Origin of the sequence: Symbiopectobacterium sp. RP, from assembly GCF_050472005.1 — a bacterium.
Taxonomy (GTDB): Bacteria; Pseudomonadota; Gammaproteobacteria; order Enterobacterales; family Enterobacteriaceae; genus Symbiopectobacterium.
Genome location: NZ_JBGOGS010000002.1, coordinates 568,509 through 1,368,827 on the forward strand (window position 1 = coordinate 568,509; position 800,319 = coordinate 1,368,827).

Here is an 800,319-nt window from a genome sequence, read left to right on the forward strand (position 1 = left end):
ATCTGGCATATCAGCAGCTTGCCATTTATGCTGCTGGTCGAGGAGGGGAAGCATCGGCGTTGCTTGAACGCGACCTTTCTCTAGGATGGCAGTTACATTTGACGGAGCAGTTCCAGACGTCAGCGTGTTTGCGAGTCTCCTCGACGGTGGCAACGCCACAGCATTATCAGGCATGCTTGTACCGTTGGTTTTGTTTTACTGATACGAATAGGCGAACCGTGCCTGAGGGCAATTGACGGTAAGCGGGATTTGCGGGCACCGAAACGGGAATCATCATGTTCAGGGTTTATCACTCAAATCAGTTAGATATTTTGAAAACGCTGATGGTGACGCTGATAGAGCGCCAACCGTTACAGGATCCTTTTCAGCCTGAAACGATCCTAGTTCAAAGCCCAGGTATGGCGCAATGGTTACAGATCGAACTTGCTACTCACTTTGGTATTGCTGCGAATCTGCATTTTCCTTTGCCCGGCGTTTTTCTGTGGGACATGTGTCGGCGCGTGTTGCCGGATATCCCGGCGGAAAACACCTTCAGCAAGGAAGCGATGACCTGGAAGTTAATGCATATTCTGCCTCAGCAGCAAGATAACCCATCATTCTCGCCGTTGAGCCACTACTTGCAAGACGACGCCGATAAACGCAAGCGGCATCAACTGGCAGGGCGGGTTGCGGATCTGTTCGATCAATACCTGATTTATCGGCCTGAGTGGATCAAACAGTGGCAAGCCGGTGCGCTGGTGGACGGATTGGGGGATGCGCAGGTGTGGCAAGCCGAACTGTGGCGTGCGCTTTTGCAATACAGCGCGCAACTTGAACAAAAAGAGTGGCACCACGCTCGTCTTTATCAGCGCTTTATCGAGTCGTTGGAGCAGGCCACTACTTGTCCACAAGGGTTACCGCCGCGCGTGTTTATCTGCGGTATTTCAGCGCTACCGCCGGTATATTTGCACGCGCTGCGTGCATTGGCAAAGCATATTGATGTGCATCTGCTGTTTACTAACCCATGCCGGGATTACTGGAGTGATATTCAGGATCGCCATTTCTTGGCGAAGCTGAAAAGTCGTCAGCGTCGCTTGCACAGCAACAGCGCGGAGGAGCAATACCGTCCGCTGTTTCGCGATCCCGCCAATATCGATGGGTTATTCAACGATGAGGGGGAACAGCGCATTGTCAATCCGCTGCTGGCAAGCTGGGGAAAACTGGGGCGTGACCATCTCTATCAGCTGGCGCAGATCGACGAGGTCGATGATATTGAAGCCTTTGTCGAGCTTGATGGTACAACGCTATTGCAACAAGTGCAGCGCGATATTCTGGAGCTTGAAGACGGCAGCGTGATTGCCGATAGCGCACAAGCGCAGGCCAGCAGTGAGCGCAAGCGCTTGCTTACGCCGCAGGATGCTTCTCTCACCTTTCACGCCTGCCACAGTCCGCAGCGTGAGGTTGAAGTATTGCACGACCAACTGCTGGCGATGATGGCGGAGGATGAAACACTCACGCCGCGTGATGTTATTGTTATGATGGCGGACATTGATAGTTATACGCCTTTCATTCAGGCGGTGTTTGGTAATGCGCCGACAGCGCGCTATTTGCCTTTTGCTATTTCTGACCAGCGAGCCCGCCACGCTCATCCGGTTCTGCCAGCGTTTCTCAGCTTGCTGGAATTGCCACACAGTCGTTTTACCGCCGAGCAGGTGCTTTCACTGCTTGAAGTCCCGGCGCTTTCTGCCCGTTTTGGTATCGATGAAGAAGGGCTTCGCCGTTTGCGGCTGTGGGTGATGGAATCTGGCGTGCGCTGGGGGCTTGATGATGACAACGTGCGCGATCTTGATTTGCCGGTTACCGGCCAGCACACTTGGCGCTTTGGCCTGACACGCATGCTGTTGGGCTATGCGATGAACAGCTGCGCGGGGGCTTGGCAGGGCGTGTTGCCCTACGATGAATCGAGTGGGTTGATTGCCCAACTGGTGGGGAAACTGGCGGAGTTGTTGGCGCAACTCACTCAATGGCGTCAGCGTTTACGGGTAGCGCGCACGCCAGCAGAATGGTTACCGTTATGTCGGCAATTGTTGGACGATCTCTTCATTGCGGATAGCGACAGCGATGCTGCGCTGTCACTGATTGAGCAGCAATGGCAGGCGATGCTGGGAGCGGCAGTCGCCAATGCGTTTGAGGAAACGATCCCGGTGGCGCTGCTGCATGACGATTTGGCCCAGCGTTTGGATCGGGAAAAACTGAGCCAGCGCTTTCTCGCCGGTGCCATTAACTTCTGTACGCTGATGCCCATGCGTTCGATTCCCTTCAAAGTGGTCTGCCTGCTGGGGATGAACGACGGTGTTTATCCGCGCACGCTGCCTCGGTTGGGGTTTGACCTAATGGCACAGAAGGGACAGCGCGGTGACCGCAGACGTCGTGATGATGACCGCTATTTGTTTCTGGAAGCGCTGATCTCGGCGCAACAGCGGCTCTATATCAGTTACATCGGTCGTGCCATTCAGGACAATACGCAGCGTTATCCCTCCGTGTTGGTGAGCGAACTGATGGAGTATTTGGCGCAAAGCTACCATTTGCCAGGGGATGAGGCGCAAGATCTGGATACCAGCGCTGCACACGTATGTGCGCATCTGTGCCGCGAACATACCCGTATGCCGTTTGACAAGGATAACTTCCTTGAGCACGCGCAGCTGTGCAGCTTCGCCAGTGAATGGCTGGCCGCCGCTGGGCGTGCCGGATTGCCGCAGCCGCTGTTTGATACGCCACTGGAGCCTATCACTTACCCCGATATTACGCTGGATGCGTTGAAACGTTTTTATCGTCACCCCGTCAAAACCTTTTTCCAAGCGCGTTTGGGCGTGAACTTTGTCGTTCTGAACGATGAACTGCTCGATGAGGAGCCATTCGCTTTGGATAACCTCAGTCGCTATCAGTTGAATGCGCAATTACTAAATGCGCTGATTGCGCAAGAGGATGCCGATGAACTGTTACAGCACGCCCGCGCGGCGGGCGTGCTGCCCTATGGCGCTTTCGGTGAGTTGTATTGGCAAAAACAGCGCCAGGAGATGCAAGCGCTGGCTGACAGCGTTAGCGCGGAGCATGATGCGACGGGAATGACCAGCCTGGAAGTGGACATGACGCTAGACGGTGTACGTGTGAGTGGCTGGGTGATGCAGGTACAGCGTGATGGCCTGTTGCGCTGGCGACCGGCGCGCTTAGGGATGAAAGATGGCGTGGCCCTGTGGTTGGATCATCTGGCGTACTGCCTGGCGGGCGGTACGGGAGAGAGCCGCATGTATGGCCGTGAAGAGACGGTCTGGCGCTTTGCGGCGGTTTCTGTGGAGGAGGCACAACGCCAGATGGCGCATATGATTGAAGGATATCAACAAGGCATGAACACTCCACTACTATTATTACTGCATCAGAGCGGCGGGGCCTGGCTACAAGCGTGCTACGATGCATCAAGCGGCACGCTGAACGATGCACCTGATGTGGTTCAGAAGGCGTTGAACAAGCTACAGCAAAGCTGGGCGGGCAACATGATGTCGCCCGGTGAAGGCGATGATTTCTATTTGCAGCGTATCGTGCCGGAACTGGATGAAACCCGCATTGAGGCGATTGTTACAGCGGCAAAAACTTGGCTGTTGCCGATCCTGCGCGCCAATCAGGCATAAGCGAACGGATGTAATGGCAGTGAATCAAGAACGGCGAGATTGACGTGAGAGAAAGGACGGTAATGAAGAGAGAATGGCGTAAACAGTTTGCCTGTTGTATCGGCATGATGATGTTGCTGCTGAGTGGTGTGTCCGCAGCGTGGGCGCAAACCGCAGGGTGGCGTCCTTTGGAACAGGTTATTCGCAAGGGAGAAAACGATCCGCGTAATTATCAGGCGATCACGTTGGATAACGGCATGACGGTATTGCTGGTGTCCGATCCTCAGGCAACTCGTTCGTTAGCATCGCTGGCGCTGCCTATCGGTTCACTCGACGATCCCAACAGCCAATTGGGATTGGCCCACTATCTGGAACACATGGTTCTGATGGGTTCCAAACGCTATCCGCAGGCGGATGCATTAGCTGAATTCCTTAAAAAACAAGGTGGTAGCCACAATGCGAGTACTGCGCCGTACCGTACTGCCTATTACCTGGAGGTCGAAAATGCGGCATTACAGCCCGCGCTCGATCGCCTGGCGGATTCCATTGCTGAGCCGTTGCTCGATCCGATAAATGCCGATCGCGAACGCAATGCTGTCAATGCTGAATTAACCATGGCGCGCTCGCGCGATGGGCACCGCATGGTACAGGTGGGTGCAGAAACCTTAAATCCGGCGCATCCGGCATCACGTTTTTCTGGTGGGAATCTGGAAACGCTTAAGGACAAGCCTGGCAGCAAGTTACATGACGAACTGTTGGCGTTCTATCAGCGTTACTACTCGGCGAACTTGATGAAAGGCGTGATTTACAGCAATCAACCCTTGCCGGAATTGGCGAAAATGGCGGTAGAGACCTTCGGGCGCATCGCCAACCGTCAGGCTAAGGTGCCTGTTATCACTGCGCCGTCAGTGACGGACGATCAGCGCGGTATCATGATTCATTACGTGCCGGCGCAGTCGCGCAAGCAATTGCGTATCGAGTTTCGCGGCGATGTCATGGAACAGACCGATCCTACCAGTCAGGCATTCCGCAGCCAAACCAATACCTATATCAGCTATTTGATTGGCAATCGCAGCCAAAATACGTTGTCGGACTGCTTGCAAAAGCAAGGGTTGATAGAGTCTTTGGGCGCAGGTGCTGACCCTATTCTCGATCGTAACGGTGGCCTGTTCACTATCTCTGTCACTCTGACCGATAAAGGCCTTGAGCAGTATGACGTGGTGGTGGCTGCCATTTTCCATTATCTGCAATTGTTGCAGCAGGAAGGCATCCAGCAGCGCTATTTTGATGAAATTTCCCGCGTGATGGCGCTCAATTTCCGCTATCAGTCCGTTAAGCGCGACATGGGCTATATCGAATGGCTGGTGGATACCATGATGCGCGTGCCAGTGGAACATACGCTGGATGCCGCCTATCTGGCCGATCGCTTTAATCCCGATGCGATTAAGCAACGTTTGGCCAGCATGACGCCGGAGCGTGCGCGTATCTGGCTGATAAGCCCTGATGAGCCTCACAACAAGGAGGCTTATTTTGTTAATGCGCCGTATCAGGTGGACAAAATAGCCCCGGCGCAGTTTACCCGCTGGCAAACGCTGGGCGAAAAAATGGCGCTCTCGTTGCCAACGCCAACTCCGTATATCCCGACGGATTTCTCGCTGATCAAGCGTTGCGAATCGCAGAACTACCCGAAAATGGTGTTACAGCAGCCGGGTCTGCGTGTGCTCTATATGCCGAGTCGCTATTTTGCCGATGAACCGAAAGCAAACGTCACGGTGTTGTTGCGTAACCCGTTGGCACAGGATTCGGCGCGCCATCAGGTGATGTTCCAGCTTAATGACTATCTGGCGGGCTTAGCGCTGGATGAGTTGAGCTATCAAGCTTCGATAGGGGGGATCAGCTTCTCTACCCGTGGGAATAATGATGGGCTCACCATCAACGCCAATGGCTATACGCAGCATTTGCCTAAGCTCATGTTGGCGCTGGTCGAAGGGTACGCAAGCTATACGGCGACGCCTGCACAGTTGGAGCAGGCCAAATCTTGGTATATCCAGCAGCTGGACGCCGCTGAAAATGCCAAAGCGTATGAGCAGGCACTGGAGCCTATTCAGGCGATCTCTTCTCTGCCTTATACCGAGCGAGAAGAGCGGCGCGCTCTGCTTAAAGATATTTCGCTGGACGATGTCATGGCCTTCCGTGATGCGTTGTTGCGTGATGCCGCACCGGAAATACTGGCAGTCGGTAACCTCACCGAAGGTCAGGTGACGAAATTGGCGCAGGATATCAAAGCGCATCTGGCCTGTTCAGGACAAATCTGGTGGCTTTCCCCGAGTGTGGAAGTAGCGCGTACCCAGCTTGCCAGCCTGCAACGTGCGGGGAGCAGCACCGATTCTGCGTTAGCTGCGGTGTATATCCCCACCGGTTACGGTGAGGTGCAGGGCATGGCGTACAGTTCGCTGCTCAATCAGATCATTCAGCCCTGGTTCTATAACCAGCTGAGAACGGAAGAGCAGCTCGGCTATGCGGTGTTCTCCTTCCCGACCATTGTTGACCGCCAGTTCGGTATAGGATTCTTGCTGCAAAGCAACAGCCAACAGCCTGCTTACCTGTATCAGCGTTATCTGGATTTCTTCCAGAAAGCCAAGCCGCGCCTGCGTGCCATCAAATCCGATGAGTTTGAACAGTACAAGCAGGCGTTGATTACCGAACTGAGTCAGCGTCCACAAACGATGAACGAAGAGGTTGGCCGGTTGCGTAACGATCTCGATCGTGAAAACTTTGCCTTCAATACTCGTGAAAAAGTGATTGAGGCGCTTAAACCGCTGACGGTTGACCAACTTGCACGCTTCTTCGAACAGGCTCTGGCACCACAGGGGCTGGCGGTGTTGTCGCAAATCTCGGGCAGCCACCACGGTAAGGCTGATTACGCTGCGCCGAAAGGTTGGACGCTTTATCCCAATGCTTCAACGCTGCAACAGACGTTGCCAGTCAAACAACGGGTGATTGATAAACCGCGTAGCGGTGTGTTGTCTGCCGAAAAAGTCTCGGCGGTTGAGAAAAAAAACGTGGTTGAGAAGGTTGCTCCATGAGTCAGGATACGCCGCATACGCTTGATGTGCTCACGCTCCCCCTGTTTGGGGAGCGATTGATAGAAGCGTCTGCCGGTACGGGTAAAACCTATACGCTGGCGGGGCTCTATCTGCGACTGTTATTGGGGCTGGGCGGCGAGGCGGCGTATCCTAAGCCTCTGTTGGTGGAAGAGATCTTGGTGGTGACCTTTACGGAGGCGGCTACAGAGGAACTGCGCGATCGTATTCGCGCCAACATTCATGCATTGCGTCTGGCTTGCCTGTGTGGCAAAAGTGACGATGCGCTTTTTTCGGCGTTGCTGGCGCTACTGCCTGATAAGCCGTCGGCAGCACAACTGTTGCTCGATGCTGAGCGACAAATGGATGAAGCCGCCATCTACACTATCCATGGCTTTTGTCAGCGTATGCTGGGAAGCCATGCCTTTGAGTCCGGTTCGCTGTTTGATCAAGAGCTGATCGAAGATGAACAGCTTCTTATCCGGCAGGCCTGCGCCGATTTCTGGCGGCGTTACTGTTATCCCTTGCCGTTCGATGTAGTCAGCGTTATTTGTCAACTCTGGAGTGGGCCGGATGCGTTACAGCGCGAACTTACCCCCTATTTACAGGGCGAAGCACCGCAACTGCATAACCCACCCGCACCAGATGAGACGTTGTTACAGCGTCATCAGCAGATTTTGGCGCGCATTGGTGATATCAAGCAGCAGTGGCGGCAGGTGGCAGCACAGGTGGAGAAGTGCATTCTCGAATCGGATGTAGACAAGCGCAGCTACAGTAACCGTTATCTACCGGGCTGGGTAGAAAGCGTTAGCTTTTGGGCCGAAGCGCAAACCACCGACTATGCCTTGCCAAAAGCGCTGGAGCGGTTCGCACAATCTACGTTGAACGAGAAAACCAAAAAGGGTGCCCCCCCTGTGCTTCCGGTATTTTCGGCGATTGAAACGCTGCTTTCCCCGCCGTTGTCGCTACGCGATATTGTTATCGATCGGGCGTTGCATGATATTCGCGCAACGGTGCGTAGCGAAAAATTGCGCTGCGCAGCCTTGGGATTTGACGACCTGCTGAGCCGTCTGGATGAGGCGCTGCGCCAGCCGCTGGGTGAGCAGCTGGCAGCCGCGATACGTCTGCGCCATCCAGTGGCGATGATCGATGAGTTCCAGGATACCGACCCGCAGCAGTATCGTATTTTCCGCGCCATCTATAGTGAACAGCCCGACAGCGGCATGTTGCTGATCGGCGATCCGAAACAAGCTATCTACGCGTTTCGCGGTGCGGATATTTTCACTTATATGCGGGCGCGCGCCGATATTAAGGCACACTACACGTTGGAAACCAACTGGCGTTCTTCCCATGAGATGGTCAGCGGTGTGAACCGCCTGTTTCAATGCGTCGATAATCCATTTATTTTTTCGGCGATCCCTTTTCTGCCAGTTAAGCCTGCACCGAATAAACAGGGGCTGCGTTTTGAACTGGACGGCGTGTCGCAGCCCGCACTGCAATTTTCTCTGTCGGGTTCTGTGGTATTGGGGACGGGAGAGTATCAGCAGCTGATGGCACAGCAGTGCGCCATGCAAATTCGCGACTGCTTGCAAGCAGGTCAACGCCGTACTGCCTGGCTGGATAATGGTCGCGAGCGTTCTCCTGTGCAGGCATCGGATATTTGTGTTTTGGTACGCAGCCGCCATGAAGCAGCATTGGTGCGTGATGCGCTGCGCCGTCTTGCCATTCCTTCTGTCTATCTCTCCAACCGTGACAGTGTATTTACCACCCCAGAGGCACGTGAGGTGCTGTGGTTGTTACAAGCCGTGCTGGCCCCAGAACAGGAACGCACGTTGCGCAGCGCACTGGCGACTGCATTACTGGGATTCAGCGCACAGCAGATTGATGCGCTAAACCAGAGTGAGGCAGATTGGGATGCGCAGGTCGATACCTTTGCCGCGTTTCGTGATCTTTGGTTACGACGGGGCGTGCTCCCGATGCTGCGCTCGCTCATGTCGCATTATCGTTTGGCGGAAAATATACTGGCTAGCCGTGAGGGTGAACGCCGGTTAACCGATTTCTTGCACTTGGGCGAGCTGCTGCAACACGCCGGGGCCACGCTCGAAAGCGAGCATGCGCTGGTGCGCTGGTTGTCGCAGCAGATTTTGCAGCCCAATCCACAGGCTGACAACCAGCAACTGCGGTTAGAGAGCGATCGCCATCTGGTGCAAATTGTCACCATCCATAAATCCAAAGGGCTGGAATATCCGCTGGTTTGGTTGCCGTTTATTTGTCACTTTCGCCCTCAGCCTGATGGCATTTATCATGACAGGCGTACCTATCAGGCACTGCTCGACGTCAATAGTGGGGAAGAAAGCCAGCAGTTGGCTGAGGAAGAGCGACTGGCGGAAGATTTACGGCTGTTGTACGTGGCGCTGACGCGCTCGATTTACCACTGTAGCGTGGGGGTGGCACCGCTACAGCGCACCCGACGCAAAAGTGAAACGACTGACATGCACCTCAATGCGCTCGGCTATTTGCTGCAACGCGGCAAGGAGGCGGATGCGGATACCTTGGTTGCTGCACTGCATGCCTTGGAGGGCGATGGCGTGGCGATAAGCGCTGTGCGTGAATGGGATGGCATTCCTTGGCAAGATAACGTGGACAAGCCAGCAATACTGCGCGCCAGTGAATGTAAGCGCCTGCCTACTAATAATTGGCGAGTGACCAGCTATTCGGTTTTACAACAGCATGGCGCTCAACAACATCCTCTACAACTGAGTGGGACAATGGCGCAAGAGCTGTTTCCCCGACTGGACGTTGATGCTGCGTTGGACCCGCGCAACCTTGTCCCTGAAGAGAGTGAGCAAGCGCTTACCCCGCATACCTTCCCCAAAGGTGCAGGGCCGGGAACCTTTTTGCATAGTCTGTTTGAGACATTGGATTTTACCCAACCCGTCAGCGTTGAATGGCTGGAAGAGCAGTTGATAGCGCATGGCATGGCAAGTGGGTGGGCACCTACTTTGCAGGTGTGGTTTTCGGCTCTACTGCATGCGCCGCTGAATGCGGATATGACCGCTTCTGACGCCCTATTGACGCTGGCAAGCGTACCCACACAGCAGCGAATTGCCGAGCTGGCTTTTTATCTACCAATAGATGTCCCGCTACAGGCGACCGCGCTGGATGCTCTGGCAAAACGTTACGATCCGCTGTCAGCGAATTGCCCGCCACTCTCCTTTCAGCAGGTGCAGGGGATGTTAAAAGGCTTTATCGATCTGGTTTTTTGCTGGCAGGGACGCTATTACCTGCTGGATTATAAGTCGAACTGGCTGGGAGAAAGCGCCAGTGCTTACACGCAGCCAGCCATGCAAGCGGCAATGATGGCACATCGCTATGATTTGCAGTATCAGCTTTATACGCTGGCTCTGCATCGCTATCTGCGCCATCGGGTGCCGGATTATGATTACGACCGCCACATTGGTGGCGCTATCTACCTGTTTTTGCGCGGTGTCGATTCGGCTTTCTCCTCGAATGGTATTTTCACCCAGCGTCTGCCGCGAGCCTTTGTAGAGCACCTCGATCGTTTGTTCAGCGGTGAAGTGGCACTGTCAGGAGAACGTCTATGATGGAGTTGCTGGCGACGGCAATGGAGCGCCAACTGCTGCGTCCGCTGGATGTACAGTTCGCGCGTATGCTGACCGATGGACAGCCCGCACCGGTGCAACTGGCTACGGCGTTGGTAAGCGCGGCGGCGGGTGCGGGCAACGTCTGTTTACCGTTGACGGAATTGCATCCTGATTTCCTGTTTGATGGCCGCGATCCTGCACTGGCGCACGCGCTGTGGGATCTCGCAGGGCTACCGGACAGCGCGGCGTGGCAGCAAGGCCTGCTGGCTTCACCCGCCGTGGGCGATGGCCGTGAGACAACGCCGCTGGTGTTGCAGCACCAACGGCTTTATTTGCAACGCAATTGGCTGAGTGAAGTGCAGGTAGCGGCCTTTTTTGCCGGAAATCATGTCGTCGATATTCACACTGATCCCCTTGCCGTTCGTCGCGTGTTAGACCGCTTGTTTTCACCGCTTGATGCCGAGGTAGATTGGCAAAAAGTGGCTGCCGCCGTAGCGCTGACGCGTCGTGTCTCGGTGATTTCCGGCGGGCCGGGCACGGGAAAAACCACGACGGTAGCCAAACTGCTAGCCGCCATGCTGTTGCTGCATGAAGGGGACAAACCGTTGCGCATTCAACTGGCAGCCCCGACGGGAAAAGCAGCCGAGCGTTTGACGAAATCGCTGCGCAGTGCGTTAAGCAAACTGCCGCTGGAAGAGGCGCAGCAGCGTCATTTGCCGCGGGAAGCGACCACGCTGCACCGCCTGTTGGGCGCCGTGCCTGACAGTCAACGCTTGCGTTATCACCAGGGCAATCCGCTCCATCTCGATGTGCTGGTGGTGGATGAAGCCTCGATGGTGGATCTGCCGATGATGGCCAATCTGGTATTGGCACTGCCAGCTACGGCACAGGTGATTTTCCTGGGCGATCGCGATCAACTGGCCTCCGTTGAGGCCGGGGCGGTATTGGGCGATATTTGTCGCTTTGCCGCTCGAGGCTATAGCGCTCAGCGGGTTGAGGAACTCGAACTACTGACGGGCTACCGGTTGGTAGCGTCATCCGACGTGAGTACTGCGGTGGCAGACAGTTTGTGCCTGCTGCAAAAGAGCTACCGATTCGATCAGCACTCTGGCATTGGCATCGTGGCGCGAGCAGTAAACAGTGGTGAGGAACGTCAGGTTCGACAGGTGTTGCAGGATGAACATGACGATCTGCACTGCCTGCCGTTGGCGCTGGAAGAGGATTACCAGCAGATGTTGGCGCAGTGTGTGGCGGGGTATAGCGACTATTTGCAGGCGGTAGCACAGGGGCAGGATGCTTCACATGTGCTGGCGGCATTTAACCGTTTTCGTTTATTGTGCGCGCTGCGTGACGGCCCGTTTGGCGTCGCCGGTTTGAATGTACGTATTGAACAGGCGCTGCAACAAGCCGGGTTGATTCATCGCAGCCGTAATCCGACGAATCCTTGGTACTCCGGCCGACCGGTAATGATTGCACGTAATGATGCGTTGCTTGGCGTGTTTAACGGCGACATCGGGATCGCCATGTCAAATGAGACGGGCGAACTGCGCGTTTACTTCCAACTGCCCGATGGGCAGATGAAACCGGTCAGCCCGAGTCGCTTGCCGCCGCATGAAACCGCCTACGCCATGACGGTGCATAAATCTCAAGGATCGGAGTTCGATCATACTGCACTGGTGTTGCCGAACGCCTTTCTGGCAGTGTTGACGCGCGAGTTGGTGTACACCGCGGTTACGCGTGCGCGTACGCAACTGTCACTCTACGCGGAGATCAGCATCTTGTGTCGCGCGGTGAGAACGCCAACGCGTCGCTTCAGCGGGCTGGAAACACGTATCCTCGCCGGTGGCTGATCGTTATAGCTAAACGACTTAATTTTGATTACATTATTTAAATGAGCTATTCAATTGATTTTAGACGTAAAGTGATATCTACACGGGAAGAAGAAGGGTTGAGTATCCGAGAAACAGCGAAGCAATTTCGGATTGGCCCTGCCTCTGTATCGCGTTGGATTAATCAAATAGCGTCAAAAGCATCGACCACGCGTCAGCGAAAGAGCGATAAATCCGAGTTGATAAAAGATGTTGAACCATATCCAGATGCTTACCAAAAAGAACGTGCAGAGCGTTTTGGCGTTTGTCAGAAGGCCATTTGGCAAGCTCTTAAAAAGCTGGGATTGACCTATAAAAAAACGCTACGTCATCCGAAAGCCGACGAAAGCGCCCGGCAAGCATTTCAACAAAAAATACAACAGTATGAAAAAGAAGGCAAACCTATTGTTTTTATTGATGAAAGTGGTTTTCCACACGATACCCCACGGACTCACGGCTATTCCCCAAAAGGTCAACGGTGTTTTGGCCTGAAGAACGGGGAGCCAAGGGAAGAACAAATGTTATCGGCGCTTTATTAGGCACAACGCTGTTTGCTATCGGATTATTTGATATCAATATTAACAGCGATGTTTTCTATTCCTGGGTCACACAAGTCCTTATCCCAGTACTCCCTAAAAACAGGGTAATCGTGATGGACAATGCAACTTTTCACAAAAAACATAATATTCAACAAGTCATCATCGATGCAGGGTATATGGTGGAGTATTTGCCTACATATTCGCCAGATTTTAACCCCATTGAGCATAAATGGGCACAAGCAAAAAGCAAAAAAAGAGAGAGTGGTTGCGATACAGAGATTTTGTTCTCAGTCCATATGGTGTAATCAAAATTAAGTCGCTTGGCTATATTCTTCACGTACTTCGGTGCCCGGACATTTCGGCGCCACCATCACCACCGTGATGTCTTTACGGATCTGCTCACCCACTTCAACGATGTTGAAGCCGTGAGAGTAACCCAGAGATGCGCCCTGCTTCATCAGCGGTTGAACAGCCTGAACCACAGCGGAGTGCTGCTTGCTTGGCGTCAGGTTCACCACAAGATCCGCCTGCGGGATCAGCGCTTCATAGGTGCCGACGTTAAAACCGTTTTCAGTCGCTTTACGCCATGACGCACGTTTTTCCGCGATAGCTTCTGCACGCAGCGCATAGGCGATATCCAGCCCGGAATTACGCATATTCAAACCCTGGTTCAGCCCTTGCGCGCCGCAACCGACGATCACCACTTTTTTGCCTTTCAGGTATAGATAAGCGACTTAATTTTGATTACACCATATGGACTGAGAACAAAATCTCTGTATCGCAACCACTCTCTCTTTTTTTGCTTGTGCCCATTTATGCTCAATGGGGTTAAAATCTGGCGAATATGTAGGCAAATACTCTACCATATACCCTGCATCGATGATGACTTGTTGAATATTATGTTTTTTGTGAAAAGTTGCATTGTCCATCACGATTATCCTGTTTTTAGGGAGTACTGGGATAAGGACTTGTGTGACCCAGGAATAGAAAACATCGCTGTTAATATTGATATCAAATAATCCGATAGTAAACAGCGTTGTGCCTAATAACGCGCCGATAACATTTGTTCTTCCCTTGGCTCCCCGTTCTTCAGCCCAAAACACCGTTGACCTTTTGGGGAATAGCCGTGAGTCCGTGGGGTATCGTGTGGAAAACCACTTTCATCAATAAAAACAATAGGTTTGCCTTCTTTTTCATACTGTTGTATTTTTTGTTGAAATGCTTGCCGGGCGCTTTCGTCGGCTTTCGGATGACGTAGCGTTTTTTTATAGGTCAATCCCAGCTTTTTAAGAGCTTGCCAAATGGCCTTCTGACAAACGCCAAAACGCTCTGCACGTTCTTTTTGGTAAGCATCTGGATATGGTTCAACATCTTTTATCAACTCGGATTTATCGCTCTTTCGCTGACGTGTGGTCGATGCTTTTGACGCTATTTGATTAATCCAACACGATACAGAGGCAGGGCCAATCCGAAATTGCTTCGCTGTTTCTCGGATACTCAACCCTGCTTCTTTCCGTGTAGATATCACTTTACCTCTAAAATCAATTGAATAGCTCATTTAAATAATGTAATCAAAATTAAGTCGTTTAGATATAATGACGCAATCCGTAACCACCCGATCGAAGCAGTGGGTCAGAAACTGCGTGGCTACATGAAAGACATGAAACGTATTGCGGTTGCAGGCTAAGAATAAACGCATTACTTCGGCAATGAAAAAAGGCGCAACCGTGGTTGCGCCTTTTTTATGCGTGAAACACATTGTTCCTTAACGGCTTTGGAACTGGGCTTCTGCTTTTTGGAAGCGATCGGTGACGGCTTTGGAGGGCGCACGATCCATCAAGCTAACGATAAAGATCGCCAAGCTGGCAAAGAGAAAGCCGGGGATGATTTCATACAGATTAAACCAGGCATTCTGTTTCCAGATAATCACTGTGGCAGCCCCGATCAGCATACCGACCAGCGCACCGTTACGCGTCATGCGCGGCCACAGCAGGGAAATCAGGATCACCGGGCCAAACGCGGCACCAAAACCGGCCCAAGCGTAGCTAACCAGCCCCAATACGCGGTTTTCCGGGTTGGCGGCCAACACGATTGAAATGATGGCAATCAGTAACACCATAATGCGACCGACCCAGACCAGCTCGCGCTGCGTAGCGCCGGGACGGAAGAAGGGGCGGTACAAGTCTTCGGTAATGGCGCTGGAACAGACTAGCAGCTGACAGCTCAGGGTGCTCATTACCGCCGCCAGAATAGCGGAAAGTAACACACCGGCGATCCACGGGTTAAACAGCAACATGGAAAGCTCAATAAATACCCGCTCGGCATTGTTGGTGACGTTGCCCGCTTGTTCCGGATGATTGCTAAAGTAGGCGATACCGAAGAAGCCCACGCTCACTGCACCCGCGAGACACAGGATCATCCAGGTCATGCTGATGCGGCGTGCGCTGCGAATGGTGTGGTGAGAATCTGCTGCCATAAAGCGCGCCAGAATGTGCGGCTGTCCAAAATAGCCCAGACCCCAGCCCATCAGAGAGATGATGGCGACGACATCCAATCCCCTGAACATATCCAGATTAGCCGGGTTTTTCGCTGCGATAACCAACAGAGACGTATCGATGCCATCCAGCGCCAGAATCACCATCACCGGTGTCAGGATCAGGGCGAAAATCATCAGCGTGGCCTGTATCGTATCCGTCCAACTTACCGCCAGATAACCACCGATAAAGGTATAGGCGATGCTAGCGGCCGCACCGGCCCACAATGAGGTGGCGTAGCTCATGCCAAAGGTGCTTTCGAACAAGCGGGCACCGGCAACGATGCCAGAAGCGCAGAAAATGGTAAAAAACACCAGAATAATCAAGGCCGCAATGACTCTCAGGATTTTTCTGGTGTCTTCGAAACGGTGGGTGAAATAGTCTGGCAAGGTCAACGCGTTGTGGTTCACCTCGGTGTGAACGCGCAGGCGGCCTGCAACCCAGCGCCAGTTAAGGTAAGCACCGATAGTCAGCCCGATAGCAATCCAGCTTTCAGAAATGCCGGAGATAAATATCGCGCCCGGCAACCCCATCAGCAGCCAGCCACTCATGTCAGAAGCCCCTGCGGAAAGTGCTGTGACCACGCTGCCCATCCGTCGTCCGCCCAAGATATAGTCGCCAAGGGTGGTGGTTGAGCGATAGGCGACTAGGCCGATCAAGACCATTCCGAAGATATACACCAGAAAGGTCACCAACATGGGTGTACTCATTGTCATTAGAATCTCCAAGTTAAAGCGCCCTGTCTATACCCATCATGCTAGGGCATAAAGGCAAATCATTTGGTATAACCTGACGGGAACGACGTCAGGTAAAGCGCAGTCTGCACGATAGCGCATCCCTCGTGCAGCCTGTTTTTTCTTATAATGCAAAGCGTTAACGATTCGTTATATTTCCTCGTCACGCCAATATTATACACTTGTTAACTGCATTGCATCTTATGGCAACTCGCGAAAACCAAGTTGCATGATCCGATAACGACGGCCAAGCTTCGAAGGCATACCTTCAACAAATCAACGTTATCCGATCCCTCACTATCGATGATTATCTTGGCTTCACTGGAGTGAAACGATGGGATTCTCCACTATAGCGGTAAAGCTTGACGATGCGACCCGCAATCGTATCGAACGTACAGCGCAGCGCCTTGATCGCACATCGCATTGGTTGATTGAGCACGCCATTTTTTGCTATCTCGACGCCGTCGAGCGCGATAGTAAGGCTCCTGACATCACACCAGAGCAAGGTAAAACATTTCAACGTGCGCCGGAGATTATGCCGAAATCTCGTCAGGAAGGAAGCTATCAGCCGTTTTTAGCTTTCACGCAAACGCTGCTACCCCGTTCACCGCAGCGTGATGCTATCACGGCGGCGTACCGCCGTTCCGAGGGTGAAATGGTGCCGTTACTGCTCGAGCGGGTAGAACCGATGGCATCAATGGCACCGGCGGTGCAGGCGCTGGCCTATCGACTGGCGCAGACGCTGCGGCGTGAACAGCAGACCCATGGGCGAGCGGGACGGGTGCAAAGTTTATTACAGGCCTTTTCCCTGTCATCGTCAGAGGGGATTGCTTTGATGTGCCTGGCAGAAGCGTTGCTGCGCATTCCCGATGCCTCAACGCGCAATGCGCTGATTCGTGACAAGATCAGCAGCGGTGACTGGCATTCCCATTTGGGGAAAGGGCAATCGCTGTTCGTCAATGCGGCAACCTGGGGACTACTGCTGACCGGGAAGCTGGTTGCGACGCACAGTGAAACGCGTCTGGCACACACCCTGAAGCAGCTGATTAACAAGGTGGGCGAGCCGGTCATTCGATTGGGGATGGATCGCGTGATGCGCCTGATGGGGGAGCAGTTTGTTACTGGCGAAACCATCGATGAGGCGCTGTCTAACGCGGAACATCTGGAACAGCAGGGATTTCGCTATTCCTATGACATGCTGGGCGAAGCGGCCCTCACCGAGCAGGATGCGGAGGCTTACCTCAACGCTTATCAGCAGGCGATTCATGCGATTGGCAGGGCATCTCAGGGGCGTGGGGTGTATGAAGGGCCGGGTATCTCCATCAAGCTGTCGGCGCTGCATCCTCGTTATAGTCGTGCGCAGTACGATCGCGTCATGGAGATGCTCTATCCCCGTTTGTTGGCGTTGACGTTGCAGGCGATGCAGTACGATATCGGCATTAATATTGATGCGGAAGAAGCCGAACGGCTAGAGATCTCCCTCGATCTGTTGGAGCGGTTGTGTCATGAGCCTGCGTTGGAGGGATGGAAAGGGATCGGTTTTGTGGTGCAGGCCTACCAGAAACGCTGCCCGTTTGTGATTGATTTCCTTATCGATCTGGCACAGCGTACCCAGCGACGCCTGATGGTGCGATTGGTGAAAGGTGCCTATTGGGACAGCGAAATCAAACGCACGCAAGTAGAGGGTCTGGAGGACTACCCCGTCTATACCCGTAAAGTCTATACCGATGTCGCCTATCTGGCCTGCGCTCGCCAGCTGCTGGCGGAACCGGATGCCATTTACCCGCAGTTCGCTACCCACAATGCTCATACCCTGAGCGCGGTGTATACGCTGGCCGGTGACAGTTATTACCCTGGGCAATATGAATTTCAATGCCTGCATGGTATGGGGGAGGCGCTTTATTCGCAGGTCGTCGGTCCCGAAGAACAGGGCAAGCTGGCGCGCCCCTGTCGGATCTATGCCCCCGTCGGCACCCATGAAACCCTGCTTGCCTATTTGGTGCGGCGTCTATTGGAAAATGGTGCCAACACCTCGTTTGTTAACCGTATTGCGGATGCGGAGGTCCCACTGGAGCAGCTGATTGCCAGCCCGATAGCTGAAGTGCAGGCGCTGGTATACAAAGAGGGGGCTCCCGGCTGCCGGCATCCGCGAATTCCTCTACCTGCTCAGATCTACGGTGCAGAGCGTTGCAATGCGCAAGGCGTAGATCTGACCGATGAGCGCCGTCTGGAAATGCTCGCAGCGGCCTTAAGCGCTGATGCCGTGCAGGTACGGCATGCGGCACCGATTATGGTCAATGCATCATCACCGCTGGCGGCTCGGCCAGTGATCAATCCTGCCCAACAGCACGATATAGTGGGATATGTGCGTGATGCCAGCGAGGAGGATGTGCGCATTGCGTTGGGCTGTGCGGTGCAGGCAGCAGAGCGGTTCTCGACGGTGTCGCTCCCGCAGCGGGTTGCCAGCCTGCAACGCGCTGCCAGCTTGCTGGAAGCCGCGTATCCGCAGTTCATCGGGTTATTGGTGCGCGAGGCGGGGAAAACCGTGCCAAATGCCATTGCTGAAATACGCGAAGCGGTGGACTTCTTGCGCTATTATGCACAGCAGTCTGCGGCGGTGTCATCGGAACAAGTTTGCCCGCTGGGTGTGGTAGTTTGCATCAGTCCGTGGAACTTCCCGTTGGCCATTTTTACTGGGCAGATTGCTGCCGCACTGGCTGCGGGGAATGCGGTACTGGCAAAACCGGCGGAGCAAACACCACTGGTTGCCGCGTTGGCGGTGCAACTGCTGCATCAGGCTGGCATTGCGCCTGATGTGTTGCAGCTGCTGCCCGGCGCTGGGGAACGCGTCGGTGCGGCGCTGGTGCGCGATGCGCGCGTCAATGGCGTGCTGTTTACCGGATCGACCGCGGTTGCCAAGAGCTTGCAGCGCACGTTGGCAGAACGGTTGGATGCGCATGGGCAACCTGCGGTGCTGATCGCTGAAACCGGTGGGATGAATGCCATGATTGTCGATTCGTCCGCGCTGACGGAGCAGGTGGTCAGCGATGTCATTGCCTCCGCCTTTGACAGCGCAGGGCAGCGTTGTTCAGCACTGCGTCTGCTCTGTCTTCAGGAGGACATTGCAGAAGCGACACTGAACATGCTGCGTGGCGCCATGGCGCAGTTCCGCGTGGGCAATCCCGACAGTTTGGCAACGGACTGCGGCCCGGTGATCGACGATGAAGCCCGCGAACGGATCGAGCAGCATATTCACCTGATGCAAGCGGAAGGGCATTCGGTGTTTCAGGCGGCTTTCGGCGCACAGGTGTGCCGGGCCTCATGGCGACAGGGCACCTTTGTCTTGCCGACGCTGATTGAACTGGACCAGGTAGCCAGCTTGCAACAAGAGATCTTTGGTCCGGTGCTGCACGTGGTGCGCTATGCGCGCGAGGGGCTGGATACGTTGATTGAGGAGATCAACGCCTTGGGGTATGGGCTCACGTTGGGCGTCCATTCACGGATTGATGAAACCATTTCGCGTATCACGCAGCGGGCGCATGTGGGTAACCAATACGTCAATCGCAATATGGTGGGGGCTGTGGTCGGCGTTCAGCCATTCGGAGGCGAAGGGTTGTCTGGTTCAGGGCCGAAAGCGGGCGGGCCGCTCTATTTGCCACGCTTGCAGAGAACACCGCTTGGCCAACCCAGCACAGCGAGCAACGCATTGGGCATCAATGCCACATTGGCGACGACGCCGGAACGCGCTGGGTTTGCGCTACTGGTTGACTGGGCGCAACAACAGGGACGGCTGGCGGTGTTCGAGGCGGCGAAGAGCTACCGTGCCTGGGGCGCTGTCAGCGGTGTGATACGCCCGCTGCCGGGACCCACTGGCGAACGCAATACCTATATGCTGACACCGCGCGATAACGTGTTGTGCCTGGCGCAGGAAAGTGACGATATGCTGCGCCAGCTGGCGGCGCTGCTGGCCGTGGGCAGTAACGCATTATGGCCTGACAGTGCAGCGTTACGTGAACTTTCCGGCAGCTTGCCGCTGGAAGTGCAGCGCCGCATCCGTTTTACGCCGGAATGGCAACAGGAAAGTGGACATATTGGCGCGGTTATCTGTCACGGCGAGAGCGACATGTTGCGTGAGGTTAATCAGCAGATTACGCAATGGACGGGGGCGATTATTCCTCTGCTCTGCTGTGAACCCGGCAGTGACACGATCCCACTGGAGCGGTTATGGCATGAACGTGTGCTCAGCGTGAATACGGCGGCAGCGGGGGGAAATACCAGCCTGCTGATGATGACGGAGTAATCACTCCGTACGCGCCGCGCACACTGCGCGGCGCAACAGCACGCCGGTTGCCAGAACGCTTAGTTGCGGTACAGCACCTTGATGATGTGATAGCCGAACTGGGTTTTTACCGGTCCAAAGGGTTTCAGCAACTCGCAGGAAAATACCGCCTTGTCAAAAGCGGGCACCATATCGCCCTGACGGAACTCACCCAGATTGCCCCCATCCCGTTTGGACGGGCAGGTAGAATGCTTTTTAGCTAACTGCTGAAAGTCTGCCCCTTGCGCCAATTGGTCCAGTAGATCATTCGCCTGTTGTTCTGTATCGACCAGAATATGCAGTGCAGATGCCGTTTTCGCCATGGGAATACCTTTCATGTGATTAAGAAGCGTGAATTGAACAGGCCTCACGCCGACGCCGATGGCTGGCAATGTAGCACGATGCAGGCCTGATGTGGATCGGTAAAGGCGAATCCGGCCCTCAAGATCTGCGTGGCTTTCTGCTACAATCGGCTTCCGTTTTTATTACGAGTTGAACGTCATGCGCCTGAATCCCAGTCAACAACATGCTGTCGAATTTGTCACCGGCCCTTGTCTGGTGCTGGCTGGCGCGGGATCAGGCAAAACGCGCGTTATCACCAACAAGATTGCTCATCTGATCCGTCAGTGCGGCTATCAGGCGCGTCATATCGCCGCGGTGACCTTTAGCAACAAGGCTGCGCGTGAAATGAAAGCGCGCGTGGCGCAGACCTTAGGGCGCAAGGAGACGCGTGGGTTGCTGATCGCCACCTTTCACACCCTGGGGTTGGAGGTCATTAAACGGGAATATGCCGCGTTGGGCATGAAGGCAAACTTCTCGCTGTTTGACGATCAGGATCAGGTCGCACTGCTCAATGAACTGACGGAAACCTGGTTGGAAGGGGATAAAACCCAGCTACAGCAGTTGACCTCCACCATTTCCAACTGGAAAAACGATCTGATGGACCCGACGCAGGTGGCGGCATCGGCACAGTCGGAGCGTGATAAGCTGTTTGCGCACTGTTATGGTCTGTATCACGACCATTTGCGCGCCTGTAATGTAGTGGATTTTGACGATCTGATCCTGTTGCCAACGCTGCTGTTCAAGCGCAATGAAGCGGTGCGTGAGCGCTGGCAAAACCGCTTGCGCTACCTGCTGGTGGATGAGTATCAGGACACCAACACCAGCCAGTATGAGCTGATCAAACTGCTGGTTGGTGCACGTGCACGCTTTACCGTGGTCGGCGATGACGACCAATCCATCTACTCTTGGCGCGGTGCCCGTCCGCAAAACCTGGTACTGCTTTCACAGGATTTCCCTCAGCTTGAAGTGATCAAGCTGGAGCAAAATTACCGTTCTTCGGGCCGTATTCTCAAAGCGGCCAATATCCTGATCGCCAATAACCCACACGTATTTGAAAAAAAACTCTTTTCGGAATTGGGCTACGGCAGTGAACTGAAGGTGATCACCGCCAACAACGAAGACCACGAGGCGGGACGGGTGGTGGGCGAACTGATTGCCCATCACTTTATCAACAAGACGCAGTACAGTGACTATGCCATCCTCTATCGTGGCAACCATCAGTCGCGACTGTTCGAAAAGATGCTGATGCAAAACCGCATTCCCTATCGCATCTCTGGCGGTACCTCCTTCTTTTCTCGTCCGGAAATCAAAGATCTGTTGGCCTATCTGCGCGTTTTGACCAACGCGGATGACGACAGCGCCTTTCTGCGCATCGTCAACACTCCTAAGCGAGAAATCGGCCCCGCGACGCTACAGAAACTGGGTGAGTGGGCCAATGTGCGCAACAAAAGCCTGTTTACCGCCAGTTTTGATTTAGGGCTGGAAGCACACCTGTCTGGCCGTGGGTTGTCCTCACTGCAACGTTTTACCCACTGGATGCGGGAAATTGCCCAGCAGGCTGAGCGAGAACCGGTGGCGGCGGTGCGCGACCTCATCCACGGGCTGGATTATGAAAGCTGGCTGTATGAAACCTCAACCAGCCCGAAAGCGGCGGAAATGCGAATGAAAAACGTCAATCAGCTGTTTAGCTGGATGACGGAAATGCTGGCAGGCTCGGAGCTCGATGAACCGATGACGCTGACACAGGTGGTAACGAGGTTCACCCTGCGCGATATGATGGAGCGCGGCGAAAGCGAAGAAGAGGTGGATCAGGTGCAGCTGATGACCCTGCACGCCTCAAAAGGGTTGGAATTTCCCTATGTGTATCTGGCATAGGTATCTACACATCTTTTGCAATATCTGCTATTACGTTGCTGCATGATCTCAACTTATCCATCGGCGGGATTGATGCCCGCCTTAACCGGCGTTATCAGCGTCTGGTTAAGCAACACATGACTCCCGCAGCACCATTGGCGTCAGCCGTTAAAGACCTTGCCTGCGCGCAGAAAACAACATTCGCCACTACTCAGGCCGTTTGGCGTTTTTTTAATAATGAACGTATTAGCTTCAGTCAGCTCAATGAACCGATTATTTCTCTGGCTCTCCGGCAGGTTGCACTTAGCCCGCATCCATACGCTCCCGTCGTTCACGACTGGTCTCATTTACAGTTTCGTACCCACAATGGGAAAGAAGAACGTTTGAAAATGACACATGGTGGCGACGTCGGTTATGAACTACAAACCAGCCTACTGCTTGATGCTGCAAATGGTTTACCAACATAGCCAACCGACTTAAAAATGATTACAGCCAATGCCCTGATATGTGGCAAAAAAATACGGCTAATTGTTATCAAAATAATGTCGCTTGGCTATAGCGCCCCTGTCTCAAACTCTAACCGATAGGGCGGGTTGTCGTTCAACGCTAAGCGAGGGCTTGTCTGAGAGTCTGACTCATATGGATGCTTTGACGGCTGATATCGCCCGCGTTGAGTCTCTTGATACCGGGAAGAAGTTGTTAGTTCATCTCATTGACCGTGAAGGTGACTCTATCGGGCATATGCGCACATTAAGCTCCCAGGGAATATGTTGGCTTATCCGGGGAAAGGAAGGGCATCGGGCCGAGTGGGGCGGTGACACCCGTAAAATTGGTGAAATTGCAGAAGATCTGCCATTTATCGCAAACGGACAGGTTGGCTGGAAAGGGAAAAAAGCCAATATGGAGATCGGGGAAACATCCGTGATCATAACGCGAACAGCAAAAGCGAAGCGGAAAGACAAGAACACCGGACGGCGAGTGAAAGTTCAGCCAGGCGTAGCTCTGACACTCAGATTAGTTGTGGTTCGCCTTACCGATACTCACGGTAAATTTATCGGACGCTGGACGCTGCTCACAAACGTTAGCAACGAGCTCACCAGCGCGGAAGTCGCTCGCTGGTATTACTGGCGCTGGGGTATTGAATCCTTTTTTAAGCTGCTGAAAGGTGCCGGTCATGATGTAGAAAAATGGCTTGAGCGCAGTGCTGGTGCCCTGCTACGCAGGTTATTGATAGCTAGCATGGCATGTGTGCTGGTATGGCGGCTGCAACGCGCTGAAGGAGACGACAATGCGGCAGCCCGTCAGTTAATTTGCCGATTATCCGGACGACAACAAAAACGAGGGCGTAAAGAAAGCGCCCCAGCGCTGCTTGCCGGACTATCCATCCTGCTAAATACCTTGACGTTATTAGCAGACTATACCCCGGAAGAACTTGCCCACTTCGCTATGGTGGTTTTTAACCCTTTATGATGTGTAGATATAGCCAAGCGACATTATTTTGATAACAATTAGCTGTATTTTTTGCCACATATCAGGGCATTGGCTGTAATCATTTTTAAGTCGTTTGGCTATACCTATGGTGTATCTGGTGGGGATGGAGGAGGGACTACTGCCGCACCAGAGCAGTATTGACGAAGATAATGTTGATGAAGAGCGTCGCCTGGCGTATGTCGGTATCACACGGGCGCAACGTGAACTGGTTTTTACCCTGTGCAAAGAGCGTCGCCAGTACGGCGAACTGGTGCGGCCAGAACCCAGCCGTTTCTTGCTGGAACTGCCGCAGGACGATCTGCAATGGGAAACAGCGCGCAAAGTGGTCAGCGCGCAAGAGCGGATGCAAAAGGGGCAAAGCCATCTGGCGAATCTGCGCGCGCAGCTGGCGCAGGCGCGCGATAAGGAGTAATACCGCTATTACGGCGTGGCTTCCTCAATCACCAATGGCCAGTGGGCATAGCCCTGCCAACGGCTTTCCTGTTCCAGCGCTTCTGCGCACAGGGGATGGGCGGCAAGCCAGCCAGCAGGTAGCTGGATGTGCAGGGTATCGCCGTCCGCCCGCAAGATGCTGTCAGGCAAGGTGTCATCACGGCGACGGCTGGCGAAAATAATCGCCAGTCGCAACAAACGGCATAAGCGCTGCGCAGGCAGTACGGGTACGGCGTTTTGCTGATTTAATGACTGAAGATCGAGCGCACCACTCTGATTTAACACCAGAATAGCCAGCAGTTTTTTCTGTGCCGGTGTGAAACCGGGAAGATCGCTGTTGCGTATGAGATAGGCGGCGTGTTGCGGAGCATTGCGAAAATCAATGGCCAGACCGATTTCATGCAGAAAGCCGGCGCTGTGCAGCAACTCGCGACATCGGTGATCCAACGGCCAATCCTGCGCCAGTTGGTGCAGAAAATTGTCGGCTAATGTGCTGACGCGCTGGCCCTGTTCACCGTCTAACAGGTAGCGGCGTTGCAGATTGAGCAGCGTGCGCTGGCGAATATCCTGCTCCACGGGCAGGTGCAGCATCCCGTATACCAAGCCTTCGCGCAGCGCGCCACCGGCCAATGTCATACTCTGAATGCCAAGTTCCTGGAAAATCGCCAACAGAATGGACAATCCGCTGGGGAACACCAGCGCCCGCTCTAACGTCAGGCCGTCAATTTCCAGTTCTTCCAGCTTATGGCACGCGATGGCATGCTCTTTCAGGGCGCACAGCTTGTCGAGCGTGATGTGCTCGTCCATGCCCGCGGCGACCATAATCTCTTGCAACGCTTGTACGGTGCCGGATGCGCCCACGCACACTTGCCAGCCCCGCGCACGCAGTTGGGCGGCAACGGGGCGTATCATGTCGCCAGCAGCCTGTTCAGCACGGGAAAAATTTTCCGCTGTCAGGGTGCGATCGCTGAAATAACGCTCCAGCCAGGTCACACATCCCATGGGCAAACTGAGTAACTGTGTGGCCTGTGCGGCGGTTCCGGTCGCCAGTTCGGTACTGCCACCGCCGATATCCACCACCAGACGTTGTTCCGGACCGCCGGTGGTGTGGGCCACGCCCTGATAAATCAGGCGCGCTTCCTCTTCACCGCTGATGACTTGAATCGGCAAACCCAGGATCTGCTGCGCCTGCGCCAGAAATTCATCGGCATTGGTGGCAAGCCGCAGGGTCGCCGTCGCAACAACGCGGGTTTGCGTCTGAGGGATATCCTGCAAGCGCTCGGAAAACAGGCGTAAACACTGCCAGCCGCGCTGCATGGCTTCCTGTGACAAGCTGTTATCACGATCCAGTCCCGCAGCCAAACGCACTTTACGTTTAATGCGCGCTAGCGTTTGAATGCTGCCAGCGCTCTCTCGCACCACCAGCATATGGAAGCTGTTCGAGCCCAGATCGATCGCAGCATACAGCGAGGAAGCATTTAGCATGGATGCTTAACTCGGTCTTTTACGGTTGCCGCGCGGTGCGCCGCTACGACGTGGCGGGCCACTGCTGGTGCGCGTGCGGGGCAAGCGCTTCGGCGCGGGCAGATTGGTCATCAGCGCATCACTATCGTACTTGCTTACTGGGATTGAATGGCCCGTATATTGCTCAATGGCAGGCAGGTTCAGCGCATACTCTTCACAGGCTAGGCTGATGGAGAATCCGCTGGCACCGGCACGTCCGGTACGGCCGATGCGGTGCACATAGTCTTCGCAATCGTCCGGCAAGTCATAGTTGAATACGTGAGTGACAGACGGAATATGAAGACCGCGCGCCGCAACATCGGTGGCGACCAGAATATCCAGATTGCCCTGCGTGAAGTCATCCAGAATGCGCAGGCGTTTTTTCTGCGCTACGTCACCAGTCAGCAGACCAACGCGATGGCCGTCCGCAGCCAGATGGCCCCAGATGTCTTCGCAGCGGTGCTTAGTGTTAGCGAAGATGATGCAGCGGTCCGGCCACTCTTCTTCCAGCAAGGTTTGCAGCAGGCGCATCTTCTCTTCGTTTGACGGATAGAACAGCTCTTCCTTGATGCGGTGCCCGGTTTTCTGCTCCGGCTCTACTTCAACGTACTCGGCGTTGTTCATCTGTTCAAACGCCAACTCACGCACACGGTATGACAGCGTGGCGGAGAACAGCATGTTCAGGCGCTGCATTACCGGCGGCATGTGGCGGAACAGCCAGCGAATATCTTTGATAAAGCCCAGATCGTACATTCTGTCGGCTTCATCCAGCACCACAACCTGAATGGCGCCAAGGTTAATGTGATTCTGCTTGGCGTAGTCGATCAAGCGGCCAGTGGTACCGATCAGGATATCAACACCCTGCTCCAGCACTTTAAGCTGCTTATCGTAACCGTCTCCGCCGTAAGCCAGACCCAGTTTCAAGCCTGTCGATTCTGCCAGCGCCTGTGCATCCGCGTGGATTTGCACGGCCAACTCGCGAGTGGGGGCCATGATCAGCGCGCGTGGCTGGTTGGTTTGACACTCTGCTGAAGCAGGATGCGACAAGAGATAGTGGAAAGTAGACGCCAGAAATGCCAGCGTCTTGCCAGTTCCGGTTTGCGCCTGACCCGCGACGTCCCGGCCATCAAGGGCGAGAGGTAGTGCGAGTGCCTGGATGGGCGTACAGTTATAAAACCCTTTATTTTCAAGAGCTTTGATTACCTGCGGGTGCAGCGCGAAGTCGGAAAACTTCTGTTCAGTCAAGTGTGTTTTGCTCATAGTGTGGTAGAATATCAGCTAACTATTGCTTTACGAAAGCGTATACAGTGAAATAAAGTCGAGCTTTGTTGGTTAATGCTACACCAACTCGCTAAAGATAATCCTGCGGAGTAAAAAATGAGCGATAAAATTATTCACCTGACAGACGACAGCTTCGAAACGGACGTGTTGCAGGCCGAAGGGGCAACACTGGTTGATTTTTGGGCCGAATGGTGTGGTCCCTGCAAAATGATCACTCCCATTCTCGATGAAATCGCTGATGAATTCGAAGGTCGCATCACCGTTGCCAAACTTAACATTGATGAAAATCCGGCGACTGCGCCGAAATACGGCATCCGTGGTATCCCGACCCTGCTGCTGTTCAAGAACGGTGAAGTGGCGGCAACCAAAGTAGGCGCGCTGTCCAAAGGCCAGTTGAAAGAGTTTTTGAACACCAATCTGTAATACCTGATAGATTTATCAACGCTATTTCGTCGCACAAAGCGGTCAGTGTGGATTTCTCGTATTGACCGCTTGCCGCACGTCATGAAGCGTGCTAGATTCATCAGCACTGCATATCGTACTTGCCTATGTTTAAGCCTCACGGGCTTAAGCCTGAAAGTTTGAATCTATAGCATTACTCGCTGTCTATACCTTAGCGCTGCCCGTTCGTGACAACAAATCGCACAAACACGGCATAAGAATCCGTAGCGTGGTCAGGCAATCTAAAAGTATTACATTAATTGGTTTCAGGTGTCTTCGATCTATTGCCGTCGTTTTGTATCGGCTTGCGTGGTCTGCGTGTAACACGTTCACGTATCAAGCTAAACGGAATGGCGTGATTGAGGGCGGTATATGATAGTGGCACGGTGACCCTTGCCATACCATTCACGTTAATTGTTCGAGATTTACCCCGAGTTTAAGAACCCACCACTATGAATCTTACCGAATTAAAGAATACGCCAGTTTCTGAGTTAATTACTCTTGGCGAAAACATGGGGCTGGAAAACCAGGCTCGTATGCGTAAGCAGGATATTATTTTCTCCATTTTGAAGCAGCACGCAAAAAGTGGCGAAGATATTTTCGGCGATGGCGTGCTGGAAATCTTGCAGGATGGTTTCGGTTTCCTCCGCTCCGCAGACAGCTCCTACCTCGCCGGCCCTGATGATATCTACGTTTCTCCCAGCCAAATCCGCCGTTTTAATCTTCGTACTGGTGACACCATTTCAGGCAAGATTCGTCCTCCCAAAGAAGGGGAACGCTACTTTGCCTTGTTGAAAGTCAACGAAGTCAATTACGACAAACCTGAAAACGCCCGCAACAAGATCCTGTTTGAAAACCTCACTCCGCTGCATGCCAACTCACGTTTGCGTATGGAACGCGGTAATGGTTCAACTGAAGACCTGACAGCACGCGTATTGGATTTGGCGTCTCCGATTGGCCGTGGTCAACGTGGTTTGATCGTGGCACCACCGAAAGCCGGTAAAACCATGCTGCTGCAAAATATTGCACAGAGCATCGCGTATAATCACCCTGATTGCGTGCTGATGGTACTGCTTATCGATGAACGTCCGGAAGAAGTGACCGAGATGCAACGTCTGGTGAAAGGGGAAGTGGTGGCGTCTACCTTTGACGAGCCTGCCTCTCGCCACGTTCAGGTTGCTGAAATGGTGATTGAAAAGGCCAAGCGCCTGGTCGAGCACAAAAAAGACGTTATCATCCTGCTGGACTCCATCACCCGTCTGGCGCGTGCCTACAACACCGTGGTACCGGCGTCTGGCAAAGTGCTGACCGGTGGTGTGGATGCCAACGCCCTGCACCGTCCGAAACGCTTCTTTGGTGCTGCGCGTAACGTGGAAGAGGGCGGTAGCCTGACCATTATCGCCACCGCGCTGGTAGATACCGGCTCGAAGATGGACGAAGTGATTTACGAAGAGTTTAAAGGTACAGGTAACATGGAACTGCATCTGGCGCGTAAAATCGCTGAGAAGCGTGTGTTCCCGGCTATCGACTACAACCGTTCCGGTACGCGTAAAGAAGAGCTGCTTACCACCTCCGAAGAGCTGCAAAAAATGTGGATCCTGCGCAAAATCATTCACCCGATGGGCGAGATCGATGCAATGGAGTTCCTGATCAACAAGTTGGCGATGACCAAAACCAACGATGAATTTTTCGACATGATGAAGCGTTCATAAGCAGGAAGTGTTCTCGGGGAAAACGCCACGCGGGTCGTGGCGTTTTTTTAGGAACTTACCGACCCTTACACTACAGGGGGTTTTTCCAGAGTATTCTAAGATATCCCGGCGTCGTGCTTTCCGTTATGGTACGCATTGATTTGATGGCGTCATCATAACCCCGTTGCGAGTGCCTGCCCTGAGCATGCCCGCGCGATACCGTCGGCCGCATAATGATGTGGTGGTGAACACCCTGTTATGGCGAACCATGCTTCGTCGTGCCAGCCTGCGGCGGCTTGTAGCCATAAACGGTAAACTTACTCGCTATGCGTCTAGAGTTATTATTGATTTTCTTGTTTTCTCTGGCTTTTCTATTCCTAGCCCGTCGCGTGGCGGGGCCACTGGGTCTTGTCGATCGTCCCAATCCGCGTAAACGTCACCAAGGTCTGATCCCGCTGGTGGGGGGCATTTCCGTTTATGCTGGCCTGTGCTTTACCTTCCTGATTACCGACTACTATAGCTAAACGACTTAATTTTGATCACATTATTTAAATGAGCTATTCAATTGATTTTAGACGTAAAGTGATATCTACACGGGAAGAAGAAGGGTTGAGTATCCGAGAAACAGCGAAGCAATTTCGGATTGGCCCTGCCTCTGTATCGCGTTGGATTAATCAAATAGCGTCAAAAGCATCGACTACGCGTCAGCGAAAGATCGATAAATCCGAGTTGATAAAAGATGTTGAACCATATCCAGATGCTTACCAAAAAGAACGTGCAGAGCGTTTTGGCGTTTGTCAGAAGGCCATTTGGCAAGCTCTTAAAAAGCTGGGATTGACCTATAAAAAAAACTCTACGTCATCCTAAAGCCGACGGAAGCGCCCGGCAAGCATTTCAACAAAAAATACAACAGTATGAAAAAGAAGGTAAGCCTATTGTTTTTATTGATGAAAGTGGTTTTCCACACGATACCCCACGGACTCACGGCTATTCCCCAAAAGGTCAACGGTGTTTTGGGCTGAAGAACGGGGGAGCCAAGGGAAGAACAAATGTTATCGGCGCGTTATTAGGCACAACGCTGTTTGCTATCGGATTATTTGATATCAATATTAACAGCGATGTTTTCTATTCCTGGGTCACACAAGTCTTTATCCCAGTACTCCCTAAAAACAGTGTAATCGTGATGGACAATGCAACTTTTCACAAAAAACATAATATTCAACAAGTCATCATCGATGCAGGGTATATGGTGGAGTATTTGCCTACATATTCGCCAGATCTTAACCCCATTGAGCATAAATGGGCACAAGCAAAAAAGGAGAGAGTGGTTGCGATACAGAGATTTTGTTCTCAGTCCATATGGTGTAATCAAAATTAAGTCGTTTATCTATATGACTTCTCCGGCGTGCCATGTCTTATCCTCGATAACAGGGCGGGATGAAGGTAACTTGATGAGCGAAGGTTTTTATTCTGGGTGAGCTTGTAGGCGTTTTCCTCAATCAGATACTCGCGCCCATCTCGTATCGGTGCAGGGAAAATCATTCCGTTCCTGACCAATCGCCTGACGGTTTCCATACAACGCGGACGGGGTTGCCGCCGATTCCACTCGGATAAGGTGATGTATGCCATAATTGACCTCTGCTAAAATCAGGCCGCTGAGCCGTTCGTCATGACGGCGAGCGGGTGGGGAATGACCAATCGAAGAAATGCGGTGGTGAACGTTTCACACAGGGTGTGCAGTGATGAAGATGATTTCAGGCTGTAACAGCCTTGATTAAGGTGCTGGGGCAGGTCGTAGAGGTTTGCCTGCCTGCTCGAGGATATCGATAAGCTTTCGGTATCCGTTTCTCAGCCATTGAACCCATTTATCCAAGTGTGTTTCTTCCGGGTGATAGCTCCCCATGAGGGCAGCATGACCCGCGAATGCATAATTCATCGGGTGCTCCTGTGCTCATATTGCTATTTGAGTGTCGTATTTGGCGTGGCTCATGGTCTTCCAACTCAAGCCGTTATAGCCAAGCGACATTATTTTGATAACAATTAGCTGTATTTTTTGCCACATATCAGGGCATTGGCTGTAATCATTTTTAAGTCGGTTGGCTATAATGCCGTTGAGCATTTTGCAGAACTGGGTAGGGGTCATACCCTCCTTGAACAGACTTTTGAGGTCGTGGATTTCTGCTTCTTGCTCTTTGTTGACCAGTACCAATGCAGCTTCCCTCTTTTTCGACTCAAGCAGAGCTTCCAATGGGCTTTGTTGAATAAATAGAACTTTTGGGTAATCATCGGAGCAGATCAACACAGTTGTTTCAAAATCAGGTCTCCATGGCAAAACAAAATTTTAAAATCACCAACTGGCCCTCTTATAACAAGGCCCTCAAGCAGCGCGGTTCTCTAACCGTATGGCTAGATGAATCAGCCATTGCTGCATGGACGGAAAAAAACACTACTGAACGGCGTGGACGACCGCTCCACTACTCAGATATGGCCATCACCACAGTCCTGATGATGAAACGCGTGTTTGGCCTTTCATTGAGGGCTTTACAGGGCTTTGGTGACTCGATTTTTAAACTGATTAAATTGTCGCTCCATTGTCCAGACTATTCGCTGCTCAGCAAGCGAGTAAAGACAGTGAACATCAGCATAAAAACGCCAACCCGTGGTGAAATCTCACATCTGGTCATTGATGGAACCGGCCTGAAGGTCTTTGGCGAAGGCGAATGGAAAGTCCGGCAGCATGGTGCCGACAGACGCAGGGTATGGCGTAAGCTGCACCTGGCAGTAGACAGTGTGACGCATGAGATTATCTGTGCGGATTTGTCGCTCAGTGGTACGACTGATGCCCAAGCTCTACCGGCGCTGATAAACCAGACCCACCGGAAAATCAGAGAGGCATCGGCTGACGGCGCTTAGGATACAGTTTACTGCTATGATGCTCTGGTGAGGAAGAAAATAAGGCCGCTTATCCCGCCACGAAGGGGGGCGCAATATTGGCAAGATCGCTACCACGAGCGTAACCCCGCTGTTGCAAATCAGCGCATTAGCGGTAGTAACGCTATCTGGAAAAAGAAAGTGGGCTATCACCGGCGCTCAGTGGCTGAAACGGCCATGTTCCGGTTCAAAAGGCTTCTGGGTGGTCATCTAAGTCTGAGAGACTACGATGGTCAGGTGGGTGAAGCCATGGCCATGACCAAAGCGCTTAACCTGATCACGCTATTAGGAATGCCAAACAGTATTCGCATCACGTAACAATCGACCCGTATGGGGCGCAGTCGTTACAAGTTCTGATTTATTCAACAAAGCCCTTCCAATGCTGAGATGTAGTTTTCCGGCAATGCTGGTTGGCTTGCCAGTTTTTCGAGGTCATGCCAGCGTTTGATAACGCGCATACGGTGAACAGCGCTATAGCCGGTAAGCAAACATTCGGTATGGTCACAGTCAAGTAAGAATTCCCGGTATTGTTGACCGTTTTGTGGGGTGTCCAAAAATGGGCATACCCCTCCGGGTCTTCAGCGAGTTCAATGAGCATCGACTCAATGTCACGTAGTACGTGTCGGTGATGCTTTTCTGTCAATTCCGCAATTTCACAGCTGGACATGGTTAAAATATATTCAGAAACTAAATTTTGCATGAGTAAACCTCTCACAAGTCAATGTGATTAATGAAACCCCGGCACGATACCGGGGCGGATTAGTGAATGCATCTGGCGCTGAGTTTTTCTAGCGCGTCGGGAATTTCGACAAAGCTAGTGGGCCTGTAACCCAGATCCGTTGCGATCCCTGCTGCGATAGAACGAAACGAGTTGGCTTTTCCGACGAATGCAAGCTTGCCGCCAAGCAGGTCATCCCAGATGGTGACTTGTACCCGGTAGCGGCAATCAGGAGTTTTGTGGCAGGTTGGTGCTGGCTGAACAGCGGAGGATAAGCTGGCTTCCATGCGGTTAAACTCCGCGATGTAAGCTTCCTTGAACACTGCTGCCTTTTTGCCGGTGAAGCCCATAACGAAGGAAGACGAAACCGTCCTTCGTCATCTCATAGGCTTTAGAATCCCGTTCATCAAAGCCTGCTCGGACTTTTACTACGACGGCTGAAAAGTTAGCCGTCATAAATTCAGCTGAGCAATCAAGAGATTCTATTTTTTGAATTACGTTTTTATGTAGCTTGCCAAAGTAAGTAGCGACATCTTGTGAGGTAGTTACAGCTTTAGCATTGTGAATAGTAACTTTAGGTGCAGCAAGGGACGTTTGAAGTGTCATAGCGACAACCTCCAGTGGTTTCTTTGTGTTATCACCACCAAGAGGTGCAAAACTCATATTGGTGGTGAACTGAACAGGGTTTGCACTACCGGAGAAACCGCCCGGCCAATCTTTCGATTGCCCCATCCAGCCCACCATAGAGATGGGGCTTTCAGGCAACAAAAAACACGCTCGCGGCGTGTTGTTGTCGCGGTTTCATAATCGGGGTGCAAAGCCCGGCACCTGAATTTGCAGATACAGAGTGACTATAGCGCATGGGTTATCCTTGCGTCAATGGGATGGTTTATGCCGCTAAATCGTTCAGCATGACGCCTAAGAGCCGTGGAAACAGGCTGTCGTAAAAATGTGGCTGTGTCTGGCGCGGATTATTCGGGTCAGTCAGGTTCTTGCCGAACTGCAAACCATTCTCTGTTAGCGACCAGAACAGCTTCTCCTTGTCGGGATGCTTGCTGCTGGGACGTGACTTACGCTCAGCGAGTCCGAGCAATTGCAGGCGCTTGAAACCGGACTGTGCGGTGTAGGGCTTGCCGTGCAGCATTATAGCTAAACGACTTAATTTTGATCACATTATTTAAATGAGCTATTCAATTGATTTTAGACGTAAAGTGATATCTACACGGGAAGAAGAAGGGTTGAGTATCCGAGAAACAGCGAAGCAATTTCGGATTGGCCCTGCCTCTGTATCGCGTTGGATTAATCAAATAGCGTCAAAAGCATCGACCACGCGTCAGCGAAAGAGCGATAAATCCGAGTTGATAAAAGATGTTGAACCATATCCAGATACTTACCAAAAAGAACGTGCAGAGCGTTTTGGCGTTTGTCAGAAGGCTATTTGGCAAGCTCTTAAAAAGCTGGGATTGACCTATAAAAAAACTCTATGTCATCCGAAAGCCGACGAAAGCGCCCGGCAAGCATTTCAACAAAAAATACAACAGTATGAAAAAGAAGGTAAGCCTATTGTTTTTATTGATGAAAGTGATTTTCCACACGATACCCCACGGACTCACGGCTATTCCCCAAAAGGTCAACGGTGTTTTGGCCTGAAGAACGGGGGAGCCAAGGGAAGAACAAATGTTATCGGCGCGTTATTAGGCACAACGCTGTTTGCTATCGGATTATTTGATATCAATATTAACAGCGATGTTTTCTATTCCTGGGTCACACAAGTCCTTATCGCAGTACTCCCTAAAAACAGGGTAATCGTGATGGACAATGCAACTTTTCACAAAAAACATAATATTCAACAAGTCATCATCGATGCAGGGTATATGGTGGAGTATCTGCCTACATATTCGCCAGACCTTAACCCCATTGAGCATAAATGGGCACAAGCAAAAAGCAAAAAGCAAAAAAAGAGAGAGTGGTTGCGATACAGAGATTTTGTTCTCAGTCTATATGGTGTAATCAAAATTAAGTCGCTTGGCTATAACGGTCACTGATACACGAATACCCGTATCTTTACCGCCGCAGAGTGCGGTGGTAAAGATGACGAGTCGCCATACCCCGTATAAGATATATACGGGGTAGTTTTTTTAGGAGACCAGCTATGTTTGGCAACCTTGGCAACCTTGGCAAAGCGGGAAAGTATCTGGGGCAGGCTGCACGCATGCTGATTGGGATTCCGGACTATGAAACCTATGTTCAGCACATGCAAACCAACCATCCCGATCAACCACCGATGACCTACGAAGAGTTCTTCCGTGAGCGGCAACAGGCTCGCTACGGCGGCGATGGCAAAGGCGGCATGCGCTGCTGTTAACCTCGCCCAATACAGGAAGAAAACGCATTATTATCAGGAGCCGCGATGACGCAGCCGATTCATGTCACCATTCTGTCCGGGTTTCTTGGGGCAGGCAAAACCACCCTACTCCGGCATATTCTCAATGCCGACCATGGTTATAAAATTGTTGTTATTGAGAATGAGTTCGGCGAAGTGCCGATTGATGATGCACTGATTGGCGAACGTGTCAGCACCATTACCACACTCAGCAACGGTTGTATCTGCTGCACCCGCGCCAATGAGTTGGCGGATGCGCTGCTCGATCTGGTGGATGGTATCGATAAAGGCGCACTGGATTTCGATCACGTAGTGATTGAGTGTACTGGCATGGCCGATCCCGGCCCGATCACCCAAACCTTCTTCTCCAATGAGCTGATTTGCGAACGCTTTATGCTGGATGGCATCATCACTCTGGTGGATGCGGTGCATGCGCAGCAACAGCTCGATCAGTTCACCATCGCTCAATCGCAAATTGGTTACGCCGATCGCATCTTGCTGACCAAAACCGATGTGGCAGGCCAGGATGATGCACTGATTCAGCGTTTGCAGCGCATCAACGCGCGCGCGCCGATTTACACTGTGGTCAACGGCGAGATAGATCTCGGCCTGTTGTTCAACGTCGATGGCTTTATGCTTAACGACAAGCTGGCGGTAAAAGCGCCGCTGTTCCGTTTCGTGGCACCGCAGCAGAACAACGTGGAGTCTATTGTGGTGGAACTGGATCACGCGGTGGATTTTGCAGCAGTTTCCGACGTGATGGAAGGTTTCTTGCTCAAATATGCCGATAATCTGCTGCGTTACAAAGGCATACTGGCCATCAACGGTGACGATCGTCGCCTGCTGTTTCAGGGCGTGCAGCGTCTGTATAGTGCGAACTGGGACAGAGTGTGGCTGCCGGAAGAAAAGCGCGGCTGCATCATGGTCTTTATCGGGCAGGAATTGCCCCAGCAGGAAATCCGTGACGGTTTTGCCCGTCTGATGTGACTTATCATCAACACACCACCTCTTCACTGCTTGCGAGAGGTGGTGTGCTGAATGCCGCTAGGCTGCACTGGCCTCCTGCGCGGGTTCATTATGCAACCACTGACGTTGGCGCAGTGACGGGAACCATTTCATCCACAGTGCCACCACTAACAGCGTACCAATGCCGCCGAGCGCCGCTGCGGGCACCGCACCTAACCACGCTGCCAATAGACCGGATTCAAACTCACCCAGTTGATTCGACGTATTAATAAAAATGGAATTGACCGCACTCACGCGACCGCGCATGTCGTCTGGGGTATCAAGCTGCACCAGCGAGCCGCGAATCACCATGCTCACCATATAGCCAACCGACTTAAAAATGATTACAGCCAATGCCCTGATATGTAGCAAAAAAATACAGCTTTTCCCCGGATAAGCCAACATATTCTCTGGGAGCTTAATGTGCGCATATGCCCGATAGAGTCACCTTCACGGTCAATGAGATGAACTAACTTCTTCCCGGTATCAAGAGACTCAACGCGGGCGATATCAGCCGTCAAAGCATCCATATGAGTCAGACTCTCACACAAGTCCTTATCCCAGTACTCCCTAAAAACAGGGTAATCGTGATGGACAATGCAACTTTTCACAAAAAAATAATATTCAACAAGTCATCATCGATGCAGGGTATATGGTGGAGTATTTGCCTACATATTCGCCAGATCTTAACCCCATTGAGCATAAATGGGCACAAGCAAAAAGCAAAAAAAGAGAGAGTGGTTGCGATACAGAGATTTTGTTCTCAGTCTATATGGTGTAATCAAAATTAAGTCGCTTGGCTATACGACCTTCTTCACCGAGTCATCAGTCGGGAACACCTTGCGTTTCTTGATTGCATGCCGGAGCACGCTGTTCAGTGATTCTATAGCGTTCGTCGTGTAGATTACCTTGCGAAGTTCCTGCGGGTACGAGAAGAATGTCGACAGGTTGGCCCAGTTTGACTGCCAGCTCCGGCTTATCTGCGGATAGCGGTGATCCCATGTCCCACCGAACGTCTCCAGCGCCTGAAGCGCGGCCTCTTCGGTTGGAGCCTGATACACTGCTTTGAGGTCGCGTGTTACCGCCTTATAGTCCTTCCAGGCAACGAAGCGCAGACTGTTGCGCACCATGCGCACCATGTGCACGATGCACAACTGGATGCGGGCTTCCGGGTAGATCGTGTTAATGGCATCCGGGAACCCTTTCAGGCCGTCCACACAGGCAATAAGGATGTCGGTCAGGCCACGGTTTTTCAGTTCTGTCAGCACGTTCAGCCAGAACTTTGCGCCTTCATTTTCGGCCAGCCACATCCCCAGTAGCTTTTTCTGGCCTTCGATATTGATACCCAGTGCCAGGAACACAGACTTATTGATAACGCGGCTGTCTTGCCGGACTTTGGCTTTGTTGAATAATAGTGAGTCATGCTGTTTTTCCAGCCAGTTTTGGTAGAAAATGCTTGTCACCTCAGGTTTACAGTTTTCTTATGAGGCCTAACTGCATGATTTTGCGTTGCGAGGATCTGTCGTTTCACAGGGGGTGCAGCATAAAATATGTTTATTCAACAAAGCCATTTATTCAACAAAGCCTAAAGTAACCTGCTTTTGATGTTGGATTGAACATATCAAAATCAGGCAATTACACAATCTCGTGTACAGGCTCTAGGCTGCGTGTTAATTGTTTCCATTGTCGACACCAATTTAATTATACATTATTCGGCCTGACTACATGAATATGACACTATTACCTATCGCTTTGTTTTCACAAAAAAATAATAAACAGAGATAGTTAATTATGTTTCAGAGTTTTCTAAATCACCACTTATCGCACAAATTTTAGGAATAAGCGTTCAAACAACGTTCGCCGAACACGGCTTATGAAAGTCTATATGCCAACACAATTCCCGGAGTCCTTATTCTGACTTATCTCACCATTACCGATGATTATTGGGGTTATAACGAATTTCCAATTCTTCATTTTTTCATGGTTCATGGTCCTACTAAGTTGGTTATTTTCACTTATTCCTTAGGTGCTTTATACTTAACGAGGCTTTGTTGAATAAATCAGAACTTGTAACGACTGCGCCTCATACGGGTCGATTGTTACGTGATGCGAATACTGTTCGGCATTCCTAATAGCGTGATCAGGTTAAGCGCTTTGACCATGACCATGGCTTCACCCACCTGAGCATCGTAGTCTCTCAGACTTAGATGACCACCCAGAAGCCTTTTGAACCGGAACATGGCCGTTTCAGCCACTGAGCGCCGGTGATAGCCCACTTTCTTTTTCCAGATAGCGTTACTACCGCTAATGCGCTGATTTGCAACAGCGTGGTTACGCTCGTGGTAGCGATCTTGCCAATATTGCGCCCCCCTTCGTGGCGGGATAAGCGGCCTTATTTTCTTCCTCAGCAGAGCATCATAGCAGTAAACTGTATCGTAAGCGCCGTCAGCCGATGCCTCTCTGATTTTCCGGTGGGTCTGGTTTATCAGCGCCGGTAGAGCTTGGGCATCAGCTGTACCACTGAGCGACAAATCCGCACAGATAATCTCATGCGTCACACTGTCTACTGCCAGGTGCAACTTACGCCATACCCTGCGTCTGTCGGCACCATGCTGCCGGACTTTCCATTCGCCTTCGCCAAAGACCTTCAGGCCGGTTCCATCAATGACCAGATGTGAGATTTCACCACGGGTTGGCGTTTTTATGCTGATGTTCACTGTCTTTGCTCGCTTGCTGAGCAGCGAATAGTCTGGACAATGGAGCGACAATTTAATCAGTTTAAAAATCGAGTCACCAAAGCCCTGTAAAGCCCTCAATGAAAGGCCAAACACGCGTTTCATCATCAGGACTGTGGTGATGGCCATATCTGAATAGTGGAGCAGTCGTCCACACCGTTCAGTAGTGTTTTTTTCCGTCCATGCAGCAATGGCTGATTCATCTAGCCATACGGTTAGAGAACAGCGCTGCTTGAGGGCCTTGTTATAAGAGGGCCAGTTGGTGATTTTAAAATTTTGTTTTGCCATGGAGACCTGATTTTGAAACAACTGTGTTGATCTGCTCCGATGATTACCCAAAAGTTCTATTTATTCAACAAAGCCATTCAGAAGTAGAGTTATGCTCATTTCTGGTGTACGGGGTTTCGGGGAGGGTGGCGTATCCTGCTGATTGATTTCGTGGATGATTTCAACAACAGAGAGATGATACCCCATGAAAAAGTCTACCCTACAGGTCTCCGCAGAACCAGATATTGCCGGTGATCCCTTGCATGAACTCATTCGTAATGGTGCCAGGCAACTGATAGCTGCCGTCGTTGACGTTGAGCTCGAAGCCATGCTGCAACAACATGCTGAACGCCGCCTTGACGACGGGCGTCATGCTGTCGTTCGTAACGGCTATAGCCAAGCGACATTATTTTGATAACAATTAGCTGTATTTTTTTGCCACATATCAGGGCATTGGCTGTAATCATTTTTAAGTCGGTTGGCTATAATTTGCCGATTATCCGGACGACAACAAAAACGAGGGCGTAAAGAAAGCGCCCCAGCGCTGCTTGCCGGACTATCCATCCTGCTAAATACCTTGACGTTATTAGCAGACTATACCCCGGAAGAACTTGCCCACTTCGCTATGGTGGTTTTTAACCCTTTATGGGCTTTCTTGAATAATAGTGAGTCATGCTGTTTTTCCAGCTAATTTTGGTGGAAAATGCTTGTCACATCAGGTTTACAGTTTTCTTATGAGGCCTAACTGCATGATTTTGCGTTGCGAGGATCTGTCGTTTCACCGGGGGTGCAGCATAAAATATGTTTATTCAACAAAGCCCCCTTTATGATGTGTAGATACCTATGGTCATAACGACCGGTACCTGTTGATAGCCCAATGCCCTTACCCGCTGTAATGCCTGCTCATCTTCTGTCAGGTCGATAAGCTGATAGGCGATACCTTGTTTATCCAAAGCACGGCACGTCGCATTGCACTGAACACAGTGCGGTTTAGTAAAAATAGTAATGCGCATGATTCGCATTTACCTTTTTGGTTAAAGTCAGTATGGTAAAGCGGCCTTGTGACACCCTTCCGCTGCCGCCTTTCTGCGAAACGCGCCTTATCGATAATCGTGGCGTGTTTAAATACTAGATGTAGATGTTTTTAATTTCAATTATACAATATATGGTGCTTAGTGTGAGATCATTGAGGCGGAGATCGGAATGGCGGAAGAAGACAGTGCTACCAAGGGGGAAACGGGGGCGTGGTTGAGAATAAAAAAAACGGGCCGCTGTGGACCCGCCGGTACGTCCTCTACAAAACCGGAAGATTCCTACCGTAGTAGATCTCTCGCATTTCATGATAGAGCAGATCGGTGATCCTTTTGCGCTCCACCGCTTCCAGATTTTCTGGCGCGGCGTTGAACAGATAGTGCCGCAGATCGAAATCCTTGAGCAGCATTTTGGTGTGAAACATATTCTCCTGATACACATTCACGTCCATCAGGTGATACAGCGACTTCATATCTTCCGACATAACGTTCTGAATGGAATTGATTTGATGGTCGATGAAATGTTTTACCCCGTTGATATCACGCGTGAAACCGCGCACACAATAATCAATGGTGACAATATCGGATTCCAACTGGTGAATCAGGTAATTCAGTGCTTTTAGCGGGGAAATCACGCCGCAGGTTGACACTTCAATATCGGCGCGAAAGGTGCACAGGCCGCCCTCGGGATGGCTTTCCGGGTATGTGTGTACACAAATATGGCTCTTGTCCAGATGCGCAACCACGGAATGGGGCAGCAGTCCGGGAAGTTCTGAGTTATCGACATCGCGCGGATCCATCGGCTCTTCGCTGACCAGAATAGTCACGCTGGCACCCTGAGGATCGTAGTCTTGCCGCGCGATGTTCAAAATATTGGCACCAATGATCGTACAGGTTTCCGTGAGGATCTCTGTCAAACGATTGGCGTTGTACTGTTCGTCAATATAGGCGATATAGCCGTCGCGATCGTCAGCGGTTTTGGCATAGCAGATATCGTAGATACAAAAACTCAGGCTTTTGGTCAGGTTGTTAAAGCCGTGCAGTTTCAGCTTGTGCAATTTTCGTCACCCCCTTATGGCTGTAAGCGTCAGGCTAATGCATTCAGTATATATTGTGGCAGCGCAAAGCTACCCGTGTGGACAGCCGGATTGTAATAACGGCAGGTGATGCCTGAAGCGTGATAACGTGCCGTAAGCGTGTCCTGTGCTACTAGGCGCAATGTCGGATCGTTGCTGGCCCAGGCAAAGGTCATGATGCCACCGTAATATGTGGGGATTGCCGCCTGATAGAAGGTGACATCCGAAAAAGAGCGGTTGAGTAAGCGGTGGCTGTTGATGGCTTCATCCTGTTGCAGGAAACAGACGCCATTTTGTGCGACAAACAGGCCGCCAGGATTCAGGCTATGCGCACAGCCATCGTAACACGCTGAGCTGAAAAGGCTTTCTCCGGGGCCGATGGGATCGGTGCGATCAGAAATGATCACATCAAACCTATCGCGGTTTTGGCTGACAAAATCAACGCCATCGGCGATCACCAGCGTTAAACGCGGATCGTCATAAGCTCCGGCACTGTGGTTGGGAAGGTACTGGCGACAGAAACTGACCACCCCCGCATCAATCTCCACCATGGTTATGTGTTCTACTTCCGGATGGCGACACACTTCGCGCAGGATGCCGCCATCGCCGCCGCCGACAATCAGCACGCGCTTGGCAGCGCCATGTGCCAGCAGAGGGACATGGGTTAGCATTTCATGGTAGATAAACTCGTCGCGTTCGGTGGTTTGCACCACGCCATCCAGTGCCATCACGCGCCCCAGCGCCGCATTTTCGAAGATAATCAGATCCTGATGGGCGGTTTTTTCATGAAACAGCACTTGGTCAATGGAAAAATATTGGCCGAAGCCGGCATGTAACGTTTCATGCCATATCTCTTTTCGGGACATGTCAGGGCTTCCTCTGCGATAACCGCCGTGAAAATGAGCGCGCCATCATAGCTAACTCGCTGATGGCTTGCACGGCGAAATTTCAGGCAGTGCGGGAAACGTTACGCGAGCAGACCGAGCGAGTTTTGCGCCAGCGATTGACACTTTTTGGGCGTCGGTATTGGGATGTTACTCAGATCGCGGTAGCTATCCTCACCCAGGGTGGTCATATCAAAGTCACTGTAATTGTTGAGATTCCAACGGTTTTGCTGTGCAAAAGCGACCAGAACGCGTCGAATATGATCGTTGGGAATGTCTTGATAGCCACAGTTGTTTTTTAGATAGACGAAAATGGCCGTCAAGTCAGCGAGATCTTCCGCCTCAAGTTCATTCAGTGCGTTACTGGCTGACGAAAATCCCATCAGACTCATAAGCAGCAGTGCCAGCGCAGAGCGTTTCATGATTAAACCTGTATCAACAATCGTAAAATGACGTTATCACAGATGGGGTAAGTGGGTTCAAGGTTTATTTTACGCGTTCACGTTAGTAAAACTCGTTATTCCCTGATGTGCCAATCTGTACGGTTGAGACCAATGGCCGGATTAAGCCCCATTTATTCCGTGTTGATAACATGACGCCGTGCGCAGCCTCCGTTATTATAGCCAAGCGACATTATTTTGATAACAATTAGCTGTATTTTTTTGCCACATATCAGGGCATTGGCTGTAATCATTTTTAAGTCTGTTGGCTATAATAGATGATGGTCAATAGGATTTACCGTTGCTGGTGTGATGATATCGGGTCTCTGGCGTATCAGTTATTGAGTGATTAACGGAGCATTTTTGCTTCCCGTGGGGATCGTCTTCGCGCTGGCATTTTGGCTCGATGCTAGCGGCATGCTGGCACTGTGGCAGCAGGGGATGCCGCTTTATCTGCTGCATACGATGATTCTGGTCTGTGGCGCTGAGCCTGCTGATCGGGTTGCCTGCTGCCTAGCCTATTACCGTTTTCCCGGTAAACGCGGCGTTGCTTGGGCCTTGTGCTTACCGCTGGCCATGCCTGCCTTTTTGATAGCCGATTTTTATGCCGATATGCTGGGGCAACATGGCGTGCTGTGGGCCCTGTTAGATTTTCCTGCGCTCAGTGAGGAAAGTGCGCACAGCCGAACGCTGTTGGGCGCTTGTGTCGTGCTGGCGCTGGCCTTTTACCCTTATGTTTATCTGCCCGTGCGTCGTGCGCTGGAATCCCAACCTCCGCACTGGTTACAGGCCGCGCAGCTACTCAAACTGACGCCGCGCCAGGTATTCTGGCGTTTGTCTTTCCCGCTGGTGCGTCCGGTTATCGGAATGGGTGTCATGCTGGTGGCCGTCGAGGCCTTGAATGATTATGGTACCGCGCGCTTGCTGGCACTACCTACGCTGACAACGCGTTTGATCGATGCTGGCGTGTTGCAAGGTGATACTCAGGCTGTCGCCCATTGGACGCTCTCTCTGTTGCCTTTTGTTGTGCTGCTTACCTAGCTTGGCCTGCGTTTTGCCCGCCAGCAACGGCAAAATACCTTTCCGGGGAGCGCAGATGACATCGTCAAGCCGGTGCTGACGGTCGGTATGGCGCGACTGGTCACGCTGGTATGCTGGGGGCTGGCGCTGTTGGCTTTCGATTTACCGCTCGGTCGCTTGCTGTATTGGCAATTAGCGAATATAGCCAACCGACTTAAAAATGATTACAGCCAATGCCCTGATATGTGGCAAAAAAATACAGCTAATTGTTATCAAAATAATATCGCTTGGCTATATCCGCGACGGCTGGAGCGCAACGCTGCTAGACGCGTTGTTGAACAGTCTGACCATGGCATCGTTGGCTGCCGTTATTCTGTGCGCGATGATGATTCCTTTTCTGCTGTTTATTCGTTTGGCGGGGTTACGTGCCGGACGCGTTTCTTTCGCCTTGGCGCAGTGGGGCTATGTGTTTCCGGCGGTTGCACTGGCGACGGGCATTGCCATTCCGCTAATTGCACTGGATAACGGACTTCGTTCTCTGGATATGCTGGCGGAGATACCGTTTGTACCCCAGCTGTTTTCCAGCGTCTGGTTGATCATGGTGCTGGTTTACTGCGCCAAATTCAGCCGTTTTGTGTTGGAGCCACTCAGTATACGTATGGCGAACATTCCGAGCATTCTCGATCAGGCCAGCGCGATGGCTGGACTCACGCTGTGGCAACGCGGAGCGCGCGTCTATTTCCCGTTACTGAAACCACAGGTGATGATGGGCGTGGTGATTCTGTTTTTCGAAGGCATGAAAGAGTTAAATGCCGCATTTTTATTCCGCACGTTCGGGTGGGAAACGTTGCCGACGTATGTTTTTCGTCTTGCTGCAGATAACCTGTTGCAGTGAGGGGCATTGCCAGCGCTGTGTTTAGTGCTGATTGGCGCTGTGCCGATGTTGTGGTTTCAATGGCTTTGGAAGGGAAATAATCGATGACGCCCACCACGGTTTTGGCGGTGCGAAGCGTATCTTGTCATCTCAGGCAGCAGCCCGTGCTGGACGGGGTAACCTTTTCAGTGCGCGAGCAGGAACTGATTTGCGTATTGGGCCCCCACGACAGCGGCAAGACCACGTTGTTGCAAGCGATCGCTGGCTTGTTGCCGCTGACAAAAGGGGAGATAGCGCTTGTCGGTGAGCGCATGAGCACCCCAATGATATCTGTTCCCGCACATCAGCGTCCTGTTGGGTTGGTGTTTCAAGACTACGTCCTGTTCCCGCATTTAACCGGGCAGGAGAACTTGGCCTTTGCCTGCCCGGTGCCTATGACGCAAGAACATAAAGATGCGGTGCAGGAGATGCTGACGCTATTGGGATTGACCGAGTGCGCAGCGCGCTATCCTCGCGACCTCTCTGCCGAGCAGCAACTGCGCGTGGCGTTAGGGTGCGCGTTATTGTGTAAGCCGCGTCTGTTGCTGCTGGATGTGCCGTTCCCCGCCATGGATAGCATAGGTATCTACACATCTTTTGCAATATCTGCTATTACGTTGCTGCATGATCTCAACTTATCCATCGGCGGGATTGATGCCCGCCTTAACCGGCGTTATCAGCGTCTGGTTAACCAACACATGACTCCCGCAGCACCATTGGCGTCAGCCGTTAAAGACCTTGCCTGTGCGCAGAAAACAACATTCGCCACTACTCAGGCCGTTTGGCGTTTTTTTAATAATGAACATATTAGCTTCAGTCAGCTCAATGAACCGATTATTTCGCTGGCTCTCCGGCAGGTTGCACTTAGCCCGCATCCATACGCTCCCGTTGTTCACGACTGGTCTCATTTACAGTTTCGTACCCACAATGGGAAAGAAGAACGTTTGAAAATGACGCATGGTGGCGACGTCGGTTATGAACTACAAACCCGCCTACTGCTTGATGCTGCAAATGGTTTACCAATAGCGCCCCTGTCTCAAACTCTAACCGATAGGGCGGGTTGTCGTTCAACGCTAAGCGAGGGCTTGTCTGAGAGTCTGACTCATATGGATGCTTTGACGGCTGATATCGCCCGCGTTGAGTCTCTTGATACCGGAAGAAGTTAGTTCATCTCATTGACCGTGAAGGTGACTCTATCGGGCATATGCGCACATTAAGCTCCCAGGGAATATGTTGGCTTATCCGGGGATAAGGAAGGGCATCGGGCCGAGTGGAGCGGTGACACCCGTAAAATTGGTGAACTTGCAGACGATCTGTCATTTATCGCAAACAGACAGGTTGGCTGGAAAGGGAAAAAAGCCAATATGGAGATCGGGGAAACATCCGTGATCATAACGCGAACAGCAAAAGCGAAGCGGAAAGACAAGAACACCGGACGGCGAGTGAAAGTTCAGCCAGGCGTAGCTCTGACACTCAGATTAGTTGTGGTTCGCCTTACCGATACTCACGGTAAATTTATCGGACGCTGCTCACAAACGTTAGCAACGAGATCACCAGCGCGGAAGTCGCTCGCTGGTATAGAAAAGCGACATTATTTTGATAACAATTAGCTGTATTTTTTTCCACATATCAGGGCATTGGCTGTAATCATTTTTAAGTCGGTTGGCTGTATTACTGGCGCTGGGGTATTGAATCCTTTTTTAAGCTGCTGAAAGGTGCCGGTCATGATGTAGAAAAATGGCTTGAGCGCAGTGCTGGTGCCCTGCTACGCAGGTTATTGATAGCTAGCATGGCATGTGTGCTGGTATGGCGGCTGCAACACGCTGAAGGAGACGACAATGCGGCAGCCCGTCAGTTAATTTGCCGATTATCCGGACGACAACAAAAACGAGGGTGTAAAGAAAGCGCCCCAGCGCTGCTTGCCGGACTATCCATCCTGCTAAATACCTTGACGTTATTAGCAGACTATACCCCGGAAGAACTTGCCCACTTCGCTATGGTGGTTTTTAACCCTTTATGATGTGTAGATACCTATGCCTCTGCGCGGCGGATCCTGCCCGTCGAGCCGCCGTTATCGGTGGTCGTCACAATGCCGGTGAGTCGTGAACCCAACGAGGAAAGTGATGACATGACGCGACCAAGGCCGTGCCCGCCACCCAGCGCGACAACCTTGTCGAGATCGGCTAACGTGCGATTGCGCATAGAGGCCTTTTGCAAAAGAGGGGGAATTCACGTGGCTAAGGTAGCTGATTTCTCTCATAAAGGGGCTTTGTTGAATAAACATATTTTATGCTGCACCCCCGGTGAAACGACAGATCCTCGCAACGCAAAACCATGCAGTTAGGCCTCATAAGAAAACTGTAAACCTGAGGTGATAAGCATTTTCTACCAAAACTGGCTGTAAAAACAGCATGACTCACTATTATTCAACAAAGCCTCATAAAGGCGAAAAAAACCAAAAATCTTTGCCTCAGGATGAATTACGACAATTTTTTACGCCTCTTTTCGACTATGCTGGAAGCCTGTGGAAGATAAAAAACATTTATATATTAGATATATAAGTAAATATATAACGAATATTGGGGTGACGTAATGCGTGAGTAACGTTAGACTCTTCTTTGATGAAATCAGACTCCTAGCCTTTGTGCCTAAGTGATGTGGCAGTGACTGTGTCATACGGTGCTCTGGCCGTGACCCTTGAGGTCACCAGGGTGCAGGGGAGAAATGCCCGAGCCTCCCGAATTTGGAAAGGTGTTTATGCTAAGTCAATTGACGGATGCGTTTGCGCGCAAGTTTTATTATTTGCGCCTTTCGATCACAGATGTATGCAACTTTCGTTGCACCTACTGTTTGCCTGATGGCTATCAGCCTTCTGGCGCACCCACCAAGCGTTTTCTCTCTCTGGATGAGATCCGTCGGGTCAGCCGCGCTTTTGCTGCGCTCGGTACGGAAAAAGTGCGTTTAACTGGGGGAGAACCTTCGTTAAGACGTGACTTTGTCGAGATTTTAGCTGCCATCCGAGAAAATCCTTCGATCAAAACCCTGGCGGTGACCACCAATGGCTATCGGCTGGCGCACGATGTGGAAGTATGGCGTGATGCCGGGCTAACGGCGCTGAATGTCAGTGTTGATAGCTTGGATGCGCGTCAGTTCCATGCGATCACCGGGCAGGATAAGTTTCATCAGGTGATGGCCGGGATCGATGCTGCCTTTGACTGCGGTTTTGCCAAGGTTAAAGTGAATACCGTGCTGATGCGTGATGTTAACGATAATCAGCTGAATGCGTTTCTGCACTGGATCAAGGACCGACCCATCCAACTGCGTTTTATCGAACTGATGGAAACCGGAGAGGGAAGGGAGCTGTTTGCCCGTCACCATCTGCCCGGAACGGTCATTCGCGACAAATTGTTGGCTCAGGGCTGGCAACTGGCGCCGCGCGGCCGCAGTGATGGGCCAGCCCAGGTGTTTCGGCACGATGATTATCAGGGCGAAATCGCCCTTATCATGCCCTACGAAAAAGATTTTTGCCTGAGTTGCAACCGCCTGCGCGTGTCCGCCGTGGGTAACCTGCACCTGTGCCTGTTCGGCGAGCAGGGCATTCGCTTGCGCGACCTGTTGGCGGAGGATAGCCAAATGGACGATCTCGCGCTGCGTATTGCGGGTGGGTTATCGCTGAAAAAACAGACCCACTTCCTGCATGATGGCAACAGCGGCATAACGCAGAACCTTTCTTTTATCGGTGGCTGATAGCTACTCTTGCGATTTTCCGTGTTAAGAGGTGTGTGATATGAGCAAGGTCAGTGATGACTTCATTCCGCTGCAAATTGCAGTATTGACCGTTTCTGCGCGTCGTACCGCGCAAGATGATACTTCAGGTGACTATTTGCGCGAAGCGGCACAAGAGGCCGGGCACCAGATTGTGGCCAGCGCCATTGTCAAAGAGAACCGCTACCTGATTCAGGCGCAGGTTACCGCCTGGATTGCCAGCGAGACGGTGCAGGTGATTCTGATCAATGGTGGCACGGGTTTCACCGCTGGCGATGTCACGCCAGAAGCCATCTCTCCGCTGTTCGATCGCTCAATTGACGGTTTTGGTGAACTGTTTTGCATGGTCTCCTATGAGGATATCGGCACCGCCACCATTCAGTCCCGTGCTGTTGCGGGTCTGGCAAACCAAACGGTTATTTTTGCCGTGCCCGGCTCGACACGTGCGTGTCGCACTGCCTGGGAACGTATCATTCAGGAACAGTTGGATGCCCGGCAAAAACCGTGCAATTTTTTCCCCCATTTAAAGAAATCGAATTAATCATGTCATCTCAGTTCACCCATATTAACGCCGCCGGCGAAGCCACCATGGTGGATGTGTCAGCAAAAGCTGAAACGGTGCGCGAAGCGCATGCGGAAGCCTTTGTCACGCTGTCAGCGCAAACACTGTCGATGATTATCAATGGGCAGCACCACAAAGGTGACGTGTTCGCCACCGCGCGCATTGCCGGGATTCAGGCGGCTAAACGCACTTGGGAACTGATTCCACTGTGCCATCCTCTGCTGTTAAGCAAAGTTGCCGTTGAGCTGACAGCCGAGCCTGAGCATAACCGGGTGCGCATCGAATCGCTGTGCCGTTTAACCGGTAAAACGGGGGTGGAGATGGAAGCGCTGACCGCTGCCTCGGTAGCTGCGTTGACCATTTATGACATGTGCAAAGCGGTGCAGAAAGACATGGTTATCGGCCCGGTGCGTTTGCTGGCAAAAAGCGGTGGCAAATCCGGAGATTTTCAGGCGGAGGGGCAATGATTAACGTGTTGTTTTTCGCACAGGTTCGTGAACTGACGCAAACGGATTCGCTTAGTCTTCCTGCGGAATTTTCCTGCGTTGAGGATTTGCGCCAGACGTTGGTCACACGCGGTGAACGCTGGGCGCTGGCGTTGGAGTCCGGCAAATTGCTGACAGCCGTGAACCAGACGTTGGTCGAGCCTTCACACCCGCTACGCGATGGTGATGAAGTGGCGTTTTTTCCACCGGTAACCGGAGGCTGATGATGCCAGTGAGCCCACAACCAGAAACCCGGATTGAGGTCGGCACTGCGCCGTTTGACGTGGGGCTGGCCTATCAGTGGCTGGCACAATGCGACGAAGACGGTGCGGTGGTCACGTTCACCGGTAAAGTGCGCAACCATAATCTGGCTTCCGATGTGAGTGCATTGACGCTGGAGCACTATCCGGGGATGACTGAGAAAGCGTTGGCGGAGATCGTTGAGCAAGCCAGAGAACGCTGGACACTACCGCGTGTCTATGTGATCCACCGCGTTGGACCGCTCTATCCCGGCGATGAAATCGTGTTTGTGGGCGTGAGCGCCGCACACCGTCAGGCGGCCTTTGACGCTGCGCAATTTATTATGGATTACCTGAAAACCCATGCGCCATTCTGGAAACGGGAAGCGACGCCGGAGGGCGATCGATGGGTGGATGCGCGTGACAGTGACCATGCCGCTGCTGAACGTTGGTAATTGACGCTCGCTGGTTTTCACCTCTTTCATTTGATTAATGGTCGTTGAAGCTGGCGTGATTTTCGCCACATGCGACACTGCGCCATGTGATACACTTGTCAACGGTGGGCGATGCACGCCCGAGTCACAATCTCTGTCTGCGGTGCCAGACAGCAACGTAAGGGTAGTATTATGGATCGGTTCCCTCGTTCAGGCGATTCGATAGTCGAACGCCCTAATAGCGGCCTTCAGGCTTATATGGCGCAGGTTTATGGCTGGATGACATGCGGTTTATTGCTGACGGCGTTTGTTTCTTGGTATGCGGCGCAATCCCCCGCGATAATGAGTTTCGTTTTTTCCAGCCGGATTACCTTTTTCGGACTGATCATTGCTCAGTTGGGGTTGGTGTTCGTGATTTCCGGTATGGTGCAGCGCTTGAGCGGTAGCGTGGCGACAGGGCTGTTTATGCTCTATTCGGCGTTGACCGGATTGACGCTCTCCAGCATCTTTATCCTCTATTCAGGGCAATCGATCGCCAGCACCTTTGTCATTACGGCAGGGATGTTCGGTGCCATGAGCCTGTATGGTTACACCACCAAACGCGACCTGAGCGGCCTGGGCAGCATGCTATTTATGGGCCTGATCGGTATCGTGCTGGCATCGTTGGTCAATATCTGGTTGAAAAGCGATGCCTTGATGTGGGCTGTGACCTATATCGGTGTGGTAGTGTTTGTGGGTTTGACGGCCTACGACACGCAAAAACTGAAAAATATCGGTGAGCAGCTCTCTGCTGACGACCGCGACAGTTTTCGCAAATATGCCATCGTGGGGGCATTGACGCTTTACCTAGACTTTATCAATCTGTTCCTGATGCTGTTGCGCATTTTCGGCAACCGCCGCTAATACGCATCTGCAATTTGAAGTATGACGGGTATATAGCCCCGCGCGTAGAACGTGCGGTTTTTTTGGGGCGCAACCTAGCCATTACCGTATGGTTGATGTTGAAACTTGTAAAACCTACTTGGTGATTATTTTTTGATGGCATGTGTGCAGTAATAATCGCTGACCTGTCAGGTTTTTTACAAGAGTATGACGACATACCTCGATCATACGGTGTGGCAGGGGCTTTGTTGAATAATAGGTAATCATGCTGTTTTTCCATGCCAGTTTTGGTTGAAAATGCTTGTCATCTCAGGTGTACACTTTTCTCATGAGGCCTAACTGCATGATTTTACGTTACGAGGATCCGTCGTTTCGCTGGGCTGCCAGCATAAAATCTATTTATTCAACAAAGCCTGTGGCAGGATGTGTACCGCCCGACGATAAAGGGTATCAGGTGTTATATAAAAGTGACGGTACTCGATGATGTACTCATCGTCTCATTTAAGGAGAAGTATAGCCAAGCGACATTATTTTGATAACAATTAGCTGTATTTTTTTGCCACATATCAGGGCATTGGCTGTAATCATTTTTAAGTCGGTTGGCTATAGAATGAAATGTCCTCAGTGTGGCGATGCCGAAATGGAACAACGTGTAAAAGATGTTCCCTATTCATGGCGTGGCAAAAAAAAGATTTTGCAGCAAATCCGTGCGTTGCATTGCCCTAAGTGTGGTGAAGTGGTGATGGACAAAGCCGAGTCGGCCGAGTACATGGCGAAAGTGGTCGAGTTTAAGAATTCGATTATTAATGATACGGTCAAACCGGCGTATATCATGAACGTGCGAAAGAAACTCGAATTATCGCAACGAGAAGCCGGGCGAATATTTGGTGGCGGTGATATAGCCAACCGACTTAAAAATGATTACAGCCAATGCCCTGATATGTGGCAAAAAAATACAGCTAATTGTTATCAAAATAATGTCGCTTGGCTATAACGCATTTTACCGATATGAAGCGGGAAAATCGCAGCCCCATCCTTCTACGGTGAAATTGCTGAAACTTCTCGATCGCCACCCAGAGTTACTCAATGAAATTTGTGGTTGAGTTGAGCAAAAAACGATGGCGCTTTACGACATCTTTCGCCTGAACAGCCCGTAGGCCGCGCTGCCGGTAGTCGCAGTGATAGCCAGCAGTGGCCACAGGCTGTGCCATACCACGCTGAAATCGGCCCCTTTGAGGTAAATCTGCTTGGTGATGTCAGTAAAATGGCGGATGGGGTTCACCCAGGTCAGATTCTGTAACCATAGCGGCATGTTTTCCACCGGAGAGACATAGCCTGAGAGCAGGATGGCGGGCATCAGAAAAACAAACACACCGATGAACGCTTGCTGCTGCGTGGCGCACAGCGACGAAATCAGTAAACCAAATCCCACCAGAGACAAGCCGTACAGCAGCATCGCCGCATAAAACAGCAGCAGTGAACCCGCAAAGGGAATCTGGTAAGCGAAGATCCCTGCCAGCAGCACGATGGTAGCCTGACCGGTAGCAACAATCAGCGCCGGTACCGCTTTACCAATAAAAATTTGCCAGGTTGCCAGCGGCGATACCAGCAACTGGTCGAGTGTACCCTGTTCACGCTCGCGCGCTACAGAGAGCGCCGTGACAATCAATACGCCGATGGTAGTGATCATGGCGATAAGCGAAGGCACCACAAACCACTTGTAGTTCAGATTCGGGTTATACCAGTGACGCACCACCAGTTCGCTCTGGTTGTTTCGCGTTGTTCCCACCATCAGCTCCCGTTCATATTCCTGAACTATCTGCTGTATATCATTTGCCGCAATTTGCGCGCTGTTAGAACGCCGTCCATCCAGAATGACCTGAAGCGAGGTACTGTTGCCGTTGGCAAGGTCGCGGGAGAAGTCGGGTGGAAAGCGCACCAGCAATAACGCCTTCTGGTTGTCGATAGTTGGTGCGATGGCCTGCGGGCTGCGCAGCGTTAATACCTGAAAGAAGGTGCGCGCGTTGGCGATGCGCTGTGTCAGTTCAATCGATGCCGGTCCACTGTCTTCGCTATAAATCGCGATGGTGGCATTGGTGACATCCAGCGTCGCGGCGAACGGGAACAGAGAAACCTGAAGCACTACAGGGAAAACCAGCAGGCTGCGGGTTTGCGGTTCGCGCAGCAGCGATTGTAGCTCTTTGACGATTAGCGTCCATAAGCGGTAAAACATTGCGATCCCTCCCTAATCCAATCTGCGCCGCGTTTTTAACGCGGTCAGCCCGATGAAAAACAGCGTGGCAAGGCTTAAAAAGCCCAGATTGACCAGCAAGATGCTGACCACATTACCCGTGAGGAATAAGCTTTGCAGCGTACTGACGAAATAGCGTGCGGGAATGATGTAAGAGACGGCGCGTACCAGCGCTGGCATGCTGTCAATTTCAAAGATAAACCCGGAGAGCATGACCGCCGGCAAGAATGCAGCGTTCAGCGCTACCATTGCCGCATTGAACTGGTTGCGTGTCAGGGTGGAAATCAGCAGTCCCATACCGAGGGTACAGGCAAGAAACAGGCTGCTGATGCCAAACAGTATCCAGAGCGATCCACGGTAGGGAACATGCAGCACGAAGACGGCCACCACCATGCACAGCACCATGGCTATCATGCCCAAGCCATAGTAGGGGATTAACTTGGCCAGTAGCAGCTCTGCTCGCGTAACCTGCGTTGACAGCAGTGCTTCCATAGTGCCGCGCTCCCATTCTCGGGCAATCACTAATGAGGTCAGAATGGCACCAATGACGGTCATGATAATAGTGATGGCACCGGGAATGATAAAGTGTTGGCTGATTGCTGCCGGGTTGAACCAATAGCGCAGCTGTAACTCAATGGGTTGCGTAAACGTGTCCCCCTGAGCCAACGCGCGCTGTTCCTGCCAGACCTTCCAAACCCCTTGCACATAGCCGGAAACAAAATTGGCGGTATTAGGCTCACTGCCGTCAGTGATCACCTGTATCGAGGCCAGTCCTCCGGGTTGTGACAATTGCTCGGCAAAATTGCCAAGGATAGTGATCAAACCGCGAATGCGTCCCGCTTGCATCAACTGGATCAATGTTTGGCGGTCGCGGCTGATGGTCGGTTCAATATAGGGGGAGGCGGCAAAGGTTTGGGCTAAATCGCGCGCCGCTTCACTCTGCTCTTCCAGCAGGATACCGACGTGTAAGCGAGTGGAGTCGAGGTTGATGCCATAGCCAAAAATAAACAACAGCATTAATGGGATGACAAAGGCGATCAGACTGCTGCTGGGATCGCGCACAATCTGCTTGCTCTCTTTGCGACACAATGCCCGCAAGCGTCGCCAGGAAAAGGCGGTGCTGTCCGAGAGGGGGTTGCTGTTGGCATTAGTCATGGGCATTCTCCGTGTCGTAGGCCTGAATCAGGGCGATAAATGCCTGCTCCATGCTGGGATCGAGCATGTCTGGCGTAACCGCCTGCTGCTTTAAGGCATCGGGTGTGCCGCTGGCAATCAGTTTGCCACGATAAACCAAGCCGATGCGATCGCAATATTCCGCCTCATCCATAAAGTGAGTGGTCACCATGACAGTCACGCCGCGGCTGACCATCCCATTGATGTGCATCCAGAATTCCCGGCGGGTGAGGGGATCAACGCCAGAGGTGGGTTCGTCAAGAAACAGAATATCCGGCTCGTGCATTAAGGCACAGGCCAAGGCTAAGCGCTGTTTGAATCCAAGCGGCAGGGCGTCTGGCGTTTGTCGGCTTATCGGCGCAAAGTTGAATGCCTGCGTCATGGCCGCGACTTTCTCGCGTTGTTGGCGGCCACGTAGACCGTAGACGCCAGAGAAAAAGCGCAGGTTTTGTTCTACCGTCAGGTTACCGTACAGAGAAAATTTTTGTGCCATATAGCCCAGATGCTGACGCGCTTTGCCTGAGCTGATTTTAAGATCCATGCCCAGCACGCGCGCATGGCCTTCACTGGGCGTGAGCAACCCGCACATCATCTTGAAGGTGGTTGATTTTCCTGCACCATTGGGGCCGAGCAGCCCGAAAATCTCGCCGCGGCGCACGGTAAAATCGACCCGATCGGTCGCGATAAATTCACCAAATTTTCTGGTCAGATGGCGGGCTTCGATCACCTTGTCATCGCCATCATCGGGAATGAACGGCATAATGCGTGCCAGTGAGGAATCCCCTTTGGGGCCACCGCCTAACAGGTCGATAAAGGCATCCTCAAAGCGGGGGGCTGTGGTTTCGGTGTTGTCCGGCGTCAGCGGCAGTGTGTCACACAGGCTGGACGGGGTTGCGCCTGCCTTCAGCATCAGACGCACATATTTGCCTTGAATGACGCCGTCACTGACGGCGGGGTGCTGCAATGCCTGTTGCAGCAGCGTGCGGTGTGCAACGCCATCGGCATGTGCCAGCACGCAGCGACTGGCCATGGTGGCGGTAAGATCTTGCGGCGCGCCGCGATACAGCAATTCGCCGTTATTCAGCAGCAGCACATCACGACACTGTTCTGCCTCATCGAGATAAGACGTGCTCCACAGGATCAGCATACCGTCGTCAGCGAGTTCGTGCACCATGCGCCACAGCTCGCGTCGTGAGATGGGGTCAACCCCGACACCCGCCTCATCCAGCAGCAGTACGTTAGGCTGGCCCAGCAGGGTACAGGCCAGCCCCAGCTTCTGCTTCATGCCGCCAGAAAGTTTTCCAGCCAGACGCGTGGTAAAGCGCGCGAGGTCGGTAAACGTCAGCAAGCGTTCAAAGGTTTCCTGACGCTGTGTGCTGGTAATGCCGCGCAGGTCGGCGTAAAGCGTCAGGTTTTCCATCACGCTCAGGTCTTCATACAGCCCAAATTTTTGCGGCATATAACCAAGGATGGCGTGCAATTGCCGGTCATCCTGTACCGGATCGAGCCCCATCACGCGCAGAGTCCCGCTGCTCGGTGTTAACAGACCGGCCAGCATACGAATCAGTGTGGTCTTACCCGCGCCGTCAGGCCCCACTAAGCCGATAACCGCACCCGCATCAAGCGAGGCGGTCAGCGGTTTCAGCGCAGGCGTGGTGCTGTCAGGGAAGGTTTTTTCTACCCCGTCCAGCGTAATGCGTGGCATGGGATTGTTCATGGCGTTACGCTATCAGTAGTAAAGTGCAACGTCACGGGCATTCCTTGGCGCAGCAGGTCGTCCGCATCGTTCACGATGATACGCAGCCGATAAACCAGATCGGTACGCAGCGCCGGGGTTTCTACGCTTTTGGGGGTGAATTCTGCGCTGGGGGACACAAATCCGACCGTGCCGTGATAGGGGCTGTCTGGGCGGCTGTCCGTATAAATCAGCACTTGTCGTCCTGGTATCGCTTGCCCAAGTTGTGGCTCATCAATGTAGGCACGAATCCACACTGGACGGGTTAACGAGAGCGTAAATACGGTACTGCCGGCGCTGAGCATGCTGCCTGCTTCTGCGGCACGGGTGAGGATCACGCCATCAGAAGGGGCGGTAAGCGTGGTATCGCTCAGATCGAGAATGGCCTGCGCCTGTACTGCTTGCGCCTGTGCCAGTGCCGCCTCGGCGGCGGCAATCTCTTGCGGACGGTTGCCGCTTTCGAACTGGCCCAATTTCTCTTTAGCAGCTTGCAGCGTAGCAAGCGCCTGTTGACGCGCCGAACGGGCATCGTCTAATGTATTTTGTGCTACGGCACCTTTGCCCCACATGCCTTGCTGGCGTTGATAGAATTTGTCGGCGTACTCATAGGCGGCCTGCGCTTGGTCCATTTGAGAACGCACTTGAGCAACCTCTTCACGCCGATAACCTTCCTGAAGCAGTGCCAGCTGAGCCGCCGCGCTGGCAACGTTGGCGTCAGCCTGGCGCAGCGCATTGTGGTGCGGTGCAGTATCCAGCGCAGCGATTGCCTGTCCTGCCTTAACGCTGTCCCCCTCATCCACCTGCAAGGTTGCCAGACGTCCACTGACGCGAAACGCCAGATTCACCGTACAAATATCCACGTTACCGTACAGCGTGATGGGCGTGTCACGGCGTGCATAGTGTGTCCAGCCCGCGTAGAGTGCGGCTGCCAGTAGCAAAAGCACCAGAATGGTCACGCGCGATTTAACTTTATTCATGGAAGGCTTCCCTTTTTGACCGGCTAAAAGCATCCGTGCTGTTGTGCGGCTCTCAGGCCGTCAAGCACCAGTACTATGTGTTGTGTCACCACGTCGTTAATCACCAGACTCTGTTCTAAACCAATGTCGTCCCAGCCTGCTCGTAGTCGTATGGTTTCCCGGGCAAAGCGGAATGCCAGCGCTTCACCGATCAGCGCATGGGCGTGGATAACGGTTCTACGATCGTTGCTGTCTAGCCCAGTGTAGCCAGCGACCAGTTGCGTCATCAACTGATGCATGGGAGCGATAATGCACTCGTGCATCAGCGGATAGGCATCTGTCGGTGACAACTGTTCGTGCGACATAAAGCGGCTGAAGTGCAACGTTTCCGGGCTGGCCATCAGCCGGGTAAAGTTCAGCACCAGTTTTTGCAAATACGCCATGTAACGCTCTGGCGTGCCTGCGGGCTGTTGCAGGTACTCGGTAATTTCTATGCGCAAAGGGAGATAGGTGTGCGCCACTTCATCGGCAACAGCGCTTGCCACCGCGCGATATAACCCCTCTTTGGAGTGAAAATGATAGGTGATAGCGGCAATATTCTGCCCGGCACGGCGGGCAATGTCGCGCGTGGTGGCGGCTTGCAGGCCAAATTCGCCAAACACCTCAAGGGCTGCCTGTAACAGTCGTTGCTTGGTGTGGTCGCCTCGTGTAGGCGACGTTGCCGGGAAAAGCATGGCATAAGCCCCATTCAATCAATCGTATGATTAAATTTAGTGGTTTTAGGGATTTTTTATGTGATCTGATTCTCAGTTAATAAGTGCTGTTATTTCTTCTACATAGGTGCAAGCACTGCATTGGCGATTTCAGACGACAAATATTTTCTATATCCCTTTAATTTGTAATGAAAAAGACGTGATTGTTAGTGTAGCGAAAATATAGATAATTACCATTAATAATCTCATTATCTGTAGTGCATAAACCTCAACAGTCTGGCTGCTTAAGGCATAGGTATCTACACATCATAAAGGGTTAAAAACCACCATAGCGAAGTGGGCAAGTTCTTCCGGGGTATAGTCTGCTAATAACGTCAAGGTATTTAGCAGGATGGATAGTCCGGCAAGCAGCGCTGGGGCGCTTTCTTTACGCCCTCGTTTTTGTTGTCGTCCGGATAATCGGCAAATTAACTGACGGGCTGCCGCATTGTCGTCTCCTTCAGCGCGTTGCAGCCGCCATACCAGCACACATGCCATGCTAGCTATCAATAACCTGCGTAGCAGGGCACCAGCACTGCGCTCAAGCCATTTTTCTACATCATGACCGGCACCTTTCAGCAGCTTAAAAAAGGATTCAATACCCCAGCGCCAGTAATACCAGCGAGCAACTTCCGCGCTGGTGATCTCGTTGCTAACGTTTGTGAGCAGCGTCCAGCGTCCGATAAATTTACCGTGAGTATCGGTAAGGCGAACCACAACTAATCTGAGTGTCAGAGCTACGCCTGGCTGTCGCCGTCCGGTGTTCTTGTCTTTCCGCTTCGGTTTTGCTGTTCGCGTTATGATCACGGATGTTTCCCCGATCTCCATATTGGCTTTTTGCCCTTTCCAGCCAACCTGTCCGTTTGCGATAAATGGCAGATCGTCTGCAATTTCACCAATTTTACGGGTGTCACCGCCCCACTCGGCCCGATGCCCTTCCTTTCCCCGGATAAGCCAACATATTCCCTGGGAGCTTAATGTGCGCATATGCCCGATAGAGTCACCTTCACGGTCAATGAGATGAACTAACTTCTTCCCGGTATCAAAAGAGACTCAACGCGGGCGATATCAGCCGTCAAAGCATCCATATGAATCAGACTCTCAGACAAGCCCTCGGTTAGCGTTGAACGACAACCCGCCCTATCGGTTAGAGTTTGAGACAGGGGCGCTATTGGTAAACCATTTGCAGCATCAACCAGTAGGCGGGTTTGTAGTTCATAACCGACGTCGCCACCATGCGTCATTTTCAAACGTTCTTCTTTCCCATTGTGGGTACGAAACTGTAAATGAGACCAGTCGTGAACAACGGGAGCGTATGGATGCGGGCTAAGTGCAACCTGCCGGAGAGCCAGCGAAATAATCGGTTCATTGAGCTGACTGAAGCTAATACGTTCATTATTAAAAAAACGCCAAACGGCCTGAGTAGTGGCGAACGTTGTTTTCTGCGCGCAGGCAAGGTCTTTAACGGCTGACGCCAATGGTGCTGGGGGAGTCATGTGTTGCTTAACCAGACGCTGATAACGCCGGTTAAGGCGGGCATCAATCCCGCCGATGGATAAGTTGAGATCATGCAGCAACGTAATAGCAGATATTGCAAAAGATGTGTAGATACCTATGCTGCTTAAGGTTAAGGCCCGCCGTGCACTAGCCATGAATTCTGTCCGCCAACGCCACTCCTAATCGGAGTGACGTTGGGCGGATTTTTTTATGCCGGGCCATGTGGGTTCCCGGCGTGTCATTACCAAGTGAAAACGAAAACAGGAGGAGCGCGTGATTCGGATGCGCATGTTATTGGCGGCAGCGCCGTGGGTCTGGGGGGTATCGCAATGTGCTTATGCAGAAGGTATAGCTAAACGACTTAATTTTGATTACATTATTTAAATGAGCTATTCAATTGATTTTAGACGTAAAGTGATATCTACACGGGAAGAAGAAGGGTTGAGTATCCGAGAAACAGCGAAGCAATTTCGGATTGGCCCTGCCTCTGTATTGCGTTGGATTAATCAAATAGCGTCAAAAGCATCGACCACGCGTCAGCGAAAGATCGATAAATCCGAGTTGATAAAAGATGTTGAACCATATCCAGATGCTTACCAAAAAGAACGTGCAGAGCGTTTTGGCGTTTGTCAGAAGGCCATTTGGCAAGCTCTTAAAAAGCTGGGATTGACCTATAAAAAAAAACTCTATGTCATCCGAAAGTCGACGAAAGCGCCCGGCAAGCATTTCAACAAAAAATACAACAGTATGAAAAAGAAGGTAAACCTATTGTTTTTATTGATGGAAGTGGTTTTCCACACGATACCCCACGGACTCACGGCTATTCCCCAAAAGGTCAACGGTGTTTTGGCCTGAAGAACGGGGGAGCCAAGGGAAGAACAAATGTTATCGGCGCTTTATTAGGCACAATGCTGTTTGCTATCGGATTATTTGATATCAATATTAACAGCGATGTTTTCTATTCCTGGGTCACACAAGTCCTTATCCCAGTACTCCCTAAAAACAGGGTAATCGTGATGGACAATGCAACTTTTCACAAAAAACATAATATTCAACAAGTCATCATCGATGCAGGGTATATGGTGGAGTATTTGCCTACATATTCGCCAGATCTTAACCCCATTGAGCATAAATGGGCACAAGCAAAAAGCAAAAAAAGAGAGAGTGGTTGCGATACAGAGATTTTGTTCTCAGTCCATATGGTGTAATCAAAATTAAGTCGCTTGGCTATATTTCTGGTAGCGTATTGGTGAAAAAATTGAATATTGCATCGGCTTTGTTGAATAAACATATTTTATGCTGCACCCACGGTGAAACGACAGACCCTCGCAACGAAAAATCATGCAGTTAGGCCTCATAAGAAAACTGTAAACCTGAGGTGACAAGCATTTTCTACCAAAACTGGCTGGAAAAACAGCATGACTCACTATTATTCAACAAAGCCATGTTGGTTTACCGTCGTTTCGTGCAGACGCAGAGCTTGCGCAATCATCGCAGAGGTCCATCCTTCGGAGGCCAGCAGGACGGCTTTGATGCGATCACAAACACGCTTATCACGACTGGTGTCATGAAGGTGTTCGAGTTCGGCTTTTTGCTTGTCGGTAATAAATATAGCCAAGCGACATTATTTTGATAACAGCTAGCTATGCTTCTTTGCCACATATCAGGGCATTGGCTGTAATCATTTTTAAGTCGGTTGGCTATAGCAACGAGATCACCAGCGCGGAAGTCGCTCGCTGGTATTACTGGCGCTGGGGTATTGAATCCTTTTTTAAGCTGCTGAAAGGTGCCGGTCATGATGTAGAAAAATGGCTTCAGTGCAGTGCTGGTGCACTGCTACGCAGGTTATTGATAGCTAGCATGGCATGTGTGCTGGTATGGCGGCTGCAACGCGCTGAAGGAGACGACAATGCGGCAGCCCGTCAGTTAATTTGCCGATTATCCGGACGACAACAAAAACGAGGGTGTAAAGAAAGCGCCCCAGCGCTGCTTGCCGGACTATCCATCCTGCTAAATACCTTGACATTATTAGCAGACTATACCCCGGAAGAACTTGCCTACTTAGCTATGGTGGTTTTTAACCCTTTATGATATGTAGATACCTATGCCCCTTAACGAGCCGGGGCAACCGTCAGTGCCTCTGTGCGAACTGGCCGAGTTCGGATTTATGCCAGCGGGTCAGCGTATCGGTGAGCATGAAGGCGTTGCTCTGGCTTGCCTCAATGAGCAAGCTATCTATTTCACCCATCACGCTATCCACGTTCTCACGCTTGCGCACAAGCTGCCGAATGGTTCTCCTCTCAGCCTCTACCATTTTAGCAGATTGTAGGCGTTCAATCACAGCCCATATGCGTTCGCATTCTCGTGCGATATGCGGGATATGGCGGACTTCCATCGGCTGAGGTGAGGGAATGCCTGTGACTTCCCCTAAAGCGTACCATATGCCATTGCTCCATGCCTGCTTGAAGCGGAAGTTATGGCTCATGTGCCAAATCAGGCGGGCGAAGTTGGAGGTATCCTTAGCGGTGAAGAGTTCGTGGAACTCGGGCTTATAAACAGGATGTTCGTACTTGCCGGTCTTGCGGATTGAGAGAAGTACGTAATTGAACACCCAATCTTGGAATTGCTTCGCCTCGGGTTTGTTGCTACGGAAGATGACGCGGTAGAGGTTGGGTTCGTTGACGAAAGTTGCTTCTTGCTCGCGACCCATAATATCGATGACGTCCGTTTTGCGTACCCCACTCTCATATAGAACTTCAGCGGCAACACGGCGTGAGTTTGCGATTGTGAGAACCTCACATACATCTTTTTTGAGACAGAACCAGAGTTCACCATCGATTACTTTGTACTAGCTCAGACCTGAGCTGACAGTTACCGATTATTTATACAGGTGGGTGTCTGTCAGATTACATCTGGTTCAGATTCTTTTCTGCCCAGATCCGTTTTCCATCGAGTAAAGTGGCCATCGGCGTACGCCCGCAGCACATTTTTCCCTGATGAGTTCGCTCATTATTGTAATGCCACAACCAGTTGTCCAGATCTACCTGCAGACTTTCTAGGTCTCCATATAACTTCTTGCGGAACGTAACCTGATAAAAATCCTGCAAGATGGTTTTATGGAAGCGCTCGCAGACGCCGTTCGTCTGCGGAGACATCGCCTTCGTTTTCGTATGCTCGATATCGTTGATAGCCAGATAAAGCTGATAATCATGCTGCTCCACTTTACCACAGTACTCCGTACCCCTGTCGGTCAGTATTCTCAGCACCGGCAGTCCCTGAGCCTCGTAGAACGGGAGTACGCTATCATTGAGCAGGTCGGCGGCGGTGAGCGGTGTTTTATTCGTATACAGCTTGCAGTGTGCCACTTTCGAGTACGTATCCACGAACGTCTGCTGGTAGATACGGCCCACCCCCTTCAGATTGCCCACGTAGAAGGTGTCCTGCGAGCCCAGATACCCGGGATGTGCCGTCTCGATTTCACCGCAGGCCTCATCATCGTGCGCCTTCTTCTCCAGGGCTGCGATTTGAGCGTCGGTAAGGACAATGCCTTCTCTGGTGACCTTTTCCTCAAGCGCCTTCAGGCGTTTACGGAAGTTCTCCAGGTCGTGTCGTTGCCAGATGGAGCGCACGCCGCTGCCGGAGATAAACACGCCTTTTTTACGCAGCTCATTACAGGTCCAGTGCTGCCCATGGGGCGGGAACTCAATAGCATAATCAACAACCGCGCGTTCAGTGGCTTCGTCGGCGCGGTTCTTCAGGTTCGGAACCCGGCGCTTCTGGTTAACCAGCGCATCAATGGCGCCTTCAGCAGCCAGTTCCTGATAACGGTAAAATGTATCGCGTGACACGCCCATGCTCTTGCAGGCTTTTGATACGTTACCGAGTTCTTCGGCGAGATTGAGCAGGCCGGCTTTGTGTTTGATAATGGGATTGTTAGTATGAAGCATGAGAGTTACCTCGCGTTTTGTTTAAGGATTAGACACCCATATCAAAACCGGTAACTCTCAACCTTTCAAGGTCCAGTGTCAGATCTAGTCGCGACTAATATAATTACTTGGATACGTACATTGTGAGATTCTTTAAATGAAAAGCTATTTGCAATCTAGGGTTAGAATTCATTTATATAGCCAACCGACTTAAAAATGATTACAGCCAATGCCCTGATATGTGGCAAAAAAATACAGCTAATTGTTATCAAAATAATGTCGCTTGGCTATACTGACCTTGGATCTATCCTTTGCCCGAATCTGTCTTCTGATTGGATTTCATTGTCCCTAGTGCATCACTATAATCAAAGTCTGGTTGGAAATTAGGAATCTGTTCTAGTCCAGTTCACCACTCTCAGCCTGCTTCAATAGTGTCGGGATGTGTGGGCCATATTCCACCTTGCCGCGCCCAGCCCGAATACCACTCCCAACCTTGCGAGCTTCTGCGGAATAGAGTGTTTTGGCCCGAATGATCTCGTAGCTGTATCCCCGACCCAGACGATTTACCATTTTGATAAGGCCATTAAGTCCTTCTGTGTACGCGTTGGTAATCGGGAATGGCGCATCCCAGTAGGCAAAGATATCTTCGTAGTGGTTGTGGACCGTTTTAGCCAGTTTCTTGAACGGCTCCAGCCCCTGATCTGGAAGACTGTTCTCCCAGGCTTCGAAAGCGTTCTGAGCGTTTTGCTTGTCAGGTTCGTCGTAAATGCCGAAGAAGGCTTCTTTGAAGTCATAGGCTACCGCAAGTTCAGGTATCTCCTGACGAACTATTTCTAGCGCTTTTTGCTCTGGGGATGTCAGGTTGCCAGGCCGTTTCAGAGTGAGGCAGCGAATGGACTTCTTGACATAAATGCGCTGTTCCTTACCGAGCTGGGCTTGGTACTTCTTCCTTTCCTCTTCCAGCGCCTCGGACGCCATTTTGACCACATGGAACTTATCGATTACTAGTTTGGCGTTGGGAAGATACTGGGTAAAAGAGCGTTTAAAGGGCCGCCACATATCCGTACACACCCACTCCACCTTGTCTCCGTCCGGCAAGTCTTTGAAGAACGGCTTCAGGTGTTCCTGGGTGCGATATTCCAGCATATCAAAGACATTATTGGTCGCCAGATTGCTGATAACGCAACGATAGTCACCAGCCAGATTGACTTCATCAATCCCCATAATGACCGGTGTTTCATAACGAACGGTTTGGGATAGCTCGTTGATCAAATCATGGGCAATATTCTTGACGGTATTCACCGCCACACCAGTTTGCTCTGCCAGAGCACGGAAAGTCGTCCCCAGGCACTGTTGCCGGATCACATCGACCAGTCTTTTGGTGGCACGGCGTTTGTCATCAAGAAAGCTCAACTCTGGCATGGCCATTTTGCCACACGACTCACAGCGAAAACGGGGGCGCTGAACTTCAAGGCGAACCGGCTCCATGTACAACGGGGTGTCCGAAAATTTGTTCTTGCGCGTACCGTGCTTATGCATGGGGATATTGCAGCCCTCGCACAGAGGTACTTTGACCATTTCTGTTACGGCAACAATGATGAGTGCCTTGCTCTCTTTGTACATGTCCACCGGTTTGACACCCGGTAAATTCAGCAGGTCAAGCATCGTCTCAATCCATGTCCAGGTTGATATCTTTGCCTTCGCGCAGCACCTCATATACCACGTCAATCAACGAGGTCATGCCCTGACGATCAGACTTGAGTACCTGGGTGGCCAGTTTCTGGTGGCTGGACAAGGCCCGCACAACAGCTTGCTGAACGGCTCCTGGCAAGTTGCCTTTCATGGCTTGCTCACGGGTATTGCTCTCCACCTGCGCCATGACAACATCGCTTTCACCAGTAATCGACGAGATCTGATTAACGAATGCGATCTGATCTTGGATGGGAGTTGCCTCACCAAACAGACTGTTAAGCCGATCAATAATCTCTTTGACGAATTTCGGCTTGTCACCTGCCGCGCCGCCACCGCCTGCCCCTGCCGGTTGCAGTACCGGGATTTCACCTTCGTCCTCTGCATCGCCCCGGCGGGCATTAATATCAAATCCAGTGAGCACCAGACCCGTCAAGTCCACTGTTTCCGGGCCTTCGTGCAGCAGACGTTTTTGCAGTAGCTTGGCGAAGGCAGCGAAGTTCTCCAGTTCTGGATCACCAAAATCAATCAGTTGGGCGATATAGGAGTAAGTGCGGCAGAAGCGCCCCAAGTCCGACCTGAAACCCATGAGCGTCTTGATTTGTTCGGCGTATTCATCTTGATGATGGTCAGCCGACCTCATGCCTGCTTCATCTTCCCTGGAGTGAGCCTTCTCAAAGGCGGCCTCCCACTTTGCCATGGCATCGCGAAGCATTTTCATCTTGTCGTTGTACAAGGTCGTTGCCCCACTGGTGGCAGCGTGCAGCGCCTTATGCTGTGGCGATTTTGTATGGGTAATATCGCGGATGGTCTTGAATCTGGCTTCCTTGAACGCAGCCAGATCCTTCTCGTCATACAGACTATGCTCGTCCAAGCGCTCTTTGATTTCATAGACCACGTTGAGGTCCTGCACTTCGTCAATATGTGCACCCTGATCATACGTCTCAAAGGCTTTACGCACATTGTCCGGGTCGTTCACAAAATCGATGATAAAGACTTCATCCTTGCCTGGTGCCATCCGGTTCAGGCGGGCGAAGGTCTGCACGATTTCCACATGGTTGGCGATCTTCTTATCGACATACATCGCGACCAGCTTTGGCTGGTCAAAGCCAGTCTGGAATTTATCCGCTACCAGCATCACTCGGTATTCATTGCGGTCAAAGGCAAAACGCAAATCCTGCCCCTGCACGTCCGGGTTCATGCTTTGCTCGGTGAACTCCTCATTTTCATCGACGATAAATACATCGTCTTTGAACTCACCATCATCCTGGTGCATAACCTGCTTGCCAGTCATCTTGCCGGAGAAGGCCACCATTGAGTGGATAAAGCCGTATTCGCTGTGTTGTTCGATATAGCGGTCAAAAGCCTTTTTGTAGCGAATTGCAGCGGCGCGGGAGCTGGTCACCACCATCGCTTTAGCTTTGCCATCCAGCCGGTGCGCGACGTTCTTGGTGAAGTGCTCAATGATGAACTGCACCTTCTGGGTCACGTTGGTGGGATGCAATGACATCCACTGCGCCAGAGCACGTTTAGCCGCTTTACCGCTCACACGTTTACTGTCCTCAATCTGTTTTGAGAGGTTAAAGGCGGTTTTGTAGGGTACATAGCCTTTCAGCACATCCAGGATGAATTTCTCCTCGATAGCCTGGCGCATGGTGTACTTGTGGAAGGCTTGTGGTGGATTGTCGTCCGAGGCGGGCTGGCTTGGGTCTTCCGGGCGACCAAACAGCATCAGGGTGGAATGTTTCGGCGTGCCGGTAAAGGCAAAGTAGCTGATATTATCCGGGCGGGCACGGGATTTTTGTAGTTGCTCCAGAAGCTCATCCACCGTCATGGTGGACATCTTACCTTGACCACTCAATCCCAGCGCAGCTTGCAGTTTGGCAGCAGTGGAGCCGGTTTGTGAGTTATGCGCCTCATCGATGATCACCGCAAAGTTTTTCCCCTTCAGGGTGTTGTCGGTGATGATGGCTTCCATCACGTAAGGGAAAGTCTGGATCGTGACCACCACAATCGGGGTGCCAGACAGTAGGGCTTCTGAAAGCTGCTTACTTTTGGATTTGGAAGATTTCTGGCGGTCAATGGCGGCAATCATACCGAACTGATGATCGATCTGTTTCACTGCATCCTGAAGCTGACCATCCAGCACATTACGGTCGGTGACGATGATGACACTGTTGAACACCGCATCACCGTTGTCCTCACGCAGTTTCACCAGATCATGCGCAGTCCAGGAAATGGTGCTGGTTTTACCAGAGCCGGCGCTATGGTCACATAGGTAGGTCATACCGGCCCCGTTCTCACGGGCATCGGCCAGCATCTCGTTGACTGCAGTCCACTGGTGGAAGCGCGGGAAAACCAGTGTCTCTTTCTTCGACCAATTGCCCTGAATATCCACCACATCCTTTTTATCCACATAGACAAAACTGTGGAAGATACGCAGCCAAGAATCCGGTTGGCAGATAGCCTCCCAAAAGTAGGCTATCGGGTATTCCTGGGTGTCATCAGGCTTGATATCTCCGGGCGGGTTCCCCGCATGGACAGCACCGCTTTCGTCTTTACGCCCCTTGTTAAACGGCAAGAAGAGGGTGTTTTCTCCATCCAGCTTGGTCGCCATCATGATTTCAGAATCTGACATGGCGAAATGCACCACCGCGCCGCGCTTGAAAGTCAGCAATGGCTCCTTGCGCTTGGTTTTGGGGTCATAGGGCAGACGATCATTGCGGTACTGGTCCATGGCCGCTTCACAGGACTGGGTAAAGTCAGTCTTCAGTTCCACCGTGGCCACCGGCAGGCCATTGATAAACAGTACCAGGTCAATCGCAAACTCACGTGCCGGATGATACTTCAACTCAGGCACCACTCGCAGGATATTAGCATGATAGCGCTTGATCACCGCTTCATTACGTTTGTCTTCCGGAGCGGCTTCAGTCATTTCAATCAGACCGCAACCGGCAATCGAAAAGCCCTGGCGCAGTACCTGTACCGTGCCTTGCCTCTCCAGCGCCTTGGACAGACGCTCCAGCATCACATCCAGGGTCTTGGTTCCATTAAGCCGTTCCAGCTTTCCCCATTTATCTTGCTGGCCGCTGTGCTTGATCCAGTTTTTCAGATCCTCGGGATACACTGCCCGTTCAGTGTCATAAAACCTGGATTCTCCCAGTTTCCAACCCTGTTCAACCAGCCGTCCGATGATGTAGTGCTGGAAGTGCTTTTCTTGATGTGCTGATGATCCCATTTATTATTCTCCTCGCAAATCAATCTGACCGGTAACTGCGGCTGTGATAAAGGCGGCCCAGCGTTCTTTGAGCAAGGTGATACTTTGTTCCGCCTTGCCAATCAGCGCATCAATACGAGCGGTTTCGCGGTCGAGGGTGGCAGAGATGATGGCTTGTTCGTCTGGTGATGGGATGACACTTTTGAGCTTAACTAAGGCAGAAGCATTTATTGCCGGATAGCTCAGCCCCTCAGAATGAGCCTCAATAGCCTGGACAATAAGTTCGTTAAGAATCATCCATTTAAGGAAGGGTTGTTCCAACTTGCGGGCACGAAGAACGGCAAATCCTGTTGAGAACACAGAATCAGCATACTCATCAGTAACTGCGGCAACTGCCTTCAAGTATGTCCTTACGGTGGAAACGACTACATCCCCAGTAGATGCCTTGCGTCTGGCTCTGGACGGAGCATCTGCAAAAGCCATTTCCGTAGCTTGCTTGATGCCCTCCAAATATCCTACGGACGATATATCGACGTAACTAATGCGCGTTGTTCCAGTGGTTGAATCTGACAAAGCATCATCATTGACTGAGGTTACTCGGCAAATGGGCTTCACCTCCCAATGCTCCGGCACCTGCCCAATCCACTCAACGCCAGAATCCTTATACGCAGGATACGTTTTGTACTGGCTCATTCGCTCGCCACCTCTGCCAGTAGTGCGGCTATCTCGGCTTCTACCTGCTTCAGCTCGTCGTCAATATCGTGCAGCTTGCGCGGTGGCTCATACTGGTAGAAGAAGCGGTTGAAATTGATCTCGTAGCCGACGCGGCCCAACAGACCATCTCTGGCATCGGTAAAACTCTCGTCCAGATAGGCGTCCGGCACAAGTTCGCCGTTGGCATCCGTAACCGGCTCGGCTTCTGGGTCTTTATGCCCAAAGGCGGTGATCAAGGCGGTGATAAGGGTCTTGGTTGCCTTTACCTTGAGCGCCTTTGCCTTATCGGACTTTGCAGCATCTTTAGCAAAGGTTTCAGCCCAGTTGTAATCCTTGGTTTGTCCTGATAACGGCTTGATTGCATCCAACCAGAAGGATTGATGAGCGGACGACAGCTTCAGCCACGTAGAATCAGATACCAGTCGGTCAAGCCCTTCTTGGTCCAAAATCAACTTCATTCGCAATGGGCGCAGCACCTTGATACGGCGATAACCAAAAGTCCGGTAATCCAGCATTTTGGAGAGTTTGTCGGTTTCTCCAGCAGCATACATATCTAGGATCTGGCAGCGCTGATCATCGCTCACGATTCGGCGTTTGTTGCCTTCATTCTTAATGGAAGTCCAGAGACTGGTGGCGTTGATCAGCTGCACCTTCTCTTTGCGCTGCTCCAATTTTTTATTGGACAGTATCCAGAGATAAGTGGCGATATTGGTGCGGAAGAACAAGTCTGTCGGCAAAGCTATAATAGTTTCAACTAGATCATTCTCCAGCAACCAGCGGCGGATTTCCGATTCACCGGAAGCGGCACCACCATTAAATAGTGGCGAACCCGACAACACGATAGCCGCACGTCCACCGCCATTGGCAGGCAGTTCCAGCTTGCTGGCCAAGTGCATCAAAAACAACATGGAGCTGTCGCTGATCTTCGGCAGACCCGGCCCTAAGCGGCCCAGCTCGCCTTTTTCGTGTTCATCCTCAACGGCTTTTTTATCTTTCTCCCATTTCTTTCCGAAAGGCGGATTGGACAAGCAGTAGTGGAAGCGCTCACCGGCAAACTGATCGTTGGAGAGCGTGCTGCCTTGGCGAATGTTCTTGGACAGGTCGCGCCCAGGATCAAACTCTAGGCGGCGGATCAGGTGTTCATAGATATTGCTCATCACCCGGTCTGGCAGTACGTCAGGATGCAGGTCGATCTTGGCGAAGTTCTGGAAAATCTTGTACAGCAGCCCAGCCTTCTCCAGTCGGATCACAGTATTGCCGAATTCGAATTCCTCGAAAATAGCCCGAGCATTATCCGAAAACAAGGCTAGATAGTCTTCCAGATTGCGGCGAGTCTTGCTGTTACCCAGCGTAGCGAGTGAGTATTCAGAGGTGTTGTAGAAGGGGTAAATGGCCGTCGAGCGCAGTACGGTATCCAGTTCGATATCAGAATCCTTGAAGAGGCTATAAGCATCCCTAACCGCCTCGCGAGTCGGCTCCAGCGCACACTCTAAACGACGCAGCAAGGTAAACGGCAAGATGATCTTGCGAAAGTCTGTATGCTTGAAGTCACCCCACAGGTCTTCTGCATTCTTCCAAATAAAGTCAGCTTGTAAAGCTGCTGATCCCGTAAAGTCGTTCATTCTGGCCTCCAACCATCTTTTGCACGAAACGGTACTATGGTCTAAAGGTGATCGTCAACCATGTTTTGCACAAAAGAGTGTGAATTCCATTACCAGATTAAATCTGCGATCCTACCTCAGAATGCAAATAGCCAAATGAAAAAGATTGAATGCTCATTTTTAATGTCCTGTTAGATTGTTCAGTTTACCCATTGTTCATATGGGCGGCCGGGTACTTGAACACCGCTAACAGACGGCCAGCAGCTTTTCCCTAACGGGTGTTGTATCGCTACTCGCTACCCGGCCATAACAATCTATGGACGTAAAAAAACCGCATTACTTTCGGGCGCGGTATCCGCTGTTAGAGGTGTGTTCAGCACCTGAAAGCGACTATAGTGCATGGGATTTCCTTCGTCAAATGAGGTAGCAGGTGTGGTTAGGTGATTTTGCCTAGGATATGCACGTAAGCACTATTGAATGATTATGCAAGTTGTGAAACAGGGAATTCTGAAATATTCTGAAAGATGATGGGTTACGTATGTAAGCTCCTGAAAAATTTGGCTCCTCTGACTGGACTCGAACCAGTGACATACGGATTAACAGTCCGCCGTTCTACCGACTGAACTACAGAGGAATTGCGTAAGCGGGGCGAATATTATCGGTCGGCTGGCAGGCTGTCAACGGTAAATTAGCCCGTATTGTCTGATTGCTTAGGTTGTGTACAGCCAAGACCAATTCTTCATCAATATAGCACGGGGGTCCGCTGATTCGCCTGCTGCCAGGATTTTAATCGCGCCAGTGGATCCTGCTGGTAGAAGCCTAGGCTGTGTCCCTTAATTGCGTAAGCGGCGGTAAAACAAGCGGATGCAGCCCAGTTTCACCATTGCTAGATAGTTTCTTGCCATTTTTTCATAACGTGTGGCGATCCGTCGATATTCCTTTAAACGGCCAAAACACCTTTCCACAACGTTGCGACGGCGATAAGCATCACGATCAAGTTGCGAGCGTCCATCTGAAGCCAGTTTTTCATTTGATTTTCGGGGAATAACCGTTTTTATCCCTCTTTTTTTCAACTCGTTACGTAGTGCATTCCCAGAGTAGGCTTTGTCAGCCAGTACTGCATGGCCACGACGCTTCATGCTGCCGTTCTGGCGTTGCACGCCAATTCCGTCCAGGAGTCGTAACGCAAACAGGCTTTCGTGACCCTGCCCAGCACTCAGTACGATGTTTAGCGGGATGCCGCTTCTGTCAGTCGCCATGTGGATTTTGGTGCCATAACCACCTCGTGAGCGACCCAGGCTATTATCGTTGGTAATATCGAGATGTTTTTTTGAGCGCCAGCCGCACACGAGCGCACGGATATTACTGTCATCCAGCGCAGTGGCTGACCAGTCAACAAGTCCATGAGCATCAAGAAATGAAAGTAACTTATTGAAAATAATGTTAATGATTCCAGACTTTGACCATCTATTGAAACGGTTATAAACGGTTTTTCATGGGCCGTAACGTTCAGGTAAATCACGCCATGGTGCGCCTGAACACAGTATCCAGAACATGCCGTTGAAGATTTTTCGATGTTCTGCCCACGGCCGGCCGGCCTGCGGAGATCTCAAAACGGTTGGCAACAAGGGCTCAATGATTGCCCATGCTTCATAAGAAAGATCGTAGCGAGCCATAATCAAAAGTGTCGTAGAAACAGATGGATACTATATAGATAAACGACTTAATTTTGATTACATTATTTAAATGAGCTATTCAATTGATTTTAGACGTAAAGTGATATCTACACGGGAAGAAGAAGGGTTGAGTATCCGAGAAACAGCGAAGCAATTTCGGATTGGCCCTGCCTCTGTATCGCGTTGGATTAATCTGTACTAGCTCAGACCTGATCTGACAGTTACCGATTATTTATACAGGTGTCTGTCAGATTACATATGGTTCAGATCCATTTTCCATCGAATAAAGTGGCCATCGGCGTACGCCCGCAGCACATTTTTCCCTGATGAGTTCGCTCATTATTATAATGCCACAACCAGTTGTCCAGATCTACCTGCAGGCTTTCTAGGTCTCGATATAACTTCTTGCGGAACGTAACCTGATAAAAATCCTGCAAAATGGTTTTATGGAAGCGCTCGCAGATGCCGTTCGTCTGCGGAGACATCGCCTTCGTTTTCGTATGCTCGATATCGTTGATAGCCAGATATAGCTAAGCAACTTAATTTTGATTACACCATATGGACTGAGAACAAAATCTCTGTATCGCAACCACTCTCTCTTTTTTTGCTTTTTGCTTGTGCCCATTTATGCTCAATGGGGTTAAGATCTGGCGAATATGTAGGCAAATACTCCACCATATACCCTGCATCGATGATGACTTGTTGAATATTATGTTTTTTGTGAAAAGTTGCATTGTCCATCACGATTACCCTGTTTTTAGGGAGTACTGGGATAAGGACTTGTGTGACCCAGGAATAGAAAACATCGCTGTTAATATTGATATCAAATAATCCGATAGCAAACAGCGTTGTGCCTAATAAAGCGCCGATAACATTTGTTCTTCCCTTGGCTCCGCCGTTCTTCAGGCCAAAACACCGTTGACCTTTTGGGGAATAGCCGTGAGTCCGTGGGGTATCGTGTGGAAAACCACTTTCATCAATAAAAACAATAGGCTTACCTTCTTTTTCATACTGTTGTATTTTTTGTTGAAATGCTTGCCGGGCGCTTTCGTCGGCTTTCGGATGACGTAGCGTTTTTTTATAGGTCAATCCCAGCTTTTTAAGAGCTTGCCAAATGGCCTTCTGACAAACGCCAAAACGCTCTGCACGTTCTTTTTGGTAAGCATCTGGATATGGTTCAACATCTTTTATCAACTCGGATTTATCGCTCTTTCGCTGACGCGTGGTCGATGCTTTTGACGCTATTTGATTAATCCAACGCGATACAGAGGCAGGGCCAATCCGAAATTGCTTCGCTGTTTCTCGGATACTCAACCCTTCTTCTTCCCGTGTAGATATCACTTTACGTCTAAAATCAATTGAATAGCTCATTTAAATAATGTAATCAAAATTAAGTCGTTTAGCTATAACAGTTTGCTCAACGGTCCTCACCGCCGCAGGCGTGGTATCCAGTCAGGATCAGGTTGATGACTTGCTCGACAGCCTGGGTTTCTAATGCAGTCAGAGGGAGTGCAGCAGTGCAGAGCCTCCCACTGATGCACGCTTCTTTTGCACCGTGATTGATCTGTGGATCAGTCACGGTGTTTCTATTGGTATTACCCTATCCCTGAATAAGCTATAGGTTTGTTTCGTTGTTCAAGCCATAAGGATTGCGGACATTTGTCATGCTAAGCGTTACTCCTTAACCTGACTGAATGCGATCGGAACACGGCTGTGGCTGAAGATAGCGATCTGGAAAAAACAGAGGCCCCCACACCCCACCGACAAGAAAAGGCGAGGGAAGAAGGCCAGATTCCGCGTTCGCGCGAATTAACGTCGCTGTTAATGCTGATTTCAGGGCTGGCACTCTTATGGTTTGGCGGCAGCTCGATGGCGCGGAAACTTTCTGGCATGGTGGCGCAAGGGCTTCATTTTGACCCTGGGTTAGTCAGTGATGACAAGTTACTATTACGCCATTTGGGGTCATTGCTGATGCAGGGTGTTTCAGCGTTGGTTCCTTTAATGGTTGGCGCTGTACTGGTGGCGATTGCTGCCCCGATGTTACTGGGGGGAGTGCTGTTTAGTCCAAGCTCCATTAAATTCGATCTGACCAAGCTGAACCCGATCAGTGGCTTAAAGCGCATATTTTCTTCGCAAGTGTTGGCAGAGCTGTTTAAAGCCATCCTCAAGTCCATATTGGTAGGATTAATTGCTGGCTGGTTCTTGTTACATAACTGGCCAAAGATGCTCCATCTGCTCTCTGAACCGCCTATTGCCGCGTTAGGAGATGCGCTGGAGCTGGTAGCGATATGCGCATTTTTTGTCATCATGGGGCTTATTCCCATGGTGGCTTTTGACGTTTTCTGGCAGCTTTGGAGCCATTTAAAAAAATTGCGGATGAGTAAACAGGATATCCGCGATGAACATAAGCAAAGTGAAGGCGATCCGCATGTGAAAGGTCGGATACGTCAACAGCAGCGTGCGCTGGCCCAGCGACGGATGATGGCCGATGTGCCAAAGGCGGATGTGATCGTTACCAACCCGACACACTATTCTGTCGCCCTGCAATATGATGATAAAAAAATGAGTGCGCCTCGGGTTTTGGCAAAGGGGGTAGGAGAAATTGCCCTGCGTATTCGAGAGCTGGGTGCCGAACATCGCATTCCCGTGTTGGAGGCACAGCCGTTGGCGCGAGCTCTGTTTCGCCATGCAGAAATTGGCGAACACATTCCAGCAACACTGTATGCTGCCGTGGCAGAAGTATTGGCATGGGTTTACCAACTAAGACGTTGGCGGCGTGAGGGGGGACTCATCCCGCGTAAACCCAAAGATCTTCCTGTCCCGAAAGCGCTTGATTTTGTACCACCTGAAGAGATGAATACCGATGCCTGATTTGGCCTCTTTACTGCGACTACCTACAGCGTTTAAAAACACCCAGTGGCAAATTTTGGCGGGCCCAGTCCTCATCCTTCTGATCCTTTCCATGATGGTGTTGCCGCTGCCTCCCTTCATTTTGGATCTGCTCTTTACCTTCAACATTGCACTCTCCATCATGGTGTTATTGGTCGCAATGTTCACGCAACGCACGTTGGATTTCGCAGCCTTCCCAACCATTTTGTTGTTCTCTACATTGTTGCGTTTGTCGCTGAACGTTGCATCGACGCGTATTATTTTGCTGGAAGGTCACACAGGTACAGCGGCAGCGGGACGTGTAGTAGAGGCGTTCGGTCACTTTTTGGTGGGCGGCAATTTTGCTATCGGTATCGTGGTATTCATTATTTTGGTGTTAATCAACTTTATGGTGATCACCAAGGGTGCCGGACGTATTGCTGAAGTAGGGGCCCGTTTTGTCCTGGATGGGATGCCCGGTAAACAGATGGCAATTGATGCAGATTTAAACGCCGGTTTGATCGGTGAAGATGAAGCAAAAAAGCGTCGTGCGGAAGTTACCCAGGAAGCCGACTTTTACGGTTCAATGGACGGTGCCAGTAAATTTGTGCGTGGAGACTCTATCGCTGGTTTGATCATTATGGTGATCAACATTGTCGGTGGGCTGTTGGTTGGGGTTGTGCAGCACAATATGGCGATGGGCCAGGCAGCAGAAAGCTATACCTTGTTAACCATCGGTGATGGTTTGGTGGCGCAAATCCCCGCGTTAGTTATCTCGACAGCGGCAGGTGTCATCGTTACCCGCGTGAGTACAGATCAGGATGTTGGCCAGCAAATGGTCACGCAACTGTTCAATAATCCACGAGTGATGATTCTGAGCGCTGGGGTGCTGGGGCTGATCGGCTTGGTTCCGGGGATGCCTAACTTTGTCTTCTTGCTCTTCACCGCAGCGCTACTTGGATTGGCCTGGTGGATGAAAAACCGTGAGGGCGTTGTGCTTGTCGCTGGCGTTGAACAACAGTTACATGAGAAACCCAAGGTCATTGAAGCAACTTGGTCTGATGTGCAGTTGGAAGATCCGCTGGGAATGGAAGTGGGTTACCGGCTGATTCCCATGGTCGATCATCAGCAGGATGGTGAACTGCTGGGGCGAATTCGCAGTATTCGCAAAAAATTCGCGCAAGAGATGGGCTTCCTGCCGCCAGTGGTGCACATTCGTGACAATATGGAATTACCCCCTGCAAGTTACCGTATCTTGATGAAAGGGGTTGAAGTGGGACACGGCGAAGCGTATCCCGGTCGCTGGATGGCGATTAACCCTGGAAATGCATTTGGCGAATTGCCGGGTGACAAGACGCAAGATCCGGCATTCGGTTTGCCTGCTGTGTGGATTGAAGGGGTGTTGAAGGAGCAGGCGCAAACGCAAGGCTATACGGTAGTGGAAGCGAGCACCGTGGTTGTTACACATCTTAACCATCTTATTGGGCTCTATGCGAGTGAGCTGTTTGGCCGCCAGGAAGCGCAGCAACTGATGGACCGTGTCACGCAGGAAATGCCGAAGCTGACTGAGGATTTGATCCCAGGTGTTGTCACGCTGACCACCTTGCACAAGGTGTTGCAAAATCTGCTTAAAGAGAAAGTCTCTATCCGCGATATGCGCACTATTGTTGAAACACTTGCTGAGCACGCGCCTGTACAACCAGATCCTTATGAGCTGACGACAGTGGTGCGCGTTGCTTTGGGCCGGGCCATTACTCAGCAATGGTTCCCTAGTGATGGGGAGTTGCAAGTGATCGGTTTGGATAGTTCCCTTGAGCGAATCTTATTGCAAGCGCTGCAAGGTGGTGGAGGATTGGAACCGGGCCTTGCCGATAGACTTTTGGCACAAGCCAGGCAGGCGCTAAGTCGGCAGGAAATGCTGGGGGCTCCTCCGGTTCTGTTGGTAAACCATGCATTACGTGGTTTGCTTGCGCGCTTTTTACATCGTAGTTTGCCGCAGATGGCGGTGTTATCCAACCTTGAAATCAGTGACAGTCGGCAGATAAGAATGACGGCAATGATTGGAGAAGCATAATGAGTGTTAGACGGCTCTCAGTCTTGTTATTGGCACTTGTACCTCTTGCTGTCTTTGCAGGACAAGGGGGATGGAACGCCAGCACATCAGGGGTGATGTTGACGTATCGTGGTCAACTGTTCAACTCTGCACCTTTGGCTCCTACGCCATTGCAAGGCGTCAAACCGGATAATTCGATCACTGTGGTATATTGGCGCTATGCCATCGATGGGGTATATGACCCTAGCTTACGCGTTAAACTGTGTACAGTACAACGCTGCGCTGAAATTGAGGGAGGAAGTGGGCAGACACTGGCTTTTCGTGGTTTGCCAGCCACCAGCGAGTTCCGTTTTACCTATTTCCTAGAAGGCAAAGGGCGTGTTTATCGCCCAATAGACATACGGCGAGTAGAAATCGCCGTTAGTTATGAGTAACACACCTAGTGTTATAAATTGATTTTCCTGCCGCCGACCACCAATCCTGATGATTGTCCATCAGGGCCATAAAGGCTCTGACCATGGCGAGGTTTCAGTATCGCAATGGCCTCATTAGTATAGGAAATGTGCTGATTCAGCAACATGCCACTGTGCTTGTTCATATCATGCAAATGAGCCGTTAATGCTTGAATAGCCTGCCAACGTTCGAATAGCTCAGCATCTGATTCGTAAGGAGCATGAAGCTGCAAGCGATTTTCAATTTCCTGCCGATTCTTATCAAGATATTGCACAGTTGCCAAGGTGGCACTTTTAGTATCAGTAACCTTCTGTAAAGCAACGCTGTTAATATGACCAGCACCGAGCAGGGCTTGCTCTTCTGATAAGATAGTGTTCAGCTGGTCTAGGGTATCGAGTACCGCATCAAGCGTTGTTCGCAATTTTTCCATAATTATCAATTATTCGCCAAGAAGTCTTGAGTATCTTTGATCAGTGCATCTGCGATTTTACCCGCATCAATCTGTAAAGAACCATCACGAATGGCCTGCTTCAGCGTTTCCACACGATTCATATCGATATCTTGTGTGCCAGGCTGCATCAAACGAGCTTGCGCGTCGCTCAGCTTAACCTGGGTTCCTGCCACTTCACTTTGGGTGGGCGTTTGTACACGTTTTTGCTTCCTCGCTTCACTGGCGTCGCGAGACTGTACTTGAGTGACAGGTTTCAGAGGCTGGGTGCGTTCAATGCTCATAATGTTACCCTCTAAAATGAGGTGTCAAAAGGTTAAATAATAACCTGATTCCACTCAGGTTTACATAAACGCCACACGAAAGGAAGGGGCGACGCAAAATTTACTCTGTAGGTATCATCGGCAACAATGACGAATACTTTAATTTATTATTGCGCAATATAAATAATACCGTCTTCACCCGCAATACCACTGACGATTTGCCCTGATGCCATACGCACGCGCACGGATTGACCAACAGCAGCGTTACCCATTGCTTTTCCTTCACTGTTAATACTAAAGCCTACGCCTTGCGCCAGCACCTGTACCGTTTGGCCTGATTTAACTATCCATGCACGACGGAGCATGGCGCGGGTCAATGGTTGTCCCGGCGACAGATCGCGCAGTAACACGGCCCCTATAGCATCTTTAGGCAACAGCAGCGCACGTGGCGGCAACAAGTCTAATCGCCCTGTCATTTGCCTCAGGTCAGACGTAGTCAAAGCGACTCCGCGGCGTAATTGCCGAGCGCTCACCAGGTAATTCCCTGTGACTTGTACTTCGGCCTGAATGAAACGCCGCTGGTCGCCACAACGAACGGATACACTGACATTACCCCAGACGCGAGTATTGTTTGACAACGCGAGCACGGGAGCTTCGCACTGCGGCCATTGCTCCGGCGGAGATTTAATCATAACGGTGACGCTGCTGTGCTTGTCTGGAAAACGCGCATGAAAAAACTGATCGAGTTGAGCCTGTAAATCGGCTGCAACGGCAACGTGCACATTCCCTATCAGGCTGGTCAGTAGCGCAAAAATAGAGGAATAAAATGGTTTTTTCACTGACTTCACCTCTTGAAGATCACTGCCTTATCTAGGCTGTGTCCCTTAATTGCGTAACCGGCGGTAAAACAAGCGGATGCAGCCCAGTTTCACCATTGCTATAGCCAAGCGACTTAAAAATGATTACAACCAATGCCCTGATATGTGGCAAAAAAATACAGCTAATTGTTATCAAAATAATGTCGCTTGGCTATAGATAGTTTCTTGCCATTTTTTCATAACGTGTGGCGATCCGTCGATATTCCTTTAAACGGCCAAAACACCTTTCCACAACGTTGCGACGGCGATAAGCGTCACGATCAAGTTGCGAGCGTCCATCTGAAGCCAGTTTTTCATTTGATTTTCGGGGGAATAACCGTTTTTATCCCTCTTTTTTTCAACTCGTTACGTAGTGCATTCCCAGAGTAGGCTTTGTCAGCCAGTACTGCATGGCCATGACGCTTCATGCTGCCGTTCTGGTGTTGCACGCCAATTCCGTCCAGGAGTCGTAACGCAAACAGGCTTTCGTGACCCTGCCCAGCACTCAGTTCGATGTTTAGCGGGATGCCGCTTCCGTCAGCTGCCATGTGGATTTTGGTGCCATAACCACCTCGTGAGCGACCCAAGCTATTATCGTTGGTAATATCGAGATGTTTTTTTGAGCGCCAGCCGCACATTTGAGCGCACGGATATTACTGCCATCCAGCGCAGTGGCTGACCAGTCAACAACTCCATGAGTATCAAGAAATGAAAATAACTTATTGAAAATAATGTTAATAATTCCAGACTTTGACCATCTATTGAAACGGTTATAAACGGTTTTCCATGGGCCATAACGTTCAGGTAAATCACGCCATGGTGCGCCTGAACACAGTATCCAGAACATGCCGTTGAAGATTTTTCTATGTTCTGCCCACGGCCGGCCGGCCCGCGGAGATGTCAAAACGGTTGGCAACAAGGGCTCAATGATTACCCATGCTTCATCAGAAAGATCGTAGCGAGCCATAATCAAAAGTGTCGTAGAAACAGATGGATACTATAGCTCAAGCAATTAAGGGACACAGCCTATTGTAAAGATCTCTGCGGTGCGTTAAGGCAATAAATAGCGTTGCATTTCACGCTTATTCTCGCGATGGCTGTATCAGCATAGGAATTATCCTACCAACTCCAAATTCTCATTTGCGGAGGGAGCATGCTCGACAAACTTGACGCCTCATTCCGGTTTCAACAGGAAGCGTTGAATCTGCGTGCCCAACGACAAGAAATCTTGGCGGCGAATATCGCCAATGCTGACACGCCGGGTTATCAGGCGCGCGATATCGATTTTGCAAGCCAGCTCAACAAAGTGATGGAGCAAGGCCGAGTAAGCGGCACGGGGATTGCATTGAAAACCACCTCCACTCGTCATATCCCGGCACAGAACTTTCAGCCGCCAGAACTTGATTTACTGTATCGCGTTCCCGATCAACCTGCCCTGGATGGCAACACCGTTGATATGGATCGTGAACGTACCAATTTTGCCGACAACAGCCTGAAATATCAAACCAGTCTTACCGTATTGGGTGGTCAGATCAAAGGCATGATGTCAGTACTGCAATCAGGTTCATCCTGAGGGTGATGGAAGAGGAGGTTAAGGCGTTATGTCACTGCTAAGCATATTTGATATTTCCGGTTCCGCACTCTCAGCGCAATCCCAGCGTTTGAATGTCAGTGCAAGTAACTTGGCGAACGCAGACAGTGTGACTGGCCCAGATGGGCAACCCTATCGTGCCAAGCAGGTTGTTTTTGAAGTAAATGCGCCGGCAGGTCAGGCAACGGGAGGAGTGCGCGTCTCCAACGTTATCGAAGACCCTTCCCCTGCGCGTCTGGTTTATGAACCCGGTAATCCGTTAGCGGATGGGCAAGGTTATGTCCGTATGCCAAACGTGGATCCGGTCGCGGAGATGGTCAACACCATTTCTGCATCGCGCAGTTATCAGGCCAACGTCGAGGTGCTGAATACCACGAAGACGATGATGCTGAAAACATTGACTATCGGGCAATAACTGGGAGATTCGTGTAAATGTCGGTAACGATTAATGATACCACTTCCGCCAGTAAGACGAGCAGTACCAGCAGCTCGTCAAACTCCGTAACGGCAAACACCAGTGCTGATCTACAGAATCAATTTTTGACGCTGCTGGTAGCTCAGTTAAAGAATCAGGATCCAACTAACCCGATGGACAACAATCAATTGGTCAGTCAGCTGGCGCAGCTGAACACCGTAAGCGGGATTGAGAAGCTCAACACGACACTCGGTTCTATTTCTGGGCAGATCAACAATAACCAGTCTATACAGGCAACGACTCTGATTGGTCATGGTGTGATGGTTCCCGGAAACGAAATTTTGGTGGGTAATGATACCAGCACACCGTTTGGCCTTGAGCTTGAAAGTGCGGCTGAAAACGTCACTGTTACCATCACTGACAGTACAGGTAAGGTGGCGCGCACCCTTGAACTTGGTGCACTAACCGCCGGTGTGCATTCATGGGGTTTGGATGGCAAGTTGGCAGACGGTACTGCTGTTTCTGATGGGTCCTATACCTTTACTGTTGCGGCCAGCACGAATGGTGCTCAACAAACTGTACAGCCATTACGTTATGCCTTGGTTAATGGGGTTGTTCGCAATGACTCTGGTGCCCAACTGGATTTGGGGCTGCAAGGCAAAGCGACCTTGGATGATGTGCGGCAAATTTTGTAACTGAAAGACAGCATTGAGCACAGAATCTGGCCTACCTCGAAACCTAGTTCTGAAGCATGAATTAATCGACTCATCCGGAGAGCACCATGACTTTTTATCAAGCGGTTAGCGGCTTGAATGCCGCATCGAAAAAGCTGGACGTAATTGGCAATAACATTGCCAACTCGTCAACTGTGGGATTTAAAACGGGTACCATTGCATTTGCAGATATGTTTGCTGGTGGTACTGGCTTAGGAACAAAGGTTTCGTCCACATTGCAGGATTTCGGTGATGGCTCACTAAATTCCAGTTCACGAGCACTGAATGTTGCAATCAGAGGTAATGGTTTCTTCCGTGTGCAGGACAGTAGTGGTTCTGTGTATTTTAGCCGCAATGGTCAGTTCACACTGGATGGTGCTACCCGTAATATCGTTAATATGAAAGGCATGCAATTGACCGGTTATCCGGTTGTTGGCACGCCGCCTGTTATTCAGCAAGGGGCTGATCCGGTACCGTTGACTATCCCTGAAACAGCGATGGCTGCTCAACAGACGACTGTCGCGTCAATTATCGCCAACCTTAATTCATCCGATGCCGTTCAGGTCTTCGATCCTGCTAACACGGAAACGGCGAACTATAAGGGATCGATTACCGTCTACGATACATTGGGCAATCCACATAATATCGGGCTGTATTTCGAAAAAACAGGCGATAACGCTTGGACGGTAAACGTGCAGGATGGCTCAGTAACAGGTACTGGTTTCACTAAAATTGCACTGGAGTTTACGGAAAGCGGCGCGTTGAAATCGCAGACACAGACGATTACCACTGGTAATCCGCCTGTCACGGGAGTCAGCACCATCCCACTACCGGCACTGAATGGTTCTCTGGCATCGACCTTCACGCTTGATTTTGCTGGCAGCGTGCAACAGAACTTTAGTGCGAACAGCAACAAAACGCCTACGCAAAATGGTTATCCGCCCGGAGATTTGGTCGGTTATAGCGTTAGTGGTGGTGGTGTCATCACCGGTAAATACTCCAACGACAGAACACAACCGTTGGGACAGATTGCGCTGGCCAGTTTCTCTAACCCGGAAGGTCTATCAATCCATGGAGATAACGTTTGGTCCAGTACGGAAAAATCTGGTCAGCCAGTTATTGGGCAGGCTGGAGTGGGAAGCCTTGGGTCGTTGCTTGGCAATATGACGGAAAGTTCCAACGTGGATATGAGTAAAGAGTTGGTGGATATGATCGTTGCTCAGCGTTTCTACCAGTCTAATGCACAGACTATCAAAACGCAGGATTCCATTCTGCAAACATTGGTCAGCTTGCGTTAATCGTTTTAGCGGAGATATTCCATGGATCACGCTATTTATACCGCGATGAGCGGAGCTAGCCAGTCACTTGAAAAGCAAGCGATCACGACCAACAACCTAGCGAATGCGTCAACACCAGGTTTCAAGGCTCAATTGGCTGCGTTGCGCGCTGTACCTATCAATGGACCGACGTTACAAACGCGTACTCTGGTGGTGGCCTCTACGCCCGGGGCGGATATGTCGGAAGGTGTGATGGATTACACCGGGCGTTCCATGGATATTGCACTGCCAAAAGAGAGTTGGTTGGCAGTGCAAACCGCGAATGGTGAAGCCTATACTCGCAATGGGAATATGGAGATCAATGCTGATGGTCAGTTGACCATCCAGGGGCGCGTTGTCGTTGGAGACGGCGGCCCGATTGAGATTCCACCCAATGCGCAAATCAGTATTTCCGCTGATGGTACTATCTCCTCACTCAATGCAGGCGATGCTCCCAATACGATAGCTCAGCTAGGTCGGTTGAAACTGGTGAAAGCAACCGGGCAAGAAGTAACACGTTCTGACGACGGTTTATTTCGTTTGACCCAAGCGGCCCAGCAGCAGCGCGGCAACGTATTACAGAATGACCCCACTGTACGAATCATGCCCGGCGTACTTGAAGGCAGCAATGTCGATTCAGTCGGTGCCTTGGTGGATATGATTGCTAACTCACGTCGCTTTGACATGCAGATGAAAGTGATTAGCAGTGCCGACACTAATGCTCAGAGTGCCAATCAACTATTGGCAATAAGCTAACACGCCATTTGCGTGAAGGAGTTGCTTTATGATCCGTTCGTTGTGGATTGCAAAAACCGGTTTGAACGCACAGCAAACCAATATGGACGTTATCTCCAACAACTTGGCGAACGTCAGCACCAATGGGTTTAAACGTCAACGCGCTGTGTTTGAAGATCTGCTGTATCAAACCATCCGCCAGCCAGGTGCTCAGTCGTCGGAACAGACAACGCTGCCTTCTGGTTTACAATTGGGTACCGGGGTTCGCCCAGTGTCTACTGAGCGAATTCATACTCAGGGTGGGATGTCGGAAACCGGAAACTCCAAAGATGTCGCTATCAATGGGCAAGGGTTTTTTCAAGTGCAGATGCCTGATGGTACGACGGCTTATACCCGTGACGGAGCATTTCAACTGGACGGTAATGGTCAGTTGGTAACCTCAAGTGGCTATCTGGTTCAGCCAGCCATCACGATTCCTGCCAATGCCACGGAACTCACCATTGGTCGCGATGGTATTGTCAGTGTCAAGTTGCAAGGGCAGACGGCAACGAACCAGATTGGGCAAATGACGTTAGCGACCTTTATCAATGACAGCGGCTTGGAAAGCATTGGTGAAAACCTCTATCTGGAAACCAGCAGTTCAGGTGCGCCCAATGAAACCAACCCTGGTTTGAACGGGGCTGGCTTGTTGTATCAAAAATTTGTAGAAACCTCTAACGTCAACGTGGCAGAAGAATTGGTCTCAATGATCCAGACGCAGCGTGCGTATGAAATCAACAGTAAGGCTATATCTTCCTCCGAACAGATGTTGCAGAAATTGACCCAGCTGTAAAACTGGGCGATTAACGGGGCGATGGTGTGGATAAAACGGCAATACATTTGATATCCGCTTTATTCTGTCATTGCCCCGTTGAGTATGAATAAATGGGCAACCTTTTAAGGTGATATCCGTAGTGATGATGATGCAAAGGCCGGTTACCAAGTTGTTGTACCAGCCGCAATCTCTGATGTTGGTCGTGATGTTGACGCTAAGCGGTTGCGCTTATATTCCTTATGATAAAGTGGTTAACGGCCCCACGTCCGCGCAACCAGCGCCACCCACGACTGCAGCGCCAAATGGATCTATCTTCCAGGCTGTTCAGCCTATGAATTATGGCTATCAGCCGATGTTTGAAGACCGTCGCCCGAGAAATGTGGGTGATATATTGACCATTGTTCTGCAGGAAAATGTCAGTGCAAGTAAGAGCTCGTCGGCTTCTGCCAGCCGCGACGGCTCCTCGTCATTTGGTGTGACGACTGTACCGCGCTATCTGGAAGGTCCATTAGGTAATAATCGCGCTAACCTTGAAGCTTCAGGCAAAAATGATTTTACCGGCAAAGGTGGAGCCAATGCTAACAACACCTTCAGTGGCACTATTACGGTGACAGTGGGGCAGGTGTTAGCGAACGGTAACTTGCAGGTTGTGGGCGAAAAACAGATTGCCATCAATCAAGGTACCGAATTTATACGCTTCTCTGGTGTTGTGAACCCGAGAACCATCAGCGGTACTAACTCTGTGCCTTCGACTCAGGTGGCCGATGCCCGTATCGAATATGTGGGTAACGGTTATATCAATGAAGCGCAAAACATGGGTTGGTTGCAGCGTTTCTTCCTCAACGTTTCTCCGTTCTAAGCTAAGTGAAGAGGTACCGAATGCGGATCGCGTCGTTTTTTAGCCTGATGTTAGCCTTGGTGGCTTTCCTGCCTGCGAGTTCGCAGGCCGACAGGATCCGTGACCTTGTCGATATACAAGGCGTGCGGGAAAACTCCCTGATTGGTTATGGTTTGGTTGTGGGGCTTGATGGTTCTGGTGATCAGACGATGCAAACACCTTTTACCACGCAAACACTGACCAACATGTTGTCACAGTTGGGTATCACTGTGCCGGCAGGCACTAACATGCAGCTGAAAAACGTGGCAGCAGTGATGGTGACAGCCAAACTCCCGGCCTTTGGCCGTGCTGGGCAAGCCATTGATGTGGTTGTCTCTTCAATGGGCAATGCCAAAAGTTTACGCGGTGGCACGTTACTGATGACCCCGTTAAAAGGGGTGGATAACCAAGTCTATGCGTTGGCGCAAGGTAACGTACTGGTCGGCGGCGCAGGTGCGGCCGCAGGCGGTAGCAGCGTGCAAGTCAACCAATTGGCGGGCGGTCGCATTACTAACGGCGCAGTGATTGAGCGGGAACTGCCTTCGACCTTTGGTGCATCCAACCTGATCATGCTGCAATTAAAGCAGGATGATTTCTCCATGGCGCAGCGTGTGAGTGATGCCATTAATCGCTCCGGTCTGGGGGGCAGCGCCACGCCAGTTGACTCACGTACTATTCAGGTGATCGCCACGCCTAGCAATAGTTCTCAGGTGCGATTTTTGGCAGACGTACAGAATCTTGATGTGAATATCGGCGTGCAGGATGCCAAGGTTATCGTTAACTCTCGCACCGGTTCAGTGGTGATGAACCGTGAAGTGACATTGCAAAGTTGTGCGATTGCGCAGGGTAATCTCTCTGTCACTATCAACCAGCAAAATGTTGTAAACCAACCAGATACGCCGTTGGCGGGGGGGCAAACCGTAGTCACTCCTCAAACCGAAATATCACTCCAGCAAGGTGGCGGTGCATTACAGCGGGTTAATGCCAGCGCCAATCTGAATAACGTAGTGCGTGCGCTGAATTCATTGGGGGCGACACCGATGGAGTTGATGTCGATTTTACAAGCAATGCAGAGTGCAGGTTGTCTGCGTGCTAAACTGGAAATCATCTAATGGCCGATATTCCGTCCCTCAATAATGCCGCGTATGACGCGCAGTCACTCAATTCACTCAAGCGCGAAGTTTCTACCGATCCGCAAAGCAAAGAGGGAATTCGGGCAGTAGCGCGCCAGATGGAAGGCATTTTTGTTCAGCTGATGATGAAAAGCATGCGTTCGGCTTCTATAGAGGATGGGCTGCTCAATAACGACCAAACGCGGCTCTATACCTCAATGTATGATCAGCAGGTGGGGCAGCAAATTGCATCTGGTAAAGGGCTGGGGTTGGCTGATGTTATGGTTAAGCAACTTACGGCTACGCAGAACGTAGGGAGCCCTTCTTCCACCACGACCGAGGAAAGTGTTCCAGCAGTCCCATTACGTTTTGACGGTACACTGCTCAGAACAATGCCGACAGCCGAGCTAGAGCAGATGGTGCGTAAGGCCTTGCCAAAATTACCTTCCAGCGGCTCGGCGTTGCCGCTCTCTAGCAGCAATTTTGTTTCGCAACTCGCTGTGCCTGCGCAGATTGCCAGCCAGCAAAGCGGGATCCCTCATCACTTGATTATGGCTCAGGCCGCGCTGGAGTCCGGCTGGGGACAACGCGAAATTCCAACGGCGGATGGTCGTCCGAGCCACAACCTGTTTGGTATCAAAGCGGGTAGCAATTGGGATGGCCCTGTTACCGAAATCACCACCACAGAATATGAAGATGGCGTGGCGAAAAAGGTCAAGGCAAGCTTCCGTGTTTATGATTCTTATATGGATGCGTTGGGTGATTACGTCAAATTGCTGACCAACAACCCACGTTATAGCAATGTGGCAGCAGCAGGCAGTGCTGAGCAAGCTGCCCACGCCTTGCAGCGTGCAGGTTATGCTACCGATCCTCAGTATGCGCAAAAGTTGATCACCATGATTCAACAAATGAAGAATACCAGTGAAAAAGCAGTTAAGGCTTACACACATGATTTAAGCCAACTATTTTGATTTTTTTCTGAAGATTTTCCCTGTTTTGCCGATAACCTGAATCAGCGATGAAAGTGAATAACGCACTTTCGGCATATTCTCAACGTGTACGGCATTCACGCCTGTAGAAAGGAATTTTACATGTCCAATTTGGTAAATACCGCGATGAGTGGGTTGAAGGCAGCACAGGCAGCATTGAGTGCAGTCAGCAACAATATCAGTAATCAGGCGGTGACTGGATACAGCCGACAGACTGCGCTGATTGAACAGGCCACAGGAACAAGCACAGGCGGTGTTTATATTGGTAATGGCGTGAATCTGGTATCCATTAATCGTGATTATAACCAATTTATTGCCAGCCAATTGCGCTCAGCACAAGCCACCAGTAGTTCGGTAACTACCAGCTACGAACAGATATCGAAAATTGATAACTTGCTGGCAAGCAGTACAACCAATCTCTCTACATCCATGCAGGAATTTTTTACCAACCTGCAAAACGTTGCGAATAATGCAGGTGACTCATCAGCCCGTCAAACCATGATCGGCAAAGCGCAAGGGTTGGTAAACCAGTTTCAGGTTACCGATAAATACTTGCGTGACATGGAATCAAGCATTAATAGCGAAATCAAAAGCGTGGTTGGGCAGGTAAATACCTACACCAGTCAGATTGCTAATCTGAATAAAGAAATCACGCGTTTGCAGGGGGCTCAACCTAACGATTTTCTCGATCAGCGCGATTTGTTGGTGGATGAACTCAACAAATTGGTGGGTGTGGACGTCACAATTCAAGATGGCTCTATTTACAATGTGTCACTCAAGAATGGCATGAACTTGGTTCAGAGCACGCGCAGCTTTGATTTGGTGACGATTCCCTCTAGCAGCGATCCACAGCGTGTTGCTGTGGGGTATGACGATCCGACCGTTGGTGTGAGTGAGCTCCGTGACAACACCTTATCCGGGGGTAAGCTCAGTGGATTAATTTCTTTCAGAACGGATACCCTTGATACTACACGTAATCAGGTCAACCAATTGGCGCTGGCGTTCGCGGATGCGTTTAATACCCAACATAAAGCCGGGTATGACTATAACGGTGATCCTGGTGATGATTTATTCCAATTTGGCGGACCTGTTGTTTACGAAAATAGCAAAAATACCGGTAATGCGGTGTTAAATGCGACCTACACTGATACAAAATCGGTGCAGGCAACAGATTATTCGATGCATTTCAATGGCAATTCATGGGATATCACGCGTACCGCTACTAATACCACGATAACGGGGCTGACTCCGGATGCCGATGGCAAGCTTTCGTTTGATGGACTTGAAGTCACCATTACAGATGGTGCCACCCCAACAGCGGTAGGTGATACTTATCTGCTTAAACCGGTAAGTGATGTCATCATTGATATGAAAGTGGCCATCAGCGATCCGAATAAAGTGGCTGCAGCTTCAACCAAGCTGGATGAAGATGGCAACGAAGTGCCCGGCGAATCAGGTGGTCCCAGTGACAACACCAATGCCAAGGCACTCTTGGCGTTGCAGAATGAAAAAATTGTGGGTAATACCGCGACATTTACCGGTGCCTACGCCAGTATCGTGGGTGATATTGGTAACCAGACCAACACGTTGAAGATCAACAGCACCGCACAAAAGAACGTTGTTACACAGCTCACTGCTCAGCAACAGTCTGTATCGGGTGTCAATCTGGACGAAGAATATGGAGATCTGATGCGTTACCAGCAGTATTACATGGCCAATGCGCAAGTGATTCAAACCGCACAGGCACTTTTTGACGCGTTGTTATCTATCCGCAGCTAATTGGCGATCGAATAAAGAGGAACTTATACCATGCGCTTAAGCACCAGCATGATATATCAGCAGAATATGAATGGTATTCTGAATGGTCAGTCAATTTGGCAGAAAGCTGGCGAGCAATTAGCCAGCGGTACGAAAGTTTCGACACCTTCTGACGATCCGATCGCTGCCTCTCAGGCCGTCATGATCGGGCAGGCCCAGGCGGAAACTTCTCAATTTACTTTGGCCAGAACTTTTTCTCGGCAAAATATGTCACTGGAATTGACCGTGCTGGAAAGCGTTGTCACGGCGATGACCTCGGCTTCGACAACCGTGATCAGCGCCGGTGGTGTTGGAAGTAACGATGACCGTAACACTCAAGCCGAAGTTCTTGAGGGGCTGAAGGCACAATTACTGAATATTGCCAATACTACGGATGGCAATGGTAATTATATTTTCGCAGGCTATCAGACGACAACCGCTCCTTATGTGCAAGACCCTGTAACCAAAGTAGTAACCTACACGAGGGGTCATACGGCAATATCGCAACAAGTTGATTCCAGTCGCACCATGACGGTAAGTAATATTGGACCACAGATATTCAACAGTGCGACGGGGGATACAGTGAAAGAGCCCGATGGTTCTATCCAAAAAGATCTGTTTGCTACCTTAGATATCGCTATCAATGCGCTGAAAACACCGATTGCTGACGGTGATAATGCGGCGCGTGAAGCGCTTCAAAGTTCACTGGATACGGCAAATAGAGGGCTTCGGAACTCACTGAATAACGTCTCGTCTGTTCAGTCTACGCTCGGTATTCAGTTAGGAGAACTTGATCAGTTGGATGCGATTGGGGCTGACCGCACGATGGCAAACTCGCAGGCAAAAAGCGCATTAGTGGATACGGACTGGGTATCTGCTATTTCGACTTATGTTATGCAACAAGCTTCATTACAAGCTGCTTATACCACATATCAAAATATGTCGGGTATGTCACTGTTCCAGATTAGTCGGTAATTGACGACGGTGATGTGGCACAGATTTGAATACGCTTAAACCGGGCGTATTCTTTTGGCATGTCATTTTAATAATGACGTGCCGCTTTTTGTTTTACTGATCTCTTTTCCCCTTTTTTATCTCTTTTTTGCACCGAATTCTCCCGACAATAATTTTCTATCTTAGCGTCGAATTGACTGGGATAGCCTCAGGGCGTGATGGCAAGCCGCGTCAGCACATCGGCGAGGATATCGAATACCTCACCAAAAAGATGTTCGGCAAAGGGAGCCAACAGAAAGAGCAGCATACCAACCGTCATGATACCGACAGTCAACGTAAGCGGAAAGCCAATCACAAAAACGGTAAGCTGCGGCGCAACGCGATTCAGTAATCCTAAAGCAATATTGAGTGCCAGCAACAGCGTAATCAAAGGCAGCGCGAGCATCACACCGTTAATGAATATCAAACTTCCTGCACGCGCCAAGCCCAAAAATCCATCACTACTCAGCGGTGCGGGGCTAATAGGCAGCGTATGAAAGCTATCGGCGATCAGCGATATCATCCATAAATGACCATTGAAAGCCATAAACAACAACATGGCCATGATATTCAGAAAACGCGCAAGTACTTGCATGTTGGGTCCACCCGTGGGATCAAAAAAGGTGGCAAATGCCAATCCCATCTGCATACCGATGAGTTCGCCCGACAGCCTGACCGCAGCAAAGGCCAGTTGCATAGTAAACCCGAGAGCGGCACCAATAAGCAGTTGCTGGAGAATAATCCAGATACCGGCTGCAGAAAATAAGGGTGTTGTGTTGATGGGCAAATAAGGCGCAACAAGCATAGTAATGACAATTCCCAGACAGATTTTAACCCGAGCTGGAACAACGCGTTCATTGAAAACTGGGCAGGTGGTAATTAAAGCAAGGATGCGAATCAGAGGCAGTAGGAACTGATTGACCCAGATGTCCCATTGTGTATTATCGAGCGTCAGCATGGCTAGCCAATGATTGTCGGCAGCTGACCGAACAACGTGCGCATATAATCGAGCATCAGGCTTATCATCCAAGGCCCTGCGATCACCAGCGTGAAAAACACGGTTAAAATTTTGGGAATGAAGGAGAGCGTCATTTCGTTGATCTGGGTTGCAGCCTGTAACAGACTGATAATCAAGCCGCTGAACAGCGCTGATAGCAGAGGTGGGGCTGCGAGCGCCAGTGCGACCTTCATTGCTTCATAGCCTAAAGCCATTACGGATTCTGGCGTCATCGGGCGACCTTAGTAGGAATTAACTGTAAAAACTTTGCGCGAGTGAACCGAGCAACAATTGCCATCCGTCGACCAGTACAAACAGCATAAGCTTGAACGGTAACGAAATGGTGGCCGGCGGCACCATCATCATACCGAGCGCCATCAACACACTGGCAACCACCAGGTCGATAATCAAAAAAGGAATAAAAATGGTAAAGCCAATCTGGAAGGCGGTTTTTAATTCACTGGTGACAAACGCAGGTACTAGGACGCGCATCGGAACCGCCTCTGGCCCCTGGATTTCCCCCATCTGTGCCAGACGCGTAAACAATGCCAGGTCGGCTTGTCGTGTCTGGCGCAGCATGAATTCGCGTAAAGGCTGAGCACCGCGCTCAATGGCCGTTTGCATGCTGATTTGATCCTGACTGAACGGCACATAGGCCTCATCGTAAACCCGGTTCAGAACCGGAGACATGATGAAAAAAGTCAGAAACAGCGTCAAACCCAACAGAACCTGGTTGGGAGGCGCGGTCGGTGTGCCTAATGCGTTACGTAATAGGCCCAAGACAATGATGATACGCGTAAAACAGGTCATCATCAGCATGGTGGCCGGAATAAACGTCAATGACGTCAGGAACACCAGCGTTTGAACCGGTAAGGTCCAACTCTGACCGCCATTGGCGAGGGGCTGGCTGATAATTCCGGGCAACTGTGCCCAGAGAAGAGTGGGTGTAAAGAGCAGCAGAATGGCGGCAAGTGCCGGCAGTCCGCGCTTCAGCATTGAGAACGATGGAATATGAAGACACACTTTCATTCCGATTTTTCCGGACGTTTGATGACTTTGTGTAATAATTGCCGGAAATTGGCCGGTATGGCCATCTCGCCAGCAGGCGCGTCGTCCATTTCTTGAGCGGGCAGCGTGTGCAACGGCGTAATCTGTTGTGCCGTTACACCCAGTACCAGCCAGGTATCCTCAATTTCGACCACCACAACGCGTTCACGTTGCCCGACTTGGCAGCTTGAAACTACCTTGACCTGATTATTTTGTCTAACAGGGGGGGTTAACCCGAGCTTACGCACCACCCAGGCAATCGCCAGAATGAGCATCAAAACACCAACCAGCACAGTGCCTACCTGAGTAAGCAGCGTACTGGCGGGGAAGGGGGCGGCGGTAACCTGCGTCGTGGCCTGAGAGACCGGTGCCGACGGCGCAGGAGCAAGAGGTTGGGTATCGGCCATTAGCGACTCAAACGACGCATCCGCTCAGAAGGTGTAATAATATCGGTAATACGTACGCCATATTTATCCAATACCACCACGACTTCACCCTGAGCAATCAGATAGCCGTTGATAAGAATATCCAAGGGTTCACCCGCTAACCCATCTAACGCCACCACGGAACCCTGCGTTAAGCGCAGCAGTTCTTTGATGGTCATCTTGGTGCGGCCGAGTTCAACGGTCAGCTTTACCGGAATATCGAGGATAAGGTCAATATCCTGCAAACTGCCGAGTGCATCGGAAGGATCCAGACTTTTGAAGATATTGTCCGTTGCGCTTGGTTTTTCTGCGGCTTGTTGCTCGTTAAACGCATCAGCCCACAGATCGTCCACGGATTCCTTGTCGTCGGACGGTTGCTTGGTGTCACTCATTGGGCTGTTCCTCATTATTTAGAGAATTCAAAATAGGGTTAATCAAATGTTCGACGCGTAATGCATATTGCCCATTCAGTGTGCCGTATTGACTGGTCAGTACCGGAACGCCATCAACGTGTGCAATGATGCGATCGGGCTTATCAATAGGCAATACATCACCCGGCTGAAGTTTTAATACTTTGGAAAGCCGCAGCGGTATATCAACAAAATTGGCCACTAACTCCAATTCAGAATGTTGCACTTGCTTGGCTAACGTTTCGCGCCAATTCTTATCTTCCTGGCGGGAGTTTTCCAAGGGGGGATTGGTCAGCACTTCGCGCAAGGGTTCAATCATCGAGAAGGGGATGCAAATGCTGAACTCACCCAACAGCGTACCAATTTCAACATGAAAAGGCGTAGTCACCACAATATCGTTCGGTGATGTCGTGATGTTGGTGAATTTTACTTGCATCTCAGAACGCACATACTCGATGTCGAGTTTGTAGATGGCATTCCAGGCTTCGCCATAGGCGTCAAGTGCCAAACGCAACATGCGTTTTACGATACGCTGCTCGGTGTTAGTGAACTCGCGTCCTTCCACTTTGGTAGGAAAGCGTCCATCACCGCCGAACAGGTTGTCTACCGCAATGAACACCAGATTTGGCGAAAACACAAACAACGCCGTACCACGCAACGGTTTCAGGTGAATCAGGTTAAGGTTCGACGGCACCGGCAGGTTGCGCGCAAACTCATGGTAAGGCTGTATTTTAATTGCACCAACGGTGATGTCCGGGCTACGTCGTAGCAGGTTGAACAACCCCATACGGAATTGACGTGCAAAGCGCTCATTAATGATCTCCAGCGCTTGCATACGTTCACGAACGACACGTCGCTGCGTATTGGGATCATAAGGCTTCACATCGCCGTCCGATTTCGCGGCGGCGTTGGCACTGCTGGCATCATCACTGCTGCCGCCGTTGAGCAATGCGTCAATTTCTGCTTGAGAGAGAATGCTATCGCCCATAAGAATTACCGCAAAATAAAGGCAGTGAATAAGACGTCAGTAACGACCTGATTCGGCTGTCCGGGGACAAGTGGGGGGCTAAGCACCTGCTTGATTTGTTCAATCAGCTTCTGCTTACCCTGCTCATTTGCCAAGGAGATGGCATCCTGACGCGACAACAGCAATAACAAGCGGCTACGCACCTCAGGGAGGTAATTCGTCAAACGTGTTCTGGTTTCTTCGTCTGACAGACGTAATGTGAAACCGACATAAAGTACCCGATCGGGGTTATTGTCTGCATTGACCAAATTGACAGTGAACGTGTCCAGCGGCATAAGTACGGGCGCTGGAGGCGGTGGCGCCACTTGCTGCTCAGCGGAAGAGGACTTGTGGTACAAGATCCACCATACTACGCCCGCAGCTCCTGTTGCCGCCAGCGCAATGATAATAAGCAGTATCACCCAGATAGATCGCTTACGCTGTGAACCAGCTTGCATGTCAGATATAGCCAAAGAGAATTCCTTTTATTAATCAACATCTAATGCCAATATGGAGCAGCACTAAATGAATATATGACGTTAATGATTATCCGGTCTATTCGTCCATTCAATACAAGGAATAAACCAGAAAAATCGCGCTAACTTGTTCGTTTACCTAATGTTTATGCAAAAATATCGACACCGCTCACTGGTCTTGCGCGGACTGTGCTTGACATATCAATCTCGCTTCCTTCATCGCCATAGGGCGCGGAAGACGCAAATTGCTGTCGATAAGATGCGTTGTTATCACCGGTATCGTTGTTATTACTCGCCATTTGCTGTTGGGCTTGCTGCCAACCGCTATTATCACTCGCTACGCTGCTTTGGCCGAGGTTGATACCGCTTTCTGCCATGGCTGTACGCAAGTGAGGTAACGCAGCCTCAAGGGCACTACGCACCTGACTGTTTGCCGATGCTAAATGGATTTGTGCCTGATTATCATCCAGTCGCAGCGAAATATGCAATGTGCCCAGCTCTTCAGGGTGCAAGCGTAATTGTACGCTTTGCTGCCCGCTGCGGCTGAGCATGATGATTTGCTGACCAAGAGAGTCCTGCCACTGGATTGTGCCTAATTGCGCATTTAACTGCGCGCTCGCACCCGGTTGTGCAATGTTGTTCGTCATTGAAGTCTGTGCATTGGGTGCCAGACTCACCGGAGTCGTATGTGCGGTCAACGGCATTTGGCTGCCATTGCTATCCTGTTTGGCTACATCGGCGATGGTGTGGGCTACAGCTGCCGATTTATCCTGCATGGCACTGCTGTCATCAACCTGTGCCTGGACGCGCGCCGCATCGTTTGATGTTGCACGGCTGTTCTTGGCATTGGATGCGGCTGTTGACAGCGTATCACTCCCGCTAGTCAGCGCATCGCGCGCGGCGAGTGTACCAAACAAGGATGCAGACGCGCTTGCGCTATCAGCGGTATTTAGCTGTGCTGACTGATTCAAACTAGGTATTGACAGCGACTGTGCTGCCTGAAGCAAAGACGACATCTCGCCACTTTGCGGCGCAACGGCAGTTACTGCTGGCGATAACATCGCCAGCAGCGCTTGCACTGCCTGGGTGTCGGTTAATGAAGCCTCGTCGTTACCCTTCTCAAGGGGGGTGTCTTTGCCTTGAGCAAAAGACTTGCGCAATGACGTCACCAATTCTGACAACGTTTTGTCATCCAGATTGTCTTGCCCGTTAACGGCGTTGAGCAGGGTATTCAGATCCTGCTGGCTTAAATCAATATCTTGTGCTGTCAACGCATCCAACAGTTTTTGCTTGCTGTCTTTTCCGCTCAGCACCGCTGTGTTTTCAGATGGCACGGCGGTGGTGGTCGCTTTATTTGGCAGGTACAGAGATAACAGTTGAACGAAATCCTGAGGCAATTGATCCGTTGTAGGCAACCCCGAAGCCGATCCTGCGGTGTCACTGACCCCGGTGCTTGCTGTTGTGGTAACGATTGGCAGCATCATAAATCTGTTTTCCTCAGAGAGGCACGTTGGGCAAATTCATCCATCCGTTTTTGATCGAGGCGGTTCTCGTGTGCGAGCTGCCTGATATCTTCTCTTTCTTGTAGCGTCTCGAACGCATTGAGGCGCTTTTGCTTTTCCTGCCAGGTTTTCATCGCCAGATCCAAGCGTGAATTCCAGTGTTGCAGTTGTTTCTGATGCTGATCAATAGCGACGTCCAGCGTTTGAATAAATCGCTGGAAATTCTGCCAACTGGTGTTGGCCATGCCCTCAGACATCGTCACTTGTAACCTACCGCGATAATCTTCCTGATAGTTTAACAGCATATTCAGTTGTTGTTCAGCTTGTTGATAGGCTTTACGCACTTGTCCCAATTGGGTCGCTGCTTTTTCGACCTCTTTTTGGGCTAATTCACGTAGTGTAACCAGCGGTGACTGCGTTTTCATCTGTCCTCCTACTCGCTACGGGGAAAAATGACGTTTAAAGCCTGACAAGAGGCTTCATAACCACTGCGTTCAAACATGCCTTGCTGCAAAAAATCCTGAAGCTGTGGGTAGAGGCGAATAGCCTGGTCAAGCGTCGGATCGCTGCCCGGCGCGTAAGCCCCTACGTTTATTAAATCCCGGTTACGTTGGTAACTGGAGAGTAATTGCTTAAACAATCTTACCGAGGCGTAGTGCTTTTCATCAATTAGCGCGGTCATGGCGCGGCTGATTGACGCTTCAATATCAATGGCCGGATAGTGACCGGATTCGGCCAACTGGCGCGACAGAACAATATGTCCATCCAGAATAGCACGCGCGGAGTCCGCAATCGGGTCCTGCTGGTCATCACCTTCGGTCAGCACCGTATAGAACGCGGTAATCGACCCGCCGCCGTGAATACCATTGCCCGCACGTTCAACCAGCGCAGGGAGCTTGGCAAACACTGATGGTGGATAGCCTTTGGTGGCCGGTGGCTCACCGATAGCCAACGCAATTTCACGTTGCGCCATGGCATAACGCGTTAGAGAATCCATGATCAGCAATACGTGCTGACCGCGATCGCGAAAATCTTCAGCAATACGCGTTGCATAAGCGGCTCCCTGCATACGCAGCAGGGGAGAGACGTCCGCCGGCGCGGCGATGACCACTGAACGCGCTCGCCCTTCGTCACCCAGTATGTTTTCAATAAAATCTTTCACTTCGCGACCGCGTTCGCCGATCAATCCGACGACGATAACGTCTGCTTTGGTATAGCGTGCCATCATACCCAGCAGCACGCTTTTACCGACACCGGAACCGGCAAACAAGCCCATACGTTGGCCACGGCCCACAGTTAACAGTGCGTTGATGGCGCGTACGCCCACGTCCAGCACATCTTCAATCGGTGTACGCTGGAGTGGGTTAAAAGGCGCAGTCATCAGCGGTGCGCGATAGCCGGTTTCCGGGGGCAGTAGACCATCAAGCGGTTTAGCGCTGCCATCAAGCACGCGACCAAGCAACTCCGGCCCTAAAGGCAATTGCTTCCCTTGCACCACACCCTGCGTCGTGGCACGGGCATAGACTCTCGCACCCGGTGTGATGCCTTCCATTTCTTCCAGTGGCATCAGGAACAGGCTCTGACCGTTAAAGCCAACTACCTCGCACTCAACTTCATCTGTTTTAGTGCACATGTGGCGTTCAATCAGGCAGGTAGCGCCCAAGGGCATTTGTAGTCCTGTCGCTTCCAGCACCAACCCGGTCGCACGCTTTAAGCGCCCGTAACGACGCACGGACGGTGTCTCTTTGATGCGCTTTTCGAAAGCGTCCAATTCGGCAAACCAACGTGCGAGGTGATGGGTCATCATAACTCTCCCGGCGCGGCCAATCGGCATAGCTCATGCCAGCGCGTGGCGAGGCTGGCATCGAGATCGCCTTCCTCTGCGCTCACTTTACATCCGCCTGGATGCAGTTGACCGTCGGCTAACAATCGCCAGCCGTGCTGTTCCAGTGTGGGTCCAAGCGCTGCTTCTACGCACTCGAGATCGCTGGGGTTGACCCGTAATTGCGCTTTCCCACTGAACAACGGCTCTTGCTGGATCAACTGTTGAATCTGATGCTGCAACGCGGTGCCATCGCACAGCGATGCCTGACCAATAATCTGTTTTGCAACGGTCAGGGCTAATTGCGTCAAGCGCGCTGGAATAGCGCTGTCCATAGCATCCAATGTCTGCTGGAATGAACTCACCAACTGCTGCATATGCTCAATCATAGGCTGCTGTTGCAGCAAGGCATCTTGCGTACCTTGTTGCGTACCAGCAGTCAGCCCTTCCTGATACCCTGCGTCATAGCCTTGTTGGCGTCCTTCGGCAAAACCTGCTTCACGCGCCTGCCGCATGGTCTGCTCACGCATACTTTCCAGTTCCGCCTCAAACGAGCGGAATTGATACACCGACTCTGGGGCTGCTGCTTCCGGCTCGACAACGTCGATTTCCGGTTCAGGCTGGGCATCAAACGGGGATGCCAAATCTTTCAGCTTCCAGGGCTTCCAAGCCATGTTGTCAGCGGCATCAGACATAAGCATCCTTGCCGCCACCGATGATCATCTCGCCGCTGTCGGCCAGACGACGCACAATAAGCAGGATGGCTTTCTGCTCGTTTTCCACTTGAGACATGCGAACCGGGCCGCGATTCGAGAGATCGTCGCGCAGAATTTCTGCCGCACGCTGCGACATATTGCGCAGGAACTTCTCGCGCAACGGCTCGTCGGAGCCTTTCAGTGCCAACAGCAGCGATTCGGATTCCACTTTCTGCAACAGGCGTTGGATACTGCGATCGTCCACATCGATAAGGTTTTCGAACAGGAACATTTCGTCGATGATTTTTTGTGCCAGTTCGCCATCGAACTCGCGCACAGCATCGATAACCGCCTCTTCCTGCTGGCTCTTCATCAGGTTGATAATCTCGGCCGCAGTACGAACACCACCCATTTTGCTGCGTTTCACGTTCTGACCATCCAGCAAGCCATTCAACACTTCGGTCAGTTCTGCCAACGCTGAAGGTTGAACGCCGCCGAAGGTGGCAATACGTAGCATGACATCGTTACGCAACCGCTCATCAAACAGTGCCAGAATATCCGCAGCCTGCGCCCGTTTTAAACGCACTAGGATGGTTGCAATGATTTGTGGGTGCTCGTCGCGAATAATATCTGCGGCAGTTTGCGGCTCCATAAAGTTGAGGGTTTCGATACCGCCGCTCGTTTCGCGGCTTTCAAGGATATCCTCCAACAGGCTGGATGCGCGCTCTTCGCCCAGCGCTTTCACCAGCACCGAGCGCAGATAATCACCGGCATTAACGCTCAATGCGGCGTATTGTTCTGCTTCCATCTCGAACTCTTTGAGTACTTCTGCCAATTGTTGCGGCGAGACTTGGCGCAGATTCGCCATTGCCGTACTCAAATGCTGCACTTCACGCGTTGAGAGGTGGGTAAATACCTCTGCTGCGCGATCTTCGCCCACGGTCATCAACAAGATGGCGCTCTTTTCTGTGCCTGTCATACTCATAGTTCAGTACTCATCCATTGGCGAATCACCAGGGCGACGACGCGCGGATCGTTTTCTGCCAGATCGCGTACACGCTGGATTTGCAACTCGGTGTTGATGCGCTGTTGTGAGCGACGTTGCAGTTCTTCTTCGTCTTTGCTCAGCTTGACGATGACATCGTTAGAATTGTCGCGCATTTGTGCCGCTGCATTAGCCGCAGCCAGCTGTTCCTCACGTTTCTTGAATTGCGGTCTTACCAGCTTACGCCAAACGATCCAAGCGACAATAAGAACCAGAAGCCACCGTCCGACTTCAACCATCAGCTCGAAGAAGGCCTGTTTCTGCCAGAAGGGGAGTTCGCTGGCAGCATCACTGGTAGACATAAACGGTGTGTTGACAACGTTTAGTGAGTCACCACGCTCTGTTGAAAAACCCATGGCTTCGCGCACAACGGTGTCAATTTGCTTTATCTGCTCTTCCGACAAGGCGATAGGCTTACCGTCTTCCCCTAGTGGCAGATAGTTGACTATAACGGCAACAGAAAGACGCTTAATGCTTCCGGTGCTGTGTTTGATATGCAGAATGGTCTTATCAACTTCGTAGTTTGTTGTTGCACCATTACGTGAGTTTGACGTTTGTATAACCGCATTACCTTGCGCGCCCGTCGCTGCATTTTGATTCTGCTGGTTGGCCTGCTGCGGGTTCTGGTTATTGTTTTGATTTTGGTTCGCATTGTTAGCATTAGCGGCGTTATTTGCCGGTGTTGCTATAGGCGCTGTGGGTGCCGGTGCCGGCTGGTTAGATAATGCACCAGGGACGCCGCCCACGTTGGGCCCACCACGCTGCTCACTTTGACTGGTTTGTTGTGAGCGAATAGCGGCTTGATTTGGTGCAGAGTTGGGCTGGTATTGTTCATCGGTTTGTTCACGTGCGGAAAAGTCGACCTGTGCTGTCACTTGCGCATGCACGTTTCCGCCGCCGACAATCGGGGCAATAATGGCTTCAATGCGGCGCTGATACATAGACTCGATTTCTGTCACATATTTCAGCTGTGTCGCATTTATATCGCGTCCAGCAGCACCTGCGGAGGTGAACAGGCGGCCCATCTGGTCTACAACGGTGACGTTATCGGGGGGCAAGCCAGACACGCTGCTTGAAATCATGTAGACGATGGAGTTGATTTGCCCTTCATCCAAGGCACGGCCAAGTTGCAAGTTTAACGTTACGGACGCAGAAGGTGCCTTTTGTTCGCGAACAAACAGTGAGGGCTTAGGTATCGCCAGATGCACTCGTGCTGTTTGCACGGGGCCGAGCGTTTCAATGGTCCGTGACAGTTCGCCTTCTAGCGCCCGCTGATAGTTGATCTGCTCGCTAAATTGGCTGATACCAAACTTTTCCTGATCAAGCAATTCAAAACCAACCGCCCCGCCTTTGGGAAGCCCCAGTTGAGCCAAGCGTAAACGGGTTTCATACACGTTTGTTGAAGGGATCAGGATTGCACTACCACCTTCAGCAAATCGATAAGGGATATTCATTTTTGTCAGTTCGCTGACAATGGCTCCACCATCACGGTCATTGACATTATTGTAGAGCACCCGGTAATCAGGGCCTTTTGCCCATAGTACCATAGCGACAACAATTGCAATTGCAGCGGCCGCAGCAACTAACAGGGGAATTTTAGGATTGGCGCGCAAGCGGTTGAGTATCTCGCCAAACCCTTTTCCACCGGACATAAAACCGGTTGCGGCGTTCATACTCGTTCTCTGCTTGGTTGTTGAGCGATAAAATTAACGTTGGTACGTAACAAAACAGCACTCCCTGATTGCGCAATCGTTAATACGTGCACCTACTTTTGTCAGCATAGTATTATTTTCCGTAACGGCAAAAACGATGCTCTGATAAGGTGGCATTTTCCCCGTCTTTTACGCCTTTTAGGATAAGACTGATATGGTAGTTTAGTGCACTGTGTTATAGCCAACCGACATTATTTTGATAACAGCCAGCTATGATTTTTTGCCGCATATCAGGGTATCTGTTGTAATCATTTTTAAGTCGGTTGGCTATAATTGGGTGATTTTTTGTGCGATGGAAGAGTGGGGCAGTAAGCCCCTTGTCGCAAAATCATTTGCGAAAGTTGTGGGGCATTCCTGTCGGAAAAGGTGAGAGACAATGTCAGTTCAAGGTATTGAGAGCGTAGTGCAGCAATTGCAGGCTACCGCGTTACAAGCGGGGAACAATCCTGGCGTTAAACCGACTATAGAACTTGGTTTTGCGAGTGAGCTAAAGTCTGCATTGGATAACATTAGTGGCACTCAACAAGCCGCACGTGAGCAATCGCAAAAGTTCACCTTGGGTACACCGGGCGTTGAATTGAATGATGTGATGGTGGATTTACAGAAATCCTCAATCAATATGCAAATGGGTATCCAGGTACGTAACAAGCTGGTTGCTGCTTATCAGGAAATGATGAGCCTTTCCGTCTGAGCCGGTATCTGGCGAAATCGAGTTGGTGGGCTTCAGTGTAAAAAAACCATTCCGACGACGTCAGAATGGTTTTTTATTGCATGAGAGCCTGTTTAAGATTTTGTGTAAATGCCTTTCCTCAGAAGTGACCGTCAAGGCGGTCGCTGAACTCGATAATATAGCCAACCGACATTATTTTGATAACAGCCAGCTATGCTTTTTTTCCGCATATCAGGGTATCTGTTGTAATCATTTTTAAGTCGGTTGGCTATATGTAGGCAAATACTCCACCATATACCCTGCATCGATGATGACTTGTTGAATATTATGTTTTTTGTGAAAAGTTGCATTGTTCATCACGATTACCCTGTTTTTAGGGAGTACTGGGATAAGGACTTGTGTGACCCAGGAATAGAAAACATCGCTGTTAATATTGATATCAAATAATCCGATAGCAAACAGCGTTGTGCCTAATAACGCGCCGATAACATTTGTTCTTCCCTTGGCTCCCCCGTTCTTCAGCCCAAAACACCGTTGACCTTTTGGGGAATAGCCGTGAGTCCGTGGGGTATCGTGTGGAAAACCACTTTCATCAATAAAAACAATAGGTTTACCTTCTTTTTCATACTGTTGTATTTTTTGTTGAAATGCTTGCCGGGCGCTTTCGTCGGCTTTCGGATGGGGTAGAGTTTTTTTTATAGGTCAATCCCAGCTTTTTAAGAGCTTGCCAAATGGCCTTCTGACAAACGCCAAAACGCTCTGCACGTTCTTTTTGGTAAGCATCTTGATATTGTTCAACATCTTTGTGCACGATGCACAGCTGGATGCGGGCTTCCGGGTAGACCGTGTTGATGGCCTCCTGGAACCCTTTCAGGCCGTCCACACAGGCAATGAGGATGTCGGTCAGGCCACGGTTTTTCAGTTCTGTCAGCACGTTCAGCCAGAACTTTGCACCTTCATTTTCGGCCAGCCACATCCCCAGTAGCTCTTTCTGGCCTTCGATATTGATACCCAGCGCCAGGAACACAGACTTATTGATAACGCGGCTGTCCTGCCGGACTTTCAGAACGATACAGTCAAGGTAAACAATGGGATAAACCGCATCCAGGGGGCGATTTTGCCATTCAACAACCTGCTCCATAACGGCATCGGTGACCTTCGATACCAGGGCGGGTGAGACATCCGCGTCATACAGCTCTTTGAACGCAGCGGCAATTTCGCGGGTGGTCATCCCTTTGGCATACAACGATAAAATCTGGTTATCCATCCGGGTGAGCCGGGTCTGGTTCTTCTTCACCAGTTGCGGTTCAAAGGAACCATCACGATCACGTGGTGTACGCAGTTCCAGCGGATCATCGCCGGTGGTAACAGTCTTTGTGGAGTAGCCATTGCGCGTGTTAGTTCCAGATTTGGACTGGTGCTTCTCATGCCCGAGGTGATGGGTCATTTCAGCATTAAGGGCAGCTTCAACGCAGATCTTTTTCAGCAGGCGATCAAACTGGTTGAGAGCGTCAGGGGTTTTGAGATTTTTGGCCAGCTCGTTAGCCAGAGCCTGTAACTGTTTTTCGTCCATAAAGTAACCTGCTTTTGATGTTGGATTGAACATATCAAAATCAGGCAATTACACAATCTCGTGTACAGGCTCGCGCTCATCCGTCACCCTCTTCACCTTACCAACGTCAAACGCGCTGGATACGGAGCAACCCGCATCATCCGCACTATTGGGTATCGTGCGCTAGCAGCACACGGACAACACTAAACAATAACGGCCACAATGCGTGGCCGTTCAGATTGCTTACACGTCCGTTTAGACAACTACCACTCGTAGGCCACCGCATACAGCAGAGCACGACGCTGATGTTTCTGTTGCAGATAACGGGCATAGTGAATATGCCGATAAGTGCGTGACTGGGCTTCCAACCAACGGCCTCTGCGCCGCTGAACCTGGCGTAACATGCTCCACCGGATCACTTCATTTCTGCTGCGTCCCATGACAACACTCTTTATCGAAAACGGGAGGGGGTGCGGCGTGGTAGTATAGCGCGTTTTCAGGTCAATCCAAGCGTCGTGCTCTTTTTGCTGTGTCTGTACCGGCAATTTCTTCCTATTCTATTCAGACGAAAGGAATTTCCTCTTTTGGCAAACTATGCGTACACTTTATGTCAATCGTGTGCCGAAGGGATCTGTGTGCTGCTATGACGACTTTTTACACTCTGTTTAGTTGGCTACTGGTTCTGGGTTACTGGCTGCTGATCGCTGGCGTTACGCTTCGTGTCTTGATGAAGCGCCGTGCGGTTCCTTCTGCAATGGCCTGGTTGCTGGTCATCTATATTCTGCCGCTGGTCGGTATCATCGCCTACCTTTCGTTTGGCGAGCTGCATCTGGGTAAGCGACGCGCCGAACGCGCCAGCCGCATGTGGCCATCAACGGCTAAATGGCTGCTGGAGTTGGCTGAGTATCGGCAGATCTTCGCCACTGAAAACAGTAAAGTGGCGCGCTCACTGTTCCAACTGTGCGAACGTCGTCAGGGGATCGGTGGTATCAAGGGAAACCAGTTGCAGTTGCTGACCACTTTTGAAGATACCATCAAAGGGCTGGTGCGTGATATTGATCTGGCACGCAGCGACATTGAGATGGTGTTTTACATCTGGCAACCAGGCGGACTGGTTGAACAGGTTACTGCGGCCTTGAAGAAAGCGGCTCAGCGCGGTGTAACCTGTCGAATTTTGCTCGATTCTGCGGGCAGCGTCGATTTCTTTCACAGTACCTATCCCTCACAGATGCGCGAGGCAGGGATTGAGGTAGTGGAAGCCCTCAAGGTAAACCTGTTCCGTGCTTTTCTGCGTCGCATGGATTTGCGACAGCACCGCAAAGTGGTCCTGATTGATAACCGGATTGCCTATACCGGCAGCATGAACATGGTCGATCCACGCTTTTTCAAACAGGATGCAGGCGTCGGCCACTGGGTCGATTTGATGGCTCGTATTGAAGGTCCGATCACCACCACCATGGGCATTATCTATTGCTGCGACTGGGAAATGGAAACGGGTCAACGCCTGCTGCTGCTGCCGCCAGATGTCGGTTTGATGCCGTTCGAGCAGGAACGTGGGCATACTGTGCAGGTGATTGCATCAGGTCCGGGCTACCCCGAAGACATGATCCACCAAGCGTTGCTGACGGCCGTCTACTCCGCACGACACCAGTTGATCATGACCACACCCTACTTCGTCCCCAGTGACGATCTGCTGCACGCTATCTGCACGGCGGCACAGCGCGGCGTCGATGTCAGTATTATCCTGCCGCACAAAAACGACTCCGTCTTGGTCGGTTGGGCCAGCCGCGCGTTTTTCAATGAATTATTTACCGCAGGGGTAAAAATCTATCAGTTTCAAGATGGATTACTGCACACCAAAAGCGTGTTAGTCGACGAGCAACTCAGTCTGGTAGGCACCGTCAACCTGGACATGCGCAGCCTGTGGCTCAATTTTGAAATTACGCTGGTGATCGACGATGACGGTTTCGGCAGCGATCTGGCCTGCGTACAGGAAGATTACATCGCTCGATCACGCCTGATGGATGAAAGCAAATGGCAACAGCGTCCTTACTGGCAGCGTATTGTCGAGCGCCTGTTTTACTTTTTCAGCCCATTTTTGTGATGCTCAGGTTCCCGACAATCGCCGTGCGTTGCGCTGTCAATAGACGAGCCGTCATGTTCTAATAGTGCCATTACTGAATCTATGGAAATGCCTTATGGACCTGAACAACCGTCTTACGGAAGATGAAACGCTCGAGCAAGCTTACGATATCTTTCTTGAACTGGCGTCTGACAACCTCGATCCGGTGGATATCATCCTGTTCAATCTTCAATTTGAGGAGCGCGGTGGTGCAGAATTATTTGATCCCGCCGAGGACTGGCAAGAGCATGTCGATGTCGATTTGAATCCCGACTTTTTTGCAGAAGTGGTGATTGGATTGGCGGAAAAAGATGGCGACCCGATCAACGACGTGTTTGCGCGTATTTTGATTTGCCGTGAAAAAGACAACAAGATGTGCCATATCTTGTGGCGTGAGTAACCCCTCTCCCTAACGGCATAGGTATCTACACATCATAAAGGGTTAAAAACCACCATAGCGAAGTGGGCAAGTTCTTCCGGGGTATAGTCTGCTAATAACGTCAAGGTATTTAGCAGGATGGATAGTCCGGCAAGCAGCGCTGGGGCGCTTTCTTTACGCCCTCGTTTTTGTTGTCGTCCGGATAATCGGCAAATTAACTGACGGGCTGCCGCATTGTCGTCTCCTTCAGCGCGTTGCAGCCGCCATACCAGCACACATGCCATGCTAGCTATCAATAACCTGCGTAGCAGTGCACCAGCACTGCGCTGAAGCCATTTTTCTACATCATGACCGGCACCTTTCAGCAGCTTAAAAAAGGATTCAATACCCCAGCGCCAGTAATACCAGCGAGCGACTTCCGCGCTGGTGATCTCGTTGCTAACGTTTGTGAGCAGCGTCCGATAAATTTACCGTAAGTATCGGTAAGGCGAACCACAACTAATCTGAGTGTCAGAGCTACGCTTGGCTGAACTTTCACTCGCCGTCCGGTGTTCTTGTCTTTCCGCTTCGCTTTTGCTGTTCGCGTTATGATCACGGATGTTTCCCCGATCTCCATATTGGCTTTTTTCCCTTTCCAGCCAACCTGTCCGTTTGCGATAAATGGCAGATCGTCTGCAATTTCACCAATTTTACGGGTGTCACCGCCCCACTCGGCCCGATGCCCTTCCTTTCCCCGGATAAGCCAACATATTCCCTGGGAGCTTAATGTGCGCATATGCCCGATAGAGTCACCTTCACGGTCAATGAGATGAACTAACTTCTTCCCGGTATCAAGAGACTCAACGCGGGCGATATCAGCCGTCAAAGCATCCATATGAGTCAGACTCTCAGACAAGCCCTCGGTTAGCGTTGAACGACAACCCGCCCTATCGGTTAGAGTTTGAGACAGGGGCGCTATTGGTAAACCATTTGCAGCATCAAGCAGTAGGCTGGTTTGTAGTTCATAACCGACGTCGCCACCATGCGTCATTTTCAAACGTTCTTCTTTCCCATTGTGGGTACGAAACTGTAAATGAGACCAGTCGTGAACGACGGGAGCGTATGGATGCGGGCTAAGTGCAACCTGCCGGAGAGCCAGCGAAATAATCGGTTCATTGAGCTGACTGAAGCTAATACGTTCATTATTAAAAAAACGCCAAACGGCCTGAGTAGTGGCGAATGTTGTTTTCTGCGCGCAGGCAAGGTCTTTAACGGCTGACGCCAATGGTGCTGGGGGAGTCATGTGTTGCTTAACCAGACGCTGATAACGCCGGTTAAGGCGGGCATCAATTCCGCCGATGGATAAGTTGAGATCATGCAGCAACGTAATAGCAGATATTGCAAAAGATGTGTAGATACCTATGCCCAACAAGGCGAGGTTGGCGAGCCCGAGCTCCAACAACGCATAGCTGGTCAGATGCAGCGTAGCCTAGGCAAAACACCACAGGCCGAGCATGCGGCGGCAGCGGATCAACAACGGTTGTTTGCCGTAGTGCGCCAGCGGTGTCACCATCAGCGTTGCCAGCAGCAGTTTTAGCGCCATTCGTCCGGTAAAATGCTGGATATCTTTAGCAGGATCGGCGCTCAACGCCCCTTGTTGAATGGCATATAGCTAAACGACTTAATTTTGACTACATTATTTAAATGAGCTATTCAATTGATTTTAGACGTAAAGTGATATCTACACGGGAAGAAGAAGGGTTGAGTATCCGAGAAACAGCGAAGCAATTTCGGATTGGCCCTGCCTCTGTATCGCGTTGGATTAATCAAATAGCGTCAAAAGCATCGACCACGCGTCAGCGAAAGAGCGATAAATCCGAGTTGATAAAAGATGTTGAACCATATCCAGATGCTTACCAAAAAGAACGTGCAGAGCGTTTTGGCGTTTGTCAGAAGGCCATTTGGCAAGCTCTTAAAAAGCTGGGATTGACCTATAAAAAAACGCTACGTCATCCGAAAGCCGACGAAAGCGCCCGGCAAGCATTTCAACAAAAAATACAACAGTATGAAAAAGAAGGTAAACCTATTGTTTTTATTGATGAAAGTGGTTTTCCACACGATACCCCACGGACTCACGGCTATTCCCCAAAAGGTCAACGGTGTTTTGGGCTGAAGAACTGGGGAGCCAAGGGAAGAAGAAATGTTATCGGCGCTTTATTAGGCACAACGCTGTTTGCTATCGGATTATTTGATATCAATATTAACAGCGATGTTTTCTATTCCTGGATCACACAAGTCCTTATCCCAGTACTCCCTAAAAACAGGGTAATCGTGATGGACAATGCAACTTTTCACAAAAAACATAATATTCAACAAGTCATCATCGATGCAGGGTATATGGTGGAGTATTTGCCTACATATTCGCCAGATCTTAACCCCATTGAGCATAAATGGGCACAAGCAAAAAGCAAAAAAAGAGAGAGTGGTTGCGATACAGAGATTTTGTTCTCAGTCCATATGGTGTAATCAAAATTAAGTCGCTTGGCTATATTTGTAACAGGTAGTATTAACAACAGTGGTGAATACGGTACGGGGGGGTGACCTCGTGCGGCGAGTGGAGGATGCAGGGATGGGCGAATGACGAAATTTTCTTCATTGATGACGATGGTGCTGATAGTCGTCATATCCCTCCTGTTTATCATAGGGTTAGTCACCATTGTTGATGTGTATTAGTCGCGACTAGATCTGACACTGGACCTTGAAAGGTTGAGAGTTACCGGTTTTGATATGGGTGTCTAATCCTTAAACAAAACGCGAGGTAACTCTCATGCTTCATACTAACAATCCCATTATCAAACACAAAGCCGGCCTGCTCAATCTCGCCGAAGAACTCGGTAACGTATCAAAAGCCTGCAAGAGCATGGGCGTGTCACGCGATACATTTTACCGTTATCAGGAACTGGCTGCTGAAGGCGCCATTGATGCGCTGGTTAACCAGAACCGCCGGGTTCCGAACCTGAAGAACCGCGCCGACGAAGCCACTGAACGCACGGTTGTTGATTATGCTATTGAGTTCCCGCCCCATGGGCAGCACCGGACCAATAATGAGCTGTGTAAAAAAGGCGTGTTTATCTCCGGCAGCGGCGTGCGCTCCATCTGGCAACGACACGACCTGGAGAACTTCCGTAAACGCCTGAAGGCGCTTGAGGAAAAGGTCGCCAGAGAAGGCATTGTCCTTACCGACGCTCAAATCGCAGCCCTGGAGAAGAAGGCGCACGATGATGAGGCCTGCGGTGAAATCGAGACGGCACATCCCGGGTATCTGGGCTCGCAGGACACCTTCTACGTGGGCAATCTGAAGGGGGTGGGCCGTATCTACCAGCAGACGTTCGTGGATACGTACTCGAAAGTGGCGCACTGCAAGCTGTATACGAATAAAACACCGCTCACCGCCGCCGACCTGCTCAATGATCGCGTACTCCCGTTCTACGAGGCTCAGGGACTGCCGGTGCTGAGAATACTGACCGACAGGGGTACGGAGTACTGTGGTAAAGTGGAGCAGCATGATTATCAGCTTTATCTGGCTATCAACGATATCGAGCATACGAAAACGAAGGCGATGTCTCCGCAGACGAACGGCATCTGCGAACGCTTCCATAAAACCATTTTGCAGGATTTTTATCAGGTTACGTTCGGCAAGAAGTTATATGGAGACCTGGAAAGCCTGCAGGTAGATCTGGACAACTGGTTGTGGCATTACAATAATGAGCGAACTCATCAGGGAAAAATGTGCTGCGGGCGTACGCCGATGGCCACTTTACTCGATGGAAAACGGATCTGGGCAGAAAAGAATCTGAACCAGATGTAATCTGACAGACACCTGTATAAATAATCGGTAACTGTCAGATCAGGTCTGAGCTAGTACAGTTGATGATAATCTCCAGCAGGTTGATAACCAGCTTCATGCTATCGCGACCAGCATCGATCAGGCGCTGTTGGTTCAACCTCCTGAGCGGTTACGCTTTTTGCTGCCCTCAATGATGAAGGCTGCGGGGGTTGTGCTCCTAGAGATCCGAGACCTCGATCACAACCTGCAATTTTCGCTGCGATTGCCGGAACTGATGAGTGCAGAAGGCGATTATGTGCACCATGTGATGCAGCTGCCGCTGATGCAAAACGCCGATTTTCGCGTCAACCTTACCTATCTTGATCCCTTTTTCGGCTCGCCGCGCTGGATTTTCTCCACTATTGCCATGGTGGTGGCGATGGCGTGCATGCCTGCGCTACTGGTGTTTGCCGTGCGGCGTTTTCGCCGCAAGGTGGCAGGGCACGAACAGTTGGAGACGCGCGCAAACCGCATTCTGCGCGGTGAACGCGAATCGGTGGCGCACGGTTTGGTGCACGAATGGCCCGATAGCGCTAGCGGTGCGTTCGATCAGCTGCTGTCGGACCTTGCCGACGCACGCGAGGAACGCAGCCGACTGGATACGCTGATCCGCGCATTCGCCGCCCAAGATGCGGAAACTGGATTGAGTAATCGCCTGTTTTTCGATAACCAACTCACCACGCAGCTGGAAGACGCGGAAGCGGAAAATGTCGACACCCACGGCGTGGTATAGCCAACCGACTTAAAAATGATTACAGCCAATTCCCTGATATGTGGCAAAAAAATACAGCTAATTGTTATCAAAATAATGTCGCTTGGCTATAATGATGATTCACCTGCCGGATTTCGATACCTTGCAGGAAACGCATCGCTGTGCCAATGAACTGCGTGAGTACCGCAATACGCTGGTCAATATGCTCTCGACCTTATGCGTTATCCCTCCGCGCTACTGGCGCGCTATTTCAACAGTGATTTTGCCGTGCTGCTGCCACACCGTTCGCCGAAAGAAGCGGATATTATTGCGGCGCAGTTAGTCAAAGCGCTGGATATTCTGCCGATCACGCCGCTTATCGATCATGAGGATGTACTGCATATCGGCATCTGTGCCTATGCCAGCGGGCAGAGTTCTGAGCAGGTGATGGAGAGTGTGGAGGATGCTACGCGCAATGCGGTATTGCAGGGAGGAAACAGCTGGTGCGTATTTGACCGGCAGGTGCCAGACAAGGGGCGCGGCAGCGTGAAATGGCGCACATTGCTGGAACAGACGCTGGCAAAAGGTGGCCCGCATCTGTATCAAAAACCGGCGGTGACGCGCGATGGCATGGTACATCATCGGGAAATCATGCCGCGTATCACCGATGGTGATCAGGTTCTGCTAGCCGCCGAATATATAGCCAAGCGACATTATTTTGATAACAATTAGCTGTATTTTTTTGCCACATATCAGGGAATTGGCTGTAATCATTTTTAAGTCGGTTGGCTATATACCGCTGGTACAGCAATTGGGGCTGACGCCCAATTATGATCGGCTGCTGGTGACACAAATCATCGCGTTGTCTGCTTCCTGGCCGCTGGAGACGTTGGCGATGCCCGTCAATGTGGATTCGCTGTTGCAGCGTCCTTTCTGGCGTTGGTTACAAGAAGTGCTATTGCAATGCCCGAAACAGCAGCGTCAACGCATATTGTTTGAACTTGCTGAGTCAGATGTGTGTCAGTATATCGAGCGCTTGCGTCCTATTCTGAATACTCTGGTGGGATTGGGGGATTGGGGGATTGGGGGATTGGCTGGCGGTGGCGCAAGCCGGGCTGACCTTGGTCAGCACGACCTATATTAGAACGTTGCAGGTGGAAATCATCAAGTTGCATCTAGGTCTGGTGCGCCGTTTTGAACGCAGGACGGAAAATCAACTTTTTGTACAAAGCCTGATCGAAGCCTGCAAGGGAACCTCCGCCAACGTGTTTGCCGCAGGCGTCAGAACTCAGGAAGAGTGGAATACTCTATCGAGTCGCGGTGTCTATGGTGGCCAGGGCGATTTTTTCGCGGCGTCTATCCCTGTCAGCGATGAGTTGAAAAAATATTCACCTCGGCATCGTGTTTAGGGTGAATGTCACAGGTAAATTGACGTAGAATGCGTGGTTTATAAATCGGTTAGTGTGCACTTATTGCATGGACTGGCCGATAAAATGTTAGATTTTGTGTCCTGTGTTGATGTCATCCGACTGCGTGAAAAAGCGGTAACTCGCTTTACCGCACAAAGAAATATCGCCCCGACGGTTTTTCAGGGGAACGTGATGCGTATGACACAGGGGAATTTTTTCACCGATGCAGAGCTCTGTCGTGCCTTGTCGCTGCACCGTGTGGTTGGTAAAGTAGGTGGATTTCTTTTCGCCCCCAGCTTGCAGGATTATCCTTTCGTTATGTTTAAAAAATTTCGTGGCATGTTTTCCAACGACTTGTCCATCGACCTGGGCACCGCCAATACCCTGATTTATGTTAAAGGGCAGGGCATTGTACTGAATGAGCCGTCTGTGGTCGCTATCCGTCAGGATCGTGCAGGTTCGCCTAAGAGCGTCGCTGCCGTAGGCCATGAAGCCAAACAGATGCTTGGTCGTACTCCGGGTAATATCGCAGCTATCCGCCCGATGAAAGACGGTGTTATCGCCGACTTCTTCGTGACCGAGAAAATGTTGCAGCACTTTATCAAACAAGTGCACAGCAACAGCTTTATGCGTCCGAGCCCACGCGTACTGGTGTGTGTGCCAGTCGGTGCTACTCAGGTTGAACGTCGTGCCATTCGCGAATCTGCGCAAGGGGCCGGGGCGCGCGAAGTGTTCCTGATTGAAGAACCGATGGCGGCGGCTATCGGTGCTGGACTGCCGGTTTCTGAAGCAACGGGCTCCATGGTGGTGGATATCGGTGGCGGTACCACAGAAGTGGCGGTTATCTCCCTGAACGGTGTGGTCTACTCTTCTTCCGTGCGTATTGGTGGCGACCGCTTCGATGAAGCTATCATCAATTATGTGCGCCGTAACTACGGCTCACTGATCGGTGAAGCAACGGCGGAACGCATCAAGCACGAAATTGGTTCTGCGTATCCGGGCGATGAAGTACGCGAAATCGAAGTGCGTGGTCGTAACCTGGCTGAGGGCGTACCGCGCGGCTTTACCCTTAACTCGAACGAGATTCTGGAAGCGTTGCAGGAGCCGTTGACCGGCATCGTGAGCGCGGTGATGGTTGCGCTGGAACAGTGCCCGCCAGAGCTGGCTTCCGATATTTCTGAACGCGGCATGGTGTTGACCGGTGGTGGCGCACTGCTGCGTAACCTAGATCGCCTGCTGATGGAAGAGACCGGCATCCCTGTCGTGGTTGCCGAAGATCCGCTGACCTGCGTGGCTCGCGGTGGCGGTAAAGCGCTGGAAATGATCGACATGCACGGCGGTGATCTGTTCAGCGAAGAGTAAGAGTGCCGAATAAAAGGAAGGGGAACCGTATGGGGAAACAGCGTTGTTTTTCATCCCGTAGGGTAGCCCCTCTTTTTTTATTCTGTGGCGAGTCGTTTTCACGGGTATCGCCATTAGCGTAATTCCCGGCGCCCCTCTGCCCCTGCGTTTCTGCGGGCATGACGGCGGTGAATAACACGAATGTTAGCTTTCGTTTCGAGCGTGTCGGGCGTTCTTTATTCGCGTTGAGGAATACGCAACCTTTATGAAGCCGATTTTTAGCAGGGGACCTTCCCTGCAATTGCGACTTTTTCTTGCCGTCTTCACGGCGATGGCGATCATTATCGCCGATAGCCGCTTGGGGACGTTTCTCAAGATCCGTACCTATATGGATACGGCGGTCAGCCCGTTCTATTTTCTCGCCAACGGGCCGCGTGAAGTATTGGATAATGTCTCTGAATCGCTGGCGACCAAAAATCAGCTGGCTCTGGAAAACCGTGCGTTACGCCAGGAACTGCAGCTGCGTAACAGCGATCTGCTGCTGCTCGGCCAACTGAAACAGGAAAACGCGCGTCTGCGCGAACTGTTGGGGTCACCGCTGCGTCAGGACGAGCAGAAAATGGTGACCCAGGTGATTTCCGCAGGCACAGACCCCTATAGCGATCAGGTGGTGATTGATAAAGGGGCGGCGCACGGGGTCTACGAAGGGCAACCGGTTATCAGTGATAAAGGGGTGCTCGGACAGGTTGTCGCGGTCGGTCAGTTGACCAGCCGTGTGCTGCTGATCTGCGATGTTTCCCATGCGCTGCCGATTCAGGTGCTGCGCAATGATATCCGCGTGATTGCTGCAGGTAATGGCTGCACTGACGATTTGCAACTGGAGCATTTACCCAACAACACCGATATTCGCGTCGGTGATGTGCTGGTGACATCTGGACTGGGTGGTCGTTTCCCTGAAGGGTATCCGGTGGGCGCCGTCTCTGAAGTGAAGGTGGATACGCAACGCGCCTACACCGTTATCAAGGCGCATCCTACTGCCGCTCTGCAACGTTTACGCTATCTGCTGTTGCTGTGGGGCGTTGACGATGTGTCGGGCAAAGGGTTGCCGCCGCAAGAAGTGCATCGTGTCGCCAACGAACGCTTGATGCAGATGATGCCCCAGGTTCTGCCCTCTCCCGATGAAATGGGCCCGCCGGCACCGCCTGCTGTCGCAGCACCTGCCGCGCCGCAGCAGGGCAACGCACAGCCGAAAAACGCCCCTGCGCGCAGTGAGTCTCAAGCTCAACAACCTCAACGTAATACGCCACCTGTTGCTACGCCAGCACAAAGAGGACGCCAATGAACCGCTATCGCCGTCACGGCAACTGGATCATCTGGTTATCGTTCCTGATCGCCATGGTGCTGCAAATCATGCCGTGGCCGGATCAGTTCTATCATTTCCGGCCATCGTGGCTGTCGCTGTTTCTGATTTATTGGGTAATGGCGTTACCGCATCGGATTAACGTTGGTACCGGCTTTGTGCTGGGAATGGTGATGGATCTTATTTTAGGATCCACGCTCGGCGTGCGTGCGCTGGCACTCAGCATTGTCGCCTATCTGGTGGCCTTCAAGTTTCAACTGTTCCGCAATATGGCGCTCTGGCAACAAGCCCTGATCGTTATGGTGCTTTCGCTGGTGATGGATCTGATTGTTTTCTGGGCAGAGTTCTTGGTAAGCAATGTGTCATTCAGGCCGGAAAATTTGTGGAACTGTGTGGTCGATGGCGTGTTGTGGCCTTGGCTATTCCTGTTGATGCGCAAAATTCGCCGTCAGTTCACAGTACAATAATCAATAAGGGCGTAGTCCTTAACCGGATCGCCTACAGTAGAATACGTAGAGTGACTACGTAGCGAGGATATATGACTGCGCTCTATCTGGCCTCGGGTTCGCCGCGCCGCCGCGAACTGCTTACGTTGCTGGATATCCCTTTTGAACGGTTGCGTGTTGATGTTATCGAGCAGCGGGCAGCACATGAAACGGCAGAGGTCTATGTACGCCGTCTAGCGCAGGATAAAGCGCAGGCAGGGGTTGCTGCCGCACAGCAAGATTTGCCCGTGTTGGGGGCCGATACCATCGTGGTGCTGGAAGAACAGGTACTAGAAAAACCGCGCGACGAAGCCCATGCCGCGCACATCTTATCGATGCTTTCAGGGCGACAGCATCAGGTGATGACTGCGGTCACATTGGCCGATCGTCGCACCCGGTGCAGCGCGCTGGTGGTGACCGACGTGACGTTTCGCGCGCTGACGCAGCAGGACATTACCCACTACGTTGCCAGCGGTGAGCCGATGGATAAAGCGGGAGCCTACGGCATTCAAGGTAAAGGCGGCTGTTTCGTTAAAGCGATCGCTGGCAGTTACCACGCGGTTGTCGGTTTGCCGCTGGTGGAAACCCATGAATTGTACAATCAGATTATAGCGTTACGAACGGCAGGAGCAGAAAATGACAGCTGAGTTATTGGTCAACGTGACGCCGTCGGAAACGCGCGTTGCCTACATTGACGGCGGAATACTGCAAGAGATCCATATTGAGCGCGAAGCGAAACGCGGCATCGTTGGCAATATCTATAAAGGCCGTGTCAGCCGGGTATTGCCGGGCATGCAGGCCGCGTTCGTGGATATCGGGCTGGATAAAGCGGCGTTTTTGCACGCGTCAGACATCATGCCCCATACTGAATGCGTGGCCGGGGAAGAACAGAAAAACTTCCACGTGCGCGATATTGCTGAACTGGTGCGCCAAGGGCAGGACTTGATGGTGCAGGTGGTGAAAGACCCGCTCGGTACCAAAGGTGCCCGACTGACCACCGATATTACGCTGCCATCGCGCTATCTGGTTTTCATGCCCGGCGCGGCCCACGTTGGGGTTTCACAGCGTATTGAAAGTGAAGTGGAACGTGAACGCCTGAAGAAAATCGTCAGTGAATATTGCGACGAGCAGGGCGGGTTTATTATCCGCACAGCGGCAGAGGGGATTGGGGAAGATGAGCTTTCTTCAGACGCTGCGTTCCTCAAACGCCTGTGGACCAAAGTCAGCGAGCGTAAAAAGCGTAACCAGACCAAATGTAAGCTGTACGGTGAAGTGGCGCTGGCGCAGCGTATCCTGCGTGATTTTGCCGGTGCGGCGTTGGATCGCATCCGCATCGACTCCCGTCTGACTTATGACGCGCTGCTGGAGTTCACCACGGACTATATTCCGGAAACCACCAATAAGCTGGAGCATTACGCCGGACGCCAGCCGATTTTCGATCTCTATGACGTGGAGAATGAAATTCAGCGTTCGCTGGACAGAAAGGTTGAGCTGAAATCCGGTGGTTATCTGATCATCGATCAAACCGAGGCGATGACGACGATAGACATTAATACCGGGGCCTTTGTCGGTCATCGCAATCTGGATGAGACCATCTTTAACACCAATATCGAAGCGACGCAGGCCATTGCCCGCCAACTGCGGCTGCGCAACCTAGGTGGTATTATCATTATCGATTTCATCGACATGAGTAATGAGGACTACCGTCACCGGGTGCTGCACTCTCTGGAGCAGACGCTCGCCAAAGATCGGGTTAAAACCAGTATTAACGGATTCTCTCAACTAGGATTAGTGGAGATGACGCGCAAGCGCACTCGTGAGAGCATTGAACATGTGCTGTGTCATCAGTGCCCGACTTGCCATGGTCGCGGCAGGGTGAAAAGCGTCGAGACTGTTTGCTATGAAATCATGCGTGAAATTGTGCGGGTGCACCATGCCTATGACACCGATCGCTTCCTGATGTACGTATCGCCTGCGGTGGCTGAGGTATTGAAAAGCGAAGAGTCCCACGCCCTGGCAGAAGTGGAAATTTTTGTCGGTAAACAGGTTAAGGTACAGATTGAGCCGTTGTACAGCCAGGAACAGTTTGATGTGGTGATGATGTAGTCCCCATGTCGATGATAAACCGAACAGAATGACTTCCCCGCGTCGCCTGCGACGAAGATCAAGGAGAATAGTGTGAGGCGACTGCCCGGCCTATTGCTGATGACGGGTGCTACGATTGTTGTTGTCGTGGCGCTGATCGTCAGTGGTTTACGATTAGCGATGCCGCAGCTCGATCGTTTTCGGCCGCAAATCATGGCGTGGGTTACGTCGACGACGGGCGTATCGGTTGACGCGCAACGCCTTACTGGCAGCTGGGCTTCTTTTGGGCCGACGCTTTCGATCGATGGCCTGACGAGCGAGTCGCCTGCTGCGCGCTGGCGGGCAGCGCGCATCACGCTCGTGCTGGATGTGTGGCAGTCATTGCTGCATGCGCGCTGGCAGTTTCGCGATCTGACGTTCCACCGCATGCACTTGACGCTGGATGCCACATTGACCGGGCAGCGGGCCGACGGTAGCCTGATCGAAACCGATCGTCTCAGTACACTGTTCCTCCAGCAGTTCGATCATTTCGATCTGCGCGACAGCCGCCTCTCTTTCCTCACGCCTTCTGGCGATCGTGCGGAGCTCGCCATCCCACAATTGACCTGGTTGAACCGCAACAATCGACATCGTGCCGAAGGGCAAATCAGCCTGTCGAGTTTCAATGGGCAGCACGGCGTGGTGCAGGTACGCATGGATTTGCAGGCGATTCAGGGTCATCTGAATGACGGCACGGTGTACCTACAGGCTGACAATATTGATATGAAGCCTTGGATCAGCCGATGGCTAAAAAATAATACCGGGCTGGATAGCGCCAATTTCAATCTTGCAGCCTGGTTGCAGGTGCGCAGCGGAGCGCTGGTTGCCAGCGATGTCTTTTTGGCCCAGGGCTCGGCAGCTTGGAAAGAAGGAGACAACATCCATCGTCTGAGCGTAGACGAACTGGCACTGCATGCCACACGGGAAGGTGAAGGCTGGCAGGTTGCCGTGCCTGTCTTGAATCTGGCTACGGACGGTGTTGCCTGGCCGAAAGGGAGTCTGGCGGCGAGCTGGATACCCGCGTCGTCGGCAGAACAACAAGATATGCTGCGGGTGCGTGCCAGTGAACTGAGCCTGGCACGTTTGCGTGATTTGTTGCCGCTGCTGTCCACGGTGACGCTCGAGCTTAAAACGCGCTGGGAGGCGCTGCAACCGGAAGGGCTTCTGACACAACTGGCCCTTGATATTCCCTTAAAACAACCGGAAAAAAGTCGTTTTCAAGCGGCATGGCGCGATCTGCGCTGGAAAGCGTGGGAATGGTTGCCGGGCGGCGAAAAGCTGGCTGGCACGCTGAGTGGCAGCGTCGAACGCGGGCGCGTCACCTTTGCGTTGCCGCAAACTGTACTGCCCAGCGGTAATCAGTTCCGGGCACCGTTCGAGATTCAGCAGGTAAACGGTGCGGTAGATTGGATCAATGCCGCCGACGGCTGGGAAGTGTGGAGTAAAGGGCTGAATGTGCAGGCACGTGCGCTACAGGCTAAGGGCGATTTTCAATACCGTCACCCGCTGAATGGGGAGCCACGTCTGGATATTCTGGCGGGAATTCGGCTAGCCGATGCCTCTGAAGCTTGGCGTTACTTCCCAGAACCGCTGATGGGTGCGCCACTGGTGAACTACTTGACCCGTGCGTTAAAAGGGGGGCACGTCGACAACGCCACGCTGATTTTTGCCGGTAACCCGTCGCATTTCCTCTTTGAGCATAACGAAGGTCAGTTTCAGGTGTGGGTGCCGCTACGCGCGGCTACCTTTGAATTTGAAGCAGGCTGGCCCGTGCTGTCACCGTTGGATATCGATCTCAATTTTGCCAACAACGGCCTGTGGATGTCCGCGCCATCAACGCAGTTAGGGAATGTTGCCGGCAGAAATATTCTTGCCGCCATCCCTGACTACAGCAAAGAAAAGTTGCTGATTGATGGCGAACTTCAAGGGGAAGGGCCCGATGTCGGACACTATTTTGAACAAACGCCGCTCAAGGACAGCGTGGGGAGTGCGTTAAAGCAGATGCAAATTGGCGGTAACGTCAATGGTGCGCTGCACCTCGATATTCCCTTGGCACACGGCGCGGTAGAAGCCAGTGGCGATATTCAACTCAGTAACAATAGCCTGTATATCAAACCGCTGAATAGCACGCTAAAACAGCTCAAAGGACGCTTCCATTATCGCAATGGCACCCTGAACAGCGATGATATTGCGGCTAACTGGTTAGGGCAGCCCGTCACGTTCAGTTTCAATACCGAAGAGCAGGAAAAAGCTTTTCTGGTAAAGGTGGGGCTGAAGGGTGAATGGGCACCCGCGCTGTTCCCCGGTCTGCCAAAAACATTGCAAACCGTACTGTCGGGAACCGCCGCCTGGCGTAGCGATGTAACGGTGAATCTACCCTATAAAGGCGTTGAGACCTATGAGGTCAGCGTTGATGCCGACCTAAAAAATGTAAGCACTCGCTTACATGAGCCGCTCAATAAAGCACAGGGGACGCCGGTGCCGCTCAAGATTGCCGCCAAAGGGGATCTCAAAGGGTTCACGCTTGCAGGTAGTCTGGGAAAAACAGCACAGTTTAACAGCCAGTGGTTATTGCGTGGCGATGTGCTGACGTTAGCGCGCGCAATCTGGCAGCAGGGGGCACAAACGTCTCCCACGTTGCCGGAACAGTCTGAACTGGTGTTGGCTCTGCCCGCGCTGGATACGGAGCGTTGGTTAGGATTACTGCCCGCCCTGCGTGGTGATACCGTCTTGCGCAAAGGGGTGCAAAGCAATCTCCATGTGCCGGAAAGCGTGACGCTGCGTACGCCAGCGCTGCAACTGCTTGGTCAGCAGTGGCATGACGTGGTACTCAATAGCCGCAATACGCCGCAGGGTAATGAAATTCACACTACCGGGCGTGAGATTGATGCTAATTTGAAGGTCCCGCAGAGCGGCATGTGGCGCGCGGATATTCGCTATCTCTACTACAACCCGCAGTGGAAAGGGGATGAAGCAACCAACCCCGTAGCGCTGGCGGAGAAGAAATCACCGCTCAATGACCACAGCATCCGCTTTGAAGACTGGCCCGCGTTGCAGCTTGCCTGCGGGGAATGTTGGATTGCCGGGCAGAACCTGGGCCAAATAACGGCGACGCTGCAACCAGAAAAAGATAAGCTGACGCTCAGTGAGGGTGTGATCGATACTGGCAAAGCCAAGCTGACTGCCAGCGGCAGTTGGCAGGAGAATGCAGAAGGGGTTCGCACCGCACTCAAAGGGCGTTTGACGGGCGGTACGCTGGAGCAAAATGCCGACTGGTTTGGTATTGATACGCCGCTGCGCGCAGCAACCTTTGATGTTGACTATGATCTCTATTGGCGTGGTTCGCCGTGGGCACCACATCTGGCGAGCCTGAGCGGTATTTTGCACACGCGTATTGGCAAGGGCGATATTGTCAATGCGGGTACTGGTCAAGCGGGACGCTTGCTGCGTCTGGTGAGCTTTGATGCGTTACTGCGCAAATTGCAGTTTGATTTTAGCGATACCTTTGGTAAGGGCTTCTATTTTGATTCCATCCGTAGCACGGCTTGGATTAAAGACGGCGTGTTGCATACCGACGATCTGCTGGTAGACGGATTGGAAGCCGATATCGCCATGAAGGGCAGTGTCGATCTGGCTAACCGCCAAATTGCCATGGAAGCGGTGATTGCACCGGAAATTTCAGCCACGGTGGGTGTGGCTACCGCCTTTGTGGTCAACCCGGTGATTGGTGCTGCCGTGTTTGCGGCCAGCAAGGTGCTGGCACCGCTCTGGAACAAAATCTCGCTGATTCGCTACCAGATTCATGGCAGCCTAGATCAGCCTACGATTAAGGAAGTCCTGCGTGAGCCGCAAAAAAATGCGGTGCAGGAGCGGCGTTAATACGCCAGCATAGTGATGGCCCCCGTGCCGTTTATTCATTGGTTTCATGTGAACTAAAGTGGAAAAAATATGAGTCTTTCGTTTGTCAGTGAACAGTTACTCACTGCTAACAACTTGAGCCAGCAAGACCTGTTCTCGGTGTTAGAGGTATTGAATGAACGTCGCCTAGATTATGCCGATCTCTATTTTCAATCCAGTTACCATGAATCTTGGGTGTTGGAAGACCGCATCATTAAAGATGGCTCTTACAATATCGATCAAGGGGTCGGTATTCGCTCGGTAAGCGGGGAAAAAACCGGGTTTGCCTATGCAGACCAAATCACGCTCAATGCGCTGCACCAAAGCGCCCAGGCAGCGCGTAGCATCGTGCGCGAGCAGGGCACTGGCCGCGTTCGCACGCTGGGGGAAAACGCTCATCGTGCGCTGTATCTGCAGCTCAATCCGCTGGACAGCCTGAGCCGTGAAGAGAAACTGGCACTGCTGCAACGCGCAGACAGTGTGGCGCGCACGGCCGATGCCCGCGTGCAGGAAGTGAGCGTCAGCCTGACCGGTGTCTATGAATACGTGTTGGTGGCGGCAACCGACGGCACGCTGGCCGCTGATGTGCGTCCGTTGGTGCGCCTGTCGATCAGCGTGCTGGTTGAGCAGGATGGTAAACGTGAACGCGGTGCCAGCGGCGGTGGCGCGCGCGTGGGTTACGACTACTTCTGGCAAGTGGTGGACGGAGAAGCGCGGGTGGAGGCCTGGGCGAAAGAAGCGGTGCGTATGGCGCTGGTCAACCTTTCCGCTGTTGCTGCGCCTGCGGGTACGATGCCGGTGGTACTGGGCGCGGGCTGGCCGGGTGTGCTGCTGCATGAAGCTGTCGGACACGGACTGGAAGGGGATTTTAACCGCCGTGGCACGTCGGTGTTCAGCGGGCAGATGGGTAAGCTGGTTGCCTCTGAACTGTGTACCGTGGTGGATGATGGTACGCTGGAAGGACGCCGCGGTTCGCTGGCGATGGATGACGAAGGCGTGGCCGGGCAATACAACGTGCTGATTGAGAACGGTGTGCTGAAAGGTTACATGCAAGACAAGCTCAACGCGTGTTTGATGGGGGTGGCGCCGACCGGTAATGGTCGCCGCGAGTCTTATGCCCATTTGCCGATGCCACGCATGACCAATACTTACATGTTGGCGGGTAAATCGACGCCGGAAGAGATTATTTCCAGCGTGGAATACGGTTTATATGCGCCTAACTTTGGCGGTGGCCAAGTGGATATCACCTCCGGCAAGTTCGTGTTCTCCACCTCCGAAGCCTATCTGATTGAAAATGGTAAAGTCACGACGCCGGTTAAAGGGGCAACCCTGATTGGCTCGGGTATCGAAGCCATGCAACAGATATCCATGGTGGGTAACGATTTGGCATTGGATAAAGGCGTTGGCGTGTGTGGCAAAGAGGGCCAAACCCTACCCGTTGGCGTTGGGCTACCGACGCTGAAACTGGACAGCATGACGGTGGGCGGTACGGCGTAATTCTGCGCAATTGTCACCGCCATGTTATTGCAAAAACGCGTGGCGGTGGTTACTCAATTCCAGGGTGTGATAGGGTTGCTTCGACGATATCACAATTGCCGTTGCTGGCGATATTGACTCGTGCTTTCGCGTGTAAACAGGGATATTTTGAATCGGGGAAATGTTCTTGATAAACAGAGTGATGATAAGCATCAAGGTTTTGAAATAAATGCATTTCTACAGAGATATTCCCCTTCTCATCTAAAGAAAAAGATGTCTTTTTACTCGGACTTCCGACAATTGGCATCTCCTTTGATCGTGCATTTATTTGCTGTATTATATCAATTGCTCCTATTTGAGATAATGCCACATTTAGCGATTTTTTCTGTTTTTCTGATATTGTATTTTCGAAGATCGATAAATCTTCTATTTTGAATTGGGTCTTCTCGTCGTTGGCGTTATAAAAATAAATTTTACTTCTTGGTATGTCTTTTTTTAATTGGGTAAAATAATTAGTGTCATCGTCTTGGCTAAAACATCTTTCCGTGAACGTCTTGATGTGGTCACTCAGGTTGATTGTTTCGCCCGCCGTAGAGATATCACCCGTAGAAAACAGAGCGCCAATAGACAGATTGACGGTAAACGCAGTATCATTTATCGCTGTCGTCGTGTAGGTGAATGCCTTTTTAAACGCGGGTGACGCCATGGCCTTTAACTGATTAAAGGCGTCTATTTTTATATTGGCATCATCATTATTGAGTAGTTCAAACAACGTTTTTTTAGCATTTTCTTTATCAGTTCCACAAAACCAGTCTGCAATTCTGTCCCACAATCTTTTTATTTCACTTGGTTTTTTTGCATTTTTTATTTCTTTTATTTCATTCAATGAAATCGTTCTTGAAAACAAACTCCCTGAGATATTAAATACTGTTGTCATAAATGCCCCCTTGGTTAAAGAAAGCACAGTGTAACAGCATGAACGTGAAGATAATCTATACTGAACTTAATTTTCAGGTTAACACCGTAGTGTAAAAATAATTATTTTCCCAACGTCTCTTCCCTATGACTTTGATAAATTTGAGCAACCTTCTTGAAATACTCCGTCATATAGTTGATGCACAGTTGTACTTTGAGCGGCAAATTATCCTTGCGTGTATACAACGCGTAAACCGGGCGCGGATCGGAGTGATAGCGGCTGAACAGAATTTCCACTTCGCCGCGCGCAATCTCGTCGATGATCCACATCAATGGGATATAGGCGATGCCTGCGCCAGTTTTGAGCCAGCGTACCAGCGTCTGCGGATCGTTAGTGGCAAAGCGACCCTGCGGTGCGATTTTGGTGGAAATGCCTTCTGGGGCGATCAGTTCGAATTCACTGTCTGCACGCACGGTGTACTCCAACCAGGAGAAACTTTCCACGTCTGACGGTTTTTCCGGAGTGCCGTGCTGGGTCAAATAACGTTTGGCGGCGCACACCACCATTGGCATAGAACCGAGACGTTTGGCAAACAGGCTGGAGTCCTGCAGGGCACCCACGCGGATAACGATATCCAACCCGTCTGCAATCAGGTCGGGGGCGGGAATGCCGGTGACCTGATTGACCGAGAGCCTTGGGTATTTTAGCAGCATCTCTGCTGTCATGGCCGCCAGCACATTTTGCGCCATGATGGAGGAACTGCCAATGCGCAGTGTGCCGATCGGCGTGTTATTAAAGGCGTAGAGCTGATCGTGCGCTTCATGCGCCTCATGCAGCATACGCCGACAGCCGTGGTAGTAGATCTTGCCGCCTTCTGTAAGCCCAATGCTGCGCGTGCTGCGATTGAGCAGCTTGATCTGTAGCTCTTCTTCCAGTCGGGTCACCGTTTGGCTGACGGCAGAAACGCTCATGTTCAATTGTCGGGCTGCGGCGGTAAACGAGCCACACTGCACTACGCGCGCAAAGACCGACATGCTCTTTAGTCTTTCCATTATTCACTCTGGCTTAAAAGTGATTTAGATCACACATCGTAGATGAAACGCAAATAAACATCCATAATACACCGTATTCGAATGAATCGGGCGGGAAGAATACCGGTATGCTTTGTGCTACTTGTTTCCATCAGGTAACAGGCTGCGTTCGCTTCTACTAAACAACCTGCAACCTCTCTTGATCAGTGTAATGCCCTTCATGCCTTTTAGCATTGATGGCGAAAGGCCTGTGTCGTCGTTGGTAATGAACCCTCATGCCTGTGTCTACGCTGACACGGTCGGTATTGTTTATTCGTCAATTGAAATAAAAAGGAAAAGAGGATGAGTTCACTTCCGGTGATGGTGCTGTTTGGCCTGTCCTTCCCGCCCGTATTCTTTGTGTTGCTGGTATCGCTGGTACTGTTTTTTGTGTTGAACCGTGTCTTACAGCCCACCGGCGTTTATGACGTGGTATGGCATCCAGCTCTGTTTAACACCGCTCTGTTTTGCTGTCTGTTTTATCTGATCTTTCGCTTCTCCCTTTGAGGTCACTGTGAAAACCCTTGCTATAAAACTTCCTGTTGTCTCGCTGATAATCAAAAAGCTGCTGCGTGTGGGTATCACGCTGTGCGTGCTGTTGCTGGCTGCCGTTGCGCTGCTGCGCGTTTGGGCGTTCTATACCGAATCGCCGTGGACGCGAGATGCGAAGTTCAGCGCAGACGTTGTGGCGATCGCACCGGATGTCAGCGGGCTGCTGACAGAGGTATTGGTGCATGATAATCAGCAGGTGAAAAAGGGTAATGTGCTTTTTGTGGTCGATCCACCCCGTTTTCAGCAAGCACAGGCGCAAGCACAGGCGGATGTGGACTACTACCTAGCGCTGGTCAATGAAAAGCGGCGTGAGTCTGGACGTCGCACACGCCTCGGCGTACAGGCTATGTCGCAGGAAGCGATCGATCAGTCTGGCAGCGCGTTGGAAACCGCGCAGCATCAGTTAGCCAAAGCGCAAGCGACGTTGGCGCTGGCGAAGTTGGATCTGGAACGTACCGTGATTCGCGCGCCAGCGGACGGTTGGGTGACCAACCTCAACGTGCAGCGTGGTGAATACATTACGCGCGGCGCGACCGCCGTGGCGTTGGTGAAAAAGGGCTCGTTCTATCTGGTGGCCTATATGGAAGAGACCAAGCTGGCAAGCGTTCATGCTGGCGACAGGGTTGAGATCACGCCGCTGGGTAGTGATCGGCTGTTTTACGGTACGGTTGACAGCGTGGCGGCGGCGATCACCAACAGCAGCGCCAACATAGACAGTAAAGGGCTGGCGACGGTGGACGCCAATCTGGAATGGGTGCGGCTGGCACAGCGTGTGCCGGTAAGAATCCATCTGGATCAACAGCGCGATATTCCTTATCCTGCTGGCACCACGGCCACCGTGGTGATCGCGCAGGCAGACGCCCCGCAAAACAAGCAGCCTTCACCGTTGATTCGTTTGCTCTATCGGCTGCGTGAGTTTGGTTAAGACGAGCTCATGATGAAAATGCCTGCTTTTCCCCATTGGCGTTTTGCCTGTAAACTCAGCGTTGCCGTTGTGCTGTCACTGTTTCTCGGTTTCCACTTTCAGTTGGAAACGCCACGTTGGTCAGTGCTCACTGCGGCCATCGTCGCTGCTGGACCTGCTTTTGCCGCCGGTGGAGCTCCCTTTTCCGGGGCGATTCGGCATCGCGGGATATTACGTATTGTGGGCACCTTTATCGGCTGTGCCGGTGCGCTGGTGATTATCATCGCGACCATTCGTACACCCGTGGTGATGTTGCTGCTGTGCTGCATATGGGCAGGATTTTGCACTTGGGTGTCATCGCTGGTTAAGGTAGAAAACGCCTACGTATGGGGATTGGCGGGATATACCGCATTAATTATCATAGTATCCACCCAGAGTGCGCCGCTGCTGACGCCGCAGTTCGCCGTTGAACGCTGTAGCGAAATTGTTTTGGGTATTGTTTGTGCCATTGTGGCCGATCTGCTGTTTACCCCACGTTCCATCAAACACCATATCGACAGCAGCCTAGAAGGGCTGCTGCTGGATCACTATCGCCTGTTGCAACTGTGTATTCGGGGTGCATCGCGTGAAGAGCTTGACGTTGCCTGGCATGGGTTGGTGCGTAAAAGCACCGCATTGGCTGGTATGGGCAATCCGCTGTTGCTGGAATCAGCGCGCTGGCAAAATAGCCATCGGCGCATTAAGGCGCTGCTGGCGCAATCATTTACTCTGATTACTCAGGCGTGTGAGACCTATTTGGTGCTACAGGATAAACCTGAGCCACTCAGAACCAGTCTGGCATTGCTGATCGATGCGCCGGTAGCGTCGATGGACGATGTGCGTAAACGGGTGAAGCAGCTGCGCCACGCGATTGCAGCCGGTGAGCGCAAGGCTGTGCCGCCGATGCTGATTGGCTGGGTGGGGGCCGCAACGCGCTATCTGTTACTGGCTAAAGGAATTCAGACCAACGCCCGTCTGACGCAGGTTGAGGGCGAACTGCTGCGTGATGAAGTGATGGTGAAAGCGGCGTCCGCTGAGCGCCATCATGCGATGATCAACGGCTGGCGCACTGGCGTGGCGACGGCTGTAGGGTGTTTATTTTGGCTTATCACCGGTTGGACCTCAGGCAGTGCCTGCACGGTGATGATTGCTGTGGTGACGGCGCTGGCGATGCGTCTGCCTAACCCAAAACGCATGGCGGTCGATTTCTTGGTCGGCACGGTCTATGCCTTGCCGTTGGGATCGCTGCTGTTCATGTTTGTATTGCCATCCACGCAGCAAAGCATGCTGCTGCTGTGCCTCAGTCTGGGCATTATGGCCTTCATCATCGGTATTGAGGTGCAAAAGCGGCGTATGGGATCGCTGGGGGCGCTGGCCAGCACCATCAATATTCTGGTGTTGGATAACCCGATGACGTTTAATCTCAGCCACTTTCTGGACAGCGCGATTGGGCAGGTTATCGGCTGCTTGCTGGCGTGGCTGGTTATCTTGTTGATTCGAGATAATTCACGTGCTCGCACTGGGCAGGCGCTACTTAACCGCTTTGTTTACAGTGCGGTATCGGCACTGACCACCAACCCAACCAAACGGCGTGAAAACCACTTACCTGTGCTCTATCAGCAGCTCTACCTGCTGTTGACCCTGTTTCCCAACGACATTGCCAAATACCGTCTGGCGCTGTCGCTGATTATTCTGCACCAACGTATGCGGAATCTGCCGTTGCCGGTGGACAGTGAACTGTCGGCATTTCATCGTCGTCTTCGTCAGGCGGCAGAGCAGGTCAGTGACGCGCGACGAGAGATTTCCCGGCGTCACGCTTTTACCCAGTTGTTGAGCCTGTTGGATGGGTATCAGATTGCGCTATGCCAGCGTCAGATAGCACCGGAGATCGGTGCATCGGTTGGCCGTATCACGGAGATACTGCACCGCTATCAGCATGCGTTGGTGGAGTAACGCCAAGGGCGACTCCACCACAGGGTGATTTACCTCTGGGGACTAGGCTGTGTCCCTTAATTGCGTAACTGGCGGTAAAACAAGCGGATGCAGCCCAGTTTCACCATTGCTAGATAGTTTCTTGCCATTTTTTCATATAGCCAACCGACTTAAAAATGATTACAGCCAATGCCCTGATATGTGGCAAAAAAATACAGCTAATTGTTATCAAAATAATGTCGCTTGGCTATAACGTGTGGCGATCCGTCGATATTCCTTTAAACGGCCAAAACACCTTTCCACAACGTTGCGACGACGATAAGCATCACGATCAAGTTGAGAGCGTCCATCTGAAGCCCGTTTTTCATTTGATTTTCGGGGAATAACCGTTTTTATCCCTCTTTTTTCAAGTCGTTACGTAGTGCATTCCCAGAGTAGGCTTTGTCAGCCAGTACTGCATGGCCATGACGCTTCATGCTGCCGTTGCACGCCAATTCCGTCCAGGAGTCGTAACGCAAACAGGCTTTCGTGACCCTGCCCAGCACTCAGTACGATGTTTAGCGGGATGCCGCTTCCGTCAGTCGCCATGTGGATTTTGGTGCCATAACCACCTCGTGAGCGACCCAGACTATTATAGCAAAGCGACATTATTTTGATAACAATTAGCTGTATTTTTTTGCCACATATCAGGGCATTGGCTGTAATCATTTTTAAGTCGGTTGGCTATATCCTGCAGCGATGAAGAAGCTGGAGAAAGATCGAGAAGAACTGCTGGCATTCTACGACTTCCCGTCAGAGCACTGGGCGTCAATAAGAACGACAAATCCGATTGAATCGGCTTTTGCGACTGTGAGGCTACGAAGCAGACACGCGAAGAACTGTGGTTCGAGAGAAACAACCCTGTCAATGGTATTTAAGCTGCTCCAGTCTGCTCAGAAAAGCTGGAATTGACTAAGAGGATTTGACCTGCTGACCCTGGTTGTAAGCAACGTCCAATTTAAGGATGGAGAACAGATTCACGAAGCATCAGAGCGGAACGTAGCCTGATCGCCATACACCAGATTTGCTAATATGTATTAGTCGCGACTAGATAGATCTGACACTGGACCTTGAAAGGTTGAGAGTTACCGGTTTTGATATGGGTGTCTAATCCTTAAACAAAACGCGAGGTAACTCTCATGCTTCATACTAACAATCCCATTATCTGTACTAGCTCAGACCTGATCTGACAGTTACCGATTATTTATACAGGTGTCTGTCAGATTACATCTGGTTCAGATTCTTTTCTGCCCAGCTCCGTTTTCCATCGAGTAAAGTGGACATCGGCGTACGCCCGCAGCACATTTTTCCCTGATGAGTTCGCTCATTATTGTAATGCCACAACCAGTTGTCCAGATCTACCTGCAGGCTTTCCTGGTTTCCATATAACTTCTTGCCGAACGTAACCTGATAAAAATCCTGCAAAATGGTTTTATGGAAGCGCTCGCAGATGCCGTTCGTCTGCGGAGACATCGCCTTCGTTTTCGTATGCTCGATATCGTTGATAGCCAGATAAAGCTGATAATCATGCTGCTCCACTTTACCACAGTATTCCGTACCCCTGTCGGTCAGTATTCTCAGCACCGGCAGTCCCTGAGCCTCGTAGAACGGGAGTACGCGATCATTGAGCAGGTCGGCGGCGGTGAGCGGTGTTTTATTCGTATACAGCTTGCAGTGTGCCACTTTCGAGTACGTATCCACGAACGTCTGCTGGTAGATACGGCCCACCCCCTTCAGATTGCCCACGTAGAAGGTGTCCTGCGAGCCCAGATACCCGGGATGTGCCGTCTCGATTTCACCGCAGGCCTCATCATCGTGCGCCTTCTTCTCCAGGGCTGCGATTTGAGCGTCGGTAAGGACAATGCCTTCTCTGGCGACCTTTTCCTCAAGCGCCTTCAGGCGTTTACGGAAGTTCTCCAGGTCGTGTCGTTGCCAGATGGAGCGCACGCCGCTGCCGGAGATAAACACGCCTTTTTTACACAGCTCATTATTGGTCCGGTGCTGCCCATGGGGCGGGAACTCAATAGCATAATCAACAACCGCGCGTTCAGTGGCTTCGTCGGCGCGGTTCTTCAGGCTCGGAACCCGGCGGTTCTGGTTAACCAGCGCATCAATGGCGCCTTCAGCAGCCAGTTCCTGATAACGGTAAAATGTATCGCGTGACACGCCCATGCTCTTGCAGGCTTTTGATACGTTACCGAGTTCTTCGGCGAGATTGAGCAGGCCGGCTTTGTGTTTGATAATGGGATTGTTAGTATGAAGCATGAGAGTTACCTCGCGTTTTGTTTAAGGATTAGACACCCATATCAAAACCGGTAACTCTCAACCTTTCAAGGTCCAGTGTCAGATCTAGTCGCGACTAATACAAATAACTTTATCGGAAATGGCATTACACAGACATACATACAGGATAACTCATTTTCTCAGTCGCGGAACCACACCCTCTTTCGTTGCTACCTTCCGCACGGCAGTCGCAAAAGTGACTACAAAACAGTAAATGAGAGTGTAAATAAGAATTGCTTCTATTTCAATTACGGTTTTGTCAGAGCCTGTTTAAGATTTTGTGTAAATGCCTTTCCTCAGAAGTGACCGTCAAGGCGGTCACCGAACTCGATAATATACCAAAACGACTTAAAAATGATTACAGCCAATGCCCTGATATGTGGAAAAAAATACAGTTAATTGTTATCAAAATAATGTCGCTTTGCTATAACTTCTGCATCAACAAAATCGTTCTTGTTACTCTTAACAAAAGGGCGAACGAACTGTGGGGAAATTAACTTTGCCTCATGGCCTAAATCAGCGACTCGGCGAGCCATGAAGTGTGCACCGCCACAGGACTCCATCACCACGGTCGCCGCCTTGCAGGATGCAAGAAAATGAATCAGCTGAGTGCGGGAAAACTTTTTACGCAGCAGCGCATGACCTTTTTCGTTCTGACAGTGAACGTGGAAGGAATGTTTACCGAGATCGATACCAATAAGCGTAACGTTTTGCATGATGATCCCCTTCAGAAAGAAAAACACCCTGTTAGCGTAACGCTCACAGGGTGGGGGTGACCATCTCATTAAGGACACTGAAGTGTTCCTTTTTCTTACGCTATCGCTAGCGCACGGGTGTTACTCGCGTATTGGCAATTAAGCCATAACTTTAGCAACAACGCCCGCACCAACAGTACGGCCGCCTTCACGGATTGCGAAACGCAAACCGTCGTCCATCGCGATCGGGTGGATCAGGGTAACAACCATTTTGATGTTGTCGCCCGGCATTACCATTTCAACGCCTTCCGGCAGTTCGATGCTGCCCGTTACGTCAGTAGTACGGAAGTAGAACTGAGGACGGTAGCCTTTGAAGAACGGCGTATGACGGCCACCTTCATCTTTGCTCAGGATATACACTTCAGATTCGAACTTGGTGTGCGGCTTGATGGAGCCCGGCTTGGCCAGTACCTGACCACGTTCGATTTCTTCACGTTTGATACCACGCAGCAGAACACCAACGTTCTCACCCGCACGGCCTTCGTCCAGCAGTTTGCGGAACATTTCAACGCCAGTACACGTCGATTTCGCAGTATCTTTGATACCAACAATTTCAACTTCTTCACCCACTTTAACGATACCGCGCTCTACACGACCGGTAACTACAGTACCACGGCCGGAGATGGAGAATACGTCTTCGATAGGCAGCAGAAACGGACGGTCAATCGCACGCTCTGGTTCTGGGATGTAGGAGTCCAGGTAGCCAGCCAGTTCGATGATTTTTGCTTCCCACTCAGCGTCGCCTTCCAGTGCTTTCAGCGCTGAACCACGAACGATCGGGGTATCATCACCCGGGAAGTCGTACTGAGACAGCAGCTCACGGACTTCCATTTCAACCAGTTCCAGTAGCTCTTCGTCATCAACCATGTCACATTTGTTCAGGAACACGATGATGTACGGAACGCCTACCTGACGACCCAGCAGGATGTGCTCACGCGTCTGCGGCATCGGGCCGTCAGTCGCAGCAACTACCAAGATCGCGCCGTCCATCTGGGCAGCACCGGTGATCATGTTTTTCACGTAGTCGGCGTGTCCCGGGCAGTCAACGTGTGCGTAGTGACGGGTCGGGGTGTCGTATTCAACGTGAGAGGTGTTGATGGTGATACCACGTGCTTTTTCTTCCGGCGCGTTATCGATCTGATCGAATGCGCGCGCGCTACCGCCGTAGGTTTTAGCCAGTACGGTGGTGATCGCTGCGGTCAGCGTGGTTTTACCATGGTCAACGTGGCCGATAGTACCGACGTTAACGTGGGGTTTTATACGTTCAAATTTTTCTTTAGACACGGCTATATTCCTTACTCAAATACCCTCCCCTGAGGAGAGGGCATGGGATCAATGTATTAGGCTTAGTAATTATTTACCACGAGCTTCAATAACTGCCTGAGCAACGTTGTTCGGCGCATCATCGTACTTCAGGAACTCCATGGAGTAAGAAGCACGGCCTTTGGTCAGAGAACGCAGTTGAGTTGCGTATCCGAACATTTCAGACAGCGGAACTTCGGCATGAATCACAACGCCAGTGACGTTAGATTCCTGACCACGCAGCATACCACGACGACGGCTAAGGTCACCGATTACGTCACCGGTGTTCTCTTCCGGCGTTTCTACTTCAACCTTCATGATCGGCTCAAGCAGAACAGGTTTTGCTTTTTTGAAGCCATCTTTAAAGGCGATAGATGCAGCCAGTTTAAACGCCAGTTCAGAGGAGTCAACGTCATGGTAAGAACCGAAGTGCAGACGCACGCCGAGATCAACCACCGGGTAACCCGCCAGCGGGCCCGCTTTCAGCTGTTCCTGAATACCTTTATCAACAGCAGGGATGTATTCACCAGGAATTACACCACCTTTGATGTCGTTGACGAACTCGTAGCCTTTCGGATTTGAGCCCGGCTCCAGCGGATACAGGTCAATAACCACGTGACCATACTGACCACGACCACCAGACTGCTTGGCGTGTTTACCTTCGATATCGGTAACTTTCGCGCGAATCGCTTCACGGTAAGCAACCTGAGGTTTACCGACGTTCGCTTCAACGTTGAACTCACGTTTCATACGGTCAACGATGATGTCGAGGTGCAGCTCACCCATACCGGCGATGATGGTCTGGTTGGATTCTTCGTCAGTCCATACGCGGAAGGACGGGTCTTCTTTCGCCAGACGGCCCAGAGCCAGACCCATTTTTTCCTGGTCAGCTTTGGTTTTCGGCTCAACGGCGATAGAGATAACCGGCTCCGGGAACTCCATACGTTCCAAGATGATCGGAGAATCCGGATCGCACAAGGTATCCCCGGTGGTCACGTCTTTCAGACCGATGGCTGCCGCGATGTCACCAGCGCGAACTTCTTTGATCTCTTCACGTTTGTTAGCGTGCATCTGAACGATACGACCGAAACGCTCACGCGTCGCTTTCACGGAGTTCAGCACGGTATCACCGGAGTTAACCACACCGGAGTAGACGCGGAAGAACGTCAGGTTACCGACAAACGGGTCGGTAGCAATTTTGAATGCCAGCGCAGAGAACGGCTCATCATCACTTGCGTGACGTTCAGCAGGCGTGTCTTTACCGTCATCCAGCATACCGTTGATCGCCGGTACGTCGACCGGAGATGGCAGGTAATCAACTACCGCATCCAGCATCGCCTGTACGCCTTTGTTCTTAAAGGCAGAACCACAGGTAACTAGGATGATTTCGTTGTTCAGAACGCGCTGACGCAGAGCTTTTTTGATCTCTTCTTCAGTCAGTTCTTCACCGCCTAGGTATTTCTCCATCAGCCCTTCGGAAGCTTCCGCAGCGGATTCGATCAGGTTCTGGTGCCATTCGTCAGCCAGTTCCAGCATATCAGCAGGGATGTCTTCGTATTCGAAGGTGACGCCTTGGTCGGCTTCGTTCCAGTTGATCGCTTTCATTTTCACCAGGTCAACAACACCGGTGAAACCTTCTTCAGCACCAATCGCCAATTGCAGCGGAACCGGGTTCGCGCCCAAACGGGATTTGACCTGACCAACGACCTTCAGGAAGTTCGCGCCCATACGGTCCATTTTGTTAACGAACGCGATGCGCGGAACTTTGTATTTGTTAGCCTGACGCCATACGGTTTCAGACTGCGGCTGAACACCACCAACAGCACAGTAAACCATGACTGCACCATCAAGAACACGCATGGAACGTTCTACTTCGATAGTGAAGTCAACGTGTCCCGGGGTGTCGATGATGTTTACGCGGTGCGGCTCAAACTGCTTCGCCATACCAGACCAGAACGCAGTAGTCGCAGCGGAGGTAATGGTGATCCCACGCTCTTGCTCCTGCTCCATCCAGTCCATCGTGGCGGCGCCGTCGTGAACTTCACCGATTTTGTGGTTTACACCTGTGTAGAACAGAATACGTTCAGTCGTGGTGGTTTTACCGGCGTCGATGTGTGCACTGATACCGATATTACGGTAGCGTGCAATGGGTGTTGTACGAGCCATTTGTTTCCTCTATATCTTCGGACGTTCAATTCATCAGTTAACACAAACGGGCGGGCTGCAAAGCACGCCCGCCTGGTTAGCCCGCGGGAATTACCAGCGGTAGTGAGCGAACGCCTTGTTGGCTTCGGCCATGCGGTGAACGTCTTCACGTTTCTTAACAGCAGTACCTTTATTGTCTGCTGCATCAGAAAGTTCGTTCGCTAGGCGCAAAGCCATCGATTTATCACCGCGTTTACGAGCAGCTTCAACGATCCAACGCATTGCCAAGGCATTACGACGGACCGGACGGACTTCAACCGGAACCTGGTAAGTTGAACCACCTACACGGCGGGACTTAACTTCGACAGTCGGACGAACGTTGTCCAGAGCGACTTCGAAAGCTTCCAGTTCGTTTTTACCAGAACGCTGTGCCAGGGTTTCCAGCGCGGTATAGACGATTGCTTCTGCGGTAGATTTTTTACCGTCTACCATCAGAATGTTGACAAATTTGGCCAGTAATTCAGATCCGAACTTAGGATCCGGCAGAATTTTACGTTGACCAATGACGCGACGACGTGGCATGGAAATACTCCGTTGTTAATTCAGGATTGTCCAAAACTCTACGAGTTTAGTTTGACATTTAAGTTAAAACGTTTGGCCTTACTTAACGGAGAACCATTAAGCCTTGGGACGCTTAACGCCGTACTTGGAACGGCTCTGCTTACGATCTTTAACACCAGAGCAGTCCAGTGCACCACGTACGGTGTGGTAACGCACACCCGGGAGGTCTTTAACACGACCGCCACGGATCAGGATCACGGAGTGTTCCTGCAAGTTGTGACCTTCACCACCGATGTAGGAGGTCACTTCAAAACCGTTAGTCAAACGCACACGGCATACTTTACGCAGTGCGGAGTTTGGTTTTTTCGGAGTGGTGGTATATACGCGAGTACATACACCACGTTTTTGCGGGCACGCTTCCAGCGCAGGAACATTGCTTTTTGCAACCTTCAGAGCGCGCGGTTTGCGAACCAGCTGGTTAATTGTTGCCATTAAAAACTCCTGGTTTTTTTTCGCTTCGTAAACACGTGATAAATCGCCCCATATATTACAGAGTAAAATATGGGGACCCAGAATTTTAGGGCTGACGGTGAAAGGAGTCAAGAAATAGTCAAAATTTCAGCATCACCACGCCAGTTGCACAGCGTGTTGGGCGGTCAGCCGGACAAATTCAGTATAGTCGACCAGTAGAATACTGGTTGATATTTGTTCTGCCAACCCACGGGCATGCACATCTTCCTGCAACGCGTAGACAGGAATGCCCAATGCCAGCAGGCGAGCCACCACGTTCCCCTGCCCCAACGCGGCAATAACGCCGTCTTGCAGCAGCAGCAGCGCATCCTGTGGCAACACGCAACGCAACATAGCGCCTATATCGGTGTGATAGGGCGAACGGGAAAGCGTGTGCAAGCGCGTTTTCAGAGGTTGGGTCACAGGCTGCATAAGCGTAGCACTCTCAAATAAAACACTCTCAAATTAGAACGTAAGGACAGTGTCATAGTCGGCAAGCGTTGCACGCAGGGCGTCCGGCGCGAGCCGTTCAACATCAATCACCCATGCCGTATCCGCGTTCAGGCCACGCTGATCGGCAGACACCGCGCACAGATAGCAGCGCTCGATATCGTACAGCGGTAGCACGCCAAACGTGGCAATGTAGTTACGCATCAGAATGGTGTCAGGTTGCTGGCCGGGCAACAGTTGCAGCACACCGTCACCGATAAAAAACACACCAATATCATCGCTTAGCGCCGAGGTGGCCAATAGGGCATCCAGCCCTTCTCGCCCCGACGCGTCGCCGTGCGGTGCATGGGGAAACAAAAAAGCGATGCGTTTCATTATCCCTCCTTAAAACTGTACGACGCGATCGCACGTCAACACGGACTGAGCCAGTTCACCTAACCCGCTCAGTGAAAAACCCGATTGCAGATTAGAGGCAGGCAGTTCGAGCAGCCTTGCCTGTTCACAGTCCGTGATACCGCGACGCAGTGCGGCAGCCACGCAAACATTGAGCGCCACTTGGTGCATTGCCCCCAACTGCTGCCACGCACGCGTTAAATCGAACTCGTCATTCGCGGGAGACGTCAGTTGACTGGCGTTCAGCACCCCTTCCCGATAAAAAAACACGCTTTCCAGGCTGTGCCCTTGTGCAATCAAAGCCCGGGCAAACAGCAGCGCGCTACTCGCCTGCTGCGTACCGTATGCCGGGCCTGTCACCAAGAGGCAATAACGCAACATTAGCGGTCGTGCCCGCTGAAATCACCGTTTTTAAACTGGCGAATGTAGAGGTAAACGGTGTGCTTGGAAATATTCAAGCGATCCGCCACCTGATTGATCGCGTCTTTTATATCGAAAATACCCTTTTCATAGAGGTTCAGCACAATTTGCCGGTTCTTGGCATTGTTAGAAACGTTGCGATCCGCGTTCACTTCCTCAATAGAGAACTCGAGCGTCTGCGCAACGAGATCGTCCACGGAGGAGGCAAAGTTCACCGAGGAGGCCACTTCATGGGTTTCCGGAGGAATAAATGTCTGCACAATCTGGGAAAAAGGCACATCAAGGTTCATGTTGATGCACAGCAGGCCGATCACACGTTGCTCGCGGTTACGAATGGCGATAGTGACTGATTTCATCAGCACACCGCTTTTGGCTCGAGTGAAGTACGCTTTGGATACGCTACTGTCTTCTCCCGCCATATCGTGCAGCATACGCAGCGCCAGATCGGTAATCGGTGAGCCGATTTTACGCCCGGTGTGTTCGCCGTTGGCAATGCGCACCGCAGAGCATTTAAGATCTTCTAACGCGTGCAACACGATTTCACAGTGTTCACCGATCAGCATCGCCAGACCGTCTACCACCGCCTCGTAAGATTTCAGGATCTCATGGTCCGTCGGGTTAAACGGCCGTTCCTCCAGCAAATCAAGTGCATTTGATTCGCCAGACACAAGCGAATTTGACATGGCTGACACCATCCTCGACATCATCTATTTAATTGCCTTAAATGTTTAGGCACTCACCATCGACAGGACATTAAGTCTATCAAATGTCCCTTCTCCCGTCCCCGCATTTCACGGTTCTCCCTCCTTTTACACGACATCTGAACGTCATCTTAAGGTTGGCTTAATTTTAATATCTTAACGTCACGCACTATCACTCATTTTGTCTTTATTCATTGAGATAGCCATGAAAATTCGTTTTACCCTTTCTCGCCCCGAGTGGACAAGCATCGGCTACGTGCTGTTTTTCTCCGCTTTTATCACGCTGGTGCAAAACGTTGCTTACTATCGTCAAACGATGCACCTGCTAGATTTCAGCCAGCGCGCCACGCTGCTTTTTTTCCTGAGCATGCCGTTGGTGATTTTCGCCGTACTGAATATCGTCTTTACCCTGTTCGCCATTCCCTATCTGCGTCAATGGGCAATTGCCGCGCTGCTGATCGCGGGCGCTTCAGTGCAATATTTCATGCTGAACTACAGCATTATTATCGATAGCACCATGATACAGAATGTGATGGAAACCAACGTGTCGGAATCTGTCGATCTGTTAACCCCCCGCAACTGGCACTCTGGGTATTGCTGTTCGGGGTCTTGCCTGCCGGCTTCGCCTTGTGGGTAAAAATAAAACCGACAGCATTTACCATGATCAGTATGGGTCAGCGCTTTTTGATTATCGCACTGTCAGTGTTGACAATATAGCCAACCGACATTATTTTGATAACAGCCAGCTATGCTTTTTTGCCGCATATCAGGGTATGTGTTGTAATCATTTTTAAGTCGGTTGGCTATAACGCTGAAAATGACGCGTTTTTGCTATAGCATGTACCTTTTATGTCACACTGGGCATATCGCCCTTGAGCATCAAAGGTAGAGCAATGACAAAACGCGCGGTTGTCGTTTTCAGCGGCGGGCAGGATTCCACCACCTGTCTGATTCAGGCTCTCAGCCTGTATGATGAAGTGCACTGTGTCACACTCGATTACGGTCAACGCCATCGGGCGGAAATCGATATTGCGCGCGCGCTTGCAAACCAATTGGGTGCCAAAGCACACAAAGTGCTGGATGTCTGTTTACTCAATGAATTGGCTGTCAGTAGCCTGACGCGCGACAATATTGCCGTACCCGATTACGACGCCTCTGCGTCGGGTATTCCGAGCACGTTCGTGCCCGGACGCAATATTCTGTTTCTTACGCTGGCAGCCATTTATGCCTATCAAGTCGGCGCTGAAGCGGTGATCACTGGCGTCTGTGAGACCGACTTTTCGGGCTACCCTGACTGCCGCGATGAGTTTGTCAAAGCCCTGAATCACGCTATCGTGCTCGGCATCGCCCGTGATATTCAGTTTATTACACCGCTCATGTGGCTCAACAAGGCGGAAACTTGGGCGTTAGCTGACCATTACCACCATATTGATACGGTACGCAGCCAAACGCTGACCTGCTACAACGGGATTCAGGGCGACGGTTGTGGCCACTGCTCTGCATGTCATTTGCGTGCAAATGGCTTAACGCAGTATCAGCAGGATCGGGTCGGAGTGATGGCATCAATGAAACGTAAAACCGGTTTGCAATAAGGTCAACCGAATAGCGGGGTGAGCAGGCTCGCCTCTCCCCCCGCATTCATTAGGCTGTGTCCCTTAATTGCGTAACCGGCGGTAAAACAAGCGGATGCAGCCCAGTTTCACCATTGCTAGATAGTTTCTTGCCATTTTTTCATAACGTGTGGCGATCCGTCGATATTCCTTTAAACGGCCAAAACACCTTTCCACAACGTTGCGACGGCGATAAGCATCACGATCAAGTTGCGAGCGTCCATCTGAAGCCAGTTTTTCATTTGATTTTCGGGGAATAACCATTTTTATCCCTCTTTTTTCAACTCGTTACGTAGTGCATTCCCAGAGTAGGCTTTGTCAGCCAGTACTGCATGGCCGCGACGCTTCATGCTGCCGTTCTGGCGTTGAACGCCAATTCCGTCCAGGAGTCGTAACGCAAACAGGCTTTCGTGACCCTGCCCAGCACTCAGTACGATGTTTAGCGGGATGCCGCTTCCGTCAGTCGCCATGTGGATTTTGGTGCCATAACCACCTCGTGAGCGACCCAGGCTATTATCGTTGGTATAGCCAAGAGACTTAATTTTGATTACACCATATGGACTGAAAAGAGGCTGTAGACGAGATTGTGTAATTGCCTGATTTTGATATGTTCAATCCAACATCAAAAGCAGGTTACTTTATGGACGAAAAACAGTTACAGGCTCTGGCTAACGAGCTGGCCAAAAATCTCAAAACCCCTGACGCTCTCAACCAGTTTGATCGCCTGCTGAAAAAGATCAGCGTTGAAGCTGCCCTTAATGCTGAAATGACCCATCACCTCGGGCATGAGAAGCCCCAGTCCAAATCTGGAACTAACACGCGCAATGGCTACTCCACAAAGACTGTTATAGCCAAACGACTTAAAAATGATTACAACAGATACCCTGATATGCGGCAAAAAAGCATAGCTAGCTGTTATCAAAATAATGTCGGTTGGCTATACCACCGGCGATGGTCCGCTGGAACTGCGTACACTACGTGATCGTGATGGTTCCTTTGAACCGCAACTGCTGAAGAAGAACCAGACCCTGCTCACCGGGATGGATAACCAGATTTTATCGTTGTATGCCAAAGGGATGACCACCCGCGAAATTGCCGCTGCGTTCAAAGAACTGTATGACGCGGATGTCTCACTCGCCCTGGTATCGAAGGTCACCGATGCCGTTATGGAGCAGGTTGTTGAATGGCAAAATCGCCCCCTAGATGCAGTTTATCCCATTGTTTACCTTGAATGTATAGCAAGGCGACTTAATTTTGATTACACCATATGGACTGAGAACAAAATCTCTGTATCGCAACCACTCTCTCTTTTTTTGCTTTTTGCTTGTGCCCATTTATGCTCAATGGGGTTGAGATCTGGCGAATATGTAGGCAAATACTCCACCATATACCCTGCATCGATGATGACTTGTTGAATATTATTTTTTTGTGAAAAGTTGCATTGTCCATCACGATTACCCTGTTTTTAGGGAGTACTGGGATAAGGACTTGTGTGACCCAGGAATAGAAAACATCACTGTTAATATTGATATCAAATAATCCGATAGCAAACAGCGTTGTGCCTAATAACGCGCCGATAACATTTGTTCTTCCCTTGGCTCCCCAGTTCTTCAGGCCAAAACACCGTTGACCTTTTGGGGAATAGCCATGAGTCCGTGGGGTATCGTGTGGAAAACCACTTTCATCAATAAAAACAATAGGCTTACCTTCTTTTTCATACTGTTGTATTTTTTGTTGAAATGCTTGCCAGGCGCTTTCGTCGGCTTTCGGGTGACGTAGCGTTTTTTTATAGGTCAATCCCAGCTTTTTAAGAGCTTGCCAAATGGCCTTCTGACAAACGCCAAAACGCTCTGCACGTTCTTTTTGGTAAGCATCTGGATATGGTTCAACATCTTTTATCAACTCGGATTTATCGATCTTTCGCTGACGCGTGGTCGATGCTTTTGACGCTATTTGATTAATCCAACGCAATACAGAGGCAGGGCCAATCCGAAATTGCTTCGCTGTTTCTCGGATACTCAACCCTTCTTCTTCCCGTGTAGATATCACTTTACCTCTAAAATCAATTGAATAACTCATTTAAATAATGCAATCAAAATTAAGTCGTTTAGCTATAATCAGAAGGTGACTATCGTGAATACCGAATTAACCCAACACGCCACCGCTGAAGCGGAGCAGGCACCACGTAAAAACTTCGTCGAGCTCAAAGGCGTAACAAAACGCTTTGGCACTAACACCGTGCTGGAAAATCTCGACCTGGCGATCCCTCAACATTGCTCGGCCCGTCCGGTTGTGGCAAGACCACCGTGCTGCGGTTGCTGGCCGGGTTGGAAAAACCCAGTGAAGGCCGCATCTATATCGACGGCGAGGACGTAACCGATCGCTCCATCCAGCAGCGTGATATCTGTATGGTGTTTCAGTCCTATGCGTTGTTCCCCCATATAGCCAAGCGACATTATTTTGATAACAATTAGCTGTATTTTTTGCCACATATCAGGGCATTGGCTGTAATCATTTTTAAGTCTGTTGGCTATAGAGTCACCTTCACGGTCAATGAGATGAACTAACTTCTTCCCGGTATCAAGAGACTCAACGCGGGCGATATCAGCCGTCAAAGCATCCATATGAGTCAGACTCTCAGACAAGCCCTCGGTTAGCGTTGAACGACAACCCGCCCTATCGGTTAGAGTTTGAGACAGGGGCGCTATTGGTAAACCATTTGCAGCATCAATCAGTAGGCTGGTTTGTAGTTCATAACCGACGTCGCCACCATGCGTCATTTTCAAACGTTCTTCTTTCCCATTGTGGGTACGAAACTGTAAATGAGAGCAGTCGTGAACGACGGGAGCGTATGGATGCGGGCTAAGTGCAACCTGCCGGAGAGCCAGCGAAATAATCGGTTCATTGAGCTGACTGAAGCTAATACATTCATTATTAAAAAAACGCCAAACGGCCTGAGTAGTGGCGAATGTTGTTTTCTGCGCGCAGGCAAGGTCTTTAACGGCTGACGCCAATGGTGCTGGGGGAGTCATGTGTTGGTTAACCAGACGCTGATAACGCCGGTTAAGGCGGGCATCAATCCCGCCGATGGATAAGTTGAGATCATGCAGCAACGTAATAGCAGATATTGCAAAAGATGTGTAGATACTTATGCCGACTCTGCTGGGGATAAGCAAACGAGGTGATAAAAATTTACGCAAACTTCTGGTTCAATGTGCCCGCTCATTCATGATGCGACTTGAACATCAGCAGGGTAGGCTTGCTGAATGGGTTCGGGGGCAACTCGATAACAAACATTTAAATATTGTCGCCTGTGCTCTGGCAAACAAACTGGCGCGAATAGCCTAGTCAATCACAACTAATCACAATGAATATCAGGCCTGATGTTATATAGAACTACATCAACACACTGATTATTAAGTAATTAAACAGCAGTTACCAATCTTGTTTTGCGAAGACTGATTATTGATGACATGAACGGCATATCGGCCTGCTGAAAAACCTGACGACAAAAATGGCTCACTGAAGCCGAGGGCCTTTTCAGGTTCACCAAGCGCGGGCATCTCGCCCGCAGAGACGCCGGATAGATTGAAGCAAGCCCACCATTAGTCAAAAATCAGTGTTGCAAAAATGGGGGTGACCATAGATTTTTTGTTTGCATATCGTCACGGATAAAGCGTATTACTGTGCAACAAAGTGCTGGATAACACGGCTGCCGAAGTAGGCCAGCGTCAGTAACAGTGTGCCCACCATGCTGAACCATACTATTCGGCGTCCGCGCCACCCTTCATGGTAATGCCCCCACAGCAGCAGAATATAGTTGAACCAGGCAAACAAGGAGAACAGCTCCTTGTGCAGATTCTCTTTGTTCTCAATGATGTTATCCATGTAAAACAAACCGCTGCACAACGTCATCGTTAGCAGGATGACGCCAATTTGCGTGACATGAAACATCTTGCGCTCAATGCTTAACAGCGGCAGCATTTCAGAAACGATGCTCAGCTTTTTGTTTTTGAGCAGATAATCGATCAGTGCTAATTGCAGCGCATAGAGCGCGGCAATAATCAGGGTGGCATAAGAGAACAACGCCAGCCCGATATGGAACAGCAACCCCGGCGTTTTTTCCAGATGCGTTATAAACTCACCGGGCAAAAAGCTGGCAAAGGCCAGATTAATAAACGCAAACGTGTAAACGATAGGCAACAGAAACCAGCAACGATTGCGCGACGCAACAACAGTCATCACGGTGCATATCACTAGGCTGATGGTAGAGCCGATATTCAACAGGCTAAGATTCTGCCCGGTTTGCACATCAAAAATGCGGTGATAGAGCGTAATGGCGTGGCAGATCAGGGCCACTGCCGCAGAGATCATCGCCAACCGACGGTAGGCACTCTGTTTGCGCAATAGGCCAGGAATAATCAGTCCCAGGCTGATTGAGTAGGCGACTAACGCTGTAATGGCAAAGAGTGGCATAGTGATCAACACATTGAGCGGCTGTTGAAGTGATAGGGAGTGCCAGTATAGCGGTTGTCTCGTCACGCACCAACCGGTTATCGTCGCGCTTCACAGCAATCGTTTCGTCTTTCATGGTATAATCAGCCATATTTGTCCAGAGTGTCGCGTATGCGGCCCGCCTTTCGTTGAGCACAAGATAATGTTTGATAACTTAACTGACAGACTCTCGCGCACATTGCGCAACATCAGTGGCCGCGGACGGTTGACTGAAGACAACATCAAAGACACCCTGCGCGAAGTGCGTATGGCCTTACTTGAAGCCGATGTGGCGCTCCCTGTGGTGCGTGATTTTATCAACCGGGTCAAGGAAAGTGCCGTCGGGCATGAAGTAAACAAAAGTCTGTCGCCGGGCCAGGAATTCATCAAGATCGTCAAAAACGAACTTGTTGCCGCGATGGGAGAAACCAACGAAGCCTTGAATCTGGCAGCTCAACCGCCGGCCGTGCTGTTGATGGCGGGTTTGCAAGGGGCGGGTAAAACCACCAGCGTGGGTAAGCTGGGCAAGTTCCTGCGTGAGAAGCACAAGAAGAAAGTGCTGGTGGTTTCCGCGGACGTATACCGCCCTGCGGCGATCAAACAGCTGGAAACCCTGGCTCAAACGGTCGAGGTGGATTTCTTCCCCTCCGACGCGCACGAAAAACCGCTTGATATCGTTAACCGCGCGTTACAACACGCCAAGCTGAAGTTTTACGATGTGCTGCTGGTGGATACGGCCGGCCGTCTGCACGTTGACGAAGCGATGATGGACGAAATCAAGCAGGTGCATGCGGCCATCAAGCCTGTTGAAACACTGTTTGTGGTTGACACCATGACCGGTCAGGATGCGGCCAATACCGCAAAAGCCTTTAATGAGGCACTACCGCTTACCGGTGTGATTTTGACTAAAATTGATGGTGATTCGCGCGGCGGTGCGGCGCTGTCAATTCGTCATATTACCGGCAAACCGATTAAATTCCTCGGCGTTGGCGAAAAGACAGAAGCCTTGGAGCCGTTCCATCCCGAACGTATTGCGTCGCGTATTCTCGGTATGGGGGATGTGCTTTCCCTGATCGAAGATATTGAAAGCAAGGTTGACCGCTCTCAGGCGGAAAAACTGGCGAAAAAGCTGAAGAAAGGGGATGGCTTTGATTTAACCGATTTCCTCGATCAGCTTAAGCAGATGCGTAACATGGGCGGCATGGCCAGCATGATGAGCAAGCTGCCGGGCGTGGGACAGTTGCCGGACAACGTGAAATCTCAAATGGATGACAAAGTGCTGGTGCGTATGGAAGCCATCATCAACTCGATGACGCAACAGGAACGTGCCAAGCCGGAAATCATCAAAGGGTCACGCAAGCGTCGTATCGCCACTGGGTCAGGTATGCAGGTGCAAGACGTCAACCGTTTGTTAAAACAGTTTGACGACATGCAGCGTATGATGAAAAAGATGAAAAATGGCGGTATGGCAAAAATGATGCGTAGCATGAAAGGCATGATGCCGCCGGGTTTCCCAGGGCGTTAATCGCGATTTTTTTGCTCTTGACAGCGCAAGTTGACGCTTTAGATTGCTTTTTGCACCAAAATGAGTAAAATTCTCGGGCTTTTTATATGACACCCGGGCCCCGTTCCTCGATGGGGCCCGGCTGTTTTATTAACTAAAGAGGATGTTATGGTAACAATTCGTTTGGCACGTGGCGGCGCGAAAAAACGCCCGTTCTATCAAGTCGTCGTAACTGACAGCCGCAATGCACGCGACGGTCGTTTCATCGAGCGCGTCGGTTTCTTCAACCCGATCGCAGCCGGTAAAGCCGAAGCTCTGCGTCTGGATCTGGACCGTATTGCACATTGGGTTGGCCAAGGTGCAACTATCTCTGATCGTGTTTCTGCGCTGATCAAAGATGCTAAAAAAGCTGCGTAATCTGCTGCGGTGGTGACAATGAGCAAGCAACTTAACCCGTCATCCCCTGTTAATCCCATCGTGATGGGAAAAGTGGGGTCAACGTATGGTATTCGGGGTTGGCTCAGAGTGTTTTCCTCCACCGAAGAAACCGAAAGCATTTTTGATTACCAGCCTTGGTATATCCAGTCTCAGGGATCTTGGCAGATTGTCGAGCTCGAAAGCTGGAAACACCACAATCAGGATCTGATCATCAAAGTAAAAGGTGTTGATGATCGCGATGCGGCAAATTTATTAACGAACGCTGAGATCGTTGTAGATTCTGCACAGCTTCCTGATTTGGAGGAAGGTGATTATTACTGGAAGGATCTTTTTGGCTGCGAAGTCATTACATCTGCGGGATATCAGCTGGGAAAAGTCATTGATATGATGGAAACCGGTTCTAACGATGTGCTGGTGGTCAAAGCTAACCTGAAAGATGCCTTCGGCGCGAAGGAACAGTTGATTCCGTTTCTGACCGGACAGGTTATCAAGCACGTAGACCTTTCTATGAAAACGATTGAAGTAGATTGGGACCCGAGTTTTTGAGCTCTGAATCAAACGAACGAACTGAGTGGAACGCAAAAATGTGGATTGGGGTGATTAGCCTGTTTCCAGAGATGTTTCGCGCAGTGGTTGATTATGGAGTCACTGGTCGGGCAGTAAAAAATGGCCTGCTGAACGTAGCGTGTTGGAATCCTCGTGATTTCGCCTACGATCGGCATCGTACCGTGGACGATCGCCCTTATGGTGGCGGCCCCGGTATGCTGATGATGGTGCAACCCTTGCGGGATGCCATTCATGAAGCAAAGGCCGCGGCAGGCGACGGTGCTAGGGTGATTTATTTATCACCTCAGGGCCGTAAGCTGGATCAACAGGGCGTACGGCAGCTCGCAACGCATCAGAAACTGATTTTGGTGTGCGGCCGGTATGAAGGGATTGACGAGCGCGTAATCAGAACCGAAATTGATGAAGAATGGTCAATCGGGGATTACGTTCTCAGTGGCGGTGAGTTGCCAGCAATGGTGCTTATTGACTCGGTATCCCGTTTTATTCCCGGCGTGCTGGGGCATGAATCTTCTGCGGAAGAGGACTCCTTTGCAGGTGGGCTGTTGGATTGCCCACACTTCACTCGTCCTGAAGTGCTGGAAGGCGTGGAGGTTCCCCCGGTGTTACTGTCGGGAAACCATGCTGAAATACGTCGCTGGCGATTAAAGCAGTCGCTTGGCCGAACTTGGCTTAGAAGACCTGAACTTCTGAAAAGCCTAGCTCTGACTGACGAGCAAACGGCGTTGCTGACTGAGTTCCAGCGTGAGCATCAGCCTGAGCAACGAGAGGATTAGGGCGTTGCACTTCGGTGCGCGTACCCATGTATCAGTTTACCTAGGGTAAGAGACATATTATGAGCAACATTATTAAGCAGCTTGAACAAGAGCAGATGAAACAGGACGTACCTGCATTTCGTCCGGGTGATTCCGTGGAAGTGAAGGTATGGGTTGTTGAAGGTAGCAAAAAACGTCTGCAGGCATTCGAGGGCGTGGTTATCGCTATTCGTAACCGCGGTCTGCACTCTGCATTCACTGTTCGCAAAATTTCTAACGGCGAAGGCGTAGAGCGTGTATTCCAGACTCACTCTCCGGTTGTTGACAGCATCACTGTGAAACGTCGTGGTGCAGTACGCCAGGCTAAACTGTATTACCTGCGTGAGCGCACTGGTAAGTCTGCTCGTATCAAAGAGCGTCTTAACTAAGAGTTCGCTAACGCGACATCAAAAAGCTTTTAGTTATTAAGGGGTTAGCAAATGGCTAGGCCCTTTTTTTATTCGTTGATATACGTTATTTATCTGTGCCCTTCAGTGACAGATTTTTTACACCTCATTTTACTTCTGAGAGTTATTAGCTGTACTAGCTCAGACCAGATCTGACAGTTACCGATTATTTATACAGGTGTCTGTCAGATTACATCTGGTTCAGATTCTTTTCTGCCCAGATCCGTTTTCCATCGAGTAAAGTGGCCATCGGCGTACGCCCGCAGCACATTTTTCCCTGATGAGTTCGCTCATTATTGTAATGCCACAACCAGTTGTCCAGATCTACCTGCAGACTTTCCAGGTCTCCATATAACTTCTTGCGGAACGTAACCTGATAAAAATCGTGCAAAATGGTTTTATGGAAGCGCTCGCAGATGCCGTTCGTCTGCGGAGACATCGCCTTCGTTTTCGTATGTTCGATATCGTTGATAGCCAGATAAAGCTGATAATCATGCTGCTCCACTTTACCACAGTACTCCGTACCCCTGTCGGTCAGTATTCTCAGCACCGGCAGTCCCTGAGCCTCGTAGAACGGGAGTACGCGATCATTGAGCAGGTCGGCGGCGGTGAGCGGTGTTTTATTCGTATACAGCTTGCAGTGCGCCACTTTCGAGTACGTATCCACGAACGTCTGCTGGTAGATACGGCCCACCCCCTTCAGATTGCCCACGTAGAAGGTGTCCTGCGAGCCCAGATACCCGGGATGTGCCGTCTCGATTTCACCGCAGGCCTCATCATCGTGCGCCTTCTTCTCCAAGGCTGCGATTTGAGCGTCGGTAACGTATTAGCTTCAGTCAGCTCAATGAACCGATTATTTCGCTGGCTCTCCGGCAGGTTGCACTTAGCCCGCATCCATACGCTCTCGTCGTTCACGACTGGTCTCATTTACAGTTTCGTACCCACAATGGGAAAGAAGAACGTTTGAAAATGACGCATGGTGGCGACGTCGGTTATGAGCTACAAACCAGCCTACTGGTTGATGCTGCAAATGGTTTACCAATAGCGCCCCTGTCTCAAACTCTAACCGATAGGGCGGGTTGTCGTTCAACGCTAACCGAGGGCTTGTCTGAGAGTCTGACTCATATGGATGCTTTGACGGCTGATATCGCCCGCGTTGAGTCTCTTGATACCGGGAAGAAGTTAGTTCATCTCATTGACCGTGAAGGTGACTCTATCGGGCATATGCGCACATTAAGCTCCCAGGGAATATGTTGGCTTATCCGGGGAAAGGAAGGGCATCGGGCCGAGTGGGGCGGTGACACCCGTAAAATTGGTGAAATTGCAGACGATCTGCCATTTATCGCAAACGGACAGGTTGGCTGGAAAGGGAAAAAAGCCAATATGGAGATCGGGGAAACATCCGTGATCATAACGCGAACAGCAAAACCAAAGCGGAAAGACAAGAACACCGGACGGCGAGTGAAAGTTCAGCCAGGCGTAGCTCTGACACTCAGATTAATTGTGGTTCGCCTTACCGATACTCACGGTAAATTTATCGGACGCTGGACGCTGCTCACAAACGTTAGCAACGAGCTCACCAGCGCGGAAGTCGCTCGCTGGTATTACTGGCGCTGGGGTATTGAATCCTTTTTTAAGCTGCTGAAAGGTGCCGGTCATGATGTAGAAAAATGGCTTCAGCGCAGTGCTGGTGCCCTGCTATGCAGGTTATTGATAGCTAGCATCTAGCATGGCATGTGTGCTGGTATGGCGGCTGCAACGCGCTGAAGGAGACGACAATGCGGCAGCCCGTCAGTTAATTTGCCGATTATCCGGACGACAACAAAAACGAGGGCGTAAAGAAAGCGCCCCAGCGCTGCTTGCCGGACTATCCATCCTGCTAAATATAGCCAAACGACTTAAAAATGATTACAGCCAATGCCCTGATATGTGGCAAAAAAATACAGCTAATTGTTATCAAAATAATGTCGCTTGGCTATAACGGTACGCTACGACATCAATCCGCCGTGGTGTATTCAGGAAACAGGAAGGGGTTGATGCTGCTGCGAGAGAATCCCTCTTCTTCCATTTTTATATCCAGCACCAGTGAGGCGAGATCGTCCGCTAGCGCTTCGACACGGTGATCTTTCTCCTGATAAAGCAGCTTGATATAGGTGCCGCAATCACCGCAGCCCTCTGCCTTGATGGCTGACTCTTCACTGTCTAACGAGCAATAATTGAGGTTGCCGGTTGTCTCGCAGTTACTGCATTTCACGCGCACCATGTGCCATTCACTTTCGCACAGGTTGCAGTGCAGGTAACGCAGGCCGCTGGTGGTTCCAAGTTGCACTACACCAGAAACAGGAATACCGCCACACACCGGGCAGAACTGACGGTGCTCCCCCACTTCGGCTTTCGCTTTACCCGGCAGTTGCGTCGCCATCTGCGCCCAATAAAGAGAGAGGGCGGCCCAGATGAACGGGGCTTTATCGTTATCTTCACCGTTAAACTGATGTGCCAGCAGGCTGTCGGCCAATGTTTCCCACTCCTGCACCGGCATTTTCTTCAGATTTTCCAGCGTAGCCAGCACCTGACCGTTGGCGGCAGGCATTAACTCTTCGATCAACGCATACAGTAGCGTATGCCAGTGTGCATCACGCGGAAACACGCTGGCATCCAGCGGCGGGCGATTGTTCTGCTGCGCCTGTGCCAACACATCGGTCAAATCGACACGCAACGGATGATCGTGTAGCACCTTCTGCTGTGCCTCAACCATGACTGCAGCAAAATTCAGGTAATCGCTGAGCGCATGGTCAGCTGCCAATTGGCGCAGACGCTCTGCACGGCTGCTGTACAGGCTCTTTAAATTAGCGAACAACAACGGCGGGATCACGCCCACCGTTGATGATTTTTCATTATTTTCCAGCTGATCCTGAGGGACAATGCGAATACTCATGCGGGTGATTTATCCTGTTGTTTACGGTTGTTTTTCTTGTTGTTTTCGTTGAATCTCTCGATACCAACGTGGATGATGCTTTTTCGCCCACGCCGCAGGTACCCAGCCTTCTACCATAGCAGTAATTGTTCCTTTCACCCATAGTGCCGCATACATATGCACCATTGATGACCAGGATCAGAGCAACGGTCGCCAGCGAGTGTACCAGCAGGGCCAAACGAATCACCGGGATAGGAAACGCCGGGGCAAAGTAGGGACGCCACATCACTATATCCAACCGACTTAAAAATGATTACAGCCAATGCCCTGATATGTGGAAAAAAATACAGCTAATTGTTATCAAAATAATGTCTCTTGGCTATATCCCACTCGCAAGCAACAGCACTAGGCAAATGATGGACAACCAGAACACGCACTTTTGCCCGAAATTATACCGACCTGTGTCACCGACTTCCTGATTTCTGGAAATTTTATGGATGTTTTTGGGCCATTCAATGTCATCGCGCTGTATCAGGTTGTGTTTCCAGTACTGCAGGAACATCAGCAAAAAGGCCACAAACATCACCACGCCAACAAACGGATGCAGTATACGCGCCAGTTGTGGCGTACCGAGAATATGTAGCAACCAGTTCAGCGAATGGAACAAAAACCCTAACCCGCTTATCGCGGCAAACACGAAGCAGAATGCCACAATCCAGTGGTTTATACGCTCAGGCGCGCTGTAGCGCTGAATGCGATTACTCTTTTTCATGCTGTTTACCCTCATGCTGTACGGTGGTCGCCTCATCCTTTATAGCCAACCGACTTAAAAATGATTACAGCCAATGCCCTGATATGTGGTAAAAAAATACAGCTAATTGTTATCAAAATAATGTCGCTTGGCTATACCTTGACGTTATTAGCAGACTATACCCCGGAAGAACTTGCCCACTTAGCTATGGTGGTTTTTAACCCTTTATGATGTGTAGATATAGCTAAACGACTTAATTTTGATTACATTATTTAAATGAGCTATTCAATTGATTTTAGACGTAAAGTGATATCTACACGGGAAGAAGAAGGGTTGAGTATCCGAGAAACAGCGAAGCAATTTCGGATTGGCCCTGCCTCTGTATTGCGTTGGATTAATCAAATAGCGTCAAAAGCATCGACCACGCGTCAGCGAAAGATCGATAAATCCGAGTTGATAAAAGATGTTGAACCATATCCAGATGCTTACCAAAAAGAACGTGCAGAGCGTTTTGGCGTTTGTCAGAAGGCCATTTGGCAAGCTCTTAAAAAGCTGGGATTGACCTATAAAAAAAAACTCTATGTCATCCGAAAGTCGACGAAAGCGCCCGGCAAGCATTTCAACAAAAAATACAACAGTATGAAAAAGAAGGTAAACCTATTGTTTTTATTGATGGAAGTGGTTTTCCACACGATACCCCACGGACTCACGGCTATTCCCCAAAAGGTCAACGGTGTTTTGGCCTGAAGAACGGGGGAGCCAAGGGAAGAACAAATGTTATCGGCGCTTTATTAGGCACAATGCTGTTTGCTATCGGATTATTTGATATCAATATTAACAGCGATGTTTTCTATTCCTGGGTCACACAAGTCCTTATCCCAGTACTCCCTAAAAACAGGGTAATCGTGATGGACAATGCAACTTTTCACAAAAAACATAATATTCAACAAGTCATCATCGATGCAGGGTATATGGTGGAGTATTTGCCTACATATTCGCCAGATCTTAACCCCATTGAGCATAAATGGGCACAAGCAAAAAGCAAAAAAAGAGAGAGTGGTTGCGATACAGAGATTTTGTTCTCAGTCCATATGGTGTAATCAAAATTAAGTCGCTTGGCTATACCTATGCCCTTGAACACGGCCTGTATGAACGTCAGCACGCTATTCGTCTGTGCCTGCTCGCCGCGCTCAGCGGCGAAAGCGTGTTTTTGCTGGGGCCGCCGGGCATCTCCAAGAGCATGATCGCGCGTCGCCTGAAGTTCGCGTTTCGTGACGCCCGCGCTTTCGAATACCTGATGACACGCTTCTCTACCACGGAGGAGGTGTTTGGCCCGCTATCGATTCAGGCGCTAAAAGATGAAGGGCGTTATCAGCGTCTTACCGGCGGCTATTTACCGGAGGCGGAAATCGTCTTTCTGGATGAAATCTGGAAAGCCGGCCCGGCCATTCTCAATACTCTGCTGACAGCCATCAATGAACGGCGCTTTCGCAACGGCAGCCATGAAGAAACTATCCCCATGCGGCTGCTGGTAACCGCCTCCAACGAACTGCCCGAATCAGACAGCAGCTTAGAAGCACTCTATAGCCAAGCGACATTATTTTGATAACAATTAGCTGTATTTTTTTGCCACATATCAGGGCATTTGCTGTAATCATTTTTAAGTCGGTTGGCTATATGACCGCATGCTTATTCGCCTGTGTCTGGATAAAGTGCAGGAAAAACAAAACTTCCGCGCATTGTTAACGCACGCCGGTAGCGATCGCGACAACCCGGTGCCGCTGTCACTGAGCGTCAGCGACGAAGAGTACCAAGCATGGCAAAGCGCCATCGATCGCATCGCCGGATGCCTGCTTTGAACTGATTTACGCACTGCGCCAACAGCTGAATACCACCGACAATGCGCCGTATGTTTCCGATCGACGTTGGAAGAAAGCGCTGCGACTGCTGCAAGCCTGTGCGTTTTTCTCTGGTCGTGAAAGCATTGTTCCGCTTGATATCATCTTGCTGAAAGATTGCCTGTGGCATGACAGGGATTCCAAACGCTGGTGGAACAGCACACCGAACAGCTCATCACCGCGCACGCCTATCAGCAACAGGCACTGCTGTTCCGCTTGCAGCAATTAAACGTGAAACGGCAGCAATATCAGCAGCAACAGAGCGAGTTGCAAGCGATCACGGTCGAAAAACAGGGGGCATTTCTCAGCCGTAAAGCCCACTACCTGCTACCGGAAGCGCTGAATAATATTGATGTGACACATATCGTGTTAGAAAAAAACGCCTTGCAGTTATGGCTGCATAAAGGTGGAGAAGGCGAAATCAGGGGAAAACTCAACGGCATCGGGTTTACCCAGTACCTCGACATGTACGTAGATGACCACCTTCATCTTGCGGTGCGCAATATCAGCCTACAGACCACCATTCTTTCTTTACCTGAAAAACGAGACTGTACCTTACCGACAGAACTTACTGATGAATATGAGAAATTGCGTCAACAACTGCACGAGCAGCGACGTCTGTTTCACCACCATCAGCCGTGTTTGTTCATCCCTGCCGACTGGCTGGCAAAAATAGAAGACAGCCTGCAACAGGTCGACGAACAGATACAGCTCTCGTTACAGGATTGATCGAATGTTGACGTTGGAATCGCTGGAAATGCTGTTGTCCATTGACGAAAACGAGCTCTTGGACGACCTAGTTATCGCGCTGTTGGCTACGCCACAACTTGCGGCCTTTCTTGAACAGCACCCGAGAATGAAAGCGGCGCTGTTGCACGATCTGCCTGAATGGAAAGCGTCACTCAAGCAGCGCCTGCGTACAACCGTGGCACCTGCCGATTTGGAGCGGGAGTTTACCTGCTATCAAAATACCCAGACCATCGACAATCTGACCTTTCAGTCACGCATTCCCCGTATCGTTGATACGCTGCAAACGGTGGACTCGCCTTTTTTTTCTCAGGCTATAGCAAAACGACTTAAAAATGATTACAACCAATGCCCTGGTATGTGGCAAAAAAATACAGCTAATTGTTATCAAAATAATGTCGCTTGGCTATAACAAGCTGATCGCCTAGGCAGAACCGACGCTTGGGTAGCGGCTTAGCAACGCCTTCCACACGTTGTTCTTGCAGCGCTGGAAAATGAGCCTCTCTTTGCAAACGGTCTCCTTGCACCATCAATTGATGGAGGCAGAAAAAGAGATCCTGCTTGATGAGTTACAGCAGCGGTTGACCTTGACCGGCAAACTGGAAGCCGTACTGGCGGAGAACGAGACAGCTGCCGGACGATTATGGAATCTCAGCGCGGGAAAATTGATTAAAACCGAGCTGCAAACCCTGATTAACTTCTGCGACTTTCTACAAAAGCAGCTTTCATTGCAGCGCCTAGCCGAGCGTTTAGGTCGCAGCCGGGAAACCAAATCCATTCTCTCCACCGAAGCACCGCGCGAAGCGTTTCGCGTGATGGTTCGTGAACCGGATATGGTGCCAGAGCAAGTGGATGGCATCCATCAAAGCGATGATATAGCCAAGCGACTTAATTTTGATTACACCATATGGACTGAGAACAAAATCTCTGTATCGCAACCACTCTCTCTTTTTTTGCTTTTTGCTTGTGCCCATTTATGCTCAATGGGGTTAAGATCTGGCGAATATGTAGGCAAATACTCCACCATATACCCTGCATCGATGATGACTTGTTGAATATTATGTTTTTTGTGAAAAGTTGCATTGTCCATCACGATTACCCTGTTTTTAGGGAGTACTGGGATAAGGACTTGTGTGACCCAGGAATAGAAAACATCGCTGTTAATATTGATATCAAATAATCCGATAGCAAACAGCGTCGTGCCTAATAAAGCGCCGATAACATTTGTTCTTCCCTTGGCTCCCCCGTTCTTCAGGCCAAAACACCGTTGACCTTTTGGGGAATAGCCGTGAGTCCGTGGGGTATCGTGTGGAAAACCACTTTCATCAATAAAAACAATAGGTTTACCTTTTTTTCATACTGTTGTATTTTTTGTTGAAATGCTTGCCGGGCGCTTTCGTCGGCTTTCGGATGACGTAGCGTTTTTTTATAGGTCAATCCCAGCTTTTTAAGAGCTTGCCAAATGGCCTTCTGACAAACGCCAAAACGCTCTGCACGTTCTTTTTGGTAAGCATCTGGATATGGTTCAACATCTTTTATCAACTCGGATTTATCGCTCTTTCGCTGACGCGTGGTCGATGCTTTTGACGCTATTTGATTAATTCAACGCGATACAGAGGCAGGGCCAATCCGAAATTGCTTCGCTGTTTCTCGGATACCCAACCCTTCTTCTTCCCGTGTAGATATCACTTTACGTCTAAAATCAATTGAATAGCTCATTTAAATAATGCAATCAAAATTAAGTCGTTTAGCTATAACTGTAGCGCCCGGCATGCAGAATTTGCAGCGCAATTTTCCCTCCCGCTTCATGCACCGCAGCGGTTATTGGGAGATGGTGAGGTAGCTGTTCTTCATGTTCAAGCGTCGCTCCGCCAGCGACTACGGCACCTTTGGCGTTGGGCGCAATACCGCCAGTAACAATCAGTGCTACACCGCCCTGCACGCGTCTCGGTAAAATGCCGCTAACCGTTCAGTGCCCTGTGGATGCTCTTCCAAACCGGTGTGCATCGAACCCATGATGACGCGGTTTTTTAACGTGGTGAAGCCCAAATTGAGGGGCGAAAAAAGCTTGGGGTAAGCGTGCATGGTGCTCTCCACAGAAACCGCGTAATAAACTGGTCTGATGAATTTACTGTAGCGAGTGTTGGATGATATGTGAAATAACTGTTTATTTAATGTGATTTGTGTCATTCCCTATGGCGACACTCGATAATCGGGACGGTATGCCAGAAGGTTTGTTGTCCGTGCCAACAATCATTATAATTCGCGGGATCAGAGTGCTAAGGAATCGCTATGTGGGTGGATGAGTGGGAACCGGCGCTGGAAAGTGCGCTTACCGATTTGGAACGTTGTGTCAGGTTGCAGCAGCAAGGCTGGCGTCAGGATCGTGAACGCTGGCAGCAGCAGCTCACGCAGGCCCAACAGCGGGAAGCGGAGCTGTGCGCGCAGATCGAAAAGTTAGTGATTCAGTTAAACTCTATGGATGCGTCGCCGGAACGAAATCCCCTAGTGCAGCGCATTAAAATGATTGGCGCCTATATTGACGCCTTGGCGAAGGATGCCTCCGCCTTTAGTCGTTCACTTCCCTGATCGATTTGGTTTGTCCTGTTTTTTCCACTAGTGTTGGTGCTCGCAGAGCAAACGGCAGAAGACTGCCGTTTGCATGACGCTGTGTGGCTTACAGCGGCATAAAAATACCGGGATTATTATTCAATAAGTTATAGCGTATCGATCGAAATTACTCGAAATTCGATCGAAATAATTACACCTCTGTCCACTCTGAGCCACGTACATCCCGGTACTTGTCGGTCATGGTTGCTGATTTATGCCCTAATAGTTTTTGTGCGTAGTCTTTCCCTTTCTCTTCAGTATATAAGCGAGCTGACAAACTTCTGATTTCATGAAAAGAGGGAGCAGTGCCTTCCCATTTCAAACCTGATCCACGACGCGCTTTCATAAATGCTTCAGATAATGTTCTCTTAGCGAGAACACTGTGTTTTTCATCCGCCACAATGTGAGATTTACCATTATTTAATATTCTTAATTGCTGAAGCACATCTAAAAGGGAAAGATTCAGACATTCAAGGCGGGTTGTTTCCGCGATGGCCAACATCATGCCTGTTTTTTCTTGTCTGACGTAAAGACGTCCATCCCGGTAATCACTCCAGCACATGCCCTGAACATCGCTTAGGCGTTGTCCTGTGAGTAGAGCCAGGTCAAGGCAGGGGCCAACCCATGCGGGTAATTTATCTGCTGCTTTACGGATAGCCTTCCAATCGTCCAACGTTATGCGCTCGCGTTGAATGTCTACACGCTGGTTGCGCGTAGCTTCGGCCGGATTGCTTTTGGTGACCCCTTCAGCAATGGCCTCACGAAACAAGTCAAGCAGCAATGTTCTGATGCGGTTTGCCATTGTCGGTTTTCCTGCGTTTACCCACTGATTAAGGAACGAGGCAATGTCTTTGGTTTCTACTTTCTGAAGAGCAAATTCCCCTAAATGGGCATTAACGGCCTTCAGGTATTTATGGTACTCGCTCATCGTTTTCGGCTTGAGTTTCCGTCCTTCGAGTATCGTCAGATAGCGTTCAGTCCATTCGCTAACTGTGGTCACCTGTGTGTCGTTGATGCGGTCAACGAGCGGTGATGGTTTTGATGAGCCATAAATCGCCATATTAGCGGCGATGGCTTGTGTAATGGCCTCCTGTCGATGGCGGCCCAGGCCATATTCTTTTCCGGTGCGTGGGTCGCGGTAGCAAAAATAGCCGCCATTGCGCGGTTGCAGGTTTGGCGGCAAATCGCGGTTCTTATGGTTTCTCCGGCGTGCCATGTCTTATCCTCGATAACAGGGTGGGGTGAAGGGCGCTGGATGGGCCAATGTTTTTGTTCTGGGTGAGCTTGCAGGCGTTTTCCTCAACCAGATACTCGCGCCCATCTCGTATCGGTGCGGGAAAAATCATTCCGCTCCTGACCAATCGCCTGACGGTTTCCATACAACGCGGGCGGGGTTGCCGCCGATTCCACTCGGATAAGGTGATGTATGCCATAATTGACCTCTGCTAAAATTAAGCCACTGCGCCGTTCGTCATGACGGCGGGCAGGCGGGGGAATGACCAATCGAAGAAATGCGGGGGTGAAGGGGATTTCAGGCTGTAACAGCCTTGATTAAGGTGCTGGGGCAGGTCGTAGAGGCTTGCCTTGCTGTTCGAGGATAGCGATAAGCTTTCGGTATCCGTTTCGCAGCCATTTAACCCATTTATCCAGGTGGGTTTCTTGCGGGTGATAGCTCCCCATGAGGGCAGCATGACCCGCGAATGCATAATTCATGGGGTGCTCCTGTTTTTATATTGCTATTTGGGTGTCGTATGTCGCGTGACTCATGGTTTTCCAACTCAGGCCGTTATCTTTGGATAACATGCGCCAGTAGTGAGAAAGCCGCATTGATAAATAACCGGTTCGTCGTATGCGTCTTGCATGAATAAGTCCTTCACGGTATAAGCGTTTAAATAGCTTCTCCCGCTCCTTTATCCTGTTAGGTATTTTAGGTTTCATTCGTTGCTCCTCTCACGATGCAAGGCTGACGTGCTTCTGGTGGGTAAAATCGCCGTTCCAGTTGAGTTTCATGGGCACTTTGCCACGGCGGTAAAGGACGTAGAGGCGCTCAGCGCCTTTGCGAAGGAGTACCGGCTGGTGCTTAATGAAGTCATCGGCACCCTGAACGCTAATCAGATGCTGGTGCTCAGTCAGGTATCTGTCGCGAGCGTAGGATGTTGCCCGCCAACGGGTACCGGATTGGCTTTCGTTGTAGAGCCAGTTACGGTCTGCTAACCAGTGGTTCACTTTCTGGGTGTTAACACTATTGAGCATTTTACAGAACTGGGTCGGGGTCATGCCCTCCTTGAACAGGCTCTTGAGGTCGTGGAGTTCTGCTTCCTGCTCTTTGTTGACCAATGCCAGTGCAGCTTCACTCCTTTTCGATTCCAGCAGGGCTTCCAGCGCAGAGATGTAGTTTTCCGGTAATGCGGGGACTGTGGTGATTGCCTGCGATTTTGAGGCAGCCAGTTGCTCCAGCTTATCAATCAGCGAACGACGAACTGCCTTCGACTCACGCGCGGCGACACGGAGAGCTTGTTTGAGCGTCATGTGGATAATCTCAGACTCAGTATTGTTCGTTTTTTGAACTACGGAAATTTCGTAGTGCTCTCCTTCAAGCTCATCTTTAATTTTTTCAACGAAGTCGTTATTGCGGATAGGTTTCTCTCCGTATTGCTTGCGCGTTTCGTTGACCATAATCAGCAACCGCTGAGAGTCGATTCCGTTGTCGCTACTTGTGGTTAAATTTTGCACGTTCATTAAATTTTGCACACAGATATACCTCGCTGGTTAAAACGATAATGGAACCCCGGCACGTTACCGGGGCGGGATTAGTGGTTAATGGGGCTTTGTTGAATAAATAGATATTATGCTGCGTAGCCATAAAGGCTGCGGATTCCCTTGACGTAAAATCAGTATGTTAAATCCAGAGCGTGGTGATGCATCCCGGAGCGATCAGCATTTTAATCCCAAACAGGCGTGTCATAACAGCATGATCACCTATTATTCAACAATAGCTTTATTCATTCCAAACAAATTAATAACATTTTCAGAAATCCTGAAATCATCATCTGCTGGGCTTTTTTTCAATTTAATTCTTGATTCAAAATTAAGAACGGAACCTTCGGATAAATAACCCCGAGGTAAAGAACACAGGTCTTCAGCGTCAGTTTTTGAAAGACCAAGAATTTCAAGCAAACTCGCCTTTGTAAGCGTTGATGACTCAAAGAGCAGTTTTACACAACGAGGGAAAAGTCTCACAACTTCGGGTAATTTTAAATCATCCAATGGTTCCCCTTTTCTCCATCCACGTGCAGATATACTTTTATACAGACGCTGATACTCTAATGGAGAAATGACTTCCAAATCTCTTGCCCTTAATATCATTGCTTGAGCAGACATGCCCCATCGAGCCTTTAAGGAAACGAAGTTCTCAAGCGTCGGGAAAGGGGGTAATTCTGTTGAAAATGCTTCTTCTGGTAACATAAAATATGCAGCAAACTTATTTGCCTGTTCTTCGATAACTTTAAAATTAACAACATCCAACCGATTGATATAACGGTGCAATACAATATGACCTAGTTCATGCGCGGCATCAAATCGACTACGGTAATAATTATTTTTATCTGTCGCTAATATTATGTACGGTCTATTTTCTTTATTACTCCATTGAGAATAACCGTCCATCATGACACTGCCTTGCTCAAATCTAGAGCATATGACACCCGCATTTTCTATTACTAAAAGCAAGTCTGATACAGGAGCAATACCTAGCCCCCAAGCCTTGCGGCATTTTGATGCCATAATTTCAATAACTGAATCATCTATAGCCCGATAATCTGTCACATCCAAATGGGGGAGATTTACACTTGGAAAATCAAGATATTGTTGTAATTGCAATGAAATTTCCTGTAGCCATCCCATGTAAACTTCTGATGCACTGCATAAATCCTTGGCAGTATTGGCCAATGTTCTAAAAAAAACAGGAGTCTCTTCTTTTAGAATGGTCGGCTTAACAAACCAACTGATAGGGCAATTTAGTGCAGCCGCTAAAATAGACAAAGCTTCAGCATCAGGAGCATGGTTACCATTCTCCCACTTTGTTATTGTTGAAGGGGAACGCTCAACCAGGCGACCAAGGTTGATTTTTGATAACCCACGAGCTTCCCTGATTTGGGTAAGTCTCTCGGGTTGAAAGCCCGTAATTCCCACTCTCATATGACCACCCGTTAAGACCCTTCTTGCTCCTTCAACTGTTTTTTCAGCACAGGAATAACCAAGTCGGGTATAATTTGTTCATTAGCACTGTTATACATTCCCAAGAGATCAATTACTGACCAGTTAAAGGGGTTTCCTTTCAGATTTGTAAAGGCTTTGTTGAATAATAGGTAATCATGCGGTTTTTCCATGCCAGTTTTGGTTGAATATGCTTCATGGTGTTTACCTGTGTCGCTTTTCTCGGGTGACTATTGTACCGAAATATGTCAGTAAAAACCGTTGTAGAACCCCGGCGCGATCCCGGGGCGGGATTAGTGATTAGTGGCGTTGCAGGAACTGGTTAACGTTCGCCTGTTGCCATTTTTCGAGCGCATGGGTTCTCCTTGCGTCAATGAGGTGTATGACTCTATGAACGCTTTTGCCGCCTCCGCGTTGATAGCGTTTCCGTAGGCGCGCAGTCGTCCCACGCAGTTGGTAACCCCATAAGCCAGCGGGAATGCGCCGGGTTCAACTGGCCGCCACTTTTCATCCCGGCACAGGAGCCAGTCAGCCTCTCGCCAGAAGCCGTTAACCGCACTGGGGTTGTCAGCCACACTACGCGCCCCAGCAATGCATTGAGCTGCACATTCGGGCATTCCCTGCCATCCTTCCCGTCCCGCGTGGTCGGCGTAGGCCACCCAGTACGCCCGGTCGCGGATATGCGGGGCACCGACGCCCGCAGACGGAAACGGCACACACCCGAAGGCGTAGTCCACGGCTTCCAGGTCAGCCTGTACAAGGTCGAACCAGAGGTTTGCATGGCTGCTTGCAACCTGTTCACCAAAAACGTACTCAGGGCGGCACTGGCTGATGAGCCAGTGAAAAGCGGGCCAGAGATGCCGCTCGTCATAAAACCCGCCGCCCTTGCCTGCCGCGCTGAAAGGCTGGCAGGGGCAACTGCCCGTCCACACGGGTTTATCATCGGGCCATCCTGCTTTTCGCAGGGCATACGACCATACGCCGATCCCGGCAAAGAAATGGCATTGCGTGTAGTTTTGTAAGTCATCGGGAGTGACATCCTCAATCGAACGTTCATCAACATCGCCTGGCGCAATATGACCGGCGGCAATCAGGTTTCTCAGCCACTGTGCTGCATAAGGGTCAATTTCGTTGTAGTAAACTGCTGCCATCATCCAGTCACCATGTATCGAATCCGGCAGGGACAGCACGGGGTAATGATGTAGTTATCTGCTCTGGTTATTTTTGTCATAACAATTTCTCCATAATTAAACGGATGTGGTTATCAGAGGGCTAACGGGTAAAACTTTGCAGATTGGCGGTCAGATCGCTTACACTTGGCTTAATACAGGAGGATCCGCTATGGGCCAGGTTGCATTTGATACATTGCAGGCGTCAGAAGAGCTTCAAACCGCCGGGCTTACCAGTGAGCAGGCCAAGGCGATTTCGCTCGTCGTACGCAAGTCTCATGAGGTGGCGGATGTGGCTACCAAGCGTGACCTTGACGACGTTCGTAAGGAAATTGACGCCCGCTTCGATAAGGTTGACGCACGCTTCGAGAAAACTGAGGCGCAGATAGCAGATGTCCGCAAGGACCTGTCCGCAGAGATAGCCGATGTCCGTAAGGACCTGTCCGCAGAGATAGCAGATGTCCGTAAGGACCTGTCCGCAGAGATAGCAGATGTCCGTAAGGATATGACTGCCGGTTTTGATAAACTTGGCATGCAGATGACCATCCGACTTGGGCTAATGGTCGCCGCCGCTGTCAGCATCATTGCTGCCATTCTCAAAATGTGACGGTGTACTATACCCCTTGGGTCAGGCTGAACCTGATTGTGTACCCGCCCGACGACGTGCATGCACTCATGCTGCCACCCTGGATAATTTCCTGATAGCCTCAAGTTCGTTTTCAAGCTCAGCCAGAAACTGCCTTAACGCCTCCTCTATTTCAGCAACCCGTTTATCGTCCTGATGAATTCTCAACTGGTAATAGGCAAGGTCTGGCGGTAGCCTGTCGTCATAGCTGACAAAATCACACCATTTCCTGCCCGTACACATCATTTGGGCGTGCATCTGTAGGAGGTATTGGTTTTTCGGCTTACCGGTCTTGATGGTCTCTAAATGCGTCCATGTGTTGGGGCATTTTATTTCTATCAGGCCATCATTTCCGACCAGGCCATCAGGCGACGCCCCAAATCCTACGATCTCTGGATGGGGAATAAATCCCACTTCTGTAACTTCTGCGTCAAACTGGTTAAGCAGGTACATCTCCCGCGCCACCGGTTCAAGTTCAGTGCCGTGCTGCATGGCCGAGTTTGCGTAACTTTCTTCCACCTTTCCTGTTAGGCGCTGGCAGATAAGCTCTGCCATGTAGTTCTGGCGGCTGGCGGAATAGCCCGATTTGGTTTTTGCCATTACGTCAGACAGGCGACTGGCGGTCACGTTGCCACAACGGGCGGAAAACCATTCATCACTGCGCTGTTGCATGATCCACCTCGCTATATTCTGCATCGACGGGAATGCTTTTTTTGATGCGCTCCTTCTCTGCATTGCCGATAATCTGGCGCTCTTCGTGGGTCAGGTTTTTCCATGTTTCTGCGAAGACTTCCATGCTTAGCTGAGCCGCCTCTTCGCACCGGGCAATCAATGCCGGTCGGCGCTCGTCTGTTTGTTGTCCAACAACAACGCTTGCCGGGCTGCTTTCGATGATCCGCTCTGCTTCGTCGCTGTCGTAAATGCCAGCAAACCCAAATGCCATGCGGGCACACTGAATAAGTGACTTGTGGCGCAGCATACGGGTGGGGTGTGATTGCCACGGCTGGGTATTGCGCTTACACTCGCCCATGTATTCGGTGACTACAGTGGGGTGTTTGCGATCTTTGCGGTAAATCTTGCAGGTGCAAGCCCCCTCTTCCTTGTCGTAGCCGAATTCCATGCCGTCGAACTGCGGATGTTCGTTAATGATCCGCGCCCAACCATCTACACCAACAACCGGGACAATGCCGCCCTTATCAGGGAATGCGTAAATCTCTTTCGTCCACGGGTTAAGCCCGTACTGGTTGGCAACGATAAGTAGGGCGGTAAATTGCTCGTCCGTGACGTTACCCCCCTTGAACGCCGTATTCTTAAGGGTATTCATCAAGTCCGTACCGGGCTCCATCCCGAGACGCTCAGCCAGCTTCCCTGCCATTGTTGTTAATGCCGTGCTCATGCTGCATCCTCCGTGCTGTTCTGCCTGTTATAAATCCAAAAAGCCCGCTCAACCTTCACACGGTGGAAAATGGCGTCGAATACTCGCTGACTCTCGGCTTCCTGATAATCAACATCGCTATCTTCCATGTACTCACAGGCTAGCGATGTGTAAGCATCAGGGCAGTGTTTTCTAAGCGGTTCACGAAACCTTTCGATAGACTTCTCCGCCAATTGCTCAGCCTCTGCGTAACAGTCCTCTGTTATTTCAGGCGGCATTTCTTCCATGATTTTCCGAATAGCCTGTATCGTTGATGGATTAAGCATTGGGGTTCCCCTTCTGATTAACCGTTGCAATAAGCTGCCCGAATAACCGTTGCAGCCCGCTTTTGTTTTTGAAGCTCTGGCCCGTGACGATATTTGAGCGGTGATGTTCGATTGACCGAATCGGGTCAAATTTAATTTCAGGACGCACGATGGGGGCGCCCGCGATAGTAAGTTCCATCGTGGCTTTCCTTAATTTGGATTGATGTATTAATTGATGCCGAAAAATATCGCCGAGGGTTAAATATTCATCTCTTTATGACAGGTTAAACCGTAATTTCAGCAACGAAATGACATGACGATAAATTTCACCGTGCTTATTGTCGCAATGGCGCTTATTAACTGCCGATTCGAATTCTTCAATAGTTCCAGAGAAGCACCCGCGCCTAACAATGACACTGCCGTCTTTCTTCCTGAATGCGGTTAGTACTCCGTTTTCTGAGCCAATGGGGGATAGGGTGATCCAGTCCGCATCGCCGGACACCCGCGCATCGCCGTACACCCGCGCATTGCCGTACACCCGCGCATCGCTGTACACCCGCGCATCGCCGGACACCCGCGCATCGCCGTACACCCGCGCATTGCCGTACACCCGCGCATTGCCGTACACCAGCGCATTGCCGGACACCCGCGCATCGCCGTACACCCACGCATTGCCGTTCTGAGCCAGGTTCGATTCTTTTTTTACCCAGCCGCCTAATTCGCCAGCACGAACATTACCGAAGGCGATAAGCGCTTTAATGCGAAACAATTTGATGCCGAAAAACGCTTTCACTTCGGCAGTGAGTTCGAATTTTTTCATTTAAAATTCCCTGGATTCAGGCGTAAAAAAACCACCGTCCGATGGCGTTATTGAGTATGGGGGGGAGATTGCGGCGATAAGCGGATGATGGGAATGCTGAAAGTGTTTCAGTCATGGATACCCGTTAATTTTTTCACCTGCTTTTTAAGCCACTTATTTTCCTCCACCAGAAAGGCGATGGTTGATTTGTATACCAATGTTTCGTGGTCGTCATATGGGTGAGTATTGATGCTCATCAAATAACGTGAATCATTAATATTATTGCTGCCGTTGGTGACAGCGACCATGTCACCGAAATTAGGGTGATTGAAGGTCGTGATATAAGGTTTATTAAGTTGCATCATTCAATCCTCCGTTGGTTATCAAAATATTTTCACTTCTCCCAATCTTCTCGACATTCTTTGCAGCAGAAATTACCCTCGGTTGGCCCCTCGCAATTATAGCAGCGCCCGTTAACCGGTAATTCCTTCTCTCGATGATTGGTGCTCAGGTGTTGGCGAAAGGCTTCTTCGTTCTGGCCGGCTATATCTACATCATCTGCCATTTTTTATTAAATTCCCTGTACTCCTTTAAATCTTTCACATCAATGCATGGTATTAAGCCATTGGCGAAAACTATTTCACCATTAATAGTCTCGATAAAGCACCAGTTCTTAAATATACAGGGTGAAACATTATTGTTTATGTCATTCTCTATGGCTGTTGGAAAATCTACGACGTTTTTATCTAGCCATTCCAAGGCATCACACCACTCATCATAATCAGAAGGGGCAATTGGTTTTAAGCATGCTTTAATCGTGGTCCGATTTTCATTTTCCATAAATACATACCTCAATCGTTTAATAACTTCCGGGTATTGTCCGTGAGTTGTGCTTGATATTTCTCAAGCATCCTCGCGGCATAAGCGAGTGCGTCCTCACGGTCGGAGAGGTCACCGATGGCCTGTAGCAAGCCGTCGCTGCCTCGGATATAGACGCTGAAAAAGTCAGGGGTATCATTCTGTTGCATTAAATAGCCGCAGTCGTCTACAACGCCCGACAGGATGATATCAGTAACAATCGTCCCCGGCGCTATCAGGTGGTCGAATTCGTCAATGAGCTTTTGCATGCTGGTCTCCGTGTTAAGTGTCTGCTGTGGTGACCCTCTCAGGCGGCGAGGGTTTCCTCGCTTTCCACAGTCAAAATAAGGAATTAGATATGAGCAGCTACATAGCTAGGGTTGAAATTTCTGGCGGTGATGCGAATGAATACGAGCTTTTGCACGAAATGATGCGTGGCATAGGGTTCAGTAAAGAAATAATCGGAGAAAGTGGCAGGGTGAGTTCTTTACCCACGGGAACCTATGTAGCCAATCTCACACAACCTATTGAAGCGGTTAGAGATAGCATTCAGCGTGTGGCGTTGCAGGTTTCAGACGACAGCCCGCAAATTATCGTGTGCTCATTTGACCGCTGGTCGGGGTATTTAACAATCGCCCCCTGAGTTAGTTTCTGGAGCGCTCTGCATTGGTTCTGGGAATGGACTGACTGCCTGCAATCCCTGCCCTCCAACTGCCTCTGGCTTACCCTGTGGCGGCGTTGTTTGTCCGCCAATTTTGGTGTTTCCAACTTTAGTCGGTCGGTTAAAATAACCAATCTCATTGAAATTAATAAATGCATCAATGAGGGTTGTGGTGTTTTCCAATGCTGAAACATTCCCTAACTCAACATTTCCAAGGAACGGATAAAAGAATTCCCCCAACTTTCTGCGATACTCTTTCATGTCATCGTTTTGCATACTTACCTCGCTGTTACGTTAACTGACTTGCTGTGACCTGCTGGGGATATGACGACTTGCTGCAGGCAATAAGACCTCTCCTCAAACTTTACGAACACCCCACGATGTATGCGTCTGCCTTGCTCTGGCGGTAATGCCATACTCGGTTTTCGGCTTGCTGTACCAGATGCGATGGTTAAGACGCTTAACCCTGTCGTACTTTTCGGCGAAACGGTTAATTTGCTCTCTGAATCTAGCCAGTAAATTGAAATTAATTCGTGGCGCCCGTTTGCGCTTGAAGGCTAATTCGATTCGGTTAAGCGCTTTGCGTTTCTCTGGCTTCTGCCCCAATACCCTATCGATACGGGATGTCACCAGTTCACGCCGGATGGCTTCTGCCTTGCGTCTGGCATGACGGCGAATAGCGGCGTTGGTTTTGCTAACACAATTAACGGGATTAACGGATTTACGGTAAATGATAGTAGCCATGCTCCCCTCCAATAGATGGTTTTGGTGGTGTGGTGAACGGGTATAGTCCTGGTGTTGGCTATAATTTTTATTCAGCCCACCACACCCCAAAAACATCTGGGCAAAGGTTCGGCACGTTGTCGGTGCCTTCCGTAGAGCGCGAGGCTCGTTGTAAAAAGAGCGGTGAAAACAGAGCAGACTCATTAATCTGCTTTGGTTTAATGCCTGGTTTACTTCTCCACCTCAGGCGGCAGTGGTCCCTGCTATTTCCCAACAGACAGGAATGCGTTAATCTGGATATCCCCAACAGTCAGAAGAGAATTCAAAGTGATCGCTGAATTATCTGTGGCCATGGCTGCAATTCGTGAAACTGCGCAACTTGCCAAACTGATCAATGACGCCAAAACCGAGGCCGAAGTAAACGCGGCGGTTAGTGAGTTAAATTCAAAACTTGCGTCTATTCAGCGTGAATGCATATCTCTCGTTGAGCTCGTGGGCACTTACCAGGAAATGAATACATCTCTCAAAGCAAAAATTGCAGAGTTCGAAAACTTTAAAGTTCAGGCGGTAGATTATTCTCTGAATAAAGTTGATTCGGGTACGCTTGTTTATTCGAAGAATATTGTTTTGAGTGATGGTGAGACCGCGGTGAATGCCTGCCCACATTGTTTTCATCAAAATAAAATATCGATACTTCAGCTTGGCGTAACGACTACGGCGATGAGTGGATTTCATGTTCATTACTGCCCCGAATGTAAAAGTGACTTCAAGATGAATAAACTCCCTCCCAAGAAACCGACACAGGTTGCCGGATACGGATCCCGATTTAGCGGAGGTGGTCGATAAATTTGAGCAACCAGCTTGCTCTTACTACCAGTCTGGCATTGTGTTGGGGATACAGATTGTTAAAGAGCGAAGCGTCCAGTAGGGCGCTTTTTTGTTGTCTACTAAATCTGCCACAACCGCCGTCATGTTCCTGTGCCTCGGGCTGGCTACTTACGCTCAGGCAATCGGCGGGTAACTCGAGGTCTTGCCTGCCGGGGTATTGCCGTTGCGGGTTGCTGGTCCACCGTCTGCCTGTAGGCTGTCTGGTGGGGTGATGAGATAAATATAACCTTTTGTTATTTTCTTGGTCAACACTATTTGTTATTTATTTTATAACATTTAATTATATTTTTGATTTGCCAAAGAATTTAGGGGCATTTGGGGTCATGATGGAATGATGCGGGAAGGAAAAAGCAGGTGTGCAGGAGACAATGAACTTTCGAGTTTAGCCATGTTGCATTGTGTAATTAATTGATTTTAAGATTCTTTCTTGCTTCTATGATTTCTTCAAACAGTTGATCAACTTCATCCTTCCTTTCACTAATTTGACTTAAAAACATCTCTTTATCCCTTTTGGGTAGGCTAGAAAACATATCAAGAAGCCTTTCTTCTTCTCTACTCAAATTTCGAGTTTGAGCTGGTTTTATAGATTCAGACACCTCCGCAATTTTTTCTGCAAGCGTTGGGCTAAAGTCATTAACACATACACCTAACAATTTAGCAAATTTTGCCGCATTGCTCATATTCAAAGGATTTACTCCGTTTAAAAGTTGAGCTACACCGCTTTGCCTCATACCTAGCTCATGGGCTATAGACTCTTGTGAAAAGCCTAGCTCTTTTTTCTTTAACTCAAAAATGCTCTTGAGCCTCATCGCATCTTCAAGCTGTTCAGGACTTAATGTTTTCTTTTTCATATAAAAATGATATCACCAATTGGAATATCAAACAAAAACAGACGGTGTTGACTTATTAATAACAAAAAGTTATATTTCCATCGGAACAGCAAAGGAGTTATTTAATGAACCGCTTAACACTCAACCAATACGCGTCTTTACATGGGCAAAAGAAGGCAGCACAAGCATTAGGTATCCGCCAAGCCGCAATTTGCAAAGCATTAAAAACAGGAAGGCAGATAACAGTCACTGTGTACCCTAATGGCGAAGTTGAGGCTGAAGAAATCAAGCCGTTCCCGAACCAACGCCATCAGGCGAATTTCGCAGCCTAACCAGCAGTACCGCTCTACAACGGACACTCGTCCTACGGAAGCCACCGACAACGTGGCGAACGCAACATCCCACAGTAACAAACTCACTGTGACTGCCTCACGGCTTCGTCACGTCTGTTGATCACCAAAACACAGGTGCCGTGTCTCTACACGTGCATCCGATAACCTGTTTTTTTCAATAAGGAAAGTATCACAAATGGACATCACAAGTACACGCAAGAAAGCACGCCAGATTGAATCGCAGCTTCTAAGCAAGCTGGCGGTATTCGGTCAACGAAAGTTCGCTGATTTTCTGAACGTAGACGAATCCCAAGTAAGCCGGATGAAAGTCGCCAAAGGGAAGGAGAAGCACTCGTTTTTCGGGCTGATGAGTCTGGCTCTAGCGATTCTGGAGTGGGGAGTTAACAACGACGAGCTAGCGCATCTGGCCAAGCAAGTCGCACAGATTCTGACGCAAAAGAAAAAGCCAGCGGTGGCTGCCGATGGCTCTCAGCAATTCAATATGGACTTCTAACCGGAGTGATTATGTCACTACAGGAAGATTATGTAAATCAGGCAGGAGAAGCGCAGGTACTGGATATGTGCTGCGGCTCTCGCATGTTCTGGTTCGACAAGCAAGATAAACGAGCTGTGTTCACCGATATTCGCAGCGAGAACCACACGCTGTGCGATGGTAGAAAGTTGATTATCAGCCCTGACATCATCGCTGATTTCCGCAACCTGCCATTCCCCGACAACCATTTCCCGATTGTCGTTTTCGATCCGCCACATCTTGAGAGAATCGGTGAAAACGCATGGATGCGCAAGAAATACGGCGCACTGAATCGTGAGACATGGCGTGATGACATCCGCGCCGGTTTCGTTGAGGCGTTCCGTGTACTGCGCCCGCTGAGTGTGCTGATTTTCAAATGGAACGAAACTCAGATCCCAGTAAGCCAAGTTACGGCATTGACCGACGCGAAACCTATGATTGGCCAGCGCACAGGGAAGTCTGATAAGACTCACTGGATCATCTATCTCAAGGAGGGCGCATGAACACCTTTGCTGAGGTAATCAAATTCCCCGGACCTGAGCAGGGGCAACAGGAGCATCACGTGGCTGACACTGATGATGGCTTCATCATGCTGGCGATGGAGCTTTACGAAGAACTGATCGGCGCTAATCTGACACGCAATCAAGCCAAGGTGGCACACGCTGTATGCCGAAAGACATACGGCTTCAAGAAGAAAATGGATCGCATTGCTGACAGTCAATTAGCCGAGCTTTGCAGAATCAGCAGGCCAAAGGCCAACATTGCCAAAAATGAGCTTATCGCCATGAAAGTTCTGGTGAAAGACGGAAGCAAAATTGGCCCAAACAAAAACATATCAGAATGGGAGATCCCGGAGTGTTCCCAAATAGATAACATTGTTACCAAATCGGGAACAAAAAATGTTACCAAATTGGATACACCGAGTGTTACCAAAACGGAACACACAAAAGATATCTTTAAAGATAAAATAAATAATACCCCCTTACCCCCTACGGGTGAAAGTGTGAAGGGGGGTAAACCCTCTAAACGAAAATCAAACCCAATCAAATACGACGACTACCTGAACGCCTACAACGAAGCCGTGGGTGACAGACTGCCTCACGCTGTTGAAGCCAATGACGAGCGAAAACGGAAACTTGCTGCTCTGGTTAAATCTCTGGCTACGCCAAACCTGGACGGCTTCAAGTCTTACGTCAGGGCGTTTATGGCTGCTGCCAGGCCGTTCCACTTTGGCGACAACGATCGCGGCTGGGTGGCTAATTTTGATTACCTGCTTCAACGCAAGACCCTGACGAAAATCAGGGAGGGTACGCTATGAGACAGGATATCGAGGCCAGCGTGATTGGTGGTTTGCTGATCGGCGGTTTAACGCCAACGGCAACTGACGTTCTGGCAACGCTGGAGGCGGAAACCTTCGAGATCCCGATTTACAAACGAGCCTATGAGGTGATCCGTAAACAGGCTCGCACCAGAAACATGATTGATTCCCTGATGGTTGCCGAGGAATGTGGCGATGAGCATTTTGCCGACATCATGGAAACGGCGCGTAGCTGCCCCAGCGCCGCAAACTTGCGGGGCTATGCCGACACGGTGACTGAAATGTACCAGCGCCGGATGTTCGTTTCGGCTGTTGACGAGATGCGCGGGACAATCGGAAATTCATCGATTGAAGTGGCTACCGTGGCGATGGACGAACTTATCGGCAGACTGTCAGGCATTCGAAAGCCGAAGCAGGAAGTGAAGCCGGTTCGCCTTGGAGACATCATCTCCGAATACACCAACACGTTAGCGCGCCGCCTGAAAAACGGGGAAGAGTCCGACACGCTGAAAACAGGCATTGACGACTTGGACGCGATCACCGGGGGGATGAACGCTGAGGATTTAGTGATCGTCGCCGCTCGCCCCGGAATGGGGAAAACTGAACTGGCGCTTAAGGTTGCCGAAGGCGTGGCAAACCGGAAGTTACCCGGGGAGAACCAGCGGAGGGGCGTTCTGATTTTCAGCATGGAAATGAGTTCCCTACAGGTAGCTGAGCGTTCGATAGCCGGGGCAGGGCGGATGTCGGTAAGTCTGCTGCGTAACCCTTCAAACCTTGACGATGAGGGATGGGTGAGGATTGTTGACGGGATTAACCGACTGGCAGATCTTGACGTATGGGTCGTCGATGCTTGCCGCCTGACGGTGGAGGAAATCGTAGCCATTGCCAGGCGGCACAAACAGGAGCACCCAGCGCTATCGCTGATCATGGCAGACTATCTCGGGCTGATCGCCAAACCGAAAGCGGAGCGTAACGACCTTGCCATAGCCCATATCTCATGGAGCCTAAAGGCAATGGCCAAGACGCTGCGAACGCCAGTGATCGCGCTTGGTCAGCTATCACGAGACGTTGAGAAGCGACCTAACAAGCGCCCGACCAACGCCGATTTGCGTGACTCTGGCAGCCTTGAACAGGATGCCGACTCAATCATCATGCTCTACCGCGACGCGGTGTATAACGAGAATTCACCCGCCGCTCCATTCGCAGAAATCATCGTCACAAAAAACCGCTTTGGCTCACTCGGCACCGTCTATCAGCGATTCGTTAACGGTCATTTCATTGAGTGCGACCAGGACGAAGCGCGGGAGAAGTGCACGACAAGGCAGCAGACAGAAACCAGCGTACGCAGGTACGCAAAAGGCGCTGACGTCTAGGCAAACAAACAGGAGGAGTGATGAAAAGGTGCAGGAGCAACTAAAATATGCAGGAGTAACGAAAATATTCAGGTGGTGCCCATATCGGGAGGCATGCAGATCCTGCACACTATAATCAGTGAGTTACGATGAAATTGGTGGTACCTAAATCGATTGGGCAACTACCCAGGAATTTGAGGTAGTTCGAAATGCTGGGAATAGGGCACAAAAAACCCGGCGCGGGGCCGGGTGGGGATTATCTTTAGCAGGTCGGATAAGAGCGGAAATGCTGACGAACATTTTCGAGTTCACCGAAGCGAATGCGGCAGTAGCTGCGTACATACACTGGCTTGTCATGTTCGTAGATGAAATCGTCGCGATTTACATCATGAATCATCATGCTTTTCTCCTTTATCAGTTTTACACCCCTGTAAACCTGTCAGGGTTGTAATGGGTTGGGAGAACCGCTACCCTAAACATGTGTTAGATGAAATCGTCGCGATTTACATCATGTTCTGGTGTAGCGGTTGGGTTTACCCTCCATACACAGGGAATACTGCAAATATTCCCGCCAATATGAAGCCCTGCTGCAAACGGGGCTTTATTCTTTTATAGGGTCTTCTATCATAGCGAAAGACTCTATGATATTACTGATTCGCTTTGCTTCTTCCTTCGTTAGATTTCGCGGAAGATTGCCGATGGTAACAATAAGGTCACCGCGCAAAGGGATGGGGAGTTCGAATGTTTTAATGCCAACAATCTCTTCATCGCCTTGTTTCTTTTTCGGTGCCATTCTCTTCCGCCCCTTCTTTTGTGTAGTGATATCAGCTTGATGTGTAATACTGCCATCCTGATAGGCAATGAACTTATCAATAGCGCTCTGCATTCGGCTTTTGTAAGCCTGTAAAGAGGACTCAGATGGTTTAGCTTCTGCTGATTCAGCGTATGATGCAGCCATACTTGCTACGCTATACTCGCGGATGTCCCCGCCAGTAACGTTATCGCCAAGCGCTGAAAGAAGGCGAAGGGAAGAGTCGCGAAGATTCCTGGCTGTAGCATCATTAACGATATTCATGCTTGGTAGTTCTTCGAGGAAGTCTCTGAATGATTCGATGGTGTAGCTTTTGGTTTTCATAACAAAGCCTCGTACAGTCGATGAGGAAATAATAAACTGATCGAGATTGCAAATCAAGACCCGAGAAACCGATCGTCGAATTCTATCTTTTATCCCTTGAATTCACATCAAGTCTATCATCAGCCAATCACGCATTTCTGAGACCTACATCCCCTCACTTACACCGTAAACCACAGCAAGAAAACGGACAGCGCAGGTACGCCAAGGGCGCTAACGTCTAGGCAAACAAACAGGAGGAGTGATGAAAAGGGATACACGGAAAGCCGCTGAAAGAAGTTATGGGTTTTTAAAGCGAGGGCAATAGGAATGACAGCCTATCTAACAGAATGCATCGTGGGGCTGCTGGCAATGGCAGCCCTTTTGGTTTGGGGGGGTAAATTCCGGGGTGAATAATCATTGCTGTTCCCGAGCGTGTTTCTTCGCCTCAACCATCGCTGGGAGGGTAAACGCATAAAGCAGGAAGACTTCAGTGAATCCGATCATTTCTTCAGCTTCTTCCTGGGTAAATTCTTCATCGGAGTGGACAGCGCCGTTTGAATCAATTCGGACGATATGAGCCCAGTCTTTCATCTGTTCTGTGATTAACCCCTTGCCATGAAGCATGGATATTCTTTGTGAGAGTTTCTCTTTATTTGAATCTTCTCCGAGAATATTTCTGGTGGCAATGTCAATAACCTTTCTGCAAAGCATCACTGCTGTTTCAAAATTACCTCTTTGCAAATTGGTCTTTGATTCAACATAAAATCTTGCGGCTCTGTCTGGGGTATTGTCTGGAGCCCTATTAATTTCAATTTTAGGGTAAATTTCATAAAGTGAGTACGTGCTAGAAGGATCGGGTACCAAAATATTCTTTCTATTATTCCTCACTAAAAATAAAGGGCCATGACCCGTAGTGCTTTTGACGGCGGCTATTCCTGATTTATTGCAACTATTGCATACAAAGTGCACATCATAAATATCAGTAGTCCCCCTTTTTTGTTCATTTAAACCAATAAGAACTGCCTTTTCTCTTAAACAGTGAGGACAGGTTGTATTAAAGGAAAGCATACCCATGAATAAGTTAACTCCCTATTTGAATGATATATCCACGATATTGAGTAACGCGGACAGGCCAGAGGTGGCGTTGTTACAACGCTATGAGATAACTCATGGCGAGCAAAAAATCAACTTCATTCTATCACTTATTGGAAAGTTGATAGAGCAGGACAGAATGCTTCGCGCCAGAAGCGGAGGGTGACATGGATAAAACACGCTTCCTGCTGCGTGATGAACGAATACGAAAAAACCTGAAAGCCTTTATTGATTCCCTGCCCACCGACCCACACCGCCCTCTCGAAATTACCGTCAACGATGCTAAACGGACATTACCGCAGAACGACCTGTTCCATGCGTTATGCACCGATGTTTCGCGTCAGGTGGTGTGGGCCGATAAACCCCACTCGCTGCTGGACTGGAAGGCGCTGTTTGTCTCGGGACATGCCATCGCTACCGGCAGGCCGGGGGAGGTGGTGACGGGGCTGGAGGGGGAGTTTTGCAGCATCCGCGAGAGCACGGCTCAGATGGGCGTAAAGCGCATGAACAGTTTGATTGAGTATGCCCAGGCCTGGTCGGTCGGCAACGGCGTCAGGCGGCGGGAGGTGCGTTATTCCGGGGATTATTTTGGGAGAGTCGGATGAAGAAAACCAGTTTCAGGTACGACGGGTTAACCGGTGAAGAGGCGGAGCTACTCGTCAGGCACTACAAAGACAACGGCTATCGCGCTGCCAGGTCACTGAGCCGCGACCCCAAATATTGGGATGTCGTTGTCACCCTTCCCGAACAGCAGTACCTCAAACCAACACCACGCTCAATGCTCAACAAGATGTGGGGGTAGCTATGGCACTAAAACGCGATAAGCACGACGCGGTATTTTCTGAGCTTGTGCGCGAGAGAACTAACTGGCAGTGCGACTATTGCGGTAACTATTTTCACCACGACCACGGTAATCTCCATTGCTCCCACTTCAAGTCCCGCCGACACAAAGCGACCCGCTACCATCCCTTCAACGCCTTCGCACACTGCGCGGGCTGCCACCGTAAATTGGGTGAAGACCCGTATGAGTTCACGATGCACGCCAACATCACTTATGGGGAGATGGTCATTGACCGCGTGGCGCATCTGGCGGCAGTGCCGGTGCGGTTAAAGCCGTGGCAGATGGATGAGATTTATCAGCACATGAAAACTGAGCTCAAGCGACTGCGGGAATTACGCGCCGGCGGAAATATCTGGCGAATCGAGTTCACGCTACCACCCTGGTATCAGGAGGGCATTACTTATCGGATGGGGGAAGCGGCATGAGACAGCGTGTGCAACTGACGGCGGAAGATATTCCGCTTATCCGGACACTGTTGGCCTCCGGTATGCCAGTGGCGGAGGTGGCGAGGAAATTTGAGACCAGCAAGCAGCATATCTACAGCATCCGGAACGGCAAAAACTGGGGGGCGGTAAAATGAGAGATATTCGATACCTGTTGACGGCATGGGGAAATTGGAGCGGCTCACGCATTGGCACCGAGTACAAGGCAGCATGGCCCCTCGTCCCGGCCAGCAGCGATATCCGCCCCATGCTGTCTGATGAGGATGGGGAGGCAGTCGACCGGGCGGTAGGGCGGCTCAAGCACTTCGACCCGCTGGGCTACGATATCGTGGTGGCGTACTACAAAGGGAAGGCGTCGTGCAGGGCGATAGGCGAGGGCATGCAACCACACCGCCACCACTCTTATGTGAGCAAGGTACTCGAAAGGGCCGAAGCCTACGTTGCAGGCCGCGTGGCTGAACTTTTGGAGGCTGCTTGATGTTACACTGAGGCTACAAAGAAAGCCTTGATGATTAAAGAGGCTACTCCAGCAACAAGTGCGCTAAGCATCCAGCGGATGAGTTTTTGCTCGGAGCGAATGCCTGCCATTTCAAGTTGCAAATCTTTGCGCACTAAAGCGATTTGAGAATCTATCTTGGCGTCAGTTTTCTCGAAGCGAGCGTCCATATCTTTACGGACGTCAGCTATATCGCGCTTTACCTCTGCAATATCAGCCTTGGTAGCCACATCCGCCACCTCATGAGATTTGCGTACGACGAGCGAAATCGCCTTGGCCTGCTGACTGGTAAGCCCGGCGGTTTGAAGCTCTTCTGATGCTTGCAATGTATCAAATGCAACTTGGCCCATGGCGGATCCTCCTGTTTTAGGCTAAGTGTAACCCAGTAATCCTGTTGACGGAAGAATAACCCATGCGCTATAGTCAATCTGCACCTGCAAATTCAGGTGTCGGGATTAGCGTTCCGGATGACTAACAAGGCGCATAACACGCCTACAGCGTGTTTTTTTTATGCGTCAGTCCGCCATATCAGAATAATGGTGGGCTGGATGGGGGAGCCGCAAGGCTCGCCGGGTCCTTGTTAGCCGGTTACGCTAACTCCATCCAGCTCATCACCCTCTAGATTAGCGTCTCAAGGTGGTGATGTTCCTTAACTAACAAGGAAATCATTACTATGACAACCTTAATGTTCCGCAATACCGTTCTTGAAACCATCGCTCACAACGGGCAGATCTGGTTCACCTCTGCCGAGCTTGCTAAAGCGCTCAAGTATGCAGATCCAAAAGCAGTTTCCGGGCTTTATAACAGCAACGAAGACGAATTCGCAACAGGCATGTCATTGGTGGTCGAATCAACCACCGATGGAATAAACAATAGTTTACGTAAAATTAAGACCCGCATATTTTCCCTGCGCGGTGCACATCTCGTCGCCATGTTTGCCCGTACCCCTGTAGCCAAAGAGTTCCGCAAATGGGTGTTGGATATCCTCGACAGCAAAGTGGGCCAGCCTGTTCATCAGCCTGAGGCGCTAGAGTTGTTCACTGACGACGATACATCCCATCTTGCACGGCTTATCTGGGGCATGGCGAACGGCTTTCGATTCGAGCGCTCATGGAGCAATGCCATTTGGCACGCACTGCGCTATGCGGCGGGCGTCTCTTCCCCACAGCACTTTGGAGTGAGTCATATTCCTATCTTCGCGGAAGAGTGCCAACGCATTTACAGTTTCACTAATGCGCTGAAAGAAGTCATGTACGACGCTGAAAGGCAAGCTGTCCGGCGAGTTCTCAAGAATCGTGAGGATGCGGATGCCGTGGTATCAGAAATGAAGCAGTTACTTAATGAAACCAATCAATCGCACAATCTGTTGCTGACGAATACCTTAGCACGATGGCAACAAGCGGATATCCAGCAATTTCTACAACGCCATTGACGGAATGATGCTAAATGACTGATCAAACGATCAGTTAAATGCTTGACTGGCGCGCCGGCGCGCCACATAATACCCCCATGCTGCGGCAAAAGCGCGCAGGACATTAAGCCTCAACTCACTTTGGTGGTTGGGGCTTTTTGCATCTGGAACTCTGGCGTAGATGGTTCGCGCGGATGCCTGAAGAGCATCAGGAGATAGTTCGATTCTATCGGGTTCCACCACATTTAAGGCTGCGCTTATGCGTGGCTTTTTTATTTCCCCTTTCTATAACACACAGCGCCATCCCTGCCGGGAGGTGAGGGTATGACACGAATGAGCACTCTCTACAGCAGGCTTTCATACGGAAGCGGGACGGGCTTAATGGGCCTTGGCGCGTCTGCCAGAGCCTACGCCGCATCAACTACAGAGAGCGTATGGTTGCTTGCAGACAAAATGGCCGGGTTAACGCTCGGTGACTGGGCTATTATTGTCGGTATGGTCTGCACAATCGGCACTTTTGCTATCAACTGGTACTACCGCAGGAAGGAGTATCAGCTGAGGGAAAAAGGCGGTGCGTAATGTCAAAAGCAAGCAAACTCAGTGCGGCAATGCTGGCGCTCATCGCTGCTGGCGCGACTGCTCCCGTGATGATGGCGCAATTCCAGACTGAAAAAGAGGGGATGCGTATAAACGCTTATCCTGACGGCGGCGGCATCTGGACGATTTGCGGTGGCGTGACACGGGTAGATGGCAAGCCGGTAGTGAAGGGCATGAAGCTGACCGCCGGGCAGTGCGCAAAGATTGATGCCGCAGAACAGCAAAAGGCGCTCGATTGGGTGGATCGCAACGTTAAAGTGCCGCTCACTGAGACTCAGAAAGTCGGCATTGCCTCATTTTGTCCGTGGAATATCGGTCCCGGTAACTGCTTCACCTCAACGTTCTACCGCAAATTGAATGCCGGCGATCTCATTGGTGCCTGCAAAGAGATTAAGCGCTGGATTTGGGACGGAGGCAAAGATTGCCGTATCCGCGCCAATAACTGTTACGGGCAGATAGCGCGGCGTGACCAGGAGGCGGAATTATCGTGCTGGGGGCTGGGCGTATGAGGCTATATTTCTACGCCGCTCTCGTTGCTCTGCTGGCTACACTGTCATTTGGCGTCTACTACTACCACGACGCATACAGTGATAAAGCGAAAGACCTCGAAGCAGCAGAGCGGCAACAAAAGCAGGCCGAAACCATCGCTGGAAATGTGATCCAGTCGATGCGCATCTTCACCGCCATCACACAGGCCAATCACGATGAAAAACAGCAGATACAGCAGCGGTCGGAAAATACCGGGGTTTACATCCGTGAAAAATTATCGACTGATGAGTGTGCTAGTCGGCCTGTTCCTGATGATGTCGTTAACAAGCTGCGAGAGCACGCGGACAGAATACGTAACGGCACCCGTCGTGCCGATCCCCGCTGAACTTCTACAGGACTGCCCAGCGCCTGAAATCGCTCATCAAATGACATACGGCCAGAGCGTAGCGCTGAATGAAGAATTGCTGACCGTTATTGAGAAGTGTAACGCCGACAAGCGAAGCATTCGGGAAATCGAAGGATCCCGGAAGAATTTACCTGACAAGTAGCTGCGAAAGCAAACAATGGGGCTCGGTTAATCCGGGCTTTTTTTGTGTCTTGCAATATCCCCGCGCACCGAAAGCGCATCTAAAAACACCGAACCTGAACCTATGGAATGAGCCTTTGAGGGCGTCAGTTTGTGCTGGCGAGCCTTCGGTGGGCTGACGTTCTATTTCGGCAAAGGTTCATTTCATAGAAAAGGTAAACGCTATGACTACATCATTAGTTGTTTTATCCAGCCATGAAGCCCCGACCATGAGCAGTCTGGAAATGGTCGATTACATTAATGCAGAGCGGAAGCAAAAAGCCGAGCAGGAAGGCTTGACTTTTCCTTGCAAGAAGTATCGCAACCTTCAGCACAAGAGCTTCCTGGCTAAAGTGCCGAAAGTGTTAGGTGCAACGTCGGCAAAATTTTTTGCCGATGATATTTTCACCAGCGGAAACGGTGCCCAGTCCATTCGAAAAATTTACAACTTCCCCAAGCGCGAAGCCTGTCTGATGGCAATGAGCTACAGCTACGAGCTACAGGCTCAAGTGTTCGATCACATGACTGAACTTGAAGGAAGCAAGGATATCAACCTGCTCGACTTCTCCGGGCTAACCGAAATGACCATTCAGCAGATGACAAACCGCGTGGCTGCAGCTGAGAAATTCTCTTTCGAAGAGCACGGACAGACGGGTAGCACCCTGATGACCCGGCGGAAAAAAGAGAAGAAAGCCATAAAGAAAGCCGAGCAGTTGGTTAAAGACCTTATCCAGTTCAGGCTGTGTGATTTAGGTGATTTCCCCGATGGAGAGCCAGCATGACCCCCGTCAATTTCATCCACGCTAACGTGAAGTCAAAACTCATCAGTGATGGGTTTGATATTTCCGTGGCTCAGACATGCGCAAACAAAGCGGTAGATCACTACCGCTGTTCAAGCTCAGCATCAGGGAAGGGGAAGATGTTTGACGATTGCTTTCGCATGGCAAAGGCATGGGCGATGAAATACCAGCCGAAAACCAAAAATCGATAAGCCTCGTATCTCGCGGGGCTTTTTTTCGCCTGTAGTAAATCAAACCGTGCATTCGCGTGCACTTCACTAGAGAGCTTTCCGTAGTGTGAGTCTGAGGCAGGGCGGTGGATCACCTCGTTCCGCTCTCGGCTGCCCATGTCTACGCGAACAGGCTCGCACCACAGAAGGTAAATACGATGCAATATCCAACGGTAATAGTAAATGGCGTGTCTGTTCGTGTTGATGGCGAAGGGCGCTACAACCTGAACGATCTTCATGCCGCCGCCGTTCTTAACGGTGAGGCTAATGAGTCTCAGCGCCCGAGCCTTTTCATTCGTAGTGCTCAGGTAAAAAGGTTCATAAAGGCGCTTAAGGCCAAAGCGCAAAAAAGAGCTTTGGAACAAAATCAACCTCTTGGCATCGTGCGCGGCGGGAATAGCCCAGGCATCTGGGGTGTCGAGTTGCTGGCTATACGCTATGCGGCATGGATTAAGCCGGAGTTCGAGATCAATGTTTACGCAACTTTCAGAGAGGCCATGCTGAGCGGCATTAGCAACATGACCATGCTCAACCGCCTTGATGTACTTATAGCAACTGAGAAGCGGGAAGTAAGCGCTTGTGCTCGAACCATGAATAAGTGGGGCGTCGGCGGGCGCAAGGGCATGCTTTCGGACGCAAGGCAGAATCTGATTGACCAGATGGAGCCCGACATGGTGGCAATAATGCAGGGTGTCGCCTGAAGAAAGATACCAAATGACGAAATCCAGAGCATTCTCCCGACAGTGCTCGATATTTCAGTATGAACGCAGTATGGCTCATGGGATAGATAACCATTTTCAGAGGATTATTCTAAATGACCGCAATCACCGAATTAACAGACGTTCAGCAAATGAATCTTGAACTGCTGCGATTGGTTCAATCTGACACAGCAGCGGCAGAAAAGGCCATTGAATTTGTTGCTGGCGTTAAGCTGAATTACGAGCTGTTCAAAGACCAGTACACACTCGCAGCCGCCGAACAAACCCCGCTTGCTCGCACTGAAAAAGCTATCCGCGAGGCAAAAGAAGCGCTGACACTATTTGGATGAGGAAATGATTATGGCAGCGCCAAAGGGTAACCGATTCTGGGAGGCTCGTAGCAGTCATGGGCGCAACCCCAAGTTCGATTCGCCCGAGGCGCTATGGTCAGCCTGCTGTGAATACTTCGAGTGGGTAGAAGAGCACCCATTGTGGGAAATGAAGGCCTTCCCGTATCAAGGGGAAGTGACGCAGGAACCCATTGCAAAGATGCGAGCAATGACATTAACGGGTCTATGCCTGTTCCTGGATATTGCCGAAAGCACGTGGCAACTATATCGCGCTCGTGAAGATTTTATGGTGCTCACTACGCGAGCGGAGAAAGTCATCTACGACCAGAAATTCTCTGGCGCTGCTGCTGACCTGCTCAACGCAAACATCATTGCCCGAGACCTGGGCCTCAAAGAACAGTCGCAGGTTGAAGACGTGACACCTGATAAGGGAGATCGCGGCAAGCGGCTTTCCCGAATTCAGGAGCTTTTACGTGGCAAACGCAGCGACGATTGATATCGATGAGCTAACAGAAGACGAGCAGATAGAATTGCTCGAATTACTGGAAGAAGAAGAGAACTACCGCAAAACCCACCTGCTTTACGGGTTCACTCCATACAGCAGGCAAAGAGAATTTATCGACGCAGGGCATGATTACCCCGAGCGATGCTTTATGGCTGGCAACCAGTTGGGTAAATCTTATACCGGTGGTGCTGAGGTGGCCTTTCATCTCACCGGGCGCTATCCCGGCACTAAAGGATATCCAGATGACGGTAAATACGGCGAGGACTGGAAAGGTAAGCGCTTCTATGAGCCGGTTATGTTCTGGGTCGGTGGTGAGACTAACGAGACAGTAACGAAGACCACACAGCGCATTCTGTGTGGTCGTATCGAAGAGAATGATGAACCCGGCTACGGATCAATCCCGAAAGAGGACATCATTGGTTGGAAGAAGTCACCCTTCTTCCCGAACCTTGTCGATCACCTGCTTGTCAGGCACCACACTGCCGATGGTGTTGAAGATGGCATGTCTATCTGCTACTTCAAGCCGTACTCACAAGGTCGCACCCGTTGGCAAGGTGACACCATCCATGGGGTGTGGTTCGACGAAGAGCCGCCGTATGGCATTTATGGCGAAGGTCTCACGCGAACTAACAAGCACGGGCAATTCTCAATCCTGACATTCACCCCCTTGATGGGTATGTCTGACGTTGTAATCAAGTTCCTCAAAAATCCCAGCAAGGCGCAGAAGGTGGTCAACATGACCATTTATGACGCTGAACATTATTCTGATGAGCTGCGAGAGCAAATCATTGCTGGCTATCCAGAGCATGAGCGTGAAGCTCGTGCGCGTGGCATCCCGACGATGGGTAGCGGTCGCATCTTCCAGATACCGGAAGAGACGATTAAGTGCCAGCCGTTTGGATGCCCTGATCATTTCTATGTTATCGACGCGATGGATTTCGGATGGGATCACCCGCAAGCACAGATTCAACTCTGGTGGGACAAGGACGCGGACACAATATATGTCGCTCGCGTGTGGAAAGACAAAGAGAAAACAGCGGTTCAGGCATGGGGCGCTGTCAAATCATGGGCAAGTAAAATTCCCACGGCGTGGCCTCACGATGGCAATCAGCATGAGAAGGGCGGCGGTGAGCAACTTAAAGCTCAATATGCTGATGCCGGTTTCATGATGCTGCCTGAGCATGCAACGTGGCCCGATGGTGGTAACGCCGTTGAGCCAGGAATCACTGAACTGCGTGACATGATGCTCGATGGTAGGTTCAAAGTGTTCAATACCTGCGAGCCATTCTTTGAAGAGTTCCGCCTCTATCACCGCGATGAAAATGGAAAGATAGTCAAGATTAACGATGACGTTCTGTCTGCCGTTCGCTACGGCTACATGATGCGTCGCTTTGCCAGGCTGATGCGCGACATCAAGCAGCCGAAAGAGAAGAAAATCCCCGCACCAATCAAACCAATCCCACGGAGTAGGTAATGGCCGATAACAATACCCGGCTGAATGACATTCTCTGTCAATTTGACAGGGACTGGTGTTACAGCAAAGAGGCCAGAAACGAGGCGACAAACGATCTGTTCTTTAGTCGAGTGTCGCAGTGGGATGACTGGCTAAGTCAATACACGACATTGCAATATCGCGGGCAATTTGATGTTGTTCGCCCCGTTGTGCGTAAACTCGTTGCAGAAATGCGACAGAACCCAATTGATGTGCTGTTCAAGCCGAAAGACAATGCTAGCTCTGACGCCGCCGACATTCTGATGGGGATGTATCGCACCGATATGCGGCATAACACCGCGAAAATCAGCGTCAACATTGCCGTGCGTGAGCAAATTGAGGCGGGCGTAGGGGCGTGGCGTATCGTCACAGAGCACGAAGACCAGGACCCGACGAGCAATAATCAGATTATCCGCCGCGTTCCCATTCATGAGGCGTGCTCTCATGTGGTTTGGGACTGCAACAGCAAACAAATGGACAAATCTGACGCCAAACATTGCACGGTAATTTGTGCGATGAGTCAGGATGGGTGGAAAGCGTTTGCAGAAGAGCACGGGCTGGATGCTGAGAACATGCCGACATTCCAGTCGCCGGATAGCCATTACCTGTTTCCATGGATAACTAAATCGGTCTTCTATGTCGGTGAACACTACGAGGTAGAGGAAAAGAAGGAAACAGTATTCATCTATCAAGACCCACTGACAGGCGAACCAGTAAGCTATTTCAAGCGCGATATCAAGGATGTTATCGACGAACTGTCCGAGCGCGGCATGGTTAAAATCGGTGAGCGTAACGTCAAGCGTCGCCGTGTGTACAAAACCCTTCTGACGCTTACGGAAATACTGAAAGACCGGGAACTAAAAGCGGGTGAACATATCCCGATTGTTCCGGTATTCGGTGAGTGGGGATTCGTCGGCGATAAAGAAGTTTACGAGGGAGTTGTCAGACTGACAAAGGATGGTCAGCGCCTGCGCAACATGATTATGTCGTTTAACGCCGATATCGTAGCCCGGACACCGAAAAAGAAACCGATATTCTGGCCGGAGCAAATCGCAGGCTACGAATACATGTACGGCGGTAATGATGACTACCCGTACTATCTGATGAACCGCACTGACGAGAGTAACGGTGAGTTACCCGTACAGCCCATCGCATACATGGAAAACCCAGAGGTTCCGCAGGCCAACGCCTACATGCTGGAAGCTGCGACTAATTCAGTGAAAGAGGTCGCTAGCCTCGGTGTGGATGAGCAAGCGGCTAATGGACAAGTGGCATTCGATACGGTCAATCAGCTAAACCAGCGCGCCGATCTTGAAACGTATGTTTTTCTCGACAATTTGGCTACAGCGATGCGGCGAGACGGGGAGATATATTCATCCATCGTCAACGATATCTATGACGTACCGCGATCAGTATCAATGACGCTGGAGGATGGCAGCGAGAAAGACGTTCAACTGATGTCTCAGGTTGTTGACTATCAATCTGGTCAGGTCATCACACTCAATGATGTTCGCGGACGTTACGAGACGTACACGGATGTTGGCCCCTCCTTCCAGTCAATGAAGGAGCAGAACCGGAAGGAGATTCAGGCGTTACTTTCTTCTGTGCCGCAAGGCACACCAGAGTTCCAGATGTTGCTGCTGCAATATTTCACGCTACTTGACGGGAAAGGCGTCGAGATAATGCGCGAGTATGCAAACAAACAGTTGGTAATGATGGGCCTGAAACAGCCAGAGACACCAGAAGAGCAACAGATGGTCAAGGAAGCGCAACAACAACCGCAAGAGCCATCAGCTGAACAAATGCAGGCTCAGGGCGTATACCTGCAAGGTCAGGCTGAATTGCTCAAAGCGCAGAACCAACAGATGCAAATCCAGGTTGATGCAGCGAAGGTCGAAGGCCAGAACCAGCTTAACGCCGCCAGGGTTGCTGAAATCTTCAACAACATGGACCTGGATAAGCAAGCCGCATTCCGTGAGTTCCTGTCTCTCATGGGTAAATTCCAACAACAGAACAGCGATGACGCTCGCGCCAACGCTGAATTGCTTCTTAAAGGCACAGACCAGCAGCACAAGCAGAGGCTGGACGTGGCCAATCACCTGCAATCGCAGAGACAAAATACACCTTCCGGCAGCGTAGCCGAGAAATCACCTCAATAAGAGAGAGTTAATCATGACCGATACCACCGAAATTCAGGAAACTGAAGGCCAACCCCTGCACGTCGATAATGCGGCGGCAACCGCAGTCGATACAGCGCCAAATGCCAACGACGCACAGTCGCAGGATGCAGGCTTTGAGATTGTCCTGAAAGACGATGAGACAAAACCGAAACAAGACCCGGAAACCAATGCCAGGTTTGCAGCTAAACGCCTTGAGCGTAAGCGGCAGCGTGAGATTGAACAGCAGATGCAGGCGGTTCAACGTGGCGAGGTGCCGGAGAATTTGCGGGTTAATCCTGAGTTACCGCCTCAGCCAGACATTAATGATTATCTGTCTGATGCTGCAATGGAGAAGTACGGCTTTGATCAGGGTCGAGCGCTGGCGGCATTCCAGGCCGCTCAGTCTGACTGGCAAATCAAGGCGATGGACGCTCGTAGCAACGCAGTAGCGGAGCAAGGGCGAAAAACTCAAGCATTCACCCAGCAATCAGCGCAATACGTTGAAGCGGCGCGTAAGCACTACGATTCGGCAGAGAAACTCAATCTTCCCGACTATCAGGAGAAAGAAGATGCGTTCCGGCAGTTAGTCCCGGCAGGCGTGGACACTACCATTATGGATCTCTTTCCTGAAAAGTCGGCGGCCATCATGTATCACCTGGGCGCAAACCCAGAGAAATTACGCCGAATCCTGGCGCTTGACGGTCAACGCGCACTCATCGAACTCACTCGACTATCTGAGCAATTAACTCTCAAGCCTCGCGGGACTCAGGTTTCCTCCGCGCCCCCGGCTGACCAATCCATTGCAGGTGATGTGATGGCGGCTAACACCGACGCCATTCGCAGACAGATGGAAGCGGCAGCAAGCAAAGGTGACACGGAAGCCTATCGCGCACTCAAGGCAAAACTTAATAAAGGATCACGATAATGGCTTTGAACGAAGGTCAGGTAATTACCTACATGGTCGATGAAATCATCGAAACCGTGGAAAATATCACACCGATGGCTCAGCGCGTCGGTAAATACACTCCACCCGCTGGCGATATGCAACGTTCGCAAAACACCGTATGGATGCCTCTGGAACAGGAAGCGCCGACTCAACAGGGGTGGGATTTGACTGGTCAGGCTACAGGTATGTTGGAGTTGTTAGTCAAGTGCAACATGGGCGTGCCGGATAACGACTTTTTTACTCTGCGTGCTGATGATTTGCGTGATGAACGGTCAATACGCCGCCGTGCTGCTGCATCTGGTCAGAAACTGGCTAATAACGTTGAGAACGCTATCGCAAAACAGGCGGTTGAAATGGGCTCTCTGTTAGTTGCTAGCACGTCTCCGATTGGTTCCGCTAAAACAGGATGGGATTTCATTTCCGAGGCAGAGGCGCTTGTCTTCTCTCGCGAATTGAATCGCAGTGCTGGCCTGTCATTCTTCTTCAACCCTACCGATTATCGCGGTGCGGGTCAGGAATTGGTGGGTAAAGACTTCTACGGCCGCATTCCAGAGGAGGCATATAAATCTGGCACGATTCAGAAACAGGTCGCCGGGTTTAATGAGGTGCTTCGTTCACCCAAAATGCCAACGCTGTTAGCCTCTACGGCAACGGGTATCACGGTATCCGGCGCACAGAAATTCAAGCCGCAAGCATGGGTTGCTGACGCTGACGGTAACCGTGAAAACGTGGACAACCGCACGGCAACAGTGGCGTTAAGTTCTGGAACGGGACTGAAACGCGGCGACAAAATTTCGTTTGCTGGCGTCAAGTACCTTTCTCAGATGGCTAAAAACCTGCTGACACAGGATGCAACCTTTTCTGTTGTAGCTGTTAACGGCGCTCAAGTCACCATCACACCAAAGCCTATTGCTCTGGATGACACAGCATTGCTGCCGGAAGAACGCGCATACGCCAACGTAAACACCTCATTGGCCGACACTATGGCGGTGAACATTCTGAACACCACCACTGCGCAATCCAACGTGTTCTGGGCTGATGACTCTATCCGCCTTGTATCACAGCCGATCCCCATCAATCACGAATTGTTCTCTGGCATGAAAACCCAGAGCTTCTCAATCCCGAATGTGGGGCTGAACGGCGTTGTAGCCTATCAGGGTGATATCAGCACCCTGTCCGGTAAATGCCGCATCGCGTTGTGGTACTCGGCATGTGCGGTTCGCCCCGAGGCAATCGGTGTTGGGTTGGCTAATCAGGCATAACAAACAGGGGCTTCGTCCCCTTTATTTTGAGGTGCGCATGTCACAGATGATTTATAAGCCGGGCGGAAAAACGAAAGTCTGGAACACTACGGCTCACGTTATCGTCATTGATGAGGCTGACCTGGAAGAATATCTGGCTGATGGCTGGCTAGACCATCCGGGTAAGCTGTTTGATTCTCCTGAGCCTGTTCAACGCAAGAAGCCGGGGACAAAGCCCAAGGCGGTGAGTGATGCTGATAGCAACTAAAGGTGATTTGGTTAGGGCTGCGTTGCGTAGGCTGGCTATTGCCTCCAATGCCACCCTGATCGATGTCGAACCGCAGTCAATGCAGGATGCGGTAGACGACCTCGAAACAATGATGGCTGAGTGGTATCAGGACGGTAAGGGAATTATCACCGGCTATGAGTTTGCCGACATGAATAACCTGCCAGCGGAAGGTGACGACCACGGATTACGCTCTGGCGCTGTCAGTGCCGTATACCACAACCTGGCTTGCCGAATTGCTCCTGACTACTCACTCGAAGCTACCGCGAAAATCATCGCCACCGCGAAATACGGCAAAGAATTGCTCTATAAGCAGACCGCGATTGAGCGCTCCAGGCGAGCGCCTTACCCCAGCCGGATGCCGATTGGCAGCGGCAACAGTCCTGCCACGCTGAACGGCTGGCATTACTTCCCCGGAGAGAAGCCAGATGCCGATACAACAACTTCCCCTGATTAAGGGCGTTGGAAAAAACTTCCGGGACGCTGACTATGTTGATCTGCTTCCGGTCAATATGTTGGCGACACCCAGGCAAGTGCTGAACAGCAGCGGATATTTGCGCTCATTCCCCGGCATAGACAAGCGATCGGATGTTGCAGGTATATCGCGTGGCGCAATGTTCAACACTGCTCAGAATGCCGTATATCGCGTTTGTGGAGGTAGTCTGTATCGTGGCGCGTCGGTGGTTGGTTCGTTGTCTGGCTCTGGTCGTGTGCCGATGGCGCATAGCCGCAACTCTCAGGCGGTGATCGTCGGCGGTCAGGTTGTGCAATATGGCTACGATGGCACGGTGAAAACTGTTGCTAACTGGCCTGTATCGAGTGGCACCACGCAGTATCAGCTGGGCTCATCGCGTGATATCTGCTGGTCACGCGGTAACTACGTGTGGTCGAAAGATGGGACTGATTCGTTTTTCATCTCTGATTTGGATGATGAGGCTTTTCCCGATAAATACCGTGCTGAATACCGTGCGGAGTCACAACCAGACGGCATTATTGGTGTTGGTTCATGGCGTGATATGGTTGTGTGCTTCGGCACAACCACGACTGAGTATTTTTCTCTGACGGGTAACTCTGGTGCGGGTCAGGCGGTATACATCGCTAACCCGGCGTACATGGTCACAAAAGGGATAGCTGGGACGTTTTGCAAGTGCCCGTTTATGGACGCATTCGCCATTATCAGCAACCCGGCAACAGGCGCACCGTCTGTCTACCTGATTGACTCTGGTCAGGCCAAACCCATCGCATCAGCAACGACTGAGAAAACGCTACGCGAATACACTAACGCTGAGCTATCAACTGGCGTCATGGAGTCATTGCGTTTCGACTCTCACGAACTGCTGATTATCCACCTGCCACGTCATGTGCTGGTGTTTGATTCGTCGGTGAGCGAGAGCGGTCCACAGTAGGCCATCCTGAAAACGGGCCTGTTTGATGACGTGTACCGTGGGATTGATTTCTTCTACGAAGGCGGCGCTATCACATGCGGTGACAAGCTGGAATCTGTGACCGGACAGCTTAATTTTGCATCGTCTGCCCAATATGACAAACAACAGGAGCACTTGCTCTATTCCCCGCTCATCAAGGCGGACAACGCGAGACTGTTCGACCTCGAGCTTGAAGTATCGACGGGCGTTGCTCAATTCGCTGAACGGCTGTTTATCTCTACCACCACTGATGGCATCAACTACGGCAGGGAACAAATGGTGCCGTGGAATGCACCGTTCCGCTATGACCAGAGGGCGCTATGGCGTCGGATTGGGCGTGTGCGCAAAAACATCGGCTTCAAGTTCAGAATTATTACTAAAAGCCCGGTAACCCTATCAGGGCTACAAGTGAGGGTTGAGTGATGGCTGATGACTCACTAAACACGCCTGTGAAAGTTCGTGCTGTCAGTATCAAGGCTGTATCTCTTCCGGTCGGGTTCTCCCCGGCATATCAGCAATACGTGCTTAGCCAGGCGATGGACTTCACTCAGGTTGCAGGTAAGGCAAATCAGGCCGCCGATGGCGCATATAACGCTCAGGTTGTGAATGATGCTCAGAACGTGACACTTGCCGACCACGAGGGCCGGATTGCGCAATTGCGCATTGATGTTGATGGACATGAGATTCGAATAACAGCCAACACCAATTCGATCGCCGCTCTGGATGTCAGAGTAACTAGCGCCGAGGGGGCTATATAGCCAAGCGACATTATTTTGATAACAATTAGCTGTATTTTTTGCCACATATCAGGGCATTGGCTGTAATCATTTTTAAGTCGGTTGGCTATATTTGATAGATTTTTTTATCCATCAAAAAAAGAGGGATCATTGTTTTATGCTTTTATGCTTTTATGCTTTTATGCTTTTATGCTTTTATGCTTTTATGCTTTTATGCTTTTATGCTTTTATGCTTTTATGCTTTTATGCTTTTATGCTTTTATGCTTTTATGCTTTTATGCTTTTATGCTTTTATGCGGTAGGCGCTTTCCTTCTTGCATTTCATTGGTGCTTCGAGAGAGTAAATGAATATATATCGAGATCAAAAAGCTAAAGCCTTCCATGGCTGTTGGTTACTGTTTTTCTTCACCCTGTCGCTGATAATTCAACCAGCCGACCACACCTAGCCTTGCGATAGTCTTTTTGTCTATCTCAGGCAGAGAGTCGAAAAATGCTCTCCATTGCGGTGATCGTCTAACGCGGCTATCCATTACATGACCCGGCGCAGTGGACGGCAGCGAGTTAACCGCACGCTGAAATTCAGGTGATGCTATTAGCTTATCAGCCGCCTCCATCGATCCGGCTCCACCTGCAAGCCTAGCTTTCTGCGCCAAGCGCTGCCCTATCTCAGCCCCAGCAATGGCACCCAATGGGCCACCGTATGCGCCGAGCATAGTCCCGATCCTTTGGGCGTGGCTCGCTGCCATCTCATAAGGCGCAGTAACCCTGTTAAACCGTGACGTAAACTCATTTAGCCGCCCGGTTGTAATTTCATATGACTTTGCATTCTTTATCGCTCTGGCTACCGTGTAAGCCTCTCGTAATCCTGCCATCGTCTCTTTAGGCAGATGTTGAGATAGCAGCCTAATTTGACCGCTTGCCTGCATGTTTTGCCACCAGTCAGCAAACCCTGCTGGGTTAAAGTCAGCACCTCGCTTTCCAGAAGAAAGCATGTCACGCAGCGCAGTGCCTACCAATCCGTTCTTAATTGTCGGGATGGGGTGTTATCTACCAAGTCACGGAATGTCTTGCCATTACCTTTCGCCATTGACTGTAGCGCTGTTGTTGCGGTAGCGGTCACATCCCCGTTAAGCGTCCTGCCACGCAGGTTAACCATCTGCTCTTCCATGGTTTTTCGCATCTGGACAAGTCGCTGCGCCACTTCGAAATCACGAAGTTGGGGAGTACCGGATAAAGCCGCCTTCTGATCTTCTGCTAGTGAGCCATAGAGTCGAGAAAGAGCCGCCGAGTCAGCATCCTTGTATGGACCCCTGTTTTTGTGCAAAGCATCTCCGACTAGCCTCCGCTGCTTGTTAAGGTTTGCATAGGTTAGTACTCCCTCTCTACTTGGGTTAACCGCTTTAAAAATTTTCTGTTCTATGGGGTCTAAATTTTCCCACCCACCTAAGCTGTCGGCCTCTCTTTCCAGCATTGATCCGGTGTTCGGGGCTTCAATTCCAGTTCCGGGTGCCATCGCCTTATCAACGCGAGCATACAAAGAATCGCTACGCCGTTCTAACGCCGACATCCTGCCATTAACCTGACCGATGAAGCGATCGCTCATCGCCAGCGCATCAGGAGCGCCAGCCACGTCATCAATTATCTTTCCTGCACCAGAAGCAAGCTCAGTTATTGCTTGATCCTCCTGCACGCGCAACGCTGAACCTGCGCGAGACTTTATCGTCTGCTCTACTGCCTGATACTGTGCATTTCCAGATAAATGAGATGGAAGAATAGAGTTAACACCAAGACGTCCCGCTGCCTCTGCAACATCCTGCTGAGGACGAACATCAAGACCCTGAAGCGATGATGCCAAATCAGGATTATCTCTTGCAGCGACTCGACGCAGCGTTTCCTCGGCTTGATTATCAGCACCAGGTGCTATTTGTTGCATAGCTTGCTGCGCCACTCTCTCTGATGCTGGCTCACCGCCCCTGATTAGTTGACGAGCGCCACGATATAATGCAGGAGCGCCCATCAATGCAGTGTTTATTGCCATTTCCTTTGTGGCGTTCTCGGCAAAGTCTCCAGGCTGATTACCAGCGTTAGCTACAGAACCAATCATCGCACCTTTCACAGCACCAGCTCCGGGTACAAGATACGTCCCGATAGCTTCACCTGCTTGCGCCCACTGGTTTGTCGGACGGTTTACCGGACGATAAACCGGACCAAGAACATCACCAATACCGACCGCGCTAGTCCCGGCATTAATCAGGTTGGCGCCACCCTGCAGAATGTCGAATGGTATATTCACTAATCCCCGTGCGGCTTGCTCAACGTTATCCGCCAGCGTTGGCGATCTTGGTGCCTGAGCTTGGCCAGGAGATGAATCCAACACGAATCCTTGAGGCAGCCCTGCATTACCAGGTGGAGAATCTAGCTCGAACCCTTCAGGTAATCCTACATTGGTTGCCATTGCCCACCCCTGAATATAATCTTCTGCCCAGTGCCAGGATTGGTTGCTGTAGCCCCCTCCCCTATTGATCCGGTCGATGGATTTCCAGTAGTACCGCCACCAGCCGCCCCTTGCCCCCCTGGAACATTCTCAAATAGTTTTGCTTTACGGTTGCTAAGGCTGTTTTTCAGACCTTAAGGAATTGTGTCCCCGTATGTGCCTAAATACTCATCAACCTGCTGATTGAATTGCTCACCCATCGAGTTAGCGTTTATTTTTGCAGCTTGAACAATGTTGTTTCGTGCGTCTTGGGACAGGCCATTACCCGCATTAAGCTGATCGACATAGCCTTTCATCTGTCCCCAAACACCATCGGAGCGCATGACCTGCACTTGCTCCCCTTCCCTAACCACGGATTGCGGATCAAGCGATTTCATGTAGTTGAAGATAATTCCAAGCTGCGCGGCACCCGTATTCACCTTGCTCAACGCTTGCAGAGAATTCGCCGCCGATTTAACAGCATTGTAGTTTTTACCAAAGCCTGTTATATCGGAGTTCAGACCCTTGATAAGGTCAGCAGTCGGCTTACCTTTCTGCCCAAGCTCCATCAATTTCAAACCCATATCATCCGAATGGCATTGCACTCGTTGAGCACGATCAAAAGCTGAATTATTTATTGCAGCCCATCCTCTGGCGTTATCTAGTTCCTGACCACGAGCGGTTATATCCTGCCCGCGCATCGTTACCTGCTGCTGAGACTGTTCAAGCGCCCTGCCTTGCTGTTTATCCAAGATATCGAAATATTTATCACCGCTCCCGGCCATACCAAGAATGTCAAACAGTTGCGCGGCACCCTGTGGGTCTTGTATCCCCATTTGCGCCAGAATGCCCGGGTTAGCGCCAACACGAGACAACTCACCTGAGTTTTTTTGCAGATACTGAGCATATGCATCCGGACCCTGAGACAGTGCTAGCCGCAACTTTGCAGCCTGATTGGTCATATCGGAACGCTGACCAGCATCAAGGCCGGAAACAGCCTGCTGAGCCTGACCTATGAATGCCGGGTTCTGCACAGCGAAATCGCGCAATGCTGACGTGTCACCAGATTTCCATGCGTTGGCATAGGCCTGATTGAATGCAGCTTGCGTTTTCTGTAGCTGGTCTTGCTTGTAAGCATCAGACAGCCCTTGCAGCCCCTGTAATGCCTGCAAGCCGATATTGTTACCGCCAGCGCGGGCAAAGTCGTTGTTCTGTCGAATCAGTCCTGGCGTTGCGTTAACATCACTGGCTTGTGGTGCATTGGTGTTTACCTGACCAACGCCACCAGGAAAGCCGCCAGAGTTAATATTCTGCTGCCAAGTAGCCATGTTCACACCTTAAAATAGCGAGCCTAGAATTCCGATGCCTGCACCGATACCAGCCCCCCACGGCGTAGACATGCCCAGAGCACTAACAATGCCGCCGCCAGCAAGAGCACCACCAAATCCGCCAGAAATTCCCTGCTGTAGCGCCGATGGCCTATTAGCGTTAGCCGCTGCGAGCGCCGCGTTCTGCTGCAATAACTGCCCAGTGTTGTTGGTGTAGGTTTGACCTGCGTTGGCTTGCCCTTGCAATGCTCCCAATCCGATGTTTGCCAAATTGTTCGCATTATTCATCTGGCCGGATAGCCAGTTCTGTCCTAGCGTGGGAGCGATGGACGACAACTGGTTTCCCGTTGCAGTAGAGCCTAGTCCGCCTGTAGCTTGTGCCGAGCGTAAAATCTGGTTACGCGCCTGGTCTGCCAAGCCCTGATATTGTGCGGAGTTGTAATACTCATTCAGCGCTTTGTTCTGACCGTCAAGGGATGAGTAATCCTGCAACTGAGTGACGTACTGCTGTGCTAATGGCGTAAAAGGCGAAAGATTATTCATCACCGTCTGCCATTGCTCTCTTTGTAATTCTGTGGCTCTGTTCGTGGCGTCAGCTTGTGCCGCCGCACCATTATTTTTACTTCCGCCTTTACCGCCGCCCATAGCCTAGCTCCTCGCGTGTTGCTGAATAGATCGTTACGTCAGTTGTGCCGTCAAGGAATTTGGGGATTACTCCCCGGCGCTTTAACCCGATTGACGCACAGTAAAACTTGCCTTTTCTGAACTTGTCAGAGGCCATAGACAGGACGCACTCGGCATCGTAGTAGGTGAAAAAGTATTGCCAGAAGGCCAGTCCGATATCTTTACTGAACCCGCGCATATGCTCTAAAAACATGGCGTGACACTCGTACGATTCAGGCTGAACCTCGATAGCCCGAACGATCCCGGCGAAGTTGTGATACACGCCGACTTCGAAATAAAGCTCGTTAGGGTTGTATGAAAAATGGTTTCCGTTGGCTGTTCCGGCCTGAATATCAGGCTCATTAGCCACCGTCTCGATAACATCAATGTTACGGGTGGGAGTGAAGCTAATCATGGGGAAACCTCAGTTAATCAGGCCGTGCGCGCGTAAAGCATCTTCAAGCGCCTTTGTGCGCTGACGAGCTTCAACGAGGCCAGCAGCCAGCGCCTGAATATCTGCCTGCGAACAGGTTGCACCTGCTGCATATGACTGGTCAGCGTTGAATGCGCCGAGAAATGCTGTGCCGGCTGCTGCCGTCCATCCGGTTTGCTACGGGCCTAATACTTTGGTGTCGTTGACAGAGTAGGATGCAGACACGTTTAGCGGGCTGGCTAGAGATTGGGGCGCGGTGGCAGACCTGGATGCATAATCAGTCTGGATAGCTGCTACGCTGGTTTGCAGAGTTGTGATGTTGCCCTCTGCTGCCGTCATTCTCGTCTGAAGGGTTGTTATAGCCAAGCGACTTAATTTTGATTACACCATATGGACTGAGAACAAAATCTCTGTATCGCAACCACTCTCTCTTTTTTTTGCTTTTTGCTTGTGCCCATTTATGCTCAATGGGGTTAAGATCTGGCGAATATGTAGGCAAATACTCCACCATATACCCTGCATCGATGATGACTTGTTGAATATTATGTTTTTTGTGAAAAGTTGCATTGTCCATCACGATTACCCTGTTTTTAGGGAGTACTGGGATAAGGACTTGTGTGACCCAGGAATAGAAAACATCGCTGTTAATATTGATATCAAATAATCCGATAGCAAACAGCGTGGTGCCTAATAAAGCGCCGATAACATTTGTTCTTCCCTTGGCTCCCCCGTTCTTCAGGCCAAAACACCGTTGACCTTTTGGGGAATAGCCGTGAGTCCGTGGGGTATCGTGTGGAAAACCACTTTCATCAATAAAAACAATAGGTTTACCTTCTTTTTTATACTGTTGTTTTTTTGTTGAAATGCTTGCCGGGCGCTTTCGTCGGCTTTCGGATGGGGTAGAGTTTTTTTTATAGGTCAATCCCAGCTTTTTAAGAGCTTGCCAAATGGCCTTCTGACAAACGCCAAAACGCTCTGCACGTTCTTTTTGGTAAGCATCTGGATATGGTTCAACATCTTTTATCCACTCGGATTTATCGCTCTTTCGCTGACGCGTGGTCGATGCTTTTGACGCTATTTGATTAATCCAACGCGATACAGAGGCAGGGCCAATCCGAAATTGCTTCGCTGTTTCTCGGATACTCAACCCTTCTTCTTCCCGTGTAGATATCACTTTACGTCTAAAATCAATTGAATAGCTCATTTAAATAATGTAATCAAAATTAAGTCGCTTGGCTATATGTTCAGCATCCTGTTTTGGTGCCGCGAAGACATGGAAGCGACGTGAGAACCCCAGCGTGTTAACCGCGAAGTTAACCCTGCATCGTTGCCCGGCAAGCTCAGCCTCAACTTCCCCCCAGTCATGCTGAAGCTGCTAACCGGGCTGAGTTTCGAAGCGAACCGTTTTCTTCGATAGCCGCATCTTACGTTTGGGCTGGATGTAGTAACGCAACATGGAGCGTCCACCGGTATAACCCATCGCTTTAATTTCCGCGAGGATGACCTCGCCGTTCCAGACGTTCTCTGCCAGACGCATGTCGATATAGTCCATGAACGGCCTGAGTTTGGCCATTTTGTGGCGTGTTTTTCTGGCCGGAGGTTCCGGGTATTTCAGGTAGCGTCTGACAGTCCGCTCAGAGCAACCAACCTGAGTGGCAATATCGACAATATACGCACCCTGCTGGCGCATTTGCTTTATCATGTAAAAGTCCTCTCTGCTCAGCATGCTGATGTCCTTTCTGGTGTGAGAACCTCAAGGAAACAACATGTTGGGTGGCGCGGACAATCCAAATGGTGAATTACTGTCTTATATCACTGGCGCTGACACCAGCGGTGATAATCAGTGAAACTGAAAGGAAAGTGCCGCCTGAGGCGGCAGGCTTAGCGTTGTTACAAGAAGAACGGGCTGGGTTGGAACAGGCGTTCCACTTCAGGGACAAACTTTTTGTCCGTCAGGAACATGATCACATGATCCCCTTGCTCTATCTTCATATTGTCGTGGGCGATAATGACATCATCACCGCGCACAATCGCACCGATCAAAGTGCCTGGCGGCAATTTGATATCTTCAATCATTCGGCCAACCACTTTTGACGTGCCTTCATCCCCGTGAGCAATGGCCTCAATGGCTTCTGCCACGCCGCGTCGTAATGATGAGACGCTGACAATATCCGCTTTACGCACATGGCCGAGCAGTGCGGAAATCGTTGCTTGCTGTGGCGAAATGGCAACATCGATAACGCTGCCTTGGACCAGATCGACATAGGCGCGTCGTTGGATCAGTACCATGGCTTTTTTTGCCCCCATGCGTTTGGCCAGCATGGCGGACATGATGTTCGCTTCATCGTCGTTGGTAATGGCAATAAACACATCGATTTGTTCGACATGCTCCTGTGCCAGCAACTCCTGATCGGAAGCGTCGCAGTGAAACACAATAGTGTCTTGCAGCAGTTCAGCCAGAGCGATCGCACGCTCTTCGTTCTTTTCGATCAGTTTAACGCTGTAGTCTTTTTCCAGCTTATGCGCCAACCCCGCGCCGACGTTACCACCGCCGACAATCATGATGCGCTTGTAGGGCTTTTCCAAGCGCTGGAGTTCGCTCATTACGGCGCGAATGTGCTGGGAAGCGGCAACAAAGAACACTTCATCGCCCGCTTCGATAATGGTTGAACCCTGCGGACGGATCGGCCTGTCGTGGCGAAAGATCGCGGCTACGCGGGTTTCGATGTGCGGCATATGCTCACGCAGCGCGGAGAGCGCATTACCGATCAGCGGACCACCATAGTAAGCGTTCACTGCGGCGATACTCACTTTCCCTTCGGCGAAGTTCACTACCTGTAGCGCGCCGGGATACTCGATCAGCTTGTAGATATTGTCGATGACCAGCTGTTCTGGTGAGATCAAATGGTCGATAGGCACCGCTTCTGCCTGAAACAGTTGCTCACCGGCGCGCACGTATTCTGCGGAGCGAATACGTGCGATGCGATTTGGCGTATTAAACAGCGAGTAGGCGACTTGGCAGGCCACCATATTGGTTTCATCCGAGTTCGTGACGGCAACCAGCATGTCTGCATCTTCTGCGCCAGCTTCACGCAGTACGCGCGGGTGGGAGGCGTAGCCAGCAACGACGCGCAAATCGAATTTATCCTGCAACTGCCGCAGTCGCGCGGTGTCAGTATCAACGACAGTGATGTCGTTGTTTTCTCCGGAGAGCGTTTCTGCCAGCGTACCACCCACCTGACCTGCACCAAGAATGATGATTTTCATGATCTGTGCCCGTTGCCGTTGCTATCAGCCAATACTCTTAACCAACTTAGCATAAAAGAACCCATCGCCATCCTCTGCCGCCGGTAACTTTTGCAAACCGGGGTGTTGCGCATCGCCCGTTTCCACCAGTTCGACATCCGCATGGCGTGTCAGAAATCTATAGTCACCCCCATTTTTGCAACACTGATTTTTGACTAATGGTGGGCTTGCTTCAATCTATCCTGCGTCTCTGTGGGCGAGATGCCCGCGCCTCGATGAGTTCCGCGCCTAGTGAACCTGAAAAGGCCCTCGGCTTCAGTGAGCCATTTTTGTCGTCAGGTTGGCTTTGTTGAATAAATCAGAACTTGTAACGACTGCGCCCCATACGGGTCGATTGTTACGTGATGCGAATACTGTTCGGCATTCCTAATAGTGTGATCAGGTTAAGCGCTTTGACCATGGCCATGGCTTCACCCACCTGAGCATCGTAGTCTCTCAGACTTAGATGACCACCCAGAAGCCTTTTGAACCGGAACATGGTCGTTTCAGCCACTGAGCGCCGGTGATAGCCCACTTTCTTTTTCCAGATAGCGTTACTACCGCTAATGCGCTGATTTGCAACAGCGGGGTTACGCTCGTGGTAGCGATCTTGCCAATATTGCGCCCCCCTTCGTGGCGGGATAAGCGGCCTTATTTTCTTCCTCAGCAGAGCATCATAGCAGTAAACTGTATCGTAAGCGCCGTCAGCCGATGCCTCTCTGATTTTCCGGTGGGTCTGCTTTATCAGCGCCGGTAGAGCTTGGGCATCAGTCGTACCACTGAGCGACAAATCCGCATAGATAATCTCATGCGTCACACTGTCTACTGCCAGGTGCAGCTTACGCCATACCCTGCGTCTGTCGGCACCATGCTGCCGGACTTTCCATTCACCTTCGCCAAAGACCTTCAGGCCGGTTCCATCAATGACCAGATGTGAGATTTCACCACGGGTTGGCGTTTTTATGCTGATGTTCACTGTCTTTGCTCGCTTGCTGAGCAGCGAATAGTCTGGACAATGGAGCGACAATTTAATCAGTTTAAAAATCGAGTCACCAAAGCCCTGTAAAGCCCTCAATGAAAGGCCAAACACGCGTTTCATCATCAGGACTGTGGTGATGGCCATATCTGAGTAGTGGAGCGGTCGTCCACGCCGTTCAGTAGTGTTTTTTTCCGTCCATGCAGCAATGGCTGATTCATCTAGCCATACGGTTAGAGAACCGCACTGCTTGAGGGCCTTGTTATAAGAGGGCCAGCTGGTGATTTTAAAATTTTGTTTTGCCATGGAGACCTGATTTTGAAACAACTGTGTTGATCTGCTCCGATGATTACCCAAAAGTTCTATTTATTCAACAAAGCCCATCAGGTTTTTCAGCAGGCCGATATGCCGTTCATGTCATCAATAATCAGTCTTCGCAAAACCAGATTGGTAACTGCTGTTTAATTACTTAATAATCAGTGTGTTGATGTAGTTCTATATATAGTCAACCGACTTAAAAATGATTACAGCCAATGCCCTGATATGTGGCAAAAAAATACAGCTAATTGTTATCAAAATAATGTCGCTTGGCTATAACATCAGGCCTGATATTCATTGTGATTAGTTGTAATTGACCAAGCTATTCACGCCAGTTTGTTTGCCAGAGCACAGGCGACAATATTTGAATGTTTGTTATCGAGTTGCCCCCGAACCCATTCAGCAAGCCTGCCCTGCTGATGTTCAAGTCGCATCATGAATGAGCGGGCACATTGAACCAGAAGTTTGCGTAAATTTTTATCACCTCGTTTGCTTATCCCCAGCAGAGTCGGTTTGCCTCCTGTGCTGTATTGTCGCGGTACAAGCCCTGTGGAAGCCGCAAAATCCCTGCTACATGAAAATTGTTTTCCATCGCCGAGCTGTGATGAAAGTAAGCTGGCAGTAATCGACCCGACCTCTGAAATTGTCATAATTCACTGTGCAGTATCATCAGCTTTGATTGACTGATTTAATTCTGATTCTAGCGCTGCTATAGCCAAGCGACATTATTTTGATAACAATTAGCTGTATTTTTTTGCCATATATCAGGGCATTGGCTGTAATCATTTTTAAGTCGTTTGGCTATGTTGGTAAACCATTTGCAGCATCAAGCAGTAGGCTGGTTTGTAGTTCATAACCGACGTCGCCACCATGCGTCATTTTCAAACGTTCTTCTTTCCCATTGTGGGTACGAAACTGTAAATGAGACCAGTCGTGAACGACGAGAGCGTATGGATGCGGGCTAAGTGCAAGATGCCGGAGAGCCAGCGAAATAATCGGTTCATTGAGCTGAGTGAAGCTAATACGTTCATTATTAAAAAAACGCCAAACGGCCTGAGTAGTGGCGAATGTTGTTTTCTGCGCGCAGGCAAGGTCTTTAACGGCTGACGCCAATGGTGCTGGGGGAGTCATGTGTTGGTTAACCAGACGCTGATAACGCCGGTTAAGGCGGGCATCAATCCCGCCGATGGATAAGTTGAGATCATGCAGCAACGTAATAGCAGATATTGCAAAAGATGTGTAGATACCTATGCTCATTAGGCCGGGGAAACCCGGCCTTTGAGGTTACTGCCAAACTGACCTACGCTCACCGTCATTCCCACGCAGGCAGGAATCTCCTACAGATTACATGCGTTTCTTCTGGCAGAGATCCCCGGCTTTCGCCGAGGATGACGAAGGGGAAAGGCGACCCCCCCGGAGAAAACCCGGCCTTCTGCGTTAATTACAACAGACCTTCAATCATTTTTTCCAGTTTGCCCTGATCGATAGCAAACTTGCGGATACCGTCTGCCAGTTTATCAACGGCCATCGGGTCCTGATTGTGCTGCCAGTAAAACTCGGCTTCAGTCATTTTCGCCGGACGCGCTTTGATCTCACCGCTATAAGCCAGTTTGCGCGGCACATCGCCGGTGGATTCCGACAATTCTTTCAGCAATGCTGGCGCAATGGTCAGGCGATCGCAGCCCGCTAGCTCTAGAATTTCGCCGCTGTTACGGAAGCTGGCGCCCATCACCACGGTCTCGTAACCGTGCGCTTTGTAGTACTCATAGATTTCAGTAACGGAGATAACGCCCGGATCTTCCTGCGGCGCATACTCTTTCTTATACGTGTTGGCCTTGTACCAATCCAGAATACGGCCCACAAACGGAGAGATCAGGAAGACACCGGCTTCCGCACAGGCACGCGCTTGTGCAAAAGAGAACAGCAGTGTCAGGTTACAGCTGATGCCTTCTTTTTCCAGCTGCTCGGCGGCACGGATGCCCTGCCAGGTTGAAGCCAGCTTAATCAGGATGCGATCGTTACTGATGCCTGCATCGTTATAGAGCTTAATTAAATGCTTAGCTTTGGCAACGCTCGCTTCAGTGTCATAAGAGAGGCGTGCATCCACTTCCGTGGAGATACGTCCAGGGAGCAGTTTCAGGATTTCCAGACCAATATTGACGGCCAGTTTGTCCGTGGCATCGACAAGCTGCTGTTCCCGTTTGCTGCTCTGCTCACGCGCCCATTTCACCGCGTCTTCAATCAAAGAGCGGTATTCAGGAATTTGCGCCGCGTTCAGAATTAGGGAAGGGTTGGTGGTAGCATCCTGCGGTTTGTAGAGCTTCATCGCGGCGATATCACCGGTATCAGCCACGACCGTGGTCAATTGGCGTAAGGAAGTCAGTTTATCCGTCATGTTGGCATATCTCGTTGTGGGTATATGAACGTCGTCTTGTGTTTCGCACTTATAAATTACTTATGTTTCAATAATAACACGCACCGCCCCCCGCGCAAGACAGCCTTTTCCTGTTGCAGCCATCGCCCCTTTTTTCCGTGTTTTTTGCTACAGTATAGCCAACCGACTTAAAAATGATTACAACAGATACCCTGATATGCGGCAAAAAAGCATAGCTGGCTGTTATCAAAATAATGTCGGTTGGCTATACTTGCAACAAAAACAGGGGAGCCATGCCATGTTGATCACCATTTCGCCAGCGAAAACGCTGGATTACACCAGCCCGTTAGCCACCGAGCGTTACACGCAACCCGCGTTGCTGAACCACGCCAGCGAACTGATCGCCCAGTGTAAACGGCTCACACCGGCACAGATCGCCTCGTTGATGGGCATCAGTGACAAACTGGCGGATCTCAACGCGGGACGTTTTAGCGAATGGCAGCCCCATTTTACCCCCGACAATGCACGCCAAGCCCTGTTGGCCTTCAAAGGCGACGTGTATACCGGGCTTGCCGCAGAAGATTTCAGCGAGGCGGATTTCGATTTTGCCCAGCAGCATCTGCGCATGTTATCCGGGCTGTATGGCGTACTACGTCCGCTGGATCTGATGCAACCCTATCGTCTGGAAATGGGCACGCGGCTGGAGAACAAGGCTGGCAAAGATCTTTATCACTTCTGGGGTGATACCATCACGCAGCACCTCAATCAGGCGCTACAGGTGCAGGGGGATGATATTCTCGTCAACCTAGCGTCTGATGAATACTTCAAATCCGTCAATGTCAAAAAGCTCAACGCTACGCTGATAAAACCGGTGTTTCTGGATGAGAAAAACGGCAAGTTCAAGGTGATCAGCTTCTACGCCAAAAAGGCGCGCGGTTTGATGAGCCGTTTTATTATCAAAAACCGGCTGACGCAGGTTGAGCAGCTGCGAGATTTCAATCTGGAAGGTTACTTCTTTGCGGAATATGGCGCGACCCAGAACGAGCTTGTCTTTAAGCGCCACGTGCAGTGAAGGTTACCGTTCCCCGCACGGCGCGGGGAACGATGAACATCGACGGTTATAACAACAACGCTTATAACAACAGGGGTTATTCCAGCAACGCCATCAGGAACTGACGCAGCTGCGCGAAATCGGGTGCAAAGTTGTGCGAGAGCAATTCCAGATCTGCACGCTGCGCCAGCGCTTCCGGCAGATCCAGGGGTTTCCCCAGAATGGCTTCTACGCTCTCTTTGAATTTCGCAGGATGCGCCGTCCCCAGGAACAAACCGAACTCGCCCGGCTGAAGTTGGTCGCGCAGCAGACGATAAGCGATGGTCGCATGGGGTTCAGAGGTATAGCCCAACGCTTCCAGTTCATGCATGGTCGCTTTGGTCACGTCATCACTCACCGCACCAAATCCCAGCGTTGGCAGCGCCCAGTTTTTACGACGGAACAGTTCCTCGACGCGCGGCCAGTTGTTCGGCTGGCTGACATCCATGGCGTTAGACAGTGTTGCTACTGTCGAGTTAGGCGCCCATTCGCCGTTGCTGAGATAACGTGGCACGGTGTCATTGGCATTGGTGGCAGCGATAAAGCGCTTGATCGGTAAGCCGAGGGATTTTGCCAACAGACCGGCGGTCAAATCACCGAAGTTGCCACTCGGCACCGACACCACCAGTTGCTGACGTGCGGCAGCAGGCAACTGCGCCACGGCTTCAAAGTAATAGCAGATTTGTGCCAGCAAGCGGCTGATATTGATGGAGTTGGCTGAGTTCAAGCCAATAGCCTGTTTCAATGCTTCATCGTCAAACGCCTGCTTCACTAGCGCCTGGCACGCATCGAAATCGCTGTCGATCGCGATGGTATGGATGTTGCCCCCCAGCGTACAGAACAGCTTCTCCTGCAACGGGCTGATTTTCCCGCGTGGATACAGAATCACCACACGCACGTTATCCAGACCGTAAAACGCGTGCGCGACCGCTGCACCGGTATCACCGGAGGTTGCCGTCAAAATGGTGACTTTTTCTCCGTTGGAGACCTGTGCCAGCATTTGCGCCATAAAGCGCCCGCCAAAATCCTTAAACGCCAGCGTCGGGCCGTGGAACAGCTCCAGAGAGGCAATGTCTTCAGAGACCGTGGCAACCGGAGCCGGGAAGGTAAATGCCGCTTTAACACGTTGATAAACGGTTTCCGGCGCAATCTCATCACCCAGATAGGCAGAAAGAATGCGGCTGCTGCGCGTAACCAGATCCAGTTCCAGCAGATCATCGATTTCCGTCGAACTGAACTCAGGCAATTCCAGCGGGAAGAACAGCCCTTGCTGGCGTCCAAGTCCCTGTTTGATCGCCTGCACGAAGCTGACCTGCTCGTTGTGATCTTTTAAGTTGTAAAGTTTCATGCCTTATCCCAATTGACGTGCGCCTGTCGTGTCCAGACGGCAAATATGAACAAACCCTTCATCGTTCTGCAAATAGTTATCTTGCAGCCAACTGGCCAGACGCTGCGCCTTTTCCATATCGTCACACACGGAAAACAGCGTCGGCCCAGAACCAGAGATACCGCACGCCAGCGCACCGATATCTTTTGCCGCCTGACGCGCCTCGGCAAACCAAGGCAGCAGGCGCGTACGGTACGGCTCGGCGATCACATCCTGCATCAACGCCGCCGCCAGCGCAGGCTGGCGGGTGTGGCAAGCGTGAATAAAGCCCGCCAGATAACGGCCATGGCTGATGCAATCCTGGCGGCGATACTGCGCGGGCAGAATGGCACGCGCTTCCGCCGTTGACACTTTGATCCCCGGATAGGCCATGACCCACAGCCAATCGTCAAACGCAGGCACTGGCTGACTGATGATGCCGTTTTGCTCGATCATCAGCTGAATACCGCCCAGGAAGCACGGCGCAACATTATCGTAGTGTACGCTGCCTGAAATACGCCCTTCCAGTTCACCCATCAGCGCCAGCAAACGCGTATCATCCAGCGGTTTGCCACAAAATTCGTTCATCGCCATCAGACCGGCAACCACGGAACAAGCACTGGACCCCAGACCCGAGCCGATCGGCATGTTCTTTTCCAACGTCATAGCGACAGGAATGGTTTTCCCCACTTCCTGACAAAACCGCTTCCAACACTGGTAGACAATATTCTCTTTCGGTTCACTCGGCAGTTTACCAACAAAACGGCCTTCATTACGTAAGCTGAAGCTCTCAGCAGCCGTTACGGTCACGCAATCGCCCAACAGTGAGCCATCAACAGGAGTAACCGCCGCGCCCAGTACATCAAACCCAACGCTGACGTTGCCGATCGACGCGGGCGCATAAATTTTAACCATCATTATACTCCTGACTTCCATGACAGCGTGCGCAACAGATCGGCAAACACACCGGCCGCTGTCACATCATTACCCGCGCCATAACCGCGCAGCACCAGCGGCAATGGCTGGTAATACTGGCTACAGAACGCTAGCGCATTCTCACCGTCTTTTACTTTGAACAGCGGATCGTTACCGCCCAGTGCGCTAATTTGCACTTTGCAGCGCCCTTCTTCAATCACGCCGACATAACGCAACACTTTACCTGCTTCCCGCGCTTGCGCCACTTTTTCACTGAATTGCGCATCCAACTCGGGTAAACGCGCCATAAAGGTATCGACATCGCCTGAAGCATCAAAGGACGGCGGCAGCACCGACTCTATGTCGATATCAGCCAGCTCCAGCTTATAGCCCGCTTCACGCGCCAGAATCAACAGCTTGCGCGCCACATCCATGCCGGACAGATCGTCACGCGGATCGGGTTCGGTGTAACCATTGGCTTTCGCCTGCAACGTCGCCTGCGACAAGCTCATCCCTTCATCCAGCTTACCGAAGATAAAGGAGAGCGACCCCGAGAGGATCCCGGTGAAACGCAGCAGTTCATCCCCTGCATTCAACAGGTTTTGAAAGTTTTCAATCACCGGAAGTCCGGCGCCAACGTTGGTGTCATACAGGAACTTACGGCGTGATTTACCGGCAGCGCTGCGCAGTTGCTGGTAATAGCTCATGGAACCGGTGTTAGCCTTTTTGTTTGGCGTGACGACATGGAAGCCATCGGCCAGGAAGTCAGCATACTGATCGGCCACTGCCTGATTAGAGGTACAGTCCACGATAACCGGGTTAAGCAGATGATACTCTTTCACCAGACGAATCAGACGACCCAGATTAAAGGGTTCGCGTGCCTCATTCAGCGCTTCACGCCATGAATCCAGCGCAATGCCGTTAATATTGGTCAGCAAGGCTTTGGAGTTGGCAATACCACAGACGCGCAGATCGATATGTTTCTGCTTCAGCCACGGCTGCTGGCGGTGAATTTGCTCCAGCAAGGCACCACCTACGCCGCCGACACCGATAACGAACACATCGATCATTTGATCGGTATTAAACAGCATCTGGTGCGCCACACGCACGCCAGTCACCGCCACGTCGTTATCCACCACCACAGAGATGGAGCGCTCAGAGGAACCCTGCGCAATCGCGATGATATTGATATTGGCACTGGCCAATGCGGAGAACAGGCGTGCAGAAAGGCCGCGCAGCGTGCGCATACCGTCGCCCACCACGGAAATGATCGCCAGACGCTCGGTGATATCTAGCGGCTCCAGCACACCGTCTTTCAGTTCCAGATAGAATTCATCTTCCAGCGTTTTCTTGGAACGCACCAGTTCGCTTTGCGACACGCAGAAGCTGATGCTGTACTCGGAAGAGGACTGCGTGATCAGCACCACCGAGATGCCCGCACGGGACATCGCCGCAAACACGCGCGTGGCCATCCCCACCATCCCTTTCATGCCGGGGCCGGAGACGTTAAACATCGCCATATTGTTCAGGTTGGTGATGCCTTTTACCGGATATTGGATATCGGTGCTGTCTAAACCAATCAGAGTGCCGGGCGCTTGGGGATTTTCGGTATTTTTAATCAGGCAGGGAATTTGGAACTGGGCAATGGGAGCGATGGTACGGGGGTGAAGTACTTTGGCACCGAAGTAGGAGAGCTCCATCGCTTCCTGATACGACATCGACTTCAGCAGTCTCGCATCAGGCACCTGACGCGGGTCGCAGGTGTAGACACCGTCCACGTCAGTCCAGATTTCACAACAGTCAGCGCGTAAACAGGCGGCCAACACGGCGGCAGAATAATCAGAGCCGTTGCGGCCCAGTACCACCAGTTCCCCTTTATCATTACCCGCCGTGAATCCAGCCATCAGAATCACGTGATCGGAAGGAATGCCTTGCTCGGCGATACGGCGCGTGGATTCCGCGATATCCACGGTAGATTCCAGATAATGCCCCTGTGCCAGCAGGCGTTTTACCGGGTCGATAACCAAGACCTTATAACCACGGGCCTGAAATACCGCTTCCATGATAGCAATAGAGAGTTTCTCGCCACGGCAGATAATGCTGGCGTTGACGCTGTCCGGGCATTGCCCCAACAGTGAAATGCCGTGCAGAACCTGTTTCAACTGGCCCAGTTCTTGTTGTACCAGCGTGGACAAGCGCTCATACGGGAAACCCTGCTGGGATTCTGCCAGCCCTTTTAGCAGAGAAGAAAAGATAGTTTCGGCATCATTGATATGCGGCAGAATATCTTGGCTCGCAACGGTTTTATCAATCATCGCCACCAGGTGGTTGGTGATTTTCGCCGGGGCAGACAGCACGGTGGCAACCTGTCCCTGACGCGCATTGCTCTCGATGATATCGGCAACGCGCGCAAAACGCGCCGCATTCGCCACAGAAGTCCCGCCAAATTTCAACACTCGCATTTTTATCTCTTCTCCTGAGTTTCAGTCACCAAAACACGCCGTGCGCTTTTGGCTGCCGCCGCTGGCGGCCCGGGTCGGCGGAGCCTGCTCTTCGCCGTAAAAAAAGCCCGCACTGTTTAGGTGCGGGCTTTTTCAGATTCTTTTCTACGCGCCAGCCCGCACCGTTACTGGTAATAATGGTGGTGGTCAGGCTGATTTGACGCATGCGTAAAGGACTCTCGATCAACAAATCGGTTTCTATCCTCTATTAGTTAAGGCAATCGCGACATGAAGTCAATGGATTTCTTTTTTTCATCTCACTTCAGCGCCTTCTCAATATCGTGCAGCAGCGTATGCAGCATGGCGGTATCCCGCTGCTGTAACAGCCCGATGCGTTGCAGTAGCCAATCACACAGTTTCTCGTCATCATCTACCTGCAACGTCACCAACAGCTTTTCCAGCCGATGACGCAGCGCCACCAACTGCCCGGCTTGAGCAGCTTCGGCAGTCTCTGCCTGCACCTGCATCAGCTGCGCCAACTGGTAACAATAGACCATGACGGCCTGCCCTAAATTCAGTGACGGGTAGTCTGCCTGCATCGGCACACCCGTCAATATATCCGCCAACGCCAATTCGTCGTTGGTGAGGCCAGAATCTTCACGGCCAAACACCAGCGCTGCCGAACTGACCCAGTGCTGTTTCTCCTGCATCACCCCAAGCAACTCTGTCGGCGTGCAGTAATAGTGAAACCTGGCTCGCGAGCGTGCTGTCGTCGCGACGGTAAAATCCACATCGGCCAACGCGTCAGCAAGCGTAGGGTAGCAGGTCACATTATCCAGAATATCACCGGCCCCGTGCGCCACGCGGTGTGCACCTAGCTCAAGGTGCGCCTGACTGTCAACAATACGCAGTGAATGAAATCCCATGGTTTTCATGGCTCTGGCTGCTGCCCCCACGTTCTCTGGGCGAGCTGGCTCGACCAGCACAATAAAAAACTGCACAAAACCTCCAAAGAAGAGAAAATGGCTGACGAACGTGCGATACCCGGTATGCGCTGTCCCCCACTCCGTCGTTTGATTTAACATAAATGAAACATTCGAGCGTCACCTTACGGTAAAAAATGCGGGTCAGGCTTGAAAAGGGATAAAAACCAAAAAATTCATTACATATGCTTTAATATCAATGCATTATATAATGACCATCGCGAGATGGCGTTCCGTGTTCGTTGCGGTCGCTTGCGCTGCTGAATCGTATCCAAATCAGGCAGATTGTGACTTAAGCTGGCAATCTTATAAGTATTTTTCACAAAATAGTTAACGTGCTACAATGAAATTTGATATATGCCAACGGAGCCGTAGATTTGTGAGTGATCAAAATCGGCACTTACTGTTATGTTGCTGTTAATAAGGTTAAACTATGCACCACTTTAGGCGTAGTTGAGTTAGCCTGATTATCATCTGATATCGCCGGTTATCACGTAGAAAGCACTGGCGCTGCCCGTGCAGCTGATTCACGCGGAATTTTGTCAGTGTCAGGCATGCACTAGGAACGTATTTGCGTACTTTAGTCTACATTGCGAGAGTGAGCGTATTCTTTGCGCCTCAAGCTCCGGTAAGAGCCCTATAATCTCGCACTAGGCATGCGGGCACGAAAAGACCGATGGCGACTTCTGTACTTCCGAATTCTATAATTAGTTGGCAATTTTAGGTAGCAAACATGCAGACCCCGCACATTCTTATTGTCGAAGACGAGTTGGTAACTCGCAACACCCTAAAGAGCATCTTTGAGGCTGAAGGATATGTCGTTCACGAAGCCACTGACGGCGCTGAGATGCACCATATCCTGTCTGAACATGATATCAATCTGGTGATCATGGACATCAATCTGCCCGGCAAAAATGGCCTGCTGTTGGCACGCGAACTGCGTGAACAGGCTAGCGTCGCGCTGATGTTCCTGACCGGGCGCGATAACGAAGTGGATAAGATCCTCGGCCTGGAAATCGGTGCTGATGATTACATCACCAAACCGTTTAACCCACGTGAGTTGACTATCCGTGCACGTAATTTGCTGTCCCGTACCATGAATTTGGGCGGTGTGAGCGAAGAGCGTCGTCTGGTAGAAAGCTACCGTTTCAATGGTTGGGAACTGGACATCAACAGCCGTTCGCTGATTAGCCCAGCGGGTGAGCAGTACAAACTGCCGCGCAGCGAGTTCCGTGCGATGCTGCACTTCTGCGAAAACCCTTGCAAGATTCAGACCCGTGCTGAACTGTTGAAGAAAATGACCGGCCGCGAGCTGAAACCGCACGACCGCACCGTGGACGTAACGATTCGCCGCATTCGTAAGCATTTCGAATCTACAGCCGATACGCCGGAAATCATCGCCACCATTCATGGCGAAGGCTACCGTTTCTGCGGCGATCTGGAAGACTAACGTCGCGCCGTCAGTGACTAAAAAAGGCCGAAACCCTCTGGTTTAGGCCTTAATGAGATGGTCACCCCCACCCTGTGAGCATAGGTATCTACACATCATAAAGGGTTAAAAACCACCATAGCGAAGTGGGCAAGTTCTTCCGGGGTATAGTCTGCTAATAACGTCAAGGTATTTAGCAGGATGGATAGTCCGGCAAGCAGCGCTGGGGCGCTTTCTTTACACCCTCGTTTTTGTTGTCGTCCGGATAATCGGCAAATTAACTGACGGGCTGCCGCATTGTCGTCTCCTTCAGCGCGTTGCAGCCGCCATACCAGCACACATGCCATGCTAGCTATCAATAACCTGCGTAGCAGGGCACCAGCACTGCGCTGAAGGCATTTTTCTACATCATGACCGGCACCTTTCAGCAGCTTAAAAAAGGATTCAATACCCCAGCGCCAGTAATACCAGCGAGCGACTTCCGCGCTGGTGATCTCGTTGCTAACGTTTGTGAGCAGCGTCCAGCGTCCGATAAATTGTACTAGCTCAGACCTGATCTGACAGTTACCGATTATTTATACAGGTGTCTGTCAGATTACATCTGGTTCAGATTCTTTTCTGCCCAGATCCGTTTTCCATCGAGTAAAGTGGCCATCGGCGTACGCCCGCAGCACATTTTTCCCTGATGAGTTCGCTCATTATTGTAATGCCACAACCAGTTGTCCAGATCTACCTGCAGACTTTCCAGGTCTCCATATAACTTCTTGCGGAACGTAACCTGATAAAAATCCTGCAAAATGGTTTTATGGAAGCGCTCGCAGATGCCGTTCGTCTGCGGAGACATCGCCTTCGTTTTCGTATGCTCGATATCGTTGATAGCCAGATAAAGCTGATAATCATGCTGCTCCACTTTACCACAGTACTCCGTACCCCTGTCGGTCAGTATTCTCAGCACCGGCAGTCCCTGAGCCTCGTAGAACGGGAGTACGCGATCATTGAGCAGGTCGGCGGCGGTGAGCGGTGTTTTATTCGTATACAGCTTGCAGTGTGCCACTTTCGAGTACGTATCCACGAACGTCTGCTGGTAGATACGGCCCACCCCCTTCAGATTGCCCACGTAGAAGGTGTCCTGTGAGCCCAGATACCCGGGATGTGCCGTCTCGATTTCACCGCAGGCCTCATCATCGTGCGCCTTCTTCTCCAGGGCTGCGATTTGAGCGTCGGTAAGGACAATGCCTTCTCTGGCGACCTTTTCCTCAAGCGCCTTCAGGCGTTTACGGAAGTTCTCCAGGTCGTGTCGTTGCCAGATGGAGCGCACGCCACTGCCGGAGATAAACACGCCTTTTTTACACAGCTCATTACTGGTCCGGTGCTGCCCATGGGGCGGGAACTCAATAGCATAATCAACAACCGTGCGTTCAGTGGCTTCGTCGGCGCGGTTCTTCAGGTTCGGAACCCGGCGGTTCTGGTTAACCAGCGCATCAATGGCGCCTTCAGCAGCCAGTTCCTGATAACGGTAAAATGTATCGCGTGACACGCCCATGCTCTTACAGGCTTTTGATACGTTACCGAGTTCTTCGGCGAGATTGAGCAGGCCGGCTTTGTGTTTGATAATGGGATTGTTAGTATGAAGCATGAGAGTTACCTCGCGTTTTGTTTAAGGATTAGACACCCATATCAAAACCGGTAACTCTCAACCTTTCAAGGTCCAGTGTCAGATCTAGTCGCGACTAATACAGATAAATTTACCGTGAGTATCGGTAAGGCGAACCACAACTAATCTGAGTGTCAGAGCTACGCCTGGCTGAACTTTCACTCGCCGTCCGGTGTTCTTGTCTTTCCGCTTCGCTTTTGCTGTTCGCGTTATGATCACGGATGTTTCCCCGATCTCCATATTGGCTTTTTTCCCTTTCCAGCCAACCTGTCCGTTTGCGATAAATGGCAGATCGTCTGCAATTTCACCAATTTTACGGGTGTCACCGCCCCACTCGGCCCGATTCCCTTCCTTTCCCCGGATAAGCCAACATATTCCCTAGGAGCTTAATGTGCGCATATGCCCGATAGAGTCACCTTCACGGTCAATGAGATGAACTAACTTCTTCCCGGTATCAAGAGACTCAACGCGGGCGATATCAGCCGTCAAAGCATCCATATGAGTCAGACTTTCAGACAAGCCCTCGGTTAGCGTTGAATGACAACCCGCCCTATCGGTTAGAGTTTGAGATAGGGGCGCTATAGCCAAGCGACTTAATTTTGATTACACCATATGGACTGAGAACAAAATCTCTGTATCGCAACCACTCTCTCTTTTTTTGCTTTTTGCTTGTGCCCATTTATGCTCAATTGGGTTAAGATCTGGCCAATATGTAGGCAAATACTCCACCATAGATGATGACTTGTTGAATATTATGTTTTTTGTGAAAAGTTGCATTGTCCATCACGATTACACTGTTTTTAGGGAGTACTGGGATAAGGACTTGTGTGACCCAGGAATAGAAAACATCGCTGTTAATATTGATATCAAATAATCCGATAGCAAACAGCGTTGTGCCTAATAAAGCGCCGATAACATTTGTTCTTCCCTTGGCTCCCCCGTTCTTCAGCCCAAAACACCGTTGACCTTGAGCCTGTTTAAGATTTTGTGTAAATGCCTTTCCTCAGAAGTGACTGTCAAGGCGGTCACCGAACTCGATAATAAAGCGACTCATTGCCATACGCCAGTCCTGTAAGGGTATCGTCCATTTCTGTGATGCCGCCTGGATTGCCAGCCATACGACCTTCTTCACCGAGTCATCAGTCGGGAACACCTTGCGTTTCTTGATTGCATGCCGGAGCACGCTGTTCAGTGATTCTATAGCGTTCGTCGTGTAGATTACCTTGCGAAGTTCCTGGGGGTACGAGAAGAATGTCGACAGGTTGGCCCAGTTTGACTGCCAGCTCCGGCTTATCTGCGGATAGCGGTGATCCCATGTCCCACCGAACGTCTCCAGCGCCTGAAGCGCGGCCTCTTCGGTTGGAGCCTGATACACTGCTTTGAGGTCGCGTGTTACCGCCTTATACTCCTTCCAGGCAACGAAGCGCAGACTGTTGCGCACCATGTGCACGATGCACAACTGGATGCGGGCTTCCGGGTAGACCGTGTTGATGGCATCCGGGAACCCTTTCAAGCCGTCCACACAGGCAATGAGGATGTCGGTCAGGCCACGGTTTTTCAGTTCTGTCAGCACGTTCAGCCAGAACTTTGCACCTTCATTTTCGGCCAGCCACATCCCCAGTAGCTCTTTCTGGCCTTCGATATTGATACCCAGCGCCAGGAACACAGACTTATTGATAACGCAGCTGTCCTGCCGGACTTTCAGAACGATACAGTCAAGATAAACAATGGGATAAACCGTATCCAGGGGGCGATTTTGCCATTCAACAACCGGCTCCATAACGGCATCGCTGACCTTCGATACCAGGGCGGGTGAGACATCCGCGTCATACAGCTCTTTGAACGCAGCGGCAATTTTGCGGGTGGTCATCCCTTTGGCATACAAAGATAAAATCTGGTTATCCATCCCGGTGAGCCGGGTCTGGTTCTTCTTCACCAGTTGCGGTTCAAAGGAAGCATCACGATCACGTGGTGTACGCAGTTCCAGCGGACCATCGCCGGTGGTATAGCCAACCGACTTAAAAATGATTACAACAGATACCCTGATATGCGGCAAAAAAGCATAGCTGGCTGTTATCAAAATAATGTCGGTTGGCTATAGTTCCAGATTTGGACTGGTGCTTCTCATGCCCGAGGTGATGGGTCATTTCAGCATTAAGGGCAGCTTCAACGCTGATCTTTTTTAGCAGGCGATCAAACTGATTGAGATCGTCAGGGGTTTTGAGATTTTTGGCCAGCTCGTTAGCCAGAGCCTGTAACTGTTTTTTGTCCATAAAGTAACCTGCTTTTGATGTTGGATTGAACATATCAAAATCAGGCAATTACACAATCTCGTGTACAGGCTCTTGACCTTTTGGGGAATACCCGTGAATCCGTGGGGTATCGTGTGGAAAACCACTTTTATCAACTCGGATTTATCGCTCTTTCGCTGACGCGTGGTCGATGCTTTTGACGCTATTTGATTAATCCAACGCGATACAGAGGCAGGGCCAATCCGAAATTGCTTCGCTGTTTCTCGGATACTCAACCCTTCTTCTTCCCGTGTAGATATCACTTTACGTCTAAAATCAATTGAATAGCTCATTTAAATAATCTAATCAAAATTAAGTCGTTTAGCTATACAGTATGGGTGGGAAGACGACACTGATGGGCATCAGCAAGCGGGGTGACAAGAATCTGCGACGGCTGCTGGTGCAATGCGCGCGGGTGTTTATGCAGCGGCTGGAACACAACCTAGGGCGTCTGGCAGAGTGGGTACAAAGCAGCTTGTCAGCCATCACTCGAATGTGGTGGCGTGTGCGCTGGCGAACAAACTTGCGCGGATAGCCTAGGCGGTGACAGTCTATAGCCAAGCGACATTATTTTGATAACAATTGGCTGTATTTTTTTGCCACATATCAGGGCATTGGCTGTAATCATTTTTAAGTCGGTTTACTATATCAGGCGGCGTTCAGCAAATAAAAGAGCCACCGAAAAAATCGCTGGCTCAGTGAGTTAACAGATTACTTTCTGGTTTTGCGACGACAGATAATTGATGACATGGACGGCATATCGGCCTGCTGATGAACCTGACATAAAAAATGGCTCTATGAAGCCGAGGCCTTTTTAAGGTTCGGCAGGTGCGGAACTCATCGTGGCGTGGGCATTAATGCCCACCAGACGCCGAATAGATTTACTCAAGTCCATCATAAATCAAAATCTGTGTTGCAAAAACGGGGGTGACCATAGATTTCTATATCAGTACAGATTATTCCCTAAGACACTACTCGCTCTTGCCCCAGGGAATGATTGGTACCGCGCTCAAGGCGTTTTTTGACGAGCCGTCGACCAAACGATCGGAATACGTCAGGTAGACTAGGGCGTTGCGTTTCTCATCATAGAAACGAACCACCTGAAGTTTTTTGAACACCAGTGACGTGCGCTTTTGGAACACCACCGTGCCACTATCATCACTTTTCTTTATCTTATCCGACAGCGTAATCGGCCCAACCTGCTGGCAGGAAATGGCAGCATCGGAGGTATCTTCTGCCAAACCTAAGCCCCCTTTGATACCGCCGGTTTTAGCACGGCTCAAATAGCAGGTAACGTTCACAACATCAGGATCATCAAAGGCTTCCACCACAATTTTATGGTCTGGTCCCAGCAGTTTGAAAACCGTATCTACAGAACCAATCTGTTCCGCCCTAGCGACACTACCTACGCCCAACAACGCGAAACAGGCTCCCATGATTAATGCGTTTTTCATCAATATTTCTCTCTGTCTGGAAACAAGTTACAGGGGCTTTTCCCCCTCTGACGAGACTGTTATAGCCAACAGACATTATTTTGATAACAATTAGCTGTATTTTTTTGCCACATATCAGGGCATTGGCTGTAATCATTTTTAAGTCGGTTGGCTATACTAGATATAGGGCTAAGGTATGCAAATTTCACCTGATTGTTTGTATAAATTATTCAAAAACCTTAAGCGGTGACAACAGCAAAAAGTTGCTATGATGCCTGATCTCTATGCGCTTCGTGCTTTGTGTGTTCTATCGAGGATGTTCTATGGATCAAGCCAGTATCATACGTGACCTGCTCAATTGGCTGGAAAACCATCTTGACCAGCCACTGTCGCTGGATAACGTGGCAGCAAAAGCCGGCTACTCCAAATGGCACCTGCAACGTATGTTCAAAGATGTCACTGGGCACGCTATCGGCGCGTACATTCGTGCACGCCGGTTGACCAAAGCCGCGATGGCACTGTGTATGACCGGCAGACCGATCCTTGATATCGCGCTGCAATACCGCTTCGATTCACAGCAAACGTTCACCCGCGCTTTTAAAAAGCAGTTTGCACAGACGCCAGCCTCTTACCGCCGTGCCGAAGAGTGGAATACCTACGGTATTCGCCCTCCGTTGCGCTTGGATGAATTTACGCTGCCGCAGCCCGAATTTGTCACACTGCCAGATACGCAACTTGTGGGTGTCACGCAAAACTGCAACTGTTCTTTGGAGCAGATCTGTAATTTCCGCACGGAAATGCGCGTGCACTTCTGGCGGCAGTATCTGGGCGAGGCCAAGTGCATTCCCCTCTTGCTGTATGGCTTGCACCACGCCCGTCCGAGCAAGGATAAAGAAGACGCGCATGATGTGCTCTATACCACTGCGGTGGAGCCGGAGCACGTTCCTGAAGGGGTTCACCCCGGAGAGCCAATTACGCTCCCCGGCGGCGAGTATGCTTTGTTCGTCTATGAAGGCCCCACGGATGCGCTACAGGATTTTATTATCAGCCTGTACGATACCTGTCTGCCAACCTTCGGGCTGACGCGTCGCGCTGGCTGTGACGCAGAGCGTTTTACCCCGAATGGGACGAAAGAAGACGGACCACCGAAAGTGATCCGCTGCGAATACCTGATCCCTATCCGTCGCTAAGCGCGCACACCGTTAACGCTGGAGTTCATCCAATGCCGGGGTATCAAGATGAGAAACATCCCCGGCGGTTTCCACGACCCAACCGGACGCCAACCACGGGCTCTGCTGATAATCGACGCGGGAGAGCGAGCAGTTACGCAACCGCAAACGGCGCTCCGCGCTGGCGGGCAGCCCAAGTATGGTGCTTAACAAGCAGCCGAGGGCCATACCATGACTGACCAGCAGCGGACGACTGCCAGGCGGCAGCGCCAGACAGCGATCGAGCACCTGATGCATACGCATTGCCATCTCCGCCATGGATTCTCCTTTGGGAATGCGGCCATCTGGCGTACCGTCCACCAGCTGCTTGCGCCAAGTTTCCTCCTGCGGACTGAGCGTGTCTATGTCACGCATTTCCAGCACGCCCATATTCAGCTCACGCAAATTAGGGTCTTCAACCACTTCACAGTGGTGGCAAGACTGCGTAATAATCTCGGTAGTGCGGCGCGTCCTCCCTAAATCGCTGGTAAAGATATGCGTGATGCCTAGCGTTTTAACACGCTTCGCAACCTGATAGGCCTGCTGTTCGCCTTGTGCGGTCAACGGGCTGTCGGATTGTCCCTGAATACGCCGAGCCACGTTCCATTCCGTTTCACCGTGGCGAACAAGATATACCTGTAACATCGCTTTTTTCCATTATACTGCGTCAAATTAACTAAAAGAGTATGAACCGTTATGTACCATGTTGTCGCTGCCACTAACAACCCGGCAAAAATTAAGGCTATTACACTCGCATTCACGGATGTCTTTGGCGAAGAAAACTGTCGCATCGAAGGTGTTGATGTCGACAGCGGCGTTTCTCATCAGCCCTTGGGTTCCACCGAAACGCGTACCGGAGCCCGCAACCGCGTTATGCGCGCCCGCCAAGTTCGGCCCGAGGCCAATTTCTGGGTCGGCGTCGAAGCTGGCATTGAAGAGAGCATGACGCTCGCCTGGATGGTGATTGAAAACCCACATCTGCGTGGTGAATCACGCTCCGCCAGCCTAGTGTTGCCGGAAAGTATATTACAAGGAATCAAGGAAGGAAGAGGGCTGGGAGACGAAATGGCACGTTTGACCGGCATTCAGGACATTAAACATCAGGGCGGTGCGATTGGCGTGTTCACCGACGGTAAACTGACACGCACCAGCGTCTACTATCAGGCACTGTTGTTAGCGTTGGTGCCCTTCCACAACCCCATTTACAGCCAGCCGAGCTAGCCCGTTTAAGGGGCGCGATGCCCCTTAACCTCTACGACATCCCACAGACCTATTTGCTCTCAGGCAGCAGTTGTGCGTCCAGCCACTTTTTCAGCGCGGGCGGCGCCGCTTTTAAAGTGTTAGATCCTCGCGTGATGGTAGCAATACCGGCACCCAATTCGTTTTTCAATTCACGCTGGCTCATCTCTCCTCTCATCAGCTCCTGAATAATGCGCACACGTGTAGCAAGCGCCATGCGTTCGTCCGGCGTCAACAACAGTTGCAATAGAGGGTGATGCAGATCCTCCGCCACGGAGAGCTTCAATAGCTCAACAAACTTAAGCCAATCTTCATTGCCGTGTTCGGAAAACGCGGGATCGGTATGTGATAAAGGGGTCATAGCGGGCTGCCATACTCGTTAACGAGTACAGCAGCATAGCATAATCATTAGGAAATCACCGATATCGTGCGTGAAAAATCGCATCGGTAACGCAACACCTAGTAACGCTGTCCCCACTCTGCTGACGTCAATACGCTGTCATTCTGATGCAGGAAGTAGCGATAGAAGGCATCGTAGGCCAGCACGTTTTTCACATAGCCACGTGTTTCGGTAAATGGAATGCTTTCAATAAAGGCAACCGGATCGAGACGCCCTGCGCTGTTTTTCAACCAGGTATTCACGCGCGAAGGACCGGCGTTATAGGCTGCACTGGCAAGGATACGGTTGTTATTGAAGGTCTGATAGACATCATCCAGATAAGTGGTGCCCAACAGAATATTGGTTTCGGGATCGAACAGTTGGCTGCTGTTGATATAGCCAAGCGACATTATTTTGATAACAATTAGCTGTATTTTTTGCCACATATCAGGGCATTGGCTGTAATCATTTTTAAGTCGGTTGGCTATATAGCCGCTCAGGTTGCCCTTTTTCGCGGTATGCTGCGCGGTGGCCGGCATCAGTTGCATCAGGCCAGAGGCACCGACCGGAGAGCGCGCTTGCGGGTTCCAGGCGCTTTCCTGGCGGGCAATCGCCATCGCATAGCTCTGTTGAATGGCACGCCCTTGGGTCATTCGCTGGAAGGTGTCGTGCCATGCCAGCGGGAAACGTTCTTCCAGATTGTCCCACAGCTTAGCCACAATGGTCGCCTGCACGCTGAGGTCAGCCCAGCCTTGATCAAACGCGTAACGCGCTAACGCTCCCTGACGCGGCTTATCGCTGTTCGCCACCAGTTCCCCCCATTCGCTACGCGCCAGATTGTCCATGTTCCAGTACATCAATTCGCGCACGCGCGCAATTTCCGGTTGTTGTGCCAATGTCTTATCCGGGATGGACGAGGCAATGGTCAACGAATAAGGGATACCGAGCTTCTGCGCGGCAACCATCGGGTAGAAACCCCGTCCCTGCATCAGCGATCGCAGTATGACTTCCCCATCCTGACGCTGCCCGTTATCTAACAGCAACATCGCTTGCCAGTAGCGCCACTCATCTTTTTGTAACGCCTCAGTCGGAAGTTTCGCGAGCCAGAAGCGCAGCCCAGCTTTATCCCCCTCTCCGAGCGTCATACGTACCCTGCGTTCAATCAGGCTGGTGGATTGGCTGCGCTGCGTAACAGCATCACGCCAGGCGGCCTGTTCTGGCGTCGCACCGGTTCCCATCCAACGCCAAGCCACCGCTTCTTCCATCTCGCGGCGATCGGCTTCGCTCATTTTTTGCAGCCGCACCAATACGCTGATAAGCGCACGGGCCCCCTCTTCATCCTGTCGAACCAGTTGGCGGAAGGCAACCAGAGTGGCATTGCGCGTAAAATCGGTTGGCCCCACGCTGCGTGCAAAGCGCTCTACGGTTTTGGGGTCATTCTGTAACTTCATCAACGCATTGCTGATGGTACGGTAATCAGGCGGAAGCTGTTTCACCAGATAGTTAACCAGCCCGGTGCTGCCTTCGTTCATTGCCAGCCGAATGCGCTCCAGTACGGCGATCGGCGTTTTTTCACCAGCGGCTTCCCAAACGGCAAACAGCTTATCGCAAGTGGTAGGCAGCGAACGGCCGGTCAGCCAGATGGCCTTTGCTTCATCCCACACACCCTGACGCTGCCCCGTAGCGAAACGGGCATAGAGGTGATTACAGTGCGCCGCAACCGGTTTGGGTGAGGTGGGCGCAAAGGCCAGCAAGCTCGCCCAATCCTCGCGGCGCGCCAGTTCATTCACAAACAGGGATTTCAGGTTACGGGCAGGCGGTAATGTTGGATAACGCGCCGAGAATGCTCTGACGTCGCTGCTGCTCACCTGCCCTAGCGATTGTGTTAACGCGCGGTATTCCAGATAAGGATAAAGCGGATAATAGCGCAAGGTTGGCATCAACGCCTGCACGGTATCCATCTGATTACTGTCCCACGCCTGCTTAACCTGCTGATAACGCTGGCGTTGAGCATCCAGCGTATCCGCCATGGCTGAGCTTGTAACCCCCGCCAGACACAGGATGGCAATGCGCGCCCAGCGCCCCATGTTACCCTTCATCCAAACCACCTCATCCCAAACGGTTATCGACATGCAATGTGTACATCACTGATACATTTCGCCCCAGAATGCCGCCGTCAGTGCAAACAGGGTGTTCGCATCAGCAAAATTTGCATCATCCAGACGACATTTGCTGCCCTCCAGTGTGGCACAGGATGCGCGGCGGCGATATGTCGCAAAAGGGAATAAAATGTCAAGCAACATAAGGATAACCGTTTATAAATTCCGGGTAGGGCGCTGTGCGCCAAAACGCAGCCCTTAGCGCCATCTCACAGAGTGACAGACAGTAAGGGATGATGGCTGGGATCGCACAGCGAAACCAGCTACACTCCGCATCAGCATAACGATAAATCGAAGAGGGCGACGCCCCACCTTCATCGTTATAGCCAAGCGATATTATTTTGATAACAATTAGCTGTATTTTTTGCCACATATCAGGGCATTGGCTGTAATCATTTTTAAGTCTGTTGGCTATAACCTCGATGCAGCGCGGGCAACGCACTGCATCCTTTAACCCATAGAGAGGCGAAGTCGCAACGTGGCTCAATACGTCTATACCATGCACCGCGTCGGCAAAGTGATTCTGCCAAGGCGCCATATTTTAAAGAATATCTCCCTCAGCTTCTTTCCGGGCGCAAAAATTGGCGTGCTGGGTCTGAACGGCGCAGGAAAATCCACCCTGCTGCGTATCATGGCTGGGATCGATAAAGACATCGAAGGGGAAGCGCGCCCGAAACCCGGCATTAAAATCGGCTATTTACCACAGGAGCCGCAGCTCAACCCGGAACACACAGTACGTGAATCCGTCGAAGAAGCGCTATCGGAAGTGGTCGGTGCGCTCAAACGTCTGGATGAAGTGTATGCTCTGTACGCCGATCAGGATGCCGACTTCGACAAGCTGGCGGCGGAACAGGGTAAGCTGGAAGAGATCATTCAGGCGCACGATGGCCATAATCTGGATAACCAGTTAGAACGCGCTGCCGATGCGCTGCGCCTGCCGGAATGGGATGCCAAAATCGCCAAACTGTCCGGGGGCGAGCGCCGTCGCGTGGCGTTGTGTCGTCTGCTGTTGGAAAAACCAGACATGCTGCTGCTCGACGAACCGACCAACCACCTGGATGCGGAGTCCGTAGCTTGGCTGGAACGCTTCCTGCACGACTTCGAAGGCACCGTGGTAGCCATCACCCACGACCGTTACTTCCTTGATAACGTGGCTGGCTGGATTCTGGAACTGGACCGCGGCGAAGGCATTCCGTGGGAAGGCAACTACTCTTCCTGGCTGGAGCAAAAAGATCAACGTCTGGCGCAAGAAGCCTCTCAGGAAACGGCTCGCCGTAAATCCATTGAGAAAGAGCTGGAGTGGGTGCGCCAAGGTGCCAAAGGTCGTCAGGCCAAGGGCAAAGCCCGTTTGGCTCGCTTTGAAGAGCTCAACAGCACCGAATACCAGAAGCGTAACGAAACCAACGAACTGTTCATTCCACCAGGTCCCCGTTTGGGCGACAAAGTGGTGGAAGTCACCAACCTGAGTAAGGCCTACGGTGAGCGCCAACTGGTTGATGGCCTGTCGTTCGCGGTGCCCAAAGGGGCGATTGTTGGGATTATCGGTCCGAACGGTGCTGGTAAATCAACACTGTTCCGTATGATGTCCGGTCAAGAGCAGCCCGATTCCGGTACTATCGAACTGGGCGAAACGGTAAAACTAGCGTCGGTCGATCAGTTCCGTGACAGCATGGACAGCAGCAAAACCGTGTGGGAAGAAGTCTCTGGCGGGCTGGACATCATGCGCATTGGCTCCACCGAGATGCCAAGTCGCGCCTATGTTGGCCGCTTTAACTTTAAAGGTACCGATCAGGGCAAACGCGTCGGTGAACTGTCCGGCGGTGAGCGCGGTCGTCTGCATCTGGCGAAGCTGCTGCAAGTCGGTGGCAACGTGCTGCTGCTTGATGAACCCACCAACGACCTGGATATTGAAACCTTGCGCGCGCTGGAAAACGCCCTGCTGGAGTTCCCTGGCTGCGCCATGGTCATTTCCCACGACCGTTGGTTCCTTGACCGTATTGCTACCTACATTCTGGATTACCAGGATGAAGGCAAGGTGGAGTTCTTCGAAGGTAACTTCACCGAGTACGAAGAGTACAAGAAACGCACGTTTGGCGCAGACGCACTGGAACCTCACCGCATCAAGTACAAGCGTATCGCAAAGTAATGAGCTGTTAGCGCCAGGTAGTAAAATATCTCATCATATCAAACGCCCCGGCTATTGCCGGGGCGTTTTTTTATGGTGATTGCCGCTCAATAGCGCTCAAAAGGTTTCCCAATTCTGATTGTCATCCGGCTTGACCCGTTTTGTATAGCCAAAAAACTTAAAAATGATTACAGCCAATGCCCTGATATGTGGCAAAAAAATACAGCTAATTGTTATCAAAATAATGTCGCTTGGCTATATCTACACGGGAAGAAGAAGGGTTGAGTATCCGAGAAACAGCGAAGCAATTTCGGATTGGCCCTGCCTCTGTATCGCGTTGGATTAATCAAATAGCGTCAAAAGCATCGACCACGCGTCAGCGAAAGAGCGATAAATCCGAGTTGATAAAAGATGTTGAACCATATCCAGATGCTTACCAAAAAGAACGTGCAGAGCGTTTTGGCGTTTGTCAGAAGGCCATTTGGCAAGCTCTTAAAAAGCTGGGATTGACCTATAAAAAAACGCTACGTCATCCGAAAGCCGACGAAAGCGCCCGGCAAGCATTTCAACAAAAAATACAACAGTATGAAAAAGAAGGTAAATCTATTGTTTTTATTGATGAAAGTGGTTTTCCACACGATACCCCACGGACTCACGGCTATTCCCCAAAAGGTCAACGGTGTTTTGGGCTGAAGAACGGGGGAGCCAAGGGAAGAACAAATGTTATCGGCGCTTTATTAGGCACCACGCTGTTTGCTATCGGATTATTTGATATCAATATTAACAGCGATGTTTTCTATTCCTGGGTCACACAAGTCCTTATCCCAGTACTCCCTAAAAACAGGGTAATCGTGATGGACAATGCAACTTTTCACAAAAAACATAATATTCAACAAGTCATCATCGATGCAGGGTATATGGTGGAGTATTTGCCTACATATTCGCCAGATCTTAACCCCATTGAGCATAAATGGGCACAAGCAAAAAGCAAAAAAAAGAGAGAGTGGTTGCGATACAGAGATTTTGTTCTCAGTCCATATGGTGTAATCAAAATTAAGTCGCTTGGCTGTATCGCGATCGCCGGAATTCAGCGTAGCGAAGATCCCTTCCCACGGCGTGTTGACCAGTTTGATGGAGAAATTTTCCGCCTTGGCGATCGCTTTAATGATGTCGATATCAAATCCTTCCAACTCCTTCTGCGAGTTTTCAAATTCAAAAGGACGATAGGTACCTCCTGCCCCCACCACATAGGTTTGTTCTGCCACAGCGATAGACGTGGAAAATGCCGCCGCGAACAGCGTGCCAGCGAACAAAAAGGGTTTGAACATGTTATCTCCTGGATCAAAGTGTGGCAGATGAATCATCTGTTTTATGCATTTTATTTTCATAAAAATACACAGGTCGACCTAAAGGTTCAACTTATTCGCAGGTAAAAATCCCGCAGACTCTCTGCCATTATTGGCGCCTTACGCCGTATTTCCACTAAAATGCAAATGAATAGATATCCTGATTATTGGGATCTTTACGGCGTTGAAAGTGCCTCTGTGTGCTAATCCACCCTGATGATATGGAGTCGAAGGCAAAGTTATGGGATGATTAGGGGGTTTTTCAGGGGGCGGGATGGGAAAGCTAACGCTGTTATTATTGATTTTGCTCGGTTGGCTGCAATATTCGTTGTGGCTGGGTAAAAATGGCATTCATGACTATGTTCGGGTTAAAGATGACGTGGCTGTCCAGCAGGGCGACAACGGCAAGCTCAAAGCCCGAAACGAGCAGCTGTTCGCGGAAATCGACGATCTCAACGCTGGACAAGAAGCCATTGAAGAGCGTGCACGCAATGAGCTGGGCATGATCAAACCGGGTGAGAGCTTCTATCGTCTGGTGCCGGATCAATCCGGTCGTCGTGCGGCGACGGCGCCTTCCTCTGCGAATTCTGGCGCATCCAACTCCCTGTCGTCTTCTAACCCTATGACATCACGTTAACTCATGTCTGAACCGCTGGTCTCCTTACCTGAGGTTGTCGCCGTTCTGCCCGCCGCCGGAAACGGCAGCAGAATGGCGTGCGACTGTCCAAAACAATATCTCACCCTCCATGGAAAAACGCTGCTGGAACATACGCTGGCTGCGTTGTTTCAGCATCCGCACATTCAGCGTGCCGTGGTGGTCATCAGCCCCGACGACTGGCGCTTTGCCGCCTTGCCGTTGGCACAAGACCCGCGCATCAGCGTGGTGTTCGGCGGCAAACAGCGGGCTGATTCGGTGCTGGCCGGCTTGCGCGCGGTCAATGATGCGCCCTGGGTGTTGGTGCATGACGCCGCACGTCCGTGTTTGCACCTTCAGGATCTGGATCGCTTGTTACAGCTTGTTCGGCACTGCGACGTGGGCGGCATTCTTGCTGAACCGGTGCGCGATACCATGAAGCGTAGCCAGGGTGAGGCGATTGAGCACACGGTTGATCGCCGCAATTTATGGCACGCCTTGACGCCGCAACTGTTTCCACGGTTATTATTACAAGATTGCCTAGAGCGTGCGTTACAACAAGGGGCTGTCGTGACCGATGAAGCGTCGGCGCTGGAGTATTGCGGCTATCATCCACAAATTGTTGCAGGGCGTGCTGATAATATTAAAGTGACACGTCCTGAGGATTTGGCGTTGGCCGAGTTCTACTTGGCTCGATTGGCACCGCCAAGCGTGTGATGTACCCTTCACCGGTTTTATGTTTCATAACCATTCGCTAATCAAGGAGAATAACCCCATGCGTATTGGTCACGGTTTTGATGTCCACAAACTGGGCGGCGAAGGCCCATTGGTGATCGGCGGGGTTCGTATTCCTTACCCTCAGGGATTGTTGGCGCATTCTGATGGGGATGTGTTGCTGCATGCGGTAACCGATGCGCTGCTCGGCGCGGCGGCGCTAGGTGATATCGGTAAACTGTTTCCCAACACCGATCCCGCCTACAAAGGCGCGGACAGCCGCGAACTGCTGCGCCAGGCGTGGCAGCGGATACAAGAAAAAGGGTATCGACTGGACAATCTGGATGTCACTATCATTGCGCAAGCGCCGAAAATGGCCCCGCACATTCCGCAAATGCGGGTGAATCTGGCAGAAGATCTTCACTGCCATATGGATGATGTCAACGTAAAAGCCACCACCACTGAACAGCTCGGGTTTACCGGACGTGGAGAAGGGATCGCCTGCGAGGCGGTTGCGCTGTTGGTGAAAGATGAACGGAGTGAAGTGGTCGCATGGTAATGCAGTAAGAACCCGCTACGCTCAACATGGAAAGTCTGTTCTGGCTGCATGGTGAACCGCAGGCGACAGGAACGCTCAAAGCAAGCGCCGATGATTTCCGTGTGGTGGAAGATCTGGGTTTTGCACCGGACGGCGATGGTGAACATCTGCTGGTTCAGGTACGTAAACGTGGTTGCAACACGTCGTTTGTGGCTGCAGCGTTGGCGAAATTTGCCCGTATTCCCACGTGTGCCGTGAGCTATGCTGACTTGAAAGACCGGCATGCGGTTACGGAGCAGTGGTTTTGCCTGCATGTTCCGGGCGAAGTGTTACCCGATTTCTCCGCTTTTGCGCTTGAAGGGTGTGAAATCCTTAACAGTGTCCGTCATCGGCGCAAACTGCGTATCGGTGCGTTGCGCGGCAATCAGTTCACGCTGACGCTGCGCAATATCAGCGACTGTGCTGCCGTCGAAGCTCGGCTAGCGGCGATTGCCGAACAGGGCGTGCCGAACTACTTTGACAGTCAGCGTTTTGGTCGCGGTGGCAACAACCTGATTCAGGCGGCACGTTGGGCCAGAGACGAGATTCGCGTTAGCGAGCGCAGTAAACGCAGCTTTTATCTGTCGGCCAGCCGTAGCGCGCTGTTCAATCTCATCGTAAGCCAACGTTTGAGTCAGAGGTTGGTAACGCAAGTGCTGGTGGGTGATGCGCTGCAACTGGCCGGGCGCGGCAGTTGGTTTGTCGCAAATGAGGACGAGTTAGCGGCACTGCAAACGCGCGTTGATAGCCGTGAGCTGTGCGTGACAGCACCGCTGCCCGGCGACGGCGATTCTGGCACTCAGGGTGACGCGTTGGCGTTTGAACAACGCTGCCTGGTGGGGCACGAGACGCTGCTTGGATTGCTGCGTCGTGAACGGGTGGAGGTTGCGCGCCGTGCCGCGATGCTCTATCCGCAGCAGATGTGCTGGTCCTGGCTGGATGATGCGTCGGTCACGCTGGATTTCTGGCTACCGGCAGGCAGTTTTGCCACCAGCGTTGTGCGTGAACTCATCACGCCGCTTGAACAGATGGATATCGCTGATTGAGATGCAGTGTCTGGTCTAGTAACGATATAGTACCTACGCAATAAGGGTGCGAACTCACGGCAAGGAATTGCCATTATTGAGTAAAGGCATGAAGACGTTAATCACGACTGAGGCTGACGGGATAGGGTGAACAAGTGCATGCAAACGATGCTGACACTGTTGCGTCAGCAGGGCATTCATGACGAGCGATTGCTTAAGGCTATCGAGGCTGTGCCGCGTGAGCGTTTTGTCGACGAAGCCTTTGAGCATAAAGCCTATGAAAATACCGCATTGCCGATAGGCTCCGGTCAAACCATCTCTCAGCCTTATATGGTTGCCCGCATGACCGACCTGTTGCAATTGACGCCCGCGTCTCGCGTACTCGAAATTGGCACCGGTTCCGGCTACCAAACGGCGGTTTTGGCGCATTTGGTAAAGCAGGTTTTTTCCGTTGAGCGTATCAAAGGGTTGCAATGGCAGGCTAAACGGCGTTTGAAGCAGCTGGACCTGCACAATGTTTCCACCCGACACGGCGATGGTTGGCAAGGCTGGCCGTCACGCGGCCCGTTTGATGCCATTATTGTGACGGCGGCGGCACCTGAAATTCCGAATGCGCTGATAGCGCAATTGGATGAAGGGGGCATTATGGTGCTCCCGGTGGGAGAACAGTCGCAAACGTTGCAGCGCATACAACGCCACGGTGGAGAGTTTGTGGTTAATACCATTGAAACGGTTAAATTTGTTCCACTGGTCAAAGGCGAACTAGCCTGATACCTTTGCAAGCACGTTTATGGGTATCAGTCATTTACGATTTATTTCAATAGAACTTATTTCAATACAACCCTGTCATAGTGAGAACATGTTGATATTGTTAGCATTGAGCGGGTGCCAATGCGGTGATGAAAGGGCGGGTCCCGAGTGGTCTCATTAAGGTATTGATTGAGTATTACGGTTATAGGGGAGCAAGGCGCATGGGAAGCCAAACGAGAACACTGCGTCAGATGGCGGCGTGCACGGCAATTATTCTGGGGTTAGCAGGATGTGCCAATAACGACAGCAAACCCGCCCCAATCAGCAGCGTAGGCGGTCAGGGCAATAGCAGCAGCCGCGGTGGAGTGCTCGCGACTGCGCCTTCTAATATATCGTCTTCCGGTGATGCGCCGATTACCACGCGCTATGGCCGCATTGTATACAACCGTAGCTATAACGCCATTCCTAAAGGTAGCTATGGCGGCAGCACCTATATGGTAAAACGGGGCGATACGTTGTTCTACATCGCCTGGATTACTGGCAGTGATTATCGCGAGTTGGCTCAGCGTAACAATGTCCCTGAGCCTTATAGCCTGAACGTCGGGCAGGTGCTTCAGGTGAGTGACGGTTCTTCCGCGCCGGTAAGCAGCGGATTGGCCGGCGGCGGACGCATGCTGGCAGGCGGTACGGGCGACGGTATGCTGGCACCTTCCGATGCCACGCGTGGCGATGTGCCTCAGCCGCCATCAATGACGCAAATTCAAACAACTCAGGTTGATTCTCGGTCAACTAATGCGTACTCTGGAAATTCTGGTAAACAGAATGTAGGTAAGATGTTGCCTTCCACTGGAGCTGCCGTGACTGCCTCCGCGGTTGTTGAAAGCAGTGCTCCTGCTGTCGGCAGCTGGCGTTGGCCTACTGAGGGGAAAGTCATAGATAGTTTCTCTGCGTCGGAGGGGGGAAACAAAGGGATTGATATCGCTGGCACTCGTGGGCAACCGATCATGGCGACCGCTTCAGGGCGTGTTGTTTATGCGGGCAACGCTTTACGCGGGTACGGTAATCTGATCATCATCAAACACGACGATGATTACCTGAGCGCCTATGCCCATAATGACACTATGCTGGTCCGGGAACAACAAGAGGTCAAGGCGGGTCAACAGATCGCTACCATGGGTAGCACCGGAACCAGTTCAGTACGCTTGCATTTTGAAATTCGTTACAAGGGGAAATCCGTAAACCCGCTGCGTTACCTTCCGCAGCGATAAATCGGGCAGAGTATTTCGGTATTCTGCCAAGGGATCACGGGTAGGAGCCACTTATGAGCCAAAGCACGCTAAAAGTTAACGAGTTACATGATGATGCCGAGTTCGAGGAAAATGGACTTGATGTTTTTGACGAAAAGGCGCTAGCGGAGGAAGAAGCGGGGGATAATGAGGCATCCGACGATGGGTTGTTATCCCAAAGTGCAGCCCAGCGTGTGCTGGATGCTACCCAACTCTACTTAGGGGAGATCGGTTACTCTCCGCTTCTGACCGCTGAAGAAGAAGTCTTTTTTGCCCGTAGAGCGCTGCGTGGTGATGTTTCATCGCGACGCCGTATGATTGAAAGCAACCTGCGGCTGGTGGTGAAAATTGCTCGTCGCTACAACAATAGCGGTCTGGCGCTGTTGGATCTCATCGAAGAAGGTAATCTTGGTTTGATCCGTGCGGTTGAGAAGTTCGATCCCGAAAGAGGTTTCCGCTTTTCAACCTATGCCACATGGTGGATTCGCCAAACGATTGAACGGGCTATCACGAACCAAACTCGTACGATTCGTTTGCCCATCCATATCGTTAAAGAATTGAACGTTTATCTGCGTACCGCGCGTGAGCTTTCACATAAGCTGGATCACGAGCCCAGTGCGGAAGAGATCGCCGAGCAGCTCGACAAACCTGTTGATGACGTAAATCGCATGTTGCGCTTGAATGAGCGTATCACATCGGTCGATACGCCATTGGGCGGGGACTCTGATAAAGCGCTGCTGGATATTCTGGCGGATGAAAAAAACAACGGACCAGAAGACACCACGCAAGACAACGATATGAAACAGAATATCGTTAAATGGTTGTTCGAACTGAACGCTAAACAGCGTGAAGTGCTGGCTCGTCGTTTTGGGCTGCTGGGGTATGAAGCGGCAACGCTTGAAGACGTTGGTCGTGAAATTGGCTTGACCCGTGAACGCGTGCGCCAAATTCAGGTGGAAGGGCTGCGCCGTTTGCGTGAAATTTTGCAAGTACAAGGGCTGGATATTGAAGAGCTGTTCCGTGAATAACGAAGCAGAAGTGAATGCCGTATTTGCACGTTGAGTCGACTATCAGTCAAATAAAAGAGGTGGGGAAAACCCCACCTCTTTTTTATGCTTTATTTGTATTAGTCGCGACTAGATCTGACACTGGACCTTGAAAGGTTGAGAGTTACCGGTTTTGATATGGGTGTCTAATCCTTAAACAAAACGCGAGGTATAGCCAACCGACTTAAAAATGATTACAACAGATGCCCTGATATGCGGCAAAAAAGCATATCTGGCTGTTATCAAAATAATGTCGGTTGGCTATAACTCTCATGCTTCATACTAACAATCCCATTATCAAACACAAAGCCGGCCTGCTCAATCTCGCCGAAGAACTCGGTAACGTATCAAAAGCCTGCAAGAGCATGGGCGTGTCACGCGATACATTTTACCGTTATCAGGAACTGGCTGCTGAAGGCGGCATTGATGCGCTGCTTAACCAGAACCGCCGGGTTCCGAACCTGAAGAACCGCGCCGACGAAGCCACTAAACGCGCGGTTGTTGATTATGCTATTGAGTTCCCGCCCCATGGGCAGCACCGGACCAGTAATGAGCTGCGTAAAAAAGGCTTGTTTATCTCCGGCAGCGGCGTGCGCTCCATCTGGCAACGACACGACCTGGAGAACTTCCGTAAACGCCTGAAGGCGCTTGAGGAAAAGGTCGCCAGAGAAGGCATTGTCCTTACCGACGCTCAAATCGCAGCCCTGGAGAAGAAGGCGCACTATGATGAGGCCTGCGGTGAAATCGAGACGGCACATCCCGGGTATCTGGGCTCGCAGGACACCTTCTACGTGGGCAATCTGAAGGGGGTGGGCCGTATCTACCAGCAGACGTTCGTGGATACGTACTCGAAAGTGGCACACTGCAAGCTGTATACGAATAAAACACCGCTCACCGCCGCCGACCTGCTCAATGATAGCGTACTCCCGTTCTACGAGGCTCAGGGACTGCCGGTGCTGAGAATACTGACCGACAGGGGTACGGAGTACTGTGGTAAAGTGGAGCAGCATGATTATCAGCTTTATCTGGCTATCAACGATATCGAGCATACGAAAACGAAGGCGATGTCTCCGCAGACGAGCGGCGTCTGCGAGCGCTTCCATAAAACCATTTTGCAGGATTTTTATCAGGTTACGTTCCGCAAGAAGTTATATGGAGACCTGGAAAGTCTGCAGGTAGATCTGGACAACTGGTTGTGGCATTACAATAATGAGCGAACTCATCAGGGAAAAATGTGCTGCGGGCGTACGCCGATGGCCAGTTTACTCGATGGAAAACGGATCTGGGCAGAAAAGAATCTGAACCAGATGTAATCTGACAGACACCTGTATAAATAATCGGTAACTGTCAGATCAGGTCTGAGCTAGTACACTTTATTGCTGCGTATTAACGAACGGTATTGGCGGACAAAAAATCAACGATCTCGCCGACCTTGATCATCTTTTTCTCTCCGTCACGACGATATTTATATTCGATCTCGTCGTTATCCAGATTGCGATCGCCAATGACGATAGTGTGCGGCACGCCGATTAATTCCATATCCGCAAACATCACACCCGGGCGCTCTTTACGATCGTCGAGCAGCACATCAATGCCTTTGGCGCGCAGCTGCTGATAAATGTCTTCAGCCAGCTCTTTCACGCGGAACGATTTGTGCATGTTCATCGGCAAAATCGCCACCTGGAAGGGGGCGATGGCGTCATGCCAGATAATGCCACTATCGTCGTGGTTCTGTTCGATGGCGGCAGCCACTACGCGCGTCACCCCGATACCGTAACAGCCCATGGTCAGGATCTGGTTACGACCATCTTCACCTTGCACGCTGGCTTGCAGCGCCTGAGAGTATTTAGTGCCCAGTTGGAAGATGTGACCCACTTCGATGCCGCGTTTGATTAACAGAGTGCCTTTTCCGTCCGGGCTGGCATCGCCTTCAACCACGTTGCGGATATCTGCCACTTGCGGCAGTGCAACGTCACGCTCCCAGTTAATGCCAAAGAAGTGTTTGCCGTCCTGGTTTGCGCCAGCGCCGAAATCGCTCATTGCCGCGACGGTGCGATCGATAATCACCGGTATTGGCATATTGACCGGGCCTAGTGAGCCTAGGCCTGCACCAACGATGTCGCGAATCTCAGCCTTGGTTGCGAAGGTCAGCGGGCTGGCGACCTGCTCCAGTTTTTCCGCTTTCACTTCATTCAGCTCATGATCGCCGCGCACCAGTAGGGCAATCAGCTTGTGGCCGCTCTCTGGTGTTGCTTTCACCAGCAGCGTTTTGACCGTTTTTTCGATCGGCAGATTAAACTGCTCAACCAACTCGGCGATGGTTTTGGCGTTGGGGGTATCAACCAGACGCATCTCTTCTTTTGCTTTTGCACGTCCCAGTATGGGGGCAACGGCTTCAGCAAATTCGATATTGGCGGCGTACTCAGAGTCGGTAGAGAAAACGATGTCGTCTTCGCCGCTCTGCGCCAGTACCTGGAATTCGTGTGATGCGCTACCACCGATAGAGCCGGTATCCGCCTGAACCGCGCGGAAGTTCAACCCCATGCGGCTAAATGCACGGCTATAGGCGTCGTACATCGCGTCATAGGTGACCTGCAATGATTCCTGCGAGGTATGGAACGAGTAGGCATCTTTCATGATGAATTCGCGAGAACGCATTACACCGAAACGCGGGCGCACTTCATCGCGGAATTTGGTCTGGATCTGGAACAGATTCAGCGGCAACTGCTTATAAGAGCTGAGCTCGTTGCGCACCAGATCGGTAATCACTTCTTCATGCGTTGGACCGAGAACAAACGGGCGGTCACCGCGATCGACAAAGCGCAGCAATTCCGGGCCGTACTGTTCCCAGCGGCCAGTCTCCTGCCACAGATCGGCGGGTTGTACCACGGGCATAGAAATCTCGATAGCACCGGCGTTGTTCATCTCTTCACGCACGATGTTTTCGACTTTCTTCAGAACTCGGTAGCCGGTCGGCAACCAGGTGTATAACCCGGAGGCCAGCTTGCGGATCATCCCAGCGCGCAGCATCAACTGATGGCTGATGACTTCCGCGTCGGCAGGTGTCTCCTTCAGGGTGGAGAGCAGATATTGGCTAGTACGCATGGTGTTTTAGTTCCGTCAGAACGCAAAGTAATGGGCACCGATGTGCCCAAAAACGAGATGCAAAGAGCCATGTAGGCCCTTAAACACAATAAAGTGGCTTAGTGTAACAGTGACTTTCCTTCGTCAAAAGTGTGCGGTGTGAATTTTATGGCGTGCAGGTCATGGATAACGATTCAATTTTCGCTTAGCGCGGTGCTGGTTCAAGGCTGAGCACTTCCGTCCGCATGTCTGTTACGCGCCAGCGCACGTTGAATTCCAGCAACAGGGCGGCGTAATCACGCGAGACTTCCCCCTTGCGGTACGCTGGGCGCGGATCCTGATTCAACACCTGGGTGATATAGCAAAGCGACTTAATTTTGATTACACCATATGGACTGAGAACAAAATCTCTGTATCGCAACCACTCTCTCTTTTTTTGCTTGTGCCCATTTATGCTCAATGGGGTTAAGATCTGGCGAATATGTAGGCAAATACTCCACCATATACCGGCTTTGTTGAATAAATCAGAACTTGTAACGACTGCGCCCCATACGGGTCGATTGTTACGTGATGCGAATACTGTTCGGCATTCCTAATAGCGTGATCAGGTTAAGCGCTTTGACCATGACCATGGCTTCACCCACCTGACCATCGTAGTCTCTCAGACTTAGATGACCACCCAGAAGCCTTTTGAACCGGAACATGGCCGTTTCAGCCACTGAGCGCCGGTGATAGCCCACTTTCTTTTTCCAGATAGCGTTACTACCGCTAATGCGCTGATTTGCAACAGCGGGGTTACGCTCGTGGTAGCGATCTTGCCAATATTGCGCCCCCCTTCGTGGCGGGATAAGCGGCCTTATTTTCTTCCTCAGCAGAGCATCATAGCAGTAAACTGTATCGTAAGCGCCGTCGGCCGATGCCTCTCTGATTTTCCGGTGGGTCTGGTTTATCAGCGCCGGTAGAGCTTGGGCATCAGTCGTACCACTGAGCGACAAATCCGCACAGATAATCTCATGCGTCACACTGTCTACTGCCAGGTGCAGCTTACGCCATACCCTGCGTCTGTCGGCACCATGCTGCCGGACTTTCCATTCACCTTCGCCAAAGACCTTCAGGCCGGTTCCATCAATGACCAGATGTGAGATTTCACCACGGGTTGGCGTTTTTATGCTGATGTTCACTGTCTTTGCTCGCTTGCTGAGCAGCGAATAGTCTGGGCAATGCAGCGACAATTTAATCAGTTTAAAAATCGAGTCACCAAAGCCCTGTAAAGCCCTCAATGAAAGGCCAAACACGCGTTTCATCATCAGGACTGTGGTGATGGCCATATCTGAGTAGTGGAGCGGTCGTCCACGCCGTTCAGTAGTGTTTTTTTCCGTCCATGCAGCAATGGCTGATTCATCTAGCCATACGGTTAGAGAAGCGCGCTGCTTGAGGGCCTTGTTATAAGAGGGCCAGTTGGTGATTTTAAAATTTTGTTTTGCCATGGAGACCTGATTTTGAAACAACTGTGTTGATCTGCTCCGATGATTACCCAAAAGTTCTATTTATTCAACAAAGCCCCAATGCCCTGATATGTGGCAAAAAAATACAGCTAATTGTTATCAAAATAATGTCGCTTGGCTATAACTGAACCGCCGTATACGGATCCGTATGTACGGTGGTGTGGGAGGAAGCTGATCGTGAGATCGGCTCCTATCCCTATGCCTGCTTATTTTTATTGAAAATAACTTCCCTGATTTTTTAATGTTTTTCTTCATTTAAATCATAAAGATAAATTATTTTTTCATAAAAATGGAAATCATTTTTTATTTTTAAAGTAATTGAATTACGCTTAATTCTGTTGGTTGAAAATTTCGCCCCTTGATAACCCCTCTCTGTTAACAGGGAGTGTGGCACTGAGAAAAGGAACCCGAGAGATGACACAGCAGACAATAAGCAGAGAGTTGGTATTCAGTGAACGTTTTGGCATGACAGAATATAGCATTCTGACAGAAGAGGCCACCGATTTTCTGGCAGAGTTGGTCAACCGCTTCTTGTTACCGAGAAATGGATTATTGCTGGAAAGACAGCTACAGCAGCAGAAGATCGATGCAGGTGAATTGCCTGATTTTATTTCGGAAACGGCTTCCATTCGCAATGCTGACTGGACCATTCGCAGTATCCCTGCGGATTTACAAGATCGCCGCGTGGAGATCACCGGGCCTGTTGAACGGAAGATGATCATCAACGCCCTGAATGCTAACGTGAAAGTGTTTATGGCGGATTTTGAAGATTCGCTGTCTCCTTCATGGGAAAAGGTGATCGATGGCCAGCTCAATTTGCGCGATGCGGTGCGGGGCACCATCTCGTACGTCAATGATGAAGGCAAGATCTACCAGCTTAAACCGAATCCTGCCGTATTGATTTGTCGGGTGCGTGGTCTGCACCTGCCGGAAAAACATGTCACTTGGCAAGGAGAAGCCATTTCGGGCGGGTTGTTCGATTTCGCGCTCTACTTTTACCATAACTATCAAGCCTTGCTGGCAAAGGGCAGTGGTCCCTATTTTTATCTGCCAAAACTGCAATCCTGGCGTGAAGCGGCTTGGTGGAGCGAAGTGTTCAGCTATACCGAGGATCGCTTTACTGTGCCGCGTGGCACCATCAAGGCCACGGTGCTGATTGAAACGTTGCCAACGGTGTTCCAGATGGATGAGATTCTGCATGCGCTGCGTGACCACATTGTCGGGCTGAATTGCGGCCGCTGGGATTACATCTTTAGCTATATCAAAACATTGAAAAATCACGCCGACCGCGTATTGCCTGACCGGCAATCCGTCACCATGGAGAAGCCGTTCCTAAATGCCTATTCACGTTTGCTCATCAAAACCTGTCACCGTCGCGGCGCTTTTGCGATGGGAGGGATGGCGGCGTTTATTCCCAGCAAAGAGCCGGCGCGTCATCAGTGGGTGTTGGAAAAAGTTCGTCAGGACAAGGCGTTAGAAGCGAAAAGTGGCCATGACGGCACCTGGATCGCTCACCCTGGTCTGGCGGATACTGTAATGGCGGTTTTTGATGATGCGTTGGGTGAACGCGTCAATCAGCTTGAGGTTAGCCGAGAGGGGGATGCGCCGATTGGCGCAGCAGAATTACTGGCACCTTGTCCCGGTGAGCGCACCGAAGCGGGGATGCGCGCCAATATTCGTGTTGCGGTGCAGTACATCGAAGCTTGGATCTCCGGAAATGGCTGCGTACCGATTTACGGGCTGATGGAAGATGCAGCGACGGCAGAGATTTCCCGTACATCCATTTGGCAGTGGATCCACCACGGCAAAACGCTGAGCGATGGGCAAGTGGTCAGCAAAGCCCTGTTCCAACGCATGCTGGCAGAAGAGATGCTGGTGATTCAGGAGGAATTAGGCGAGGTTCGTTTTAGCGGTGGACGCTTTGACAAAGCGGCGCGTCTGATGGATCAGATAACCACGCAAGACAAACTGATCGATTTCTTTACGTTGCTAGGCTACACCCTGCTCGACTAACCGTGCTTGATAAATAGGACACCTCATAATGACAACTCGTACTCAACAAATTGAACAACTGCAACAAGAATGGAAAAGCGAACGTTGGGCTGGTATTCAACGCCCCTACAGCGCGGAAGATGTGATCACATTGCGCGGTTCGTTGAATCCGGAATCGACGCTGGCCCAGCACGGTGCTGCCAAACTGTGGGCGCTGTTGCACGGCAGCGCGCGTAAAGGCTATGTGAATTGTCTCGGCGCGCTGACCGGCGGGCAGGCGTTACAGCAGGCGAAAGCGGGCATTGAAGCGATTTATCTTTCCGGCTGGCAGGTGGCGGCGGATGCGAATTTAGCGTCCAGCATGTATCCGGATCAGTCGCTCTATCCGGCGAACTCGGTGCCAGCGGTGGTGGCACGCATCAACAATACCTTTCGCCGGGCCGATCAGATTCAGTGGGCCAACCGTATTGAGCCCAATGACGATCGCCATGTGGATTATTTCCTGCCGATCGTAGCGGATGCAGAAGCCGGTTTCGGCGGCGTGCTGAATGCCTTTGAACTGATGAAATCGATGATTGAAGCCGGGGCGGCGGCGGTCCATTTTGAGGACCAACTGGCCTCAGTGAAGAAGTGCGGGCATATGGGTGGCAAAGTGCTGGTGCCGACGCAAGAGGCGATTCAGAAACTGGTGGCTGCCCGTCTCGCGGCGGACGTGATGGGCGTGCCGACGTTGCTGGTGGCACGCACGGATGCCGATGCTGCCGATCTGCTGACATCAGATTGTGACCCTTACGATCGTGAGTTCGTGACCGGTGAGCGCACCGTCGAGGGATTCTACCGCACCCATGCTGGTATTGAGCAGGCTATCAGTCGCGGTTTGGCCTATGCGCCTTACGCCGATCTGGTGTGGTGTGAAACCTCAACGGCGGATTTAGCGCTGGCACAGCGTTTTGCCGATGCCATTCATCGCCAATATCCCGGCAAGTTGCTGGCTTACAACTGTTCTCCCTCCTTCAACTGGAAGAAGAGTCTGGATGATGCCACTATTGCGCGCTTTCAGGATGCGCTGTCGGAAATGGGCTACAAATACCAGTTTATTACGCTGGCGGGCATTCACAGCATGTGGTTCAACATGTTCGATCTGGCCCATGCGTATGCACAAGGCGAGGGGATGAAACACTACGTGGAAAAACTGCAGCAGCCGGAATTTGCCGCTATCAACAAGGGTTACACCTTCTCCTCCCATCAGCAGGAGGTGGGCACTGGCTATTTCGATAAAGTGACCACCATCATTCAGGGGGGAGCTTCGTCAGTGACCGCACTGACGGGGTCGACGGAAGAGCAGCAATTCTGATCCTCATCGGCCAGTCAGCAAGCTGGCCGATGTTGCGGAGCACATCATGAGGCGTAATCTGGAGCAACTGGTGGCGCAGACCATTCTGCAAGGATTTGATGCGCAGTATGGCCGCTTTTTAGAGGTGACCGCAGGCGCGCAGAGGCGTTTCGAACAGGCTGACTGGCAGGCGATGAAGCAGCGTATCCACCTTTACGACCACCACGTTGGGGTGATGGTAGAGCAGTTGCGCTGTATCACCGAGCCACGCTGTTACGATGCGACGTTTCTCGCCAGTGTGAAAACCGTGTACACCACCTTGTTACCGGACTATCCCCGTTTCGAGATTGCTGAAAGTTTCTTTAATTCCGTCTAGTGCCGATTGTTCAATCATCGTGAACTCACAACGGATAAACTGTTTGTGTTCAGTTCGCAGCCTGAGCGAAGGATGGGCGAGATATCACGCCCGCTGTGCCGCGATATTGTTCTGCGTGAAGGCTGGCATGATACGCTGGACAAACTGCTGTCGGAATTGCCACTGCGCCTGCCGTGGGACGATTTGGCGCGGGACATTGGCAATATTGTCACCAGCCTGACGCAGACGTTTAGCGTACAGCAGTTAGCCGGGGCGCGCTTACAGGTGGCTAACGAGTTGTTTTACCGTATAGCCAACCGACTTAAAAATGATTACAGCCAATGCCCTGATATGTGGCAAAAAAATACAGCTAATTGTTATCAAAATAATGTCGCTTGGCTATAAACACCGGATCAGTGCGGAACTGCTGGAAGAGCTCTACCGCGAAGTACCTGAGAAACTGGAGGATGTAGGCGATCAGCTCCTGATCAACCATCTCTACATGGAGCGCCGCATGACGCCGCTTAACCTGTATCTCGATAGTGCATCGGTGCAGCAGCAGCGTGATGTGATTGAGGAGTATGGTAATGCCATTAAACAGTTAGCGGCGGCCAATATTTTTCCTAGCGACATGCTGTTCAAAAATTTCGGCGTAACGCGCCACGGGCGGGTGGTGTTTTATGATTACGATGAGACTTGTTACATGACCGAGGTAAATTTCCGAGATATTCCCGCGCCGCGCTACCCGGAAGATGAGCTGGCGAGCGAGCCCTAGTACAGGGTCGCACCTAACGTTGCCTTTCCTGAGGAGTTTTTCGCCAATTCCTGTTTGCCGACAAGGCGCAGTTGGCGATGTTTGAGGAGATGCACAGCGAGCTGTTTTCCGCAGATTACTGGCGTCATCTACAGGTGCGTATTCGCGACGGCTATGTGGAGGATGTCTACGCTTACCGCAGGCGGCAACGCTTTTGCGTGCGCTACGGTAAGCGTCAACAGGCCAGCTGACGCCGGACGCTGCTCTAGCTATAGCACTTAGCTATAAAAATAGCGCACCACGTGGAAGAACACTGGGGCGGCGAAGCACAGCGAATCGATACGATCCATCATGCCACCGATGACCTTCCAGCATGGTGCCGAAATCTTTCACCCCGCGATCGCGTTTGATGGCCGATATGCATAAGCCGCCTGCAAAGCCCAACAGGGTGATCAACAGCGAGATAAAGAAGGCTGCAACCGGGCTAAAAGGCGTAACCCAGAACAGCGCGGCACCGATCAGGCTGGCGCTGAGAATGCCACCGACAAACCCTTCCACCGTTTTATTCGGGCTCAGCGTGGGCACGATAGCGCGCTTGCCCCATATAGCCAAGCGACTTAATTTTGATTACACCATATGGACTGAGAACAAAATCTCTGTATCGCAACCACTCTCTCTTTTTTTTGCTTGTGCCCATTTATGCTCAATTGGGTTAAAATCTGGCGAATATGTAGGCAAATACTCCACCATATACCCTGAATCGATGATGACTTGTTGAATATTATGTTTTTTGTGAAAAGTTGCGTTGTCCATCACGATTACACTGTGATAAGGACTTGTGTGACCTAAGAATAGAAAACATCGCTGTTAATATTGATATCAAATAATCCGATTGTTCTTCCCTTGGCTCCCCAGTTCCTCAGGCCAAAACACTGTTGACCTTTTGGGGAATAGCCGTGAGTCCGTGGGGTATCGTGTGGAAAACCATTTTCATCAATAAAAACAATAGGCTTACCTTCTTTTTCATACTGTTGTATTTTTTGTTGAAATGCTTGCCGGGCGCTTTCGTCGGCTTTCGGATGACATAGAGTTTTTTTTATAGGTCAATCCCAGCTTTTTAAGAGCTTGCCAAATGGCCTTCTGACAAACGCCAAAACGCTCTGCACGTTCTTTTTGGTAAGCATCTGGATATTGTTCAACATCTTTTATCAACTCAGATTTATCGATCTTTCGCTGACGCGTGGTCGATGCTTTTGAATCTATTTGATTAATCCAACGCGATACAGAGGCAGGGCCAACCCGAAATTGCTTCGCTGTTTCTCGGATACTCAACCCTTCTTCTTCACGTGTAGATATCACTTTACGTCTAAAATCAATTGAATAGCTCATTTAAATAATGTAATCAAAATTAAGTGGTTTAGCTATATTCATTGCCAGATTGGCTGAATAGAGTGCGAAACAGAGTTGTCAGCCAAGCTGATAGGCTTGCGCTAGCAATGATGCTGGTACTGTCTGCGTTTTCTTATTCATGAAATACAATCTATATAGATAAAGATTAAATAGCAAGCGATTTAAGTGTGAAAAACTTTGTTTTTTTATAATGAATTGATTTTATTAATTTTATATTTTCATTGTTACCTAGACTAAGAGGGCCTTAACGTTTTTCTTACGGGGTTTACATAGTTTCTCCGCATTCTCCACATTTGACGCAATTGTGGAGACGGAACTTGCAGAGATTTACCCTTACGCTAATTAACTCGAAGTTGCACTGTCTATACTCAACACCGTCAAGACGACAATCGTCGTTAACGAGTAAACTGGAAAGAGAGAGATAGCACTATGCGTAAACTGACAGCGATTCTGGTGGCATCTACATTGGCGTTTGGCGCGGCGGGTATTGCGCATGCCAATGATGCTCAAAAAGGCCATGCTCATGAAACTCGTATGATGAAAGGTGAACGCGGTGGCCCTCGCGCCGGCATGCATGATGAGTGGATGCTTAAAGATCTCAACCTGACCGAGGCGCAGAAAAAGCAGGTTGGGAATATCATTCGCGATGCGCGCGATATAGCCAAGCGACATTATTTTGATAACAATTAACTGTATTTTTTTGCCACATATCAGGGCATTGGCTGTAATCATTTTTAAGTCGGTTGGCTATAGAGTTTTTTTATAGGTCAATCCCAGCTTTTTAAGAGCTTGCCAAATGGCCTTCTGACAAACGCCAAAACGCTCTGCACGTTCTTTTTGGCAAGCATCTGGATATGGTTCAACATCTTTTATCAACTCAGATTTATCGCTCTTTCGCTGACGCGTAGTCGATGCTTTTGACGCTATTTGATTAATCCAACGCGATACAGAGGCAGGGCCAATCCGAAATTGCTTTGCTGTTTCTCGGATACTCAACCCTTCTTCTTCCCGTGTAGATATCACTTTACGTCTAAAATCAATTGAATAGCTCATTTAAATAATGTAATCAAAATTAAGTTGTTTAGCTATGTCAGGCTCCAACCGAAGAGGCCGCGCTTCAGGCGCTGGAGACGTTCTGTGGGACATGGGATCACCGCTATCTGCAGATAAGCCGGAGCTGGCAGTCAAACTGGGCCAACCTGTCGACATTCTTCTCGTACCCCCAGGAACTTCGCAAGGTAATCTATAGCCAAGCGACTTAATTTTGATTACACCATATGGACTGAGAACAAAATCTCTGTATCGCAACCACTCTCTCTTTTTTTGCTTTTTGCTTGTGCCCATTTATGCTCAATGGGGTTAAGATCTGGCGAATATGTAGGCAAATACTCCACCATATACCCTGCATCGATGATGACTTGTTGAATATTATGTTTTTTGTGAAAAGTTGCATTGTCCATCACGATTACACTGTTTTTAGGGAGTACTGGGATAAGGACTTGTGTGACCCAGGAATAGAAAACATCGCTGTTAATATTGATATCAAATAATCCGATAGCAAACAGCGTTGTGCCTAATAAAGCGCCGATATAGCCAACCGACTTAAAAATGATTACAGCCAATGCCCTGATATGTGGCAAAAAATACAGCTAATTGTTATCAAAATAATGTCGTTTGGCTATAACATTTGTTCTTCCCTTGGCTCCCCAGTTCTTCAGGCCAAAACACCGTTGACCTTTTGGGGAATAGCCGTGAGTCCGTGGGGTATCGTGTGGAAAACCACTTTCATCAATAAAAACAATAGGTTTGCCTTCTTTTTCATACTGTTGTATTTTTTGTTGAAATGCTTGCTGGGCGCTTTCGTCGGCTTTCGGATGACATAGAGTTTTTTTTATAGGTCAATCCCAGCTTTTTAAGAGCTTGCCAAATGGCCTTCTGACAAACGCCAAAACGCTCTGCACGTTCTTTTTGGTAAGCATCTGGATATGGTTCAACATCTTTTATCAACTCGGATTTATCGCTCTTTCGCTGACGCGTGGTCGATGCTTTTGACGCTATTTGATTAATCCAACGCGATACAGAGGCAGGGCCAATCCGAAATTGCTTCGCTGTTTCTCGGATACTCAACCCTTCTTCTTCCCGTGTAGATATCACTTTACGTCTAAAATCAATTGAATAGCTCATTTAAATAATCTAATCAAAATTAAGTCGTTTAGCTATACACGACGAACGCTATAGAATCACTGAACAGCGTGCTCCGGCATGCAATCAAGAAACGCAAGGTGTTCCCGAGTGATGACTCGGTGAAGAAGGTCGTATGGCTGGCAATCCAGGCGGCATCACAGAAATGGACGATGCCCTTACAGGACTGGCGTATGGCAATGAGTCGCTTTATTATAGAGTTCGGTGACCGCCTTGGCGGTCACTTCTGAGGAAAGGCATTTACACAAAATCTTAAACAGGCTCTGGAAAACATCAACGCCAGTGTGAATAACCCCTAGGTCGGTCAGAGATGGCCGACCTGACTGGGCTTAGCGCATAATTCCTCAACCTGAAATTTTTTCTCACAGCGGTGATATTCACGCTGTATGAGCCTAAAGATGTTTTTATAATCCAATAAAAATCAATCGATAAGCATTACGCTGCGCTTCCTGCCCCGCTTTTATTCCATTACGGAACTTATCATTCCAATTCGGCATTTCATAACCCTTCCTACAGCACCGTATAGTTTACTTATCCAATTTTTAACTTTGTTAAGGCGATTGTGAACTATCTCCCTTTGTTCGCTGACGTAAAGCAGCGTGTAGTGTTGGTGGTCGGCGGTGGTGAGGTAGCAACGCGCAAGATTGATTTACTGTTGCGTGCGGGTGCCGACGTGCATGTGGTGGCCAAATCCCTGGCAGAACCGCTATTGGCAAAGCACCACGCCGGTCAGCTGCACTGGCTGGCGCAGGAATTCTCCCCAGAACAGGTGGATAAAGTCTTTCTGGTGATCGCCGCTACCGATGATGTAGCGTTGAACGCGGCGGTGTCTAAAGCGGCGCAGCAGCGCTATCGCTTGGTTAACGTGGTGGACGACCAGCCCAAATGCTCGTTTATTTTTCCGTCTATTGTCGATCGCTCGCCGTTAGTGGTGGCGATTTCGTCGGGCGGACAAGCGCCGGTGTTGGCGCGCTTATTGCGCGAGAAACTAGAGGCATTGCTGCCTGCCAGTTTGGGTGATATGGCCCGAGTTGCGGGGGAATGGCGCGATCGGGTCAAAGAGCGGTTTCATTCGATGCGTGCGCGTCGTCAGTTTTGGGAGCGGCTGTTTAATAGCCCTTTTGCTGACCAGATCGCCGCCGGGCAACAGAAGGTGGCAGAAGAAACCCTGCGCCAGCAGTTGGATCAACCTCAGCAGGTGCAGGGGGATGTAGCGCTGGTGGGGGCCGGGCCGGGAGACGCCGGTTTGTTGACCCTGCGTGGTTTACAACTGATCCAATTGGCGGATGTGGTGCTCTATGACCATCTGGTGAGCCCGGAAGTGCTGGAGCTGGTGCGCCGCGATGCGGAAAAAATCTGCGCCGGCAAGCGCGCTTCCGCGCACTCATTGCCGCAGGGGGAGATCAACCGTCTGCTGTTTACGCTGGCATCAAGCGGTAAACGTGTGGTGCGCCTGAAAGGCGGCGATCCGTTCATCTTTGGGCGCGGCGGTGAGGAAGTGCAATACCTAGCAAAGGCCGGGGTTCCTTTCCAAATCGTACCGGGGATCACGGCGGCTGCGGGCGTTACCGCCTATGCCGGTATCCCGCTTACCCACCGTGATTACGCGCAAAGCGTGCTGTTCATTACCGGGCACTGTCGTCCCGACGGCGAAGCGCTCGATTGGTCCACGCTGGCGCGCGGGCGCCAGACGCTCGCTATCTATATGGGCACGGTGAAAGCGGCGGAAATCAGCCAGCAGCTGATCGCCCATGGGCGTGTATCGGATACGCCAGTGGCGGTGATTAGCCGTGGTACGCGAGCGGATCAGTTCGTGAACATCGGCACGCTGGCGCAGTTGGAGACCTTGGCACATCAGGCTCCGACGCCGGCATTATTGGTGATTGGCGAGGTGGTTGCACTGCACCATCAACTCGCCTGGTTTGGTCTACAGACGCAGGAGACCGGGCAAACCGGACGTTCTGCGCTCGTGAATTTGGCTTGAGGAAGGGTTATGGACGAGAAACGACTGACGCACCTGCGACAGCTTGAAGCGGAAAGCATACATATCATTCGCGAAGTGGCGGCGGAATTCAGCAATCCGGTGATGATGTACTCCATCGGCAAAGATTCTTCCGTGATGCTGCATCTGGCGCGCAAGGCGTTCTATCCCAGCACGTTGCCGTTTCCGCTGCTGCATGTGGATACCGGATGGAAGTTTCGCGAGATGTACACCTTCCGCGATCGCACGGCCAAAGCCTACGGCTGCGAACTGCTGGTGCACCGTAACCCGCAGGGCGAAGCGTTGGGCATTAACCCGTTTGTACACGGTAGCGCCAAGCATACCGATATCATGAAAACTGAAGGGTTGAAGCAAGCGCTGGATAAATACGTCTTTGATGCTGCGTTCGGTGGTGCTAGGCGCGATGAGGAGAAATCCCGCGCCAAAGAGCGTATCTACTCCTTCCGCGACCGTTTTCATCGCTGGGACCCGAAAAATCAGCGCCCAGAGCTGCGGCATAACTACAACGGCCAGATTAACAAAGGGGAAAGTATTCGCGTGTTCCCGCTCTCCAACTGGACGGAGCTGGATATCTGGCAATACATCTACCTGGAAAATATCGACATTGTGCCGCTCTATCTGGCCGCTCCGCGTCCGGTGCTGGAACGTGACGGCATGTTGCTGATGGTGGATGACGATCGTATCGATCTGCAACCGGGAGAGGTTATCGAACAGCGCATGGTGCGCTTCCGTACCCTCGGCTGTTGGCCGTTGACCGGCGCAGTGGAATCGCACGCGCAGACGCTGTCGGAAATCATTGAAGAGATGCTGATCTCGAGCACCAGCGAACGGCAAGGGCGCGTCATTGACCGGGATCAGGCCGGCTCGATGGAACTGAAAAAGCGTCAAGGGTATTTCTAAGGAATCGTCAAATGAACCAAAGCATTGCACAACAGATTGCCGATCAGGGTGGCGTCGAAGCCTATTTGCACGCGCAGCAGCACAAAAGTTTACTGCGCTTTCTGACCTGCGGCAGCGTCGATGACGGCAAAAGTACCTTGATTGGCCGATTGCTGCATGACACGCGTCAGATCTATGAAGATCAGCTTTCCACGTTACACAACGACAGCAAGCGGTTAGGCACGCAGGGTGAGAAACTGGATCTGGCGTTGCTGGTGGACGGTTTGCAGGCCGAGCGTGAGCAGGGTATTACCATTGATGTCGCCTACCGCTATTTCTCCACGGAAAGACGCAAATTCATTATCGCCGATACCCCCGGTCATGAGCAGTACACCCGTAACATGGCGACCGGGGCCTCGACCTGCGATCTGGCGATCCTGTTGATCGATGCGCGCAAAGGCGTACTGGATCAAACCCGTCGTCATAGCTTTATTGCCACGTTGCTGGGTATTCGCCATCTAGTCGTGGCGGTGAATAAAATGGATCTGGTGGACTACCAGCAAACGGTATTTGAGCAGTTCAAGCAGGATTACCTCGATTTTGCCCAGCAACTCCCGTCATCGTTGCAGGTGACCTTCGTGCCTATCTCCGCGCTGGATGGGGATAATGTGGCGACGCCAAGCACTACCATGCCATGGTACAGCGGCCCTACGCTGCTGGACGTGCTGGAAACGGTCGACGTTACGCGTGATAGCGATACGCAGCCGATGCGTTTCCCGGTGCAGTACGTGAATCGGCCCAACTTGGATTTTCGTGGTTATGCCGGAACACTAGCCTCCGGCGTGGTGCAGGTCGGACAGCGCGTGAGGGTGTTGCCATTTGGCGTAACCTCTTCCGTGACACGCATCGTGACCTTTGATGGCGATCTGCAACAGGCCCATGCGGGGGAAGCGATCACGCTGGTGCTGGCCGATGAAGTGGATATCAGCCGTGGCGATCTGTTGGTGCCGGAGGCAGATGAGCTGCGTGCGGTGCAGCATGCGCAGGTCGATGTGGTGTGGATGGCGGAGCAACCGTTGGTGCCGGGGCATAGCTATGACATCAAGGTTGCGGGCAAGAAAACCCGCGCGCGGGTAGACAATATTCAGTATCAGGTTGAGATCAATTCACTGACGCAGCGTGTTACTGAAAGTTTGCCGTTGAACGGTATAGGTCTGGTGGATTTGACCTTTGATGAGCCACTGCTGCTGGAGCCCTATCAGCAAAACGCCACCACGGGCGGTATGATTTTTATCGACAGACTGAGCAACGTAACCGTCGGTGTCGGCTTGGTACGCGAGGCGATTGCTCAGGTGACGCAAGAACCGTCTGCCTATAGTGCGTTTGAGCTGGAGTTGAATGCGCTGGTGCGCCGCCACTTCCCGCATTGGGGTGCGCGCGATCTGCTGGGAGGGAAGTAGCATGGCGTTGCCTCCACAAGAGAAGCATCACGCCGTTGATGGCCATCGTGATGACAATATTATTCGTGATGAAAACATTGTCTGGCACGATCACCCGGTGGCATGCCGCGATCGGGAGCGATTGCACCGCCATCAAGGGGCGGTTATCTGGTTCACAGGCCTGTCAGGGTCGGGAAAGTCCACGCTGGCAGGGCAACTGGAACAGCGTTTACATCAACTCGGTGTTAGCACCTATTTGCTTGATGGCGACAATGTGCGCCACGGGCTGTGCCGCGATTTGGGCTTTTCTGATGCCGATCGGCGCGAAAACATTCGGCGTGTGGGCGAAGTGGCCAGCCTGATGGGGGATGCCGGGCTGGTGGTGCTGACGGCGTTTATTTCCCCCCATCGCGCAGAGCGCCAGATGGTGCGCGAATCGCTGCCGGAAGGAAAGTTTATCGAAGTGTTTGTCGATACACCGTTGGCCGTATGCGAAGCGCGTGATCCTAAAGGATTGTATAAGAAAGCACGAGCGGGCGCGCTGACCAATTTTACCGGTATCGATGCCGTCTATGAGCCGCCACACGCGCCTGAGCTGCGCTTGGAAGGCGAACAATTGGTAACAAATTTGACCGATCAGTTATTAGATCTACTGCACAGTCGAGCTATTATTAAAGTCTGATCGGCTCTGTCAGGTGTCACCGCCTTTCGCGGTGGAGCGGAGTGTTACAGGGTAGACTATGCAGAACGTAACGCAGTTATCGCTAAGTAAGTGGCCAAGGGGGCGTGAAGATGAACGCACCTACCCGTTTATGGGAGCCATCGCCGGTTTTTCTTTCTGCTGGCTTGCCTTTGTGGTGCCAATTTTGCTTTATGGCACCAATACCACGTTATTCTTTATAGCCAAGCGACTTAATTTTGATTACACTATATGGACTGAGAACAAAATCTCTGTATCGCAACCACTCTCTCTTTTTTTGCTTGTGCCCATTTATGCTCAATGGGGTTAAGATCTGGCGAATATGTAGGCAAATACTCCACCATATACCCTGCATCGATGATGACTTGTTGAATATTATGTTTTTTGTGAAAAGTTGCATTGTCCATCACGATTACCCTGTTTTTAGGGAGTACTGGGATAAAGACTTGTGTGACCCAGGAATAGAAAACATCGCTGTTAATATTGATATCAAATAATTCGATAGCAAACAGCGTTGTGCCTAATAACGCGCCGATAACATTTGTTCTTCCCTTGGCTCCCCCGTTCTTCAGCCCAAAACACCGTTGACCTTTTGGGGAATAGCCGTGAGTCCGTGGGGTATCGTGTGGAAAACCACTTTCATCAATAAAAACAATAGGCTTACCTTCTTTTTCATACTGTTGTATTTTTTGTTGAAATGCTTGCCGGGCGCTTCCGTCGGCTTTCGGATGACGTAGAGTTTTTTTTATAGGTCAATCCCAGCTTTTTAAGAGCTTGCCAAATGGCCTTCTGACAAACGCCAAAATGCTCTGCACGTTCTTTTTGGTAAGCATCTGGATATGGTTCAACATCTTTTATCAACTCAGATTTATCGCTCTTTCGCTGACGCGTGGTCGATGCTTTTGACGCTATTTGATTAATCCAACGCGATACAGAGGCAGGGCCAATCCGAAATTGCTTCGCTGTTTCTCGGATACTCAACCCTTCTTCTTCCCGTGTAGATATCACTTTACGTCTAAAATCAATTGAATAGCTCATTTAAATAATGTAATCAAAATTAAGTCGTTTATCTATATGTTAATCGTCGCCCACCTTATATACATAGGTATCTACACATCTTTTGCAATATCTGCTATTACGTTGCTGCATGATCTCAACTTATCCATCGGCGGGATTGATGCCCGCCTTAACCGGCGTTATCAGCGTCTGGTTAAGCAACACATGACTCCCGCAGCACCATTGGTGTCAGCCGTTAAAGACCTTGCCTGCGCGCAGAAAACAACATTCGCCACTACTCAGGCCGGTTGGCGTTTTTTTAATAATGAACGTATTAGCTTCAGTCAGCTCAATGAACCGATTATTTCGCTGGCTCTCCGGCAGGTTGCACTTAGCCCGCATCCATACGCTCCAGTCGTTCATGACTGCTCTCATTTACAGTTTCGTACCCACAATGGGAAAGAAGAACGTTTGAAAATGACGCATGGTGGCGACGTCGGTTATGAACTACAAACCAGCCTACTGGTTGATGCTGCAAATGGTTTACCAATAGCGCCCCTGTCTCAAACTCTAACCGATAGGGCGGGTTGTCGTTCAATGCTAACCGAGGGCTTGTCTGAGAGTCTGACTCATATGGATGCTTTGACGGCTGATATCGCCCGCGTTGAGTCTCTTGCTACCGGGAAGAAGTTAGTTCATCTCATTGACCGTGAAGGTGACTCTATCGGGCATATGCGCACATTAAGCTCCCAGGGAATATGTTGGCTTATCCGGGGATAAGGAAGGGCATCGGGTCGAGTGGGGCGGTGACACCCGTAAAATTGGTGAAATTGCAGACGATCTGCCATTTATCGCAAACGGACAGGTTGGCTGGAAAGGGAAAAAAGCCAATATGGAGATCGGGGAAACATCCGTGATCATAACGCGAACAGCAAAAGCGAAGCGGAAAGACAAGAACACCGGACGGCGAGTGAAAGTTCAGCCAGGCGTAGCTCTGACACTCAGATTAGTTGTGGTTCGCCTTACCGATACTCACGGTAAATTTATCGGATGCTGGACGCTGCTCACAAACGTTAGCAACGAGCTCACCAGCGCGGAAGTCGCTTGCTGGTATTACTGGCGCTGGGGTATTGAATCCTTTTTTAAGCTGCTGAAAGGTGCCGGTCATGATGTATAGCCAACCGACTTAAAAATGATTACAGCCAATGCCCTGATATGTGACAAAAAAATACAGCTAATTGTTATCAAAATAATGTCGCTTGTCTATAGAAAAATGGCTTCAGCGCAGTGCTGGTGCCCTGCTACGCAGGTTATTGATAGCTAGCATGGCATGTGTGCTGGTATGGCGGCTGCAACGCGCTGAAGGAGACGACAATGCGGCAGCCCGTCAGTTAATTTGCCGATTATCCGGACGACAATAAAAACGAGGGCGTAAAGAAAGCGCCCCAGCGCTGCTTGCCGGACTATCCATCCAGCTAAATACCTTGACGTTATTAGCAGACTATACCCCGGAAGAACTTGCCCACTTCGCTATGGTGGTTTTTAACCCTTTATGATGTGTAGATACCTATGCCTTATATATCCGGCAGGCCCATTTCTCTGAACAGTCTATTTGGTAGGGCTATGCACAGCGCTGGTGACAGACTGATCCGCCATTGCTTGTGACAGCTGCCGACTGTCTGGGCTGCAAGGTCCTTACCGACCCCTCTCACCCTGAGCTCGCTATAACGAGTCCGCCCTTTCTTCCACTGTTTCCACAGCAGACTGCGCAACCTCCTTCTTACCCACCCCAGCAGGTTGCGCGTCAGTGACGGTAACTCGTTCAGACTGTAGTAGTTCCGCCATCCCGTCAGATATATAGCCAAGCGACATTATTTTGATAATAATTAGCTGTATTTTTTTGACACATATCAGGACATTGGCTGTAATCATTTTTAAGTCGGTTGGCTATACCCTGAGTTTGCCGATAACCTGTTCCAGACTGCGGCCTTTGCTGCGCCCGGTTATCTCTCTCAGGCGGGATTTAGCCCGTCTTATCGACTCCGGGGCAATGAGGATCCACGCTCTCCCTTTGCCGGAGCTGATGCTGTAACTCAGGAACTTACGTTCGCACGGTGGCGACACCGCGCTTTTCCGCTCATTAACCTTCAGTTTCAGTCTCTTCTCCAGCCAGTGGGTGATGCTTTCCTTCACACGTTTACCGGCTCTTTCGCTTCTGACGTAGATATTGCTGTCGTCTGCGTAGCGGACGTGCTTCAGGCCGCGCTTTTCAAGCTCGCGATCCAGTTCATCCAGCAACACATTCGACAACAGGGGCGACAACGGACCACCCTGCGGTGTGCCTTCCATCTGTGGACTGACCAGCCCTGCCTGCCTGCATGATTCCAGCATTCAGGAAGGCCCGGATAAGCTTTAACACCCGCTTATCCGTTATCCACTTTGCCACCCGGCTCATCAGTACATCGTGGTTTACCCGGTCAAAGAATTTTTCGAGGTCGATGTCCACCACCCAGTGGTGGCCTTCTTCCAAGTATAGCCAACCGAGATTATTTTGATAACAGCCAGCTATACTTTTTTGCCGCATATCAGGGCATTGGCTGTAATCATTTTTAAGTCGTTTTGCTATATCTCTTTGCTCGCTTCACCGCATGATGTGCTGACCTGCCAACGCGGAACCCATAGCTGCTTTCACTGAAGGTCGGATCCCACTGGCTTTCCCGCTCCGGTTGTGTCTGGACGGTTTCAGCCCCTGATGGGGCAGGAGTCGGGGCTTCACCCCTTCTGCTCTCATCGGGGTCGCATTGCGTTTTCTGCTGCATGACCGTTCAGAACCTCCGGCGATATAGCAAACCGACTTAAAAATGATTACAGCCAATGCACTGATATGTGGCAAAAAAATACAGCTAATTGTTATCAAAATAATGTCGCTTTGCTATACCGCAATGAAATTAAAAATCTGATTGATTCTGATGAGAATTTTAAGTACGTCAATACCGATAAAGCTACTATTAATGGTATCGAGTGGACGGGAACTGTCAGCACGGGTATTTTCAGCCACAGCGTTGTTTTGGAATATCTTGATGCCCACAACGAAGTGCTGGCAAGACGCGCGAAACAAAAAGCCAAGTATCAGTTGGATTGAACCATGTATGATTTCGATGTCAATATCACTTATCAATACAACGGTAAGCGTTTTGACAACGCAACCAGTTCTTTCAATTCAGAGCAGCGCCGTCTGCCAAGCTACAGCACGGCAGATCTCACTGTATCATATCCTCTCATCTCACAGTTCGTGGTAGAATCGCCAACCTGTTTGATAAAGAGTACGAGACAGCATATGGCTATCAAACGGCAGGAAGAGAGTACTATCTCAACGAAAGCTACACCTTCTAACCTGCCCGCCCGCCCCACGGTTTTGGTGTTTGACTCCGGCGTGGGGGGGTTATCTGTGTATAACGAAATTCGGCAGTTGCTGCCGGATCTTCATTATATCTACGCCTTCGATAACGAAGCGTTCCCCTACGGCGAGAAACCGCAAGACTTTATCGTTGAGCGTGTGGTTCACATCGTTTCTGCGGTACAACAGCGCAATCAACTGGCTGCTGTGGTTATTGCCTGTAACACCGCAAGCACCATTTCATTGCCCGCGCTGCGCGAGCGTTTTACCTTCCCAGTGGTCGGCGTTGTGCCAGCGGTGAAGCCTGCCGCAAAGTTGACACGCAATGGCATCGTCGGCGTTCTGGCGACGCGCGCCACGGTGCAATGCTCCTACACGCATGAACTGATTGCCCGTTTTGCCACGGATTGCCAGATATTGCTGCTGGGGGCGGCGGAGTTAGTGGAACTGGCGGAAGCTAAGTTGCAAGGGGATAACGTATCGTTATTGGCGTTGCAGCAAATTTTGCACCCTTGGCTGAAATTGCCTGAGCCTCCAGATACCGTAGTGCTTGGCTGTACGCACTTCCCGCTCTTAGCGGAAGAGTTACAGCTGGTGTTGCCAAACGGCACGCGACTGGTGGATTCCGGGGCGGCAATCGCCAGAAGAACAGCATGGCATCTCGCTAACCTAGAACAACCACCGGCGCTGAGCACGGAAAAGAATCTGGCTTATTGCATGACGATTACGCCTAAAGTGGCGACCCTGTGGCCCGTTTTGCAGCGTTTCGGCTTTGAATCGTTGGAAAAACTACCGCTTTAGTGACTTTTTGGCGGAAATAGTAGGCACTCGGAAATAAAATTGAAATTAGCCCTTGTCAGGGCGCGAGAAGTGTCTATACTGCGCCTCTACTGACACGGCAACAGCGACACGCGGTTGTGGTAACGGTAAGAAGTAAAACAGAAAAGCCGAACGCGAAATTGAAAAAAAAATTAACGTTGACTTTTCAGCGGTGCAGCGTAGTATGCCCCTCCCGCGCCACGGTAGATGTGGCAACGCTCTTTAACAATTAATCAGACAATCTGTGTGGGCACTCACAGGACTTTATCGTAAAGCCTTCGGGCTTAAAAAAATAAAAGTCTTGAAGAGTGAACAACAGTTAATTCATTACGAACTGACAGTAATAATTCTTTGAGCATCGCTTCTCGAGTAGAAGCAAATCAAACTTTAAATTGAAGAGTTTGATCATGGCTCAGATTGAACGCTGGCGGCAGGCCTAACACATGCAAGTCGAGCGGTAGCACAAGAGAGCTTGCTCTCTGGGTGACGAGCGGCGGACGGGTGAGTAATGTCTGGGAAACTGCCTGATGGAGGGGGATAACTACTGGAAACGGTAGCTAATACCGCATAACGTCGCAAGACCAAAGTGGGGGACTTTCGGGCCTCACGCCATCAGATGTGCCCAGATGGGATTAGCTAGTAGGTGAGGTAATGGCTCACCTAGGCGACGATCCCTAGCTGGTCTGAGAGGATGACCAGCCACACTGGAACTGAGACACGGTCCAGACTCCTACGGGAGGCAGCAGTGGGGAATATTGCACAATGGGCGCAAGCCTGATGCAGCCATGCCGCGTGTGTGAAGAAGGCCTTCGGGTTGTAAAGCACTTTCAGCGAGGAGGAAGGCAGCAAGGTTAATAACCTTGCTGATTGACGTGACTCGCAGAAGAAGCACCGGCTAACTCCGTGCCAGCAGCCGCGGTAATACGGAGGGTGCAAGCGTTAATCGGAATGACTGGGCGTAAAGCGCACGCAGGCGGTTTGTTAAGTTGGATGTGAAATCCCCGGGCTTAACCTGGGAACTGCATTCAAAACTGGCAAGCTAGAGTCTCGTAGAGGGGGGTAGAATTCCAGGTGTAGCGGTGAAATGCGTAGAGATCTGGAGGAATACCGGTGGCGAAGGCGGCCCCCTGGACGAAGACTGACGCTCAGGTGCGAAAGCGTGGGGAGCAAACAGGATTAGATACCCTGGTAGTCCACGCTGTAAACGATGTCGATTTGGAGGTTGTGCCCTTGAGGCGTGGCTTCCGGAGCTAACGCGTTAAATCGACCGCCTGGGGAGTACGGCCGCAAGGTTAAAACTCAAATGAATTGACGGGGGCCCGCACAAGCGGTGGAGCATGTGGTTTAATTCGATGCAACGCGAAGAACCTTACCTACTCTTGACATCCAGAGAACTTTGTAGAGATACGAAGGTGCCTTCGGGAACTCTGAGACAGGTGCTGCATGGCTGTCGTCAGCTCGTGTTGTGAAATGTTGGGTTAAGTCCCGCAACGAGCGCAACCCTTATCCTTTGTTGCCAGCGATTCGGTCGGGAACTCAAAGGAGACTGCCAGTGATAAACTGGAGGAAGGTGGGGATGACGTCAAGTCATCATGGCCCTTACGAGTAGGGCTACACACGTGCTACAATGGCGTATACAAAGAGAAGCGACCTCGCGAGAGTAAGCGGACCTCATAAAGTACGTCGTAGTCCGGATTGGAGTCTGCAACTCGACTCCATGAAGTCGGAATCGCTAGTAATCGTAGATCAGAATGCTACGGTGAATACGTTCCCGGGCCTTGTACACACCGCCCGTCACACCATGGGAGTGGGTTGCAAAAGAAGTAGGTAGCTTAACCTTCGGGAGGGCGCTTACCACTTTGTGATTCATGACTGGGGTGAAGTCGTAACAAGGTAACCGTAGGGGAACCTGCGGTTGGATCACCTCCTTACCTGATGGTACTGATTCTGTGAAGTGTCCACACAGATTGTCTGATGAAAATGCTGAGCAAAAAGCACCTGTTGATGAATGAGTCTCTGATTCATGCTGATACGAACCGATTAGAGCAGTTGAGTTAATCGGGTTTTCGTGTCCCCATCGTCTAGAGGCCTAGGACACTGCCCTTTCACGGCTGTAACAGGGGTTCGAATCCCCTTGGGGACGCCAACCGATAATGAGTGAAAGACATTATCACCGGTTCTGCGCAACCGACAATAACGTAAAGATGACTTACGAGTCGTGTTTACGATATTTGCTCTTTAACAATCTGGAACAAGCTGAAAATTGAAACGAGCAATATTGGCTCACTACCAATATTGTGATTCTCTCAAGCTTTCACACCCGAGACATTTTCGGGTTGTGAGGTTAAGTGAATAAGCGTACACGGTGGATGCCTAGGCAGTCAGAGGCGATGAAGGGCGTGCTAATCTGCGAAAAGCGTCGGCAAGCTGATATGAAGCGTTATAACCGACGATACCCGAATGGGGAAACCCAGTGCAATTCGTTGCACTATCATGTCATGAATACATAGTGGCATGAGGCGAACCGGGGGAACTGAAACATCTCAGTACCCCGAGGAAAAGAAATCAACCGAGATTCCCCCAGTAGCGGCGAGCGAACGGGGAAGAGCCCAGAGTCTGAATCAGCTTGTGTGTCAGTGGAAGCGTCTGGAAAGTCGCACAGTAAAGGGTGATAGTCCCGTACACGAAGACGCACAGGTTGTGAGCTCGATGAGTAGGGCGGGACACGTGTTATCCTGTCTGAATATGGGGGGACCATCCTCCAAGGCTAAATACTCCTGACTGACCGATAGTGAACCAGTACCGTGAGGGAAAGGCGAAAAGAACCCCGGCGAGGGGAGTGAAACAGAACCTGAAACTGTGTACGTACAAGCAGTGGGAGCATCCTTCGGGGTGTGACTGCGTACCTTTTGTATAATGGGTCAGCGACTTATATTCTGTAGCAAGGTTAACCGCATAGGGGAGCCGCAGGGAAACCGAGTCTTAACTGGGCGTTAAGTTGCAGGGTATAGACCCGAAACCCGGTGATCTAGCCATGGGCAGGTTGAAGGTTGGGTAACACTAACTGGAGGACCGAACCGACTAATGTTGAAAAATTAGCGGATGACTTGTGGCTGGGGGTGAAAGGCCAATCAAACCGGGAGATAGCTGGTTCTCCCCGAAAGCTATTTAGGTAGCGCCTCGTGAATTCATCTTCGGGGGTAGAGCACTGTTTCGGCTAGGGGGTCATCCCGACTTACCAACCCGATGCAAACTACGAATACCGAAGAATGTTATCACGGGAGACACACGGCGGGTGCTAACGTTCGTCGTGAAGAGGGAAACAACCCAGACCGCCAGCTAAGGTCCCAAAGTCATGGTTAAGTGGGAAACGATGTGGGAAGGCATAGACAGCCAGGATGTTGGCTTAGAAGCAGCCATCATTTAAAGAAAGCGTAATAGCTCACTGGTCGAGTCGGCCTGCGCGGAAGATGTAACGGGGCTAAACCATGCACCGAAGCTGCGGCAGCGACACTTAGTGTTGTTGGGTAGGGGAGCGTTCTGTAAGCCGTTGAAGGTGAACTGTGAGGTTTGCTGAAGGTATCAGAAGTGCGAATGCTGACATAAGTAACGATAAAGCGGGTGAAAAGCCCGCTCGCCGGAAGACCAAGGGTTCCTGTCCAACGTTAATCGGGGCAGGGTGAGTCGACCCCTAAGGCGAGGCCGAAAGGCGTAGTCGATGGGAAACAGGTTAATATTCCTGTACTTGGTGTTACTGCGAAGGGGGGACGGAGAAGGCTATGTCATCCGGGCGACGGTTGTCCCGGTTTAAGCGTGTAGGTGGGTGACTTTGGTAAATCCGGGTTGCTATTAAACACTGAGGCGTGATGACGAGGTACTACGGTACTGAAGTGACAGATGCCCAGCTTCCAGGAAAAGCCTCTAAGCATCAGGTAACATTGGATCGTACCCCAAACCGACACAGGTGGTCAGGTAGAGAATACCAAGGCGCTTGAGAGAACTCGGGTGAAGGAACTAGGCAAAATGGTGCCGTAACTTCGGGAGAAGGCACGCTGTGCGAGGTGTAGGGACTTGCTCCTGAAGCTTTGCGCAGTCGCAGATACCAGCTGGCTGCAACTGTTTAATAAAAACACAGCACTGTGCAAACACGAAAGTGGACGTATACGGTGTGACGCCTGCCCGGTGCTGGAAGGTTAATTGATGGGGTTATCCGCAAGGAGAAGCTCTTGATCGAAGCCCCAGTAAACGGCGGCCGTAACTATAACGGTCCTAAGGTAGCGAAATTCCTTGTCGGGTAAGTTCCGACCTGCACGAATGGCGTAATGATGGCCAGGCTGTCTCCACCCGAGACTCAGTGAAATTGAACTCGCTGTGAAGATGCAGTGTACCCGCGGCAAGACGGAAAGACCCCGTGAACCTTTACTATAGCTTGACACTGAACCTTGAGCCTTGATGTGTAGGATAGGTGGGAGGCTTTGAAGTGTGGACGCCAGTCTGCATGGAGCCAACCTTGAAATACCACCCTTTAATGTTTGATGTTCTAACCTGGGTCCGTAATCCGGACTGGGGACAGTGTCTGGTGGGTAGTTTGACTGGGGCGGTCTCCTCCCAAAGAGTAACGGAGGAGCACGAAGGTTAGCTAATCCTGGTCGGACATCAGGAGGTTAGTGCAAAGGCATAAGCTAGCTTGACTGCGAGAGTGACGGCTCGAGCAGGTACGAAAGTAGGTCTTAGTGATCCGGTGGTTCTGAATGGAAGGGCCATCGCTCAACGGATAAAAGGTACTCCGGGGATAACAGGCTGATACCGCCCAAGAGTTCATATCGACGGCGGTGTTTGGCACCTCGATGTCGGCTCATCACATCCTGGGGCTGAAGTAGGTCCCAAGGGTATGGCTGTTCGCCATTTAAAGTGGTACGCGAGCTGGGTTTAGAACGTCGTGAGACAGTTCGGTCCCTATCTGCCGTGGGCGTTGGAGAATTGGGGGGGGTTGCTCCTAGTACGAGAGGACCGGAGTGAACGCACCACTGGTGTTCGGGTTGTCATGCCAATGGCATTGCCCGGTAGCTACGTGCGGAAGAGATAAGTGCTGAAAGCATCTAAGCACGAAACTTGCCCCGAGATGAGTTCTCCCTTGTCCCTAGAGGACGCTGAAAGGCCGTTGAAGACGACGACGTAGATAGGCTGGGTGTGTAAGTGCAGCGATGCATTGAGCTAACCAGTACTAATGACCTGTGAGGCTTAACCTTACAACGCCGAAGGTGTTTTGGTGTTGGTGTAGAGAATCAGAACTCGTGAAGTTCAGCTTGTAGACAGATTGGTCTTGCTGGTCCGTGAGGACGGGTAAGATAAAACAGAATATGCCTGGCGGCGATAGCGCGGTGGTCCCACCTGACCCCATGCCGAACTCAGAAGTGAAACGCCGTAGCGCCGATGGTAGTGTGGGGCTTCCCCATGTGAGAGTAGGGAACTGCCAGGCTTTAAATATAGCGAAGGGGCTGTCCGAGAGGACAGCCCTTTTTGCTGTGCGTGGTTTTTGGTGGTATAGGGTTTTTATAGAAAAGCGACATTATTTTGATAACAATTAGCTGTATTTTTTTGCCACATATCAGGGCATTGGCTGTAATCATTTTTAAGTCGGTTGGCTATATCATCAGGAATGGCTCGTCTTTCATTGCTCTCTCAGGGATCGAAGATGCCCGCGGACCGTAGAGATTTGGAGTGCGGGATCGGGTAAACTACGACGTATTCAATCTGGAGAGTACGTTCTGATGACGAGCAGTGTCACATCCCTTAAGCCATACCACACCTTCTCTTTGCCCGTTTATGCCGATGAGATCGTCTGCGCCGATACACCGGATTCGTTGGCTGCTTCCTGGCGTCATGCGAGTGAACAGAATAAACCAGTGTTGATTATGGGGGAGGGTAGCAATGTCCTGTTTTTGGAAGATTTTGCAGGGACTGTCATTGTTAACCGCATAAAAGGGATTGAAATTGCTGAAGATGATCGCGGATGGCATCTGCACGTCGGTGCCGGTGAGAACTGGCATCATCTGGTCGAGTATACGCTGCAACAGGGCGTGTCGGGCCTAGAAAACCTAGCGCTGATTCCTGGCTGCGTCGGCTCGGCTCCCATCCAGAATATTGGCGCTTATGGCGCTGAGTTTAAGCAGTTTTGCGCATATGTCGATGTCTTGGATCTTACCCTCAATCAGCTGACCCGCCTCAGTGCTGAGCAGTGCAAGTTTGACTATCGTGAAAGTATCTTTAAGCATGAATACCGCCAGGGATTTGCCATTATTGCAGTAGGTCTGCATCTGACTAAGTCCTGGGTGCCTCTGTTGGGCTATGGTGATTTGGCGCAGCTCGATCCTGCCACCGCGACGCCTGATGCTATCTTTACTACGGTATGTGCGATGCGGCGTAAGAAATTACCCGATCCGGCGCTGATGGGAAATGCGGGCAGTTTTTTCAAAAACCCTGTCGTTAGCGCCGAGCAAGCACAGGTTATCTTGATACGTTACCCCACTGCACCACACTATCCGCAGCACAATGGTACGGTTAAATTTGCTGCTGGCTGGCTTATCGACCAGTGCCAGTTAAAAGGGCACCGCATTGGTGGCGCAGCGGTTCATCAGCAGCAGGCTCTGGTGCTGGTCAACCTTGATGGGGCGAGGAGTGACGATATCGTCGCGCTGTCGCGTTATGTGCGTAATAGCGTTGCAGAGACATTTGCACTCTGGCTTGAGCCGGAAGTGCGCTTTATTGCTTCAACGGGTGAAGTAAGCGCGACAGAGGTGCTGTCATGAAAGATATCCGCGTCCCTTTAACGCTTATCAGGATCCTTTCCGATGGTGAGTTTTATTCAGGTGAATACCTCGCTGAACTGTTGGGAATGAGCCGGGCAGGGATTAACAAACATATCCAAACCATCAGAGAGTGGGGACTGGATGTGTTTCCCGTTACAGGGAAAGGGTACAGCTTGCCTGAACCGATGCAATTGCTCGATGAGAATGTTATTCGTGCCGCACTCCCAGCAAATAACGTTGCGGTACTGCCTGTCATTGATTCGACCAACCAGTATCTGCTCGACCGGCTGGAGAGCTTGCACTCTGGCGATGCGTGCGTGGCAGAGTACCAGCAGGCTGGTCGTGGTCGTCGTGGGCGTCAGTGGCAATCACCCTTTGGCGCTAACCTTTACCTCTCCATGTTTTGGCGCTTGGAGCAGGGGCCTGCCGCTGCGGTGGGGGTAAGCCTAGCTATTGGTATCGTGGTTGCAGAAGTGCTGCATCGCCTCGGTGCACATGATGTCAAAGTCAAATGGCCCAACGATCTCTATATGCACGATCGCAAACTGGCCGGGATTCTGGTTGAGCTGATGGGAAAAACGGGAGATGCGGCGCAGTTAGTGATCGGGATTGGCATTAACTTGCGGATGCGGGTCTCTTCGGGGCAAGGCGTGACGCAGGAATGGATCAACCTGCAAGAAGCCAGGATCGATATCGATCGTAATATTTTGGCCGCTACGCTTGTCACTGAATTGAGTAACGCGCTGGAAGTGTTTGAACAAGGCGGACTACGCTCGTTCATCCCTCGCTGGCAAGCCATCGATAATTACTATAATCGCCCAGTGAAATTGATTATGGGCGAACGAGAGATCCATGGGATTGAACGCGGAATTGATGAGCAGGGCGCGCTGTTACTTGAAGAGAACGGTGAGATTAAGGCCTACATTGGTGGCGAAATCTCACTGCGTGGCAAATAGCCAGTAGGGGGATTCCCCCCACTGTCTTGTAATACTGCTATTTTCTCAAACGCACATAGTCAACGGCATGATTAGCGCTTTTGGTCATAATCAAACTGGCGCGCTCACGGGTAGGCAAAATATTTTGGTGCAAGTTAGGTTCATTGATATCACGCCAAATTTTGGTCGCAATTGTCACCGCTTGCTCTTCCGTTAATTTTGCATACTCGTGAAAATAAGAATTAGGATCGGAGAATGCACCTAGGCGAAATTTCAAAAACCGGTTTATATACCAGGATTTTAATAATTCTTCCGATGCGTCAACATAAATAGAAAAATCAATAAAATCAGAAACAAAAGTGCGTGGTTGTGCGTGCGGATAATCCATTTCACTTTGCAAAACGTTTAATCCTTCAAGGATAAGAATATCCGGTTGCTCCACCACTTTATTGCTATTTGGCACGATATCGTAAGTCAGGTGTGAATATATTGGTGCGGTGACTTTTTTAGCCCCCGATTTTATATCCGACACAAATTTCATCAAACTATGAATATCGTAAGATTCAGGAAACCCTTTTTTCTGCATTAGGTTCCTGTCTTTAAGCACCTGTTTGGAATGTAAAAAACCGTCTGTGGTGATCAATTCAACTCGACGATGCTCAGGCCACCGGCTTAGCAACGCCTGCAATACGCGTGCGGTAGTACTTTTGCCAACCGCGACGCTGCCTGCGATGCCAATAATATAGGGAATACGCTGCCCGTTAGTGCCGAGAAATTGCTCCAATACTGCCTGGCGTCTCAGGTTTGAGCTGATATAAAAATTAAGCAGACGTGATAAAGGCAGATAGATTTCGGCAACTTCATCGAGTGATAACTCGTCATTGATCCCTTTTAACCGGATGATTTCTTCTTCTGTCAGCGTTAATGGCACTGAATTGCGCAATGCAGCCCATTGACGGCGATCGAAGTGTAGGTAGGGTGTTGCCAAAGGTTGCTCGCTGTCTCTCATCTATCCAATTTATCCTATAGACCATCCTGCATGGAGGCGAAACTGCCCATGTATTGTATGAGCAGGAAGTATAAGCCGCGGGTGGTCATACACGGTAATGTTGTGATTCGATTAGTAGATGTCAGGCAGGTTACATGTTGGACACGCAGAAAAGAAGACAACAATATGATATTTCCTGACGCAATAGCATCAGGAAACGATTAACTTGCCAAGGCCGGTGTCATCCAATTGGCGACAAACAGGCGCTTGTAGTAGATGGCAGTAGGATGATATAGCCAAGCGACATTATTTTGATAACAATTAGCTGTATTTTTTTGCCACATATCAGGGCATTGGCTGTAATCATTTTTAAGTCGGTTGGCTATAGCTGCCGTCGGGCGCGCTGGCATAATCAGGAATTTCCCCCAGATAGCGATATCCCTGCATGCGGTAAAAGGCTTCTGCCGGAGAACCCGCCTGAGTATCCAGATACAGCAGGCCACGATTGAGTTCAAAGGCGGTTGTTTCAAGCACCGACAGTAGTTTGCGGCCAATACCCTAGCGACGCGCACGGCTGTGTACCAGCAGTTTTTGCACCTCTGCTCGGTTCAACCCATTGCTTTTCTGGCACAGTTCAAGCTGCACGCTTCCGATATAGCCAAGCGACTTAATTTTGATTACACCATATGGACTGAGAACAAAATCTCTGTATCGCAACCACTCTCTCTTTTTTTGCTTGTGCCCATTTATGCTCAATGGGGTTAAGATCTGGCGAATATGTAGGCAAATACTTCACCATATACCCTGCATCGATGATGACTTGTTGAATATTATGTTTTTTGTGAAAAGTTGCATTGTCCATCACGATTACCCTGTTTTTAGGGAGTACTGGGATAAGGACTTGTGTGACCCAGGAATAGAAAACATCGCTGTTAATATTGATATCAAATAATCCGATAGCAAACAGCGTGGTGCCTAATAAAGCGCCGATAACATTTGTTCTTCCCTTGGCTCCCCCGTTCTTCAGGCCAAAACACCGTTGACCTTTTGGGGAATAGCCGTGAGTCCGTGGGGTATCGTGTGGAAAACCACTTTCATCAATAAAAACAATAGGTTTGCCTTCTTTTTCATACTGTTGTATTTTTTGTTGAAATGCTTGCCGGGCGCTTTCGTCGGCTTTCGGATGACGTAGCGTTTTTTTATAGGTCAATCCCAGCTTTTTAAGAGCGTGCCAAATGGCCTTCTGACAAACGCCAAAACGCTCTGCACGTTCTTTTTGGTAAGCATCTGGATATGGTTCAACATCTTTTATCAACTCGGATTTATCGCTCTTTCGCTGACGCGTGGTCGATGCTTTTGACGCTATTTGATTAATCCAACGCGATACAGAGGCAGGGCCAATCCGAAATTGCTTCGCTGTTTCTCGGATACTCAACCCTTCTTCTTCCCGTGTAGATATCACTTTACGTCTAAAATCAATTGAATAGCTTATTTAAATAATGTAATCAAAATTAAGTCGTTTAGCTATACATGCCAAGCCAGATTTACGTCGTTAACGTGGTTAAACACATATTTATGGCGAAGAAGGTGCGTTACTTTGGAGCAAAAGGTCATTGTTGGTGCAGAATCGTGCTGACGTCATGGTAAAAAAAGAATGCACGACAGGGGAGAATGTGCGGGATTGGTCGTGAATTTGGATGTTCTTTAGGCATTTTATCGCATGATACGTGAATTCATGCTCGAATTTGGATAAAATCTAAGCAATAGCGCATTTTAAGCAATTTTTTTGTTGCATAGGTGGCTCGCTCTACCTAGAATGCGCAGCACTTGATGCCGGCTTAGCTCAGTTGGTAGAGCAACTGACTTGTAATCAGTAGGTCGCCAGTTCGATTCCGGCAGCCGGCACCATCAAGTACACAATTAGGTGGGGTTCCCGAGCGGCCAAAGGGAGCAGACTGTAAATCTGCCGTCACAGGCTTCGAAGGTTCGAATCCTTCCCCCACCACCAAATTCAAGCCATACAGGTTATGGCTGAACCAACGCGACGAGGCAATCATCGTGTTGGCGAAGGCGGAAGCTTTCAACAGAAAAATCAGGTAGCCGAGTTCAGGATGCGGGCATCGTATAATGGCTATTACCTCAGCCTTCCAAGCTGATGATGTGGGTTCGATTCCCACTGCCCGCTCCAATAAGTGCTGATATAGCTCAGCTGGTAGAGCGCACCCTTGGTAAGGGTGAGGTCGGCAGTTCGAATCTGCCTATCAGCACCACTTCTTTTCCATCTCCTGATTTCCTTTCTGTAAAATATTCGTCAAGCGTTAGCTTGGTTAATGTGGTGCTATCACCGATTTATCCGTGTCTTAGAGGGACAGTCGATGTCTAAAGAAAAGTTTGAACGTACTAAACCGCACGTTAACGTCGGTACTATCGGCCACGTTGACCATGGTAAAACCACGCTGACCGCAGCGATCACCACCGTACTGGCTAAAACCTACGGCGGTAGCGCGCGCGCATTCGATCAGATCGATAACGCGCCGGAAGAAAAAGCACGTGGTATCACCATCAACACCTCTCACGTTGAATATGACACCCCGACCCGTCACTACGCGCACGTTGACTGCCCGGGACACGCCGACTACGTGAAAAACATGATCACCGGTGCTGCCCAGATGGACGGCGCGATCCTAGTAGTTGCTGCGACTGACGGCCCGATGCCGCAGACGCGTGAGCACATCCTGCTGGGTCGTCAGGTAGGCGTTCCGTACATCATCGTGTTCCTGAACAAATGTGACATGGTTGATGACGAAGAGCTACTGGAACTGGTTGAAATGGAAGTCCGTGAGCTGCTGTCTCAGTACGACTTCCCGGGTGATGATACCCCGATCGTTCGTGGTTCAGCGCTGAAAGCACTGGAAGGCGACGCTGAGTGGGAAGCAAAAATCATCGAACTGGCTGGCTACCTGGACTCCTACATCCCAGAACCAGAGCGTGCGATTGACCGTCCGTTCCTGCTGCCTATCGAAGACGTATTCTCCATCTCCGGCCGTGGTACTGTAGTTACCGGTCGTGTAGAGCGTGGTATCGTTAAAGTGGGTGAAGAAGTTGAAATCGTTGGTATCAAAGATATTGCGAAATCGACGTGTACTGGCGTTGAAATGTTCCGCAAACTGCTGGACGAAGGCCGTGCGGGTGAGAACGTTGGTGTTCTGCTGCGTGGTATCAAACGTGAAGAAATCGAACGTGGTCAGGTACTGGCCAAGCCGGGCTCCATCAAGCCGCACACCAAGTTCGAATCTGAAGTGTATATCCTGAGCAAAGATGAAGGTGGCCGTCATACGCCGTTCTTCAAAGGCTACCGTCCTCAGTTCTACTTCCGTACTACTGACGTAACGGGCAGCATCGAACTGCCGGAAGGCGTTGAAATGGTAATGCCGGGCGACAACATCAAAATGGTTGTTACCCTGATCCACCCGATCGCGATGGACGACGGTTTGCGTTTCGCAATCCGTGAAGGCGGCCGTACCGTTGGTGCAGGTGTTGTTGCCAAAGTTATGGCGTAATCGCCGATAAATTTGACTCAACATGCAATAAAAGGGCATCATTTGATGCCCTTTTACTGCGCTGCCCTCAGTAGAACCTATCTCATCACGGATTGTGGCGTATAATCCTGCTAATCTGTGGTGAGATAGGCTCTGTAGATTACAGCGTAAATGCCGAGTTTCGCTGCGAGCGAAACATCATGTCGGTTTGGTTTGCCCTGCGTTGCGGGGCAAAGTTGTTTGTCTGATTCATGAGTGACAGGTTGGTTTATGAGTGCAAATACCGAGACCCAGGGTAGTGGGCGTGGCTTGGAAGTGATCAAGTGGCTGGTTGTGGCGGCTTTACTCGTTGTTGCCATAGTGGGTAATTATTACTACCGCGGGTACAGTCTGCCGCTTCGCGCATTGGCCGTTGTTATCCTGATTGCTGCCGCAGGCGGTGTTGCACTGTTAACCGCCAAAGGTAAAGCAACGGTGACCTTTGCCCGCGAAGCGCGCACTGAAGTTCGTAAAGTGATTTGGCCAACCCGCCAGGAAACGCTGCATACCACGTTGATCGTTGCCGCGGTAACTGCCGTGATGTCACTGATTCTGTGGGGGCTGGATGGTATTCTGGTCCGTTTGATATCATTTATCACAGGCCTGAGGTTCTAAGATGTCTGAAGCTCCAAAAAAACGTTGGTACGTCGTTCAGGCGTTTTCCGGCTTTGAAGGCCGCGTTGCACAATCGCTGCGCGAGCACATCAAATTGCACAACATGGAAGAGTTGTTTGGCGACGTCATGGTGCCGACCGAGGAAGTGGTTGAGATTCGTGGCGGTCAACGTCGTAAAAGCGAACGCAAATTCTTCCCTGGCTACGTGTTGGTACAGATGGTAATGGAAGACGCCAGCTGGCATTTGGTGCGTAGCGTTCCGCGTGTGATGGGCTTTATCGGCGGTACGTCCGATCGTCCTGCGCCAATCAGCGACAAAGAAGTTGACGCTATCATGAACCGCCTGCAACAGGTGGGTGATAAGCCGCGTCCGAAAACGCTGTTCGAACCGGGCGAAATGGTGCGCGTCAACGACGGCCCGTTTGCCGATTTCAACGGTGTGGCGGAAGAAGTGGATTACGAGAAAAGCCGCTTGAAAGTGTCGGTCTCCATCTTCGGACGTGCTACGCCTGTTGAGCTGGATTTCGGTCAGGTGGAAAAGGGCTGATACAGCCTGTCGTTCGTAAAGAAATTCTTGTATCTGGCGCGAAATTAATCTATTATTTCGCGCCTTTTGTTTTTAGGTGCTATGACATCTGAAAAAATCAAAAATCACGGGGAGCCTTTTTAAGGCGTTATTACCCATTAGAGGAAAGTTAAATGGCCAAGAAAGTACAAGCCTACGTCAAGCTGCAAGTTGCAGCTGGTATGGCTAACCCGAGCCCGCCAGTTGGTCCTGCTCTGGGTCAGCAAGGTGTGAACATCATGGAATTCTGTAAGGCATTCAATGCTAAAACAGAAAGCCTGGAAAAAGGTCTGCCGATTCCGGTTGTGATCACCGTTTACTCCGACCGTTCCTTCACCTTCGTTACCAAAACGCCTCCGGCAGCGGTTCTGCTGAAGAAAGCGGCTGGTATCAAGTCTGGTTCTGGCAAGCCGAACAAAGACAAAGTAGGTAAAGTGACCCACGCTCAGGTTATGGAAATTGCCCAGACCAAAGCGGCGGACATGACGGGTGCCGACGTGGAAGCTATGGCGCGTTCTATCGCGGGTACTGCTCGTTCCATGGGCTTGGTAGTGGAGGACTAAGAGATGGCTAAGCTGACCAAGCGCATGCGCGTGATCCGTGAGAAAGTTGATGTTACCAAACAATATGACATCAACGAAGCTGTAGCCCTGCTCAAAGAGCTGGCCACTGCTAAGTTTGTAGAAAGCGTTGACGTTGCCATAAACCTTGGCATCGACGCACGTAAATCTGACCAGAACGTTCGTGGCGCAGCTGTACTGCCGCACGGTACTGGCCGTTCCGTTCGCGTTGCCGTATTTACCCAAGGCGCAAACGCTGAAGCTGCTAAAGCAGCTGGCGCAGAGCTGCTAGGTATGGAAGATCTGGCTGACCAGATCAAGAAAGGCGAAATGAACTTTGACGTGGTTATTGCTTCTCCGGATGCAATGCGCGTTGTTGGCCAGTTGGGTCAGGTTCTGGGTCCGCGTGGCCTGATGCCAAACCCGAAAGTAGGTACTGTAACGCCGAACGTTGCTGAAGCGGTTAAAAACGCGAAAGCTGGTCAGGTTCGTTACCGTAACGACAAAAACGGCATCATCCACACCACCATCGGTAAGGTTGATTTCGACGCTGACAAACTGAAAGAAAACTTGGAAGCTTTGCTGATTGCGCTGAAAAAAGCCAAACCAGCTCAAGCGAAAGGCGTGTACATCAAGAAAGTTAGCATCTCCACCACCATGGGTGCTGGCGTTGCCGTTGATCAGAGTGGCCTGAACGCGGTCGCTAACTGATAGCTTTACTTGGGCGAAAGATGTACGTATAACCTTACGCCCATTGTCCTTAAATGGACGAAACAGATTTTTTCGGTTGGAGCCTGGCCTGATCTAGGCCTCCGTCCAAGATCGCAGGTGCTTCAACGTTTTCGGGTTTTCCTGAAGAACGCGAAGCTTAATTTTCCTGCGTAGACGGTGACAGAGCCTAAAGAAAATTTTCTTTTACTGGATTCTGCTCACCGTGTTTTGACGCCTGTTTTCCATGTGGTTGCAGGTGAAGTGAGTTCCGGAAATGTATTCCGGCTATATCCAGGAGCACAAGCTAATGGCATTAAATCTTCAAGACAAACAAGCGATTGTTGCTGAAGTCAGCGAAGTGGCCAAAGGCGCGCTGTCTGCGGTTGTTGCGGATTCTCGTGGCGTAACCGTAGATAAAATGACTGAACTGCGTAAAGCAGGTCGTGAAGCTGGCGTATACATGCGTGTTGTTCGCAACACCCTACTGCGTCGCGTCGTTGAAGGCACTCAGTTCGAATGCCTGAAAGACACGTTTGTTGGTCCGACCTTGATTGCATATTCTATGGAACACCCGGGCGCTGCTGCTCGTCTGTTCAAAGAGTTCGCGAAAGCGAATGCAAAATTCGAGGTTAAAGCTGCAGCCTTTGAAGGTGAGTTGATTCCGGCGGCTCAAATTGACCGTCTGGCAACGCTGCCGACTTACGAAGAAGCAATTGCACGCCTGATGGCGACCATGAAAGAAGCCTCTGCAGGCAAACTGGTCCGCACTCTGGCAGCTGTTCGCGATCAGAAAGAAGCGGCGTAATCGCCCTTTTCCTGTTTTCGCATTTGCTTACGTATAAACTATTTCTGATTGTTAGGAACAATTGTCATGTCTATCACTAAAGATCAAATTATCGAAGCAGTTGCCGCTATGTCCGTAATGGACGTTGCTGAGCTGATCTCTGCTATGGAAGAAAAATTCGGCGTTTCTGCTGCCGCTGCTGTAGCGGTTGCTGCTGGCCCGTTTGAAGCTGCTGAAGAGAAAACTGAATTCGACGTTATCCTGAAAGCTATCGGCGCTAACAAAGTTGCCGTAATCAAAGCTGTTCGTGGCGCAACTGGCTTGGGTCTGAAAGAAGCGAAAGACTTGGTTGAGTCTGCACCTGCTGCGCTGAAAGAAGGCGTGAGCAAAGATGACGCTGAAGTTCTGAAGAAATTTCTGGAAGAAGCTGGCGCTGAAGTTGAAGTTAAATAAGCCAACCCTTCCGGTTGCAGCCTGAGTTTTCAGGCTGATGGCTGGTGACCAAAAAGTCACCAGCCTTTTTGCGCTGTAGGGCATCTGTGGTGTTTCGCACCGTTTGGCCACGGATTATCCCAATATTTTTTTCTATCGACGCCTTAATATACTGCTTTCCACCCTAGGTTCCCTGCCTGTGCAAAAGCAATGAAATGATTTAAGAGTGATAGAAAGACGTATTAACGAAGGGCGGATTGCCTTTCGATCAACAAAATCGTGTAGCAATGAACCGTCCTGTCAGGACGAGCAAGTGGTTCTTACTTTTCAGCGAGCTGAGGAACCCCATGGTTTACTCCTATACCGAGAAAAAACGCATTCGTAAGGATTTTGGTAAACGTCCGCAAGTGTTGGACATACCTTATCTCCTCTCTATCCAGCTTGACTCGTTTCAGAAGTTCATCGAGCAAGATCCGGAAGGCCAGTACGGTCTGGAAGCCGCATTCCGTTCCGTATTCCCAATTTCAAGCTACAGCGGTAGCTCTGAGCTGCAATACGTAAGCTACCGTTTGGGTGAGCCCGTATTTGACGTCAAAGAGTGTCAGATTCGCGGGGTGACCTTCTCAGCACCGCTGCGCGTCAAGCTGCGTCTGGTGATCTACGAGCGCGAAGCGCCGGAAGGCACCGTAAAAGACATCAAAGAACAAGAAGTGTACATGGGTGAAATTCCGCTCATGACCGAAAATGGGACCTTTGTTATCAACGGTACTGAGCGCGTTATCGTTTCTCAGTTGCACCGTAGTCCGGGCGTGTTATTTGACAGCGACAAGGGTAAAACCCACTCTTCCGCTAAAGTGCTGTATAACGCACGTATCATCCCTTACCGTGGTTCCTGGCTGGATTTCGAGTTCGATCCGAAAGATAACCTGTTTGTGCGTATCGACCGTCGCCGTAAACTGCCAGCGACCATCATTTTGCGCGCGCTGGGCTTCTCGGCTGAAGAAATCTTGGACCTGTTCTTCGACAAAATTGTCTACGAGATCAACGGCAACAAGCTGCAAATGGATCTGGTGCCTGAGCGCCTGCGCGGTGAAACCGCCTCGTTCGACATCGAAGCCAATGGCAAAGTGTACGTTGAAAAAGGCCGTCGCATCACCGCGCGCCACATTCGCCAGTTAGAAAAAGACAGCGTAGAGCGCATTGAAGTACCGGTCGAATACATCGCCGGGAAAGTGCTGGCGAAAGACTATGTAGACGCAGGCACCGGCGAACTGATCGGTGTGGCGAACATGGAGCTGTCGCTGGATCTGCTGGCTAAACTGAGCCAGGCAGGCCATAAGCGCATTGAGACCCTTTTCACCAACGATCTGGATCACGGCCCGTACATCTCCGAAACGCTGCGTGTAGACCCGACCAACGATCGCCTGAGTGCGCTGGTTGAAATCTATCGCATGATGCGTCCGGGCGAGCCGCCGACACGTGAAGCGGCAGAAACGCTGTTTGAGAACCTGTTCTTCTCTGAAGATCGTTACGATCTGTCCGCTGTGGGCCGCATGAAGTTTAACCGCTCCCTGCTGCGCGATGAGATCGAAGGTTCCGGTATCCTGAGCAAAGACGACATCATTCAGGTGATGAAGAAGCTCATCGATATCCGTAACGGTTCCGGTGAAGTCGATGATATCGACCACTTGGGCAACCGTCGTATCCGTTCCGTGGGCGAAATGGCGGAAAACCAATTCCGCGTTGGCTTGGTGCGCGTAGAGCGTGCGGTGAAAGAGCGTCTGTCCTTGGGCGATCTGGATACCTTGATGCCGCAGGACATGATCAACGCTAAGCCGATTTCGGCGGCGGTGAAAGAGTTCTTCGGTTCCAGCCAGCTGTCCCAGTTTATGGACCAGAACAACCCGCTGTCCGAAATTACGCACAAACGCCGTATCTCCGCGTTGGGCCCAGGTGGTCTGACCCGTGAACGCGCTGGCTTTGAAGTGCGTGACGTACACCCGACCCACTACGGTCGCGTATGTCCTATCGAAACGCCGGAAGGTCCGAACATCGGTCTTATCAACTCGCTGTCCGTGTACGCGCAGACCAACGAATACGGTTTCCTTGAAACCCCGTATCGTCTGGTGCGTGACGGTGTGGTAACGGATGAAATCCATTACCTGTCCGCGATTGAAGAAGGTAACTACGTTATTGCACAGGCGAACACCAACCTCGACGAAGAAGGGCATTTCGTTGACGATCTGGTGACCTGCCGTAGCAAAGGCGAATCCAGCTTGTTCAGCCGCGATCAGGTTGACTACATGGACGTTTCCACCCAGCAGGTGGTTTCCGTCGGTGCATCTCTGATCCCGTTCCTAGAACACGATGACGCCAACCGCGCCCTGATGGGGGCGAACATGCAACGTCAGGCTGTACCGACCCTGCGCGCTGACAAGCCGCTGGTAGGTACTGGTATGGAACGCGCTGTGGCCGTTGACTCCGGTGTAACTGCCGTTGCCAAACGCGGCGGTACCGTACAGTACGTCGACGCATCCCGTATCGTTATCAAAGTTAACGAAGACGAGATGTATCCGGGCGAAGCGGGCATCGACATCTACAACCTGACCAAATACACCCGTTCTAACCAGAACACCTGTATCAACCAGATGCCGTGTGTGTCTCTGGGTGAGCCAGTTGAACGTGGCGATGTGCTGGCTGACGGCCCGTCTACCGATCTGGGTGAGCTGGCGCTGGGTCAGAACATGCGCGTTGCGTTCATGCCTTGGAACGGCTACAACTTCGAAGACTCCATCCTCGTGTCCGAGCGTGTGGTGCAGGAAGACCGTTTCACCTCTATCCACATTCAGGAACTGGCGTGTGTGTCTCGTGACACCAAGCTGGGGCCAGAAGAGATCACTGCCGACATCCCGAACGTGGGTGAAGCTGCGCTCTCCAAACTGGATGAGTCCGGTATCGTGTATATCGGTGCTGAAGTCACGGGCGGCGACATTCTGGTCGGTAAAGTGACACCGAAAGGCGAAACTCAGCTGACGCCGGAAGAGAAACTGCTGCGCGCGATCTTCGGTGAGAAAGCGTCTGACGTTAAAGACTCTTCCCTGCGTGTGCCGAACGGCGTATCCGGTACGGTTATCGACGTTCAGGTCTTTACCCGCGATGGCGTGGAAAAAGACAAACGTGCGCTGGAAATCGAAGAGATGCAACTGAAGCAGGCCAAAAAAGACCTGACGGAAGAATTGCAGATCCTCGAAGCCGGTCTGTTTGCCCGTATTCACGCCGTGCTGGTCTCCGGCGGCGTGGAAGCAGACAAGCTGGACAAGCTGCCGCGTGAGCGTTGGTTGGAACTGGGTCTGACTGATGAAGAGAAACAAAATCAGCTGGAACAGCTGGCCGAGCAGTACGATGAGCTGAAACACGAATTCGAGAAAAAACTCGAAGCGAAGCGCCGCAAGATCACGCAAGGCGACGATCTGGCACCGGGCGTCCTGAAGATCGTCAAGGTGTATCTGGCTGTTAAACGTCAGATTCAACCGGGTGACAAGATGGCAGGCCGTCACGGTAACAAGGGTGTTATCTCCAAGATCAACCCGATCGAGGACATGCCTTACGATGAGAACGGTACGCCGGTCGATATCGTATTGAACCCGCTGGGCGTTCCATCGCGTATGAACATCGGTCAGATTCTGGAAACCCACTTGGGTATGGCGGCTAAAGGTATCGGCGAGAAGATCAACACCATGCTGAAACGTCAGGAAGAAGTGGCTAAACTGCGCGAATTCATCCAGAAAGCCTACGATCTGGGCAACGACGTGTGTCAAAAAGTCGACCTGAACACCTTCACCGATGATGAAGTGTTGCGTCTGGCGGATAACCTGAAGAAAGGGATGCCGCTGGCAACACCAGTGTTCGACGGTGCCAAAGAGTCCGAGATCAAAGAACTGCTGACGCTGGGTGGTCTGCCGACCTCCGGTCAGATCACGCTGTTCGATGGCCGTACCGGTGAACAGTTTGAGCGTTCAGTAACCGTCGGTTACATGTACATGCTGAAACTGAACCACTTGGTTGACGACAAGATGCACGCGCGTTCTACCGGTTCTTACAGCCTGGTAACCCAGCAGCCGTTGGGTGGTAAAGCCCAGTTCGGTGGTCAACGCTTCGGTGAGATGGAAGTGTGGGCGCTGGAAGCGTATGGCGCAGCTTATACCCTTCAGGAAATGCTGACGGTGAAATCCGATGACGTCAACGGCCGTACCAAGATGTATAAAAACATCGTGGATGGTGACCATCGTATGGAACCGGGCATGCCCGAGTCCTTCAACGTACTGTTGAAAGAAATCCGCTCGCTGGGTATCAACATCGAGCTGGAAGAAGGTTAATCCTGCTCGCTGGTACGCTTTGCTCGTGTAAAGGAGTGCCTGAGCGTCGGCTCAGGCATCCAACAGGTCTAACTCCGACGGGAGCCAATCCGTGAAAGACTTATTAAAGTTTCTGAAAGCGCAAACCAAGACCGAAGAGTTTGATGCGATCAAAATTGCGCTGGCATCGCCAGACATGATTCGTTCCTGGTCTTTCGGTGAAGTTAAAAAGCCGGAAACCATTAACTACCGTACGTTCAAACCTGAACGTGACGGTCTGTTCTGCGCCCGTATCTTCGGGCCAGTGAAAGACTATGAGTGCCTGTGCGGTAAGTACAAGCGCTTGAAACACCGTGGCGTTATCTGTGAGAAATGCGGCGTTGAAGTGACCCAAACCAAAGTGCGCCGTGAGCGCATGGGCCACATCGAGCTGGCGTCTCCGACTGCGCACATCTGGTTCCTGAAATCACTGCCGTCCCGTATCGGCTTGCTGCTGGATATGCCGCTGCGCGATATCGAACGCGTGCTGTACTTCGAATCCTATGTGGTGATTGAAGGCGGCATGACCAACTTGGAAAAACGTCAGATCCTGACTGAAGAGCAGTATCTGGACGCGTTGGAAGAGTTCGGTGACGAATTCGACGCCAAGATGGGTGCCGAAGCGATCCAGGCCCTGTTGAAAAACATGGCTCTGGAACAGGAATGCGAACAGTTGCGCGAAGAGTTGAACGAAACCAACTCTGAAACCAAGCGTAAGAAGCTGACCAAGCGCATCAAGCTGCTGGAAGCGTTCGTACAGTCTGGCAACAAGCCGGAGTGGATGATCCTGACCGTGCTGCCTGTGTTGCCGCCGGATCTGCGTCCGCTGGTTCCGCTGGACGGTGGTCGTTTCGCAACCTCAGATCTGAACGATCTGTATCGTCGCGTGATCAACCGTAACAACCGTTTGAAACGTCTGCTGGATCTGGCTGCGCCGGATATCATCGTACGTAACGAAAAACGTATGCTGCAAGAAGCGGTAGATGCCCTGCTGGATAACGGTCGTCGCGGTCGTGCGATCACCGGTTCCAACAAGCGTCCGCTGAAATCTTTGGCCGACATGATCAAAGGTAAGCAGGGTCGTTTCCGTCAGAACCTGCTCGGTAAGCGCGTGGACTACTCCGGTCGTTCCGTTATTACCGTAGGTCCGTACCTGCGTCTGCACCAGTGCGGTCTGCCGAAGAAAATGGCACTCGAACTGTTCAAACCGTTCATCTACGGGAAGCTGGAACTGCGTGGTCTTGCTACCACCATCAAAGCCGCCAAGAAAATGGTTGAGCGTGAAGAAGCCGTGGTTTGGGATATCCTAGATGAAGTTATCCGCGAACACCCGGTACTGCTGAACCGTGCGCCGACCCTGCACCGTTTGGGTATCCAGGCGTTTGAACCGGTTCTGATCGAAGGTAAAGCCATTCAGTTGCACCCGCTGGTGTGTGCGGCGTATAACGCCGACTTCGACGGTGACCAGATGGCTGTTCACGTACCGCTGACGCTGGAAGCACAGTTGGAAGCGCGTGCGCTGATGATGTCCACCAACAACATTCTGTCTCCGGCGAACGGCGAACCTATCATCGTTCCGTCTCAGGACGTGGTATTGGGTCTGTACTACATGACCCGTGACTGTGTTAACGCCAAAGGCGAAGGCATGGTGCTGACCGGTCCGAAAGAAGCAGAACGTATCTACCGTGCGGGTCTGGCCTCGCTGCATGCGCGCGTTAAAGTGCGTATCACCGAACATGAGAAGAATGCGCAGGGTGAGTGGGTGGCTAAAACCAGCCTGATCGACACCACTGTTGGCCGTTCCATCCTGTGGATGATCGTGCCGAAAGGTCTGCCGTACTCAATCGTTAACCAAGCGCTGGGTAAAAAAGCCATCTCCAAGATGCTCAATACCTGTTACCGCGTGCTGGGATTGAAGCCGACCGTTATCTTCGCTGACCAGACCATGTACACCGGTTTCGCCTATGCAGCGCGTTCCGGTTCTTCTGTTGGTATCGACGATATGGTCATCCCGGCGAAGAAAGTGGAAATCATCAACGAAGCGGAAGCCGAAGTTGCTGAAATCCAAGAACAGTTCCAGTCTGGTCTGGTAACCGCCGGCGAACGCTACAACAAAGTCATCGACATTTGGGCCGCAGCTAACGAGCGCGTGGCCAAAGCGATGATGGAAAACCTCTCGACCGAAACCGTTATCAACCGTGATGGCGAAGAAGAGCGTCAGGTTTCCTTTAACAGCATCTTTATGATGGCTGACTCCGGTGCGCGTGGTTCTGCGGCACAGATTCGTCAGCTGGCAGGTATGCGTGGTCTGATGGCGAAGCCGGATGGCTCCATCATCGAAACGCCGATCACCGCGAACTTCCGTGAAGGTCTGAACGTACTCCAGTACTTCATCTCCACGCACGGTGCGCGTAAAGGTTTGGCGGATACTGCGTTGAAGACCGCGAACTCCGGTTACCTGACCCGTCGTCTGGTTGACGTGGCACAGGATCTGGTCGTGACCGAGGACGATTGCGGCACGCACGAAGGCATCATGATGACTCCGGTTATCGAAGGTGGCGACGTTAAAGAGCCGCTGCGTGAGCGCGTACTGGGTCGTGTAACGGCTGAAGACGTTCTGAAGCCGGGCACCGCTGACATTCTGGTAGCGCGTAACACACTGCTGGACGAACAATGGTGTGACCTGCTGGAAGAAAATTCCGTCGACGCCGTTAAAGTTCGCTCTGTGGTAAGTTGTGAAACCGACTTCGGCGTGTGCGCCAAGTGTTACGGTCGCGACTTGGCACGTGGTCACATCATCAACAAAGGTGAGGCCATCGGGGTTATCGCAGCACAGTCCATCGGTGAACCGGGTACTCAGCTGACCATGCGTACGTTCCACATCGGTGGTGCGGCATCGCGTGCGGCGGCTGAATCCAGCATTCAGGTGAAAAACAAAGGTAGCCTGAAACTGTCCAACGCCAAGTTCGTTAAGAACGCAGCGGGCAAGCTGGTTATCACCTCGCGTAACGCCGAACTGAAACTGATCGACGAATTCGGTCGTACCAAAGAAAGCTACAAAGTGCCATACGGTGCGGTAATGGGCAAAGGCAACGGTGACGAAGTGACCGGCGGTGAAACCGTCGCAAACTGGGATCCGCATACCATGCCAGTTATCACCGAAGTGGGCGGTAGCATTCGCTTCACCGACATGATCGACGGTCAGACGATTACTCGTCAGACTGACGAACTGACCGGTCTGTCCTCCATCGTGGTTCTGGACAGTGCAGAACGTACCGGTGGTGGTAAAGATCTGCGTCCGGCACTGAAAATACTGGATGCCAAAGGTAACGATGTATTGATCCCAGGCACCGATATGCCGGCACAGTACTTCCTGCCGGGCAAAGCGATCGTTCAGTTGGAAGATGGCTCTCAGATCGGTGCCGGTGACACCCTAGCTCGTATTCCGCAGGAATCTGGCGGTACCAAGGACATCACCGGTGGTCTGCCGCGCGTTGCCGACCTGTTCGAAGCGCGTCGTCCGAAAGAACCAGCTATCCTGGCTGAAATCACCGGTATCATTTCCTTCGGTAAAGAGACCAAAGGCAAACGTCGTCTGGTGATCTCTCCGTTGGATGGCAGCGATGCTTACGAAGAGATGATTCCGAAATGGCGTCAGCTCAACGTGTTTGAAGGTGAACGCGTAGAACGTGGCGATGTGGTTTCTGACGGTCCGGAATCGGCGCACGATATTCTGCGTTTGCGTGGTGTGCACGCGGTAACCCGTTACATCACCAACGAAGTGCAGGAAGTTTACCGTCTGCAAGGCGTTAAGATTAACGATAAACACATCGAAGTTATCGTTCGTCAGATGCTGCGTAAAGGGACCATTGCCAGCGCGGGTAGCTCCGAGTTCTTGGAAGGCGAGCAGGCAGAAGTGTCGCGCATCAAGATCGCCAACCGTCAGCTGGAAGCGGATGGCAAGATCCCGGCTACGTACCACCGTGACCTGCTGGGTATCACCAAGGCATCTCTGGCAACCGAATCCTTCATCTCTGCGGCATCGTTCCAGGAAACGACGCGCGTGTTGACGGAAGCGGCCGTTGCGGGTAAACGCGACGAACTGCGCGGTCTGAAAGAGAACGTCATCGTGGGTCGTCTGATCCCGGCAGGTACCGGTTATGCGTACCACCAGGATCGCATGCGTCGCCGTCATGCGGGCGAAGTGCCAGCAGTCGCCCCGGTGAGTGCTGATGAAGCTTCTGCAAACCTGGCTGAGCTGCTGAACGCAGGCTTTGGTAGTAGCGACGACGAATAAGCTATCTACCGATAACGCTTAAACGTCTATACCCCGGCCCGTTGGCCGGGGTTTTTTTTATCTCTCTCAGCCTGCGAGCACACAGAAAAAAAGCAGACTTGCTCCCCTTCGTCACGCATACTTCTTAATCATACTTTTGTAACCATGATATGAATTTCTTTTGAGTAATAAATAGTGTACAGTTTTGTAAATTTAAAATAACGAGACGAACATGAACAGCACAAGCACACCAATGTCGCCGCAGAGCGATAGCGCAGCAAACCACAACAGCTCACAATCTCTGCCTGAAAGCCATACATATAACCGGGCTCGTCGTGCTGCATGGGGAAGTTTTGTCGGCGCTGTCGGCGCTGTTGTCGACTGGTATGACTTTCTACTGTACGGAATAGTTTCCGCTTTGGTGTTTAACAGCGAATTTTTCCCACAGATAAGCCCGACCATGGGCACGTTGGCGATATTCGGGACTTTTGGCGTTGGCTTCTTGTTCCGCCCGCTGGGCGGCATGGTGTTTGGTCACTTCGGCGATCGTCTGGGTCGTAAACGCATGGTGATGATCACCGTGTGGATGATGGGAATCGCCACCGCGCTCATCGGCCTGTTGCCTTCACTTGCGTCTATCGGCTGGTGGGCCCCGGTGTTGCTGGTCACTCTGCGCGCCATTCAAGGGTTTGCTGTCGGCGGCGAGTGGGGCGGTACAGCGTTGCTTGCGGTAGAAAGTGCGCCGAAGAAGAAGAAAGCCTTTTACAGTAGCGGCGTGCAGGTCGGTTATGGTGTTGGCTTGTTGCTGGCGACAGGGTCTATTTCTGTCGTCAGTCATTGGACGACCAACGAGGAGTTTGTGACCTGGGGCTGGCGGCTGCCGTTCCTGTTCAGCCTGACACTGGTTGCCATTGCCTGGTGGGTGCGTAACGGCATGGATGAATCCCAAGAGTTTGAAGCCAATAAAACGCTGCAAGAACGCGCTAACAAACTGCGCTCTTTCCCTATTTTTGAAGCATTGCGCAAACATCCAAAAGCGTTTCTACTAATCATTGCCTTGCGCCTTGGCGAACTGTTGACGATGTATATCGTTACGGCCTTTGCGTTGAACTACTCAACCGCACATCTCGGTCTGTCGCGCGATATGTTCCTGAATATCGGTCTGCTGGTGGGGGCAATCAGCTGTTTCTCTATTCCCGCTTTCGCCTGGCTGGCTGACAGCTTCGGTCGTCGTCGTATCTATGTTACCGGAGCGCTGATCGGTGCGGCCAGTGCAGTTCCGTTCTTTATCGCGCTGCAGCATCACAACACGGTGCTGATCCTGCTGTTCGCTATTCTGCTGGCGAATGTCGCGCATGATATGATCGTCAGTGTACAGCAGCCGATGTTTACCGAACTGTTTGGTACCGCCTACCGCTATAGCGGTGCAGGCGTGGGTTATCAGGTCGCGAGCGTGGTGGGCGGTGGCTTTACGCCGTTTATCGCCGTGTTGCTGGTGACCGGGTTCTCCGGTGCTTGGTACGGCGTTGCGGGTTATCTGGCGATAGGGTGCCTGATCTCTGCCGTGGTCGGTATGAGTATGAAGCCGCAATCAACGGATTAAGAGCGAATAAAGACCGTAACGCGATAGTGTTGTACGTTACGGTCTCTTCCATTATTTTGCGCTAAGTTGGGCTTTAATCGCATCCAGCGCACACTGTTGGTCGATACTGCCCGAGGGAGCGCCAGCAATGCCAATCGCCCCAATGGTTTGATCCTCCACTTTTACCGGCACGCCACCCGCCAGTAATAAAAAGCCTGGAATATCACGCAGATTTTGCGCTTCAGCATTCGCTTGGGCGTTTTTCATCACGTTTTCCGTGGGCACTTTCGTGGTGAGTGCGGTAAACGCCTTCATCCTGCTGGCTTCGAGGGTATGCGGGCCGGCGTTGTCCATGCGTTTGGCCAGCTTCACTACGCCAGCACGATCGACGATGGTTACCGCCACGTTCACATTCTTGGCGCCGCAGGATTGGATGGCATGCTGTGCCAACTGTTCGGCCAGCGCCAAAGAAAGATTTTTCTCACTTAATACGCCATTGGCAAAGCTGGGAAAGGCGGTAATACCGCTGAAAAGTAGGGTGGTGATAAGAAGACGTTTCATCATGTCTGGCTCCTGTGGTCCTTGGAAGGTATAGCTAAACAACTTAATTTTGATTGCATTATTTAAATGAGCTATTCAATTGATTTTAGACGTAAAGTGATATCTACATGGGAAGAAGGGTTGAGTATCCGAGAAACAGCGAAGCAATTTCGGATTGGCCCTGCCTCTGTATCGCGTTGGATTAATCAAATAGCGTCAAAAGCATCGACCACGCGTCAGCGAAAGAGCGATAAATCCGAGTTGATAAAAGATGTTGAACCATATCCAGATGCTTACCAAAAAGAACGTGCAGAGCGTTTTGGCGTTTGTCAGAAGGCCATTTTTTCATTTGGCAAGCTCTTAAAAAGCTGGGATTGACCTATAAAAAAACTCTACGTCATCCGAAAGCCGACGAAAGCGCCCAGCAAGCATTTCAACAAAAAATACAACAGTATGAAAAAAGAAGGTAGACCTATTGTTTTTATTGATGAAAGTGGTTTTCCACACGATACCCCACGGACTCACGGCTATTCCCCAAAAGGTCAAGCCTGTTTAAGATTTTGTGTAAATGCCTTTCCTCAGAAGTGACCGTCAAGGCGGTCACCGAACTCGATAATAAAGCGACTCATTGCCATACGCCAGTCCTGTAAGGGCATCGTCCATTTCTGTGATGCCGCCTAGATTGCCAGCCATACGACCTTCTTCAGCGAGTCATCAGTCGGGAACACCTTGCGTTTCTTGATTGCATGCCGGAGCACGCTGTTCAGTGATTCTATAGCCAAGCGACATTATTTTGATAACAATTAGCTGTATTTTTTTGCCACATATCATGGCATTGGCTGTAATTATTTTTAAGTCGTTTGGCTATATAGCGTTCGTCGTGTAGATTACCTTGCGAAGTTCCTGCGGGTACGAGAAGAATGTCGACAGGTTGGCCCAGTTTGACTGCCAGCTCCGGCTTATCTGCGGATAGCGGTGATCCCATGTCCCACCGAACCTCTCCAGCGCCTGAAGCGCGGCCTCTTCGGTTGGAGCCTGATACACTACTGCTTTGAGGTCGCGTGTTACCGCCTTATAGTCCTTCCAGGCAACGAAGCGCAGACTGTTGCGCACCATGTGCACGATGCACAACTGGATGCGGGCTTCCGGGTAGACCGTGTTGATGGCATCCGGGAACCCTTTCAGGCCGTCCACACAGGCAATGAGGATGTCGGTCAGGCCACAGTTTTTCAGTTCTGTCAGCACGTTCAGCCAGAACTTTGCGCCTTCATTTTCGGCCAGCCACATCCCCAGTAGCTCTTTCTGGCCTTCGATATTGATACCCAGCGCTAGGAACACAGACTTATTGATAACGCGGCTGTCCTGCCGGACTTTCAGAACGATACAGTCAAGGTAAACAATGGGATAAACCGCATCCAGGTGGCGATTTTGCCATTCAACAACCTGCTCTATAACGGCATCGGTGACCTTCGATACCAGGGCGGGTGAGACATCCGCGTCATACAGTTCTTTGAACGCAGCGGCAATTTCGCGGGTGGTCATCTCTTTGGCATACAACGATAAAATCTGGTTATCCATCCCGGTGAGCCGGGTCTGCTTCTTCTTCACCAGTTGCGGTTCAAAGGAACCATCACGATCACGTGGTGTATGCAGTTCCAGCGGACCATCGCCGGTGGTAACAGTCTTTGTGGAGTAGCCATTGCGCGTGTTAGTTCCAGATTTGGAGTGGTGCTTCTCATGCCCGAGGTGATGGGTCATTTCAGCATTATAGCAAACCGACTTAAAAATGATTACAGCCAATGCCCTGATATGTGGCAAAAAAATACAGCTAATTGTTATCAAAATCATGTCGCTTGGCTATAAGGGCAGCTTCAACGCAGATCTTTTTCAGCAGGCGATCAAACTGGTTGAGAGCGTCAGGGGTTTTGAGATTTTTGGCCAGCTCGTTAGCCAGAGCCTGTAACTGTTTTTCGTCCATAAAGTAACCTGCTTTTGATGTTGGATTGAACATATCAAAATCAGGCAATTACACAATCTCGTGTACAGGCTCAAAAGGTCAACGGTGTTTTGGCCTGAAGAACTGGGGAGTCAAGGGAAGAACAAATGTTATCGGCGCTTTATTAGGCACAACGCTGTTTGCTATCGGATTATTTGATATCAATATTAACAGCAATGTTTTCTATTCCTGGATCACACAAGTCCTTATCCCAGTACTCCCTAAAAACAGGGTAATCGTGATGGACAATGCAACTTTTCACAAAAAACATAATATTCAACAAGTCATCATCGATGCAGGGTATATGGTGGAGTATTTGCCTACATATTCGCCAGATCTTAACCCAATTGAGCATAAATGGGGGCTTTGTTGAATAAACATATTTTATGCTGCACCCCCGGTGAAACGACAGATCCTCGCAACGCAAAATCATGCAGTTAGGCCTCATAAGAAAACTGTAAACCTGATGTGACAAGCATTTTCTACCAAAACTGGCTGGAAAAACAGCATGACTCACTATTATTCAACAAAGCCATAAATGGGCACAAGCAAAAAGCAAAAAGCAAAAAAAGAGAGAGTGGTTGCGATACAGAGATTTTGTTCTCAGTCCATATGGTGTAATCAAAATTAAGTCGCTTGGCTATATTCGACAAGGAGAGCGTAACCAGAGTCGGTAGGAGGAACCATTCGCTTGATTACTCAAACCACTGCGTAATTTTACGGAGCTTTATCGATAAGTGATTGCCCACCATACAGTTTTATCAATTTTGCCAGCGAGTTTATTTCCAGTTTAGCAAACAGGTTGGCGCGGTGTGCTTCCACGGTGCGGGCGGAGAGCTCCAGATCTTTGGCGATCTCTTTGTTCGATTTCCCTTCCATCATCAACCCCATCACTTCATGCTCGCGCGCGGAAAGCGTATTGAGCTTATCCCGTAACTGTGTGGCTTGTTGGCGCTGGTTGGCCTGCGTTTGAAACTGTGTCATCGCGCCAGAAACCGTTTCGAGCAGCAGATCCGCATCGATGGGCTTGGTTATAGCCAAGCGACATGATTTTGATAACAATTAGCTGTATTTTTTTGCCACATATCAGTCAGGGCATTGGCTGTAATCATTTTTAAGTCGGTTGGCTATATCATCGGTGTCGTCCAGTTCCAGACGGGATAAACGGCAGTTATCCAGTTTAAATGCGCTCAGCATAGGCCATGTGCTCCTAGTGCGATAACAGAGAAAGACGGAGGCGTTGAAGCACAGAAACGGTGATGACAGGGCACCAACAGGTTTCGAACCGACGGTGCTGACTCAATTTGATGACGGAGGGATACAACATCACCGATAACCACCAAGGCTACCGATATAACAGCAGGAAGCCTTAGAAATGGTTAGTAATCAATTGATTAATGAGCCAGTATCGACTGGGTGTGTCCAAGGCGGGGCCCTCCGGGAATAATGATGGGTGCATGTTACGTCGAGATGAAAAAGCCTGTCAACTTTTAAACTGTGACAGTTAAAAGATGCCCGAATTGTTCAATTCAGCCTCAAACGATAAGCACGTGCAGCGGAGGTGACTTTCCCGCGCCGCCTCCATACCGTTTAGCACTCATCGTCAGGCAGATAGGCAATCGCCCGAACCGGAAAGCCCGGCACACCGGCAAAATTGGGAAAGCTGATCTGAAGATACGCCCCGACAGCAGGCACCTGATCTAGGTTGTTCATCACCTCGACCTGCCAGGCATCGCGATCGAGCATATAGAATTCGCCAATCAGCCCATTGTTGCGACGAAAATCCACGGCGGCATCAGTGTCCAGTGTTTCATGGCCGACGGCAGCAATCTGGCGCTGTTCAAACAAAAAGCGCAATGCCTCTATGGACCAACCCGGCGTATGGCTATTGCCTTCGGCATCGTTGTTAGCAAAGGCCTGCGCATCCGGTCAGCGCTTGCTCCAACCGCTGGCGAACGCCACAAAGCAACACGATGGGATCTGACCGTATTGTTGCTCGAAATCCACAATGTCCTGCACGCCGGGACGGTAGTCGGCATCCTGTGCCACCGCCTCCTGCTTGTGGATCACGCGCAACGGCAGCAACAATGCATTGTTGGCAAGACCATCCAGACAGCGTTTGCCCAGAGAAAAATGCGTAGGGGCATCAATGTGCGTACCCGTCTGGGTTACAAAGGTGAGCTGTTGGGCAAAAAAGCCATCCTGCTCAACCGCATACAGCGTGTTGCGCTGCACGCCGGGAAACGCGCTAAAGATCGGGATTGATTCTGTTACGCTGTGCGTCAGGTCGACCCATTTCTTGCCACGCAGGGCAGTGATTATCTCGTCTAACGTCATCCCGATTGATCTCCTTTTCTGTCAAACGCGACAGTGTTGATGCCTGTGTTATACCGTCTCCAACCGCGCATAGGCGGCGACCAGCCACTTGATACCTTGTCCCTGAAAAGCGACCTGTAAACGGCAATGCTCACCGCTGCCTTCCAGATTGATGATGGTCCCTTCGCCAAATTTGTCGTGGCGCACCCGCTGGCCCAAGGCATAGCCGCTGTCACTTTGGCTCACTGGCGTACCCAAGCGCTGCTGATTGACTGGACGCGACACGCTGGCACGCAGACGCACTTCCTCCACGCATTCGACAGGCAGTTCACCAACAAAACGTGATGGGCGATGATAGGTTTCCTTGCCGTACAACCGCCGGCTTTCGGCATAAGTCAGGGTGAGCTTCTGCATGGCGCGCGTCACGCCGACATAGGCCAGACGGCGCTCTTCTTCGAGACGCCCGCCCTCATCCAGCGACATCTGGCTCGGGAACATGCCCTCTTCCATGCCAACGATAAACACCTGAGGAAACTCCAGCCCTTTGGCGGAGTGCAGCGTCATCAGTTGCACCGCATCCTGATAAGCATCGGCCTGCCCCTCCCCCGCTTCCAATGCCGCGTGAGAGAGAAACGCCTGCAACGGCATCAGATCCATGTCTTCTTCCTGATAGCTGAACTGGCGCGTTGCCGTCACCAGTTCTTCTAGGTTTTCTACCCGCGCTTGCCCTTTCTCGCCGTTTTCCTGCTCATACATCTGCCACAGGCCGGAATCTTTGATAGCGCGGTCGGTTTGCACGTGCAGCGGCAAATCGGCGGTTTCATAGGCCAGTGCTTCCACCAACTCGAGGAAGCGCTGCAACGCCGAAGCAGCTCGCCCTGCCAGCGCTTTTTCCTGCAACAGCACGCTGCTGGATTGCCACAGCGTCACCTGTCGATCGCGCGCGGTTTGACGCACCACATCCAAGGTGCGATCGCCAATACCGCGCGTTGGGGTATTCACCACGCGCTCAAAGGCAGCATCATCATTGCGGTTGGCAATCAGGCGCAAATAGGCGAGCGCATCTTTAATTTCCTGACGTTCGAAGAAGCGCATGCCGCCATAAATCCGGTACGGCATGTTCTGTTGTAGCAAGGCCTCTTCCAGCACGCGTGATTGGGCGTTGCTGCGATACAGGATTGCGTTTTCCTTGAGTGCACCGCCATTTTCCTGCCACACCTTGATGCGATTAACCACAAAACGGGCTTCATCCAGCTCATTAAACGCGCAGTACAAGGAGATTGGGTCACCCTGCGCATCTTCCGTCCACAGGTTTTTACCCAACCGCCCGCCGTTGTGTGCAATCAGCGCATTAGCCGCAATAAGAATATTGCCGGTGGAGCGATAGTTCTGCTCCAGACGAATGGTTTCGGCTTTGGGGAAGTCATTTAAAAACAGCTGGATGTTTTCCACCTGCGCCCCGCGCCAGCCATAAATTGACTGATCGTCATCACCGACGATCATCACGCTGGCGGTGTCTCCCGCCAGCATGCGAATCCAGGCGTACTGAATACGGTTGGTATCCTGAAATTCGTCCACCAGAATATTGGTAAAGCGCTCGCGGTAGTGACTGAGAATATGGGGTTTATTCAGCCACAGTTCGTGAGCGCGCAGCAGGAGTTCGGCAAAATCGACCAGTCCGGCGCGATCGCACGCTTCCTGATAGGCCTGATAGACCTTGAGCCAAGTTTGCTCAACGGTATTGCCATAGCTTTCGATATGCTGTGGGCGCAGACCTTCGTCTTTCTTGCCATTGATGTACCACATCACTTGGCGCGCCGGCCACTGTTTGTCATCCAGATTCAGCGCCCGAATCAGGCGCTTGAGCAGACGCAGCTGATCTTCACTGTCCAGAATTTGAAAATCCTGCGGCAAACCGGCATCAAGATGGTGAGTGCGCAGCAGGCGGTGCGCCAGACCGTGGAAAGTGCCGATCCACATGCCGCCCTGACTGGTGCCGATCAAATGCTCGATACGGTGGCGCATCTCCGCCGCCGCCTTGTTGGTAAACGTCACCGCCATGATGGAATAGGGCGAGCACTGCTCAACGGACGTCAACCAAGCGATACGATGCACCAGCACCCGCGTTTTGCCGCTTCCGGCACCCGCCAGTACAAGAAGATTCCCACGCGGCGCGGCAACCACATCGCGCTGTTTATTGTTCAGGTCATCAATAAGTTCAGAAACGTCCATCGGTACAGTTATCCGTTAACAGACAAGCAGTAACCCTAGGGGCACTTACTTCACTGGTGATTTATACAGCTAAATTAGCAGAATTATAGCAGCGTTGTAAGCAATGCCAACCGTGAAATTTCCACATGCGGCAATAGCCGCGCATCGTCAATCTTCATCAGGTTGCCTTTATGCAGGTTAATCCAGCACGCTTGCAAGCCATTACGCACCGCACCGGCCACGTCGGTGGTCAAGTCGTCACCCACGTGCAGAATCTGCCCCAGAGCCACGCCCAGCGCCTGCGCTGTCCGATGGTACATATCACCAAAGGGTTTGGCGCGACCGTCCGGCCCCGCGCGCAAGATAAACCGAAAGTAGCGATCCAGCCCGAAGCGGCTGGGATCGGCATTGCCATTGGTGATAGCCACCAGCGGCCAACGCTGGGACAAGGCGTGCAACGTATCATGGGTTTCCTGCGTCGGAGTAATCTGGCTGCGCCAGTGAGCAAAGTGCGCCATCGCCTGCGCTGCACCTTGGCTCGCCGTCACCGCATCCAGCCCCGCCTCCAACAACAATTGCGCGACTGCCCGCCGACGCCACTCGGTGACATCATGGTATATCTCCGGCTCCTGTTCACGCAGCGCTTCGCGAATACGCTGTAAATCGCTAGACTGCACCGCGCTCAGGGCAGGGTGAAAGGCTTGCAGAAAGCGCACCGATTCCAGTTGGGTGCGCTGAATTACTTCACGGTTATCGTACAGCGTATCGTCTAAATCAAACGTCATGGCGGCTATCGGTGCCAGTGGACGGTAAAAATGCATCATGTCTTCCCTCGTTTGGCACGCGGATGTGCGGCATCGTACACCGTCGCCAAATGCTGAAAATCCAAATGGGTATAAATTTGCGTGGTAGAAAGATTGGCATGCCCCAGCAGTTCCTGCACCGTGCGCAGGTCACCGCTTGATTCCAACATATGGGTGGCAAAAGAGTGGCGTAGCTTATGCGGATGGACGTGGCTGTTCAGCCCCTGCTTGATCCCCCACTCGGCAAAGCGCTTTTGCACGTTGCGCATCGAAATGCGCTTGCCCTGTCGGGTAATGAAGATGGCATCATCTTCCGGACCAAACAGCTCACGGCGTTCCAGCCACTCACGCAGCCAGTGCACGGCGGTACGCCCCAGCGGCAGCTTGCGCTCTTTGCTGCCCTTTCCCACGACCCACACTTGGCCGCCGTCCAAATCGACATGTCGGCACTCCATACCAACCAGTTCCGCCAAACGTAAGCCCGCGCCGTACATCACTTCCAGCATGCAGCGATCGCGTACCGCAAGCGGATCGTTGAGATCGATCTCCAGCAGGCGATTTATTTCATCCACATCCATGTTTTTCGGCAGATGTCGGCCCGCTTTGGGCGCAGAAATACCGCGCGCCGGGTTGGCGGTTAACCCCCCTTGCGCCACCTGCCAATCAAGAAAACTGCGCAGTGCCGAAAGGCGCAGCGCCAGACTTGCCGCTTGCAATCCACCGCGTTTGCTGCGCGCAGCCACTGATCTCACCCCCACCGCATCCAGCGCGTGCCAGTCGGTGATGCCCATTTCATCCAGCATGGCGGCAATGGCACCCAGTTGACGGCAGTAATTTTCCTGCGTCAGCGGACTGAGTTGGCGTTCCGCTTTCAAATAACGTAAAAACGCTGTGACCGAGGTCAACAATGGTGAAGGCAGCGCGGCGTCGCTCATGCCCGTTCGACCCAACGCACCAGCATATCCGGCAGCAGGTTGGCTAGGTGTTGCAACAGCACGGTACCCATGCCGTCTTGATAGTGATGACTGTCACGGCTACTGAAAATCACTAGGCCCAGCGAGTCGTTTTTTCCCAACAGCGACAGCGCTACGGAGCCCACCTGCCGCGCCTGCGGTAGCAGTAATAGCAGTTCCGGCCCGTTAAGGCTGCCAAGATAGTGGTTACTGTCACGCAAACGCTGTATGCGCAGCGGTTCAAACAACGAACGCGACAGCGCCAAATGGGTAAAGCGCGAAGGCGCGCTGATACGCCATTTATCACTGAACAGGCGAATATCCGCGCCAACCAACCCTTGTTGGCGTGCCCAGCGCTGTAGGCGTTCAAGCAAGTCATGCACCCCGTTAGCCGCTGACAAATCGGTTTGTAACGCCAGTAGACGACGGAACAACACTTCGTTGCCGCGCGCCTGCTCCATCAGCAAGGTGATCTCTTCTTCCAACTGCGCAATGTGGTGCCGCTGGCGCGCTAACTGCCATTCAACCAGCGAGACCGTCCCCCGCACCGGGTGCGGAATATGCATCTGCTCGACCTGCCGCGCATTGCGAATAAAGAAATCAGGGTTCTGTTGCAGGAACTGCAAAATCAGTTCGTCACTCAGTGCGCTCTGGTGTTCTGCCTGTTCCTCGACCTGCTTCATAAATGAATAAATCCATCATAGACATGGGTGGCAGGACCGGTCATATAAAGCGGATGCCCGACCCCTTTCCAATGGATATCAAGATCGCCCCCCGGTAACGAGACGCGAACTTCATCCGCCAATAGCCCTTGCTGAATGCCTACTGCCACGGCGGCACAGGCACCGCTGCCACAGGCCTGCGTTTCGCTCGCGCCACGCTCGTAAACCCGTAGGCGTATGTGGCTACGGTCAACAATCTGCATAAACCCGACGTTGACGCGCTCAGGAAAACGCTCGTGGCTTTCCAGCACCGGGCCAAGGGTTTCCACATTGGCCGTATCAACATCGTCAACCTGAATCACACAGTGGGGGTTACCCATTGAAACCACACCGCACAACACCGTATTATCGTTGGTGCGCAGGATATAGGTTTTTTCCGCCTTGGCGGCCCGAAACTGCACGCGCTGCGGTTCAAAATCCGGCTCGCCCATGTTCACCCGCACCAGCTCATCATCTGTGACGCTGAGCACCATGCGCCCGGTATGAGTACTCACCGAAATATCGCGTTTGTTGGTCAGCCCTTTGATACGCACGAAACGGGCGAAACAGCGCGCGCCGTTACCGCACTGGGCCACTTCACTGCCGTCCGCATTGAAAATGCGGTAGTGAAAATCTAGCTCAGGATCGTAAGGCGGCTCGACCACTAGCAATTGATCAAATCCTACCCCGCGGTGGCGATCCGACAAACGGCGAATCAGCTCCGGCGAAAAATAGACATTTTGTGTAACGGCATCGACAACCATAAAATCATTGCCTAAACCGTGCATTTTAGCGAACTGCATTATACTGACTCCGCTCATGTAACCGGGCGCGGTAATTGCTATCGTGACCTGTTATCCGTGATTAAAAGGCAACCGTGCCGGTTACGGGCGTATCGACGGCTTTTGATGCGTATTCTTCTGTGAGTCTGGGATGTTGGTCGGCTCACCGCTCGGCATATAAAGCGGTCCTTTCAACCCGCAACCCACCAATCCCAGCAGCATCAGCGCCAGAGAAAATGAACGAAATACCTGCTTCATGTCATTAAGACCTGTCAATCATCTATGCATGCTCTCTATAATCGCAGGTGGATCATGAAAAGCAATAGGAATCGAAAATGAACGACAGTGAATTTTATCAATTAGCGGATGCGTTAATGTTGACGATCGAAGAAGCGTTGGACGACTTCAACGGTGATGCCGATATCGATTACGAAACCAACGGCGGCGTGATGACACTGAGTTTCGAAAACGGCAGCAAGATTGTCATCAACCGCCAGGAGCCACTGCATCAGGTATGGTTGGCGACCAAAGCCGGTGGCTACCACTTTACGTATCAGCCAGACAAGGGTCAGGAGGAACAGTGGATCTGCGATCGCAGCGGCCAATCCTTTTTTGCGCTGCTGGGGCAGGCATGCAGTGCGCAGGCCGGTGAGGACGTCTCTTTCGATTAACGCGGGAAAACGCTCTGTTACCACCAAGGACAACCAGAGTGTTACAGCATGTGCAGCCGCTGTTTGATCGCGGGCGACGCGCTTTCATTGCCCGGCGATATGTTCAAATGAGATAGCGTCGTACTGCGAAAAGGAATCACCTGTGCCCGTCCATCCAACTGCACAATCTGGTAGAATTGCGGCAGGTTGAAATTGATAAAGCTGGAGCCATAGGTAAAGCGGTCATGGGACGAGGAGTAAAAACGGCTCACGTCACGTACCAGCTCTTCCTTGCTGCCTTCACAGTGGTGATAAACCTCAACGCGGTTCGACTCATCCAGAATAAAGATATTAAATCCTTGCTCTTCCGGCAGATTTTCAAAGAAGAACTGGATGATCCCTTCGCTCGCCACGCCGTCGATGACCGCTGGCAGATGAATATGGTTGGTCTCCACCTGCGTGGGCAACCCTTGCAGTTTGTTGTTGGAAATCGCGCCGTAGAACTCCACCGCATTTTCCAGCTTCTGCACCGATACGCTCAGGCGTTCGAAGAACAGACCCCAAGTCTGCCCTGCCACTTTTACCGCTTTGAAACGGCCCGGCTCTTGTCGGGTGCTGGACAGGCGTAGTTCAATGCACTCAGATACCAACTGCTGCACGCGCGTGCGAATCAAACCGCGCAGGTGTTGGCTGTAGCAGAACACTTCCAGCGATTCCGGCATCGCCGCATCCTGATGCATTTTACCCAAAATGGTTTTCAGTGCTTCCAGCACTGACTGTTCGCCATTGAAATGCAGGGTTCGCACTTCATTCCACGAATTGCGGTACAGCAGGTCAATGCTGCCCACCAGACACTGCTGCTGCTCGCCGAAACTGAACACGTCCAGATGGCGGAAATCAAAGTGCACCACCTGATTGCGGAATGCCGCCGTTGGATCGTGCTCCAGATTGACGATAATCGCCAGATGCCGAATTTCGCACGGGCTGTACAGCGCCTTGGGCGTAGGTGCCGGTAAACGCAGTGGGAAGTGGCAGGAGACGTCATCCACCAACTCGCACAGGCGGGCAATATCGATCTGTTCGCAGCCCTTGATGTGCAAGCGCGTGTTCGGCGTCAGCAGCCCGTTAAAATAGGCCCACGCCACCAGTTTGTTCAGATAGCGGTTATATTCCAGCGGCTGATGGCTGATGATGGCATCCATACACGGTGCCTGATTGTACAGATACCAGCCAGAGCGGTTGGCGCGCCCCCCCGGAACGTAGATAAAGGTCAGATCCGCTTCGGACAAGTCAGGCGAAATTTGTGGATTAAGCAGCGTCACCTTACCCGGCAGCGCTTCAAAGGCGGCATACAATTTACGCGTCAGTACACCGATATCCTGCGGACTGGCACTCACGCTCAGGTTGTTGCGCCGCGCAAAGCGGATCAGGTTGCGATAGGTTTGCATCATCGCATCGAGCAATTCATTGTGCGCTTCACGCACGCGCTCAATTTTCCAGTTGGCGCGATTATCCAGCATGGCAAGGTGTTCGCTGCTCCAGCCCCACTCTTGCACCAGTTGGCTTAGGATCTGCCGCCGCCAGCCGACGCAGGCTTTTTCGCGCGACAGTTTTTCGCAGACTTTGAGATAAAAACAACGCCGCGCCAGATCGAGGCGCGTGGGGTCTTCAATTTGCGTGAGGTATTCGGTTACCCGATCCAGCATCATACAATAAGGATCGAGTCCAAACGCCACGATCTCCCCTTTGTGCAGCCGGGCTTTGATATCCATCGACAGCAAGCGCGTGTCAGGGTATTGCCAGGAATAGGCTTCAAGCAGCAGGGTCTTCAGTACCGCTTTGTACGGGGAATCGATACTCTTATACAGCTGCCACAGACTGGCGCCGAAATACTCTTCCGCCGAGAGCGAACTCAATCCGCCAAGATCCAGCCACTCGTTGGGCGCAAGCGCACCCTGTGCGTAAAGCGACAGGACGTATTCGTCGTAATGCTCTTCTTCTTCAACCGGCACCATATGCCACAACAGGCGTTTACCGGCCATGCGCACGGCGGTGCGATAAAATTCGTCCAGCAACAGGATATGCTGCGTCGAGCCGCAGTCTTCGCCGCCCAGGCTACCACTTTCATTGTGGCGAAAACGGTTCTCGTCAATCAGGAAGAAGCTGACGTCCACCCCTTGCGCCGCCGCCCATTGCTCCAGCAGGGTACATTTTTGCTGTAAACGCTGCTGCTCTTCGTGATCTAGCCAGGATTGGTGGCACACCCAGATATCCAGATCGGAAGAGCAACTCTGGCCGATGGACGAAGTGCTGCCCATGGAGTAAACGCCGGTAATCGGCAATTCACCTTGGGAATTGATGGCAGGGATCTCTCCCCAGCGCAGTTCAATGCTGTCGATGTAGCGCTGTTGGTTTTCATCAGGCGTGAAGGCGCACACACCGTGCGGAACCTTACCTTCAAGGTAGCCCGGCATGAGCGGATGATGGTGATGCAATAATACGGGCAGAAGGCGATAAACCTGCTGAAAAGCGGGTTTCATTGCTTCCAGAGCGCGGTCAACTCGCAGTTGGTTGATCGCGTCCAGTCTCTGCTTCAAAGTCTCGATGTAGAAGTACAAGACGGTCCGCCTGATTATCCCAGTGCCTAGAAAAAACCCCGTGTTCCAAACTCATCAGCAATAGAATTAGAGGAGTGACTGATAAGTATAGTGCTGGAAACGTGATCAATTTAACACCTTGCTCATTGAGCGTAAAGAAACTAAAGAAAGTTAGCCACGATTAGCTTACTTTCTCTTATTGCCCCTCGCTCTCTGGCATGATTACGCCGCGATCCCCCCCACCTCATGGTGAAAACACGCACCTTACCGTCGCTATCCAGCACCTTCAGCGCCGGAACGCTGACACCTGAGCGTCTCAGTGATACGATGGCGCTAAATGATAAAAACGGTATTAAGCATGGTAGACAACACCCTTAGAATTGCCACCCGACAAAGCCCACTTGCACTGTGGCAAGCTCATTATGTGCAACAACAGTTGCAGCAATATTACCCCACGTTGCAGGTTGAACTGGTTCCCATGGTGACGCGCGGCGACATCATCCTGGACACGCCGCTGGCAAAAGTGGGCGGCAAGGGGCTGTTTGTTAAAGAGCTGGAGCGAGCCTTGCTGGAAGGCCGCGCGGATATCGCCGTGCACTCGATGAAGGATGTGCCGGTATCGTTCCCCGACGGGCTTGGCCTGTATACCATTTGTGAGCGTGACGATCCGCGCGATGCCTTTGTTTCGAATCAGTATGCCAGCGTGGCCGATCTCCCGCTCGAAAGCTGTGTCGGCACCTCCAGCCTGCGCCGCCAGTGCCAGTTGCGCGCTCGCCGACCCGATCTGATCATCCGCGATTTGCGCGGGAACGTTGGAACTCGCCTGAGCAAGCTGGATAACGGCGACTATGACGCCATTATTTTGGCCGTTGCTGGGCTGTCACGTCTGAATCTGTCAGAACGCATCCGCACGCCACTCACCCCGGAAGAGTCGCTGCCCGCCGTCGGTCAGGGTGCGATTGGTATCGAATGCCGGGAAAACGACGCCCGCGTGCGCGAACTGCTGGCACCGCTCAACCATGAACAGACCGCCTGCCGCGTTCTTGCTGAACGCGCCATGAATCTTCGCCTCGACGGTGGCTGCCAAGTCCCGATCGGCAGCTATGCTGAACTCAATGCCGGGCAACTCTGGCTAAGAGCCTTGGTTGGCGCACCGGATGGCAGCAAGATGATTCGCGATGAGCGCATCGGCCCCGCCAGCGAAGCGGAACGCATGGGCATCGATCTGGCTGAAGAGCTGTTAGCCAACGGCGCAGACGCTATTCTGCACGCCGTTTATCAGGGTGCAGGCTCATCATGACCATTCTGGTGACCCGCCCGTCACCAGCGGGGGAGGCACTGGTGGAACGACTGCGCAAGCTCGGCCACGCGGCTTGTCATAGCCCGCTTATCGATTTTTCCCCCGCCAGTGAATTGCCTTCCCTGTCAGCACGGCTGGCGGCGCTACGCGAGGGCGATATGCTGTTCGCGCTATCGCAGCACGCCGTGCGCTACGCCGCCGCCGCACTCACGCAAGTGGGTTTATCTTGGCCCGCCATCCCGGTTTATTACGCCATCGGACGTACCACCGCACTGGCGCTGCATCAGGCCACTTCTCGCGCCGTTGCCTATCCGCCCGATCGGGAAACCAGCGAAATGCTGCTGCAACTGCCAGAATTACAAAATATTAGTGGCAAAAACGCGCTATTATTACGAGGGAATGGCGGCAGAGAGCTGCTGGCAACAACGCTCGCTGAACGCGGCGCACAGGTCAGTTATTGTGAATGTTATCAGCGCAGTCCGGTCTATTATGATGGGCCGGAACAGAGCCGACATTGGCAGCAACTCGGTATCGATCGTCTGGTGATCACCACCGGTGATATGCTGCATCAGCTGTATGCGCTGGTGCCACATTATTATCGCGAATCCTGGCTGCTCCACTGCCAGGTTATCGTTGTTAGCGAACGGTTGGCGCTAGAGGCACGCCAGCTTGGCTGGCGTGATGTGCTTATCGCGGACAATGCCGATAACGACGCGCTTGTGCGTCTGCTATCGTGACTGCACGGCCAACCGTACAACAAACCAGACCATGGGATGACCCATTATGACGGAACACCATACCCCTTCAACCCCATCGGAAACGGTGACAGAACGCCCTGATGCCACGTTTTCGTCCTCCGACGCCGCGTCAGCGGATGAACCGCGCAGGGACCGTACGGGACATGGCCGCGTGCTGGGTGGCGTTGCCATTGCTATCGCCCTGCTGTTAAGCTGGGGCGTGTACTATCTCAGACAGCAGCAGGAGAAACAAAACGCCGCGTCCATGGCTCAAATGAAGGGCGAGTTGGCAGCGCTACAGCAACAGTATCAGCAGGATAAAACGGCGTGGCAGGCCGCGCTGGCACAACAAAAACAGTGGCAGGACAGCACCACGAACCAGCTGAACGGGGTCACGCGGGAATCCAGCGAACTTAGCCAGAAACTGGCCGCCCTTTCCAACCACGACATCAGCACTTGGCTGCTGGCGCAGGCGGATTTTCTGATCAAACTGGCCGGGCGCAAGCTGTGGAGTGATAAGGATGTACTGACCGCGGGCGCACTGCTGAAGAGCGCCGATGGTAGTCTGGCTGACATGAACGATCCTAGCCTGCTTGAGCTGCGCCGCGCCATTGCCAACGATATCAGCGCGCTGGCGTCAGTCGGTCAGGTGGATTTCGACGGTATTATTTTGCGGGTGAATCAGTTAACCGATCAGGTCGACAATCTGCGTCTGGCCGATAACACCCAGGACGATGATGCGCCAATGGATGAAACCGACGGCGAGCTTTCAGCCACACTCAGCGAATGGCGACAGAACCTGAGCAAAAGCTGGCACAACTTCATGTCCGATTTTATTACCATTCGCCGACGTGACAGCAATGCCGAACCCCTGCTGGCGCCGAATCAGGATTTCTACCTGCGTGAAAATATCCGAGCGCGCCTGCTGACCGCCGCACAGGCCGTGCCGCGTCATCAGAACGAGACCTTCAAACAGTCGCTGGAAGCGGTATCCACCTGGGTGCGGGCCTATTTTGATATCAGCGATCCGGGCACCAAAGCCTTTCTGGAACAGGTTGACAGCTTAAGCCAGCAGCCCGTCTCTCTGGATGTTCCTACTACGCTGCAAAGCCAGCCGCTGCTGGAAAAACTGATGCAAACGCGAGTGCGTAATCTGCTGGCGCAATCGCCGGCGCTGCAACAGGAGGGCTGATCATGCTGAAAGTGCTGTTCTTGTTCCTGATCCTTATTGCTGGCGTAGTGCTTGGCCCGATGCTCGCAGGACATCAGGGCTATGTACTGGTGCAAACCGACACCTACAACATCGAAACCAGCGTTACCGGATTGGTTATCATGCTGGTGCTGCTGTTGGTCGTCCTGTTTGCGCTGGAGTGGCTGTTGCGCCGCGTATTTCGCACCGGCGCACGCACCCGCGGCTGGTTCTTGGGCCGTAAACGCACACGCGCCAGAAAACAGACCAAAGCAGCCCTGCTTAAACTGGCTGAGGGCGATTATCTTCAGGTTGAAAAACTGCTGACGCGTAACGCGGATGACGCAGAGCAACCGGTGGTGAACTATCTGTTGGCTGCCGAAGCCGCGCAGCAGCGCGGTGATGAATTTCGCACCCGACAATATCTGGAGCGAGCGGCTGAAATGGCCGACACCGATCAGCTGCCGGTAGACATCACCCGCGTACGCATCCAACTGGCTCGTAATGAGGATCATGCCGCACGCCATGGCGTCGATCGTTTGCTGGCATACGCACCGCGCCATCCTGAAGTATTACGGTTAGCGGAACTGGCGTTCCAACGTACCCACGATTACGGTGCGCTGTTAGATATTCTGCCTGCCATGCGCAAAACCCAGATTCGTACTGAGGAGGAGTTGGAGGCATTGCGCCAATCCGCCCTGCTCGGTCTGATGGAACAAGCGATGGCGGAACACCTTAATTGCCTGTGACGATCACCATACCGCCCAGCAGATTGTGATCGATGGATTGAAACGTCACTACGATGAACGTCTGGTACTGCTAATGCCACGTCTGGCCGCAGGCGAACCGGCCTCATTGGAAAAACTCCTGCGCCAGTTGCTAAAACAGCACGATAACAGCGCGTTGCTGCACAGTACCTTGGGACAGTTAATGCTGAAACAGGGGGAATGGCAGCAGGCCAGTGATGCGTTTGCGGCAGCGTTGGCGCTGCGCCCGGATGCCTTTGATCATCTGCGCCAAGCGGAAGAAGCGGCACAGATGCGTCGCGAAGGGCTGTTACTTACACTACAAACCCCGTCTTAATCGCGCTCCCCGCTGCCCAACATTTTGGGGCAGCGCTATCCCATCAGCGAAAGAGACTCTCTTTTATACCGTTACGCAATATATAGCAAAGCGACTTAATTTTGATTACACCATATGGACTGAGAACAAAATCTCTGTATCGCAACCACTCTCTCTTTTTTTGCTTTTTGCTTGTGCCCATTTATGCTCAATGGGGTTAAGATCTGGCCAATATGTAGGCAAATACTCCACCATATACCCTGCATCGATGATGACTTGTTGAATATTATGTTTTTTGTGAAAAGTTGCATTGTCCATCACGATTACACTGTTTTTAGGGAGTACTGGGATAAGGACTTGTGTGACCCAGGAATAGAAAACATCGCTGTTAATATTGATATCAAATAATTCGATAGCAAACAGCGTTGTGCCTAATAACGCGCCGATAACATTTGTTCTTCCCTTGGCTCCCCCGTTCTTCAGCCCAAAACACCGTTGACCTTTTGGGGAATAGCCGTGAGTCCGTGGGGTATCGTGTGGAAAACCACTTTCATCAATAAAAACAATAGGCTTACCTTCTTTTTCATACTGTTGTATTTTTTGTTGAAATGCTTGCCGGGCGCTTCCGTCGGCTTTCGGATGACGTAGCGTTTTTTTTATAGGTCAATCCCAGCTTTTTAAGAGCTTGCCAAATGGCCTTCTGACAAACGCCAAAATGCTCTGCACGTTCTTTTTGGTAAGCATCTGGATATGGTTCAACATCTTTTATCAACTCAGATTTATCGCTCTTTCGCTGACGCGTGGTCGATGCTTTTGACGCTATTTGATTAATCCAACGCGATACAGAGGCAGGGCCAATCCGAAATTGCTTCGCTGTTTCTCGGATACTCAACCCTTCTTCTTCCCGTGTAGATATCACTTTACGTCTAAAATCAATTGAATAGCTCATTTAAATAATGTAATCAAAATTAAGTCGTTTAGCTATATTCGGCCCATCCCTAGGCCCACCGCTTACGAGGTTGCCGCACGCGGCGTTCAAATCTGCTCCCGGCAGATTTGTCACCCGAATCACTTATAGCCAATCGACATTATTTTGATAACAATTAGCTGTATTTTTTTGCCACATATCAGGGCATTGGCTGTAATCATTTTTAAGTCGTTTAGCTATGCCTGAGTAAGCTCATCGGGATGAATGAACCTCATTCCTGAGGTTCACCCTACGGACCAGCGCAAGCGCTGTCCAAATTTGTTCCAGACAAATTTGTCACTCACTTGCCGCCTTCCTGCAACTCGAATTATTTAGGGTATAGCTAAACAACTTAATTTTGATTACATTATTTAAATGAGCTATTCAATTGATTTTAGACGTAAAGTGATATCTACACGGGAAGAAGAAGGGTTGAGTATCCGAGAAACAGCGAAGCAATTTCGGATTGGCCCTGCCTCTGTATCGCGTTGGATTAATCAAATAGCGTCAAAAGCATCGACCACGCGTCAGCGAAAGAGCGATAAATCTGAGTTGATAAAAGATGTTGAACCATATCCAGATGCTTACCAAAAAGAACGTGCAGAGCGTTTTGGCGTTTGTCAGAAGGCCATTTGGCAAGCTCTTAAAAAGCTGGGATTGACCTATAAAAAAAACGCTACGTCATCCGAAAGCCGACGGAAGCGCCCGGCAAGCATTTCAACAAAAAATACAACAGTATGAAAAAGAAGGTAAACCTATTGTTTTTATTGATGAAAGTGGCTTTCCATACGATACGAGCCTGTTTAAAATTTTGTGTAAATGCCTTTCCTCAGAAGTGACTGTCAAGGCGGTCACCGAACTCGATAATAAAGCGACTCATTGCCATACGCCAGTCCTGTAAGGGCATCGTCCATTTCTGTGATGCCACCTGGATTGCCAGCCATACGACCTTCTTCACCGAGTCATCAGTCGGGAACACCTTGCGTTTCTTGATTGCATGCCGGAGCACGCTGTTCAGTGATTCTATAGCGTTCGTCGTGTAGATTACCTTGCGAAGTTCCTGCGGGTACGAGAAGAATGTCGACAGGTTGGCCCAGTTTGACTGCCAGCTCCGGCTTATCTGCGGATAGCGGTGATCCCATGTCCCACCGAACGTCTCCAGCGCCTGAAGCGAGGCCTCTTCGCTTGAAGCCTGATACACTGCTTTGAGGTCGCGTCTTACCGCCTTATAGTCCTTTCAGGCAACGAAGCGCAGACTGTTGCGCATCATGTGCACGATGCACAACTGGATGCGGGCTTCCGGGTAGATCGTGTTAATGGCATCCGGGAACCCTTTCAGGCCGTCCACACAGGCAATGAGGATGTCGGTCAGGCCACGGTTTTTCAGTTCTGTCAGCACGTTCAGCCAGAACTTTGCGCCTTCATTTTCGGCCAGCCACATCCCCAGTAGCTCTTTCTGGCCTTCGATATTGATACCCAGCGCCAGGAACACAGACTTATTGATAACGCAGCTGTCCTGCCGGACTTTCAGAACGATACAGTCAAGGTAAACAATGGGATAAACCGTATCCAGGGGGCGATTTTGCCATTCAACAACCGGCTCCATAACGGCATCGCTGACCTTCGATACCAGGGCGGGTGAGACATCCGCGTCATACAGCTCTTTGAACGCAGCGGCAATTTTGCGGGTGGTCATCCCTTTGGCATACAAAGATAAAATCTGGTTATCCATCCCGGTGAGCCGGGTCCTGGTTCTTCTTGAGCAGTTGCGGTTCAAAGGAAGCATCACGATCACGTGGTGTACGCAGTTCCAGCGGACCATCGCCGGTGGTATAGCCAACCGACTTAAAAATGATTACAACAGATACCCTGATATGCGGCAAAAAAGCATAGCTGGCTGTTATCAAAATAATGTCGGTTGGCTATAGTTCCAGATTTGGACTGGTGCTTCTCATGCCCGAGGTGATGGGTCATTTCAGCATTAAGGGCAGCTTCAACGCAGATCTTTTTCAGCAGGCGATCAAACTGGTTGAGAGCGTCAGGGGTTTTGAGATTTTTGGCCAGCTCGTTAGCCAGAGCCTGTAACTGTTTTTCGTCCATAAAGTAACCTGCTTTTGATGTTGGATTGAACATATCAAAATCAGGCAATTACACAATCTCGTGTACAGGCTCTTGAGCATCAGCCAGCGCATTATGTACCACGCCGTCAAATGGCATATCACGTTTCGGATCATACCCCAAAATAGAGAGCCCAAGTTCGACTACCGTGCGAACGTCTCACTCATGCCAGAATTTCTACGGCACCGAAGGGCTGTTGACTCAAAAGCATCGCGCAGTATCACACAGTCGAATCCCGAGCCGTTACCCCAAACCTGCGGAGTGTCCTGTTCGTGCTGCTGATGTTCTTCCAGCCATTCAGAAAAATCGACCAGTGCACGGGAGAGTGATACAACCTGCTCATCGGAGGAGAAAACCTGTCGTGTTGCTTCGGACTGTAAAATCCACCATTTCACTGTCCCGGCATCCAGCACGCCGAATTTTGCGGCATCTTCCAAATCACCGATACAGTAGAAATTACTGGAAATTATCCCGGTATCAGGCTCAAACAGCACAGCACCGATAGCAACAATTGCGGCATGACTGCTCGTCGCCATTGTCTCCAGATCAAGCATAACATGCATACTTAATCTGTACTAGCTCAGACCTGATCTGACAGTTACCGATTATTTATACAAGTGTCTGTCAGATTACATCTGGTTCAGATTCTTTTCTGCCCAGATCCGTTTTCCATCGAGTAAAGTGACCATCGGCGTACGCCCGCAGCACATTTTTCCCTGATGAGTTCGCTCAGTATTGTAATGCCACAACCAGTTGTCCAGATCTACCTGCAGGCTTTCCAGGTCTCCATATAACTTCTTGCGGAACGTAACCTGATAAAAATCCTGCAAAATGGTTTTATGGAAGCGCTCGCAGATGCCGTTCGTCTGCGGAGACATCGCCTTCGTTTTCGTATGCTCGATATCGTTGATAGCCAGATAAAGCTGATAATCATGCTGCTCCACTTTACCACAGTACTCCGTACCCCTGTCGGTCAGTATTCTCAGCACCGGCAGTCCCTGAGCCTTGTAGAACGGGAGTACGCGATCATTGAGCAGGTCGGCGGCGGTGAGCGGTGTTTTATTCGTATACAGCTTGCAGTGTGCCACTTTCGAGTACGTATCCACGAACGTCTGCTGGTAGATACGGCCCACCCCCTTCAGATTGCCCACGTAGAAGGTGTCCTGCGAGCCCAGATACCCGGGATGTGCCGTCTCGATTTCACCGCAGGCCTCATCATCGTGCGCCTTCTTCTCCAGGGCTGCGATTTGAGCGTCGGTAAGGACAATGCCTTCTCTGGCGACCTTTTCCTCAAGCGCCTTCAGGCGTTTACGGAAGTTCTCCAGGTCGTGTCGTTGCCAGATGGAGCGCACGCCGCTGCCGGAGATAAACACGCCTTTTTTACACAGCTCATTACAGGTCCGGTGCTGCCCATGGGGCGGGAACTCAATAGCATAATCAACAACCGTGCGTTCAGTGGCTTCGTCGGCGCGGTTCTTCAGGTTCGGAACCCGGCGGTTCTGGTTAACCAGCGCATCAATGGCGCCTTCAGCAGCCAGTTCCTGATAACGGTAAAATGTATCGCGTGACACGCCCATGCTCTTGCAGGCTTTTGATACGTTACCGAGTTCTTCGGCGAGATTGAGCAGGCCGGCTTTGTGTTTGATAATGGGATTGTTAGTATGAAGCATGAGAGTTACCTCGCGTTTTGTTTAAGGATTAGACACCCATATCAAAACCGGTAACTCTCAACCTTTCAAGGTCCAGTGTCAGATCTAGTCGCGACTAATACAAATCAAGAAACGCAAGGTGTTCCCGACTGATGACTCGGTGAAGAAGGTCGTATGGCTGGCAATCCAAGCGGCATCACAGAAATGGACGATGCTCTTACAGGACTGGCGTAGGCAATGAGTCGCTTTATTATCGAGTTCGGTGACCGCCTTGACGGTCACTTCTGAGGAAAGGCATTTACACAAAATCTTAAACAGGCTCCCAAGTACTGCTTATTGCTGTGTGTTGTCTTTATGCCATTTCATGTTAATGGACTGTCTTTCTGGTTGTATTCTTCACTATTGCACGACATTTTCAGTACGTATTTTTCCGGGTGTTGCTAAGAGTCCTTTCGTATGCCATTGAGACAGCCGCTGGCATACCTGCTCAGTTCACATTTTCTGCTCTGAGCGCTGTTCTCATCACACGATCTACTTAAATAACAAGGACATTATTGTGATCTGTGTCGTGAGGCGCTGTTTTGTGGTCAACTAAATGATCCCCTGGTGTTGGCACGTCTGTATTTAATGTATACAATTCACAGTACAAAAGCAAGTCCAATTAAATGCCATTTAGATACCAATACCAGTCCTGAGTCTTGTTTCGTGCTAATGTGCTCTTGCCATGTTGACACCTGTCGGGGGGATGCTTCCCGTGGCGTAAAAAAACACTATAAGGCCGTACTATGCAGGAGCTATTTCGTTGGGTCAGGCAAACACTTGAAAAACCCTCTACAGCGCCGCGCTATATGCAATTGGCGATGGTTTTGGAGCAGGGTATTAACCAGAACAAAGCGCTGGCGGGGCAGTTTTTTCCTGCTGAACGTGCGATCGCGCAGCAGCTGGACATTTCTCGCGTTACGGTCTCTCGCGCATTGTTGCTGTTGGAAGAAAAAGGATTGATTGTGCGCCAGCAGGGCGTCGGGACGCGTATCAGCCAGCATCTTGACTATTCACTGGATGATGAAGAAGGCGGGTTCACCAAGCTGGTGTTGCAAGCCGGAGGTATTGCCGGTAATCGCTGGCTGGAGCGCACCACCACGCGGTTACCGGATGACGTCGCCAGCAGCGTTCCTGCCTTGAAAGGTGAGCGCGTGACCAAACTGCGGCGTGTACGATTGATCAACGGTGAACCCGTCTCGCTGGAAACGACATGGATCCCGTTGGCGCTGTTGCCTGCGCCGGAAATTCTGGAGCACTCGCTCTATCAATACTGGGCGGAACGTGGGATTCTCCCGGAGAAAAAGAAGGTGCGCATCAAGGCGATTGCCTGTCAGGCTGAAACCGCGCGTTTGTTAAATATTCAGCCAGGCATGCCGCTGCTGTTTTATCGCCAGCATACCTATAACGCGCAAAATGGCTTGCTCGAATATTGTGAAATTTATTGCCGCAGTGATATCTACGAAATACAGATATCCGACTGAAACCGTGTCTTAGCCAGCCTCGTTGCCATTGAGGCTGGCTGTCTCGTCAGATTACTGACAACCGCCGTGGTCATGGCAGTATACCCACTCCGCTGAACCCACATCCGGACCTGTTGCCGGGTCGTCGAAATACATCCGATCGTAGCCTATGTGTGCGTTATAGCCAAGCGACATTATTTTGATAACAATTAGCTGTATTTTTTTGCCACATATCAGGGCATTGGCTGTAATCATTTTTAAGTCGGTTTGCTATAGCAACTCTTCGACGCTTTTTGCACGTTTCAGATAAGGCGGCAACAACGCGCTGTTGAAGCATATTTCGTTGCCGCTGCGCTCCCTGACCTTAGGCACTTTAATTTCAACATCCCCAATACCCGTCTGTATGGTTCGCTGTGGCAAATAGCCGTTACGAACGACAGCATGATGCCCGTCGTCAAGGCGGCGTTCAGCATGTTGTTGCAGCATGGCTTCGAGCTCAACGTCAACGGCGGCAGCTATCAGTTGCCTGGCACCATTACGAATGGCAAGGGATCACCGGCAATATCTGGTTCTGCGGAGAGCTGTAGGGTAGACTTTTTCATGGGGTATCATCTCTCTGTTGTTGAAATCATCCACGAAATCAATCAGCAGGATACGCCACCCTCCCCGAAACCCCGTACACCAGAAATGAGCATAACTCGTCACTGAATGGATAAGATGTAATCTCGAGATGTATTTACAATATGCTCATGTTGATATAGTTACCCTACTAGAAAATCTAATCAGATTTTATGCGAAAACGAAAAAAATCCGGCCTGAGTAGAGTAGGGGCCGGTAATTACGGAACACTGTTTTTATTTGTAATCGAGGTTAGCCATGGCTTGGTTATCGACAGACTAAATACTCACCATTTCAATATGTTATGTAACATAATGAACATTATCCTGCTTCAGGGGATTCATATTGTGCTACTTCATTGTGGCTAGGTAGTGACGTCAATGAAGGTGGAGTGTAGAGTGTAGCTGCAACCAAAGAAGAAACTCCTACGCAAATAAGTCCAGGATTTACAGTGATTACTCCAACAAGCATTGATGCAAATCCAATACCCGTTACAATGTTTCTAGGATGTTTTTTGATAAATGCAATTGTCGTGTTGCTTATCTTTTTGATTTTATTTGCTAGTCCTAACAGTTTACCATTGCCTGCAAGTTGCTTTACAGTGCATTCTTTTATTCTGCTATAATTATTATTTATTACATTGAATCCGACGCTTGACATGGATGCAATCTTCATAGCGTTTGCTCCTAATAGAAATTAGATAGCTGTCTCCTATTACATTTAACCATTTTATTGAAGTCGGTAAAATGATCTGCGGCACATTTCGCAGAATCTCCCCTGAGCCTGCACAATTATATTTCTGGATGCTTGTGCATTGCCGAGGTTCCTGCTGGCAAATTTGTGCGCCTTGGCTGTGCAGGTTACACTTCCCCAAAACAGGAGAATCCCCACATGGGCCAAGTCGCATTTGATACACAAGAGTTTGTTGAGACGCTAGAGAACGCCGGTTTGCCAAAAGACCAGGCGCGGGCGATCTCCATCGCCGTTCGCAAGTCTCACGAGGTGGCTGATGTTGCGACCCGGCGTGACCTTGAGGATGCGAAGAAGGATATTGAGGCTGGATTTCAAAAGGGGATTGCTCGCTTTGAAAAGCATGAAGCTCAGATGCAATCTCGGTTTGAAAAAGTCGATATCCATATAGCGGAGATACGCAAGGACACCGCAGCCCAGTTCGAGAAAACCGACGCCAAAATCGCAGAAGTCCGCAAGGATTTGGCCTTTGACATCGCCGATGCCCGCAAAGAGGCCGCGGCAAGGGCGGACAGAACGGATGCGCAGATTGCATTGATTCGCAAAGAGCAAGCAGCGGACGTAGCGCTACTCCGCAAGGACGTCGAAAGCCTCACCAACAGGCTCCTCATCAAAATGGCGAGTATCATGGTGGGTGTAATTGGTGTTGCCACTGCGATTATCAAACTCTTCTGACACCAAAAAAACCTGCTACGCACCAAACAAAGAGCCACCGATGACCGAACAAAATCGCCAAAAACTGAGCATCAGGCGCAAGCCAAAAGTTTACGTCAACCCAAAGCTCGTTGATAAGCCTGCACCACAACCCCCAAAACCCGCTAAGCAACCAAAGGTCAAAGAGCCGAAGCCCAAACAGGTACCACCCAAGCCATTGAGCCGGGAAGAGCGTATCGCTAAAAAACGGGCGAAAAAACTTCAACAGGCTCAGGAGGCCATCGCCAGTCTGATTGCCCACTGGCCGCAACTCTTCAGTCTCGACCATCCAAAACCGCTGAAGATTGGCATTGCAGATGACATCCTTGAAGATATCAGGACTCGTGAACTGGACTTATCCCGCGCCAAGGTGAGCGCCGCGCTCATGTTTTACACCCAAACCCTGGCTTATCAAAAAGCGGTGTTTTCTGGCGGTTCACGTTTCGACCTGAACGGTCAGCCCAGCGGCGAGATCACGCCAGAGCAGCAGACACACGCTTCAGGGCAGGAAAAGCCTTGAAAGAGGCCGTGAAGTAGAAAAACAGCGCGTTGCCGATGAGGGCGGGTAAATTTCTGGGGCCGGAACGGTTGAATGTGAAGCTTGGTCTTACCACTGAATTTTAAAGTACCATGTAATCATGTAGGGGATTAAGTGTATTAGTCGCGACTAGATCTGACACTGGACCTTGAAAGGTTGAGAGTTACCGGTTTTGATATGGGTGTCTAATCCTTAAACAAAACGCGAGGTAACTCTCATGCTTCATACTAACAATCCCATTATCAAACACAAAGCCGGCCTGCTCAATCTCGCCGAAGAACTCGGTAACGTATCAAAAGCCTGCAAGAGCATGGGCGTGTCACGCGATACATTTTACCGTTATCAGGAACTGGCTGCTGAAGGCGCCATTGATGCGCTGGTTAACCAGAACCGCCGGGTTCCGAACCTGAAGAACCGCGCCGACGAAGCCACTGAACGCACGGTTGTTGATTATGCTATTGAGTTCCCGCCCCATGGGCAGCACCGGACCAGTAATGAGCTGTGTAAAAAAGGCGTGTCTATCTCCGGCAGCGGCGTGCGCTCCATCTGGCAACGACACGACCTGGAGAACTTCCGTAAACGCCTGAAGGCGCTTGAGGAAAAGGTCGCCAGAGAAGGCATTGTCCTTACCGACGCTCAAATCGCAGCCCTGGAGAAGAAGGCGCACGATGATGAGGCCTGCGGTGAAATCGAGACGGCACATCCCGGGTATCTGGGCTCGCAGGACACCTTCTACGTGGGCAATCTGAAGGGGGTGGGCCGTATCTACCAGCAGACGTTCGTGGATACGTACTCGAAAGTGGCACACTGCAAGCTGTATACGAATAAAACACCGCTCACCGCCGCCGACCTGCTCAATGATAGCGTACTCCCGTTCTACGAGGCTCAGGGACTGCCGGTGCTGAGAATACTGACCGACAGGGGTACGGAGTACTGTGGTAAAGTGGAGCAGCATGATTATCAGCTTTATCTGGCTATCAACGATATCGAGCATACGAAAACGAAGGCGATGTCTCCGCAGACGAACGGCATCTGCGAGCGCTTCCATAAAACCATTTTGCAGGATTTTTATCAGGTTACGTTCGGCAAGAAGTTATATGGAGACCTGGAAAGCCTGCAGGTAGATCTGGACAACTGGTTGTGGCATTACAATAATGAGCGAACTCATCAGGGAAAAATGTGCTGCAGGCGTACGCCGATGGCCACTTTACTCGATGGAAAACGGAGCTGGGCAGAAAAGAATCTGAACCAGATGTAATCTGACAGACACCTGTATAAATAATCGGTAACTGTCAGCTCAGGTCTGAGCTAGTACACTTGATTGCATGCTGGAGCACGCTGTTCAGTGATTCTATAGCGTTCGTCGTGTAGATTACCTTGCGAAGTTCTTGGGGGTACGAGAAGAATGTCGACAGGTTGGCCCAGTTTGACTGCCAGCTCCGGCTTATCTGCGGATAGCGGTGATCCCATGTCCCACCGAACGTCTCCAGCGCCTGAAGCCATAGGTATCTACACATCATATAGAACTTTTGGGTAATCATCGGAGCAGATCAACACAGTTGCTTCAAAATCAGGTCTCCATGGCAAAACAAAATTTTAAAATCACCAACTGGCCCTCTTATAACAAGGCCCTCAAGCAGCGCGGTTCTCTAACCGTATGGCTAGATGAATCAGCCATTGCTGCATGGACGGAAAAAACACTACTGAACGGCGTAGACGACCGCTCCACTACTCAGATATGGCCATCACCACAGTCCTGATGATGAAACGCGTGTTTGGCCTTTCATTGAGGGCTTTACAGGGCTTTGGTGACTCGATTTTTAAACTGATTAAATTGTCGCTGCATTGTCCAGACTATTCGCTGCTCAGCAAGCGAGCAAAGACAGTGAACATCAGCATAAAAACGCCAACCCGTGGTGAAATCTCACATCTGGTCATTGATGGAACCGGCCTGAAGGTCTTTGGCGAAGGCGAATGGAAAGTCCGGCAGTATGGTGCCGACAGACGCAGGGTATGGCGTAAGCTGCACCTGGCAGTAGACAGTGTGACGCATGAGATTATCTGTGTGGATTTGTCGCTCAGTGGTACGACTGATGCCCAAGCTCTACCGGCGCTGATAAACCAGACCCACCGGAAAATCAGAGAGGCATCGGCTGACGGCGCTTAGGATACAGTTTACTGCTATGATGCTCTGGTGAGGAAGAAAATAAGGCCGCTTATCCCGCCACGAAGGGGGGCGCAATATTGGCAAGATCGCTACCACGAGCGTAACCACGCTGTTGCAAATTAGCGCATTAGCGGTATCTGGAAAAAGAAAGTGGGCTATCACCGGCGCTCAGTGGCTGAAACGGCCATGTTCCGGTTCAAAAGGCTTCTGGGTGGTCATCTAAGTCTGAGAGACTACGATGGTCAGGTGGGTGAAGCCATGGCCATGGTCAAAGCGCTTAACCTGATCACGCTATTAGGAATGCCGAACAGTATTCGCATCACGTAACAATCGACCCGTATGGGGCGCAGTCGTTACAAGTTCTGATTTATTCAACAAAGCCCATAAAGAGTTAAAAACCACCATAGCTAAGTGGGCAAGTTCTTCCGGGGTATAGTCTGCTAATAACGTCAAGGTATAGCCAATCGACATTATTTTGATAACAATTAGCTGTATTTTTTTGCCACATATCAGGGAATTGGCGGTAATCATTTTTAAGTCGGTTGGCTATATCACTTTACGTCTAAAATTAATTGAATAGCTCATTTAAATAATGTAATCAAAATTAAGTCGTTTGTCTATGTGCGGCAAAAAAAAGCATAGCTGGCTGTTATCAAAATAATGTCGGTTGGCTATACCTTTGTGGCACAAGGGAATATTTACGGATATCAGTTTGAAATGCTGGCAGGTAACGCGAAATAAAAAGCAAACAATAAAGGCCGCTTTCGCGGCCTTTATATCTTTATTAATATACTGAAATAAAATGATTTATTTTTTATAATGGCCACTTATTGACCACGCATCAAATCAGGACCGCATTGTTCCGCTCCTTTCATTCATCGCCACGTAAAGCACCATTCTGCACATTACACCAGTTGATTTTATCTTGCGCCTTGAGGTTAATTGCGTGCTTTGCTTTTCGCACAATAGCCCGGATAAACTAAGCCTCATGTTTGAACTTGCTACACAAGCGAGGAAATTAGCAGGAGCCATTATGGGATTATTGAACCGGAACGATATTGAAATCGAAATCAGTCTTTGTACTCGCGATGAGGCACCTAACACCGCGAAGGTAAAACTACGTGATGTCGAGGACGCCGAGGTGTGCGAACGTCTGCTGGATAAACTCGCCGCAGTGGTGATAAACCCCAGACAGGACACGCCGTAAATGACGCTTATACCTGGGATTCATCGCTATCATCGACCAGCACCAAATAAAGCTGATCCCGCCCGTAGTGAGAGGCCGGAAACGCGTCGCGGGGAATAAAGTCATCCGACAGGGGGCCCTCCCCACTGTTCTGCTTTGAGGTGAACTTTTCAAAAGCTTCCATCGTGGTAAAGCACACACCGCACGCCAGATTGTTACACTGGTAGTACTTGCGTCGTACCGTATTGGTGTCGTTCATTTTTGTACTGGTGCGAGTACGGCCTGACGCGCCGCAAAGTGGGCATCTGAACATGTGATGGCTCTCCTGCTGGACGTGAACTCACGATTATTCTATTCACTTTCTGCAATCCAGTCAGATATTTTCGCTTCCAGCTCCAGACGTGTGGTAAATCCACTGCCGTCAATCACATGCTCCGCGCGTGAAATAATCCATTGCTGATTATCTATCTCCGCTTTAAAGCCGGTGACGGTGCCGTGCATTTCCGGGTACAACTCAGCGCGGCCATGCGCCAGGGTGATAGAGAACTCGCCAGCACCCCGTTGAAGCTGTTGCCATTTTGCTGCCGCGGCACGTTTGGCGGCGGTTTCATTCTGGTAGGTTTTACGCAGCACATACACGTTGCCGTCGGCACCCTCCCTGTATTCACCCTCACGGCGGCGGCTTTTCTCCTTTTTCGGTTTGGCCCTGGTTGTGCGCCGTTTTACGCTGACTTTCTTTTTTTTACCAAAATTGAGATCCAGCCAGTAGGCGCGCGCACCGGTGTAAGCATCACGATCCGCAATGCGGAAGCGGTGCCCATCACCGCTGCTGCGGGTAATACTGAATGATGGCAGTGCCTTGCCGGATGCTGTTACCCCGCCGCCAGGCAGAATAAATAACAACGCCCCGTTTTTAACCGTGGCGATCGCGCCCAGCATTTCTGCCATTCGGGTTAAAAACGACATATCGCTTTCCTGTGTCTGGTCGGCGTGGTCAATGTCAATGTTCATCAGCCTGTCGCTGATTTGCGCTTTCAGCCCGTAACGGTGCGCGATGGCAGACACCACACGCTCAACAGTCACATCGTGCCAGGACACCTCACGCTTGACGTTAAATTCATCACGAAAATCGGCGCTACGGGCCGTGATGTTAAGCACATCCGGCGGGCCTTCATGGGCGACTTCATCAACGGTATACCGTCCCTTGTAAATCAACGGGTCACCCAGCCAGCCAATGGACAGGGCAATCTCCGCCCCGCGTGAGGGCAGACCGATCAGACCATCGGTGTCATCCAGTGAGATCGTCAACTGGTCAGCATCAAACCCGCGATTATCGGTCAGCGAGAGTGACATCAAACGGTCGCTTAATGCGTTAAGCGATTTACCGCCCAGCGTGATGTCAAACGCCGGGACTTTTACCGCGCCAGCAAGGGGGGTGTTGTCACCTGTGATCTTGCTGATCAACGTGTCTGCCAATCCTGAAAGTGCCATATCGCCCCCGTCTTTTGTCGCATGATTTCACACGCGCGGGCGGGGAAAAATGGCTTTTTGTTGTCGCCCGCCTCTCAGGCCTCAAAGGGCATGATTTGGGGGTAAAAATGCGGGATTATCACCGCGAACCGAACTCAATAACGTAATGGTGGTTAACATGTCAGAGGCACGTTTCCACGGTGTACGCGTTCGCGAGAATACCGACCTCGTTACCGCAATCAATGACATTGATTCCAGTGTGATTGGCGTGGTGTGCGTGGCGGATGACGCAGACCCGAACACCTTTCCCCTGAATACCCCCGTGCTACTGACACGGGTGAACAGTGTACTTGGCAAGGCGGGTAAAACCGGCTCCCTGTACAAAACGCTAAAAGCCATTTCTGACCAGACCAGCCCCAAGGTCATTGTGGTGCGTGTCGCGGCAGCAACGGAAGACGGCGAAAAGACGCAATCTCAATTGATTATCGGCGGCACGCTGGCTGATGGCAGCTATACCGGCATGTATGCCTTGCTGACAGCAGAAGCCAGGGTTAACTATCGCCCGCGCGTGTTGGCCGTTCCCGACCATGACACTGAGGAAGTGACCGCCGCCCTGTGCGGCATTGCGCAGAACCTGCGGGCATTCGTTTATGCTGGGTGCCATGCCTGCACGACCATGGCGGAGGCCATCGCCTATCGTGGAAAATTTGCCTGTCGCGAGTTAATGCTGATTTGGCCGGACGTTATCGCCTATAACCCGTTGACCGGTGAAAATGAAACCTTCCCGGCCCCGGCGTATGCCTGCGGTTTACGTGCGGCCATTGATAACGATCAGGGCTGGCACAAGTCACTGTCCAACGTGCCGTTGAATAACGTGCTGGGCATTTCCCGGGATGTGTTCTGGTCATTGCAGGCAGAAAACAGCGACGCCAACGCGCTGAACAGCAAAGAGGTCACTACGCTTATCAAGCGCAACGGTTTTCGTTTTTGGGGCAACCGTACCACAGAGACCCATAAATACATTTTTGAGGTGTATACCCGCACGGCGCAAATTCTCGCCGACAGTATTGCCGAGGCGCAATTTGAAAGCGTGGATGAACCCCTTACCCCGACCAACGTAAAAGACGTGGTCAGCGGTATTTCAGGCAAACTCAGTTCATTGGTGACGAAAGGGCAACTGATCGGTGCGGAATGCTGGTTTGACATTGAAGACAACCCCACTACCGGGCTACGTCAGGGACAGGTGCGTGTGCGCTACAAGTACACCCCTGTGCCGCCGCTGGAAGATCTGGCGCTGTACCAGACCTTCACGGATGAATACTTTTCGCCTGCGTTTGCATCGCTGGGAGGAAAATAATGGCAATCCCGCATAAATTGCGCCTGTTCACCGCCTTTGTGAATGGCGATAAACAACTCGGTAAAGTGACTTCTGTCACGCTGCCCAAACTGACCCGCAAGACCGAAGATTTTCAGGGCGGCGGCATGATGGGATCGGTGGCTGTCGATCTCGGTCTGGATGCTGGCGCCCTGGATGCGTCAATGGTGGTCGGTGGCATGGTCAAGAAACTGTTGCAGGAATACGGCGGCGGGATTGATGAAACCCGCTTGCGCTTTGCCGGTGAATATTACACCGACGGCGAAAGCCTGCTTGTTGAAGTGGAAATGCGCGGGCGTGTGACTGAAATTGACAATGGCGAAACCAGACAGGGCGATGACACCTCTGTCACCTATGCGCTGAAGAACACCTACTACAAGTTGTCGATTGACAATCAACCGATTATCGAAATGGATTTGCTGAACTTTATCTACAGGAAAGACGGCAAAAACATCTACCCGGATCGCATTATCTCTGCGCTGGGCCTCGGTAGTTGATTAACCGCACTGATGGCGGTCACTCTGGCCGCCTGGAGAACAGAACGATGAGTAAGAAAAACGATAACGCCGTAACGCTGCTCACCCCGATTGTACGGGATGCCGATAAAATCACCCGCGTCGCTATTACCGACGAGATCAAACAGGCCGGTTCACTGCGTGGTTTGCGTCTGGTTAACGTGATGAATATGGATACCGATTCCGTTACCACGCTGCTAACCCGCGTGACGTCTCCCAGGCTGAAGCTGGCGGAAATCAACGCCATGGATACCCGTGATTTTGTCCGACTGGCGGAGGCGTTGACGCCTTTTTTGGCACCTGTGGAGCCTGGCGAAGCGAACGAAGCGGAGACGGAGACAGCATAACGCTGTTGCTGTTTGACCAGATCGACGATCTGGTCGCCGATATTGCCGTTGTTTTTAACTGGCCGCCCTCTGAGCTCTTCAGCATGGATCTGGGCGAGGTGATAGCCTGGCGTGAACGGGCGGCTGTCCGCAGTGGAGCCCGTGACGATGAAAAGCCTTGATATCCGCGTTGCGTTCAGCGCGATAGACCGCCTGACCCGCCCGGTCAATGCCGCCCGCCAAAGCGCGGGCGGTCTGACTGAATCCCTCAAAAAAACCCAGGCCGCGATTAACGATCTGGACAGGCAGTCAAAAACCTTTAACCGCCTGCGCGATAGCGTGCAAAAAACCTCGCGTCAGATTGACGAGGCGGGCCGTTCTCTGGACGGGCTCAACAAGGCCCAGCGCAATGGCACTGTGCTGACGGACAAACAGCGCGAACACATGGCCGCCCTGGCGGCCAAAATGAAACGCCTTAACGCGACGCGCGATGCGGAAATTGGCAAACTGCGCGCCAGCGCACAGGCGTTGCGCGGTCACGGTGTATCGCTGACAGGAAGCACGGCCACCATTCAAAGCGCCATCCGGCGCACTGGACAATACAACCAGACATTAGAGCGGGAGCGGCGACAACTGGCCGCGGTTACGCAGGCGCGTGCGCGTTATGACCGTATGCAGCAGACCGCCCAAAAGAGGCGTAATGGCGGCATCATGGCGGTAGCGGGGGCAACGGCGGGCGGTTATATGGGCGGGCGGTTCCTGGCGCCTGCGGTGGGCTTTGATGAGGAAATGTCACGCGTTCAGGCGCTCACACGGCTGGATAAGAACGATCAGCACATGTCAGCCTTGCGGGCGCAGGCGAAAAAACTCGGTGCGGAAACCGCCTTTACCACCCGCGACGCGGCCAGCGGGCAGGCGTTCCTCGCCATGGCTGGTTTTACCCCGCAGGCGATCCAGGCGGCCCTGCCTGGCGTGCTCAATATGGCGCGGGCCGGCGGCATGGATCTAGGCGAATCCGCTAATATCGGATCTAACATCCTTTCCCAATTTAATCTTGACGCGCGCGACATGGATCGCGTCAGTGACACGTTAACGGCCGCCTTTACCCGTACCAATACCGATTTGCGCAACCTCGGCGACACCATGAAATATGCTGGCCCCGTTGCCTCCAAATTGGGGATTAGTCTTGAGGATGCGGCAGCGATGGCCGGTATGTTGGCGAATAACGGCATTCGCGGCAGTGATGCCGGTACGGCGATGCGTGCCAGCCTGTCACGGTTAGCCTCACCCCCTAAAGCGGCGGCGGATGCATTAAGGCAACTTGGGGTAGCTGTATCTGATGCAAAAGGCAAAATGCGTCCAATGCAGGATGTATTGCTTGATTTGTATAAAGCCACCAAAAAATATGGCAATACCGCTCAGGTTTCCTTTTTTAAAGATATTGCCGGTGAAGAAGCCTTTGTTGGTCTGCAAACGTTAGTTCAGGCTGCGGGCAGTGGCGCACTCGGTAAATTGGCCGGGGCGTTAAAAAACGCCCGCGGTGAAGCACAAAAAACCGCCAGGGTGATGGCCGATAACCTGGGCGGCGATCTGAAAGCGTTAGATAGCGCCTGGGAAGGGTTTCGCATCCAGATAGCAGAAACCGCAGATGGGCCACTGCGACAACTCACCCAGGGTCTGAGCAATGTTATTAACCGCATGATGCTATGGGGTAAAGATAACCCCCAACTCACCCAAACCTTACTGCTTATGGGCGGCAGTGCCTTAACCCTGACGGCGGCGATGGGGGCCACTTCGCTGGCGGCGGGTTTATTGCTGGGCCCGCTGGCAAAACTGCAATCAGGTTTTACGTTATTGACCGGCGGGCGCGGCGTTGGCGGCGCGATCACGATGTTTCAAACGCTGGGTGGCGTGGCGGGGGGCTTTTCCCGGTTTTCTGCGCTGCTGACACCCGTGCGCGGCATGCTGTTTTCTGCATTCACCTCGCCGCTTTCGGCGTTGGTGTCGCTGGGTAAAGGCATTGGCGGCCTGGTGTTGCGGCTCACCGGTTTGCCTGCCATATGGGGCATTATCACCGGTGCGGTGTCCCTGTTGGGGGGGGCATTGTCGGCGCTGTCAAGCCCGATAGGGCTTATCGGTGCCGCGTTTGTCGGTGTCGGTGCGCTTATCTGGCGTAACTGGGAGCCGCTCAAAGCCTTTTTCAGCGGTATGTTCAGCGGCATCCTGCAGCAGCTTGCGCCGTTCCGGGATGCGTTTTTTACCCTGACACGGGTTTTCGGCGCAATCGGTGATGCGGTTGGCCGGGTGTGGGACGGGTTTGTGAAACTGTTCACGCCCGTAGATAGCAGCCGTCAGGCATTGGAAAAATGCACGTCAGCCGGTGAAACCTTTGGCCGGGTGTTAGGTGCCGCGCTCACTGTGTTGCTGTGGCCGTTGCAAAAACTGATGGAGGGGATCGGCTGGGTACTGGAAAAACTCGACCTTATCCCGTCCGGTCTGGAAGCGGCGCGCATCAAGGCGGAAAACCTGAAGAAAGATCCCGTTATGTGGGAATGGGATCCACAGCAGAAAAAAATGGTGCAAAAGGGCTGGCGCGGGTCGCCCAAACCTGACGAGAGCAGGGACGGGAATACCAGGCCGCCCACAATCACCTCGCCGCCGCTGTTAACCGGCGAGACAGGCACCCAGCGCCGCTTACAAAAAATGGCGGACAACACTGCCGGCCTGCTGGACGAAACCAAAAAGCGGATTGGCCCCGGCGATATCGTCTTTAAAAACCTGCCGCGCGCACGGGCAGTGCGGGGGGAGTGGCAGGGATCCCGGCTTGCCAGCCTGCCAACGGTAAAAACCGGTGCCAGGCCCAGCACGCTGGAAAGGCAACCTGACGCCGATATCGCGGCAATCACCGCGCGCCCCGTGTTCGTTGCTGCGTCACACCCCGTGTTTCAGGCGGAACTTCCGCCCGTTTCACCCACCAACCGAGCGCCGTCGCGGCCTTCCGCAGCAGGCTCGCTTCCGCCTGAAATCCATATCCATCTGCACGGCGCAGAGCGGGAGGACGCGCGCGAAATCGGGCGCATTGTCAGTGAAAAACTTAACGCTGAGTTGGCGCGCCTTGACCGGATGAAGCGCGGCAGTTTCAGAGACGCAGAGTAACAGGAGAAAGTCACCATGATGATGGTTTACGGGCTGTTTGTGTTTGAACTGAAAACCTTGCCACACCAGCAGCTACGCCAGTCGAAGCGATGGCGGCACGTTAAGAATGAGCGTATCAACCGCTCGGCAAAATGGCAGTACATCGGCGCGGGAGAAGATCACATCACGCTGGACGGCGTTCTGTACCCGGAAATCACCGGCGGTGAGCTGTCATTAACCGCCCTGAATACTCAGGCGTACAGCGGCCGTCCCTGGCCGCTGATCGAGGGCACCGGGCAGATTTACGGCATGTATGTGCTCACTGGCATGCAGACAACGCGAACCGAACCTGATCGCTATGGCAAGGCGAAAAAGATAGCGTTTTCGCTGAGCTTTCAGCGCTGTGATGAAGATTTGCGCGAGCGGCTGCAATCTTCGTCATTCAGCGACCTGATGGAGAATGCCCGCAGCAGCGCTAATGATGCGGTAAAGGCAGTGAAAGGATTATTCTGATGGTCAACACAGTCTTCATGCCCTGTGCTGCAACGTAGATAAAAATAACTGTGATCGACAGACAAAGCCCGCCGAATGTGGCGGGCTGAAAGAAATAACGCCCATTATTGTGGCTGTTCCGGCCACTCGATATCCGTGGCATTCACATCAACACGACTCAACAGTACCGCGTATTTTTGCCATTCAGTCAGCGCGGCTTTTTCTTCCTCCGTGGCGATATCGAGATTGACGGCGTACGTCAGTTCATTCATGCGTGACGCCGCGCCCGCTTTGCGGGATGCAAGTTCCTGCTTCGCCACTTTGCGCGCGGCAGCCGCTTGCGCTTCCTTATCAAGCACCCACTTTTTACCGTCCCACGCATCGAACTCGCTTTCTGGCTTCCGCGGCGTGACATTATCCGGCAGTTCGCCGAATTGCGTCACCGTCTGCTCCTGTCGCGTTTCCGTGCGGTAAACCGTCTGTCCGCGATAATCTGGTGAAAACTCCCACGACTTTCCATCCGCCGAGCGATGCAGCGCTTGCCCAACAGGCGGTAACTCTGGCTTATCGGGGTAACTGTGGGCGGGAAGGCCTACACCGGGCATGAGGTATTCCATGCTGGCGCTCTGGTATTCACCCGTGTCCTGATTGACATGATAGACCGTTATCCACCCAGCCTTTTTGCTGAGTCCGTTTTCGCCTAATTCGGCAGTTTCAATATTCGTTGAATAGTGGCTCATTATGCGGCTCTCACAATGTAGTTAAAGGCAATGTTGCGCGGACGGTTTTCCGCTGCGGTGGGGACAACGTTTGAAGCATCGAATGTATACTGACACCCAACGGATCCAAAATCATTATTAGAGGGGATACGGCCCCCTAATCGGGTAAATGCGCCTCCCCCCACCGACGATGAAGTGCCCTCTGCCCACGCCAACCCATTATTTGCAAACTTCCCGGTGATGTTTCTAATCGCATCCCCCTGCGCACTGAGTAAGGCACGCCCACCATCAACCCCACGTCCGGCATCAACACCACGAATAAACTCACCCCGCAGGTCTGGTAAATATCCGGTTGGATAACGGGAGGCCAAAACCGGGTATTGCGCTCTATCAAAAGTCTGGCCGTTGCATTTCAGCCACCCTGAAGGGGGAACTTCGCCCGGGAACGGCAGCGGAATGCCGACAATCTCTGATGCTGACAGGGGGTTTTGAAGGTTTTTATCCGTCCAGACGTTATAACTTACATATCCGTCGGCATCACCCGCCTGAATTTTCAAACCAGGAGTAGAAGCTGATGAACTTGCCGTAAGGATAGAGTAAGTGCCGTTAACCTTTGTAAACGCCCCTGAACCAAAGCGAATCGTTGAAGCATCGGTGTTTATGCCATCGTTCCGAAATGAACGGGATGTATTTGCCAGTGCCCACGCATGGATGGCCGCCGCCGATGTGAGAGATAACGTCGTCTGGTCGTCTCGCGTCGGTACGAGATTGATGTTATCAAAGGCAACGCGCCACGGCGTTGTATTATCAGCAGCCGTATTTGACGTCGTAACCCTATAACGCAATGCCCCATCGTTGAAGGATTGGAATATTTGCCCGCGACGATTGGTATCATATGCAGACTGATAACCAACACCGTTCATATTCAGACCGATATCAGGCAACGCGGAGGATTCAGGAGAATACGCAAAAAAGCCACCACGCTGCGAAACGGGGTTGTTTGCTGCGCCGCCAACCCCAAATGCCCCCGTGGAATTTGCGGGAAGCACTAACACCCGACCTGCGTTTGCATCTGTGCCACCTGTCTGCTTGACCAGGTCAATATTCTGGCGAAACAGCGCCTTATCCGGGATATCCGCGCCGTTCTGGTCTTTCGCCAACGCGCCAACATCCACGGGGCCCAGCGTGATATCTGCCGTTAGTGGCTTGCTGTTGACCTTGCGCCCTGCGGGTACACGGCCCTCGGCGTTATTGTTGGCATTGGCGGCGGCCGTTGTGGCGACGGTCACTCTGGTATCCGTCTCGGCCCGGGTGTACGCACCAACATCACCGGCACTCAATGTAATATCTGCCTTCAGCGCCTTACCGTTCACCTTGCGCCCGGATGGGACGCGCCCATTGGCATTATCGTTTGCCGCTTTCACTGCTTTGGGCGTGGCGGCCAGCGTTTCGCTGGCGCTGTTGGTCGCACTGCTCAGTTGCACAAAACCTTTTACCTCAAGCGTTGCATCGGGATACTTACGGCCTTTTTCATGGGTGGCGATGGCCTCATCCACATAACCACGCGTTGCCAGCACTACCGCCGGATCAATCTTGAGAGATACCGTTTCTGCGCTGGAGACAATCAAAATCATGCGCACGGTCTGAATGCGTCCGCTGCCTTCCTGCAATTGTGGCTTGTAGGTTTCAGCGCAGTTGGCAACCGCAATCAAATTACCTTCAGCATCAAACAGACCGAGTTCACGGATCCAGAATCCCCCTTCGTTCTCAGGGATCACCTGCTCGGCAATAATCTGATTGGTGTTATTGGGATCGACGCGCACGCTATTGATGGCCGCGCGACGTGTCTCGTTAATCAGTCTGGTCTGTGCCGGGTTTGGCGTCGGTAACACACCGCCGCCGTCACCGACGGCCATATGCGTAATATCCAGACGTGAACCGAGCGCTGTCGCGCTTGCCAGCCTGGCCGCGCCAATGTGGGTTAGCAGGGCAAAATATTTAGTACTCATACGGTTACGCTCATCGTATCAATCACATGGATGCCTGCACCGGTACAGTCCGGTGAACACACGGTGATGGTTTCAGGGAAATAGGGGTATACGGTGAGCTCATCACCGCTGTAGCTGGTTGCCGCAACCCAGGCCGCACCTTGCGTATCCAGCGTAATATTGAGCCCCAGCAAGTGACGGCCAAGCGGCTTGGCGTCAGCAATCAGCCGCTCAATCTCGAAAAAGGTGTCTTCAGTAATACCGCTGTCCTGCACACCGATATCAAGGTGAAAGGTTCCCGGCACGCCGCCGGTTTGCCACCATTCGATCACGCGCAGCAAGTAACCAAACGGCGCAACCACCCGGCGTAGCGCGGCAATGGTGCCTTTCTGGCGGTGTATCAACCAGGCGGATTTAATCACCTGGCGCCTGGTTTGCTCTGACCAGCGTTTATCCCAGCGGTCAACGGACAGCGCCCAGGCCAGAAAGGGCAGCAGGTCTACCGGGCATTTCTCCGCATCCCACAGGGTATTCAGATCCACCGCCATCGCTGTCAGGATTTGGCTGGCCGCGGCGGCATGGCGCATAAAGGCACTGGCAGAGGGGGGTAACAGATCGTTATTCATCCGTGCTCCCTTCCAGCAGGGTGAAACCGGTGCAATACGCTGCCTGAGTGTCACCGATCACCATGTCCTGAGCGGGTTCAATGAGTTCAACGCGCTGAACACCCTGCACATGCAGGGCGGCCATTATCGCGGAGCGGGCCACATCACGCCCAATCTTGCCCTGGCTGCCAATCCAGCCTTGCAATGACGCCTGTGCGGCCCTGGTGATGAGTTCCGATCCCGGGCCGGGGTAAAGGTAGAGATGCGCGTTTATCGCGTACCTGATGATCTCTGCGCCCTGCACCGTCAGCCGGTCAGCCACCGGGCGTTTATCTTCCGCAGAGAGCGCCGCGTTGACCTGCGTCAGCAACGTTTGTGAAGCGGTGCCATCCCCTTCAGTCGAGAGAACGGATACCACTACCGTGGCCGGTGACGGGCTGATCGCTTTGGCGTCGGCCACCTGGCCGCTGGCACTCCTGGCAAAATATTCATAGGCACCCGTCGGGCCCGCCACACTTAGCCCTTCAAAGGCAGACTGCGCGCGCAGACGGAATGCGCTGTCGCTTTCCATCACCGCATCAGCGGTATCGGTGGCTTCGGTGATGGTCAGGCGCCGGGTGTCAAGATTCACCGCCAGATTATCCAGATCGGAGGACACCGCATGGCTGAGCATGCACGCGGCGACGCCGTCGTTAATCCGCTGGCGCAACATCATTACGCGATAGGCAATGACCTGTGCGATCACGTTTAACGGCTCGGATTCCAGTTCAAGCGCGGCCGCCACCGGGGCGCGCTGTTCCACCGGAAATGCCGCAATCATGAGCGCTTTCACTTCCTGAAGGATCACTTCAAAATCCAGCGTTTCAATGATCTGTGGTTGGGGGAGTTGCGACAGGTCAACGGTTGCCATTGGCTTCCCCCCGGAGTGTCATGGTGGTGCGCACGGTTTGCAGGCTTTCGGTGATCAGGCCGGACAGGGCCACGTCTGTTGCCCCTGTGGGTGAAAACCGGATATCAACCGCATTTAGCGCAATCCGCGACTCCCAGCGCGCCAGGGCAATCACGCACGCGCTCATCAATTGCAGGCGTGTTGCGGCGTTTTGCGGCGCATCCAGCAAGTCAGGCACCAGACTGCCGTATTCACGACGCATGACGCGAGACGCCAGCGGTGTGGTCAGAATGTCGCGCACGGAATGCCATAACTGATCGGTATCCGTCAGTACGCCGACGCCGTCGGGGTTCATGCCGGTATAACGCGCGCTCATCGGGTGCCCTCCGTCCAACTGCCACCGTGCTGCACTGCGCCATGGCCGTGATGGTCAATCTGCACGCCGTTGGAGGTGAACGCGCCGCCGCTGTGTGCAATGTTGCCGTGCATTTTTCCCCCTTTTTGTACTTCCAGCGAGCCCGTCGTCAGCCTGTTGGTGCAAATCACTTCCGGCGTATCCAGTGTGATACGGGTTTTGGCGCTCACCCGTGCGGTTTTCATGCCGACGGCTTCCAGCGCACCAGGGGCCGCGTCATAGCGAAAACGGGCACCGTCCGGCGCGGTAATGACAATCTCTTGCAGACTGCTACCCGGCGCGGGGTGCTCGTCGCTGTACAGGCTGCCAATAATGACAGCGGTTTCCGGGTTGCCACCGAGGCAACCTAACCAGACCTGTTCCCCCACCGCAGGCGGGTTCCAGACCCTGAACGCACCGGCGCGTTGGGTATTCCAGCGCAACCAGTCGGTAACCAGTTCGCCGCTTTTGACACGTACGCGCCAGGTGTCCGGGTTCACTTCCGCCACCACGCCAACGCGTAAAATATTCGCCAGCAGGCGCATCAATTCGGCACTCATGGGGCAGCACTCCTCAGGCTGTTGATCGCGGCGTGTTCAATCGCCTGTAAGTCGGCGGGTGACAGGCCCAGCAATTCACGCACCGGGTATCTGGCAAAGGTGCCGGGGCCAATCTGATCGCGCTGGCCGAACTGGTGCACGCGCGCAATGCGGGCGGCAACGCCCTCAAAGCCGACGCGCACCCCCTTGCTATCCGTACGCCTCTTCAGAAAGCGATAGCCGCGCAGGCGTTGAAACATGGGGGCTTTTTGGGTGGTTGCGCGCCGCACGGCCTGGGTATTGATGTCGATATAGCGCTCAATGTCGCGACGGTAGAAGGTGCGAATAGCATTGCGCTCAGTATCAAACCCGGTCAGGGTACGGCCATCTTTGCCGCGCGCACCGTGCCAGTTTTTCAGGTGGCGCACCTGACCTTGCCAGACAAACCTGATCCCTTGCTGGGCGCGCAATACCTTGCGGCGGCGAGCCGGGTAGGCGGAGCCGTCGGGGTTTTGCTGTGCCTTGATACGTTGTTGCTGGCTACGGCGCAGCACCTGGCCTATCTGGCGCGCCGTTTTTTGACGGCCAGCGGCAGACACCCCGGAGAGAATGTCATCAAAGACGGCATCCAGTGCGTGAAAGCGGTTATCAGTCATACCGGATCGCTCCCGGTCACAGGCTGAAGTACCGCATCCCATTCACTCCCTGCCCGTCTCGGACGGGGTTCCGGTAAATGCTCAGCCTTTACGCTGCCATCCTCGGCGCGCCCCACGTTTACCCGCTCACGCACCGGGATTTCAAAGAGAACATCGGCGCTGTCATCGTTGTTGATAAGCGTGGTGAATTTCACATCGCGGTTTTTTTCCGGGTTAAGCAGCAAATCAGGCTGGTTTTGCCATAGCCAGGCCATCAGCGGCAAAACGATATCGTCAATGTCGCCAGTGAAGTTCATCACGAACAGCACCAGTGAATAGCGATAGACAAATGACGGTGTTTCGCCTGTGGTTTCAATGCCGCCCTCTTCCACGAAAACCGTAAAGGCTTCCGGGTGAGCACGGCACCAGGTGTTAGCCGTGGTCAGCGCATCGCGCAGGGAATCAACTTTCAGCATGGTGTTCTCCTAGTGGACGTTTTGCGCAGCAGCATTGATCCGTTGCAACCGGCGCCAATACAGATCGCCGATGACGGCTTTATCGTCGTTGCAGGTGTCCAGCGCCTCACGCAGATGATCACTCCACAGCGCGATCCCGCCCCAGGTCACTGGCGTGCGCAGTGCGGGTGTCGGCGTCGGGGTGGTCAGGCTTTCCGGTATCGGCTCCGCCACGATGCTTCCCGCGGGGGAGTGCGGCACGTTGTTGCAGGCTGTCACTGACAGCAACAGGCACCACAGTGTTAGCGCACGTATCGGCTTGCATATCAGAGCGTATCTGTTCACGGCGTTGTTCCCCCTGTGCATGGCGTTGCTGGTCACGACTGCGTATTTCGGCCAGCATCTTTTGCGTGTCGGTATTCAGTGCCCGTACTTCTGCCAATACGGCCTGTTGCTGGTTAGCGCTGGTCGTGAACGCCTCACGGGTGGCGCTATCAATCCCGCGCTGGTAGGTCTGCCACAGCAAACCGGCCACGGCCAATACCAGCAACAAACCAGGCGCCGCAGTGAGCCTCATGGCGTCGTACTCACATCGCGCAGGCACCAGGCTTTAAAGTCAGTACGGCGATCCACCAGCCCGGCGGAGCGTTTGCCAGCGCTGTTAACGAAATCCGTTAACCGGTCACACATAGCGACCCACTCATGCGCCTGCGCATGTTTCCAAATCGTGGTGCGCTGCTTGCTGCCCTGCGCGTTGGTAAACCACATCAGGCCGGTACACCCGACGTTGAACGCCGCATCGGTCATCGCATCAAAGGGGGATTGCGGCATGGACTGCCCCTCAAAGCTGCTGTTGATGCAGTTTTCTGCCCGCTGCATATCGTTCACCCAGCGCCGTGCAATCTCTTCGTTGCTGTACGCGTGTTTTTGCACATTGCCGGTAGAGCCAATCCCGACCGTCAACACACCTGCCGGGCAGTAATAGGCCGACTGGCGGCAATCTTCCCAACGGGCGGTTTTTTGCTGCGCTTCCGACGATGTGCGCAGTGCACCCGGTGTGAGAGAGGCACCAAGCAGAACGATCAGGGCGATAGAACAACGTTTAACAACGGGTTTCATCGTCAACGTCTCCCTGATGCAAAATGGCCACGGTGCGGCGTTCAGATTCGGTCATGGCACGGTGTTCAGTCTGCCGTAATATCTGCTCGATCAAGTCATTGCGGCGGCGTTGTGCCTGCTCGATACGACGCCGGAACAACCAGGCGCGCCAGGCGGTGATCACGCCAACGATCAGACCGGCCAGCGCCACTTTTTCACTGACGGTCATCACGCCGATGCCGGTAACCATGGCTGACATGGCGAAGGTCACCCAGTCATTAAGACGCTGCAAATCACTTAGTCCCATAACTGCACCGTTTCCTGTTCTGCTTTACGGGTCATGTCCGGTAACTCCACCGCCTGACCGGCGTTAAGAAAAATCTGGCGGCTCAGGCCCGGATTGGCAGCAATCACCTGCTCGGTAATCCCCTGCGAGGTGCCGTAATGGCGGTAACAGAGCAAATCCACCGTATCGCCTTGCAGCGCGTTAACCCTCATCAGCAAAGCTCCGCAAAAAGCCGCTCAGCGCCGCGAATATCGGCAATGCTCCAGCGCGCATCACGCCACAGATCGTCAACCTGCTTCTCAACGGTGTCCGTTTCCCTGTCGCCTTTGGGCGTGGTATCCACATCACGATGACGCTCCAGCAATGCCGCACGACTCAGGGCATAAACCGCATTCCTGTAGCGGTATACCTTCACGTTTTCGTTATTGACTTGACGCGCAGGCACGTTCTGCAATGTGCGATAACCCGCGGACTCCTGCGCGTGCTGCCAGCCCGCCAGCTGATCGGTGACGTGGATCACCGCTTCTGTAGCAACATGCATCAGGCGCGTGGTGGTAATACCGCCGGTAATACGTACCGCAAGACGCAATTCACGCAACAGGATAGGCGGCCAGAAATCACCGCCGCTCACGCTTGCCTCGCCCTCGTCAATGTCTGCTACGTCACTGGCCGCAGGGGTAATGCGTTTGGTTGCTACCAGGCTCATCATCACATCTCCCAAAAGTCAGGCGGTGGGCGCGCGGTCAAAAGACCGTAACGGGCAGAAAACCGCGTGCGCCGCCTGTCGGACGGGGCCGAAGTCGTCAAATCTGTCTGGTGGTTTTACGTAGCCGGGGTGTTTTCCCCGTTGCCGTTTTGCGTGTGCCTTTACGCGCCGTGGTGCGTTTGGCCGCCAGAGTGGGCGCGCTGGCCGCCGCCGTGTTTTCACTGGCTGCCGTCTGGTCACTGGCGGGCATCAACGTCTTTAGCTCACGCGCCAGTCCGGCAATCTCTTTTTTCACCCCGGCGTTGGGATTGAGGCTGATAGCCTCACGGAACAGCTTCAGCGCTTCGCTTTTGGTTTCGGCATCGCGGGTTGCACGACGGCAGAACGCACGGGCTTTGCACAACTTGGCGCGCACTTCATCGGGCATATCTTTTCCGGTGACCATCGCCGCGATTTCATCCAGCGTCGCGGTATAAGCGGACAAGTCGGCCTCTGCGTTGGTGGTTGCCAGCGTCAGCACCGGGTTACTCATTTCCTCAACCAATACGGTGACTGCATCGCGGCGGAACCGGTCGGCAGGTAAAGACAGACCATGCTTCACCACATAGCGCCCCAACTTCAGCGCCAGCGCGCTGTCCTGACAGTCAATGGCCCAGACCATCAAGGTGGCGATCACTTCATCCTGACGCCCGCTATCCCCCTCGATCGTGCCGTCAATCCAGCCCGCATAGGCAGGTAAGAGGCCTTTTTTCATTTCGGCTTTGGTGACGTCCGACTGCACCCGGCTCAGTGACGCCATATCAAGGCGCAGGCGGTGCAAGATCTCTTCATGGGCCGTGCGCGCGATATCAGATTGTTCATCAACCTGCCCGCGCCGTTCGGCCATGACCTGCTGAAAATGTCGCTGTGCTGGTGTCAGCATCACGTGCTCTCCCGTCAGGGCGGGGTTTTCCCCGCCGTGCATTATTCACCCGCGCCTTCTGCCTTCGCCCTGGCAAACTGGATACCGTCGATAAAGGCCGTCTTGCCGTAATCCTCGACCACAAAGTCATCGTTAGAAGACTGGTAGGTCGCAATGCGGTTGTAGTGCGGCTCTTCAATCATGCTGCGGCGCAGGCCACCCAACTGGTAGTAAAGCGACAGGTTTTTGAAGGCGGTAATTAGCACCCCATTCGACGGGAAATAAGGGGCGAGGAAGGTCGGTAATCCGCCGACACGCTCCTGACTGACAATCAACTGACCGGCCAGTAATTCGGTGTTGGGGTTGCTCTGGCTCAGCGCGTTGAGTTTGGGGAAGTTGCTTGCGGTCAGCAGATCAGACGCCATGATGACGACCAGATCAGGGGCCTTGCGATGCCAGGGATCAAGCAGGGTGTTTTTCGCATCAAAAACGGCGGTATCGATGTTGCCGTAGGTGCCTTTGGCGATCACCCTGTTATCCTCATCACGCGAGGTGAGCGTGACATTTTTGATAATACGGTGGTTCGCCTCATTGCGGATTTTTTGCAGCCAGCCGATGCCACAATCCTGCAATAACGAATGGGACGCACGATCAGATTTTTCGGCGTAGGTGGTGCCGTTAAAACCGATCATGATGCGGTCAAGGCCGATTTGCCGTGCATTGGCCTGACTGATCAGCGCCTGAAAGTTTGGCTGCTGTGACCAGGCATCAAGCTGGGCATAGTTGACGGCTGAGTCATAGTTGACCTTACGGCAATGGTAGCTGTTCGGCTCTTTGGCATGATTATCAACCGGGTTACGGCGTGAAGTGCCGTCACTGCTGTTGTGGGTGTTGGCCATCGGCCCCTTGCTGCCGATCAGGATTTTTTGACCTTCCTGTTGCTTCACCCCAAACACGTTAATTTGCTTGAGAAAGTCGTCGCCTTCCATCGCGGCTTGTTCAAAACGCTGCTGCACCGACGGCTCAACGCTAAACGTTTTCGCGATGTCACCGGGCTGCACACCGTTAAGCTGCGCCTGACGGGCAAGGTACTCGTTGTAAAGTTTACGGGTGGTATTTTCCATGTTCGCTTTTCTCGCTTGACGGGGCTTAAAAATCGGCCAACTGTGCGCCGCTGGTTGCGCCGGGGGCCGCTGGGCGTTGGGTGAAGCTGTTATCCTGTGTCGCCAGCATTTGCCTGAGCGCGGCCAGTTCGGTATTCAGCTTTTGAATGGCCTGACTCTCCTGCTGGCGCTGCGCCGTCTGGTCGTAGAATTTATCCAGCAGGTCAGCATGGGATTGCGCGACGTTCTCCACCGCTTCGCGTACCTGGGTGAACTGTTCGCTGTCAGATTTACGGCCCTTGCCAATGATCCCCATCACACGGGAATACCACTGTTTCCCCTCATCGCTGTGTTGGCTCGCAAGTTCGAGGATTTCCACCTCCAGGGCATCAGAAAACAGCGGCGTTTCACCCTGCTGCTGGTTGAATGCCTGAACGTGTGCGCGCTGCTGGGCGGCAAACCTGAGGCGCTCAGTGCCAAGGCTGGCCGGGGTGTCGGTCATGGCAAGCCCCACCACATACGCCTTGCCGTTGAGCGCAAACTGCGGGTGCAACTCAATACTGGAATACACCTTCTTGCCTTCATCGGTCAGTTGCTTCATGCGCGCCGAGGGTTCGATCTCCGCATAGAGTGCGGTGCGCCCGGCAAGCGGCCCTTCGCGAATATCTTCCGTGCTTAACGCGGTCACATCCCCCATCGCGCCAAAGTCGCTATTGGGCAGCATTGAAAGGTAGTGCTCTACGTTGACGCGTGCGCCATACACATCCGTGCGGTAATTGGCGGCGGCGTCACGCAAGTGTTCGGGGCTGATTTCGCGCCCGTCAACGGTGGAGCCGGAGACAGCGACCCGGAATGTTTTACGGGGGGGTCTGGTTGTTGCACTCATGCCTTTTTGTCCTGTCATGTGGTGTCAGTGGCCTCATGATGGCAGAGCGTCACGGGCGGCCTCAACGCGGTTTTGTTGTCAGCGCGCGCGCAGAACAAAAAGGGGGCGAAGGACGGTTCGCGCGCGCGGTAATCTTCCCGGCAAAGGGGGAAGGCGCATGATCCAGGACACTTTTGTAAGGCTAAAAGCAAAACAACTTTACTGGCAGGGGTACCCACCGGCGGAAATCTCGCGCCGGATGGGTATCAATCAGAACACGCTGTATGCCTGGAGGAAGCGCGACCAATGGGATGAAACCCCCCCCGTTCAGCGCGTGCGGCAGTCCGTTGACGCACGCCTTATCCAGCTTACAGACAAGCAGGCAAAAACCGGTGGGGATTTTAAGGAAATTGACCTGCTCACAAGGCAGTTGAAAAAGCTCAGCGCTGTACAGCCCGCGGAAGCCGCAGGCGGCAAGAAACCGCGCCAGCGCAAGGCCAGGAACCATTTTTCAGAAGCGCAGATCGCCGCATTACGTGAAAAGATATTGGGCTCTCTGGCCTGGCATCAAACGGGATGGTACGCAGAGCGGGCACGCCGTAACCGGATGATCCTGAAATCGCGCCAGATTGGCGCCACCTGGTATTTCGCCCGTGAAGCCCTGTTGCAAGCACTGCGTGATGATGTGAAACAGGGCTATCAGCGCCATCAAATCTTTTTGTCGGCGTCGCGCCGCCAGGCGCACCAGTTCCGGGGCTTTATTCAGCAGGTGGCGCAAGAGGTCGATGTTGAATTAAAAGGCGGCGATAAAATTGTGTTGAGCAATGGCGCTCAGTTGCATTTTCTCGGCACCTCTGCCGCTACCGCGCAGTCCTATACCGGCAACCTGTTCTTTGATGAATTCTTCTGGACAAGCCACTTTGCCAACCTGCGCAAGGTCGCCGGGGCCATGGCCACCCTGAAAGGGCTGACCCGTACCTATTTCTCGACGCCCTCCAGTGAAACCCATGAAGCCTACCCGTTCTGGACCGGCGCGCGCTGGAATGAAAAGCGCAGCAAGGCGCAGAAGATGGATTTTGATGTGTCATGGAAAACGCTTAACAGCGGCTTGCTGTGCCCGGATAAAACCTGGCGTCAGATAGTCACCTTGCAAGACGCTATCGATCACGGCTGGGAATACACCGACCCTGACGAAATCAAGGATGAGAACAGCCCGGACGAATACCAGAATCTGTATTGCTGTGAGTTCGTACGGGACGGGGAAAGCGCCTTTAACCTTAACCTGCTGTTCAGTTGCGGCGCCGACGGCTACGACGAGTGGCCGGACTGGAAGCCATTTGCGTCTCGCCCCATGGCTGATCGCGGGGTGTGGATTGGTTACGATGCCAACGGCGGCAGCGGCAACGGTGACAGCGGCGGCATTACCGTGACCGTGCCACCCCTGGTGGCCGGGGGAAAATTCCGTACCATCGAAACCCAGCAGATACGCGGGCTTGAGTTTGAAGAACAGGCCAGAGTGATAGAAGCATTGACCTTCAGATACAACGTACAGCACATCGCGATTGACGGCACTGGCATAGGGGAAGCCGTTTATCAGTTGGTGAAAAAACGCTTTCCGGCGGCGGTGTGTTACCTGATGTCGGTGTCGTCCAAACGCGCGTTGGTGTTGAAGATGTTGCAGGTGATCCGCGCGGGACGGTGGGAGTATGATCGTAGCGAACAGGCGCTTGTCAAAGCCTTTAACACCGTGCGCCGCATAACCACCCCCGGCGGCATCATTACCTATGACTCTGACCGCACGCGCGGTTCAAATCACGGCGATCTGGCCTGGTCAACCATGCTATCAATCATCAATGAACCGCTCGGCCAGGAATTCGGCGGCGGCGGTTTTGCCATGGAGTTCTGATGGGCAAGAAACAGCGCTACACACGGGTGGCCAGCACCGTCACTTCCCACACAGCCACGCAACCGGATGTGGCTACCGCACTGAAAACCGAACCCGGTTTAAGCGCGTTCACGTTCGATGGCCCTTATCCGGTGCGTGACAGTTATGATCTGCTGGATAACATGTATTGCGCCGATAACGGGCGCTACTACGAGACACCGATTGACTGGTATGGGCTGGCGCGTTCCTTCGGTAGCGCGTCATGGCACCAGTCAGCACTCTATTTCAAACGCAATGCGCTGACCGGGTGTTTTATTCCGCACCCGTTGTTATCACGGCAGGCGTTCTCTGCCTTTGTGCTCGACTGGTTCGTGTTTGGTAATGGCTACCTGGAGCGCAGAATAAACCGGCTCGGCGGTGTGCTGTCATTGCGCCATGTTCCGGCCAAGTACACGCGGCGTGGTAGCGACCTGGAAACCTATTGGTTTATCCGCCAGTGGAAAGACGAACATCCGTTTGATACCGGCAGCGTGTGCCATGTGATCAACCCGGATATTCATCAGGAAATCTACGGCATGCCGGAGTACATCGGGGCCATGCTGTCGGCCAGCCTGTCACACTCCGCCGACATGTTCCGCAAACTCTACTACGACAACGGATCGCACGCCGGGTGCATCATCTACATCGGTGCATCACAGGTTGATGACAAGAGCATGGAGAACGTGAAAAAGACGCTGACCAACGCGCGCGGCAAAGGGGCTTTTAAAAACCTGTTATTGCACGCGCCAGGCGGGGGCGAGAAGGGGGTACAAATCATCCCGTTCAGTCAGATATCGGCCAAGGATGAATTCCTGAATATCAAGTCTGTTACCCGTGACGATATCCTTGCCGCGCACCGTGTGCCGCCGCAACTGATGGGGGCCATGCCGGAGGGCAACGGCTCATTCGGTGACGTTGAGAAAGCGGCACGGGTGTTTGCCATCAACGAACTGATGCCGGTCATGGAAGCGCTGAAGCATGTGAATGACTGGCTGGGTATGGACGTGATCCGCTTCAACCCTTACGCCTTGCTGAAAGCCGAAGCGTAACCCACTTCACCGCCGCGCTTTGCGGCGGTTTTTCCTTCAAACGTATTCACACCACCACGCACCCCCTCCCGCTGAAGTCCCCGTATTTCACCGACAGAATACCCCTACCCCAACGCGCTTTAGCGCCACGCAGTGAGGCGATGGCGTGCGTCTGCGCACGGCCTTGCCAAATGCATGACGCCCACACCGAACGGCGGAAATCAGGCGGCATGTTGATGCATCAAGCCGACACCCTGCCTACCCCCCTTCGCGGGGGCTGCTCCCCCGTCACCTGCGCGCGACATCCGCTTCGTTTTTTGTGCAGAGGCCGATCCCAGTCCAGCCCGCGCCCGCACTGGGCGGAAAGGGTAAAAATCACATCAAAAAAATTGTGCAAAATTGTGCACTATTGTGCAGTGAAAAAATGCCCGTGAATGTGGGAGGCGCGCCTCTTTAAGGCAGGTTATCATCATCGTTTTAAGGGCGTCCGTTTTCACATATCAGTAAGTGATAAAAGTCATCAGGGAATACATCAAATCGGACACCACTTATCAGGAATTCGAATGGCTGGTCAGGCGCTGGAAAGCCAGACCGCTAAAGAAAAATAAATAACCTGAAAGTCATCATTTTTGTGCAGGTACGAAACCGGCATCAGCCCAGACCGCGCCCGAACTGGGCGGAAAGGGAAAAATTGCAGTAAAAAAAATCGTGCCGCCAAAACAATCGGGCGCGACGCTTGAAGTATCGCTATTGCCGGGCGCAGGCCAAACAGTATAAAGTGAGCCGCAGGTTTTTTTATTTTTACGAGGTATTGATGCCAACCAATACGCTTCAGGGAGACGGCGAAGGCGGGCACCCCTCCACGCGCTCAAGGCTGGAAAAAATTTCGCCTGACCTGTTTTCCTGTTTTTTATCAGAAAGAGGCATTTCTGAGTTACGTTGCCCAATCTGTCATTGTTCAGAGATGAGTATACCTCAGATCGGACGAATCGCTGCTGGGGTTGAAGGCGCATCAACAGATAGCCATCCACCTGTCTATGTGGATTACATCACCCTGAATGCCAACGGCACCCCTCATGATTCGGTGCTTAACTATCAATATCGCCTTATCTGCAAAAACTGTGGTTTCACCAGCCATTTTGCTATTCACCCTGTGCTGGACTGGCTTGATAAACTGAACAAAAATGAAAATAGTGCATAGGATCTAATGATGGATGCGAATGTTTCACAACTGGCTAGTTTTTCGGTGGCGCACAAACTATACCAGGAACGCCTGAAAAGTAGCGATGGTGGCGGAGGGGATGATATGTTAGAGACTCGTGTAGCTAAACTTGAAAGTGATGTTGAATACATCAAACGCGATGTTTCTGATCTAAAAACAGATGTCCGCGGTCTGTCTAATGATGTTTCTGCTATCAAGGTGGACGTGGCGAAATCACTCCAGACAATTGCAGATATTAATGGGCGAATGGCATTGAAAAGTGACATTACCACATCAGCAAACAAGTTATTAATGTGGTTCGCTGGATAGATGATTGCGATAGGGGGCCTTATAGTAGGCGTTGCAAAATTGCTATTTTAAGGCTCGCGCACCAAAGCAGACATAAGACCTGTTTTTATTGATATCGTTATACTCAATTTCCTTTTCTGACTTTGTTGTCACTTTCAGCAAAAATCATGCCAAAGTGCTTTTTATGTATGATTTCTTGTCTTTCTGGGCAACAAAATACACAAAGAGAAGGAAAACAACATGTGCGAACACCAACGGAGACAGCAAATTAGCCACCTTGGAAAAACGCTGAATACCACGACTCTCCCAGAGAAAAAAGCGATCTCTTTTGAAGAGGCGATGAAGCGTACACAGGAAAAACACGCGGAACTTATTAAAAGGCTTAAGAATAACTAACCTTAGATACCTTATCGGACTTGTCCCCGCGCTGCCGCCCGGCATACTGGTGCTTCTCCCAATCATACCGGCATTCCGGACAGCAAAAATTACCGGGCGTTTTCTCTTCACAACTGTAGCAGCGGCCAGTGATCGGCATCGGACGGTAACGCCGTCTTGCTTCAGCAATCGCGCGTTCACGGAACAACGCCTCGCTTCGCTGGCAATATCGATATAGTCAAGCGACATTATTTTGATAACAATTAGCTGTATTTTTTTGCCACATATCAGGGCATTGGCTGTAATCATTTTTAAGTCGGTTGGCTATATCTCGCGTCAATTACTTTGCTCCCCTAGGGATAGACCAGAAGTCGGTAAAGAGGCGGGTTTGCGCCAATCGGATGTCGGCGGCCCCAGATCCCCCGTACAGTTAGTGACAGAACTCCGAGGCAACGCGTCCGCGTTGCTCACATCAACGGCCAACTTCGGTACAATCTTCCACTGCTTCAACCGGGTCAGGATCGGTGAATCCTCGCCCACCACTGTGTCAAACAGCCCACGGATATTCAGCACCTCCTCACCGTACTGATTCAGTATCTCTGTCGGCTGATACCAGGTGCGCACCGCCAACGCATCACGTTTGACCACTGGCCCGCCCTGGGCATTGACATACCCCGCCCAGTCCGGCGCATTGGCCGCCTCGTGACAGGCGGCAAACTCCACACTCAGGCCGCGGGCGGTTTCACTGTCATTCAGCCGTCGCAACTCCCGCCACACCGTTACCGGAACACTGCCGATAAACTGAAACTGGCGAATGCCCCAGAGCGAAGACCAGGCGGTAGCGTGTTGCGCGTGATCCTTTAACGGCTTGCCGCTTTCGTCATCGGTTTCACCGTCCAGGGCATAGCCATCAATATTTTTCGAAATGTATTTCGCGACATAACCGGTGGCGCTGCCTTTTTCTGGATCGATAGCTTTTGCGTCAAACCGGGCGTTTGCCGCGACGGCACTGCGTAATTCGTCGCTGTCTGCCGCCATGGCATACTCGCGCAGGATCTCACGGATGCAGCCCATCTCTTCCGGGCGGGCAAATATCAGTAAATGGGCATGCGGCGTACCGTCATGGTGTGGCTCGGCAGAGCGCATACCGAAAAAGCGTAAACCCTGACGATGGCATTTGGCGCGGGCGCAGGCCCAGACACCATTGAGGTAACGTTGAGTGTCTGCCGGGCTGGCCCCGTTCCATTTACGGTTAACCCGTCCATTTTCCCGCGTGGCGTGATGGCTTGAGGGCGCGGTAATGGTGACAAATTCGCCAACATAACCCTGAGCATTGGCGATATCCTCATACCCCCGAATGCGTACCATCAGTTCAGTACGCCGGATGGCGGGATTGGCCTGACTGGCAGCATAGCCGTCCATCAGGTTGATGCGGTTGCCCTCCTCATCTTCCAGATCCATGCTTTTGCGCCACTCGTTGGCGCGCCGCCGCTGCTCGTGCCAGTCACGCAAGGCGGTTGTGCTGACGTTCGGGGAGGCATGCTTATGGACATACCCCATGGCGATGGCCAGATGTTCACACCAGCGTTTGGCGGTACGACGCAGGCTGTTCAGCCACCACCGCGCATCACTCATTCGCCGGATGGCGGGTTGGGCATCAAAGGGAACGAAACATTTTTCCAGCTTGTCCCAGAGCGGCGGCGGTGCACCCAGCAAGCGGGTGATACGGGCCAGATGGTGGTAATGGTCATGGACGATACGCCACTCGCTGTTATCTCCCTGCGTGTGGGTCAGGCGTGCCAGTTCGGTGGCGGCAACATGGGCCACGTCGTCAGCCAGGGATTTGAGCGCCTGGCTGTCCAGGTCGGGCAGGCGGTTACGCCGGGTACGCAGGCGCAAAAACGCCACCACGCCATTATGTTGGGGAGATTGGGTTGCGCGTTTGCCAAACAGCGCACAGAAATCGTCATCGGCTATCTCCGCCAGGCGGTAGCTGGCGTTCACACGCGCAATGCGCGGCAACATCACCTTAACCACGGACTCGGTTAACCAGCGGCGGGCACTGTCAATGCCCTTTTGTTTTTCGCGCTGGTCAAAGCGCCAGTAAAGGCTGGCGCTGACGCTTTCCAACTGGCTATCGACCTGCTTTTTCGCCTGAAGATAGTCTTCCTGACGGCGTGCGGCGCGGCGCATCTCCTCATAGGTCGGGATACCGCGTTCAATCGGCAGTAAGGGCTTGTCGTTCCACGGGTAGGCCCCCGCGCGTGGCGCGGGGGTAGACGTGATAGCAGCAGGATCACTGATGGTCATCGCCATCCTCCTGCGGTGACTGGAAGGCCGCAAACAGGCCACGCGCGCTCAGCTCTTGATGAATGGCGCCAAGGTCATCGGCCAGCCAGGAAAAAACAAACGGCAGGTAATATTGAGTCAGTTCATTAGGGGGGCGGGTATGCAGATCGAGAGAGAGCCAGCGGGCGGTTTCACGCGCGCGGTGCAGCTTGCGGTAACAGTCAAGGGACAGGGTTTCAGGTAAAATGGGGGTAGGGGTAGTAGCCATAGTAGCGGCCTCCTGGAGAAGGTTTTGCAACCTCACACCCCCGCTGCTAAACAGGGCGGTGAGACGTAACAGGGTTAGCAGACCGGTCTCCAAGAACCCGGCGAGCGCATGCGCTCCCCCGTTACGCCCCACCATAATCTGGGCGCAACTGTGGTATTGACGGACGCAAAAAAACCGCAAAGAGAAAGAGCGGCTGTCCGCCTGGAGATCCGGGCTGCTAAACCCGACATCGAATTCTGTCGATGCCGGGCTAGCATAGCGCCGGCGGGCGGACAAAAACAAGGGCTTTTTCACGTTCATCAATCTCTCTCCTATCAAAAGACCGTCAGGCAGCCGTAGCCGCTTTTGTTTTTCGCGCTGGTCAAAGCGCCAGTAAAGGCTGGCGCTGACGCTTTCCAACTGGCTATCGACCTGCTTTTTCGCCTGGAGATAGTCTTCCTGACGGCGTGCGGCGCGGCGCATCTCCTCATAGGTCGGGATACCGCGATCAATCGGCAGTAAGGGCTTGTCGTTCCACGGGTAGGCCCCCGCGCGTGGCGCGGGGGTAGACGTGATAGCAGCAGGATCACTGATGGTCATCGCCATCCTCCTGCGGTGACTGGAAGGCCGCAAACAGGCCACGCGCGCTCAGCTCTTGATGAATGGCGCCAAGGTCATCGGCCAGCCAGGAAAAAACAAACGGCAGGTAATATTGAGTCAGTTCATTAGGGGGGCGGGTATGCAGATCGAGAGAGAGCCAGCGGGCGGTTTCACGCGCGCGGTGCAGCTTGCGGTAACAGTCAAGGGACAGGGTTTCAGGTAAAGCGGGGGGAGGGGTAGCAACCATAGCGGCGGCCTCTTTGGTAAGGTTTTTCAACCTCACCACCCCGCTGCTAAACAGGGCGGTGAGACGTAACAGGGTTAGCAGACCGGTACCAAAGAACCCGGCGAGCGCACGCGCTCCCCCGTTACGCCCCACCATAATCTGGGCGCAACTGTGGTATTGACGGACGCAAAAAAACCGCAAAGAGAAAGAGCGGCTGTCCGCTTTGGTATCCGGGCTGCTAAACCCGACATCGAATTCTGTCGATGCCGGGCTAGCATAGCGCCGGCGGGCGGACAAAAACAAGGGCTTTTTCACGTTCATCAACCTCACATCTGCTTTCTCATAGCGACCCACAGACCGTGATCGCCCTCAACATCCTGCTCACTGACATTTCTGGCTCGAAACTGTCGGCCATTTTTTAATGTAATGAAGCACTCTCCCTCACTGACTATCGAGGGAAAGGCATGAGCGATAGCATCACTGTCCACCATGATTTTCCTGCCGTTAGCCTCAAACGTGACCATCATCAGCTATCATCCCCACAAACGAATACACAACACGGATTAGCCAGACGTTGCGAACCCTCTACTCACACAGCACTATTCCTGAGCGTTTTACGCCAAAGGCACGGATAAACAGGGTGGCCGCCTGCGCGTTGAGGGCATTGCCATAGGCGCGCAGGCGTCCCACTCTGGCGGCAGCCCCATCAACCAGCGGGAATGTGCCGGGTTCAACTGGCCGCCACTTTTCATCCCGGCACCGCAGCCAGTCAGCCTCTCGCCAGAAGCCGTGAGTCGGACAGGCTGCGTCATTTGTGTCCAGCCCGTCAGCCACACCACGCGCCCCAGCAATGCATTGAGCGGCACATTCGGGCATTCCTTGCCATCCTTCCCGTCCCGTGTGGTCGGCGTAGGCCACCCAGTACGCCCGGTCGCGAATATGCGGGGCACCGACGCCCGCAGACGGAAACGGCACACACCCGAAGGCGTAGTCCAGGGCTTCCAGGTCAGCCTGTACAAGGTCGAACCAGAGGTTTGCATGGCTGCTTGCAACCTGCTCACCAAAAACGTACTCAGGGCGGCACTGGCTGATGAGCCAGTGAAAAGCGGGCCAGAGGTGCCGCTTGTCATCAAACCCGCCGCCCTTGCCTGCCGCACTGAAAGGCTGGCAGGGGCAACTGCCCGTCCACACGGGTTTGTCATCGGGCCATCCTGCTTTTCGCAGGGCATACGACCAGACGCCGATACCGGCGAAAAAATGGCACTGGGTGTAGTCTCGCAAGTCATCGGGGTTCACCTCCTCAATTGAGCGTTCATCAACATCGCCGGGCGCAATATGCCCGGCGGCAATCAGGTTTCTCAGCCACTGTGCGGCGAAGGGGGCAATCTCGTTGTACCAGGCACCCCGGCTCATACCGCCTCCTGTCTGTAGGCACTGGCAGCGGACAGCGTGGCAATCACTTCATTTGCGTTACCTCGACTGGCTGCCCTGGCTGCAATGCTGTAATGGGCGTGCGTGTAGTGAAACGTAAAGCCCCGATAGGCGGCATGGGTCCTGGGGGTATCGCTGCCGGAGAGCACAACGGGCACACCGTGCCGCCGGTTGGCTTCCATCAGGGCATCGGCCAGTGCCTGATGCGCGTCGTCCCGAAACGGCGTGATGTAATATCCTGTGAAGCCGGTTCTGTCCTCATGCGGGAAATAAGGCGGATCGGCATAAACAACGCAGTGTTCATCTACATGAAACGCCAATGTTTCCTCAAAGGGCAGGCAGACAAACCGGGTATGGGTATCGCGCGCCTTTTCGGCGAACAGGTGGATTTCCGTTTCAGGGAAATACGGTTTTTTGTAACGACCATACGGGACATTAAATTTGCCACGCAGGTTGTAGCGGCACAGGGCGTTGTAGCCATGGCGATTCAGGTACAGGAACACGGCAGCACGCTCAATCCCCACGAACACTCGCCACTGGTTGAAGTCGGCACGCAGGCGGTAATAGTCTTCGTGGTTATTGTTGTGTCTGAACAGGGGGAGCGCGGCCCGTATAACGCTTTCAGGTGCATCCATCACCGCCTGGTAGAAGTTAATCAGGTCGGGATTGATATCGGCCAGCACATAGCGGCGGTGATCGGTATTGAGAAAGACCGATGCGCCACCCACAAACGGCTCAACCAGACAATCCGCCGTTGGCAGCAAAGGCCTTAAGCGTGGCATCAGACGAGACTTTCCGCCTGCCCATTTCAGGATCGGTTTCATGCTTTCCTCCTGCTGTCGTGTCTGTGTTTACGCTCAATGGTTTCCTGGCAGGTCACGCAGTACTGCACACCCTGAACCGCACGGCGGCGGGCTGGCGGGATGCGTGTATCACACCGGACACAGCGCACCCGCGAAACCGCACTGGGTCTGGATAACGCGCGGCAAATATGGCGCTGACGCGCTTCTTCCTCGTGCCACTGGATAACATCCATTGCATCGGGCATCAGCAGCTCTCCTGCGCGTCGTTCTGGATGCGCTGTGCGACATCTCGCAGCAGTTCGGCAGCATCAATACTGCCCAGTCTGTTACCGGTGATATGCAGAGCCAGCCTTTCCAGGCGAGCGGCGAACACGTCGGCACACCCCCGGCGTTCATCCATCCGGGCCTCGTTCAACAGCAGGTTAACGCCGGTGGCGTCCAGGAAGGCTCTGGGGGTACGGGTTTCAGTCTTTCGCATTGTCATCTCTCCTGATTTCGGGCAATAAACCGCCCGGCGGGTTTACGCCATTGATTTCTGTCGTGAATTAAACCGGCAAGGTCAGTCGTTCAGGAAATAAGCTCACCATCACCCGAAAATGGTTCATGGCAATAATCAGCGCCCTTTTTTCCTGGTCGGTCATTTCCACTACGTCAACACCATGCCGGGCCGTTTTTATTCCCGCGAGATAAAACAGCGCGGAAAGTGCCCGATTATTCTGTTCGTATTTTTTGTCATGTTTATTTCGCATGTCAGCAAGAAAGCGGGCCAGTTCCTTATCCATAATCGCGTGTGGCACAGGGCGATTTTTTTTATCCTGCTGTTGTACTCTTTTGTTTATTTCCCGCATTCCGGCGCGAATTTCAGCGATTTTATTCAGACCGCACAGGCGCTGACCGGCGTTAAAGTTGACCGTCATATCGAAATTATCGATAGCCATCGTGCGTGACCTTTCTGTTATTTCACGTGGTGTTTTCGTGCATGCCTTGCCTGATATTTTTTCGCGTAGCGCGCACGAAGCGGGTTATTTTTGTTCTGTCTTTTTTCCCTGATATCAATCATTTTCCCGCAGAGGTATAGCGGGAGTGCAATAAGCAGCGGCAGTACTGGTAGCAGGTAATCTATCCAGCATGGGTCTTGCAGTTTCATCATCAATAACCTCCGTCCTTTACTGTAGGGATGCCAGGATGTTTCACCAGGCCCGGCACGTGGTTTTGTGGTACTTTCGTCATGCCCACCAGTTCCCTGGCCGAACCCGGGCATGATCCTCACCCACAAAAAAAAGAGATAACCCACATGAACATCGAAGATAAATTCAGTTTTGCTGAGTCATTTGTTGTCTTTGAGGCGGATGCCAAATACATCGGTCAGTCTTATGCGCTGCGCTTTTCTTATAAAGCCAGTGAAAACCCGTTACCGCCTGCCGATGAAATATTGACAGCCCTGACTATTCCTCAGATAAAAAAGCTCATCGCTGATCTTCAAGCCGCTGTTTATGTCGCCGAGCATGAGCATGAATTTCCTGACAAAGCAGGTCGTCATTAAGGCATCCCAGACTTTTAATAATCCCGGCGGCATGATGACCCGCATCAAAAGTGCTGCTGACATTGTCCCCATCCCAGCACTCGCAACTAACAATGCCGCCGCCTCGCGTGAACTTTGTGCGGGTAACAACATGGCCCGGCCATGAGTTCGCCTCGAAAGGGTCTTGCACAGTATTGGTGTTTTTATGCTGCACTGGCTGCCTCCTGATCGGTGTAAAATTGCCGGATAACGCTATCAATCTGTCTGGCACTGACGATATCTCCAGCGGCATAGGCATCGTCCAATGCGTCCTCCAGATCAATACTCAGCCGGTAGGCGTAGTCGTTGGTTAACCACTGGCGCAGTTCGGGCGCAATAGCCGTCGCGTAGCGGAGGTTGGCCAGCTTGGTGCGGTACTCCTGCACGAGTTCGTTTATCAATGTGGCGTAGGCCGGCTGCATGGTCTTTTCCCCTTACAAACGTTGGTGTGTCTGGCGTTCAACGGCTGCCTTGCGGGCCAGATAGGCTTTGCGCATGTCGTCGGCGCGTTTTTGCTGGATAAGCTTCATCAGCCTGCTGAAGAGCACATGGAGTATGTAGAGCACGACGCAGGGAAAGCTCAAGATGCCACAAATGAAAATGATGTCTTTCATGCGGCTGCGTCCTTTTCGCCCAGGCGATACGGCACACCCAAATCTTCGCGGAGCTTTTTGACGCGCTTGTACCAGGTACGCTTCCAATCGTAGCGCTCTGGAGGAAGTTGCTCTGTCATTTCGTAAACCATCTCAAGCCATTCATTCCAAAGAATAAATAACCTGTATGAGCTACCACCCTCTCCCATGATTTCACGTTCTGTCGCAAGAGGTAGCAAGCGGCGCTCAATCAACTTGCGCACACTTGGTTCTGACTTCCCCGTGCGACGGACAAATTCATCCGTCGTGATAGGGTCAGGTAGCTTAAACAAAGTCCTCAATTCATCGTCTGTCATATGCTAATCTCCCAAGTTGAGGGATTTACGAAAAATCTCCCCCACAACCAACTCACATCTTAACTTTAAGATATTTTTCTGGAGATGTAAATATGGCCCTTAATTTTACGACATCTGAGCGCATAAAACTCATGAGGGAGAGCGAAAGAATGAGCCGCTCGGAAGCATCCAAAGAATGGGGTCTCAAAAGTGATGCACTATGGCGCTATGAAAATGGCAAAGCCGTGCCAAACATTGATGTTGTTACATCAATGCTTAATCATCCACGTTTTGAAAAATATGCATTATGGTTTACCATCGGCAAAATTGCTCCTGACACCGGACAAATCGCTCCTGCTCTCGCACACTTTGGGCAAGACAGTGTGGAATCAGCCCTCTCAAGAAGGAATGTTGGTTAAGCATTCCGGCCCTGAGTTCGCCTCGAAAGAGTCTTGCACAGTATTGGCGTTTTTTATGCTGCACTGGCTGCCTCCTGATCGGTGTAAAATCGCCGGATAACGCTATCAATCTGTCTGGCACTGGCGATATCTCCAGCGGCATAGGCATCGTCCAATGCGTCCTCCAGATCAATACTCAGCCGGTAGGCGTAGTCGTTGGTTAACCACTGGCGCAGTTCGGGCGCAATAGCCGTCGCGTAGCGGAGGTTGGCCAGCTTGGTGCGGTACTCCTGCACGAGTTCATTTATCAATGTGGCGTAGGTCGGCTGCATGGTCTTTTCCCCCTACAAACGTTGGTGTGTCTGGCGTTCAACGGCTGCCTTGCGGGCCAGATAGGCTTTGCGCATGTCGTCGGCGCGTTTTTGCTGGATAAGCTTCATCAGCCTGCTGAAGAGCACATGGAGTATGTAGAGCACGACGCAGGGAAAGCTCAAGATGCCACAAATGAAAATGATGTCTTTCATGCGGCTGCGTCCTTTTCGCCCAGGCGATACGGCACACCCAAATCTTCGCGGAGCTTTTTGACGCGCTTGTACCAGGTACGCTTCCAATCGTAGCGCTCTGGAGGAAGTTGCTCTGTCATTTCGTAAACCATCTCAAGCCATTCATTCCAAAGAATAAATAACCTGTATGAGCTACCACCCTCTCCCATGATTTCACGTTCTGTCGCAAGAGGTAGCAAGCGGCGCTCAATCAACTTGCGCACACTTGGCTCTGACTTTCCCGTGCGACGGACAAATTCATCCGTCGTGATAGGGTCAGGTAGCTTAAACAAAGTCCTCAATTCATCGTCTGTCATATGGTAATCTCCCAAGTTGGGGTGTTTCATACAGATGTCACCCAAAGCCCACCGCTGTATACACAATAAATCATAGGTAGGAGAATTGCAACATGAGTATGAGTATTGGAGAGAAATTAAAGATTATGAGAGAGAGTGAACGACAGAAAAGCCTACCGGAAGTGGCTAAAATGCTAGGCATAAACAGAGATGCTCTATGGCGATACGAGGAAGGAAAAACCATACCTAACACTTTGGTTATAACAAAAATATTGAGCCATCCATTATTTGAGAAATATACACTCTGGTTTATCACCGGAAAGATAGCGCCCGATTCCGGACAAATCGCTCCGGTTCTCGCACACTATGGGCAAGACAGTGTGGAGTCAGCCCTCTCAAGAAGGAATGTTGGTTAAGCATTTATGAAACTTATGTTTGTCAGACAGGCAAACACTTAGAAGTAATGACCGGAGGGCGTAATCATGACGATTAAAACGCTCGATGGTGGACGATACAAAGTAGACGTAAGACCCCGTGGTCGGGATGGCCGCCGGATCCAGAAGATATTCAAGAAAAAAGCAGATGCAGTTGCCTATGAGCGTTATGTGCTTGGCAACATGCATGATAAAGAGTGGCTTGAAAAACCAGTCGATCAGCGGAAATTATCAGCCCTAATGGAAATATGGTGGCAACTTGAAGGCCGAAACCTGAAATACGGAGAAAAACGAAAAGTTGCACTATGCAGAATCATAAAAACTATAGGCGATCTAAATACTGGACGCTTAAACCCGAGATTCATGCAAGAATGGCGCTCCAAGCGGCTGCATGACGGCGTAAAAGCATCAACCGTTAATCGGGACGAGGCCTTACTTAGTAGCATGTTTCGAGTGCTAACTACCTCTGGGGAATACCACGGAGATAATCCCATCAGAGCGTTATCATCCCTAAAGGGAAAAACACCTGAGATGACTTATCTTACATGTGAGGAAATTGCCCAATTGTTAAATGCAACAGATGGTGATGCTCATAGAATTACCATTCTATGCCTAAGTACTGGGGCAAGATGGGGAGAAGCTGTGTGTCTTAAGGCCGAGCATGTACTGCATAATCGAGTTACTTTCACTGAAACCAAAAATGGCAAGATTCGCACCGTCCCCATTTCTGAACAGGCAGTAAAAGCAATAAAGACAAAAAGCTCAGGAAAACTCTTTTATGTAGATTATGGAAAATACCGAAAAATTTTACGCAGTGTAAAGCCCGATCTACCTAAAGGACAGTCAGTGCATGTGCTGCGTCATACCTTTGCTGCACATTTCATTATGAACGGAGGAAATATTCTGACGCTGCAAAAAATTATGGGCCACGCTTCAATCCAGCAAACTATGACCTACGCACATCTTGCTCCTGATTATTTACAGGATGCGATAACCTTTAATCCACTGAAGGGGGACATCCACATTCCATCCACATCTATGAGTTCTTACGGTTAATCAGGAGACGACAACGGGGATTAAGTCATTGAAAAAAGGCTTAATCCCTTGTAACACAAGGCATGAAAAAGTCACATAATGTGGCCTTGATGGCAATTCCAGAAATTCTCGACCACGCTTACGGCAGTATTTTGGCCGATTTAATCACAATCGGTTTGCTTGGCACATTCTGATAGGGCCCAACGTTAGTGGTTTGCACCTGAGAGATTTTGTCGGCGACATCCATCCCTTTTACCACTTTGCCAAATACCGCATAGCCAAAATCACGCTGACCGTGATCGAGGAAAGCGTTATCCGCGACATTAATAAAGAACTGACTGGTGGCGCTGTCTTTTTCAGCGGTGCGCGCCATTGCGATGGTACCACGCACGTTGCGTAAACCGTTGTCCGCTTCATTTTTGATCGGTGGGTTAGTGGCTTTTTGCTTCATTTCATCCACAAAACCGCCACCCTGCACCATAAAACCAGGGATCACGCGGTGAAAGGTGGTGCCATTGTAGAAGCCACTATTAACGTACTCGACGAAGTTTCTCACTGACACAGGCGCTTTCTGGTTATCCAGCGCTAACTCGATGTTGCCTTCAGACGTGGTTAGCAAGACGCTCGTGGCGGCGGCAGGGACTGCGATCGCCGACGACACCATGACCGAAGATGAAAACATTGTCAGTGAAACCAAGGCTGCCGCAGCAACAAGAGTACGTTTGAACATGAGAATTCCTTTTTGATCGGGGGCTACAAGAAAGCGTAACGATTGTAAATACCCACACTCCTTAACGCTACCCTTTTACTTTTTTTACTTAAGGGTAGGCCACAACGTTACGGCCATTAGGTATAGCATACCAGTGCGGTATCGGCGACGATCGTAAAAAAAGACGGGTAAATAACCCGTCTTGTTAGCACATAACGCGGCTTTTACCCGAACTATTACCCCATTCGCTCCGAACGCACGGCCAAATCGCGGCTGTATTGTCGGCTGGCATCCACCAGCATTGTGGTGTAGGCCGTTTTCTCCGTCGAACGCGTCAGTTCCGCAGTCTCCAGCGTTTCCAGAATACGGCAGTACTGCATCACCGCCACGCGGTGGCATATAGCTAAACAACTTAATTTTGATTACATTATTTAAATGAGCTATTCAATTGATTTTAGACGTAAAGTGATATCTACACGGGAAGAAGAAGGGTTGAGTATCCGAGAAACAGCGAAGCAATTTCGGATTGGCCCTGCCTCTGTGTCGCGTTGGATTAATCAAATAGCGTCAAAAGCATCGACCACGCGTCAGCGAAAGAGCGATAAATCCGAGTTGATAAAAGATGTTGAACCATATCCAGATGCTTACCAAAAAGAACGTGCAGAGCGTTTTGGCGTTTGTCAGAAGGCCATTTGGCAAGCTCTTAAAAAGCTGGGATTGACCTATAAAAAAACTCTACGTCATCCGAAAGCGCCCAGCAAGCATTTCAACAAAAAATACAACAGTATGAAAAAGAAAGAAAACCTATTGTTTCTATTGATGAAAGTGGTTTTCCACACGATACCCCAAGGACTCAGAGCCTGTTTAAGATTTTGTGTAAATGCCTTTCCTCAGAAGTGACCGTCAAGGCGGTCACCGAACTCGATAATAAAGCGACTCATTGCCATACGCCAGTCCTGTAAGGGCATCGTCCATTTCTGTGATGCCGCCTGGATTGCCAGCCATACGACCTTCTTCACCGAGTCATCAGTCGGGAACACCTTGCGTTTCTTGATTGCATGCCGGAGCACGCTGTTCAGTGATTCTATAGCGTTCGTCGTGTAGATTACCTTGCGAAGTTCCTGCGGGTACGAGAAGAATGTCGACAGGTTGGCCCAGTTTAACTGCCAGCTCCGGCTTATCTGCGGATAGCGGTGATCCCATGTCCCACCGAACGTCTCCAGCGCCTGAAGCGCGGCCTCTTCGGTTGGAGCCTGATACCACTGCTTTGAGGTCGCGTGTTACCGCCTTATAGTCCTTCCAGGCAACGAAGCGCAGACTGTTGCGCACCATGTGCACGATGCACAACTGGATGCGGGCTTCCGGGTAGACCGTGTTGATGGCATCCGGGAACCCTTTCAGGCCGTCCACACAGGCAATGAGGATGTCGGTCAGGCCACGGTTTTTCAGTTCTGTCAGCACGTTCAGCCAGAACTTTGCGCCTTCATTTTCGGCCAGCCACATCCCCAGTAGCTCTTTCTGGCCTTCGATATTGATACCCAGCGCCAGGAACACAGACTTATTGATAACGCGGCTGTCCTGCCGGACTTTCAGAACGATACAGTCAAGGTAAACAATGGGATAAACCGCATCCAGGGGGCGATTTTGCCATTCAACAACCTGCTCCATAACGGCATCGGTGACCTTCGATACTAGGGCGGGTGAGACATCCGCGTCATACAGTTCTTTGAACGCAGCGGCAATTTCGCGGGTGGTCATCCCTTTGGCATACAACGATAAAATCTGGTTATCCATCCCGGTGAGCTAGGTCTGGTTCTTCTTCACCAGCTGCGGTTCAAAGGAACCATCACGATCACGTGGTGTACGCAGTTCCAGCGGACCATCGCCGGTGGTAACAGTCTTTGTGGAGTAGCCATTGCGCGTGTTATAGCCAAGCGACATTATTTTGATAACAATTAGCTGTATTTTTTTGCCACATATCAGGGTATTGGATGTAATCATTTTTAAGTCGGTTAGCTATATTCCCAGCATCGCAGCACCGGGCTTATGCAGCAGTGGAGAATGCTACGATGAGGCGCTGTTCACTGGCATGGAAGAGCATATCAATCAGCTGAACAGCGATGCCATTATTGTGCTGCACACGATTGGCAGCCACGGGCCGGCCTATTACAAACGCTATCCCGAGGCGTTCAAACACTTTACACCGACCTGCGACACTAACCAGATTCAGAACTGTTCCCGAGAGGCGTTAACCAACACCTATGACAACACGCTGCTTTACCTGGATATAGCCAACGACTTAAAAATAATTACATCCAATACCCTGATATGTGGCAAAAAAATACAGCTAATTGTTATCAAAATAATATCGCTTGGCTATAACAGGTTAAACCACGTTATCGAACTGCTGAAAAACCGTCAGGATAAGTTCAATACCGCATTGGTTTATCTCTCCGACCATGGAGAATCATTGGGGGAAGACGGTGTTTATTTACACAGCATGCCCTATGCCGTAGCCCCGTCACAACAAACGCATATTCCGATGTTGATGTGGTTATCGCACGACTACCAGCAACAATTTGCCGTGCAGGAGACATGTTTGCGACAACGCGCGCAAACGCAAAGTTATTCGCAAGACAATCTGTTTCACACCATACTGAGAATGCTTAATGTGACTACCAACGAATATCAGCCTGAATGGGATATCCTCAAGGGATGTCGGGATAAAACTGCGTGAGATTGTTGATTGTAGAAGATGATGCCTTACTGCAAGAGGGACTGTTACTGGCGCTCAGCCAGGAAGGGTACGCCTGCGACTGCGCGGGCGGAACCAAGCAGGCGGATGCGCTGTTAAACAGCGCACCATACAGTCTGGTAGTTCTGGCTCTCGGGCTACCGGATGGCGATGGCTTGCAACTGCTGGCTCGTTGGCGCAAACAGCACCAGCATATGCCCGTATTAATCCTGACCGCCGGCGATACCGTCGACGATCGCGTCAGCGGGCTGGATTCCGGAGCCGATGACTATCTGGTTAAGCCGTTTGCGCTGACGGAGCTGCTGGCACGCGTCAGAGCCCTGATCCGCCGTCACCAAGGCGCAAGCGACAATTTGGTTGTGGTAGGCGATCTCTGTCTTGACCTCACGACTCAACAGGTGAGCCTGAAGCACGAATCGGTTATTCTGACGCCCAAAGAGTTTGCGATTCTCGCAAGGCTGGTATTAAAAGCCGGGCAGCCCGTTCACCGTGAACTGCTGCATCAGGATATTTACAGTTGGAATGACGATCTCGCCTCAAACTCACTAGAAGTTCACGTTCATCATTTACGACAAAAAATCGGCAAAGCGCGCATTCGTACCTTGCGTGGCTTCGGTTACCTGTTCACCACCGAGGATGAATCATGAAATGCATTTTCAGCTCGATGTCTCCCCCTGTGGCCAGCATGCGCTGGCGGCTTATAATCGCGCTGGGATGTATTTTGCTGACGTGTCAGCTCATCAGTGTCGCCTAGCTATGGCATGAAAGTAAGGAGCAGATCGAGTTTCTGGTGGATAAAACGCTGAGCGAACACGTGCGCAACGAGCATATCGCCAAGGAAATACGCGAATCGATCGCCTCACTCAGCATACCCAGTCTGGTAATGGTACTGGCTTCCCTGTTTCTTTCTATTCAGGCCGTGAACTGGATTACGCGGCCACTGTCGCACCTCGCTGTGGAATTAGGCAACCGCAGTGCGGAAAACCTAGAACCGCTCGCCGATTATCAGCAGGTGGAAGAGATTGCCGCCGTGACACGCTCCATGAACCAACTCTTTGTGCACCTGAATGAAACACTGGAACGAGAGCGCCAATTTACCGCTGACGTCGCGCATGAATTACGTACCCCGCTGGCGGGAATACGGCTGCACCTGGAACTCCAGCAGCAGCGTCACGGGATCGATTGCCAACCGCTGATTGCACGCGTCGATACCATGACACGAACCGTTGAACAACTGCTTCAGTTGGCGCGCGCCGCTGTGGCGTTTTCCTCCGGCCACTACCAACAGGTTTCGCTGGCTCAGGATGTGATTGTCCCCATACAGGATGCATAGGTATCTACACATCTTTTGCAATATCTGCTATTACGTTGCTGCATGATCTCAACTTATCCATCGGCGGGATTGATGCCCGCCTTAACCGGCGTTATCAGCGTCTGGTTAAGCAACACATGACTCCCCCGGCACCATTGGCGTCAGCCGTTAAAGACCTTGCCTGCGCGCAGAAAACGACATTCGCCACTACTCAGGCCGGTTGGCGTTTTTTTAATAATGAACGTATTAGCTTCAGTCAGCTCAATGAACCGATTATTTCGCTGGCTCTCCGGCAGGTTGCACTTAGCCCGCATCCATACGCTCTCGTCGTTCACGACTGGTCTCATTTATAGCCAACCGACTTAAAAATGATTACAGCCAATGCCCTGATATGTGGCAAAAAATACAGCTAATTGTTATCAAAATAATGTCGCTTGGCTATAACACGCGACCTCAAAGCAGTGTATCAGGTTCCAGCCGAAGAGGCCGCGCTTCAGGCGCTGGAGACGTTCGGTGGGACATGGGATCACCGCTATCCGCAGATAAGCCGGAGCTGGCAGTCAAACTGGGCCAACCTGTCGACATTCTTCTCGTACCCGCAGGAACTTCGCAAGGTAATCTACACGACGAACGCTATAGAATCACTGAACAGCGTGCTCCGGCATGCAATCAAGAAACGCAAGGTGTTCCCGACTGATGACTCGGTGAAGAAGATCGTATGGCTGGCAATCCAGGCGGCATCACAGAAATGGACGATGCCCTTACAGGACTGGCGTATGGCAATGAGTTGTATTAGTCGCGACTAGATCTGGCACTGGACCTTGAAAGGTTGAGAGTTACCGGTTTTGATATGGGTGTCTAATCCTTAAACAAAACGCGAGGTAACTCTCATGCTTCATACTAACAATCCCATTATCAAACACAAAGCCGGCCTGCTCAATCTCGCCGAAGAACTCGGTAACGTATCAAAAGCCTGCAAGAGCATGGGCGTGTCACGCGATACATTTTACCGTTATCAGGAACTGGCTGCTGAAGGCGCCATTGATGCGCTGGTTAACCAGAACCGCCGGGTTCCGAACCTGAAGAACCGCGCCGACGAAGCCACTGAACGCGCGGTTGTTGATTATGCTATTGAGTTCCCGCCCCATGGGCAGCACCGGACCAGTAATGAGCTGCGTAAAAAAGGCGTGTTTATCTCCGGCAGCGGCGTGCGCTCCATCTGGCAACGACACGACCTGGAGAACTTCCGTAAACGCCTGAAGGCGCTTGAGGAAAAGGTCGCCAGAGAAGGCATTGTCCTTACCGACGCTCAAATCGCAGCCCTGGAGAAGAAGGCGCACGATGATGAGGCCTGCGGTGAAATCGAGACGGCACATCCCGGGTATCTGGGCTCACAGGACACCTTCTACGTGGGCAATCTGAAGGGGGTGGGCCGTATCTACCAGCAGACGTTCGTGGATACGTACTCGAAAGTGGCACACTGCAAGCTGTATACGAATAAAACACCGCTCACCGCCGCCGACCTGCTCAATGATAGCGTACTCCCGTTCTACGAGGCTCAGGGACTGCCGGTGCTGAGAATACTGACCGACAGGGGTACGGAGTACTGTGGTAAAGTGGAGCAGCATGATTATCAGCTTTATCTGGCTATCAACGATATCGAGCATACGAAAACGAAGGCGATGTCTCCGCAGACGAACGGCACCTGTGAGCGCTTCCATAAAACCATTTTGCAGGATTTTTATCAGGTTACGTTCGGCAAGAAGTTATATGGAGACCTGGAAAGCCTGCAGGTAGATCTGGACAACTGGTTGTGGCATTACAATAATGAGCGAACTCATCAGGGAAAAATGTGCTGCGGGCGTACGCCGATGGCCACTTTACTCGATGGAAAACGGAGCTGGGCAGAAAAGAATCTGAACCAGATGTAATCTGACAGACACCTGTATAAATAATCGGTAACTGTCAGATCAGGTTTGAGCTAGTACAAATGAGTCGCTTTATTATCGAGTTCGGTGACCGCCTTGACGGTCACTTCTGAGGAAAGGCATTTACACAAAATCTTAAACAGGCTCGCGAACTATGTTGCTACCGATCAGGTCCCTGCCATTATTCTTCCCCAACACCCTTCTGGTGTGATGACGCTGTCTGCCGCACAACCCTTGTATTGCTGCCCACTGAAAGAGAGCCTCTGCTTCGCTTGTCTAAATCGGCGCTGATTACGGTTTATGCATTGCAGAGCGCTCAGCAGCTGATGGTCATTAATATCCATGCCATTAATTTCAGTATCGGCGTTGAAGTGTATGGCAAACAACTGGATGCGATTGGTGAGCAGGTCAAACGTCATGCCGGGCCAGTAATCATGGCTGGAGATTTTAATGCCTAGAGCCGGCAGCGTATCAACGCACTTTATCAATTTGCCAGTGAGATTGCCTTGCGTGAGGTTCGCTTTGTAGACGACCAGCGGCGTCGAACGTTTGGCCGCCCGTTAGATTTTGTTTTTTATCGCGGGTTACACGTCATGCAATCTTCTGTATTGGTTACCCAAGCTTCTGACCACAACCCGCTATTGGTTGAATTTCAGTTGCCAGCATGACGTTAAAACAATAAAAAAAGCCACGAAGGTCAACCATCGTGGCTTTTTTATAGGCTTATGTAGCACTTAAGAGTCTGGTGATGCTGCCGTATTCACGAAGAGTGTTAACCGATCTCCAGGCTTAATATTTGCCTTTTTATTGATGACCGAATTCCAGCGCATAACATCTGCGATATCTACCCCGTGACGTTTGGCGATACTCGCGAGAGAGTCTCCTTTACGCACCTGATAGGTAATGGAATTACTGTTACCCTTTTTACTGCCCGCAGAGGCCGATACAACCTGAAGCGATTGACCAACCTTCAACGCGTTAGCGCTGGCTAGGTTGTTCCACTTGCGCAGATCCTGCGCGCTGACCTTCAGTTTCGCCGCAATACCTGACAAGGTGTCACCTGAACGAACCTTGTATTCCGTGTTTGCGGATAACTGCGCCAGTTTAGCGGGTTGTACAGCGGCGATATCGCCATCTGCCAACGAATCCTTCAACTGCTCAACATGTGCTTTAGGCACCATAATGTAATGTGGCCCGTTCGGAGCGGTCACACCACGTTTGTAGCCTGTGTTGTAGCTCTTCAGTTTTGCTAGCGACAAGCCAGCCATTTCAGCCGCTTGCGTCAACTCCATCTGTTGACCCAAGTCTACCTGTGCCAGTGCCCTACTTTCGTTGGGCTTAGGTAACTCAATGCCGTATTTTTTGCTATTCTTAAGAATATCGCTTAAGGCTAAAATTTTCGGGACATAAAGTGACGTTTCACGTGGTAACGCCAATGCCCAGTAACTCGTTGACCTGCCTTTTTCCTTATTTGCTTTTACTGCTTGCAAAACACGCCCTTCACCGCTGTTATACGCGGCGATGGTAAGTAGCCAGTCACCATCAAACATTGTGTTGAGGCGCTGCATCATGTCTAAGGCAGCCGTCGTTGATGCAACAACATCGCGACGACCATCATACCACTGGTTCTGTTTCAAACCGTAGTTACGCCCAGTGCCTGGCACAATCTGCCAGAGCCCTGCTGCATTGGCGGATGATGTGGCCTTGGCATCAAAAGCGCTCTCCACTATGGGTAGCAGTACCAGTTCCATCGGCATTTTGCGCTGCTTAATCTGCTCGACTATCCAGTACATGTACGGTTCTGCCCGTAATGTTACATCGTGGAGATAGCTCTTATTTTTTAAGTATCGTGTTTTTTGCTCGCGGATCCGGACGTTATCTGGAACCTCCATCTTCAGCTCGTCGCTAATGAAGTTCCACAGGTCACGCTGCGCTAGGCCATTATTATCCAGCCAGCGCGCGGATGTCTCTCGACTTCCTGTGTACTTTCCTGCTTCATCTTGACCTGCTGAAGACAGACTCTGCCCATGTTGTTTCGGTTGCGAGGTGTCTTGGTAGACCCCTTGGCAACCTGCCAACAAGACTGAGGCGATAATAATCGCGTAAGCCTTCATATATGTGTCAATAGTTTGCTTAAAAGACGAGCAATAATACTTTGATTAGCCGATCAGCACAACAAAAACCTTCAAAAGCAATCTTTCTTGCTACGTAATTGGGCGAAAACTTGCCAATCCTCTATGTTACCGTGTTTTATTTTTAATTTTCCTTTTAAATCAGTGTTGTGGCACATAAGAAAAAGGTTGATTTTTCGTTCAAGACCAAGGGTTGTTGGTAACGTTGATTGAGATTTATCTCGTAATAGCCTGATTTCAGAAAGATAAGCGGTAATATTGCACTCTTCAGGCCAGATAGTGTGAGCAAACTCAAGATTTGATAGGGTGTACTCGTGTGCACAGCAAATGCGTGTTTCATCAGGTAATTTTGATATTTTCTCAATTGATTCATACATTTGTTTGTTGGTTCCTTCAAAAATTCGCCCACATCCGGCCGAAAACAACGTATCTCCGCAGAACAAATAGGGGGCAGAGTAGTACAAAATATGACCTAAAGTGTGACCCGGCACAGAAAATACGGAGAAATCCGAATTGAGTAACTGAATGTGATCGGCATCGCGCAAAATACGTGTTGCACCATGCTGCGCTGTCTCTTCAGGGCCATAAATCGGCAAGTCAGGGTAAGTCTTCTGGATATCAGGTACCCCCGCCACATGGTCACTGTGATGGTGGGTGAGTAACACCGCTACCGGTGTGAGTTGGTGTTTACGTAGCGCTTGTAATACTGGTTCGGCTTCACCGGGATCGACAATGACACAACGGTGCTGTACGTCATGTAATAGCCAAATATAGTTGTCCGAAAGTGCGGCAATACTGATAAGATTCATGTGATACCCCATTTATACACGTCATATTTCAAGCTGCATGTGCGTTGGCTGCGTTCACTCACCCGAATCACTTACCTAAGTAAGCATATTGGGATAGATGAACCTCATTTGTCCTTCTCTTTCCGCCTTCCTGCAACTCCAATTATTTAGGGTATATTACGTGGTCTGAGATAGCTATTGGGTCTGAGGGAGAATACTATGCTGTGTCCCTTAATTGCTTGAGCTATAGTATCCATCTGTTTCTACGACACTTTTGATTATGGCTCGCTACGATCTTTCTGAGGCTTTGTTGAATAAATAGAACTTTTGGGTAATCATCGGAGCAGATCAACACAGTTGTTTCAAAATCAGGTCTCCATGACAAAACAAAATTTTAAAATCACCAACTTGCCCTCTTATAACAAGGGCCTCAAGCAGCGCTGTTCTCTAACCGTATGGCTAGATGAATCAGCCATTGCTGCATGGACGGAAAAAAACACTACTGAACGGCGTGGACGACCGCTCCACTACTCAGATATGACCATCACCACAGTCCTGATGATGAAACGCGTGTTTGGCCTTTCATTGAGGGCTTTACAGGGCTTTGGTGACTCGATTTTTAAACTGATTAAATTGCCGCTCCATTGTCCAGACTATTCGCTGCTCAGCAAGCGAGCAAAGACAGTGAACATCAGCATAAAAACGCCAACCCGTGGTGAAATCTCACATCTGGTCATTGATGGAACCGGCCTGAAGGTCTTTGGCGAAGGCGAATGGAAAGTCCGGCAGCATGGTGCCGACAGACGCAGGGTATGGCGTAAGCTGCACCTGGCAGTAGACAGTGTGACGCATGAGATTATCTGTGCGGATTTGTCGCTCAGTGGTACGACTGATGCCCAAGCTCTACCGGCGCTGATAAACCAGACCCACCGGAAAATCAGAGAGGCATCGGCTGACGGCGCTTACGGGCTTTGTTGAATAAACATATTTTATGCTGCACCCCCGGTGAAACGACAGATCCTCGCAACGTAAAATCATGCAGTTAGGCCTCATGAGAAAAGTGTACACCTGAGATGAAAAGCATTTTCTACCAAAACTGGCATGGAAAAACAGCATGACTCACTATTATTCAACAAAGCCGCGCTTACGATACAGTTTACTGCTATGATGCTCTGGTGAGGAAGAAAATAAGGCCGCTTATCCCGCCACGAAGGGGGGCTCAATATTGGCAAGATCGCTACCACGAGCGTAACCACGCTGTTGCAAATCAGCGCATTAGCGGTAGTAACGATATCTGGAAAAAGAAAGTGGGCTATCACCGGCGCTCAGTGGCTGAAACGGCCATGTTCCGGTTCAAAAGGCTTCTGGGTGGTCATTTAAGTCTGAGAGACTACGATGCTCAGGTGGGTGAAGCCATGACCATGGTCAAAGCGCTTAACCTGATCACGCTATTAGGAATGCCGAACAGTATTCGCATCACGTAACAATCGACCCGTATGGAGCGCAGTCGTTACAGGTTCTGATTTATTCAACAAAGCCGTAATCATGCTGTTTTTCCATGCCAGTTTTGGTAGAAAATGCTTTTCATCTCAGGTGTACACTTTTCTCATGAGGCCTAACTGCATGATTTTACGTTGCGAGGATCCGTCGTTTCGCTGGGCTGCCAGCATAAAATCTTATTCAACAAAGCCTCTTTCTGATGAAGCATGGGCAATCATTGAGCCCTTGTTGCCAACCGTTTTGACATCTCCGCGGGCCGGCCGGCCGTGGGCAGAACATAGAAAAATCTTCAACGGCATGTTCTGGATACTGTGTTCAGGCGCACCATGGCGTGATTTACCTGAACGTTACGGCCCATGAAAAACCGTTTATAACCGTTTCAATAGATGGTCAAAGTCTAGAATCATTAACATTATTTTCAATAAGTTACTTTCATTTTTTGATGCTCATGGACTTGTTGACTGGTCAGCCGCTGCGCTGGATGGCAGTAATATCCGTGCGCTCAAATGTGCGGCTGGCGCTCAAAAAAACATCTCGATATTACCAACGATACAGCCAACCGACTTAGAAATGATTACAGCCAATGTCCTGATATGTGGCAAAAAAATACAGCTAATTGTTATCAAAATAATGTCGCTTGGCTATAATAGCCTAGGTCGCTCACGAGGTGGTTATGGCACCAAAATCCACATGGCGACTGACGGAAGCGGCATCCCGCTAAACATCGTACTGAGTGCTGGGCAGGGTCACGAAAGCCTGTTTGCGTTACGACTCCTGGACGGAATTGGCGTGCAACGCCAGAACGGCAGCATGAAGCGTCGTGGCCATGCAGTACTGGCTGACAAAGCCTACTCTGGGAATGCACTACGTAACGACTTGAAAAAAGAGGGATAAAAACGGTTATTCCCCGAAAATCAAATGAAAAACGGGCTTCAGATGGACGCTCGCAACTTGATCGTGATGCTTATCGCCGTCGCAACGTTGTGGAAAGGTGTTTTGGCCGTTTAAAGGAATATCGACGGATCGCCACACGTTATGAAAAAATGGCAAGAAACTATCTAGCAATGGTGAAACTGGGCTGCATCCGCTTGTTTTACCGCCGGTTACGCAATTAAGGGACACAGCCTAATAGATGAAGCCAGCGCATACGCCTCAGGCATATTCTTCACCAATTTGTTGGGAGGATATCCCTTGGGGCGCACATTACCAGAAGGCGCTTGAACATGCATTGGCAGCATGGTGGCCGCGTGTGTTCGGCTTTCATTTACTGAAAGTCGGCGCTCTCAGCAACGCTATCGCGACGGACACGTGTGCCATTTCCCATCAGGTTAATATCAACCCGAGTGTTGCTGATGATATGCATGTTTTGGCCGATCCTTACCAGCTGCCCTTTTCTGAGAAATCTATCGATGCCTGCTTGCTGGCGCATACGCTCTCTTATTCATCGGATCCACACCGTATTCTACGCGAAGTGGATAGGGTACTGATCAATGATGGATGGTTATTGCTGAGTGGGTTTAATCCAATAAGCCTGCTCGGGGCTGGAAAGCTGACGCCCGGCCTTCGTCAATGCCAGCCCTATTGTGCGCACATGTTCACGCAGATGCGTATGATCGATTGGCTCAGCTTGCTCAATTATGAAGTGCTGTATCAGGGAACCTTCCACGTGGTGCCGTGGAAGATGCCGCAGATGATAACAACATCAGCACCTCACTCAACTCCCTTAGGTTGCCTGATGCTCCTTGTTGCACGTAAACGTACCATCCCGCTTACCATGTCCCCCTTGCGCCAGAGGGTCAACAAGCTACCGGTGCGCAGAGCCGTTGGGGCAACCAAGAGTTACCGTAAAGGGTACCTGCCGTTCTGAGCGGATTATTCCGGTTGATAGCCTGTATCTTCCTGCGTCGGGTGCGAGGCTGCCTGGCGTGCCAGTTCATCACATTTCTCGTTCTCGGGATGACCTGCATGGCCCTTAACCCACTCCCAACGCATCGTATGCCACTGAATGGCGGCATCCAGTCGCTGCCACAGATCGATATTCTTAACTGGTTTTTTGTCAGCGGTTTTCCAGCCTTTAAGTTTCCAATTGTTGATCCAGCGCGTGATACCCTGCAGCACATATTGGCTATCGGTACTCAGTACCACCGTACACGGAGTCGTCAATGCTTCCAGAGCGGCAATCGCTGCCATCAACTCCATGCGATTATTGGTTGTCAGGTGATAACCGGCACTCAAGATTTTTTCGTGCTGCTTGTAGCGCAGTACAACGCCATAGCCACCCGGGCCAGGATTTCCCAGACAAGAACCATCGGTGAAAATTTCTACCTGCTTTGTCATCTCTGGTAGACTCTGCCATAATCATAAAAACCGCAAGTCTGACATAAAACGAAAGCGATGAGCACTGCAATTACACGACAGATCGTTCTGGATACCGAAACCACGGGGATGAACAGACTCGGCGTTCATTATGAAGGCCATAAAATCATTGAGATTGGTGCGGTAGAGGTCATTAATCGCCGCCTGACGGGGCGCCATTATCATGTGTATATCAAGCCTGATAGGCTGGTTGATCCGGAAGCGTTCATGGTCCACGGCATCAGCGATGAATTTTTACAAGATAAACCTGCCTACGCTGAGATAGCCGAGGAGTTTATTGAGTTCATTAACGGTGCGGAACTGGTTATTCATAATGCCGTGTTTGATATTGGCTTTATGGACTACGAATTTCGGATGCTGAATCGGGATATCCCGAAGACAGAGACTTTTTGCAAGATAACCGATAGCCTCATGGTCGCGCGTAAGCTGTTTCCTGGTAAAAGAAACAGCCTAGATGCATTGTGCGACCGTTATCAGATAGATAACAGCAAACGAACGCTGCACGGGGCGTTACTCGACGCCGAAATTCTGGCTGATGTCTATCTGGCCATGACGGGGGGACAAACTTCTTTGGCGTTTGCCATGGAGAGTGACACACAGCAAGTGAGTACAGAAAGTGAGAGCGTGCAGCGAATTACGCGCCAAGCGTCTGCTTTGCCCATCATTTATGCCAGTCCGGAAGAACTGGCAGCTCATGAAACGCGCCTCGATCTGATTGCCAAAAAGGGGGGCCGTTGCTTGTGGCGCCAGTAATCATCATCAATGGAATGATGATGATTACTGGCGCTGGAATTATAAACAAAAAGTATGAATTGATTATAAAAAGCATTGACGCCATACCAAGATCACCTTAATATTCACCTCGCTCGTAAGGGCATGTTAATGGGGAGCGGTAGTTCAGTCGGTTAGAATACCTGCCTGTCACGCAGGGGGTCGCGGGTTCGAGTCCCGTCCGTTCCGCCAATAACTAAAAAATGCTGATATAAGTTCACTTATATCAGCATTTTTTTTGCTTTTTCGATGAGTGTTGAATTTTTAACCAGTAAAGCAAACGAAATGGTGTAGCATTTCCTGCGTTGAAAATGCTAAGTGTTAGCTATGATACTGGCTTTTAGCGTTGGCTAGATGACATCTATTTACTATATTGTGTGAATGAGCGCGTTCCCCGCCGTGTTAGATATTATTGATTATAAGAGTTTTGAACAAATAATTTATGTTTTATTTTCTCAGTCTATTCCATACCTCCTTTACTGAAGATCATGTGCGTTACCTTCTGTCTGTGCTTGTTATTACGGTTAAATGCTAATAAATTTACAATAAAACAATATATTATCCATGATGGAAAGAACTGGTGTCAGATAAATAACGTGTATGTGAAGGGGGCCCCTCTCATTCTTCTACTTGTCCGCTTATTTTTACTTGTTGTTTTATTATAAATATCGATATTTTATTCTTTTTTCTTCGAATGCTTAGTGTGAACTGCTAAATGTTGATTTCTCATTTATTTTATAATGAGCTGATGTAGATAGGTCGTTTTTTTAATGCTTTTATTAATGAATATCTGTCTTATTTGTTTTTGTTGGTTATTCTTATCGTGTGTTTGAAGAAAGGTAATATTAATTGTTGTTTGTTTTATGTGTGTACTTTTTATAAGTAAGAAAAGTCTTATTATTTTTTGATTTTTGCTAGTGCTTTGTTAATTGATAGGTTTTGACAATTGTTTTTTTTGTTTTCTTTGTAAATGTTGCCATTGTTAATAACGAAAAAGAGATGTTATAAAATCCCCGCAAAATAATGAGTGTTGAACATTACCAAGTCGAAAAAAGACGTGGTGAAATAATAGTATTAATAAATGGAGAGGATTGGATATGTATTCTTTAGCAAGTTATATTCAGGGAAAGTCAATCGTGAGTTATGTGTATTTTACTGAAGCAATGCATGATTTTAAAAATGATCAGCGCGGGGTAACCGCTGTTGAATATGCTGTTGTGGCAGCGGGTGTTGCTGCGGTTGTTACGGTTATTTTTGGTAAAAGCGGGCCTGTTACAGATATGTTGACAAGCATCTTCACCAAGATCAAAACTACGGTGGTGAGTTCTGTTAAATAGAGGTTATTAACTATCCTCTGAAAAATTGAAGCGATACTTTAACCTGAAAACAGGTACTTTATATCTGCATGTGTGTATAAAGTGCCTGTTTCTAACGCCTTTGTTGAGCTCATGCGGTAGCTATATGTCAAAAAAAGAGGGGGGTTCTTATAATGGGTATTATACCTGATTATAATTTTATAACAACAGCGAAAGCGGATTAGCGTTGAAATGAAAAAGAGCGCATTGATTATTTACATGTTAATGATTCTGACTGGTAGCATTGGTATCTTATTCTATATGAAATCCGCACGTACGCCGACACTAGGAACGAGTGAAATGCGGGGAAATTCTTCAACAGAAACCATTGTTGTGGCCGTCGCCCAGCGAGACCTGTCTGCCAACAATGTTCTGAAGAAAGACGATTTTCAATTGAAAAATATATCTGTATCACCAGAAAGCACTGATATGCAGTTCAATATAAAAGAAAATGACCTTATTCATTGGGCACTTAAAAGTGCGGTAGCCAAAGGCACCTACCTTCAACCAACTGCGTTGGTTGAGCCCGGCAGTGATGATTATATCGCTATGTTTATCATGCCAGGAAATGTGCTTTATCCCTTTGAGTTAGATGCTTCTGATAATTATCTGTTAACCAATTTAAAGCCAGGTGCCAGTGTGGATATCTATCTTTCCTATGGACTCCGTCAAGACGATAACGGAAGTCAGGACATCATCTCGCCCGCGAAGTCGATTCGCGATACACGGCTTAAACCGCTGATGATCAATAGGCGTGTATTGGCAATTCGTCCGGTAAACCAGGATGAAAAAGAGAAGTCTCAAAGCAGAAGCCAACTCTTGGTTGAACTGAGAGATGCAGAAATCAAGCTGCTAAAAGGATTAGAAGGCAACGCCAGAATACTGCTGTTTCCCACGACCAGAAACCCCATTGACTTGCGTTCGAGAGGTAGTGAAACGCTATCCGGCAAAGAGGCAACATGGCCCGTCAGTAGTGCCCCCCTGTTTGATGAACCTCGCTCGCGACCCACACATGAGTGGCGTGGTTAACAGGTCTTGCCTGTTGGGGCTGATAGGGAAATTTTAACAGAGGAAAAAGTTTGATGATGAAGCGCTTCTCATTTCACACTCGCCTAATGCTAGCACTGATTTTATTGTGTCCATTAACCGCAATGGCCGATCAACTCTTTTTAAAGCCTGGGCAGTCAAAAACATTACGAACCAAAGGGCGTGTTAATACGGTATTTATCTCAGATCCCTCGGTAGCGGACTATAAAGTATTGAATGAAAACACCATCGTATTGTATGCGAAAGTACCCGGTATTTCAGAGGTCACTGCCTATGATGCTGACACAAAAATTTTGGCTGATTTACAAATAAATGTTGATTCATTCTTGGGGGATATCAATCAGCGCATTGCGGTTGAGTTTCCCGGTAGTCAGGTGGTAGTTAAGAGTTTTATCAGCAGTGAAGGTAAATCTTATATCCTGACGGGAACTGTGCCCGATGAGGAAACCCGTGGGGCGATATATCAGTTAGTGGGCAGTGTCGTAGGGAAGGAAAGCAGAGATCTGAAGGTAAAGTATAATACTGATGATCGGGAAAGCTCAGAAGTTTTCTTTATGACAAACAAAATCTATAGCAATGTTATAAACAGATTACAATTACCCTCATCAAATCAAGTTAACGTAAAGCTCAGCGTTGTTGAGGTAAGTAAAAAATTCACAGATACTTTAGGGATCGAATGGAGTAATTTAACCCTTAGTGGACTGATTAAAGGAAATGGGGTTGTTAATGACCCTGGTGTTTTCAGTTTGATTGGTCTTAAACGTGGATTCGATGCAGAAAATATCAGTACCACAATCAGTGCTGTTAATAATGACAGTTTGGCTCGGGTACTCGCTCAACCTAATCTCACCGTGTTGTCCGGTGAAGTGGCTAGCTTTTTAGTCGGCGGTGAAATCCCGCTGTTAGTACAAAGTAAAGAGGGTACAACCATACAATATAAAGAATATGGTATTCGATTAAATGTTGCTGCTAAAGTTGAAAAGAAACAGAAAATAAAACTGTTAGTTTCTAACGAAATCAGCAGTGTTTCAGGGAGTTATGCATACAATAATTACAGCATACCTCAGATAAAAACGCGGCGTTCCAGCTCTACGATCGAAGTGGCCGATGGTGATAGCTTTGTGATTGGTGGCTTACTTAATGAAGAGGATGTGGAATCACTGACCAAGATCCCTTTCATTAGTGATATTCCTATTCTTGGTGCGCTGGCGCGTAAATCTCACACGGAAAGAAATAAAACAGAATTGGTGGTCTTTGCGACTGTCGATCTGGTTAAACCCGTGTCTTCGGCATCACGACATAAAATTCAGTTACCTGAGTATCACCGTAGCTCATCCGTTCAATTATTTTTTAATAGTGGTGTAGATAAAAATACCCGTGAAGGGCGGCTTGCCAGTGATGCCCGTAGTTTTATGGAACGCGGTGGTTTTGCCAAATAGTCATGATAAACCAGGGTGCTATACATTGGAGTTTCACATGAAATTATTTTTTGATACCAAATCGAATAATAAAAATACAACAGTGAAGTCGCAGAAGAAAAAATTTGCACAGCCAATTTTAATTATTTCACCACGACCTAATGTGATGTCTGATATCGTCAGTCAGTTGTTAATGCATCATTTAGCTGATGTCATACCGCATGAAGCGGATTTTTTTACTATGAATGATAATCCAGCTGCCAGCGATGCCATCGCTGTTATTGTCGATATTGGTGATGTGGATAATGTTGAACTTATTATGCAGATGGTTGCGCTACTCATCCCGGTTTCGGCAAAACCGATTCTGGTGGGGAATAATGACTCAATCCGCTTTGCACATGCGCTGATGATGGCAGGAATCAACTATCGGCATATTGGATCACAGTTAGCGCAATTGCCCGATCTGATTAGTGATCCTATTCCGGCTACGCATAACCGAGTGACGATGAAAATCAGCGTTCTGGGATGCAAGGGTGGAGCAGGAGCATCCACGGTGGCGCATCAGCTTTTTAAGGCCGCGGGAATGCTGACCTCAATACCCATGCTGTTGGTGCAGGGTTGCAGCGGCAGTCGAGATTTGGATTTATTGTTAGCTAAAGCGTTACCTAACGACGGCAGCATTGCCGATCTTACCGCTCATCAGTCGGTAAAGATGGAAACGTGCGACGCAGCATGGCTGTATGAGGATACCGCCTTTAATCGATATAATCTGGCTTTCTTTGATCATGGAATTCATATACACCTCGAACAGCAACTGGAACAGGTATTTATGCAGTCCCATGTCATTGTGTTGGTAATTTCACGGGCGTTAGCCTCATTGCGTGTGGCGAAAAATATACTTGAAGAGCATAAACGTTTCTTGCTGGCAAACCCAATGAAAGAAACGCGTATTTTTCTGTGTTTAAACGAGAGTCATCCCAAAAATACGGATGAGCTTGTTAATGCTGATATTGAAGAATATCTCGGGCTCGCTATTTTTAGCGTAAATACCTACAACGTTCATCATAATCAACTCTCCTCAGAGAGTTCACTTTATCGACTTGCTGCTCACCTGTTAGGCAAGTCGTTGGGCCCTAAGCCCTCCCGTAAGATTCTGTTTTCCCTGCCGACTTTTTGTCGTACCGCGCGTCAAAATGCGGTCGTGTGATTTTTGGTCTTTTTGATATCTGAGCAGCGGGCAACGGAACAAGTGAAAAAGGGAAAAAGTGATGAATATTGAAACTGAAATGACCAGCACATTGCTCTATTTCCGCGAGCAGGTGCTTAAAAATATCGATTTAGAGCGCATTGATGAGTTGAAAAATCAGCGTGATGCGCTGTTGCGAGAAGTTAACGACGCCATTCAACGCGTGATGAATAACACAGGACAATACCTTTCAAGCCGGGTTTGCAACTGCTTAAGCGAGCTTATTGGCGATGAGATTACGGGGTATGGACCGCTGCGTGAGTTGATGGAAGATGAAAGTGTCAGTGACATTTTGGTTAATGGGCCTGAACGTATTTTTGTTGAGCGAGCGGGGAAATTGGAATTAGTCGATAAGCGTTTTATCAGCAACGAGCAGTTGATTGATATTGCCCGTCGACTGGTAGCGCGGGTGGGGCGCCGCGTTGATGACTCGCAACCGTTGGTCGATGCGCGCATGCCTGACGGTAGTCGCCTGAACGTGGTCATCGCGCCTGTTGCACTGGATGGTGCCTCGATCTCAATTCGTAAGTTTGGCTCCGGGCAGAGAACGCTGGCCAATCTGCTTGAGTACGGCAGTATGAATGAGATGATGGCTAATTTTCTGGTTATCGCGAGTCGCTGCCGCGTAAATATTATTGTCTCTGGCGGGACCGGGTCTGGGAAGACAACCCTGTTAAATGCCATGTCCCACTATATCGATGAAGGCGAGCGGGTACTGACGCTGGAAGATGCAGCTGAGTTGCGTTTACAGCAACCGCATGTTGTCAGGCTGGAAACTCGTATGGCCGGTGCCGAGAACCAAGGCCAGATTACTATGCGCCATCTCGTCGTCAATGCACTGCGTATGAGGCCCGATCGCATTATTATCGGGGAGTGCCGGGGAGAAGAAGCGTTCGAAATGTTGCAGGCAATGAACACCGGCCATGATGGATCCATGTCAACCTTGCATGCCAACTCACCGCGTGATGCCTTGGCACGTCTTGAAAGTATGGTCATGATGTCAAGCACGGCACTTTCCCTTGCAGCAATCCGCCGCAATATCGTATCAGCAATCCATATCATTGTTCAGGTATCGCGCTTGCCTGATGGCTCACGAAAAGTCATTAACATTACAGAAGTAATGGGTATGGAAGGCGATAACATTATCTTGCAAGATATCTTCAGCTATTCCGCGCAGGCCGAACGCTCTGAAACGGGGGCAATTCAGGGGAGTTTTACCTCTTACGGTCTATTGCAGCGCTCAACCGTATACCAACAGGCAATAGTCCATGATATGCAAGAGCCTTTGAAGCAACTGTTCGGAAATAAATTACCATGATCTTTATCTTCATCAGCATGCTTCTACTTGGCTTGTTCCAACTCGTGCTAGAGCATCGGAAGAAAAAAAATATTCAACGCTTACGTCACGTTGCTACTGTACCGAGAACTAATAAGTTAACCTACCGACTTAAGCAGCATGCATTATGGCAATGTTTGGTGGCACTTTTCAGTGATATTTCTCGGTATTTGCTAGGTAAAGAGTATGACCTAGCGTTAAAAAATGGTTTGGTTGTCTTCGCAGTTCAAGCGGTAAGTATTTATAGTAGCTTGGAGTATTTACATATTGATTTACTTATTGTATCGCCGCTTATGTTGTTGTTGACATTGTATATACTTTTTCAACGGAGTAAAAAAGCGGCGCGAGTAGCATTCGAAACCAAATTTTCGGAGGCGTTGAATATTATTAACAGCGTTATTAGTGCTGGGAATTCAGTGATGCTCGGCATTGAACAGTGTGGTGAGAAAATTGCAGGTGTTGTTGGCAAAGAGTTTAGAGAAATATCTCAGCGCCTTGAAATTGGTGAGGATATTGAAAGTGTTTTGATGGAATCGTATCGACGTTTACCTTATAGGGAGTATTATTTTTTTATTGTCACTGTTTTGGTGAATATGAAAGGGGGAGGGCAAATCAAAGACGTCATGACACGGTTAGCAACCATGATCTCTAATGGGAGGATTATTGATAGAAAAAAATTGGCCATGACATCTGAAGTAAGAATGTCTGTAAAAATATTAACGGGCATTCCGATTTTTTTCTTCTTTTTCATAAAATACAGTTCTCCAGACAGTTTTGCCATATTGCTTTATGATCCAATGGGTAAATTCATGCTTTATTATGCGGTAGGTAGCATTTTCTCGGGGATTTTTATTCTTTGGTTAATGATGAATAAGTTATAGGTGAGTTATGTTTTATCTGTTTTCACTGCTCATGATGGTTCTGGGCCTAGGTGGAATTTTTATCCATTTTTTAAAAGACAAGAATAAAAACAAAGCATTAATGTTGTTGAATGCATATAAACATTCACGGAATGATACTGAAAACCAAGATCATGCATCGCATGTTGAGAAGATTTTGATAAAATCAAGCCGTTTGATTTCGATTGCATCATTGTTAGATAAAAATGTGATACTAAAAATGCTAACCGTCGTTACGCTTGGTGGAGTATTATTTTTACTGAACATAAGTGGTATCCTCCAAGTGTCACTGAATGTTTTACTCATTTGTTTTTTAATCCTGAGTGTATCAGTCATTATTTTACCTGACGTGGTCAAAAAGCGTATTATCGTAAAACGGTTAAAAAGCATATCAAACGATTTACCCTTTATTATTGATATGATGGCGGTTTGTATTCAGTCTGGAATGACGGTTGAAAAATCCATGCGATATATTAGTGATAACACTAAGCATGTTAATAAGGATATTGCCAAAATTCTGGAACGTGTCATGCTAAAAACAGAGGTTAGTGGAATCAATGCCGCGTTGGAACAACTTTATCAAGAGATAGCCAGTAATGAAGTGAGAATGTTCTGTACTACATTACAACAGAGCATAAATTTTGGCTCATCCATTTACAAAATGTTAATCGCTTTAGGTAAGGAAATGAGAGATATACAGTTACTCGATATGGAAGAAAAAGTGGCAAGCTTATCTGCCAAAATGACCATGCCGATGATTGGCTTTATTATGTTTCCATTGTTGGCAATAATTGTCGGACCAGGTTTGATAGGGATGATGGCATTATGGGGAAGTTAGTTAATATTTTATTATTACTTTCAGTTTTTTTTCTTGCAGGATGTGTAACCAAAAGCGGAAATCACAATGCTATTGACGAGGAGCAGAAGGAGTTTATTCTTACCAAGATGAATGATTTTCAAGGGTTAATTAAGTTATATCGTGAAAAACTAAATCGAAAAGAGGATACAAAAACACGGTATATTTTGGCAAGTCATTACCACTCTGCGATGGATTATGAATCATCAAGGCATTATTTAGCGCCTTTGCTGGTCGATAATCCCGATGAAGATATTCTGTTACTTGAAGGCAAGAATTTGCTGGAACAAGGACACATTGCTGAAGCACTTGACAGAGTTAGGGCGGCTTTGAATAAAAACCCTGAAAATGGGGAAGCGTTAAACACGCAAGGTGTGTTGCTGGCGCAGCAGGGCAATTATCTTGCCGCCAAGGTATCGTTCGATAAAGCCCGAACGCATTTTGTTGATGAAGATAAAGTCATTAATAACCTCGCGATGCTGGCGATTATGCAAGAGGATTATCCTACCGCAAGGGGCTATCTGGCCCCCTTGTATGCGCGAGGGTATACGGGTGAAAATCTATTACATAATTTAGTGTTTGTACTGGTGAAAATGCGGGATTTTGAGGGAGCAGAAGCGGTATTGCATCGAGCAAAGAACGTTGATATCCGTGATGGCTTGCTTGAATCGTTATCAAAAATCAAGCCCCGCTCTCAACGCCAGTTACAACACCGCGAATTGCTGGCTAAGCAAGATGTATCGATAAATAAAGGCAAGGATGACGAAGACGCTACGCCCACATTACCGTTATCGAAAGAGCATAATAACGAGATTATTGCGGTCCGGGCGGGACAACATCAAAAATATTTCCGCATAGCAATGGAGTCACGGGAAAGAATAGCAGTTAAAGAACTTGGTGATAGAGCGTCGAACCAGATAGTCTATGAATTACAAGGCGTGATGGCGAGTGATGACATATTGCATATAGGAAACAACTTGATGGTAGACGGCAATGTAAAGTCAATTTCAATTGCACATAAAGATAAAAATACCATTTTAGTGAAGTTCTTATTAAAGAAAAAAATGGATAAGTTGAAGGTATTTCACCTTGACGCTGAGAAATCAGCACCTGAGAGATTAGTGTTTGATTTCTATCACGGCTAATTTTTATTGGGGATATGGCTTTGTTGAATAAATAGATTTTATGCTGGCAGCCCAGCGAAACGATGGATCCTCGCAACGTAAAATCATGCAGTTAGGCCTCATGAGAAAAGTGTACACCTGAGATGACAAGCATTTTCAACCAAAACTAGCATGGAAAAACAGCATGATTACCTATTATTCAACAAAGCCTAGGGATATTCTCTGAGTTGTATCATTAAACGGATTTTTATTGTATTAGGTTGATTACCGGATCGTCTTCTGATTCGTTACACCATACCATTCAGTGGGTTAAAACGCTTCTGGCATTTTTAAGGGATGATGTAAAGTGAAAGTAGAAGGGATGCTGACAATTGTTATTAGTATAATATTGATGTTCGTCTGTTATACGGATATTCGTTGTCGGAAAATTACCAATGCGACGACATTGCTCATTTTTTCTCTCTCACTTTTATTAGCCTTTCATCATCCTGAGGATCTCTCTTTAATAGTGCTGTTGCTATTGTTTTGTCTTGGTTTTGTTTTATCTATAGTCGGCGTAATCGGTGCAGGCGATGTTAAACTGGTCTGTGCATTATCAACGGGGCTTTCAACGACAGAGATAGGTAATTTTTTATTTTTGATGGGAATGGCGGGGATCCCACTCACGTTGCTTACGTGTTTATATTATAGACTGTTCTCAAGAAATAACGTCATCACTATACCCTATGGTATTGCTATTTGCTCTGGCTATTGGCTGTTGTGGGCTGTGTAAGTAAAAGGAATAAAGAATTGAACAACAAAACAAATCATTCGATTTCATGGTATCGTTCTAGTAGCGGAAGTGCTGCGCTTGAGTTTTCTTTACTCTTTATCCCCTTTGTTATGGCATTTCTTTTTCTCGCAGAGCTGTGTCGGGTGGTTTATATTTCATCTGCCTTGGATTTGATTCTAGCTGAATCCAGCTATCGTACATCTCTTCGTCAGCCTGACAGTGATTATCACGCTTATTTTACGAAAGCCTTGAAAAAGCGTTTAGGTGTATGGCCATTATTTACCAGAAATATAGAGGTTCACGTCTCTTCGCGTTATTGTGATGATCTCACTGCGTTAATTGAGAATGGCAAATATTGCTCATCGATTCATGCAACTGGAAAACCGTTGGCACTGTATCACGTGAATATTAATTACCAGCCTATCTTCTTTCTATTTCCGACAGTGATGGTTGAACAGCAATGGAAGAGAAAGGTTGCTTTTGTTCAGGAATTTCAGCGAGGAGAATTGTAATATGTCTTCGCTTTGCAGAAACGGAAAATTGCTGTCTGAGATAAAAAGTGATAAAGGAAGCGTAGCGATTGAGTTTTTTTTCTACTTTTTTTCTATTGTACTGCTCTGTTTTTTATTGCTTGATTACAGTCGATATTTTTTAAACAAAGGCTATATGGAGCGTGTCAATCATTCTCTTGCCACCGTGTTGCGTGAACGCACTGCACTTTATCATGGGAAAGAGATCTTGACACAGGATGATGTCAATCAGTTAGATTTGCTGGCAAATATGCTCTTGGCTGAATCTCGTATCGGGGAAAAGTATAATCTCTATGTGGATGCTATCTATTTTGATGAAGATGTAAAGTCAGAAAAAAAGATAAAAGGTAAGCCCATGTCGTTTACTGTAGTTCATGTAAAAGAGGGTAATTGTCCAAAGTCAGAGTTTGCAAAGGATTTCACTAAACATATTCTGCTTTCCCCTTTTTCTCATGCTGATACTGGGTCGACGCGAACTGAGCATTGGCTACCTGTTTATCAAGTCACTCTCTGTACTCAAAGTCAGTATAGTTTGTTAATGAAAATATTACGTGCTATTGGACCATCTGTAGGAAATATCTCAGTGAGTAATGCGGTAATCCCTCGGTGAGTTTTTGGAGTTTGGGGCTTTGTTGAACAAACATATTTTATGCTGCACTCCCGGTGAAACGACAGATCCTCGCAACGCAAAATCATGCAGTTAGGCCTCATAAGAAAACTGCAAACCTGAGATGACAAGCATTTTCTACCAAAACTGGCTGGCAAAACAGCATGACTAACTATTATTCAACAAAGCCGGAGTTCGATAATTATTTCAGGGAGCGTCATGAAGATAAAATATGCTGTTGATTTCTTTCTGTTGGTATTCCACAGAGAGTCTGGGGCAATGGCATTGCCGTTTGCTATTATGTTTCCAATATTATTGATGTTTTTTTCTTTTGCACTTGATGGGGCGCATTTCCAGTCAAACCGTGCCCGATTGGCAGATGCGATGAATCAGGGGGTATTAGCTATTGCGATAAACGATCGCTGTGATTACGTCGCGGATAAAGAATGTGCTGTTAGGCATGGAAACAAAGAAGCCAATGAAAAGGTTTTGAGAGCCTATCTGAATTATTATCTGCCCTATGTGACGTTTACTGATAATGGTCTTGACGTTATTGTCAGTCTGAACCGCGATAATTCAGAAAAATTAACCTCAATTGATTATAATGCATCTGGGATTGCGACATTACATCCTATCTTCAAAAAATATAATGAGATTGGATTTAACGATGATATTCATATACGTGCAGATAGTTCTGCTGGCACGGTAAGAAAATCTATGGGACAGAAAAATATCCCTACGGATTTCGTTTTTATTGTAGACGTTTCTGGCTCAATGGGTGAGGATATTAATGGGTTCAAGCCTGATGTTAAAGGCGGTATCAAATATGATATTTTGAAAGATGCGGTAGTGAATTTTTCTCAAACTATTCTTAATGGTAATGAGAAAAATACCATTGGCATTGTTCCTTTTAATATTGCTGTTCCAGTTAAATTGAGTAAAAATGACCTTTTTGGTGGAAAAGAAATTGGCTGTTCTTTTGTCGGTAAACTTAAAAAAGAGTATGCGAAAGTTAGCAATAAAAAGATTGATTTTAACTTTTGGTATAACAAAAACTTCAATGAGAATAATAAGAGTTTCGATCAGCAGGATAAGGTAATTACCTCTTATTATAAATCAGTCGTCTCACCTGTTTTGGGACTCACCATGGAGCAAATGGTTAATGATAAAAAGTGGTGCGCTGAAATTTCGAAGATAAATGGTTCTTACAGCTGTGATGCTGATCCTCGTGCTAATTTGCGGGCGCATCCTGAAGAATTTACTCTTCATTATAATAATGCTAAGAAATTATATACGTCAGCAAAAAAATATTTAAATGTTGTAAATGTTGATACTATTGATTTCGATGAAACTTTGAAGGATGACTACTTGTTTTCTGATAAGTCAGTTACTACTTATCCCTATTTTAATTATTATAGAAACGATGGCATGTTTAATGAAATGTGTAATGGTTCTGTGCGAGGGGGAGTAAAGTCAATATCCGAATCTGAAGTAAAAAAAACAACTAATTTTTCTGGATATTCGCGAGATATTGATGCACCGTATTCTTATTTAATTGAATTAACCTCTAATGCTGACATTATCTCTCAATTTAAGAAAATGGATCTTCTTGGAGCGAACACTGACAGTAGTAGTGGTTTGCTGCGATCGCTACCTGTGATCGCAAAGGGTAATAACCCTAAAAAAGTCATTATCATGGTTACTGATGGGGAAGATAGCTCTGGGCCAAAAGCGTTGACCACAGCTCTTCATAAGGAATACCATATTTGCAAACGAATAAAAGAGGGTTTGTTAAATCACAACAAAATTCATAAGACAGTGGCGGTGGATATATTTTTTATTTCCTTAGCTAAGAACGGGATTGATGATGACAATGTTAAGTTTTGGCGGGAATTCTGTGTTGGAGAAGATAATGCTTTTGTTGTGAGTGATTATCTAAGTCTGGTGAATATACTGGCAAAAATATCTAAAAAAGAAAAAATAAACTTTATCGATAAAAGTGGTTTTTAATTGATAGGCTTAGTCCGTATTTGGGAGGGATATGAGAACAATAGTAATTGCAGATACACTCTATTATCGTTATATAGGATTGAGCGATCTTTTTTATAAAAAGTTCGACGGCAATCCTGATGTGGATGTGTTCGATCACTACAACGAGAAAAAGCTAACGCGTAGGGGAGAATACCGTAATGCGCTGGTCATTGGTAATCAAACCTTTCATGAAATGGAGAGAACTAATCGATTATTACACGCCAATAACAGCGATATAATTGTTTATCGTATTTTTTTTTCCGATATGATCAAACTACGACGCTTGAAGCGACATTTGGTACTGAGTCCTTATTGTATCGTGGTGTCTTCAGATATCGCTAATCGTGATTTATTTATGCTAAGCCATTCATGGCTGGGGTGTTTAGACAAAGAGAAATTCGCCTATGTCAGGTTTAATTCACACGAGCGACAACTGTTACAGTATTGGGAGGAGATAACACATGGTCATATTCCTGCTGGGCTTAAGAATATAGCCTACTCCGTTATTAGTCGTTTAAAACGAAAGATGGATATTCGCAGTGAATACTCTCTTTATTTGCTGTGGCGGATAACGCATCTGGAGATTTTTTCTTTGAACAATTTTTCAATGGGCAGTAACCGCAACCGGGTCAGAGCGCCAGTGCCGCATAAACTGTCGGCTACGCCCTCAATTCCCCACGGCTATTTTTTTCTGCGCTGAGTCTGTTGCATCGTCTGAAGGCCCGGGGAGCGACGCTCCCCGGACCGCGTTCTGTCGCTTAGAAATCCCAGTAATCATCTTCGGTATTAACCGCCTTACCGATGAGGTATGAAGAGCCTGAATCGGAGAAGAAATCGTGATTTTCGTCAGCGTTGGGTGACAATGCGGAAAGGATTGCCTGATTGACATCGGTCATGTTGGCAGGGAACAACGCTTCATAACCAAGGTTCATCAATGCTTTATTGGCGTTGTAATGCAGAAACTTTTTCACATCCTCCGTCCAGCCCACACCGTCGTACAGCGCTTCGGTGTAGAGAATTTCATTGTCATAGCGATCCTGCATTAAATCGAAGGCGTAGTCCTTTATCTGCTGTTGCCGCACAGCGTCAACGTTGGCGAGACCCTGCTGGAATTTATAGCCAATATAATACCTGTGCACGGGAGTTATTAGCTGTACTAGCTCAGATCTGATCTGACAGTTACCGATTATTTATACAGGTGTCTGTCAGATTACATCTGCTTCAGATTCTTTTCTGCCCAGATCCGTTTTCCATCGAGTAAAGTGGCCATCGGCGTACGCCCGCAGCACATTTTTCCCTGATGAGTTCGCTCATTATTGTAATGCCACAACCAGTTGTCCAGATCTACCTGCAGGCTTTCCAGGTCTCCATATAACTTCTTGCCGAACGTAACCTGATAAAAATCCTGCAAAATGGTTTTATGGAAGCGCTCGCAGATGCCGTTCGTCTGCGGAGACATCGCCTTCGTTTTCGTATGCTCGATATCGTTGATAGCCAGATAAAGCTGATAATCATGCTGCTCCACTTTACCACAGTACTCCGTACCCCTGTCGGTCAGTATTCTCAGCACCGGCAGTCCCTGAGCCTCGTAGAACGGGAGTACGCGATCATTGAGCAGGTCGGCGGCGGTGAGCGGTGTTTTATTCGTATACAGCTTGCAGTGTGCCACTTTCGAGTACGTATCCACGAACGTCTGCTGGTAGATACGGCCCACCCCCTTCAGATTGCCCACGTAGAAGGTGTCCTGCGAGCCCAGATACCCGGGATGTGCCGTCTCGATTTCACCGCAGGCCTCATCATCGTGCGCCTTCTTCTCCAGGGCTGCGATTTGAGCGTCGGTAAGGACAATGCCTTCTCTGGCGACCTTTTCCTCAAGCGCCTTCAGGCGTTTACGGAAGTTCTCCAGGTCGTGTCGTTGCCAGATGGAGCGCACGCCGCTGCCGGAGATAAACACGCCTTTTTTACACAGCTCATTACTGGTCCGGTGCTGCCCATGGGGCGGGAACTCAATAGCATAATCAACAACCGTGCGTTCAGTGGCTTCGTCGGCGCGGTTCTTCAGGTTCGGAACCCGGCGGTTCTGGTTAACCAGCGCATCAATGCCGTCTTCAGCAGCCAGTTTCTGATATAGCCAAGCGACTTAATTTTGATTACACCATATGGACTGAGAACAAAATCTCTGTATCGCAACCACTCTCTCTTTTTTTGCTTTTTGCTTGTGCCCATTTATGCTCAATGGGGTTAAGATCTGGCGAATATGTAGGCAAATACTCCACCATATACCCTGCATCGATGATGACTTGTTGAATATTATGTTTTTTGTGAAAAGTTGCATTGTCCATCACGATTACACTGTTTTTAGGGAGTACTGGGATAAGGACTTGTGTGACCCAGGAATAGAAAACATCGCTGTTAATATTGATATCAAATAATCCGATAGCAAACAGCGTTGTGCCTAATAAAGCGCCGATAACATTTGTTCTTCCCTTGGCTCCCCCGTTCTTCAGGCCAAAACACCGTTGACCTTTTGGGGAATAGCCGTGAGTCCGTGGGGTATCGTGTGGAAAACCACTTTCATCAATAAAAACAATAGGTTTGCCTTCTTTTTCATACTGTTGTATTTTTTGTTGAAATGCTTGCCGGGCGCTTTCGTCGGCTTTCGGATGACATAGAGTTTTTTTTATAGGTCAATCCCAGCTTTTTAAGAGCTTGCCAAATGGCCTTCTGACAAACGCCAAAACGCTTTGCACGTTCTTTTTGGTAAGCATCTGGATATGGTTCAACATCTTTTATCAACTCGGATTTATCGATCTTTCGCTGACGCGTAGTCGATGCTTTTGACGCTATTTGATTAATCCAACGCGATACAGAGGCAGGGCCAATCCGAAATTGCTTCGCTGTTTCTCGGATACTCAACCCTTCTTCTTCCCGTGTAGATATCACTTTACGTCTAAAATCAATTGAATAGCTCATTTAAATAATATAATCAAAATTAAGTCGTTTAGCTATATCTACTATCGGTTCGCTTAGCGCGTACTGCGTTTGATGTTTAAGACTGTGGCGTGTCCATGGTTTGTTTCTCTTCCAGCAGTTTTTCAACGACGCTAGGATCGGCAAGCGTAGAGATATCACCCAGATTGCTGGTATCTCCCGCCGCGATTTTGCGCAGAATACGCCGCATAATCTTGCCGGAGCGGGTTTTTGGCAGCGAGTCCGTCCAGTGCAGGATATCGGGTGTAGCAATCGGGCCAATCTCTTCACGTACCCAATTGCGTACTTCCGTGTACAGCGCACTGGAAGGCTCTTCGCCATGGTTGAGCGTAATATAGGCGTAGATAGCCTGGCCTTTCAGGCTGTGTGGGATGCCCACCACGGCGGCTTCGGCAATCTTTGGGTGTGCCACCAGAGCCGACTCTATTTCCGCCGTACCCAGACGATGGCCCGCCACGTTCAACACGTCATCCACGCGGCCGGTTATCCAGTAGTAGCCATCTTCATCGCGACGGGCACCGTCGCCGCTGAAATACATGCCTTTAAAGGTCGAAAAATAGGTTTGTTCGAAACGATCATGATCGCCAAACAGCGTACACGCCTGACCTGGCCAGGAGTCGGTTATCACCAGATTACCTTCCGTGGCCCCGTCTTGCGGCGTGCCCAGATTATCGACTAATGCAGGCTGCACGCCAAAGAAGGGAAGCGTTGCCGAACCTGGCTTGGTTTCGATCGCTCCTGGCAGCGGGGTGATCATTAATCCGCCCGTTTCCGTTTGCCACCAGGTATCGACGATCGGACATTGGCCGTTACCGATCTTGTTGAAATACCATTCCCAGGCTTCCGGGTTGATGGGTTCGCCCACTGAACCCATTACCTTCAGCGAACGCCGGTTGCTGCCTTCGATAGCTTTGTCACCGTCAGCCATCAGCGCGCGGATAGCGGTGGGGGCGGTATACAGGATATTGACGTGGTGCTTATCGACCACTTGTCCCATACGGCGTGCATCCGGCCAGTTGGGTACGCCTTCAAACATCAGCGTGGTGGCACCGCAGGCCAACGGGCCGTAGAGCAGGTAGCTGTGCCCGGTGATCCAGCCGACATCGGCGGTACACCAATAGATATCGCCGGGATGGTAGTCAAACACATATTTGAAGGTCATGGCCGCATAGACCAGATATCCGCCGGTAGTGTGCAGTACGCCTTTGGGCTTACCGGTCGAGCCGGAAGTATAGAGAATAAATAACGGATCCCCGGCATTCATCGCTTCTGGTGGGCAGTGATCGTCTGCACCGGCGATCAGATCGTGCCACCAATGGTCTCGTCCTTCGTGCCAATCGATAGCGCCACCCGTGCGTTGGTAAACAATGGTGTGTGCCACCGTTTTAACACCAGGGTTGCGCAACGCGTCGTCAATATTCTTTTTCAGCGGAATGGTGCGTCCTGCTCGGATGCCTTCATCAGAGGTAATCAGCAACTTGGCACTGGAATCGATAATGCGCCCGGCGATGGATTCGGGGGAAAAACCGCCAAAAATAACGGAATGAATGGCACCAATGCGCGTGCATGCCAGCATGGCAACCGCCGCTTCGGGCACCATGGGCATATAGATAGCGACCACATCGCCCTTTTTAATACCCAGATATTTCAACACATTAGCAAAACGACAGACGCTTTGGTGAAGTTCGCGGTAAGTCACAGTTTTGCTTTGGGTGGCGTCATCTCCTTCCCACACAATGGCGGTTTGATCACCAAGGGTGGTTAAGTGTCGATCAAGACAGTTGGCTGCAACATTTAACGTACCATCTTCGAACCAGCGAATACGGATATGACCTGGATCGAAAGAGGTGTTTTTAACTTCAGTGTACGGTTTGATCCAATCAACGATCTTACCATGCTCCCGCCAAAAGGTTTCGGGATCATTGATCGATGCCTGATACCACTCGCGATACTGCTCAGCCTTAATCAGAGCGTTCTCCGCCACTGAGGCGGGTATGGTGTGTTTATTATATTGGCTCATAGAGCTCTGTATGAACGCCTCCCCGTTTGCAAGGCTTCCGTTGTTCTGACATTGACGAGTAGTTGCAGCTCTGTATCCGGCCTTGTTGCAGTCACAGTGCTGCGGGCCACTATGAGATTCGCTGACCTGAGCCTTATTCTCCTGACGGACTTTATGTCCAAGGAAATATTCAGGTTTATCAGGTCACGGTCTTATCGTCTTTGTCATCACTCTGGCCGCCATAGCAACCTTTCAGCATTCACCCTTTTTAAGAGTAAATAGTTATCGGTATCAGCGAGTAATAGGGCCTGATACTGACATGATTTTTGTCGTACTTACGCTCATGGGCGGCTAGCGCCCACACAGTTCGCGCCAGCTTGTTTGCCATCGCCACGATAGCCACACTGGTCGGACGCCGTTTTTTCAGTTCTGTTATCCATGGTCCCGGCTCTTTCGCCACTAATGAAGCAGCCCTTGCTCCGTGGATAAACAGCATTCGCAAATAAGTGTCACCGCGTTTGCTTATCCCCAGCAGGCAAACTTTCCCTCCTGAACCCGTTTGTTTCGGTACAAGACCGACATAAGCAGCGAACTCTCGCCCTGATTTAAACGCGGATGCTTCTCCCATGGTGGCAACCGCCAACCGCCGCTGTAGCGATTAACGGTCCCACACCGAGAATTTCCATCAGCCGCTTACAGGTTTCATTCTGTCGCGCCACATTGTTAAGCTGTTTTCAAGACCATCTATCAGCATGTCCAGCTCACTCAGTCTGTTGTACAGGTCTTCCAGCACGGTGATGAGATACGGCTGCAGCTTCGTTTTCAGCCGCTCCAGTGCAGCCGATAGCTCCCTGTCCATCGCTGCCCGACCTTTATGGATGGTTTCGCCAAACTCCAGTAATGTTCCCTGCAGAGCGTTAATCTGTGCAGTTCTGAACTTCACCAGTTGTCTGCGTGAACGGTGCAGAACCAGTACCGATTGCTGTTCTTCCGTTTTTACGGCTATCGCCTTGCCTGGCTGCTGTACCGCCATCCAGATAGCGCGGGCATCCATGACATCATTCTTGTTGCCCATGACGAACGCCTTGACGAACCGTCCCTGCATCAGCCGGACTTTATGCCCCAGCTTTTCCAGTTCCCGGGCCCAGTGCTGAGAGCCTCCACAGGCCTCCATGCCAATCAGGCAAGGCTCCAGATTACTGAAGAACGTCAGAAAATCCTTTCTGCGCAGCTGCTTGTCCACCACTTCACCTGTGTGCTCATTGACGAATGTGAACCTGAATCAGATGCTTTGCGATATCAACGCCAACCGGTGTATATTTCATGCTGTGGAGTCTCCAGTCTGAGGGAGCTTTATGCATCCCGTATTGGGCACTATGATGCCGAAAATCTGCGAGGCTCCACACCTGCCGACTTCACGCTTTCAACCATCATGCAACTCCGAAATTAATGAGTGGGGGCGTTCATCTCATTCTCCTTAAACCTTGTTAAAGGTATGTCAAAAAATCGTTAAGTGTAGTGGTGCGCCAAAATTTGTTTCTTTTTTGAGCGATGGATCACGCAATAAGAAGTAACACAGTGAAAGGAAAAGCATGGAGAATGGCGAGCCCTGAGCGTTTTACTGCTATTTATAAAAAAGCAAACCGGAAGATGATTTGTGATTTGTGTCACATTATCGTGACTAACTTGCTCGTTCACATGATCGTAAAGCATATAACGATCAATTTATTATTTTCAATAGGTTGAAACTATTGTTTTTTATTATTTAATCGTTATTTGCGATCAAACACCATAAAGATACTGCTTATTCAGCCGATAGTGTGCATACCAACACGGGTATATTTTGATCCAGAAGATGCTTTTTGATCGTTTGATCGACAGGTACGTTAAAATTTTAGTACATATGTAAAAAAATGAGAGTGGTATAGCCAAGCGACTTAATTTTGATCACACCATATGGACTGAGAACAAAATCTCTGTATCGCAACCACTCTCTCTTTTTTTGCTTTTTGCTTGTGCCCATTTATGCTCAATGGGGTTAAGATCTGGCGAATATGTAGGCAAATACTCCACCATATACCCTGCATCGATGATGACTTGTTGAATATTATGTTTTTTGTGAAAAGTTGCATTGTCCATCACGATTACCCTGTTTTTAGGGAGTACTGGGATAAGGACTTGTGTGACCCAGGAATAGAAAACATCGCTGTTAATATTGATATCAAATAATCCGATAGCAAACAGCGTTGTGCCTAATAAAGCGCCGATAACATTTGTTCTTCCCTTGGCTCCCCGTTCTTCAGCCCAAAACACCGTTGACCTTTTGGGGAATAGCCGTGAGTCCGTGGGGTATCGTGTGGAAAACCACTTTCATCAATAAAAACAATAGGTTTGCCTTCTTTTTCATACTGTTGTATTTTTTGTTGAAATGCTTGCCGGGCGCTTTCGTCGGCTTTCGGATGACGTAGAGTTTTTTTATAGGTCAATCCCAGCTTTTTAAGAGCTTGCCAAATGGCCTTCTGACAAACGCCAAAACGCTCTGCACGTTCTTTTTGGTAAGCATCTGGATATGGTTCAACATCTTTCATCAACTCAGATTTATCGCTCTTTCGCTGACGCGTGGTCGATGCTTTTGACGCTATTTGATTAATCCAACGCGATACAGAGGCAGGGCCAATCCGAAATTGCTTCGCTGTTTCTCGGATACTCAACCCTTCTTCTTCCCGTGTAGATATCACTTTACGTCTAAAATCAATTGAATAGCTCATTTAAATAATGCAATCAAAATTAAGTCGCTTGGCTATACGATGCCGCTGAATGGTATGCCATTCTCTACGCGGATGATTGCACAGCAAACGAGCGCCATGCCTGGCAGCAATGGCTGAATAGCCACCCGTTGCACCAGCAGGCGTGGCTGCGTGTCGAGCAGATACATACCCGTTTTCATTCCGTCGCGAGCCCAGTGGCGTCCAGCGTATTAAGCCGTCAGGGAACCGAACGACGTCACCTGTTAAAACTGTTGGCATTGATGACGCTGCTGGGTGGTGGTGCTTATAGCGTCCCTTGGGAAACCTATGCTGCGGACTATCGCACCGCCAAGGGAGAAAACCGCCGCTGGGTGCTGGCAGAGGGGCTGACGCTAAACCTGAATACCGATTCAGCGCTCACACGCTACGACCAAGACGGAAAGATTGCCGCATTGCGCCTGCTGCCTGCTGGAAAGTGCAGTGCCTTACCCGTTAACGTTTTCCACCCCACAGGGGGTATTGACGTTGAATTCCCCTTGTCGGTTTGATGTGCGCTGCGATACAGGTGACAGTACGCTGGCGGTATTTCAGGGGGAGGTGTTGCTCCGCCCAATGAAGCAATCGCAGACGCCTGTGCGCGTTAGCGCTGGACAACAAGTTACCTTTACGGATGCGGTGAGTCAGCCTCCGCAACCGGTGGAAGGCTTCCGCCAAAGCTGGCTGGATGGCGTGGTGCTGGCGGAGAATATGCGGCTGGATACCTTGATGCGTGAATATGCGCGCTACCGCAACGGCTACTTTTCCCTCGATGACAAGGCGGCGGCGCTGCGTATTTCCAGCGTCTTTCCCTTACAGGATGATGCGCGTTTTTTCAGCGCTCTGACTCGCACCCTCCCAATTATTGCAGAACGACGTTTTTCCTAGTGGATAACCCTGCGCGCCCGCTAATCCCTTCTGGTTTTTCATGCTAAAAACGCTAAGAATAGGACGGAGAAAAAGCAGATTCATTAGCGGGCTTGTTTCGTACGACTTTTATCATGTGTCTTTATCTTATGCGCAGAGAATAGTGCGATAAACCGAATACTATTCTTGGTGTCATAAGTACGTTTGCAGGTCCGATCATTACGCATACAGGATGTCGTCATGCAGTTATTGAATTTAAAGCAGGCCAGATGGCTGAGCTTGGGTTTTATGTTTGGGGGATTGCTGCTGCTGTTGTCACTACGGCTGTTAACGTGTTTTGTGGCCGGTTTTTTGGTGTATGAAATCGTCAATCTGCTGACACCCCATTTCCAAAAAATCATCAGTGGGAAACGTGCCCGCTGGGTAGTTGTGGCGATCATCAGTACGCTGGTGGTGAGTGTGCTCAGCCTGTTGTTTGGCAGCCTGACCGGGATCGTGATGCAGGAAATGCGCGACACCTCGCCTTTCAATGCGCGTATCGGCTTGATTCTTAATGACGTCCAACGGCACATCATGGTCTATTTGCCGGGTTACTTGCCAGTGAGTGTTGAAGAGCTGCAACACGAATTTATGCGCTGGGTGCAGGAACATATCGTGATGCTGCAAACCATGGGTAAAGATTTTCTGCACGGTTTTGTCACCATGTTGATTGGTATGGTGTTGGGGGCGATCGTGTCGCTGTACAACGTGCAAGAGGACACGGATAAACCGCTGCTGAAATCGGAACTGATGCGGCGCGTTTCGCTGTTGTCGATGTCCTTTCGCAATATCGTGTTCGCCCAGGTGAAAATCTCCTCGGTTAACACCATCTTCTCTGCGGTCTTTATTCTCGGGATACTGCCCTGTTTTGGCGTGCACCTGCCATTTTCCAAAACGCTGGTGGTGCTGACTTTCATCTTTGGCCTGATACCGGTAATTGGTAACCTGATATCCAACTCCATCGTGTTTATTTCTGGTTTGTCGATCTCCCTGCCGGTGGCACTGGCGGCGCTGGTTTATCTGATGCTGATTCACAAACTGGAATATTTCCTCAATGCGCAGATTGTCGGCACCCGAATCAAGGCGCACGCGTGGGAGATCTTGCTGGCGATGTTGGTGTTTGAAGCGGCGTTTGGTATTCTAGGCGTGATTGCTGCACCGATTTACTATGCCTATCTGAAAAGTGAATTGAAGGAAGCGGCGCTGATTTAAGGCATAGGTATCTACACATCTTTTGCAATATCCGCTATTACGTTGCTGCATGATCTCAACTTATCCATCGGCGGGATTGATGCCCGCCTTAACCGGCGTTATCGGCGTCTGCTTAAGCAACACATGACTCCCGCAGCACCATTGGCGTCAGCCGTTAAAGACCTTGCCTGCGCGCAGAAAACAACATTCGCCACTACTCAGGCCGTTTGGCGTTTTTTTAATAATGAACGTATTAGCTTCACTCAGCTCAATGAACCGATTATTTCGCTGGCTCTCCGGCAGGTTGCACTTAGCCCGCATCCATACGCTCCCGTCGTTCACGACTGGTCTCATTTACAGTTTCGTACCCACAATGGGAAAGAAGAACGTTTGAAAATGACGCATGGTGGCGACGTCGGTTATGAACCACAAACCCGCCTACTGGTTGATGCTGCAAATGGTTTACCAATAGCGCCCCTGTCTCAAACTCTAACCGGTAGGGCGGGTTGTCGTTCAACGCTAACCGAGGGCTTGTCTGAGAGTCTGACTCATATGGATGCTTTGACGGCTGATATCGCCCGCGTTGAGTTTCTTGATACCGGGAAGAAGTTAGTTCATCTCATTGACCGTGAAGGTAACTCTATCGGGCATATGCGCACATTAAGCTCCCAGGGAATATGTTGGCTTATCCGGGGAAAGGAAGGGCATCGGGCCGAGTGGGGCGGTGACACCCGTAAAATTGGTGAAATTGCAGACGATCTGCCATTTATCGCAAACGGACAGGTTGGCTGGAAAGGGAAAAAAGCCAATATGGAGATCGGGGAAACATCCGTGATCATAACGCGAACAGCAAAACCGAAGCGGAAAGACAAGAACACCGGACGGCGAGTGAAAGTTCAGCCAGGCGTAGCTCTGACACTCAGATTAGTTGTGGTTCGCCTTACCGATACTCACGGTAAATTTATCGGACGCTGGACGCTGCTCACAAACGTTAGCAACGAGATCACCAGCGCGGAAGTCGCTCGCTGGTATTACTGGCGCTGGGGTATTGAATCCTTTTTTAAGCTGCTGAAAGGTGCCGGTCATGATGTAGAAAAATGCCTTCAGCGCAGTGCTGGTGCCCTGCTACGCAGGTTATTGATAGCTAGCATCTAGCATCTAGCATGGCATGTGTGCTGGTATGGCGGCTGCAACGCGCTGAAGGAGACGACAATGCGGCAGCCCGTCAGTTAATTTGCCGATTATCCGGATGACAACAAAAACGAGGGCGTAAAGAAAGCGCCCCAGCGCTGCTTGCCGGACTATCCATCCTGCTAAATACCTTGACGTTATTAGCAGACTATACCCCGGAAGAACTTGCCCACTTCGCTATGGTGGTTTTTAACCCTTTATGATGTGTAGATATAGCTAAACGACTTAATTTTGATTACATTATTTAAATGAGCTATTCAATTGATTTTAGACGTAAAGTGATATCTACACGGGAAGAAGAAGGGTTGAGTATCCGAGAAACAGCGAAGCAATTTCGGATTGGCCCTGCCTCTGTATCGCGTTGGATTAATCAAATAGCGTCAAAAGCATCGACCACGCGTCAGCGAAAGAGCGATAAATCCGAGTTGATAAAAGATGTTGAACCATATCCAGATGCTTACCAAAAAGAACGTGCAGAGCGTTTTGGCGTTTGTCAGAAGGCCATTTGGCACGCTCTTAAAAAGCTGGGATTGACCTATAAAAAAAACTCTATGTCATCCGAAAGCCGACGAAAGCGCCCGGCAAGCATTTCAACAAAAAATACAACAGTATGAAAAAAGGCAAACCTATTGTTTTTATTGATGAAAGTGGTTTTCCACACGATACCCCACGGACTCTCGGCTATTCCCCAAAAGGTCAACGGTGTTTTGGCCTGAAGAACGGGGGAGCCAAGGGAAGAACAAATGTTATCGGCGCGTTATTAGGCACAACGCTGTTTGCTATCGGATTATTTGATATCAATATTAACAGCGATGTTTTCTATTCCTGGGTCACACAAGTCCTTATCCCAGTACTCCCTAAAAACAGGGTAATCGTGATGGACAATGCAACTTTTCACAAAAAACATAATATTCAACAAGTCATCATCGATGCAGGGTATATGGTGGAGTATTTGCCTACATATTCGCCAGATCTTAACCCCATTGAGCATAAATGGGCACAAGCAAAAAGCAAAAAAAGAGAGAGTGGTTGCGATACAGAGATTTTGTTCTCAGTCCATATGGTGTAATTAAAATTAAGTCGCTTGGCTATACCTATGGCTTCAGGCGCTGGAGACGTTCGGTGGGACATGGGATCACCGCTATCCGCAGATAAGCCGGAGCTGGCAGTTAAACTGGGCCAACCTGTCGACATTCTTCTCGTACCCGCAGGAACTTCGCAAGGTAATCTACACGACGAACGCCATAGAATCACTGAACAGCGTGCTCCGGCATGCAATCAAGAAACGCAAGCTGTTCCCGACTGATGACTCGGTGAAGAAGGTCGTATGGCTGGCAATCCAGGCGGCATCACAGAAACGGACGATGCCCTTACAGGACTGGCGTATGGCAATGAGTCGCTTTATTATCGAGTTCGGTGACCGCCTTGACGCTCACTTCTGAGGAAAGGCATTTACACAAAATCTTAAACAGGCTCAATCCCTATGCAATTGAACATACCAACATTGCTAACTCTGTTTCGCGTTGTCCTTATTCCATTCTTTGTGCTGGCATTTTATCTCCCTTTTAATTGTGCACCGCTGCTGTGCGCCTTTATTTTTGTGGCCGCGGCGGTTACCGACTGGTTTGATGGTTTTCTGGCGCGCCGTTTGAAGCAAACCACGCGCTTTGGTGCCTTTCTCGATCCGGTGGCTGACAAGGTGATGGTTGCGGTAGCATTAGTACTGGTGGCAGAGCATTACCATGCGTGGTGGATAACTTTGCCAGCCGCCACGATGATTGCGCGCGAAATCATTATTTCCGCTCTGCGCGAATGGATGGCTGAGATTGGCAAACGCAGTCACGTTGCGGTGTCTTGGGTCGGAAAGGTGAAAACAACGGCGCAAATGCTGGCGCTAGTTGGTCTACTCTGGCGCCCTGAGCGTATGGTCGAAGGCGCGGGCATTATCGCACTCTACATTGCCGCCGTGTTAACCTTTTGGTCCATGTTCCAGTATTTGAGTGCCGCGTGGCGTGATTTGCTGGATTCCTGACCTCTACGTCGTAAAAAACAGCAATTGATGAGCGGTAAGGGATAATTTTATTGACTGGTCAGAGTGGGTCAGTAAAATGCTCGCCATGGACAGGTTGGTGACCAACGCTAACCAGGTAGCAGTATATATTGATCTTATATAGTGTTACGATGGCTAGTGTTTATAGCATGATGCGGGAATAGCTCAGTTGGTAGAGCACGACCTTGCCAAGGTCGGGGTCGCGAGTTCGAGTCTCGTTTCCCGCTCCAAGAGCCTGTTTAAGATTTTGTGTAAATGCCTTTCCTCAGAAGTGAGCGTCAAGGCGGTCACCGAACTCGATAATAAAGCGACTCATTGCCATACGCCAGTCCTGTAAGGGCATCGTCCATTTCTGTGATGCCGCCTGGATTGCCAGCCATACGACCTTCTTCACCGAGTCATCAGTCGGGAACAGCTTGCGTTTCTTGATTGCATGCCGGAGCACGCTGTTCAGTGATTCTATGGCGTTCGTCGTGTAGATTACCTTGCGAAGTTCCTGCGGGTACGAGAAGAATGTCGACAGGTTGGCCCAGTTTAACTGCCAGCTCCGGCTTATCTGCGGATAGCGGTGATCCCATGTCCCACCGAACGTCTCCAGCGCCTGAAGCCATAGGTATAGCCAAGCGACTTAATTTTAATTACACCATATGGACTGAGAACAAAATCTCTGTATCGCAACCACTCTCTCTTTTTTTGCTTTTTGCTTGTGCCCATTTATGCTCAATGGGGTTAAGATCTGGCGAATATGTAGGCAAATACTCCACCATATACCCTGCATCGATGATGACTTGTTGAATATTATGTTTTTTGTGAAAAGTTGCATTGTCCATCACGATTACCCTGTTTTTAGGGAGGACTGGGATAAGGACTTGTGTGACCCAGGAATAGAAAACATCGCTGTTAATATTGGTATCAAATAATCCGATAGCAAACAGCGTTGTGCCTAATAAAGCGCCGATAACATTTGTTCTTCCCTTGGCTCCCCCGTTCTTCAGCCCAAAACACCGTTGACCTTTTGGGGAATAGCCGTGAGTCCGTGGGGTATCGTGTGGAAAATCACTTTCATCAATAAAAACAATAGGTTTACCTTCTTTTTCATACTGTTGTATTTTTTATTGAAATGCTTGCCGGGCGCTTTCGTCGGCTTTCGGATGACGTAGAGTTTTTTTATAGGTCAATCCCAGCTTTTTAAGAGCGTGCCAAATGGCCTTCTGACAAACGCCAAAACGCTCTGCACGTTCTTTTTGGTAAGCATCTGGATATGGTTCAACATCTTTTATCAACTCGGATTTATCGCTCTTTCGCTGACGCGTGGTCGATGCTTTTGACGCTATTTGATTAATCCAACGCGATACAGAGGCAGGGCCAATCCGAAATTGCTTCGCTGTTTCTCGGATACTCAACCCTTCTTCTTCCCGTGTAGATATCACTTTACGTCTAAAATCAATTGAATAGCTCATTTAAATAATGTAATCAAAATTAAGTCTTTTAGCTATATAGCCAACCGACTTAAAAATGATTACAGCCAATGCCCTGATATGTGGCAAAAAAATACAGCTAATTGTTATCAAAATAATGTCGCTTGGCTATACAACACGCCAACGTCCAAAGAAGGCTACCTGTACCGTGAAATCTTCGAAGAGCTGTTCCCGGTACCAAGTGCCGCAGAATGCGTGCCTAGAGGCCCTTCTGTTGCCTGTTCTTCGGCAAAAGCGATCGAATGGGATGAATCCTTCAGGTCGTGCAGCTGGCGTTCACTAATCAGCGTACTGAGCGTAGCCGTTATAGAACATTGCCTTATGGTGATTGACTCGAAAAAAAACGGGCCCTTTATGGGCCCGTTTTTTTTCATTTTGTTGCAGGAAAACCTGTTTTATTGTCGCTTTTCTCATCATACTGTTCACAACCCAAACAAACGAACCGTCACAGGCGTTTTTAGGGAAAAAATGTGTTGACGCAATTCGGCCAACTACGCATAATGCGCCCCGCAACGCCGATGAAGGTGACGCGGAAAAGATGGCTACGTAGCTCAGCTGGTTAGAGCACAGCACTCATAATGCTGGGATCACAGGTTCGATTCCCGTCGTATGCCGCCATCTTTTCTTGCGGGAGTGGCGAAATTGGTAGACGCACCAGATTTAGGTTCTGGCGCCGCAAGGTGTGCGAGTTCAAGTCTCGCCTCCCGCACCATTCCTTCACGGTTATAAGCAACAAGGCATGTTAGGGTATTGGGGTATCGCCAAGCGGTAAGGCACCGGTTTTTGATACCGGCATTCCCTGGTTCGAATCCAGGTACCCCAGCCACCTTAATGCCGCATCGGATTGCACGTTGTTGGGGTATCGCCAAGCGGTAAGGCACCGGTTTTTAATACCGGCATTCCTTGGTTCGAATCTAGGTACCCCAGCCATGTGATTGAAGTTAAAAGTTTTTATTGAAAAGCAAAAAATCAAGATGTACTATTTGGCTACGTAGCTCAGCTGGTTAGAGCACAGCACTCATAATGCTGGGGTCACAGGTTCGATTCCCGTCGTAGCCACCACATTTTTGGGGTATCGCCAAGCGGTAAGGCAGTGGATTCTGATTCCACCATTCCGAGGTTCGAATCCTCGTACCCCAGCCAAAAAATGCTGGTAACACAGCGAGAAGCAGGGCGACAGTCGAAAGACGTCGCCCTGCTTGCTTTCATCCGTTATTCAATAAACGATTAAAGGCCACCAGGCGGTAACCCGGTGGCCTTAGTTACGTTTCCAGCATGATGTCAGGAAAATGCGGATCAGCGCCAAAAATGCTAATAGCGCCTTTAGCGCGATGATAGCCGATTCTATAGCCAAGCGACATTATTTTGATAACAATTAGCTGTATTTTTTTGCCACATATCAGGGCATTGGCTGTAATCATTTTTAAGTCTGTTGGCTATATCGAGATGTTTTTTTGAGCGCCAGCCGCACATTTGAGCACACGAATATTACTGCCATCCAGCGCAGTGGCTGACCAGTCAACAAGTCCATGAGCATCAAGAAATGAAAGTAACTTATTGAAAATAATGTTAATGATTCCAGACTTTGACCATCTATTGAAACGGTTATAAACGGTTTTCCATGGGCCGTAACGTTCAGGTAAATCACGCCATGGTGAGCCTGAACACAGTATCCAGAACATACCGTTGAAGATTTTTCTATGTTCTGCCCACGGCCGGCCGGCCCGCGGAGATGTCAAAACGGTTGGCAACAAGGGCTCAATGATTACCCATGCTTCATCAGAAAGATCGTAGCGAGCCATAATCAAAAGTGTCGTAGAAACAGATGGATACTATAGCTCAAGCAATTAAGGGACACAGCCTACTATATTGCGGGGTTGATCCCGCTGTTTCCGACCTTTGCCTTAATTGCCCACTACATAGTGGGAACAGAGCGCGGTACAGAAGCGCTGCGAGCCACCATTCTTGTTTGGCATCTGGCCGATCATTCCCTATCTGATTTACCTGATATCGCTCTACTATTTTACTGCATCCATGAAGCTGCCGTTGGCACTGCTATCCGCAGTGGTCTGTTGGAGCGCTTCTGCGTTTGTATTGATCAAAGTCTGGGCGCACTTCTATAACCAATAGGGCATATCCCGCAGCGATCGGATTCCTTAATAATGAGCGCGGATATCACAGAAAGATGGCTTCATTGTTATTACTGCGTCTTCTGCGTGATTTCTTTCTGTTACAGCAAAACGTCGCGTCCTCAGAAGGTGAGGATGAGGCAGTCAGAGCTAGGCTGCGATAATCGTTATTCAGGATCATGGTGCAAATCTTTTCCCACGACACGATATCGTGCTCCTCGGTAGCGCATGCCTCTTCATCTGGTATGCACGTCAGAAAGCCGCGTGAACGATGCCAACTGAGGTACTGAGCGATGTTGACGCGGAATTGATCTGCCATTTTCTGCGGCATTGAGTTCAAGAGAAATGTGGCATGGTTTTGCCATGTCTCTTCGCTGGGTTTGCGGGCGTTATCACACGGGCTAGCGCGGCTAAACGTGGCCTGTTGCGGATGGTCTGCCTTACGCGGAAAAATTTCTGTGGTTTGCTGTTCGAAAGGCTCCTGGATTTTCATGTTGCTGCGTGGTGCACCAGAGCGATACATGAGGTCATACAAGGGGTTGTAAGGCGCTTTTGACAGGCTATTAAATAACCAGACATCTTGCGACTGCCAATCAAACAGAGGATAGAGCGTATGAATCTGGCCGCTGGTCTCTGATGTAGACAGGAGTTCGTTGCTATCTTCGCCATAGCTTTTTTGTGTCGGTTGGCTATCGTTATTGGCGTCCTCGTTGGACAGTGTTCCCATGACGAAGGCGAGGGTTTTTCCAGAGGAGAGCCAATTCAGAAACCCAGAAGTAAAATTGCTCTCTGCCATCGCATAATGGTAAAACGGAAAGAGATGTTGATCTGTAATAGTGTCTGCTGGGGGAATTCTCCACCATTCAACGTTATCTTCCCACGATATCCAGGTGCGGGAGTGATAGGGCTGGTTATTTTCAGTTGTGAGCGGCAGCGCAATCCAATAAAAATGTTCAATTACCTCGCGATATAGCTGTTTCAAGCGTTGTATATGCGAAATAGTTTGCGTATGTTGAGCCTCCTGGTCAATAAACAATACTGTGATTTTCTTACCGTGAGCTTTAGCAACCGTAGCGGCGAGGTGTAATAATACCGTTGAACTTTTCCCTCCAGATAAGGAGATACACACTTTTTCATAATCACTGAAAACGATATCAAGGCGTAATAGCGCTGCATCAAAAACGTTGGATATGGAATGTAGCTCTTTCATCTCATTGGCCCTGGCGGTAAAGTTTTTTCTGGGTTGCCGACTGATAGCGAACTGTGACGTTTTTATATTTTGTATAGCTAATGTAAGAAATGAATCTCTTTATCATGTTTGTTAAAAATAACATGTTGACAAAAAGACCTTTCTTCTCTGGCCTGCTCTAACTGTTTGATATTTTGTTATTTATTTAGGGTTGATGAATGTGATAACCCTCTGCGTGTGTATTTTCATGGTCGTTAATATAAACTTTTTTTCGTCATTTTTTGTCATTTTTCGCTCAATTAATGGCTTTGTTGAATAAATAGATTTTATGCTGGCAGCCCAGCGAAACGACGGATCCTCGCAACGTAAAATCATGCAGTTAGGCCTCATGAGAAAAGTGTACACCTGAGATGACAAGCATTTTCTACCAAAACTGGCATGGAAAAACAGCATGATTACCTATTATTCAACAAAGCCTCAATTAATTGCAAATTTTTATAGGGAAATAGTCATGGCCTTAGCAGTTATTACTGGTTTATACCCGTGATCATTGAAGACGCTTCATTTTACGCGGTAAGAAGATCATGCTCACCCACTATGAAGATATTTATTACCGACAAGCAAAAAGCCGAACTCGAACACCTTCATGACACCAGTCGTGATAAGCGTGTTTGTGATCGCATCAAAGCCGTCCTGCTGGCCTCCGAAGGCTGGACCTCTGCGATGATTGCGCAAGCTCTGCGTCTGCACGAAACGATGGTAAACCAACATATCAACGATTACTGTCAACGCCAAGATTATTGGCCATTTTTCGCCATTTTTAATGTCCGCTATTGCTCATTAATGTTGCCCGCTTTCCGCCATTTCATCATCACTGACTGGCGTGGCGTTTTTTTGCCAGCACTCCGGCTTTGCGTTTTTCCTTTAACCGGTAGCTTTCTCCTTTGATGTTCAGTGTAGTTGAGTGGTGTAGCAGCCGATCCAGGATTGCTGTTGCCAGCACGTTATCGCCGAACATCTCTCCCCAGTCGGCGAACCCTTTATTTGACGTCAGCATGATGCTCGCTTTTTCATACCGACGGTTCAGCAACCGGAAGAACAGACTGGCTTCCTCACGGCTCATCGGCAGATAGCCTATCTCATCCAGTATCAGTACCCGGGCGTAACCAAGCTGCTGTAGCTGTTTCTCCAGCCGGTTTTCCTGCTTTGCCTTCATAAGTGTGGCGATCAGCTTATCCAGTGGCATGAACAGCACCCGGTGACCGGCATCAGCCGCTTTGACCCCCAGTGCTACTGCTTGGTGCGTTTTGCCCACACCTAGCGGCCCCAGCAGGATCACGTTTTCGCTGCGCCCCACGAACGCCAGCTAGGTCAGTTCCCGGACGACCTTACGATCGATACCTGGCTGGAAGCCGAAGTCGAACTGCTCCAGCGTTTTGACCCACGGGAAGCGGGCCTGTTTCAGCAGGGACTCCATACCGCGCTGATGTCTCCCGTTCCATTCCTGTTGCAGCGCCAAGCACAGGAACTCGCGGTAGTTCAGCTATTTTTTGGCCGCCTGCTCCAGCAGGCTTTCGACGTGGTAGCCCAGATGTTCCATTTTCAGATGACCCAGCAGTATCTCCAGTTCATGCATCACAACAGCTACTCATACGCACTCAGCGGCCGATGTTCCACCTGACTGACCTGCTGCCAGAGCGGGGCGTGATGCTCCGGCACGGTCTGCCAGGCGGATGCAGCCGAACAGAGCCGGTGCGATGCCACCTGCTGCTCATTACAGTAGATCCTCAGTTCATCATCCAGCGAGATCCGTATTGAGACCGGGTGGCCACACAGGCTTTCCGGCACGATGTAACGGTTCCTATCAACCTCTATGTAGCCATCCCAGGAGACATGCCGGATATCGAAGTAACGGGTATCAAAGTCAGTATCCGGTAACGGCTGCAGATGCACTTGTTCCTGAGTGAAGCGCTGTTCCGGTGTCTGCCTGAACTGGCGAAGTTCCCTCCTGTCGGCAACGTCAGCCATCCACTGCTCCAGTAACTGATTAACATGGGCGAAGCTGTCGAACCGGCGGTACCGGACGAAGAAGTTCTCCTTGAGGTATTTCACCATCCGCTCTACCTTACCTTTGGTTCTGGCCCTTCGCGGGCGGCAAGCCCGTGGCAGGAAGCCATAGTGATCAGCCAGCAGCAGGAACCCGGAGTTGAACACCACCTTCCCGTTGTTATTTTTCAGCACTGCGGCTTTCTGGTTATCGACCAGCACGGTTTTCACGCTGCCGCCGAAGTAACGGAAGGCGAGAACCAGTGACTCATAGGTATGTTCAGCATTCTGTTTTGGTGCCGCGAAGACATGGAAGCAACATGAGAACCCCAGCGTGTTAACCGCGAAGTTAACCCTGCATCGTTGCCCGGCAACCTCAGCCTCAACTTCCCCCCAGTCATGCTGAAGCTGCTAACCGGGCTGAGTTTCGAAGCGAACCGTTTTCTTCGATGGCCGCATCTTACGTTTGTGCTGGATGTAGTAACGCAACATGGAGCGTCCACCGGTATAACCCATCGCTTTAATTTCCGCGAGGATGACCTCGCCGTTCCAGACGTTCTCTGCCAGACGCATGTCGATATAGTCCATGAACGGCCTGAGTTTGGCCATTTTGTGGCGTGTTTTTCTGGCCGGAGGTTCCGGGTATTTCAGGTAGCGTCTGACAGTCCGCTCAGAGCAACCAACCTGAGTGGCAATATCGACAATATACGCACCCTGCTGGCGCATTTGCTTTATCATGTAAAAGTCCTCTCTGCTCAGCATGCTGATGTCTTTTCTGGTGTGAGAACCTCAAGGAAACAACATGTTGGGTGGAGCGGACAATCCAAATGGTGAATTACCGTCTTATATCACTGGCGCTGACATTACGTCAACACTCGCAAACTTAAACCTGAAAACGGTGGGTCTGCAAGTCGGCTTTGTGCTGAAAAGGCTGCGCTCTTAATCAGCTAGTTATCTCAACATCTCTTCCATCATACCCACGACATCGTGGCGCCTTTGTTGAATAAATAGATTTTATGCTGGCAGCCCAGTGAAACGACGGATCCTCGCAACGTAAAATCATGCACTTAGGCATCATGAGAAAAGTGTACACCTGAGATGACAAGCATTTTCAACCAAAACTGGCATGGAAAAACAGCATGATTACCTATTATTCGACAAAGCCCATCGTGGCTTATGTCGAACATCGCTGGGCTATCCGATTCAGTATTCCCGGCATGAACGAGTGGTTGCACCGTCATGGTTTCTCCGGCTTTGTTGAATAAATAGATTTTATGCTGGCAGCCCAGCGAAACGACGGATCCTCGCAACGTAAAATCATGCAGTTAGGCCTCATGAGAAAAGTGTACACCTGAGATGACAAGCATTTTCAACCAAAACTGGCATGGAAAAACAGCATGATTACCTATTATTCAACAAAGCCAAATCGTTTTTGTACCTGGGCGTATTGTTTGGAACTTGTTATACTATTATAGTTAACGAATTGAAAAACATACTTTCAGTTTATCATGGCACCCTTATGCAATTAATTCCCTATTGGGTATCCGTCACAATAAAAAGTATATTGTTTTTTATCCTTTGGTCGTTGCTGGTTTTATTGGCGGAATTCATTGTTGAGTACTTTCTCTATATCAGAGAGATGAAGATGGATAAGCATGAGGTAAAACAAGAGCGAAAAGAGTTGGATGGTAATCCTGAAATTAAGTGTATTAGTCGCGACTAGATCTGACACTGGACCTTGAAAGGTTGGGAGTTACCGGTTTTGATATGGGTGTTTAATCCTTAAACAAAACGCGAGGTAACTCTCATGCTTCATACTAACAATCCCATTATCAAACACAAAGCCGGCCTACTCAATCTCGCCGAAGAACTCGGTAACGTATCAAAAGCCTGCAAGAGCATGGGCGTGTCACGCGATACATTTTACCGTTATAGCCAACCGACTTAAAAATGATTACAGCCAATGCCCTGATATGTAGCAAAAAATACAGCTAATTGTTATCAAAATAATGTCGCTTGGCTATATCAGGAACTGGCTGCTGAAGGCGGCATTGATGCGCTGGTTCACCAGAACCGCCGGGTTCCGAACCTGAAGAACCGCGCCGACGAAGCCACTGAACGCACGGTTGTTGATTATGCTATTGAGTTCCCGCCCCATGGGCAGCACCGGACCAGTAATGAGCTGCGTAAAAAAGGCGTGTTTATCTCCGGCAGCAGCGTGCGCTCCATCTGGCAACGACACGACCTGGAGAACTTCCGTAAGCGCCTGAAGGCGCTTGAGGAAAAGGTCGCCAGAGAAGGCATTGTCCTTACCGACGCTCAAATCTCAGCCCTGGAGAAGAAGGCGCACGATGATGAGGCCTGCGGTGAAATCGAGACGGCACATCCCGGGTATCTGGGCTCGCAGGACACCTTCTACGTGGGCAATCTGAAGGGGGTGGGCCATATCTACCAACAGACGTTCGTGGATACGTACTCGAAAGTGGCGCACTGCAAGCTGTATACGAATAAAACACCGCTCACCGCCCCCGACCTGCTCAATGATCGCGTACTCCCGTTCTACGAGGCTCAGGGACTGCCGGTGCTGAGAATACTGACCGACAGGGGTACGGAGTACTGTGGTAAAGTGGAGCAGCATGATTATCAGCTTTATAGCCAAGCGACTTAATTTTGATTACACCATATGGACTGAGAACAAAATCTCTGTATCGCAACCACTCTCTCTTTTTTGGCTTTTTGCTTGTGCCCATTTATGCTCAATGGGGTTAAGATCTGGCGAATATGTAGGCAAATACTCCACCATATACCCTGCATCGATGATGACTTGTTGAATATTATGTTTTTTGTGAAAAGTTGCATTGTCCATCACGATTACCCTGTTTTTAGGGAGTACTGGGATAAGGACTTGTGTGACCCAGGAATAGAAAACATCGCTGTTAATATTGATATCAAATAATCCGATAGCAAACAGCGTTGTGCCTAATAACGCGCCGATAACATTTGTTCTTCCCTTGGCTCCCCCGTTCTTCAGTCCAAAACACCGTTGACCTTTTGGGGAATAGCCGTGAGTTCGTGGGGTATCGTGTGGAAAACCACTTTCATCAATAAAAACAATAGGTTTACCTTTTTTTCATACTGTTGTATTTTTTGTTGAAATGCTTGCCGGGCGCTTTCGTCGGCTTTCGGATGGCGTAGAGTTTTTTTATAGGTCAATCCCAGCTTTTTAAGAGCTTGCCAAATGGCCTTCTGACAAACGCCAAAACGCTCTGCACGTTCTTTTTGGTAAGCATCTGGATATGGTTCAACATCTTTTATCAACTCGGATTTATCGATCTTTCGCTGAGGCGTGGTCGATGCTTTTGACGCTATTTGATGAATCCAACGCGATACAGAGGCAGGGCCAATCCGAAATTGCTTCGCTGTTTCTCGGATACTCAACCCTTCTTCTTCCCGTGTAGATATCACTTTACGTCTAAAATCAATTGAATAGCTCATTTAAATAATGTAATCAAAATTAAGTCGTTTAGCTATATCTGGCTATCAACGATATCGAGCATACGAAAACGAAGGCGATCTCTCCGCAGACGAACGGCATCTGCGAGCGCTTCCATAAAACCATTTTGCAGGATTTTTATCAGGTTACGTTCCGCAAGAAGTTATATGGAGACTTGGAAAGTCTGCAGGTAGATCTGGACAACTGGTTGTGGCATTACAATAATGAGCGAACTCATCAGGGAAAAATGTGCTGCGGGCGTACGCCGATGGCCACTTTACTCGATGGAAAACGGAGCTGGGCAGAAAAGAATCTGAACCAGATGTAATCTGACAGACACCTGTATAAATAATCGGTAACTGTCAGATCTGGTCTGAGCTAGTACAAATTAAGCGAGCTCGACGTCGCGCACACCATGAAATTCTCTCAGCTGAAGAGCAAACTGCAATCCGAAACTGACTTTGTTGAATAATAGGTAATCATGCTGTTTTGCCAAGCCAGTTTTGGTTGAAAATGCTTGTACATCTCAGGTGTACACTTTTCTCATGATGCCTAACTGCATGATTTTACGTTGCGAGGATCCGTCGTTTCACTGGGCTGCCAGCATAAAATCTATTTATTCAACAAAGCCTCCGAAACTCTGAAGTTGTCATGGCGAATCCAACGCATATTGCAGTCGCCATTTATTTTAATATGGATGTGGCTTATTTACCGTTTATCTCTTTGAGATGCTCAAACATGAAGGCGCAGGCAGCAATTGCCTATGCGGAAAAAGAAGGGATACCGGTTGTTCGTGATGTGAAGTTGGCAAGAAAACTTTATAGTAGCTACACTGCATATAGCTTTATTTCAATAAACGACGATGCGCTTATGGCTGTTATGGATATATTGATATTGCTGCGCCGTGTTGAGCTTGAAGAATTGGATGCATTTGAGGGGAATAATGATAATGATGAGTTTTATGGTAAGGTTTCTCAAGAATTGCCATTGGAAGATTCTGGAGGGGAATTATGTGATAAGAAACAATAGTACGTTTTTTTTGTACCCGTGCTTCATCAGGGAACAGTATGATAGTACTTGTATTCATTACTATCTGCATTCTCGGTGAATTGTCGTTGTATTAACATTTTTCCATTTTATAAATAATATTGAAGGTCCAAAATGAGCTTTAAAAAGGTAATGGATGCTAAAAATGAATTACGTGATGAGGTTGAGGAAACCTTGCTCAAAGATTATTCAGAGCAACTCATGGATGCCATTCATAATGGTGCAACGTTAAAAGATGTTCATGGCGTATCTAATGAAACAATGAGTGATGTTTATAAGCTTGCTTATGACTTTTACCATATGGGAAAGTTAGATGACGCTGAATCCCTTTTTCGCTTTTTATGTATCTACGATTTTTATAACCCAGAATATGCAATGGGGTTGGCTGCGGTTTATCAACTCAAAAAGAACTATTCGAAAGCCATTGATTTTTATGCATTATCATATTCGCTGTCAGAAAATGACTATCGGCCTATGCTCTACGCTGGGCAGTGCAACCTGATGCTTTGTCGCTCAGTTCAGGCGAGTAAGTGTTTTGATATTGTCACCGAAAAATGCAGCGACGTAAGTTTGACAGAGAAAGCACAGGCTTATTTGGCCGCCTTAAAAGACATGGATGCTAACGAAGAAAATGGATCTCAAAAAGAGGATGCTAACAGGGAGGAATAATGAACATAGCTATTGATGATTTTTCTGCGGCATTTGCATTCTCTGGCGGTGGTGACCTTGAAACTCATCGCACTGAATTAATAAAACAGAGCACAGCTATCAAGCGTTTTGGTGAGGCAGGGCTGAGTGAGCATCCGCAACGAGATTCTGTTCCAGTGGGCTTTGTTGAATAAACATATTTTATGCTGCACCCCCGGTGAAACGACAGATCCTCGCAACGCAAAATCATGCAGTTAGGCCTCATAAGAAAACTGTAAACCTGAGGTGACAAGCATTTTCTACCAAAACTGGCTTGGCAAAACAGCATGACTCACTATTATTCAACAAAGCCGTTCCAGTGGCGATGAAACTGTTACAGCCAGATCAGCTGGATGCCATTTTGCAAAATACCGCTAACGCATTGCAGGGAAACGCTGCTCAGATCCGGACACTACAAGATGCCAACAAACCGCAATTGGCATCCGAGCCTTTTGCTTTATCTCCATTGTCCCAAATCGCATCGGGCGTAGACAATCCTAAGGCTTCGCTGACTGCATCTGCCCGTATGACGAGCTTGTTAGGCAAAATAAATCAGCTGACAGGTGATGGAGTTATGCTCATTTCTGGTGTACGGGGTTTCGGGGAGGGGGGCGTATCCTGCTGATTGATTTCGTGGATGATTTCAACAATAGAGAGATGATACCTCATGAAAAAGTCTACCCTACAGGTCTCCGCAGAAGCAGATATAGCTAAACGACTTAATTTTGATTACATTATTTAAATGAGCTATTCAATTGATTTTAGACGTAAAGTGATATCTACATGGGAAGAAGAAGGGTTGAGTATCCGAGAAACAGCGAAGCAATTTCGGATTGGCCCTGCCTCTGTATCGCGTTGGATTCATCAAATAGCGTCAAAAGCATCGACCACGCGTCAGCGAAAGAGCGATAAATCCGAGTTGATAAAAGATGTTGAACCATATCCAGATGCTTACCAAAAAGAACGTGCAGAGCGTTTTGGCGTTTGTCAGAAGGCCATTTGGCAAGCTCTTAAAAAGCTGGGATTGACCTATAAAAAAACTCTACGTCATCCGAAAGCCGACGAAAGCGCCCGGCAAGCATTTCAACAAAAAAAACAACAGTATGAAAAAGAAGATAAACCTATTGTTTTTATTGATGAAAGTGGTTTTCCACACGATACCCCACGGACTCACGGCTATTCCCCAAAAGGTCAACGGTGTTTTGGCCTGAAGAACGGGGGAGCCAAGGGAAGAACAAATGTTATCGGCGCGTTATTAGGCACAACGCTGTTTGCTATCGGATTATTTGATATCAATATTAACAGCGATGTTTTCTATTCCTGGGTCACACAAGTCCTTATCCCAGTACTCCCTAAAAACAGGGTAATCGTGATGGACAATGCAACTTTTCACAAAAAACATAATATTCAACAAGTCATCATCGATGCAGGGTATATGGTGGAGTATTTGCCTACATATTCGCCAGATCTTAACCCCATTGAGCATAAATGGGCACAAGCAAAAAACAAAAAAAGAGAGAGTGGTTGCGATACAGAGATTTTGTTCTCAGTCCATATGATGTAATCAAAATTAAGTCGCTTGGCTATATCAGGGGCTTGTGGATCTAATAACAACAAATGTTGTTCCATATCCGCCAGTAATTCATCTGCTTCATCAAAAAAGTTTGATAAAAAGCACTCATGTCCATTCTCACGTGATCACCTCTGCTGCGAATCGTGGCTTATTGATGAAGGTGTTGCCTGGCTGTCCAGAGCGGCTGGCAACGCGGTGGTTGGTTGCTGGCGCCATGAAGCAGGTACTCCATTCCCTGTCTGCGGCGATGCTGCACCACCGCTATTATTTGTATTGGTATTACTGATACTGCTTACGTTGCTGTTATTGGTGGTGCTGTTGTTATTGATTGTGGTACTGCTCGAACTGTTGCTGCTGCTACCGGAAGGCGCACTGTTCGTTGGCCCCACGCCAGTGGCGCCCCCCGAGACCGGCACATTGCTTGCACCGTTATAGCCAACCGACTTAAAAATGATTACAGCCAATGCCCTGATATGTGGCAAAAAAATACAGCTAATTGTTATCAAAATAATGTCGCTTGGCTATATTGCTATTGTCGGCAACAGGCTCGTCGGGTTTAGTGTTCTCGGCAGGCAAATTTTGCAAAGTTTCCGCTTTGTCGATATCAATCGCGCGGCTTTCGCTGTTTTCTTGCTCAATGGCTCGCTGCGCATCATGGTTAAGCACCATCAAGCTGATCCGGCGGTTGATGGCGTCATTTTTGTTCGCGGCCTGTTTTAGACTCATGGTATCTGCCATGCCTACCACGCGCAGAACCTTGCCATCAGACAGACCGCCCGAAATCAGCTCACGCCGGGAGGCATTTGCGCGATCCGCAGACAGCTCCCAGTTACTGTAGCCACGCTGCCCTTGGGCGTACTGTACGTCATCAGTATGACCTGAAAGGCTGATCTTATTGGGGATATCATTAAGAATGGGGGCTATCGCACGCAGGATATGGCTCATATAGGGCTCAACCTGCGCACTGCCGGTTTTGAACATGGGCCGGTTTTGGCTATCAATGATCTGGATACGTAACCCTTCATCGACCATTTCAATCAGCAAATGCGGACGTAACTCTCTGAGGCGCGGGTCAGATTCGATCAGCTGTTCCAGTTGCTCGCGCAATTTGTTCAAGCGGATGTCATCGAGTCTGTCACGCTGATTGGCTTCAGGAGGCATCTCAGGTTCACGCTTGACGACACCTTCCTGCTGAGTGTAATCATTGCCACCGCCGGGAATCGGGCTACTGTCTTCACTGACGCGAGAGCCCGACGTTAACGCGACTTTGAGCGGAGTCCGAAAATATTCGGCAATCTGCGTCAATTGTGATGGGCTGGCGATGGCGATAAGCCACATTACCAAAAATAGCGCCATCATAGCGGTCACAAAGTCAGCATAAGCGATTTTCCATGAGCCGCCATGGTGCGCCGCGTGGCTAGACTTCCTTTTCTTGCGTATTATCGGATTCTGATGTTTCATTAGCCACTTTTTTCCGCAGCCTGCTGAGCCGGTGCTTTCACACGACGAATATGTTCTTCCATCTCAGTGAAGGTCGGACGGACTGTGGAGTACAGCGTTTTACGCCCAAACTCAACGGCAATCTGCGGCGCATAACCGTTCAAGCTGGAGAGTAGCGTCACCTTGATGCATTGCAGAACTTTTACCTTTTCTGAATTCTTTTGACGCAGCAGTGATGCCAGTGGCGAAACAAAGCCGTATGCCAGCAAGATCCCCAAGAACGTCCCCACCATGGCATGCGCAATCATCATCCCCAGTTCAGCAGCAGGACGATCGATGTAGGACAAGGAGTGCACTACCCCCATAACCGCCGCAACGATACCAAACGCAGGAAGTCCATCCCCCATCAGGTTCAGACTCATTGCCGGCACTTCGAGCTCGTGCTCTAGCGTTTCGATTTCTTCGTCCATTAGCGTTTCGATTTCGAACGCATTCATGTTGCCGCTGATCATCAGGCGCATATAGTCGGTGATGAATTCAATGACGTGACTGTCGGTGATCACACGAGGGTAGCTGGAGAAAATCTCGCTCTCACGCGGACTGTCGATATCACCTTCCAGAGAAAGCATCCCCTGCTGACGCGATTTCGCCATCAGACGAAACAACAGCGCCATCAGATCCATATAGAGATCCCCGCTATATTTGGATCCTTTGAACAATTGAGGGAAGGCGCGAACCGTACCTTTAATGGCTTTGGCGTTGTTACCGATGATAAACGCGCCCAGCGCCGAACCACCGATAATCAGTAGTTCCGAGGGCTGATACAGCGCGCCCAGCGACCCGCCAACCATGAGGTAACCACCCAGTATCGAACCTATTATTACGAGATAACCCAATATAACAAGCACAAGAATTCCTTATAACAAATCGCGGGGGGAAGCTGAGGTAAGACATTCGTCGAGCAAGAATTTCTTGAGGAGGGATGTACTCAGCCCGAAACAACACGGGCTGAGACAGACTCACAACCGCCACCAGGCTCAGACAGCATGCTTTACCGGTTCATCCAGTAGTTGCGGTAGTATATCGGCAAGATTCGGTGAAAGTTTACGTCTTTTTACCGCTCTGGAGGGGGGCTGACACAAGCTGCAAACAAAACTGTTTTTCGGCAGATGAGCATGCGTAATAAACATCCCGTTGCAACAATTGCACGACGACAACTGTAACATACCGCTATCCACGAAACGCACCAATGTCCAGGCGCGGGTCAAGGCAAGTAACGGCGTATCATTGTTGGGTGCGCACTGTTCAAGATAAAGACGGTAGGCTTTGATAACGGCTTCAACGCCATTACAACGACTGGTCTTTAACAAAAAAGCGTACGCATTATAAAACATGGAAGAATGAATATTCTGTTCCCAAGTCATGAACCAGTCCGTGGAAAAGGGTAACATTCCTTTTGGAGGTGGGCTCCCCCGAAGCTCTTTATAAAGTTTAATTAAACGCCCACGACTTAATTGTGTTTCACTTTCCAACATCTGCAATCGAGCACCCAGAGAGATCAATTCCATCGCTAACTGGATGTCTTTTGCTTCCTGAACAATACTCTTTTCCGTCATTATTATGCCCTTTTCTTAGGCAAATTATCTTCTTTCGAAGATAACTGGTTTAATAAGTGACTCGACAGCAAAATTCCAGTATGGATTTGTTGTAAATCATCCACGCGGGATTCTTGTGTTAATAACTTGATCGTGTTGTGATCGTCAAAGCGAAAATGACAAATCAGTTGATTGGTTTCCGCCAGTTTCACCATCTGAGGCAGTGTAAGCTGCATCAGAGTATCTGCCATGGTTTCATCAATACTTAAACGGAACATTGCAGAAGCTTTTTCGTCGTTGATTAAACGTTGTGCCAGTAACAGATAAGACAGATTTATGTCATAAATGTGCTTGAGTAATTCAGAGGTACCCATATTTCCCATCTCGACAGGCTATGTTCAAAGCATAAGTTGGGGGATAGAGGCTATCGCCCGGTTAAAAATCACTCGCCATTGATGGCATGAAAGCATTCGGTGCCAGAGACTATCTTTTGTTACTTTACTTTCTTATTACGACAATCACATGCTACAGCCAACTTCTTTTGCTGCCCAACTCGCTTATCCATTTACCCCGTATGACAACCTAAATCACTGTATCAGGAAGAATAGGATTATTCCTAAATCCTCGCAACTGTACCGCCTAATCCCTCAAACACACAACGCGACCAGAGAATTATTTTAGTAAATACGTGATCAGTATCACACAATTTAAAGATATTATCACGAAAAGCCGGGTGGTAAGAACTCTTACCAGATCGTTTATTGCCCATCTTTTTCACAAGTAGCATTTCACTTCACTAGGCTGTGTCCCTTAATTGCGTAACCGGCGGTAAAACAAGCGGATGCAGCCCAGTTTCACCATTGCTAGATAGTTTCTTGCCATTTTTTCATAACGTGTGGCGATCCGTCGATATTCCTTTAAACGGCCAAAACACCTTTTCACAACGTTGCGACGGCGATAAGCATCACGATCAAGTTGCGAGCCTCCATCTGAAGCCAGTTTTTCATTTGATTTTCAGGGAATAACCGTTTTTATCCCTCTTTTTTCAAGTCGTTACGTAGTGTATTCCCAGAGTAGGCTTTGTCAGCCAGTACTGCATGGCCACGATGCTTCATGCTGCCGTTCTGGCGTTGCACGCCAATTCCCTCCAGGAGTCGTAACGCAAACAGGCTTTTGTGACCCTGCCCAGCACTCAGTACGATGTTTAGCAGGATGCCGCTTCCGTCAGTCGCCATGTGGATTTTGGTGCCATAACCACCTCGTGAGCGACCCAGGATATTATCGTTGGTAATATCGAGATGTTTTTTTGAGCGCCAGCTGCACATTTGAGCGCACGGATATTACTGCCATCCAGCGCAGTGGCTGACCAGTCAACAAGTCCATGAGCATCAAGAAATGAAAGTAACTTATTGAAAATAAAGTTAATGATTCCAAGCTTTGAGCATCTATTGAAACGGTTATAAACGGTTTTCCATGGGCCGTAACGTTCAGGTAAATCACGCCATGGTGCGCCTGAACACAGTATCCAGAACATGCCGTTGAAGATTTTTCGATGTTCTGCCCACGGCCGGCACGCGGAGATGTCAAAACGGTTGGCAACAGGGGCTCAATGATTGCCCATGCTTCATCAGAAAGATCGTAGCGAGCCATAATCAAAAGTGTCGTAGAAACAGATGGATACTATAGCTCAAGCAATTAAGGGACACAGCCTAATATCCGTGTCCATGGCTTTCAGGAGATCTCCCGTCGTTGCGTAATCTTTTTGCAATGAGTCGAGATAGTAGTTGGCTGTCATACCAACAGCACAACCGGCAGCACCACCAATAGCTGCGCCGATCAAAGCATCTTTACTATTGCCTTTTAGGGAGCCAGCGGCTTTGTTGAATAAATAGATTTTATGCTGGCAGCCCAGCGAAACGACGGATCCTCGCAACGTAAAATCATGCAGTTAGGCCTCATGAGAAAAGTGTACACCTGAGATGACAAGCATTTTCTACCAAAACTGGCATGGAAAAACAGCATGATTACCTATTATTCAACAAAGCCGGAGCCAGCCAGAGCGCCAAGACCAGCCCCAGCCAGAGCATCGAGAGCACAGCCTTGTGCGCCCGAAGCGCTAAAGAATTTGGATTGCTCAGCACTTGTTAATCGCGCATCTGGTTTGGTGCCTGCTAACAGAGAACTTCCCGTGTTGGCACAACCGCTAAGAACCAGCGTTGTGGATACAAGAAGGCAAGCTGCACTACGACTAATAATATTCATCTGTGTTTCCTCCTTAAATAATCAAATAGAGCAAGCGAAGAAAGGAGCGTACCGTCATAAATTTCATTTGCGCGAAGATTTATCTAATGAGGAACGGCTTTATTTGGACGCTTTTATAAAGGCCAATTTTTCGTCGTCACAGAATAAATCACTCCAAATTGAGATCTTTTAATAATTTCATTTGTTTTTCACAGATCTCAATATTTTAGTTCTGGTCGTTTTTTTTCACACTTAAGATTCATGTATAAATGTGTTAGGAATTTATACATTGTTTCATGAACGATTGTCACCAGATTTGATCGCTATCATTTATAGCCAAGCAACATTGTTTTGATAACAATTAGCTGTATTTTTTGCCACATATCAGGGCATTAGCTGTAATCATTTTTAAGTCGGTTGGCTATACCATCAGCAGACTGAAACAGCAATGAATTGAAGAGCACAGGGGCTTTGTTGAATAAATAGAACTTTTGGGTAATCATCGGAGCAGATCAACACAGTTGTTTCAAAATCAGCTCTCCATGGCAAAACAAAATTTTAAAATCACCAACTGGCCCTCTTATAACAAGGCCCTCAAGCAGCGCGCTTCTCTAACCGTATGGCTAGATGAATCAGCCATTGCTGCATGGACGGAAAAAAACACTACTGAACGGCGTGGACGACCGCTCCACTACTCAGATATGACCATCACCACAGTCCTGATGATGAAACGCGTGTTTGGCCTTTCATTGAGGGCTTTACAGGGCTTTGGTGACTCGATTTTTAAACTGATTAAATTGCCGCTCCATTGTCCAGACTATTCGCTGCTCAGCAAGCGAGCAAAGACAGTGAACATCAGCATAAAAACGCCAACCCGTGGTGAAATCTCACATCTGGTCATTGATGGAACCAGCCTGAAGATCTTTGGCGAAGGCGAATGGAAAGTCCGGCAGCATGGTGCCGACAGACGCAGGGTATGGCGTAAGCTGCACCTGGCAGTAGACAGTGTGACGCATGAGATTATCTGTGCGGATTTGTCGCTCAGTGGTACGACTGATGCCCAAGCTCTACCAGCGCTGATAAACCAGACCCACCGGAAAATCAGAGAGGCATCGGCTGACGGCGCTTAGGATACAGTTTACTGCTATGATGCTCTGCTGAGGAAGAAAATAAGGCCGCTTATCCCACCACGAAGGGGGGCGCAATATTGGCAAGATCGCTACCACGAGCGTAACCCCGCTGTTGCAAATCAGCGCATTAGCGGTAGTAACGATATCTGGAAAAAGAAAGTGGGCTATCACCGGCGCTCAGTGGCTGAAACGGCCATGTTCCGGTTCAAAAGGCTTCTGGGTGGTCATCTAAGTCTGAGAGACTACGATGCTCAGGTGGGTGAAGCCATGACCATGGTCAAAGCGCTTAACCTGATCACGCTATTAGGAATGCCGAACAGTATTCGCATCACGTAGCAATCGACCCGTATGGGGCGCAGTCGTTACAAGTTCTGATTTATTCAACAAAGCCTCTATTTGATTAATCCAACGCGATACAGAGGCAGGGCCAATCCGAAATTGCTTCGCTGTTTCTCGGATACTCAACTCTTCTTCTTCCCGTGTAGATATCACTTTACGTCTAAAATCAATTGAATAGTTCATTTAAATAATGCAATCAAAATTAAGTCGTTTATCTATAAAGGAGCCACCGAAAAAAATCGCTGGCTCAGTGAGTTAACAGATTACTTTCTGGTTTTTCGACGACAGATATAGCCAAGCGACATTATTTTGATAACAATTAGCTGTATTTTTTGGGCACATATCAGGGCATTGGCTGTAATCATTTTTAAGTCGGTTGACTATAATTGATGACATGAACGGCATATCGGCCTGCTGATTAACCTGACATAAAAAATGGCTCTATGAAGCCGAGGCCTTTTTAAGGTTCGGCAGGTGCGGAACTCATCGTGGCGCGGGCATTAATGCCCACCAGACGCCGAATAGATTTACGCAAGCCCATCATAAATCAAAATCTATGTTGCAAAAACGGGGGTGACCATAGATTTTATGGCGCAGGTTCACGGGTATGATTCCGGTGCGATGACAGATCAAATGCCTGTGCGGCGTGTCGCTACCGGCAAGGTTATTGCAAAATGTAAAGTTATGTCGTTTTAGCGATAGGAAGATTAAGAATGCTTGAAAACGGCGTGATAACCCCTACCATCGTGTTGTGAGTGATGTTAATCCCTTTAGAGAGGAAATCAGACTGTTATGATGCGTATTGCGCTTTTCCTGATCACCAACCTGGCGGTGATGTTGGTATTTGGGCTGGTTCTCAGCCTGACGGGAATTCGGTCCAGCAGTGTCCAGGGGCTTATGATCATGGCTGGCCTGTTTGGCTTTGGTGGTGCGTTCGTTTCACTGCTGATGTCCAAATGGATGGCGCTACGCTCGGTGGGCGGTGAAGTGATTGAACAACCGCGTAATGAAACCGAGCGTTGGTTGCTTGAAACCGTGCGGGTACAATCGCAGCAGGCTGGCATTGCGATGCCGCAGGTCGCTATTTATCACGCCCCCGATATCAACGCCTTCGCGACGGGGGCACGACGTGATGCGTCGCTGGTGGCGGTGAGCACCGGTTTGCTGCAAAACATGAGCAGTGATGAAGCCGAGGCGGTTATTGCCCACGAAATTAGCCACGTGGCTAACGGCGATATGGTTACCATGACGCTGATTCAAGGCATAGTGAACACCTTTATTATCCTTATCTCGCGCCTGATCGCGCAGGTGGCATCCGCTTTCCTTTCTGGCAATCGCGACGATGCTGAAAGCAGTAACGGTAACCCGCTGGTCTATTTTGCGGTGGCAACGCTGCTGGAGTTGGTGTTTGGCATTCTGGCGAGCATCATTACCATGTGGTTCTCGCGCTACCGCGAGTTCCATGCGGATGCGGGATCGGCGAAACTGGTGGGCCGTGAAAAGATGATTGCCGCGTTGCAGCGTTTGAAAACCAGCTATGAACCGCAGGAAGAAGGCAGCATGATGGCGTTTTGTATCAACGGTAAATCAAAATCTTTCAGCGAGTTATTTATGTCGCACCCGCCGTTGGATAAGCGCATTGAAGCGCTGCGCAGCGGTGCTTATCTGAAATAAAACTTCCACAAAAACAAAGCATTCCACAACAGGGAGTCCATTACGGGCTCCCTGTCTGCAATAACCTGTTATCTTCTATACCTCTGGAGTTATTAGCGAATCTGGTGTATGGCGATCAGGCTACGTTCCGCTCTGATGCTTCGTGGATCTGTTCTCCATCCTTAAATTGGACGTTGCTTACAACCAGGGTCAGCAGGTCAAATCCTCTTAGTTGATTCCAGCTTTTCTGAGCAGACTGGAGCAGCTTAAATACCATTGACAGGGTTGTTTCTCTCGAACCACCGTTCTTCGCGCCTCTGCTTCGTAGCCTCACAGTCGCAAAAGCCGATTCAATCGGATTTGTCGTTCTTATTGACGCCCAGTGCTCTGACGGGAAGTCGTAGAATGCCAGCAGTTCTTCTCGAGCTTTCTCCAGCTTCTTCATCGCTGCAGGATACTTCGCTGAAAACCTTGCCAACAAAACATCAAAGGCTTCATTAGCGGCATCGCGGCTCTCTGCTAGCCAAACCTCCCGCAGCTCAGCCTTAACTTTCGGTTGCATGGCTTTGGGGAGTGAAGCCAACACATTAGCGGTTTTGTGCACCCAACAGCGTTGGTGCTGCGTGTCCGGGAATATCTTTGCCATTGCATTCCAAAAACCAAGGGCACCGTCTCCCGTAGCCAGCTTGGGAGATACAGTTAGGCCACGTGCTCGCAGGCCATTAAGAAGTTCGGCCCAGTTTGCTTCTGACTCTCGATAACCATCTTCGACCGCAACCAGCTCCTTACGTCCATGTTCAGTGACGCCGATAATGACCAGCAGGCAAAGGCAATCATCTTGCCTGACATGGCTGTATATGCCATCGACCCAAAAATAAACGTAGCGCGTATCGCTTAAATCACGCAGGCACCATTGCCTGTGCTCTTCAAGCCACTGCTGTTTCAGTCTGCTGATGGTACTGGCAGAGAGGCCATTAGCTTTTTCACCGAGAAGCGCCCTCAGGGCTTCATGAAAATCACCGGTGGATATGCCTCGCAGGTACAGCCATGGTAGCAACTCTTCGACGCTTTTTGCACGTTTCAGATAAGGCGGCAACAACGCGCTGTTGAAGCATATTCCGTTGCCGCTGCGCTCCCTGACCTTAGGCACTTTAATTTCAACATCCCCAATACCCGTCTGTATGGTTCGCGGGGGCAAATAGCCGTTACGAACGACAGTATGACGCCCGTCGTCAAGGCGGCGTTCAGCATGTTGTTGCAGAATGGCTTCGAGCTCAACGTCAACGGCGGCAGCTATCAGCTGCCTGGCAGCATTACGAATGAGTTCATGCAAGGGATCACCGGCAATATCTGGTTCTGCGGAGACCTGTAGTATAGCCAAGCGACTTAATTTTGATTGCACCATATGGACTGAGAACAAAATCTCTGTATCGCAACCATTCTCTCTTTTTTTTGCTTTTTGCTTGTGCCCATTTATGTAGGCAAATACTCCACCATATACCCTGCATCGATGATGACTTGTTGAATATTATGTTTTTTGTGAAAAGTTGCATTGTCCATCACGATTACCCTGTTTTTAGGGAGTACTGGGATAAGGACTTGTGTGACCCAGGAATAGAAAACATCGCTGTTAATATTGATATCAAATAATCCGATAGCAAACAGCGTTGTGCCTAATAAAGCGCCGATAACATTTGTTCTTCCCTTGGCTCCCCCGTTCTTCAGGCCAAAACACCGTTGACCTTTTGGGGAATAGCCGTGAGTCCGTGGGGTATCGTGTGGAAAACCACTTTCATCAATAAAAACAATAGGTTTGCCTTCTTTTTCATGCTGTTGTATTTTTTGTTGAAATGCTTGCCGGGCGCTTTCGTCGGCTTTCGGATGACGTAGAGTTTTTTTATAGGTCAATCCCAGCTTTTTAAGAGCTTGCCAAATGGCCTTCTGACAAACGCCAAAACGCTCTGCACGTTCTTTTTGGTAAGCATCTGGATATGGTTCAACATCTTTTATCAACTCGGATTTATCGCTCTTTCTCTGACGCGTGGTCGATGCTTTTGACGCTATTTGATTAATCCAACGCGATACAGAGGCAGGGCCAATCCGAAATTGCTTCGCTGTTTCTCGGATACTCAACCCTTCTTCTTCCCGTGTAGATATCACTTTACGTCTAAAATCAATTGAATAGCTCATTTAAATAATGTAATCAAAATTAAGTCGTCTAGCTATATGACCGTTACGAATAGGATTAGCGGCGATCGCCCAACAGCACAGATTCCAGCGCAATGGTGACCATGTCGTTAAACGCGGTTTGGCGTTCGTGCGACGTGGTCTGTTCACCGGTGCGAATATGGTCAGAGACGGTGCAAATAGCCAACGCTTTGGCACCAAACTCAGCAGCGACTCCATAAATCCCCGCCGCTTCCATTTCTACGCCAAGAATGCCGTATTTTTCCATCACGCCGAACATCTGCGGGTCTGACGTGTAGAACAGATCAGCAGAGAACAGGTTACCCACCCGAACGGTGATGCCTTTATCCTGAGCTGCGTCAACCGCATTACGCACCAGATCGAAATCGGCAATAGCGGCAAAGTCATGATCTTTAAAGCGCAGACGATTTACTTTTGAATCCGTACACGCGCCCATGCCAATCACCACATCATACAACTTCACATCCTCGCGCACCGCACCGCAGGAGCCAACACGAATGATGGTTTTCACATCGTATTCCGTGATCAGTTCTTTGGTATAGATAGAGCAGGACGGAATACCCATACCGTGCCCCATCACCGAAATCGCGCGCCCTTTGTAGTTGCCGGTATAACCCAGCATGCCGCGCACATTGTTGACTTCACGGGCATTTTCCAAAAAGGTTTCGGCAATGTACTTCGCGCGCAGCGGATCGCCCGGCATCAGTACAACATCGGCAAAATCCCCTTTTTCCGCATTGATATGTGGCGTTGCCATTCTTTGATTCCTTATAGAGTACGTCGAGTGAATTCAGTAAATACCAGCGATCACAGCATCGAGGTGCCGTAGTCCATATCTGACACGCCAAAATAGTGCGCCACCGTTTGACCGACATCAGCAAACGTGGTGCGGTGCCCGCGTGAACCCGGCGTTACCGTCGGCCCGTAGATCAATACCGGCACATGTTCACGAGTATGATCGGTGCCCGGCCAGGTAGGATCGCAACCGTGATCGGCTGTCAGAATCAGAATATCGCCCTGTTTAACCCGCGCCAGCATTTCCGGCAAGCGGCGATCGAACAGTTCCAATGCCGCTGCATAGCCAGCAACATCACGTCGGTGAGCATAGGAAGAGTCAAAATCAACGAAATTGGTAAACACAATGGTATCGTCGCCTGCGGCATCCATCTCTTTCAACGTGGCATCAAACAACGCATCAATACCGGTCGCTTTGACCTTCTTGGTGATCCCCACTTGGGCATAGATATCGGCAATCTTGCCAACGGAAACCACTTGCCCGCCTTTTTCATCCACCAGTTTTTTCAGTACGGTAGGCGCAGGGGGTTCAACGGCCAAATCGTGACGGTTACCGGTGCGCTGGAAGTTTTCTGGCTTGTCGCCAATAAAAGGGCGAGCGATAACACGCCCAATGTTGTAGCCCCCTTCGGTGAGCGCCTCGCGCGCGATTTCGCACAGTTCATACAACCGGTCCAGCCCGAAGGTCTCTTCGTGACAGGCGATTTGGAACACCGAGTCAGCAGAGGTATAGAAAATCGGTTTCCCGGTTTTCATGTGCTCTTCACCCAGTTGCTCGAGGATAACGGTGCCGGATGAGTGACAATTACCCAGATATCCAGGCAAATTGGCGCGTTCCACCAACAAATCCAGCAATGCCTGTGGGAAGCTGTTTTCCTGATCGCTGAAATAGCCCCAATCGAACAGCACCGGCACTCCTGCCAGTTCCCAATGGCCCGACGGCGTGTCTTTACCGGAGGAGATTTCACTGGCATGCGCATACGCACCGATGATGTCTGCCTTAGCATCCAATCCCGCAGGGAAATGCGCAGTAGAGGCTTCCGCAGCCTTGCCCAACCCCAAACGGGTTAAGTTCGGCAGATGGAGTGGCCCGGTACGACCTTGATTGGCTTTGCCCTCGGCGCAGGCTTGCGCAATGTGACCAAGGGTATCGGAACCGGCATCGCCAAAACGCGCCGCATCTGCGCTGCTACCGATGCCGAATGAATCCAGAACCATAATAAATGCACGTTTCATTGTTTTCTCTCATCTTTCGTAAGCGACGTTTGCGTTGCTCAATGTTGCCCAAATGACTCGCGGTTAATTAGCCTGATCGGCACCGATACAGCGATAAACCATCGGCATGGCTATTGGCGGTTCATCACCAATGCTGATGGCGGCTCGAACCGCCTGCGCCGCCGCTTGCCACGCGGTTTCACTGTTGGCATGAATCAGCACTAGGGGACGCGAGGCGTCCACGCTATCGCCCAGGCTCACCACGGCGTCTAACCCGACGCTGTGGTCGATAGCGTCCCCCGCCTGACGACGCCCGCCGCCTAGCGCGACCACCGCCATGCCGAGTGCCCGAATGTCCATCGCAGTAATAACACCGCTATGGGCGGCAAATACCGGTTTACTGAGCACGGCTGCCGGTAAATAAGCGCCCATCTGTTCGACAAAATCCGTTGGCCCCCCCTGGGCTGCCACCATACGGCCAAATACTTCAGCGGCGCGTCCATTATCCAGCACCGCTTGCAGACGCTGGCGCGCCTCATCCGAGTTTTCAGCCAGACGGCCTGCCAGCAACATCTCAATGCAAAGCGACATGGTAACATCATACAGCCGGGAATCACGGCACTCACCCGTTAAAAACCGTACATATTCAAGGAGTTACAATGCATTACCCGCACTCGACGCCAGTACCTGATTCATGTCGGTTAACAGCGCCGTGGTGCGGCAACCCGCTCGGTTTGCTACGCTAACGATGGATTGTGCCAACTGTTCCGACAGCGCGTAAGTGGGCATAAAGGCACCCGACCCCACTTTGACATCCATCACCAACGCATCCAGCCCTTCCGCCAGCTTTTTACACAGTATTGAGGCGGTGATCAATGGGATAGAGTCGACCGTTGCGGTGATATCTCGCGTGGCGTAAAAACGCTTATCGGCAGGTGCCAAAGAACAGGTTTGTCCGATGATCGCCACGCCTACTTGGCGGATGATGTCGCGAAACTGATCGTCTTCAGGGAAAATGTTAAGGCCGGGTATCGACTCCAGTTTGTCCAAAGTCCCGCCTGTGTGGCCCAAACCACGCCCGGATATCATCGGCACATAGCCGCCGCACGCCGCCACCATCGGCCCCAGCATCAGGGAGGTGACATCGCCTACGCCGCCAGTCGAATGCTTATCCACCAGCGGACCATTCAAGTTGAGATCGTCCCAGTGTAATCGGCTGCCCGAATCGCGCATCGCCAGCGCGGCGATCTGCCCTTCCGAGACGCTGTTATCACATATCCCATTGATGAAAAATCGAATTTCATCTTCGCTCAGCGTCTTGCCATCACGCTTGTTGCGAATGATTTCCTGAGTCAGAAACACAGCCATGCCTCCCGATCAAACTGCCGTAATGCTCCACGCAATCAGTAGCCCGACGACGAGGAAGCACCATTCTGCCCCAACGTGGTAAGGAGATCGCCCAACAGGCCGGATGCGCCAAAGCGAAAGTGACGGGCATCGGCCCAACCTTCACCCATGATGTCATCAGCCAGTTTCAGGTAAATCGCCGCATCCTGTGCGGTGCGCACACCGCCAGCGGCTTTGAAGCCCACGCGGTCGCCGACGTTTTTATCACGGAGGGTTTGCAGCATGATTTCAGCGCTGTGCGGCGTCGCGTTAACCGCCACTTTCCCCGTGGAGGTTTTAATAAAATCGGCACCGGCGTCGATGGCTATTTCACTCGCCTGACGAATCAAGTCATCGGTTTTCAATTCACCGCTTTCAATAATCACTTTCAGCATCACGCCAGCTTTCTGACACAGTGTATGGCAGGTAGCCAGCAGAGTATGGCCAGTTTCCGTGTCCCCAGCCATTAATGCACGATAGGGAAACACCACGTCCACTTCATCAGCACCATAGGCTATCGCCGCCAGGGTTTCCGCGCAGGCGATATCAATATCATCGCCGCCCTCAGGGAAGTTGGTCACGGTTGCAATGCGGATCTCTGGCGTGCCCTGCTCATGCAGCGTTTTACGCGCCAGGGGGATAAAACGGGGATAAATACAGATGGCTGCCGTGTTTCCTGCCACGCTGCGCGCCTGCTGACAGAGTGCGATCACCCGCGCTGGTGTGTCATCATCGTTCAGGGTGGTCAAATCCATTAGCCCCAGCGCACGTTGCGCTACAGCAGTTAAGTCAGTCATAGCAATATCCTGTATGTTATGGTTTTTCACGCTTTATACCCAATAAACCTCAAGATGCAGGTTTGAGCACCTGAAAACGATCGTGAATTCTGGACGTCAGCGAGTCCGCTATTTCTGGTAGCGTATTGGTGAAAAAATTGAATATTGCATCCCGAAAATCGCGGGTGTTTTCAAAATAGCGATTATTCCGTGTATGCTCATTCATCACTTTCCACAGGCGTTCTATCGCGTTCAGATTCGGACTGTAAGGCGGTAAATAGTGAAGCTCTATGTTCACGACAAAGGCCCAATCCTTAATCAATTGGGTTCGGTGATAACCCGCACCGTCCAGTATTACATGGATTCTCTGTCGGTAATCAGGGTAACGTTTGCGTATCTCAATGAAAAAACGAGCAATGTTGTAGTCATTAATTGTTTTGTAATCGTGAATAACCGTACCGCCGATATCGCTCAGATTCAGCGCACCCAGTATATTCAGACGGGTTCGACTTCCCGTTGTTTTAACTGACTTTTTATGCCCTTTTCGTATCCATCCATAACTGAGCTTTGTGGCTTGTGTCGGATGAACCGCATCGATAAACAGAATCGGCTCATTGCTGGCTGTTTTCTTTAAATTCTCATAATATTCAATGAAATGCTTCTGATTTTCTTCACTGAACTTATGGGGTACGCCCGCCGGTTTTTTGTAGGAGAAACCGGCTTTGTTGAATAAACATATTTTATGCTGCACCCCAAGTGAAACGACAGATCCTCGCAACGCAAAATCATGCAGTTAGGCCTCATAAGAAAACTGTAAACCTGAGGTGACGAGCATTTTCTACCAAAACTGGCTGTAAAAACAGCATGACTCACTATTATTCAACAAAGCAGGAGAAACCATGACGGTGCAACCACTTGTTCATGCCGGGAATACTGAATCGGATAGCCCAGCGATGTTCGACATAAGCCACGATGTCGTGGGTATGATGGAAAAGATGTTGAGATAACTAGCTGATTAAAAGCGCAGTCTTTTCAGCACAAAGCCGACTTGCAGACCCACCGTTTTCAGGTTTAAGTTTGCGAGTGTTGACGTAATCGTTGATATGTTGGTTTACCGTCGTTTCGTGCAGACGCAGAGCTTGCGCAATCATCGCAGAGCTCCAGCCTTCGGAGGCCAGCAGGACGGCTTTGATGCGATCACAAACACGCTTATCACGGCTGGTGTCATGAAGGTGTTCGAGTTCGGCTTTTTGCTTGTCGGTAATAAATATCTTCATAGTGGGTGAGCATGATCTTCTTACCGCGTAAAATCAAGCATCTTCAATGATCACGGGTATATTGTGAGAATAATAACAAAAAACAAGTTTAATGTAATTTAAACAACATTAATGCGGTGAGAGTCACTCTTCCACCACGGCGCTATAAGTATAGCCAAGCGACTTAATTTTGATTACACCATATGGACTGAGAACAAAATCTCTGTATCGCAACCACTCTCTCTTTTTTTGCTTTTGCTTGTGCCCATTTATGCTCAATTGGGTTAAGATCCGGCGAATATGTAGGCAAATACTCCACCATATATAGCCAACCGACTTAAAAATGATTACAACAGATGCCCTGATATGCGGCAAAAAAGCATAGCTGGCTGTTATCAAAATAATGTCGGTTGGCTATACCCTGCATCGATGATGACTTGTTGAATATTATGTTTTTTGTGAAAAGTTGCATTGTCCATCACGATTACACTGTTTTTAGGGAGTACTGGGATAAGGACTTGTGTGACCCAAGAATAGAAAACATTGCTGTTAATATTGATATCAAATAATCCGATAGGCTTTGTTGAATAATAGTGAGTCATGCTGTTTTGTCAGCCAGTTTTGGTAGAAAATGCTCGTCACCTCAGGTTTACAGTTTTCTTATGAGGCCTAACTGCATGATTTTGCGTTGCGAGGATCTGTCGTTTCACTTGGGGTGCAGCATAAAATATGTTTATTCAACAAAGCCCCAATTAAGCATAAATGGGCACAAGCAAAAGCAAAAAAAGAGAGAGTGGTTGCGATACAGAGATTTTGTTCTCAGTCCATATGGTGTAATCAAAACTAAGTCTCTTGGCTATATCGACTGAAGCTTGCGCGCAAAATGGGCGTTACGCGAGCGGTGAATGTGGCGCAAGAGACGCTGGCGGATGTCATGTTGTCGTTGGGGATGCGTGAAGGGTTTGATGTGGGTCTGGAAATGTCCGGCGCGCCAGCTGCGATGCACGCGTTGTTGCATGCCATGAACCACGGTGGGTGGGGCGCTGCTTGGCATTCCGCCGGAACCGATGATGGTTGATTGGAACGAAGTGATTTTCAAAGGACTGACGATCAAAGGAATCTACGGGCGGGAGATGTTCGAAACCTGGTACAAAATGGCGTCATTAATCCAATCAGGCCTCGATTTAACGCCGATTATCACTCATCACTTCCCAATAGATGACTTTCAGCAGGGCTTTGATGTGATGCGCTCTGGGCAATCCGGCAAAGTGATTTTGCACTGGGATTAACGGCATCGTAGCGCGCCCCGAGGCCAGGACGCGCTACGCATTTATTTATCCCCGGATGTGACCCAAGTACGCCAGCGCTGCTCAATAAAATGAACGGGTGCACTGTCACGTAAGCTTTCCCCGATCAGTTTAAAGAAGACGTCGTTACCCACCGGCGGTAGTGGCTGTTTAATAGTACACAACTGCGGTTTGCGGAACGGTTTACGTGCTGGTTGCGCAGGGCGAGGTTCATAGGGCAGCGTCTGGTAGTGAACCGGCTCATTCAACAACTGGCTGGGGCGCACCAGAACGATATCGGTATCCAGCGTGGGCAACATCTGTTGCAGCACTTTGATAGTCGCGGGGTGCGGGTGACCGATGGCAATGGCCGAACCGGTACGGCGTGCCAGTTGCACCGCACGATTAAACTTGGTGCGGATATCCGCCTCATTCTGAGTATCGTCTAAAAAGACCTTACGCTTGATCACCTTGACGTGCGTGCCCGCCGCAGCCGGAATGGATTGGCTGCTGCCGATAGTCATGCTGTCGAGAAAGTAGAGCTGATAAGCATTGAGGGCCTGCATCACCTTTTGCATACCTAGCAAGCTGGAGGTCATGGAGCTGCCCATATGGTTATTTAACCCGACCGCGTAAGGGACGTTATTTACCGCCTGACGGATAATGCGTTCGATCTCTTCACTGCTCATCTCCGGGCGTAGTGTATCTTTCTCGAGAGGCTGTTTTCCCATCGGAGCCATCGGTAGGTGGATCAATATCTCGCGCCCTTGCTGGTGGGCCTTTACTGCCATGTCACGGGCATAGGGTGCGTTGGGCAACACCGCAATGGAGATGGCGGTTGGCATCGCCAGTATCTGATTTTCGTTGTGGGGCCGATAGCCGAAATCATCAATCACAATTGACAGCTTTCCCGCCATCGCCCATGAACAAAATGCCAATAACAAGGTGAAGAGAAGCGGACGGCGTACTTTTCGTAACATCGGTATCAGCAAAATGTTTTCCCTGTTATTTCCCTAACCAAGGTTGTGGGTTGACCGCCTGACCTTGACGGCGAATTTCAAAGTAGAGCGCAGGCTGGCTTTGGCCACCGCTGGTGCCCACTAATGCGATCGGTTGTCCGGCTTTCACCTGTGCACCGACCGACACCAGTGCGCTCTGGTTATAGCCATACAGGCTCATGTCTCCCTTGCCGTGCTGCAACACCACAACAAGTCCATATCCTTGCAGCCAATCCGCCATCAGCACGGTGCCATCGGCAATGGCCTTGACATCGGTACCCTCTGGTGCCACGATCAGCAATCCCTTGCAGCGCAATTCGCCCTGCAAGGGTTCACCAAAACGGCGTTCAACACGCCCCCTCACTGGCCAGATAGCCTGACCGGCGGGTTGGCCCAACCCGCCGGTGCGCGCCATAAGTGAACGCTCACTTTCCGACGGTTGGTAACGGCTGCCGCTGCGTTTGGCTTGTTCTTCACGTTCACGCACCTTGGCTGCCTCGCGCGCTTCGCGTTCAGCGCGGGCAATCTGGTCGCGCAGGCGTGCTTCATTCTGTCGTAATTCTGTCAGTTGCTGCTGATCTTTTTCCAGCGAACTTTCCAGCGTGGATAGGGTTTGTTTACGTTCACCCCGCGCTTGCTCCAACGCCTTTTGCTGTGTTTGCTGCTCGGCGAGCAACGTTTTTTGCGTTGCTTGCTTCTGCTCTACCTGCCGTTTCTGTGCGGCGAGCTCGGTGCGGGTGTGTTGCAACTCAGCGATGTTTTGCTGGCGCGCTTCATTCAGGTAACCAAAGTAGGCCAAAATACGCTCGCTGCGCTGGCTCTCTTCGCCGCTGAGGATAAGTTGCAAGCCGTTGTGTTGCCCCTGACGAAAGGCGGCGTCTAATTGGCGTGCCAGCAGCGCTTCCTGCTGCTTTCTTTGGCTTTCGAGTTTGGTGATGGAGGTTGCCAACGCTTTAAGCTCTTCGCTAAGTGTGGCAAGCGTTCCCGTGGTGTCACGCAGTTGGCGACTGGCCCGGGCGATGGATTGTTCTTGCTGCTGTAACTGGCTGAGCAGCGCGCTGCGTTGCTGTTTCTGCTCTTGAACGCGTTTTTCCTTCTCCGCGATATCCTGTTGCAGCGTCTTGAGCTGTTGCTGATTATCGGCACCGAGCCCGAGCGTCGGCCACGAAAAAGCCCCAACGCAAACCGCGCTGATACATATCGCGAGCAGCGCATGCAGCGGCGATTTGCCTGTGCTTGAACCCTGAGCAGGCACACTGCATAGTACTCGGGGCGAGACCACTGACGCTTTCTTATTCATAAGATGGGATTATTTCACGATGGGCAGCCCCTGACCAGTCATCCTACCGCGCTTTTCTCTCTCCGGTATAGCCAAGCGACTTAATTTTGATTACGACATATGGACTGAGAACAAAATCTCTGTATAGCAAAACGACATTATTTTGATAAAAATTAACTGTATTTTTTGCCACATATCAGGGCATTGGCTGTAATCATTTTTAAGTCGGTTAGCTATATCGCAACCACTCTCTCTTTTTTTGCTTTTTGCTTGTGCCCATTTATGCTCAATGGGGTTAAGATCTGGCGAATATGTAGGCAAATACTCCACCATATACCCTGCATCGATGATGACTTGTTGAATATTATGTTTTTTGTGAAAAGTTGCATTGTCCATCACGATTACCCTGTTTTTAGGGAGTACTGGGATAAGGACTTGTGTGACCCAGGAATAGAAAACATCGCTGTTAATATTGATATCAAATAATCCGATAGCAAACAGCGTTGTGCCTAATAACGCGCCGATAACATTTGTTCTTCCCTTGGCTCCCCCGTTCTTCAGGCCAAAACACCGTTGACCTTTTGGGGAATAGCCGTGAGTCCGTGGGGTATCGTGTGGAAAACCACTTTCATCAATAAAAACAATAGGTTTGCCTTCTTTTTCATACTGTTGTATTTTTTGTTGAAATGCTTGCCGGGCGCTTTCGTCGGCTTTCGGATGACGTAGCGTTTTTTTATAGGTCAATCCCAGCTTTTTAAGAGCTTGCCAAATGGCCTTCTGACAAACGCCAAAACGCTCTGCACGTTCTTTTTGGTAAGCATCTGGATATGGTTCAACATCTTTTATCAACTCGGATTTATCGCTCTTTCGCTGACGCGTGGTCGATGCTTTTGACGCTATTTGATTAATCCAACGCGATACAGAGGCAGGGCCAATCCGAAATTGCTTCGCTGTTTCTCGGATACTCAACCCTTCTTTTTCCCGTGTAGATATCACTTTACGTCTAAAATCAATTGAATAGCTCATTTAAATAATGTAATCAAAATTAAGTCGTTTAGCTATAATGAAAGAACATGTTGCAGAGGTGCGCATCTTGGGTAAGGTTTACACAGGATGAACTGCATCAGGCATAGATAAAAAGGGTGCAATACGCATAAAATGGCACAACCGTTAGTGGCGGTCGCTACAATTTTTCTGATTCATGCCACAGATAGAGTTACAGTTTAGCGGCTTACTGGTTGTTACAGGCTGTAATTGCTGTACCGCATAGGTATACTCAGAAACCTTGATTTTTGTTGATTAACTGATTCGGGAGCTGTTACCCCCCATGCAAGAGATTATCTCGTTCGTAAGCAGGCATCCGATTATGAGTATCGCTTGGGTTGCACTGTTGGTTGCCGTTATTGTCATAACCGTGAAAAGTAAGCTTTCCAAGGTGAAAGAAATCTCGCGTGGCGAAGCCATTCAACTTATCAATAAAGAAGAAGCGGTTATCGTTGATTTGCGCAACCGTGATGATTTCCGTCGTGGCCACATTGCCAACGCCATCAACCTGCTGCCTAACGACATTAAGAATGGCAGTCTGGGCGAGTTGGAGAAACACAAAGCGCACCCTGTGATTGTCGTTTGCGTGAACGGTATCAGCTCGCGTGAATCCGCTGACAACTTGCTGAAAGCCGGTTTTGAACGCGTGTCTGTTCTGAAAGACGGCTTGTCCGGCTGGAGCGGTGAGAATCTTCCGCTGGTGCAGGGTAAATAAGCGCGATAGCGCAAGCCGAATGTCTTTAAAGCATGCCGTAAAGGATGGTAGGTTGTAACTAGGCTCAGGTTCCCTGCGCGCATTGTTCGATTTTAAATGCACACATTGGCGTCCGCTGCCACACGGTGAATGCGGCGCATTAAAAACATTAACATTAAAGGTATTAGCCAACATGTCCGAACAAAACTCCGCCAAAATGACTTTTCAGATTCAACGTATTTACACCAAGGATGTCTCTTTTGAAGCGCCGAATGCTCCTCAGGTGTTTCAGCAGGATTGGCAACCGGAAGTTAAACTGGATCTGGATACGGCGTCCAGCCAACTGGCGGAAGACGTGTATGAAGTTGTGCTGCGCGTAACGGTAACCTCGACGCTGGGCGAAAATACTGCGTTCCTGTGTGAAGTTCAGCAAGCGGGTATTTTCACCGTTGGCGGTCTGGAAGGTACACAACTGGCACATTGCCTAGGCGCTTACTGCCCAAACATTCTGTTCCCGTATGCGCGTGAATGTGTGACCAGCATGGTGACACGCGGCACATTCCCGCAGTTGAATCTGGCGCCGGTGAACTTCGATGCGCTGTTCATGAACTATCTGCAACAGCAAACGGAAGGGCAGTCCGCAGAAGGTGAAAACGGCGCACCGCGCCTGGATGCCTGATGAGCACAGCTAATGCTTCCATGACAGTGGTCGGTGCCGGTTCATACGGCACCGCCTTGGCGATTACGCTGGCCCGCAATGGTCACTCCGTGGTGCTTTGGGGACACGATCCTGCGCACATACAGACATTGCAGGCCGCCCGGTGTAACCAGGCGTTCCTGCCGGATGTGCCTTTCCCCGATACGCTGCACCTCGAGTCTGATTTAGCGCAGGCGCTGGCGGCGAGTCGCGATATTTTGGTGGTGGTGCCGAGCCATGTGTTTGGTGACGTGCTGCGTCAGCTAAAACCGCTGCTGCGTGCTGATGCACGCTTGGTGTGGGCGACAAAAGGGTTGGAGGCAGAAACCGGGCGCTTGTTGCAAGATGTGGCGCGGGAAGCATTAGGTGAAGAGATTCCTTGGGCGGTGATTTCTGGTCCGACCTTCGCGAAAGAACTCGCGGCGGGATTACCCACCGCTATCGCGCTGGCCGCGACAGACAAAACGTTTTCTGACGATCTGCAAACGCTGCTGCATTGTGGCAAGAGTTTTCGCGTCTACAGTAACCCCGATCTTATCGGCGTTCAGCTTGGCGGCGCGGTAAAAAATGTGATTGCTATTGGTGCCGGCATGTCCGATGGCATTGGCTTTGGTGCCAATGCGCGCACGGCGCTCATCACGCGTGGGCTGGCGGAAATGACGCGGCTTGGCGTGGCGCTCGGGGCTGACCCCGCCACGTTTATGGGGATGGCCGGGCTGGGCGATCTGGTGTTGACCTGTACCGATAACCAATCCCGTAACCGCCGCTTTGGCATGATGCTGGGTCAGGGGCTGGATGTACAAAGCGCTCAGGACCAGATTGGTCAGGTGGTGGAAGGTTATCGCAACACCAAAGAGGTGCTGGCGTTGGCGCAGCGTCATGGGGTAGAAATGCCCATCAGTGAACAACTGTGGCAGGTTTTATACTGTGGCAAGGCCGCACGCGAAGCGGCGCTTACCCTGCTTGGTAGAACGCGCAAAAACGAAAGCGAGCGCGAATAATATAACGTTATCCTTGAGACCAACGGCGACGCTGGTCTTTTGGCGTTTTTTGGCTTTTATATCGTATGCTGGCGGCTACGCGAGTCTTTGGCGAGCGTGACGGGCGATAACAATAAATGCAACGTGTTAGCGTATCGCAATGAACGGTGCGGCAGGGGAGTGAAGGCAATGTCGACTGATGAATTGGAATTGGTGTGGGCAAATATCAAAGCAGAAGGCCGGTCGCTGGCTGATTGCGAGCCGATGTTGGCCAGCTTTTTTCATGCCACATTGCTGAAACATGAAAACCTAGGCAGCGCATTGAGTTATATGCTGGCGAACAAGTTGGCAAATTCCATCATGCCGGCGATCGCCATTCGCGAAGTAGTGGAAAAGGCCTACCGTGCCGATCCGCAAATGATTCTGTCAGCCGCGTGCGACATTCGCGCGGTGTGTCAGCGTGACCCGGCGGTGGATAAATACTCCACGCCGTTGCTTTACCTGAAAGGATTTCATGCGCTTCAGGCCTACCGTATTGGTCATTGGCTCTGGTATCAGGGGCGTAAAGCGCTGGCTATTTATTTTCAGAACCAGATTTCGGTGTCGTTTGGCGTCGATATTCACCCGGCTGCGACCATTGGTTGTGGGATCATGCTCGATCATGCCACCGGGATTGTGATTGGTGAGACGGCGGTGGTGGAAAATGATGTGTCTATCCTGCAATCTGTCACCTTGGGCGGGACCGGGAAAACCAGCGGCGATCGCCATCCCAAGATCCGCGAAGGGGTTATGATTGGCGCGGGTGCCAAAATTCTCGGTAATATTGAAGTTGGGCGCGGCGCAAAAATTGGCGCAGGTTCCGTGGTGTTGCAGCCAGTTCCGGCGCATACCACGGCGGCGGGCGTCCCGGCGCGCATTGTGGGGCGCCCGGAAAGCGACAAACCCGCAATGGACATGGATCAATACTTCAATGGGATCAATCAGGGATTTGAATACGGTGATGGGATTTGAGTTCTTCTTACCGTAAGCTGTTTTTCAAATGATTTCCACTACTTATATCACATACTATCCGAATATTCAGCTGAGCTAAGATATTTTCTTATAAGAAATATCTCAAATATTGCCGCTTTACCGACAATTCCACGCAATATAACGTGTGAATCCGTCAGATACCGGTTTGGACAGGCTTTTACCCGTGGCCTGTTTCCCTAAGCCAGGCTTTCCCTGTCATCTGACGGTTCAGGTCTCGCAACAACATTGATGGTTTACGAGAAGCAAAGATGTATAGCTAAACGACTTAATTTTGATTACATTATTTAAATGAGCTATTCAATTGATTTTAGAGGTAAAGTGATATCTACACGGGAAGAAGAAGGGTTGAGTATCCGAGAAACAGCGAAGCAATTTCGGATTGGCCCTGCCTCTGTATCGCGTTGGATTAATCAAATAGCGTCAAAAGCATCGACCACGCGTCAGCGAAAGAGCGATAAATCCGAGTTGATAAAAGATGTTGAACCATATCCAGATGCTTACCAAAAAGAACGTGCAGAGCGTTTTGGTGTTTGTCAGAAGGCCATTTGGCAAGCTCTTAAAAAGCTGGGATTGACCTATAAAAAAACGCTACGTCATCCGAAAGCCGACGAAAGCGCCCGGCAAGCATTTCAAAAAAAACAACAGTATGAAAAAGAAGGTAAACCTATTGTTTTTATTGATGAAAGTAGTTTTCCACACGATACCCCATGGACTCACGGCTATTCCCAAAAAGATCAACGGTGTTTTGGCCTGAAGAACGGGGGAGCCAAAGGAAGAACAAATGTTATCGGCGCTTTATTAGGCACAACGCTGTTTGCTATCGGATTATTTGATATCAATATTAACAGCGATGTTTTCTATTTCTAGGTCACACAAGTCCTTATCCCAGTACTCCCTAAAAACAGGGTAATCGTGATGGACAATGCAACTTTTCACAAAAAACATAATATTCAACAAGTCATCATCGATGCAGGGTATATGGTGGAGTATTTGCCTACATATTCGCCAGATCTTAACCCCATTGAGCATAAATGGGCACAAGCAAAAAGCAAAAAGCAAAAAGCAAAAAAAGAGAGAGTGGTTGCGATACAGAGATTTTGTTCTCAGTCCATATGGTGTAATCAAAATTAAGTCGCTTGGACTCGGCTATAATCAACGCGCCACCACCTGTACCGTTCTGATGAAAGACGGTACAGGCCTATTCCCACCCTTCACATCGTGCTTCTTGTTATAGTAAAGCGACATTATTTTGATAACAATTAGCTGTATTTTTTTGTCACATATCAGGGCATTGGCTGTAATCATTTTTAAGTCGCTTGGCTATAACGCTGGTATAAATACAGCATTTCGTTCGCCAACTCCCGCACCAATAATGACGTCATCAAGTGATCTTGCGCATGCGCCATGATAGATGTCATCGGTACAACGGTTTCTCGTGCAACCAACTGCGTTTGAACCTGATGCGCCACTCTTGCAAACCGATCTGCGCGGGTCATTAACGCATTGGCTTGTTCAACCTGACCGTGACGTGCCGCCTGCAACGCCTCAAGACACAGGCTGCGTGATTCATCCGCATTGACAAGAATTTCCATTGCCGCTTCTTCTGCTTTAACCATAGTCACACCCCCCTTATTAGGCATTGAATCAAAACTGTGCTGTGGTCGCACTTACAGCACGCATCCATCGCGCTACCGTACTGCCAGACTCTGTGCGAGTTATTAGCAAATCTGGTGTATGGCGATCAGGCTACGTTCCGCTCTGATGCTTCGTGAATCTGTTCTCCATCCTTAAATTGGACGTTGCTTACAACCAGGGTCAGCAGGTCAAATCCTCTTAGTCGGTTCCAGCTTTTCTGAGCTGACTGGAGCAGCTTAAATACCATTGACAGGGTTGTTTCTCTCGAACCACCGTTCTTCGCGCCTCTGCTTCGTAGCCTCACAGTCGCAAAAGCCGATTCAATCGGATTTGTCGTTCTTATTGACGCCCAGTGCTCTGACGGGAAGTCGTAGAATGCCAGCAGTTCTTCTCGAGCTTTCTCCAGCTTCTTCATCGCTGCAGGATACTTCGCTGAAAACCTTGCCAACAAAACATCAAAGGCTTCATTAGCGGCATCGCGGCTCTCTGCTAGCCAAACCTCCCGCAGCTCAGCCTTAACTTTCGGTTGCATGGCTTTGGGGAGTGAAGCCAACACATTAGCGGTTTTGTGCACCCAACAGCGTTGGTGCTGCGTGTCCGGGAATATCTTTGCCATTATTCCAAAAACCAAGGGCACCGTCTCCCGTAGCCAGCTTGGGAGATACGGTTAGGCCACGTGCTCGCAGGCCATTAAGAAGTTCGGCCCAGTTTGCTTCTGACTCTCGATAACGATCTTCGACCGCAACCAGCTCCTTACGTCCATGCTCAGTGACGCCGATAATGACCAGCAGGCAAAGGCGATCATCTTGCCTGACATGGCTGTATATGCCATCGGCCCAGAAATAAACGTAGCGCGTATCGCTTAAATCACGCAGGCACCATTGCCTGTGCTCTTCAAGCCATTACTGTTTCAGTCTGCTGATGGTACTGGCAGAGAGGCCATTAGCTTTTTCACCGAGAAGCGCCCTCAGGGCTTCGTGAAAATCACCGGTGGATATGCCTCGCAGGGGCTTTGTTGAATAAACATATTTTATGCTGCACCCCCGGTGAAACGACAGATCCTAGCAACGTAAAATCATGCAGTTAGGCCTCATGAGAAAAGTATACACCTGAGATGACAAGCATTTTCTACCAAAACTTGCTGGAAAAACAGCATGACTCACTATTATTCAACAAAGCCCCTCGCAGGTACAGCCATGGTAGCAACTCTTCGACGCTTTTTGCACGTTTCAGATAAGGCGGCAACAACGCGCTGTTGAAGCATATTCCGTTGCCGCTGCGCTCCCTGACCTTAGGCACTTTAATTTCAACATCCCCAATACCCGTCTGTATGGTTCGCTGTGGCAAATAGCCGTTACGAACGACAGCATGACGCCCGTCGTCAAGGCGGCGTTCAGCATGTTGTTGCAGCATGGCTTCGAGCTCAACGTCAACGGCGGCAGCTATCAGTTGCCTAGCACCATTACGAATGAGTTCATGCAAGGGATCACCGGCAATATCTGGTTCTGCGGAGACCTGTAGGGTAGACTTTTTCATGGGGTATCATCTCTCTGTTGTTGAAATCATCCACGAAATCAATCAGCAGGATACGCCACCCTCCCCGAAACCCCGTACACTAGAAATGAGCATAACTCTCTGTGCACAAGGCTGTGTGGCTTTTTACCCTTTCTTTTTAGCAATATTGTACCTGTGCACAGGCATCGATAAATGTCCCAAATGGCACAAGACAGATTATCGCCGTATTTACGGCGATAATCTGCCGAGCTTAAGGGGATTAAAATTGATACCATAGCGAGAGGAGATTTGAGCGTCTTTAATAAAACGCGACTGCGTTTCAATCTAAACGGCCATTTCTGCCTGAAGATATAGCCAAGCGACTTAATTTTGATTACACCATATTGGACTGAGAACAAAATCTCTGTATCGCAACCACTCTCTCTTTTTTTGCTTGTGCCCATTTATGCTCAATGGGGTTAAGATCTGGCGAATATGTAGGCAAATACTCCACCATATGCCCTGCATCGATGATGACTTGTTGAATATTATGTTTTTTGTGAAAAGTTGCATTGTCCATCACGATTACACTGTTTTTAGGGAGTACTGGGATAAGGACTTGTGTGACCCAGGAATAGAAAACATCGCTGTTAATATTGATATCAAATAATCCGATAGCAAACAGCGTTGTGCCTAATAAAGCGCCGATAACATTTGTTCTTCCCTTGGCTCCCCAGTTCTTCAGGCCAAAACACCGTTGACCTTTTGGGGAATAGCCGTGAGTCCGTGGGGTATCGTGTGGAAAACCACTTTCATCAATAAAAACAATAGGCTTACCTTCTTTTTCATACTGTTGCATTTTTTGTTGAAATACTTGCCGGGCGCTTCCGTCGGCTTTCGGATGACGTAGCGTTTTTTTATAGGTCAATCCCAGCTTTTTAAGAGCTTGCCAAATGGCCTTCTGACAAACGCCAAAACGCTCTGCACGTTCTTTTTGGTAAGCATCTGGATATGGTTCAACATCTTTTATCAACTCGGATTTATCGCTCTTTCGCTGACGCGTGGTCGATGCTTTTGACGCTATTTGATTAATCCAACGCGATACAGAGGCAGAGCCAATCCGAAATTGCTTCGCTGTTTCTCGGATACTCAACCCGGCTTTGTTGAATAAATCAGAACTTGTAACGACTGCACCCCATACGGGTCGATTGTTACGTGATGCGAATACTGTTCGGCATTCCTAATAGCGTGATCAGGTTAAGTGCTTTGACCATGCCCATGGCTTCACCCACCTGAGCATCGTAGTCTCTCAGACCTAGATGATCACCCAGAAGCCTTTTGAACCGGAACATGGCCGTTTCAGCCACTGAGCGCCGGTGATAGCCCACTTTCTTTTTCCAGATAGCGTTACTACCGCTAATGCACTGATTTGCAACAGCGTGGTTACGCTCGTGGTAGCGATCTTGCCAATATTGCGCCCCCCTTCGTGGCGGGATAAGCGGCCTTATTTTCTTCCTCAGCAGAGCATCATAGCAGTAAACTGTATCCTAAGCGCCGTCAGCCGATGCCTCTCTGATTTTCCGGTGGGTCTGGTTTATCAGCGCCGGTAGAGCTTGGGCATCAGTCGTACCACTGAGCGACAAATCCGCACAGATAATCTCATGCGTCACACTGTCTACTGCCAGGTGCAGCTTACGCCATACCCTGCGTCTGTCGGCACCATGCTGCCGGACTTTCCATTCGCCTTCGCCAAAGACCTTCAGGCCGGTTCCATCAATGACCAGATGTGAGATTTCACCACGGGTTGGCGTTTTTATGCTGATGTTCACTGTCTTTGCTCGCTTGCTGAGCAGTGAATAGTCTGGACAATGGAGCGACAATTTAATCAGTTTAAAAATCGAGTCAACAAAGCCCTGTAAAGCCCTCAATGAAAGGCCAAACACGTGTTTCATCATCAGGACTGTGGTGATGATGGCCACATCTGAGTAGTGGAGCGGTCGTCCACGCCGTTCAGTAGTGTTTTTTTCCGTCCATGCAGCAATGGCTGATTCGTCTAGCCATACGGTTAGAGAACAGCGCTGCTTGAGGGCCTTGTTATAAGAGGGCCAGTTGGTGATTTTAAAATTTTGTTTTGCCATGGAGACCTGATTTTGAAACAACTGTGTTGATCTGCTCCGATGATTACCCAAAAGTTCTATTTATTCAACAAAGCCTAGGGGAGCTTGAAGCGGAGTTGTTTTGATTCAAAGCCCTTATTCCACTAAGATTCAATATTGTTTTTATTACAAACAAAGACTTTACCTAATACACTATAAAAGCATTGGTTTTCTTTTTCTCCAATCACAAGAATAGTGTTTCCATCATCGCCTTGTATATGCATACAATTATCTTTACTGCTATAAAGGTGTGAGTTACAAAATCTATCCTTATATGTAGGAGATGCTAATTCTTTTAATTTAAAGAATATACTTTCAACTTCATCTAGATTAAGTGTTTTCTCTGGATTGCAAAGCTTTCTTATATTATCCATAGCCTCATGCCTTCCTGTAGAGAAAAATAAATCTTTTATTTTTTCCCATAATTCAGTAAATAGACCTTCTCCTTGAGAATTAGAATTCATAATCTTATTTATTTGATGAGCACTTATTTCTGCTTTAAGTATTCCTGACCCGAAAGAAATAGACATCTATCACCCCCAAATTTTAACGAAATTAGAGAAACTAGACAACTAACTATAAATTATTGATTAATTGACTACCAATGAAATAGGGTAAACGCCCCATATCTACACTCTCTATAGCAAACCGACTTAAAAATGATTACAACAGATACCCTGATATGCGGCAAAAAAACATAGCTGGCTGTTATCAAAATAATGTCGGTTGGCTATATTGGAAATAAACAGGCTTTGTTGAATAATAGGTAATCATGCTGTTTTTCCATGCCAGTTTTGGTTGAAAATGCTTGTCATCTCAGGTGTACACTTTTCTCATGATGCCTAACTGCATGATTTTACGTTGCGAGGATCCGTCGTTTCGCTGGGCTGCCAGCATAAAATCTATTTATTCAACAAAGCCAAATAAACAATGAAAACCATCACACTTACTATGGCTGGATTGATGCTGATCGGGGCTTTGTTGAATAAATCAGAACTTGTAACGACTGCGCCCCATACGGGTCGATTGTTACGTGATGCGAATACTGTTCGGCATTCCTAATAGCGTGATCAGGTTAAGCGCTTTGACCATGGCCATGGCTTCACCCACCTGACCATCGTAGTCTCTCAGACTTAGATGACCACCCAGAAGCCTTTTGAACCGGAACATGGTCGTTTCAGCCACTGAGCACCGGTGATAGCCCACTTTCTTTTTCCAGATAGCGTTACTACCGCTAATGCGCTGATTTGCAACAGCGGGGTTACGCTCGTGGTAGCGATCTTGCCAATATTGCGCCCCCCTTCGTGGCGGGATAAGCGGCCTTATTTTCTTCCTCAGCAGAGCATCATAGCAGTAAACTGTATCCTAAGCGCCGTTAGCCGATGCCTCTCTGATTTTCCGGTGGGTCTGGTTTATCAGCGCCGGTAGAGCTTGGGCATCAGTCATACCACTGAGCGACAAATCCGCACAGATAATCTCATGCGTCACACTGTCTACTGCCAGGTGCAGCTTACGCCATACCCTGCGTCTGTCGGCACCATGCTGCCGGACTTTCCATTCGCCTTCGCCAAAGACCTTCAGGCCGGTTCCATCAATGAGCAGATGTGAGATTTCACCACGGGTTGGCGTTTTTATGCTGATGTTCACTGTCTTTGCTCGCTTGCTGAGCAGCGAATAGTCTGGACAATGGAGCGACAATTTAATCAGTTTAAAAATCGAGTCAACAAAGCCCTGTAAAGCCCTCAATGAAAGGCCAAACACGCGTTTCATCATCAGGACTGTGGTGATGGCCATATCTGAGTAGTGGAGCGGTTGTCCACACCGTTCAGTAGTGTTTTTTTCCGTCCATGCAGCAATGGCTGATTCATCTAGCCATACGGTTAGAGAAGCGCGCTGCTTGAGGGCCTTGTTATAAGAGGGCCAGTTGGTGATTTTAAAATTTTGTTTTGCCATGGAGACCTGATTTTGAAACAACTGTGTTGATCTGCTCCGATGATTACCCAAAAGTTCTATTTATTCAACAAAGCCATGTTCAATCCAACATCAAAAGCAGGTTACTTTATGGACGAAAAACAGTTACAGGCTCTGGCTAACGAGCTGGGCAAAAATCTCAAAACCCCTGACGATCTCAACCAGTTTGATCGCCTGCTAAAAAAGATCAGCGTTGAAGCTGCCCTTAATGCTGAAATGACCCATCACCTCGGGCATGAGAAGCACCAGTCCAAATCTGGAACTAACACGCACAATGGCTACTCCACAAAGACTGTTATAGCTAAACGACTTAATTTTGATTACATTATTTAAATGAGCTATTCAATTGATTTTAGACGTAAAGTGATATCTACACGGGAAGAAGAAGGGTTGAGTATCCGAGAAACAGCGAAGCAATTTCGGATTGGCCCTGCCTCTGTATTGCGTTGGATTAATCAAATAGCGTCAAAAGCATCGACCACGCGTCAGCGAAAGAGCGATAAATCCGAGTTGATAAAAGATGTTGAACCATATCCAGATGCTTACCAAAAAGAACGTGCAGAGCGTTTTGGCGTTTGTCAGAAGGCCATTTGGCACGCTCTTAAAAAGCTGGGATTGACCTATAAAAAAAACTCTACCCCATCCGAAAGCCGACGAAAGCGCCCGGCAAGCATTTCAACAAAAAATACAACAGTATGAAAAAGAAGGAAAACCTATTGTTTTTATTGATGAAAGTGCTTTTCCAGACGATACCCCACGGACTCACGGCTATTCCCCAAAAGGTCAACGGTGTTTTGGCCTGAAGAACTGGGGAGCCAAGGGAAGAACAAATGTTATCGGCGCTTTATTAGGCACAACGCTGTTTGCTATCGGATTATTTGATATCAATATTAACAGCGATGTTTTCTATTCCTGGGTCACACAAGTCCTTATCCCAGTACTCCCTAAAAACAGGGTAATCGTGATGGACAATGCAACTTTTCACAAAAAACATAATATAGCTAAGCGACATTATTTTGATAACAATTAGCTGTATTTTTTTGCCACATATCAGGGCATTGGCTGTAATCATTTTTAAGTCGGTTGGCTATACCTTGACTGTATCGTTCTGAAAGTCCGGCAGGACAGCCGCGTTATCAATAAGTCTGTGTTCCTGGCGCTGGGTATCAATATCGAAGGCCAGAAAGAGTTACTGGGGATGTGGCTGGCCGAAAATGAAGGCGCAAAGTTCTGGCTGAACGTGCTGACAGAACTGAAAAACCGTGGCCTGACCGACATCCTCATTGGCTGTGTGGACGGCCTGAAAGGGTTCCCGGATGCCATCAACACGGTCTACCCGGAAGCCCGCATCCAGTTGTGCATCGTGCACATGGTGCGCAACAGTCTGCGCTTCGTTGCCTGGAAGGACTATAAGGCGGTAACACGCGACCTCAAAGCAGTGTATCAGGCTCCAACCGAAGAGGCCGCGCTTCAGGCGCTGGAGACGTTCGGTGGGACATGGGATCACCGCTATCCGCAGATAAGCCGGAGCTGGCAGTCAAACTGGGCCAACCTGTCGACATTCTTCTCGTACCCGCAGGAACTTCGCAAGGTAATCTACACGACGAACGCCATAGAATCACTGAACAGCGTGCTCCGGCATGCAATCAAGAAACGCAAGCTGTTCCCGACTGATGACTCGGTGAAAAAGGTCGTATGGCTGGCAATCCAGGCGGCATCACAGAAATGGACGATGCCCTTACAGGACTGGCGTATGGCAATGAGTCGCTTTATTATCGAGTTCGGTGACCGCCTTGACGGTCACTTCTGAGGAAAGGCATTTGCACAAAATCTTAAACAGGCTCTGTAATCGTGATGGACAATGCAACTTTTCACAAAAAACATAATATTCAACAAGTCATCATCGATGCAGGGTATATGGGGCTTTGTTGAATAAATAGATTTTATGCTGGCAGCCCAGCGAAACGACGGATCCTCGCAACGTAAAATCATGCAGTTAGGCCTCATGAGAAAAGTGTACACCTGAGATGACAAGCATTTTCAACCAAAACTGGCATGGAAAAACAGCATGATTACCTATTATTCAACAAAGCCGGTATATGGTGGAGTATTTGCCTACATATTCGCCAGATCTTAACCCCATTGAGCATAAATGGGCACAAGCAAAAAAAGAGAGAGTGGTTGCGATACAGAGATTTTGTTCTCAGTCCATATGGTGTAATCAAAATTAAATCGCTTGGCTATATTACGGGTAAAAAAATCCTCGCTCAGGGAATGATGAGCGCATGGCGGGTTGAAACTGCATTGTGCTGTTGTTTCGAATACGTGGCCTACACTAGGAGATGTCATGAATAAAAACAGAGGGAGGATTCGCAAAATGGAAATAGAACTTGCAGGGGGAAGGAAATTAGATCATTGCAATATGACGAATTTAGTACAGTATGACGATAAAAGAAAAGCAACGGCGTTGAATTTATGGCAACGATTTCTCGATCTTTTCAGAACTTCGCCGAAAAAAGACGTTATTGAATCTCTTTATGAAAACATTAATGAGCATCCTGCCGCCAAGCTCGGTGGTACAGTCTATTATCGTTTTTATAATTTTGAGAAACTAAAAGCGCTGGCTTTACCAGCATATAGAAATCTTTTTAAAGTCAGTGCGCAATCGCTTGGAATGAAGGGGACGCGATACACTTTTTCAATCGATAAGGTCAATATTTACAGTTTCGACACACCCAATAATTGGGACTCACTGTTTAAGTTGTCAGTTAATCAGTTGCCTTTGGTTGAAAACTACAGCGCTATTGTTAAAAAATTCGCCGCCGATAATGATATTGAGTTTTCCAAGCAGTTCCCGGATACCAAGATAAAAGATAACTACGGTGGGGATGAAGTTGTGGATTATAGCTGCTTTTTTTTAGAAAGAAACCCGGACATTAAACTCACCTTGCTTGAGTATGGTCTTTTCGATCTGGATATCACCAACGCTTTTGTAAATGACATGGAAGCTCAACTTAAAGGCGATGATGATAGAATAGGAAAGATCAATTACCGACTGATCACCTTGCAAGTGTCACTCAAATATCTTGAGAGCAGAGATTGCATAGCGTGATATATTCACCGGGAGCCTGTTTAAGATTTTGTGTAAATGCCTTTCCTCAGAAGTGACCATCAAGGCGGTCACCGAACTCGATAATAAAGCGACTCATTGCCATACGCCAGTCCTATAAGGGCATCGTCCATTTCTGTGATGCCGCCTGGATTGCCAGCCATACGACCTTCTTCACCGAGTCATCAGTCGGGAACACCTTGCGTTTCTTGATTGCATGCCGGAGCACGCTGTTCAGTGATTCTATGGCGTTCGTCGTGTAGATTACCTTGCGAAGTTCCTGCGGGTACGAGAAGAATGTCGACAGGTTGGCCCAGTTTGACTGCCAGCTCCGGCTTATCTGCGGATAGCGGTGATCCCATGTCCCACCGAACGTCTCCAGCGCCTGAAGCCATAGGTATCTATAGCCAAGCGACTTAATTTTGATTACACCATATGGACTGAGAACAAAATCTCTGTATCGCAACCACCTCTCTTTTTTTGCTTGTGCCCATTTATGCTCAATGGGGTTAAGATCTGGCGAATATGTAGGCAAATACTCCACCATATACCCTGCATCGATGATGACTTGTTGAATATTATGTTTTTTGTGAAAAGTTGCATTGTCCATCACGATTACCCTGTTTTTAGGGAGTACTGGGATAAGGACTTGTGTGACCTAGGAATAGAAAACATCGCTGTTAATATTGATATCAAATAATCCGATAGCAAACAGCGTTGTGCCTAATAACGCGCCGATAACATTTGTTCTTCCCTTGGCTCCCCCGTTCTTCAGGCCAAAACACCGTTGACCTTTTGGGGAATAGCCGTGAGTCCGTGGGGTATCGTGTGGAAAACCACTTTCATCAATAAAAACAATAGATTTACCTTCTTTTTCATACTGTTGTTTTTTTTGAAATGCTTGCCGGGCGCTTTCGTCGGCTTTCGGATGGCGTAGAGTTTTTTTATAGGTCAATCCCAGCTTTTTAAGAGCTTGCCAAATGGCCTTCTGACAAACGCCAAAACGCTCTGCACGTTCTTTTTGGTAAGCATCTGGATATGGTTCAACATCTTTTATCAACTCGGATTTATCGCTCTTTCGCTGACGCGTGGTCGATGCTTTTGACGCTATTTGATTAATCCAACGCAATACAGAGACAGGGCCAATCCGAAATTGCTTCGCTGTTTCTCGGATACTCAACCCTTCTTCTTCCCGTGTAGATATCACTTTACGTCTAAAATCAATTGAATAGCTCATTTAAATAATGTAATCAAAATTAAGTCGTTTAGCTATACACATCATAAAGGGTTAAAAACCACCATAGCGAAGTGGGCAAGTTCTTCCGGGGTATAGTCTGCTAATAACGTCAAGGTATTTAGCAGGATGGATAGTCCGGCAAGCAGCGCTGGGGCGCTTTCTTTACGCCCTCGTTTTTGTTGTTGTCCGGATAATCGGCAAATTAACTGACGGGCTGCCGCATTGTCGTCTCCTTCAGCGCGTTGCAGCCGCCATACCAGCACACATGCCATGCTAGCTATCAATAACCTGCGTAGCAGGGCACCAGCACTGCGCTGAAGCCATTTTTCTACATCATGACCGGCACCTTTCAGCAGCTTAAAAAAGGATTCAATACCCCAGCGCCAGTAATACCAGCGAGCGACTTCCGCGCTGGTGAGCTCGTTGCTAACGTTTGTGAGCAGCGTCCAGCGTCCGATAAATTTACCGTGAGTATCGGTAAGGCGAACCACAACTAATCTGAGTGTCAGAGCTACGCCTGGCTGAACTTTCACTCGCCGTCCGGTGTTCTTGTCTTTCCGTTTCGGTTTTGCTGTTCGCGTTATGATCACGGATGTTTCCCCGATCTCCATATTGGCTTTTTTCCCTTTCCAGCCAACCTGTCCGTTTGCGATAAATGGCAGATCGTCTGCAATTTCACCAATTTTACGGGTGTCACCGCCCCACTCGGCCCGATGCCCTTCCTTTCCCCGGATAAGCCAACATATTCCCTGGGAGCTTAATGTGCGCATATGCCCGATAGAGTTACCTTCACGGTCAATGAGATGAACTAACTTCTTCCCGGTATCAAGAAACTCAACGCGGGCGATATCAGCCGTCAAAGCATCCATATGAGTCAGACTCTCAGACAAGCCCTCGGTTAGCGTTGAACGACAACCCGCCCTACCGGTTAGAGTTTGAGACAGGGGCGCTATTGGTAAACCATTTGCAGCATCAACCAGTAGGCGGGTTTGTGGTTCATAACCGACGTCGCCACCATGCGTCATTTTCAAACGTTCTTCTTTCCCATTGTGGGTACGAAACTGTAAATGAGACCAGTCGTGAACGACGGGAGCGTATGGATGCGGGCTAAGTGCAACCTGCTGGAGAGCCAGCGAAATAATCGGTTCATTGAGCTGACTGAAGCTAATACGTTCATTATTAAAAAAACGCCAACCGGCCTGAGTAGTGGCGAATGTTGTTTTCTGCGCGCAGGCAAGGTCTTTAATGGCTGACGCCAATGGTGCTGGGGGAGTCATGTGTTGGTTAACCAGACGCTGATAACGCCGGTTAAGGCGGGCATCAATCCCGCCGATGGATAAGTTGAGATCATGCAGCAACGTAATAGCAGATATTGCAAAAGATGTGTAGATACCTATGGCCTGAAGCGCGGCCTCTTCGGTTGGAGCCTGATACACTGCTTTGAGATCGCGTGTTACCGCCTTATATAGCCAAGAGACATTATTTTGATAACAATTAGCTGTATTTTTTTGCCACATATCTTGGCATTTGCTGTAATCATTTTTAAGTCGGTTGGCTATATCAAAATCAGGCAATTACACAATCTCGTGTACAGGCTCTTCTCAGTCCATATGGTGTAATCAAAATTAAGTCGCTTGGCTATAGAAGTCGGTATAGGCTTTAGCGTTCTCTTCACGGTTAAGCACCTTACCGAGCAGATCGATGCTGTCTGCGGTGTTCTTGGCCGGATTGATTTCATAATCGACAAACAGCAATGGAATGTGCAGTTCGTTCAGCTTGTTAACGACGCCATTGCCTTCCAGTGACGCTTTGGCACGCAGTTGTGCCACCATCAAATCCGGTTTTTTCACCAGCACACTTTCCAGCTCGACATAGCCAACCGACTTAAAAATGATTACAGCAAATGCCAAGATATGTGGCAAAAAAATACAGCTAATTGTTATCAAAATAATGTCGCTTGGCTATATCGCCTTTGTCACCAAAGCCCATATCAAGGATGTTTTCTGCGTCCGGCCATTTCCCCTTCAACAGGTTCCAGGTAGCGCTATCCTGTTTTTTCGGCAGGTTGTTCCACGCCACTAAACGCTGGAACGAATCGTCGCGATCCAGCAGAGCCAGCGCCATAATATCGCGCCCGTCTTGCAGCACCAGATGCTTCGGCTCTTGTTGCAGCGTAACGGTATTGCCCGCCATATCGGTGACAGTTAAAGGATATTGTGTGGCGTGGCTGAAAAACGGTGTGGCAAGAAGTGCGGTGAAAAATAGCGAGTTGATGGATTTCTTAAACATGGTGTCGTCCCGTTACCACCTGTCCTGATGAATTAGGGCTCTCCTAATACAAATCAGACGGATGTAATGCATTTGATAATCATTATCGTATTACCATACGCCAAAACTTAACAGGAACGCAATGTAAGGAAAAATATCAGATGTTGCCCCGCCCACCAACGGCGAACGGGACAAAGGACTGCCTTAGCGTTTCAGGGCTTCGCTAAGTTGTTCACGAATGGCTGCCAGAATGGACTTCACCACGCGCGGGTTGCCCGCCACCAGATTGCCAGAAGCGAGATAGTTGTGGCCGCCGACGAAGTCAGTCACGATACCGCCTGCTTCACGCACCAGCAACTCGCCCCCAGCGAAATCCCAGGGTTTCAGGCCAATCTCGAAGAAACCGTCTACGCGGCCCACAGCCACATAGGCCAGATCCAGCGCGGCAGAACCGGTGCGACGGAAGTCAGCGCAGGTGGTAAACAGGGCTGACACCATATTGATATAAGGGGTCGCGTGCTGTTTCTGCTTGAAAGGAAAACCGGTCGCCAGAATGGTGCCTTCCAGATCGCGCGCGTTGCCGCTGCGCAGACGATAGCCGTTCAGCTGTGCACCCTGACCGCGCGTGGCGGTAAACAGCTCATTGCGCATCGGATCGTAAACCACAGCGACTTCAGTGCGGCCTTTAATGCGCACTGCAATGGAAACAGCAAAATGGGGGAGACGTTTAACGAAGTTGGTGGTGCCATCCAGCGGATCGATAATCCATTGCACTGTGTCGTCTTCACCGACTACTTCGCCGCACTCTTCACCAATAATGGTGTGCTGGGGGTAGGATTTGCGAATCACCTCAATAATCAGGCGTTCGGCGTCGCGGTCAACGTTGGTAACGAAGTCGTTGGTGCCTTTTTGGCTCGCTTCAACGGCGTCAGGGGTTTCATAATTCTTGGCAATTAAATTACCGCCCTTGCGCACAGCGCGCACAGCGATGTTAAGCATCGGATGCATGGTATCGTCCACTAGGATGTTAAAGAACAGAAAGCGAGGCGCAGTATAGCAGGGGAAAGAGAAAATAGCGAAGTCTGTGATACACTAATCTTGTTTTTCACTCTTTTTCTTCTTTTTTCTTACTGCCGAGTCAACATGTTAGATAATATTCGTATCGTTCTGGTGGAAACTTCGCACACGGGCAACATGGGGTCCACCGCCAGAGCGATGAAAACCATGGGGTTAAAGAACCTCTATCTGGTGAACTCACTGATCAAACCGGATTCACAGGCGATCGCACTGGCCGCCGGTGCCAGCGATATTATTGGTAACGCTACGCTGGTCAATACCCTGGATGAAGCGCTGGTTGGCTGCAACCTGGTGGTTGGCACCAGCGCGCGTTCCCGTTCGCTGCCTTGGCCAATGCTCGAACCGCGCGAATGTGGCGTGCACAGTGCGCACGAAGCGCAGCACGCACCGGTGGCGCTGGTGTTTGGCCGCGAACGCGTGGGGTTAACCAACGATGAACTGCAAAAGTGCCACTATCACGTCTGCATTCCCGCCAATCCCGAGTACAGTTCGTTAAATCTGGCGATGGCAGTACAGCTGATCGCTTATGAAGTGCGCGTTGCACATTTGGACTTGCAGGCGCAGGGAGCACCGCAGATTGCGGAAGAACCTTACCCGCTGGTTGACGATCTGGAACGCTTCTATACCCATCTGGAAGAAACGCTGCACTACACCGGTTTTATTCGTAAGGCTCATCAGGGGCAGGTGATGCACAAGCTGCGCCGTTTATTTACCCGTGCCCGCCCGGAAGAGCAGGAGTTAGCCATTCTGCGCGGCATTTTAAGCTCGGTACAAAAAAACCGGAATGACGGTCAGGAATAGAAAAGTAGCGAAGAAATACTTGAGTGAATTACTCGGTTAAATAGTTGACTAAAACACTCGGGAATGTCAGACTCAAAGGGTGCTATGTAAGTACATGCATTCACAGTGCATGTTTATAATAACCGTATTCAATAATAAGCTGTTTTATCTACAGGTACCACTATTGTGAGACTGACATCAAAAGGCCGTTATGCCGTTACCGCCATGCTTGATGTGGCGCTGCACTCAAAAGAAGGGCCGGTTCCTTTGGCGGATATTTCCGAGCGGCAGGGAATATCGCTGTCGTATCTGGAACAACTGTTCTCTCGCTTGCGCAAAAACGGGCTGGTTTCCAGCGTCCGTGGGCCGGGCGGTGGTTACCTGCTGGGCAAAAACGCCAATGAAATCGCCGTTGGTGCCGTGATCTCTGCCGTAGACGAATCCGTCGATGCGACCCGTTGCCAGGGGCGTGAAGGCTGCCAAGGTGGCGATCGCTGCCTGACGCACACGCTGTGGCGCGATCTCAGCGACCGTATCACCGATTTCTTGAACAATATCACGCTGGACGAACTGGTGAATAACCAGGAAGTGCTGGACGTGGCGGATCGTCAGGATGCTGACATTCGTCGTACCGCCAACGGACGTATTCAAGAAACCATTAATGTTAATCTGCGCGCCTGACAGTTCATCCTCGCAGGAATAATAAAAACAAAACGCATTGTACGTTTTGAAGTGATGTACGGAGTTTATGAGCAATGAAGTTACCCATTTATCTAGACTATTCAGCCACGACGCCGGTTGACCCGCGCGTGGCTGAAAAAATGATGCAGTTTTTGACCTTGGACGGTACGTTTGGTAACCCGGCTTCCCGTTCTCACCGCTTTGGTTGGCAGGCGGAAGAGGCAGTGGATATCGCGCGTAACCAAATCGCCGATCTGGTGGGTGCCGATCCGCGTGAAATTGTGTTCACGTCCGGCGCGACCGAAGCCGACAACCTAGCTATCAAAGGTGCAGCCAACTTCTATCAGAAGAAAGGCAAGCACATCATTACCAGCAAGACCGAACATAAGGCCGTGCTGGATACCTGCCGTCAGCTAGAGCGTGAAGGCTTTGAGGTCACTTACCTCGCGCCGCAGCGTAATGGCATTATTGACCTGCACGAACTCGAAGCGGCAATGTGTGAAGACACCATTGTGGTTTCCATCATGCACGTGAACAACGAAATTGGTGTGGTACAAGACATTGCCGCTATCGGCGAGATGTGCTGCAGTCGTGGTATCGTGTTCCACGTTGATGCCACGCAGAGCGTGGGCAAACTGCCTATCGATCTCAGCAAGATCAAAGTCGATTTAATGTCTTTCTCTGGTCATAAAATCTATGGCCCGAAAGGCATCGGCGCGCTGTATGTGCGTCGTAAACCCCGTATCCGTATTGAAGCGCAAATGCACGGCGGCGGTCACGAGCGCGGTATGCGTTCCGGCACCTTGCCCGTGCACCAGATCGTCGGCATGGGCGAAGCATACCGTATCGCCAAAGAAGAAATGGTGGCAGAAGTTGCTCGCCTGAGCGCACTGCGTCATCGCTTGTGGAACGGTATCAAGGATATTGAAGAAGTGTATCTTAACGGTGACCTGGAGCAGGGCGCACCGAATATCCTGAACGTCAGCTTTAACTATGTTGAGGGTGAATCCCTGATCATGGCGCTGAAAGACCTAGCTGTCTCCTCTGGTTCTGCCTGTACCTCTGCGAGCTTGGAGCCATCCTATGTGCTGCGTGCGCTGGGCATGAATGATGAATTGGCGCACAGCTCGATCCGCTTTTCTCTCGGCCGTTTTACTACCGAGGAAGAGATCGACTACACCATCGATTTGGTCCAGAAATCCATCGGACGTCTGCGTGACCTTTCCCCGCTGTGGGAGATGTTCAAGCAGGGCGTGGATCTGACCACCATCGAATGGGCTCATCATTAATTCGCAGCACGGAGAACGTTAATCATGGCATACAGCGAAAAAGTTATCGATCATTACGAAAATCCGCGCAACGTCGGCTCCTTTGACAACGCCGATCCTTCGATTGGCAGCGGCATGGTGGGTGCACCGGCGTGTGGCGACGTAATGAAATTACAGATCAAAGTCAGCGACAACGGCATTATCGAAGACGCACGTTTCAAAACCTACGGTTGTGGCTCCGCCATTGCTTCCAGTTCGCTGATTACTGAATGGGTGAAAGGCAAGTCTCTGGACGAAGCCGAGGCTATCAAGAACACCCAGATCGCCGAGGAACTGGAATTGCCTCCAGTGAAAATTCACTGTTCTATTCTGGCGGAAGATGCGATCAAAGCAGCGATCGCGGATTACAAAAGCAAACGCACAGCGAAATAATCTGTCGGTGAACCGTGCTGCCCGGCGTGACCCCGTTGGGCAGAAGGCGTGCTAACGATATTGAGGTTGTTGTATGTCTATTTCTCTTAGCGATAGCGCAGCACAACGTGTCAGCGCTTTTATGGCAAATCGAGGCAAAGGCGTCGGTCTGCGCTTGGGTGTGCGGACGTCAGGTTGTTCTGGCATGGCTTATGTGCTTGAGTTTGTTGACGACCTTAACGACGACGATGTGGTATTTGAGGATAAAGGGGTAAAGGTCATCATTGATGGCAAAAGCCTGGTTTATCTCGATGGCACGCAGTTGGATTTCGTCAAAGAAGGTCTGAACGAAGGATTCAAGTTCAATAATCCCAACGTTAACGGCGAATGCGGCTGCGGCGAAAGCTTTACGGTCTGATTCGTTTTGCCCGTGTTAACGGGAGCATGCTCGTGACGCATTGGCGCAGGGCGGCTACCCGTTAGCGCAAGAATGTCCGAGCGCACTATGGATTACTTTACGTTATTCGGGCTGCCGGTTCACTACGATGTGGATGGCAGCCTGCTCCTTTCTCGTTATCAGGAACTGCAACGCCAGTTCCATCCCGATCGTTTTGCCACGCAGCCCGAACGGGAGCGTCTGCTGGCTGTACAGCAGGCGGCAACGGTTAATGATGCATACCAGTCGCTGAAACATCCGCTGAAACGCGCAGAATATATGTTATCGTTGCACGGTTTTGATCTGAGTAACGAGCAGCATACGATGCGCGATACTGCCTTTTTGATGGAGCAACTGGAGCTGCGCGAGCAGTTGGATGCGATTTCACATCAGGCAGAGGCTGAAGCCGTACTGGCCGATTTTGCCAACCAGTTAACCGCCATGACACGGCAGCGCACGGCGCAGATGCAGTCCGAATTGGCGCAGGCATCGTGGTCGGCGGCGGCCGATACGGTGCGTAAACTCCGCTTTTTGGATAAGCTGCAACAGCAGGTGGAACAACTCGAAGAACAACTGCTGGATCGCTAATCTGCGCAGTGATGCACATAATCGAATAATGTCTTTTTATTTCGTCGGCGCAACGGTGGTGCTGACAGCCAATTGATGGAAGCTCAATATGGCCCTATTACAAATTAGTGAACCCAGCCTCAGCGCAGCACCACATCAGCGCCGTCTTGCCGTGGGTATTGATCTCGGCACCACCAATTCGCTGGTGGCAACGGTGCGCAGCGGCGAAGCACAGCCGCTGGCGGATGCCGAAGGCCGTGAACTGCTGCCATCGGTGGTGCGCTATGATGCCGAAAGTATCGATGTCGGCTGGGCGGCACAGGCGCAGGCGGTAAACGATCCCGCCAACACCGTCAGTTCCGTTAAGCGATTGATGGGCCGTTCGCTGGCTGATATTCAGCAACGTTATCCCCATTTGCCGTACCATTTTCAGGCCAGTGACAACGGCTTGCCTGTGTTGCAAACGGCGGCGGGTAACAAAAACCCGATTCAGGTTTCTGCCGATATTCTCTCTGCGCTTGCCGTGCGTGCTGAAGCCGCGCTGGGCGGTGTGCCGGATGGTGTAGTGATCACCGTTCCTGCCTATTTCGATGACGCTCAGCGTCAAGGCACCAAAGACGCGGCGCGCCTGGCCGGGCTGCATGTGCTGCGTTTGCTCAATGAGCCGACGGCGGCAGCCATCGCTTACGGGCTGGATTCGGGTAAAGAAGGGGTGATTGCCGTCTACGATCTGGGCGGTGGCACCTTTGATATCTCCATCCTGCGTTTAAGCCGTGGGGTGTTTGAAGTGCTTGCAACCGGTGGTGATTCTACGCTCGGCGGTGACGACTTCGATCACCTGTTGGTGGAGTGGCTGCGCGAGCAGGCCGGCGTCGACGATCGTTCCGATGCGCGCGTGCAGCGTGAATTGATTGAAACGGCCTTGCATGCCAAAGTTGCGCTCAGCGCCGCGCCGTCAGTGACGGTACAGGTTGGCACCTGGCAGGACGAACTGAGCCGCGAACAGTTCGATGCGCTTATCGAGCCGCTGGTGAAACGCACGCTGCTTTCCTGCCGTCGGGCACTGAAAGACGCGGGCGTTCAGGCCGATGAGGTACAGGAAGTGGTGATGGTGGGCGGCTCGACCCGCGTGCCATTGGTGCGCACCCGCGTCGGTGATTTCTTTGGCCACACGCCGTTGACCGCCATCGATCCGGATAAAGTGGTGGCGCTGGGCGCTGCCATTCAGGCGGATATTTTGGTGGGTAACAAGCCAGACAGCGAGATGCTGCTGCTGGATGTGATCCCGCTGTCGCTCGGTCTGGAAACCATGGGCGGCCTAGTCGAGAAGGTGATTCCACGTAACACCACCATTCCGGTGGCGCGCGCGCAGGAGTTCACCACGTTTAAAGACGGTCAGACCGCCATGATGATCCATGTGCTGCAAGGTGAACGCGAACTGGTGCAGGATTGTCGTTCGCTGGCGCGATTCTCACTGCGCGGTATCCCGCCGCTACCCGCCGGTGGTGCGCATATTCGTGTTACCTTTCAGGTGGATGCGGATGGCCTGCTGAGCGTCACGGCAATGGAGAAATCCACGGGTGTAGAAGCGGCGATTCAGGTCAAACCGTCGTATGGGCTGAGCGATGATGAAATTGCCGCGATGATCACCGATTCGATGCAGAATGCGCAGAGTGACGTCGCTGCGCGCATGCTGGCAGAGCAGAAAGTCGAAGCTGCGCGGGTGCTGGAAAGCGTGCAAAGCGCGCTGGCCGCCGATGCGGATTTGCTGAGCGCCGAAGAACAGGCGGCTATCGTTCAGGCAGTATTGGCGCTGCAACAGGTGAGTGCCGGTGATGACGTTGCGCTGATTGAAGCCGCAATAAAAACAGTAGATCAACAAACCCAGAGGTTCGCTGCGCGTCGTATGGATGCTTCCATTCGTCGGGCGCTGGCAGGACACTCTGTGGATGAGGTGTGAGCATGCCTAAGATAGTTTTTTTACCGCATCAGGATCTGTGTCCTGAAGGTGCGGTATTGGAAGCCAAAGTGGGTGAGACGATTCTGGACGTCGCCCTGCGTAATGGTATTGAAGTCGAACACGCCTGCGAGAAATCCTGCGCGTGTACTACCTGCCATTGCATTGTGCGTGAAGGGTTTGATTCTCTCGCGGAAAGCACAGAAGATGAAGATGACATGCTGGACAAAGCTTGGGGACTGGAGCCCGAAAGCCGTCTGGGTTGTCAGGCACGTGTCGCGGGTGACGATCTGCTGGTTGAGATCCCGCGTTACACCATTAACCATGCCCGTGAGCATTAACAGGAGCTGAACATGGGATTGACATGGACAGACAGCCGTGCCATTGGTGAAGCGCTGTATGACGCATTTCCTGATACGGACCCGAAAACGGTGCGTTTTACCGATCTGCATCGCTGGATTTGCGAGCTGGATGAGTTTGATGACGTGCCGGACGCGTCCAACGAAAAAATCTTGGAAGCGATACTGCTGGTGTGGTTAGACGAAGCAGAATGACAATTAGGGGCTGCCTGACGGGCGGCCCTTTTTTTCAGCACCATCACCCTGAATAATTCGAATTGAAACATGATGGGTATAGGCTGCTGTTGAAAATAATATCCACGGAGCTGATATGACAAGCGAAGCTATGCAGATTTCACTCTCCACCCAGCCTGCTGATGCACGCTGGGGAGAAAAAGCGTCGTTGAGCGCGAACGAACAGGGATTCACCATTCATCTGCCCGAAACGGCGGCGCTGGGCATTATTCAACGCGCAGCGCGCAAAATCGACGGGCAAGGTATCAAGCACGTCAAACTGGTGGGCAAAGGCTGGGATCTGGAAACCAGCTGGGCGTTCTGGCAAGGCTATCGCGCACCGAAAGGTAAACATACCGTCGAATGGGCACCGTTGGAAGAGGCACAGCGCAAGGCGCTGGATCTGCGCCTGAAAGTTGTTGATTGGGTCCGCGACACCATTAACCTACCCGCTGAAGATTTGGGGCCAGAACAACTGGCAACGCGTGCGGTGGATTTGCTGCACGATGTGAGCGGCAACGCTATTAGCTACCGCATCACCAAGGGTGAAGATCTGCGCGATCAAAACTATATCGGGCTGTATACGGTAGGGCGTGGTTCTGAACGTCAGCCAGTGTTGTTGGCGTTGGATTTTAACCCGACAGGTAACCCGGATGCGCCGGTGTTTGCTTGTCTGGTGGGCAAGGGCATCACCTTTGACAGCGGCGGCTACAGCTTGAAGCCGAGTGGTTTTATGGATTCGATGAAATCCGATATGGGCGGTGCGGCGCTGGTTACCGGTGCGCTGGCGCTGGCAATTACACAAGGGTTAACCCGTCGCGTAAAACTCTACCTGTGCTGTGCCGACAATATGGTGAGCGGTAATGCCTTCCGTCTCGGTGACATTTTGCGCTATCGCAACGGTAAAACCGTCGAAGTGATGAACACCGATGCAGAAGGGCGTCTGGTGCTAGCGGATGGCCTGATTGATGCCAGCGCGCAAGCGCCACAGTGGATTATCGACTGCGCCACGCTCACTGGTGCGGCCAAAACCGCGTTGGGTAACGACTATCACGCGCTGTTCAGCTTTGATGATGCCTTTGCTGAACGCCTGCTCACCAGCGCAAAACAGGAAAACGAACCGTTCTGGCGTTTGCCACTGGAAGCGTTTCACCGTTCACAACTGCCGTCCAGCTTTGCCGAACTGAATAACGTTGCTAGCACGGCGCACAGCGCGGGTGCCAGCACGGCGGCGGCGTTCTTGTCGCATTTTGTTTCATCCTACCAGAAAGGGTGGCTGCATATCGACTGTTCTGCCACCTACCGTAAAGGGGCTGTGGAGCAGTGGGCGACCGGAGCGACTGGTCTGGGCGTGCGTACGCTGGCCAATCTGCTGCTGAGCGAAAGTGAATAAGGCGTGAGTGATAACAACCGTATGACATTTACCCCGCAAAACAAGTTGGAAGAGGTGCTGATGAAGGCGGCGACCGAGCCCGCCCATCGGCCTGAGTTTTTCACCGAACTGATGGACGCTACTGTCTATATCATTGGCGGCAGCGATGATGTGAGCGAACAGGGGGCCAGCACCCTGTCAGTGGGCAGTCAGGTTGAGATTCAGCATTGGGAAAAACCCGACGGCAGTACCGCTATTCCGTTTTTCTCGTCGCTGGAAGCCTTGCAGATGGCTATTTCAACGGAAGCCGCCTTTCTGGCGCTGCCAGCACGCTCGCTGTTTGAATTAACGCAGGGGCAGACGTTGTTCCTTAACCCTAACCTCCCCTACGGCAAAGAGTTCCTGCCGCAAGAGGTGGAACACATGCTGGCGGGTGAAGGCAATGGCTTTGTGCAAAGCCGTGTGGTTGACGAGCCAGTAGAAGTGCATCTCAGCCAGTCGGAACCGTCGCCGGACCAAATGATTGATTCGCTGACGCAACTGCTTGCCAAGCATCGCCCGGTGCGCCGTGCGTGGGTAGTGCAGATCCAGGAAGGTGAAGCCGAACCCAATCTGCTGATCGGTCTGGAATTGGTCGATTTGGATGAAGTGGAGACGGTTATCCAGGCGGTGGGCACGGTTGCCAGCGATACCGTCGTCGGCGATCAGCCGGTGGATATTTGTATCGTCGATAAGGATGAAAAGGGCGGCGTAAGCCACTATTTTCTGCACCACGCCACGCCGTTTTATGAACGTAAGTGGGGGAGCTTCCTGCGTGAGTTCAAACAAACGGGCAAAGCGTAATTTACCTTGTGCATCCCCTGTTCAGGGGCATAGGTATCTACACATCTTTTGCAATATCTGCTATTACGTTGCTGCATGATCTCAACTTATCCATCGGCGGGATTGATGCCCGCCTTAACCGGCGTTATAGCCAAGCGACATTATTTTGATAACAATTAGCTATATTTTTTTGCCACATATCAGGGCATTGGCTGTAATCATTTTTAAGTCGCTTGGCTATATCAAAATCAGGCAATTACACAATCTCGTGTACAGGCTCTTCTCAGTCCATATGGTGTAATCAAAATTAAGTCGCTTGGCTATATCAGCGTCTGGTTAAGCAACACATGACTCCTGCAGCACCATTGGCGTCAGCCGTTAAAGACCTTGCCTGCGCGCAGAAAACAACATTCGCCACTACTCAGGCCGTTTGGCGTTTTTTTAATAATGAACGTATTAGCTTCAGTCAGCTCAATGAACCGATTATTTCGCTGGCTCTCCGGCAGGTTGCACTTAGCCCGCATCCATACGCTCTCGTCGTTCACGACTGGTCTCATTTACAGTTTCGTACCCACAATGGGAAAGAAGAACGTTTGAAAATGACGCATGGTGGCGACGTCGGTTATGAACTACAAACCAGCCTACTGCTTGATGCTGCAAATGGTTTAGCAATAGCGCCCCTGTCTCAAACTCTAACCGATAGGGCGGGTTGTCGTTCAACGCTAACCGAGGGCTTGTCTGAGAGTCTGACTCATATGGATGCTTTGACGGCTGATATCGCCAAGCGACTTAATTTTGATTACACCATATAGACTGAGAACAAAATCTCTGTATCACAACCACTCTCTCTTTTTTTGCTTTTTACTTGTGCCCATTTATGCTCAATGGGGTTAAGATCTGGCGAATATGTAGGCAAATACTCCACCATATACCCTGCATCGATGATGACTTGTTGAATATTATGTTTTTTGTGAAAAGTTGCATTGTCCATCACGATTACACTGTTTTTAGGGAGTACTGGGATAAGGACTTGTGTGACCCAGGAATAGAAAACATCGCTGTTAATATTGATATCAAATAATCCGATAGCAAACAGCGTTGTGCCTAATAAAGCGCCGATAACATTTGTTCTTCCCTTGGCTCCCCCGTTCTTCAGCCCAAAACACCGTTGACCTTTTGGGGAATAGCCGTGAGTCCGTGGGGTATCGTGTGGAAAACCACTTTCATCAATAAAAACAATAGGTTTACCTTCTTTTTCATACTGTTGTATTTTTTGTTGAAATGCTTGCCGGGCGCTTTCGTCGGCTTTCGGATGACGTAGAGTTTTTTTATAGGTCAATCCCAGCTTTTTAAGAGCTTGCCAAATGGCCTTCTGACAAACGCCAAAACGCTCTGCACGTTCTTTTTGGTAAGCATCTGGATATGGTTCAACATCTTTTATCAACTCGGATTTATCGCTCTTTCGCTGACGCGTGGTCGATGCTTTTGACGCTATTTGATTAATCCAACGCAATACAGAGACAGGGCCAATCCGAAATTGCTTCGCTGTTTCTCGGATACTCAACCCTTCTTCTTCCCGTGTAGATATCACTTTACTTCTAAAATCAATTGAATAGCTCATTTAAATAATGTAATCAAAATTAAGTCGTTTAGCTATATCGCCCGCGTTGAGTCTCTTGATACCGGGAAGAAGTTAGTTCATCTCATTGACCGTGAAGGTGACTCTATCGGGCATATGCGCACATTAAGCTCCTAGGGAATATGTTGGCTTATCCGGGGAAAGGAAGGGCATCGGGCCGAGTGGGGCGGTGACACCCGTAAAATTGGTGAAATTGCAGACGATCTGCCATTTATCGCAAACGGACTGGTTGGCTGGAAAGGGAAAAAAGCCAATATGGAGATCGGGGAAACATCCGTGATCATAACGCGAACAGCAAAAGCGAAGCGGAAAGACAAGAACACCGGACGGCGAGTGAAAGTTCAGCCAGGCGTAGCTCTGACACTCAGATTAGTTGTTGTTCGCCTTACCGATACTTACGGTAAATTTATCGGACGCTGGACGCTGCTCACAAACGTTAGCAACGAGATCACCAGCGCGGAAGTCGCTCGCTGGTATTACTGGCTCTGGGGTATTGAATCCTTTTTTAAGCTGCTGAAAGGTGCCGGTCATGATGTAGAAAAATGCCTTCAGCGCAGTGCTGGTGCCCTGCTACGCAGGTTATTGATAGCTAGCATGGCATGTGTGCTGGTATGGCGGCTGCAACGCGCTGAAGGAGACGACAATGCGGCAGCCCGTCAGTTAATTTGCCGATTATCCGGACGACAACAAAAACGAGGGCGTAAAGAAAGCGCCCCAGCGCTGCTTGCCGGACTATCCATCCTGCTAAATACCTTGACGTTATTAGCAGACTATACCCGTGATCATTGAAGATGCTTGATTTTACGCGGTAAGAAGATCATGCTCACCCACTATGAAGATATTTATTACCGACAAGCAAAAAGCCGAACTCGAACACCTTCATGACACCAGTCGTGATAAGCGTGTTTGTGATCGCATCAAAGCCGTCCTGCTGCCCTCCGAAGGCTGGAGCTCTGCGTCTACACGAAACGACGGTAAACCAACATATCAACGATTACGTCAACACTCGCAAACTTAAACCTGAAAACGGTGGGTCTGCAAGTCGGCTTTGTGCTGAAAAGACTGCGCTCTTAATCAGCTAGTTATCTCAACATCTCTTCCATCATACCCACGACATCGTGGCTTATGTCGAACATCGCTGGGCTATCCGATTCAGTATTCCCGGCATGAACAAGTGGTTGCACCGTCATGGTTTCTCCTACAAAAAACCGGCGGGCGTACCCCATAAATTCAGTGAAGAAAATCAGAAGCATTTCATTGAATATTATGAGAATTTAAAGAAAACAGCCGGCAATGAGGCGATTCTGTTTATCGATGCGGTTCATCCGACACAAGCCACAAAGCTCAGTTATGGATGGATACGAAAAGGGCATAAAAAGTCAGTTAAAACAACGGGAAGTCGAATCCGTCTGAATATACTGGGTGCGCTGAATCTGAGCGATATCGGCGGTACGGTTATTCACGATTACAAAACAATTAATGACTACAACATTGCTCGTTTTTTCATTGAGATACGCAAACGTTACCCTGATTACCGACAAAGAATCCATGTAATACTGGACGGTGCGGGTTATCACCGAACCCAATTGATTAAGGATTGGGCCTTTGTCGTGAACATAGAGCTTCACTATTTACCGCCTTACAGTCCGAATCTGAACGCGATAGAACGCCTGTGGAAAGTGATGAATGAGCATACACGGAATAATCGCTATTTTGAAAACACCCGCGATTTTCGGGATGCAATATTCAATTTTTTCACCAATACGCTACCAGAAATAGCGGACTCGCTGACGTCCAGAATTCACGATTGTTTTCAGGTGCTCAAACCTGCATCTTGAGGTTTATTGGGTATATACCCCGGAAGAACTTGCCCACTTCGTTATGGTGGTTTTTAACCCTTTATGATGTGTAGATACCTATGCTCATCAAGGCGAGAAAGGATAGCCATTAACTCCATTGGCTTTATGTCAGTGATCGGGCGATGGCCGATGTAAGGGAACACATCTTTCTCGAATGTTTTTATCATCTCTTCTGCGTATGAGGAAGACCATCTATCAAAACGCTTTTCGTACCACTCTCTGGCGATCCCCTCAAAAGTATTTCCAGCTATCTCTTGTTGGGCGTGTTTTTCCTGTTTTCTCGCATCACTGGGATTGATACTCGAGGCCACCAGCTTTTTAGCTTCATCACGCCTCTGCCTGGCATCGTTTAAGGAAATGGTGGGATAAGTTCCAAAGGAAATCATTTTTGGCTTGCCATCAAAGCGATAACGGAAACGACAACCTTTCGAGCCGTTAGGTTCAACGAGAACAGAAAGCCCATTACCATCATTCAGTGTATAGTGATTGTCTTTCGGCTTAGAACGCCGTAGCTCAAGGTCTGTGAGCGGCATTGTGTATAGCTCCGAAGAAAAATTGATGGCCTATACACATCACTATACACATTATCGTATAGATTTGGGTAGAACGTAGTAGACGTTGAGATAATCAGAATGTGAGGAAATGCTTGTGGTATCTGGGTTTAGTTGACTTTATTGGACGTTGTGAGAAGTGTGTTTGGAGCGAGTGAAGGGAATCGAACCCTCGTATAGAGCTTGGGAAGCTCTCGTTCTACCATTGAACTACACTCGCATCAGGTGTGCGTTGGGCATTATAGCGCTATCCGCTTGCCGGGCAAGCAAAAACCTGGCGAAAGTGGTGGCGTATTGAGCAATCAGTCAGCCAGAGTCAGCGGGATCAGCAGCGTTTGGTAGCCGTGATAGATAACTTGCACAGAAAAATAGGCAAACAGCAGTGCCGAGATGACATAGCAGTAAAAGGTCAGCCGCCCTTGTAGCGCCTGTCGGCCAAACTTAATCATACCTGCTAGGAACAACGTCCACAGTAATCCACCGATAAAGAAACCGCTGAGAAATACGCTCACCATCAGGGTTGAGCCGTCAGTTGACTGCGCGATAATCGAGCCGCCAATCGCTGCAAACCACAGCAGCGCGGTCGGTGATGCCAGCGCCATCCCCATACCGCTCAGAAAATCGTAGCCGCGAAACCGTTTTGTTACTGCTGGAAGATCAATCACATCCGCGTCCACAGGCGCTAATCGTTGCGTCTGATAATCACGCCAGGCCATGCGCGCCATGTTCCAGGTCATCCATAGCAGAATGGCACCGCTGCCAATCCACAGCGCCCAGCGTACCGGCAGCGCAGTAAAGATAACCGCTAAACCAAACGCAGAAAGTGCCGCGTAAACCAGATCACCAAAACAGGAACCAAAGCCAATCATAAACGCGGCGCGCGGCCCATCACGCATCCCTCGGTTAATGATCGCCGTATTCACCATCCCCAAATCCAGGCACAGCGAGAGGGAAAGCAAAATACCATTAAGCACCACTAACAACATAACCGCCACAGCTCCGCAGACATCAATAATGAACGCAAGTTTACGGGGTCGATGACAGGACGTATTGTCAGAAATTGATACGCTGAAAACGCCCCGGCGTCATGGCGTTAAAGCGGTTGAAGGTTTTGGTGAAGTGTGCCTGATCGGCAAAACCCAGACTAAGGGCAACCTCACTGATACTCATGCCCTGACGCAGCAGCTCACGCGCTTTGCCAATACGGCGCTGCATCAGCCAGGCCAGCGGCGGCATACCGGCTTCCTGATGAAAGCTACGCACCAGATGCGCCACGGTGATGTGTTCATCGCGCGCCAACGTATCCAGATTGGGCGGTTCTGCCAAGCAATCGAGCAAATGCGCCTTGATGCGTTTTACCCTGCGGCCCTCGCTGACCATCTTCAACGGCGCAGGGCTACCCATATCGTTGTCCATCAATGCTGCCAATAGCAGCACCAGCCTCTCCTGATACATCGCGCCATCGCTCAGCTCATCGCTGGGGTTTGCCAATAGTTTCAACTGCTGCGCCAGAACGGGAGCATGTTGCACGCCTTGTGCAAACAGAAAGGCACGACCAAAGAAATGCTCAAAAGCGCCGGGTTGTACGTAGAGCGAAGCACATTGCCAGCGACCATCGCTGTTATCACCGCTTTGTAGCTGATGCGGATTGTAGGTGGTCACCATCTGGGGATCGACATCAAAAGTGTTGCCATCCAGCCAGACATGCTCCACGCCGTTAAGATTGGCGCTAATCACATATTCATCATGGGTATGGCGGGGAAATCCGCCGGTATTTTCTAACAACGCCAGTTCAAACCAGCCATCACGATAGGTGATCATGGAGCCACTTCCCCCCTAAACAGAAGCGTGACGGTAGCATTTTTCTCTGTAGATTTACCAGCATGGCCCGCGGGATGACAACGGATAAAAAAACCCCATGCACGCATGGGGTTCATTATGCGTCAGTCGTTCGAAGACGTTTACTTCTGTGGACGCATCGCCGGGAACAGGATCACGTCACGAATGGTGTGGCTGTTGGTAAACAGCATCACCATACGGTCGATGCCAATGCCTAGGCCCGCCGTTGGCGGCAGACCGTGTTCCAACGCGGTGACGTAGTCTTCGTCGTAGAACATGGCTTCGTCGTCGCCCGCATCCTTTGCGCGTACCTGATCTGCAAAGCGCTCTGCCTGATCTTCTGCGTCGTTCAACTCGGAGAAGCCGTTACCAATTTCACGTCCACCGATGAAGAACTCAAAACGATCGGTGATTTCCGGGTTTTCATCATTACGACGCGCCAACGGTGAAACTTCCGCAGGATATTCGGTGATAAAGGTCGGTTGGATCAGATTCGCTTCTGCGGTTTCTTCGAAGATCTCGGTCACGATACGGCCCAGACCCCAGCCTTTTTCGATCTTGATCCCCAGAGACGTTGCAATGGCAGACGCTTTATCGAAATCGTCCAGATCCGCCACGTTGGTTTCCGGACGATATTTGCAGATAGCCTTGCGCATGGTCAGCTTCTCAAACGGTTTACCAAAATCAAACGTTTGATCGCCATAAGGCACTGTGCTGCTGCCCAGCACGTCTTGCGTCAGGGTACGGAACAAGCTCTCGGTCAACTCGATGAGATCTTTATAATCGGCATAGGCCATATAAAGTTCCATCATGGTAAATTCCGGGTTATGACGCGGCGAAACCCCTTCGTTACGGAAATTACGGTTGATTTCGAACACGCGTTCAAAACCACCAACCACCAGACGCTTCAGGTACAGTTCCGGCGCAATACGCAGATACATGTCAATATCCAGCGCATTATGATGAGTCACAAAAGGACGCGCGGAAGCACCACCGGGGATCACCTGCATCATCGGGGTTTCAACTTCCATAAACCCGCGCTCCACCATGAAACGGCGGATACCAGACATGATCTGCGAACGCACGCGGAACGTATTGCGCGATTCGTCGTTGGCGATCAGATCCAGATAGCGTTGGCGATAACGGGTTTCCTGATCCGCCAGACCGTGGAATTTGTCCGGTAGCGGGCGCAGCGCCTTGGTCAGCAAACGCAGTTCAGTACAATGGATGGAAAGCTCACCGGTCTTGGTTTTGAACACCTTGCCGCGCGCGCCCAGAATATCGCCCAGATCCCATTTTTTGAACTGTTCGTTGTAGATGCCTTCCGCCAGATCGTCACGCGCCACGTACAGCTGAATGCGGCCACCCACATCCTGTAACGTCACGAACGAGGCTTTACCCATGATGCGGCGCGTCATCATACGACCCGCCACGACCACTTCGATGCCCAGCGCTTCCAGCTCTTCGTTTTCTTTATCGTCGTAAGCCGCGTGCAGCGCATCAGAAGTAGAATCACGGCGGAAATCATTAGGAAAAGCGATACCGTGTTCACGCAGCGCCGAGAGCTTTTCGCGGCGCGCTTTCAATTCGTTGTTCAGATCCAGCGCCTGATCGGCACCCTGTGATTGTGACTCAGCCATGTGACTTGTTATAACCCCGCTTTTAAACTTGCTTCAACAAATCGGTCCAGATCGCCATCCAGCACAGCCTGGGTATTACGCGTTTCCACCCCGGTGCGCAGGTCTTTGATTCGGGAATCATCCAGTACGTAGGAACGAATCTGGCTGCCCCAACCGATATCGGACTTGTTATCTTCCAGCACCTGCTTCTCAGCGTTTTTCTTTTGCATCTCAAACTCGTACAACTTCGCTTTCAGCTGTTTCATCGCCTGATCTTTGTTCTTGTGCTGGGAACGGTCGTTCTGACACTGGGTAACAATATTGGTGGGTATATGGGTAATACGCACCGCAGATTCGGTACGGTTAACGTGCTGTCCACCGGCACCGGAGGCGCGATATACGTCAATACGCAGATCTGCCGGGTTGATTTCGATATCAATATCGTCATCCACTTCCGGATACACAAACGCGGAACTGAATGAAGTATGGCGGCGACCACCGGAGTCAAACGGGCTCTTACGCACCAAACGGTGCACGCCCGTCTCGGTGCGCAACCAGCCAAACGCGTAGTCACCGATAATCTTGATGGTAGCCGATTTGAGACCCGCGACTTCCCCTTCAGACTCTTCAATCACTTCGGTCTTGAAGCCTTTGCTCTCTGCCCAACGCAGGTACATGCGCAGCAGCATGCTGGCCCAGTCTTGCGCTTCCGTGCCGCCGGAGCCGGATTGAATATCGAGGTAGCAGTCGGCGCTGTCGTATTCGCAGGAGAACATGCGGTGGAACTCGAGCTGTGCCAGCTTGGCTTCCAGCGCGTCCACTTCAATGATGGTGTCGTTGAACGTCTCTTCGTCGTCCTCTTCCACCGCCAGTTCGAGTAGGCCGGAAACGTCTTCCAGTCCCTGTGTCATCTGATCGATGGTATCGACGATCGCTTCCAGCGAGGAGCGCTCTTTGCCCAGCGCTTGTGCACGCTCAGGTTCATTCCAGACGTCGGGCTGTTCCAGCTCGGCGTTTACTTCTTCCAAGCGTTCTTTCTTGGCATCATAGTCAAAGATACCCCCTCAGAACAGCTGTCCGGTCAGACAGGTCCTGAATGCGGTTTTTTACCGGATTAATTTCAAACATGATTAGCGTCTTACATTAGCCGTCAAACGACGGAGAAAAAATGGATATAAACGAACGATTCTAGCGGAATATACGCCAGTTTTACAGCCGTCTGGCGCAATTTTACCCCTACGAGCGATGACTCGCTACACCGGCCACAAATGCTGTATCAACAATTGCACGCTGCGTTTACCGCGAAATTCGTTAACCTCAAGGCGGTAGGCCAGTTCCGCCTCACGAATGCTGCTGTCGGGCCAGCAGCGGGTATCCACATTAAACGCGATACCGTCCAGCAGTGGCCCGCCATTAACCGGCTCCACCATCAGCTTCAAATGGCGCTCTTTCAACAGTTTCTGCTGCAAGATACGAAAACGCCCATCAAACGTGGGTTCAGGAAACGCTTGTCCCCACGGTCCGGCATCGCGCAGCATCTCTGCCGTCACCAGATTCAGTTCGGTTTGTATCAATTCACCGTCCGACCAGATAACCCCTTCCAGATGCGATTCATCCAGCCACTCTCCGACCAGTTCAGCAAAGCGCTCACGGAAGGTATCAAACTGATGTTCTTCCAACGATAGTCCAGCCGCCATCGCGTGACCGCCAAATTTAACCATCATCCCCGGATAGCGAGTATCCAGGCGTTCCAGAGCATCGCGCAAATGCAGACCGGGTATTGAACGGCCAGACCCCTTGAGCCCCCCTTCGCCCGCTGGTGCGAACGCAATCACTGGTCGATGAAAACGCTCTTTAAGCCGTGATGCCAAAATACCGACCACGCCCTGATGCCATTCGGGATGGTACATCACCAATCCCAGCGGCAGTTGTTCAAGGCCGTGTTCCAGCTTTTCGCACAGTTGCATGGCTTCCGCCTGCATCTCTTGCTCGATTTCACGCCGCGCCAGATTGAGAGCATCCAGATCGCTGGCCTGCATCCGCGCGTCGACGATGTCATCACACAGCAGCAGCGCCACGCCAATCGACATATCATCCAAACGCCCTGCCGCATTCAGGCGTGGTCCAATCGCAAAGCCCAGATCGCTGGCTACCAGTTGGCTGGCATCGCGGTTGGCGATTTCCAACAAGGCGCGAATGCCAGGGCGACATTTACCGGCACGAATGCGATTCAGCCCTTGCGATACCAGTATACGGTTGTTGGCATCGAGTGGCACCACGTCGGCCACTGTGCCTAGCGCCACCAAATCGAGCAGTTCCGCCAGTTTTGGTTCCGCCAATCCTTTTTGGCTAAACCAGCCGCTGTCGCGCAGACGCACAAACAGCGCCATCATCAGGTAAAACGCCACGCCGACGCCGGCCAGCGATTTAGAAGGAAAGGCACAGTCGCACAAATTGGGGTTAATTATCGCATCAGCGGCGGGCAACGTTTCCCCCGGCAGGTGATGGTCAGTCACCAACACCTGAATACCACGATGGTGCGCATCATCCACGCCGGCATGGGATGAAATACCGTTATCCACCGTCAGGATCAGCTCTGCGCCCAGCTTCTCGGCCTGCACCACCACTTCCGGGCTCAGGCCATAGCCATCTTCAAAACGGTTCGGCACCAGATAGGTCACCTGGCTACCGCCCATGCTGCGCAGTGCCAGCACGGTAAGCGCGGTGCTGGTCGCGCCATCGGCGTCAAAATCACCGACGACGACGATGCGCCGTTGTTCTGCCAGCGCCTGTTGCAACAACACTACCGCGTCGTCAATGCCATCGAGCAGGCGATAATCGAGCAGGCCGCGTAGGCTGCGATCCAATTCCTGCCCCCCGGTGACACCTCGCTGCGCGTACAGACGGCGTAGTAACGGAGGAAGCGTTGCGGGAAGTCCACTGCCTTCCGCCAGCGGACGCCGGCGGAGTATGGTTTTTAATTCCACTTTATTTTCAATTCCACTGCGTGACGGCGTGCATTACACGTTATCGCTTTTAATGGGGCAACCTGACAACAATTTATTCGCCCGGCTTAGCCGCAGCACGATGCGCGTTCAGCATGGCTAACATCTCTTTCGGTGCCTGATAACCCGGAACCACGGTGCCGTCCTCCAGCACAATCGCTGGCGTACCTTGCACACCGAACTGAATACCGAGTTCATAATGCGCACCGATATTGGTCTTGCAGGTTGCCGGGGAGATAGCCTCACCGCGCGACGCGGCGTCATACACTTTGTTACGGTTAGCGGTGCACCAGATAGACTGCATGTCCTTTTCCGTCGGCGAATTCAGCCCCTGACGCGGGAAAGCCAGATAACGAACGGTAATACCCAGATCGTTATAGTCTTTCATCTGCTCATGCAGTTTGTGGCAGTAACCGCAGGTGATATCGGTGAAAACAGTAATCACATGTTTTTCCTGCGTCGCTTTGTAGACGATCATTTGATCCTGCAAGGCATCCAGTTTTCCTTTCAGAATCTGGTTGGTCACGTTCACCGGCGTGCCGCCATCCACGTCGTAGAGCTGCCCTTGCAGCAAATGTTTACCATCTTCCGTTACGTAAAGTACGCCGCTTTCCGTCAGCACCGTTTTAAGGCCAGCGACGGGCGCAGGCTGGATATCCATCTTTTCAATGCCCAGTTTGATCAGTGTCTGTTTAATCGCCACGTCGTCAGCGTGTACTGCGCTACTCGTCGCCGCGAGCAGTAAAGAAAGCGCCATTAGCCCTTTTTTCATCGTATTCAGTCCCGTTCATGATGTATTCCGCCTGTAAAGGGCGCGTTTAGCCGTCTGGCCCTTATGTCGCCTGCAATGTCAGGCGCGCGGATGATGCTGTTGATGCAACTGCTTCAGCCGTTCAGTGGCAACGTGCGTATAAATTTGCGTTGTTGAAAGATCGCTATGCCCCAACAACATCTGTACGACACGCAAATCAGCCCCGTGGTTCAGCAAGTGCGTAGCGAATGCATGGCGTAAAACATGCGGCGAAAGCCTTTCACTGTCAATGGATGCCAGCACGGCATAGTGTTTGATACGGTGCCAAAAGGTTTGGCGTGTCATCTGCTGCACCCTGGAGCTCGGAAACAGCACATCAAGCGGTTGTCCGTTCAGCAGCCAGGGCCTGCCGTGCTCGAGGTAGCGCTCCAGCCAGTAAATAGCCTCTTCCCCCAGCGGCACCAGCCGTTCTTTATTGCCTTTACCAATCACCCGTACGACGCCCTGGCGTAAACTGACATCAGCAATGGTCAGCCCCACCAGTTCCGAGACGCGTAGCCCCGTGGCATAAAGCACCTCAAGCATAGCTTTATCGCGCAGCTCAAGCGGTTCATCCACACAGGGCGCTTGCAACAACGCACTCACCTGCGCTTCGCTGAGATCTTTGGGCAAGCGCTGGGGCAATTTGGGAGAAGACAATACTGCGCTGGGGTCGTCACTACGACGTTTTTCCCGGTATAAATACTGAAAAAAGCGACGCATGGCACTCAGCAAACGCGCCGAACTGGTCGCTTTGTATCCCCCTTCCACTCGTTCGGCAAGATAAGCTTGCAGATCAAGCGCCTGCACCTGCAATAAATCACTGTCGGCACGCTCCAGCCAATCGGCCAGTGCGGTTAAATCTCGCCGGTAAGAAATCAGCGTGTTGTCAGCCAGGTTTCGTTCTAGCCACATAGCTTCAAGAAACTGTTCGATGTGTGCCCGATCCTGTGCTTGCATACGCTTCTCCTCGCTGTGCGGCGTGTAGGGTAAAACCCTAGTGTTATTATGCCCGAAGTGACAGTAAAAGGTGCAGGATCATCACCTGAATTCGCGTTGCCGATTTTTTATGCAAATTTATTTTATGCTGTATTATTCACCACTCCGCACTACAAAATAGGGTAAAGCATAACTTATATCACAGGAAGTATTTACAATCGCGCAACTCGCCAAAGCAGGCTCTGTAGTCGCTTTTGCGCTTTTTGTGCTAGGCTGTGTCCCTTAATTGCTTGAGCTATAGTATCCATCTGTTTCTACGACACTTTTGATTATGGCTCGCTACGATATTTCTGATGAAGCATGGGCAATCATTGAGCCCTTGTTGCCAACCGTTTTGACACCTCCGCGGGCCGGCCGGCCGTGGGCAGAACATCGAAAAATCTTCAACGGCATGTTCTGGATACTGTGTTCAGGCGCACCATGGCGTGATTTACCTGAACGTTACGGCCCATGGAAAACCGTTTATAACCGTTTCAATAGATGGTCAAAGTCTGGAATCATTAACTTTATTTTCAATAAGTTACCTTCATTTCTTGATGCTCATGGACTTGTTGACTGGTCAGCCACTGCGCTGGATGGCAGTAATATCCGTGCGCTCAAATGTGCAGCTGGCGCTCAAAAAAACATCTCGATATTACCAACGATAATAGCCTGGGTCGCTCACGAGGTGGTTATGGCACCAAAATCCACATGGCGACTGACGGAAGCGGCATCCCACTAAACATCGTACTGAGTGCTGGGCAGGGTCACGAAAGCCTGTTTGCGTTACGACTCCTGGACGGAATTGGCGTGCAACGCCAGAACGGCAGCATGAAGCGTCGTGGCCATGCAGTACTGGCTGACAAAGCCTACTCTGTGAATGCACTACGTATAGCAAAGCGACTTAATTTTGATTACACCATATGAACTGAAAACAAAATCTCTGTATCGCAACCACTCTCTCTTTTTTTGCTTTTTACTTGTGCCCATTTATGCTCAATTGGGTTAAGATCTGGCGAATACGTAGGCAAATACTCCACCATATACCCTGCATCGATGATGACTTGTTGAATATTATGTTTTTTGTGAAAAGTTGCATTCTCCATCACGATTACCCTGTTTTTAGGGAGTACTGGAATAAGGACTTGTGTGACCCAGGAATAGAAAACATCGCTGTTAATATTGATATCAAATAATCCGATAGCAAACAGCGTTGTGCCTAATAACGCGCCGATAACATTTGTTCTTCCCTTGGCTCCCCCGTTCTTCAGACCAAAACACCGTTGACCTTTTGGGGAATAGCCGTGAGTCCGTGGGGTATCGTGTGGAAAACCACTTTCATCAATAAAAACAATAGGCTTACCTTCTTTTTCATACTGTTGTATTTTTTGTTGAAATGCTTGCCGGGCGCTTTCGTCGGCTTTCGGATGACGTAGAGTTTTTTTATAGGTCAATCCCAGCTTTTTAAGAGCTTGCCAAATGGCCTTCTGACAAACGCCAAAAACGCTCTGCACGTTCTTTTTGGTAAGCATCTGGATATAGCCAACCGACTTAAAAATGATTACAGCCAATGCCCTGATATGTGGCAAAAAATACAGCTAATTGTTATCAAAATAATGTCGCTTGGCTATATCGATTTCATCAATTTCCCCGTTGAGGTAAATATACTGGCTGTGAAGTCTGCTCAGAACCCTTGCCAGATAAGGTGGGAAGTAATTTTCTTCCAGCACCGCGGCCAGACGCCGTATCACGGCAATACCGCGAGGCAGACTGACACCAAACTCCAGTAAAAAAGCATGCATCTGGTTGGTGGTTTTAACGCGTTGCCGTATCAGCGAGCCACGGACCCGATGTAGGACAGCCATTGCCTGCTGGTCTTCCGTGCGGGGGTTTACAAAGCGCATGGAGGGCCGGGAAGCTGCTTCGCAGATAGCTTCTGCATCAACAAAATCGTTCTTGTTACTCTTAACAAAAGGGCGAACGAACTGTGGGGAAATCAACTTTGCCTCACTGCCTAAATCAGCGACTCGGCAAGCCATGAAGTGTGCACCGCCGCAGGACTCCATCACCACGGTCGCCGCCTTGCAGAATGCAAGAAAATGAATCAGCTGAGTGCGGGAAAACTTTTTACGCAGCAGCGCATGACCTTTTTCGTTCTGACAGTGAACGTGGAAGGAATGTTTACCGAGATCGATACCAATAAGCGTAACGTTTTGCATGATGTGTACTAGCTCAGACCTGATCTGACAGTTACCGATTATTTATACAGGTGGGTGTCTGTCAGATTACATCTGGTTCAGATTCTTTTCTACCCAGCTCCGTTTTCCATCGAGTAAAGTGGCCATCGGCGTACGCCCGCAGCACATTTTTCCCTGATGAGTTCGCTCATTATTGTAATGCCACAACCAGTTGTCCAGATCTACCTGCAGACTTTCCAGGTCTCCATATAACTTCTTGCGGAACGTAACCTGATAAAAATCCTGCAAAATGGTTTTATGGAAGCGCTCGCAGATGCCGTTCGTCTGCGGAGACATCGCCTTCGTTTTCGTATGCTCGATATCGTTGATAGCCAGATAAAGCTGATAATCATGCTGCTCCACTTTACCACAGTACTCCGTACCCCTGTCGGTCAGTATTCTCAGCACCGGCAGTCCCTGAGCCTCGTAGAACGGGAGTACGCTATCATTGAGCAGGTCGGCGGCGGTGAGCGGTGTTTTATTCGTATACAGCTTGCAGTGTGCCACTTTCGAGTACGTATCCACGAACGTCTGCTGGTAGATACGGCCCACCCCCTTCAGATTGCCCACGTAGAAGGTGTCCTGTGAGCCCAGATACCCGGGATGTGCCGTCTCGATTTCACCGCAGGCCTCATCATCGTGCGCCTTCTTCTCCAGGGCTGCGATTTGAGCGTCGGTAAGGACAATGCCTTCTCTGGCGACCTTTTCCTCAAGCGCCTTCAGGCGTTTACGGAAGTTCTCCAGGTCGTGTCGTTGCCAGATGGAGCGCACGCCGCTGCCGGAGATAAACACGCCTTTTTTACACAGCTCATTACTGGTCCGGTGCTGCCCATGGGGCGGGAACTCAATAGCATAATCAACAACCGTGCGTTCAGTGGCTTCGTCGGCGCGGTTCTTCAGGTTCGGAACCCGGCGGTTCTGGTTAACCAGCGCATCAATGGCGCCTTCAGCAGCCAGTTCCTGATAACGGTAAAATGTATCGCGTGACACGCCCATGCTCTTGCAGGCTTTTGATACGTTACCGAGTTCTTCGGCGAGATTGAGCAGGCCGGCTTTGTGTTTGATAATGGGATTGTTAGTATGAAGCATGAGAGTTACCTCGCGTTTTGTTTAAGGATTAGACACCCATATCAAAACCGGTAACTCTCAACCTTTCAAGGTCCAGTGTCAGATCTAGTCGCGACTAATACACATGATGATCCCCTTCAGAAAGAAAAACACCCTGTTAGCGTACCGCTCACAGGGTGGGGGTGACCATCTCTCATTAAGGCCGCTGACGCGGCCTTTTTGTGAATTGCATGTAAGAACTACTCCTTGGGAGAGGCGTTCTCAACTCTGCTTTTGAGCTTTTGCCCTGGACGGAAGGTGACCACCCTGCGCGCCGTAATCGGAATATATTCACCCGTTTTAGGGTTACGTCCCGGCCGTTGGTTCTTGTCGCGCAGATCGAAATTACCAAACCCCGATAACTTTACCTGCTCACCATTTTCCAGAGCACGGCGAACTTCTTCAAAAAAGAGTTCGACGAGTTCTTTGGCATCCCGTTTACTCAGCCCGAGCTTTTCAAACAGGTATTCTGACATTTCAGCTTTAGTAAGCGCCATAGGTTCAATCCCTCAAGGATGCTTGGAATCGCTGTTTTAGTGCCTCTACGCATTGTGATACGGTAGCAGCAATATCCTCTTCTGCCAGTGTACGAGAGGTATCTTGCAATACCAGACTGATCGCCAGGCTCTTATACCCTTCTTCCACGCCCTTGCCTCGGTACACGTCAAACAAGTTTACGCCAACCAACTGATTTGCGCCAACTTTCTTACATTCTGACAAAACTTCGCCTGCCGAAACGTTTTCTGCTACCACAACCGCGATATCACGACGGTTCGACGGGTAGCGAGAAATTTCGCTCGCATCAGGAAGCACGCGGTTTGCGACCTTGTTCCAGCTCAATTCGAACACTACAGTACGGCCATTCAGATCCAGCTTACGTTCCAGCTCTGGATGGATTACGCCAATGAAACCAACCGGTTCCCCTGCCAGATAAATCGCTGCGCTCTGGCCCGGATGCAACGCCGGATGTGATTCGGCTTTGAACTCAATTTCCGAAAATTTACCTGTTAGTGACAGTAGCGCTTCCAAATCGCCTTTAAGATCATAGAAGTCAACCGTCTGACGCGCCAGATCCCAATGTTCATCATAGCGATTCCCGGTAATCACGCCAGCTAACATAAGATCCTGACGAATACCGAGTTTATCCTGACTATCAGGAACGAATCTTAAACCGCTTTCAAAGAGGCGCAGACGGCTCTGCTGGCGGTTTTGGTTATACACCACCGCCCCAAGCAAACCGCTCCACAGCGACAGACGCATTGCTGACATTTCGGTGGAAATCGGGCTTGGCAGAATCAGCGCTTCTTCACCAGGATGAATCAGCGATTGCACTTTAGGATCGACAAAGCTATAGGTAATCGCTTCCTGATAACCGCGGTCAACCAACAGCGTTTTCACGCGCTTGAGCGAAAGCGCCGCTTCACGGTGCGATGTCATGGTGAGCGGCGCATGGGTCGGGATATTGGGAATATTGTTGTAGCCGTAAACACGGGCAACCTCTTCCACCAGATCCTCTTCAATCTCCATGTCAAAACGCCAGCTCGGTGCTACGGCAGTCCAGCCTGCATCAGTGCGTACCACGCTGCAACCGAGGCGAGTCAGGATATCACTTACCTGTTCGTCTGGGACGACATGCCCAATCAAACGGTCCAGTTTTTCTCTGCGCAGCGTAATGGTTGCACGGGCAGGTAAATGAGCGTCATTGGTTACATCAATTACCGGCCCGGCATTACCACCGCAAATACTCAGCAGCAGTTGGGTCGCACGTTCCATCGCGTTGTATTGCAACGCAGGATCGACACCACGTTCGTAACGGTGCGAGGCATCGGTATGCAAGCTGTGACGGCGCGCACGCCCGGTGATTGCCAGCGGATTGAAATAGGCACACTCGAGCAGCACGTTACGGGTTTCACCGTTAACCCCAGAGTGTTCACCGCCGAAAATACCGCCCATTGCCAGCGCTTTGTTGTGATCGGCAATGACTAGGGTGTCAGCATTCAACGTCGCTTCATTACCATCCAGCAGCGTCAGGGTTTCACCTTCTTGTGCCAGACGCACCACAATACCGCCGTCTAAGCGATCCAGATCGAAAGCGTGCATCGGTTGCCCTAACTCCAGCAGCACGTAGTTGGTCACATCCACCACGGCATCGATTGAGCGGATACCGCAACGACGCAACTTCTCGCGCATCCACAGCGGCGTTGCCGCCTTCACATCAATACCTTTCACCACGCGTCCCAGATAGCGCGGGCAAGCGTCAGACGCCTCTACGCGGATCGGGAAAGTATCGGAAACCGTTGCGGCGACCGGCGTAATGTCCGGTGCCGTCAGCGGCAGTTGGTTCAGCACCGCAACATCACGGGCTACGCCAATGATACTCAAGCAGTCGGCACGGTTAGGCGTCACGCTGATTTCGATGGCGTTATCATCCAGCCCGAGATAGGCACGGATGTCAGTGCCGATCGGCGCATCGAGCGGCAATTCGATAATGCCGCTGTGGTCTTCAGAAATGCCCAGTTCGGAGAACGAGCACAACATCCCTTCAGAAGGTTCACCGCGCAGCTTGGCGGCCTTGATTTTGAAATCGCCCGGCAGCACAGCACCAATCGTTGCAACAGCAACGCGTAGCCCCTGACGGCAGTTGGGTGCGCCACACACAATATCCAGCAGACGTTCACCGCCTACGTTAACTTTGGTAACGTGCAGCTTATCGGCATTGGGATGCTGGCCGAATTCAACGACTTCGCCGACGACCACACCATGAAACGCCCCCGCAACTGCCTCAACGCCATCCACTTCCAGGCCGGCCATGGTAATTTGTTCTGACAGTTCGTCACTGCTGATCGCCGGGTTAACCCACTCGCGCAGCCAATGTTCACTGAATTTCATAATGCTGTACCCGCCTTACTTAAACTGTTTGAGGAAGCGAAGAGCGTTTTCGAAGAATGCGCGCAAATCGATTACGCCATAGCGCAACATGGTCAGACGCTCCATCCCCATACCAAACGCGAAACCGGAGTACACTTCCGGATCGATGCCAACGTTATGTAATACGTTAGGGTGCACCATGCCGCAGCCCAGCACTTCAAGCCATTTGCCGTTTTTACCCATCACATCCACTTCTGCGGACGGTTCAGTAAATGGGAAATAGGACGGGCGGAAGCGCACCTGCAAATCTTCTTCAAAGAAGTTACGCAGGAAATCGTGCAGCGTGCCTTTCAGGTTGGTAAAGCTGATGTTTTTATCCACGATCAGACCTTCCATTTGATGGAACATCGGCGTATGGGTTTGGTCGTAATCGTTACGATAGACGCGGCCTGGCGCGATGATGCGGATCGGCGGCTGTTGTTTTTCCATGGTGCGAATTTGCACCCCCGACGTTTGGGTACGCAGCAAACGCGTAGCATCAAACCAAAAGGTGTCATGATCGGCACGCGCAGGGTGGTGCCCCGGAATATTCAACGCATCGAAGTTGTAATAAGCATCTTCGATTTCCGGCCCAGTGGCTACCGAGAAACCCAACTCACCGAAGAAGGTTTCGATACGATCGATGGTACGAGTGACCGGATGCAAACCGCCGTTTTCCATGGTGCGTCCCGGCAGGGAAACATCGATGGTTTCTGCTGCCAGACGGGCGTTCAGCACCGCCGACTCAAACGTTTGTTTGCGGACGTTCAGCGCTTCTTGCACATCCTGCTTCGCCTGGTTGATGACTGCACCCGCCGCAGGGCGTTCGTCTGCGGGCAAATCGCGTAGCGATGTCATTTGCAGGGTTAAATGCCCTTTTTTGCCTAGGTATTCGACACGCACATTATCCAGCGTCGCAATATCCTGAGCCGCGTCTATGGCTGTTCTGGCATTCGCTACCAGCTCTGCGAGATGTGGCATTGCATTCCTCTTCTTCTGCCTGTATGGCCAGTTATCATGATTAGAACCAAACGCAAATAGGGATAGGAGCCGCTCTCACGATCAGCTTCCTCCCACACCACCGTACATACGGATCCGTATACGGCGGTTCAGTTATAGCCAACCGACATTATTTTGATAACAGCCAGCTATGCTTTTTTGCCGCATATCAGGGCATCTGTTGTAATCATTTTTAAGTCGGTTGGCTATATGTTAATCGTCGCCCACCTTATATATCCGGCAGGCCCATTTCTCTGAACAGTCTATTTGGTAGGGCTATGCACAGCGCTGGTAACTGACTGATCCGCCATTGCTTGTGACAACTGCCCACTATCTGGGCTGCAAGGTCCTTACCGACCCCTCTCACCCTGAGCTCGCTATAACGAGTCCGCCCTTTCTTCCACTGTTTCCACAGCAGACTGCGCAACCTCCTTCTTACCCACCCCAGCAGGTTGCGCGTCAGTGACGGTAACTCGTTCAGACTGCGGCCTTTGCTGCGCCCGGTTATCTCTCTCAGGCGGGATTTAGCCCGTCTTATCGACTCCGGGGCAATGAGGATCCACGCTCTCCCTTTGCCGGAGCTGATGCTGTAACCCAGGAACTTACGTTCGCACGGTGGCGACACCGCACTTTTCCGCTCATTAACCTTCAGTTTCAGTCTCTTCTCCAGCCAGTGGGTGATGCTTTCCTTCACACGTTTACCGGCTCTTTCGCTTCTGACGTAGATATTGCTGTCGTCTGCGTAGCGGACGTGCTTCAGGCCACGCTTTTCAAGCTCGCGATCCAGTTCATCCAGCAACACATTCGACAACAGGGGCGACAACGGACCACCCTGCGGTGTGCCTTCCATCTGTGGGCTGACCAGCCCTGCCTGCATGATTACAGCATTCAGGAAGGCCCGGATAAGCTTTAACACCCGCTTATCCGTTATCCGCTTTGCCACCCGGCTCATCAGTACATCGTGGTTTACCCGGTCAAAGAATTTTTCGAGGTCGATGTCCACCACCCAGTGGTTGCCTTCTTCCACGTATCTCTTTGCTCGCTTCACCGCATGATGCGCTGACCTGCCAACGCGGAACCCATAGCTGCTTTCACTGAAGGTCGGATCCCACTGGCTTTGCAGCACCTGCATCACTGCCTGCTGGATGAACCTGTCCATTACCGTCGGGATTCCCAGTTGTCGGGTTCCTCCCCCGGGTTTCGGTATGTCCACCCTGCGGACGGGCTGAGGTTTGTATCTGCCAGCCAGCAGGTTACTCCGCAGTTCCGGCCACTGGTGTTTCAGATGGTCGGGGAGTTCGCTCACGCTTATTCCGTCCACACCCGGCGCGCCTTTGTTGGCTTTTACTCTTTTCAGCGCCTGCTTCAGATTTTCTTGGTTGAGGATAACCTCCATGAGACTATCCCCGGACGACGGGCTTTCCCGCTCCGGTTGTGTCTGGACGGTTTCAGCCCCTGATGGGGCAGGAGTCGGGGCTTCACCCCTTCTGCTCTCATCGGGGTCGCATTGCGTTTTTTGCTGCATGACCGTTCAGAACCTCCGGCGATACTCGCCACTCATCACTGTTCGGGCCTTCAGGTTTCCCCTACTATGCCCTCTGCTGACTTCTGCATAGCGATCAGCGCACCTCACGATGAGCTCAGTCCTGAATGCAGGACGCTATGCAGACCTCCCGGGGTAAGCCCGACCGCCTTCACCACACACCTGCCTGATTTACTCACTCGACCCTTGATGGTTATGGCCTTCGCGATCATATGCTCGCTCTGCCGATCGGATGAGCCTTGTATCAGGTTTCTGTTCGTCAGGTCATGGCTTTGCTCCACGCTTCCTTCAGACCCCACCTCGCGATGACGCCCTTGCACTTCGCTAGTCCTTCGCCACCATCAGGCTGTACAGGGGACTTTCACCCCCAAGCTGTCGGGCATGCCCGGCACACATAAAAAAGCCTCCCGGCGGGAGGCTTCAAGCGCTATTTTTCGTTTCTTTTCTTACGCGCAAAGCCTGAGATCAGGTGCTAAAGTAAAAAAAGAAACGGAAAATAGCAGTAGTCATACTTGCGTTACCTTAATGTCAATACGCTTGCGCGTCATCAGTGTCGATGTTTATCGCCAACAGCCTATCGGCGGGCACGTTTACGGTAAAAATGTTACTACAAACAGCACTGTCTTATTGGAAATCGACCCGGATAAAAAGTCAATCACAACCGTTATGGATATCGCTCAATGTGACAGAAAGGACACACTGATTGCTCCTTAAACGAAAAGAGGGAGCAACGCTCCCTCTTTCCACTGACTTACGCCAGGGCTGCTTTCGCTTTTTCAACCAGTGCAGAGAATGCCACTTTGTCGAATACGGCGATATCAGCAAGAATCTTACGGTCGATTTCAACAGAGGCTTTTTTCAGGCCGTTGATGAATTTGCTGTAAGACAAGCCATTTTGGCGAGCTGCTGCATTGATACGTGCAATCCACAGCTGGCGGAATTGACGTTTACGTTGACGACGGTCACGGTAAGCGTACTGACCAGCTTTGATTACTGCTTGGAAGGCAACACGATAAACGCGCGAACGGGCACCGTAGTAACCTTTCGCTTGTTTCAGAATTTTCTTGTGACGTGCACGAGCAACCACACCACGTTTTACGCGAGCCATATGCTCTCTCCTAACGTCTTATTCTTGATTCAAAAAGGTTACTTATGTGTACGGCAAACATGCGACAACCAAGCCCAGATCCCCTTTGGAGACCATACCCTTCGGACGCAGATGACGTTTACGTTTAGTCGCTTTTTTGGTCAGAATATGACGCAGGTTAGCATGCTTACGCTTAAAACCACCTTTGGCGGTCTTTTTAAAGCGTTTAGCGGCACCACGTACTGTTTTGATCTTTGGCATGTTAATTTCCACTTCGCATTGTTGATATAATGAATCAGCTAAGGCGAACAAAACCCGCGCGATGCGGACACAGCACGGGTTCTATTACTTGAATGCCTTACTGTTTCTTCTTCGGTGCAAGCACCATGATCATCTGGCGGCCTTCGATCTTCGTAGGGAAGGATTCGACCACTGCCAGTTCACTCAGATCGTCACGAACACGGTTAAGCACTTCGATACCAATCTGTTGGTGCGCCATTTCACGTCCGCGAAAACGCAGGGTGATTTTGGCCTTGTCACCGTCTTCCAGAAAGCGAACCAGGTTGCGTAGTTTAACCTGATAGTCGCCATCATCGGTACCAGGACGGAATTTGATTTCCTTAACCTGGATAACTTTTTGTTTCTTCTTCTGTTCCTTGGTGGCCTTACTCTTCTCGTAGAGGAACTTGCCGTAATCCATGATTCGGCAAACCGGCGGCTCGGCGTTAGGACTGATTTCAACTAAATCAACACCTGCTTCCTCGGCTTTCTCTAACGCTTCATTCAGACTGACAATGCCAATCTGCTCGCCATCGACGCCTGTTAGACGTACTTCTTGCGCGCGAATTTCTCTATTGATGCGATTAGGACGCGCCGGCTGAACTCGTTTTCCGCCTTTTATACCTTATTCCTCCAACTGATGAAGACTACGGCTGCGAATTTCTTGTTGCAGCTGCTTGATCACTTCGTTAACGTCGATGCTTCCCAAATCTTTGCCGCGACGGGTGCGAACTGCCACTTTGCCCGCTTCAACCTCTTTATCACCGCAAACAAGCATATAGGGAACACGTCGCAAAGTGTGCTCGCGGATTTTAAAGCCTATTTTCTCATTTCTCAAGTCCGCTTTTACACGAATACCTGCATCTTGCAGTTTTCGCGTCAATTCACTGACATATTCGGACTGTCCATCGGTGATATTCATCACCATAGCTTGCACCGGCGCCAACCAAGTTGGGAAGAATCCGGCGAACTCCTCGGTAAGAATACCGATGAAGCGCTCCATGGAGCCCAATATGGCGCGGTGAATCATCACCGGCACTTGGCGCTCGTTACTTTCGCCCACGTAAGAGGCGTTTAAACGGCCCGGCAGTGAAAAGTCGAGCTGCACCGTACCACATTGCCAGGCGCGATCCAAACAATCATGCAAAGTAAATTCAATTTTCGGACCATAGAATGCTCCCTCACCCTGCTGATCATCAAACGGAATCCCGTTCTCTTTCAGCGCAGCCGCCAAATCGTGCTCAGCGCGATCCCACATCTCATCGCTACCGATGCGCTTTTCAGGGCGGGTGGAAAGCTTAACGACGATTTTTTCAAAGCCGAAGGTGCTGTACATGTCGTACACCATCTTGATACAGCTATTCACTTCTGCACGAACCTGTTCTTCGGTACAGAAGATATGGGCGTCATCCTGCGTAAATCCGCGCACACGCATCAACCCATGCAGCGAGCCTGACGGTTCGTTGCGGTGGCAACTGCCGAATTCGGCCATGCGCAGCGGCAAATCGCGGTAAGATTTTAACCCCTGATTGAAAATCTGCACATGCCCCGGGCAGTTCATCGGCTTGATGCAATATTCCCGGTTCTCTGACGAAGTGGTGAACATGGCTTCTTTGTAGTTTTCCCAGTGCCCGGTTTTTTCCCACAGCACGCGGTCCATCATAAAGGGCCCTTTCACTTCCTGATACTGGTACTCTTTGAGCTTCATGCGCACAAAAGCTTCCAGTTCACGGAATACCGTCCAGCCATCGTTGTGCCAGAACACCATGCCTGGTGCTTCTTCCTGCATATGATACAGGTCGAGCTGTTTGCCAATTTTACGGTGATCGCGCTTGGTGGCTTCTTCCAGACGCTGCAAATAGGCACCCAACTGTTTCTTGTCTGCCCAAGCCGTACCGTAGATACGCTGTAACATCTTGTTTTTGCTATCGCCACGCCAATAAGCACCCGAGGTTTTCTGCAATTTGAAATGATGGCAGAAACGCATATTGGGCACATGCGGACCACGACACATGTCGATGTATTCTTCGTGGTGATACAAGCCGGGACGATCGTCGTGGCTGATGTTTTCATCCAGAATGGCGACCTTATAGGTCTCGCCACGCGCAGCGAAGACATCACGCGCTTCCTGCCAACTGACCTTTTTCTTGATAACGTCGTAATCTTTGTCGGTCAGTTCATACATGCGTTTTTCAAGCAGATCGATATCTTCCTGCGTCAGCGTGCGATCTAAATCAACGTCATAGTAAAAACCATTATCGATGACCGGGCCGATCGCCATTTTGGTATCCGGCCACAGTTGCTTAATGGCGTGTCCCAACAGATGCGCACAAGAGTGGCGCAGGATCTCCAGCCCCTCTTGATCCTTGGCGGTAATAATCGCCAATTGTGCATCAGAGTCGATCAGATCGCTGGCATCCACCAGTTCACCGTTAACGCGGCCCGCGATACAGGCTTTCGCCAGACCCGGACCAATATCCAGTGCCACATCAAAAGGAGAAACGGCACGATCATATTGACGCTGACTTCCATCAGGAAGCGTAATAACAGGCATTCTAGTTCCCTTATTCGCAGTGGTGACCCACACGAAAGATCACATACGAAAATGAATTCATTTAGTTTTCAAAATATTGTGTAACCATCTAACCAACCGTCGTTAAATTGGTACACTTGGCACAAAATCAAAACCCCACGAAACGTGGGATTAGTGACAAACTTCATGCTACCACCATTGGCAGGGATGAACCAGTCACTTACCACGTCCGTTAGTGCGTCAAATAACCGCTATTTTCCCACTTGTCATAACGTGTTTGTCTTACCGGTCACAAATTGCCCTACCATTATCATGGTCATGACCTCGTTTTGTTAAGCAGAACACTTTACTTAACTAAAGTCATCGGTACTCTTCAACCACTATTGGTGCCTGAAATTGGCCCCAACAGACAGATTATTTTATACATTTACACACAAATACACTGATAAGAATACTGAGGATGAAACCATGAAAATGAAGTTCATACCCATTGTTGTGGCAAGCCTTTTCGCTGTGGCTGTTCACGCTGTCGATGGTGCCATCAAAGATGGTACATACCGCGCTGAAACCGTTAATTTCGATGATAAAGGGTGGAAACCGTTTGTAGAAGTGACTTACAAAGACGGAAAAATTGCCGCCGTAAAATTTGACTACAACAGCCAAAAAGACGGTCATCTGAAAACCACTGATGTGGAATATAATAAGAAGATGAAGGCTGCAACAGGTGCGAACCCAGAGGAGTATACAGTCAAACTGGCTCAAGGATTGGTTGAAAAACAAAATCCAGAAAACGTTGATGGTGTATAGCTAAACGACTTAATTTTGATTACATCATTTAAATGAGCTATTCAATTGATTTTAAAGGTAAAGTGATATCTACACGGGAAGAAGAAGGGTTGAGTATCCGAGAAACAGCGAAGCAATTTCGGATTGGCCCTGCCTCTGTATCGCGTTGGATTAATCAAATAGCGTCAAAAGCATCGACCACGCGTCAGCGAAAGATCGATAAATCCGAGTTGATAAAAGATGGGCTTTGTTGAATAAATCAGAACTTGTAACGACTGCGCCCCATACGGGTCGATTGTTACGTGATGCGAATACTGTTCGGCATTCCTAATAGCGTGATCAGGTTAAGCGCTTTGACCATGGCCATGGCTTCACCCACCTGACCATCGTAGTCTCTCAGACTTAGATGACCACCCAGAAGCCTTTTGAACCGGAACATGGCCGTTTCAGCCACTGAGCGCCGGTGATAGCCCACTTTCTTTTTCCAGATATCGTTACTACCGCTAATGCGCTGATTTGCAACAGCGGGGTTACGCTCGTGGTAGCGATCTTGCCAATATTGCGCCCCCCTTCGTGGCGGGATAAGCGGCCTTATTTTCTTCCTCACCAGAGCATCATAGCAGTAAACTGTATCCTAAGCGCCGTCAGCCGATGCCTCTCTGATTTTCCGGTGGGTCTGGTTTATCAGCGCCGGTAGAGCTTGGGCATCAGTCGTACCACTGAGTGACAAATCCGCACAGATAATCTCATGCGTCACACTGTCTACTGCCAGGTGCAGCTTACGCCATACCCTGCGTCTGTCGGCACCATGCTGCCGGACTTTCCATTCGCCTTCGCCAAAGACCTTCAGGCCGGTTCCATCAATGACCAGATGTGAGATTTCACCACGGGTTGGCGTTTTTATGCTGATGTTCACTGTCTTTGCTCGCTTGCTGAGCAGCGAATAGTCTGGACAATGGAGCGACAATTCCTGGGTCACACAAGTCCTTATCCCAGTACTCCCTAAAAACAGGGTAATCGTGATGGAGAATGCAACTTTTCACAAAAAACATAACATTCAACAAGTCATCATCGATGCAGGGTATATGGTGGAGTATTTGCCTACATATTCGCCAGATCTTAACCCCATTGAGCACAAATGGGCACAAGCAAAAAGCAAAAAAAGAGAGAGCGGTTGCGATACAGAGATTTTGTTCTCAGTCCATATGGTGTAATCAAAATTAAGTCGCTTGGTCGCTTGGCTATAACTGGTGCCACCCACTCCAGCGAAGATTTTGTCGTGCTGGCGAATGCGGCAATTGCCAATGCAAAAGCAGGCAAGACCGACGTAGCGAAAGTCGAATAATACCTCACTGCACTTCATCGCCGGCGTTGACATGATGACACCGGCGATGAGAAGAAAACCCGCTTAATCCTGCTATTCTTTCACGCCATGCGCCAGCATTTCAGCCACTTTACGACGCTGAGACAGGTAAAAACCCAGCCAGATAAGGCCCACCCAAACCGGGATTAACAACACAGAAATCCGGATACCTGGAGTCATTAGCATGATGACCAGAATGGCAGCTAGGAAAAGTAAACACAGGTAGTTGCCATATGGATAAAAAATCGCCTTGAAATTGGCCAGTACGCCGCGCTGGTCCATCGCGCGGCGAAAACGCAGATGCGCCACACAAATCATGATCCAGTTAATCACCAGCGTTGATACCACCAACGCCATCAGGAGCTCAAAGGCCTTGCCGGGCATAACATAGTTAATCAGCACACCAATCGAGGTCGCCAGCGCAGAAAGCGCAATGGACCGGACTGGTACACCGCGCCCATTGACGCGGGACAACCAACGTGGCGCATTCCCCTGAGTGGCAAGGCCAAATAACATGCGGCTGTTGCAATAGACCCCACTGTTGTATACCGACAACGCCGCAGTCAACACCACTAGGTTCAGCACATTGGCGATAGCGTTGCTGTCCAAGGCATGGAAAATCATCACAAACGGGCTGCCGCCGCTGACCACGTTCTGCCATGGATAAAGCGACAGCAGGATACCGAGCGAACCAATATAAAAGATCAGAATGCGGTAGACGACCTGATTAGTCGCTTGCGGGATAGAACGCTTAGGATCGGCGGCTTCAGCGGCAGTGATCCCGACCAGTTCCAATCCACCGAAAGAGAACATGATCACCGCCATCGCCATCACCAGACTACTGATGCCGTGCGGAAAAAAGCCGCCATGCTGCCACAGGTTGCGTACCGTAGCCTGCTCTCCCCCCTGCCCGCTTAGCAGTAACCAGGAACCAAATCCAATCATGCCAAGGATAGCTAGGACTTTGATGATGGCAAACCAGAACTCGGTTTCACCATACACCTTCACATTCACTAGGTTGATGGCATTGATCAGTATAAAAAATACCGCCGCTGATACCCACGTGGGCACATCAGGCCACCAATATTGAATGTAGATCCCGACGGCAGTGAGTTCAGCCATGCCCACCAGGATAAACATTGCCCAGTAGTTCCAACCTGCGAGGAAACCAGCAAAGCTGCCCCAATATTTATAGGCAAAGTGGCTGAACGACCCTGCAACCGGCTCTTCAACCACCATTTCGCCCAACTGGCGCATGATCAGAAAAGCAATAATGCCCGCGACACCGTATCCCAACAGCACGGAAGGTCCCGCCATCTGAATGGTCTGCGAGATCCCTAAAAACAGCCCTGTCCCTATCGCACCGCCTAAAGCGATTAGTTGAATATGGCGATTCTTTAATCCCCGTTTTAATACCAGCTCACTCTCTACCGCCATGTTGTATTCACTTTTCCATTTGCTGTTTTTGATTATTGTACGCACATCGTCATGTTGGTTACCTGCGCTATGTAGAAGCAATACAGACGAGCGCCCAAGCTATTGCAGTCAGTCTTAGCGCTCGGGAATAACGTTGAACGCATCAAATTCTGGTGCGGATGCGGCCGATGGATGCAACACAGTTTCAGGCTCAGATGGCGTAACATCCGCAGTGGCAGGCGCTAACGACTGAAGCAACGCGGTTTGAATACGTTGCTGTTCCAAAATTTCTTGCAGCAAGCGGATCTTTGTCATTGGCACGGACACTGGCGCGATTAACAAAAAACAATACCAGCGTGGTAAACAGCACCATCAACATGATAAAAACAATCTGTAAAATATTCACAACAACCCCAACTCATACTCTCAACCCAAGCATATCCGGGTCATACTATCACTTCGTAGCCGCCCACGCCTATTACATCCTGCTCATGAACCTTCTTTCAGCAGAGACAGCCTGACGAAAAATACCTTCAAAAGTATAGCCAAGCGACATTATTTTGATAACAATTAGCTTTATTTTTTGCCACATATCAGGGCATTGGCTGTAATCATTTTTAAGTCGGTTGGCTATAAAACCCAAACGCAGAGCGGTGCGACGGTGCATTCAGGCTATCGCACTTCCACTCGTAGCGGCGATAGTGCAGTTGTTCGAAGACATAGCCCATCAGCAGAAAATGCGCTTCTGTCGCAAGTGGAGTACGCTTTAATGCAGAGGAAAAAGCGACAGAACCGACTTCGATAACACCGTTGTTCACATCAACGCGCATCAACGAGAATGTGCCCACCGCGTTATCGGTGCGTGTGTCGATAACCACATAACATTGGGTATCCTGCTGCTGTTCTACCGTGGTCAGATAAGCACGGTACTCATCCTTGTCACGAAACGGGCCGACAAACATATAGCCAAGCGATATTATTTTGATAACAATTAGCTGTATTTTTTTGGCAAATATCAGGGCATTTGCTGTAATCATTTTTAAGTCGGTTGGCTATATAGGTACAATCGCGGCCATCCGGTACGGCGGCGTAGGCGATAATATAAAGCGCATCGGCATGCCGTGCTACACTTAATGGTTCAAGCCGACAAAATCATGGTCACCCCCCATTTTTGCAACACTGATTTTTGACTAATGGTGGGCTTGCTTCAATCTATCCGGCGTCTCTGTGGGCGAGATGCCCGCGCCTCGATGAGTTCCGCGTCCGGTGAACGTGATACCCCTTGGGAACGCCCGCGCTGACCATAAAGGAAGCGCTTCGCCGACAGGTTGCCCATAGCCGTTCACATGCTCAGCCATTATTCTCATCCTCCAGATGTTAAAAAACCCACCGTCAGACAGGCTTTTTGAGAAGCAATCGTTTGTTCAGCGAAAGACGATTCAGAACGGATAATCGTGATAGCCCATCTGCTCGGAGATGTTTTTTGCTGCGTGATGCAACATGGCAACATATTCGTGCATGCTCTCTTCTGCAAAGCGAATGGTCGGGAATGAAATACTCAATCCAGCAATCACTACGCCGAAACGGTCAAAAACGGGCACAGCAATACAGCGCAAGCCTTCTTCCTGTTCTTCCTTATCTTCCCCATACCCCTGCTGGCGTACGGTATCGAGCAGAGGCAACAACTCCTCAGCGCTACCCACCGTATGCGGTGTGCTACAGGTAAACTCCACTTTGCTCAGAATTTCAACCACTTCGTCACGATCGCGCCATGCCAGCAACACTTTACCAATGGCGGTACTGTGCAGCGGGTTGCGACGACCAATGCGGGAATACATGCGCAGGTTGTACATGGAATCGATCTTGTGAATATATACGATACCATCTTCATCCAACGCACCAAGGTGCATAGTTTCTTTCGTCAGCGCGGACAATTCACGCATCTGAATATCCGCACTACGAATCAAATCTACGTTTTGCAACGCCTTGGCGCCCAGTTCGAACAACTTAAGCGTTAACGAATACTTCTCGGACTCGCCTTCCTGCGCGACATATCCCAAGGACTTCATCGTCTGTAAAAATCGGTACACTGTACTTTTAGACATCATGACGCGCTGAGAGAGTTCCGTAATACCGATCTCTCTTTCCTCACCTAATGCCTGCAAAATACCAAAAACTTTCAAAACGGACGACACGGAATCGGGCTGTTTATCTAAATTTGCAATAGCCATTTTTTTGGGTACCCTACTCAGTTTTTTTGTTTTAAAAAAATAGAACGATGGTTTTAGTATAAAGGGAACACGCTGATTATGGCAATGGAACAATAACGATAATCAAGGGACTTGCTTATTATTAAAGTTATTATACCCGTCACACTTCACATTATGGTGGCGTTAGCACCGCTCGCTTACCCGAATCACTTATCCCTATAAGCTTTTCGGACCTCACTCGTTTGCTGACGACCTTACTGCAACGCGAAATATTCAGGGCTTATTCTATTCGTCACCGGGAACATAGTGACGAATAGAAGAAACCCCATTCCGTTACCGGGATGGGGTTTTGGGGTTACTTCCAAACAGAATCAGGTACGGCAGCAAGATAAAGGGCTGGTTTGCCATCCACATCCGAGGTAAACAGGATGCGTTTATTGTCCGGCGTAAAGGATGGATGCGGGTGCGTTACCTGACGATCGCCTTCCAATATAGCCAAGCGACATTATTTTGATAACAATTAGCTGTATTTTTTTGCCACATATCAGGGCATTGGCTGTAATCATTTTTAAGTCGGTTGGCTATACAGGCTCTGGCTAACGAGCTGGCCAAAAATCTCAAAACCCCTGAGGATCTCAACCGAGCCTGTACACGAGATTGGGCTTTGTTGAATAAACATATTTTATGCTGCACCCCCGGTGAAACGACAGATCCTCGCAACGCAAAATCATGCAGTTAGGCCTCATAAGAAAACTGTAAACCTGAGGTGACAAGCATTTTCTACCAAAACTGGCTTGGCAAAACAGCATGACTCACTATTATTCAACAAAGCCATCGGCGTACGCCCGCAGCACATTTTTCCCTGATGAGTTCGCTCATTATTGTAATGCCACAACCAGTTGTCCAGATCTACCTGCAGGCTTTCCAGGTCTCCATATAACTTCTTGCCGAACGTAACCTGATAAAAATCCTGCAAAATGGTTTTATGGAAGCGCTCACAGGTGCCGTTCGTCTGCGGAGACATCGCCTTCGTTTTCGTATGCTCGATATCGTTGATAGCCAGATAAAGCTGATAATCATGCTGCTCCACTTTACCACAGTACTCCGTACCCCTGTCGGTCAGTATTCTCAGCACCGGCAGTCCCTGTGCCTCGTAGAACGGGAGTACGCGATCATTGAGCAGGTCGGCGGCGGTGAGCGGTGTTTTATTCGTATACAGCTTGCAGTGTGCCACTTTCGAGTACGTATCCACGAACGTCTGCTGGTAGATACGGCCCACCCCCTTCAGATTGCCCACGTAGAAGGTGTCCTGCGAGCCCAGATACCCGGGATGTGCCGTCTCGATTTCACCGCAGGCCTCATCATCGTGCGCCTTCTTCTCCAGGGCTGCGATTTGAGCGTCGGTAAGGGCAATGCCTTCTCTGGCGACCTTTTCCTCAAGCGCCTTCAGGCGTTTACGGAAGTTCTCCAGGTCGTGTCGTTGCCAGATGGAGCGCACGCCGCTGCCGGAGATAAACACGCCTTTTTTACGCAGCTCATTACTGGTCCGGTGCTGCCCATGGGGCGGGAACTCAATAGCATAATCAACAACCGTGCGTTCAGTGGTTTCGTCGGCGCGGTTCTTCAGGTTCGGAACCCGGCGGTTCTGGTTAACCAGCGCATCAATGCCGCCTTCAGCAGCCAGTTCCTGATAACGGTAAAATGTATCGCGTGACACGCCCATGCTCTTGCAGGCTTTTGATACGTTACCGAGTTCTTCGGCGAGATTGAGCAGGCCGGCTTTGTGTTTGATAATGGGATTGTTAGTATGAAGCATGAGAGTTACCTCGCGTTTTGTTTAAGGATTAAACACCCATATCAAAACCGGTAACTCTCAACCTTTCAAGGTCCAGTGTCAGATCTAGTCGCGACTAATACACGTTATAGCCAAGCGACAAGTCAGCGACTATTGTGTTAAACTCTTTTTGGGCTTTGTTGAATAATAGTGAGTCATGCTGTTTTGCCAAGCCAGTTTTGGTAGAAAATGCTTGTCACCTCAGGTTTACAGTTTTCTTATGAGGCCTAACTGCATGATTTTGCGTTGCGAGGATCTGTCGTTTCACCGGGGGTGCAGCATAAAATATGTTTATTCAACAAAGCCCTCTTTTTGTTGTTATCTCCTTACCTTCTTCTGAATATCTTATTTTCAATTCAAAAGCGGCTCTTTGTTCTATGATGGCTTTCCATTCTCCTCTAGCAAAAAATTTAGGATTAACTGAATATTCATTCCCTCCCTCACTAAAAACAAACTCTTTTTTTACAAGAAGAGCCAACCTATTTCTTAAGGTTCCGTCTTTAATATCTAATTGTTCTCTCATTAATTTTCTGTATCTTGTTGAAAGAGTGATATATCCATCGTAATCAAGTTTGCGAAGCATCAAAAATAACACATTTTTCAATGATTCAGGGATGCTTATAAGTGAACAGGCTTTGTTAAATAAATAGATTTTATGCTGGCAGCCCAGCGAAACGACGGATCCTCACAACGTAAAATCATGCAGTTAGGCCTCATGAGAAAAGTGTACACCTGAGATGCACAAGCATTTTCAACCAAAACTGGCATGGAAAAACAGCATGATTACCTATTATTCAACAAAGCCAAGTGAGCATATATCATTTATATACATTTTCACATATTGTGGTTCCACTGAATAACAAGATAGTGTCGTTTTTGATTCAGATATGACTTCTACGGTACTTAAATCCAAAGTTTCTCGTTTATGTTCGTAGTATGCTGTTTTTATCTTTTTTTGTTTTTGCATAAACTATGTCCAATATATGTCACGTTTTATATAGTGACATTCTACACATCTAAGTGCACCCTGTCAATGAAGTACATTTGAACTCAAAATTAAATTACAAATATCACTTTTAAAAATAATAAATGTACCTTCATGAAGGTACGTTTATACCGCCATAGCGTGATAAGACCAGGAGAATTCCCTTATGTTATCTAGCTTCGGTTATCTTTAAAGGTAAAGTGTGTCAGGGTCGCTTTGACAGAACACTGGATATTCCGCTTCCTCGCTTTGGCTGTTCGTTCCTCGTCGCTCCGCTCCTGCGGTACGCCTCAGCCAAAGACTGCGGCGAGCGGTGAAAGTTAAATAAAATCATTTAATTTATCTTGTCTTAAAACGCCACAATTTATCAATGCCGACTTTTATTCCAATTCTTGGCGTCGCCATATGTTCTGGTATGTCCGTGGTATCATAAACGCAAAAATCATGCGATTGTGTTAAATCAATCTGGTTATTATATTTTGTGATATTTAATTGCTTGCAGAGTTTACCCGGTCCATCCAAAGAAAGACGCATCGGCTTCTCTAATTCAATACCTCGAATTAAAACTGCCGCTGGAAATCCTTCACGTTCGGTCACAATATTCAGGCAATGGTACATGCCGTAAATAAGATAAACATAAGAAAACCCGGCAGCACCAAACATGACCGCTGTTCGTGGCGTGTAGCCTCGCGCGGCATGGCAGGCTGGATCATCCTGCCCTACATAGGCTTCCACTTCGTTGATAACCCCATGATACTCTGCAAACTTTAAAACTTTTCCCAGCAAATCCTTTGCTACACGAAGCGTATCGCGCTCATAAAATGAGCGAGGTAAAATAGTGTTACTCGACATCTATTAATCCATCAGTGCATTAATCTCAGCATCAGACAGCCCCGTAGACATTTTGACAATCGCTCGGTCAACGCCGTTGGCTAGGAACTGCCTTGCCATGTCAATTTTTGCTTCATGGCGGCCTTTTTCTATGCCTCTCTGTTCACCAAGATGAATACCTTCCTCACAGCCTTTCAAAATGCCTTGTTGCTCGCCCTCTTGCCGTAGCTGTTCTGCAATGGTCATCACCACCTCCCGATAATCAGCTGCTCTTTCCGCAATCTGGTGCAAAAATTGCCTTGCATCAGAAGTATTTCCTCGTTCTACAATATAACAGATTAATCCTCGAAATAGCTCAGGCTACAATACCCACTGATTGAGCAAGGACGCTATCTCCTGACTTAACTCTAGCATATCGCGGGTACGGATATGCTTCATCACCAGCTCCATCAGGGCAACGTGCCGATGCGTGACTATCTCTTCGTCCGAGATAGCAGTCACATCAACCAGCGGGAACGCCTACGTATAGACAGACTTTGCCAGTTCTGGATCAGCAAAACAATCCAGCCAATGGGTACTGTAAGGATACGGCGAGGTTTTACCTTGATAAAACAGCAGTGGTATCACCACGGGCAAGGTATCGTTGCCCTGCTCAAGATGCCGCTGCATGGCGGCGACGGCATACCTTAACAGCCTGAACGCCATCAGCTTTTCGGGGCGGCTTTGGTGTTCTATTAGAGTATAGATATACCCCATTCCCGTTCTCGTCTGCACCGAATAAAGCATATCCGAACACTGGCTACGCAGGTCTCGCTCAATAAAGCTGCCGGATTCCATCGCCAGCGTACTAAGATCACACAATTGCTGAAGTTTTTCCGGTAAATGAATTTGTAGAAAATCCCTTGCAATCGTGATATCATCAAGTAATTATTCTAAATAAACCGTCATGGTTGGAAAGCATAGCCAACCGACTTAAAAATGATTACAGCCAATGTCCTGATATGTGGCAAAAAAATACAGCTAATTGTTATCAAAATAATGTTGCTTGGCTATATCTTTTTCATCAATGCAGTATACGAGCCTGTTTAAGATTTTGTGTAAATGCCTTTCCTCAGAAGTGACTGTCAAGGCGCTCACCGAACTCGATAATAAAGCGACTCATTGCCATACGCCAGTCCTATAAGGGCATCGTCCATTTCTGTGATGCCGCCTGGATTGCCAGCCATACGACCTTCTTCACCGAGTCATCAGTCGGGAACACCTTGCGTTTCTTGATTGCATGCCGGAGCACGCTGTTCAGTGATTCTATAGCGTTCGTCGTGTAGATTACCTTGCGAAGTTCCTGAGGGTACGAGAAGAATGTCGACAGGTTGGCCCAGTTTGACTGCCAGCTCCGGCTTATCTGCGGATAGCGGTGATCCCATGTCCCACCGAACGTCTCCAGCGCCTGAAGCGCGGCCTCTTCGGTTGGAGCCTGATACACTGCTTTGAGGTCGCGTGTTTACCGCCTTATAGTCCTTCCAGGCAACGAAGCGCAGACTGTTGCGCACCATGTGCACGATGCACAACTGGATGCGGGCTTCCGGGTAGACCGTGTTGATGGCATCCGGGAACCCTTTCAGGCCGTCCACACAGGCAATGAGGATGTCAGTCAGGCCACGGTTTTTCAGTTCTGTCAGCACGTTCAGCCAGAACTTTGCGCCTTCATTTTCGGCCACCCACATCCCCAGTAGCTCTTTCTGGCCTTCGATATTGATACCCAGCGCCAGGAACACAGACTTATTGATAACGCGGCTGCCCTGCCGGACTTTCAGAACGATACAGTCAAGGTAAACAATGGGATAAACCGCATCCAGGGGGCGATTTTGCCATTCAACAACCTGCTCCATAACGGCATCGGTGACCTTCGATACCAGGGCGGGTGAGACATCCACGTCATACAGTTCTTTGAACGCAGCGGCAATTTCGCGGGTGGTCATCCCTTTGGCATACAACGATAAAATCTGGTTATCCATCCCGGTGAACCGGGTCTGGTTCTTCTTCACCAGTTGCGGTTCAAAGGAAGCATCACGATCACGTGGTGTACGCAGTTCCAGCGGACCATCGCCGGTGGTAACAGTCTTTGTGGAGTAGCCATTGCGCGTGTTAGTTCCAGATTTGGACTGGTGCTTCTCATGCTCGAGGTGATGGTTCATTTCAGCATTAAGGTGTACTAGCTCAGACCTGATCTGACAGTTACCGATTATTTATACAGGTGTCTGTCAGATTACATCTGGTTCAGATTCTTTTCTGCCCAGATCCGTTTTCCATCGAGTAAAGTGGCCATCGGCATACGCCCGCAGCACATTTTTCCCTGATGAGTTCGCTCAGTATTGTAATGCCACAACCAGTTGTCCAGATCTACCTGCAGGCTTTCCAGGTCTCCATATAACTTCTTGCCGAACGTAACCTGATAAAAATCCTGCAAAATGGTTTTATGGAAGCGCTCGCAGATGCCGTTCGTCTGCGGAGACGTCGCCTTCGTTTTTGTATGCTCGATATCGTTGATAGCCAGATAAAGCTGATAATCATGCTGCTCCACTTTACCACAGTACTCCGTACCCCTGTCGGTCAGTATTCTCAGCACCGGCAGTCCCTGAGCCTCGTAGAACGGGAGTACGCTATCATTGAGCAGGTCGGCGGCGGTGAGCGGTGTTTTATTCGTATACAGCTTGCAGTGCGCCACTTTCGAGTACGTATCCACGAACGTCTGCTGGTAGATACGGCCCACCCCCTTCAGATTGCCCACGTAGAAGGTGTCCTGCGAGCCCAGATACCCGGGATGTGCCGTCTCGATTTTACCGCAGGTCTCATCATCGTGCGCCTTACTTCTCCAAGGCTGCGATTTGAGCGTCGGTAAGGACAATGCCTTCTCTGGCGACCTTTTCCTCAAGCGCCTTCAGGCGTTTACGGAAGTTCTCCAGGTCGTGTCGTTGCCAGATGGAGCGCACGCCGCTGCCGGAGATAAACACGCCTTTTTTACGCAGCTCATTACAGGTCCGGTGCTGCCCATGGGGCGGTAACTCAATAGCATAATCAACAACCGCGCGTTCAGTGGCTTCGTCGGCGCGGTTCTTCAGGTTCGGAACCCGGCGGTTCTGGTTAACCAGCGCATCAATGGCGCTTTCAGCAGCCAGTTCCTGATAACGGTAAAATGTATCGCGTGACACGCCCATGCTCTTGCAGGCTTTTGATACGTTACCGAGTTCTTCGGCGAGAGGCTTTGTTGAATAAATAGAACTTTTGGGTAATCATCGGAGCAGATCAACACAGTTGTTTCAAAATCAGGTCTCCATGGCAAAACAAAATTTTAAAATCACCAACTGGCCCTCTTATAACAAGGCCCTCAAGCAGCGCGCTTCTCTAACCGTATGGCTAGATAAATCAGCCATTGCTGCATGGACGGAAAAAAATACTACTGAACGGTGTGGACAACCGCTCCACTACTCAGATATGGCCATCACCACAGTCCTGATGATGAAACGCGTGTTTGGCCTTTCATTGAGGGCTTTACAGGGCTTTGTTGACTCGATTTTTAAACTGATTAAATTGTCGCTCCATTGTCCAGACTATTCGCTGCTCAGCAAGCGAGCAAAGACAGTGAACATCAGCATAAAAACGCCAACCCGTGGTGAAATCTCACATCTGGTCATTGATGGAACCAGCCTGAAGGTCTTTGGCGAAGGCGAATGGAAAGTCCGGCAGCATGGTGCCGAAAGACGCAAGGTATGGCGTAAGCTGCACCTGGCAGTAGACAGTGTGACGCATGAGATTATCTGTGCGGATTTGTCGCTCAGTGGTACGACTGATGCCCAAGCTCTACCGGCGCTGATAAACCAGACCCACCGGAAAATCAGAGAGGCATCGGCTGACGGCGCTTACGATACAGTTTACTGCTATGATGCTCTGCTGAGGAGGAAAATAAGGCCGCTTATCCCGCCACGAAGGGGGGCGCAATATTGGCAAGATCGCTACCACGAGCGTAACCACGCTGTTGCAAATCAGCGCATTAGCGGTAGTAACGCTATCTGGAAAAAGAAAGTGGGCTATCACCGGCGCTCAGTGGCTGAAACGGCCATGTTCCGGTTCAAAATGCTTCTGGGTGGTCATCTAAGTCTGAGAGACTACGATGCTCAGGTGGGCGAAGCCATGGCCATGGTCAAAGCGCTTAACCTGATCACGCTATTAGGAATGCCGAACAGTATTCGCATCACGTAACAATCGACCCGTATGGGGCGCAGTCGTTACAAGTTCTGATTTATTCAACAAAGCCTCGGCGAGATTGAGCAGGCCGGCTTTGTGTTTGATAATGGGATTGTTAGTATGAAGCATGAGAGTTACCTCGCGTTTTGTTTAAGGATTAGACACCCATATCAAAACCGGTAACTCTCAACCTTTCAAGGTCCAGTGTCAGATCTAGTCGCGACTAATACAATTAAGGGCAGCTTCAACGCTGATCTTTTTCAGCAGGCGATCAAACTGGTTGAGAGCGTCAGGGGTTTTGATATTTTTGGCCAGCTCGTTAGCCAGAGCCTGTAACTGTTTTTCGTCCATAAAGTAACCCGCTTTTGATGTTGGATTGAACATATCAAAATCAGGCAATTACACAATATCGTGTACAGGCTCTCCACGCACAGCAAAAAGGGCTGTCCTCTCGGACAGCCCCTTCGCTATATTTAAAGCCTGGCAGTTCCCTACTCTCACATGGGGAAGCCCCACACTACCATCGGCGCTACGGCGTTTCACTTCTGAGTTCGGCATGGGGTCAGGTGGGACCACCGCGCTATCGCTGCCAGGCATATTCTGTTTTATCTTACCCGTCCTCACGGACCAGCAAGACCAATCTGTCTACAAGCTGAACTTCACGAGTTCTGATTCTCTACACCAACACCAAAACACCTTCGGCGTTGTAAGGTTAAGCCTCACAGGTCATTAGTACTGGTTAGCTCAATGCATCGCTGCACTTACACACCCAGCCTATCTACGTCGTCGTCTTCAACGGCCTTTCAGCGTCCTCTAGGGACAAGGGAGAACTCATCTCGGGGCAAGTTTCGTGCTTAGATGCTTTCAGCACTTATCTCTTCCGCACGTAGCTACCGGGCAATGCCATTGGCATGACAACCCGAACACCAGTGGTGCGTTCACTCCGGTCCTCTCGTACTAGGAGCAACCCCCCCCAATTCTCCAACGCCCACGGCAGATAGGGACCGAACTGTCTCACGACGTTCTAAACCCAGCTCGCGTACCACTTTAAATGGCGAACAGCCATACCCTTGGGACCTACTTCAGCCCCAGGATGTGATGAGCCGACATCGAGGTGCCAAACACCGCCGTCGATATGAACTCTTGGGCGGTATCAGCCTGTTATCCCCGGAGTACCTTTTATCCGTTGAGCGATGGCCCTTCCATTCAGAACCACCGGATCACTAAGACCTACTTTCGTACCTGCTCGAGCCGTCACTCTCGCAGTCAAGCTAGCTTATGCCTTTGCACTAACCTCCTGATGTCCGACCAGGATTAGCTAACCTTCGTGCTCCTCCGTTACTCTTTGGGAGGAGACCGCCCCAGTCAAACTACCCACCAGACACTGTCCCCAGTCCGGATTACGGACCCAGGTTAGAACATCAAACATTAAAGGGTGGTATTTCAAGGTTGGCTCCATGCAGACTGGCGTCCACACTTCAAAGCCTCCCACCTATCCTACACATCAAGGCTCAAGGTTCAGTGTCAAGCTATAGTAAAGGTTCACGGGGTCTTTCCGTCTTGCCGCGGGTACACTGCATCTTCACAGCGAGTTCAATTTCACTGAGTCTCGGGTGGAGACAGCCTGGCCATCATTACGCCATTCGTGCAGGTCGGAACTTACCCGACAAGGAATTTCGCTACCTTAGGACCGTTATAGTTACGGCCGCCGTTTACTGGGGCTTCGATCAAGAGCTTCTCCTTGCGGATAACCCCATCAATTAACCTTCCAGCACCGGGCAGGCGTCACACCGTATACGTCCACTTTCGTGTTTGCACAGTGCTGTGTTTTTATTAAACAGTTGCAGCCAGCTGGTATCTGCGACTGCGCAAAGCTTCAGGAGCAAGTCCCTACACCTCGCACAGCGTGCCTTCTCCCGAAGTTACGGCACCATTTTGCCTAGTTCCTTCACCCGAGTTCTCTCAAGCGCCTTGGTATTCTCTACCTGACCACCTGTGTCGGTTTGGGGTACGATCCAATGTTACCTGATGCTTAGAGGCTTTTCCTGGAAGCTGGGCATCTGTTACTTCAGTACCGTAGTACCTCGTCATCACGCCTCAGTGTTTAATAGCAACCCGGATTTACCAAAGTCACCCACCTACACGCTTAAACCGGGACAACCGTCGCCCGGATGACATAGCCTTCTCCGTCCCCCCTTCGCAGTAACACCAAGTACAGGAATATTAACCTGTTTCCCATCGACTACGCCTTTCGGCCTCGCCTTAGGGGTCGACTCACCCTGCCCCGATTAACGTTGGACAGGAACCCTTGGTCTTCCGGCGAGCGGGCTTTTCACCCGCTTTATCGTTACTTATGTCAGCATTCGCACTTCTGATACCTTCAGCAAACCTCACAGTTCACCTTCAACGGCTTACAGAACGCTCCCCTACCCAACAACACTAAGTGTCGCTGCCGCAGCTTCGGTGCATGGTTTAGCCCCGTTACATCTTCCGCGCAGGCCGACTCGACCAGTGAGCTATTACGCTTTCTTTAAATGATGGCTGCTTCTAAGCCAACATCCTGGCTGTCTATGCCTTCCCACATCGTTTCCCACTTAACCATGACTTTGGGACCTTAGCTGGCGGTCTGGGTTGTTTCCCTCTTCACGACGAACGTTAGCACCCGCCGTGTGTCTCCCGTGATAACATTCTTCGGTATTCGTAGTTTGCATCGGGTTGGTAAGTCGGGATGACCCCCTAGCCGAAACAGTGCTCTACCCCCGAAGATGAATTCACGAGGCGCTACCTAAATAGCTTTCGGGGAGAACCAGCTATCTCCCGGTTTGATTGGCCTTTCACCCCCAGCCACAAGTCATCCGCTAATTTTTCAACATTAGTCGGTTCGGTCCTCCAGTTAGTGTTACCCAACCTTCAACCTGCCCATGGCTAGATCACCGGGTTTCGGGTCTATACCCTGCAACTTAACGCCCAGTTAAGACTCGGTTTCCCTGCGGCTCCCCTATGCGGTTAACCTTGCTACAGAATATAAGTCGCTGACCCATTATACAAAAGGTACGCAGTCACACCCCGAAGGATGCTCCCACTGCTTGTACGTACACAGTTTCAGGTTCTGTTTCACTCCCCTCGCCGGGGTTCTTTTCGCCTTTCCCTCACGGTACTGGTTCACTATCGGTCAGTCAGGAGTATTTAGCCTTGGAGGATGGTCCCCCCATATTCAGACAGGATAACACGTGTCCCGCCCTACTCATCGAGCTCACAACCTGTGCGTCTTCGTGTACGGGACTATCACCCTTTACTGTGCGACTTTCCAGACGCTTCCACTGACACACAAGCTGATTCAGACTCTGGGCTCTTCCCCGTTCGCTCGCCGCTACTGGGGGAATCTCGGTTGATTTCTTTTCCTCGGGGTACTGAGATGTTTCAGTTCCCCCGGTTCGCCTCATGCCACTATGTATTCATGACATGATAGTGCAACGAATTGCACTGGGTTTCCCCATTCGGGTATCGTCGGTTATAACGCTTCATATCAGCTTGCCGACGCTTTTCGCAGATTAGCACGCCCTTCATCGCCTCTGACTGCCTAGGCATCCACCGTGTACGCTTATTCACTTAACCTCACAACCCGAAAATGTCTCGGGTGTGAAAGCTTGAGAGAATCACAATATTGGTAGTGAGCCAATATTGCTCGTTTCAATTTTCAGCTTGTTCCAGATTGTTAAAGAGCAAATATCGTAAACACGACTCGTAAGTCATCTTTACGTTATTGTCGGTTGCGCAGAACCGGTGATAATGTCTTTCACTCATTATCGGTTGGCGTCCCCAAGGGGATTCGAACCCCTGTTACAGCCGTGAAAGGGCAGTGTCCTAGGCCTCTAGACGATGGGGACACGAAAACCCGATTAACTCAACTGCTCTAATCGGTTCGTATCAGCATGAGTCAGAGACTCATTCATCAACAGGTGCTTTTTGCTCAGCATTTTCATCAGACAATCTGTGTGGACACTTCACAGAATCAGTACCATCAGGTAAGGAGGTGATCCAACCGCAGGTTCCCCTACGGTTACCTTGTTACGACTTCACCCCAGTCATGAATCACAAAGTGGTAAGCGCCCTCCCGAAGGTTAAGCTACCTACTTCTTTTGCAACCCACTCCCATGGTGTGACGGGCGGTGTGTACAAGGCCCGGGAACGTATTCACCGTAGCATTCTGATCTACGATTACTAGCGATTCCGACTTCATGGAGTCGAGTTGCAGACTCCAATCCGGACTACGACGTACTTTATGAGGTCCGCTTACTCTCGCGAGGTCGCTTCTCTTTGTATACGCCATTGTAGCACGTGTGTAGCCCTACTCGTAAGGGCCATGATGACTTGACGTCATCCCCACCTTCCTCCAGTTTATCACTGGCAGTCTCCTTTGAGTTCCCGACCGAATCGCTGGCAACAAAGGATAAGGGTTGCGCTCGTTGCGGGACTTAACCCAACATTTCACAACACGAGCTGACGACAGCCATGCAGCACCTGTCTCAGAGTTCCCGAAGGCACCTTCGTATCTCTACAAAGTTCTCTGGATGTCAAGAGTAGGTAAGGTTCTTCGCGTTGCATCGAATTAAACCACATGCTCCACCGCTTGTGCGGGCCCCCGTCAATTCATTTGAGTTTTAACCTTGCGGCCGTACTCCCCAGGCGGTCGATTTAACGCGTTAGCTCCGGAAGCCACGCCTCAAGGGCACAACCTCCAAATCGACATCGTTTACAGCGTGGACTACCAGGGTATCTAATCCTGTTTGCTCCCCACGCTTTCGCACCTGAGCGTCAGTCTTCGTCCAGGGGGCCGCCTTCGCCACCGGTATTCCTCCAGATCTCTACGCATTTCACCGCTACACCTGGAATTCTACCCCCCTCTACGAGACTCTAGCTTGCCAGTTTTGAATGCAGTTCCCAGGTTAAGCCCGGGGATTTCACATCCAACTTAACAAACCGCCTGCGTGCGCTTTACGCCCAGTCATTCCGATTAACGCTTGCACCCTCCGTATTACCGCGGCTGCTGGCACGGAGTTAGCCGGTGCTTCTTCTGCGAGTCACGTCAATCAGCAAGGTTATTAACCTTGCTGCCTTCCTCCTCGCTGAAAGTGCTTTACAACCCGAAGGCCTTCTTCACACACGCGGCATGGCTGCATCAGGCTTGCGCCCATTGTGCAATATTCCCCACTGCTGCCTCCCGTAGGAGTCTGGACCGTGTCTCAGTTCCAGTGTGGCTGGTCATCCTCTCAGACCAGCTAGGGATCGTCGCCTAGGTGAGCCATTACCTCACCTACTAGCTAATCCCATCTGGGCACATCTGATGGCGTGAGGCCCGAAAGTCCCCCACTTTGGTCTTGCGACGTTATGCGGTATTAGCTACCGTTTCCAGTAGTTATCCCCCTCCATCAGGCAGTTTCCCAGACATTACTCACCCGTCCGCCGCTCGTCACCCAGAGAGCAAGCTCTCTTGTGCTACCGCTCGACTTGCATGTGTTAGGCCTGCCGCCAGCGTTCAATCTGAGCCATGATCAAACTCTTCAATTTAAAGTTTGATTTGCTTCTACTCGAGAAGCGATGCTCAAAGAATTATTACTGTCAGTTCGTAATGAATTAACTGTTGTTCACTCTTCAAGACTTTTATTTTTTTAAGCCCGAAGGCTTTACGATAAAGTCCTGTGAGTGCCCACACAGATTGTCTGATTAATTGTTAAAGAGCGTTGCCACATCTACCGTGGCGCGGGAGGGGCATACTACGCTGCACCGCTGAAAAGTCAACGTTAATTTTTTCAATTTCTCGTTTAACTTTCCGACTGTTACCGCAACTGCGTGTCGCTGTTGCCGTGTCAGTGGAGGCGCATTATAGGGAGTTCTTTCGCGCTGACAAGCGCTAAATGCAAAAAAAATTCCAAGCGCTTATTTTTAACACAACCACTCTGTATAAAAAAAGCGGCACGTCTGTGTCGCTTAATACTTTCACCATATAAAACATGATGTTAATCACTGCCTAGCAACAATATGCTTTTCACTGCCCTCAACATCCAAGGTGACCGGTTTCCCCGGAATCAATTTGCCCGAAAGGATTTCCTGGGCCAGCGGATTTTCAATCTGCTGCTGGATAGCACGTTTGAGCGGTCGAGCACCGTAAACCGGGTCAAAACCACTTAGCCCCAATTGTTCCAATGCGGCCTCGGTCATCGTGACCTGATAGCCACGTTCTTCCAGCCGCTTGTACAACCGCTGCAACTGAATACGCGCGATGGACATGATGTGTGCCTGACCCAATGGGTGGAATACCACGACTTCATCAATACGGTTGATAAACTCCGGACGGAAACGATGGCTGACCACATCCATAACCATGTCACGCATCCCGACATAATCCACTTCACCGAAATGTTCCTGAATGAGATCGGAACCCAAGTTCGAGGTCATCACGATAACTGTATTACGGAAATCCACCGTTCTGCCTTGCCCATCCGTCAAGCGGCCATCGTCAAGCACCTGCAACAGAATGTTGAATACATCTGGATGGGCTTTTTCAACTTCATCAAGCAGGATCACGGAATAGGGACGGCGCCGAACCGCTTCGGTGAGATCCCCTCCTTCCTCATACCCCACGTATCCCGGAGGTGCGCCGACCAAACGAGACACTGAGTGCTTTTCCATAAATTCAGACATGTCGATGCGAACCATAGCATCATCGCTGTCGAACAAGAAGGCCGCCAGCGTTTTACACAGTTCAGTTTTTCCCACCCCGGTTGGCCCTAGGAACAAGAACGATCCAATGGGTCGATTAGGATCGGAAAGGCCTGCACGACTGCGACAAATCGAGTTCGCCACGGCGCTGACCGCCTCATCTTGCCCGATAACGCGCTGATGAAGTTCTTGCTCCATACGCAGCAGCTTGTCTCGTTCGCTTTCCAACATGCGCACAACGGGAATTCCCGTCCATCTAGCTAGCACTTCGGCAATTTCAGCATCGGTCACTTTGTTGCGTAACAGGTGCATGGTTTTCCCTTCCGCCAGCGTCGTCGCCGCTAGCTGTTTTTCAAGCTCGGGCAAGCGCCCATACTGCAACTCCGACATGCGAGCGAGATCGCCCTGACGACGTGCCTGCTCCAGTTCGATCTTCGCTTGTTCCAATGCGGCCTTGATATTTTGCGTACCACTGAGAGAGGCTTTCTCCGCTTTCCACTCTTCTTCAAGTTTGGAGTAGTCGCGCTCTTTCTGCTCAAGCTCTTCGTTTAACAAAGACAGTCGCTTTTGACTGGCCTCATCGGACTCTTTTTTCAGCGCCTGCTGTTCCAGCTTTAACTGGATGATACGCCTGTCCAGACGATCCAGAGATTCCGGTTTCGAATCCATCTGCATACGAATGCTTGATGCCGCTTCATCAATCAGGTCAATGGCCTTATCCGGCAGTTGCCTGTCGGCAATGTAGCGGTGCGACAACATGGCCGCCGCCACAATCGCCGGGTCAGTGATCTGCACATGATGGTGCAATTCATAACGTTCTTTAAGCCCACGCAGAATCGCGATCGTGTCTTCAACATTGGGTTCCGCCACAAACACCTTTTGGAATCGGCGTTCCAGCGCAGCGTCTTTCTCAATGTATTGCCGGTATTCGTTCAGCGTTGTCGCGCCAACGCAATGCAACTCCCCGCGCGCCAATGCAGGCTTGAGCATGTTACCCGCATCCATTGCACCGTCAGCTTTGCCCGCGCCAACCATGGTATGCAACTCATCGATAAACAAGATGATGCTGCCTTCCTGTTTTGCCAGATCGTTAAGTACCCCTTTCAGACGTTCTTCGAATTCACCACGGTATTTAGCACCGGCAATCAATGCTCCCATGTCTAACGACAGTACGCGCTTGTGTTTAAGCCCTTCAGGCACTTCACCGTTAACGATACGCTGAGCTAATCCTTCTACAATTGCCGTTTTCCCGACGCCAGGTTCACCGATCAGCACCGGGTTATTTTTAGTACGGCGTTGCAGCACCTGAATAGTTCTGCGGATTTCTTCATCACGGCCAATGACCGGGTCCAATTTGCCCTGTTCAGCGCGTTCGGTTAAATCGATGGTGAATTTCTTTAGCGCTTGTCGCTGATCTTCCGCATTTTGATCGTTCACCTGTTCACCACCACGTATCTGATCAATGGCTTTAGAGACGGCTTCTTTAGTTGCCCCTGTACGCGCCAAGAGATCGCTCAACGTGCCGCGAGTACCCAACGCCGCCAGTAAAAACAGTTCGGAAGAGATAAACGCGTCGCCGCGCTTCTGTGCAATCTTGTCACACAGATTGAGCGTACGGACGAATTCATTGGAGGGTTGCACATCGCCATCAACGCCCTGCACTTGCGGTAAACGCGCGACGGCCTGTTCTATGTCCGCTTTCAGACGAACAGCGTTTACACCTACCGTGGTCAACAGCGGGCTGACCGTACCGCCCTCCTGCTGCAACAGCGCACTCATGACGTGTAACGGGTCGATAAACTGATGATCCTTGCCGAGCGCTAGAGATTGCGCATCCGCAAGGGCAAGCTGGAATTTATTGGTAAGACGATCCAGACGCATAACTCCTCCCATACATACTGGTCAAAATTGCTACTGGAGATTAAATGAGGTCATCCCTCAAAATTTCAAGATTATTTTGCCAGTAATAATAGAAGGAATGCAGTTACTTGCCATGGATCGTCTTAATTCAGTAGGTTATATCAGCCAGATTAAACTTGCCATACGACCTGTAATTCCATCGCGGCGATATGAGAAAAATTTGTCGGCCTGAGTCACAGTACAGGCATCGCCACCAAAAATTTTCGTCACGCCCTGAGCTTGCAAGCGCAAACGAGCTAACTGGTAGATATCGGCAATGAACTTGTTATCCTTAGCGATAAATGCGTCTGCGACGACAGGGTGCAGTTCAATAAAAGCATCACGCACCTCAGGGCCAACCTCAAACGCCTGCGGCCCGATCGCCGGCCCAAGCCATGCCATCACGGACGACGCAGGGGCGCGGAAATGACGCAATGTCGCTTCCAGCACGCCAGAACACAGGCCGCGCCAGCCCGCATGCGCAGCAGCCACTTCATTACCGCGATCCGAGCAAAACAGCACCGGCAAACAGTCTGCGGTCATCACCGCACACACCAGACCAGGTTGGTTGGTGTAGGCCGCATCACCGGTCGGCACGCCTGATGCCGAAGACGCTAATGAAACCACCTTTCCATGCACTTGATTTAGCCACTGCGGCATCGCAGGCAAATCGGCCAGCGTGACCAGTCGCTGACGATTATCTAACACCGCCTCTGGTCGATCGCCTACGTGCGCACCAAGATTCAACGAATCATAGGGCGTTTGGCTCACGCCTCCCCTTCGCGTGGTACTACAGGCACGCACACGTTGCGGTGCAGGCCAGTCAGGCAGTATCAGTTCGCTCGTCATCAGCCTCTCGTCAGCAGTCATATTGATCTTTGAACGCCTCGGCATCCGCTTTTAATACCTCAATTAAATCAACCATATCTTGTGGTATGGTGACATGCCACTCCATTTCAATCCCGCTGATGGGATGATAAAGGCGTAGCATGGTCGCGTGTAGCGCCTGACGATCGAACGTGCGCAGTGCAGTCACCAGTTCCTCTGATGCCCCCTTAGGCAAGCGAGGACGACCGCCATACAGTTGATCGCCCACCAGCGGATGATTGATGTGCGCCATGTGAACACGAATCTGGTGTGTACGACCCGTTTCAAGACGCAGACGTAGGCGCGTATGGCTGCGAAAATGCTCCATAATGCGGTAATGGGTAACGGCCGGTTTTCCCATAGGATGCACCGACATATGGGTGCGTTTGGTAGGATGACGGCTCATCGGTTCATTGACTGTGCCTCCGGCGGTCATGCGACCAATCGCAACGGCTTCGTACTCACGTGTGATTTCACGCGCCTGAAGCGATTCCACCAGTCGCGTTTGCGCTGGCACGGTTTTCGCTACCACCATCAATCCCGTGGTGTCTTTATCCAGGCGGTGCACAATGCCTGCGCGCGGAACGTCGCCAATAGCCGGAAAATGGTGCAGCAACGCATTGAGCACGGTGCCGTCCGGGTTGCCCGCGCCAGGGTGAACCAGCAAATCGCGTGGTTTATTGATCACCAAAATGTCTTGATCTTCATAAACGATATCCAGTGCGATATCTTGTGCTTCCCAGCGAACCTCTTCATTGATCAAGGCATCAATCGTAATGGCTTCACCGCCTAACACTTTCTCTTTTGGCTTATTTATCATATTGCCGTTAATCTGTACCCGATCGTCCAGAATCCATTCTTTTATGCGAGAACGGGAATAATCAGGGAACAATTCGGCCAAAGCCTGATCTAACCGTTGACCGAGTTGAGACTCAGCCACCGTTGCGGTGAGTTGTACTTGTTGTGCCATAGTTGCAGCTTCTTCGTTAACCTTGGGTTTTCGCGGCGATGCCGTTTAAAATAATGTACTATTGTAGCTAGTCTTACCCGGGAGCGTAACGGCCAGTCTCCCGGCATAACACTCTGAGGATAATCAAAACGTTATGATGCGTATGAAATATCTGGTGGCTGCAGCCACGTTGAGCTTGGCGCTAGCGGGTTGCTCCAACAGCTCCAAGGATACGGTTCCCGACAGTCCGCCTTCTGAAATTTATGCTACCGCTCAACAAAAATTGCAGGACGGTAACTTTAAAGCAGCAATCACGCAGTTGGAAGCATTGGATAACCGATATCCTTTCGGGCCCTATTCTCAGCAAGTGCAGCTTGACCTGATTTATGCTTATTACAAGTCCGCAGAACTGGCGATGGCGCAAGCCTCCATTGACCGTTTCCTGCGCCTCAACCCGACACACCCAAGTGTGGACTATGTGCTGTACATGCGTGGTTTAACCAACATTGCTCAGGATGATAACGCATTTCAGGGGTTTTTCGGCGTTGACCGCTCTGGCCGCGATCCACAATATGCACGCGCGGCTTTTCGTGACTTCCGCAAGTTGCTGCAAGCGTATCCTCGCAGCCAGTTTGCCACGGATGCGGGCAAACGTCTGGTATTCCTGAAAAAGCGTTTAGCTAAATACGAACTTTCAGTGGCGGAATATTACACCAAACGCGGTGCCTACGTCGCCGTTGTTAATCGTGTAGAACAGATGATGCGTGATTTCCCGGACACTCAAGCGACAAAAAGAGCGCTTCCGTTAATGGAAAATGCTTATAGAGAACTCCGGCTGCTGGGTCAGGCGGATAAAGTCGCGAAAATCGTCGAGGCCAATCCCGCTTAACCAGAGAGCGGCACGGCCCCTACTCACACGCGTAAACATAAAAAAACGGCAACCTTGGTTTGCCGTTTTTTTATTCCAACACAGGAACAGTATCCGAGCATCATCCCGCCACTGACCTTGTCTGGAAGCCATCGATCTCATTGATAATGCCACCAGTTGCATCAGGTCTCAAGCCTTGCATTGCGCTTCCTCTATGCGCTTCACAAATTGCAATGAGGTGATCCGACCAGCCAAATAAAAGTTATGCAGATCACGATTTTTATCCCATTTACGGCTATGCTGAAGTCATCTAAGTGAGACGGCAAAAGCAGAGAGGTATGTTATATGACGATCAACATTACCAGTAAGCAAATGGAAATCACCCCCGCAATACGTCAGCATGTCGAAGACCGTCTAACCAAGCTGGATAAATGGCAAACTCACCTGATTAACCCACATATTATTTTATCCAAAGAACCGGTGGGTTTTGTTGCCGATGCGACTATTAGTACGCCCAATGGTCCCTTGGTCGCCAGCGCCAAGCATGAAGATATGTACGCTGCCATTAATGAGCTGCTTGCGAAACTGGAGCGCCAGCTGAACAAGATGCAGCATAAGGGAGAAGCACGTCGAGCAACGACGGCTGGGGTCAAAGACGCGGATATTGAGTTGTCATAACCAAAACCTTCAGATAACAGTAGCCAACAACGCGCCGTCAGGGCGCGTTTTTGTTTCTGAGGATAAGGCCCCTTCGCTTTTTAGTTGACAGAACGAAAAGCCAACAGCTATAGCCAACCGACTTAAAAATGATTACAGCCAATGCCCTGATATGTGGAAAAAAAATACAGCTAATTGTTATCAAAATAATGTCGCTTGGCTATAGAGCATATCCGAACACTGGGTGCGCAGGTCGTCTTCGATAAAGCTACCTGACTCCATCGCAAGGGTGCTGAAATCGCAGCGCTCCCGCAGATGAGGTGGCAGATGGATTTCCAGAAAGTCTCGGGCGACCGTAATATCGCCGAGGAACTTTTTGAACAGGGAGTCATGTTGGGAGAGTGAGGATGTTGTCATTGGCGCAGTATACCTTGCTCAGGTTAGGGTATGCCATCGGGATTTCCAGCTCGGGGTGAATGTGATTTTTCACGTCTAAGGAAGGGAGTCCGCAAGTCGAAATGGACGGTAACGTATTGATAAAAATGTCGTGTATTGTTGTGTTTTGTTGCCTGTTTTTTGAGCATGAGATGGCGATAAGTCTATGATAATTAGTAGATTAGTGCTTTAGGTCTTCGCTGTTAGGAGTACAGCGGCATTAAAATATCGTCATTATGATTCAATGAGTTGTACTAGCTCAGACCTGATCTGACAGTTACCGATTATTTATACAGGTGTCTGTCAGATTACATCTGGTTCAGATTCTTTTCTGCCCTGATCCGTTTTCCATCGAGTAAAGTGGACATCGGCGTACGCCCGCAGCACATTTTTCCCTGATGAGTTCGCTCATTATTGTAATGCCACAACCAGTTGTCCAGATCTACCTGCAGGCTTTCCAGGTCTCCATATAACTTCTTGCCGAACGTAACCTGATAAAAATCCTGCAAAATGGTTTTATGGAAGCGCTCGCAGATGCCGTTCGTCTGCGGAGACATCGCCTTCGTTTTCGTATGCTCGATATCGTTGATAGCCAGATAAAGCTGATAATCATGCTGCTCCACTTTACCACAGTACTCCGTACCCCTGTCGGTCAGTATTCTCAGCACCGGCAGTCCCTGAGCCTCGTAGAACGGGAGTACGCTATCATTGAGCAGGTCGGCGGCGGTGAGCGGTGTTTTATTCGTATACAGCTTGCAGTGTGCCACTTTCGAGTACGTATCCACGAACGTCTGCTGGTAGATACGGCCCACCCCCTTCAGATTGCCCACGTAGAAGGTGTCCTGCGAGCCCAGATACCCGGGATGTGCCGTCTCGATTTCACCGCAGGCCTCATCATCGTGCGCCTTCTTCTCCAAGGCTGCGATTTGAGCGTCGGTAAGGACAATGCCTTCTCTGGCGACCTTTTCCTCAAGCGCCTTCAGGCGTTTACGGAAGTTCTCCAGGTCGTGTCGTTGCCAGATGGAGCGCACGCCGCTGCCGGAGATAAACACGCCTTTTTTACGCAGCTCATTACTGGTCCGGTGCTGCCCATGGGGCGGGAACTCAATAGCATAATCAACAACCGCGCGTTCAGTGGCTTCGTCGGCGCGGTTCTTCAGGTTCGGAACCCGGCGGTTCTGGTTAACCAGCGCATCAATGGCGCCTTCAGCAGCCAGTTCCTGATAACGGTAAAATGTATCGCGTGACACGCCCATGCTCTTGCAGGCTTTTGATACGTTACCGAGTTCTTCGGCGAGATTGAGCAGGCCGGCTTTGTGTTTGATAATGGGATTGTTAGTATGAAGCATGAGAGTTACCTCGCGTTTTGTTTAAGGATTAGACACCCATATCAAAACCGGTAACTCTCAACCTTTCAAGGTCCAGTGTCAGATCTAGTCGCGACTAATACACCTAAACGTTGACCGGTGACTAAAGCAAGATCAAGGCAGGGGCCGACCCATGCAGGTAATGTATCCGCGGCCTTGCGTATGAGCTTCCACGCATCCAGGGTTATGCGTTCCCGTTGAATGTCTATACGTTGGTTTCGGGTGGCTTCGGCTGGATTGCTTTTGAGTACCCCCTCAGCAATCGCTTCACGAAACAGGTCACGTAACAACGCTCTTATGCAGTTCGCCATTGTCACTTTCCCTGCGTTTACCCACTGATTAAGGAACGAGGCAATGTCTTTGGTTTCTACTTTCTGAAGAGCAAATTCCCCTAAATGGGCGTTAACGGCTTTCAGGTATTTATGGTACTCGCTCATCGTTTTCGGCTTGAGTTTCCGTCCTTCGAGTATCGTCAGATAGCGTTCAGTCCATTCGCTAACTGTGGTCGCCTGTGTGTCGTTGATGCGGTCAACGAGCGGTGATGGTTTTGATGAGCCATAAATCGCCATATTAGCCGCGATGGCTTGTGTAATGGCCTCCTGTCGATGGCGGCCCAAGCCATATTCTTTTCCGGTGCGCGGGTCACGGTAGCAAAAATAGCCGCCGTTGCGCGGTTGCAGGTTTGGCGGCAAATCGCGGTTCTTATGGCTTCTCCGGCGTGCCATGTTTTATCCTCGATAACAGGGCGGGATGAAGGTAACCTGATGAGCGAAGGTTTTTATTCTGGGTGAGCTTGTAGGCATTTTCCTCAACCAGATACTCGCGCCCATCTCGTATCGGTGCGGGAAAAATCATTCCGCTCCTGACCAATCGCCTGACGGTTTCCATACAGCGCGGACGGGGTTGCCGCCGATTCCACTCGGATAAGGTGATGTATGCCATAATTGACCTCTGCTAAAATTAAGCCGCTACGCCATTTGTCATGGTGGCAGGGTGATTTGTGAATCTCAGAAACGGTATAGTGAAGGTTGCACACAGGGTATGCAGTGATGAAGGTGATTTCAGGCTGTAACAGCCTTAGTTAACGTACTGATGCAGGTCGTAGAGGGTCGCCTTGCTGCCCGAGGATAGCGATAACCTTTCGGTATCCGTTTCTCAGCCATTGAACCCATTTATCCAGTTGGGTTTCTTCCGGGTGATAGCTCCCCATGAGTGCAGCATGACCCGCGAATGCATAATTCATGGGGTGCTCCTGTGATTATATTGCTATTTGGGTGTCGTATTTGGCGTGGCTCATGGTTTTCCAACTCTGACCGTTATCTTTGGATAACATGCGCCAGTGTGAGAAAGCCTCATTGATAAATAACCGGTTCGTCGTATGCGTCTTGCATGAATAAGTCCTTCACGGTATAAGCGTTTAAATAACTTCTCACGCTCCTTTATCCTGTTAGGGGCTTTGTTGAATAAATCAGAACTTGTAACGACTGCGCCCCATATGGGTCGATTGTTACGTGATGCGAATACTGTTCGGCATTCCTAATAGCGTGATCAGGTTAAGCGCTTTGACCATGGCCATGGCTTCACCCACCTGACCATCGTAGTCTCTCAGACTTAGATGACCACCCAGAAGCCTTTTGAACCGGAACATGGCCGTTTCAGCCACTGAGCGCCGGTGATAGCCCACTTTCTTTTTCCAGATATCGTTACTACCGCTAATGCGCTGATTTGCAACAGCGGGGTTACGCTCGTGGTAGCGATCTTGCCAATATTGCGCCCCCCTTCGTGGCGGGATAAGCGGCCTTATTTTCTTCCTCACCAGAGCATCATAGCAGTAAACTGTATCCTAAGCGCCGTCAGCCGATGCCTCTCTGATTTTCCGGTGGGTCTGGTTTATCAGCGCCGGTAGAGCTTGGGCATCAGTCGTACCACTGAGCGACAAATCCGCACAGACAATCTCATGCGTCACACTGTCTACTGCCAGGTGCAGCTTACGCCATACCCTGCGTCTGTCGGCACCATGCTGCGGCTTTTAACGCCACAAACCATGGCTCACCGCCAATAATTACAGTGCGAACTTGATGATACTCAAAAGAGAACGGCATGACAGATAGGTTGGTCATAATGACCTCCAACGGTATTTTAAATATTGCTACCACTGGAGTTGCAAATCTCATGGTGGTAGCCCAAACAGGGTTTGCAATGCCGGATACCGTGAACCGGTGAACCTCTCGGTTCCCCTGCTTGAGCCACCATAGAAGGTTGCTAAGGCCCATAAAAAAACACGCAAAAGCGTGTCAATTTACGACACGGTTCTCGGCGGGTTGCAAATCCCGGCACCTGAATTTTCAGATGCAGAGTGACTATAGCGCATGGGTTCTCCTTGCGTCAATGGGATGATTTATTGTGCTATTTACCACGTATCCCTGTTTTTCACCCTGACGCAGGCTTTGTTGAATAAATAGAACTTTTGGGTAATCATCGGAGCAGATCAACACAGTTGTTTCAAAATCAGCTCTCCATGGCAAAACAAAATCTTAAAATCACCAACTGGCCCTCTTATAACAAGGCCCTCAAGCAGCGCGCTTCTCTAACCGTATGGCTAGATGAATCAGCCATTGCTGCATGGACGGAAAAAAACACTACTGAACGGCGTGGACGACCGCTCCACTACTCAGATATGGCCATCACCACAGTCCTGATGATGAAACGCGTGTTTGGCCTTTCATTGAGGGCTTTACAGGGCTTTGTTGACTCGATTTTTAAACTGATTAAATTGTCGCTCCATTGTCCAGACTATTCGCTGCTCAGCAAGCGAGCAAAGACAGTGAACATCAGCATAAAAACGCCAACCCGTGGTGAAATCTCACATCTGGTCATTGATGGAACCGGCCTGAAGGTCTTTGGCGAAGGCGAATGGAAAGTCCGGCAGCATGGTGCCGACAGACGCAGGGTATGGCGTAAGCTGCACCTGGCAGTAGACAGTGTGACGCATGAGATTGTCTGTGCGGATTTGTCGCTCAGTGGTACGACTGATGCCCAAGCTCTACCGGCGCTGATAAACCAGACCCACCGGAAAATCAGAGAGGCATCGGCTAACGGCGCTTAGGATACAGTTTACTGCTATGATGCTCTGCTGAGGAAGAAAATAAGGCCGCTTATCCCGCCACGAAGGGGGGCGCAATATTGGCAAGATCGCTACCACGAGCGTAACCACGCTGTTGCAAATCAGCGCATTAGCGGTAGTAACGATATCTGGAAAAAGAAAGTGGGCTATCACCGGCGCTCAGTGGCTGAAACGGCCATGTTCCGGTTCAAAAGGCTTCTGGGTGGTTATCTAAGTCTGAGAGACTACGATGGTCAGGTGGGTGAAGCCATGGCCATGGTCAAAGCGCTTAACCTGATCACGCTATTAGGAATGCCGAACAGTATTCGCATCACGTAACAATCGACCCGTATGGGGCGCAGTCGTTACAAGTTCTGATTTATTCAACAAAGCCCCTGACGCAGCGGAAATCCTCCAGTTTAACCTTAATTCCCGAACGACTTACCTGCCTCCTTAGGCTTAAAGAGCAGTTTTTCGCATTCTGACATGGTGAGTTTCACCTTAGAGAACCGTAGCCACTGAACATCCAGTCCGCCGGGCTTTTTGATAGTTGCCGTTATTTTGTACATTAAGTCTCTCCGAGGTTGTTTATAGCCAAGCGACATTATTTTGATAACAGCCAGCTATGCTTTTTTGCCGCATATCAGGGCATCTGTTGTAATCATTTTTAAGTCGGTTGGCTATATGTGTCTGAGGACAATTAACACGGTGAAAAAAGTGACATAAAAACCGGGCTCAGGGGGCTAACTTGTAAAATTTTGCAGGTTGGCGATCAGATCGCTTACACTTGCCTTAACACAGGAGGATCCGCTATGGGCCAGGTTGCATTTGATACATTGCAGGCGTCAGAAGAGCTTGAAACTGCTGGCATCTCTAGAGAGCAGGCTAGGGCGATTTCACTCGTCGTACGCAAGTCTCATGAGGTGGCGGATGTCGCTACCAAGGCTGATATCGCCGAGGTGAATCGGAATGTCGCCGATGTCTGCAAGGATCTGTCCGCAGAGATAGCCGATGTGTGTAAGGATATGGCTCATCGCTTCGAAAAGAGCGAGGCGCAGATATCTGACGTTCGTAAGGATATGCAATTAGTCCGCAAGGATTTACAGCTTGAGATGGCGGGTATTCGCTCCGAGCAGAAGTTAATTCGCTGGATGCTGAGTGCTGGAATTTTGGGTATTCTCTCTCTGGTTGTGAAAGCTTTTCTCGTCGCGGCCCTTTGAGCAATTCTGCCCATTGGGTCGGTAGCTCAGTGTGGAAGAGCGTACGTTTTCCCCAACCGTAAGATGCAGGTTCGATTCCTGCCCGACCCACCATGCTACCCCTTGCGTCAGGCTGAACCTGATTGCACGGCCGCCCGACGACGTACATGCATTCATGCTGCCACCTGATTTAATATGTTTTGCTTAACCTCCATGACCAGTGTTAAAAATTGCTCTCGCCTTTTCCTTAGTGCGTTAATTTCATCCATGCAATCATCACGGTTTATGCGGCATACAATTAACTGGTTTCCTTCAGGGAAGTCGGCGCAATAGCTGACAAAATCGACCCAGTCACGCCCGGTGCAATCCAGATGGCCGATTAACTGCCAGCGGTATGACGGGTCGAAACTACCTCGCTGCAATGTGGCGTAATGTGTGGATGCGATAACAGATTTAATCTCTATTACTCCATCACTGCCGACTAATCCGTCAGGGCTATCACCGTATGTGTTGTGGTCAAAGAAACCGCCGTTATCTACGCTGATGAAGTTCATGTCCTCATACAGCATACGCGCTATCGCCTCCTGCTCGTGACCACGCTCCATGTGCTCATTTGAAAAGCTGAATTCCGACTTGCAGCCTTTGATTTGCTCCAGTGCAATTTGGAGCGCATAGCGCTTTGCAGGATCGCCAAACGCTTTCCCTGCTTAGCCATGATTAACCCGAAATTCGATGCGGTGGTCTTTCCTACGCGCAGCGCTTCCCATTCCTCGGTGTTCTGCTGGATATCATGCCAAATCATGCCGCTGCCTCCCTGCATTCGCTAATAAGCTGCTGACGGTGTTCCTCTGACATCTCCATACGTTCAAGCACCTTGCGGCTTTGTTGAATAATAGGTAATCATGCTGTTTTTCCATGCCAGTTTTGGTTGAAAATGCTTGTCATCTCAGGTGTACACTTTTCTCATGAGGCCTAACTGCATGATTTTACGTTGTGAGGATCCGTCGTTTCGCTGGGCTGCCAGCATAAAATCTATTTATTCAACAAAGCCGCACCTTGCGCAAGTCACCATCGCGCTTATAGGCTGCTTTAGCGTTATTCCATTCCTGAATAGATGCCGGTGTCAAAACTGGCTTGGTGACGCGGGTAGGGCTTATGCGTAGCCCTTCCACTGAGCTATGGCCTGAAGCGCGGCCTCTTCGGTTGGAGCCTGATACACTGCTTTGAGGTCGCGTGTTACCGCCTTATAGTCCTTCCAGGCAACGAAGCGCAGACTGTTGCGCACCATGTGCACGATGCACAACTGGATGCGGGCTTCCGGGTAGACCGTGTTGATGGCATCCGGGAACCCTTTCAGGCCGTCCACACAGGCAATGAGGATGTCAGTCAGGCCACGGTTTTTCAGTTCTGTCAGCACGTTCAGCCAGAACTTTGCGCCTTCATTTTCGGCCAGCCACATCCCCAGTAGCTCTTTCTGGCCTTCGATATTGATACCCAGCGCCAGGAACACAGACTTATTGATAACGCGGTTGTCCTGCAGGATTTTCAGAACGATACAGTCAAGGTAAACAATGGGATAAACCGCATCCAGGGGGCGATTTTGCCATTCAACAACCTGCTCCATAACGGCATCGGTGACCTTCGATACCAGGGCGGGTGAGACATCCGCGTCATACAGCTCTTTGAACGCAGCGGCAATTTCGCGGGTGGTCATCCCTTTGGCATACAACGATAAAATCTGGTTATCCATCCCGGTGATACGGGTCTGGTTCTTCTTCACCAGTTGCGGTTCAAAGGAACCATCACGATCACGTGGTGTACGCAGTTCCAGCGGACCATCGCCGGTGGTAACAGTCTTTGTGGAGTAGCCATTGCGCGTGTTAGTTCCAGATTTGGACTGGTGCTTCTCATGCCCGAGGTGATGGGTCATTTCAGCATTAAGGGTAGCTTCAACGCAGATCTTTTTCAGCAGGCGATCAAACTGGTTGAGAGCGTCAGGGGTTTTGAGATTTTTGGCCAGCTCGTTAGCCAGAGCCTGTAACTGTTTTTCGTCCATAAAGTAACCTGCTTTTGATGTTGGATTGAACATATCAAAACCAGGTAATTACACAATCTCGTGTACAGGCTCTAATAAAGCGCCGATAACATTTGTTCTTCCCTTGGCTCCCCCGTTCTTCAGGCCAAAACACCGTTGACCTTTTGGGGAATAGCCGTGAGTCCGTGGGGTATCATGTGGAAAACCACTTTCATCAATAAAAACAATAGGTTTACCTTCTTTTTCATACTGTTGTATTTTTTGTTGAAATGCTTGCCGGGCGCTTTCGTCGGCTTTCGGATGGCGTAGAGTTTTTTTTATAGGTCAATCCCAGCTTTTTAAGAGCTTGCCAAATGGCCTTCTGACAAACACCAAAACGCTCTGCACGTTCTTTTTGGTAAGCATCTGGATATGGTTCAACATCTTTTATCAACTCGGATTTATCGATCTTTCGCTGACGCGTGGTCGATGCTTTTGACGCTATTTGATTAATCCAACGCGATACAGAGGCAGGGCCAATCCGAAATTGCTTCGCTGTTTCTCGGATACTCAACCCTTCTTCTTCCCGTGTAGATATCACTTTACCTCTAAAATCAATTGAATAGCTCATTTAAATAATGCAATCAAAATTAAGTCGTTTAGCTATAAGCTGCTCCAGTCTGCTCAGAAAAGCTGGAACCGACTAAGAGGATTTGACCTGCTGACCCTAGTTGTAAGCAACGTCCAATTTAAGGATGGAGAACAGATTCACGAAGCATCAGAGCGGAACGTAGCCTGATCGCCATACACCAGATTTGCTAATAACTCGTAACACGCGACCTCAAAGCAGTGTATCAGGCTCCAACCGAAGAGGCCGCGCTTCAGGCGCTGGAGACGTTCGGTGGGACATGGGATCACCACTATCCGCAGATAAGCCGGAACTGGCAGTCAAACTGGGCCAACCTGTCGACATTCTTCTCGTACCCGCAGGAACTTCGCAAGGTAATCTACACGACGAACGCTATAGAATCACTGAACAGCGTGCTCCGGCATGCAATCAAGAAACGCAAGGTGTTCCCGACTGATGACTCGGTGAAGAAGGTCGTATGGCTGGCAATCTAGGCGAAATGGACGATGCCCTTACAGGACTGGCGTATGGCAATGAGTCGCTTTATTATCGAGTTCGGTGACCGCCTTGACGGTCACTTATGAGGAAAGGCATTTACACAAAATCTTAAACAGGCTCGTATGAGGTGCTGTACTCAGAAAAGCGCTACTTTTTGATACGGATAACCGGTGTTTCACCGATAACAACAGTACCGCTCAACTTGGTCAGCTCTTTGATTTCATCAATGTTGGAGATAACCACCGGCGTCAACGTTGATTTGGCCTTTTCTTCCAACAGCGCCAGATCGAATTCAATGACCAGATCGCCTTTCTTCACGTGTTGGCCTTCTTCCGCGGTGCGTTTGAAGCCTTCACCTTTCAGCTCAACGGTATCGATGCCGAAGTGAACGAACAGTTCAATACCGCTGTCGGATTCGATAGAGAAAGCATGGTTAGTTTCAAAAATCTTGCCGATGGTGCCATCAACCGGCGCCACCATCTTGTTGCCAGTCGGTTTAATGGCAATACCGTCCCCGACAATTTTTTCAGCAAAAACAACGTCAGGAACGTCTTCAATATTGACGATTTCACCAGACAGCGGTGCAATGATTTCAATGCTGCCAGTATCTTTTTTATTATCAGATACCAGAGATTTCAGTTTATCGAACAAACCCATGATCTTCTCCTAATCATTAATATTGGGTCAGCATAGCGTTTTTTCTTTGATGAATCGGCTCACTACATCGCTCAGTTCTTGCGCTGTGGGTTGGGAGAGCGCTTGTTCTGCCAACGCTTTGGCATCGTCGTAATTTGCATTACGAATGATCTTCTTGATGCCAGGAATTGAGATTGCACTCATGCTGAATTCATCCAGACCCATACCCAATAATAGCAGTGTAGCACGTTCGTCACCAGCGAGCTCGCCGCACATCCCCGTCCATTTGCCTTCGGCATGAGATGCGTCAACGACCTGCTTGATCAAACGCAATACTGCTGGAGACATCGGGTTATAGAGATGAGAGATAAGCTCATTACCGCGATCAACTGCCAGAGTATACTGGGTTAAGTCATTTGTCCCAATACTAAAAAAGTCCACTTCTTTCGCCAGATGGTTGGCAATGGCGGCCGCAGCAGGTGTTTCAACCATTACGCCTACCTCGATGCTCTCATCGAAGGCTTTTCCTTCTGCTCTCAACTGCGATTTCAGCAGTTCCAGCTCGGCTTTCAGCGCACGCACTTCCTCTACGGAAATGATCATCGGGAACATGATGCGTAGCTTGCCAAACACCGACGCGCGCAAAATGGCACGAAGCTGTGTATGAAGAATTTCTTTACGATCGAGACAGATACGAATTGCTCGCCAGCCTAGGAACGGGTTCTCTTCCTTCTGCAGGTTCATGTAAGGCAGATCTTTATCACCGCCGATATCCATGGTGCGCACGGTAACCGCCTGCGCCCCTACGGCTTCTGCTACGGCTTTGTAGGCTTGGAACTGCTCTTCTTCTGTCGGGAACGCATCGCGATCCATAAACAGGAATTCGGTGCGATAGAGTCCAACACCTTCTGCGCCATTGCGCTCTGCACCGGCAACATCACGTACGGTACCAATGTTGGCGCACACTTCTACCTGATGCCCGTCGAGCGTGATGGCGGGCAAATCCTTCAGTTTTGCCAACGCATCTTTTTCAGCGTAGTACTGTACTTCCAGCGCTTTCAGTTGTTCGATAACGTCCGGCGTCGGGTTCTGATAAATTTTGTTGTTCACGCCATCCAGAATCAGATAATTGCCGTTTTTCACCTGCTGGGTGGCATCCGTGGTGCCGACAATCGCGGGCAGCTCCAGAGAACGCGCCATAATGGAGGTGTGGGAGGTCCGGCCGCCGAGATCGGTAATAAAGCCTAGCACCTTGTCTAGGTTCAGCTGCGCGGTTTCTGATGGCGTCAAATCGGTTGCGATCAGGATCGATTCTTCCTGAATATCGCCAAGATCGATAATCGGCATACCGAGAATGTTTCTCAGCAGGCGTTTACCGATATCGCGCATGTCCGCTGCGCGCTCTTTCAGGTACTCATCGTCCAGTTCTTCCAACGCTTTCGCCTGATTCTCGATAACTGAGTAGGCTGCTGCATCGGCAGAGTGATGGTCCTTTTTGATCAGGGCTATGATTTCCTGCTCGAACTCTTCATCTTCAAGCAGCATGATATGCCCTTCGAAGATGGCCTCTTTCTCAGCGCCCAGGGTTGCACCTGCTTTGGTCTTGATGGCTTCCAGCTGTGCAGAAGCCTTGGCCCGGCCACTCAGAAAACGTTCGATTTCTTGTTCAACGTCTTCAGCAGTAATTTTCTTCCGGCTGATGACGATTTCGTCCTCCTTCAATAACAGCGCGTTACCGAAAGCAAAACCGGGTGATACTAATATGCCTGAAATCATAACTCTACCTTCACTCGAAACTGATGTTCACACGAAAAGCCTGCCGATTACTCAAGTTCAGCCATCAGCTTAACAAGGTGTTCAACGGCTTTTTGCTCGTCTTCACCCTCTGAGGAAAGGGTAACGACAGTGCCTTGCGTCAGGCCAAGGGTCTGAAGCTTGAACAAACTTTTCGCGCTGGCACTTTTTCCGTTGGAGGTGACGGTAATTTCGCTGGTAAATCCTTTGGCTTCTTTAACAAACTGAGCCGCAGGACGGGTGTGCAGGCCATTCGGAGCGGTGATAGTAACTTCTTGCTGGAACATTCCGTTTTCCCCAACTATGGTTTGGATTCGTGTTGTGGAACTAAAGTTTAGTGTATTTACCGAACTTTAGTCTGTTAGGTCAGCCCCATTTATGTTACGGGGTCGCCTTTGATGCGGCAAGGTAAGGACGAAACGCCTCCCTTGAATATATACGCCAAATAGCACCGTATTCCAGCCCAGTGTCAGATGGCCTTGCTGCCTCTGTGGTAAAAAACGGGGACATTGCCATCAGTAGGAACAGGGTACGATGTTACGGCTATTAATTTTGCGCATCAAAATAATTGTTCGGTTAAGTACTAAACTTGGACAAAAAAAGCAATCATTGATGGGTATAAACTTTGAAATTGACCACAAAAAAAGCACCTATGAAGGTGCTTTTATGCTGTCAATGTAACGAAGGATTACTGCTGCAATTCTTGTTCTGTGAACAGATCGGCAAACAGCGCAGTACTGAGATAACGCTCACCGGAAGAGGGCAGAATCACCACGATAGTTTTGCCTTCAAACGCGGGCTCTTTCAGCAAATTTAGCGCTGCAGCCACAGCAGCACCGGAAGAGATACCAGCCAGAATACCTTCTTCTTCCATCAGGCGACGCGCGGTTGAAATCGCATCCTCGTTAGAAATACGCTCAACGCGATCCACCAGAGCAAGATCGAGGTTACCCGGAATGAATCCTGCGCCGATCCCTTGGATCTTATGCGGGCCAGGCTTGATCTCTTCGCAAGCCAGCGCTTGGGTGATCACCGGTGAATCAACGGGTTCAACCGCGACGGTTGTGATAGCTTTGCCTTTGGTTTTCTTGATAAAACGGCTGACGCCAGTCAACGTACCGCCGGTGCCGACACCGGAGATAAACACGTCGACTTCACCATCGGTGTCTTCCCAGATTTCCGGGCCGGTGGTTTTTTCGTGAATTTCCGGGTTAGCCGGGTTGCTGAACTGTTGCAGTAACAGGAAGCGGCTCGGATCGCTGGCAACAATCTCTTCTGCCTTGGCGATGGCCCCTTTCATGCCTTTCGCACCTTCGGTCAGTACCAGTTTGGCGCCCAGCGCTTTCAACAGCTTGCGCCGCTCAATGCTCATAGTTTCTGGCATGGTCAGGGTTAATTTGTACCCGCGGGCAGCAGCGACATAGGCCAGAGCAATCCCAGTGTTACCGCTCGTCGGTTCCACCAGTTCAACGCCGGGTTTTAATACGCCGCGTTTTTCTGCATCCCAAATCAGGTTCGCACCGATACGGCATTTGACGCTGAAGCTAGGATTGCGCGATTCTACTTTTGCCAGAATACGTCCATTACCGACCCGGTTCAGGCGAACCAGCGGCGAGTGGCCGATGGTGTAGGAGTTATCTTCATAGATTTTGCTCATGGCCAGTCCTTATAACTGTATGAAATTTTTACCAACAAGATAGAGCATACTCACTCCGTCCTTTCAGGGAAGGAAAGAATTGCTATATCATTATGTTCTTAAGAAATATCTTTTCATTACAGTCGGAAAAACTATCGCGTTCCCGCTGAGACCGAGAGATGACGATATCGATCCACCCACAATGCGGTTGCGCCACAGACGGCGACCGGCATCACCACCAAATTCAGGAACGGCACCAGCGTAAACACACTGACCAACGCGCCGAACTGCAAGTTGTTGAGTTTATGACGCCGCAACGCTTCGCGCATGCTGGGAAAGCTGATTTTGTGATTGTCGAAGGGATAATCGCAATATTGAATGGCTAGCATCCAGGCGCTAAACCCGAACCACAGCAGCGGTGCCACGGTTTGTCCGATACCGGGAATAAGATACAATAACAGCAGTACGATGGCGCGCGGCAGGTAATAGACGAGTTTCTGCACTTCGCGCTTCATGATCCGCGGGATATCTTTGACCATGCCAATAACGCCGCTGTCCGGCAGGGCCTTTCCGGTCAGCCGCGCTTCAAGCTGTTCGGCCAGCAGGCCGTTAAACGGTGCCGCGATAAAATTGGCAATGGTGCTGAAAAAATAGCCGAATACCAACAGGATAGAGATGACAGCGAGCGGCCATAGCAGGTAGCTTAACCATTGTAACCACTCTGGCACATGGCCCATCAGTTGGGCAATCCAGTCACCCATGCGGGAAAACAGCCACCAAAAGGCACCGCCCATCAACAGCACATTGAGCAGCAGGGGAACGATGACAAAACGCCGTATGCCCGGAAGCGACATCAGCTGCCAACCTTGTGCGAAATAGTAAATGCCTGAACGCGGTGGCGTAGCGGGGGACGGGGTTACCATGACATCCTGTTCCTCATTGTGGGGTGATCCGGATCGTTTGTGTGATCTGCATCATATCGGGATGATTTTCTGCTGACCAGTGACCCTTTGGACGAAAAAAAAGCAAAAAAGTGCGCCCGGTATATCTTTATTCCTATAAAATACTGTGCAGGCTTGCACTTGTGTACGCAGGCAAATAGAGTTAGGGGTATGAAAAAGTTGCCGCGGTGGCAATAAATTGAATTAACTGGGATAGCAATGATGCAGGACTTGCGTCTGATATTAATCGTTGTGGGCGCGATCGCTATAATTGCGCTACTGCTTCACGGCTTGTGGACGAGCCGTAAAGAGCGCTCGTCCCTTTTTCGTGACCGTCCGGTGAAGCGCCTTAAGCAAAAGCAGAAGCGAGAAGAGACTGCGCCGCCGCCTGCATCCTCATCGCCTTTCGCTTCTGCTGCCGAACACGTTCGTACCGATTACGATCCGCTGTTAGGCGCGACCACCGCGCCGCAATCTGCGCCTGAGGTGCATGTCGATCGCGTTGCGCAGGAGACTCGCCCCGCACATGCTGCAAACGTTGCGCCTGTACATCCAACGCCTGTTGAACGTGCACCGCACCTTGAAGAGCAGGCCGCGGAGCAACACCTGCCTGAGCAGGATGCTGACCAGCCACAAGTGCAAAGCACAAGCAGCGCAGCGCAAGAAACCGTGCTGGTCCTGCACGTTGCTGCTCATCAGGGCAGTATCATTGGCGGTGAAGTGCTGTTGCAGAGCGTATTGCAGGCCGGCTTCCAGTTCGGTGAAATGAATATTTTCCATCGTCATGTTAATCCTGCGGGTGCAGGACCGGTGCTGTTTAGCCTAGCCAACATGGTGAAACCCGGTTCTTTCAGTATCGACGACATGGCCGATTTCTCCACGCCGGGCGTCTCCATTTTCATGATGGTGCCCTCCTACGGTGACGCAAGCCAGAATTTCAAACTGATGCTGCAATCTGCACAGCGCATTGCTGACGACGTAGGCGGAGTAGTACTGGATGATGAACGTCGTTTAATGACGCCGCAGAAAGTCGAGGCTTACAAAGGCCGTATTCGCGATGTACTGTGGGCTAATGGGTAGACGTGATTTTGTAACCGCAAAGCCTCCTACATGGAGGCTTTGTTTTTTTAGGGGATAGGGTGGACTGACGTGGCGAGTAGCAATGGGTTAAGGCAGGTTCAGGGAGTGGGGCTGCTTTCCACTTCGCTACTGGGAACTGGCGTGTTTGCGGTGCCAGCTATTGTGGCGCAGCTGTCGGGTAATGACAGCCTGTGGGCTTGGCCGCTGCTGATTGTGTTGGTGTTTCCGATTGCCATTGGCTTTGCCGCGTTGGGACAGCATTTTCCCAATGCCGGTGGAGCAGCCCACTTTGTCAATCTGGCGTTTGGCCCGCGCCTAGCACGCGTGACCCGCTGGCTGTTTCTTTCCGTGATCCCCTTGGGCTTGCCTGCTGCGTTGCAAATTGCTGCTGAGTTTTGGGCACCGTTTATTGGCCATAGCAGGGTAGGCATATTGGTCGTGCAAATGTTGACGCTGATCGCCATTTGGCTGCTCGGGTCACGCAGTGCGGGTTCCAGTGCGTCCATTCAAACGGGCATTGCCGTACTGGTGCTGGTCGTTGCCATTTGGTGCATAGGTATCTACACATCATAAAGGGTTAAAAACCACCATAGCTAAGTGGGCAAGTTCTTCCGGGGTATAGTCTGCTAATAACGTCAAGGTATTTAGCTGGATGGATAGTCCGGCAAGCAGCGCTGGGGCGCTTTCTTTACGCCCTCGTTTTTGTTGTCGTCCGGATAATCGGCAAATTAACTGACGGGCTGCCGCATTGTCGTCTCCTTCAGCGCGTTGCAGCCGCCATACCAGCACACATGCCATGCTAGCTATCAATAACCTGCGTAGCAGGGCACCAGCGCTGAAGCCATTTTTCTACATCATGGCAGGCACCTTTCAGCAGCTTAAAAAAGGATTCAATACCCCAGCGCCAGTAATACCAGCGAGCGACTTCCGCGCTGGTGAGCTCGTTGCTAACGTTTGTGAGCAGCGTCCAGCGTCCGATAAATTTACCGTGAGTATCGGTAAGGCGAACCACAACTAATCTGAGTGTCAGAGCTACGCCTGGCTGAACTTTCACTCGCCGTCCGCTGTTCTTGTCTTTCCGCTTCGCTTTTGCTGTTCGCGTTATGATCACAGATGTTTCCCCGATCTCCATATTGGCTTTTTTCCCTTTCCAGCCAACCTGTCCGTTTGCGATAAATGGCAGATCGTCTGCAATTTCACCAATTTTACGGGTGTCACCGCCCCACTCGGCCCGATGCCCTTCCTTTCCCCGGATAAGCCAACATATTCCCTGGGAGCTTAATGTGCGCATATGCCCGATAGAGTCACCTTCACGGTCAATGAGATGAACTAACTTCTTCCCGGTATCAAGAGACTCAACGCGGGCGATATCAGCCGTCAAAGCATCCATATGAGTCAGACTCTCAGACAAGCCCTCGGTTAGCGTTGAACGACAACCCGCCCTATCGGTTAGAGTTTGAGACAGGGGCGCTATTGGTAAACCATTTGCAGCATCAAGCAGTAGGCTGGCTTGTATAGCCAAGCGACATTATTTTGATAACAATTAGCTGTATTTTTTCCCACATATCAGGGCATTGGCTGTAATCATTTTTAAGTCTGTTGGCTATAGTTCATAACCGACGTCGCCACCATGCGTCATTTTCAAATGTTCTTCTTTCCCATTGTGGGTACGAAACTGTAAATGAGACCAGTCGTGAACGACGAGAGCGTATGGATGCGGGCTAAGTGCAACCTGCCGGAGAGCCAGCGAAATATAGCCAAGCGACATTATTTTGATAACAATTAGCTGTATTTTTTTGCCACATATCAGGGAATTGGCTGTAATCATTTTTAAGTCGGTTGGCTATAATAGGTTCATTGAGCTGACTGAAGCTAATACGTTCATTATTAAAAAAACGCCAAATGGCCTGAGTAGTGGCGAATGTTGTTTTCTGCGCGCAGGCAAGGTCTTTAACGGCTGACGCCAATGGTGCTGGGGGAGTCATGTGTTGCTTAACCAGACGCTGATAACGCCGGTTAAGGCGGGCATCAATCCCGCCGATGGATAAGTTGAGATTATGCAGCAACGTAATAGCAGATATTGCAAAAGATGTGTAGATACCACCTATGGCTTTGAGGGAGGGGTTATTATTCAAACACATTATAGATTTGAACAATTCTATTATCTTTACCCATAAAAAAACCAGCGCATTCGCGCTGGCTTTTTCTTGGTTAGCGTAGGTTAACCTTTAATTTGCGCATGCATTTCCTGCACCGAGGTCACCTTCTCGGTCGGATCCGCATTGAGCGCCATCGCCGTGGCGAAGCCGCCGTTCATGGTCGTATCGTAGTGCACCTTGTATTGCAACGCGCTGCGGCGAATCAGTTTGGAATCTTCAATCGCCTGACGCCCTGCGGTCGTGTTGACGATATACGTGTACTCGCCGTTCTTGATACGGTCCTGAATGTGCGGACGCCCTTCATGCACCTTGTTCACCAGACGCGGATTAATACCCGCTTCACCTAGCTCAATGGCGGTGCCGTGAGTCGCGTCCAACTCAAAGCCGTGTTTCAATAGATTGGCCGCCAAATCCACAACGCGTACTTTATCGCCTTCACGAACCGAGAGCAAGGCACGTCCTGATTTCTTCATCGGTGAGTTGCTGCCCAGCATCGCCTTGGCGAACGCTTCGGCAAAGGTGCGACCCACACCCATTACTTCGCCGGTAGAGCGCATTTCTGGCCCTAAAATCGGGTCAACGCCGGAGAACTTGTTGAACGGCAGCACCACTTCCTTCACGGAGTAATACGGTGGGATAACTTCTTTGGTGACACCCTGCTCCGTCAGCGTCTTGCCTGCCATCACGCGCGCGGCCACTTTCGCCAACGGTACACCGGTCGCCTTGGAGACAAATGGAACGGTGCGCGCTGCACGTGGGTTCACTTCAATCAGGTAGACTTCGTTGTTCTTCACAGCGAACTGCACGTTTATCAACCCACGCACGCTCAGTTCGAACGCCAGTTTCTCTACCTGCTGGCGCATCACATCCTGAATTTCTTTGCTCAGCGTATAAGCCGGCAATGAACAGGCAGAGTCACCGGAGTGCACGCCCGCTTGTTCGATGTGTTCCATGATGCCGCCAATCAGCACGCGCTCGCCGTCACAGATAGCGTCCACGTCCACTTCAATGGCATCATCGAGGAAACAGTCCAGCAGCACCGGCGCATCGTTGGACACGCTGACCGCGTTCTGGAAGTAACGGCGCAAATCTACTTCGTTGTAAACGATTTCCATCGCACGGCCGCCCAGCACGTAGGAGGGACGAACCACCAGCGGATAACCGATGCCGCGCGCTTTTTCCACCGCTTGCTCGATGGAGGTGACGGTGGCATTTTCCGGCTGTTTCAGGCCCAGACGATTCACCGCCTGTTGGAAACGCTCACGATCTTCTGCACGGTCAATAGCATCCGGGCTGGTGCCAATAACTGGCACACCCGCAGCTTCCAGTGCACGCGACAGTTTCAGCGGCGTTTGGCCACCATACTGCACGATAACGCCTTTCGGTTTCTCGATACGGACAATTTCCAGCACGTCTTCCAACGTGACGGGCTCGAAGTAGAGACGATCAGAGGTGTCGTAATCGGTTGAAACCGTTTCCGGGTTACAGTTGACCATGATGGTTTCATAACCGTCTTCACGCAGCGCCAGCGCCGCATGCACACAGCAGTAGTCAAACTCGATGCCCTGTCCGATACGGTTCGGCCCGCCACCCAACACCACGATCTTGTCGCGATCCTGATTCGGATTAGCTTCGAACTCTTCATCGTAAGTGGAGTACATATATGCGGTATCGGTAGCGAACTCTGCCGCACAGGTATCGACACGTTTGTAGACCGGGTGCAGATCATATTTGTCGCGCAGTTTGCGAATTTCGTTTTCAGATACACCGACCAGCTTCGCCAGACGCGCATCGGCAAAGCCTTTACGTTTCAGGGTGCGCAGGAAATCGGCCGTCAGTGCCGTTGCGCCCTTCTCAGCAACCTGCTCTTCGAGACGCACCAGCTCTTCAATCTGCACCAAGAACCAGCGATCGATGTTGGTCAGGTTAAACACGCCATCCACAGACATGCCAGCACGGAAAGCATCTGCCAGATACCAGATACGCTCAGCGCCCGCGTCTTTCAGTTCGCGGCGAATTTTGGTCAGCGCTTCCGGATCGTCCAGATCCACTTTCGGATCGAAGCCCGTTGCGCCGACTTCCAGACCACGCAGCGCTTTTTGCAGCGACTCTTGCTGGGTACGGCCAATCGCCATCACTTCACCGACCGATTTCATTTGGGTGGTCAGGCGATCGTTGGCACCAGCAAATTTTTCGAAGTTAAAGCGCGGGATCTTTGTAACAACATAGTCAATGGAGGGCTCGAACGATGCAGGGGTACGACCACCGGTGATATCATTCATCAGCTCATCCAGCGTATAGCCCACGGCCAGCTTGGCGGCAATCTTGGCAATCGGGAAACCCGTCGCTTTGGAAGCCAGCGCGGAGGAGCGCGATACACGCGGGTTCATTTCGATAATGATCAGGCGACCGGTTTTCGGGTTAACCGCAAACTGCACGTTGGAACCGCCGGTTTCAACCCCGATTTCACACAGTACCGCCATGGAGGCGTTACGCATGATTTGGTATTCCTTGTCCGTCAGGGTTTGCGCTGGCGCAACGGTAATGGAGTCACCGGTGTGGATACCCATGGCATCCAGGTTTTCAATGGAACAGACAATGATGCAGTTGTCTTTCTTATCGCGCACCACTTCCATTTCATACTCTTTCCAACCGATGAGGGATTCATCAATCAGCAGCTCTTTGGTCGGTGACAGATCCAGACCGCGCGCGCAAATTTCTTCAAACTCTTCACGGTTATAAGCGATACCGCCACCGCTGCCGCCCATGGTAAAGGAGGGACGGATAATGCAGGGATAGCCCACATCGGCGGCCACGGCCAATGCTTCTTCCATGGTATGCGCGATGCCGGAACGCGCGGTTTCCAAGCCAATTTTCTTCATGGCGATATCGAAGCGGCGGCGATCTTCCGCTTTATCGATAGCATCGGCGGTCGCACCGATCATGGTGACGCCAAACTCCGCCAGCACACCCTGCCGCTCAAGCTCGAGCGCACAGTTCAGCGCTGTCTGCCCGCCCATAGTCGGCAGCACCGCATCAGGACGCTCTTTTTCGATGATTTTACGCACCACTTCCCAGTGGATCGGCTCGATATACGTCGCATCGGCCATTTCCGGGTCGGTCATGATGGTCGCCGGGTTGGAGTTCACCAGAATGACGCGATAACCCTCTTCACGTAACGCTTTACACGCCTGCGCACCAGAGTAATCGAATTCACAGGCCTGACCGATAACGATCGGGCCGGCACCAAGGATCAGGATGCTTTTAATATCAGTACGTTTTACCATTTTTCTGCTCCCGATTATTTACCATTGGCACGATAAGAGTGAATCAGTTCGATAAAGTGATCGAACAAGGGGGCCGCGTCGTGCGGACCAGGGCTTGCTTCCGGGTGTCCCTGGAAACTGAATGCCGCTTTATCCGTGCGATGAATCCCTTGCAGGGAGCCGTCAAACAGCGATTTATGCGTCGGGCGCAGCGTCGCTGGCAGTGAGTTTTCATCCACCACGAAACCGTGGTTCTGCGCGGTGATCATCACACAGTCGGCATCCAGATCTTTCACCGGGTGGTTACCACCGTGGTGACCAAATTTCATTTTGACCGTTTTAGCACCGCTTGCCAGCGCCAGCAGTTGGTGACCTAGGCAGATGCCAAATACCGGAATATCGGCCTCCAGGAAGGCTTTGGTCGCCTTGATGGCGTAGTCACACGGCTCCGGGTCGCCAGGGCCGTTGGAGAGGAAAATCCCGTCCGGATTCAGTTTGAGCACTTCTTCAGCAGAGGTCTGGGCAGGCACAACCGTCAAACGGCAGCCACGATCGACCAGCATACGCAGAATGTTGCGCTTCACTCCGTAGTCGTAAGCCACTACGTGGTACGGCAACTCACTTTCCGCTTTAGCAGCAGGCAGGTCGCCGGTCAACGTCCAGCTACCTTGCGTCCAGCCATAACGTTCCTGTGTCGTCACTTCTTTTGCCAAATCCATGCCTTTCAGGCCAGGGAACGCTTTGGCTTTTTCCAATGCCAGTGCCGCATCCGGCGCATCCCCGGCAATAATACAGCCATTCTGCGCCCCTTTCTCACGCAGCAAGCGAGTCAGCTTACGCGTATCGATATCGGCGATGGCAACGATGTTATTGCGTTTCAGATAATCTGAGAGGCTCTCTTCATTACGGTAGTTGCTGGCAATCAGGGGCAGATCGCGAATAACTAGGCCTTGAGCATGAACAGAGGGGGATTCTTCGTCGCTGGCGTTAGTGCCGACATTACCAATATGGGGATAAGTGAGAGTGACAATCTGGCGGGAATAGGAAGGATCAGTGAGGATTTCTTGATAACCGGTCATCGATGTATTGAAGACCACTTCCCCCACTGCCGTTCCCTCTGCCCCGATGGCACAACCGTGGAATTGGGTTCCGTCTTCCAGAACCAATAGCGCTGACTTAATCAAAACACCCCCAAGGAATAAATAATCATATTATCTGCATATTAATTCAGATTAGCCACTCCAAATCAATGCAAAAATTACCTTTTCGGTAAACTTTTGGCAAATTGCGCGCATTTTAATGATGGTCGTTCAAATTGTCCACTCTAACCGCTATTTTTCTTCATTTTTTATGGCTTACGGCGTCACCGACTTACCACAGCCACAAAAGCAGCCATCAAAAAGGTAAAGTAAACGGTTGCCTAGTGACATTATTAGCCAGAAGGAAATATTTGACTAGTAGATGCCTGACAGGGCAATAGGTGGTTAAAAAAACGCCAACACAATCTTTATAAAGGAGAGAAAAAAAACTTACATCGACCACGACATAATAAAATCACAAAATACATATAATTAAAAAGAATGTAAAATAATACACAAAATTCAATAAGTTAAATAACAGATAAAATCAAAGTTCATTGAGAGAAAGCACGTCTCTCATATCAAAAAGACCTGATTTATTACCCTTCAACCAAATTGCTGCACGAATAGCACCATTAGCGAAGGTCATACGGCTGGAAGCCTTATGGCTAATCTCAATGCGCTCACCAACATCCGCAAACATTGCAGTGTGCTCACCGACGATATCTCCGGCACGCAAGCTGGCAAAACCGATACTGTTTGGCACACGTTCACCGGTGTGGCCCTCACGCGCATAGACCGCGCAGGTTTTCAGATCGCGCCCTAACGCTCCTGCAATGGCTTCTCCCATGGCTAACGCCGTCCCCGACGGTGCGTCCACTTTATGGCGGTGGTGCGCTTCCAGGATCTCGATATCCGTGTAATCGCCCATCACGGTGGCCACTTTCTCCAGCAATTTCAGCATTACGTTGACACCCACACTAAAGTTGGCGGCAAACACAATGCCAATCTCTTGTGCAGCCGCACTGATAGCCGCTTTGCCTGCATCATCAAAACCCGTGGTACCGATAATCATGCTCTTGCCATGCTGGCGGCAGAATGTCAGATGCGCCAATGTGCCTTCCGGGCGCGTGAAATCGATGAAGACATCAAAATCATCACGTACCGCATCCAGCGAATCCTGCACAATAACGCCCAGCGTGCCCAGTCCTGCCAATTCTCCGGCATCAACGCCAACCAACGATGAGCCCTCACGCTCTAGCGCAGCACCGAGTACAGCACCCTCCATCTGCGAAACAGCATGGATCAGTTGACGCCCCATTCGACCACCGGCACCGGCAATCGCTACACGTATTGCATCCTTCATCGTCATCTCTCTTTTTTCACTTGCGCTGTAAAAACGTTCTCAGGTTAGCGGGCCAAGGCGATGGCTGCCAGCGGATTTCACGCAGGATTAGAAATTTCTGACAAAAAGGGGGAATAATCAGTAAAAGCTATCCGTCAGAAGGCATTCACTACACGCTGACAGATAAATCTCCCCAAATAGGTAACGCATAATCATGCAGTTTTTATGCATTCGAAAAAGGGGGATAATTCAGATAAAAAAATAGCAGGGATAACACCCTGCTATTTTTTACTCTGCCTCATGCCAGTATCAATCGATCTGCTTTACTTCCACGCGCAGCTCTTTTGGTACTTCAAAGACAATGTTCTCTTCACGGCCTTCCAGCTCGAGCGCGACTTTACCCCCGAAGGATTTAAGGCGTTCAATCACCTGCTGAACCAGAATGTCCGGTGCAGACGCACCCGCCGTTACACCGATACACGCCACATCCGTGAGCCAGCGCTCCTGAATATCGTTCGCAGAATCGACAAGGTAAGCGGGAATGCCGGAACGCTGAGCCAGTTCTGCCAAGCGATTGGAGTTGGAAGAATTTTTCGACCCCACCACCAGCACCACGTTTGCGCGCTCCGCCAGATAACGCACCGCTTCCTGACGGTTCGTGGTGGCGTAGCAGATATCGTCTTTACGTGGGCCGATAATTTGTGGGAAACGCTCACGCAGTGCATCGATTACCGCGGAGGTGTCATCCACCGACAGCGTGGTTTGCGTCATAAAGCAGAGGTTACCCTCATCTTTAACCTGCAAATTCCACACATCTTCCGGTGACTCCACCAGATACATGCCGCCATCGTCGTTGCTGTACTGCCCCATGGTGCCTTCTACTTCAGGGTGCCCAGCATGGCCGATCAGGATAGCTTCTACCCCTTTACGGCTGGCGCGCGCCACCTCCATATGGACCTTGGTCACCAACGGGCAAGTGGCATCAAAGACGGTCAGATCGCGATTCTTTGCTTCCGCCCGTACAGCCTGAGACACGCCGTGTGCAGAAAAAATCAGGATTGCGCCATCAGGCACTTCGCCAATCTCTTCAATAAAGATCGCACCTCGATCGCGCAAGCCATCCACCACGTAGCGGTTATGCACGACTTCATGGCGCACATAAATCGGCGTGCCATAAATTTCCAGCGCACGCTCGACAATGCTGATTGCGCGATCGACGCCCGCGCAGAAACCACGCGGATTAGCCAGTAAGATTTGCACGCTCAACCTCCTGCGCGACAGGATCGATATCCATCACCTCAACATCAAAGCTTACGTGATGACCCGCCAGCGGATGATTGAAATCGACTGTAACCGATTCTTCCGCCACTTCACGAATCACGCCGGGCATGTCATTTCCCGCCACGCCGCTGAACAGCATGATGGTGCCCACGTCCGGTACGCCGGTCTCGGCAAAATCGCTGCGCAGAAAGAACTGAATCAAATCCGGATTGGACGGCCCGAAGGCCGATTCCGGCGACAACGTGAAACGGTGTTTATCTCCCCGACGCAAGCCGAGGAGTTGCTGTTCCAGTGCCGGAGACAGGCTCTCATCCCCCAAGCGAAACAGCGCGGGTTTACCCCGTTCGCGGGTCGATTCCGCAACGCTGCCATCTTCCAGCGTCAGCACAAAATGCAGCAGTACGGCGCTGGTATTCTGCACGCTTTGCGTCATGCCTGCCCCTTCGGCTTCGCCGAGGCGTCGTGAGGTGCCAGAAAGCCTTCCAGCACTACCAGACCAGCCCCGATACAGACAGCCGTATCCGCCAGATTGAACGTTGCGAAGTGCCAGTCACCGACGTAGAAGTCAATGTAATCGACCACAAAGCCGTGCCAGGTTCTGTCGAACAGGTTCCCCAGCGCACCGCCGATAATCAGCGCATAGGCGATATTGTTCAGCTTCTGGTCGGCGCGGTTACGGTACATCATCACCAACAGCGCCACCACGATCATGATGGCGACACCGGCAAAGAACCAGCGCTGCCAGCCGCCTTTATCTGCCAGGAAGCTAAACGCCGCACCGTAGTTACGGGCATAGTGCAGGTTTAACGAGGGGAACAGCGCCCAAGTTTCACCCAGTTCGAAATTCGCCAGTACCCAGTATTTGACGCCAAGATCCACCGCCAACACTACCAGCACCAGCCACAGCCAGCGCAACCCGCTTGAACAGATCGATTTATTCATCAGACAAATTTACGCTCTTCGCCATTACCGCCCACATTCGTGGCACAGCGTCCGCATACCTCTGGGTGTGCAGCATCCACACCGATATCGGACTCATAGTGCCAGCAACGCGGGCACTTGTGCCCATCCGCTTTGCTTAAAGCAATTTTCAGGCCAGAGAGTTCACTCGCCTGCGCATCCGCCGGAGCATCTTCATAGCGTTCAACCCGCGCCTTGGAGGTCAGCAGTGCAAAATGCAACTCCTGTTGCAGACGCCCCAGCTTCTCGGACAGCTCAGCATCAGCATACAGCGTTACCGCCGCTTCCAACGAACCACCAATACGCTTGTCGTTACGCGCTTGCTCAATCACCTTGTTCACTTCGGCCCGCACTTTCAGCATGTCGGCCCAGAACGCATCATTCAGGGTTTCCTCTTCCGCCAGCCCGAACAGGCCATCATACCACTCTTCGGTAAACACGTACTGTGCGCGTTTACCCGGCAGGTAGCCCCAGACTTCATCGGCGGTGAAGGACATGATCGGTGCCATCCAGCGAACCAGCGCTTCCACAATATGGAACAGCGCGGTCTGGCAACTGCGGCGCGCCACGCTGTCATGCTTGGCGGTGTATTGGCGATCCTTGATGATGTCCAGATAGAACGAGCCCATTTCGATGGAGCAGAACTGCATCAGGCGTTGCACCACACGGTGGAAATCGTAGCTTTCGTACGCTTCAACGATCTCTTGCTGTGCGGCTTGCGCGCAGCCTACCGCCCAACGATCCAGCACCACCATCTCTTCCGGCTTCACACTGTGCAAGGCCAGATCGAACCCGTTCAGGTTTGCCAGCAGGAAACGTGCGGTGTTACGGATGCGGCGATAAGCATCGGCAGAACGTTTGAGGATTTCATCGGACACAGCGATCTCGCCGGAATAGTCTGTGGAGCCGATCCACAGACGCAGAATATCCGCGCCCAGCTTGTCCATCACGTCCTGCGGCGCAATGGTATTGCCGATGGATTTGGACATTTTGCGGCCCTGACCATCGACGGTGAAGCCGTGAGTCAGCACCTGACGATACGGGGCTTTACCCTTGATCGCCGTAGAGATCATCAGCGAGGACATGAACCAGCCGCGATGCTGGTCAGAGCCTTCCAGATACATATCGGCTGCATGCCCTGCAAATTCCGGGCGCACATCCACCACTGAGGCGTGGGTCGATCCGGAATCGAACCACACATCCAGCGTGTCTGGCACTTTGACATAATTTGCAGCATCAGCCCCCAACAAATCGGCAGGATCGAGATCCCACCATGCCTGAATGCCGTCCTGCTCAACTCGTTTAGCCACCGCTTCGATCAGCTCCGGCGTGCGAGGGTGCAACGCTTCGGTCTCTTTATGAACAAACAGAGACATCGGTACGCCCCAGGTACGCTGGCGCGAGATACACCAGTCTGGGCGGTTGGCAACCATGGACTCGATGCGCACCTGACCCCAATCCGGGATCCACTGCACGCCTTTGATTTCAGACAGCGACTGCTGACGCAGCCTTTTTTGATCCATGCTGACAAACCACTGAGGCGTGGCACGGAAGATGATTGGCGACTTGTGACGCCAGCAGCACGGATAGCTGTGTTGCAGTTTTTCCACATGCAGCAACGCGCCGCTTTCACGCAGCATGTCAACGATGAGGTCATTGGCTTTGAAGACAAACTTGCCGTCCAGATTCGGGTGCGTACCCGGCAGGTAACAGCCGTTCGGCCCCACCGGATTGGCGATTTCGAGCTGGTATTTCTGGCTGATGACATAGTCATCCGGGCCGTGGCCGCCCGCGGTATGCACCGCACCGGTACCGGCATCCAGCGTGACGTGGTCGCCCAGAATCGCAGGCACATCGAAATTCAGGAACGGGTGATTGAAACGCAACAGTTCAAGATCGGAACCCTTGCAGTCGCCCAGCACGGTCCAGCTTGTTACGCCCAGGCGCGCCATCACGCTTTCCACCAGATCGGCGGCCAGAATTAGCGCGTTGCCTTCGATTTGCACCAGTTGATAAGCAAACTCGGCATTCACGGCGATCGCGCGGTTCGCGGGCAGCGTCCACGGGGTAGTGGTCCAGATAACCAGTGCAATCGTGCCTGCAACAGCAGTGACACCAAATTTCGCCGCAACAGCTGCCGCATCAACAGCAGTAAAAGCTACATCAATAGACGGAGAGGTTTTATTGCAATACTCCACCTCAGCTTCTGCCAATGCAGAACCGCAATCGGCACACCAGTGCACCGGTTTAGCCCCTTTGTGCTGGTGCCCGTTGTCGATGATCTTGCCGAGAACGCGGATGATATTCGCCTCGGTATTGAAATCCATGGTCAGATACGGGCGATCCCAATCGCCCAGCACGCCGAGGCGGATAAAGTCTTTCTTCTGCCCTTCAACCTGCTCCGCCGCATACTTGCGGCATGCCTGACGAAATTCTGCCGCGCTCACCTTCTCACCCGGCTTGCCAATCAGCTGCTCGACTTTCAGTTCAATAGGCAGACCGTGGCAGTCCCATCCCGGTACGTACGGCGAGTCATAACCGGCCAGTCCTTTGGATTTGACAATAATATCTTTCAGAATCTTGTTAACTGAGTGACCTATGTGAATGTTGCCATTCGCATACGGAGGGCCGTCATGCAGAATGAAGGTTTTCTTGCCCTTTTTCGCCTGACGAATAATTCCGTACAAATCCTGTTCATACCAACGTTTCAGCATCTCAGGTTCACGCTTGGCCAGATCGCCACGCATCGGGAACCCTGTTTCCGGCAAATTCAGGGTAGTTTTGTAGTCACTCATTAGATTCTCGATTTAGTTTCGGCCATACCTTGGGGTATGAATATTACACCGGTGCTGCTAACCCGAAAAACGTCCGGGCCGTCACCACATCCTCGGCGATTTGCTGCGTCAATGCCTCTAGCGACGCAAACCGCTGCTCATTTCGTATTTTCTTACACAGCGCCACGTCTATATGACGCCCGTACAGATCCATGGCGACATCCAGCAGGTGCACTTCCAACTGCTGGCGTTTATCGCCGTCTACCGTTGGCCGGGTGCCGATATTGGCGACGCCGGGAAACGGCGTAGGGCCAAGGCCGTAGACTTCAACGGCATACACTCCACTAACCGGGGATACCTGGCGTTTCATCGGCAGATTCGCGGTCGGAAAACCCAACGTTCTGCCCAGCGCTTTACCATGCACCACGCGCCCGGAAATCGTGTAAGGGTGACCCAACAATTCTTGCGCCAGCGGCAGATCGTCATGCAGCAAGGCATCACGTACTGCGGTACTGCTTACGCGCCTACCGCCATTGCAGAACGTCGCCGTGCTGATAACGTCGAAACCATGGTTCTGCCCCGCCTCCTGTAATAACAGGAAATCACCGCTACGACCAGCCCCGAAGCAGAAGTCATCCCCTACAACGAGAAATTTCACACCCAGTTTTTCCACCAGAAGGTGGCGCACAAAGTCTTGCGCATCGTGTGCGGCGAACGCTGCATCAAACTTAACGCACAATAGTGCGTCAACGCCTGCGCGCGCTAGATAGTTCATCTTGTCCCGCAGCCGGGTAAGCCGCGCAGGTGCCTGATCGGCAGAAAACAATTCGAGCGGCTGTGGCTCGAAAGTCATCACCATCACCGGCAAACCACGCGCCAGCCCCTCCTGCTTTAGTCGCTCAAGCAGCATTTGATGCCCACGGTGTACACCGTCAAAATTGCCGATGGTGAGCACACAACCATAATGGCGTGCCCGGAGATTGTGTATACCGCGGATTAGCTGCATGGCGACTCAGGAACAGTTTGGTTAACGATATGGAAATCGGCGGATTATACCTTGTACAGCGGTTAAGGTTAAGGCGCGATTCACGCCTTTTGTCACGCAATTGCTCGGTAGTGCCTACCGTTCTTGCCATGCATTGCCCCTACGGCGTTGCTTCGTATGAGCAAAAATTCCTCTTTCTTATCAAAAGTTCGTCAGGTAAACGCGAATTTCTGTCGGGAAACGCTGTATTCCCGAGCGCGAAGCTGTTAAAATCCTGCGCCATCACAACGTAACGAGCGTCGGCGTACAAACGGCGCTTGTTTGCACAAATCCATTGACAAACGAAGGCTAAACGGGCATATTCCTCGGCCTTTGAATTGTCCTCGATAGAATATATTTGGGAGTTGGACCTTGGCTAATATCAAATCAGCTAAGAAACGCGCCGTACAGTCTGAGAAGCGTCGCAAGCACAACGCTAGCCGTCGTTCCATGATGCGTACTTTCATCAAGAAAGTATACGCAGCGATCGCTACTGGCGATAAAGAAGCTGCACAAAAAGCGTTTAACGACATGCAACCGATTGTGGATCGTCAGGCTAGCAAAGGTCTGATCCACAAGAACAAAGCATCTCGTCATAAATCCAACTTGGCTGCTCAGATCAACGCACTGTAATCATTGCTTGCGTAGACGTCTGTCTTCCTCGTTGTAAGAAAAAACCGGCTCTGGCCGGTTTTTTTGTTTCTGCACGTTCAAAGCACATCCCGCATGTTTCCCCTAGCGTTACCTCGCCCTTACCCTCTCCTTATGACGATTACAATCTGTAAGGCGCTTTTTTTATAGTCGAAATTAACCGCTACTTTATGCTGGCACGCATACAGCATACAGCATACAGCATACAGCATACAGCATACAGCATACAGCATACAGCATACAGCATATCAGAATTCATGAGGTTCTCTATGTTATAGCTAAACGACTTAGTTTTGATTACATTATTTAAATGAGCTATTCAATTGATTTTAGACGTAAAGTGATATAGCCAACCGACTTAAAAATGATTACAGCCAATGCCCTGATATGTGGCAAAAAAATACAGCTAATTGTTATCAAAATAATGTCGCTTGGCTATATCTACACGGGAAGAAGAAGGGTTGAGTATCCGAGAAACAGCGAAGCAATTTCGGATTGGCCCTGCCTCTGTATCGCGTTGGATTAATCAAATAGCGTCAAAAGCATCGACCACGCGTCAGCGAAAGAGCGATAAATCCGAGTTGATAAAAGATGTTGAACCATATCCAGATGCTTACCAAAAAGAACGTGCAGAGCGTTTTGGCGTTTGTCAGAAGGCCATTTGGCAAGCTCTTAAAAAGCTGGGATTGACCTATAAAAAAACTCTACGTCATCCGAAAGCCGACGAAAGCGCCCTGCAAGCATTTCAACAAAAAATACAACAGCATGAAAAAGAATGTAAACCTATTGTTTTTATTGATGAAAGTGGTTTTCCACACGATACCCCACGGACTCACGGCTATTCCCCAAAAGGTCAACGGTGTTTTGGCCTGAAGAACGGGGGAGCCAAGGGAAGAACAAATGTTATCGGCGCTTTATTAGGCACAACGCTGTTTGCTATCGGATTATTTGATATCAATATTAACAGCGATGTTTTCTATTCCTGGGTCACACAAGTCCTTATCCCAGTACTCCCTAAAAACAGGGTAATCGTGATGAACAATGCAACTTTTCACAAAAAACATAATATTCAACAAGTCATCATCGATGCAGGGTATATGGTGGAGTATTTGCCTACATATTCGCCAGATCTTAACCCCATTGAGCATAAATGGGCACAAGCAAAAAGCAAAAAAAGAGAGAGTGGTTGCGATACAGAGATTTGAGTTATGCTCATTTCTGGTGTACGGGGTTTCGGGGAGGGTAGCGTATCCTGCTGATTGATTTTGTGGATGATTTCAACAACAGAGAGATGATACCCCATGAAAAAGTCTACCCTACAGGTCTCCGCAGAACCAGATATTGCCGGTGATCCCTTGCATGAACTCATTCGTAATGGTGCCAGGCAGCTGATAGCTGCCGCCGTTGAGGTTGAGCTCGAAGCCATGCTGCAACAACATGCTGAACGCCGCCTTGACGACGGGCGTCATGCTGTCGTTCGTAACGGCTATTTGCCACAGCGAACCATACAGACGGGCGGGTATTGGGGATGTTGAAATTAAAGTGCCTAAGGTCAGGGATCGCAGCGGCAACGGAATATGCTTCAACAGCGCGTTGTTGCCGCCTTATCTGAAACGTGCAAAAAGCGTCGAAGAGTTGCTACCATGGCTGTACCTGCGAGGCATATCCACCGGTGATTTTCACGAAGCCCTGAGGGCGCTTCTCGGTGAAAAAGCTAATGGCCTCTCTGCCAGTACCATCAGCAGACTGAAACAGCAATGGCTTGAAGAGCACAGGCAATGGTGCCTGCGTGATTTAAGCGATACGCGCTACGTTTATTTCTGGGCCGATGGCATATACAGCCATGTCAGGCAAGATGATCACCTTTGCCTGCTGGTCATTATCGGCGTCACTGAGCATGGACGTAAGGAGCTGGTTGCGGTCGAAGATGCTTATCGAGAGTCAGAAGCAAACTGGGCCGAACTTCTTAATGGCCTGCGAGCACGTGGCCTAACCGTATCTCCCAAGCTGGCTACGGGAGACGGTGCCCTTGGTTTTTGGAATGCAATGGCAAAGATATTCCCGGACACGCAGCACCAACGCTGTTGGGTGCACAAAACCGCTAATGTGTTGGCTTCACTCCCCAAAGCCATGCAACCGAAAGTTAAGGCTGAGCTGCGGGAGGTTTGGCTAGCAGAGAGCCGTGATGCCGCTAATGAAGCCTTTGATGTTTTGTTGGCAAGGTTTTCAGCGAAGTATCCTTCAGCGATGAAGAAGCTGGAGAAAGTTCGAGAAGAACTGTTGGCATTCTACAACTTCCCGTCAGAGCACTGGGCGTCAATAAGAACGACAAATCCGATTGAATCGGCTTTTGCGACTGTGAGGCTACGAAGCAGAGGCGCGAAGAACGGTGGTTCGAGAGAAACAACCCTGTCAATGGTATTTAAGCTGCTCCAGTCAGCTCAGAAAAGCTGGAACCGACTAAGAGGATTTGACCTGCTGACCCTGGTTGTAAGCAACGTCCAATTTAAGGATGGAGAGCAGATTCACGAAGCATCAGAGCGGAACGTAGCCTGATCGCCATACACCAGATTCGCTAATAACTCCAGAGATTTTGTTCTCAGTCCATATGATGTAATCAAAATTAAGTCGCTTGGCTATATTGTGCCAACGGGAACACAAAATGCAGGATGCAGATGAAGAAAACTCCCTTGCCAGTACATGAAGTCATTAGGCCGCTAAGCCTTGTGCTGCTTGAAGCTAATCGTTTGCGTAAAAACCTCTGTCAAGCCCTATCATGCAAGGGGATAAACGGTTTACACTATAGGCCAATACCCGTTGCGGGCATTTTTACTGTACATATAGTTAGCTGAGTCAGGAGATGCGGATGTTAAAGCGTGAAATGAACATTGCCGATTACGACGCCGAACTGTGGCACGCGATGCAGCAAGAAGTGGTGCGTCAGGAAGGGCATATTGAACTGATAGCGTCAGAAAACTACACCAGCCCACGTGTTATGCAGGCTCAAGGGTCTCAGTTAACCAACAAATATGCGGAAGGATATCCCGGCAAACGTTACTACGGCGGCTGCGAATATGTTGACATCGTAGAGCAACTGGCGATTGACCGTGCTAAAGCCCTGTTTGGTGCTGACTACGCTAACGTGCAACCACACTCCGGTTCTCAGGCCAACTTTGCCGTGTATACCGCGCTGCTGCAACCGGGTGATACCATTCTGGGGATGAACCTGGCTCACGGCGGTCACCTGACCCACGGCTCTCCGGTTAACCTGTCTGGCAAACTGTACAAAGTGATTCCTTACGGTATCGATGAAAGCGGTAAAATCGATTACGAAGAAATGGCTGAACTGGCACAAACCCACAAACCGAAAATGATCGTAGGTGGTTTTTCTGCTTACTCAGGCGTGGTTGACTGGGAGAAAATGCGTGAAATCGCTGACAGCATTGGTGCTTATCTGTTTGTGGATATGGCACACGTTGCGGGTCTGGTCGCGGCTGACGTTTATCCTAACCCGGTTCCTCATGCGCATATCGTCACGACCACTACCCATAAAACGCTGGCTGGTCCGCGCGGCGGCCTGATTCTGGCCAAGGGCGGTGATGAAGAACTGTACAAAAAACTGAACTCTGCCGTCTTCCCTGGCGGCCAGGGCGGCCCATTGATACACGTTATCGCCGGTAAAGCGGTCGCGTTGAAAGAAGCGATGGAACCTGAGTTCAAAGTTTACCAGCAACAAGTGGCGAAGAATGCCAAGGCCATGGTTGAGGTGTTCCTGACGCGCGGTTTCAACGTGGTTTCTGGTGGCACCAGCAACCACCTGTTCCTGCTCGATCTGGTAAGCAAAAACCTGACCGGTAAAGAAGCCGATGCCGCTCTGGGTCGCGCTAATATTACCGTTAACAAAAACAGCGTGCCGAACGATCCGAAGAGCCCGTTTGTGACCTCCGGTATCCGTATCGGTACGCCAGCGGCAACCCGTCGTGGCTTCAAGGAAGTGGAAGTGCATGAGCTGGCAGGCTGGATCTGTGACGTTCTGGATAACATCAATGACGAAGCGACCATTGAACGCGTGAAACAAAAAGTCCTCGCTATTTGTGAGCGTTTCCCGGTTTATGCCTGATAGCCAGTAGCCGATAAGTTAACGCCAGCCTTCGGGCTGGCGTTTTTTTTACCGCTCTTTCTCACCATCTTCGCGTAACCCTCTGATATAGCCAAGCGACATTATTTTGATAACAATTAGCTGTATTTTTTTGCCACATATCAGGGCATTGGCTGTAATCATTTTTAAGTCGGTTGGCTATATCAACTCGGATTTATCGATCTTTCGCTGACGCGTGGTCGATGCTTTTGACGCTATTTGATTAATCCAACGCGATACAGAGGCAGGGCCAATCCGAAATTACTTCGCTGTTTCTCGGATACTCAACCCTTCTTCTTCCCGTGTAGATATCACTTTACGTCTAAAATCAATTGAATAGCTCATTTAAATAATGTAATCAAAATTAAGTCGTTTAGCTATAGACAACAGCAAACGCACAAACCGTTTCGGCGAAAGCATCAGGGTGGGAAATAAACGGTGCATGCGCCGCTTGCGCCATCACCACGGAATCACTATCAGGCCAGCGTTCATCAAGCAGGCTCGCCACTTTACGCGGTACCAACCCATCCAGCGCCCCGTAAATACGCAGCATCGGTAGCGTCAACGACGCCATCGCCTCGCGCATGTCGGTCTGGCGTAAAATATCCAAGCCCCCTTCAAGCACCTCAATGCTAGGCATCGGCTGCTCCAGCACCACACTTTTTAGCAGGCGCGCATCCTGACGCGCACTGCCTGTGCCCAGCGTTTGCAATGCCAGAAACCGTTCCGTGGTGCGCTGAAAATCTTCGCTAAGCTGCTGCTGAAAACCCTGTAACACCGTAGGTTTAATGCCGGGCCACTCCTCGTTGGCGCTGAAACAGGGGGAGGAGGCGACCGTGACCAAAGCACTGACACGCGCAGGCGCACTGAGTGCCGCCTGACTGGCAACCAGTCCGCCCAGCGACCATCCCAACCAGACAGCCTGCTCGGGTGCCTGTGCCAGCACGATATCAGCCATGTCAGCAAGTGGTAACGCTCCATATCCCACACTACGGCCATAACCGGGGATATCCACACAGTGCAGTCGAAAATGCGGAGCCAATCGCGTCGCAATACCCTGCCATACCTGCGTGTTCAGCCCCCATCCGTGCAGCAACACAAGATCGCATTTCCCTTCCCCTTCGGTGTGCCAGTAGAGCGTTGTCATCAATTATCTTCCTGCTAGTCGTTCGATATTTTGTTGCGAGGCTACTATGTTAACCATCGGCGCTAACTGCTGGCTATGCCAACAACCGCTTTACCATTACCACCACGGTATTTGCCGCTATAGCCAAGCGACTTAATTTTGATTACACTATATGGACTGAGAACAAAATCTCTGTATCGCAACCACTCTCTCTTTTTTTGCTTTTTGCTTGTGCCCATTTATGCTCAATTGGGTTAAGATTTGGCGAATATGTAGGCAAATACTCCACCATATACCGGCTTTGTTGAATAAATCAGAACTTGTAACGACTGCGCCCCATACGGGTCGATTGTTACGTGATGCGAATACTGTTCGGCATTCCTAATAGCGTGATCAGGTTAAGCGCTTTGACCATGGCCATGGCTTCACCCACCTGACCATCGTAGTCTCTCAGACTTAGATAACCACCCAGAAGCCTTTTGAACCGGAACATGGCCGTTTCAGCCACTGAGCGCCGGTGATAGCCCACTTTCTTTTTCCAGATATCGTTACTACCGCTAATGCGCTGATTTGCAACAGCGTGGTTACGCTCGTGGTAGCGATCTTGCCAATATTGCGCCCCCCTTCGTGGCGGGATAAGCGGCCTTATTTTCTTCCTCAGCAGAGCATCATAGCAGTAAACTGTATCCTAAGCGCCGTTAGCCGATGCCTCTCTGATTTTCCGGTGGGTCTGGTTTATCAGCGCCGGTAGAGCTTGGGCATCAGTCATACCACTGAGCGACAAATCCGCACAGACAATCTCATGCGTCACACTGTCTACTGCCAGGTGCAGCTTACGCCATACCCTGCGTCTGTCGGCACCATGCTGCCGGACTTTCCATTCGCCTTCGCCAAAGACCTTCAGGCCGGTTCCATCAATGACCAGATGTGAGATTTCACCACGGGTTGGCGTTTTTATGCTGATGTTCACTGTCTTTGCTCGCTTGCTGAGCAGCGAATAGTCTGGACAATGGAGCGACAATTTAATCAGTTTAAAAATCGAGTCACCAAAGCCCTGTAAAGCCCTCAATGAAAGGCCAAACACGCGTTTCATCATCAGGACTGTGGTGATGGTCATATCTGAGTAGTGGAGCGGTCGTCCACGCCGTTCAGTAGTGTTTTTTTCCGTCCATGCAGCAATGGCTGATTCATCTAGCCATACGAGCCTGTTTAAAATTTTGTGTAAATGCCTTTCCTCAGAAGTGACCGTCAAGGCGGTCACCGAACTCGATAATAAAGCAACTCATTGCCATACGCCAGTCCTGTAAGGGCATCGTCCATTTCTGTGATGCCGCCTGGATTTCCAGCCATACGACCTTCTTCACCGAGTCATCAGTCGGGAACACCTTGCGTTTCTTGATTGCATGCCGGAGCACGCTGTTCAGTGATTCTATAGCGTTCGTCGTGTAGATTATAGCCAAGCGACTTAATTTTGATTACACCATAGCCTTTGTTGAATAATAGTGAGTCATGCTGTTTTGCCAGCCAGTTTTAGTAGAAAATGCTTATAACCTCAGGTTTACAGTTTTCTTATAAGGCCTAACTGCATGATTTTGCGTTTCGAGGATCTGTCGTTTCACCGGGGGTGCAGCATAAAATATGTTTATTCAACAAAGGCTATGGTGTAATCAAAATTAAGTCGCTTGGCTATAGTTTCACTGACAAAAAAGATTCATAAAAAAAACCACATGTGCAAACCCGTACGCATTTACCGTATGCCGCGCTCGATCACTACGCCCACCTGGCGTGCCTGCGCGACTGCACCCGGTTTGCTCACTTTGATACACAGCCAAGGAATGGCAAAGCGCTGCATCAGCAATTGTGCCACTTCTTCTGCCACGCGCTCGACCAGCGCAAACGGCTGACTGGATACATGGGCAATCACCGCGTCACTGACATCGGCATAGCTGAGGCAGTCATTTACATCGTCGCTTGCGACGGCCTTGCGGTTATCCCAGCCCATTTCGATATCGAGCACCAGCTTTTGCGAAATGGTTTGTTCCCAGTCGTAAACGCCGATAGTGGCAATTACGGTAAGTTCTTCTATAAATACAATATCCATCACGTCATTCTCTGTTTTTGGCGCTGTTTGGTATCACTTCCGCCGGAATATGCGTATTATCCACGGATGGCAACTGTAAAACGACCTTTATTCAACGGAACCGCGTTATGAGTGCTACCGCGCTTGGCATGATAATTTTCGCGTATCTGTGCGGCTCCATCTCCAGTGCGATTCTGGTGTGCCGCATCGCGGGTCTGCCCGATCCACGCCAGCATGCTTCAGGAAATCCCGGCGCGACGAATGTGTTACGTATCGGAGGCAAAGCCGCCGCCGCTACCGTATTGGTGTTTGACGTGCTGAAAGGCATGTTACCGGTCTGGGGCGCTTATGCGCTTGGCGTCACACCGTTTTATCTTGGTATTACCGCGATTGCCGCCTGTTTGGGCCATATCTATCCGGTATTTTTCCGTTTTCGCGGCGGGAAAGGCGTGGCAACTGCGTTTGGTGCCATCGCGCCTGTCGGCTGGGATCTGACCGGTGTGATGACCGTTACCTGGCTGCTTACCGTACTGCTTAGCGGCTATTCCTCCCTCGGCGCCATCGTGAGTGCGCTGATCGCGCCCTTTTATGTGTGGTGGTTTAAACCACAGTTCACCTTTCCGGTAGCCATGCTCTCTTGCCTGATCCTGATGCGGCATCACGACAATATTCAACGTCTGTGGCGCGGGCAGGAAAGCAAGATTTGGAAGCGCCGTAGCAAAGAAGAAACCCCGCCAAACGATGACACTGACTAAACGCCACTGAGATTGAAAAACCGCAGCACTTTACCAATGGGTTGGCTATAATGGCCGCCACTCCATTTCTGACGTTAGAAAAAAGGAAACAGACATGAGTTTGATCAACGTCCCGGCGGGCAAATCACTGCCGGATGATATCTATGTAGTCATTGAGATCCCGGCCAACGCTGACCCCATCAAATACGAAGTCGATAAAGAAACCGGTGCCCTGTTTGTAGACCGTTTCATGGCAACGGTCATGTTCTACCCGTGCAATTACGGCTACATCAACAACACCCTGTCTCTGGACGGTGACCCGGTTGACGTACTGGTACCGACCCCTTATCCGCTGCAACCCGGTTCAGTGATCCGCTGCCGTCCGGTTGGCGTACTGAAAATGACCGACGAATCCGGTGAAGATGCTAAAGTGGTTGCCGTGCCGCATACCAAGCTGAGCAAAGAATACGATCAAATCAAGGATGTGAACAACCTGCCGGAACTGCTGCGTGGCCAAATCGCCCACTTCTTCGAGCAATACAAAGCGCTGGAAAAAGGCAAATGGGTGAAAGTAGAAGGTTGGGAAAACGTGGATGCGGCCAAAGCCGAGATCGTTGCCGCCTTCGAACGCGCGAAAAAATAAGCGTGTAGCGCACTGCGCAACGTATCTAACGGCATAGGTATCTACACATCATAAAGGGTTAAAAACCACCATAGCTAAGTGGGCAAGTTCTTCCGGGGTATAGTCTGCTAATAACGTCAAGGTATTTAGCTGGATGGATAGTCCGGCAAGCAGCGCTGGGGCGCTTTCTTTACGCCCTCGTTTTTGTTGTCGTCCGGATAATCGGCAAATTAACTGACGGGCTGCCGCATTGTCGTCTCCTTCAGCGCGTTGCAGCCGCCATACCAGCACACATGCCATGCTAGCTATCAATAACCTGCGTAGCAGGGCACCAGCGCTGAAGCCATTTTTCTACATCATGGCAGGCACCTTTCAGCAGCTTAAAAAAGGATTCAATACCCCAGCGCCAGTAATACCAGCGAGCGACTTCCGCGCTGGTGAGCTCGTTGCTAACGTTTGTGAGCAGCGTCCAGCGTCCGATAAATTTACCGTGAGTATCGGTAAGGCGAACCACAACTAATCTGAGTGTCAGAGCTACGCCTGGCTGAACTTTCACTCGCCGTCCGGTGTTCTTGTCTTTCCGCTTCGCTTTTGCTGTTCGCGTTATGATCACGGATGTTTCCCCGATCTCCATATTGGCTTTTTTCCCTTTCCAGCCAACCTGTCCGTTTGCGATAAATGGCAGATCGTCTGCAATTTCACCAATTTTACGGGTGTCACCGCCCCACTCGGCCCGATGCCCTTCCTTTCCCCGGATAAGCCAACATATTCCCTGGGAGCTTAATGTGCGCATATGCCCGATAGAGTCACCTTCACGGTCAATGAGATGAACTAACTTCTTCCCGGTATCAAGAGACTCAACGCGGGCGATATCAGCCGTCAAAGCATCCATATGAGTCAGACTCTCAGACAAGCCCTCGGTTAGCGTTGAACGACGACCCGCCCTATCGGTTAGAGTTTGAGACAGGGGCGCTATTGGTAAACCATTTGCAGCATCAAGCAGTAGGCGGGTTTGTAGTTCATAACCGACGTCGCCACCATGCGTCATTTTCAAACGTTCTTCTTTCCCATTGTGGGTACGAAACTGTAAATGAGACCAGTCGTGAACGACGAGAGCGTATGGATGCGGGCTAAGTGCAAGATGCCGGAGAGCCAGCGAAATAATCGGTTCATTGAGCTGAGTGAAGCTAATACGTTCATTATTAAAAAAACGCCAAACGGCCTGAGTAGTGGCGAATGTTGTTTTCTGCGCGCAGGCAAGGTCTTTAACGGCTGACGCCAATGGTGCTGGGGGAGTCATGTGTTGGTTAACCAGACGCTGATAACGCCGGTTAAGGCGGGCATCAATCCCGCCGATGGATAAGTTGAGATCATGCAGCAACGTAATAGCAGATATTGCAAAAGATGTGTAGATACCTATGTATCTAACGGCGGGGATCTCCTCGCCGTTTTCTTTTCAGCGCGCAGTCAAAGATCCCGCTGCAGTTCGCGGCTCCAGTAAGCCATAAACGTGATGATATAGCCAAGCGACATTATTTTGATAACAATTAGCTGTATTTTTTGCCACATATCAGGGCATTGGCTGTAATCATTTTTAAGTCGGTTGGCTATATCACGTGGCACCTGACGTTCACCGGACAAGTAGCGCCGCAGGTTTTTCACCACCGAGGATTCCGCCGCCACCCAGCCAAAAAATTGGCCGTGCGTCTGACTGGCCGACTCCCATAGCAATTCACCTTCTGCCAACTCGTGCAATTCGGTAGTCTCTGCTTCCGGGCGAATATCCGGCAAACGTACATGTGCTCGCACGCTGTGCAACAGTCGTTCACCGTAAGAAGCTCCCTGCGGCTTACACGGCAGCCAGTGCACCTCGGCAAAGGCAAACGCGCTCATATCCACACAGTCGGCCTCCAGCGGCACTTCGATAAACGCCTGCACCTGCACGGGATTCGACTGCTGCGCCAGTTGTTCCAGAATGCCCTTGATAGCAGGCAATGCAGTTTCATCGCCAATTATAGCCAACCGACTTAAAAATGATTACAACAGATACCCTGATATGCGGCAAAAAAGCATAGCTGGCTGTTATCAAAATAATGTCGGTTTGCTATAACAAGACATGGGTCATTTCCGCTGGAGGAAGCCACTCATAGCCGCCGCTATCACCTTCATCATCTCCCACGCACGGCACAACAATGCGCAATGCATCCCCCGGTTGCGCCTGTATTGCCTAGGCAGACGCTGGCCCTTCGGTGCCATGAACAACAAACTCTACCGCCATTTCACCGTTAGCCGTATCCATATCGCGTAGGGTATAGGTGCGCATCACCGGCCGCTGCGCCTTGGGCAGCGCCAGCCACTGACGGTACCACTCATCACTGTCAGGCAATTCGGGGAAAACGCCATCGGCGGGAAGCAGCAGCAGCTTGATGCGTTGATCCGGGGCATCCATTTTCATCTGACGCACTGACTCACCGGAGAACACACAGCGCATCAGGGAAGGAGTCAGGTAAGCCTTATGCGCCAGCACGACGTTAAAAATGCGGTATTTCTGTTTTTCTGCCATGACCTTTCTCATCTTATCCCGCAGGGGCGACCATAATGACCCCACATCGGGCCAAAAGGGGCGTTTACCTTAGCACTCGAGATTGATAATGAGAAGCATTATTGTTAATAAAAGGATAACAGAATGGCGTGAGAAAGGATGGTGCAAGGAAAGTGAATCGTAACCGACAGCGCGCCGGTTACGCTTTTATTTACAAACTACCCAATACCATTACTGCTCGCGCGTCAGCCAATCGCCATTGTCAATACGCGGCAACCCTGTTACCGAGTGTTGATACAGATATATCCACGCACTCCCGAGCGGGGTGTTGATTAACTCGCGCTTGTATTCGTGACCATCACGCTTTAGCGCATCGAGTTCTGTCAGGATAGATGAGCTTATGCGATAAACTTCGCAAAAAATTTCCCCCTCCCCGACTACCACCGCAGGATAATGGCCAAGGTCATACATCTCGTAACCACCGAGTTGACAATCCCCTAGCCACTGTGCGTTCGTCATCCAGTGACTGTTTCCCTGTTTGCGTCGTAAACTGCCATAAACAATAATTCGCATCGCTAAAACTCGAACTGATAGAGCACATTCAGTGCCTGATCGAGACCAGACACCGCTTCCAAATAGAGTCTTGGCATTAACCGATAACGCAACGTCAACGTTGCTAAAGAATCAAATATGCCAATGCCGTATCTGACCTGAAGGCCTGGGAGGACGTAACCGCTGACCACAACTTGAGATTCGTCGCCAGCGCCCTGTGTATCCAGAGCTAAATCACTTACGCCAAAGACCTCGCCGATTTTACCCACAACTTGACCACTTTGCACAACCCCTAACCCTACTAAGGCCGAGGTCATCATATTACTGTCTGAACCGGTGCTGTCCAGCCCTTGACCCCGCAACAGGTAAGATAATGCTTCTTGCTGCGATAATGTCGGTGTGGAAAACACCTCGATGTGCGGCGCGCTCGCCGCACCGGTGATGCGCACACCCGCCGTCACACCATCCGCCGTATTATCAGGGTTGCGCACCGCTTCGATGTTCAAATTCGGTTCGGTTGGTGGCCCGGAGAACACCAGAATCCCTTTTTGCACGATTAAATCCTGTCCGTAGGCCTTGAAACGCCCGGTAGGGATGTTGATCTGGCCGTTCAACCCCAAACCGCGCTCATCCTGCACCATTTTCAGGTCGCCTTGCAAACTGGCTCGCAGGCCAAAGGCATCAAGGCGCACATCGTCACCTACGCGAATGGTCAGGTTACTGTTGATAGGGATCGCAGCGTTGTTACGCGCTAGCGGCTGACGTTGTTCGTCCAACAGCACTTCATCCGAGGAGACATCCACCGCATTTTCCGGCATCTCTTGTACGGTAATACGCGCCCATGGCACCCTGACCGAACCATTGAGCGTGAAAAGTTGCGGCGTGGCTTCAAACTCAATATCCGGGGAAACATCAAGCCGCACCGTCGGCGGCAACGTCACCCGCACCCTATCGCCCTTCGCCGCAATACGTGCCCGCCACGCTTCCGGCTGATGCCAATCCGCATCACCGTTAAGATTAAGCTGCCCTTGCGTGGTTTTCAGGAAGCCCTGTAGCGTAGAACTCATACCATTGAAGTTTACCGCCAAACGGCCATCGGTCAGATCGACCGGCATCCAGTGACCGTCGATATCCAGCCCTTCCAGCGCCAGCTGTCCGTTCAGCTGCGGCTGACGCACATTACCACCCACACGTAACGCGCCGTTCAGCATGCCCGCCGCTTTTTCCTCCCGACTTAACACCGGATTCAGCAGCGCAAGGGAGATTTTTTCGATGGCGATATCACCGCCCAGTTGGCGTCGCCCCTGTGGGTCCGTCACCTGAATATCACCCCGGAATTGGCCATTATTGTGAATAGCGATGAGCCATCCCAGCGTCGCGCGGCCGCGATCGAAGCCCGCGTTCAACGTGAAAGTGTCAAAATCGACTGGCAGCGTCTTGCCGTTCATCTGCTGACGCAGTGCAATCTTGTTCCCGGTGAGCGCGATTTTTGCCTGTGGCAACCCACCGTTCGGTTGCCAGGCCACATCAGCACGGCCGGTAAATACGCCGCTCAGCGCAGTGTCTGCGCCCAAAAAAGGTTCCAGCATCTTCAAATCAAAACGGTTTAACACCACGCTGGCTTGTCCGCTCGGGCCAATGTCGACGGCACGCGGCACGCACAGCTCCGCATTCGGGTTTTGCCAACAGTGTGCACCGAGCGTAATGCGCGCCAGCGCTTGCTGATAATCCAGCGACATTGAGGGCGACAAACGCCATTCCCCCACCGGCGTAGTGAACTGAGTTTGATCCAGCGTACCGCGCCAACGCTGCTGTGCTCTGTCAAAGTGCCCGGTCACGGTCAGATGTCCGGTGACAGGTTCCCCTTCCACGTTCAAGCGCAGCTGATGCTGCTGCTCATTGCCTTGCGCATTCAGTGTCAGCAGAGAAACCTTCACGCCTTCCTGTTGTAATTGCTCAACACGCAACGCCATTCGCCCATTGACCTGTGTATCCGAGCGCACATCGCTTTCCAGCGTCAGGCGATTGATCGATAACCCCTGCCAGCGCAGCCCTGTGGCGTTGAGATCCGCCAATAGCTGCGGTGCGGTCTGATTACCACGCAGCCGTACCGTGCCAGCGACGCGACCCGCAAGCCCCGGCAAGGCGCCGTTTAACGCAGGGGCTTCAATGACGCCGTCCAGTTTCCATTGCTGACCTAAATCGCCTTTAACATCAAGCTGGTTACGTCCCAATGCCAGGTTAATGCCGGGAATGTGCCACTGGCCTGCGGCATTGCCGTTCAACGAGCCTTGCGCCGTCAATTTATTTTGCTTGATATTGCCGTTCAGGCGCAGTTCAGTCACCGCCACCTGCCAGTTACCACCGTACAGGCTGCCGCGCGTACTGATCTTGCCGTCAATGCGCGCAGGCCATTCCGGCCATTGCTTCGCCGTATTAATGCCATCGAGAACCAGTTCGCTGCGCCAGCTGATGGCCTTGCTCCAGTCCACCAGTGCGCGCAATTCAGTGGTGCCTTGCAACGCAGAGAGTCGTAGTGGGCTTATATCAAACTGCTGCAAATTGCCTTTGCCTTCCAACGCCAGCGTGGCGGGAGGCACAGCGCTACCGCGAATATCACCGTTGATCTTCAAGGCATAATCCGTAGCCTTACCGGTCAGACTTAACGCCAGATTATTAACCTGATACTCCGCCTCTCCCGTTAACGGCCAAGCGAGACGCTCAGACTGCACGGTCAGCGCCAACGGCAGTTCAGGCTGGGCCAACTGCGCTTTCAGGGTAAGCAACGCACGCTGCGGCCCGGATAGGTTAAGCGTGGTGTTCAGCCAGTCATGCAGGCTGCCCTCCACCGTCAGTTTGATCTTCTCGCCTTTCAACGGCGTGGTATTCACCACCCCGTTCAGAACGAAAGACAGCGGCCAGTTATCGCTCAGCGTAACCTCGCCCGCCGCATGCAAGGCACCTTGAGGTGACTGGATTGCCAGTTTTTCCAGCTGAATATGTTGTTGTTGGGTAGCGGCTTTGAGTTGCTGCGTGGTGAGGGTGATATCTTGATCGCCAGTCAGTCGCAGATGTTCACCACGCAAATCGCTGATATCTATATCAAGCGGTAGCGTGAACACGGGCAACGCCGGCAACAGCGGCTTGGCAAACAGCGCCTGTAGCTGCTCGCCCAATGCGGGCGGCATCGCCACTTTTTCCGGTGCGGGTGGCGTTGCTTCAGGTTGCGGTGCGGCAGCAGCCTGCGCCGTAGCGGTATCACCCACTTCAGAAGCGGTGACTTTGCCATCTTCGGTGGCTACCAACGTACTTTCTGCAACGGTAGATGCTGGTTTGGTTTTCGGCAGTGCCACCAGCAGCGCATTGATTTGCGTCGGCAGCAAGGTCAACGCGCGCCCTTCCCAGTGCATGCCGGTGTGCAGTTCACCCAGAGAAACCGCCGTATCGTCCAGCGTAACGCGGATATTGTTGAGTGTTAGTTGGCTAAGACGTATCGGGAACGGTGCCGTCAGTTCGCCCAACGGCGCACTGGGGGCAGGTGTCTCTTCAGGCGGCAGCATGACGCTGCTGTCGATGACGACATCAAGATCGCGTAGCCCAATATCATTGATACAAATTTGACTGCGCGTCAGGCAGCCCAGTTCCAACGCGAGGTGCAGCTCACCAGCGTTGAGCGTGATACCCGGTGTTTGATAACTGACACCGCGCAGTGTCAGATCGCGCCAACCGCCTTGCACCTCGGCGATCGCCAACCCCGGTACCCAACGCGCCGCGCCATTAAGCAGCAAATGCAACCCCGGCGTGCTAAACAGTAACCCCGCAAGCGTGATGAGCAACAACAACAAAAATGCGATGGCCCCAATGGCTATTTTCTTTATCAGGCTCATAGCTCAGGCCCCAAACCAATATAGAACTGGAGATCGTTACGTTTCTCTGAATCATTTACCGGAACGGCAAAATCGAATTTGACCGGCCCCACCGGCGAGGCCCAACGAATCCCGACCCCGGCACCGGTTTTCAGGTCGTTGATCTTGAGATCGTTTACCGCATCACCGGTATCAACAAACACCGCCCCCCACCAGCGCCCGGTAAAGTTGTACTGGTATTCCAGAGAACAGGTTAGCAATTTTGACGCACCGGTCAGCTTGCCTTCGTCATCACGCGGTGAGATAGAGCGGAACTTATAGCCGCGAATGCTGCGATCGCCCCCGGCAAAGAAGCGTAGCGACGGCGGCACGCGGGAGAAGCTATTGGTTTCAATCCAACCGACGTTGCCACGCGCGACAAAACGGTGCTTATCCTCCAACGTACGGATCCAGACGTTCTGCGCCTGTATCACCGCAAAATCGATATCCGAGCCCCAGGTGGTATCTGAGATATCCAGCGAATAGCGCTGTGAATCACCCCAAGTGGGCATAGTCCCGCCGCGCTGTCGCGTGCGATTCAGCGTCAGGCCGGGATAGAGCAGCATGGTGGTATCGGTGACACTGCCCTGAGTAAAGTGATCGAGACTCCAGCGCAGGTTGATGGAGCGCTGCCAACCGCGATTAAGCGTCCAAAAGCGAGCCACGTTGAGCATGGTGCCATCTGATTTGGTGTCATTCAGGTCTTCGCGTTTAAAACCGGCTTGCAGCAAGTAGAACTGCTCCAGCGTGCTTCTCAGCAAGGGGATTTTGTAACTGAAATCCAGCGACTGTTCCGGTGCAGAGACGCTCAGGCTGCTTTCCAGACTGTGTCCACGCTCGTTGATCCACGGCCTGCGCCACGTGGTCTGAAAGCGCGGCCCCACGTCAGTGGAGTACCCCAGCCCGGTTTCCAGTAAATTGCGAGCACGCGGTGTAACGACCGCATCCAGCGGCAGCATTTTATCGGTTTTTCTCGCCGCGAAATTGGGGGAGACTACTGCCGAGGTGAACCATCCAGTAGCAGACAAACGCCGGTTAAATTCGCCCAGATATTCGCTGGTATACTCATCGCCTCGCTTAAACGGGATCAGATTGCGCAGATAGGCTTCATCGATCTGACTCCCCTGAAAGTGCACGTCACCGAAACGGTAACGGGTGCCGCCGTCATAATCGATATCCCAGAACGCTTCCCGCGTTTCGCGGATCACGCCCAGCTGGCTTTTGTCATAGTGCGCATCGAAATACCCTTTACGCAGTGCCAAGTTATTTAATGAACGCTTAAAATCATCATAGTCGCCGTGGTTCAGCACGCTGCCTATCGCAGGCAGGCTACGGCAGCGCAGTTGGAGGAAATCGCTGTCGCTGCTCGCATCGCCGCGCAGCAGAACATCGGTGCCCGCGATTTTGACCGGCTCACCCTGCGTCACCGTCACCAACAGCAGCGGTCGTCCACCGTTTTCTGCCGGGCGGTACTCAAAATTGATTAGCGGATCGTAATACCCCAACGCCCGTAACCCGCGCCGGATCGCATCATCAACCCGAGCACGAAAGCGCCCGTCGGCGCTGACCTCATCAGGGCCGATGGTAGAGAGCCGCGCACGCACATTGCGCTGTAATTCCCCTTCTAATCCGACCACTTGCAAACGCACGCTCGCTGCATAGGACGATGAAGTTGCCAGTAGGCACACAAAAAACAAAGTGCGGTATCGTGACACACCAACTCCCCACGTTCGTTTATATTGTTCTACACAAGCGTGTGTTGAAAATCATGTCAAAAACAATCCCACTCAACATCCTCATTTACACCCACTCTAAAGTGTAATGAGTAATTTCAAAAATGCAGGTTGCGCAACACCTTAACCTTAAACGGGCTTGAACCATAAAGACAGCGTGAACTTTCTTAGTTATTCTGTTACCTATGAATAACATGGATTATCGTGGGAGTAATAACGTGGTACAACACAGTGATAAAAACCAACGTATCCGTCAATCAGAAGCGCTGCCGGGGCGAGGCACGCCGATGCCACTGGCACGCCTGAACGTTGTCAGCCAACATCCATGACTCACGTTCCTGACAACATGGACGTTGCGCTGTTCGCCATGGGCTGTTTTTGGGGCGTGGAACGCCTGTTCTGGCAGCAGGAGGGCGTATACAGTACCGCAGCAGGCTACACTGGAGGCTTTACGCCCAATCCCACCTACCGTGAAGTCTGTAGCGGGCTGACCGATCACGCTGAAGCGGTGCGCATCGTCTACGATCCGGCGCAGGGCATGCGTCAGGGTAACGATCTCGCCACGCAGTATCGCTCAGCCATCTACACGCTCACCGCAGAACAGATGACGTTGGCGAAGGCCAGTCTGGCGCGTTTCCAGCAAGCCATGCGCACCAGCGGTGATGCGCGCACCATCAGCACAGAAATCGTCCAGGCGGGCCCCTTTTATTACGCGTAAGATGAACACCAGCAATACCTGCACAAGAATCCCGGCGGCTATTGCGGATTAGCGGGCATCGGCCTGTGTTTACCGCCCAACGCCTGATAACTTGCTCATATTTTACGCCATGCTTGCCAAATGGCCCATCAACACCGTTATAATGCTTGCGCCGCCTGACATCCGTTACGGCGGCGTTATTCATTCTGTCATCTAATGCGATTATTACTATTCATGCATTCATGACCTTCCTGAGGATCTGGCCACGGCGGCCGGAAAACATATGTTAAACAGTTTATTACTGATAGTTCTTCTGATCGCGCTCAGTGCGTTTTTCTCGTTGTCCGAGATATCACTGGCCGCTTCACGCAAAATAAAACTTAAACAGATGGTCGATGAGGGTAATCTCAACGCCGCCATGGTATTAAAGCTCCAGGAAACGCCCGGTATCTTTTTTACAGTTATTCAAATCGGTATTAACGCCGTGGCCATTCTGGCCGGTATCATCGGCGATCAAGCGTTCTCTCCCTATTTCACCGTGTTTTTCCAACGCCTTATGACGCCAGAAATGGCCGATTCCGTCAGTTTTGCCTGTTCCTTTGTGCTGGTAACCAGCCTGTTTATTCTGTTAGGCGACTTAACGCCGAAACGCATTGGCATGACGACACCGGAAGCCGTTGCTATCCGGATTATCAATCCCATGCGCTTCTGCCTGTTCTTTTTCCGTCCGTTGGTGTGGTTTTTTAACGGACTGTCGAATGTGATCTTTCGTTTGCTCAAACTGCCTATGGTACGCAACGACGACATCACCTCCGATGACATTTACGCAGTGGTGGAAGCTGGGGCGCTGGCGGGCGTGCTGCGTAAGCAAGAGCATGAATTGATTGAAAACGTCTTTGAGCTGGAATCTCGCACGGTGCCCTCGTCGATGACACCGCGGGAAAGCGTGGTCTTTTTCGATCTGCACGAAGACGAAGCGCAAATAAAAGAGAAGATTGCCCAACAACCACACTCCAAATTTCTGGTGTGCAACGGCAATATCGACCAGGTCGTCGGTTATGTTGACTCCAAGGATCTGCTCAACCGTGTGTTGGGCAACCAGAGCTTGGCGCTCAACGGCGGTATTCAAATCCGCACCGCGCTGATCGTGCCCGATACGCTGACACTGTCGGAAGCGCTGGAAAGCTTTAAAGCGGCGGGCGAAGATTTCGCGGTGATCCTGAACGAATATGCACTGGTGGTCGGCATTATCACCCTGAACGATGTGATGACTAGGCTGATGGGCGATCTGGTTGGTCAGGGCATGGAAGAACAGATTGTAGCGCGTGATGAAAACTCGTGGCTCATTGATGGCGGCACACCGATTGAAGACGTGATGCGTGCGCTGGATATCGACGATTTTCCCCATTCGGACAATTACGAAACCATCGGCGGCTTTATGATGTATACGCTGCGCAAGATTCCGAAACGTACCGATTCTGTCCGTTTTGCAGGCTACAAATTTGAAGTGGTGGATATCGACAGCTACAAGATTGACCAGTTGCTGGTCACTCGTCTTGAAGAGAAGAACGCAGCGTCTGCGGCAATTGCCGATGCAGAACCTAAAAGCTAGTCTTCAACCTGCGCCAGCCTGAACCGCTGGCCCGTTGCTGCTGCCCATCACTGGCGGCAGCAGCATTCCTCTCAAACCGTTAGCCCATGTCGGCTTGCAGCCGCATCACCTGACGGTTCACCTCAGACATCACCAGCAAATGCTGTTTGTCTTGGGTTTTCGGCAGTAATATTTTGCCGTAATCAAACTCGAAAGCACCGATGCCTCTGATATACAACCGGCCACGAAACAGCGTTTTCACGTACTTCGCAACTTTTAACGGGTTGTAACGTTCGAAGATCCGCATTGTATCTCTCCTCCCGTTTTCATTTTTCTCTTCGGCCCAAAGCTGGGGTATAAAATCATGCGTTAAAAGAACGTCTAACTATTAGTGTCGCCAGATGGCATTTAGTTCCACACAAAAAAACAGCATAATTCACTTTTTTTTCATACTGTTATAAAATAGTTCGGTTATCGATCAGCATGGCTCAACAGTACCTTGTCCCCCACTGACATTGCCGATAAAGGGGAACTGATGTATCAAAACCAACAGCTTAGCTACCAGAACTAGAACAGCGCACAGCTCGTGGGAAAGGTGCGCGTCATCCAGCACATTGCAGGTAGGACATCGTCCAAAGAGATGAACGATCCGCTGATAAGTGCCATCAAGGCCGCTAATCTAGCGCGTGAATATTATAGCCAACCGACTTAAAAATGATCACAGCCAATGCCCTGATATGTGGCAAAAAAATACAGCTAATTGTTATCAAAATAATGTCGCTTAGCTATACCAAACGACGACAATCGTCAATACCGACGACGCCATCATCGGCACTGGCCCGTTTGTTCGTAGCAGTCTTGAAGAGAGTAAAAAAACCTTTCCCTAGTCGCAGTTTATCGTCGACAGTAATGGCAACGTCCGCAAAGCCTGGCAGTTATAGCCAAGCGACATTATTTTGATAACAATTAGCTGTATTTTTTTGCCACATATCAGGGCATTGGCTGTGATCATTTTTAAGTCGGTTGGCTATAGAGCAAAAAAGTTCAGCGATCGTGGTGCTGGATAAGCGCGGCTAGGTGCGCTATGTCAAAGACGGGGCGCTCAGTGCGCAAGACGTGCAGCAAGTAATGAACCTGCTGCCACAGTTGTTGAAAGAATATAGCTAAACGACTTAATTTTGATTGCATTATTTAAATGAGCTATTCAATTGATTTTAGACGTAAAGTGATATCTACACGGGAAGAAGAAGGGTTGAGTATCCGGGAAACAGCGAAGCAATTTCGGATTAGCCCTGCCTCTGTATCGCTTTGGATTAATCAAATATACCCAATAAACCTCAAGATGCAGGTTTGAGCACCTGAAAACGATCGTGAATTCTGGACGTCAGCGAGTCCGCTATTTCTGGTAGCGTATTGGTGAAAAAATTGAATATTGCATCCCGAAAATCGCGGGTGTTTTCAAAATAGCGATTATTCCGTGTATGCTCATTCATCACTTTCCACAGGCGTTCTATCGCGTTCAGATTCGGACTGTAAGGCGGTAAATAGTGAAGCTCTATGTTCACGACAAAGGCCCAATCCTTAATCAATTGGGCTCGGTGATAACCCGCACCGTCCAGTATTACATGGATTCTCTGTCGGTAATCAGGGTAACGTTTGCGTATCTCAATGAAAAAACGAGCAATGTTGTAGTCATTAATTGTTTTGTAATCGTGAATAACCGTACCGCCGATATCGCTCAGATTCAGCGCACCCAGTATATTCAGACGGGTTCGACTTCCCGTTGTTTTAACTGACTTTTTATGCCCTTTTCGTATCCATCCATAACTGAGCTTTGTGGCTTGTGTCGGATGAACCGCATCGATAAACAGAATCGCCTCATTGCTGGCTGTTTTCTTTAAATTCTCATAATATTCAATGAAATGCTTCTGATTTTCTTCACTGAATTTATGGGGTACGCCCGCCGGTTTTTTGTAGGAGAAACCATGACGGTGCAACCACTTGTTCATGCCGGGAATACTGAATCGGATAGCCCAGCGATGTTCGACATAAGCCACGATGTCGTGGGTATGATGGAAGAGATGTTGAGATAACTAGCTGATTAAGAGCGCAGTCTTTTCAGCACAAAGCCGACTTGCAGACCCACCGTTTTCAGGTTTAAGTTTGCGAGTGTTGACGTAATCGTTGATATGTTGGTTTACCGTCGTTTCGTGCAGACGCAGAGCTTGCGCAATCATCGCAGAGCTCCAGCCTTCGGAGGCCAGCAGGACGGCTTTGATGCGATCACAAACACGCTTATCACGACTGGTGTCATGAAGGTGTTCGAGTTCGGCTTTTTGCTTGTCGGTAATAAATATCTTCATAGCGGGTGAGCATGATCTTCTTACCGCGTAAAATCAAGCATCTTCAATGATCACGGGTATAGAGTCAAAAGCATCAACCACGCGTCAGCGAAAGAGCGATAAATCCGAGTTGATAAAAGATGTTGAACCATATCCAGATACTTACCAAAAAGAACGTGCAGAGCGTTTTGGCGTTTGTCAGAAGGCCATTTGGCAAGCTCTTAAAAAGCTGGGATTGACCTATAAAAAAAACTCTACGTCATCCGAAAGCCGACGAAAGCGCCCGGCAAGCATTTCAACAAAAAATACAACAGTATGAAAAAGAAGGTAAACCTATTGTTTTTATTGATGAAAGTGGTTTTCCACACGATACCCCACGGACTCACGGCTATTCCCCAAAAGGTCAACGGTGTTTTGGGCTGAAGAACGGGGGAGCCAAGGGAAGAACAAATGTTATCGGCGCTTTATTAGGCACAACGCTGTTTGCTATCGGATTATTTGATATCAATATTAACAGCGATGTTTTCTATTCCTGGGTCACACAAGTCCTTATCCCAGTACTCCCTAAAAACAGGGTAATCGTGATGGACAATGCAACTTTTCACAAAAAACATAATATTCAACAAGTCATCATCGATGCAGGGTATTATGGTGGAGTATTTGCCTACATATTCGCCAGATCTTAACCCCATTGAGCATAAATGGGCACAAGCAAAAAGCAAAAAAAGAGAGAGTGGTTGCGATACAGAGATTTTGTTCTCAGTCCATATGGTGTAATCAAAATTAAGTCGCTTAGCTATAATGCTCGGCAGAGAGAACAGACGTGAACGATCGTCTCACCACGCCTGCCTCGCTCATACCACTGCGCACATCAAAACAACGACACGCGAAACCCTGGATTGAGAAAGGATTCACGCGGCACATAATTAAGGGTTTTGCCCTGCCAGTCATGTACCTGCGCACCGGCAGCCGCAGCGACAGCGTGCCCGGCGGCGGTGTCCCACACGTTAGTCGGGCCGAAACGCGGATACAGTTGTGCTTTGCCTTCCGCCACCAGACAAAATTTGAGCGAAGATCCAATCGCAACCGTCTGGTGTTCACCAAGCTGAAGCAAATAGTCTTTTAACTCTGCGTCCAGATGAGAACGGCTCACTACCACCAGCGGTGGGTGCGCATGGTTAACACGGATCAAACGGCGCACGCCTTCCACCTCTTTCCACGCTTTTCCCCCCGATGCCGCATACATAACTCCGGTAACCGGCACATACACTACGCCTAGCACCGGCGCGCCATTTTCAATCAGCGCGATATTCACGGTGAACTCGCCGTTACGGTTAAGAAACTCTTTGGTGCCATCCAGCGGGTCTACCAGCCAGTAGCGCTGCCAATGCTGGCGGACCTCCCAGGCTGGCGGATCTTCTTCCGACAACAGGGGAATATCGGCAAACATCTGCGCCAATCCCTGCTTGATGATGTGATGCGCCGCCAAATCCGCTGCGGTCACAGGAGACGCATCTTTTTTATGCGCGATATCGACAGGGCGTTCGCCATCATACACCTGCATGATGGCGGCAGCGGCGTCACGCGCCAACTGGCAAATTTGTTCCAACATAATGAACCTCGTCTTTCTGGTGCCCACTGTGTACACAATACAACGCAGTAACGGACCTATTCTTTGTCAAAAGAGTGAGATGCGCCACTGACCTGTCATGATTCTATTGCCAATTTACTTCCTTTGGTAGGATACTTTATGAGTATCAAATCCAAGTGCAACGCCAACATGAAGGAGTCAGGCTATATGAAGCACGCGCTCGCGCCAGGTTTAGTGGCCCTGTTTGTTACCACCACACTGCACGCTGCCACCGTCGATCTGGGCATTTTGGAAACCACCGATCTGCACAGCAATATGATGGATTTTGATTATTATAGCCAAGCGACTTAATTTTGATTACACCATATGGACTGAGAACAAAATCTCTGTATCGCAACCACTCTCTCCTTTTTTGCTTTTTGCTTGTGCCCATTTATGCTCAATGGGGTTAAGATCTGGCGAATATGTAGGCAAATACTCCACCATAATACCCTGCATCGATGATGACTTGTTGAATATTATGTTTTTTGTGAAAAGTTGCATTGTCCATCACGATTACCCTGTTTTTAGGGAGTACTGGGATAAGGACTTGTGTGACCCAGGAATAGGAAACATCGCTGTTAATATTGATATCAAATAATCCGATAGCAAACAGCGTTGTGCCTAATAAAGCGCCGATAACATTTCTTCTTCCCTTGGCTCCCCCGTTCTTCAGGCCAAAACACCGTTGACCTTTTGGGGAATAGCCGTGAGTCCGTGGGGTATCGTGTGGAAAACCACTTTCATCAATAAAAACAATAGATTTACTTTTTTTTCATACTGTTGTATTTTTTGTTGAAATGCTTGCAGGGCGCTTTCCTCGGCTTTCGGATGAGGTAGAGTTTTTTTTATAGGTCAATCCCAACTTTTTAAGAGCGTGCCAAATGGCCTTCTGACAAACGCCAAAACGCTCTGCACGTTCTTTTTGGTAAGCATCTGGATATGGTTCAACATCTTTTATCAACTCGGATTTATCGATCTTTCACTGACGCGTGGTCGATGCTTTTGACGCTATTTGATTAATCCAACGCAATACAGAGGCAGGGCCAATCCGAAATTGCTTCGCTGTTTCCCGGATACTCAACCCTTCTTCTTCCCGTGTAGATATCACTTTACGTCTAAAATCAATTGAATAGCTCATTTAAATAATGTAATCAAAATTAAGTCGTTTAGCTATAAATAGCAGAACATGCTTTCCTTTAGCGCTAAAATATTCAGCCACCCGTGTCGCTATCTGCGCAGCATTATAACGTTCAATACAGGATCGGTCTGATGTGGCGTAAACTAACACCACTTGGGATCTGCGCGGAGATTGCTTCAGCATTTCGATAAACTCGGTAACTTCACGCCCACGTTCTCCAATCAGACCAATAACATAAATATCTGCCTTGGAATGCTCAATCAACATGCTCATCAGCGATGTTTTTCCACACCCAGCAGAGGCGAAAATACCCATGCGCTGACCCAAACCACAAGTGAGCAACCCGTCAATAGCACGAACGCCCGTTACCAGTGGCGTATCAATAGGCTTTGTTGAATAAACATATTTTATGCTGCACCCCCGGTGAAACGACATATCCTCACAACGCAAAATCATGCAGTTAGGCCTCATAAGAAAACTGTAAACCTGAGGTGACAAGCATTTTCTACCAAAACTGGTTGACAAAACAGCATGACTCACTATTATTCAACAAAGCCAAGGTTTACCCGTAGGATAGAGCACATTGCGACGAGAAAAACCCTAGTTATCATTTAGCAGGCTTAATAGCGTATATTCGTGATTAAAACCAATAACTTGTGCGAGTCCTACTCGTGTTGAATCCTGAAGGGAGCACTGCACCTCGCACACCTCGCCAATATAGGTGCCGGGTAAATAGACCTCTATGACATTTCCCTGTATTCTTACAGGGTGAGCAAGATGGACAAAGTTTTGCGCGACCATGAGTGCACCCCCGTCATTAATTTAATGCTGTGCGATACTGCTGCAACACCGTTAAAAAGGTATCCAGCATCTCCATAAATGCGGACGCTGACTCACAATGTTTTTCTTTTACCTGAGCGCGAAGATCTAAACTATTATCAATCTGATATAAACAGGGTTGCCCCGCATGAAAAACTTCTTCATTGTGAGCCAATAACAATGGAAATAGATTGGCACTGCAATAACTCAAGGTAGAAAGATTGACTTCACCTAACTGTGCCCAAACCCAAATTTCCTCATCATTACTCTTGATATGGATAGTGGGAATATCATCTTTCATATGCAAGGATATTGTAGAGTGATTATTCAGATCTTTATCAAGAACCTCTGACATCCCAACTTCCGCTAAAATCTCGGTTAGCAACGCAACAACATCATATTGCATAATTCACCCGTTAATTTTGTAGTAAACCAATAACGTCAATGTCCACGCTTTGTGAAATCTCACCGAAGGAGAGCACATCCATTTCAGGATAATGTTCTTCAACAAACTTTTTCACAAAACGCCGAATATCAAGAGACACCATTAAAATAATATCCTTGGCATTGACTCCGTTGCCATGAATACTTTTTTCTAAGCAATTCATAATTCGCTCAGTTTCTGGTGGTGGCAAATTGATAAAGGTTCCCCCAGACGTTTGCCTGATACCATTACGCACCACCGCTTCCAACTCATGCGACATAACAAATGCACGTATTTTTCCTTCCGTAGAAAAACGGTTTGATATATAGCGAGATAACACACCACGCACATGCTCCACTAACATAATGGGATCCTTTTCTTTCGTGGCCCACTGTACCAACGCCTCAAGAATTAACCTCATGTTCATGATAGAAATACTCTCTTGTAACAAACGTTGAAAAACTTCAGTAATACGCTGAACGGTATTATTTCTGTAACACTCTTTGAGTAGTTCTGGATACTTTTTATCAAGGTCGTCAAGCAGTATTTTCGCCTCTTGGATACCGAAAAACTCGGTAATATTTATCACCAGCAGGGTCGATGCACAGACGTAAAATTCATCCTGTGCACTGCGCGTATAAAATCCAAGACTGTGAGCTTTCTTGCATTGATCTTCCGGGAGCCAATAGGTCTTTACTTGATTAATTTCATTGACCTGAACATTGCTGTCCAAAACCTGGTACTCATCGCCACGTAGCAAGATCTTATGCATACCGGGAAAAAGTGGAAAACTGGCAGCTTCAATCTCATTAATTAAAATGACTATAGTATTTTGTGGTGTGTCTTTTTTATAGTTCATCACCACATCAGGTAAACGAACACCGTATTCAATAAAAAAGTGAGGTTTTAAATATGATGAAAATGCATATTGGTCTACTATTTTTTCATGTCCAGAAAATACGGTAACGATTAAAGGAATGGTTTCTGGGATAAACTCACCGTCGATCACAACAGGTTTCCCTTTCTCTTCAACGTCGTTCTCTTTCTGATCTGAACGTGATGCAACCGCTCCTTGTTGTTTCTCTTCCCGTTGGTGTTTGATATAGAGCCCAAACAGCAGTGCGGCCAACAACAGAAATACTGCTAATGGGAAACCGAGCAACAAACCAAGTGCAATGGCAAGAACGCCGGTAACCACCAGTATGAATTTATTGTAAAACATGTCCTGGATGATTTTAGATCCCAGATTATTATCTTCGCTATTATTTACACGCGTAACAATCAAACCACCACTAATAGAAATGAGGAGTGCGGGTATCTGTGCTACCAATGCATCACCTATCGTCAACAGCGTATAGACTGAAAGTGCTGCCGACATGCTCATTCCATGTTGCATCATCCCAACTGAAATGCCGCCCAGCAGGTTAACAAAGATGATGACGATCCCTGCGATTGCATCACCTTTGATAAATTTCATCGCACCATCCAGTGCGCTGTAAAGTTGACTTTCAGCCTCCAATACCGCGCGCCGCTGCCTTACTTCATTTTCGTCAATCACTCCGGCTTTGAGATCGGCATCGATGCTCATTTGTTTTCTAGGCATGGCATCAAGAGAAAAAAGTGCCGCCACCTCAGCGATACGTTCAGAGCCTTTAGTAATAACAATAAGTTGGACGATAGTGACGATAAAGAAAATCACAAAACCGACGATGAGGTTGTCGGCAATCACAAATTCCCCGAAACTGGCAATAATGTCCCCAGTATCGGCATCCATCAACACTAAACGACTCGTACTGATGGATATCGCCAATCGAAAAATGGTACTGATTAATAAAATGGCAGGAAACGATGAGAAATCGAGAATCCTATTAATGTAAAACGATCCTAAAAATATCATCAATGCCATTGTTAAATTAAAACCAATAAGAAAATCTACTACATACGTAGGCAAAGGGATAATTAGCATCACGACGACAAGAATCATTATCACTAAGATAATGAGTTCAGGGCGGTTTCTAATTTGTAGAATAAAATTCTGTAGCATCATATTTCAATGTCATGTCTATATCAAAGTAGTTATGCTTGACATCAGGTGTAGTAATCAGACCACGGACCTTTTCTACGTTCTTTATCATGAAAAGGGCTTTGTTGAATAATAGGTAATCATGCTGTTTTTCCATGCCAGTTTTGGTTGAAAATGCTTGTCATCTCAGGTGTACACTTTTCTCATGAGGCCTAACTGCATGATTTTACGTTGCGAGGATCCGTCGTTTCGCTGGGCTGCCAGCATAAAATCTATTTATTCAACAAAGCCCATGAAAAGAGGTAAGCAGCGAAGAAATAAAACTCAATAGGTATTGCCGACACTCCGGGTCAATGTACATTCTTTCTGGCGTTCTGTTATATACCCCTTTTAATAGCTGAATCACTGTTGCACGGGCTTTGTTGAATAATAGTGAGTCATGCTGTTTTGCCAGCCAGTTTTGGTAGAAAATGCTTGTCACCTCAGGTTTACAGTTTTCTTATGAGGCCTAACTGCATGATTTTGCGTTGCGATGATCTGTCGTTTCACCGGGGGTGCAGCATAAAATATGTTTATTCAACAAAGCCTGTTGCACGTTGTGTTAACAGTAAACGCCGCATAAAATCATGATTAAAATTATAAAGTAAATTTTCAAATTGATGACTTGCGACAATGCCATTAAGGTAAAATATGACTATATCACTTTCATCCATTTTTTTTATTTCATTTTTTAAACTCTCACGAAACGGCAGCGTAGAAAATCGTTCATTCAACAGTAAATCCAAAGTATGAATAGTTCTGGCATCAGATAACCGATCGCTTAACGGACCAAACTCATCAAAATGGATACCTGGCTCACTTGATTTCATATCGGCAATAAGCGCATTCATGGTAAAAGCTAATAAACGCTGCCGGTTATGACACCCATATCGTTCTATCCAGTCCTGATAGATATAGCCAACCGACTTAAAAATGATTACAGCCAATGCCCTGATATGTGAAAAAAAATACAGCTAATTGTTATCAAAATAATGTCGCTTGGCTATAAAGCTGCCTGGTAGGTCTAATTCTAAAAAACACAAGTAACAGTCACGTAAGTCCCCAGCAGATAAGCTCTCTTGACCTTCCATGCTGCTAAAACGCTTTGCAAGGCGGCCAATATTTATGCCGGAACGCATTTTCGGGCAATCCGAGAACTTTTCGAGCTCGGCCATCGCCTCTTTTATTCTCTTCTTTTGTAACGCAGAAAGTTGACGATTAAGCATCAGCTCACGTAATGCCAGCATTAGGTCACTGTCATTAGGGAAGAGACTTCTGCCATATTTTAACAGTCCATCTCTGTTCAAGGACAATCTGGACACTTGCTTAATCAAGGCATCGTGCTTTTCGTCAGCCTTCTCTTCCAACATGGAAGAAAGAAAGTCATTCTCAATATTGTCGTTCCTGCGGCCCATTCGGCTAAAACGACCAAATGTACTCAGCACATCAGCAAATTCTTCGGCTGCATTACTGATCTGCTCTTGCAGATTCTTTACTGGCTGGTGGCTTTGTTGAATAAATAGATTTTATGCTGGCAGCCCAGCGAAACGACGGATCCTCGCAACGTAAAATTATGCAGTTAGGCATCATGAGAAAAGTGTACACCTGAGATGACAAGCATTTTCAACCAAAACTGGCATGGAAAAACAGCATGATTACCTATTATTCAACAAAGCCCTGGCTGGTGCTCACTCTCCTTACTGGTGACAGACACCGTTGACTTGTTGTCTTCCTCTCGAAAATCCATTCGCAGGAGTCTTGCTCGTCCAAGCGGAGGTATCGCCATCTATAGCTAAACGACTTAATTTTGATTACATTATTTAAATGAGCTATTCAATTGATTTTAGACGTAAAGTGATATCTACACGGGAAGAAGAAGGGTTGAGTATCCGAGAAACAGCGAAGCAATTTCGGATTGGCCCTGCCTCTGTATTGCGTTGGATTAATCAAATAGCGTCAAAAGCATCGACCACGCGTCAGCGAAAGAGCGATAAATCCGAGTTGATAAAAGATGTTGAACCATATCCAGATGCTTACCAAAAAGAACGTGCAGAGCGTTTTGGCGTTTGTCAGAAGGCCATTTGGCAAGCTCTTAAAAAGCTGGGATTGACCTATAAAAAACTCTACGTCATCCGAAAGCCGACAAAAGCGCCCGGCAAGCATTTCAACAAAAAATACAACAGTATGAAAAAGAAGGTAAACCTATTGTTTTTATTGATGAAAGTGGTTTTCCACACGATACCCCACGGACTCACGGCTATTCCCCAAAAGGTCAACGGTGTTTTGGCCTGAAGAACGGGGGAGCCAAGGGAAGAACAAATGTTATCGGCGCGTTATTAGGCACAACGCTGTTTGCTATCGGATTATTTGATATCAATATTAACAGCGATGTTTTCTATTCCTGGGTCACACAAGTCCTTATCCCAGTACTCCCTAAAAACAGGGTAATCGTGATGGACAATGCAACTTTTCACAAAAAACATAATATTCAACAAGTCATCATCGATGCAGGGTATATGGTGGAGTATTTGCCTACATATTCGCCAGATCTTAACCCCATTGAGCATAAATGGGCACAAGCAAAAAGCAAAAAAAGAGAGAGTGGTTGCGATACAGAGATTTTTTTCTCAGTCCATATGGTGTAATCAAAATTAAGTCGCTTGGCTATACATGCATTGCCGTTTGTTCATAAATTGCCGCAACATGGTGACCGTTGACTGCAATGTTGCTGTATCCTCACCGGAAAGATTTCGACCCAGTACCGGGTTATTCTCCCAGCGCCCTTGCTAGGTTTCGCCATAAGCTAACAAGCGTGGCTGAATAAGAAACAGCCGTACCATGTTTCTATGGCTGGTATAGGTGTAATCAAACAGCTTTCCCACTAGTGGGATATCTTTAAGCAATGGAATACCAGCACCTCGCAACTCATCCTGCTCGCGACTATAACCACCAATTGGCTTTGTTGAATAAACATATTTTATGCTGCACCCACGGTGAAACGACAGATCCTCGCAACGCAAAATCATGCAGTTAGGCCTCATAAGAAAACTGTAAACCTGAGGTGACAAGCATTTTCTACCAAAACTGGCTGTCAAAACAGCATGACTCACTATTATTCAACAAAGCCCCACCAATTAACAGACTGTAGCGAGTTATTAGCAAATCTGGTGTATGGCGATCAGGCTACGTTCCGCTCTGATGCTTAGTGAATCTGTTCTCCATCCTTAAATTGGACGTTGCTTACAACCAGGGTCAGCAGGTCAAATCCTCTTAGTCGGTTCCAGCTTTTCTGAGCAGACTGGAGCAGCTTAAATACCATTGACAGGGGACTTTGTTGAATAAATCAGAACTTGTAACGACTGCGCCCCATACGGGTCGATTGTTACATGATGCGAATACTGTTCGGCACTCCTAATAGCGTGATCAGGTTAAGCGCTTTGACCATGGCCATGGCTTCACCCACCTGACCATCGTAGTCTCTCAGACTTAGATGACCACCCAGAAGCCTTTTGAACCGGAACATGGCCGTTTCAACCACTGAGCGCCGCTGATAGCCCACTTTCTTTTTCCAGATATCGTTATAGCCAAGCGACATTATTTTGATAACAATTAGCTGTATTTTTTTGCCACATATCAGGGCATTGGGTGTAATCATTTTTAAGTCGGTTGGCTATATCAGCCGTCAAAGCATCCATATGAGTCAGACTCTCAGACAAGCCCTCGGTTAGCGTTGAACGACAACCCGCCCTATCGGTTAGAGTTTGAGACAGGGGCGCTATTGGTAAACCATTTGTAGCATCAAGCAGTAGGCGGGTTTGTAGTTCATAACCGACATCGCCACCATGCGTCGTTTTCAAACGTTCTTCTTTCCCATTGTGGGTACGAAACTGTAAATGAGACCAGTCGTGAACGATGAGAGCGTATGGATGCGGGCTAAGTGCAACCTGCCGGAGAGCCAGCGAAATAATCGGTTCATTGAGCTGAGTGAAGCTAATACGTTCATTATTAAAAAAACGCCAAACGGCCTGAGTAGTGGCGAATGTTGTTTTCTGCGCGCAGGCAAGGTCTTTAACGGCTGACGCCAATGGTGCTGGGGGAGTCATGTGTTGCTTAACCAGACGCTGATAACGCCGGTTAAGGCGGGCATCAATCCCGCCGATGGATAAGTTGAGATCATGCAGCAACGTAATAGCAGATATTGCAAAAGATGTGTAGATACCTATGGCTTGAGGGCCTTGTTATAAGAGGGCCAGTTGGTGATTTTAAAATTTTGTTTTGCCATGGAGACCTGATTTTGAAACAACTGTGTTGATCTGCTCCGATGATTACCCAAAAGTTCTATTTATTCAACAAAGCCGTCCGAAGGCCGTATAATGTGCGCCAATCAATAGAGCATAACTCGGAGAATCTCATGCGTCCGTCAGGCCGAAGTGCACAACAGGTGCGTCCCATCACGCTAACGCGTGGCTATACCAAGCATGCGGAAGGTTCCGTGTTAGTGGCGTTCGGCGACACGAAAGTGCTGTGTAACGCGACGGTAGAAGAAGGCGTGCCGCGCTTCCTGAAAGGGCAGGGGAAAGGCTGGGTGACCGCTGAATACGGCATGCTGCCGCGTGCGACCCATAGCCGCAATGCGCGTGAAGCCGCTAAGGGAAAACAGGGCGGAAGAACGCTGGAAATCCAGCGCCTTATCGCGCGTTCTCTGCGCGCTGCCGTTGATCTGGAAAAGCTCGGTGAATACACCATCACGCTGGATTGCGATGTGTTGCAGGCTGATGGTGGCACGCGCACTGCTTCTATTACCGGCGCTTGTGTGGCACTGGCGGATGCGTTCAACCGCATGGTGGCAAAAGGCCAGCTCAAAGCCAGCCCGCTCAAGGGCATGCTAGCGGCGGTTTCCGTGGGGATCGTTGCCGGTGAGGCCGTGTGCGATCTTGAGTACGTGGAAGACTCTGCGGCGGAAACGGACATGAACGTGGTCATGACCGAAGATGGCCGCATGATTGAGGTGCAAGGTACCGCCGAAGGCGAGCCGTTCAGTCACGAAGAGCTGTTGGCGCTGCTCGCTCTGGCGCGTGCTGGCATTGATACTATTGTCGAGGCGCAGAAAGCAGCGTTGACGCAAGCTCCAGTCGCGGACTTCAAGTAAGCATGACTGGCATAAACCGCCTGTCATTTCATCAGCCGTTGCCTGGCAGCGGCGTTAGCGACCTCGGCGTCGCTTTTTTTATGGCTGGTGTTCCAACCATAACCATACTCACCGTGATACGAGGAGATGCAGTAATGAAAGCCTATCAGCGCCAATTTATTGAATTCGCGCTTAGCAAGCAGGTATTAAAATTCGGCGAATTCACATTGAAATCCGGGCGTGTCAGCCCCTATTTCTTCAATGCCGGGTTGTTCAATACCGGGCGCGACCTGGCACTTTTGGGCCGTTTTTATGCTGAAGCGTTGGTGGATGCCAGTATTACCTTTGATGTGCTGTTCGGGCCCGCTTACAAAGGGATTCCGATCGCCACGACCACCGCGGTGGCGCTGGCTGAACACCACGAAACCGATGTGCCTTACTGCTTTAACCGTAAAGAAGCCAAAGATCATGGTGAAGGAGGCAATCTGGTCGGCAGCGCGCTGCAAGGCCGTATCATGCTGGTTGATGATGTGATTACCGCAGGTACTGCCATTCGTGAATCCATGGGCATTATCGCAGCAAATGGCGCGACGCTCGCCGGGGTGTTGATTGCACTGGATCGCCAAGAGCGAGGTACAGGAGCCATTTCTGCCATTCAGGAAGTGGAACGCAATTATCAGTGTCAAGTGATTTCCATCATTGCGCTGCAAGATCTGATCAGCTTTTTGGCAGAAAAACCAGAGATGGCCGTGCATCTGGATGCGGTGAAGGCCTATCGCGATCGGTATGGTATTACTGCGTAGTCACCTGTGCATAAGCGCTGATGTTGCCTGAGAGATTTCTGGCCAGCCTGTTGCTGTGTGAACAGGCCTTGGTGCAGAGGCTCTTAGGAAAAAGCGGGGCGATGTTAATAGAGTTGGGCGGCAAGCAGTGGCCAACGTGTCTCAAAATCCTGTGTAGGCCGAAAGCGAAATTCTGAGCGAACATAGCGTGACAGCATCCCTTCGCAGAAGGCGAGCAGTTGGCTGGCAAGCAGTGACTCGTCATGGGTAAGGGCTTTCCCCTCTCGCAGTTTGTGTTCGCGCAACACCTGCTTAAGCTGCGATTCAATGCGTTCAAACAGCTGATTGATGCGTCCTTGCAGACGATCCTGTTCGAACATCAGCGCATGGCCGGTCAGGATGCGCGTCAGGCCGGGGTTGCGTTCAGCAAAACTCAACATGAGCAACAAAATCAACCGCACACGTTGGAACGTATCTTTCTCATCTTGCAGAATCAGATTGATACGTGTTGTCAGCGAATCCTCAATAAACTCGATAAGGCTGTCAAACATCCGTGTTTTGCTGGGAAAGTGCCGATAGAGTGCGGCTTCGGAAACCCCGACCATTGCGGCAAGCTTTGCGGTAGTGATGCGTTGGCTGCCATCGCTGGATTCCAGCATTTGTGCCAACGCTTGCAAGATTTCCTCGCGACGATTCCTTTTCGTATTCTCTTTCTCTGCCATGTCAGAAAAGACCCTTGATCAAAAAGAAGCTGACAACCATTTAGAATTATTTAGGGTAATGACCTGAATAAACACAACAAAGACACGCGATTGACCGCGTGTCCAAGGCGTAATGCAGGGTATACCTATTTTCGGATCAACGACGACCAGAATGGCCGAAACCGCCTTCTCCCCGCTCTGTTCCTACAAAATCATCGACAATGTTGAATTCAGCCTGAACAACGGGAACAAACACCATCTGTGCAAGGCGTTCACCGGGCTCGATAGTGAAGGCTTGCTGGCTACGGTTCCAAACGGAAACCATCAGTTGTCCCTGATAATCAGAGTCGATAAGCCCAACCAAATTACCTAATACCACACCGTGCTTATGCCCCAACCCTGAGCGGGGGAGAATAACAGCAGCCAGGCTGGGATCGGCGATATGGATAGCGATACCCGTTGGCACCAGTATCGTCTCCCCTGCGGCTAGCGCGATCCCTTCATCAGTACAAGCTCGAAGGTCAAGGCCGGCCGAGCCTGTGGTGGCATAGGTCGGTAACGGAAACTGTTGACCAATGCGTGCATCAAGAATTTTTACGTCGATTTTTTTCATCATAGCGGTGGACAATCTCATCGATTAAATGTTGGCCAAGGAGGCGCTTTTCGCACAGAGGTAAACGGGTGTCACCCTCCGGCCAAAACAGCTGCAACGCGTTGGTGTCACTGTTGAATCCCTGCCCTGAAAGGGAAACATCATTTGCGCAAATCAGATCCAGATTTTTACGCGTCAATTTTTGACGCGCGTATTCTTCCACATTCTGGGTTTCGGCAGCAAATCCAACGACGAATGGGCGAGACGCTGACATGGCTGCAACCCCTGCAATAATATCTGGGTTTTTAACCAGTGTGATACTGATTTCATCGCCCTGTTTTTTTATCTTGTCGCTGGCTATCTGTTTAGCCCGGTAATCAGCCACGGCGGCACAGCCGATGACAATCTGCTGTGCCGCATGAGACATCACCGCCTGCTGCATGTCCAACGCGCTGGTCACGTCAATGCGCCGAACGCCTGCGGGTGTTGGTAATGACACGGGCCCGGCGACCAGCGTCACGTGAGCGCCACGCTCCGCCGCCGCTTGCGCGATGGCAAATCCCATCTTGCCCGAACTGTGATTGGTGATGAAACGTACAGGATCAAGCGCCTCACGCGTGGGTCCCGCGGTGATCATAATATTGAGATGTTGCAGATCGTTGACGCGCGTAAAATAGCCTTCGGCAAGCTCAACGATCGCCGACGGATCAATCATTCTACCAGGACCCACATCACCGCAGGCCTGACTGCCGCTATCGGGGCCCCAAACCAGGCCAGCGCGCCGTGCCAACGTGGCAAGATTATCCTGTGTTGGCGTCGCGCGATACATCTGCTGATTCATGGCAGGTGCAATAGCGACGGGGGCAGCCGTTGCCAGACAAAGCGTGGTAAGCAGATCGTTGGCCATGCCAGCGGCTAAACGTGCGATCACATCCGCCGTTGCGGGCGCAAGAATAACTAGGTCAGCCCATTTTCCCAGCTCAATGTGCCCCATTGACGCTTCGGCAGCAGGATCGAGCAGATCGTCTGATACTGGGTATCCTGAAACTGCCTGAAGCGTGAGCGGTGTAATAAATGCCTTCGCGGCAGGAGTCATTACCACGCGAACTTCTGCGCCGCGATCGCGTAGACGCCTGACAATTTCTGGGCACTTGTAAGCGGCAATACCGCCGCTGATGCCGAGCACGATTTTTTTACCGGAGAGCCCGGGCTGATTGGAAAATCCCGTCATCATCTTTGTCCGATTAACGCCTAAGAGGAAACATTTTATCATAACCTTGCCGGATGAGCGGAATCTTGCTCGCGTTTGTCTATGCTCATCAGGCTTTGTTGCAGGTGCCTTGTGTGCAGTTATGCAGGGGCTCGCTTGCGTTCTCGCCTCGCTACCGTGAGCCTGCCATGATAGAGCAACGATGGAAAGGAGGCATAACGGTGTGGATTGACGATCAGGCTCCGCGTGAAAAGCTTATTACCTCGGAGGCCGAAGCGCTTACGGATGTGGAGCTGTTGGCTATCTTTCTGCGCACTGGGTTGCCGGGGGTTCACGTGATGGCATTGTCGGAGCAGCTGCTGCATCATTTTGGTTCCCTTTATAGCCAACCGACATTATTTTGATAACAGCCAGCTATGCTTTTTTTTGATAACAGCCAGCTATGCTTTTTTGCCGCATATCAGGGTATCTGTTGTAATCATTTTTAAGTCGGTTGGCTATACCATGTCATGATGGCCGAGCAACAAACATTTTGCGCCGTGAAAGGGATGGGGGTGGTTAAATTTGTGCAATTTCAGGCGGTAGCGGAGCTAGCGCGGTGGCTGTACGCCACGCGCTTGGTGAAGGAAAAAGCGATGCTGAATCCCGATCTGACCCTACAGTACCTGCAATCGGCGTTGGCACATCAGGCGCGAGAAATTTTTACCGTGCTGTTTCTTGATAATCAGCACCGCGTGATTCGACATCAAGAGATGTTTGCAGGTACGATTGCCAGCGTCGAGGTACACCCGAGAGAAATTGTGCGTGAAGCGTTATAGCCAAGCGACTTAATTTTGATTACACCATATGGACTGAGAACAAAATCTCTGTATCGCAACCACTCTCTCTTTTTTTGCTTGTGCCCATTTATGCTCAATGGGGTTAAGATCTGGCGAATATGTAGGCAAATACTCCAGCATACACCCTGCATCGATGATGACTTGTTGAATATTATGTTTTTTGTGAAAAGTTGCATTGTCCATCACGATTACCCTGTTTTTAGGGAGTACTGGGATAAGGACTTGTGTGACCCAGGAATAGAAAACATCGCTGTTAATATTGATATCAAATAATCCGATAGCAAACAGCGTTGTGCCTAATAAAGCGCCGATAACATTTGTTCTTCCCTTGGCTCCCCCGTTCTTCAGGCCAAAACACCGTTGACCTTTTGGGGAATAGCCGTGAGTCCGTGGGGTATCGTGTGGAAAACCACTTTCATCAATAAAAACAATAGATTTACCTTCTTTTTCATACTGTTGTATTTTTTGTTGAAATGCTTGGCGGGCGCTTTCGTCGGCTTTCGGATGACGTAGCGTTTTTTTATAGGTCAATCCCAGCTTTTTAAGAGCTTGCCAAATGGCCTTCTGACAAACGCCAAAACGCTCTGCACGTTCTTTTTGGTAAGCATCTGGATATGGTTCAACATCTTTTATCAACTCGGATTTATCGCTCTTTCGCTGACGCGTGGTCGATGCTTTTGACGCTATTTGATTAATCCAACGCGATACAGAGGCAGGGCCAATCCGAAATTGCTTCGCTGTTTCTCGGATACTCAACCCTTCTTCTTCCCGTGTAGATATCACTTTATGTCTAAAATCAATTGAATAGCTCATTTAAATAATGTAATCAAAATTAAGTCGTTTAGCTATAAAAACCAATGCGGCTGCGCTCATTCTGGCGCATAATCACCCTTCTGGCGCATAATCACCCTTCCGGGGATGCAGAGCAGAGTAGCGCCGATCGCATGATAACGACGCATATTATTCAGGCATGTGCATTGATGGACATTCGTGTCCTCGATCACCTGGTAATTGGGCGTGGTGAGTACGTATCATTTGCCGAGCGAGGCTGGATTTAGCATATTTTCCGCGATCCTTAGAGATCTTTCGCTGCTCTGGACTTGAGCACATCCGCGCTAGAGCGTATACTACGCCACCTTTGAGAATCTTGGGTGTGGCGTTAAGAGCCTATCTCAGCAGGTTTACCCTGATGACAGTATCTTTACTTGTAAAGCTGCTGAGATGGGCTCTAAAGCCTGACGAGGCGGCCAACATCCTCTACGAAGCTCGAGCTGATTTGATTTTTGGAGAATAGACATGTCCCGAGTCTGCCAAGTTACTGGCAAGCGTCCGGTGACCGGTAATAACCGTTCCCACGCACTGAATGCGACCAAACGCCGTTTTCTGCCGAACCTGCATTCCCATCGTTTCTGGGTTGAAGGCGAAAAACGCTTTGTAACGCTGCGTGTATCTGCTAAAGGTATGCGTGTTATCGATAAGAAGGGTATCGAAGCGGTCTTGGCCGATCTGCGTACCCGTGGTGAAAAGTACTAAGGAACTAAATCATGGCTAAAGGTGTTCGCGAGAAGATCAAGCTGGTTTCTTCTGCCGGTACTGGTCATTACTACACGACGACGAAGAACAAGCGCACTAAGCCGGAAAAACTGGAACTGAAGAAATTCGATCCGGTTGTCCGTCAGCATGTGATCTATAAAGAAGCTAAAATCAAGTAATTTTAGTGGACTTATTAAAAACCCGGCCAAGGCCGGGTTTTTTTATGCTACGTTAGCCGCGGGATATCACCCTATCTTGTCGGACACACCATACTGCACGTTGACGTGCGTAATCCCCGCTTGCGTTGGCCGGTGTCCAGCGAGATCCTTGCGTTGAGTGAACAGCCTATTTTGAGCATAGCGCGTCGGGCAAAATATAGCCAACCGACTTAAAAATGATTACAACAGATGCCCTGATATGCGGCAAAAAAGCATAGCTGGCTGTTATCAAAATAATGTCGGTTGGCTCTATACCTGCTGTTTGCGCTACCCGGCGGCTGGATTATTGTGCATTTGGGCATGTCTGGCAGCTTGCGCATTCTGCCGGAATATAGCCAAGCGACTTAATTTTGATTACACCATATGGACTGAGAACAAAATCTCTGTATCGCAACCACTCTCTCTTTTTTTGCTTTTTGCTTGTGCCCATTTATGCTCAATGGGGTTAAGATCTGGCGAATATGTAGGCAAATACTCCACCATATACCCTGCATCGATGATGACTTGTTGAATATTATGTTTTTTGTGAAAAGTTGCATTGTCCATCACGATTACACTGTTTTTAGGGAGTACTGGGATAAGGACTTGTGTGACCTAGGAATAGAAAACATCGCTGTTAATATTGATATCAAATAATCCTATAGCAAACAGCGTTGTACCTAATAAAGCGCCGATAACATTTGTTCTTCCCTTGGCTACCCAGTTCTTCAGGCCAAAACACCGTTGACCTTTTGGGGAATAGCCGTGAGTCCGTGGGGTATCGTGTGGAAAACCACTTTCATCAATAAAAACAATAGGTTTGCCTTCTTTTTCATACTGTTGTATTTTTTGTTGAAATGGGCTTTGTTGAATAAATAGAATTTTTGGGTAATCATCGGAGCAGATCAACACAGTTGTTTCAAAATCAGCTCTCCATGGCAAAACAAAATTTTAAAATCACCAACTGGCCCTCTTATAACAAGGCCCTCAAGCAGTGCGGTTCTCTAACCGTATGGCTAGATGAATCAGCCATTGCTGCATGGACGGAAAAAAACACTACTGAACGGCGTGGACGACCGCTCCACTACTCAGATATGACCATCACCACAGTCCTGATGATGAAACGCGTGTTTGGCCTTTCATTGAGGGCTTTACAGGGCTTTGGTGACTCGATTTTTAAACTGATTAAATTGTCGCTGCATTGTCCAGACTATTCGCTGCTCAGCAAGCGAGCAAAGACAGTGAACATCAGCATAAAAACGCCAACCCCTGGTGAAATCTCACATCTGGTCATTGATGGAACCGGCCTGAAGGTCTTTGGCGAAGGCGAATGGAAAGTCCGGCAGCATGGTGCCGACAGACGCAGGGTATGGCGTAAGTTGCACCTGGCAGTAGACAGTGTGACGCATGAGATTATCTGTGCGGATTTGTCGCTCAGTGGTACGACTGATGCCCAAGCTCTACCGGCGCTGATAAACCAGACCCACCGGAAAATCAGAGAGGCATCGGCTGACGGCGCTTACGATACAGTTTACTGCTATGATGCTCTGCTGAGGAAGAAAATAAGGCCGCTTATCCTGCCACAAAGGGGGGCGCAATATTGGCAAGATCGCTACCACGAGCGTAACCACGCTGTTGCAAATCAGCGCATTAGCGGTAGTAACGCTATCTGGAAAAAGAAAGTGGGCTATCACCGGCGCTCAGTGGCTGAAACGGCCATGTTCCGGTTCAAAAGGCTTCTGGGTGGTCATCTAAGTCTGAGAGACTACGATGCTCAGGTGGGTGAAGCCATGGCCATGGTCAAAGCGCTTAACCTGATCACGCTATTAGGAATGCCGAACAGCATTCGCATCACATAACAATCGACCCGTATGGGGCGCAGTCGTTACAAGTTCTGATTTATTCAACAAAGCCTGATCACGGGTATAAATAACATTGTGCGCAATGTTTATTAGCATTCGTTTATTATTTACTGTTACTTGCCCGGTTTATTTTCTTGAGATGAGGCTGCTTTGATTTGCGCCTGTGAGAGCTGATTAGCGCGAAGCGGGGAAAAATGATTAACCATATTTTTTATATGGGTAATGGGCGTTGTATCCCGCGAAATGTTAACCTTTCTTTTGTGTAAAAAACGAACAGGTTACCTTTCGGTAACCTGTCGTTGGAGGTGCGGTCTGGCAGGAAAATTATTGTGCGGCAACCTTGGATTGGCGATAGGCACTTAGCCAGTCAGCGACGCGCTGTTTCTGCTCATCATTCAGCCACATGCCCAGCTTGGTACGACGCCAGATGGCATCCTCCACGCTGACAACCCACTCTTTGTCGGCCAGGTAGCGCAATTCCGCTTCATAGAGATCGTGTCCGAAGTTTTCGCCGAGGTCATGAATGCCCGTGGCGTTCGTCAGGATCAGCTCGCTGTGGGAGCCGTAGGTGCGGGCATAGCGACGCGCCAGCGATTCCGGCAGATTGAAGCGATGGCGCAGCGCAGCAGCGTATTCGTCGCGCGTACCGGCCAAATCGCCGCCGGGCAGTACCGCATTTTGCGTCCAGGCCTGACCGCTGTGAGGATAGTATTTTGCCAGCTTCTCCATCGCGTGTTCTGCCAGCTTGCGGTAGGTGGTCAGCTTGCCGCCAAATACCGACAGCAAAGGCGCTTTGCCGTGTTCATCCGCCACTGACAGCGTGTAATCACGGGTAATGGCCTGCGGAGAATCTGACTCGTCATCGCACAGCGGGCGCACGCCGGAATAGGTCCATACGATATCGTCTCGTGTCAGCGTCTTTTTGAAGTGATCGTTGTAGACATCCAGCAAGTAGGCCGTTTCTTTGTCGTCGATCTTCACCTCATGAGGATCGCCGTGGTATTCCACGTCGGTGGTGCCGATGATCGAGAACTCATCCTGCCACGGAATCACAAACACAATGCGGTTATCTTTGTTTTGCAGAATGTAGGACTGCGGTTCGTCGTGTACGCGAGGCACAACGATGTGGCTACCTTTGATCAGACGAATGCCATAAGGGGATTTCAGCTCCAGCCCGTGATCGAAGAACTCTTTCACCCAAGGACCCGTGGCGTTGACCAGTCCTTTCGCCTGCCAAGTATGTGTTTCTCCGGTCACGCTGTCGACGACATCGATGATCCACAGATCGCCTTCGCGACACGCCCGCGTCACTTTGGTGCGGGTACGCACTTCGCCACCGCGTTTCACTACTTCCTGCGCGTTCAACACCACCAGACGCGCATCGTCGACCCAGCAGTCGGAATATTCGAAACCGCGCGTTAATTCGGGTTTCAGCACCGAGTCTTTGCCGAATTTCAGGCCGTGGCTGGCGGGCAGGCTGACGCGTTTGCCCAGGTTGTCATACATAAACAGCCCGATACGAATCATCCAAGCTGGTCTCAGGTGCGACTGATGGGGCAAACGGAAGCGCATTGGGAAGATGATGTGCGGTGCCATCTTCAGCAATTTTTCACGCTCGGAGAGCGCTTCGCTCACCAAACGAAACTCGTAATGTTCCAAGTAGCGCAGGCCGCCGTGGATCAATTTTGAACTGGCAGAGGAGGTGGCGCTAGCAAGATCCTGTGCTTCCAACAGCAGCACAGACAAGCCACGCCCAGCGGCATCGGCTGCAATGCCTGCGCCGTTGATGCCCCCACCGATCACGATAAGGTCTTTGGTTTCCACGCGTTCTCCTCCGTGTCCAAAAAAAGGTCAAAATGTTCGTTTTCGAACATTATCATAATCGAAAACAAACACCACAGCCAAGGATTAACCAAATAAAAACATTTAGGCGTGATGCAGATAACATATTGTTGAAGGTTGTCACATAAAGTATAGCCAAGCGACATTATTTTGATAACAATTAGCTGTATTTTTTGCCACATATCAGGGCATTGGCTGTAATCATTTTTAAGTCGGTTGGCTATATAGGGGATTTGTGCGAGGAAGGGCGCGTAATTGGCAGAGAATACGGCCATTTCTCGCGTTGGCAAGGAATGGCCGTCAAGGCGTTATTTTTGCCCGTAGTAGGCGTTCGGACCGTGTTTACGATTAAAATGCTTGTGCTGCAACGCACTATAGCAAAGCGACTTAATTTTGATTACACCATATGGACTGAGAACAAAATCTCTGTATCGCAACCACTCTCTTTTTTTGCTTTTTGCTTGTGCCCATTTATGCTCAATGGGGTTAAGATCTGGCGAATATGTAGGCAAATACTCCACCATATACCCTGCATCGATGATGACTTGTTGAATATTATGTTTTTTGTGAAAAGTTGCATTGTCCATCACGATTACACTGTTTTTAGGGAGTACTGGGATAAGGACTTGTGTGACCCAGGAATAGAAAACATCGCTGTTAATATTGGTATCAAATAATCCGATAGCAAACAGCGTTGTGCCTAATAAAGCGCCGATAACATTTGTTCTTCCCTTGGCTCCCCCGTTCTTCAGGCCAAAACACCGTTGACCTTTTGGGGAATAGCCGTGAGTCCGTGGGGTATCGTGTGGAAAAGCACTTTCATCAATAAAAACAATAGGTTTGCCTTATTTTTCATACTGTTGTATTTTTTGTTGAAATGCTTGCCGGGCGCTTTCGTCGGCTTTCGGATGACGTAGCGTTTTTTATAGGTCAATCCCAGCTTTTTAAGAGCTTGCCAAATGGCCTTCTGACAAACGCCAAAACGCTCTGCACGTTCTTTTTGGTAAGCATCTGGATATGGTTCAACATCTTTTATCAACTCGGATTTATCGATCTTTCACTGACGCGTGGTCGATGCTTTTGACGCTATTTGATTAATCCAATGCGATACAGAGGCAGGGCCAATCCGAAATTGCTTCGCTGTTTCTCGGATACTCAACCCTGCTTCTTCCCGTGTAGATATCACTTTACGTCTAAAATCAATTGAATAGCTCATTTAAATAATGTAATCAAAATTAAATCGTTTAGCTATAGATCTCAAGCCAGGGGGGAACAAGAAACACGCGTGAGTGATAACGATAGCGTGACGCGAGCGCGGTAAGCAGCGGTTCACCGGTAACTGCCTGAAGTGCTGCCGCCGCATCGATTAACCCGCGATCAAAAAATACCCATGACTGACTTTGATCGTTCGCCAGAGCATAGTCATTCGCTGCAAGCGTTATCGCCCGACGTAAAAATGCTTCCATGTTCTTCCACGGCACAGCATCACCGCTCGAAGACATTGCTTCGCGCACGATGCGTTGGCCGGGCTCTTCAACAACGGTATAGCCACGCCGGTGCAACTCTACCAGCAGCGTGGTTTTGCCACCGCCAGAACACCCGGAAAGGATAACGAAACGATCCACAGTGCGCCTCATAGGCAATATGAAACATGAAAAAATAATGAGGGAAAACAGAATATAATGAGACAAACAGAAGAGAAATTGGAGCGGGAAACGAGACTCGAACTCGTGACCCCGACCTTGGCAAGGTCGTGCTCTACCAACTGAGCTATTCCCGCTTAGGAAGGCCACACTAACAAGCGCTAATGTGAAAACCGATCGTGAAGCTGGTTACTTAAACTTTCACGCCGGAAAGTTTTGAGCGGGAAACGAGACTCGAACTCGCGACCCAGACCTTGGCAAGGTCGTGCTCTACCAGCTGAGCTATTCCCGCAGGAATAACCATCTTCACTCGCACCACAACTCGCACCACAAATTCTATTGCTGTACGGGGTGCGAATTATACGAGAAACCGTTGCCGCCGCAAGCCCCTTACCACGAAAAAATGACTGACTGCCGATAAAAACAGCAATTTCGCCATCGGTCGAGCAAAAAACCGCCCATAACGGCTACAGACGGATAAAATGCTCGCGGTAGTAAACCAGCTCTGCCACAGAGTCACGAATATCGTCCATCGCCTGATGCGTACCCTGTTTTTTCAGCCCGCCCATAATCTCGGGTTTCCAACGGCGCGCCAGCTCTTTCAGCGTGCTGACATCCAGATAACGGTAGTGAAAATAGGCTTCAAGCGCAGGCATATAACGAAACAGGAAACGGCGATCCTGACCAATGCTGTTACCGCAAATCGGAGATTTCCCAGCAGGCACCCACTGCTGCAAAAAAGCAATGGTTTCTGCTTCAGCCGCGCGTTCATCATAGGCACTGGCTTTAACTCGTTCTGTCAGGCCGCTGGCACCGTGGGTACGCACGTTCCAGTCATCCATCAGCGCTAATTGGGCATCGGATTGGTGTACTGCGATCGTCGGTCCCTCGGCCAACACATTAAGATTGGCATCGGTTACCAGCGTTGCGATTTCAATAATGCGATCCTGCTCCGGGTCCAGCCCCGTCATTTCCAAGTCTATCCAAATAAGATTGTTTTCACTTACCTGACTATTTTCAACGGACATACATTTACTTCCTTTTCCAACCATCCCCAGAGAAGCGGGAATAACAGGCATCAGTTAATTAAAATCAAATAGCGTGTATTATAGTCTCTTCAGCCATTGTGGGTGATAACCACAGTTCAAGCGAGGCTCAGTGAGCAAAAATAAACTGTCCAAAGGACAGCAACGTCGAGTTACAGTGAACCACCAACGTCGTCTTAAGCACAGAGAAAGCAAAATCGAGTGGAATGACAACCAGTTGGAAGAGCCGCAAGAAGGTATCATTATCAGCCGTTTTGGTATGCATGCGGATGTGGAAGCGCAGGATGGTATTATCCACCGGTGTAATATTCGTCGTACCATCAAATCTCTGGTCACTGGCGATCGCGTGGTGTGGCGTGCCGGTAAAGAGACGCAGGCCGGGATCAGCGGTATCGTTGAGGCGGTGCACCCGCGCGAGTCGGTGCTGACACGCCCGGACTTTTATGACGGCGTTAAACCTATCGCCGCCAATATCGATCAGGTGGTGATCGCTTCCGCGATTTTGCCTGAGCTGTCACTGAACATCATTGACCGCTATCTGGTGGCCTGCGAAACCCTGGAGGTCGCCCCCCTGATTGTGCTGAACAAAATCGACCTGCTGGATGATGAAGGCCGCGCGTTTGTCGATGGGCTGATGGACATTTATCGTGCGCTGCACTATCCGGTCATCATGGTATCAAGCCACACGCAGCAAGGGATGGAGACGCTGGAGCATGCCTTAACGGACAGGATCAGCATTTTTGCCGGCCAATCTGGGGTGGGAAAATCCAGCTTGCTGAACGCATTACTCTACCCTGACGCCGCCAAGATTCTGGTCAACGACGTGTCCGATGTGTCTGGTCTGGGCCAACACACCACCACAGCGGCCCGGTTGTATCACTTCCCACACGGTGGCCATGTGATTGATTCCCCCGGCGTGCGTGAATTTGGCTTGTGGCATCTGGAGCCGGAGCAAGTTACACAGGGCTTTATCGATTTCCGGCCCTACCTCGGTACCTGTAAATTCCGCGATTGCCGCCACGATAACGATCCCGGTTGTGCGCTACGCGCTGCCGTGGAGCGCGGCGACATAGCCGAAGAGCGTTTCGATAACTATCACCGTATTCTGGAGAGCATGGCGCAGGTAAAAACGCGTAAAACCTTCTCTGATTCTGATACGGACCGCTGACTTTTACCGCATCCATCGCTACAATGTGCCCCTTTTTAGATGGGCGCATAAAAACCTAAGGGGCTCACTGTGCTGGATAAACTGAAAATCGCCTTACAACACTGGCTACCGAAAATCGCACTGACGCGGTTAGCAGGCTGGAGTGCAGACAAGCAGGCCGACAGGCTTACCAAAGGGGTTATCGATCTTTTCGTTCGCTACTACAAAGTGAACATGCAGGAAGCGCAGTACCCGGATACCGCTGCCTACCGGACGTTCAATGACTTTTTCGTGCGCCCGCTGCGTCCAGACGTGCGTCCGATTGATCCGCACGCACACCGCGTGGTGCAGCCGGCTGATGGCGTATTATCGCAAATGGGCCCCATTGTCGGCGGTAAGTTGATTCAGGCCAAAGGCCACGACTACTCGCTGGAAGCGCTGCTGGCAGGCAATTACGTGATGGCCGATCGCTTTCGCGATGGCCTGTTCGCCACTACCTACCTCTCGCCGCGCGATTACCACAGAGTGCATATGCCTTGCGACGGCGTGCTGCGTGAAATGATCTACGTACCGGGCGACCTGTTTTCCGTCAATCTGTTTACCGCTGACAACGTACCCAATCTTTTTGCCCGCAACGAGCGCGTTATCTGCCTGTTTGATACCGACTTTGGCCCGATGGTACAAATTCTGGTGGGTGCGACTATTGTCGGCAGCATTGAGACCGTCTGGTCTGGCACCGTGACGCCGCCACGCGAAGGCATCATCAAGCGTTGGACCTATCCTGCGGCGGGTGAGCAAGCTGCCATCGCCCTGCAAAAAGGCGAGGAAATGGGCCGTTTCAAATTGGGCTCTACGGTAATCAATCTGTTTGCGCCCAATACGCTTCAGTTTGCCGCGCACCTTAATCCGCTGAGTGTTACCCGTGTGGGCGAACCCTTTGCAGAAGCAAAAATGGTGGATTCCACAGAAGAAGCCCCCGTTGCCGCAGAATCTGTGCCGGATGCGACGGACCATGGCGATGACGCAATGCACCACACGCCTTAAGTAACCTGTATGGCAGCGAACCTGCGTGAGAGAGGGAGAACCATCGTGCGTCAACTCGTGATTTTCTTTGCTGCTGTTTTGCTCTCTGTCACCGCGCTGGCAGCCCCGGTGCCTAACGAGGCGCTGGTGCGCCAACAGTTGGAACAGGCTGAAGCCAATAAAAACACCCCCGATCAGGCTGATATCGTCGAACAGTTTCGTCTTGCGTTAAACATCTTGCAGGAACGCAAAGAGTCACTGGCACGCACAGTGCAATATCAACACGTTATTGACGATTTTCCCAAACTGACGCAGGAATTGCGCCGCCTGCTGGCGGCTGAAGAAAATAAAACCACCGCCATTAGCGACAAACTCTCGGTTGTCGATTTGGAGCAAAAAGTGGTGCAAACCAGCAGCCAACTGCTGGATCAATCACGCCAACTGCAACAGGAACGAGAGCGACTGCGTGAAGTGATCGATTCTCTGGCCCAACTGCCGCAGCAGCAAACCGAAGCCAGCCGAGTATTAAACGAAATTGATCGTCAAATCCAATCGTTAGGCAATCCGGTCACACCGCTGGTCCAGGCTCAGTTAGTGTTATTGCAAGCCCAGCAGGCGTTGCGCCAAAGCCGAGTTGATGAACTGGAACTTGCCCAACTTTCCGCCAGTAATCGCCAGGAGCTCTCCCGCTTACGCGTGGAACTCTACCAGTTGCGCCATGACAGGCTGGATCAACAACTACAAGCATTACGTTCCAGCATCAACAAATTACGCCAGCGTGAAGCGGAGAAAGTGCTCGAACGCACCGAGCAGCTGGTGGAACGCGGTGATGATTTGCCCGCGGTCATCAGCGAACAACTACAGCTTAACCGCGAACTGTCTCAGGAACTCAATCAGCAGGCACAGCATCTTGATTTGATCGCCTCACAGCAGCGTCAGGCAACCACCCAAACGCAGCAAGTGCGGCAAGCACTCAGCACGTTGCGTGAGCAAGCGCAGTGGATTGGGGCATCTACCGTACTGGGGGAAGCACTGCGCGCGCAGGTGGCACGCCTGCCGGACATGCCGCAACTGCAACGGCTGGACACCGACATGGCCCAGTTGCGCGTACAACGGTTACGCTATGAAAACCTGCTCAGTGCTGCCCGCACCTCAGAACGCCCGAGACAAGAGAACTGCACGCCCAACAGTAACAGTCAGCAATGCGTGCTTGGCGATCAGATTCGTACCCAGCGTGACTTACTCACATCGCTGATTTCCGGCACCGATGCGCAGATCCTTGAACTGACCAAGCTCAAAGTGACGACCAGCCAACTGGAAGAAGCGCTGCTGGAAATCCGCGAGGCGGTTCACCGCTATCTGTTCTGGGTTGCCGATGTGAATCCGATTTCCTTTGCCTTCCCGGTACAGGTGGTGCAGGCGCTTTACCATCTGCTCTCGCTGGATACCTTTACTCAGCTCAGCAGCGCCGTCATCATGGTGGTGACCAGTCGGGAAACCGAGTTCCCGCTGATGGGCGCGCTGATTTTAGTCGGCTTCGGCATCAGTTCGCGCCGTCACTACAACGCCTTTTTAGAGCGCGCCAGCAGCCGTATCGGCAAAGTTACCCTCGATCATTTTTCGCTGACGCTGCGTACTCTATTCTATTCGCTACTGATTGCGCTCCCGCTGCCCGTACTGTGGGCCGCATTGGGGTACGGCTTGCAAAACGCCTGGCCCTACCCCATCGCCGTCGCGATCGGTGACAGCGTGACCGCCACCGTCCCGCTGATGTGGCTGGTGATGGTCAGCGCCTCCTTCGCCCATTCGAATGGGTTGTTTATTGCCCACTTACGCTGGTCACCCGAGCGCGTCGCACGCGCCATGCGCTACTACCGATTGTCGATCGCCTTTATTGTTCCGCTGATCATGGCGATCATCACGTTTGAAAACCTCAACGAACGCGAGTTTTCCAGCACGCTGGGGCGACTGTGCTTTATTTTGCTGTGTCTGGCGTTGAGTCTGGTGACCACCAGCCTGAAACGAGCCGGTATTCCGCTCTACCTGAACAAGGAAGGCTCAGGAGAAAACACCATCAACCGTGCGCTGTGGAACCTGATGATCAGTGCGCCCCTGATTGCGGCGCTGGCATCGGGTGTTGGCTATCTGGCCACGTCGAAAGCCTTGCTGGCGCGGTTGGAAACCTCGGTCGCCATCTGGTTCTTCCTGCTGGTGGTTTACCACGTCATACGGCGCTGGATGCTGATCCAACGCCGACGCATCGCGTTTGATAGGGCCAAACAGCGGCGCGCCGAAATATTGGCGCAGCGTGCCCGCGGTGAAGAAGAGTCGGGTATCTTAGTGGAAACCACCTCAGACACCATCGAAGAGCCAGTGGTCGATCTGGATACCATCAGCGCCAAATCGCTGCAGCTGGTGCGATCCATTCTGACGCTGATCGCACTGGTGTCAGTGATTGTCCTGTGGTCAGAAATCCACTCCGCATTCAGCTTTTTAGAAAACATTAATCTGTGGGAAGTTACCAGTACGGTGAAAGGGGTCGATAAGGTACAGCCGATTACCCTTGGAGCGGTGCTAATTTCGATTCTGATTTTCAGCATCACGACGCAGGTGGTGCGCAACCTGCCCGCGCTGCTTGAGCTGGCATTGCTTCAGCACCTCGATCTCTCCCCCGGTTCTGGCTATGCCATTATCACCGTCAGCAAATACATGCTGATGCTGATTGGCTGCCTGGTGGGGTTCTCGTTTATTGGGATTGAATGGTCACAACTCCAGTGGCTGGTTGCGGCCCTGACCGTAGGCCTTGGCTTTGGTTTGCAGGAGATCTTCGCCAACTTTATCTCCGGCCTGATAATTCTGTTTGAAAAACCGATCCGCATTGGCGACACCGTGACCATTCGCGATCTCACCGGCAGCATTATGCGCATCAATACCCGAGCCACCACAATTACCGATTGGGACAGAAAAGAGATCATCGTGCCCAACAAGGCCTTTATCACCGAACAGTTTATCAACTGGTCGCTGTCGGATTCGGTGACGCGCGTGGTGCTGACCATTCCAGCGCCAGTCGATGCCGATAGCCAAAAAGTGACCGAACTGTTGCTCAATGCGGTGAAACGCTGCCCGTTGGTATTGGAAAACCCACCGCCAGAAGCCTTTCTGGTGGATTTACGTCAGGGTATCCAGATTTTCGAATTGCGTATCTTTGCCGCAGAAATGGGGCATCGCATGCCGCTGCGTCATGAGATTCACCAGTTGATTCTGGAAGCCTACCGCGAGAACAACATGGAGATGCCGTTCCCACCGTTCCAAGTGCAGATGAGTTCCGTGCGTATTGATGGACGCAGCCCAAGTTCAGCCAACCGGCCGGAAGGTGGGTTGTAACAGGCAGATAGCCTCAGAGAGAACCAAACACGCGGTGCCGTTCCTCCGCTGACGCGGAGGAACGGTGATTTGATGATTACGAACGCCCGACGGTGAAGGCCATCACCTCACCAATGGTTTCCGCTTTTAACGCCAGCATAATCAGACGATCCACCCCTAACGCGACGCCAGAACAGGCAGGCATTCCCTGTTTCAACGCCGCCAGCAGATATTCATCAATCGGTTGCTGAGAAAGCCCGTTAGCGGCACGTTTGCGGTTATCCTGCTCAAAACGTTGGCGCTGCTCATCGCTGTCCGTCAATTCGCGAAAACCGTTTGCCAGCTCAATACCTTTGAAATAGGCCTCGAAGCGCTCCGCCACCCGGTGATCTTCAGAGCTGATTTCAGCCAGCGAAGCCTGTGATGCCGGGAAGTGATACACAAAGGCTGGTTTGTCGTGCCCAATGTGCGGTTCCACGCCGAAGGTAAATAGCATTTGCAACAGCGTGTCACGATCCTCTTCACGGCTGGCGAGATCGCCCATGCCGAGCTTATCCGCCGCTTCTCGCAATTGCGCCTTATCCGCAGAAAGCGGGTCCACGTCAAGATGACGCTGAAAAGCCTGCTGATATGAGAGACGCTCTGCGCTTTCACACTCCAGTACTTGCTGTAATAAATCGTCCACTTCGTCCATCAAGCGATACATATCGTAGTGGGGGCGATACCACTCAAGCATAGTGAACTCGGGATTATGGTATCGTCCAGACTCTTCATTACGGAAACTACGGCACAGTTGAAAGACAGGCCCGCTGCCTGCGGCAAGCAAGCGCTTCATATGGTATTCAGGGCTGGTCATCAGGTAGAGCGTCATCCCTTCAGATACGCCTGGTCCGACAAAACGCGTCTGGAACGGGACCATATGTACATCCGTCACCGTTGCCTGACTCATGGCCGGTGTTTCCACTTCCAATACGCCGCGATCGGAGAAAAATCGTCGAATTTCTGAGACGATGGCTGCACGTTTCAATAAGTTTTCAATGGTGGCGGTGGGCTGCCAGAGTGTGCCTTCGCACATGTTTCTTTACTCCTAACGCAAACAGGGGATGCAGTCTACCCGTATATTCGCCTGCAAACAATTCAACGCCGCTACAATCACGCCCTGTCTCTCCCGCTGTTTCTCGTGCTCAGGTTTCCCTACTGCATAGGCCTTTTGATACCGATATCCAGAACATTATGTTCAATTACCGTGAGCCAGCTCCTTATTAAAGAAATAAAAGTGTTATTTATCCGACAATAGCGTTAACCATCATGCTGTTATTGCCAGAATCAAAACACAATAAAAAAAACAAAATGCTGGATCACATCAAATTTCACCTACTCATAATTCGGTATAATCATTTTCACCCAAAAAATATAGGGTTAGCTATTCTTAATATGTATCCGCGAATTGCTTTAAATATCGATGAATTACAGAAAGCGTTCGGTGGGAAATATAGAGATTAACGAATCTAATATATTATTTTTAATTTAACTTAATTAACTTTAGTAACTGGAGGAGTGCAGTGCAAACCTTTAATGCCGATTTGGCCATTATCGGGGCCGGGGGCGCTGGTTTACGTGCGGCAATCGCTGCCGCTGAAGCTAATCCCCAACTGAAAATTGCGCTGATATCAAAAGTCTACCCAATGCGTAGCCACACCGTGGCCGCCGAGGGTGGTTCAGCCGCAGTCACTCAGGATCACGATAGTTTTGATTTTCACTTCCACGACACCGTTGCTGGTGGCGACTGGCTCTGCGAGCAAGATGTCGTTGAACATTTTGTTCATCAATGTCCACAGGAGATGATCCAGCTCGAACAATGGGGTTGCCCCTGGAGCCGTAAACCCGACGGTTCCGTCAACGTCCGTCGTTTTGGCGGTATGAAAATTGAGCGCACCTGGTTTGCCGCGGATAAAACCGGCTTCCACATGCTTCATACCCTGTTCCAGACCTCACTGAAATACCCGCAAATCCAACGCCTTGATGAGCACTTTGTGTTGGATATTCTGGTCGATGACGGTCAGGCGCGTGGTCTTGTCGCCATCAACATGATGGAAGGCTCGCTGGTGCAAATCCGCGCTAATGCGGTCGTGCTGGCGACCGGTGGTGCTGGCCGTGTTTACCGTTACAACACCAACGGCGGCATCGTCACTGGTGAGGGCATGGGCATGGCGTTCCACCACGGCGTGGCGCTGCGCGATATGGAATTCGTGCAATATCACCCGACCGGCCTGCCGGGTTCCGGTATCCTGATGACCGAAGGCTGCCGTGGTGAAGGCGGTATCATGGTCAACAAAGATGGCTACCGCTATCTGCAAGATTACGGCATGGGACCAGAAACGCCGCTCGGCGAGCCGAAAAACAAATATATGGAACTGGGCCCGCGCGACAAAGTATCGCAAGCCTTCTGGCACGAATGGCGTGCTGGCCGCACGGTCTCTACCCCGTTGGGCGACGTGGTTTACCTCGACCTACGTCATCTGGGCGATAAAAAGCTGAAAGAGCGTCTGCCGTTTATCTGCGAACTGGCAAAAGCCTACGTTGGCGTCGATCCGGTGAAAGAGCCGATTCCAATTCGTCCGACGGCGCACTACACCATGGGCGGCATTGAAACCAATCAGGATTGCGAAACCACCCTCAAAGGGCTGTTTGCGGCAGGCGAATGTTCTTCGGTGGGCCTGCACGGTGCTAACCGCCTTGGCTCCAACTCACTGGCAGAACTGGTGGTGTTTGGTCGTATGGCTGGGGAAAATGCGGTGCGCCGTGCGCAAGAAGCGGCTCCCGCCAACGGCGGCGCACTGGATGCGCAAATGCGCGATATTGAGCAGCGTCTGCATGACCTGATGAATCAGGAAGGCACGGAAAGCTGGGCAAAAATCCGCGACGAAATGGGCATGTCGATGGAAGAAGGTTGCGGTATTTATCGTACCACCGACCTGATGCAGAAAACCGTGGATAAACTCGCTGAGCTGAAAGAGCGCTTCAAGCGCGTGAAGATTCACGACCATTCCAGCGTGTTCAATACCGACCTGCTTTACAACATCGAACTGGGGCACAGCTTGGATGTCGCTGAATGTATGGCACACTCTGCTATCAACCGTAAAGAATCACGCGGCGCACACCAACGTCTGGACGAAGGTTGCACTGAGCGAGATGACGTTAATTTCCTGAAGCATACGCTGGCGTATTACAACCCGAACGGCGCACCGCGTCTGGCCTATGGCGACGTGAAGATCACCACGCTGCCACCGGCAAAACGTGTGTACGGTGCCGAAGCGGAAGCCCAGGAAAAGAGCAAGAAGGAGCAAGCGAATGGCTGAGTTAGCTACCCTGAAAATGGAAGTCATGCGCTATAACCCGGAAACCGATAAGGTACCGCACGCCGAGACCTTCGACGTGCCTTACAGCCGGGAAACGTCCCTGCTGGATGCGCTTGGTTACATCAAAGATAACCTTGCATCGGACCTCTCTTACCGTTGGTCCTGCCGTATGGCTATCTGTGGCTCCTGCGGCATGATGGTGAATAACGTACCGAAGCTGGCGTGCAAAACCTTTTTGCGCGACTACGCGACCAGCGGTATGAAGGTGGAAGCGCTGGGCAACTTCCCGATCGAGCGCGATCTGGTGGTCGATATGACCCACTTTATCGAGAGTCTGGAAGCCATCAAGCCTTACATCATCGGCAACAACAAAACGCCGGCTGACGGCGCCAACAAGCAGACACCGGCGCAAATGGCGAAATACCATCAGTTCTCCGGCTGCATCAACTGTGGCCTGTGCTACGCCGCGTGCCCGCAGTTTGGTCTTAATCCTGAGTTTATCGGCCCGGCTGCCATCACGCTGGCACACCGTTACAACCTAGATAACCGCGACCACGGCAAGAAAGAGCGCATGCCGCAACTGAACGGTAAAAACGGTGTCTGGAGTTGTACCTTTGTCGGTTACTGCTCAGAAGTGTGTCCGAAGCATATCGATCCTGCCGCTGCCATTCAGCAAGGTAAGGTCGAAAGCGCCAAGGACTTCATGATCGCTATGCTGAAACCGCAATGAGGGAGGCAACAATGACAACCAAGCGTAAAGCATACGTTCGCAGCATGCCTGCAAGCTGGTGGCAACGGCTCGGGTTCTATCGCTTTTACATGCTGCGCGAAATGACCGCCGCTCCTGCGGTATGGTTCAGCATTGTGCTGATCTATGGCGTGTTTTCGTTGAAACACGGTGCAGAAGGCTGGGCCGGATTTGTCGGTTTCCTGCAAAACCCGCTGGTGCTGCTGATTAACATCATCGCACTGGTGGCGGCAGCTATTCACACCAAATCTTGGTTTGAACTGGCGCCCAAAGCCAGCATCATCATCGTAAAAGATGAAAAAATGGGGCCAGAGCCGGTTATCAAAGGGCTGTGGGCTGTAACCGTCATCGTCACGCTGGCTATTCTCGCCATCGCGTTACTATTCTGATTGGAGGGGAACAACGTGATTAATCCAACTCCAAAACGTTCCGATGAGCCTCCCTTCTGGGGACTGTTCGGTGCCGGTGGGATGTGGACCGCCATTTTCTCACCCGTGATTATCCTGCTGGTCGGGGTGCTGCTGCCGCTGGGGATGTTCCCCGACGCACTGAGCTATGAGCGCATCGCCGCTTTCTCCCATAGCCTTATAGGGCGACTGTTTCTGCTGCTGATGATCATTCTGCCTATCTGGTGTGGTTCGCACCGTCTGCATCACCTGATGCATGACCTGAAAATTTACGTTCCTGCAGGAAAATGGGTGTTCTACGGTTTGGCAGCCATCCTGAGTGTGGTCACCGTGATCGGTGTCGTTACTCTGTAACACACCATCCGCTGTCATCTGCTACGGCCCGCATTGCGGGCCGTTTTTTATTCTGGCATAGCAACCCGCCGCGTGATCCACCATAACAACAAGGCCAGCAGGCTGACAGCCGCCCCCAGCATACACACACCCTGCCACCCAGCATGCGCATACGTCAGGGTATAGCCAAGCGACTTAATTTTGATTACACCATATGGACTGAGAACAAAATCTCTGTATCGCAACCACTCTCTCTTTTTTTGCTTTTTGCTTGTGCCCATTTATAGCCAACCGACTTAAAAATGATTACAGCCAATGCCCTGATATGTGGCAAAAAAATACAGCTAATTGTTATCAAAATAATGTCGCTTGGCTATAAATGGGCACAAGCAAAAAGCAAAAAAAGAGAGAGTGGTTGCGATACAGAGATTTTGTTCTCAGTCCATATGGTGTAATCAAAATTAAGTCGCTTGGCTATATCTGGAAACCACCAGCACCTTGACACAGGCGATTGTGCTGTATCGTAAGCTGGGGTTTGAACACATTCCGCACGCGATGGGCAACACTAGCCACGGAGACTGTGAAGTCACTATGCTCAAGCAACTCTAAAACAGCATGCCGAAGGTCACTTCGGCATGCCCGTGATGCCCAGAGGCATTAATGACGTTTGCCGTCTTCACCATCCGGATCTTCGAAGTAGGTGCCCCACCCGTCGTAATTGACGTTGTGGCGTGCAGCCAGTTCGATTAACTGCTCGACCTGCTCATCGATCAGTTCAGCATTGAGTGCTACTTCGCTGATGGCATCGCAACACATCAACAGTTTGCCCTCTTCCACTTCCAGCTCTTCCTCATCCGTCACTTCGTAGCCCATTTTAAAGGCATCAACAGCGACCTTTTCCAACGCGTCGAAGTTTTCCGCCGAAAAGTGGTGTTCGATAGTATACAGTGCGTCCGGATCGCTACCATCGTCCAGCAGTTCTTCGATGATCAGGCGCGTTTCTTCCCGTTGTTCGTCCAGTAAATCGCGGTTTGCCATGAGTCTGTCCCCCGTTAATCTCTACGTTATTGCCGTATTCTCCCACACCCCCGACGCCCTCTCCACCATAAAGTTTGACACCGCCCCTTGAAATTGAATGATTACACACATAAAGTGAATTTTAATTCAATCAACAACGTTGAGCCATATGGAGATAGCTACAATGAACTCGTTTCACCAGCGTCACTTCTTAAGATTAATGGATTTTTCCCCGGCTGAGATCGGCGCACTGTTAAGCTTATCTGCCCAGCTGAAAGCCTACAAAAAGAACGGCACAGAAAAACGCTACCTGCAAAATAAAAACATCGCACTCATCTTCGAAAAAGATTCGACCCGCACTCGTTGCTCTTTCGAAGTTGCTGCATACGATCAGGGAGCACGCGTCACGTATCTCGGCCCGAGCGGCAGCCAGATCGGCCATAAAGAGTCGATGAAGGATACCGCCCGCGTACTAGGCAGAATTTATGATGGTATCCAATACCGTGGTTACGGTCAGGCACTGGTGGAAATGCTGGCGGAGTACGCCGGTGTACCGGTATGGAATGGGCTGACCAACGAATTCCACCCCACACAACTGCTGGCGGATTTACTGACCATGCAAGAGCGTCTGCCTGAGCGCGCTTTCAGCGACATGACGCTGGTCTACGCAGGCGATGCGCGCAACAACATGGGTAACACCATGCTGGAAGCCGCTGCGTTGACCGGTTTGGATCTGCGTCTGGTCGCCCCCAAAGCCTGCTGGCCCGATGCCAACCTTGTGGCCGAATGCCGAGCAGCAGCCGAGTTGACTGGCGGAAAAATCACGCTGACGGAAGACATCGCCGCAGGCGTGGCCGGTGCGGATTTCATCTGCACCGATGTTTGGGTGTCCATGGGAGAGGCCAAAGAGGTGTGGCAGGAGCGGATTGCGCTGCTAAAACCCTATCAGGTCAATATGGCGATGCTTGCCGCCACCGATAACCCGTAGGTGAAATTCCTGCACTGCCTGCCAGCCTTCCATGACGATCAAACCACCATTGGCAAGCAGATGCCCCAGCAGTACGGTTTGCACGGCGGCATGGAAGTGACCGACGAGGTGTTTGAATCAGCGCACAGCATTGTGTTCGATCAGGCAGAAAACCGCATGCACACCATCAAAGTGGTGATGGTCGCCACGCTCGGCCAGGAATAAGGGCCGCGCTGCACGCTATGCTCAGCGCCTGGCGACGGACTCTCGGATAACCAAACGTCCTTGATGATGGCAAGGCGGTGTCAGTATGGCATCGCCTTGTGACGCCGCCACCAAGCGACCAATCAGCATGTCATCGAACCCCGCCAACGATATATCCTGCGGCACCCGCTTTCCGGCATCAAGAAACACCTTCGCCGCGCCAATGGCCATATCGTCATTGGCCGCCAGCACACAGGTGACGTCCACATTGCGCCCTAGCAGCGTTTGGGCGGCTAGATAGCTGCTCTCCGGCGTCCAGTCCCCTTCCAGACGTAGCGCCTCATCATGTGCGATACCCGCCGCTTTCAGCGTATCAAGGAATCCCGCAAGCCGCTGTTCACCAGACGGGGAACCGGGCAGCCCGGCAATATAGCTAAACGACTTAATTTTAATCACATTATTTAAATGAGCTATTCAATTGATTTTAGACGTAAAGTGATATCTACACGGGAAGAAGAAGGGTTGAGTATCCGAGAAACAGCGAAGCAATTTCGGATTGGCCCTGCCTCTGTGTCGCGTTGGATTAATCAAATAGCGTCAAAAGCATCGACCACGCGTCAGCGAAAGAGCGATAAATCCGAGTTGATAAAAGATGTTGAACCATATCCAGATGCTTACCAAAAAGAACGTGCAGAGCGTTTTGGCGTTTGTCAGAAGGCCATTTGGCAAGCTCTTAAAAAGCTGGGATTGACCTATAAAAAAAACTCTACGTCATCCGAAAGCCGACGGAAGCGCCCGGCAAGCATTTCAACAAAAAATACAACAGCATAAAAAAGAAGGCAAACCTATTGTTTTTATTGATGAAAGTGGTTTTCCACACGATACCCCACGGACTCACGGCTATTCTCCAAAAGGTCAACGGTGTTTTGGCCTGAAGAACGGGGGAGCCAAGGGAAGAACAAATGTTATCGGCGCTTTATCAGGCACAACGCTGTTTGCTATCGGATTATTTGATATCAATATTAACAGCGATGTTTTCTATTCCTGGGTCACACAAGTCCTTATCCCAGTACTCCCTAAAAACAGTGTAATCGGAGCCTGTTTAAGATTTTGTGTAAATGCCTTTCCTCAGAAGTGACCGTCAAGACGGTCACCGAACTCGATAATAAAGCGACTCATTGCCATACGCCAGTCCTGTAAGGGCATCGTTCATTTCTGTGATGCCGCCTGGATTGCCAGCCATACGACCTTCTTCACCGAGTCATCAGTCGGGAACACCTTGCGTTTCTTGATTGCATGCCGGAGCACGCTGTTCAGTGATTCTATAGCGTTAGCGTTCGTCGTGTAGATTACCTTGCGAAGTTCCTGCGGGTACGAGAAGAATGTCGACAGGTTGGCCCAGTTTGACTGCCAGCTCCGGCTTATCTGCGGATAGCGGTGATCCCATGTCCCACCGAACGTCTCCAGCGCCTGAAGCGCGGCCTCTTCGGTTGGAGCCTGATACACTGCTTTTAGGTCGCGTGTTACCACCTTATAGTCCTTCCAGGCAACGAAGCGCAGACTGTTGCGCACCATGTGCACGATGCACAACTGGATGCGGGCTTCCGGGTAGACCGTGTTGATGATGGCATCCGGGAACCCTTTCAGGCCGTCCACACAGCCAATGAGGATGTCGGTCAGGCCACGGTTTTTCAGTTCTGTCAGCACGTTCAGCCAGAACTTTGCACCTTCATTTTCGGCCAGCCACATCCCCAGTAGCTCTTTCTGGCCTTCGATATTGATACCCAGCGCCAAGAACACAGAGTTACTGATAACGCAGCTGTCCTGCCGGACTTTCAGAACGATACAGTCAAGGTAAACAATGGGATAAACCGCATCCAGGGGGCGATTTTGCCATTCAACAACCTGCTCCATAACAGCATCGGTGACCTTCGATACCAGGGCAGGTGAGACATCCGCGTCATACAGTTCTTTGAACGCAGAGGCAATTTCGCGGGTGGTCATCCCTTTGGCATACAACGATAAAATCTGGTTATCCATCCCGGAGATCCGGGTCTGGTTCTTCTTCACAAGTTGCGGTTCAAAGGAAGCATCACGATCACGTGGTGTACGCAGTTCCAGCGGACCATCGCCGGTGGTAACAGTCTTTGTGGAGTAGCCATTGCGCGTGTTAGTTCCAGATTTGGACTGGTGCTTCTCATGCCCGAAGTGATGGGTCATTTCAGCATTAAGGGCAGCTTCAACGCTGATCTTTTTCAGCAGGCGATCAAACTGGTTGAGAGCATCAGGGGTTTTGAGATTTTTGGCCAGCTCGTTAGCCAGAGCCTGTAACTGTTTTTCGTCCATAAAGTAACCTGCTTTTGATGTTGGATTGAACATATCAAAATCAGGCAATTACACAATCTCGTGTACAGGCTCCCGGAAAAATACCCGCAGTTGACCATCCGTGTTTCTGGTTATGCAGTGCGTTTCAACTCACTGACCCCAGAACAGCAACGTGACGTGATTACGCGTACTTTCACTGAAAGCCTGTAATCGTACGTACGGTGGTTGCCGTAATAGGGATAGGAGCCGATCTCACGATCACCTTCCTCCCACACCACCGTATAGCCAAGCGACTTAATTTTGATTACACCATATAGACTGAGAACAAAATCTCTGTATCGCAGCCACTCTCTCTTTTTTTGCTTTTTGCTTTTTGCTTGTGCCCATTTATGCTCAATGGGGTTAAGGTCTGGCGAATATGTAGGCAAATACTCCACCATATACCCTGCATCGATGATGACTTGTTGAATATTATGTTTTTTGTGAAAAGTTGCATTGTCCATCACGATTACCCTGTTTTTAGGGAGTACTGGGATAAGGACTTGTGTGACCCAGGAATAGAAAACATCGCTGTTAATATTGATATCAAATAATCCGATAGCAAACAGCGTTGTGCCTAATAAAGCGCCGATAACATTTGTTCTTCCCTTGGCTCCCCCGTTCTTCAGGCCAAAACACCGTTGACCTTTTGGGGAATAGCCGTGAGTCCGTGGGGTATCGTGTGGAAAACCACTTTCATCAATAAAAACAATAGGCTTACCTTCTTTTTCATACTGTTGTTTTTTTGTTGAAATGCTTGCCGGGCGCTTTCGTCAGCTTTCGGATGACGTAGAGTTTTTTTTATAGGTCAATCCCAGCTTTTTAAGAGCTTGCCAAATGGCCTTCTGACAAACGCCAAAACGCTCTGCACGTTCTTTTTGGTAAGCATCTGGATATGGTTCAACATCTTTTATCAACTCGGATTTATCGCTCTTTCGCTGACGCGTGGTCGATGCTTTTGACGCTATTTGATTAATCCAACGCGATACAGAGGCAGGGCCAATCCGAAATTGCTTCGCTGTTTATCGGATACTCAACCCTTCTTCTTCCCGTGTAGATATCACTTTACCTCTAAAATCAATTGAATAGTTCATTTAAATAATGCAATCAAAATTAAGTCGTTTAGCTATACATACGGATCCGTATACACCGGTTCAGTTATGTTAATCGTCGCCCACCTTATATATCCGGCAGGCCCATTTCTCTGAACAGTCTATTTGGTAGGGCTATGCACAGCGCTGGTGACAGACTGATCCGCCATTGCTTGTGACAACTGCCCACTGTCTGGGCTGTAAGGTCCTTACCGACCCCTCTCACCCTGAGCTCGCTATAACGAGTCCGCCCTTTCTTCCACTGTTTCCACAGCAGACTGCGCAACCTCCTTCTTACCCACCCCAGCAGGTTGCGCGTCAGTGACGGTAACTCGTTCAGACTGTAGTATAACCAACCGACTTAAAAATGATTACAACAGATACCCTGATATGCGGCAAAAAAAGCATAGCTGGCTGTTATCAAAATAATGTCGGTTGGCTATAGTTCCGCCATCCCGTCAGATATACCCTGAGTTTGCCGATAACCTGTTCCAGAGTGCGGCCTTTACTGCGCCCGGTTATCTCTCTCAGGCGGGATTTATAGCCAACCGACTTAAAAATGATTACAGCCAATGCCCTGATATGTGGCAAAAAATACAGCTAATTGTTATCAAAATAATGTCGCTTTGCTATATTGGTGTATCGCATCAGATTCTGTAAAAAGGCCGATCCCGACGTCAACCGTTTCGGGATTGGCTTTTTAATAAACCAATCACAAACAAGTCTGGAGTTGGGTTGTTTCCTGAAAGATGATTGCATAACGGTTTAGTCAACGGCTGATAGAGATAGGGGTCTGTTTCCGAATCAACACTATTATCTCTTATGGCACTTGCAACTTTTGATGAAATATCATCCCCGATGAGCCGCTGGCAGTTACTGAGCCATCTGCTTCACGGGGATATTCACCCTGATGAGAAGAGCGTTTGGCTAAAGCCCGCCTACCGTCTTAAATTTCTGGCGCGCTCGCTCCTTCACCCTGTTTTGACGCTGAACTGGCTCCACTACATTGCCAGTCATCCGCAGCGGGCGCAGATGCTGTATGCCCAAATGGCGCTGCCCGATAAACTTCAACGACCATACCTCTCTAGCCGTTTTTCTGCCCGCAACGCTTTGGCCGCGCTTTGTTATCACTATGATGCCGTGGCCTGCGCCAATCCAAGGTTACGTCGCCTGATGCTGACACCTGGCGGTGTACCGATCGTCAATTTTCAGGGTAAAAGCGGTGCTGCTTACGCGTTGCTATTGGGTTCCCACTCCTCACTGGATAAAGAGGGAGAGATAACGCTTCAGTTGTGTACTGAAGGGATGCCGCTGGCACGCATGACCATGACCGTGGTGCAGTTCGAAGGACAGAGAGCGTTATTTATCGGCGGATTACAAGGGCCGACGCGTCACTTGCAACAACAGAAGGCGCGCATTTCGCAGGTAACGCGTGATTGCCATGGATTGTTCCCTAAACGGCTGGTGCTGGAAGCGGCCTGCGTACTGGGCGAGTTGTTAGGGATTGAGTGCATGATAGCGGTGGGAAATCATACTCATGTTTATCAGAATTGGCGCTACTGGCGTAAAAAGAAAACCAGTTTTCATGCCGATTATGAGAGCTTTTGGCTCTCCGTGGGGGGGCAATTGCGACCCGATGGCGTGTGTCAGTTGCCGCTGCGTATTGCGCGCAAAAGTCTCGACGACGTTGCCAGTAAAAAACGGGCAGAGTATCAGCGCGCCAACGGCGTGTTGGCGAAGATCCATCATCAGCTGCATGCCTTGAAATGAGATCTTGATGCCTGTCTGACATGAGAATAATGCGGATGAGCACGGCGATCGTTGCGGCCGGTAACCTGTTTGCATTGCTTGACTTTTAATACACAAATGGATGCTCATATATTAAATCATCTAAAGGCAGGAGAGGTACAATGTCCCATTCTCACCACGATCATGCTCACGACCATGCGCCGACAGTAGCGCGCTCAAATGAACGTAAGGTACTGATCGCTTTTGTGATTACTTTTACCTTTATGTTGGTAGAAGTCGTGGGCGGTGTGCTTTCCGGTTCGTTGGCGTTGCTGGCGGATGCGGGACATATGCTGACGGATGCGGGACATATGCTGACGGATGCGGGACATATGCTGACGGATGCCGCGGCACTGACATTGTCCTATGCTGCCTTTCGTTTTGGTCGTCGTAATGCAGACACCAAGCGCACCTTTGGCTATTTGCGTTTCGAAGTCATTGCCGGGTTTATCAATGCGCTGACGCTGTTTGCTATCGTCATCTGGATAGCCTGCGAAGCGTGGCTGCGTTTTCGCCAGCCGCATGAGGTGCTGGCAGGGCCGATGCTGCTCGTAGCGGCGATCGGGCTGCTGGTGAATATTGTGGTGTTTTTGATATTGACGCGCGGCGACAGCGAACATATCAATATCAAAGGTGCCGCACTGCATGTGATGGGCGATCTACTGGGTTCCATTGGTGCTATCGCGGCGGCCATTGTGGTTTATTTTACCGGCTGGACCCCTATCGACCCTATCCTGTCGTTGGTAGTGTCCGTGCTGATCTTGCGCAGCGCATGGGCGTTATTGAAAAAATCGCTGCACATACTCTTGGAAGGGGCACCCGCCAATGCCATGCCGCAAGAGATTGAACGCTACCTTAAAGAGAGCGTAACGGGAGTGGCAGTATCCACCATGTGCACGTGTGGATGATCACGTCGGGGTGCACCCTGGCCACATTGCATGTACGCGCCAAAGAGGGGGCGGACGTGCGTCAGGTGGTTCGGCAGGTAGAGCGAGAGCTTTATGACCGTTTTCACGTAGAACACGCAACGGTTGCCATTAACTGGGGTGATGAAGATGAGGCGACCTGTAGGTGCAGCCTGTCACCCCTTAATGAAATACATCAACATCATGACGATCATTCTCATCATCATGATACGGACATATCTGTTACGCGAGGGCACGCACATTGAGTCGTCATGCCATGCTTTCTCTGCATGAAACTACCATCCTGTCAGAAACGTTTCGTCTGATGGGCGATCCTACCCGTTTGCGCATTTTGCATTTCAGCCTGACGGGGCCACATGCTGTCGGTGACATTGCGCAAAACCTTGCGCTTTCACCGTCACTGGTGAGTCACCATTTACGCCTGCTACGCGGCGCACGTTTGGTGAAGCGGGAACGCCGGTCACGCCAGATTTTTTATACCGTGGCGGATCATCATGTCACCACTATGTTGCTGGACATGGTGAACCACATTGGCGAATCACAAGAAGAAGAGTGACGTCTGTCAGAAAACGGGCCTGCATGCTGAAAGGGTTGCCACAGGCTTCTCGCTACGAGTAGGGTAGTTGTGGTTTTGTTACGGCTACCGTTGATAACGCGAGGGGAAGAAATGGGGGCTATTCTTTTATTGGAATCTCGGGCGGAGGAACTGCGTGCGCTGTTAAACACGAAAGCATCGGGGTTGGACTATTTGTATTAGTCGCGACTAGATCTGACACTGGACCTTGAAAGGTTGAGAGTTACCGGTTTTGATATGGGTGTCTAATCCTTAAACAAAACGCGAGGTAACTCTCATGCTTCATACTAACAATCCCATTATCAAACACAAAGCCGGCCTGCTCAATCTCGCCGAAGAACTCGGTAACGTATCAAAAGCCTGCAAGAGCATGGGCGTGTCACGCGATACATTTTACCGTTATCAGGAACTGGCTGCTGAAGGCGCCATTGATGCGCTGGTTAACCAGAACCGCCGGGTTCCGAACCTGAAGAACCGCGCCGACGAAGCCACTGAACGCACGGTTGTTGATTATGCTATTGAGTTCCCGCCCCATGGGCAGCACCGGACCTGTAATGAGCTGTGTAAAAAAGGCGTGTTTATCTCCGGCAGCGGCGTGCGCTCCATCTGGCAACGACACGACCTGGAGAACTTCCGTAAACGCCTGAAGGCGCTTGAGGAAAAGGTCGCCAGAGAAGGCATTGTCCTTACCGACGCTCAAATCGCAGCCCTGGAGAAGAAGGCGCACGATGATGAGGCCTGCGGTGAAATCGAGACGGCACATCCCGGGTATCTGGGCTCGCAGGACACCTTCTACGTGGGCAATCTGAAGGGGGTGGGCCGTATCTACCAGCAGACGTTCGTGGATACGTACTCGAAAGTGGCACACTGCAAGCTGTATACGAATAAAACACCGCTCACCGCCGCCGACCTGCTCAATGATCGCGTACTCCCGTTCTACAAGGCTCAGGGACTGCCGGTGCTGAGAATACTGACCGACAGGGGTACGGAGTACTGTGGTAAAGTGGAGCAGCATGATTATCAGCTTTATCTGGCTATCAACGATATCGAGCATACGAAAACGAAGGCGATGTCTCCGCAGACGAACGGCATCTGCGAGCGCTTCCATAAAACCATTTTGCAGGATTTTTATCAGGTTACGTTCGGCAAGAAGTTATATGGAGACCTGGAAAGCCTGCAGGTAGATCTGGACAACTGGTTGTGGCATTACAATAATGAGCGAACTCATCAGGGAAAAATGTGCTGCGGGCGTACGCCGATGTCCACTTTACTCGATGGAAAACGGATCAGGGCAGAAAAGAATCTGAACCAGATGTAATCTGACAGACACCTGTATAAATAATCGGTAACTGTCAGATCAGGTCTGAGCTAGTACAGCCGGACCGGGCGGTATCACTGCTGACCGCTGGGCATCACCCTGCATGGCTGCAATCTACCTAGGCTGGCTTCAAGCCGTTGCTTGCAGCAGGTCTCCCGCAAGATTACCGTTTGAGTCGCGCCGTAGGGGTGTTTGGCCAGCCGATTGCACAATACATCCTAGCGCATTTGTTGGCGCACGAGCAGCGTTTGTCGCATTGCAAGAACAGCAGCTACGTCAGGACTGGGATCGCCACCTGTCCGGGCTGTTGACGGGCAAAACCTTATTGATCGTTGGTGCGGGTGATATTGGCGCTGAGGTGGCCGCCATGTTGCGGTCATTTGGTGTAACGCTACACGGGATTGTTAATACACCACGGGCGTTGCCCGGTTTTGCGTGCGTGTCGGGGATTGATGCGCTGGCGCACGATGTGGCGCAGGCCGACTATGTGGTGAACTTGTTGCCGGATACGCCAAAAACGCAGAATCTGTACAACGCAAATTTGTTTGCATGCATGAAACCCTCCAAGGTATAGCCAACCGACTTAAAAATGATTACAGCCAATACCCTGATATGCGGCAAAAAAATACAGCTAATTGTTATCAAAATAATGTCGCTTGGCTATATTTATCAACGTGGGGTGCGGCACGTCCGTGGTGGATGACGATCTGGTGGCGGCGCTGCGAGGTTGATTTTTCACGCGAGTATTGAGTTTGCAGGTATTGAGCACCAGCGCGCAGGGAATGACCACTTGCGCACATTTTCACTGAAAAGGGCTTGCCAGCCTGAAATGATTGGTGCATAATGCTCAGCGCTAACACAAAGTGTTGAATAAATTTAGTATATTCAATATGTTACCGTTAGGCGAATTACACTTCCTAAGCGGGAATAGCTCAGTTGGTAGAGCACGACCTTGCCAAGGTCGGGGTCGCGAGTTCGAGTCTCGTTTCCCGCTCCAAAATGTGATGTATTGAATGCTCAATGATTCTGCAACGCATTAAAAAATAGACCGAAAGGTCTTTTTTTTTGTCCGCGATCCTGACATCAGCCATCCACTGCCATGATGTCATTATCCACGCTATTCCCTCTCCACTTCTTCGCACCCTAAACGTTTACGCATTTGTGCTTTGAGCGGTTCAGCCACTTCCAAGCGCAAGTGTGCGTGTATCTTTTCCACGTTTTCACAGCCTTTAGGCTGAGGTGTGGGCTGCGGTTCCGTTCTCGTTAGCACACCCCACAGGACATAGAGAAGAAAGCCGACGAGTACGGGAAGCACACCAGAAACCAATGAGGGCGATGCGCACTTCGAACGGTACGGTGCTGTCGGCGGGGCGGATATAGCCAACCGACTTAAAAATGATTACAGCCAATGCCCTGATATGTGGCAAAGAATACAGCTAATTGTTATCAAAATAATGTCGCTTGGCTATATCTCACTGTCCAGCGCTGAGCACTGGCTTGCATACAGGACGAAGTATTTTGATACTGATTCAGTACCGAACTGCTGTTCGACGTATTGCCATGTGCTGGCGGGCATCAGTAAAAAAGACAGTGTGTCGCTCATCAGGCTTTCGGTGTGCACGCGCAAGGCATATCCTCCAGCCAGTAGCAGGCGTTCAATGCGCGCCTGCTCCGCATCATACTCCTCTGATCCCAGCGAATAATGATGAAAAACATGCTGAACGCCAGCAACGTTGACCGTAGCGGTTTCAACGTCGCTGTCGTAGTCAAATTCAGTAGAAAAAACCGCATCTCCCAAGCAGTGCGAGATTCCCTCCAACAGGCTGAAAATTCCCTCCCGCCAGTCGATATGGATGCCGTAGACGCTCAGAAAGGTGGCCTGATAGTCATCTCGTGAGGACACCGTTTGCTCGGCCCCTTCATGGTATTTGAAAAATGCATGACGTCTGGCGCAGGCCTGTTCATCACCCTCAGCAGCAAAAAAATCAGAAAACGCATCCCTGTCAGGCAATTACACTGTGGTTCCTTCCTCTGTTTAGGGCGTTTTTTTACGCTGTCCTATGCATTCTTTTTTTGCTGTATGCGGTCACTTTCATACAACAGCAAAATGCGTTCTGCGAAGTCGTCATCGACGGTATAAAAATAGCTTTCCGGTACGCCGAGTACGCGGGCAAAGGCGCACATCATCTCGAATGTGGGGCGATAGGTGTCGCTTTCATACTGTGAGACACGCGAACGCGCGGTCGCTTCTTCAATACCCGCGAGCACTCCCAGTTTTTCCTAAGTCAACTTGGCATGCAGGCGGGCGGATTTAAGGCGAGCAGGTAGCATCATGGCACCATCGATAATCGATATTGACTTATCGCCAACCGACTTAAAAATGATTACAACAGATACCCTGATATGCGGCAAAAAAGCATAGCTGACTGTTATCAAAATAATGTCGGTTGGCTATAGTGTTTAGCATTACTTAACATCGCCGTTGTTTAGATATGCTGAACATTCGCACATAATAACATCGGGGGATAGTAATGGACGGTAAGGACTGGCACCCGGCAGATATAGCTAAACGACTTAATTTTGATTACATTATTTAAATGAGCTATTCAATTGATTTTAGACGTAAAGTGATATCTACACGGGAAGAAGAAGGGTTGAGTATCCGAGAAACAGCGAAGCAATTTCGGATTGGCCCTGCCTCTGTATCGCGTTGGATTAATCAAATAGCGTCAAAAGTATCGACCACGCGTCAGCGAAAGAGCGATAAATCCGAGTTGATAAAAGATGTTGAACCATATCCAGATGCTTACCAAAAAAAACGTGAAGAGCGTTTTGGCGTTTGTCAGAAGGCCATTTGGCAAGCTCTTAAAAAGCTGGGATTGACCTATAAAAAAAACTCTACGTCATCCGAAAGCCGACGAAAGCGCCCGGCAAGCATTTCAACAAAAAATACAACAGTATGAAAAAGAAGGCAAACCTATTGTTTTTATTGATGAAAGTTGTTTTCCACACGATACCCCACGGACTCACGGCTATTCCCCAAAAGGTCAACGGTGTTTTGGCCTGAAGAACGGGGGAGCCAAGGGAAGAACAAATGTTATCGGCGCGTTATTAGGCACAACGCTGTTTGCTATCGGATTATTTGATACCAATATTAACAGCGATGTTTTCTATTCCTGGGTCACACAAGTCCTTATCCCAGTACTCCCTAAAAACAGGGTAATCGTGATGGACAATGCAACTTTTCACAAAAAACATAATATTCAACAAGTCATCATCGATGCAGGGTAATGGTGGAGTATTTGCCTACATATTCGCCAGATCTTAACCCCATTGAGCATAAATGGGCACAAGCAAAAAGCAAAAAAAGAGAGAGTGGTTGCGATACAGAGATTTTGTTCTCAGTCCATATGGTGTAATCAAAGTTAAGTCGCTTGGCTATAAATCACGCCATGGTGCGCCTGAACACAGTATCCAGAACATGCCGTTGAAGATTCTTCGATGTTCTGCCCACGGCCGGCCGGCCCGCGGAGATGTCAAAACGGTTGGCAACAAGGGCTCAATGATTGCCCATGCTTCATCAGAAAGATCGTAGCGAGCCATAATCAAAAGTGTCGTAGAAACAGATGGATACTATAGCTCAAGCAATTAAGGGACACAGCCTAGTCGCAGCCAACTATGGGGTGAGCATTCTGACCGGTCTGACGCTGTTTCAGTTCCAGCACAAGGATATCGCGATTGTGCCGTTTCGCGATCTGTCGCTACAGCGCGGCATCTATCTGGTGACTGACAAAGAACGACAGCTATCGCAATGTGCCAAGGAGTTCTATGAATTTCTGCTGGAAAAAGCGGAGAGTTTCACCCCTCGCTCAGCACCCTGACTCATTGTTCAAAACTGGTCCACAGGCAACTGGCTGGAAGAGAAACGCATCAGGGTTTTTTCTCCGGCCAGTTATCTTCTTTATCCCACTCGGCGTTGTTGTCTCTATGCGGAGGCTGCGCCGGTTTATTCTTGAGAAAGCGTTTATGGTCTAGGCGGCTCAGTTCTTTCATGCCGTTAATCACCATACCAACCAGAATAATCAGAATCACCCACCAGTAATCAGCCAGCCAAGACATGTTCAATCCTCATCGATATTCATGATAAAGCGGGAAAAAATATCAGGCAGATGTAGGCGTAGCCAAGTATCTCCCGCGATATCTTCATGTTGCCAGGCTTCCAAAATAACCTCGGGTGTCAGCTGTTGCGCCGCCGGTCTGGACAAGGGCTGGTAGCTGATGTGCCAAGGTTCCACAACAACGCCGCCGCGATCGTGGGCGAAAGGTAGGTAAAAATCGAACTGCGCCATATGCGCAGTAAGCCAGTCGTTCAGTTCAGCGAAATAGCCGCCCGCCTCATATTCCCACGGCTCCAGTTGCAGACGAGCTCCTTGAGGCAGGCGTGACGGATCGTAGATATCAAGCTCGGTGCCCCAGTGATGGCGGCTGGCGCCCGGCAGGGCAGACCAGCGCAATATCGCGGCACAGAGTTCCGCCACGGAAAGCGTTGCTGCCACCAGCGGCTGGCTGTTTTTATCCAGCAACGGGCGCTCGCCGTTGAATTTTTGATTCCAGATGTGGCGCTGGCGGGCAAAGTCACGAAAGGTGCTGGCGGGCTGTAACTGAAAAGCATCACGTACAGCCGCCTGCTGTAAGCCCGTGAAGGCAGTGAGGGCGGCCGGTTGCAGGCTGTGCGCCTCACCGAGCGGGACAAGGTGCTCACGGGTTTTCCCCGTGAGCATGGCGTGCGTCATCATGCGATGAGCTGCTCCATAATGCGTTGATAAATACGGCTTAGTAATTGCAGGTCCGCGGCGCTGACGCATTCATCCACTTTATGAATGGTGGCGTTTACCGGGCCAAGTTCTACCACCTGTGCGCCCATCTGCGCGATAAATCGCCCATCCGACGTACCGCCATTGGTTAGCAACTCCGGAGTGATTTCGCTGTAATGCTCAACGGCGGTCACTACGGCATCGACCAGATCGCCTAGAGGTGTTAAGAATGGTTGGCCGGAGAGATTCCAGTTTAGCGTGTAGTTAAGCTGATGGCGATCCAGCAGAGCGGAGACGCGCGCTTTAATCACCTCGTCCGTCAACTCGGTGCTGAAGCGGAAATTAAACTGCACAAAAAGCTCGCCGGGGATCACGTTATTGCTGCCAGTGCCCGCATTGATATTGGCAATTTGCATGCTGGTGGGAGGAAAAAAGGCATTACCCTGATCCCATTCGGTGCCCACCAATTCATTCAGGGCTTCCATGGCGCGATGTACCGGGTTGTCGGCCAGATGCGGATAGGCCACGTGGCCTTGTACCCCGTGTACCGTCAGATTGGCGGTAATAGAGCCACGACGCCCGTTTTTCACCACGTCGCCCAGTTTGGTGGTGCTGGAGGGTTCGCCCACTAGGCAGTAATCCATGCGTTCATTACGTGCCATTAACGCCTCAACCACTTTCATCGTGCCGTTCACCGCACTGGCTTCTTCATCTGAGGTGATCAAAAACGCCAGGCGGCCCTGATGATGGGGATTAGCCTGTACAAACCGCTCAGCGGCCACCACCATGGCTGCAATTGACCCTTTCATGTCTGCTGCGCCGCGCCCATACAAAAAGCCATCGTGCAGGGTAGGTTCAAACGGTGGATGCTGCCAGCGGCTGGCATCACCGCTCGGAACCACATCGGTATGTCCGGCAAACGCCAGCGTTTTGCCTTCACCGCGCCATGCCCAGACATTCTCGGTATCGCCGAAATCCATTTTTTCAATGGTAAAGCCCACCGCTTTCAGACGTTCAATCAGCAATGCTTGACACCCTTCATCGCGCGGGCTGAGCGACGGGCGTTTAATCAGCTGTTGTGTAAGTTCTAAAACGGGACAGGACATCTCACTCTTTCTCCGCAGTAAAGGGGTGGTAACTTTCGGCATTAAAGCCTAACAGGGCGCGCTCCCCGCTCACCAGCAGCGGGCGTTTGATCAATGCTGGATGGGCCAACAGCAGCGCAATGGCGCTTTCGGCATCGATGACGGCGGCGCGCTCTGCGTCACTTAATTGTCGCCAGGTGGTCCCGCGCGTATTGAGCAACGGCTGCCAATCACCGACAAGGCGGATAAAGGCGGTTAGCTGCGTATGATCCAACCCATCGACACGGTAATCATGAAACTGATAGGCAATCTGATGCGCTTCCAGCCAGCGTCGTGCTTTTTTGATGGTATCGCAGTTTTTGATACCGTACATCATCAGCGTCATGGTGATAACAGTCCTTTCTCATCGTGAGGCCATTAAGGCGGCAGGTGAATGTGTCAGCATGCCGAAAAATGGCGGGGAGATCCACCGATGCAATCTGCTCAGAATGGGATCTTGTTCGCTTTTTATTCGACAGGAAAACGTTTCGCTGGTTAAAAAGTGGGCGTATACTAGCCGCAGTTAATTATAGCTAAGCGACATTATTTTGATAACAATTAGCTGTATTTTTTTGCCACATATCAGGGCATTGGCTGTAATCATTTTTAAGTCGGTTGGCTATACTAGGGGGACATGATGATAGAAGTAGAAGTGCGTCACTGGAAAGACTTCATTGAAGAAATGCTACGTAAAAAATAATTATCGGTTACCTAGTTTTTCCCATTGATAGATTTGAGTACAGAACCAGGAACAACATTCCATCCAATGCAAAGGCAGTCAGAACGCTCTGAATGCCTTTGCATTGGATAACATGAGGAAATCTTGAGTGTTTTACTCAGGAAATTGTGATTTAAAACAATCACTACATAATTTATGAATATATATTAATTAGTTGTTTTCTAATGCGTAATCTGCTGCAGCAATGGCGTGCAGATAGCTGGTATCAAAAAGAGGAATTTTTGTATCGGATTGATGGATTAAAAGGGGAATTTCGGTGCAGCCAAGAATCACGCCTTCAGCACCTTGCAGGGCAAGCCTATCGATAATGATGCTAAATGCTTCTCGCGAACGGTCGAGCAATACGCCGCGGCATAACTCGTCGTAAATGACACGATTGATCTCGTCTCGCTGATCGGGTTGCGGAATGATGACATCAATGCTGTGGCGCTCTCGTAAGCGACCGCGGTAGAAATCCTGCTCCATGGTATAGCGAGTACCCAATAAGCCGACGCGCGTCATACCAACCTGTTTCAGACTGTCGGCAGTGGCATCGGCGATATGCAATACCGGTAATTGACTGGCGCTTTCTACCTGGTCGGCCACCTTGTGCATGGTGTTGGTGCAGATGACGATCGCTTCTGCGCCTGCCTGATGTAGCCCGAGGGCGATTTCAGAAAGCCGCTGTGCCACCTGCTCCCATGCGCCTTGTGCCTGGAGTTGCTCGATATCATGAAAATCTACGCTGTGCAGTATCAGTTTTGCTGAGTACAAGCCTCCCAGACGCTGTTGAACGCGTTCGTTAATGAGGCGGTAGTAGGGCACGGTGGATTCCCAACTCATTCCACCGATCAATCCAAGGGTTTTCATTGTTCGTTTATCCTGCGGGTCATTTACGGTTGCCCGACACAGTGTGCATAGGTATCTACACATCATAAAGGGTTAAAAACCACCATAGCTAAGTGGGCAAGTTCTTCCGGGGTATATTCTGCTAATAACGTCAAGGTATAGCAAACCGACTTAAAAATGATTACATCCGATGCCCTGATATGTGGCAAAGAAGCATAGCTAGCTGTTATCAAAATAATGTCGCTTGGCTATATTTAGCAGGATGGATAGTCCGGCAAGCAGCGCTGGGGCGCTTTCTTTACGCCCTCGTTTTTGTTGTCGTCCGGATAATCGGCAAATTAACTGACGGGCTGCCGCATTGTCGTCTCCTTCAGCGCGTTGCAGCCGCCATACCAGCACACATGCCATGCTAGCTATCAATAACCTGCGTAGCAGGGCACCAGCACTGCGCTGAAGCCATTTTTCTACATCATGACCGGCACCTTTCAGCAGCTTAAAAAAGGATTCAATACCCCAGCGCCAGTAATACCAGCGAGCGACTTCCGCGCTGGTGATCTCGTTGCTAACGTTTGTGAGCAGCGTCCGATAAATTTACCGTAAGTATCGGTAAGGCGAACCACAACTAATCTGAGTGTCAGAGCTACGCCTGGCTGAACTTTCACTCGCCGTCCGGTGTTCTTGTCTTTCCGCTTCGCTTTTGCTGTTCGCGTTATGATCACGGATGTTTCCCCGATCTCCATATTGGCTTTTTTCCCTTTCCAGCCAACCAGTCCGTTTGCGATAAATGGCAGATCGTCTGCAATTTCACCAATTTTACGGGTGTCACCGCCCCACTCGGCCCGATGCCCTTCCTTTCCCCGGATAAGCCAACATATTCCCTGGGAGCTTAATGTGCGCATATGCCCGATAGAGTCACCTTCACGGTCAATGAGATGAACTAACTTCTTCTCGGTATCAAGAGACTCAACGCGGGCGATATAGCTAAACGACTTAATTTTGATTACATTATTTAAATGAGCTATTCAATTGATTTTAGACGTAAAGTGATATCTACACGCGAAGAAGAAGGGTTGAGTATCCGAGAAACAGCGAAGCAATTTCGGATTGGCCCTGCCTCTGTATCGCGTTGGATTAATCAAATAGCGTCAAAAGCATCGACCACGCGTCAGCGAAAGAGCGATAAATCCGAGTTGATAAAAGATGTTGAACCATATCCAGATGCTTACCAAAAAGAACGTGCAGAGCGTTTTGGCGTTTGTCAGAAGGCCATTTGGCAAGCTCTTAAAAAGCTGGGATTGACCTATAAAAAAACTCTACTTTTCACAAAAAACATAATATTCAACAAGTCATCATCGATGCAGGGTATATGGTGGAGTATTTGCCTACATATTCGCCAGATCTTAACCCAATTGAGGGCTTTGTTGAATAAATCAGAACTTGTAACGACTGCGCCCCATACGGGTCGATTGTTACGTGATGCGAATACTGTTCGGCATTCCTAATAGCGTGATCAGGTTAAGCGCTTTGACCATGACCATGGCTTCACCCACCTGAGCATCGTAGTCTCTCAGACTTAGATGACCACCCAGAAGCCTTTTGAACCGGAACATGGCCGTTTCAGCCACTGAGCGCCGGTGATAGCCCACTTTCTTTTTCCAGATAGCGTTACTACCGCTAATGCGCTGATTTGCAACAGCGTGGTTACGCTCGTGGTAGCGATCTTGCCAATATTGCGCCCCCCTTCGTGGCAGGATAAGCGGCCTTATTTTCTTCCTCACCAGAGCATCATAGCAGTAAACTGTATCCTAAGCGCCGTCAGCCGATGCCTCTCTGATTTTCCGGTGGGTCTGGTTTATAAGCGCCGGTAGAGCTTGGGCATCAGTCGTACCACTGAGCGACAAATCCGCACAGATAATCTCATGCGTCACACTGTCTACTGCCAGGTGCAACTTACGCCATACCCTGCGTCTGTCGGCACCATGCTGCCGGACTTTCCATTCGCCTTCGCCAAAGACCTTCAGGCCGGTTCCATCAATGACCAGATGTGAGATTTCACTAGGGGTTGGCGTTTTTATGCTGATGTTCACTGTCTTTGCTCGCTTGCTGAGCAGCGAATAGTCTGGACAATGCAGCGACAATTTAATCAGTTTAAAAATCGAGTCACCAAAGCCCTGTAAAGCCCTCAATGAAAGGCCAAACACGCGTTTCATCATCAGGACTGTGGTGATGGCCATATCTGAGTAGTGGAGCGGTCGTCCACGCCGTTCAGTAGTGTTTTTTTCCGTCCATGCAGCAATGGCTGATTCATCTAGCCATACGGTTAGAGAACCGCACTGCTTGAGGGCCTTGTTATAAGAGGGCCAGCTGGTGATTTTAAAATTTTGTTTTGCCATGGAGACCTGATTTTGAAACAACTGTGTTGATCTGCTCCGATGATTACCCAAAAGTTCTATTTATTCAACAAAGCCCCGTGATCATTGAAGATGCTTGATTTTACGCGGTAAGAAGATCATGCTCACCCACTATGAAGATATTTATTACCGACAAGCAAAAAGCCGAACTCGAACACCTTCATGACACCAGTCGTGATAAGCGTGTTTGTGATCGCATCAAAGCCGTCCTGCTGGCCTCCGAAGGCTGGAGCTCTGCGATGATTGCGCAAGCTCTGCGTCTGCACGAAACGACGGTAAACCAACATATCAACGATTACGTCAACACTCGCAAACTTAAACCTGAAAACGGTGGGTCTGCAAGTCGGCTTTGTGCTGAAAAGACTGCGCTCTTAATCAGCTATTTATCTCAACATCTCTTCCATCATGCCCACGACATCGTGGCTTATGTTGAACATCGCTGGGCTATCCGATTCAGTATTCCCGGCATGAACAAGTGGTTGCACCGTCATGGTTTCTCCGGCTTTGTTGAATAATAGTGAGTTATGCTGTTTTTCCAGCCAGTTTTGGTAGAAAATGCTTGTCATTTCAGTTTTACAGTTTTCTTATGAGGCCTAACTGCATGATTTTGCGTTGCGAGGATCTGCCGTTTCACCGGGGGTGCAGCATAAAATATGTTTATTCAACAAAGCCGGTTTCTCCTACAAAAAACCGGCGGGCGTACCCCATAAATTCAGTGAAGAAAATCAGAAGCATTTCATTGAATATTATAAGAATTTAAAGAAAACAGCCGGCAATGAGCCGATTCTGTTTATCGATGCGGTTCATCCGACACAAGCCACAAAGCTCAGTTATGGATGGATACGAAAAGGGCATAAAAAGTCAGTTAAAACAACGGGAAGTCGAACCCGTCTGAATATACTGGGTGCGCTGAATCTGAGCGATATCGGCGGTACGGTTATTCACGATTACAAAACAATTAATGACTACAACATTGCTCGTTTTTTCATTGAGATACGCAAACGTTACCCTGATTACCGACAGAGAATCCATGTAATACTGGACGGTGCGGCTTATCACCGAACCCAATTGATTAAGGATTGGGCCTTTGTCGTGAACATAGAGCTTCACTATTTACCGCCTTACAGTCCGAATCTGAACGCGATAGAACGCCTGTGGAAAGTGATGAATGAGCATGCACGGAATAATCGCTATTTTGAAAATACCCGCGATTTTCGGGATGCAATATTCAATTTTTTCACGGCTTTGTTGAATAAACATATTTTATGCTGCACCCCCGGTGAAACGGCAGATCCTCGCAACGCAAAATCATGCAGTTAGGCCTCATAAGAAAACTGTAAACCTGAAATGACAAGCATTTTCTACCAAAACTGGCTTGGCAAAACAGCATGACTCACTATTATTCAACAAAGCCCCAAAACTGGCATGGAAAAACAGCATGATTACCTATTATTCAACAAAGCCCCCAATTGGGTTAAGATCTGGCGAATATGTAGGCAAATACTCCACCATATACCCTGCATCGATGATGACTTGTTGAATATTATGTTTTTTGTGAAAAATTGCATTGTCCATCACGATTACCCTGTTTTTAGGGAGTACTGGGATAAGGACTTGTGTGACCCAAGAATAGAAAACATCACTGTTAATATTGATATCAAATAATCCGATAGCAAACAGCGTTGTGCCTAATAAAGCGCCGAGGTTTTGTTGAATAATAGGTAATCATGCTGTTTTGCCAAGCCAGTTTTGGTAGAAAATGCTTGTCATTTCAGGTTTACAGTTTTCTTATGAGGCCTAACTGCATGATTTTGCGTTGTGAGGATCCGTCGTTTCGCGATACCTTCGGAAACAGCTGGTGCCGGACGGACCGTCCCCGACGCGTTCCAGACGCGGCGGGGACTTTCGCAGCATCCATGCTGCTCATCCTAGCCCCATCTTTTTTCTCAGCGCCATTGGACGCGGGAAGTCAAAACAAAACCCCAGTCTGCCAGTTCGTTCTCTAACGCATCACTCTTCAGTGATGCTGTGCTGCCGCCACCATTCCGACAGCAAAATCCCCGTCGCAACGGAGATATTCAGGCTTTCCACTTTACCCGTACCACCGATAGACAGCGGCAAATCACCCTGCTGCCAAGTGCTGTCCGTCAGGCCATCACTTTCATCCCCCACCACCAATACCACTTTCTTCGGCAATGCGGTTTGTGCCAGCGGCTGCCCTTTGTGGCTGGAGGTGGTCGCGATGGTATAACCCGCGGCGCGGAACGCATCCAGCGCCGCGGGGAAACTATCGGTTTGAATGGCATTCACATGCTCTGCGCCGCCTTCTGCCGTGCGCACTGCCGCGCCAGATTCCAGCAACGACGGATCGTGAATCAGCACCCCTTCGACACCAAAGTGCGCGCAGGAGCGCACGATACCGCCCAGATTATGCGGATTACCCACATCTTCCAGCGCCAGCACGCAATCTGTTTCCTTCGCCTGTGCCTGTGCCAAATAATCATTCACATCAGAGCCTTGGCGTTTCTTGATCAGGAAGCACACGCCGCCGTGGTGATCGGTGCCAGACGCCTTGGTGAGTTCTTCATCATCCACCACATGGTAGGCTTTACGGTTCGCCGCCATCCAGCGTAACGCTTCACGGAAACGCGGCGTCACTTCTTGCAGGAACCAGGCGCGCACAATGGCGTCCGGACGGTTGGTAAACAGCGCCTGACAGGCGTTTTCACCATAAACCCGCGTCTCTTCCTGACGCTGACGGCGAATCTGCTCGGAATCGAGACGACTCTTGCCCACAATCCCGCAGTGGTCTGGTGTCTCTACGGCATCCAGTGCGCGTGACACGGTTTTCCACGGTGAATCACTACCGCGACCGTAATCTGCCCGATCATCGCGCCCAGCATTGTCATTATTGCGGTGCGGATTTTCACGCACATAGCGCGGGTTCATGTCACGCGGATCGCGTGGTTTAGTACGCCCATCTTTATCGCGGTTGTCGCGATTATCACGCGGCTTGCCGCGCCCGTCTTTGTCTCGGTTATCACGCAGCACGGTTTTTTCGTTATCATTGCGGCGATCGCGCGCGCCGTCTCCGGTACGCGAATTTTTCTTTTCGTCCTCATTACGGACGTACATTACGCGGACCTTTCCGCTCTTACTACCCGCTGAATCGCTCATTATTTTCTCCACCAACGCGCTGGCGCGAAGATTACCTGATGTACACCCGCGACGTTACCGACTTCGGGTATAAAAGCGGAGTTTCCGTGAGACCTCGGCAAACCATGACACCGAAACCTGAACCACAACGGTGATGTCTATTGTAATCATTGAGGAAACCACATTGTTTCTTCAGACGGCCATCACCATAATACGTTTACGTTTTTGCAACATGCTGTTGTTTTTCAAGCTGCCATCTGGTTATGGCATAACGTTGACCACAGCACATCTATTTTAGCCGTTTTATGATTTGAGGTCGCCTATGAACACGGTATGCGAATCCTGCCACACCACGAACCGTTTACCTGAAGAACGCCTTCACGACTGCCCAACCTGTGGCCGCTGCGGTAGCGAGCTGTTTTCCGGTGAAGTGATCAATGCCACCAGTGCCACATTCGACAAGCTGTTGCAAGACGATTTTCCTGTGCTCGTCGACTTTTGGGCTCCCTAGTGTGGTCCCTGCGTTGCCTTTGCCCCGATCTTTACGGCGGTGGCGCAAGAGCGCGCGGGTAACGTTCGCTTTATCAAAGTGAATACCGAAGCTGAGCAGGAATTGAGCGACCGTTTTCGTATTCGTAGCATTCCAACGCTGATGGTGTTTAAACAGGGTAAACCGGTAGATATCATGAGCGGTACGTTGCCGAAAACGCCGTTCGAAAACTGGTTAGATGAAACGGTTTGAGCCGTTAAGCCATGTAATAAAAGCAGCACTGGGGCTTTCTGTCCTCCAGTGCGTCAAGCAGAATAGCGCTTTTTAGCGACTCCCTATGCGCGATATAGCTAAACGACTTAATTTTGATTACATTATTTAAATGAGCTATTCAATTGATTTTAGACGTAAAGTGATATCTACACGCGAAGAAGAAGGGTTGAGTATCCGAGAAACAGCGAAGCAATTTCGGATTGGCCCTGCCTCTGTATCGCGTTGGATTAATCAAATAGCGTCAAAAGCATCGACCACGCGTCAGCGAAAGAGCGATAAATCCGAGTTGATAAAAGATGTTGAACCATATCCAGATGCTTACCAAAAAGAACGTGCAGAGCGTTTTGGCGTTTGTCAGAAGGCCATTTGGCAAGCTCTTAAAAAGCTGGGATTGACCTATAAAAAAACGCTACGTCATCCGAAAGCCGACGAAAGCGCCCTGCAAGCATTTCAACAAAAAATACAACAGTATGAAAAAGAAGGCAAACCTATTGTTTTTATTAATGAAAGTGCTTTTCCACACGATACCCCACGGACTCACGGCTATTCCCCAAAAGGTCAACGGTGTTTTGGCCTGAAGAACGGGGGAGCCAAGGGAAGAACAAATGTTATCGGCGCTTTATTAGGCACAACGCTGTTTGCTATCGGATTATTTGATATCAATATTAACAGCGATGTTTTCTATTCCTGGGTCACACAAGTCCTTATCCCAGTACTCCCTAAAAACAGGGTAATCGTGATGGACAATGCAACTTTTCACAAAAAACATAATATTCAACAAGTCATCATCGATGCAGGGTATATGGTGGAGTATTTGCCTACATATTCGCCAGATCTTAACCCCATTGAGCATAAATGGGCACAAGCAAAAAGCAAAAAAAGAGAGAGTGGTTGCGATACAGAGATTTTGTTCTCAGTCCATATGGTGTAATCAAAATTAAGTCGCTTGGCTATAACGCTGTTCTTCGTTTGCGCCAGCACCGGCTGGAACGCTCCACCCGCCCTTTTCGGGCCCGAGGTTGCCGTGTGGTACGTTGTCAACACTGCCTGCTGACGGTGACCAACTGTCTGTGCGACACCATCATCTCACATTCGGCACGCAGCCTTTTCTGTTTGATCATGTTCGATACCGAGCCGTTAAAGCCCAGCAATACCGGCCGCCTGATTGCCGATATTCTGCCCGACACCTAGGCCTTTCTCTGGTCACGTACGGAGCCTGATCCGGCGTTGCTGGCGGCACTGCAAACCTCGGACTATCAACCCTATCTGGTTTTTCTTGCGGATGAAGCTGAGCCGTCGCGTCAGGTATAGCAAAACGACTTAAAAATGATTACAACAGATACCCTGATATGTGGCAAAAAATACAGCTAATTGTTATCAAAATAATGTCGCTTTGCTATATTGCACCGTTTACCGGATAACGCCAAGCCGCCGCTGTTTGTGCTGCTGGACGGTACTTGGCCGGAAGCGCGCAAGATGTTTCGCAAAAGCCCTTATCTAGATGCACTGCCCATTTTGTCGCTTGCGGTTGAATCACTTTCACGCTACCAACTGCGCGAAACCAGTAGCGCAGGACAACACTGCACGGCGGAAATTGCTGCCGCACTGTTGCAACAGGCGGGTGATAAGGATGCCAGCCAAGGCCTGCTCAATCACTTCGACAGCTTTCGTCAGCGTTATAGCCAACCGACTTAAAAATGATTACAACAGATACCCTGATATGCGGCAAAAAAGCATAGCTGGCTGTTATCAAAATAATGTCGGTTGGCTATATCTGGCCGGTAAAGCACATCGCCCTGTGCAGGAAATTTCATCGACTGTCACAGCATAAAGGCATAAAAACCGCTATGATTCAGCTCTCTGTCATGTCGGGAGCGAGCCATGAGTCAGCGCGGGTTAGAAGCGTTATTAAGACCAAAATCGATCGCCGTGCTGGGTGCATCGGAGAAACCGTGGCGCGCCGGTTTTCTCATGATGCAAAACCTGCTGGGCGGTCACTTCACCGGTCCGATCCTGCCCGTCACGCCCAAATACCGTGCCGTCTGTGGCGTACTGGCTTATCCCGATGTGGCAAGTTTGCCCATTACTCCCGACCTAGCGGTTCTCTGTACCCATGCCAGTCGCAATTTACTGCTGCTGAAAGCGTTGGGCCAGCGCGGTTGTAAAACCGCGATTATTCTCTCTTCGCCCCCCGCGCAGGCGGAAGCGCTCAAAGCCTGCGCCAGCCGCTATGCCATGCGTCTGTTGGGTCCGAACAGTCTGGGGATACTGGCCCCGTGGCAAGGTTTCAACGCCAGCTTCTCTCCCGTCCCGATCGTCAAAGGCAAGCTGGCGTTTATTTCTCAGTCCGCTGCGGTTTCCAATACTATTCTCGATTGGGCGCAGCAGCGCGGCATCGGTTTTTCCTACTTCATCGCACTGGGTGACAGCTTGGATATCGATGTGGATGATGTCCTCGATTTTCTGGCGCGTGATGGTAAAACCAGTGCCATTCTATTGCATCTGGAACAGCTTAAAGATGCGCGGCGTTTTCTCTCCGCCGCGCGTAGCGCCGCCAGAAACAAGCCCATCCTGGTCATCAAGAGCGGCCGAACGCAGCTTGCTCAGCAGTTACTGCACGGGCACCAACTCGGGTTGGATGCCGCCTACGATGCGGCGATCCAGCGTGCCGGTCTGCTACGGGTACGAGACACCCACGAGTTGTTCTCCGCAGTGGAAACGCTGAGCCACCTGCGCCCGCCGCGCGGCGAGCGCTTGCTTATTGTCAGTAACGGCGCATCACCCGCCGCACAAGCGCTCGATCAACTGCTTAGCCGACAAGGCAAACTGGCGACCTTGACGGAACAGACTCAGCAGAAGCTGCGCGACATATTGCCCGAGGAAGTCCACATCGGAAACCCGCTCGATCTGCGCGACGACGCTACCGCTGCGCGCTACCTCAGCACGCTTTCGGTGCTGCTGGACAGCGATGACTACGATGCTCTGCTGATCATCCACGCACCGAGTGCCGCCGCGCCCGGCACCGAAAGCGCACAGCAATTGATTGCCTGCTGTCAGGCACATCCGCACGGCAAACGTATCACCTTACTTACCAACTGGTGTGGCGAATATTCCTCTCAGGAGGCACGTCGTCTGTTCAATGAGGCTGGCATTCCCACCTACCGCACGCCCGAAGGAGCGGTCACTGCCTTTATGCATATCGTGGAATACCGGCGTAACCAGAAGCAGCTGATGGAAACGCCGGCCCTGCCGCACGATCTCGGTATCAATGCCGCTCAGGCGCACCAACTGATTCATCAGGCGTTGACGGATGGGGTAACACAGTTGGATACCCGCGAAGTTCAGCCAATTTTACACGCCTACGGGCTGCACACCTTGCCGACTTGGATTGCCAGTAACAGTGCAGAAGCGGTGCATATTGCCGAACAGATTGGTTACCCGGTCGCCATCAAGCTACGTTCGCCGGATATCCCGCACAAATCCGAAGTGCAAGGGGTGATGCTCTATCTGCGCACCGCCCATGAAGTCCAGCAAGCCGCCGATGCGATTATCGATCGTATCAAACGCGCCTATCCGCAGGCGGGTATTCGCGGGCTGTTAGTACAAGGCATGGCGAATCGCGCTGGTGCACAAGAATTGCGTATCGCGGTAGAACAGGACCCGATCTTCGGTCCGCTGATTTTATTGGGCGATGGCAGCGTGGAATGGAACAAGGATTCGCAGGCGGCGGTGGCCTTGCCACCGCTCAATATGACACTGGCGCGCTACCTGATAATGCAAGCGCTGAAAAGCGGAAAAATACGCGGGCGCAGCGCCCTGCATCCATTGGATATCGCCGGGCTCAGCCGGCTGCTGGTGCAGGTTTCCAACCTGATCCTAGACTGCCCGGAAGTGCATCGCCTCAATATTCATCCGCTGCTTGCATCAGGCAGTGAATTCACCCTGCTGGATGTCACACTCCATCTCGCACCTTTCTCTGGTGACCCCCAATCCCGATTAGCCATCCGCCCTTATCCCCAAGAGCTGGAAGAACAGGTGCAGCTCAATAATCAGGAGTATTGCCTGTTTCGCCCCATTCTGCCTGAGGACGAACCGCTGCTGGAACGCTTTATCGGCAACGTTACCAAAGAAGAACTCTACTACCGTTATTTCGGTGAAATCAACGAATTAAATCATGAAGATTTGGCGTACATGACGCAGATCGACTACGATCGGGAAATGGCTTTTGTGGCGGTGCGCCCGACGGCGTTCGGTGATGAAATCATTGGCGTAACACGCGCCATTTCCGATCCCGATAATATTGCCGCGGAATTCGCGGTGCTGGTGCGTTCAGACTGTAAAGGGATGGGGCTTGGTAAGCGTCTGCTCAGTAAGTTGATTGATTACACCCGTTGCCACGGATTAAAACAATTGAACGGCATTACCATGCCACATAACCAGGGCATGGTCGCCTTGGCGAAGAAACTCGGTTTCACGGTAAACGTGCAATTGGACGAAGGGATTGTCACGCTGGTGCTGCCGTTGAACACACAAAATGTTGCGTGACAGAGCGTTTATTTTGGCGGTCAATCTGGTAATGAACGGTAAAACTTACTCACTACGCCCGAAAAGTAGTGGTATCATCGCCCGATTCGGCATTCCCCTGACATCATTAATGACGGCCTTGCGCCAACTAATAAGAGAAGAAACGCACTGTGATGTTGTCTACATTTAAACGCAATAAATACCAACAACACCTTGCACAACTGCCCAAAATCCCTCAAGCAGCGGACGGCATTCAGACGTTACACTCCCCTGAACAGTTTCGCGCCGCGCTGATTAACCTGATCCAACAGGCCAAGACGCGAGTCTATCTGGTCGCACTCTATCTGGAGCAGGATGACGCCGGACAGGGCATACTCTCTGCGCTCTACAACGCCAAGCGCAGCAACCCCGATCTCGACGTGCGTGTGTTGGTCGATTGGCACCGTGCGCAGCGCGGGCGCATTGGTGACAAATCAGCGAGTACCAATGCGGATTGGTACTGCGACATGGCAGAAAAAAACGCTGACGTGAAGTTTCCCATTTATGGTATTCCCGTCAATACACGCGAAGCACTCGGCGTCTTGCACCTGAAGGGCTTCATCGCTGATGACTGTGTGCTGTATAGCGGTGCCAGCCTGAACGATGTCTATCTGCATCAACATGATAAGTATCGCTACGATCGCTATCAGCTTATCCATAATGCGGCGCTGGCCAACACCATGTCGGGCTACATCACCACGCTGCTAAACGATCCGGCGGTGCAACGTCTGGACAGCCGTTCGCGGCCCAAAAATCTGGAAATTAAAGAGGATATTCGTCAATTCCGCCAAACGCTGCGCACCCTAGCTTACAACACGCCCGGCAGTGAGGGCGTCAATGGAGAACTGACGGTCACGCCGTTAGTCGGGTTGGGTAAACAAAGCCCACTAAATAACACCATCCATCACCTGATGTTTTGTACCGAACATCGGCTGGTAATGTGCACCCCTTATTTCAACCTGCCCGCACTGCTGATCAAAAACGTGGTGCGCCTGCTCAAAGAGGGCAAGCAGGTGGAGATCATCATTGGCGACAAGACGGCTAACGATTTCTTTATTCCCGAAGATCAGCCGTTCAAGATCATCGGCGCATTGCCCTACCTGTATGAAATCAACCTGCGCCGCTTCGTCAGCCGCTTGCAGCGTTATATCGACAATCAGCAGTTAACCGTGCGGTTGTGGAAGGATGGGGATAACAGCTTCCACCTCAAAGGGCTGTGGTCCGACGATACCTGGCAGTTACTGACAGGCAATAACCTCAATCCTCGCGCGTGGCGTTTGGATTTGGAAAACGCCATCCTGATCCACGATCCTGAAAAAGTGCTGCTGGAACAGCGGTTGCAAGAGTTGGAGCAGATTCGCGCATACACCACGCCGCTCCAGAGCTATACCGATTTGCAAGGTATCGCGCAATATCCTGTGAAAGTACGTAAATTGATACGCCGCTTGCGCCGTATCAGGATCGACAGGCTGATCAGTCGGATTCTGTAATTCAACACCGTAAGACCCCGTTCAGCGGGGTTTTTGATTATCTGTGCAGACACCATCTCTGCTCATAACGCCCTTCTCCGAGCCATATTGCCATAAAACTGACTTTTCCGTTCTCCTAATGAAACCACGTTCCATTTATATTGAAATAATCAATACTACTGAGCTCGTTTTGTGATCTGCATCTAGGTAAATAAAATACCCTTCCGTTATTATTGTTCTATATAAAAAACCACAGTTTCACATATAAAACCACTATGAATATCTTCCAACAACTTGAGCAAAGCACCAGCGGCAGTCCGTCTCGTGATGATCGTTGACTATATTGCCAATCGTGATGAAGCCAGCTTTACCGAGATCTGTACCGATCTGTCTATACCGAAAAGTAGCGTACATCATCTGCTTGAAGTATTGACGGTATCACAACTATTATAGCCAAGCGACTTAATTTTGATTACACCATATGGACTGAGAACAAAATCTCTGTATCGCAACCACTCTCTCTTTTTTTGCTTTTTGCTTGTGCCCATTTATGCTCAATGGGGTTAAGATCTGGCGAATATGTAGGCAAATACTCCACCATATACCCTGCATCGATGATGACTTGTTGAATATTATGTTTTTTGTGAAAAGTTGCATTGTCCATCACGATTACCCTGTTTTTAGGGAGTACTGGGATAAGGACTTGTGTGACCCAGGAATAGAAAACATCGCTGTTAATATTGATATCAAATAATCCGATAGCATTGTGCCTAATAAAGGAGCCTGTTTAAGATTTTGTGTAAATGCCTTTCCTCAGAAGTGACCGTCAAGGCGGTCACCGAACTCGATAATAAAGCGACTCATTGCCATACGCCAGTCCTGTAAGGGCATCGTCCATTTCTGTGATGCCACCTGGATTGCCAGCCATACGACTTTCTTCACCGAGTTATCAGTCGGGAACACCTTGCGTTTCTTGATTGCATGCCGGAGCACGCTGTTCAGTGATTCTATAGCATTCGTCGTGTAGATTACCTTGCGAAGTTCCTGCGGGTACGAGAAGAATGTCGACAGGTTGGCCCAGTTTGACTGCCAGCTCCGGCTTATCTGCGGATAGCGGTGATCCCATGTCCCACCGAACGTCTCCAGCGCCTGAAGCGCAGCCTCTTCGGTTGGAGCCTGATACACTGCTTTGAGGTCGCGTGTTACCGCCTTATAGTCCTTCCAGGCAACGAAGCGCAGACTGTTGCGCACCATGTGCACGATGCACAACTGGATGCGGGCTTCCGGGTAGACCGTGTTGATGGCATCCGGGAACCCTTTCAGGCCGTCCACACAGCCAATGAGGATGTCGGTCAGGCCACGGTTTTTCAGTTCTGTCAGCACGTTCAGCCAGAACTTTGCACCTTCATTTTCGGCCAGCCACATCCCCAGTAGCTCTTTCTGGCCTTCGATATTGATACCCAGCGCCAGGAACACAGACTTATTGATAACGCGGCTGTCCTGCCGGACTTTCAGAACGATACAGTCAAGGTAAACAATGGGATAAACCGCATCCAGGGGGCGATTTTGCCATTCAACAACCTGCTCCATAACGGCATCGGTGACCTTCGATACCAAGGCGGGTGAGACATCCGCATCATACAGCTCTTTGAACGCAGCGGCAATTTCGCGGGTGGTCATCCCTTTGTCATACAACGATAAAATCTGGTTATCCATCCCGGAGAGCCGGGTCTGGTTCTTCTTCAGCAGTTGCGGTTCAAAGGAACCATCACGATCACGTAGTGTATTCAGTTCCAGCGGACCATCGCCGGAGGTAACAGTCTTTGTGGAGTAGCCATTGCGCGCTGTGCCGGATTACCGGGTTCCAGCAACGCAAGGGTATAGAGCAAACGGCTTTCACCGAGAAAAAGACGTGAAGGATTATCGGGAATCGTTACCTGCCGTCCCAGCAGGTCGGTAACGGTCTTTCCCCTAGCGGTGGCGCCAACAGCAGCATGACCAGTAACGCTTTGGTCAGGAATAATGCGCGCATATTCGCCCTCTGCATAAAATCGAGCAGGTGGTAATAAGTATGAGAGTGATTATCAATAACGCCAAGGCGGGGAAAATGCGACAAAACGATAATGTTGTTTTATATCATTAGAATGGTAATACTTTCGTAAGTAAATAAAGTGTCGTTCAGCGGGAACTTTCAGGGAGGCAGAGTGCTACCGCCTGAAAGTCAGCGGGAATTAGCGTTATTCGGCAGCATAACCCTGTTTGGGAATACGCACGCCGTCGAGCCAAGCTTCGCCCTCGAGCATTTTAAGACGCCCTTCGGCAAACCAGTTCACCACCAATGGATAGATGGTGTGTTCCTGAGTTTGTACCCGAGTGGCGAGCGCTTCTTCCGTATCATCACCAAACACCGGGACCTTGGCTTGCAGAATCAGAGGACCGCCATCCAGTTCGTCAGTCACGAAGTGGACCGAAGTGCCATGTTCCTTATCGCCATTTTCCAACGCCTTGCGATGGGTATGCAGGCCCGGGTACTTGGGCAGCAGGGACGGGTGGATGTTCAGCATTTTGCCTGCAAACAGCGCAACAAACTCCGGGCTGAGGATGCGCATATAACCCGCCAGTACCACCAGGTCCGGTTGGTATTGCGCCACCTCTTCTGCCATTGCAGCGTCAAAGGCAGCCCGGTCAGCGAACCCTTGTGGGTCGATGACATGGGCCGGAATCTCGGCTTCTTGCGCCAGTACCAGACCATAGGCTTCTGGATTATTGCTGAATACGGCCGCGATATTCGCTTTGACACGCTTGCGCGCGCAGGCGTCAATCAATGCCTGCAAGTTGCTTCCTTGACCTGAGAGCAAGACAACGATGTTTTTCATTAATTAATGACCACTGCGTCTCCGGCGTTAGCGGGTTGAATAACGCCGATTTTCCATGCTGTTTCACCCTGGCTATTGAGGAATGCCACGGCTTCCTCTGCCTGTTCAGCAGGCAGTGCGATAATCATACCCACACCGCAGTTAAAAGTACGGTACATTTCGTGACTGCTGACGTTGCCCGTCTGTTGCAGCCAGTTGAACACGGCGGGCCACTGCCAGCTGGATTCATCAATGTTAGCTTGCATGCCTTCTGGCAACACGCGCGGGATATTTTCCCAGAAACCGCCACCTGTCAGGTGAGCAATCGCGTGGACATCCACTTTTTCAATCAGCGCCAGAATGGATTTGACGTAGATCCTGGTCGGGGCCAGCAGGTGATCGGCCAGTGATTTTCCCTCAAGCGTCGTCTGTTCTGGATCGGTTTTGCTCACCTCGAGAATCTTACGTACCAGCGAATAGCCGTTAGAGTGTGGGGCACTGGCTGCCAGTGCTACCAGAGTATCACCTGCCTGCACTTTACTTCCGTCGATAATCTCTGATTTTTCAACAACACCGACGCAAAAACCGGCTACGTCGTAATCTTCACCGTGGTACATGCCGGGCATTTCAGCGGTTTCGCCGCCGACCAGCGCACAGCCTGACTGTTTGCACCCTTCGGCGATACCGGTGATCACGCTGGCGGCAGTATCGACATCCAGTTTCCCCGTGGCGTAGTAATCCAGGAAGAACAGCGGCTCTGCCCCTTGAACTACCAGGTCATTGACACACATAGCCACCAGATCGATACCGATGGTGTCGTGGCGTTTCAGATCCATGGCAAGACGCAGCTTGGTGCCGACCCCGTCAGTACCGGAAACCAGAACCGGTTCACGGTATTTTTGGGGCAAGGCGCACAGGGCACCAAAACCGCCCAGACCGCCCATCACTTCAGGACGGCGGGTTTGTTTCACTACGCCTTTAATACGGTCTACCAATGCGTTACCAGCATCAATATCCACGCCTGCGTCTTTGTAGCTAAGAGAGGTTTTGTCGGTCACTGCGGAGTCCCCACGGAGAATACAATTGGTGGTGAGATAGCGAGCATATCCAGCCTGGTGGATCTACCCCTATCGAAGCGCGCTAATTCTAACAGCGAGAGCAATCGTTTGCGAGTGGTGTGTTGGCTGCTTTGCATTTTTCCTGTTCAATGAGAATTTCCCTGCCCGGTTGATCTGGATCAGGCTATAACCTGTAGCGCTTAAGCAAAAAAGCGGTATAATTCCGCGATTTTTTTATGATGGGCTGCCATGTCCGCCCTCTGCGCACCGATTCTGTGTCGTGAGGATATCCGTCCACTTTCTATGGGGGGAATAGAATGAAGGTCGTCGAGGTTAAACACCCGCTCGTCAAACATAAGCTTGGCCTGATGCGTGAAAACGATATAAGTACAAAACGCTTTCGTGAACTGGCATCCGAAGTCGGCAGCTTATTGACCTATGAAGCCACGGCCGATCTGGTTACTGAAAAAGTGACTATCGAAGGCTGGTGCGGTTCGGTGGAAGTCGATCAGATCAAAGGCAAAAAAATTACTGTGGTGCCGATCCTGCGTGCCGGTCTGGGCATGATGGAAGGTGTGCTGGAAAATGTACCGAGCGCACGCATCAGCGTGGTGGGTATGTACCGCAACGAAGAGACGCTGGAGCCGGTGCCTTACTTCCAGAAACTGGTCTCGAACATTGATGAGCGTATGGCGCTGGTGGTGGATCCGATGCTGGCGACCGGTGGTTCGATGATTGCCACTATCGATCTGCTGAAAAAAGCGGGTTGCCAGAGCATCAAGGTATTGGTACTGGTGGCTGCACCGGAAGGGATTGCTGCGCTGGAAAAAGCGCACCCTGACGTTGAGCTGTATACCGCCTCGGTCGACAAAGGGCTCAACGAGCATGGCTATATTATGCCGGGTCTTGGTGACGCGGGCGATAAGCTCTTTGGTACTAAATAAGCCGTATCAGCCGACTGAGTAAGTCGGCTTTTTTTTGCGTCGGTTTCGTTGCGCAACGCCACGACAGTTTTTCACCCATATTTCGCACGATTTCTATAATCAGCCTCGCTTCCCTACGCGGTGACGCGTGGGGGCGGCTGGGCTGTGATAACGATGCTGGGCAAACCGGCTAACCACACAACATCAAGTGACTTTTACAGAGGATATAAACGATGACTCGTCGCGCCATCGGGGTGAGTGAACGACCCCCCTTGTTACAAACCATCCCGCTGAGCTCCCAGCACCTGTTTGCCATGTTCGGCGCGACGGTGTTGGTACCGATTCTGTTCAAAATCAACCCTGCGACTGTACTGCTGTTCAACGGCATTGGCACGCTGCTCTATCTGTTTATCTGTAAGGGCAAGATCCCGGCGTATCTGGGCTCCAGCTTTGCCTTTATTTCTCCGGTGCTGTTGCTGCTGCCGCTGGGATATGAAGTGGCACTAGGCGGTTTTATCATGTGTGGTGTTCTGTTCTGCCTGGTATCGCTGATTGTGCAACGCGCTGGTACCGGCTGGTTGGATGTGATTTTCCCACCGGCGGCGATGGGGGCGATTGTTGCGGTCATCGGTCTGGAACTGGCTGGGGTTGCAGCGGGCATGGCCGGTCTGCTGCCTGCGGATGGCGCGTCAGTTGATAGCAAAACCGTGATTATTTCGCTGGTGACCTTAGGGGTTACCGTACTGGGCTCTGTGTTGTTCCGCGGTTTTCTGGCTATTATCCCGATTCTGATCGGTGTGCTGGTGGGCTATGGCTTATCGTTTGTCATGGGCGTCGTGGATTTCGCGCCTATCGCTCAGGCGCACTGGTTTGCACTGCCGACCTTCTATACGCCGCGTTTTGAATGGTTTGCCATTCTGACTATCCTGCCTGCTGCGCTGGTGGTGATTGCTGAACACGTGGGCCATCTTGTGGTTACCGCCAATATCGTGAAAAAAGATCTGATGCGCGATCCTGGCTTGCACCGCTCGATGTTTGCCAACGGCCTTTCTACCATGATTTCTGGTTTCTTCGGTTCAACCCCGAATACCACTTACGGTGAAAATATTGGAGTACTGGCCATCACCAAGGTCTACAGCACCTGGGTGATCGGCGGTGCGGCAATACTTGCCATTCTGCTTTCCTGCGTGGGCAAACTGGCGGCCGCGATTCAGGCCGTGCCGGTGCCGGTCATGGGCGGTGTTTCTCTGCTGCTGTACGGTGTCATCGGCGCTTCCGGTATTCGTGTGCTTATCGAATCCAAAGTGGATTACAACAAGGCACAAAACCTGATTCTGACCTCGGTTATCCTGATCATCGGGGTGAGCGGTGCGAAAGTACATTTGGGTGCTGCTGAATTGAAAGGCATGGCATTAGCCACCGTAGTGGGTATTGAGCTGAGTCTGCTGTTCGCGCTGATCAACCGTTTCAGAAGCGAAGAAGTGGTGCTGGATGCCGAAGATGATGCCGAGGAGACCTAGCGCGCGTCATAAATTGAGCATTGCTCTGGTTTCCGGGGATGGTATTATCCCCGGAAACAGAAAAAATATGACAAGGGATTGTTAATCATGAAGAAAACAACATTGGCGTTGTTACTTGGTCTTTCGTGTTCTGCTTTTGCCCAAGATGCTGATGACGCCGACAGGCTCTACGATCGTCTCGAACAGCAAGATAATACCGCGCTGACCGCTCTCAGCGATTTGGCTAAACGTCAGGACCCGCATGCCCTCTCCCTATTAGGGTTTGTCTACGAGTTTGGCGGAGTTATTAGCAAATCTGGTGTATGGCGATCAGGCTACGTTCCGCTCTGATGCTTCGTGAATCTGTTCTCCATCCTTAAATTGGACGTTGCTTACAACCAGGGTCAGCAGGTCAAATCCTCTTAGTCGATTCCAGCTTTTCTGAGCAGACCGGAGCAGCTTAAATACCATTGACAGGGTTGTTTCTCTCGAACCACCGTTCTTCGCGCCTCTGCTTCGTAGCCTCACAGTCGCAAAAGCCGATTCAATCGGATTTGTCGTTCTTATTGACGCCCAGTGCTCTGACGGGAAGTCGTAGAATGCCAGCAGTTCTTCTCGAGCTTTCTCCAGGTTCTTCATCGCTGCAGGATACTTCGCTGAAAACCTTGCCAACAAACATCAAAGGCTTCATTAGCGGCATCGCGGCTCTCTGCTAGCCAAACCTCCCGCAGCTCAGCCTTAACTTTCGGTTGCATGGCTTTGGGGAGTGAAGCCAACACATTAGCGGTTTTGTGCACCCAACAGCGTTGGTGCTGCGTGTCCGGGAATATCTTTGCCATTATTCCAAAAACCAAGGGCACCGTCTCCCGTAGCCAGCTTGGGAGATATAGCCAACCGACTTAAAAATGATTACAGCCAATGCCCTGATATGTGGCAAAAAAATACAGCTAATTGTTATCAAAATAATGTCGCTTGGCTATACCATGAATGAAAGCCTGTACGGCAGGGAATACAGCTCCTTTCGTTCCGCCACGCTGGTTCCGCAAAAAACCAAAGATTTTTGCTAGCCTGGAGACGTGACATTCCATATCGATTCCGCCACGGCGCGAATCAACGGACAGGAAAAAGATCTGTTGGCGACGGGGATTCTCAAGCCGTATGTCAAAAATGCCGGGTAACCGCATTGCCTTAGGACAATTTGCCTGAACAATGATAGGGTATTGAGAAAAGCAGCCCGGTTGATGCGCTATCAACAGGGCTCGCTTTCTGTGGTAAACTCAGTCCGTTTTCCCGCCGAATTGAACATGAGGTGCTTCTGAACACGCCGGCACAGCTTTCACTGCCACTTTCTTTGCCTGATGACGAAACCTTTGCCAGTTTCTACCCGGGAGAAAATGCGTCACTTCTGGCCGCCCTTCAGAACGTGTTGCAACAAGAGCACGGTAGCTATATTTACTTCTGGTCACGGGAAGGGGGAGGGCGCAGCCATCTACTGCATGCCGCCTGCGCGGCGTTATCACGTCAGGGCGATGCGGCGGGCTATGTGCCGTTAGACAAACGCGCCTATTTTGTGCCTGAAGTCCTAGACGGCATGGAGCAACTCGCGCTGGTCTGTATCGACAATATCGAATCCATTGCAGGCGATGATGCTTGGGAAATGGCGATGTTCAACCTCTACAATCGTATTCAGGAAGGGGGGCACACCCGGTTGTTGATCACCGGCGATCGCCCACCGCGTCAGCTTAATTTGCATCTGCCTGATTTGGCATCTCGTCTGGATTGGGGGCAAATTTATAAATTGCAACCGCTCTCTGATGAAGAGAAAGGTGAGGCGTTACAGCTGCGCGCCCGCCTGAGAGGCTTTGAACTGCCAGAAGATGTGAGCCGCTTTTTGTTGAAGCGGCTCGATCGCGAAATGCGCACGCTGTTTATGACGCTCGAGCAGCTCGATCACGCCTCGATTACAGCTCAGCGTAAACTGACTATCCCTTTCGTCAAAGAGATCCTGGGGTTATAACAGCGCGAGCACTTGCTCTGGTGGGCGGCCGATACATGCTCGTTCACCGTTGACCACAATCGGGCGCTCAATCAGCTTGGGATGTTCAACCAGTGCAGCAATCAGCTGTGTTTCACTTAACGTCGTGTCCGACAGATTTAATTCGCGGTACAGATCTTCTTTCTGGCGCATTAATTCACGTGCACTGCTAAAGCCTAACTGTGATAACAGTTGGCGAATCTGCGCGGCATCAGGTGGCGTATCCAGATGGAGCACCACGCGCGACGTGACGCCGTGTTGCTGCAACAGCGCCAGCGTTTCACGACTCTTGGAGCAGCGCGGGTTGTGATAAATAACGATATCGTGCGACATGGCCTGTTCCTTGCTGTTTATCAAGATTTTTCAAACTGACGGAAACGTTGCTGCAACTGGCGTAACTGGTCAATGCGGGCATCATAGCGCGCCTGCTCCAGACTGCAGAGTTTACTCAGCGAGCTGGCATTGCTGAACAGCCCGATGGCCTGATCCAGTTTTCCGGATAACGCCAGCTCCTCTCCGCGCGCGGCAAGCTCTTCGGCACGCATGCCTTGTGCGGCGGAGGCCTGCGCCAGCAGCGACCAGCCGTTTGGATCGCCCGGATTAGCGTAGGTATAGCCAACCGACTTAAAAATGATTACAGACAATGCCCTGATATGTGGCAAAAAAATACAGCTAATTGTTATCAAAATAATGTCGCTTGGCTATAATGTGCGCATATGCCCGATAGAGTCACCTTCACGGTCAATGAGATGAACTAACTTCTTCCCGGTATCAAGAGACTCAACGCGGGCGATATCAGCCGTCAAAGCATCCATATGAGTCAGACTCTCAGACAAGCCCTCGGTTAGCGTTGAACGACAACCCGCCCTATCGGTTAGAGTTTGAGACAGGGGCGCTATTGGTAAACCATTTGCAGCATCAAGCAGTAGGCTGGTTTGTAGTTCATAACCGACGTCGCCACCATGCGTCATTTTCAAACGTTCTTCTTTCCCATTGTGGGTACGAAACTGTAAATGAGACCAGTCGTGAACGACGGGAGCGTATGGATGCGGGCTAAGTGCAACCTGCCGGAGAGCCAGCGAAATAATCGGTTCATTGAGCTGACTGAAGCTAATACGTTCATTATTAAAAAAACGCCAAACGGCCTGAGTAGTGGCGAATGTTATTTTCTGCGCGCAGGTAAGGTCCTTAACGGCTGACGCCAATGGTGCTGCAGGAGTCATGTGTTGCTTAACCAGACACTGATAACGCCGGTTAAGGCGGGCACCAATCCCGCCGATGGATAAGTTGAGATCATGCAGCAACGTAATAGCAGATATTGCAAAAGATGTGTAGATACCTATGCGTTTGTGCCGGGGGACGGTATCGAAACAGAATTACTCTGTGCCTGAAGGCGTATCGTCCGTTTTCTGCGAAGGCTGGCGGCGCTTCCCTATATTCTTGCTGTCGCGGTGGCGCACTTTCACCTTGGTTTTTTCTTTCTCTTTCTTCTTTTTCTTCTCTTCAGCACGCTTAGCCAGTACTTTTTTCGACGGCTTACCGTTGGTTTTTTCGCTTGGCGCTTTGGTTTTTGGACGCAACGCATCAATGACGCGCGCTTTCAACGGCTCATTTAAGTAACGGCTGATCTTGCCAAGCAGCAAGTGATCGTGGGCTTCCACCAGTGAGATGGCACACCCTTTTTTGCCAGCGCGTCCGGTACGCCCGATACGGTGCAAGTAGATATCGGCCGTCAGTGGCAAGTCAAAGTTGAAGACATGACTAACATCATTGATGTCCAACCCGCGTGCGGCAACGTCTGTGGCGATCAATACATTGACCAGTCCCTCGCTCAGGCGCGTGATGGCCTGATTGCGTTTGGCTTGCACCATCTCGCCTTCCAGATGGCAACTGTTGATACCCGCTTCACGTAACCAAGCTGCAAGTTCATGCACGAGCTCGCGCTTACGCACAAACACGATGGCTCGGGTGGTTTCCGGCTGTTTCAGCAAATGTGCCAGCAGCGCGGTTTTATGCTCAGTATCATCAGCGCGGTAAAACCATTGCAGAATCTTTTTACGCTCACGCCGTGAAGGGTCGGCTTCAATCTCAAGCGGTTCTTTCAACAGTCGCTCTGCGAAATCTTTGACGGCATTGCCTTCCAGCGTGGCGGAAAACAGTAAAGTTTGTGTGCGCCAACGGGTTTCACCGGCAATATGTTCGATATCCTGAGCAAATCCCATGTCGAGCATACGATCTGCTTCGTCCAGAATCAGCGTTTCCACTGCGCGACAGTCAAAGTTTTCTTCTTTGATGTATTGCAGCAGGCGCCCCGTGGTCGCCACTACAATATCCTGATTCTCGCTGAAGACTTCAGCGTGGTTCATGTAGGCCACACCGCCAGTGATGGTTGCTACGTCCAGATGGGTGTGCGCCGCCAACGCTTTAGCCTGCTCGGCCACCTGCATCGCCAGTTCACGCGTGGGTGTTACGATCAGAATACGCGGCGGACCTGATTTTTTACGGGGAAAGTCAATCAGATGCTGCAACACCGGCAGCAGATAGGCTGCTGTTTTTCCTGTTCCTGTTGGTGCTGATCCAAGGACATCTCTCCCGTCCATGGCGGGCGGGATCGCCGCGAGTTGAATGGCGGTGGGGCGCACGTAGCCCATATCGCGCAAGGCATCTAGCAGGCTTTCATCAAGATCAAGATCGGAAAATTGGGTTGCAGCCATGGTCTACCTCTATTTGGGGCGCTGATTATAAACGCATTACGCGTGCACTTCATCATCTGTTTACACCGCCTTGGTGTCCTGTCGGCGGGATGCTTTCCCTGTTGCAGGGATTCCCTTATGCTACGGCGGTTTTCCGGAGGAGCAGCACATCATGCATCAGCACGCATCGCGATCACAAACATTGCGGCGCAACGGGTTCACGTTTAAACAATTTTTTGTCGCGCACGATCGTTGTGAGATGAAAGTGGGTACGGATGCCATCCTGCTCGGTGCCTGGGCTCCGGTGCCGCAAACCGGCTGTGTGCTGGATATTGGCTGTGGTTCCGGCATTATCAGCCTGATGCTGGCACAGCGTAGCCCAGATTCGGTGACGATCGATGCGGTTGAGGTAGAGCGCGAAGCCAGCACACAGGCACAAGAGAATCGGCAGGCCTCACCGTGGGCATCACGTATTACAGTGGTAAACCGTGATATTGAGACGTTTACGACACAAACCGCATCACGCTATGCGTTGATTCTCAGTAATCCTCCTTATTTTGCACCGGGCAGTGCGTGTCGGACCGAGGCGTGCAGCACGGCCCGTTATACAGAGAGTTTCTCCCATGAAACCTTACTCCATTGTGCTGCCAAGCTGCTGGAGCTGGGGAAGGGCGCTTTTGTGTGGTGCTACCGAGTCAGGTTGCCAGTGATTTTTGTAGCACGGCATGCCAACAAGGGTGGTCGGTACGTCAGCGACTGGCCGTACGTGATAGGGCATAGGGGCAACCGCATCGGGAACTGTTGACTTTGACGAAGCAAGCGGACCCCTGCGAGAGGCGAACGTTGATTGTCCGCGCAGAAGAAGATGGCAGCTACTCTTATGATTTTCGCGCATTGACCAAGGATTTCTATTTATTTATGTAGGATATTCCTTGTCGTTAACGATGGCTCGGGCACTCTCAGAGGCTAACGGTGCTATTGAACGTTTTTTCGCGTATGATCCCTTGACTGTCCCAGCTAAAGAACAGAAAGATGCGCGACGTGTACGGATGTAAACGCCGACGCGCGAAGATACATGGGGCATGCTGAGCACATAAAAAGGAACAAACGTTATCGGGAACTTTTGTTAACCGGTGGTGTCCGACCTACAGCTTGCTCAGATTATTTAATAACTTATTTAATAACGATATGGCTGGCAGTACTATTTTACGTGTGGGGAACGGTTTGAGGAGACATTACCTCGGATGAGCGAGCAGCTAGCAGATCGTATTCTGGTTGAACGTGTCCAGAAAGGCGACCAGAAATCTTTTAATTTACTGGTGGTGCGCTACCAGCACAAAGTAGCGAACCTAGTGTCACGGTACGTTCCTCTTGGGGATGTGCCTGATGTGGTGCAGGAGTCGTTTATCAAAGCCTATCGTGCGTTGGAATCTTTTCGCGGCGATAGTGCGTTCTACACTTGGCTGTATCGCATTGCGGTTAATACGGCCAAAAATTATCTGGTTGCTCAGGGGCGGCGACCACCGTCTAGCGACGTTGATGCCAATGACGCTGAAAATTATGAAACTGCCAGCGCATTAAAAGAAATATCGAACCCTGAAAACTTAATGTTGTCAGAGGAATTGAGAAGTATCGTTTTTCGAACCATTGAAGCGTTGCCAGAAGATTTACGGATGGCGATTACGCTACGCGAACTTGATGGCCTGAGTTATGAAGAGATAGCCGCCATTATGGATTGCCCGGTCGGCACTGTTCGTTCTCGCATATTCCGTGCGCGAGAAGCGATAGATAACAAAGTACAACCGCTAATTCAACGTTAACCCGGTTTTCGCGTTAACCATGATGGATTTGACAAGGTAAGGGTATGGGTATGCAGAAAGAGAAACTTTCCGCTTTAATGGACGGCGAGGCAGCGGATACCGAACTGCTTAACACATTGGGGCGGGATGCTGAACTGCAAAAAAGTTGGCAAAGCTACCATTTGATTCGCGATACGCTGCGTGCTGACGTGGCGCAGAGTGTCATTGAAATCGACATTGCCGCACGCGTTGCGAAGGCGATTGCCGAAGAGCCGGTGCGCATTGCGCCTCAGGCTATTCCCGAAGCACAGCCTCATCCCGATACTTGGTCACGTTTGTCGTTCTGGGACAAAGTGCGTCCTTGGGCAAGCCAACTGACTCAGGTTGGTGTGGCCGCCTGTGTCTCATTGGCGGTGATCGTCGGCGTGCAAATGCAACGTTCCCCGGATCAAGCTCCGGAAGCGCAAAACGACATGCCAGCGTTTAGTACGCTTCCCGCCATGGGCACCGCCTCTCCGGTAAGCTTGGGCGTACCGTCTGAAAACGTGGTGTCGCACGGTGGCCAACGTCAGGTTGAAGCACAACGCAACCGCATCAATGTCATGTTGCAGGACTATGAGTTGCAGCGTCGCCTCCATTCGGAGCCGTTGCAAGGTCAGCAAGATGAAGAACAGCAGGCCGCTATTCAGGTGCCTGGCACTCAATCTTTAGGAACGCAGTCTCGTTAATGAAGCGTGTTGGGTTTGCTTTTTGCATTCTGCTCGGTTGCTTACCCTATTCAACAACCGTCCTAGCGCGACCTGCGTCAGGTACGGTGTTGCAGCCTCAGCCCTCATACTCGCTGCAACAGATGGGCAATGCTATTCGGGCATTGAATTATGAAATACATTTCATCAATATTTCCCGTCAGGGCATCGAATCTCTGCGCTATCGCCATGCCCGCATAGATAACCGTCCATTGGCACAGCTGCTGTTTATGGATGGGCCTCGCCGAGAAATCGTGCAGCGAGACCGGGATATCAGTTACTTTGATACCGATCTAGAACCTTTCTCGCTTTCCGGCGATCACATCATCGATTCATTCCCCAGCTTGGTTTATGCCGATCATCAATCGCTGTCCGCGTTCTATGATTTCATTCCGGAGGTAGGAAGAGTACGGATCGCCGATCGCCTGTGTGAAGGCATGCGTATTATTTCCCGGGATGGGACACGTTATAGCTACAGCGTATGGTTTGATGTCGCGACCAAACTGCCGTTGCGTATTGACTTGCAGGATCGCAATGGGGAGCGGATGGAGCAATTTCTGGTGACATCGCTGGTGGTCAGTGATGATATCCGTGAGACGTTACGCTCATTATTAAGCGAAGGGTTACCGCCATTACTGACGACACCGTCGGTTGAAACGGTCGACCTGACTTGGATTCCTGAATGGCTGCCACAGGGCATGAAAGAGATCTCGCGTACCCGCAGAACGTTGCCTGGGATCAGCATCCCGGTGGAATCGCGCCTGTTCAGTGATGGTTTATTCAGCTTTTCTGTTAATATCACGCCATCGTCAGAATCCCGTGCCGAGCAATATGTCACGACGGGACGGCGAAGCGTACACACAGAAATCCGCAATGGGTATGAAATAACTGTAGTGGGCGAATTGCCCCCAACCACGGCTAAACGCATTGCTGATAATGTCATTTTTCAATCGCAGTAAATTCGCAAGATGTAGGGCGCAGGTATGATTAAAGAGTGGGCGACTGTGGTTTCCTGGCACAATGGCATGGCCGTGCTGCACTGTGAGCAGCGTTCTGGGTGCAGCGGTTGTCAGTCGCGTAAAACCTGTGGTACCGGGCTTTTGAGTGAATTGGGACAGTCCGCTGAACAGGCGCTGCACGTTCCGTGCGAGCAACCCTTGCTGCCTGGTCAACGCGTTGAATTGGGTATTTCCGAAAGTAGTCTGCTGCGTTCCGCCATGCTGGTCTATCTGGTGCCGCTGCTGGGATTGTTCATAGGGGCGGGATTGTTGCAGTCGCTGTTCGCCAACGATCTGGCGGCGGTGTTGGGCTCGTTGCTGGGTGCCGCGTTGGCGTTTATCCTGGTACGCGGCTGGTCGCTTAAATTAGGCGAGAAACGTCACTATCGCCCGGTTATTTTGCAGATAGTCCTGCCGGGACAGCCGCTGAAAATCGAATCCTGAACCTCATTTAACTGGGTGAGCCACTGCGCCACCCGGTTGTTTCTCACCGAGATATAGCTAAGCGACTTAATTTTGATTACACCATATGGACTGAGAACAAAATCTCTGTATCGCAACCACTCTCTCTTTTTTTGCTTTTTGCTTGTGCCCATTTATGCTCAATTGGGTTAAGATCTGGCGAATATGTAGGCAAATGCTCCACCATATACCATGCATCGATGATGACTTAGAGTTATGCTCATTTCTGGTGTACGGGGGGGTCGGGGAGGGTAGCGTATCCTGCTGATTGATTTTGTGGATGATTTCAACAACAGAGAGATGATACCCCATGAAAAAGTCTACCCTACAGGTCTCCGCAGAACCAGATATTGCCGCTGATCCCTTGCATGAACTCATTCGTAATGGTGCCAGGCAGCTGATAGCTGCCGCCGTTGAGGTTGAGCTCGAAGCCATGCTGCAACAACATGCTGAACGCCGCCTTGACGACGGGCGTCATGCTGTCGTTCGTAACGGCTATTTGCCACAGCGAACCATACAGACGGGTATTGGGGATGTTGAAATTAAAGTGCCTAAGGTCAGGGAGCTCAGCGGCAACGGAATATGCTTCAACAGCGCGTTGTTGCCGCCTTATCTGAAACGTGCAAAAAGCGTCGAAGAGTTGCTACCATGGCTGTACCTGCGAGGCATATCCACCGGTGATTTTCACGAAGCCCTGAGGGCGCTTCTCGGTGAAAAAGCTAATGGCCTCTCTGCCAGTACCATCAGCAGACTGAAACAGCAGTGGCTTGAAGAGCACAGGCAATGGTGCCTGCGTGATTTAAGCGATACGCGCTACGTTTATTTCTGGGCCGATGGCATATACAGCCATGTCAGGCAAGATGATTGCCTTTGCCTGCTGGTCATTATCGGCGTCACTGAACATGGACGTAAGGAGCTGGTTGCGGTCGAAGATGGTTATCGAGAGTCAGAAGCAAACTGGGCCGAACTTCTTAATGGCCTGCGAGCACGTGGCCTAACCGTATCTCCCAAGCTGGCTACGGGAGACGGTGCCCTTGGTTTTTGGAATAATGGCAAAGATATTCCCGGACACGCAGCACCAACGCTGTTGGGTGCACAAAACCGCTAATGTGTTGGCTTCACTCCCCAAAGCCATGCAACCGAAAGTTAAGGCTGAGCTGCGGGAGGTTTGGCTAGCAGAGAGCCGCGATGCCGCTAATGAAGCCTTTGATGTTTTGTTGGCAAGGTTTTCAGCGAAGTATCCTGCAGCGATGAAGAAGCTGGAGAAAGCTCGAGAAGAACTGCTGGCATTCTACGACTTCCCGTCAGAGCACTGGGCGTCAATAAGAACGACAAATCCGATTGAATCGGCTTTTGCGACTGTGAGGCTACGAAGCAGAGGCGCGAAGAACGGTGGTTCGAGAGAAACAACCCTGTCAATGGTATTTAAGCTGCTCCATTCAGCTCAGAAAAGCTGGAACCGACTAAGAGGATTTGACCTGCTGACCCTGGTTGTAAGCAACGTCCAATTTAAGGATGGAGAGCAGATTCACGAAGCATCAGAGCGGAACGTAGCCTGATCGCCATACACCAGATTTGCTAATAACTCACCCTGCATCGATGATGACTTGTTGAATATTATGTTTTTTGTGAAAAGTTGCATTGTCCATCACGATTACGCTATTTTTAGGGAGTACTGGGATAAGGACTTGTGTGACCCAGGAATAGAAAACATCGCTGTTAATATTGATATCAAATAATCCGATAGCAAACAGCGTTGTGCCTAATAAAGCGCCGATAACATTTGTTCTTCCCTCGGCTCCCCAGTTCTTCAGGCCAAAACACCGTTGACCTTTTGGGGAATAGCCGTGAGTCCGTGGGGTATCGTGGAGCCTGTACACGAGATTGTGTAATTGCCTGATTTTGATATGTTCAATCCAACATCAAAAGCAGGTTACTTTATGGACGAAAAACAGTTACAGGCTCTGGCTAACGAGCTGCCCAAAAATCTCAAAACCCCTGACGCTCTCAACCAGTTTGATCGCCTGCTGAAAAAGATCTGCGCTGAAGCTGCCCTTAATGCTGAAATGACCCATCACCTCGGGCATGAGAAGCACCAGTCCAAATCTGGAACTAACACGCGCAATGGCTACTCCACAAAAACTGTTACCACCGGCGATGGTCCGCTGGAACTGCGTACACCACGTGATCGTGATGCTTCCTTTGAATCGCAACTGGTGAAGAAGAACCAGACCCGGATCTCCGGGATGGATAACCAGATTTTATAGCCAAGCGACATTATTTTGATAACAATTAGCTGTATTTTTTGCCACATATCAGGGCATTGGATGTAATCATTTTTAAGTCGGTTGACTATATGACGTGGATGTCTCACCCGCCCTGGTATCGAAGGTCACCGATGCCGTTATGGAGCAGGTTGTTGAATGGCAAAATCGCCCCTTGGATGCGGTTTATCCCATTGTTTACCTTGACTGTATCGTTCTGAAAGTCCGGCAGGACAGCCGCGTTATCAATAAGTCTGTTTTCCTGGCGCTGGGTATCAATATCGAAGTCCTGAAAGAGCTACTGGGGATGTGGCTGGCCGAAAATGAAGGCGCAAAGTTCTAGCTGAACGTGCTGACAGAACTGAAAAACCGTGGCCTGACCGACATCCTCATTGGCTGTGTGGACGGCCTGAAAGGGTTCCAGGAGGCCATCAACACGGTCTACCCGGAAGCCCGCATCCAGTTGTGCATCGTGCACATGGTGCGCAACAGTCTGCGCTTCGTTGCCTGGAAGGACTATAAGGCGGTAACACGCGACCTCAAAGCAGTGTATCAGGCTCCAACCGAAGAGGCCGCGCTTCAGGCGCTGGAGACGTTCGGTGGGACATGGGATCACCGCTATCCGGCATGCAATCAAGAAACGCAAGGTGTTCCCGACTGATGATTCGGTGAAGAAGGTTGTATGGCTGGCAATCCAGGCGACATCACAGAAATGGACGATGCCCTTACAGGACTGGCGTATGGCAATGAGTCGCTTTATTATCGAGTTCGGTGACCGCCTTGACGGTCACTTCTGAGGAAAGGCATTCACACAAAATCTTAAACAGCCTCCAATTGAGCATAAATGGGCACAAGCAAAAAGCAAAAAAAGAGAGAGTGGTTGCGATACAGAGATTTTGTTCTCAGTCCATATGGTGTAATCAAAATTAAGTCGCTTTGCTATAACAGGGCCTGCGCAGCCGCCGAGGAAGCCTCAGATAAAATAGCGTAAAGCTACATAATTTTAATGCTTTGAATTGGTTGATGTTATAGCGCGTAAAAAATAACGCTGAGGGGAACGAGGCCACAGGGTGAGCGGCAGGACGCCGCGAAAGTCAGCGCCGCGTCGGACAAAAATGCCGGGAGCATTTTTGAACGCTGCTACCAGCGGCCCCGTAGGGGTTAGTCTCATGGATGAGACGCATTTTCCGCATCGTTGGCGGCCCGTCTGTGGGCTCGGTCCCCGAAGGCACCGCGTAGCGGCGTTATTTCCCGCGAAAAGCCAGGGGCACGGGCGAGGGCGATTGAGCGCCCCGTGTCGGGCGCGTGTGATGTACGGTGCAAATAACCGCGTAGGTCAACGCGCACGAAATGTTCACTGCACCAACAAAATCTATGGTCACCCCCATTTTTGCAACACTGATTTTTGACTAATGGTGGGCTTGCTTCAATCTATCCGGCGTCTCTGTGGGCGAGATGCCCGCGCCTCGATGAGTTCCGCGCCTGGTGAACCTGAAAAGGCCCTCGGCTTCAGTGAGCCTAATGAGATGGTCACCCCCCTTAACACTTAGGCATAGGTATCTACACATCATAAAGTGTTAAAAACCACCATAGCGAAGTGGGCAAGTTCTTCCGGGGTATAGTCGGCTTTGTTGAATAAATCAGAACTTGTAACGACTGCGCCCCATACGGGTCTATTGTTACGTGATGCGAATACTGTTCGGCATTCCTAATAGCGTGATCAAGTTAAGCGCTTTGACCATGACCATGGCTTCACCCACCTGACCATCGTAGTCTCTCAGACTTAGATGACCACCCAGAAGCCTTTTGAACCGGAACATGGCCGTTTCAGCCACTGAGCGCCGGTGATAGCCCAAAAGTTCTATTTATTCAACAAAGCCGGTATAGTCTGCTAATAACGTCAAGGTATTTAGCAGGATGGATAGTCCAGCAAGCAGCGCTGGGGCGCTTTCTTTACGCCCTCGTTTTTGTTGTCGTCCGGATAATCGGAAAATTAACTGACGGGCTGCCGCATTGTCGTCTCCTTCAGCGCGTTGCAGCCGCCATATAGCCAAGCGACATTATTTTGATAACAATTAGCTGTATTTTTTGCCACATATCAGGGCATTGGCTGTAATCATTTTTAAGTCGGTTGGCTATACCAGCACACATGCCATGCTAGTATCAATAACCTGCGTAGCAGTGCACCAGCACTGCGCTGAAGCCATTTTTCTACATCATGACCGGCACCTTTCAGCAGCTTAAAAAAGGATTCAATACCCCAGCGCCAGTAATAGCAGCGAGCGACTTCCGCGCTGGTGAGCTCGTTGCTAACGTTTGTGAGCAGCGTCCAGCGTCCGATAAATTTACCGTAAGTTGTACTAGCTCAGACCTGATCTGACAGTTACCGATTATTTATACAGGTGTCTGTCAGATTACATCTGGTTCAGATTCTTTTCTGCCCAGATCCGTTTTCCATCGAGTAAACTGGCCATCGGCGTACGCCCGCAGCACATTTTTCCCTGATGAGTTCGCTCATTATTGTAATGCCACAACCAGTTGTCCAGATCTACCTGCAGGCTTTCCAGGTCTCCATATAACTTCTTGCCGAACGTAACCTGATAAAAATCCTGCAAAATGGTTTTATGGAAGCGCTCGCAGATGCCGTTCGTCTGCGGAGACATCGCCTTCGTTTTCGTATGCTCGATATCGTTGATAGCCAGATAAAGCTGATAATCATGCTGCTCCACTTTACCACAGTATTCCGTACCCCTGTCGGTCAGTATTCTCAGCACCGGCAGTCCCTGAGCCTCGTAGAACGGGAGTACGCTATCATTGAGCAGGTCGGCGGCGGTGAGCGGTGTTTTATTCGTATACAGCTTGCAGTGTGCCACTTTCGAGTACGTATCCACGAACGTCTGCTGGTAGATACGGCCCACCCCCTTCAGATTGCCCACGTAGAAGGTGTCCTGCGAGCCCAGATACCCGGGATGTGCCGTCTCGATTTCACCGCAGGCCTCATCATCGTGCGCCTTCTTCTCCAGGGCTGCGATTTGAGCGTCGGTAAGGACAATGCTTTCTCTGGCGACCTTTTCTTCAAGCGCCTTCAGGCGTTTACGGAAGTTCTCCAGGTCGTGTCGTTGCCAGATGGAGCGCACACCGCTGCCGGAGATATAGCCAAGCGACTTAATTTTGATTACACCATATGGACTGAGAACAAAATCTCTGTATCGCAACCACTCTCTCTTTTTTTTGCTTTTTGCTTGTGCCCATTTATGCTCAATTGGGTTAAAATCTGGCGAATATGTAGGCAAATACTCCACCATATACCCTGAATCGATGATGACTTGTTGAATATTATGTTTTTTGTGAAAAGTTGCGTTGTCCATCACGATTACACTGTGATAAGGACTTGTGTGACCTAAGAATAGAAAACATCGCTGTTAATATTGATATCAAATAATCCGATTGTTCTTCCCTTGGCTCCCCAGTTCCTCAGGCCAAAACACTGTTGACCTTTTGGGGAATAGCCGTGAGTCCGTGAGGTATCGTGTGGAAAACCATTTTCATCAATAAAAACAATAGGCTTACCTTCTTTTTCATACTGTTGTATTTTTTGTTGAAATGCTTGCCGGGCGCTTTCGTCGGCTTTCGGATGACATAGAGTTTTTTTTATAGGTCAATCCCAGCTTTTTAAGAGCTTGCCAAATGGCCTTCTGACAAACGCCAAAACGCTCTGCACGTTCTTTTTGGTAAGCATCTGGATATTGTTCAACATCTTTTATCAACTCAGATTTATCGATCTTTCGCTGACGCGTGGTCGATGCTTTTGACTCTATTTGATTAATCCAACGCGATACAGAGGCAGGGCCAACCCGAAATTGCTTCGCTGTTTCTCGGATACTCAACCCTTCTTCTTCACGTGTAGATATCACTTTACGTCTAAAATCAATTGAATAGCTCATTTAAATAATGTAATCAAAATTAAGTCGTTTAGCTATAACGGCTGACGCCAATGGTGCTGCAGGAGTCATGTGTTGCTTAACCAGACGCTGATAACGCCGGTTAAGGCGGGCATCAATCCCGCCGATGGATAAGTTGAGATCATGCAGCAACGTAATAGCAGATATTGCAAAAGATGTGTAGATACCTATGAACGCTTAGGCGGGTTCACCTACCGCGTTACCACCCAACGCGCGGTTTATCTCCTGAACTTCGCTGCCCTGTTTGTTATGCAGGTAGACTTCAAGCTGATTAAACGCGATATCAATATTATTTTCCCGGCACAGCCTGTCGATACTGCGGTTTAACTCATCTACTGTATAGCTGCGATCGCGCAGCTCCCGTACGTAAAGCCGCAGTTCGTGATCCAGCGAACTGGCACCAAACACCAAGAAAAACACCTGCGGCTCAGGATCGGTCATCACGCTGCTGTTCTCATGTGCCGCCTGCAACAGCACCGCTTTTACCTTGTCCAGATCGGAGCCGTAGGCCACGCCAATTTTAATCAGCACACGCGTAATGGTGTCCGACAATGACCAGCTGATCAGCCGCTCGGTCACAAAGGCCTTATTGGGAATAATCACTTCTTTGCGATCGAAATCCGTAATGGTGGTGGCGCGAATACGAATTTTGCTTACCGAACCGGAGAAGGTGCCAATGGTGATGGTATCGCCAATGCGTACCGGACGTTCGAACAGAATGATCAGGCCGGAAATAAAGTTAGCGAAAATTTCCTGCAAACCAAATCCTAACCCCACCAACAACGCGGTAACCAGCCACTGCAACTTGTCCCATGACACCCCGATAGAACTGAGCGAGGTGGTGGTGCCCACCACCATGATCAGGTAGCTCAACATGGCGGTAATGGCGTAAGAGGTGCCCTGACGCAACTGCAAACGCGACAATACCAGCACTTCCAGCAAGCCTGGCAAGTTGCGCATTAACACATAGGCCACCACCGCGACGATGATCGACAGCATCAGATTGCCCAGCGTCACCGCCTGCAATACGGCATTGCCCGCCACGGTCGCGTTGTAATGCCACAGCGTAATGCTGTCTAGGTAGGACATCACCGTGACAAAATCGGACCAAATCCAGTAGAGCACGCCGGAGAAAATCAGCAGCAACACCATCGTGGTCAAACGCAACGATTGCTGACCAATCTGATCCAGCGCCAACGGCGGTTCCGGTGCCGGTTCGCTGCCCTCACCCCCTTCTTTATTCAGGTTCTGACGACGCGCCACTGCACGACGGTATGCCAATCGACGCGCCGCAACGCTCAAACCACGGATAGTGGTCAGATAAACCAGGTTCCACACCTGTAACAAATACAGGCTTTCCACCCAACGCCCCAGCAGTCGCAGCGTGGTATAGAAGTAGCCGCACACCATCAATCCCAGTAAGACCAACGGAAGGATCGCCATCACGGTAATCACGATCAACCTGATGGTGTGTGTCTCTTTTTCCCGCCAGCTGTCACGACAGAGCGGGAACACCAGAATGCCCAACAGGATCAGGTTGCAGAAAATCACAATCTGCCCGATCACGTCATCCACCAGATAGAGCGGTGCTTTCTCGCCGATAACCGACCAGAAGATCAACGGCAGCAGCGCGCCACCCAATCGCAGCGCCTGACGGCGGTAGTGGGCTGCCAGTGAAACGCTAAAATTGAAGTGCCGCTCACCGATACCGCCGGGTTTCATCGCCCGATAGAGCAAACCGAACACCAGCCACAGCAGCGCAAACTGCTGACTCATGCCCCACACGGCATCCCCGACGGCGTTTTCGGCATAGTGAAAGCACAGAGCAAACGCGATGATCAGCATAATCCCCGGCAGCACCATCACGGTTTCCAATAACAAGGCTTGCGGCGTGTGGCGCTGCGAATCCCGTTTTAGCTGCCCGACATCATTCGACAAGCGCTCGATATAACCGGCGATAAGACGCCGCCGCCAATAGATCAGCCCGCTCACCAGCAGCATCGGTACAATAAAAATTAGCGCCCGTAACCCTCCCTGACGCCAGTCATCCCACTGGAAAGCCAGATTGGAATGACGCACTTGTTGTTTTAATCCCCCGGGCAACTCTTTCAGCCAGGCCCAATCCATCGGTTTATTACTGCTGACCCAGAAAATTTGCTGCGTCAGCGTATGCTGCAATGACGCCGTGACGCTGACCAACTGCTGACGGTTGATTTGCAGGTTAATAGCCAGCATCAGTTGGTTGCCCAGTTGCTTATTAAGCTGGTCGAGCAGTTCACGCCGCGTATCAAGGATCTGGTCCAGCGCATCGTGCACTTCGTCATCCAGTGCAACGCCTTTGTTGGCCGCCATCAATTTGCTGATGTATTCGTCACCACGAAACAGCACATCACGCTGCTGATTGATCTCAAACTGCTCCAGACGAAGATCGGCAATTTGCGTGCTCATGTCGTTCATGGACGAGGCAGAAGGCAGGTTAAGTTGCTGCTGATACAAGATGCGCGACAGCAACAAACTGCCCTTTAGCACGGTGACCTGCTCTTTAAGGTTACGTTCGGATTGCAGGGTGCGATCGAGCCAGTTCTTCACCTGAATGCTTTCCTGTATCAGAGTATTGCTCGACTGCGTCGCCGCAACCAGACGCTGGCTGAGTTGGTGGTTGGTTTCCATCTCCGCCTTCACCAGCGGGTTGTCCTGGATGCGCTGCGTGTCTTCCGAGGTTTGCGCCTCTTTGGCGGTTTTCTCCGACAGCGTTAGCCGTTTGCCGTTGAGTACCCCTTGCAACGCCTGCACCATTTTCTCTAACTGATTAATCTGGGTAGAGGCATAGTCGCGCTGCTTCTGTAGCAAATCTTGCAGCATGGTGTTCACTTCTAGGCTTTTACGCTGTTGCTCCATTTGCACCCCCACCAAGGCCTGCTCAGTTTGCAGCAGCGCTTGCTGGCTGGCGCGCAGCGTATTCTGACTGGCTTCCACACCGTTGAGCTGGTTGCGAATCTGCTGACTGCGCTGCGACAACGCGGTTAATGCGCTTTGTACACGTTCCGGCTGGGTTTGCAGAGAGATCAGCTGACTGTTGTAAGTCGAGAGGTTTTCCTGCGCCGACTGTAAGTTATCCAGCGATTCATTGAGACGGGTTTCCAATTGGCACAACGAGAGCGCCTCAAGCGACGCAGTGGCAACATCATTATTGCTTAACGTAGCCAGATCGTCTGCCGCCTGACGCAGTTTGACGGGCGCTTGCGTCGCCTGTTGCTTTAGCTGTGTGGTCTCCTGGCGTACCCGATCAATGGCATCCAGAGACTCAAGCGTGTGCGTGAGATCCTGCTGCGTCACCTTATCGGCTTCCGTCAGGCTTTTCTGCTTGCCGAGCGCGTCCAGCCGTCCCTGAATCTCACTGCGCGTGGGAATGTCATTACTGGTCGCAGCCTGTGCAACAGTAGAAAATCCAATGGAAAATAGCACTAAAAGGGCAACGCAGCGGGAAACAATCGATAGAATACGCGGGAAATCAAGGCCGCGAGAGAGGGACTTGCAGTACATGATACGTCGTCAGGCATAAAAAGAGTGGCGAAGAATATCACGGTTCTGCACGCTAACGCACGGAGCAAACCTGACGAAAAAGTAACGATTCATTATAACGGACAGTGTGTTATAACAGATTGAATCTTACTCGGCGTTTTCTTGTACAGGCGTGACGAGCGGCAGTCTGAGTGCCGGGCTGGAACGCAGCATATCAATAAAGCTGTCTACTAGGGTTGGCGCCTCCTGATGGATATCAAAGCTTTCAGGCAGAAACAGCCAGTTCTCCAGGATACCGGAGAAATAGGCGCGCAACGTCACGGCGGCACGACGCAAATGCAGATCGGACGGCAGAAAACCCAGTTGAATACTGTGATTGAGGCTATCCTCAATCTGTTCATAGCAGGAGAAATAGAGCGCCTTGCGTGAGTTATACGACGGTAACATTTCACCGACAAACTCACACTTATGGAAATTGATCTCCATTATCGAGCGCCACTGGGTGTCGGTCGTCGTCAAACACAGCATATAGATCAGTAGCTCACGCATCACATGCAGTGGATTATCAGGGAATTTTGCCTGATACTCAGATTCGAAATCGTTGATTTTCGTCTCTGACAACGTCCAGATTGCATCAAACAACTCAGCCTTGTTTTTGAAGTGCCAATAAATCGCGCCGCGCGTGACGCCTGCGGCGGCAGCGATACCCGCCAGCGACGTGGAGGAGACGCCGAACTCGGAGAAGAGGCGTAAGGCCGTATCAATAATGTGTTGTCGTGTTTCTTGGGCCTGCTGTTTGGTTTTTCGTGCCATGGCGCTGTTTTTTAAAGCAATGGGTTTTAGGGCTTGTGATCCATTGGTCAAATTCAAATCGGACACTTGAGGTTTATTTATGAACAAAAACAGAAGGTTTATGCCTCTGGTGGCAGTCCTGATGCTTTCTGGCGGCTTAACGCTCACCGGGTGTGATAATAAAAATGAAGGTCAGCAGCAAGGCGGCCAGCAAGCGCCTGAAGTCGGCATTGTGACCCTCAAAACACAACCGCTGAACGTGATTACCGAACTTCCAGGGCGCACTAACGCATTCCGCATTGCCGAGGTTCGGCCTCAGGTGAGCGGCATTATTCAGAAGCGTCACTTCGTCGAAGGGAGCGACGTGAAAGCGGGCACCTCTCTGTACCAGATTGACCCGGCAACCTATCAGGCGGCTTACAACAGCGCGAAAGGCTCGCTGGCGCAAGCACAGGCTCAGGCAGAAATCGCTCGCTTGACGGTGAACCGTTACAAACCGCTGGTTGGTACCAATTATGTCAGCAAGCAGGATTACGATCAGGCATTGGCAACACAGCGCCAGACAGAAGCCAGCGTACAAGCGGCACAAGCCTCTGTGGATTCTGCGCTGATCAACCTGAACTACACCAAAGTGCTCTCCCCGATTTCAGGCCGTGTCGGTAAATCGACGGTCACCGAAGGGGCATTGGTGGCTTCCGGTCAGGCGACAGCGTTGACCAGCGTTCAGCAACTCGACCCGATCTATGTGGATGTGACGCAATCCAGTAATGACTATTTGCGACTGAAGCGTGAGCTGGAACAAGGCACGTTGAAACAAGCCGGTGGCAAAGCTACCGTGCGTTTGTTGCTGGATAACGGCACTGAGTATGCACAAAACGGTACGCTGGAATTTTCTGATGTCAGGGTAGACGAAACCACGGGGTCTATCACCCTGCGCGCTATCTTCCCGAACCCACAACATGATTTGCTGCCCGGCATGTTTGTACGTGCACGCCTTGATTCAGGTGTGAACAATGACGCGCTGCTGGTGCCGCAACAAGGCGTGACGCGCAATCCGCGCGGTGAAGCCACCGCCATGGTTGTTGGTGAAGGTGACAAGGTTGAAACACGCACGCTCACGACAGCCCAAGCTATCGGCAGCAACTGGCTGGTGACCTCCGGCCTTAAAGCAGGCGATCGTCTTATCGTAACTGGGTTGCAGAAAATCAGACCGGGCGTGCCCGTCAGAGCAAAAGAGACGGCACCTGGGAATGGTGAAGAAAAACCTGCTCAGTCTGAACCCGCGAAGTCTTAACAGGAGCCTGTAATTCATGGCTAAGTTTTTTATTGATCGTCCCATCTTTGCATGGGTACTCGCCATTATGGTGATGCTGGCGGGGGCGTTGGCAATTATCAAGTTGCCTATCGCCCAATATCCGACCATTGCCCCACCAGCCATTGAAATAACGGCGAACTACCCGGGCGCGAATGCTTCTACACTGCAAGACTCCGTGACGCAGGTTATCGAACAGAACATGAACGGTATCGATAACCTGCTCTACATGGCTTCCAGCAGTGATTCATCGGGTACAGTTCAGATTACGCTGACGTTTGACTCGAAAGCGGATCCGGACATTGCTCAGGTTCAGGTACAGAACAAACTGCAACTGGCGATGCCATTGTTGCCGCAGGAAGTGCAGCAACAGGGCGTAAGCGTACAGAAATCGAGCAGCAGCTTCCTGATGGTAGCCGGCTTTATTTCTGAAGACGGTTCACTGACGCAGCAGGATATCGCTGACTATGTGGCGGCTAATATCAAAGATCCGCTCAGCCGTACCAACGGTGTCGGTGACGTGCAGTTGTTTGGTGCCCAATACGCGATGCGTATCTGGTTGGATCCGAACAAGCTCAACAGCTTCCAGATGACCACGGGTGATGTGGTAGCTGCCATCAAAGTGCAGAACAACCAGATTGCCTCCGGACAATTGGGTGGTACACCGCCGCTGCCGGGGCAGAAGCTTAATGCTTCTATCATTGCCCAGACACGACTGAAATCTGCCGATGAGTTCTCCAACATTCTGCTGCGCGTCAACGCTGACGGTTCGCAGGTGCGCCTGCGTGATGTCGCTCGCGTAGAGTTGGGTGGTGAAGATTACAGCGTTATCGCGCGTTACAACGGCCAGGCAGCCGCAGGGGTCGGTATCAAACTGGCAACCGGTGCCAATGCGCTGGATACGGCCTCCGCCGTTAAAGCCGAGTTGGGTAAGTTACAGCAGTTCTTCCCGGCTGGATTGAAAGTGGTTTATCCCTACGACACCACGCCGTTCGTTAAGATCTCGATTAACGAAGTGGTAAAAACGCTGGCGGAAGCCATCGTGTTGGTGTTCCTGGTGATGTACCTGTTCCTGCAAAACTTCCGTGCCACGCTGATCCCGACGATCGCGGTGCCGGTGGTGTTGTTAGGCACCTTTGCCATACTTTCTGCCTTCGGTTACTCGATTAACACCTTAACCATGTTCGCCATGGTGCTGGCCATCGGCCTGTTGGTGGATGACGCCATCGTAGTGGTGGAGAACGTCGAGCGCGTAATGATGGAAGAAGGGCTACCGCCCAAGGAAGCCACCAAGAAATTGATGTCGCAGATTCAGAGCACGCTGGTCGGTATTGCGCTGGTACTGTCTGCGGTATTTATTCCGATGGCGTTCACGGGCGGTTCTACCGGTGCCATTTACCGTCAGTTCTCCATCACCATTGTGTCCGCGATGGTGCTGTCTGTACTGGTAGCGTTGATTCTGACACCGGCGCTTTGTGCCACGCTTCTCAAACCCATCGCGAAGGGCGACCATCACGAGAAAACGGGTTTCTTCGGTTGGTTCAACAAGCTGTTTGAAAAGAGCACCACCCATTACACCGATAGCGTTGCCAATATTTTGCGCAGTACCGGCCGTTATCTGGTGGTCTACCTGCTGATTGTGGTTGTCCTCGCAGTGCTTTTCATGCGTCTGCCAAGCTCCTTCCTGCCGGAAGAAGACCAGGGCGTACTCTTGACTATGGTGCAACTGCCCGCTGGTGCAACCCAAGAGAGCACCGAGCGCGTGCTTGAGCGTGTGACCAAGCACTACCTGGAGAATGAGAAAGACAACGTTAATTCAGTGTTTACCGTTAACGGTTTCGGTTTCTCCGGTCGTGGGCAGAGCGCCGGCCTAGTCTTCGCCAGTCTGAAAGACTGGGGCGAACGTCCCGGAGCTGCAAACAAGGTTGGTGCCATTGCCGGTCGGGCTAATGCTGCCTTCTCGCAAATCAAGGAAGCGATCGTTATCGCCTTTAACGTCCCCGCCATCGTTGAGCAGGGTACCGCAACCGGTTTTGACTTCCAGTTGCTGGATCAGGCTAACCTGGGGCACGAGAAGCTGACCGCGGCGCGTAACCAACTGCTGGGGATGGTCGCACAGCGTCCTGATACCGTGGTCGGCGTACGTCCAAACGGCATGGAAGATACCCCGCAGTTCCGTATCGATATCGACCAGGAAAAGGCTCAGGCGCTGGGTGTATCCCTGTCGGATATTAACGCCACGCTGGCAACCGCGCTGGGCGGCAGCTACGTCAATGACTTTATTGACCGTGGGCGTGTGAAGAAAGTGTATGTGCAGACTGATGCGCCGTTCCGTATGCTACCAAGCGATATTGAGCGCTGGTATGTTCGTGCCAGCAACAACCAGATGGTGCCGCTCTCTTCCTTCTCACAAAGCCACTGGACGCACGGTTCACCACGTCTGGAACGCTATAACGGGCAACCGTCCATGCAGATTCAGGGGGAAGCAACCCCGGGTAAGAGTACCGGTGAAGCGATGGCCCTGATGGAAGAGTTCGCCAAACAGTTGCCGGAAGGTATTGGTTACGACTGGACCGGGATGTCTTATCAGGAACGTCTGTCAGGTAACCAAGCACCAGCCCTGTATGCCATTTCGCTGATTGTTGTGTTCCTGTGTCTGGCTGCACTGTACGAGAGTTGGTCTATCCCCTTCTCCGTCATGCTGGTGGTGCCGCTCGGGATCATTGGTGCGCTGCTGGCCGCCACCATGCGTGGATTGGAGAACGACGTCTACTTCAAGGTAGGACTATTGACCACCATTGGTCTATCGGCGAAGAACGCTATTCTTATCGTTGAATTCTCCAAAGACCTCATGGAGAAAGAAGGCAAAGGCCTAGTGGAGGCGACGCTTGATGCAGTACGTATGCGTCTGCGCCCCATCCTGATGACCTCGTTAGCCTTTATCCTCGGAGTAGTGCCGTTGGTAATCAGTTCCGGTGCAGGTTCCGGCGCACAGAACGCTGTAGGTACTGGCGTAATGGGCGGGATGATTACCGCAACGGTGCTGGCGATCTTCTTTGTTCCTGTCTTCTTTGTGGTGGTACTCCGCCGCTTTAGCAAGAAAAATGAAGATTATTGAACACAGCCATATCGTTGAAAAACCGTAACTGAGTTATTCCCCAAAGGCCGCGAAAGCGGCCTTTATATCTTAATGGAATCAATTATTTATTTTTTAATTCATGAGGTTAGCTGCAATACAAATCCTGTAACCCCCCGGTAAATCCCGATATTTTGGTCAAAATGTGGATCACGCACTAGGTAATTTTCTCGTTACGAAACGACGAGTCAACAGGAAGTGAAGGTGTCTCAGAAGAGTAATTATCCAGCGTTTATACAAAGAGAAGCTACACCAAGAATTGTGGGTGCAATTTATTTAGAGACTCTCCAATGGATTTAGTTTTACTGCATCGTTCAGATAGTCCGGCGCAAAGTGTGCGTAGACCATCGTTTGTAAAATGGTGGAATGCCCAAGGATTTTTTGCAGTGAAATGATATTGCCCCCGTTGATCATAAAATGGCTGGCGAACGTGTGCCGCATGACGTGGGTAGCCTGACCGTTTGGCAGGTCAGGGACGAGCGCTTTAAGTGTTTTGCGAACGTTATCGTAATCAGCATCCGGGAACAGCTCGCGTCCGTCGCTACCACCTGTAATTTCTTTATACAGTGCTTCAGAAATAGGTACTGTCCTGTCCTTCCCATTTTTAGTATTCACGAACGTACACTTGAAAGGGATAACGGCATCCCGCATGAGCGTTGCTGCTTCACTCCAGCGCGCCCCGGTGGCGAGGCAAAGACGGGCGACCTTGAGATCGTCAGCCTGTAGAGCTGATAAAAATGCAATGATTTGCGGTTGCGTCAGGTACGCCATTTCGCGTGCGCTGCGTTTTATTCGTGTCAGCCCGGTTAGGGGGTGCTCGTTGTGGTAAAGCGCGGCTTCAATGAGCACGGTGAACACGCCGCTTAACATTGTCTGGTCTTTGTTAATGGTTTCGGGCTTAACCCCTGCGTCGAGTCTTAATGCGCGATACTTTGCAACGCTGCTACGGTTGACCTGATCGGCGCGTGGTTGCCCCATTCTTTCGGCAATATTCATCAACTTTTTGTAAATTGCGACCCCGTCTTTCAGTGTTCTGCCGTGGTGCGCGTACCACAGCTCGATAAGATCGGTTAAGGGACGTCGGTCGGCAGGTCTCTCTATCCAGTCCTTGTTGTGCTGAGTCGCAACTATCCAGCGTTCATATTGCTGCGCCTCAGATTTAGTCGGGAAGGTTTTTCGGATGCGTTTACCGTCCCGTCCCTGCGGACGAACGTCAACCCGATACCGTCCTGTATCCAGCTTAGTTACCGTCATTCCATAAATTCCGCTCGTAGCAAATCCCGCCCGTACTCCACTTTTCCATAATGTTTAATGCGGTCAGCCAACCTTCTGGCCTTTTTGGTGACTCAATGTGATGTCTTGCCCATCAGGGGAGAGAGTTGGGGAGATTTGTCCCGCTGCTTCTGATGTTTTGCCCGTCACTAACCATAGCGCGTATTTTTCGAATCTTGGATGTTGTGTGATCTTTATCAAAACCTCACTACCAACCCCGTCTCGTCTACCTGTCTCATAAAATTTTTGTGTAACTACAGGAACTCCGGTTAATTCAAAGAATTGCTGGCGAGTTAACCCTTCCGCATCTCTGATCTCACGTAGTTTTTTACCTATATCTGTTGACAGGGTTGCATTCATAACCATAGAATCCTTACCAGGGATGCATATGCACCCCTTGTAATACGACAAAATCCGGTTAAATCCGGCGTGATCTCAGAGGATAAGCCATGACAACGAAAAAACCAAAGCCTGCGCTGGTGAAAATGCCAGATTGCCCTGTCGTTTTTTGTTTGCCGTACCCAAAACTGACGCTTTCCGCCTATGCAGGGATCACCGGCCAGACTGTGCGCACAATCCAGCAGCAGGCGAATGAAGGAAAGTTGGTACTGACAAAGAACAAGCCAGGGCGGGAACGTCAGATAAACATGGTTTACGAGTTCCTAGAGGCATACGCGGAAGCGCAGGAAGCGCTAATGATGAGGACCTGAATAAAATGGTTCACATCACGCCCTGTTGCGAAACAGAGTTTCGAAAAGCCGCCCATCGTCGCAGCAATTTTGAAGTCATGATGCGGGAGGCCGCCGCCAATGAGTGATTTTATCCTCGTGCTACTCAGCCTGATCCCTATTGGCTTCATGCTCTATGTGTTCTTCGATAGAGAGATAGACAGGATCCGGCAGAAACGTGCCGAAGCCATGCGCAGAGTCTATCTGGCCCGCAAGGCAGCCGTTGAACGCCAGACACACCAACGTTTGTAAGGGGAAAAGACCATGCAGCCGGCCTACGCCACATTGATAAACGAACTCGTGCAGGAGTACCGCACCAAGCTGGCAAACCTCCGCTACGCGACGGCTATTGCGCCCGAACTGCGCCAGTGGTTAACCAACGACTACGCCTACCGGCTGAGTATTGATCTGGAGGACGCATTGGACGATGCCTATGCCGCTGGAGATATCGTCAGTGCCAGACAGATTGATAGCGTTATCCGGCAATTTTACACCGATCAGGAGGCAGCCAGTGCAGCATAAAAACACCAATACTGTGCAAGACCCTTTCGAGGCGAACTCATGGCCGGGCCATGTTGTTACCCGCACAAAGTTCACGCGAGGCGGCGGCATTGTTAGTTGCGAGTGCTGGGATGGGGACAATGTCAGCAGCACTTTTGATGCGGGTCATCATGCCGCCGGGATTATTAAAAGTCTGGGATGCCTTAATGACGACCTGCTTTGTCAGGAAATTCATGCTCATGCTCGGCGACATAAACAGCGGCTTGAAGATCAGCGATGAGCTTTTTTATCTGAGGAATAGTCAGGGCTGTCAATATTTCATCGGCAGGCGGTAACGGTTTTTCACTGGCTTTATAAGAAAAGCGCAGCGCATAAGACTGACCGATGTATTTGGCATCCGCCTCAAAGACAACAAATGACTCAGCAAAACTGAATTTATCTTCGATGTTCATGTGGGTTATCTCTTTTTTGTGGGTGAGGATCATGCCCGGGTTCGGCCAGGGAACTGGTGGGCATGACGAAAGTACCACAAAACCACGTGACGGGAGTGGTGAAACATCCTGGCATCCCTACAGTAAAGGACGGAGGTTATTGATGATGAAACTGCAAGATCCATGCTGGATAGATTACCTGCTACCAGTACTCCCGCTGCTTATTGCACTCCCGCTATACCTCTGCGGGAGAATGATTGATATCAGGGAAAAAAGACAGAATAAAAATAACCCGCTTCGTGCGCGCTACGCGAAAAAATATCAGGCAAGGCATGCACGAAAACACCACGTGAAATAACAGAAAGGTCACGCACGATGGCTATCGATAATTTCGATATGACGGTCAACTTTAACGCCGGTCAGCGCCTGTGCGGTCTGAATAAAATCGCTGAAATTCGCGCCGAAATGCGGGAAATAAACAAAAGAGTACAACAGCGGGATAAAAAAAATCGCCCTGTGCCACACACGATTATGGATAAGGAACTGGCCCGCTTTCTTGCTGACATGCGGGATAAGCATGACAAAAAATACGAACAGAATAATCGGGCACTTTCCGCGCTGTTTTATCTCGCGGGAATAAAAACGGCCCGGCATGGTGTTGACGTAGTGGAAATGACCGACCAGGAAAAAAGGGCGCTGATTATTGCCATGAACCATTTTCGGGTGATGGTGAGCTTATTTCCTGAACGACTGACCTTGCCGGTTTAATTCACGACAGAAATCAATGGCGTAAACCCGCCGGGCGGTTTATTGCCCGAAATCAGGAGAGATGACAATGCGAAAGACTGAAACCCGTACCCCCAGAGCCTTCCTGGACGCCACCGGCGTTAACCTGCTGTTGAACGAGGCCCGGATGGATGAACGCCGGGGGTGTGCCGACGTGTTCGCCGCTCGCCTGGAAAGGCTGGCTCTGCATATCACCGGTAACAGACTGGGCAGTATTGATGCTGCCGAACTGCTGCGAGATGTCGCACAGCGCATCCAGAACGACGCGCAGGAGAGCTGCTGATGCCCGATGCAATGGATGTTATCCAGTGGCACGAGGAAGAAGCGCGTCAGCGCCATATTTGCCGCGCGTTATCCAGACCCAGTGCGGTTTCGCGGGTGCGCTGTGTCCGGTGTGATACACGCATCCCGCCAGCCCGCCGCCGTGCGGTTCAGGGTGTGCAGTACTGCGTGACCTGCCAGGAAACCATTGAGCGTAAACACAGACACGACAGCAGGAGGAAAGCATGAAACCGATCCTGAAATGGGCAGGCGGAAAGTCTCGTCTGATGCCACGCTTAAGGCCTTTGCTGCCAACGGCGGATTGTCTGGTTGAGCCGTTTGTGGGTGGCGCATCGGTCTTTCTCAATACCGATCACCGCCGCTATGTGCTGGCCGATATCAATCCCGACCTGATTAACTTCTACCAGGCGGTGATGGATGCACCTGAAAGCGTTATACGGGCCGCGCTCCCCCTGTTCAGACACAACAATAACCACGAAGACTATTACCGCCTGCGTGCCGACTTCAACCAGTGGCGAGTGTTCGTGGGGATTGAGCGTGCTGCCGTGTTCCTGTACCTGAATCGCCATGGCTACAACGCCCTGTGCCGCTACAACCTGCGTGGCAAATTTAATGTCCCGTATGGTCGTTACAAAAAACCGTATTTCCCTGAAACGGAAATCCACCTGTTCGCCGAAAAGGCGCGCGATACCCATACCCGGTTTGTCTGCCTGCCCTTTGAGGAAACATTGGCGTTTCATGTAGATGAACACTGCGTTGTTTATGCCGATCCGCCTTATTTCCCGCATGAGGACAGAACCGGCTTCACAGGATATTACATCACGCCGTTTCGGGACGACGCGCATCAGGCACTGGCCGATGCCCTGATGGAAGCCAACCGGCGGCACGGTGTGCCCGTTGTGCTCTCCGGCAGCGATACCCCCAGGACCCATGCCGCCTATCGGGGCTTTACGTTTCACTACACGCACGCCCATTACAGCATTGCAGCCAGGGCAGCCAGTCGAGGTAACGCAAATGAAGTGATTGCCACGCTGTCCGCTGCCAGTGCCTACAGACAGGAGGCGGTATGAGCCGGGGTGCCTGGTACAACGAGATTGCCCCCTTCGCCGCACAGTGGCTGAGAAACCTGATTGCCGCCGGGCATATTGCGCCCGGCGATGTTGATGAACGCTCAATTGAGGAGGTGAACCCCGATGACTTGCGAGACTACACCCAGTGCCATTTTTTCGCCGGTATCGGCGTCTGGTCGTATGCCCTGCGAAAAGCAGGATGGCCCGATGACAAACCCGTGTGGACGGGCAGTTGCCCCTGCCAGCCTTTCAGTGCGGCAGGCAAGGGCGGCGGGTTTGATGACAAGCGGCACCTCTGGCCCGCTTTTCACTGGCTCATCAGCCAGTGCCGCCCTGAGTACGTTTTTGGTGAGCAGGTTGCAAGCAGCCATGCAAACCTCTGGTTCGACCTTGTACAGGCTGACCTGGAAGCCCTGGACTACGCCTTCGGGTGTGTGCCGTTTCCGTCTGCGGGCGTCGGTGCCCCGCATATTCGCGACCGGGCGTACTGGGTGGCCTACGCCGACCACACGGGACGGGAAGGATGGCAAGGAATGCCCGAATGTGCCGCTCAATGCATTGCTGGGGCGCGTGGTGTGGCTGACGGGCTGGACACAAATGACGCAGCCTGTCCGACTCACGGCTTCTGGCGAGAGGCTGACTGGCTGCGGTGCCGGGATGAAAAGTGGCGGCCAGTTGAACCCGGCACATTCCCGCTGGTTGATGGGGCTGCCGCCAGAGTGGGACGCCTGCGCGCCTATGGCAATGCCCTCAACGCGCAGGCGGCCACCCTGTTTATCCGTGCCTTTGGCGTAAAACGCTCAGGAATAGTGCTGTGTGAGTAGAGGGTTCGCAACGTCTGGCTAATCCGTGTTGTGTATTCGTTTGTGGGGATGATAGCTGATGATGGTCACGTTTGAGGCTAACGGCAGGAAAATCATGGTGGACAGTGATGCTATCGCTCATGCCTTTCCCTCGATAGTCAGTGAGGGAGAGTGCTTCATTACATTAAAAAATGGCCGACAGTTTCGAGCCAGAAATGTCAGTGAGCAGGATGTTGAGGGCGATCACGGTCTGTGGGTCGCTATGAGAAAGCAGATGTGAGGTTGATGAACGTGAAAAAGCCCTTGTTTTTGTCCGCCCGCCGGCGCTATGCTAGCCCGGCATCGACAGAATTCGATGTCGGGTTTAGCAGCCCGGATACCAAAGCGGACAGCCGCTCTTTCTCTTTGCGGTTTTTTTGCGTCCGTCAATACCACAGTTGCGCCCAGATTATGGTGGGGCGTAACGGGGGAGCGCGTGCGCTCGCCGGGTTCTTTGGTACCGGTCTGCTAACCCTGTTACGTCTCACCGCCCTGTTTAGCAGCGGGGTGGTGAGGTTGAAAAACCTTACCAAAGAGGCCGCCGCTATGGTTGCTACCCCTCCCCCCGCTTTACCTGAAACCCTGTCCCTTGACTGTTACCGCAAGCTGCACCGCGCGCGTGAAACCGCCCGCTGGCTCTCTCTCGATCTGCATACCCGCCCCCCTAATGAACTGACTCAATATTACCTGCCGTTTGTTTTTTCCTGGCTGGCCGATGACCTTGGCGCCATTCATCAAGAGCTGAGCGCGCGTGGCCTGTTTGCGGCCTTCCAGTCACCGCAGGAGGATGGCGATGACCATCAGTGATCCTGCTGCTATCACGTCTACCCCCGCGCCACGCGCGGGGGCCTACCCGTGGAACGACAAGCCCTTACTGCCGATTGATCGCGGTATCCCGACCTATGAGGAGATGCGCCGCGCCGCACGCCGTCAGGAAGACTATCTCCAGGCGAAAAAGCAGGTCGATAGCCAGTTGGAAAGCGTCAGCGCCAGCCTTTACTGGCGCTTTGACCAGCGCGAAAAACAAAAGCGGCTACGGCTGCCTGACGGTCTTTTGATAGGAGAGAGATTGATGAACGTGAAAAAGCCCTTGTTTTTGTCCGCCCGCCGGCGCTATGCTAGCCCGGCATCGACAGAATTCGATGTCGGGTTTAGCAGCCCGGATCTCCAGGCGGACAGCCGCTCTTTCTCTTTGCGGTTTTTTTGCGTCCGTCAATACCACAGTTGCGCCCAGATTATGGTGGGGCGTAACGGGGGAGCGCATGCGCTCGCCGGGTTCTTGGAGACCGGTCTGCTAACCCTGTTACGTCTCACCGCCCTGTTTAGCAGCGGGGGTGTGAGGTTGCAAAACCTTCTCCAGGAGGCCGCTACTATGGCTACTACCCCTACCCCCATTTTACCTGAAACCCTGTCCCTTGACTGTTACCGCAAGCTGCACCGCGCGCGTGAAACCGCCCGCTGGCTCTCTCTCGATCTGCATACCCGCCCCCCTAATGAACTGACTCAATATTACCTGCCGTTTGTTTTTTCCTGGCTGGCCGATGACCTTGGCGCCATTCATCAAGAGCTGAGCGCGCGTGGCCTGTTTGCGGCCTTCCAGTCACCGCAGGAGGATGGCGATGACCATCAGTGATCCTGCTGCTATCACGTCTACCCCCGCGCCACGCGCGGGGGCCTACCCGTGGAACGACAAGCCCTTACTGCCGATTGAACGCGGTATCCCGACCTATGAGGAGATGCGCCGCGCCGCACGCCGTCAGGAAGACTATCTTCAGGCGAAAAAGCAGGTCGATAGCCAGTTGGAAAGCGTCAGCGCCAGCCTTTACTGGCGCTTTGACCAGCGCGAAAAACAAAAGGGCATTGACAGTGCCCGCCGCTGGTTAACCGAGTCCGTGGTTAAGGTGATGTTGCCGCGCATTGCGCGTGTGAACGCCAGCTACCGCCTGGCGGAGATAGCCGATGACGATTTCTGTGCGCTGTTTGGCAAACGCGCAACCCAATCTCCCCAACATAATGGCGTGGTGGCGTTTTTGCGCCTGCGTACCCGGCGTAACCGCCTGCCCGACCTGGACAGCCAGGCGCTCAAATCCCTGGCTGACGACGTGGCCCATGTTGCCGCCACCGAACTGGCACGCCTGACCCACACGCAGGGAGATAACAGCGAGTGGCGTATCGTCCATGACCATTACCACCATCTGGCCCGTATCACCCGCTTGCTGGGTGCACCGCCGCCGCTCTGGGACAAGCTGGAAAAATGTTTCGTTCCCTTTGATGCCCAACCCGCCATCCGGCGAATGAGTGATGCGCGGTGGTGGCTGAACAGCCTGCGTCGTACCGCCAAACGCTGGTGTGAACATCTGGCCATCGCCATGGGGTATGTCCATAAGCATGCCTCCCCGAACGTCAGCACAACCGCCTTGCGTGACTGGCACGAGCAGCGGCGGCGCGCCAACGAGTGGCGCAAAAGCATGGATCTGGAAGATGAGGAGGGCAACCGCATCAACCTGATGGACGGCTATGCTGCCAGTCAGGCCAATCCCGCCATCCGGCGTACTGAACTGATGGTACGCATTCGGGGGTATGAGGATATCGCCAATGCTCAGGGTTATGTTGGCGAATTTGTCACCATTACCGCGCCCTCAAGCCATCACGCCACGCGGGAAAATGGACGGGTTAACCGTAAATGGAACGGGGCCAGCCCGGCAGACACTCAACGTTACCTCAATGGTGTCTGGGCCTGCGCCCGCGCCAAATGCCATCGTCAGGGTTTACGCTTTTTCGGTATGCGCTCTGCCGAGCCACACCATGACGGTACGCCGCATGCCCATTTACTGATATTTGCCCGCCCGGAAGAGATGGGCTGCATCCGTGAGATCCTGCGCGAGTATGCCATGGCGGCAGACAGCGACGAATTACGCAGTGCCGTCGCGGCAAACGCCCGGTTTGACGCAAAAGCTATCGATCCAGAAAAAGGCAGCGCCACCGGTTATGTCGCGAAATACATTTCGAAAAATATTGATGGCTATGCCCTGGACGGTGAAACCGATGACGAAAGCGGCAAGCCGTTAAAGGATCACGCGCAACACGCTACCGCCTGGTCTTCGCTCTGGGGCATTCGCCAGTTTCAGTTTATCGGCAGTGTTCCGGTAACGGTGTGGCGGGAGTTGCGACGGCTGAATGACAGTGAAACCGCCCGCGGCCTGAGTGTGGAGTTTGCCGCCTGTCACGAGGCGGCCAATGCGCCGGACTGGGCGGGGTATGTCAATGCCCAGGGCGGGCCAGTGGTCAAACGTGATGCGTTGGCGGTGCGCACCTGGTATCAGCCGACAGAGATACTGAATCAGTACGGTGAGGAGGTGCTGAATATCCGTGGGCTGTTTGACACAGTGGTGGGCGAGGATTCACCGATCCTGACCCGGTTGAAGCAGTGGAAGATTGTACCGAAGTTGGCCGTTGATGTGAGCAACGCGGACGCGTTGCCTCGGAGTTCTGTCACTAACTGTACGGGGGATCTGGGGCCGCCGACATCCGATTGGCGCAAACCCGCCTCTTTACCGACTTCTGGTCTATCCCTAGGGGAGCAAAGTAATTGACGCGAGATATAGCCAACCGACTTAAAAATGATTACAGCCAATGCCCTGATATGTGGCAAAAAAATACAGCTAATTGTTATCAAAATAATGTCGCTTGACTATATCGATATTGCCAGCGAAGCGAGGCGTTGTTCCGTGAACGCGCGATTGCTGAAGCAAGACGGCGTTACCGTCCGATGCCGATCACTGGCCGCTGCTACAGTTGTGAAGAGAAAACGCCCGGTAATTTTTGCTGTCCGGAATGCCGGTATGATTGGGAGAAGCACCAGTATGCCGGGCGGCAGCGCGGGGACAAGTCCGATAAGGTATCTAAGGTTAGTTATTCTTAAGCCTTTTAATAAGTTCCGCGTGTTTTTCCTGTGTACGCTTCATCGCCTCTTCAAAAGAGATCGCTTTTTTCTCTGGGAGAGTCGTGGTATTCAGCGTTTTTCCAAGGTGGCTAATTTGCTGTCTCCGTTGGTGTTCGCACATGTTGTTTTCCTTCTCTTTGTGTATTTTGTTGCCCAGAAAGACAAGAAATCATACATAAAAAGCACTTTGGCATGATTTTTGCTGAAAGTGACAACAAAGTCAGAAAAGGAAATTGAGTATAACGATATCAATAAAAACAGGTCTTATGTCTGCTTTGGTGCGCGAGCCTTAAAATAGCAATTTTGCAACGCCTACTATAAGGCCCCCTATCGCAATCATCTATCCAGCGAACCACATTAATAACTTGTTTGCTGATGTGGTAATGTCACTTTTCAATGCCATTCGCCCATTAATATCTGCAATTGTCTGGAGTGATTTCGCCACGTCCACCTTGATAGCAGAAACATCATTAGACAGACCGCGGACATCTGTTTTTAGATCAGAAACATCGCGTTTGATGTATTCAACATCACTTTCAAGTTTAGCTACACGAGTCTCTAACATATCATCCCCTCCGCCACCATCGCTACTTTTCAGGCGTTCCTGGTATAGTTTGTGCGCCACCGAAAAACTAGCCAGTTGTGAAACATTCGCATCCATCATTAGATCCTATGCACTATTTTCATTTTTGTTCAGTTTATCAAGCCAGTCCAGCACAGGGTGAATAGCAAAATGGCTGGTGAAACCACAGTTTTTGCAGATAAGGCGATATTGATAGTTAAGCACCGAATCATGAGGGGTGCCGTTGGCATTCAGGGTGATGTAATCCACATAGACAGGTGGATGGCTATCTGTTGATGCGCCTTCAACCCCAGCAGCGATTCGTCCGATCTGAGGTATACTCATCTCTGAACAATGACAGATTGGGCAACGTAACTCAGAAATGCCTCTTTCTGATAAAAAACAGGAAAACAGGTCAGGCGAAATTTTTTCCAGCCTTGAGCGCGTGGAGGGGTGCCCGCCTTCGCCGTCTCCCTGAAGCGTATTGGTTGGCATCAATACCTCGTAAAAATAAAAAAACCTGCGGCTCACTTTATACTGTTTGGCCTGCGCCCGGCAATAGCGATACTTCAAGCGTCGCGCCCGATTGTTTTGGCGGCACGATTTTTTTTACTGCAATTTTTCCCTTTCCGCCCAGTTCGGGCGCGGTCTGGGCTGATGCCGGTTTCGTACCTGCACAAAAATGATGACTTTCAGGTTATTTATTTTTCTTTAGCGGTCTGGCTTTCCAGCGCCTGACCAGCCATTCGAATTCCTGATAAGTGGTGTCCGATTTGATGTATTCCCTGATGACTTTTATCACTTACTGATATGTGAAAACGGACGCCCTTAAAACGATGATGATAACCTGCCTTAAAGAGGCGCGCCTCCCACATTCACGGGCATTTTTTCACTGCACAATAGTGCACAATTTTGCACAATTTTTTTGATGTGATTTTTACCCTTTCCGCCCAGTGCGGGCGCGGGCTGGACTGGGATCGGCCTCTGCACAAAAAACGAAGCGGATGTCGCGCGCAGGTGACGGGGGAGCAGCCCCCGCGAAGGGGGGTAGGCAGGGTGTCGGCTTGATGCATCAACATGCCGCCTGATTTCCGCCGTTCGGTGTGGGCGTCATGCATTTGGCAAGGCCGTGCGCAGACGCACGCCATCGCCTCACTGCGTGGCGCTAAAGCGCGTTGGGGTAGGGGTATTCTGTCGGTGAAATACGGGGACTTCAGCGGGAGGGGGTGCGTGGTGGTGTGAATACGTTTGAAGGAAAAACCGCCGCAAAGCGCGGCGGTGAAGTGGGTTACGCTTCGGCTTTCAGCAAGGCGTAAGGGTTGAAGCGGATCACGTCCATACCCAGCCAGTCATTCACATGCTTCAGCGCTTCCATGACCGGCATCAGTTCGTTGATGGCAAACACCCGTGCCGCTTTCTCAACGTCACCGAATGAGCCGTTGCCCTCCGGCATGGCCCCCATCAGTTGCGGCGGCACACGGTGCGCGGCAAGGATATCGTCACGGGTAACAGACTTGATATTCAGGAATTCATCCTTGGCCGATATCTGACTGAACGGGATGATTTGTACCCCCTTCTCGCCCCCGCCTGGCGCGTGCAATAACAGGTTTTTAAAAGCCCCTTTGCCGCGCGCGTTGGTCAGCGTCTTTTTCACGTTCTCCATGCTCTTGTCATCAACCTGTGATGCACCGATGTAGATGATGCACCCGGCGTGCGATCCGTTGTCGTAGTAGAGTTTGCGGAACATGTCGGCGGAGTGTGACAGGCTGGCCGACAGCATGGCCCCGATGTACTCCGGCATGCCGTAGATTTCCTGATGAATATCCGGGTTGATCACATGGCACACGCTGCCGGTATCAAACGGATGTTCGTCTTTCCACTGGCGGATAAACCAATAGGTTTCCAGGTCGCTACCACGCCGCGTGTACTTGGCCGGAACATGGCGCAATGACAGCACACCGCCGAGCCGGTTTATTCTGCGCTCCAGGTAGCCATTACCAAACACGAACCAGTCGAGCACAAAGGCAGAGAACGCCTGCCGTGATAACAACGGGTGCGGAATAAAACACCCGGTCAGCGCATTGCGTTTGAAATAGAGTGCTGACTGGTGCCATGACGCGCTACCGAAGGAACGCGCCAGCCCATACCAGTCAATCGGTGTCTCGTAGTAGCGCCCGTTATCGGCGCAATACATGTTATCCAGCAGATCATAACTGTCACGCACCGGATAAGGGCCATCGAACGTGAACGCGCTTAAACCGGGTTCGGTTTTCAGTGCGGTAGCCACATCCGGTTGCGTGGCTGTGTGGGAAGTGACGGTGCTGGCCACCCGTGTGTAGCGCTGTTTCTTGCCCATCAGAACTCCATGGCAAAACCGCCGCCGCCGAATTCCTGGCCGAGCGGTTCATTGATGATTGATAGCATGGTTGACCAGGCCAGATCGCCGTGATTTGAACCGCGCGTGCGGTCAGAGTCATAGGTAATGATGCCGCCGGGGGTGGTTATGCGGCGCACGGTGTTAAAGGCTTTGACAAGCGCCTGTTCGCTACGATCATACTCCCACCGTCCCGCGCGGATCACCTGCAACATCTTCAACACCAACGCGCGTTTGGACGACACCGACATCAGGTAACACACCGCCGCCGGAAAGCGTTTTTTCACCAACTGATAAACGGCTTCCCCTATGCCAGTGCCGTCAATCGCGATGTGCTGTACGTTGTATCTGAAGGTCAATGCTTCTATCACTCTGGCCTGTTCTTCAAACTCAAGCCCGCGTATCTGCTGGGTTTCGATGGTACGGAATTTTCCCCCGGCCACCAGGGGTGGCACGGTCACGGTAATGCCGCCGCTGTCACCGTTGCCGCTGCCGCCGTTGGCATCGTAACCAATCCACACCCCGCGATCAGCCATGGGGCGAGACGCAAATGGCTTCCAGTCCGGCCACTCGTCGTAGCCGTCGGCGCCGCAACTGAACAGCAGGTTAAGGTTAAAGGCGCTTTCCCCGTCCCGTACGAACTCACAGCAATACAGATTCTGGTATTCGTCCGGGCTGTTCTCATCCTTGATTTCGTCAGGGTCGGTGTATTCCCAGCCGTGATCGATAGCGTCTTGCAAGGTGACTATCTGACGCCAGGTTTTATCCGGGCACAGCAAGCCGCTGTTAAGCGTTTTCCATGACACATCAAAATCCATCTTCTGCGCCTTGCTGCGCTTTTCATTCCAGCGCGCGCCGGTCCAGAACGGGTAGGCTTCATGGGTTTCACTGGAGGGCGTCGAGAAATAGGTACGGGTCAGCCCTTTCAGGGTGGCCATGGCCCCGGCGACCTTGCGCAGGTTGGCAAAGTGGCTTGTCCAGAAGAATTCATCAAAGAACAGGTTGCCGGTATAGGACTGCGCGGTAGCGGCAGAGGTGCCGAGAAAATGCAACTGAGCGCCATTGCTCAACACAATTTTATCGCCGCCTTTTAATTCAACATCGACCTCTTGCGCCACCTGCTGAATAAAGCCCCGGAACTGGTGCGCCTGGCGGCGCGACGCCGACAAAAAGATTTGATGGCGCTGATAGCCCTGTTTCACATCATCACGCAGTGCTTGCAACAGGGCTTCACGGGCGAAATACCAGGTGGCGCCAATCTGGCGCGATTTCAGGATCATCCGGTTACGGCGTGCCCGCTCTGCGTACCATCCCGTTTGATGCCAGGCCAGAGAGCCCAATATCTTTTCACGTAATGCGGCGATCTGCGCTTCTGAAAAATGGTTCCTGGCCTTGCGCTGGCGCGGTTTCTTGCCGCCTGCGGCTTCCGCGGGCTGTACAGCGCTGAGCTTTTTCAACTGCCTTGTGAGCAGGTCAATTTCCTTAAAATCCCCACCGGTTTTTGCCTGCTTGTCTGTAAGCTGGATAAGGCGTGCGTCAACGGACTGCCGCACGCGCTGAACGGGGGGGGTTTCATCCCATTGGTCGCGCTTCCTCCAGGCATACAGCGTGTTCTGATTGATACCCATCCGGCGCGAGATTTCCGCCGGTGGGTACCCCTGCCAGTAAAGTTGTTTTGCTTTTAGCCTTACAAAAGTGTCCTGGATCATGCGCCTTCCCCCTTTGCCGGGAAGATTACCGCGCGCGCGAACCGTCCTTCGCCCCCTTTTTGTTCTGCGCGCGCGCTGACAACAAAACCGCGTTGAGGCCGCCCGTGACGCTCTGCCATCATGAGGCCACTGACACCACATGACAGGACAAAAAGGCATGAGTGCAACAACCAGACCCCCCCGTAAAACATTCCGGGTCGCTGTCTCCGGCTCCACCGTTGACGGGCGCGAAATCAGCCCCGAACACTTGCGTGACGCCGCCGCCAATTACCGCACGGATGTGTATGGCGCACGCGTCAACGTAGAGCACTACCTTTCAATGCTGCCCAATAGCGACTTTGGCGCGATGGGGGATGTGACCGCGTTAAGCACGGAAGATATTCGCGAAGGGCCGCTTGCCGGGCGCACCGCACTCTATGCGGAGATCGAACCCTCGGCGCGCATGAAGCAACTGACCGATGAAGGCAAGAAGGTGTATTCCAGTATTGAGTTGCACCCGCAGTTTGCGCTCAACGGCAAGGCGTATGTGGTGGGGCTTGCCATGACCGACACCCCGGCCAGCCTTGGCACTGAGCGCCTCAGGTTTGCCGCCCAGCAGCGCGCACACGTTCAGGCATTCAACCAGCAGCAGGGTGAAACGCCGCTGTTTTCTGATGCCCTGGAGGTGGAAATCCTCGAACTTGCGAGCCAACACAGCGATGAGGGGAAACAGTGGTATTCCCGTGTGATGGGGATCATTGGCAAGGGCCGTAAATCTGACAGCGAACAGTTCACCCAGGTACGCGAAGCGGTGGAGAACGTCGCGCAATCCCATGCTGACCTGCTGGATAAATTCTACGACCAGACGGCGCAGCGCCAGCAGGAGAGTCAGGCCATTCAAAAGCTGAATACCGAACTGGCCGCGCTCAGGCAAATGCTGGCGACACAGGATAACAGCTTCACCCAACGCCCAGCGGCCCCCGGCGCAACCAGCGGCGCACAGTTGGCCGATTTTTAAGCCCCGTCAAGCGAGAAAAGCGAACATGGAAAATACCACCCGTAAACTTTACAACGAGTACCTTGCCCGTCAGGCGCAGCTTAACGGTGTGCAGCCCGGTGACATCGCGAAAACGTTTAGCGTTGAGCCGTCGGTGCAGCAGCGTTTTGAACAAGCCGCGATGGAAGGCGACGACTTTCTCAAGCAAATTAACGTGTTTGGGGTGAAGCAACAGGAAGGTCAAAAAATCCTGATCGGCAGCAAGGGGCCGATGGCCAACACCCACAACAGCAGTGACGGCACTTCACGCCGTAACCCGGTTGATAATCATGCCAAAGAGCCGAACAGCTACCATTGCCGTAAGGTCAACTATGACTCAGCCGTCAACTATGCCCAGCTTGATGCCTGGTCACAGCAGCCAAACTTTCAGGCGCTGATCAGTCAGGCCAATGCACGGCAAATCGGCCTTGACCGCATCATGATCGGTTTTAACGGCACCACCTACGCCGAAAAATCTGATCGTGCGTCCCATTCGTTATTGCAGGATTGTGGCATCGGCTGGCTGCAAAAAATCCGCAATGAGGCGAACCACCGTATTATCAAAAATGTCACGCTCACCTCGCGTGATGAGGATAACAGGGTGATCGCCAAAGGCACCTACGGCAACATCGATACCGCCGTTTTTGATGCGAAAAACACCCTGCTTGATCCCTGGCATCGCAAGGCCCCTGATCTGGTCGTCATCATGGCGTCTGATCTGCTGACCGCAAGCAACTTCCCCAAACTCAACGCGCTGAGCCAGAGCAACCCCAACACCGAATTACTGGCCGGTCAGTTGATTGTCAGTCAGGAGCGTGTCGGCGGATTACCGACCTTCCTCGCCCCTTATTTCCCGTCGAATGGGGTGCTAATTACCGCCTTCAAAAACCTGTCGCTTTACTACCAGTTGGGTGGCCTGCGCCGCAGCATGATTGAAGAGCCGCACTACAACCGCATTGCGACCTACCAGTCTTCTAACGATGACTTTGTGGTCGAGGATTACGGCAAGACGGCCTTTATCGACGGTATCCAGTTTGCCAGGGCGAAGGCAGAAGGCGCGGGTGAATAATGCACGGCGGGGAAAACCCCGCCCTGACGGGAGAGCACGTGATGCTGACACCAGCACAGCGACATTTTCAGCAGGTCATGGCCGAACGGCGCGGGCAGGTTGATGAACAATCTGATATCGCGCGCACGGCCCATGAAGAGATCTTGCACCGCCTGCGCCTTGATATGGCGTCACTGAGCCGGGTGCAGTCGGACGTCACCAAAGCCGAAATGAAAAAAGGCCTCTTACCTGCCTATGCGGGCTGGATTGACGGCACGATCGAGGGGGATAGCGGGCGTCAGGATGAAGTGATCGCCACCTTGATGGTCTGGGCCATTGACTGTCAGGACAGCGCGCTGGCGCTGAAGTTGGGGCGCTATGTGGTGAAGCATGGTCTGTCTTTACCTGCCGACCGGTTCCGCCGCGATGCAGTCACCGTATTGGTTGAGGAAATGAGTAACCCGGTGCTGACGCTGGCAACCACCAACGCAGAGGCCGACTTGTCCGCTTATACCGCGACGCTGGATGAAATCGCGGCGATGGTCACCGGAAAAGATATGCCCGATGAAGTGCGCGCCAAGTTGTGCAAAGCCCGTGCGTTCTGCCGTCGTGCAACCCGCGATGCCGAAACCAAAAGCGAAGCGCTGAAGCTGTTCCGTGAGGCTATCAGCCTCAATCCCAACGCCGGGGTGAAAAAAGAGATTGCCGGACTGGCGCGTGAGCTAAAGACGTTGATGCCCGCCAGTGACCAGACGGCAGCCAGTGAAAACACGGCGGCGGCCAGCGCGCCCACTCTGGCGGCCAAACGCACCACGGCGCGTAAAGGCACACGCAAAACGGCAACGGGGAAAACACCCCGGCTACGTAAAACCACCAGACAGATTTGACGACTTCGGCCCCGTCCGACAGGCGGCGCACGCGGTTTTCTGCCCGTTACGGTCTTTTGACCGCGCGCCCACCGCCTGACTTTTGGGAGATGTGATGATGAGCCTGGTAGCAACCAAACGCATTACCCCTGCGGCCAGTGACGTAGCAGACATTGACGAGGGCGAGGCAAGCGTGAGCGGCGGTGATTTCTGGCCGCCTATCCTGTTGCGTGAATTGCGTCTTGCGGTACGTATTACCGGCGGTATTACCACCACGCGCCTGATGCATGTTGCTACAGAAGCGGTGATCCACGTCACCGATCAGCTGGCGGGCTGGCAGCACGCGCAGGAGTCCGCGGGTTATCGCACATTGCAGAACGTGCCTGCGCGTCAAGTCAATAACGAAAACGTGAAGGTATACCGCTACAGGAATGCGGTTTATGCCCTGAGTCGTGCGGCATTGCTGGAGCGTCATCGTGATGTGGATACCACGCCCAAAGGCGACAGGGAAACGGACACCGTTGAGAAGCAGGTTGACGATCTGTGGCGTGATGCGCGCTGGAGCATTGCCGATATTCGCGGCGCTGAGCGGCTTTTTGCGGAGCTTTGCTGATGAGGGTTAACGCGCTGCAAGGCGATACGGTGGATTTGCTCTGTTACCGCCATTACGGCACCTCGCAGGGGATTACCGAGCAGGTGATTGCTGCCAATCCGGGCCTGAGCCGCCAGATTTTTCTTAACGCCGGTCAGGCGGTGGAGTTACCGGACATGACCCGTAAAGCAGAACAGGAAACGGTGCAGTTATGGGACTAAGTGATTTGCAGCGTCTTAATGACTGGGTGACCTTCGCCATGTCAGCCATGGTTACCGGCATCGGCGTGATGACCGTCAGTGAAAAAGTGGCGCTGGCCGGTCTGATCGTTGGCGTGATCACCGCCTGGCGCGCCTGGTTGTTCCGGCGTCGTATCGAGCAGGCACAACGCCGCCGCAATGACTTGATCGAGCAGATATTACGGCAGACTGAACACCGTGCCATGACCGAATCTGAACGCCGCACCGTGGCCATTTTGCATCAGGGAGACGTTGACGATGAAACCCGTTGTTAAACGTTGTTCTATCGCCCTGATCGTTCTGCTTGGTGCCTCTCTCACACCGGGTGCACTGCGCACATCGTCGGAAGCGCAGCAAAAAACCGCCCGTTGGGAAGATTGCCGCCAGTCGGCCTATTACTGCCCGGCAGGTGTGTTGACGGTCGGGATTGGCTCTACCGGCAATGTGCAAAAACACGCGTACAGCAACGAAGAGATTGCACGGCGCTGGGTGAACGATATGCAGCGGGCAGAAAACTGCATCAACAGCAGCTTTGAGGGGCAGTCCATGCCGCAATCCCCCTTTGATGCGATGACCGATGCGGCGTTCAACGTCGGGTGTACCGGCCTGATGTGGTTTACCAACGCGCAGGGCAGCAAGCAGCGCACCACGATTTGGAAACATGCGCAGGCGCATGAGTGGGTCGCTATGTGTGACCGGTTAACGGATTTCGTTAACAGCGCTGGCAAACGCTCCGCCGGGCTGGTGGATCGCCGTACTGACTTTAAAGCCTGGTGCCTGCGCGATGTGAGTACGACGCCATGAGGCTCACTGCGGCGCCTGGTTTGTTGCTGGTATTGGCCGTGGCCGGTTTGCTGTGGCAGACCTACCAGCGCGGGATTGATAGCGCCACCCGTGAGGCGTTCACGACCAGCGCTAACCAGCAACAGGCCGTATTGGCAGAAGTACGGGCACTGAATACCGACACGCAAAAGATGCTGGCCGAAATACGCAGTCGTGACCAGCAACGCCATGCACAGGGGGAACAACGCCGTGAACAGATACGCTCTGATATGCAAGCCGATACGTGCGCTAACACTGTGGTGCCTGTTGCTGTCAGTGACAGCCTGCAACAACGTGCCGCACTCCCCCGCGGGAAGCATCGTGGCGGAGCCGATACCGGAAAGCCTGACCACCCCGACGCCGACACCCGCACTGCGCACGCCAGTGACCTGGGGCGGGATCGCGCTGTGGAGTGATCATCTGCGTGAGGCGCTGGACACCTGCAACGACGATAAAGCCGTCATCGGCGATCTGTATTGGCGCCGGTTGCAACGGATCAATGCTGCTGCGCAAAACGTCCACTAGGAGAACACCATGCTGAAAGTTGATTCCCTGCGCGATGCGCTGACCACGGCTAACACCTGGTGCCGTGCTCACCCGGAAGCCTTTACGGTTTTCGTGGAAGAGGGCGGCATTGAAACCACAGGCGAAACACCGTCATTTGTCTATCGCTATTCACTGGTGCTGTTCGTGATGAACTTCACTGGCGACATTGACGATATCGTTTTGCCGCTGATGGCCTGGCTATGGCAAAACCAGCCTGATTTGCTGCTTAACCCGGAAAAAAACCGCGATGTGAAATTCACCACGCTTATCAACAACGATGACAGCGCCGATGTTCTCTTTGAAATCCCGGTGCGTGAGCGGGTAAACGTGGGGCGCGCCGAGGATGGCAGCGTAAAGGCTGAGCATTTACCGGAACCCCGTCCGAGACGGGCAGGGAGTGAATGGGATGCGGTACTTCAGCCTGTGACCGGGAGCGATCCGGTATGACTGATAACCGCTTTCACGCACTGGATGCCGTCTTTGATGACATTCTCTCCGGGGTGTCTGCCGCTGGCCGTCAAAAAACGGCGCGCCAGATAGGCCAGGTGCTGCGCCGTAGCCAGCAACAACGTATCAAGGCACAGCAAAACCCCGACGGCTCCGCCTACCCGGCTCGCCGCCGCAAGGTATTGCGCGCCCAGCAAGGGATCAGGTTTGTCTGGCAAGGTCAGGTGCGCCACCTGAAAAACTGGCACGGTGCGCGCGGCAAAGATGGCCGTACCCTGACCGGGTTTGATACTGAGCGCAATGCTATTCGCACCTTCTACCGTCGCGACATTGAGCGCTATATCGACATCAATACCCAGGCCGTGCGGCGCGCAACCACCCAAAAAGCCCCCATGTTTCAACGCCTGCGCGGCTATCGCTTTCTGAAGAGGCGTACGGATAGCAAGGGGGTGCGCGTCGGCTTTGAGGGCGTTGCCGCCCGCATTGCGCGCGTGCACCAGTTCGGCCAGCGCGATCAGATTGGCCCCGGCACCTTTGCCAGATACCCGGTGCGTGAATTGCTGGGCCTGTCACCCGCCGACTTACAGGCGATTGAACACGCCGCGATCAACAGCCTGAGGAGTGCTGCCCCATGAGTGCCGAATTGATGCGCCTGCTGGCGAATATTTTACGCGTTGGCGTGGTGGCGGAAGTGAACCCGGACACCTGGCGCGTACGTGTCAAAAGCGGCGAACTGGTTACCGACTGGTTGCGCTGGAATACCCAACGCGCCGGTGCGTTCAGGGTCTGGAACCCGCCTGCGGTGGGGGAACAGGTCTGGTTAGGTTGCCTCGGTGGCAACCCGGAAACCGCTGTCATTATTGGCAGCCTGTACAGCGACGAGCACCCCGCGCCGGGTAGCAGTCTGCAAGAGATTGTCATTACCGCGCCGGACGGTGCCCGTTTTCGCTATGACGCGGCCCCTGGTGCGCTGGAAGCCGTCGGCATGAAAACCGCACGGGTGAGCGCCAAAACCCGTATCACACTGGATACGCCGGAAGTGATTTGCACCAACAGGCTGACGACGGGCTCGCTGGAAGTACAAAAAGGGGGAAAAATGCACGGCAACATTGCACACAGCGGCGGCGCGTTCACCTCCAACGGCGTGCAGATTGACCATCACGGCCATGGCGCAGTGCAGCACGGTGGCAGTTGGACGGAGGGCACCCGATGAGCGCGCGTTATACCGGCATGAACCCCGACGGCGTCGGCGTACTGACGGATACCGATCAGTTATGGCATTCCGTGCGCGACATTCTGACCACACCGCTGGCGTCTCGCGTCATGCGTCGTGAATACGGCAGTCTGGTGCCTGACTTGCTGGATGCGCCGCAAAACGCCGCAACACGCCTGCAATTGATGAGCGCGTGCGTGATTGCCCTGGCGCGCTGGGAGTCGCGGATTGCGCTAAATGCGGTTGATATCCGGTTTTCACCCACAGGGGCAACAGACGTGGCCCTGTCCGGCCTGATCACCGAAAGCCTGCAAACCGTGCGCACCACCATGACACTCCGGGGGGAAGCCAATGGCAACCGTTGACCTGTCGCAACTCCCCCAACCACAGATCATTGAAACGCTGGATTTTGAAGTGATCCTTCAGGAAGTGAAAGCGCTCATGATTGCGGCATTTCCGGTGGAACAGCGCGCCCCGGTGGCGGCCGCGCTTGAACTGGAATCCGAGCCGTTAAACGTGATCGCACAGGTCATTGCCTATCGCGTAATGATGTTGCGCCAGCGGATTAACGACGGCGTCGCCGCGTGCATGCTCAGCCATGCGGTGTCCTCCGATCTGGATAATCTGGCGGTGAATCTTGACACCCGGCGCCTGACCATCACCGAAGCCACCGATACCGCTGATGCGGTGATGGAAAGCGACAGCGCATTCCGTCTGCGCGCGCAGTCTGCCTTTGAAGGGCTAAGTGTGGCGGGCCCGACGGGTGCCTATGAATATTTTGCCAGGAGTGCCAGCGGCCAGGTGGCCGACGCCAAAGCGATCAGCCCGTCACCGGCCACGGTAGTGGTATCCGTTCTCTCGACTGAAGGGGATGGCACCGCTTCACAAACGTTGCTGACGCAGGTCAACGCGGCGCTCTCTGCGGAAGATAAACGCCCGGTGGCTGACCGGCTGACGGTGCAGGGCGCAGAGATCATCAGGTACGCGATAAACGCGCATCTCTACCTTTACCCCGGCCCGGGATCGGAACTCATCACCAGGGCCGCACAGGCGTCATTGCAAGGCTGGATTGGCAGCCAGGGCAAGATTGGGCGTGATGTGGCCCGCTCCGCGATAATGGCCGCCCTGCATGTGCAGGGTGTTCAGCGCGTTGAACTCATTGAACCCGCTCAGGACATGGTGATCGGTGACACTCAGGCAGCGTATTGCACCGGTTTCACCCTGCTGGAAGGGAGCACGGATGAATAACGATCTGTTACCCCCCTCTGCCAGTGCCTTTATGCGCCATGCCGCCGCGGCCAGCCAAATCCTGACAGCGATGGCGGTGGATCTGAATACCCTGTGGGATGCGGAGAAATGCCCGGTAGACCTGCTGCCCTTTCTGGCCTGGGCGCTGTCCGTTGACCGCTGGGATAAACGCTGGTCAGAGCAAACCAGGCGCCAGGTGATTAAATCCGCCTGGTTGATACACCGCCAGAAAGGCACCATTGCCGCGCTACGCCGGGTGGTTGCGCCGTTTGGTTACTTGCTGCGCGTGATCGAATGGTGGCAAACCGGCGGCGTGCCGGGAACCTTTCACCTTGATATCGGTGTGCAGGACAGCGGTATTACTGAAGACACCTTTTTCGAGATTGAGCGGCTGATTGCTGACGCCAAGCCGCTTGGCCGTCACTTGCTGGGGCTCAATATTACGCTGGATACGCAAGGTGCGGCCTGGGTTGCGGCAACCAGCTACAGCGGTGATGAGCTCACCGTATACCCCTATTTCCCTGAAACCATCACCGTGTGTTCACCGGACTGTACCGGTGCAGGCATCCATGTGATTGATACGATGAGCGTAACCGTATGAGTACTAAATATTTTGCCCTGCTAACCCACATTGGCGCGGCCAGGCTGGCAAGCGCGACAGCGCTCGGTTCACGTCTGGATATTACGCATATGGCCGTCGGTGACGGCGGCGGTGTGTTACCGACGCCAAACCCGGCACAGACCAGACTGATTAACGAGACACGTCGCGCGGCCATCAATAGCGTGCGCGTCGATCCCAATAACACCAATCAGATTATTGCCGAGCAGGTGATCCCTGAGAACGAAGGGGGATTCTGGATCCGTGAACTCGGTCTGTTTGATGCTGAAGGTAATTTGATTGCGGTTGCCAACTGCGCTGAAACCTACAAGCCACAATTGCAGGAAGGCAGCGGACGCATTCAGACCGTGCGCATGATTTTGATTGTCTCCAGCGCAGAAACGGTATCTCTCAAGATTGATCCGGCGGTAGTGCTGGCAACGCGTGGTTATGTGGATGAGGCCATCGCCACCCATGAAAAAGGCCGTAAGTATCCCGATGCAACGCTTGAGGTAAAAGGTTTTGTGCAACTGAGCAGTGCGACCAACAGCGCCAGCGAAACGCTGGCCGCCACGCCCAAAGCAGTGAAAGCGGCAAACGATAATGCCAATGGGCGCGTCCCATCCGGGCGCAAGGTGAACGGTAAGGCGCTGAAGGCAGATATTACATTGAGTGCCGGTGATGTTGGTGCGTACACCCGGGCCGAGACGGATACCAGAGTGACCGTCGCCACAACGGCCGCCGCCAATGCCAACAATAACGCCGAGGGCCGTGTACCCGCAGGGCGCAAGGTCAACAGCAAGCCACTAACGGCAGATATCACGCTGGGCCCCGTGGATGTTGGCGCGTTGGCGAAAGACCAGAACGGCGCGGATATCCCGGATAAGGCGCTGTTTCGCCAGAATATTGACCTGGTCAAGCAGACAGGTGGCACAGATGCAAACGCAGGTCGGGTGTTAGTGCTTCCCGCAAATTCCACGGGGGCATTTGGGGTTGGCGGCGCAGCAAACAACCCCGTTTCGCAGCGTGGTGGCTTTTTTGCGTATTCTCCTGAATCCTCCGCGTTGCCTGATATCGGTCTGAATATGAACGGTGTTGGTTATCAGTCTGCATATGATACCAATCGTCGCGGGCAAATATTCCAATCCTTCAACGATGGGGCATTGCGTTATAGGGTTACGACGTCAAATACGGCTGCTGATAATACAACGCCGTGGCGCGTTGCCTTTGATAACATCAATCTCGTACCGACGCGAGACGACCAGACGACGTTATCTCTCACATCGGCGGCGGCCATCCATGCGTGGGCACTGGCAAATACATCCCGTTCATTTCGGAACGATGGCATAAACACCGATGCTTCAACGATTCGCTTTGGTTCAGGGGCGTTTACAAAGGTTAACGGCACTTACTCTATCCTTACGGCAAGTTCATCAGCTTCTACTCCTGGTTTGAAAATTCAGGCGGGTGATGCCGACGGATATGTAAGTTATAACGTCTGGACGGATAAAAACCTTCAAAACCCCCTGTCAGCATCAGAGATTGTCGGCATTCCGCTGCCGTTCCCGGGCGAAGTTCCCCCTTCAGGGTGGCTGAAATGCAACGGCCAGACTTTTGATAGAGCGCAATACCCGGTTTTGGCCTCCCGTTATCCAACCGGATATTTACCAGACCTGCGGGGTGAGTTTATTCGTGGTGTTGATGCCGGACGTGGGGTTGATGGTGGGCGTGCCTTACTCAGTGCGCAGGGGGATGCGATTAGAAACATCACCGGGAAGTTTGCAAATAATGGGTTGGCGTGGGCAGAGGGCACTTCATCGTCGGTGGGGGGAGGCGCATTTACCCGATTAGGGGGCCGTATCCCCTCTAATAATGATTTTGGATCCGTTGGGTGTCAGTATACATTCGATGCTTCAAACGTTGTCCCCACCGCAGCGGAAAACCGTCCGCGCAACATTGCCTTTAACTACATTGTGAGAGCCGCATAATGAGCCACTATTCAACGAATATTGAAACTGCCGAATTAGGCGAAAACGGACTCAGCAAAAAGGCTGGGTGGATAACGGTCTATCATGTCAATCAGGACACGGGTGAATACCAGAGCGCCAGCATGGAATACCTCATGCCCGGTGTAGGCCTTCCCGCCCACAGTTACCCCGATAAGCCAGAGTTACCGCCTGTTGGGCAAGCGCTGCATCGCTCGGCGGATGGAAAGTCGTGGGAGTTTTCACCAGATTATCGCGGACAGACGGTTTACCGCACGGAAACGCGACAGGAGCAGACGGTGACGCAATTCGGCGAACTGCCGGATAATGTCACGCCGCGGAAGCCAGAAAGCGAGTTCGATGCGTGGGACGGTAAAAAGTGGGTGCTTGATAAGGAAGCGCAAGCGGCTGCCGCGCGCAAAGTGGCGAAGCAGGAACTTGCATCCCGCAAAGCGGGCGCGGCGTCACGCATGAATGAACTGACGTACGCCGTCAATCTCGATATCGCCACGGAGGAAGAAAAAGCCGCGCTGACTGAATGGCAAAAATACGCGGTACTGTTGAGTCGTGTTGATGTGAATGCCACGGATATCGAGTGGCCGGAACAGCCACAATAATGGGCGTTATTTCTTTCAGCCCGCCACATTCGGCGGGCTTTGTCTGTCGATCACAGTTATTTTTATCTACGTTGCAGCACAGGGCATGAAGACTGTGTTGACCATCAGAATAATCCTTTCACTGCCTTTACCGCATCATTAGCGCTGCTGCGGGCATTCTCCATCAGGTCGCTGAATGACGAAGATTGCAGCCGCTCGCGCAAATCTTCATCACAGCGCTGAAAGCTCAGCGAAAACGCTATCTTTTTCGCCTTGCCATAGCGATCAGGTTCGGTTCGCGTTGTCTGCATGCCAGTGAGCACATACATGCCGTAAATCTGCCCGGTGCCCTCGATCAGCGGCCAGGGACGGCCGCTGTACGCCTGAGTATTCAGGGCGGTTAATGACAGCTCACCGCCGGTGATTTCCGGGTACAGAACGCCGTCCAGCGTGATGTGATCTTCTCCCGCGCCGATGTACTGCCATTTTGCCGAGCGGTTGATACGCTCATTCTTAACGTGCCGCCATCGCTTCGACTGGCGTAGCTGCTGGTGTGGCAAGGTTTTCAGTTCAAACACAAACAGCCCGTAAACCATCATCATGGTGACTTTCTCCTGTTACTCTGCGTCTCTGAAACTGCCGCGCTTCATCCGGTCAAGGCGCGCCAACTCAGCGTTAAGTTTTTCACTGACAATGCGCCCGATTTCGCGCGCGTCCTCCCGCTCTGCGCCGTGCAGATGGATATGGATTTCAGGCGGAAGCGAGCCTGCTGCGGAAGGCCGCGACGGCGCTCGGTTGGTGGGTGAAACGGGCGGAAGTTCCGCCTGAAACACGGGGTGTGACGCAGCAACGAACACGGGGCGCGCGGTGATTGCCGCGATATCGGCGTCAGGTTGCCTTTCCAGCGTGCTGGGCCTGGCACCGGTTTTTACCGTTGGCAGGCTGGCAAGCCGGGATCCCTGCCACTCCCCCCGCACTGCCCGTGCGCGCGGCAGGTTTTTAAAGACGATATCGCCGGGGCCAATCCGCTTTTTGGTTTCGTCCAGCAGGCCGGCAGTGTTGTCCGCCATTTTTTGTAAGCGGCGCTGGGTGCCTGTCTCGCCGGTTAACAGCGGCGGCGAGGTGATTGTGGGCGGCCTGGTATTCCCGTCCCTGCTCTCGTCAGGTTTGGGCGACCCGCGCCAGCCCTTTTGCACCATTTTTTTCTGCTGTGGATCCCATTCCCACATAACGGGATCTTTCTTCAGGTTTTCCGCCTTGATGCGCGCCGCTTCCAGACCGGACGGGATAAGGTCGAGTTTTTCCAGTACCCAGCCGATCCCCTCCATCAGTTTTTGCAACGGCCACAGCAACACAGTGAGCGCGGCACCTAACACCCGGCCAAAGGTTTCACCGGCTGACGTGCATTTTTCCAATGCCTGACGGCTGCTATCTACGGGCGTGAACAGTTTCACAAACCCGTCCCACACCCGGCCAACCGCATCACCGATTGCGCCGAAAACCCGTGTCAGGGTAAAAAACGCATCCCGGAACGGCGCAAGCTGCTGCAGGATGCCGCTGAACATACCGCTGAAAAAGGCTTTGAGCGGCTCCCAGTTACGCCAGATAAGCGCACCGACACCGACAAACGCGGCACCGATAAGCCCTATCGGGCTTGACAGCGCCGACAATGCCCCCCCCAACAGGGACACCGCACCGGTGATAATGCCCCATATGGCAGGCAAACCGGTGAGCCGCAACACCAGGCCGCCAATGCCTTTACCCAGCGACACCAACGCCGAAAGCGGCGAGGTGAATGCAGAAAACAGCATGCCGCGCACGGGTGTCAGCAGCGCAGAAAACCGGGAAAAGCCCCCCGCCACGCCACCCAGCGTTTGAAACATCGTGATCGCGCCGCCAACGCCGCGCCCGCCGGTCAATAACGTAAAACCTGATTGCAGTTTTGCCAGCGGGCCCAGCAATAAACCCGCCGCCAGCGAAGTGGCCCCCATCGCCGCCGTCAGGGTTAAGGCACTGCCGCCCATAAGCAGTAAGGTTTGGGTGAGTTGGGGGTTATCTTTACCCCATAGCATCATGCGGTTAATAACATTGCTCAGACCCTGGGTGAGTTGTCGCAGTGGCCCATCTGCGGTTTCTGCTATCTGGATGCGAAACCCTTCCCAGGCGCTATCTAACGCTTTCAGATCGCCGCCCAGGTTATCGGCCATCACCCTGGCGGTTTTTTGTGCTTCACCGCGGGCGTTTTTTAACGCCCCGGCCAATTTACCGAGTGCGCCACTGCCCGCAGCCTGAACTAACGTTTGCAGACCAACAAAGGCTTCTTCACCGGCAATATCTTTAAAAAAGGAAACCTGAGCGGTATTGCCATATTTTTTGGTGGCTTTATACAAATCAAGCAATACATCCTGCATTGGACGCATTTTGCCTTTTGCATCAGATACAGCTACCCCAAGTTGCCTTAATGCATCCGCCGCCGCTTTAGGGGGTGAGGCTAACCGTGACAGGCTGGCACGCATCGCCGTACCGGCATCACTGCCGCGAATGCCGTTATTCGCCAACATACCGGCCATCGCTGCCGCATCCTCAAGACTAATCCCCAATTTGGAGGCAACGGGGCCAGCATATTTCATGGTGTCGCCGAGGTTGCGCAAATCGGTATTGGTACGGGTAAAGGCGGCCGTTAACGTGTCACTGACGCGATCCATGTCGCGCGCGTCAAGATTAAATTGGGAAAGGATGTTAGATCCGATATTAGCGGATTCGCCTAGATCCATGCCGCCGGCCCGCGCCATATTGAGCACGCCAGGCAGGGCCGCCTGGATCGCCTGCGGGGTAAAACCAGCCATGGCGAGGAACGCCTGCCCGCTGGCCGCGTCGCGGGTGGTAAAGGCGGTTTCCGCACCGAGTTTTTTCGCCTGCGCCCGCAAGGCTGACATGTGCTGATCGTTCTTATCCAGCCGTGTGAGCGCCTGAACGCGTGACATTTCCTCATCAAAGCCCACCGCAGGCGCCAGGAACCGCCCGCCCATATAACCGCCCGCCGTTGCCCCCGCTACCGCCATGATGCCGCCATTACGCCTCTTTTGGGCGGTCTGCTGCATACGGTCATAACGCGCACGCGCCTGCGTAACCGCGGCCAGTTGTCGCCGCTCCCGCTCTAATGTCTGGTTGTATTGTCCAGTGCGCCGGATGGCGCTTTGAATGGTGGCCGTGCTTCCTGTCAGCGATACACCGTGACCGCGCAACGCCTGTGCGCTGGCGCGCAGTTTGCCAATTTCCGCATCGCGCGTCGCGTTAAGGCGTTTCATTTTGGCCGCCAGGGCGGCCATGTGTTCGCGCTGTTTGTCCGTCAGCACAGTGCCATTGCGCTGGGCCTTGTTGAGCCCGTCCAGAGAACGGCCCGCCTCGTCAATCTGACGCGAGGTTTTTTGCACGCTATCGCGCAGGCGGTTAAAGGTTTTTGACTGCCTGTCCAGATCGTTAATCGCGGCCTGGGTTTTTTTGAGGGATTCAGTCAGACCGCCCGCGCTTTGGCGGGCGGCATTGACCGGGCGGGTCAGGCGGTCTATCGCGCTGAACGCAACGCGGATATCAAGGCTTTTCATCGTCACGGGCTCCACTGCGGACAGCCGCCCGTTCACGCCAGGCTATCACCTCGCCCAGATCCATGCTGAAGAGCTCAGAGGGCGGCCAGTTAAAAACAACGGCAATATCGGCGACCAGATCGTCGATCTGGTCAAACAGCAACAGCGTTATGCTGTCTCCGTCTCCGCTTCGTTCGCTTCGCCAGGCTCCACAGGTGCCAAAAAAGGCGTCAACGCCTCCGCCAGTCGGACAAAATCACGGGTATCCATGGCGTTGATTTCCGCCAGCTTCAGCCTGGGAGACGTCACGCGGGTTAGCAGCGTGGTAACGGAATCGGTATCCATATTCATCACGTTAACCAGACGCAAACCACGCAGTGAACCGGCCTGTTTGATCTCGTCGGTAATAGCGACGCGGGTGATTTTATCGGCATCCCGTACAATCGGGGTGAGCAGCGTTACGGCGTTATCGTTTTTCTTACTCATCGTTCTGTTCTCCAGGCGGCCAGAGTGACCGCCATCAGTGCGGTTAATCAACTACCGAGGCCCAGCGCAGAGATAATGCGATCCGGGTAGATGTTTTTGCCGTCTTTCCTGTAGATAAAGTTCAGCAAATCCATTTCGATAATCGGTTGATTGTCAATCGACAACTTGTAGTAGGTGTTCTTCAGCGCATAGGTGACAGAGGTGTCATCGCCCTGTCTGGTTTCGCCATTGTCAATTTCAGTCACACGCCCGCGCATTTCCACTTCAACAAGCAGGCTTTCGCCGTCGGTGTAATATTCACCGGCAAAGCGCAAGCGGGTTTCATCAATCCCGCCGCCGTATTCCTGCAACAGTTTCTTGACCATGCCACCGACCACCATTGACGCATCCAGGGCGCCAGCATCCAGACCGAGATCGACAGCCACCGATCCCATCATGCCGCCGCCCTGAAAATCTTCGGTCTTGCGGGTCAGTTTGGGCAGCGTGACAGAAGTCACTTTACCGAGTTGTTTATCGCCATTCACAAAGGCGGTGAACAGGCGCAATTTATGCGGGATTGCCATTATTTTCCTCCCAGCGATGCAAACGCAGGCGAAAAGTATTCATCCGTGAAGGTCTGGTACAGCGCCAGATCTTCCAGCGGCGGCACAGGGGTGTACTTGTAGCGCACACGCACCTGTCCCTGACGTAGCCCGGTAGTGGGGTTGTCTTCAATGTCAAACCAGCATTCCGCACCGATCAGTTGCCCTTTCGTCACCAATGAACTGAGTTTGCCTGAAATACCGCTGACCACGTCTTTTACGTTGGTCGGGGTAAGGGGTTCATCCACGCTTTCAAATTGCGCCTCGGCAATACTGTCGGCGAGAATTTGCGCCGTGCGGGTATACACCTCAAAAATGTATTTATGGGTCTCTGTGGTACGGTTGCCCCAAAAACGAAAACCGTTGCGCTTGATAAGCGTAGTGACCTCTTTGCTGTTCAGCGCGTTGGCGTCGCTGTTTTCTGCCTGCAATGACCAGAACACATCCCGGGAAATGCCCAGCACGTTATTCAACGGCACGTTGGACAGTGACTTGTGCCAGCCCTGATCGTTATCAATGGCCGCACGTAAACCGCAGGCATACGCCGGGGCCGGGAAGGTTTCATTTTCACCGGTCAACGGGTTATAGGCGATAACGTCCGGCCAAATCAGCATTAACTCGCGACAGGCAAATTTTCCACGATAGGCGATGGCCTCCGCCATGGTCGTGCAGGCATGGCACCCAGCATAAACGAATGCCCGCAGGTTCTGCGCAATGCCGCACAGGGCGGCGGTCACTTCCTCAGTGTCATGGTCGGGAACGGCCAACACGCGCGGGCGATAGTTAACCCTGGCTTCTGCTGTCAGCAAGGCATACATGCCGGTATAGCTGCCATCAGCCAGCGTGCCGCCGATAATCAATTGAGATTGCGTCTTTTCGCCGTCTTCCGTTGCTGCCGCGACACGCACCACAATGACCTTGGGGCTGGTCTGGTCAGAAATGGCTTTTAGCGTTTTGTACAGGGAGCCGGTTTTACCCGCCTTGCCAAGTACACTGTTCACCCGTGTCAGTAGCACGGGGGTATTCAGGGGAAAGGTGTTCGGGTCTGCGTCATCCGCCACGCACACCACGCCAATCACACTGGAATCAATGTCATTGATTGCGGTAACGAGGTCGGTATTCTCGCGAACGCGTACACCGTGGAAACGTGCCTCTGACATGTTAACCACCATTACGTTATTGAGTTCGGTTCGCGGTGATAATCCCGCATTTTTACCCCCAAATCATGCCCTTTGAGGCCTGAGAGGCGGGCGACAACAAAAAGCCATTTTTCCCCGCCCGCGCGTGTGAAATCATGCGACAAAAGACGGGGGCGATATGGCACTTTCAGGATTGGCAGACACGTTGATCAGCAAGATCACAGGTGACAACACCCCCCTTGCTGGCGCGGTAAAAGTCCCGGCGTTTGACATCACGCTGGGCGGTAAATCGCTTAACGCATTAAGCGACCGTTTGATGTCACTCTCGCTGACCGATAATCGCGGGTTTGATGCTGACCAGTTGACGATCTCACTGGATGACACCGATGGTCTGATCGGTCTGCCCTCACGCGGGGCGGAGATTGCCCTGTCCATTGGCTGGCTGGGTGACCCGTTGATTTACAAGGGACGGTATACCGTTGATGAAGTCGCCCATGAAGGCCCGCCGGATGTGCTTAACATCACGGCCCGTAGCGCCGATTTTCGTGATGAATTTAACGTCAAGCGTGAGGTGTCCTGGCACGATGTGACTGTTGAGCGTGTGGTGTCTGCCATCGCGCACCGTTACGGGCTGAAAGCGCAAATCAGCGACAGGCTGATGAACATTGACATTGACCACGCCGACCAGACACAGGAAAGCGATATGTCGTTTTTAACCCGAATGGCAGAAATGCTGGGCGCGATCGCCACGGTTAAAAACGGGGCGTTGTTATTTATTCTGCCTGGCGGCGGGGTAACAGCATCCGGCAAGGCACTGCCATCATTCAGTATTACCCGCAGCAGCGGTGATGGGCACCGCTTCCGCATTGCGGATCGTGATGCTTACACCGGTGCGCGCGCCTACTGGCTGGATCTCAATTTTGGTAAAAAAAAGAAAGTCAGCGTAAAACGGCGCACAACCAGGGCCAAACCGAAAAAGGAGAAAAGCCGCCGCCGTGAGGGTGAATACAGGGAGGGTGCCGACGGCAACGTGTATGTGCTGCGTAAAACCTACCAGAATGAAACCGCCGCCAAACGTGCCGCGGCAGCAAAATGGCAACAGCTTCAACGGGGTGCTGGCGAGTTCTCTATCACCCTGGCGCATGGCCGCGCTGAGTTGTACCCGGAAATGCACGGCACCGTCACCGGCTTTAAAGCGGAGATAGATAATCAGCAATGGATTATTTCACGCGCGGAGCATGTGATTGACGGCAGTGGATTTACCACACGTCTGGAGCTGGAAGCGAAAATATCTGACTGGATTGCAGAAAGTGAATAGAATAATCGTGAGTTCACGTCCAGCAGGAGAGCCATCACATGTTCAGATGCCCACTTTGCGGCGCGTCAGGCCGTACTCGCACCAGTACAAAAATGAACGACACCAATACGGTACGACGCAAGTACTACCAGTGTAACAATCTGGCGTGCGGTGTGTGCTTTACCACGATGGAAGCTTTTGAAAAGTTCACCTCAAAGCAGAACAGTGGGGAGGGCCCCCTGTCGGATGACTTTATTCCCCGCGACGCGTTTCCGGCCTCTCACTACGGGCGGGATCAGCTTTATTTGGTGCTGGTCGATGATAGCGATGAATCCCAGGTATAAGCGTCATTTACGGCGTGTCCTGTCTGGGGTTTATCACCACTGCGGCGAGTTTATCCAGCAGACGTTCGCACACCTCGGCGTCCTCGACATCACGTAGTTTTACCTTCGCGGTGTTAGGTGCCTCATCGCGAGTACAAAGACTGATTTCGATTTCAATATCGCTCCGGTTCAATAATCCCATCATTACACCTACTTATTGGTCAACTTGAAAATCAATGACTCATGATAGCAAGAAAAAAACAGAAGGCAGGAGATCATGAAAAGTCCCCGAAAACCGGGGCCTTTTGGTCAAAGATGGACGTTATCTGGAGGCTGATAAATTAAATCCTTTTATTTTCAATGTATTGCTGTTTAATTTAACGCACCATGTGGCGGGGTTTGTCCCCACCCATTGGTTGTTTGAGCAGAGATCCGCGAGCACCCACTTTTGCGGTCAGCCTCAGGGCTGGTTTTTTTACGCCCAAAGAAAATGCCTCGAAAATCGAGGCATTGGTATTCGATGTGGACGATTTGTGGATGACTACAGAAATAAATCCTTTTATTTCTACATGTTATATTAATTTAAAGGCCACATAATGTGGCCTTGATGGTTTCTACGGGGAGTAACTTTAGTTACACGCAGCCGTCGTCAGTACTGCCAGACCTTTTCCCTGACCGGCGAACTGTGCCAGCTTCGCTTTTACGCACTGGGCGCTGACTGGTGAATAGCTGTATGGCAGCGATGGGAAGGTGCCAGTAGACCTCCAATCTTGAGCGTTGACATAAGCTTTGGAAGCCCTGGTGACGTTGTTATCACGCAGAACCCATGTACCAAAGTTGGAGCCCTCATAGCGTGATGTCACGGGGTTGACGGCATTTTCGAACCAGTTACGTTCGATCAGCGCGAGCCCTTTCTGACACACGTTTATCCCTGAGCTGGTAATGCCGGAATAAATGCCGGAATAAAGGTTGTTATAGGCGTGCACTTGCCCCCCACGCTGCAACGGCAAGCGGGCGTTCACATCGCTGTAACGTTATGGTGGTAAGTCAGGTTACGGCCCGTATCGCTGCTGCTAGAGCCGCTTAATCCTACTTTTTTAATACCGTGGATGTATAGCTAAAAGACTTAATTTTGATTACATTATTTAAATGAGCTATTCAATTGATTTTAGACGTAAAGTGATATCTACACGGGAAGAAGAAGGGTTGAGTATCCGAGAAACAGCGAAGCAATTTCGGATTGGCCCTGCCTCTGTATCGCGTTGGATTAATCAAATAGCGTCAAAAGCATCGACCACGCGTCAGCGAAAGAGCGATAAATCCGAGTTGATAAAAGATGTTGAACCATATCCAGATGCTTACCAAAAAGAACGTGCAGAGCGTTTTGGCGTTTGTCAGAAGGCCATTTGGCAAGCTCTTAAAAAGCTGGGATTGACCTATAAAAAAACTCTACGTCATCCGAAAGCCGACGAAAGCGCCCGGCAAGCATTTCAACAAAAAATACAACAGTATGAAAAAGAAGGCAAACCTATTGTTTTTATTGATGAAAGTGGTTTTCCACACGATACCCCACGGACTCACGGCTATTCCCCAAAAGGTCAACGGTGTTTTGGCCTGAAGAACTGGGGAGCCAAGGGAAGAACAAATGTTATCGGCGCGTTATTAGGCACAACGCTGTTTACTATCGGATTATTTGATATCAATATTAACAGCGATGTTTTCTATTCTTGGGTCACACAAGTCCTTATCCCAGTACTCCCTAAAAACAGGGTAATCGTGATGGACAATGCAACTTTTCACAAAAAACATAATATTCAACAAGTCATCATCGATGCAGGGTATATGGTGGAGTATTTGCCTACATATTCGCCAGATCTTAACCCCATTGAGCATAAATGGGCACAAGCAAAAAGCCAAAAAAGAGAGAGTGGTTGCGATACAGAGATTTTGTTCTCAGTCCATATGGTGTAATCAAAATTAAGTCGCTTGGCTATAACGTGCCAATTCAATACCATCGTTATCTATCTGATCGAGTTGGTTCAGGTGGTTAGGTTTTTGAAGCGAGTGGGGTACAAATTCCTCTTTACTGACGTGGAACATGCGGGAAAGACTGTCTAGCTTCATTAACTTCACATCCATAGATGTTCAGGTGGAAACATGCCCCCGAAATAAGGGCATTATTATGCTGATAAATAAAGGTATGTCTGTCAAAAACCGGTCTGTTTGAGACCGTATGGCAAACAGGCTACGGATGCGCAGTGCTGGATTGCACGGCACTTGCGGGGATGATGGTGAGTGGTTCATCGTGGTGGATACGTGCGCGTAACGAATCGTCCTGCTTTTCTTGGCCCGAACGAGAATAGTCATAAGGCAGCAGCAAGGTATCCATAACTGCAGAAAACGGCATATCGAGGATCACCAGTGGCGTCATGGCCCAACTGGTATCTTCACTGTGCAGGGCGTCCATATTGGCACGCGTGCCGGAATAGTAACCCTGATGGGGACCGGTGTGCGTCATCACGCTGGAACAACCGCCAGTAAGCGTCAGCCCGCTTCCTGCTATCAACAAAGAGAGTGCGGTACGTCTCAGTACTTTCATATCGCTGTCCATTGAGAAATGGTCGGCTTACGCCAAGCCTTGCCACGGTATAACGGGCTCTAAGTAAGATGTCATGTTCTGTGCTGTGGTGGTAGTACTTCATTTTCCGATAAATTTTTCGGAAAATGAAAAATTGCTTCGATCGCGGCCTTGAAAGTTTGAGCCCGGTCCCCATCTTTATTGTAGCCCAAGATTATGACGCTACGCCGACAGGGTAGTCGATGGGGTGTAGGGCCTGTCTATCAAAGAAGGCTCATATCAATCCTCGCTGAATGTTTAGGAGGCTGTAATGCGCAATTTCGATTTTTCTCCCCTGTATCGTTCCGCCATCGGTTTCGATCGTTTGTTTAATCTGCTGGAAGCCGGACAAAGTCAGGGTAACGGTGGGTATCCTCCCTACAATGTTGAACTGGTGGATGACAACCATTACCGCATTGCCATCGCTGTCGCGGGTTTTGCCGAGCATGAGCTGGAGATTACCGCTCATGACAATCTGCTGATTGTGAAAGGCGCACACGGCGGTGAGCCGGTAACACGTAACTATCTCTATCAGGGCATTGCCGAGCGCAATTTTGAGCGTAAGTTCCAGCTGGCTGAGCACATTCACATTACTGGTGCCAATCTGGAACATGGCTTGTTGTACATCGACCTGGCGCGCGTGGTGCCGGAAACGATGAAGCCGCGCCGTATTGATATCAAGTAAAACGACGTTAACGTTTAACACCCAGTTTTAACGCCTGCCCGCCGTTAGGGGGCGAATTCGATGGAGCCTTTCTGCTCCTCTGAAGGTACACTCTCGCTTCAAATAAGGAGTCACATTATGCGTAACTATGATTTATCACCGCTGCTGCGTCAGTGGATCGGTTTTGACAAATTGGCCAGCTCAATGCAGGGCACTCAGGAGGCCGTTGAGTTTCCTCCCTACAACATTGAGAAAAAAGACGACAACCACTATCGTATCACGCTGGCCCTAGCCGGGTTTCAGCAAAGCGAACTCGCGATCGAAGTGGAAGGGCCACGTCTGACAGTAAGCGGTACGCCGACGCTGCCGGAGAAGAAAGTGGAATATCTGCATCAGGGGCTGGCGTTTAAACCGTTCACCCTGAGCTTTACGCTGGCGGAGCACCTGTCTGTCTCCGAGGCGAAATTTGAACTCGGTTTGCTGCATATTGATCTGGTGCGTGAAGTACCGGCAGAACTGCAACCGCAGCGTATCGTCATTGGCGGCAACCGCCCTGAGTTGACGCATGCGCCTGAATCTGCCAGCGATGCTTAATCCGCAAAATATAGCTAAACGACTTAATTTTGATTGCATTATTTAAATGAGCTATTCAATTGATTTTAGACGTAAAGTGATATAGCCAAGCGACATTATTTTGATAACAATTAGCTTTATTTTTTGCCACATATCAGGGCATTGGCTGTAATCATTTTTAAGTCGGTTGGCTATATCGCGTTGGATTAATCAAATAGCGTCAAGAGCATCGACCACGCGTCAGCGAAAGATCGATAAATCCGAGTTGATAAAAGATGTTGAACCATATCCAGATGCTTACCAAAAAGAACGTGCAGAGCGTTTTGGCGTTTGTCAGAAGGCCATTTGGCAAGCTCTTAAAAAGCTGGGATTGACCTATAAAAAAACTCTACGTCATCCGAAAGCCGACGAAAGCGCCCGGCAAGCATTTCAACAAAAAATACAACAGTATGAAAAAGAAGGTAAATCTATTGTTTTTATTGATGAAAGTGGTTTTCCACACGATACCCCACGGACTCACGGCTATTCCCCAAAAGGTCAACGGTGTTTTGGCCTGAAGAACTGGGGAGCCAAGGGAAGAACAAATGTTACCGGCGCTTTATCAGGCACAACGCTGTTTGCTATCGGATTATTTGATATCAATATTAACAGCGATGTTTTCTATTCCTGGGTCACACAAGTCCTTATCCCAGTACTCCCTAAAAACAGTGTAATCGTGATGGACAATGCAACTTTTCACAAAAAACGTAATATTCAACAAGTTATCATCGATGCAGGGTATATGGTGGAGTATTTGCCTACATATTCGCCAGATCTTAACCCAATTGAGCATAAATAGGCACAAGCAAAAAGCAAAAAAAGAGAGAGTGGTTGCGATACAGAGATTTTGTTCTCAGTCCATATGGTGTAATCAAAATTAAGTCGCTTGGCTATATTGCTGTGATTTCCGCCCACCTTCGTCACTCTCGCAGGTTATACGCCTTTCTTCTGGAGGAGATCCCCGGCTTTCACCGAGGATGACGAAAATATACGCGTCTTTACCATCAGTCTGAAGTGCTATGACGTTTTCCTACGTGCGCGCTTTTTAGCCTCTGGCGTAACCTGCGTAACCTGGCTTTCTACCCAGCCGTCCTGTAATCGGGTTTTTAGCGTATCACCCGGTGCTGCCTGAGTCGTGGCGCGTAAAACCTGCCCAGAGGGGGTGGTGGTCACGTTATAGCCACGCGCCAGCGTTTTTAGTGGGCTGACACCTTCCAGATGGGAACAAACCTCACCCAACCTCTGTTTATTCTCACTCAGTTGCCGGGTGATAAGCCGCTGTAATTGATACTGCATCTGTTGCAGGTGTTGCTGCGCACGATAAATACGTGAAAGCGGTTGCTGCTGCGTCAGCCGCTGCTGCAAACGCTCATTGCGCAGGGTCGCGCGCCGCAGTTGCTGCTGCATGCTCTCATCAAGCCTGCGCCGCAGGGTGATCAATTGGTTAAGCTGACGCGCCAAGCGTAACTGCGGATGCTGTTGCTGCAAACGGTGATGGAGTCGGGCGAAATCGCGCTGGTGCTGGGCCAGAGAATAATCCATCGCCATTTCCAGCCGCTGACGTTGTGCATGTAGCTGGCGCAGCAGTTCGTTGCGATCGCGACTGACCAACTCTGCCGCCGCCGACGGGGTCGGAGCGCGTAAATCCGCCACGAAGTCGGCAATGGTGACGTCGGTTTCATGGCCGACAGCACTCACAATAGGAATACGACTGGCGAAAATGGCGCGAGCCACCCGTTCATCGTTAAAGCTCCAGAGGTCTTCCAGCGAACCGCCGCCGCGCCCAACGATCAGTACATCGCACTCTTGTCGTTGATTGGCACGTTGAATGGCACGAACAATTTGCGCTGGAGCTTCTTCGCCTTGCACCTGACTCGGATAAATCACCACCGGCAGGGCGGGATCGCGCCGCTGTAGCACATGCAGGATATCATGCAGCGCCGCGCCGCTAGGTGAAGTAATGACGCCGACGCTGCTGGCAGGACGGGGGGGCGCCTGTTTGAATGACTGATCGAACAACCCTTCTGACGCTAACCGTTGCTTAAGCTGTTCGAACTGCTGTTGCAACAGGCCATCACCTGCGGGTTGCATGCTTTCTGCCAGCAGTTGGTAATCACCGCGCGGTTCGTACAGGGTGATGGTAGCGCGCAGCAACACTTGCTGCCCGCTTTGTGGACGAAACGTCACACGGCGATTGCTGGTGCGAAACATGGCGCAGCGCACCTGAGCGCGCTCGTCTTTCAGGGTAAAGTACCAGTGACCGGAGGCGGGTTGGGAGAAGTTGGATATCTCGCCGCACAGCCAGATTTGCCCCATTTCCATTTCCAACAGTTGCCGGACGGTTTGATTGAGGCGGCTGACGGTAAAAATAGCGGATGAAGGCGCTTGGGACATGGCGTTGGCTAACCCGATTTAGTGAGCGAGATCAAATTTTAAAACAGAGGGTTAATTAACCGATGCTACCTTACCTGAAAGGTTAATCAAGTTTTTTATAAAAAAGCTAGAGTCAACCGATTACGCTCTGTATAATGCCACGGCAATATTTTATCGCATCCCCACATGAGATATTGCCCATGCTACGTATTGCCAAAGAAGCATTGACGTTTGATGACGTCCTCCTGATCCCAGCTCACTCGACCGTTCTGCCGGACACTGCCGATCTCACCACCCAGCTCACAAAAACGATTCGTTTGAATATTCCTATGCTTTCTGCTGCCATGGATACCGTGACGGAATCCGGTTTGGCCATCGCTCTGGCGCAAGAAGGCGGCATCGGTTTCATCCATAAAAACATGTCGATTGAGCGCCAGGCGGAAGAAGTCAGCCAGGTAAAACGCCATGAAAGCGGCGTGGTTGTCGATCCGCAAACCGTGACGCCAACCACCACGCTGCGTGAAGTCAAAGCGCTAACCGAACGTAACGGCTTTGCCGGTTACCCGGTAGTAACTGACGATAACGAACTGGTCGGCATTATCACTGGCCGTGACGTACGTTTTGTGACTGATTTGGAACGCCTGGTGAGTGCCGTGATGACGCCGAAAGACCGTCTGGTAACGGTGCGTGAAGGCGAAGCGCGCGAAGTGGTGCTGCAAAAAATGCACGAAAAACGCGTTGAGAAAGCGCTGGTGGTGGATGGCGGCTTCCATCTGCTTGGCATGATCACCGTGAAAGACTTCCAGAAAGCCGAGCGTAAACCTAACGCTTGTAAAGACGAACACGGTCGTCTGCGCGTAGGATCGGCCGTTGGCGCAGGTGCGGGCAACGAAGAGCGCGTCGATGCGCTGGTTGCGGCCGGTGTTGACGTACTGCTGATCGACTCCTCGCACGGCCACTCTGAGGGCGTGTTGCAGCGTATTCGTGAAACCCGCGCTAAATACCCCGATCTGCAAATCATCGGCGGCAACGTTGCCACCGGTGCCGGTGCCAAAGCGCTGGCTGAAGCAGGCGTGAGCGCTGTGAAAGTCGGTATTGGCCCTGGCTCTATTTGTACCACCCGTATCGTTACCGGCGTGGGTGTACCGCAGATCACCGCGATTTCCGACGCGGTAGCAGCGCTTGAAGGTACTGGCATTCCGGTCATTGCTGATGGTGGCATCCGTTTCTCCGGTGACATCGCCAAAGCCATCGCTGCGGGTGCAGCCTGTGTGATGGTAGGTTCTATGCTGGCGGGCACGGAAGAATCTCCGGGTGAGATCGAGCTATATCAAGGCCGTTCCTTTAAATCTTACCGTGGGATGGGCTCGTTGGGTGCCATGTCTAAAGGCTCTTCTGACCGTTATTTCCAGAGCGATAATGCGGCAGATAAACTGGTGCCGGAAGGGATCGAAGGGCGAGTGGCTTATAAAGGCCGCCTGAAAGAGATCGTGCATCAGCAGATGGGCGGCCTGCGTTCGTGCATGGGCTTGACCGGTTGCGGCACCATTGATGCACTGCGCACTCAGGCCGAATTTGTTCGCATCAGCGGTGCAGGCATTCAGGAAAGCCATGTGCACGATGTGACCATCACCAAAGAATCTCCGAACTATCGGATGGGTTGATTGAGCCCACAGGCCAATCTGCCGATGTGATGGCTGATTTGACAGAAACCCGGTAAACTTCGCCGGGTTCTCTTATTTTTTGCTCCTTACGTATTTTGGAATACGCCTCTCATGACAGAAAATATTCATCAACACCGCATACTCATTCTGGATTTTGGTTCGCAGTACACGCAACTGGTTGCGCGCCGCGTGCGTGAACTGGGCGTTTATTGCGAGCTCTGGGCATGGGACGTTACCGAAGCACAGATTCGCGAATTTAACCCGAACGGCATCATCCTTTCCGGTGGCCCGGAAAGCACCACCGAGCACAACAGCCCGCGCGCGCCGGAATATGTGTTCCAGGCCGGTGTGCCGGTGTTGGGTGTGTGCTACGGCATGCAGACCATGGCAATGCAGCTGGGTGGACATGTAGAAAGCTCCAGCGAGCGTGAGTTTGGTTATGCTCAGGTCGAAATCAAAGCGGAAAGCGCACTGCTGCGCGATATTCAGGATGCGCTGAGCGAAAGCGGTGCGCCGCTGCTTGACGTATGGATGAGCCACGGCGATAAAGTGACGGCCATTCCATCCGATTTCGTCACCGTTGCCAGCACCGATACCTGCCCGTTTGCCATTATTGCTAACGAAGAGAAACGCTTTTATGGCTTACAGTTCCATCCGGAAGTGACGCATACCCGTCAGGGACAGCGCATGCTTGAACGCTTTGTACGTGATATCTGCCAATGTGATGCGCTGTGGACACCGGCAAAAATCATTGATGACGCGGTAGTGCGCCTGCGGGAACAGATTGGCAACGATCGTGTGATCTTGGGGCTGTCCGGTGGTGTTGACTCCTCTGTGACGGCGATGCTGCTGCACCGTGCCATTGGCGATCGTTTGACCTGCGTGTTCGTGGATAATGGCCTGCTGCGTTTGAACGAAGCGGATCAGGTGCTGGAAATGTTCGGCGATCACTTTGGCCTGAATATCGTGCACGTGGCTGCGGAAGATCGTTTCCTGTCTGAATTGGCCGGTGAAAACGATCCGGAAGCCAAACGCAAAATCATTGGTCGCGTGTTTGTCGAAGTGTTCGATGAAGAAGCAAGCAAGCAAACCGAGGTGAAATGGCTGGCGCAGGGCACCATCTATCCTGACGTGATTGAATCAGCGGCGTCCAAGACCGGTAAAGCACACGTTATCAAATCTCACCACAACGTGGGTGGCCTGCCGAAAGAGATGAAGCTGGGTCTGGTTGAGCCACTGAAAGAGCTGTTCAAAGATGAAGTGCGTAAAATTGGTCTTGAACTGGGCTTGCCGTACAACATGCTGTACCGCCATCCGTTCCCCGGTCCAGGCCTTGGAGTGCGTGTGTTGGGCGAAGTGAAGAAAGAGTACTGCGATCTGCTGCGCCATGCCGATGCCATCTTCATCGAAGAACTGCACAACGCTGACCTGTACCACAAGGTAAGCCAGGCCTTTACTGTGTTCCTGCCAGTGCGTTCCGTAGGCGTGATGGGCGACGGTCGTAAATATGACTGGGTGGTCTCTCTGCGTGCGGTCGAAACTATCGACTTTATGACCGCGCACTGGGCACACCTGCCTTATGACTTTCTGGGCCGCGTTTCCAACCGCATTATCAACGAAGTCGATGGCATTTCTCGCGTGGTTTACGACGTGTCAGGCAAGCCGCCTGCGACGATTGAGTGGGAATAATTGCGGTTTAACGTAGAGGATTGCCCTGCAACGGTATTACATCTGGCAGCATCATCTACATCGACCTCAGCGGAGAATGTCCTGTGACATTCTCCGCTAGGCTGTGTCCCTTAATTGCGTAACTGGCGGTAAAACAAGCGGATGCAGCCTAGTTTCACCATTGCTAGATAGTTTCTTGCCATTTTTTCATAACGTGTGGCGATCCGTCGATATTCCTTTATAGATAAACAACTTAATTTTGATTGCATTATTTAAATGAACTATTCAATTGATTTTAGAGGTAAAGTGATATCTACACGGGAAGAAGAAGGGTTGAGTATCCGAGAAACAGCGAAGCAATTTCGGATTGGCCCTGCCTCTGTATCGCGTTGGATTAATCAAATAGCGTCAAAAGCATCGACCACGCGTCAGCGAAAGAGCGATAAATCCGAGTTGATAAAAGATGTTGAACCATATCCAGATGCTTACCAAAAAGAACGTGCAGAGCGTTTTGGCGTTTGTCAGAAGGCCATTTGGCAAGCTCTTAAAAAGCTGGGATTGACCTATAAAAAAACTCTACGTCATCCGAAAGCGCCCAGCAAGCATTTCAACAAAAAATACAACAGTATGAAAAAGAAGGTAAACCTATTATTTTTATTGATGAAAGTGGTTTTCCACACGATACCCCACGGACTCTCGGCTATTCCCCAAAAGGTCAACGGTGTTTTGGCCTGAAGAACTGGGGAGCCAAGGGAAGAACAAATGTTATCGGCGCTTTATTAGGCACAACGCTGTTTGCTATCGGATTATTTGATATCAATATTGGCTTTGTTGAATAATAGGTAATCATGCTGTTTTTCCATGCCAGTTTTGGTTGAAAATGCTTGTCATCTCAGGTGTACACTTTTCTCATGATGCCTAACTGCATGATTTTACGTTGCGAGGATCCGTCGTTTCACTGGGCTGCCAGCATAAAATCTATTTATTCAACAAAGCCATCAATATTAACAGCGATGTTTTCTATTCCTGGGTCACACAAGTCCTTATGCCAGTACTCCCTAAAAACAGTGTAATCGGAGCCTGTACACGAGATTGTGTAATTGCCTGGTTTTGATATGTTCAATCCAACATCAAAAGCAGGTTACTTTATGGACGAAAAACAGTTACAGGCTCTGGCTAACGAGCTGGCCAAAAATCTCAAAACCCCTGACGCTCTCAACCCGTTTGATCGCCTGTTGAAAAAGATCTGCGTTGAAGCTGCCCTTAATGCTGAAATGACCCATCACCTCGGGCATGAGAAGCACCAGTCCAAATCTGGAACTAACACGCGCAATGGCTACTCCACAAAGACTGTTACCACCGGCGATGGTCCGCTGGAACTGCGTACACCACGTGATCGTGATGGTTCCTTTGAACCGCAACTGGTGAAGAAGAAGAACCAGACCCGGATCTCCGGGATGGATAACCAGATTTTATCGTTATATGCCAAAGGGATGACCACCCGCGAAATTGCCGCTGCGTTCAAAGAACTGTATGACGCGGATGTCTCACCCGCCTTGGTATCGAAGGTCACCGATGCCGTTATGGAGCAGGTTGTTGAATGGCAAAATCGCCCCCTGGATGCGGTTTATCCCATTGTTTACCTTGACTGTATCGTTCTGAAAGTCCGGCAGGACAGCCGCGTTATCAATAAGTCTGTGTTCCTGGCGCTGGGTATCAATATCGAAGGCCAGAAAGAGCTACTGGGGATGTGGCTGGCCGAAAATGAAGGCGCAAAGTTCTGGCTGAACGTGCTGACAGAACTGAAAAACCGTGGCCTGACTGACATCCTCATTGCCTGTGTGGACGGCCTGAAAGGGTTCCCGGATGCCATCAACACGGTCTACCCGGAAGCCCGCATCCAGTTGTGCATCGTGCACATGGTGCGCAACAGTCTGCGCTTCGTTGCCTGGAAGGACTATAAGGCGGTAACACACGACCTCAAAGCAGTGTATCAGGCTCCAACCGAAGAGGCCGCGCTTCAGGCGCTGGAGACGTTCGGTGGGACATGGGATCACCGCTATCCGCAGATAAGCCGGAGCTGGCAGTTAAACTGGGCCAACCTGTCGACATTCTTCTCGTACCCGCAGGAACTTCGCAAGGTAATCTACACGACGAACGCCATAGAATCACTGAACAGCGTGCTCCGGCATGCAATCAAGAAACGCAAGCTGTTCCCGACTGATGACTCGGTGAAGAAGGTCGTATGGCTGGCAATCCAGGCGGCATCACAGAAATGGACGATGTCCTTACAGGACTGGCGTATGGCAATGAGTCGCTTTATTATCGAGTTCGGTGACCGTCTTGACGGTCACTTCTGAGGCATAGGTATCTACACATCTTTTGCAATATCTGCTATTACGTTGCTGCATGATCTCAACTTATCCATCGGCGGGATTGATGCCCGCCTTAACCGGCGTTATCAGCGTCTGGTTAAGCAACACATAACTCCCGCAGCACCATTGGCGTCAGCCGTTAAAGACCTTGCCTGCGCGCAGAAAACGACATTCGCCACTACTCAGGCCGTTTAGCGTTTTTTTAATAATAAACGTATTAGCTTCAGTCAGTTCAATGAACCGATTATTTCGCTGGCTCTCCGGCAGGTTGCACTTAGCCCGCATCCATACGCTCTCGTCGTTCACGGCTGGTCTCATTTACAGTTTCGTACCCACAATGGGAAAGAAGAACGTTTGAAAATGACGCATGGTGGCGACGTCGGTTATGAACTACAAACCAGCCTACTGATTGATGCTGCAAATGGTTTACCAATAGCGCCCCTGTCTCAAACTCTAACCGATAGGGCGGGTTGTCGTTCAACGCTAACCGAGGGCTTGTCTGAGAGTCTGACTCATATAGCCAACCGACTTAAAAATGATTACAGCCAATGCCCTGATATGTGGCAAAAAAATACAGCTAATTGTTATCAAAATAATGTCGCTTGTCTATATTAGCAGACTATACCCTAGAAGAACTTGCCCACTTAGCTATGGTGGTTTTTAACCCTTTATGATGTGTAGATACCTATGCTTCTGAGGAAAGGCATTTACACAAAATCTTAAACAGGCTCTGTAATCGTGATGGACAATGCAACTTTTCACAAAAAACATAATATTCAACAAGTCATCATCGATGCAGGGTATATGGTGGAGTATTTGCCTACATATTCGCCAGATCTTAACCCCATTGAGCATAAATGGGCACAAGCAAAAAGCAAAAAAAGAGAGAGTGGTTGCGATACAGAGATTTTGTTCTCAGTCCATATGGTGTAATCAAAATTAAGTCGCTTGTCTATAAATTATTGAAAATAAAGTTAATTGCCCCAGACTTTGACCATCTATTGAAACGGTTATAAACGGTTTTCCATGGGCCGTAACGTTTAGGTAAATCACGCCATGGTGCTCCTGAACACAGTATCCAGAACATGCAGTTGAAGATTTTTCGATGTTCTGCCCACGGCCAGCCGGCCCGCGGAGATGTCAAAACGGTTGGCAACAAGGGCGCAATGATTACCCATGCTTCATCAGAAAGATCGTAGCGAGCCATAATCAAAAGTGTCGTAGAAACAGATGGATACTATAGCTCAAGCAATTAAGGGACACAGCCTAGGCTGGGATGCCAGTGGTACCGTACTTGCCATTGGCGATCGCGTCAGCGGTTTTCAAGTGGGCGATGAGGTGTTGGCTCTCTGGCTATTTCACTGGCGGCACTGCGCAGTGAGGTAAAGGTTATCGCTACGGCATCCCATCCTGATTCGGCAGAATGGTGCCGTCAGCGCGGTGCCGATCTCGTGGTTGATTATCGCGATTTAATCGGGGAACTGAAAAAAGCAGGCATCATCTAGGTGGATTATATTTTCTGCCTGAACGACACCGACGCCCACTGGAGCGCGATAGGCACCTTGATCGCCCCGCAGGGCAAGATTTGCACTATTGTGGAAAACGAACGTCCTCTGGATCAGAACGAACTGAAGCGCAAAAGTGCCTCGCTGCATTAGGAATTCATGTTTACCCGCAGCATGTACCAAACGCCGGATATGGAAAAGCAAGGGAAAATTCTGCAAGAAGTAGCACACCTAGTGGACGCGGGCAAACTGCAAGGCACAGCCAGTGAAGTATTGTTTAAACGTTGAAACGCTGCAACAGGCTCACTCCAAGGTGCAGGAAGGGCATATGCGCGGTAAGGTGACTATCGCGTTATAAACCCTCGCGTTGTCAGCCTCTTTAAGCAAACAGCCCCAAAGGGGCTGTTTGACTGATGACAAAGCCACTTTACCTCTCCTCATCCTCGGCGAAAGGCGGGAATGACGATGTTAAGTAGGTGCGTCACGACATTAAACGCTCGACGCGCACTTAGAACAACAGGCGGGCACGAATGGTGCCGGGAATCGCCTTCATCAGCTGCAGCGCGGTATTCGCTGCATCTGTTTCCACATCGATTACCACATAGCCGATATCCGCGCTGGTTTGCAGATATTGGGCAGCAATGTTTATACCTTGCTCGGCGAAAATGGTGTTGATTGCCGTCAGTACGCCCGGGCGATTTTCGTGAATGTGCAGCAAACGTGCGCGATCGCTCTGCACTGGCAGGGAAACTTCCGGGAAGTTAACCACAGACAGCGTCGAACCGTTGTCAGAGTACTTCGCCAGTTTACCGGCCACTTCCGTACCGATGTTCTCCTGCGCTTCCTGCGTGGAACCACCAATGTGCGGCGTCAGCAATACGTTGTCGAACTCCAGCAGCGGAGACACAAACGGGTCAGTATTGGTGGCGGGTTCTTGTGGGAATACGTCAATCGCAGCACCGGCAATGTGTTGGCTACGCAGCACTTCACACAGAGCTGGGATATCGACGACCGTACCGCGTGAGGCGTTGATCAGAATAGAACCCGGCTTCATCAGCGCCAGCTCATCCGCGCCCATCATGTTCTGGGTGCTCGCCGTTTCCGGTACGTGCAGGCTGACCACGTCGCTCATGTTCAGCAATTCGGACAGATGACGCACCTGCTGAGCATTACCTAACGGCAGTTTGCTCTCGATGTCGTAAAAGTAAACATGCATCCCCAGGCTTTCGGCTAGGATACCCAACTGGGTGCCAATGTGGCCGTAGCCAATGATACCCAGTTTTTTGCCGCGCGCTTCAAATGAGCCCACAGCCTGTTTGTGCCACACGCCACGGTGCGCTTTGGCATTGGCAGTAGGAACGCCGCGCAGCAACAGCAGCATTTCGCCAATCACCAGTTCTGCTACGCTGCGAGTATTGGAGAAGGGAGCATTGAACACCGGGATGCCGCGCTTGGTGGCAGAAGGTAATTCAACCTGATTGGTACCGATGCAAAAACAGCCCACGGCAACCAGCTTTTCTGCGGCAGCAAACACTTCTTCCGTCAGATGAGTACGGGAACGCAAACCGACGAAATGCGCGTCACGGATGGAGGCTTTCAACGCTTTCGTATCCAACACACCTTTATGGTATTCAATGTTGGTGTAACCCGCTGCGCACAGGTTTTCCAACGCGCTCTGGTGAACCCCTTCCACTAGGAGGAATTTAATCTTGTCTTTTTCCAGTGATACCTTTGCCATTTCCCGACCTTATTTTCAGACTTCAGATGCCAGTGAACCCATTTGCCAAACGGCCTCTGCCAACATAACAAAAATTACGCCAGCAGCAAGACAATCGATTGCTTCCCCGATGCTGCCAACGGCGTCACAAACTCCCTTCTACAGTAAAAAATAGGGATAACGCGTCGCCTTGCCAGATGCCAAGGGAACAAAATAAGAAAAAGTGATATTAAGTACCAAAAGTGAGACTTTAACAATGGTGGGGTTTTTAAGCAAAAAAATCGGACGTTAGCACCTTCAATGCCAACGTCCGATGCGCAGGGGAGAAATTACTTCAGGGTTTTTACACCGCCCGCGGTACCGACCAACGCAACGTCAGCGCCACGGTTGGCAAACAGACCGACGGTCACCACGCCCGCAATCCCATTGATACGGTTTTCTACGGCAATGGCATCTGAGATATCGAGGTTGTGCACATTCAGAATGACATTGCCGTTGTCGGTGACTACGCCCTGACGATAGACCGGCTGGCCGCCCAGTTTCACCAGTTCACGCGCCACGTACGCACGGGCCATGGGGATCACTTCCACCGGCAGCGGGAATGTGCCCAGAATATCCACCTGCTTGGAGGCATCGACAATACAGATAAACTGATGCGCGATGGCAGCAATGATCTTCTCACGCGTCAGCGCAGCACCCCCGCCTTTAATCATTTGCATGTGCGGGTTGATCTCATCAGCACCGTCCACATAGATATCCAGTTCATCAACCTCGTTGCTGTCGAACACCGTAATGCCTAAGCTTTTGAGCTTTTCGGTAGACGCCACGGAGCTGGATACTGCGCCTTTAATCTGGTGTTTGATGGAACCCAGCGCTTCAATGAAGTGCGCTGCCGTTGAGCCCGTTCCCACCCCAACAATAGTATCCGGGCGGACATAATCCAACGCGGCCCAGCCGACTGCCTTTTTCAGTTCATCTTGTATCATGGTCTGTATCGTGCCTGCAAATTACAGTGAGAAGAGAGAGGAGTATTATAGAGCAAGCGCCACCGGAAACGACGCCAATCGCCGAGCGTCTTTCGATTATTTTCGGCCATCAGTGTGAAATGGGACAGATTTTTAGCGTGTTCCGTCGGAAAAATGTGGCATAGTGCAAAGACTAGGTTTTATCCATAGGAAATGGCACCTTCATGAAACGACCGGACTATCGCACACTTCAGGCTCTCGATGCCGTCATCCGTGAGCACGGATTTGAACGCGCCGCGCAAAAATTGTGCATCACGCAATCCGCCGTTTCACAACGCATCAAGCAGTTGGAGAACCTGTTCGGACAGCCGCTGTTGGTCAGAAGCATACCACCACGTCCCACCGAACAAGGACAAAAATTGCTGGCGCTGTTGCACCAAGTGGAGTTGCTGGAAGAAGAGTGGCTGGGCAATGATGCCAGCAGCGATATCCCGCTGTTGCTGTCGCTGGCGGTCAACGCCGACAGTCTCGCAACTTGGCTGTTACCTGCGTTGCAATCGGTACTGGTCGATTCCCCTATTCGCCTTAATCTGCAAGTGGAAGATGAAACCCGCACGCAAGAACGCTTGCGCCGTGGTGAAGTGGTCGGTGCCGTCAGTATCCAGCCGCAACCGTTGCCGAGCTGTCTGGTGGATAAACTCGGTGCGTTAGACTATCTGTTTGTTGCCTCACCGGATTTTGCCGTACGCTACTTCCCGAACGGCGTGACCCGTTCCGCGTTGCTGCGCGCCCCTGCGGTTGCCTTTGATCATCTGGATGATATGCATCAGGCATTTTTGCAGCAGAATTTCGATCTCTCGCCCGGCAGCGTTCCCTGCCATATCGTTAACTCGTCAGAAGCGTTCGTACAACTGGCACGACAGGGCACCACCTGCTGTATGATCCCACACCTGCAAATCGAGAGAGAATTGGCAAACAGCGAGTTGGTCGATCTGACGCCGGGCCTGTTTCAGCGCCGTATGCTTTATTGGCACCGCTTCGCGCCAGAAAGTCGGATGATGAGAAAGGTGACGGATGCCCTGCTCTCGCACGGGCATCGCGTATTGCGCCAGTCCTGACGCGCGTTAGTCAGGCGTTACTGATTAGGTTGCAGTTCGAACACCACGTCAACCTGATCGTCAAACTGGATGCTTTGCTGCTCGTAAGTCTGCGCCACATCGGCCTCTGCCGCGACGCCCGCCGCTTTAAACATCCGAGTCATGGGAACGGGCTGATAGTTGGCAACCTGATAGCGGATGCTGTAAATCGGTCCCAGTTTGGCGTTGAATCCGGTTGCCAATACTTTCGCCTGGCTGGTCGCCGTTTCGATTGCCCGCTGACGTGCCTGATCGCGATAGGCTTCCGGGTTGGCTACCCCCAACTCCACGCCGCGGATTTCCGTCAACCCCGCGCGCAGTGCACCATCCAGCAAGGCATTTAGCTGATCCAGTTGGCGTACCGTTACCGCCACCTGACGCACCGCACGATACCCTTTCAGTTCAGAACGACCATCTTTCAGAAAATTGTATTCAGGATGGGTACGCAGGTTAGCGGCGCTGATATCTTTTCTCTCAATACCGTGTTTTTCCAGATAGGCAAAATATTGCGCCACGCGGTCGTCCACCTGCTTTTTAGCATCAGCCACGTCTTTCGATGAAACGTTGACCTCAATCGCCAGATTTGCAATATCCGGCGTGGCATCCACGCTCGCTTTGCATGATGTCACGATGTTCGGTCCGTTCGGCAATTCAGCGGCCTGACCGGACAGTGGAAGCGTGCTTAATCCTAACAGGGCGGCTATCGCCAGTGCTTTTAGCTTCACAGTATCGTTTCCGTTTCTCCTGATTCCATTTAATAGTGCGCCGTTGCACGCCACGATGACGGCGGTGCGCCTGTGCAATGAATACGCCTACAGCTATAGATAAACATGGTGTTATTGATAAATATAGTGGCTTTGTTGAATAAATCAGAACTTGTAACGACTGCGCCCCATACGGGTCGATTGTTACGTGATGCGAATACTGTTCGGCATTCCTAATAGCGTGATCAGGTTAAGCGCTTTGAGCATGACCATGGCTTCACCCACCTGACCATCGTAGTCTCTCAGACTTAGATGACCACCCAGAAGCCTTTTGAACCGGAACATGGCCGTTTCAGCCACTGAGCGCCGGTGATAGCCCACTTTCTTTTTCCAGATATCGTTACTACCGCTAATGCGCTGATTTGCAACAGCGTGGTTACGCTCGTGGTAGCGATCTTGCCAATATTGAGCCCCCCTTCGTGGCGGGATAAGCGGCCTTATTTTCTTTCTCAGCAGAGCATCATAGCAGTAAACTGTATCGTAAGTGCCGTCAGCCGATGCCTCTCTGATTTTCCGGTGGGTCTGGTTTATCAGCGCCGGTAGAGCTTGGGCATCAGTCGTACCACTGAGCGACAAATCCGCACAGATAATCTCATGCGTCACACTGTCTACTGCCAGGTGCAGCTTACGCCATACCCTGCGTCTGTCGGCACCATGCTGCCGGACTTTCCATTCGCCTTCGCCAAAGACCTTCAGGCCGGTTCCATCAATGAGCAGATGTGAGATTTCACCACGGGTTGGCGTTTTTATGCTGATGTTCACTGTCTTTGCTCGCTTGCTGAGCAGCGAATAGTCTGGACAATGGAGCGACAATTTAATCAGTTTAAAAATCGAGTCACCAAAGCCCTGTAAAGCCCTCAATGAAAGGCCAAACACGCGTTTCATCATCAGGACTGTGGTGATGGTCATATCTGAGTAGTGGAGCGGTCGTCCACGCCGTTCAGTAGTGTTTTTTTCCGTCCATGCAGCAATGGCTGATTCATCTAGCCATACGGTTAGAGAAGCGCGCTGCTTGAGGGCCTTGTTATAAGAGGGCCAGTTGGTGATTTTAAAATTTTGTTTTGCCATGGAGACCTAATTTTGAAACAACTGTGTTGATCTGCTCCGATGATTACCCAAAAGTTCTATTTATTCAACAAAGCCCATTGCATTCCAAAAACCAAGGGCACCGTCTCCCGTAGCCAGCTTGGGAGATACGGTTAGGCCACGTGCTCGCAGGCCATTAAGAAGTTCGGCCCAGTTTGCTTCTGACTCTCGATAAACATCTTCGACCGCAACCAGCTCCTTACGTCCATGCTCAGTGACGCCGATAATGACCAGCAGGCAAAGGAGATCATCTTGCCTGACATGGCTGTATAGCCAAGCGACATTATTTTGATAACAGCCAGCTATGCTTTTTTGCCGCATATCAGGGTATCTGTTGTAATCATTTTTAAGTTGTTTTGCTATATCTAGTTCTGCGGAGAGCTGTAGGGTAGACTTTTTCATGGGGTATCATCTCTCTGTTGTTGAAATCATCCGCGAAATCAATCAGCAGGATACTCCACCCTCCCCGAAACCCCGTACACCAGAAATGAGCATAACTCCGCTCAGATGTGCGCAAACAAAGCGGTAGATCACTACCGCTGTTCAAGCCCAGCATCAGGGACATAGGTATCTACACATCATAAAGGGTTAAAAACCACCATAGCTAAGTGGGCAAGTTCTTCCGGGGTATAGTCTGCTAATAACGTCAAGGTATAGCCAACCGACTTAAAAATGATTACAACAGATACCCTGATATGCGGCAAAAAAGCATAGCTGGCTGTTATCAAAATAATGTCTGTTTGCTATATTTAGCAGGATGGATAGTCTGGCAAGCAGCGCTGGGGCGCTTTCTTTACGCCCTCGTTTTTGTTGTCGTCCGGATAATCGGCAAATTATAGCTAAACGATTTAATTTTGATTATATTATTTAAATGAGATACTCAATTGATTTTAGACGTAAAGTGATATCTACACGGGAAGAAGAAGGGTTGAGTATCCGAGAAACAGCGAAGCAATTTCGGATTGGCCCTGCCTCTGTATCGCGTTGGGGCTTTGTTGAATAAATAGATTTTATGCTGGCAGCCCAGCGAAACGACGGATCCTCGCAACGTAAAATCATGCAGTTAGGCCTCATGAGAAAAGTGTACACCTGAGATGACAAGCATTTTCAACCAAAACTGGCGTGGAAAAACAGCATGATTACCTATTATTCAACAAAGCCTCGCGTTGGATTAATCAAATAGCGTCAAAAGCATCGACCACGCGTCAGCGAAAGAGCGATAAATCCGAGTTGATAAAAGATGTTGAACAATATCCAGATACTTACCAAAAAGAACGTGCAGAGCGTTTTGGCGTTTGTCAGAAGGCCATTTGGCAAGCTCTTAAAAAGCTGGGATTGACCTATAAAAAAACTCTACGTCATCCGAAAGCCGACGAAAGCGCCCGGCAAGCATTTCAACAAAAAATACAACAGTATGAAAAAGAAGGTAAACCTATTGTTTTTATTGATGAAAGTGGTTTTCCACACGATACCCCACGGACTCACGGCTATTCCCCAAAAGGTCAACGGTGTTTTGGCCTGAAGAACTGGGGAGCAAAGGGAAGAACAAATGTTATCGGCGCTTTATTAGGCACAACGCTGTTTGCTATCGGATTATTTGATATCAATATTAACAGTGATGTTTTCTATTCCTGGGTCACACAAGTCCTTATCCCAGTACTCCCTAAAAACAGTGTAATCGTGATGGACAATACAACTTTTCACAAAAAACATAATATTCAACAAGTCATCATCGATGCAGGGTAATATGGTGGAGTATTTGCCTACATATTCGCCAGATCTTAACCCCATTGAGCATAAATAGGCACAAGCAAAAAGCAAAAAAAGAGAGAGTGGTTGCGATACAGAGATTTTGTTCTCAGTCCATATGGTGTAATCAAAATTAAGTCGCCTAGCTATAATTCCCTCGCCGTGCGTCCCGCGCAATGCCGATAGCCCCTTCCTGTGTTTCTCTCGGCACTGGCAAATAACACATATTGTTACATTTACTGTAAAAAACCTGATCCTATCGTTCTGTATTCCGACAAAATCCCTGTTAAGCAGGAGGGAATAAACGTCGATACTCTATATAAGCACAACCAGTGCCGTAATGACAAGGAGAAAAAATGACCAGCATCAGCGCAGTGACGTCTGCCTCTGGCAGCAGTGCGAGCTCAGGGACCAGCAATGAGCAGCAAATTGCTCGTCTTAATCAGCAGATTAAAACGCTAACGCAGCAGGCCAAATCGCTGGCTTCCTCCCTTGAGAAAGCCAGTGCGGATGAAGAAAAGGCCAGTATTCAGGAGCAGCAGCAGTTGGTTCAGGCGCAGATTCAAGCGCTTCAGGCCCAAATCGCCCGGTTGCAGAATGAGTCATCGGAGAGTAAACAGCAGCAGGCGGCATCCACGTCTACGGCTCAAGAGGAAGGCGTTAACAAGCCGACCGAAGAGAATAAAATCAACATCTACGTGTGGCTGCTTGAGCGGCGTCACCAACCCTTGCAGCCCTGCAATCTTGATGGTCAGCGTCAGTTGCATCAAGTCGCCCAATCGCCCTGTGGGAAACGCATCCTTGCAGGCAAACCACAGCAAATACTCCTCAGGCAAATCGATCAGTATAGCAAAGCGACATTATTTTGATAACAATTAGCTGTATTTTTTGCCACATATCAGGGTATTGGCTGTAATCATTTTTAAGTCGGTTGGCTATACACGGCCCTGATACTTGCCAAATGGCATCTGCTGAGTGGCGATGGCGATCAAATCCTCTTTTTCCATCGGTTAGGCTCCGAGCAGACGGATCATCTCAGCTTCATCAATCACCGGGATATTCAACTCTTGTGCTTTGGCCAGCTTGGAGCCCGCTGCTTCCCCGGCAATCACAATATCGGTTTTCTTGGACACGCTGCCGCTCACTTTCGCGCCCAGCGCCGTCAGGCGATCCTTGGCTTCATCACGGGATAGCTGGCTCAACGCCCCCGTCAGCACAATGGTCTTGCCGGCAAACGGGTTATCAAGCGTCGCAACATCCACCCTTTCGATGTCAGGCCAATGGATATTGATGCCCTCAGGATTGATAAGATCGCGAATCACTTGCTGGTTGTGTGCTTCTTGCAGGAAATGGCGCACATGCTTCGCCACGATAGGCCCCACATCCGCCACTTCCAGCAGCGCTTCTTCATCCACCGCTAGCAGGTTATCCAGGGTGGCAAAATGCTGTGCCAGGTTGCTTGCGGTCGCTTCCCCTACGTCACGGATACCCAACGCAAACAGGAAACGGGCAAAGGTGGTGGATTTGGCTTTTTCAAGCGCATTGACCAGATTCTGTGCCGATTTCGGCCCCATACGATCCAGTCCAGTCAGGATGCCAGCGGTAAGTTTGAACAGGTCGGCGGGGGTTTTGACGTACTCTTTTTCCACCAGCTGATCTATAACTTTGTCACCCATACCCTCCACATCCAGCGCACGACGGGAGACAAAGTGCTTTAACGCTTCTTTACGCTGTGCACCGCAGATCAACCCGCCAGTGCAGCGCGTCACCGCCTCACCGTCAACGCGCTCCACCTCGGAGCCACACACCGGACATTGCTCAGGAAAGTCGATAGCACGCGCATCCGCAGGGCGTTCTGCTTCCACTATCCCAACGATCTGCGGAATAACATCGCCTGCACGACGCACGATAACGCGATCGCTGATCTGTATGCCGAGACGTTCAATCTCATCGCGGTTATGCAAGGTGGCATTACTCACCATAACCCCGGCAACAGCAACCGGCTCAAGGCGTGCCACCGGCGTAATGGCACCAGTGCGCCCTACTTGGAAATCAACGCCGTGCAGCCAAGTCAGTTGCTCCTGCGCCGGGAATTTAAAGGCCACCGCCCAGCGCGGCGCGCGCGCGACAAACCCGAGCCGCCCTTGCAATGCCAGGTCGTCAACTTTGACCACCACGCCGTCAATATCGAAGCCGAGCGTGGCGCGCTCTTGCTCCACCTGACGGTAAAATGCCAGCACGTCTGCGCTACCAGTGCACAAACGAATACGATCGCTAACCGGCAGTCCCCAGGCTTTAAATTGATTCAGGCGTGCCAGATGGCTGGCTGGCAAGGTTCCGCCTTCCAACAGGCCAACGCCATAGCAGAAGAACGTCAGGGGACGTTTAGCAGTAATGCGCGGATCGAGCTGACGCAACGACCCCGCCGCTGCATTACGCGGATTGGCAAAAATCTTGGCACCGGTACGCCGCGCTTCATCATTCATCTTTTCAAAGCAACGGTGTTTCATAAACACTTCGCCACGCACTTCCACACGCGCAGGGATGTTATCACCGTGCAACCGCAGTGGAACGGCTCCGATGGTACGGATATTGGCGGTAATGTTTTCCCCTGTCGTGCCATCGCCGCGCGTGGCGGCCTGCATCAGCAGGCCGTTTTCATACAACAGGCTTACCGCCAAACCATCGAGCTTCAGCTCACAACAGAAGGTTATTTCCTCGCCGCTTTTCAAGCGATCCTGCACGCGTTTGTAAAACGCCAGATAGCTGTCATCATCGAATACGTTATCCAACGACAGCATCGGCACCTCATGACGCACGGACTCGAACGCCGACAGGGGGGCCGCGCCAACGCGCTGCGTGGGCGAATCTGGCGTAATCAGTTCAGGATGTTCCGCTTCGATCGCCTTGAGCTCATTCATCAGGCGGTCATATTCCACGTCAGGAATTTCCGGCGCATCTTCAACGTGATATTTATATTCGTGGTGGCGCAATTGCGCGTGCAGCTCGGCCACACGCGATGTCAGATGTTCAGCTGTCACTGGAGGTTACCCGTACTCTTTTGGTTTATCGCGGCGTATTGGCTTTGATGGCATTAATAATGTTAGTGGTAGAACAGCCATCTTCAAAGTTCAGCACATGGACGTCGCCGCCGTTGGCCCACACCTCTTTACTGCCTGCGATATCTTCCGGCTTGTAGTCACCACCTTTGACCAGAATATCCGGCAAAATGCCAGCAATCAGGCGCTGCGGGGTATCTTCTTCAAACGGCACTACCCAGTCCACCGCGCCGAGGGCACTTAACACTGCCATACGTTGCGCTAGGGCATTGACCGGACGCGTGGGGCCTTTCAAGCGGCTGGTGGAGTCATCGTTGTTCACCGCCACAATCAAGCGATCGCCCAGCTTGCGTGCGTTCGCCAGATAAGAGACGTGACCAGCATGCAGAATATCGAATACGCCGTTGGTCATGACAATTTTTTCACCGCGCAGGCGCGCCCGCGCGACAGCCGCTTTCAGTTGCTCTTCATCCATCGCACCAAAACCGCTGTCAGCGCGACCACGAATGGCATTTTCCAGCTCGATAGGCGTGACGGTAGAGGTTCCCAGCTTACCCACTACCACACCCGCTGCGGCGTTCGCAAGGAAACAGGCATCTTCCAGTGAATTTCCCGCCGCCAGCGCCGCTGCCAATACGCCAATCACGGTATCGCCCGCACCGGTCACATCGTAGACTTCCTGCGCCTGTGTCGGCAGATTCAGCGGCGCTTTGCCCGGCTGAAGCAGCGTCATGCCCTGTTCAGAACGGGTGATCAGCAGTGCGGAAAGGTCAAAATCGGCAATCATTTTCTCGCCGCGCGCTACCAGTTCTTCTTCGGTTTTGCTGCGTCCGGCAACCGCTTCGAACTCGGACAGGTTCGGGGTCAGCAAGGTGGCACCGCGATAGCGAGCGAAATCGGTCCCTTTCGGGTCAATCAGGACTTGCACGCCCGCCGCATTGGCGGTTTGGATCATCGCCTGCACATGAGCCAGAGCGCCCTTCGCGTAGTCTGACAGTACCAGCGCGCCGATTTTTGGCAGCGCCTGCGCAATGCGTTCCAACATCGGCTGCGGATCAACGCCGTCAAAGCCTTCTTCGAAATCCAGGCGAATCAACTGCTGGTTGTGCGACAGCACGCGCAGTTTGGTAATAGTAGGGTGCGTCGGGACGGAAACAAAATCGCACTTGACGTTCACATCGCTCAGTTTGGCGCTCAGCGCACGTGCGGCATCATCGATGCCCGTCAGCCCGACCAGACGGGAGCTGGCACCCAGCGCCGCAATGTTCATGGCCACGTTGGCCGCACCGCCGGGACGTTCATCAATGGTATCGACTTTGACTACCGGTACAGGCGCTTCTGGCGAAATACGGCTGGTAGGACCGTACCAGTAGCGATCCAGCATCACATCCCCTACCACCAGCACGCCAGCCTGACGAAAATTAGGTAATGAAACTTTCATGCACCTACTCCAAGATGTTTTTTGTCATACAGTTGGTCGCGATAATAGCACAGCCCCCGCAGCCCTTCGAAACAACATTCGTTGCCTACTGCGCCCCGGCACCCACCCATTTCTCCCAGCTGGTTTTCACCTTTTGACGCTCGCTCAAAAAACTTTCAGCGCTTACACGCGCCGACTGTTCCTGCAACGCCAGATGATGCAACGCATCGCGCAGGGTAATGTATGCCAACGTCAAAGCCCGCGCTTCTTCCTCGTCCATCACGCCGCACTGGGCCATCAGTTCCAGAATGCGCACATTATCAGACCAGTGCGTCAGACGTGGCTCCTGTGCCGCATAACGCAGTACCAGATACTGCACGATAAATTCAATATCGGTGATACCACCCTCATCGGTTTTCAGATCAAACAGCGCGGGGTCTTTATTGGCCAAATGCTGACGCATCTTCTCACGCATTTCGCGCACTTCCGCACGCAGCGTCTCCGCCTCGCGTTCCTGACATAAAATCTGACGCCGTATCGCCTCAAACTGCGCCTGTACGCCACGCTCACCATAGACCATACGCGCGCGCACCAGCGCCTGATGCTCCCAGGTCCAAGCTTCATGCTGTTGATAATCGCCGAAAGCCCCGACGGTGCTGACCAGCATTCCCGCCACCCCAGATGGGCGCAGGCGGGCATCTACCTCGTACAGAATACCCGAGGAGGTACGCGTGCTGAACAGGTGCATCACACGCTGCGCCAGACGGAGATAGAAGTGGCGGCCATCAATACTGCGCTCACCGTCGGTTACCACCTCATCCGGGCAGTCCAGCAGGAACACCAGATCGAGATCGGAGCTGTAGCCCAATTCCCAACCGCCCAACTTGCCATAACCAATCACCGCAAAACCGCGCCCTTCGCGCTGGTGCAAGTGCGTCGGTTGCCCATAACGCGCCACCATCTGCGTCCAGGCTTGCTGCACCACGGCAGCAATGATGGCTTCTGCCAGATAAGTTAAGTGATCACTCACTTTCATCACTGGCAGCACGCCCGCGATGTCGCCAGTGGCAATGCGCAGCTGTTGAGCCTGTTTGAACTGCCGTACGGCTTCCAGTTGCTGCTCTTCGTCTTCCTCAGGCACGCGCATCAGGTATTGGCGCAATTCATCGTGATATGCTTCCGGCCCCAGCGGGTGGTAGAGCGTCGCCGGATCGAGCAGTTCATCCAGCAGCAGCGGATAACGCGCCAGCTGGCTTGCCACCATCGGTGAGGCAGCACACAGACGGAGCAATTGAATCAACGCAGGGCGCGACTCCAGCAGCAGTTCCAGATAGGTGGTGCGCGTCACGATACCGAGCAACAACGGCGTCAGGCGCGGCAAAATAAGCTCAGCCTGCTTGTGAGCACACACTTCGGCCAGCAGTAGCGGCATAAGATGATCGAGCACGTCACGCCCGCGTGGGCCAATGGTACGTTTAACCAAATCATGACGAAAATCCGTAATGGCGCGCAGTAGCTCGTTACGTGCCCCTTCGCTGAGGTGAGGCATTAACGCCCCCATATCCACCTCATCGGGCGCGTCCAGCCATACGCTGTTGTAACCGCTGCACTCCGGCGCATCCTGCCCGTCCTGTGCATCATCGCCAATAAGGTCATTAAACACCCGGCGCACCGCCAGCATATGGTTTTGTAAGGCATCATTTAACGTTTCCCAGCCATCAAACCCCATGCCCCACGCCAGACGCTGCTGATTCAGCGCTTCTTGCGGCAAAGTTTGCGTCTGCTCATCAGCAATCGCTTGCAACAGGTTTTCCAGCCGCCGTAAAAACAGATAGGCATTGCTCAGTTCGTCCACCTGCTGCGGCGAGAGCAGGCCCAGACTACCGGTGTGCTGCAACGTCGGCAGCAGTTCCCGGCCTTGCAACCCCGGCTCACGTCCACCGCGAATCAGTTGGAAAACCTGGGTGATAAACTCAATTTCGCGAATACCACCCGCGCCCAGCTTGATGTTGTTACGCAGATCGCGCCGCCGTACTTCGCAGGCAATCATGCTCTTCATGTTACGCAGCGATTGGATCACACTGAAATCGATATAGCGGCGGAACACAAACGGACGCAGCAGCGCGCGCAGTTCCTGACTGTAGGCATCTTCCATACCGCCAATCAAACGCGCTTTCACCATCGCGTAGCGTTCCCAATCGCGCCCCTGCTCCTGATAATACTCCTCCATCGCAGCAAAGCTGAGCACCAACGGACCGCTGTCGCCAAACGGGCGTAAACGCATATCGACACGGTAGACAAAACCGTCCACTGTCATCTGATCCAGCGCTTTGATCAGGCGCTGCCCCAGCCGGGTAAAGAATTGCGCATTATCCAATTCGCGCCGTCCCCCGCGCGTTCGACCGTTTTCCGGATAGACAAATATCAGGTCTATATCAGAGGAGAAGTTCAGTTCACCGCCCCCCAGCTTGCCCATGCCCAATATCAGCAGCGGCTGCGGCTCCCCTTGCGCATTACAGGGCGTGCCCCACTCGCAGCAGCAGGCGTCATAGAGCCAGCCGCGCGCCGCCACAATCAATGTTTCAGCCAATTCGCTCAGCTGGCGCAGCGTTTGCGGCGTGGTACTGGTGGCGAGTGATTGCGACCAGGCAATACGTACCAGCATCCTGCGACGAAACTCACGCAGCACGCGCATCAGCGTCGCCTCATCGCTCACCGCCTCCAGCGCTTGTGCCAACCATTGCCCGTAATGCTGCCACTCCTCCGGCTGCGTCGGTTGCTGGTGTAATGCCTCCCACCAATCGGGATAGCGTGCCAGCGCCTCGCTGACAAAGTCACTGGAGGCCAGCACCGCCAGATCCTCTGGCGCGATGGACGCAGGGAGCGTCATGCTCTCTTGCAGGCGGGATAACACACGCTGCGCCTGCTCCGTCAGCAGCGGCGGTAAAATTTTCATCTTTAAATTCAACATGTCATTGTTAATCGATCGAAATAATCATATTTCTGTCCATTCCGCACCTCTTACATCCCGGTACTTATCGGTCATATCTGATGACTTGTGAGCTAACAGTTTTTGAGCATAATCTTTACCTTTTTCCTCGGTATAGCCAAGCGACATTATTTTGATAACAATTAGCTGTATTTTTTGCCACATATCAGGGCATTGGCTATAATCATTTTTAAGTCGGTTGGTTATATACAAGCGTGCCGCCAAGCTTCTGATTTCGTGAAAGGAAGGAGCTGTGCCATTCTAGGTTAATCCAGAAACACGGCGTGCCTTCATGAACGCTTCGGAAATTGTTTTCTTGGAAAACATACTATGTTTTTCGTCAGCTACAATATGGGAAGCACCATGATTTAATGTTTTAAACTGCCTCAGCACATCAGAAAGAGAAATATATCTAAACGACTTAATTTTGATTACATTATTTAAATGAGCTATTCAATTGATTTTAGACGTAAAGTGATATCTACACGGGAAGAAGAAGGGTTGAGTATCCGAGAAACAGCGAAGCAATTTCGGATTGGCCCTGCCTCTGTATTGCGTTGGATTAATCAAATAGAGGCTTTGTTGAATAATAGGTAATCATGCTGTTTTTCCACGCCAGTTTTGGTTGAAAATGCTTGTCATCTCAGGTGTACACTTTTCTCATGAGGCCTAACTGCATGATTTTACGTTGCGAGGATCCGTCGTTTCGCTGGGCTGCCAGCATAAAATCTATTTATTCAACAAGGCCTCAAATAGAGTCAAAAGCATCGACCATGCGTCAGCGAAAGATCGATAAATCCGAGTTGATAAAAGGTGTTGAACAATATCCAGATGCTTACCAAAAAGAACGTGCAGAGCGTTTTGGCGTTTGTCAGAAGGCCATTTGGCAAGCTCTTAAAAAGCTGGGATTGACCTATAAAAAAAACTCTACGTCATCCGAAAGCCGACGAAAGCGCCCGGCAAGCATTCCAACAAAAAATACAACAGTATGAAAAAGAAGGTAAACCTATTGTTTTTATTGATGAAAGTGGTTTTCCAGACGATACCCCACGGACTCACGGCTATTCCCCAAAAGGTCAACGGTGTTTTGGCCTGAAGAACGGGGGAGCCAAGGGAAGAACAAATGTTATCGGCGCGTTATTAGGCACAACGCTGTTTGCTATCGGATTATTTGATATCAATATTAACAGCGATGTTTTCTATTCCTGGGTCACACAAGTCCTTATCCCAGTACTCCCTAAAAACAGGGTAATCGTGATGGACAATGCAACTTTTCACAAAAAACATAATATTCAACAAGTCATCATCGATGCAGGGTATATGGTGGAGCATTTGCCTACATATTCGCCAGATCTTAACCCAATTGAGCATAAATGGGCACAAGCAAAAAGCAAAAAAAGAGAGAGTGGTTGCGATACAGAGATTTTGTTCTCAGTCCATATGGTGTAATCAAAATTAAGTCGCTTGGCTATATTACCTCATTCATTAATGGGTCACTGACAAGTGATAGATGGCTCGCGGCAATTTTTCAAATCGGTATTCGTCCACATTTTATTGCCTCGCTGCGCCAATAAAAGTAAATATACGCGCGCACTGCTTGTCCTTTTTCTTCACGACGATTAGCTTTACACTCTACCCATCAAGCTAATTATTTCGCAGTATCAACAGGTTCAGGAAGTGGCCACCATGTCATTGCAGCAAGAGATCATCCAGGCACTGGGTGTTAAGCCTACTGTCGATCCCGATGCCGAGATTCGCATCAGCGTTGATTTTTTAAAGAATTATCTTAAGGCCAATCCCTTCATCCGTTCGTTAGTACTGGGGATCAGCGGCGGGCAAGATTCTACACTGACCGGCAAACTGTGCCAGACTGCCATCAATGAGCTGCGTAGCGAAACTGGCGATACGAGTTATCAGTTTATCGCTGTACGCTTGCCGTATGGCATTCAGGCGGATGAGGCCGATTGCCAAGATGCCATCACCTTCATCCAACCGGACAGCGTGTTAACAGTAAATATCAAGCCCGCCGTCGAAGTGAGTGAAGCCACCCTAGCAGCCATCGGCGTAACGCTGTCCGATTTTGTCAAAGGCAACGAAAAGGCACGTGAGCGCATGAAGGCGCAATACAGCATTGCGGGCATGAACGCGGGTCTGGTGGTCGGCACCGACCACGCCGCAGAAGCCGTCACGGGTTTCTTTACCAAATACGGTGACGGTGGCACGGATATCAATCCTATTTTTCGTTTAAATAAACGGCAAGGGAAAGCGCTGTTGAAGGTACTCGGCTGTCCGCAGCACCTGTACACCAAAGCCCCTACGGCAGATCTGGAAGAGAACCGCCCTTCGTTACCTGATGAAACCGCCCTAGGCGTCACCTATAACGAAATTGATGACTATCTGGAAGGAAAAGCGCTCGACGCCGACCGCGCCGCCATTATCGAAAACTGGTATAAAAAGACCGAACACAAACGCCGTCCTCCGGTTACTGTATTTGACGATTTCTGGCACTGATAGGCAGGCAGTAGACGCTGCGCGGATGTCGGAAACGGCATCCGTTTGCTACAATAAACATGGATATGACCCCACAACGCGCCACGCTGGCAGGCCTGTTAGCGATTCTGCTTTGGAGTACTTCTGTCGGCCTGTTACGCAGTTTAACCGAAGCCCTCGGCCCTGTTGGCATAGGTATCTACACATCTTTTGCAATATCTGCTATTACGTTGCTGCATGATCTCAACTTATCCATCGGCGGGATTGATGCCCGCCTTAACCGGCGTTATCAGCGTCTGGTTAAGCAACACATGACTCCCCCAGCACCATTGGCGTCAGCCGTTAAAGACCTTGCCTGCGCGCAGAAAACAACGTTCGCCACTACTCAGGCCGTTTGGCGTTTTTTTAATAATGAACGTATTAGCTTCAGTCAGCTCAATGAACCGATTATTTCGCTGGCTCTCTGGCAGGTTGCACTTAGCCCGCATCCATACGCTCCCGTCGTTCACGACTGGTCTCATTTACAGTTTCGTACCCACAATGGGAAAGAAGAACGTTTGAAAATGACGCATGGTGGCGACGTCGGTTATGAACTACAAACCAGCCTACTGCTTGATGCTGCAAATGGTTTACCAATAGCGCCCCTGTCTCAAACTCTAACCGATAGGGCGGGTTGTCGTTCAACGCTAACCGAGGGCTTGTCTGAGAGTCTGACTCATATAGATGCTTTGACGGCTGATATCGCCCGCGTTGAGTCTCTTGATACCGGGAAGAAGTTAGTTCATCTCATTGACCGTGAAGGTGACTCTATCGGGCATATGCACACATTAAGCTCCCAGGGAATATGTTGGCTTATCCGGGGAAAGGAAGGGCATCGGGCCGAGTGGGGCGGTGACACCCGTAAAATTGGTGAAATTGCAGACGATTTGCCATTTATCGCAAACGGACAGGTTGGCTGGAAAGGGAAAAAAGTCAATATGGAGATCGGGGAAACATCCGTGATCATAACGCGAACAGCAAAAGCGAAGCGGAAAGACAAGAACACCGGACGGCGAGTGAAAGTTCAGCCAGGCGTAGCTCTGACACTCAGATTAGTTGTGGTTCGCCTTACCGATACTCACGGTAAATTTATCGGACGCTGGACACTGCTCACAAATGTTAGCAACGAGATCACCAGCGCGGAAGTCGCTCGCTGGTATTACTGGTGCTGGGGTATTGAATCCTTTTTTAAGCTGCTGAAAGGTGCCGGTCATGATGTAGAAAAATGGCTTCAGCGCAGTGCTGGTGCACTGCTACGCAGGTTATTGATAGCTAGCATGGCATGTGTGCTGGTATGGTGGCTGCAACGCGCTGAAGGAGACGACAATGCGGCAGCCCGTCAGTTTGATGTGTAGATACCTATGCCCTGTCGGCGGGGCGGCAATGTATACAGCACCTGTACGCTCTGTCTGGTGCTGTTCTCCGGATTCCCGTCTCTGCGCGGTTTTTCCAAAGGCTATTTGTTCGGAGGTGGATTACTTTTCGTCTGTTACGAAATCTTCTTATCGCTCTCCATCAGCTTTGCCGCGAATCGCGTGCAAGCGATGGAGATGGGTATGATCAATTACCTTTGGCCAAGTCTCACGCTCTTGTTCGCAGTTTTTATCAACCAACAAAAAAGTAGCCTTGGGCTATGGATTGGGGTCGCGCTCGCACTGGTAGGCATCGTCTGGATGATGAAGGGCGAAAGCCACTGGTCGCAATTAGTGATGTGGCAAAACATTCTGACCAACCCGCTGGCCTACGCCGCCGCCATTTCTTGGGCGCTGTACTGCAATATAGCCAAGCGACATTATTTTGATAACAATTAGCTGTATTTTTTTGCCACATATCAGGGCATTGGCTGTAATCATTTTTAAGTCGGTTGTCTATATCACCAAGCGCCTCGCGCGGGGTAAAAGCGGCAATACCTTGTTCTTCTTCGCCGTCAGTGTTGTGCTGTGAGTGCAATACGCGGCCTCAGCCAGGCCGCCGATGGCGTTTTCACTCACTACCGGACTAGGCTGTGACGGCAAGCCCGATAGTACGGAGGCGTTCCCGTTGATTTTTCAGAATGCCGGGTGTGTCACATAAAACGTCGTCAACAAGAAGATCATATTTTAATGATATTTCTTTTGCTTTAATGTCATTGCTTGAGTTTTCCGTAAAGCTAATGGCTCGGGAAAGGCTATTTTTTTGTGCGGTTTTCCCTGCCGTTCGATCGGTAATACTTGCGTTGATTGTTGGTGAGCAATAGATTTTTATTATCATTGATAATGCCCTTCAGCTCCGTACAGGGGCGGCTTTGTTGAATAAACATATTTTATGCTGCACCCCCGGTGAAACGACAGATCCTCGCAACGCAAAATCATGCAGTTAGGCCTCATAAGAAAACTGTAAACCTGAGGTGACAAGCATTTTCTACCAAAACTGGCTGGCAAAACAGCATGACTTACTATTATTCAACAAAGCCTGCAGGGGCATGAAATTATCACCTTGTAGATTTGCCAACAATCAAAAAACAGGCGTTATCCATTTTTAGATAGCAAGTGACGGTCAGCACTGTCTAACCGTTCACCTGTTTTTTTCTTTCCCTAGCTGCGATTATTCCGCCAGAAATCCTTCCAGCAAAGAATTCAGAAACAGCTTGCCGTGTTCGGTAACCTGCCAGTAGGTAGTGGTTTCCGTCAGATAACCTTGCGCCAACACCCAGTCTATTTGTGGGCGCACAGCGCTTTCTGCCAAGCCGGTGTAGGCACTGAATTCGCTACGCGGCGCGGGTTCCAGCAACCGAAAACGGTTCATGAAGAATTCGAACGGCAAATCTTCCGCTTGTACTTCATTGCGCTGGTCCAAGTAAGTGCCGCGTATATAACCGCACGGATGGCGGGTTTTTACCGTTCTCAGGATACTCCCGTCAGCGCGCGTGATCTTGCCATGTGCACCACACCCAATCCCCAGATAATCGCCAAAACGCCAATAGTTGAGGTTGTGCTGGCACTGATAGCCCGGTTTGGCGTAGGCAGACGTTTCATACTGTTGATAGCCTGCGGCAGTGAGCAGCGCATGGCCCTGCGCGAAGATATCCCATAGCGCATCGTCATCGGGCAGCACCGGCGGATGCGAACCGAACAGGGTATTCGGCTCAATCGTCAATTGATACCACGACAGATGCGGTGGATTGAGCGTAATCGCTTGACGCAAATCGTCCAACGCTTCTTCCAGCGTCTGATCCGGCAAGCCGTGCATCAGGTCCAGATTGAAACTGCGCAGCCCAAGTCCAGCCGCCAGACGCGCGGCACGCTTAGCTTCTTCCGGGCCGTGAATACGTCCGAGACGCGTCAATTTTTCCGAGCTGAAACTTTGCACGCCAATGGAGATTCGATTAACTCCCGCACGCTGGTAGCCGCTAAAGCGATCGGTTTCTACCGTGCCGGGGTTTGCTTCCATGGTGATTTCGGCATCCGCCCTAAGGGGCAAGCGGGCACGCACGCCATCGAGCAGTGCCTGCATGCCTTCTGCGCTCAGCAGGCTGGGCGTGCCGCCGCCGATAAAGATCGAACTGAGAGCTCGGTCGCCGCTCAGCGGAAGATCCGCATCGAGATCCGCCAATAAGTGCTCCACATATTCCTGATGCGGCACATCACCTTTGAGGGCGTGAGAGTTAAAATCGCAATACGGGCATTTTTGCACACACCAGGGAATGTGAATGTACAGGCTGAGCGGCGGCAGTTTATGCATGACGCAGCGCATCCAGCAGTAAACGCAGCGCCTGACCACGGTGCAACAGCGCGTTTTTCTCATCGCGCGTCATTTCTGCGGCCGTTTTGCCTGCGCTCGGCACGTAAAAGATAGGGTCATAGCCGAAGCCGCCTTCGCCCACAGCTTTACGCGTCAGCACACCCTGCCAGCGGCCGTGGCAGACCAGCGGCGTCGGGTCATCGGCGTGGCGCAGATAGACCAGCACGCAATGGAAGCTGGCTCCGCGTTGTTCGTCAGGGACATCCTTGATGGCATCGAGCAGTTTGTCCAGATTGGCTTGATCGCTGGCATCTACTCTGGCGTAGCGCGCGGAGTAGATACCCGGCGCACCGCCCAAGGCATCAACCGCCAGACCCGAGTCATCGGCCACCGCAGGCAATCCGGTGATGTGCGCCGCGTGGCGTGCTTTGAGCAGTGCATTCTCGATAAAGGTCAACCCGGTCTCTTCGGCAGAATCAACGCCCAGCTCGGTTTGTGCGACGATATTCATGCCAAAATCCGCCAGCAGATCGGCGAGTTCGCGAACTTTTTCGGGGTTGCCGGTGGCTAAAACGACGTTTTGCCTCGTGGTATCCATGCGTGTGTCCTGCATTCTGTTAATGCCATCGTCGGGAATGGCGGGGAGTTATCTGTTGCGATGCGCAGTTCCCTGTGGAGGGTTACTGCGAGATCAATGCGGCGATTTCCGTAGGAATGTGCTGCGGATTAACAATTCTAATCTGTTTATGACGGCCCAGCTCACCTTTTTCAATGCTCACTGCGCCTTTTGCCACCCGGAACTGCTTGGCAAGGTATTTGACCAAATGCGCGTTGGCCTGACCATCAACCGGCGGCGCGGTGATGGCGACTTTGAGCTCATCACCGTGCAGGCCGACTATCTGATCACGGCTGGCCTTCGGCTGAATATAGAGCCGAATTACCAACCCATCGGGCATCAGTGCTATTGCACTCACAGCAGGAACCAAAATTCAGGAAACAGATCCATGCCGAGGTAGTTCAGAAGATACAGGATCAAAATCACCGCCATGGCGGAGAAATCGATGCCGCCCATGGCTGGAATAATACGGCGAATCGGGGCCATAAACGGTTCGGTAAGTTGGAACAGCAGGTAGTCCACCGGGCTGCGTCCCTGACTCACCCAACTCATCAGCGCACGAATAATCACTACCCAGAACACCAGATAGCCCGAGGATTTTAACAGTGCCAACAAACCCACCAGCAAGTTGACCGGGCTTATCGCGAAGGCTCCAACCTGAATCAACATCAGCAGGGGGTATTTCAACGTGGTCAGCAGAAACGCCAACAGCAGCGATGCGCTATCGATGGGGCCAAGTGCAGGCAGAATACGGCGCAGCGGCCTGACGATAGGCTGCGTGATTTTCACCACAAATTGTGAGAACGGGTTATAAAAATCACTGCGTGACCATTGCATCCAAATGCGTAACAGCAGCACCATTACATACAGGTCGATCAGTGTCTTGACCAGAAACGTCAGGGTTAGCATAGAAACATCGATTCCTTATCAGCTATATAGAGAATAACGGTGCGTTAAAACAGTTTTTCCATTTCCTGCGCGCGATACACGGCAGCCTGCATGGCATCGGTGACGGTTTGTGTCAGTTGGCGTTCGTTAAACACCCGCAGCGCCTCTGCGGTGGTGCCGCCTTTGGACGTCACATTCTCACGCAGCGTCGCAAGCGGCGTATCCGGACTGGCTTCTACCAGTGCAGCTGCACCCAGTGCGGCTTGCTGCACCAGCTGACGTGCACTTTCCGGTGTGAATCCTTGGCGTATGGCCTCTTGCTGCATCGCTTCCATAAACAGGAAAAAATAGGCCGGTGCGCTGCCTGCGGCGGCAATAACGCCGTTGATGCCGCTCTCTTGCTCAACCCAGCATACTTTACCCACGCTTTGCATCAGTTCGGCGCTAAAGGCACGATCTTCCGCCGATACGTTAGCGGGCGCGTAAAGGCCGCTCATGCCTTTGCCCACCAATGACGGTGTGTTTGGCATAATGCGCACCAGCGTTAGCGGCTCCCCTAACAGCGCTTGAAAGCGCGCCACACTCACTCCAGCCGCGATAGACAGCACCAACTTACCCAGCGCGTTCAGCACGCCGCGCAGCGGCTCGCATACGCTTGCCATCAACTGCGGTTTCACCGCCAGCACCACGACGTCAGCATCCTGCGCGCACGCGAGGTTGTCGTCACTGCTGATAACGCCATAGCGCTGTGCCAGCGCATCCCGTCGTGCGGCGCTCGGTGCGCAGACGCGGATACGATCGGCAGGATAACCGCCGTTAACCTGCCCTGCAATGATCGCCTGAGCCATGTTTCCGGCACCAATAAAGGTAAGCTTGCGGTGTTGCATATTTATGTTCTCTCGTGTTCGTCAACCGGCCAGTGGCAGCGTTCAGTCCCGAAGGGGATTATCCATGGTGAGAATTATTCATGTTGAGGCCTATACATGCTGAGGATAGTCCCGTGCGCCGAAAATGGCGGTGCCGATGCGTACCAGCGTACTGCCTGCCGCAATCGCGGCGCTCATATCATCCGTCATCCCCATGGAGAGGGTATCCACCTGAGGATAATGCAATTTTAACTGCGCAAACAGGTCATTCATCGATTGAAACACGGCTAATTGCCGTGCGTAGTCACTTTCCGGTGCCGGAATTGCCATCAGGCCCCGCAGCGTCAGGTGCGGCAGGGCAGCGACGGTAGCGGCCAAGGCGGGAAGCTCTGCTGGTTCGATCCCCGATTTGCTGGCTTCACCGCTAATGTTCACTTGCAGCAACACGTTCAATGGCGATAATGCCGCTGAGCGTTGTTCGCTCAGACGTTGGGCGATTTTATGGCGATCGACGGTGTGACACCAGTCAAAATGTTCGGCAACCAGACGGCTCTTGTTGGATTGCAGCGGTCCGATAAAGTGCCATTGTAATGCCACCTGAGGCATGGCCTCACGGAAATAAAGCACCTTGTCCACGCCTTCCTGTACATAATTTTCCCCAAAACCTCGCTGCCCGCTGGCAATCGCTTCTTCTATCGCTGCCACAGGTTTGGTTTTACTGACGGCAAGCAAGGTCACCGCGTGCGGGTCGCGTCCACATGCGGCGGCGGCGATCTTCTCTCTGACATTCTGTAGATTCTGCTCAATCGGGTTCATGGTCATGCTAAGGATGGGGTCTATGGATATCAATGAGTGTATAACCTGTAGTGTAAAACAGAATGCCTCCGATCTGCACCTGTGTAGCGGATATCCACCAATGTGGCGTATTGATGGCGAGTTACAAACGATACAGACCAGCGCCTGTTGCAACGCTGCGCAGTTGGAGCGTTGGGGAGACAGTTGGATGACGGCCCATCAGCGCCAGCAATTACACACTGAGGGGCAGGCCGATGGCGCGTTGACCACACTCGACGGCATTCGGCTGCGCGAACATCTGTTTCGTCAGCATGCCGGGCTTTCCGTTGCGTTGCGTATAGACAAGCGACTTAATTTTGATTACACCATATGGACTGAGAACAAAATCTCTGTATCGCAACCACTCTCTCTTTTTTTGCTTTTTGCTTGTGCCCATTTATGCTCAATTGGGTTAAGATCTGGCGAATATGTAGGCAAATACTCCACCATATACCCTGCAGAGTTATTAGCAAATCTGGTGTATGGCGATCAGGCTACGTTCCGCTCTGATGCTTCGTAAATCTGTTCTCCATCCTTAAATTGGACGTTGCTTACAACTAGGGTCAGCAGGTCAAATCCTCTTAGTCGGTTCCAGCTTTTCTGAGCTGACTGGAGCAGCTTAAATACCATTGACAGGGTTGTTTCTCTCGAACCATCGTTCTTCGCGCCTCTGCTTCGTAGCCTCACAGTCGCAAAAGCCGATTCAATCGGATTTGTCGTTCTTATTGACGCCCAGTGCTCTGACGGGAAGTCGTAGAATGCCAGCAGTTCTTCTCGAGCTTTCTCCAGCTTCTTCATCACTGCAGGATACTTCGCTGAAAACCTTGCCAACAAAACATCAAAGGCTTCATTAGCGGCATCGCGGCTCTCTGCCAGCCAAACCTCCCGCAGCTCAGCCTTAACTTTCGGTTGCATGGCTTTGGGGAGTGAAGCCAACACATTAGCGGTTTTGTGCACCCAACAGCGTTGGTGCTGCGTGTCCGGGAATATCTTTGCCATTGCATTCCAAAAACCAAGGGCACCGTCTCCCGTAGCCAGCTTGGGAGATACGGTTAGGCCACGTGCTCGCAGGCCATTAAGAAGTTCGGCCCAGTTTGCTTCTGACTCTCGATAACCATCTTCAACCGCAACCAGCTCCTTACGTCCATGCTCAGTGACGCCGATAATGACCAGCAGGCAAAGGCGATCATCTTGCCTGACATGGCTGTATATGCCATCGGCCCAGAAATAAACGTAGCACGTATCGCTTAAATCACGCAGGCACCATTGCCTGTGCTCTTCAAGCCATTGCTGTTTCAGTCTGCTGATGGTACTGGCAGAGAGGGCATTCGCTTTTTCACTGAGAAGCGCCCTCAGGGCTTCGTGAAAATCACCGGTGGATATGCCTCGCAGGTACAGCCATGGTAGCAACTCTTCGACGCTTTTTGCACGTTTCAGATAAGGCGGCAACAACGCGCTGTTGAAGCATATTCCGTTGCCACTGAGCTCTCTGACCTTAGGCACTTTAATTTCAACATCCCCAATACCCGTCTGTATGGTTCGCGGTGGCAAATAGCCGTTACGAACGACAGCATGATGCCCGTCGTCAAGGCATAGGTATCTACACATCTTTTGCAATATCTGCTATTACGTTGCTGCATGATCTCAACTTATCCATCGGCGGGATTGATGCCCGCCTTAACCGGCGTTATCAGCGTCTGGTTAAGCAACACATGACTCCCCCAGCACCATTGGCGTCAGCCGTTAAAGACCTTGCCTGCGCGCAGAAAACAACATTCGCCACTATTCAGGCCGTTTGGCGTTTTTTTAATAATGAACGTATTAGCTTCAGTCAGCTCAATGAACCGATTATTTCGCTGGCTCTCCGGCAGGTTGCACTTAGCCCGCATCCATACGCTCCCGTCGTTCACGACTGGTCTCATTTACAGTTTCGTACCCACAATGGGAAAGAAGAACGTTTGAAAATGACGCATGGTGGCGACGTCGGTTATGAACTACAAACCCGCCTACTGGTTGATGCTGCAAATGGTTTACCAATAGCGCCCCTGTCTCAAACTCTAACCGATAGGGCAGGTTGTCGTTCAACGCTAACCGAGGGCTTGTCTGAGAGTCTGACTCATATGGATGCTTTGACGGCTGATATACCTATGGTTCAGGGGATGCCATCTAGACCGTGTTGCCCGTGGTTGCTCGCAGCAGCAGTAAATCAATCAGCAACACCAAATTAGACTCGAACGAGCTAACCTCTCCCGCTTCGGGCGCAAAATGAATAGCTTCATCATGCAAGCGAAAATGCAAATCTGCCACGTTGGCTAACGGATTAAACGATGCACGAGTGAAGGCGACCACGGTCATGCCGATGTTTCTGGCGATCTGCGCTTTTTCAACCACCTGCTCGGTTTCTCCACTGCGCGAGATAGCGATAAAGATGCGGTATTTGGGGGGATTGCTAAGAAAAATCCCTTTGCTGTCCCCCAGATCGGAGACAAACGCATCCTTACCCAGTATTTGCAGCTTTTTCGCGAAGTACTCGGTAAACAGGTGGGAGAACCCGGCACCGTAAAGAAAAAAATGGCTCTCGTGACGCAGGATATGGCAGAAGGCGTCCATCAGCGCGGGCGTCACGTAGGTGAAGGTTTTTTCGTAATTGGCGACAAAATGGCGATAGGCTTCGGGGATGCCATCGTTGGCAACCGATGTGGGGGTTGCCGGAAACGAACGTGGTGTATCGGGGAGCAACTGCTTGCTGTGATAGATAAATTCGCTGTAGCCGCTAAACCCCATTTTTTGGCACAGGCGCATAATGGTTGCCGTCGAGACATAGGTTTGCTGCGCCAGTTCACACACGGTGATCTTGCCGACCAGCGACGCATGCTCGGCGATAAACACCAGCACGCGGTGTTCCGCGCGCGTCAAATCTCTGCCGTGGTGAACCAGTGATGTCAGCCGGCTATCCATGGTGCTGCTCCTGCGCGGCAATCAGCCTAGTGCAATAGGGGTATCATCACGGGCGCCCCATTCGCTCCAGGCACCGTCATACAGCGTGACATTGGACACGCCCAACTGCGCAAGCGCTAGGATCACCATCACGGCGGTGACGCCAGAGCCGCAACTGGCAACAATCGGGCGGCTGAAATCCAAGCCCGCTTTGTGCAGAATCGTCGCCAGCTCAGGGCTGGGTTTCAGGGTGCCCTGTGTCACCAGATCTCCCCACGGCACGTTCAGGCTGCCGGGAATATGGCCGCGACGCAGGCCGGGGCGCGGTTCATCCACTTCACCGCGAAAACGCGGGGCAGGGCGCGCATCGACGATTTGCGCCGAGCCGTCACGGCTGATCGCCAATATCTGTTCCCGAGAGCGGATCGCGCCTTCGATTAACACGGCATTAAAATGTGCTGGCGTGGGGTGTACGTCTCCCTGCTCAATCGGATAACCCTGGGCTTTCCACTTCGCCAGCCCGCCAGAAAGAATCGCCACCTGACGAGCGCCGAAGTGGGTTAGCATCCACCAAGCACGCGGAGCGGAAAACAGGTTACCTTCATCGTAAATTACCAGCGGTTGCTGGTCGCTGATGCCCAATTCACCCATCGCTTTTGCGAACGCTTCTGCGCTGGGCATCATATGGGGCAATGCGGTGTTGGGATCGGACAGGGTTTCAATATCAAAAAAAACCGCGCCGGGCAGATGCCCCGCACGGTATTCAGCATGGATATCCCGGCTGGTTTCACCCGGGGGTAACATGCGCGCATCGATCAGTGTGATGTCATCGGAAGCCAGATGCTCCGCGAGCCAGTCGGCACAAACAAACAAACGGGAAGAAGAAGCTGACATATAAACCCCACGCATGGGCAGTGCGTGCTGCCCTGAGTGAAACAGTGGTAAATATTGTCAGCCATTTTTCCTTTTCCGACAAGTAGCTATTCGGGTTTGCCTGCGTTCAGCGCCACGCCGTCACGGTAGGCCTGTTTCAGCTGCGGCCAATATTCCTGGTTTGCCGCGATCATCTCATCAAGGATCGCTTTGGCATGCTGCATGGTGGGCACGGTGCGATTGAGCGTAAATTGTATTAGTCGCGACTAATACACATCAGGTACAGATTTCATAGCAAGGGATGTAGGCGCTGCCCGGCAGCTTCATCCTTTGCTGCACAACGAACCCTTGCAGCAGTTTATCCATGCCTTGCATCAGCTGTGCATCGCCGTGGATCTTGTACGGACCGTGCTCTTCAATCGCCTGAATGCCAACCTCTTTGACGTTGCCCGCCACAATGCCAGAAAACGCTTTGCGCAGCGCAGAGGCCAGTGCTTCTGGGGCTTGATTGGGGTGCAGATTGAGGTTTGCCATATTCTCGTGAGTGGGCTCAAACGGCAATTGCAGATCGGGTGCGATGCGCAATGACCAGTTAAAGCTGTAGGCGTCACCGGTATGACGGCGATGTTCCTTCACCTGCGGCATCGCTTTCTTCATCTGCCGTGCCACTTCCGCTGCATCATCAATGATGATGGAGTAGTAACGGCGCGCCTGACGGCCTAGGGTGGTGATGATAAATTCATCCAGAACATGGAAATAATCGGCGCTTTCCTCCGGCCCGGTCAGGATGATAGGCAGCACCTGTTTGCTGTTTTCCGGATTCATCATGATGCTCAGCAGGTAGAGGAACTCTTCCGCCGTGCCGACCCCGCCGGGGAAAATAATGATACCGTGCCCGATGCGTACGAAGGCTTCGAGGCGTTTTTCGATATCGGGCATGATGATAAGTTCATTCACCAGCGGGTTAGGCGGCTCGGCGGCGATGATGGATGGTTCCGTCATGCCAATAAAGCGACCTTCTTTATAGCGCTGATGTGCGTGGCCGACGGCGGCACCTTTCATCGGTGCTTCCATGGCGCCGGGGCCGCAGCCGGTACAGATGTTCAGTTCACGCAGCCCTAATTGGCTACCGACTTTTCGTCCGTAGAGATATTCAGTTTCATTGATGGAGTGGCCGCCCCAGCACACCACCATGTTGGGCTCTTCCCCGACGTGCAGCGCACGCGCATTGCGCAAAATAGAAAATACCAGATTAGTAATGTGGGCACTGTTTTCCAGATTCAGGTTCTGATAGCGCTCTGCCGAGGTGATTTGCCCGTTCACAAACAGAATGTCGCGCAGTACGGCGAACAGGTTGGCCTGCAACGAACGGATAATGTCGCCATCGACGAAAGCGTCTTCCGGAGGATTGACCAGCTCCAGCTTCACGCCGCGTTCACGGCGCAATACATTGATATCGAAATCTTCGTAGCGGGACAGCAGCTCTTTGCTGTTATCGGTTTGGCTGCCGGAATTCAGCACGGCAAGCGAACAGTTGCGGAATAAACGGTAAAGATCGCTGCTGGCCGTGCTTTTCAACATGTCCACTTCCAACTGCGATAACAAATCCATAGACCCTAACGGGCTGATATGTGTAATCAATTTTACTCCTTGAGAACGCAGTGTATAACAACAAAATTTCTAGGCTATCCCTTGTCGCCACTGGGGTGGCAAGACGCATAACACTGATTTTATGTATTGCTCCACCTTAACCTGATGGTATCAGTTATTTCCAATAATGCCGTTTCTGAATGACGATATTGTATCGTATCCCGCACTATTGCCGGGGTAAGCGACCGGTGTTTGCAATAAAGTCGGTGTTGCTACGCCAGGGATTGATGTCCAGCCCGCCTCGGCGTGTATAGCGCGCGTAAACGGTCAATGCTTCTGGCTGGCAAAAACGCATCAGGTCGTTGAAGATACGTTCCACGCACTGCTCATGGAACTCATTGTGGTGCCGAAAGGAGACGATGTAGCGCAGCAGGGCTTCTCTGTCGATACGTTTGCCCCGGTAGCGAATTTGCACCGAGCCCCAATCCGGCTGGTGAGTGATCAGGCAGTTGGATTTGAGCACATGGCTCACCAAGGTTTCTTCAACAACGGGGCGCTGTGCGTGGCAGGCGTTGGCGAGATGGTCGGCATTGAATGCATAATCCGTGATCTGAATATCCAATCCGTCAATACATTCCCCTTGGAATTGGCCCAGCGTCTCTCCCTGAAAAGCATCCAGCGAAAACAGCGCCACGCTAACCTCACCCTGCGCACAGGCGGCCAGATCGCGCGTTAGTGTCTCTTGTACCCGTTGCCAATTTTCAAAAACCGTCTGATTGAAGCTGTTCAGGTAGAGTTTGAAGCTTTTGGATTCGATCAGGTTTGGGCTATCGGCCTGCAAATGCATTTCGCCTACGGCAACCTGTGGCACTCCATTGGGCGCAAGCCAAGAGAGTTCGTATAATGTCCAGATATCTTCACCGTGAAACGGCAAATGCGCGGCATCAATGCCTAAAGGGGAGCGGTTTAAACTGCGTGGAACCGCTTGTAACAAGCCTGCATCGTAGCTGTCGTGGTAAGATGTCGGTTTTCCCAACGGTAACGCACTGAGCGCATCTTGTTTGTCAAAAGTGGACATAACATGCCTTTGCAAAGTAAAAACGATATGCAGTAGTGTAACCGACTCGCCCAGTGAAGAGAAAAAAGTATGGATTACAATGTGCAGCACGCACTCCAGGGGTTTACCCAGCGCTATATGGCGGCTTGGCAGCAAGCCTATGAGCATTTGCCCGCCAGTACGGCGTTGCTTCACCCTGCATAGTGGAAAATGACGGCGAGCGGGTATTTTGGATACCTCAGCCTGTGGCCGAGGGTGCGGCACTTGACGGCGTGTCGCGTGCGTTGACAATTGCGCTGCATCCTGATGCTGAAGCCTTTTTTACCACGCAGTATGCCGGGGATATGGAAGCGCGCTTTGCCGATATTGATTGCCTGCTACTGCAATCGTGGAGCGAGGATGATTTTGTGCGTATGCAAGAAAATCTGATCAGGCATTTGCTGACGCAAAAGCGACTCAAGTTGCCGCCGACGCTGTTTTTAGCCACGACGTAATCAGAAATGGCGCTGATCTCGTTATCCAATGTTAGCGGTGAAGTATGGCTTGAAACCTTTGGTACACGTGAACATCGGGTGTTGCCTCCCTCTTTGTCTGTGTTCCTGCAACAGTTGCAACCGAGAGTATGATGATGGCTGCCTGCGTTATCTAGCGGATATGCGTGTAAGATATATCTTACAGTTATTGTGAGATATCTCTGTGTTTTCCTCGTTTTATGCACTTTTTTTCGTTTTTTTTCTTTTTAATTAATGGATTATATCTTTCTTTGAATTAGGGGGTTCAGCGTAAATATAAGAAAAAATCTGATCAGGGTCTTGCTGTTCGTCGCCTTTTAATACATCTTAGTAACCTGTTACAGGATGTATCACTTTATCGCTAAATGTGGTGAAGAAGGATAATGGCTTCAGGATGAAACCAAGGACACCTCTAGGAAGGAGATTGAGAGCCGTTACGGAGTGTCGGTGGGGCAGGAGCCTAAAGGGAATATCTTCACGGAAGGTGCAGTAAGAACGGTCAGGACGAAAGTTGGACGCTTGCACGGAGAGCTGGTTAGGATAACCGCAAAGGAAAAGTTTTCACGGATGAGCAGGGACGCAGTGGTGTAGCGGGAAAGCTATAAAACGAACCGGGGGCACTGAATATCAGTGCCCCCAACTTTTTTGTCGCAGAGTATCCGTTAACGCTTTGCAGACGCGGCCCTCTATTGCCTTGCCACCGCTGCCCTGCGCCTGTTGGGCTCCTCCAGCTTCAATGATATGCTTTGCCGTCCACGCAGCCGGTGAGAGAAAAGCATGACGCACCAAGACCACATTCGACACGCCTTATGGAAAATTGAACGCACGCTACGCGACAGCGTGTTTTGGCAATCCGCCCCGCCGCAGGCCAGTGCGTTTACCAGCACAGAACCTTTCTGCATTGACACCATGAGCGCTGAACAGTGGTTGCAATGGGTACTGTTGCCGCGACTGCATGCGATGCTGGATGGCGGCGTTCCCTTACCCCAGGCGTTCGCGATCACCCCCTATTTTGAAGAGGCCCTGACCGGGGATATCAACGACATCGCGCCGCTGTTGGAACAGCTGTGCGCGTTGGATGCACTGTTTGTGCCTGCCGATGCGCAGGGAGATCTGGATGCTTGAAATTCTGTATCAGGATGAGCATCTGATCGCCATTAATAAACCGGCTGGGTGGTTGGTTCACCGCAGTTGGCTGGATCGTAAAGAAAAAGTGGTGATCATGCAGACACTACGGGATCAGATTGGTCAACATGTTTTCACGGTACATCGTCTGGACAGGCCAACGTCAGGCGTGCTGCTGCTGGGGCTTTCCAGCGACATTGCGCGCCTGCTTTCGCAGCAGTTCGAGCAGCACCAGATTCAGAAAACCTATCATGCGGTCGTGCGTGGTTACCTTTCCTGCAGCGATACCATCGACTATGCGCTGATTGAAAAGCTGGACAAAGTGGCTGACAAGCTTGCCCAGCGCGATAAACAACCTCAGACGGCTATCACTCACTACCGTTCTCTGGCACAGGTGGAGCAACCGATAGCAGTAGGGCGCTATCCTACCGCCCGATGCAGCCTGGTTGAGCTGGTGCCGCAGACGGGACGCAAACATCAGTTGCGCCGTCATATGGTGCATTTGCGGCATCCCATTTTGGGTGATTCAAAGCACGGTGATTTGCGTCAGAATCGCGCGATGGCCGCGCATTTTGGTTGTGGACGCTTGATGTTGCATGCCAGCCAGCTGACGCTGTGCCATCCTGTAACAGGGGAGCCCTTGGTATTACGTGCTGGGTTGGATATGGCCTGGATGCGCGTAATGACGCAATTTGGCTGGCTGGGCAGTCTCCCTGATGTTGAAAGGGTTGAGTTTCCGCCTGACTCAGGGCAGGATAACGGCCTTTCCAGTATTGCCGAATAGCGCAGATACGGCGTTATAGCCAAGCGACATTATTTTGATAACAATTAGCTGTATTTTTTTGCCACATATCAGGGCATTGGCTGTAATCATTTTTAAGTCGGTTGGCTATATCGGGCACGCAGCGATACATTACACGTGGAGTCATCATCATGGCGCAAATTGGTATTTTTGTTGGCACGGTTTATGGAAACGCATTGCTGGTTGCAGAAGAGGCGGAGAATCTGCTGAGTGAGCACGGCCATCAGGTCAAAGTGTTTGAAGATGCCGAGCTGTCATCCTGGCTGGCGTATCGCGAGCAATATGTGCTGGTGGTAACGTCCACCACCGGACAAGGGGATCTGCCGGATTCCATCGCCCCCTTGTTTGCTGCGCTGCGTGAAAAAGGTGGTCATCAGCCAGCGCTGCGCTATGGCGTCATTGCACTGGGCGACAGCAGTTACCCCCATTTTTGCGACGCGGGCCAGCAGTTTGATGCGTTGTTGCAAGAGATGGGGGCTCAGCGTGTGGGAGATGTGCTTCAGATTGACGCGACAGAATGCCTAGAGCCAGAAGTGCTTTCCTGCCCGTGGGTAGAGCAGTGGGCGGGGTTGGTTGAAGCGGGTTAAGCACGTTGAATCAACGTGTATAAAAAAACGGAGCGATGAAGCTCCATTTTATCATGACGTTAGCTGCTCAGCGTATTAACGCCCTTTGGTCAGCTTTTCCAGATCGGATTTGATCTCATTAATCTTGTTTGCCACCACGCTTTCCAGATGACGCAAATCATCAAGGATTTTGCGTTTCAGGTCGACTTCCTCTTGATCGCGTTGGCAAATCTGGTCTAGCTCATCAATGACATAGCGCAGATTGGGGCTGATCTCATTGATCTCTTTAAAGCCTTGCCCGCTGTTATCCGCAACGATGGTTTTACGCTGGCGCGGATATTTAAATTTTACGCTTTTGGCGAAAAACTCCCCTTTATCCTTACAAAAATAGATTTTCAGGATGTCGTTGCTGGCCTCCTGGCGCAGGCTATAGCGATCAATTTCATCGGGATGGGAGATACCTAGGCTTTTTAGATTGTCATACATGGCGCCACCTTTTGGGGAGTGATAAAGAAAAGGCGGGTAAACCCGCCTTGTTCAGTTTAGTTGGTGGTACGGAGCAACTCATTGATACCCACTTTACCGCGGGTTTTCGCATCCACTTTTTTCACGATCACGGCGCAGTAGAGGCTGTAGCTGCCATCTTTCGACGGCAGGTTGCCGGAAACGACGACCGAGCCTGCCGGTACGCGACCGTAATGCACTTCACCGGTTTCGCGATCATAGATTTTAGTGCTTTGGCCGATAAACACGCCCATGGAGATGACGGAGCCTTCTTCCACGATCACACCTTCTACCACTTCAGAGCGGGCACCGATAAAGCAGTTGTCTTCAATGATGGTCGGGTTGGCCTGCAACGGCTCCAGTACGCCACCTATGCCGACACCGCCGGACAGGTGAACGTTTTTTCCGATCTGTGCGCAAGAGCCGACGGTCGCCCAGGTATCAACCATGGTGCCTTCGTCAACGTAAGCACCGATGTTGACATAAGACGGCATCAGTACCGTGTTGCGGGCGATAAATGCGCCCTGACGCACGCTGGCAGGGGGTACTACGCGGAAACCTTCGCGTTGGAAGCGCGCTTCATCGTAACCGGCGAATTTCATCGGCACTTTGTCGTAGTAGCTGGTTTCCGTCCCTTCCATCAGTTGGTTGTCATTGATACGGAAAGAGAGCAGCGCCGCTTTTTTCAACCATTGGTGCGTCACCCACTCGCCATTGATTTTTTCCGCCACGCGCAGTGCGCCGCTGTCCAATAAGCCAATTACCTGATTAACGGCTTCACGGGTTACGCTGTCCACGGAGGTCGGCGTAATGTCGGCACGGCGTTCAAAGGTGGTTTCGATAACGTTTTGTAATTGATGCATCCTGTTTCTCTTTCTGTGCTGTCAGTCAATGGTTAATTCAGGGTTAATTTATCGTTTGGGTCGAGGGCTTCTGTCAACCGTTGTTGCAAGATAAGGCGCAATTCCGGAGATAATGCGCGTCTGTCTTTGTCTGCAAGGATAAAAAGGTCTTCTACTCGCTCGCCAATCGTGGAAATGCGCGCACCGTGTAACGACACGTTGAGATCGGCGAACACTTTACCTAGGCGCGCCAGTAGCCCCGGTTGATCGAGTGCGCTCAACTCCATGTAGCTGCGTCTGTCCGTATGTGTCGGTAGGAAGCTGATTTCCGTGGGCACACTGAAATGGCGTAATTTGGAGGACGCGCGGCGTGGGCGCGGGTGCTGGTAATCGCGCTGCGTGAGCGCCTGAACCAGCGCCTGACGAATAAACTCGTGACGATCCGGTGCGACCGGACTGCCGTCGGGTTCCAGTACGATGAAGGTGTCCATTGCCATACCATCGCGGCTGGTGAAAATTTGCGCATCATGCACGCTCAGGTTGCGACGGTCGAGTTCGCCTGCCACAGCGGCGAACAGATAAGGGCGATCTGGGCTCCAGATGAAAATTTCAGTGCCGCCGCGGCTAGCTTGGTGGCTGATAAGCACCAATGGCTGATGTAAATCATGCTCAACCAGATGGCGTGCGTGCCAGGCAAGCTGATTCGGCGAATGGCGCAGAAAATAATCTGCGCGGCAGCGGCTCCAGATAGGGTGCAGCGCTTCTTCATCGATATTGTCCATGCACAGCAGCGCCAAGGCCTGAAGGCGATGATGGCGTACGCGATCGCGCACATCCGGCGTATTTTGCATCCCGCGGCGCAGCTGTTTCTCGGTGGCGAAATAAAGTTCGCGCAGCAGGCTCTGTTTCCAACTGTTCCACAAGGTTTCGTTGGTCGCGCAGATATCGGCAACCGTGAGGCTGACCAGGTAGCGCAGGCGGGTTTCGCTTTTCACTTCAGCGGCGAACTGCTGGATAACCGCCGGATCCTGAATGTCGCGACGCTGTGCGGTAACCGACATCAGCAGGTGGCAGCGCACCAACCAGGCAACCAGCTGCGTTTCGCGTGAATTAAGCTGGTGCAGAGCGGCAAACTCAACGACATCTTGCGCCCCTAGTTCCGAGTGATCGCCGCCACGTCCTTTAGCAATGTCATGAAACAGCGCCGCAAGTAGCAGTAATTCCGGCTGCGGCAGGCGCGGATACAGCTCCACGCACAGTGGATGCTGGGCGTGCGTCTCTTCGTCGGCAAAGCTTTCCAGTTTGAGCAGCACACGCAGCGTGTGCCCATCCATGGTATAGGCATGAAACAGATCGAACTGCATCTGCCCGACAATATTGCTCCATAACGGTGTATACGCTTCCAATACGCTATGACGATGCATCTGCAGTAGGGCACGATTTACCGCGTGTGGATGGCGCAAAATAGCCATAAAAAGGTGCCGCGCTTCAGGAATTGCGCATAGCGGTTGGGCCAGATGGCGACGTGCATGACGCAATTGGCGCAGCGTGGTGGAATAGATGCCAGTAATCTCATCGTTGCGCACCATGGTGCTAAACATGCGCATAATGGCTTCCGGCTTGTGCATGAACAGCGTCTCATCACGCAGGTCGATCAGATTGCCACGCAGCTGGAATTCATCATCTATCGCGCGGGGTTTTTCACTGGCATCCAACGCCAGGATGGCCTCATCGAACAGTTGCAGCAGCATATGATTAAGCTCGCTGACGCGGCGCGTCGCACGATAGAAATCTTTCATCATGTGCTCAACCGGCGCATTACCCTCACCACGGTAATTCAGCAACTGTGCCACGTTGAGCTGGCGGTCAAACAGCAAACGGTTGTCGTAACGCGACAGAATCAGATGCAAGGCAAAGCGAATGCGCCATAGGAAGCTCTGACATTCATTGAGCTCGTTGCACTCGGCTTCGGTGAGAAAACCAAATCCGACCATTTCGTTGAGCGACGTGGCACCAAAATGGCGCCGGGCAACCCAGAGCAAGGTGTGAATATCGCGCAGCCCACCGGGGCTACTTTTTATATCCGGTTCAAGATTATAGCTGGTGCTGTGGTAACGCTGGTGCCGTTCTTGCTGTTCGGTGATTTTGGCCGGGAAAAAGGCGGAGGAGGGCCAAAAATCTTCGCTAAAAATCTGTTTTTGTAAGGAGAGAAACAGTGCCACATCGCCGCAGATCAGGCGCGATTCGATAAGGTTTGTCGCCACGGAAATATCCGCTCTGCCTTCTTGCAGGCATTCATCCAGCGTGCGCACGCTATGACCGACTTCAAGCTTGAGGTCCCACAGCAGCGTGATAAACGCGCCCACCTGTTGAGATTGATGGGCGCTGAGCGACTGCCCGCTGAGCACCAGCACATCAATATCCGACAGTGGGTGCAACTCACCGCGCCCGTATCCACCAACGGCCACCAGCGCCGTTTGTGCGGCAGATTCGAAACCGTAAAACGCCCACAGACGTTGCAGCAGATGGTCGATAAAAAAGGTTATGGCGGTAATCAACGTTTCGGCGGCTACCCCTGCGCGAAATTCAGCGCCTAACCACGTCTGAAAACGCTCCATGGACAGTTTGAGCGCTGAGCAATCCAATTCGCTGTCGCTGTAGGTTAATGGGGAGGCGGGGGGCTGTATGTCAGCGGTGAACACGTCGGCGGAGTGAGAAGCGTTGTTGTCATTCATAAATTCACAGCCCTTAAGCGTTGCCTAGCAAACGCCATAAAAGAGACGCCAGCCCTGTTAACGGTATCCCTGGCCGCCGCCGAAAGATAACCGTCGGGCTGGCGCACCATTATGCCGGGTGCGAAATGATGTTGGGGATGGTGTCGTCTTTCCTCAGCGTCATAATTTCGCAACCGTTTTCGGTTACCACAATAGTATGCTCGTATTGCGCCGACAAGCTGCGATCTTTGGTTTTTACCGTCCAGCCGTCTTTCATGGTGCGGATACGGAAATCGCCGGCGTTAAGCATCGGTTCAATGGTGAATGCCATGCCCGCTTGCAGCACTACGCCGCCGTCATCAGCATCGTAATGCAGCACCTGAGGTTCTTCATGGAAACCGCGACCAATACCGTGGCCGCAATATTCGCGTACCACGGAGAAATCATTGCTTTCCGCAAATACCTGGATGGCTTTACCCAGGGCACGCAGCCGGATGCCTGGCTTGACCATTTTCAGCGCCAGATAGAGACTTTCCTGTGTGATACGGCACAGACGTTCGCCCAGAATGGTGGGTTTACCGGCGATGAACATCTTGGAGGTGTCACCGTGGAAGCCGTCTTTGATGACCGTGACGTCGATATTGACGATGTCACCGTCTTTCAGCAGACGCTCATCGCTGGGAATGCCGTGGCATACCACTTCGTTGATAGAGATACACACCGATTTCGGAAAACCGTGATAACCGAGGCTGGCAGAAATGGCCTGCTGCTTGTTGGTAATATGGTCGTGGCAGATGCGATCGAGTTCGCCAGTGCTGACACCGGGAACCACATACGGTTCGATGATTTCCAGCACTTCCGCCGCGAGGCGGCCAGCGACGCGCATTTTCTCGATGTCTTCAGGGGTTTTTATTGATATAGCCATGCAAAATTGTCCGCAGGTGTCGAAGCAGTCGACGAATTTAAGGTTACTCACTAACCACTTATGTTATCAGCCCTGACGGATGGTGCCAAATCCCCATTTGGATTCAATGGCGATACGTCAGGAGAAAATCGGGTAAAGGGTGCAACAAAAGTTGGTGTCGGTGGGGACTTTATGGTACAAAGCGCGCCGGTGATCTGACTGGGTCTGGCTAACAGGTTCAGCGGAATTCACTAAACTCATATGTGTAAATAACACACACATGTCGACACGTTCACCGGGGTGCTCGAAGGTCAATGTCTTATGACGTGGCTGAAGGGTCGGTGTAATGGGACATGTGGAGGCTTAACCCCATACTCAATTTATAGAGGTAATCATGGCAACTGTTTCCATGTGCGATATGCTCAAGGCTGGCGTACACTTCGGTCACCAGACCCGTTACTGGAACCCGAAAATGAAACCTTTCATTTTTGGTGCGCGTAACAAAGTTCACATCATCAACCTTGAAAAAACCCTTCCGATGTTCAACGATGCATTGGCTGAGCTGAGCAAAATCTCTTCTCGCAAAGGCAAAATCCTGTTCGTTGGTACGAAACGCGCTGCAAGCGAAGCGGTAAAAGACGCTGCAAACAACTGCGACCAGTTCTTCGTGAACCATCGCTGGTTGGGCGGTATGCTGACTAACTGGAAAACCGTTCGTCAGTCCATCAAGCGTTTGAAAGATCTGGAAAATCAATCTCAAGACGGTACCTTCGACAAGCTGACCAAAAAAGAAGCTCTGATGCGTACTCGTGAACTGGACAAGCTGGAAAACAGCCTGGGCGGTATCAAAGATATGGGCGGCCTGCCAGATGCTCTGTTTGTGGTTGACGCTGACCATGAACACATCGCCATCAAAGAAGCAAACAACCTGGGTATCCCAGTATTTGCTGTGGTTGATACCAACTCCGATCCGGATGGCGTTGACTTCATCATCCCTGGCAACGACGACGCCATCCGTGCAGTAACCCTGTACCTGAGCGCTGTTGCTATCGCTGTTCGTGAAGGCCGTTCTCAAGATCTGGCTGTTCAAGCGGAAGAAGGCTTGGTAGAAGCTGAATAATAAGACTGGCTCCGTCGAGCCCTTATTAACCAAGTATTGAATATGTTGGTTAGGGGGCCTTAGGCCCCCTTTTATTTATCTCCAACGAGATAACCGAGGAAAAGATAATGGCTGAAATTACCGCTGCCCTAGTAAAAGAACTGCGCGAGCGTACTGGCGCTGGCATGATGGAATGCAAGAAAGCGCTGGTCGAAGCTAACGGTGATATCGAACTTGCTATCGATAACATGCGTAAGTCTGGCCAGGCTAAAGCTGCGAAAAAAGCAGGCCGTGTTGCTGCTGAAGGTGTGATTTTGACCAAGATTGCGGCTGACGGCAAATATGGCGTTATCGTTGAGCTGAACTGCGAAACTGACTTCGTTGCTAAAGATGCTGGCTTCAAAGCTTTTGGCGAAGAAGTTGCAACGGCTGCACTGGACGAACGCATCACCGACGTTGACGTTCTGAAAGCGAAATTCGAAGAGCAGCGTACTACCCTAGTCGCGAAAATTGGTGAAAACATCAATATTCGTCGTATCGCTATTCAGGAAGGTGACGTGCTGGGTGCTTACCTGCACGGCGCACGCATTGGCGTACTGGTTGCCGCTACCGGCGCTGACGAAGAACTGGTTAAGCACGTTGCTATGCACATTGCTGCCAGCAAACCTGAGTACGTGAAAGCAGAAGACGTTCCGGCTGATGTGGTTGCGCGTGAGCACCAGATCCAGTTGGACATTGCCATGCAATCTGGCAAACCGCGTGAAATCGCAGAAAAAATGGTCGAAGGCCGTATGCGTAAATTCACCGGCGAAATCTCTCTGACCGGTCAACACTTCGTGATGGATCCCAACAAAACCGTTGGCGATCTGCTGAAAGAGCACAAAGCTGACATCATCAGCTTCATCCGTTTCGAAGTGGGTGAAGGCATTGAGAAAGAGGAAGTTGACTTCGCTGCTGAAGTCGCCGCGATGAGCAAGCAGTCTTAAGATGCAAAAAAGGAGTCGCCAGCTGGCGGTTCCTTTTTATACCCGTCATACTTCACGTACAGCGGCGTTGGCGAGGTTCACTTGGCGCATTTCTGAGTAAACCGACTCACAACACTTATGGGTCATACCCTCGGGGCATACCCACGGGCCATTCGCATGAAGCCGGGTATATCCAGCCAAAATTTTCAACACGTTTTACTGCCACTGCGCATTTATGCGTCGGTTCAATGACGCTCGCGGTAGGAGGGAATAAAGCGTGACAGTAATCACATTCCCATTATGATTATAGCCCGTTAGGACAACAACACCATGGCAACCAACGCAAAACCCGTATATCAACGCATCCTGCTTAAGCTCAGTGGCGAAGCATTACAAGGGGACGAAGGTTTTGGTATCGATGCGAGCATTCTGGATCGCATGGCTCAGGAAATCAAAGAACTGGTTGAGCTGGGCATTCAGGTCGGCGTCGTTATCGGTGGTGGCAACCTGTTCCGCGGTGCCGGCCTGGCACAGGCTGGTATGAATCGCGTGGTGGGCGATCACATGGGGATGTTGGCCACCGTAATGAACGGCCTAGCAATGCGCGATGCGCTGCACCGTGCTTATGTCAACGCGCGCTTGATGTCAGCCATTCCGCTCAACGGCGTGTGCGACAATTACAGCTGGGCTGAGGCTATCAGCCTGCTGCGTAACAATCGCGTGGTGATTTTCTCCGCTGGTACCGGCAATCCCTTCTTCACTACCGATTCTGCCGCTTGTCTGCGCGGTATCGAGATTGAAGCTGACGTGGTGCTGAAAGCCACCAAAGTGGATGGCGTTTTTTCTGCGGATCCGGTTAAAGATCCCACTGCGACGCTTCATGAAACGCTAACCTATCAGGATGTTCTCGAACGGGAACTGAAAGTGATGGATTTGGCGGCCTTTACGCTGGCTCGCGATCATAATTTACCGATCCGCGTTTTCAACATGAACAAACCCGGAGCATTGCGCCGCGTAGTCATGGGTGAAAAAGAAGGCACTTTGATCACGAAGTAATAACGGGTGTACTGAAAAATAAGGTACTATCCTGATCTTGGTGGTACTGCTTTATTTTCGTAATACCAATAGATAACGCGCTGCGTCGGCATCCCGGCGCAAGCATCAATGATTTACCGGGTTTGCTGTATGCATCCCTGTCTGCTTGTATCATGCGCGTTGGTTTCATGATAAAGCACAGGGAAATAACCTGTCCGGCAACCAGTATTCAAGGGTCCGCAACGTGATTAATGACATCAGAAAAGATGCTGATACACGCATGGAAAAGTGTGTAGAAGCGTTTAAGCACCAAATTAGCAGAGTTCGTACTGGCCGCGCTTCACCGAGCCTGCTGGATGGCATCCAGGTAGAATATTATGGTTCCGCCACGCCGCTGCGCCAGCTGGCAAACATTGTGGTTGAAGACACGCGCACGCTGGCGATCACGGTGTTTGACCGCACCTGGGGCCCTGCCGTTGAAAAAGCGATCATGGCCTCCGATCTGGGGTTAAACCCGTCCTCTGCGGGCGCGGTGATCCGTGTCCCATTGCCTCCGTTGACGGAAGAGCGCCGCAAAGATTTGACCAAAATAGTGCGCGGTGAAGCGGAACAAGGGCGTGTTTCCGTGCGTAACGTGCGCCGTGATGCGAACGACAAGCTGAAAGCGTTGTTGAAAGATAAAGCGATCAGTGAAGATGAAGAACGCCGCGCGCAGGATGAGGTGCAAAAACTGACTGACGCCTATATCAAGAAAGTTGATGTCACGCTGGCAGAAAAAGAAAATGAGCTGATGGAGTTTTAATCGGCTTCCAAAATAAAAGCGCCAGCCAGTACACCCACTGGCGGCGCTTTATTTTTTTAGAGCAATTTCATGAAGCAACTGACGATCCTCGGTTCAACCGGTTCGATTGGCGTTAGTACGCTGGCTGTAGTGAAAGCCAATCCGGATAAATTCGCCATTACTGCCCTAGCCGCTGGGCGAAACGTTGATGTGATGCTGGCGCAATGCCTGCAATTCCAACCTGCCTATGCCTCCATGTCCGATCCCCAGGCTGCGACATTGTTACGTGAACGACTGATGGACGCAGGCTGCCGTACCGAAGTGCTGGCGGGTGAGCACGCAGCGTGTGAGTTGGCTGCACTCGATGGCGTCGATCAAGTGATGGCGGCAATCGTGGGGGCCGCAGGATTATTGCCAACGCTCGCAGCCATCAAAGCGGGCAAACAAGTGCTATTGGCGAATAAAGAATCTTTGGTCACCTGTGGCCGATTGTTTATGAACGCTGTTGCACGATACGGTGCGCAACTGCTACCGATAGACAGTGAACACAACGCCATTTTTCAGAGTTTACCTGAGCACATTCAACGCCAATTGGGTTACGCTTCATTAACGGAATATGGGGTGGAACGTATTGTTCTGACCGGTTCGGGTGGCCCATTTCGAGAAACACCGCTGGCCGCATTGGCGGCGATGACGCCCGATCAGGCATGTGCTCACCCCAACTGGTCCATGGGCCGCAAGATTTCTGTGGACTCCGCCACCATGATGAACAAGGGGCTGGAGTACATTGAGGCGCGTTGGTTGTTTAATGCGTCAGCGGCGCAGATGGAAGTGATTATCCATCCGCAGTCCGTTATTCACTCCATGGTGAGCTATCGTGATGGCAGCGTTTTGGCACAACTTGGCACACCGGATATGCGTACGCCGATCGCGCACGCAATGGCCTATCCGCAGCGCATGGTATCGAACGTGGCACCGCTGGATTTTATGCGTCTTGGACCACTCACGTTCAGCGAACCGGACATGACGCGTTATCCCTGCTTGCAGTTAGCGATTGCTGCGTGCAATCAGGGCCAGGCGGCAACGACTGCACTGAATGGGGCTAACGAAGTTGCCGTCGACGCCTTTTTGCACGGTGAGATTCGCTTTACCGATATTGCGTTGTTGAATCAGCGCGTGATGGAGCAGCTTTCTTGCACTGAGCCAGAGTCCGTTGAGGATGTCTTGGCTATTGACTGTTGGGCTCGCGAGAAAGGCCGGGAGGCGTTACGCGGTTTCCACTGAGAACGTGCGCTTGCGGACGCGATCGTCGCGGCACAATTTGTTCATGCGGGATCAAGGTGATATAGTCTGCGCCATTCGCGTCGATGTCAGTGCGAAAACGCTGGCGAAGGACGTACAGCCGTGCTCGTTCACGGCTTTTTTGTGCTAACGGGTCTGATGTTCGGGATGGATTGTTTTCTTACTTGAGGAAATTAAGTTCGCGTTATGCCGTCTGATAATCAACAAACACCCATTACGCCACCCGAAAGCGGGCCAAGGCATGTCGCAATCATCATGGATGGTAATGGCCGTTGGGCGAAAAACCGTGGCAAGCTTCGCGTTTTTGGCCATCAGGCTGGTGTGAAGGCGGTGCGGCGGGCGGTGAGCTTTGCGGTAAGCCATCGGCTCGATGCCTTGACCTTATATGCCTTCAGTAGCGAAAACTGGAACCGTCCGGCGCAAGAAGTGAAAGCGCTGATGGAACTGTTTGTTCGGGCGTTGGACAGTGAGGTCAAAAGCCTGCATAAACACGGCGTTCAGTTGCGTATTATCGGTGATATCAGCCGTTTCAGCCCGCGTCTACAAGAGCGCATTCGCCGCTCTGAAGTACTGACAAAAAATAATCTAGGGTTAATACTGAATATTGCCGCGAATTATGGAGGACGTTGGGATATTATTCAGGGCGTCAGACAATTGGCTGAGCAGGTGCAGGAAGGCACGCTCCGCCCGGACACGATAGACGAAGATACCTTATTCCACGCCCTGTGTTTGAGCGATCAAACGCCGGTCGATTTGGTCATCAGGACGGGGGGAGAACACCGCATCAGTAATTTTTTGCTGTGGCAGATTGCTTATGCTGAGCTTTACTTTACCGATGTCCTTTGGCCTGATTTCGATGAACACGATTTTGAAGGTGCGATGAATGCATTTGCGCAACGCGAACGGCGTTTCGGTGGAACTGCACCTTCCGATGCTGACGCATCATAGGGGGAAGGTGTGCTGAAGTATCGATTGATAACTGCCTTGATTTTAATCCCATTGGTCATTGCAGCATTGTTTCTGCTGCCACCGAAGGGATTTGCACTAGTAACGCTCGGCGTTTGCATGCTGGCCGCTTGGGAGTGGGGGCAATTCGCCGGATTAGGCTCTTCTGCCCAGCGTTTGTCTCTTGCCTTTATGTGTGGCGCACTGCTGGCGTTGATGACACTATCATTGCCCAGCTATCACTATTCGGTTCATCTGCGGCCTATTCGCGCTTCGCTATGGGTATCACTGGTGTGGTGGTGTGGCGCACTGCTGTTGGTGCTGTCGTACCCCAGTTCTGCCGGATTTTGGCGCGGTTCAAAAGCGTTGTGCCTGCTGTTTGGCGTGTTGACCATCGTGCCCTTCTTCTGGGGTATGGTGGCGTTGCGCCAGCACCATTATGATAGCGATCCCTTCTTCGGTGCCTGGTGGTTGCTCTACGTGATGTTGCTGGTCTGGGGTGCAGACAGCAGCGCGTACATGTTTGGTAAACTGTTTGGCAAGCATAAACTGGCCCCCAAAGTATCTCCGGGTAAAACTTGGGAGGGGTTTGTCGGTGGGTTAGCCACGTCCGCGGTTATCTCCCTGCTGTTTAGTTTTTATGCGCCGCTGGGCGTTGCGCCGTTTACGCTGCTCATCTGTTCGGTGATCGCGGCGCTGGCATCCATACTGGGCGATTTGACCGAAAGCATGTTTAAACGGGAAGCAGGTATTAAAGACAGCAGCCACCTGATTCCCGGTCATGGCGGCGTGCTTGACCGCATCGATAGCCTGACGGCGGCGATCCCAGTATTTGCTTGCCTGATGTTTTTAGTGTTTAAAATGGTTTAGGATGACCTGACAGATGATGAATGTCCTTTGGAGTTTGGCTGCATTTGTTGTTGCACTGGGCGTATTGATTACGGTGCATGAATTTGGCCACTTCTGGGTTGCTCGTCGCTGTGGAGTTAAGGTTGAGCGTTTTTCTGTCGGATTTGGCAAGGCGCTATGGCGTTGGCGCGATCGGCGGGGGACTGAGTTTGTCATTGCCTTAATCCCACTGGGTGGCTATGTCAAAATGCTCGATGAGCGTGTGGATACCGTCTCGCCGGAACAGCATCATCTCTCTTTTAACCGTAAAACCGTGTGGCAACGTGCTGCCATCGTGAGTGCGGGTCCGATTGCCAATTTCCTGTTTGCGATTGCCGCCTACTGGCTGGTGTTTATTATCGGCGTGCCGGGTGTACGGCCCGTGGTTGGTGAAATAGTGCCCAACTCGATTGCTGCTATGGCGCAAATGTCGCCAGGGATGGAACTAAAAGCGGTAGATGCTATCGAAACGCCTGACTGGGACACAGCGCGTTTAACGCTGATTGGCAAGATAGGCGATAGCGAGGTAACGATTGATGTCGCTCCGCTCGGTTCTTCGTCCGTGGTGCGTAAAACGCTGGATTTGCGTGACTGGCAGTTCAATCCTGAAAGGCAGGATCCTGCGTCCTCATTGGGCATGGTGCCGCGTATGCCGCAAATCGATGCGCTGCTGACGCAGGTACAGGATGGGTCGGCAGCGCAAAAAGCCGGTTTGCAAGTCGGAGACAGGATCGTTAAAGTCGATGGGCAACCGCTGACGCGCTGGTCGCTGTTTGCCAGTACGGTGCGTGACAAGCCGGATGCAGATATTGCGCTGGACATTGAACGAAACGGTGAGAGCCGCTCTCTAATCTTGACGCCGGGCAGCAAAACGACCGGTGGCAGGGTAGAAGGGTTTGCCGGGGTGGTGCCAAAAGTCATCCCACTGCCCGAGGAGTACCGGACGGTGCGGCAATACGGGCCGTTCAGTGCGATTTATCAAGCTGCTGATAAAACCTGGCAGCTGATGCGGTTAACCGTCAGTATGCTGGGAAAACTGATTAAGCTCAACAACCTGAGCGGACCAATCTCTATCGCTCAGGGGGCCGGGATGTCGGCCGACTATGGGCTGATTTACTACCTGATGTTTTTGGCATTGATCAGTGTAAATCTGGGCATTATCAATTTGTTCCCGCTACCGGTTTTGGATGGTGGACACCTGCTCTTTCTGCTAGTTGAAAAACTGAAAGGCAGGCCGGTTTCTGAGCGTGTGCAGGACTTTTGTTATCGTATCGGCACGGTGGTGTTGATGCTGTTAATGGGGCTCGCACTTTTTAATGATTTCTCTCGCCTTTAGGCGGGGGAGTAGGTTAGGAAAAACGCATAACAACGATGGCGATGAAAAAGTTGCTCATAGCGTCGCTGCTGTTCAGCAGCGCCACCGTATACGGTGCAGACGGATTCGTAGTGAAGGATATTCATTTCGAGGGCTTGCAGCGTGTTGCTGTCGGTGCGGCACTGCTCAGCATGCCTGTCCGTGTGGGTGATACCGTCAGTGATGACGATATCGGGAATGCCATCCGTGCTCTGTTCGCGACCGGAAACTTCGAGGATGTACGGGTACTGCGTGACGGTGAAACCTTGACTGTGCAGGTCAAAGAACGGCCCACCATCGCCAGCATCACCTTCTCCGGCAATAAAGCGGTCAAGGATGAGATGCTGAAAGAAAACATGGAAGCGTCCAGTGTGCGCGTCGGCGAAGCGTTAGACCGCACGACCCTCTCTTCTATCGAGAAGGGACTGGAGAATTTCTACTACAGCGTCGGTAAATACAGTGCCTCCCTGAAAGCGGTAGTGACGCCGTTGCCGCGCAACCGCGTTGACCTCAAGCTGGTGTTTACCGAAGGAGTTTCCGCGCAAATCCAGCAGATCAACATCGTTGGCTGCAAAGCCTTCACCTCTGATGAATTGATTGCCCAATTCCAGCTGCGCGATGACGTGCCGTGGTGGAACGTCATTGGCGATCGTAAATATCAGAAACAGAAACTCTCCGGCGACCAGGAAACGCTGCGCAGCTTCTATCTCGATCGCGGCTACGCGCGTTTCACGATTGACTCCACTCAGGTGAGCCTGACGCCCGACAAAAAGGGCATCTATATCACCATCAACATCACGGAAGGCGATCAGTACAAGCTGTCTGGGGTGACGGTGCGCGGTAATCTGGCGGGTCACTCTGCTGAGATTGAAGGGCTGACGAAAGTGAATCCCGGCGAGTTGTATAACGGCGCCAAAGTGACACGCATAGAAGAGGATATCAAAAAGCTGCTGGGCCGTTACGGCTATGCTTATCCGCGCGTGGTGACACAACCTGAAATCAGCGACGGGGACAAAACCGTCAAGCTCAACATCAACGTTGATGCCGGTAACCGCTTCTCGGTGCGCCGTATACGCTTCGAGGGCAATGATACCTCCAAAGATTCCGTTCTGCGTCGCGAAATGCGCCAGATGGAAGGGGCGTGGTTGGGTAACGATCTGCTGGAGCAGGGTAAAGAGCGCCTCAACCGCCTTGGCTACTTTGAAAGCGTTGACGTAGAAACTCAGCGCGTGCCGGGCACCGCCGATCAGGTAGACGTCACCTACAAAGTGAAAGAGCGTAACACCGGTACGTTGAACTTCGGCGTCGGCTTCGGTACAGAGAGTGGTGTCAGCTTCCAGGCTGGGGTTCAGCAAGACAACTGGCTGGGCACTGGTAATTCAGTGGGCATTAGTGGGACTAAAAACAGCTACCAGACCTATGTCGAGCTGTCGATGACCAACCCCTACTTTACGGTAGACGGTGTCAGCCTCGGCGGTCGTATTTTCTATAACGACTTTAAAGCCCACGATGCTGAACTTTCTGACTATACCAACCGTAGCTATGGCATAGGCACAACGTTAGGTTTCCCGATCAACGAGAACAACTCATTGCGTCTGGGTCTGGACTATGTACATAACGATGTGTCAGATATGTCACCACAGGTGGCGATGTGGCGTTATCTTAATTCGGTAGGTGTTAATCCGCCGGTTGTAGAATCGGGCAATCACTCCAGCGCCGATTTTAACGCCAACGATTTCTTCCTCAACGCCGGATGGGTCTACAATAGTCTGGACCGTGGCTTCTTCCCGACGGAAGGGAGCCGTGCCAGCTTCAACGCCAAGGTCACTGTGCCGGGTTCCTACAACGAATACTACAAGCTGACCTTTGATTCAGCGACTTACTATCCGTTGAGTGAAAACCACCACTGGGTGTTGATGGGCCGTGCGCGCGCGGGCTACACGGACGCTATTGGCAGCAAAGATGTGCCGTTCTACGACAACTTCTATGCCGGTGGTTCCAGTACGGTACGTGGCTTCCAGTCGAATACCATTGGTCCTAAAGCGGCTTACTATAGGTGTGAAAAGCCGTTACCAAACAGTTACTCGGTTTGCCGTGTCGACAATTCGGATGATGCTGTGGGCGGTAACGCCATGGCGGTGGCCAGTGCGGAATTGATTCTGCCGACGCCATTTGTCAGCGATAAATATGCCAGTTCGCTGCGCACCTCGTTGTTTGTAGATGCCGGTACGGTATGGGATACCAACTGGAAAAATACGAAGAACACCTTGGATGCTGGTGTGCCAGACTACAGCGAACTTGGCAATATTCGTGTGTCCACCGGCCTTGCCGTGCAGTGGATGTCACCGCTTGGGCCATTGGTGTTCTCCTATGCCCAGCCGGTCAAGAAAATTGACGGAGACAAGTCGGAACAGTTCCAGTTTAACATTGGTAAGACATGGTAATGTAACGACAAGCTCGTCGTTTCTACATGAAGTATAGGGCTCTGGTAACGCGCCACGCGCGCTGACCCAGAGCTTTGTGCACGTTAATGTGTGATAAAAAAGATCAGGTTGAGGAGTAATAACGTGAAAAAGTGGTTGTGTGCCGCAGGTCTCGGTTTAGCTCTGGCAGCGTCTGCCAGCGTTCAAGCGGCCAACAAAATTGCCGTTGTCAACGTTGCCAGCATTTTCCAGCAGTTGCCGCAGCGTGAAACCGTTGCCAAACAGTTGGAAAACGAGTTTAAAGGTCGTGCATCTGAATTGCAGAAAATGGAAAGCGATCTGCAAACCAAAATGCAAAAATTGCAGCGTGATGGTTCTACCATGAAAGCCAGCGACCGCAGCAAATCTGAAAACGATCTGATGGCGCAGCGTGAGCAGTTCTCCAACAAGGCACAGGCGTTTGAACAAGATAATCGCCGTCGCCAGATGGAAGAACGTAACAAGATCCTGAGCCGTATTCAGGATGCCATCAAAAGCGTTGCCAGCAAAGATGGCTACGATATCGTGATTGATGCCAACGCGGTTGCCTATGTCAGTAACGCGAAAGACATCACGACTGATGTGCTGAAACAGGTTAAATAACTCATGGTTTCAATTCGACTGGATGCCTTGGCAGCACAGTTGGATGCGCAATTACACGGTGATGGCGATATCGTCATCACCGGTGTTGCTTCTATGCATTCGGCACGCTCTGGACAAATCACCTTTCTTTCAGACAGCCGCTATCGTGAGCAACTGACCACGACACAGGCATCCTCCGTGGTAGTGACAGAAGTTGACCTGCCTTACTGCAAGGCAGCGGCGTTGGTGGTGAAAAACCCGTATCTGACTTATGCGCGTATGGCGCAATTGATGGATACCACGCCGCAACCTGCGCAGGATATCGCACCCAGTGCGGTGATTGCCGATGATGCTGTGCTGGGGCGCAATGCCGCCATCGGTGCGAATGCGATTATCGAGTCAGGCGCAGAGTTAGGCGATGGTGTGGTGATTGGTGCCGGTTGTTTTGTCGGGAAACACGCCAGGATTGGCGCGGGCTCTCGTCTGTGGGCCAATGTGACGGTCTATCATCGGGTTGAATTGGGGGCACAATGCCTGATTCAATCTGGTGCTGTGATTGGTTCCGATGGTTTTGGCTATGCCAACGAGCGTGGCAATTGGGTCAAGATCCCGCAGTTAGGAACGGTACGCATCGGCGATCGCGTTGAGATTGGTGCTAACACCACCATTGACCGCGGTGCGCTGGACGACACCATTATTGGTGACGGCGTTATCATTGATAACCAATGCCAGATTGCACACAACGTCGTGATTGGCGACAATACAGCAGTCGCTGGTGGCGTTATCATGGCTGGCAGCCTGAAAATTGGCCGTTACTGCATGATTGGCGGTGCCAGTGTGATCAATGGCCATATGGAAATTTGCGATAAGGTTACGGTTACCGGCATGGGGATGGTCATGAGACCTATCACCGAACCCGGCGTATACTCATCGGGAATTCCGTTACAGCCAAACAAAACGTGGCGTAAAACCGCAGCGCTGGTGATGAGTATTGATGATATGAGCAAACGGCTGAAAGCCGTTGAGCGTAAAGTCAACCAAGGTTGATCTCTGTGCCAGCCTCGCCAAAACAGCGGCGGCAGCTTGATGGAGATGGGTTTATACGCGTTGGTTGTTGTGGATTGCCTGCTTAGGCTGGCGTAAAAATCCTTATTTGCGGCCTGCCAGATGATCCTACTTTTGGGATCTCGCAGGCCGTGTTGTTGATGGCATCAGTTTTACGGACAGGAAGAGTATTTTGACTACTAACACTCATACTCTGCATATTGAAGAGATTTTAGAACTACTACCGCACCGCTTTCCCTTTTTGCTGGTGGACCGTGTATTGGATTTCGAAGAAGGGAAATTCCTGCGTGCGGTGAAAAACGTCTCTTTCAACGAACCCTTCTTTCAGGGACACTTCCCCGGTAAGCCCATTTTCCCCGGCGTGCTGATTCTGGAAGCCATGGCCCAGGCTACGGGCATTCTGGCATTTAAAAGCGTGGGTAAGCTGGAACCGGGTGAACTTTACTACTTCGCGGCTGTGGACGAGGCGCGTTTCAAACGTCCGGTGCAGCCAGGGGATCAGATGATTCTTGAAGTTGAATTCATTAAAGAGCGCCGTGGTGTTGCACGTTTCAAAGGCGTCTCCAAAGTGGATGGCGAAGTGGCTTGTGAAGCGTCCATGATGTGTGCTCGTCGTCGGGAGGCCTAATAACGTGATTGATCAAACCGCCTTTATTCATCCCAGCGCTATTGTTGAAGACGGTGCTATTATTGGCGCACGTGTACACATTGGCCCGTTCTGCTATGTCGGTTCTCACGTTGAGATCGGCGAAGGCACGGTATTAAAATCCCATGTTGTGGTAAATGGGATCACTGAAATCGGCCGTGATAATGAGATCTACCAATTTTCCTCCATTGGTGAGGTAAATCAGGATCTGAAATACGCGGGTGAACCGACTCGCGTAGAGATCGGCGATCGTAACCGTATTCGTGAAAGTGTCACGATTCATCGTGGTACGGAACAAGGTGGTGGATTGACTAAAGTCGGCAGCGATAATCTGCTGATGATCAACACGCATATCGCCCATGACTGTGTCATTGGTAACCGCTGCATTCTGGCGAACAATGCCACGCTGGGTGGACACGTAGAAGTCGATGATTTTGCTATCATCGGCGGCATGACAGCGGTGCACCAGTTCTGTGTCATCGGTGCACACGTTATGGTCGGAGGCTGTTCCGGCGTGGCGCAAGATGTGCCGCCGTACGTCATTGCTCAAGGTAACCATGCGACGCCGTTTGGCCTCAACATTGAGGGGCTGAAACGCCGCGGGTTCGAAAAAGAGACCCAGCAGGCGATTCGTAACGCCTACAAGCTGTTGTATCGCAGTGGGAGAACGTTGGAAGAGGTGAAACCAGAAATCGAAGCGCTGGCGAAAGATCATCCTGCGGTTCAAGCAGTTATCGATTTCTTTGCCCGTTCTACCCGCGGCATTATCCGGTAATTCATGTCAACGCGTCCCCTTGTTATTGGTATCGTCGCCGGAGAAACCTCCGGCGACATTCTTGGTGCAGGCCTGATCCGAGCGCTGAAAAGCCAGATGCCTGACGCTCGCTTTGTCGGCGTAGCCGGGCCTCGCATGCAGGAAGCAGGGTGTGAAACCTGGTATGAGATGGAAGAGCTCGCAGTGATGGGGATCGTCGAGGTGTTAGGGCGTTTGCCGAGCCTGCTGTCGATCCGCCGTGATCTTACGCAGCGTTTCACCGAGCTTGCGCCCAAAGTTTTTGTTGGCATTGATGCGCCCGATTTTAATATCACGCTCGAAGGTCGCCTAAAAGCGCGCGGTATCCGCACCATTCATTACATCAGCCCCTCCGTGTGGGCTTGGCGCCAGAAACGCGTTTTCAAAATTGGGCGTGCCACCGATCTGGTGTTGGCGTTTCTTCCCTTTGAAAAAGCGTTTTACGACAAATTCAACGTACCTTGCCGCTTTATCGGCCACACCATGGCCGATGCCATGCCGTTACAGCCGGACAAACTGGCGGCGCGCGCACATTTAGGCATCGCGCCTGAGCGCCATTGCCTGGCGCTGCTGCCGGGTAGTCGCGGGGCTGAGGTGGAGATGCTGAGCGCCGATTTTTTACGCAGCGCACAGCTATTACGCCAACGCTATCCTGATTTAGCCGTGTTGGTGCCGTTGGTTAATTCCACGCGGCGTGAGCAATTTGAACGCATTAAGCAAGAAATGGCCCCCGAGCTGGATGTGCATATGTTGGATGGTGAGGCGCGTGAAGCGATGATCGCCAGCGATGCGGCGCTGCTGGCGTCCGGCACCGCAGCGTTGGAGTGCATGCTGGCAAAATGCCCGATGGTCGTGGGCTATCGCATGAAGCCCTTTACGTTCTGGCTGGCAAAGCGGTTGGTAAAAACCCCTTGGGTGTCGTTACCGAATTTGCTAGCAGGGCGCGAATTGGTAAAAGAGTTGCTGCAAGAAGAGTGCACGCCAGACAAGCTGGCGGCGGCGTTGCTTCCTTGGCTGGAAGGCGGGGAAGACGTGAAACAGTTGCACGAGACCTTTTTGGCGCTGCACCAACAGATTCGTTGTGATGCGGATACGCAGGCGGCACAGGCTGTAATGGAATTGGCCCGAGGTGAATGAATGTATGATGTTTTTGTCTATCCAGATGCGACGCGCATAGCTGGTGTAGATGAAGTGGGGCGCGGCCCGTTGGTGGGGGCGGTGGTCACCGCCGCGGTGATTCTCGAGCCGCAGCGTCCAATCGTTGGATTGGCTGATTCAAAACAGCTCAGTGAAAAACGCCGCCTGGCGCTTTATGATGAGATCAAAGACAAAGCGCTGTCATGGAGTTTGGGGCGCGCAGAGCCCGAAGAGATTGACCAATTGAATATCCTGCATGCCACGATGCTGGCAATGCAGCGTGCCGTTGCAGGGCTGCACCTGGCACCCGATTATGTGCTGATAGATGGCAATCGCTGCCCGCTGTTGCCCATGCCTGCATTGGCGGTGGTGAAGGGCGACAGCCGGGTTTCCGAGATCAGTGCCGCATCGATTCTCTCTAAAGTGACGCGAGACCGGGAAATGGTCGAGTTGGATGCCCGTTTCCCTGAATATGGCTTTGCGCAGCACAAGGGTTACCCGACGGCTTATCACCTTGAAAAACTCGCTCTGTTAGGTGCTACTGAGTACCACCGGCGCAGTTTCGCCCCCGTAAAACGCGTATTGGGGTTGGCATAGCCCGTCAACCGTGCGCAATCAGGTAATATCGGTGCCCTGCTCGTCACGCGGGGCTGTTTTCGACAACGTCTAGGATCTGGATATGGCCGAACCACGTTTTGTCCATCTGCGTGTGCACAGTGACTATTCCATGATCGATGGGTTGGCAAAAGTTGGGCCGCTGGTAAAAAAGGCGGCCGCGCTGGGCATGCCAGCACTGGCGATCACGGATTTCACCAACCTGTGCGGGTTAGTGAAATTTTACGGCGGCGCACACGGTGCGGGCGTTAAACCCATTGTCGGCGCGGATGTTCTGGTAAGCAGCGATGTGCTGGGCGATGAACTTGCACAGCTCACCCTGCTCGCCATGGACAACGAGGGCTATCAAAACCTCACGCTGCTGATTTCCCATGCTTATCAGCGCGGCTACGGTGCCGAAGGCCCCACCATCGAACGCGACTGGTTGATCGAGTACGGTAAAGGCTTACTGCTGATTTCAGGTGCCCGGCAGGGTGACGTCGGCAAATTTATCCTGCGTGGCAATCAGGCGTTGGTCGAGCAAAGCCTAGCCTTTTATCAAAAGCACTTTCCAGGCCGTTATTATCTGGAACTGATTCGCACCGGTCGCCCGGATGAAGAGAGCTATCTTCACGCGGCAATTGAATTAGCCATGAAGCACCATCTACCGGTGGTAGCGACCAACGATGTTCGATTCATCAACGCCGATGAGTTCGATGCCCATGAGATTCGCGTTGCTATCCACGATGGCTATACGCTTGATGACGCAAAGCGCCCGCGTAACTACAGCGCGCAGCAATATATGCGCAGCGAAGACGAGATGTGTGAGCTGTTTGCCGACACCCCGGAAGCACTGGTGAACAGCGTCGAGATAGCCAAACGTTGTAATGTCACCATCCGTCTGGGGGAGTATTTCCTGCCCCAATTTCCGACCGGTGATATGTCCACCGAAGATTTTCTGGTTAAACAGGCCCGTGAAGGGCTGGAAGAGCGTCTCGCGTTCCTGTTTCCTGACGAAGAGGTGCGTATGCAGCGTCGCCCGGAATACGACGAGCGTTTGGAAATCGAACTCAATGTTATCAACCAGATGGGGTTCCCTGGCTACTTCCTGATCGTGATGGAGTTTATCCAGTGGTCAAAAGACAACGATGTCCCGGTAGGTCCGGGGCGCGGTTCGGGTGCAGGCTCGCTGGTGGCCTACTCACTGAAAATCACCGATCTCGATCCGCTTGAATTTGACCTGCTGTTCGAGCGTTTCCTCAACCCGGAACGTGTGTCGATGCCTGACTTCGACGTCGACTTCTGTATGGAAAAGCGTGACCGGGTTATTGATCACGTTGCTGAGATGTACGGGCGCGATGCGGTATCGCAGATCATTACCTTTGGTACCATGGCAGCCAAAGCGGTTATTCGCGACGTAGGTCGCGTGCTCGGACACCCTTACGGTTTTGTCGACCGCATCTCCAAGCTGGTGCCGCCGGATCCGGGCATGACGCTGGAAAAAGCCTTTGCTACTGAACCGCAGCTACAGGAAATTTACGACTCCGACGAAGAAGTCAAAGCGCTTATCGATATGGCGCGCAAACTGGAAGGGGTGACGCGCAACGCGGGTAAACACGCCGGTGGGGTGGTAATATCACCGACCAAAATCACCGATTTCGCACCGCTCTATTGCGATTCGGAAGGGAATCATCCGGTTACCCAGTTTGACAAGAACGACGTGGAATATGCCGGGTTGGTGAAGTTTGACTTCCTAGGGCTGCGCACGCTGACTATTATCGACTGGGCGCTGAAGATGATTAATGCCCGCCGTGCTAGGCAGGGGCAGGAGCCGATTGATATCGCGGCAATCCCGTTCGACGATAAAAAAAGTTTCGACATGCTGCAACGTTCGGAAACCACGGCGGTGTTCCAGCTTGAATCGCGCGGTATGAAAGACCTGATCAAACGTCTGAAGCCGGACCGCTTTGAAGACATGATCGCTCTGGTGGCGTTGTTCCGTCCAGGGCCTTTGCAGTCAGGGATGGTGGATAACTTTATCGACCGTAAACACGGACGTGAGGAAATATCCTATCCTGATATACAGTGGCAGCATGAATCGCTGAAGTCAGTGCTGGAGCCGACCTATGGTATCATCCTGTATCAGGAACAGGTGATGCAGATAGCCCAGGTGCTTTCCGGCTATACGCTGGGCGGTGCAGACATGCTGCGCCGCGCCATGGGTAAGAAAAAACCCGAAGAAATGGCCAAGCAGCGCTCCGTGTTTGAGGACGGCGCGAAGGAGATGGGCGTCGACGGCGAATTGTCGATGAAGATCTTTGACTTGGTAGAAAAATTTGCCGGGTATGGGTTTAACAAATCGCACTCAGCCGCCTACGCACTGGTGTCGTATCAAACGCTGTGGCTCAAGGCGCATTATCCTGCCGAATTCATGGCCGCTGTGATGACGGCGGACATGGATAACACTGATAAAGTGGTGGGGCTGGTGGATGAGTGCCGGCGTATGGGGCTAAAAATCCTGCCGCCGGATATCAACAGCGGGCTGTACCATTTTCACGTCAATAATGATGGGAAAATTGTTTATGGTATCGGCGCGATCAAGGGCGTCGGTGAAGGGCCGATAGAAGCTATCATCGACGCGCGAAATCAGGGCGGGTATTTCCGCGAGTTGTTCGATCTCTGTGCTCGTACTGATATCAAGAAACTGAATCGTCGCGTGCTGAAAAAGCTGATCATGTCCGGTGCGTTTGATCGGCTGGGACCGCATCGCGCGGCGTTGATGAATTCGCTCAACGATGCGTTGAAGGCCGCCGATCAGCATGCCAAGGCCGAAGCTATCGGTCAGGCAGATATGTTTGGTGTTCTGGCGGAAGCGCCGGAGCAGGTAGAGCAGTCCTACAGCACGGTAGCTCCCTGGCCGGAGCAGGTGGTGTTGGACGGTGAGCGGGAAACGTTAGGGCTTTATCTGACGGGCCATCCGATCACGCAGTATCTCAAGGAAATTGAACGCTATGCTGCCGGCTTGCGTTTGAAAGACATGCACCCGACGGATCGGGGCAAAGTAACAACGGCGGTCGGTCTGGTGCTGGCTGCCCGCGTAATGGTCACTAAGCGAGGTAATCGCATTGGCGTGTGTACACTGGACGATCGTTCCGGCCGTTTGGAAGTGATGCTGTTTACTGAAGTGTTGGAAAAGTATCAGCATCTGCTTGAAAAAGAACGAATTCTGATCGTCAGTGGACAGGTCAGCTTTGATGACTTTAGCGGGGGCCTTAAAATGATGGCCCGAGAGGTCATGGATATCAGTGAAGCGCGTGAAAAATATGCGCACGGGCTTGCTATCTCGCTGACTGACAGGCAAATTGATGACCAGCTATTAAACCGTCTCCGTCAATCGTTGGAACCTCATCGATCGGGGACGATCCCGGTACACCTTTACTACCAGCGAGAGGATGCCTGCGCCCGGTTACGTTTTGGCGCGGCATGGCGTGTGACGCCAACCGATGTGCTGCTTAATGACCTGCGCACACTGCTGGGGAACACCCAGGTGGAACTGGAATTTGACTAAAATAGGAATACTATGAGTCTGAATTTTCTTGATTTTGAGCAGCCGATTGCAGAGTTGGAAGCGAAAATTGACTCGCTGACCTCAGTCAGCCGTCAAGATGAAAAATTGGATATTAATCTGGACGAAGAGATCCAGCGACTGCGGGAAAAAAGCGTTGAACTGACGCGCAAGATTTTTGCCGATCTGGGTGCTTGGCAGATTGCACAATTGGCTCGCCACCCGCAGCGTCCCTACACGCTGGACTATGTCAGCCATATTTTCACTGACTTTGATGAGTTGGCGGGCGATCGCGCCTATGCTGATGACAAAGCGATTGTGGGCGGCATCGCGCGTTTGGATGGGCGTCCGGTGATGATCATTGGTCACCAGAAAGGGCGCGAAACCAAAGAGAAAATTCGCCGCAATTTCGGTATGCCTGCGCCTGAAGGCTACCGTAAGGCGCTGCGCCTGATGGAAATGGCGGAGCGTTTTAACCTGCCGATCATCACCTTTATCGACACGCCGGGCGCGTACCCGGGCGTTGGTGCCGAAGAGCGCGGCCAGTCGGAAGCCATTGCGCGCAACCTGCGTGAGATGTCCGGTCTGAGCGTACCGATTATCTGTACGGTGATTGGAGAGGGGGGGTCCGGTGGTGCATTGGCGATTGGTGTGGGTGACAAGGTTAACATGCTGCAATACAGCACCTATTCTGTGATTTCACCAGAAGGCTGTGCCTCTATCCTGTGGAAAAGCGCCGATAAAGCGCCGCTGGCGGCGGAAGCGATGGGGATCATCGCCCCGCGTCTCAAAGAGCTGAATCTGATTGATGCCATCATTCCTGAACCGCTCGGTTCTGCGCACCGTGATGTGGAAACCATGGCGGCGTCGCTGAAAGCACAACTGCTGTCAGACTTGCGTGGGCTGGATGAATTGGATAAAGACGCGCTGCTTGATCGCCGTTACCACCGTTTGATGAACTACGGTTACTGCTGATCCCAGATCTATCGCGCTGAATAAAGTCCGCTTTCCGCAAGGAGGCGGACTTTTTGCTATTATGCGGCTATTTCCATTATCACCTTGCCACAACAAGGAGTACGCATGCTGGCGTTAACGGAGATTCACCATATTGCTATTATTGCCTCTGACTACCGGCGCAGTAAGGCATTTTATTGCGATGTCCTTGGGTTTGAGCTGTTGGCGGAAACCTGTCGGGCAGAGCGCGACTCATGGAAAGGCGATCTGGCGTTAAAGGGGTGGTACGTTATCGAACTGTTCTCGTTTCCCTCGCTACCGCCACGACCTACTCAGGCTGAATCCTGTGGCCTGCGCCATCTCGCTTTTGCGGTAGCTGACATTGACGAGGCGTGCGACGCACTGCAACGTGCAGGTGTTGCCTGTGAACCGGTGCGGGTGGATGAATCTACCCAGCGTAGCTTCACTTTCTTACGCGATCCAGATGGATTACCGTTGGAGCTTTATGAGCAGTGAGCGAATCAACGTGGCTACGCTACTGGAAAACGTAGCGGTGCAACTCTCTGGCTGTCAGCGTGTGCTGGTGGCTTATAGTGGCGGCCTGGATTCCAGCGTGCTACTGCATATGCTGTATCAATTGATGCAGCAGCGCTCGGATATTGTTGTGCGTGCCGCCTATGTGCACCATGGGTTAAGTACTCACGCTGAGCATTGGGCGCAGCACTGCATGCATACCTGCCAGCAATGGGATATTCCCTGTTCGGTGCTGCCTGTCACGGTGGATGCGCGTGAGCGTGGTGTTGAAGCGGCAGCACGCGAAGCGCGTTACCAGGCATTACGCCAACATCTGTTACCTGAAGAAGTGCTGCTTACCGCACAGCATCTCGACGATCAGAGCGAAACGTTCCTGTTAGCGCTCAAGCGTGGCAGCGGGCCAGCCGGGCTTTCAGCGATGGGGGCTACGGGACAGTTGGGTGCTAATCGCTTGCTACGTCCATTGCTGGGCGTAGCGCGAGCGCAACTTGAAGATTATGCCTGTCATTATCGACTCACGTGGGTGGAAGACGAGAGCAATTGCGACGCGCGTTACGATCGCAACTTTCTGCGTTTGCAGGTATTACCGCAACTAAAACAGCGCTGGCCGTCATTTTCAGAAGTAGTGGCGCGCAGCGCGCGACTGTGTGCCGAGCAGGAACAACTGTTGGATGAATTGCTGGCGCTATTGCTTCAGTCGGCCTGTGACGAGAAGGGGGCGTTGGCGATTGATGCTTTGCTCCCACTGAGCGAACCGCACCGTTTTGCGCTGTTGCGGCGTTGGCTGAGAGTGCACGAGGTGGCGATGCCTTCACGCGAACAATTGCTGCATCTGTGGCAGGATGTGGCTCTGAGCCGCCAGGATGCAGAACCGTTGTTACAATTGGGAACCGTACAAATTCGACGCTTTCGTCAGCATTTATACTGTGTTGCCGAGTGTGTAAACGTCGTCGATCTGGTGTTACCCTGGCAACCTGAGCAGGGCAAACTAATGCTTCCGCACCGGTTAGGTTATCTGTCCTTGGACGAACAAGGTATGCGTATCCGACGCCCGCGTCCTGATGAGCAAGTGAGCGTGGGTTTTGGCCTGAAAGGGAAACTGCATATTGTTGGGCGCAGTGGCGGACGATCTGCGAAAAAACTGTGGCAGGAATATGCGATTCCTCCCTGGATGCGTGAACAAATTCCTATTCTGTATTACAACGAATACCCTATCGCAGCCGTTGGCGTTTTTGTGATGCGGGAAGGAGAATCATCAGCAAAGGATACCGCATGGCAGATAGTATGGCGGATGACGTAGCGCTGATACAGTACCTATCAGCGCTACTCAGGCTGCTGACTAGCCAATTCAAGGGCAAAGCGATAAATGGTAAGCCTGTTTAGAGGGGGCGGTGACTATTTGGGGTTGCATGTTAAGCTGCTGCCTTAATTTCTCTATTTCTGATCGTAACGGCTGCACTATCGCTTCTAGCTGTCGCGTGATTTCCTGCTGGATACTTTCTTGTTGTTCTGGTTTATCAGGGAGTAACGCGTTGCACCCGCTCAGTGATTCTGCTTTTCTTGCAGCCAAACTTGTTATACCGATAAATTTAATCTCATTCAGATAATCGTATAATTTTGCAAAAGCGTCAGTGAATTCAATGGATTCTGTTTTCTTCGACTTTTGATAGCACTTATTTATTGCATCACGAATATTCAGTGACCCATCGGTGCAGGAAACCAATAATCCCAATCCACGCAGGGCATTCAATAATAGAGGGGCTGAAATAACCAGTGCCGGAATGGCTATAGGCAGAAAAAATGCGGTGGCTGCCAACGCCATACCGACAATTGAAAGGGCTATTCCAACCACCACCCGCTTGGAAAAAAAGCATTTTTGAGATGCATCACCATGGATGATTCTGTCGCTCTTCCTGATGTCTGACAAGGTATTGAAGAACAAATCCGCAATGTCTTCAATTTCCTTTATTTTTTCTTTCAATTCAGGGGTGATGCGATTTGAAGCCGATTCGTCATGGTGCAGCGCTAAGATTTCTTCCACAACCTCGAAATCAATTTCGCGTAACTTTATCTGGCACTGTAAGATCTTTTCATAGGTGGCAGAGTCACTGGCAAAATGTCGGGAATAATTCGTTTCCATCAGCGCAGCCTGTAATGCCGGGAACTTCTCCCATTTCTTTTTGGTGAATGTATTACTGATATTACTGACATGCAGTAATTTTTGTGGCCACGCGGCTTTATCGGGGTTTATCTGCGAAGATTTCCCCATGACGATAGCATCTTGACTCTGGTTTAATGGCTGGTAGTTGTTCATTGAATGAAATGGGTTAGCCTGACTTAATCCAGTGACACACATAGAATCCCCTCGAATAAATTGCCTGACTTATTTCATCTATAGGTTTATCTGAGAGCGGTTTTTTGTCACTCGGGTATTTACTGGGGGGCGTATTTTTTCATGTGAGCTACAGCAAAAATTGGTTATTTTATCTTGGCAGCAAAACGGACAACCTAGGTTGTCCGTTGACTAAACGTTGTATCGCGTGTTGGTTGTGTGACCAATCAGGATTCACTCACCACCACTTTGCCGATACCTGGATTGCTGAAGCTCACGATATGATCCAGACGCAACTCTCGCAGTGCGCCATTTTCTTCCACCACAAGATATTCCACTTGCTTGCGCGAGACAATATCCTTGGCCTTGCCTGTAAGGGTTTCACCGCTGCGCAACTCGAGCGTCAGCGTCAGATGTTGCTGGCACGTAGCCTCAAGGCTATCGTAATCATCACAATTGATGGGTTGATATTCGTTACTCATTGACATAATCGCTCACCAATAAGTTAGCTGCGGCGAAGGCCGCCTGTTCCCTGACGGTGGACGGCAAGTCGCCATTGGCTGCGATCCCATCCAGAGTTTGCAAAACACAACCTAATGCATCGGGTATGTAGCCCAGATTGCCGCTGGCGATCTCCGCGTATAAACGACGAACCAATTCAGAATGTTGCCGCACAATATCCTCCCTTGGAAGTCCACCGCCGTAGGCTTTTGTGCCTGTTGTCGCCGCGATGGCCTCGTTTTTTGCTGATGATAAGGGGAGATAATCCCACGAAAATAAGTATTCGTTATCAAAAGGACTATAGCATAGGCATCAGCAGGATATCAGCATTCCGGTGTTAAGCAATGCTTCAGTTAGCGCACAATTTTAACCTTTTTACACAATATATAGCCAAGCGACTTAAAAATGATTACATCCAATGCCCTGATATGTGGCAAAAAATACAGCTAATTGTTATCAAAATAATGTCGCTTGGCTATACCCTGCATCGATGATAACTTGTTGAATATTATGTTTTTTGTGAAAAGTTGCATTGTCCATCACGATTACACTGTTTTTAGGGAGTACTGGGATAAGGACTTGTGTGACCCAGGAATAGAAAACATCGCTGTTGATATTGATATCAAATAATCCGATAGCAAAGAGCCTGTTTAAGATTTTGTGTAAATGCCTTTCCTCAGAAGTGACCGTCAAGACGGTCACCGAACTCGATAATAAAGCGACTCATTGCCATACGCCAGTCCTGTAAGGGCATCGTCCATTTCTGTGATGCCGCCTGGATTGCCAGCCATACGACCTTCTTCACCGAGTCATCAGTCGGGAACACCTTGCGTTTCTTGATTGCATGCCGGAGCACGCTGTTCAGTGATTCTATAGCGTTCGTCGTGTAGATTACCTTGCGAAGTTCCTGCGGGTACGAGAAGAATGTCGACAGGTTGGCCCAGTTTGACTGCCAGCTCCGGCTTATCTGCGGATAGCGGTGATCCCATGTTCCACCGAACGTCTCCAGCGCCTGAAGCGCAGCCTCTTCGGTTGGAGCCTGATACACTGCTTTGAGGTCGCGTGTTACCGCCTTATAGTCCTTCCAGGCAACGAAGCGCAGACTGTTGCGCACCATGTGCACGATGCACAACTGGATGCGGGCTTCCGGGTAGACCGTGTTGATGGCATCCGGGAACCCTTTCAGGCCGTCCACACAGGCAATGAGGATGTCTGTCAGGCCACAGTTTTTCAGTTCTGTCAGCACGTTCAGCCAGAACTTTGCACCTTCATTTTCGGCCAGCCACATCCCCAGTAGCTCTTTCTGGCCTTCGATATTGATACCCAGCGCCAGGAACACAGACTTATTGATAACGCGGCTGTCCTGCCAGACTTTCAGAACGATACAGTCAAGGTAAACAATGGGATAAACCGCATCCAGGGGGCGATTTTGCCATTCAACAACCTGCTCCATAACGGCATCGGTGACCTTCAATACCAGGGCGGGTGAGACATCCGCGTCATACAGTTCTTTGAACGCAGCGGCAATTTCACGGGTGGTCATCCCTTTGGCATACAACGATAAAATCTGGTTATCCATCCCGGTGAGCCAGGTCTGGTTCTTCTTCACCAGTTGCGGTTCAAAGGAACCATCACGATCACGTGGTGTACGCAGTTCCAGCGGACCATCGCCGGTGGTAACAGTCTTTGTGGAGTAGCCATTGCGCGTGTTAGTTCCAGATTTGGACTGGTGCTTCTCATGCCCGAGGTGATGGGTCATTTCAGCATTAAGGGCAGCTTCAACGCAGATCTTTTTCAGCAGGCGATCAAACGGGTTGAGAGCGTCAGGGGTTTTGAGATTTTTGGCCAGCTCGTTAGCCAGAGCCTGTAACTGTTTTTCGTCCATAAAGTAACCTGTTTTTGATGTTGGATTGAACATATCAAAACCAGGCAATTACACAATCTCGTGTACAGGCTCATAGCAAACAGCGTTGTGCCTAATAAAGCGCCGATAACATTTGTTCTTCCCTTGGCTCCCCAGTTTTTCAGTCCAAAACACCGTTGACCTTTTGGGGAATAGCCGTGAGTCCGTGGGGTATCGTGTGGAAAACCACTTTTATCAATAAAAACAATAGGTTTTCCTTCTTTTTCATACTGTTGTATTTTTTGTTGAAATGCTTGCCGGGCGCTTTCGTCGGCTTTCGGATGACGTAGAGTTTTTTTATAGGTCAATCCCAGCTTTTTAAGAGCTTGCCAAATGGCCTTCTGACAAACGCCAAAACGCTCTGCACGTTCTTTTTGGTAAGCATCTGGATATGGTTCAACATCTTTTATCAACTCGGATTTATCGCTCTTTCGCTGACGCGTGGTCGATGCTTTTGACGCTATTTGATTAATCCAACGCGATACAGAGGTAGGGCCAATCCGAAATTGCTTCGCTGTTTCTCGGATACTCAACCCTTCTTCTTCCCGTGTAGATATCACTTTACGTCTAAAATCAATTGAATAGCTCATTTAAATAATGCGATCAAAATTAAGTCGTTTAGCTATACTTGGCGCTGTGACCGGTCTGTTTTCTGAATTGTTATCGGTATGCTGTGCGTCTCACCGGTTCACAAGGTACACTGGTTGCAGACGGAGAAGAGGTATCGAATGGCATTAAAAGCAACGATTTATAAAGCAGCAGTGAACATTGCGGATTTGGACCGCTCTTTTTTTTACGATGCCAATTTGACCTTGGTGCAGCACCCCTCAGAAACTGAACAGCGTATGATGCTACGGCTGCTGGCGTGGATCTGTCATGCGGATGAAAATTTACGCTTCACCAAGGGGTTATGTGCCGATGATGAACCGAAAATCTGGTTGCGTGATGATACACTGGCGCTGAAGCTGTGGATTGAATTGGGGTTGCCAGATGAGCGTCGGCTCAAAAAAGCCTGCAACCAGTCTCCGAACGTTGTGCTCTATGTCTATGGTGAGCGAGCGGCCCATGTTTGGTGGCAATCGATGGAGCAAAAGTTGCGGCAGTATCGCAATCTTGCCGTCCGTTTTTTAGACGATCGCCAATTGCAGGCGTTGGCTGCAATGGCACAGCGCACGATGACGTTACAGGCAACCCTTCAGGATCGATCGTTCGGTGTGGTTGTCTGATGATGAGAATAATCTGGAAATTATAGCCAAGCGACATTATTTTGATAACAATTGGCTGTATTTTTTTGCCACATATCAGGGCATTGGCTGTAATCATTTTTTAGTCGGTTGGCTATATCTTTACCGAGTGGCAACCGGCCCAATAATCGTCATGATCCTAGGTGACAGGAGAAGGTGGGGAGGATAATAGCGTGAAAAAAATGGCGCTTGGCTTACTACTGCTTTTTGTGGCAGCAGGGTTGATGGGATGTCATACGCCCAAACCAGTGCGTGAGGAAGCATTGCAGCCCATGGCGCAGAGTTATCGTGGTGTATTGCCTTGTGCAGATTGTGCCGGTATTGATACGTCATTATTCCTGGCTGAAAATGGCACGTTTATACTGCAGCATCATTATCAAACCGATCGCCCCGGCAATCGCGTGTTTGTCACCTATGGCAGATGGGCGCGAACGGCGGATAAGCTCGTGCTCACCGATGTGCAAGGCGAAAAAAGTTACTTCAGACCGCTGGATAATGGTCTGGAAATGCTCGATCGTGACGGTGCGCCGATTGTATCGTCCAACACCTATCGTCTGACGGCGACCAAAGCGCCGTTGCCTACTACCCCGATGGCAATGCGTGGTTTGTACCGCTATATAGCCGATGCGGCGGTGTTTGCTGATTGTTTTACCGGTGTCACCTACCCGGTGGTAAATAATATCGTGATGGAAAAACGCTATTTACAGGTGCGTAAATCATCGGGAGACGCAGTGTTGCTTACCTTCAGCGCGCATTTTGCCGTTGTGCCTTCGATGGAAGAGGGGAGGGAGGTAAAAAGCCTGGTCCCGAGCAGTGCCCCATTTCAGATGAAAGCGCAAGACCACTGTAACGAGTAACAATACCAAAGCGATCAGATAAAAAGCTGCCTTCCTGAGAAAGGCAGCTTGCCATGAAAAGTTACACCATCTCTTTCAGTTTATACAGCCATTCCAGCGCCTGACGCGGCGTTAACGTATCGGGATCCAGCGCTTCCAGTGCTTCGACCGCCGGAGCGGTCTCTTCGCTGGTTAACAACGCCAGCTGCGCACCATCCACATGGCTGGCAGAGGCGTGATTGGAAAGTGATTCCAGCTCTTTAAGCTTTTGCCGCGCACGTTTAATCACCTCTTTGGGCACACCCGCCAGCGCTGCAACGGCGAGGCCGTAGCTCTTGCTGGCGGCGCCCTCCTGAACGCTGTGCATAAACGCAATGGTGTCACCGTGCTCCAGAGCATCCAGATGCACATTCGCAACGCCTTCCATTTTTTCTGGCAAATGGGTTAATTCAAAGTAATGGGTTGCAAACAATGTCATGGCCTTGATGCGCTGCGCCAGATTTTCCGCACAGGCCCAGGCTAGGGATAAACCATCATAGGTCGATGTGCCTCGCCCAATTTCATCCATCAATATCAGGCTGTTGGCGGTGGCATTGTGCAGAATGTTGGCCGTCTCCGTCATCTCCACCATGAACGTAGAACGCCCAGAGGCGAGATCGTCTGCGGCACCAATACGTGTGAATATGCGATCAACCGGCCCAATAGTGGCCTTATCAGCAGGTACAAAGCTGCCAATATGGGCCATCAGCACGATCAGCGCGGCCTGACGCATATAGGTACTCTTACCGCCCATGTTCGGGCCGGTAACGATCAGCATACGACGCTGCGGTGTGAGCGACAGCGGGTTGGCAATAAACGGCTCGCTCAACACCTGCTCCACCACCGGATGGCGTCCTCCTTCAATTTTTAACTCTGGCAGTTCACTCAGCGTCGGACATACATAATTCAGCGTATCTGCTCGTTCTGCCAGGTTGGTGAGAACATCAAGTTCTGCCAACGCGGCGGCACTTTGTTGCAATGCTTCAAGGTGCGGCAACAGTTGGTCAAACAAGTCGTCGTATAGGGCTTTTTCCAGCGCCAGCGCCTTGCCTTTGGACGTGAGCACTTTATCTTCGTACTCTTTCAATTCAGGAATAATGTAGCGTTCGGCATTCTTCAGCGTTTGGCGGCGTACATAGTGAATCGGCACCAAATGGCTCTGTCCGCGGCTCACCTGGATGTAATAACCGTGCACGCCGTTAAACCCGACTTTGAGGGTATCAAGTCCCAGTTTTTCGCGTTCACGTATCTCCAAACGATCGAGGTAATCGCTGGCACCGTCAGCCAGCGCACGCCATTCATCCAGTTCGGCGTTATAGCCGCTGGCGATCACACCACCATCGCGCACCAACACCGGCGGTGCTTCCAGCACGGCGCGTTCCAACAGTGCGCACAGCTCGTCAAACTGATGAACATGCTGAGAGAGCTGTTGGACATAGTCTTCTGTGCTTTCTGCCAGCAGCGCATGGATGGCCGGATACTGGTGAAATGCATGGCGCATCCGCGCCAGATCGCGCGGTCTGGCGGTACGCAGCGCCAGACGAGCCAAAATACGCTCCAAGTCGCCAATCTGTCGCAATGGCGGCTGGAGTGCTTCCGCCAGTGGCTGCAACGTGCGAATGGTGCTCTGGCGTTGCGTTAGCGCTTGTCTGTCACGCGTGGGCATATGCAACCAGCGCTTAAGCATACGGCTGCCCATCGGCGTGACGGTGCAGTCCAGAATGGCTGCAAGCGTATTTTCGACGCCGCCTGCCAGATTCTGTGCCAGCTCCAGATTACGACGCGTGGCGGCATCCATAATGATGCCGTCTTGCTGACGTTCCATGGTGATGCTGCGGATATGTGGCAGTGAGGTTCGCTGGGTATCTTTGGCATACTGTAGCAGGCAGCCGGCGGCACGCAGCGCCAGTTTCGCCTGTTCAACCCCGAACCCTATCAGGTCGCGTGTGCCAAACTGCATATTGAGCTGCTGCCGCGCGGTTTCCAACTCAAATTCCCACAGCGGACGGCGGCGCAACCCATGGCGATGTTCGATCAAATGAGCGGCACCAAACGATTCCGGATAAAGCAACTCAGCGGGATTGGTGCGTTGCAGCTCTGCTGCCATGGTCTCTTCATCGGCCGGCTCCATAACGCGAAAACGCCCAGAGCTGATATCCAATGTAGCATAGCCAAAGCCACGCCCGTCCTGCCAAATGGCCGCTAAAAGATTGTCCTGTTTTTCCTGCAACAGTGCTTCGTCGCTGATCGTCCCTGGGGTGACGATACGTACCACTTTGCGTTCTACGGGGCCTTTGCTGGTCGCTGGATCGCCAATTTGTTCGCAGATGGCGACGGATTCGCCTTGCTGCACCAGTTTTGCCAGGTAGTTTTCAACCGCGTGGTGTGGAACGCCTGCCATGGGGATGGGTTCACCGGCCGAAGTACCGCGTTTGGTAAGTGAAATATCCAATAGCTGTGACGCACGTTTGGCATCATCGTAAAACAACTCATAAAAGTCGCCCATGCGGTAAAACAGCAGGATGTCGGGATGCTGCGCCTTTAGCCTGAAATACTGCTGCATCATGGGCGTATGGTCGGTGAAATCCTTCTCGATAGGTTCATTCATCTCTGTCTTACTCATTTTTAGCTATTGGGGATTCAATGGACAAGTCACTAATGCTGCAAGCATTTGCTTAAACCAAAAGAGCCTGCCAGCAACATTTCTACACCAAGGTACGGTATATCTTACCACTTCCCCCCGCAGGGATTCATCCACAGAGGTTCGCTATCCGGAACGTTATCAAAGCCGTAGTGGAAAATGTATCTGATTCTGATATAGCTAAACGATTTAATTTTGATTACATCATTTAAATGAGCTATTCAATTGATTTTAGACGTAAATTGATATCTACACGGGAAGAAGAAGGGTTGAGTATCCGAGAAACAGCGAAGCAATTTCGGATTGGCTCTGCCTCTGTATCGCGTTGGATTAATCAAATAGCGTCAAAAGCATCGACCACGCGTCAGCGAAAGAGCGATAAATCCGAGTTGATAAAAGATGTTGAACCATATCCAGATGCTTACCAAAAAGAACGTGCAGAGCGTTTTGGCGTTTGTCAGAAGGCCATTTGGCAAGCTCTTAAAAAGCTGGGATTGACCTATAAAAAAAACTCTACCCCATCCGAAAGCCAACGAAAGCGCCCGGCAAGCATTTCAACAAAAAATACAACAGTATGAAAAAGAAGGAAAACCTATTGTTTTTATTGATGAAAGTGCTTTTCCACACGATACCCCACGGACTCACGGCTATTCCCCAAAAGGTCAACGGTGTTTTGGCCTGAAGAACGGGGGAGCCAAAGGAAGAACAAATGTTATCGGCGCTTTATTAGGCACAACGCTGTTTGCTATCGGATTATTTGATATCAATATTAACAGCGATGTTTTCTATTCCTGGGTCACACAAGTCCTTATCCCAGTACTCCCTAAAAACAGTGTAATCGTGATGGACAATGCAACTTTTCACAAAAAACATAATATTCAACAAGTCATCATTGATGCAGGGCATATGGTGGAGTATTTGCCTACATATTCGCCAGATCTTAACCCCATTGAGCATAAATGGGCACAAGCAAAAAGCAAAAAAAAGAGAGAGTGGTTGCGATACAGAGATTTTGTTCTCAGTCCATATGGTGTAATCAAAATTAAGTCGCTTGACTATAAGGCTGAGCTGCGGGAGGTTTGGCTAGCAGAGAGCCGCGATGCCGCTAATGAAGCCTTTGATGTTTTGTTGGCAAGGTTTTCAGCGAAGTATCCTGCAGCGATATAGCCAAGCGACATTATTTTGATAACAATTGGCTGTATTTTTTTCCACATATCAGGGCATTGGCTGTAATCATTTTTAAGTCGGTTGACTATATTTAAGCTGCTCCAGTCAGCTCAGAAAAGCTGGAACCGACTAAGAGGATTTGACCTGCTGACCCTGGTTGTAAGCAACGTCCAATTTAAGGATGGAGAACAGATTCACTAAGCATCAGAGCGTAACGTAGCCTATCGCCATACACCAAATTTGCTAATAACTCTCACGATTACACTGTTTTTAGGGAGTACTGGGATAAGGACTTGTGTGACCCAGGAATAGAAAACATCGCTGTTAATATTGATATCAAATAATCCGATAGCAAACAGCGTTGTGCCTAATAAAGCGCCGATAACATTTGTTCTTCCTTTGGCTCCCCCGTTCTTCAGGCCAAAACACCGTTGACCTTTTGGGGAATAGCCGTGAGTCCGTGGGGTATCGTGTGGAAAAGCACTTTCATCAATAAAAACAATAAGTTTTCCTTCTTTTTCATACTGTTGTATTTTTTGTTGAAATGCTTGCCGGGCGCTTTCGTTGGCTTTTGGATGGGGTAGAGTTTTTTTTATAGGTCAATCCCAGCTTTTTAAGAGCTTGCCAAATGGCCTTCTGACAAACGCCAAAACGCTCTGCACGTTCTTTTTGGTAAGCATCTGGATATGGTTCAACATCTTTTATCAACTCGGATTTATCGCTCTTTCGCTGACGCGTGGTCGATGCTTTTGACGCTATAGCCAACCGACTTAAAAATGATTACAGCCAATGCCCTGATATACCCGTGATCATTGAAGATGCTTGATTTTACGCGGTAAGAAGATCATGCTCACCCACTATGAAGATATTTATTACCGACAAGCAAAAAGCCGAACTCGAACACCTTCATGACACCAGTCGTGATAAGCGTGTTTGTGATCGCATCAAAGCCGTCCTGCTGGCCTCCGAAGGCTGGAGCTCTGCGATGATTGCGCAAGCTCTGCGTCTGCACGAAACGACGGTAAACCAACATATCAACGATTACGTCAACACTCGCAAACTTAAACCTGAAAACGGTGGGTCTGCAAGTCGGCTTTGTGCTGAAAAGACTGCGCTCTTAATCAGCTAGTTATCTCAACATCTCTTCCATCATACCCACGACATCGTGGCTTATGTCGAACATCGCTGGGCTATCCGATTCAGTATTCCCGGCATGAACAAGTGGTTGCACCGTCATGGTTTCTCCTACAAAAAACCGGCGGGCGTCCCCCATAAATTCAGTGAAGAAAATCAGAAGCATTTCATTGAATATTATGAGAATTTAAAGAAAACAGCCGGCAATGAGCCGATTCTGTTTATCGATGCGGTTCATCCGACACAAGCCACAAAGCTCAGTTATGGATGGATACGAAAAGGGTATAAAAAGTCAGTTAAAACAAGGAGAAGTCGAACCCGTCTGAATATACTGGGTGCGCTGAATCTGAGCGATATCGGCGGTACGGTTATTCACGATTACAAAACAATTAATGACTACAACATTGCTCGTTTTTTCATTGAGATACGCAAACGTTACCCTGATTACCGACAGAGAATCCATGTAATACTGGACGGTGCGGGTTATCACCGAACCCAATTGATTAAGGATTGGGCCTTTGTCGTGAACATAGAGCTTCACTATTTACCGCCTTACAGTCCGAATCTGAACGCGATAGAACGCCTGCGGAAAGTGATGAATGAGCATACACGGAATAATCGCTATTTTGAAAACACCCGCGATTTTCGGGATGCAATATTCAATTTTTTCACCAATAAGAAATAGCGGACTCGCTGACGTCCAGAATTCACGATTGTTTTCAGGTGCTCAAACCTGCATCTTGAGGTTTATTGGGTATATGTGGCAAAAAAATACAGCGAATTGTTATCAAAATAATGTCGCTTGGCTATAACCCTTAATAAAACGCATAGCGGTAACAAACAACGTTACGTCATGGCAATAAGATCAGAGTTATTAGCAAATCTGGTGTATAGCGATCAGGCTACGTTCCGCTCTGATGCTTCGTGAATATGTTCTCCATCCTTAAATTGGACGTTGCTTACAACCAGGGTCAGCAGGTCAAATCCTCTTAGTCGGTTCCAGCTTTTCTGAGCTGACTGGAGCAGCTTAAATACCATTGACAGGGTTGTTTCTCTCGAACCATCGTTCTTCGCGCCTCTGCTTCGTAGCCTCACAGTCGCAAAAGCCGATTCAATCGGATTTGTCGTTCTTATTGACGTCCAGTGCTCTGACGGGAAGTCGTAGAATGCCAGCAGTTCTTCTCGAGCTTTCTCAAGCTTCTTCATCGCTGCAGGATACTTCGCTGAAAACCTTGCCAACAAAACATCAAAGGCTTCATTAGCGGCATCGCGGCTCTCTGCCAGCCAAACCTCCCGCAGCTCAGCCTTAACTTTCGGTTGCATGGCTTTGGGGAGTGAAGCCAACACATTAGCGGTTTTGTGCACCCAACAGCGTTGGTGCTGCGTGTCCGGGAATATCTTTGCCATTGCATTCCAAAAACCAAGGGCACCGTCTCCCGTAGCCAGCTTGGGAGATACGGTTAGGCCACGTGCTCGCAGGCCATTAAGAAGTTCGGCCCAGTTTGCTTCTGACTCTCGATAAGCATCTTCGACCGCAACCAGCTCCTTACGTCCATGCTCAGTGACGCCGATAATGACCAGCAGGCAAAGGCGATCATCTTGCCTGACATGGCTGTATATGCCATCGGCCCAGAAATAAACGTAGCGCGTATCGCTTAAATCACGCAGGCACCATTGCCTGTGCTCTTCAAGCCATTGTTGTTTCAGTCTGCTGATGGTACTGGCAGAGAGGGCACTAGCTTTTTCACCGAGCAGCGCCCTCAGGGCTTCATGAAAATCACCGGTGGATATGCCTCGCAGGTACAGCCATGCTAGCAACTCTTCGACGCTTTTTGCACGTTTCAGATAAGGCGGCAACAACGCGCTGTTGAAGCATATTCCGTTGCCGCTGCGCTCCCTGACCTTAGGTACTTTAATTTCAACATCCCCAATACCCGTCTGTATGGTTCGCGGTGGCAAATAGCCGTTACGAACGACAGCATGACGCCCGTCGTCAAGGCGGCGTTCAGCATGTTGTTGCAGCATGGCTTCGAGCTCAGCCTCAACGGCGGCAGCTATCAGTTGCCTGGCACCATTACGAATGAGTTCATGCAAGGGATCAGCGGCAATATCTGGTTCTGCGGAGACCTGTAGGGTAGATTTTTTCATGGGGTATCATCTCTCTGTTGTTGAAATCATCCACGAAATCAATCAGCAGGATACGCCACCCCCCCCGAAACCCCAGTACACCAGAAATGAGCATAACTCACGACTTCCTCATCGGTGTAAACATTTTCGCCGTTATAGCCAACTGACTTAAAAATGATTACAGCCAATGCCCTGATATGTGGCAAAAAATACAGCTAATTGTTATCAAAATAATGTCACTTGGCTATATTCGCCAGATCTTAACCCAATTGAGCATAAATGGGCACAAGCAAAAAAAGAGAGAGTGGTTGCGATACAGAGATTTTGTTCTCAGTCCATATAGTGTAATCAAAATTAAGTCGCTTGGCTATACACAAAATCTTAAACAGGCTCGACTGGCCAGAACAGCCACAGTGATCGCGGAGCAAACTAGGGCGCTCGGCTATGAGGTCGAGCGCTTTCACCCATCAATTAAACCAATCGTCCACCGATTCCAACCACTAAGATCTGCGTGCCGTGCACGTGTCGTACGGTGACGTAATGTGCCGTTTTATGGCGTAAAAATGCGGTGTGAATGCCAAGGATGGCTATCCTATCCAATCAGCCCACCATTGCATCATCTCTTTGCGCTTGTCGAGGCGCTACGCTCAAAGACCTAGGCAAGTAGTTTCTTCCGCGTAACGCGTATTCAGTGTAAGATAGCGACGCTATTCTATGCGGTGGCCTTGAATTTGTGTCCACAGGTGTGTCCATTAAAAGAGCTTCTAAGTACCTATCTGGATAAAAAACTATAAAAATGAAGCATATACGAAATTTCTCCATTATTGCCCATATCGACCACGGTAAGTCGACGCTTTCTGACCGCATTATTCAACTTTGCGGCGGTTTATCTGACCGTGAAATGGCGGCGCAGGTGCTGGACTCCATGGATCTGGAACGTGAACGCGGCATCACCATCAAAGCGCAAAGTGTAACGCTGGATTACCATGCCAAAGATGGCGAAACCTACCAACTGAATTTTATCGACACTCCGGGGCACGTTGACTTCTCCTATGAAGTTTCACGTTCTCTGGCGGCGTGCGAAGGTGCGTTGCTGGTGGTGGATGCTGGGCAAGGCGTAGAGGCACAAACGCTCGCCAACTGCTACACCGCGATGGAAATGGACTTGGAAGTGGTCCCGGTGCTTAACAAGATTGACCTGCCGGCCGCCGATCCCGAGCGTGTGGCAGAAGAGATTGAAGATATCGTCGGCATCGATGCCACCGATGCTGTGCGCTGCTCGGCGAAAACCGGCGTTGGCGTTCCTGATGTGCTTGAACGTCTGGTGAAAGAAATTCCACCGCCAGAGGGCGATCCAAATGCGCCGCTTCAGGCGTTGATCATCGACTCTTGGTTCGATAACTACCTCGGTGTGGTCTCTCTGATCCGCATCAAAAATGGTTCGTTGCGCAAGGGCGACAAAGTGAAGGTCATCAGTACCGGTCAGGTGTATAACGCAGATCGTCTGGGGATTTTCACGCCGAAGCAGATCGATCGTGATGTGCTTAATTGCGGTGAAGTGGGTTGGCTGGTGTGCGCCATCAAAGACATTCTTGGTGCTCCGGTGGGGGATACCCTGACATTGACTCGCCAACCGGCTGACAAAGCGCTACCGGGCTTCAAAAAGGTTAAACCACAGGTTTATGCTGGCTTATTCCCGGTCAGTTCTGATGATTATGAGAACTTCCGCGACGCGTTGGGTAAACTGAGCCTCAATGATGCTTCGCTGTTCTACGAACCGGAAACCTCAACCGCGTTGGGCTTTGGTTTTCGCTGCGGCTTCCTGGGCCTCCTGCACATGGAGATCATTCAGGAACGTCTGGAGCGTGAATACGATCTGGATCTGATCACCACGGCACCGACCGTAATTTATGAAGTGAAGACCACGCGTCAGGAAATTGTTTACGTTGACAGCCCTTCAAAGTTGCCACCGCTCAACAACATTGAAGAACTGCGTGAACCTATCGCGGAATGCCATATGCTGTTGCCGCAGGAGTACCTAGGCAATGTGATCACCTTGTGTATTGAGAAGCGTGGTGTGCAGATCAACATGGTTTACCACGGTAACCAGGTGTCATTGACCTATGAAATTCCCATGGCGGAAGTGGTGCTCGATTTCTTCGATCGACTGAAATCGACTTCGCGCGGTTATGCGTCGCTGGATTACAGTTTCAAACGTTTCCAGGTCTCTGACATGGTGCGGGTTGACGTGATGATTAACGCCGAACGTGCTGATGCGTTGGCGCTGATTACCCACCGTGATAACTCACAGTATCGTGGCCGTGAGCTGGTGGAAAAAATGAAAGAGCTGATCCCGCGTCAACAATTTGATATTGCCATTCAGGCGGCCATCGGCAACCACATTATCGCGCGTTCGACCGTGAAACAGCTGCGTAAAAACGTATTGGCGAAATGTTATGGCGGCGACGTGAGCCGTAAGAAAAAGCTGTTGCAGAAACAGAAAGACGGTAAGAAGCGCATGAAACAGGTCGGCAACGTTGAATTGCCGCAAGAAGCCTTCTTGGCCATTCTGCACGTCGGCAAAGAGAGCAAATAAACCCTAAGGAGTTGGCATGGCCAATATGTTTGCCTTGGTTTTAGCGCTGGCGACGCTCATCACCGGCATCGTCTGGTGTTTTGAACGCTTTAAATGGGCACCGGCACGCAAGGCGAGAGCGGAGGCGGCTCTGAGTGCGCAGCAGGATGGCGGCGCGGGCGTTGTGACGATAAAACAACCCGGTTGGATTGAAACCTGCGCTTCGGTGTTTCCGGTATTGGCGCTGGTATTTTTTGTGCGCTCCTTTGTCTACGAACCGTTCCAGATACCGTCGGGTTCCATGATGCCGACGCTGCTGATTGGTGATTTTATTCTGGTGGAGAAATTTGCCTACGGCATTAAGGATCCCATCACGCAGACAACGCTGATCCCGACCGGGCATCCGCAACGCGGGGATGTAGCGGTATTCAAATATCCTGAAAATCCGCGTCTGGATTATATCAAACGTGTGATTGGTCTGCCGGGCGACAGGGTTTCTTACGATCCGCTCAGCAAGCAGGTGACGATGCGTCCTGCATGTGAAGGCTCGGCGTGTGACAGCTCCGTCACGGTAACCTACAGTAACCTTGAAGCCAGTGATTTCGTGCAAACGTTCGGTCGTCCTAGTTCGGAATCGGGCAGCGGTTTCTACGCGCTGCCACTCGGTGAGGAAAAACCGGGTGGCGTGCGGATGGGCGTTCGTCAGGAGACGCTGGGTGATGTCTCGCACCGCATTCTGGTGGTGCCGGGTAGCCAGGATCAACTGGGGATGTACTACCAGCAGTCGCGCCAGCCGCTGACCACTTGGGTAGTGCCAAACGGGCACTATTTCATGATGGGTGATAACCGTGATAATAGCGCCGATAGCCGTTTCTGGGGTTTTGTGCCGGAGAAGAATCTGGTCGGCCGCGCAACGGCAATCTGGATGAGCTTTGAGAAACAAGAAGGTGAATGGCCAACGGGCGTGCGTCTGAGCAGAATTGGTCGAATTCATTAATCACCGTGATAAACCCGCAGCATTATTTTCGGGTACGTTGTAGAATTGTTGTATCTCGCACCGCATTCTCGTTGCAGGTAGCCCTTGCAACGAAGAATGTGATGAGAATAAACGAAAAACGCAGGCTCCGTTTGGAGCCAATGCAAACGAAACAGCTTTGTTCCTATCGCCCGCAGGAGCGATCCAGAAAGCGCTGTTCCGTATGCTGCGGTAAATAGGTATTGTTGATCTATTGGTAACACATGAACCCCATCCTAATAAATCGGTTACAAAGAAAGCTGGGCTATACTTTCCAGCAGTACGACCTGTTATTGCATGCGTTAACGCACCGCAGTGCCAACAGCAAACACAATGAGCGTCTGGAGTTTCTTGGTGACTCCATCCTGAGTTTTGTGATTGCCAATGCACTTTATCATCGCTTTCCTCGTGTCGATGAAGGGGATATGAGCCGTATGCGCGCCACGCTGGTGCGCGGCAATACGCTGGCGGAAATTGCGCGTGAATTCGAATTAGGTGAATGCCTGCGCCTTGGTCCCGGTGAATTGAAAAGCGGTGGCTTCCGCCGTGAGTCTATTTTGGCTGACACGGTCGAAGCGCTGATTGGCGGTATTTTTCTGGACAGTGATATCCAGAATATTGAAAGACTGATTCTGAATTGGTATCAGACCCGATTGGATGAAATCAGTCCAGGGGTTAAGCAGAAAGATCCTAAAACCCGGTTGCAAGAGTTTCTGCAAGGACGTCATCTGCCATTGCCTACCTATCTGGTGGTGCAGGTGCGCGGTGAGGCACACGATCAGGAATTCAGCATCCATTGTATGATCAGCGGTTTTAACGAACCGGTGATTGGTACGGGCTCCAGTCGGCGTAAGGCGGAGCAGGCGGCAGCGGAACAAGCGTTGAAAATACTGGAGATTGAGTGAGCGAAGAACAAACCTGCTGTGGTTTCGTCGCAATTGTTGGGCGACCCAACGTGGGCAAATCCACGTTGCTGAACGAACTGTTGGGGCAAAAAGTCTCCATTACTTCGCGTAAGCCGCAAACCACGCGTCACCGCATTATGGGTATCCATACCGAAGGTCCTTATCAGGCTATTTATGTGGATACGCCAGGGCTGCACATTGAAGAAAAACGGGCAATCAACCGTCTGATGAACCGTGCTGCCAGTAGCTCCATCGGCGATGTCGAGTTGATCATCTTTGTGGTTGAAGGGACTCACTGGACCGACGACGATGAAATGGTCGTGGGTAAGTTGCGCGATCAAAAACGTCCGGTATTGCTGGCAATCAACAAGATTGACAATGTGACGGACAAAACCAGACTGCTGCCGCATATCCAGTTTTTAAGTGAAAAAATGAACTTCCTCGACGTGGTTCCTCTTTCTGCGGAAAAGGGCACTAACGTTGACACTATTGCCAGCATTGTGCGCAAACACCTGCCTGTGGCTGAGCATCACTTCCCGGAAGATTACATCACCGATCGTTCGCAGCGCTTTATGGCGGCAGAGATTATCCGTGAAAAGCTGATGCGCTTTCTCGGTGAAGAGTTGCCCTATTCGGTGACCGTTGAGATCGAGCGTTTCGTGACCAACGACCGTGGCGGTTATGACATCAATGGGTTGATTCTGGTTGAGCGCGATAGTCAGAAGAAAATGGTGATCGGTAACAAAGGCGACAAAATCAAGACGATCGGCATTGAAGCGCGTCAGGATATGGAAGCCATGTTCGAAGCCAAGGTACACCTGGAATTGTGGGTGAAGGTGAAATCCGGTTGGGCGGATGACGAACGCGCATTGCGCAGCCTAGGCTACATCGACGACTTATAAGGTTAGCGCCGATGGAAGGCTGGCAGCGCACGTTTGTCTTGCATGGGCGACCTTACAGTGAAACCAGCTTGTTGCTGGATCTTTTCACGGAAGACGAAGGGCGTGTGCGCGTGTTAGCCAAAGGCGCGCGAGCGCGCCGCTCTCCGCTAAAAGGATGTTTGCAACCGTTCACGCCATTGCTGGTGCGCTGGGGTGGACGCGGTGAAGTAAAAACTTTGCGTAACGCTGAACCGGTGTCACTGGCACTACCGCTCACTGGCGTCATGTTGTACAGCGGCCTCTACGTCAATGAATTGCTTGCTCGCGTGCTGGAGCACGAAACCAATTTTTCCGCACTCTTCTTCGATTACCTGCATTGCTTGCAGCAACTGGCAGCGTTGAGCTCCTCACCGGAACCGGCACTGCGTCGTTTTGAGCTGGCGCTGTTGGGTTATCTCGGTTACGGCGTTGATTTTCTGCACTGTGCAGGCAGTGGGGAGCCCGTTGCAGACACCATGACCTACCGCTACCGTGAAGAAAAAGGGTTTATCGCCAGTGTAATTGTGGATCAGCGTAGCTTTACCGGCTATGAGTTGCGTGCGCTGGCTGCGCGGGAATTTCCTGATGTGCAAACCCTGCGGGCTGCGAAACGCTTTACCCGTATGGCGCTCAAACCTTATCTGGGCGGCAAGCCATTGAAGAGCAATGAGCTGTTTCAAAAATCTGCCGTTTTACGTCCCCACACGCCACCTGTTGCAAAAGAATAATGACCTGAGCAGTGAACCTGTCAACCTCTCGCTATCTAAAGATTGCCGCAGTGGTAACGAACCGAAAGGCCAGTGTACACTGGTCGCCTAACGGTGATTTTTTTGAGGACTGATTTCATGGCAGAGCTTTTGCTGGGTGTAAATATCGATCATGTGGCGACCCTGCGCAATGCGCGTGGCACAGCGTACCCCGATCCGGTGCAAGCTGCGTTTGTTGCCGAGCAAGCTGGGGCGGATGGTATTACGGTTCATCTGCGTGAAGATCGTCGTCATATTATTGATCGCGATGTGCGTTTGTTACGCCAAACGTTGCAGACGCGCATGAACCTTGAAATGGCGGTGACGGAAGAGATGCTGGCGATTGCCTGCGAGCTTCGTCCTCACTTTTGTTGTCTGGTACCTGAGAAACGCCAGGAAGTGACAACGGAAGGTGGGTTGGACGTTGCGGGTCAACTACCGCGCATGACATCAGCCGTGGCCCGTTTGCACGATGCGGGAATTCTGGTATCTCTGTTTATCGACCCCGAACGGGTGCAAATTGATGCCGCTGTAGCCGTTGGCGCTCCTTATATCGAAATCCATACCGGTGCTTATGCCTATGCTCAGGACGATACTCTGCGCCAGCAAGAGTGGGCGCGTATTCGCGATGCAGTGGTTTATGCCGCCAGCAAAGGACTCAAGGTAAATGCCGGACATGGCCTGACCTACCACAACGTGCAAGCTATTGCGGCCCTGCCTGAAATCCATGAGCTTAATATCGGGCATGCGATTATCGGTCGCGCCGTCATGAGTGGCTTGGCAGAGGCCGTCGCGGAAATGAAGTCATTGCTACGGGAAGCCCGTCGTTAATGGCTATTCTGGGACTTGGCTCGGACATTGTGGAGATCGCCCGTATCGAGGCGATTATCGCGCGATCCGGCGATCGTCTGGCGCGCAGAGTATTATCCGCACAAGAGTGGGTGCACTATGAAAAGCACCCGCAGTCTTCCCGCTATCTTGCTAAGCGTTTTGCTGTTAAAGAAGCGGCGGCGAAGGCCTTAGGCACCGGCATTAGCCAAGGGCTGGCTTTCGATCAATTCGACGTCTTCAACGATGAGCTGGGTAAACCTTGCCTGCGACTTTGGGGACGCGCGCAATCGATGGCGGAAAACTTAGGAGTGGAAGAGATACACGTGACCATTGCCGATGAGCGGCACTATGCCTGCGCCACAGTGATCCTTGAAGGGGAGCGAAAACGCCCGCTCACAGACGATCGGCGTGATGCATAACAACAAACTTTTCCCATAATTGCTCCTGCGTTTCCACTTGTTGCGGGTCACGAATGATTGTATTGTCAATCGGGCATACCTTTTGGCAGGTAGGCACATCGTAGTGGCCCACACATTCTGTGCAACGCAGCGGATCTATTTCATAGGTATCCAGCCCCATAGAAATTGCCTGATTGGGACATTCAGGCTCGCACATGTCGCAGTTAATACAGCGTTTGGTAATAAGTAAAGCCACTTTAATCACTTACCTTTTTTATCTTCTATAATCAATTGGTTATTTGCTATTTGTATTCCTTACGATGGTTAACTATCTGTAGGTTTGTACAGTATAAAAAACACTGGTACACTCACTTGCGTAACACAAAACCGCAACACAGACCGAAAATCACCACCTTAAAAATCCTCATGTGCGAGCCTCTCTCGCGATGGGCCACAGGATAAGGAATTTCAATGGCGCGCACTGTAACACAGAACCCCGAAAAGCCCAATAATGACGATTTTTTGAGCGCTTTAGAGCGCTGGGAGGGATGTAAGCCTCCATACACAAGCTCACACATGCGAATCTGTGTTACGGCAGCGAAAACCATACTCAAGTATCAGGGACAATCCCGGCGATCTAAGTACGAAAAAGAGAGCTATTTACGAATCGATTTCAGTAAGGCCGGTAAGGTTACATTCTATGCGGAGTTCCCCAAGAAAATGGGGCTGAAAGGGCGTAAATTGGGTGAATGGCCGGAACTGGCGATTCAACTTGCGCGTGAGAACGCGGTGGAAATGGCGGGGGATGATCTGAGGGCTGAGTCGGTACATTTGGCTCTGGAAAGTTATCGTGCTGACCTTGAAGCGAAAGTACAACGCCAGAAATTAAGTGACCACAGCTACCGGACTTACTGCGCAAGGATAAAACAGATCGATTTAGCGTTTGGTGATCGTGAAGTGTTCGGTGATGTAACTTATGGAAGAATCATTGAAGTGCTGGATACTTGGATAGCAACAAAGTCTAATAACCATGCGCTTGAATTATTCGCCGAACTTCGCCGGTTTTGGAATTATTCTGCCCCGCAGTTGTGCAATGGGCGAAATGTTGCTGCTAGCATACCTGATGATTATGTATCTTCCCGTGTGCAACGGCCTGCGCCTACGCGCCTTTTTACTGATATCGAATCTATAGCGAAATTGTGGCTTAACGTCGCGGGGTGTACCTCCATCCATCAGAAAAATGCCATGCGTTTTATGATCCTGACGGGGGTACGCCCTATCAATGTCAGCAATCTTCAATGGGACTATGTCCAGGAAGATATAAAAGAAATTGTCTATCCAGCTGGGATAATTGGTATGCGTGGTGCGATGAAAACGCAGAAGGAGTTCAGGATCCCAATCACCGTTGGTATTGAGCGTATTTTGCAGGAGCAGAAAGAATGGAGGGATTCGGTACCGGGATGTAATCAGCAGTTTGTTTTTCTTCAACCGCGCAATCCTGAACTACCGTTTGCAAAGCGATCCCTCGATAAGTTGATAAAAACTTACAGCCCGGAAAATGCAGTAAAGGGAATTAAACATGACGGAACGGTGAAGGGTAGGGAAGGGGCATTTAATACGATGTGCCGTAAGTTCTTTAAGAGCAATGTTATTGCTCAGATGCGTGCAAAGGGCTTCTCCCGCTCTGATACGCGGGAGATTAGCCTTTTGTGTTTGCACCATTCGGATAAAAGCGCGGATCCTATGGCTGAACATTACGACTTTTCAGATGAGATATTACAGGAGGAAATGGCGTTGAAGAAAACAGCCTTTGAGGCGCATGAAGCAAGCATCTTGACACAGGTTATTTTACTGAGGAAAAAAGGTTAATACTCGCTGCGACATTTCTGGATAAATGCCTGAACGTTCTGTCGCTCATACCGCACTACTTTTGAGGTAAAACGAATCGGTGCCAATATTTTTTTATGGCGGTGATTGATATTCCAGTCACAGAGAGTTTTTTGGGTAATTCCGCCGAGCATTTTGCAAACCTCTGCCGGAGTAAGCAGATCGTCGGATTGTTCGCTCATTTCAAACCCCTTTGTTTCATTGCATCCAGCAGGATATCCTGCACGTTTCGTTTTGAATCGCGCCGTTCCATCACCAGTTCATCTACGGTGTCGGCGGCGATAATATGGTGAATAAATACCGGGCGGTTATGCCCCGCCTGTATCTGGCGTGTTGGCCCGATACGTTCGATAATTTGTTGGTACTGTTCCAGATCCCACCAGTGCGAGAAAAACACCAGGATGTTTCCGCCATCCTGTAAGTTAAGGCCGTGGCCTGCGCTAGCTGGATGAGCGAATAGCACCGGGATTTTACCGGCATTCCAGTCGCGCAGCGTCTGTGGATCGGAATCAAGCTGTTTACCCTTTGGAAAGGCTTTCAATAAACGGGCTAAATCGCTTTTAAAGTGGTAGGCAACCAGCACCGGCATACCGCCAGATTCGGCAATCACGCTTTCCAGCGCTTGCAACTTGGCGTCGTGGATTTCTGACCAGGTACCTTTGTCGTCGGTATAGATAGCGCCGCTGGCGATTTGCAAACACTTCACGGTTTTTGCGGCGGTGTTTGGCGCTTCAATGCCGTCACCATCCAGTTCCAGAAACATCTCCTTTTCCATTTCCTGATACTGCTGGCGTGCCTTGGGCGGCATTTCCACGCGGATCACGTTATGGATCGGTTCCTCAATAACAAACCAGTCGGCGGCATCCAGTGAGATCGTCACATCGCGTAGCGCGGCCTGTATCTCATCCTGCGAATGGGGAAAGGGTTCCAGCTTTGTCCAGCTTTGGCCGGGAAACTGGATTGCGTTGAACCAGCGCGAGGTAAATGCGCCGTATGTGCGCCCCAGGCGCTGGCCCTGATCGACAAACCACGCTTGCCCCCACAGGTCTACCAGACCGTTTGGTGCTGGCGTGCCGGTGAGATTGCCCCAGCGGTGGACATGCTTATGTGCGACCTTGCCAAGTGCTGCCGCACGTTTGCCGCCGCCGCGCAATCGAAAGGATTTAAGCCGGGTGCTCTCGTCGCCAATTACGCTGGCGAACGGCCAGCGCTCACCCAGCGTTTCAACCAGCCATACCAGGTTGTCATAGTTGGTGGTAAAAACGCTGGCGTTGCTGTTCGTCAGCGCTGCCAGCCGTTCTTTTACGCTACCCATAATGGGCTGGATCTCGATATTGCGCAGATGACTCCATTTGTTGGCTTCATCCGGCCACGTTGACCGTGCCACGCGCAGCGGCGCAAGAACCAACACCGGTTGGGTTTCGGCTCCGCACATAAAGAGATCTTCCAGCGTAGTCAGTGTGGCAACTGTTTTACCCATACCCATGCCAGCCCACACGTTGCAGCGCGGATTATTAATGAGGAAATTGGTGATTAATTCCTGATATGGCCGTGGGGTGTATGGTTTTGTCATTTTCAGCCTCAGAATAGTTTCGCTATATCCACGTCGTAGACTTCCAGCCATGCTTCACGGGGGTAGCATAAAATTCGTGCATCCGTGGACTCATCCCAGTAGTAGGATTCCATCGCGTCATGTTCGTCCTGCCATGTGGTGAGTTGGCGGTAGCTGTACCAGTTACCTGTGGCGCGCCACGCTGACCGGACGGAAGCATAGTCTTTGCTGGCACCCAGCAAAGCCGCCATTTCTTCGCGTTCTTTTATCGCCTTATTGGCGATGCGCTGGTAAACAGCATTACGCTGGCAGGCGGTGGCTTCCCGTTTTTCGCTGATCTGCGCTTTGGTGCGTAAAGCTTCATCGCGTTCATCGGTGAGTAATTCATTTTTCTTTGCAAGTTCGGCGGCGAGCATTAATGCTTCGGAGAATGATTGGGGTACTGGGTGTTGAGGCAACTGATAGCCGCCTGTCTGACGGATTGACGGCAAAACGTCTTCGCATACCCAGTCCTGCACTTTTTCAGCAGAAGGTAATTTGCTTCGCATAATGAGACGGTATAAATCCGGCTCTGTCAGGAGGATGATCCCTTTAGAACGTTCCCCTAAACCTAATTCCTTACACTGTAGGAAATTAATTTTAATCAATTACTTACAGTTATATTCTAGTGCTTGGTGTGGTTTCTCGTAACCTAAAGCCTTTGCGACCTCGACAGCGAAAAATACCGGTTTTCCTTTGTACAGCATTCCGCTTATTTCGATATTCAGAGTTTCATTGTGAAAAATTACAGGTTTGATTAAATTTTGCATGCTAAAGCTCCTCACAAGTTAATGTGCTTAATGAAGCCCCGACGCGATCTCGGGGCGGAATGACTGGATTAGTGGCGCGTCAGGAAGTGTTTAACGTCGTCTTCGTGCCAGTGGTCAAGGCGATCGGCAATGCCCCGTCGCTGTTGGCGGTGGCAGCGCTCGAAAAGCTGCTTCATTTCAGAAAGTACGGTGTTCGAATCTTCACGTTTGCGCAGAATGCGTTTGAGGGTTTGCTTTTCCGCTTCGTGGATGGTTTCACGCAGGGTTTCGGTGACGTAGTAAATACGGCGGCACTCTTTGGCCAGCAGAGGGATGTGCTGCACTTCAAAGGGCATCGGCGACGGGGTGCCGGTCACATCGCGCAGGGCATAATAAACGGCATTGGTCCATGCCTGTTCAAAACGGAAGCCGCGGGTGATGCACCAGACTAAGCGCGCAAGGTTCCGGGTATCGGTGTTCATAAAACGCTCGGGGGCTTCGGGCTGGTAGACGGGGTGACCCACTTCGCGGTCGAGAATATCCAGCACCCATTTGCGAAACTCTTTGGCTACTGGGGTACGGGCAAACATGGCGACGAGATGTGCGCCACGCAGGGAGAAAATGCGGACTGTTTTTTTGTAATTTCCTGAGACCTTCAACTTGAGGGTCTCAGTCATATCAGCCGAAAACTCATCTGAATTTCTTTCGTAAATTTGGGTAACAGCGTCAGAATTTTTATATTCGAGAGCTTGTGCTATATCTACTGCGGTTAAGTAAATATAGGAGTTACGCTTAATAGTGTTGAAACAGACATCACGAAATGCGAGTTGAGTATTCATTGTCACGTCCTACTTGATTGTTGAATGCCCTTGTTGAGAGGGCGGTCAGGTACTTCAACACCGCAAGTAGACGGCCAGCAGTTTTTCCCTTAAACAAGGGTGTTGTATGTTCTGCTCGCTACCCGACCATATCTATGGACGTAAAAAAACCGCAAGACTGTCGGGCGCGGTATCCGCTACTTGGGGTGTGTTGAGCACCTAAGAGCAAATATAACGACCAGCGACAGCAGATGTCAAACTAACTTGCAAAATTTTGCAGATTGGCGGTTAGATCGCTTACACTTGGCTTAACGCAGGAGGATTTCCCATGGGCCAAGTTGCATTTGATACATTGCAGGCATCGGAAGAGCTTGAGACTGCTGGCATTTCCAGAGAGCAGGCGCGGGCGATCTCGCTCGTCGTACGCAAGTCTCATGAGGTGGCGGATGTGGCTACAAAGGCTGATATTGCCGAGGTAAAGCGCGATATCGCTGATGTCCGTAAGGACATGGAAGCTCGCTTCGAGAAGAACGAAGCTCAGATGCAGGCTCGCTTCGAGAAGAACGAAGCTCAGATGCAGGCTCGCTTCGAGAAGAACGAAGCTCAGATGCAGGCTCGCTTCGAGAAAACTGAAGCTCAGATAGCCTTACTCCGTAAAGATGTTGAACATACTGCAAATGGATTATTGATAAAACTGAGTGCTGTGATTCTCGCTATCGCCGGTCTGGCATCAACCATTGTCACGGTGGTAATTAAACTGCTTTGATTTTACACCCCCCTTCCTGCGTCAGGCGGCTAACCTGTTTGCGCAGCCGCCTGTTGTCTTCCGCCATATACCCAATCACCGCCCTGAGCGTCTGCGTTTCCCAGTCCTCGTTAGGCTGTCTGCCCAGACTGACCAGATAGCGGGCATCGTCTATACTCTCGCCGCCGTTGGTGATGGCGACGACCTCGCCCATATTGGGGTGTCTGAAGGTCAGCACCCGTGCGTTATCCAGTTTCATTGAATACCCTCCATATTTTTGCTGTCCAGCACAACCACGGTAAAACCCAGCGCGCGCATCCGGTCGTGTTCCCGAAGTTGATCTGCCCGTGGCTTCTCGCCAGGAGCTTTGCATTCAACGAAAACGAGACGGCCACCAGGTAGCAGTACCAGCCGATCAGGAACAGAGCGGCGTCCGGGGGACACAAACTTGTAGGCAATACCGCCCGCTTTTTTCACTTCCGCTACAAGGTGCTTTTCGATGGTGGATTCACGGATGTAAGCCATCGGTAACCGCCTCTTTCAGTTTGTCCCGCCCGATCTGCATCAGGCAAAAGTCAGAGCGGTTTTCGCTCCACATTTGGTTTAGCGGGTTACGCGCTGACCGGTTTGCTTTCGCCCATATTTTGGCGGCGCGGCGGTAATCGCCCTCGCGTTCAATTTGTGCAGCTTCACGCGCAGCACGGAAATAAAGCGGATTGTCATTTTTTTTAAAAGACATAAGGGTTACTCCTTACGGTAGCGGTAGGCCTCGAACCCGCCAGCAGACAGTGGTAGGTCTAAAGCCCATGCGGGGTTAGTTGCGAGCAGGATGCTCAGGTGTTCGTGGGAGTAATCAGAATGGTCTGGCGCTTCCGTTAAAATCTCGTCATGCACCGTCAGTATGATGTCGTAACCGTTGTCCTCCACACCGGGCATATTCGCGGCCATCACATCACGGGCGGTAGCCTGGGTTACGTTCTCTGCCAGCTTGCCGCCGTAGGTTTGCAGGCGTTGCCATTTCCGGCTGTAGGTGTTGATGCCCATGTAGCTGATCTTGCCGCTGTCGTCGATACGTGCGCCGGGATAACAGACCGCCCGGCCAGAGGGAAGCTGAATACGTAGCCAGCTTCCGTCGCGGCGAAGCTTTAATTTGCGGCAGGAAATGGTTATGCCGGGTGTGGCAATGGCGCAGCGGGTGGCCTGGTCGATCTCCTTCCAGAAGCTGAATGTTGCCGTGTGGGCTTCGCGCCAGAGGCGTTTAAAAGAGTCGCAAACAACATAAGCGCGTTTTGACAGTCCGTAGGTTCGCTTCTGTTTTACCGACCATTCATATGCACGGATAGCTTCATCCAGAATGTTGCGCGGAATATTGGCGATAGCGGCGGAGGCCATTTCTTCGAGGTCGATGTTGTACGCCAGCGAGAACGTCAGAAATGCGCCAACGCCCCCTTCATAGCCCAGCGCCAGCTCCTGCACCTTGCCGACCTGACGCTGATCTTTGTCCACTTCATCCGGGTGGACGCCGAAAGATTTTGCATAGGCCAGTTTGTACAGGTCATGGCCAGCGCGGATCGCCTCGCCTTTTTCATCGGTACCGATGATGGTGTCATAATCCCGGAACGCCTGTAGCTTCCACTTCTCCCCGGCTAACCACGCCAGTACGCGCCCCTCGATGTTGCTAAGGTCAGATACCACCAGTTTTTTATCGGCAGGGGCCATGATGCAGCCGCGCAACGCTGAACTGGTCAACTGCATCACATCGTCGTAAAGCAGGTCGGCGCACCCGGCTTTCAGTGCTTCAATACCACAGTCAATGTCGGCTTGTTTCAGCATTGGTCTGGGTAAATTTTGCGGCTGAAATAAGCGCCCGGCCCAGCGGCCTGTGCGCGATGCCCCACAAAACTGCAATGTGCCGCGCAGACGTCCGTCACGGCTGACGCCTTTCATCAGGGTTTTGTATTTACTGGTGCTGGTGGAGCTGGCCTGTAGGCGGATAGCGAGTAATTCACGAAGTTCAAACGGTAAATCAGGATCGTTAACCCGGCGCTGCAAGGTGCTGGCCTGCATATCGGGCAGTTCGATACCAAAGGCTTCTGCTATGTGTTTCAGCATGGCGTCACGCTGTGTTGCCGCTTGCACCGCGTTGTCCGTGAGCTCCCGCGTTCGTTTGGCCAGAACCTTCTGTTCACTGTCAACCGCCGTCACCGCTGCTTCTGCGAGGGGGACATCCATGAATACGCCGCGATCATTGATACGCTGATCCCGGTGCCAGAGCGCCAGTTCCTGACCTGAGTAATTCCAGGCAGGTAGCTTTTTGTCGATCTCACGCATGGCATCAATATCCAGTCCGGCGTACTCAACGAATCGCTGCCACTCGACAGGGTGTGTTTTCGCGCTAGCGCGGCGGATAGCGCTGTTTTTGGGTCGAGGCTTGCAGAATAGCTGGATCAGTTGCTTACCAGCCTTATCCTTGGCTTTATCCTGCGAAACACTGAGAATGTCACACAGATCGCCCAGCGATCCCGGCAGGCCGTGCGCCAGCGCCCTGACCATTGTATCCCGCCAGCGCTCAACGCCACCGGCAGCTATACCCGGCATGGCGTGATTTAATACCGTGCGGTCGAAATATGAATTATGGGCGTAAATCAGCCCATCAGGATTGGCTAATGCGGTTCGAAGCGCCGTGGGCATGGGCTTTCCGCGGGTCACGTCCCATACCTGCACGGGGTCAGTATCAATAGCCCAGGCAAAAAGCATGATCTCAGCCTCCTCTGTATACGCATGGGTACCGTTTTTGATAGGCACCTCGCTGAAGGTTTCAAGATCGAGATAAAGACGTTCAGGCATGACCATGCCTCCGTATTAAAATCGGTTACAAAAAGCCCCTGGCAGAGCAGGGGCTGGGATAAATTAGCGGGGTAGTTTTGGCGGTATGTATTTGCCGATACGTGATTCTATTGTTGGTAAAACACACATGCTGTCGTTGAACCGGTCGTGCAGAAGGTATACCAGTTTTGAGTCCATGACCTCGAGGGCAGGACGCAGACGGGATCGCCAGATTTCATCAATACGCCTGAAATTATGCAAAACGGCGTGCAGATTGCCAATAAACATTTCTTTCTCGGCATCGCTGATCTCTGGCTGGACTTTCAGAATTCGCTTCACATTGCCATTCTTGTAGAAGAGTTGCTGCGCTGCGACTGCGTCGTCCACTGTCGGGTAAACTCCGATATAAACGTTCTTTTCACCGTTCCATACATAAGCCCTGTAAGGGTTGTATTTGCTCTGGTGATGGTAAACCATCTTAGGCAGGCATTCCCTGTGTGGAGCAATGACCGTTGAGGATTGTTGGTGCAACTTCTTCTCACATTCGATGAAGTAGCGTCGCACCTGACGGCCTTGCTCGTTGCGCTCAACCATCGCCAGCTCTTTTGCTGTGTTCAGGGTGAGATGGTAGTCCTTGCTTCTTCTATCTCCACCTCGTGTATTTTTGATTCCCCCACTTTGATGAACCAAAATGTAGTCCGCGTTTTCGATGAATCCGTACTCGGTAACGCGGTTCTTAATCCATGTTGAAAAATCACGGCGAACATCGAGGAATTCATGCAGCTTACGCGCATCACACAGTAGAGTTGCTTCGTTGGAAATAGTGCCGTTGAAAACGGGGATAAGCTGATTGGTCATTTCTACGATCCTTTTTCAGAGGAACCAGAAAGGCTCTGGTGGCCGAGTGCTGAAAACTTGTCGTAGAGCAAGCGGGCTTATTCCCTTTTCAGGTCTTTTATTCGCCCACACTCGGCCATATCTGAAATATGGACGTAAAAAATCCGCATGTCTGTCGGGTGCGGTTTCCGCTACGAAAAGGTGTTTTCAGCACCTGTAGCGGACTATAGCTCCCGACTTCCATTAATGTCAATCCTCGCCGGGTGGTGAGTGGGTTTAAATCAACGCTTCTGCGTCAGCGCCTTCGCTCATATTCTCGAAGTCATCCGGCGTCGCTACACCGCCGCCAGCGAAGGCGTCACCATCGCGCAGGAACTGGACGCCGCCCAGTGACGCGTTAATGCGTTTGCCGAAATTGTTATCCATTGCCCATATATCGATGGTGGCGTTAACGTAGCAACCGGCATACGGCTTGCCATCGGCGGCGGTCAACGCGGAACGAGCACGGTCGATAACCAGTGGTCGGGCTTTATTACTGGCGGAGACAAACTTATTACCGGAATAGCCCTCGTATTCTGCTTTTTCATCGCCATCGTGCAGGCAGACTTTCAGGCCGGTGCGTAAGGATTTAAGAACGCTGTCGGTTTTCGGCCCCCATTTTTCTTTCGCTACCTGAGCGATAGCCGCTTCAATTTCTTTCACGCAGGGATGGTCGGGTGGGAAAATAAATGCAGCGCTAAATCGTGGTTCACCTTCGCCATTAACAGTCTTAGGTTCAAACAGCGCAGGGAAGGCCAATCTTACATTTGATAATTTAACTTTCATCGTGATGCTCCTTAAATGAGGGATTCAGCGGCTTCAACATCGTCAAAGTCGTTTACGGGATTGATAATTAATGCCGGTTTGGGATCGGCTTCTGGCACCATGGCGGGTTTTCCATCAGGGCGGGTAATAATGGCTTCTACCTGTGCCCAGCGGCGCGGATTGTCTTTTTTCAGCAGGTTTTCGGCCTGTTTGGGGCCGATCAGTTTATGCGTGTAAATCGGATTGCCCTTCAGCCTGAACGATTTGAGAAGCGCTTCCGCTTCGCGCTCATCACCCCAGATGCGATTCCCCTGTTTACCCTGAACCAGTTTATAGCCGGAAACGGAGTGCCCATTTTGCAGCAGGTTAAATGCCGCAGAGCGGACGCTTTTACACCAGCTTTCGATATGGTCAATCAGCGGTAGCGTTTCGCCCAGCCATTTCCCATCCGATTCAGCCAGCTTCTGACGGGCAGTGGTCAGTGCGTCTTCCAGAGGCGGCGGGTCGGCTATTTCGCTGAAATCATTTATTAGCGCAGCCGCGACATACTCCGCTTGCACCTGGCATTTACCTCGCCGCTTACACCAGCGGCAGGTTTTCTCTCCGGGGTGATAGGCCGAAGCCGGAATAACATCGGGGCCGTTTTTCCCGGCGTCGTCTGCCAGTTGCAGCACATCGGCAGCGATGGCTTTCACGTTCTGCCCGAACTCCTCCAGATTTTGTACGCTGCATTCGTATTCGCTGAGGTGGTTGATGCGGGGCTGGTGGATAAACATGCGTACACGATGGATGTCGGCGATCAGGCTGACCTGCTCCAGCGCCCCGAGGGCGTAAAGCATGAGCTGGGGGTTTTCGAACGCATCCACTTTCTCATAACCGTATTTGAGGTCGTGGATCTGGAGTTCATCACCGAGGATGATGACCGCGTCCGAAGTACCAAACTGATTGGGTATACCAACGATGTGAGAGAAGTCGCATTTCTGCTCTACCAAGAGTATCGCGCCGGGTTGCTGCGCCAGCGTCCAGACCGCTTCAACGTACTCTCCCACCTTATCAACCATTTCCTGGCTGACCTGCGGGACAGGACTGGCTTTTAACTGAGGTTTCAGCCGGTTACGGAGGATCGTTTCGGCCAGATGATGCGCTGTGGTGCCTTCTTCGGCATAACTCGTCGTTTCATCAGCTTCAAACTGCTCCGCTGCCAGTGCCGCGTTGCAATGTAGCCAGCGGTGAGCGGATGAGGGGGACAGTTTCGCGTGAATATCTGGCATGCCTTATCCCTCCGCCAGCGCCTGTTCTGCGAGCATCACAACGTCTGCCAGATTTTCCTGTGGCACCTGCCCCAGCTTCTGGGCACCGAATTTATTCAGGATGTCTACGGCCTGGTGACGATAACCGCCTGTCGTCAGTTCCATAATCAGGTTTCTCGCCTGCTTGAAAATGTCTTCCGGGGTATCGCCAACGGTGGCTTCTGTTTCCTTTTTGGTCACTGTCGGCTTAACACCTGCGCGTTCATCGCGTGGCATATCCAGCAATAATTCGGCGTATTCGCGACGCTCGGTGATCCCCGGCAACGCATCCCAATGCTCAAGTATCTGGACAGCCAGATTGAATACGTCCTCACCATGCAGTTGGGTTGCACGCGGCACGCCTTTCAGGGCCATCGTCAGCGCGTCAATCTGCGCATTGCGATCTTTGCCGTTGAGTGTTTCCGTCACGTCAACCGCGGCGGTGATTTTATCGCTGTCCAGATAACGGCCCTCGTTACCGTAGAGCGCCGCCAGCGCAACGGCTACCGGCAGGGGTTGGTCTTCAAGACGGGGTTTTTCCTGTTCCGCTTTTTTGGGGCGGGTGCTGTCTGTTTTCGGTTGTGGTGGAGCAGGGGGAGTAAAGACGTTACCGCTCTGCATTGCTGCGATTAGCTGGCGCATTACCTCAGTATTTTCTTTAATGACTACTTCAAGGCTCATGAGGTACCTCAGGTATAAAGGGTGATCGGAAAACGGGCATTGGGGTTTTGTTCCAGTTCATCGCGCTTACGTAACCAGCGCAGGCGGCGAACGGTGTTATTGACTGGCGCAGTGGCCATCGGGGCGGTTTTAACTTTTTCCTGTTGTTGCATCGTGGTCCTCCTCAGCGAACTTAATAAAGCGCCCGCGACCAGGGCCGACGCTTGATAAATTCACATTTGCTTGAGGGACATGCAGCAAAAAGCATGTCCCTCATCACGTTCCTGTCTCGCATTCCGGTTTCAACGGGTTAGCCAAGACATTCAGCGGGCCACTGAATTGCGGGGGGTGACTGCCCTGTCCAGATTGTTAAAGAGCGGTAATACATTTTGTTTTAAAAAAGAGTACAAATATCAGTTTATCTTGTCAATACGAAATGTAATTTATCTTGAAGGGAGCAAAAAAAAGCCCACACATGTGGGCTGGTATACCGATGCTATTTTATTCAATGTGTCTAGTCAGGTATCGTTTCTACGTATCTAGATGATTTTACGATAGCGGCTACAAAGTAAATGATATCAATGTCTTTTTCATCAATAGTTAGTGGTGGGTGCTGTTGGTTTACACTGAGCAATTGGTAGGAACCCTCTCTGTGATAACCTAGTCTTTTGATCATATTTCTACCTGCGGTTGTACGAACAAATACATCATCTCCAGCGCATACAGCAGAGGCGGGCTCGACGACAACGAACTCCCCTGATGTTATTCGAGGAAACATACTATCGCCCTTTACCCTAACGGAAAAAGCTCTTGGGTCCGGACTAAATATTTGCAGATAGCCAGCGAGATTTTCTTGCATGTCAAACTCACCGTCAACTCCCATAACGGCCTCACCGAGCACCGGGACTGACCCTTCCTTTAGCATACCTACGAATTCTATTTCATCCCGCTTAGTCTCCTGTACGGTTGCATCTGAATGCAAAGTAAGTTCGCGTATGCTAAGTATCTCCATGATTTTAGCTATATCTTCGATACAGGGCTCTCTTCTTCCATTAAGCCAGTGAGCGATTGCTCCCTGAGTTTTTCCCAGCATCTCTCCCAATCTTTCCTGAGAAAGACCCTTTTCTTTCATTTTGGCTTTAGCCAAGACATTCCACGTTCGCTTCATGTTATTAGTATTACACTCAGTAATTTTAAATGAAGGGACAATATGTAATATCCGTTTGCGATTTAAAATTACGTAATGTATTTTTGTGGTGTTCTGATCTCTCGAATCACAGGATGTTTACGATGAACAACATAAAAAGCCTTAGAAAACAATCAGGAATGTCCCAATTAGAGCTTGCCAAGGCTTTAGGACTGTCTCAAGGCGCTATTGCGCACTATGAAAAAGGTATACGCAGACTTAATGTAGATAATGCAAAAAGAATTTTAGCTGAGTTTAATAGTAGGGGCACGTACTGCACTTTTGAGGATGTATTTGCTTCTGGTGCACGTAATCCCCTTCACCAATCCCCCTCAGCCTTCTCCACCCCCAAGGCCAAATAACCCATGCCTATACGGTATTCAACAGGGCTGCACGCCAGAGACGCCAAACCAAAGCCTGCGGTATGTGAAAACTTCTCGCGTTTTAGTGACACCCTGGAAGATCTTCGCAAGGCCATCGGCATCTCGCAGGAAGACACCCGGGCGCAGATGTACGCCAAAAAAGCACACCTGCCCTATATCTGGCATTCGATGAAGGATGTTGCTGTTGGTCGTTATGCGCTCAATGCTGGTGATCGCGATGTGCTGTTCCTTGATATGGACGGCTGCGATGAAGAAGCATGGCGGGCGTTGCGCGACGCACTGGCCTGCTTCTCATGCTTCACGTACTCAACACCCAGCCATCTGCACCCGACGGTTAATGGCGAACAGCGCTGGCGCATTTGCATGGAGCTTGACCGTCCTGTCACACCAGAGGAGTACAAAATCCTTGGCCCGGCGGTAGAAAACTGGCTGATGGACTGTATCAATCTGCTGGATGACTACCCTGTCCGCTGGGACCGTTCCGTCTATAACCCTGACCATATGCTCTACGGACCCGACGAGAACGCAATATTCGAACGTTTCAGCGGCGCGCCTGTTACCGTCGATATCCTGCTGGCAAGGGCGGGTGATTTACCGATCCGCCCCGTATCCGACCACTCTGGCGATGACTTATCGCGTCTCGTCGATCTGAATAACGTTACCCAACAGACCGTTGACGACCTGCGTTCGGCAATGTGGCATCCCTCTGTGCTGGCCGATGCACAACCCAAATGTGGCAGACATAACGCCTGGGCGTCAATGGGCTGTCGTCTCGCGTGGTTTATCGGGACCGAATTTGAAAACCAGGCCAGAGAGCTGTGGCTGGAATGGTCTGTTGCGGGTGGCGGCAGTGCTGCTGATATTACGGAGGCTGAACGCCGCTGGGATGAGGGGAAGCTTGTTGCGGATCGCACGGGCTATCAGGCCATCTTTACCCGTGCACAGAAAGAAGGCTGGATAAATCCCGGTGCAGAGCGTATGCGCTTATCCTCTGCCGCCAGCGTGGATGATTTTGAAGACCTGACCAGTACCGAAGTTGCAGAACCTGCGCCGTTGCCTCCTTTCAGAAGAGACAATAAAGGAGCCATAGAAGCCATTATCGACAACGTAGCGTTAGCGCTTTTGCGTCCTACTTTTACGGGGGTAGAAATTCGTTACGATATTTTCCGCGATGCAATTATGTTGGCCCCAAAAGGAACCAACGGCTGGCGTGCATTCGGCGATGAAGATTATAGCGAACTCCGCGTTATCCTTTCCCGGCGTAGCTTCAAAGAGGTCAATAAAGATCTAATGCGCGATGCTGTTTTTATGGTTGCTAAAAGACAGCCTTTCGATTCTGCTACCACATGGCTCAACGGGCTGGAGTGGGACGGTGTGCCACGTATTGAATATTTCTACCATACGCACTTCGGTACCGCCGACACGCCATACACACGCGCGGTGTCCATGTACATGTGGACGGCGCTGGCGGGCAGGGTGCTGGAGCCGGGCATCAAAGCCGATATGGTGCCTATCCTGGTTGGCGCTCAGGGGCTGCGTAAATCAGCTGGGATTGCAGCTCTCTCACCAGATCCTGAATTTTTTGCTGACATATCTTTTGCTGATAAGGACGACGATCTTGCACGCAAGATGCGCGGATGCCTAGTAGCAGAAATAAGCGAATTGCGCGGACTCAACACCAAAGATCTCGAGTCAATCAAAGCCTGGGTGACACGTACCCACGATAAATGGGTTCCAAAATTTCGCGAATTTACAACTACCTTTGCGCGCCGAGGGATCCACCTTGGGTCATCTAATGAGGACGAGTTCCTTGCTGACAAGACCGGGAACCGTCGCTGGTTGCCTGTGGACGTCGTCGAAATGGTTGATACCGATGCCATAGCGCGAAACAGAGAACTACTGTGGGCGGAGGCACGAGAGACGTTTAAGCACCTTGGTGGCATCCAGTTCCGCGAAGCTGAACGCCTCGGCGCGAGTGTCCATGAGCAGTACACTATTAAGGATGCCTGGTTGGAGACGGTAGAGAAATGGCTCGACACGCCCGACCTGATGACTAATAACATTCCGCGAAATTGCGAATTTTTACGCGCTAGCGATGTTCTACGGGATGCGATTGGGTTAAATCCCAGCCATATCGGAAAGCGCGAAGAAATGCGAATTAGTAATGTTTTGCAAAATTGCGGTTATAAGCGCGTTCAGCGTCGTATCGACGGGAAAATGACGCGGGTATTTGAGGCGTTGTACCAACCCGTACCAACCTCAAAATAGAGGTTGGTACATCTTAATTCATTGATTTTAGAGGCCTGTACCAACTGTACCAACTGTACCAACCTATTACTTCTTATGTGTGTGTGATCATATAACTCCGTTTTACCAGTTTATATAAAACAGGTGGGTACGGTGGGTACGGTGGGTACAGGCTGGTACAGGGCGAATTAGTAATTTTTTGCATGTTGGTACGTACCGCAAACTTAACGGCAACAAACACGAAGGGGGGCGAAAATGCAGTTTGTGAATTGCGTGCACGGGAACCAGTGCGTTTTGCCCCCCTGTACTCTCGCGCATGCGCGCGTTTTGTCCTGAGGAGTTCGCACGATGCAAATCGACTGGTTTAACGTCATCATCGATATCGAACGCGCGGGGATGACGCAGCAACAGATAGCGCAAACCCTCCACGTATCCAAGTCAGCGCTGTATGGCTGGAAAGCGGGAGCGGTACCGCGCTACGACGATGGGGAGGCGCTCATTCGCTTATGGGTACTGGTCACAAACAGAGCGCCGCAAGAAATCCCTTACACCCGTTTTTTTCAAAGCCGGTACCGCAAGCGCTAACGTGTCAAAAATACCCGGTTCGTTGCATGATCATGGCGAACGGCGATACCCGCCATTTGTTACAAAAATGTTATTTTCAAAAAGCACCCATTCCGGCGCAGTAAACACGATCTTTTGCGCCCTTCACCCTGTTTTATGCTTGAGCGCCATTTCGTCGGTGCGCTTAACAGCCATTATGTTAAATAGCCCCCCGAATCGATTATTTTAGTCGGAAAACCGAACAGGCCTTTACGCATGCTGCAAGCTCCAAATGCCAACGGAGTAAGCAACATGGGTCGACCTAAAAAGCAAATCGAAGTTCCGGGCGAAATCATTACGTCATCGGAGGTGGAGGGTACGGCTAACCCCCCTGAACAACTGAACGCCGCCACCGCTGGCGCAACGGTTATTACTGATGCGGACGCAGATGGTGGAAGCGGTATTGCTACAGACGCTGTCACAGCCCGCAACGCGGCGCTTTCTGGGCTGAACGCCGCCGCCTTTCAAATCATCACTAAATTCGACGCGTATGGCTTTACCGACCTCACGGATCAGCCGTTAACGAACAACCTCGATTTTATCGACCTGGTTAAACAGGCCACCACGCAAACCACCAGTACCGCAGTCACCAACGAGGACGGGCAGCGCAAGCCGCATAAAGCCCCCGTACTGACTGACAAGGGCTGGCACGTTCCCAGCTAAGGAGAATCCGTCATGTGTGGAGGAGGTTCACCCACCGTTGTGCGGTACGACCCAGAAGCGGAAGCCGCCAAAGCAGCAGACGCCGCCGCCAAGGCAGCAAACGCGGATTCAGCCGCACGCCGTAAACGTAAAAAGGGATCATCCCTGCTTGCCACGGGTTCAGAAGGGGCAGCGGATTCCGGCACGTCACTGCTTGCGTCTGGTGCAAGCGGTAAAACCAACTTGGGGGCGTAACGTGGTCAACGAAACAGCCAGCAAAATAATCCGTCGGGCGGATTCACTGAAAGCATTACGCCAGTCCAATGAATCGGCCTGGCGCGAGTGCTTTGATTTCACCTACCCGTTGCGCGGGGCGGGCTTTTCTTCCGATGTACTGGACGCCAGCAGCGCTAAATCCAGGGTGGCGCAGTTGCTGGACGGTACCGCAACGGACAGCACGCGCATTCTTGCCTCGGCGCTTATGTCCGGTATGACGCCCGCTAATGCGCAGTGGATGGATTTAAACAGCGAAAGCCTCACCGACGAGCAAAAAACGTGGCTATCCACCTGCGCAACGCTGGTATGGGAAAACATTCACGCGGCCAATTTTGACGCGGAAGCCTACGAAGCCTGTTTGGATGTGGTTATTGCTGGCTGGTTCGCACTTTACATCGATGAGGACAAGGAGCAGGGCGGCTTTACCTTCCAGCAGTGGCCGCTATCGCAGTGCTATGTCTCATCGTCTCGTCGTGATGGCATTGTTGACACCCTGTATCGCTGCTACCCGTTAACCGCAGAGCAGGCGGTAAAAGAATTTGGCGACAAAAACGTGAGCGACAAAATCCGCGACGAGGCCAAGAAAAAACCTGACGCGAAATTCGATTTTATTCATGCCATTTTTCCGCGTGATACCTATGTGGCCAATGCCCGTCTCGCAAAAAACATGCGCTTTGCGTCGTATCACATCGACGTCCAGGGCAAGTGCACCGCGCGCGAGTCTGGCTATCATGAATTTCCCGTTGCCGTTCCTCGCTGGATGAAGATCCCCGCCAGCGCCTACGGTGTCGGCCCCGTTTATGACGCGTTGCCCGACTGCAAAGAGCTAAACGAAATTAAGCGCATGGAGAAAGCCGCCGCTGACCTGGCGATTTCCGGCATGTGGATCGTGGAAGACGACGGTGTAATAAACCCGCGCACCGTCAAGGTGGGGCCACGCCGCATTATCGTCGCCAACAGCGTGAACAGTATGAAGCCGCTGTTAACCGGTGCCGATTTCAACGTTGCGTTTACGTCCGAAGAAAAACTACGGGCGCAAATCCGCAAGATTCTGATGGCCGACCAGCTACAGCCGCAAGACGGCCCCGCCATGACCGCCACCGAGGTGCATGTGCGCGTGGCTCTGATCCGTCAATTGCTCGGACCCGTGTACGGACGCTTTCAGGCTGAATACCTGCAAATACTGGTTCAGCGTTGTTTCGGCATTGCGTACCGCGCTGGCATCTTCCCCGCCGCGCCTGAGGGGATGGACTCCGCCAATTTTAACGTGCATTACATTTCCCCGCTGGCGCGCGCGCAGAAGCTGGAGGACGTGACCGCCATTGAGCGTGCCGGGGCCAACATTGCGCAACTGGCACAGATTGATCCCGACGTTACCGACCTGCTGGATACCGACTCAGCGGCTCGCGTGGTGTCCGAAGCGCTGGGCGTTCCCGCCAAGGTGATTCGCAGCGCCGACGATGTGGCCCGTTTACGTGAACAGCGCAGACCGGCACAGCAGCAGGCAGCACAACAGCAAATGCTGATGCAGGCAGGGCAGGAAGCGGCAACCTCGGCAGGTAAAGAAGCCGGTTCCGCATTGGTTCAGCAGATGGTAGGGGGAGCACGATGATCTTAAAGGATGCTCGAGCAGAGGATTACAAGCGCGTTTTTGAAGAAACGCCGGGCGGACAGCAAGTGCTGGATGAGTTAACGCGGCGTTTTGGTGGTGCCGTGTACGTCAAGGGGGGCCCTGAAGGTGAACGCCAGACATGTTTTAACGCCGGGCGACGTGATGTGCTCGATTTTATTTTACGCAGGCTTAACGAAGCAGACGAAGAGATGGAGTAAGCAACAATGTGGAAGCTTAAATTCCCGTTCATGAATCAGGCTGGCGAGGGCGAAGGCTCAGGGGGGAGTGATGGTGGTAACGACGGCGGTGGTAATGCGGGTGGCGAAGGTGGCGGCGCTTTGCTCAATACTGGCGCAGCACAGCAACCGGGCGCGACAGATTGGCTACCGGAAAAATACCGCGTTGTGGGCGAAGACGGTACCCTCAATATTGAAAGCTCTGCCCGCAAACTGGCGGATGCGCATACGCATTTGGAAAAGCGCCTTGGCAGCGGGGACGCGCCGCCAAAAACGGCGGATGAGTATGCACCTAAGGTAGATGCCGAGGGCTTCAATTGGGATGAGTTTAAAGCCGATCCCCAAATGCAGGGCTTCTTAACATCCGCCCACGCCAAGGGGCTAACCAATGACCAGTTAAGCTTTGTGCTCGGTGAGTACATGCAGCGTGTGCCGGAACTGGTGGGCGGTGCCGCACAACGGGATCAGGAAGCCGCCCGCACAGCATTGCGCGAGGTGTGGAAAACCGACGCGGAATTTAACAAAAATATCGGGCTGGCATACCGGGCGTTTAATTCTCTGGCTGATGAGGCCGACAAAGGCCGCATTGACGAGATCGGCAATAACCCGATGGTCATTCGCATGCTGGCAAGAATCGGCGGAGAAATGCAGGAAGATTCCCCCGCTGGCAGTGATATCAATCTGGAAGAGCAACAGACCATTCGTGATTTGATGAAGTCGGATGCCTATATGGATCCGAAACACGCCGATCATGAAAAAGTCTCTGCGCGTGTCCAGGCGTACTACGCGAAAACCTACGGCAACACACCCGTAGCGTAATACTGTGACATGTCACAACAAGCCAGCCTGAGCGCTGGCTTTTTTTATTTGGTCGGGAAACCGAACGCGCACCTTGCGCACAATCACTCTACCAGCCCGGCGTGGTAGCCGGATACCTGATTTCCCGCCGTCTGTAAGCGCCAAGCAGTCGGTGTATTGGGCCGGGAAACCGACACCCCACAGGCGAAACAGAATTGGAGTGCGCATTATGGCTTTTGATGCCAATAAAAGTATGGTCACCGCCGCCTTTGTAACGCAGTTTCATGATTCTTTTGAGATTGCCTCACAACAAAAAGATTCCCGTCTGCAGGCAGCGGTACAGGATCGCGGGCAGATCACCGGTGCGTCGTTCACCATCAACGACATGGGTACCATCGAAATGAACGCCATTACTACGCGTTTCGGTAACACCGTGTGGGATGTGCCGGAAGCCGGCACCCGTAACGCACTGATGGCGGATTACGGTGTGTTCGTTCCTGTCGAAAAGCGCGACCTGCGCAAGCTGATTGCTGACCCTCAGGGGCCCTATCTGCAATTGACGCTGGCCGCCGCCAACCGCCGCAAGGATACGGTGATTTACCGTGCATTGCTGGATGCGGTACCGCGCAAGACGGAAAACAACGGCGCTTACACCAACGTTGCGCTTCCTGCGTCCCAGAAAATTGTAGCGGGTGGCACGGGCTTGACCAAAGCCAAACTGATAGCCGCCAAAGCGATGTTCCGCCGCAACGAGTGCGACGAGCAGAACGGCGAACAGCTTTACATCGCCTACAACGCCGACATGCTGACGCAAATCCTGAGTGACACCACATTGACCAGCGCCGACTTTATGGCGGTCAAGATGTTGCAGGAAGGGTCTGTGTCTAACCACTGGCTGGGCTTCCAGTGGATCGCTTATGAAGCGCTGGATGCTACCAGGGCCGCAAGCGTGACCACTAAAACCACGGTGGCCTGGGCGAAGTCTGCCGTGCATTTCGGTACCGGTGCGGAATATAACGTCGATATCGGTCCGCGTCGTGACAAGAACAACACCATCCAGATTTCCGTGGATGCGTCTTACGGCGCAGGCCGCGCCAACGAGAAGAAAGTGGTTGCGATTGATTTTGTCGCGTAACGCCGCGTGGGTATTGCCGGGGGTAAAACCCCGGCCGTTTTTGTTAAAGGTACCGCTATGGCTTCCAGTGTTTCCAGTGTTTCTATCTGTTCTAACGCGCTGCTTATCCTCGGTCAGAATCCCATTAATGATTTTAAAGAGGACTCTGACAGCGCACGCCTGTGCGCCAACGTTTATCCCACCGTACGTGAAGATTTATTGCGTAAACACCCCTGGAATTGTGCTGTTAAACGCGTGGTGCTCTCCCCCTCCAGTACCGCCCCTGCTTTTGGCGTTGCGTATCAGTTCCCGCTGCCGGGTGACTTGCTGCGCGTGCTATCCGTGGGTGATGAGTCAGACGATATCCAGTACCGACAGGAAGGGCGGAAAATCCTCGCCAACATCAACACACTGAAACTGCGTTACCTCTTCCGCAACGACGATGAATCAACGTGGGATCCGGCACTGGTGGCGCTGGCAGAAGCGTTTATGGCAGCAAAGATAGCCTATGCGGTAACAGCATCCGCCAGCCTGCGCGATGCGCTTACGCAGGAAGCCGCCTATCTGCTGCGTCAGGCCAAGGCCATTGACGGACAGGAAGACCCACCAGAAGCGCTTGGCGGTTATCCGTTGCTCACGTCGAGGTTTTAACCATGCGCGCCAACCTGATAAAAACCAATTTTACCGCCGGTGAAATTTCCCCGCGCTTGATGGGGCGCGTGGATATTGTGCGTTATGCCAATGGCGCAAAACAGGTAGAGAATGCCGTGTGCGTGGTTCACGGTGGCGTTAAGCGTCGCCCCGGTACGCGTTTTATTGCGGCCACGAAATACGCCGATAAAAAATCCCGCCTGATCCCTTTCGTGTTTAACCGCGCTCAGGCGTACGAACTGGAATTTGGCGACGGCTACGTGCGCTTTTTCCAGAACGGTGCGCAGGTGGTTAATGATGATTTAACCCCTTACGAAATCAAAAGCCCGTTCACCGAAAGCATGCTGTCCGAAGTGAAATTCGTGCAGAGCGCCGACACCATGTTTTTGGTTCACCAGGACATCCCGCCGCAACGGTTACAGCGACAGGCGCAAACCGATTGGACGCTGGCTGCTGCTGAATTTGTGGTGATGCCATTTGATGAAATCCGCGACACACCGGAAAAATGGTGCAAGCCCTCGGTAAAAGAGTTTGTCGGCACGTCGATAACGCTCACGCTATACGATACCGAAAGCGCCACGTCCTTTACCGGCAGTGGCTGGGTGGCGGCTGATGTCGGGTCGTATGTGCGTATCAATCGCGGGCTGGTGCTAATCCAATCGGTAAACAGTGCGCAGGTGGCCGCCGGTGTTATCCGTGCTGACCTGTCGGCAACACAGTCCGCCTCACCGGGAGCATGGACGCGTGAAGATAGTGTGTGGTCAGAAGCGTTGGGCTATCCGGGTGCCGTGACGTTCTACCAGCAACGGCTGGTGCTGGCGGGATCTCCTGAGTACCCACAAACGGTGTGGTTCAGTGAAACCGGCGCTTACCTGTCTTTCGAGCTGGGCGATGACGACGACGATGCCATGTCGTTTACGGTTTCCTCTGACCAGCTAAACCCTATCGTGCATTTAGCGCAGATGAACACGCTTATTGCGCTGACCTACGGTGGCGAGTTTACGTTAACCGGCGGCTCGGATGCCGCCATCACACCGACCAATATATCCGTAAAAAATCCCAGCCCCTACGGTTGCAATACTATTCGCCCGGTGCGCGTTGGTACCGAAATCCTTTTTATCCAGCGCGCAGGGCGCAAACTGTTTGCGGTCGCTTATGACCCCGACAGCTACGTCGCCTATTCCGTTAATGATCTCTCTGTATTGTCTGAGCACATCACCGGATCGGGCATTGTGGATATGGCCTACCAGCAGCAGCCGGATTCTATCGTCTGGCTGATACGCGCAGACGGAACCCTGTGCTCTATGGTGCTCGATCGTTCGCAGGATGTGATCGCCTGGTCGCGGCATGTCACCGAGGGTGCCTTTGAGTCGGTATCTTCTATCCCCACCGATTCAGGCGATGCGGTATATACCATCGTCAAACGTGAAATTAACGGCGAGACGGTGCGCTACGTTGAATTGCTGGGAGATGAATTGCGCAGCGATGCGACGGTTACCGGCACCCGTGAGGCAGGGGCAAAAGCGTGGGGAGGCTTACATCACCTCGAAGGAAAAACCGTTGATATCGTGGCAGACGGCAACGTCATGCCCGCACAGGTAGTCACCGATGGCGCTGTCACGTTGACCCGTACCGCGAAAAGCGTCGCCATTGGACTGCATTTCAACACCACCATTGAAACACTGACGCAGGAAATTTCTACCAGCGAAGGCACCGTACAGAACGCCAAGAAACGCACCAGCGAAGTCACCATGCGTTTTCTCGACACCACCGGCGCCACCTGCAACGGGCAAACCCTCCCTTTTCGTCGCTTTGGCCCGAAAATTCTCAACCAGCCGGCACCGCTTTTCACGGGCGATCACTCGTGGGGAAAACTCGGTTGGGAGAAAGGCGAAGACACATTACGCATTCAGCAATTGCAGCCGCTGCCGTTCCATCTGCTGGCTGTGATGACCACTTTCACCAGTAATGGGGGTTAACCATGATCCGACCCGCAACAAAAGAGGATATTCCGGCGCTGGTGCTGCTGGGTATGCGCATGCACCAGGAATCACGCTACCGGAATTTTTCGTTCAGTGCGGAAAAATGCCGCGCGCTGGCGGAGCAACTTATCGATGCCTGTTTTGGGGTTGTGCTGGTCGCAGAGCACGACGGGCAGATTATCGGCTGGATGGGGGGCGGCATCGCTGAACAGTGGTTCTCCAGCGATCGCATGGCGTTTGAATACGGCGTGTTTATCGATGCAGAACGGCGAGGCGCCCCCGCCGGATACCGACTGGTAAAAGCGTTTATTGCCTGGGCGAAAGAAAACGGCGTGCGCGAAATCCGCATGGGTATCACCACGGGCATTCATGAAGCGCGTACCGGTGAACTGTATCAACGGTTGGGGCTGGTACGCGCTGGCCTGTTGTATTCGATGGAGGTTTAACAATGTGTGATCCGGTTACATTAGCCATTGCCGCTATAGGCTCGTCCGTTCTTGCCGCAGGTGGTGCGCTAGCGAGTGGTATGCAGCAAAAAAGCATGGCTGATTATCAGGCGGCACAAGCAGAGGCCGACGCGGAGGCCGCAAAATCAGCGGCGCGGGTTGAGGCCGAACGCATCCGAAAAGCGGGCGCGGCACAGGCATCACAGGCAAACGCTGGGTATGCGGCCTCAGGCGTTGAAACGGGATCGGGAACCGCATTGCGCATTACGTCGGGGATTGTGGGTGATGCGGAAGAAGACGCCACGATGACCATCCTCAACGGGCAAAATGCCGCTTCACGCTATCGGGCACAAGGACAGGCTGACAGGATTAGCGGCCGCAATGCTGCCACGTCTGGTTATATCAGTGCGGGAAGTTCATTACTGTCATCTGGCGCGAAAGCGTATTCTGGCTGGAAGACCGCGCAAGATAAGCCAGCCACCAAAACCGGCGCATCAACAAACAACCTGTTCGGCAACATGGGGATTCATTAATGCGTATCCCAACGGGTAATTTTGGTAACGCGGCTCCCCCCCCCCAGCCAACGCGCGTCAATGTGAGCGGTACGGGGGCTATCGGGCAAGCGGTGGCGGGGTTGGCGGATGATGTAAAGCAAGAGATTAACGCGGTCGTGCGCGCGCGGGCTGGCGAGTCGATGCTCGATTATCAAATCGGTATAAAGGACTCTCTCGAATCAATCCGACGGCGAGTGGAAGAGGGCACACTGCGTGCTGATGAAGTAGAGAATGCATATCACGACGCGGTAGGAAAGCTGGAAAAGCCGCAATTCTCAGGGCTGGGTATTGCAGAAACACAGGTTGCCGAGGGTGGGCTAAAGCACTACGAATCTGATGGACTCACCACGGCGCAGGGCTACGCGCGTGCCGCACTGAAAATCGAAGCGCGTGATCAGGTTGATAGCGGGCTGGATAAGCTGGGTAAACTGACCAACTACCCCGGTGCAGATATCGAAAAAATCAACGCCATGTCTGCTGCGTATGAGGAACAGGGGCGGCTTGCTTATGGTGCGCAGTGGGCCAAAGTACGCCAAAGCTGGGTTGATCAGAATTGGTTTAATCAGGCGCGACAAAAATTGATGGAGGCCAGAAACAACGGCACCGCGCTATCAGATTTGAGTAATCAGCTTACCTCTGAAAAAGGTTTTTATATTGATAAGCTTGATCCAGACAAGCGCACTGCGTTGCTGAATCAGGCTATGGGCTATCAGTCGCGGTTAGAAGCAAAGGCAACAGCGGCAGAGGCAAAGCGGGAAGCATTAGCGTTACGCGCAGTAAATTCAGTTGCCCCATTGATCTACGCGGGAAAGACAGTCAGTGCTGACTTGCAAGATAAAGTCATGACCGCAACGATAGGCACCAGTGCGGAGGGAGAGGCCAGGGAATTATTAAGTCTTGGCCCACAAATTCAGGAGGTGATCAGCAAAGGCCCGTTGGAATCGACTAACTATGTTAGCCAGCTATCCGCCGAACTGAATAAAAAAGGCGGCACGATTGCTGACTATCGCAGGCTTGAAATGTTGGATAGAGCAGTGCAAGCCAACAATAAGCAGTTAATGGAAACCCCATTGCTGTTCAACCAAAACCGCACGGGGGATGCTATTACGCCCCTTGATATGACTGCCCTAAATCCGACAACTGCCGCAGCGATGAGTGCTATGGAGGGCGCTGATATTACTCAACGGGTTGGCGCGACCATTACCGATCGGTCTGCGACCATTGATGCTGTGCGGAACAATACAGGCGTTAATGTTCCACGCCGATTACTTCTTCCGCAGGAGGCGTCTTATCTGTCAGGGGAGTTGAAGAAGCAATCCGTTGAAGGCCAGGCATCGTTGTTATCCCGCCTCAGGAACGCCGTTAATAGCGATACCGATTATCAGTCAATCATGCAGCAAATCGCCCCTGATAGTCCGGTAACAGCTTATGCTGGCAGCCTTGCTGTTACTGATACCCCGCTTACAGTGGAAAGCGATTACTTTGCCGATGACGTAACCGTTACAGGCCAGCAGGTTGCACAACGTCTGCTGATTGGTAATCAAATTCTTAACCCATCAAAAGAGCAACGAAACGAAGACGGAACGCCTAAAAACTTCCCCATCCCGTCTCAAAAGGAATTCACCACTGCAATTGCCAATACGCTTGATAAGGTATTTGCAAATATGCCCCAAGCGTATCAGCAGGGCGAACAAGCCATTCGTTCTTATTATGTTGCTCGTGCGGCTGAGAAGGGGGTGATAACCGGCGTAATTGACCCAGATATTATTAAGGAGTCGATCAAGGCTGTTATAGGGATCGTGGTTGACATTAACGGGCAAAAAACCATAACCCCGTGGGGAATGTCAGAACTGTCATTCAAAACCGCATCAAAGAAAGCGTTTTCGGATGCTGTAACCAATCAGGGTCTTCCTCCTACCGCGCTTGATAAATTCGAAAGCATGGGCATGCAGTACGTTGGTAAAGATCAGTACCTGATGATTTACGGGAAATCCCCGCTGCTAGACCCATCGGGTAAAAAAGTGATCATTACTCTTAGCGGGGCGGGCCAATGAATATTTTAGATTTTGACGCTCGAGGCATTGAAACAATAAAAAACCAACCTGGAGGGATCCAGATTAAGGATATTGGCCCCGCCTTTGCTGATTGGAACGCTCCGCTTGATTTAATTAACGGTGCCTTTCGTGGGTTAAATAACGTCGATTACACGGTAGAAAAAAACCTCGCTGATGCGTTTAGGCCATTAACAGCAGCGGCAGGTTTGGATAAATCGTGGGATGAACGAATTAAAAACATAGCCAGAATTGGTGAAACCAGTAAACCAGATCCGTTAACGACCAGCACGGTAGGGCAATTATTAGATGGCTTTGGCGAAGTTATAGCGCCCGCAGCGGTGGGATCCGCATTGGGGGGGCCGATTGGGGCTGCTGGCTTAACGGGCGTAGCAACCACGCAAGTTAGATATGATGAGGCGTTAAAGAAGGGGGTCGATGATAACACCGCATTTGGAAAGGCCATATTAGAAGGTGGCGTAAATGCTGTTGGCGTAGTAATCCCCTCCGCCCCTTTTGCAAAAAGCCTCAGTACCCGATTGTTGGCTGGAGCTGCAAGTAATGCCGGTTTGGGTGTCGCTCATCGCGCCGCAACACATGAATTACTGGAGCGGAACGGATATAAAGAAATGGCCCAGCAATATAGAGCCTTTGATAAAACCGCGCTGGCGACCGATGTGATCCTTGGGGCTGCGTTCGGCGGGCTGGCCCACCTTTACGCTCGCCCATCGCCTGAGATTGTAGATGCTGCAATGACCGCTCGTGGCGCTGAGCATTTCAGTGAGTCTACCGCCCCCGGTTTACCTGTTGATATTGCGTCCAGCGTGGTGCATCAAAACGCACTGGATCTCGCCATGCGGCAACTGGACGCAGGAGATAGGGTGGATGTGTCGTCACTTGATGGCGTAAACGACGCAGCATTCCTTCTTCACAACGAATCTACGGTTTCAGCAGAAACAATCCGTTTGCGCGGCCTGGCCGATCAATTACTTCCGCGAGGTGAACGTAAGTCGTTAACGGAAGAGTCTCGCAACCTTGAGTATCAATTGCAGAAAGCAAAGTCTGACCTTAATCAACTAGCTGATACACCACTCACTGGTTCAAGAAGGAACTTAGCAAAAGCCCGCGCTGAACGTGCAGCTACGATCGAAACTCTCAACGCTAAAATTTCTGATTTGGCATCTCGATTGAGAGAAACAAAGGAGCAACTAGCACCACATCAGGATGGTGGGCTTTATTATGAAGCACGCTCCAACCTTTCCAGGCTGGAGCAAGGGATCGTTCCCGCCTATTTGCGTTTGATGCTGCGTGATGAGGCCGGAATAACCGATCGCACACGGGGATCATCCCCAGCAGCAGATATTTCATCGCCACAAGACAGCCGCGCCCCACGCGCTCAAGAGAATACCTCTGGCGCTGGTAGTGGTAAGTATCCCCCATCCGTTGAACGACTAAGAGCACTGGTGCTGGCTAACCCTGAGGCTAACGTTATTTCCGCATTTGATAATGAGGGAACGCCGATTCAGCAAAATGTCACGGAGGTTATGGCTGATATCGACGCCAACCTGCAAACTGCACGCCGTGAATCCACCATGTTTGGTACCGCTGTCTCTTGTTTTTTACGTAGGGGATAACCATGCATCCGAATTGTATTCAGGAAGTAGAGAGCGCCATCGGAAGAAAGCTGACGAAAGCGGAAACCGACGGGATAGATACAACGATAAGCTATCACCTGCGTGAACTTGCAAGAGAAGATCGCCAGCGTTTCAGTTCACTATCCCAGCAAGACAGACTGATGGAGGCGGCACAGCGTGCAATGGTTGCCCATATTCAGCGTGCTGAAAAAATCGCAGAGCGCCGGGCGCTTAATATGGTGGCTCAGGTTAAAAATGTTGAGGCACTAACTGAACGTGCTGCCGTGCTGGGCGGTAAAGCGCCATTTCATAAAGCGCTGTTTGAACGGCTGCGGCAATTGGATGTCCGCGTTCGAGGTGAGCGCGCGGCGGCATTCAGTGAAATAGTTGACACGATCAATGCTGTCGAGCCCAGATTTCTTGGTCTGTTCGATAACCCCGTAGCGACGAAAGCGTTTATCTATGAGGTTTACGGTATCAATACCGGGAATCCGGTAGCAGCAAAAGCCTCAAAAGCATGGAACCAGCAGATTGAAGGGTTGCGCCAGCGGGCTAATTCTGCGGGCATGGATATGGGTAAACTTGATTATGGCTACGTCCCGCAGCCGCATGATCTAGCACGCATGGTTAAGGCGGGCAAAGAAAAGTGGACTGACTTTATTCTGCCTGTTCTTGATCGCTCCCGATATCTGAATGAAGACGGTACCGCGATGGATACCGGGCAGATGCGGGACTTTCTCGGCAAAGCCTATGACACAATCACGACTCAGGGAAATAATAAGCTTGAACCTGGTCAGGTTGCTATGGGCAGCCGGGCATCCAAGGGTGATGAGTCACACCGCCAGATTCATTTTAATGGCGCTGACGGCTATCTAAAATACATGGATACCTATGGGCAGGGTACTGTTTTCGAGGGAATGCAAAGCCATATTTTCGGCATAACAAAAGATATTGCGCTAATTGAGGAAATGGGGCCCAACCCCAGCAGGACGTTTGATCTACTCAGGGATACCGCCACAAATAAGGATGCAATCAATCTACGAAAACACCCTGCGTCATCCCGTGAATTTGGTGCAACGCCAGAAATGGTGTGGGATACGCTAAACGGTTCGTTGAATATGCCTGTCGAGGCTAGATTGGCTGACAGACATCAGGGGGTGAGAAACCTACTGACATCTACCAAGCTGGTGAGGACTTTTTTATCGTCAATTACTGATGTTCCTACGCTAATGCTGGCCTCCGCGTACCATAATCTTCCGATGGGGAAAACACTGGTGAATACGCTAAGGAGTTTCAGCTCTGACTACCGTCAAGATGCTGCGCGTCTTGGTTTGGCGACGGACTCCATTATTAGTGATATGAGCCGCTTTCATGGTGAAAAACTCACGCAGGGGTGGACGGGGAAGTTAGCCTCGGCGACGATGCGCGCTACGTTGCTTGAGGGGTGGACTAACGCAATCCGGCGCGGTTTTTCAGTCACCATGATGTCGAAAATCGCATCAATGAGCCGGAATAACTGGAGTGTGCTGGATCAGGCTGATCGGACATTAATGATGCGTCGTGGTATTACTGAAAGCGATTGGGCTGTATGGCAGCAAGCAACACCTGAAACCTTTAAAGGTCAGCCCATGCTAACACCACGCAGCATTCGCGCCATTAGCGGCGCTGATGATATCGCCAAGAACTCTGCGATTGGTAAGTTGCTAGGGTTTATTAACGATGAATCAGAGTATGCCTCTCTTGGCTCCGATATTATGGCTCGTGCTGCAATGATGCAGGGAACGCAGCGCGGCACTT

Annotated in this window: 831 protein-coding genes, 20 tRNA genes, 6 rRNA genes, 182 pseudogenes, 1 riboswitch and 2 other annotated features (1 of these 1042 cut by a window edge); of the genes and pseudogenes, 510 read left to right on the plus strand and 529 right to left on the minus strand. The window is 50.9% G+C overall.

The annotated features are described in order from the left end of the window. From ACD630_RS21245 to ACD630_RS21275, 7 genes are all read left to right on the plus strand, one after another. On the plus strand, positions 1-236 hold the 3' portion of the coding sequence (locus tag ACD630_RS21245) for a prepilin-type N-terminal cleavage/methylation domain-containing protein (RefSeq protein ID WP_430360550.1). 115 nt of this gene lie to the left of the window's left edge; 236 of the gene's 351 nt are visible here — the last part of the coding sequence; the start codon falls outside the window, past its left edge; it ends in the stop codon at positions 234-236. 39 nt (positions 237-275) lie between these two features. Further along, positions 276-3,665 carry an exodeoxyribonuclease V subunit gamma gene (recC, locus tag ACD630_RS21250; protein ID WP_430360551.1) on the plus strand — a complete coding sequence of 1,130 codons (3,390 nt, stop codon included), beginning with the start codon at positions 276-278 and terminating at the stop codon, positions 3,663-3,665. A gap of 104 nt (positions 3,666-3,769) precedes the next feature. Further along, positions 3,770-6,730, plus strand: a complete 2,961-nt coding sequence (gene ptrA / locus ACD630_RS21255; RefSeq protein WP_430360552.1) for a pitrilysin — start codon at positions 3,770-3,772, stop codon at positions 6,728-6,730. Beyond that, positions 6,727-10,332: an exodeoxyribonuclease V subunit beta gene (gene recB, locus ACD630_RS21260; protein WP_430360553.1), complete on the plus strand. Its 3,606-nt coding sequence runs from the start codon at positions 6,727-6,729 to the stop codon at positions 10,330-10,332. Before ptrA ends, recB begins: the two co-directional genes overlap by 4 nt. Then, on the plus strand, positions 10,329-12,182 hold the full coding sequence (gene recD / locus ACD630_RS21265) for an exodeoxyribonuclease V subunit alpha (RefSeq protein WP_430360554.1): 1,854 nt from the start codon (positions 10,329-10,331) through the stop codon (positions 12,180-12,182). Before recB ends, recD begins: the two co-directional genes overlap by 4 nt. A gap of 41 nt (positions 12,183-12,223) precedes the next feature. Next, positions 12,224-12,739 carry an IS630 transposase-related protein gene (locus ACD630_RS21270; RefSeq protein ID WP_430360555.1) on the plus strand — a complete coding sequence of 172 codons (516 nt, stop codon included), beginning with the start codon at positions 12,224-12,226 and terminating at the stop codon, positions 12,737-12,739. Continuing rightward, complete coding sequence (locus tag ACD630_RS21275) at positions 12,679-13,044, plus strand: transposase (RefSeq protein WP_430360556.1); 366 nt, start codon at positions 12,679-12,681, stop codon at positions 13,042-13,044. The genes ACD630_RS21270 and ACD630_RS21275 overlap by 61 nt, the downstream gene beginning before the upstream one ends. A 15-nt stretch (positions 13,045-13,059) precedes the next feature. Here the strand turns inward: ACD630_RS21275 and ACD630_RS21280 are convergent. From ACD630_RS21280 to ACD630_RS21290, 3 genes and pseudogenes are all read right to left on the minus strand, one after another. Continuing rightward, positions 13,060-13,461: pseudogene (locus tag ACD630_RS21280) on the minus strand (ketol-acid reductoisomerase); the annotation flags it as partial. A 12-nt stretch (positions 13,462-13,473) separates the two neighbouring features. Beyond that, on the minus strand, positions 13,474-13,842 hold the full coding sequence (locus ACD630_RS21285; protein ID WP_430360557.1) for a transposase: 369 nt from the start codon (positions 13,840-13,842) through the stop codon (positions 13,474-13,476). Beyond that, a complete protein-coding gene (locus ACD630_RS21290) occupies positions 13,782-14,297 on the minus strand; it encodes an IS630 transposase-related protein (RefSeq protein ID WP_430358988.1) in 516 nt (171 codons plus the stop codon). Before ACD630_RS21290 ends, ACD630_RS21285 begins: the two co-directional genes overlap by 61 nt. A 36-nt stretch (positions 14,298-14,333) precedes the next feature. Here ACD630_RS21290 and ACD630_RS21295 point away from each other — a divergent pair. After that, positions 14,334-14,426: pseudogene (locus tag ACD630_RS21295) on the plus strand (hypothetical protein); the annotation flags it as partial. Between the two features lie 78 nt (positions 14,427-14,504). On the opposite strand, the gene putP reads toward ACD630_RS21295, so the two are convergent. Next, entirely contained in the window at positions 14,505-15,989 is a 1,485-nt protein-coding gene (gene putP / locus ACD630_RS21300) for a sodium/proline symporter PutP (protein WP_430358989.1), read from the minus strand. A 352-nt stretch (positions 15,990-16,341) separates the two neighbouring features. Here putP and putA point away from each other — a divergent pair, with 352 nt between their 5' ends. Then, the gene (gene putA / locus ACD630_RS21305) at positions 16,342-20,307 is read left to right on the plus strand and encodes a trifunctional transcriptional regulator/proline dehydrogenase/L-glutamate gamma-semialdehyde dehydrogenase (RefSeq protein ID WP_430360558.1); all 3,966 of its coding nucleotides are present in this window, start codon (positions 16,342-16,344) and stop codon (positions 20,305-20,307) included. 59 nt (positions 20,308-20,366) lie between these two features. On the opposite strand, the gene ppiC is transcribed toward putA, so the two are convergent. After that, complete coding sequence (gene ppiC, locus ACD630_RS21310; protein ID WP_252320717.1) at positions 20,367-20,648, minus strand: peptidylprolyl isomerase PpiC; 282 nt, start codon at positions 20,646-20,648, stop codon at positions 20,367-20,369. A gap of 178 nt (positions 20,649-20,826) precedes the next feature. Here ppiC and rep point away from each other — a divergent pair. The 4 genes and pseudogenes from rep to ACD630_RS21330 all read left to right on the plus strand — a co-directional run. Then, a pseudogene (rep, locus tag ACD630_RS21315) lies at positions 20,827-22,536 on the plus strand (DNA helicase Rep); the annotation flags it as partial. A gap of 41 nt (positions 22,537-22,577) precedes the next feature. After that, complete coding sequence (locus tag ACD630_RS21320; protein WP_430360559.1) at positions 22,578-22,988, plus strand: hypothetical protein; 411 nt, start codon at positions 22,578-22,580, stop codon at positions 22,986-22,988. Positions 22,989-23,070: 82 nt separating this feature from the next. Beyond that, positions 23,071-23,991 (plus strand): transposase, encoded by a 921-nt coding sequence (locus ACD630_RS21325; RefSeq protein WP_430360560.1) that lies wholly within the window; start codon positions 23,071-23,073, stop codon positions 23,989-23,991. Between the two features lie 94 nt (positions 23,992-24,085). After that, positions 24,086-24,424 (plus strand): annotated as a pseudogene (locus ACD630_RS21330) (3'-5' exonuclease); the annotation flags it as partial. Between the two features lie 8 nt (positions 24,425-24,432). Here the strand turns inward: ACD630_RS21330 and gppA are convergent. Beyond that, complete coding sequence (gene gppA, locus ACD630_RS21335) at positions 24,433-25,929, minus strand: guanosine-5'-triphosphate,3'-diphosphate diphosphatase (RefSeq protein ID WP_430360561.1); 1,497 nt, start codon at positions 25,927-25,929, stop codon at positions 24,433-24,435. Between the two features lie 6 nt (positions 25,930-25,935). Further along, positions 25,936-27,207, minus strand: a complete 1,272-nt coding sequence (gene rhlB / locus ACD630_RS21340) for an ATP-dependent RNA helicase RhlB (RefSeq protein WP_430360562.1) — start codon at positions 27,205-27,207, stop codon at positions 25,936-25,938. Positions 27,208-27,324: 117 nt separating this feature from the next. Between rhlB and trxA the strand changes: the two genes are divergently transcribed. The 5 genes and pseudogenes from trxA (at position 27,325) to ACD630_RS21365 (ending at position 30,738) form a co-directional block, all read left to right on the plus strand. Beyond that, positions 27,325-27,651: a thioredoxin TrxA gene (trxA, locus tag ACD630_RS21345; protein ID WP_430360563.1), complete on the plus strand. Its 327-nt coding sequence runs from the start codon at positions 27,325-27,327 to the stop codon at positions 27,649-27,651. Positions 27,652-28,121: 470 nt separating this feature from the next. Further along, a complete protein-coding gene (gene rho / locus ACD630_RS21350) occupies positions 28,122-29,381 on the plus strand; it encodes a transcription termination factor Rho (protein WP_048262948.1) in 1,260 nt (419 codons plus the stop codon). A 305-nt stretch (positions 29,382-29,686) separates the two neighbouring features. Continuing rightward, a pseudogene (locus ACD630_RS21355) lies at positions 29,687-29,878 on the plus strand (UDP-N-acetylglucosamine--undecaprenyl-phosphate N-acetylglucosaminephosphotransferase); the annotation flags it as partial. 34 nt (positions 29,879-29,912) lie between these two features. After that, entirely contained in the window at positions 29,913-30,227 is a 315-nt protein-coding gene (locus ACD630_RS21360) for an IS630 transposase-related protein (protein WP_430360564.1), read from the plus strand. Next, complete coding sequence (locus ACD630_RS21365) at positions 30,202-30,738, plus strand: IS630 family transposase (RefSeq protein WP_430361230.1); 537 nt, start codon at positions 30,202-30,204, stop codon at positions 30,736-30,738. Before ACD630_RS21360 ends, ACD630_RS21365 begins: the two co-directional genes overlap by 26 nt. 5 nt (positions 30,739-30,743) lie before the next feature. On the opposite strand, the gene ACD630_RS21370 is transcribed toward ACD630_RS21365, so the two are convergent. The 3 genes from ACD630_RS21370 to ACD630_RS21380 form a co-directional block, all read right to left on the minus strand. Beyond that, on the minus strand, positions 30,744-30,989 hold the full coding sequence (locus tag ACD630_RS21370; protein ID WP_430360565.1) for an excisionase: 246 nt from the start codon (positions 30,987-30,989) through the stop codon (positions 30,744-30,746). A gap of 145 nt (positions 30,990-31,134) precedes the next feature. Then, a complete protein-coding gene (locus ACD630_RS21375) occupies positions 31,135-31,296 on the minus strand; it encodes a protease FtsH-inhibitory lysogeny factor CIII (RefSeq protein WP_430360566.1) in 162 nt (53 codons plus the stop codon). Positions 31,297-31,311: 15 nt separating this feature from the next. Beyond that, positions 31,312-31,662: a hypothetical protein gene (locus tag ACD630_RS21380; protein WP_430360567.1), complete on the minus strand. Its 351-nt coding sequence runs from the start codon at positions 31,660-31,662 to the stop codon at positions 31,312-31,314. Positions 31,663-31,685: 23 nt separating this feature from the next. Here ACD630_RS21380 and ACD630_RS21385 point away from each other — a divergent pair. Beyond that, positions 31,686-32,609 (plus strand): annotated as a pseudogene (locus ACD630_RS21385) (IS5 family transposase). A gap of 40 nt (positions 32,610-32,649) precedes the next feature. Here the strand turns inward: ACD630_RS21385 and ACD630_RS21390 are convergent. The 4 genes from ACD630_RS21390 to ACD630_RS21405 form a co-directional block, all read right to left on the minus strand. Then, entirely contained in the window at positions 32,650-32,991 is a 342-nt protein-coding gene (locus ACD630_RS21390; protein WP_430360568.1) for a Rha family transcriptional regulator, read from the minus strand. A 59-nt stretch (positions 32,992-33,050) separates the two neighbouring features. Beyond that, positions 33,051-33,332 carry a hypothetical protein gene (locus tag ACD630_RS21395; RefSeq protein WP_430360569.1) on the minus strand — a complete coding sequence of 94 codons (282 nt, stop codon included), beginning with the start codon at positions 33,330-33,332 and terminating at the stop codon, positions 33,051-33,053. Then, entirely contained in the window at positions 33,301-33,753 is a 453-nt protein-coding gene (locus ACD630_RS21400; protein WP_430360570.1) for a Rha family transcriptional regulator, read from the minus strand. Before ACD630_RS21400 ends, ACD630_RS21395 begins: the two co-directional genes overlap by 32 nt. A 145-nt stretch (positions 33,754-33,898) precedes the next feature. After that, positions 33,899-34,153: a hypothetical protein gene (locus ACD630_RS21405; protein WP_430360571.1), complete on the minus strand. Its 255-nt coding sequence runs from the start codon at positions 34,151-34,153 to the stop codon at positions 33,899-33,901. 37 nt (positions 34,154-34,190) lie between these two features. Between ACD630_RS21405 and ACD630_RS21410 the strand changes: the two genes are divergently transcribed. The 3 genes from ACD630_RS21410 to yjiA all read left to right on the plus strand — a co-directional run bounded on the left by ACD630_RS21410 (position 34,191) and on the right by yjiA (position 36,379). Then, positions 34,191-35,054: an IS630 family transposase gene (locus ACD630_RS21410; RefSeq protein WP_430360572.1), complete on the plus strand. Its 864-nt coding sequence runs from the start codon at positions 34,191-34,193 to the stop codon at positions 35,052-35,054. A 107-nt stretch (positions 35,055-35,161) separates the two neighbouring features. Beyond that, a complete protein-coding gene (locus ACD630_RS21415) occupies positions 35,162-35,374 on the plus strand; it encodes a YbdD/YjiX family protein (protein WP_430360573.1) in 213 nt (70 codons plus the stop codon). A 45-nt stretch (positions 35,375-35,419) separates the two neighbouring features. Then, positions 35,420-36,379, plus strand: coding sequence for a GTPase (yjiA, locus tag ACD630_RS21420; protein WP_430360574.1), 960 nt, complete (start codon positions 35,420-35,422; stop codon positions 36,377-36,379). A gap of 57 nt (positions 36,380-36,436) precedes the next feature. Here the strand turns inward: yjiA and ACD630_RS21425 are convergent. Then, positions 36,437-36,718, minus strand: a pseudogene (locus tag ACD630_RS21425) (MFS transporter); the annotation flags it as partial. A 23-nt stretch (positions 36,719-36,741) separates the two neighbouring features. Beyond that, positions 36,742-36,948, minus strand: coding sequence for a hypothetical protein (locus ACD630_RS21430; RefSeq protein WP_430360575.1), 207 nt, complete (start codon positions 36,946-36,948; stop codon positions 36,742-36,744). 62 nt (positions 36,949-37,010) lie between these two features. On the opposite strand from ACD630_RS21430, the pseudogene ACD630_RS21435 reads away from it, so the two are divergent. Continuing rightward, positions 37,011-37,178: pseudogene (locus ACD630_RS21435) on the plus strand (transposase); the annotation flags it as partial. A 22-nt stretch (positions 37,179-37,200) separates the two neighbouring features. Here the strand turns inward: ACD630_RS21435 and ACD630_RS21440 are convergent. Both ACD630_RS21440 and ACD630_RS21445 read right to left on the minus strand, forming a co-directional pair. Continuing rightward, positions 37,201-37,851: pseudogene (locus ACD630_RS21440) on the minus strand (IS256 family transposase); the annotation flags it as partial. A gap of 645 nt (positions 37,852-38,496) precedes the next feature. After that, a complete protein-coding gene (locus tag ACD630_RS21445; RefSeq protein ID WP_430360576.1) occupies positions 38,497-39,420 on the minus strand; it encodes an IS5 family transposase in 924 nt (307 codons plus the stop codon). A gap of 184 nt (positions 39,421-39,604) precedes the next feature. Between ACD630_RS21445 and ACD630_RS21450 the strand changes: the two are divergent. Together ACD630_RS21450 and ACD630_RS21455 are read left to right on the plus strand one after the other, a co-directional pair. Beyond that, positions 39,605-39,793, plus strand: a pseudogene (locus ACD630_RS21450) (IS256 family transposase); the annotation flags it as partial. Positions 39,794-39,877: 84 nt separating this feature from the next. Continuing rightward, the gene (locus ACD630_RS21455) at positions 39,878-40,090 is read left to right on the plus strand and encodes a hypothetical protein (protein ID WP_430360577.1); all 213 of its coding nucleotides are present in this window, start codon (positions 39,878-39,880) and stop codon (positions 40,088-40,090) included. A 133-nt stretch (positions 40,091-40,223) separates the two neighbouring features. On the opposite strand, the gene ACD630_RS21460 is transcribed toward ACD630_RS21455, so the two are convergent. From ACD630_RS21460 to ACD630_RS21475, 4 genes are all read right to left on the minus strand, one after another. Continuing rightward, a complete protein-coding gene (locus ACD630_RS21460) occupies positions 40,224-40,412 on the minus strand; it encodes a glutaredoxin domain-containing protein (protein ID WP_430360578.1) in 189 nt (62 codons plus the stop codon). Positions 40,413-40,693: 281 nt separating this feature from the next. Further along, positions 40,694-41,488 carry an adenosylmethionine decarboxylase gene (gene speD / locus ACD630_RS21465; protein WP_430360579.1) on the minus strand — a complete coding sequence of 265 codons (795 nt, stop codon included), beginning with the start codon at positions 41,486-41,488 and terminating at the stop codon, positions 40,694-40,696. 29 nt (positions 41,489-41,517) lie between these two features. Further along, on the minus strand, positions 41,518-42,372 hold the full coding sequence (gene speE, locus ACD630_RS21470; RefSeq protein WP_430360580.1) for a polyamine aminopropyltransferase: 855 nt from the start codon (positions 42,370-42,372) through the stop codon (positions 41,518-41,520). Between the two features lie 101 nt (positions 42,373-42,473). Next, positions 42,474-42,812: a YacC family pilotin-like protein gene (locus ACD630_RS21475; RefSeq protein WP_430360581.1), complete on the minus strand. Its 339-nt coding sequence runs from the start codon at positions 42,810-42,812 to the stop codon at positions 42,474-42,476. A gap of 390 nt (positions 42,813-43,202) precedes the next feature. On the opposite strand from ACD630_RS21475, the gene ACD630_RS21480 reads away from it, so the two are divergent. The 5 genes from ACD630_RS21480 (at position 43,203) to ACD630_RS21500 (ending at position 46,783) form a co-directional block, all read left to right on the plus strand. After that, complete coding sequence (locus tag ACD630_RS21480; RefSeq protein WP_430361231.1) at positions 43,203-43,871, plus strand: ABC transporter permease; 669 nt, start codon at positions 43,203-43,205, stop codon at positions 43,869-43,871. Positions 43,872-44,070: 199 nt separating this feature from the next. Beyond that, a complete protein-coding gene (locus ACD630_RS21485; RefSeq protein WP_430360582.1) occupies positions 44,071-44,745 on the plus strand; it encodes a hypothetical protein in 675 nt (224 codons plus the stop codon). A 143-nt stretch (positions 44,746-44,888) separates the two neighbouring features. Beyond that, positions 44,889-45,929, plus strand: a complete 1,041-nt coding sequence (locus ACD630_RS21490) for an ATP-binding cassette domain-containing protein (RefSeq protein ID WP_430360583.1) — start codon at positions 44,889-44,891, stop codon at positions 45,927-45,929. Between the two features lie 198 nt (positions 45,930-46,127). Next, positions 46,128-46,373, plus strand: coding sequence for a hypothetical protein (locus ACD630_RS21495; protein WP_430360584.1), 246 nt, complete (start codon positions 46,128-46,130; stop codon positions 46,371-46,373). Positions 46,374-46,552: 179 nt separating this feature from the next. Continuing rightward, on the plus strand, positions 46,553-46,783 hold the full coding sequence (locus ACD630_RS21500; RefSeq protein ID WP_430360585.1) for a hypothetical protein: 231 nt from the start codon (positions 46,553-46,555) through the stop codon (positions 46,781-46,783). Between the two features lie 17 nt (positions 46,784-46,800). On the opposite strand, the pseudogene ACD630_RS21505 reads toward ACD630_RS21500, so the two are convergent. Then, a pseudogene (locus tag ACD630_RS21505) lies at positions 46,801-46,965 on the minus strand (2-phospho-L-lactate transferase CofD family protein); the annotation flags it as partial. Positions 46,966-47,383: 418 nt separating this feature from the next. Then, positions 47,384-47,533: riboswitch (molybdenum cofactor riboswitch) on the plus strand. On the opposite strand from ACD630_RS21505, the gene moaA reads away from it, so the two are divergent. From moaA to ACD630_RS21550, 9 genes and pseudogenes are all read left to right on the plus strand, one after another. Further along, positions 47,521-48,510: a GTP 3',8-cyclase MoaA gene (moaA, locus tag ACD630_RS21510; protein WP_430360586.1), complete on the plus strand. Its 990-nt coding sequence runs from the start codon at positions 47,521-47,523 to the stop codon at positions 48,508-48,510. (Overlaps the previous riboswitch by 13 nt.) A gap of 40 nt (positions 48,511-48,550) precedes the next feature. Next, the gene (moaB, locus tag ACD630_RS21515) at positions 48,551-49,069 is read left to right on the plus strand and encodes a molybdenum cofactor biosynthesis protein B (RefSeq protein ID WP_430360587.1); all 519 of its coding nucleotides are present in this window, start codon (positions 48,551-48,553) and stop codon (positions 49,067-49,069) included. A gap of 2 nt (positions 49,070-49,071) precedes the next feature. Next, a complete protein-coding gene (gene moaC, locus ACD630_RS21520) occupies positions 49,072-49,557 on the plus strand; it encodes a cyclic pyranopterin monophosphate synthase MoaC (protein ID WP_430361232.1) in 486 nt (161 codons plus the stop codon). Further along, positions 49,554-49,799, plus strand: a complete 246-nt coding sequence (gene moaD / locus ACD630_RS21525) for a molybdopterin synthase sulfur carrier subunit (protein ID WP_430360588.1) — start codon at positions 49,554-49,556, stop codon at positions 49,797-49,799. The genes moaC and moaD overlap by 4 nt, the downstream gene beginning before the upstream one ends. An 8-nt stretch (positions 49,800-49,807) precedes the next feature. Next, positions 49,808-50,269 carry a molybdopterin synthase catalytic subunit MoaE gene (moaE, locus tag ACD630_RS21530; RefSeq protein ID WP_430360589.1) on the plus strand — a complete coding sequence of 154 codons (462 nt, stop codon included), beginning with the start codon at positions 49,808-49,810 and terminating at the stop codon, positions 50,267-50,269. Positions 50,270-50,440: 171 nt separating this feature from the next. Beyond that, on the plus strand, positions 50,441-51,151 hold the full coding sequence (locus tag ACD630_RS21535; protein WP_430360590.1) for a Bax inhibitor-1/YccA family protein: 711 nt from the start codon (positions 50,441-50,443) through the stop codon (positions 51,149-51,151). Positions 51,152-51,310: 159 nt separating this feature from the next. Beyond that, the gene (locus tag ACD630_RS21540) at positions 51,311-51,382 is read left to right on the plus strand and encodes a hypothetical protein (protein ID WP_430361233.1); all 72 of its coding nucleotides are present in this window, start codon (positions 51,311-51,313) and stop codon (positions 51,380-51,382) included. A gap of 158 nt (positions 51,383-51,540) precedes the next feature. Then, positions 51,541-51,666, plus strand: a pseudogene (locus ACD630_RS21545) (type II toxin-antitoxin system MqsR family toxin); the annotation flags it as partial. Positions 51,667-51,740: 74 nt separating this feature from the next. Further along, positions 51,741-52,233, plus strand: a pseudogene (locus ACD630_RS21550) (type II TA system antitoxin MqsA family protein). Between the two features lie 23 nt (positions 52,234-52,256). Here the strand turns inward: ACD630_RS21550 and ACD630_RS21555 are convergent. From ACD630_RS21555 to ACD630_RS21585, 7 genes are all read right to left on the minus strand, one after another. Then, positions 52,257-53,363: an ABC transporter permease gene (locus ACD630_RS21555; protein WP_430360591.1), complete on the minus strand. Its 1,107-nt coding sequence runs from the start codon at positions 53,361-53,363 to the stop codon at positions 52,257-52,259. A 12-nt stretch (positions 53,364-53,375) separates the two neighbouring features. After that, positions 53,376-54,536, minus strand: coding sequence for an ABC transporter permease (locus ACD630_RS21560; RefSeq protein WP_430360592.1), 1,161 nt, complete (start codon positions 54,534-54,536; stop codon positions 53,376-53,378). After that, positions 54,529-56,271: an ATP-binding cassette domain-containing protein gene (locus ACD630_RS21565; RefSeq protein WP_430360593.1), complete on the minus strand. Its 1,743-nt coding sequence runs from the start codon at positions 56,269-56,271 to the stop codon at positions 54,529-54,531. Before ACD630_RS21565 ends, ACD630_RS21560 begins: the two co-directional genes overlap by 8 nt. Continuing rightward, on the minus strand, positions 56,268-57,266 hold the full coding sequence (gene hlyD, locus ACD630_RS21570; RefSeq protein WP_430360594.1) for a secretion protein HlyD: 999 nt from the start codon (positions 57,264-57,266) through the stop codon (positions 56,268-56,270). Before hlyD ends, ACD630_RS21565 begins: the two co-directional genes overlap by 4 nt. Before the next feature lie 23 nt (positions 57,267-57,289). Continuing rightward, entirely contained in the window at positions 57,290-57,979 is a 690-nt protein-coding gene (gene cecR, locus ACD630_RS21575; protein WP_430360595.1) for a transcriptional regulator CecR, read from the minus strand. Positions 57,980-58,264: 285 nt separating this feature from the next. After that, on the minus strand, positions 58,265-58,984 hold the full coding sequence (locus tag ACD630_RS21580; protein ID WP_430360596.1) for a hypothetical protein: 720 nt from the start codon (positions 58,982-58,984) through the stop codon (positions 58,265-58,267). Positions 58,985-59,022: 38 nt separating this feature from the next. After that, positions 59,023-59,574, minus strand: a complete 552-nt coding sequence (locus ACD630_RS21585) for a hypothetical protein (protein WP_430360597.1) — start codon at positions 59,572-59,574, stop codon at positions 59,023-59,025. A 304-nt stretch (positions 59,575-59,878) separates the two neighbouring features. On the opposite strand from ACD630_RS21585, the gene ACD630_RS21590 reads away from it, so the two are divergent. Genes ACD630_RS21590 through ACD630_RS21600 form a run of 3 tightly spaced genes read left to right on the plus strand, consistent with a single transcriptional unit; the run spans position 59,879 to position 60,845 of the window. Then, positions 59,879-60,349, plus strand: coding sequence for an IS630 transposase-related protein (locus tag ACD630_RS21590; RefSeq protein WP_430360598.1), 471 nt, complete (start codon positions 59,879-59,881; stop codon positions 60,347-60,349). Next, positions 60,232-60,702 carry an IS630 family transposase gene (locus ACD630_RS21595; RefSeq protein WP_430361234.1) on the plus strand — a complete coding sequence of 157 codons (471 nt, stop codon included), beginning with the start codon at positions 60,232-60,234 and terminating at the stop codon, positions 60,700-60,702. The genes ACD630_RS21590 and ACD630_RS21595 overlap by 118 nt, the downstream gene beginning before the upstream one ends. Next, positions 60,627-60,845 carry a hypothetical protein gene (locus tag ACD630_RS21600; protein WP_430360599.1) on the plus strand — a complete coding sequence of 73 codons (219 nt, stop codon included), beginning with the start codon at positions 60,627-60,629 and terminating at the stop codon, positions 60,843-60,845. The genes ACD630_RS21595 and ACD630_RS21600 overlap by 76 nt, the downstream gene beginning before the upstream one ends. A 93-nt stretch (positions 60,846-60,938) precedes the next feature. Here ACD630_RS21600 and ACD630_RS21605 read toward each other — a convergent pair. Beyond that, positions 60,939-61,112: pseudogene (locus ACD630_RS21605) on the minus strand (helix-turn-helix domain-containing protein); the annotation flags it as partial. Positions 61,113-61,123: 11 nt separating this feature from the next. Here ACD630_RS21605 and ACD630_RS21610 point away from each other — a divergent pair. Continuing rightward, positions 61,124-61,585, plus strand: a complete 462-nt coding sequence (locus tag ACD630_RS21610; protein WP_430360600.1) for a hypothetical protein — start codon at positions 61,124-61,126, stop codon at positions 61,583-61,585. A 40-nt stretch (positions 61,586-61,625) separates the two neighbouring features. Here the strand turns inward: ACD630_RS21610 and ACD630_RS21615 are convergent, their stop codons facing one another. Both ACD630_RS21615 and ACD630_RS21620 read right to left on the minus strand, forming a co-directional pair. Further along, a complete protein-coding gene (locus tag ACD630_RS21615) occupies positions 61,626-62,333 on the minus strand; it encodes a BRO-N domain-containing protein (RefSeq protein ID WP_430361235.1) in 708 nt (235 codons plus the stop codon). Between the two features lie 67 nt (positions 62,334-62,400). Beyond that, positions 62,401-63,441, minus strand: coding sequence for an IS481 family transposase (locus ACD630_RS21620; protein ID WP_430360601.1), 1,041 nt, complete (start codon positions 63,439-63,441; stop codon positions 62,401-62,403). A 195-nt stretch (positions 63,442-63,636) separates the two neighbouring features. Between ACD630_RS21620 and ACD630_RS21625 the strand changes: the two genes are divergently transcribed. Next, positions 63,637-63,807: a hypothetical protein gene (locus ACD630_RS21625; protein WP_430360602.1), complete on the plus strand. Its 171-nt coding sequence runs from the start codon at positions 63,637-63,639 to the stop codon at positions 63,805-63,807. Positions 63,808-63,816: 9 nt separating this feature from the next. Here ACD630_RS21625 and ACD630_RS21630 read toward each other — a convergent pair whose 3' ends face one another. The 6 genes and pseudogenes from ACD630_RS21630 to ACD630_RS21655 form a co-directional block, all read right to left on the minus strand. Then, entirely contained in the window at positions 63,817-65,085 is a 1,269-nt protein-coding gene (locus ACD630_RS21630) for an ISL3 family transposase (protein ID WP_430360603.1), read from the minus strand. 4 nt (positions 65,086-65,089) lie between these two features. After that, on the minus strand, positions 65,090-68,347 hold the full coding sequence (locus ACD630_RS21635; protein ID WP_430360604.1) for a type I restriction endonuclease subunit R: 3,258 nt from the start codon (positions 68,345-68,347) through the stop codon (positions 65,090-65,092). A gap of 3 nt (positions 68,348-68,350) precedes the next feature. Next, complete coding sequence (locus ACD630_RS21640) at positions 68,351-69,019, minus strand: hypothetical protein (protein WP_430360144.1); 669 nt, start codon at positions 69,017-69,019, stop codon at positions 68,351-68,353. Then, positions 69,016-70,662, minus strand: a complete 1,647-nt coding sequence (locus ACD630_RS21645; protein WP_430360605.1) for a type I restriction-modification system subunit M — start codon at positions 70,660-70,662, stop codon at positions 69,016-69,018. The genes ACD630_RS21640 and ACD630_RS21645 overlap by 4 nt, the downstream gene beginning before the upstream one ends. Positions 70,663-71,199: 537 nt before the next feature. Continuing rightward, positions 71,200-71,275: transfer RNA gene (locus ACD630_RS21650), tRNA-Asn, on the minus strand. Positions 71,276-71,474: 199 nt separating this feature from the next. Then, positions 71,475-72,317 (minus strand): annotated as a pseudogene (locus ACD630_RS21655) (IS5 family transposase). Between the two features lie 70 nt (positions 72,318-72,387). On the opposite strand from ACD630_RS21655, the gene ACD630_RS21660 reads away from it, so the two are divergent. Then, positions 72,388-72,519 carry an IS630 transposase-related protein gene (locus ACD630_RS21660; RefSeq protein WP_430360606.1) on the plus strand — a complete coding sequence of 44 codons (132 nt, stop codon included), beginning with the start codon at positions 72,388-72,390 and terminating at the stop codon, positions 72,517-72,519. A gap of 61 nt (positions 72,520-72,580) precedes the next feature. On the opposite strand, the pseudogene ACD630_RS21665 reads toward ACD630_RS21660, so the two are convergent. Next, positions 72,581-72,847 (minus strand): annotated as a pseudogene (locus ACD630_RS21665) (integrase core domain-containing protein); the annotation flags it as partial. Between the two features lie 19 nt (positions 72,848-72,866). Beyond that, positions 72,867-73,688, minus strand: coding sequence for an IS630 family transposase (locus tag ACD630_RS21670; protein WP_430360607.1), 822 nt, complete (start codon positions 73,686-73,688; stop codon positions 72,867-72,869). 342 nt (positions 73,689-74,030) lie between these two features. Here ACD630_RS21670 and flhB point away from each other — a divergent pair, with 342 nt between their 5' ends. The 3 genes from flhB to ACD630_RS21685 are packed head-to-tail and all read left to right on the plus strand — an operon-like array spanning position 74,031 to position 77,672. Further along, a complete protein-coding gene (gene flhB / locus ACD630_RS21675; protein ID WP_430360608.1) occupies positions 74,031-75,188 on the plus strand; it encodes a flagellar biosynthesis protein FlhB in 1,158 nt (385 codons plus the stop codon). Beyond that, a complete protein-coding gene (flhA, locus tag ACD630_RS21680) occupies positions 75,181-77,259 on the plus strand; it encodes a flagellar biosynthesis protein FlhA (protein WP_430360609.1) in 2,079 nt (692 codons plus the stop codon). Before flhB ends, flhA begins: the two co-directional genes overlap by 8 nt. A 29-nt stretch (positions 77,260-77,288) precedes the next feature. Beyond that, positions 77,289-77,672: a flagellar protein FlhE gene (locus tag ACD630_RS21685; RefSeq protein WP_430360610.1), complete on the plus strand. Its 384-nt coding sequence runs from the start codon at positions 77,289-77,291 to the stop codon at positions 77,670-77,672. Positions 77,673-77,683: 11 nt separating this feature from the next. On the opposite strand, the gene ACD630_RS21690 is transcribed toward ACD630_RS21685, so the two are convergent. From ACD630_RS21690 to ACD630_RS21705, 4 genes and pseudogenes are all read right to left on the minus strand, one after another. Next, positions 77,684-78,121 (minus strand): flagella synthesis protein FlgN, encoded by a 438-nt coding sequence (locus ACD630_RS21690; protein ID WP_430360611.1) that lies wholly within the window; start codon positions 78,119-78,121, stop codon positions 77,684-77,686. Between the two features lie 5 nt (positions 78,122-78,126). Next, the gene (gene flgM / locus ACD630_RS21695; protein WP_430360612.1) at positions 78,127-78,423 is read right to left on the minus strand and encodes a flagellar biosynthesis anti-sigma factor FlgM; all 297 of its coding nucleotides are present in this window, start codon (positions 78,421-78,423) and stop codon (positions 78,127-78,129) included. Between the two features lie 146 nt (positions 78,424-78,569). Then, complete coding sequence (flgA, locus tag ACD630_RS21700; RefSeq protein ID WP_430361236.1) at positions 78,570-79,217, minus strand: flagellar basal body P-ring formation chaperone FlgA; 648 nt, start codon at positions 79,215-79,217, stop codon at positions 78,570-78,572. Between the two features lie 214 nt (positions 79,218-79,431). Beyond that, positions 79,432-80,226 (minus strand): annotated as a pseudogene (locus ACD630_RS21705) (IS5 family transposase). 186 nt (positions 80,227-80,412) lie between these two features. Here ACD630_RS21705 and flgB point away from each other — a divergent pair. The 11 genes from flgB (at position 80,413) to flgL (ending at position 90,593) form a co-directional block, all read left to right on the plus strand. Continuing rightward, a complete protein-coding gene (gene flgB / locus ACD630_RS21710) occupies positions 80,413-80,832 on the plus strand; it encodes a flagellar basal body rod protein FlgB (RefSeq protein WP_430360613.1) in 420 nt (139 codons plus the stop codon). Between the two features lie 28 nt (positions 80,833-80,860). After that, positions 80,861-81,265, plus strand: coding sequence for a flagellar basal body rod protein FlgC (gene flgC, locus ACD630_RS21715; RefSeq protein ID WP_195312463.1), 405 nt, complete (start codon positions 80,861-80,863; stop codon positions 81,263-81,265). Positions 81,266-81,282: 17 nt separating this feature from the next. Then, entirely contained in the window at positions 81,283-81,960 is a 678-nt protein-coding gene (gene flgD, locus ACD630_RS21720; protein WP_430360614.1) for a flagellar hook assembly protein FlgD, read from the plus strand. 86 nt (positions 81,961-82,046) lie between these two features. Beyond that, positions 82,047-83,276 carry a flagellar hook protein FlgE gene (gene flgE / locus ACD630_RS21725; RefSeq protein WP_430360615.1) on the plus strand — a complete coding sequence of 410 codons (1,230 nt, stop codon included), beginning with the start codon at positions 82,047-82,049 and terminating at the stop codon, positions 83,274-83,276. A gap of 21 nt (positions 83,277-83,297) precedes the next feature. After that, entirely contained in the window at positions 83,298-84,050 is a 753-nt protein-coding gene (locus ACD630_RS21730; protein ID WP_430360616.1) for a flagellar basal body rod protein FlgF, read from the plus strand. 28 nt (positions 84,051-84,078) lie between these two features. Then, complete coding sequence (flgG, locus tag ACD630_RS21735; RefSeq protein WP_430360617.1) at positions 84,079-84,861, plus strand: flagellar basal-body rod protein FlgG; 783 nt, start codon at positions 84,079-84,081, stop codon at positions 84,859-84,861. A gap of 127 nt (positions 84,862-84,988) precedes the next feature. After that, positions 84,989-85,702, plus strand: a complete 714-nt coding sequence (gene flgH / locus ACD630_RS21740; protein WP_430361237.1) for a flagellar basal body L-ring protein FlgH — start codon at positions 84,989-84,991, stop codon at positions 85,700-85,702. A 20-nt stretch (positions 85,703-85,722) separates the two neighbouring features. Then, on the plus strand, positions 85,723-86,832 hold the full coding sequence (locus ACD630_RS21745; protein WP_430360618.1) for a flagellar basal body P-ring protein FlgI: 1,110 nt from the start codon (positions 85,723-85,725) through the stop codon (positions 86,830-86,832). Further along, entirely contained in the window at positions 86,832-87,803 is a 972-nt protein-coding gene (gene flgJ / locus ACD630_RS21750; RefSeq protein ID WP_430360619.1) for a flagellar assembly peptidoglycan hydrolase FlgJ, read from the plus strand. Before ACD630_RS21745 ends, flgJ begins: the two co-directional genes overlap by 1 nt. A gap of 120 nt (positions 87,804-87,923) precedes the next feature. Continuing rightward, positions 87,924-89,600, plus strand: coding sequence for a flagellar hook-associated protein FlgK (flgK, locus tag ACD630_RS21755; protein WP_430360620.1), 1,677 nt, complete (start codon positions 87,924-87,926; stop codon positions 89,598-89,600). 30 nt (positions 89,601-89,630) lie between these two features. Continuing rightward, the gene (gene flgL / locus ACD630_RS21760; RefSeq protein ID WP_430360621.1) at positions 89,631-90,593 is read left to right on the plus strand and encodes a flagellar hook-associated protein FlgL; all 963 of its coding nucleotides are present in this window, start codon (positions 89,631-89,633) and stop codon (positions 90,591-90,593) included. A 187-nt stretch (positions 90,594-90,780) separates the two neighbouring features. On the opposite strand, the gene fliR is transcribed toward flgL, so the two are convergent. From fliR to fliF, 13 genes are all read right to left on the minus strand, one after another. Then, positions 90,781-91,569: a flagellar biosynthetic protein FliR gene (fliR, locus tag ACD630_RS21765; protein WP_430360622.1), complete on the minus strand. Its 789-nt coding sequence runs from the start codon at positions 91,567-91,569 to the stop codon at positions 90,781-90,783. A 2-nt stretch (positions 91,570-91,571) separates the two neighbouring features. Next, positions 91,572-91,841: a flagellar biosynthesis protein FliQ gene (gene fliQ, locus ACD630_RS21770; RefSeq protein WP_430360623.1), complete on the minus strand. Its 270-nt coding sequence runs from the start codon at positions 91,839-91,841 to the stop codon at positions 91,572-91,574. Positions 91,842-91,860: 19 nt separating this feature from the next. Continuing rightward, complete coding sequence (fliP, locus tag ACD630_RS21775) at positions 91,861-92,604, minus strand: flagellar type III secretion system pore protein FliP (protein ID WP_430360624.1); 744 nt, start codon at positions 92,602-92,604, stop codon at positions 91,861-91,863. 29 nt (positions 92,605-92,633) lie between these two features. After that, positions 92,634-93,062, minus strand: coding sequence for a flagellar biosynthetic protein FliO (gene fliO, locus ACD630_RS21780; protein ID WP_430360625.1), 429 nt, complete (start codon positions 93,060-93,062; stop codon positions 92,634-92,636). Then, a complete protein-coding gene (gene fliN, locus ACD630_RS21785; RefSeq protein ID WP_430360626.1) occupies positions 93,062-93,472 on the minus strand; it encodes a flagellar motor switch protein FliN in 411 nt (136 codons plus the stop codon). The genes fliO and fliN overlap by 1 nt, the downstream gene beginning before the upstream one ends. After that, on the minus strand, positions 93,465-94,478 hold the full coding sequence (fliM, locus tag ACD630_RS21790; protein WP_430360627.1) for a flagellar motor switch protein FliM: 1,014 nt from the start codon (positions 94,476-94,478) through the stop codon (positions 93,465-93,467). Before fliM ends, fliN begins: the two co-directional genes overlap by 8 nt. 5 nt (positions 94,479-94,483) lie before the next feature. Further along, positions 94,484-94,954 carry a flagellar basal body-associated protein FliL gene (fliL, locus tag ACD630_RS21795; RefSeq protein WP_430361238.1) on the minus strand — a complete coding sequence of 157 codons (471 nt, stop codon included), beginning with the start codon at positions 94,952-94,954 and terminating at the stop codon, positions 94,484-94,486. A gap of 164 nt (positions 94,955-95,118) precedes the next feature. Continuing rightward, complete coding sequence (locus tag ACD630_RS21800; RefSeq protein WP_430360628.1) at positions 95,119-96,456, minus strand: flagellar hook-length control protein FliK; 1,338 nt, start codon at positions 96,454-96,456, stop codon at positions 95,119-95,121. Beyond that, entirely contained in the window at positions 96,453-96,899 is a 447-nt protein-coding gene (fliJ, locus tag ACD630_RS21805; RefSeq protein ID WP_430360629.1) for a flagellar export protein FliJ, read from the minus strand. The genes ACD630_RS21800 and fliJ overlap by 4 nt, the downstream gene beginning before the upstream one ends. Positions 96,900-96,907: 8 nt before the next feature. Next, the gene (fliI, locus tag ACD630_RS21810) at positions 96,908-98,278 is read right to left on the minus strand and encodes a flagellar protein export ATPase FliI (protein ID WP_430360630.1); all 1,371 of its coding nucleotides are present in this window, start codon (positions 98,276-98,278) and stop codon (positions 96,908-96,910) included. After that, entirely contained in the window at positions 98,278-98,991 is a 714-nt protein-coding gene (gene fliH / locus ACD630_RS21815) for a flagellar assembly protein FliH (RefSeq protein ID WP_430360631.1), read from the minus strand. The genes fliI and fliH overlap by 1 nt, the downstream gene beginning before the upstream one ends. Further along, complete coding sequence (gene fliG / locus ACD630_RS21820; RefSeq protein ID WP_430360632.1) at positions 98,984-99,976, minus strand: flagellar motor switch protein FliG; 993 nt, start codon at positions 99,974-99,976, stop codon at positions 98,984-98,986. Before fliG ends, fliH begins: the two co-directional genes overlap by 8 nt. Beyond that, positions 99,973-101,709, minus strand: a complete 1,737-nt coding sequence (fliF, locus tag ACD630_RS21825; protein ID WP_430360633.1) for a flagellar basal-body MS-ring/collar protein FliF — start codon at positions 101,707-101,709, stop codon at positions 99,973-99,975. Before fliF ends, fliG begins: the two co-directional genes overlap by 4 nt. 235 nt (positions 101,710-101,944) lie before the next feature. Here fliF and ACD630_RS21830 point away from each other — a divergent pair, with 235 nt between their 5' ends. Together ACD630_RS21830 and fliE are read left to right on the plus strand one after the other, a co-directional pair. Next, complete coding sequence (locus ACD630_RS21830) at positions 101,945-102,118, plus strand: hypothetical protein (RefSeq protein ID WP_430360634.1); 174 nt, start codon at positions 101,945-101,947, stop codon at positions 102,116-102,118. A gap of 6 nt (positions 102,119-102,124) precedes the next feature. After that, on the plus strand, positions 102,125-102,439 hold the full coding sequence (gene fliE, locus ACD630_RS21835) for a flagellar hook-basal body complex protein FliE (protein WP_430360635.1): 315 nt from the start codon (positions 102,125-102,127) through the stop codon (positions 102,437-102,439). A gap of 234 nt (positions 102,440-102,673) precedes the next feature. Here the strand turns inward: fliE and ACD630_RS21840 are convergent, their stop codons facing one another. From ACD630_RS21840 to ACD630_RS21855, 4 genes and pseudogenes are all read right to left on the minus strand, one after another. Next, positions 102,674-103,054 carry an IS630 family transposase gene (locus tag ACD630_RS21840; protein WP_430361239.1) on the minus strand — a complete coding sequence of 127 codons (381 nt, stop codon included), beginning with the start codon at positions 103,052-103,054 and terminating at the stop codon, positions 102,674-102,676. Next, a pseudogene (locus ACD630_RS21845) lies at positions 103,041-103,175 on the minus strand (hypothetical protein); the annotation flags it as partial. The pseudogene ACD630_RS21845 and the gene ACD630_RS21840, both read right to left, overlap by 14 nt. 21 nt (positions 103,176-103,196) lie before the next feature. Then, a pseudogene (locus ACD630_RS21850) lies at positions 103,197-103,991 on the minus strand (IS256 family transposase); the annotation flags it as partial. Between the two features lie 242 nt (positions 103,992-104,233). Beyond that, entirely contained in the window at positions 104,234-104,410 is a 177-nt protein-coding gene (locus ACD630_RS21855) for a YciY family protein (protein ID WP_430360636.1), read from the minus strand. 203 nt (positions 104,411-104,613) lie between these two features. Here ACD630_RS21855 and cls point away from each other — a divergent pair, with 203 nt between their 5' ends. Together cls and ACD630_RS21865 are read left to right on the plus strand one after the other, a co-directional pair. Beyond that, a complete protein-coding gene (cls, locus tag ACD630_RS21860; RefSeq protein ID WP_430360637.1) occupies positions 104,614-106,074 on the plus strand; it encodes a cardiolipin synthase in 1,461 nt (486 codons plus the stop codon). A 94-nt stretch (positions 106,075-106,168) separates the two neighbouring features. Further along, positions 106,169-106,492: an HI1450 family dsDNA-mimic protein gene (locus ACD630_RS21865; protein ID WP_430360638.1), complete on the plus strand. Its 324-nt coding sequence runs from the start codon at positions 106,169-106,171 to the stop codon at positions 106,490-106,492. Positions 106,493-106,524: 32 nt separating this feature from the next. Here the strand turns inward: ACD630_RS21865 and ACD630_RS21870 are convergent, their stop codons facing one another. From ACD630_RS21870 to ACD630_RS21880, 3 genes and pseudogenes are all read right to left on the minus strand, one after another. Further along, on the minus strand, positions 106,525-106,755 hold the full coding sequence (locus ACD630_RS21870) for a hypothetical protein (protein WP_430358522.1): 231 nt from the start codon (positions 106,753-106,755) through the stop codon (positions 106,525-106,527). A 77-nt stretch (positions 106,756-106,832) separates the two neighbouring features. Then, positions 106,833-107,834: a hypothetical protein gene (locus tag ACD630_RS21875; RefSeq protein WP_430361320.1), complete on the minus strand. Its 1,002-nt coding sequence runs from the start codon at positions 107,832-107,834 to the stop codon at positions 106,833-106,835. Between the two features lie 30 nt (positions 107,835-107,864). Then, positions 107,865-108,119 (minus strand): annotated as a pseudogene (locus ACD630_RS21880) (sulfoxide reductase heme-binding subunit YedZ); the annotation flags it as partial. A gap of 35 nt (positions 108,120-108,154) precedes the next feature. Between ACD630_RS21880 and ACD630_RS21885 the strand changes: the two are divergent. The 10 genes and pseudogenes from ACD630_RS21885 (at position 108,155) to tldD (ending at position 123,140) form a co-directional block, all read left to right on the plus strand. Next, positions 108,155-108,976, plus strand: coding sequence for an IS630 family transposase (locus ACD630_RS21885; RefSeq protein ID WP_430360639.1), 822 nt, complete (start codon positions 108,155-108,157; stop codon positions 108,974-108,976). A 301-nt stretch (positions 108,977-109,277) separates the two neighbouring features. Beyond that, positions 109,278-110,318 (plus strand): IS481 family transposase, encoded by a 1,041-nt coding sequence (locus ACD630_RS21890; RefSeq protein WP_430357813.1) that lies wholly within the window; start codon positions 109,278-109,280, stop codon positions 110,316-110,318. 100 nt (positions 110,319-110,418) lie between these two features. Then, a pseudogene (locus ACD630_RS21895) lies at positions 110,419-112,436 on the plus strand (EAL domain-containing protein). A gap of 318 nt (positions 112,437-112,754) precedes the next feature. Next, the gene (gene mreB, locus ACD630_RS21900; RefSeq protein ID WP_004385136.1) at positions 112,755-113,798 is read left to right on the plus strand and encodes a rod shape-determining protein MreB; all 1,044 of its coding nucleotides are present in this window, start codon (positions 112,755-112,757) and stop codon (positions 113,796-113,798) included. Between the two features lie 244 nt (positions 113,799-114,042). Then, positions 114,043-115,119, plus strand: coding sequence for a rod shape-determining protein MreC (gene mreC, locus ACD630_RS21905; RefSeq protein WP_430360640.1), 1,077 nt, complete (start codon positions 114,043-114,045; stop codon positions 115,117-115,119). Then, complete coding sequence (gene mreD / locus ACD630_RS21910) at positions 115,116-115,604, plus strand: rod shape-determining protein MreD (protein WP_430360641.1); 489 nt, start codon at positions 115,116-115,118, stop codon at positions 115,602-115,604. The genes mreC and mreD overlap by 4 nt, the downstream gene beginning before the upstream one ends. A gap of 71 nt (positions 115,605-115,675) precedes the next feature. Then, a complete protein-coding gene (locus ACD630_RS21915) occupies positions 115,676-116,269 on the plus strand; it encodes a Maf family protein (protein ID WP_430360642.1) in 594 nt (197 codons plus the stop codon). Next, positions 116,259-117,728: a ribonuclease G gene (gene rng / locus ACD630_RS21920; protein ID WP_430360643.1), complete on the plus strand. Its 1,470-nt coding sequence runs from the start codon at positions 116,259-116,261 to the stop codon at positions 117,726-117,728. Before ACD630_RS21915 ends, rng begins: the two co-directional genes overlap by 11 nt. Positions 117,729-117,800: 72 nt before the next feature. Then, positions 117,801-121,625: an AsmA2 domain-containing protein YhdP gene (yhdP, locus tag ACD630_RS21925; RefSeq protein ID WP_430360644.1), complete on the plus strand. Its 3,825-nt coding sequence runs from the start codon at positions 117,801-117,803 to the stop codon at positions 121,623-121,625. Positions 121,626-121,694: 69 nt separating this feature from the next. Continuing rightward, positions 121,695-123,140 (plus strand): metalloprotease TldD, encoded by a 1,446-nt coding sequence (gene tldD / locus ACD630_RS21930; protein WP_430360645.1) that lies wholly within the window; start codon positions 121,695-121,697, stop codon positions 123,138-123,140. Between the two features lie 49 nt (positions 123,141-123,189). Here tldD and ACD630_RS21935 read toward each other — a convergent pair whose 3' ends face one another. Together ACD630_RS21935 and aaeR are read right to left on the minus strand one after the other, a co-directional pair. Further along, positions 123,190-124,056 carry a hypothetical protein gene (locus ACD630_RS21935; protein WP_430360646.1) on the minus strand — a complete coding sequence of 289 codons (867 nt, stop codon included), beginning with the start codon at positions 124,054-124,056 and terminating at the stop codon, positions 123,190-123,192. A 101-nt stretch (positions 124,057-124,157) separates the two neighbouring features. Further along, a complete protein-coding gene (gene aaeR / locus ACD630_RS21940) occupies positions 124,158-125,087 on the minus strand; it encodes an HTH-type transcriptional activator AaeR (protein WP_430360647.1) in 930 nt (309 codons plus the stop codon). Positions 125,088-125,408: 321 nt separating this feature from the next. On the opposite strand from aaeR, the gene aaeX reads away from it, so the two are divergent. The 4 genes from aaeX (at position 125,409) to ACD630_RS21960 (ending at position 128,785) form a co-directional block, all read left to right on the plus strand. Continuing rightward, complete coding sequence (gene aaeX, locus ACD630_RS21945; RefSeq protein WP_430360648.1) at positions 125,409-125,612, plus strand: p-hydroxybenzoic acid efflux pump operon protein AaeX; 204 nt, start codon at positions 125,409-125,411, stop codon at positions 125,610-125,612. A gap of 22 nt (positions 125,613-125,634) precedes the next feature. Further along, positions 125,635-126,582, plus strand: coding sequence for a p-hydroxybenzoic acid efflux pump subunit AaeA (gene aaeA / locus ACD630_RS21950; protein WP_430361240.1), 948 nt, complete (start codon positions 125,635-125,637; stop codon positions 126,580-126,582). Positions 126,583-126,594: 12 nt separating this feature from the next. Next, the gene (gene aaeB, locus ACD630_RS21955) at positions 126,595-128,553 is read left to right on the plus strand and encodes a p-hydroxybenzoic acid efflux pump subunit AaeB (protein WP_430361241.1); all 1,959 of its coding nucleotides are present in this window, start codon (positions 126,595-126,597) and stop codon (positions 128,551-128,553) included. 106 nt (positions 128,554-128,659) lie between these two features. Then, the gene (locus ACD630_RS21960) at positions 128,660-128,785 is read left to right on the plus strand and encodes a hypothetical protein (protein WP_430360649.1); all 126 of its coding nucleotides are present in this window, start codon (positions 128,660-128,662) and stop codon (positions 128,783-128,785) included. Here ACD630_RS21960 and ACD630_RS21965 read toward each other — a convergent pair. Further along, a pseudogene (locus ACD630_RS21965) lies at positions 128,782-129,165 on the minus strand (IS5 family transposase); the annotation flags it as partial. The gene ACD630_RS21960 and the pseudogene ACD630_RS21965 sit on opposite strands and share 4 nt — an antisense overlap. Positions 129,166-129,258: 93 nt before the next feature. Between ACD630_RS21965 and ACD630_RS21970 the strand changes: the two are divergent. Continuing rightward, positions 129,259-129,579: pseudogene (locus ACD630_RS21970) on the plus strand (transposase); the annotation flags it as partial. Positions 129,580-129,795: 216 nt separating this feature from the next. Here the strand turns inward: ACD630_RS21970 and ACD630_RS21975 are convergent. Beyond that, entirely contained in the window at positions 129,796-130,836 is a 1,041-nt protein-coding gene (locus ACD630_RS21975) for an IS481 family transposase (RefSeq protein WP_430360650.1), read from the minus strand. A gap of 320 nt (positions 130,837-131,156) precedes the next feature. On the opposite strand from ACD630_RS21975, the gene ACD630_RS21980 reads away from it, so the two are divergent. Further along, the gene (locus tag ACD630_RS21980; protein WP_430361321.1) at positions 131,157-131,351 is read left to right on the plus strand and encodes a hypothetical protein; all 195 of its coding nucleotides are present in this window, start codon (positions 131,157-131,159) and stop codon (positions 131,349-131,351) included. Here ACD630_RS21980 and ACD630_RS21985 read toward each other — a convergent pair. The 9 genes and pseudogenes from ACD630_RS21985 to ACD630_RS22025 all read right to left on the minus strand — a co-directional run. After that, positions 131,274-131,570 (minus strand): annotated as a pseudogene (locus ACD630_RS21985) (IS110 family transposase); the annotation flags it as partial. The gene ACD630_RS21980 and the pseudogene ACD630_RS21985 overlap by 78 nt on opposite strands. 138 nt (positions 131,571-131,708) lie before the next feature. Beyond that, positions 131,709-132,893, minus strand: a complete 1,185-nt coding sequence (gene tuf / locus ACD630_RS21990) for an elongation factor Tu (protein ID WP_430360651.1) — start codon at positions 132,891-132,893, stop codon at positions 131,709-131,711. 69 nt (positions 132,894-132,962) lie between these two features. Next, a complete protein-coding gene (fusA, locus tag ACD630_RS21995; protein WP_430360652.1) occupies positions 132,963-135,077 on the minus strand; it encodes an elongation factor G in 2,115 nt (704 codons plus the stop codon). Positions 135,078-135,167: 90 nt separating this feature from the next. Further along, positions 135,168-135,638 carry a 30S ribosomal protein S7 gene (gene rpsG / locus ACD630_RS22000; RefSeq protein ID WP_195315729.1) on the minus strand — a complete coding sequence of 157 codons (471 nt, stop codon included), beginning with the start codon at positions 135,636-135,638 and terminating at the stop codon, positions 135,168-135,170. A 96-nt stretch (positions 135,639-135,734) separates the two neighbouring features. Further along, the gene (gene rpsL / locus ACD630_RS22005; RefSeq protein ID WP_430360653.1) at positions 135,735-136,109 is read right to left on the minus strand and encodes a 30S ribosomal protein S12; all 375 of its coding nucleotides are present in this window, start codon (positions 136,107-136,109) and stop codon (positions 135,735-135,737) included. Between the two features lie 132 nt (positions 136,110-136,241). Then, complete coding sequence (gene tusB / locus ACD630_RS22010; protein ID WP_430360654.1) at positions 136,242-136,559, minus strand: sulfurtransferase complex subunit TusB; 318 nt, start codon at positions 136,557-136,559, stop codon at positions 136,242-136,244. 33 nt (positions 136,560-136,592) lie between these two features. Then, positions 136,593-136,952, minus strand: a complete 360-nt coding sequence (gene tusC / locus ACD630_RS22015) for a sulfurtransferase complex subunit TusC (RefSeq protein WP_430360655.1) — start codon at positions 136,950-136,952, stop codon at positions 136,593-136,595. A gap of 9 nt (positions 136,953-136,961) precedes the next feature. Then, positions 136,962-137,351, minus strand: a complete 390-nt coding sequence (gene tusD, locus ACD630_RS22020; RefSeq protein WP_430360656.1) for a sulfurtransferase complex subunit TusD — start codon at positions 137,349-137,351, stop codon at positions 136,962-136,964. Next, positions 137,351-138,073, minus strand: coding sequence for a helix-turn-helix transcriptional regulator (locus ACD630_RS22025; protein ID WP_430361242.1), 723 nt, complete (start codon positions 138,071-138,073; stop codon positions 137,351-137,353). Before ACD630_RS22025 ends, tusD begins: the two co-directional genes overlap by 1 nt. A 199-nt stretch (positions 138,074-138,272) precedes the next feature. Between ACD630_RS22025 and ACD630_RS22030 the strand changes: the two genes are divergently transcribed. The 3 genes from ACD630_RS22030 (at position 138,273) to queC (ending at position 139,683) form a co-directional block, all read left to right on the plus strand. Beyond that, on the plus strand, positions 138,273-138,728 hold the full coding sequence (locus tag ACD630_RS22030; RefSeq protein WP_430360657.1) for a phosphoethanolamine transferase domain-containing protein: 456 nt from the start codon (positions 138,273-138,275) through the stop codon (positions 138,726-138,728). Continuing rightward, positions 138,719-138,808 (plus strand): hypothetical protein, encoded by a 90-nt coding sequence (locus ACD630_RS22035; RefSeq protein ID WP_430360658.1) that lies wholly within the window; start codon positions 138,719-138,721, stop codon positions 138,806-138,808. The genes ACD630_RS22030 and ACD630_RS22035 overlap by 10 nt, the downstream gene beginning before the upstream one ends. A gap of 176 nt (positions 138,809-138,984) precedes the next feature. Beyond that, positions 138,985-139,683 (plus strand): 7-cyano-7-deazaguanine synthase QueC, encoded by a 699-nt coding sequence (queC, locus tag ACD630_RS22040; protein ID WP_430360659.1) that lies wholly within the window; start codon positions 138,985-138,987, stop codon positions 139,681-139,683. 63 nt (positions 139,684-139,746) lie between these two features. Here queC and ACD630_RS22045 read toward each other — a convergent pair. Continuing rightward, positions 139,747-140,219: pseudogene (locus ACD630_RS22045) on the minus strand (IS5 family transposase); the annotation flags it as partial. Between the two features lie 122 nt (positions 140,220-140,341). Here ACD630_RS22045 and ACD630_RS22050 point away from each other — a divergent pair. Further along, a pseudogene (locus ACD630_RS22050) lies at positions 140,342-140,960 on the plus strand (transposase); the annotation flags it as partial. Here ACD630_RS22050 and ACD630_RS22055 read toward each other — a convergent pair. Beyond that, a pseudogene (locus ACD630_RS22055) lies at positions 140,960-141,780 on the minus strand (IS630 family transposase). The pseudogenes ACD630_RS22050 and ACD630_RS22055 overlap by 1 nt on opposite strands. 54 nt (positions 141,781-141,834) lie before the next feature. Between ACD630_RS22055 and ACD630_RS22060 the strand changes: the two are divergent. Both ACD630_RS22060 and ACD630_RS22065 read left to right on the plus strand, forming a co-directional pair. After that, positions 141,835-142,148: pseudogene (locus tag ACD630_RS22060) on the plus strand (ATP-binding cassette domain-containing protein); the annotation flags it as partial. A 712-nt stretch (positions 142,149-142,860) separates the two neighbouring features. Then, positions 142,861-143,049: pseudogene (locus tag ACD630_RS22065) on the plus strand (transposase); the annotation flags it as partial. A gap of 333 nt (positions 143,050-143,382) precedes the next feature. On the opposite strand, the gene ACD630_RS22070 reads toward ACD630_RS22065, so the two are convergent. Then, positions 143,383-144,177 (minus strand): cytochrome C assembly family protein, encoded by a 795-nt coding sequence (locus tag ACD630_RS22070; protein ID WP_430360660.1) that lies wholly within the window; start codon positions 144,175-144,177, stop codon positions 143,383-143,385. Between the two features lie 181 nt (positions 144,178-144,358). Between ACD630_RS22070 and ffh the strand changes: the two genes are divergently transcribed. The 5 genes from ffh to rplS all read left to right on the plus strand — a co-directional run bounded on the left by ffh (position 144,359) and on the right by rplS (position 147,884). Continuing rightward, the gene (gene ffh, locus ACD630_RS22075) at positions 144,359-145,720 is read left to right on the plus strand and encodes a signal recognition particle protein (protein WP_430360661.1); all 1,362 of its coding nucleotides are present in this window, start codon (positions 144,359-144,361) and stop codon (positions 145,718-145,720) included. Positions 145,721-145,867: 147 nt separating this feature from the next. Next, entirely contained in the window at positions 145,868-146,116 is a 249-nt protein-coding gene (gene rpsP / locus ACD630_RS22080; RefSeq protein ID WP_196907624.1) for a 30S ribosomal protein S16, read from the plus strand. 18 nt (positions 146,117-146,134) lie between these two features. Further along, positions 146,135-146,683: a ribosome maturation factor RimM gene (rimM, locus tag ACD630_RS22085; RefSeq protein ID WP_430360662.1), complete on the plus strand. Its 549-nt coding sequence runs from the start codon at positions 146,135-146,137 to the stop codon at positions 146,681-146,683. Between the two features lie 38 nt (positions 146,684-146,721). Then, positions 146,722-147,477 carry a tRNA (guanosine(37)-N1)-methyltransferase TrmD gene (gene trmD / locus ACD630_RS22090; protein ID WP_430361243.1) on the plus strand — a complete coding sequence of 252 codons (756 nt, stop codon included), beginning with the start codon at positions 146,722-146,724 and terminating at the stop codon, positions 147,475-147,477. 59 nt (positions 147,478-147,536) lie between these two features. After that, entirely contained in the window at positions 147,537-147,884 is a 348-nt protein-coding gene (gene rplS / locus ACD630_RS22095) for a 50S ribosomal protein L19 (RefSeq protein ID WP_222157879.1), read from the plus strand. A 208-nt stretch (positions 147,885-148,092) separates the two neighbouring features. On the opposite strand, the pseudogene ACD630_RS22100 reads toward rplS, so the two are convergent. Then, positions 148,093-148,725: pseudogene (locus ACD630_RS22100) on the minus strand (integrase core domain-containing protein); the annotation flags it as partial. A 38-nt stretch (positions 148,726-148,763) separates the two neighbouring features. Here ACD630_RS22100 and ACD630_RS22105 point away from each other — a divergent pair. Then, entirely contained in the window at positions 148,764-149,630 is an 867-nt protein-coding gene (locus ACD630_RS22105; protein ID WP_430361244.1) for a transposase, read from the plus strand. A gap of 1 nt (position 149,631) precedes the next feature. Beyond that, positions 149,632-149,883 (plus strand): hypothetical protein, encoded by a 252-nt coding sequence (locus ACD630_RS22110; protein ID WP_430360663.1) that lies wholly within the window; start codon positions 149,632-149,634, stop codon positions 149,881-149,883. Positions 149,884-149,898: 15 nt separating this feature from the next. On the opposite strand, the gene fdhE is transcribed toward ACD630_RS22110, so the two are convergent. The 3 genes and pseudogenes from fdhE to ACD630_RS22125 all read right to left on the minus strand — a co-directional run. Continuing rightward, positions 149,899-150,837, minus strand: a complete 939-nt coding sequence (gene fdhE / locus ACD630_RS22115) for a formate dehydrogenase accessory protein FdhE (RefSeq protein WP_430360664.1) — start codon at positions 150,835-150,837, stop codon at positions 149,899-149,901. 21 nt (positions 150,838-150,858) lie between these two features. Then, positions 150,859-151,105, minus strand: a pseudogene (locus ACD630_RS22120) (formate dehydrogenase cytochrome b556 subunit); the annotation flags it as partial. Positions 151,106-151,201: 96 nt separating this feature from the next. Further along, a pseudogene (locus ACD630_RS22125) lies at positions 151,202-151,588 on the minus strand (formate dehydrogenase subunit gamma); the annotation flags it as partial. Positions 151,589-151,648: 60 nt separating this feature from the next. Between ACD630_RS22125 and ACD630_RS22130 the strand changes: the two are divergent. The 5 genes and pseudogenes from ACD630_RS22130 to ACD630_RS22150 all read left to right on the plus strand — a co-directional run. Then, positions 151,649-151,798, plus strand: a complete 150-nt coding sequence (locus ACD630_RS22130; RefSeq protein ID WP_430360665.1) for a hypothetical protein — start codon at positions 151,649-151,651, stop codon at positions 151,796-151,798. A 45-nt stretch (positions 151,799-151,843) separates the two neighbouring features. Beyond that, entirely contained in the window at positions 151,844-152,314 is a 471-nt protein-coding gene (locus tag ACD630_RS22135; protein ID WP_430360598.1) for an IS630 transposase-related protein, read from the plus strand. Continuing rightward, positions 152,197-152,667 carry an IS630 family transposase gene (locus ACD630_RS22140; protein WP_430361234.1) on the plus strand — a complete coding sequence of 157 codons (471 nt, stop codon included), beginning with the start codon at positions 152,197-152,199 and terminating at the stop codon, positions 152,665-152,667. Before ACD630_RS22135 ends, ACD630_RS22140 begins: the two co-directional genes overlap by 118 nt. Further along, positions 152,592-154,194 (plus strand): annotated as a pseudogene (locus ACD630_RS22145) (ATPase RavA domain-containing protein). The gene ACD630_RS22140 and the pseudogene ACD630_RS22145 overlap by 76 nt, the downstream one beginning before the upstream one ends. A 4-nt stretch (positions 154,195-154,198) precedes the next feature. Beyond that, positions 154,199-155,096: pseudogene (locus ACD630_RS22150) on the plus strand (ATPase RavA stimulator ViaA); the annotation flags it as partial. Between the two features lie 14 nt (positions 155,097-155,110). Here ACD630_RS22150 and ACD630_RS22155 read toward each other — a convergent pair. From ACD630_RS22155 to fadH, 3 genes and pseudogenes are all read right to left on the minus strand, one after another. After that, the gene (locus ACD630_RS22155; protein ID WP_430361245.1) at positions 155,111-155,551 is read right to left on the minus strand and encodes an IS630 family transposase; all 441 of its coding nucleotides are present in this window, start codon (positions 155,549-155,551) and stop codon (positions 155,111-155,113) included. Next, complete coding sequence (locus ACD630_RS22160; protein WP_430361246.1) at positions 155,464-155,814, minus strand: IS630 transposase-related protein; 351 nt, start codon at positions 155,812-155,814, stop codon at positions 155,464-155,466. The genes ACD630_RS22155 and ACD630_RS22160 overlap by 88 nt, the downstream gene beginning before the upstream one ends. A 151-nt stretch (positions 155,815-155,965) precedes the next feature. Then, a pseudogene (gene fadH, locus ACD630_RS22165) lies at positions 155,966-156,297 on the minus strand (NADPH-dependent 2,4-dienoyl-CoA reductase); the annotation flags it as partial. Between the two features lie 207 nt (positions 156,298-156,504). On the opposite strand from fadH, the gene ACD630_RS22170 reads away from it, so the two are divergent. Continuing rightward, on the plus strand, positions 156,505-156,801 hold the full coding sequence (locus tag ACD630_RS22170) for a hypothetical protein (RefSeq protein WP_264626736.1): 297 nt from the start codon (positions 156,505-156,507) through the stop codon (positions 156,799-156,801). A 172-nt stretch (positions 156,802-156,973) separates the two neighbouring features. Here ACD630_RS22170 and ACD630_RS22175 read toward each other — a convergent pair whose 3' ends face one another. The 8 genes from ACD630_RS22175 to ACD630_RS22210 all read right to left on the minus strand — a co-directional run bounded on the left by ACD630_RS22175 (position 156,974) and on the right by ACD630_RS22210 (position 162,191). Beyond that, complete coding sequence (locus tag ACD630_RS22175) at positions 156,974-158,038, minus strand: phage integrase Arm DNA-binding domain-containing protein (RefSeq protein ID WP_430360666.1); 1,065 nt, start codon at positions 158,036-158,038, stop codon at positions 156,974-156,976. Continuing rightward, positions 158,016-158,255 carry an excisionase gene (locus tag ACD630_RS22180; protein WP_222160941.1) on the minus strand — a complete coding sequence of 80 codons (240 nt, stop codon included), beginning with the start codon at positions 158,253-158,255 and terminating at the stop codon, positions 158,016-158,018. Before ACD630_RS22180 ends, ACD630_RS22175 begins: the two co-directional genes overlap by 23 nt. Before the next feature lie 118 nt (positions 158,256-158,373). Then, a complete protein-coding gene (locus tag ACD630_RS22185; RefSeq protein ID WP_430357732.1) occupies positions 158,374-158,535 on the minus strand; it encodes a protease FtsH-inhibitory lysogeny factor CIII in 162 nt (53 codons plus the stop codon). 15 nt (positions 158,536-158,550) lie between these two features. Beyond that, positions 158,551-158,760, minus strand: a complete 210-nt coding sequence (locus ACD630_RS22190) for a hypothetical protein (RefSeq protein WP_430359127.1) — start codon at positions 158,758-158,760, stop codon at positions 158,551-158,553. Positions 158,761-158,772: 12 nt separating this feature from the next. Continuing rightward, positions 158,773-159,573 carry a phage antirepressor KilAC domain-containing protein gene (locus tag ACD630_RS22195; protein WP_430360667.1) on the minus strand — a complete coding sequence of 267 codons (801 nt, stop codon included), beginning with the start codon at positions 159,571-159,573 and terminating at the stop codon, positions 158,773-158,775. 231 nt (positions 159,574-159,804) lie between these two features. Next, positions 159,805-161,019: a helix-turn-helix domain-containing protein gene (locus ACD630_RS22200; protein ID WP_430360668.1), complete on the minus strand. Its 1,215-nt coding sequence runs from the start codon at positions 161,017-161,019 to the stop codon at positions 159,805-159,807. A gap of 11 nt (positions 161,020-161,030) precedes the next feature. Beyond that, a complete protein-coding gene (locus ACD630_RS22205) occupies positions 161,031-161,210 on the minus strand; it encodes a hypothetical protein (RefSeq protein WP_291970025.1) in 180 nt (59 codons plus the stop codon). 120 nt (positions 161,211-161,330) lie between these two features. Then, positions 161,331-162,191: a DNA cytosine methyltransferase gene (locus ACD630_RS22210; RefSeq protein WP_430361247.1), complete on the minus strand. Its 861-nt coding sequence runs from the start codon at positions 162,189-162,191 to the stop codon at positions 161,331-161,333. A 187-nt stretch (positions 162,192-162,378) separates the two neighbouring features. Between ACD630_RS22210 and ACD630_RS22215 the strand changes: the two genes are divergently transcribed. Continuing rightward, positions 162,379-162,813, plus strand: coding sequence for a DUF1640 domain-containing protein (locus ACD630_RS22215; RefSeq protein ID WP_430360669.1), 435 nt, complete (start codon positions 162,379-162,381; stop codon positions 162,811-162,813). A gap of 66 nt (positions 162,814-162,879) precedes the next feature. Here ACD630_RS22215 and ACD630_RS22220 read toward each other — a convergent pair whose 3' ends face one another. The 9 genes from ACD630_RS22220 to ACD630_RS22260 all read right to left on the minus strand — a co-directional run bounded on the left by ACD630_RS22220 (position 162,880) and on the right by ACD630_RS22260 (position 166,437). Beyond that, the gene (locus ACD630_RS22220) at positions 162,880-163,503 is read right to left on the minus strand and encodes a lambda exonuclease family protein (protein ID WP_430357727.1); all 624 of its coding nucleotides are present in this window, start codon (positions 163,501-163,503) and stop codon (positions 162,880-162,882) included. Continuing rightward, positions 163,487-164,227: a recombinase RecT gene (locus ACD630_RS22225; protein ID WP_430357726.1), complete on the minus strand. Its 741-nt coding sequence runs from the start codon at positions 164,225-164,227 to the stop codon at positions 163,487-163,489. Before ACD630_RS22225 ends, ACD630_RS22220 begins: the two co-directional genes overlap by 17 nt. Further along, the gene (locus tag ACD630_RS22230; protein WP_430357725.1) at positions 164,224-164,532 is read right to left on the minus strand and encodes a hypothetical protein; all 309 of its coding nucleotides are present in this window, start codon (positions 164,530-164,532) and stop codon (positions 164,224-164,226) included. Before ACD630_RS22230 ends, ACD630_RS22225 begins: the two co-directional genes overlap by 4 nt. Continuing rightward, positions 164,525-164,710 carry a hypothetical protein gene (locus ACD630_RS22235; protein ID WP_430357724.1) on the minus strand — a complete coding sequence of 62 codons (186 nt, stop codon included), beginning with the start codon at positions 164,708-164,710 and terminating at the stop codon, positions 164,525-164,527. The genes ACD630_RS22230 and ACD630_RS22235 overlap by 8 nt, the downstream gene beginning before the upstream one ends. Positions 164,711-164,785: 75 nt before the next feature. Next, positions 164,786-165,331, minus strand: coding sequence for a hypothetical protein (locus tag ACD630_RS22240; protein WP_430360670.1), 546 nt, complete (start codon positions 165,329-165,331; stop codon positions 164,786-164,788). Between the two features lie 107 nt (positions 165,332-165,438). Then, positions 165,439-165,675: a hypothetical protein gene (locus tag ACD630_RS22245; RefSeq protein ID WP_430357722.1), complete on the minus strand. Its 237-nt coding sequence runs from the start codon at positions 165,673-165,675 to the stop codon at positions 165,439-165,441. A 29-nt stretch (positions 165,676-165,704) separates the two neighbouring features. Further along, a complete protein-coding gene (locus tag ACD630_RS22250) occupies positions 165,705-165,875 on the minus strand; it encodes a hypothetical protein (protein WP_430357721.1) in 171 nt (56 codons plus the stop codon). Beyond that, positions 165,860-166,150, minus strand: a complete 291-nt coding sequence (locus tag ACD630_RS22255) for a hypothetical protein (RefSeq protein WP_430357720.1) — start codon at positions 166,148-166,150, stop codon at positions 165,860-165,862. The genes ACD630_RS22250 and ACD630_RS22255 overlap by 16 nt, the downstream gene beginning before the upstream one ends. A gap of 11 nt (positions 166,151-166,161) precedes the next feature. Further along, a complete protein-coding gene (locus ACD630_RS22260; RefSeq protein WP_430357719.1) occupies positions 166,162-166,437 on the minus strand; it encodes a hypothetical protein in 276 nt (91 codons plus the stop codon). 89 nt (positions 166,438-166,526) lie between these two features. Between ACD630_RS22260 and ghoS the strand changes: the two genes are divergently transcribed. Then, on the plus strand, positions 166,527-166,811 hold the full coding sequence (gene ghoS, locus ACD630_RS22265; RefSeq protein ID WP_430360671.1) for a type V toxin-antitoxin system endoribonuclease antitoxin GhoS: 285 nt from the start codon (positions 166,527-166,529) through the stop codon (positions 166,809-166,811). Here the strand turns inward: ghoS and ACD630_RS22270 are convergent. Beyond that, on the minus strand, positions 166,794-167,105 hold the full coding sequence (locus ACD630_RS22270) for a hypothetical protein (RefSeq protein ID WP_430360672.1): 312 nt from the start codon (positions 167,103-167,105) through the stop codon (positions 166,794-166,796). The two genes, ghoS and ACD630_RS22270, sit on opposite strands and share 18 nt — an antisense overlap. Positions 167,106-167,186: 81 nt before the next feature. Continuing rightward, positions 167,187-167,573 carry an antitermination protein gene (locus tag ACD630_RS22275; RefSeq protein ID WP_430360673.1) on the minus strand — a complete coding sequence of 129 codons (387 nt, stop codon included), beginning with the start codon at positions 167,571-167,573 and terminating at the stop codon, positions 167,187-167,189. 306 nt (positions 167,574-167,879) lie between these two features. Between ACD630_RS22275 and ACD630_RS22280 the strand changes: the two genes are divergently transcribed. Beyond that, positions 167,880-168,398, plus strand: a complete 519-nt coding sequence (locus tag ACD630_RS22280; RefSeq protein ID WP_430360674.1) for a hypothetical protein — start codon at positions 167,880-167,882, stop codon at positions 168,396-168,398. A 156-nt stretch (positions 168,399-168,554) separates the two neighbouring features. Here the strand turns inward: ACD630_RS22280 and ACD630_RS22285 are convergent, their stop codons facing one another. Beyond that, positions 168,555-168,689, minus strand: a complete 135-nt coding sequence (locus tag ACD630_RS22285; RefSeq protein WP_430360675.1) for a hypothetical protein — start codon at positions 168,687-168,689, stop codon at positions 168,555-168,557. A 332-nt stretch (positions 168,690-169,021) separates the two neighbouring features. Then, positions 169,022-169,291, minus strand: a pseudogene (locus ACD630_RS22290) (helix-turn-helix domain-containing protein); the annotation flags it as partial. 104 nt (positions 169,292-169,395) lie between these two features. On the opposite strand from ACD630_RS22290, the gene ACD630_RS22295 reads away from it, so the two are divergent. The 5 genes from ACD630_RS22295 to ACD630_RS22315 all read left to right on the plus strand — a co-directional run bounded on the left by ACD630_RS22295 (position 169,396) and on the right by ACD630_RS22315 (position 172,825). Then, positions 169,396-169,602, plus strand: coding sequence for a Cro/CI family transcriptional regulator (locus ACD630_RS22295; protein ID WP_430360676.1), 207 nt, complete (start codon positions 169,396-169,398; stop codon positions 169,600-169,602). A gap of 196 nt (positions 169,603-169,798) precedes the next feature. Then, the gene (locus ACD630_RS22300) at positions 169,799-170,116 is read left to right on the plus strand and encodes a CII family transcriptional regulator (RefSeq protein WP_430360677.1); all 318 of its coding nucleotides are present in this window, start codon (positions 169,799-169,801) and stop codon (positions 170,114-170,116) included. A gap of 11 nt (positions 170,117-170,127) precedes the next feature. Next, a complete protein-coding gene (locus ACD630_RS22305) occupies positions 170,128-170,637 on the plus strand; it encodes a class I SAM-dependent methyltransferase (protein WP_430360678.1) in 510 nt (169 codons plus the stop codon). Next, on the plus strand, positions 170,634-171,452 hold the full coding sequence (locus ACD630_RS22310; protein WP_430360679.1) for a replication protein: 819 nt from the start codon (positions 170,634-170,636) through the stop codon (positions 171,450-171,452). The genes ACD630_RS22305 and ACD630_RS22310 overlap by 4 nt, the downstream gene beginning before the upstream one ends. Beyond that, positions 171,449-172,825, plus strand: coding sequence for a replicative DNA helicase (locus ACD630_RS22315; RefSeq protein ID WP_430360680.1), 1,377 nt, complete (start codon positions 171,449-171,451; stop codon positions 172,823-172,825). Before ACD630_RS22310 ends, ACD630_RS22315 begins: the two co-directional genes overlap by 4 nt. Before the next feature lie 241 nt (positions 172,826-173,066). Here the strand turns inward: ACD630_RS22315 and ACD630_RS22320 are convergent, their stop codons facing one another. From ACD630_RS22320 to ACD630_RS22330, 3 genes are all read right to left on the minus strand, one after another. Then, positions 173,067-173,201 (minus strand): hypothetical protein, encoded by a 135-nt coding sequence (locus ACD630_RS22320; RefSeq protein WP_430360681.1) that lies wholly within the window; start codon positions 173,199-173,201, stop codon positions 173,067-173,069. A 204-nt stretch (positions 173,202-173,405) separates the two neighbouring features. Then, entirely contained in the window at positions 173,406-173,939 is a 534-nt protein-coding gene (locus ACD630_RS22325) for a hypothetical protein (protein ID WP_430360682.1), read from the minus strand. Between the two features lie 393 nt (positions 173,940-174,332). Further along, positions 174,333-174,992, minus strand: a complete 660-nt coding sequence (locus ACD630_RS22330) for a DUF4145 domain-containing protein (protein ID WP_430360683.1) — start codon at positions 174,990-174,992, stop codon at positions 174,333-174,335. A 185-nt stretch (positions 174,993-175,177) separates the two neighbouring features. Between ACD630_RS22330 and ACD630_RS22335 the strand changes: the two genes are divergently transcribed. Genes ACD630_RS22335 through ACD630_RS22355 form a run of 5 tightly spaced genes read left to right on the plus strand, consistent with a single transcriptional unit; the run spans position 175,178 to position 176,772 of the window. Continuing rightward, on the plus strand, positions 175,178-175,615 hold the full coding sequence (locus tag ACD630_RS22335) for a recombination protein NinB (RefSeq protein WP_430359960.1): 438 nt from the start codon (positions 175,178-175,180) through the stop codon (positions 175,613-175,615). Beyond that, a complete protein-coding gene (locus ACD630_RS22340; RefSeq protein WP_430360684.1) occupies positions 175,612-175,812 on the plus strand; it encodes a hypothetical protein in 201 nt (66 codons plus the stop codon). The genes ACD630_RS22335 and ACD630_RS22340 overlap by 4 nt, the downstream gene beginning before the upstream one ends. 2 nt (positions 175,813-175,814) lie before the next feature. Beyond that, positions 175,815-176,276, plus strand: coding sequence for a hypothetical protein (locus tag ACD630_RS22345; RefSeq protein WP_430358832.1), 462 nt, complete (start codon positions 175,815-175,817; stop codon positions 176,274-176,276). Then, positions 176,273-176,431, plus strand: a complete 159-nt coding sequence (locus ACD630_RS22350) for a helix-turn-helix domain-containing protein (RefSeq protein ID WP_430360685.1) — start codon at positions 176,273-176,275, stop codon at positions 176,429-176,431. The genes ACD630_RS22345 and ACD630_RS22350 overlap by 4 nt, the downstream gene beginning before the upstream one ends. Further along, entirely contained in the window at positions 176,428-176,772 is a 345-nt protein-coding gene (locus ACD630_RS22355; RefSeq protein ID WP_430360686.1) for an antiterminator Q family protein, read from the plus strand. The genes ACD630_RS22350 and ACD630_RS22355 overlap by 4 nt, the downstream gene beginning before the upstream one ends. Before the next feature lie 2 nt (positions 176,773-176,774). Here the strand turns inward: ACD630_RS22355 and ACD630_RS22360 are convergent, their stop codons facing one another. Continuing rightward, entirely contained in the window at positions 176,775-177,140 is a 366-nt protein-coding gene (locus tag ACD630_RS22360) for a hypothetical protein (RefSeq protein WP_430360687.1), read from the minus strand. 335 nt (positions 177,141-177,475) lie between these two features. On the opposite strand from ACD630_RS22360, the gene ACD630_RS22365 reads away from it, so the two are divergent. The 19 genes and pseudogenes from ACD630_RS22365 to ACD630_RS22455 all read left to right on the plus strand — a co-directional run. Further along, entirely contained in the window at positions 177,476-178,222 is a 747-nt protein-coding gene (locus ACD630_RS22365) for a BRO-N domain-containing protein (protein ID WP_430360688.1), read from the plus strand. A gap of 145 nt (positions 178,223-178,367) precedes the next feature. Next, positions 178,368-178,443: transfer RNA gene (locus ACD630_RS22370), tRNA-Phe, on the plus strand. Between the two features lie 82 nt (positions 178,444-178,525). After that, entirely contained in the window at positions 178,526-178,780 is a 255-nt protein-coding gene (locus ACD630_RS22375; RefSeq protein ID WP_430357700.1) for a phage holin, read from the plus strand. Beyond that, positions 178,780-179,307 carry a lysozyme gene (locus tag ACD630_RS22380; protein ID WP_430360689.1) on the plus strand — a complete coding sequence of 176 codons (528 nt, stop codon included), beginning with the start codon at positions 178,780-178,782 and terminating at the stop codon, positions 179,305-179,307. The genes ACD630_RS22375 and ACD630_RS22380 overlap by 1 nt, the downstream gene beginning before the upstream one ends. Then, complete coding sequence (locus ACD630_RS22385) at positions 179,304-179,672, plus strand: hypothetical protein (RefSeq protein ID WP_430361322.1); 369 nt, start codon at positions 179,304-179,306, stop codon at positions 179,670-179,672. The genes ACD630_RS22380 and ACD630_RS22385 overlap by 4 nt, the downstream gene beginning before the upstream one ends. After that, positions 179,602-179,835 carry an Rz1-like lysis system protein LysC gene (gene lysC / locus ACD630_RS22390; protein ID WP_430361248.1) on the plus strand — a complete coding sequence of 78 codons (234 nt, stop codon included), beginning with the start codon at positions 179,602-179,604 and terminating at the stop codon, positions 179,833-179,835. Before ACD630_RS22385 ends, lysC (ACD630_RS22390) begins: the two co-directional genes overlap by 71 nt. Positions 179,836-180,037: 202 nt before the next feature. After that, entirely contained in the window at positions 180,038-180,634 is a 597-nt protein-coding gene (locus ACD630_RS22395) for a Rha family transcriptional regulator (RefSeq protein WP_430360690.1), read from the plus strand. After that, entirely contained in the window at positions 180,631-180,843 is a 213-nt protein-coding gene (locus tag ACD630_RS22400) for a hypothetical protein (protein WP_430360691.1), read from the plus strand. The genes ACD630_RS22395 and ACD630_RS22400 overlap by 4 nt, the downstream gene beginning before the upstream one ends. Before the next feature lie 176 nt (positions 180,844-181,019). Beyond that, positions 181,020-181,562, plus strand: coding sequence for a KilA-N domain-containing protein (locus tag ACD630_RS22405; protein WP_430360692.1), 543 nt, complete (start codon positions 181,020-181,022; stop codon positions 181,560-181,562). A 113-nt stretch (positions 181,563-181,675) separates the two neighbouring features. Then, positions 181,676-181,909: a DUF2560 family protein gene (locus ACD630_RS22410; RefSeq protein ID WP_291972560.1), complete on the plus strand. Its 234-nt coding sequence runs from the start codon at positions 181,676-181,678 to the stop codon at positions 181,907-181,909. Positions 181,910-181,919: 10 nt separating this feature from the next. Beyond that, positions 181,920-182,405 carry a DNA-packaging protein gene (locus tag ACD630_RS22415; protein WP_430358780.1) on the plus strand — a complete coding sequence of 162 codons (486 nt, stop codon included), beginning with the start codon at positions 181,920-181,922 and terminating at the stop codon, positions 182,403-182,405. Beyond that, complete coding sequence (locus ACD630_RS22420; RefSeq protein ID WP_430358779.1) at positions 182,383-183,888, plus strand: terminase large subunit domain-containing protein; 1,506 nt, start codon at positions 182,383-182,385, stop codon at positions 183,886-183,888. Before ACD630_RS22415 ends, ACD630_RS22420 begins: the two co-directional genes overlap by 23 nt. Next, positions 183,888-186,065, plus strand: a complete 2,178-nt coding sequence (locus ACD630_RS22425) for a portal protein (protein ID WP_430358778.1) — start codon at positions 183,888-183,890, stop codon at positions 186,063-186,065. The genes ACD630_RS22420 and ACD630_RS22425 overlap by 1 nt, the downstream gene beginning before the upstream one ends. Before the next feature lie 13 nt (positions 186,066-186,078). Then, the gene (locus ACD630_RS22430) at positions 186,079-186,990 is read left to right on the plus strand and encodes a scaffolding protein (protein WP_430358777.1); all 912 of its coding nucleotides are present in this window, start codon (positions 186,079-186,081) and stop codon (positions 186,988-186,990) included. Further along, positions 186,990-188,273, plus strand: coding sequence for a P22 phage major capsid protein family protein (locus tag ACD630_RS22435; RefSeq protein ID WP_430358776.1), 1,284 nt, complete (start codon positions 186,990-186,992; stop codon positions 188,271-188,273). The genes ACD630_RS22430 and ACD630_RS22435 overlap by 1 nt, the downstream gene beginning before the upstream one ends. 46 nt (positions 188,274-188,319) lie before the next feature. Beyond that, positions 188,320-188,520 (plus strand): hypothetical protein, encoded by a 201-nt coding sequence (locus ACD630_RS22440; RefSeq protein ID WP_430358775.1) that lies wholly within the window; start codon positions 188,320-188,322, stop codon positions 188,518-188,520. Then, complete coding sequence (locus ACD630_RS22445; protein ID WP_430358774.1) at positions 188,504-188,995, plus strand: packaged DNA stabilization gp4 family protein; 492 nt, start codon at positions 188,504-188,506, stop codon at positions 188,993-188,995. Before ACD630_RS22440 ends, ACD630_RS22445 begins: the two co-directional genes overlap by 17 nt. Continuing rightward, a pseudogene (locus ACD630_RS22450) lies at positions 188,967-190,385 on the plus strand (packaged DNA stabilization protein). Before ACD630_RS22445 ends, ACD630_RS22450 begins: the two are co-directional and overlap by 29 nt. Further along, positions 190,385-190,717, plus strand: a pseudogene (locus ACD630_RS22455) (phage tail protein); the annotation flags it as partial. The pseudogenes ACD630_RS22450 and ACD630_RS22455, both read left to right, overlap by 1 nt. Positions 190,718-191,091: 374 nt before the next feature. Here the strand turns inward: ACD630_RS22455 and ACD630_RS22460 are convergent. The 12 genes and pseudogenes from ACD630_RS22460 to ACD630_RS22515 form a co-directional block, all read right to left on the minus strand. After that, a pseudogene (locus ACD630_RS22460) lies at positions 191,092-192,803 on the minus strand (hypothetical protein). Between the two features lie 524 nt (positions 192,804-193,327). Next, positions 193,328-194,500 carry a phage DNA ejection protein gene (locus ACD630_RS22465; RefSeq protein WP_430360693.1) on the minus strand — a complete coding sequence of 391 codons (1,173 nt, stop codon included), beginning with the start codon at positions 194,498-194,500 and terminating at the stop codon, positions 193,328-193,330. 9 nt (positions 194,501-194,509) lie between these two features. After that, positions 194,510-195,145, minus strand: coding sequence for a DNA transfer protein (locus tag ACD630_RS22470; RefSeq protein WP_430360694.1), 636 nt, complete (start codon positions 195,143-195,145; stop codon positions 194,510-194,512). Next, a complete protein-coding gene (locus ACD630_RS22475) occupies positions 195,132-195,578 on the minus strand; it encodes a DUF2824 family protein (RefSeq protein WP_430358771.1) in 447 nt (148 codons plus the stop codon). Before ACD630_RS22475 ends, ACD630_RS22470 begins: the two co-directional genes overlap by 14 nt. Before the next feature lie 295 nt (positions 195,579-195,873). After that, a complete protein-coding gene (locus ACD630_RS22480) occupies positions 195,874-196,800 on the minus strand; it encodes an IS630 family transposase (RefSeq protein ID WP_430360695.1) in 927 nt (308 codons plus the stop codon). A gap of 21 nt (positions 196,801-196,821) precedes the next feature. Then, positions 196,822-197,322 (minus strand): annotated as a pseudogene (locus ACD630_RS22485) (IS21 family transposase); the annotation flags it as partial. 164 nt (positions 197,323-197,486) lie between these two features. Next, positions 197,487-198,863, minus strand: coding sequence for a Trk system potassium transporter TrkA (gene trkA / locus ACD630_RS22490; RefSeq protein ID WP_430360696.1), 1,377 nt, complete (start codon positions 198,861-198,863; stop codon positions 197,487-197,489). A gap of 376 nt (positions 198,864-199,239) precedes the next feature. After that, on the minus strand, positions 199,240-200,163 hold the full coding sequence (locus ACD630_RS22495; protein ID WP_430360697.1) for an IS5 family transposase: 924 nt from the start codon (positions 200,161-200,163) through the stop codon (positions 199,240-199,242). A 338-nt stretch (positions 200,164-200,501) separates the two neighbouring features. Continuing rightward, positions 200,502-200,888: pseudogene (locus tag ACD630_RS22500) on the minus strand (transposase); the annotation flags it as partial. Positions 200,889-200,976: 88 nt separating this feature from the next. After that, on the minus strand, positions 200,977-201,387 hold the full coding sequence (locus ACD630_RS22505; protein ID WP_430360698.1) for a hypothetical protein: 411 nt from the start codon (positions 201,385-201,387) through the stop codon (positions 200,977-200,979). Between the two features lie 229 nt (positions 201,388-201,616). Beyond that, positions 201,617-202,570, minus strand: a complete 954-nt coding sequence (gene tal / locus ACD630_RS22510) for a transaldolase (RefSeq protein ID WP_430360699.1) — start codon at positions 202,568-202,570, stop codon at positions 201,617-201,619. A gap of 67 nt (positions 202,571-202,637) precedes the next feature. Further along, complete coding sequence (locus ACD630_RS22515; protein ID WP_430360700.1) at positions 202,638-202,799, minus strand: hypothetical protein; 162 nt, start codon at positions 202,797-202,799, stop codon at positions 202,638-202,640. Positions 202,800-202,847: 48 nt separating this feature from the next. Here ACD630_RS22515 and yaaA point away from each other — a divergent pair, with 48 nt between their 5' ends. Next, a complete protein-coding gene (yaaA, locus tag ACD630_RS22520) occupies positions 202,848-203,621 on the plus strand; it encodes a peroxide stress protein YaaA (RefSeq protein WP_430360701.1) in 774 nt (257 codons plus the stop codon). Positions 203,622-203,697: 76 nt separating this feature from the next. Here yaaA and thrC read toward each other — a convergent pair whose 3' ends face one another. The 5 genes from thrC to ACD630_RS22545 all read right to left on the minus strand — a co-directional run bounded on the left by thrC (position 203,698) and on the right by ACD630_RS22545 (position 209,362). After that, positions 203,698-204,987, minus strand: coding sequence for a threonine synthase (thrC, locus tag ACD630_RS22525; RefSeq protein WP_430360702.1), 1,290 nt, complete (start codon positions 204,985-204,987; stop codon positions 203,698-203,700). A 3-nt stretch (positions 204,988-204,990) separates the two neighbouring features. Then, entirely contained in the window at positions 204,991-205,920 is a 930-nt protein-coding gene (gene thrB / locus ACD630_RS22530; protein WP_430361249.1) for a homoserine kinase, read from the minus strand. Between the two features lie 2 nt (positions 205,921-205,922). Further along, positions 205,923-208,382 carry a bifunctional aspartate kinase/homoserine dehydrogenase I gene (thrA, locus tag ACD630_RS22535; protein ID WP_430360703.1) on the minus strand — a complete coding sequence of 820 codons (2,460 nt, stop codon included), beginning with the start codon at positions 208,380-208,382 and terminating at the stop codon, positions 205,923-205,925. 25 nt (positions 208,383-208,407) lie between these two features. Next, positions 208,408-208,587, minus strand: a complete 180-nt coding sequence (locus tag ACD630_RS22540; RefSeq protein ID WP_430360704.1) for a hypothetical protein — start codon at positions 208,585-208,587, stop codon at positions 208,408-208,410. Beyond that, positions 208,479-208,580, minus strand: a sequence feature (Thr leader region). Its footprint overlaps the gene before it by 102 nt. Positions 208,588-208,678: 91 nt before the next feature. Beyond that, positions 208,679-209,362: a tRNA/rRNA methyltransferase gene (locus ACD630_RS22545; protein WP_430360705.1), complete on the minus strand. Its 684-nt coding sequence runs from the start codon at positions 209,360-209,362 to the stop codon at positions 208,679-208,681. A 715-nt stretch (positions 209,363-210,077) separates the two neighbouring features. On the opposite strand from ACD630_RS22545, the gene arcA reads away from it, so the two are divergent. After that, complete coding sequence (gene arcA, locus ACD630_RS22550; RefSeq protein WP_430360706.1) at positions 210,078-210,794, plus strand: two-component system response regulator ArcA; 717 nt, start codon at positions 210,078-210,080, stop codon at positions 210,792-210,794. Between the two features lie 95 nt (positions 210,795-210,889). Here the strand turns inward: arcA and ACD630_RS22555 are convergent, their stop codons facing one another. From ACD630_RS22555 to ACD630_RS22590, 8 genes and pseudogenes are all read right to left on the minus strand, one after another. Further along, positions 210,890-211,120 carry a hypothetical protein gene (locus tag ACD630_RS22555; RefSeq protein ID WP_430360707.1) on the minus strand — a complete coding sequence of 77 codons (231 nt, stop codon included), beginning with the start codon at positions 211,118-211,120 and terminating at the stop codon, positions 210,890-210,892. Positions 211,121-211,368: 248 nt separating this feature from the next. After that, on the minus strand, positions 211,369-212,409 hold the full coding sequence (locus ACD630_RS22560) for an IS481 family transposase (RefSeq protein WP_430360708.1): 1,041 nt from the start codon (positions 212,407-212,409) through the stop codon (positions 211,369-211,371). Between the two features lie 84 nt (positions 212,410-212,493). Beyond that, positions 212,494-212,667, minus strand: coding sequence for a hypothetical protein (locus ACD630_RS22565; RefSeq protein WP_430359790.1), 174 nt, complete (start codon positions 212,665-212,667; stop codon positions 212,494-212,496). Positions 212,668-212,805: 138 nt separating this feature from the next. Next, positions 212,806-213,015: a hypothetical protein gene (locus ACD630_RS22570; protein ID WP_430360709.1), complete on the minus strand. Its 210-nt coding sequence runs from the start codon at positions 213,013-213,015 to the stop codon at positions 212,806-212,808. Beyond that, positions 212,978-213,106: a hypothetical protein gene (locus ACD630_RS22575; protein WP_430360710.1), complete on the minus strand. Its 129-nt coding sequence runs from the start codon at positions 213,104-213,106 to the stop codon at positions 212,978-212,980. Before ACD630_RS22575 ends, ACD630_RS22570 begins: the two co-directional genes overlap by 38 nt. 117 nt (positions 213,107-213,223) lie before the next feature. Next, positions 213,224-213,376: pseudogene (locus ACD630_RS22580) on the minus strand (hypothetical protein); the annotation flags it as partial. A gap of 54 nt (positions 213,377-213,430) precedes the next feature. After that, positions 213,431-214,649, minus strand: a pseudogene (locus ACD630_RS22585) (IS256 family transposase); the annotation flags it as partial. After that, positions 214,610-215,011: an IS630 transposase-related protein gene (locus tag ACD630_RS22590; RefSeq protein ID WP_430360711.1), complete on the minus strand. Its 402-nt coding sequence runs from the start codon at positions 215,009-215,011 to the stop codon at positions 214,610-214,612. The gene ACD630_RS22590 and the pseudogene ACD630_RS22585, both read right to left, overlap by 40 nt. Before the next feature lie 35 nt (positions 215,012-215,046). On the opposite strand from ACD630_RS22590, the pseudogene ACD630_RS22595 reads away from it, so the two are divergent. Then, positions 215,047-215,258 (plus strand): annotated as a pseudogene (locus ACD630_RS22595) (transposase); the annotation flags it as partial. A 431-nt stretch (positions 215,259-215,689) separates the two neighbouring features. Here ACD630_RS22595 and creA read toward each other — a convergent pair. Both creA and ACD630_RS22605 read right to left on the minus strand, forming a co-directional pair. After that, positions 215,690-216,172, minus strand: coding sequence for a protein CreA (creA, locus tag ACD630_RS22600; RefSeq protein ID WP_430360712.1), 483 nt, complete (start codon positions 216,170-216,172; stop codon positions 215,690-215,692). After that, positions 216,120-216,308, minus strand: a complete 189-nt coding sequence (locus ACD630_RS22605; protein WP_430360713.1) for a hypothetical protein — start codon at positions 216,306-216,308, stop codon at positions 216,120-216,122. The genes creA and ACD630_RS22605 overlap by 53 nt, the downstream gene beginning before the upstream one ends. Before the next feature lie 166 nt (positions 216,309-216,474). Here ACD630_RS22605 and robA point away from each other — a divergent pair, with 166 nt between their 5' ends. Next, positions 216,475-217,341 carry an MDR efflux pump AcrAB transcriptional activator RobA gene (gene robA / locus ACD630_RS22610; RefSeq protein WP_430360714.1) on the plus strand — a complete coding sequence of 289 codons (867 nt, stop codon included), beginning with the start codon at positions 216,475-216,477 and terminating at the stop codon, positions 217,339-217,341. Positions 217,342-217,353: 12 nt separating this feature from the next. Here robA and gpmB read toward each other — a convergent pair whose 3' ends face one another. Next, the gene (gpmB, locus tag ACD630_RS22615) at positions 217,354-218,004 is read right to left on the minus strand and encodes a 2,3-diphosphoglycerate-dependent phosphoglycerate mutase GpmB (protein ID WP_430360715.1); all 651 of its coding nucleotides are present in this window, start codon (positions 218,002-218,004) and stop codon (positions 217,354-217,356) included. 51 nt (positions 218,005-218,055) lie between these two features. Between gpmB and yjjX the strand changes: the two genes are divergently transcribed. Further along, positions 218,056-218,580, plus strand: a complete 525-nt coding sequence (gene yjjX, locus ACD630_RS22620; RefSeq protein WP_430360716.1) for an inosine/xanthosine triphosphatase — start codon at positions 218,056-218,058, stop codon at positions 218,578-218,580. A gap of 49 nt (positions 218,581-218,629) precedes the next feature. On the opposite strand, the gene trpR is transcribed toward yjjX, so the two are convergent. From trpR to ACD630_RS22635, 3 genes are all read right to left on the minus strand, one after another. Beyond that, a complete protein-coding gene (gene trpR / locus ACD630_RS22625; RefSeq protein WP_430360717.1) occupies positions 218,630-218,959 on the minus strand; it encodes a trp operon repressor in 330 nt (109 codons plus the stop codon). A gap of 98 nt (positions 218,960-219,057) precedes the next feature. Further along, on the minus strand, positions 219,058-221,064 hold the full coding sequence (sltY, locus tag ACD630_RS22630; protein ID WP_430361250.1) for a murein transglycosylase: 2,007 nt from the start codon (positions 221,062-221,064) through the stop codon (positions 219,058-219,060). Between the two features lie 205 nt (positions 221,065-221,269). Continuing rightward, complete coding sequence (locus tag ACD630_RS22635; RefSeq protein ID WP_430360718.1) at positions 221,270-221,578, minus strand: hypothetical protein; 309 nt, start codon at positions 221,576-221,578, stop codon at positions 221,270-221,272. 36 nt (positions 221,579-221,614) lie between these two features. Here ACD630_RS22635 and ettA point away from each other — a divergent pair, with 36 nt between their 5' ends. The 3 genes and pseudogenes from ettA to ACD630_RS22650 form a co-directional block, all read left to right on the plus strand. Further along, positions 221,615-223,282 carry an energy-dependent translational throttle protein EttA gene (gene ettA, locus ACD630_RS22640; protein ID WP_430360719.1) on the plus strand — a complete coding sequence of 556 codons (1,668 nt, stop codon included), beginning with the start codon at positions 221,615-221,617 and terminating at the stop codon, positions 223,280-223,282. 163 nt (positions 223,283-223,445) lie between these two features. Continuing rightward, complete coding sequence (locus ACD630_RS22645; protein WP_430359616.1) at positions 223,446-223,607, plus strand: hypothetical protein; 162 nt, start codon at positions 223,446-223,448, stop codon at positions 223,605-223,607. Further along, a pseudogene (locus ACD630_RS22650) lies at positions 223,543-224,250 on the plus strand (IS630 family transposase); the annotation flags it as partial. The gene ACD630_RS22645 and the pseudogene ACD630_RS22650, both read left to right, overlap by 65 nt. Before the next feature lie 81 nt (positions 224,251-224,331). Here ACD630_RS22650 and ACD630_RS22655 read toward each other — a convergent pair. Continuing rightward, a pseudogene (locus ACD630_RS22655) lies at positions 224,332-224,589 on the minus strand (transporter substrate-binding domain-containing protein); the annotation flags it as partial. A 292-nt stretch (positions 224,590-224,881) separates the two neighbouring features. Here ACD630_RS22655 and ftsB point away from each other — a divergent pair. The 8 genes from ftsB (at position 224,882) to ACD630_RS22695 (ending at position 231,952) form a co-directional block, all read left to right on the plus strand. Next, positions 224,882-225,244: a cell division protein FtsB gene (ftsB, locus tag ACD630_RS22660; protein WP_430360720.1), complete on the plus strand. Its 363-nt coding sequence runs from the start codon at positions 224,882-224,884 to the stop codon at positions 225,242-225,244. Between the two features lie 3 nt (positions 225,245-225,247). After that, positions 225,248-225,958, plus strand: a complete 711-nt coding sequence (gene ispD / locus ACD630_RS22665; protein WP_430360721.1) for a 2-C-methyl-D-erythritol 4-phosphate cytidylyltransferase — start codon at positions 225,248-225,250, stop codon at positions 225,956-225,958. Between the two features lie 58 nt (positions 225,959-226,016). Then, positions 226,017-226,514, plus strand: coding sequence for a 2-C-methyl-D-erythritol 2,4-cyclodiphosphate synthase (ispF, locus tag ACD630_RS22670; RefSeq protein WP_430361251.1), 498 nt, complete (start codon positions 226,017-226,019; stop codon positions 226,512-226,514). 26 nt (positions 226,515-226,540) lie between these two features. Then, entirely contained in the window at positions 226,541-227,578 is a 1,038-nt protein-coding gene (gene truD, locus ACD630_RS22675; RefSeq protein WP_430360722.1) for a tRNA pseudouridine(13) synthase TruD, read from the plus strand. Between the two features lie 138 nt (positions 227,579-227,716). Beyond that, positions 227,717-228,328 carry a protein-L-isoaspartate(D-aspartate) O-methyltransferase gene (locus ACD630_RS22680; protein ID WP_264626104.1) on the plus strand — a complete coding sequence of 204 codons (612 nt, stop codon included), beginning with the start codon at positions 227,717-227,719 and terminating at the stop codon, positions 228,326-228,328. A gap of 200 nt (positions 228,329-228,528) precedes the next feature. Continuing rightward, positions 228,529-229,575 (plus strand): murein hydrolase activator NlpD, encoded by a 1,047-nt coding sequence (gene nlpD / locus ACD630_RS22685; RefSeq protein ID WP_430361252.1) that lies wholly within the window; start codon positions 228,529-228,531, stop codon positions 229,573-229,575. A 53-nt stretch (positions 229,576-229,628) separates the two neighbouring features. Then, positions 229,629-230,621 (plus strand): RNA polymerase sigma factor RpoS, encoded by a 993-nt coding sequence (gene rpoS, locus ACD630_RS22690; protein ID WP_430360723.1) that lies wholly within the window; start codon positions 229,629-229,631, stop codon positions 230,619-230,621. A gap of 290 nt (positions 230,622-230,911) precedes the next feature. Beyond that, on the plus strand, positions 230,912-231,952 hold the full coding sequence (locus ACD630_RS22695) for an IS481 family transposase (RefSeq protein WP_430360724.1): 1,041 nt from the start codon (positions 230,912-230,914) through the stop codon (positions 231,950-231,952). Between the two features lie 73 nt (positions 231,953-232,025). Here the strand turns inward: ACD630_RS22695 and proS are convergent, their stop codons facing one another. The 4 genes and pseudogenes from proS to ACD630_RS22715 form a co-directional block, all read right to left on the minus strand. Beyond that, on the minus strand, positions 232,026-233,744 hold the full coding sequence (gene proS, locus ACD630_RS22700) for a proline--tRNA ligase (RefSeq protein WP_430360725.1): 1,719 nt from the start codon (positions 233,742-233,744) through the stop codon (positions 232,026-232,028). Between the two features lie 184 nt (positions 233,745-233,928). Beyond that, positions 233,929-234,084 (minus strand): annotated as a pseudogene (locus ACD630_RS22705) (tRNA (N6-threonylcarbamoyladenosine(37)-N6)-methyltransferase TrmO); the annotation flags it as partial. A gap of 10 nt (positions 234,085-234,094) precedes the next feature. After that, positions 234,095-234,226 carry a transposase gene (locus ACD630_RS22710; RefSeq protein WP_430357939.1) on the minus strand — a complete coding sequence of 44 codons (132 nt, stop codon included), beginning with the start codon at positions 234,224-234,226 and terminating at the stop codon, positions 234,095-234,097. Between the two features lie 60 nt (positions 234,227-234,286). Next, on the minus strand, positions 234,287-235,210 hold the full coding sequence (locus ACD630_RS22715; RefSeq protein ID WP_430360726.1) for an IS5 family transposase: 924 nt from the start codon (positions 235,208-235,210) through the stop codon (positions 234,287-234,289). A gap of 23 nt (positions 235,211-235,233) precedes the next feature. On the opposite strand from ACD630_RS22715, the gene ACD630_RS22720 reads away from it, so the two are divergent. From ACD630_RS22720 to ACD630_RS22735, 4 genes and pseudogenes are all read left to right on the plus strand, one after another. Next, a complete protein-coding gene (locus ACD630_RS22720; RefSeq protein WP_430360727.1) occupies positions 235,234-235,356 on the plus strand; it encodes a hypothetical protein in 123 nt (40 codons plus the stop codon). A 286-nt stretch (positions 235,357-235,642) separates the two neighbouring features. Beyond that, a complete protein-coding gene (gene aceB / locus ACD630_RS22725; protein WP_430361253.1) occupies positions 235,643-237,241 on the plus strand; it encodes a malate synthase A in 1,599 nt (532 codons plus the stop codon). Positions 237,242-237,269: 28 nt separating this feature from the next. Continuing rightward, positions 237,270-238,574, plus strand: coding sequence for an isocitrate lyase (gene aceA / locus ACD630_RS22730; protein WP_430360728.1), 1,305 nt, complete (start codon positions 237,270-237,272; stop codon positions 238,572-238,574). A 46-nt stretch (positions 238,575-238,620) separates the two neighbouring features. Next, positions 238,621-239,913 (plus strand): annotated as a pseudogene (locus tag ACD630_RS22735) (isocitrate dehydrogenase kinase/phosphatase AceK regulatory subunit). Positions 239,914-239,940: 27 nt separating this feature from the next. Here the strand turns inward: ACD630_RS22735 and ACD630_RS22740 are convergent. The 5 genes and pseudogenes from ACD630_RS22740 to ACD630_RS22760 form a co-directional block, all read right to left on the minus strand. Continuing rightward, positions 239,941-240,268: pseudogene (locus ACD630_RS22740) on the minus strand (phosphatidate cytidylyltransferase); the annotation flags it as partial. A gap of 21 nt (positions 240,269-240,289) precedes the next feature. After that, positions 240,290-240,475 carry a transposase gene (locus ACD630_RS22745; RefSeq protein ID WP_430360729.1) on the minus strand — a complete coding sequence of 62 codons (186 nt, stop codon included), beginning with the start codon at positions 240,473-240,475 and terminating at the stop codon, positions 240,290-240,292. Between the two features lie 210 nt (positions 240,476-240,685). Beyond that, positions 240,686-241,051: an IS630 transposase-related protein gene (locus ACD630_RS22750; RefSeq protein ID WP_430360730.1), complete on the minus strand. Its 366-nt coding sequence runs from the start codon at positions 241,049-241,051 to the stop codon at positions 240,686-240,688. Positions 241,052-241,414: 363 nt separating this feature from the next. Then, positions 241,415-241,804 (minus strand): hypothetical protein, encoded by a 390-nt coding sequence (locus ACD630_RS22755; protein WP_430360731.1) that lies wholly within the window; start codon positions 241,802-241,804, stop codon positions 241,415-241,417. 15 nt (positions 241,805-241,819) lie between these two features. Beyond that, positions 241,820-242,125, minus strand: coding sequence for an IS630 transposase-related protein (locus tag ACD630_RS22760; protein WP_430360732.1), 306 nt, complete (start codon positions 242,123-242,125; stop codon positions 241,820-241,822). Between the two features lie 38 nt (positions 242,126-242,163). Here ACD630_RS22760 and ACD630_RS22765 point away from each other — a divergent pair. After that, positions 242,164-242,322 (plus strand): annotated as a pseudogene (locus tag ACD630_RS22765) (transposase); the annotation flags it as partial. An 18-nt stretch (positions 242,323-242,340) separates the two neighbouring features. Here the strand turns inward: ACD630_RS22765 and ACD630_RS22770 are convergent. Then, positions 242,341-242,967 (minus strand): annotated as a pseudogene (locus tag ACD630_RS22770) (transposase). Continuing rightward, positions 242,891-243,256: an IS630 transposase-related protein gene (locus tag ACD630_RS22775; RefSeq protein WP_430357993.1), complete on the minus strand. Its 366-nt coding sequence runs from the start codon at positions 243,254-243,256 to the stop codon at positions 242,891-242,893. Before ACD630_RS22775 ends, ACD630_RS22770 begins: the two are co-directional and overlap by 77 nt. 32 nt (positions 243,257-243,288) lie before the next feature. On the opposite strand from ACD630_RS22775, the pseudogene ACD630_RS22780 reads away from it, so the two are divergent. From ACD630_RS22780 to ACD630_RS22805, 6 genes and pseudogenes are all read left to right on the plus strand, one after another. Further along, positions 243,289-243,504, plus strand: a pseudogene (locus ACD630_RS22780) (transposase); the annotation flags it as partial. 332 nt (positions 243,505-243,836) lie between these two features. Next, positions 243,837-245,258 (plus strand): siroheme synthase CysG, encoded by a 1,422-nt coding sequence (cysG, locus tag ACD630_RS22785; RefSeq protein WP_430360733.1) that lies wholly within the window; start codon positions 243,837-243,839, stop codon positions 245,256-245,258. A 9-nt stretch (positions 245,259-245,267) separates the two neighbouring features. Then, a complete protein-coding gene (cysD, locus tag ACD630_RS22790; protein ID WP_430360734.1) occupies positions 245,268-246,176 on the plus strand; it encodes a sulfate adenylyltransferase subunit CysD in 909 nt (302 codons plus the stop codon). Positions 246,177-246,187: 11 nt separating this feature from the next. Next, complete coding sequence (cysN, locus tag ACD630_RS22795; RefSeq protein WP_430360735.1) at positions 246,188-247,615, plus strand: sulfate adenylyltransferase subunit CysN; 1,428 nt, start codon at positions 246,188-246,190, stop codon at positions 247,613-247,615. Beyond that, positions 247,554-248,276, plus strand: a complete 723-nt coding sequence (gene cysC, locus ACD630_RS22800) for an adenylyl-sulfate kinase (protein ID WP_430360736.1) — start codon at positions 247,554-247,556, stop codon at positions 248,274-248,276. Before cysN ends, cysC begins: the two co-directional genes overlap by 62 nt. Positions 248,277-248,334: 58 nt before the next feature. After that, positions 248,335-248,436, plus strand: a pseudogene (locus ACD630_RS22805) (DUF3561 family protein); the annotation flags it as partial. A 187-nt stretch (positions 248,437-248,623) separates the two neighbouring features. On the opposite strand, the pseudogene ACD630_RS22810 reads toward ACD630_RS22805, so the two are convergent. Together ACD630_RS22810 and ACD630_RS22815 are read right to left on the minus strand one after the other, a co-directional pair. Beyond that, positions 248,624-249,043: pseudogene (locus tag ACD630_RS22810) on the minus strand (transposase); the annotation flags it as partial. Further along, positions 248,967-249,332, minus strand: a complete 366-nt coding sequence (locus ACD630_RS22815; RefSeq protein WP_430360737.1) for an IS630 transposase-related protein — start codon at positions 249,330-249,332, stop codon at positions 248,967-248,969. The gene ACD630_RS22815 and the pseudogene ACD630_RS22810, both read right to left, overlap by 77 nt. A gap of 102 nt (positions 249,333-249,434) precedes the next feature. On the opposite strand from ACD630_RS22815, the gene ACD630_RS22820 reads away from it, so the two are divergent. From ACD630_RS22820 to ACD630_RS22835, 4 genes are all read left to right on the plus strand, one after another. Beyond that, positions 249,435-250,070 carry a hypothetical protein gene (locus tag ACD630_RS22820; RefSeq protein ID WP_430360738.1) on the plus strand — a complete coding sequence of 212 codons (636 nt, stop codon included), beginning with the start codon at positions 249,435-249,437 and terminating at the stop codon, positions 250,068-250,070. 112 nt (positions 250,071-250,182) lie between these two features. Then, positions 250,183-250,467 carry a hypothetical protein gene (locus ACD630_RS22825; RefSeq protein WP_430360739.1) on the plus strand — a complete coding sequence of 95 codons (285 nt, stop codon included), beginning with the start codon at positions 250,183-250,185 and terminating at the stop codon, positions 250,465-250,467. 15 nt (positions 250,468-250,482) lie between these two features. Next, positions 250,483-250,614 carry a hypothetical protein gene (locus ACD630_RS22830; protein WP_430360740.1) on the plus strand — a complete coding sequence of 44 codons (132 nt, stop codon included), beginning with the start codon at positions 250,483-250,485 and terminating at the stop codon, positions 250,612-250,614. Beyond that, positions 250,550-250,711: a hypothetical protein gene (locus ACD630_RS22835; protein WP_430360741.1), complete on the plus strand. Its 162-nt coding sequence runs from the start codon at positions 250,550-250,552 to the stop codon at positions 250,709-250,711. The genes ACD630_RS22830 and ACD630_RS22835 overlap by 65 nt, the downstream gene beginning before the upstream one ends. Before the next feature lie 153 nt (positions 250,712-250,864). Here ACD630_RS22835 and ACD630_RS22840 read toward each other — a convergent pair whose 3' ends face one another. From ACD630_RS22840 to ACD630_RS22860, 5 genes are read right to left on the minus strand one after another with little or no spacing between them, the layout of a single operon-like run. Then, on the minus strand, positions 250,865-251,098 hold the full coding sequence (locus tag ACD630_RS22840; RefSeq protein ID WP_430361254.1) for a hypothetical protein: 234 nt from the start codon (positions 251,096-251,098) through the stop codon (positions 250,865-250,867). Then, positions 251,013-251,222: a hypothetical protein gene (locus tag ACD630_RS22845; RefSeq protein WP_430360742.1), complete on the minus strand. Its 210-nt coding sequence runs from the start codon at positions 251,220-251,222 to the stop codon at positions 251,013-251,015. Before ACD630_RS22845 ends, ACD630_RS22840 begins: the two co-directional genes overlap by 86 nt. A gap of 15 nt (positions 251,223-251,237) precedes the next feature. Next, the gene (locus tag ACD630_RS22850) at positions 251,238-251,681 is read right to left on the minus strand and encodes a reverse transcriptase domain-containing protein (protein WP_430360743.1); all 444 of its coding nucleotides are present in this window, start codon (positions 251,679-251,681) and stop codon (positions 251,238-251,240) included. Then, on the minus strand, positions 251,578-251,874 hold the full coding sequence (locus tag ACD630_RS22855) for a reverse transcriptase domain-containing protein (protein ID WP_430360744.1): 297 nt from the start codon (positions 251,872-251,874) through the stop codon (positions 251,578-251,580). The genes ACD630_RS22850 and ACD630_RS22855 overlap by 104 nt, the downstream gene beginning before the upstream one ends. Before the next feature lie 25 nt (positions 251,875-251,899). After that, positions 251,900-252,109, minus strand: coding sequence for a hypothetical protein (locus ACD630_RS22860; protein ID WP_430360745.1), 210 nt, complete (start codon positions 252,107-252,109; stop codon positions 251,900-251,902). 116 nt (positions 252,110-252,225) lie between these two features. On the opposite strand from ACD630_RS22860, the pseudogene ACD630_RS22865 reads away from it, so the two are divergent. The 6 genes and pseudogenes from ACD630_RS22865 to rrf (ACD630_RS22890) all read left to right on the plus strand — a co-directional run. Further along, positions 252,226-252,683, plus strand: a pseudogene (locus tag ACD630_RS22865) (TonB-dependent receptor domain-containing protein); the annotation flags it as partial. Next, complete coding sequence (gene murI, locus ACD630_RS22870; RefSeq protein ID WP_430360746.1) at positions 252,628-253,488, plus strand: glutamate racemase; 861 nt, start codon at positions 252,628-252,630, stop codon at positions 253,486-253,488. The pseudogene ACD630_RS22865 and the gene murI, both read left to right, overlap by 56 nt. 407 nt (positions 253,489-253,895) lie before the next feature. Then, a 16S ribosomal RNA gene (locus ACD630_RS22875) occupies positions 253,896-255,437 on the plus strand. Positions 255,438-255,576: 139 nt separating this feature from the next. Then, a tRNA-Glu gene (locus tag ACD630_RS22880) sits at positions 255,577-255,652 on the plus strand. A 196-nt stretch (positions 255,653-255,848) separates the two neighbouring features. Continuing rightward, positions 255,849-258,755 (plus strand): 23S ribosomal RNA (locus ACD630_RS22885). Between the two features lie 114 nt (positions 258,756-258,869). Continuing rightward, positions 258,870-258,985 (plus strand): 5S ribosomal RNA (rrf, locus tag ACD630_RS22890). Position 258,986: 1 nt separating this feature from the next. Here rrf (ACD630_RS22890) and ACD630_RS22895 read toward each other — a convergent pair. Next, entirely contained in the window at positions 258,987-259,136 is a 150-nt protein-coding gene (locus ACD630_RS22895) for a hypothetical protein (protein WP_430360747.1), read from the minus strand. A gap of 141 nt (positions 259,137-259,277) precedes the next feature. On the opposite strand from ACD630_RS22895, the gene murB reads away from it, so the two are divergent. Together murB and birA are read left to right on the plus strand one after the other, a co-directional pair. Continuing rightward, the gene (gene murB / locus ACD630_RS22900; protein WP_430360748.1) at positions 259,278-260,315 is read left to right on the plus strand and encodes a UDP-N-acetylmuramate dehydrogenase; all 1,038 of its coding nucleotides are present in this window, start codon (positions 259,278-259,280) and stop codon (positions 260,313-260,315) included. After that, positions 260,312-261,271 (plus strand): bifunctional biotin--[acetyl-CoA-carboxylase] ligase/biotin operon repressor BirA, encoded by a 960-nt coding sequence (gene birA, locus ACD630_RS22905; RefSeq protein WP_430360749.1) that lies wholly within the window; start codon positions 260,312-260,314, stop codon positions 261,269-261,271. The genes murB and birA overlap by 4 nt, the downstream gene beginning before the upstream one ends. Before the next feature lie 37 nt (positions 261,272-261,308). On the opposite strand, the gene coaA is transcribed toward birA, so the two are convergent. The 3 genes and pseudogenes from coaA to ACD630_RS22920 form a co-directional block, all read right to left on the minus strand. Next, positions 261,309-262,259, minus strand: a complete 951-nt coding sequence (gene coaA / locus ACD630_RS22910) for a type I pantothenate kinase (protein WP_430360750.1) — start codon at positions 262,257-262,259, stop codon at positions 261,309-261,311. Positions 262,260-262,459: 200 nt separating this feature from the next. Then, positions 262,460-262,898 (minus strand): annotated as a pseudogene (locus tag ACD630_RS22915) (GNAT family N-acetyltransferase); the annotation flags it as partial. A 7-nt stretch (positions 262,899-262,905) separates the two neighbouring features. After that, positions 262,906-263,730, minus strand: a complete 825-nt coding sequence (locus tag ACD630_RS22920; protein WP_430361255.1) for an IS630 family transposase — start codon at positions 263,728-263,730, stop codon at positions 262,906-262,908. Between the two features lie 340 nt (positions 263,731-264,070). On the opposite strand from ACD630_RS22920, the gene ACD630_RS22925 reads away from it, so the two are divergent. The 14 genes from ACD630_RS22925 to shiA all read left to right on the plus strand — a co-directional run bounded on the left by ACD630_RS22925 (position 264,071) and on the right by shiA (position 279,756). Beyond that, positions 264,071-264,146: transfer RNA gene (locus tag ACD630_RS22925), tRNA-Thr, on the plus strand. A 15-nt stretch (positions 264,147-264,161) separates the two neighbouring features. Continuing rightward, positions 264,162-264,246, plus strand: a tRNA-Tyr gene (locus ACD630_RS22930). Positions 264,247-264,351: 105 nt separating this feature from the next. After that, positions 264,352-264,426: transfer RNA gene (locus tag ACD630_RS22935), tRNA-Gly, on the plus strand. 6 nt (positions 264,427-264,432) lie between these two features. Continuing rightward, positions 264,433-264,508: transfer RNA gene (locus ACD630_RS22940), tRNA-Thr, on the plus strand. Positions 264,509-264,613: 105 nt separating this feature from the next. Then, entirely contained in the window at positions 264,614-265,798 is a 1,185-nt protein-coding gene (tuf, locus tag ACD630_RS22945) for an elongation factor Tu (RefSeq protein WP_430360751.1), read from the plus strand. A 249-nt stretch (positions 265,799-266,047) separates the two neighbouring features. After that, a complete protein-coding gene (secE, locus tag ACD630_RS22950; RefSeq protein WP_222158936.1) occupies positions 266,048-266,431 on the plus strand; it encodes a preprotein translocase subunit SecE in 384 nt (127 codons plus the stop codon). A 1-nt stretch (position 266,432) separates the two neighbouring features. Further along, complete coding sequence (nusG, locus tag ACD630_RS22955) at positions 266,433-266,978, plus strand: transcription termination/antitermination protein NusG (protein WP_430360752.1); 546 nt, start codon at positions 266,433-266,435, stop codon at positions 266,976-266,978. 152 nt (positions 266,979-267,130) lie between these two features. Further along, positions 267,131-267,559 (plus strand): 50S ribosomal protein L11, encoded by a 429-nt coding sequence (gene rplK, locus ACD630_RS22960; RefSeq protein ID WP_430360753.1) that lies wholly within the window; start codon positions 267,131-267,133, stop codon positions 267,557-267,559. Between the two features lie 3 nt (positions 267,560-267,562). After that, positions 267,563-268,267 (plus strand): 50S ribosomal protein L1, encoded by a 705-nt coding sequence (gene rplA / locus ACD630_RS22965; protein WP_430360754.1) that lies wholly within the window; start codon positions 267,563-267,565, stop codon positions 268,265-268,267. A 307-nt stretch (positions 268,268-268,574) separates the two neighbouring features. Continuing rightward, entirely contained in the window at positions 268,575-269,072 is a 498-nt protein-coding gene (gene rplJ / locus ACD630_RS22970; protein WP_012882962.1) for a 50S ribosomal protein L10, read from the plus strand. Between the two features lie 66 nt (positions 269,073-269,138). Beyond that, positions 269,139-269,504 carry a 50S ribosomal protein L7/L12 gene (rplL, locus tag ACD630_RS22975; RefSeq protein ID WP_430360755.1) on the plus strand — a complete coding sequence of 122 codons (366 nt, stop codon included), beginning with the start codon at positions 269,139-269,141 and terminating at the stop codon, positions 269,502-269,504. A 326-nt stretch (positions 269,505-269,830) separates the two neighbouring features. After that, a complete protein-coding gene (rpoB, locus tag ACD630_RS22980; protein WP_430361256.1) occupies positions 269,831-273,859 on the plus strand; it encodes a DNA-directed RNA polymerase subunit beta in 4,029 nt (1,342 codons plus the stop codon). Positions 273,860-273,950: 91 nt separating this feature from the next. After that, positions 273,951-278,174, plus strand: a complete 4,224-nt coding sequence (rpoC, locus tag ACD630_RS22985; RefSeq protein WP_430360756.1) for a DNA-directed RNA polymerase subunit beta' — start codon at positions 273,951-273,953, stop codon at positions 278,172-278,174. A 232-nt stretch (positions 278,175-278,406) separates the two neighbouring features. After that, positions 278,407-279,756, plus strand: a complete 1,350-nt coding sequence (gene shiA / locus ACD630_RS22990) for a shikimate transporter (protein ID WP_430360757.1) — start codon at positions 278,407-278,409, stop codon at positions 279,754-279,756. A 51-nt stretch (positions 279,757-279,807) separates the two neighbouring features. Here the strand turns inward: shiA and ACD630_RS22995 are convergent, their stop codons facing one another. Further along, positions 279,808-280,296 (minus strand): GlcG/HbpS family heme-binding protein, encoded by a 489-nt coding sequence (locus tag ACD630_RS22995; protein ID WP_430361257.1) that lies wholly within the window; start codon positions 280,294-280,296, stop codon positions 279,808-279,810. A gap of 66 nt (positions 280,297-280,362) precedes the next feature. On the opposite strand from ACD630_RS22995, the gene ACD630_RS23000 reads away from it, so the two are divergent. The 3 genes from ACD630_RS23000 to ACD630_RS23010 are packed head-to-tail and all read left to right on the plus strand — an operon-like array spanning position 280,363 to position 280,863. Further along, complete coding sequence (locus tag ACD630_RS23000) at positions 280,363-280,653, plus strand: IS630 transposase-related protein (RefSeq protein WP_430360758.1); 291 nt, start codon at positions 280,363-280,365, stop codon at positions 280,651-280,653. Further along, positions 280,602-280,745: a winged helix-turn-helix domain-containing protein gene (locus ACD630_RS23005; protein ID WP_430360759.1), complete on the plus strand. Its 144-nt coding sequence runs from the start codon at positions 280,602-280,604 to the stop codon at positions 280,743-280,745. The genes ACD630_RS23000 and ACD630_RS23005 overlap by 52 nt, the downstream gene beginning before the upstream one ends. Further along, positions 280,729-280,863 carry a hypothetical protein gene (locus tag ACD630_RS23010; protein WP_430360760.1) on the plus strand — a complete coding sequence of 45 codons (135 nt, stop codon included), beginning with the start codon at positions 280,729-280,731 and terminating at the stop codon, positions 280,861-280,863. Before ACD630_RS23005 ends, ACD630_RS23010 begins: the two co-directional genes overlap by 17 nt. Here the strand turns inward: ACD630_RS23010 and ACD630_RS23015 are convergent. Beyond that, positions 280,854-282,253, minus strand: a pseudogene (locus tag ACD630_RS23015) (IS256 family transposase). The gene ACD630_RS23010 and the pseudogene ACD630_RS23015 overlap by 10 nt on opposite strands. A 25-nt stretch (positions 282,254-282,278) precedes the next feature. Between ACD630_RS23015 and ACD630_RS23020 the strand changes: the two are divergent. Together ACD630_RS23020 and ACD630_RS23025 are read left to right on the plus strand one after the other, a co-directional pair. Beyond that, positions 282,279-282,644, plus strand: coding sequence for a transposase (locus tag ACD630_RS23020; protein WP_430360761.1), 366 nt, complete (start codon positions 282,279-282,281; stop codon positions 282,642-282,644). Between the two features lie 95 nt (positions 282,645-282,739). Then, positions 282,740-282,892: a hypothetical protein gene (locus ACD630_RS23025; protein ID WP_430360762.1), complete on the plus strand. Its 153-nt coding sequence runs from the start codon at positions 282,740-282,742 to the stop codon at positions 282,890-282,892. Positions 282,893-282,988: 96 nt separating this feature from the next. Here the strand turns inward: ACD630_RS23025 and ACD630_RS23030 are convergent, their stop codons facing one another. The 8 genes and pseudogenes from ACD630_RS23030 to lptM all read right to left on the minus strand — a co-directional run bounded on the left by ACD630_RS23030 (position 282,989) and on the right by lptM (position 290,295). After that, complete coding sequence (locus ACD630_RS23030) at positions 282,989-283,312, minus strand: response regulator transcription factor (protein WP_430360763.1); 324 nt, start codon at positions 283,310-283,312, stop codon at positions 282,989-282,991. A 549-nt stretch (positions 283,313-283,861) separates the two neighbouring features. Continuing rightward, positions 283,862-284,608: pseudogene (locus ACD630_RS23035) on the minus strand (cyclase family protein). A 48-nt stretch (positions 284,609-284,656) separates the two neighbouring features. Continuing rightward, the gene (uvrD, locus tag ACD630_RS23040) at positions 284,657-286,819 is read right to left on the minus strand and encodes a DNA helicase II (RefSeq protein ID WP_430360764.1); all 2,163 of its coding nucleotides are present in this window, start codon (positions 286,817-286,819) and stop codon (positions 284,657-284,659) included. A gap of 83 nt (positions 286,820-286,902) precedes the next feature. Further along, positions 286,903-287,619 (minus strand): 5-amino-6-(5-phospho-D-ribitylamino)uracil phosphatase YigB, encoded by a 717-nt coding sequence (gene yigB, locus ACD630_RS23045; RefSeq protein ID WP_430361258.1) that lies wholly within the window; start codon positions 287,617-287,619, stop codon positions 286,903-286,905. Further along, positions 287,619-288,536, minus strand: coding sequence for a tyrosine recombinase XerC (gene xerC, locus ACD630_RS23050; protein WP_430361259.1), 918 nt, complete (start codon positions 288,534-288,536; stop codon positions 287,619-287,621). Before xerC ends, yigB begins: the two co-directional genes overlap by 1 nt. Next, on the minus strand, positions 288,533-289,237 hold the full coding sequence (locus ACD630_RS23055; RefSeq protein WP_430360765.1) for a DUF484 domain-containing protein: 705 nt from the start codon (positions 289,235-289,237) through the stop codon (positions 288,533-288,535). The genes xerC and ACD630_RS23055 overlap by 4 nt, the downstream gene beginning before the upstream one ends. Further along, positions 289,234-290,058 (minus strand): diaminopimelate epimerase, encoded by an 825-nt coding sequence (gene dapF / locus ACD630_RS23060; RefSeq protein WP_430360766.1) that lies wholly within the window; start codon positions 290,056-290,058, stop codon positions 289,234-289,236. Before dapF ends, ACD630_RS23055 begins: the two co-directional genes overlap by 4 nt. 81 nt (positions 290,059-290,139) lie before the next feature. Continuing rightward, positions 290,140-290,295, minus strand: coding sequence for an LPS translocon maturation chaperone LptM (gene lptM, locus ACD630_RS23065; protein WP_430360767.1), 156 nt, complete (start codon positions 290,293-290,295; stop codon positions 290,140-290,142). Between the two features lie 77 nt (positions 290,296-290,372). Between lptM and cyaY the strand changes: the two genes are divergently transcribed. Continuing rightward, entirely contained in the window at positions 290,373-290,708 is a 336-nt protein-coding gene (gene cyaY, locus ACD630_RS23070; protein ID WP_430360768.1) for an iron donor protein CyaY, read from the plus strand. A gap of 41 nt (positions 290,709-290,749) precedes the next feature. Here cyaY and ACD630_RS23075 read toward each other — a convergent pair whose 3' ends face one another. Further along, positions 290,750-293,305, minus strand: a complete 2,556-nt coding sequence (locus ACD630_RS23075) for a class I adenylate cyclase (protein WP_430360769.1) — start codon at positions 293,303-293,305, stop codon at positions 290,750-290,752. A 337-nt stretch (positions 293,306-293,642) separates the two neighbouring features. On the opposite strand from ACD630_RS23075, the gene hemC reads away from it, so the two are divergent. From hemC to ACD630_RS23095, 4 genes and pseudogenes are all read left to right on the plus strand, one after another. Further along, entirely contained in the window at positions 293,643-294,584 is a 942-nt protein-coding gene (gene hemC / locus ACD630_RS23080; RefSeq protein ID WP_430361260.1) for a hydroxymethylbilane synthase, read from the plus strand. Further along, complete coding sequence (gene hemD, locus ACD630_RS23085; RefSeq protein ID WP_430360770.1) at positions 294,581-295,321, plus strand: uroporphyrinogen-III synthase; 741 nt, start codon at positions 294,581-294,583, stop codon at positions 295,319-295,321. Before hemC ends, hemD begins: the two co-directional genes overlap by 4 nt. A gap of 46 nt (positions 295,322-295,367) precedes the next feature. Then, positions 295,368-296,513 carry a uroporphyrinogen-III C-methyltransferase gene (gene hemX / locus ACD630_RS23090; RefSeq protein ID WP_430360771.1) on the plus strand — a complete coding sequence of 382 codons (1,146 nt, stop codon included), beginning with the start codon at positions 295,368-295,370 and terminating at the stop codon, positions 296,511-296,513. A 2-nt stretch (positions 296,514-296,515) separates the two neighbouring features. Further along, positions 296,516-297,593: pseudogene (locus ACD630_RS23095) on the plus strand (heme biosynthesis HemY N-terminal domain-containing protein). A gap of 43 nt (positions 297,594-297,636) precedes the next feature. On the opposite strand, the gene ACD630_RS23100 reads toward ACD630_RS23095, so the two are convergent. The 3 genes and pseudogenes from ACD630_RS23100 to ACD630_RS23110 all read right to left on the minus strand — a co-directional run bounded on the left by ACD630_RS23100 (position 297,637) and on the right by ACD630_RS23110 (position 298,521). Continuing rightward, positions 297,637-297,774, minus strand: coding sequence for a hypothetical protein (locus tag ACD630_RS23100; RefSeq protein WP_430360772.1), 138 nt, complete (start codon positions 297,772-297,774; stop codon positions 297,637-297,639). A 32-nt stretch (positions 297,775-297,806) separates the two neighbouring features. Continuing rightward, positions 297,807-298,232 (minus strand): annotated as a pseudogene (locus ACD630_RS23105) (transposase); the annotation flags it as partial. Then, on the minus strand, positions 298,156-298,521 hold the full coding sequence (locus ACD630_RS23110) for an IS630 transposase-related protein (protein WP_430360773.1): 366 nt from the start codon (positions 298,519-298,521) through the stop codon (positions 298,156-298,158). The pseudogene ACD630_RS23105 and the gene ACD630_RS23110, both read right to left, overlap by 77 nt. A gap of 393 nt (positions 298,522-298,914) precedes the next feature. Here ACD630_RS23110 and ACD630_RS23115 point away from each other — a divergent pair, with 393 nt between their 5' ends. Beyond that, positions 298,915-299,280, plus strand: coding sequence for an IS630 transposase-related protein (locus tag ACD630_RS23115; RefSeq protein WP_430359085.1), 366 nt, complete (start codon positions 298,915-298,917; stop codon positions 299,278-299,280). Positions 299,281-299,368: 88 nt separating this feature from the next. Here ACD630_RS23115 and ACD630_RS23120 read toward each other — a convergent pair. The 4 genes and pseudogenes from ACD630_RS23120 to ACD630_RS23135 all read right to left on the minus strand — a co-directional run. Beyond that, a pseudogene (locus ACD630_RS23120) lies at positions 299,369-300,588 on the minus strand (IS256 family transposase); the annotation flags it as partial. A gap of 99 nt (positions 300,589-300,687) precedes the next feature. Beyond that, a complete protein-coding gene (locus tag ACD630_RS23125) occupies positions 300,688-300,780 on the minus strand; it encodes a hypothetical protein (RefSeq protein WP_430360774.1) in 93 nt (30 codons plus the stop codon). 20 nt (positions 300,781-300,800) lie between these two features. Further along, complete coding sequence (locus ACD630_RS23130) at positions 300,801-301,220, minus strand: 3'-5' exonuclease (protein ID WP_430360775.1); 420 nt, start codon at positions 301,218-301,220, stop codon at positions 300,801-300,803. A 66-nt stretch (positions 301,221-301,286) separates the two neighbouring features. Continuing rightward, positions 301,287-302,327 carry an IS481 family transposase gene (locus ACD630_RS23135; RefSeq protein ID WP_430360776.1) on the minus strand — a complete coding sequence of 347 codons (1,041 nt, stop codon included), beginning with the start codon at positions 302,325-302,327 and terminating at the stop codon, positions 301,287-301,289. Between the two features lie 103 nt (positions 302,328-302,430). On the opposite strand from ACD630_RS23135, the pseudogene ACD630_RS23140 reads away from it, so the two are divergent. Together ACD630_RS23140 and ACD630_RS23145 are read left to right on the plus strand one after the other, a co-directional pair. After that, a pseudogene (locus ACD630_RS23140) lies at positions 302,431-302,594 on the plus strand (IS256 family transposase); the annotation flags it as partial. 497 nt (positions 302,595-303,091) lie between these two features. Further along, entirely contained in the window at positions 303,092-303,829 is a 738-nt protein-coding gene (locus ACD630_RS23145) for a GntR family transcriptional regulator (protein ID WP_430360777.1), read from the plus strand. 51 nt (positions 303,830-303,880) lie between these two features. Here ACD630_RS23145 and ACD630_RS23150 read toward each other — a convergent pair whose 3' ends face one another. From ACD630_RS23150 to ACD630_RS23160, 3 genes and pseudogenes are all read right to left on the minus strand, one after another. Continuing rightward, positions 303,881-304,063 (minus strand): hypothetical protein, encoded by a 183-nt coding sequence (locus tag ACD630_RS23150; RefSeq protein WP_430360778.1) that lies wholly within the window; start codon positions 304,061-304,063, stop codon positions 303,881-303,883. Between the two features lie 18 nt (positions 304,064-304,081). Next, positions 304,082-304,410: pseudogene (locus tag ACD630_RS23155) on the minus strand (transposase); the annotation flags it as partial. Between the two features lie 337 nt (positions 304,411-304,747). Then, the gene (locus ACD630_RS23160) at positions 304,748-305,101 is read right to left on the minus strand and encodes a hypothetical protein (protein ID WP_430360779.1); all 354 of its coding nucleotides are present in this window, start codon (positions 305,099-305,101) and stop codon (positions 304,748-304,750) included. A gap of 216 nt (positions 305,102-305,317) precedes the next feature. Here ACD630_RS23160 and ACD630_RS23165 point away from each other — a divergent pair, with 216 nt between their 5' ends. The 3 genes from ACD630_RS23165 to ACD630_RS23175 all read left to right on the plus strand — a co-directional run bounded on the left by ACD630_RS23165 (position 305,318) and on the right by ACD630_RS23175 (position 307,665). Further along, the gene (locus ACD630_RS23165) at positions 305,318-305,851 is read left to right on the plus strand and encodes a DUF1640 domain-containing protein (RefSeq protein ID WP_430360780.1); all 534 of its coding nucleotides are present in this window, start codon (positions 305,318-305,320) and stop codon (positions 305,849-305,851) included. A gap of 40 nt (positions 305,852-305,891) precedes the next feature. Next, on the plus strand, positions 305,892-306,389 hold the full coding sequence (locus ACD630_RS23170; protein WP_430360781.1) for a ProQ/FINO family protein: 498 nt from the start codon (positions 305,892-305,894) through the stop codon (positions 306,387-306,389). A gap of 235 nt (positions 306,390-306,624) precedes the next feature. Continuing rightward, positions 306,625-307,665, plus strand: a complete 1,041-nt coding sequence (locus ACD630_RS23175; RefSeq protein ID WP_430360782.1) for an IS481 family transposase — start codon at positions 306,625-306,627, stop codon at positions 307,663-307,665. A 58-nt stretch (positions 307,666-307,723) separates the two neighbouring features. On the opposite strand, the pseudogene ACD630_RS23180 reads toward ACD630_RS23175, so the two are convergent. After that, positions 307,724-307,903: pseudogene (locus ACD630_RS23180) on the minus strand (transposase); the annotation flags it as partial. 84 nt (positions 307,904-307,987) lie between these two features. Between ACD630_RS23180 and ACD630_RS23185 the strand changes: the two are divergent. Next, positions 307,988-308,901 (plus strand): annotated as a pseudogene (locus ACD630_RS23185) (IS5 family transposase). Here ACD630_RS23185 and ACD630_RS23190 read toward each other — a convergent pair. Further along, positions 308,869-309,105, minus strand: a complete 237-nt coding sequence (locus ACD630_RS23190; RefSeq protein ID WP_430360783.1) for a hypothetical protein — start codon at positions 309,103-309,105, stop codon at positions 308,869-308,871. The pseudogene ACD630_RS23185 and the gene ACD630_RS23190 sit on opposite strands and share 33 nt — an antisense overlap. A gap of 502 nt (positions 309,106-309,607) precedes the next feature. Between ACD630_RS23190 and ACD630_RS23195 the strand changes: the two genes are divergently transcribed. After that, positions 309,608-309,781 carry a hypothetical protein gene (locus ACD630_RS23195; protein WP_430360784.1) on the plus strand — a complete coding sequence of 58 codons (174 nt, stop codon included), beginning with the start codon at positions 309,608-309,610 and terminating at the stop codon, positions 309,779-309,781. Positions 309,782-309,788: 7 nt separating this feature from the next. Here the strand turns inward: ACD630_RS23195 and ACD630_RS23200 are convergent, their stop codons facing one another. After that, positions 309,789-310,073, minus strand: coding sequence for an ogr/Delta-like zinc finger family protein (locus ACD630_RS23200; protein WP_430360785.1), 285 nt, complete (start codon positions 310,071-310,073; stop codon positions 309,789-309,791). Positions 310,074-310,111: 38 nt separating this feature from the next. Further along, positions 310,112-311,251 carry a phage late control D family protein gene (locus ACD630_RS23205; protein WP_430360786.1) on the minus strand — a complete coding sequence of 380 codons (1,140 nt, stop codon included), beginning with the start codon at positions 311,249-311,251 and terminating at the stop codon, positions 310,112-310,114. A 157-nt stretch (positions 311,252-311,408) separates the two neighbouring features. Between ACD630_RS23205 and ACD630_RS23210 the strand changes: the two genes are divergently transcribed. From ACD630_RS23210 to ACD630_RS23235, 6 genes are read left to right on the plus strand one after another with little or no spacing between them, the layout of a single operon-like run. Continuing rightward, positions 311,409-312,587 (plus strand): phage tail sheath subtilisin-like domain-containing protein, encoded by a 1,179-nt coding sequence (locus ACD630_RS23210; protein ID WP_430361261.1) that lies wholly within the window; start codon positions 311,409-311,411, stop codon positions 312,585-312,587. Further along, positions 312,587-313,102, plus strand: a complete 516-nt coding sequence (locus ACD630_RS23215) for a phage major tail tube protein (protein WP_430360787.1) — start codon at positions 312,587-312,589, stop codon at positions 313,100-313,102. The genes ACD630_RS23210 and ACD630_RS23215 overlap by 1 nt, the downstream gene beginning before the upstream one ends. A 47-nt stretch (positions 313,103-313,149) precedes the next feature. Continuing rightward, positions 313,150-313,467, plus strand: a complete 318-nt coding sequence (locus ACD630_RS23220; protein WP_430360788.1) for a phage tail assembly protein — start codon at positions 313,150-313,152, stop codon at positions 313,465-313,467. 5 nt (positions 313,468-313,472) lie between these two features. Then, the gene (locus ACD630_RS23225) at positions 313,473-313,628 is read left to right on the plus strand and encodes a GpE family phage tail protein (protein ID WP_430360789.1); all 156 of its coding nucleotides are present in this window, start codon (positions 313,473-313,475) and stop codon (positions 313,626-313,628) included. After that, positions 313,615-316,602, plus strand: a complete 2,988-nt coding sequence (locus ACD630_RS23230) for a phage tail tape measure protein (protein WP_430360790.1) — start codon at positions 313,615-313,617, stop codon at positions 316,600-316,602. Before ACD630_RS23225 ends, ACD630_RS23230 begins: the two co-directional genes overlap by 14 nt. Positions 316,603-316,617: 15 nt before the next feature. Then, positions 316,618-317,094, plus strand: coding sequence for a phage tail protein (locus ACD630_RS23235; protein WP_430360791.1), 477 nt, complete (start codon positions 316,618-316,620; stop codon positions 317,092-317,094). Between the two features lie 104 nt (positions 317,095-317,198). Here the strand turns inward: ACD630_RS23235 and ACD630_RS23240 are convergent, their stop codons facing one another. From ACD630_RS23240 to ACD630_RS23320, 17 genes are all read right to left on the minus strand, one after another. Next, on the minus strand, positions 317,199-317,813 hold the full coding sequence (locus tag ACD630_RS23240) for a tail fiber assembly protein (protein WP_430360792.1): 615 nt from the start codon (positions 317,811-317,813) through the stop codon (positions 317,199-317,201). Beyond that, on the minus strand, positions 317,813-319,801 hold the full coding sequence (locus ACD630_RS23245) for a phage tail protein (protein ID WP_430360793.1): 1,989 nt from the start codon (positions 319,799-319,801) through the stop codon (positions 317,813-317,815). The genes ACD630_RS23240 and ACD630_RS23245 overlap by 1 nt, the downstream gene beginning before the upstream one ends. Then, a complete protein-coding gene (locus ACD630_RS23250; protein WP_430360794.1) occupies positions 319,798-320,406 on the minus strand; it encodes a phage tail protein I in 609 nt (202 codons plus the stop codon). Before ACD630_RS23250 ends, ACD630_RS23245 begins: the two co-directional genes overlap by 4 nt. After that, positions 320,399-321,295: a baseplate assembly protein gene (locus ACD630_RS23255; RefSeq protein WP_430360795.1), complete on the minus strand. Its 897-nt coding sequence runs from the start codon at positions 321,293-321,295 to the stop codon at positions 320,399-320,401. The genes ACD630_RS23250 and ACD630_RS23255 overlap by 8 nt, the downstream gene beginning before the upstream one ends. Continuing rightward, complete coding sequence (locus tag ACD630_RS23260) at positions 321,282-321,650, minus strand: GPW/gp25 family protein (RefSeq protein ID WP_430360796.1); 369 nt, start codon at positions 321,648-321,650, stop codon at positions 321,282-321,284. Before ACD630_RS23260 ends, ACD630_RS23255 begins: the two co-directional genes overlap by 14 nt. Then, positions 321,647-322,228, minus strand: a complete 582-nt coding sequence (locus ACD630_RS23265) for a phage baseplate assembly protein V (RefSeq protein WP_430360797.1) — start codon at positions 322,226-322,228, stop codon at positions 321,647-321,649. Before ACD630_RS23265 ends, ACD630_RS23260 begins: the two co-directional genes overlap by 4 nt. Continuing rightward, positions 322,225-322,863: a phage virion morphogenesis protein gene (locus ACD630_RS23270; protein WP_430360798.1), complete on the minus strand. Its 639-nt coding sequence runs from the start codon at positions 322,861-322,863 to the stop codon at positions 322,225-322,227. The genes ACD630_RS23265 and ACD630_RS23270 overlap by 4 nt, the downstream gene beginning before the upstream one ends. Further along, a complete protein-coding gene (locus ACD630_RS23275; protein WP_430360799.1) occupies positions 322,860-323,318 on the minus strand; it encodes a phage tail protein in 459 nt (152 codons plus the stop codon). The genes ACD630_RS23270 and ACD630_RS23275 overlap by 4 nt, the downstream gene beginning before the upstream one ends. A 9-nt stretch (positions 323,319-323,327) precedes the next feature. Then, positions 323,328-323,531, minus strand: coding sequence for an Rz1-like lysis system protein LysC (lysC, locus tag ACD630_RS23280; protein ID WP_430360800.1), 204 nt, complete (start codon positions 323,529-323,531; stop codon positions 323,328-323,330). After that, the gene (locus ACD630_RS23285) at positions 323,437-323,850 is read right to left on the minus strand and encodes a DUF2570 domain-containing protein (RefSeq protein ID WP_430361057.1); all 414 of its coding nucleotides are present in this window, start codon (positions 323,848-323,850) and stop codon (positions 323,437-323,439) included. Before ACD630_RS23285 ends, lysC (ACD630_RS23280) begins: the two co-directional genes overlap by 95 nt. A gap of 20 nt (positions 323,851-323,870) precedes the next feature. Then, on the minus strand, positions 323,871-324,416 hold the full coding sequence (locus ACD630_RS23290) for a lysozyme (protein WP_430361262.1): 546 nt from the start codon (positions 324,414-324,416) through the stop codon (positions 323,871-323,873). Further along, the gene (locus ACD630_RS23295) at positions 324,400-324,702 is read right to left on the minus strand and encodes a phage tail protein (RefSeq protein WP_430360801.1); all 303 of its coding nucleotides are present in this window, start codon (positions 324,700-324,702) and stop codon (positions 324,400-324,402) included. The genes ACD630_RS23290 and ACD630_RS23295 overlap by 17 nt, the downstream gene beginning before the upstream one ends. Further along, a complete protein-coding gene (locus tag ACD630_RS23300; protein ID WP_430360802.1) occupies positions 324,693-324,893 on the minus strand; it encodes a tail protein X in 201 nt (66 codons plus the stop codon). The genes ACD630_RS23295 and ACD630_RS23300 overlap by 10 nt, the downstream gene beginning before the upstream one ends. Next, complete coding sequence (locus ACD630_RS23305) at positions 324,893-325,387, minus strand: head completion/stabilization protein (RefSeq protein WP_430360803.1); 495 nt, start codon at positions 325,385-325,387, stop codon at positions 324,893-324,895. Before ACD630_RS23305 ends, ACD630_RS23300 begins: the two co-directional genes overlap by 1 nt. Positions 325,388-325,484: 97 nt before the next feature. Next, complete coding sequence (gpM, locus tag ACD630_RS23310) at positions 325,485-326,309, minus strand: phage terminase small subunit (protein WP_430360804.1); 825 nt, start codon at positions 326,307-326,309, stop codon at positions 325,485-325,487. A 41-nt stretch (positions 326,310-326,350) separates the two neighbouring features. Then, entirely contained in the window at positions 326,351-327,412 is a 1,062-nt protein-coding gene (locus ACD630_RS23315; protein ID WP_430360805.1) for a phage major capsid protein, P2 family, read from the minus strand. A 25-nt stretch (positions 327,413-327,437) separates the two neighbouring features. Continuing rightward, positions 327,438-328,277, minus strand: coding sequence for a GPO family capsid scaffolding protein (locus tag ACD630_RS23320; protein WP_430360806.1), 840 nt, complete (start codon positions 328,275-328,277; stop codon positions 327,438-327,440). A gap of 157 nt (positions 328,278-328,434) precedes the next feature. On the opposite strand from ACD630_RS23320, the gene ACD630_RS23325 reads away from it, so the two are divergent. Then, positions 328,435-330,162, plus strand: a complete 1,728-nt coding sequence (locus ACD630_RS23325) for a terminase large subunit domain-containing protein (protein WP_430360807.1) — start codon at positions 328,435-328,437, stop codon at positions 330,160-330,162. Then, positions 330,162-331,229, plus strand: a complete 1,068-nt coding sequence (locus ACD630_RS23330) for a phage portal protein (protein ID WP_430360808.1) — start codon at positions 330,162-330,164, stop codon at positions 331,227-331,229. Before ACD630_RS23325 ends, ACD630_RS23330 begins: the two co-directional genes overlap by 1 nt. A 46-nt stretch (positions 331,230-331,275) precedes the next feature. On the opposite strand, the gene ACD630_RS23335 is transcribed toward ACD630_RS23330, so the two are convergent. Beyond that, on the minus strand, positions 331,276-331,440 hold the full coding sequence (locus ACD630_RS23335) for a hypothetical protein (RefSeq protein WP_430360809.1): 165 nt from the start codon (positions 331,438-331,440) through the stop codon (positions 331,276-331,278). A gap of 275 nt (positions 331,441-331,715) precedes the next feature. Between ACD630_RS23335 and ACD630_RS23340 the strand changes: the two are divergent. From ACD630_RS23340 to ACD630_RS23350, 3 genes and pseudogenes are all read left to right on the plus strand, one after another. Beyond that, a pseudogene (locus ACD630_RS23340) lies at positions 331,716-331,820 on the plus strand (DUF4760 domain-containing protein); the annotation flags it as partial. Between the two features lie 124 nt (positions 331,821-331,944). Next, positions 331,945-332,409, plus strand: coding sequence for a hypothetical protein (locus ACD630_RS23345; protein ID WP_430360810.1), 465 nt, complete (start codon positions 331,945-331,947; stop codon positions 332,407-332,409). A gap of 6 nt (positions 332,410-332,415) precedes the next feature. Further along, positions 332,416-332,739: a hypothetical protein gene (locus ACD630_RS23350; protein ID WP_430360811.1), complete on the plus strand. Its 324-nt coding sequence runs from the start codon at positions 332,416-332,418 to the stop codon at positions 332,737-332,739. A gap of 144 nt (positions 332,740-332,883) precedes the next feature. Here the strand turns inward: ACD630_RS23350 and ACD630_RS23355 are convergent, their stop codons facing one another. The 10 genes from ACD630_RS23355 to ACD630_RS23400 all read right to left on the minus strand — a co-directional run bounded on the left by ACD630_RS23355 (position 332,884) and on the right by ACD630_RS23400 (position 339,839). Then, entirely contained in the window at positions 332,884-333,402 is a 519-nt protein-coding gene (locus ACD630_RS23355) for a hypothetical protein (protein WP_430360812.1), read from the minus strand. A gap of 27 nt (positions 333,403-333,429) precedes the next feature. Then, positions 333,430-335,409, minus strand: a complete 1,980-nt coding sequence (locus tag ACD630_RS23360; protein WP_430360813.1) for a replication endonuclease — start codon at positions 335,407-335,409, stop codon at positions 333,430-333,432. Next, positions 335,390-336,235 (minus strand): hypothetical protein, encoded by an 846-nt coding sequence (locus ACD630_RS23365; protein WP_430360814.1) that lies wholly within the window; start codon positions 336,233-336,235, stop codon positions 335,390-335,392. Before ACD630_RS23365 ends, ACD630_RS23360 begins: the two co-directional genes overlap by 20 nt. Beyond that, a complete protein-coding gene (locus tag ACD630_RS23370) occupies positions 336,216-336,776 on the minus strand; it encodes a hypothetical protein (RefSeq protein WP_430360815.1) in 561 nt (186 codons plus the stop codon). The genes ACD630_RS23365 and ACD630_RS23370 overlap by 20 nt, the downstream gene beginning before the upstream one ends. 264 nt (positions 336,777-337,040) lie before the next feature. Next, positions 337,041-337,868, minus strand: coding sequence for a DNA cytosine methyltransferase (locus ACD630_RS23375; protein ID WP_430360816.1), 828 nt, complete (start codon positions 337,866-337,868; stop codon positions 337,041-337,043). Beyond that, on the minus strand, positions 337,865-338,710 hold the full coding sequence (locus ACD630_RS23380) for a DNA adenine methylase (protein ID WP_430360817.1): 846 nt from the start codon (positions 338,708-338,710) through the stop codon (positions 337,865-337,867). Before ACD630_RS23380 ends, ACD630_RS23375 begins: the two co-directional genes overlap by 4 nt. Beyond that, complete coding sequence (locus ACD630_RS23385) at positions 338,707-338,934, minus strand: TraR/DksA C4-type zinc finger protein (RefSeq protein ID WP_430360818.1); 228 nt, start codon at positions 338,932-338,934, stop codon at positions 338,707-338,709. Before ACD630_RS23385 ends, ACD630_RS23380 begins: the two co-directional genes overlap by 4 nt. Continuing rightward, a complete protein-coding gene (locus tag ACD630_RS23390) occupies positions 338,934-339,167 on the minus strand; it encodes a DUF2732 family protein (protein ID WP_430360819.1) in 234 nt (77 codons plus the stop codon). The genes ACD630_RS23385 and ACD630_RS23390 overlap by 1 nt, the downstream gene beginning before the upstream one ends. Positions 339,168-339,234: 67 nt before the next feature. After that, entirely contained in the window at positions 339,235-339,627 is a 393-nt protein-coding gene (locus ACD630_RS23395; RefSeq protein ID WP_430360820.1) for a DUF5347 family protein, read from the minus strand. Between the two features lie 17 nt (positions 339,628-339,644). Then, the gene (locus ACD630_RS23400) at positions 339,645-339,839 is read right to left on the minus strand and encodes a hypothetical protein (RefSeq protein WP_430360821.1); all 195 of its coding nucleotides are present in this window, start codon (positions 339,837-339,839) and stop codon (positions 339,645-339,647) included. A gap of 144 nt (positions 339,840-339,983) precedes the next feature. Here ACD630_RS23400 and ACD630_RS23405 point away from each other — a divergent pair, with 144 nt between their 5' ends. Continuing rightward, positions 339,984-340,232 (plus strand): hypothetical protein, encoded by a 249-nt coding sequence (locus ACD630_RS23405; RefSeq protein WP_430360822.1) that lies wholly within the window; start codon positions 339,984-339,986, stop codon positions 340,230-340,232. A gap of 182 nt (positions 340,233-340,414) precedes the next feature. Here ACD630_RS23405 and ACD630_RS23410 read toward each other — a convergent pair whose 3' ends face one another. The 3 genes from ACD630_RS23410 to ACD630_RS23420 are packed head-to-tail and all read right to left on the minus strand — an operon-like array spanning position 340,415 to position 341,199. Beyond that, positions 340,415-340,672, minus strand: coding sequence for a hypothetical protein (locus tag ACD630_RS23410; RefSeq protein ID WP_430360823.1), 258 nt, complete (start codon positions 340,670-340,672; stop codon positions 340,415-340,417). Positions 340,673-340,684: 12 nt separating this feature from the next. Continuing rightward, positions 340,685-340,864, minus strand: coding sequence for a hypothetical protein (locus tag ACD630_RS23415; RefSeq protein ID WP_430360824.1), 180 nt, complete (start codon positions 340,862-340,864; stop codon positions 340,685-340,687). Continuing rightward, a complete protein-coding gene (locus ACD630_RS23420; RefSeq protein WP_430360825.1) occupies positions 340,861-341,199 on the minus strand; it encodes a hypothetical protein in 339 nt (112 codons plus the stop codon). The genes ACD630_RS23415 and ACD630_RS23420 overlap by 4 nt, the downstream gene beginning before the upstream one ends. A gap of 131 nt (positions 341,200-341,330) precedes the next feature. Between ACD630_RS23420 and ACD630_RS23425 the strand changes: the two genes are divergently transcribed. Then, on the plus strand, positions 341,331-341,597 hold the full coding sequence (locus tag ACD630_RS23425; RefSeq protein ID WP_430360826.1) for a helix-turn-helix domain-containing protein: 267 nt from the start codon (positions 341,331-341,333) through the stop codon (positions 341,595-341,597). Positions 341,598-341,650: 53 nt separating this feature from the next. On the opposite strand, the gene ACD630_RS23430 is transcribed toward ACD630_RS23425, so the two are convergent. Genes ACD630_RS23430 through ACD630_RS23440 form a run of 3 tightly spaced genes read right to left on the minus strand, consistent with a single transcriptional unit; the run spans position 341,651 to position 342,435 of the window. Further along, positions 341,651-341,887: a hypothetical protein gene (locus ACD630_RS23430; protein WP_430360827.1), complete on the minus strand. Its 237-nt coding sequence runs from the start codon at positions 341,885-341,887 to the stop codon at positions 341,651-341,653. A gap of 33 nt (positions 341,888-341,920) precedes the next feature. Then, the gene (locus ACD630_RS23435; protein WP_430360824.1) at positions 341,921-342,100 is read right to left on the minus strand and encodes a hypothetical protein; all 180 of its coding nucleotides are present in this window, start codon (positions 342,098-342,100) and stop codon (positions 341,921-341,923) included. Next, positions 342,097-342,435 carry a hypothetical protein gene (locus ACD630_RS23440; RefSeq protein ID WP_430360825.1) on the minus strand — a complete coding sequence of 113 codons (339 nt, stop codon included), beginning with the start codon at positions 342,433-342,435 and terminating at the stop codon, positions 342,097-342,099. Before ACD630_RS23440 ends, ACD630_RS23435 begins: the two co-directional genes overlap by 4 nt. A 92-nt stretch (positions 342,436-342,527) precedes the next feature. Between ACD630_RS23440 and ACD630_RS23445 the strand changes: the two genes are divergently transcribed. Together ACD630_RS23445 and ACD630_RS23450 are read left to right on the plus strand one after the other, a co-directional pair. Then, positions 342,528-342,830, plus strand: a complete 303-nt coding sequence (locus ACD630_RS23445; RefSeq protein WP_430360828.1) for a helix-turn-helix transcriptional regulator — start codon at positions 342,528-342,530, stop codon at positions 342,828-342,830. 66 nt (positions 342,831-342,896) lie between these two features. After that, positions 342,897-343,904: a phage integrase gene (locus tag ACD630_RS23450; protein ID WP_430360829.1), complete on the plus strand. Its 1,008-nt coding sequence runs from the start codon at positions 342,897-342,899 to the stop codon at positions 343,902-343,904. 118 nt (positions 343,905-344,022) lie between these two features. On the opposite strand, the gene ppiA is transcribed toward ACD630_RS23450, so the two are convergent. Continuing rightward, positions 344,023-344,613, minus strand: coding sequence for a peptidylprolyl isomerase A (gene ppiA, locus ACD630_RS23455; RefSeq protein ID WP_430360830.1), 591 nt, complete (start codon positions 344,611-344,613; stop codon positions 344,023-344,025). A 215-nt stretch (positions 344,614-344,828) separates the two neighbouring features. Continuing rightward, a pseudogene (locus tag ACD630_RS23460) lies at positions 344,829-344,993 on the minus strand (ABC transporter ATP-binding protein); the annotation flags it as partial. Positions 344,994-345,027: 34 nt separating this feature from the next. Here ACD630_RS23460 and ACD630_RS23465 point away from each other — a divergent pair. Next, positions 345,028-345,492 carry an IS630 transposase-related protein gene (locus tag ACD630_RS23465; RefSeq protein WP_430360831.1) on the plus strand — a complete coding sequence of 155 codons (465 nt, stop codon included), beginning with the start codon at positions 345,028-345,030 and terminating at the stop codon, positions 345,490-345,492. On the opposite strand, the pseudogene ACD630_RS23470 reads toward ACD630_RS23465, so the two are convergent. Beyond that, a pseudogene (locus ACD630_RS23470) lies at positions 345,483-346,524 on the minus strand (IS256 family transposase); the annotation flags it as partial. The gene ACD630_RS23465 and the pseudogene ACD630_RS23470 overlap by 10 nt on opposite strands. Positions 346,525-346,630: 106 nt before the next feature. Between ACD630_RS23470 and ACD630_RS23475 the strand changes: the two are divergent. The 7 genes and pseudogenes from ACD630_RS23475 to ACD630_RS23505 form a co-directional block, all read left to right on the plus strand. Further along, positions 346,631-347,329, plus strand: a pseudogene (locus ACD630_RS23475) (sulfatase-like hydrolase/transferase); the annotation flags it as partial. Then, complete coding sequence (gene pmrA / locus ACD630_RS23480; protein WP_430360832.1) at positions 347,326-347,994, plus strand: two-component system response regulator PmrA; 669 nt, start codon at positions 347,326-347,328, stop codon at positions 347,992-347,994. The pseudogene ACD630_RS23475 and the gene pmrA, both read left to right, overlap by 4 nt. 17 nt (positions 347,995-348,011) lie before the next feature. Continuing rightward, positions 348,012-348,674, plus strand: a pseudogene (pmrB, locus tag ACD630_RS23485) (two-component system sensor histidine kinase PmrB); the annotation flags it as partial. Between the two features lie 41 nt (positions 348,675-348,715). Continuing rightward, positions 348,716-349,012, plus strand: coding sequence for a hypothetical protein (locus tag ACD630_RS23490; protein WP_430360833.1), 297 nt, complete (start codon positions 348,716-348,718; stop codon positions 349,010-349,012). A gap of 84 nt (positions 349,013-349,096) precedes the next feature. Continuing rightward, a pseudogene (locus ACD630_RS23495) lies at positions 349,097-349,465 on the plus strand (transposase); the annotation flags it as partial. Between the two features lie 84 nt (positions 349,466-349,549). Further along, complete coding sequence (locus tag ACD630_RS23500) at positions 349,550-350,590, plus strand: IS481 family transposase (protein ID WP_430360834.1); 1,041 nt, start codon at positions 349,550-349,552, stop codon at positions 350,588-350,590. A 144-nt stretch (positions 350,591-350,734) separates the two neighbouring features. Continuing rightward, positions 350,735-351,255: pseudogene (locus ACD630_RS23505) on the plus strand (endonuclease/exonuclease/phosphatase family protein); the annotation flags it as partial. Positions 351,256-351,321: 66 nt separating this feature from the next. Here the strand turns inward: ACD630_RS23505 and mltD are convergent. Next, a complete protein-coding gene (mltD, locus tag ACD630_RS23510; RefSeq protein WP_430360835.1) occupies positions 351,322-352,701 on the minus strand; it encodes a murein transglycosylase D in 1,380 nt (459 codons plus the stop codon). Positions 352,702-352,772: 71 nt separating this feature from the next. Then, on the minus strand, positions 352,773-353,528 hold the full coding sequence (gene gloB, locus ACD630_RS23515) for a hydroxyacylglutathione hydrolase (RefSeq protein ID WP_430360836.1): 756 nt from the start codon (positions 353,526-353,528) through the stop codon (positions 352,773-352,775). 357 nt (positions 353,529-353,885) lie between these two features. On the opposite strand from gloB, the pseudogene ACD630_RS23520 reads away from it, so the two are divergent. The 4 genes and pseudogenes from ACD630_RS23520 to ACD630_RS23535 form a co-directional block, all read left to right on the plus strand. After that, positions 353,886-354,467, plus strand: a pseudogene (locus ACD630_RS23520) (IS5 family transposase); the annotation flags it as partial. 182 nt (positions 354,468-354,649) lie between these two features. Beyond that, positions 354,650-354,991: pseudogene (locus ACD630_RS23525) on the plus strand (transposase); the annotation flags it as partial. A 184-nt stretch (positions 354,992-355,175) separates the two neighbouring features. Beyond that, positions 355,176-356,122: pseudogene (locus ACD630_RS23530) on the plus strand (IS5 family transposase). A gap of 17 nt (positions 356,123-356,139) precedes the next feature. After that, positions 356,140-356,874 (plus strand): class I SAM-dependent methyltransferase, encoded by a 735-nt coding sequence (locus ACD630_RS23535; RefSeq protein ID WP_430360837.1) that lies wholly within the window; start codon positions 356,140-356,142, stop codon positions 356,872-356,874. Positions 356,875-356,879: 5 nt separating this feature from the next. Here the strand turns inward: ACD630_RS23535 and rnhA are convergent, their stop codons facing one another. After that, positions 356,880-357,344 (minus strand): ribonuclease HI, encoded by a 465-nt coding sequence (gene rnhA / locus ACD630_RS23540; protein WP_430360838.1) that lies wholly within the window; start codon positions 357,342-357,344, stop codon positions 356,880-356,882. 57 nt (positions 357,345-357,401) lie between these two features. Here rnhA and dnaQ point away from each other — a divergent pair, with 57 nt between their 5' ends. The 15 genes from dnaQ to ACD630_RS23615 all read left to right on the plus strand — a co-directional run bounded on the left by dnaQ (position 357,402) and on the right by ACD630_RS23615 (position 372,075). Next, entirely contained in the window at positions 357,402-358,136 is a 735-nt protein-coding gene (dnaQ, locus tag ACD630_RS23545; RefSeq protein ID WP_430360839.1) for a DNA polymerase III subunit epsilon, read from the plus strand. A 133-nt stretch (positions 358,137-358,269) separates the two neighbouring features. Continuing rightward, positions 358,270-358,346, plus strand: a tRNA-Asp gene (locus ACD630_RS23550). Positions 358,347-359,251: 905 nt separating this feature from the next. Next, positions 359,252-359,491: a Flp family type IVb pilin gene (locus ACD630_RS23555; RefSeq protein ID WP_430360840.1), complete on the plus strand. Its 240-nt coding sequence runs from the start codon at positions 359,252-359,254 to the stop codon at positions 359,489-359,491. A gap of 210 nt (positions 359,492-359,701) precedes the next feature. After that, on the plus strand, positions 359,702-360,538 hold the full coding sequence (locus tag ACD630_RS23560; RefSeq protein WP_430360841.1) for a hypothetical protein: 837 nt from the start codon (positions 359,702-359,704) through the stop codon (positions 360,536-360,538). Between the two features lie 53 nt (positions 360,539-360,591). Beyond that, positions 360,592-361,995: a type II and III secretion system protein family protein gene (locus tag ACD630_RS23565; protein WP_430361263.1), complete on the plus strand. Its 1,404-nt coding sequence runs from the start codon at positions 360,592-360,594 to the stop codon at positions 361,993-361,995. Between the two features lie 37 nt (positions 361,996-362,032). After that, positions 362,033-363,181, plus strand: a complete 1,149-nt coding sequence (locus ACD630_RS23570; RefSeq protein WP_430360842.1) for a hypothetical protein — start codon at positions 362,033-362,035, stop codon at positions 363,179-363,181. A gap of 61 nt (positions 363,182-363,242) precedes the next feature. Further along, positions 363,243-364,538 carry a CpaF family protein gene (locus ACD630_RS23575; protein ID WP_430360843.1) on the plus strand — a complete coding sequence of 432 codons (1,296 nt, stop codon included), beginning with the start codon at positions 363,243-363,245 and terminating at the stop codon, positions 364,536-364,538. Positions 364,539-364,555: 17 nt separating this feature from the next. Continuing rightward, on the plus strand, positions 364,556-365,437 hold the full coding sequence (locus tag ACD630_RS23580) for a type II secretion system F family protein (protein ID WP_430360844.1): 882 nt from the start codon (positions 364,556-364,558) through the stop codon (positions 365,435-365,437). A gap of 7 nt (positions 365,438-365,444) precedes the next feature. Beyond that, positions 365,445-366,293, plus strand: coding sequence for a type II secretion system F family protein (locus ACD630_RS23585; protein WP_430360845.1), 849 nt, complete (start codon positions 365,445-365,447; stop codon positions 366,291-366,293). Continuing rightward, the gene (locus tag ACD630_RS23590) at positions 366,281-367,456 is read left to right on the plus strand and encodes a tetratricopeptide repeat protein (protein ID WP_430360846.1); all 1,176 of its coding nucleotides are present in this window, start codon (positions 366,281-366,283) and stop codon (positions 367,454-367,456) included. The genes ACD630_RS23585 and ACD630_RS23590 overlap by 13 nt, the downstream gene beginning before the upstream one ends. Before the next feature lie 325 nt (positions 367,457-367,781). Continuing rightward, positions 367,782-368,207, plus strand: coding sequence for a prepilin peptidase (locus ACD630_RS23595; RefSeq protein WP_430360847.1), 426 nt, complete (start codon positions 367,782-367,784; stop codon positions 368,205-368,207). Positions 368,208-368,224: 17 nt separating this feature from the next. Next, positions 368,225-368,719, plus strand: a complete 495-nt coding sequence (locus tag ACD630_RS23600) for a TadE/TadG family type IV pilus assembly protein (protein WP_430360848.1) — start codon at positions 368,225-368,227, stop codon at positions 368,717-368,719. A 28-nt stretch (positions 368,720-368,747) separates the two neighbouring features. Then, entirely contained in the window at positions 368,748-369,347 is a 600-nt protein-coding gene (gene tadF, locus ACD630_RS23605) for a tight adherence pilus pseudopilin TadF (RefSeq protein WP_430360849.1), read from the plus strand. 216 nt (positions 369,348-369,563) lie between these two features. Next, the gene (locus ACD630_RS23610; RefSeq protein WP_430360850.1) at positions 369,564-371,354 is read left to right on the plus strand and encodes a TadE/TadG family type IV pilus assembly protein; all 1,791 of its coding nucleotides are present in this window, start codon (positions 369,564-369,566) and stop codon (positions 371,352-371,354) included. A 31-nt stretch (positions 371,355-371,385) separates the two neighbouring features. Next, positions 371,386-372,075, plus strand: coding sequence for a hypothetical protein (locus ACD630_RS23615; protein ID WP_430360851.1), 690 nt, complete (start codon positions 371,386-371,388; stop codon positions 372,073-372,075). Between the two features lie 58 nt (positions 372,076-372,133). On the opposite strand, the pseudogene ACD630_RS23620 reads toward ACD630_RS23615, so the two are convergent. The 9 genes and pseudogenes from ACD630_RS23620 to ACD630_RS23660 all read right to left on the minus strand — a co-directional run. After that, positions 372,134-372,514, minus strand: a pseudogene (locus ACD630_RS23620) (ribonucleotide-diphosphate reductase subunit beta); the annotation flags it as partial. A gap of 71 nt (positions 372,515-372,585) precedes the next feature. After that, positions 372,586-373,485: pseudogene (locus tag ACD630_RS23625) on the minus strand (IS481 family transposase); the annotation flags it as partial. Then, positions 373,434-373,601 (minus strand): hypothetical protein, encoded by a 168-nt coding sequence (locus tag ACD630_RS23630; protein ID WP_430360852.1) that lies wholly within the window; start codon positions 373,599-373,601, stop codon positions 373,434-373,436. The pseudogene ACD630_RS23625 and the gene ACD630_RS23630, both read right to left, overlap by 52 nt. Then, entirely contained in the window at positions 373,526-374,059 is a 534-nt protein-coding gene (locus tag ACD630_RS23635; RefSeq protein ID WP_430361264.1) for an IS630 family transposase, read from the minus strand. Before ACD630_RS23635 ends, ACD630_RS23630 begins: the two co-directional genes overlap by 76 nt. Continuing rightward, a complete protein-coding gene (locus ACD630_RS23640) occupies positions 373,983-374,348 on the minus strand; it encodes an IS630 transposase-related protein (protein WP_430360853.1) in 366 nt (121 codons plus the stop codon). The genes ACD630_RS23635 and ACD630_RS23640 overlap by 77 nt, the downstream gene beginning before the upstream one ends. 76 nt (positions 374,349-374,424) lie before the next feature. Continuing rightward, positions 374,425-376,386, minus strand: a complete 1,962-nt coding sequence (gene acs / locus ACD630_RS23645; RefSeq protein WP_430360854.1) for an acetate--CoA ligase — start codon at positions 376,384-376,386, stop codon at positions 374,425-374,427. A gap of 247 nt (positions 376,387-376,633) precedes the next feature. Continuing rightward, positions 376,634-377,690: pseudogene (locus ACD630_RS23650) on the minus strand (IS110 family transposase). 622 nt (positions 377,691-378,312) lie between these two features. After that, the gene (locus ACD630_RS23655) at positions 378,313-378,678 is read right to left on the minus strand and encodes a transposase (RefSeq protein ID WP_430360855.1); all 366 of its coding nucleotides are present in this window, start codon (positions 378,676-378,678) and stop codon (positions 378,313-378,315) included. Continuing rightward, positions 378,618-379,133 carry an IS630 transposase-related protein gene (locus ACD630_RS23660; RefSeq protein ID WP_430360856.1) on the minus strand — a complete coding sequence of 172 codons (516 nt, stop codon included), beginning with the start codon at positions 379,131-379,133 and terminating at the stop codon, positions 378,618-378,620. The genes ACD630_RS23655 and ACD630_RS23660 overlap by 61 nt, the downstream gene beginning before the upstream one ends. A gap of 59 nt (positions 379,134-379,192) precedes the next feature. Between ACD630_RS23660 and ACD630_RS23665 the strand changes: the two are divergent. From ACD630_RS23665 to ACD630_RS23715, 11 genes and pseudogenes are all read left to right on the plus strand, one after another. Next, positions 379,193-379,237 (plus strand): annotated as a pseudogene (locus ACD630_RS23665) (hypothetical protein); the annotation flags it as partial. 90 nt (positions 379,238-379,327) lie between these two features. Continuing rightward, a complete protein-coding gene (locus ACD630_RS23670; RefSeq protein WP_430360857.1) occupies positions 379,328-379,660 on the plus strand; it encodes a hypothetical protein in 333 nt (110 codons plus the stop codon). A gap of 64 nt (positions 379,661-379,724) precedes the next feature. Beyond that, positions 379,725-380,036, plus strand: a complete 312-nt coding sequence (locus tag ACD630_RS23675; RefSeq protein WP_430360858.1) for a hypothetical protein — start codon at positions 379,725-379,727, stop codon at positions 380,034-380,036. Positions 380,037-380,255: 219 nt separating this feature from the next. Then, complete coding sequence (locus tag ACD630_RS23680; RefSeq protein WP_430360859.1) at positions 380,256-381,266, plus strand: AI-2E family transporter; 1,011 nt, start codon at positions 380,256-380,258, stop codon at positions 381,264-381,266. 42 nt (positions 381,267-381,308) lie between these two features. Continuing rightward, complete coding sequence (locus tag ACD630_RS23685; protein WP_430360860.1) at positions 381,309-382,400, plus strand: hypothetical protein; 1,092 nt, start codon at positions 381,309-381,311, stop codon at positions 382,398-382,400. A gap of 284 nt (positions 382,401-382,684) precedes the next feature. Continuing rightward, positions 382,685-383,050: an IS630 transposase-related protein gene (locus ACD630_RS23690; protein ID WP_430360861.1), complete on the plus strand. Its 366-nt coding sequence runs from the start codon at positions 382,685-382,687 to the stop codon at positions 383,048-383,050. Continuing rightward, positions 383,047-383,505 carry an IS630 family transposase gene (locus ACD630_RS23695; protein ID WP_430360862.1) on the plus strand — a complete coding sequence of 153 codons (459 nt, stop codon included), beginning with the start codon at positions 383,047-383,049 and terminating at the stop codon, positions 383,503-383,505. The genes ACD630_RS23690 and ACD630_RS23695 overlap by 4 nt, the downstream gene beginning before the upstream one ends. Continuing rightward, on the plus strand, positions 383,430-383,591 hold the full coding sequence (locus ACD630_RS23700) for a hypothetical protein (protein ID WP_430360863.1): 162 nt from the start codon (positions 383,430-383,432) through the stop codon (positions 383,589-383,591). The genes ACD630_RS23695 and ACD630_RS23700 overlap by 76 nt, the downstream gene beginning before the upstream one ends. Continuing rightward, positions 383,540-383,878, plus strand: a pseudogene (locus ACD630_RS23705) (transposase); the annotation flags it as partial. The gene ACD630_RS23700 and the pseudogene ACD630_RS23705, both read left to right, overlap by 52 nt. A gap of 41 nt (positions 383,879-383,919) precedes the next feature. Next, positions 383,920-384,468: a CDP-diacylglycerol--glycerol-3-phosphate 3-phosphatidyltransferase gene (pgsA, locus tag ACD630_RS23710; protein WP_430360864.1), complete on the plus strand. Its 549-nt coding sequence runs from the start codon at positions 383,920-383,922 to the stop codon at positions 384,466-384,468. 172 nt (positions 384,469-384,640) lie between these two features. Next, positions 384,641-384,716, plus strand: a tRNA-Gly gene (locus ACD630_RS23715). Positions 384,717-384,751: 35 nt separating this feature from the next. Here ACD630_RS23715 and ACD630_RS23720 read toward each other — a convergent pair. The 4 genes and pseudogenes from ACD630_RS23720 to ACD630_RS23735 all read right to left on the minus strand — a co-directional run. Continuing rightward, positions 384,752-385,090: pseudogene (locus ACD630_RS23720) on the minus strand (transposase); the annotation flags it as partial. After that, positions 385,039-385,200: a hypothetical protein gene (locus ACD630_RS23725; RefSeq protein ID WP_430360863.1), complete on the minus strand. Its 162-nt coding sequence runs from the start codon at positions 385,198-385,200 to the stop codon at positions 385,039-385,041. The gene ACD630_RS23725 and the pseudogene ACD630_RS23720, both read right to left, overlap by 52 nt. Then, positions 385,125-385,595: an IS630 family transposase gene (locus tag ACD630_RS23730; RefSeq protein WP_430361265.1), complete on the minus strand. Its 471-nt coding sequence runs from the start codon at positions 385,593-385,595 to the stop codon at positions 385,125-385,127. The genes ACD630_RS23725 and ACD630_RS23730 overlap by 76 nt, the downstream gene beginning before the upstream one ends. A gap of 3 nt (positions 385,596-385,598) precedes the next feature. Then, complete coding sequence (locus ACD630_RS23735) at positions 385,599-385,946, minus strand: IS630 transposase-related protein (RefSeq protein ID WP_430360865.1); 348 nt, start codon at positions 385,944-385,946, stop codon at positions 385,599-385,601. Between the two features lie 129 nt (positions 385,947-386,075). On the opposite strand from ACD630_RS23735, the pseudogene ACD630_RS23740 reads away from it, so the two are divergent. From ACD630_RS23740 to ACD630_RS23765, 6 genes and pseudogenes are all read left to right on the plus strand, one after another. Beyond that, a pseudogene (locus ACD630_RS23740) lies at positions 386,076-386,225 on the plus strand (hypothetical protein); the annotation flags it as partial. Between the two features lie 279 nt (positions 386,226-386,504). After that, positions 386,505-386,582, plus strand: a tRNA-Met gene (locus tag ACD630_RS23745). Between the two features lie 9 nt (positions 386,583-386,591). Beyond that, positions 386,592-386,676: transfer RNA gene (locus ACD630_RS23750), tRNA-Leu, on the plus strand. Positions 386,677-386,715: 39 nt separating this feature from the next. After that, a tRNA-Gln gene (locus tag ACD630_RS23755) sits at positions 386,716-386,790 on the plus strand. Between the two features lie 159 nt (positions 386,791-386,949). Then, a tRNA-Met gene (locus tag ACD630_RS23760) sits at positions 386,950-387,026 on the plus strand. Positions 387,027-387,032: 6 nt separating this feature from the next. Beyond that, positions 387,033-387,107 (plus strand) — tRNA-Gln (locus ACD630_RS23765). Between the two features lie 119 nt (positions 387,108-387,226). On the opposite strand, the gene ACD630_RS23770 is transcribed toward ACD630_RS23765, so the two are convergent. Together ACD630_RS23770 and ACD630_RS23775 are read right to left on the minus strand one after the other, a co-directional pair. Beyond that, entirely contained in the window at positions 387,227-387,385 is a 159-nt protein-coding gene (locus ACD630_RS23770; protein ID WP_430360866.1) for a hypothetical protein, read from the minus strand. Between the two features lie 30 nt (positions 387,386-387,415). Then, positions 387,416-387,766, minus strand: a pseudogene (locus tag ACD630_RS23775) (IS5 family transposase); the annotation flags it as partial. Positions 387,767-387,826: 60 nt separating this feature from the next. Between ACD630_RS23775 and ACD630_RS23780 the strand changes: the two are divergent. Then, positions 387,827-388,094, plus strand: a pseudogene (locus ACD630_RS23780) (GlpM family protein); the annotation flags it as partial. Between the two features lie 45 nt (positions 388,095-388,139). Here the strand turns inward: ACD630_RS23780 and ACD630_RS23785 are convergent. After that, positions 388,140-389,303: a phosphoadenosine phosphosulfate reductase family protein gene (locus tag ACD630_RS23785; RefSeq protein WP_430360867.1), complete on the minus strand. Its 1,164-nt coding sequence runs from the start codon at positions 389,301-389,303 to the stop codon at positions 388,140-388,142. A gap of 576 nt (positions 389,304-389,879) precedes the next feature. Here ACD630_RS23785 and ACD630_RS23790 point away from each other — a divergent pair. Continuing rightward, positions 389,880-390,065, plus strand: a pseudogene (locus ACD630_RS23790) (helix-turn-helix domain-containing protein); the annotation flags it as partial. A 57-nt stretch (positions 390,066-390,122) separates the two neighbouring features. On the opposite strand, the pseudogene istB reads toward ACD630_RS23790, so the two are convergent. Together istB and istA are read right to left on the minus strand one after the other, a co-directional pair. Next, positions 390,123-390,918, minus strand: a pseudogene (gene istB / locus ACD630_RS23795) (IS21-like element helper ATPase IstB). An 8-nt stretch (positions 390,919-390,926) separates the two neighbouring features. Then, positions 390,927-392,090: pseudogene (gene istA, locus ACD630_RS23800) on the minus strand (IS21 family transposase). A gap of 395 nt (positions 392,091-392,485) precedes the next feature. Here istA and ACD630_RS23805 point away from each other — a divergent pair. From ACD630_RS23805 to ACD630_RS23815, 3 genes and pseudogenes are all read left to right on the plus strand, one after another. Further along, positions 392,486-392,578, plus strand: a pseudogene (locus ACD630_RS23805) (winged helix-turn-helix domain-containing protein); the annotation flags it as partial. A gap of 134 nt (positions 392,579-392,712) precedes the next feature. After that, a complete protein-coding gene (locus ACD630_RS23810) occupies positions 392,713-393,051 on the plus strand; it encodes an EscU/YscU/HrcU family type III secretion system export apparatus switch protein (protein WP_430360868.1) in 339 nt (112 codons plus the stop codon). An 84-nt stretch (positions 393,052-393,135) separates the two neighbouring features. Beyond that, positions 393,136-393,981 (plus strand): annotated as a pseudogene (locus ACD630_RS23815) (helix-turn-helix domain-containing protein); the annotation flags it as partial. Positions 393,982-394,002: 21 nt separating this feature from the next. Here the strand turns inward: ACD630_RS23815 and ACD630_RS23820 are convergent. Together ACD630_RS23820 and ACD630_RS23825 are read right to left on the minus strand one after the other, a co-directional pair. Beyond that, positions 394,003-394,443, minus strand: a complete 441-nt coding sequence (locus tag ACD630_RS23820) for an IS630 family transposase (RefSeq protein WP_430361266.1) — start codon at positions 394,441-394,443, stop codon at positions 394,003-394,005. Then, entirely contained in the window at positions 394,356-394,823 is a 468-nt protein-coding gene (locus ACD630_RS23825; RefSeq protein ID WP_430360869.1) for an IS630 transposase-related protein, read from the minus strand. Before ACD630_RS23825 ends, ACD630_RS23820 begins: the two co-directional genes overlap by 88 nt. A 32-nt stretch (positions 394,824-394,855) precedes the next feature. Between ACD630_RS23825 and ACD630_RS23830 the strand changes: the two are divergent. The 6 genes and pseudogenes from ACD630_RS23830 to ACD630_RS23855 all read left to right on the plus strand — a co-directional run. After that, positions 394,856-395,149: pseudogene (locus ACD630_RS23830) on the plus strand (integrase core domain-containing protein); the annotation flags it as partial. Between the two features lie 299 nt (positions 395,150-395,448). Further along, positions 395,449-395,850 (plus strand): annotated as a pseudogene (locus ACD630_RS23835) (EscU/YscU/HrcU family type III secretion system export apparatus switch protein); the annotation flags it as partial. Between the two features lie 132 nt (positions 395,851-395,982). Further along, entirely contained in the window at positions 395,983-396,537 is a 555-nt protein-coding gene (sicA, locus tag ACD630_RS23840) for a type III secretion system translocator chaperone SicA (protein ID WP_430360870.1), read from the plus strand. Continuing rightward, on the plus strand, positions 396,537-396,710 hold the full coding sequence (locus tag ACD630_RS23845) for a hypothetical protein (RefSeq protein ID WP_430360871.1): 174 nt from the start codon (positions 396,537-396,539) through the stop codon (positions 396,708-396,710). Before sicA ends, ACD630_RS23845 begins: the two co-directional genes overlap by 1 nt. Positions 396,711-396,829: 119 nt before the next feature. Continuing rightward, entirely contained in the window at positions 396,830-397,180 is a 351-nt protein-coding gene (locus ACD630_RS23850) for a hypothetical protein (RefSeq protein WP_430360872.1), read from the plus strand. 117 nt (positions 397,181-397,297) lie between these two features. Beyond that, positions 397,298-398,119 (plus strand): IS630 family transposase, encoded by an 822-nt coding sequence (locus tag ACD630_RS23855; RefSeq protein WP_430360873.1) that lies wholly within the window; start codon positions 397,298-397,300, stop codon positions 398,117-398,119. Positions 398,120-398,253: 134 nt separating this feature from the next. Here the strand turns inward: ACD630_RS23855 and ACD630_RS23860 are convergent, their stop codons facing one another. From ACD630_RS23860 to ACD630_RS23890, 7 genes and pseudogenes are all read right to left on the minus strand, one after another. Beyond that, positions 398,254-398,634, minus strand: a complete 381-nt coding sequence (locus tag ACD630_RS23860; protein WP_430360874.1) for a hypothetical protein — start codon at positions 398,632-398,634, stop codon at positions 398,254-398,256. Beyond that, entirely contained in the window at positions 398,621-399,589 is a 969-nt protein-coding gene (gene motB / locus ACD630_RS23865; RefSeq protein ID WP_430360875.1) for a flagellar motor protein MotB, read from the minus strand. Before motB ends, ACD630_RS23860 begins: the two co-directional genes overlap by 14 nt. Then, positions 399,589-400,476, minus strand: coding sequence for a flagellar motor stator protein MotA (motA, locus tag ACD630_RS23870; RefSeq protein WP_430360876.1), 888 nt, complete (start codon positions 400,474-400,476; stop codon positions 399,589-399,591). The genes motB and motA overlap by 1 nt, the downstream gene beginning before the upstream one ends. A 129-nt stretch (positions 400,477-400,605) precedes the next feature. Then, on the minus strand, positions 400,606-401,184 hold the full coding sequence (gene flhC, locus ACD630_RS23875) for a flagellar transcriptional regulator FlhC (RefSeq protein ID WP_430360877.1): 579 nt from the start codon (positions 401,182-401,184) through the stop codon (positions 400,606-400,608). Positions 401,185-401,186: 2 nt separating this feature from the next. Beyond that, positions 401,187-401,537, minus strand: coding sequence for a flagellar transcriptional regulator FlhD (gene flhD / locus ACD630_RS23880; protein ID WP_430360878.1), 351 nt, complete (start codon positions 401,535-401,537; stop codon positions 401,187-401,189). A 436-nt stretch (positions 401,538-401,973) separates the two neighbouring features. Beyond that, positions 401,974-402,813 (minus strand): annotated as a pseudogene (locus ACD630_RS23885) (IS5 family transposase). Positions 402,814-402,850: 37 nt separating this feature from the next. Then, a complete protein-coding gene (locus ACD630_RS23890) occupies positions 402,851-403,096 on the minus strand; it encodes a hypothetical protein (RefSeq protein ID WP_430360879.1) in 246 nt (81 codons plus the stop codon). 87 nt (positions 403,097-403,183) lie between these two features. Between ACD630_RS23890 and ACD630_RS23895 the strand changes: the two genes are divergently transcribed. Both ACD630_RS23895 and ACD630_RS23900 read left to right on the plus strand, forming a co-directional pair. Beyond that, positions 403,184-403,597, plus strand: coding sequence for a hypothetical protein (locus tag ACD630_RS23895; protein WP_430360880.1), 414 nt, complete (start codon positions 403,184-403,186; stop codon positions 403,595-403,597). Between the two features lie 349 nt (positions 403,598-403,946). Continuing rightward, positions 403,947-404,870 (plus strand): annotated as a pseudogene (locus ACD630_RS23900) (IS5 family transposase). On the opposite strand, the gene ACD630_RS23905 reads toward ACD630_RS23900, so the two are convergent. Continuing rightward, positions 404,838-405,056, minus strand: a complete 219-nt coding sequence (locus tag ACD630_RS23905; RefSeq protein ID WP_430360881.1) for an IS630 transposase-related protein — start codon at positions 405,054-405,056, stop codon at positions 404,838-404,840. The pseudogene ACD630_RS23900 and the gene ACD630_RS23905 sit on opposite strands and share 33 nt — an antisense overlap. 609 nt (positions 405,057-405,665) lie before the next feature. Between ACD630_RS23905 and htpX the strand changes: the two genes are divergently transcribed. Next, the gene (gene htpX, locus ACD630_RS23910) at positions 405,666-406,547 is read left to right on the plus strand and encodes a protease HtpX (protein ID WP_430360882.1); all 882 of its coding nucleotides are present in this window, start codon (positions 405,666-405,668) and stop codon (positions 406,545-406,547) included. Between the two features lie 115 nt (positions 406,548-406,662). Here the strand turns inward: htpX and ACD630_RS23915 are convergent, their stop codons facing one another. The 11 genes and pseudogenes from ACD630_RS23915 to ACD630_RS23965 all read right to left on the minus strand — a co-directional run bounded on the left by ACD630_RS23915 (position 406,663) and on the right by ACD630_RS23965 (position 414,764). Next, the gene (locus tag ACD630_RS23915) at positions 406,663-407,907 is read right to left on the minus strand and encodes an IS256 family transposase (RefSeq protein WP_430360883.1); all 1,245 of its coding nucleotides are present in this window, start codon (positions 407,905-407,907) and stop codon (positions 406,663-406,665) included. Then, entirely contained in the window at positions 407,864-408,034 is a 171-nt protein-coding gene (locus tag ACD630_RS23920; protein ID WP_430360884.1) for a hypothetical protein, read from the minus strand. Before ACD630_RS23920 ends, ACD630_RS23915 begins: the two co-directional genes overlap by 44 nt. Further along, positions 408,000-408,716, minus strand: coding sequence for an IS630 family transposase (locus ACD630_RS23925; RefSeq protein ID WP_430360885.1), 717 nt, complete (start codon positions 408,714-408,716; stop codon positions 408,000-408,002). The genes ACD630_RS23920 and ACD630_RS23925 overlap by 35 nt, the downstream gene beginning before the upstream one ends. Positions 408,717-408,771: 55 nt before the next feature. Next, positions 408,772-409,491, minus strand: coding sequence for a purine-nucleoside phosphorylase (deoD, locus tag ACD630_RS23930; RefSeq protein ID WP_430360886.1), 720 nt, complete (start codon positions 409,489-409,491; stop codon positions 408,772-408,774). A 50-nt stretch (positions 409,492-409,541) separates the two neighbouring features. Then, positions 409,542-410,765: a phosphopentomutase gene (deoB, locus tag ACD630_RS23935; protein WP_430360887.1), complete on the minus strand. Its 1,224-nt coding sequence runs from the start codon at positions 410,763-410,765 to the stop codon at positions 409,542-409,544. 63 nt (positions 410,766-410,828) lie between these two features. Then, positions 410,829-412,106 (minus strand): annotated as a pseudogene (deoA, locus tag ACD630_RS23940) (thymidine phosphorylase). Positions 412,107-412,147: 41 nt separating this feature from the next. Then, complete coding sequence (gene deoC, locus ACD630_RS23945) at positions 412,148-412,927, minus strand: deoxyribose-phosphate aldolase (RefSeq protein WP_430360888.1); 780 nt, start codon at positions 412,925-412,927, stop codon at positions 412,148-412,150. Positions 412,928-412,976: 49 nt separating this feature from the next. Beyond that, positions 412,977-413,633, minus strand: a pseudogene (locus ACD630_RS23950) (IS630 family transposase); the annotation flags it as partial. A gap of 151 nt (positions 413,634-413,784) precedes the next feature. Beyond that, positions 413,785-414,183, minus strand: a pseudogene (locus ACD630_RS23955) (helix-turn-helix domain-containing protein); the annotation flags it as partial. Between the two features lie 123 nt (positions 414,184-414,306). Continuing rightward, entirely contained in the window at positions 414,307-414,561 is a 255-nt protein-coding gene (locus ACD630_RS23960) for a hypothetical protein (protein WP_430360889.1), read from the minus strand. Continuing rightward, the gene (locus ACD630_RS23965; protein ID WP_430360890.1) at positions 414,558-414,764 is read right to left on the minus strand and encodes a transposase; all 207 of its coding nucleotides are present in this window, start codon (positions 414,762-414,764) and stop codon (positions 414,558-414,560) included. Before ACD630_RS23965 ends, ACD630_RS23960 begins: the two co-directional genes overlap by 4 nt. A 75-nt stretch (positions 414,765-414,839) precedes the next feature. On the opposite strand from ACD630_RS23965, the gene ACD630_RS23970 reads away from it, so the two are divergent. Then, positions 414,840-415,031, plus strand: coding sequence for a hypothetical protein (locus tag ACD630_RS23970; protein ID WP_430360891.1), 192 nt, complete (start codon positions 414,840-414,842; stop codon positions 415,029-415,031). Continuing rightward, a pseudogene (locus ACD630_RS23975) lies at positions 415,022-415,451 on the plus strand (zinc-binding dehydrogenase); the annotation flags it as partial. The gene ACD630_RS23970 and the pseudogene ACD630_RS23975, both read left to right, overlap by 10 nt. A gap of 41 nt (positions 415,452-415,492) precedes the next feature. Here the strand turns inward: ACD630_RS23975 and ACD630_RS23980 are convergent. From ACD630_RS23980 to ACD630_RS23990, 3 genes are all read right to left on the minus strand, one after another. Further along, positions 415,493-416,428 (minus strand): divergent polysaccharide deacetylase family protein, encoded by a 936-nt coding sequence (locus ACD630_RS23980; protein WP_430361267.1) that lies wholly within the window; start codon positions 416,426-416,428, stop codon positions 415,493-415,495. 25 nt (positions 416,429-416,453) lie between these two features. Then, complete coding sequence (envC, locus tag ACD630_RS23985) at positions 416,454-417,746, minus strand: murein hydrolase activator EnvC (RefSeq protein WP_430360892.1); 1,293 nt, start codon at positions 417,744-417,746, stop codon at positions 416,454-416,456. 90 nt (positions 417,747-417,836) lie between these two features. Continuing rightward, a complete protein-coding gene (locus ACD630_RS23990) occupies positions 417,837-418,751 on the minus strand; it encodes an IS630 family transposase (protein ID WP_430360893.1) in 915 nt (304 codons plus the stop codon). Between the two features lie 301 nt (positions 418,752-419,052). Here ACD630_RS23990 and ACD630_RS23995 point away from each other — a divergent pair, with 301 nt between their 5' ends. The 6 genes from ACD630_RS23995 to ACD630_RS24020 all read left to right on the plus strand — a co-directional run bounded on the left by ACD630_RS23995 (position 419,053) and on the right by ACD630_RS24020 (position 423,303). Next, complete coding sequence (locus tag ACD630_RS23995) at positions 419,053-419,484, plus strand: rhodanese-like domain-containing protein (RefSeq protein WP_430360894.1); 432 nt, start codon at positions 419,053-419,055, stop codon at positions 419,482-419,484. Between the two features lie 172 nt (positions 419,485-419,656). Continuing rightward, a complete protein-coding gene (gene secB / locus ACD630_RS24000; protein ID WP_430360895.1) occupies positions 419,657-420,142 on the plus strand; it encodes a protein-export chaperone SecB in 486 nt (161 codons plus the stop codon). Continuing rightward, positions 420,142-421,161, plus strand: coding sequence for an NAD(P)H-dependent glycerol-3-phosphate dehydrogenase (gene gpsA / locus ACD630_RS24005; protein WP_430360896.1), 1,020 nt, complete (start codon positions 420,142-420,144; stop codon positions 421,159-421,161). The genes secB and gpsA overlap by 1 nt, the downstream gene beginning before the upstream one ends. Positions 421,162-421,329: 168 nt before the next feature. Then, complete coding sequence (gene cysE / locus ACD630_RS24010; protein ID WP_430360897.1) at positions 421,330-422,151, plus strand: serine O-acetyltransferase; 822 nt, start codon at positions 421,330-421,332, stop codon at positions 422,149-422,151. Positions 422,152-422,460: 309 nt separating this feature from the next. Further along, complete coding sequence (locus tag ACD630_RS24015; protein WP_430360898.1) at positions 422,461-423,039, plus strand: IS630 transposase-related protein; 579 nt, start codon at positions 422,461-422,463, stop codon at positions 423,037-423,039. A 15-nt stretch (positions 423,040-423,054) separates the two neighbouring features. After that, positions 423,055-423,303 carry a transposase gene (locus ACD630_RS24020; RefSeq protein WP_430361268.1) on the plus strand — a complete coding sequence of 83 codons (249 nt, stop codon included), beginning with the start codon at positions 423,055-423,057 and terminating at the stop codon, positions 423,301-423,303. A gap of 21 nt (positions 423,304-423,324) precedes the next feature. Here ACD630_RS24020 and ACD630_RS24025 read toward each other — a convergent pair whose 3' ends face one another. From ACD630_RS24025 to ACD630_RS24060, 8 genes and pseudogenes are all read right to left on the minus strand, one after another. Further along, entirely contained in the window at positions 423,325-423,477 is a 153-nt protein-coding gene (locus ACD630_RS24025; RefSeq protein ID WP_430360899.1) for a hypothetical protein, read from the minus strand. 2 nt (positions 423,478-423,479) lie between these two features. Next, entirely contained in the window at positions 423,480-423,788 is a 309-nt protein-coding gene (locus tag ACD630_RS24030) for a PTS lactose/cellobiose transporter subunit IIA (RefSeq protein WP_430360900.1), read from the minus strand. A 125-nt stretch (positions 423,789-423,913) separates the two neighbouring features. Beyond that, positions 423,914-424,853, minus strand: a pseudogene (locus ACD630_RS24035) (IS256 family transposase); the annotation flags it as partial. Between the two features lie 91 nt (positions 424,854-424,944). Continuing rightward, positions 424,945-425,343: pseudogene (locus tag ACD630_RS24040) on the minus strand (transposase); the annotation flags it as partial. A gap of 352 nt (positions 425,344-425,695) precedes the next feature. Then, a pseudogene (locus tag ACD630_RS24045) lies at positions 425,696-426,457 on the minus strand (IS630 family transposase); the annotation flags it as partial. Positions 426,458-426,512: 55 nt separating this feature from the next. Then, a pseudogene (locus ACD630_RS24050) lies at positions 426,513-427,439 on the minus strand (IS5 family transposase). 122 nt (positions 427,440-427,561) lie between these two features. Then, the gene (locus ACD630_RS24055; RefSeq protein ID WP_430360901.1) at positions 427,562-427,987 is read right to left on the minus strand and encodes a hypothetical protein; all 426 of its coding nucleotides are present in this window, start codon (positions 427,985-427,987) and stop codon (positions 427,562-427,564) included. 499 nt (positions 427,988-428,486) lie between these two features. Further along, a pseudogene (locus ACD630_RS24060) lies at positions 428,487-429,410 on the minus strand (IS5 family transposase). 108 nt (positions 429,411-429,518) lie between these two features. Here ACD630_RS24060 and ACD630_RS24065 point away from each other — a divergent pair. The 6 genes and pseudogenes from ACD630_RS24065 to ACD630_RS24090 all read left to right on the plus strand — a co-directional run. Further along, a pseudogene (locus tag ACD630_RS24065) lies at positions 429,519-429,728 on the plus strand (IS256 family transposase); the annotation flags it as partial. A gap of 33 nt (positions 429,729-429,761) precedes the next feature. Next, complete coding sequence (locus tag ACD630_RS24070; RefSeq protein WP_430360902.1) at positions 429,762-430,127, plus strand: IS630 transposase-related protein; 366 nt, start codon at positions 429,762-429,764, stop codon at positions 430,125-430,127. A 25-nt stretch (positions 430,128-430,152) separates the two neighbouring features. Next, complete coding sequence (locus ACD630_RS24075) at positions 430,153-430,458, plus strand: transposase (RefSeq protein ID WP_430361269.1); 306 nt, start codon at positions 430,153-430,155, stop codon at positions 430,456-430,458. A gap of 57 nt (positions 430,459-430,515) precedes the next feature. Further along, positions 430,516-431,238 (plus strand): annotated as a pseudogene (locus tag ACD630_RS24080) (IS256 family transposase); the annotation flags it as partial. Positions 431,239-431,527: 289 nt separating this feature from the next. After that, positions 431,528-431,659, plus strand: a complete 132-nt coding sequence (locus tag ACD630_RS24085; RefSeq protein WP_430357939.1) for a transposase — start codon at positions 431,528-431,530, stop codon at positions 431,657-431,659. Between the two features lie 146 nt (positions 431,660-431,805). After that, positions 431,806-432,540, plus strand: coding sequence for a hypothetical protein (locus tag ACD630_RS24090; protein WP_430360903.1), 735 nt, complete (start codon positions 431,806-431,808; stop codon positions 432,538-432,540). A gap of 46 nt (positions 432,541-432,586) precedes the next feature. Here the strand turns inward: ACD630_RS24090 and ACD630_RS24095 are convergent. The 5 genes and pseudogenes from ACD630_RS24095 to suhB form a co-directional block, all read right to left on the minus strand. Continuing rightward, positions 432,587-432,928: pseudogene (locus ACD630_RS24095) on the minus strand (transposase); the annotation flags it as partial. Between the two features lie 93 nt (positions 432,929-433,021). Beyond that, positions 433,022-433,774 (minus strand): annotated as a pseudogene (locus tag ACD630_RS24100) (IS630 family transposase); the annotation flags it as partial. 41 nt (positions 433,775-433,815) lie between these two features. Beyond that, entirely contained in the window at positions 433,816-435,348 is a 1,533-nt protein-coding gene (locus tag ACD630_RS24105; protein ID WP_430361323.1) for a hypothetical protein, read from the minus strand. A 60-nt stretch (positions 435,349-435,408) separates the two neighbouring features. Beyond that, positions 435,409-436,063, minus strand: a pseudogene (locus ACD630_RS24110) (hypothetical protein); the annotation flags it as partial. 183 nt (positions 436,064-436,246) lie between these two features. Next, positions 436,247-437,050 (minus strand): inositol-1-monophosphatase, encoded by an 804-nt coding sequence (gene suhB, locus ACD630_RS24115; RefSeq protein ID WP_430361270.1) that lies wholly within the window; start codon positions 437,048-437,050, stop codon positions 436,247-436,249. Positions 437,051-437,185: 135 nt separating this feature from the next. On the opposite strand from suhB, the gene trmJ reads away from it, so the two are divergent. The 12 genes from trmJ (at position 437,186) to ACD630_RS24175 (ending at position 446,797) form a co-directional block, all read left to right on the plus strand. After that, positions 437,186-437,920 (plus strand): tRNA (cytosine(32)/uridine(32)-2'-O)-methyltransferase TrmJ, encoded by a 735-nt coding sequence (gene trmJ / locus ACD630_RS24120; RefSeq protein ID WP_430360904.1) that lies wholly within the window; start codon positions 437,186-437,188, stop codon positions 437,918-437,920. A gap of 165 nt (positions 437,921-438,085) precedes the next feature. Then, positions 438,086-438,580, plus strand: coding sequence for a Fe-S cluster assembly transcriptional regulator IscR (gene iscR, locus ACD630_RS24125; RefSeq protein ID WP_264623420.1), 495 nt, complete (start codon positions 438,086-438,088; stop codon positions 438,578-438,580). A 74-nt stretch (positions 438,581-438,654) separates the two neighbouring features. Further along, positions 438,655-439,869, plus strand: a complete 1,215-nt coding sequence (locus ACD630_RS24130; RefSeq protein ID WP_430360905.1) for an IscS subfamily cysteine desulfurase — start codon at positions 438,655-438,657, stop codon at positions 439,867-439,869. 24 nt (positions 439,870-439,893) lie between these two features. Next, a complete protein-coding gene (iscU, locus tag ACD630_RS24135; RefSeq protein WP_195315164.1) occupies positions 439,894-440,280 on the plus strand; it encodes a Fe-S cluster assembly scaffold IscU in 387 nt (128 codons plus the stop codon). 73 nt (positions 440,281-440,353) lie between these two features. Further along, on the plus strand, positions 440,354-440,677 hold the full coding sequence (gene iscA / locus ACD630_RS24140; protein ID WP_196905571.1) for an iron-sulfur cluster assembly protein IscA: 324 nt from the start codon (positions 440,354-440,356) through the stop codon (positions 440,675-440,677). Between the two features lie 87 nt (positions 440,678-440,764). Next, positions 440,765-441,283, plus strand: coding sequence for a co-chaperone HscB (gene hscB / locus ACD630_RS24145; RefSeq protein ID WP_430361271.1), 519 nt, complete (start codon positions 440,765-440,767; stop codon positions 441,281-441,283). A gap of 88 nt (positions 441,284-441,371) precedes the next feature. Further along, positions 441,372-443,222 (plus strand): Fe-S protein assembly chaperone HscA, encoded by a 1,851-nt coding sequence (hscA, locus tag ACD630_RS24150; RefSeq protein WP_430360906.1) that lies wholly within the window; start codon positions 441,372-441,374, stop codon positions 443,220-443,222. Positions 443,223-443,224: 2 nt separating this feature from the next. Next, a complete protein-coding gene (fdx, locus tag ACD630_RS24155; protein ID WP_430360907.1) occupies positions 443,225-443,560 on the plus strand; it encodes an ISC system 2Fe-2S type ferredoxin in 336 nt (111 codons plus the stop codon). 12 nt (positions 443,561-443,572) lie between these two features. Next, the gene (gene iscX, locus ACD630_RS24160; RefSeq protein WP_430360908.1) at positions 443,573-443,773 is read left to right on the plus strand and encodes a Fe-S cluster assembly protein IscX; all 201 of its coding nucleotides are present in this window, start codon (positions 443,573-443,575) and stop codon (positions 443,771-443,773) included. Positions 443,774-443,888: 115 nt separating this feature from the next. Next, positions 443,889-445,184: an aminopeptidase PepB gene (gene pepB, locus ACD630_RS24165; protein ID WP_430360909.1), complete on the plus strand. Its 1,296-nt coding sequence runs from the start codon at positions 443,889-443,891 to the stop codon at positions 445,182-445,184. A 21-nt stretch (positions 445,185-445,205) separates the two neighbouring features. Next, a complete protein-coding gene (gene sseB / locus ACD630_RS24170) occupies positions 445,206-446,006 on the plus strand; it encodes an enhanced serine sensitivity protein SseB (RefSeq protein WP_430361272.1) in 801 nt (266 codons plus the stop codon). Between the two features lie 326 nt (positions 446,007-446,332). Beyond that, positions 446,333-446,797 (plus strand): hypothetical protein, encoded by a 465-nt coding sequence (locus ACD630_RS24175; protein WP_430360910.1) that lies wholly within the window; start codon positions 446,333-446,335, stop codon positions 446,795-446,797. Here ACD630_RS24175 and ACD630_RS24180 read toward each other — a convergent pair. Continuing rightward, positions 446,785-447,606 carry an IS630 family transposase gene (locus ACD630_RS24180; protein WP_430360911.1) on the minus strand — a complete coding sequence of 274 codons (822 nt, stop codon included), beginning with the start codon at positions 447,604-447,606 and terminating at the stop codon, positions 446,785-446,787. The two genes, ACD630_RS24175 and ACD630_RS24180, sit on opposite strands and share 13 nt — an antisense overlap. A gap of 273 nt (positions 447,607-447,879) precedes the next feature. Here ACD630_RS24180 and ACD630_RS24185 point away from each other — a divergent pair, with 273 nt between their 5' ends. Both ACD630_RS24185 and ACD630_RS24190 read left to right on the plus strand, forming a co-directional pair. After that, a complete protein-coding gene (locus ACD630_RS24185; protein ID WP_430360912.1) occupies positions 447,880-448,413 on the plus strand; it encodes a hypothetical protein in 534 nt (177 codons plus the stop codon). A gap of 43 nt (positions 448,414-448,456) precedes the next feature. Next, positions 448,457-449,462: pseudogene (locus ACD630_RS24190) on the plus strand (IS630 family transposase). 83 nt (positions 449,463-449,545) lie between these two features. Here the strand turns inward: ACD630_RS24190 and ACD630_RS24195 are convergent. From ACD630_RS24195 to xerD, 9 genes and pseudogenes are all read right to left on the minus strand, one after another. Beyond that, positions 449,546-450,016: pseudogene (locus ACD630_RS24195) on the minus strand (tyrosine-type recombinase/integrase); the annotation flags it as partial. Positions 450,017-450,180: 164 nt separating this feature from the next. Then, positions 450,181-450,254 (minus strand) — tRNA-Gly (locus ACD630_RS24200). Between the two features lie 82 nt (positions 450,255-450,336). Then, on the minus strand, positions 450,337-451,020 hold the full coding sequence (locus tag ACD630_RS24205) for a LysE family translocator (RefSeq protein WP_430360913.1): 684 nt from the start codon (positions 451,018-451,020) through the stop codon (positions 450,337-450,339). Between the two features lie 67 nt (positions 451,021-451,087). Next, on the minus strand, positions 451,088-451,855 hold the full coding sequence (locus ACD630_RS24210; RefSeq protein WP_430360914.1) for an AraC family transcriptional regulator: 768 nt from the start codon (positions 451,853-451,855) through the stop codon (positions 451,088-451,090). A 140-nt stretch (positions 451,856-451,995) separates the two neighbouring features. Continuing rightward, the gene (lysS, locus tag ACD630_RS24215) at positions 451,996-453,513 is read right to left on the minus strand and encodes a lysine--tRNA ligase (protein ID WP_430360915.1); all 1,518 of its coding nucleotides are present in this window, start codon (positions 453,511-453,513) and stop codon (positions 451,996-451,998) included. An 8-nt stretch (positions 453,514-453,521) separates the two neighbouring features. After that, positions 453,522-454,620 (minus strand): peptide chain release factor 2 gene (prfB, locus tag ACD630_RS24220; protein ID WP_430360916.1). Its coding sequence is split into 2 segments (ribosomal slippage): positions 453,522-454,544 and positions 454,546-454,620, totalling 1,098 coding nucleotides; the frame shifts between segments, so codons are not numbered across the junction. A gap of 125 nt (positions 454,621-454,745) precedes the next feature. Next, a complete protein-coding gene (gene recJ, locus ACD630_RS24225; RefSeq protein ID WP_430360917.1) occupies positions 454,746-456,479 on the minus strand; it encodes a single-stranded-DNA-specific exonuclease RecJ in 1,734 nt (577 codons plus the stop codon). Between the two features lie 73 nt (positions 456,480-456,552). Then, positions 456,553-457,269 carry a bifunctional protein-disulfide isomerase/oxidoreductase DsbC gene (gene dsbC / locus ACD630_RS24230; RefSeq protein WP_430360918.1) on the minus strand — a complete coding sequence of 239 codons (717 nt, stop codon included), beginning with the start codon at positions 457,267-457,269 and terminating at the stop codon, positions 456,553-456,555. Positions 457,270-457,347: 78 nt separating this feature from the next. After that, positions 457,348-458,247, minus strand: coding sequence for a site-specific tyrosine recombinase XerD (xerD, locus tag ACD630_RS24235; RefSeq protein ID WP_430360919.1), 900 nt, complete (start codon positions 458,245-458,247; stop codon positions 457,348-457,350). A gap of 310 nt (positions 458,248-458,557) precedes the next feature. On the opposite strand from xerD, the pseudogene ACD630_RS24240 reads away from it, so the two are divergent. Next, positions 458,558-459,156, plus strand: a pseudogene (locus ACD630_RS24240) (IS5 family transposase); the annotation flags it as partial. Between the two features lie 23 nt (positions 459,157-459,179). Here ACD630_RS24240 and ACD630_RS24245 read toward each other — a convergent pair. The 6 genes and pseudogenes from ACD630_RS24245 to pheS form a co-directional block, all read right to left on the minus strand. Further along, positions 459,180-459,836: an IS630 family transposase gene (locus ACD630_RS24245; protein ID WP_430360920.1), complete on the minus strand. Its 657-nt coding sequence runs from the start codon at positions 459,834-459,836 to the stop codon at positions 459,180-459,182. A gap of 60 nt (positions 459,837-459,896) precedes the next feature. Beyond that, positions 459,897-460,484 (minus strand): annotated as a pseudogene (locus tag ACD630_RS24250) (IS110 family transposase); the annotation flags it as partial. A 66-nt stretch (positions 460,485-460,550) separates the two neighbouring features. Next, positions 460,551-461,591, minus strand: a complete 1,041-nt coding sequence (locus ACD630_RS24255; RefSeq protein WP_430360921.1) for an IS481 family transposase — start codon at positions 461,589-461,591, stop codon at positions 460,551-460,553. 218 nt (positions 461,592-461,809) lie between these two features. Beyond that, entirely contained in the window at positions 461,810-462,106 is a 297-nt protein-coding gene (ihfA, locus tag ACD630_RS24260) for an integration host factor subunit alpha (RefSeq protein ID WP_291973137.1), read from the minus strand. A 4-nt stretch (positions 462,107-462,110) separates the two neighbouring features. Then, entirely contained in the window at positions 462,111-464,498 is a 2,388-nt protein-coding gene (gene pheT, locus ACD630_RS24265) for a phenylalanine--tRNA ligase subunit beta (protein WP_430360922.1), read from the minus strand. 15 nt (positions 464,499-464,513) lie between these two features. Then, complete coding sequence (gene pheS, locus ACD630_RS24270) at positions 464,514-465,497, minus strand: phenylalanine--tRNA ligase subunit alpha (RefSeq protein WP_430360923.1); 984 nt, start codon at positions 465,495-465,497, stop codon at positions 464,514-464,516. A 153-nt stretch (positions 465,498-465,650) separates the two neighbouring features. Between pheS and ACD630_RS24275 the strand changes: the two genes are divergently transcribed. Then, a complete protein-coding gene (locus tag ACD630_RS24275) occupies positions 465,651-465,773 on the plus strand; it encodes a hypothetical protein (protein WP_430360924.1) in 123 nt (40 codons plus the stop codon). Here ACD630_RS24275 and ltrA read toward each other — a convergent pair. The 6 genes from ltrA to thrS form a co-directional block, all read right to left on the minus strand. Continuing rightward, positions 465,745-466,911 (minus strand): group II intron reverse transcriptase/maturase, encoded by a 1,167-nt coding sequence (ltrA, locus tag ACD630_RS24280; protein ID WP_430360925.1) that lies wholly within the window; start codon positions 466,909-466,911, stop codon positions 465,745-465,747. The genes ACD630_RS24275 and ltrA overlap by 29 nt on opposite strands. 540 nt (positions 466,912-467,451) lie before the next feature. Then, positions 467,452-467,573, minus strand: a sequence feature (Phe leader region). Next, positions 467,524-467,568, minus strand: a complete 45-nt coding sequence (gene pheM / locus ACD630_RS24285) for a pheST operon leader peptide PheM (RefSeq protein WP_195313495.1) — start codon at positions 467,566-467,568, stop codon at positions 467,524-467,526. It overlaps the preceding feature by 45 nt. A gap of 236 nt (positions 467,574-467,809) precedes the next feature. Continuing rightward, positions 467,810-468,166, minus strand: a complete 357-nt coding sequence (gene rplT / locus ACD630_RS24290) for a 50S ribosomal protein L20 (RefSeq protein WP_009112987.1) — start codon at positions 468,164-468,166, stop codon at positions 467,810-467,812. Between the two features lie 42 nt (positions 468,167-468,208). Beyond that, positions 468,209-468,406 carry a 50S ribosomal protein L35 gene (rpmI, locus tag ACD630_RS24295; RefSeq protein WP_430360926.1) on the minus strand — a complete coding sequence of 66 codons (198 nt, stop codon included), beginning with the start codon at positions 468,404-468,406 and terminating at the stop codon, positions 468,209-468,211. A 97-nt stretch (positions 468,407-468,503) separates the two neighbouring features. Continuing rightward, positions 468,504-469,046, minus strand: a complete 543-nt coding sequence (gene infC, locus ACD630_RS24300; protein ID WP_195313494.1) for a translation initiation factor IF-3 — start codon at positions 469,044-469,046, stop codon at positions 468,504-468,506. Between the two features lie 3 nt (positions 469,047-469,049). Then, on the minus strand, positions 469,050-470,978 hold the full coding sequence (gene thrS / locus ACD630_RS24305) for a threonine--tRNA ligase (protein ID WP_430360927.1): 1,929 nt from the start codon (positions 470,976-470,978) through the stop codon (positions 469,050-469,052). 447 nt (positions 470,979-471,425) lie between these two features. Here thrS and ACD630_RS24310 point away from each other — a divergent pair, with 447 nt between their 5' ends. Both ACD630_RS24310 and ACD630_RS24315 read left to right on the plus strand, forming a co-directional pair. Next, a complete protein-coding gene (locus tag ACD630_RS24310; protein ID WP_430360928.1) occupies positions 471,426-471,764 on the plus strand; it encodes an FMN-binding protein in 339 nt (112 codons plus the stop codon). A 32-nt stretch (positions 471,765-471,796) separates the two neighbouring features. Continuing rightward, the gene (locus tag ACD630_RS24315; RefSeq protein WP_430360929.1) at positions 471,797-471,997 is read left to right on the plus strand and encodes an IS630 transposase-related protein; all 201 of its coding nucleotides are present in this window, start codon (positions 471,797-471,799) and stop codon (positions 471,995-471,997) included. Positions 471,998-472,041: 44 nt separating this feature from the next. On the opposite strand, the pseudogene ACD630_RS24320 reads toward ACD630_RS24315, so the two are convergent. Continuing rightward, positions 472,042-472,710, minus strand: a pseudogene (locus tag ACD630_RS24320) (IS5 family transposase); the annotation flags it as partial. Between the two features lie 55 nt (positions 472,711-472,765). Between ACD630_RS24320 and ACD630_RS24325 the strand changes: the two are divergent. Both ACD630_RS24325 and ACD630_RS24330 read left to right on the plus strand, forming a co-directional pair. Beyond that, complete coding sequence (locus ACD630_RS24325; protein WP_430360930.1) at positions 472,766-472,957, plus strand: transposase; 192 nt, start codon at positions 472,766-472,768, stop codon at positions 472,955-472,957. Continuing rightward, positions 472,882-473,088 carry a hypothetical protein gene (locus ACD630_RS24330; RefSeq protein WP_430360931.1) on the plus strand — a complete coding sequence of 69 codons (207 nt, stop codon included), beginning with the start codon at positions 472,882-472,884 and terminating at the stop codon, positions 473,086-473,088. The genes ACD630_RS24325 and ACD630_RS24330 overlap by 76 nt, the downstream gene beginning before the upstream one ends. A gap of 72 nt (positions 473,089-473,160) precedes the next feature. Here ACD630_RS24330 and ACD630_RS24335 read toward each other — a convergent pair whose 3' ends face one another. From ACD630_RS24335 to ACD630_RS24395, 13 genes and pseudogenes are all read right to left on the minus strand, one after another. Next, complete coding sequence (locus ACD630_RS24335) at positions 473,161-474,543, minus strand: amino acid permease (protein WP_430361274.1); 1,383 nt, start codon at positions 474,541-474,543, stop codon at positions 473,161-473,163. A 114-nt stretch (positions 474,544-474,657) separates the two neighbouring features. Next, positions 474,658-474,901, minus strand: a pseudogene (locus tag ACD630_RS24340) (YebO family protein). A 99-nt stretch (positions 474,902-475,000) separates the two neighbouring features. Next, entirely contained in the window at positions 475,001-475,165 is a 165-nt protein-coding gene (locus tag ACD630_RS24345) for a hypothetical protein (RefSeq protein WP_430360932.1), read from the minus strand. Continuing rightward, positions 475,140-475,559, minus strand: coding sequence for a GNAT family N-acetyltransferase (locus ACD630_RS24350; protein WP_430360933.1), 420 nt, complete (start codon positions 475,557-475,559; stop codon positions 475,140-475,142). Before ACD630_RS24350 ends, ACD630_RS24345 begins: the two co-directional genes overlap by 26 nt. Before the next feature lie 402 nt (positions 475,560-475,961). Then, on the minus strand, positions 475,962-476,753 hold the full coding sequence (gene kdgR / locus ACD630_RS24355) for a DNA-binding transcriptional regulator KdgR (RefSeq protein ID WP_430360934.1): 792 nt from the start codon (positions 476,751-476,753) through the stop codon (positions 475,962-475,964). A 334-nt stretch (positions 476,754-477,087) separates the two neighbouring features. Continuing rightward, a pseudogene (locus ACD630_RS24360) lies at positions 477,088-477,230 on the minus strand (oligogalacturonate lyase family protein); the annotation flags it as partial. A gap of 244 nt (positions 477,231-477,474) precedes the next feature. Further along, a complete protein-coding gene (locus tag ACD630_RS24365) occupies positions 477,475-478,548 on the minus strand; it encodes an IS481 family transposase (RefSeq protein WP_430360935.1) in 1,074 nt (357 codons plus the stop codon). A 313-nt stretch (positions 478,549-478,861) separates the two neighbouring features. Further along, on the minus strand, positions 478,862-479,170 hold the full coding sequence (locus ACD630_RS24370) for a hypothetical protein (protein ID WP_430360936.1): 309 nt from the start codon (positions 479,168-479,170) through the stop codon (positions 478,862-478,864). A 720-nt stretch (positions 479,171-479,890) separates the two neighbouring features. Then, on the minus strand, positions 479,891-480,403 hold the full coding sequence (locus ACD630_RS24375) for a DNA-3-methyladenine glycosylase (protein WP_430360937.1): 513 nt from the start codon (positions 480,401-480,403) through the stop codon (positions 479,891-479,893). A gap of 3 nt (positions 480,404-480,406) precedes the next feature. After that, entirely contained in the window at positions 480,407-480,628 is a 222-nt protein-coding gene (locus ACD630_RS24380) for a hypothetical protein (protein WP_430360938.1), read from the minus strand. A 114-nt stretch (positions 480,629-480,742) separates the two neighbouring features. Then, positions 480,743-481,297: pseudogene (locus tag ACD630_RS24385) on the minus strand (Rpn family recombination-promoting nuclease/putative transposase). 196 nt (positions 481,298-481,493) lie between these two features. Then, positions 481,494-482,589 (minus strand): annotated as a pseudogene (locus tag ACD630_RS24390) (IS256 family transposase); the annotation flags it as partial. Between the two features lie 59 nt (positions 482,590-482,648). Next, positions 482,649-483,657 (minus strand): annotated as a pseudogene (locus ACD630_RS24395) (IS481 family transposase). A 58-nt stretch (positions 483,658-483,715) separates the two neighbouring features. Here ACD630_RS24395 and ACD630_RS24400 point away from each other — a divergent pair. After that, the gene (locus ACD630_RS24400) at positions 483,716-484,639 is read left to right on the plus strand and encodes an IS5 family transposase (RefSeq protein ID WP_430360939.1); all 924 of its coding nucleotides are present in this window, start codon (positions 483,716-483,718) and stop codon (positions 484,637-484,639) included. Here ACD630_RS24400 and ACD630_RS24405 read toward each other — a convergent pair. The 9 genes and pseudogenes from ACD630_RS24405 to rluD all read right to left on the minus strand — a co-directional run bounded on the left by ACD630_RS24405 (position 484,607) and on the right by rluD (position 495,080). Beyond that, complete coding sequence (locus ACD630_RS24405) at positions 484,607-484,753, minus strand: hypothetical protein (RefSeq protein ID WP_430361324.1); 147 nt, start codon at positions 484,751-484,753, stop codon at positions 484,607-484,609. The two genes, ACD630_RS24400 and ACD630_RS24405, sit on opposite strands and share 33 nt — an antisense overlap. Before the next feature lie 102 nt (positions 484,754-484,855). Continuing rightward, positions 484,856-484,975, minus strand: a pseudogene (locus tag ACD630_RS24410) (IS256 family transposase); the annotation flags it as partial. Positions 484,976-485,102: 127 nt separating this feature from the next. Beyond that, positions 485,103-485,218: ribosomal RNA gene (gene rrf, locus ACD630_RS24415) — 5S ribosomal RNA — on the minus strand. A 114-nt stretch (positions 485,219-485,332) separates the two neighbouring features. Next, positions 485,333-488,239, minus strand: a 23S ribosomal RNA gene (locus ACD630_RS24420). Positions 488,240-488,435: 196 nt separating this feature from the next. After that, a tRNA-Glu gene (locus ACD630_RS24425) sits at positions 488,436-488,511 on the minus strand. Between the two features lie 139 nt (positions 488,512-488,650). Further along, positions 488,651-490,192: ribosomal RNA gene (locus ACD630_RS24430) — 16S ribosomal RNA — on the minus strand. Between the two features lie 453 nt (positions 490,193-490,645). Further along, entirely contained in the window at positions 490,646-493,225 is a 2,580-nt protein-coding gene (gene clpB / locus ACD630_RS24435; RefSeq protein ID WP_430360940.1) for an ATP-dependent chaperone ClpB, read from the minus strand. 135 nt (positions 493,226-493,360) lie between these two features. Further along, positions 493,361-494,092, minus strand: coding sequence for a purine nucleoside phosphorylase YfiH (gene yfiH, locus ACD630_RS24440; RefSeq protein ID WP_430360941.1), 732 nt, complete (start codon positions 494,090-494,092; stop codon positions 493,361-493,363). Positions 494,093-494,102: 10 nt separating this feature from the next. Next, positions 494,103-495,080 carry a 23S rRNA pseudouridine(1911/1915/1917) synthase RluD gene (rluD, locus tag ACD630_RS24445; protein ID WP_430360942.1) on the minus strand — a complete coding sequence of 326 codons (978 nt, stop codon included), beginning with the start codon at positions 495,078-495,080 and terminating at the stop codon, positions 494,103-494,105. 133 nt (positions 495,081-495,213) lie between these two features. Here rluD and bamD point away from each other — a divergent pair, with 133 nt between their 5' ends. Together bamD and raiA are read left to right on the plus strand one after the other, a co-directional pair. Next, on the plus strand, positions 495,214-495,948 hold the full coding sequence (gene bamD / locus ACD630_RS24450; RefSeq protein ID WP_430360943.1) for an outer membrane protein assembly factor BamD: 735 nt from the start codon (positions 495,214-495,216) through the stop codon (positions 495,946-495,948). Positions 495,949-496,272: 324 nt separating this feature from the next. Continuing rightward, entirely contained in the window at positions 496,273-496,605 is a 333-nt protein-coding gene (raiA, locus tag ACD630_RS24455; protein WP_264626123.1) for a ribosome-associated translation inhibitor RaiA, read from the plus strand. 189 nt (positions 496,606-496,794) lie between these two features. Here the strand turns inward: raiA and ACD630_RS24460 are convergent. From ACD630_RS24460 to ACD630_RS24495, 8 genes and pseudogenes are all read right to left on the minus strand, one after another. Continuing rightward, positions 496,795-497,001, minus strand: a pseudogene (locus ACD630_RS24460) (Rpn family recombination-promoting nuclease/putative transposase); the annotation flags it as partial. 326 nt (positions 497,002-497,327) lie between these two features. After that, positions 497,328-498,368 carry an IS481 family transposase gene (locus tag ACD630_RS24465; RefSeq protein ID WP_430360944.1) on the minus strand — a complete coding sequence of 347 codons (1,041 nt, stop codon included), beginning with the start codon at positions 498,366-498,368 and terminating at the stop codon, positions 497,328-497,330. A gap of 65 nt (positions 498,369-498,433) precedes the next feature. After that, positions 498,434-499,111: a phage integrase Arm DNA-binding domain-containing protein gene (locus ACD630_RS24470; protein ID WP_430360945.1), complete on the minus strand. Its 678-nt coding sequence runs from the start codon at positions 499,109-499,111 to the stop codon at positions 498,434-498,436. Next, the gene (locus ACD630_RS24475; RefSeq protein WP_430360946.1) at positions 499,089-499,328 is read right to left on the minus strand and encodes an excisionase; all 240 of its coding nucleotides are present in this window, start codon (positions 499,326-499,328) and stop codon (positions 499,089-499,091) included. The genes ACD630_RS24470 and ACD630_RS24475 overlap by 23 nt, the downstream gene beginning before the upstream one ends. Before the next feature lie 139 nt (positions 499,329-499,467). Beyond that, positions 499,468-499,629 carry a protease FtsH-inhibitory lysogeny factor CIII gene (locus ACD630_RS24480; protein ID WP_430360947.1) on the minus strand — a complete coding sequence of 54 codons (162 nt, stop codon included), beginning with the start codon at positions 499,627-499,629 and terminating at the stop codon, positions 499,468-499,470. 15 nt (positions 499,630-499,644) lie between these two features. Further along, entirely contained in the window at positions 499,645-499,746 is a 102-nt protein-coding gene (locus ACD630_RS24485; protein ID WP_430361275.1) for a hypothetical protein, read from the minus strand. Positions 499,747-499,893: 147 nt separating this feature from the next. Further along, positions 499,894-500,409 (minus strand): annotated as a pseudogene (locus tag ACD630_RS24490) (IS5 family transposase); the annotation flags it as partial. Further along, positions 500,375-500,560, minus strand: a complete 186-nt coding sequence (locus ACD630_RS24495; RefSeq protein ID WP_430360948.1) for a hypothetical protein — start codon at positions 500,558-500,560, stop codon at positions 500,375-500,377. The gene ACD630_RS24495 and the pseudogene ACD630_RS24490, both read right to left, overlap by 35 nt. 344 nt (positions 500,561-500,904) lie before the next feature. On the opposite strand from ACD630_RS24495, the pseudogene ACD630_RS24500 reads away from it, so the two are divergent. Next, positions 500,905-501,828, plus strand: a pseudogene (locus ACD630_RS24500) (IS5 family transposase). A gap of 86 nt (positions 501,829-501,914) precedes the next feature. Here the strand turns inward: ACD630_RS24500 and ACD630_RS24505 are convergent. Continuing rightward, positions 501,915-502,094, minus strand: a complete 180-nt coding sequence (locus ACD630_RS24505) for a DUF1187 family protein (protein WP_430360949.1) — start codon at positions 502,092-502,094, stop codon at positions 501,915-501,917. A gap of 207 nt (positions 502,095-502,301) precedes the next feature. Between ACD630_RS24505 and ACD630_RS24510 the strand changes: the two genes are divergently transcribed. Both ACD630_RS24510 and ACD630_RS24515 read left to right on the plus strand, forming a co-directional pair. Then, positions 502,302-502,709, plus strand: a complete 408-nt coding sequence (locus ACD630_RS24510; RefSeq protein WP_430360950.1) for a hypothetical protein — start codon at positions 502,302-502,304, stop codon at positions 502,707-502,709. A gap of 15 nt (positions 502,710-502,724) precedes the next feature. After that, a tRNA-OTHER gene (locus tag ACD630_RS24515) sits at positions 502,725-502,802 on the plus strand. 59 nt (positions 502,803-502,861) lie between these two features. Here the strand turns inward: ACD630_RS24515 and ACD630_RS24520 are convergent. The 5 genes and pseudogenes from ACD630_RS24520 to ACD630_RS24540 all read right to left on the minus strand — a co-directional run bounded on the left by ACD630_RS24520 (position 502,862) and on the right by ACD630_RS24540 (position 505,333). Next, on the minus strand, positions 502,862-503,350 hold the full coding sequence (locus tag ACD630_RS24520; RefSeq protein WP_430361276.1) for a YqaJ viral recombinase family protein: 489 nt from the start codon (positions 503,348-503,350) through the stop codon (positions 502,862-502,864). Continuing rightward, complete coding sequence (locus tag ACD630_RS24525) at positions 503,263-503,490, minus strand: hypothetical protein (RefSeq protein ID WP_430360951.1); 228 nt, start codon at positions 503,488-503,490, stop codon at positions 503,263-503,265. Before ACD630_RS24525 ends, ACD630_RS24520 begins: the two co-directional genes overlap by 88 nt. Before the next feature lie 375 nt (positions 503,491-503,865). Then, a pseudogene (locus tag ACD630_RS24530) lies at positions 503,866-504,744 on the minus strand (IS256 family transposase); the annotation flags it as partial. 48 nt (positions 504,745-504,792) lie between these two features. Then, positions 504,793-505,044, minus strand: coding sequence for a transposase (locus ACD630_RS24535; RefSeq protein WP_430361277.1), 252 nt, complete (start codon positions 505,042-505,044; stop codon positions 504,793-504,795). Then, entirely contained in the window at positions 504,968-505,333 is a 366-nt protein-coding gene (locus ACD630_RS24540; protein ID WP_430360952.1) for an IS630 transposase-related protein, read from the minus strand. Before ACD630_RS24540 ends, ACD630_RS24535 begins: the two co-directional genes overlap by 77 nt. A gap of 33 nt (positions 505,334-505,366) precedes the next feature. On the opposite strand from ACD630_RS24540, the pseudogene ACD630_RS24545 reads away from it, so the two are divergent. Both ACD630_RS24545 and ACD630_RS24550 read left to right on the plus strand, forming a co-directional pair. Continuing rightward, positions 505,367-505,501: pseudogene (locus ACD630_RS24545) on the plus strand (IS256 family transposase); the annotation flags it as partial. A gap of 29 nt (positions 505,502-505,530) precedes the next feature. Continuing rightward, positions 505,531-505,914, plus strand: a pseudogene (locus ACD630_RS24550) (transposase); the annotation flags it as partial. A 61-nt stretch (positions 505,915-505,975) separates the two neighbouring features. On the opposite strand, the gene crr reads toward ACD630_RS24550, so the two are convergent. The 5 genes from crr to cysZ all read right to left on the minus strand — a co-directional run bounded on the left by crr (position 505,976) and on the right by cysZ (position 510,817). Beyond that, complete coding sequence (gene crr / locus ACD630_RS24555) at positions 505,976-506,485, minus strand: PTS glucose transporter subunit IIA (RefSeq protein WP_430360953.1); 510 nt, start codon at positions 506,483-506,485, stop codon at positions 505,976-505,978. A 27-nt stretch (positions 506,486-506,512) separates the two neighbouring features. Then, the gene (ptsI, locus tag ACD630_RS24560) at positions 506,513-508,240 is read right to left on the minus strand and encodes a phosphoenolpyruvate-protein phosphotransferase PtsI (protein WP_430360954.1); all 1,728 of its coding nucleotides are present in this window, start codon (positions 508,238-508,240) and stop codon (positions 506,513-506,515) included. A 47-nt stretch (positions 508,241-508,287) separates the two neighbouring features. Further along, positions 508,288-508,545, minus strand: a complete 258-nt coding sequence (ptsH, locus tag ACD630_RS24565; protein ID WP_430360955.1) for a phosphocarrier protein Hpr — start codon at positions 508,543-508,545, stop codon at positions 508,288-508,290. 401 nt (positions 508,546-508,946) lie between these two features. Next, positions 508,947-509,915 carry a cysteine synthase A gene (gene cysK, locus ACD630_RS24570; RefSeq protein WP_430360956.1) on the minus strand — a complete coding sequence of 323 codons (969 nt, stop codon included), beginning with the start codon at positions 509,913-509,915 and terminating at the stop codon, positions 508,947-508,949. Between the two features lie 131 nt (positions 509,916-510,046). After that, positions 510,047-510,817: a sulfate transporter CysZ gene (gene cysZ / locus ACD630_RS24575; RefSeq protein ID WP_430360957.1), complete on the minus strand. Its 771-nt coding sequence runs from the start codon at positions 510,815-510,817 to the stop codon at positions 510,047-510,049. A gap of 237 nt (positions 510,818-511,054) precedes the next feature. On the opposite strand from cysZ, the gene zipA reads away from it, so the two are divergent. Together zipA and ACD630_RS24585 are read left to right on the plus strand one after the other, a co-directional pair. Next, positions 511,055-511,915 carry a cell division protein ZipA gene (zipA, locus tag ACD630_RS24580; RefSeq protein WP_430360958.1) on the plus strand — a complete coding sequence of 287 codons (861 nt, stop codon included), beginning with the start codon at positions 511,055-511,057 and terminating at the stop codon, positions 511,913-511,915. A 69-nt stretch (positions 511,916-511,984) separates the two neighbouring features. After that, positions 511,985-512,482: pseudogene (locus ACD630_RS24585) on the plus strand (amino acid permease); the annotation flags it as partial. On the opposite strand, the gene ACD630_RS24590 reads toward ACD630_RS24585, so the two are convergent. The 12 genes from ACD630_RS24590 to ribF form a co-directional block, all read right to left on the minus strand. After that, the gene (locus ACD630_RS24590) at positions 512,483-512,713 is read right to left on the minus strand and encodes a hypothetical protein (protein WP_430359241.1); all 231 of its coding nucleotides are present in this window, start codon (positions 512,711-512,713) and stop codon (positions 512,483-512,485) included. It lies immediately after the preceding pseudogene. 1 nt (position 512,714) lies between these two features. Beyond that, entirely contained in the window at positions 512,715-513,437 is a 723-nt protein-coding gene (locus tag ACD630_RS24595) for a transposase (RefSeq protein WP_430360959.1), read from the minus strand. Positions 513,438-513,518: 81 nt separating this feature from the next. Then, positions 513,519-513,743, minus strand: coding sequence for a hypothetical protein (locus ACD630_RS24600; protein WP_430360960.1), 225 nt, complete (start codon positions 513,741-513,743; stop codon positions 513,519-513,521). Then, on the minus strand, positions 513,637-513,981 hold the full coding sequence (locus tag ACD630_RS24605; RefSeq protein ID WP_430360961.1) for a hypothetical protein: 345 nt from the start codon (positions 513,979-513,981) through the stop codon (positions 513,637-513,639). The genes ACD630_RS24600 and ACD630_RS24605 overlap by 107 nt, the downstream gene beginning before the upstream one ends. 155 nt (positions 513,982-514,136) lie before the next feature. Beyond that, on the minus strand, positions 514,137-517,361 hold the full coding sequence (gene carB, locus ACD630_RS24610; protein ID WP_430360962.1) for a carbamoyl-phosphate synthase large subunit: 3,225 nt from the start codon (positions 517,359-517,361) through the stop codon (positions 514,137-514,139). Between the two features lie 14 nt (positions 517,362-517,375). After that, a complete protein-coding gene (carA, locus tag ACD630_RS24615) occupies positions 517,376-518,524 on the minus strand; it encodes a glutamine-hydrolyzing carbamoyl-phosphate synthase small subunit (protein WP_430360963.1) in 1,149 nt (382 codons plus the stop codon). A 442-nt stretch (positions 518,525-518,966) separates the two neighbouring features. Continuing rightward, on the minus strand, positions 518,967-519,785 hold the full coding sequence (gene dapB / locus ACD630_RS24620; protein WP_430360964.1) for a 4-hydroxy-tetrahydrodipicolinate reductase: 819 nt from the start codon (positions 519,783-519,785) through the stop codon (positions 518,967-518,969). Between the two features lie 288 nt (positions 519,786-520,073). Then, complete coding sequence (gene ispH, locus ACD630_RS24625; RefSeq protein WP_430361278.1) at positions 520,074-521,024, minus strand: 4-hydroxy-3-methylbut-2-enyl diphosphate reductase; 951 nt, start codon at positions 521,022-521,024, stop codon at positions 520,074-520,076. Further along, positions 521,005-521,478 carry an FKBP-type peptidyl-prolyl cis-trans isomerase gene (gene fkpB, locus ACD630_RS24630; protein WP_430360965.1) on the minus strand — a complete coding sequence of 158 codons (474 nt, stop codon included), beginning with the start codon at positions 521,476-521,478 and terminating at the stop codon, positions 521,005-521,007. Before fkpB ends, ispH begins: the two co-directional genes overlap by 20 nt. After that, positions 521,475-521,987, minus strand: a complete 513-nt coding sequence (lspA, locus tag ACD630_RS24635; RefSeq protein ID WP_430360966.1) for a signal peptidase II — start codon at positions 521,985-521,987, stop codon at positions 521,475-521,477. The genes fkpB and lspA overlap by 4 nt, the downstream gene beginning before the upstream one ends. Then, positions 521,987-524,800 (minus strand): isoleucine--tRNA ligase, encoded by a 2,814-nt coding sequence (gene ileS / locus ACD630_RS24640; protein ID WP_430360967.1) that lies wholly within the window; start codon positions 524,798-524,800, stop codon positions 521,987-521,989. The genes lspA and ileS overlap by 1 nt, the downstream gene beginning before the upstream one ends. A gap of 43 nt (positions 524,801-524,843) precedes the next feature. After that, the gene (gene ribF, locus ACD630_RS24645) at positions 524,844-525,785 is read right to left on the minus strand and encodes a bifunctional riboflavin kinase/FAD synthetase (protein WP_430360968.1); all 942 of its coding nucleotides are present in this window, start codon (positions 525,783-525,785) and stop codon (positions 524,844-524,846) included. A gap of 390 nt (positions 525,786-526,175) precedes the next feature. On the opposite strand from ribF, the gene rpsT reads away from it, so the two are divergent. From rpsT to glyA, 5 genes and pseudogenes are all read left to right on the plus strand, one after another. After that, entirely contained in the window at positions 526,176-526,436 is a 261-nt protein-coding gene (gene rpsT / locus ACD630_RS24650) for a 30S ribosomal protein S20 (RefSeq protein ID WP_222158249.1), read from the plus strand. 382 nt (positions 526,437-526,818) lie between these two features. Then, on the plus strand, positions 526,819-526,980 hold the full coding sequence (locus tag ACD630_RS24655) for a hypothetical protein (protein WP_430359616.1): 162 nt from the start codon (positions 526,819-526,821) through the stop codon (positions 526,978-526,980). Then, a pseudogene (locus tag ACD630_RS24660) lies at positions 526,916-527,572 on the plus strand (transposase); the annotation flags it as partial. The gene ACD630_RS24655 and the pseudogene ACD630_RS24660, both read left to right, overlap by 65 nt. 183 nt (positions 527,573-527,755) lie before the next feature. Next, a pseudogene (locus ACD630_RS24665) lies at positions 527,756-529,010 on the plus strand (IS256 family transposase). Between the two features lie 310 nt (positions 529,011-529,320). After that, positions 529,321-530,574 (plus strand): serine hydroxymethyltransferase, encoded by a 1,254-nt coding sequence (gene glyA, locus ACD630_RS24670; RefSeq protein WP_430360969.1) that lies wholly within the window; start codon positions 529,321-529,323, stop codon positions 530,572-530,574. A gap of 391 nt (positions 530,575-530,965) precedes the next feature. On the opposite strand, the gene bioH is transcribed toward glyA, so the two are convergent. The 5 genes and pseudogenes from bioH to folB all read right to left on the minus strand — a co-directional run bounded on the left by bioH (position 530,966) and on the right by folB (position 533,819). Then, the gene (gene bioH, locus ACD630_RS24675) at positions 530,966-531,739 is read right to left on the minus strand and encodes a pimeloyl-ACP methyl ester esterase BioH (RefSeq protein ID WP_430361279.1); all 774 of its coding nucleotides are present in this window, start codon (positions 531,737-531,739) and stop codon (positions 530,966-530,968) included. Between the two features lie 142 nt (positions 531,740-531,881). Further along, the gene (locus tag ACD630_RS24680) at positions 531,882-532,010 is read right to left on the minus strand and encodes a transposase (protein WP_430360970.1); all 129 of its coding nucleotides are present in this window, start codon (positions 532,008-532,010) and stop codon (positions 531,882-531,884) included. A 60-nt stretch (positions 532,011-532,070) separates the two neighbouring features. After that, a pseudogene (locus tag ACD630_RS24685) lies at positions 532,071-532,970 on the minus strand (IS5 family transposase). Further along, positions 532,954-533,172: pseudogene (locus tag ACD630_RS24690) on the minus strand (transposase); the annotation flags it as partial. The pseudogenes ACD630_RS24690 and ACD630_RS24685, both read right to left, overlap by 17 nt. 293 nt (positions 533,173-533,465) lie before the next feature. Further along, entirely contained in the window at positions 533,466-533,819 is a 354-nt protein-coding gene (folB, locus tag ACD630_RS24695; RefSeq protein ID WP_430360971.1) for a bifunctional dihydroneopterin aldolase/7,8-dihydroneopterin epimerase, read from the minus strand. Positions 533,820-533,926: 107 nt separating this feature from the next. On the opposite strand from folB, the gene plsY reads away from it, so the two are divergent. Both plsY and ppa read left to right on the plus strand, forming a co-directional pair. Then, entirely contained in the window at positions 533,927-534,553 is a 627-nt protein-coding gene (plsY, locus tag ACD630_RS24700) for a glycerol-3-phosphate 1-O-acyltransferase PlsY (RefSeq protein WP_430360972.1), read from the plus strand. 94 nt (positions 534,554-534,647) lie between these two features. After that, a complete protein-coding gene (ppa, locus tag ACD630_RS24705) occupies positions 534,648-535,175 on the plus strand; it encodes an inorganic diphosphatase (protein ID WP_430360973.1) in 528 nt (175 codons plus the stop codon). 48 nt (positions 535,176-535,223) lie between these two features. Here ppa and ACD630_RS24710 read toward each other — a convergent pair whose 3' ends face one another. The 6 genes and pseudogenes from ACD630_RS24710 to tamA form a co-directional block, all read right to left on the minus strand. Then, positions 535,224-535,454 (minus strand): hypothetical protein, encoded by a 231-nt coding sequence (locus ACD630_RS24710; RefSeq protein ID WP_430359241.1) that lies wholly within the window; start codon positions 535,452-535,454, stop codon positions 535,224-535,226. 1 nt (position 535,455) lies between these two features. Further along, positions 535,456-536,535 carry a transposase gene (locus ACD630_RS24715; RefSeq protein ID WP_430360974.1) on the minus strand — a complete coding sequence of 360 codons (1,080 nt, stop codon included), beginning with the start codon at positions 536,533-536,535 and terminating at the stop codon, positions 535,456-535,458. An 86-nt stretch (positions 536,536-536,621) separates the two neighbouring features. Then, positions 536,622-537,717, minus strand: a pseudogene (locus ACD630_RS24720) (siderophore-interacting protein). Between the two features lie 210 nt (positions 537,718-537,927). Next, positions 537,928-538,269 (minus strand): gamma-glutamylcyclotransferase family protein, encoded by a 342-nt coding sequence (locus ACD630_RS24725; protein WP_252320468.1) that lies wholly within the window; start codon positions 538,267-538,269, stop codon positions 537,928-537,930. A 2-nt stretch (positions 538,270-538,271) separates the two neighbouring features. Further along, positions 538,272-542,135, minus strand: coding sequence for an autotransporter assembly complex protein TamB (gene tamB / locus ACD630_RS24730; protein WP_430360975.1), 3,864 nt, complete (start codon positions 542,133-542,135; stop codon positions 538,272-538,274). Then, complete coding sequence (tamA, locus tag ACD630_RS24735; RefSeq protein WP_430360976.1) at positions 542,132-543,868, minus strand: autotransporter assembly complex protein TamA; 1,737 nt, start codon at positions 543,866-543,868, stop codon at positions 542,132-542,134. Before tamA ends, tamB begins: the two co-directional genes overlap by 4 nt. Positions 543,869-544,080: 212 nt before the next feature. On the opposite strand from tamA, the pseudogene ACD630_RS24740 reads away from it, so the two are divergent. Both ACD630_RS24740 and ACD630_RS24745 read left to right on the plus strand, forming a co-directional pair. Beyond that, positions 544,081-544,691 (plus strand): annotated as a pseudogene (locus ACD630_RS24740) (peptide-methionine (S)-S-oxide reductase). Between the two features lie 175 nt (positions 544,692-544,866). Then, entirely contained in the window at positions 544,867-546,195 is a 1,329-nt protein-coding gene (locus ACD630_RS24745) for a hemolysin family protein (protein WP_430360977.1), read from the plus strand. Positions 546,196-546,274: 79 nt separating this feature from the next. On the opposite strand, the gene ACD630_RS24750 is transcribed toward ACD630_RS24745, so the two are convergent. Continuing rightward, positions 546,275-546,481, minus strand: coding sequence for a DUF1107 domain-containing protein (locus ACD630_RS24750; RefSeq protein ID WP_415674214.1), 207 nt, complete (start codon positions 546,479-546,481; stop codon positions 546,275-546,277). 228 nt (positions 546,482-546,709) lie between these two features. Between ACD630_RS24750 and ACD630_RS24755 the strand changes: the two are divergent. Continuing rightward, positions 546,710-547,341: pseudogene (locus ACD630_RS24755) on the plus strand (YtfJ family protein). 28 nt (positions 547,342-547,369) lie between these two features. Beyond that, positions 547,370-547,528: an IS630 transposase-related protein gene (locus ACD630_RS24760; RefSeq protein ID WP_430360978.1), complete on the plus strand. Its 159-nt coding sequence runs from the start codon at positions 547,370-547,372 to the stop codon at positions 547,526-547,528. Here ACD630_RS24760 and ACD630_RS24765 read toward each other — a convergent pair. Further along, positions 547,512-548,537: pseudogene (locus tag ACD630_RS24765) on the minus strand (IS630 family transposase). The gene ACD630_RS24760 and the pseudogene ACD630_RS24765 sit on opposite strands and share 17 nt — an antisense overlap. 46 nt (positions 548,538-548,583) lie before the next feature. On the opposite strand from ACD630_RS24765, the gene ACD630_RS24770 reads away from it, so the two are divergent. The 3 genes and pseudogenes from ACD630_RS24770 to ACD630_RS24780 all read left to right on the plus strand — a co-directional run bounded on the left by ACD630_RS24770 (position 548,584) and on the right by ACD630_RS24780 (position 549,293). Continuing rightward, on the plus strand, positions 548,584-548,835 hold the full coding sequence (locus ACD630_RS24770; protein WP_430360979.1) for an IS630 transposase-related protein: 252 nt from the start codon (positions 548,584-548,586) through the stop codon (positions 548,833-548,835). A gap of 25 nt (positions 548,836-548,860) precedes the next feature. Then, positions 548,861-549,088 (plus strand): annotated as a pseudogene (locus ACD630_RS24775) (transposase); the annotation flags it as partial. Positions 549,089-549,164: 76 nt separating this feature from the next. Continuing rightward, the gene (locus ACD630_RS24780; protein WP_430359511.1) at positions 549,165-549,293 is read left to right on the plus strand and encodes a transposase; all 129 of its coding nucleotides are present in this window, start codon (positions 549,165-549,167) and stop codon (positions 549,291-549,293) included. Between the two features lie 94 nt (positions 549,294-549,387). Here the strand turns inward: ACD630_RS24780 and cysQ are convergent, their stop codons facing one another. From cysQ to ACD630_RS24835, 11 genes and pseudogenes are all read right to left on the minus strand, one after another. Further along, entirely contained in the window at positions 549,388-550,128 is a 741-nt protein-coding gene (gene cysQ / locus ACD630_RS24785; protein WP_430360980.1) for a 3'(2'),5'-bisphosphate nucleotidase CysQ, read from the minus strand. A gap of 336 nt (positions 550,129-550,464) precedes the next feature. After that, a complete protein-coding gene (locus ACD630_RS24790) occupies positions 550,465-550,593 on the minus strand; it encodes a transposase (RefSeq protein WP_430360981.1) in 129 nt (42 codons plus the stop codon). After that, the gene (locus tag ACD630_RS24795) at positions 550,556-550,906 is read right to left on the minus strand and encodes a transposase (protein WP_430361280.1); all 351 of its coding nucleotides are present in this window, start codon (positions 550,904-550,906) and stop codon (positions 550,556-550,558) included. Before ACD630_RS24795 ends, ACD630_RS24790 begins: the two co-directional genes overlap by 38 nt. Positions 550,907-550,921: 15 nt before the next feature. Continuing rightward, positions 550,922-551,287, minus strand: a pseudogene (locus ACD630_RS24800) (IS630 transposase-related protein). A gap of 33 nt (positions 551,288-551,320) precedes the next feature. Next, positions 551,321-551,674, minus strand: a pseudogene (locus tag ACD630_RS24805) (EscN/YscN/HrcN family type III secretion system ATPase); the annotation flags it as partial. A 216-nt stretch (positions 551,675-551,890) separates the two neighbouring features. Beyond that, positions 551,891-552,088, minus strand: a pseudogene (locus ACD630_RS24810) (EscN/YscN/HrcN family type III secretion system ATPase); the annotation flags it as partial. A 16-nt stretch (positions 552,089-552,104) separates the two neighbouring features. Then, positions 552,105-552,512, minus strand: a complete 408-nt coding sequence (locus ACD630_RS24815) for a hypothetical protein (RefSeq protein ID WP_430360982.1) — start codon at positions 552,510-552,512, stop codon at positions 552,105-552,107. Between the two features lie 10 nt (positions 552,513-552,522). Further along, positions 552,523-554,574 carry an EscV/YscV/HrcV family type III secretion system export apparatus protein gene (locus tag ACD630_RS24820; protein ID WP_430361281.1) on the minus strand — a complete coding sequence of 684 codons (2,052 nt, stop codon included), beginning with the start codon at positions 554,572-554,574 and terminating at the stop codon, positions 552,523-552,525. Next, the gene (locus ACD630_RS24825) at positions 554,546-554,710 is read right to left on the minus strand and encodes a hypothetical protein (RefSeq protein WP_430361325.1); all 165 of its coding nucleotides are present in this window, start codon (positions 554,708-554,710) and stop codon (positions 554,546-554,548) included. The genes ACD630_RS24820 and ACD630_RS24825 overlap by 29 nt, the downstream gene beginning before the upstream one ends. Positions 554,711-555,125: 415 nt before the next feature. Then, a complete protein-coding gene (locus ACD630_RS24830) occupies positions 555,126-555,539 on the minus strand; it encodes a hypothetical protein (RefSeq protein WP_430360983.1) in 414 nt (137 codons plus the stop codon). A gap of 27 nt (positions 555,540-555,566) precedes the next feature. Continuing rightward, positions 555,567-556,037, minus strand: a complete 471-nt coding sequence (locus ACD630_RS24835) for an HrpJ domain-containing protein (protein WP_430360984.1) — start codon at positions 556,035-556,037, stop codon at positions 555,567-555,569. Positions 556,038-556,416: 379 nt separating this feature from the next. Between ACD630_RS24835 and ACD630_RS24840 the strand changes: the two genes are divergently transcribed. From ACD630_RS24840 to ACD630_RS24850, 3 genes and pseudogenes are all read left to right on the plus strand, one after another. Next, positions 556,417-556,884, plus strand: coding sequence for an IS630 transposase-related protein (locus ACD630_RS24840; RefSeq protein ID WP_430360985.1), 468 nt, complete (start codon positions 556,417-556,419; stop codon positions 556,882-556,884). Continuing rightward, a pseudogene (locus ACD630_RS24845) lies at positions 556,767-557,129 on the plus strand (IS630 family transposase); the annotation flags it as partial. The gene ACD630_RS24840 and the pseudogene ACD630_RS24845, both read left to right, overlap by 118 nt. 32 nt (positions 557,130-557,161) lie before the next feature. Next, positions 557,162-557,284, plus strand: coding sequence for a hypothetical protein (locus ACD630_RS24850; protein WP_430361326.1), 123 nt, complete (start codon positions 557,162-557,164; stop codon positions 557,282-557,284). Here ACD630_RS24850 and ACD630_RS24855 read toward each other — a convergent pair. The 3 genes and pseudogenes from ACD630_RS24855 to ACD630_RS24865 all read right to left on the minus strand — a co-directional run. Then, a pseudogene (locus ACD630_RS24855) lies at positions 557,244-557,546 on the minus strand (type III secretion system outer membrane ring subunit SctC); the annotation flags it as partial. The gene ACD630_RS24850 and the pseudogene ACD630_RS24855 overlap by 41 nt on opposite strands. Before the next feature lie 428 nt (positions 557,547-557,974). Next, positions 557,975-558,178: pseudogene (locus ACD630_RS24860) on the minus strand (IS5/IS1182 family transposase); the annotation flags it as partial. Continuing rightward, the gene (locus ACD630_RS24865) at positions 558,171-558,776 is read right to left on the minus strand and encodes a hypothetical protein (protein ID WP_430360986.1); all 606 of its coding nucleotides are present in this window, start codon (positions 558,774-558,776) and stop codon (positions 558,171-558,173) included. The pseudogene ACD630_RS24860 and the gene ACD630_RS24865, both read right to left, overlap by 8 nt. A 227-nt stretch (positions 558,777-559,003) precedes the next feature. Here ACD630_RS24865 and rph point away from each other — a divergent pair, with 227 nt between their 5' ends. Together rph and pyrE are read left to right on the plus strand one after the other, a co-directional pair. After that, complete coding sequence (gene rph, locus ACD630_RS24870; RefSeq protein WP_430360987.1) at positions 559,004-559,741, plus strand: ribonuclease PH; 738 nt, start codon at positions 559,004-559,006, stop codon at positions 559,739-559,741. Between the two features lie 134 nt (positions 559,742-559,875). After that, the gene (gene pyrE / locus ACD630_RS24875; RefSeq protein ID WP_430361282.1) at positions 559,876-560,523 is read left to right on the plus strand and encodes an orotate phosphoribosyltransferase; all 648 of its coding nucleotides are present in this window, start codon (positions 559,876-559,878) and stop codon (positions 560,521-560,523) included. 104 nt (positions 560,524-560,627) lie between these two features. On the opposite strand, the gene slmA is transcribed toward pyrE, so the two are convergent. From slmA to coaBC, 3 genes are all read right to left on the minus strand, one after another. Continuing rightward, positions 560,628-561,224: a nucleoid occlusion factor SlmA gene (gene slmA, locus ACD630_RS24880; protein WP_430360988.1), complete on the minus strand. Its 597-nt coding sequence runs from the start codon at positions 561,222-561,224 to the stop codon at positions 560,628-560,630. Positions 561,225-561,360: 136 nt separating this feature from the next. Further along, entirely contained in the window at positions 561,361-561,819 is a 459-nt protein-coding gene (dut, locus tag ACD630_RS24885; RefSeq protein ID WP_430360989.1) for a dUTP diphosphatase, read from the minus strand. Next, positions 561,788-563,029 carry a bifunctional phosphopantothenoylcysteine decarboxylase/phosphopantothenate--cysteine ligase CoaBC gene (coaBC, locus tag ACD630_RS24890; protein ID WP_430361283.1) on the minus strand — a complete coding sequence of 414 codons (1,242 nt, stop codon included), beginning with the start codon at positions 563,027-563,029 and terminating at the stop codon, positions 561,788-561,790. The genes dut and coaBC overlap by 32 nt, the downstream gene beginning before the upstream one ends. Before the next feature lie 164 nt (positions 563,030-563,193). Here coaBC and ACD630_RS24895 point away from each other — a divergent pair. Beyond that, positions 563,194-563,391, plus strand: a pseudogene (locus ACD630_RS24895) (UPF0758 domain-containing protein); the annotation flags it as partial. Positions 563,392-563,496: 105 nt separating this feature from the next. Beyond that, a pseudogene (locus ACD630_RS24900) lies at positions 563,497-563,820 on the plus strand (JAB domain-containing protein); the annotation flags it as partial. A 12-nt stretch (positions 563,821-563,832) separates the two neighbouring features. On the opposite strand, the gene ACD630_RS24905 reads toward ACD630_RS24900, so the two are convergent. After that, positions 563,833-564,657, minus strand: a complete 825-nt coding sequence (locus tag ACD630_RS24905; protein WP_430360990.1) for an IS630 family transposase — start codon at positions 564,655-564,657, stop codon at positions 563,833-563,835. Positions 564,658-564,691: 34 nt separating this feature from the next. Here ACD630_RS24905 and ACD630_RS24910 point away from each other — a divergent pair, with 34 nt between their 5' ends. The 5 genes and pseudogenes from ACD630_RS24910 to ACD630_RS24930 all read left to right on the plus strand — a co-directional run. Then, on the plus strand, positions 564,692-564,748 hold the full coding sequence (locus ACD630_RS24910) for a JAB domain-containing protein (protein WP_430361284.1): 57 nt from the start codon (positions 564,692-564,694) through the stop codon (positions 564,746-564,748). Next, positions 564,735-564,902, plus strand: a pseudogene (locus ACD630_RS24915) (JAB domain-containing protein); the annotation flags it as partial. The gene ACD630_RS24910 and the pseudogene ACD630_RS24915, both read left to right, overlap by 14 nt. A 238-nt stretch (positions 564,903-565,140) precedes the next feature. Further along, the gene (gene rpmB, locus ACD630_RS24920) at positions 565,141-565,377 is read left to right on the plus strand and encodes a 50S ribosomal protein L28 (protein ID WP_195314938.1); all 237 of its coding nucleotides are present in this window, start codon (positions 565,141-565,143) and stop codon (positions 565,375-565,377) included. An 11-nt stretch (positions 565,378-565,388) separates the two neighbouring features. Beyond that, the gene (gene rpmG / locus ACD630_RS24925) at positions 565,389-565,556 is read left to right on the plus strand and encodes a 50S ribosomal protein L33 (RefSeq protein ID WP_026738454.1); all 168 of its coding nucleotides are present in this window, start codon (positions 565,389-565,391) and stop codon (positions 565,554-565,556) included. Positions 565,557-565,619: 63 nt separating this feature from the next. Beyond that, positions 565,620-565,934, plus strand: a pseudogene (locus ACD630_RS24930) (DNA-formamidopyrimidine glycosylase family protein); the annotation flags it as partial. 15 nt (positions 565,935-565,949) lie between these two features. On the opposite strand, the pseudogene ACD630_RS24935 reads toward ACD630_RS24930, so the two are convergent. Further along, a pseudogene (locus tag ACD630_RS24935) lies at positions 565,950-566,486 on the minus strand (IS630 family transposase). Between the two features lie 23 nt (positions 566,487-566,509). Here ACD630_RS24935 and ACD630_RS24940 point away from each other — a divergent pair. Continuing rightward, on the plus strand, positions 566,510-567,433 hold the full coding sequence (locus tag ACD630_RS24940) for an IS5 family transposase (protein WP_430360991.1): 924 nt from the start codon (positions 566,510-566,512) through the stop codon (positions 567,431-567,433). A gap of 327 nt (positions 567,434-567,760) precedes the next feature. Here ACD630_RS24940 and glpD read toward each other — a convergent pair whose 3' ends face one another. The 8 genes and pseudogenes from glpD to orn form a co-directional block, all read right to left on the minus strand. Next, positions 567,761-569,260, minus strand: coding sequence for a glycerol-3-phosphate dehydrogenase (glpD, locus tag ACD630_RS24945; RefSeq protein WP_430360992.1), 1,500 nt, complete (start codon positions 569,258-569,260; stop codon positions 567,761-567,763). Further along, entirely contained in the window at positions 569,236-569,553 is a 318-nt protein-coding gene (locus ACD630_RS24950; protein ID WP_430360993.1) for a hypothetical protein, read from the minus strand. The genes glpD and ACD630_RS24950 overlap by 25 nt, the downstream gene beginning before the upstream one ends. Positions 569,554-569,586: 33 nt before the next feature. Further along, positions 569,587-570,114: an IS630 family transposase gene (locus tag ACD630_RS24955; protein WP_430361285.1), complete on the minus strand. Its 528-nt coding sequence runs from the start codon at positions 570,112-570,114 to the stop codon at positions 569,587-569,589. Then, positions 570,027-570,494 (minus strand): annotated as a pseudogene (locus ACD630_RS24960) (IS630 transposase-related protein). The gene ACD630_RS24955 and the pseudogene ACD630_RS24960 overlap by 88 nt, the downstream one beginning before the upstream one ends. A 28-nt stretch (positions 570,495-570,522) precedes the next feature. Then, positions 570,523-570,903: an AAA family ATPase gene (locus ACD630_RS24965; RefSeq protein WP_430360994.1), complete on the minus strand. Its 381-nt coding sequence runs from the start codon at positions 570,901-570,903 to the stop codon at positions 570,523-570,525. Positions 570,904-570,982: 79 nt separating this feature from the next. Then, positions 570,983-571,058: transfer RNA gene (locus ACD630_RS24970), tRNA-Gly, on the minus strand. Positions 571,059-571,140: 82 nt separating this feature from the next. Further along, positions 571,141-571,213: transfer RNA gene (locus ACD630_RS24975), tRNA-Gly, on the minus strand. A 175-nt stretch (positions 571,214-571,388) separates the two neighbouring features. Beyond that, entirely contained in the window at positions 571,389-571,949 is a 561-nt protein-coding gene (gene orn / locus ACD630_RS24980; RefSeq protein ID WP_430360995.1) for an oligoribonuclease, read from the minus strand. 130 nt (positions 571,950-572,079) lie between these two features. Between orn and rsgA the strand changes: the two genes are divergently transcribed. The 3 genes from rsgA (at position 572,080) to mscM (ending at position 577,521) form a co-directional block, all read left to right on the plus strand. Further along, the gene (rsgA, locus tag ACD630_RS24985; protein WP_430360996.1) at positions 572,080-573,135 is read left to right on the plus strand and encodes a small ribosomal subunit biogenesis GTPase RsgA; all 1,056 of its coding nucleotides are present in this window, start codon (positions 572,080-572,082) and stop codon (positions 573,133-573,135) included. A 69-nt stretch (positions 573,136-573,204) separates the two neighbouring features. After that, the gene (gene asd / locus ACD630_RS24990; RefSeq protein ID WP_430360997.1) at positions 573,205-574,158 is read left to right on the plus strand and encodes an archaetidylserine decarboxylase; all 954 of its coding nucleotides are present in this window, start codon (positions 573,205-573,207) and stop codon (positions 574,156-574,158) included. Positions 574,159-574,203: 45 nt separating this feature from the next. After that, a complete protein-coding gene (gene mscM / locus ACD630_RS24995; RefSeq protein ID WP_430361286.1) occupies positions 574,204-577,521 on the plus strand; it encodes a miniconductance mechanosensitive channel MscM in 3,318 nt (1,105 codons plus the stop codon). Between the two features lie 76 nt (positions 577,522-577,597). On the opposite strand, the gene epmA is transcribed toward mscM, so the two are convergent. After that, the gene (gene epmA / locus ACD630_RS25000) at positions 577,598-578,575 is read right to left on the minus strand and encodes an elongation factor P--(R)-beta-lysine ligase (RefSeq protein WP_430360998.1); all 978 of its coding nucleotides are present in this window, start codon (positions 578,573-578,575) and stop codon (positions 577,598-577,600) included. A 487-nt stretch (positions 578,576-579,062) separates the two neighbouring features. On the opposite strand from epmA, the gene frdA reads away from it, so the two are divergent. From frdA to frdD, 4 genes are read left to right on the plus strand one after another with little or no spacing between them, the layout of a single operon-like run. Next, the gene (gene frdA / locus ACD630_RS25005) at positions 579,063-580,859 is read left to right on the plus strand and encodes a fumarate reductase (quinol) flavoprotein subunit (protein WP_430360999.1); all 1,797 of its coding nucleotides are present in this window, start codon (positions 579,063-579,065) and stop codon (positions 580,857-580,859) included. Next, positions 580,852-581,589: a succinate dehydrogenase/fumarate reductase iron-sulfur subunit gene (locus ACD630_RS25010; RefSeq protein ID WP_430361000.1), complete on the plus strand. Its 738-nt coding sequence runs from the start codon at positions 580,852-580,854 to the stop codon at positions 581,587-581,589. Before frdA ends, ACD630_RS25010 begins: the two co-directional genes overlap by 8 nt. 11 nt (positions 581,590-581,600) lie before the next feature. Further along, entirely contained in the window at positions 581,601-581,996 is a 396-nt protein-coding gene (frdC, locus tag ACD630_RS25015) for a fumarate reductase subunit FrdC (RefSeq protein WP_264644411.1), read from the plus strand. Between the two features lie 15 nt (positions 581,997-582,011). Then, entirely contained in the window at positions 582,012-582,368 is a 357-nt protein-coding gene (frdD, locus tag ACD630_RS25020; protein WP_430361001.1) for a fumarate reductase subunit FrdD, read from the plus strand. A 47-nt stretch (positions 582,369-582,415) separates the two neighbouring features. Here frdD and ACD630_RS25025 read toward each other — a convergent pair whose 3' ends face one another. Further along, complete coding sequence (locus ACD630_RS25025) at positions 582,416-582,628, minus strand: hypothetical protein (protein ID WP_430361327.1); 213 nt, start codon at positions 582,626-582,628, stop codon at positions 582,416-582,418. Between the two features lie 21 nt (positions 582,629-582,649). Here ACD630_RS25025 and ACD630_RS25030 point away from each other — a divergent pair, with 21 nt between their 5' ends. After that, complete coding sequence (locus tag ACD630_RS25030; RefSeq protein WP_430361002.1) at positions 582,650-582,802, plus strand: hypothetical protein; 153 nt, start codon at positions 582,650-582,652, stop codon at positions 582,800-582,802. Between the two features lie 22 nt (positions 582,803-582,824). Further along, positions 582,825-582,956: pseudogene (locus ACD630_RS25035) on the plus strand (GNAT family N-acetyltransferase); the annotation flags it as partial. Between the two features lie 48 nt (positions 582,957-583,004). Here the strand turns inward: ACD630_RS25035 and rraB are convergent. Continuing rightward, on the minus strand, positions 583,005-583,385 hold the full coding sequence (gene rraB / locus ACD630_RS25040) for a ribonuclease E inhibitor RraB (RefSeq protein WP_430361003.1): 381 nt from the start codon (positions 583,383-583,385) through the stop codon (positions 583,005-583,007). A 163-nt stretch (positions 583,386-583,548) separates the two neighbouring features. Between rraB and argF the strand changes: the two are divergent. After that, positions 583,549-584,556 (plus strand): annotated as a pseudogene (gene argF / locus ACD630_RS25045) (ornithine carbamoyltransferase). 21 nt (positions 584,557-584,577) lie between these two features. Here argF and ACD630_RS25050 read toward each other — a convergent pair. Next, positions 584,578-584,991 (minus strand): substrate-binding domain-containing protein, encoded by a 414-nt coding sequence (locus ACD630_RS25050; protein ID WP_430361004.1) that lies wholly within the window; start codon positions 584,989-584,991, stop codon positions 584,578-584,580. Positions 584,992-585,000: 9 nt separating this feature from the next. Here ACD630_RS25050 and ACD630_RS25055 point away from each other — a divergent pair, with 9 nt between their 5' ends. After that, a complete protein-coding gene (locus tag ACD630_RS25055; protein ID WP_430361005.1) occupies positions 585,001-585,366 on the plus strand; it encodes an IS630 transposase-related protein in 366 nt (121 codons plus the stop codon). 25 nt (positions 585,367-585,391) lie between these two features. Then, a complete protein-coding gene (locus tag ACD630_RS25060) occupies positions 585,392-585,673 on the plus strand; it encodes a transposase (RefSeq protein ID WP_430361287.1) in 282 nt (93 codons plus the stop codon). Here the strand turns inward: ACD630_RS25060 and ACD630_RS25065 are convergent. Next, positions 585,664-586,881, minus strand: a pseudogene (locus ACD630_RS25065) (IS256 family transposase). The gene ACD630_RS25060 and the pseudogene ACD630_RS25065 overlap by 10 nt on opposite strands. A gap of 72 nt (positions 586,882-586,953) precedes the next feature. Here ACD630_RS25065 and ACD630_RS25070 point away from each other — a divergent pair. Continuing rightward, positions 586,954-587,070: pseudogene (locus ACD630_RS25070) on the plus strand (glycine radical domain-containing protein); the annotation flags it as partial. Between the two features lie 185 nt (positions 587,071-587,255). Here the strand turns inward: ACD630_RS25070 and ACD630_RS25075 are convergent. The 4 genes and pseudogenes from ACD630_RS25075 to ACD630_RS25090 all read right to left on the minus strand — a co-directional run. Further along, positions 587,256-587,654 (minus strand): annotated as a pseudogene (locus ACD630_RS25075) (IS630 family transposase); the annotation flags it as partial. 18 nt (positions 587,655-587,672) lie between these two features. Continuing rightward, a pseudogene (locus ACD630_RS25080) lies at positions 587,673-587,906 on the minus strand (IS630 transposase-related protein); the annotation flags it as partial. A 172-nt stretch (positions 587,907-588,078) separates the two neighbouring features. Further along, complete coding sequence (locus tag ACD630_RS25085) at positions 588,079-588,330, minus strand: hypothetical protein (protein ID WP_430361288.1); 252 nt, start codon at positions 588,328-588,330, stop codon at positions 588,079-588,081. An 80-nt stretch (positions 588,331-588,410) separates the two neighbouring features. Next, complete coding sequence (locus ACD630_RS25090; RefSeq protein WP_430361006.1) at positions 588,411-588,581, minus strand: group II intron maturase-specific domain-containing protein; 171 nt, start codon at positions 588,579-588,581, stop codon at positions 588,411-588,413. Positions 588,582-588,812: 231 nt separating this feature from the next. On the opposite strand from ACD630_RS25090, the gene ACD630_RS25095 reads away from it, so the two are divergent. From ACD630_RS25095 to ACD630_RS25120, 6 genes are all read left to right on the plus strand, one after another. Beyond that, complete coding sequence (locus tag ACD630_RS25095) at positions 588,813-589,760, plus strand: VirK/YbjX family protein (RefSeq protein WP_430361007.1); 948 nt, start codon at positions 588,813-588,815, stop codon at positions 589,758-589,760. A gap of 140 nt (positions 589,761-589,900) precedes the next feature. Then, entirely contained in the window at positions 589,901-590,686 is a 786-nt protein-coding gene (locus tag ACD630_RS25100) for a cation diffusion facilitator family transporter (RefSeq protein WP_430361008.1), read from the plus strand. Between the two features lie 259 nt (positions 590,687-590,945). Next, positions 590,946-591,260, plus strand: coding sequence for a metalloregulator ArsR/SmtB family transcription factor (locus ACD630_RS25105; protein ID WP_308167206.1), 315 nt, complete (start codon positions 590,946-590,948; stop codon positions 591,258-591,260). Between the two features lie 295 nt (positions 591,261-591,555). Next, positions 591,556-592,596, plus strand: coding sequence for an IS481 family transposase (locus ACD630_RS25110; RefSeq protein ID WP_430361009.1), 1,041 nt, complete (start codon positions 591,556-591,558; stop codon positions 592,594-592,596). 256 nt (positions 592,597-592,852) lie between these two features. Then, entirely contained in the window at positions 592,853-593,170 is a 318-nt protein-coding gene (locus ACD630_RS25115; RefSeq protein WP_430361010.1) for an NAD(P)-dependent oxidoreductase, read from the plus strand. Positions 593,171-593,517: 347 nt separating this feature from the next. After that, positions 593,518-593,593: transfer RNA gene (locus ACD630_RS25120), tRNA-Gly, on the plus strand. Positions 593,594-593,825: 232 nt separating this feature from the next. Here ACD630_RS25120 and ACD630_RS25125 read toward each other — a convergent pair. Genes ACD630_RS25125 through ACD630_RS25140 form a run of 4 tightly spaced genes read right to left on the minus strand, consistent with a single transcriptional unit; the run spans position 593,826 to position 595,032 of the window. Further along, on the minus strand, positions 593,826-594,005 hold the full coding sequence (locus ACD630_RS25125; RefSeq protein ID WP_430361011.1) for a hypothetical protein: 180 nt from the start codon (positions 594,003-594,005) through the stop codon (positions 593,826-593,828). A 56-nt stretch (positions 594,006-594,061) separates the two neighbouring features. Continuing rightward, positions 594,062-594,607 carry a hypothetical protein gene (locus ACD630_RS25130; protein ID WP_430361012.1) on the minus strand — a complete coding sequence of 182 codons (546 nt, stop codon included), beginning with the start codon at positions 594,605-594,607 and terminating at the stop codon, positions 594,062-594,064. A gap of 47 nt (positions 594,608-594,654) precedes the next feature. Then, on the minus strand, positions 594,655-594,870 hold the full coding sequence (locus tag ACD630_RS25135) for a helix-turn-helix domain-containing protein (protein WP_430361289.1): 216 nt from the start codon (positions 594,868-594,870) through the stop codon (positions 594,655-594,657). A gap of 6 nt (positions 594,871-594,876) precedes the next feature. Further along, complete coding sequence (locus tag ACD630_RS25140) at positions 594,877-595,032, minus strand: hypothetical protein (RefSeq protein ID WP_430361013.1); 156 nt, start codon at positions 595,030-595,032, stop codon at positions 594,877-594,879. Between the two features lie 161 nt (positions 595,033-595,193). Here ACD630_RS25140 and ACD630_RS25145 point away from each other — a divergent pair, with 161 nt between their 5' ends. Genes ACD630_RS25145 through ACD630_RS25155 form a run of 3 tightly spaced genes read left to right on the plus strand, consistent with a single transcriptional unit; the run spans position 595,194 to position 596,015 of the window. Further along, positions 595,194-595,559, plus strand: coding sequence for an IS630 transposase-related protein (locus tag ACD630_RS25145; RefSeq protein WP_430361014.1), 366 nt, complete (start codon positions 595,194-595,196; stop codon positions 595,557-595,559). A gap of 25 nt (positions 595,560-595,584) precedes the next feature. Continuing rightward, entirely contained in the window at positions 595,585-595,887 is a 303-nt protein-coding gene (locus ACD630_RS25150) for a transposase (protein WP_430361290.1), read from the plus strand. After that, positions 595,887-596,015 (plus strand): transposase, encoded by a 129-nt coding sequence (locus ACD630_RS25155; RefSeq protein WP_430359511.1) that lies wholly within the window; start codon positions 595,887-595,889, stop codon positions 596,013-596,015. Before ACD630_RS25150 ends, ACD630_RS25155 begins: the two co-directional genes overlap by 1 nt. 22 nt (positions 596,016-596,037) lie before the next feature. On the opposite strand, the pseudogene ACD630_RS25160 reads toward ACD630_RS25155, so the two are convergent. After that, positions 596,038-596,199, minus strand: a pseudogene (locus ACD630_RS25160) (transposase); the annotation flags it as partial. A 23-nt stretch (positions 596,200-596,222) separates the two neighbouring features. On the opposite strand from ACD630_RS25160, the gene ACD630_RS25165 reads away from it, so the two are divergent. Beyond that, complete coding sequence (locus ACD630_RS25165; RefSeq protein ID WP_430361015.1) at positions 596,223-596,477, plus strand: LysR family transcriptional regulator substrate-binding protein; 255 nt, start codon at positions 596,223-596,225, stop codon at positions 596,475-596,477. A 49-nt stretch (positions 596,478-596,526) separates the two neighbouring features. On the opposite strand, the gene ACD630_RS25170 is transcribed toward ACD630_RS25165, so the two are convergent. Genes ACD630_RS25170 through ACD630_RS25185 form a run of 4 tightly spaced genes read right to left on the minus strand, consistent with a single transcriptional unit; the run spans position 596,527 to position 598,880 of the window. Continuing rightward, positions 596,527-596,715 carry a YpfN family protein gene (locus tag ACD630_RS25170; RefSeq protein ID WP_430361016.1) on the minus strand — a complete coding sequence of 63 codons (189 nt, stop codon included), beginning with the start codon at positions 596,713-596,715 and terminating at the stop codon, positions 596,527-596,529. A gap of 2 nt (positions 596,716-596,717) precedes the next feature. Further along, positions 596,718-597,392, minus strand: a complete 675-nt coding sequence (locus ACD630_RS25175; RefSeq protein WP_430361017.1) for a M15 family metallopeptidase — start codon at positions 597,390-597,392, stop codon at positions 596,718-596,720. Next, on the minus strand, positions 597,389-598,516 hold the full coding sequence (gene dapE, locus ACD630_RS25180; protein ID WP_430361291.1) for a succinyl-diaminopimelate desuccinylase: 1,128 nt from the start codon (positions 598,514-598,516) through the stop codon (positions 597,389-597,391). The genes ACD630_RS25175 and dapE overlap by 4 nt, the downstream gene beginning before the upstream one ends. 1 nt (position 598,517) lies before the next feature. Then, positions 598,518-598,880 carry an ArsC family reductase gene (locus ACD630_RS25185; RefSeq protein ID WP_430361018.1) on the minus strand — a complete coding sequence of 121 codons (363 nt, stop codon included), beginning with the start codon at positions 598,878-598,880 and terminating at the stop codon, positions 598,518-598,520. Between the two features lie 291 nt (positions 598,881-599,171). Here ACD630_RS25185 and ypfM point away from each other — a divergent pair, with 291 nt between their 5' ends. Then, positions 599,172-599,234 (plus strand): protein YpfM, encoded by a 63-nt coding sequence (gene ypfM / locus ACD630_RS25190; protein WP_430361292.1) that lies wholly within the window; start codon positions 599,172-599,174, stop codon positions 599,232-599,234. A 189-nt stretch (positions 599,235-599,423) separates the two neighbouring features. Here ypfM and ACD630_RS25195 read toward each other — a convergent pair whose 3' ends face one another. The 4 genes from ACD630_RS25195 to ACD630_RS25210 all read right to left on the minus strand — a co-directional run bounded on the left by ACD630_RS25195 (position 599,424) and on the right by ACD630_RS25210 (position 601,000). Continuing rightward, the gene (locus ACD630_RS25195) at positions 599,424-600,122 is read right to left on the minus strand and encodes an aspartate/glutamate racemase family protein (protein WP_430361019.1); all 699 of its coding nucleotides are present in this window, start codon (positions 600,120-600,122) and stop codon (positions 599,424-599,426) included. A 62-nt stretch (positions 600,123-600,184) separates the two neighbouring features. Beyond that, entirely contained in the window at positions 600,185-600,334 is a 150-nt protein-coding gene (locus ACD630_RS25200) for a hypothetical protein (protein ID WP_430361020.1), read from the minus strand. Then, positions 600,321-600,509: a hypothetical protein gene (locus ACD630_RS25205; RefSeq protein WP_430361021.1), complete on the minus strand. Its 189-nt coding sequence runs from the start codon at positions 600,507-600,509 to the stop codon at positions 600,321-600,323. Before ACD630_RS25205 ends, ACD630_RS25200 begins: the two co-directional genes overlap by 14 nt. Positions 600,510-600,586: 77 nt before the next feature. Then, positions 600,587-601,000 carry a hypothetical protein gene (locus ACD630_RS25210; protein WP_430361022.1) on the minus strand — a complete coding sequence of 138 codons (414 nt, stop codon included), beginning with the start codon at positions 600,998-601,000 and terminating at the stop codon, positions 600,587-600,589. Between the two features lie 114 nt (positions 601,001-601,114). Here ACD630_RS25210 and ACD630_RS25215 point away from each other — a divergent pair, with 114 nt between their 5' ends. Next, positions 601,115-601,603: an IS630 transposase-related protein gene (locus tag ACD630_RS25215; protein ID WP_430361023.1), complete on the plus strand. Its 489-nt coding sequence runs from the start codon at positions 601,115-601,117 to the stop codon at positions 601,601-601,603. Here ACD630_RS25215 and ACD630_RS25220 read toward each other — a convergent pair. Then, positions 601,571-602,494, minus strand: a pseudogene (locus ACD630_RS25220) (IS5 family transposase). The gene ACD630_RS25215 and the pseudogene ACD630_RS25220 overlap by 33 nt on opposite strands. Before the next feature lie 131 nt (positions 602,495-602,625). Here ACD630_RS25220 and ACD630_RS25225 point away from each other — a divergent pair. Both ACD630_RS25225 and ACD630_RS25230 read left to right on the plus strand, forming a co-directional pair. Then, a pseudogene (locus ACD630_RS25225) lies at positions 602,626-603,024 on the plus strand (helix-turn-helix domain-containing protein); the annotation flags it as partial. A 160-nt stretch (positions 603,025-603,184) separates the two neighbouring features. Next, positions 603,185-603,832: pseudogene (locus ACD630_RS25230) on the plus strand (IS630 family transposase); the annotation flags it as partial. Between the two features lie 129 nt (positions 603,833-603,961). Here the strand turns inward: ACD630_RS25230 and ACD630_RS25235 are convergent. After that, complete coding sequence (locus tag ACD630_RS25235; RefSeq protein ID WP_430361293.1) at positions 603,962-604,231, minus strand: transposase; 270 nt, start codon at positions 604,229-604,231, stop codon at positions 603,962-603,964. Between the two features lie 291 nt (positions 604,232-604,522). After that, positions 604,523-605,689, minus strand: coding sequence for a tRNA/rRNA methyltransferase (locus ACD630_RS25240; RefSeq protein WP_430361024.1), 1,167 nt, complete (start codon positions 605,687-605,689; stop codon positions 604,523-604,525). A gap of 301 nt (positions 605,690-605,990) precedes the next feature. Between ACD630_RS25240 and trxC the strand changes: the two are divergent. The 6 genes and pseudogenes from trxC to ACD630_RS25270 all read left to right on the plus strand — a co-directional run bounded on the left by trxC (position 605,991) and on the right by ACD630_RS25270 (position 612,916). Then, a pseudogene (trxC, locus tag ACD630_RS25245) lies at positions 605,991-606,410 on the plus strand (thioredoxin TrxC). Positions 606,411-606,540: 130 nt separating this feature from the next. Continuing rightward, the gene (locus ACD630_RS25250) at positions 606,541-607,362 is read left to right on the plus strand and encodes an IS630 family transposase (protein WP_430361025.1); all 822 of its coding nucleotides are present in this window, start codon (positions 606,541-606,543) and stop codon (positions 607,360-607,362) included. Next, a pseudogene (locus ACD630_RS25255) lies at positions 607,362-608,126 on the plus strand (tRNA-uridine aminocarboxypropyltransferase). Before ACD630_RS25250 ends, ACD630_RS25255 begins: the two are co-directional and overlap by 1 nt. Positions 608,127-608,312: 186 nt before the next feature. Next, positions 608,313-610,976 (plus strand): GNAT family N-acetyltransferase, encoded by a 2,664-nt coding sequence (locus ACD630_RS25260; protein WP_430361026.1) that lies wholly within the window; start codon positions 608,313-608,315, stop codon positions 610,974-610,976. Between the two features lie 152 nt (positions 610,977-611,128). Continuing rightward, the gene (pssA, locus tag ACD630_RS25265) at positions 611,129-612,484 is read left to right on the plus strand and encodes a CDP-diacylglycerol--serine O-phosphatidyltransferase (RefSeq protein ID WP_430361027.1); all 1,356 of its coding nucleotides are present in this window, start codon (positions 611,129-611,131) and stop codon (positions 612,482-612,484) included. Positions 612,485-612,790: 306 nt separating this feature from the next. Next, positions 612,791-612,916, plus strand: coding sequence for a helix-turn-helix domain-containing protein (locus tag ACD630_RS25270; protein ID WP_430361294.1), 126 nt, complete (start codon positions 612,791-612,793; stop codon positions 612,914-612,916). Here ACD630_RS25270 and ACD630_RS25275 read toward each other — a convergent pair. The 6 genes and pseudogenes from ACD630_RS25275 to purM all read right to left on the minus strand — a co-directional run bounded on the left by ACD630_RS25275 (position 612,877) and on the right by purM (position 616,376). Continuing rightward, positions 612,877-613,011 carry a hypothetical protein gene (locus ACD630_RS25275; protein ID WP_430361028.1) on the minus strand — a complete coding sequence of 45 codons (135 nt, stop codon included), beginning with the start codon at positions 613,009-613,011 and terminating at the stop codon, positions 612,877-612,879. The two genes, ACD630_RS25270 and ACD630_RS25275, sit on opposite strands and share 40 nt — an antisense overlap. Before the next feature lie 32 nt (positions 613,012-613,043). Beyond that, positions 613,044-613,238: pseudogene (locus ACD630_RS25280) on the minus strand (transposase); the annotation flags it as partial. A 38-nt stretch (positions 613,239-613,276) separates the two neighbouring features. Further along, a pseudogene (locus tag ACD630_RS25285) lies at positions 613,277-614,308 on the minus strand (IS256 family transposase); the annotation flags it as partial. Next, positions 614,281-614,484, minus strand: a pseudogene (locus ACD630_RS25290) (hypothetical protein); the annotation flags it as partial. The pseudogenes ACD630_RS25285 and ACD630_RS25290, both read right to left, overlap by 28 nt. A gap of 216 nt (positions 614,485-614,700) precedes the next feature. Further along, complete coding sequence (gene purN / locus ACD630_RS25295; protein ID WP_430361029.1) at positions 614,701-615,339, minus strand: phosphoribosylglycinamide formyltransferase; 639 nt, start codon at positions 615,337-615,339, stop codon at positions 614,701-614,703. Beyond that, positions 615,339-616,376: a phosphoribosylformylglycinamidine cyclo-ligase gene (purM, locus tag ACD630_RS25300; protein ID WP_430361030.1), complete on the minus strand. Its 1,038-nt coding sequence runs from the start codon at positions 616,374-616,376 to the stop codon at positions 615,339-615,341. Before purM ends, purN begins: the two co-directional genes overlap by 1 nt. 317 nt (positions 616,377-616,693) lie before the next feature. On the opposite strand from purM, the gene upp reads away from it, so the two are divergent. From upp to ACD630_RS25315, 3 genes are all read left to right on the plus strand, one after another. Next, positions 616,694-617,320, plus strand: coding sequence for a uracil phosphoribosyltransferase (gene upp, locus ACD630_RS25305; RefSeq protein WP_430361031.1), 627 nt, complete (start codon positions 616,694-616,696; stop codon positions 617,318-617,320). Between the two features lie 212 nt (positions 617,321-617,532). Continuing rightward, positions 617,533-618,819 (plus strand): uracil permease, encoded by a 1,287-nt coding sequence (uraA, locus tag ACD630_RS25310; RefSeq protein ID WP_430361032.1) that lies wholly within the window; start codon positions 617,533-617,535, stop codon positions 618,817-618,819. A gap of 87 nt (positions 618,820-618,906) precedes the next feature. Next, on the plus strand, positions 618,907-619,149 hold the full coding sequence (locus ACD630_RS25315) for a hypothetical protein (protein ID WP_430361033.1): 243 nt from the start codon (positions 618,907-618,909) through the stop codon (positions 619,147-619,149). Here the strand turns inward: ACD630_RS25315 and ACD630_RS25320 are convergent. Next, positions 619,129-619,692, minus strand: a pseudogene (locus tag ACD630_RS25320) (transposase); the annotation flags it as partial. The gene ACD630_RS25315 and the pseudogene ACD630_RS25320 sit on opposite strands and share 21 nt — an antisense overlap. 11 nt (positions 619,693-619,703) lie before the next feature. Between ACD630_RS25320 and ACD630_RS25325 the strand changes: the two are divergent. Both ACD630_RS25325 and hda read left to right on the plus strand, forming a co-directional pair. Next, positions 619,704-619,865: a hypothetical protein gene (locus ACD630_RS25325; protein ID WP_430361034.1), complete on the plus strand. Its 162-nt coding sequence runs from the start codon at positions 619,704-619,706 to the stop codon at positions 619,863-619,865. A gap of 242 nt (positions 619,866-620,107) precedes the next feature. After that, positions 620,108-620,815 carry a DnaA inactivator Hda gene (hda, locus tag ACD630_RS25330; protein WP_430361035.1) on the plus strand — a complete coding sequence of 236 codons (708 nt, stop codon included), beginning with the start codon at positions 620,108-620,110 and terminating at the stop codon, positions 620,813-620,815. Here hda and arsC read toward each other — a convergent pair. Together arsC and ACD630_RS25340 are read right to left on the minus strand one after the other, a co-directional pair. Next, positions 620,810-621,166, minus strand: coding sequence for an arsenate reductase (glutaredoxin) (gene arsC, locus ACD630_RS25335; RefSeq protein WP_430361295.1), 357 nt, complete (start codon positions 621,164-621,166; stop codon positions 620,810-620,812). The genes hda and arsC overlap by 6 nt on opposite strands. A gap of 20 nt (positions 621,167-621,186) precedes the next feature. Then, a pseudogene (locus ACD630_RS25340) lies at positions 621,187-621,447 on the minus strand (hypothetical protein); the annotation flags it as partial. Positions 621,448-621,463: 16 nt separating this feature from the next. Here ACD630_RS25340 and ACD630_RS25345 point away from each other — a divergent pair. Then, the gene (locus ACD630_RS25345; RefSeq protein ID WP_430361036.1) at positions 621,464-621,586 is read left to right on the plus strand and encodes a hypothetical protein; all 123 of its coding nucleotides are present in this window, start codon (positions 621,464-621,466) and stop codon (positions 621,584-621,586) included. Here ACD630_RS25345 and ACD630_RS25350 read toward each other — a convergent pair. After that, positions 621,535-622,137 (minus strand): hypothetical protein, encoded by a 603-nt coding sequence (locus ACD630_RS25350; RefSeq protein WP_430361037.1) that lies wholly within the window; start codon positions 622,135-622,137, stop codon positions 621,535-621,537. The genes ACD630_RS25345 and ACD630_RS25350 overlap by 52 nt on opposite strands. Before the next feature lie 72 nt (positions 622,138-622,209). Continuing rightward, positions 622,210-623,547 carry an ATP-dependent RNA helicase SrmB gene (gene srmB, locus ACD630_RS25355; protein WP_430361038.1) on the minus strand — a complete coding sequence of 446 codons (1,338 nt, stop codon included), beginning with the start codon at positions 623,545-623,547 and terminating at the stop codon, positions 622,210-622,212. Between the two features lie 151 nt (positions 623,548-623,698). Here srmB and trmN point away from each other — a divergent pair. The 5 genes and pseudogenes from trmN to rseC all read left to right on the plus strand — a co-directional run bounded on the left by trmN (position 623,699) and on the right by rseC (position 627,513). Beyond that, positions 623,699-624,450: pseudogene (gene trmN / locus ACD630_RS25360) on the plus strand (tRNA(1)(Val) (adenine(37)-N(6))-methyltransferase TrmN). Between the two features lie 320 nt (positions 624,451-624,770). Next, positions 624,771-625,346, plus strand: a complete 576-nt coding sequence (gene rpoE, locus ACD630_RS25365) for an RNA polymerase sigma factor RpoE (protein WP_430361039.1) — start codon at positions 624,771-624,773, stop codon at positions 625,344-625,346. A 50-nt stretch (positions 625,347-625,396) separates the two neighbouring features. After that, positions 625,397-626,053 carry an anti-sigma-E factor RseA gene (gene rseA / locus ACD630_RS25370; RefSeq protein ID WP_430361040.1) on the plus strand — a complete coding sequence of 219 codons (657 nt, stop codon included), beginning with the start codon at positions 625,397-625,399 and terminating at the stop codon, positions 626,051-626,053. Then, positions 626,053-627,030: a sigma-E factor regulatory protein RseB gene (gene rseB / locus ACD630_RS25375; RefSeq protein WP_430361041.1), complete on the plus strand. Its 978-nt coding sequence runs from the start codon at positions 626,053-626,055 to the stop codon at positions 627,028-627,030. Before rseA ends, rseB begins: the two co-directional genes overlap by 1 nt. 24 nt (positions 627,031-627,054) lie before the next feature. After that, the gene (gene rseC / locus ACD630_RS25380) at positions 627,055-627,513 is read left to right on the plus strand and encodes a SoxR-reducing system protein RseC (RefSeq protein WP_430361042.1); all 459 of its coding nucleotides are present in this window, start codon (positions 627,055-627,057) and stop codon (positions 627,511-627,513) included. A gap of 76 nt (positions 627,514-627,589) precedes the next feature. Here the strand turns inward: rseC and ACD630_RS25385 are convergent, their stop codons facing one another. Next, on the minus strand, positions 627,590-627,718 hold the full coding sequence (locus tag ACD630_RS25385; protein ID WP_430358722.1) for a transposase: 129 nt from the start codon (positions 627,716-627,718) through the stop codon (positions 627,590-627,592). Positions 627,719-627,841: 123 nt separating this feature from the next. Here ACD630_RS25385 and ACD630_RS25390 point away from each other — a divergent pair. Then, a pseudogene (locus tag ACD630_RS25390) lies at positions 627,842-629,090 on the plus strand (IS256 family transposase). A 27-nt stretch (positions 629,091-629,117) separates the two neighbouring features. Here the strand turns inward: ACD630_RS25390 and ACD630_RS25395 are convergent. Further along, positions 629,118-629,411, minus strand: a complete 294-nt coding sequence (locus tag ACD630_RS25395) for a transposase (RefSeq protein ID WP_430361043.1) — start codon at positions 629,409-629,411, stop codon at positions 629,118-629,120. A gap of 60 nt (positions 629,412-629,471) precedes the next feature. On the opposite strand from ACD630_RS25395, the pseudogene ACD630_RS25400 reads away from it, so the two are divergent. After that, a pseudogene (locus ACD630_RS25400) lies at positions 629,472-630,592 on the plus strand (IS256 family transposase). 47 nt (positions 630,593-630,639) lie between these two features. Beyond that, positions 630,640-630,786, plus strand: coding sequence for a hypothetical protein (locus ACD630_RS25405; RefSeq protein ID WP_430361044.1), 147 nt, complete (start codon positions 630,640-630,642; stop codon positions 630,784-630,786). Positions 630,787-631,474: 688 nt separating this feature from the next. Here ACD630_RS25405 and ACD630_RS25410 read toward each other — a convergent pair. From ACD630_RS25410 to acrR, 9 genes and pseudogenes are all read right to left on the minus strand, one after another. Then, a pseudogene (locus tag ACD630_RS25410) lies at positions 631,475-631,651 on the minus strand (IS5/IS1182 family transposase); the annotation flags it as partial. A 9-nt stretch (positions 631,652-631,660) separates the two neighbouring features. Then, positions 631,661-631,849: a hypothetical protein gene (locus ACD630_RS25415; protein ID WP_430361045.1), complete on the minus strand. Its 189-nt coding sequence runs from the start codon at positions 631,847-631,849 to the stop codon at positions 631,661-631,663. Next, positions 631,821-631,946, minus strand: coding sequence for a hypothetical protein (locus ACD630_RS25420; protein ID WP_430358664.1), 126 nt, complete (start codon positions 631,944-631,946; stop codon positions 631,821-631,823). Before ACD630_RS25420 ends, ACD630_RS25415 begins: the two co-directional genes overlap by 29 nt. A gap of 263 nt (positions 631,947-632,209) precedes the next feature. Then, positions 632,210-632,950 (minus strand): annotated as a pseudogene (locus tag ACD630_RS25425) (integrase core domain-containing protein); the annotation flags it as partial. A gap of 78 nt (positions 632,951-633,028) precedes the next feature. Further along, a pseudogene (locus ACD630_RS25430) lies at positions 633,029-633,166 on the minus strand (transposase); the annotation flags it as partial. Between the two features lie 207 nt (positions 633,167-633,373). Then, positions 633,374-633,739 (minus strand): IS630 transposase-related protein, encoded by a 366-nt coding sequence (locus tag ACD630_RS25435; RefSeq protein WP_430361046.1) that lies wholly within the window; start codon positions 633,737-633,739, stop codon positions 633,374-633,376. Then, positions 633,740-633,889 (minus strand): hypothetical protein, encoded by a 150-nt coding sequence (locus ACD630_RS25440; RefSeq protein ID WP_430361047.1) that lies wholly within the window; start codon positions 633,887-633,889, stop codon positions 633,740-633,742. 45 nt (positions 633,890-633,934) lie between these two features. After that, on the minus strand, positions 633,935-637,300 hold the full coding sequence (gene mscK / locus ACD630_RS25445; RefSeq protein ID WP_430361048.1) for a mechanosensitive channel MscK: 3,366 nt from the start codon (positions 637,298-637,300) through the stop codon (positions 633,935-633,937). A gap of 126 nt (positions 637,301-637,426) precedes the next feature. Then, entirely contained in the window at positions 637,427-638,092 is a 666-nt protein-coding gene (acrR, locus tag ACD630_RS25450) for a multidrug efflux transporter transcriptional repressor AcrR (RefSeq protein ID WP_430361296.1), read from the minus strand. Between the two features lie 79 nt (positions 638,093-638,171). Between acrR and ACD630_RS25455 the strand changes: the two genes are divergently transcribed. Further along, a complete protein-coding gene (locus ACD630_RS25455) occupies positions 638,172-639,365 on the plus strand; it encodes an efflux RND transporter periplasmic adaptor subunit (RefSeq protein ID WP_430361049.1) in 1,194 nt (397 codons plus the stop codon). Positions 639,366-639,381: 16 nt separating this feature from the next. After that, positions 639,382-642,529, plus strand: a pseudogene (locus tag ACD630_RS25460) (efflux RND transporter permease subunit). A 266-nt stretch (positions 642,530-642,795) separates the two neighbouring features. Here ACD630_RS25460 and ACD630_RS25465 read toward each other — a convergent pair. Then, the gene (locus ACD630_RS25465) at positions 642,796-643,773 is read right to left on the minus strand and encodes a phage integrase (protein WP_430361050.1); all 978 of its coding nucleotides are present in this window, start codon (positions 643,771-643,773) and stop codon (positions 642,796-642,798) included. A 63-nt stretch (positions 643,774-643,836) separates the two neighbouring features. After that, positions 643,837-644,157: a helix-turn-helix domain-containing protein gene (locus tag ACD630_RS25470; protein ID WP_430361051.1), complete on the minus strand. Its 321-nt coding sequence runs from the start codon at positions 644,155-644,157 to the stop codon at positions 643,837-643,839. Positions 644,158-644,240: 83 nt separating this feature from the next. On the opposite strand from ACD630_RS25470, the gene ACD630_RS25475 reads away from it, so the two are divergent. From ACD630_RS25475 to ACD630_RS25485, 3 genes are all read left to right on the plus strand, one after another. After that, complete coding sequence (locus ACD630_RS25475; protein ID WP_430361052.1) at positions 644,241-644,501, plus strand: hypothetical protein; 261 nt, start codon at positions 644,241-644,243, stop codon at positions 644,499-644,501. Between the two features lie 99 nt (positions 644,502-644,600). Continuing rightward, complete coding sequence (locus ACD630_RS25480) at positions 644,601-644,771, plus strand: hypothetical protein (RefSeq protein WP_430361053.1); 171 nt, start codon at positions 644,601-644,603, stop codon at positions 644,769-644,771. A gap of 12 nt (positions 644,772-644,783) precedes the next feature. Continuing rightward, positions 644,784-645,041: a hypothetical protein gene (locus ACD630_RS25485; RefSeq protein WP_430360823.1), complete on the plus strand. Its 258-nt coding sequence runs from the start codon at positions 644,784-644,786 to the stop codon at positions 645,039-645,041. A 37-nt stretch (positions 645,042-645,078) separates the two neighbouring features. Here the strand turns inward: ACD630_RS25485 and ACD630_RS25490 are convergent, their stop codons facing one another. Together ACD630_RS25490 and ACD630_RS25495 are read right to left on the minus strand one after the other, a co-directional pair. Further along, complete coding sequence (locus ACD630_RS25490) at positions 645,079-645,261, minus strand: hypothetical protein (protein ID WP_430361054.1); 183 nt, start codon at positions 645,259-645,261, stop codon at positions 645,079-645,081. Beyond that, positions 645,224-645,472 carry a hypothetical protein gene (locus ACD630_RS25495; protein ID WP_430361055.1) on the minus strand — a complete coding sequence of 83 codons (249 nt, stop codon included), beginning with the start codon at positions 645,470-645,472 and terminating at the stop codon, positions 645,224-645,226. The genes ACD630_RS25490 and ACD630_RS25495 overlap by 38 nt, the downstream gene beginning before the upstream one ends. Before the next feature lie 354 nt (positions 645,473-645,826). On the opposite strand from ACD630_RS25495, the gene ACD630_RS25500 reads away from it, so the two are divergent. From ACD630_RS25500 to ACD630_RS25540, 9 genes are all read left to right on the plus strand, one after another. Next, complete coding sequence (locus ACD630_RS25500; RefSeq protein ID WP_430361056.1) at positions 645,827-646,219, plus strand: DUF5347 family protein; 393 nt, start codon at positions 645,827-645,829, stop codon at positions 646,217-646,219. Positions 646,220-646,286: 67 nt separating this feature from the next. After that, on the plus strand, positions 646,287-646,520 hold the full coding sequence (locus tag ACD630_RS25505; protein WP_430360819.1) for a DUF2732 family protein: 234 nt from the start codon (positions 646,287-646,289) through the stop codon (positions 646,518-646,520). Next, on the plus strand, positions 646,520-646,747 hold the full coding sequence (locus ACD630_RS25510) for a TraR/DksA C4-type zinc finger protein (RefSeq protein WP_430360818.1): 228 nt from the start codon (positions 646,520-646,522) through the stop codon (positions 646,745-646,747). Before ACD630_RS25505 ends, ACD630_RS25510 begins: the two co-directional genes overlap by 1 nt. Further along, positions 646,744-647,589: a DNA adenine methylase gene (locus ACD630_RS25515; protein ID WP_430360817.1), complete on the plus strand. Its 846-nt coding sequence runs from the start codon at positions 646,744-646,746 to the stop codon at positions 647,587-647,589. Before ACD630_RS25510 ends, ACD630_RS25515 begins: the two co-directional genes overlap by 4 nt. After that, on the plus strand, positions 647,586-648,413 hold the full coding sequence (locus ACD630_RS25520) for a DNA cytosine methyltransferase (protein WP_430360816.1): 828 nt from the start codon (positions 647,586-647,588) through the stop codon (positions 648,411-648,413). The genes ACD630_RS25515 and ACD630_RS25520 overlap by 4 nt, the downstream gene beginning before the upstream one ends. Before the next feature lie 264 nt (positions 648,414-648,677). Beyond that, complete coding sequence (locus ACD630_RS25525) at positions 648,678-649,238, plus strand: hypothetical protein (RefSeq protein WP_430360815.1); 561 nt, start codon at positions 648,678-648,680, stop codon at positions 649,236-649,238. Next, positions 649,219-650,064, plus strand: a complete 846-nt coding sequence (locus tag ACD630_RS25530; RefSeq protein ID WP_430360814.1) for a hypothetical protein — start codon at positions 649,219-649,221, stop codon at positions 650,062-650,064. The genes ACD630_RS25525 and ACD630_RS25530 overlap by 20 nt, the downstream gene beginning before the upstream one ends. After that, positions 650,045-652,024: a replication endonuclease gene (locus ACD630_RS25535; RefSeq protein WP_430360813.1), complete on the plus strand. Its 1,980-nt coding sequence runs from the start codon at positions 650,045-650,047 to the stop codon at positions 652,022-652,024. Before ACD630_RS25530 ends, ACD630_RS25535 begins: the two co-directional genes overlap by 20 nt. Before the next feature lie 27 nt (positions 652,025-652,051). Beyond that, positions 652,052-652,570 (plus strand): hypothetical protein, encoded by a 519-nt coding sequence (locus tag ACD630_RS25540; protein ID WP_430360812.1) that lies wholly within the window; start codon positions 652,052-652,054, stop codon positions 652,568-652,570. A 144-nt stretch (positions 652,571-652,714) separates the two neighbouring features. On the opposite strand, the gene ACD630_RS25545 is transcribed toward ACD630_RS25540, so the two are convergent. The 3 genes and pseudogenes from ACD630_RS25545 to ACD630_RS25555 form a co-directional block, all read right to left on the minus strand. Continuing rightward, positions 652,715-653,038, minus strand: coding sequence for a hypothetical protein (locus ACD630_RS25545; RefSeq protein WP_430360811.1), 324 nt, complete (start codon positions 653,036-653,038; stop codon positions 652,715-652,717). Between the two features lie 6 nt (positions 653,039-653,044). Next, a complete protein-coding gene (locus ACD630_RS25550) occupies positions 653,045-653,509 on the minus strand; it encodes a hypothetical protein (protein WP_430360810.1) in 465 nt (154 codons plus the stop codon). 124 nt (positions 653,510-653,633) lie between these two features. After that, positions 653,634-653,738, minus strand: a pseudogene (locus ACD630_RS25555) (DUF4760 domain-containing protein); the annotation flags it as partial. Positions 653,739-654,013: 275 nt separating this feature from the next. On the opposite strand from ACD630_RS25555, the gene ACD630_RS25560 reads away from it, so the two are divergent. Beyond that, on the plus strand, positions 654,014-654,178 hold the full coding sequence (locus ACD630_RS25560; protein ID WP_430360809.1) for a hypothetical protein: 165 nt from the start codon (positions 654,014-654,016) through the stop codon (positions 654,176-654,178). 46 nt (positions 654,179-654,224) lie between these two features. On the opposite strand, the gene ACD630_RS25565 is transcribed toward ACD630_RS25560, so the two are convergent. Both ACD630_RS25565 and ACD630_RS25570 read right to left on the minus strand, forming a co-directional pair. Further along, entirely contained in the window at positions 654,225-655,292 is a 1,068-nt protein-coding gene (locus ACD630_RS25565) for a phage portal protein (RefSeq protein WP_430360808.1), read from the minus strand. Then, positions 655,292-657,019: a terminase large subunit domain-containing protein gene (locus tag ACD630_RS25570; RefSeq protein WP_430360807.1), complete on the minus strand. Its 1,728-nt coding sequence runs from the start codon at positions 657,017-657,019 to the stop codon at positions 655,292-655,294. The genes ACD630_RS25565 and ACD630_RS25570 overlap by 1 nt, the downstream gene beginning before the upstream one ends. A 157-nt stretch (positions 657,020-657,176) precedes the next feature. Here ACD630_RS25570 and ACD630_RS25575 point away from each other — a divergent pair, with 157 nt between their 5' ends. The 17 genes from ACD630_RS25575 (at position 657,177) to ACD630_RS25655 (ending at position 668,255) form a co-directional block, all read left to right on the plus strand. Beyond that, a complete protein-coding gene (locus tag ACD630_RS25575) occupies positions 657,177-658,016 on the plus strand; it encodes a GPO family capsid scaffolding protein (RefSeq protein ID WP_430360806.1) in 840 nt (279 codons plus the stop codon). A 25-nt stretch (positions 658,017-658,041) separates the two neighbouring features. Continuing rightward, on the plus strand, positions 658,042-659,103 hold the full coding sequence (locus ACD630_RS25580; protein ID WP_430360805.1) for a phage major capsid protein, P2 family: 1,062 nt from the start codon (positions 658,042-658,044) through the stop codon (positions 659,101-659,103). 41 nt (positions 659,104-659,144) lie between these two features. Further along, positions 659,145-659,969, plus strand: coding sequence for a phage terminase small subunit (gene gpM / locus ACD630_RS25585; RefSeq protein WP_430360804.1), 825 nt, complete (start codon positions 659,145-659,147; stop codon positions 659,967-659,969). A 97-nt stretch (positions 659,970-660,066) separates the two neighbouring features. Next, positions 660,067-660,561: a head completion/stabilization protein gene (locus tag ACD630_RS25590; protein WP_430360803.1), complete on the plus strand. Its 495-nt coding sequence runs from the start codon at positions 660,067-660,069 to the stop codon at positions 660,559-660,561. Further along, positions 660,561-660,761, plus strand: coding sequence for a tail protein X (locus ACD630_RS25595; protein ID WP_430360802.1), 201 nt, complete (start codon positions 660,561-660,563; stop codon positions 660,759-660,761). The genes ACD630_RS25590 and ACD630_RS25595 overlap by 1 nt, the downstream gene beginning before the upstream one ends. Continuing rightward, positions 660,752-661,054: a phage tail protein gene (locus ACD630_RS25600; protein ID WP_430360801.1), complete on the plus strand. Its 303-nt coding sequence runs from the start codon at positions 660,752-660,754 to the stop codon at positions 661,052-661,054. Before ACD630_RS25595 ends, ACD630_RS25600 begins: the two co-directional genes overlap by 10 nt. Continuing rightward, on the plus strand, positions 661,038-661,583 hold the full coding sequence (locus ACD630_RS25605) for a lysozyme (RefSeq protein ID WP_430361262.1): 546 nt from the start codon (positions 661,038-661,040) through the stop codon (positions 661,581-661,583). The genes ACD630_RS25600 and ACD630_RS25605 overlap by 17 nt, the downstream gene beginning before the upstream one ends. 20 nt (positions 661,584-661,603) lie before the next feature. Further along, complete coding sequence (locus ACD630_RS25610; RefSeq protein WP_430361057.1) at positions 661,604-662,017, plus strand: DUF2570 domain-containing protein; 414 nt, start codon at positions 661,604-661,606, stop codon at positions 662,015-662,017. Continuing rightward, positions 661,923-662,126 carry an Rz1-like lysis system protein LysC gene (gene lysC, locus ACD630_RS25615; protein ID WP_430360800.1) on the plus strand — a complete coding sequence of 68 codons (204 nt, stop codon included), beginning with the start codon at positions 661,923-661,925 and terminating at the stop codon, positions 662,124-662,126. Before ACD630_RS25610 ends, lysC (ACD630_RS25615) begins: the two co-directional genes overlap by 95 nt. Before the next feature lie 9 nt (positions 662,127-662,135). Continuing rightward, positions 662,136-662,594, plus strand: a complete 459-nt coding sequence (locus ACD630_RS25620) for a phage tail protein (RefSeq protein ID WP_430360799.1) — start codon at positions 662,136-662,138, stop codon at positions 662,592-662,594. Next, complete coding sequence (locus ACD630_RS25625) at positions 662,591-663,229, plus strand: phage virion morphogenesis protein (RefSeq protein WP_430360798.1); 639 nt, start codon at positions 662,591-662,593, stop codon at positions 663,227-663,229. The genes ACD630_RS25620 and ACD630_RS25625 overlap by 4 nt, the downstream gene beginning before the upstream one ends. Then, positions 663,226-663,807, plus strand: coding sequence for a phage baseplate assembly protein V (locus ACD630_RS25630; RefSeq protein WP_430360797.1), 582 nt, complete (start codon positions 663,226-663,228; stop codon positions 663,805-663,807). The genes ACD630_RS25625 and ACD630_RS25630 overlap by 4 nt, the downstream gene beginning before the upstream one ends. After that, positions 663,804-664,172, plus strand: coding sequence for a GPW/gp25 family protein (locus ACD630_RS25635; protein WP_430360796.1), 369 nt, complete (start codon positions 663,804-663,806; stop codon positions 664,170-664,172). The genes ACD630_RS25630 and ACD630_RS25635 overlap by 4 nt, the downstream gene beginning before the upstream one ends. Next, complete coding sequence (locus ACD630_RS25640) at positions 664,159-665,055, plus strand: baseplate assembly protein (protein ID WP_430360795.1); 897 nt, start codon at positions 664,159-664,161, stop codon at positions 665,053-665,055. The genes ACD630_RS25635 and ACD630_RS25640 overlap by 14 nt, the downstream gene beginning before the upstream one ends. Further along, entirely contained in the window at positions 665,048-665,656 is a 609-nt protein-coding gene (locus ACD630_RS25645; RefSeq protein ID WP_430360794.1) for a phage tail protein I, read from the plus strand. Before ACD630_RS25640 ends, ACD630_RS25645 begins: the two co-directional genes overlap by 8 nt. Continuing rightward, entirely contained in the window at positions 665,653-667,641 is a 1,989-nt protein-coding gene (locus ACD630_RS25650; protein ID WP_430360793.1) for a phage tail protein, read from the plus strand. The genes ACD630_RS25645 and ACD630_RS25650 overlap by 4 nt, the downstream gene beginning before the upstream one ends. Continuing rightward, positions 667,641-668,255: a tail fiber assembly protein gene (locus tag ACD630_RS25655; RefSeq protein WP_430360792.1), complete on the plus strand. Its 615-nt coding sequence runs from the start codon at positions 667,641-667,643 to the stop codon at positions 668,253-668,255. Before ACD630_RS25650 ends, ACD630_RS25655 begins: the two co-directional genes overlap by 1 nt. Before the next feature lie 104 nt (positions 668,256-668,359). Here ACD630_RS25655 and ACD630_RS25660 read toward each other — a convergent pair whose 3' ends face one another. Genes ACD630_RS25660 through ACD630_RS25685 form a run of 6 tightly spaced genes read right to left on the minus strand, consistent with a single transcriptional unit; the run spans position 668,360 to position 674,045 of the window. Next, positions 668,360-668,836 carry a phage tail protein gene (locus ACD630_RS25660; protein WP_430360791.1) on the minus strand — a complete coding sequence of 159 codons (477 nt, stop codon included), beginning with the start codon at positions 668,834-668,836 and terminating at the stop codon, positions 668,360-668,362. A gap of 15 nt (positions 668,837-668,851) precedes the next feature. After that, positions 668,852-671,839: a phage tail tape measure protein gene (locus ACD630_RS25665; protein ID WP_430360790.1), complete on the minus strand. Its 2,988-nt coding sequence runs from the start codon at positions 671,837-671,839 to the stop codon at positions 668,852-668,854. After that, the gene (locus ACD630_RS25670) at positions 671,826-671,981 is read right to left on the minus strand and encodes a GpE family phage tail protein (protein WP_430360789.1); all 156 of its coding nucleotides are present in this window, start codon (positions 671,979-671,981) and stop codon (positions 671,826-671,828) included. Before ACD630_RS25670 ends, ACD630_RS25665 begins: the two co-directional genes overlap by 14 nt. Positions 671,982-671,986: 5 nt before the next feature. Beyond that, entirely contained in the window at positions 671,987-672,304 is a 318-nt protein-coding gene (locus ACD630_RS25675) for a phage tail assembly protein (protein ID WP_430360788.1), read from the minus strand. 47 nt (positions 672,305-672,351) lie between these two features. Beyond that, positions 672,352-672,867, minus strand: coding sequence for a phage major tail tube protein (locus tag ACD630_RS25680; RefSeq protein WP_430360787.1), 516 nt, complete (start codon positions 672,865-672,867; stop codon positions 672,352-672,354). Then, positions 672,867-674,045 carry a phage tail sheath subtilisin-like domain-containing protein gene (locus ACD630_RS25685; protein ID WP_430361261.1) on the minus strand — a complete coding sequence of 393 codons (1,179 nt, stop codon included), beginning with the start codon at positions 674,043-674,045 and terminating at the stop codon, positions 672,867-672,869. Before ACD630_RS25685 ends, ACD630_RS25680 begins: the two co-directional genes overlap by 1 nt. A gap of 157 nt (positions 674,046-674,202) precedes the next feature. Between ACD630_RS25685 and ACD630_RS25690 the strand changes: the two genes are divergently transcribed. Next, positions 674,203-675,342, plus strand: coding sequence for a phage late control D family protein (locus ACD630_RS25690; protein ID WP_430360786.1), 1,140 nt, complete (start codon positions 674,203-674,205; stop codon positions 675,340-675,342). Between the two features lie 38 nt (positions 675,343-675,380). Then, a complete protein-coding gene (locus ACD630_RS25695; protein ID WP_430360785.1) occupies positions 675,381-675,665 on the plus strand; it encodes an ogr/Delta-like zinc finger family protein in 285 nt (94 codons plus the stop codon). Positions 675,666-675,672: 7 nt separating this feature from the next. On the opposite strand, the gene ACD630_RS25700 is transcribed toward ACD630_RS25695, so the two are convergent. Both ACD630_RS25700 and ACD630_RS25705 read right to left on the minus strand, forming a co-directional pair. Continuing rightward, positions 675,673-675,849 (minus strand): hypothetical protein, encoded by a 177-nt coding sequence (locus ACD630_RS25700; protein WP_430361058.1) that lies wholly within the window; start codon positions 675,847-675,849, stop codon positions 675,673-675,675. 424 nt (positions 675,850-676,273) lie between these two features. Then, a pseudogene (locus tag ACD630_RS25705) lies at positions 676,274-676,758 on the minus strand (pectate lyase); the annotation flags it as partial. A gap of 35 nt (positions 676,759-676,793) precedes the next feature. On the opposite strand from ACD630_RS25705, the gene ACD630_RS25710 reads away from it, so the two are divergent. Together ACD630_RS25710 and ACD630_RS25715 are read left to right on the plus strand one after the other, a co-directional pair. Further along, positions 676,794-677,615 carry an IS630 family transposase gene (locus ACD630_RS25710; protein ID WP_430361059.1) on the plus strand — a complete coding sequence of 274 codons (822 nt, stop codon included), beginning with the start codon at positions 676,794-676,796 and terminating at the stop codon, positions 677,613-677,615. Beyond that, entirely contained in the window at positions 677,540-677,695 is a 156-nt protein-coding gene (locus ACD630_RS25715; protein WP_430361060.1) for a hypothetical protein, read from the plus strand. The genes ACD630_RS25710 and ACD630_RS25715 overlap by 76 nt, the downstream gene beginning before the upstream one ends. Positions 677,696-677,889: 194 nt before the next feature. Here the strand turns inward: ACD630_RS25715 and ACD630_RS25720 are convergent, their stop codons facing one another. Next, complete coding sequence (locus ACD630_RS25720) at positions 677,890-678,243, minus strand: YceK/YidQ family lipoprotein (protein ID WP_430361061.1); 354 nt, start codon at positions 678,241-678,243, stop codon at positions 677,890-677,892. Positions 678,244-678,532: 289 nt separating this feature from the next. Between ACD630_RS25720 and ibpA the strand changes: the two genes are divergently transcribed. The 4 genes from ibpA (at position 678,533) to ACD630_RS25740 (ending at position 680,518) form a co-directional block, all read left to right on the plus strand. Then, positions 678,533-678,946 (plus strand): small heat shock chaperone IbpA, encoded by a 414-nt coding sequence (ibpA, locus tag ACD630_RS25725; RefSeq protein WP_430361062.1) that lies wholly within the window; start codon positions 678,533-678,535, stop codon positions 678,944-678,946. A gap of 117 nt (positions 678,947-679,063) precedes the next feature. Next, positions 679,064-679,519 (plus strand): small heat shock chaperone IbpB, encoded by a 456-nt coding sequence (gene ibpB / locus ACD630_RS25730; protein ID WP_430361063.1) that lies wholly within the window; start codon positions 679,064-679,066, stop codon positions 679,517-679,519. Between the two features lie 166 nt (positions 679,520-679,685). Then, positions 679,686-680,336 (plus strand): IS630 family transposase, encoded by a 651-nt coding sequence (locus ACD630_RS25735; protein WP_430361064.1) that lies wholly within the window; start codon positions 679,686-679,688, stop codon positions 680,334-680,336. 32 nt (positions 680,337-680,368) lie between these two features. Continuing rightward, positions 680,369-680,518 carry a hypothetical protein gene (locus tag ACD630_RS25740; protein WP_430361065.1) on the plus strand — a complete coding sequence of 50 codons (150 nt, stop codon included), beginning with the start codon at positions 680,369-680,371 and terminating at the stop codon, positions 680,516-680,518. A 36-nt stretch (positions 680,519-680,554) separates the two neighbouring features. Here the strand turns inward: ACD630_RS25740 and xseA are convergent, their stop codons facing one another. Then, positions 680,555-681,931 carry an exodeoxyribonuclease VII large subunit gene (xseA, locus tag ACD630_RS25745; RefSeq protein WP_430361066.1) on the minus strand — a complete coding sequence of 459 codons (1,377 nt, stop codon included), beginning with the start codon at positions 681,929-681,931 and terminating at the stop codon, positions 680,555-680,557. 179 nt (positions 681,932-682,110) lie between these two features. Between xseA and guaB the strand changes: the two genes are divergently transcribed. Both guaB and guaA read left to right on the plus strand, forming a co-directional pair. Next, positions 682,111-683,574, plus strand: coding sequence for an IMP dehydrogenase (gene guaB / locus ACD630_RS25750; RefSeq protein WP_430361067.1), 1,464 nt, complete (start codon positions 682,111-682,113; stop codon positions 683,572-683,574). A gap of 111 nt (positions 683,575-683,685) precedes the next feature. Next, a complete protein-coding gene (gene guaA, locus ACD630_RS25755; RefSeq protein ID WP_430361068.1) occupies positions 683,686-685,263 on the plus strand; it encodes a glutamine-hydrolyzing GMP synthase in 1,578 nt (525 codons plus the stop codon). Positions 685,264-685,373: 110 nt separating this feature from the next. Here guaA and ACD630_RS25760 read toward each other — a convergent pair. Continuing rightward, positions 685,374-685,484: pseudogene (locus tag ACD630_RS25760) on the minus strand (IS5 family transposase); the annotation flags it as partial. Positions 685,485-685,518: 34 nt separating this feature from the next. Here ACD630_RS25760 and ACD630_RS25765 point away from each other — a divergent pair. From ACD630_RS25765 to ACD630_RS25800, 8 genes are all read left to right on the plus strand, one after another. Beyond that, positions 685,519-685,977: an IS630 transposase-related protein gene (locus ACD630_RS25765; RefSeq protein WP_430361069.1), complete on the plus strand. Its 459-nt coding sequence runs from the start codon at positions 685,519-685,521 to the stop codon at positions 685,975-685,977. After that, complete coding sequence (locus tag ACD630_RS25770; RefSeq protein ID WP_430361297.1) at positions 685,899-686,081, plus strand: hypothetical protein; 183 nt, start codon at positions 685,899-685,901, stop codon at positions 686,079-686,081. The genes ACD630_RS25765 and ACD630_RS25770 overlap by 79 nt, the downstream gene beginning before the upstream one ends. Before the next feature lie 98 nt (positions 686,082-686,179). Further along, the gene (locus tag ACD630_RS25775) at positions 686,180-686,356 is read left to right on the plus strand and encodes a hypothetical protein (RefSeq protein WP_430361070.1); all 177 of its coding nucleotides are present in this window, start codon (positions 686,180-686,182) and stop codon (positions 686,354-686,356) included. Positions 686,357-686,390: 34 nt separating this feature from the next. Then, on the plus strand, positions 686,391-687,602 hold the full coding sequence (locus ACD630_RS25780; RefSeq protein ID WP_430361298.1) for an IS256 family transposase: 1,212 nt from the start codon (positions 686,391-686,393) through the stop codon (positions 687,600-687,602). Between the two features lie 42 nt (positions 687,603-687,644). Then, positions 687,645-687,812 (plus strand): hypothetical protein, encoded by a 168-nt coding sequence (locus ACD630_RS25785; RefSeq protein WP_430361071.1) that lies wholly within the window; start codon positions 687,645-687,647, stop codon positions 687,810-687,812. A 165-nt stretch (positions 687,813-687,977) separates the two neighbouring features. After that, complete coding sequence (locus ACD630_RS25790; protein WP_430361072.1) at positions 687,978-688,232, plus strand: hypothetical protein; 255 nt, start codon at positions 687,978-687,980, stop codon at positions 688,230-688,232. A gap of 126 nt (positions 688,233-688,358) precedes the next feature. After that, a complete protein-coding gene (locus tag ACD630_RS25795) occupies positions 688,359-688,550 on the plus strand; it encodes a transposase (RefSeq protein WP_430359251.1) in 192 nt (63 codons plus the stop codon). Further along, on the plus strand, positions 688,475-688,633 hold the full coding sequence (locus ACD630_RS25800) for a hypothetical protein (protein WP_430361328.1): 159 nt from the start codon (positions 688,475-688,477) through the stop codon (positions 688,631-688,633). Before ACD630_RS25795 ends, ACD630_RS25800 begins: the two co-directional genes overlap by 76 nt. On the opposite strand, the pseudogene ACD630_RS25805 reads toward ACD630_RS25800, so the two are convergent. Further along, positions 688,573-688,824 (minus strand): annotated as a pseudogene (locus tag ACD630_RS25805) (transposase); the annotation flags it as partial. The gene ACD630_RS25800 and the pseudogene ACD630_RS25805 overlap by 61 nt on opposite strands. Before the next feature lie 23 nt (positions 688,825-688,847). On the opposite strand from ACD630_RS25805, the gene ACD630_RS25810 reads away from it, so the two are divergent. Further along, positions 688,848-689,003, plus strand: a complete 156-nt coding sequence (locus ACD630_RS25810; protein ID WP_430361073.1) for an alcohol dehydrogenase catalytic domain-containing protein — start codon at positions 688,848-688,850, stop codon at positions 689,001-689,003. Further along, positions 688,955-689,480: pseudogene (locus ACD630_RS25815) on the plus strand (zinc-binding dehydrogenase); the annotation flags it as partial. The gene ACD630_RS25810 and the pseudogene ACD630_RS25815, both read left to right, overlap by 49 nt. Positions 689,481-689,630: 150 nt before the next feature. Here the strand turns inward: ACD630_RS25815 and serA are convergent. Next, entirely contained in the window at positions 689,631-690,860 is a 1,230-nt protein-coding gene (gene serA, locus ACD630_RS25820) for a phosphoglycerate dehydrogenase (RefSeq protein WP_430361074.1), read from the minus strand. A 308-nt stretch (positions 690,861-691,168) separates the two neighbouring features. After that, on the minus strand, positions 691,169-691,825 hold the full coding sequence (rpiA, locus tag ACD630_RS25825; RefSeq protein WP_430361075.1) for a ribose-5-phosphate isomerase RpiA: 657 nt from the start codon (positions 691,823-691,825) through the stop codon (positions 691,169-691,171). A 203-nt stretch (positions 691,826-692,028) separates the two neighbouring features. On the opposite strand from rpiA, the gene ACD630_RS25830 reads away from it, so the two are divergent. Continuing rightward, on the plus strand, positions 692,029-692,922 hold the full coding sequence (locus ACD630_RS25830) for a LysR family transcriptional regulator ArgP (RefSeq protein ID WP_430361076.1): 894 nt from the start codon (positions 692,029-692,031) through the stop codon (positions 692,920-692,922). Positions 692,923-692,939: 17 nt separating this feature from the next. Here the strand turns inward: ACD630_RS25830 and ACD630_RS25835 are convergent, their stop codons facing one another. The 4 genes and pseudogenes from ACD630_RS25835 to ACD630_RS25850 all read right to left on the minus strand — a co-directional run bounded on the left by ACD630_RS25835 (position 692,940) and on the right by ACD630_RS25850 (position 695,518). After that, entirely contained in the window at positions 692,940-693,665 is a 726-nt protein-coding gene (locus ACD630_RS25835; RefSeq protein ID WP_430361077.1) for an oxidative stress defense protein, read from the minus strand. Between the two features lie 183 nt (positions 693,666-693,848). Next, positions 693,849-694,772: an IS5 family transposase gene (locus ACD630_RS25840; protein WP_430361078.1), complete on the minus strand. Its 924-nt coding sequence runs from the start codon at positions 694,770-694,772 to the stop codon at positions 693,849-693,851. 75 nt (positions 694,773-694,847) lie between these two features. Then, a pseudogene (locus ACD630_RS25845) lies at positions 694,848-695,063 on the minus strand (transposase); the annotation flags it as partial. A gap of 305 nt (positions 695,064-695,368) precedes the next feature. Further along, the gene (locus ACD630_RS25850) at positions 695,369-695,518 is read right to left on the minus strand and encodes a hypothetical protein (RefSeq protein ID WP_430361079.1); all 150 of its coding nucleotides are present in this window, start codon (positions 695,516-695,518) and stop codon (positions 695,369-695,371) included. 143 nt (positions 695,519-695,661) lie between these two features. On the opposite strand from ACD630_RS25850, the gene ACD630_RS25855 reads away from it, so the two are divergent. The 3 genes and pseudogenes from ACD630_RS25855 to ACD630_RS25865 all read left to right on the plus strand — a co-directional run. Then, positions 695,662-695,793 (plus strand): IS630 transposase-related protein, encoded by a 132-nt coding sequence (locus ACD630_RS25855; RefSeq protein WP_430361080.1) that lies wholly within the window; start codon positions 695,662-695,664, stop codon positions 695,791-695,793. 119 nt (positions 695,794-695,912) lie between these two features. Then, a complete protein-coding gene (locus ACD630_RS25860) occupies positions 695,913-696,536 on the plus strand; it encodes a transposase (RefSeq protein WP_430361081.1) in 624 nt (207 codons plus the stop codon). A gap of 359 nt (positions 696,537-696,895) precedes the next feature. Next, positions 696,896-697,204: pseudogene (locus ACD630_RS25865) on the plus strand (FlxA-like family protein); the annotation flags it as partial. Positions 697,205-697,240: 36 nt separating this feature from the next. On the opposite strand, the pseudogene ACD630_RS25870 reads toward ACD630_RS25865, so the two are convergent. From ACD630_RS25870 to ACD630_RS25890, 5 genes and pseudogenes are all read right to left on the minus strand, one after another. After that, positions 697,241-697,546 (minus strand): annotated as a pseudogene (locus ACD630_RS25870) (DUF3820 family protein); the annotation flags it as partial. Between the two features lie 3 nt (positions 697,547-697,549). Next, the gene (gene ligA / locus ACD630_RS25875; RefSeq protein ID WP_430361082.1) at positions 697,550-699,553 is read right to left on the minus strand and encodes an NAD-dependent DNA ligase LigA; all 2,004 of its coding nucleotides are present in this window, start codon (positions 699,551-699,553) and stop codon (positions 697,550-697,552) included. 52 nt (positions 699,554-699,605) lie between these two features. Then, positions 699,606-701,039 carry a bifunctional D-glycero-beta-D-manno-heptose-7-phosphate kinase/D-glycero-beta-D-manno-heptose 1-phosphate adenylyltransferase HldE gene (gene hldE / locus ACD630_RS25880; protein ID WP_430361083.1) on the minus strand — a complete coding sequence of 478 codons (1,434 nt, stop codon included), beginning with the start codon at positions 701,037-701,039 and terminating at the stop codon, positions 699,606-699,608. Positions 701,040-701,124: 85 nt separating this feature from the next. Then, complete coding sequence (gene glnE, locus ACD630_RS25885; RefSeq protein ID WP_430361084.1) at positions 701,125-703,989, minus strand: bifunctional [glutamate--ammonia ligase]-adenylyl-L-tyrosine phosphorylase/[glutamate--ammonia-ligase] adenylyltransferase; 2,865 nt, start codon at positions 703,987-703,989, stop codon at positions 701,125-701,127. A gap of 24 nt (positions 703,990-704,013) precedes the next feature. Further along, positions 704,014-704,220, minus strand: a complete 207-nt coding sequence (locus ACD630_RS25890; protein ID WP_430361085.1) for a hypothetical protein — start codon at positions 704,218-704,220, stop codon at positions 704,014-704,016. Positions 704,221-704,451: 231 nt separating this feature from the next. On the opposite strand from ACD630_RS25890, the gene ACD630_RS25895 reads away from it, so the two are divergent. From ACD630_RS25895 to ACD630_RS25925, 7 genes and pseudogenes are all read left to right on the plus strand, one after another. Beyond that, positions 704,452-704,604 carry an IS630 transposase-related protein gene (locus tag ACD630_RS25895; RefSeq protein ID WP_430361086.1) on the plus strand — a complete coding sequence of 51 codons (153 nt, stop codon included), beginning with the start codon at positions 704,452-704,454 and terminating at the stop codon, positions 704,602-704,604. 80 nt (positions 704,605-704,684) lie between these two features. Further along, entirely contained in the window at positions 704,685-704,999 is a 315-nt protein-coding gene (locus tag ACD630_RS25900) for an IS630 transposase-related protein (protein WP_430361087.1), read from the plus strand. Further along, complete coding sequence (locus tag ACD630_RS25905) at positions 704,923-705,456, plus strand: IS630 family transposase (protein WP_430361299.1); 534 nt, start codon at positions 704,923-704,925, stop codon at positions 705,454-705,456. Before ACD630_RS25900 ends, ACD630_RS25905 begins: the two co-directional genes overlap by 77 nt. Next, a complete protein-coding gene (locus ACD630_RS25910; RefSeq protein WP_430361088.1) occupies positions 705,381-705,581 on the plus strand; it encodes a hypothetical protein in 201 nt (66 codons plus the stop codon). Before ACD630_RS25905 ends, ACD630_RS25910 begins: the two co-directional genes overlap by 76 nt. A gap of 112 nt (positions 705,582-705,693) precedes the next feature. Further along, complete coding sequence (nadE, locus tag ACD630_RS25915; protein ID WP_430361300.1) at positions 705,694-706,518, plus strand: ammonia-dependent NAD(+) synthetase; 825 nt, start codon at positions 705,694-705,696, stop codon at positions 706,516-706,518. Positions 706,519-706,577: 59 nt separating this feature from the next. Further along, positions 706,578-706,695: pseudogene (locus ACD630_RS25920) on the plus strand (EamA family transporter); the annotation flags it as partial. A 32-nt stretch (positions 706,696-706,727) separates the two neighbouring features. Beyond that, entirely contained in the window at positions 706,728-707,891 is a 1,164-nt protein-coding gene (locus ACD630_RS25925) for a hypothetical protein (protein ID WP_430361329.1), read from the plus strand. A gap of 348 nt (positions 707,892-708,239) precedes the next feature. On the opposite strand, the gene ACD630_RS25930 is transcribed toward ACD630_RS25925, so the two are convergent. The 10 genes and pseudogenes from ACD630_RS25930 to ACD630_RS25975 form a co-directional block, all read right to left on the minus strand. Further along, complete coding sequence (locus ACD630_RS25930; RefSeq protein WP_430361089.1) at positions 708,240-708,389, minus strand: hypothetical protein; 150 nt, start codon at positions 708,387-708,389, stop codon at positions 708,240-708,242. A gap of 145 nt (positions 708,390-708,534) precedes the next feature. After that, entirely contained in the window at positions 708,535-708,786 is a 252-nt protein-coding gene (locus ACD630_RS25935; RefSeq protein WP_430361090.1) for a hypothetical protein, read from the minus strand. Positions 708,787-709,119: 333 nt separating this feature from the next. After that, the gene (hemW, locus tag ACD630_RS25940; RefSeq protein ID WP_430361091.1) at positions 709,120-710,256 is read right to left on the minus strand and encodes a radical SAM family heme chaperone HemW; all 1,137 of its coding nucleotides are present in this window, start codon (positions 710,254-710,256) and stop codon (positions 709,120-709,122) included. Beyond that, the gene (gene rdgB / locus ACD630_RS25945; protein WP_430361092.1) at positions 710,249-710,854 is read right to left on the minus strand and encodes an RdgB/HAM1 family non-canonical purine NTP pyrophosphatase; all 606 of its coding nucleotides are present in this window, start codon (positions 710,852-710,854) and stop codon (positions 710,249-710,251) included. Before rdgB ends, hemW begins: the two co-directional genes overlap by 8 nt. Before the next feature lie 82 nt (positions 710,855-710,936). Continuing rightward, on the minus strand, positions 710,937-711,212 hold the full coding sequence (gene yggU / locus ACD630_RS25950; RefSeq protein WP_430361093.1) for a DUF167 family protein YggU: 276 nt from the start codon (positions 711,210-711,212) through the stop codon (positions 710,937-710,939). A gap of 14 nt (positions 711,213-711,226) precedes the next feature. Beyond that, positions 711,227-711,781: a YggT family protein gene (locus ACD630_RS25955; protein ID WP_430361094.1), complete on the minus strand. Its 555-nt coding sequence runs from the start codon at positions 711,779-711,781 to the stop codon at positions 711,227-711,229. A gap of 44 nt (positions 711,782-711,825) precedes the next feature. Beyond that, positions 711,826-712,647 carry a pyrroline-5-carboxylate reductase gene (gene proC / locus ACD630_RS25960; RefSeq protein WP_430361095.1) on the minus strand — a complete coding sequence of 274 codons (822 nt, stop codon included), beginning with the start codon at positions 712,645-712,647 and terminating at the stop codon, positions 711,826-711,828. Positions 712,648-712,737: 90 nt separating this feature from the next. Then, complete coding sequence (locus ACD630_RS25965) at positions 712,738-713,442, minus strand: YggS family pyridoxal phosphate-dependent enzyme (protein WP_430361301.1); 705 nt, start codon at positions 713,440-713,442, stop codon at positions 712,738-712,740. Positions 713,443-713,781: 339 nt separating this feature from the next. Continuing rightward, on the minus strand, positions 713,782-713,910 hold the full coding sequence (locus tag ACD630_RS25970) for a transposase (RefSeq protein WP_430359511.1): 129 nt from the start codon (positions 713,908-713,910) through the stop codon (positions 713,782-713,784). A gap of 39 nt (positions 713,911-713,949) precedes the next feature. Continuing rightward, a pseudogene (locus tag ACD630_RS25975) lies at positions 713,950-715,050 on the minus strand (IS256 family transposase); the annotation flags it as partial. A 41-nt stretch (positions 715,051-715,091) separates the two neighbouring features. Here ACD630_RS25975 and ACD630_RS25980 point away from each other — a divergent pair. After that, positions 715,092-715,688 carry a hypothetical protein gene (locus ACD630_RS25980; protein WP_430361096.1) on the plus strand — a complete coding sequence of 199 codons (597 nt, stop codon included), beginning with the start codon at positions 715,092-715,094 and terminating at the stop codon, positions 715,686-715,688. On the opposite strand, the gene ACD630_RS25985 is transcribed toward ACD630_RS25980, so the two are convergent. From ACD630_RS25985 to queF, 4 genes are all read right to left on the minus strand, one after another. Then, on the minus strand, positions 715,627-716,418 hold the full coding sequence (locus ACD630_RS25985) for a MurR/RpiR family transcriptional regulator (protein WP_430361097.1): 792 nt from the start codon (positions 716,416-716,418) through the stop codon (positions 715,627-715,629). The two genes, ACD630_RS25980 and ACD630_RS25985, sit on opposite strands and share 62 nt — an antisense overlap. 21 nt (positions 716,419-716,439) lie before the next feature. Next, a complete protein-coding gene (gene sseA / locus ACD630_RS25990; RefSeq protein ID WP_430361098.1) occupies positions 716,440-717,291 on the minus strand; it encodes a 3-mercaptopyruvate sulfurtransferase in 852 nt (283 codons plus the stop codon). Positions 717,292-717,546: 255 nt separating this feature from the next. Then, positions 717,547-718,911, minus strand: a complete 1,365-nt coding sequence (gene ppnN / locus ACD630_RS25995) for a nucleotide 5'-monophosphate nucleosidase PpnN (protein WP_430361099.1) — start codon at positions 718,909-718,911, stop codon at positions 717,547-717,549. A 175-nt stretch (positions 718,912-719,086) separates the two neighbouring features. Next, entirely contained in the window at positions 719,087-719,938 is an 852-nt protein-coding gene (queF, locus tag ACD630_RS26000) for an NADPH-dependent 7-cyano-7-deazaguanine reductase QueF (RefSeq protein WP_430361302.1), read from the minus strand. Between the two features lie 69 nt (positions 719,939-720,007). Between queF and syd the strand changes: the two are divergent. From syd to truC, 3 genes and pseudogenes are all read left to right on the plus strand, one after another. Further along, positions 720,008-720,543: pseudogene (gene syd / locus ACD630_RS26005) on the plus strand (SecY-interacting protein). 663 nt (positions 720,544-721,206) lie between these two features. Then, positions 721,207-721,554, plus strand: a complete 348-nt coding sequence (locus ACD630_RS26010; RefSeq protein ID WP_430361100.1) for a YqcC family protein — start codon at positions 721,207-721,209, stop codon at positions 721,552-721,554. After that, positions 721,547-722,338 carry a tRNA pseudouridine(65) synthase TruC gene (truC, locus tag ACD630_RS26015; protein ID WP_430361303.1) on the plus strand — a complete coding sequence of 264 codons (792 nt, stop codon included), beginning with the start codon at positions 721,547-721,549 and terminating at the stop codon, positions 722,336-722,338. Before ACD630_RS26010 ends, truC begins: the two co-directional genes overlap by 8 nt. On the opposite strand, the gene ACD630_RS26020 is transcribed toward truC, so the two are convergent. Then, a complete protein-coding gene (locus ACD630_RS26020) occupies positions 722,300-722,428 on the minus strand; it encodes a hypothetical protein (protein ID WP_430361101.1) in 129 nt (42 codons plus the stop codon). The genes truC and ACD630_RS26020 overlap by 39 nt on opposite strands. Positions 722,429-722,487: 59 nt before the next feature. On the opposite strand from ACD630_RS26020, the gene ACD630_RS26025 reads away from it, so the two are divergent. After that, a complete protein-coding gene (locus tag ACD630_RS26025; protein WP_430361102.1) occupies positions 722,488-722,943 on the plus strand; it encodes a flavodoxin in 456 nt (151 codons plus the stop codon). Between the two features lie 75 nt (positions 722,944-723,018). Here ACD630_RS26025 and ACD630_RS26030 read toward each other — a convergent pair whose 3' ends face one another. From ACD630_RS26030 to map, 4 genes are all read right to left on the minus strand, one after another. Beyond that, complete coding sequence (locus ACD630_RS26030; RefSeq protein ID WP_430361103.1) at positions 723,019-723,408, minus strand: DUF3461 family protein; 390 nt, start codon at positions 723,406-723,408, stop codon at positions 723,019-723,021. A gap of 56 nt (positions 723,409-723,464) precedes the next feature. Next, complete coding sequence (gene dapD, locus ACD630_RS26035) at positions 723,465-724,289, minus strand: 2,3,4,5-tetrahydropyridine-2,6-dicarboxylate N-succinyltransferase (protein WP_430361104.1); 825 nt, start codon at positions 724,287-724,289, stop codon at positions 723,465-723,467. Between the two features lie 32 nt (positions 724,290-724,321). After that, the gene (gene glnD / locus ACD630_RS26040) at positions 724,322-727,003 is read right to left on the minus strand and encodes a bifunctional uridylyltransferase/uridylyl-removing protein GlnD (RefSeq protein ID WP_430361105.1); all 2,682 of its coding nucleotides are present in this window, start codon (positions 727,001-727,003) and stop codon (positions 724,322-724,324) included. A 109-nt stretch (positions 727,004-727,112) separates the two neighbouring features. Next, positions 727,113-727,907, minus strand: coding sequence for a type I methionyl aminopeptidase (gene map / locus ACD630_RS26045; protein ID WP_430361106.1), 795 nt, complete (start codon positions 727,905-727,907; stop codon positions 727,113-727,115). A 373-nt stretch (positions 727,908-728,280) separates the two neighbouring features. On the opposite strand from map, the gene rpsB reads away from it, so the two are divergent. From rpsB to tilS, 19 genes are all read left to right on the plus strand, one after another. Then, complete coding sequence (gene rpsB, locus ACD630_RS26050; RefSeq protein ID WP_430361108.1) at positions 728,281-729,006, plus strand: 30S ribosomal protein S2; 726 nt, start codon at positions 728,281-728,283, stop codon at positions 729,004-729,006. A 107-nt stretch (positions 729,007-729,113) separates the two neighbouring features. Beyond that, positions 729,114-729,971 carry a translation elongation factor Ts gene (gene tsf / locus ACD630_RS26055; RefSeq protein ID WP_430361109.1) on the plus strand — a complete coding sequence of 286 codons (858 nt, stop codon included), beginning with the start codon at positions 729,114-729,116 and terminating at the stop codon, positions 729,969-729,971. A 309-nt stretch (positions 729,972-730,280) separates the two neighbouring features. Then, positions 730,281-731,006 carry a UMP kinase gene (pyrH, locus tag ACD630_RS26060; RefSeq protein WP_252317279.1) on the plus strand — a complete coding sequence of 242 codons (726 nt, stop codon included), beginning with the start codon at positions 730,281-730,283 and terminating at the stop codon, positions 731,004-731,006. Positions 731,007-731,229: 223 nt separating this feature from the next. Further along, positions 731,230-731,787 (plus strand): ribosome recycling factor, encoded by a 558-nt coding sequence (gene frr, locus ACD630_RS26065; protein WP_430361304.1) that lies wholly within the window; start codon positions 731,230-731,232, stop codon positions 731,785-731,787. 69 nt (positions 731,788-731,856) lie between these two features. Then, positions 731,857-733,050: a 1-deoxy-D-xylulose-5-phosphate reductoisomerase gene (ispC, locus tag ACD630_RS26070; protein ID WP_430361110.1), complete on the plus strand. Its 1,194-nt coding sequence runs from the start codon at positions 731,857-731,859 to the stop codon at positions 733,048-733,050. A gap of 204 nt (positions 733,051-733,254) precedes the next feature. After that, on the plus strand, positions 733,255-734,016 hold the full coding sequence (gene ispU, locus ACD630_RS26075) for a (2E,6E)-farnesyl-diphosphate-specific ditrans,polycis-undecaprenyl-diphosphate synthase (RefSeq protein WP_430361111.1): 762 nt from the start codon (positions 733,255-733,257) through the stop codon (positions 734,014-734,016). Between the two features lie 9 nt (positions 734,017-734,025). Then, the gene (cdsA, locus tag ACD630_RS26080; RefSeq protein WP_430361112.1) at positions 734,026-734,883 is read left to right on the plus strand and encodes a phosphatidate cytidylyltransferase; all 858 of its coding nucleotides are present in this window, start codon (positions 734,026-734,028) and stop codon (positions 734,881-734,883) included. 13 nt (positions 734,884-734,896) lie between these two features. Continuing rightward, a complete protein-coding gene (gene rseP, locus ACD630_RS26085) occupies positions 734,897-736,237 on the plus strand; it encodes a sigma E protease regulator RseP (protein WP_430361113.1) in 1,341 nt (446 codons plus the stop codon). Positions 736,238-736,272: 35 nt separating this feature from the next. Then, positions 736,273-738,699, plus strand: a complete 2,427-nt coding sequence (gene bamA / locus ACD630_RS26090) for an outer membrane protein assembly factor BamA (protein WP_430361114.1) — start codon at positions 736,273-736,275, stop codon at positions 738,697-738,699. A gap of 123 nt (positions 738,700-738,822) precedes the next feature. After that, the gene (gene skp / locus ACD630_RS26095) at positions 738,823-739,320 is read left to right on the plus strand and encodes a molecular chaperone Skp (RefSeq protein WP_430361115.1); all 498 of its coding nucleotides are present in this window, start codon (positions 738,823-738,825) and stop codon (positions 739,318-739,320) included. 3 nt (positions 739,321-739,323) lie between these two features. Beyond that, positions 739,324-740,346, plus strand: a complete 1,023-nt coding sequence (lpxD, locus tag ACD630_RS26100) for a UDP-3-O-(3-hydroxymyristoyl)glucosamine N-acyltransferase (RefSeq protein ID WP_430361116.1) — start codon at positions 739,324-739,326, stop codon at positions 740,344-740,346. Positions 740,347-740,536: 190 nt separating this feature from the next. Then, complete coding sequence (gene fabZ, locus ACD630_RS26105; RefSeq protein ID WP_430361117.1) at positions 740,537-740,992, plus strand: 3-hydroxyacyl-ACP dehydratase FabZ; 456 nt, start codon at positions 740,537-740,539, stop codon at positions 740,990-740,992. Between the two features lie 4 nt (positions 740,993-740,996). After that, complete coding sequence (lpxA, locus tag ACD630_RS26110; RefSeq protein ID WP_430361118.1) at positions 740,997-741,785, plus strand: acyl-ACP--UDP-N-acetylglucosamine O-acyltransferase; 789 nt, start codon at positions 740,997-740,999, stop codon at positions 741,783-741,785. Positions 741,786-741,788: 3 nt separating this feature from the next. Next, positions 741,789-742,940, plus strand: coding sequence for a lipid-A-disaccharide synthase (gene lpxB, locus ACD630_RS26115; protein ID WP_430361119.1), 1,152 nt, complete (start codon positions 741,789-741,791; stop codon positions 742,938-742,940). Next, positions 742,941-743,537 (plus strand): ribonuclease HII, encoded by a 597-nt coding sequence (gene rnhB / locus ACD630_RS26120; protein WP_430361120.1) that lies wholly within the window; start codon positions 742,941-742,943, stop codon positions 743,535-743,537. An 82-nt stretch (positions 743,538-743,619) separates the two neighbouring features. Then, positions 743,620-747,102, plus strand: coding sequence for a DNA polymerase III subunit alpha (gene dnaE / locus ACD630_RS26125; protein ID WP_430361121.1), 3,483 nt, complete (start codon positions 743,620-743,622; stop codon positions 747,100-747,102). 12 nt (positions 747,103-747,114) lie between these two features. After that, positions 747,115-748,074 carry an acetyl-CoA carboxylase carboxyl transferase subunit alpha gene (accA, locus tag ACD630_RS26130; RefSeq protein ID WP_430361122.1) on the plus strand — a complete coding sequence of 320 codons (960 nt, stop codon included), beginning with the start codon at positions 747,115-747,117 and terminating at the stop codon, positions 748,072-748,074. A gap of 105 nt (positions 748,075-748,179) precedes the next feature. Beyond that, positions 748,180-748,569 carry a VOC family protein gene (locus tag ACD630_RS26135; protein WP_430361123.1) on the plus strand — a complete coding sequence of 130 codons (390 nt, stop codon included), beginning with the start codon at positions 748,180-748,182 and terminating at the stop codon, positions 748,567-748,569. Further along, the gene (gene tilS / locus ACD630_RS26140; RefSeq protein WP_430361124.1) at positions 748,538-749,887 is read left to right on the plus strand and encodes a tRNA lysidine(34) synthetase TilS; all 1,350 of its coding nucleotides are present in this window, start codon (positions 748,538-748,540) and stop codon (positions 749,885-749,887) included. Before ACD630_RS26135 ends, tilS begins: the two co-directional genes overlap by 32 nt. A 48-nt stretch (positions 749,888-749,935) precedes the next feature. Here tilS and ACD630_RS26145 read toward each other — a convergent pair whose 3' ends face one another. The 3 genes from ACD630_RS26145 to ACD630_RS26155 form a co-directional block, all read right to left on the minus strand. Continuing rightward, a complete protein-coding gene (locus ACD630_RS26145) occupies positions 749,936-750,943 on the minus strand; it encodes a hypothetical protein (RefSeq protein ID WP_430361125.1) in 1,008 nt (335 codons plus the stop codon). Between the two features lie 203 nt (positions 750,944-751,146). Further along, positions 751,147-751,407: a Rho-binding antiterminator gene (gene rof / locus ACD630_RS26150; protein ID WP_222158377.1), complete on the minus strand. Its 261-nt coding sequence runs from the start codon at positions 751,405-751,407 to the stop codon at positions 751,147-751,149. Continuing rightward, a complete protein-coding gene (locus ACD630_RS26155; protein ID WP_430361126.1) occupies positions 751,394-751,594 on the minus strand; it encodes a YaeP family protein in 201 nt (66 codons plus the stop codon). Before ACD630_RS26155 ends, rof begins: the two co-directional genes overlap by 14 nt. A 170-nt stretch (positions 751,595-751,764) precedes the next feature. On the opposite strand from ACD630_RS26155, the gene ACD630_RS26160 reads away from it, so the two are divergent. Further along, entirely contained in the window at positions 751,765-751,914 is a 150-nt protein-coding gene (locus tag ACD630_RS26160; protein ID WP_430361127.1) for a hypothetical protein, read from the plus strand. Here the strand turns inward: ACD630_RS26160 and ACD630_RS26165 are convergent. Genes ACD630_RS26165 through ACD630_RS26175 form a run of 3 tightly spaced genes read right to left on the minus strand, consistent with a single transcriptional unit; the run spans position 751,877 to position 753,913 of the window. Further along, positions 751,877-752,113, minus strand: coding sequence for a transposase (locus tag ACD630_RS26165; RefSeq protein ID WP_430361128.1), 237 nt, complete (start codon positions 752,111-752,113; stop codon positions 751,877-751,879). The genes ACD630_RS26160 and ACD630_RS26165 overlap by 38 nt on opposite strands. Then, the gene (locus ACD630_RS26170; RefSeq protein ID WP_430361305.1) at positions 752,097-753,305 is read right to left on the minus strand and encodes an IS256 family transposase; all 1,209 of its coding nucleotides are present in this window, start codon (positions 753,303-753,305) and stop codon (positions 752,097-752,099) included. Before ACD630_RS26170 ends, ACD630_RS26165 begins: the two co-directional genes overlap by 17 nt. Further along, the gene (locus tag ACD630_RS26175; protein WP_430361129.1) at positions 753,215-753,913 is read right to left on the minus strand and encodes an IS630 transposase-related protein; all 699 of its coding nucleotides are present in this window, start codon (positions 753,911-753,913) and stop codon (positions 753,215-753,217) included. The genes ACD630_RS26170 and ACD630_RS26175 overlap by 91 nt, the downstream gene beginning before the upstream one ends. A gap of 138 nt (positions 753,914-754,051) precedes the next feature. On the opposite strand from ACD630_RS26175, the gene ACD630_RS26180 reads away from it, so the two are divergent. Next, positions 754,052-754,549 (plus strand): YaeQ family protein, encoded by a 498-nt coding sequence (locus ACD630_RS26180; RefSeq protein WP_430361130.1) that lies wholly within the window; start codon positions 754,052-754,054, stop codon positions 754,547-754,549. A 20-nt stretch (positions 754,550-754,569) separates the two neighbouring features. On the opposite strand, the gene ACD630_RS26185 is transcribed toward ACD630_RS26180, so the two are convergent. Beyond that, the gene (locus ACD630_RS26185) at positions 754,570-754,692 is read right to left on the minus strand and encodes a hypothetical protein (RefSeq protein WP_430361131.1); all 123 of its coding nucleotides are present in this window, start codon (positions 754,690-754,692) and stop codon (positions 754,570-754,572) included. A 48-nt stretch (positions 754,693-754,740) separates the two neighbouring features. On the opposite strand from ACD630_RS26185, the gene nlpE reads away from it, so the two are divergent. Next, on the plus strand, positions 754,741-755,424 hold the full coding sequence (gene nlpE / locus ACD630_RS26190) for an envelope stress response activation lipoprotein NlpE (RefSeq protein WP_430361132.1): 684 nt from the start codon (positions 754,741-754,743) through the stop codon (positions 755,422-755,424). A 61-nt stretch (positions 755,425-755,485) separates the two neighbouring features. On the opposite strand, the gene mutS is transcribed toward nlpE, so the two are convergent. After that, a complete protein-coding gene (gene mutS / locus ACD630_RS26195) occupies positions 755,486-758,050 on the minus strand; it encodes a DNA mismatch repair protein MutS (protein WP_430361133.1) in 2,565 nt (854 codons plus the stop codon). A gap of 245 nt (positions 758,051-758,295) precedes the next feature. Here mutS and ACD630_RS26200 point away from each other — a divergent pair, with 245 nt between their 5' ends. After that, positions 758,296-758,661, plus strand: a complete 366-nt coding sequence (locus tag ACD630_RS26200; RefSeq protein WP_430361134.1) for an IS630 transposase-related protein — start codon at positions 758,296-758,298, stop codon at positions 758,659-758,661. After that, on the plus strand, positions 758,585-759,250 hold the full coding sequence (locus ACD630_RS26205; protein ID WP_430361306.1) for an IS630 family transposase: 666 nt from the start codon (positions 758,585-758,587) through the stop codon (positions 759,248-759,250). Before ACD630_RS26200 ends, ACD630_RS26205 begins: the two co-directional genes overlap by 77 nt. A 221-nt stretch (positions 759,251-759,471) precedes the next feature. On the opposite strand, the gene ACD630_RS26210 is transcribed toward ACD630_RS26205, so the two are convergent. Both ACD630_RS26210 and ACD630_RS26215 read right to left on the minus strand, forming a co-directional pair. Further along, positions 759,472-759,846 (minus strand): transposase, encoded by a 375-nt coding sequence (locus ACD630_RS26210; protein ID WP_430361307.1) that lies wholly within the window; start codon positions 759,844-759,846, stop codon positions 759,472-759,474. Next, positions 759,770-760,015, minus strand: coding sequence for an IS630 transposase-related protein (locus tag ACD630_RS26215; RefSeq protein WP_430361135.1), 246 nt, complete (start codon positions 760,013-760,015; stop codon positions 759,770-759,772). Before ACD630_RS26215 ends, ACD630_RS26210 begins: the two co-directional genes overlap by 77 nt. A gap of 94 nt (positions 760,016-760,109) precedes the next feature. On the opposite strand from ACD630_RS26215, the pseudogene ACD630_RS26220 reads away from it, so the two are divergent. Next, a pseudogene (locus ACD630_RS26220) lies at positions 760,110-761,128 on the plus strand (IS630 family transposase). 153 nt (positions 761,129-761,281) lie between these two features. Here the strand turns inward: ACD630_RS26220 and ACD630_RS26225 are convergent. Further along, positions 761,282-762,532, minus strand: a complete 1,251-nt coding sequence (locus ACD630_RS26225) for an IS256 family transposase (RefSeq protein ID WP_430361136.1) — start codon at positions 762,530-762,532, stop codon at positions 761,282-761,284. Positions 762,533-762,570: 38 nt separating this feature from the next. After that, the gene (locus ACD630_RS26230; protein ID WP_430361137.1) at positions 762,571-762,699 is read right to left on the minus strand and encodes a hypothetical protein; all 129 of its coding nucleotides are present in this window, start codon (positions 762,697-762,699) and stop codon (positions 762,571-762,573) included. A gap of 81 nt (positions 762,700-762,780) precedes the next feature. On the opposite strand from ACD630_RS26230, the gene ACD630_RS26235 reads away from it, so the two are divergent. The 8 genes from ACD630_RS26235 (at position 762,781) to acpS (ending at position 769,922) form a co-directional block, all read left to right on the plus strand. Beyond that, positions 762,781-763,047, plus strand: a complete 267-nt coding sequence (locus ACD630_RS26235) for a hypothetical protein (RefSeq protein ID WP_430361138.1) — start codon at positions 762,781-762,783, stop codon at positions 763,045-763,047. Positions 763,048-763,307: 260 nt separating this feature from the next. Beyond that, complete coding sequence (gene lepA, locus ACD630_RS26240; RefSeq protein WP_430361139.1) at positions 763,308-765,107, plus strand: translation elongation factor 4; 1,800 nt, start codon at positions 763,308-763,310, stop codon at positions 765,105-765,107. A gap of 16 nt (positions 765,108-765,123) precedes the next feature. Beyond that, entirely contained in the window at positions 765,124-766,083 is a 960-nt protein-coding gene (lepB, locus tag ACD630_RS26245; RefSeq protein ID WP_430361140.1) for a signal peptidase I, read from the plus strand. Positions 766,084-766,325: 242 nt separating this feature from the next. Further along, complete coding sequence (gene rnc, locus ACD630_RS26250; protein ID WP_430361141.1) at positions 766,326-767,006, plus strand: ribonuclease III; 681 nt, start codon at positions 766,326-766,328, stop codon at positions 767,004-767,006. Next, complete coding sequence (gene era / locus ACD630_RS26255) at positions 767,003-767,908, plus strand: GTPase Era (protein WP_430361142.1); 906 nt, start codon at positions 767,003-767,005, stop codon at positions 767,906-767,908. Before rnc ends, era begins: the two co-directional genes overlap by 4 nt. 11 nt (positions 767,909-767,919) lie before the next feature. After that, complete coding sequence (gene recO / locus ACD630_RS26260; protein WP_430361143.1) at positions 767,920-768,654, plus strand: DNA repair protein RecO; 735 nt, start codon at positions 767,920-767,922, stop codon at positions 768,652-768,654. Positions 768,655-768,771: 117 nt separating this feature from the next. After that, positions 768,772-769,503: a pyridoxine 5'-phosphate synthase gene (pdxJ, locus tag ACD630_RS26265; protein ID WP_430361144.1), complete on the plus strand. Its 732-nt coding sequence runs from the start codon at positions 768,772-768,774 to the stop codon at positions 769,501-769,503. Further along, complete coding sequence (acpS, locus tag ACD630_RS26270; RefSeq protein WP_430361145.1) at positions 769,503-769,922, plus strand: holo-ACP synthase; 420 nt, start codon at positions 769,503-769,505, stop codon at positions 769,920-769,922. Before pdxJ ends, acpS begins: the two co-directional genes overlap by 1 nt. On the opposite strand, the gene ACD630_RS26275 is transcribed toward acpS, so the two are convergent. After that, positions 769,897-770,157, minus strand: coding sequence for a YfhL family 4Fe-4S dicluster ferredoxin (locus ACD630_RS26275; RefSeq protein WP_430361308.1), 261 nt, complete (start codon positions 770,155-770,157; stop codon positions 769,897-769,899). The genes acpS and ACD630_RS26275 overlap by 26 nt on opposite strands. A 215-nt stretch (positions 770,158-770,372) precedes the next feature. Here ACD630_RS26275 and ACD630_RS26280 point away from each other — a divergent pair, with 215 nt between their 5' ends. Beyond that, a complete protein-coding gene (locus ACD630_RS26280) occupies positions 770,373-771,770 on the plus strand; it encodes a recombinase (RefSeq protein WP_430361146.1) in 1,398 nt (465 codons plus the stop codon). Here ACD630_RS26280 and ACD630_RS26285 read toward each other — a convergent pair. The 5 genes from ACD630_RS26285 to ACD630_RS26305 all read right to left on the minus strand — a co-directional run bounded on the left by ACD630_RS26285 (position 771,767) and on the right by ACD630_RS26305 (position 774,967). Beyond that, on the minus strand, positions 771,767-771,970 hold the full coding sequence (locus ACD630_RS26285; RefSeq protein WP_048913555.1) for a helix-turn-helix transcriptional regulator: 204 nt from the start codon (positions 771,968-771,970) through the stop codon (positions 771,767-771,769). The genes ACD630_RS26280 and ACD630_RS26285 overlap by 4 nt on opposite strands. After that, on the minus strand, positions 771,967-773,361 hold the full coding sequence (locus ACD630_RS26290) for an SNF2-related protein (RefSeq protein ID WP_430361147.1): 1,395 nt from the start codon (positions 773,359-773,361) through the stop codon (positions 771,967-771,969). Before ACD630_RS26290 ends, ACD630_RS26285 begins: the two co-directional genes overlap by 4 nt. 8 nt (positions 773,362-773,369) lie before the next feature. Then, a complete protein-coding gene (locus tag ACD630_RS26295; RefSeq protein WP_430361148.1) occupies positions 773,370-773,987 on the minus strand; it encodes a BRO family protein in 618 nt (205 codons plus the stop codon). After that, entirely contained in the window at positions 773,988-774,149 is a 162-nt protein-coding gene (locus tag ACD630_RS26300) for a hypothetical protein (RefSeq protein WP_430361149.1), read from the minus strand. A 68-nt stretch (positions 774,150-774,217) separates the two neighbouring features. Next, on the minus strand, positions 774,218-774,967 hold the full coding sequence (locus ACD630_RS26305; protein ID WP_430361150.1) for a BRO-N domain-containing protein: 750 nt from the start codon (positions 774,965-774,967) through the stop codon (positions 774,218-774,220). Positions 774,968-775,274: 307 nt separating this feature from the next. Here ACD630_RS26305 and ACD630_RS26310 point away from each other — a divergent pair, with 307 nt between their 5' ends. After that, positions 775,275-775,712 (plus strand): hypothetical protein, encoded by a 438-nt coding sequence (locus ACD630_RS26310; protein ID WP_430361151.1) that lies wholly within the window; start codon positions 775,275-775,277, stop codon positions 775,710-775,712. Here the strand turns inward: ACD630_RS26310 and ACD630_RS26315 are convergent. The 10 genes from ACD630_RS26315 to ACD630_RS26360 all read right to left on the minus strand — a co-directional run bounded on the left by ACD630_RS26315 (position 775,699) and on the right by ACD630_RS26360 (position 783,254). Further along, entirely contained in the window at positions 775,699-775,950 is a 252-nt protein-coding gene (locus ACD630_RS26315; protein ID WP_430358488.1) for a hypothetical protein, read from the minus strand. The two genes, ACD630_RS26310 and ACD630_RS26315, sit on opposite strands and share 14 nt — an antisense overlap. Further along, positions 775,947-776,216: a VRR-NUC domain-containing protein gene (locus ACD630_RS26320; protein ID WP_291972955.1), complete on the minus strand. Its 270-nt coding sequence runs from the start codon at positions 776,214-776,216 to the stop codon at positions 775,947-775,949. Before ACD630_RS26320 ends, ACD630_RS26315 begins: the two co-directional genes overlap by 4 nt. Further along, positions 776,200-776,430 (minus strand): ANR family transcriptional regulator, encoded by a 231-nt coding sequence (locus ACD630_RS26325; RefSeq protein WP_430358487.1) that lies wholly within the window; start codon positions 776,428-776,430, stop codon positions 776,200-776,202. The genes ACD630_RS26320 and ACD630_RS26325 overlap by 17 nt, the downstream gene beginning before the upstream one ends. Positions 776,431-776,435: 5 nt before the next feature. Then, positions 776,436-778,538, minus strand: a complete 2,103-nt coding sequence (locus tag ACD630_RS26330; protein WP_430361152.1) for a DNA polymerase I — start codon at positions 778,536-778,538, stop codon at positions 776,436-776,438. Between the two features lie 63 nt (positions 778,539-778,601). Next, positions 778,602-779,375: an antA/AntB antirepressor family protein gene (locus ACD630_RS26335; protein ID WP_430361153.1), complete on the minus strand. Its 774-nt coding sequence runs from the start codon at positions 779,373-779,375 to the stop codon at positions 778,602-778,604. A gap of 255 nt (positions 779,376-779,630) precedes the next feature. After that, positions 779,631-780,179, minus strand: coding sequence for a DUF2815 family protein (locus ACD630_RS26340; protein ID WP_430358484.1), 549 nt, complete (start codon positions 780,177-780,179; stop codon positions 779,631-779,633). Between the two features lie 11 nt (positions 780,180-780,190). After that, on the minus strand, positions 780,191-781,429 hold the full coding sequence (locus ACD630_RS26345) for a DUF2800 domain-containing protein (protein WP_430361154.1): 1,239 nt from the start codon (positions 781,427-781,429) through the stop codon (positions 780,191-780,193). Between the two features lie 3 nt (positions 781,430-781,432). Beyond that, complete coding sequence (locus ACD630_RS26350; protein WP_430358482.1) at positions 781,433-782,128, minus strand: hypothetical protein; 696 nt, start codon at positions 782,126-782,128, stop codon at positions 781,433-781,435. Positions 782,129-782,136: 8 nt separating this feature from the next. Then, positions 782,137-782,280 carry a hypothetical protein gene (locus ACD630_RS26355; RefSeq protein WP_291973386.1) on the minus strand — a complete coding sequence of 48 codons (144 nt, stop codon included), beginning with the start codon at positions 782,278-782,280 and terminating at the stop codon, positions 782,137-782,139. Between the two features lie 341 nt (positions 782,281-782,621). Next, entirely contained in the window at positions 782,622-783,254 is a 633-nt protein-coding gene (locus tag ACD630_RS26360; RefSeq protein WP_430361155.1) for a S24 family peptidase, read from the minus strand. Between the two features lie 143 nt (positions 783,255-783,397). On the opposite strand from ACD630_RS26360, the gene ACD630_RS26365 reads away from it, so the two are divergent. From ACD630_RS26365 to ACD630_RS26435, 15 genes are all read left to right on the plus strand, one after another. Continuing rightward, complete coding sequence (locus ACD630_RS26365; protein WP_430361156.1) at positions 783,398-783,655, plus strand: helix-turn-helix transcriptional regulator; 258 nt, start codon at positions 783,398-783,400, stop codon at positions 783,653-783,655. A 3-nt stretch (positions 783,656-783,658) separates the two neighbouring features. After that, positions 783,659-785,944, plus strand: coding sequence for a VapE domain-containing protein (locus ACD630_RS26370; RefSeq protein ID WP_430358479.1), 2,286 nt, complete (start codon positions 783,659-783,661; stop codon positions 785,942-785,944). Between the two features lie 327 nt (positions 785,945-786,271). Further along, positions 786,272-786,508 carry a hypothetical protein gene (locus ACD630_RS26375; RefSeq protein ID WP_430358478.1) on the plus strand — a complete coding sequence of 79 codons (237 nt, stop codon included), beginning with the start codon at positions 786,272-786,274 and terminating at the stop codon, positions 786,506-786,508. Between the two features lie 234 nt (positions 786,509-786,742). Next, entirely contained in the window at positions 786,743-787,189 is a 447-nt protein-coding gene (locus tag ACD630_RS26380; RefSeq protein WP_430358477.1) for a hypothetical protein, read from the plus strand. Between the two features lie 235 nt (positions 787,190-787,424). Then, on the plus strand, positions 787,425-789,056 hold the full coding sequence (locus tag ACD630_RS26385; RefSeq protein WP_430359926.1) for a portal protein: 1,632 nt from the start codon (positions 787,425-787,427) through the stop codon (positions 789,054-789,056). After that, on the plus strand, positions 789,053-789,274 hold the full coding sequence (locus ACD630_RS26390) for a hypothetical protein (RefSeq protein ID WP_430358476.1): 222 nt from the start codon (positions 789,053-789,055) through the stop codon (positions 789,272-789,274). The genes ACD630_RS26385 and ACD630_RS26390 overlap by 4 nt, the downstream gene beginning before the upstream one ends. Positions 789,275-789,280: 6 nt before the next feature. Continuing rightward, entirely contained in the window at positions 789,281-790,111 is an 831-nt protein-coding gene (locus ACD630_RS26395) for a hypothetical protein (RefSeq protein WP_430358475.1), read from the plus strand. Positions 790,112-790,319: 208 nt separating this feature from the next. After that, positions 790,320-791,225 carry a phage capsid protein gene (locus tag ACD630_RS26400; protein WP_430358474.1) on the plus strand — a complete coding sequence of 302 codons (906 nt, stop codon included), beginning with the start codon at positions 790,320-790,322 and terminating at the stop codon, positions 791,223-791,225. A 57-nt stretch (positions 791,226-791,282) separates the two neighbouring features. Then, positions 791,283-791,855: a hypothetical protein gene (locus ACD630_RS26405; RefSeq protein ID WP_430358473.1), complete on the plus strand. Its 573-nt coding sequence runs from the start codon at positions 791,283-791,285 to the stop codon at positions 791,853-791,855. Between the two features lie 2 nt (positions 791,856-791,857). After that, positions 791,858-793,834 carry a hypothetical protein gene (locus tag ACD630_RS26410; RefSeq protein ID WP_430358472.1) on the plus strand — a complete coding sequence of 659 codons (1,977 nt, stop codon included), beginning with the start codon at positions 791,858-791,860 and terminating at the stop codon, positions 793,832-793,834. A 2-nt stretch (positions 793,835-793,836) separates the two neighbouring features. Then, entirely contained in the window at positions 793,837-794,283 is a 447-nt protein-coding gene (locus ACD630_RS26415) for an N-acetyltransferase family protein (RefSeq protein ID WP_430358471.1), read from the plus strand. 2 nt (positions 794,284-794,285) lie between these two features. After that, positions 794,286-794,816, plus strand: coding sequence for a hypothetical protein (locus ACD630_RS26420; RefSeq protein ID WP_430358470.1), 531 nt, complete (start codon positions 794,286-794,288; stop codon positions 794,814-794,816). 101 nt (positions 794,817-794,917) lie between these two features. Continuing rightward, on the plus strand, positions 794,918-796,891 hold the full coding sequence (locus ACD630_RS26425; RefSeq protein WP_430358469.1) for a hypothetical protein: 1,974 nt from the start codon (positions 794,918-794,920) through the stop codon (positions 796,889-796,891). Beyond that, positions 796,888-798,522, plus strand: a complete 1,635-nt coding sequence (locus ACD630_RS26430) for a hypothetical protein (protein ID WP_430358468.1) — start codon at positions 796,888-796,890, stop codon at positions 798,520-798,522. Before ACD630_RS26425 ends, ACD630_RS26430 begins: the two co-directional genes overlap by 4 nt. A gap of 2 nt (positions 798,523-798,524) precedes the next feature. After that, positions 798,525-800,319 (plus strand): hypothetical protein (locus ACD630_RS26435; protein WP_430361157.1); only part of this gene is annotated, 1,795 nt, incomplete at its 3' end.

Excerpts from the sequence above, each read along its gene's own strand:
- recC (WP_430360551.1), top strand. The coding sequence starts at position 276 with ATGTTCAGGGTTTATCACTCAAATCAGTTAGATATTTTGAAAACGCTG.
- ptrA (WP_430360552.1), top strand. The coding sequence starts at position 3,770 with ATGATGATGTTGCTGCTGAGTGGTGTGTCCGCAGCGTGGGCGCAAACC.
- recB (WP_430360553.1), top strand. The coding sequence starts at position 6,727 with ATGAGTCAGGATACGCCGCATACGCTTGATGTGCTCACGCTCCCCCTG.
- recD (WP_430360554.1), top strand. The coding sequence starts at position 10,329 with ATGATGGAGTTGCTGGCGACGGCAATGGAGCGCCAACTGCTGCGTCCG.
- ACD630_RS21270 (WP_430360555.1), top strand. The coding sequence starts at position 12,224 with ATGAGCTATTCAATTGATTTTAGACGTAAAGTGATATCTACACGGGAA.
- ACD630_RS21290 (WP_430358988.1), bottom strand. The coding sequence starts at position 14,297 with ATGAGCTATTCAATTGATTTTAGAGGTAAAGTGATATCTACACGGAAA.
- putP (WP_430358989.1), bottom strand. The coding sequence starts at position 15,989 with ATGACAATGAGTACACCCATGTTGGTGACCTTTCTGGTGTATATCTTC.
- putA (WP_430360558.1), top strand. The coding sequence starts at position 16,342 with ATGGGATTCTCCACTATAGCGGTAAAGCTTGACGATGCGACCCGCAAT.
- ppiC (WP_252320717.1), bottom strand. The coding sequence starts at position 20,648 with ATGGCGAAAACGGCATCTGCACTGCATATTCTGGTCGATACAGAACAA.
- gppA (WP_430360561.1), bottom strand. The coding sequence starts at position 25,929 with ATGCTAAATGCTTCCTCGCTGTATGCTGCGATCGATCTGGGCTCGAAC.
- rhlB (WP_430360562.1), bottom strand. The coding sequence starts at position 27,207 with ATGAGCAAAACACACTTGACTGAACAGAAGTTTTCCGACTTCGCGCTG.
- trxA (WP_430360563.1), top strand. The coding sequence starts at position 27,325 with ATGAGCGATAAAATTATTCACCTGACAGACGACAGCTTCGAAACGGAC.
- rho (WP_048262948.1), top strand. The coding sequence starts at position 28,122 with ATGAATCTTACCGAATTAAAGAATACGCCAGTTTCTGAGTTAATTACT.
- ACD630_RS21360 (WP_430360564.1), top strand. The coding sequence starts at position 29,913 with ATGAGCTATTCAATTGATTTTAGACGTAAAGTGATATCTACACGGGAA.
- ACD630_RS21370 (WP_430360565.1), bottom strand. The coding sequence starts at position 30,989 with ATGGCATACATCACCTTATCCGAGTGGAATCGGCGGCAACCCCGTCCG.
- ACD630_RS21375 (WP_430360566.1), bottom strand. The coding sequence starts at position 31,296 with ATGAATTATGCATTCGCGGGTCATGCTGCCCTCATGGGGAGCTATCAC.
- ACD630_RS21390 (WP_430360568.1), bottom strand. The coding sequence starts at position 32,991 with ATGCAAAATTTAGTTTCTGAATATATTTTAACCATGTCCAGCTGTGAA.
- ACD630_RS21400 (WP_430360570.1), bottom strand. The coding sequence starts at position 33,753 with ATGGTGGGCTGGATGGGGCAATCGAAAGATTGGCCGGGCGGTTTCTCC.
- ACD630_RS21405 (WP_430360571.1), bottom strand. The coding sequence starts at position 34,153 with ATGCTGCACGGCAAGCCCTACACCGCACAGTCCGGTTTCAAGCGCCTG.
- ACD630_RS21410 (WP_430360572.1), top strand. The coding sequence starts at position 34,191 with ATGAGCTATTCAATTGATTTTAGACGTAAAGTGATATCTACACGGGAA.
- ACD630_RS21415 (WP_430360573.1), top strand. The coding sequence starts at position 35,162 with ATGTTTGGCAACCTTGGCAACCTTGGCAAAGCGGGAAAGTATCTGGGG.
- yjiA (WP_430360574.1), top strand. The coding sequence starts at position 35,420 with ATGACGCAGCCGATTCATGTCACCATTCTGTCCGGGTTTCTTGGGGCA.
- ACD630_RS21445 (WP_430360576.1), bottom strand. The coding sequence starts at position 39,420 with ATGGCAAAACAAAATTTTAAAATCACCAACTGGCCCTCTTATAACAAG.
- ACD630_RS21460 (WP_430360578.1), bottom strand. The coding sequence starts at position 40,412 with ATGCGCATTACTATTTTTACTAAACCGCACTGTGTTCAGTGCAATGCG.
- speE (WP_430360580.1), bottom strand. The coding sequence starts at position 42,372 with ATGTCCCGAAAAGAGATATGGCATGAAACGTTACATGCCGGCTTCGGC.
- ACD630_RS21475 (WP_430360581.1), bottom strand. The coding sequence starts at position 42,812 with ATGAAACGCTCTGCGCTGGCACTGCTGCTTATGAGTCTGATGGGATTT.
- ACD630_RS21485 (WP_430360582.1), top strand. The coding sequence starts at position 44,071 with ATGATTACAGCCAATGCCCTGATATGTGGCAAAAAAATACAGCTAATT.
- ACD630_RS21495 (WP_430360584.1), top strand. The coding sequence starts at position 46,128 with ATGGAGATCGGGGAAACATCCGTGATCATAACGCGAACAGCAAAAGCG.
- ACD630_RS21500 (WP_430360585.1), top strand. The coding sequence starts at position 46,553 with ATGGCATGTGTGCTGGTATGGCGGCTGCAACACGCTGAAGGAGACGAC.
- moaA (WP_430360586.1), top strand. The coding sequence starts at position 47,521 with ATGCTAAGTCAATTGACGGATGCGTTTGCGCGCAAGTTTTATTATTTG.
- moaB (WP_430360587.1), top strand. The coding sequence starts at position 48,551 with ATGAGCAAGGTCAGTGATGACTTCATTCCGCTGCAAATTGCAGTATTG.
- moaC (WP_430361232.1), top strand. The coding sequence starts at position 49,072 with ATGTCATCTCAGTTCACCCATATTAACGCCGCCGGCGAAGCCACCATG.
- moaD (WP_430360588.1), top strand. The coding sequence starts at position 49,554 with ATGATTAACGTGTTGTTTTTCGCACAGGTTCGTGAACTGACGCAAACG.
- ACD630_RS21535 (WP_430360590.1), top strand. The coding sequence starts at position 50,441 with ATGGATCGGTTCCCTCGTTCAGGCGATTCGATAGTCGAACGCCCTAAT.
- ACD630_RS21555 (WP_430360591.1), bottom strand. The coding sequence starts at position 53,363 with ATGTTTTACCGCTTATGGACGCTAATCGTCAAAGAGCTACAATCGCTG.
- ACD630_RS21560 (WP_430360592.1), bottom strand. The coding sequence starts at position 54,536 with ATGACTAATGCCAACAGCAACCCCCTCTCGGACAGCACCGCCTTTTCC.
- ACD630_RS21565 (WP_430360593.1), bottom strand. The coding sequence starts at position 56,271 with ATGAACAATCCCATGCCACGCATTACGCTGGACGGGGTAGAAAAAACC.
- hlyD (WP_430360594.1), bottom strand. The coding sequence starts at position 57,266 with ATGAATAAAGTTAAATCGCGCGTGACCATTCTGGTGCTTTTGCTACTG.
- cecR (WP_430360595.1), bottom strand. The coding sequence starts at position 57,979 with ATGCTTTTCCCGGCAACGTCGCCTACACGAGGCGACCACACCAAGCAA.
- ACD630_RS21580 (WP_430360596.1), bottom strand. The coding sequence starts at position 58,984 with ATGCGCACATTAAGCTCCCAGGGAATATGTTGGCTTATCCGGGGAAAG.
- ACD630_RS21590 (WP_430360598.1), top strand. The coding sequence starts at position 59,879 with ATGAGCTATTCAATTGATTTTAGACGTAAAGTGATATCTACACGGGAA.
- ACD630_RS21600 (WP_430360599.1), top strand. The coding sequence starts at position 60,627 with ATGGGCACAAGCAAAAAGCAAAAAAAGAGAGAGTGGTTGCGATACAGA.
- ACD630_RS21620 (WP_430360601.1), bottom strand. The coding sequence starts at position 63,441 with ATGCTTCATACTAACAATCCCATTATCAAACACAAAGCCGGCCTGCTC.
- ACD630_RS21625 (WP_430360602.1), top strand. The coding sequence starts at position 63,637 with ATGATTACAGCCAATGCCCTGATATGTGGCAAAAAAATACAGCTAATT.
- ACD630_RS21630 (WP_430360603.1), bottom strand. The coding sequence starts at position 65,085 with ATGCTTGACCTGCTGAATTTACCGGGTGTCAAACCGGTGGACATGTAC.
- ACD630_RS21635 (WP_430360604.1), bottom strand. The coding sequence starts at position 68,347 with ATGGGATCATCAGCACATCAAGAAAAGCACTTCCAGCACTACATCATC.
- ACD630_RS21640 (WP_430360144.1), bottom strand. The coding sequence starts at position 69,019 with ATGAGCCAGTACAAAACGTATCCTGCGTATAAGGATTCTGGCGTTGAG.
- ACD630_RS21645 (WP_430360605.1), bottom strand. The coding sequence starts at position 70,662 with ATGAACGACTTTACGGGATCAGCAGCTTTACAAGCTGACTTTATTTGG.
- ACD630_RS21660 (WP_430360606.1), top strand. The coding sequence starts at position 72,388 with ATGAGCTATTCAATTGATTTTAGACGTAAAGTGATATCTACACGGGAA.
- ACD630_RS21670 (WP_430360607.1), bottom strand. The coding sequence starts at position 73,688 with ATGAGCTATTCAATTGATTTTAGACGTAAAGTGATATCTACACGGGAA.
- flhA (WP_430360609.1), top strand. The coding sequence starts at position 75,181 with ATGCCTGATTTGGCCTCTTTACTGCGACTACCTACAGCGTTTAAAAAC.
- ACD630_RS21690 (WP_430360611.1), bottom strand. The coding sequence starts at position 78,121 with ATGGAAAAATTGCGAACAACGCTTGATGCGGTACTCGATACCCTAGAC.
- flgM (WP_430360612.1), bottom strand. The coding sequence starts at position 78,423 with ATGAGCATTGAACGCACCCAGCCTCTGAAACCTGTCACTCAAGTACAG.
- flgB (WP_430360613.1), top strand. The coding sequence starts at position 80,413 with ATGCTCGACAAACTTGACGCCTCATTCCGGTTTCAACAGGAAGCGTTG.
- flgC (WP_195312463.1), top strand. The coding sequence starts at position 80,861 with ATGTCACTGCTAAGCATATTTGATATTTCCGGTTCCGCACTCTCAGCG.
- flgD (WP_430360614.1), top strand. The coding sequence starts at position 81,283 with ATGTCGGTAACGATTAATGATACCACTTCCGCCAGTAAGACGAGCAGT.
- flgE (WP_430360615.1), top strand. The coding sequence starts at position 82,047 with ATGACTTTTTATCAAGCGGTTAGCGGCTTGAATGCCGCATCGAAAAAG.
- ACD630_RS21730 (WP_430360616.1), top strand. The coding sequence starts at position 83,298 with ATGGATCACGCTATTTATACCGCGATGAGCGGAGCTAGCCAGTCACTT.
- flgG (WP_430360617.1), top strand. The coding sequence starts at position 84,079 with ATGATCCGTTCGTTGTGGATTGCAAAAACCGGTTTGAACGCACAGCAA.
- flgH (WP_430361237.1), top strand. The coding sequence starts at position 84,989 with ATGATGCAAAGGCCGGTTACCAAGTTGTTGTACCAGCCGCAATCTCTG.
- ACD630_RS21745 (WP_430360618.1), top strand. The coding sequence starts at position 85,723 with ATGCGGATCGCGTCGTTTTTTAGCCTGATGTTAGCCTTGGTGGCTTTC.
- flgJ (WP_430360619.1), top strand. The coding sequence starts at position 86,832 with ATGGCCGATATTCCGTCCCTCAATAATGCCGCGTATGACGCGCAGTCA.
- flgK (WP_430360620.1), top strand. The coding sequence starts at position 87,924 with ATGTCCAATTTGGTAAATACCGCGATGAGTGGGTTGAAGGCAGCACAG.
- flgL (WP_430360621.1), top strand. The coding sequence starts at position 89,631 with ATGCGCTTAAGCACCAGCATGATATATCAGCAGAATATGAATGGTATT.
- fliR (WP_430360622.1), bottom strand. The coding sequence starts at position 91,569 with ATGCTGACGCTCGATAATACACAATGGGACATCTGGGTCAATCAGTTC.
- fliQ (WP_430360623.1), bottom strand. The coding sequence starts at position 91,841 with ATGACGCCAGAATCCGTAATGGCTTTAGGCTATGAAGCAATGAAGGTC.
- fliP (WP_430360624.1), bottom strand. The coding sequence starts at position 92,604 with ATGCTGAAGCGCGGACTGCCGGCACTTGCCGCCATTCTGCTGCTCTTT.
- fliO (WP_430360625.1), bottom strand. The coding sequence starts at position 93,062 with ATGGCCGATACCCAACCTCTTGCTCCTGCGCCGTCGGCACCGGTCTCT.
- fliN (WP_430360626.1), bottom strand. The coding sequence starts at position 93,472 with ATGAGTGACACCAAGCAACCGTCCGACGACAAGGAATCCGTGGACGAT.
- fliM (WP_430360627.1), bottom strand. The coding sequence starts at position 94,478 with ATGGGCGATAGCATTCTCTCTCAAGCAGAAATTGACGCATTGCTCAAC.
- fliL (WP_430361238.1), bottom strand. The coding sequence starts at position 94,954 with ATGCAAGCTGGTTCACAGCGTAAGCGATCTATCTGGGTGATACTGCTT.
- ACD630_RS21800 (WP_430360628.1), bottom strand. The coding sequence starts at position 96,456 with ATGATGCTGCCAATCGTTACCACAACAGCAAGCACCGGGGTCAGTGAC.
- fliJ (WP_430360629.1), bottom strand. The coding sequence starts at position 96,899 with ATGAAAACGCAGTCACCGCTGGTTACACTACGTGAATTAGCCCAAAAA.
- fliI (WP_430360630.1), bottom strand. The coding sequence starts at position 98,278 with ATGACCCATCACCTCGCACGTTGGTTTGCCGAATTGGACGCTTTCGAA.
- fliH (WP_430360631.1), bottom strand. The coding sequence starts at position 98,991 with ATGTCTGATGCCGCTGACAACATGGCTTGGAAGCCCTGGAAGCTGAAA.
- fliG (WP_430360632.1), bottom strand. The coding sequence starts at position 99,976 with ATGAGTATGACAGGCACAGAAAAGAGCGCCATCTTGTTGATGACCGTG.
- fliF (WP_430360633.1), bottom strand. The coding sequence starts at position 101,709 with ATGAACGCCGCAACCGGTTTTATGTCCGGTGGAAAAGGGTTTGGCGAG.
- fliE (WP_430360635.1), top strand. The coding sequence starts at position 102,125 with ATGTCAGTTCAAGGTATTGAGAGCGTAGTGCAGCAATTGCAGGCTACC.
- ACD630_RS21855 (WP_430360636.1), bottom strand. The coding sequence starts at position 104,410 with ATGGGACGCAGCAGAAATGAAGTGATCCGGTGGAGCATGTTACGCCAG.
- cls (WP_430360637.1), top strand. The coding sequence starts at position 104,614 with ATGACGACTTTTTACACTCTGTTTAGTTGGCTACTGGTTCTGGGTTAC.
- ACD630_RS21865 (WP_430360638.1), top strand. The coding sequence starts at position 106,169 with ATGGACCTGAACAACCGTCTTACGGAAGATGAAACGCTCGAGCAAGCT.
- ACD630_RS21870 (WP_430358522.1), bottom strand. The coding sequence starts at position 106,755 with ATGGCATGTGTGCTGGTATGGCGGCTGCAACGCGCTGAAGGAGACGAC.
- ACD630_RS21885 (WP_430360639.1), top strand. The coding sequence starts at position 108,155 with ATGAGCTATTCAATTGATTTTAGACGTAAAGTGATATCTACACGGGAA.
- ACD630_RS21890 (WP_430357813.1), top strand. The coding sequence starts at position 109,278 with ATGCTTCATACTAACAATCCCATTATCAAACACAAAGCCGGCCTGCTC.
- mreB (WP_004385136.1), top strand. The coding sequence starts at position 112,755 with ATGTTTAAAAAATTTCGTGGCATGTTTTCCAACGACTTGTCCATCGAC.
- mreC (WP_430360640.1), top strand. The coding sequence starts at position 114,043 with ATGAAGCCGATTTTTAGCAGGGGACCTTCCCTGCAATTGCGACTTTTT.
- mreD (WP_430360641.1), top strand. The coding sequence starts at position 115,116 with ATGAACCGCTATCGCCGTCACGGCAACTGGATCATCTGGTTATCGTTC.
- ACD630_RS21915 (WP_430360642.1), top strand. The coding sequence starts at position 115,676 with ATGACTGCGCTCTATCTGGCCTCGGGTTCGCCGCGCCGCCGCGAACTG.
- rng (WP_430360643.1), top strand. The coding sequence starts at position 116,259 with ATGACAGCTGAGTTATTGGTCAACGTGACGCCGTCGGAAACGCGCGTT.
- tldD (WP_430360645.1), top strand. The coding sequence starts at position 121,695 with ATGAGTCTTTCGTTTGTCAGTGAACAGTTACTCACTGCTAACAACTTG.
- ACD630_RS21935 (WP_430360646.1), bottom strand. The coding sequence starts at position 124,056 with ATGACAACAGTATTTAATATCTCAGGGAGTTTGTTTTCAAGAACGATT.
- aaeR (WP_430360647.1), bottom strand. The coding sequence starts at position 125,087 with ATGGAAAGACTAAAGAGCATGTCGGTCTTTGCGCGCGTAGTGCAGTGT.
- aaeX (WP_430360648.1), top strand. The coding sequence starts at position 125,409 with ATGAGTTCACTTCCGGTGATGGTGCTGTTTGGCCTGTCCTTCCCGCCC.
- aaeB (WP_430361241.1), top strand. The coding sequence starts at position 126,595 with ATGAAAATGCCTGCTTTTCCCCATTGGCGTTTTGCCTGTAAACTCAGC.
- ACD630_RS21975 (WP_430360650.1), bottom strand. The coding sequence starts at position 130,836 with ATGCTTCATACTAACAATCCCATTATCAAACACAAAGCCGGCCTGCTC.
- fusA (WP_430360652.1), bottom strand. The coding sequence starts at position 135,077 with ATGGCTCGTACAACACCCATTGCACGCTACCGTAATATCGGTATCAGT.
- rpsG (WP_195315729.1), bottom strand. The coding sequence starts at position 135,638 with ATGCCACGTCGTCGCGTCATTGGTCAACGTAAAATTCTGCCGGATCCT.
- rpsL (WP_430360653.1), bottom strand. The coding sequence starts at position 136,109 with ATGGCAACAATTAACCAGCTGGTTCGCAAACCGCGCGCTCTGAAGGTT.
- tusB (WP_430360654.1), bottom strand. The coding sequence starts at position 136,559 with ATGCAGCCTGTGACCCAACCTCTGAAAACGCGCTTGCACACGCTTTCC.
- tusC (WP_430360655.1), bottom strand. The coding sequence starts at position 136,952 with ATGAAACGCATCGCTTTTTTGTTTCCCCATGCACCGCACGGCGACGCG.
- tusD (WP_430360656.1), bottom strand. The coding sequence starts at position 137,351 with ATGTTGCGTTATTGCCTCTTGGTGACAGGCCCGGCATACGGTACGCAG.
- ACD630_RS22025 (WP_430361242.1), bottom strand. The coding sequence starts at position 138,073 with ATGTCAAATTCGCTTGTGTCTGGCGAATCAAATGCACTTGATTTGCTG.
- queC (WP_430360659.1), top strand. The coding sequence starts at position 138,985 with ATGACAAAACGCGCGGTTGTCGTTTTCAGCGGCGGGCAGGATTCCACC.
- ACD630_RS22070 (WP_430360660.1), bottom strand. The coding sequence starts at position 144,177 with ATGCCACTCTTTGCCATTACAGCGTTAGTCGCCTACTCAATCAGCCTG.
- ffh (WP_430360661.1), top strand. The coding sequence starts at position 144,359 with ATGTTTGATAACTTAACTGACAGACTCTCGCGCACATTGCGCAACATC.
- rpsP (WP_196907624.1), top strand. The coding sequence starts at position 145,868 with ATGGTAACAATTCGTTTGGCACGTGGCGGCGCGAAAAAACGCCCGTTC.
- rimM (WP_430360662.1), top strand. The coding sequence starts at position 146,135 with ATGAGCAAGCAACTTAACCCGTCATCCCCTGTTAATCCCATCGTGATG.
- trmD (WP_430361243.1), top strand. The coding sequence starts at position 146,722 with ATGTGGATTGGGGTGATTAGCCTGTTTCCAGAGATGTTTCGCGCAGTG.
- rplS (WP_222157879.1), top strand. The coding sequence starts at position 147,537 with ATGAGCAACATTATTAAGCAGCTTGAACAAGAGCAGATGAAACAGGAC.
- ACD630_RS22110 (WP_430360663.1), top strand. The coding sequence starts at position 149,632 with ATGGCATGTGTGCTGGTATGGCGGCTGCAACGCGCTGAAGGAGACGAC.
- fdhE (WP_430360664.1), bottom strand. The coding sequence starts at position 150,837 with ATGAGTATTCGCATTGTCCCTCAGGATCAGCTGGAAAATAATGAAAAA.
- ACD630_RS22130 (WP_430360665.1), top strand. The coding sequence starts at position 151,649 with ATGATTACAGCCAATGCCCTGATATGTGGTAAAAAAATACAGCTAATT.
- ACD630_RS22135 (WP_430360598.1), top strand. The coding sequence starts at position 151,844 with ATGAGCTATTCAATTGATTTTAGACGTAAAGTGATATCTACACGGGAA.
- ACD630_RS22170 (WP_264626736.1), top strand. The coding sequence starts at position 156,505 with ATGTGGGTGGATGAGTGGGAACCGGCGCTGGAAAGTGCGCTTACCGAT.
- ACD630_RS22175 (WP_430360666.1), bottom strand. The coding sequence starts at position 158,038 with ATGGCACGCCGGAGAAACCATAAGAACCGCGATTTGCCGCCAAACCTG.
- ACD630_RS22180 (WP_222160941.1), bottom strand. The coding sequence starts at position 158,255 with ATGGCATACATCACCTTATCCGAGTGGAATCGGCGGCAACCCCGCCCG.
- ACD630_RS22185 (WP_430357732.1), bottom strand. The coding sequence starts at position 158,535 with ATGAATTATGCATTCGCGGGTCATGCTGCCCTCATGGGGAGCTATCAC.
- ACD630_RS22190 (WP_430359127.1), bottom strand. The coding sequence starts at position 158,760 with ATGAAACCTAAAATACCTAACAGGATAAAGGAGCGGGAGAAGCTATTT.
- ACD630_RS22200 (WP_430360668.1), bottom strand. The coding sequence starts at position 161,019 with ATGAGAGTGGGAATTACGGGCTTTCAACCCGAGAGACTTACCCAAATC.
- ACD630_RS22205 (WP_291970025.1), bottom strand. The coding sequence starts at position 161,210 with ATGGAAAAACCGCATGATTACCTATTATTCAACAAAGCCTTTACAAAT.
- ACD630_RS22210 (WP_430361247.1), bottom strand. The coding sequence starts at position 162,191 with ATGATGGCAGCAGTTTACTACAACGAAATTGACCCTTATGCAGCACAG.
- ACD630_RS22215 (WP_430360669.1), top strand. The coding sequence starts at position 162,379 with ATGGGCCAGGTTGCATTTGATACATTGCAGGCGTCAGAAGAGCTTCAA.
- ACD630_RS22220 (WP_430357727.1), bottom strand. The coding sequence starts at position 163,503 with ATGCAACAGCGCAGTGATGAATGGTTTTCCGCCCGTTGTGGCAACGTG.
- ACD630_RS22225 (WP_430357726.1), bottom strand. The coding sequence starts at position 164,227 with ATGAGCACGGCATTAACAACAATGGCAGGGAAGCTGGCTGAGCGTCTC.
- ACD630_RS22230 (WP_430357725.1), bottom strand. The coding sequence starts at position 164,532 with ATGCTTAATCCATCAACGATACAGGCTATTCGGAAAATCATGGAAGAA.
- ACD630_RS22235 (WP_430357724.1), bottom strand. The coding sequence starts at position 164,710 with ATGGAACTTACTATCGCGGGCGCCCCCATCGTGCGTCCTGAAATTAAA.
- ACD630_RS22240 (WP_430360670.1), bottom strand. The coding sequence starts at position 165,331 with ATGAAAAAATTCGAACTCACTGCCGAAGTGAAAGCGTTTTTCGGCATC.
- ACD630_RS22245 (WP_430357722.1), bottom strand. The coding sequence starts at position 165,675 with ATGATGCAACTTAATAAACCTTATATCACGACCTTCAATCACCCTAAT.
- ACD630_RS22250 (WP_430357721.1), bottom strand. The coding sequence starts at position 165,875 with ATGGCAGATGATGTAGATATAGCCGGCCAGAACGAAGAAGCCTTTCGC.
- ACD630_RS22255 (WP_430357720.1), bottom strand. The coding sequence starts at position 166,150 with ATGGAAAATGAAAATCGGACCACGATTAAAGCATGCTTAAAACCAATT.
- ACD630_RS22260 (WP_430357719.1), bottom strand. The coding sequence starts at position 166,437 with ATGCAAAAGCTCATTGACGAATTCGACCACCTGATAGCGCCGGGGACG.
- ghoS (WP_430360671.1), top strand. The coding sequence starts at position 166,527 with ATGAGCAGCTACATAGCTAGGGTTGAAATTTCTGGCGGTGATGCGAAT.
- ACD630_RS22270 (WP_430360672.1), bottom strand. The coding sequence starts at position 167,105 with ATGCAAAACGATGACATGAAAGAGTATCGCAGAAAGTTGGGGGAATTC.
- ACD630_RS22275 (WP_430360673.1), bottom strand. The coding sequence starts at position 167,573 with ATGGCTACTATCATTTACCGTAAATCCGTTAATCCCGTTAATTGTGTT.
- ACD630_RS22295 (WP_430360676.1), top strand. The coding sequence starts at position 169,396 with ATGAACCGCTTAACACTCAACCAATACGCGTCTTTACATGGGCAAAAG.
- ACD630_RS22300 (WP_430360677.1), top strand. The coding sequence starts at position 169,799 with ATGGACATCACAAGTACACGCAAGAAAGCACGCCAGATTGAATCGCAG.
- ACD630_RS22305 (WP_430360678.1), top strand. The coding sequence starts at position 170,128 with ATGTCACTACAGGAAGATTATGTAAATCAGGCAGGAGAAGCGCAGGTA.
- ACD630_RS22310 (WP_430360679.1), top strand. The coding sequence starts at position 170,634 with ATGAACACCTTTGCTGAGGTAATCAAATTCCCCGGACCTGAGCAGGGG.
- ACD630_RS22315 (WP_430360680.1), top strand. The coding sequence starts at position 171,449 with ATGAGACAGGATATCGAGGCCAGCGTGATTGGTGGTTTGCTGATCGGC.
- ACD630_RS22320 (WP_430360681.1), bottom strand. The coding sequence starts at position 173,201 with ATGATTCATGATGTAAATCGCGACGATTTCATCTACGAACATGACAAG.
- ACD630_RS22325 (WP_430360682.1), bottom strand. The coding sequence starts at position 173,939 with ATGAAAACCAAAAGCTACACCATCGAATCATTCAGAGACTTCCTCGAA.
- ACD630_RS22330 (WP_430360683.1), bottom strand. The coding sequence starts at position 174,992 with ATGGGTATGCTTTCCTTTAATACAACCTGTCCTCACTGTTTAAGAGAA.
- ACD630_RS22335 (WP_430359960.1), top strand. The coding sequence starts at position 175,178 with ATGGATAAAACACGCTTCCTGCTGCGTGATGAACGAATACGAAAAAAC.
- ACD630_RS22340 (WP_430360684.1), top strand. The coding sequence starts at position 175,612 with ATGAAGAAAACCAGTTTCAGGTACGACGGGTTAACCGGTGAAGAGGCG.
- ACD630_RS22345 (WP_430358832.1), top strand. The coding sequence starts at position 175,815 with ATGGCACTAAAACGCGATAAGCACGACGCGGTATTTTCTGAGCTTGTG.
- ACD630_RS22350 (WP_430360685.1), top strand. The coding sequence starts at position 176,273 with ATGAGACAGCGTGTGCAACTGACGGCGGAAGATATTCCGCTTATCCGG.
- ACD630_RS22355 (WP_430360686.1), top strand. The coding sequence starts at position 176,428 with ATGAGAGATATTCGATACCTGTTGACGGCATGGGGAAATTGGAGCGGC.
- ACD630_RS22360 (WP_430360687.1), bottom strand. The coding sequence starts at position 177,140 with ATGGGCCAAGTTGCATTTGATACATTGCAAGCATCAGAAGAGCTTCAA.
- ACD630_RS22365 (WP_430360688.1), top strand. The coding sequence starts at position 177,476 with ATGTTCCGCAATACCGTTCTTGAAACCATCGCTCACAACGGGCAGATC.
- ACD630_RS22375 (WP_430357700.1), top strand. The coding sequence starts at position 178,526 with ATGACACGAATGAGCACTCTCTACAGCAGGCTTTCATACGGAAGCGGG.
- ACD630_RS22380 (WP_430360689.1), top strand. The coding sequence starts at position 178,780 with ATGTCAAAAGCAAGCAAACTCAGTGCGGCAATGCTGGCGCTCATCGCT.
- ACD630_RS22385 (WP_430361322.1), top strand. The coding sequence starts at position 179,304 with ATGAGGCTATATTTCTACGCCGCTCTCGTTGCTCTGCTGGCTACACTG.
- lysC (WP_430361248.1), top strand. The coding sequence starts at position 179,602 with ATGTCGTTAACAAGCTGCGAGAGCACGCGGACAGAATACGTAACGGCA.
- ACD630_RS22395 (WP_430360690.1), top strand. The coding sequence starts at position 180,038 with ATGACTACATCATTAGTTGTTTTATCCAGCCATGAAGCCCCGACCATG.
- ACD630_RS22400 (WP_430360691.1), top strand. The coding sequence starts at position 180,631 with ATGACCCCCGTCAATTTCATCCACGCTAACGTGAAGTCAAAACTCATC.
- ACD630_RS22405 (WP_430360692.1), top strand. The coding sequence starts at position 181,020 with ATGCAATATCCAACGGTAATAGTAAATGGCGTGTCTGTTCGTGTTGAT.
- ACD630_RS22410 (WP_291972560.1), top strand. The coding sequence starts at position 181,676 with ATGACCGCAATCACCGAATTAACAGACGTTCAGCAAATGAATCTTGAA.
- ACD630_RS22415 (WP_430358780.1), top strand. The coding sequence starts at position 181,920 with ATGGCAGCGCCAAAGGGTAACCGATTCTGGGAGGCTCGTAGCAGTCAT.
- ACD630_RS22425 (WP_430358778.1), top strand. The coding sequence starts at position 183,888 with ATGGCCGATAACAATACCCGGCTGAATGACATTCTCTGTCAATTTGAC.
- ACD630_RS22430 (WP_430358777.1), top strand. The coding sequence starts at position 186,079 with ATGACCGATACCACCGAAATTCAGGAAACTGAAGGCCAACCCCTGCAC.
- ACD630_RS22435 (WP_430358776.1), top strand. The coding sequence starts at position 186,990 with ATGGCTTTGAACGAAGGTCAGGTAATTACCTACATGGTCGATGAAATC.
- ACD630_RS22440 (WP_430358775.1), top strand. The coding sequence starts at position 188,320 with ATGATTTATAAGCCGGGCGGAAAAACGAAAGTCTGGAACACTACGGCT.
- ACD630_RS22445 (WP_430358774.1), top strand. The coding sequence starts at position 188,504 with ATGCTGATAGCAACTAAAGGTGATTTGGTTAGGGCTGCGTTGCGTAGG.
- ACD630_RS22465 (WP_430360693.1), bottom strand. The coding sequence starts at position 194,500 with ATGGCTACTTGGCAGCAGAATATTAACTCTGGCGGCTTTCCTGGTGGC.
- ACD630_RS22470 (WP_430360694.1), bottom strand. The coding sequence starts at position 195,145 with ATGGGCGGCGGTAAAGGCGGAAGTAAAAATAATGGTGCGGCGGCACAA.
- ACD630_RS22475 (WP_430358771.1), bottom strand. The coding sequence starts at position 195,578 with ATGATTAGCTTCACTCCCACCCGTAACATTGATGTTATCGAGACGGTG.
- ACD630_RS22480 (WP_430360695.1), bottom strand. The coding sequence starts at position 196,800 with ATGAGCTATTCAATTGATTTTAGACGTAAAGTGATATCTACACGGGAA.
- trkA (WP_430360696.1), bottom strand. The coding sequence starts at position 198,863 with ATGAAAATCATCATTCTTGGTGCAGGTCAGGTGGGTGGTACGCTGGCA.
- ACD630_RS22495 (WP_430360697.1), bottom strand. The coding sequence starts at position 200,163 with ATGGCAAAACAAAATTTTAAAATCACCAGCTGGCCCTCTTATAACAAG.
- tal (WP_430360699.1), bottom strand. The coding sequence starts at position 202,570 with ATGACGGATAAACTGACTTCCTTACGCCAATTGACCACGGTCGTGGCT.
- yaaA (WP_430360701.1), top strand. The coding sequence starts at position 202,848 with ATGTTGATCACCATTTCGCCAGCGAAAACGCTGGATTACACCAGCCCG.
- thrC (WP_430360702.1), bottom strand. The coding sequence starts at position 204,987 with ATGAAACTTTACAACTTAAAAGATCACAACGAGCAGGTCAGCTTCGTG.
- thrB (WP_430361249.1), bottom strand. The coding sequence starts at position 205,920 with ATGGTTAAAATTTATGCGCCCGCGTCGATCGGCAACGTCAGCGTTGGG.
- thrA (WP_430360703.1), bottom strand. The coding sequence starts at position 208,382 with ATGCGAGTGTTGAAATTTGGCGGGACTTCTGTGGCGAATGCGGCGCGT.
- ACD630_RS22540 (WP_430360704.1), bottom strand. The coding sequence starts at position 208,587 with ATGCGTCAAATCAGCCTGACCACCACCATTATTACCAGTAACGGTGCG.
- arcA (WP_430360706.1), top strand. The coding sequence starts at position 210,078 with ATGCAGACCCCGCACATTCTTATTGTCGAAGACGAGTTGGTAACTCGC.
- ACD630_RS22555 (WP_430360707.1), bottom strand. The coding sequence starts at position 211,120 with ATGGCATGTGTGCTGGTATGGCGGCTGCAACGCGCTGAAGGAGACGAC.
- ACD630_RS22560 (WP_430360708.1), bottom strand. The coding sequence starts at position 212,409 with ATGCTTCATACTAACAATCCCATTATCAAACACAAAGCCGGCCTGCTC.
- ACD630_RS22565 (WP_430359790.1), bottom strand. The coding sequence starts at position 212,667 with ATGGAGATCGGGGAAACATCCGTGATCATAACGCGAACAGCAAAAGCG.
- ACD630_RS22575 (WP_430360710.1), bottom strand. The coding sequence starts at position 213,106 with ATGGGCACAAGCAAAAAGCAAAAAAAGAGAGAGTGGTTGCGATACAGA.
- ACD630_RS22590 (WP_430360711.1), bottom strand. The coding sequence starts at position 215,011 with ATGAGCTATTCAATTGATTTTAGACGTAAAGTGATATCTACACGGGAA.
- creA (WP_430360712.1), bottom strand. The coding sequence starts at position 216,172 with ATGAAAAACGCATTAATCATGGGAGCCTGTTTCGCGTTGTTGGGCGTA.
- ACD630_RS22605 (WP_430360713.1), bottom strand. The coding sequence starts at position 216,308 with ATGATTACAGCCAATGCCCTGATATGTGGCAAAAAAATACAGCTAATT.
- robA (WP_430360714.1), top strand. The coding sequence starts at position 216,475 with ATGGATCAAGCCAGTATCATACGTGACCTGCTCAATTGGCTGGAAAAC.
- gpmB (WP_430360715.1), bottom strand. The coding sequence starts at position 218,004 with ATGTTACAGGTATATCTTGTTCGCCACGGTGAAACGGAATGGAACGTG.
- yjjX (WP_430360716.1), top strand. The coding sequence starts at position 218,056 with ATGTACCATGTTGTCGCTGCCACTAACAACCCGGCAAAAATTAAGGCT.
- trpR (WP_430360717.1), bottom strand. The coding sequence starts at position 218,959 with ATGACCCCTTTATCACATACCGATCCCGCGTTTTCCGAACACGGCAAT.
- sltY (WP_430361250.1), bottom strand. The coding sequence starts at position 221,064 with ATGGGGCGCTGGGCGCGCATTGCCATCCTGTGTCTGGCGGGGGTTACA.
- ACD630_RS22645 (WP_430359616.1), top strand. The coding sequence starts at position 223,446 with ATGATTACAGCCAATGCCCTGATATGTGGCAAAAAAATACAGCTAATT.
- ftsB (WP_430360720.1), top strand. The coding sequence starts at position 224,882 with ATGGGAAAGCTAACGCTGTTATTATTGATTTTGCTCGGTTGGCTGCAA.
- ispD (WP_430360721.1), top strand. The coding sequence starts at position 225,248 with ATGTCTGAACCGCTGGTCTCCTTACCTGAGGTTGTCGCCGTTCTGCCC.
- ispF (WP_430361251.1), top strand. The coding sequence starts at position 226,017 with ATGCGTATTGGTCACGGTTTTGATGTCCACAAACTGGGCGGCGAAGGC.
- truD (WP_430360722.1), top strand. The coding sequence starts at position 226,541 with ATGGAAAGTCTGTTCTGGCTGCATGGTGAACCGCAGGCGACAGGAACG.
- ACD630_RS22680 (WP_264626104.1), top strand. The coding sequence starts at position 227,717 with ATGCAAACGATGCTGACACTGTTGCGTCAGCAGGGCATTCATGACGAG.
- nlpD (WP_430361252.1), top strand. The coding sequence starts at position 228,529 with ATGGGAAGCCAAACGAGAACACTGCGTCAGATGGCGGCGTGCACGGCA.
- rpoS (WP_430360723.1), top strand. The coding sequence starts at position 229,629 with ATGAGCCAAAGCACGCTAAAAGTTAACGAGTTACATGATGATGCCGAG.
- ACD630_RS22695 (WP_430360724.1), top strand. The coding sequence starts at position 230,912 with ATGCTTCATACTAACAATCCCATTATCAAACACAAAGCCGGCCTGCTC.
- proS (WP_430360725.1), bottom strand. The coding sequence starts at position 233,744 with ATGCGTACTAGCCAATATCTGCTCTCCACCCTGAAGGAGACACCTGCC.
- ACD630_RS22710 (WP_430357939.1), bottom strand. The coding sequence starts at position 234,226 with ATGGTGGAGTATTTGCCTACATATTCGCCAGATCTTAACCCCATTGAG.
- ACD630_RS22715 (WP_430360726.1), bottom strand. The coding sequence starts at position 235,210 with ATGGCAAAACAAAATTTTAAAATCACCAACTGGCCCTCTTATAACAAG.
- aceB (WP_430361253.1), top strand. The coding sequence starts at position 235,643 with ATGACACAGCAGACAATAAGCAGAGAGTTGGTATTCAGTGAACGTTTT.
- aceA (WP_430360728.1), top strand. The coding sequence starts at position 237,270 with ATGACAACTCGTACTCAACAAATTGAACAACTGCAACAAGAATGGAAA.
- ACD630_RS22745 (WP_430360729.1), bottom strand. The coding sequence starts at position 240,475 with ATGGACAACGCAACTTTTCACAAAAAACATAATATTCAACAAGTCATC.
- ACD630_RS22750 (WP_430360730.1), bottom strand. The coding sequence starts at position 241,051 with ATGAGCTATTCAATTGATTTTAGACGTAAAGTGATATCTACACGTGAA.
- ACD630_RS22755 (WP_430360731.1), bottom strand. The coding sequence starts at position 241,804 with ATGATTACAGCCAATGCCCTGATATGTGGCAAAAAAATACAGTTAATT.
- ACD630_RS22760 (WP_430360732.1), bottom strand. The coding sequence starts at position 242,125 with ATGAGCTATTCAATTGATTTTAGACGTAAAGTGATATCTACACGGGAA.
- ACD630_RS22775 (WP_430357993.1), bottom strand. The coding sequence starts at position 243,256 with ATGAGCTATTCAATTGATTTTAGACGTAAAGTGATATCTACACGGGAA.
- cysD (WP_430360734.1), top strand. The coding sequence starts at position 245,268 with ATGGACGAGAAACGACTGACGCACCTGCGACAGCTTGAAGCGGAAAGC.
- cysN (WP_430360735.1), top strand. The coding sequence starts at position 246,188 with ATGAACCAAAGCATTGCACAACAGATTGCCGATCAGGGTGGCGTCGAA.
- cysC (WP_430360736.1), top strand. The coding sequence starts at position 247,554 with ATGCGCTGGTGCGCCGCCACTTCCCGCATTGGGGTGCGCGCGATCTGC.
- ACD630_RS22815 (WP_430360737.1), bottom strand. The coding sequence starts at position 249,332 with ATGAGCTATTCAATTGATTTTAGACGTAAAGTGATATCTACACGGGAA.
- ACD630_RS22825 (WP_430360739.1), top strand. The coding sequence starts at position 250,183 with ATGGAGATCGGGGAAACATCCGTGATCATAACGCGAACAGCAAAAGCG.
- ACD630_RS22830 (WP_430360740.1), top strand. The coding sequence starts at position 250,483 with ATGATTACAGCCAATGCCCTGATATGTGACAAAAAAATACAGCTAATT.
- ACD630_RS22845 (WP_430360742.1), bottom strand. The coding sequence starts at position 251,222 with ATGATTACAGCCAATGTCCTGATATGTGTCAAAAAAATACAGCTAATT.
- ACD630_RS22850 (WP_430360743.1), bottom strand. The coding sequence starts at position 251,681 with ATGCTGGAATCATGCAGGCAGGCAGGGCTGGTCAGTCCACAGATGGAA.
- ACD630_RS22855 (WP_430360744.1), bottom strand. The coding sequence starts at position 251,874 with ATGCGGCAAAAAAGTATAGCTGGCTGTTATCAAAATAATCTCGGTTGG.
- ACD630_RS22860 (WP_430360745.1), bottom strand. The coding sequence starts at position 252,109 with ATGCAGCAGAAAACGCAATGCGACCCCGATGAGAGCAGAAGGGGTGAA.
- murI (WP_430360746.1), top strand. The coding sequence starts at position 252,628 with ATGGCTATCAAACGGCAGGAAGAGAGTACTATCTCAACGAAAGCTACA.
- ACD630_RS22895 (WP_430360747.1), bottom strand. The coding sequence starts at position 259,136 with ATGATTACAGCCAATGCCCTGATATGTGGCAAAAAAATACAGCTAATT.
- murB (WP_430360748.1), top strand. The coding sequence starts at position 259,278 with ATGACGAGCAGTGTCACATCCCTTAAGCCATACCACACCTTCTCTTTG.
- birA (WP_430360749.1), top strand. The coding sequence starts at position 260,312 with ATGAAAGATATCCGCGTCCCTTTAACGCTTATCAGGATCCTTTCCGAT.
- coaA (WP_430360750.1), bottom strand. The coding sequence starts at position 262,259 with ATGAGAGACAGCGAGCAACCTTTGGCAACACCCTACCTACACTTCGAT.
- tuf (WP_430360751.1), top strand. The coding sequence starts at position 264,614 with ATGTCTAAAGAAAAGTTTGAACGTACTAAACCGCACGTTAACGTCGGT.
- secE (WP_222158936.1), top strand. The coding sequence starts at position 266,048 with ATGAGTGCAAATACCGAGACCCAGGGTAGTGGGCGTGGCTTGGAAGTG.
- nusG (WP_430360752.1), top strand. The coding sequence starts at position 266,433 with ATGTCTGAAGCTCCAAAAAAACGTTGGTACGTCGTTCAGGCGTTTTCC.
- rplK (WP_430360753.1), top strand. The coding sequence starts at position 267,131 with ATGGCCAAGAAAGTACAAGCCTACGTCAAGCTGCAAGTTGCAGCTGGT.
- rplA (WP_430360754.1), top strand. The coding sequence starts at position 267,563 with ATGGCTAAGCTGACCAAGCGCATGCGCGTGATCCGTGAGAAAGTTGAT.
- rplJ (WP_012882962.1), top strand. The coding sequence starts at position 268,575 with ATGGCATTAAATCTTCAAGACAAACAAGCGATTGTTGCTGAAGTCAGC.
- rplL (WP_430360755.1), top strand. The coding sequence starts at position 269,139 with ATGTCTATCACTAAAGATCAAATTATCGAAGCAGTTGCCGCTATGTCC.
- rpoB (WP_430361256.1), top strand. The coding sequence starts at position 269,831 with ATGGTTTACTCCTATACCGAGAAAAAACGCATTCGTAAGGATTTTGGT.
- shiA (WP_430360757.1), top strand. The coding sequence starts at position 278,407 with ATGTCGCCGCAGAGCGATAGCGCAGCAAACCACAACAGCTCACAATCT.
- ACD630_RS22995 (WP_430361257.1), bottom strand. The coding sequence starts at position 280,296 with ATGAAACGTCTTCTTATCACCACCCTACTTTTCAGCGGTATTACCGCC.
- ACD630_RS23000 (WP_430360758.1), top strand. The coding sequence starts at position 280,363 with ATGAGCTATTCAATTGATTTTAGACGTAAAGTGATATCTACATGGGAA.
- ACD630_RS23010 (WP_430360760.1), top strand. The coding sequence starts at position 280,729 with ATGAAAAAAGAAGGTAGACCTATTGTTTTTATTGATGAAAGTGGTTTT.
- uvrD (WP_430360764.1), bottom strand. The coding sequence starts at position 286,819 with ATGGACGTTTCTGAACTTATTGATGACCTGAACAATAAACAGCGCGAT.
- yigB (WP_430361258.1), bottom strand. The coding sequence starts at position 287,619 with ATGCATTTTTACCGTCCACTGGCACCGATAGCCGCCATGACGTTTGAT.
- xerC (WP_430361259.1), bottom strand. The coding sequence starts at position 288,536 with ATGAGCGACGCCGCGCTGCCTTCACCATTGTTGACCTCGGTCACAGCG.
- ACD630_RS23055 (WP_430360765.1), bottom strand. The coding sequence starts at position 289,237 with ATGAAGCAGGTCGAGGAACAGGCAGAACACCAGAGCGCACTGAGTGAC.
- dapF (WP_430360766.1), bottom strand. The coding sequence starts at position 290,058 with ATGCAGTTCGCTAAAATGCACGGTTTAGGCAATGATTTTATGGTTGTC.
- lptM (WP_430360767.1), bottom strand. The coding sequence starts at position 290,295 with ATGAAGCAGGTATTTCGTTCATTTTCTCTGGCGCTGATGCTGCTGGGA.
- cyaY (WP_430360768.1), top strand. The coding sequence starts at position 290,373 with ATGAACGACAGTGAATTTTATCAATTAGCGGATGCGTTAATGTTGACG.
- hemC (WP_430361260.1), top strand. The coding sequence starts at position 293,643 with ATGGTAGACAACACCCTTAGAATTGCCACCCGACAAAGCCCACTTGCA.
- hemD (WP_430360770.1), top strand. The coding sequence starts at position 294,581 with ATGACCATTCTGGTGACCCGCCCGTCACCAGCGGGGGAGGCACTGGTG.
- hemX (WP_430360771.1), top strand. The coding sequence starts at position 295,368 with ATGACGGAACACCATACCCCTTCAACCCCATCGGAAACGGTGACAGAA.
- ACD630_RS23100 (WP_430360772.1), bottom strand. The coding sequence starts at position 297,774 with ATGGGCACAAGCAAAAAGCAAAAAAAGAGAGAGTGGTTGCGATACAGA.
- ACD630_RS23110 (WP_430360773.1), bottom strand. The coding sequence starts at position 298,521 with ATGAGCTATTCAATTGATTTTAGACGTAAAGTGATATCTACACGGGAA.
- ACD630_RS23115 (WP_430359085.1), top strand. The coding sequence starts at position 298,915 with ATGAGCTATTCAATTGATTTTAGACGTAAAGTGATATCTACACGGGAA.
- ACD630_RS23130 (WP_430360775.1), bottom strand. The coding sequence starts at position 301,220 with ATGCATGTTATGCTTGATCTGGAGACAATGGCGACGAGCAGTCATGCC.
- ACD630_RS23135 (WP_430360776.1), bottom strand. The coding sequence starts at position 302,327 with ATGCTTCATACTAACAATCCCATTATCAAACACAAAGCCGGCCTGCTC.
- ACD630_RS23145 (WP_430360777.1), top strand. The coding sequence starts at position 303,092 with ATGCAGGAGCTATTTCGTTGGGTCAGGCAAACACTTGAAAAACCCTCT.
- ACD630_RS23150 (WP_430360778.1), bottom strand. The coding sequence starts at position 304,063 with ATGATTACAGCCAATGCCCTGATATGTGGCAAAAAAATACAGCTAATT.
- ACD630_RS23160 (WP_430360779.1), bottom strand. The coding sequence starts at position 305,101 with ATGAAGATTGCATCCATGTCAAGCGTCGGATTCAATGTAATAAATAAT.
- ACD630_RS23165 (WP_430360780.1), top strand. The coding sequence starts at position 305,318 with ATGGGCCAAGTCGCATTTGATACACAAGAGTTTGTTGAGACGCTAGAG.
- ACD630_RS23170 (WP_430360781.1), top strand. The coding sequence starts at position 305,892 with ATGACCGAACAAAATCGCCAAAAACTGAGCATCAGGCGCAAGCCAAAA.
- ACD630_RS23175 (WP_430360782.1), top strand. The coding sequence starts at position 306,625 with ATGCTTCATACTAACAATCCCATTATCAAACACAAAGCCGGCCTGCTC.
- ACD630_RS23190 (WP_430360783.1), bottom strand. The coding sequence starts at position 309,105 with ATGATTACCGCCAATTCCCTGATATGTGGCAAAAAAATACAGCTAATT.
- ACD630_RS23195 (WP_430360784.1), top strand. The coding sequence starts at position 309,608 with ATGGGATTATTGAACCGGAACGATATTGAAATCGAAATCAGTCTTTGT.
- ACD630_RS23200 (WP_430360785.1), bottom strand. The coding sequence starts at position 310,073 with ATGTTCAGATGCCCACTTTGCGGCGCGTCAGGCCGTACTCGCACCAGT.
- ACD630_RS23205 (WP_430360786.1), bottom strand. The coding sequence starts at position 311,251 with ATGGCACTTTCAGGATTGGCAGACACGTTGATCAGCAAGATCACAGGT.
- ACD630_RS23210 (WP_430361261.1), top strand. The coding sequence starts at position 311,409 with ATGTCAGAGGCACGTTTCCACGGTGTACGCGTTCGCGAGAATACCGAC.
- ACD630_RS23215 (WP_430360787.1), top strand. The coding sequence starts at position 312,587 with ATGGCAATCCCGCATAAATTGCGCCTGTTCACCGCCTTTGTGAATGGC.
- ACD630_RS23220 (WP_430360788.1), top strand. The coding sequence starts at position 313,150 with ATGAGTAAGAAAAACGATAACGCCGTAACGCTGCTCACCCCGATTGTA.
- ACD630_RS23230 (WP_430360790.1), top strand. The coding sequence starts at position 313,615 with ATGAAAAGCCTTGATATCCGCGTTGCGTTCAGCGCGATAGACCGCCTG.
- ACD630_RS23235 (WP_430360791.1), top strand. The coding sequence starts at position 316,618 with ATGATGATGGTTTACGGGCTGTTTGTGTTTGAACTGAAAACCTTGCCA.
- ACD630_RS23240 (WP_430360792.1), bottom strand. The coding sequence starts at position 317,813 with ATGAGCCACTATTCAACGAATATTGAAACTGCCGAATTAGGCGAAAAC.
- ACD630_RS23245 (WP_430360793.1), bottom strand. The coding sequence starts at position 319,801 with ATGAGTACTAAATATTTTGCCCTGCTAACCCACATTGGCGCGGCCAGG.
- ACD630_RS23250 (WP_430360794.1), bottom strand. The coding sequence starts at position 320,406 with ATGAATAACGATCTGTTACCCCCCTCTGCCAGTGCCTTTATGCGCCAT.
- ACD630_RS23255 (WP_430360795.1), bottom strand. The coding sequence starts at position 321,295 with ATGGCAACCGTTGACCTGTCGCAACTCCCCCAACCACAGATCATTGAA.
- ACD630_RS23260 (WP_430360796.1), bottom strand. The coding sequence starts at position 321,650 with ATGAGCGCGCGTTATACCGGCATGAACCCCGACGGCGTCGGCGTACTG.
- ACD630_RS23265 (WP_430360797.1), bottom strand. The coding sequence starts at position 322,228 with ATGAGTGCCGAATTGATGCGCCTGCTGGCGAATATTTTACGCGTTGGC.
- ACD630_RS23270 (WP_430360798.1), bottom strand. The coding sequence starts at position 322,863 with ATGACTGATAACCGCTTTCACGCACTGGATGCCGTCTTTGATGACATT.
- ACD630_RS23275 (WP_430360799.1), bottom strand. The coding sequence starts at position 323,318 with ATGCTGAAAGTTGATTCCCTGCGCGATGCGCTGACCACGGCTAACACC.
- ACD630_RS23290 (WP_430361262.1), bottom strand. The coding sequence starts at position 324,416 with ATGAAACCCGTTGTTAAACGTTGTTCTATCGCCCTGATCGTTCTGCTT.
- ACD630_RS23295 (WP_430360801.1), bottom strand. The coding sequence starts at position 324,702 with ATGGGACTAAGTGATTTGCAGCGTCTTAATGACTGGGTGACCTTCGCC.
- ACD630_RS23300 (WP_430360802.1), bottom strand. The coding sequence starts at position 324,893 with ATGAGGGTTAACGCGCTGCAAGGCGATACGGTGGATTTGCTCTGTTAC.
- ACD630_RS23305 (WP_430360803.1), bottom strand. The coding sequence starts at position 325,387 with ATGAGCCTGGTAGCAACCAAACGCATTACCCCTGCGGCCAGTGACGTA.
- gpM (WP_430360804.1), bottom strand. The coding sequence starts at position 326,309 with ATGCTGACACCAGCACAGCGACATTTTCAGCAGGTCATGGCCGAACGG.
- ACD630_RS23315 (WP_430360805.1), bottom strand. The coding sequence starts at position 327,412 with ATGGAAAATACCACCCGTAAACTTTACAACGAGTACCTTGCCCGTCAG.
- ACD630_RS23320 (WP_430360806.1), bottom strand. The coding sequence starts at position 328,277 with ATGAGTGCAACAACCAGACCCCCCCGTAAAACATTCCGGGTCGCTGTC.
- ACD630_RS23325 (WP_430360807.1), top strand. The coding sequence starts at position 328,435 with ATGATCCAGGACACTTTTGTAAGGCTAAAAGCAAAACAACTTTACTGG.
- ACD630_RS23330 (WP_430360808.1), top strand. The coding sequence starts at position 330,162 with ATGGGCAAGAAACAGCGCTACACACGGGTGGCCAGCACCGTCACTTCC.
- ACD630_RS23335 (WP_430360809.1), bottom strand. The coding sequence starts at position 331,440 with ATGCCGCCTGATTTCCGCCGTTCGGTGTGGGCGTCATGCATTTGGCAA.
- ACD630_RS23350 (WP_430360811.1), top strand. The coding sequence starts at position 332,416 with ATGATGGATGCGAATGTTTCACAACTGGCTAGTTTTTCGGTGGCGCAC.
- ACD630_RS23355 (WP_430360812.1), bottom strand. The coding sequence starts at position 333,402 with ATGATTACAGCCAATGCCCTGATATGTGGCAAAAAAATACAGCTAATT.
- ACD630_RS23360 (WP_430360813.1), bottom strand. The coding sequence starts at position 335,409 with ATGGCGATGACCATCAGTGATCCTGCTGCTATCACGTCTACCCCCGCG.
- ACD630_RS23365 (WP_430360814.1), bottom strand. The coding sequence starts at position 336,235 with ATGGCGATGACCATCAGTGATCCTGCTGCTATCACGTCTACCCCCGCG.
- ACD630_RS23370 (WP_430360815.1), bottom strand. The coding sequence starts at position 336,776 with ATGAACGTGAAAAAGCCCTTGTTTTTGTCCGCCCGCCGGCGCTATGCT.
- ACD630_RS23375 (WP_430360816.1), bottom strand. The coding sequence starts at position 337,868 with ATGAGCCGGGGTGCCTGGTACAACGAGATTGCCCCCTTCGCCGCACAG.
- ACD630_RS23380 (WP_430360817.1), bottom strand. The coding sequence starts at position 338,710 with ATGAAACCGATCCTGAAATGGGCAGGCGGAAAGTCTCGTCTGATGCCA.
- ACD630_RS23385 (WP_430360818.1), bottom strand. The coding sequence starts at position 338,934 with ATGCCCGATGCAATGGATGTTATCCAGTGGCACGAGGAAGAAGCGCGT.
- ACD630_RS23390 (WP_430360819.1), bottom strand. The coding sequence starts at position 339,167 with ATGCGAAAGACTGAAACCCGTACCCCCAGAGCCTTCCTGGACGCCACC.
- ACD630_RS23395 (WP_430360820.1), bottom strand. The coding sequence starts at position 339,627 with ATGGCTATCGATAATTTCGATATGACGGTCAACTTTAACGCCGGTCAG.
- ACD630_RS23400 (WP_430360821.1), bottom strand. The coding sequence starts at position 339,839 with ATGATGAAACTGCAAGACCCATGCTGGATAGATTACCTGCTACCAGTA.
- ACD630_RS23405 (WP_430360822.1), top strand. The coding sequence starts at position 339,984 with ATGAACATCGAAGATAAATTCAGTTTTGCTGAGTCATTTGTTGTCTTT.
- ACD630_RS23410 (WP_430360823.1), bottom strand. The coding sequence starts at position 340,672 with ATGCAGCCGGCCTACGCCACATTGATAAACGAACTCGTGCAGGAGTAC.
- ACD630_RS23415 (WP_430360824.1), bottom strand. The coding sequence starts at position 340,864 with ATGAAAGACATCATTTTCATTTGTGGCATCTTGAGCTTTCCCTGCGTC.
- ACD630_RS23420 (WP_430360825.1), bottom strand. The coding sequence starts at position 341,199 with ATGACAGACGATGAATTGAGGACTTTGTTTAAGCTACCTGACCCTATC.
- ACD630_RS23425 (WP_430360826.1), top strand. The coding sequence starts at position 341,331 with ATGAGGGAGAGCGAAAGAATGAGCCGCTCGGAAGCATCCAAAGAATGG.
- ACD630_RS23435 (WP_430360824.1), bottom strand. The coding sequence starts at position 342,100 with ATGAAAGACATCATTTTCATTTGTGGCATCTTGAGCTTTCCCTGCGTC.
- ACD630_RS23440 (WP_430360825.1), bottom strand. The coding sequence starts at position 342,435 with ATGACAGACGATGAATTGAGGACTTTGTTTAAGCTACCTGACCCTATC.
- ACD630_RS23445 (WP_430360828.1), top strand. The coding sequence starts at position 342,528 with ATGAGTATGAGTATTGGAGAGAAATTAAAGATTATGAGAGAGAGTGAA.
- ACD630_RS23450 (WP_430360829.1), top strand. The coding sequence starts at position 342,897 with ATGACGATTAAAACGCTCGATGGTGGACGATACAAAGTAGACGTAAGA.
- ppiA (WP_430360830.1), bottom strand. The coding sequence starts at position 344,613 with ATGTTCAAACGTACTCTTGTTGCTGCGGCAGCCTTGGTTTCACTGACA.
- ACD630_RS23465 (WP_430360831.1), top strand. The coding sequence starts at position 345,028 with ATGAGCTATTCAATTGATTTTAGACGTAAAGTGATATCTACACGGGAA.
- ACD630_RS23500 (WP_430360834.1), top strand. The coding sequence starts at position 349,550 with ATGCTTCATACTAACAATCCCATTATCAAACACAAAGCCGGCCTGCTC.
- mltD (WP_430360835.1), bottom strand. The coding sequence starts at position 352,701 with ATGAAGGCTTACGCGATTATTATCGCCTCAGTCTTGTTGGCAGGTTGC.
- gloB (WP_430360836.1), bottom strand. The coding sequence starts at position 353,528 with ATGAATCTTATCAGTATTGCCGCACTTTCGGACAACTATATTTGGCTA.
- ACD630_RS23535 (WP_430360837.1), top strand. The coding sequence starts at position 356,140 with ATGAAGCCAGCGCATACGCCTCAGGCATATTCTTCACCAATTTGTTGG.
- rnhA (WP_430360838.1), bottom strand. The coding sequence starts at position 357,344 with ATGACAAAGCAGGTAGAAATTTTCACCGATGGTTCTTGTCTGGGAAAT.
- dnaQ (WP_430360839.1), top strand. The coding sequence starts at position 357,402 with ATGAGCACTGCAATTACACGACAGATCGTTCTGGATACCGAAACCACG.
- ACD630_RS23555 (WP_430360840.1), top strand. The coding sequence starts at position 359,252 with ATGTATTCTTTAGCAAGTTATATTCAGGGAAAGTCAATCGTGAGTTAT.
- ACD630_RS23560 (WP_430360841.1), top strand. The coding sequence starts at position 359,702 with ATGAAAAAGAGCGCATTGATTATTTACATGTTAATGATTCTGACTGGT.
- ACD630_RS23565 (WP_430361263.1), top strand. The coding sequence starts at position 360,592 with ATGATGAAGCGCTTCTCATTTCACACTCGCCTAATGCTAGCACTGATT.
- ACD630_RS23570 (WP_430360842.1), top strand. The coding sequence starts at position 362,033 with ATGAAATTATTTTTTGATACCAAATCGAATAATAAAAATACAACAGTG.
- ACD630_RS23575 (WP_430360843.1), top strand. The coding sequence starts at position 363,243 with ATGAATATTGAAACTGAAATGACCAGCACATTGCTCTATTTCCGCGAG.
- ACD630_RS23580 (WP_430360844.1), top strand. The coding sequence starts at position 364,556 with ATGCTTCTACTTGGCTTGTTCCAACTCGTGCTAGAGCATCGGAAGAAA.
- ACD630_RS23585 (WP_430360845.1), top strand. The coding sequence starts at position 365,445 with ATGTTTTATCTGTTTTCACTGCTCATGATGGTTCTGGGCCTAGGTGGA.
- ACD630_RS23590 (WP_430360846.1), top strand. The coding sequence starts at position 366,281 with ATGGGGAAGTTAGTTAATATTTTATTATTACTTTCAGTTTTTTTTCTT.
- ACD630_RS23610 (WP_430360850.1), top strand. The coding sequence starts at position 369,564 with ATGAAGATAAAATATGCTGTTGATTTCTTTCTGTTGGTATTCCACAGA.
- ACD630_RS23615 (WP_430360851.1), top strand. The coding sequence starts at position 371,386 with ATGAGAACAATAGTAATTGCAGATACACTCTATTATCGTTATATAGGA.
- ACD630_RS23630 (WP_430360852.1), bottom strand. The coding sequence starts at position 373,601 with ATGGGCACAAGCAAAAAGCAAAAAAAGAGAGAGTGGTTGCGATACAGA.
- ACD630_RS23640 (WP_430360853.1), bottom strand. The coding sequence starts at position 374,348 with ATGAGCTATTCAATTGATTTTAGACGTAAAGTGATATCTACACGGGAA.
- acs (WP_430360854.1), bottom strand. The coding sequence starts at position 376,386 with ATGAGCCAATATAATAAACACACCATACCCGCCTCAGTGGCGGAGAAC.
- ACD630_RS23660 (WP_430360856.1), bottom strand. The coding sequence starts at position 379,133 with ATGAGCTATTCAATTGATTTTAGACGTAAAGTGATATCTACACGGGAA.
- ACD630_RS23675 (WP_430360858.1), top strand. The coding sequence starts at position 379,725 with ATGAAGCAATCGCAGACGCCTGTGCGCGTTAGCGCTGGACAACAAGTT.
- ACD630_RS23680 (WP_430360859.1), top strand. The coding sequence starts at position 380,256 with ATGCAGTTATTGAATTTAAAGCAGGCCAGATGGCTGAGCTTGGGTTTT.
- ACD630_RS23690 (WP_430360861.1), top strand. The coding sequence starts at position 382,685 with ATGAGCTATTCAATTGATTTTAGACGTAAAGTGATATCTACACGGGAA.
- ACD630_RS23695 (WP_430360862.1), top strand. The coding sequence starts at position 383,047 with ATGAAAAAAGGCAAACCTATTGTTTTTATTGATGAAAGTGGTTTTCCA.
- ACD630_RS23700 (WP_430360863.1), top strand. The coding sequence starts at position 383,430 with ATGGGCACAAGCAAAAAGCAAAAAAAGAGAGAGTGGTTGCGATACAGA.
- pgsA (WP_430360864.1), top strand. The coding sequence starts at position 383,920 with ATGCAATTGAACATACCAACATTGCTAACTCTGTTTCGCGTTGTCCTT.
- ACD630_RS23725 (WP_430360863.1), bottom strand. The coding sequence starts at position 385,200 with ATGGGCACAAGCAAAAAGCAAAAAAAGAGAGAGTGGTTGCGATACAGA.
- ACD630_RS23735 (WP_430360865.1), bottom strand. The coding sequence starts at position 385,946 with ATGAGCTATTCAATTGATTTTAGACGTAAAGTGATATCTACACGGGAA.
- ACD630_RS23770 (WP_430360866.1), bottom strand. The coding sequence starts at position 387,385 with ATGATTACAGCCAATGCCCTGATATGTGGCAAAAAAATACAGCTAATT.
- ACD630_RS23785 (WP_430360867.1), bottom strand. The coding sequence starts at position 389,303 with ATGAAAGAGCTACATTCCATATCCAACGTTTTTGATGCAGCGCTATTA.
- ACD630_RS23810 (WP_430360868.1), top strand. The coding sequence starts at position 392,713 with ATGGAAAAACAGCATGATTACCTATTATTCAACAAAGCCAAATCGTTT.
- ACD630_RS23825 (WP_430360869.1), bottom strand. The coding sequence starts at position 394,823 with ATGAGCTATTCAATTGATTTTAGACGTAAAGTGATATCTACACGGGAA.
- sicA (WP_430360870.1), top strand. The coding sequence starts at position 395,983 with ATGAGCTTTAAAAAGGTAATGGATGCTAAAAATGAATTACGTGATGAG.
- ACD630_RS23845 (WP_430360871.1), top strand. The coding sequence starts at position 396,537 with ATGAACATAGCTATTGATGATTTTTCTGCGGCATTTGCATTCTCTGGC.
- ACD630_RS23855 (WP_430360873.1), top strand. The coding sequence starts at position 397,298 with ATGAGCTATTCAATTGATTTTAGACGTAAAGTGATATCTACATGGGAA.
- motB (WP_430360875.1), bottom strand. The coding sequence starts at position 399,589 with ATGAAACATCAGAATCCGATAATACGCAAGAAAAGGAAGTCTAGCCAC.
- flhC (WP_430360877.1), bottom strand. The coding sequence starts at position 401,184 with ATGACGGAAAAGAGTATTGTTCAGGAAGCAAAAGACATCCAGTTAGCG.
- flhD (WP_430360878.1), bottom strand. The coding sequence starts at position 401,537 with ATGGGTACCTCTGAATTACTCAAGCACATTTATGACATAAATCTGTCT.
- ACD630_RS23895 (WP_430360880.1), top strand. The coding sequence starts at position 403,184 with ATGATTACCTATTATTCAACAAAGCCGGAGCCAGCCAGAGCGCCAAGA.
- ACD630_RS23905 (WP_430360881.1), bottom strand. The coding sequence starts at position 405,056 with ATGAACTATTCAATTGATTTTAGACGTAAAGTGATATCTACACGGGAA.
- htpX (WP_430360882.1), top strand. The coding sequence starts at position 405,666 with ATGATGCGTATTGCGCTTTTCCTGATCACCAACCTGGCGGTGATGTTG.
- ACD630_RS23920 (WP_430360884.1), bottom strand. The coding sequence starts at position 408,034 with ATGCAGGGTATATGGTGGAGTATTTGCCTACATAAATGGGCACAAGCA.
- ACD630_RS23925 (WP_430360885.1), bottom strand. The coding sequence starts at position 408,716 with ATGAGCTATTCAATTGATTTTAGACGTAAAGTGATATCTACACGGGAA.
- deoD (WP_430360886.1), bottom strand. The coding sequence starts at position 409,491 with ATGGCAACGCCACATATCAATGCGGAAAAAGGGGATTTTGCCGATGTT.
- deoB (WP_430360887.1), bottom strand. The coding sequence starts at position 410,765 with ATGAAACGTGCATTTATTATGGTTCTGGATTCATTCGGCATCGGTAGC.
- deoC (WP_430360888.1), bottom strand. The coding sequence starts at position 412,927 with ATGACTGACTTAACTGCTGTAGCGCAACGTGCGCTGGGGCTAATGGAT.
- ACD630_RS23965 (WP_430360890.1), bottom strand. The coding sequence starts at position 414,764 with ATGACTCACTATTATTCAACAAAGCCTATCGGATTATTTGATATCAAT.
- ACD630_RS23970 (WP_430360891.1), top strand. The coding sequence starts at position 414,840 with ATGATTTTGCGTTGCGAGGATCTGTCGTTTCACTTGGGGTGCAGCATA.
- ACD630_RS23980 (WP_430361267.1), bottom strand. The coding sequence starts at position 416,428 with ATGTTACGAAAAGTACGCCGTCCGCTTCTCTTCACCTTGTTATTGGCA.
- envC (WP_430360892.1), bottom strand. The coding sequence starts at position 417,746 with ATGAATAAGAAAGCGTCAGTGGTCTCGCCCCGAGTACTATGCAGTGTG.
- ACD630_RS23990 (WP_430360893.1), bottom strand. The coding sequence starts at position 418,751 with ATGAGCTATTCAATTGATTTTAGACGTAAAGTGATATCTACACGGGAA.
- ACD630_RS23995 (WP_430360894.1), top strand. The coding sequence starts at position 419,053 with ATGCAAGAGATTATCTCGTTCGTAAGCAGGCATCCGATTATGAGTATC.
- secB (WP_430360895.1), top strand. The coding sequence starts at position 419,657 with ATGTCCGAACAAAACTCCGCCAAAATGACTTTTCAGATTCAACGTATT.
- gpsA (WP_430360896.1), top strand. The coding sequence starts at position 420,142 with ATGAGCACAGCTAATGCTTCCATGACAGTGGTCGGTGCCGGTTCATAC.
- cysE (WP_430360897.1), top strand. The coding sequence starts at position 421,330 with ATGTCGACTGATGAATTGGAATTGGTGTGGGCAAATATCAAAGCAGAA.
- ACD630_RS24015 (WP_430360898.1), top strand. The coding sequence starts at position 422,461 with ATGAGCTATTCAATTGATTTTAGAGGTAAAGTGATATCTACACGGGAA.
- ACD630_RS24025 (WP_430360899.1), bottom strand. The coding sequence starts at position 423,477 with ATGATTACAGCCAATGCCCTGATATGTGACAAAAAAATACAGCTAATT.
- ACD630_RS24030 (WP_430360900.1), bottom strand. The coding sequence starts at position 423,788 with ATGGTTAAAGCAGAAGAAGCGGCAATGGAAATTCTTGTCAATGCGGAT.
- ACD630_RS24055 (WP_430360901.1), bottom strand. The coding sequence starts at position 427,987 with ATGTCTATTTCTTTCGGGTCAGGAATACTTAAAGCAGAAATAAGTGCT.
- ACD630_RS24070 (WP_430360902.1), top strand. The coding sequence starts at position 429,762 with ATGAGCTATTCAATTGATTTTAGACGTAAAGTGATATCTACACGGGAA.
- ACD630_RS24085 (WP_430357939.1), top strand. The coding sequence starts at position 431,528 with ATGGTGGAGTATTTGCCTACATATTCGCCAGATCTTAACCCCATTGAG.
- ACD630_RS24090 (WP_430360903.1), top strand. The coding sequence starts at position 431,806 with ATGGAAATAGAACTTGCAGGGGGAAGGAAATTAGATCATTGCAATATG.
- suhB (WP_430361270.1), bottom strand. The coding sequence starts at position 437,050 with ATGCATCCGATGCTTAACATCGCTGTGCGCGCTGTGCGCAAGGGCGGT.
- trmJ (WP_430360904.1), top strand. The coding sequence starts at position 437,186 with ATGTTAGATAATATTCGTATCGTTCTGGTGGAAACTTCGCACACGGGC.
- ACD630_RS24130 (WP_430360905.1), top strand. The coding sequence starts at position 438,655 with ATGAAGTTACCCATTTATCTAGACTATTCAGCCACGACGCCGGTTGAC.
- iscU (WP_195315164.1), top strand. The coding sequence starts at position 439,894 with ATGGCATACAGCGAAAAAGTTATCGATCATTACGAAAATCCGCGCAAC.
- iscA (WP_196905571.1), top strand. The coding sequence starts at position 440,354 with ATGTCTATTTCTCTTAGCGATAGCGCAGCACAACGTGTCAGCGCTTTT.
- hscB (WP_430361271.1), top strand. The coding sequence starts at position 440,765 with ATGGATTACTTTACGTTATTCGGGCTGCCGGTTCACTACGATGTGGAT.
- hscA (WP_430360906.1), top strand. The coding sequence starts at position 441,372 with ATGGCCCTATTACAAATTAGTGAACCCAGCCTCAGCGCAGCACCACAT.
- fdx (WP_430360907.1), top strand. The coding sequence starts at position 443,225 with ATGCCTAAGATAGTTTTTTTACCGCATCAGGATCTGTGTCCTGAAGGT.
- iscX (WP_430360908.1), top strand. The coding sequence starts at position 443,573 with ATGGGATTGACATGGACAGACAGCCGTGCCATTGGTGAAGCGCTGTAT.
- pepB (WP_430360909.1), top strand. The coding sequence starts at position 443,889 with ATGACAAGCGAAGCTATGCAGATTTCACTCTCCACCCAGCCTGCTGAT.
- sseB (WP_430361272.1), top strand. The coding sequence starts at position 445,206 with ATGACATTTACCCCGCAAAACAAGTTGGAAGAGGTGCTGATGAAGGCG.
- ACD630_RS24175 (WP_430360910.1), top strand. The coding sequence starts at position 446,333 with ATGACTCCTGCAGCACCATTGGCGTCAGCCGTTAAAGACCTTGCCTGC.
- ACD630_RS24180 (WP_430360911.1), bottom strand. The coding sequence starts at position 447,606 with ATGAGCTATTCAATTGATTTTAGAAGTAAAGTGATATCTACACGGGAA.
- ACD630_RS24185 (WP_430360912.1), top strand. The coding sequence starts at position 447,880 with ATGGAGATCGGGGAAACATCCGTGATCATAACGCGAACAGCAAAAGCG.
- ACD630_RS24205 (WP_430360913.1), bottom strand. The coding sequence starts at position 451,020 with ATGTTGTTAGTGGTGCTTAATGGTATTTTGCTTTCCCTCTCGCTGTGC.
- ACD630_RS24210 (WP_430360914.1), bottom strand. The coding sequence starts at position 451,855 with ATGATCACCTATCGTGATGGCTGGTTTGAACTGGCGTTGTTAGAAAAT.
- lysS (WP_430360915.1), bottom strand. The coding sequence starts at position 453,513 with ATGGCTGAGTCACAATCACAGGGTGCCGATCAGGCGCTGGATCTGAAC.
- dsbC (WP_430360918.1), bottom strand. The coding sequence starts at position 457,269 with ATGAAAAAAGGGCTAATGGCGCTTTCTTTACTGCTCGCGGCGACGAGT.
- xerD (WP_430360919.1), bottom strand. The coding sequence starts at position 458,247 with ATGCAAGCACAGGATCGGGCACACATCGAACAGTTTCTTGAAGCTATG.
- ACD630_RS24255 (WP_430360921.1), bottom strand. The coding sequence starts at position 461,591 with ATGCTTCATACTAACAATCCCATTATCAAACACAAAGCCGGCCTGCTC.
- ihfA (WP_291973137.1), bottom strand. The coding sequence starts at position 462,106 with ATGGCGCTTACTAAAGCTGAAATGTCAGAATACCTGTTTGAAAAGCTC.
- pheT (WP_430360922.1), bottom strand. The coding sequence starts at position 464,498 with ATGAAATTCAGTGAACATTGGCTGCGCGAGTGGGTTAACCCGGCGATC.
- pheS (WP_430360923.1), bottom strand. The coding sequence starts at position 465,497 with ATGCCACATCTCGCAGAGCTGGTAGCGAATGCCAGAACAGCCATAGAC.
- ltrA (WP_430360925.1), bottom strand. The coding sequence starts at position 466,911 with ATGGAGGTTATCCTCAACCAAGAAAATCTGAAGCAGGCGCTGAAAAGA.
- rplT (WP_009112987.1), bottom strand. The coding sequence starts at position 468,166 with ATGGCTCGCGTAAAACGTGGTGTGGTTGCTCGTGCACGTCACAAGAAA.
- rpmI (WP_430360926.1), bottom strand. The coding sequence starts at position 468,406 with ATGCCAAAGATCAAAACAGTACGTGGTGCCGCTAAACGCTTTAAAAAG.
- thrS (WP_430360927.1), bottom strand. The coding sequence starts at position 470,978 with ATGCCTGTTATTACGCTTCCTGATGGAAGTCAGCGTCAATATGATCGT.
- ACD630_RS24310 (WP_430360928.1), top strand. The coding sequence starts at position 471,426 with ATGAAAATGAAGTTCATACCCATTGTTGTGGCAAGCCTTTTCGCTGTG.
- ACD630_RS24315 (WP_430360929.1), top strand. The coding sequence starts at position 471,797 with ATGAGCTATTCAATTGATTTTAAAGGTAAAGTGATATCTACACGGGAA.
- ACD630_RS24325 (WP_430360930.1), top strand. The coding sequence starts at position 472,766 with ATGGAGAATGCAACTTTTCACAAAAAACATAACATTCAACAAGTCATC.
- ACD630_RS24330 (WP_430360931.1), top strand. The coding sequence starts at position 472,882 with ATGGGCACAAGCAAAAAGCAAAAAAAGAGAGAGCGGTTGCGATACAGA.
- ACD630_RS24335 (WP_430361274.1), bottom strand. The coding sequence starts at position 474,543 with ATGGCGGTAGAGAGTGAGCTGGTATTAAAACGGGGATTAAAGAATCGC.
- ACD630_RS24350 (WP_430360933.1), bottom strand. The coding sequence starts at position 475,559 with ATGATTACAGCAAATGCCCTGATATTTGCCAAAAAAATACAGCTAATT.
- kdgR (WP_430360934.1), bottom strand. The coding sequence starts at position 476,753 with ATGGCTATTGCAAATTTAGATAAACAGCCCGATTCCGTGTCGTCCGTT.
- ACD630_RS24365 (WP_430360935.1), bottom strand. The coding sequence starts at position 478,548 with ATGCTTCATACTAACAATCCCATTATCAAACACAAAGCCGGCCTGCTC.
- ACD630_RS24375 (WP_430360937.1), bottom strand. The coding sequence starts at position 480,403 with ATGTCGAGTAACACTATTTTACCTCGCTCATTTTATGAGCGCGATACG.
- ACD630_RS24380 (WP_430360938.1), bottom strand. The coding sequence starts at position 480,628 with ATGACCATTGCAGAACAGCTACGGCAAGAGGGCGAGCAACAAGGCATT.
- ACD630_RS24400 (WP_430360939.1), top strand. The coding sequence starts at position 483,716 with ATGGCAAAACAAAATTTTAAAATCACCAACTGGCCCTCTTATAACAAG.
- ACD630_RS24405 (WP_430361324.1), bottom strand. The coding sequence starts at position 484,753 with ATGCTTCATACTAACAATCCCATTATCAAACACAAAGCCGGCCTGCTC.
- clpB (WP_430360940.1), bottom strand. The coding sequence starts at position 493,225 with ATGCGTCTGGATCGTCTTACCAATAAATTCCAGCTTGCCCTTGCGGAT.
- yfiH (WP_430360941.1), bottom strand. The coding sequence starts at position 494,092 with ATGACGAGCGAACTGATACTGCCTGACTGGCCTGCACCGCAACGTGTG.
- rluD (WP_430360942.1), bottom strand. The coding sequence starts at position 495,080 with ATGGCACAACAAGTACAACTCACCGCAACGGTGGCTGAGTCTCAACTC.
- bamD (WP_430360943.1), top strand. The coding sequence starts at position 495,214 with ATGATGCGTATGAAATATCTGGTGGCTGCAGCCACGTTGAGCTTGGCG.
- raiA (WP_264626123.1), top strand. The coding sequence starts at position 496,273 with ATGACGATCAACATTACCAGTAAGCAAATGGAAATCACCCCCGCAATA.
- ACD630_RS24465 (WP_430360944.1), bottom strand. The coding sequence starts at position 498,368 with ATGCTTCATACTAACAATCCCATTATCAAACACAAAGCCGGCCTGCTC.
- ACD630_RS24470 (WP_430360945.1), bottom strand. The coding sequence starts at position 499,111 with ATGGCACGCCGGAGAAGCCATAAGAACCGCGATTTGCCGCCAAACCTG.
- ACD630_RS24475 (WP_430360946.1), bottom strand. The coding sequence starts at position 499,328 with ATGGCATACATCACCTTATCCGAGTGGAATCGGCGGCAACCCCGTCCG.
- ACD630_RS24480 (WP_430360947.1), bottom strand. The coding sequence starts at position 499,629 with ATGAATTATGCATTCGCGGGTCATGCTGCACTCATGGGGAGCTATCAC.
- ACD630_RS24495 (WP_430360948.1), bottom strand. The coding sequence starts at position 500,560 with ATGAGATTTGCAACTCCAGTGGTAGCAATATTTAAAATACCGTTGGAG.
- ACD630_RS24505 (WP_430360949.1), bottom strand. The coding sequence starts at position 502,094 with ATGTCGCTTGGCTATAAACAACCTCGGAGAGACTTAATGTACAAAATA.
- ACD630_RS24510 (WP_430360950.1), top strand. The coding sequence starts at position 502,302 with ATGGGCCAGGTTGCATTTGATACATTGCAGGCGTCAGAAGAGCTTGAA.
- ACD630_RS24525 (WP_430360951.1), bottom strand. The coding sequence starts at position 503,490 with ATGATTTGGCATGATATCCAGCAGAACACCGAGGAATGGGAAGCGCTG.
- ACD630_RS24540 (WP_430360952.1), bottom strand. The coding sequence starts at position 505,333 with ATGAGCTATTCAATTGATTTTAGAGGTAAAGTGATATCTACACGGGAA.
- crr (WP_430360953.1), bottom strand. The coding sequence starts at position 506,485 with ATGGGTTTGTTCGATAAACTGAAATCTCTGGTATCTGATAATAAAAAA.
- ptsI (WP_430360954.1), bottom strand. The coding sequence starts at position 508,240 with ATGATTTCAGGCATATTAGTATCACCCGGTTTTGCTTTCGGTAACGCG.
- ptsH (WP_430360955.1), bottom strand. The coding sequence starts at position 508,545 with ATGTTCCAGCAAGAAGTTACTATCACCGCTCCGAATGGCCTGCACACC.
- cysK (WP_430360956.1), bottom strand. The coding sequence starts at position 509,915 with ATGAGCAAAATCTATGAAGATAACTCCTACACCATCGGCCACTCGCCG.
- cysZ (WP_430360957.1), bottom strand. The coding sequence starts at position 510,817 with ATGGTAACCCCGTCCCCCGCTACGCCACCGCGTTCAGGCATTTACTAT.
- zipA (WP_430360958.1), top strand. The coding sequence starts at position 511,055 with ATGATGCAGGACTTGCGTCTGATATTAATCGTTGTGGGCGCGATCGCT.
- ACD630_RS24590 (WP_430359241.1), bottom strand. The coding sequence starts at position 512,713 with ATGGCATGTGTGCTGGTATGGCGGCTGCAACGCGCTGAAGGAGACGAC.
- ACD630_RS24600 (WP_430360960.1), bottom strand. The coding sequence starts at position 513,743 with ATGATTACAGCCAATTCCCTGATATGTGGCAAAAAAATACAGCTAATT.
- carB (WP_430360962.1), bottom strand. The coding sequence starts at position 517,361 with ATGGTAAAACGTACTGATATTAAAAGCATCCTGATCCTTGGTGCCGGC.
- dapB (WP_430360964.1), bottom strand. The coding sequence starts at position 519,785 with ATGAAGGATGCAATACGTGTAGCGATTGCCGGTGCCGGTGGTCGAATG.
- fkpB (WP_430360965.1), bottom strand. The coding sequence starts at position 521,478 with ATGACGCAAAGCGTGCAGAATACCAGCGCCGTACTGCTGCATTTTGTG.
- lspA (WP_430360966.1), bottom strand. The coding sequence starts at position 521,987 with ATGAATAAATCGATCTGTTCAAGCGGGTTGCGCTGGCTGTGGCTGGTG.
- ileS (WP_430360967.1), bottom strand. The coding sequence starts at position 524,800 with ATGAGTGACTACAAAACTACCCTGAATTTGCCGGAAACAGGGTTCCCG.
- ribF (WP_430360968.1), bottom strand. The coding sequence starts at position 525,785 with ATGCAGCTAATCCGCGGTATACACAATCTCCGGGCACGCCATTATGGT.
- ACD630_RS24655 (WP_430359616.1), top strand. The coding sequence starts at position 526,819 with ATGATTACAGCCAATGCCCTGATATGTGGCAAAAAAATACAGCTAATT.
- glyA (WP_430360969.1), top strand. The coding sequence starts at position 529,321 with ATGTTAAAGCGTGAAATGAACATTGCCGATTACGACGCCGAACTGTGG.
- bioH (WP_430361279.1), bottom strand. The coding sequence starts at position 531,739 with ATGACAACGCTCTACTGGCACACCGAAGGGGAAGGGAAATGCGATCTT.
- ACD630_RS24680 (WP_430360970.1), bottom strand. The coding sequence starts at position 532,010 with ATGGTGGAGTATTTGCCTACATATTCGCCAAATCTTAACCCAATTGAG.
- folB (WP_430360971.1), bottom strand. The coding sequence starts at position 533,819 with ATGGATATTGTATTTATAGAAGAACTTACCGTAATTGCCACTATCGGC.
- plsY (WP_430360972.1), top strand. The coding sequence starts at position 533,927 with ATGAGTGCTACCGCGCTTGGCATGATAATTTTCGCGTATCTGTGCGGC.
- ppa (WP_430360973.1), top strand. The coding sequence starts at position 534,648 with ATGAGTTTGATCAACGTCCCGGCGGGCAAATCACTGCCGGATGATATC.
- ACD630_RS24710 (WP_430359241.1), bottom strand. The coding sequence starts at position 535,454 with ATGGCATGTGTGCTGGTATGGCGGCTGCAACGCGCTGAAGGAGACGAC.
- ACD630_RS24725 (WP_252320468.1), bottom strand. The coding sequence starts at position 538,269 with ATGCGAATTATTGTTTATGGCAGTTTACGACGCAAACAGGGAAACAGT.
- tamB (WP_430360975.1), bottom strand. The coding sequence starts at position 542,135 with ATGAGCCTGATAAAGAAAATAGCCATTGGGGCCATCGCATTTTTGTTG.
- ACD630_RS24745 (WP_430360977.1), top strand. The coding sequence starts at position 544,867 with ATGTTAAACAGTTTATTACTGATAGTTCTTCTGATCGCGCTCAGTGCG.
- ACD630_RS24750 (WP_415674214.1), bottom strand. The coding sequence starts at position 546,481 with ATGCGGATCTTCGAACGTTACAACCCGTTAAAAGTTGCGAAGTACGTG.
- ACD630_RS24760 (WP_430360978.1), top strand. The coding sequence starts at position 547,370 with ATGAGCTATTCAATTGATTTTAGACGTAAAGTGATATCTACACGGGAA.
- ACD630_RS24770 (WP_430360979.1), top strand. The coding sequence starts at position 548,584 with ATGATCACGGGTATAGAGTCAAAAGCATCAACCACGCGTCAGCGAAAG.
- ACD630_RS24780 (WP_430359511.1), top strand. The coding sequence starts at position 549,165 with ATGGTGGAGTATTTGCCTACATATTCGCCAGATCTTAACCCCATTGAG.
- cysQ (WP_430360980.1), bottom strand. The coding sequence starts at position 550,128 with ATGTTGGAACAAATTTGCCAGTTGGCGCGTGACGCCGCTGCCGCCATC.
- ACD630_RS24790 (WP_430360981.1), bottom strand. The coding sequence starts at position 550,593 with ATGGTGGAGTATTTGCCTACATATTCGCCAGATCTTAACCCCATTGAG.
- ACD630_RS24815 (WP_430360982.1), bottom strand. The coding sequence starts at position 552,512 with ATGCAATATGATGTTGTTGCGTTGCTAACCGAGATTTTAGCGGAAGTT.
- ACD630_RS24820 (WP_430361281.1), bottom strand. The coding sequence starts at position 554,574 with ATGCTACAGAATTTTATTCTACAAATTAGAAACCGCCCTGAACTCATT.
- ACD630_RS24825 (WP_430361325.1), bottom strand. The coding sequence starts at position 554,710 with ATGGAAAAACAGCATGATTACCTATTATTCAACAAAGCCCTTTTCATG.
- ACD630_RS24840 (WP_430360985.1), top strand. The coding sequence starts at position 556,417 with ATGAGCTATTCAATTGATTTTAGACGTAAAGTGATATCTACACGGGAA.
- ACD630_RS24850 (WP_430361326.1), top strand. The coding sequence starts at position 557,162 with ATGGGCACAAGCAAAAAGCAAAAAAAGAGAGAGTGGTTGCGATACAGA.
- rph (WP_430360987.1), top strand. The coding sequence starts at position 559,004 with ATGCGTCCGTCAGGCCGAAGTGCACAACAGGTGCGTCCCATCACGCTA.
- pyrE (WP_430361282.1), top strand. The coding sequence starts at position 559,876 with ATGAAAGCCTATCAGCGCCAATTTATTGAATTCGCGCTTAGCAAGCAG.
- slmA (WP_430360988.1), bottom strand. The coding sequence starts at position 561,224 with ATGGCAGAGAAAGAGAATACGAAAAGGAATCGTCGCGAGGAAATCTTG.
- dut (WP_430360989.1), bottom strand. The coding sequence starts at position 561,819 with ATGATGAAAAAAATCGACGTAAAAATTCTTGATGCACGCATTGGTCAA.
- coaBC (WP_430361283.1), bottom strand. The coding sequence starts at position 563,029 with ATGATGACGGGATTTTCCAATCAGCCCGGGCTCTCCGGTAAAAAAATC.
- ACD630_RS24905 (WP_430360990.1), bottom strand. The coding sequence starts at position 564,657 with ATGAGCTATTCAATTGATTTTAGACATAAAGTGATATCTACACGGGAA.
- rpmB (WP_195314938.1), top strand. The coding sequence starts at position 565,141 with ATGTCCCGAGTCTGCCAAGTTACTGGCAAGCGTCCGGTGACCGGTAAT.
- rpmG (WP_026738454.1), top strand. The coding sequence starts at position 565,389 with ATGGCTAAAGGTGTTCGCGAGAAGATCAAGCTGGTTTCTTCTGCCGGT.
- ACD630_RS24940 (WP_430360991.1), top strand. The coding sequence starts at position 566,510 with ATGGCAAAACAAAATTTTAAAATCACCAACTGGCCCTCTTATAACAAG.
- ACD630_RS24950 (WP_430360993.1), bottom strand. The coding sequence starts at position 569,553 with ATGGCCGTATTCTCTGCCAATTACGCGCCCTTCCTCGCACAAATCCCC.
- orn (WP_430360995.1), bottom strand. The coding sequence starts at position 571,949 with ATGTCCGTTGAAAATAGTCAGGTAAGTGAAAACAATCTTATTTGGATA.
- epmA (WP_430360998.1), bottom strand. The coding sequence starts at position 578,575 with ATGTGCGAAGGCACACTCTGGCAGCCCACCGCCACCATTGAAAACTTA.
- ACD630_RS25010 (WP_430361000.1), top strand. The coding sequence starts at position 580,852 with ATGGCTGAGTTAGCTACCCTGAAAATGGAAGTCATGCGCTATAACCCG.
- frdC (WP_264644411.1), top strand. The coding sequence starts at position 581,601 with ATGACAACCAAGCGTAAAGCATACGTTCGCAGCATGCCTGCAAGCTGG.
- ACD630_RS25025 (WP_430361327.1), bottom strand. The coding sequence starts at position 582,628 with ATGGGCACAAGCAAAAAGCAAAAAAAGAGAGAGTGGTTGCGATACAGA.
- ACD630_RS25030 (WP_430361002.1), top strand. The coding sequence starts at position 582,650 with ATGATTACAGCCAATGCCCTGATATGTGGCAAAAAAATACAGCTAATT.
- rraB (WP_430361003.1), bottom strand. The coding sequence starts at position 583,385 with ATGGCAAACCGCGATTTACTGGACGAACAACGGGAAGAAACGCGCCTG.
- ACD630_RS25055 (WP_430361005.1), top strand. The coding sequence starts at position 585,001 with ATGAGCTATTCAATTGATTTTAGACGTAAAGTGATATCTACACGGGAA.
- ACD630_RS25095 (WP_430361007.1), top strand. The coding sequence starts at position 588,813 with ATGGCACTTGCAACTTTTGATGAAATATCATCCCCGATGAGCCGCTGG.
- ACD630_RS25100 (WP_430361008.1), top strand. The coding sequence starts at position 589,901 with ATGTCCCATTCTCACCACGATCATGCTCACGACCATGCGCCGACAGTA.
- ACD630_RS25110 (WP_430361009.1), top strand. The coding sequence starts at position 591,556 with ATGCTTCATACTAACAATCCCATTATCAAACACAAAGCCGGCCTGCTC.
- ACD630_RS25145 (WP_430361014.1), top strand. The coding sequence starts at position 595,194 with ATGAGCTATTCAATTGATTTTAGACGTAAAGTGATATCTACACGGGAA.
- ACD630_RS25155 (WP_430359511.1), top strand. The coding sequence starts at position 595,887 with ATGGTGGAGTATTTGCCTACATATTCGCCAGATCTTAACCCCATTGAG.
- ACD630_RS25165 (WP_430361015.1), top strand. The coding sequence starts at position 596,223 with ATGGATACTATAGCTCAAGCAATTAAGGGACACAGCCTAGTCGCAGCC.
- ACD630_RS25170 (WP_430361016.1), bottom strand. The coding sequence starts at position 596,715 with ATGTCTTGGCTGGCTGATTACTGGTGGGTGATTCTGATTATTCTGGTT.
- ACD630_RS25175 (WP_430361017.1), bottom strand. The coding sequence starts at position 597,392 with ATGATGACGCACGCCATGCTCACGGGGAAAACCCGTGAGCACCTTGTC.
- dapE (WP_430361291.1), bottom strand. The coding sequence starts at position 598,516 with ATGTCCTGTCCCGTTTTAGAACTTACACAACAGCTGATTAAACGCCCG.
- ACD630_RS25185 (WP_430361018.1), bottom strand. The coding sequence starts at position 598,880 with ATGACGCTGATGATGTACGGTATCAAAAACTGCGATACCATCAAAAAA.
- ACD630_RS25195 (WP_430361019.1), bottom strand. The coding sequence starts at position 600,122 with ATGAAAACCCTTGGATTGATCGGTGGAATGAGTTGGGAATCCACCGTG.
- ACD630_RS25205 (WP_430361021.1), bottom strand. The coding sequence starts at position 600,509 with ATGGCATGTGTGCTGGTATGGCGGCTGCAACGCGCTGAAGGAGACGAC.
- ACD630_RS25210 (WP_430361022.1), bottom strand. The coding sequence starts at position 601,000 with ATGCGCACATTAAGCTCCCAGGGAATATGTTGGCTTATCCGGGGAAAG.
- ACD630_RS25215 (WP_430361023.1), top strand. The coding sequence starts at position 601,115 with ATGAGCTATTCAATTGATTTTAGACGTAAAGTGATATCTACACGCGAA.
- ACD630_RS25240 (WP_430361024.1), bottom strand. The coding sequence starts at position 605,689 with ATGAGCGATTCAGCGGGTAGTAAGAGCGGAAAGGTCCGCGTAATGTAC.
- ACD630_RS25250 (WP_430361025.1), top strand. The coding sequence starts at position 606,541 with ATGAGCTATTCAATTGATTTTAGACGTAAAGTGATATCTACACGCGAA.
- ACD630_RS25260 (WP_430361026.1), top strand. The coding sequence starts at position 608,313 with ATGAGTCAGCGCGGGTTAGAAGCGTTATTAAGACCAAAATCGATCGCC.
- pssA (WP_430361027.1), top strand. The coding sequence starts at position 611,129 with ATGTTGTCTACATTTAAACGCAATAAATACCAACAACACCTTGCACAA.
- ACD630_RS25270 (WP_430361294.1), top strand. The coding sequence starts at position 612,791 with ATGATCGTTGACTATATTGCCAATCGTGATGAAGCCAGCTTTACCGAG.
- ACD630_RS25275 (WP_430361028.1), bottom strand. The coding sequence starts at position 613,011 with ATGGGCACAAGCAAAAAGCAAAAAAAGAGAGAGTGGTTGCGATACAGA.
- purN (WP_430361029.1), bottom strand. The coding sequence starts at position 615,339 with ATGAAAAACATCGTTGTCTTGCTCTCAGGTCAAGGAAGCAACTTGCAG.
- upp (WP_430361031.1), top strand. The coding sequence starts at position 616,694 with ATGAAGGTCGTCGAGGTTAAACACCCGCTCGTCAAACATAAGCTTGGC.
- uraA (WP_430361032.1), top strand. The coding sequence starts at position 617,533 with ATGACTCGTCGCGCCATCGGGGTGAGTGAACGACCCCCCTTGTTACAA.
- ACD630_RS25315 (WP_430361033.1), top strand. The coding sequence starts at position 618,907 with ATGAAGAAAACAACATTGGCGTTGTTACTTGGTCTTTCGTGTTCTGCT.
- ACD630_RS25325 (WP_430361034.1), top strand. The coding sequence starts at position 619,704 with ATGATTACAGCCAATGCCCTGATATGTGGCAAAAAAATACAGCTAATT.
- arsC (WP_430361295.1), bottom strand. The coding sequence starts at position 621,166 with ATGTCGCACGATATCGTTATTTATCACAACCCGCGCTGCTCCAAGAGT.
- ACD630_RS25345 (WP_430361036.1), top strand. The coding sequence starts at position 621,464 with ATGATTACAGACAATGCCCTGATATGTGGCAAAAAAATACAGCTAATT.
- srmB (WP_430361038.1), bottom strand. The coding sequence starts at position 623,547 with ATGGCTGCAACCCAATTTTCCGATCTTGATCTTGATGAAAGCCTGCTA.
- rpoE (WP_430361039.1), top strand. The coding sequence starts at position 624,771 with ATGAGCGAGCAGCTAGCAGATCGTATTCTGGTTGAACGTGTCCAGAAA.
- rseA (WP_430361040.1), top strand. The coding sequence starts at position 625,397 with ATGCAGAAAGAGAAACTTTCCGCTTTAATGGACGGCGAGGCAGCGGAT.
- rseB (WP_430361041.1), top strand. The coding sequence starts at position 626,053 with ATGAAGCGTGTTGGGTTTGCTTTTTGCATTCTGCTCGGTTGCTTACCC.
- rseC (WP_430361042.1), top strand. The coding sequence starts at position 627,055 with ATGATTAAAGAGTGGGCGACTGTGGTTTCCTGGCACAATGGCATGGCC.
- ACD630_RS25385 (WP_430358722.1), bottom strand. The coding sequence starts at position 627,718 with ATGGTGGAGCATTTGCCTACATATTCGCCAGATCTTAACCCAATTGAG.
- ACD630_RS25405 (WP_430361044.1), top strand. The coding sequence starts at position 630,640 with ATGGGCACAAGCAAAAAGCAAAAAAAGAGAGAGTGGTTGCGATACAGA.
- ACD630_RS25420 (WP_430358664.1), bottom strand. The coding sequence starts at position 631,946 with ATGTGTGCTGGTATAGCCAACCGACTTAAAAATGATTACAGCCAATGC.
- ACD630_RS25435 (WP_430361046.1), bottom strand. The coding sequence starts at position 633,739 with ATGAGCTATTCAATTGATTTTAGACGTAAAGTGATATCTACACGTGAA.
- mscK (WP_430361048.1), bottom strand. The coding sequence starts at position 637,300 with ATGTACTGCAAGTCCCTCTCTCGCGGCCTTGATTTCCCGCGTATTCTA.
- acrR (WP_430361296.1), bottom strand. The coding sequence starts at position 638,092 with ATGGCACGAAAAACCAAACAGCAGGCCCAAGAAACACGACAACACATT.
- ACD630_RS25455 (WP_430361049.1), top strand. The coding sequence starts at position 638,172 with ATGAACAAAAACAGAAGGTTTATGCCTCTGGTGGCAGTCCTGATGCTT.
- ACD630_RS25465 (WP_430361050.1), bottom strand. The coding sequence starts at position 643,773 with ATGACGGTAACTAAGCTGGATACAGGACGGTATCGGGTTGACGTTCGT.
- ACD630_RS25470 (WP_430361051.1), bottom strand. The coding sequence starts at position 644,157 with ATGGTTATGAATGCAACCCTGTCAACAGATATAGGTAAAAAACTACGT.
- ACD630_RS25475 (WP_430361052.1), top strand. The coding sequence starts at position 644,241 with ATGACAACGAAAAAACCAAAGCCTGCGCTGGTGAAAATGCCAGATTGC.
- ACD630_RS25480 (WP_430361053.1), top strand. The coding sequence starts at position 644,601 with ATGAGTGATTTTATCCTCGTGCTACTCAGCCTGATCCCTATTGGCTTC.
- ACD630_RS25485 (WP_430360823.1), top strand. The coding sequence starts at position 644,784 with ATGCAGCCGGCCTACGCCACATTGATAAACGAACTCGTGCAGGAGTAC.
- ACD630_RS25490 (WP_430361054.1), bottom strand. The coding sequence starts at position 645,261 with ATGAGCATGAATTTCCTGACAAAGCAGGTCGTCATTAAGGCATCCCAG.
- ACD630_RS25495 (WP_430361055.1), bottom strand. The coding sequence starts at position 645,472 with ATGAACATCGAAGATAAATTCAGTTTTGCTGAGTCATTTGTTGTCTTT.
- ACD630_RS25500 (WP_430361056.1), top strand. The coding sequence starts at position 645,827 with ATGGCTATCGATAATTTCGATATGACGGTCAACTTTAACGCCGGTCAG.
- ACD630_RS25505 (WP_430360819.1), top strand. The coding sequence starts at position 646,287 with ATGCGAAAGACTGAAACCCGTACCCCCAGAGCCTTCCTGGACGCCACC.
- ACD630_RS25510 (WP_430360818.1), top strand. The coding sequence starts at position 646,520 with ATGCCCGATGCAATGGATGTTATCCAGTGGCACGAGGAAGAAGCGCGT.
- ACD630_RS25515 (WP_430360817.1), top strand. The coding sequence starts at position 646,744 with ATGAAACCGATCCTGAAATGGGCAGGCGGAAAGTCTCGTCTGATGCCA.
- ACD630_RS25520 (WP_430360816.1), top strand. The coding sequence starts at position 647,586 with ATGAGCCGGGGTGCCTGGTACAACGAGATTGCCCCCTTCGCCGCACAG.
- ACD630_RS25525 (WP_430360815.1), top strand. The coding sequence starts at position 648,678 with ATGAACGTGAAAAAGCCCTTGTTTTTGTCCGCCCGCCGGCGCTATGCT.
- ACD630_RS25530 (WP_430360814.1), top strand. The coding sequence starts at position 649,219 with ATGGCGATGACCATCAGTGATCCTGCTGCTATCACGTCTACCCCCGCG.
- ACD630_RS25535 (WP_430360813.1), top strand. The coding sequence starts at position 650,045 with ATGGCGATGACCATCAGTGATCCTGCTGCTATCACGTCTACCCCCGCG.
- ACD630_RS25540 (WP_430360812.1), top strand. The coding sequence starts at position 652,052 with ATGATTACAGCCAATGCCCTGATATGTGGCAAAAAAATACAGCTAATT.
- ACD630_RS25545 (WP_430360811.1), bottom strand. The coding sequence starts at position 653,038 with ATGATGGATGCGAATGTTTCACAACTGGCTAGTTTTTCGGTGGCGCAC.
- ACD630_RS25560 (WP_430360809.1), top strand. The coding sequence starts at position 654,014 with ATGCCGCCTGATTTCCGCCGTTCGGTGTGGGCGTCATGCATTTGGCAA.
- ACD630_RS25565 (WP_430360808.1), bottom strand. The coding sequence starts at position 655,292 with ATGGGCAAGAAACAGCGCTACACACGGGTGGCCAGCACCGTCACTTCC.
- ACD630_RS25570 (WP_430360807.1), bottom strand. The coding sequence starts at position 657,019 with ATGATCCAGGACACTTTTGTAAGGCTAAAAGCAAAACAACTTTACTGG.
- ACD630_RS25575 (WP_430360806.1), top strand. The coding sequence starts at position 657,177 with ATGAGTGCAACAACCAGACCCCCCCGTAAAACATTCCGGGTCGCTGTC.
- ACD630_RS25580 (WP_430360805.1), top strand. The coding sequence starts at position 658,042 with ATGGAAAATACCACCCGTAAACTTTACAACGAGTACCTTGCCCGTCAG.
- gpM (WP_430360804.1), top strand. The coding sequence starts at position 659,145 with ATGCTGACACCAGCACAGCGACATTTTCAGCAGGTCATGGCCGAACGG.
- ACD630_RS25590 (WP_430360803.1), top strand. The coding sequence starts at position 660,067 with ATGAGCCTGGTAGCAACCAAACGCATTACCCCTGCGGCCAGTGACGTA.
- ACD630_RS25595 (WP_430360802.1), top strand. The coding sequence starts at position 660,561 with ATGAGGGTTAACGCGCTGCAAGGCGATACGGTGGATTTGCTCTGTTAC.
- ACD630_RS25600 (WP_430360801.1), top strand. The coding sequence starts at position 660,752 with ATGGGACTAAGTGATTTGCAGCGTCTTAATGACTGGGTGACCTTCGCC.
- ACD630_RS25605 (WP_430361262.1), top strand. The coding sequence starts at position 661,038 with ATGAAACCCGTTGTTAAACGTTGTTCTATCGCCCTGATCGTTCTGCTT.
- ACD630_RS25620 (WP_430360799.1), top strand. The coding sequence starts at position 662,136 with ATGCTGAAAGTTGATTCCCTGCGCGATGCGCTGACCACGGCTAACACC.
- ACD630_RS25625 (WP_430360798.1), top strand. The coding sequence starts at position 662,591 with ATGACTGATAACCGCTTTCACGCACTGGATGCCGTCTTTGATGACATT.
- ACD630_RS25630 (WP_430360797.1), top strand. The coding sequence starts at position 663,226 with ATGAGTGCCGAATTGATGCGCCTGCTGGCGAATATTTTACGCGTTGGC.
- ACD630_RS25635 (WP_430360796.1), top strand. The coding sequence starts at position 663,804 with ATGAGCGCGCGTTATACCGGCATGAACCCCGACGGCGTCGGCGTACTG.
- ACD630_RS25640 (WP_430360795.1), top strand. The coding sequence starts at position 664,159 with ATGGCAACCGTTGACCTGTCGCAACTCCCCCAACCACAGATCATTGAA.
- ACD630_RS25645 (WP_430360794.1), top strand. The coding sequence starts at position 665,048 with ATGAATAACGATCTGTTACCCCCCTCTGCCAGTGCCTTTATGCGCCAT.
- ACD630_RS25650 (WP_430360793.1), top strand. The coding sequence starts at position 665,653 with ATGAGTACTAAATATTTTGCCCTGCTAACCCACATTGGCGCGGCCAGG.
- ACD630_RS25655 (WP_430360792.1), top strand. The coding sequence starts at position 667,641 with ATGAGCCACTATTCAACGAATATTGAAACTGCCGAATTAGGCGAAAAC.
- ACD630_RS25660 (WP_430360791.1), bottom strand. The coding sequence starts at position 668,836 with ATGATGATGGTTTACGGGCTGTTTGTGTTTGAACTGAAAACCTTGCCA.
- ACD630_RS25665 (WP_430360790.1), bottom strand. The coding sequence starts at position 671,839 with ATGAAAAGCCTTGATATCCGCGTTGCGTTCAGCGCGATAGACCGCCTG.
- ACD630_RS25675 (WP_430360788.1), bottom strand. The coding sequence starts at position 672,304 with ATGAGTAAGAAAAACGATAACGCCGTAACGCTGCTCACCCCGATTGTA.
- ACD630_RS25680 (WP_430360787.1), bottom strand. The coding sequence starts at position 672,867 with ATGGCAATCCCGCATAAATTGCGCCTGTTCACCGCCTTTGTGAATGGC.
- ACD630_RS25685 (WP_430361261.1), bottom strand. The coding sequence starts at position 674,045 with ATGTCAGAGGCACGTTTCCACGGTGTACGCGTTCGCGAGAATACCGAC.
- ACD630_RS25690 (WP_430360786.1), top strand. The coding sequence starts at position 674,203 with ATGGCACTTTCAGGATTGGCAGACACGTTGATCAGCAAGATCACAGGT.
- ACD630_RS25695 (WP_430360785.1), top strand. The coding sequence starts at position 675,381 with ATGTTCAGATGCCCACTTTGCGGCGCGTCAGGCCGTACTCGCACCAGT.
- ACD630_RS25700 (WP_430361058.1), bottom strand. The coding sequence starts at position 675,849 with ATGATGGGATTATTGAACCGGAGCGATATTGAAATCGAAATCAGTCTT.
- ACD630_RS25710 (WP_430361059.1), top strand. The coding sequence starts at position 676,794 with ATGAGCTATTCAATTGATTTTAGACGTAAAGTGATATCTACACGGGAA.
- ACD630_RS25715 (WP_430361060.1), top strand. The coding sequence starts at position 677,540 with ATGGGCACAAGCAAAAAGCCAAAAAAGAGAGAGTGGTTGCGATACAGA.
- ACD630_RS25720 (WP_430361061.1), bottom strand. The coding sequence starts at position 678,243 with ATGAAAGTACTGAGACGTACCGCACTCTCTTTGTTGATAGCAGGAAGC.
- ibpA (WP_430361062.1), top strand. The coding sequence starts at position 678,533 with ATGCGCAATTTCGATTTTTCTCCCCTGTATCGTTCCGCCATCGGTTTC.
- ibpB (WP_430361063.1), top strand. The coding sequence starts at position 679,064 with ATGCGTAACTATGATTTATCACCGCTGCTGCGTCAGTGGATCGGTTTT.
- xseA (WP_430361066.1), bottom strand. The coding sequence starts at position 681,931 with ATGTCCCAAGCGCCTTCATCCGCTATTTTTACCGTCAGCCGCCTCAAT.
- guaB (WP_430361067.1), top strand. The coding sequence starts at position 682,111 with ATGCTACGTATTGCCAAAGAAGCATTGACGTTTGATGACGTCCTCCTG.
- guaA (WP_430361068.1), top strand. The coding sequence starts at position 683,686 with ATGACAGAAAATATTCATCAACACCGCATACTCATTCTGGATTTTGGT.
- ACD630_RS25765 (WP_430361069.1), top strand. The coding sequence starts at position 685,519 with ATGAACTATTCAATTGATTTTAGAGGTAAAGTGATATCTACACGGGAA.
- ACD630_RS25780 (WP_430361298.1), top strand. The coding sequence starts at position 686,391 with ATGGACGAAAAACAGTTACAGGCTCTGGCTAACGAGCTGGCCAAAAAT.
- ACD630_RS25790 (WP_430361072.1), top strand. The coding sequence starts at position 687,978 with ATGACGCATGGTGGCGACGTCGGTTATGAACTACAAACCAGCCTACTG.
- ACD630_RS25795 (WP_430359251.1), top strand. The coding sequence starts at position 688,359 with ATGGACAATGCAACTTTTCACAAAAAACATAATATTCAACAAGTCATC.
- ACD630_RS25800 (WP_430361328.1), top strand. The coding sequence starts at position 688,475 with ATGGGCACAAGCAAAAAGCAAAAAAAGAGAGAGTGGTTGCGATACAGA.
- ACD630_RS25810 (WP_430361073.1), top strand. The coding sequence starts at position 688,848 with ATGGATACTATAGCTCAAGCAATTAAGGGACACAGCCTAGGCTGGGAT.
- serA (WP_430361074.1), bottom strand. The coding sequence starts at position 690,860 with ATGGCAAAGGTATCACTGGAAAAAGACAAGATTAAATTCCTCCTAGTG.
- rpiA (WP_430361075.1), bottom strand. The coding sequence starts at position 691,825 with ATGATACAAGATGAACTGAAAAAGGCAGTCGGCTGGGCCGCGTTGGAT.
- ACD630_RS25830 (WP_430361076.1), top strand. The coding sequence starts at position 692,029 with ATGAAACGACCGGACTATCGCACACTTCAGGCTCTCGATGCCGTCATC.
- ACD630_RS25840 (WP_430361078.1), bottom strand. The coding sequence starts at position 694,772 with ATGGCAAAACAAAATTTTAAAATCACCAACTGGCCCTCTTATAACAAG.
- ACD630_RS25855 (WP_430361080.1), top strand. The coding sequence starts at position 695,662 with ATGAGATACTCAATTGATTTTAGACGTAAAGTGATATCTACACGGGAA.
- hldE (WP_430361083.1), bottom strand. The coding sequence starts at position 701,039 with ATGAAAGTTTCATTACCTAATTTTCGTCAGGCTGGCGTGCTGGTGGTA.
- glnE (WP_430361084.1), bottom strand. The coding sequence starts at position 703,989 with ATGTTGAATTTAAAGATGAAAATTTTACCGCCGCTGCTGACGGAGCAG.
- ACD630_RS25895 (WP_430361086.1), top strand. The coding sequence starts at position 704,452 with ATGAGCTATTCAATTGATTTTAGACGTAAAGTGATATCTACACGGGAA.
- ACD630_RS25900 (WP_430361087.1), top strand. The coding sequence starts at position 704,685 with ATGATTTTACGTTGCGAGGATCCGTCGTTTCGCTGGGCTGCCAGCATA.
- ACD630_RS25910 (WP_430361088.1), top strand. The coding sequence starts at position 705,381 with ATGGGCACAAGCAAAAAGCAAAAAAAGAGAGAGTGGTTGCGATACAGA.
- nadE (WP_430361300.1), top strand. The coding sequence starts at position 705,694 with ATGTCATTGCAGCAAGAGATCATCCAGGCACTGGGTGTTAAGCCTACT.
- ACD630_RS25930 (WP_430361089.1), bottom strand. The coding sequence starts at position 708,389 with ATGATTACAGCCAATGCCCTGATATGTGGCAAAAAAATACAGCTAATT.
- ACD630_RS25935 (WP_430361090.1), bottom strand. The coding sequence starts at position 708,786 with ATGATAATAAAAATCTATTGCTCACCAACAATCAACGCAAGTATTACC.
- hemW (WP_430361091.1), bottom strand. The coding sequence starts at position 710,256 with ATGCATAAACTGCCGCCGCTCAGCCTGTACATTCACATTCCCTGGTGT.
- rdgB (WP_430361092.1), bottom strand. The coding sequence starts at position 710,854 with ATGGATACCACGAGGCAAAACGTCGTTTTAGCCACCGGCAACCCCGAA.
- yggU (WP_430361093.1), bottom strand. The coding sequence starts at position 711,212 with ATGCCCGATGGGTTGGTAATTCGGCTCTATATTCAGCCGAAGGCCAGC.
- ACD630_RS25955 (WP_430361094.1), bottom strand. The coding sequence starts at position 711,781 with ATGCTAACCCTGACGTTTCTGGTCAAGACACTGATCGACCTGTATGTA.
- proC (WP_430361095.1), bottom strand. The coding sequence starts at position 712,647 with ATGCAACACCGCAAGCTTACCTTTATTGGTGCCGGAAACATGGCTCAG.
- ACD630_RS25965 (WP_430361301.1), bottom strand. The coding sequence starts at position 713,442 with ATGAACCCGATTGAGCAGAATCTACAGAATGTCAGAGAGAAGATCGCC.
- ACD630_RS25970 (WP_430359511.1), bottom strand. The coding sequence starts at position 713,910 with ATGGTGGAGTATTTGCCTACATATTCGCCAGATCTTAACCCAATTGAG.
- ACD630_RS25985 (WP_430361097.1), bottom strand. The coding sequence starts at position 716,418 with ATGGATAGCCGGCTGACATCACTGGTTCACCACGGCAGAGATTTGACG.
- sseA (WP_430361098.1), bottom strand. The coding sequence starts at position 717,291 with ATGTCAGCTTCTTCTTCCCGTTTGTTTGTTTGTGCCGACTGGCTCGCG.
- queF (WP_430361302.1), bottom strand. The coding sequence starts at position 719,938 with ATGTCCACTTTTGACAAACAAGATGCGCTCAGTGCGTTACCGTTGGGA.
- ACD630_RS26010 (WP_430361100.1), top strand. The coding sequence starts at position 721,207 with ATGACGCACCAAGACCACATTCGACACGCCTTATGGAAAATTGAACGC.
- truC (WP_430361303.1), top strand. The coding sequence starts at position 721,547 with ATGCTTGAAATTCTGTATCAGGATGAGCATCTGATCGCCATTAATAAA.
- ACD630_RS26020 (WP_430361101.1), bottom strand. The coding sequence starts at position 722,428 with ATGATTACAGCCAATGCCCTGATATGTGGCAAAAAAATACAGCTAATT.
- ACD630_RS26025 (WP_430361102.1), top strand. The coding sequence starts at position 722,488 with ATGGCGCAAATTGGTATTTTTGTTGGCACGGTTTATGGAAACGCATTG.
- ACD630_RS26030 (WP_430361103.1), bottom strand. The coding sequence starts at position 723,408 with ATGTATGACAATCTAAAAAGCCTAGGTATCTCCCATCCCGATGAAATT.
- dapD (WP_430361104.1), bottom strand. The coding sequence starts at position 724,289 with ATGCATCAATTACAAAACGTTATCGAAACCACCTTTGAACGCCGTGCC.
- glnD (WP_430361105.1), bottom strand. The coding sequence starts at position 727,003 with ATGAATGACAACAACGCTTCTCACTCCGCCGACGTGTTCACCGCTGAC.
- map (WP_430361106.1), bottom strand. The coding sequence starts at position 727,907 with ATGGCTATATCAATAAAAACCCCTGAAGACATCGAGAAAATGCGCGTC.
- rpsB (WP_430361108.1), top strand. The coding sequence starts at position 728,281 with ATGGCAACTGTTTCCATGTGCGATATGCTCAAGGCTGGCGTACACTTC.
- tsf (WP_430361109.1), top strand. The coding sequence starts at position 729,114 with ATGGCTGAAATTACCGCTGCCCTAGTAAAAGAACTGCGCGAGCGTACT.
- pyrH (WP_252317279.1), top strand. The coding sequence starts at position 730,281 with ATGGCAACCAACGCAAAACCCGTATATCAACGCATCCTGCTTAAGCTC.
- ispC (WP_430361110.1), top strand. The coding sequence starts at position 731,857 with ATGAAGCAACTGACGATCCTCGGTTCAACCGGTTCGATTGGCGTTAGT.
- ispU (WP_430361111.1), top strand. The coding sequence starts at position 733,255 with ATGCCGTCTGATAATCAACAAACACCCATTACGCCACCCGAAAGCGGG.
- rseP (WP_430361113.1), top strand. The coding sequence starts at position 734,897 with ATGATGAATGTCCTTTGGAGTTTGGCTGCATTTGTTGTTGCACTGGGC.
- bamA (WP_430361114.1), top strand. The coding sequence starts at position 736,273 with ATGGCGATGAAAAAGTTGCTCATAGCGTCGCTGCTGTTCAGCAGCGCC.
- lpxD (WP_430361116.1), top strand. The coding sequence starts at position 739,324 with ATGGTTTCAATTCGACTGGATGCCTTGGCAGCACAGTTGGATGCGCAA.
- lpxB (WP_430361119.1), top strand. The coding sequence starts at position 741,789 with ATGTCAACGCGTCCCCTTGTTATTGGTATCGTCGCCGGAGAAACCTCC.
- rnhB (WP_430361120.1), top strand. The coding sequence starts at position 742,941 with ATGTATGATGTTTTTGTCTATCCAGATGCGACGCGCATAGCTGGTGTA.
- dnaE (WP_430361121.1), top strand. The coding sequence starts at position 743,620 with ATGGCCGAACCACGTTTTGTCCATCTGCGTGTGCACAGTGACTATTCC.
- accA (WP_430361122.1), top strand. The coding sequence starts at position 747,115 with ATGAGTCTGAATTTTCTTGATTTTGAGCAGCCGATTGCAGAGTTGGAA.
- ACD630_RS26135 (WP_430361123.1), top strand. The coding sequence starts at position 748,180 with ATGCTGGCGTTAACGGAGATTCACCATATTGCTATTATTGCCTCTGAC.
- tilS (WP_430361124.1), top strand. The coding sequence starts at position 748,538 with ATGGATTACCGTTGGAGCTTTATGAGCAGTGAGCGAATCAACGTGGCT.
- ACD630_RS26145 (WP_430361125.1), bottom strand. The coding sequence starts at position 750,943 with ATGTGTGTCACTGGATTAAGTCAGGCTAACCCATTTCATTCAATGAAC.
- rof (WP_222158377.1), bottom strand. The coding sequence starts at position 751,407 with ATGTCAATGAGTAACGAATATCAACCCATCAATTGTGATGATTACGAT.
- ACD630_RS26160 (WP_430361127.1), top strand. The coding sequence starts at position 751,765 with ATGCTTCAGTTAGCGCACAATTTTAACCTTTTTACACAATATATAGCC.
- ACD630_RS26170 (WP_430361305.1), bottom strand. The coding sequence starts at position 753,305 with ATGGACGAAAAACAGTTACAGGCTCTGGCTAACGAGCTGGCCAAAAAT.
- ACD630_RS26175 (WP_430361129.1), bottom strand. The coding sequence starts at position 753,913 with ATGAGCTATTCAATTGATTTTAGACGTAAAGTGATATCTACACGGGAA.
- ACD630_RS26180 (WP_430361130.1), top strand. The coding sequence starts at position 754,052 with ATGGCATTAAAAGCAACGATTTATAAAGCAGCAGTGAACATTGCGGAT.
- mutS (WP_430361133.1), bottom strand. The coding sequence starts at position 758,050 with ATGAATGAACCTATCGAGAAGGATTTCACCGACCATACGCCCATGATG.
- ACD630_RS26200 (WP_430361134.1), top strand. The coding sequence starts at position 758,296 with ATGAGCTATTCAATTGATTTTAGACGTAAATTGATATCTACACGGGAA.
- ACD630_RS26225 (WP_430361136.1), bottom strand. The coding sequence starts at position 762,532 with ATGAAAAAATCTACCCTACAGGTCTCCGCAGAACCAGATATTGCCGCT.
- lepA (WP_430361139.1), top strand. The coding sequence starts at position 763,308 with ATGAAGCATATACGAAATTTCTCCATTATTGCCCATATCGACCACGGT.
- lepB (WP_430361140.1), top strand. The coding sequence starts at position 765,124 with ATGGCCAATATGTTTGCCTTGGTTTTAGCGCTGGCGACGCTCATCACC.
- rnc (WP_430361141.1), top strand. The coding sequence starts at position 766,326 with ATGAACCCCATCCTAATAAATCGGTTACAAAGAAAGCTGGGCTATACT.
- recO (WP_430361143.1), top strand. The coding sequence starts at position 767,920 with ATGGAAGGCTGGCAGCGCACGTTTGTCTTGCATGGGCGACCTTACAGT.
- pdxJ (WP_430361144.1), top strand. The coding sequence starts at position 768,772 with ATGGCAGAGCTTTTGCTGGGTGTAAATATCGATCATGTGGCGACCCTG.
- acpS (WP_430361145.1), top strand. The coding sequence starts at position 769,503 with ATGGCTATTCTGGGACTTGGCTCGGACATTGTGGAGATCGCCCGTATC.
- ACD630_RS26280 (WP_430361146.1), top strand. The coding sequence starts at position 770,373 with ATGGCGCGCACTGTAACACAGAACCCCGAAAAGCCCAATAATGACGAT.
- ACD630_RS26285 (WP_048913555.1), bottom strand. The coding sequence starts at position 771,970 with ATGAGCGAACAATCCGACGATCTGCTTACTCCGGCAGAGGTTTGCAAA.
- ACD630_RS26290 (WP_430361147.1), bottom strand. The coding sequence starts at position 773,361 with ATGACAAAACCATACACCCCACGGCCATATCAGGAATTAATCACCAAT.
- ACD630_RS26300 (WP_430361149.1), bottom strand. The coding sequence starts at position 774,149 with ATGCAAAATTTAATCAAACCTGTAATTTTTCACAATGAAACTCTGAAT.
- ACD630_RS26305 (WP_430361150.1), bottom strand. The coding sequence starts at position 774,967 with ATGAATACTCAACTCGCATTTCGTGATGTCTGTTTCAACACTATTAAG.
- ACD630_RS26310 (WP_430361151.1), top strand. The coding sequence starts at position 775,275 with ATGGGCCAAGTTGCATTTGATACATTGCAGGCATCGGAAGAGCTTGAG.
- ACD630_RS26315 (WP_430358488.1), bottom strand. The coding sequence starts at position 775,950 with ATGAAACTGGATAACGCACGGGTGCTGACCTTCAGACACCCCAATATG.
- ACD630_RS26320 (WP_291972955.1), bottom strand. The coding sequence starts at position 776,216 with ATGGCTTACATCCGTGAATCCACCATCGAAAAGCACCTTGTAGCGGAA.
- ACD630_RS26325 (WP_430358487.1), bottom strand. The coding sequence starts at position 776,430 with ATGTCTTTTAAAAAAAATGACAATCCGCTTTATTTCCGTGCTGCGCGT.
- ACD630_RS26330 (WP_430361152.1), bottom strand. The coding sequence starts at position 778,538 with ATGCCTGAACGTCTTTATCTCGATCTTGAAACCTTCAGCGAGGTGCCT.
- ACD630_RS26335 (WP_430361153.1), bottom strand. The coding sequence starts at position 779,375 with ATGACCAATCAGCTTATCCCCGTTTTCAACGGCACTATTTCCAACGAA.
- ACD630_RS26340 (WP_430358484.1), bottom strand. The coding sequence starts at position 780,179 with ATGAAAGTTAAATTATCAAATGTAAGATTGGCCTTCCCTGCGCTGTTT.
- ACD630_RS26345 (WP_430361154.1), bottom strand. The coding sequence starts at position 781,429 with ATGCCAGATATTCACGCGAAACTGTCCCCCTCATCCGCTCACCGCTGG.
- ACD630_RS26350 (WP_430358482.1), bottom strand. The coding sequence starts at position 782,128 with ATGAGCCTTGAAGTAGTCATTAAAGAAAATACTGAGGTAATGCGCCAG.
- ACD630_RS26355 (WP_291973386.1), bottom strand. The coding sequence starts at position 782,280 with ATGCAACAACAGGAAAAAGTTAAAACCGCCCCGATGGCCACTGCGCCA.
- ACD630_RS26365 (WP_430361156.1), top strand. The coding sequence starts at position 783,398 with ATGAACAACATAAAAAGCCTTAGAAAACAATCAGGAATGTCCCAATTA.
- ACD630_RS26370 (WP_430358479.1), top strand. The coding sequence starts at position 783,659 with ATGCCTATACGGTATTCAACAGGGCTGCACGCCAGAGACGCCAAACCA.
- ACD630_RS26375 (WP_430358478.1), top strand. The coding sequence starts at position 786,272 with ATGCAAATCGACTGGTTTAACGTCATCATCGATATCGAACGCGCGGGG.
- ACD630_RS26380 (WP_430358477.1), top strand. The coding sequence starts at position 786,743 with ATGCTGCAAGCTCCAAATGCCAACGGAGTAAGCAACATGGGTCGACCT.
- ACD630_RS26390 (WP_430358476.1), top strand. The coding sequence starts at position 789,053 with ATGATCTTAAAGGATGCTCGAGCAGAGGATTACAAGCGCGTTTTTGAA.
- ACD630_RS26395 (WP_430358475.1), top strand. The coding sequence starts at position 789,281 with ATGTGGAAGCTTAAATTCCCGTTCATGAATCAGGCTGGCGAGGGCGAA.
- ACD630_RS26400 (WP_430358474.1), top strand. The coding sequence starts at position 790,320 with ATGGCTTTTGATGCCAATAAAAGTATGGTCACCGCCGCCTTTGTAACG.
- ACD630_RS26405 (WP_430358473.1), top strand. The coding sequence starts at position 791,283 with ATGGCTTCCAGTGTTTCCAGTGTTTCTATCTGTTCTAACGCGCTGCTT.
- ACD630_RS26410 (WP_430358472.1), top strand. The coding sequence starts at position 791,858 with ATGCGCGCCAACCTGATAAAAACCAATTTTACCGCCGGTGAAATTTCC.
- ACD630_RS26415 (WP_430358471.1), top strand. The coding sequence starts at position 793,837 with ATGATCCGACCCGCAACAAAAGAGGATATTCCGGCGCTGGTGCTGCTG.
- ACD630_RS26420 (WP_430358470.1), top strand. The coding sequence starts at position 794,286 with ATGTGTGATCCGGTTACATTAGCCATTGCCGCTATAGGCTCGTCCGTT.
- ACD630_RS26430 (WP_430358468.1), top strand. The coding sequence starts at position 796,888 with ATGAATATTTTAGATTTTGACGCTCGAGGCATTGAAACAATAAAAAAC.